General features: G+C 45.6%; 820 protein-coding genes, 5 tRNA genes, 1 other RNA gene, 57 pseudogenes, 1 riboswitch and 1 other annotated feature (2 of these 885 only partly in view). Of the genes and pseudogenes, 396 read left to right on the forward strand and 487 right to left on the reverse strand.

The features are described 5' to 3' along the window. The 4 genes from pncB to XBJ1_RS03420 form a co-directional block, all read left to right on the forward strand. Positions 1–962, forward strand: the 3' portion of a protein-coding gene (pncB, locus tag XBJ1_RS03405) for a nicotinate phosphoribosyltransferase (RefSeq protein WP_012987366.1). Its footprint begins 253 nt before the window's first position; only the last 962 of its 1,215 coding nucleotides appear in the window; its start codon lies beyond the left edge, outside the window; it ends in the stop codon at positions 960–962. Between the two features lie 208 nt (positions 963–1,170). Continuing rightward, the gene (gene asnS / locus XBJ1_RS03410) at positions 1,171–2,571 is read left to right on the forward strand and encodes an asparagine--tRNA ligase (protein WP_012987367.1); all 1,401 of its coding nucleotides are present in this window, start codon (positions 1,171–1,173) and stop codon (positions 2,569–2,571) included. 307 nt (positions 2,572–2,878) lie between these two features. Further along, entirely contained in the window at positions 2,879–4,003 is a 1,125-nt protein-coding gene (locus XBJ1_RS03415; RefSeq protein WP_012987368.1) for a porin, read from the forward strand. A 244-nt stretch (positions 4,004–4,247) separates the two neighbouring features. Next, the gene (locus tag XBJ1_RS03420; protein WP_012987370.1) at positions 4,248–5,438 is read left to right on the forward strand and encodes an amino acid aminotransferase; all 1,191 of its coding nucleotides are present in this window, start codon (positions 4,248–4,250) and stop codon (positions 5,436–5,438) included. An 84-nt stretch (positions 5,439–5,522) separates the two neighbouring features. Here XBJ1_RS03420 and XBJ1_RS03425 read toward each other — a convergent pair whose 3' ends face one another. From XBJ1_RS03425 to XBJ1_RS03445, 5 genes are all read right to left on the reverse strand, one after another. After that, positions 5,523–6,155, reverse strand: a complete 633-nt coding sequence (locus XBJ1_RS03425; RefSeq protein ID WP_012987371.1) for an MBL fold metallo-hydrolase — start codon at positions 6,153–6,155, stop codon at positions 5,523–5,525. 45 nt (positions 6,156–6,200) lie between these two features. Next, positions 6,201–6,749: a YcbK family protein gene (locus XBJ1_RS03430; protein WP_012987372.1), complete on the reverse strand. Its 549-nt coding sequence runs from the start codon at positions 6,747–6,749 to the stop codon at positions 6,201–6,203. A 408-nt stretch (positions 6,750–7,157) separates the two neighbouring features. After that, positions 7,158–8,876: a L,D-transpeptidase gene (gene ldtD, locus XBJ1_RS03435; RefSeq protein ID WP_012987373.1), complete on the reverse strand. Its 1,719-nt coding sequence runs from the start codon at positions 8,874–8,876 to the stop codon at positions 7,158–7,160. 256 nt (positions 8,877–9,132) lie between these two features. Continuing rightward, the gene (gene aphA, locus XBJ1_RS03440) at positions 9,133–9,846 is read right to left on the reverse strand and encodes an acid phosphatase AphA (protein WP_012987374.1); all 714 of its coding nucleotides are present in this window, start codon (positions 9,844–9,846) and stop codon (positions 9,133–9,135) included. 122 nt (positions 9,847–9,968) lie between these two features. After that, positions 9,969–10,604, reverse strand: coding sequence for a CatB-related O-acetyltransferase (locus XBJ1_RS03445; RefSeq protein ID WP_012987375.1), 636 nt, complete (start codon positions 10,602–10,604; stop codon positions 9,969–9,971). 141 nt (positions 10,605–10,745) lie between these two features. Here XBJ1_RS03445 and XBJ1_RS21210 point away from each other — a divergent pair. Beyond that, a pseudogene (locus XBJ1_RS21210) lies at positions 10,746–10,832 on the forward strand (IS1 family transposase); the annotation flags it as partial. Positions 10,833–10,927: 95 nt separating this feature from the next. On the opposite strand, the gene mukB reads toward XBJ1_RS21210, so the two are convergent. The 4 genes from mukB to cmoM are packed head-to-tail and all read right to left on the reverse strand — an operon-like array spanning position 10,928 to position 18,183. Next, a complete protein-coding gene (gene mukB / locus XBJ1_RS03450) occupies positions 10,928–15,379 on the reverse strand; it encodes a chromosome partition protein MukB (RefSeq protein WP_012987376.1) in 4,452 nt (1,483 codons plus the stop codon). Next, positions 15,376–16,098, reverse strand: a complete 723-nt coding sequence (mukE, locus tag XBJ1_RS03455; protein ID WP_012987377.1) for a chromosome partition protein MukE — start codon at positions 16,096–16,098, stop codon at positions 15,376–15,378. Before mukE ends, mukB begins: the two co-directional genes overlap by 4 nt. Beyond that, the gene (gene mukF, locus XBJ1_RS03460; protein WP_012987378.1) at positions 16,079–17,401 is read right to left on the reverse strand and encodes a chromosome partition protein MukF; all 1,323 of its coding nucleotides are present in this window, start codon (positions 17,399–17,401) and stop codon (positions 16,079–16,081) included. The genes mukE and mukF overlap by 20 nt, the downstream gene beginning before the upstream one ends. After that, positions 17,398–18,183 carry a tRNA uridine 5-oxyacetic acid(34) methyltransferase CmoM gene (gene cmoM / locus XBJ1_RS03465; RefSeq protein WP_012987379.1) on the reverse strand — a complete coding sequence of 262 codons (786 nt, stop codon included), beginning with the start codon at positions 18,181–18,183 and terminating at the stop codon, positions 17,398–17,400. The genes mukF and cmoM overlap by 4 nt, the downstream gene beginning before the upstream one ends. 153 nt (positions 18,184–18,336) lie before the next feature. On the opposite strand from cmoM, the gene elyC reads away from it, so the two are divergent. Beyond that, positions 18,337–19,143 (forward strand): envelope biogenesis factor ElyC, encoded by an 807-nt coding sequence (gene elyC / locus XBJ1_RS03470; RefSeq protein WP_012987380.1) that lies wholly within the window; start codon positions 18,337–18,339, stop codon positions 19,141–19,143. An 89-nt stretch (positions 19,144–19,232) separates the two neighbouring features. On the opposite strand, the gene kdsB is transcribed toward elyC, so the two are convergent. The 11 genes from kdsB to ansB all read right to left on the reverse strand — a co-directional run bounded on the left by kdsB (position 19,233) and on the right by ansB (position 32,710). Further along, a complete protein-coding gene (gene kdsB / locus XBJ1_RS03475) occupies positions 19,233–19,982 on the reverse strand; it encodes a 3-deoxy-manno-octulosonate cytidylyltransferase (RefSeq protein WP_012987381.1) in 750 nt (249 codons plus the stop codon). 3 nt (positions 19,983–19,985) lie between these two features. Continuing rightward, positions 19,986–20,165, reverse strand: a complete 180-nt coding sequence (locus tag XBJ1_RS03480) for a Trm112 family protein (RefSeq protein WP_012987382.1) — start codon at positions 20,163–20,165, stop codon at positions 19,986–19,988. Between the two features lie 108 nt (positions 20,166–20,273). After that, the gene (gene lpxK, locus XBJ1_RS03485) at positions 20,274–21,269 is read right to left on the reverse strand and encodes a tetraacyldisaccharide 4'-kinase (protein ID WP_012987383.1); all 996 of its coding nucleotides are present in this window, start codon (positions 21,267–21,269) and stop codon (positions 20,274–20,276) included. After that, positions 21,266–23,014 carry a lipid A ABC transporter ATP-binding protein/permease MsbA gene (msbA, locus tag XBJ1_RS03490; protein WP_038198359.1) on the reverse strand — a complete coding sequence of 583 codons (1,749 nt, stop codon included), beginning with the start codon at positions 23,012–23,014 and terminating at the stop codon, positions 21,266–21,268. The genes lpxK and msbA overlap by 4 nt, the downstream gene beginning before the upstream one ends. A gap of 35 nt (positions 23,015–23,049) precedes the next feature. After that, positions 23,050–25,395 (reverse strand): ComEC family protein, encoded by a 2,346-nt coding sequence (locus XBJ1_RS03495; protein ID WP_012987385.1) that lies wholly within the window; start codon positions 25,393–25,395, stop codon positions 23,050–23,052. Between the two features lie 204 nt (positions 25,396–25,599). Next, positions 25,600–25,890, reverse strand: a complete 291-nt coding sequence (gene ihfB, locus XBJ1_RS03500) for an integration host factor subunit beta (RefSeq protein WP_012987387.1) — start codon at positions 25,888–25,890, stop codon at positions 25,600–25,602. 72 nt (positions 25,891–25,962) lie between these two features. Next, a complete protein-coding gene (gene rpsA / locus XBJ1_RS03505) occupies positions 25,963–27,636 on the reverse strand; it encodes a 30S ribosomal protein S1 (protein WP_012987388.1) in 1,674 nt (557 codons plus the stop codon). A gap of 193 nt (positions 27,637–27,829) precedes the next feature. After that, entirely contained in the window at positions 27,830–28,516 is a 687-nt protein-coding gene (gene cmk / locus XBJ1_RS03510) for a (d)CMP kinase (protein WP_012987389.1), read from the reverse strand. 192 nt (positions 28,517–28,708) lie between these two features. Further along, complete coding sequence (gene aroA, locus XBJ1_RS03515; protein WP_012987390.1) at positions 28,709–29,995, reverse strand: 3-phosphoshikimate 1-carboxyvinyltransferase; 1,287 nt, start codon at positions 29,993–29,995, stop codon at positions 28,709–28,711. Positions 29,996–30,111: 116 nt separating this feature from the next. Next, positions 30,112–31,200 (reverse strand): 3-phosphoserine/phosphohydroxythreonine transaminase, encoded by a 1,089-nt coding sequence (serC, locus tag XBJ1_RS03520; protein ID WP_012987391.1) that lies wholly within the window; start codon positions 31,198–31,200, stop codon positions 30,112–30,114. A 463-nt stretch (positions 31,201–31,663) separates the two neighbouring features. Beyond that, entirely contained in the window at positions 31,664–32,710 is a 1,047-nt protein-coding gene (ansB, locus tag XBJ1_RS03525) for an L-asparaginase 2 (RefSeq protein WP_012987392.1), read from the reverse strand. A gap of 149 nt (positions 32,711–32,859) precedes the next feature. Between ansB and ycaO the strand changes: the two genes are divergently transcribed. From ycaO to pflA, 4 genes are all read left to right on the forward strand, one after another. Next, on the forward strand, positions 32,860–34,623 hold the full coding sequence (gene ycaO, locus XBJ1_RS03530; RefSeq protein ID WP_012987393.1) for a 30S ribosomal protein S12 methylthiotransferase accessory factor YcaO: 1,764 nt from the start codon (positions 32,860–32,862) through the stop codon (positions 34,621–34,623). Between the two features lie 322 nt (positions 34,624–34,945). Then, complete coding sequence (gene focA, locus XBJ1_RS03535; RefSeq protein ID WP_012987394.1) at positions 34,946–35,803, forward strand: formate transporter FocA; 858 nt, start codon at positions 34,946–34,948, stop codon at positions 35,801–35,803. A 54-nt stretch (positions 35,804–35,857) separates the two neighbouring features. Then, on the forward strand, positions 35,858–38,140 hold the full coding sequence (gene pflB / locus XBJ1_RS03540) for a formate C-acetyltransferase (RefSeq protein WP_012987395.1): 2,283 nt from the start codon (positions 35,858–35,860) through the stop codon (positions 38,138–38,140). Between the two features lie 122 nt (positions 38,141–38,262). Further along, positions 38,263–39,003: a pyruvate formate lyase 1-activating protein gene (pflA, locus tag XBJ1_RS03545; RefSeq protein ID WP_012987396.1), complete on the forward strand. Its 741-nt coding sequence runs from the start codon at positions 38,263–38,265 to the stop codon at positions 39,001–39,003. Positions 39,004–39,090: 87 nt separating this feature from the next. On the opposite strand, the pseudogene XBJ1_RS03550 reads toward pflA, so the two are convergent. From XBJ1_RS03550 to XBJ1_RS21215, 4 genes and pseudogenes are all read right to left on the reverse strand, one after another. After that, positions 39,091–40,074: pseudogene (locus XBJ1_RS03550) on the reverse strand (IS30 family transposase). Between the two features lie 627 nt (positions 40,075–40,701). Further along, positions 40,702–40,857 (reverse strand): annotated as a pseudogene (locus XBJ1_RS22280) (transposase); the annotation flags it as partial. Between the two features lie 259 nt (positions 40,858–41,116). Further along, positions 41,117–41,371, reverse strand: coding sequence for a DDE-type integrase/transposase/recombinase (locus tag XBJ1_RS22890; RefSeq protein WP_158304280.1), 255 nt, complete (start codon positions 41,369–41,371; stop codon positions 41,117–41,119). Positions 41,372–41,403: 32 nt separating this feature from the next. Then, entirely contained in the window at positions 41,404–41,697 is a 294-nt protein-coding gene (locus XBJ1_RS21215; protein ID WP_071822437.1) for an IS3 family transposase, read from the reverse strand. 112 nt (positions 41,698–41,809) lie between these two features. Here XBJ1_RS21215 and XBJ1_RS22895 point away from each other — a divergent pair. The 5 genes and pseudogenes from XBJ1_RS22895 to XBJ1_RS21235 form a co-directional block, all read left to right on the forward strand. Further along, positions 41,810–41,926 (forward strand): annotated as a pseudogene (locus tag XBJ1_RS22895) (IS110 family transposase); the annotation flags it as partial. Positions 41,927–42,359: 433 nt separating this feature from the next. Next, on the forward strand, positions 42,360–43,397 hold the full coding sequence (locus tag XBJ1_RS03555) for an IS630 family transposase (protein WP_041573280.1): 1,038 nt from the start codon (positions 42,360–42,362) through the stop codon (positions 43,395–43,397). Positions 43,398–43,437: 40 nt separating this feature from the next. Continuing rightward, positions 43,438–44,097: a hypothetical protein gene (locus XBJ1_RS22140; RefSeq protein WP_143827621.1), complete on the forward strand. Its 660-nt coding sequence runs from the start codon at positions 43,438–43,440 to the stop codon at positions 44,095–44,097. Positions 44,098–44,109: 12 nt separating this feature from the next. After that, positions 44,110–44,385, forward strand: a complete 276-nt coding sequence (locus XBJ1_RS22900) for a hypothetical protein (protein ID WP_419184842.1) — start codon at positions 44,110–44,112, stop codon at positions 44,383–44,385. A 63-nt stretch (positions 44,386–44,448) separates the two neighbouring features. Then, positions 44,449–44,589 (forward strand): annotated as a pseudogene (locus XBJ1_RS21235) (DDE-type integrase/transposase/recombinase); the annotation flags it as partial. A gap of 392 nt (positions 44,590–44,981) precedes the next feature. On the opposite strand, the pseudogene XBJ1_RS22285 reads toward XBJ1_RS21235, so the two are convergent. From XBJ1_RS22285 to XBJ1_RS03670, 22 genes and pseudogenes are all read right to left on the reverse strand, one after another. After that, a pseudogene (locus XBJ1_RS22285) lies at positions 44,982–45,205 on the reverse strand (recombinase family protein); the annotation flags it as partial. Further along, a complete protein-coding gene (gene cobT / locus XBJ1_RS03575; RefSeq protein WP_012987404.1) occupies positions 45,184–46,248 on the reverse strand; it encodes a nicotinate-nucleotide--dimethylbenzimidazole phosphoribosyltransferase in 1,065 nt (354 codons plus the stop codon). The gene cobT and the pseudogene XBJ1_RS22285, both read right to left, overlap by 22 nt. A 118-nt stretch (positions 46,249–46,366) precedes the next feature. Then, positions 46,367–46,492, reverse strand: a pseudogene (locus XBJ1_RS22295) (histidine phosphatase family protein); the annotation flags it as partial. 31 nt (positions 46,493–46,523) lie between these two features. After that, on the reverse strand, positions 46,524–47,282 hold the full coding sequence (gene cobS, locus XBJ1_RS03580; protein WP_012987405.1) for an adenosylcobinamide-GDP ribazoletransferase: 759 nt from the start codon (positions 47,280–47,282) through the stop codon (positions 46,524–46,526). After that, positions 47,279–47,824 carry a bifunctional adenosylcobinamide kinase/adenosylcobinamide-phosphate guanylyltransferase gene (cobU, locus tag XBJ1_RS03585; protein WP_012987406.1) on the reverse strand — a complete coding sequence of 182 codons (546 nt, stop codon included), beginning with the start codon at positions 47,822–47,824 and terminating at the stop codon, positions 47,279–47,281. Before cobU ends, cobS begins: the two co-directional genes overlap by 4 nt. Before the next feature lie 59 nt (positions 47,825–47,883). After that, complete coding sequence (locus XBJ1_RS03590; RefSeq protein WP_012987407.1) at positions 47,884–49,425, reverse strand: cobyric acid synthase; 1,542 nt, start codon at positions 49,423–49,425, stop codon at positions 47,884–47,886. After that, positions 49,422–50,234, reverse strand: coding sequence for an ATP-binding cassette domain-containing protein (locus tag XBJ1_RS03595; protein ID WP_012987408.1), 813 nt, complete (start codon positions 50,232–50,234; stop codon positions 49,422–49,424). Before XBJ1_RS03595 ends, XBJ1_RS03590 begins: the two co-directional genes overlap by 4 nt. Before the next feature lie 38 nt (positions 50,235–50,272). Then, positions 50,273–50,950 (reverse strand): energy-coupling factor ABC transporter transmembrane protein, encoded by a 678-nt coding sequence (locus tag XBJ1_RS03600; protein ID WP_012987409.1) that lies wholly within the window; start codon positions 50,948–50,950, stop codon positions 50,273–50,275. Further along, entirely contained in the window at positions 50,937–51,218 is a 282-nt protein-coding gene (locus XBJ1_RS03605) for an energy-coupling factor ABC transporter substrate-binding protein (protein ID WP_012987410.1), read from the reverse strand. The genes XBJ1_RS03600 and XBJ1_RS03605 overlap by 14 nt, the downstream gene beginning before the upstream one ends. Positions 51,219–51,230: 12 nt before the next feature. Further along, positions 51,231–51,962: an energy-coupling factor ABC transporter permease gene (locus XBJ1_RS03610; protein ID WP_012987411.1), complete on the reverse strand. Its 732-nt coding sequence runs from the start codon at positions 51,960–51,962 to the stop codon at positions 51,231–51,233. Between the two features lie 3 nt (positions 51,963–51,965). Then, positions 51,966–52,679, reverse strand: a complete 714-nt coding sequence (locus XBJ1_RS03615) for a cobalt-factor II C(20)-methyltransferase (protein WP_012987412.1) — start codon at positions 52,677–52,679, stop codon at positions 51,966–51,968. Then, entirely contained in the window at positions 52,679–53,473 is a 795-nt protein-coding gene (cbiK, locus tag XBJ1_RS03620) for a sirohydrochlorin cobaltochelatase (protein WP_012987413.1), read from the reverse strand. Before cbiK ends, XBJ1_RS03615 begins: the two co-directional genes overlap by 1 nt. Positions 53,474–53,487: 14 nt before the next feature. After that, on the reverse strand, positions 53,488–54,282 hold the full coding sequence (locus XBJ1_RS03625; RefSeq protein ID WP_012987414.1) for a cobalt-precorrin-6A reductase: 795 nt from the start codon (positions 54,280–54,282) through the stop codon (positions 53,488–53,490). Beyond that, complete coding sequence (locus XBJ1_RS03630) at positions 54,279–55,004, reverse strand: precorrin-3B C(17)-methyltransferase (protein ID WP_012987415.1); 726 nt, start codon at positions 55,002–55,004, stop codon at positions 54,279–54,281. The genes XBJ1_RS03625 and XBJ1_RS03630 overlap by 4 nt, the downstream gene beginning before the upstream one ends. Next, the gene (gene cbiG, locus XBJ1_RS03635; RefSeq protein WP_012987416.1) at positions 54,998–56,062 is read right to left on the reverse strand and encodes a cobalt-precorrin 5A hydrolase; all 1,065 of its coding nucleotides are present in this window, start codon (positions 56,060–56,062) and stop codon (positions 54,998–55,000) included. The genes XBJ1_RS03630 and cbiG overlap by 7 nt, the downstream gene beginning before the upstream one ends. Beyond that, positions 56,043–56,837: a cobalt-precorrin-4 methyltransferase gene (locus tag XBJ1_RS03640; RefSeq protein WP_012987417.1), complete on the reverse strand. Its 795-nt coding sequence runs from the start codon at positions 56,835–56,837 to the stop codon at positions 56,043–56,045. Before XBJ1_RS03640 ends, cbiG begins: the two co-directional genes overlap by 20 nt. Beyond that, positions 56,830–57,426 carry a decarboxylating cobalt-precorrin-6B (C(15))-methyltransferase gene (locus XBJ1_RS03645; RefSeq protein WP_012987418.1) on the reverse strand — a complete coding sequence of 199 codons (597 nt, stop codon included), beginning with the start codon at positions 57,424–57,426 and terminating at the stop codon, positions 56,830–56,832. The genes XBJ1_RS03640 and XBJ1_RS03645 overlap by 8 nt, the downstream gene beginning before the upstream one ends. Continuing rightward, a complete protein-coding gene (locus tag XBJ1_RS03650; RefSeq protein WP_012987419.1) occupies positions 57,416–58,036 on the reverse strand; it encodes a cobalt-precorrin-7 (C(5))-methyltransferase in 621 nt (206 codons plus the stop codon). Before XBJ1_RS03650 ends, XBJ1_RS03645 begins: the two co-directional genes overlap by 11 nt. After that, a complete protein-coding gene (cbiD, locus tag XBJ1_RS03655; RefSeq protein WP_012987420.1) occupies positions 58,033–59,196 on the reverse strand; it encodes a cobalt-precorrin-5B (C(1))-methyltransferase CbiD in 1,164 nt (387 codons plus the stop codon). Before cbiD ends, XBJ1_RS03650 begins: the two co-directional genes overlap by 4 nt. Further along, positions 59,189–59,842 (reverse strand): cobalt-precorrin-8 methylmutase, encoded by a 654-nt coding sequence (locus XBJ1_RS03660; RefSeq protein WP_012987421.1) that lies wholly within the window; start codon positions 59,840–59,842, stop codon positions 59,189–59,191. Before XBJ1_RS03660 ends, cbiD begins: the two co-directional genes overlap by 8 nt. Before the next feature lie 14 nt (positions 59,843–59,856). Beyond that, complete coding sequence (gene cbiB / locus XBJ1_RS03665) at positions 59,857–60,831, reverse strand: adenosylcobinamide-phosphate synthase CbiB (protein WP_012987422.1); 975 nt, start codon at positions 60,829–60,831, stop codon at positions 59,857–59,859. Continuing rightward, complete coding sequence (locus XBJ1_RS03670) at positions 60,828–62,222, reverse strand: cobyrinate a,c-diamide synthase (protein WP_012987423.1); 1,395 nt, start codon at positions 62,220–62,222, stop codon at positions 60,828–60,830. Before XBJ1_RS03670 ends, cbiB begins: the two co-directional genes overlap by 4 nt. A gap of 799 nt (positions 62,223–63,021) precedes the next feature. Between XBJ1_RS03670 and cobA the strand changes: the two genes are divergently transcribed. The 8 genes and pseudogenes from cobA to XBJ1_RS21245 form a co-directional block, all read left to right on the forward strand. Next, positions 63,022–63,822 (forward strand): uroporphyrinogen-III C-methyltransferase, encoded by an 801-nt coding sequence (gene cobA / locus XBJ1_RS03675; RefSeq protein ID WP_012987424.1) that lies wholly within the window; start codon positions 63,022–63,024, stop codon positions 63,820–63,822. Beyond that, positions 63,822–64,895, forward strand: coding sequence for a threonine-phosphate decarboxylase CobD (gene cobD / locus XBJ1_RS03680; protein ID WP_012987425.1), 1,074 nt, complete (start codon positions 63,822–63,824; stop codon positions 64,893–64,895). The genes cobA and cobD overlap by 1 nt, the downstream gene beginning before the upstream one ends. Continuing rightward, positions 64,888–65,748, forward strand: a complete 861-nt coding sequence (locus tag XBJ1_RS03685) for a GHMP kinase (RefSeq protein WP_012987426.1) — start codon at positions 64,888–64,890, stop codon at positions 65,746–65,748. Before cobD ends, XBJ1_RS03685 begins: the two co-directional genes overlap by 8 nt. Before the next feature lie 129 nt (positions 65,749–65,877). Next, positions 65,878–66,231 (forward strand): tRNA-binding protein, encoded by a 354-nt coding sequence (locus tag XBJ1_RS03690; RefSeq protein ID WP_012987427.1) that lies wholly within the window; start codon positions 65,878–65,880, stop codon positions 66,229–66,231. Beyond that, positions 66,232–66,429: pseudogene (locus tag XBJ1_RS22300) on the forward strand (VOC family protein); the annotation flags it as partial. Positions 66,430–66,522: 93 nt separating this feature from the next. Further along, positions 66,523–67,359 (forward strand): SEL1-like repeat protein, encoded by an 837-nt coding sequence (locus XBJ1_RS03700; RefSeq protein ID WP_143827622.1) that lies wholly within the window; start codon positions 66,523–66,525, stop codon positions 67,357–67,359. A gap of 50 nt (positions 67,360–67,409) precedes the next feature. Then, the gene (locus XBJ1_RS21240) at positions 67,410–67,712 is read left to right on the forward strand and encodes a hypothetical protein (RefSeq protein WP_143827623.1); all 303 of its coding nucleotides are present in this window, start codon (positions 67,410–67,412) and stop codon (positions 67,710–67,712) included. Next, positions 67,642–67,847 (forward strand): annotated as a pseudogene (locus tag XBJ1_RS21245) (IS1-like element transposase); the annotation flags it as partial. The gene XBJ1_RS21240 and the pseudogene XBJ1_RS21245, both read left to right, overlap by 71 nt. An 83-nt stretch (positions 67,848–67,930) precedes the next feature. Here the strand turns inward: XBJ1_RS21245 and XBJ1_RS19410 are convergent. Both XBJ1_RS19410 and XBJ1_RS20535 read right to left on the reverse strand, forming a co-directional pair. Further along, positions 67,931–68,535, reverse strand: a pseudogene (locus XBJ1_RS19410) (IS1 family transposase); the annotation flags it as partial. 28 nt (positions 68,536–68,563) lie between these two features. Beyond that, positions 68,564–69,258, reverse strand: a protein-coding gene (locus XBJ1_RS20535) for an IS1 family transposase (protein ID WP_143827612.1) whose coding sequence is annotated in 2 segments (ribosomal slippage) — positions 68,564–69,003 and positions 69,003–69,258 — 696 coding nt in all. Because the reading frame shifts where the segments join, the coding sequence is not laid out codon by codon here. A gap of 59 nt (positions 69,259–69,317) precedes the next feature. Between XBJ1_RS20535 and XBJ1_RS03715 the strand changes: the two are divergent. After that, positions 69,318–69,506: pseudogene (locus XBJ1_RS03715) on the forward strand (IS1 family transposase); the annotation flags it as partial. Positions 69,507–70,027: 521 nt separating this feature from the next. On the opposite strand, the gene hpaR reads toward XBJ1_RS03715, so the two are convergent. Continuing rightward, positions 70,028–70,474 carry a homoprotocatechuate degradation operon regulator HpaR gene (gene hpaR / locus XBJ1_RS03720; protein ID WP_012987432.1) on the reverse strand — a complete coding sequence of 149 codons (447 nt, stop codon included), beginning with the start codon at positions 70,472–70,474 and terminating at the stop codon, positions 70,028–70,030. 387 nt (positions 70,475–70,861) lie between these two features. Here hpaR and XBJ1_RS03725 point away from each other — a divergent pair, with 387 nt between their 5' ends. The 10 genes from XBJ1_RS03725 to hpaA all read left to right on the forward strand — a co-directional run bounded on the left by XBJ1_RS03725 (position 70,862) and on the right by hpaA (position 80,717). Continuing rightward, positions 70,862–71,539 carry a fumarylacetoacetate hydrolase family protein gene (locus XBJ1_RS03725; protein WP_012987433.1) on the forward strand — a complete coding sequence of 226 codons (678 nt, stop codon included), beginning with the start codon at positions 70,862–70,864 and terminating at the stop codon, positions 71,537–71,539. Then, positions 71,536–72,300 carry a fumarylacetoacetate hydrolase family protein gene (locus XBJ1_RS03730; RefSeq protein WP_012987434.1) on the forward strand — a complete coding sequence of 255 codons (765 nt, stop codon included), beginning with the start codon at positions 71,536–71,538 and terminating at the stop codon, positions 72,298–72,300. Before XBJ1_RS03725 ends, XBJ1_RS03730 begins: the two co-directional genes overlap by 4 nt. Continuing rightward, a complete protein-coding gene (gene hpaE, locus XBJ1_RS03735) occupies positions 72,297–73,763 on the forward strand; it encodes a 5-carboxymethyl-2-hydroxymuconate semialdehyde dehydrogenase (RefSeq protein WP_012987435.1) in 1,467 nt (488 codons plus the stop codon). The genes XBJ1_RS03730 and hpaE overlap by 4 nt, the downstream gene beginning before the upstream one ends. Before the next feature lie 51 nt (positions 73,764–73,814). Then, positions 73,815–74,705 (forward strand): 3,4-dihydroxyphenylacetate 2,3-dioxygenase, encoded by an 891-nt coding sequence (gene hpaD / locus XBJ1_RS03740; RefSeq protein ID WP_012987436.1) that lies wholly within the window; start codon positions 73,815–73,817, stop codon positions 74,703–74,705. 12 nt (positions 74,706–74,717) lie between these two features. Then, positions 74,718–75,107: a 5-carboxymethyl-2-hydroxymuconate Delta-isomerase gene (locus XBJ1_RS03745; RefSeq protein ID WP_012987437.1), complete on the forward strand. Its 390-nt coding sequence runs from the start codon at positions 74,718–74,720 to the stop codon at positions 75,105–75,107. Between the two features lie 63 nt (positions 75,108–75,170). After that, positions 75,171–76,655: an NAD-dependent succinate-semialdehyde dehydrogenase gene (locus tag XBJ1_RS03750; protein WP_012987438.1), complete on the forward strand. Its 1,485-nt coding sequence runs from the start codon at positions 75,171–75,173 to the stop codon at positions 76,653–76,655. Between the two features lie 6 nt (positions 76,656–76,661). After that, positions 76,662–77,474 (forward strand): 2-oxo-hept-4-ene-1,7-dioate hydratase, encoded by an 813-nt coding sequence (gene hpaH, locus XBJ1_RS03755; RefSeq protein ID WP_012987439.1) that lies wholly within the window; start codon positions 76,662–76,664, stop codon positions 77,472–77,474. Between the two features lie 30 nt (positions 77,475–77,504). After that, positions 77,505–78,311 carry a 4-hydroxy-2-oxoheptanedioate aldolase gene (gene hpaI / locus XBJ1_RS03760; RefSeq protein ID WP_012987440.1) on the forward strand — a complete coding sequence of 269 codons (807 nt, stop codon included), beginning with the start codon at positions 77,505–77,507 and terminating at the stop codon, positions 78,309–78,311. A 142-nt stretch (positions 78,312–78,453) separates the two neighbouring features. Next, positions 78,454–79,821, forward strand: a complete 1,368-nt coding sequence (gene hpaX, locus XBJ1_RS03765; RefSeq protein WP_012987441.1) for a 4-hydroxyphenylacetate permease — start codon at positions 78,454–78,456, stop codon at positions 79,819–79,821. Next, the gene (gene hpaA, locus XBJ1_RS03770) at positions 79,821–80,717 is read left to right on the forward strand and encodes a 4-hydroxyphenylacetate catabolism regulatory protein HpaA (RefSeq protein WP_012987442.1); all 897 of its coding nucleotides are present in this window, start codon (positions 79,821–79,823) and stop codon (positions 80,715–80,717) included. Before hpaX ends, hpaA begins: the two co-directional genes overlap by 1 nt. Before the next feature lie 65 nt (positions 80,718–80,782). Here the strand turns inward: hpaA and XBJ1_RS03775 are convergent, their stop codons facing one another. The 7 genes and pseudogenes from XBJ1_RS03775 to XBJ1_RS20550 form a co-directional block, all read right to left on the reverse strand. Then, the gene (locus tag XBJ1_RS03775) at positions 80,783–81,268 is read right to left on the reverse strand and encodes an IS6 family transposase (protein ID WP_012987443.1); all 486 of its coding nucleotides are present in this window, start codon (positions 81,266–81,268) and stop codon (positions 80,783–80,785) included. Positions 81,269–81,331: 63 nt separating this feature from the next. Next, positions 81,332–81,550 (reverse strand): hypothetical protein, encoded by a 219-nt coding sequence (locus XBJ1_RS03780; protein ID WP_143827624.1) that lies wholly within the window; start codon positions 81,548–81,550, stop codon positions 81,332–81,334. A gap of 101 nt (positions 81,551–81,651) precedes the next feature. Next, a complete protein-coding gene (locus tag XBJ1_RS03785) occupies positions 81,652–82,404 on the reverse strand; it encodes a M48 family metallopeptidase (RefSeq protein WP_012987445.1) in 753 nt (250 codons plus the stop codon). 208 nt (positions 82,405–82,612) lie between these two features. Further along, positions 82,613–82,888 (reverse strand): annotated as a pseudogene (locus tag XBJ1_RS22905) (IS1 family transposase); the annotation flags it as partial. Between the two features lie 188 nt (positions 82,889–83,076). After that, the gene (locus XBJ1_RS03790; protein ID WP_012987446.1) at positions 83,077–84,390 is read right to left on the reverse strand and encodes a sodium-dependent transporter; all 1,314 of its coding nucleotides are present in this window, start codon (positions 84,388–84,390) and stop codon (positions 83,077–83,079) included. Between the two features lie 38 nt (positions 84,391–84,428). Beyond that, positions 84,429–84,593: pseudogene (locus XBJ1_RS03795) on the reverse strand (branched-chain amino acid transport system II carrier protein); the annotation flags it as partial. Positions 84,594–85,321: 728 nt separating this feature from the next. After that, positions 85,322–86,016 (reverse strand): IS1 family transposase gene (locus XBJ1_RS20550; protein ID WP_143827612.1). Its coding sequence is split into 2 segments (ribosomal slippage): positions 85,322–85,761 and positions 85,761–86,016, totalling 696 coding nucleotides; the frame shifts between segments, so codons are not numbered across the junction. A 182-nt stretch (positions 86,017–86,198) separates the two neighbouring features. On the opposite strand from XBJ1_RS20550, the pseudogene XBJ1_RS22910 reads away from it, so the two are divergent. Next, positions 86,199–86,468 (forward strand): annotated as a pseudogene (locus XBJ1_RS22910) (bleomycin resistance protein); the annotation flags it as partial. A 455-nt stretch (positions 86,469–86,923) separates the two neighbouring features. Here the strand turns inward: XBJ1_RS22910 and serS are convergent. The 5 genes from serS to lrp form a co-directional block, all read right to left on the reverse strand. Further along, positions 86,924–88,213 (reverse strand): serine--tRNA ligase, encoded by a 1,290-nt coding sequence (gene serS / locus XBJ1_RS03805; RefSeq protein ID WP_012987451.1) that lies wholly within the window; start codon positions 88,211–88,213, stop codon positions 86,924–86,926. A gap of 119 nt (positions 88,214–88,332) precedes the next feature. Continuing rightward, positions 88,333–89,676, reverse strand: a complete 1,344-nt coding sequence (locus tag XBJ1_RS03810; RefSeq protein ID WP_012987452.1) for a replication-associated recombination protein A — start codon at positions 89,674–89,676, stop codon at positions 88,333–88,335. 10 nt (positions 89,677–89,686) lie between these two features. Next, positions 89,687–90,295: an outer membrane lipoprotein chaperone LolA gene (lolA, locus tag XBJ1_RS03815; RefSeq protein WP_012987453.1), complete on the reverse strand. Its 609-nt coding sequence runs from the start codon at positions 90,293–90,295 to the stop codon at positions 89,687–89,689. Positions 90,296–90,364: 69 nt separating this feature from the next. Continuing rightward, entirely contained in the window at positions 90,365–93,700 is a 3,336-nt protein-coding gene (locus XBJ1_RS03820; protein WP_012987454.1) for a DNA translocase FtsK 4TM domain-containing protein, read from the reverse strand. Between the two features lie 132 nt (positions 93,701–93,832). After that, positions 93,833–94,327, reverse strand: coding sequence for a leucine-responsive transcriptional regulator Lrp (gene lrp / locus XBJ1_RS03825; RefSeq protein WP_004256338.1), 495 nt, complete (start codon positions 94,325–94,327; stop codon positions 93,833–93,835). Positions 94,328–94,963: 636 nt separating this feature from the next. Between lrp and trxB the strand changes: the two genes are divergently transcribed. From trxB to infA, 5 genes are all read left to right on the forward strand, one after another. Beyond that, complete coding sequence (gene trxB / locus XBJ1_RS03830) at positions 94,964–95,923, forward strand: thioredoxin-disulfide reductase (protein WP_012987456.1); 960 nt, start codon at positions 94,964–94,966, stop codon at positions 95,921–95,923. A 130-nt stretch (positions 95,924–96,053) separates the two neighbouring features. After that, positions 96,054–97,823, forward strand: coding sequence for a heme ABC transporter permease/ATP-binding protein CydD (gene cydD, locus XBJ1_RS03835; RefSeq protein ID WP_038198372.1), 1,770 nt, complete (start codon positions 96,054–96,056; stop codon positions 97,821–97,823). A gap of 2 nt (positions 97,824–97,825) precedes the next feature. Continuing rightward, positions 97,826–99,568, forward strand: a complete 1,743-nt coding sequence (cydC, locus tag XBJ1_RS03840) for a heme ABC transporter ATP-binding protein/permease CydC (protein ID WP_012987458.1) — start codon at positions 97,826–97,828, stop codon at positions 99,566–99,568. 8 nt (positions 99,569–99,576) lie between these two features. Beyond that, positions 99,577–100,266 (forward strand): leucyl/phenylalanyl-tRNA--protein transferase, encoded by a 690-nt coding sequence (aat, locus tag XBJ1_RS03845; RefSeq protein ID WP_012987459.1) that lies wholly within the window; start codon positions 99,577–99,579, stop codon positions 100,264–100,266. A 155-nt stretch (positions 100,267–100,421) separates the two neighbouring features. Further along, the gene (gene infA / locus XBJ1_RS03850) at positions 100,422–100,640 is read left to right on the forward strand and encodes a translation initiation factor IF-1 (RefSeq protein WP_002211347.1); all 219 of its coding nucleotides are present in this window, start codon (positions 100,422–100,424) and stop codon (positions 100,638–100,640) included. A gap of 111 nt (positions 100,641–100,751) precedes the next feature. Here infA and clpA read toward each other — a convergent pair whose 3' ends face one another. Beyond that, the gene (gene clpA, locus XBJ1_RS03855) at positions 100,752–103,037 is read right to left on the reverse strand and encodes an ATP-dependent Clp protease ATP-binding subunit ClpA (RefSeq protein ID WP_012987461.1); all 2,286 of its coding nucleotides are present in this window, start codon (positions 103,035–103,037) and stop codon (positions 100,752–100,754) included. 31 nt (positions 103,038–103,068) lie between these two features. After that, entirely contained in the window at positions 103,069–103,389 is a 321-nt protein-coding gene (gene clpS, locus XBJ1_RS03860) for an ATP-dependent Clp protease adapter ClpS (protein ID WP_012987462.1), read from the reverse strand. 323 nt (positions 103,390–103,712) lie between these two features. Between clpS and cspD the strand changes: the two genes are divergently transcribed. From cspD to artM, 6 genes are all read left to right on the forward strand, one after another. Then, positions 103,713–103,943, forward strand: a complete 231-nt coding sequence (cspD, locus tag XBJ1_RS03865; RefSeq protein WP_012987463.1) for a cold shock-like protein CspD — start codon at positions 103,713–103,715, stop codon at positions 103,941–103,943. A 570-nt stretch (positions 103,944–104,513) separates the two neighbouring features. Next, positions 104,514–105,422, forward strand: coding sequence for a lysine exporter LysO family protein (locus XBJ1_RS03870; protein WP_012987464.1), 909 nt, complete (start codon positions 104,514–104,516; stop codon positions 105,420–105,422). Between the two features lie 221 nt (positions 105,423–105,643). Then, entirely contained in the window at positions 105,644–106,372 is a 729-nt protein-coding gene (artP, locus tag XBJ1_RS03875; protein WP_012987465.1) for an arginine ABC transporter ATP-binding protein ArtP, read from the forward strand. A gap of 89 nt (positions 106,373–106,461) precedes the next feature. Next, entirely contained in the window at positions 106,462–107,205 is a 744-nt protein-coding gene (artJ, locus tag XBJ1_RS03880; RefSeq protein WP_012987466.1) for an arginine ABC transporter substrate-binding protein, read from the forward strand. Between the two features lie 10 nt (positions 107,206–107,215). Then, positions 107,216–107,938, forward strand: a complete 723-nt coding sequence (artQ, locus tag XBJ1_RS03885; RefSeq protein WP_012987467.1) for an arginine ABC transporter permease ArtQ — start codon at positions 107,216–107,218, stop codon at positions 107,936–107,938. Further along, positions 107,931–108,599 carry an arginine ABC transporter permease ArtM gene (artM, locus tag XBJ1_RS03890; protein ID WP_012987468.1) on the forward strand — a complete coding sequence of 223 codons (669 nt, stop codon included), beginning with the start codon at positions 107,931–107,933 and terminating at the stop codon, positions 108,597–108,599. Before artQ ends, artM begins: the two co-directional genes overlap by 8 nt. An 87-nt stretch (positions 108,600–108,686) precedes the next feature. Here the strand turns inward: artM and rlmC are convergent, their stop codons facing one another. The 3 genes from rlmC to XBJ1_RS03905 form a co-directional block, all read right to left on the reverse strand. Beyond that, positions 108,687–109,820: a 23S rRNA (uracil(747)-C(5))-methyltransferase RlmC gene (rlmC, locus tag XBJ1_RS03895; protein ID WP_012987469.1), complete on the reverse strand. Its 1,134-nt coding sequence runs from the start codon at positions 109,818–109,820 to the stop codon at positions 108,687–108,689. 24 nt (positions 109,821–109,844) lie between these two features. Further along, positions 109,845–110,360 (reverse strand): YbjN domain-containing protein, encoded by a 516-nt coding sequence (locus XBJ1_RS03900; RefSeq protein ID WP_012987470.1) that lies wholly within the window; start codon positions 110,358–110,360, stop codon positions 109,845–109,847. Positions 110,361–110,443: 83 nt separating this feature from the next. Then, on the reverse strand, positions 110,444–110,755 hold the full coding sequence (locus XBJ1_RS03905; protein ID WP_012987471.1) for a YbjC family protein: 312 nt from the start codon (positions 110,753–110,755) through the stop codon (positions 110,444–110,446). Between the two features lie 195 nt (positions 110,756–110,950). Here XBJ1_RS03905 and XBJ1_RS03910 point away from each other — a divergent pair, with 195 nt between their 5' ends. The 3 genes from XBJ1_RS03910 (at position 110,951) to XBJ1_RS03920 (ending at position 114,562) form a co-directional block, all read left to right on the forward strand. Beyond that, positions 110,951–111,214, forward strand: coding sequence for a GrxA family glutaredoxin (locus tag XBJ1_RS03910; RefSeq protein WP_012987472.1), 264 nt, complete (start codon positions 110,951–110,953; stop codon positions 111,212–111,214). A gap of 463 nt (positions 111,215–111,677) precedes the next feature. Continuing rightward, positions 111,678–112,286, forward strand: coding sequence for an undecaprenyl-diphosphate phosphatase (ybjG, locus tag XBJ1_RS03915; protein WP_038198374.1), 609 nt, complete (start codon positions 111,678–111,680; stop codon positions 112,284–112,286). 968 nt (positions 112,287–113,254) lie between these two features. Then, positions 113,255–114,562 carry an HAAAP family serine/threonine permease gene (locus XBJ1_RS03920; RefSeq protein ID WP_012987474.1) on the forward strand — a complete coding sequence of 436 codons (1,308 nt, stop codon included), beginning with the start codon at positions 113,255–113,257 and terminating at the stop codon, positions 114,560–114,562. A 133-nt stretch (positions 114,563–114,695) separates the two neighbouring features. On the opposite strand, the gene XBJ1_RS03925 is transcribed toward XBJ1_RS03920, so the two are convergent. Continuing rightward, entirely contained in the window at positions 114,696–115,835 is a 1,140-nt protein-coding gene (locus tag XBJ1_RS03925; protein ID WP_419184843.1) for a serine hydrolase, read from the reverse strand. A gap of 233 nt (positions 115,836–116,068) precedes the next feature. Between XBJ1_RS03925 and XBJ1_RS03930 the strand changes: the two genes are divergently transcribed. Beyond that, positions 116,069–116,689 carry a glutathione S-transferase family protein gene (locus XBJ1_RS03930; protein ID WP_012987476.1) on the forward strand — a complete coding sequence of 207 codons (621 nt, stop codon included), beginning with the start codon at positions 116,069–116,071 and terminating at the stop codon, positions 116,687–116,689. Between the two features lie 3 nt (positions 116,690–116,692). Here XBJ1_RS03930 and XBJ1_RS03935 read toward each other — a convergent pair whose 3' ends face one another. Then, positions 116,693–117,526: an SDR family oxidoreductase gene (locus XBJ1_RS03935; protein WP_012987477.1), complete on the reverse strand. Its 834-nt coding sequence runs from the start codon at positions 117,524–117,526 to the stop codon at positions 116,693–116,695. A 216-nt stretch (positions 117,527–117,742) separates the two neighbouring features. Here XBJ1_RS03935 and hisL point away from each other — a divergent pair, with 216 nt between their 5' ends. The 9 genes from hisL (at position 117,743) to hisIE (ending at position 125,085) form a co-directional block, all read left to right on the forward strand. Then, on the forward strand, positions 117,743–117,790 hold the full coding sequence (hisL, locus tag XBJ1_RS21255) for a his operon leader peptide (RefSeq protein ID WP_113967449.1): 48 nt from the start codon (positions 117,743–117,745) through the stop codon (positions 117,788–117,790). Beyond that, positions 117,766–117,889 (forward strand) — a sequence feature (His leader region). (Overlaps the previous gene by 25 nt.) Positions 117,890–117,942: 53 nt before the next feature. After that, a complete protein-coding gene (hisG, locus tag XBJ1_RS03940) occupies positions 117,943–118,842 on the forward strand; it encodes an ATP phosphoribosyltransferase (protein WP_012987479.1) in 900 nt (299 codons plus the stop codon). A gap of 5 nt (positions 118,843–118,847) precedes the next feature. Then, positions 118,848–120,164 (forward strand): histidinol dehydrogenase, encoded by a 1,317-nt coding sequence (gene hisD / locus XBJ1_RS03945; protein WP_012987480.1) that lies wholly within the window; start codon positions 118,848–118,850, stop codon positions 120,162–120,164. 18 nt (positions 120,165–120,182) lie between these two features. Beyond that, entirely contained in the window at positions 120,183–121,289 is a 1,107-nt protein-coding gene (gene hisC, locus XBJ1_RS03950; protein WP_012987481.1) for a histidinol-phosphate transaminase, read from the forward strand. Next, entirely contained in the window at positions 121,286–122,353 is a 1,068-nt protein-coding gene (hisB, locus tag XBJ1_RS03955) for a bifunctional histidinol-phosphatase/imidazoleglycerol-phosphate dehydratase HisB (protein WP_012987482.1), read from the forward strand. The genes hisC and hisB overlap by 4 nt, the downstream gene beginning before the upstream one ends. A gap of 12 nt (positions 122,354–122,365) precedes the next feature. Next, positions 122,366–122,971 carry an imidazole glycerol phosphate synthase subunit HisH gene (gene hisH / locus XBJ1_RS03960; RefSeq protein ID WP_012987483.1) on the forward strand — a complete coding sequence of 202 codons (606 nt, stop codon included), beginning with the start codon at positions 122,366–122,368 and terminating at the stop codon, positions 122,969–122,971. Positions 122,972–122,975: 4 nt separating this feature from the next. Further along, complete coding sequence (gene hisA, locus XBJ1_RS03965; protein WP_012987484.1) at positions 122,976–123,713, forward strand: 1-(5-phosphoribosyl)-5-[(5-phosphoribosylamino)methylideneamino]imidazole-4-carboxamide isomerase; 738 nt, start codon at positions 122,976–122,978, stop codon at positions 123,711–123,713. Beyond that, a complete protein-coding gene (gene hisF / locus XBJ1_RS03970; protein WP_012987485.1) occupies positions 123,695–124,471 on the forward strand; it encodes an imidazole glycerol phosphate synthase subunit HisF in 777 nt (258 codons plus the stop codon). Before hisA ends, hisF begins: the two co-directional genes overlap by 19 nt. Then, positions 124,465–125,085, forward strand: a complete 621-nt coding sequence (hisIE, locus tag XBJ1_RS03975; protein ID WP_012987486.1) for a bifunctional phosphoribosyl-AMP cyclohydrolase/phosphoribosyl-ATP diphosphatase HisIE — start codon at positions 124,465–124,467, stop codon at positions 125,083–125,085. The genes hisF and hisIE overlap by 7 nt, the downstream gene beginning before the upstream one ends. Here hisIE and XBJ1_RS20555 read toward each other — a convergent pair. The 4 genes and pseudogenes from XBJ1_RS20555 to gndA all read right to left on the reverse strand — a co-directional run. Continuing rightward, a pseudogene (locus tag XBJ1_RS20555) lies at positions 125,072–125,253 on the reverse strand (IS3 family transposase); the annotation flags it as partial. The gene hisIE and the pseudogene XBJ1_RS20555 overlap by 14 nt on opposite strands. 64 nt (positions 125,254–125,317) lie before the next feature. Beyond that, positions 125,318–125,467 (reverse strand): annotated as a pseudogene (locus XBJ1_RS22305) (class II D-tagatose-bisphosphate aldolase non-catalytic subunit); the annotation flags it as partial. A gap of 147 nt (positions 125,468–125,614) precedes the next feature. Next, positions 125,615–126,766, reverse strand: coding sequence for an L-threonine dehydrogenase (gene yiaY, locus XBJ1_RS03980; RefSeq protein ID WP_012987488.1), 1,152 nt, complete (start codon positions 126,764–126,766; stop codon positions 125,615–125,617). Between the two features lie 495 nt (positions 126,767–127,261). Continuing rightward, positions 127,262–128,668, reverse strand: coding sequence for an NADP-dependent phosphogluconate dehydrogenase (gene gndA, locus XBJ1_RS03985; protein WP_012987490.1), 1,407 nt, complete (start codon positions 128,666–128,668; stop codon positions 127,262–127,264). Between the two features lie 294 nt (positions 128,669–128,962). Between gndA and XBJ1_RS03990 the strand changes: the two genes are divergently transcribed. Both XBJ1_RS03990 and XBJ1_RS18960 read left to right on the forward strand, forming a co-directional pair. Continuing rightward, on the forward strand, positions 128,963–130,543 hold the full coding sequence (locus XBJ1_RS03990) for a TerC family protein (protein ID WP_012987491.1): 1,581 nt from the start codon (positions 128,963–128,965) through the stop codon (positions 130,541–130,543). 474 nt (positions 130,544–131,017) lie between these two features. Continuing rightward, the gene (locus tag XBJ1_RS18960) at positions 131,018–134,245 is read left to right on the forward strand and encodes a phage tail protein (RefSeq protein ID WP_012987492.1); all 3,228 of its coding nucleotides are present in this window, start codon (positions 131,018–131,020) and stop codon (positions 134,243–134,245) included. 201 nt (positions 134,246–134,446) lie between these two features. Here the strand turns inward: XBJ1_RS18960 and asmA are convergent, their stop codons facing one another. The 4 genes from asmA to apbC all read right to left on the reverse strand — a co-directional run bounded on the left by asmA (position 134,447) and on the right by apbC (position 139,070). Next, positions 134,447–136,306: an outer membrane assembly protein AsmA gene (asmA, locus tag XBJ1_RS04010; RefSeq protein WP_012987494.1), complete on the reverse strand. Its 1,860-nt coding sequence runs from the start codon at positions 136,304–136,306 to the stop codon at positions 134,447–134,449. A 49-nt stretch (positions 136,307–136,355) separates the two neighbouring features. Continuing rightward, the gene (dcd, locus tag XBJ1_RS04015) at positions 136,356–136,937 is read right to left on the reverse strand and encodes a dCTP deaminase (RefSeq protein ID WP_012987495.1); all 582 of its coding nucleotides are present in this window, start codon (positions 136,935–136,937) and stop codon (positions 136,356–136,358) included. 48 nt (positions 136,938–136,985) lie between these two features. After that, the gene (gene udk, locus XBJ1_RS04020; RefSeq protein ID WP_012987496.1) at positions 136,986–137,627 is read right to left on the reverse strand and encodes a uridine kinase; all 642 of its coding nucleotides are present in this window, start codon (positions 137,625–137,627) and stop codon (positions 136,986–136,988) included. A 330-nt stretch (positions 137,628–137,957) separates the two neighbouring features. Beyond that, a complete protein-coding gene (gene apbC / locus XBJ1_RS04025; protein ID WP_012987497.1) occupies positions 137,958–139,070 on the reverse strand; it encodes an iron-sulfur cluster carrier protein ApbC in 1,113 nt (370 codons plus the stop codon). A 210-nt stretch (positions 139,071–139,280) separates the two neighbouring features. Here apbC and metG point away from each other — a divergent pair, with 210 nt between their 5' ends. The 6 genes from metG to sanA all read left to right on the forward strand — a co-directional run bounded on the left by metG (position 139,281) and on the right by sanA (position 146,486). Beyond that, positions 139,281–141,308, forward strand: a complete 2,028-nt coding sequence (gene metG / locus XBJ1_RS04030) for a methionine--tRNA ligase (protein ID WP_012987498.1) — start codon at positions 139,281–139,283, stop codon at positions 141,306–141,308. A gap of 142 nt (positions 141,309–141,450) precedes the next feature. After that, positions 141,451–141,894 carry a CidA/LrgA family protein gene (locus XBJ1_RS04035; protein ID WP_012987499.1) on the forward strand — a complete coding sequence of 148 codons (444 nt, stop codon included), beginning with the start codon at positions 141,451–141,453 and terminating at the stop codon, positions 141,892–141,894. A gap of 2 nt (positions 141,895–141,896) precedes the next feature. After that, positions 141,897–142,592, forward strand: coding sequence for a CidB/LrgB family autolysis modulator (locus tag XBJ1_RS04040; RefSeq protein ID WP_012987501.1), 696 nt, complete (start codon positions 141,897–141,899; stop codon positions 142,590–142,592). A 184-nt stretch (positions 142,593–142,776) separates the two neighbouring features. Next, a complete protein-coding gene (gene cdd / locus XBJ1_RS04045; protein WP_012987502.1) occupies positions 142,777–143,661 on the forward strand; it encodes a cytidine deaminase in 885 nt (294 codons plus the stop codon). Between the two features lie 265 nt (positions 143,662–143,926). Further along, the gene (locus XBJ1_RS04050) at positions 143,927–145,624 is read left to right on the forward strand and encodes an NAD-dependent malic enzyme (RefSeq protein WP_012987503.1); all 1,698 of its coding nucleotides are present in this window, start codon (positions 143,927–143,929) and stop codon (positions 145,622–145,624) included. Between the two features lie 142 nt (positions 145,625–145,766). Beyond that, entirely contained in the window at positions 145,767–146,486 is a 720-nt protein-coding gene (gene sanA / locus XBJ1_RS04055; protein ID WP_012987505.1) for an outer membrane permeability protein SanA, read from the forward strand. Positions 146,487–146,537: 51 nt separating this feature from the next. Here the strand turns inward: sanA and yeiB are convergent, their stop codons facing one another. The 3 genes from yeiB to XBJ1_RS04070 all read right to left on the reverse strand — a co-directional run bounded on the left by yeiB (position 146,538) and on the right by XBJ1_RS04070 (position 149,760). Further along, the gene (gene yeiB / locus XBJ1_RS04060; protein ID WP_038198381.1) at positions 146,538–147,689 is read right to left on the reverse strand and encodes a DUF418 domain-containing protein YeiB; all 1,152 of its coding nucleotides are present in this window, start codon (positions 147,687–147,689) and stop codon (positions 146,538–146,540) included. A gap of 15 nt (positions 147,690–147,704) precedes the next feature. Then, positions 147,705–148,373 (reverse strand): GTP cyclohydrolase I FolE, encoded by a 669-nt coding sequence (gene folE / locus XBJ1_RS04065; protein WP_012987507.1) that lies wholly within the window; start codon positions 148,371–148,373, stop codon positions 147,705–147,707. Between the two features lie 208 nt (positions 148,374–148,581). Further along, positions 148,582–149,760 carry a YbfB/YjiJ family MFS transporter gene (locus XBJ1_RS04070; RefSeq protein WP_012987509.1) on the reverse strand — a complete coding sequence of 393 codons (1,179 nt, stop codon included), beginning with the start codon at positions 149,758–149,760 and terminating at the stop codon, positions 148,582–148,584. 202 nt (positions 149,761–149,962) lie between these two features. On the opposite strand from XBJ1_RS04070, the gene moeA reads away from it, so the two are divergent. From moeA to XBJ1_RS04100, 6 genes are all read left to right on the forward strand, one after another. Beyond that, positions 149,963–151,204, forward strand: a complete 1,242-nt coding sequence (gene moeA / locus XBJ1_RS04075; RefSeq protein WP_012987510.1) for a molybdopterin molybdotransferase MoeA — start codon at positions 149,963–149,965, stop codon at positions 151,202–151,204. Positions 151,205–151,218: 14 nt separating this feature from the next. Next, complete coding sequence (gene moeB / locus XBJ1_RS04080; RefSeq protein WP_012987511.1) at positions 151,219–151,965, forward strand: molybdopterin-synthase adenylyltransferase MoeB; 747 nt, start codon at positions 151,219–151,221, stop codon at positions 151,963–151,965. A 313-nt stretch (positions 151,966–152,278) separates the two neighbouring features. Then, positions 152,279–152,932 (forward strand): helix-turn-helix domain-containing protein, encoded by a 654-nt coding sequence (locus XBJ1_RS20565; protein WP_012987513.1) that lies wholly within the window; start codon positions 152,279–152,281, stop codon positions 152,930–152,932. A gap of 108 nt (positions 152,933–153,040) precedes the next feature. Then, the gene (locus XBJ1_RS04090) at positions 153,041–153,430 is read left to right on the forward strand and encodes a hypothetical protein (protein WP_143827625.1); all 390 of its coding nucleotides are present in this window, start codon (positions 153,041–153,043) and stop codon (positions 153,428–153,430) included. Beyond that, the gene (locus tag XBJ1_RS04095) at positions 153,427–154,125 is read left to right on the forward strand and encodes a VUT family protein (RefSeq protein WP_012987515.1); all 699 of its coding nucleotides are present in this window, start codon (positions 153,427–153,429) and stop codon (positions 154,123–154,125) included. The genes XBJ1_RS04090 and XBJ1_RS04095 overlap by 4 nt, the downstream gene beginning before the upstream one ends. Beyond that, positions 154,122–154,865: a metallophosphoesterase family protein gene (locus tag XBJ1_RS04100; RefSeq protein ID WP_012987516.1), complete on the forward strand. Its 744-nt coding sequence runs from the start codon at positions 154,122–154,124 to the stop codon at positions 154,863–154,865. Before XBJ1_RS04095 ends, XBJ1_RS04100 begins: the two co-directional genes overlap by 4 nt. Before the next feature lie 178 nt (positions 154,866–155,043). On the opposite strand, the gene XBJ1_RS04105 is transcribed toward XBJ1_RS04100, so the two are convergent. After that, complete coding sequence (locus tag XBJ1_RS04105) at positions 155,044–156,639, reverse strand: ABC-F family ATPase (protein ID WP_038198382.1); 1,596 nt, start codon at positions 156,637–156,639, stop codon at positions 155,044–155,046. A 268-nt stretch (positions 156,640–156,907) separates the two neighbouring features. Here XBJ1_RS04105 and XBJ1_RS22310 point away from each other — a divergent pair. Next, positions 156,908–157,218: pseudogene (locus XBJ1_RS22310) on the forward strand (Gfo/Idh/MocA family protein); the annotation flags it as partial. 12 nt (positions 157,219–157,230) lie between these two features. After that, on the forward strand, positions 157,231–157,917 hold the full coding sequence (locus XBJ1_RS04110; protein WP_230578687.1) for a Gfo/Idh/MocA family protein: 687 nt from the start codon (positions 157,231–157,233) through the stop codon (positions 157,915–157,917). Between the two features lie 138 nt (positions 157,918–158,055). Here the strand turns inward: XBJ1_RS04110 and XBJ1_RS04115 are convergent. Beyond that, a pseudogene (locus XBJ1_RS04115) lies at positions 158,056–158,361 on the reverse strand (GNAT family N-acetyltransferase); the annotation flags it as partial. Between the two features lie 182 nt (positions 158,362–158,543). Further along, positions 158,544–158,666, reverse strand: a pseudogene (locus tag XBJ1_RS19445) (LOG family protein); the annotation flags it as partial. 107 nt (positions 158,667–158,773) lie between these two features. Between XBJ1_RS19445 and rhtA the strand changes: the two are divergent. The 3 genes and pseudogenes from rhtA to XBJ1_RS04130 all read left to right on the forward strand — a co-directional run bounded on the left by rhtA (position 158,774) and on the right by XBJ1_RS04130 (position 160,707). Beyond that, the gene (gene rhtA, locus XBJ1_RS04120) at positions 158,774–159,664 is read left to right on the forward strand and encodes a threonine/homoserine exporter RhtA (protein WP_012987521.1); all 891 of its coding nucleotides are present in this window, start codon (positions 158,774–158,776) and stop codon (positions 159,662–159,664) included. A 126-nt stretch (positions 159,665–159,790) separates the two neighbouring features. Continuing rightward, positions 159,791–160,296 (forward strand): annotated as a pseudogene (gene dps / locus XBJ1_RS04125) (DNA starvation/stationary phase protection protein Dps). A 189-nt stretch (positions 160,297–160,485) separates the two neighbouring features. Continuing rightward, entirely contained in the window at positions 160,486–160,707 is a 222-nt protein-coding gene (locus XBJ1_RS04130) for an alkylphosphonate utilization protein (protein ID WP_012987524.1), read from the forward strand. 715 nt (positions 160,708–161,422) lie between these two features. Here the strand turns inward: XBJ1_RS04130 and dinG are convergent. Further along, the gene (gene dinG / locus XBJ1_RS04135; RefSeq protein WP_012987525.1) at positions 161,423–163,558 is read right to left on the reverse strand and encodes an ATP-dependent DNA helicase DinG; all 2,136 of its coding nucleotides are present in this window, start codon (positions 163,556–163,558) and stop codon (positions 161,423–161,425) included. Between the two features lie 282 nt (positions 163,559–163,840). Here dinG and XBJ1_RS21260 point away from each other — a divergent pair, with 282 nt between their 5' ends. Beyond that, the gene (locus tag XBJ1_RS21260; protein WP_012987526.1) at positions 163,841–163,996 is read left to right on the forward strand and encodes a lipase chaperone; all 156 of its coding nucleotides are present in this window, start codon (positions 163,841–163,843) and stop codon (positions 163,994–163,996) included. Positions 163,997–164,056: 60 nt separating this feature from the next. Next, on the forward strand, positions 164,057–164,896 hold the full coding sequence (sseA, locus tag XBJ1_RS04140) for a 3-mercaptopyruvate sulfurtransferase (protein WP_012987527.1): 840 nt from the start codon (positions 164,057–164,059) through the stop codon (positions 164,894–164,896). 78 nt (positions 164,897–164,974) lie between these two features. Here the strand turns inward: sseA and XBJ1_RS04145 are convergent, their stop codons facing one another. The 3 genes from XBJ1_RS04145 to rhlE all read right to left on the reverse strand — a co-directional run bounded on the left by XBJ1_RS04145 (position 164,975) and on the right by rhlE (position 167,925). Next, positions 164,975–165,223 carry a GlsB/YeaQ/YmgE family stress response membrane protein gene (locus XBJ1_RS04145; protein ID WP_012987528.1) on the reverse strand — a complete coding sequence of 83 codons (249 nt, stop codon included), beginning with the start codon at positions 165,221–165,223 and terminating at the stop codon, positions 164,975–164,977. 377 nt (positions 165,224–165,600) lie between these two features. Further along, a complete protein-coding gene (dusC, locus tag XBJ1_RS04150; RefSeq protein ID WP_012987529.1) occupies positions 165,601–166,542 on the reverse strand; it encodes a tRNA dihydrouridine(16) synthase DusC in 942 nt (313 codons plus the stop codon). Positions 166,543–166,545: 3 nt separating this feature from the next. Continuing rightward, positions 166,546–167,925, reverse strand: a complete 1,380-nt coding sequence (gene rhlE / locus XBJ1_RS04155; RefSeq protein WP_012987530.1) for an ATP-dependent RNA helicase RhlE — start codon at positions 167,923–167,925, stop codon at positions 166,546–166,548. Positions 167,926–168,299: 374 nt separating this feature from the next. Here rhlE and cecR point away from each other — a divergent pair, with 374 nt between their 5' ends. Genes cecR through XBJ1_RS04180 form a run of 5 tightly spaced genes read left to right on the forward strand, consistent with a single transcriptional unit; the run spans position 168,300 to position 174,064 of the window. After that, on the forward strand, positions 168,300–168,977 hold the full coding sequence (gene cecR, locus XBJ1_RS04160) for a transcriptional regulator CecR (protein ID WP_012987531.1): 678 nt from the start codon (positions 168,300–168,302) through the stop codon (positions 168,975–168,977). 57 nt (positions 168,978–169,034) lie between these two features. Then, positions 169,035–170,027: a secretion protein HlyD gene (hlyD, locus tag XBJ1_RS04165; protein ID WP_012987532.1), complete on the forward strand. Its 993-nt coding sequence runs from the start codon at positions 169,035–169,037 to the stop codon at positions 170,025–170,027. Positions 170,028–170,036: 9 nt separating this feature from the next. Continuing rightward, on the forward strand, positions 170,037–171,773 hold the full coding sequence (locus tag XBJ1_RS04170) for an ATP-binding cassette domain-containing protein (RefSeq protein WP_012987533.1): 1,737 nt from the start codon (positions 170,037–170,039) through the stop codon (positions 171,771–171,773). Continuing rightward, positions 171,770–172,945 (forward strand): ABC transporter permease, encoded by a 1,176-nt coding sequence (locus XBJ1_RS04175; RefSeq protein WP_012987534.1) that lies wholly within the window; start codon positions 171,770–171,772, stop codon positions 172,943–172,945. Before XBJ1_RS04170 ends, XBJ1_RS04175 begins: the two co-directional genes overlap by 4 nt. 12 nt (positions 172,946–172,957) lie before the next feature. Further along, positions 172,958–174,064, forward strand: a complete 1,107-nt coding sequence (locus XBJ1_RS04180) for an ABC transporter permease (protein ID WP_012987535.1) — start codon at positions 172,958–172,960, stop codon at positions 174,062–174,064. A gap of 264 nt (positions 174,065–174,328) precedes the next feature. Here the strand turns inward: XBJ1_RS04180 and XBJ1_RS04185 are convergent, their stop codons facing one another. The 5 genes from XBJ1_RS04185 to moaA all read right to left on the reverse strand — a co-directional run bounded on the left by XBJ1_RS04185 (position 174,329) and on the right by moaA (position 177,430). Further along, positions 174,329–175,039 (reverse strand): Bax inhibitor-1/YccA family protein, encoded by a 711-nt coding sequence (locus tag XBJ1_RS04185; RefSeq protein ID WP_012987536.1) that lies wholly within the window; start codon positions 175,037–175,039, stop codon positions 174,329–174,331. A gap of 196 nt (positions 175,040–175,235) precedes the next feature. Continuing rightward, positions 175,236–175,688 (reverse strand): molybdopterin synthase catalytic subunit MoaE, encoded by a 453-nt coding sequence (moaE, locus tag XBJ1_RS04190; RefSeq protein ID WP_038198383.1) that lies wholly within the window; start codon positions 175,686–175,688, stop codon positions 175,236–175,238. Positions 175,689–175,690: 2 nt separating this feature from the next. Continuing rightward, positions 175,691–175,936, reverse strand: a complete 246-nt coding sequence (gene moaD / locus XBJ1_RS04195) for a molybdopterin synthase sulfur carrier subunit (protein ID WP_012987538.1) — start codon at positions 175,934–175,936, stop codon at positions 175,691–175,693. Continuing rightward, entirely contained in the window at positions 175,933–176,412 is a 480-nt protein-coding gene (gene moaC / locus XBJ1_RS04200; RefSeq protein WP_012987539.1) for a cyclic pyranopterin monophosphate synthase MoaC, read from the reverse strand. Before moaC ends, moaD begins: the two co-directional genes overlap by 4 nt. Positions 176,413–176,446: 34 nt before the next feature. Then, positions 176,447–177,430 (reverse strand): GTP 3',8-cyclase MoaA, encoded by a 984-nt coding sequence (moaA, locus tag XBJ1_RS04205; protein ID WP_173346406.1) that lies wholly within the window; start codon positions 177,428–177,430, stop codon positions 176,447–176,449. Next, a riboswitch (molybdenum cofactor riboswitch) is annotated at positions 177,417–177,573 on the reverse strand. It overlaps the preceding gene by 14 nt. A gap of 291 nt (positions 177,574–177,864) precedes the next feature. Between moaA and yvcK the strand changes: the two genes are divergently transcribed. Further along, positions 177,865–178,773 (forward strand): uridine diphosphate-N-acetylglucosamine-binding protein YvcK, encoded by a 909-nt coding sequence (gene yvcK / locus XBJ1_RS04210; protein WP_012987541.1) that lies wholly within the window; start codon positions 177,865–177,867, stop codon positions 178,771–178,773. Positions 178,774–178,845: 72 nt separating this feature from the next. Here yvcK and uvrB read toward each other — a convergent pair whose 3' ends face one another. Genes uvrB through XBJ1_RS04230 form a run of 4 tightly spaced genes read right to left on the reverse strand, consistent with a single transcriptional unit; the run spans position 178,846 to position 183,513 of the window. Then, complete coding sequence (gene uvrB, locus XBJ1_RS04215) at positions 178,846–180,864, reverse strand: excinuclease ABC subunit UvrB (RefSeq protein ID WP_012987542.1); 2,019 nt, start codon at positions 180,862–180,864, stop codon at positions 178,846–178,848. Positions 180,865–180,898: 34 nt separating this feature from the next. Continuing rightward, positions 180,899–181,963: a phage integrase gene (locus XBJ1_RS04220; protein WP_012987543.1), complete on the reverse strand. Its 1,065-nt coding sequence runs from the start codon at positions 181,961–181,963 to the stop codon at positions 180,899–180,901. Next, positions 181,950–182,924 (reverse strand): hypothetical protein, encoded by a 975-nt coding sequence (locus XBJ1_RS04225; protein ID WP_038198385.1) that lies wholly within the window; start codon positions 182,922–182,924, stop codon positions 181,950–181,952. Before XBJ1_RS04225 ends, XBJ1_RS04220 begins: the two co-directional genes overlap by 14 nt. Position 182,925: 1 nt before the next feature. Then, positions 182,926–183,513 carry a phage repressor protein CI gene (locus XBJ1_RS04230; protein ID WP_012987545.1) on the reverse strand — a complete coding sequence of 196 codons (588 nt, stop codon included), beginning with the start codon at positions 183,511–183,513 and terminating at the stop codon, positions 182,926–182,928. 153 nt (positions 183,514–183,666) lie between these two features. On the opposite strand from XBJ1_RS04230, the gene XBJ1_RS04235 reads away from it, so the two are divergent. The 8 genes from XBJ1_RS04235 to XBJ1_RS04270 all read left to right on the forward strand — a co-directional run bounded on the left by XBJ1_RS04235 (position 183,667) and on the right by XBJ1_RS04270 (position 188,514). Beyond that, positions 183,667–183,909: a hypothetical protein gene (locus tag XBJ1_RS04235; protein WP_012987546.1), complete on the forward strand. Its 243-nt coding sequence runs from the start codon at positions 183,667–183,669 to the stop codon at positions 183,907–183,909. 28 nt (positions 183,910–183,937) lie between these two features. Next, positions 183,938–184,447 carry a phage regulatory CII family protein gene (locus XBJ1_RS04240; protein WP_012987547.1) on the forward strand — a complete coding sequence of 170 codons (510 nt, stop codon included), beginning with the start codon at positions 183,938–183,940 and terminating at the stop codon, positions 184,445–184,447. Positions 184,448–184,644: 197 nt separating this feature from the next. Continuing rightward, positions 184,645–184,950 carry a DUF5347 family protein gene (locus tag XBJ1_RS04245; RefSeq protein WP_230578686.1) on the forward strand — a complete coding sequence of 102 codons (306 nt, stop codon included), beginning with the start codon at positions 184,645–184,647 and terminating at the stop codon, positions 184,948–184,950. A gap of 79 nt (positions 184,951–185,029) precedes the next feature. Continuing rightward, positions 185,030–185,287 carry a DUF2732 family protein gene (locus XBJ1_RS04250; protein ID WP_012987550.1) on the forward strand — a complete coding sequence of 86 codons (258 nt, stop codon included), beginning with the start codon at positions 185,030–185,032 and terminating at the stop codon, positions 185,285–185,287. Between the two features lie 64 nt (positions 185,288–185,351). Then, positions 185,352–185,669 (forward strand): hypothetical protein, encoded by a 318-nt coding sequence (locus tag XBJ1_RS21265; protein WP_012987551.1) that lies wholly within the window; start codon positions 185,352–185,354, stop codon positions 185,667–185,669. Next, positions 185,659–185,967, forward strand: a complete 309-nt coding sequence (locus XBJ1_RS04260; protein WP_012987552.1) for a DUF3850 domain-containing protein — start codon at positions 185,659–185,661, stop codon at positions 185,965–185,967. The genes XBJ1_RS21265 and XBJ1_RS04260 overlap by 11 nt, the downstream gene beginning before the upstream one ends. 1 nt (position 185,968) lies before the next feature. Then, positions 185,969–188,191, forward strand: a complete 2,223-nt coding sequence (locus tag XBJ1_RS04265; RefSeq protein ID WP_012987553.1) for a replication endonuclease — start codon at positions 185,969–185,971, stop codon at positions 188,189–188,191. Between the two features lie 116 nt (positions 188,192–188,307). Then, on the forward strand, positions 188,308–188,514 hold the full coding sequence (locus tag XBJ1_RS04270; protein WP_143827626.1) for a hypothetical protein: 207 nt from the start codon (positions 188,308–188,310) through the stop codon (positions 188,512–188,514). Here the strand turns inward: XBJ1_RS04270 and XBJ1_RS04275 are convergent. The 3 genes from XBJ1_RS04275 to XBJ1_RS04285 are packed head-to-tail and all read right to left on the reverse strand — an operon-like array spanning position 188,491 to position 191,632. Continuing rightward, positions 188,491–188,811, reverse strand: coding sequence for an ogr/Delta-like zinc finger family protein (locus tag XBJ1_RS04275; RefSeq protein ID WP_071822439.1), 321 nt, complete (start codon positions 188,809–188,811; stop codon positions 188,491–188,493). The genes XBJ1_RS04270 and XBJ1_RS04275 overlap by 24 nt on opposite strands. After that, a complete protein-coding gene (locus XBJ1_RS04280) occupies positions 188,808–189,836 on the reverse strand; it encodes a phage portal protein (protein ID WP_012987556.1) in 1,029 nt (342 codons plus the stop codon). Before XBJ1_RS04280 ends, XBJ1_RS04275 begins: the two co-directional genes overlap by 4 nt. Next, positions 189,836–191,632, reverse strand: a complete 1,797-nt coding sequence (locus XBJ1_RS04285) for a terminase large subunit domain-containing protein (protein ID WP_419184844.1) — start codon at positions 191,630–191,632, stop codon at positions 189,836–189,838. The genes XBJ1_RS04280 and XBJ1_RS04285 overlap by 1 nt, the downstream gene beginning before the upstream one ends. Before the next feature lie 168 nt (positions 191,633–191,800). Between XBJ1_RS04285 and XBJ1_RS04290 the strand changes: the two genes are divergently transcribed. From XBJ1_RS04290 to dinQ, 24 genes are all read left to right on the forward strand, one after another. Next, entirely contained in the window at positions 191,801–192,640 is an 840-nt protein-coding gene (locus tag XBJ1_RS04290) for a GPO family capsid scaffolding protein (protein ID WP_012987558.1), read from the forward strand. Between the two features lie 32 nt (positions 192,641–192,672). Next, a complete protein-coding gene (locus tag XBJ1_RS04295; RefSeq protein WP_012987559.1) occupies positions 192,673–193,704 on the forward strand; it encodes a phage major capsid protein, P2 family in 1,032 nt (343 codons plus the stop codon). After that, positions 193,704–194,411 (forward strand): phage terminase small subunit, encoded by a 708-nt coding sequence (gene gpM / locus XBJ1_RS04300; protein WP_012987560.1) that lies wholly within the window; start codon positions 193,704–193,706, stop codon positions 194,409–194,411. Before XBJ1_RS04295 ends, gpM begins: the two co-directional genes overlap by 1 nt. Positions 194,412–194,511: 100 nt before the next feature. After that, positions 194,512–194,964: a head completion/stabilization protein gene (locus XBJ1_RS04305; protein WP_012987561.1), complete on the forward strand. Its 453-nt coding sequence runs from the start codon at positions 194,512–194,514 to the stop codon at positions 194,962–194,964. Further along, positions 194,961–195,461: a phage tail protein gene (locus XBJ1_RS04310; RefSeq protein WP_012987562.1), complete on the forward strand. Its 501-nt coding sequence runs from the start codon at positions 194,961–194,963 to the stop codon at positions 195,459–195,461. The genes XBJ1_RS04305 and XBJ1_RS04310 overlap by 4 nt, the downstream gene beginning before the upstream one ends. Beyond that, positions 195,458–196,132: a phage virion morphogenesis protein gene (locus XBJ1_RS04315; RefSeq protein ID WP_012987563.1), complete on the forward strand. Its 675-nt coding sequence runs from the start codon at positions 195,458–195,460 to the stop codon at positions 196,130–196,132. Before XBJ1_RS04310 ends, XBJ1_RS04315 begins: the two co-directional genes overlap by 4 nt. A 20-nt stretch (positions 196,133–196,152) precedes the next feature. Then, the gene (locus XBJ1_RS04320) at positions 196,153–197,277 is read left to right on the forward strand and encodes a DUF2586 domain-containing protein (RefSeq protein ID WP_173346407.1); all 1,125 of its coding nucleotides are present in this window, start codon (positions 196,153–196,155) and stop codon (positions 197,275–197,277) included. Further along, positions 197,274–197,729 carry a DUF2597 family protein gene (locus XBJ1_RS04325; protein ID WP_010847102.1) on the forward strand — a complete coding sequence of 152 codons (456 nt, stop codon included), beginning with the start codon at positions 197,274–197,276 and terminating at the stop codon, positions 197,727–197,729. Before XBJ1_RS04320 ends, XBJ1_RS04325 begins: the two co-directional genes overlap by 4 nt. Before the next feature lie 12 nt (positions 197,730–197,741). Next, positions 197,742–198,035, forward strand: coding sequence for a phage holin family protein (locus tag XBJ1_RS04330; protein ID WP_012987565.1), 294 nt, complete (start codon positions 197,742–197,744; stop codon positions 198,033–198,035). Beyond that, positions 198,032–198,370 (forward strand): M15 family metallopeptidase, encoded by a 339-nt coding sequence (locus tag XBJ1_RS04335; RefSeq protein WP_012987566.1) that lies wholly within the window; start codon positions 198,032–198,034, stop codon positions 198,368–198,370. Before XBJ1_RS04330 ends, XBJ1_RS04335 begins: the two co-directional genes overlap by 4 nt. Then, entirely contained in the window at positions 198,370–198,759 is a 390-nt protein-coding gene (locus tag XBJ1_RS04340) for a hypothetical protein (RefSeq protein WP_012987567.1), read from the forward strand. Before XBJ1_RS04335 ends, XBJ1_RS04340 begins: the two co-directional genes overlap by 1 nt. Further along, on the forward strand, positions 198,680–198,877 hold the full coding sequence (locus tag XBJ1_RS22915; protein WP_012987568.1) for a hypothetical protein: 198 nt from the start codon (positions 198,680–198,682) through the stop codon (positions 198,875–198,877). Before XBJ1_RS04340 ends, XBJ1_RS22915 begins: the two co-directional genes overlap by 80 nt. Then, on the forward strand, positions 198,861–199,130 hold the full coding sequence (locus tag XBJ1_RS04345) for a putative phage tail assembly chaperone (RefSeq protein WP_012987569.1): 270 nt from the start codon (positions 198,861–198,863) through the stop codon (positions 199,128–199,130). Before XBJ1_RS22915 ends, XBJ1_RS04345 begins: the two co-directional genes overlap by 17 nt. 47 nt (positions 199,131–199,177) lie before the next feature. Further along, positions 199,178–199,318: a DUF6890 family protein gene (locus tag XBJ1_RS22920; RefSeq protein ID WP_413743144.1), complete on the forward strand. Its 141-nt coding sequence runs from the start codon at positions 199,178–199,180 to the stop codon at positions 199,316–199,318. Further along, a complete protein-coding gene (locus XBJ1_RS04350) occupies positions 199,318–201,423 on the forward strand; it encodes a phage tail tape measure protein (RefSeq protein ID WP_012987571.1) in 2,106 nt (701 codons plus the stop codon). Before XBJ1_RS22920 ends, XBJ1_RS04350 begins: the two co-directional genes overlap by 1 nt. Next, positions 201,416–201,751, forward strand: coding sequence for a DUF2590 family protein (locus XBJ1_RS04355; RefSeq protein ID WP_038198404.1), 336 nt, complete (start codon positions 201,416–201,418; stop codon positions 201,749–201,751). The genes XBJ1_RS04350 and XBJ1_RS04355 overlap by 8 nt, the downstream gene beginning before the upstream one ends. Beyond that, a complete protein-coding gene (locus XBJ1_RS04360; protein ID WP_012987573.1) occupies positions 201,741–202,925 on the forward strand; it encodes a baseplate J/gp47 family protein in 1,185 nt (394 codons plus the stop codon). Before XBJ1_RS04355 ends, XBJ1_RS04360 begins: the two co-directional genes overlap by 11 nt. Next, positions 202,918–203,574, forward strand: coding sequence for a phage tail protein (locus tag XBJ1_RS04365; protein WP_012987574.1), 657 nt, complete (start codon positions 202,918–202,920; stop codon positions 203,572–203,574). Before XBJ1_RS04360 ends, XBJ1_RS04365 begins: the two co-directional genes overlap by 8 nt. Positions 203,575–203,583: 9 nt before the next feature. Then, positions 203,584–205,599, forward strand: a complete 2,016-nt coding sequence (locus tag XBJ1_RS22320; protein ID WP_012987575.1) for a phage tail protein — start codon at positions 203,584–203,586, stop codon at positions 205,597–205,599. A gap of 1 nt (position 205,600) precedes the next feature. Further along, a complete protein-coding gene (locus XBJ1_RS04375; protein WP_012987576.1) occupies positions 205,601–206,017 on the forward strand; it encodes a tail fiber assembly protein in 417 nt (138 codons plus the stop codon). Further along, entirely contained in the window at positions 206,017–206,745 is a 729-nt protein-coding gene (locus tag XBJ1_RS04380) for a hypothetical protein (RefSeq protein ID WP_012987577.1), read from the forward strand. Before XBJ1_RS04375 ends, XBJ1_RS04380 begins: the two co-directional genes overlap by 1 nt. After that, complete coding sequence (locus XBJ1_RS04385) at positions 206,717–207,262, forward strand: hypothetical protein (protein ID WP_012987578.1); 546 nt, start codon at positions 206,717–206,719, stop codon at positions 207,260–207,262. Before XBJ1_RS04380 ends, XBJ1_RS04385 begins: the two co-directional genes overlap by 29 nt. Beyond that, positions 207,249–208,895 carry a hypothetical protein gene (locus XBJ1_RS04390; protein ID WP_012987579.1) on the forward strand — a complete coding sequence of 549 codons (1,647 nt, stop codon included), beginning with the start codon at positions 207,249–207,251 and terminating at the stop codon, positions 208,893–208,895. The genes XBJ1_RS04385 and XBJ1_RS04390 overlap by 14 nt, the downstream gene beginning before the upstream one ends. Before the next feature lie 485 nt (positions 208,896–209,380). Next, entirely contained in the window at positions 209,381–209,470 is a 90-nt protein-coding gene (gene dinQ / locus XBJ1_RS22795; RefSeq protein ID WP_275361653.1) for a damage-inducible type I toxin DinQ, read from the forward strand. A gap of 1,465 nt (positions 209,471–210,935) precedes the next feature. On the opposite strand, the gene bioD is transcribed toward dinQ, so the two are convergent. From bioD to bioB, 4 genes are read right to left on the reverse strand one after another with little or no spacing between them, the layout of a single operon-like run. Next, complete coding sequence (bioD, locus tag XBJ1_RS04400) at positions 210,936–211,619, reverse strand: dethiobiotin synthase (RefSeq protein ID WP_012987581.1); 684 nt, start codon at positions 211,617–211,619, stop codon at positions 210,936–210,938. Further along, a complete protein-coding gene (gene bioC / locus XBJ1_RS04405; protein WP_012987582.1) occupies positions 211,609–212,382 on the reverse strand; it encodes a malonyl-ACP O-methyltransferase BioC in 774 nt (257 codons plus the stop codon). The genes bioD and bioC overlap by 11 nt, the downstream gene beginning before the upstream one ends. Continuing rightward, positions 212,366–213,517 (reverse strand): 8-amino-7-oxononanoate synthase, encoded by a 1,152-nt coding sequence (bioF, locus tag XBJ1_RS04410; protein ID WP_012987583.1) that lies wholly within the window; start codon positions 213,515–213,517, stop codon positions 212,366–212,368. The genes bioC and bioF overlap by 17 nt, the downstream gene beginning before the upstream one ends. Continuing rightward, a complete protein-coding gene (gene bioB / locus XBJ1_RS04415; protein ID WP_012987584.1) occupies positions 213,517–214,557 on the reverse strand; it encodes a biotin synthase BioB in 1,041 nt (346 codons plus the stop codon). Before bioB ends, bioF begins: the two co-directional genes overlap by 1 nt. A 97-nt stretch (positions 214,558–214,654) precedes the next feature. Between bioB and bioA the strand changes: the two genes are divergently transcribed. After that, positions 214,655–215,923 (forward strand): adenosylmethionine--8-amino-7-oxononanoate transaminase, encoded by a 1,269-nt coding sequence (gene bioA / locus XBJ1_RS04420; protein WP_012987585.1) that lies wholly within the window; start codon positions 214,655–214,657, stop codon positions 215,921–215,923. A 223-nt stretch (positions 215,924–216,146) separates the two neighbouring features. Further along, positions 216,147–216,719: a hypothetical protein gene (locus XBJ1_RS04425; protein WP_012987586.1), complete on the forward strand. Its 573-nt coding sequence runs from the start codon at positions 216,147–216,149 to the stop codon at positions 216,717–216,719. Between the two features lie 128 nt (positions 216,720–216,847). Here the strand turns inward: XBJ1_RS04425 and pgl are convergent, their stop codons facing one another. Beyond that, positions 216,848–217,834, reverse strand: a complete 987-nt coding sequence (gene pgl / locus XBJ1_RS04430) for a 6-phosphogluconolactonase (protein WP_012987587.1) — start codon at positions 217,832–217,834, stop codon at positions 216,848–216,850. Positions 217,835–217,981: 147 nt separating this feature from the next. On the opposite strand from pgl, the gene XBJ1_RS04435 reads away from it, so the two are divergent. After that, positions 217,982–218,797: a pyridoxal phosphatase gene (locus tag XBJ1_RS04435; protein WP_012987588.1), complete on the forward strand. Its 816-nt coding sequence runs from the start codon at positions 217,982–217,984 to the stop codon at positions 218,795–218,797. 64 nt (positions 218,798–218,861) lie between these two features. On the opposite strand, the gene modC is transcribed toward XBJ1_RS04435, so the two are convergent. From modC to XBJ1_RS19455, 4 genes are all read right to left on the reverse strand, one after another. Further along, positions 218,862–219,926 (reverse strand): molybdenum ABC transporter ATP-binding protein ModC, encoded by a 1,065-nt coding sequence (modC, locus tag XBJ1_RS04440; RefSeq protein ID WP_038198387.1) that lies wholly within the window; start codon positions 219,924–219,926, stop codon positions 218,862–218,864. Continuing rightward, positions 219,920–220,612 carry a molybdate ABC transporter permease subunit gene (modB, locus tag XBJ1_RS04445; RefSeq protein ID WP_012987590.1) on the reverse strand — a complete coding sequence of 231 codons (693 nt, stop codon included), beginning with the start codon at positions 220,610–220,612 and terminating at the stop codon, positions 219,920–219,922. Before modB ends, modC begins: the two co-directional genes overlap by 7 nt. 17 nt (positions 220,613–220,629) lie before the next feature. Then, positions 220,630–221,400: a molybdate ABC transporter substrate-binding protein gene (gene modA, locus XBJ1_RS04450; protein ID WP_012987591.1), complete on the reverse strand. Its 771-nt coding sequence runs from the start codon at positions 221,398–221,400 to the stop codon at positions 220,630–220,632. Positions 221,401–221,658: 258 nt separating this feature from the next. Continuing rightward, entirely contained in the window at positions 221,659–221,799 is a 141-nt protein-coding gene (locus tag XBJ1_RS19455; protein ID WP_012987592.1) for an AcrZ family multidrug efflux pump-associated protein, read from the reverse strand. A gap of 214 nt (positions 221,800–222,013) precedes the next feature. On the opposite strand from XBJ1_RS19455, the gene modE reads away from it, so the two are divergent. The 4 genes from modE to gpmA all read left to right on the forward strand — a co-directional run bounded on the left by modE (position 222,014) and on the right by gpmA (position 226,412). Further along, entirely contained in the window at positions 222,014–222,805 is a 792-nt protein-coding gene (gene modE, locus XBJ1_RS04455) for a molybdenum-dependent transcriptional regulator (RefSeq protein ID WP_012987594.1), read from the forward strand. 182 nt (positions 222,806–222,987) lie between these two features. Beyond that, a complete protein-coding gene (gene modF, locus XBJ1_RS04460; protein WP_012987595.1) occupies positions 222,988–224,472 on the forward strand; it encodes a molybdate ABC transporter ATP-binding protein ModF in 1,485 nt (494 codons plus the stop codon). A gap of 232 nt (positions 224,473–224,704) precedes the next feature. After that, a complete protein-coding gene (locus tag XBJ1_RS04465; RefSeq protein ID WP_012987596.1) occupies positions 224,705–225,532 on the forward strand; it encodes a CPBP family intramembrane glutamic endopeptidase in 828 nt (275 codons plus the stop codon). Positions 225,533–225,659: 127 nt separating this feature from the next. Continuing rightward, positions 225,660–226,412, forward strand: coding sequence for a 2,3-diphosphoglycerate-dependent phosphoglycerate mutase (gpmA, locus tag XBJ1_RS04470; protein ID WP_012987597.1), 753 nt, complete (start codon positions 225,660–225,662; stop codon positions 226,410–226,412). A gap of 69 nt (positions 226,413–226,481) precedes the next feature. Here gpmA and aroG read toward each other — a convergent pair whose 3' ends face one another. From aroG to sdhC, 23 genes are all read right to left on the reverse strand, one after another. Then, a complete protein-coding gene (gene aroG / locus XBJ1_RS04475; protein WP_012987598.1) occupies positions 226,482–227,534 on the reverse strand; it encodes a 3-deoxy-7-phosphoheptulonate synthase AroG in 1,053 nt (350 codons plus the stop codon). 267 nt (positions 227,535–227,801) lie between these two features. Continuing rightward, positions 227,802–228,506, reverse strand: coding sequence for a nicotinamide riboside transporter PnuC (gene pnuC / locus XBJ1_RS04480; protein WP_012987599.1), 705 nt, complete (start codon positions 228,504–228,506; stop codon positions 227,802–227,804). Between the two features lie 272 nt (positions 228,507–228,778). Further along, a tRNA-Lys gene (locus XBJ1_RS04485) sits at positions 228,779–228,854 on the reverse strand. Positions 228,855–228,885: 31 nt separating this feature from the next. Further along, positions 228,886–228,961 (reverse strand) — tRNA-Lys (locus tag XBJ1_RS04490). Between the two features lie 157 nt (positions 228,962–229,118). Beyond that, complete coding sequence (gene cpoB / locus XBJ1_RS04495; protein WP_012987600.1) at positions 229,119–229,886, reverse strand: cell division protein CpoB; 768 nt, start codon at positions 229,884–229,886, stop codon at positions 229,119–229,121. Positions 229,887–229,895: 9 nt separating this feature from the next. Further along, positions 229,896–230,399, reverse strand: coding sequence for a peptidoglycan-associated lipoprotein Pal (gene pal / locus XBJ1_RS04500; RefSeq protein WP_012987601.1), 504 nt, complete (start codon positions 230,397–230,399; stop codon positions 229,896–229,898). A 46-nt stretch (positions 230,400–230,445) separates the two neighbouring features. Continuing rightward, the gene (gene tolB / locus XBJ1_RS04505) at positions 230,446–231,753 is read right to left on the reverse strand and encodes a Tol-Pal system beta propeller repeat protein TolB (protein WP_038198389.1); all 1,308 of its coding nucleotides are present in this window, start codon (positions 231,751–231,753) and stop codon (positions 230,446–230,448) included. A 169-nt stretch (positions 231,754–231,922) separates the two neighbouring features. Next, positions 231,923–233,011, reverse strand: coding sequence for a cell envelope integrity protein TolA (tolA, locus tag XBJ1_RS04510; RefSeq protein ID WP_038198390.1), 1,089 nt, complete (start codon positions 233,009–233,011; stop codon positions 231,923–231,925). A 35-nt stretch (positions 233,012–233,046) separates the two neighbouring features. Then, positions 233,047–233,478, reverse strand: a complete 432-nt coding sequence (gene tolR, locus XBJ1_RS04515) for a colicin uptake protein TolR (protein ID WP_012987604.1) — start codon at positions 233,476–233,478, stop codon at positions 233,047–233,049. Positions 233,479–233,502: 24 nt separating this feature from the next. Then, positions 233,503–234,192, reverse strand: a complete 690-nt coding sequence (gene tolQ, locus XBJ1_RS04520) for a Tol-Pal system protein TolQ (RefSeq protein ID WP_038193160.1) — start codon at positions 234,190–234,192, stop codon at positions 233,503–233,505. Next, positions 234,189–234,593 (reverse strand): tol-pal system-associated acyl-CoA thioesterase, encoded by a 405-nt coding sequence (ybgC, locus tag XBJ1_RS04525; RefSeq protein ID WP_038198391.1) that lies wholly within the window; start codon positions 234,591–234,593, stop codon positions 234,189–234,191. The genes tolQ and ybgC overlap by 4 nt, the downstream gene beginning before the upstream one ends. A gap of 125 nt (positions 234,594–234,718) precedes the next feature. Next, positions 234,719–235,006, reverse strand: a complete 288-nt coding sequence (gene ybgE, locus XBJ1_RS04530; protein ID WP_012987607.1) for a cyd operon protein YbgE — start codon at positions 235,004–235,006, stop codon at positions 234,719–234,721. Further along, positions 235,006–235,122, reverse strand: a complete 117-nt coding sequence (gene cydX, locus XBJ1_RS19460; RefSeq protein WP_012987608.1) for a cytochrome bd-I oxidase subunit CydX — start codon at positions 235,120–235,122, stop codon at positions 235,006–235,008. Before cydX ends, ybgE begins: the two co-directional genes overlap by 1 nt. Before the next feature lie 12 nt (positions 235,123–235,134). Continuing rightward, complete coding sequence (gene cydB, locus XBJ1_RS04535) at positions 235,135–236,274, reverse strand: cytochrome d ubiquinol oxidase subunit II (protein WP_012987609.1); 1,140 nt, start codon at positions 236,272–236,274, stop codon at positions 235,135–235,137. 14 nt (positions 236,275–236,288) lie between these two features. Continuing rightward, positions 236,289–237,860, reverse strand: coding sequence for a cytochrome ubiquinol oxidase subunit I (gene cydA, locus XBJ1_RS04540; protein ID WP_012987610.1), 1,572 nt, complete (start codon positions 237,858–237,860; stop codon positions 236,289–236,291). Positions 237,861–238,508: 648 nt separating this feature from the next. Beyond that, positions 238,509–239,384, reverse strand: a complete 876-nt coding sequence (gene sucD, locus XBJ1_RS04545; RefSeq protein ID WP_012987611.1) for a succinate--CoA ligase subunit alpha — start codon at positions 239,382–239,384, stop codon at positions 238,509–238,511. After that, on the reverse strand, positions 239,384–240,550 hold the full coding sequence (sucC, locus tag XBJ1_RS04550; RefSeq protein WP_012987612.1) for an ADP-forming succinate--CoA ligase subunit beta: 1,167 nt from the start codon (positions 240,548–240,550) through the stop codon (positions 239,384–239,386). The genes sucD and sucC overlap by 1 nt, the downstream gene beginning before the upstream one ends. A 162-nt stretch (positions 240,551–240,712) precedes the next feature. Then, positions 240,713–241,927 carry a 2-oxoglutarate dehydrogenase complex dihydrolipoyllysine-residue succinyltransferase gene (odhB, locus tag XBJ1_RS04555; protein ID WP_012987613.1) on the reverse strand — a complete coding sequence of 405 codons (1,215 nt, stop codon included), beginning with the start codon at positions 241,925–241,927 and terminating at the stop codon, positions 240,713–240,715. A gap of 13 nt (positions 241,928–241,940) precedes the next feature. Next, positions 241,941–244,748 (reverse strand): 2-oxoglutarate dehydrogenase E1 component, encoded by a 2,808-nt coding sequence (gene sucA / locus XBJ1_RS04560; RefSeq protein ID WP_012987614.1) that lies wholly within the window; start codon positions 244,746–244,748, stop codon positions 241,941–241,943. 331 nt (positions 244,749–245,079) lie between these two features. Further along, positions 245,080–245,796 carry a succinate dehydrogenase iron-sulfur subunit gene (locus tag XBJ1_RS04565; RefSeq protein WP_012987615.1) on the reverse strand — a complete coding sequence of 239 codons (717 nt, stop codon included), beginning with the start codon at positions 245,794–245,796 and terminating at the stop codon, positions 245,080–245,082. A 37-nt stretch (positions 245,797–245,833) separates the two neighbouring features. Beyond that, positions 245,834–247,600, reverse strand: a complete 1,767-nt coding sequence (gene sdhA, locus XBJ1_RS04570) for a succinate dehydrogenase flavoprotein subunit (protein ID WP_012987616.1) — start codon at positions 247,598–247,600, stop codon at positions 245,834–245,836. Next, the gene (gene sdhD, locus XBJ1_RS04575; RefSeq protein WP_012987617.1) at positions 247,601–247,948 is read right to left on the reverse strand and encodes a succinate dehydrogenase membrane anchor subunit; all 348 of its coding nucleotides are present in this window, start codon (positions 247,946–247,948) and stop codon (positions 247,601–247,603) included. After that, on the reverse strand, positions 247,942–248,331 hold the full coding sequence (sdhC, locus tag XBJ1_RS04580; protein ID WP_012987618.1) for a succinate dehydrogenase cytochrome b556 subunit: 390 nt from the start codon (positions 248,329–248,331) through the stop codon (positions 247,942–247,944). Before sdhC ends, sdhD begins: the two co-directional genes overlap by 7 nt. 626 nt (positions 248,332–248,957) lie before the next feature. Here sdhC and XBJ1_RS04585 point away from each other — a divergent pair. After that, positions 248,958–250,241: a citrate synthase gene (locus tag XBJ1_RS04585; protein WP_012987619.1), complete on the forward strand. Its 1,284-nt coding sequence runs from the start codon at positions 248,958–248,960 to the stop codon at positions 250,239–250,241. 102 nt (positions 250,242–250,343) lie between these two features. Here XBJ1_RS04585 and XBJ1_RS04590 read toward each other — a convergent pair whose 3' ends face one another. Next, positions 250,344–251,129: an AraC family transcriptional regulator gene (locus XBJ1_RS04590; protein ID WP_012987620.1), complete on the reverse strand. Its 786-nt coding sequence runs from the start codon at positions 251,127–251,129 to the stop codon at positions 250,344–250,346. A 119-nt stretch (positions 251,130–251,248) separates the two neighbouring features. On the opposite strand from XBJ1_RS04590, the gene XBJ1_RS04595 reads away from it, so the two are divergent. Beyond that, positions 251,249–252,367, forward strand: a complete 1,119-nt coding sequence (locus XBJ1_RS04595) for a Bcr/CflA family efflux MFS transporter (RefSeq protein ID WP_012987621.1) — start codon at positions 251,249–251,251, stop codon at positions 252,365–252,367. A gap of 90 nt (positions 252,368–252,457) precedes the next feature. Here the strand turns inward: XBJ1_RS04595 and XBJ1_RS04600 are convergent, their stop codons facing one another. Together XBJ1_RS04600 and XBJ1_RS04605 are read right to left on the reverse strand one after the other, a co-directional pair. Beyond that, on the reverse strand, positions 252,458–253,201 hold the full coding sequence (locus XBJ1_RS04600) for a type 2 GTP cyclohydrolase I (protein WP_038198406.1): 744 nt from the start codon (positions 253,199–253,201) through the stop codon (positions 252,458–252,460). A gap of 247 nt (positions 253,202–253,448) precedes the next feature. After that, complete coding sequence (locus XBJ1_RS04605; RefSeq protein ID WP_012987623.1) at positions 253,449–253,658, reverse strand: YbfA family protein; 210 nt, start codon at positions 253,656–253,658, stop codon at positions 253,449–253,451. Positions 253,659–253,995: 337 nt separating this feature from the next. Here XBJ1_RS04605 and kdpF point away from each other — a divergent pair, with 337 nt between their 5' ends. From kdpF to kdpE, 6 genes are read left to right on the forward strand one after another with little or no spacing between them, the layout of a single operon-like run. Next, positions 253,996–254,085, forward strand: a complete 90-nt coding sequence (kdpF, locus tag XBJ1_RS04610; RefSeq protein WP_038183056.1) for a K(+)-transporting ATPase subunit F — start codon at positions 253,996–253,998, stop codon at positions 254,083–254,085. Continuing rightward, positions 254,086–255,792 (forward strand): potassium-transporting ATPase subunit KdpA, encoded by a 1,707-nt coding sequence (gene kdpA, locus XBJ1_RS04615; protein WP_012987624.1) that lies wholly within the window; start codon positions 254,086–254,088, stop codon positions 255,790–255,792. A gap of 20 nt (positions 255,793–255,812) precedes the next feature. Then, positions 255,813–257,879 (forward strand): potassium-transporting ATPase subunit KdpB, encoded by a 2,067-nt coding sequence (gene kdpB / locus XBJ1_RS04620; protein WP_012987625.1) that lies wholly within the window; start codon positions 255,813–255,815, stop codon positions 257,877–257,879. A gap of 10 nt (positions 257,880–257,889) precedes the next feature. Continuing rightward, entirely contained in the window at positions 257,890–258,468 is a 579-nt protein-coding gene (gene kdpC / locus XBJ1_RS04625; RefSeq protein WP_012987626.1) for a potassium-transporting ATPase subunit KdpC, read from the forward strand. A 6-nt stretch (positions 258,469–258,474) separates the two neighbouring features. Then, positions 258,475–261,192, forward strand: a complete 2,718-nt coding sequence (gene kdpD / locus XBJ1_RS04630; protein ID WP_012987627.1) for a two-component system sensor histidine kinase KdpD — start codon at positions 258,475–258,477, stop codon at positions 261,190–261,192. After that, positions 261,189–261,881 (forward strand): two-component system response regulator KdpE, encoded by a 693-nt coding sequence (gene kdpE / locus XBJ1_RS04635; protein ID WP_038198392.1) that lies wholly within the window; start codon positions 261,189–261,191, stop codon positions 261,879–261,881. The genes kdpD and kdpE overlap by 4 nt, the downstream gene beginning before the upstream one ends. 20 nt (positions 261,882–261,901) lie before the next feature. Here kdpE and pulA read toward each other — a convergent pair whose 3' ends face one another. The 3 genes from pulA to seqA all read right to left on the reverse strand — a co-directional run bounded on the left by pulA (position 261,902) and on the right by seqA (position 267,305). Then, positions 261,902–264,796, reverse strand: a complete 2,895-nt coding sequence (pulA, locus tag XBJ1_RS04640) for a pullulanase-type alpha-1,6-glucosidase (protein ID WP_012987629.1) — start codon at positions 264,794–264,796, stop codon at positions 261,902–261,904. 244 nt (positions 264,797–265,040) lie between these two features. Further along, entirely contained in the window at positions 265,041–266,681 is a 1,641-nt protein-coding gene (pgm, locus tag XBJ1_RS04645) for a phosphoglucomutase (alpha-D-glucose-1,6-bisphosphate-dependent) (protein WP_012987631.1), read from the reverse strand. 90 nt (positions 266,682–266,771) lie between these two features. Then, positions 266,772–267,305, reverse strand: a complete 534-nt coding sequence (seqA, locus tag XBJ1_RS04650) for a replication initiation negative regulator SeqA (protein WP_012987632.1) — start codon at positions 267,303–267,305, stop codon at positions 266,772–266,774. Positions 267,306–267,565: 260 nt separating this feature from the next. Between seqA and ybfF the strand changes: the two genes are divergently transcribed. Both ybfF and XBJ1_RS04660 read left to right on the forward strand, forming a co-directional pair. Next, entirely contained in the window at positions 267,566–268,345 is a 780-nt protein-coding gene (gene ybfF / locus XBJ1_RS04655; protein WP_012987633.1) for an esterase, read from the forward strand. 724 nt (positions 268,346–269,069) lie between these two features. Further along, positions 269,070–269,336 carry a hypothetical protein gene (locus XBJ1_RS04660; protein WP_012987635.1) on the forward strand — a complete coding sequence of 89 codons (267 nt, stop codon included), beginning with the start codon at positions 269,070–269,072 and terminating at the stop codon, positions 269,334–269,336. A gap of 246 nt (positions 269,337–269,582) precedes the next feature. On the opposite strand, the gene XBJ1_RS04665 is transcribed toward XBJ1_RS04660, so the two are convergent. Next, positions 269,583–269,858, reverse strand: coding sequence for a PAAR domain-containing protein (locus XBJ1_RS04665; RefSeq protein WP_012987637.1), 276 nt, complete (start codon positions 269,856–269,858; stop codon positions 269,583–269,585). A gap of 251 nt (positions 269,859–270,109) precedes the next feature. On the opposite strand from XBJ1_RS04665, the pseudogene XBJ1_RS20575 reads away from it, so the two are divergent. Then, positions 270,110–270,977 (forward strand): annotated as a pseudogene (locus XBJ1_RS20575) (IS30 family transposase); the annotation flags it as partial. A 215-nt stretch (positions 270,978–271,192) separates the two neighbouring features. Here XBJ1_RS20575 and XBJ1_RS04675 read toward each other — a convergent pair. The 8 genes from XBJ1_RS04675 to XBJ1_RS04710 all read right to left on the reverse strand — a co-directional run bounded on the left by XBJ1_RS04675 (position 271,193) and on the right by XBJ1_RS04710 (position 293,161). Continuing rightward, a complete protein-coding gene (locus tag XBJ1_RS04675; protein WP_012987639.1) occupies positions 271,193–271,636 on the reverse strand; it encodes a hypothetical protein in 444 nt (147 codons plus the stop codon). Positions 271,637–271,639: 3 nt separating this feature from the next. Continuing rightward, positions 271,640–273,178 carry an S-type pyocin domain-containing protein gene (locus XBJ1_RS22150; RefSeq protein ID WP_012987640.1) on the reverse strand — a complete coding sequence of 513 codons (1,539 nt, stop codon included), beginning with the start codon at positions 273,176–273,178 and terminating at the stop codon, positions 271,640–271,642. A 19-nt stretch (positions 273,179–273,197) separates the two neighbouring features. Beyond that, complete coding sequence (locus XBJ1_RS04685; RefSeq protein ID WP_012987641.1) at positions 273,198–273,968, reverse strand: DUF4123 domain-containing protein; 771 nt, start codon at positions 273,966–273,968, stop codon at positions 273,198–273,200. Next, positions 273,965–275,929: a type VI secretion system Vgr family protein gene (locus XBJ1_RS04690; protein WP_012987642.1), complete on the reverse strand. Its 1,965-nt coding sequence runs from the start codon at positions 275,927–275,929 to the stop codon at positions 273,965–273,967. Before XBJ1_RS04690 ends, XBJ1_RS04685 begins: the two co-directional genes overlap by 4 nt. Before the next feature lie 12 nt (positions 275,930–275,941). Continuing rightward, the gene (locus XBJ1_RS18975) at positions 275,942–277,687 is read right to left on the reverse strand and encodes a type VI secretion system baseplate subunit TssF (protein ID WP_012987643.1); all 1,746 of its coding nucleotides are present in this window, start codon (positions 277,685–277,687) and stop codon (positions 275,942–275,944) included. A 421-nt stretch (positions 277,688–278,108) separates the two neighbouring features. Continuing rightward, on the reverse strand, positions 278,109–292,259 hold the full coding sequence (gene rtxA, locus XBJ1_RS04700) for an MARTX multifunctional-autoprocessing repeats-in-toxin holotoxin RtxA (RefSeq protein WP_012987644.1): 14,151 nt from the start codon (positions 292,257–292,259) through the stop codon (positions 278,109–278,111). 27 nt (positions 292,260–292,286) lie between these two features. Then, on the reverse strand, positions 292,287–292,748 hold the full coding sequence (gene rtxC, locus XBJ1_RS04705; protein WP_012987645.1) for an RTX toxin-activating lysine-acyltransferase RtxC: 462 nt from the start codon (positions 292,746–292,748) through the stop codon (positions 292,287–292,289). Between the two features lie 41 nt (positions 292,749–292,789). Continuing rightward, entirely contained in the window at positions 292,790–293,161 is a 372-nt protein-coding gene (locus XBJ1_RS04710) for a hypothetical protein (RefSeq protein ID WP_012987646.1), read from the reverse strand. A 555-nt stretch (positions 293,162–293,716) separates the two neighbouring features. Between XBJ1_RS04710 and XBJ1_RS04715 the strand changes: the two genes are divergently transcribed. The 15 genes from XBJ1_RS04715 (at position 293,717) to fur (ending at position 322,617) form a co-directional block, all read left to right on the forward strand. Then, positions 293,717–295,774 (forward strand): peptidase domain-containing ABC transporter, encoded by a 2,058-nt coding sequence (locus XBJ1_RS04715; RefSeq protein ID WP_012987647.1) that lies wholly within the window; start codon positions 293,717–293,719, stop codon positions 295,772–295,774. Then, positions 295,767–297,122: an HlyD family type I secretion periplasmic adaptor subunit gene (locus tag XBJ1_RS04720; RefSeq protein ID WP_012987648.1), complete on the forward strand. Its 1,356-nt coding sequence runs from the start codon at positions 295,767–295,769 to the stop codon at positions 297,120–297,122. The genes XBJ1_RS04715 and XBJ1_RS04720 overlap by 8 nt, the downstream gene beginning before the upstream one ends. Positions 297,123–297,124: 2 nt before the next feature. After that, positions 297,125–299,287 (forward strand): type I secretion system permease/ATPase, encoded by a 2,163-nt coding sequence (locus tag XBJ1_RS04725; protein ID WP_012987649.1) that lies wholly within the window; start codon positions 297,125–297,127, stop codon positions 299,285–299,287. A 111-nt stretch (positions 299,288–299,398) separates the two neighbouring features. Beyond that, positions 299,399–300,388, forward strand: a complete 990-nt coding sequence (locus tag XBJ1_RS04730) for a GlxA family transcriptional regulator (protein ID WP_012987650.1) — start codon at positions 299,399–299,401, stop codon at positions 300,386–300,388. A gap of 84 nt (positions 300,389–300,472) precedes the next feature. After that, the gene (locus tag XBJ1_RS04735) at positions 300,473–301,177 is read left to right on the forward strand and encodes a tyrosine-type DNA invertase (protein WP_012987651.1); all 705 of its coding nucleotides are present in this window, start codon (positions 300,473–300,475) and stop codon (positions 301,175–301,177) included. Between the two features lie 303 nt (positions 301,178–301,480). Further along, positions 301,481–306,523 carry an inverse autotransporter beta domain-containing protein gene (locus XBJ1_RS18980; RefSeq protein WP_012987653.1) on the forward strand — a complete coding sequence of 1,681 codons (5,043 nt, stop codon included), beginning with the start codon at positions 301,481–301,483 and terminating at the stop codon, positions 306,521–306,523. Positions 306,524–306,812: 289 nt separating this feature from the next. Next, positions 306,813–307,919 carry an efflux RND transporter periplasmic adaptor subunit gene (locus XBJ1_RS04750; RefSeq protein ID WP_012987654.1) on the forward strand — a complete coding sequence of 369 codons (1,107 nt, stop codon included), beginning with the start codon at positions 306,813–306,815 and terminating at the stop codon, positions 307,917–307,919. A gap of 1 nt (position 307,920) precedes the next feature. Continuing rightward, positions 307,921–311,004, forward strand: coding sequence for an efflux RND transporter permease subunit (locus XBJ1_RS04755; protein WP_012987655.1), 3,084 nt, complete (start codon positions 307,921–307,923; stop codon positions 311,002–311,004). Positions 311,005–311,211: 207 nt separating this feature from the next. Further along, on the forward strand, positions 311,212–311,802 hold the full coding sequence (locus tag XBJ1_RS04760; protein WP_012987656.1) for a TetR/AcrR family transcriptional regulator: 591 nt from the start codon (positions 311,212–311,214) through the stop codon (positions 311,800–311,802). A 622-nt stretch (positions 311,803–312,424) separates the two neighbouring features. Continuing rightward, positions 312,425–313,129, forward strand: a complete 705-nt coding sequence (locus XBJ1_RS04765; protein ID WP_012987657.1) for a tyrosine-type DNA invertase — start codon at positions 312,425–312,427, stop codon at positions 313,127–313,129. A 303-nt stretch (positions 313,130–313,432) separates the two neighbouring features. Further along, on the forward strand, positions 313,433–319,177 hold the full coding sequence (locus tag XBJ1_RS18985) for an inverse autotransporter beta domain-containing protein (protein WP_012987658.1): 5,745 nt from the start codon (positions 313,433–313,435) through the stop codon (positions 319,175–319,177). A gap of 477 nt (positions 319,178–319,654) precedes the next feature. Beyond that, positions 319,655–320,608 carry an AEC family transporter gene (locus XBJ1_RS04775; RefSeq protein ID WP_012987659.1) on the forward strand — a complete coding sequence of 318 codons (954 nt, stop codon included), beginning with the start codon at positions 319,655–319,657 and terminating at the stop codon, positions 320,606–320,608. Between the two features lie 384 nt (positions 320,609–320,992). Continuing rightward, positions 320,993–321,280 (forward strand): LexA regulated protein, encoded by a 288-nt coding sequence (ybfE, locus tag XBJ1_RS04780; protein ID WP_012987660.1) that lies wholly within the window; start codon positions 320,993–320,995, stop codon positions 321,278–321,280. Between the two features lie 173 nt (positions 321,281–321,453). Continuing rightward, a complete protein-coding gene (gene fldA, locus XBJ1_RS04785) occupies positions 321,454–321,987 on the forward strand; it encodes a flavodoxin FldA (RefSeq protein ID WP_012987661.1) in 534 nt (177 codons plus the stop codon). A 180-nt stretch (positions 321,988–322,167) separates the two neighbouring features. Further along, positions 322,168–322,617, forward strand: a complete 450-nt coding sequence (gene fur, locus XBJ1_RS04790) for a ferric iron uptake transcriptional regulator (RefSeq protein ID WP_012987662.1) — start codon at positions 322,168–322,170, stop codon at positions 322,615–322,617. A gap of 120 nt (positions 322,618–322,737) precedes the next feature. Here fur and XBJ1_RS04795 read toward each other — a convergent pair whose 3' ends face one another. From XBJ1_RS04795 to XBJ1_RS04815, 5 genes are all read right to left on the reverse strand, one after another. After that, positions 322,738–325,419 carry a beta-N-acetylhexosaminidase gene (locus tag XBJ1_RS04795; protein WP_012987663.1) on the reverse strand — a complete coding sequence of 894 codons (2,682 nt, stop codon included), beginning with the start codon at positions 325,417–325,419 and terminating at the stop codon, positions 322,738–322,740. A 369-nt stretch (positions 325,420–325,788) separates the two neighbouring features. Next, positions 325,789–327,456, reverse strand: a complete 1,668-nt coding sequence (gene glnS / locus XBJ1_RS04800) for a glutamine--tRNA ligase (RefSeq protein ID WP_012987664.1) — start codon at positions 327,454–327,456, stop codon at positions 325,789–325,791. A gap of 236 nt (positions 327,457–327,692) precedes the next feature. Then, positions 327,693–328,922 carry a DegT/DnrJ/EryC1/StrS family aminotransferase gene (locus XBJ1_RS04805; RefSeq protein WP_012987665.1) on the reverse strand — a complete coding sequence of 410 codons (1,230 nt, stop codon included), beginning with the start codon at positions 328,920–328,922 and terminating at the stop codon, positions 327,693–327,695. A gap of 79 nt (positions 328,923–329,001) precedes the next feature. Continuing rightward, complete coding sequence (locus XBJ1_RS04810) at positions 329,002–330,126, reverse strand: MFS transporter (protein ID WP_012987666.1); 1,125 nt, start codon at positions 330,124–330,126, stop codon at positions 329,002–329,004. A gap of 87 nt (positions 330,127–330,213) precedes the next feature. Next, the gene (locus XBJ1_RS04815) at positions 330,214–330,861 is read right to left on the reverse strand and encodes an HAD-IA family hydrolase (RefSeq protein ID WP_038182958.1); all 648 of its coding nucleotides are present in this window, start codon (positions 330,859–330,861) and stop codon (positions 330,214–330,216) included. A 219-nt stretch (positions 330,862–331,080) separates the two neighbouring features. Between XBJ1_RS04815 and XBJ1_RS04820 the strand changes: the two genes are divergently transcribed. Together XBJ1_RS04820 and XBJ1_RS04830 are read left to right on the forward strand one after the other, a co-directional pair. Beyond that, complete coding sequence (locus tag XBJ1_RS04820; protein ID WP_041573280.1) at positions 331,081–332,118, forward strand: IS630 family transposase; 1,038 nt, start codon at positions 331,081–331,083, stop codon at positions 332,116–332,118. A gap of 109 nt (positions 332,119–332,227) precedes the next feature. Further along, positions 332,228–333,268: an IS630 family transposase gene (locus XBJ1_RS04830; protein WP_038198415.1), complete on the forward strand. Its 1,041-nt coding sequence runs from the start codon at positions 332,228–332,230 to the stop codon at positions 333,266–333,268. Positions 333,269–333,393: 125 nt separating this feature from the next. Here XBJ1_RS04830 and XBJ1_RS20585 read toward each other — a convergent pair. Beyond that, positions 333,394–333,486: pseudogene (locus XBJ1_RS20585) on the reverse strand (recombinase family protein); the annotation flags it as partial. A gap of 218 nt (positions 333,487–333,704) precedes the next feature. Continuing rightward, entirely contained in the window at positions 333,705–334,883 is a 1,179-nt protein-coding gene (locus XBJ1_RS04835) for an MFS transporter (RefSeq protein WP_012987671.1), read from the reverse strand. A 282-nt stretch (positions 334,884–335,165) separates the two neighbouring features. Here XBJ1_RS04835 and XBJ1_RS19465 point away from each other — a divergent pair. Beyond that, positions 335,166–335,279 (forward strand): annotated as a pseudogene (locus XBJ1_RS19465) (myo-inositol catabolism protein IolD); the annotation flags it as partial. A 141-nt stretch (positions 335,280–335,420) separates the two neighbouring features. Here XBJ1_RS19465 and XBJ1_RS22725 read toward each other — a convergent pair. Both XBJ1_RS22725 and XBJ1_RS04845 read right to left on the reverse strand, forming a co-directional pair. After that, positions 335,421–335,543: a hypothetical protein gene (locus tag XBJ1_RS22725; RefSeq protein WP_269763716.1), complete on the reverse strand. Its 123-nt coding sequence runs from the start codon at positions 335,541–335,543 to the stop codon at positions 335,421–335,423. A gap of 87 nt (positions 335,544–335,630) precedes the next feature. Beyond that, complete coding sequence (locus XBJ1_RS04845) at positions 335,631–336,326, reverse strand: helix-turn-helix transcriptional regulator (protein ID WP_012987674.1); 696 nt, start codon at positions 336,324–336,326, stop codon at positions 335,631–335,633. 407 nt (positions 336,327–336,733) lie between these two features. Here XBJ1_RS04845 and XBJ1_RS04850 point away from each other — a divergent pair, with 407 nt between their 5' ends. Beyond that, the gene (locus tag XBJ1_RS04850; protein WP_038185912.1) at positions 336,734–337,348 is read left to right on the forward strand and encodes a helix-turn-helix domain-containing protein; all 615 of its coding nucleotides are present in this window, start codon (positions 336,734–336,736) and stop codon (positions 337,346–337,348) included. Next, complete coding sequence (locus XBJ1_RS04855; protein ID WP_012987676.1) at positions 337,332–338,189, forward strand: queuosine precursor transporter; 858 nt, start codon at positions 337,332–337,334, stop codon at positions 338,187–338,189. Before XBJ1_RS04850 ends, XBJ1_RS04855 begins: the two co-directional genes overlap by 17 nt. Positions 338,190–338,877: 688 nt before the next feature. On the opposite strand, the gene XBJ1_RS04860 is transcribed toward XBJ1_RS04855, so the two are convergent. Next, complete coding sequence (locus XBJ1_RS04860; protein WP_012987677.1) at positions 338,878–339,414, reverse strand: TetR/AcrR family transcriptional regulator; 537 nt, start codon at positions 339,412–339,414, stop codon at positions 338,878–338,880. Between the two features lie 176 nt (positions 339,415–339,590). On the opposite strand from XBJ1_RS04860, the gene XBJ1_RS04865 reads away from it, so the two are divergent. Both XBJ1_RS04865 and XBJ1_RS04870 read left to right on the forward strand, forming a co-directional pair. After that, positions 339,591–340,121 (forward strand): HPP family protein, encoded by a 531-nt coding sequence (locus XBJ1_RS04865; RefSeq protein ID WP_012987678.1) that lies wholly within the window; start codon positions 339,591–339,593, stop codon positions 340,119–340,121. A 1,040-nt stretch (positions 340,122–341,161) separates the two neighbouring features. Beyond that, a complete protein-coding gene (locus XBJ1_RS04870; RefSeq protein ID WP_012987679.1) occupies positions 341,162–352,528 on the forward strand; it encodes a non-ribosomal peptide synthetase in 11,367 nt (3,788 codons plus the stop codon). A gap of 170 nt (positions 352,529–352,698) precedes the next feature. Here XBJ1_RS04870 and XBJ1_RS19470 read toward each other — a convergent pair. After that, a pseudogene (locus tag XBJ1_RS19470) lies at positions 352,699–352,818 on the reverse strand (type II toxin-antitoxin system mRNA interferase toxin, RelE/StbE family); the annotation flags it as partial. A 426-nt stretch (positions 352,819–353,244) separates the two neighbouring features. Here XBJ1_RS19470 and XBJ1_RS04875 point away from each other — a divergent pair. The 4 genes from XBJ1_RS04875 to XBJ1_RS04890 all read left to right on the forward strand — a co-directional run bounded on the left by XBJ1_RS04875 (position 353,245) and on the right by XBJ1_RS04890 (position 358,914). Continuing rightward, a complete protein-coding gene (locus tag XBJ1_RS04875; protein ID WP_012987680.1) occupies positions 353,245–355,332 on the forward strand; it encodes an ATP-binding protein in 2,088 nt (695 codons plus the stop codon). Between the two features lie 467 nt (positions 355,333–355,799). Continuing rightward, positions 355,800–356,090 carry a LysR family transcriptional regulator gene (locus XBJ1_RS04880; RefSeq protein WP_049778799.1) on the forward strand — a complete coding sequence of 97 codons (291 nt, stop codon included), beginning with the start codon at positions 355,800–355,802 and terminating at the stop codon, positions 356,088–356,090. 262 nt (positions 356,091–356,352) lie between these two features. Then, the gene (locus XBJ1_RS04885) at positions 356,353–356,640 is read left to right on the forward strand and encodes a hypothetical protein (RefSeq protein WP_012987681.1); all 288 of its coding nucleotides are present in this window, start codon (positions 356,353–356,355) and stop codon (positions 356,638–356,640) included. An 837-nt stretch (positions 356,641–357,477) separates the two neighbouring features. Then, entirely contained in the window at positions 357,478–358,914 is a 1,437-nt protein-coding gene (locus XBJ1_RS04890) for an NAD(P)/FAD-dependent oxidoreductase (RefSeq protein WP_012987683.1), read from the forward strand. Positions 358,915–359,385: 471 nt separating this feature from the next. On the opposite strand, the pseudogene XBJ1_RS20590 reads toward XBJ1_RS04890, so the two are convergent. Both XBJ1_RS20590 and XBJ1_RS04900 read right to left on the reverse strand, forming a co-directional pair. Continuing rightward, positions 359,386–360,070: pseudogene (locus XBJ1_RS20590) on the reverse strand (IS1 family transposase). A gap of 75 nt (positions 360,071–360,145) precedes the next feature. Then, positions 360,146–360,331 carry a transposase gene (locus XBJ1_RS04900; protein WP_012987686.1) on the reverse strand — a complete coding sequence of 62 codons (186 nt, stop codon included), beginning with the start codon at positions 360,329–360,331 and terminating at the stop codon, positions 360,146–360,148. 359 nt (positions 360,332–360,690) lie between these two features. On the opposite strand from XBJ1_RS04900, the gene XBJ1_RS04905 reads away from it, so the two are divergent. From XBJ1_RS04905 to XBJ1_RS22325, 3 genes and pseudogenes are all read left to right on the forward strand, one after another. Next, the gene (locus tag XBJ1_RS04905; RefSeq protein WP_012987687.1) at positions 360,691–361,251 is read left to right on the forward strand and encodes a MepB family protein; all 561 of its coding nucleotides are present in this window, start codon (positions 360,691–360,693) and stop codon (positions 361,249–361,251) included. 144 nt (positions 361,252–361,395) lie between these two features. After that, a complete protein-coding gene (locus XBJ1_RS04910) occupies positions 361,396–361,698 on the forward strand; it encodes a putative quinol monooxygenase (protein WP_080515946.1) in 303 nt (100 codons plus the stop codon). Between the two features lie 64 nt (positions 361,699–361,762). Next, positions 361,763–361,882, forward strand: a pseudogene (locus tag XBJ1_RS22325) (redox-sensitive transcriptional activator SoxR); the annotation flags it as partial. Between the two features lie 108 nt (positions 361,883–361,990). Here the strand turns inward: XBJ1_RS22325 and XBJ1_RS04915 are convergent. From XBJ1_RS04915 to XBJ1_RS04970, 12 genes are all read right to left on the reverse strand, one after another. Next, positions 361,991–362,272 (reverse strand): DUF6694 family lipoprotein, encoded by a 282-nt coding sequence (locus tag XBJ1_RS04915; protein ID WP_012987690.1) that lies wholly within the window; start codon positions 362,270–362,272, stop codon positions 361,991–361,993. 374 nt (positions 362,273–362,646) lie between these two features. Next, complete coding sequence (locus tag XBJ1_RS04920) at positions 362,647–363,129, reverse strand: hypothetical protein (RefSeq protein WP_012987691.1); 483 nt, start codon at positions 363,127–363,129, stop codon at positions 362,647–362,649. Between the two features lie 12 nt (positions 363,130–363,141). Then, positions 363,142–363,849, reverse strand: coding sequence for a hypothetical protein (locus tag XBJ1_RS04925; protein ID WP_012987692.1), 708 nt, complete (start codon positions 363,847–363,849; stop codon positions 363,142–363,144). Positions 363,850–363,885: 36 nt separating this feature from the next. Further along, a complete protein-coding gene (locus XBJ1_RS04930; RefSeq protein WP_012987693.1) occupies positions 363,886–365,436 on the reverse strand; it encodes an SUMF1/EgtB/PvdO family nonheme iron enzyme in 1,551 nt (516 codons plus the stop codon). Further along, positions 365,426–366,664 carry an ABC transporter permease gene (locus XBJ1_RS04935; RefSeq protein ID WP_038198420.1) on the reverse strand — a complete coding sequence of 413 codons (1,239 nt, stop codon included), beginning with the start codon at positions 366,662–366,664 and terminating at the stop codon, positions 365,426–365,428. The genes XBJ1_RS04930 and XBJ1_RS04935 overlap by 11 nt, the downstream gene beginning before the upstream one ends. Beyond that, positions 366,645–367,322, reverse strand: coding sequence for an ABC transporter ATP-binding protein (locus XBJ1_RS04940; RefSeq protein WP_012987695.1), 678 nt, complete (start codon positions 367,320–367,322; stop codon positions 366,645–366,647). Before XBJ1_RS04940 ends, XBJ1_RS04935 begins: the two co-directional genes overlap by 20 nt. 17 nt (positions 367,323–367,339) lie before the next feature. After that, positions 367,340–369,331: a vWA domain-containing protein gene (locus XBJ1_RS04945; protein WP_012987696.1), complete on the reverse strand. Its 1,992-nt coding sequence runs from the start codon at positions 369,329–369,331 to the stop codon at positions 367,340–367,342. A 9-nt stretch (positions 369,332–369,340) separates the two neighbouring features. Further along, positions 369,341–370,342: a hypothetical protein gene (locus XBJ1_RS04950; RefSeq protein ID WP_012987697.1), complete on the reverse strand. Its 1,002-nt coding sequence runs from the start codon at positions 370,340–370,342 to the stop codon at positions 369,341–369,343. Positions 370,343–370,348: 6 nt separating this feature from the next. After that, positions 370,349–373,030, reverse strand: a complete 2,682-nt coding sequence (locus XBJ1_RS04955) for a putative virulence factor (protein WP_012987698.1) — start codon at positions 373,028–373,030, stop codon at positions 370,349–370,351. Further along, positions 373,030–376,050 carry a virulence factor SrfB gene (locus XBJ1_RS04960; protein WP_012987699.1) on the reverse strand — a complete coding sequence of 1,007 codons (3,021 nt, stop codon included), beginning with the start codon at positions 376,048–376,050 and terminating at the stop codon, positions 373,030–373,032. Before XBJ1_RS04960 ends, XBJ1_RS04955 begins: the two co-directional genes overlap by 1 nt. Positions 376,051–376,054: 4 nt before the next feature. After that, positions 376,055–377,440, reverse strand: a complete 1,386-nt coding sequence (locus XBJ1_RS04965; RefSeq protein ID WP_012987700.1) for an SrfA family protein — start codon at positions 377,438–377,440, stop codon at positions 376,055–376,057. 173 nt (positions 377,441–377,613) lie between these two features. Further along, complete coding sequence (locus tag XBJ1_RS04970) at positions 377,614–378,186, reverse strand: vWA domain-containing protein (protein WP_049778800.1); 573 nt, start codon at positions 378,184–378,186, stop codon at positions 377,614–377,616. 60 nt (positions 378,187–378,246) lie between these two features. Between XBJ1_RS04970 and XBJ1_RS21860 the strand changes: the two genes are divergently transcribed. Beyond that, complete coding sequence (locus XBJ1_RS21860; protein ID WP_162467458.1) at positions 378,247–378,453, forward strand: hypothetical protein; 207 nt, start codon at positions 378,247–378,249, stop codon at positions 378,451–378,453. Between the two features lie 25 nt (positions 378,454–378,478). Here the strand turns inward: XBJ1_RS21860 and XBJ1_RS04975 are convergent, their stop codons facing one another. The 4 genes from XBJ1_RS04975 to folD form a co-directional block, all read right to left on the reverse strand. Further along, positions 378,479–379,483, reverse strand: a complete 1,005-nt coding sequence (locus tag XBJ1_RS04975) for an IS110 family transposase (protein ID WP_012987226.1) — start codon at positions 379,481–379,483, stop codon at positions 378,479–378,481. A 41-nt stretch (positions 379,484–379,524) separates the two neighbouring features. Continuing rightward, a complete protein-coding gene (locus XBJ1_RS04980; protein WP_012987702.1) occupies positions 379,525–380,325 on the reverse strand; it encodes a hypothetical protein in 801 nt (266 codons plus the stop codon). Positions 380,326–380,783: 458 nt separating this feature from the next. Next, positions 380,784–380,996: a ribosome-associated protein YbcJ gene (gene ybcJ, locus XBJ1_RS04985; RefSeq protein ID WP_012987704.1), complete on the reverse strand. Its 213-nt coding sequence runs from the start codon at positions 380,994–380,996 to the stop codon at positions 380,784–380,786. Further along, positions 380,996–381,871, reverse strand: a complete 876-nt coding sequence (folD, locus tag XBJ1_RS04990; RefSeq protein ID WP_012987705.1) for a bifunctional methylenetetrahydrofolate dehydrogenase/methenyltetrahydrofolate cyclohydrolase FolD — start codon at positions 381,869–381,871, stop codon at positions 380,996–380,998. Before folD ends, ybcJ begins: the two co-directional genes overlap by 1 nt. A gap of 179 nt (positions 381,872–382,050) precedes the next feature. On the opposite strand from folD, the gene XBJ1_RS04995 reads away from it, so the two are divergent. Further along, a tRNA-Arg gene (locus XBJ1_RS04995) sits at positions 382,051–382,127 on the forward strand. Positions 382,128–382,148: 21 nt separating this feature from the next. Here XBJ1_RS04995 and XBJ1_RS05000 read toward each other — a convergent pair. From XBJ1_RS05000 to XBJ1_RS22335, 26 genes and pseudogenes are all read right to left on the reverse strand, one after another. After that, the gene (locus XBJ1_RS05000) at positions 382,149–383,306 is read right to left on the reverse strand and encodes a tyrosine-type recombinase/integrase (protein ID WP_012987706.1); all 1,158 of its coding nucleotides are present in this window, start codon (positions 383,304–383,306) and stop codon (positions 382,149–382,151) included. 253 nt (positions 383,307–383,559) lie between these two features. Continuing rightward, complete coding sequence (locus XBJ1_RS05010; RefSeq protein WP_038198430.1) at positions 383,560–383,781, reverse strand: hypothetical protein; 222 nt, start codon at positions 383,779–383,781, stop codon at positions 383,560–383,562. Beyond that, positions 383,774–383,950, reverse strand: a complete 177-nt coding sequence (locus XBJ1_RS21730; protein ID WP_012987708.1) for a hypothetical protein — start codon at positions 383,948–383,950, stop codon at positions 383,774–383,776. The genes XBJ1_RS05010 and XBJ1_RS21730 overlap by 8 nt, the downstream gene beginning before the upstream one ends. Then, positions 383,947–384,483: a phage N-6-adenine-methyltransferase gene (locus XBJ1_RS05015; RefSeq protein WP_012987709.1), complete on the reverse strand. Its 537-nt coding sequence runs from the start codon at positions 384,481–384,483 to the stop codon at positions 383,947–383,949. The genes XBJ1_RS21730 and XBJ1_RS05015 overlap by 4 nt, the downstream gene beginning before the upstream one ends. Further along, complete coding sequence (locus tag XBJ1_RS05020) at positions 384,473–384,682, reverse strand: hypothetical protein (protein WP_143827713.1); 210 nt, start codon at positions 384,680–384,682, stop codon at positions 384,473–384,475. Before XBJ1_RS05020 ends, XBJ1_RS05015 begins: the two co-directional genes overlap by 11 nt. Positions 384,683–384,899: 217 nt before the next feature. Then, positions 384,900–385,316, reverse strand: a complete 417-nt coding sequence (locus XBJ1_RS05025) for a hypothetical protein (RefSeq protein WP_012987711.1) — start codon at positions 385,314–385,316, stop codon at positions 384,900–384,902. Then, positions 385,297–385,485, reverse strand: a complete 189-nt coding sequence (locus XBJ1_RS05030) for a hypothetical protein (protein WP_038198432.1) — start codon at positions 385,483–385,485, stop codon at positions 385,297–385,299. The genes XBJ1_RS05025 and XBJ1_RS05030 overlap by 20 nt, the downstream gene beginning before the upstream one ends. A gap of 34 nt (positions 385,486–385,519) precedes the next feature. Then, complete coding sequence (locus XBJ1_RS05035; RefSeq protein WP_038198434.1) at positions 385,520–385,813, reverse strand: hypothetical protein; 294 nt, start codon at positions 385,811–385,813, stop codon at positions 385,520–385,522. Between the two features lie 6 nt (positions 385,814–385,819). Then, positions 385,820–386,020, reverse strand: a complete 201-nt coding sequence (locus XBJ1_RS19490) for a DUF7301 family protein (protein WP_012987712.1) — start codon at positions 386,018–386,020, stop codon at positions 385,820–385,822. Then, entirely contained in the window at positions 386,017–386,442 is a 426-nt protein-coding gene (locus XBJ1_RS19495) for a zinc-finger-containing protein (protein ID WP_071822443.1), read from the reverse strand. The genes XBJ1_RS19490 and XBJ1_RS19495 overlap by 4 nt, the downstream gene beginning before the upstream one ends. 70 nt (positions 386,443–386,512) lie before the next feature. Further along, a complete protein-coding gene (locus XBJ1_RS05045) occupies positions 386,513–387,364 on the reverse strand; it encodes a phosphoadenosine phosphosulfate reductase family protein (RefSeq protein WP_012987714.1) in 852 nt (283 codons plus the stop codon). A 63-nt stretch (positions 387,365–387,427) separates the two neighbouring features. Then, the gene (locus XBJ1_RS05050) at positions 387,428–387,925 is read right to left on the reverse strand and encodes a single-stranded DNA-binding protein (RefSeq protein ID WP_012987715.1); all 498 of its coding nucleotides are present in this window, start codon (positions 387,923–387,925) and stop codon (positions 387,428–387,430) included. After that, on the reverse strand, positions 387,918–388,613 hold the full coding sequence (locus tag XBJ1_RS05055; RefSeq protein ID WP_012987716.1) for a YqaJ viral recombinase family protein: 696 nt from the start codon (positions 388,611–388,613) through the stop codon (positions 387,918–387,920). The genes XBJ1_RS05050 and XBJ1_RS05055 overlap by 8 nt, the downstream gene beginning before the upstream one ends. Next, positions 388,600–389,376, reverse strand: a complete 777-nt coding sequence (locus XBJ1_RS05060) for an ERF family protein (RefSeq protein WP_012987717.1) — start codon at positions 389,374–389,376, stop codon at positions 388,600–388,602. The genes XBJ1_RS05055 and XBJ1_RS05060 overlap by 14 nt, the downstream gene beginning before the upstream one ends. Positions 389,377–389,378: 2 nt before the next feature. Then, positions 389,379–389,639: a hypothetical protein gene (locus tag XBJ1_RS05065; protein WP_012987718.1), complete on the reverse strand. Its 261-nt coding sequence runs from the start codon at positions 389,637–389,639 to the stop codon at positions 389,379–389,381. Further along, entirely contained in the window at positions 389,636–389,854 is a 219-nt protein-coding gene (locus XBJ1_RS05070) for a hypothetical protein (RefSeq protein ID WP_012987719.1), read from the reverse strand. The genes XBJ1_RS05065 and XBJ1_RS05070 overlap by 4 nt, the downstream gene beginning before the upstream one ends. Continuing rightward, a complete protein-coding gene (locus XBJ1_RS21735) occupies positions 389,826–389,972 on the reverse strand; it encodes a hypothetical protein (protein WP_012987720.1) in 147 nt (48 codons plus the stop codon). The genes XBJ1_RS05070 and XBJ1_RS21735 overlap by 29 nt, the downstream gene beginning before the upstream one ends. Positions 389,973–390,039: 67 nt before the next feature. Then, on the reverse strand, positions 390,040–390,474 hold the full coding sequence (locus XBJ1_RS22330) for a hypothetical protein (protein WP_232503302.1): 435 nt from the start codon (positions 390,472–390,474) through the stop codon (positions 390,040–390,042). Next, positions 390,471–390,752, reverse strand: a complete 282-nt coding sequence (locus XBJ1_RS05085) for a DUF551 domain-containing protein (protein WP_080515948.1) — start codon at positions 390,750–390,752, stop codon at positions 390,471–390,473. Before XBJ1_RS05085 ends, XBJ1_RS22330 begins: the two co-directional genes overlap by 4 nt. Beyond that, positions 390,745–390,987, reverse strand: coding sequence for a hypothetical protein (locus XBJ1_RS05090; protein WP_012987723.1), 243 nt, complete (start codon positions 390,985–390,987; stop codon positions 390,745–390,747). Before XBJ1_RS05090 ends, XBJ1_RS05085 begins: the two co-directional genes overlap by 8 nt. Before the next feature lie 56 nt (positions 390,988–391,043). After that, positions 391,044–391,253, reverse strand: coding sequence for a hypothetical protein (locus XBJ1_RS05095; RefSeq protein WP_012987724.1), 210 nt, complete (start codon positions 391,251–391,253; stop codon positions 391,044–391,046). Between the two features lie 13 nt (positions 391,254–391,266). Continuing rightward, the gene (locus tag XBJ1_RS05100) at positions 391,267–391,530 is read right to left on the reverse strand and encodes a hypothetical protein (protein WP_038198437.1); all 264 of its coding nucleotides are present in this window, start codon (positions 391,528–391,530) and stop codon (positions 391,267–391,269) included. A gap of 1 nt (position 391,531) precedes the next feature. Beyond that, complete coding sequence (locus XBJ1_RS18990; RefSeq protein WP_012987726.1) at positions 391,532–391,840, reverse strand: hypothetical protein; 309 nt, start codon at positions 391,838–391,840, stop codon at positions 391,532–391,534. 440 nt (positions 391,841–392,280) lie between these two features. Further along, complete coding sequence (locus tag XBJ1_RS05110; protein WP_038198438.1) at positions 392,281–393,036, reverse strand: DUF1828 domain-containing protein; 756 nt, start codon at positions 393,034–393,036, stop codon at positions 392,281–392,283. Beyond that, positions 393,033–393,593 (reverse strand): hypothetical protein, encoded by a 561-nt coding sequence (locus XBJ1_RS05115; protein WP_012987728.1) that lies wholly within the window; start codon positions 393,591–393,593, stop codon positions 393,033–393,035. Before XBJ1_RS05115 ends, XBJ1_RS05110 begins: the two co-directional genes overlap by 4 nt. A gap of 431 nt (positions 393,594–394,024) precedes the next feature. Further along, a pseudogene (locus XBJ1_RS22335) lies at positions 394,025–394,252 on the reverse strand (helix-turn-helix domain-containing protein); the annotation flags it as partial. Positions 394,253–394,332: 80 nt separating this feature from the next. Here XBJ1_RS22335 and XBJ1_RS05125 point away from each other — a divergent pair. The 14 genes from XBJ1_RS05125 to XBJ1_RS05180 all read left to right on the forward strand — a co-directional run bounded on the left by XBJ1_RS05125 (position 394,333) and on the right by XBJ1_RS05180 (position 401,165). After that, positions 394,333–394,560 (forward strand): helix-turn-helix transcriptional regulator, encoded by a 228-nt coding sequence (locus XBJ1_RS05125; RefSeq protein ID WP_012987730.1) that lies wholly within the window; start codon positions 394,333–394,335, stop codon positions 394,558–394,560. Between the two features lie 139 nt (positions 394,561–394,699). Further along, the gene (locus XBJ1_RS05130) at positions 394,700–395,062 is read left to right on the forward strand and encodes a hypothetical protein (protein WP_012987731.1); all 363 of its coding nucleotides are present in this window, start codon (positions 394,700–394,702) and stop codon (positions 395,060–395,062) included. 59 nt (positions 395,063–395,121) lie between these two features. After that, positions 395,122–395,289: a hypothetical protein gene (locus XBJ1_RS21965; protein WP_012987732.1), complete on the forward strand. Its 168-nt coding sequence runs from the start codon at positions 395,122–395,124 to the stop codon at positions 395,287–395,289. Beyond that, positions 395,282–396,127, forward strand: coding sequence for a replication protein (locus tag XBJ1_RS05135; RefSeq protein ID WP_012987733.1), 846 nt, complete (start codon positions 395,282–395,284; stop codon positions 396,125–396,127). The genes XBJ1_RS21965 and XBJ1_RS05135 overlap by 8 nt, the downstream gene beginning before the upstream one ends. Then, a complete protein-coding gene (locus XBJ1_RS05140; RefSeq protein ID WP_012987734.1) occupies positions 396,120–397,490 on the forward strand; it encodes a replicative DNA helicase in 1,371 nt (456 codons plus the stop codon). Before XBJ1_RS05135 ends, XBJ1_RS05140 begins: the two co-directional genes overlap by 8 nt. A 22-nt stretch (positions 397,491–397,512) precedes the next feature. After that, the gene (locus XBJ1_RS05145) at positions 397,513–397,788 is read left to right on the forward strand and encodes a hypothetical protein (protein ID WP_012987735.1); all 276 of its coding nucleotides are present in this window, start codon (positions 397,513–397,515) and stop codon (positions 397,786–397,788) included. Further along, positions 397,785–398,234 carry a phage protein NinX family protein gene (locus XBJ1_RS05150; protein ID WP_012987736.1) on the forward strand — a complete coding sequence of 150 codons (450 nt, stop codon included), beginning with the start codon at positions 397,785–397,787 and terminating at the stop codon, positions 398,232–398,234. Before XBJ1_RS05145 ends, XBJ1_RS05150 begins: the two co-directional genes overlap by 4 nt. Then, complete coding sequence (locus XBJ1_RS22925; protein ID WP_419184845.1) at positions 398,231–398,401, forward strand: Lar family restriction alleviation protein; 171 nt, start codon at positions 398,231–398,233, stop codon at positions 398,399–398,401. Before XBJ1_RS05150 ends, XBJ1_RS22925 begins: the two co-directional genes overlap by 4 nt. A 2-nt stretch (positions 398,402–398,403) precedes the next feature. Beyond that, positions 398,404–398,847 (forward strand): YbcN family protein, encoded by a 444-nt coding sequence (locus tag XBJ1_RS05155; RefSeq protein WP_012987737.1) that lies wholly within the window; start codon positions 398,404–398,406, stop codon positions 398,845–398,847. Next, complete coding sequence (locus tag XBJ1_RS05160) at positions 398,844–399,512, forward strand: metallophosphoesterase (protein ID WP_012987738.1); 669 nt, start codon at positions 398,844–398,846, stop codon at positions 399,510–399,512. The genes XBJ1_RS05155 and XBJ1_RS05160 overlap by 4 nt, the downstream gene beginning before the upstream one ends. Positions 399,513–399,581: 69 nt before the next feature. After that, positions 399,582–399,869 carry a hypothetical protein gene (locus XBJ1_RS22340; RefSeq protein ID WP_012987739.1) on the forward strand — a complete coding sequence of 96 codons (288 nt, stop codon included), beginning with the start codon at positions 399,582–399,584 and terminating at the stop codon, positions 399,867–399,869. Next, positions 399,866–400,225, forward strand: coding sequence for a RusA family crossover junction endodeoxyribonuclease (locus tag XBJ1_RS05170; protein ID WP_012987740.1), 360 nt, complete (start codon positions 399,866–399,868; stop codon positions 400,223–400,225). The genes XBJ1_RS22340 and XBJ1_RS05170 overlap by 4 nt, the downstream gene beginning before the upstream one ends. Continuing rightward, positions 400,222–400,575 carry a hypothetical protein gene (locus XBJ1_RS05175; RefSeq protein WP_038198441.1) on the forward strand — a complete coding sequence of 118 codons (354 nt, stop codon included), beginning with the start codon at positions 400,222–400,224 and terminating at the stop codon, positions 400,573–400,575. The genes XBJ1_RS05170 and XBJ1_RS05175 overlap by 4 nt, the downstream gene beginning before the upstream one ends. Beyond that, positions 400,572–401,165: a hypothetical protein gene (locus XBJ1_RS05180; RefSeq protein ID WP_012987742.1), complete on the forward strand. Its 594-nt coding sequence runs from the start codon at positions 400,572–400,574 to the stop codon at positions 401,163–401,165. Before XBJ1_RS05175 ends, XBJ1_RS05180 begins: the two co-directional genes overlap by 4 nt. Positions 401,166–401,307: 142 nt before the next feature. On the opposite strand, the gene XBJ1_RS05185 is transcribed toward XBJ1_RS05180, so the two are convergent. Continuing rightward, complete coding sequence (locus XBJ1_RS05185; protein WP_012987743.1) at positions 401,308–401,502, reverse strand: hypothetical protein; 195 nt, start codon at positions 401,500–401,502, stop codon at positions 401,308–401,310. A 237-nt stretch (positions 401,503–401,739) separates the two neighbouring features. On the opposite strand from XBJ1_RS05185, the gene XBJ1_RS05190 reads away from it, so the two are divergent. The 24 genes from XBJ1_RS05190 to XBJ1_RS05300 all read left to right on the forward strand — a co-directional run bounded on the left by XBJ1_RS05190 (position 401,740) and on the right by XBJ1_RS05300 (position 418,213). Continuing rightward, a tRNA-Phe gene (locus XBJ1_RS05190) sits at positions 401,740–401,815 on the forward strand. Between the two features lie 288 nt (positions 401,816–402,103). Then, positions 402,104–402,436: a phage holin, lambda family gene (locus XBJ1_RS05195; RefSeq protein ID WP_012987744.1), complete on the forward strand. Its 333-nt coding sequence runs from the start codon at positions 402,104–402,106 to the stop codon at positions 402,434–402,436. Beyond that, entirely contained in the window at positions 402,420–402,854 is a 435-nt protein-coding gene (locus XBJ1_RS05200; protein WP_012987745.1) for a lysozyme, read from the forward strand. The genes XBJ1_RS05195 and XBJ1_RS05200 overlap by 17 nt, the downstream gene beginning before the upstream one ends. After that, positions 402,851–403,324 carry a lysis protein gene (locus XBJ1_RS20600; RefSeq protein ID WP_012987746.1) on the forward strand — a complete coding sequence of 158 codons (474 nt, stop codon included), beginning with the start codon at positions 402,851–402,853 and terminating at the stop codon, positions 403,322–403,324. Before XBJ1_RS05200 ends, XBJ1_RS20600 begins: the two co-directional genes overlap by 4 nt. Next, positions 403,321–403,635, forward strand: a complete 315-nt coding sequence (locus XBJ1_RS05210) for a hypothetical protein (protein WP_012987747.1) — start codon at positions 403,321–403,323, stop codon at positions 403,633–403,635. The genes XBJ1_RS20600 and XBJ1_RS05210 overlap by 4 nt, the downstream gene beginning before the upstream one ends. A 559-nt stretch (positions 403,636–404,194) precedes the next feature. Next, the gene (locus XBJ1_RS05215) at positions 404,195–404,725 is read left to right on the forward strand and encodes a Rha family transcriptional regulator (protein WP_012987748.1); all 531 of its coding nucleotides are present in this window, start codon (positions 404,195–404,197) and stop codon (positions 404,723–404,725) included. Between the two features lie 353 nt (positions 404,726–405,078). Next, positions 405,079–405,234 (forward strand): hypothetical protein, encoded by a 156-nt coding sequence (locus XBJ1_RS21745; RefSeq protein WP_012987750.1) that lies wholly within the window; start codon positions 405,079–405,081, stop codon positions 405,232–405,234. A gap of 42 nt (positions 405,235–405,276) precedes the next feature. Beyond that, the gene (locus XBJ1_RS05220) at positions 405,277–406,314 is read left to right on the forward strand and encodes an IS630 family transposase (protein WP_041573280.1); all 1,038 of its coding nucleotides are present in this window, start codon (positions 405,277–405,279) and stop codon (positions 406,312–406,314) included. Between the two features lie 49 nt (positions 406,315–406,363). Beyond that, the gene (locus XBJ1_RS05225) at positions 406,364–406,636 is read left to right on the forward strand and encodes a hypothetical protein (protein WP_049778802.1); all 273 of its coding nucleotides are present in this window, start codon (positions 406,364–406,366) and stop codon (positions 406,634–406,636) included. 62 nt (positions 406,637–406,698) lie between these two features. Next, complete coding sequence (locus XBJ1_RS05230) at positions 406,699–407,211, forward strand: terminase small subunit (protein ID WP_012987752.1); 513 nt, start codon at positions 406,699–406,701, stop codon at positions 407,209–407,211. Between the two features lie 2 nt (positions 407,212–407,213). Further along, on the forward strand, positions 407,214–408,683 hold the full coding sequence (locus XBJ1_RS05235; RefSeq protein WP_012987753.1) for a terminase: 1,470 nt from the start codon (positions 407,214–407,216) through the stop codon (positions 408,681–408,683). Positions 408,684–408,692: 9 nt separating this feature from the next. Further along, complete coding sequence (locus XBJ1_RS05240) at positions 408,693–410,117, forward strand: anti-CBASS protein Acb1 family protein (protein ID WP_012987754.1); 1,425 nt, start codon at positions 408,693–408,695, stop codon at positions 410,115–410,117. Continuing rightward, complete coding sequence (locus tag XBJ1_RS05245) at positions 410,074–411,066, forward strand: phage minor head protein (RefSeq protein WP_038199742.1); 993 nt, start codon at positions 410,074–410,076, stop codon at positions 411,064–411,066. Before XBJ1_RS05240 ends, XBJ1_RS05245 begins: the two co-directional genes overlap by 44 nt. Positions 411,067–411,086: 20 nt before the next feature. Continuing rightward, positions 411,087–412,475, forward strand: coding sequence for a DUF2213 domain-containing protein (locus XBJ1_RS05250; RefSeq protein WP_012987756.1), 1,389 nt, complete (start codon positions 411,087–411,089; stop codon positions 412,473–412,475). Between the two features lie 5 nt (positions 412,476–412,480). After that, complete coding sequence (locus tag XBJ1_RS05255; protein WP_012987758.1) at positions 412,481–412,909, forward strand: hypothetical protein; 429 nt, start codon at positions 412,481–412,483, stop codon at positions 412,907–412,909. Between the two features lie 10 nt (positions 412,910–412,919). Further along, positions 412,920–413,996 carry a major capsid protein gene (locus XBJ1_RS05260; RefSeq protein WP_012987759.1) on the forward strand — a complete coding sequence of 359 codons (1,077 nt, stop codon included), beginning with the start codon at positions 412,920–412,922 and terminating at the stop codon, positions 413,994–413,996. Between the two features lie 9 nt (positions 413,997–414,005). Then, entirely contained in the window at positions 414,006–414,395 is a 390-nt protein-coding gene (locus XBJ1_RS05265; protein ID WP_012987760.1) for a hypothetical protein, read from the forward strand. Beyond that, on the forward strand, positions 414,376–414,741 hold the full coding sequence (locus XBJ1_RS05270; protein WP_038199740.1) for a DUF7370 family protein: 366 nt from the start codon (positions 414,376–414,378) through the stop codon (positions 414,739–414,741). The genes XBJ1_RS05265 and XBJ1_RS05270 overlap by 20 nt, the downstream gene beginning before the upstream one ends. A gap of 2 nt (positions 414,742–414,743) precedes the next feature. Next, positions 414,744–415,091 carry a hypothetical protein gene (locus XBJ1_RS05275; protein WP_012987762.1) on the forward strand — a complete coding sequence of 116 codons (348 nt, stop codon included), beginning with the start codon at positions 414,744–414,746 and terminating at the stop codon, positions 415,089–415,091. A gap of 1 nt (position 415,092) precedes the next feature. Further along, positions 415,093–415,464 (forward strand): hypothetical protein, encoded by a 372-nt coding sequence (locus XBJ1_RS05280; RefSeq protein WP_012987763.1) that lies wholly within the window; start codon positions 415,093–415,095, stop codon positions 415,462–415,464. Further along, the gene (locus XBJ1_RS05285; protein WP_012987764.1) at positions 415,461–415,835 is read left to right on the forward strand and encodes a phage tail termination protein; all 375 of its coding nucleotides are present in this window, start codon (positions 415,461–415,463) and stop codon (positions 415,833–415,835) included. The genes XBJ1_RS05280 and XBJ1_RS05285 overlap by 4 nt, the downstream gene beginning before the upstream one ends. 51 nt (positions 415,836–415,886) lie before the next feature. After that, positions 415,887–416,639: an Ig-like domain-containing protein gene (locus XBJ1_RS05290; RefSeq protein ID WP_012987765.1), complete on the forward strand. Its 753-nt coding sequence runs from the start codon at positions 415,887–415,889 to the stop codon at positions 416,637–416,639. A 49-nt stretch (positions 416,640–416,688) separates the two neighbouring features. Continuing rightward, complete coding sequence (locus XBJ1_RS05295; RefSeq protein WP_012987766.1) at positions 416,689–417,375, forward strand: DUF6246 family protein; 687 nt, start codon at positions 416,689–416,691, stop codon at positions 417,373–417,375. Between the two features lie 196 nt (positions 417,376–417,571). After that, on the forward strand, positions 417,572–418,213 hold the full coding sequence (locus XBJ1_RS05300; RefSeq protein WP_012987767.1) for a hypothetical protein: 642 nt from the start codon (positions 417,572–417,574) through the stop codon (positions 418,211–418,213). A gap of 379 nt (positions 418,214–418,592) precedes the next feature. Here XBJ1_RS05300 and XBJ1_RS22345 read toward each other — a convergent pair whose 3' ends face one another. Beyond that, positions 418,593–419,363 carry a KilA-N domain-containing protein gene (locus XBJ1_RS22345; protein ID WP_012987769.1) on the reverse strand — a complete coding sequence of 257 codons (771 nt, stop codon included), beginning with the start codon at positions 419,361–419,363 and terminating at the stop codon, positions 418,593–418,595. 388 nt (positions 419,364–419,751) lie between these two features. Here XBJ1_RS22345 and XBJ1_RS05310 point away from each other — a divergent pair, with 388 nt between their 5' ends. The 16 genes from XBJ1_RS05310 (at position 419,752) to XBJ1_RS22350 (ending at position 434,229) form a co-directional block, all read left to right on the forward strand. Continuing rightward, entirely contained in the window at positions 419,752–420,021 is a 270-nt protein-coding gene (locus tag XBJ1_RS05310; protein ID WP_012987771.1) for a hypothetical protein, read from the forward strand. A gap of 16 nt (positions 420,022–420,037) precedes the next feature. Beyond that, positions 420,038–420,289, forward strand: coding sequence for an Arc family DNA-binding protein (locus tag XBJ1_RS05315; RefSeq protein ID WP_038199738.1), 252 nt, complete (start codon positions 420,038–420,040; stop codon positions 420,287–420,289). Next, positions 420,282–420,683: a hypothetical protein gene (locus XBJ1_RS05320; protein WP_012987773.1), complete on the forward strand. Its 402-nt coding sequence runs from the start codon at positions 420,282–420,284 to the stop codon at positions 420,681–420,683. The genes XBJ1_RS05315 and XBJ1_RS05320 overlap by 8 nt, the downstream gene beginning before the upstream one ends. Next, on the forward strand, positions 420,676–421,251 hold the full coding sequence (locus tag XBJ1_RS18995) for a hypothetical protein (RefSeq protein ID WP_012987774.1): 576 nt from the start codon (positions 420,676–420,678) through the stop codon (positions 421,249–421,251). The genes XBJ1_RS05320 and XBJ1_RS18995 overlap by 8 nt, the downstream gene beginning before the upstream one ends. Positions 421,252–421,392: 141 nt before the next feature. Further along, complete coding sequence (locus XBJ1_RS05330; RefSeq protein ID WP_012987775.1) at positions 421,393–421,935, forward strand: hypothetical protein; 543 nt, start codon at positions 421,393–421,395, stop codon at positions 421,933–421,935. Positions 421,936–422,031: 96 nt separating this feature from the next. Beyond that, the gene (locus tag XBJ1_RS05335; protein WP_012987776.1) at positions 422,032–425,463 is read left to right on the forward strand and encodes a tape measure protein; all 3,432 of its coding nucleotides are present in this window, start codon (positions 422,032–422,034) and stop codon (positions 425,461–425,463) included. Positions 425,464–425,560: 97 nt separating this feature from the next. Further along, positions 425,561–425,923, forward strand: coding sequence for a hypothetical protein (locus tag XBJ1_RS05340; RefSeq protein ID WP_038199735.1), 363 nt, complete (start codon positions 425,561–425,563; stop codon positions 425,921–425,923). Then, on the forward strand, positions 425,916–426,224 hold the full coding sequence (locus tag XBJ1_RS05345) for a hypothetical protein (RefSeq protein WP_012987778.1): 309 nt from the start codon (positions 425,916–425,918) through the stop codon (positions 426,222–426,224). Before XBJ1_RS05340 ends, XBJ1_RS05345 begins: the two co-directional genes overlap by 8 nt. Before the next feature lie 54 nt (positions 426,225–426,278). After that, the gene (locus tag XBJ1_RS05350) at positions 426,279–426,614 is read left to right on the forward strand and encodes a phage tail protein (protein WP_012987779.1); all 336 of its coding nucleotides are present in this window, start codon (positions 426,279–426,281) and stop codon (positions 426,612–426,614) included. Beyond that, the gene (locus XBJ1_RS05355) at positions 426,611–427,315 is read left to right on the forward strand and encodes a phage minor tail protein L (RefSeq protein WP_012987780.1); all 705 of its coding nucleotides are present in this window, start codon (positions 426,611–426,613) and stop codon (positions 427,313–427,315) included. The genes XBJ1_RS05350 and XBJ1_RS05355 overlap by 4 nt, the downstream gene beginning before the upstream one ends. Positions 427,316–427,319: 4 nt before the next feature. Then, a complete protein-coding gene (locus XBJ1_RS05360) occupies positions 427,320–428,039 on the forward strand; it encodes a C40 family peptidase (protein ID WP_012987781.1) in 720 nt (239 codons plus the stop codon). Then, positions 427,982–428,575 (forward strand): tail assembly protein, encoded by a 594-nt coding sequence (locus XBJ1_RS05365; RefSeq protein ID WP_012987782.1) that lies wholly within the window; start codon positions 427,982–427,984, stop codon positions 428,573–428,575. Before XBJ1_RS05360 ends, XBJ1_RS05365 begins: the two co-directional genes overlap by 58 nt. Beyond that, on the forward strand, positions 428,575–431,712 hold the full coding sequence (locus XBJ1_RS05370) for a host specificity protein J (RefSeq protein WP_012987783.1): 3,138 nt from the start codon (positions 428,575–428,577) through the stop codon (positions 431,710–431,712). The genes XBJ1_RS05365 and XBJ1_RS05370 overlap by 1 nt, the downstream gene beginning before the upstream one ends. After that, positions 431,709–432,008, forward strand: coding sequence for a hypothetical protein (locus tag XBJ1_RS05375; protein ID WP_012987784.1), 300 nt, complete (start codon positions 431,709–431,711; stop codon positions 432,006–432,008). The genes XBJ1_RS05370 and XBJ1_RS05375 overlap by 4 nt, the downstream gene beginning before the upstream one ends. 8 nt (positions 432,009–432,016) lie before the next feature. Then, complete coding sequence (locus tag XBJ1_RS05380) at positions 432,017–432,679, forward strand: hypothetical protein (protein WP_012987785.1); 663 nt, start codon at positions 432,017–432,019, stop codon at positions 432,677–432,679. A 50-nt stretch (positions 432,680–432,729) separates the two neighbouring features. After that, the gene (locus XBJ1_RS22350) at positions 432,730–434,229 is read left to right on the forward strand and encodes a hypothetical protein (RefSeq protein WP_012987786.1); all 1,500 of its coding nucleotides are present in this window, start codon (positions 432,730–432,732) and stop codon (positions 434,227–434,229) included. A 330-nt stretch (positions 434,230–434,559) separates the two neighbouring features. Here XBJ1_RS22350 and XBJ1_RS05390 read toward each other — a convergent pair whose 3' ends face one another. From XBJ1_RS05390 to XBJ1_RS05400, 3 genes are all read right to left on the reverse strand, one after another. After that, a complete protein-coding gene (locus XBJ1_RS05390; protein ID WP_012987787.1) occupies positions 434,560–434,739 on the reverse strand; it encodes a helix-turn-helix transcriptional regulator in 180 nt (59 codons plus the stop codon). A gap of 346 nt (positions 434,740–435,085) precedes the next feature. Next, positions 435,086–435,466, reverse strand: a complete 381-nt coding sequence (locus XBJ1_RS05395) for a hypothetical protein (protein ID WP_012987788.1) — start codon at positions 435,464–435,466, stop codon at positions 435,086–435,088. A 276-nt stretch (positions 435,467–435,742) separates the two neighbouring features. Further along, complete coding sequence (locus XBJ1_RS05400) at positions 435,743–436,354, reverse strand: helix-turn-helix domain-containing protein (protein ID WP_012987789.1); 612 nt, start codon at positions 436,352–436,354, stop codon at positions 435,743–435,745. A gap of 181 nt (positions 436,355–436,535) precedes the next feature. Here XBJ1_RS05400 and XBJ1_RS05405 point away from each other — a divergent pair, with 181 nt between their 5' ends. From XBJ1_RS05405 to XBJ1_RS05435, 7 genes and pseudogenes are all read left to right on the forward strand, one after another. Continuing rightward, a complete protein-coding gene (locus tag XBJ1_RS05405; RefSeq protein ID WP_012987790.1) occupies positions 436,536–436,790 on the forward strand; it encodes a transcriptional regulator in 255 nt (84 codons plus the stop codon). Positions 436,791–436,867: 77 nt separating this feature from the next. After that, positions 436,868–437,626 carry a helix-turn-helix domain-containing protein gene (locus tag XBJ1_RS22355; RefSeq protein WP_012987791.1) on the forward strand — a complete coding sequence of 253 codons (759 nt, stop codon included), beginning with the start codon at positions 436,868–436,870 and terminating at the stop codon, positions 437,624–437,626. A gap of 15 nt (positions 437,627–437,641) precedes the next feature. Then, entirely contained in the window at positions 437,642–438,226 is a 585-nt protein-coding gene (locus XBJ1_RS05415; protein WP_012987792.1) for an ATP-binding protein, read from the forward strand. Further along, positions 438,223–439,584 carry a replicative DNA helicase gene (locus XBJ1_RS05420; protein ID WP_012987793.1) on the forward strand — a complete coding sequence of 454 codons (1,362 nt, stop codon included), beginning with the start codon at positions 438,223–438,225 and terminating at the stop codon, positions 439,582–439,584. Before XBJ1_RS05415 ends, XBJ1_RS05420 begins: the two co-directional genes overlap by 4 nt. Before the next feature lie 18 nt (positions 439,585–439,602). Then, positions 439,603–440,007, forward strand: a pseudogene (locus XBJ1_RS05425) (antiterminator Q family protein). A gap of 204 nt (positions 440,008–440,211) precedes the next feature. Further along, the gene (locus XBJ1_RS05430) at positions 440,212–440,412 is read left to right on the forward strand and encodes a hypothetical protein (RefSeq protein ID WP_012987795.1); all 201 of its coding nucleotides are present in this window, start codon (positions 440,212–440,214) and stop codon (positions 440,410–440,412) included. Between the two features lie 99 nt (positions 440,413–440,511). Then, positions 440,512–441,549: a DNA-methyltransferase gene (locus tag XBJ1_RS05435; RefSeq protein ID WP_012987796.1), complete on the forward strand. Its 1,038-nt coding sequence runs from the start codon at positions 440,512–440,514 to the stop codon at positions 441,547–441,549. Positions 441,550–441,619: 70 nt separating this feature from the next. On the opposite strand, the gene XBJ1_RS05440 is transcribed toward XBJ1_RS05435, so the two are convergent. Both XBJ1_RS05440 and XBJ1_RS05445 read right to left on the reverse strand, forming a co-directional pair. Continuing rightward, positions 441,620–441,901 (reverse strand): HigA family addiction module antitoxin, encoded by a 282-nt coding sequence (locus XBJ1_RS05440; protein WP_012987797.1) that lies wholly within the window; start codon positions 441,899–441,901, stop codon positions 441,620–441,622. A gap of 11 nt (positions 441,902–441,912) precedes the next feature. Then, on the reverse strand, positions 441,913–442,194 hold the full coding sequence (locus tag XBJ1_RS05445) for a type II toxin-antitoxin system RelE/ParE family toxin (protein WP_012987798.1): 282 nt from the start codon (positions 442,192–442,194) through the stop codon (positions 441,913–441,915). 155 nt (positions 442,195–442,349) lie between these two features. Between XBJ1_RS05445 and XBJ1_RS05450 the strand changes: the two genes are divergently transcribed. From XBJ1_RS05450 to XBJ1_RS05570, 25 genes are all read left to right on the forward strand, one after another. Next, positions 442,350–442,688: a phage holin, lambda family gene (locus tag XBJ1_RS05450; protein ID WP_038198466.1), complete on the forward strand. Its 339-nt coding sequence runs from the start codon at positions 442,350–442,352 to the stop codon at positions 442,686–442,688. Then, positions 442,672–443,106 (forward strand): lysozyme, encoded by a 435-nt coding sequence (locus XBJ1_RS05455; protein ID WP_012987800.1) that lies wholly within the window; start codon positions 442,672–442,674, stop codon positions 443,104–443,106. The genes XBJ1_RS05450 and XBJ1_RS05455 overlap by 17 nt, the downstream gene beginning before the upstream one ends. Beyond that, positions 443,103–443,576 carry a lysis protein gene (locus tag XBJ1_RS20610; RefSeq protein ID WP_012987801.1) on the forward strand — a complete coding sequence of 158 codons (474 nt, stop codon included), beginning with the start codon at positions 443,103–443,105 and terminating at the stop codon, positions 443,574–443,576. Before XBJ1_RS05455 ends, XBJ1_RS20610 begins: the two co-directional genes overlap by 4 nt. 110 nt (positions 443,577–443,686) lie before the next feature. After that, complete coding sequence (locus XBJ1_RS05465) at positions 443,687–443,998, forward strand: cupin (protein WP_012987802.1); 312 nt, start codon at positions 443,687–443,689, stop codon at positions 443,996–443,998. A gap of 129 nt (positions 443,999–444,127) precedes the next feature. After that, positions 444,128–444,478 (forward strand): HNH endonuclease, encoded by a 351-nt coding sequence (locus XBJ1_RS05470; RefSeq protein WP_012987803.1) that lies wholly within the window; start codon positions 444,128–444,130, stop codon positions 444,476–444,478. Between the two features lie 195 nt (positions 444,479–444,673). Beyond that, complete coding sequence (locus XBJ1_RS05475; RefSeq protein ID WP_012987805.1) at positions 444,674–445,168, forward strand: phage terminase small subunit P27 family; 495 nt, start codon at positions 444,674–444,676, stop codon at positions 445,166–445,168. Then, positions 445,165–446,895: a terminase large subunit gene (locus XBJ1_RS05480; protein WP_012987806.1), complete on the forward strand. Its 1,731-nt coding sequence runs from the start codon at positions 445,165–445,167 to the stop codon at positions 446,893–446,895. Before XBJ1_RS05475 ends, XBJ1_RS05480 begins: the two co-directional genes overlap by 4 nt. Before the next feature lie 9 nt (positions 446,896–446,904). After that, a complete protein-coding gene (locus XBJ1_RS21970) occupies positions 446,905–447,081 on the forward strand; it encodes a hypothetical protein (RefSeq protein ID WP_012987807.1) in 177 nt (58 codons plus the stop codon). Beyond that, a complete protein-coding gene (locus XBJ1_RS05490; RefSeq protein ID WP_012987808.1) occupies positions 447,081–448,313 on the forward strand; it encodes a phage portal protein in 1,233 nt (410 codons plus the stop codon). The genes XBJ1_RS21970 and XBJ1_RS05490 overlap by 1 nt, the downstream gene beginning before the upstream one ends. Further along, on the forward strand, positions 448,291–448,941 hold the full coding sequence (locus XBJ1_RS05495) for an HK97 family phage prohead protease (protein WP_038198478.1): 651 nt from the start codon (positions 448,291–448,293) through the stop codon (positions 448,939–448,941). The genes XBJ1_RS05490 and XBJ1_RS05495 overlap by 23 nt, the downstream gene beginning before the upstream one ends. A gap of 12 nt (positions 448,942–448,953) precedes the next feature. Beyond that, on the forward strand, positions 448,954–450,165 hold the full coding sequence (locus tag XBJ1_RS05500; protein WP_012987810.1) for a phage major capsid protein: 1,212 nt from the start codon (positions 448,954–448,956) through the stop codon (positions 450,163–450,165). 23 nt (positions 450,166–450,188) lie between these two features. Then, positions 450,189–450,491: a head-tail connector protein gene (locus XBJ1_RS05505; protein ID WP_012987811.1), complete on the forward strand. Its 303-nt coding sequence runs from the start codon at positions 450,189–450,191 to the stop codon at positions 450,489–450,491. Positions 450,492–450,501: 10 nt separating this feature from the next. Then, positions 450,502–450,828, forward strand: a complete 327-nt coding sequence (locus tag XBJ1_RS05510; protein ID WP_012987812.1) for a phage head closure protein — start codon at positions 450,502–450,504, stop codon at positions 450,826–450,828. Beyond that, positions 450,815–451,201 carry a hypothetical protein gene (locus XBJ1_RS05515; protein WP_012987813.1) on the forward strand — a complete coding sequence of 129 codons (387 nt, stop codon included), beginning with the start codon at positions 450,815–450,817 and terminating at the stop codon, positions 451,199–451,201. The genes XBJ1_RS05510 and XBJ1_RS05515 overlap by 14 nt, the downstream gene beginning before the upstream one ends. Continuing rightward, complete coding sequence (locus tag XBJ1_RS05520) at positions 451,198–451,602, forward strand: HK97-gp10 family putative phage morphogenesis protein (RefSeq protein WP_012987814.1); 405 nt, start codon at positions 451,198–451,200, stop codon at positions 451,600–451,602. The genes XBJ1_RS05515 and XBJ1_RS05520 overlap by 4 nt, the downstream gene beginning before the upstream one ends. 11 nt (positions 451,603–451,613) lie before the next feature. Further along, entirely contained in the window at positions 451,614–452,075 is a 462-nt protein-coding gene (locus tag XBJ1_RS05525; protein WP_012987815.1) for a major tail shaft subunit, read from the forward strand. Further along, positions 452,072–452,419 carry a phage tail protein gene (locus tag XBJ1_RS05530; protein ID WP_012987816.1) on the forward strand — a complete coding sequence of 116 codons (348 nt, stop codon included), beginning with the start codon at positions 452,072–452,074 and terminating at the stop codon, positions 452,417–452,419. Before XBJ1_RS05525 ends, XBJ1_RS05530 begins: the two co-directional genes overlap by 4 nt. A 218-nt stretch (positions 452,420–452,637) precedes the next feature. After that, positions 452,638–455,973 (forward strand): phage tail tape measure protein, encoded by a 3,336-nt coding sequence (locus XBJ1_RS05535; protein WP_012987818.1) that lies wholly within the window; start codon positions 452,638–452,640, stop codon positions 455,971–455,973. Continuing rightward, a complete protein-coding gene (locus XBJ1_RS05540) occupies positions 455,970–456,305 on the forward strand; it encodes a phage tail protein (protein ID WP_038198468.1) in 336 nt (111 codons plus the stop codon). The genes XBJ1_RS05535 and XBJ1_RS05540 overlap by 4 nt, the downstream gene beginning before the upstream one ends. An 11-nt stretch (positions 456,306–456,316) precedes the next feature. Beyond that, the gene (locus tag XBJ1_RS05545) at positions 456,317–457,054 is read left to right on the forward strand and encodes a phage minor tail protein L (RefSeq protein WP_012987820.1); all 738 of its coding nucleotides are present in this window, start codon (positions 456,317–456,319) and stop codon (positions 457,052–457,054) included. A 2-nt stretch (positions 457,055–457,056) separates the two neighbouring features. Then, the gene (locus XBJ1_RS05550) at positions 457,057–457,803 is read left to right on the forward strand and encodes a C40 family peptidase (protein ID WP_012987821.1); all 747 of its coding nucleotides are present in this window, start codon (positions 457,057–457,059) and stop codon (positions 457,801–457,803) included. Then, positions 457,800–458,375, forward strand: a complete 576-nt coding sequence (locus XBJ1_RS05555) for a tail assembly protein (protein WP_012987822.1) — start codon at positions 457,800–457,802, stop codon at positions 458,373–458,375. The genes XBJ1_RS05550 and XBJ1_RS05555 overlap by 4 nt, the downstream gene beginning before the upstream one ends. Before the next feature lie 17 nt (positions 458,376–458,392). Beyond that, positions 458,393–461,032, forward strand: a complete 2,640-nt coding sequence (locus XBJ1_RS05560; RefSeq protein WP_012987823.1) for a host specificity protein J — start codon at positions 458,393–458,395, stop codon at positions 461,030–461,032. Between the two features lie 354 nt (positions 461,033–461,386). Beyond that, positions 461,387–461,932 (forward strand): SLATT domain-containing protein, encoded by a 546-nt coding sequence (locus tag XBJ1_RS05565; protein ID WP_012987824.1) that lies wholly within the window; start codon positions 461,387–461,389, stop codon positions 461,930–461,932. Then, complete coding sequence (locus tag XBJ1_RS05570; protein WP_038198469.1) at positions 461,910–463,280, forward strand: reverse transcriptase domain-containing protein; 1,371 nt, start codon at positions 461,910–461,912, stop codon at positions 463,278–463,280. Before XBJ1_RS05565 ends, XBJ1_RS05570 begins: the two co-directional genes overlap by 23 nt. Before the next feature lie 217 nt (positions 463,281–463,497). Here the strand turns inward: XBJ1_RS05570 and XBJ1_RS05575 are convergent, their stop codons facing one another. Together XBJ1_RS05575 and XBJ1_RS05580 are read right to left on the reverse strand one after the other, a co-directional pair. Continuing rightward, positions 463,498–463,923 carry a type II toxin-antitoxin system VapC family toxin gene (locus XBJ1_RS05575; RefSeq protein ID WP_012987825.1) on the reverse strand — a complete coding sequence of 142 codons (426 nt, stop codon included), beginning with the start codon at positions 463,921–463,923 and terminating at the stop codon, positions 463,498–463,500. After that, positions 463,923–464,177, reverse strand: coding sequence for a type II toxin-antitoxin system Phd/YefM family antitoxin (locus tag XBJ1_RS05580; protein ID WP_012987826.1), 255 nt, complete (start codon positions 464,175–464,177; stop codon positions 463,923–463,925). The genes XBJ1_RS05575 and XBJ1_RS05580 overlap by 1 nt, the downstream gene beginning before the upstream one ends. Before the next feature lie 221 nt (positions 464,178–464,398). Between XBJ1_RS05580 and XBJ1_RS05585 the strand changes: the two genes are divergently transcribed. The 4 genes from XBJ1_RS05585 to XBJ1_RS05600 all read left to right on the forward strand — a co-directional run bounded on the left by XBJ1_RS05585 (position 464,399) and on the right by XBJ1_RS05600 (position 465,890). Then, positions 464,399–464,728, forward strand: coding sequence for a SymE family type I addiction module toxin (locus XBJ1_RS05585; protein WP_012987828.1), 330 nt, complete (start codon positions 464,399–464,401; stop codon positions 464,726–464,728). 139 nt (positions 464,729–464,867) lie between these two features. After that, positions 464,868–465,206: a SymE family type I addiction module toxin gene (locus tag XBJ1_RS05590; RefSeq protein ID WP_012987829.1), complete on the forward strand. Its 339-nt coding sequence runs from the start codon at positions 464,868–464,870 to the stop codon at positions 465,204–465,206. Positions 465,207–465,307: 101 nt separating this feature from the next. Continuing rightward, the gene (locus XBJ1_RS05595) at positions 465,308–465,604 is read left to right on the forward strand and encodes a type II toxin-antitoxin system RelE/ParE family toxin (RefSeq protein ID WP_012987830.1); all 297 of its coding nucleotides are present in this window, start codon (positions 465,308–465,310) and stop codon (positions 465,602–465,604) included. 1 nt (position 465,605) lies between these two features. After that, complete coding sequence (locus XBJ1_RS05600) at positions 465,606–465,890, forward strand: addiction module antidote protein (RefSeq protein WP_012987831.1); 285 nt, start codon at positions 465,606–465,608, stop codon at positions 465,888–465,890. 85 nt (positions 465,891–465,975) lie between these two features. Here the strand turns inward: XBJ1_RS05600 and XBJ1_RS05605 are convergent, their stop codons facing one another. From XBJ1_RS05605 to tssI (XBJ1_RS05645), 11 genes and pseudogenes are all read right to left on the reverse strand, one after another. Continuing rightward, positions 465,976–466,359 carry a hypothetical protein gene (locus tag XBJ1_RS05605; protein WP_012987832.1) on the reverse strand — a complete coding sequence of 128 codons (384 nt, stop codon included), beginning with the start codon at positions 466,357–466,359 and terminating at the stop codon, positions 465,976–465,978. Between the two features lie 253 nt (positions 466,360–466,612). After that, positions 466,613–466,738, reverse strand: coding sequence for a hypothetical protein (locus XBJ1_RS22730; RefSeq protein ID WP_268987521.1), 126 nt, complete (start codon positions 466,736–466,738; stop codon positions 466,613–466,615). 362 nt (positions 466,739–467,100) lie between these two features. Next, positions 467,101–467,415, reverse strand: coding sequence for a hypothetical protein (locus XBJ1_RS05610; protein WP_012987834.1), 315 nt, complete (start codon positions 467,413–467,415; stop codon positions 467,101–467,103). 147 nt (positions 467,416–467,562) lie between these two features. Then, positions 467,563–467,985, reverse strand: coding sequence for a hypothetical protein (locus XBJ1_RS05615; RefSeq protein ID WP_012987835.1), 423 nt, complete (start codon positions 467,983–467,985; stop codon positions 467,563–467,565). Beyond that, a complete protein-coding gene (locus tag XBJ1_RS19000) occupies positions 467,982–468,455 on the reverse strand; it encodes a hypothetical protein (protein ID WP_232503326.1) in 474 nt (157 codons plus the stop codon). Before XBJ1_RS19000 ends, XBJ1_RS05615 begins: the two co-directional genes overlap by 4 nt. A gap of 3 nt (positions 468,456–468,458) precedes the next feature. Further along, positions 468,459–468,671, reverse strand: a pseudogene (locus XBJ1_RS22930) (RHS repeat-associated core domain-containing protein); the annotation flags it as partial. A gap of 78 nt (positions 468,672–468,749) precedes the next feature. Further along, positions 468,750–468,959, reverse strand: coding sequence for a hypothetical protein (locus tag XBJ1_RS05625; RefSeq protein WP_012987837.1), 210 nt, complete (start codon positions 468,957–468,959; stop codon positions 468,750–468,752). A gap of 4 nt (positions 468,960–468,963) precedes the next feature. Continuing rightward, positions 468,964–473,562, reverse strand: coding sequence for an RHS repeat-associated core domain-containing protein (locus XBJ1_RS05630; RefSeq protein WP_012987838.1), 4,599 nt, complete (start codon positions 473,560–473,562; stop codon positions 468,964–468,966). A gap of 11 nt (positions 473,563–473,573) precedes the next feature. Beyond that, positions 473,574–473,975 carry a DUF4150 domain-containing protein gene (locus XBJ1_RS05635; RefSeq protein WP_232503303.1) on the reverse strand — a complete coding sequence of 134 codons (402 nt, stop codon included), beginning with the start codon at positions 473,973–473,975 and terminating at the stop codon, positions 473,574–473,576. Further along, positions 473,923–475,140: a DUF2169 family type VI secretion system accessory protein gene (locus XBJ1_RS05640; protein WP_012987840.1), complete on the reverse strand. Its 1,218-nt coding sequence runs from the start codon at positions 475,138–475,140 to the stop codon at positions 473,923–473,925. The genes XBJ1_RS05635 and XBJ1_RS05640 overlap by 53 nt, the downstream gene beginning before the upstream one ends. 15 nt (positions 475,141–475,155) lie before the next feature. Beyond that, on the reverse strand, positions 475,156–477,153 hold the full coding sequence (gene tssI / locus XBJ1_RS05645) for a type VI secretion system tip protein VgrG (protein ID WP_012987841.1): 1,998 nt from the start codon (positions 477,151–477,153) through the stop codon (positions 475,156–475,158). Here tssI (XBJ1_RS05645) and XBJ1_RS05650 point away from each other — a divergent pair. Continuing rightward, positions 477,118–477,522 carry a helix-turn-helix domain-containing protein gene (locus tag XBJ1_RS05650; protein WP_230578693.1) on the forward strand — a complete coding sequence of 135 codons (405 nt, stop codon included), beginning with the start codon at positions 477,118–477,120 and terminating at the stop codon, positions 477,520–477,522. The genes tssI (XBJ1_RS05645) and XBJ1_RS05650 overlap by 36 nt on opposite strands. Before the next feature lie 90 nt (positions 477,523–477,612). Further along, positions 477,613–477,933, forward strand: a complete 321-nt coding sequence (locus XBJ1_RS05655) for a SymE family type I addiction module toxin (protein WP_012987843.1) — start codon at positions 477,613–477,615, stop codon at positions 477,931–477,933. Between the two features lie 88 nt (positions 477,934–478,021). On the opposite strand, the gene XBJ1_RS22370 is transcribed toward XBJ1_RS05655, so the two are convergent. Genes XBJ1_RS22370 through tssI (XBJ1_RS05680) form a run of 5 tightly spaced genes read right to left on the reverse strand, consistent with a single transcriptional unit; the run spans position 478,022 to position 486,759 of the window. Then, positions 478,022–478,426, reverse strand: coding sequence for a hypothetical protein (locus XBJ1_RS22370; RefSeq protein ID WP_012987844.1), 405 nt, complete (start codon positions 478,424–478,426; stop codon positions 478,022–478,024). Further along, the gene (locus XBJ1_RS05665) at positions 478,423–482,979 is read right to left on the reverse strand and encodes an RHS repeat-associated core domain-containing protein (RefSeq protein ID WP_012987845.1); all 4,557 of its coding nucleotides are present in this window, start codon (positions 482,977–482,979) and stop codon (positions 478,423–478,425) included. Before XBJ1_RS05665 ends, XBJ1_RS22370 begins: the two co-directional genes overlap by 4 nt. Before the next feature lie 11 nt (positions 482,980–482,990). After that, positions 482,991–483,284 (reverse strand): DUF4150 domain-containing protein, encoded by a 294-nt coding sequence (locus XBJ1_RS05670; RefSeq protein ID WP_232503304.1) that lies wholly within the window; start codon positions 483,282–483,284, stop codon positions 482,991–482,993. Between the two features lie 55 nt (positions 483,285–483,339). Then, on the reverse strand, positions 483,340–484,557 hold the full coding sequence (locus tag XBJ1_RS05675) for a DUF2169 family type VI secretion system accessory protein (RefSeq protein WP_012987847.1): 1,218 nt from the start codon (positions 484,555–484,557) through the stop codon (positions 483,340–483,342). Positions 484,558–484,572: 15 nt separating this feature from the next. Then, entirely contained in the window at positions 484,573–486,759 is a 2,187-nt protein-coding gene (gene tssI / locus XBJ1_RS05680) for a type VI secretion system tip protein VgrG (RefSeq protein ID WP_012987848.1), read from the reverse strand. Between the two features lie 567 nt (positions 486,760–487,326). Here tssI (XBJ1_RS05680) and XBJ1_RS05685 point away from each other — a divergent pair. Next, the gene (locus tag XBJ1_RS05685; protein ID WP_012987226.1) at positions 487,327–488,331 is read left to right on the forward strand and encodes an IS110 family transposase; all 1,005 of its coding nucleotides are present in this window, start codon (positions 487,327–487,329) and stop codon (positions 488,329–488,331) included. A gap of 25 nt (positions 488,332–488,356) precedes the next feature. Here the strand turns inward: XBJ1_RS05685 and XBJ1_RS21865 are convergent, their stop codons facing one another. Beyond that, a complete protein-coding gene (locus XBJ1_RS21865) occupies positions 488,357–488,563 on the reverse strand; it encodes a hypothetical protein (RefSeq protein WP_162467458.1) in 207 nt (68 codons plus the stop codon). A 274-nt stretch (positions 488,564–488,837) separates the two neighbouring features. Beyond that, positions 488,838–490,055: a tyrosine-type recombinase/integrase gene (locus XBJ1_RS05690; RefSeq protein WP_012987851.1), complete on the reverse strand. Its 1,218-nt coding sequence runs from the start codon at positions 490,053–490,055 to the stop codon at positions 488,838–488,840. A gap of 367 nt (positions 490,056–490,422) precedes the next feature. Here XBJ1_RS05690 and XBJ1_RS05695 point away from each other — a divergent pair. The 3 genes and pseudogenes from XBJ1_RS05695 (at position 490,423) to XBJ1_RS05705 (ending at position 495,011) form a co-directional block, all read left to right on the forward strand. Beyond that, positions 490,423–491,636 (forward strand): annotated as a pseudogene (locus XBJ1_RS05695) (tyrosine-type recombinase/integrase). A gap of 285 nt (positions 491,637–491,921) precedes the next feature. Continuing rightward, positions 491,922–492,128, forward strand: coding sequence for a helix-turn-helix transcriptional regulator (locus XBJ1_RS05700; protein WP_012987855.1), 207 nt, complete (start codon positions 491,922–491,924; stop codon positions 492,126–492,128). 105 nt (positions 492,129–492,233) lie between these two features. Then, positions 492,234–495,011: a DUF927 domain-containing protein gene (locus XBJ1_RS05705; RefSeq protein ID WP_232503305.1), complete on the forward strand. Its 2,778-nt coding sequence runs from the start codon at positions 492,234–492,236 to the stop codon at positions 495,009–495,011. 490 nt (positions 495,012–495,501) lie between these two features. Here the strand turns inward: XBJ1_RS05705 and XBJ1_RS05710 are convergent, their stop codons facing one another. From XBJ1_RS05710 to XBJ1_RS22805, 7 genes are all read right to left on the reverse strand, one after another. Further along, entirely contained in the window at positions 495,502–496,119 is a 618-nt protein-coding gene (locus tag XBJ1_RS05710) for a hypothetical protein (protein ID WP_012987857.1), read from the reverse strand. Positions 496,120–496,195: 76 nt separating this feature from the next. Further along, on the reverse strand, positions 496,196–496,546 hold the full coding sequence (locus XBJ1_RS05715; protein ID WP_012987858.1) for a hypothetical protein: 351 nt from the start codon (positions 496,544–496,546) through the stop codon (positions 496,196–496,198). 23 nt (positions 496,547–496,569) lie between these two features. Beyond that, positions 496,570–497,264, reverse strand: a protein-coding gene (locus tag XBJ1_RS20620) for an IS1 family transposase (RefSeq protein WP_143827612.1) whose coding sequence is annotated in 2 segments (ribosomal slippage) — positions 496,570–497,009 and positions 497,009–497,264 — 696 coding nt in all. Because the reading frame shifts where the segments join, the coding sequence is not laid out codon by codon here. 45 nt (positions 497,265–497,309) lie between these two features. Continuing rightward, complete coding sequence (locus XBJ1_RS05725; RefSeq protein ID WP_012987859.1) at positions 497,310–497,609, reverse strand: hypothetical protein; 300 nt, start codon at positions 497,607–497,609, stop codon at positions 497,310–497,312. 75 nt (positions 497,610–497,684) lie between these two features. Next, entirely contained in the window at positions 497,685–498,305 is a 621-nt protein-coding gene (locus XBJ1_RS05730; RefSeq protein WP_012987860.1) for a hypothetical protein, read from the reverse strand. A 152-nt stretch (positions 498,306–498,457) separates the two neighbouring features. Then, positions 498,458–499,093, reverse strand: a complete 636-nt coding sequence (locus XBJ1_RS05735) for a hypothetical protein (RefSeq protein ID WP_012987861.1) — start codon at positions 499,091–499,093, stop codon at positions 498,458–498,460. A gap of 279 nt (positions 499,094–499,372) precedes the next feature. Next, positions 499,373–499,570: a hypothetical protein gene (locus XBJ1_RS22805; protein WP_012987862.1), complete on the reverse strand. Its 198-nt coding sequence runs from the start codon at positions 499,568–499,570 to the stop codon at positions 499,373–499,375. A gap of 226 nt (positions 499,571–499,796) precedes the next feature. Between XBJ1_RS22805 and XBJ1_RS20625 the strand changes: the two are divergent. Next, a pseudogene (locus XBJ1_RS20625) lies at positions 499,797–500,569 on the forward strand (IS5 family transposase); the annotation flags it as partial. Between the two features lie 38 nt (positions 500,570–500,607). Continuing rightward, the gene (locus XBJ1_RS21870; RefSeq protein WP_162467458.1) at positions 500,608–500,814 is read left to right on the forward strand and encodes a hypothetical protein; all 207 of its coding nucleotides are present in this window, start codon (positions 500,608–500,610) and stop codon (positions 500,812–500,814) included. A 25-nt stretch (positions 500,815–500,839) separates the two neighbouring features. Here XBJ1_RS21870 and XBJ1_RS05755 read toward each other — a convergent pair whose 3' ends face one another. Beyond that, entirely contained in the window at positions 500,840–501,844 is a 1,005-nt protein-coding gene (locus tag XBJ1_RS05755) for an IS110 family transposase (protein ID WP_012987226.1), read from the reverse strand. 245 nt (positions 501,845–502,089) lie between these two features. Between XBJ1_RS05755 and XBJ1_RS05760 the strand changes: the two genes are divergently transcribed. Then, on the forward strand, positions 502,090–503,046 hold the full coding sequence (locus XBJ1_RS05760; protein ID WP_012987297.1) for an IS110 family transposase: 957 nt from the start codon (positions 502,090–502,092) through the stop codon (positions 503,044–503,046). Between the two features lie 351 nt (positions 503,047–503,397). Here XBJ1_RS05760 and XBJ1_RS05765 read toward each other — a convergent pair whose 3' ends face one another. The 3 genes from XBJ1_RS05765 to XBJ1_RS05775 all read right to left on the reverse strand — a co-directional run bounded on the left by XBJ1_RS05765 (position 503,398) and on the right by XBJ1_RS05775 (position 505,540). Continuing rightward, entirely contained in the window at positions 503,398–503,832 is a 435-nt protein-coding gene (locus tag XBJ1_RS05765) for a hypothetical protein (RefSeq protein ID WP_012987866.1), read from the reverse strand. A gap of 296 nt (positions 503,833–504,128) precedes the next feature. Then, complete coding sequence (locus XBJ1_RS05770) at positions 504,129–504,764, reverse strand: hypothetical protein (RefSeq protein WP_012987868.1); 636 nt, start codon at positions 504,762–504,764, stop codon at positions 504,129–504,131. A 71-nt stretch (positions 504,765–504,835) separates the two neighbouring features. Beyond that, complete coding sequence (locus tag XBJ1_RS05775) at positions 504,836–505,540, reverse strand: DUF2515 family protein (protein ID WP_232503306.1); 705 nt, start codon at positions 505,538–505,540, stop codon at positions 504,836–504,838. A gap of 159 nt (positions 505,541–505,699) precedes the next feature. On the opposite strand from XBJ1_RS05775, the pseudogene XBJ1_RS05785 reads away from it, so the two are divergent. The 3 genes and pseudogenes from XBJ1_RS05785 to XBJ1_RS21285 form a co-directional block, all read left to right on the forward strand. Further along, a pseudogene (locus XBJ1_RS05785) lies at positions 505,700–506,806 on the forward strand (IS701 family transposase). Positions 506,807–507,152: 346 nt separating this feature from the next. Continuing rightward, positions 507,153–507,668, forward strand: a complete 516-nt coding sequence (locus tag XBJ1_RS05790; protein WP_012987875.1) for a cupin domain-containing protein — start codon at positions 507,153–507,155, stop codon at positions 507,666–507,668. A gap of 76 nt (positions 507,669–507,744) precedes the next feature. Next, positions 507,745–507,843, forward strand: a pseudogene (locus tag XBJ1_RS21285) (IS6 family transposase); the annotation flags it as partial. 241 nt (positions 507,844–508,084) lie between these two features. On the opposite strand, the gene prpR reads toward XBJ1_RS21285, so the two are convergent. After that, positions 508,085–509,740, reverse strand: coding sequence for a propionate catabolism operon regulatory protein PrpR (prpR, locus tag XBJ1_RS05795; RefSeq protein ID WP_012987877.1), 1,656 nt, complete (start codon positions 509,738–509,740; stop codon positions 508,085–508,087). Positions 509,741–510,046: 306 nt separating this feature from the next. Between prpR and prpB the strand changes: the two genes are divergently transcribed. The 4 genes from prpB to XBJ1_RS05815 all read left to right on the forward strand — a co-directional run bounded on the left by prpB (position 510,047) and on the right by XBJ1_RS05815 (position 515,633). After that, positions 510,047–510,937 (forward strand): methylisocitrate lyase, encoded by an 891-nt coding sequence (gene prpB, locus XBJ1_RS05800; protein WP_038198511.1) that lies wholly within the window; start codon positions 510,047–510,049, stop codon positions 510,935–510,937. A gap of 23 nt (positions 510,938–510,960) precedes the next feature. Beyond that, positions 510,961–512,118 (forward strand): bifunctional 2-methylcitrate synthase/citrate synthase, encoded by a 1,158-nt coding sequence (gene prpC, locus XBJ1_RS05805; RefSeq protein ID WP_198408076.1) that lies wholly within the window; start codon positions 510,961–510,963, stop codon positions 512,116–512,118. A 61-nt stretch (positions 512,119–512,179) separates the two neighbouring features. Continuing rightward, positions 512,180–513,631 carry a bifunctional 2-methylcitrate dehydratase/aconitate hydratase gene (locus XBJ1_RS05810; RefSeq protein ID WP_012987880.1) on the forward strand — a complete coding sequence of 484 codons (1,452 nt, stop codon included), beginning with the start codon at positions 512,180–512,182 and terminating at the stop codon, positions 513,629–513,631. Positions 513,632–513,698: 67 nt separating this feature from the next. Continuing rightward, complete coding sequence (locus XBJ1_RS05815; protein ID WP_012987881.1) at positions 513,699–515,633, forward strand: propionate--CoA ligase; 1,935 nt, start codon at positions 513,699–513,701, stop codon at positions 515,631–515,633. A gap of 247 nt (positions 515,634–515,880) precedes the next feature. Here the strand turns inward: XBJ1_RS05815 and XBJ1_RS05820 are convergent, their stop codons facing one another. Next, positions 515,881–516,510 carry a glutathione S-transferase family protein gene (locus tag XBJ1_RS05820; RefSeq protein ID WP_012987882.1) on the reverse strand — a complete coding sequence of 210 codons (630 nt, stop codon included), beginning with the start codon at positions 516,508–516,510 and terminating at the stop codon, positions 515,881–515,883. A 551-nt stretch (positions 516,511–517,061) separates the two neighbouring features. Between XBJ1_RS05820 and XBJ1_RS05825 the strand changes: the two genes are divergently transcribed. From XBJ1_RS05825 to XBJ1_RS05835, 3 genes are all read left to right on the forward strand, one after another. Then, a complete protein-coding gene (locus XBJ1_RS05825; protein ID WP_012987883.1) occupies positions 517,062–518,045 on the forward strand; it encodes an IS30 family transposase in 984 nt (327 codons plus the stop codon). A 153-nt stretch (positions 518,046–518,198) separates the two neighbouring features. Continuing rightward, complete coding sequence (locus XBJ1_RS05830; RefSeq protein ID WP_012987884.1) at positions 518,199–518,753, forward strand: cytochrome b; 555 nt, start codon at positions 518,199–518,201, stop codon at positions 518,751–518,753. A gap of 22 nt (positions 518,754–518,775) precedes the next feature. Continuing rightward, positions 518,776–519,357 carry a YceI family protein gene (locus tag XBJ1_RS05835; protein ID WP_012987885.1) on the forward strand — a complete coding sequence of 194 codons (582 nt, stop codon included), beginning with the start codon at positions 518,776–518,778 and terminating at the stop codon, positions 519,355–519,357. 132 nt (positions 519,358–519,489) lie between these two features. On the opposite strand, the gene XBJ1_RS05840 is transcribed toward XBJ1_RS05835, so the two are convergent. The 6 genes from XBJ1_RS05840 to eco all read right to left on the reverse strand — a co-directional run bounded on the left by XBJ1_RS05840 (position 519,490) and on the right by eco (position 525,636). Then, on the reverse strand, positions 519,490–520,770 hold the full coding sequence (locus tag XBJ1_RS05840) for a glycosyltransferase (protein ID WP_012987886.1): 1,281 nt from the start codon (positions 520,768–520,770) through the stop codon (positions 519,490–519,492). Between the two features lie 3 nt (positions 520,771–520,773). Beyond that, entirely contained in the window at positions 520,774–521,673 is a 900-nt protein-coding gene (pvcB, locus tag XBJ1_RS05845) for a tyrosine isonitrile desaturase/decarboxylase (RefSeq protein ID WP_012987887.1), read from the reverse strand. 55 nt (positions 521,674–521,728) lie between these two features. Continuing rightward, positions 521,729–522,736, reverse strand: a complete 1,008-nt coding sequence (pvcA, locus tag XBJ1_RS05850) for an L-tyrosine isonitrile synthase (protein ID WP_012987888.1) — start codon at positions 522,734–522,736, stop codon at positions 521,729–521,731. An 876-nt stretch (positions 522,737–523,612) separates the two neighbouring features. After that, a complete protein-coding gene (locus XBJ1_RS05855) occupies positions 523,613–524,056 on the reverse strand; it encodes a GNAT family N-acetyltransferase (RefSeq protein ID WP_012987890.1) in 444 nt (147 codons plus the stop codon). Positions 524,057–524,152: 96 nt separating this feature from the next. Then, positions 524,153–524,845, reverse strand: a complete 693-nt coding sequence (gene aqpZ, locus XBJ1_RS05860) for an aquaporin Z (protein WP_012987891.1) — start codon at positions 524,843–524,845, stop codon at positions 524,153–524,155. Positions 524,846–525,153: 308 nt separating this feature from the next. Then, positions 525,154–525,636: a serine protease inhibitor ecotin gene (gene eco / locus XBJ1_RS05865; protein WP_012987893.1), complete on the reverse strand. Its 483-nt coding sequence runs from the start codon at positions 525,634–525,636 to the stop codon at positions 525,154–525,156. Between the two features lie 271 nt (positions 525,637–525,907). On the opposite strand from eco, the gene XBJ1_RS05870 reads away from it, so the two are divergent. Next, positions 525,908–526,126 (forward strand): YdcH family protein, encoded by a 219-nt coding sequence (locus XBJ1_RS05870; RefSeq protein ID WP_012987894.1) that lies wholly within the window; start codon positions 525,908–525,910, stop codon positions 526,124–526,126. Positions 526,127–526,310: 184 nt separating this feature from the next. On the opposite strand, the gene XBJ1_RS19545 is transcribed toward XBJ1_RS05870, so the two are convergent. From XBJ1_RS19545 to XBJ1_RS05900, 8 genes are all read right to left on the reverse strand, one after another. Continuing rightward, positions 526,311–526,544, reverse strand: a complete 234-nt coding sequence (locus XBJ1_RS19545; RefSeq protein WP_012987895.1) for an ogr/Delta-like zinc finger family protein — start codon at positions 526,542–526,544, stop codon at positions 526,311–526,313. An 83-nt stretch (positions 526,545–526,627) separates the two neighbouring features. Further along, complete coding sequence (locus tag XBJ1_RS22935; protein WP_012987896.1) at positions 526,628–528,187, reverse strand: phage late control D family protein; 1,560 nt, start codon at positions 528,185–528,187, stop codon at positions 526,628–526,630. Next, a complete protein-coding gene (locus tag XBJ1_RS05880; RefSeq protein WP_012987897.1) occupies positions 528,174–528,689 on the reverse strand; it encodes a phage tail protein in 516 nt (171 codons plus the stop codon). Before XBJ1_RS05880 ends, XBJ1_RS22935 begins: the two co-directional genes overlap by 14 nt. Next, positions 528,686–532,021, reverse strand: a complete 3,336-nt coding sequence (locus XBJ1_RS05885; protein WP_012987898.1) for a tail protein — start codon at positions 532,019–532,021, stop codon at positions 528,686–528,688. The genes XBJ1_RS05880 and XBJ1_RS05885 overlap by 4 nt, the downstream gene beginning before the upstream one ends. Further along, the gene (locus XBJ1_RS19550; protein WP_071827277.1) at positions 532,014–532,133 is read right to left on the reverse strand and encodes a GpE family phage tail protein; all 120 of its coding nucleotides are present in this window, start codon (positions 532,131–532,133) and stop codon (positions 532,014–532,016) included. Before XBJ1_RS19550 ends, XBJ1_RS05885 begins: the two co-directional genes overlap by 8 nt. A 14-nt stretch (positions 532,134–532,147) precedes the next feature. Further along, positions 532,148–532,465: a phage tail assembly protein gene (locus tag XBJ1_RS05890; RefSeq protein ID WP_012987900.1), complete on the reverse strand. Its 318-nt coding sequence runs from the start codon at positions 532,463–532,465 to the stop codon at positions 532,148–532,150. A gap of 105 nt (positions 532,466–532,570) precedes the next feature. After that, positions 532,571–533,089 (reverse strand): phage major tail tube protein, encoded by a 519-nt coding sequence (locus XBJ1_RS05895; protein ID WP_012987901.1) that lies wholly within the window; start codon positions 533,087–533,089, stop codon positions 532,571–532,573. A gap of 11 nt (positions 533,090–533,100) precedes the next feature. Further along, a complete protein-coding gene (locus XBJ1_RS05900) occupies positions 533,101–534,273 on the reverse strand; it encodes a phage tail sheath protein (protein ID WP_012987902.1) in 1,173 nt (390 codons plus the stop codon). Between the two features lie 393 nt (positions 534,274–534,666). Between XBJ1_RS05900 and XBJ1_RS22385 the strand changes: the two genes are divergently transcribed. Further along, on the forward strand, positions 534,667–535,929 hold the full coding sequence (locus tag XBJ1_RS22385) for a phage baseplate protein (protein WP_049778805.1): 1,263 nt from the start codon (positions 534,667–534,669) through the stop codon (positions 535,927–535,929). A 48-nt stretch (positions 535,930–535,977) separates the two neighbouring features. Here XBJ1_RS22385 and XBJ1_RS05915 read toward each other — a convergent pair whose 3' ends face one another. Next, the gene (locus tag XBJ1_RS05915; RefSeq protein WP_012987905.1) at positions 535,978–536,523 is read right to left on the reverse strand and encodes a tail fiber assembly protein; all 546 of its coding nucleotides are present in this window, start codon (positions 536,521–536,523) and stop codon (positions 535,978–535,980) included. A gap of 71 nt (positions 536,524–536,594) precedes the next feature. After that, positions 536,595–536,912: a hypothetical protein gene (locus XBJ1_RS21290; protein ID WP_143827631.1), complete on the reverse strand. Its 318-nt coding sequence runs from the start codon at positions 536,910–536,912 to the stop codon at positions 536,595–536,597. A 23-nt stretch (positions 536,913–536,935) separates the two neighbouring features. On the opposite strand from XBJ1_RS21290, the gene XBJ1_RS19555 reads away from it, so the two are divergent. Then, positions 536,936–537,001 carry a tail fiber assembly protein gene (locus XBJ1_RS19555; protein WP_430515364.1) on the forward strand — a complete coding sequence of 22 codons (66 nt, stop codon included), beginning with the start codon at positions 536,936–536,938 and terminating at the stop codon, positions 536,999–537,001. Between the two features lie 68 nt (positions 537,002–537,069). Beyond that, positions 537,070–538,441 (forward strand): annotated as a pseudogene (locus tag XBJ1_RS20635) (IS3 family transposase). 44 nt (positions 538,442–538,485) lie between these two features. Here XBJ1_RS20635 and XBJ1_RS05930 read toward each other — a convergent pair. Then, positions 538,486–538,755: a tail fiber assembly protein gene (locus tag XBJ1_RS05930; protein ID WP_080515950.1), complete on the reverse strand. Its 270-nt coding sequence runs from the start codon at positions 538,753–538,755 to the stop codon at positions 538,486–538,488. 426 nt (positions 538,756–539,181) lie between these two features. Between XBJ1_RS05930 and XBJ1_RS05935 the strand changes: the two genes are divergently transcribed. Further along, on the forward strand, positions 539,182–540,081 hold the full coding sequence (locus tag XBJ1_RS05935) for a GNAT family N-acetyltransferase (protein WP_012987913.1): 900 nt from the start codon (positions 539,182–539,184) through the stop codon (positions 540,079–540,081). 117 nt (positions 540,082–540,198) lie between these two features. Here the strand turns inward: XBJ1_RS05935 and XBJ1_RS22940 are convergent, their stop codons facing one another. The 14 genes and pseudogenes from XBJ1_RS22940 to XBJ1_RS06000 all read right to left on the reverse strand — a co-directional run bounded on the left by XBJ1_RS22940 (position 540,199) and on the right by XBJ1_RS06000 (position 550,239). Continuing rightward, positions 540,199–541,377: a tail fiber protein gene (locus XBJ1_RS22940; protein WP_430515365.1), complete on the reverse strand. Its 1,179-nt coding sequence runs from the start codon at positions 541,375–541,377 to the stop codon at positions 540,199–540,201. 828 nt (positions 541,378–542,205) lie between these two features. Beyond that, a pseudogene (locus XBJ1_RS22945) lies at positions 542,206–542,817 on the reverse strand (phage tail protein); the annotation flags it as partial. Next, positions 542,814–543,422 (reverse strand): phage tail protein I, encoded by a 609-nt coding sequence (locus XBJ1_RS05945; RefSeq protein ID WP_012987915.1) that lies wholly within the window; start codon positions 543,420–543,422, stop codon positions 542,814–542,816. The pseudogene XBJ1_RS22945 and the gene XBJ1_RS05945, both read right to left, overlap by 4 nt. Next, positions 543,415–544,323, reverse strand: coding sequence for a baseplate assembly protein (locus XBJ1_RS05950; RefSeq protein ID WP_012987916.1), 909 nt, complete (start codon positions 544,321–544,323; stop codon positions 543,415–543,417). The genes XBJ1_RS05945 and XBJ1_RS05950 overlap by 8 nt, the downstream gene beginning before the upstream one ends. An 8-nt stretch (positions 544,324–544,331) precedes the next feature. Next, positions 544,332–544,682 carry a GPW/gp25 family protein gene (locus XBJ1_RS05955; protein WP_038198539.1) on the reverse strand — a complete coding sequence of 117 codons (351 nt, stop codon included), beginning with the start codon at positions 544,680–544,682 and terminating at the stop codon, positions 544,332–544,334. Then, positions 544,679–545,314 carry a phage baseplate assembly protein V gene (locus XBJ1_RS05960; protein WP_012987918.1) on the reverse strand — a complete coding sequence of 212 codons (636 nt, stop codon included), beginning with the start codon at positions 545,312–545,314 and terminating at the stop codon, positions 544,679–544,681. The genes XBJ1_RS05955 and XBJ1_RS05960 overlap by 4 nt, the downstream gene beginning before the upstream one ends. A 169-nt stretch (positions 545,315–545,483) precedes the next feature. Beyond that, positions 545,484–545,990: a lysis system i-spanin subunit Rz gene (locus tag XBJ1_RS05965; protein ID WP_012987919.1), complete on the reverse strand. Its 507-nt coding sequence runs from the start codon at positions 545,988–545,990 to the stop codon at positions 545,484–545,486. Next, positions 545,987–546,526: a lysozyme gene (locus XBJ1_RS05970; protein ID WP_012987920.1), complete on the reverse strand. Its 540-nt coding sequence runs from the start codon at positions 546,524–546,526 to the stop codon at positions 545,987–545,989. The genes XBJ1_RS05965 and XBJ1_RS05970 overlap by 4 nt, the downstream gene beginning before the upstream one ends. 1 nt (position 546,527) lies before the next feature. Further along, on the reverse strand, positions 546,528–546,803 hold the full coding sequence (locus XBJ1_RS05975; RefSeq protein ID WP_012987921.1) for a hypothetical protein: 276 nt from the start codon (positions 546,801–546,803) through the stop codon (positions 546,528–546,530). Between the two features lie 9 nt (positions 546,804–546,812). Beyond that, positions 546,813–547,016, reverse strand: a complete 204-nt coding sequence (locus tag XBJ1_RS05980; protein ID WP_012987922.1) for a tail protein X — start codon at positions 547,014–547,016, stop codon at positions 546,813–546,815. A gap of 232 nt (positions 547,017–547,248) precedes the next feature. Next, positions 547,249–547,488: a DinI-like family protein gene (locus tag XBJ1_RS05985; protein WP_232503307.1), complete on the reverse strand. Its 240-nt coding sequence runs from the start codon at positions 547,486–547,488 to the stop codon at positions 547,249–547,251. Positions 547,489–547,503: 15 nt separating this feature from the next. Continuing rightward, the gene (locus XBJ1_RS05990; protein ID WP_012987925.1) at positions 547,504–547,716 is read right to left on the reverse strand and encodes a hypothetical protein; all 213 of its coding nucleotides are present in this window, start codon (positions 547,714–547,716) and stop codon (positions 547,504–547,506) included. A gap of 113 nt (positions 547,717–547,829) precedes the next feature. Further along, positions 547,830–549,821, reverse strand: a complete 1,992-nt coding sequence (locus XBJ1_RS05995; protein WP_012987926.1) for a replication endonuclease — start codon at positions 549,819–549,821, stop codon at positions 547,830–547,832. 79 nt (positions 549,822–549,900) lie between these two features. Beyond that, positions 549,901–550,239, reverse strand: coding sequence for a DUF5347 family protein (locus XBJ1_RS06000; protein WP_012987927.1), 339 nt, complete (start codon positions 550,237–550,239; stop codon positions 549,901–549,903). Positions 550,240–550,448: 209 nt separating this feature from the next. Here XBJ1_RS06000 and XBJ1_RS06005 point away from each other — a divergent pair, with 209 nt between their 5' ends. Continuing rightward, complete coding sequence (locus XBJ1_RS06005; RefSeq protein WP_038185746.1) at positions 550,449–551,066, forward strand: phage repressor protein CI; 618 nt, start codon at positions 550,449–550,451, stop codon at positions 551,064–551,066. 81 nt (positions 551,067–551,147) lie between these two features. Here XBJ1_RS06005 and XBJ1_RS06010 read toward each other — a convergent pair whose 3' ends face one another. Together XBJ1_RS06010 and XBJ1_RS06015 are read right to left on the reverse strand one after the other, a co-directional pair. Next, complete coding sequence (locus XBJ1_RS06010) at positions 551,148–551,690, reverse strand: GNAT family N-acetyltransferase (protein WP_012987929.1); 543 nt, start codon at positions 551,688–551,690, stop codon at positions 551,148–551,150. Positions 551,691–551,801: 111 nt separating this feature from the next. Beyond that, a complete protein-coding gene (locus XBJ1_RS06015; RefSeq protein ID WP_012987930.1) occupies positions 551,802–552,293 on the reverse strand; it encodes a bactofilin family protein in 492 nt (163 codons plus the stop codon). Between the two features lie 1,448 nt (positions 552,294–553,741). Between XBJ1_RS06015 and XBJ1_RS06020 the strand changes: the two genes are divergently transcribed. Beyond that, positions 553,742–554,557 carry a helix-turn-helix transcriptional regulator gene (locus tag XBJ1_RS06020; protein WP_012987932.1) on the forward strand — a complete coding sequence of 272 codons (816 nt, stop codon included), beginning with the start codon at positions 553,742–553,744 and terminating at the stop codon, positions 554,555–554,557. A 391-nt stretch (positions 554,558–554,948) separates the two neighbouring features. Here XBJ1_RS06020 and XBJ1_RS06025 read toward each other — a convergent pair whose 3' ends face one another. From XBJ1_RS06025 to XBJ1_RS06040, 4 genes are all read right to left on the reverse strand, one after another. Next, a complete protein-coding gene (locus XBJ1_RS06025) occupies positions 554,949–555,941 on the reverse strand; it encodes an alpha/beta hydrolase family protein (protein WP_012987933.1) in 993 nt (330 codons plus the stop codon). A gap of 412 nt (positions 555,942–556,353) precedes the next feature. Next, a complete protein-coding gene (locus XBJ1_RS06030) occupies positions 556,354–557,034 on the reverse strand; it encodes an epoxyqueuosine reductase QueH (RefSeq protein WP_038198543.1) in 681 nt (226 codons plus the stop codon). A gap of 146 nt (positions 557,035–557,180) precedes the next feature. Next, complete coding sequence (locus XBJ1_RS06035) at positions 557,181–557,930, reverse strand: SDR family oxidoreductase (RefSeq protein ID WP_012987936.1); 750 nt, start codon at positions 557,928–557,930, stop codon at positions 557,181–557,183. Between the two features lie 422 nt (positions 557,931–558,352). Further along, positions 558,353–559,360, reverse strand: coding sequence for an IS110 family transposase (locus XBJ1_RS06040; RefSeq protein ID WP_012987937.1), 1,008 nt, complete (start codon positions 559,358–559,360; stop codon positions 558,353–558,355). Positions 559,361–559,606: 246 nt separating this feature from the next. Between XBJ1_RS06040 and XBJ1_RS06045 the strand changes: the two genes are divergently transcribed. Beyond that, complete coding sequence (locus tag XBJ1_RS06045; protein ID WP_012987297.1) at positions 559,607–560,563, forward strand: IS110 family transposase; 957 nt, start codon at positions 559,607–559,609, stop codon at positions 560,561–560,563. Positions 560,564–561,022: 459 nt separating this feature from the next. Further along, positions 561,023–561,717, forward strand: a protein-coding gene (locus XBJ1_RS20645) for an IS1 family transposase (RefSeq protein WP_143827632.1) whose coding sequence is annotated in 2 segments (ribosomal slippage) — positions 561,023–561,278 and positions 561,278–561,717 — 696 coding nt in all. Because the reading frame shifts where the segments join, the coding sequence is not laid out codon by codon here. Between the two features lie 12 nt (positions 561,718–561,729). Here XBJ1_RS20645 and XBJ1_RS06055 read toward each other — a convergent pair. From XBJ1_RS06055 to XBJ1_RS06090, 9 genes are all read right to left on the reverse strand, one after another. Beyond that, positions 561,730–562,272 (reverse strand): hypothetical protein, encoded by a 543-nt coding sequence (locus XBJ1_RS06055; RefSeq protein WP_012987939.1) that lies wholly within the window; start codon positions 562,270–562,272, stop codon positions 561,730–561,732. Positions 562,273–562,655: 383 nt separating this feature from the next. Beyond that, positions 562,656–563,350 (reverse strand): IS1 family transposase gene (locus XBJ1_RS20650; RefSeq protein WP_143827612.1). Its coding sequence is split into 2 segments (ribosomal slippage): positions 562,656–563,095 and positions 563,095–563,350, totalling 696 coding nucleotides; the frame shifts between segments, so codons are not numbered across the junction. A gap of 37 nt (positions 563,351–563,387) precedes the next feature. Then, positions 563,388–563,540: a hypothetical protein gene (locus tag XBJ1_RS21750; RefSeq protein WP_158304282.1), complete on the reverse strand. Its 153-nt coding sequence runs from the start codon at positions 563,538–563,540 to the stop codon at positions 563,388–563,390. A 9-nt stretch (positions 563,541–563,549) separates the two neighbouring features. Then, entirely contained in the window at positions 563,550–564,773 is a 1,224-nt protein-coding gene (locus tag XBJ1_RS06065) for a restriction endonuclease subunit S (protein WP_012987941.1), read from the reverse strand. Continuing rightward, on the reverse strand, positions 564,770–566,374 hold the full coding sequence (locus tag XBJ1_RS06070; protein WP_012987942.1) for a type I restriction-modification system subunit M: 1,605 nt from the start codon (positions 566,372–566,374) through the stop codon (positions 564,770–564,772). The genes XBJ1_RS06065 and XBJ1_RS06070 overlap by 4 nt, the downstream gene beginning before the upstream one ends. A 102-nt stretch (positions 566,375–566,476) precedes the next feature. Beyond that, positions 566,477–568,315: a DNA recombination protein RmuC gene (gene rmuC / locus XBJ1_RS06075; RefSeq protein WP_038198550.1), complete on the reverse strand. Its 1,839-nt coding sequence runs from the start codon at positions 568,313–568,315 to the stop codon at positions 566,477–566,479. Positions 568,316–568,317: 2 nt separating this feature from the next. Then, on the reverse strand, positions 568,318–571,758 hold the full coding sequence (locus XBJ1_RS06080; protein WP_198408072.1) for a DEAD/DEAH box helicase family protein: 3,441 nt from the start codon (positions 571,756–571,758) through the stop codon (positions 568,318–568,320). 50 nt (positions 571,759–571,808) lie between these two features. Then, entirely contained in the window at positions 571,809–573,311 is a 1,503-nt protein-coding gene (locus XBJ1_RS06085; protein ID WP_012987945.1) for a sigma-54 interaction domain-containing protein, read from the reverse strand. Continuing rightward, positions 573,298–573,507: a helix-turn-helix domain-containing protein gene (locus XBJ1_RS06090; RefSeq protein ID WP_012987946.1), complete on the reverse strand. Its 210-nt coding sequence runs from the start codon at positions 573,505–573,507 to the stop codon at positions 573,298–573,300. The genes XBJ1_RS06085 and XBJ1_RS06090 overlap by 14 nt, the downstream gene beginning before the upstream one ends. 275 nt (positions 573,508–573,782) lie before the next feature. On the opposite strand from XBJ1_RS06090, the pseudogene XBJ1_RS06095 reads away from it, so the two are divergent. Beyond that, a pseudogene (locus XBJ1_RS06095) lies at positions 573,783–574,094 on the forward strand (transposase); the annotation flags it as partial. 155 nt (positions 574,095–574,249) lie between these two features. On the opposite strand, the gene XBJ1_RS06100 reads toward XBJ1_RS06095, so the two are convergent. From XBJ1_RS06100 to XBJ1_RS06110, 3 genes and pseudogenes are all read right to left on the reverse strand, one after another. Further along, a complete protein-coding gene (locus tag XBJ1_RS06100) occupies positions 574,250–576,523 on the reverse strand; it encodes a S8 family peptidase (RefSeq protein ID WP_230578713.1) in 2,274 nt (757 codons plus the stop codon). Between the two features lie 120 nt (positions 576,524–576,643). After that, positions 576,644–577,630 carry an AAA family ATPase gene (locus XBJ1_RS06105; protein WP_012987950.1) on the reverse strand — a complete coding sequence of 329 codons (987 nt, stop codon included), beginning with the start codon at positions 577,628–577,630 and terminating at the stop codon, positions 576,644–576,646. A 456-nt stretch (positions 577,631–578,086) separates the two neighbouring features. Continuing rightward, a pseudogene (locus XBJ1_RS06110) lies at positions 578,087–579,118 on the reverse strand (IS110 family transposase). A 61-nt stretch (positions 579,119–579,179) separates the two neighbouring features. On the opposite strand from XBJ1_RS06110, the gene XBJ1_RS06115 reads away from it, so the two are divergent. Continuing rightward, the gene (locus tag XBJ1_RS06115; RefSeq protein WP_012987951.1) at positions 579,180–579,941 is read left to right on the forward strand and encodes an IS5 family transposase; all 762 of its coding nucleotides are present in this window, start codon (positions 579,180–579,182) and stop codon (positions 579,939–579,941) included. A 310-nt stretch (positions 579,942–580,251) separates the two neighbouring features. On the opposite strand, the gene XBJ1_RS06120 is transcribed toward XBJ1_RS06115, so the two are convergent. The 3 genes from XBJ1_RS06120 to XBJ1_RS06125 form a co-directional block, all read right to left on the reverse strand. Then, positions 580,252–581,169: an integrase domain-containing protein gene (locus XBJ1_RS06120; protein ID WP_012987952.1), complete on the reverse strand. Its 918-nt coding sequence runs from the start codon at positions 581,167–581,169 to the stop codon at positions 580,252–580,254. Positions 581,170–581,465: 296 nt separating this feature from the next. Then, a complete protein-coding gene (locus XBJ1_RS22735) occupies positions 581,466–581,588 on the reverse strand; it encodes a hypothetical protein (protein WP_269763713.1) in 123 nt (40 codons plus the stop codon). A gap of 495 nt (positions 581,589–582,083) precedes the next feature. Next, positions 582,084–582,506, reverse strand: coding sequence for a hypothetical protein (locus XBJ1_RS06125; RefSeq protein WP_012987953.1), 423 nt, complete (start codon positions 582,504–582,506; stop codon positions 582,084–582,086). Positions 582,507–582,726: 220 nt separating this feature from the next. On the opposite strand from XBJ1_RS06125, the pseudogene XBJ1_RS20655 reads away from it, so the two are divergent. Further along, positions 582,727–583,422, forward strand: a pseudogene (locus tag XBJ1_RS20655) (IS1 family transposase). A 23-nt stretch (positions 583,423–583,445) separates the two neighbouring features. Further along, a complete protein-coding gene (locus tag XBJ1_RS22395; protein WP_012987955.1) occupies positions 583,446–584,354 on the forward strand; it encodes a hypothetical protein in 909 nt (302 codons plus the stop codon). 67 nt (positions 584,355–584,421) lie between these two features. Here XBJ1_RS22395 and XBJ1_RS06140 read toward each other — a convergent pair whose 3' ends face one another. The 3 genes from XBJ1_RS06140 to XBJ1_RS06150 form a co-directional block, all read right to left on the reverse strand. Then, the gene (locus XBJ1_RS06140) at positions 584,422–584,811 is read right to left on the reverse strand and encodes an ASCH domain-containing protein (RefSeq protein ID WP_012987956.1); all 390 of its coding nucleotides are present in this window, start codon (positions 584,809–584,811) and stop codon (positions 584,422–584,424) included. After that, entirely contained in the window at positions 584,783–585,721 is a 939-nt protein-coding gene (locus XBJ1_RS06145; RefSeq protein ID WP_012987957.1) for a hypothetical protein, read from the reverse strand. The genes XBJ1_RS06140 and XBJ1_RS06145 overlap by 29 nt, the downstream gene beginning before the upstream one ends. A gap of 291 nt (positions 585,722–586,012) precedes the next feature. Beyond that, complete coding sequence (locus XBJ1_RS06150) at positions 586,013–587,050, reverse strand: IS630 family transposase (protein ID WP_041573280.1); 1,038 nt, start codon at positions 587,048–587,050, stop codon at positions 586,013–586,015. A 309-nt stretch (positions 587,051–587,359) separates the two neighbouring features. Here XBJ1_RS06150 and XBJ1_RS06155 point away from each other — a divergent pair, with 309 nt between their 5' ends. Next, positions 587,360–587,839, forward strand: coding sequence for an Hcp family type VI secretion system effector (locus XBJ1_RS06155; protein ID WP_038199784.1), 480 nt, complete (start codon positions 587,360–587,362; stop codon positions 587,837–587,839). On the opposite strand, the gene XBJ1_RS06160 is transcribed toward XBJ1_RS06155, so the two are convergent. The 6 genes and pseudogenes from XBJ1_RS06160 to XBJ1_RS06185 form a co-directional block, all read right to left on the reverse strand. Beyond that, entirely contained in the window at positions 587,836–588,243 is a 408-nt protein-coding gene (locus XBJ1_RS06160; protein ID WP_038199788.1) for a DUF1139 domain-containing protein, read from the reverse strand. The genes XBJ1_RS06155 and XBJ1_RS06160 overlap by 4 nt on opposite strands. Then, positions 588,236–588,922, reverse strand: coding sequence for a hypothetical protein (locus tag XBJ1_RS06165; protein WP_012987959.1), 687 nt, complete (start codon positions 588,920–588,922; stop codon positions 588,236–588,238). The genes XBJ1_RS06160 and XBJ1_RS06165 overlap by 8 nt, the downstream gene beginning before the upstream one ends. A gap of 595 nt (positions 588,923–589,517) precedes the next feature. After that, positions 589,518–590,405 carry an isochorismatase family protein gene (locus XBJ1_RS06170; RefSeq protein ID WP_012987960.1) on the reverse strand — a complete coding sequence of 296 codons (888 nt, stop codon included), beginning with the start codon at positions 590,403–590,405 and terminating at the stop codon, positions 589,518–589,520. Next, positions 590,404–590,721: pseudogene (locus XBJ1_RS21295) on the reverse strand (AMP-binding protein); the annotation flags it as partial. The gene XBJ1_RS06170 and the pseudogene XBJ1_RS21295, both read right to left, overlap by 2 nt. A gap of 152 nt (positions 590,722–590,873) precedes the next feature. Next, positions 590,874–592,058: an isochorismate synthase gene (locus XBJ1_RS06180; protein ID WP_012987962.1), complete on the reverse strand. Its 1,185-nt coding sequence runs from the start codon at positions 592,056–592,058 to the stop codon at positions 590,874–590,876. 180 nt (positions 592,059–592,238) lie between these two features. Then, positions 592,239–594,437: a TonB-dependent siderophore receptor gene (locus XBJ1_RS06185; RefSeq protein ID WP_012987963.1), complete on the reverse strand. Its 2,199-nt coding sequence runs from the start codon at positions 594,435–594,437 to the stop codon at positions 592,239–592,241. 314 nt (positions 594,438–594,751) lie between these two features. Here XBJ1_RS06185 and fes point away from each other — a divergent pair, with 314 nt between their 5' ends. Genes fes through XBJ1_RS06200 form a run of 3 tightly spaced genes read left to right on the forward strand, consistent with a single transcriptional unit; the run spans position 594,752 to position 604,900 of the window. After that, on the forward strand, positions 594,752–596,038 hold the full coding sequence (gene fes, locus XBJ1_RS06190; protein ID WP_012987964.1) for an enterochelin esterase: 1,287 nt from the start codon (positions 594,752–594,754) through the stop codon (positions 596,036–596,038). A 38-nt stretch (positions 596,039–596,076) separates the two neighbouring features. Further along, positions 596,077–596,313: an MbtH family protein gene (locus tag XBJ1_RS06195; RefSeq protein WP_012987965.1), complete on the forward strand. Its 237-nt coding sequence runs from the start codon at positions 596,077–596,079 to the stop codon at positions 596,311–596,313. Continuing rightward, complete coding sequence (locus XBJ1_RS06200; RefSeq protein ID WP_012987966.1) at positions 596,306–604,900, forward strand: non-ribosomal peptide synthetase; 8,595 nt, start codon at positions 596,306–596,308, stop codon at positions 604,898–604,900. Before XBJ1_RS06195 ends, XBJ1_RS06200 begins: the two co-directional genes overlap by 8 nt. A gap of 79 nt (positions 604,901–604,979) precedes the next feature. Here the strand turns inward: XBJ1_RS06200 and XBJ1_RS06205 are convergent, their stop codons facing one another. Genes XBJ1_RS06205 through fepD form a run of 3 tightly spaced genes read right to left on the reverse strand, consistent with a single transcriptional unit; the run spans position 604,980 to position 607,899 of the window. After that, complete coding sequence (locus tag XBJ1_RS06205; RefSeq protein WP_012987967.1) at positions 604,980–605,783, reverse strand: ABC transporter ATP-binding protein; 804 nt, start codon at positions 605,781–605,783, stop codon at positions 604,980–604,982. 36 nt (positions 605,784–605,819) lie between these two features. Further along, positions 605,820–606,851, reverse strand: coding sequence for a FecCD family ABC transporter permease (locus XBJ1_RS06210; protein ID WP_012987968.1), 1,032 nt, complete (start codon positions 606,849–606,851; stop codon positions 605,820–605,822). A gap of 16 nt (positions 606,852–606,867) precedes the next feature. After that, on the reverse strand, positions 606,868–607,899 hold the full coding sequence (fepD, locus tag XBJ1_RS06215) for a Fe(3+)-siderophore ABC transporter permease (protein ID WP_143827719.1): 1,032 nt from the start codon (positions 607,897–607,899) through the stop codon (positions 606,868–606,870). A gap of 183 nt (positions 607,900–608,082) precedes the next feature. Here fepD and entS point away from each other — a divergent pair, with 183 nt between their 5' ends. Continuing rightward, entirely contained in the window at positions 608,083–609,348 is a 1,266-nt protein-coding gene (gene entS, locus XBJ1_RS06220; protein WP_012987970.1) for an enterobactin transporter EntS, read from the forward strand. Positions 609,349–609,381: 33 nt separating this feature from the next. Here entS and fepB read toward each other — a convergent pair whose 3' ends face one another. Next, positions 609,382–610,428 (reverse strand): Fe2+-enterobactin ABC transporter substrate-binding protein, encoded by a 1,047-nt coding sequence (fepB, locus tag XBJ1_RS06225; protein ID WP_012987971.1) that lies wholly within the window; start codon positions 610,426–610,428, stop codon positions 609,382–609,384. 475 nt (positions 610,429–610,903) lie between these two features. Between fepB and XBJ1_RS06230 the strand changes: the two genes are divergently transcribed. From XBJ1_RS06230 to XBJ1_RS06240, 3 genes are all read left to right on the forward strand, one after another. Next, complete coding sequence (locus XBJ1_RS06230; RefSeq protein ID WP_012987973.1) at positions 610,904–611,224, forward strand: integrase core domain-containing protein; 321 nt, start codon at positions 610,904–610,906, stop codon at positions 611,222–611,224. 390 nt (positions 611,225–611,614) lie between these two features. Next, the gene (gene speB / locus XBJ1_RS06235; protein WP_012987974.1) at positions 611,615–612,541 is read left to right on the forward strand and encodes an agmatinase; all 927 of its coding nucleotides are present in this window, start codon (positions 611,615–611,617) and stop codon (positions 612,539–612,541) included. Positions 612,542–612,779: 238 nt separating this feature from the next. Continuing rightward, positions 612,780–613,559, forward strand: a complete 780-nt coding sequence (locus tag XBJ1_RS06240) for an L-threonylcarbamoyladenylate synthase (protein ID WP_012987975.1) — start codon at positions 612,780–612,782, stop codon at positions 613,557–613,559. A 55-nt stretch (positions 613,560–613,614) separates the two neighbouring features. Here the strand turns inward: XBJ1_RS06240 and XBJ1_RS06245 are convergent, their stop codons facing one another. Beyond that, entirely contained in the window at positions 613,615–614,535 is a 921-nt protein-coding gene (locus XBJ1_RS06245; protein ID WP_012987976.1) for a LysR family transcriptional regulator, read from the reverse strand. A gap of 289 nt (positions 614,536–614,824) precedes the next feature. Here XBJ1_RS06245 and XBJ1_RS06250 point away from each other — a divergent pair, with 289 nt between their 5' ends. Then, on the forward strand, positions 614,825–616,123 hold the full coding sequence (locus XBJ1_RS06250; RefSeq protein ID WP_012987977.1) for a 3-isopropylmalate dehydratase large subunit: 1,299 nt from the start codon (positions 614,825–614,827) through the stop codon (positions 616,121–616,123). Further along, positions 616,120–616,671 (forward strand): 3-isopropylmalate dehydratase small subunit, encoded by a 552-nt coding sequence (locus XBJ1_RS06255; RefSeq protein ID WP_012987978.1) that lies wholly within the window; start codon positions 616,120–616,122, stop codon positions 616,669–616,671. The genes XBJ1_RS06250 and XBJ1_RS06255 overlap by 4 nt, the downstream gene beginning before the upstream one ends. A 161-nt stretch (positions 616,672–616,832) precedes the next feature. Here XBJ1_RS06255 and XBJ1_RS19595 read toward each other — a convergent pair. Continuing rightward, positions 616,833–617,517: pseudogene (locus XBJ1_RS19595) on the reverse strand (transposase). Between the two features lie 686 nt (positions 617,518–618,203). Here XBJ1_RS19595 and XBJ1_RS06265 point away from each other — a divergent pair. The 4 genes from XBJ1_RS06265 to XBJ1_RS06280 all read left to right on the forward strand — a co-directional run bounded on the left by XBJ1_RS06265 (position 618,204) and on the right by XBJ1_RS06280 (position 622,266). After that, positions 618,204–619,505, forward strand: coding sequence for an anaerobic C4-dicarboxylate transporter (locus XBJ1_RS06265; protein ID WP_012987980.1), 1,302 nt, complete (start codon positions 618,204–618,206; stop codon positions 619,503–619,505). Positions 619,506–619,718: 213 nt separating this feature from the next. Beyond that, entirely contained in the window at positions 619,719–621,470 is a 1,752-nt protein-coding gene (locus XBJ1_RS06270; RefSeq protein WP_012987981.1) for a protein-disulfide reductase DsbD, read from the forward strand. Between the two features lie 18 nt (positions 621,471–621,488). Then, positions 621,489–622,061: a division control transcriptional repressor DicD gene (gene dicD / locus XBJ1_RS06275; RefSeq protein WP_012987982.1), complete on the forward strand. Its 573-nt coding sequence runs from the start codon at positions 621,489–621,491 to the stop codon at positions 622,059–622,061. 129 nt (positions 622,062–622,190) lie between these two features. Then, a tRNA-Phe gene (locus XBJ1_RS06280) sits at positions 622,191–622,266 on the forward strand. A gap of 335 nt (positions 622,267–622,601) precedes the next feature. Here the strand turns inward: XBJ1_RS06280 and XBJ1_RS06285 are convergent. The 9 genes from XBJ1_RS06285 to XBJ1_RS21755 form a co-directional block, all read right to left on the reverse strand. Next, a complete protein-coding gene (locus tag XBJ1_RS06285; protein WP_012987983.1) occupies positions 622,602–623,630 on the reverse strand; it encodes a tyrosine-type recombinase/integrase in 1,029 nt (342 codons plus the stop codon). Positions 623,631–623,842: 212 nt separating this feature from the next. Continuing rightward, positions 623,843–624,736 (reverse strand): TraI domain-containing protein, encoded by an 894-nt coding sequence (locus XBJ1_RS06290; protein ID WP_012987984.1) that lies wholly within the window; start codon positions 624,734–624,736, stop codon positions 623,843–623,845. A 224-nt stretch (positions 624,737–624,960) separates the two neighbouring features. Beyond that, complete coding sequence (locus XBJ1_RS06295) at positions 624,961–625,647, reverse strand: N-6 DNA methylase (RefSeq protein ID WP_012987985.1); 687 nt, start codon at positions 625,645–625,647, stop codon at positions 624,961–624,963. Positions 625,648–625,760: 113 nt separating this feature from the next. Beyond that, a complete protein-coding gene (locus XBJ1_RS06300) occupies positions 625,761–626,684 on the reverse strand; it encodes a DUF1281 domain-containing protein (protein ID WP_012987986.1) in 924 nt (307 codons plus the stop codon). 92 nt (positions 626,685–626,776) lie between these two features. Beyond that, a complete protein-coding gene (locus XBJ1_RS06305) occupies positions 626,777–627,073 on the reverse strand; it encodes a TA system toxin CbtA family protein (RefSeq protein ID WP_012987987.1) in 297 nt (98 codons plus the stop codon). After that, complete coding sequence (locus tag XBJ1_RS06310) at positions 627,073–627,627, reverse strand: hypothetical protein (RefSeq protein ID WP_012987988.1); 555 nt, start codon at positions 627,625–627,627, stop codon at positions 627,073–627,075. Before XBJ1_RS06310 ends, XBJ1_RS06305 begins: the two co-directional genes overlap by 1 nt. A gap of 120 nt (positions 627,628–627,747) precedes the next feature. Further along, entirely contained in the window at positions 627,748–628,209 is a 462-nt protein-coding gene (locus XBJ1_RS06315; protein ID WP_012987989.1) for an antirestriction protein, read from the reverse strand. Between the two features lie 12 nt (positions 628,210–628,221). Further along, positions 628,222–628,656, reverse strand: coding sequence for an antirestriction protein (locus tag XBJ1_RS06320; protein WP_010846579.1), 435 nt, complete (start codon positions 628,654–628,656; stop codon positions 628,222–628,224). After that, positions 628,607–628,813, reverse strand: coding sequence for a hypothetical protein (locus XBJ1_RS21755; protein WP_155270706.1), 207 nt, complete (start codon positions 628,811–628,813; stop codon positions 628,607–628,609). Before XBJ1_RS21755 ends, XBJ1_RS06320 begins: the two co-directional genes overlap by 50 nt. An 842-nt stretch (positions 628,814–629,655) precedes the next feature. Between XBJ1_RS21755 and XBJ1_RS22175 the strand changes: the two genes are divergently transcribed. The 3 genes from XBJ1_RS22175 to XBJ1_RS06330 all read left to right on the forward strand — a co-directional run bounded on the left by XBJ1_RS22175 (position 629,656) and on the right by XBJ1_RS06330 (position 631,910). Further along, positions 629,656–629,970 (forward strand): reverse transcriptase N-terminal domain-containing protein, encoded by a 315-nt coding sequence (locus XBJ1_RS22175; RefSeq protein WP_012987990.1) that lies wholly within the window; start codon positions 629,656–629,658, stop codon positions 629,968–629,970. 64 nt (positions 629,971–630,034) lie between these two features. Next, a complete protein-coding gene (locus tag XBJ1_RS06325) occupies positions 630,035–631,129 on the forward strand; it encodes a reverse transcriptase domain-containing protein (protein ID WP_198408077.1) in 1,095 nt (364 codons plus the stop codon). Positions 631,130–631,409: 280 nt separating this feature from the next. After that, on the forward strand, positions 631,410–631,910 hold the full coding sequence (locus XBJ1_RS06330; RefSeq protein ID WP_143827634.1) for a hypothetical protein: 501 nt from the start codon (positions 631,410–631,412) through the stop codon (positions 631,908–631,910). Between the two features lie 335 nt (positions 631,911–632,245). Here XBJ1_RS06330 and XBJ1_RS06335 read toward each other — a convergent pair whose 3' ends face one another. From XBJ1_RS06335 to XBJ1_RS06355, 5 genes and pseudogenes are all read right to left on the reverse strand, one after another. Next, a complete protein-coding gene (locus XBJ1_RS06335) occupies positions 632,246–633,850 on the reverse strand; it encodes a hypothetical protein (protein WP_038199805.1) in 1,605 nt (534 codons plus the stop codon). A 182-nt stretch (positions 633,851–634,032) separates the two neighbouring features. Further along, a pseudogene (locus tag XBJ1_RS06340) lies at positions 634,033–634,338 on the reverse strand (IS982 family transposase); the annotation flags it as partial. 424 nt (positions 634,339–634,762) lie between these two features. Next, positions 634,763–634,969 (reverse strand): hypothetical protein, encoded by a 207-nt coding sequence (locus XBJ1_RS06345; protein ID WP_012987996.1) that lies wholly within the window; start codon positions 634,967–634,969, stop codon positions 634,763–634,765. Positions 634,970–635,125: 156 nt separating this feature from the next. Beyond that, the gene (locus XBJ1_RS06350) at positions 635,126–636,943 is read right to left on the reverse strand and encodes a hypothetical protein (RefSeq protein WP_012987997.1); all 1,818 of its coding nucleotides are present in this window, start codon (positions 636,941–636,943) and stop codon (positions 635,126–635,128) included. Further along, positions 636,943–637,758 carry a hypothetical protein gene (locus XBJ1_RS06355; protein ID WP_012987998.1) on the reverse strand — a complete coding sequence of 272 codons (816 nt, stop codon included), beginning with the start codon at positions 637,756–637,758 and terminating at the stop codon, positions 636,943–636,945. Before XBJ1_RS06355 ends, XBJ1_RS06350 begins: the two co-directional genes overlap by 1 nt. 89 nt (positions 637,759–637,847) lie before the next feature. On the opposite strand from XBJ1_RS06355, the gene XBJ1_RS21875 reads away from it, so the two are divergent. After that, positions 637,848–638,054, forward strand: a complete 207-nt coding sequence (locus tag XBJ1_RS21875) for a hypothetical protein (protein ID WP_162467458.1) — start codon at positions 637,848–637,850, stop codon at positions 638,052–638,054. 25 nt (positions 638,055–638,079) lie between these two features. Here XBJ1_RS21875 and XBJ1_RS06360 read toward each other — a convergent pair whose 3' ends face one another. The 8 genes from XBJ1_RS06360 to XBJ1_RS06395 all read right to left on the reverse strand — a co-directional run bounded on the left by XBJ1_RS06360 (position 638,080) and on the right by XBJ1_RS06395 (position 650,155). Continuing rightward, positions 638,080–639,084: an IS110 family transposase gene (locus XBJ1_RS06360; protein WP_012987226.1), complete on the reverse strand. Its 1,005-nt coding sequence runs from the start codon at positions 639,082–639,084 to the stop codon at positions 638,080–638,082. 66 nt (positions 639,085–639,150) lie between these two features. Beyond that, positions 639,151–640,737: a hypothetical protein gene (locus XBJ1_RS06365; protein WP_012987999.1), complete on the reverse strand. Its 1,587-nt coding sequence runs from the start codon at positions 640,735–640,737 to the stop codon at positions 639,151–639,153. Further along, positions 640,737–642,230: a hypothetical protein gene (locus tag XBJ1_RS06370; protein WP_012988000.1), complete on the reverse strand. Its 1,494-nt coding sequence runs from the start codon at positions 642,228–642,230 to the stop codon at positions 640,737–640,739. The genes XBJ1_RS06365 and XBJ1_RS06370 overlap by 1 nt, the downstream gene beginning before the upstream one ends. Continuing rightward, positions 642,214–645,612 carry a DEAD/DEAH box helicase gene (locus XBJ1_RS06375; protein WP_012988001.1) on the reverse strand — a complete coding sequence of 1,133 codons (3,399 nt, stop codon included), beginning with the start codon at positions 645,610–645,612 and terminating at the stop codon, positions 642,214–642,216. The genes XBJ1_RS06370 and XBJ1_RS06375 overlap by 17 nt, the downstream gene beginning before the upstream one ends. 6 nt (positions 645,613–645,618) lie before the next feature. After that, positions 645,619–647,034 carry a protein kinase domain-containing protein gene (locus XBJ1_RS06380; protein WP_012988002.1) on the reverse strand — a complete coding sequence of 472 codons (1,416 nt, stop codon included), beginning with the start codon at positions 647,032–647,034 and terminating at the stop codon, positions 645,619–645,621. A gap of 5 nt (positions 647,035–647,039) precedes the next feature. Continuing rightward, complete coding sequence (locus XBJ1_RS06385; RefSeq protein ID WP_012988003.1) at positions 647,040–647,732, reverse strand: PP2C family serine/threonine-protein phosphatase; 693 nt, start codon at positions 647,730–647,732, stop codon at positions 647,040–647,042. Beyond that, complete coding sequence (locus tag XBJ1_RS06390) at positions 647,732–648,403, reverse strand: vWA domain-containing protein (protein ID WP_012988004.1); 672 nt, start codon at positions 648,401–648,403, stop codon at positions 647,732–647,734. Before XBJ1_RS06390 ends, XBJ1_RS06385 begins: the two co-directional genes overlap by 1 nt. A 270-nt stretch (positions 648,404–648,673) precedes the next feature. Then, positions 648,674–650,155, reverse strand: coding sequence for a sigma-54 interaction domain-containing protein (locus tag XBJ1_RS06395; RefSeq protein ID WP_012988005.1), 1,482 nt, complete (start codon positions 650,153–650,155; stop codon positions 648,674–648,676). A gap of 195 nt (positions 650,156–650,350) precedes the next feature. Here XBJ1_RS06395 and XBJ1_RS21300 point away from each other — a divergent pair. Continuing rightward, positions 650,351–650,505: pseudogene (locus tag XBJ1_RS21300) on the forward strand (IS701 family transposase); the annotation flags it as partial. A gap of 231 nt (positions 650,506–650,736) precedes the next feature. Here the strand turns inward: XBJ1_RS21300 and XBJ1_RS06405 are convergent. From XBJ1_RS06405 to XBJ1_RS06435, 8 genes are all read right to left on the reverse strand, one after another. Further along, positions 650,737–651,654 (reverse strand): integrase domain-containing protein, encoded by a 918-nt coding sequence (locus tag XBJ1_RS06405; protein ID WP_012988007.1) that lies wholly within the window; start codon positions 651,652–651,654, stop codon positions 650,737–650,739. Positions 651,655–652,177: 523 nt separating this feature from the next. Next, on the reverse strand, positions 652,178–652,303 hold the full coding sequence (locus XBJ1_RS22740; protein WP_268987529.1) for a hypothetical protein: 126 nt from the start codon (positions 652,301–652,303) through the stop codon (positions 652,178–652,180). Between the two features lie 151 nt (positions 652,304–652,454). Continuing rightward, on the reverse strand, positions 652,455–652,877 hold the full coding sequence (locus XBJ1_RS06410) for a hypothetical protein (RefSeq protein WP_010846570.1): 423 nt from the start codon (positions 652,875–652,877) through the stop codon (positions 652,455–652,457). A gap of 570 nt (positions 652,878–653,447) precedes the next feature. Beyond that, the gene (locus XBJ1_RS06415) at positions 653,448–654,962 is read right to left on the reverse strand and encodes a conjugal transfer protein TraG N-terminal domain-containing protein (protein WP_010846569.1); all 1,515 of its coding nucleotides are present in this window, start codon (positions 654,960–654,962) and stop codon (positions 653,448–653,450) included. Beyond that, positions 654,959–655,294 (reverse strand): hypothetical protein, encoded by a 336-nt coding sequence (locus XBJ1_RS06420; RefSeq protein WP_012988010.1) that lies wholly within the window; start codon positions 655,292–655,294, stop codon positions 654,959–654,961. The genes XBJ1_RS06415 and XBJ1_RS06420 overlap by 4 nt, the downstream gene beginning before the upstream one ends. An 8-nt stretch (positions 655,295–655,302) precedes the next feature. Continuing rightward, on the reverse strand, positions 655,303–656,736 hold the full coding sequence (locus tag XBJ1_RS06425) for an integrating conjugative element protein (protein ID WP_012988011.1): 1,434 nt from the start codon (positions 656,734–656,736) through the stop codon (positions 655,303–655,305). Positions 656,737–656,748: 12 nt separating this feature from the next. Continuing rightward, positions 656,749–657,717 (reverse strand): TIGR03756 family integrating conjugative element protein, encoded by a 969-nt coding sequence (locus XBJ1_RS06430; RefSeq protein ID WP_012988012.1) that lies wholly within the window; start codon positions 657,715–657,717, stop codon positions 656,749–656,751. Then, positions 657,714–658,112 carry a TIGR03757 family integrating conjugative element protein gene (locus tag XBJ1_RS06435; protein WP_012988013.1) on the reverse strand — a complete coding sequence of 133 codons (399 nt, stop codon included), beginning with the start codon at positions 658,110–658,112 and terminating at the stop codon, positions 657,714–657,716. Before XBJ1_RS06435 ends, XBJ1_RS06430 begins: the two co-directional genes overlap by 4 nt. 304 nt (positions 658,113–658,416) lie before the next feature. Here XBJ1_RS06435 and tssF point away from each other — a divergent pair, with 304 nt between their 5' ends. From tssF to XBJ1_RS06460, 5 genes are read left to right on the forward strand one after another with little or no spacing between them, the layout of a single operon-like run. Beyond that, complete coding sequence (gene tssF, locus XBJ1_RS06440) at positions 658,417–660,174, forward strand: type VI secretion system baseplate subunit TssF (protein WP_012988014.1); 1,758 nt, start codon at positions 658,417–658,419, stop codon at positions 660,172–660,174. Positions 660,175–660,210: 36 nt separating this feature from the next. Then, positions 660,211–662,277 carry a type VI secretion system tip protein TssI/VgrG gene (tssI, locus tag XBJ1_RS06445; RefSeq protein ID WP_012988015.1) on the forward strand — a complete coding sequence of 689 codons (2,067 nt, stop codon included), beginning with the start codon at positions 660,211–660,213 and terminating at the stop codon, positions 662,275–662,277. 23 nt (positions 662,278–662,300) lie between these two features. Beyond that, positions 662,301–663,077: a DUF4123 domain-containing protein gene (locus XBJ1_RS06450; protein ID WP_038198560.1), complete on the forward strand. Its 777-nt coding sequence runs from the start codon at positions 662,301–662,303 to the stop codon at positions 663,075–663,077. Positions 663,078–663,092: 15 nt separating this feature from the next. After that, positions 663,093–664,967, forward strand: coding sequence for a lipase family protein (locus XBJ1_RS06455; RefSeq protein WP_012988017.1), 1,875 nt, complete (start codon positions 663,093–663,095; stop codon positions 664,965–664,967). Positions 664,968–664,976: 9 nt separating this feature from the next. Beyond that, positions 664,977–665,783: a hypothetical protein gene (locus tag XBJ1_RS06460; RefSeq protein WP_012988018.1), complete on the forward strand. Its 807-nt coding sequence runs from the start codon at positions 664,977–664,979 to the stop codon at positions 665,781–665,783. 210 nt (positions 665,784–665,993) lie between these two features. On the opposite strand, the pseudogene XBJ1_RS19600 reads toward XBJ1_RS06460, so the two are convergent. Then, positions 665,994–667,079 (reverse strand): annotated as a pseudogene (locus XBJ1_RS19600) (ISAs1 family transposase). Between the two features lie 104 nt (positions 667,080–667,183). Between XBJ1_RS19600 and XBJ1_RS06475 the strand changes: the two are divergent. Further along, positions 667,184–667,690, forward strand: a complete 507-nt coding sequence (locus XBJ1_RS06475; protein ID WP_232503308.1) for a hypothetical protein — start codon at positions 667,184–667,186, stop codon at positions 667,688–667,690. A 187-nt stretch (positions 667,691–667,877) separates the two neighbouring features. On the opposite strand, the gene XBJ1_RS06480 is transcribed toward XBJ1_RS06475, so the two are convergent. From XBJ1_RS06480 to XBJ1_RS06515, 7 genes and pseudogenes are all read right to left on the reverse strand, one after another. After that, the gene (locus XBJ1_RS06480) at positions 667,878–671,135 is read right to left on the reverse strand and encodes an Ig-like domain-containing protein (RefSeq protein WP_012988020.1); all 3,258 of its coding nucleotides are present in this window, start codon (positions 671,133–671,135) and stop codon (positions 667,878–667,880) included. Positions 671,136–671,231: 96 nt separating this feature from the next. Then, complete coding sequence (locus XBJ1_RS06485; protein WP_012988021.1) at positions 671,232–671,705, reverse strand: hypothetical protein; 474 nt, start codon at positions 671,703–671,705, stop codon at positions 671,232–671,234. 245 nt (positions 671,706–671,950) lie between these two features. Further along, positions 671,951–673,106 (reverse strand): annotated as a pseudogene (locus XBJ1_RS06490) (IS3 family transposase). Positions 673,107–673,258: 152 nt separating this feature from the next. Continuing rightward, complete coding sequence (locus tag XBJ1_RS06500) at positions 673,259–673,807, reverse strand: pyridoxamine 5'-phosphate oxidase family protein (protein ID WP_012988025.1); 549 nt, start codon at positions 673,805–673,807, stop codon at positions 673,259–673,261. 1 nt (position 673,808) lies between these two features. Next, complete coding sequence (locus XBJ1_RS06505; RefSeq protein ID WP_012988026.1) at positions 673,809–674,153, reverse strand: hypothetical protein; 345 nt, start codon at positions 674,151–674,153, stop codon at positions 673,809–673,811. A gap of 11 nt (positions 674,154–674,164) precedes the next feature. After that, positions 674,165–675,310, reverse strand: coding sequence for a peptidogalycan biosysnthesis protein (locus XBJ1_RS06510; RefSeq protein ID WP_012988027.1), 1,146 nt, complete (start codon positions 675,308–675,310; stop codon positions 674,165–674,167). Next, positions 675,304–676,098: a class I SAM-dependent methyltransferase gene (locus tag XBJ1_RS06515; protein ID WP_012988028.1), complete on the reverse strand. Its 795-nt coding sequence runs from the start codon at positions 676,096–676,098 to the stop codon at positions 675,304–675,306. Before XBJ1_RS06515 ends, XBJ1_RS06510 begins: the two co-directional genes overlap by 7 nt. A gap of 172 nt (positions 676,099–676,270) precedes the next feature. Here XBJ1_RS06515 and XBJ1_RS22180 point away from each other — a divergent pair. Further along, positions 676,271–676,410: pseudogene (locus XBJ1_RS22180) on the forward strand (IS6 family transposase); the annotation flags it as partial. Positions 676,411–676,810: 400 nt separating this feature from the next. On the opposite strand, the pseudogene XBJ1_RS22950 reads toward XBJ1_RS22180, so the two are convergent. After that, positions 676,811–676,903, reverse strand: a pseudogene (locus XBJ1_RS22950) (IS6 family transposase); the annotation flags it as partial. A gap of 76 nt (positions 676,904–676,979) precedes the next feature. After that, the gene (locus tag XBJ1_RS06520) at positions 676,980–677,408 is read right to left on the reverse strand and encodes an ISAs1 family transposase (RefSeq protein ID WP_158304284.1); all 429 of its coding nucleotides are present in this window, start codon (positions 677,406–677,408) and stop codon (positions 676,980–676,982) included. A 59-nt stretch (positions 677,409–677,467) separates the two neighbouring features. Between XBJ1_RS06520 and XBJ1_RS06525 the strand changes: the two are divergent. After that, positions 677,468–678,504, forward strand: a pseudogene (locus tag XBJ1_RS06525) (IS5 family transposase). Between the two features lie 207 nt (positions 678,505–678,711). Here XBJ1_RS06525 and XBJ1_RS06530 read toward each other — a convergent pair. The 10 genes from XBJ1_RS06530 to XBJ1_RS06575 form a co-directional block, all read right to left on the reverse strand. Beyond that, positions 678,712–681,477 (reverse strand): conjugative transfer ATPase, encoded by a 2,766-nt coding sequence (locus XBJ1_RS06530; RefSeq protein WP_012988033.1) that lies wholly within the window; start codon positions 681,475–681,477, stop codon positions 678,712–678,714. Further along, positions 681,477–681,878 (reverse strand): TIGR03751 family conjugal transfer lipoprotein, encoded by a 402-nt coding sequence (locus tag XBJ1_RS06535; protein WP_012988034.1) that lies wholly within the window; start codon positions 681,876–681,878, stop codon positions 681,477–681,479. Before XBJ1_RS06535 ends, XBJ1_RS06530 begins: the two co-directional genes overlap by 1 nt. Then, positions 681,866–682,222 carry a hypothetical protein gene (locus XBJ1_RS06540; protein ID WP_012988035.1) on the reverse strand — a complete coding sequence of 119 codons (357 nt, stop codon included), beginning with the start codon at positions 682,220–682,222 and terminating at the stop codon, positions 681,866–681,868. Before XBJ1_RS06540 ends, XBJ1_RS06535 begins: the two co-directional genes overlap by 13 nt. Further along, positions 682,222–683,652 carry a TIGR03752 family integrating conjugative element protein gene (locus tag XBJ1_RS06545; protein ID WP_012988036.1) on the reverse strand — a complete coding sequence of 477 codons (1,431 nt, stop codon included), beginning with the start codon at positions 683,650–683,652 and terminating at the stop codon, positions 682,222–682,224. Before XBJ1_RS06545 ends, XBJ1_RS06540 begins: the two co-directional genes overlap by 1 nt. After that, on the reverse strand, positions 683,642–684,478 hold the full coding sequence (locus XBJ1_RS06550; RefSeq protein WP_012988037.1) for a TIGR03749 family integrating conjugative element protein: 837 nt from the start codon (positions 684,476–684,478) through the stop codon (positions 683,642–683,644). Before XBJ1_RS06550 ends, XBJ1_RS06545 begins: the two co-directional genes overlap by 11 nt. Further along, positions 684,475–685,131: a PFL_4703 family integrating conjugative element protein gene (locus XBJ1_RS06555; protein ID WP_012988038.1), complete on the reverse strand. Its 657-nt coding sequence runs from the start codon at positions 685,129–685,131 to the stop codon at positions 684,475–684,477. Before XBJ1_RS06555 ends, XBJ1_RS06550 begins: the two co-directional genes overlap by 4 nt. Continuing rightward, the gene (locus XBJ1_RS06560) at positions 685,128–685,502 is read right to left on the reverse strand and encodes a TIGR03750 family conjugal transfer protein (protein WP_012988039.1); all 375 of its coding nucleotides are present in this window, start codon (positions 685,500–685,502) and stop codon (positions 685,128–685,130) included. Before XBJ1_RS06560 ends, XBJ1_RS06555 begins: the two co-directional genes overlap by 4 nt. 10 nt (positions 685,503–685,512) lie before the next feature. Next, on the reverse strand, positions 685,513–685,854 hold the full coding sequence (locus tag XBJ1_RS06565; protein WP_167335072.1) for a TIGR03745 family integrating conjugative element membrane protein: 342 nt from the start codon (positions 685,852–685,854) through the stop codon (positions 685,513–685,515). 71 nt (positions 685,855–685,925) lie between these two features. Then, a complete protein-coding gene (locus XBJ1_RS06570; protein ID WP_012988041.1) occupies positions 685,926–686,162 on the reverse strand; it encodes a TIGR03758 family integrating conjugative element protein in 237 nt (78 codons plus the stop codon). After that, entirely contained in the window at positions 686,159–686,488 is a 330-nt protein-coding gene (locus tag XBJ1_RS06575) for an RAQPRD family integrative conjugative element protein (RefSeq protein ID WP_012988042.1), read from the reverse strand. Before XBJ1_RS06575 ends, XBJ1_RS06570 begins: the two co-directional genes overlap by 4 nt. 149 nt (positions 686,489–686,637) lie before the next feature. Between XBJ1_RS06575 and XBJ1_RS06580 the strand changes: the two genes are divergently transcribed. Next, positions 686,638–687,330 (forward strand): DUF5710 domain-containing protein, encoded by a 693-nt coding sequence (locus XBJ1_RS06580; protein ID WP_012988043.1) that lies wholly within the window; start codon positions 686,638–686,640, stop codon positions 687,328–687,330. 87 nt (positions 687,331–687,417) lie between these two features. Here the strand turns inward: XBJ1_RS06580 and XBJ1_RS06585 are convergent, their stop codons facing one another. The 7 genes from XBJ1_RS06585 to tenpIN form a co-directional block, all read right to left on the reverse strand. Then, entirely contained in the window at positions 687,418–688,176 is a 759-nt protein-coding gene (locus XBJ1_RS06585) for a TIGR03747 family integrating conjugative element membrane protein (RefSeq protein WP_012988044.1), read from the reverse strand. A 9-nt stretch (positions 688,177–688,185) separates the two neighbouring features. Further along, positions 688,186–690,249 (reverse strand): type IV conjugative transfer system coupling protein TraD, encoded by a 2,064-nt coding sequence (gene traD / locus XBJ1_RS06590; protein WP_012988045.1) that lies wholly within the window; start codon positions 690,247–690,249, stop codon positions 688,186–688,188. Beyond that, on the reverse strand, positions 690,246–690,788 hold the full coding sequence (locus XBJ1_RS06595; RefSeq protein ID WP_012988046.1) for an integrating conjugative element protein: 543 nt from the start codon (positions 690,786–690,788) through the stop codon (positions 690,246–690,248). The genes traD and XBJ1_RS06595 overlap by 4 nt, the downstream gene beginning before the upstream one ends. Continuing rightward, positions 690,770–691,465: a TIGR03759 family integrating conjugative element protein gene (locus XBJ1_RS06600; protein WP_012988047.1), complete on the reverse strand. Its 696-nt coding sequence runs from the start codon at positions 691,463–691,465 to the stop codon at positions 690,770–690,772. The genes XBJ1_RS06595 and XBJ1_RS06600 overlap by 19 nt, the downstream gene beginning before the upstream one ends. Next, a complete protein-coding gene (locus XBJ1_RS06605; protein ID WP_012988048.1) occupies positions 691,462–691,998 on the reverse strand; it encodes a PilL N-terminal domain-containing protein in 537 nt (178 codons plus the stop codon). Before XBJ1_RS06605 ends, XBJ1_RS06600 begins: the two co-directional genes overlap by 4 nt. Positions 691,999–692,103: 105 nt before the next feature. Beyond that, complete coding sequence (locus XBJ1_RS06610; RefSeq protein WP_012988049.1) at positions 692,104–692,388, reverse strand: helix-turn-helix domain-containing protein; 285 nt, start codon at positions 692,386–692,388, stop codon at positions 692,104–692,106. 340 nt (positions 692,389–692,728) lie between these two features. Next, positions 692,729–693,196, reverse strand: a complete 468-nt coding sequence (gene tenpIN / locus XBJ1_RS06615) for a type III toxin-antitoxin system TenpIN family toxin (RefSeq protein ID WP_012988050.1) — start codon at positions 693,194–693,196, stop codon at positions 692,729–692,731. Between the two features lie 494 nt (positions 693,197–693,690). Here tenpIN and XBJ1_RS21320 point away from each other — a divergent pair, with 494 nt between their 5' ends. Next, a complete protein-coding gene (locus tag XBJ1_RS21320) occupies positions 693,691–694,677 on the forward strand; it encodes a hypothetical protein (protein ID WP_143827637.1) in 987 nt (328 codons plus the stop codon). 94 nt (positions 694,678–694,771) lie between these two features. On the opposite strand, the gene ssb is transcribed toward XBJ1_RS21320, so the two are convergent. From ssb to XBJ1_RS06635, 3 genes are all read right to left on the reverse strand, one after another. Continuing rightward, positions 694,772–695,281 carry a single-stranded DNA-binding protein gene (gene ssb, locus XBJ1_RS06625; RefSeq protein WP_012988054.1) on the reverse strand — a complete coding sequence of 170 codons (510 nt, stop codon included), beginning with the start codon at positions 695,279–695,281 and terminating at the stop codon, positions 694,772–694,774. A gap of 17 nt (positions 695,282–695,298) precedes the next feature. Continuing rightward, complete coding sequence (locus XBJ1_RS06630) at positions 695,299–695,508, reverse strand: hypothetical protein (RefSeq protein WP_012988055.1); 210 nt, start codon at positions 695,506–695,508, stop codon at positions 695,299–695,301. Positions 695,509–695,578: 70 nt separating this feature from the next. Then, positions 695,579–696,043, reverse strand: coding sequence for an STY4534 family ICE replication protein (locus XBJ1_RS06635; RefSeq protein ID WP_012988056.1), 465 nt, complete (start codon positions 696,041–696,043; stop codon positions 695,579–695,581). A gap of 32 nt (positions 696,044–696,075) precedes the next feature. On the opposite strand from XBJ1_RS06635, the gene XBJ1_RS06640 reads away from it, so the two are divergent. Continuing rightward, entirely contained in the window at positions 696,076–696,276 is a 201-nt protein-coding gene (locus tag XBJ1_RS06640; RefSeq protein WP_038198592.1) for a hypothetical protein, read from the forward strand. A gap of 43 nt (positions 696,277–696,319) precedes the next feature. Here the strand turns inward: XBJ1_RS06640 and XBJ1_RS06645 are convergent, their stop codons facing one another. From XBJ1_RS06645 to XBJ1_RS22960, 23 genes and pseudogenes are all read right to left on the reverse strand, one after another. Continuing rightward, positions 696,320–698,314 (reverse strand): DNA topoisomerase III, encoded by a 1,995-nt coding sequence (locus XBJ1_RS06645; protein WP_012988057.1) that lies wholly within the window; start codon positions 698,312–698,314, stop codon positions 696,320–696,322. 1 nt (position 698,315) lies between these two features. Further along, positions 698,316–699,041, reverse strand: coding sequence for a PFL_4669 family integrating conjugative element protein (locus tag XBJ1_RS06650; RefSeq protein ID WP_012988058.1), 726 nt, complete (start codon positions 699,039–699,041; stop codon positions 698,316–698,318). A 455-nt stretch (positions 699,042–699,496) separates the two neighbouring features. Continuing rightward, positions 699,497–700,720, reverse strand: a complete 1,224-nt coding sequence (locus XBJ1_RS06655) for an STY4528 family pathogenicity island replication protein (protein ID WP_012988059.1) — start codon at positions 700,718–700,720, stop codon at positions 699,497–699,499. A 95-nt stretch (positions 700,721–700,815) separates the two neighbouring features. Beyond that, complete coding sequence (locus XBJ1_RS06660; protein ID WP_012988060.1) at positions 700,816–701,073, reverse strand: hypothetical protein; 258 nt, start codon at positions 701,071–701,073, stop codon at positions 700,816–700,818. Positions 701,074–701,093: 20 nt separating this feature from the next. Next, positions 701,094–701,675, reverse strand: coding sequence for a DUF2857 domain-containing protein (locus XBJ1_RS06665; protein WP_012988061.1), 582 nt, complete (start codon positions 701,673–701,675; stop codon positions 701,094–701,096). An 80-nt stretch (positions 701,676–701,755) separates the two neighbouring features. Further along, positions 701,756–703,333, reverse strand: coding sequence for a ParB family protein (locus tag XBJ1_RS06670; RefSeq protein ID WP_012988062.1), 1,578 nt, complete (start codon positions 703,331–703,333; stop codon positions 701,756–701,758). After that, the gene (gene dnaB-PI, locus XBJ1_RS06675) at positions 703,333–704,712 is read right to left on the reverse strand and encodes an SPI-7-type island replicative DNA helicase (protein ID WP_012988063.1); all 1,380 of its coding nucleotides are present in this window, start codon (positions 704,710–704,712) and stop codon (positions 703,333–703,335) included. The genes XBJ1_RS06670 and dnaB-PI overlap by 1 nt, the downstream gene beginning before the upstream one ends. Further along, positions 704,696–705,073 (reverse strand): hypothetical protein, encoded by a 378-nt coding sequence (locus XBJ1_RS06680; RefSeq protein ID WP_012988064.1) that lies wholly within the window; start codon positions 705,071–705,073, stop codon positions 704,696–704,698. Before XBJ1_RS06680 ends, dnaB-PI begins: the two co-directional genes overlap by 17 nt. After that, positions 705,070–705,957, reverse strand: a complete 888-nt coding sequence (locus XBJ1_RS06685) for a ParA family protein (RefSeq protein WP_012988065.1) — start codon at positions 705,955–705,957, stop codon at positions 705,070–705,072. Before XBJ1_RS06685 ends, XBJ1_RS06680 begins: the two co-directional genes overlap by 4 nt. Before the next feature lie 487 nt (positions 705,958–706,444). Further along, positions 706,445–707,452 carry a tyrosine-type recombinase/integrase gene (locus tag XBJ1_RS06690; RefSeq protein WP_012988066.1) on the reverse strand — a complete coding sequence of 336 codons (1,008 nt, stop codon included), beginning with the start codon at positions 707,450–707,452 and terminating at the stop codon, positions 706,445–706,447. Positions 707,453–707,562: 110 nt separating this feature from the next. Further along, a complete protein-coding gene (gene tnpC / locus XBJ1_RS06695; RefSeq protein ID WP_012988067.1) occupies positions 707,563–709,068 on the reverse strand; it encodes an IS66 family transposase in 1,506 nt (501 codons plus the stop codon). Positions 709,069–709,138: 70 nt separating this feature from the next. Beyond that, positions 709,139–709,459, reverse strand: a complete 321-nt coding sequence (gene tnpB / locus XBJ1_RS06700) for an IS66 family insertion sequence element accessory protein TnpB (protein ID WP_158304278.1) — start codon at positions 709,457–709,459, stop codon at positions 709,139–709,141. 29 nt (positions 709,460–709,488) lie between these two features. Continuing rightward, on the reverse strand, positions 709,489–709,863 hold the full coding sequence (gene tnpA / locus XBJ1_RS06705; RefSeq protein ID WP_232503309.1) for an IS66 family insertion sequence element accessory protein TnpA: 375 nt from the start codon (positions 709,861–709,863) through the stop codon (positions 709,489–709,491). A gap of 163 nt (positions 709,864–710,026) precedes the next feature. Further along, the gene (locus XBJ1_RS06710; protein ID WP_012988069.1) at positions 710,027–710,920 is read right to left on the reverse strand and encodes a TraI domain-containing protein; all 894 of its coding nucleotides are present in this window, start codon (positions 710,918–710,920) and stop codon (positions 710,027–710,029) included. 220 nt (positions 710,921–711,140) lie between these two features. Further along, entirely contained in the window at positions 711,141–711,827 is a 687-nt protein-coding gene (locus XBJ1_RS06715; protein WP_012988070.1) for an N-6 DNA methylase, read from the reverse strand. Between the two features lie 119 nt (positions 711,828–711,946). Then, a complete protein-coding gene (locus tag XBJ1_RS06720; protein ID WP_010846583.1) occupies positions 711,947–712,870 on the reverse strand; it encodes a DUF1281 domain-containing protein in 924 nt (307 codons plus the stop codon). Between the two features lie 92 nt (positions 712,871–712,962). After that, positions 712,963–713,259 carry a TA system toxin CbtA family protein gene (locus XBJ1_RS06725; RefSeq protein ID WP_010846582.1) on the reverse strand — a complete coding sequence of 99 codons (297 nt, stop codon included), beginning with the start codon at positions 713,257–713,259 and terminating at the stop codon, positions 712,963–712,965. Further along, positions 713,256–713,804, reverse strand: coding sequence for a hypothetical protein (locus tag XBJ1_RS06730; protein WP_012988071.1), 549 nt, complete (start codon positions 713,802–713,804; stop codon positions 713,256–713,258). Before XBJ1_RS06730 ends, XBJ1_RS06725 begins: the two co-directional genes overlap by 4 nt. Before the next feature lie 148 nt (positions 713,805–713,952). After that, positions 713,953–714,414 (reverse strand): antirestriction protein, encoded by a 462-nt coding sequence (locus XBJ1_RS06735; protein ID WP_012988072.1) that lies wholly within the window; start codon positions 714,412–714,414, stop codon positions 713,953–713,955. Then, positions 714,404–714,841, reverse strand: coding sequence for an antirestriction protein (locus XBJ1_RS06740; protein ID WP_012988073.1), 438 nt, complete (start codon positions 714,839–714,841; stop codon positions 714,404–714,406). The genes XBJ1_RS06735 and XBJ1_RS06740 overlap by 11 nt, the downstream gene beginning before the upstream one ends. Before the next feature lie 356 nt (positions 714,842–715,197). Beyond that, positions 715,198–715,296 (reverse strand): annotated as a pseudogene (locus XBJ1_RS22955) (integrase domain-containing protein); the annotation flags it as partial. Positions 715,297–715,864: 568 nt separating this feature from the next. After that, positions 715,865–716,668 carry a winged helix-turn-helix domain-containing protein gene (locus XBJ1_RS19020; protein ID WP_012988075.1) on the reverse strand — a complete coding sequence of 268 codons (804 nt, stop codon included), beginning with the start codon at positions 716,666–716,668 and terminating at the stop codon, positions 715,865–715,867. 758 nt (positions 716,669–717,426) lie between these two features. Beyond that, positions 717,427–717,594: pseudogene (locus XBJ1_RS22960) on the reverse strand (ISKra4 family transposase); the annotation flags it as partial. Between the two features lie 114 nt (positions 717,595–717,708). Between XBJ1_RS22960 and XBJ1_RS06755 the strand changes: the two are divergent. From XBJ1_RS06755 to XBJ1_RS06765, 4 genes and pseudogenes are all read left to right on the forward strand, one after another. Then, on the forward strand, positions 717,709–725,262 hold the full coding sequence (locus tag XBJ1_RS06755) for a neuraminidase-like domain-containing protein (RefSeq protein WP_012988077.1): 7,554 nt from the start codon (positions 717,709–717,711) through the stop codon (positions 725,260–725,262). A 156-nt stretch (positions 725,263–725,418) separates the two neighbouring features. Beyond that, positions 725,419–726,267 (forward strand): annotated as a pseudogene (locus XBJ1_RS22965) (SpvB/TcaC N-terminal domain-containing protein); the annotation flags it as partial. Positions 726,268–727,278: 1,011 nt separating this feature from the next. Continuing rightward, positions 727,279–729,759 (forward strand): toxin TcdB middle/C-terminal domain-containing protein, encoded by a 2,481-nt coding sequence (locus XBJ1_RS22970; protein ID WP_430515366.1) that lies wholly within the window; start codon positions 727,279–727,281, stop codon positions 729,757–729,759. A gap of 79 nt (positions 729,760–729,838) precedes the next feature. After that, the gene (locus tag XBJ1_RS06765) at positions 729,839–732,637 is read left to right on the forward strand and encodes an RHS repeat protein (protein WP_012988079.1); all 2,799 of its coding nucleotides are present in this window, start codon (positions 729,839–729,841) and stop codon (positions 732,635–732,637) included. A gap of 49 nt (positions 732,638–732,686) precedes the next feature. Here the strand turns inward: XBJ1_RS06765 and XBJ1_RS21325 are convergent, their stop codons facing one another. Continuing rightward, complete coding sequence (locus tag XBJ1_RS21325) at positions 732,687–732,890, reverse strand: hypothetical protein (protein ID WP_071822454.1); 204 nt, start codon at positions 732,888–732,890, stop codon at positions 732,687–732,689. Beyond that, positions 732,862–733,080 (reverse strand): annotated as a pseudogene (locus tag XBJ1_RS21330) (IS66 family transposase); the annotation flags it as partial. The gene XBJ1_RS21325 and the pseudogene XBJ1_RS21330, both read right to left, overlap by 29 nt. Between XBJ1_RS21330 and XBJ1_RS06775 the strand changes: the two are divergent. Continuing rightward, positions 733,076–733,413 (forward strand): annotated as a pseudogene (locus tag XBJ1_RS06775) (recombinase family protein); the annotation flags it as partial. The pseudogenes XBJ1_RS21330 and XBJ1_RS06775 sit on opposite strands and share 5 nt — an antisense overlap. An 80-nt stretch (positions 733,414–733,493) precedes the next feature. Here the strand turns inward: XBJ1_RS06775 and XBJ1_RS19620 are convergent. Together XBJ1_RS19620 and XBJ1_RS06780 are read right to left on the reverse strand one after the other, a co-directional pair. Beyond that, a complete protein-coding gene (locus XBJ1_RS19620; protein ID WP_012988082.1) occupies positions 733,494–733,772 on the reverse strand; it encodes a type II toxin-antitoxin system PemK/MazF family toxin in 279 nt (92 codons plus the stop codon). Between the two features lie 94 nt (positions 733,773–733,866). Next, the gene (locus tag XBJ1_RS06780; protein WP_012988083.1) at positions 733,867–734,139 is read right to left on the reverse strand and encodes an AbrB/MazE/SpoVT family DNA-binding domain-containing protein; all 273 of its coding nucleotides are present in this window, start codon (positions 734,137–734,139) and stop codon (positions 733,867–733,869) included. 179 nt (positions 734,140–734,318) lie between these two features. Here XBJ1_RS06780 and XBJ1_RS06785 point away from each other — a divergent pair, with 179 nt between their 5' ends. The 7 genes from XBJ1_RS06785 to XBJ1_RS06815 all read left to right on the forward strand — a co-directional run bounded on the left by XBJ1_RS06785 (position 734,319) and on the right by XBJ1_RS06815 (position 740,015). Next, entirely contained in the window at positions 734,319–734,642 is a 324-nt protein-coding gene (locus tag XBJ1_RS06785; protein ID WP_012988084.1) for an IS630 transposase-related protein, read from the forward strand. Further along, positions 734,602–735,144, forward strand: a complete 543-nt coding sequence (locus XBJ1_RS06790; RefSeq protein ID WP_343232783.1) for an IS630 family transposase — start codon at positions 734,602–734,604, stop codon at positions 735,142–735,144. Before XBJ1_RS06785 ends, XBJ1_RS06790 begins: the two co-directional genes overlap by 41 nt. 118 nt (positions 735,145–735,262) lie before the next feature. Beyond that, a complete protein-coding gene (locus XBJ1_RS06795) occupies positions 735,263–735,514 on the forward strand; it encodes a DUF262 domain-containing protein (protein WP_041573264.1) in 252 nt (83 codons plus the stop codon). 45 nt (positions 735,515–735,559) lie between these two features. Next, a protein-coding gene (locus XBJ1_RS20675; RefSeq protein ID WP_143827612.1) for an IS1 family transposase occupies positions 735,560–736,254 on the forward strand; the annotation gives its coding sequence in 2 pieces (ribosomal slippage) (positions 735,560–735,815 and positions 735,815–736,254; 696 coding nt in all). Between the two features lie 603 nt (positions 736,255–736,857). Beyond that, on the forward strand, positions 736,858–737,583 hold the full coding sequence (locus tag XBJ1_RS06805; RefSeq protein ID WP_230578726.1) for an outer membrane protein OmpK: 726 nt from the start codon (positions 736,858–736,860) through the stop codon (positions 737,581–737,583). A 55-nt stretch (positions 737,584–737,638) separates the two neighbouring features. Further along, positions 737,639–738,916 carry a CynX/NimT family MFS transporter gene (locus tag XBJ1_RS06810; RefSeq protein WP_012988088.1) on the forward strand — a complete coding sequence of 426 codons (1,278 nt, stop codon included), beginning with the start codon at positions 737,639–737,641 and terminating at the stop codon, positions 738,914–738,916. 43 nt (positions 738,917–738,959) lie between these two features. Beyond that, the gene (locus XBJ1_RS06815) at positions 738,960–740,015 is read left to right on the forward strand and encodes an LLM class flavin-dependent oxidoreductase (protein WP_012988089.1); all 1,056 of its coding nucleotides are present in this window, start codon (positions 738,960–738,962) and stop codon (positions 740,013–740,015) included. Between the two features lie 96 nt (positions 740,016–740,111). On the opposite strand, the gene ybbP is transcribed toward XBJ1_RS06815, so the two are convergent. Both ybbP and ybbA read right to left on the reverse strand, forming a co-directional pair. After that, positions 740,112–742,544 carry a putative ABC transporter permease subunit YbbP gene (gene ybbP, locus XBJ1_RS06820; protein WP_012988090.1) on the reverse strand — a complete coding sequence of 811 codons (2,433 nt, stop codon included), beginning with the start codon at positions 742,542–742,544 and terminating at the stop codon, positions 740,112–740,114. Beyond that, positions 742,541–743,227, reverse strand: coding sequence for a putative ABC transporter ATP-binding protein YbbA (gene ybbA, locus XBJ1_RS06825; RefSeq protein ID WP_012988091.1), 687 nt, complete (start codon positions 743,225–743,227; stop codon positions 742,541–742,543). Before ybbA ends, ybbP begins: the two co-directional genes overlap by 4 nt. Between ybbA and tesA the strand changes: the two genes are divergently transcribed. The 5 genes from tesA to XBJ1_RS06850 all read left to right on the forward strand — a co-directional run bounded on the left by tesA (position 743,198) and on the right by XBJ1_RS06850 (position 747,065). After that, positions 743,198–743,830: a multifunctional acyl-CoA thioesterase I/protease I/lysophospholipase L1 gene (gene tesA, locus XBJ1_RS06830; protein ID WP_173346409.1), complete on the forward strand. Its 633-nt coding sequence runs from the start codon at positions 743,198–743,200 to the stop codon at positions 743,828–743,830. The genes ybbA and tesA overlap by 30 nt on opposite strands. Positions 743,831–743,892: 62 nt before the next feature. Continuing rightward, positions 743,893–744,669, forward strand: coding sequence for an SDR family oxidoreductase (locus tag XBJ1_RS06835; RefSeq protein ID WP_012988093.1), 777 nt, complete (start codon positions 743,893–743,895; stop codon positions 744,667–744,669). A 76-nt stretch (positions 744,670–744,745) separates the two neighbouring features. Then, a complete protein-coding gene (locus XBJ1_RS06840) occupies positions 744,746–745,624 on the forward strand; it encodes a thioredoxin family protein (RefSeq protein WP_012988094.1) in 879 nt (292 codons plus the stop codon). A gap of 47 nt (positions 745,625–745,671) precedes the next feature. After that, positions 745,672–746,601 carry an SPFH domain-containing protein gene (locus tag XBJ1_RS06845; RefSeq protein ID WP_012988095.1) on the forward strand — a complete coding sequence of 310 codons (930 nt, stop codon included), beginning with the start codon at positions 745,672–745,674 and terminating at the stop codon, positions 746,599–746,601. A gap of 2 nt (positions 746,602–746,603) precedes the next feature. Next, positions 746,604–747,065 (forward strand): NfeD family protein, encoded by a 462-nt coding sequence (locus XBJ1_RS06850; protein ID WP_012988096.1) that lies wholly within the window; start codon positions 746,604–746,606, stop codon positions 747,063–747,065. On the opposite strand, the gene cueR is transcribed toward XBJ1_RS06850, so the two are convergent. Beyond that, positions 747,056–747,460, reverse strand: coding sequence for a Cu(I)-responsive transcriptional regulator (gene cueR / locus XBJ1_RS06855; protein ID WP_012988097.1), 405 nt, complete (start codon positions 747,458–747,460; stop codon positions 747,056–747,058). The genes XBJ1_RS06850 and cueR overlap by 10 nt on opposite strands. A 148-nt stretch (positions 747,461–747,608) precedes the next feature. On the opposite strand from cueR, the gene copA reads away from it, so the two are divergent. The 3 genes from copA (at position 747,609) to ybaK (ending at position 751,852) form a co-directional block, all read left to right on the forward strand. Further along, on the forward strand, positions 747,609–750,356 hold the full coding sequence (copA, locus tag XBJ1_RS06860; protein ID WP_012988098.1) for a copper-exporting P-type ATPase CopA: 2,748 nt from the start codon (positions 747,609–747,611) through the stop codon (positions 750,354–750,356). A 154-nt stretch (positions 750,357–750,510) separates the two neighbouring features. Continuing rightward, positions 750,511–751,323 (forward strand): TraB/GumN family protein, encoded by an 813-nt coding sequence (locus XBJ1_RS06865; protein WP_012988099.1) that lies wholly within the window; start codon positions 750,511–750,513, stop codon positions 751,321–751,323. A 52-nt stretch (positions 751,324–751,375) separates the two neighbouring features. After that, positions 751,376–751,852 carry a Cys-tRNA(Pro)/Cys-tRNA(Cys) deacylase YbaK gene (gene ybaK / locus XBJ1_RS06870; RefSeq protein ID WP_012988100.1) on the forward strand — a complete coding sequence of 159 codons (477 nt, stop codon included), beginning with the start codon at positions 751,376–751,378 and terminating at the stop codon, positions 751,850–751,852. Positions 751,853–752,054: 202 nt separating this feature from the next. Here the strand turns inward: ybaK and ushA are convergent, their stop codons facing one another. Then, positions 752,055–753,713 (reverse strand): bifunctional UDP-sugar hydrolase/5'-nucleotidase UshA, encoded by a 1,659-nt coding sequence (gene ushA, locus XBJ1_RS06875; RefSeq protein WP_012988101.1) that lies wholly within the window; start codon positions 753,711–753,713, stop codon positions 752,055–752,057. Between the two features lie 368 nt (positions 753,714–754,081). Between ushA and XBJ1_RS06880 the strand changes: the two genes are divergently transcribed. Next, positions 754,082–755,317, forward strand: a complete 1,236-nt coding sequence (locus tag XBJ1_RS06880) for an MFS transporter (protein WP_012988103.1) — start codon at positions 754,082–754,084, stop codon at positions 755,315–755,317. Positions 755,318–755,527: 210 nt separating this feature from the next. Next, positions 755,528–757,228 (forward strand): YbaL family putative K(+) efflux transporter, encoded by a 1,701-nt coding sequence (ybaL, locus tag XBJ1_RS06885; RefSeq protein ID WP_012988104.1) that lies wholly within the window; start codon positions 755,528–755,530, stop codon positions 757,226–757,228. Between the two features lie 83 nt (positions 757,229–757,311). Here ybaL and XBJ1_RS06890 read toward each other — a convergent pair whose 3' ends face one another. From XBJ1_RS06890 to apt, 9 genes are all read right to left on the reverse strand, one after another. Further along, positions 757,312–758,622 carry an inosine/guanosine kinase gene (locus tag XBJ1_RS06890; protein ID WP_012988105.1) on the reverse strand — a complete coding sequence of 437 codons (1,311 nt, stop codon included), beginning with the start codon at positions 758,620–758,622 and terminating at the stop codon, positions 757,312–757,314. A 150-nt stretch (positions 758,623–758,772) separates the two neighbouring features. Further along, positions 758,773–759,879, reverse strand: a complete 1,107-nt coding sequence (wzz(fepE), locus tag XBJ1_RS06895; RefSeq protein ID WP_012988106.1) for an LPS O-antigen length regulator Wzz(fepE) — start codon at positions 759,877–759,879, stop codon at positions 758,773–758,775. Between the two features lie 209 nt (positions 759,880–760,088). Further along, a complete protein-coding gene (gene hemH / locus XBJ1_RS06900; RefSeq protein ID WP_012988107.1) occupies positions 760,089–761,054 on the reverse strand; it encodes a ferrochelatase in 966 nt (321 codons plus the stop codon). Between the two features lie 158 nt (positions 761,055–761,212). Beyond that, entirely contained in the window at positions 761,213–761,857 is a 645-nt protein-coding gene (gene adk, locus XBJ1_RS06905; RefSeq protein WP_012988108.1) for an adenylate kinase, read from the reverse strand. A gap of 171 nt (positions 761,858–762,028) precedes the next feature. Further along, positions 762,029–763,906: a molecular chaperone HtpG gene (htpG, locus tag XBJ1_RS06910; RefSeq protein ID WP_012988109.1), complete on the reverse strand. Its 1,878-nt coding sequence runs from the start codon at positions 763,904–763,906 to the stop codon at positions 762,029–762,031. A gap of 205 nt (positions 763,907–764,111) precedes the next feature. Beyond that, positions 764,112–764,720: a recombination mediator RecR gene (gene recR, locus XBJ1_RS06915; RefSeq protein ID WP_012988112.1), complete on the reverse strand. Its 609-nt coding sequence runs from the start codon at positions 764,718–764,720 to the stop codon at positions 764,112–764,114. Further along, the gene (locus tag XBJ1_RS06920) at positions 764,720–765,049 is read right to left on the reverse strand and encodes a YbaB/EbfC family nucleoid-associated protein (protein WP_012988113.1); all 330 of its coding nucleotides are present in this window, start codon (positions 765,047–765,049) and stop codon (positions 764,720–764,722) included. Before XBJ1_RS06920 ends, recR begins: the two co-directional genes overlap by 1 nt. Positions 765,050–765,097: 48 nt before the next feature. Then, positions 765,098–767,074: a DNA polymerase III subunit gamma/tau gene (dnaX, locus tag XBJ1_RS06925; protein ID WP_012988114.1), complete on the reverse strand. Its 1,977-nt coding sequence runs from the start codon at positions 767,072–767,074 to the stop codon at positions 765,098–765,100. A gap of 97 nt (positions 767,075–767,171) precedes the next feature. Continuing rightward, positions 767,172–767,723: an adenine phosphoribosyltransferase gene (gene apt, locus XBJ1_RS06930; RefSeq protein WP_012988115.1), complete on the reverse strand. Its 552-nt coding sequence runs from the start codon at positions 767,721–767,723 to the stop codon at positions 767,172–767,174. Positions 767,724–767,929: 206 nt separating this feature from the next. Here apt and priC point away from each other — a divergent pair, with 206 nt between their 5' ends. Next, complete coding sequence (gene priC, locus XBJ1_RS06935) at positions 767,930–768,472, forward strand: primosomal replication protein PriC (protein ID WP_012988116.1); 543 nt, start codon at positions 767,930–767,932, stop codon at positions 768,470–768,472. Positions 768,473–768,494: 22 nt separating this feature from the next. Then, complete coding sequence (rsmS, locus tag XBJ1_RS19630) at positions 768,495–768,659, forward strand: pleiotropic regulatory protein RsmS (protein ID WP_012988117.1); 165 nt, start codon at positions 768,495–768,497, stop codon at positions 768,657–768,659. 34 nt (positions 768,660–768,693) lie between these two features. On the opposite strand, the gene mscK is transcribed toward rsmS, so the two are convergent. Together mscK and acrR are read right to left on the reverse strand one after the other, a co-directional pair. Then, complete coding sequence (mscK, locus tag XBJ1_RS06940) at positions 768,694–772,059, reverse strand: mechanosensitive channel MscK (protein ID WP_230578731.1); 3,366 nt, start codon at positions 772,057–772,059, stop codon at positions 768,694–768,696. Between the two features lie 243 nt (positions 772,060–772,302). Further along, entirely contained in the window at positions 772,303–772,953 is a 651-nt protein-coding gene (gene acrR, locus XBJ1_RS06945; protein ID WP_038198623.1) for a multidrug efflux transporter transcriptional repressor AcrR, read from the reverse strand. A 154-nt stretch (positions 772,954–773,107) separates the two neighbouring features. Here acrR and XBJ1_RS06950 point away from each other — a divergent pair, with 154 nt between their 5' ends. The 4 genes from XBJ1_RS06950 (at position 773,108) to XBJ1_RS06965 (ending at position 778,698) form a co-directional block, all read left to right on the forward strand. Next, positions 773,108–774,307, forward strand: coding sequence for an efflux RND transporter periplasmic adaptor subunit (locus XBJ1_RS06950; RefSeq protein ID WP_012988120.1), 1,200 nt, complete (start codon positions 773,108–773,110; stop codon positions 774,305–774,307). A 15-nt stretch (positions 774,308–774,322) separates the two neighbouring features. Further along, positions 774,323–777,472, forward strand: a complete 3,150-nt coding sequence (locus XBJ1_RS06955; RefSeq protein WP_012988121.1) for an efflux RND transporter permease subunit — start codon at positions 774,323–774,325, stop codon at positions 777,470–777,472. A gap of 605 nt (positions 777,473–778,077) precedes the next feature. Further along, the gene (gene tomB / locus XBJ1_RS06960) at positions 778,078–778,446 is read left to right on the forward strand and encodes an Hha toxicity modulator TomB (protein WP_038198607.1); all 369 of its coding nucleotides are present in this window, start codon (positions 778,078–778,080) and stop codon (positions 778,444–778,446) included. Between the two features lie 48 nt (positions 778,447–778,494). Next, the gene (locus XBJ1_RS06965) at positions 778,495–778,698 is read left to right on the forward strand and encodes an HHA domain-containing protein (protein ID WP_010845060.1); all 204 of its coding nucleotides are present in this window, start codon (positions 778,495–778,497) and stop codon (positions 778,696–778,698) included. 89 nt (positions 778,699–778,787) lie between these two features. On the opposite strand, the gene ffs is transcribed toward XBJ1_RS06965, so the two are convergent. Continuing rightward, positions 778,788–778,884, reverse strand: an RNA gene (ffs, locus tag XBJ1_RS19635) — signal recognition particle sRNA small type. Positions 778,885–779,586: 702 nt separating this feature from the next. Between ffs and XBJ1_RS22400 the strand changes: the two are divergent. After that, positions 779,587–779,694: pseudogene (locus XBJ1_RS22400) on the forward strand (acyl-CoA thioesterase II); the annotation flags it as partial. A gap of 57 nt (positions 779,695–779,751) precedes the next feature. On the opposite strand, the gene amtB reads toward XBJ1_RS22400, so the two are convergent. The 5 genes from amtB to XBJ1_RS06990 all read right to left on the reverse strand — a co-directional run bounded on the left by amtB (position 779,752) and on the right by XBJ1_RS06990 (position 785,619). After that, a complete protein-coding gene (gene amtB / locus XBJ1_RS06970) occupies positions 779,752–781,044 on the reverse strand; it encodes an ammonium transporter AmtB (RefSeq protein WP_012988124.1) in 1,293 nt (430 codons plus the stop codon). Positions 781,045–781,059: 15 nt separating this feature from the next. Continuing rightward, complete coding sequence (glnK, locus tag XBJ1_RS06975) at positions 781,060–781,398, reverse strand: P-II family nitrogen regulator (protein WP_038198610.1); 339 nt, start codon at positions 781,396–781,398, stop codon at positions 781,060–781,062. Between the two features lie 167 nt (positions 781,399–781,565). Beyond that, positions 781,566–783,350 (reverse strand): SmdB family multidrug efflux ABC transporter permease/ATP-binding protein, encoded by a 1,785-nt coding sequence (locus XBJ1_RS06980; RefSeq protein WP_269763714.1) that lies wholly within the window; start codon positions 783,348–783,350, stop codon positions 781,566–781,568. Further along, positions 783,343–785,091 carry a SmdA family multidrug ABC transporter permease/ATP-binding protein gene (locus tag XBJ1_RS06985; RefSeq protein WP_012988128.1) on the reverse strand — a complete coding sequence of 583 codons (1,749 nt, stop codon included), beginning with the start codon at positions 785,089–785,091 and terminating at the stop codon, positions 783,343–783,345. Before XBJ1_RS06985 ends, XBJ1_RS06980 begins: the two co-directional genes overlap by 8 nt. A 66-nt stretch (positions 785,092–785,157) precedes the next feature. Further along, positions 785,158–785,619: an Lrp/AsnC family transcriptional regulator gene (locus XBJ1_RS06990; RefSeq protein ID WP_012988130.1), complete on the reverse strand. Its 462-nt coding sequence runs from the start codon at positions 785,617–785,619 to the stop codon at positions 785,158–785,160. A gap of 122 nt (positions 785,620–785,741) precedes the next feature. Here XBJ1_RS06990 and XBJ1_RS06995 point away from each other — a divergent pair, with 122 nt between their 5' ends. Further along, positions 785,742–786,794 carry a PLP-dependent cysteine synthase family protein gene (locus XBJ1_RS06995; protein ID WP_012988131.1) on the forward strand — a complete coding sequence of 351 codons (1,053 nt, stop codon included), beginning with the start codon at positions 785,742–785,744 and terminating at the stop codon, positions 786,792–786,794. Positions 786,795–786,826: 32 nt separating this feature from the next. After that, complete coding sequence (gene queC / locus XBJ1_RS07000; RefSeq protein WP_012988132.1) at positions 786,827–787,525, forward strand: 7-cyano-7-deazaguanine synthase QueC; 699 nt, start codon at positions 786,827–786,829, stop codon at positions 787,523–787,525. Positions 787,526–787,583: 58 nt separating this feature from the next. Here queC and XBJ1_RS07005 read toward each other — a convergent pair whose 3' ends face one another. The 8 genes from XBJ1_RS07005 to tig form a co-directional block, all read right to left on the reverse strand. Beyond that, positions 787,584–787,982 carry an acyl-CoA thioesterase gene (locus XBJ1_RS07005; protein WP_012988133.1) on the reverse strand — a complete coding sequence of 133 codons (399 nt, stop codon included), beginning with the start codon at positions 787,980–787,982 and terminating at the stop codon, positions 787,584–787,586. A gap of 154 nt (positions 787,983–788,136) precedes the next feature. Next, positions 788,137–788,529, reverse strand: coding sequence for a ComEA family DNA-binding protein (locus XBJ1_RS07010; protein ID WP_012988134.1), 393 nt, complete (start codon positions 788,527–788,529; stop codon positions 788,137–788,139). Between the two features lie 148 nt (positions 788,530–788,677). Then, positions 788,678–790,549, reverse strand: a complete 1,872-nt coding sequence (ppiD, locus tag XBJ1_RS07015; RefSeq protein WP_012988135.1) for a peptidylprolyl isomerase — start codon at positions 790,547–790,549, stop codon at positions 788,678–788,680. 181 nt (positions 790,550–790,730) lie between these two features. After that, the gene (hupB, locus tag XBJ1_RS07020; protein ID WP_256548219.1) at positions 790,731–791,015 is read right to left on the reverse strand and encodes a nucleoid-associated protein HU-beta; all 285 of its coding nucleotides are present in this window, start codon (positions 791,013–791,015) and stop codon (positions 790,731–790,733) included. Positions 791,016–791,247: 232 nt separating this feature from the next. Then, positions 791,248–793,602 carry an endopeptidase La gene (gene lon / locus XBJ1_RS07025; protein WP_012988137.1) on the reverse strand — a complete coding sequence of 785 codons (2,355 nt, stop codon included), beginning with the start codon at positions 793,600–793,602 and terminating at the stop codon, positions 791,248–791,250. A 209-nt stretch (positions 793,603–793,811) separates the two neighbouring features. Then, positions 793,812–795,083, reverse strand: a complete 1,272-nt coding sequence (gene clpX / locus XBJ1_RS07030; RefSeq protein ID WP_012988138.1) for an ATP-dependent protease ATP-binding subunit ClpX — start codon at positions 795,081–795,083, stop codon at positions 793,812–793,814. 143 nt (positions 795,084–795,226) lie between these two features. Continuing rightward, positions 795,227–795,850, reverse strand: coding sequence for an ATP-dependent Clp endopeptidase proteolytic subunit ClpP (gene clpP, locus XBJ1_RS07035; protein ID WP_012988139.1), 624 nt, complete (start codon positions 795,848–795,850; stop codon positions 795,227–795,229). A gap of 258 nt (positions 795,851–796,108) precedes the next feature. After that, complete coding sequence (tig, locus tag XBJ1_RS07040; protein ID WP_012988140.1) at positions 796,109–797,413, reverse strand: trigger factor; 1,305 nt, start codon at positions 797,411–797,413, stop codon at positions 796,109–796,111. A gap of 50 nt (positions 797,414–797,463) precedes the next feature. Between tig and XBJ1_RS21765 the strand changes: the two genes are divergently transcribed. Beyond that, positions 797,464–797,643 carry a hypothetical protein gene (locus tag XBJ1_RS21765; protein ID WP_038198613.1) on the forward strand — a complete coding sequence of 60 codons (180 nt, stop codon included), beginning with the start codon at positions 797,464–797,466 and terminating at the stop codon, positions 797,641–797,643. Positions 797,644–797,797: 154 nt separating this feature from the next. Here XBJ1_RS21765 and bolA read toward each other — a convergent pair whose 3' ends face one another. Continuing rightward, complete coding sequence (gene bolA, locus XBJ1_RS07050) at positions 797,798–798,121, reverse strand: transcriptional regulator BolA (RefSeq protein WP_012988142.1); 324 nt, start codon at positions 798,119–798,121, stop codon at positions 797,798–797,800. 243 nt (positions 798,122–798,364) lie between these two features. Between bolA and XBJ1_RS07055 the strand changes: the two genes are divergently transcribed. From XBJ1_RS07055 to XBJ1_RS07095, 9 genes are all read left to right on the forward strand, one after another. Next, a complete protein-coding gene (locus XBJ1_RS07055) occupies positions 798,365–798,943 on the forward strand; it encodes a lipoprotein (RefSeq protein ID WP_012988143.1) in 579 nt (192 codons plus the stop codon). 72 nt (positions 798,944–799,015) lie between these two features. Further along, the gene (gene ampG, locus XBJ1_RS07060) at positions 799,016–800,518 is read left to right on the forward strand and encodes a muropeptide MFS transporter AmpG (protein WP_012988144.1); all 1,503 of its coding nucleotides are present in this window, start codon (positions 799,016–799,018) and stop codon (positions 800,516–800,518) included. Positions 800,519–800,781: 263 nt separating this feature from the next. Beyond that, complete coding sequence (locus XBJ1_RS07065) at positions 800,782–801,549, forward strand: outer membrane protein OmpK (protein WP_012988147.1); 768 nt, start codon at positions 800,782–800,784, stop codon at positions 801,547–801,549. Positions 801,550–801,899: 350 nt separating this feature from the next. Continuing rightward, positions 801,900–802,865 (forward strand): cytochrome o ubiquinol oxidase subunit II, encoded by a 966-nt coding sequence (gene cyoA, locus XBJ1_RS07070; protein WP_038198615.1) that lies wholly within the window; start codon positions 801,900–801,902, stop codon positions 802,863–802,865. A 4-nt stretch (positions 802,866–802,869) separates the two neighbouring features. Next, a complete protein-coding gene (cyoB, locus tag XBJ1_RS07075) occupies positions 802,870–804,852 on the forward strand; it encodes a cytochrome o ubiquinol oxidase subunit I (protein ID WP_012988149.1) in 1,983 nt (660 codons plus the stop codon). Then, positions 804,852–805,463 (forward strand): cytochrome o ubiquinol oxidase subunit III, encoded by a 612-nt coding sequence (locus XBJ1_RS07080; RefSeq protein ID WP_012988150.1) that lies wholly within the window; start codon positions 804,852–804,854, stop codon positions 805,461–805,463. The genes cyoB and XBJ1_RS07080 overlap by 1 nt, the downstream gene beginning before the upstream one ends. Beyond that, positions 805,463–805,795: a cytochrome o ubiquinol oxidase subunit IV gene (locus XBJ1_RS07085; RefSeq protein WP_012988151.1), complete on the forward strand. Its 333-nt coding sequence runs from the start codon at positions 805,463–805,465 to the stop codon at positions 805,793–805,795. Before XBJ1_RS07080 ends, XBJ1_RS07085 begins: the two co-directional genes overlap by 1 nt. Positions 805,796–805,808: 13 nt before the next feature. Further along, entirely contained in the window at positions 805,809–806,693 is an 885-nt protein-coding gene (gene cyoE, locus XBJ1_RS07090) for a heme o synthase (protein ID WP_012988152.1), read from the forward strand. 187 nt (positions 806,694–806,880) lie between these two features. Beyond that, on the forward strand, positions 806,881–808,248 hold the full coding sequence (locus XBJ1_RS07095) for an MFS transporter (RefSeq protein WP_038198617.1): 1,368 nt from the start codon (positions 806,881–806,883) through the stop codon (positions 808,246–808,248). Between the two features lie 108 nt (positions 808,249–808,356). Here XBJ1_RS07095 and XBJ1_RS07100 read toward each other — a convergent pair whose 3' ends face one another. Together XBJ1_RS07100 and XBJ1_RS07105 are read right to left on the reverse strand one after the other, a co-directional pair. Beyond that, a complete protein-coding gene (locus XBJ1_RS07100) occupies positions 808,357–809,853 on the reverse strand; it encodes a glycoside hydrolase family 18 protein (RefSeq protein WP_012988154.1) in 1,497 nt (498 codons plus the stop codon). A gap of 283 nt (positions 809,854–810,136) precedes the next feature. Then, positions 810,137–810,628 carry a YajQ family cyclic di-GMP-binding protein gene (locus tag XBJ1_RS07105; protein WP_012988155.1) on the reverse strand — a complete coding sequence of 164 codons (492 nt, stop codon included), beginning with the start codon at positions 810,626–810,628 and terminating at the stop codon, positions 810,137–810,139. Positions 810,629–810,837: 209 nt separating this feature from the next. On the opposite strand from XBJ1_RS07105, the gene panE reads away from it, so the two are divergent. Together panE and XBJ1_RS22405 are read left to right on the forward strand one after the other, a co-directional pair. After that, positions 810,838–811,752 (forward strand): 2-dehydropantoate 2-reductase, encoded by a 915-nt coding sequence (gene panE / locus XBJ1_RS07110; RefSeq protein WP_012988156.1) that lies wholly within the window; start codon positions 810,838–810,840, stop codon positions 811,750–811,752. Continuing rightward, positions 811,712–811,885, forward strand: a pseudogene (locus XBJ1_RS22405) (DJ-1 family protein); the annotation flags it as partial. The gene panE and the pseudogene XBJ1_RS22405, both read left to right, overlap by 41 nt. Before the next feature lie 135 nt (positions 811,886–812,020). Here the strand turns inward: XBJ1_RS22405 and thiI are convergent. After that, the gene (gene thiI / locus XBJ1_RS07115) at positions 812,021–813,469 is read right to left on the reverse strand and encodes a tRNA uracil 4-sulfurtransferase ThiI (RefSeq protein ID WP_012988158.1); all 1,449 of its coding nucleotides are present in this window, start codon (positions 813,467–813,469) and stop codon (positions 812,021–812,023) included. 229 nt (positions 813,470–813,698) lie between these two features. Between thiI and xseB the strand changes: the two genes are divergently transcribed. The 10 genes from xseB to pcp all read left to right on the forward strand — a co-directional run bounded on the left by xseB (position 813,699) and on the right by pcp (position 824,193). Next, positions 813,699–813,956, forward strand: a complete 258-nt coding sequence (xseB, locus tag XBJ1_RS07120) for an exodeoxyribonuclease VII small subunit (RefSeq protein WP_012988159.1) — start codon at positions 813,699–813,701, stop codon at positions 813,954–813,956. A 4-nt stretch (positions 813,957–813,960) separates the two neighbouring features. Continuing rightward, complete coding sequence (gene ispA / locus XBJ1_RS07125; RefSeq protein ID WP_012988160.1) at positions 813,961–814,878, forward strand: (2E,6E)-farnesyl diphosphate synthase; 918 nt, start codon at positions 813,961–813,963, stop codon at positions 814,876–814,878. A 196-nt stretch (positions 814,879–815,074) separates the two neighbouring features. After that, entirely contained in the window at positions 815,075–816,940 is a 1,866-nt protein-coding gene (gene dxs, locus XBJ1_RS07130) for a 1-deoxy-D-xylulose-5-phosphate synthase (RefSeq protein WP_012988161.1), read from the forward strand. A 17-nt stretch (positions 816,941–816,957) separates the two neighbouring features. After that, positions 816,958–817,692: a radical SAM protein gene (locus XBJ1_RS07135; RefSeq protein WP_012988162.1), complete on the forward strand. Its 735-nt coding sequence runs from the start codon at positions 816,958–816,960 to the stop codon at positions 817,690–817,692. A 65-nt stretch (positions 817,693–817,757) separates the two neighbouring features. Beyond that, positions 817,758–819,131, forward strand: a complete 1,374-nt coding sequence (locus tag XBJ1_RS07140) for an ATP-grasp domain-containing protein (RefSeq protein WP_012988163.1) — start codon at positions 817,758–817,760, stop codon at positions 819,129–819,131. 12 nt (positions 819,132–819,143) lie between these two features. After that, entirely contained in the window at positions 819,144–819,869 is a 726-nt protein-coding gene (locus XBJ1_RS07145; RefSeq protein WP_012988164.1) for a 2OG-Fe dioxygenase family protein, read from the forward strand. A gap of 2 nt (positions 819,870–819,871) precedes the next feature. Next, the gene (locus tag XBJ1_RS07150; RefSeq protein ID WP_012988165.1) at positions 819,872–821,098 is read left to right on the forward strand and encodes an MFS transporter; all 1,227 of its coding nucleotides are present in this window, start codon (positions 819,872–819,874) and stop codon (positions 821,096–821,098) included. 682 nt (positions 821,099–821,780) lie between these two features. Then, positions 821,781–822,509 (forward strand): DUF969 domain-containing protein, encoded by a 729-nt coding sequence (locus XBJ1_RS07155; protein ID WP_012988167.1) that lies wholly within the window; start codon positions 821,781–821,783, stop codon positions 822,507–822,509. Continuing rightward, a complete protein-coding gene (locus tag XBJ1_RS07160) occupies positions 822,506–823,525 on the forward strand; it encodes a DUF979 domain-containing protein (RefSeq protein WP_173346410.1) in 1,020 nt (339 codons plus the stop codon). The genes XBJ1_RS07155 and XBJ1_RS07160 overlap by 4 nt, the downstream gene beginning before the upstream one ends. 20 nt (positions 823,526–823,545) lie before the next feature. After that, the gene (gene pcp, locus XBJ1_RS07165) at positions 823,546–824,193 is read left to right on the forward strand and encodes a pyroglutamyl-peptidase I (RefSeq protein ID WP_012988169.1); all 648 of its coding nucleotides are present in this window, start codon (positions 823,546–823,548) and stop codon (positions 824,191–824,193) included. Between the two features lie 88 nt (positions 824,194–824,281). Here the strand turns inward: pcp and pgpA are convergent, their stop codons facing one another. From pgpA to queA, 11 genes are all read right to left on the reverse strand, one after another. Then, the gene (gene pgpA, locus XBJ1_RS07170; protein ID WP_012988170.1) at positions 824,282–824,773 is read right to left on the reverse strand and encodes a phosphatidylglycerophosphatase A; all 492 of its coding nucleotides are present in this window, start codon (positions 824,771–824,773) and stop codon (positions 824,282–824,284) included. Then, a complete protein-coding gene (gene thiL, locus XBJ1_RS07175; RefSeq protein ID WP_012988171.1) occupies positions 824,766–825,812 on the reverse strand; it encodes a thiamine-phosphate kinase in 1,047 nt (348 codons plus the stop codon). Before thiL ends, pgpA begins: the two co-directional genes overlap by 8 nt. Positions 825,813–825,913: 101 nt before the next feature. Then, positions 825,914–826,330: a transcription antitermination factor NusB gene (nusB, locus tag XBJ1_RS07180; protein ID WP_012988172.1), complete on the reverse strand. Its 417-nt coding sequence runs from the start codon at positions 826,328–826,330 to the stop codon at positions 825,914–825,916. 29 nt (positions 826,331–826,359) lie between these two features. Then, positions 826,360–826,830 (reverse strand): 6,7-dimethyl-8-ribityllumazine synthase, encoded by a 471-nt coding sequence (gene ribH, locus XBJ1_RS07185; protein ID WP_012988173.1) that lies wholly within the window; start codon positions 826,828–826,830, stop codon positions 826,360–826,362. 89 nt (positions 826,831–826,919) lie between these two features. Next, entirely contained in the window at positions 826,920–828,029 is a 1,110-nt protein-coding gene (ribD, locus tag XBJ1_RS07190) for a bifunctional diaminohydroxyphosphoribosylaminopyrimidine deaminase/5-amino-6-(5-phosphoribosylamino)uracil reductase RibD (protein WP_012988174.1), read from the reverse strand. Between the two features lie 37 nt (positions 828,030–828,066). After that, entirely contained in the window at positions 828,067–828,516 is a 450-nt protein-coding gene (gene nrdR, locus XBJ1_RS07195) for a transcriptional regulator NrdR (protein ID WP_012988175.1), read from the reverse strand. A gap of 127 nt (positions 828,517–828,643) precedes the next feature. Further along, positions 828,644–829,612: a protein translocase subunit SecF gene (gene secF, locus XBJ1_RS07200; RefSeq protein ID WP_012988178.1), complete on the reverse strand. Its 969-nt coding sequence runs from the start codon at positions 829,610–829,612 to the stop codon at positions 828,644–828,646. A 10-nt stretch (positions 829,613–829,622) separates the two neighbouring features. Then, a complete protein-coding gene (gene secD / locus XBJ1_RS07205; protein WP_071822459.1) occupies positions 829,623–831,470 on the reverse strand; it encodes a protein translocase subunit SecD in 1,848 nt (615 codons plus the stop codon). A 28-nt stretch (positions 831,471–831,498) separates the two neighbouring features. Beyond that, positions 831,499–831,837 (reverse strand): preprotein translocase subunit YajC, encoded by a 339-nt coding sequence (gene yajC / locus XBJ1_RS07210; RefSeq protein ID WP_012988180.1) that lies wholly within the window; start codon positions 831,835–831,837, stop codon positions 831,499–831,501. A gap of 109 nt (positions 831,838–831,946) precedes the next feature. Next, entirely contained in the window at positions 831,947–833,071 is a 1,125-nt protein-coding gene (tgt, locus tag XBJ1_RS07215; protein ID WP_012988181.1) for a tRNA guanosine(34) transglycosylase Tgt, read from the reverse strand. A 70-nt stretch (positions 833,072–833,141) separates the two neighbouring features. Continuing rightward, entirely contained in the window at positions 833,142–834,209 is a 1,068-nt protein-coding gene (gene queA, locus XBJ1_RS07220; protein WP_012988182.1) for a tRNA preQ1(34) S-adenosylmethionine ribosyltransferase-isomerase QueA, read from the reverse strand. A gap of 105 nt (positions 834,210–834,314) precedes the next feature. On the opposite strand from queA, the gene XBJ1_RS07225 reads away from it, so the two are divergent. The 3 genes from XBJ1_RS07225 to ggt all read left to right on the forward strand — a co-directional run bounded on the left by XBJ1_RS07225 (position 834,315) and on the right by ggt (position 837,694). Continuing rightward, positions 834,315–834,938 (forward strand): ACP phosphodiesterase, encoded by a 624-nt coding sequence (locus XBJ1_RS07225; protein WP_012988183.1) that lies wholly within the window; start codon positions 834,315–834,317, stop codon positions 834,936–834,938. Positions 834,939–835,094: 156 nt separating this feature from the next. Further along, complete coding sequence (locus XBJ1_RS07230) at positions 835,095–835,697, forward strand: peroxiredoxin C (RefSeq protein WP_012988185.1); 603 nt, start codon at positions 835,095–835,097, stop codon at positions 835,695–835,697. Between the two features lie 233 nt (positions 835,698–835,930). Then, entirely contained in the window at positions 835,931–837,694 is a 1,764-nt protein-coding gene (ggt, locus tag XBJ1_RS07235) for a gamma-glutamyltransferase (RefSeq protein ID WP_012988186.1), read from the forward strand. Positions 837,695–837,787: 93 nt separating this feature from the next. Here ggt and brnQ read toward each other — a convergent pair whose 3' ends face one another. From brnQ to phoB, 3 genes are all read right to left on the reverse strand, one after another. Continuing rightward, positions 837,788–839,128 (reverse strand): branched-chain amino acid transport system II carrier protein, encoded by a 1,341-nt coding sequence (gene brnQ, locus XBJ1_RS07240; RefSeq protein ID WP_012988187.1) that lies wholly within the window; start codon positions 839,126–839,128, stop codon positions 837,788–837,790. A gap of 381 nt (positions 839,129–839,509) precedes the next feature. Next, positions 839,510–840,823, reverse strand: a complete 1,314-nt coding sequence (phoR, locus tag XBJ1_RS07245; RefSeq protein ID WP_012988189.1) for a phosphate regulon sensor histidine kinase PhoR — start codon at positions 840,821–840,823, stop codon at positions 839,510–839,512. Between the two features lie 61 nt (positions 840,824–840,884). Further along, a complete protein-coding gene (gene phoB / locus XBJ1_RS07250; RefSeq protein ID WP_012988190.1) occupies positions 840,885–841,574 on the reverse strand; it encodes a phosphate regulon transcriptional regulator PhoB in 690 nt (229 codons plus the stop codon). A gap of 276 nt (positions 841,575–841,850) precedes the next feature. On the opposite strand from phoB, the gene sbcD reads away from it, so the two are divergent. Continuing rightward, on the forward strand, positions 841,851–843,065 hold the full coding sequence (sbcD, locus tag XBJ1_RS07255) for an exonuclease subunit SbcD (protein ID WP_012988191.1): 1,215 nt from the start codon (positions 841,851–841,853) through the stop codon (positions 843,063–843,065). A gap of 18 nt (positions 843,066–843,083) precedes the next feature. Continuing rightward, positions 843,084–846,764, forward strand: coding sequence for an AAA family ATPase (locus XBJ1_RS07260; RefSeq protein ID WP_012988192.1), 3,681 nt, complete (start codon positions 843,084–843,086; stop codon positions 846,762–846,764). Between the two features lie 466 nt (positions 846,765–847,230). Here XBJ1_RS07260 and XBJ1_RS07265 read toward each other — a convergent pair whose 3' ends face one another. The 9 genes from XBJ1_RS07265 to mak all read right to left on the reverse strand — a co-directional run bounded on the left by XBJ1_RS07265 (position 847,231) and on the right by mak (position 859,395). Next, positions 847,231–848,853 (reverse strand): ABC transporter substrate-binding protein, encoded by a 1,623-nt coding sequence (locus tag XBJ1_RS07265; protein ID WP_012988194.1) that lies wholly within the window; start codon positions 848,851–848,853, stop codon positions 847,231–847,233. Positions 848,854–848,925: 72 nt separating this feature from the next. Next, positions 848,926–850,560 (reverse strand): ABC transporter substrate-binding protein, encoded by a 1,635-nt coding sequence (locus XBJ1_RS07270; protein WP_012988195.1) that lies wholly within the window; start codon positions 850,558–850,560, stop codon positions 848,926–848,928. A 36-nt stretch (positions 850,561–850,596) separates the two neighbouring features. Next, on the reverse strand, positions 850,597–852,231 hold the full coding sequence (locus XBJ1_RS07275) for an ABC transporter substrate-binding protein (RefSeq protein WP_012988196.1): 1,635 nt from the start codon (positions 852,229–852,231) through the stop codon (positions 850,597–850,599). Positions 852,232–852,359: 128 nt separating this feature from the next. Beyond that, positions 852,360–854,009, reverse strand: a complete 1,650-nt coding sequence (locus XBJ1_RS07280) for an ABC transporter substrate-binding protein (RefSeq protein WP_012988197.1) — start codon at positions 854,007–854,009, stop codon at positions 852,360–852,362. Positions 854,010–854,267: 258 nt separating this feature from the next. Further along, a complete protein-coding gene (locus XBJ1_RS07285) occupies positions 854,268–854,936 on the reverse strand; it encodes a bifunctional metallophosphatase/5'-nucleotidase (RefSeq protein ID WP_232503311.1) in 669 nt (222 codons plus the stop codon). Continuing rightward, positions 854,890–855,210, reverse strand: a complete 321-nt coding sequence (locus tag XBJ1_RS22410; protein ID WP_012988199.1) for a metallophosphoesterase — start codon at positions 855,208–855,210, stop codon at positions 854,890–854,892. Before XBJ1_RS22410 ends, XBJ1_RS07285 begins: the two co-directional genes overlap by 47 nt. A 69-nt stretch (positions 855,211–855,279) precedes the next feature. Then, a complete protein-coding gene (locus tag XBJ1_RS07290; RefSeq protein ID WP_038198618.1) occupies positions 855,280–857,235 on the reverse strand; it encodes a bifunctional 2',3'-cyclic-nucleotide 2'-phosphodiesterase/3'-nucleotidase in 1,956 nt (651 codons plus the stop codon). A gap of 202 nt (positions 857,236–857,437) precedes the next feature. After that, positions 857,438–857,830 carry a porin gene (locus XBJ1_RS22415; protein ID WP_012988202.1) on the reverse strand — a complete coding sequence of 131 codons (393 nt, stop codon included), beginning with the start codon at positions 857,828–857,830 and terminating at the stop codon, positions 857,438–857,440. A gap of 656 nt (positions 857,831–858,486) precedes the next feature. Next, the gene (mak, locus tag XBJ1_RS07300; protein ID WP_012988204.1) at positions 858,487–859,395 is read right to left on the reverse strand and encodes a fructokinase; all 909 of its coding nucleotides are present in this window, start codon (positions 859,393–859,395) and stop codon (positions 858,487–858,489) included. Positions 859,396–859,620: 225 nt separating this feature from the next. On the opposite strand from mak, the gene rdgC reads away from it, so the two are divergent. Beyond that, positions 859,621–860,532 (forward strand): recombination-associated protein RdgC, encoded by a 912-nt coding sequence (gene rdgC / locus XBJ1_RS07305; protein WP_012988205.1) that lies wholly within the window; start codon positions 859,621–859,623, stop codon positions 860,530–860,532. Positions 860,533–860,625: 93 nt separating this feature from the next. On the opposite strand, the gene XBJ1_RS07310 is transcribed toward rdgC, so the two are convergent. Next, the gene (locus XBJ1_RS07310; protein ID WP_012988206.1) at positions 860,626–861,771 is read right to left on the reverse strand and encodes a porin; all 1,146 of its coding nucleotides are present in this window, start codon (positions 861,769–861,771) and stop codon (positions 860,626–860,628) included. A gap of 524 nt (positions 861,772–862,295) precedes the next feature. Between XBJ1_RS07310 and XBJ1_RS07315 the strand changes: the two genes are divergently transcribed. Then, complete coding sequence (locus tag XBJ1_RS07315) at positions 862,296–862,934, forward strand: TetR/AcrR family transcriptional regulator (RefSeq protein ID WP_012988207.1); 639 nt, start codon at positions 862,296–862,298, stop codon at positions 862,932–862,934. Positions 862,935–863,045: 111 nt separating this feature from the next. On the opposite strand, the gene hypB is transcribed toward XBJ1_RS07315, so the two are convergent. Further along, positions 863,046–863,951: a hydrogenase nickel incorporation protein HypB gene (gene hypB, locus XBJ1_RS07320; protein WP_012988208.1), complete on the reverse strand. Its 906-nt coding sequence runs from the start codon at positions 863,949–863,951 to the stop codon at positions 863,046–863,048. A 642-nt stretch (positions 863,952–864,593) separates the two neighbouring features. Between hypB and XBJ1_RS19650 the strand changes: the two genes are divergently transcribed. Next, entirely contained in the window at positions 864,594–864,773 is a 180-nt protein-coding gene (locus tag XBJ1_RS19650; protein ID WP_080515996.1) for a family 20 glycosylhydrolase, read from the forward strand. Positions 864,774–864,781: 8 nt separating this feature from the next. Here XBJ1_RS19650 and XBJ1_RS20680 read toward each other — a convergent pair. From XBJ1_RS20680 to exbB, 5 genes are all read right to left on the reverse strand, one after another. Then, positions 864,782–865,476, reverse strand: a protein-coding gene (locus tag XBJ1_RS20680; protein WP_143827612.1) for an IS1 family transposase whose coding sequence is annotated in 2 segments (ribosomal slippage) — positions 864,782–865,221 and positions 865,221–865,476 — 696 coding nt in all. Because the reading frame shifts where the segments join, the coding sequence is not laid out codon by codon here. Positions 865,477–865,642: 166 nt separating this feature from the next. Then, positions 865,643–866,695, reverse strand: a complete 1,053-nt coding sequence (locus XBJ1_RS07330; RefSeq protein ID WP_012988210.1) for an alpha-xenorhabdolysin family binary toxin subunit B — start codon at positions 866,693–866,695, stop codon at positions 865,643–865,645. Between the two features lie 42 nt (positions 866,696–866,737). Beyond that, entirely contained in the window at positions 866,738–867,952 is a 1,215-nt protein-coding gene (locus tag XBJ1_RS07335) for an alpha-xenorhabdolysin family binary toxin subunit A (RefSeq protein WP_012988211.1), read from the reverse strand. 770 nt (positions 867,953–868,722) lie between these two features. Beyond that, a complete protein-coding gene (gene exbD / locus XBJ1_RS07340; RefSeq protein WP_012988213.1) occupies positions 868,723–869,148 on the reverse strand; it encodes a TonB system transport protein ExbD in 426 nt (141 codons plus the stop codon). Between the two features lie 6 nt (positions 869,149–869,154). Then, complete coding sequence (gene exbB, locus XBJ1_RS07345) at positions 869,155–870,147, reverse strand: tonB-system energizer ExbB (protein WP_012988214.1); 993 nt, start codon at positions 870,145–870,147, stop codon at positions 869,155–869,157. Positions 870,148–870,494: 347 nt separating this feature from the next. Here exbB and metC point away from each other — a divergent pair, with 347 nt between their 5' ends. From metC to XBJ1_RS07365, 4 genes are all read left to right on the forward strand, one after another. Continuing rightward, positions 870,495–871,688, forward strand: a complete 1,194-nt coding sequence (gene metC / locus XBJ1_RS07350) for a cystathionine beta-lyase (RefSeq protein ID WP_012988216.1) — start codon at positions 870,495–870,497, stop codon at positions 871,686–871,688. Positions 871,689–871,882: 194 nt separating this feature from the next. After that, a complete protein-coding gene (locus XBJ1_RS07355) occupies positions 871,883–872,551 on the forward strand; it encodes a DedA family protein (protein WP_012988217.1) in 669 nt (222 codons plus the stop codon). A 191-nt stretch (positions 872,552–872,742) separates the two neighbouring features. Next, positions 872,743–873,582 carry a 2,5-didehydrogluconate reductase DkgA gene (dkgA, locus tag XBJ1_RS07360; protein WP_012988218.1) on the forward strand — a complete coding sequence of 280 codons (840 nt, stop codon included), beginning with the start codon at positions 872,743–872,745 and terminating at the stop codon, positions 873,580–873,582. Positions 873,583–873,923: 341 nt separating this feature from the next. Continuing rightward, the gene (locus XBJ1_RS07365; RefSeq protein WP_232503313.1) at positions 873,924–874,211 is read left to right on the forward strand and encodes a hypothetical protein; all 288 of its coding nucleotides are present in this window, start codon (positions 873,924–873,926) and stop codon (positions 874,209–874,211) included. 83 nt (positions 874,212–874,294) lie between these two features. Here XBJ1_RS07365 and carB read toward each other — a convergent pair whose 3' ends face one another. The 8 genes from carB to ribF form a co-directional block, all read right to left on the reverse strand. Next, on the reverse strand, positions 874,295–877,519 hold the full coding sequence (gene carB / locus XBJ1_RS07370) for a carbamoyl-phosphate synthase large subunit (protein ID WP_012988220.1): 3,225 nt from the start codon (positions 877,517–877,519) through the stop codon (positions 874,295–874,297). 17 nt (positions 877,520–877,536) lie between these two features. Beyond that, positions 877,537–878,697: a glutamine-hydrolyzing carbamoyl-phosphate synthase small subunit gene (gene carA, locus XBJ1_RS07375; RefSeq protein ID WP_038198643.1), complete on the reverse strand. Its 1,161-nt coding sequence runs from the start codon at positions 878,695–878,697 to the stop codon at positions 877,537–877,539. A 436-nt stretch (positions 878,698–879,133) separates the two neighbouring features. Next, positions 879,134–879,955, reverse strand: a complete 822-nt coding sequence (dapB, locus tag XBJ1_RS07380) for a 4-hydroxy-tetrahydrodipicolinate reductase (protein ID WP_012988222.1) — start codon at positions 879,953–879,955, stop codon at positions 879,134–879,136. Positions 879,956–880,225: 270 nt separating this feature from the next. Next, entirely contained in the window at positions 880,226–881,179 is a 954-nt protein-coding gene (gene ispH, locus XBJ1_RS07385; protein WP_012988223.1) for a 4-hydroxy-3-methylbut-2-enyl diphosphate reductase, read from the reverse strand. Then, positions 881,160–881,630: an FKBP-type peptidyl-prolyl cis-trans isomerase gene (gene fkpB / locus XBJ1_RS07390; RefSeq protein WP_012988224.1), complete on the reverse strand. Its 471-nt coding sequence runs from the start codon at positions 881,628–881,630 to the stop codon at positions 881,160–881,162. Before fkpB ends, ispH begins: the two co-directional genes overlap by 20 nt. A gap of 105 nt (positions 881,631–881,735) precedes the next feature. Further along, on the reverse strand, positions 881,736–882,245 hold the full coding sequence (lspA, locus tag XBJ1_RS07395) for a signal peptidase II (protein ID WP_012988225.1): 510 nt from the start codon (positions 882,243–882,245) through the stop codon (positions 881,736–881,738). Continuing rightward, on the reverse strand, positions 882,245–885,058 hold the full coding sequence (ileS, locus tag XBJ1_RS07400; RefSeq protein ID WP_012988226.1) for an isoleucine--tRNA ligase: 2,814 nt from the start codon (positions 885,056–885,058) through the stop codon (positions 882,245–882,247). The genes lspA and ileS overlap by 1 nt, the downstream gene beginning before the upstream one ends. A 26-nt stretch (positions 885,059–885,084) precedes the next feature. After that, positions 885,085–886,029 carry a bifunctional riboflavin kinase/FAD synthetase gene (ribF, locus tag XBJ1_RS07405; protein ID WP_012988227.1) on the reverse strand — a complete coding sequence of 315 codons (945 nt, stop codon included), beginning with the start codon at positions 886,027–886,029 and terminating at the stop codon, positions 885,085–885,087. 350 nt (positions 886,030–886,379) lie between these two features. On the opposite strand from ribF, the gene rpsT reads away from it, so the two are divergent. Further along, positions 886,380–886,640: a 30S ribosomal protein S20 gene (rpsT, locus tag XBJ1_RS07410; RefSeq protein ID WP_012988229.1), complete on the forward strand. Its 261-nt coding sequence runs from the start codon at positions 886,380–886,382 to the stop codon at positions 886,638–886,640. Between the two features lie 100 nt (positions 886,641–886,740). Here the strand turns inward: rpsT and nhaR are convergent, their stop codons facing one another. Then, complete coding sequence (gene nhaR, locus XBJ1_RS07415) at positions 886,741–887,649, reverse strand: transcriptional activator NhaR (protein WP_012988230.1); 909 nt, start codon at positions 887,647–887,649, stop codon at positions 886,741–886,743. Positions 887,650–887,660: 11 nt separating this feature from the next. Next, positions 887,661–888,857 (reverse strand): Na+/H+ antiporter NhaA, encoded by a 1,197-nt coding sequence (gene nhaA, locus XBJ1_RS07420; RefSeq protein WP_012988231.1) that lies wholly within the window; start codon positions 888,855–888,857, stop codon positions 887,661–887,663. 208 nt (positions 888,858–889,065) lie between these two features. Between nhaA and XBJ1_RS07425 the strand changes: the two genes are divergently transcribed. Then, a complete protein-coding gene (locus XBJ1_RS07425; RefSeq protein ID WP_012988232.1) occupies positions 889,066–889,911 on the forward strand; it encodes a DMT family transporter in 846 nt (281 codons plus the stop codon). Between the two features lie 126 nt (positions 889,912–890,037). Next, positions 890,038–890,732, forward strand: a protein-coding gene (locus XBJ1_RS20685) for an IS1 family transposase (RefSeq protein WP_143827645.1) whose coding sequence is annotated in 2 segments (ribosomal slippage) — positions 890,038–890,293 and positions 890,293–890,732 — 696 coding nt in all. Because the reading frame shifts where the segments join, the coding sequence is not laid out codon by codon here. Between the two features lie 74 nt (positions 890,733–890,806). Here XBJ1_RS20685 and XBJ1_RS07435 read toward each other — a convergent pair. After that, on the reverse strand, positions 890,807–891,994 hold the full coding sequence (locus XBJ1_RS07435) for an MFS transporter (RefSeq protein WP_012988233.1): 1,188 nt from the start codon (positions 891,992–891,994) through the stop codon (positions 890,807–890,809). A 79-nt stretch (positions 891,995–892,073) separates the two neighbouring features. Further along, positions 892,074–892,517 (reverse strand): annotated as a pseudogene (locus tag XBJ1_RS07440) (asparagine synthase-related protein); the annotation flags it as partial. A 143-nt stretch (positions 892,518–892,660) separates the two neighbouring features. Here XBJ1_RS07440 and XBJ1_RS07445 point away from each other — a divergent pair. Genes XBJ1_RS07445 through XBJ1_RS19665 form a run of 3 tightly spaced genes read left to right on the forward strand, consistent with a single transcriptional unit; the run spans position 892,661 to position 894,341 of the window. Continuing rightward, on the forward strand, positions 892,661–893,029 hold the full coding sequence (locus tag XBJ1_RS07445; protein ID WP_049778808.1) for a GNAT family N-acetyltransferase: 369 nt from the start codon (positions 892,661–892,663) through the stop codon (positions 893,027–893,029). After that, positions 893,019–894,056 (forward strand): IS630 family transposase, encoded by a 1,038-nt coding sequence (locus tag XBJ1_RS07450; protein WP_041573280.1) that lies wholly within the window; start codon positions 893,019–893,021, stop codon positions 894,054–894,056. Before XBJ1_RS07445 ends, XBJ1_RS07450 begins: the two co-directional genes overlap by 11 nt. Further along, positions 894,057–894,341, forward strand: a complete 285-nt coding sequence (locus tag XBJ1_RS19665) for a GNAT family N-acetyltransferase (protein WP_012988235.1) — start codon at positions 894,057–894,059, stop codon at positions 894,339–894,341. A 56-nt stretch (positions 894,342–894,397) separates the two neighbouring features. Here XBJ1_RS19665 and XBJ1_RS07455 read toward each other — a convergent pair whose 3' ends face one another. Next, positions 894,398–894,940, reverse strand: a complete 543-nt coding sequence (locus tag XBJ1_RS07455; RefSeq protein WP_049778844.1) for an ATP-dependent Clp protease proteolytic subunit — start codon at positions 894,938–894,940, stop codon at positions 894,398–894,400. Positions 894,941–895,262: 322 nt separating this feature from the next. Between XBJ1_RS07455 and XBJ1_RS07460 the strand changes: the two genes are divergently transcribed. Continuing rightward, the gene (locus XBJ1_RS07460; protein ID WP_012988237.1) at positions 895,263–896,246 is read left to right on the forward strand and encodes an IS30 family transposase; all 984 of its coding nucleotides are present in this window, start codon (positions 895,263–895,265) and stop codon (positions 896,244–896,246) included. A gap of 463 nt (positions 896,247–896,709) precedes the next feature. Here XBJ1_RS07460 and dnaJ read toward each other — a convergent pair whose 3' ends face one another. Continuing rightward, positions 896,710–897,846, reverse strand: a complete 1,137-nt coding sequence (gene dnaJ / locus XBJ1_RS07465) for a molecular chaperone DnaJ (protein ID WP_012988238.1) — start codon at positions 897,844–897,846, stop codon at positions 896,710–896,712. 104 nt (positions 897,847–897,950) lie between these two features. Beyond that, a complete protein-coding gene (gene dnaK / locus XBJ1_RS07470) occupies positions 897,951–899,855 on the reverse strand; it encodes a molecular chaperone DnaK (RefSeq protein WP_012988239.1) in 1,905 nt (634 codons plus the stop codon). Between the two features lie 349 nt (positions 899,856–900,204). On the opposite strand from dnaK, the gene satP reads away from it, so the two are divergent. Beyond that, positions 900,205–900,777 (forward strand): acetate uptake transporter, encoded by a 573-nt coding sequence (gene satP / locus XBJ1_RS07475; RefSeq protein WP_012988240.1) that lies wholly within the window; start codon positions 900,205–900,207, stop codon positions 900,775–900,777. Between the two features lie 72 nt (positions 900,778–900,849). Here satP and XBJ1_RS07480 read toward each other — a convergent pair whose 3' ends face one another. The 12 genes from XBJ1_RS07480 to XBJ1_RS07535 form a co-directional block, all read right to left on the reverse strand. Beyond that, positions 900,850–902,121: an MFS transporter gene (locus XBJ1_RS07480; protein ID WP_012988241.1), complete on the reverse strand. Its 1,272-nt coding sequence runs from the start codon at positions 902,119–902,121 to the stop codon at positions 900,850–900,852. A 275-nt stretch (positions 902,122–902,396) separates the two neighbouring features. Then, positions 902,397–902,972: a flavoprotein gene (locus XBJ1_RS07485; RefSeq protein WP_012988243.1), complete on the reverse strand. Its 576-nt coding sequence runs from the start codon at positions 902,970–902,972 to the stop codon at positions 902,397–902,399. 52 nt (positions 902,973–903,024) lie between these two features. Next, positions 903,025–903,867, reverse strand: a complete 843-nt coding sequence (locus tag XBJ1_RS07490; RefSeq protein ID WP_012988244.1) for a metallophosphoesterase family protein — start codon at positions 903,865–903,867, stop codon at positions 903,025–903,027. A 35-nt stretch (positions 903,868–903,902) separates the two neighbouring features. Next, positions 903,903–904,367 carry a group II truncated hemoglobin gene (locus XBJ1_RS07495; RefSeq protein ID WP_012988245.1) on the reverse strand — a complete coding sequence of 155 codons (465 nt, stop codon included), beginning with the start codon at positions 904,365–904,367 and terminating at the stop codon, positions 903,903–903,905. 208 nt (positions 904,368–904,575) lie between these two features. Then, positions 904,576–905,712, reverse strand: coding sequence for an acyl-CoA dehydrogenase family protein (locus tag XBJ1_RS07500; RefSeq protein ID WP_012988246.1), 1,137 nt, complete (start codon positions 905,710–905,712; stop codon positions 904,576–904,578). A 24-nt stretch (positions 905,713–905,736) separates the two neighbouring features. After that, entirely contained in the window at positions 905,737–906,474 is a 738-nt protein-coding gene (locus XBJ1_RS07505) for a thioesterase II family protein (RefSeq protein ID WP_012988247.1), read from the reverse strand. Next, positions 906,464–908,113, reverse strand: coding sequence for a GMC family oxidoreductase (locus XBJ1_RS07510; RefSeq protein ID WP_012988248.1), 1,650 nt, complete (start codon positions 908,111–908,113; stop codon positions 906,464–906,466). Before XBJ1_RS07510 ends, XBJ1_RS07505 begins: the two co-directional genes overlap by 11 nt. Further along, the gene (locus XBJ1_RS07515) at positions 908,110–911,520 is read right to left on the reverse strand and encodes a non-ribosomal peptide synthetase (RefSeq protein WP_012988249.1); all 3,411 of its coding nucleotides are present in this window, start codon (positions 911,518–911,520) and stop codon (positions 908,110–908,112) included. Before XBJ1_RS07515 ends, XBJ1_RS07510 begins: the two co-directional genes overlap by 4 nt. A 439-nt stretch (positions 911,521–911,959) precedes the next feature. Then, a protein-coding gene (locus tag XBJ1_RS20690; RefSeq protein WP_143827646.1) for an IS1 family transposase occupies positions 911,960–912,654 on the reverse strand; the annotation gives its coding sequence in 2 pieces (ribosomal slippage) (positions 911,960–912,399 and positions 912,399–912,654; 696 coding nt in all). 37 nt (positions 912,655–912,691) lie between these two features. Beyond that, a complete protein-coding gene (locus XBJ1_RS07525; RefSeq protein ID WP_012988252.1) occupies positions 912,692–913,432 on the reverse strand; it encodes an asparagine synthetase B family protein in 741 nt (246 codons plus the stop codon). 27 nt (positions 913,433–913,459) lie between these two features. Beyond that, complete coding sequence (gene aroA / locus XBJ1_RS07530; protein ID WP_038199794.1) at positions 913,460–914,797, reverse strand: 3-phosphoshikimate 1-carboxyvinyltransferase; 1,338 nt, start codon at positions 914,795–914,797, stop codon at positions 913,460–913,462. A gap of 26 nt (positions 914,798–914,823) precedes the next feature. After that, on the reverse strand, positions 914,824–916,125 hold the full coding sequence (locus XBJ1_RS07535) for a 3-phosphoshikimate 1-carboxyvinyltransferase (RefSeq protein ID WP_012988255.1): 1,302 nt from the start codon (positions 916,123–916,125) through the stop codon (positions 914,824–914,826). Positions 916,126–916,565: 440 nt separating this feature from the next. On the opposite strand from XBJ1_RS07535, the pseudogene XBJ1_RS22420 reads away from it, so the two are divergent. Next, positions 916,566–916,771, forward strand: a pseudogene (locus XBJ1_RS22420) (IS256 family transposase); the annotation flags it as partial. A 98-nt stretch (positions 916,772–916,869) separates the two neighbouring features. Here the strand turns inward: XBJ1_RS22420 and XBJ1_RS20695 are convergent. Next, a pseudogene (locus XBJ1_RS20695) lies at positions 916,870–917,553 on the reverse strand (IS1 family transposase); the annotation flags it as partial. 51 nt (positions 917,554–917,604) lie between these two features. Between XBJ1_RS20695 and XBJ1_RS07550 the strand changes: the two are divergent. Beyond that, entirely contained in the window at positions 917,605–917,895 is a 291-nt protein-coding gene (locus tag XBJ1_RS07550) for a hypothetical protein (protein ID WP_012988259.1), read from the forward strand. A gap of 45 nt (positions 917,896–917,940) precedes the next feature. After that, positions 917,941–918,635 (forward strand): IS1 family transposase gene (locus tag XBJ1_RS20700; protein WP_143827612.1). Its coding sequence is split into 2 segments (ribosomal slippage): positions 917,941–918,196 and positions 918,196–918,635, totalling 696 coding nucleotides; the frame shifts between segments, so codons are not numbered across the junction. A gap of 200 nt (positions 918,636–918,835) precedes the next feature. On the opposite strand, the gene XBJ1_RS07560 is transcribed toward XBJ1_RS20700, so the two are convergent. Next, positions 918,836–919,333 (reverse strand): DUF2938 domain-containing protein, encoded by a 498-nt coding sequence (locus tag XBJ1_RS07560; protein WP_012988260.1) that lies wholly within the window; start codon positions 919,331–919,333, stop codon positions 918,836–918,838. Between the two features lie 134 nt (positions 919,334–919,467). Between XBJ1_RS07560 and XBJ1_RS07565 the strand changes: the two genes are divergently transcribed. Beyond that, the gene (locus XBJ1_RS07565) at positions 919,468–920,103 is read left to right on the forward strand and encodes an ArsR/SmtB family transcription factor (RefSeq protein ID WP_012988261.1); all 636 of its coding nucleotides are present in this window, start codon (positions 919,468–919,470) and stop codon (positions 920,101–920,103) included. Positions 920,104–920,225: 122 nt separating this feature from the next. On the opposite strand, the gene XBJ1_RS07570 is transcribed toward XBJ1_RS07565, so the two are convergent. Then, on the reverse strand, positions 920,226–922,746 hold the 3' portion of the coding sequence (locus XBJ1_RS07570) for an autotransporter outer membrane beta-barrel domain-containing protein (RefSeq protein WP_012988262.1). 602 nt of this gene lie beyond the right edge of the window; 2,521 of the gene's 3,123 nt are visible here — the last part of the coding sequence; the start codon falls outside the window, past its right edge; its stop codon occupies positions 920,226–920,228.

The raw sequence follows: 922,746 nt of genomic DNA on the forward strand, positions 1-922,746 counted from the left end.
TGAACTGGTTCAAATCATTCCGTTTTAATCCTGAACAAGTCAAAATATCGGTTACCAATGAAGGTCAACTGGCTATCCGTATCTCAGGCTTATGGCATGAGGTTATTCTGTGGGAAGTCCCTTTATTGGCACTGATTAGCGAACTGGTTCATCGCCACCGTTCTCCGGAAATAAAACCGGAAGTGGCCGTCAGCCAACTCAGAAAACTGATTGAGCTATTCCATCAAGACGCGGCGAAAGAAAATATCGATTTGTCTGGTTTCAAACTGATGGACTTTGGTACCCGCCGTCGTTTTTCACACGAAGTACAGTATGCCATCGTCAATGAGCTGAAAAACAATTTCCCTTATCTGATCGGAACCAGTAATTACCAACTGGCAGAACAGCTTAGTCTGGCTCCTCTTGGTACACAGGCTCATGAATGGTTTCAAGCTCATCAGCAGATTAGCCCAGAGCTTGCCAACAGCCAGCGAGCAGCATTGCAAACTTGGCTGAATGAGTATCCAGCTCAGCTGGGCATTGCCCTGACTGATTGCATTACTATGGATGCCTTCCTGCGCGATTTTGACAAACCCTTTGCTACCGCCTACCAAGGCCTGCGCCATGACTCCGGTGATCCTATCGAATGGGGTGAAAAAGCGATTGCTCACTACCAATCACTGGATATCGACCCAATGACGAAAACACTGGTATTTTCGGATAGTCTGGACTTGCAGAAATCTTTGAACCTGTATAGCCGTTTCCACAAGAGAATCAACGTCATGTTTGGCATTGGTACTCGACTGACCTGCAATATTCCGGGGGTAAAACCACTGAATATCGTTATCAAACTTGTGGAATGCAACGGCAAACCAGTGGCAAAACTTTCGGACAGCCCCGGAAAAACCATCTGTGAAGATGATGAATTTGTCGATAGGTTACGTCGAGCGTTTGACATTCCCTACATAGAAAAAGCAGTATAATCTTCGCTAATTGTCCCTTGCGTAACCAACTTCATGCTGGTTACGCAAGTAAAAAGCCGCTTTTCCCTGTTTTTCCCCATTCAAACTCACAATTTCTGCTTGTTTCCTGAGAGATGGCAAGTAAGATAGAAGATCTGCTCCTGATGTGGGGCATTTACAGTAAATCTATCTAACTATCTAATTCACTATATAAAGAAGAGAGAAATTTATGAGCGTTGCGCCTGTAGTCGATGTACTGCAAGGCCGCGTCCCGGTTGACAGCGAAGTCACCGTCCGCGGTTGGGTACGTACAAGGAGAGATTCTAAAGCTGGTATCTCGTTCCTCGCCGTCTATGACGGTTCCTGCTTTAATCCAGTACAGGCCGTCGTTAATAGTAATTTACCTAATTATCAGGATGAAGTTCTGTATTTAACCACTGGCTGTTCTGTGGAAATCACCGGTACAGTCGTGGCATCACAAGGCAAAGGCCAAAACTTTGAACTACAAGCCACCAACGTGGTTGTAGTTGGCATGATAGACGATCCTGATACTTACCCGATGGCAGCCAAACGCCACAGTATCGAATATCTGCGTGAAGTCGCACACTTGCGTCCACGCACGAACCTGATTGGTGCGGTTGCTCGCGTTCGTCATACACTGTCACAAGCCCTGCACCGTTTTTTCCATGAGAAAGGCTTCTTCTGGGTATCTTCCCCGCTGATTACCGCATCAGATACCGAAGGCGCTGGCGAGATGTTCCGCGTTTCTACATTGGATCTACAAAACCTGCCACGTACCGATAAAGGCGACGTGGATTTCAGCAAAGATTTCTTCGGACGTGAAGCCTTCCTGACCGTATCGGGTCAGTTGAACGGTGAAGCTTACGCCTGTGCATTGAGCAAAATCTACACTTTTGGCCCGACTTTCCGTGCTGAAAACTCCAATACCAGCCGTCACTTGGCAGAGTTCTGGATGCTTGAGCCAGAAGTGGCTTTTGCCGATCTGAACGATATCGCCAGCCTTGCCGAAGAGATGCTGAAATATGTCTTCAAGGCAGCATTGGAAGAGCGTGCTGACGATTTAGCATTCTTTGCAGAACGTGTTGACAATGAAGTTGTCAGCCGTTTAGAGAAATTTGTTGATTCCGATTTCATTCAATTGGATTACACCGATGCCATTGAAATTCTGGAGAATTGTGGCCAGAAATTCGAGAACCCTGTTTTCTGGGGCGTTGATCTGTCATCAGAACATGAACGTTATCTGGCGGAAAAACATTTCGAAGCGCCAGTGATCATGAAAAACTATCCAAAAGACATCAAAGCCTTCTACATGCGTATGAATGAAGATGGCAAAACCGTTGCAGCCATGGACGTTCTGGCTCCGGGCATCGGTGAAATCATCGGTGGCTCTCAGCGTGAAGAGCGTTTGGATATGCTGGATCAGCGCATGGAAGAAATGGATCTGAATAAAGAAGATTACTGGTGGTATCGTGATCTGCGTCGTTACGGCACCGTTCCTCATGCAGGTTTTGGTTTAGGCTTCGAGCGTCTGGTTGCTTATGTGACTGGCGTGTCCAATGTGCGTGATGTTATTCCATTCCCACGGACACCAAGAAACGCAAGTTTCTAATGAATTAGCTCAATAATTGGGCAAAAATTAATTCTTTGAAAAGTCAACGAAAGTTGGCTTTTTTCATTTTATGATTCAAACCATACGAAAAAAGTTCCCTGTAATTTACATTTTGAAATATTTATTTACAAATTGTTACCAATTATTCGATTTTGTAGCATTTTGAGGGTAGATAAAATTCATTACCAATGGAACACTGGTCGCCGACTAATAAGACACTCAATGTCCATAAATAGTTCCAAAAATTTTTAGTGTTCTATTTCTGGCAGTGGCCGGTGTCAACATAACACCAATGAGGGTAATAATAATGAAACGCAATCTTCTTGCAGTGGTAATCCCAGCTCTGCTGGTCGCTGGTACGGCTAACGCAGCTGAAATTTATAATAAAGACGGCAACAAACTGGATCTGTACGGTAAAGTAGACGTTCGTCATCAGTTCGCTGACAAAAGAAGCGGTGAAGATGGTGATGATTCCTACGCACGTCTGGGCATCAAAGGTGAAACTCAAGTTAATGACCAACTGACTGGCTACGGTCGTTGGGAATACAACATGAAAGCTCACAAAGAAGAGGGTAAACAAGACTATGCTACTCGTCTGGCTTACGCTGGTCTGAAATTTGCTAACTACGGCTCACTAGATTACGGCCGTAACTACGGTGTTGTATATGATGTTAACGTATGGACTGACGTACTGCCTATTTTCGGCGGTGATTCCATGTCTCAGACTGATAACTTTATGACTGGCCGTTCTACTGGTCTGCTGACTTATCGCAACACTGACTTCTTTGGCCTAGTTGATGGCTTGGGCTTTGCTCTGCAATACCAAGGACAAAACAGCGATCGTACCAAAAACGAGCGTACTGAACCAACTAAAGCCAATGGCGACGGTTATGGTTTATCTACTACTTATGACGTAGGCTACGGTATCTCTGTTGGTGGTTCTTATGCTAACTCTGCACGTACCTTAAACAGTCAGCAGCATAACGCCGATGCTTTCGGCAAACGTGCGGAAGCATGGAACATCGGTGCTAAATACGATGCTAACAACGTATATTTGGCAGCTATGTACGGCGAAACTCGCAACATGACTAGCGCCAAAGTAAGCGGTTTTAACGACGAAGGTAAACTAGTTAAAGGTGATCTTATCGCTAACAAAACTCAAAATGTTGAGTTAGTTGCCCAATACTATTTCTCTGACTTCGGCCTGAAACCATCTCTGGCTTATGTTCAGTCTAAAGGTAAAGATCTGGGTGAAGGTGAAGACAGAATCAACCACGATCTGGTTAAATACGTTTCTGTAGGTACTTACTACTACTTTAACAAAAACCTGTCTACTTATGTTGATTACAAAATCAACCTGCTTAAGAAAGACAACGATCTGGGCATCAACGCTCGCAACGTATTCGGCGTAGGTCTGACTTACCAGTTCTAATTACAGTTGATGAATTGTTTAGCTCAAGGTTAAACAAAACCATCTCTGAAAAGCAGCGCTTAGGCGCTGCTTTTTTACGTTTTACTTTACTGTTTTTTATGACATTTTTTTCACTCCGTAAACTACTTCACAAGATTGTCTTCTTTTTGCTACAAATTGTTGGCAAACGAGTTCCTTGAGGTTACCCTGAGCGGTGTATAACTTATTTTTTGGGCTTAACTCTCCGAGTCTTGGAATCAAAAAAATGTTTGAAAAAATTACAGCAGCACCTGCCGACCCTATTCTTGGTTTAGCGGATAGCTTTAAAGCTGATCCTCGTGAAAATAAAATCAATCTGGGTATCGGTGTTTACAAAGACGAAACTGGTAAAACCCCTGTCCTGACCACCGTTAAAAAAGCAGAAAAATTCCTGCTGGAAAACGAAACCACCAAAAATTATCTGGCAATTAGTGGGTTACCTGAATTTGGCCGCGTCACTCAGGAACTACTCTTCGGCAATACCAGCACTATCATTACTGACAAACGCGCCCGTACTGTACAAAGCCCAGGCGGAACCGGTGCACTGCGCACTGCCGCAGATTTTATTGCTAAACAGACCAATGCAAAACGTGTCTGGATCAGTAACCCAACATGGCCAAACCATAAAGGCGTTTTCTCTAGCGCTGGGTTAGAAATCCGCGAGTACCAATATTACAATGCAGAAAAGCATGCTCTGGATTTTGATGGCATGTTGGCTAGCCTGTCTGAAGCTCAAGCAGGTGATGTTGTTCTGCTTCACGGTTGCTGCCATAACCCAACCGGTATCGATCCAACGGCTGAACAGTGGCAGAAACTGGCAGATTTATCTGCGGCAAATGGCTGGCTGCCTGTGTTTGATTTCGCTTATCAGGGTTTTGCCAGAAGTTTAGATGAAGATGCAGAAGGCCTGCGTATTTTTACTAAAAACCATAATGAACTGATCGTTGCCAGCTCTTACTCCAAAAATTTTGGCCTGTACAATGAGCGTGTAGGTGCCTGCACCATCGTTGCAACTGACAGCGATACCGCAGAAAAAGCATTCAGTCAGGCGAAATCTATTGTTCGTACTAACTACTCTAACCCACCGGCACACGGCGCTTCTGTTGTTACTACAATTCTGTCCAATGACGAATTTAAAGCAGAATGGATTCAAGAACTGGCGACTATGCGTGAACGCATTCGTCGTATGCGTCAGCTGTTTGTGAACACCTTGCAAGAAAAAGGTGCAAAACAAGACTTTAGCTTTATTATTAGCCAAAATGGTATGTTTTCATTCAGTGGTCTGACTAAAGAACAAGTTGATCGTCTGCGTGAAGAATTCGGTATTTATGCGGTCAGCTCTGGGCGCATTAACGTAGCGGGCTTAACACTGGAGAACATGGTTCCTCTGTGTGAAGCGATTGTTGCAGTACTCTAGTTTTTCTGAGTAGCAAGATCTCCCTCAATCACAAAGCCGCTGAAAAAGCGGCTTTTATCTTCCGAACAATTAAAAACGCATTAATCAATCTTGCAGGAATGGGTTAGTTTTACGTTCATGACCCAATGTTGACATCGAACCATGTCCGGGAATAAAGTGGAAATCATCACCTATTGGAATTACTTTTTCTTTAATGGATTGAATCAAATCATCATAATTACCACCCGGAAAATCCGTGCGGCCAATACTACCCTTAAACAACACATCTCCCATTGAGATTAATTTATCGGTATGACTGACAAAGATGATATGCCCTGGCGTATGCCCTGGGCAATGCAAAACAGAGAATTCGATATTACCAATCTGCAATGTATCCCCTTCATCCAACCAGCGTTCTGGTGTAAAAGATGGGCATGCCTCAACACCAAACATCTGGCATTGAACTTCCAGCGCTTCTATCCAAAAAGCATCTGCTTTATGAGGCCCATGAACAGGAACATTGAAGTGTGTAGCAACGTCAACAGTAGCGCCAACATGATCATAGTGGCCATGAGTTAACAGAATTTGCGTTAATTTCAGTCCACGTTGCTCTATTTCAGAAATAAGTTTTTCAGCCTCACCACCGGGATCAACAATTGCCGCTTCCAGAGTTTCTTCACACCAGATCAACGTACAATTTTGCATCACCGTAGTTACAGGGATAATGTGATAATTCATTATATTGTTTAACTCCACGATCAAGACAAATACCTGATAATAAGATTACCACGTCCTGACTGGGCCTGTATCTATATGAATAAAATTACTCTTTGGGTAAAACCCAACGCCCCCCGCTCTCATCTTCAGTGCAGCTTTACGAATATGTGCGAGCTGAACACTATCGATATGAAAATCCATTGCTTGCCCACGGGTATGATAGCTACGTTTTGCGACACCACCACTAGCCTGACGCAACATATTATTTGTCGTCAATGAACGATAACCAGACACCAATTGAACAGGTTTATTTATTCCTATCATCATCTGCAATAAATAAATCTGATCAAACAGTTTCGGATCAATAGATTTGATTTTATTTTGGCGATAATCGCGGAATAAATAATTCAAACGAGCCAATTCTGACTTGTTATAGCGACGACCATCAAAAAATTCTGCTTTGAGTGTTTCCCCCGTGTGCAAATTATCAAAACGTAAAATTCGAGGACGTGGTGTTGTCAATGCGGCCAATGCGTGTTGAGGTAATAAACTTAACCCCAACGCAGCTGCACCTATACCAAGCCACTTTCGGCGGCTATAGTCAATATCATTCATGGATTAATATGCCCTGCTATTCTATGGTGTATCAATAATTTCTAAATTAGGTGACTCATTGAGTTTAACCGACTAATAAGACAGCAACAAACAAAAAGTAGTTTTAATAATTTTTGTATATTACTGTAAATTTACCAGTCAATAATTGTGACCAATCTAACATAATACAAATAATATTAAATATAGATGAAATATTAATGATGTCGTGTTATTACAAAATTTTATCCATCTGAATCATGATAAATTTATCAATAGCAGAGAAAAAATCACATTAACAAAAGGTAATTATGAGAAAAAATAGAGTCAAAAGACTGGATAAGGAGAAAATAACAGTGAGGAAATTAGCGCTATTTCCCTCACTGTACAGACATTAATTTTAAACTTTCTTCTTTCATTAATTATAGAAAATTATGAATCATTTCGAGTTGCTAGGATCTCGGATAAAAGTTCAGACTGCTCTCTGGCACTCATATCATAATCATAAATATCTGCGCGGTATTGAGGCACTCCTCCTTCATCAACCCAAGCCGTTTGATAATAGAGAAATACCGGAATTTTCTTCGGAATATTCACATATGCTGTTGTCCATGTTTTTAAGGAATTACTTACCCGATCCTTATTCCAACCTGCATTCCCCAACAACATATTAGCCAATTCAGGAGCCTTATTAACACGTACACAACCTGAACTGACCGCTCTCATTTCCCGGCCAAATGAAGCCTGATTTGGCGTATCATGCAAATAAATCGCTTCTGAGTTTGGCATGTTGAACTTAAAACGCCCTAGTGAATTAGTTGGACCAGGCGCCTGCCGTATACGATAAGGAAAATTATTTGGTGTAGTCACGTCCCAGTTAATTGATGAAGGATCGATAACCTTGGCATCATTGCTCCAACTGGAAAAAACGGTATAACCACGACTACGAAAATAACTAGGGTCACGCATTGCTCTAGGTGCAATATCCTTCCGTGTCATACTGGTAGGAACAGTCCACGGTGGGTTAATCACCACATTATTCAGATTACTGCTCATGATAGGCGTTTTTCTGCTCGGTCGCCCGACAACGACTTTAGAATTCAATACTTCTTTACCATCCAGATAATAAAATAATGAGTAGTTGGGAATATTGACCAGTATACCCGTAGGAATATTATCTGGAATAATACGCAGCCTCTGTATATTCAATGCCATAATTCGAGCGCGGGTTTGTGGCGTAGTATTCAGCCATACTTTCGTCGACTGCCCAATAACACCATCAGCCGATAATCCATGTAAAGCTTGAAAACGTTTTACGGCAGCCACTAATTCTTTATTGTAGACCTTGTTTTCAGGTTTGACTGTTAACGAATCCAAAGTATCGGAACGAATTAATATTTCCCTTAACGCCACGACACTTTCACTATTTTGTCCCGGTCTTAATGTTCCTTTCATTGAAAAATCAGACCACTGCTGTTTATCAGCCAATTGTTTCAGCATCTCCTTACGCATATTTTTATACATAGGGTTATTTGGTGACAATGCAGTGATGTAAGAAAATACATTATTATCAGTAATATGCTGTTGCCATTTATCAATTAAATCAGGAGGCGGTAAATTAATCTTATAAGATTTTTTACTGTATAACCACGAATCTCCTTTTTTCTTAACATCATTGACAAAATGCAGATAGCCCAACATGGCATCTGATAAAATAACATCACGTCCCATATCGCTTAATTCAGCAGAATGAAGTTGAGTCAGCCACTTTCCAAATTGGGGTTGAACCCCGGCCAATGATAGTTCAAATAATTGCTGTTCAAACTGTTGAACCGTATTTTTATCTTGCCATAGCGGTTTCATTTTATTGACTGCATATAACGTTGCCAAACGGTCAATGAATATTGGTTTTACTTGTTGCGGTAACCAACTTTGTATCTGTTTTCGGTTTTCTTCAATCGAATTTACTGAAGATATAGGAATAATCTGATCCGGTGAAACAACTACGTCTTCCTTTTTTTGTTCCTCCAAAAATTGTTGGGTATCATTTACTATCAGTCCATTTTGTTGACTTGCAAAGGTTTCCTCTGATACCGCCAACGCGCTACAGATAAAAGAAACTTTCAGTAACCTGACCGTGTTCTTCACCATAAAACCTCACCTTACCTTATTATACATGCAGCTATCCAATGACTTATTTTAATTATCAGTAGACTTGTTTTATTGAGAAAGAATAGTGGTAATTATATACATAATTATCTATTAAGATAGAAGCATATCATCATAGCCAGTCACCCCGGGTAAAAAAAAATTTTTTATTATAATAAATTAGCTTATGTTAGCACTAAAAAAGAAAAAGGCACCTTAAGTGCCTCTAACTAAAGTTCATTCTGTAAAATCTTTCGGATTAATATTCGGATTTAATGACTACTTCTTCCCCAAAGCGGCCAGCTTTAGGCAGAGGCTGATAAGAAGAATTTGATGCTCTCAAAATACGAATACCTCTGATATTCAGTTCATGGGCAGCAGCAATATCAGCATCTGCATCGCCATAGTAGAGCTTTAATTTATGTTCTTTCATCCAGCTGATTTTATTATTTTTTCCTGGATCATCACCTGCAAAAATAACGACATTCATTTTGTCAGCAGGAATATGTAGGTCTTCCTGCAAATATTTTGTTACTGTTTCTGTTTTAGTTTTCGTACGCCCTGTAATGAAATAAATATTATCTCCCCGTTTTAAATGCATCTGAACCAATTCAATACCGATTTGTTTCGGCATACTGAATTCATCCCATTCATTATTCATTTTTTCCCAAAATGCCGGATTTTTCAGATAGCTATTGTCATTTGGTGAATATTTCAATTTACCACGATAAAAACCAGGGCTGGAAAACAATACGGTGTCATCGATATCAAACCCTATCGCCATTGGCGGCTGATCTTGCAGGCTTTTTTCAATCTGCTCTACTGAGACCCAATGTACAGCCTGACGCTGAGAAAGTTCTACTGTAGTTACCCCTGAGCTGACTGATTCTGGCATTTGTACTTTCGCCTGTACGACACCGTTTAAGCTAAAAGCAAACGCAATGGCACTGAATACTAACGTTACTTTACGCATCGTTATTCCTTTTTATATTAATCATAACGATGTGAGATAATAGACGTTCTTATCGCACTAAAATGAGACACACTACACAATAACACAAGGTTACAATTTATTCATAAACTCATTATAATTCTTTATTTATTAAAAGAATAATAAGCTGATTCAAGGGAATCTATATCATCCCCTTTCAAATAAGGGAGCAATTTTTCCACCATATCTTCATCCAGATCATACATTTTCAACGCCAGCAATCTCGATATAACAGAAGGTTCAAAACGATATTTAATGAATCGGGCAGGATTTCCACCCACTACGGTATACGGAGAAACATCTTTCGTGACAATACTCCCCGCAGCAACAACCGCTCCCTCCCCAATCGTTACGCCAGGCATGATCATTGAACGCATACCAATCCAACACCCATCAGACAAAATTGTATCACCGGAATGTTGATAGGATTCTTTAATACCTTCCAAAAAAGGATAGACAGAAAACCAGTCTATTCGATGAGTATGGTTGCCTCCCATCAGAATGACAGCTTCTGATGCAATACAGACATAATTTCCTATATAAAGCTTATCAACGACACCTAAAGGTTCCCATCCAAGGCTGATTTCATCACCATGAAGATAACGGACAACACTCTTCTCAAAACTATCACTCCAGCAGTGACTATAATAACTGTGTGTGCCTTTAATCTTTATATTGGGGTTGGTTACTGTTGAATGTAAATATTCAACTTGTGACCAATGTTTTTGATTCTCATTCATAAATAATTACCTAAAGAAGTAGTAAATTAAAAATCATTCCCTATACAGCTCAATCGTCCTAACAAATTCTATAACTGCTTGATGGTCATGTGTTATATAGAAAAAACTGATTTTCCCCATCATACCCGATTATAAAACCCAAATCGAAAAACGATTGGTTATTCTAAATTGGAAGAAATGCACGATAAAGTGATAGGGACTTCTATTGAACATAAATACTATGTTTAATTGGTAATCTAACTATTGAATACGGTAATCTCAGCAGGGAGGACATATCATAATATGGCCTCCCTTAAATATAGAAACATTACCCAACGCCAGAATTACTCTGCCAAGATGGGTTGAAGCTGTTCAATGGCGGGAGCATCCTGTCCAAAACCACGCAGACCAACAACATGCACATGTTCATGATTATTAAATATTTTACGTACTAATTTATACGTTGTACCTTTTTCCGGGCTGATGTTTTCCGGCGCTGCGATAATTAACTGCATCTGCAAACGTTCGCACAGTTCAAACAGCGTGGCGATTGATTTCGCATCCAAACGCGCCGCTTCATCAAGGAACAATAGACGGCATGGTGATATGTCTTTACCACGCAGGCGCCGTGATTCCTCTTCCCAACTCTGCACGACCATAACCAGAATTGACATCCCTGTACCAATGGCTTCACCCGTAGACAATGCCCCACTTTCAGCTTTGAGCCAACCATCAGAGCCACGGTTGACTTCAACGTCCAATTCGAGGTAGTTACGGTAATCCAGTAATTCTTCACCAATGGTCTGCGGTAAACGCTGCCCCATGTCAATTTGTGGGTTCAGACGCTGGTAAAGTTTCGCCATCGCTTCCGAGAAAGTCAGACGCTGGCTCTTGAACAGATCCTGATGTTGCTCCTGCTGTTCAGAAAGCACATCCAGCAAGATTGAATGGCTTTCACGTACATTGACGTTCAAACGCACTCCTCCTACCTGACCAAAAGAAACAGCCTGCAATCCCTGATTCAACATGCGAATACGGTTCTGCTCGCGCTGAATCGTCTTGCGAATGATATTGGCCACACTCTTGGAACTGATCGCCAGTTTTTGTTCACGCGCCGTTAATTCTTCCGTCAAACGAGCCAGTTCAATTTCCATCTGTTCAATGGCATCAACCGGATCATCGGTACGGATAATATCTTGGCGGATACGCTCACGCAGATGTTGATAAACAGCAACGAAAAATTGAATTTTACGTTCTGGACGTTTGGGATCTTCAGACAAACGCAGTGCATCGCGCAGGTGTTCATTATTTGCCACCGCCAGACGCAATGCTCCCAGCGCTTTATCCGACATTGAACGCAGCTCATCTCCATTCATATAGGCCAGTTCGCGGCGATGGAGGCGACGCTCAACACCATTATCTTTCACCAGCCGCATAACAGCACACCAGCCAGCTTTTGAAGAAACCACCTGCTCGCGTTTCTGATAATAGTCACGCTCAGTTTTACGCAATTTTTTCTGGAGGTTTTCCATTTCGGCCTCACAAAATGCGATCTGTTTCTCAAGCTGGTTGATGCGGGAACGATTGGTGCTCAAGGCAGCGTGAAGCTGATCGCGACGTTCACGGGCTCGACTTTCTGCATTCGGATCGGCCTGAACACCGATGTCTTTCATCTCCTGCTCAAGTTCCTTCAACATATCCTGCTTAGTGTCATAGGAACTCTTCAATGAGGCCAATACTTGATTAAATTGGGCGTATTGTGATTGCTGCTGGCGCAATTGTTCACGCGCGCGGCTGCGATCAGACTCCGCATGTTCAAGGCGCTGGCGCAATTTATCATTCAGATCAGCATTGTCACTGAGCATCCCCACAGAATCGCTATAGCTGAAATGCGCACGACGCTGCACCACTTCCGTCAAAGCAAAAGCTTGCTGTTTCGCTTTATTCTGGGTGTGTTTCGCCGTCTCATAATCCTGCTTCAACTGCTCATGCTGCTGTGGATCACTTTGCAGGACAGAAACCAACGGTTCGAGTTTGTTCAGTGCATGACTATGCTGTTGCAGAAAACGAGCCGCATCTTGTGCTTCACTCATTTCTTCACGCACCGTTTCCACACGGTCAATCAGCGTTTCATCCAGCAAGAGGGTAATTTGTGGGATCAGGCGGTTCAGCGCTGACAGACTCTCTTTTACCTGAACCAGTTTCTGGTGATGCTGTTGAGTCTGTGCTTCAAATTGAGAGAGTTCGCGCTCCAGTTCAATTCGCTGCTGATTCAAGCTACGAATATCAGCTTCTGGATCGTCATCAAATGCAACTGACAGATGTTTGCCCACAAAACGGCTGAAAGCCTGATAGGCGCGCTGGATTTTCTGGACGTCAAACGAAAGCGTTGCATAGCGTTCTGCCAGCGTATCACGTTCAAAATTCAGTATTTCCAGGCGATTTTCCCTTGCAGCCCTTCCAAACAGCGGAACGTCAGGATAACGGGAATAACGCCACTGACGATCCGATGATTTTACCAGAACAGCATTTTTCCGCTCTTCGAAATCTAAGACGCTATCATCAAAGGATTGCGGATCGCCTTCAATCAGATAAAGATCTTCCGGGCAATCTTCCAGTGCTTCCAGATGTGGACTTACCAACGAAAGATCCGGCACAACGATAGCGTGGCGGGCTGGCCCGTACAATGCGGAGAAATAAGGCGCATCATCAATGGTGATGTCATCATAAATTTCTGACAGCAAAACACCACCAAAACGTTCCGCCAATGCAAGCAATCTACTGTCTTCGGCACCACTTGGCTGGCTCAAACGCTCAATATGCTTTTCAAGCTCACGTTTCTGTGCTGACACATCATCACGTTCGACGGTAGTTTCGCGTTCTTGCTCCAACAATTGTTGCATGTATTCAGTGACATCATTGGCACTTTCGAACGTTTCACCGCTCTGCTCACAAAGTTGGTTCAATGCATCCTGTGCCGTCAGCCAAACTGGTGCTCGTGTTGTCAATCCCTGAATTTTCTGCTTAAGCTGTTCCAGCTGCTGACGCATCTGCATACGGCGCTCGCCGCTTTCACTGGCATTCAGGCTTAACTCTTCCGAGCGGGCTTCCAATTCGCCCTGCAACGCTTCTAAATCTTCCGGTTGGTACTGCTGGTTGTGGCGCTTACAGAATTCCCCCAGTAAGCGCTCTGCATTTTGCTGGCTGTTCAGACGCTGTTCCAATTCAGCTAATTGAATACGCAGAGGCTGAACACGATCCGCCAGATGGCGTTGGGATGGCCATTCGCGCAGTACTTCACGGGCACTTTGCCATGCTGAGCTACGGCTCACCTCACCAACAATATTTTTCACCAGTTGATAAGCCTGCTCAAACTGACTATGGGCAGCATCTGCCACACTCAGCTTCTGCTCCAGCGCCAGCAAGGTTTCAGTCGCCTGTTGTTCTTTGGCCTGATAGGTTTCCTGCCACTCATCAGCATTATCTATCAATAAATCCGGGAGCTGACAAAGCTCACGGGCACGTTCCAGTGCTTGCAGCGCCTGTTGATATTGGATCGAGCGAGTTTGTTGAACATCCAACGCCTGCTGATAGTCAGCAAGCTGGCTTTTTAATTCATCAACTTCCTGTTCAGCCGCCTCAGACACGGCGTCATATTCTGCCTGTAACTCTTTCGCTTCTTCGACAACTTCAGTCTGTTCTTCCAGGCGATAAGTCAGTTCTTCAATATCTCCTTGATAACGATCTATTTTCTCCTGCTGACGCATGGCTGTCTGAACTAAATTCAGATGATCGCTAGCCGCCTGATAATCCATCTCCAAATCAGAAGACGCACCACTCTGCTCTGTAAGCTCCCGTGCTATTTCGACATGGCGATACTGTTCAGCCACTAATTGACGGCGGCTACCAAATAACTCACTACGCAAAGCCAAGGCTTCATCTAGGTGGATACGGCGCTCATTGGTATGACGCATGTAGTCAGCAGAAACATAAGCTGTCGCTTCCGTGATGAGATGTTTAAACAGATCGCGATCAGATTGGGTAACGCGGATTGCTTCCAGCGTGATGCGGTTTTCACGCAGTGCCGCTTCCATGTCCTGAAACGCTTTTCTAACGCCGCTGTTTTCTGGCAGTAAATAATCACGCAGTGAGCGAGTGATCGCGCTGGAAATACCACCATATAATGATGCTTCTATCAGACGGTAAAACTTACTACGATCACTGGCCGAACGCAGACGTTTTGGAATCACCCCCAAATCAAACATCAGGGAATGGTAATCGGTGATAGAGTTAAATTGTTTGAACTGAACACCTTCCATCTCATCAAGGCGCTCTTTCAGCTCATTTAATGGCAGAACCCGCGCCTGACGTTCGCCAATGTTTTCGGTCAATAACTGCGTTGGCTGTATCGATGCAGGGACACCCTGGATCATGAATGGTTTGATATCAACCTTGCGGTCGCGCCCGGCAACCTGCTGTAAGCGAACCCCCGCAATGATCCGCTGGTGGCGGGAGTTAACGACATCCAGTGTAGAATAACAGACCCCGGCACGCAGTTTACCGTGCAAGCCTTTATCACGGGAGCCACTGGTTGCGCCCGCTTCCGTGGTGTTTCGGAAATGAAGCAGCGTCAAGTCAGGGATCAACGCTGTTACAAACGCCGCCATCGTGGTGGATTTACCTGCACCATTACCACCGGATAAGGTGGTCACGAGTTCGTCAAGATCAAACGTTCTGGCAAAAAAACCGTTCCAGTTAACTAGCGTCAGTGAGCGAAATTTACCGCGTTCAATCATGACTGTTCATCCTCCGCACCTTCTGCTGAATGCTCTGATACTTCTTCGTGTTCATTATCTTCCTGCGATAAATTGCCTTCCACCGACATCGCTTCACCATCACGGATCATTCGTAATTGTGCTTCACGTGGGTTGTCACCACTACGTACATCTGCTCCAAAGCGGAATACCGTTTCAGTAATCGTAAATTTATTGCTGTCATTCTGCAGGAAATAGACCATTCCCAAACGGCGCAGGCGGTTTAGGGAAGTTCGTGCTTTTTCCTGTAGTTTTTGTTTATCCAGATCGGAGCCTGTCGAACGTTGGTTCACCAATTTCATCAGTTTACTTTCGTCAGCGAGCGACAATAGCTCGTCATACAGTTCCTGAAAGGTAAATATTCCCTGATTGGACAGACGTTCAGGGCTGAGATAGAGGTAACACAGGATTTTACCTACCATCATGTCCATTTCAGACAGAACAGATCGAGGGATCAGCGTCGTTGAGCGTGGACGCAGGTAGAAAAAACCTTCTGGTGCACGGATTAACTCAACATTATAGCGAGCATAAAACGTTTCCAGCTCCTCCTGAAAATCCATCAGGAAAGCATGATTATCAAGATCATCCATCCCAATGTGACGCCCTGAACGAAGCTGGCTGTCTAATTCAGGAAAAAGTGTGTTGGATAATGCCTGAGCCAGTTTGACCGGCATAAATTGTTCAATATGTGTCGATGACATGTGCCTGCACCTTGGCTCCGTAATCATTAATCGCTAACCATTCCGCTGGCAACCCAGAGAAATCCGCTTCTGCAACGCCCAGCCGTACTGCCTGATCCACCAGAATACGCGCCACATCGAAATGGCGGTTATGTGGATATTGAGCAAGATAATCGCGCAGTACTGCCCCCAAATCTAATGGGAGCCTGGCCTGCTGGTAGACCGCCAGAGCCTGCTCCACCATCTCGGCCAATTGTTCGTTGATTTCACTAAATTCTTCATATTCCATGTCTGGCGGTAATTCTCCCATTACCTCTTCATTGCGCAATGTCAGTTCTTCGTCGCGCATATCCAGCAAACGCTCTGCATTGGCGATGGTCAGCACCCACGGATGATCAAAATAGTGTTGGATAGATTGGCGGAGACGTTGAGCAAATATGCGGTTCTTATCCATATCGATAGCGGTACGGATAAATTTGTGAACGTGGCGATCATAGCCAATCCAGAGATCGATAGCCTGTTGCCCCCAACTAATAATGCGGTCGAGTTTACTTTGCAGATCAAAAACCAGTTTATCCACCAATTCTAAGCCACCGCTACCCATATTAGCATCCTGAATACGCAGTAGATTGGCCTGTAATTTATCACCAGCAGCTTCCAACGTATCCTGAAGCTCTCTCAATGTACCTGACGTTTCAGACAGTAAATGCTCGCAATTAGCGATAGCAGCCTGCCAATCTTGATTGAGGAGCGCAGCAATGTCTATTTTTACGCTGTTTTGCTGTTCATCCATAGTACGCTGTGACATATCGATGCTGTCAAAAATTTCAGCGACGGAATATTTGAGCGGCGCAAAAACATTGCGGTGCCAATGGAACTCATCGCCACCTTCTTCAGCAGCTTCAGCCGCCCGATGTAGTTCGTTGGCGACAATGGATAACTGCATGGAAAGGCGCAACGTGGAAAATTCGCGCTGGCGAATATAATAATCACTGATGCCAATACCCAATGGCGTCAAGCGATAAATAGCATTGCCATCCGCTAATTCACTGGTAAAGCGATTAATCAGCTTTTGGCGTACCATATCGTTAATGGCATTATTCGCCCGGACAGCAACCGCCTCTGACGTTTGCTCAAAACCTTTGCAAACTTCACGGAACGCATCAACCAACTCTCCCTCGCTCATTTCGCCATCAAAACGTTCACTGTTCAGCACTGAGATTGCCATCAAAAAAGCCAAGCGTTCCGGTGGCAATGAAATCGAAAAATCATTCTTTCTGGCCCAGGACACAAGTTCAGGAACAGTCTGGGAATATTCACTCATAATTCACTCTTTAAAGTCGGCTTGCGTGCCATCACATGAATGTAACGCCCCAGGCTGATATAGGGCTCCTGTCTGCAATAACGTTGTTCAAGTTCAAGCAACGCCGGAAAATCTGTATTTTGTAATTGGCGGCTTTGCAGGTAGTCGTGAAAAACCCTGACACCTGTTTTGCCTGTTATTTCCATATTGAGTTCAGTAAGCCACTGATATACCTGTTCGGGTACTAATGGGTTCTGTGGCGATAAAGAACGCTTTCGGCGACGCTGAATATTTGGCGTTGCCAAATGAAAGTTACCCAAGATGGCATTACGCATGACCAGTCCATTAGCATTATAAAACATTAATGAAAGTGCTCCACCGGGTGTTATTATCTCCCCCAATGTTTCTATTGCATCTTTTTGGTCAGTGATCCATTCCAATACAGCATGAAATAGAATTAAATCGACGGGTTGTTTAATGTGTTGACGAATATCCTGTACCGGGCTTTGAATAAATTGCATCTGATGGAGAACACCCCGCTCTTGTGCATTACATTTCGCCCGCAAGATCATTTCTTCAGAGAGGTCACATAATATGACCTTATGGCCTAATGCAGCCAATTGGCAAGCCATGTTTCCTTCACCGCCTCCCGCATCCAAAATGCGCAGAGGGCGTTGAGGTAAATGATTCAGCAATTCGTTGATATCCTGCCAGACAACGGCCTGCCTGATTTTACCCTTGGTTGTGCCGTAAATATTACGTGAAAATTTGTCTGCAATATCATCGAAATTGCGATCCCGCATGAAAAACTGCCTCACTGATAAGCTAAGTTTAATTTATTTATTGAGTAATAATGCTGGCTACTGTTATTTTGGCACAGTAATCATTGAATTCACTACTTTTAGCCCTAAATTCGACCCCGGGCGGCTATAATTCCACCAAACCAAGGCCAATCAATGTTATTTCTGCTTAAAAAATATGTTGGCGCGCTATTAATGCCTTTGCCTTTGATTATTCTTGTTTCTTTGACAGCCCTGCTATTTCTGTGGTTCACCCGCTGGCAAAAAACGGGTAAAGCTTTACTGTCACTGAGTTGGCTTGCGCTACTTTTATTTAGTTTACAGCCGATTGCTGACAAACTTTTACTTCCTATCGAGGGGAAGTATGTTCAACGCTACGAGCCTGACAAAGCATATATTGCCCCCGTAAAATATATTGTTGTTCTCGGTGGCGGTTTCACTTACAACCCACAATGGGCGCCCAGTGCCAACCTTATCAGTAATAGTCTGCCCAGAGTCACCGAAGGTATTCGGTTATATCACCTTAATCCTGGCACTAAAATGATTTTTACGGGTGGTAAAGGTGTTAACTCAATCAGTAGTGCTGAAATCGCTGCTATGGTAGCACAATCTTTGGGAATTCCTGTAGAAGACACGATTGCATTAAGAGAGCCTTTAGATACGGAAGAGGAAGCCGCTGAAGTTGAAAAAGTGCTTGGGCAACAACCTTTTATTCTGGTCACTTCCGCCAATCATATGGAACGGTCGCTCAAGTTCTTCGAACGGCGTGGTATGCACCCTATCGCCGGCCCTGCCAATCAACTGGCTGTGACAACTCCATTGTATGCATGGGAAAAATACATTCCATCCGCCTATTATTTTTCACATACAGAACGAGCTTGGTATGAAACGTTGGGTAAAATCTGGCAGGCAATAAAGCCAGTAACTAAAGAGGCAGCAACCGAAAAAACAGAAAACTCTTAATAGAAAACAGTGAGAGTCGGAATCATACTGAAAAAAGAGAATGCCGCAGAAGCGGCATTCTCTTTTGACTGTTATACCGGATAACGTGTTCAGCACTCAGCAAAGGTTTTTCTGACGGCTTCCAAATCTTCAGGTGTATCTACCCCTGCACCTGGCGCTTGTAGCGCTTTGGCGACATGAATTTTCTCACCGTACCAAAGCACCCGCAGTTGTTCGAGCATCTCAATGCTTTCCAATGGGCTTGGCGCCCACTGCACGTAGCGACGGATAAACCCTGCCCGATATGCATAAAGCCCGATATGGCGCAGGAAGTTATCCCCGACTGTTTCTTTTGACTGCATAAAGCGATCACGTTCCCACGGGATCGTGGCGCGTGAGAAATAGAGCGCATAACCTTGCGCATCCATCACAACTTTTACAGTGTTAGGGTTAAATGCTTCTTCTGCATCTTGGATCTGTACTGCAAGTGTTGCCATTCCAGCATCACTTTCTGCCAGATTATCGGCGACCTGCTTGATGATTTGTTCTGGGATAAGTGGCTCATCACCTTGAACATTCACGATGATTTCGTCATCAGAAAATTGGTATTGATCAATGACTTCAGCTAAACGCTCTGTACCTGAATGGTGATGCGCACTTGTCATGCAAGCTTCACCGCCTGCGGCAGTGACGGCATCAAAAACGGCTTGGTTATCTGTCGCCACAATCACCCGATTAGCACCGGAGCGGATAGCCCGTTCCATAACGCGCACAATCATTGGCTTGCCATGAATATCAGCCAGCGGTTTTCCGGGCAGGCGAGTTGAAGCAAAACGCGCTGGGATGATAACGGTAAACATGAATTATTTTTCTTCCTCTGCTGGCAGGGCCCGTGCTTCATTTTCTAACAGAACAGGAATGCCATCACGGACGGGAAAAGCGAGGCGGTCAAGTTTGCAAATCAGTTCAAAGTTTTCTTTATCGTAATTAAGCTTACCGTAACATACCGGACAAGCAATGATTTCGAGTAAACGGTGATCCATATATCCCCCAAATGACGGGCTTCGAATTTAATGCGGTTCAGAATACCACAAGCTATGTATCACCGTTAACTCTGTTATTTTGTTGAATGCTGTGATGATTTACCAAGATTATCTGCGCATATTCAATTTAGGAAGTAAAGCACAAATTTCATCCAGCATTTTTTGCTCTTTTTCTTCTGGAAAATGTGCAGAAACCGGTAAATACCACCAATTAGGCTGAGCGAATTGGAAACATTTAACTGCATCTTTTTCTGTCATCAGCAAATTCTGCCCATCATCGGTCAGAGCCGACAATTGAGTTTTATCATAAGATTGATGATCAGCAAAAGCGTGTGTTTCCTGCAAAACAGCTCCCAACTGCTGCAAAGTTGCAAAAAAACGCGGTGGATGACCAATACCCGCCATTGCCACCCCATTGGGAATATCACTGACCTGACGCGATTCTCCCGTCAGCAGGTTAATCGCCAGTTCACCTTTTAATGTCATGGGCAATTCGCCTGTTTCCGGCACTCCCCCATTAACAATAATGGTATTAACCGTATTTAGACGACCAGCGAGTTCCCGCATCGGCCCTGCCGGTAACCAGCAGCCATTACCGAAGCGACGGATACCATCAATGACCACAATTTCATAATCACGCTGTAAGGCATAATGTTGGAGGCCATCATCGGTGATGATAATATCGACGGGGAAATGCATTAATAACGCCTTGATAGCGTCGGCGCGTTTCGGTGCGACCGCAACAGGTGCACCAGTACGGCGATGAATCAAAACTGGCTCATCTCCCGCTTGTGCCGTTGTCACTTCACCTGTTATCAACAGTGGGTAATGTTCCGCTTTCCCGCCATAACCGCGAGAAACAACACCAATCTGATAGCCTGTTCGCTGCAATTGTTCAACCAACCAAATGACGATTGGTGTTTTGCCATTCCCTCCTGCCGTCAAGTTACCCACTACAACAACAGGTACAGGCGCTTTCCAGGAACGGATCAACCCCAGTTTATAGCCTAAACAACGCAGACCGCTTATCAGCCCATAAAGGGCTGACAGTGGCAATAACAAGATGTAAAGCCATGAACGGCCGGACCATATGCGTTCAATCATTGACCAAATTGCATCCGATGTAATTGGGCATATGCGCCATCTTTTTCCAACAGAACCGAATGATTACCTTTTTCGACGATAAAACCGTCTTCAACGACGATAATTTCATCCGCATTTTCAATGGTAGAAAGGCGATGGGCAATGACCAAAGAAGTTCTGTTTTTCTGCAATTCATCCAGCGCCGCTTGTATGGCACGCTCAGATTCAGTATCCAGTGCTGAGGTTGCCTCATCCAGAATAAGAATTGGGGAATCACGCAGCAACGCACGGGCAATGGCAATACGCTGACGTTGTCCGCCTGAAAGCAGGACACCATTTTCACCAATCATGGTATCAAGACCCTGATCCAGTTTCTTGATAAAATCCATCGCATAGGCCATTTCCGCAGCTCGTTCAATTTCTTCACGGCTAAATTTTCCTTCGCTGGCATAAGCGATATTATTAGCAACCGTATCATTGAACAAATGGACATTCTGCGATACCAGCGCTATCTGGCTGCGTAGTGAAGACAATGAGTATTCACGCAAATCATGCCCATCCAACATGATGCCGCCTTCATTGATATCGTAAAAACGAGTGAGAAGATTGGCAATCGTCGATTTTCCTGAACCAGAACGCCCCACCAATGCGACAGTTTTACCTTTAGGAATGGTCATTGAGATGCTTTTCAGCGCAGGATGATCTTTGGTTGGATAGCAGAATGTGACATTACGGAATTCAAGATCACCTTTTGCTTTTTTCAGCTCCAGCTTACCTTCATCTTTTTCCTGTTCCATATCCAGAATCGCAAATAATGTTTGGCAAGCGGCCATACCACGCTGGAATTGTGCGTTAACATTAGTCAGCGATTTCAATGGGCGCATCAGGGCGATCATGGATGAAAATACCACGGTGATTTTACCCGCAGTCAGTGCGCCCATAATTTCCGGGAAACTGGCAGCATAGAGGACAAACGCTAAAGCAAAAGAGGCAATTAACTGAATAATGGGGTCAGAAATAGACGACGCCGACACCATTTTCATGCCTTGCTGACGCATATGGTTACTGACTTGGTTAAAACGTTTAGTCTCAATCTTCTGACCACCAAAGATCAAAACTTCTTTGTGCCCTTTCAGCATCTGTTCTGCGCTGGTTGTCACCATTCCCATGCTGTTCTGCATATTTTTGCTGATATTACGAAAACGTACCGAAACAAGACGAATAACAAGAGCGACAATCGGAGCAATGACAATCAAGATCAGGGAAAGCTCCCAACTGTAATAAAACATCAGAATGAACAGGCCAATAATTGATGCTCCTTCCCTGACAACTGTCACCAGCGCGCCGGAAGAAGAAGAAGCAACCTGTTCTGAATCGTATGTAATGCGGGAAAGCAATGTTCCCGTAGATTGCTGGTCAAAAAAGGAAACTGGCATACCCATCATATGAGTGAACAGACGACGGCGCACCTGCATGACAACTTTGCCAGATACCCAAGATATACAATAACTTGATATAAAACCCGATATGCCACGCAAAAGCATCAGCCCGATAACAACCAGCGGCATCCACTCCAATACGCTCATGTCTGCCTTGCCAAAACCCTCATCAAGTAAAGGTTTCAACAAAGAAAGCATCAATGTATCACCGGCAGCATTTATAACCAGCGCAATCGCCGCCACTGCCAAGCCTAGCTTAAATGGTGTGATGAGCGGCCACAATCGGCGGAAGGTCTGCCAGGTAGAAAGGTCTTTATCATTCATTATTGAGTTACCAAAACCAAAAGAAATAGCGGGTCATTCTACCCATGATCGCTATGAATACCAAACCACTGATGATACCACCGTGACATTATGTGTTGTCTATAACCTGCTAATTTAATGTGATCACGATAAAAATAACCGGTAATCTGGCCGGAAATCGCAGTGCTATACCATTGAATTTCAGCGTTTTTATAACGTTGTCGTACTTTCACGGAAGGTAACTTCCACGGGCTATAACGGGCAACCGAAGTTAATGCATATTTAGGCATGATTGTGCGTATAAATACCGCTGTGGACGAAGTATTGCTCCCATGATGAGGAACTTGCAATATTGTTGCATTCAGATGTTCTCGTTCAAGACTGACTAAGCGGTATTCACCCTGTTTTTCCAAATCACCTGTTAATAATAGACTGTGTTTACCATCATCAATGCGGATCACGCAAGATTGATTGTTACCGACAACCGCTGTTTTTTCTTGCGGCCAGATGACCTGAAACGTTAATTCCTGCCAGGTCCATTGCTCACCACGAATACAAGGCAAATGTGATTGCCCGATCAAAGAACTCCTGATTTGAATATCAGGATATTTTTTGCGCAGATATTCCACGCCACCTGTATGATCCAAATGATCGTGGCTGAGAATAATCTGTTCTGGTGTCAAACGATGCCAACGCAAATAAGGTGCAATGACTTTTTCTGCCATACTTCCCGTTTCCCAACGGTTTCCTGTATCAAAAATGATTGCCTTTCCTCCCTTGTCAATGACCACTGCCAAGCCATGTCCAACATCCAGCATCGAAAAACGCCATTGGTATTCATCATCGCGTTTTAAATAACAAACAATGATTCCAATCAAGACCCCTAACAGCCATTTATAAGACTTCCACCAGCCCAAACGCCAAAAAACGACAGAAAACCACCCCACAAGCGTGATAAAGATAGGGAAATGCCCTGTTTCAAACCATGAATGTGTTAAAACCTGCAAAGGCGCCAAAGCGAATACAATACTGTAATCAACCAACTGCCACAAAATTGGCTGAATAACAGGAAGAAAGAAACAGGATAACGCTAACATCACCAGTGGCACAGACAAGAAAGAAACTATCGGTACAGCCCATAAATTAGCAACCAATGATGCAATATTCAGCCCCTGAAACAGTAAAAGCTGCAACGGCAACAACATTAGCATCATTCCCAATTGCATATGCAGCCCACGTAGCCAACTCCAATGCCAGCCATAACGAATGCCCTCCGGTAAGGGCATCCAGTGAAACCAAAATAACAACGCCATCACCGCAGTAAATGAGAGCCAAAAGCTGTCAGAAAGGATTGCCAGTGGATCAAACAATAAAATCAGAGCTGCACTCCATAAAGCCCACTGCCATGAAAAACAAAACCGATTTCTGCACCGCAGATAAATCCAAAGTGTTAATCCTAATATTGCCCGGACAGCCGGAATTCCCCAGCCTGACAACCAAGCATATAACACTGCGGTCAGCCACCCCATGAGAAGCGGGAAACGAAAACTCACCCACCTTGCCGGAAAGAAAAACTGAATGCCCCTGGCAAGGCTCCAGCCGAATAAACTGGCCATTGCGATATGCAACCCTGAAATAGCCATAAGATGAGCGATGCCCGTTTGCTGCAACAGCAGTCTGGTTTGTTGATCCAGCCACTTTCTTTCACCAAAGGTAAGAGCCAGAGCGATCCCTGAATATTTCAATGGTTGGATTTCTGGCACCAGTTTATTTATCAAATCTTGCCTAAAACTGCACTGACCTCTTAGTAACCTAGCCTTAGTAATTTTGCCATTAAGTGGCTGACGAATCGAAAGTGCATATCTCTGGCTATCATAGCTTCCATGGTTCAATTGAGCATGAACCGGCCTGAGTTTCATTGTGACCTGCCATATCTGACCAGCACACAGCGATTCAGAAGAATTCCATAGTACCGATGCAAATAATGCAGGAAAAATATATTTTCCATCACTTTCAATGAATCTGATGCGATGACGTTCTGTTTCTTCCGCATTATTTTTCTCAGCATCTAAAGATACGCTCTCAATCATGACCGTTGCAGAGCGGGATGTTTCGCTGAAATAAGTGATTTGATTCAATATCAGGTGACCATGCCAACATCCAAAAATAAATGTCCATAACATCAGCGAAGTTATCCGAGCGGATTTCCGGGGAACAAACCATAAACAAAATGCCAGCCCAATCAGGAAATAAATTTCCCTCTGTTGAGGTAGTTCAGCGAGCAATAATAAGGGGAACATTCCCAGAATAATTGCTATAGCAGCCTGATTCAGACTGATAATAAGCAGCGGCTTTCGCCAAATGGAGAGAATATAATTCAAGGGAAAAAAAATGATAGGCCACATCCGGTTATGCCTCTGCGCTGATATTCCATTCACACAGGCAAGCCTATTCCATTATTTATGCTACGGCCAGACAGATAAATTCTAATATAGAATCACTTCGCAAATTAGTTCGTCGGTTAAGAAAAGATGACAAAATAATGCGAAAATAATCACAAAAAAACGGCACCCCAAGGTGCCGTTAGCAATTAAGTAATAACTTCTATCTTAGCTGTCACTATAGATATTCACGCGATCGCGTAACTCTTTACCTGGTTTAAAGTGAGGAACGTATTTACCTTCCAATTCAACTTTATCGCCAGTTTTGGGGTTACGACCCACACGTGGAGCCCGGTAGTGAAGAGAAAAGCTGCCGAATCCACGAACTTCAATTCGTTCACCTGCGGCCAATGTTTCTGCCATATGATCAAGCATTTCTTTCACTGCATCTTCAACGGCTTTCGCTGGCATGTGAGATTGTTGCTCAGTAAGTCTTTCGATTAATTCAGACTTGGTCATAATACCTCCCTAAACTACCGTATCAGGTAATACCACCGTTGCCGAGGTATCACCCGATGTTATTGACTTAGATTATTCGCCTTTAGCTGCTTTGAAAGCTTCAGCCATTGCGTTGTTAGCAAAGTTTGTATCTTCTTGTTTGTTCACAGAAGCGATAGCGTCTTTTTCATCAGCTTCGTCTTTCGCACGAACAGACAGGTTAACTATGCGGTTTTTGCGATCAACACCAACATATTTAGCTTCAACTTCATCGCCAACGTTCAGAACTTGAGTTGCATCTTCAATGCGGTCACGAGAAGCTTCTGATGCACGCAGGTAACCTTCAACGCCGTCAGCTAATTCAACTGTAGCACCTTTTGCGTCAACTGCAGTCACTTTACCATTAACAATCGTACCTTTCTTATTTACAGACAGGTAATTGTTGAATGGATCTTCTGCCAGTTGCTTGATGCCCAGAGAGATACGCTCACGCTCTGCATCAACCTGCAGAACTACAGCAGCAATTTCGTCGCCTTTCTTGTATTCACGAACTGCTTCTTCGCCTGCAACGTTCCAGGAGATGTCAGACAGGTGAACCAGACCGTCGATGCCGCCGTCCAGACCAATGAAGATACCGAAGTCAGTGATTGACTTGATTTTACCTTCAACGCGGTCGTTTTTGTTGTGAGTTTCAGCAAATTGCTGCCAAGGGTTAGATTTACACTGTTTCAGACCCAGGGAGATACGACGACGCTCTTCATCGATATCCAGAACCATAACTTCCACAACGTCACCAACGTTAACAACTTTGGATGGGTGGATGTTTTTGTTGGTCCAATCCATTTCTGAAACGTGTACCAGACCTTCAACACCTTCTTCGATTTCAACGAAGCAGCCGTAGTCAGTCAGGTTAGTTACGCGTCCAGTCAGTCTAGTACTTTCTGGGTAACGCTTAGCGATTGCTACCCATGGATCTTCACCCAGTTGTTTCAGACCCAGAGACACACGAGTACGCTCACGGTCGAATTTCAGTACTTTAACTGTGATTTCATCGCCCACATTGACGATTTCGCTTGGGTGTTTAACACGTTTCCAAGCCATATCAGTAATGTGCAGCAGGCCATCAACGCCGCCCAGATCAACGAATGCACCGTAGTCAGTCAGGTTCTTAACGATACCTTTAACTTCCATGCCTTCTTGCAGATTTTCCAGCAGCTGATCACGCTCTGCGCTGTTTTCAGATTCGATAACGGCACGACGGGAAACAACTACGTTGTTGCGTTTCTGATCCAGCTTGATGACTTTGAACTCAAGCTCTTTGCCTTCAAGGTGAGCAGTATCACGAACTGGGCGAACGTCAACCAGTGAACCTGGCAGGAATGCACGGATACCGTTCAGTTCTACAGTGAAGCCACCTTTGACTTTACCGTTGATAACACCGGTAACAGTTTCAGCTTCTTCGTATGCTTTTTCCAGCATCAGCCATGCTTCGTGACGTTTTGCTTTTTCACGGGACAGGATAGTTTCACCGAAACCATCTTCTACCGCATCCAGAGCAACGTCGATTTCGTCGCCAACTTGGATTTCCAGCTCGCCCTGAGCATTTTTGAATTGTTCTACAGGGATTGCAGATTCTGATTTCAGACCTGCATCAACCAATACAACGTCTTTATCGATAGAAACGACGACACCACGAACAATGGCACCTGGACGAGTTTCGATAACCTGTAAGGATTCTTCAAAGAGTTGAGCAAAAGATTCTGTCATGTTAATGATCTTCAAGGTTTTAAATTAACGTCCATCTAGCATCCGGCCGAATGGGGTTGTTTTACATACCTCGCAACTACTCCCTGTTACAAGGTGCTTTGGTATGCCAGCATATTTTACTGCCCACATACCAGGATTCTATATACATCTTCTTGGTGCGCTGTTGCAAGAGTACAACATGCGAAAACTACAATTACGCAGGCAATGCCAACGCGTTTTTCGCATAAGTCAGAGCCTTATCAATCACTTCTTCGATAGACATACTGGTCGAATCCAAGAGTAATGCATCATATGCAGGCACTAACGGCGCAACTGCCCGATTGCGGTCACGGAAATCCCGTTCCTGTATCTCGGACAAAAGGCTGTCAAAAGTAACACTAAAACCCTTCTCCTGCAACTGTAACATGCGCCTGCGGGCGCGTTCTTCCGCACTGGCATCGAGAAAAATTTTCACTGGCGCATCAGGGAATACCACCGTTCCCATATCACGACCATCAGCGATCAACCCCGGTGCGATACGAAAAGCCCGCTGCCGGCGAAGCAGGGCTTCACGGACACGAGGAAATGTTGCCGCCTGTGAAGCCGTATTGCCAACAGCTTCAGTACGGATTTCATTGCTGACATCTTCGCCTTCCAGAATGACCCTGAGTTTGCCATTTGCAGGCATAAAACGAACATCTAGATTTGCAGCCAGAGGAACCAGTGAGTCTTCGGATTGGATATCTACCTGATGATGAATGGCTGCCAGTGCTAATACACGATAAATGGCACCTGAATCAAGTAATTGCCAACCCAATGCTTCAGCCAGTGCCTGACAGAGTGTTCCTTTGCCAGCACCACTTGGCCCATCAACGGTTATTACTGAGGCTATCGCCACCATTATTTTCCTCCTTTTCGCATAGCGCTTTCCGCACAACAAACGGGTCATCTACCGATTGCAGAAAACTGCTCAATTAATGAGCAGTAAAATATCTCTTATTATACGCACTCCGCAGATGAGTGGAATAAGCACATCATGATTACCTGACGATTTTCACCATGAGTAAGCCACTGAAATGGATTCAATCCCTGATTACATTATGTATTGGCTCAGTTTTTCAAGCTGATTGAAATAATCCGGGAATGTTTTGGCCGTACAGCCTGGATCAAGAATCGTCACTGGTGTATCCGAAAGCGCAACCAGTGAGAAACACATCGCCATTCGATGATCATTATAAGTTTCAATTTCAGCATGATTGAGCTTTTGTGGCGGAACGACACGAATGTAATCATGCCCTTCTTCCACCTCAGCCCCAATCTTGCGTAATTCAGCCGCCATTGCATTGAGACGATCCGTTTCCTTTACCCGCCAGTTATAAATATTGCGGATGACCGTTTCACCTTGAGCAAACAGTGCTGTTGTCGCAATAGTCATAGCGGCATCAGGAATAGCATTCATGTCCATATCGACACCAATCAATGTGCCACGTTCACATTCCACAAAATCATGACCCCAGCGAATCGTCGCCCCCATCCTTTCCAGCACATCAGCAAATTTTGTATCGCCTTGCAGGCTATTCTTACCGATACCTGTCACGCGAACCGTGCCACCTTTTATCGCAGCGGCGGCCAGAAAATAAGAGGCAGATGAAGCATCCCCTTCCACCAGATAATGTCCCGGCGATTGGTATTGCTGCTGCCCCTTAACATGAAAAACTTGATATTGGTGATTTTCTACCGTCACGCCGAAACTTTCCATCAGCGCCAGAGTAATATCAATATAAGGTTTAGAAACCAAATCACCTTGAATATGAATGTCTGTATCATTCGCCGCCAGTGGTGCAGCCATCAGCAAAGCTGTCAGAAATTGGCTGGAAACACTGCCATCAACGACAACTTTCCCCCCCGAGAATCCACCTTTGATATGCAGGGGCGGATAATTTTCCTGTTCAAGATAATCAATTTTTGCTCCGCCTTGACGCAATGCATCCACCAAGTGACCTATCGGACGCTCTTTCATCCGAGGTTCCCCTGTCAGCACGACATTGTTGTCTCCCAGACACAGTGCCGCAGCCAACGGACGCATGGCCGTCCCTGCATTGCCCAAAAACAGCTCCAGCGCACCTTTTCCGGTGATAGTTCCCCCAATGCCATCAATTTCACAGCAAGTACGATCGTCTGATAGACGGTAGGGAATTTCGAGTGTTGTCAAAGCATTAAGCATATGGCGGATATCATCACTGTCCAACAAATTGGTCAGGCAAGTAGTTCCCTTGGCAAAGGCTGCAAGCAGCAGCGCGCGGTTGGAAACACTTTTGGAGCCGGGCAGGTTAATAGTTCCATTGATACAGGAAATAGGTTTTAACGTCAGGGATTGCATAAACAGCGGGATCTCCGGTTTTTAATACGTTGTATTTGTAATTTTCGCTTTAATCTATTGAAATAAGTGAGGAATATTCACATCGGGAGGTTTCATTCCTCCCGATAATAAGCGCATTATGCGTTACGGCGTTCAAAATCAGCCATAAACTCAACCAATGCCTGAACACCTTCATAAGGCATGGCGTTATAAATGGACGCTCGCGCACCACCAGCAACTTTATGCCCTTTCAAAGCGTGTAACCCATGTGCATAGGCTTCTTCCAGAAATTTACCATCCAGCATTGGGTTGGCCAGTTGGAATGGTATGTTCATGATGGAACGATTCTGTGGCGCAACACAGTTGATATACAGATTACTGTTATCAATGGTGCGATAGAGGAGCTCTGCTTTCGCCTGATTACGTTTGCTGATTTCCTGTAAGCCACCCTGCTCTTTCAGCCATTTGAATACCATGCCAGAGAGATACCAGGCAAATGTTGGTGGCGTGTTGTACATCGAGGCTGATTTAACCTGCACAGTATAATCCAGAATTGACGGAGTATGCTGATGTGCTCTACCCAATAAGTCCTCACGGACAATCACCACTGTAATTCCTGCTGGCCCGATGTTCTTCTGGGCTCCCGCATAAATCACACCGTAACGACTCACATCAATCGGGGCTGAAAGAATAGCTGAAGAGTAGTCAGCAATCACAATCTTATCATCGCCAAAATCCGGCTCTTCAAAAATTGCAATACCTTCAATAGTTTCGTTAGGACAATAATGCACATAGGCGGCATCACTGCTCAGCGCCCATTCACTCATTGGCTTTACGCTTCTGATGCCATCAACTTCTGTCGTAATATTTATGACGTTTGGTGTGCAATATTTTTCTGCTTCTTTCGCTGCACACTCAGACCAATAACCACTGACGATATAATCGGCTGTCGTTTTGTCACCAAGTAGATTCTGTGGTAAAGCCGAAAACTGACCACGAGCACCACCATGACAAAACAAAACTTTATAATTCTCAGGTATTGCTAATAAATCCCGAAGATCTTTTTCTGCTTCAGCCGCAACATCCATGAACTCTTTGCTACGGTGGCTGATCTCCATAACAGATGTTCCCAGACCATGCCAGTTGCAAAGCTCTTGTTCTGCACGGCGTAGTACTTCTGCTGGCAACATGGCTGGACCAGCGCTGAAATTATATACCTGACTCATTAACTTCACCCTATCAACGGATACAATAAAATCGGATGTATTGGTTTTATCATTCCCGCCCTGTCGCTGCAATGGTTATTAAAAGATTGTTGCAACCTATTGTATAACTGGTTGATAGACTGAATTATTAATAATATGGATATAAAACACCGAAATATATAAATCGATGTATTATTTAAAGGTGATTTTCTATTTATGAATGTAAAAATAGATGTATCAATAGTTCAGCTTGTAATGAATGTGATGAACACATCCGAAAATATAAGGAATTTTAAAATAACTCTCAGTAAGTAAATAATATTTTTTTCAATCACTGGATTATTAGAAATATGTTATGGTCAGATATTGAACTTAAATACAGAAAGACGCATTAAAGGCGTCTTTCTGCTTTTCTATATCTTTCATCTTTCAAATTACAGCTTCATTGGCTACAAATTGAAATCTATTGGATATAAGTCAGGAATTAATATTGAGTAAACATTTCCTGAATTTTTGCTGTATCAGAAGTTTGCGTCAGAGCCAGTTGCAGAAGAACACGAGCTTTCTGTGGATTCAAACGCTCTGATGCTACAAAACCATATTTGCTGTCGTTAACTTCAGCATTCTTGGTTGTATAACCAAAAGGAATACGGCTGGATCTGACAACAACCACACCATCTTTAGCGGCTTGAGCCAAAGTGTCAAAAACGGATTTATAGATATTACCGTTACCTACACCAGCGCTGACAATACCCTGATAGCCATTTTCCACGAATGCTTTTGCTGGCAATTCGGAGGCATTAGAGTAGTTATAAACAATACCCACTTTTGGCAGTTTATCCAGTTTGCTGACATCAAAAGCGAATTTATGCTCTTTTTCTGGTGCAGTAGCAGAGTAGTAGCTCACCTTACCATTGTGAACAAAACCTTCTGCTCCGCTATTGATAGCCTGAAACGCCTGAACTTCAGTGGTGCTCAGTTTGCCAATATGACGACCGTGAATCACAGAATCATTCATAGAAAGCAAAACACCACGGTTTGCAGAGTTTTTATCTGCCGCTACAACTACGGCATTATACAGGTTCAATGGGCCATCAGCACCCAGAGCTGTTGATGGGCGCATTGCACCAACCATTACGATTGGCTTCTGGCACTGAGTGGTTAAATCGAGGAAGTAAGCGGTTTCTTCCATCGTGTCAGTACCGTGAGTAACCACGAAACCATCGGTCTTATCACAATCTGCGTTGATTTTTTTTGCCAGTGTCAGCCAAACCTGATCATTCATGTCTTGAGAGCCGATGCTGACAACCTGCTCACCTTTCAAATTAGCGATGTTTTTAATCGCGGGTACAGCATTCAGCAGTGAATCAATACCAACTTTACCCGCAGTATAGCTAGATTGAGTTGCTGACTCGCCACCACCGGCAATTGTGCCACCAGTTGCCAAAACAGTAATGTTTGGCAGAGCAAGCGCAGAACCACTAACTAACGTCAGAAAACCGGCTATTGCTGTTTTTTTAGTCTTTCTCATGATTTAACCTCTTGTAAAAAAAGTCATTTTATTATGTAAACTGGAAATAAATAAACTCTAATTAACAATAATTTTTGGGAATTGATAGAGCAGACAAAAAAAACGCCGTATGATATGCGGCCTTTAACAAAAAATTGAAGTGAATAACGATGACGCAAACCTATATCCCCGGCAAAGACGCCGCGTTGGAAGATTCCATTAACCACTTCCAATCCAAGCTGGCATCTTTTGGTTTTAATATCGAAGAAGCCTCATGGCTGAATCCCGTACCCAATGTCTGGTCGGTACATATCCGTGATCGCGACTGCCCACTGTGCTTTACCAATGGCAAAGGAGCCAGCAAAAAAGCAGCATTGGCCTCTGCATTAGGGGAATATTTTGAGCGTCTGTCGACAAACTATTTTTTCGCTGATTTTTACCTTGGGAATACCGTTGCTAACGGGGAATTTGTCCATTATCCAAACGAAAAATGGTTTCCATTGCCAGAAGATGACTCCCTGCCAGAGGGCATTTTAGACGAGCGCCTTCACCATTTCTATAACCCTGACAACGAACTCTGTGCCAGTCAATTGATTGATTTTCAATCCGGCAATGAAGAACGCGGGATCTGTGCTCTGCCTTTCACTCGCCAATCCGATAATCAAACCGTTTATATTCCGATGAATATTATCGGCAACCTGTATGTCTCAAACGGCATGTCCGCAGGCAATACCATGAACGAAGCCCGCGTTCAGGGGTTATCAGAAGTGTTTGAGCGCTATGTAAAAAACCGCATTATTGCAGAATGCATCAGCCTGCCTGAAATCCCAGAAAGCGTAATGAATCGCTATCCTGGCGTAGTTGAATCCGTCAACAAATTGCAGGCAGAAGGCTTCCCACTTTATTGCTACGATGCCTCACTGGGTGGTCAATTTCCGGTAATTTGCGTTGTGCTGTTCAATCCGAATAATGGCACTTGCTTTGCCTCTTTTGGCGCTCATCCTGATTTTGGTGTTGCGCTGGAACGTACCGTAACCGAGCTTCTGCAAGGCCGCAGCTTAAAGGATCTGGATGTCTTTACGCCACCAAGCTTCGATGATGAAGAAGTGTCTGAACATACCAATCTGGAAACTCACTTCATCGATTCAAGCGGTGCAATTAGCTGGGATCTGTTCAAACAGGATGCCGACTATACATTTGCTGATTGGAGTTTCAAAGGCACTACAGAAGAAGAATTTGCCACACTGATGGGGATCTTCAATACGCTGGATGCTGAAGCTTATATTGCTGATTACGAACATCTGAACGTTTATGCCTGCCGTATTCTGGTGCCTGGCATGTCAGATATTTATCCGGTTGAAGATTTGCACATTGCCAATAATACAATGGGAACTCATCTGCGTGATACTATTCTGGCGTTACCAAATAGCCAATGGCAACCAGCAGAATATCTTGCTTTCCTTGAACAATTGGATGACGAAGGGCTGGATGATTTCACCCGTGTCCGTGAATTACTGGGGATCGCCGCAGGTAAAGACAACGGCTGGAGTAACCTGCGCATTGGTGAATTGAAATCCATGCTGGCATTGGCTGGCAACGATCTGGAACAAGCGCTGATCTGGGTTGAGTGGACACAGGACTTCAATGCTTCGGTCTTCACCGCCGAACGAGCCAATTATTATCGCTGTTTGCAAACACTGCTGCTATTGACCCAAGAAGAAGATCGTGACCCAAGCCAATACCATCAGGCTTTTGTCAAAATGTACGGTCAGGAAACAGTCGATGCTGCTTCCGCCGCCATTGACGGCAAAAACGGCTTCTACGGCCTATGGTCTGTAGATTCAGAGCTAAAAACATTGCCAGCACATCAGGCATTACTCAATGCTTATGAAAAACTGCAAAAAGCCAAACGCGAGTTTTGGTCAAATAAATAAACCGTTACATTAAAGTTTATTTATTATAGAAAGTAAAATTCAGGTTAAATTAAGTTTATTTAAAAATAACAAATAAATGACAATTTAACCTGTTATTTTACGTTTTTAATATTCTCAAAAATCTTTCATATAAAATATTGTTATAAATTTTAAAAAATATTTTTTCATTATAAATCAATACATTAAGATATAATAGTCGCATTTAGCCCCCCATAATCCCCCAGACTTTCTGCGTAATATGATCCATATCAAATTTAGGTCAATGATCGTTTGTTACTATCATTACGTGCTAAAATTAATTAAGGATAAAGAGAGTGTTAGTATGAAAACTGACAACCCTTTTAATTTATTTCCACCTGCTGTAATGGCACAAATCGCTGATGATAGTGGTGTATATAAAGTTAATAAACATCCCGCAGTGACTTATTTATCGGCAATCATGGCAGGTGTGTTTATTTCCATTGCTTTTGTCTTTTATATTACAGCTACCACAGGAACATCTTCCATTCCTTATGGATTAGCAAAATTAACTGGCGGGATTTGCTTTTCTCTTGGTTTAATGCTGGTGGTTATATTTGGTGCCGATCTTTTCACCTCCACAGTATTGACTATAGTTTCAAAAGCCACAGGCCGTATTACCTGGTCACAAATGCTCAAAAATTGGATTAACGTTTATATCGGTAATCTGATTGGCGCACTATTTTTTGTCATTTTAATGTGGCAATCAGGCCAATATGCAGTCGCTAATGGTTTCTGGGGGCTGAACGTATTACAGACTGCCGATCATAAAATGCACCACACCTTTATTGAAGCACTATGTTTAGGTATTTTGGCCAATCTGATGGTATGCCTTGCGGTCTGGATGAGCTATGCCGGGCGCAGCCTGATCGATAAATTGTTTGCTTTGATCCTGCCAGTTGCCATGTTTGTCGCCAGTGGCTTTGAACACAGTATTGCCAATATGTTTTTAATTCCGTTCGGGATCATTATCAAAAATTTTGCCCCAACTGAATTCTGGGCAAAAGTGGGAGCCACTCCCGAACAATTTCCTCAACTCACTGTTTCACACTTTATTACTGATAATCTTATCCCTGTAACGATAGGTAATATTATTGGCGGTGCGATATTGGTTGGGTTGATTTATTGGTTCATGTATTTACGGGGCGGCCAAAAATATTAATTCGCCTCCACGTCAGGTCTCTTAAAAGTTCCACTGTTAAAAGGTAGAAATATCATGTCCGAGTTAAATGAAAAATTCTCTGTAGCATGGCAAGGCTTTAACGAGGGTAGCTGGCAAAATGAAGTTAACGTTCGTGACTTCATCCAGCAGAACTATGCTCCGTATGAAGGTGATGAAACATTCCTTGCAGGCGCCACAAAAGCGACTGATATTTTGTGGGAAAAAGTCATGGAAGGTATCAAAATCGAAAACCGTACTCATGCGCCGGTTGATTTTGACACTGATGTTGCGTCTACGATTATTTCTCATGATGCGGGTTATATTGCCAAAGACCTAGAACAAATCGTAGGCCTGCAAACCGAAGCGCCACTGAAACGTGCCATTATTCCATTTGGTGGAATCAAAATGGTTGAGAGTTCCTGTAAAGCTTACAACCGTGAACTAGACCCAAAACTGAAACAAATTTTTACTGACTATCGCAAAACCCACAATCAGGGAGTATTCGATGTTTATACACCTGATATCCTGAAATGCCGTAAATCCGGTGTACTAACAGGTTTGCCTGATGCCTATGGCCGTGGCCGCATCATCGGTGACTACCGCCGCGTTGCTCTGTACGGTATCGATTTCCTGCGTGATGAAAAATATGCTCAATTCACATCATTACAGGAAAAACTGGAAAACGGTGAAGATCTGGAAGCTACTATCCGTCTGCGTGAAGAAATTGCTGAACAGCACCGCGCTCTTAGTCAGATTAAAGAAATGGCAGCTAAATATGGCTGTGATATTTCCTATCCGGCGATCACAGCGAAAGAAGCCGTGCAATGGACTTACTTCGCTTATTTGGCAGCGGTTAAATCGCAAAATGGTGCAGCGATGTCTTTCGGTCGTGTGTCCAGCTTCCTGGATATCTACATCGAACGCGATCTGCAAGCAGGCAGACTGACAGAACAAGAAGCTCAAGAACTGATTGACCATCTGGTCATGAAACTGCGCATGGTTCGTTTCTTGCGTACTCCAGAATACGACGAGTTATTTTCTGGCGATCCCATCTGGGCAACAGAATCACTGGCAGGCATGAGCTTGGACGGCCGTACTCTCGTTACCAAAAACAGTTTCCGTTTCCTAAACACACTTTATACTATGGGGCCATCCCCAGAGCCTAACATGACCATCCTGTGGTCTGAAAAACTACCAATCAACTTCAAAAAATTCGCAGCGAAAGTGTCTATCGATACCTCATCCCTGCAATATGAAAACGATGATCTGATGCGCCCTGATTTCAACAGCGATGACTATGCTATCGCATGTTGTGTCAGCCCAATGATTGTTGGTAAGCAAATGCAATTCTTCGGCGCACGTGCCAATCTGGCAAAAACCATGCTGTATGCAATCAACGGCGGTGTGGATGAAAAAATGAAAATACAGGTTGGCCCGAAAGAAGAGCCAATGAGAGACGAAGTGCTGGATTATGACAAAGTCATGGCTCGCATGGATCATTTCATGGATTGGCTGGCAAAACAGTATGTCACTGCTTTAAATATCATTCACTATATGCATGACAGATACAGCTATGAAGCAGCACTGATGGCGCTGCATGACCGTGATGTTTACCGTACCATGGCATGTGGTATCGCGGGTCTTTCCGTAGCGGCCGACTCACTGTCTGCAATCAAGTATGCGAAAGTTTCTCCAATCCGTGATGAAGATGGTTTGGCAACTGATTTCAATATTGAGGGCGAATATCCACAATTCGGAAATAATGATCCGCGTGTCGATGATATCGCCTGTGATCTGGTTGAACGCTTTATGAAGAAAATTCAAAAGCTACAAACCTATCGCAACGCAGTACCAACCCAGTCTGTACTGACCATTACTTCTAACGTGGTTTATGGCAAGAAAACCGGTAACACTCCTGATGGACGTCGTGCTGGTGCACCATTCGGCCCTGGAGCTAACCCAATGCACGGGCGTGATCAAAAAGGTGCGGTTGCCTCACTGACTTCTGTTGCCAAACTGCCATTTGCCTATGCGAAAGATGGGGTTTCCTATACTTTCTCTATCGTGCCTAATGCACTGGGTAAAGACGATGAGGTACGCAAGGCGAATCTGGCTGGTCTGATGGATGGTTATTTCCATCACGAAGCGGATATTGAAGGAGGCCAGCACCTGAACGTCAACGTAATGAACCGTGAAATGCTACTAGATGCAATGGAAAATCCGGAGAAATATCCTCAATTGACTATTCGTGTATCTGGTTACGCCGTGCGGTTCAATTCGCTGACTAAAGAACAACAGCGAGATGTCATCACTCGTACATTTACCCAGACGATATGATTAAGAAAAATAGCATTGTCCAAAAGTGTCATTATTCTCTATTGAAATAAAATGACATAGACTAAAGGCCCCTTCACAATTGGGGCCTTTATTATCCTGTCAGTTTTTGGAGAAACGCTTTCATGTCTGTACTTGGTCACATCCACTCTTTTGAATCTTGCGGAACCGTTGATGGCCCAGGTATCCGTTTTATCGTGTTTTTCCAGGGCTGCCTGATGCGTTGCCTTTATTGCCATAACCGCGACACGTGGAATACCCACGGTGGTACAACAGTCACTGTTGAAGAGCTTATAAAAGAAGCGACAACTTACCGTCATTTTATGAATGCCTCTGGTGGGGGCGTTACCGCTTCTGGTGGAGAAGCCATCCTTCAGGCTGAATTTGTCCGCGACTGGTTCAGAGCCTGTCATGCAGAAAATATTCACACCTGCTTAGATACCAATGGCTTTGTTCGTCGTTATGATCTCATCATTGACGAACTGCTGGACGATACTGATCTGGTTATGTTGGATTTAAAACAGCTTGATGATGAAATTCACCAAAAATTAATCGGTGTTTCCAATCATCGCACACTCGAATTTGCCCACTATCTGGCAAAACTCAATCAAAAGACCTGGATTCGCTATGTCGTGGTTCCGGGGTGGTCAGACGATGATAAATCTATCCATATGCTTGGTGAATTTACTAAGGATATGAAGAACATTGAAAAAATTGAATTATTACCTTATCACGAACTTGGCAAACATAAATGGATTGCTATGGGAGAAGAGTATAAATTGGAAGGAGTAAAGCCTCCTTCAAAAGAAACAATGGAACGAGTAAAAGAAATCTTAGTTAGTTATGGACACCATGTCATCTATTAAGCTCCCTTCCTATTTTTTTCATTTAATATAACCTGACTAAAAATTTAATTTCAGTCAGGTTTTTCTAAAAAATCTTGGATTCACATATTAAGCGCAACACCGTAATGGACGAAGTAAATGAGTGGGTATTCCTTTAAATAACTCATTCGGTGTTTTGTCATCTCGTGTTTTACGGGGACGATTATTTAATCGGTTTGCCACAAGGTTAATCTCCCGCTCTGACACCTTATTAAAATCAGTTCCTTTTGGGAAGTAATCTCTGATTAATCCATTCGTGTTCTCATTTATCCCTCTTTCCCAGGGGGAATACGGGTGAGCAAAATAAATTTTTGTCTCTAAATTTTTACTGATCAGTTCGTGTTCGGCAAACTCGAGGCCGTTATCAAAGGTCATTGTTTTAATTTTATGTTTTATCAGTGATAAATGTCTTGTTGCCGCTTTTGCGACCCCTTCTGCTGTTTTATTTTCAAGTTTAATTATGATAGTAAATAACGATTTTCGTTCAATTAATGTCAATAATGCACTTTTATGATCTTTACCCACGAGAGTATCTCCTTCCCAATCACCAATACGCTGCTTTTTATCAACAAGTTTGGGGCGCTTATCAATACTGACTCTGTTTTTAATTTTGCCTCTGCGCTTATAACTTCCATAGCGTTTACGATACGGTTTTTTCGCAATCCTAAGATGTAGCCATAAATTATCACCATTAAGTTTATCCTTATAAATCAATCGATAAACTGTTTTATGATGCAAAGATATTATATTTTCCCTTTTGAGATAACCGACTGTTTGTTCAGGATTTAAATCTTGCTAAATTAACTGTTTGATCCACATTTCTATCTCTGGTTTCACTTTTATTGCTTTTGTAGCACACTGTCGGCGCGCTACGGCCTTAAGCTGAGTTTGTTCAGGCGTATATTTCTTTGCCTCCCGATTTCATCTCAATTCCCGGCTAATCGTTGATGGGTTTCGATTGAGTGACTTTGAAATCTCCCGTTGTGAAAAACCGGCTTCTTTCAGGCTGAAAATCTGATATCTTTCTGTTTCGGTCAGTTGTTTATAGGCCATCGCGCATTTTCCTTTGGCGAGAAAGATGCCTACTATAGCAACTGACTGCCTTTCTTAGAAATTGCACTTATTATGCGAATCCAAGTTATCTTAATACATTATCTCCTGCAGAGATGTTTTACCGTTTGGTTGCATAAATAATAGACAGAACTACCTTCATTCAAACTTTCTTTATTAATGCGACAGAACCAGCGCAGTTCCTGTTCCCAAGCGTTAGTAGGTAAGTGCATTGAACACCTCTCCCTCTTTTCAGGAAAAAATGTCAGGGGTTATCATGCCACAATGGGGCGTACGGCTGTAATACGTGGCAGTGCTAATGCGCTGATCCTGATATTATTTATTTTTTACCCATGCATTGTTTATATTCAATATCCATACATCTTGCATATAGCCAAGATTTGAAAATGGATGGCCGGCATATGTTTTGAGCCTGTATGTTGCATTGAGGATTTGGGTATGGATCATTTTGATATAAGCTTTCAGCGAAGCTAATATTAGCTAACGCAAAAGTCGATATACAAAGCAATATGATATAAGATAATCTTTTCATTTTTAAATCTCCCACATTTAATACGCTTAATTCATTAATATGTGAATACAAGAAATATTTTTTAGGGTGTGTTAACACTAAATTATGAGATAAATAAATACGATAGTTAGAAATTCCTTAAACATTAAGTCCAGTTTTTCGACGTGTGTGAAAATCCTCCTGAATCCTTTTAGTATGTGAAAAAGACGTTCGACTTCATTACGGCGTTTATAGAGCTACCTATCATAGCCCCATGAGGCATAAAGGGGAATAAATAAATCTTTATGAAAAATAAGAAACTATCCCAATGGGATTTTATGGTTCTGTCGCATTAAGCGGTCATCAGGTAAGCTCCCCTGTTTTTGAGCGAGTCCAGAGCGATGCCCCTTATCCGAAATGTAGTGGTCAAGAGATATCGGACATCTTTTTAGCCTCTTCCCAACCTCTTTCGTATTCAACCGGTGACATCCCATCCCGCCATTAAAGCGATGGGGACGTTGGTGATTGTAATAGCTACCCAGATATTAGGGAATTATCATCGCAGTTGCCTCTTCGACTCATGCTTTGGATAACCTTATTTCGCCAGAGTAACCGGTGAAACTTTTTGCTGCTGTATTGACTTCCTTGATCTGAGTGAAAAATCAGTCGGCCTTCAATATGACGCGTTTCCAGCGCATTGTTCAGTGCCCGACATACCAACTCAGCATCCGCATTCCTACCACGCGACGGGAAAATAAATCGATCACCACGGCAAGATAGCGCCAGCACTCTTTTGTGCAGATGGATGTAATATCACCGGATCACTGGATGTTCGGGCACTCCGGTGTAAAATGCTGCCGCAAAAGATGGGGAGAAGTGGCGTGTTCTTCGCCTGCCGGACGGTAACGATGAGCGCCCTGCTGACAACTTTGCAGACCGCATTCCTGCATTAACCGTCTGGCCTTCCAGCGCCCAACGGGTTGGCCTTCATTCGTGAGCCAATGGCTCAACGTGCGACTGCCTAGCCTCAGAGCGGCTTTACTACCATCACTGGCGCTACCGGAATGAGGATCTCGAAGAGAGGAGCACGTTTGGTGATAGCGAAATATGCTCAAAAAAACACCCTAAATTAAATGTACAATGTTTTCCCATATCCAAACCAATCCCTTATTTGTTTAAAAAACATACTTAGCGTACGTTTTCGTACGGTTGGGCTTCATACCCCATAAAGGGAAGGCAAAAATGTTGGCTTTAGGCGCTGCGATGTGTAAGTTAATTCATTTGTGCTATGGATTATTAAATACGCAGCAATCATATGATGAAAACTATGCTATTAGAACTTAACCATCAAGACAGTAACTTATTAGTCGAATCTGCCCTTTAAATATGTGCATAGTTTAATCATTTATAACAAAAAGAGAAATTGATATGTCAGAAACAAAAAATTATACTGACTTGGTGCGAAAGGAATTTAATTAAGTTGCTCCTATTTACTGGAATAATAATGATTATTTAAAAAAGTTAATTGAGCATAAAGATTTTTCTTTTTTATTTCTTATTCATTCTAAATTAGCTTTAAAGGGTTGGTTTTTTGATAAATTTCAGCTCAATTCAACTGTAATATTAGCAGTAACTTTAACAATAGCATGCTTCTTACAGTAAATGTGACTGTCGGTCTATTTTTCTTGGTAGTCTTTTCATTATCGTTATTTTTATATATACCCGTCGTCATTGAAGATGCTTGATTTTTCATTTGTATCAGATCATGATTGCGCCCATGAAAATTAATCTAACAGATGCCCAAAAAGACGCCCTCGAATTGATGCATGATACGACTCGCGATGGACGAGTACGTGACCGCATCAAGGCCGTGCTTTTGGCCTCAGAAGGCTGGACTGCCCAGATGATTGCTCAGGCTTTGCGGATCCATGAAAGTACGGTGAGCCGCCATCTGAAAGATTACTTCTCTGAGGAAAAACTCGCCCCTGAAAATGGGGGCTCTGAAAGCCGTTTGTCTGCCGAACAAACAACAGAATTAGTTGAGTATCTGATGGCAAATTTGATGCACACTACCGCACAAATTGTGGCCTATGTTCGGGCACGATGGCAGGTGACTTTCACTGTCGCAGGAATGACGAAATGGCTTCACCGTCAAGGTTTCAGCTACAAGAAGCCAATGGGTGCTCCGCATAAATTTGATGCGGATAAACAGCAACAGTTTATTGAAACCTACAACGCGCTGAAAGAAGAATGTGGCCAGAATGCGCCTATTTTATTTATTGATGCGGTTCACCCGACCCTGTCCACAAAATTAAGTTATGGCTGGATGAAGAGCGGGCGGAAGCACGTCAAAGTGGTTGAAACCACAGGCAGTCGTACTCGACTCAACATCATGGGTGCCCTTAATTTACAACGGATTGAAGAGACTATTGTTCGTGAATATCCGACGATTAACGCGAAAAATGTCGTCCTTTTTTTCGGCTCAATCCGGGAAACCTATCCACTTTCGCAAAAAATCCACATTATTCTGGATGGTGCGGGTTATCACCGTTCCGGAGTCGTCCAATTTTTTGCCGAGGTTTTGAATATTGAGTTGCACTACCTGCCGCCTTACAGCCCTAATCTCAACCCGATTGAGCGATTATGGAAGTATGTGAATGAGCAGGTACGAAACAATGTCTATTTTCCGGATACCAAAACATTCCGTGAAACGCTGCGCCACTTTTTTCATGTCACATTGCCAGAAAAAGCGAAAGAACTCACCACTCGGTTGACTGATAACTTCCAGATTTTAAAACCCGCATCTTCAAGTTAATTGCGTATATATCATTAATATGAAAATCCGGAGGTGAGTTATGATATCAGTGCAAAATTTTTTTCTAAAGGATAACCTTCTCTCTATTAAATCATTAAACTTAGACACTATAATGAATATTATAGATCTGGCTCAGAATTTTAAAGTATCAAAACCTGATAAAAAAATAAAAAAAAGAAATGAAGATATCCTTGTTGCTTCACTTTTTTTTCAGGCCAGTACAAGAACTCGCCTCAGTTTTGAAAGCGCAGCCAACCGTCTTGGTGCAAGAGTTATAGGTTTTGCTGATGGTGAGTCAAGCCGTTCTGGTTCAAGCTGGAATGAAAAATTTACGGATACTGCACAAATGATCAATGCGTATGCCGATATTGCCGTTATACGCCACGCCGAAGTTGAGCCTGTGCATAACTATTGTATAAAAAGTCGCCTTCCAGTTATAAATGCGGGAAATGGTGAAGGATTAAATGCAGAGCATCCAACGCAGGCTTTGCTTGATATTTTTACCATTCATCAATCTTTCCCTCTTCATAAATCATTAACTTTATTATTATGCTGCCACCCCTCTTCCCGATCAGCGCGTTCTCTTCTCTTCTGTATCGCCCTGTTTCACAATATAAAATTATTACTTTGCACTGAAGAAAATTGTAAGCTTTTTCAAGAAGACGAAGCGTACCTTCGTCAAGCGGGTGTCACCTACTAATATCTCCATAACATCAAAGAGGGGTTGTGTAGTGCGGATGTTATTTATATGGCGGGTTATAGAGAAACAGCAGATCATTTACCCAATTCCAATTTGATGCTCACTCCTGATCTACTTTCACACTTACATCCCCGCGCCATAATTATGCATCCTCTTCCTCGAGGTTATGAGCTTCCTTATGAGTTAGATAATTCAGTACATTGTGCTTATTTTTCTCAGGCTGAGAACGGAGTTTTTGTTAGAATGGCAATTCTCCAAGGTTACTTCAACGTTATTGGCGGACGGTAAGGATCCGTGCGTAAACAGGAAGGGGTTTGGTGGTAGTTGGTCAGGGTGGTTTCACAGTGGCTGCGATGGCGGATGGGTGAAACCTATATCAAAGTAAAAGGTCAGTGGAAATACCTTTACCGGGCGGTCGATACCCACGGTCAGACGATTGACTTCCTGCTGACCGCTCACCGTGATGCGGTCACCGCCCTGCATTTTTTCCAGATCCGCCCTCGTGACTATTTTGCGGATACGGGAGAAAAAAACGGCAAAGGGGCTGATAGCCCTCAGTGTCTCGGAACTGCGTAAGTTGCTGTCAGAATTGATGGAAAAAACGGGGGAGACAGTCGAACAGATTTTACATTGGTCATACTGGCGGCGGCGACACCAATACTATGCACAACAATGTCATTATCGTCACCGAGATAACCCTCTGATTACAAATAAATTACGACTGTAGCACTAGGTCAATTTCTTTAAAACCGACCGCAGAGGATGAGTGAGCAAACGCAGAAATAGATAACCATAATAGACTAACTAAAGAATAAAATTTAAGCATGAATACTCCGGAGAAACTGATCATAGTTGGATTTATTATTACTGAGCATAATCTACTCTTAAATATTATTTGTACATACAAGAGTCTGATAGACAGTTGGTATCGATACTGAAAACAGTTCAGCCAGATCGTTGAGTACTCCGCCATTCCGTGCATGCGGCATAGCTCTTTCTGTTGCTTATCCAAGAATTTTGGTTGTTTACCTCGTAGTTTTCCTTTTGCCCGGGTAATAGCCATACCTTCCCGAGTGCGCAGCCATATCAAATCCCTTTCGAACTCTGCTCCGGCAAACTGATCCCACTGCTCGCCAGTTGCCCCATATTGCAGTAAATCGCACAAGCGGCATCAATCAAAGACATCGCAATTGCCGCTCCACTGCCTTCACCAAGGCGCAAACCCAGATGAAGATAAGGTTGCAGACGCAAATGCTGTAATGCCAGCCCTGAGCCTTTTTCTGCTGACAGATGTGAAGGAATACAGTAATTCCGTGCAATAGGTGCCATCTGGCAGGCAGCCAATGCAGAAGCATAAGAAAGAAAACCATCAAGAACGACAGGAACACCTGACGCCGCGGCTCCGAGAATCACTCCCGTCATACCGACAAGGTCAAACCCGCCTACTTTTGCCAATACATCAAGCGCATCATTCTTATTCGGCTGATTGACGATAATCGACTGATGCACAACGGAGCCTTTGTGCATCAGCCACTCAATGGGCAAATTAGCCCCCTGCCCAACCACATCATGGGGATCACTGCCCGTCAGCACGCTGATGACTGCCGCGGCCGGCGTGGTATTGGCGATACCCAGCTCCCCCACACCAAATACGGACACCCCTGCGGCAATACGCTGTTGCACCAGTTGCGCACTCGCCAGCAACAAAGTTTCAGCCTGTGTATATTGCATAGCTGCCCCCTGTGCAATATTGCCACAGCCGCGAGCCAATTTCAGGGACAGTAAATTGTCAATCGGATCACCATCGATCCCAATATCCACGGGCAAGACATGGGTACCGCTGTTTTTTGCCAGTACACAGACCCCGGTTATCCCTTGCAGCATATTCCGTGCCTGTATCGCCGTGACATTCTTGGGTGAGATTGCCACACCTTCGTCATATACCCCATGATCGGCACACATGACGATGATTTCTTTTTGCAGATTGCGAAGATCCAGTATCCCCGGCATGCCTGAAAGCTGGATCGCCAGTGCTTCAAGACGCCCCAAACTGCCCAGCGGTTTGACCAGGCTGTCAATGTGCTGCGTCGCGGTTTCTATTTTCGCCTGATTCAGCGGCTGGATTGCATCAAGTAAAGATTGAAGAGTCATGTGTATCATCCTGGCTATTCTTCAGGCCGATATTCTGCCCGTCCATTGAAGACACGCAATGTGATTATCGACGACGCTATAAGCACCTTGCTGAAAGGGAAAAGACCACATGGCTTCTGTCGGCATTTTGCCAGTCAGACAACCAACGTGCCCCCGTCCCCGTCAGTGACAGATCCGTACTGCCGCAAAAAACGTTGTTAATATTGGCTTCCGTTTGCCCGTGTCGAACGAGAAAAAGCCGCATTGGATGATTTTCTCCAGATTGATCACCCAATCTATTCCCAGATCATGACCAGCAGAAAAATGACTTCCCCTGCTTCAATTGAAGCACCCAGCGTATCGCCGGTCTGACCACCAAGACGATAATTAAAATAGAAGGCCAATCCATAAATGACGATCAATGTCACCATCATGGCGATTAATCCTTGCCAGTCTCCGAGCGCGATAACCAATACCGCACCGCCTAAAAGCGTGAGAGCAGTCGATCGCGGAGTCATTCGGCCAATATAACTGCTTCCCATGCCTTCACCTTCACGGGCGTAACGCTGTTCATACATCAGCAGCACGACGGCCGTACGCCCGACAATCGGTGCGCACGTCAGCAAGGCAAATAGCTCAAGAGGGGGATGATAAGAAAGCTCTGCTACGGCGAAAACCTTAAGGAAAAGACAGAAAATTAACCCCAGACCGCCATATGTACCGAGACGGCTATCGCGCATGATCGCCAGCATTGTTTCTCGCCGGCGGGCAGAGAAAAGGCCATCACAGGTATCGGCCAAACCATCTAAATGTAACCCGCCTGTCAACAGTGCCAATGCCAGCACATAGCCAATGGCACCGATATACATACCGCCGCCGGATTGACTAATCGAGAGCGAAATCAGGGCGGCCAATCCGCCAATAATCAGGCCAATCACCGGAAAATTCGGTACGCCGCGCCAATACTGGCTGAAATCAACCCCCTCCGTCCATTTTACAGGCACGGGAAGCCGTGTCATAAATTGCAATGTCGCCCAAAAGAGATTCAGCTTCATTTGATTTTGACTCCAACCCCTGAGACCATCAGCCAGACCTCTTTAGCCGCCTGCGCCAGTTTTTGGTTAACGCGCCCGGCGATATCGACAAAATGACGCGCCAGCCGATTTTCAGGCATAATGCCCATGCCCACTTCATTCGTGACCAAATACACCGGAGCCGGACAATGCAGGCAAGCCGCGATCAGATCATCTATCTGACGCTGAATAAATCCCTCCAATGATGGAAAATCCCATTCATCAGGTGATGCCCCTGCCGATTCGTCAAACAGCAGGTTGGCAGTCAACGTTGTTACACATTCAAGTATCACGCCCTCTTCGGGTTGCCGATGCTGGCGGATCACGCTGGCCAAGTCTTGATAACCCTCCCAAGTCCGCCAGTGTGAAGGGCGTTCCTGTCTATGCCGCTCGATGCGAGCCGCCATTTCTTCATCCGTAACCTGCGCCGTAGCAATATAAAGTACCTGCTCACACTGCCCCGCAATCCGCCGTTCTGTGTAGGCACTTTTACCGCTCCGTGCACCTCCCGTCACCAAAATCATTTTGTGATCCCAAACTCCGTAAAGTCACAATGCTCACACGATACGCCTTGTTTTTGCAATCAGTGATGCTCTTCATGCTCTTTCATTAACTGATAGATACGATCAATATCGAGATGCTCACGCATACTGGCAGCCAGAATATTGAACTGTTTTTCTTTGTGCTGGACGTAATTGAACATCACATTTTCTAATGGTGCGAGGCCTTTTTGGCGACGAAGCTGGTTCAGTAATGGGCGAGTAAACGTATTCTGATCAAACAGGCCATGCAGGTAACTGCCCATTACCGATCCTGACTGATTAACTGCGCCATCAAACCAGACCGTCTCCTCTCCATTACGCAGATGCATTTTGGCAAATGGCCATGCCTGCTCGCCAAGCTGTGTCATTCCCATATGAATCTCATAGCCCGCAATCGGCTGCTCGCTGCATGAATTCAGCATCCCCGTCAGCTCAGGCATGACAACGCCTTTAACCTGTGCCGTGTGTTTTTCATTGGCAAACTGAGTATCAGCATCCAGTAATCCCAGGCCGGCCATCCGGTTTAAGCCTGATTCAACTTCATCAATGATCTGTTTTCCCAGCATCTGAAAGCCGCCACAAATCCCAATAATCGGGATACCTGACTGGTGCGCGGCGATAATTGCCTGATCAAGCCCTTGGATCTTTAACCATAATAAGTCACCCAACGTATTTTTGCTGCCCGGCAAAACGATCAGATCTGATCCGTGAAGTGCTGAAGGATCAGAGACATAACGCAGATGAACATCAGGTTGTGCCGCCAACGCGTTGAAATCCGTGAAATTGGCGATATGCGGAAACTGGATAACCGCGATATCCAGCCAATTTTCTGTGTGCTTGCCGGAGTGAGCATATTTGCCGACCTGCAAGGCGACGCTGTCCTCATCTTCCAAATCGAGATCCAACCACGGCAGCACACCCAATATCGGCACTTGTGTCAGCTCTTCGATCTGATCGATGCCTGATTGCAGTAAAGCCGGATCGCCACGGAATTTATTGATGATCACGCCTTTGACCCGTGCTCTTTCCTCTGGCCTGAGGAGTGCCAGCGTGCCATAGATCGCGGCAAACACGCCGCCACGATCAATATCCGCTACCAGAATGACCGGAACATCCGCCAACTCTGCCATGCCCATGTTGACGATATCGCGATCACGCAAATTGATTTCAGCCGGACTCCCCGCACCTTCCAGTACCATAATATCGGTTTCCGCTGCGAGGCTGTCATAGGCAGCCAGAATCTGCTGTTGAAGCCGTGGCTTATATTCGTGATATTCCACGGCATTCATGCTGCATACTACTTTGCCCATAAAAATCACCTGCGCTTTACGATCGCTGGTGGGTTTCAGTAAAACCGGATTCATACGCACATCCGGCTCAATACCTGCCGCTTCTGCCTGAAATATCTGCGCCCGCCCCATTTCTTTGCCATCGGCAGTAATACCCGAATTGAGCGCCATATTTTGCGATTTGAAAGGAATGCAGTGATAGCCGTCCTGTAAAAAGATCCGGCAAAATCCGGCCACCAGCACACTTTTGCCCACATCAGAAGCCGTTCCCTGAATCATCAGAGATAGTGTCATTGTCGTTTCTCCTTTGTTGCATGCAGGATAGCAAAAAGCGCCTGCTCTGTTTTGCACAGAGGCAATCCGGCTTCACTGTGTACTTTCACCAGCCACGGCTGCACCAAACCTGCCTGTTCCAGCAGATCTTTTTGCAGGAAGACGGTTTCTGGTTTACCTGAACTGATCACCCGACCCTTTGCCAGTACATATAAACCATCACAAATCTGATAGATCAAATCTATATCATGGCTGGAAATAATGATCCGTTTACCCCCGGCAGCAATCATGGCGATGATTTCCAGCATTTGCTGACGCCCGGAAGGATCAAGCCCCGCTGTCGGCTCATCCAGCAACAGGTAATCAAATTCCATCACTAATGCACCCGCAATCGCCACCCGCTTTTTCTGACCAAAACTCAAGTATTGAATCGGCTTGTTGCGGAAAGCATGGGCATCCACCAATGTCAGTGCACGTTCTATCCTGCGCTGAATTTCGGCCTCCTCCACACCCAGATTACGCAGGCTGAAAGCCAGATCGCTGTCAATGTCGGTATAAAAGATCTGTTGATCCGGATCTTGAAATACCGTGACGACCCGCTGACGCAACGCCATCAACCTTTTTTTACTGTAATCCAATGGTGCATTATCCCACCAGACAGCGCCTTGTTGTGGACGCAGGATGCCGGAAAGGTTCATCAGCAAAGTCGATTTACCACAACCATTCGCTCCGATAATTCCGGTAACTTGATGATGGCTGAAATCAAGTGTCAGGTTTTGCAAGATAGGTTCATCCTGATAACTGAAATACAGTGCCTGCGTCGCCAGCATGTTCACCTCCTTTATCTGATAAGCCGCAATTCCCCATGTTATAAATGAAAATCACCCTGATACAGTTTGAGTGTCAGCGCCACACTCATCTGCTGATAACGGCTCATCACCCGCGTAAACAGCATACCGACCAGCATCGCCAGTGAGCGGTAGTCCGTTCGCAGGGAGCGATAACCAAAACGCAGTGATTGCGCGCGGTGGATCGCGGCGGCTTCCTCCACAAAGATAAAGATAAAGCGCCATGTCAACAGGATCTGTTCAATCAAGAGGTGGGGAACACGGCAGAATTTCAGTAACTTAATCATCTGCTCAAAGGGCATATTCAGCATGAACCAGAAGGTTGCCGCCAACGTTGCAAGGCTGCGCCAGAGAGTCTGATTAGCCATGTTTACACCCTGTGAATCAATACCCAGCCAATATTGCCCTACTTTAAATCCCCACAACAGGCTGTCCGGCTGCAAACTGGCAGACAATACGATAGCAATCAGGCCAATGCCGAGAAACCCCAGCGGGATCAACAGCCATTTCAGGTAACGCAGCAGGCTGATCCGCAGCAGATAGCAGGTAAATAGGGCAAGGCCGAATAACAGTACGGCCTGCCATACTGGAGATAGCCCCATCGCCAGCACCATAAACAGCAGATACAGGGCGAATTTCGCCTTGGGATCTTTATTGCGCCAACGGCTCTGGTCGCTCAGTTTATCAATGCCGATCATGATCTTTACGGCTGCGGCGATAATAACCAAGGATATAGAAAATCACGGCAGTACCGAGGCTGCCCTGTAATGTGAACAACAGGCTTTCAATTTCACCGCTGGCCGGTTCATACAAGGATTCGAACCAAGGGGTATAATTGGGCGCAATTTCCATGATTTGCGCTTCAGCCTGACCATCCGCACCACCAAATTCCCCGCCGTGATCAATGAAAAATGGAATAACGCACAGAGCAATCAGCAGAGACAGCAATATTAATGTCTTTTTCATCTTCAACACTCCTTAAAAACTGCGAGCCTGAATTAATTGTCTTTTCACCAACTGATCGTAAATCAGCACGGTCAGTAAACCTTCAGCAACCGCAATCGGTAGCTGGGTTATGCAGAAAATGCCCATAAATTTGATGATGGCTGCCCCCATGCCAAGTTGTGGATCGGGGAAAGCGACCCCCAACTGAATCGAGGTGACGGAATAAGTGACAATATCGGCGATAAAAGCACAGAAGAAGACACCGATATCTTTGCGTACGCCCATTTTGCAGGAGAAACGCCATACCAGATACCCCACCAGCGGGCCAATCACAGCCATCGACATGCCGTTAGCCCCCAGCGTGGTGACGCCGCCGTGCGCCAGCAGCAACGCCTGAAACAGCAGGACAATCGCACCCAGTACCGCAACGACAGAAGGGCCAAACAAGATCACCGCCAGCGCGACCCCGGTCGGATGAGAACAGCTTCCGGTGACAGAGGGAATTTTCAACGCAGATAAGACGAAAATAAATGCGCCACACAGTGCCAGCAACACTTTCTGGTTACTGTCTTCCTGCACAATCTGACGCAGCCTCATAATGCCTGCCGCCAAAAAAGGCAGAAAAGCCAGCCACCATGCAACTGCCCACATCGGGGGCAAAAACCCTTCCATGATATGCATGGCGAACGCTTCCTGCGGTGCCAGAGCTAAAAGCAGTGCGATAGCCGCACCAGATAACGAAAACTTCGTTAGTTTCTGTTGCATAACTCACCTCGGTAATTGCCAGTTTTTATTAACCAGAATCGTTGAGAAATACGATAGCTCCTGACCACTCTCCAATGCGTCGAGATGGCGCCAGTACTGTTCTGTCGGCAAGGTCGCATCAGCCATCATCAACGCGTGTTGCAGGAGGTGGTGACGCTGAAGCAGCTCGCGTATCCGTTCAAAATTTGAGTAAACTTTCATCAGGACGATGCAGTCATGATTGAGCAAGGCTTGCTCCAAAACCGCATCGGACGCCGTACCGGCGATAACGGACAAGGTTTGATTTTCCATCGCCAACGGCATTGCGCTACGTGCCGCAATCGCTGCAAATGAGGTAATGCCCGGTACGATTTCCAGCCACGACGGATTGCCGATCCGCTCCAGCAGAAATAGCCACGTACTGAACAGCATCGGATCGCCCAGTGTGATAAAGCCGACTTTTCTGCCTTTCGCCACTTCTTCTTGCAAGGCTTGTGCGACGTTATTCCACACGACTTCTTTTTCTCCCCTGTCTGATTTCATTAAAAAATGGTACGTGCACACTTCAGTTTCAGGTGAGAGATATTCTTCAACGATGGAGTGAGCAAGGCTCTGAACGCCTTTTTTGCCAGAAGGGGCATAAATGACATCCAGCCGTGCCAGAATACGGGCAGCACGTACGGTAATCAGATCACTCGCTCCGGGGCCAACCCCCATGACATACAGTTTTCCGCTCATTACGCATCCTCCCGGCTATTTTCATTCATGGCATCCGTAAGATGAGCAACAAACATCTGCCGGATCATCGGATTTTCGCCCAATCCCTGCAACCAAGGGATGGCCGTCATACCGGCTTTCTCCAACTGTGATTTCCAGGAGTCGCTTTCATCAGAAGCCATATCATTTATGGCATGATCCCCTGCCACCAGCATCAACGGCATCAGGTGAACTTTACGGATGCCTTCGGCTTTCAGTCCCTTAATAATCAAAGCGATTTCCGGGTAGCTTTCCACTGCCCCCACGCGAGCCGGAAAGTGGTAGTGAGTCATCAGGTGATCCAGACAGGCGTAAGCAGAAAAAGCGGGGTGAGTCGTGCCGTGTCCCATGAAGACCACACACTCTTTGTCACCCAATCTGGGGAGCTGGTGGTGCAACGCCCTCATCAATTGCAGATAGTCTTCAAAATGATTCAGTAAAGGGGCGCCCAGTACCAGACGTTGAAACTGCGGGCGAAATCGTTCTACTTCATGAAGGACTTTTTCATACTCGTCACCTTTGATGATATGCAGGCACTGAACAGCGATATCGTGATAACCAGCGTGATACAGTCTGGTCAGCGCATCGTGAGGCGTGTCAATGTGGATGCCATCACGCTCCCGCAATTTGCGAATAATCATGCCGGAGGTAAAAGCGCGAAACAGTTCCCTATCAGGAAAAACAGAAGCCAACTGCTGCTCACAGGCTTCAATATTATTTTTTCGCGTTTCGGGATAACGGGTTCCGAAACTGATCACCAACAGTGCTTTTTTCATCGCATTATCCCTTATTAGTTAGCTATCGCCGGGAAATTCGCCAATAGCTGAGCCATTTCTTCCAAACCGTTGGCCTGCGTAATTCCCTCACCGTTAAACGGATGTACCGGACGGCAGATCACGATGCAGGGCAGACCCAGCGCAAGGCACGGCTCAACTTTCTCCTTGAAACCGCCCTGTTCACCGGATTCTTTGGTGATGACCACATCCGCCTGACAGAATTGGTAGAATGCCCGATTAAAATCGGCACTGAACGGGCCTTTCAGGGCAAAAATCTGATCAACCGACAGGCCGCAGGATTCACATAGCGCCAAGACTTCTGCCGTCGGCAAGACACGCGCCAGCACGGTTTTTCCTGCCAAACGCGTCACATAATCGGCCAGTTGCTTGCTGCCGGTAGTCAGCAAAATCCGTTCGCCTAATCTGGCGGCCACTTCGCATGCCTGATCAAGAGTCGCCACTTTATGGATCAAGGCATGTTCGACATCATCAATGTCACTCGGACGGATATAACGGATCAGAGGAATATCCAGCTTCTGGCAGGCCTGCGCGATGTTTTGGCTCAACTGTTCGGCATAAGGATGAGAAGCATCGATGACCCTCTGCGTTTTCTGCTTTTGCAGATAATCCACCATGCCCTCTGCTTCCATCCGGCCAATCACAATGTCACCGCGGATATCAGCCGCCTGCTGCGCTCCCGTGGCCGTGGCAACAGACAGGCGATAATCAATGCCAGCGCTGTCCATCATCATGCAAATCTGGCGGGCATCACTTGTGCCGCCAAAAATGTGGATTTGTGGCTGTTTCACAATCTGTACCCTCTCGGTGTGATCATCAGCCCATCACGCACGTAAGTGGATTGATTGCCGACAATCACCAGACTGCGCATATCAACGCGGGAAAAATCCATCCCGCCAAAAGTGGTCAGCCATTTTTCTTCTTTCTTGCGCCCCGCCGCCTTGACCACACCGACGGGTGTTTCTGCCGGTGTCCACGGCGCCATCAACGCAAAGGCGTGTGCCAGATGGTCTTCGCGGCCACGGCTGCGCGGATTGTAAAAACACACCACGAAATCCGCTTCGGCGGCTGCCCGTACCCGTTTTTCAATCACCGCCCACGGCGTAAGCAAATCGCTCAGGCTGATATGACAGAAATCGTGCATCAGAGGAGCACCAAGCAGTGAGGCGCAAGCGGTACTGGCCGTCACACCGGCCACCAGACGCACTTCCACATGGCGTTGATGCTGACTGACCAGTTCCAGAACCAGCCCCGCCATGCCATAAATCCCCGCATCGCCGCTACAGACCAGCGCGACATTTTTGCCTTCTTCTGCCAGATCAATCGCCACCTGACAGCGCTCAATCTCTTTACACATGCCGGTTTTGATAATCTCTTTATCGCCCACCAGCGGCTTTACCAAATGAGTGTAGGTTTTGTAACCCACCACGATATCTGCGGCTTTCAGTGCGGCTATCGCTTCCTGCGTCATCATGGCTTCACTGCCGGGGCCTATTCCAATGACGGTTAACATGGCTGCAATACTCCTAGTGTGATAGTGACGCCCTGCTCACGCAGGGTATGACCAACCAGCCGCCCCTGACTCATCAGCCAGGCAACGGGTTGGGAGACACAGCCGACACCCACGGTTTTACGCACGAATTCAGAGGCAGGGAATGCCTGTTCACATTGGGCGAGCTGGTTAACAGAGAAAATTTGAAAAGGAATGCGGCGTTTTTCCGCCAGTTGAACTAAAGCCGGCTCTTCTTGTTTCAGTTCCACACTGCCGATGGCTTTTAATGCCAGAGGATCAAAATCATGTTCTGCCAGATGACGATCCAATAACTGCGCGACCCGTTCAGCAGCGATCCCGCGCCGGCAACCAATACCCGCGATAATCCGGCGTGGCACTAATTTGAAGGTCGGGATCGCCAATACGGGTGTTGCCCGTCGGTGGCTGACGTAAACCAAGGCATCGAGTTCCGGCAAATCATCAAGGGATTCCACCGGAATAAATCCACGGGTATCACACTGCCCTTTTTCGTCAATCAGCGCCGGATGCCACCATATTCCCACCCGTTTGCCATTGACCAGCATTTGGTTCACTGTCTTGACGCTGGCGCGAAAATCCGCCATTTCGCCGTCAATTTGCCGGGATAACATATCAATTGCAGCGAGTTGGTTGACATCCGTTGCAGTTGTGATGACCGCTTGCCCGCCAAGCAGATCCGCAACCTGACGCGCCAGATCATTCGCACCGCCCATATGCCCCGATAACAGGCTGATGGCAAACTGGCCTTTTTCATCCAGCACGACAACCGCCGGATCAATCAGTTTGTCCTTAAGCAGTGGTGCAATCACGCGGATAGCGATCCCCGTCGCACCAACCATAACCAGCGAGCCATATTGGATAAACGCATTGCGTACCGTATTGGCAAAGCCACTATCGAAAGCCCTGAACCCCGTTTCCACCAGTTCAGGGGAAGTAAAACAATCCACGGCCAGATGAGATTGCAGACGGCGCGCTAATGCCATGCCGCCGAATGTCAGGCAGAACAACGCGATCCGCTCATCATGCTTGACGATATTCATGGCTGAACCCCGCATCATACAGTTTTGAGTAGTGGTACTCCTCGCCAAGAAATGCGCCGACCAAAATCAGGGCGGTTTTCTGAATACCTGCCGTGCGTACCTGTTCCACAATCGTGTCCAATGTGCCACGAACAATCCGGCAGTCCGGCCACGTTGCTTTGTAAACCACCGCGACGGGAGTTTCCTGCGGATAGCCGCCCTGTATCAGCCGAACAGTGACACCGGCTATATCCTGTACCGACAGGAAGATCGCCATCGATGTCTGATGAGCGGCGAAAGCTTCCAGTGTTTCCCGTGGCGGCATCGGCGTTCGGCCAACCATGCGGGTGATGATCAGGCTTTGCGCCACTTCGGGGACGGTATATTCCACCCCCAATTGCGCAGCCGCACCGAGAAAAGAGCTGACACCCGGCACAGAGACAAAACCTATTCCCTGACCGGCCAGCATTTCAGCCTGTTCACGGATAGAACCGAATAGCGACAAATCCCCCGTTTGCAGACGCACAACTAATTTTCCGGCTTTGACACTGTTCGCCATCAAATCAGTGATTTCCTGTAATGTCATACCCGCGCTGTCATAGCATTCTGCATCCGCACGGCAATATTCCAGTAGCTCCCGATTAATCAGCGATCCGGCATAAATCACCACTTGCGCCTGTTGCAGCAGTTGATATCCCTTCAGGGTGATCAGGGTTTTATCTCCCGGCCCCGCCCCGACAAACCAGACTTTTTCAGCATCAAAACACGCTGATTCGGGATCAACATATTCAGGCATAAGCGTTTTCCTCTGGCTCGGACAGGTGTTCGAAAAATTTCTGGCAGGAAATCAAATAGGTGGGGTTGTTGGGTTTGAAATAGTGCCCCTGCCCCAATGGGGTCAGTTCCCCAATCTGAATTTCACGGCCATCAAGAGACACCACCTGACAAGATTGCAGATGCGCCAATGCCTGCATAAAGTTTTCCAGCAGGATAAACGTCATCACCAAACGCCCGCCTGGGTTCAGGTGTGTCAGCGACCAATCGATTAATTCCGTCAAATGCCCGCCTGTTCCGCCGATAAAAATGGCATCGACGGCTTCCTCCAAGGGCAGTGGTGCAACACCCGCCTGAATGCGGACTGTGTGACAGCCAAAGTGCCGGACATTTTCATAGATCAGTGCCAGCGCCTCTTCCTTACGTTCAATCGCGAGAACATCCAGCGTGGGGTAACGCAATGCAGCTTCAATACTGACGCTGCCTGTCCCCGCTCCGACATCAATCAGACGCCGGGCTTTTGTCAGTTCCAGCCGTTCCAGTGCCAGCGCTCTGACAGTTTCTTTGGTCATGGGAATGCGATGACCACGCAAAAACAGTTCATCTTTCATTAAGGATCACCACCACGTTCAAGCCATAATTAATGTCACCGTATCCGGCGACCTGTTGCGCACTCAGACAAACAATCCGCTCGTTCTCCTGTGACAAATTTTCACCAATCACCATCCGGCGATGCTGCCCGCGAGCCAAAATCTCCTCCGCAATCTGGCGGGGGCCAATCACCTCATCTGTCACCATTGCGATTTTTTCGTGCCGGAGCAGCCAGTCAAAATCCGGTTTTCGACCGTGGCTGCTGGTAAGGTAGATATCATTCATATCCAGCAGAATTCGGGCGCACAGGTATTGAATGGCACTGATACCGGAAATGATGCGAATGTTTTGCGGCTCGCCGACAAAATGTTCAGCGATGCGTTTACCTATGCCATAAAACAGGGGATCACCCGACGCCAGCACCACAACCTGCTGATGCTGGCGCAGTTCAAGCCATTGCATCAATCCATCCATATCGGCATTCAAACGGCGGGTTTCGCCCCGGAAATGGGGAAATTCAGCCAGATGACGAGCACCTCCTACCAATATTTCCGCCTGTTTGATGGCATCCAGCGCGGCCAGCGTTTGATTTGCGATAGCGCCGGGGCCGATACCAACGACCGTAATCATCGGAACCCCTCCACAATCTCATCCACTGGCCGATTGCAGCCCAACACTTGATTATCAAAGGAGAAAAGAATGGCATCGCACTGTGGCCTGCCACTGGAAAAACGCAGCATTTGATCAACGCGCCCGCAGATCTTCCGGGCAATCTGCTGATGCACCGCCTGCCAGCCACGTTCCGCGATCAGTTCGATGGCGGCTTCGGTGGTATCACAGTGATCAACGGCCTGAATCAGTTCGAAAGGCGCGCCCATTAAGGCAAGGTTGGCGATCAGGGTTTCCATGCGGCCATCCGCGATATGGCTGTGGGTATGGAAAATACCCGCTGCGATTTTCACCAGCTTACCGACATGACCCACCAGTACCACATGACTGAACTGTAAACGCACCGCTTCCTGAAGCATGTAGCCGACAAAGTTACTCATCGTCACCACATAGTTTCCGTCAATGCCCAACTGCTGACTGACAAAACGCTCACCGTGATTACCCGGCACAAAGATAATCCGATCCAATCCGCTGGCGCGTTTAGCTTCCAATTCCAGCGCCAGTGAACGCTTCCAGCTCTCTTCTGACATCGGCATGACAATGCCCGTCGTACCGATAATCGAAATTCCCCCTTTGATCCCCAGCCGGTCGTTATAGGTTTTTTTCGCCCGTTCTTCGCCTTCTGGCGCAAAGATCACAATATCTGCCCCACGCTGAAGACCAATCACCTCTCGCACTGCTTCTTCAATAGTGTGCCGCGGCGTTTTATTGATAGCCGCCCAGCCTATTGGTAAACCGATCCCGACCCGCGTGACTCGGCCAACCCCTGCACCGCCATCCAGCGTGATGATTCCGCTGTCATTCAGGGAGACGCGGGCAAAAATCAACATCCCGTGGGTGGCGTCAACATCATCACCGCCATCTTTGCGGATCGCCGCCACTGCCTGCTGACCTTCAATCAGCGGCTGTTCAACGTTCAAGGCCAACGTGACACCGGAAGGGGTTACGATGGAAACCTGATGGATAATCTGCTGGCGCAGGATCATTAACGCCGCGACCCGCGCAGCAGCCGTGGCACAAGAGCCGGTGGTATAACCTTTGCGGTACTGTTTCCCTCTGTGCCAGACCGTACCGAGGCTTTCTGCCTGCGTGTGTGGTGTTTCATTCAACGTTTCATTCATGCCGCACCTCCGGCATCCGGTACAAAACAGCGTTGATAATCGCCGCCGCAATATTGCTGCCACCTTTGCGCCCTCTCGCCGCAATGCAGCTCAAGTCGCTATGTATAAGCGCATTTTTGGACTCTTCCGCCCCGACAAAACCCACCGGCACCCCGACGACGGCAATGGGCGTGGATTGATGTTCCAGCAAGCGAAACAGCGCGGTGGGGGCATTACCAAAAACAAAAATCTTCTCTCCTGACTCTTGCAAGGCGATATCGACCGCCGCCATTGAACGGGTGATCTGCTGCACTTTCGCCATTTGCACGACACGGGGATCGCTGACATAACAACGACATTCACTGCCATATTGCGCCAGACGGGTTTTATTGATGCCGGATAACACCATCGTGGTATCGGTGTATAACGTGCAGCCGCGTAAGATCCCATCACGAATACGATGCAGGACATCCGGTGAAAAATGGAGGATATCGAGCCAGTCAAAATCAGCGGTGGTGTGGATCACCCGTTTAATCACCGCTTCCTGTCCGGCATCCACAAAATGATAATCAGGCCGCGATTCACGGATAATCCCCGTGATAATGTCGAAGCTATGTTGCTCAATCTGCTGAGGTTGTTGAATATACGAGCGTTGAGGATAGTTCATCGTGTTTCCTCTTCTTATAGCACTGCGTTGAATGGCGTTACACTGACCAGACTATGCAGCAACGCAAACAGCAGGAGCGCCATCACCGATGCTACCCTCATCATCTGCACGGACTGCGGGATATCTTCCGGTGTGACTTCACGCCGTGCGTCACCGATCCACGGTTTTTCAACCCGCTGATTAAAATAGACACTCGGCCCGCCAAGCCGGATACCTAATGCGCCTGCTACCGTGGCTTCCGGCCAGCCACTGTTGGGGCTGCGGTGTTGGTAGCGATCACGCCAGCCGATACGCAGTGCCTGACGAAAATTCAACCCCAGCCACTTCGCCGCCAGCGCCAGCAAAAGCCAGCCCAAACGCGCAGGTATCCCGTTTGCCACATCGTCCATGCGAGCCGAGAACATGCCCAGCGCCCGATAACGGGGCGTCTTATAGCCCACCATCGAATCAAGGGTATTGACCGCCTTATAAGCCATCGCGAGTGGAGCGCCGCCAATCATCAGGAAGAACAACGGAGCAATCACGCCATCCACGCTGTTTTCTGCCACCGTTTCAATGGCAGCACGGCTGATTTGCGGCGGTTGTAACTGTGATGTATCCCGCCCGACAATCTGAGCCAGTTGTTGACGGCTGGCCACCGGATCGCCCTGTTTCAATGGCTGATAGACTGCATTGGCCGCATCACTCAGGCTACGTCCGGCCAGCACGGTATAAATCAGCCAGACTTCCACCAGCATGCCGAACCAGAACGCCACACCATAAGCCAGCCACAGAACCAGATAACTCATCAGCCAGACACTGCCCACCACCACCAGCCACAAGGCCACCCCGCCCCATTTCAAATCAGCGTCGGTTTTGCATCGCCCACGAATAACGCGTTCAGCCTGATTGATCAGCCGACCCATCCAGCGCACCGGATGCGGCCAATGCGGGGGATCGCCCAGTTTCATATCGAGAACAAACGCCGCAAACCAAAGTAAAACGGTCATGATTGCCCCCTTGCCATCTGCTTGCGGGCGATCGTCAGCCAGCGATGGAGCAAATCAGGGCGTTGGGCAAAATGAACATGCAGATACCCCGCCAGCGTATTGCCGTTTTGATATCCGCCAAACCAGCTTTTCTGCACCATGCCGCTACGCTGTTTGGTACAGTGGAATACCGGCGGCTGGGCAGACGTGAAATCAGAATAATGGAACTCATGCCCGCGCAGGGTTTCCCCCTTCGCCACCAAAAGCGTGTCGCATACCGCCGTCGCCTCGCAGTAACCAAAGCGTTTCAGACTATTTCCCATCCGGCTTTCACCGGCAATCAAACCCACCATAGAGTGGCGGACGCCCTGTACATCGGTCAGAGCATCACCGAGATACATCAGGCCGCCACATTCCGCATATATGGCAATGCCTTGTCGCTGCGCCTGACGCAATGCCTCATGCATCGCGTGATTGGCCGCCAGTGACTGGGCATACATTTCAGGATATCCCCCGCCCAGATAGATCATCTGACACTCCGGCAACTGGCTATCGTGCAACGGGCTGAAACGTTTGATGACCACACCCGCGTGTTCCAGCAACAGCAGGTTATCGGAATAATAAAAATGAAAGGCTTCATCTTCCGCCAGTGCCAGCGTCAACCCCTGACCAATCGCCGGATCGACAAGGGAAGTGATATCGCCTTGCGGTAATGCCGGTAATGGAGTCAGCGCCAGCAGCGTGTCCAGATCGACCGTCGTTTCTATCTGGTGCGCCAGATGCTGCCACTGTTCATCATATTGACTATTTCGCTCTTGGGCCGGGATCAGCCCAAGATGACGGGAAGGCAGTGCAATATCCGGCATGACGGGAATATGCCCCAAGACGGGAAGCCCGCAATAGTCTTCAATCGCCTGTTTCAACAACTGAAAATGGCTATCATGGTTCACCCGGTTGATCAGCACAGCCGCAATATTGACGGAAGGATCAAAGTGCTGAAATCCCATCACTGTGGCAGCAATGGATGTAGATACCGCCTTGCCATCCACCACTAAAATCACCGGACAGCCAAGCTGCTTTGCCAACGCCGCGCTACTGCAATAATCAGGGTCTGCACCATAGCCATCATATAGCCCCATGACGCCTTCAATAACAGCAACATCCTTATCGGCTACAGCCTGATTAAACAGGCCATTCAGAATAGGGACAGGCAGCATAAAAGCATCCAGATTGCGGGAGGCTACCCCCGTCACCGCACGATGCCAGCCACCATCCAGATAATCAGGCCCCGCCTTGAATGGCTGAACCCGTAACTGGCGGCACATTAGTGCTCGCATAATCCCCAGTGTGACGGTGGTTTTGCCACATCCGCTGCCTGTACCTGCAATGACAAAAGCATATTTCTGCCGCATAGGATTTCCCCAGACTATTTACTTCAAACTATTTACCCTGACCATTTAGCTAAAACTATTACCTGCTATTAAAACTGGAATATCCGATCTCTCTCATTGATATTTATCAAATAAAACAGATTCAACCTATTTTAAATAATAAAACACACGCATAACCTTAATAATATAATAATAAGTTTATTTCATTATTATATTAATAAAATACCCCATAGAGTCTTAAAACAACCGTTTATTAATCACACAAAGAATACATTAACATTATCATTATCATTACAAACCAGAGTTTTATATTAAAATAACGAAGCGTTATTAATCACCTTTTAAAATAAATAGTTCCACTATTTATAAATACACACATGATTAATTTTGTGATCTTGTTCATATTTATTGAATTTTAAACACTATTTTTATTCATGGGTAAATAAAAATAATTATAGAAAAAACAAATATATCTACATTAAAATAAACATAACACATTGAATAATATTTTCTTTTTATATTAAAACAATAAGGCAAACCAAAATACAGATCATTAATATGACCAAAAAACCTTCATACAAATAAATATTTTCAGATGATTATTATATGAATCAAAAGAATCCATTATTTTTAAATAAATGAATATTGACCTAAATCAAATCCATTTCATTCACACTTACGTAATAATACGTTAAATTAAAAACCAGATTGAATTAATGTTAAATAACGAGAAAAATACAATCCGGTTATTAAGTATCATTCATACCACCCGCGTTCCCTATACACTTCTATATAAGAAGGAAAATATAAAGGGAGTTCTATGAATAAAGGCAAAGTATGGCTAATCGGAGCAGGCCCGGGCGAAGCAGCGTTAATTACTGTTAAAGGGCTGCATTACATTCAATCTGCGGATGTTATTGTGCATGATCGTCTCGTCAATCCTGAGCTGATTGCACAGGCACCAGAACACTGCGACATCATTAACGTTGGCAAAGAACGCAATCACCACCCGATCCCGCAAGAAGAAATTAACCAGATTCTGGTTAAACACGCACTGGACGGGAAACAAATCGTGCGCCTGAAAGGCGGTGATCCCTATGTATTCGGACGCGGGGGCGAAGAGGCAGAAACGCTGGCACAACAGGGTATCGAATTTGAAATTATTCCGGGTATCAGTTCCGCCATTGGCGGGCTGGCTTATGCCGGTATTCCCGTTACCCACCGCGATTATGCATCCGGCTTCCATGTGGTGACCGGCCACCTTTCCCTAGGTAAGGAGCCACAGAACTGGCGCGCATTGGCGCAATTGGATGGCACGCTGATTATTCTGATGGGCATGAGCCGTCTGGCCGAAATCTGCCAGCAATTGATACAATTCGGCAAACCTCCCGCTACGCCCGCAGCGGTAATTATGTATGCCAGCCAGCCCAGACAGGAGATGACCATCGCTACACTGGCAACGCTGACCACAGAAGTTGAACATCACCAACTACATGCGCCCGCATTAATTGTGATTGGCAATGTCGTCCGGTTAACTGAGATACTCGCCTTTACCTCCACCCCCATTGCGCTCAGTTCAACCGCAGTCATGATGAATCCTCTCACCCGGCTGGTGACATAATGAGTGAACACGGCGGCAATATCATCGAAGTTGCCCAACAGTTCGGCATTCCGGCCAACGAACTCATCGATTTAAGCGCCAATATCAACCCGCTGGGTGCCCCGGAACGGGTGAAGACGCTGATTAAAGATAACCTTGCCTGCATCGAAAAATATCCCGACGTAGAATATCGCCATTTGCATCAGGTACTGGCTGACGCCCATCAGTGCGATACCGCTTCGGTAATAGCAGGCAATGGTGCAACAGAACTGATCTACGCCGTTGTCCGTTACCTCAACCCGAAACGCGCCCTGCTCCTCACCCCCGGATTTGCCGAATACCGCCGAGCTTTGCAGCACGTTGGGGCTGAGATCATCGCGTATCCATTAACAGAAGACGCAGGATTTCAACCCGATCTACGCCTGCTGGATACACTGACAATTCTTCAACCCGATTGTGTCTTTATAGCTACGCCCAATAACCCAACCGGTTTAATGCCAGACAGCCGGTTTCTGCAATCGCTGGGGCAACATTGTGAAGAGCACCGCATAGCGCTGATTGTTGATGAAGCCTTTATTGATTTTCTGCCCGATAACCGAGGCCTGATCCCGCACATTGCCGCCACCCGCCACCTTTATGTGCTGCGTTCACTGACAAAATTCTTCGCCATTCCGGGGTTGCGGCTAGGCTATCTGGTCAGCGGGGATTGCGCAGGGGTGGCGTGGATGAAAAACCGGCGTGAACCGTGGTCTATTAATGCCCTTGCGGCGCAGGTGGGTGAAGTCTTGTTGGATGATCAGGCTTATATTACCGCCACCCATCAATGGCTAAAATCACAACAACATTATCTATGGACGTACCTTTCCTCCTGCCCTGAACTCACCGTCTGGCCGCCTTCCGCGAATTTCCTGTTCTTTCGCTGCCATCAGCCCAATCTTGATCTATGGCACACTCTGCTTGAGCACCGACTGCTGATCCGCCATTGCAAAAACTATGTTGGCTTGGACGAGAGTTACTATCGAATCGCCGTACGCAGCGAATGGGAAAACCGACGCCTGACCGCCGCCATACAGCACGTTTTCGCACATGGCTGAAGCCTGCTGCCCGGCTTCCTGTGGAGAACTGCTGCAAGGATGGCTATTCGGCGGAGAGAAACTGATCTCCTGTCCCATTAATTGGTTCAGTTGTGTCGCGGTCAGCGAGGGCCATGCCTCTGCTGATGAACGGCCACGTATGCGCCAGATGGTGGAATTGCTGCTGGAACACTGGAATGAACCTGCTGAATTATCGGCCTGCCTGCGCATTGAATACCAATCGACCATTCCGGTTGCCAAAGGCATGGCCAGCAGCACCGCAGATATTGCCGCCACCGCACACGCCACGGCCAAATTACTGGGTAAATCGCTGAACAGCACCACCCTCGCGCAACTCTGTGTCAAGCTCGAACCGACTGACAGCACGGTATTTGAATCATTAACGTTGTTCGATCACCTGACCGCTCAAACTCAGATCCCCTTCGCATGGCAGCCGGATATCGATATTTTGCTGTTGGAAAGTCGGCAAACTATTTTGACGGAAGAGCACCATCGGCGGGATCGCCGTCAACTCTTGCTGGAAAGTGCGCCGCTGCTCCAACAGGCATGGCAGCAGTTTCGCATCGCAAATAAACATCATGACAACTCTCGTCTAGGGGAAGCCTGCACCCTGAGCGCCATCGCGAATCAGCCGATACTGCCTAAGCCCCGGTTTTATCAATTATTGGATTTAGTCGAACAAAGTGGAATTTACGGCCTGAATGTCGCCCATAGCGGCAGTATCGTCGGCCTGCTATGCAACAGCCATCAGCACGATATGGATGACCTGTTCTGGCAGTTAGGTCAGAAACCCATTTCTGACTACTACCCACAGATACACCCTGTCAAAATGATTGCGGGTGGAGTGCGTTAACAGGAATAGTTTGCCAGAGGACGACTCATTGCGATCAACATTCCATAAATCGAAAGTCATTTTGCCCTGAATATTGTTTCGCATTATGCTTATGTTAAATAATATTATTTGAACAACCCGTCATACATTATGGAAAATATACATCTCGAACCTGCCACCTTTGACGCCTTTATGTCGCTCGATATCCGTGTAGGCAAAATCATCAAAGCAGAAAAAAACGAAAAAGCCATTAAGCCAGCCTATAAACTTTATATCGATTTTGGCAGTGATATCGGTGAAAAACAGAGCTCCGCCCAGATATGCCAAAACTACACAGAAGAACAATTAATCGGCAAACAAGTGTTGGCAGTTGTCAACTTTCCACCAAGAAGAGTGGCAGGCTTTAAGTCAGAAGTCCTCGTTCTGGCCGCCGTCTGTGACGATCAAGGCACCGTACTGCTCCAGCCAGAACGAGACGTGACTCTGGGAACCCGGATACTGTAATTTATTGGTAATCAGTGTGGTGGACGAGTATTCCTTTTCCTGCAAACTGACGACTTTTGGCGTGATTACCACAAAATGAAAGAAAACGGCGTTCATTTCTGTGAAGAACCCCGTCAGGAGGAATATGGTGTGGTGGTGGTATTTGAGGATATTTACGGAAACCGGTGGGATTTGTATCAGAATGCAGTTTTACAGTAGGTAGCCATATTATTATCAACAGATTTAGCCCAATCAAATTGGGCTAAATCTGAGATAAATTGAACAGCAGCTAAGGGAAGGATAAAAGGTAAAGTGAAAAAATACTTATCCTCTATCATTTTAATGATGGCGTTATTCACCAACGGATTTCTTTATGCAAGTGAGGTGAGTTTAGAAACTTTGCGTTTTGCGGCAATTGGCGGTGATGCTAAATCACAAACTGATCTTGGAGTCATGTATTTCCACGGCCAAGGAGTGAAACAGGATTATCAACTAGCGAAGAGTTGGTTTGAAAAAGCGGCCCAACAGAATTCGGCGGAAGCGGAAAATTACCTTGGCGTAATGTATATGACAGGAAAAGGCACGCCTGAAAACATACAGACAGCCATCGAATGGTTTGAAAAATCGGCCAACCAAAATTTTGCTAAGGCTCAAAATAATCTCGGGCTTATCTATTTTTACAATAATGAGAATGATAACCAAAATCTAAACAAAGCCAGAGATTGGTTTGAAAAAGCAGCCCAGCAAAATATTGCAATATCACAGTACCAGCTTGGAATGATTTATCTTCACGGGCGCGGTGTAGAGCAAAGTATCAAGATTGCCAGAGAATGGTTTGAGAAAGCTGCGGCACAAGATCTACCTGAAGCCCAGTACAAACTCGGTGTGATATATTATGGGGGAAATTCCGGAGTGCTGCGCGATTACCAGATAGCCTGGCAATTGTTTGAAAATGCCTCCCGACAAAATCACGGAGAGTCACAGTTTCATCTCGCCATGATGTATCTTCTTGGTCAAGGGGTGACCAAAGACTTTAAGCGTGGCAGAGATATGTTTGGGCTTGCATGTAAGAATGGAGACATAGAGGCTTGCTTGTGGTTTAAGGAGCTAACTGAGAATAATGAGGCAATTAAAGAATTCTCAAAGTAAAAAGAAATGGAGACGTTTGTTTACCTTGCAAGGGGAGCCTGTATACCATTTTGTGTAAATACCTTTTCTTAGTAATGACCGTCAAGGCGATCACCGAACTCAATCATAAAACGACTCATCGCCATTCGCCAGTCTTGAAGTGGCATCGTCCATTAAAGGTAATCCTGCCGCAATATGCTGCTGCCAATAGTCCGCATGTTCAGGGTTATTGGCGTTTTTTAAACGCTGCTCCAGCAAATATTGCGGGAAGTCGCTTCCGTCAGCGCCTGATTTTGCCAATATCGCAACGGGCGCTCACGTTCTGGTCATCAACGTTATCTCTGCCAATCCTGCCGTCATTTCTGGCAACTTGAGTTCACTTATGCTGCTTGTCGTCCCGGCACCCATAAGCAAATCGTCGATATGGCTATGAATGGGATGGATGCCGGGCGACAGCACGAGTGATGGGGATTGGCCTGAATACCGTGCTTCGTCATTTAAAAAACTCAAACCCAAATCGGTAAAGCCGCCCCGTTGGCTCTTTTATGCCGACGATAGGATAAGGTCATGTATTAAATGATTAGATTAGGTATTAAAAATAATGTTCACGTTCAATAAAGGTTCCTATCACTTTATCGTGCATTTCTTCCGATTTTGAATACCCAATGGTTTTTCTATTCAGCCTTTTGATTCGGGTACGATGCGTTAAATTCGTTCTCTCTATACGCTGAGTAAACGCCTTTCCAGTCAAGTGCTCTTCCTCGGGAAGTGGGTCATAAACAACATAGTCATCCGTGCAGTAAAACCGAATAGTAAAGGAAGATAAGAGGGTAAGCAGCTTGTCTAACGTTTTTCGACTGCGATCGCCAAAAACATGAGCCACTATTCGCTTCAGGCGGGGTTCCCAAGCATACCAAAGCCAGCGTTGGTTTTTCTTATTGCCGACAAACGACCATTGCTCGTCGATTTCACAGACAATCTGGATGCCACATTCCGCAAGGGGAAGTGTCGTTACGTTTCGGGGTCTGAGGTTTTTAATGTTTTCATGACGGTGGCGGTGGCGACTTTCAGGATCCGAGCGGTGTCACGAATTCCCCCGTTATTCATCGCGATATCGACAATCTGTTCTTTAACGCCGGGTTTGCAGGCCTGATAGGTATACGCCAACTGAAAGACCTTACAGCAGCTATAACAGCGGTCATGTATTAAATGATTAGATTAGGTATTAAAAATAATGTTCACGTTCAATAAAGGTTCCTATCACTTTATCGTGCATTTCTTCCGATTTTGAATACCCAATGGTTTTTCTATTCAGCCTTTTGATTCGGGTACGATGCGTTAAATTCGTTCTCTCTATACGCTGAGTAAACGCCTTTCCAGTCAAGTGCTCTTCCTCGGGAAGTGGGTCATAAACAACATAGTCATCCGTGCAGTAAAACCGAATAGTAAAGGAAGATAAGAGGGTAAGCAGCTTGTCTAACGTTTTTCGACTGCGATCGCCAAAAACATGAGCCACTATTCGCTTCAGGCGGGGTTCCCAAGCATACCAAAGCCAGCGTTGGTTTTTCTTATTGCCGACAAACGACCATTGCTCGTCGATTTCACAGACAATCTGGATGCCACATTCCGCAAGGGGAAGTGTCGTTACGTTTCGGGGTCTGAGGTTTTTAATGTTTTCATGACGGTGGCGGTGGCGACTTTCAGGATCCGAGCGGTGTCACGAATTCCCCCGTTATTCATCGCGATATCGACAATCTGTTCTTTAACGCCGGGTTTGCAGGCCTGATAGGTATACGCCAACTGAAAGACCTTACAGCAGCTATAACAGCGATAACGAGGATGTCCGCCATTTCCTTTCCCATGTCCTTTGACCTGTTCTGATTTGTGGCAATAACGGCAATAGACATCAACTTTGGCCATACTTCATCCTTAAAAAGCCGGAAGCATATCACAGCAACTAACCATTTAATACATGACCTAGGATAAGACGAAAAGTGATCGCCCATGTTTTTGATTACAGGACAAAAAAGACATTAATGCGCCTACTGGCTTTGCTGACTCCTTTCAATATTATTATTTATATGACGGATGGTTGGCAAAGTTATGAAAAGGCGTTAGCGGGGAAACTGCATGTGGCCAGCAAGCGTTATACCCAACGCATAGATAAATAAATTGGAGTCATGACTTTTAATGAGTTATTTATTATCCTGTCAATATTTAATAAAAAATTAAACAAAAAAATAATTTAATAATAGTAATACTTAATGCCATCTATTTTCTTTATCTAAAGCGTCGACATTAAAACACAAATGATTCTCATTAACAAAAGCTAGTAATAACAAAGGGAAATCATCCTTATTCATTTCAGGGATATATATACCAAATGTTGGTTATTAATTTTTATGAGGATAAATCCGATATGTTAGATTTTTTATTTTGAATGATAAAAATGTGTATCAATATATCCGACAGACCCATTAAAAAAATACTAACAGAAATATTAATACTTCAATTTTTCTACTCATAATATTTTTCTTATTTGCGCTATTTCAGACTCAATTTTCCCATTAAAAATAGAAAAACCGCCGCAATAAACTGCTAAAAACACACAAACAGTTCATTCCGGCGGCTTTTATTCCACCATTTAATAAATCACTTAATTAATATATTAATGTGGTACCGCTATCAGCTACTCATTTTCTGTCTCTATATCTTCCTGAACGAGGTTTCCGATGGAAGTAAACTCATCCAGCAACGCTAAAAGCTGAGCCAATTTTGCTGGAGAAAAAGCATCTTCAATCGCCTTATAACCATCATTAACCTGCTCTCTGGCCTGTTCGTAAAGCTCCTGACCAGCCGGTGTCAGGGAAACATACAGCTTACGCTGATCATTCATTGGTTTCAGGCGGAAGATAAGTCCATCACGTTCCATACGTGTCAGAATGCCCGTCAAGCTTGGGCGTAAGATGCAGGTGAGACAAGCTAAATCATGGAAATCAATCGAACGGCTACTCGCAAGTACACGAATAATACGCCATTGTTGCTCAGTCAAGTTATAGCTTTTCAAAATAGGACGGAAAAAACCCATTGCGGTTTCCCGTGCCTGAAGCAATGCAATTGTCAGGGATTCATGCATAAGTAAAGGTGACTCTTAAGTTAACCACTAGTCATTCTCTATAAACTGAACGCGTACGCTATTCATTATAGACAACATAAACGTCAAAAAGACTAACATGGTCATAATTATCTACAAAGGGAAAAGAATTCAACATTAACAAATAAATAAAATTATTCTGCCAAACAAAAGTTAAAAATAAGTTAAATTCAATGCCAAATGACCTTATGAATTAAGATAACAATTTGATCTTTCTGTGGGAAAAACAATCAATACTAGAATGATGTTACATGGATCACAATTAAAATTAACAATTACATTAACATATTGAACATTGACGGCAGTTGATTTATTAATATATTAATAAACAATCTTGCGATACGTCGTTCAGGTTTCAAGGAGTTGTTAATGAAAGGCACTGTTTTTGCCGTCGCCCTCAACCATCGCAGTCAACTCGATTTCTGGCATGAGGCATTTGATGAGCTACCTTATAAAACGCCACCAAAAACTCCAATTTGGTTTATTAAACCCCGCAATACGGTGATTGTCTCCGGTGATATTATTCCTCATCCCATCGGGGAAACGGTACAAAGCGGTGCAACGCTGGCACTGCTGATTGGCAAAACCGCCCGTAAAGTTTCTATTCAGGATGCAGAACAATATATCGCGGGTTATGCATTGGCCAATGAGGTCAGCCTGCCAGAAACTTCGTTTTATCGTCCCGCTATCAAAGAAAAATGCCGGGATGGATTTTGTCCGATAGGCCAGATAATCACAACAAAATCAGTAGATTCACTCGATATCATCACTGAAATCAACGGTCAGGCAGTTGATCGCTGGTCAACCCGCGATCTTGTGCGTTCTGCTTCGGAACTCCTGGCGGCATTAAGTGATTTTTCCACGTTAAACGAAGGCGATGTCATCCTGCTCGGCACCCCCCATCAGCGTGTTACTCTCCACCCTAACGACATCGTCACGGTCAAAGCTGAAGGTTTTCCTGCGTTGAAAAACACAGTCGTTTTGGAAGACATCACGTTGAAAGGTAGCGATTTGGAAGGAATGGCGCAGGCGGGAGGTCAGTCATGAGACAAGCCAGAGTACGTTATCAGAACCAAGAAATGAGTGTTATCGTCGATGAGCAGGAAAATATCCTGCTGTCTGATGGGTGCGTCGTCAGCGGACGCGATGTTTTGTGGCTCCCTCCTGCCAATGGCACCCTGTTCGCATTGGGACTGAATTATGCCGACCACGCCACGGAGCTGGAATTTAAGCCACCGGAAGAGCCGCTGATCTTCATCAAAGCCGCCAATAGTCTAACCGGCCATCGTCAGGTTTCCGTCCGGCCGGACAATGTGGAATACATGCATTATGAAGCGGAGTTGGTTGTTGTGATTGGCAAACCCGCCCGCAATGTTTCCAGAGAACAGGCTATGGGTTATGTCGCGGGTTATACCGTCTGTAATGACTACGCTATCCGTGATTATCTGGAAAATTATTATCGTCCCAATCTGCGCGTGAAAAGCCGCGATACGCTCACCCCGATAGGCCCGTGGATCGTGGATAAAAATGCAATAGCCGATCCCCATAACCTGATATTGAGCACCCGGGTCAACGGGGAATTACGTCAACGCGGCACAACGGCAGACCTGATCTTTGATATTCCTTTCCTGATTGCCTACCTGAGCAGTTTTATGACACTACAGCCGGGAGACATGATTGCCACAGGAACGCCGAAAGGGCTGTCAGATGTTGTGCCGGGTGATGAAGTGATTGTGTCCGTCGAAGGTGTCGGGAGCCTGGTGAATCACATTGTCAGCCAGCAAGAATATGAGGAAAACCTGTCATGACCACTATTAATCATTGGATCAACGGCAAGAACGTTGCCAGTAACACCTATTTTGAAACCACCAATCCCGCCACCGGCGAAGTGCTGGCGCAAGTGGCATCCGGTGGGCAGACAGAGATTGATCAGGCGGTTGCAGCGGCAAAAGACGCTTTTCCCAAATGGGCGGATACGCCAATGAAAGAACGTGCCCGCCTGATGCGCCGTTTAGGGGAGTTGATTGACCAGAATGTACCCGATATTGCCGCGATGGAAACCAAGGATACCGGCCTGCCCATCCACCAGACGCAAAATGTGCTGATCCCGCGCGCTTCCCATAATTTCGATTTCTTCGCTGAGATTTGCCAGCAGATGAACGGGCGGACTTATCCGGTTGATGACAAGATGCTCAACTATACGCTGATCCAGCCTGTCGGGGTTTGTGCGCTGATTTCTCCGTGGAATGTGCCTTTCATGACTGCAACGTGGAAAGTGGCACCGTGTCTGGCGCTGGGCAATACCGCCGTGCTGAAGATGTCTGAACTTTCCCCATTGACCGCCAACCGTCTGGGCGAACTGGCGCTGGAAGCGGGTATTCCGGCTGGTGTGCTGAATGTGGTGCAGGGATATGGCAATACCGCCGGCGATGCGCTGGTAAAACATCATGATGTGCGGGCGATCTCGTTTACGGGAGGAACCGCAACTGGCCGCCGGATTATGCAAAGTGCGGGCCTGAAAAAATATTCGATGGAGCTGGGTGGCAAATCCCCTGTTCTGATCTTTGAAGATGCGGATATTGAACGTGCGCTGGATTCAGCGCTGTTCACGATTTTCTCCCTCAATGGCGAACGCTGTACCGCCGGTTCCCGTATTTTCATTCAAGAAAGTATCTACCCCGAATTCGTTAAACGCTTTGCTGAACGCGCCAATCGCCTGCGTGTAGGCGATCCACAAGATCCGAATACTCAGGTCGGTAGCTTAATCAGTCAGTCGCACTGGGAAAAAGTCTCCGGCTATATTCGTCTCGGTATTGAAGAAGGAGCAACGCTGCTGGCCGGCGGCTCTGATAAGCCCGCCGATCTGCCTGATCATCTGAAAAAGGGTCATTTTCTGCGGCCAACCGTGCTGGCAGATGTGAATAACCGGATGCGCGTGGCACAGGAAGAGATCTTCGGCCCCGTTGCCTGTCTGCTGCCTTTTAAAAGTGAAGAGGACGGCCTGCGCATGGCCAATGATGTGGAATACGGTCTGGCGTCTTATATCTGGACGCAGGATGTCAGCAAAGTTCTGCGTCTGGCACGTAGCATTGAGGCCGGCATGGTGTTCGTCAATTCCCAGAATGTTCGCGATCTACGCCAGCCGTTCGGCGGTGTGAAAGCCTCCGGTACAGGACGCGAAGGCGGGGAATACAGTCTTGAAGTGTTTGCCGAAGTGAAAAACGTCTGTATCTCAATGGGAGATCATCCCATTCCTCGTTGGGGAGTGTAATTGATCCCAGCGTTAACCACGGTTCATCGTCCTGATATCAAGTGAGGATTTATGGGAAAGTTAGCGTTAGCCGCGAAAATTACACATGTACCCTCGATGTATTTATCTGAAATGCCGGGTAAACATCATGGCTGCCGGCAGGGGGCGATTGATGGTCACAAAGAGATAAGCCGCCGTTGCCATGAAATGGGCGTCGATACGATCATCGTGTTCGATACCCACTGGCTGGTCAACAGTGCCTATCATATCAACTGTGCCGGACACTTTTCCGGCATTTATACCAGTAATGAGTTACCGCATTTTATTCGCGATATGACTTATGAATATGACGGCAATCCTGAACTCGGCCGGATGATTGCGGAAGAAGCCCGCCAGATGGGGGTTCGCGCTCAATCACATGAAATCTCCAGCCTGAAATTAGAATACGGCACACTGGTTCCCATGCGTTATATGAACAGTGACCATCATTTCAAAGTAATTTCGATTTCGGCCTTTTGTACCGTTCATGCCTTTGAAGACAGCCGCAAGCTGGGTGAAGCCGTGTTGCGGGCGATTGAGAAATATGACGGTACGGTAGCGGTACTGGCCAGCGGCTCGATGTCGCACAGTTTCATTGATGATCAACGCGCCGAAGAAGGAATGAACAGCTACACCCGCGAGTTTGATGAGCAGATGGATCGCCGAGTGGTGCAACTTTGGAAGGAAGGTCAGTTCAAGGAGTTCTGCAAAATGCTGCCAGAGTATGCGCAATATTGCCGTGGTGAAGGCAATATGCACGACACAGTGATGTTGCTCGGCCTGCTCGGTTGGGACAAATACGACGGTAAGGTGGAATTTCTCACCGAATTGTTCGCCAGTTCAGGAACAGGGCAAGTGAACGCCGTTTTCCCGCTATCTGATGATGCGGTTAATGAACAAACCACCGAAAAAATCAGAGCCTGACAGGAGCAGACCATGCCACATTTTTACGCTGAATGTACCGAAAATATCCGTGAATCCGCCAGATTACCGGCGCTGTTTGCCAACGTGAATCAGGCGCTGGCCGAGACGGGGATTTTCCCGCTGGGCGGCATCCGCAGCCGCGCAATCTGGCTGGATACATGGCAAATGGCAGATGGCGAACAAGATTACGCCTTTGTCCACATGACGCTGAAAATCGGCGCAGGACGCAGCCTCGAGGATCGTCAACAGGTCGGTGAAATGCTGTTTACGTTAATCAAAACACACTTTGCCGATTTGATGGCACAGCGTTATCTTGGACTCTCTTTCACAATGGAAGAACTTGATCCGATCCTGAATTATAAATCGAATAATGTACATCAGCTGTTTAAATCAAAAGATTAGACTTAACGAATGGCATAATTCAGCACAATAAAGTTCACCTTTTTGCATAATGAAGAGAAAATCATGACCAATCATCTAGAGACATTACTGCTGCGCCAACAGGCTTATATCAATGGTCAATGGGTTGATGCGCATAATAAAACGACGTTTGCCGTTATCAATCCCGCCAATGGCGAAGTTATTGCCAATGTCAGTGATATGGGTTGTGCAGAGACGCAACAAGCCATTGAAGCCGCCCAGACTGCCCTTCCCGCATGGCGGGCATTGACTGCCAAGCAGCGCAGCCAAAAGCTTAAGCAATGGTTCCATCTAATCATGGATAACCAAAAATCGTTAGCGGAACTGCTGAGTGCCGAACAGGGAAAACCCCATGCGGAAGCGATGGGAGAAATTGCCTATGGTGCCAGTTTTATCGAATGGTTTGCGGAAGAAGGTAAACGCATTTATGGCGAAACTATCCCATCACCGATGCCGGGTCGTCGTCTCGCGACCATCAAACAGCCGATAGGCGTTGTAGCCGCGATTACGCCGTGGAATTTCCCCAATGCCATGATCACCCGTAAAGTTGGCCCGGCACTGGCCGCAGGTTGTACGGTTGTACTGAAACCTGCCGCAGAAACTCCGCTGTCTGCGCTGGCATTAGCAGTACTGGCTGAACAGGCGGGCATTCCGGCAGGTGTCCTGAATATTGTCACCGGTATAGATGCCAAAGCAATTGGCGAAACACTGACTTCAAGCCCTATCGTACGCAAACTCTCTTTTACCGGTTCTACCCGTGTTGGCAAGTTACTGATGGCGCAAAGTGCCGATACCGTCAAGAAGCTTTCTCTCGAACTGGGCGGCAATGCGCCTTTTATTGTCTTTGATGATGCGGATCTTGATGCAGCTGTGGAAGGCGCGATGGCGACGAAATTCCGCAACAGCGGACAGACTTGTGTCAGTGCCAACCGGATCCTGGTACAAGAAGGCGTTTATGATGCGTTTGCTGAACGTCTGGTTCATGCTGTCAAACAACTTCGCGTCGGGCCGACTCATAGCGATTCATCACAACCTGTGCCACAACAAGGGCCACTGATTAATCAGGCGGCTGTGGAAAAAATACAGGCACATATCAGCGATGCGGTTTCCCACGGCGCGCGTATTCTGGCCGGCGGCAAGTCCCACACCTTGGGTGGGTTATTCTTTGAACCCACCGTGCTGGCCGATGTGGATGATTCCATGCGGGTCAGCCATGAAGAAACCTTCGGCCCACTGGCGCCGCTGATCAAATTCCGCGATGAAGCAGAAGCCATTCGCCTCGCCAATGATACAGAATTTGGCCTCGCGGCTTATTTCTATTCCCGCGATATTGGCCGGATTTACCGGGTGGCAGAAGCACTGGAAAGCGGCATGGTCGGCATCAATGAAGGTTTGATTTCCAACGAAGTTGTTCCATTCGGAGGCATAAAACAGTCTGGTCTGGGGCGTGAAGGTTCACGTTACGGTATCGAAGATTATCTAGAAGTGAAATATCTCTGTTTTGGGGGTTTGGGCACTAAAGGAGCTTAACACGCTATGCAACAGCAGCTACAGCAAGAAGTCATATCACAGGTTGCACGCCGTTTACATCAGGCAGAAAAAAACCGGCAGCAGATCCGGCAGATTTCACTGGATTACCCAGAAATAACGATTGAAGACGCCTACGCCATTCAGCGTGAGTGGGTTAACTTGAAAATCGCGGAAGGCCGGGTGCTCAAAGGGCATAAAATCGGCCTGACATCCCGAGCCATGCAAGTCAGTTCACAAATTGAGGAACCGGACTATGGCGCATTACTGGATGATATGTTTTTTCAGGACGGCAGTGATATTCCCTGCGAGCGCTTTATTGTGCCGCGCATTGAGGTAGAGTTGGCCTTTGTGCTGGCAAAACCCCTGCGTGGCCCAAACTGTACGCTGTTTGATGTCTATAACGCCACAGATTACATCATTCCGGCGCTGGAGTTGATCGATGCCCGCAGTCACAACATCGATCCTGAGACCCAGCGCCCGCGTAAAGTGTTCGATACGATCTCTGATAATGCCGCCAATGGCGGTGTCATTATGGGCGGGCGCCCCATCAGGCCGGATGAGCTGGATCTGCGCTGGGTCAGCGCCCTGCTCTATCGTAATGGGGTGATTGAAGAATCCGGCGTAGCGGCTGCGGTGCTTAACCATCCTGCCAATGGTGTCGCATGGTTAGCCAATAAACTGGCTCTGCACGGTGTCCAGCTCGAAGCTGGTCAGATCATTCTTGGCGGTTCCTTTACCCGCCCGGTGCCTGCCCGCAAAGGCGATACTTTTCATGTGGATTACGGCGCAATGGGTTCAATTAGCTGCCATTTTGTTTAATGGCCGGACGTTACGTTTGAAGGTAAGTTTATGGATCTGTTAACCAATAGATTTAAGCAAGCCCTGAAAGCAGGGCATCCACAAATCGGTTTATGGCTTGGCCTGTGCAGTGGATACAGCGCGGAAATTCTGGCAGGAGCCGGGTTCGACTGGCTGCTGATTGATGGCGAACACGCGCCCAATCATATTCCCTCAATCCTGACCCAATTGCAGGCAATTGCACCCTATCCAAGCCAGCCGGTTGTTCGCTCACCATGGAACGATCAGGTGCTTATTAAGCAACTTCTCGATATCGGCGCACAGACGTTGCTGGTGCCGATGATTCAGAACGCGGAGCAAGCCCGCGAAGCCGTGCGTGCGACCCGCTATCCTCCCGCCGGCATTCGGGGCGTAGGCAGTGCACTGGCAAGGGCTTCCCGCTGGAATCGCATTCCCGATTATCTGGCTCGTGCCAATGATGAAATCTGTGTTTTGGTACAAGTGGAAACTCGCGAAGCCCTGCGCAATCTGCCGGATATTCTGACCGTCGAAGGTGTCGATGGCGTGTTTATCGGCCCTGCCGATCTCAGTGCAGATATGGGCTATTCCGGTAACCCTCAGCACCCTGAAGTCAAAGCAGCCATTGAGCAGGCCATCCGTCAGATAGCGGCATCAGACAAAGCCGCAGGGATTTTAATGACCCATGTCGAAACGGCGGAACATTACCTTAATCTGGGTGCACTATTTGTTGCCGTCGGGGTCGATACAACGTTGCTGACAACAGCTGCTAACTCGCTGGCAGCGCGCTTCGGCAAAAAACAGGAGAAGATAACCCCGTCTTCATTGAGCACTTATTAAATCATTCTGATTACTGATAACACCACAATCGATTTTCCTACATGGCAGATGTCAATCGCAGCATCTGCCAATACAGTGACAGTTTTCATGCCAGTTTCCATAAAAACGCGACACGCATCGTATAATAAAAAAGGTAACGACAATGAGCAGCCCACCTGAAGCCATACAAGAGCCAGAAAATCCGGCTTACCCACCTCAAAAACTCACCGATCGGCAGCAAAACGTCATCAACAAATTGTTCCGCCGCTTGATCCTGTTTTTATTTGTTCTATTTGTGTTTTCCTTTCTTGATCGCATCAATATCGGCTTTGCCGGTCTGACGATGGGAAAAGATCTCGGCCTGTCGTCTACGATGTTTGGGCTGGCTGCTACGCTGTTTTACGCGACTTACGTGATTTTCGGCATTCCCAGTAATGTGATGCTCAGTGTTGTCGGCGCCCGTCGCTGGATTGCCACCATCATGGTGCTGTGGGGGATCGCTTCTACTGCCACGATGTTTGCCACCGGCCCGACAAGCCTGTATATCCTGCGTATGCTGGTCGGCATTGCGGAAGCGGGTTTCCTGCCGGGGATTCTGGTCTACCTGACTTATTGGTTTCCCGCCTATTATCGCGCCCGCGCCAATGCCCTGTTTATGATCGCGATGCCGGTCACAATGGCGTTTGGCTCGCTGGCCTCCGGTTATATTCTGGAAATGGATGGCATCTGGGATCTGCGTGGCTGGCAATGGCTGTTTTTGCTGGAAGGCTTCCCTTCTGTTCTGCTCGGTTTTGTCGTCTGGTTCTATCTGGATGACTCACCGGAAAAAGCTAAGTGGCTGACGCGTGAAGATAAACAGTGTCTTCAGGAGATGATGGAGCGCGATAAACTTTCGCAAGTGCAATCCAGTCGCCCGGCCAGCTCCAAAACCAGCCTGTGGCGTGAAGTTTTTACCCCGATTGTCCTGATGTATACTTTCGCTTATTTTTGCCTGACCAATACTCTGAGTGCCATTAATATCTGGACGCCGCAAATTATGCAGAGTTTCAATCAGGGGAGCAGTCATGTGATGATCGGTCTGCTGACTGCTATTCCCCAATTCTGCACTATCTTAGGAATGATTTACTGGAGTCGCCGCTCAGACCGTCTGCAAGAACGGAAAATGCACACTGCCCTGCCCTATCTGTTCGCGGCAGCAGGCTGGGTTTTGACCTCACTGACTGACCACAGCATGGTGCAACTGCTGGGGATTATCATGGCTTCCACGGGGTCATTTACGGCCATGGCGGTATTTTGGACTACGCCGGATCAATCCATCAGCCTGCGCGCCCGTGCCATTGGGATCGCCGTCATCAATGCCACAGGTAATGTGGGTTCTGCTGTCAGCCCGCTGTTGATTGGCTGGCTAAAAGATCAAACGGGCAGTTTCAACTCAGGTCTCTATTTCGTCGCCGGACTGCTGATTATCGGGGCTTTGATGGTTTCATTTATCCCGATGAAGCAAACGCAGCGTTCAGGGGATAACTATTGATGCCAGCCTCCAACACACGCAAAGTCATTATTACCAATATTGATATCAGTAAAGACTATGATGAAACGCAGGGATCTGACGATGTGCACTATCAGACTTTTGGTCGCATGGCCGCGTTCTTTGGCCGTGATATGCAGGCGCATCGTCATGATGGTTTTTTTCAACTTCACTATCTGGTGACCGGACGGATTGAGCTGCAACTGGATGAACTACGCTATTCAGTACAGGCACCGCTGTTTATCCTGACGCCTCCTTCGGTTCCTCACGCTTTCTTTACGCAGGAAGATACCGATGGTTATGTCCTGACGGTGCGTCAAGCATTGATTACGCCGCTGCTCAATTCGCTCTACCCCACCCATCGGGAACTGGTTGATATTCCGGCCATCTGCCTTTCTGTGGCAGATAAGCCCGATGAATTGGCGACATTCAATCACTATTGGGCGCTGATCGGGCGTGAATCTGCCAATCAATTCGCAGGACGTGAACAATCACTGGCATTTCTGGCGCAATCACTGTTTACCTTTCTGCTGCGCAGCATTCCCCTTGATGATCACCGCTCTGGCGGGGTAAGAGGAGAACTAAAACTGTTTCAGCGTTTTAACCAGTTGATTGAACAGCATTATCATCAGCATCTTGCTGTACCGGAATATGCGGAAAAACTGGGAATTACCGAATCTCGCCTCAAAGATATGTGCCGAAGGTTTGCCAATCGGCCACCCAAAAAATTGATTTTTGACCGATTATTACGGGAAGCAAAACGGCTGCTGCTGTTTAGTGACAGCCCGGTGTTTGAAATTGCGTATCAGCTGGGATTTAAAGATCCGGCTTATTTTACGCGTTTTTTTAATCGGTTAATGGGATGTGCACCAAGTGTTTGGCGGGAGAGGAGTGTGTAAAATGCAGGGGATTTTAAACGGTTCTGTTGCATTAACGGAGAAAGTCTAAGTCAATGTGGAGTTCGTTACTCTTTATTCAGCCAATCGATAAAACATCTCTGTCGGTGACAATATCTTATCTTCAGGTTGTGAGTATTCAGCAAGGCGATGGCGGCGGTGTTGTCCCCACTCTTATCAAGGGTGATGATGTCAGGCTCCCCGTAGTGGCGTAGGGCTTTACGGAAAAAACGCAAAGCGGCAGCGGTATCTCGGTTGGCGGTCAATAAAAAAATCAATAGGTTGACCGGAGGTATCACCGCCCGATACAGGTATTTCCACTGACCTTTGATTTTGATATAGGTTTCACCCATACACCAGCCACGAGCCACGGGACGTTTATGTCGACGAAAGGCCTTACCCAGTAATGGTGTGAGCCTGATAACCCAACGGTATAAGGGAGAATGGTCAACACGTATCCCTCGCTCGGTCATCATCTCTTCGAGATTGCGTAGACTTAGAATGATATCAACGGGGTAATGCAACCGTTTGAAGGCTTTTCGTATCAACGACATTGACGATACTTTTATCAACAAATAAGTGAGATATTACCAAGGCTTTGCTTATTGCAACAGAACCTAAAAATTCGCCAGTCGTTTTATATTTTCGTTAATTTCAGTTGGGATATGGGCGGCATAGCCAAAAAGAATAGCGTTATCAGAAAAAGAATGAATACAGTAGCGTGATAATGGTTGTGCCCCTAAATTTAATTGCCTGCAATGTGTAATAATATCTTCTTCATTAAAACCGTCTTTTAACCGACACACCATATGTATGCCTGAGTCAGTTATATTCATATCGAAAACATGAGAAAGGTATCTGTTTATAGCATAAAATAGTGCGGTTTATTTGTTTAAAAGCGGTGCCACTGACACCGCTACAATCTGTACAGAACTTATTATTTCTTATCTGCTGTGATACGATCACGAATATGTTGAGCACGCTCCTGTGAAGGCGGATGTGAATCAAACATGCTGGATTTACCACTGCCCAGTTTAGCCAGTTTCTCGAAGCCGGATGCTAAACCTCCAGTGTTGATATTGCGTTTTTTCAGCAGATCATAAGAGAAGTCATCAGCCTGACTTTCCTGATGTTGTGAGAACTGCGAGTTGATCAGTTTTTCACCCAGTGCTGCAAACTGAGAATCGCTTAGTTGTGCAGCTACACCACCGGCTGATGTAGCTGCGGTACGTGCAGCAACTGTAGCATAAGCAATCTGCATTGCTTTACGGGAGTGACCCAGTGCAACGTGACCCATTTCATGGCCTAGAACGCCTTCGACTTCATTGTCGTTCATCATTTTCATCAGGCCGCTGTATACACGTACACAACCGTTAGCCATTGCCCATGCGTTCACATCATCAGTCAGATAAACTTTATAGTTAACCGGTGTGCCGTTAACTTCGCTACCTAATGCTTTGGCGATTTTGTTCAGACGTTTAGTGTATTGGCTGGATGCCGGTGCAGTTTTATTCCGTGCATCCATATCCTTACATGCTTGGTCAGAAAACTGTTTGACATCAGAGTCACTTAGCGTCGCCGCCTGAAATAATTGCATTCCAGAGCTAGCCAGCATTCCATGATCAATATTCTTACAACCTGTCAGAATTACAGCAGAAACTGCTACTGCAACAAGAGTTTTAATTTTCATAATGTTTCCCTTTGCCATACAAGCAACTTTTTTATTTTAAAAGCATTAAAAGACCGTGGATTCTGCTAAAAATAATAATAGAAATAAACCTAATATTTATGATTATGTGAATTTGATAACATTTTAAACAAAATAATAAAATCATAAGAAAAATAATTTAGTTTAAGCTTACTTAACTAAATCGCTTTTCGTCGGTCATGATACCAATTTATTGATAGTGATGAATGTTTAAACAATACCCTATGACCCTGTCATGTATTGCTATGGATTTTGAAAAAGACAACGTTTGCGAGTCAGTCTGACGAAGAATTATGTCTCTCTATACGTTGTGCATAACGCTTACTGACCACATGCAGCTTCTCCAGACATTGGTTATATAGATCACAATGTTGAAGGGAGCCAGTAGCGCTATCAGACGCATCAAGGTTTTCTTTGTTCTTGAGCCAAAAACGGGGGCGATTACCTTCCGTCTGATCCGGTCATCAGCATAAAAGAGCTAACGGGGCTGATGCTTTGACTCCACATACGGCTACTGCTCACAATTGATGTTATGACCAACCCGGCGGCAATTTATGTTGTCACAGAACCAGAGTTTATGCGGCTTGCAGCTACATAAACTCCGATTCAAATCACCACCAGATTAATAATTTAATATCCCAACATTTAACTCAATCAAATAAGTCCGTGGATCAAAATCACTCCGATACATAAAGGCCCGACATATCTCCATATAAACAGTAAACACTGACGGTTCCACGATGACATATTATCCGGTATTAGTGCATTGACCTTACGTGACCAGCCAAATACGAGGCAAATGATAATCCCGAATAATGGCATGAGAACATTGGAAGTAATAAAATCCAGTATATCGAAGATGGATTTTCCACCTAATGTGACGTGACTTAGAGGACCAAAAGATAAGGAAACAGGGATCCCCATTAGCATAATCGATGCCGTGACTATTAAGCTTGCTTTACGACGCGACCACTGAAAACGCGTTTGAACATAAGCAACAATATGCTCAAGTAATGAAATTGATGAGGTTAGTGCAGCCATTAATAATAATAAAAAGAAAGTAACTGCTAAGATTGAGCCACCTGGAAGATTGGCGAAATAAATTGGCATCGTCATAAATGTTAATCCGGGTCCCGCATTGGGTTTTAAACCAGCAGCGGACAAAGCAGGAAAAATCATCAGGCCAGCCAATATACAGACCAAACAGGAGAGGATTACAACCCAGATACTCGATTTACCAATGCCTTTGTTATTAGGCAAATAGGAGCTGTACGTAATGTGGATCCCCAAACCGATAGACAGTGAAAAAAATGCTAACCCTAATGCATCTAAAACACCTTTTCCGGTCAAACTACTGAAGTCTGGGTATAAGAATAATTTTAGCCCTTCTGATGAACCAGGTAAACGGATGCCGACAATAATTAACACTATCATGATCAAGAATAACAGTGGCATCATGACTTTAACTGACTTTTCCAAACCTTTTTGCACACCAGATAATACTACGAAACAGGTTAGCCCTGAAAATGTCAGATGTGTGATTATCGGCCACCATGGATTGCTGATGAAACCGGTGAAAATAGATGTCAGTTGAGAAATGTCGGTAATATTCAACTTTCCTGTACTCGCCATCACCGTGTAACCTATGGTCCAACCACCGACAACACTGTAGAAGCTATAGATACACCATGAACTGAATATACCTATAAAGCCAACCCACCCCCAGTGTTTACCAAGTAATTTTTTAAACGCATCAATGGCCACTTCACCCGTACTGCTTCCCAGTATGTTTTCAGCTAACAGAATCGCTAATCCAATCACAAAGCTAAACAATAAAAATACAACCAGAAATGCACCGCCACCATTTGTTGCTGAAACATACGAGAATTTCCAGATGGCACCAATGCCAACGGCAGATCCGGTTGCTGCTAATACATGCCCCAGACGGGATGTCCATTGTTGACTCATGCTAACCCCCGAATAGATACAGTATCAGCACGTGTACTTAGGCCCACCGCCGTAAGCAAAAAACCGGCAGCAGCGTTCGAAACATGCTTACCCGCTTGCAGGCCAGTCATAGGCAGGGAAATGATATTTCCTGCCCCGTTGAATCGTGCAAAGGTCATAAAGTCCAATGCCCAAATATTTTTAGATGATAAACGGTATGTCATAATAATTGTTAACTTATTGTTATAAACATAATTGAACATGTAATAGTAACTATTACAACTATTTAAATTTCCACGGGAGAAACTGGATTCTGATTTAACAGTCAGTGATAAGTACCATATTCACTGATACGCATAATATACAGAATGATAGTGGTAATAACAGCTAGAATCGCCAACAACTGCCCCCCAGTCAAACTTTTAAGTTCTAAAAGGCATGTACTAACGCCTTGTGAGGAGTCCAAGATGATTACTCTATTACAGCTGATCATGTTGCTCACAGTGTAGTCGTGAACATAAATTCCAATAATCCTGATCAGTATATATAGTTATTGTGTTATTCTTTATTTAACTATGTTATTAAATGTTTCTTTAGATAATTTTCCTGTAAAATTAGAATTTAATTCTAATATATGAACATTTACAAACAACAAATATTTTACATTTTAGCGGATAATTTTTATCCGTTTTAATTATTTTTCCATATTTATGCACTTGGCTTCACTTTAAATATAATAGTTTATATAACCATTTTATAATAATATAGATATTAAAATATCTATGATTCTTGGATTACTGAGTTAACATATTTAATAATTTATTGTTAATTTCTCATGATTTCAGGAGGTATTCTTGTATATATTTTTATAGTCATATTACTTATTTAATGAGGGTAACGTACAGTGATTTGTCAGACAATCCGGTCATGTATTAAATGATTAGATTAGGTATTAAAAATAATGTTCACGTTCAATAAAGGTTCCTATCACTTTATCGTGCATTTCTTCCGATTTTGAATACCCAATGGTTTTTCTATTCAGCCTTTTGATTCGGGTACGATGCGTTAAATTCGTTCTCTCTATACGCTGAGTAAACGCCTTTCCAGTCAAGTGCTCTTCCTCGGGAAGTGGGTCATAAACAACATAGTCATCCGTGCAGTAAAACCGAATAGTAAAGGAAGATAAGAGGGTAAGCAGCTTGTCTAACGTTTTTCGACTGCGATCGCCAAAAACATGAGCCACTATTCGCTTCAGGCGGGGTTCCCAAGCATACCAAAGCCAGCGTTGGTTTTTCTTATTGCCGACAAACGACCATTGCTCGTCGATTTCACAGACAATCTGGATGCCACATTCCGCAAGGGGAAGTGTCGTTACGTTTCGGGGTCTGAGGTTTTTAATGTTTTCATGACGGTGGCGGTGGCGACTTTCAGGATCCGAGCGGTGTCACGAATTCCCCCGTTATTCATCGCGATATCGACAATCTGTTCTTTAACGCCGGGTTTGCAGGCCTGATAGGTATACGCCAACTGAAAGACCTTACAGCAGCTATAACAGCGATAACGAGGATGTCCGCCATTTCCTTTCCCATGTCCTTTGACCTGTTCTGATTTGTGGCAATAACGGCAATAGACATCAACTTTGGCCATACTTCATCCTTAAAAAGCCGGAAGCATATCACAGCAACTAACCATTTAATACATGACCGACAATCCTGTATGAGCGTTTAAAAATTATATATAAAGAAAAGGGAAAATGTATGAGCGATTGGGAGGCTGTCCCTGTATTGGCTGCATTGGATCTAGATGAATTGGTTTAATTTTACACAAGTAAACTTGGGTTCCATTGCGACAATTTTGTTCCTAATGAATATGCGATAATTAGCAGAGGGGAAGCTGAAATCCATTTTTGGGCATGTAACGATAAGTACATTGCAGAGAACACTTCTTGCTATATTTTCGTGAAAGATATCCAGAGTGTGTTTCAAGAACTACAAGCGCAGACTGAAGTCTCTCCGCTTACGGAAACTCCATGGGGCATGTTGGAGTTCCACCTAATTGATCCAAATGGAAATTTACTTAAGTTTGGGCAGCCAGTTTAGCTGTTTAACGTTCTCCCCAACTCCTGTTTATTTATCCAAATGGAGCCTGTAAATTAAATTGTGTATTTGCCTTAGCTTGATATGGTTAATTTTCTATCAAAATAAAGTTATTTTATGAACTAGAAACAATTGCAGGCTCTTGCCCATGAACTAGATAACCTGAGATTTGCTTAAGAAGGGAACTAAAGTGCCTGAGGCACGATCAAAGTTTTTGCTAAAGAAAACAAAATTGTGGAGATCCTCATTTTATTTCATATGAGCCATTATCGTGATTTTAAAACGTTTTATATTAAATAACCTGAGTTCCGCAGTAGATTGGAGTTCACGAGAAAATTCAGACATAAAAAACCGGCCTCAGATGATTATCTGAAGCCGATTATGACTTATCTCAGTTGGCTTAAGCGAACGGTATTACCGTGTTGGGCGCTTTTTTTATTATTTAGAATAATGGATAACTAACCAATAAACTCCAGCCCTTTCATATAAGGACGCAATACTTCTGGAATTTCGATACGGCCATCTGCCTGCTGATAGTTTTCCATCACTGCAACCAGAGTACGGCCCACAGCCAGACCAGAACCATTCAGTGTATGCACCAACTGGGTTTTCTTGTCATCTTTGCTGCGGAAACGTGCTTGCATACGACGAGCCTGAAAATCCCACATATTAGAGCATGATGAGATTTCACGGTAAGTATTCTGCGCTGGCAGCCAAACTTCCAGATCGTAAGTTTTTCTTGCGCTTGCGCCCATATCACCCGTACATAGCAACATCTTGCGGTAAGGCAATTTTAATAACTGCAATACTTTTTCTGCATGTCCAGTCAGTTCTTCCAAAGCATCCATTGATTTTTCAGGATGGGCAATCTGAACCAATTCAATTTTATCAAACTGGTGCATACGGATCAGGCCACGAGTATCACGGCCATAAGAACCCGCTTCAGAGCGGAAACAAGGTGTATGCGCCGTCATTTTCAGTGGCAATGCACTTTCATCCAGAATATCACCACGGACAAGGTTGGTAACCGGCACTTCCGCAGTTGGAATCAAGGCATAGTTACTGCCAGTTTCTTCTTCCAATGGGTTGGTGTGGAACAGATCTTCACCAAATTTAGGCAGCTGACCAGTGCCATACAGCGTTTCATGATTAACCAGATAAGGTACATAAGTTTCCAGATAACCATGCTGTTCGGTATGCAGATCCAGCATAAACTGTGCCAGTGCACGGTGCAGACGAGCAATCTGACCTTTCATTACCACGAAACGCGAACCCGTCAATTTTACTGCAGCGGCAAAATCAAGACCGTTGGTTAATTCACCCAGTGCTACATGATCTTTAACTTCAAAACCATATTGGCGTGGCTCACCCCAGCGGCTAATTTCCTGATTATCACTGTCATCTTTTCCATAAGGAGAAGAATCATCGGGAATATTAGGCATTCTTAATGCGAGCTCACGGATCTCTGCCTGCAATGTTTCCAATTCAGCTTTCGCTAAATCAAGTTTTTCTCCCAACTGATTCACTTCCTGACGCAGTGGTTCAATATCTTCACCACGGGCTTTCGCTGCACCAATAGCCTTCGATCGGGAATTACGTTCTGCTTGCAGGGTTTCAGTTTCAACTTGTAAAACTTTACGACGCTCTTCTTGTTTACACAGCGTCTCCACATCAAGAGTATAACCCCTGCGAGCCAGTTTTTCGGCGACTGCGTCTAGCTCATTACGCAGCATATTTGGATCGAGCATGCTATTCCTGTGCTTGTTATTGAAAAAATTGTTATTGAGAAAAAAGTGGTGAAATCAGCTCGGACTGACCAAGCCGACACATATACCCTTACCGCATAAACCTTACCGTATCAATGGCATTAGCGGTAGCGTTTTATCTGGCTATTTTGATCCTGTTCAGTTAGCCAGTTTAATTTATCACCGATCTTACCTTCCAGCCCTCTGGCTGTCGGATGATAATAGCGGGTCTCTCGCATTTCTGGTGGGAAATAAACTTCACCAGCAGCATAAGCATTCGGTTCATCATGGGCATAGCGGTATGCCTCACCAAACCCCATTTCCTTCATGAGTTTGGTAGGCGCATTGCGCAAATGTTCAGGAACGTCATAATCCGGCTTATCTTGCGCATCCACCATCGCGGCCTTGAATGCCATATAAACCGCGTTGCTTTTCGGAGCGCATGCGAGATAAACAATGGCCTGTGCAATCGCCCGTTCCCCTTCTGCCGCGCCTACTCGTGTAAAACAATCCCACGCGGCAATAGCTACCTGCATGCCTCGCGGGTCAGCATTACCCACATCTTCAGATGCAATAGCCAATAAACGACGGGCAACATAAAGCGGATCACCGCCTGCTGTAATGATTCTGGCGTACCAATAAAGCGCAGCATCCGGCGCTGAACCACGTATTGATTTATGCAGCGCTGAGATTAAATCGTAATACCGATCACCTTTATTATCAAACCGCGCACTCCGTTCCCCGCTGACCTCTTTCAGTAACTCTGGTGTCAGAACTCGTTGTCCCTGTGCATTGGCTTCCGCCATATCTGACATCATTTCGAGCAAGTTTAATGAACGACGAGCATCACCCGCAACCAATTCTGCGGCCATCTGACGGGTGTCGTCCTGCAACACAATATTTTGCCCACCGAAACCACGTTCTTTATCATTCATAGCCTGAAAAAGCACTTGCTCAATTTCGGCTGCCGACAGTGATTTCAATAAATAGACACGGGCTCGTGACAACAAAGCTGAATTTAATTCAAAGGAAGGATTTTCGGTTGTCGCACCAATAAACGTGATCGTGCCATCCTCAATATGCGGTAAAAAGGCATCTTGCTGGCTTTTATTAAATCGATGGACTTCATCAACAAATAAGATAGTCCTGCGACCTGCATTACGATTTTGACTCGCTTTTTCTATGGATTCTCGAATTTCTTTGATACCAGAAGTGACCGCAGAAATACGCTCGATATCAGCTTGCGCGTAATGGCCAATAATCTCAGCCAGCGTTGTTTTCCCCGTTCCCGGTGGTCCCCACAAAATCATGGAGTGAAGATGACCCGCGCGGATTGCTCGTGGCAAAGGTTTGCCTTCCGCTAGCAAATGTTGCTGACCGATATAATGATCTAATGTGACTGGCCGCATTCTCGCGGCCAGTGGCTGAAATTCATTTTGTGAAAAATCGAGTGAAAGATTGTTCACTTAAACCTCACTAACGCTGATCATCCAACGTGACGCCCTCTGGCATGGTGAATTTGAATTTTGATTCATCAACGCGGGTATTTTGCTGCCCTTTTAATTGATAAGCACTTTTTTGCCCATCTTGCTCAACCGCTGTAAATTTCTGGATAGTCCCCTCCGGCGTTACAGTGATTGAAAAATGTTTCAAATTTCCATTGGCGTTACTGGGCGTCAACTCGAAGTTATTGCCATTTTGTACAACGTTATATTGCTTCCAGTCAGCAGAATCATTACGGGCAATCAACATAAATGGTGTATTGCCTGCAGCATCTTTTAACCAATTAGCAGTCACTTGTTCAACAAAGGGGTTATAGAACCACAATGTTTTGCCATCAGAAACCAAGACACTCTCATCAGGCGCTGTCATGTGCCAGTTGAACAAATTAGGACGTTTGACCCAAAGTTGCCCTTCACCGTTTTGGATCGCTGAACCATCACTACTAGTGACGGTTTGGATAAAACTAGCGTGAAAGCTATTCACCTTACCCAAGCGACCTTGTAGATCCTGCGAGGCATCAGCCCATGCAGTACCCACACTCACACCCATCATCAGACAACCAATCAACATCAGTTTTTTCATGTGCGAGATACCTTCAATTCATATTTATTATCAGCGTTAATAGCCGATACCACATTTAAAAATGACTTATCAATGTTCATGCGGCGGAGGCGCCAAGACTTCACGATTGCCATTGTGACCAGGAGTACTGACAATCTGCTGTGCTTCCATCTGTTCGACAATTCTGGCTGCTCGGTTATACCCGATGCGGAACTGTCGTTGTACACCGGAAATAGAAACCCGACGTTTTTCGGTCACAAATTGAACCGCCTGATCAAACAGGGGATCCAATTCTTCATCGCTATCTAATCCCAGACCACCTTCACCGTCTTCTCCACCCTTGATAATATTATCAATATATTGAGGACGACCACGGGCTTTCCAGTCGTTGACAACTTCATGAACTTCCTGATCGCGAACAAATGCGCCATGAACACGTACAGGAATGGAAGAGTTTGGTGCCAGATAAAGCATATCCCCCATGCCAAGTAATGATTCTGCACCACCTTGGTCAAGAATGGTACGAGAATCAATTTTACTGGAAACGGTAAATGCGATGCGCGTCGGGATATTGGCTTTAATCAGCCCTGTAATGATATCAACTGAGGGACGCTGTGTTGCCAGCACCAAGTGAATACCTGCTGCGCGTGCTTTCTGAGCCAGACGCGCAATCAATTCTTCCACTTTTTTCCCTACCGTCATTATCAAGTCAGCAAATTCATCAACCATGACAACGATATAAGGCTCTTTTTTCAGCATAGGATGAGTTACATCCATACTGTCACCCGGTTTCCAGAAAGGATCGGGGATCGGGCGTCCCATATTTTCCGCTTGTTTGATCTTATCGTTATAGCCGGCGAGATTACGCACGCCCAAAGCTGACATCAACTTATAACGACGCTCCATTTCGTTCACACACCAGCGCAGTGCATTCGCCGCATCTTTCATATCAGTGACGACTTCCGTCAATAAGTGCGGAATACCTTCATAAATCGACAATTCGAGCATTTTCGGATCGATCATGATAAAGCGGACATCTTCCGGTTTCGCTTTATATAGAATGCTGAGGATCATTGCGTTGACCCCCACTGATTTCCCCGATCCCGTCGTCCCTGCAACCAGCAAGTGAGGCATTTTACCCAAATCAGCAACTACTGGCTGACCTGCGATATCTTTCCCCAAAACGATAGTTAATGGCGATGGGTTATCGCGGAATTTTTCACAGTCCAAAACCTCACGCAGATAAACTGTATGACGTTTTTTATTCGGTAATTCCAAACCTACGTAAGGTTTTCCCGGAATCACTTCCACGATACGAACCGCCACCGCAGAGAGTGAGCGGGCAAGGTCACGCGACAAGTTGGAAATACGGGAAGCTTTAACCCCTGGAGCCAAATCCAACTCAAATCGTGTAATAACCGGACCTGGTGAGAACCCAACAACATCCGCTTTGACACGATAATCATTCAGGCGCGCTTCAATCAGACGTGAAATCTGTTCAAGGGCAAACATATCGACGGGCTCCTCTTCTGCGGGTGGTTTCGTCAGAAGATCTAAAGAAGGCATCGGTGTTGTTGGCTTTGGCAATGGTTGATCATTACGCATCAAAAATGGATGGAACAGGCTCGATTGCTGCGGTTGCTGCGGTTGCTGCGCAACAGTATGCTGAATTTTCGATTCATGGGAAGGCCCTGAAACAGAAACTGTTCTTTTTTCCTGTTCTGAATGAATCGATGACTCTGATTGCAGGGGTAATGGCTCAACAGGTTCAGATTTTTCAAAACCATCAGCCAGTGAAGAATAATCAAACGCAGGCTTTTCGGCCTGACTTGGAATTACAGGCTGGATCTTTTGATAACGTTCACGCTGCTGCTGTTCAAACGCCACTCGCAATGCCTCTTCCTGTTCCGACGGTTCATCAACACTATGCTCTACAAATTCGGCTGTCGCTGATTGCTTATGTATCTGAGCGATTTCTTCACGAGGCCCTTTTGTTTCTTCTTCAAAATTAGAACCATAGCGTTCACGCTGCTGTTCAAGGAATTGCTGCCGCAACGTGTCTTGCTGCTGTTCATCCATTTGCTGTTCATCAGTTTCCGCAATAAGATCGCTTTGTCTCTCTTTTTCTTCCCGTTGCAGATGTTCAGACAAACGCTGAGACGGTACTTTGACACCATATAATTCACGGCGGGTAGGTATTCTAACGGGATTCGGCCGCGGCATTTCAGGGCCAATACCCTGTTTCATCTGAGGAGTTTTCATCACAACAGCAGCACTAGAAACACCAGCAGCCACATTTTTCAGATTATCATTCGGAGAAAAAGTAAACGACTCTATCGGCTGTATGTTTGTTGCCACAGTGCTATCTATAGATAACTCTGATTGTGCAGTTTTACTGAATTCTGATTCTGTATCTAATTGATAATCAGCTGGTAGTTCAAATGTATAAGGAACAGGTTCTTGATCTTCTTCAGCATGATCCGATTCAGTTTGTACTGATTCCGGTAAGGCAATGGCTTTCTGAGCAATAGATTGCGGCCTGTTTTCGTTTTGCTGCACAGACTGAACCTTTTCAGGTGAACCGACCTCCTGCGCTATATCCATAGCTGGAGGCACTGAATCAGTTTTAACCAGTTCCACCATCGTTGGCGCACTCAACAGCACGTCATCCTCGTCAACTTCTACAGCTTTAGCGGCAGATGCTGTCGTGCCTATATCACCTGTGTTGACATTATCAGCACGATTTTGCCCGCTGGCCAGATGTTCAGGAGTAACCTCGTTTTCCAGTTCTCCATACTCAGGCTCATTGCGACTGCGATTTACCATAAAACTGAGTGAGTCAAGAATAACTGCACCAATTTTTTCCGCAATCGTGAGCCATGACCAGCCTGTAAATAATGTGAACCCAATAGCCCAGACACCGAGCAGCGCTAATGTCGCCCCAAGAATATTAAACCACGGCAGAATTGCTTTACTGAATAAGTTGCCGATGACACCACCAGCAGCAAAATCGTTTAAATCATCAATATTGAGAGCAACCAGACCACATGAGGTTAATACCAGTGCCAAAGCGCCAATGATGCGTAATGCGAGCGTAAAGAAATCAACATACTCTTGCCTATCTTTCTGACGGAAAGCATTCCAACAACCTAAGAACATAAATAGCGGGACTGCATAGGCAAGAATACCAAATGCCGAAAATAGTATATCTGACAACCAGGCTCCAACACTGCCACCGAAATTATGGACGGGCCCATTCCATGACGTTTGTGACCAACTGGGATCGGAGGGATTGAAACTGACAAGCGCCACCATAAAGTACACGGCACAAATAGCAATAACCAACAGAATGGCTTCCAGAAGCCGACGGCTACTGCTTATTTTCTTTAATTTAACACGTTTATCTTCTGTATATTCCTGGTTCAAGAAAGGCTCTCCAGGTTTTCCTATTGATTAAATGGAACAACGCTGAGGATTGCTCAGCGTTGGAACTGTATGCATAAACAGGAGTGTACCTAAGTTTTTCCTATTTTGCACCTGTACATTTTAGACAAAAGTTTAGCGAGTTTTAATGACTAAACGGTTACTCTGCTTCACTTCTTCCATGACAACATAAGTGCGGGTGTCATTGACGCCCGGAAGTCGCAGCAGGGTTTCGCCCAGTAATTTACGATATGCAGACATATCTGGCACTCGTGTTTTCAGTAAATAGTCAAAATCACCAGAAACTAAGTGACATTCTTGGATTTCTTCAAGTTTCTGTACAGCAGTATTAAACTGCTCAAAGACATCTGCTGCACCACGGTTCAGAGTAATCTCCACAAATACCAGCAGCGATGCATCCAGATAATGAGGATTCAACAAGGCGGTGTAACCAGAAATAAAGCCCTGACGTTCCAATCGGCGTACACGCTCCAGACAAGGAGTAGGTGATAAACCAACCCGTTTGGATAATTCCACATTAGAAATACGGCCGTCTTTCTGCAATTCGTTAAGGATATTACGGTCTATGCGATCAAGATCTTTTCCTGGACGCTTCTTATTATCTATCATCTTATTGCTCTCTCTTTATATTCCTACACCCATAACATTTTCCCTATCTCTCTCAAGCAGTTGAGCTGGAAAAGATGTCTTTCAAAGGCTAAAGCTCAATCTGTAACCAAGGTTTGGGATCTATACGCCATTTTCTGAAATACAGTTTCCCAGAACTCGATTAACCAAAACACGACTTACTAGAACACCGTCCTCCAGAATATTATTTCCCAAAACACTACGTCTCCCAGAAAGCAGCTTATCGGCAATTTTTTTGTTCTATAAGAAAACTACCCACTCCGATTTGTCTATTCTATAGAAACAATTGATTAGCGAGGTAGATAATTATCTCTTCCACAGATGTTTTCGCAAATGCACAGCCGATTGTCAAAGTAAATGAACAAAAATCAGAACAACCTACCAAACAAATTTTGAGTAAATCCTTTCAATAGCTTGTCTTATACCTTATACGGATAAATGATGTTCAATTCAGAAAGTTAAGTAACCTCTCCTTACATTCCCATTACATCATAGTTACTATCTATCGGTAAAATCGTTAATAACATAAATATTTTATCTGATAATCGCTTTTTTTAACTTATTATTTCTCCTACAATCCCCAAATCCGCAATATGCGATAATGGAAATGAGGTATTCATGAGCACAGCCAAACACAGTAAACTTATCATTCTTGGCTCAGGTCCTGCTGGTTATACCGCCGCTGTTTATGCAGCCCGCGCTAATTTAAACCCCGTCCTTATTACAGGGGTTGAAAAAGGCGGCCAATTGACCACCACGACTGAAGTTGAAAACTGGCCCGGTGATCCTGAAGGGCTGACAGGTCCAGATTTAATGGAACGTATGTTCCAGCACGCTGAAAAATTTCAAACAGAAATTATTTCTGACCATATTCAGAAAGTCGATTTCGAAAAAAAACCATTCCGTCTTTATGGAGATGATCAGGAATATACCTGCGATGCTTTGATCATCGCGACAGGTGCTTCTGCCCGTTATCTGGGTCTCCCTTCCGAAGACGCTTTCAAAGGTCGTGGCGTATCTGCCTGTGCAACATGTGATGGTTTCTTCTATCGTAAGCAAAAAGTTGCTGTAGTTGGTGGTGGCAATACCGCCGTTGAAGAAGCACTATATCTTGCGAACATTGCAGCCGAAGTCCATCTCATTCACCGCCGTGATACTTTCCGTTCAGAAAAGATCCTCATTGACCGCCTGATGGAGAAAGTCAAGAATGGTAATATCATTCTGCACACCGATAGAACTTTAGATGAGGTGCTGGGCGATGATATGGGTGTGACTGGCATTCGTATTCACGATACGAAAAGTGATAATGCAGAAGAGCTGGATGTTACTGGTGTCTTCATTGCTATCGGACACAGTCCAAACACAGGTATCTTTGAAGGACAGCTTGATCTGCAAAACGGATATATTAAAGTCCAGTCCGGCCTGCATGGAAATGCCACCCAGACTTCTATTCCGGGAGTATTTGCCGCCGGGGATGTCATGGATCATGTTTATCGCCAAGCCATCACCTCAGCAGGTACAGGCTGTATGGCTGCACTGGATGCTGAACGTTTTCTTGATGGATTGGCAACTAAATAAACCCTCTTTCCTTAAGGCGCTATTTCGGTAGCGCTTTTTAACAGGGAACATAAGGTTTGGCCGCTGGCAAACAGTATCACCAGCCTTTTTGATACATTGTATCATCACCTGCTAATCAGAAATTTTTCTTATGGACAAAACAAGACAATCTGAACTTGTTCGATGGCTAAGACAGCAAAGTGCGCCTGCCCGTCGGTGGCTTCGGCTATCCATGCTACTTGGCCTCATTAGCGGATTACTAATCATCTCTCAAGCTTGGCTTCTGGCGTCAATCCTTCAAGCACTAATCATGGATAATATCCCCCGCGAAAATCTCATCGTTCAGTTTCTGATGCTGATCGCCGCCTTTACATTGCGGGCAATTGTCAGTGCTATTCGAGAGCGTATCGGTTTTATCTGTGGCAAGGTTGTACGCCAACAAATCCGCAGTATGGTTTTGGATAAACTGGCACAATTGGGGCCGGTTTGGGTCAAAGGAAAACCCGCCGGAAGCTGGGCTACGATTATCTTGGAACAAATTGAAGATATGCAGGATTTTTATTCCCGCTATCTGCCCCAAATGGCGCTTGCAACGATTATCCCTCTCTTAATCCTGATGACTGTCTTTCCTGTCAACTGGGCTGCAGGGTTAATTTTACTCGTCACAGCCCCATTAATTCCCCTTTTTATGACATTGGTTGGATTAGGGGCCGCTGACGCCAATCGACGCAATTTTGTCGCGCTCAGTCGTTTAAGCGGCAATTTCCTTGATCGTTTACGGGGTCTGGAAACTCTACGCGTGTTCCATCGCGGGGAAGCCGAAGTTAAGCAACTTACCGAATCGACAGACAATTTCCGTCACAGAACGATGGAAGTACTGCGCATGGCATTTTTATCGTCTGCTGTGCTGGAGTTTTTTGCTGCGGTTTCCATTGCGGTTGTTGCCGTTTATTTTGGTTTTTCTTATTTGGGAGAATTACATTTTGGTAGTTATGGTCTGGGTGTCACGTTGTTTGCAGGCTTCCTCGCTCTGATCCTCGCTCCTGAATTCTTTCAGCCACTGCGCGATTTGGGTACGTTTTATCATGCAAAAGCCCAGGCTGTCGGTGCCGCAGAGTCACTTTTTACCCTGCTCAGCAGTGAGGGAGAACACTCTGTATTCAACGGCGAAAGAATGCTGCCAGATACAAAATCAGTGACTATTGAAGCAAACGAACTGGAAATCCGGTCACACGATGGTCATCGTCTTGCGGGTCCCTTGAGCTTCACGATTGACCAACATCAGCGGATTGCATTGGTTGGGAAAAGTGGTGCAGGGAAAAGCTCACTGATCAATCTATTACTCGGATTCCTACCCTATCGCGGCTCTTTGAAAATCAATGGAATCGAGCTACGTGAGCTGAATCTAACCAAATGGCGTGAGCAATTAAGCTGGGTTGGACAAAATCCACACCTGCCAGAACAGACGCTGCTCGATAATATCCGTCTTGGTCAATTTGACGCAACACAAGACCAGATTAATGATGTTATGGAACAGGCTTATGTCAGCGAGTTTATTTATGCTCTTCCTGACGGCGTGAATACAGTCATTGGTGACAATGCTGCCCGTTTATCTGTTGGACAAGCTCAACGCATCGCCGTAGCACGGGCATTATTGAATCCCTGTCAGTTATTGTTGTTGGATGAGCCAGCAGCCAGTCTTGACGCCCATAGCGAACAACGTGTGATGATGGCATTAAATCAGGCATCTAGTCAGCAAACCACACTGCTGGTCACTCACCTGTTAGAAGAAACACTGGAATATGACCAGATTTGGGTAATGGAAAACGGGTTAATCATTGAGAAAGGCCATTATCAGAGTTTAAGCCAATCTCAAGGGGCATTTTCCCGTCTGTTGTCTCATCGCAGCGTGGAGCTTTAATCATGCGTATATTACTCCCATTTCTCGCACTCTATCGCCGCCACTGGTTTCTCATCAGCTTAGGCATGGTATTAGCGATTGTAACCCTGTTAGCCAGTATTGGCTTGCTGACGCTTTCCGGCTGGTTTCTTGCCGGTACAGCCTTGGCAGGATTCGCGGGGTTATATACGTTCAATTATATGCTGCCAGCCGCTGGCGTCCGTGGTGCAGCTATTTTCCGTACTGCTGGCCGTTATGGTGAACGACTGGTCAGTCATGATGCTACTTTTCGCGTATTAGCCCATCTACGCGTTTTTGCCTTTCAGAAAATTTTACCGCTTTCTCCGGGAGGCATCGCCCGTTTTCGTCAAGGCGAGCTGCTGAATAGAATCGTTGCGGATGTCGAAACGCTTGATCACCTCTATCTGCGAGTTATCTCCCCTGTCCTTTCAGCGTTGGTTGTGATTGTTGTTCTGACTTTTGGCTTGAGTTTTCTTGATGTCACCCTCGCATATACCCTAGGCGGGATTATGCTGGGGCTACTGATAATATTGCCTTTTGGGTTTTATCATGCAGGAAAGCCTTATGGCAGAGACATCACCCTACTACGCGGTCAATATCGTACATTACTCACTAGCGCGTTGCAGGGACAGGCGGAGTTAACAGTGTTTGGCGCACTCGGGCGTTTTCGACAATCAATGACAGACGTTGAATCCGATTGGCTGAAATGCCAACAACAGCAAGCCAACCTGACGGGGCTTTCTCAAGCCGTTATGATTTTCGCTACAGGCATAACAGTGACTCTGCTACTTTGGCTGGCAGCAGCAGGTGTAGGGGAACATAGCCAACCCGGAGCACTGATAGCTCTATTTGCGTTCTGTGCTCTCGCTGCTTTCGAAGCTCTTGGACCCGTCACAGTAGCATTTCAGCATATGGGACAGGTTATCTCATCTGCAACCCGTGTTTCTCAGTTAATGCATCAGGAGCCAGAAGTCACTTTCCCTGCTCATGGGCCACAAACGACTGATAGCCTCAATCTTGAGATAAAAAATATTGATTTCACCTATCCTGAACAACCTCTGCCAGTATTGAAGAATATTTCACTGTCCCTGGCATCTGGCGAGCATATCGCACTATTGGGGAAAACAGGGTGCGGTAAATCGACACTTTTACAGTTACTGAGCCGTGCATGGAATGTTGATCACGGCGAAATTCAGCTCAATCAACAACCTATTTCCCAGTATGATGAAACCACGCTGCGATCAATGATGTCTATCGTTCCTCAGCGGATACATGTCTTCAGCCATACCCTGCGTGAAAACCTCTTGCTAGCCAAACCGGATGCCAGCGATGATGAGTTAGTAATCGTACTCAAACAAGTGGGTTTAGGGAACTTGCTAGACAATAATGAAAAGCTAAACTGTTGGATGGGTGAAGGTGGGCGCCAGCTTTCCGGTGGGGAACAACGCCGTTTGGGGATTGCCAGAGCGTTGTTACACAATGCACCATTAATGCTGCTGGATGAGCCGACAGAGGGGCTGGATGCCGATACTGAACAACAGATTCTGTCTCTGTTACGCCACAGTTGCCAGCACAAGACACTGATTGTGGTTACCCATCGATTAACAGGTTTACAGCATTTGGATCGTATCTGTGTTATGGATGAGGGACGCATCATTGAGCAAGGCAAACATGATGTGTTGCTGGCTCAGCAGGGGCGTTACTATCAATTCTATCAGCGACAGAGCTATCCTGAGCAGGAGTAATCATTTTTATGACGATAGCTCAACTGGGTAACTCATATGCATTTCCTCATCCAACCCATGCGCTGGCTGAACCAAATGGTTTACTAGCATTTGGCGGTGATCTATGCGCAGAGCGTTTAAGGGTAGCTTATCACGAAGGTATTTTCCCTTGGTTTTCCCCTGATGAGCTTCCCCTATGGTGGTCACCCGACCCCCGAGCGGTTCTAATTCCGGGTGAATTACATACTGGACGTACGCTACGTCGTTTTATTCGCAAACTTCCTTACCAAATTACGGTAAACTATGCTTTCGATCAGGTGATATATGGTTGTGCCCAACGGCAAGAAGGCACTTGGATCGGGTCTGATGTTCAGAAAGGTTATCAGGCTCTACATCAAGAAGGTCTGGCTCATTCAATTGAAGTCTGGCATGACTGCCAACTTGTAGGTGGTTTATATGGGATTAATGTAGGTACGCTATTTTGCGGAGAATCGATGTTTAGCAAAATGGAGAATGCATCTAAGTGTGCTTTTGTGGCATTCTACCACCACTTTTTACATCATGGTGGCCAATTATTGGATTGTCAGGTACTAAATCACCATACGAAATCATTAGGCGCAAAAAATATTCCAAGGAAAGAATTTCTCCAGCATCTTTACTTATGCAGAGAGCAATCATTGCAGGCAGGATGCTGGGCTGCTCAAATGCTGGATTTATAGTCAAAATCTAGTGATTTATGCTGTTCACGGCGGGAATGTCGATATCCATTATGAGGAAAATGATGGTTTAAAATACGACATTCCTTTACATAATGAGGGTTTTTCGGCATTATCTTGCCGTTTAAAAACTATGGTTGTTACATTTAGAGGATTAGATGGCCAAAGAAGACAATATTGAAATGCAAGGTACTGTGTTAGACACACTGCCAAACACCATGTTCCGTGTCGAATTGGAAAATGGACACGTCGTTACTGCTCACATTTCAGGCAAAATGCGTAAAAACTATATTCGCATCCTGACTGGAGACAAGGTTACAGTTGAGCTAACCCCATATGACCTGAGCAAAGGCCGTATCGTCTTCCGTAGCCGCTGATTTAGATACTGTTTTAAACACCACAGGTGATAATTTTTTCGACATTCACCTGTGGTGTCACCCGACTATTTTTATCAACTTCCAGTACAACTCTTTAAAATGTGGTCTGTTTTATAGCACCGCATCTTCCGATTTCTTTTTACTCGACTTTTGTGCACTTTTGAAATCGTATATCAGTGCCCGTTTGTCTTTATCAAGATTAATCCTAACCGAACCTCCATGTATCAACGAACCAAACAACAGTTCATTCGCCAATGGTTTCTTGAGATTGTCCTGAATCACCCGAGTCATTGGACGTGCGCCCATCGCTCTGTCATAGCCTTTATCACATAACCACTGACGGGCATCTGCACTTACTTCCAGAGAAACACCTTTTTCATCCAGTTGTGCTTGCAGTTCAACGATGAATTTATCAACAACCAGTTGAATGACTTCAGCGGAAAGTGCATCAAACCAGATGATACCATCGAGACGGTTACGGAATTCAGGTGTGAAGATCCGTTTGATCTCTTCCATTCCATCTATGCTGTTATCCTGCTCAGTAAAACCAATGGACTTACGCTGTATCTCACGTACCCCTGCGTTGGTTGTCATCACCAGAATCACATTGCGGAAATCAGCCTTGCGGCCATTGTTATCTGTCAATGTGCCATTATCCATGACCTGTAGCAGCAAGTTGAACACGTCAGGATGAGCCTTCTCAATCTCATCCAGCAACAACACTGAATGTGGATGTTTGATAATAGCATCTGTCAATAAACCGCCCTGATCGTATCCCACATAACCTGGTGGTGCACCAATCAAACGACTGACGGTATGGCGTTCCATATATTCAGACATATCAAACCGCAGTAATTTTATATTAAGCATTTTAGCGAGCTGGAGAGTAACTTCCGTCTTACCGACCCCCGTGGGTCCTGCAAACAGGAAAGACCCCACTGGTTTATGTTCCTGCCCCAATCCGGCACGGCTCATCTTAATGGCTTCCGTCAGTACCCCGATTGCTTTATCCTGACCGAAAACCAGCATCTTCAAACGATCATCCAGTGTTCTCAATACATCTTTGTCACTGGCTGAAACCGTTTTTTCTGGAATACGGGCAATACGAGCCACTACAGATTCAATGTCGGCAACGTTAATCGTTTTTTTGCGACGACTAGCCGGCACCAATCTTGTTCTCGCTCCCGCTTCATCAATAACATCAATGGCTTTATCCGGCAGGTGGCGATCTGTAATATATTTCACAGACAGCTCAACCGCAGCACGAATGGCTTTTGCAGTATAACGAACATCATGGTGCGCCTCATATTTAGTACGCAATCCATTGATAATCTGCACCGTTTCCTCAGAAGAAGGTTCAAGAATGTCTATCTTCTGGAATCGGCGAGCCAGCGCTCGATCTTTCTCAAAAATATTACTGAATTCGTGATAAGTCGTTGAGCCAATCACCCGAATGCGACCACTGGACAACAGCGGCTTAATCAGGTTAGCCGCATCCACCTGCCCCCCCGAAGCAGCACCTGCACCAATAATGGTATGGATTTCGTCGATAAAGAGAATACTTTTGCTGTCTTGCTCTAACGTTTTTAACAAAGATTTGAAGCGCTTCTCAAAATCACCTCGATACTTAGTACCCGCCAGCAATGAACCAATATCCAACGAATAGATTGTGCAATCCTTAATAACCTCAGGAACATCTTTTTGCACAATACGCCATGCAAGCCCCTCAGCAATGGCGGTCTTGCCAACACCTGACTCCCCCACAAATAAAGGGTTGTTTTTACGGCGGCGGCATAATACCTGAACCGTTCTTTCCAATTCATGCTGACGTCCGACAAGCGGATCAATCTGCCCTTTTTGTGCCAATTGATTCAGGTTGGTAGTGAAATTTTCCAGTCGATCTTCATTTATCACCTGTTCCTCCTGAATCGGATTGACACTGTGATGAGACTCATTATCAGACTCATCTTTGCGCGTTCCATGTGAAATGAAATTCACGATATCCAGACGGCTCACATCATGCTTTCGCAGTAAATAAGCAGCCTGGGACTCCTGTTCACTGAAAATAGCAACCAAGACATTCGACCCAGAAACTTCTGAACGCCCCGAAGACTGAACATGAAACACTGCACGCTGTAATACACGTTGGAAACTCAACGTAGGTTGTGTATCTCTGTCATCATTCTCTGATAACAAAGGGGTTGTTTGTGCGATAAAATTTTCCAATTCCTGGCGTAACATCACCAGATCGACTTTACAAGCCTCCAGTGCTCCTCGCGCTGATGTATTGCTTAACAACGCCAGCAATAGGTGCTCTACAGTCATAAATTCATGTCTGTTATCCCTTGCTTTGGCAAAAGCAATGTTGAGACTAAGCTCCAGTTCTTGATTGAGCATAAGCACCTCCTCCTAAAATCAGTAAGCCAGATCAGACCTTCTCCAGCGAGCAAAGTAACGGATGCTCGTGCTCTTTAGCATACATATTCACTTGCGCAGCTTTAGTTTCTGCCACCTCTGCCGTATAAATCCCGCAAATTGCCTTACCTTGGTAATGGATATCCAGCATGAGTTGCGTTGCTCGTTCAACATCATAAGAAAAGAACTTTCGCAATACGTCAACCACAAACTCCATAGGGGTATAGTCGTCATTGTTAAGAATCACCTTATACATTGATGGTGGCTGTAACGTTTGCTCTGTTTTATCTTCAATTAATTCTTCAATTTTCAAACTGTTATAAAACTCACTCATTGTTCTTCCGCTGGGTATTAACTTTCTGCTAAATTTTAGTATGAACTAATTCATTCTACTGCTATATATTTTATCACTTCATGAAGCACTCTGCTTATCCCCTCTTTGATCTCTGGATAAAGAATCCGCCTAAAAATCGGATATCGTTATCTATATCAAACTTTCGCTATTTGAGACAGCTTGAGGTTATTTCTGTGCTTGACGGCGTAATGAATTTCACTACAGTATATTTTATGAGCACCGCCCTGGCTGGGCATCTGCTCATATCCTGAAATTTTTAGTGACTCCTAAACCCGAAATCGTGATATGAGGGATAAAGAAGTATGGAAACAGGTACTGTGAAATGGTTCAATAATGCAAAGGGCTTTGGATTTATTTGTCCGGCCAGCGGAGGCGATGACATATTCGCTCACTATTCAACCATTCAGATGGATGGTTATAGGACGCTGAAAGCTGGGCAAAAAGTGAACTTCAGTATTCATCAAGGCCCCAAAGGCAACCATGCCAGCCTTATTGTTCCTCTGGAAGATGACTCGAAATCAAAAAAAGAGTGACCAGATAAATTCGTAATTCCCACGCCACAAACGAATAATGGCTTATTTGTGGCGTGCTATTAATACAAGTTCATTTAGTACCCATCTTTCTACTGCAATACCGTAGCGTAGCTGTTACTCTCTGACCAGCACCTCTATAGGATCAAACTGAATATGGGTTTACGGCGGTTTTGCTAAGTTCAATTGGCTTTTTCCTGCCATTCTCAACTGACACGTAAATAAATACGTTTAAGGGCTTACTCCGACCCACCCATAATTGGACGTAAATGACGAAAACGTGTCATACGGTGGCGGCCAATCCGTGATAATCAATTAACACCGTTAAAACCGGAAATTTCTACACGTTTCAGGAACATATACTCCCCTTTTTCGTATCAGATTTAATTAATTTCTTTATGATACCTAATGCCTTAGATAATAAAAAACACCTTGAATTTCAGTATGTTTCCCTTTATTCTGTTTGTTATTTTAGTGTAAAAATATTGTTGTCATGATTTTATTGGTCTTTATGACTGATTCAAGTTATAGAGCCAGATAAAAGACATTTATTCTTGAATAAGGATATGGGTTATGTATTCAGGGTTGCTAATTGTTCTCATACCATTAATTCTAGGCTACCTTATTCGTCTGAATAATAAAACGGCGCTGGCCACAGTTCATTACCTACTTAATATCATAATTTATGTCATTCTCTTCCTGATGGGCGTCAGACTCGCCATGCTGGAAAATCTGGGCAATAATCTACTCTCTATCCTGCTGTATGCGATGACATTTTTCTTATGCATATTTGCGACTAACTTGCTGGCACTTATCCTATTGGATAAACGGGATCCGTGGATTATTCAAGTCAATAAGCAGGAAAAATCGCCTTCTCAATTACATATGGTTTTTGATTCCATCAAGTTATGTGGTGCATTAATATCAGGATTTTTACTCGGGCTGACAAACTGGTCATTGTTGAATTTTGCCGATCATGCCAGTGAAATTGCCTTGATTCTTTTACTGCTTCTGGTTGGTATTCAACTGCGCAATAACGGAATGAGTTTAAAACAAACGCTGTTGAATCGCCGTGGCACCATTATCGCTCTGGTCGTCGCTATAAGCTCCCTGTTGGGTGGCATTATCGCCGCATTTTTACTGGGATTACCGACCAAAACCGGTCTTGCCATCGCATCTGGGTATGGCTGGTACTCTCTTTCTGGTATTTTACTCTCTAACGCTTATGGCTCGGTGATTGGCAGTACTGCATTCTTCAATGATCTAGCCCGTGAGTTGGCATCAATTCTGCTCATTCCGATGCTCATCAATCGTTATCGCTCAACAGCGTTGGGGTTAACCGGAGCTGCATCAATAGACTTTACATTACCAATATTACAACGCTGTGGTGGCATAAGTATCGTACCAGCAGCCATTGTTCACGGTTTTATATTGAGCTTGATGACGCCCGTATTTATTGCATTTTTTACTCAACAGGCTTAGGCGTTACCTGATGCATGAAAAGGTTAAAAAGAAAACTTATTTGGCATCAAAATCAATCTATTTAGCCAAAAATAGAACATAAAATAATCTAAAAAAAGCTGATAGCCTGATTAGTTAAGTCACTAATTTGATGATAATAACAATTTTATGCAGATATTATTGCATAGTTATTCTTATGAGATTAATATCCCTCCAACCTATTAACTATTCATATTTATCGCATGAGCATTCAATTAAAAAACATAAATTGTTTCTATGGAACGCATCAGGCCCTGTTCGATATCAATTTTGAATGTACATCAGGAGAAACTGTGGTTCTGTTGGGCCCGAGTGGTGCTGGCAAAAGCTCTTTACTGCGAGTGCTTAATCTATTGGAGATGCCTCGTTCTGGGCAACTAAGCGTGGCAACACATCAGTTTGATTTCAAACAGCAGCCAGGCGCCAAGGAAATACGAACACTGCGGCAAAAAGTTGGCATGGTTTTTCAACAATACAACCTATGGCCACACCTAACTGTGATGGATAACTTGATTGAAGCCCCCTGCCGCGTATTAGGTCTACCCAGACAGCAGGCTCGGGAAAAAGCAGCAAAACTGCTGGCTCGTCTTCGTTTGGATGAATTTTCCAACCGTTTTCCACAACACCTGTCTGGCGGACAGCAACAGCGTGTCGCTATTGCACGGGCATTAATGATGGAACCCCAGATTCTGCTGTTTGATGAACCAACCGCTGCACTTGATCCTGAAATTACATCTCAAGTCATCAATATCATCAAAGAACTGGCAGGAACTGGTATTACCCAAATTATCGTGACACACGAAGTGGAACTTGCACGTAAGGCAGCAACACATATTGTGTATATGGAGAAAGGCCACATCATTGAAAAAGGTGACGCAAGTCATTTTTTAAAACCCAAAACAGAAGCCTTTGCTCATTATTTGTCACACTAGCTCTGTCATTACAAATAGTCAGTTAGAACATAAAACAAGCATCAGTAACATTTATCAACCATAATGCTCATGAACTACAGGATATGACTATGAAAAAATTATTGTTTGCTGCCTTATTAACCGCAATGACTTTGTCTACATCTGCAACCGCAGCAGAAAAAGAAACGCTGCGCTTTGCTACAGAAGCAACCTATCCTCCGTTTGAATTTATTGATGCAAACAATAAAATTCAAGGGTTCGATGTAGATTTAGCGAATGCTATTTGCGCGAAAATCAACACAGAGTGCACATTCACCAATCAAGCTTTCGATAGCCTCATTCCCAGCCTGAAATTCCGCCGTTTTGATGCATTGATGGCAGGCATTGATATTACGCCCGACCGCCGTAAACAAGTTGATTTCACTCATACCTATTATGATAACTCTGCCGTTTTTATTGCCATCAAAGGAAAATTTACTCATTCTGCCGATCTGAAAAGCAAGCAAGTGGGAATACAGAATGGTACGACACATCAGAAATATTTGATGGAACAGCATAAAGAGATCAAAACCGTACCTTATGACAGTTATCAGAATGCGATCCTTGATCTGAAAAATGGCCGTATTGATGCTGTATTCGGTGATACTGCCGTTGCCAATGAATGGCTGAAGAAGAATAAAGAATTAGGCTCTGTCGGCGACAAAGTTACTGACAAAGATTACTTTGGCATTGGTTTAGGAATTGCAGTTCGTAAAGGTAATACAGCTTTGCTGGATAAGCTGAACAAAGCACTGGCTGAAGTCAAACAAGATGGTACTTATAACTCCATCTATAAAAAATGGTTTGAACAATAACAGAATCCTAATGAGTGAACTTCAATCTTTAATTAACGCCGCTGGTATTACCATCGGCCTTGCTGTTTCTTCTCTTGTCATTGGCTTAATTCTGGCAATGCTTTTTGCCGCTTGGGAATCAGCCGGCTGGAAACCCTTTGCTTTCTTAGGCTCTTGTTGGGTCACATTGATCAGAGGATTGCCTGAAATTCTGGTTGTCCTCTTTATCTATTTCGGAAGTTCACAGCTTCTCATAACGCTGTCAGAAGGCTTTGATGTCAATCTCATTGTTTGGCAATTCAGAATCCAGATGGAAATTGACAACTTTGATGTCAGCCCTTTCCTTTGTGGTGTTATCGCCCTTTCTCTACTTTACTCCGCATACGCATCACAAACACTGCGAGGCGCATTGAAAGCAGTCCCAATGGGGCAACGGGAAGCCGGACAAGCACTCGGGTTAAGTCAAAGCCGTATATTTTTTCGTCTGACTATGCCGCAGATGTGGCGCCATGCATTGCCAGGGCTTGGCAATCAGTGGTTGGTTCTACTGAAAGATACTGCTTTAGTTTCACTGATCAGTGTTAATGATCTGATGTTGCAAACGAAAAGTATCGCGACTCGCACACAGGAGCCATTTACATGGTATGTGATTGCCGCCATGATCTATCTGGTGATTACTCTGGTGAGCCAATTTATTCTCAAACGGCTTGAAATGCGCGCCATTCATTTTGAACGGAGTGCTTCCGATGTTTGAGTATATAAAGGATATCTTACCTGGCCTGCAAACTAGCCTAAGCTTGACTGTCACCGCATTACTGGCTGCATTTATACTGTCTGTGGTTCTGACCTTCATTTTAACAATGAGGTTGCCGATACTATCCCAATTGGTAAAAGGCTATATCACGTTATTTACCGGAACGCCGTTACTGGTTCAGTTCTTCTTGATTTACTACGGACCCGGACAATTTCCCTCAATAAAAGAGTACCCTTGGTTATGGCAACTCATGTCAGAGCCGTGGCTATGTGCCATGGTGACACTGGCCTTGAACAGTGCAGCCTATTCAACCCAACTTTTTTATGGCGCCGTTAGGGCAATCCCTACTGGGCAATGGCAATCCTGTCAGGCTCTTGGTATGTCAAAAACCCATTCCATGCGCATTCTGCTGCCTTATGCCTTCAAACGAGCGCTTTCTTCCTATTCCAATGAAGTTGTCTTGATTTTCAAGAGTACTTCTCTAGCCAGTACGATCACACTGCTGGATATCATGGGATATAGCCAACTTCAATTCGGGCGTAGTTATGATGTGACTGTATTTGTTGCTGCTGGGGTCATTTATCTTTGCGTAAATGCTCTTCTGACACTGCTGATGCGCATAATTGAGCGTCGAGCCTTATCATTTGAGCAACGCCATTAAATACTCAACAGCACACGATTTATCTGCTTTTTGCTTTTGTCAGCGATAACTATTAGTTATCGCTGACAAATACAGCTAAATCCCCTGTTACTTTCCATCAAAGATCAGTAACGCCAGCGTTTCATAATGTTCTGTATGGGGGAACATATCGAATAATTGCACTTTTTCTATTCGATATTGCTCAAGCGCAGCAATATCTTTTGCCATTGTTTCAGCATTACAACTTGAATAGAGAATAAATTTAGGTGCCATCCGACTGAGGTATTCGCATAACGCCTTACCAATTCCCCTGCGAGGAGGATTCACCAGCACCAGTTCAGGGAGTTGCGCTTTATCAAGGGCAAAATGTGTAGAATCCAATGCCTGAAATTCAACCTGCTCAAGACCAAGACTTTTGGCCGAGTTTTTGGCACAGGCAATGGCCTCTGCACTAATCTCAATCCCTGTCAGTCTGGTTTCTTTGTCTGCACAGTGCAGCCCAAAACCTCCTGCTCCACAAAAGAGATCCCACATGCTGCTGATATTCAGCTCTCTGACCCAACGACCAGCCGTCGCATAAAGCGCCGAAGCAATTTCTGGATTTGTCTGGAAAAAACTACGGGGACGAATATACAGCGGAATTCCGTTGAAGATTTCCTTCAGCATCTTATGCTCAGTAAAAATGACTTCTTTTTCCCCTTCCAAAATCGCCATATGAGTCGGTTGAATATTGGCAGAAATAACCGTCAATTGTGGTAGTTGTTCCTGTAACCACGGCAAAGCATGTTCCAACTGAGCCAGTTTTGTTTCTGAGCGCAGGACAAAACGCAGCATCATTTCACCGCTGGCACGGCTTTCTGTCAGCAGAATATATTTCAATTCCCCTTTTTTACGTGCAACGTTATACGGAACCAACCCAGCTTTAGCGATAAATATTTTTATCGATTCAAATACCAGCTGAAAATATTGTGGATACAAAGGACAATCACAAAGATCCACCGTTCTGCCATCACGGTGAAGCATGCCAAGCTGTGGGCGTTCAACACTGCCACTTACCACCATCTTGGCCTTATTACGAAATCCACTGATCAGGCTGCTGACTGGAGGCAGCCAGTACGTTGCTGACGTCTCCCGTAAAAGCTGCTGTAAATGTTGTTGTTTATCAGATAATTGTTGTGAATAGGACTTATTGAGCCACTGGCAGGAGTGACAATGCCCCGCGGTATACTGCGCACATTGCATTGTAAAAAACCATATCAAAGAATATTAGTGCAAGGTAAATGTCGATGTTTCCGTCGAAGCCAATGATTCCTCATCTTCCACTTCTACTTCCATCTCGCTTTCCATATCATTATTAATATAAAGGAAATTATTGCTGTGAATTTCAAAAATCACATTGGCAATCTGCTCCTCACTTTGCTGCAAGAAATGGGAAAACTGCGGGAAAGTCATACCAGCGGCAATAGGAAATGCCTGACAAACTATCAACTTCGGTAAGTTTTCGTCCTGAATATCAAGGAACACTTTGGCAGTGAGGGAACTCGCATTAATCTGGCTCAAGTTTGCAGCCAATGGAATTATCGCCGTTGGCCTGACTTCTGCCAGAGCAGAAAACAGCACTACGTCACCCAACAGATCAATCTTGGCATCAAACAGGCCATCAATGTTCTGCATATGAGGCAAATGCAAGACCGAATTTGAATCACTCTCAAAATAAGAAATTTTGAGGCGTTCAAGCCAGTTACGCAATGTTACCAAATTTGGAACAACCATAGAATCCATCGAATCAACCTCATATGACCAAAAAGTTGTACATGCTATCTGAAGGAAACACCTTGCCAATAGCAACAAGATCAATAATTAACCTATTTTGTTTTTTCATCATCAGAACCAGTCAGATGATTTTTATCTACTTTCTTATGATCAATTCCTAAAAAAGAAAGATTATAGACTGCACGCCAGATAATATGGATAGCTGCAGGTATCAAGCAACCTATACCCAATAAGATCATAGCAATGTGCGCTTCTGTCGTCATTAATAAAGGTGATAGAATTATGCTATCAGTTATCGACAAATACGCCAAAACCAACAAGCCGATTCCCAATACTTCTAATAAAATAACCAGCTTTGGCATATCTGACAACGAGCTCATCTCTTTTGTTGAGATTTTCTTCATGACTTTCTACCTTCTGAGCCTGATAAAATAGACTCTCCGCCTCTTATAGAAGGGCTATCATACCTGAATCCCTTCTATCGGCAGGACAAATTAGAACAAAAGGCAATTCCTGCTTTTTTTTGCCGACGCTTACAGGCATAGTAACCCCAGATGACAATCTATGAAGTTCACGATTATTACCACTAAGGAGTTTGTATGTATACTGTCATTTTTGGTCGCCCAAGTTGCCCATATTGCGTTCGCGCCAAAGAATTGGCTGAAAAATTAAAAGCAGAGCGCGACGACTTTGATTACCGCTATATTGATATCTGGGCTGAAGGCATCACCAAAGACGACTTGTCAAAAACTGTGGGGAAACCCGTTGAAACCGTTCCTCAGATTTTCCTTGATGAGAAACATATCGGCGGCTTTACTGATTTTGAAGCTTACGCTAAAGAACATCTGAACTTGTACAAATAACCATAAAATTCACTATCCAGCCAGAAATATCGATGCTTTCTTCTGGATAGTGGCAGGCTCATAATATTGACTAAGATCCACATATCCACTGAATTGAAAAAAATCTGTAATTTTTTCCTCAACAATGAGAACTTTCATCACATTACGCAGTCTGAATTAATGCCACTGCTTTTCTTTGATGTCCCCATATTGAGGAGCCCGATAGTCACCCATTTTGGTTAAAGACTATCGGGTTTTTTTATTTGTCACTGTGTTATCTACAGTACAGAGGGCATCTAAATCACCTTTTTTTGCTATCATCGGCATATTATTTACTCACTTAGCATCAACAATCGTTAAATATCATGGTGAATTAAAGCAAAAATCCTTTACTGAATCGCATTATAAAATTACTATTTTTAACAATGACTTGATAACGCTCGTTTATCATATTTGCGTCAATATCACGCTTGTGAGGCTTACTTTGCTAGAACAACTTAATCACAATGTGTTTACTTTTATCAATGCAACACCGGATTCATCACCTGCAATGATTTTACTGGCGATCTTTGTAGCAAAATATCTTGTGTTTATTTTCCCCATAACATTAGCTGTTTGCTGGCTTTGGGGAGAAGAAAAAGCCATCTCACATCAACGTATTGTTGTCAGTAAATCCTGTATTGCTTTTGCCTTTGCAATAGCCTGTTCGGATATCATCGGAACATTTGTTCCACACGCCCGGCCGTTTGTAGAAGGTTTTGGTTATAATTTTCTCTATCATGCCCCTACAGCCTCTTTTCCCAGTAATCACGGTACAGCAGTCTTTACCTTCGCGTTAGCATTTACCTTCTGGCATCGTATCCGGTCAGGTTTATGCCTGATGATCATCGCCTGCGTGATTGTATGGGCCAGAGTCTACGTAGGGGTTCATTGGCCAATAGATATGATCGGCGCATTTCTAGTCAGCTTGATGGGTTGTGCTTTTTCGCAAATATTCTGGCGCTTATATGGTGAGTATTGGCACAGTAAACTCATTCGCCTTTACCAATTCTGCTGTGCATTTTTCATCCGGAAAGGATGGATAAAAAATTAACCCAACGGCAATATGCCACTGGATATTTATGCTACAAATAAACTGCTGTTGAATATTTGAACTTTATTTTTGAAGCCTTAAATTCAGGTAAATCTACCTTAAGCCTCATTATCGCGGCTAGTTTAAGGCTTTATTTTACCCAAATTATTTATTAACATTTCATTTACAAGGTGCAAGCAAATTAATCGACAGAATAAAATGCTTCATTATATTTAACAATATATAGCGATAATATGATTACTGTTTCTTTATAAATCAAAATTTGACTGACAAATTTTTTGCACTACGATTGTTTAAATCAAAAAAATCATTAATACATAATCAATAAAAGCAAAGATGTAAACACAGAGAGCAAATATTCATCACAAACTGAATTATTAAATATTTTCTTTTTATTTCAACAAGATAATATTAATCTCGATTGGATTTTTATATTTAAAAATATCAAAGATTATATTTACGATACTATTTTAGACTAAAAAATATTTTCACATTTAATATCGTTAATATGTGAATTACAGTATGGTTATTGTGAGTAGAATATAAAAATTTAAAATTAAAATAATCAAGTTCATTTCCTTAACTTTTCTTTTTCATTTTATGTAATATTTAATTAACACTTTCGTAAAACCTTATAACATATTAATTTTTAGATATAAATCTTGCAATTGCGAGAGTGATCACGGTACATTTCACTGAAAATAACTATATTTTCCCTACCAAAAGACTAGGGTTTATTTTTTTGATTTCAACATCAAAAATAAAGTACAGCAGGATTTCAACTCTTCTGCTTTAGCTGACTATATTTTGGTCAGTTTATTAATGTAGTAACAAACGTTTAGATAGACGTCAGAACAATATCTAACAACTTATTATTCATATAAATAGAATCCAACTCGTGCATTTTATTAATGTGCGGGTTTAGCAATTTTTAAATTTTACTTTACTGCGTTATTTCGGAGATATTTATGGACACGTCTCAATCAGGTTCTATCGCAGCCTCTGCTGCTTCCGGCAAAAGCGATTATACTACCTGGCGTAAATCAGACACTGTATGGATGTTGGGGTTATATGGCACTGCCATTGGTGCTGGAGTTCTGTTTCTTCCCATAAACGCCGGTATTGGTGGTTTAATTCCACTCATCATCATGACACTACTTGCACTTCCGATGACATTTTTTGCTCACCGTGGAATGTGTCGTTTTGTCTTGTCCGGCAAAAAGAATGGCGAAGATATCACCGGCGTGGTAGAAGAGCATTTCGGTAAAGTCGCAGGTTTCCTGATCACTATCCTCTACTTCTTTGCAATTTATCCTATCTTACTAGTTTATAGTGTTGCACTGACCAACACCGTAAACAGCTTTATTACTCACCAGTTACATATGAACGCACCACCGCGCGCATTGCTGGCACTGGTACTGATCCTTGGTGTGATGAGCATTATTCGCTTCGGTGAGCAATTTATCGTCAAAGCAATGAGCGTACTGGTCTTCCCATTTGTCGCAGTTCTGATGCTGCTAGCGCTGTATTTAATCCCACACTGGAATACCACAATCTTCGATACCCTGTCACTGGAGAATGCGCTGTCTTCCACAAGCGGTCATGGTTTGCTGTTTACTCTGTGGCTGGCTATTCCTGTCATGGTGTTCTCTTTCAATCATTCTCCAATCATCTCTGCATTTGCCGTAGCAAAACGCGAAGAGTACGGTGAAGATGCGGAGAAAAAATGTTCGCGCATTCTGGGTTATGCTCACATCATGATGGTGATTACCGTCATGTTCTTTGTTTTCAGTTGCGTACTGAGTCTGTCACCGGAAAATCTGGCAGAAGCAAAAGCACAGAATATTACTATCCTGTCCTATCTGGCCAACCATTTTAGTGCACCAACGATTGAATACATTGCTCCGCTCATTGCCTTCATTGCAATTACCAAATCGTTCCTCGGTCACTATCTGGGTGCTCGCGAAGGTTTCAACGGTATCGTGAACAAGGCTCTTAGCACACAAGGCAAAACTATTCAGCATAATTCACTGAATCGTATCACTAGCCTCTTTATGTTAGTCAGCGCCTGGATCGTGGCTACTCTTAACCCGAGTATCCTAGACATCATCCAATCCCTGGGTGGGCCAATAATTGCCATGATTTTGTTCATCATGCCAATGTACGCTATTCACAAAGTGCCAGCCATGCGCAAATATGCTGGTAAACCAAGCAATGTCTTTGTGGTTGTGACAGGATTAATTGCCATTTCTGCGGCTGTTTACTCAGTCATGTAATCAAGGCTCAGGAGCAGTTTTCTATAACAACAGCCCCATAAAAAATGCCAGCCAACCTCACAATTGACTGGCATTTTCCTATTTATCCGAAGACTATACATCTTCAATATTTCCGGCTATTTCGTTTATTTCCCTATCCGAAAATTGAGTTAAACCAGCCGCTGACAGTCTTCACAATTAAATCCCAAATACGCCCAAAAAATCCACTCTCTTCTACGGCTTCTTTAACAACCAAAGGACGTTGATCAATAACCTTATCATTCAACGAAAAATTCACAGTGCCCACAACTTGATTCTTCGCCAATGGCGCTTCAAGTGAAGTTTGGGTCAGCGTAAAACTGGCTTTCAGGTTATTCGCTTGACCTCGCGGCACCGTCACGGCCGTATCTTTTTCTACACCTAAAGCCACCTCTGAACGCGTACCGAACCATACTCTTTCTGTCACCAGTGTGTCACTGGCTTTAAGCGGAGTACTGGCTTCATAAAAACGGAATCCCCATGACAGGATCTTTTCACTGTCAGAGAAACGCATTCGATCACTAGGCGCTCCCAGTACAACTGAAATCAAACGCATTGACCCTTCCGCTGCAGAAGCAACAAGGTTATATCCTGCCCCGCTGGTATGTCCGGTTTTTACACCATCCACATTCATATTCTGATTCCACAACAGGCGATTGCGGTTAGGTTGACGGATATTATTGAAAGTGAATTCTTTCTCTTTATTTAGAGCATATTCTTCTGGCACATCACGGATCATAGCCTGACTTAAGAGCGCCATATCACGAGCAGTGCTGTATTGTCCCGCAGCATCCAGACCGTGAACAGTCTTGAAATGGGTATTTTCCAGCCCCAGAGTTTTAGAGTATTTATTCATCAAATCAACGAAAGCATCCTGACTGCCCGCTACATAATCCGCAAGGGCAATACTGGCATCGTTGCCAGATTGGATCACAATGCCACGGTTCAAATCAATGACTTTGACCCGATCACCCGGTTTCAAAAACATCAGGGATGACCCTTTAAGCGCCGGATTGCCGGTTGCCCAAGCATCTTTACCTACGGTTACCTGATCTTCTGTAGAAATCTTTCCCGACTTAATCGACTGACCAACAACATAGCTGGTCATCACCTTTGTCAGACTCGCTGGATCTAGCCGTTCATCGGGATTATGGGATGCCAGAATTTTTCCACTGGCGTAATCCATCAATATATAGGATTTCGCATCAATTTCAGGTGCTGCGGGTTCATCCATTGCGTATGTGTTGACACCCATCAACCAAAAAATACCCAAGCCAACAGTAAAAGATTTGATTATCTGTACTTGCCGTCTTTTTTTCATCATAGCCCGCCCTTTTTGTCTACAACCAGAATATAAAAGCTCTATTAATATAGGATGTTATGAGATAAGACTCCAACCCAATAAGCGTAAAGATTTTCTTGTTACCCGAATGAATTTATTATCATATTATCGATGACTCAAAATAACCTGATATTAAGGAAAGAATGATGCTGACAATCTGGGGCCGTAAAAGCTCATCAAACGTAAAAAAAGTCACTTGGTGTCTGGAAGAGTTAAACGTGCCATATCAGCAAATTGATGTTGGTGGTAAGTTTGGCAAACTTAATACTCCAGAATACCTGCTCATGAATCCCAATGCCGTCATTCCCTGTTTGCAGGAAGACGATTTTATCTTATGGGAATCAAACACGATTGTGCGCTATATTTCGGCAAAATTCGGCGAAAATAGTCTTTATCCTGCCAATCTTCAAGAAAGAGCCAAAATTGATCAATGGATGGATTGGGTCGGCTGCAATTTCTTCCCGCCAATCAAACAACTTATGATTAACATTGTCAGAACACCAGAAGATCAGCGTGACCCGAAAGTGATTGCCCAGATATTAAAAGAGATAGAAAAACTGCTGAAAATTGTCGATGACATGCTGGGTAAGCAAAAATACCTTTCCGGTGATAAATTTGGCATGGCGGATATCGCCCTCGCGCCACTGGTCTATCCGTGGCTAAACATCGAGATAGAGCGTCCATCTCTGCCAAATTTGGAACGCTGGTATCAATTACTAACCGAAAGACCAGCGTTTCAAAAAATCGTTATGATTGAAATAAGCTGATCATCAGCTCATTGGCATTCTGCCGGGATCTGGGAATTGATACTCAAAACCTAGTTCCCGACAAATACGGCTACCGTCAACAACTTTACCCGCTGTTCCCTGAACCTCTGACTGTAGAAACTCTGGCGGAGTCAAATCGAGCTGACGGCTGGCCTGCAAATAAAATTTCTCTCTTTTCGGATGTTCTGGCGCACACAGATTATAAATATGCCCTCCTTTCTGCTGCTCAATAAGGCGTTTAATAGCAGAAATAACATCATCCTGATGGACTAGATTGACCACCTTTTCTCCACCCTCAATCGCTTTCCGCCCCGCAAGGAAACGCCCTGCATGGCGACCACTGCCGACCAAACCTGCCAAACGCACGATATCAACAGAAGTATTTGGCAGTCGATGCAGCCAGTTTTCCAATTCAACCAGCGCCTTGGCAGATCGCGTCTCAGGAAATAACGGAGCATCTTCATTCAGATGGCCGACAGACGAGCCATAAACTGAAGTTGAGCTGGTGAAAATAATATGAGGAACCGAATGCGAAAGCGCAGTATCGACAATTAACTGCACCGCTTTGACATATCCTTCTCCACCCCCCGCAATACCGCTAACAGGTAGTGTTAGCACCAGTACATCCACTGACATCAGCTGCTCAAGATCATCCGCTTCACAGATTATCTGAGGGGTCAGATTCAATAAATGGCAACCTATACCACACATACGTGCCGCTTCGACACCATCCGCTGTTGTTTTACTACCGACCACTTGCATACCATAGCCTTGCAAAATTTGCGCTAACGGCATTCCCAGCCAACCCAATCCGATGATGGAAACTTTTTTCACCATAACTCTCCCCAGGACCGATATGATTCTTCAGGCTATCTGCATATTGCCTTAACGACAACACCCGTTTTATTTATAAAACAAACAATTAGAAAAACACAAACAGCTTCTTTGAAAAAAAAGTTGCTTTTCATACACAAAATCATATAGGTTAAACGGTAAGCAACCAATCCTCGTTCGCAAACATATATTAAAAAACAGATAGAGAACTCACATATTATGAACCGTATTCAATTTAACCACCATCATCACCATCATCCTGACTAGTCTTTCAGGCTGTTGTGTGCTGGAAGACATTTAGCAAGTCTTCCGGTGGCATGAGTACGATAAAAAAACCCTCGGAAGATTTTCCGAGGGTTTTTTTTATTGCCAATTTATACGATTTATATATTGAATATTGAGATAGGGTAAAACATAACATGCTAGATAAAACACGCTTACGGATAGCCATGCAGAAATCCGGCCGCCTCAGTGATGATTCTCGTGCACTACTGGCTCGCTGTGGCATCAAAATCAACTTGCAGCAACAGCGCCTGATTGCATTCGCAGAAAATATGCCCATCGACATTCTGCGTGTCCGCGATGATGATATTCCGGGTCTTGTTATGGATGGTGTTGTCGATTTAGGCATTATCGGTGAAAACGTACTTGAAGAAGAACAATTAAACCGTCGGGCGCAAGGGGAGGATCCCCGTTATAACACATTGCGCCGTCTTGATTTTGGTGATTGCCGTCTTTCCCTTGCCGCTCCTTTCGACTATGACTATACCGGCGTGGAATGCCTGCAAAACTCCCGTATCGCCACGTCTTACCCACACTTACTGAAACGTTATTTAGATAAAAAAGGCGTTCCCTTCAAATCCTGCCTTCTCAACGGTTCAGTTGAAGTCGCTCCCCGAGCAGGATTGGCTGATGCTATCTGTGATTTGGTCTCAACGGGCGCCACACTGGAAGCCAACGGTCTGCGGGAAGTTGAAGTCATCTATCGCTCAAAAGCCTGCTTGATCCAACGCGATGGTGAGATGCCGGAAGCCAAACAACAACTCATCGACAAGCTGATGATCCGCATCCAAGGCGTTATTCAGGCGCGTGAATCCAAATATATCATGCTACATGCTCCAAGCGACAAACTGGAAGAAATTATCGCGTTACTTCCGGGTGCTGAACGTCCCACCATTTTACCACTGGCGGGGGCACAGAACCGTCTAGCCATGCATATGGTCAGCAGTGAAACCCTATTCTGGGAAACGATGGAAAAACTTAAGTCTCTGGGCGCAAGTTCCATTTTGGTTTTACCGATTGAAAAAATGATGGAGTAATCTTAATGAGTATCAATTTTAAGACCGTTATCCGCTGGCAGGAATGCCCACCAGAACAGCAAAAAGCGTTGCTGACACGCCCTGCTGTCGTCGCTTCAGAAAATATTTCCCGCACGGTAAAACAGATTCTGGAAACGGTCAAAGCCAACGGCGATGAAGCATTGCAGGAATTCAGCCAACGCTTCGACAAAACAACAATCGATACTATCCCGCTTTCTACAAGTGAAGTTAACGCAGCCGCCAGCCGCCTGACACCAGAAATCAAACAGGCTATGCAGCAGGCCATGAATAACATTCGCCTGTTCCATGAAGCCCAAAAACCCGCTGTGATTGAGGTTGAAACCCTGCCGGGTGTTCGCTGCCAGCAAGTCACACGCCCAATCGATTCTGTGGGGTTATATATTCCCGGAGGTTCTGCGCCTCTGCCTTCCACTGTATTAATGCTGGGAATACCCGCTGGCATCGCAGAGTGCCGTAACGTTATTCTGTGCTCCCCACCCCCGATTGCCGATGAAATTCTCTATGCCGCACAGCTCTGCGGGATTAACGAAATATTTCAGGTTGGCGGCGCACAAGCCATCGCAGCAATGGCTTTTGGCACAGAATCCGTTCCTAAAGTGGACAAGATTTTTGGCCCGGGTAATGCATGGGTAACAGAGGCTAAACGGCAAGTGAGTCAGCGCTTCGACGGTGCAGCCATAGATATGCCAGCAGGTCCATCAGAAGTACTGGTAATAGCGGACAGTGGAGCCAATCCCGCATTTACGGCAGCAGATCTGCTTTCACAAGCAGAGCATGGCCCTGATTCTCAAGTCGTGCTGGTCACACCTGACGAAATTTTTGCCGAGCAGGTGATCCGTGAAATCGAAACCCAACTTACGGCCCTGCCACGCCAGCAAATCGCGATTCAGGCTCTGCAATCCAGCCGGATTATCGTCACTGACAATCTGACCCAATGTGTAGCGATCAGCAATCAATACGGCCCTGAACACTTAATTATCCAAACCCGTCAGCCTGAGCAGCTTGTGGAAAAAATCACCAGCGCAGGTTCGGTTTTCCTCGGAGACTGGTCGCCAGAATCCGCAGGAGACTATGCTTCAGGCACCAATCACGTCTTGCCGACCTATGGTTATACTTCAACCTATTCCAGCCTCGGTCTGGCAGATTTCCTGAAACGAATGACGGTTCAGCAAATTACACCGCAAGGATTAAGAAGCCTCGCTCCAATCATCGAAACACTGGCGCAGGCAGAACAACTCACCGCGCACAAAAATGCCGTCACATTACGCATAGCTGCCCTGAATAACTCAGATGTTGAATAACTAAGATAAGGAGCAATGATGAGTACTGTTTTTAATGTCAATTCACTGGCAAGAGAAAATGTCCGCAAATTAGTCCCTTATATGTCTGCCCGCCGTTTAGGTGGCAAAGGTGACATCTGGTTAAATGCTAATGAATATCCCATCGCACCTGATTTTCAGTTCAGCGAAAAAACGCTCAACCGCTACCCCGAATGCCAGCCTGCCTCCGTAATCCAGCGCTATGCAGATTATGCTGGTCTGCAACCGAATCAAGTCCTTGTCAGCCGTGGCGCCGACGAATCCATTGAACTATTGATCCGCGTTTTCTGTGAGCCGGGAAAAGACGCCGTACTGTTCTGCCCTCCCACTTATGGCATGTACAGTGTCAGTGCAGAAACCTTTGGTGTAGAGCAGAAAAAGATCCCCACCCGTGCTGACTGGCAGCCGGACATTACCGCCATCGAAAATAATCTGGATCGCGTCAAACTGATTTATATCTGTAGCCCCAACAATCCCACGGGTAATCTGATTGCTCCTGCGGCGCTGCGCCAGATCCTTGAACTAGCTCGTAACCGTGCCATTGTTGCCATTGACGAAGCCTATATCGAATTCTGTCCGCAACATACTACCACCCGCTGGCTGCGAGACTATCCGCACTTGGTGATTTTGCGAACCCTCTCGAAAGCTTTCGCACTGGCAGGACTACGCTGTGGATTTACGCTGGCTTCTCCCGATATTATCGCGCTAATGTTGAAAGTGATTGCTCCTTATCCACTTGCTATACCTGTGGCAGACATCGCTGCGCAGGCACTGACAGGAGCAGGCATTCATATAATGAAAGATCGTGTAGAGGAAGTGGTCAAGAACCGGACTTATCTCCAGCAGACATTGAATGAACTGGCAATGGTCGAAAAAGTGTTTCCGAGCGAAGCCAACTATCTTTTAGTGAAATTTACCGATGCGGAAATCGTATTCAGGGCATTGTGGGAACAAGGGATCATTTTGCGTGATCAGCGAAAACAAGCGGGACTAAATAATTGCCTGCGTATCACCATTGGTAGCCGAAATGAGTGTAAACAGTTGGTCAATGCCATCGCTGCTCTTGGTAGCCAAACTCAACCACTAAAGGAAGCTGAAAATCCATGAGCCAGAAACTGCTTTTTATTGACCGTGATGGAACGTTAATCACAGAACCTCCGACCGATTACCAAGTCGATCGCCTTGATAAATTGGCCTTTGAAGCTGGTGTGATCCCTGCCCTGTTATCCCTGCAAAAAGCGGGTTACAAACTGGTCATGATCACCAATCAGGATGGATTGGGGACTGATAGCTTCCCCCAGACCGATTTTGAGCCACCACACGCACTGATGATGCAAATTTTCACTTCGCAAGGCATTCAGTTTGAAGAAGTTATGATCTGTCCTCACAAACCCGAAGACAATTGCAACTGCCGCAAACCCAAGCTCGGGTTGGTGGAAAAATATCTAACAGAAGGCATGGTAGATATGAAAAACAGTTACGTTATCGGGGATCGGGAAACCGACTTACAATTGGCTGAAAACATGGGAATTAAAGGAATTCTCTATCAAGCCCAATCACTTGGTTGGTCAACGATTTGTGAGCAACTGACCCACAAAGATCGTCATGCCAGCGTTGAACGTAAAACCAGAGAAACTGGTATCAATATCGATATCTGGCTGGATCGCGAAGGTAGAAGCGAAATCAATACTGGCGTGGGTTTCTTTGATCACATGCTGGATCAGATTGCCACCCACGGCGGTTTCCGCATGAATATACAGGTTAAGGGCGATCTCTGTATTGATGATCACCACACCGTTGAAGATACTGGATTGGCCTTAGGTGAAGCTCTGAAGCAAGCATTGGGCGATAAACGCGGCATTGCCCGTTTTGGCTTCACATTACCGATGGATGAATGCCTCGCCCGCTGTGCTCTGGATATTTCCGGTCGGCCCCATCTCGAATACAAAGCAGAGTTTAAACATCAGCGTGTTGGAGATTTAAGTACTGAGATGATCGAACACTTTTTCCGTTCACTTTCTTATACGATGGGATGCACCTTACACCTGAAAACCAAAGGTAAGAATGATCATCATCGGGCAGAAAGCCTGTTCAAAGTCTTTGGTCGGACATTGCGGCAGGCCATTCGCATAGAAGGTGATGTTCTGCCCAGTTCTAAGGGCGTACTATAAGGGAATATTATGATGGAAGTTGTTATTTTGGATACAGGCTGTGCCAATCTTGCCTCTGTTACTTATGCCATCCGCCGGTTGGGTTATGATCCCATCGTCAGTCTGGATGCGGATATTGTGCGATCAGCCGATAAACTGTTTCTGCCGGGAGTAGGGACAGCAATGGCCGCAATGGATCAACTCCAGCAACGGCAACTGATCCCACTGATTATTTCACTCACTCAACCCGTACTGGGTATTTGCCTCGGCATGCAGCTTCTGGCGGCAATCAGTGAAGAAAGCAATAGTGAAACAAACGATAATGTCTCCTTGCTGGCATTAATTGATGCCCCCGTCAAAAAAATGGCGACCGCCGGCCTGCCATTACCCCACATGGGTTGGAATCAAGTAAAAGCGCAGGCCGGACATCCCCTGTTTTGCCATATTGAAGACAATGCCCATTTTTATTTTGTTCATAGTTACGCTCTGCCTGTCGGTGAATACACCATTGCCCAAACGGAATATGGCAATTCCTTCAGCAGTGCCATTGCAAAAGACAATTTTTTTGGTGTGCAGTTTCACCCTGAACGCTCTGGCACAGCAGGTTCACAACTACTGAAAAACTTTTTGGAGATGTAATTGTATGATTATCGCCGCATTAGATTTAATTGATGGCAATGTGGTGCGTTTGCATCAAGGGGATTACAACCAGCAACGGACTTATGGCAATTCACCTTTGTCCTACCTGCAACAATATGAAAAAGAAGGCGCTAAGTTGCTGCACCTCGTAGATCTCACCGGCGCGAAAGATCCCACCAAGCGCCAGATGATCTTGCTGCGTGAATTGCTGGCTGGCGTTTCTGTTCCAGTGCAAGTGGGCGGTGGAATCCGTTCGGAAAACGATATCAAATCACTCCTTGAGGCCGGAGCTAGTCGGGTTGTGATTGGTTCAACCGCGATCACACAGCCGGAATTAGTCAAGCAATGGTTTCAGCGTTATGGTGCAGAATCAATTGTACTGGCACTCGATATCCGCATCAGTACAGATGGCGCTAAACAAATCGCCATCAGTGGCTGGCAGGAAAACAGTAATACCACTCTTGAGCAGATTGTTGAGCAATATCTCCCCGTTGGGCTGAAACATGTTTTATGTACCGATATTTCCCGTGACGGCACACTAAACGGCTCTAATATCGCACTCTATCAGGAGATCAGTCAGCACTATCCACAGATTCAATTTCAGGCATCGGGCGGGATCGGCAACCTCGCTGATATTTCTCTCTTACCGACGACTGGCGTTGCGGGCGTTATCGTCGGACGGGCATTACTTGAAGGAAAATTCACACTGACGGAGGCTATCCAATGTTGGCAAAACGCATAATTCCTTGCCTTGATGTTCGTGATGGGCAAGTGGTCAAGGGAGTACAATTCCGTAACCACGAAATCATCGGTGATATCGTTCCACTTGCACAGCGCTATGCCCAAGAGGGAGCTGATGAACTCGTTTTTTACGACATCACCGCTTCTTCAGATGGTCGTGTGGTAGATAAAAGCTGGGTGGCGAAAGTCGCCGAAGTGATCGATATTCCATTCTGCGTCGCAGGAGGTATCAAAACTACCGAAGAAGCTGGCCAGATTTTATCATTTGGTGCCGATAAAATTTCGATTAACTCCCCTGCTCTGGCTGATCCTTCATTAATCAGTCGGTTGGCCGATCGTTATGGCGTTCAATGTGTAGTAATCGGCATTGATACGTGGTTTGATGAAAATAGCAACAGCTATCGGGTCTATCAATTTACTGGTGATGAAAAACGCACAACTGCAACACAATGGCAAACACGGGATTGGGTCAGGGAAGTACAGCAACGTGGCGCGGGTGAAATCGTCCTGAACATGATGAATCAGGATGGTGTCCGCAATGGCTATGATCTTACCCAACTGAAATTGGTTCGGGATATCTGCTCCGTCCCTTTGGTCGCTTCCGGCGGTGCGGGTACGCCAGAACATTTTTTGGATGCATTTAAACTGGCTAATGTTGACGGTGCCTTGGCTGCCTCCGTATTTCACAAACAGATCATCAATATCGGTGAGCTCAAGCAATATCTTGCTACACAGGGTGTCGAGGTTAGAACATGTTAACAGCACAGCAAATCGAAAAACTGGATTGGAAAAAAGTGGATAATCTCATGCCCGTTATCGTCCAGCACGCTGTATCCGGTGTGGTGCTAATGATGGGTTACATGAATAAAGAGGCACTTAATGCCACACTGGATTCCGGTAAAGTCACCTTTTTTTCCCGCACCAAACAGCGGTTATGGACAAAGGGCGAAAGTTCCGGCCACTTCCTGAATCTGGTTGATATCTATCCCGATTGTGACAACGATACCCTGCTCGCCCTCGTCAATCCGATTGGCTCAACCTGCCATACAGGAACCGAGAGCTGTTTTGCACCAGCGCAAACTGAATGGGGCTTCCTCTACCAACTCGAACAACTACTGGCAAGCCGGAAAAATGCCCCACCGGCTAGCTCTTATACTGCCCGTCTGTATGCCAGCGGCACAAAGCGGATTGCCCAAAAGGTCGGTGAGGAAGGCATAGAAACCGCACTGGCAGCTACAGTTAATGATCGGGAAGAACTGACCAGCGAAGCTGCTGATTTGATTTACCATCTGCTGGTTTTATTACAAGATCAAGATTTGGATCTCAGTTGTATCATCCGCCAATTGCAGAAAAGGCATACAGCCAAAGAATAAGGTAAAGCACCCTGAATTGCTCGATTAACGAGAACTGTTCAGGGAGTCCAACATCAAGAGTGCTGAGGCTTTTTTTAATGCTTCATTCTCCATTTCAACCCGTTGCAACTTCTTTTTCAATTCACGTCGTTCAATTTACTCCGGCGTGATGGGCAGGGCTTGAGGGGATAAATCACGTAGACAGGCACTTCGCCACCGTGTTCCTGCCAGCTATGTTCAGCGACCGCACACAGCCGGGCTGATTGACTTGATTCGATGTGGCTTCAATCAATACGGTGGTTCCTGTCTCTTTGGCAAACCAGATGGCATTTTCCAATACTCAGAGGTGTGCCGAACAGACAGAGTAAACGCCACCTGCCTCGCCGGATTTATGGCGATGGATAAGTTGTAATAGCGATTGCGTTGTATCTCCAAGCTATTTAATACACCTTAAAAAAACTGAGCGTCTTCAAGTAGCGGGTCTAGCTCTGTGTTTGAGAAAGTGATTTCTTTCTTGAATATTGCCATATAAATGGCAATATTCATCGAGTTACATTGCCGCTTTAAAAATAGCCACAATCTCTTCGTGTGATGCCTGAATCGGGTTGGTAAAACCACAAGCATCTTTTAACGCATTGCTTGCCAACATTGGCAAGTCTTCAATTTTGACACTTAATTCGGACAACCCCGCCGGAATATTGACATCTTTTGCTAATTTGCTGATTTCTTGGATACAGGCTTCTGCACCCTGCCGATCGTTCAAGTTGGCAATATCAGCTCCCATTACAGCAGCAATCTCTTTCAGGCGAGATGCAGATACTTTTGCATTGAATTTTTGTACGTGTGGCAGCAATACTGCATTGCAAACACCATGCGGCAAATCATAAAAACCACCTAACTGATGTGCCATGGCATGAACGTAACCCAAAGAGGCATTATTGAATGCCATACCTGCCAAAAACTGTGCATAAGCCATATTCTCACGCGCTTCCATATCATTGCCATTTGCAACGGCACGGCGCAAATAGTCGCTAATCATCGTCACTGCTTTCAACGCACAGGCATCAGTGATAGGATTGGCTGCCGTAGAAACGTAGGCTTCAATGGCATGAGTCAGCGCATCCATGCCGGTTGCAGCAGTGAGTCCTTCCGGCATACCGGCCATCAATGCCGAATCATTGACTGACAAAATAGGCGTCACATTTTTATCCACAATAGCCATTTTGATATGACGATCAACATCTGTAATGATACAGAAACGCGTCATTTCAGAGGCGGTACCCGCTGTGGTGTTAATGGCAATCAATGGCAATTGAGGTTTAACAGAACGATCAACGCCTTCGTAGTCACGGATATCCCCACCGTTAGCCGCCACCAGCGCGATCCCTTTTGCACAGTCATGCGGTGAACCGCCTCCCAAAGAAATAATGCAATCACAATCATGCTGGCGCAGGATGGTTAGCCCTTCTTCAACATTAATAGTGGTCGGATTTGGATTCGTCCCATCATAAATCGCACTCTTTATCCCTGCTTCAGCCAGTAAATTCTGAACCTCTCCAACAACACCAATCTCGTTTAACACTCGGTCAGTGACAATCAAAGCCTGTCTGTAGCCATAATTTTTCATTAATTCAATGGCTTCAGTCATGCATCCCATACCGATTTTATTCACTGGCGGGATAAAGAAAGTTGATACTGCCATTCGGAACTCCTTAGGTTTCACTGAAGTATTTCAAATCTTGATGCAAAAAAGGTGGGTTACAATGTGACACTTATCTACCTCAGCAATTTTGATCGATATCAATAATCGCCTTTGTAAAATTTTAAAATAGGTATAGCGATGCCTGAACTAGCAACATTCATCAAAATTTAACAGCAAATAATATCGCAATTAATGAAATTAATAGTGTGCTATAATGTTAATTAGATCATATGGCGATTATTATATGAATAATATTTCTACATTGATAATAGTTGTATTTTTGATTATCAGCTTTGTGCTAATTGTTAGCCTCGATCCAGAGGTAGCACACTTCATTGAAAAATTTGCTGAAAGGCTGATACAAAAAAGTTGATATGGTGCAGGAAGAAAGTTTAGGGGTTTTGTCAAAAACACGTTTTGGATAATCGAATAATTTATCGCATATTTTATTAAGGGTGCTGAACTTCCAGCACCCTATTTACTAACAGCCGATTTTTAATCTAACCATTCAGTGTGGAACACGCCTTCTTTATCAGTCCGCTTATAGGTATGCGCACCGAAATAATCGCGCTGAGCCTGAATCAGGTTTGCAGGCAAAACCGCTGAACGATAGCTGTCGTAATATGAAATAGCCGCAGAGAATGTTGGCGTTGGAATACCATTCTGGACACCATAAGAAACCACATCGCGCAGGGCTTGCTGATACTCATCCGCAACTTGCTTGAAGTAAGGTGCTAACAGCAGGTTGGCGATAGCCGCGTTCTCATTGTATGCATTTGTGATTTTTTGCAGGAACTGCGCACGAATGATACAACCTGCACGGAAGATCTTAGCAATTTCGCCATAATTCAGATCCCAGTTGTAATCATCCGAAGACGCTTTCAACTGCTGGAAGCCTTGAGCGTAAGAAACGATTTTACCCAAATACAAGGCACGGCGAACTTTCTCAATAAATTCTGCCTTGTCACCATTGAATGGCTGGGCTTCTGGCCCTGACAGAACTTTAGAGGCAGCAACACGCTGATCTTTCAGAGAGGAAATGTAACGAGCAAATACGGATTCGGTAATTAGTGTTACTGGAACACCCAGATCCAGAGAACTTTGGCTAGTCCATTTACCCGTACCTTTATTGGCAGCTTCATCCAGAATGACATCAACCAGATATTGACCTTCTTCATCTTTCTTACGGAAGATATCAGCGGTAATTTCGATCAAATAGCTGCTCAGTTCACCTTGGTTCCAGTCACTGAACACATCCGCCAGTTCCTGGTTACTCAGATTCAAGGAGTGTTTCAGCAGAGAATACGCTTCTGCAATCAGTTGCATATCGCCATATTCAATACCATTGTGAACCATCTTCACATAATGGCCTGCTCCGTCTGCACCGATATAAGTAACACAAGGCTCACCATCAACTTTGGCAGCAATCTCTTTCAGAATAGGCGCAACCAGCTCATAAGCCTCTTTCTGACCGCCCGGCATGATTGACGGGCCTTTCAATGCACCTTCTTCCCCACCGGAAACACCTGTACCGATAAAGTTAAAACCCTGAGCAGACAACTCACGGTTGCGGCGAATAGTATCCTGAAAATAGGTATTGCCACCATCGATCAGAATGTCACCCTTATCCAAATGTGGCGTCAGCGATGCAATGGTTTTATCCGTAGCTTCACCTGCCTTGACCATCAACAGAATACGACGTGGCTTTTCCAGTGAACCGACAAACTCTTCAATGGAATAACTTGGAACTAATTTTTTCCCTGGATTTTCAGCAATAACTTCATCAGTTTTATCGCTGGAGCGGTTGAAAATGGATACAGAGTAACCACGGCTTTCTATATTCAACGCCAGATTACGCCCCATAACCGCCATACCGACAACACCGATCTGTTGTTTGGACATGAATAACTCCCGTCTGATCATGACTGCTGCCCACCAAGATGCCTAACTCAACACTATGTCAATCAAATAATGTCATATACAACAAAATTACAGTGGGCAATTTGTTAATGAGATCACATGTTAACTCAGGAATAGGCTTCAGGGGTAGTTATTGATGCAACCGATATCGTCATACTGTTTTTTTGCTGAAAAAATTTCCAACTGGAATAAATCACCTATTGATATTTCTGATACCAATCCGCATTATTCAAGTAATCGGCACAAGCCGTCACATTAAAAGGTAAAATAAACTGTATGGAATGGATCGCTGATCCTACGATATGGGCCGGTTTGGCCACACTTATCGTTTTAGAAATTGTTCTCGGAATTGACAACTTAATATTTATTGCCATTCTGGCAGACAAACTTCCTGAAAAACAGAGAGACAAAGCTCGCCTGACAGGTCTGACCTGTGCTCTGGTCATGAGATTGCTCCTGTTATTCAGCCTTTCTTGGCTTATTTCACTGACAACTCCATTACTAACTTTATGGAATCATCCTTTCAGCGCCCGCGATTTAATTATGCTGATAGGGGGAATATTCTTGCTGTTCAAGGCTACAATGGAGTTAAATGAGCGGTTGGAAGGTAAAATGCTACATAACAACCAACAGCGCAAAGGTGCAAATTTTTGGGCTGTTGTTGTGCAGATTATCGTTTTGGATGCCGTCTTCTCGCTGGATTCTGTCATTACTGCTGTGGGTATGGTCAATCACATTGGCACCATGATGGCTGCTGTCATCATTGCCATGATTCTGATGATATGGGCCAGCAAGCCGCTGACGAAATTTGTTAATGCTCATCCGACCATTGTTATCCTGTGTCTCAGCTTCCTGCTGATGATCGGTTTCAGTCTGGTGGCTGAAGGCTTTGGCTATGTTATTCCGAAAGGCTATCTCTATGCCGCCATCGGCTTCTCGATCATGATCGAAGCACTGAACCAGTTTTCCCAATTCAATCGCCGTCGGTTCCTGAGTGCTTCCCGCTCCTTGCGCGAAAGAACCGCAGAGGCTGTACTTCACATTTTAAATGGCAAACGTGAAAACGCCGATCTGGACAATCATGCTTCCAATCTGATCGCGGATCATGAAGATCATAAAGCCGTCTTTGAACCGCAGGAACGCCATATGATCGCCCGTGTTCTCAGCATGGCGCAACGTACAGTCAGCAGTATCATGACCTCCCGCCACGATGTGGTTTACCTCGATATCCATGCACCAACTGGAAAATTGACAACGTTACTGGAAAAGCAACCGCATACACGAATTGTAGTAACGGATGAGCAAGCCAGTGACGAACCACTCGGCGTAGTGCATGTTATTGATATCCTCAATCAACAACTGACTCATAAGTCATTTGATTTACGGAAACTGGTGCAACAGCCTCTGATCTTCCCTGAATCACTCTCCCTGCTTCAGGCGCTGGAGCAGTTCCGTCAGGCACAGACGCACTTCGCCTTTGTTGTTGATGAATTCGGTTCCGTTGAAGGTGTGGTCACAGTGACTGACGTGATGGAAACCATTACAGGCAATCTGCCGGCAGGCGGTGGAGAGATCGACGCCCGCCATGATATTCAGGTAACGGAAGAGGGATACTGGATCGCCAATGGATTTATGCCACTGGATGACCTGGTGCTCTATGTTCCATTGCTATTGGATGGAAAGCGCGAGTACCAGACACTGGCTGGCTTGTTGATGGAAGACCTACAGCGTGTTCCACAACAAGGTGAGCAGTTACAGATCGGCGAATATCTGTTTGAACCGCTCGAAGTAATCAGCCACCGCATCAATAAAGTGAAAATCACATCCCTGAAAACGGAAGAAAAAATAGAAGCATAATTCACTGCATTAAACCCATCACTAACTGACAAAAACCGACATAATGTCGGTTTTTTCAGCTCTGATAAATTTTATTGTATCGTTTTAACCTTTATTTTTAGATAATTTATCTGGACAGCTTCGCAGGTACAATTGAATGTCTCATTTGACATTGCCTGCAAGATGTCTCTACGAACACACATTCACCCAGTTAATGCGTTTATGACGCAGGCTGATTATAAACCAGCGCCATAACTCAAACAGATATCACGGGGGGATGTGTGTCGTGGTAGGTAGTTTTGACACTGACCACACTCCACGACAGGAAATTCACGCACAAGATGTGCTCTCCAGTGTTAATGAGCAGGTTTGATGATTTACTCATGGGCGGAGAAGTCACCACCGCCTTCATATTGCCCGGGAACTTTTTAACAAAATTTCCTGTGGCTGGGTTAGCAATACGTCTATTTATTGTTGATAAAATGAGGGTTTTATATGAGTACAAAATATTTTGCATTACTGACACATGCAGGCACTAGTAAACTGGAAAATGCTGCGACATCGGGTACAAAACTTGAGATTACCCATATGGCCGTTGGTGATGGCGGTGGCAGCTTACCCATCCCAAACGTCACCCAATCCAAACTGATTAATGAAAAGCATCGCGCTGAAATTGATGTACTGACCATTGACCCCAAAAAACCCAACCTGATTATCGCCGAACAGGTGCTTCCTGAGGGTCAAGGTGACTGGTGGATCCGCGAAATCGGTCTGTTTGACAAGGATGGAACGCTGGTTGCCGTCGGAAACTGTGCAGATCTCTACAAACCTCAATTGCAGGAACAGACCGTTAGCATGGCGCTACCCGTCAGCAACTCAGATTGGACTGGCTGGGTAAACGAGCTATTTTCTGGTCTGGCAACACGCAATTACGTGAGAGAAAAAATTAAAGATCATGCCGAAAGCCGCAATCACCCAGATGCAACATTGAAAGAAAAGGGTCTTGTCACTTTGAGTAACGCGGTAGATAGTGACAATGAAACTCATGCTGCAACATCAAAAGCGGTAAGAACAACCCATGCTCTGGCTGAAACTGCCAATAAGAATGCAACCTCCGCAATTCAAAGCGCTGACAGTAAAGTGCCCTTGACCCGCAAGGTAAATGGCAAAGAACTGTTAACAGACATTGAACTGACCGCACTTGATGTAAATGCCTACAACAGAGCGGAAACCGACGAGCTTATCGGCATAGTTAAAAAACAGACTGATACCGCTAACCAAAATGCGACTGCTGCCCTCCAAAGTGCTGACAGCAAAGTCCCCTTAACCCGCAAAGTAAATAACAAAGAGCTGCTAACTGACATTGATCTGAACGCGGCGGATGTCGGTACTTATAATAAGTCGGAAATTGATGCTCATATCAATAAAGTTGAGCAATTGGCTGATACCGCCAATAAAAATGCGACTTCCGCTATTCAAAACGCTGACAACAAAGTGCCATTAACCCGCAAGGTAAATGGCAAAGAACTATTAACAGATATTGAACTAAACGCGACTGATATCGGTACCTATAACAAGGTGGAAATCAATGAGCATATCAGCAAAGTTGAGAAGCTAGCTGAAACCGCCAACCAGAATGCCACGACCGCGATTCAGAATGCCGACAGCAAAGTGCCATTAACCCGTAAAGTCAATGGCAAAGAGCTGTCAGCCGATATTCAACTGAATGCGGCGGATATCGGTGCCTATACCAAAGTAGAAACTGACGATCATATCAATAACGTTAAAACTCAGGTCGGTAATGTCAATAAGCTGGCTGAAACCGCCAACCATAACGCCACCACCGCGATCCAAAGTGCCGACAACAAAGTGCCGTTAACCCGTAAAGTTAATGACAAAGAGCTGTCAGCCGATATTAAACTGAGCGCGGCTGATGTCAATGCCTATAGTCAAAAAGAAACTGACGACCGTATCAGTGACGTCAAGACTCAGGTTGGTAATGTCAATAAGCTGGCTGAAACCGCCAACCATAACGCCACCACCGCGATCCAAAGTGCTGACAACAAAGTGCCGTTAACCCGTAAAGTTAATGACAAAGAGCTGTCAGCCGATATTAAACTGAGCGCGGCTGATGTCAATGCCTATAGTCAAAAAGAAACTGACGACCGTATCAGTGACGTCAAGACTCAGGTTGGTAATGTCAATAAGCTGGCTGAAACCGCCAACCATAACGCCACCACCGCGATCCAAAGTGCTGACAACAAAGTGCCGTTAACCCGTAAAGTTAATGACAAAGAGCTGTCAGCCGATATTAAACTGGACGCGGCAGATGTTGGTGCCTACAACAAAGTAGAAACTGACACACATATTAATAACGTCAAAGTTCTGGCTGAAACCGCCAACCAGAATGCCACGACCGCGACTCAGAATGCCGACAGCAAAGTGCCGTTAATCCGTAAAGTCAATGGCAAAGAGCTGTTAACTGACATTGAGCTGAGTGCGGCTGATATCGGTACCTATAACAGAACTGAAATCGATGATCGTATCAACAAAGTTGACAAACTGGCTGAAACCGCCAATCAAAATGCCACTTCTGCCATTCAAAGTGCCGGCAGCAAAGTGCCACTCATTCGCAAAGTTAATGGCAAGGAACTGTCAACCGATATTCAACTGATTGCGGATGATGTTGGTGCCTATAACAAGAAGGAAACCGATGATCGTATCAACATAGTTGATAAACTCGCTGATACTGCCAATAAGAATGCTATTTCTGCCATTCAAAATGTTGACAGCAAAGTGCCATTAAATCGCAAAGTAAACGGCAGAGAACTGTCAACAGATATTGAACTGACCGCGACTGATATCGATGTCTATAACAAAGCAGATGTCAACATTCTTTTCGAGGATGCTAAAGAACTGGCAAATAATGCAAATAACAACGCGGATAACAAAGTACCATTAACTCGCACAGTAAATGGTAAATCCTTGTTAACAGACATTAAACTGCAAGCATCTGACCTCAATGTCTATAGCAAAGGAGAGGTTGATAGTCGCATCGACGATGTTAAGGAACTGGCAAATAGCGCAAATAATAATGCGGATAGCCGAGTGCCGTTAACTCGTACAGTGAATGGCAAGGCGCTGTTATCGGACATTAAACTTATAGCATCTGATGTAAGCGCTTATACTAAAGCGGAAACTGATCTCCGTATCAGTAAAGTTGAAGACTTGGCTAAGAGCGCCAATAATAACGCCAGCGGCCGACTGGAGAAAGGCCAAAACGGGGCGGATATCCCAGACAAGAAAGCGTTTGTAAAAAATCTTGGCCTGTCCGATCTCATTGGGTTAGGTATAGAATCCCGTCGAGTCGGAACAGATGTCACCATAATCAAGCTTGGTGATATCATCAAGATCAACGGACTCGCAGTAGCTAGTGAACCGATTGGTGAAGTTAATTCATTCGTTATCGGTGGGGTTACATACTATACCCACTACTACAAAATACAGCTACCAATCAGCTTGCCAAACGGCATAATTTCATGCCATGCAAGTATTGTCGGGAGTAATTTTGATAATCAACAACCGGGTTACCTTGCTGATGTAAAAACACAGCGGAATAATCCAAATGGAGTAGGAGTGTCGAAAGATACATTGACAATATCTGTCACAACGCCGCAGGTTGGCTGGGTTCCTCACTTCGATTATCAGGTTATAGGGTATTAATATACACTGGAAGTTTAATTCCTAACCCGTTATTTTATAGTGAAGTCGTGCCACTATAGAATTGGCATAAATCAGGTGATCGCCGAGGCGATCACCTTTAATATTCAGTAATTTAGATCCAATCTGCCAGCCAAGCACATTTCCCTTTGCATCTCCCTACAAATAAACCAGCACCATAATCTCATTAGGTATGTTGAAAACTCATTTATTCAATAAATTCTCAAATTCCTTACGATCTTCAGCACGACTATTCTGTTCAATCCAATTTCTGATGGATTGTTTGGCTTTTTTCTGTAATTCATCACTCAGCAATGCTTCAACATCGAGCTTATATTGCAGGTTATCCCAATTACCATAAACCCGCAGGGGCACTTTTAATTTCTGTAGATTACGCACAAATTCGTTTTGTTTTCCCCAGCCGCCTGTCAATTGCACCCACAACGACATATCTGTGTTTTGTTTCAGCAAATTCGCCTTGCCCTGCCCTGTGATATTTAACATTCCCGATATCGCAGAAAGGTTATCAACCTTGAGCTCACCTTGATTCAATTGCGCTCTGACAGACATATTTTTTGCTTCTGTAAAATCATCAGTACTCTCTGGCTGATTAACTTGGTCAGTCGCCCTCGAAAAAGACTGCTGAATAAGCTGAGGAATGTTCAATCCCTCCAAACGCGCATTTTCCAAGCCAATATTCAGATCACCCTGCCAGTAATGGGTGATAGCATATTCATCATAGCCTTCCCCCAGAAGATCACCATCCAGTTCAAGTTGCCCACTGAATACGGGTGGCAGAGCCAGAGCCGTCAACAGTGGTTTCAGCTCTATATTTTGTAAGAGCGGTTTAGTATGTAATTTAGCTGGGTTAACCGTGGCATCAATCGTCGTGGGGAGCGCAAAATGCCCACCAAATACATCGCCGCTCAATTTCAAGATTTCTGCCATTCCATCATCATTGACAGCTTTCAAGACAAAATTATCAATATCCATGCCCTGATAAATAACCTTATCCGCCACAAACGAAAGATTGGCCTCAAACGCTTTCAGTAAACTCAGATCATAATTTGATAATGGTGAAACAGACGTCGCAATCACCGGTTTCAATAAACTGTTTTCAATTCGATAATCATGCCTTGCCTGCAAATCATTTTGCGGTAATGCATCCCATCCCAGAAGATTATCTAAATTCAGTTTTGGCGAACTCAGGTTGATGGTGTATTGCGGCTTATTTTGCAATTTAACAGCAATATTGCCGTTAAGTTCGCTTTCATTTACCGTTAATGCCAGTTTTTGTAGCGAAATGGATGAAGGAGATGATTGGTACGCTAAGCTAACACTGCCTGTCCCTTTGATGCCCTCAGACGGTACTCCGACTCCCTTCAGTTGATATTTGAGCGAACTGACATCAGCCGCCAAGCGCTGCGGATAATCAGAAATATCAACGGAAGTATTGAATTCGAATGCCAGTTCCTGCTGGTTTTTATTGATCTTGCTGCTGAATTCAAGATTCACGTGATCCTGATCCTTCCGCTCCATCAGAAAATTGATATCACGGATATTTAATTGGGAATCAGTATCAGTTTGCCAGACCAGTAAGCTATCCGCTACCTTGATTCTGGCAATATCCAGTTTCCAACCTTGACCCCCTGCCACCGGATATTGGATATCACTTTTCGGCGCAATCGGGGCTTCAGCCTGTTTCTGCGGCTGGCTGTCCGGCATAAATCGCAAAACTGCACCTTTCAGCATCACTTCTTTGACTACAAACTGGTGGGATAACAGCGGCAGTAATTCGACATCCAAACGCATGTTCTCTGCCACCACCGCAGGTATTTCAGCATCAGATGCCGTTAGTGATATCTGCCCAGTCAGAATGCTCAGTTTTGGCCAGATATGCCAGCGCAAATCATCCTGTAACACGAGATGATAACCACTCTTCTTTTGTACCTGTTCGACTATGTAGCTACGAAAATCATTCGGATTAATCAGCACAACTAACGCAGCTAAACCAGCAACAATGACTACTAACAAAATAACGAGTGTCGTCAACAATCTTTTCATGACTTCCTCAGTCTCATGTCTACAAGATGAATACCTTCACCAGAAAAAATTAGTCCTCACTAATTCGGCTGCCTACAGCGCCCTGCTGATTTTTATACTTGGCATCCTGACGTCGGTTGTAAGGACGGTCAGCTGAACCCGAAAGGGGTTCAAAGCTCAGCGCCCCAATCACCATGCCTGGGCGCAACGCCAAAGGTAATTTGCCTGAGTTATAAAATTCCAAAACAATTTGACCATGCCAGCCTGGATCAATCCGATGGGCAGTGACATGTACCATCAGGCCGAGACGCGCTAGAGATGAACGCCCATCCAGCCAGCCAACCAGATTATCGGGTAGTGTGACCGATTCCAGCGTTACCGCCAATGCAAGTTCGCCGGGATGGAGGAAGAAAACTTCTCCCTCCGGCAAAACGATTTCATCGCTCATGACACGATCAAGTGCTGCATTGACCTCCGCTTTGGGGCCACTCAAATCAATGTAGGCAGCAGTATGACCACGAAAAACGCGAAACTGATTCCCAAGGCACACATCAGCAGTTGCCCCATTTATACGTTCAACAGGGGGACGCGGGGTAATTACCAATTTACCTTCATCAATCCATTTAATAATGTCACGGTCACAGAGTCGCATTAATTCCTCTCAAAATACGATGATGCTTATGAATGCCTGAACGGCAAATTATTCGTAAAATTGGCCAATCTTGGCTTTCAATATGTCGATAGCCACGCGGTTCTTCCCACCACGGGGAACAATAATATCGGCATATTGTTTTGATGGCTCAATAAATTGCAGAAACATTGGACGAACGGTTTTTTTATACTGTTCGATGACAGAATCCAATGTACGTCCACGCTCATTCACATCACGTTTAATGCGGCGCATCAGGCAGATATCCAATGGTGTATCTACAAAAATAGAGAAATCCATCTCCTGACGCAAACGCTTATCCGTTAATAGTAGGATACCTTCAAGGATGATGACGCGTTTCGGTTCAAAATGGATGGATTCGGTTTTGCGGGTATGAGCAACATAGTCATATTGAGGCAATTCAATGGATTTTCCGGCTTTCAATGCTTGGATATGTTCGAACAGTAAACTGTGATCCATTGAACTTGGATGATCGTAATTAACTTTATAACGTTCTTCCAGAGGAGTGTTTGTTTGGTCTTTATAATAGCAATCTTCTGGAATAACACCGATATTGTGATCACCAACCTGAGCCCGTAATTCTCTATAAAGTGTACTGGCAATAAGACTTTTGCCTGAGGCAGAGGCACCTGCAATACCTACGATTGTACACTTATGTGCTTCATCAGCCATAATAGAAGTAACCTGGTTAAAAAAGAAAAAATAAAGTGGGGACGTAGCATTCAGTAATGCTATGTTTGGCGGATTATAGGGAGTTAATGACTTCTATTCCAGAGTAAACAAGATAAGTCTCGTTTTTTTCTATACGCCTCGCATAAAAATCCCGCGATTTCACCTTGAAAAATGAAAAAATGGCTCTGTATAAACAGAGCCATTGATCGGCGATGCTGATATAGGATTCATGAACCGATCACAGACCAGATAGCGACAATACCAACAAAGTCACAGTGACTGTTGCTAATCAACAACGTTCCGTCGCGTATCGACACGAAATTGCTTAACTCAAACTGCGCGGAAAGAAATTTCCGTAGGAATTTTCTCTCCCTGCCAGTACATCTGAGCAGAGATATTGGCGGCAATGTCACGGTAAATATCTGCCAATTCACTGTCAGGCTGGCTAATGACCGTTGGTTCGCCGCGATCAAGATCTTCACGCAGTGAGATATGCAACGGAATCTGCCCCAACAATTGACAATGGTATTTTTCCGCCAGTTTCTCTGCACCACCCGTACCAAAAATCGGCTCCTGATGGCCACAGTTGCTGCATATGTGGATGCTCATGTTTTCAATAATACCCAATACTGGCACATTAACTTTTTGGAACATCGCGATGCCTTTTATCGCATCGATCAGAGCAATATCCTGCGGCGTTGTAATAACCAGCGCGCCAGTCACCGGAATATTCTGGGACAGCGTTAACTGAATATCCCCTGTTCCCGGCGGCATATCGATGACCAGGTAATCCAGATCCGGCCACAGTGTATCCTGTAACATCTGCATCAGAGCCTTGCTCGCCATTGGCCCGCGCCAAACCATCGCGTTGTCATCTGTGACAAGATAGCCGATGGAATTCGTCGCCATGCCGTGCACCATAATCGGCGCCATGTGCTGGCCGTCAGGTGAAGTTGGGCGCTCTTGAGCTGTGCCAAGCATATTGGGCACGGACGGACCATAAATATCCGCATCCAGAATACCCACCTTTGCCCCTTCCTGCGCCAGCGCCAGTGCCAGATTCACCGCCGTGCTGGATTTCCCCACTCCACCTTTCCCTGAGCTGACCGCCAGAATATTGCGGACACCGTTGACACCCGGCAGATTATTAGCGCGGCGCAAGGTACAGATATCATAGGTAAGCCGCCAGTCAACAGATTTTGCTCCAGTAGCCGTTTGCAAAGATTGAGTCGTTTCTTCCTTCAGTTTTGCAAAAGCCCGCTTCCAGACGAACGGCATCATTAATTCAATATGCAGTACCCCATCAAGCATGGCGCAATGATGCAATGCTTTCAGGGCTATCAAGTCTCGCTCTAAAGTCGGATGCTTGAACGTTGCCAGTATTTTCACAACGTGTTCTTTCAGCAGGTCAGGACTGGTCTGCTCGGGGGATTGTGAGTTCATCCCGGCTCCTTTTGATTTGTCTTCTTTTAACCTAAAACCGTTCGTCCATCATAGCAGAAGCCGGCGGCTTGGGATAAGACCAAAATTGAAATCGACGCCGAATAGCGCCTTAAATAAAAGTAACGAAGATCTTGCGTTACCCTAGCGACAATGCCCTTGATCAGGTAACATCAAAAACCCTTTTCAATATATGGAAGTCAGATCCTAACCATGTCTCAAGTCGCGAACAAATTATTGGTGACCTGTGCGTTACCTTATGCTAACGGTCCAATTCATCTCGGTCATATCCTAGAACACATTCAGGCTGATATTTGGGTTCGTTATCATCGAATGCGCGGCAAAGAGGTTCACTTTATCTGCGCTGATGATGCCCACGGCACACCAATTATGCTGAAAGCCCAGCAGAGTGGGATCTCGCCAGAAGAAATGATTGCCAAAGTGAGCCTAGAGCATCAGCAGGATTTTGCCGGCTTTGCCATCAGCTACGATAACTACCACTCTACACACAGCGAAGAAAATAAAGAACTTGCGTCCCAAATTTATCTGAAACTGAAAAAGAACGGTTACATCAAGAGCCGGAAGATTTCTCAACTGTACGATCCAGAAAAAGGCATGTTCCTGCCAGACCGTTTCGTCAAAGGTGCCTGCCCGAAATGTAAGGCCGAAGATCAGTATGGCGATAACTGCGAAGTCTGCGGAACCACTTACAGCCCAACGGAATTGATTAATCCCCGCTCGGCAGTATCCGGCGCGACGCCAGAAATGCGCGATACAGAGCACTTCTTCTTTGATCTGCCTGTTTTCAGCGACATGCTGCAAAAATGGACGCGTTCCGGCTCCTTGCAAGAACAAGTCGCAAACAAAATGCAGGAATGGTTCGACGCGGGTCTGCAACAATGGGATATCACTCGTGATGCACCTTATTTCGGTTTCGAAATTCCTGATGAACCGGGCAAATTTTTCTACGTCTGGCTGGATGCGCCAATTGGCTACATGGGCTCGTTCCAAAACCTGTGCAGCAAACGTGATGACCTGAATTTCGACGAATTCTGGTCGAAAGATTCCGAAGCAGATCTCTACCACTTCATCGGTAAAGATATCGTTTATTTCCATAGCCTGTTCTGGCCAGCCATGTTGGAAGGCAGCAACTATCGCAAGCCGACCAATCTGTTCGTCCACGGCTATATCACGGTTAACGGCACGAAGATGTCCAAGTCGCGCGGGACGTTTATCAAAGCTGAAACGTACCTGAAGCACCTTGATGCAGATTGCCTGCGTTATTACTATGCTGCGAAGCTCTCCTCCCGTATTGATGACATCGATCTCAATCTGGAAGATTTCGTTCAGCGCGTTAACAGCGATATCGTGAACAAAGTGGTTAACCTTGCTTCACGTAACGCAGGTTTCATCAATAAACGTTTTGCGGGCAAACTGGCTGATCAACTTGCTGATCCTGCGCTGTACCAGCAATTTGTTGATGCGGCTGAAGGCATTGCGGAAGACTTCACCCACCGTGAATTCAGTAAGGCCATCCGTGAAATCATGGCATTAGCCGATTTGGCAAACCGCTACGTTGACGAACAGGCACCGTGGGTTGTTGCCAAGCAAGAAGGTCGGGATGCCGATCTGCAAGCCATCTGCTCAATGGGTATCAACCTGTTCCGCGTTCTTATGACTTACCTGAAGCCGGTTCTTCCGAGCCTGACTGACCGTACAGAAGCATTCTTAAATACCGAACTAACTTGGGATGGCATCCGGCAACCATTGCTTAACCATGAAGTTTCACCATTTAAGGCACTGTTTAACCGTATCGAGATGGCAAAAGTTGACGCGATGGTGGCTGACTCCAAAGAAAGCATCGAGCCACAAAAAACCCTGACAGGCCCACTGGCCGATGATCCCATTCAGGACACCATCGCATTTGATGATTTTGCCAAGGTTGACCTGCGTATCGCACTGATCAAGCAAGCTGATTTTGTCGAAGGTTCAGATAAGCTGCTGAAACTGACCCTTGATCTTGGTAGTGAAACGCGTCAGGTCTTCTCCGGTATCCGTTCAGCCTATCCAGATCCCAAAGCGCTGGAGAACCGTCTGACAGTGATGGTCGCCAACCTCGCACCACGTAAAATGCGTTTCGGCATTTCTGAAGGCATGGTAATGGCTGCTGGCCCTGGTGGAAAAGAGATTTTCCTGTTAAGCCCGGACAGCGGCGCACAACCAGGAATGCAGGTTAAATAACCATCATATGCCTTGTGAAATTAAGGTATAATAATAAACAACAAAGCGGACTCAAAAAAAGTCCGCTTTTTAATGTGATGTATGGCACATTTACAGAGTTAGTCGTATGATAAAACCCTCGTTATATTGAGGAATTATGTTTATGTCTTTCCGAAACATGCTGGTGATAGGCTGGCAATACCTGCGTGCATTCGTGCTGCTCTATTTGTGCCTCATCGCCGGGAATATCACTTCAGCACTACTTCCCTTCTCTCTCCCCGGCAGCATTATTGGCTTACTTCTTTTGTTTTGTTTACTTGCATTCCAGCTTATTCCTGCATATTGGGTGAAACCGGGCTGTAGCCTGTTGATGAAAAACATGACATTACTGTTTTTACCTATCGGGGTGGGTGTTATGGATTATTACCCGCAACTTAGCCAGCAAATGTTCCCGATTGTTCTCTCCTGTATCGTCAGTACAGTAATTGTCATGATTGTCGTTGCTTACAGTTCCCATTATGTCCATTGCAAACGCATTATTACCGGCGCTCAACGAAAAGAACCCGATCTCACTTCCCCGCCATCACAACAATCGGATAAAAGATAAAAATGTTAAGCCATATCTGGTGGTCACTGCCATTAACACTGCTCGTATTTTATTGCGCCAAAAAATTATCACGGCAGCTCAAGCTGCCCATCTTTAATCCATTGTTGCTATCAATGGCCGTTATCATTCCTTTGCTACTGATGACTCACACCCCCTATGAGCACTATTTTATCGGTAGCAGGATCTTAAACGACTTACTGCAACCCGCCGTTGTCGCATTGGCCTTCCCTCTTTATGAGCAGCTCCATCAAATCCGCGCTCAATGGAAATCCATTATTAGCATCTGTTTTATCGGTAGTATTGTCGCGATGGTGACAGGTACAGCTATCGCGTTATGGGCGGGAGCCAGCCCTGAAATCGCTGCCTCTGTGCTGCCCAAATCCGTCACAACACCAATTGCCATGGCCGTTGCTGACTCCGTTGGCGGAATTCCTGCTATCAGTGCAGCTTGCGTAATTACTGTCGGTATTTTGGGCGCGATCTTTGGTCATAACCTGTTCAATATTCTAGGAATAAAAACGTCGGCTTCAAGAGGATTGGCCATGGGAACAGCATCCCACGCCGTGGGTACTGCACGCTGTGCCGAACTCGATCATATTGAAGGTGCATACAGTTCTTTGGCACTGATGACCTGCGGCATTATCACCTCATTGATAGCACCTTTTTTATTTCCTGTACTGCTTCATCTATTTGGCTAATATTTTGCTCGTTAGCAACTCGTGATCAAACGGTGAAAAAATTCATAAAAATAGTAAAAATTTGATATAAGTCACTAAAATAACGTATCTATTACACTCATTTCACTGATTATATGGCGTTTATCACATTACAAACCTGAGTAGACATCCTAGAATGACCTTCAATTAATTTGGAGATCATTCTATGCAAGCTCGTTTTCACGCTATTTGGTCAGAAATTACCCCTAAACTGCAAGAAGCCCTGTTACCCTATATCGGTAATGACGATTTTCCAGCAATGCTGACCGCGGAGCAGGTTGAGTCAATCAGGCAAATCTGCGGTTTTGATGATCATGCGCTGGCACTTGCTCTATTACCACTTGCAGCGGCCTGTGCCATTACACCTATCTCGCATTTTTACGTCGGGGCAATCGCACGGGGAGAAAGTGGCAACCTCTATTTTGGTGCCAACATGGAATTTGCTGGAGTTCCCTTGCAGCAAACCGTTCATGCCGAGCAATCAGCCATCACCCATGCTTGGCTGCGCGGTGAAAAAAAGCTGGTTTCCATCACCGTCAATTATTCGCCTTGTGGGCACTGCCGCCAGTTCATGAATGAATTGAACAGTGGAACACAATTGGAAGTCTGTTTACCCAACCGCCCACGTTTGACGCTGGCTGACTACCTGCCCGAAGCCTTCGGCCCACACGATTTACTGGACGCACCATTACTGCTGGATACCGTCAATCATGGCTACCAATTGGATACCTGTGACGAATTAGTGCTGGCAGCACTGGATGCGGCGAACCAAAGCCATGCTCCTTACAGCCAGTCCCATGCCGGTATCGCACTGCTGGATGAACAAGATCAGGTTTACACCGGCCGCTATGCGGAAAATGCCGCATTTAACCCAAGTTTACCGCCTTTACAGGCAGCTCTGATCTTAATGAATATGTCTGGTGGCAATTGTCAGTCCATCAAACGGGCAATATTAGTGGAAGGAAAAAATAGCCATCTATCCCAATCAAGCGCAACCGAATCCACATTAACTGCCCTCGGTTGCACCAAAATAGAATGCCATAGATTTTGACTGCCCATCTTTAAAAACAACAATTCAGTAAAAAATTCGGGCAAACATGAAATTAAGATAACTTAACAAAATGGCAAAATTCCCCTCTGAATCGCTCAGAGGGGGTATAATCGAAAAAATTCATAACATTTAATTAGCTAATTCTGTAAGTTATCTCTCATTTCTGCTCATGATAAACATAATTAAATAATATTTACTGTACTTATTTTTTTTATCTTCTTAGGATCTATAATTTTGTTATTGATTAGTCCAAAGAGTAAGTATCATGGAACTGGAACACGAAAGTAAACGTCCTCTCTATATTCCCTACGCTGGCCCTATCTTGTTGGAATTTCCTCTTCTGAATAAAGGCAGTGCCTTTACTGAAGAAGAACGCAGCAATTTCAACTTACATGGTTTATTACCTCAGATAGTTGAAACGATAGAAGAACAAGCCGAGCGTGCCTACCGCCAATTTTGCGATTTTAAAAGTGACGGTGACAAACACATTTATTTAAGAAATATTCAGGACACCAACGAAACCCTGTTCTATCGGCTTCTTGATGCCCATCTCAGCGAAATAATGCCTATCATCTACACCCCTACGGTGGGTGAAGCATGTGAACACTTCTCTGATATTTATCGCCGTGCCCGTGGGTTGTTTATTTCCTATCCAAATAAAGCGTCTATCGATGACATGCTGCAAAATGCCACCAAGCAGAATGTTAAAGTCATCGTTGTTACCGATGGTGAACGTATCCTTGGTCTGGGAGATCAGGGCATTGGCGGCATGGGTATTCCTATCGGTAAACTCTCGCTGTATACCTCTTGTGGTGGGATCAGCCCAGCTTACACTCTGCCAGTTGTATTGGATGTTGGTACAAACAACCCGCAGCGTCTGAATGACCCACTGTATATGGGCTGGCGTCACCCACGCATTACCGGCAAAGAATATGATGAATTTGTCGATGAATTTATTCAGGCTGTGAAACGCCGCTGGCCAAACGTGCTGCTGCAATTTGAAGATTTTGCCCAAACCAATGCTATGCCGCTGTTGACACGCTATCGTCATGATCTTTGCTGTTTCAACGATGATATTCAGGGCACAGCAGCCGTTGCCCTCGGCAGCCTGATTGCCGCCAGCCGCGCCGCAGGACGCCAGTTGAGAGATCAAACCGTGACCTTCCTCGGAGCAGGTTCTGCCGGTTGTGGTATTGCCGAACAGATCGTCGCTCAGATGAAATCTGAAGGATTGAGCGATGAACAGGCCCGCGCCCGCGTGTTCATGGTTGATCGCTTTGGGCTGCTGACTGATAAACAGCCAAACCTACTGGACTTCCAGAGTGTACTGGTACAGAAAAACAGCGTCCTGCAATCATGGGATGTCAGCAATGACAGCATTTCACTGATGGATGTGGTTCGCAATGCCAAACCTACCGTTTTGATTGGTGTTTCCGGCCAATCGGGTCTGTTCACGGAAGAGATTATCCGTGAAATGCACAAACATTGTGAGCGTCCAATCGTCATGCCACTGTCCAACCCGACATCACGTGTGGAAGCGCGCCCTGAAGACATCATTAACTGGACGGATGGCAAAGCGCTGGTCGCGACTGGCAGCCCATTTGCCCCTGTGAAATATGATGGTCAGGAATACCCTATCGCACAGTGCAACAACTCCTATATCTTCCCAGGCATCGGCTTGGGCGTCATTGCTTCCGGTGCCAGACGTGTTACGGATGATATGTTGATGGTAGCCAGCCGCGCATTGGCGGATTGTTCACCGTTGGCACAAACGGGTTCAGGCCCATTACTGCCACCGATTGATGATATTCAAAACGTTTCCCGCAAAATAGCTAAAGAAGTGGCGAAAAAAGCCCAGATTCAAGGCATGGCTACCGTCACGTCAGAAGATGCGCTGGAGCAAGCCATTGAGCGCAATTTCTGGAAACCAGAATATCGCGTCTATAAACGCACTTCATTCTGATCTAAGACCTGTTAAGATCAGCTAAAAGCCTGCCAACGGAGTTGGCAGGCTTTTATTACCGCACGAAAGCTTGCTTCAATATTTCAAGTAAAGTAGCCTTTAAGACATTGAATCATGAGTACGCACAAGGCAAAGAAAAACAATGTGGAAGCGCCTGATTACCGGGCTGGTTTTCATCATGGCTGTTTTAATACTAACAGTCATTATGCTTGACCGCTGGATTAGCTGGAAAACCGCCCCCTATATTTATGATGACCTCAACCAGCTTCCTGAACGAGAAGTCGGTATGGTACTCGGCACGTCCAAATATTACACATCCGGCGCCTATAACCAGTATTATTTCTACCGTATTCAAGGGGCTGCTAACGCCTACAACAGCGGGAAGGTGAATTACCTGTTACTGAGCGGAGATAACGCCCAACTCAGTTATAACGAACCCATTACAATGCAGAAAGATTTTATCAAGGCGGGAATTCCGGCTTCCAAAGTAATAATGGATTTCGCTGGCTTCAGGACGTTGGATTCCATTGTCCGGACTCGTAAGGTCTTTAATGCCAACAACTTTACTATCATTACTCAGCGTTTCCACTGTGAACGCGCCCTGTTTATTGCCATGCATATGGGCATAGACGCACAATGTTATGCCGTATCTTCTCCCAAGAATATGATGATCATACGTTTCAGGGAAGTATTTGCACGCCTCGGAGCCTTGGCTGACCTTTATATTTTGAAACGGGAACCTCGCTTTTTAGGCCCGTTAACACCGATTCCCAGCGAAACTCTCATCCCGACAGGTATTGAAGGCTATCCTGCCGTATCGCCAGAAGAGTTACAGGAATTGAGGAAAAAGCCCCGCAGTTAATAAACGTAGAAATAGCATAAGAGCCTATTGGATAGGCTCTTACCTTTTCATTTAAACCCTGCCAGCCAGTTTTCTGGTTAAACCACGCCAGAGCTTTTCAATCGGCCCTTGCTGATAACGTTTTAACCACCAGCAGGCAAACCAGATATTGAAAGCCCAGACCAACGGGATAAACACCAGCAATTCCAAACGGGTAAACTGATCAAAAAATTCCCAACGATAAAAAATCGTGGTGCAAATCAAAGTTTGCAGCAAGTAACTGGTCAGCGCCATTCTACCAACTTGTCGTAACCAGAAGTTCACTCGCCAATGGGAAATGATTGGCCAAAAACCATAAATCAACGCGATATAAGCCAATGCCAGCAAGGGCGTCGCCAGTTCGGAGATAGTATGACGAATAGTCCATGAGGCAAAATAGCTGAAGGGATATAAACACTGTATGGACAGAGCAATAACCTGAATGACCATACCTGACGGAAGTAGCCATAATGCTACCCTGCGGTAATGGCTGAGACTAAACTCCCCTTTCAGCCAGCCATTGCGTAGCAGCATCGCCCCACAGAGCATCACCCCAACCATTTGCCAACCATATTGCACGATAACCACTATCATCATGCCACTTACCTGACGAAAACGATACTCGATAGCCAATAACCCACCCTGGGTTTTCCAATGACTTTCATGAAAAATATCCTGCGGTGTTGGCTGCCAGAAGGCACTATTTTCTCCCACTGGAAACAACCCCAGAAGATAAAACATCATCAAACCAAACAGATAAAAAGTAATTCCTTTACCAAACAATCTATGACGAGTATGGATAAAGTGCCATGCCAAAAGACCGACAATACCATATAACAGTAAAATATCACCATCCCACAGCAAGATACCGTGCAACAAGCCAATAACAGCCAGTATAATCAGTCTGGGAATATTCCATTCACGCCCTCGCTGCCATAGTAATTCAAGTGAAGCACCAAATAACAAAGTCAAAATGAATAAAAATTTTCCCTGAGTAAGAAGACTCAGGACAGACCATGTCATCACATCAGAAAATGAGATCGGATCTGTATAAAAAAGATTCATAGAAGCGGCATATGGCAAGGCAAAACTGAAAATATTCAAAATTAATATTCCCAGAATAGCGAAACCACGCACACTATCAAGTGCCTCAATCCGCTGACCCATTACCTCACTCTTTTCCATGATAATAAGAGTTCATCATGATAAGTGCAGGTGACGCACGGCACGCAAAAATTCCTGTCGTGTATTCTGACTAGATTTAAACAAACCGCCGAGAGAAGTTGTCGTCGTCGTGCTGGTCGCATCGCGGATGCCACGGGCTTTCACGCAGTAATGAACAGCATCAATGGAAATGGCAACGTTATTTGTACCGAGCAGCGTTTGCAGTGCAATCAGGATCTGCTGTGTCAGCCGCTCTTGCACCTGTGGGCGCTGCGCAAAAAACTGCACGATCCGATTAATTTTCGACAGGCCAATCACCTTATCCTTAGGGATATAAGCAACCGTGGCTTTGCCATCGATAGTGACAAAATGGTGTTCACAGGTACTGGTCAGCGTGATATCCCTCACCGTTACCATCTCATCCACTTTCATTTTATTTTCTATCAAGGTGATTTTCGGAAAGTTGTTGTAATCCAATCCTGAAAATATTTCATCTACATACATTTTTGCAATACGACTCGGCGTATCCGCCAGACTGTCATCACTCAGGTCGAGATTTAACAGTTTCATAATTTCTGTCATGTGTTCCTGAATCAGTACCTTACGCACTTCTGGTTTCAGAGTTTGTTCACGCAATGGGGTTTCAAGGCCACGGGAGACCAGTGCTGAGTGCACCAGAGCGGCTTCTGTACTTAGGGATGACATCAGTTTCTCCAAGAATAATACTTTCCGTTACTTGACGGGAAATCGAGACGCATATTTTACGCAGATATCTGTGAATCTAACACCTTACATACAATACGGATTCACAAGACACCTGCTGACATGGTATCCACTCGCGTGGTATGTGTTTACATTGTATCTGTGTACAACTCTATCTGCACGTTATCAATATCAATGCGCCAAATTTGGATTACTCACTGTGGATCTGATTGCGCCTGAAGACCAGTAACCCCGCAACGACCAGACCAATAAATGCGATATACAAAGCAGGCTCCAGTTTGCCCGTTAGCCACGTCGAAGTAGCTGAAAACATTGGCCCGACTAATTGCCCCAGCGCATAACCCGTGGTCAGCAGCCCCGCCATATAACGAGCATGATTCGGCGCTAATTCACGTCCATACAACAAGGCCAGTTGCACGACACACATAAATCCCCCTCCCACCAACAATGCCCCGATCACAAGGCCTCCAATACCCGGCAGCACTTCAGCAATCAATATTCCAATCGCCTGAAGCCACAAGGTGATCGCCAAGCGGATTTGAGTAGTCGATACATGGCTCAGCAAAATTCCCAGTACAATGCCGAGTACAGAAGCGCCACCAAATATCGGCCAGACAAATTGTGCAAACAGGCTGTCAGGAAAACGCTCTGTCGCCATTTGAGAAAGGAATGTGGCGGGTAGGATATAACCAAATCCAGCCAGACTGTAACTCCATATCAACCGTTTGATTTCCGGTGTCAGAATAAGTTTTTGGACGTTAGTCTGTGGGCGGTGCAGTTCACCACGACGCGGCAGATAACGACTGACATAGATACTGCATAGCAACGCCAACATGCCATAAATCACCCAAGCCTTGGCCGCGCCCATCGCCCAAGATTGGATACCAACAGCCAGCACACCACTAATCAAAATTCCCATTCCTGTTCCGGCAAAGACAGCGGCACTCAATCTCGGACGATTCAGTTTTGCCAGTTCATCATTTACCCATGCAGCGACCAATACCAACGTCCAACCACTCGCCCAGCCAATAAAGAAGCGAGCAATACTATGCAATATTGGCCCATCCAGCAGTGCCGAAAGCAACGTGATAATCACCGCCCCCCACAGCCCACTCCACAGGCGGTATTCCACGAATCGCTGTGCTCGCATCGCATCATAAGAGCCAGCCAGATAACCAAGGTAATTAAATGCAGCAACAATTCCCGCTCCCGTCAGTGTGAATTGGGATTCAGCGATCATCAGCGGAACTTGTGGAGTAAAAGTGAAGCGTCCTATTCCCATTGCAACAACTAAAGCGAGAAAACCGCTCAATGCAATCTGGAAAGCTTGATAATGACGACGGCCAGAAGTGATAATTTGATTTCTCATAGTGATTAAAAATAATGGGATTAATTGTTTTAATTGACATTATTCAGTTATAACAAATCATAAATATAATACACCTTTTTTCGTAACATTTCGTTCTTTCTCTGATGTGGCAACAATTCCCCATCAAAGCGATCTTTGCCATAATGCGGCCAGCACAGGAATAAACGTTTATCCGCTATTGGCGGCATATTGGGAGTTCTTTATGGATCATTGTCATACCTCAGGCTTAATCTCGCTCGAACAAGCGCTGGAAAAACTATTGGCACAAGCCGTTGCCCTGACTCAAACAGAGACTATCAGCCTGACGCAGTCCGCTGGCCGGATCACCGCTACAGATATTATTTCGCCAATCAACGTTCCCCCTTTCGATAACTCAGCAATGGATGGTTATGCTGTTCGTCTTGCCGATCTAAACGGAAATCAGGCTTTGCCAGTAGCAGGCAAGGCATTCGCCGGTGCACCATTTCAAGGAGAATGGCCTGCCGGCAGTTGCATTCGTATCATGACTGGCGCTCCTATTCCCGCTGGTGCCGATGCGGTGATAATGCAGGAACAGGCTGAAGTTACGGAAACAGATATTCGATTCTCCTATCCCATTCAACAAGGGCAGAATATCCGTACCATTGGAGAAGATATCACTCAGAATGCGGTCGTATTGCCAAAAGGAACCAAACTATCCACAGCACAGTTGCCGGTGATCGCCTCTCTGGGCATTGCAAAGGTTGAGGTTATTCGCAGATTGAAGGTTGCCATTTTTTCTACAGGTGACGAATTACAGGCGATTGGTGAACCATTACAGGCAGGTCAAATTTACGACACTAACCGTTTTGCTGTGCGCCTGATGCTGGAAAAACTAGATTGTGAGGTAATCGATCTCGGTGTGATCCCCGATAACCCTGACGCATTGCGCAATGCCTTTGCCGAAGCTGATAAACAAGCAGATTTAGTGATTAGCAGTGGCGGGGTCTCTGTCGGTGAAGCGGATTACACCAAACCGGTTCTGGAAGAAGTCGGCAAAATCAATTTCTGGAAACTGGCTATTAAGCCCGGCAAACCTTTTGCGTTTGGCAAATTGGAAAACGCGTGGTTCTGTGGTTTACCGGGAAATCCTGTCTCAGCCGTGCTGACTTTTTATCAACTGGTACAACCGCTGATTGTCCGTCTGTCAGGTTTTACAGCATGGCAACCGCCAATGCGCCTCAATGCTAAAGCCATCACACCACTGAAAAAGTCCCCAGGCAGGCTGGATTTCCAACGCGGCACCGCTTCCATTAATGAACATGGCGAATTAGAAGTACAAACCACCGGACATCAGGGTTCCCATATTTTCAGCTCATATAGCCTCGGTAATTGCTTTATTGTGCTGGAACGAGAGCGCGGGCATATTACGACCGGCGAAACAGTGCAAATCGAATTTTTCAACCACTTACTGAAAAACCAATAGGTAACGGGAAAATAATGGTTATCGAGCTCACCGATGAAGAAATCCTGCGCTACAATCGGCAGATTGTCCTGCGTGATTTCGATTTTGACGGACAGGAAAAGTTAAAATCATCCAATGTGTTGATTGTCGGTATAGGCGGTCTCGGCTGTGCCGCCTCCCAGTATCTTACTTCGGCTGGCGTTGGGACAATCACTCTGCTGGACTTTGATGCTGTTTCCCTTTCCAACCTGCAACGACAAATCCTTCATCGCGATGAGCGCATCGGTATACCCAAAGTGCATTCGGCCGCCCAGACACTACGGGAAATAAACCCGCACGTCACCTTACATCCCATTGAGGGATTATTGGATGATCCATCACTGAATGAATTGATTGGCCGACATGATCTTATTCTGGATTGTACGGATAACGTTGCCATTCGCGAACAGCTCAACCGCCTGTGTTACGAGCGAAAAGTCCCTTTGGTTTCCGGTGCTGCTATTCGCATGGAAGGGCAACTGGCCGTGTTTACTTATCAACCGGATGAACCCTGTTATCGTTGCCTGAGCCGGTTATTTGGTGAAAACAGCCTGACCTGTGTTGAAGCGGGCGTGATGGCGCCACTGGTGGGAATTATCGGCTCCCTGCAAGCGATGGAAGCGATTAAGTTACTGACTCAATACGGGAAAGTCAGCCGTGGCAAAGTGTTATTGTTCGATGCCATGACCCTGCAATTTCGTGAGATCAGGCTGCCTAAAGATCCTCAGTGTGAGGTTTGCTAAAGCTAATTTTAACAACAAACCCTATTCTATACTCACTGCCTTTCCTACCTGAAAAAACGTGGGTTAAGGGGAATAAAAATATTGATGATGATTTGATAACGTTGTCTGATGAAAATCAAATTTTCTTACCCGTCTACTCATGTTATAATCACATAAAGACATTACTCCTTTCTTTTATATTTCTTCCTTAGAGTCGTATTCGGGCTATGGTGAGATTTCCCTGATGTTGAATTCTTGTATTATAAAATCTTAATAGATAACATAGTATTATAAATCACCATCAATGATAATATAATATCAATGAGATTATATAATGCAAGAACTGAATGATAAAAAATCAACGGAAGCTGATGCCTTGTTATCCAACATCGCTAAAAACATTGATTTTTTGATTAAAAAGAACAACATAGACTCACAAACTCTGAGCAGATTAACTGGTCTCGGAATTGCGACTATCAACAGCCTCAGACGTGGAGTTGGAAACCCCACTATTGCTACTGTTTCATCAATTGCAGATGTATTTGGTGTGAATGTGGGTGAAATTACCGATGGAAAATTATCTGAATCAAATAAAAATGAAGAAATTATCTCATCAATACCTCTGGTTAGGTATGATGAATTGGATGGTTACGTATCTGGCAAAATAATCACTAAAAATTTATATAAGCTCAGTATTCAGGATAATCATGAAGACTCTCTTTTTGCCGTAGAATTTGGAAATAACCTTTTATTTCCCTATTTTGACAGTAACACCATCGCAATAGTTTCTAAAACCGAGGCAGTTTGTGACAGTGATGTCGTTCTCGTAAAAATTAAAGATGCTCCCATTTGTTTTAGACAAGTTTTTGTCGGCGAAAGTGGAATTTACTTTTCAATATTAGGCATTGAGAACGAACGGAAAACAGTTTTAACGCAGAATTACACAATAATTGGAGTTGTGATTAGATCAATTAGAAACTTAAAATAGGATTTAATTGTGGTTAAGATAATAAGTTTTCTCAAAAAAATATTCGAAACTCGTTATATATACAGTTTGCAAAAATTCGAGCCTATAAAGGAAAACGGATTTTATATCTTGAAAGAACTAGGCACCCATACATGCATAAAAGCAAAAGCAGAAGCAGAAGATATTTTTGAAAGCGATTTGTTATACAATATCAATCCTCAAGATATCATATTTATAGCAAGGTTTGAAGAATATGATATGAGAGAAAAACAAAAATTCAAAATAATAGAGGAGAGAAGAGATCTTTCATTCATCATACAGAATGCATATTCTCGCAGAGAAATTAATGAAAAAGAACTGCTTATAGAACAGAATATAGTAGAAAAAATAGATCCAACGAGTCTTGTGAGAATAGCCTATATGTCAGGATTAAAAGATGGAAGGAAAATATCTGACGAGATCTCAAAAGCTGAAAAAATAAAACCCTCTAAATCCCCAAATTTAAAGGTAATCAAATGACTCAGAATTACCCCACTCATTCAAAGTTTAAGTATGATTCTTTGTTTATTTCTCTATCTGTAACAATAATGATAACTTGTGATGTTCTTGTATATAAAACACTAGACTTTTATGATTTTAAAATTACATTTAGTGGAATTTTGTTTTCGTTTTACTTTCTTATATCCACGATTCAGACAGAGGTTTATGGATACCGGCAAGGTGTAAAAACGGTCTGGATCATGGTGTTATGCCAATCAATCTTTGTCATGGTTATCTTTGTAGCATCGCATATGCAACCCGAAAACAATCAGATATCAATGAATTTTAAGTCATTATTCGGAGAATTTTGGCGTGTTATGGTAGGAACATGGACTTCTGTACCCATTTCTTACTTTATTAACGGATTTGTTATATCCAGCCTGAAAAAAGTCTTTCTTGGCAGGTTCTTTTTCATCAGGTATCTCATTGCCTCGATGACCACTCAGGCAGCTCTTCTGTTATCGGCTTATCCTATAAGCCTCTCTTCAAAATATAATTTCAATGAATTAATAACAATAATCACAACAACATGGTCTTACAAAGTCGTAATGTCCATTATTCTTCTGCCTATAGGGATCATCTTAGCGGATAAAGTCAAAAAACTAGAGTCGGCTGATGTATATGATTGGGGCATATCATATAATCCATTTTTCTTCAGAGGTAATAAAAAATGAAAGTCGTTAATTTGACAGACATACACCTGACCAGAAACAGAGATAAAAAACTATTTGATGTAAATACGTATGATAACTTTGATTTTGTTTGTGAGGAAATACATAGAATACAGAACCTTACTGAAATAGAGTTAATTATCGTGTCCGGTGATATTGCAAATGATGGTGATGTTGAGGCCTACAGATATTTTTTGAATAAAATGGAGTCACTAAAAACACCTTATATTTCCATACTCGGCAATCATGATCTCAATAAAAACTTTGAAATAACACTGGCGGAAGAAAAACCAAAATACATTATTTCCTCCCGTGAATATAACAATGATAATTGGTATATAACTGCCGTCGATACTGTCGTTGAAGGAGAAGATTATGGTTTTATAACTCAAGATAACCTTGCTGAATTAGAAAGAAAAATTATCACAAACAGCAATTTTAATATCGCTATATTTATGCATCATCATGCCATGCCGGTTGGTACGCCAATTGTAGATAGCTGCATGCTGAACAATGCCAAAGCAATACTGGAACTTTGTGAGAAACATAGGGTTAAATTTATTGGTAGCGGTCATGCACACACACCCCGCGTTTGGCATCATAATAATATGACAGCATGTGTTTCTCCTGCTGTTTCATTTCAATGGTTATCAGGCACCAATACAGTGAAAATTTCAAAAGGCTTTGGCTTTAATGTTATAGATTTTTCACCAGATTTATCTATCACTTCATGTATTTATTAATCGTCAATAACGACAAGTAAAAAAGCGCTTCATATGAGGCGCTTACTTATTGGTTGATACCTGATAGGGTACTTTATCGGGGAATTACATCCTTGTATTCACTTCAGCCATTCCGCCCTCAATACGCAAACTGAAAAATAATATTCACTTTTAAGATCATGCGGGCAGAAAAAAGACTTTACTCAGCAATTCCCTGACTTCTCAGATACTCATCATAAGTCCCTCTGAAATCAATCACTTCGTCGGATTTCATTTCTAAAACACGGCTTGCCAATGAGCTAACAAATGCACGGTCATGGGAAACGAAAATCAACGTACCTTGATAAAGTTCCAGCGCAAGGTTAAGGGATTCGATGGATTCCATATCCAGATGGTTGGTTGGCTCATCCATAATCAGAATATTCGGTTTGTGCATCATCAGTTTACCGAACAGCATCCGTCCTTGTTCACCACCGGACAGTACCTTGACCTTCTTCTTGATATCATCCTGACCAAACAACAAACGTCCCAGCGCACTGCGCACGGACTGCTCATCGTCTCCTTCGCGCTTCCACTGACTCATCCATTCAAATACCGTCAGATCGCAGTCAAAATCGCTGGCGTGATCCTGCGCATAATAGCCAATCGTATTATTTTCAGACCATTTGATCGTACCACTGTTCGGCTCTGCTTCACCTACCAGCGTTTTCAGCAGCGTAGTTTTACCGATACCGTTTTCACCAATAACCGCCATTTTTTCGCCAACTTCCATCAGCAGGTTCAGGTTCTTAAACAGTGGTTCGTTACCATAGCTCTTGGTGACACCTTCCAACTCTAGCGCATTACGGAACAGTTTTTTCTCCTGTTCAAAGCGGATATACGGGTTTTGGCGGCTGGAAGCTTTCACTTCTTCTAACTGGATTTTGTCAATCTGGCGAGCACGGGACGTTGCCTGCTTAGACTTAGACGCATTGGCACTGAAACGACTAACAAATGACTGTAAATCGGCAATCTGTGCCTTTTTCTTGGCGTTGTCTGCCAATTGACGTTCACGAGCCTGCGTCGCCGCAGTCATGTATTCATCATAGTTCCCCGGGAACAGACGCAATGCGCCATAATCCAGATCTGCCATGTGAGTACAGACCATATTCAGGAAATGGCGGTCATGGGAAATAATAATCATGGTACTGTTACGTTCGTTGAGCACTTGTTCCAGCCAGCGGATAGTATCGATATCCAAGTTGTTGGTTGGCTCATCGAGCAGCAGAACATCAGGATTAGAAAACAGTGCCTGTGCCAGCAAGACACGCAGTTTCCAACCCGGTGCCACCGCGTTCATCAAACCATAATGCTGATCCACAGGGATACCGACACCGAGCAGCAATTCTCCCGCACGTGCCTCTGCACTATAGCCATCCATTTCACCGTAGGCGACCTCCAGATCAGCCACACGATAGCCGTCTTCTTCGCTCATTTCTGCCAAGGCATAAATGCGGTCACGTTCCTGCTTAACTTCCCACAGTTCCGAGTGCCCCATGATGACAGTATCCAGCACCGTGTAGGTTTCGAAAGCAAACTGATCCTGACGTAGCTTACCCAATCGCTCATTGGGATCAAGACTGACATTACCGGCGGTTGGCGTTAAATCTCCACCCAGGATTTTCATAAAAGTAGACTTACCCGCCCCATTCGCGCCAATCAGACCATAACGATTGCCGTTGCCGAATTTGGCAGAAATATTTTCAAATAGTGGCTTACTGCCAAACTGCATGGTGATGTTGTTTGTACTTAACACAACTTTTGCTCTTAAAGTGGATAAAAGGGAATTTGGAAAAAATCGATAGTCGCGCATTATGACACAACAAGAAAAAAGTATCGCCAGAATACCTCGACCTCTATCTCAAAAACCAAAACACAGACCCCGTTCACATAAAAAAATAAATAAAATTTTCTTATGAAACAACCTGAATTGCCCGCTAAGAAAACATAGAATAAGGCCAATAATTATTATAGACTTTCGATGAATTTTGCGGCTCAACAATTTGATATACCGGAAAAAGAAAATGCAAAAAATCAGATGGGGTATTATTGGTTGTGGTGATGTAACAGAAGTAAAAAGTGGCCCTGCTTTTTATAAACTGGAAGGTTCAGAATTAATTGCAGTTATGCGGCGCAACGCCAATTTAGCAAAAGAATTTGCCAAACGGCATAATGTCCCAAAGTGGTATTCTGATGCCGAATCGCTGGTTAATGATCCTGAAATTGATGCGATATACATTGCGACACCCCCTCGACACACAAAGAATATACTATCCTGGCTGCACAAGCCGGAAAAATAGTATACGTTGAAAAACCCATGGCGCTGACCTTTGAAGAATGCAATGAAATGATCGCTGCCTGTCGTTCTCAGAATGTGCCGCTATTTGTCGCGTATTATCGAAGAGCACTACCAAGATTCCTAAAGATAAAAGAATTAATTGATTCAGGTGCCATTGGTACTCCGCGCATTGTAAATTGCCAACTCTTCAGAGAAATGGAATCCCGCTACCAAGATCCTGATAATTTACCCTGGTTCGTAAAACCAGAAATATCCGGTGGTGGGTTATTTGTCGATTTAGCCTGCCATACACTTGATATATTGGATTTTCTGTTGGGTAAAATCGTTTCGGTCAAAGGGCATGCCAATTCACAGGCAAAAGCCTATCCGGCGGAAGATTGTGTCTCAATGTCATTTATGTTTGAAAACCATATCCAAGGCGTTGGTATATGGAATTTTGTCGCTGGCGACCGTGAAGATAAAGTAGAAATTATCGGCACAAAAGGCAAAATCACGTTTGCGACATTCGGTGATGCAGCTATTTCATATTATGACGAAAATAATCAGCTGCACCAATTCCATTTTAAAAACCCCAAACATATTCAGATGCCATTTATTCAAACGGTTATTCATCAATTGCAGCGCAATGATATCAGTTCATCCAATGGAGAAGCCGCCGCAAGAACCAGTTGGGTTATTGATGAAGTTCTAAAAGAGTATCGAACTGCCCTATACATAAAAAACAAAGAACCATAACCCGTCAGGCCAGCATCGGCTGGCCAAAGTATTTAGCAAGTGTTTGAAAAACATTAATGTTAAAGATGACAACAGGAGAAATAAAAATATATCAACTATCAGAATATTGTTCTGATAGTGAAATAAATTATTAATTTATTACGGAGTAATTGACATCAGTTTATTAACTTCGTTATATCCTTCTTTTTCATAAAAACGAATAGCTTCAAAATTTTGCGACAATACTGTCAATTCCAAATGCGAATAATTGTTTTCTTGTGTCCATTTTTTCATTCCAGCTAACAGTCGCTGACCAATTCCTTGACTTCTGGCATCCTGACTGACGATCAAATCAAAAACATAACCATAAGTTCGTGGTATCAAACAATTAAACGGTGGCGTATTTTGCTCTTGCGCAATGGAAAATCCTTTAATATCACCATTATCATCTTCCGCAACCAATAAATGAAATTTATTATTATCTTTCTAAGAAATAATTAAATTTCTATCCTGCTCCGAGCCTTTTAGCCTATCTGGCTGCAATTCAGCCATTTCACTAAATAAAACGTTATAGAGTGACAAAATAGCGTCAATATCCCGTATGAAAGCCGATCTTATTATCATAATTAGTCCTTAATGCTGAAATTATTGAAAGTGCCACACGGTTTATTATTCCAGCCAATCATGCTCCAAGTAAAGACCTCACTGAACTCTTCCAGCGCGCCAAAGCCGCCGGGTAGTGCCACAAAATCCTCTGCCAGTTCAATCATTACTTTTTAATTATAAGTTACACAACTGATAATACAGTTGAGTTGCGCCTGTTTCGCTGCGAAGATGGCAGCCCTAGATAACATGTTGTAACCGAGGTTTTCTGTAAATGTCTTTTTCCAAACACCGGGCGGCTTCTTTTCCACTGCTTCCTATCGTTTTATTATTACTTTCAATGACATCAATTCAAGCGGGTGCTTCACTGGCCAAAACAGTATTTCATGTCATTGGCGCACCTGGTGTCACCGCCCTGAGGCTGGCGTTGGGGACGATTATTTTATTTCTGATTTTTAAACCTTGGCGTCTGAAATTCCAGCGAGAGTCTCTTATTCCTCTTTTTGCCTATGGCATTTCATTGGGCGCAATGAATTACTTGTTTTACATGGCATTGTCCCGTATTCCTCTTGGTATTGCTGTTGCGCTTGAATTTACGGGGCCTTTAGCTGTTGCCATGTTCTCTTCCCGACGCCCGCTGGATTTCCTTTGGATCGCCTTGGTCATTGCAGGATTAGGTTTTCTGTTACCGGTCGGAGATGGCGTCAGCACACTTGATCCTATCGGAGTCTTATATGCACTGGGAGCCGGTGTTTTCTGGGCACTCTACATTATTTTCGGGCAACGTGCTGGTGCCGGCTACGGGGCTGCAACAGTTTCCATTGGATCATTGATTGCCGCTATGATTTTCTTCCCTGTGGGATTGATACAAACTGGCCCTGAGTTACTGTTTGATCCCTCGTTGCTGCCTATTGCACTAGGGATCGCCATTTTATCTACCGCATTTCCCTATACACTGGAAATGATTGCCCTCACCCGATTACCTGCCAAAACGTTTGGGACATTAATGAGCCTTGAACCTGCCTTGGGAGCATTATCAGGGATTATCTTCTTGAATGAGCATTTGACGATGACTCAGTGGATCGCCCTGTTCTGTATTATTTTCGCTTCAATAGGCTCTACCTCAACCATTAAGCGGAAAACTAAAATAGAAAAATTAGAATAATCAATATGAAGGGTATATCAACTATCAATGTAATAGAGACAAGCAATATGACTCCCGGAGAGTTATCAACTAATCTTATTTCATCCGATGAGATAACTCATTATACGGCATTAAGGGAACATCATTATGAGTACAGCAAAATTAATCAACCCCAACACTTCCCACCTGATTTATACCCGCAACAACGTTAATAAAGATGTAAAGCAGAGATCGATTACTGCCCTGAATCATATGGTGATCCACTTTATCGACCTCTCCATGATGACTAAACAAGCCCATTGGAACATGCGTGGCAGAAACTTTATTGCCATCCATGAGATGCTTGATGGTTTCCGCACTGCTCTCACTGATCACCTTGATACATTCGCAGAACGTGCAGTTCAATTGGGCGGCACCGCGTCAGGAACCGTTCAGGAGGTTCACAGCCGAACCCTGCTGGAAAATTACCCAACGGGCATCCATGATGTGCAGGATCACTTAAAAGCATTGGCAGACCGCTACGCCGTTGTTGCAAATGATATCCGTCGGCGATTGTTAATGCAGAAGATGAAGATACGGCGGATATGTTTACCGCAGCTTCCCGTGATCTCGACAAATTTTTATGGTTTATCGAAGCAAATATTGAGCAATAAATAAAAATATTATTTTTCATTATCTTATGGCCGCATCTGCGGCCTTTCTGCATCACGGATAATCTCCAATAAGAAAAAACATCGAAAAATAGCCGCTACAATGTCAAAGATTAGACTAACCTTTAAAAAAATCATTTTTCTCTCTATAATCTCTTTTTGATTTAAAAATCAACATGAGGACGCTATACGATGGATACCGAAGTCAAAGATTCTAACGGCGCATTATTAAATGATGGTGACACTGTTCAGGTTATCAAAGATCTGAAAGTCAAAGGTACTTCTAAGACGCTGAAACGCGGCACATTGATCAAAAACATTCGTCTGACTCACCGTGAAGATGAAGTTGAATGTAACTCAGATAAAATCAAAGGATTAGTGCTTAAAACCTGCTTCTTAAAGAAAATTGGATAAATAGCAGTTACAAACCGATTTTTGCTTAAAGGATAAATAATATTAATTATTATATTATTTATCCTTTTTCATGAAGAAACATAATAATATTCAAACAATAACATTAGAAAATTTATAATTAAGACTAACTTCGGCAAATGTTAATCCCTTCCTCATAGCTATCCAATAACTTTCAAGTTGCAGCACAATGGAAAATAAACGAATTCTCAAAAACATAAGTAATTATTTGGATTGTAATTGACAGAATAAATTTAATTATCTCAGTGATACTTTCCTATCTGGTTTGCTATATTACTTATCAGCAAACACCAAATAGAAAAATCTATATAACAATAATACATCTCAGTTTTACACTCTATATATTCACTCTGTTTTTCTACAATATCATTCACATAGAAAATAAACACCTATCTTATCTTGTTAATTTCTCATCAAAAAGAAAATTTATTTTTATTAATTACAGCCTGTGTCTTTTATTATTTACAATATGCGGCCTGTATTATATTATAATAACCCAATCAAATACGATATTACTTTTTTATTATTCAGGCATTTACTCTTTAATATCATTAATAAATTTATCAAGGTCGCAATATACAAAATTGATCACCTTGTGCGTTATTGTTTTATTTTCTTGTTTAGGAGGATATATTTATGCTTAATTCCAAAACGGGAAGTTAGCATAACTTATCGTGGTCAATAACGCTTCCTCGCGTTATTGACCTTTTTTCATTTGCAGTAATTCATCTTCTGACGGCACATCCGGTTGCTCAATAGGAAATACCGGTAAAGCATTCAACAAACGGGAACCATAACTTTTGTTCAGTAGGCGCCGATCATAAATCACCACCTCACCATAACATTCATGACTGCGGATCAATCTTCCCACTTGCTGAATAAGGTTGAAAGACGCACTCGGCAAACTTTGTACTTCAAAAGGATATCGCTTCAGGGATTTCAGCCATTCACTTTCCGTAATGATGACCGGATTGGTCACAGGAGGAAAAGCTATTTTATGGATATGTACTTGTGAAAGATAATCACCTTTTAAGTCCAGCCCTTCCGCGAATGATTGTAATCCAATCAGCACGCTGGGCTGCCCTTCATCAATACGTCTGCAATGAGTTTCCACCAATCGATAACGCGGCTGATCACCTTGTACCAATAACATAAGCCGCAATTCTTTTACGAAAGTAAGAAAACCTTCCATTGCACGCTGGCTGCTAAATAGCACCAGCATTCCCCGATAGGCTCCCATCAGTATCTGCGAACGAAAATAACGCGCCATTTCTTCAAGATGCTGCATTTCATTTTGAATAGTGGGTTCCTGCGTCATCAGGGGAATAATAATACGTCCCTGACGTACGTGTTCGAAAGGAGATGACAAGGTGATAAAGCGATCATCATAATTTTCATGCAGCCCTGTCAGCTCCTGAATACGAGAGAAGCTATTTAGAGAGCGTAATGTCGCTGATGTCACTACAATATGGGGAATCTTACGCCATAACAACTGGGTTAATTGCTCACTGACTCGAATGCCTGCACAGTGAAAATAAAGATGCGATTGGTTTTTCTCATAACGGCGAGTGAGCCATTTCGATATTGGTGCATGGGAAGATTCTTCCTGTGATGCTAAACGCCACAGTTTCACCATATTCTCAAAGTAACCCAATGTTCGGCTGGTTTGCAGAATAGCATGGTGCAACCTGACAATATCCTGTTTGGCTGTTTGATCGGTAAGATCATTTACAATCGCTTCAGACAGGCCACGCACCCCATCAGTAAGTTTGAATAATTGCTGGCAGCATAACAGCAAATTTTCAGGTAATTTTCCCAGTTCAAATAAATATTCTGCTGCTTCACGGCGTTCCGGCAATAATACCTGTGTGATATCCGCCAGCTCTTTAAAACATTCACGAATTTTTTCACAATGCGCCTGCAAACGGGTGATATTTGCCAAAGCTGGCGGTTTTGTCGGGCGAAATTGAAGCAAGTATTGTTCTACATTACGAACAAAGGTATCCAACTGCCCATTAAGTTGAAATAACGTGATTTCGCCTTCAACTTCCAGTGAATCCCTTGCAACATCGGGAATATGATGCCCTTCATCCAAAATCAGCAGCAGGTTTTTCGCGTCCGGCAAAACGGATTCATTTTCCAGTGCAGCGATGACCAGAGAATGGTTGGCAACAACAACATCCGCACTTTCAATTTCCCGACGGGCAAGGAAAAATGGGCAGCGATGGTAAAACTGGCAATTTCTCGCCAAACAATTCATTTTATCGGTGCTGACCTTTGCCCACAGAGAATCCGATAGCGCCAGTTGATGATGGTCACGCAGGCCATCCCAGATAAAAGTGCTGTAATCACTGCGCAGCCTACGACACAGATCCCGTTCTTCACTATTGGCGATTTCAGTTTTGTCTTCGACCAAAAGCATCAGATCAATCTGCTCCCCCTCCGCAGCACAGATAGCTTCCAGATTGCGTGGGCAAACATACCGCGCACGGCCAAAAGCCCCGGTGAATTTCAGGTCAGGGATGAGCTTGCGTAACAACGGCAAATCTTTGCTGTAAATCTGATCTTGCAAAGCAACATTGGCTGTACTGACCACGAGCGGCTTTTTTTCCGCCCGACTGACGGCAATACCCGGGATCAGGTAAGACAGCGTTTTACCAACCCCGGTCGGGGCTTCTATCACCAAATGCCGTCCTTCTTCATCTGCCAGTGTCTTTGCAACCTCTGCAATCATCTGACGTTGAGGCTCGCGTGGAATGAAGCCATCAATATGGATGGATAACGCCTTATACCATTGGCTGATCTGATTTTTTATTGCGCTGGAAAGTGCCATGAGTTTTGCTACATAAAAATTGGAGGGCTATTCTCCCATAGGATGACTATCAGATCAGCTTTATATCACTATTATTGGGAACACGTTTCCAGCTTTTTCATTGAAGAAGCAAGAAAATCGGTTATTACTTGTTTGGAATACAGAAGCCGATATACTTTTGGCTTTCCGTGTCGGCTATAAATCATGACTAGAAGCTATCACTGAGAACCACGACTTAAAAATATAGCTTTTAAAAATATAGCGGCTAAAAATTCTGATTAAAAATCTTATTGAGAACTAAAGATGAAAAAAATCCTGCTTATTATCATCGTGTTATTTTCCCTCGGCTCTATTGGCGGTGTCTTTTTGGCAGGGCTGAATATGTACACTCGCTCAACAACTCCGGTAGAAGAGCCACAGCAGTCACAGCAGGAAAACGCCCCGATAGGGCAACAATAACCGTCAATACATCCGCTTTTATTGCAATATCCGGCATTGCAACATCATGTGAGAACGCTCATGAAAAATGAATATTTTGTTAGTCCGCAATGGCTAAACGACCATCTCCATGATGAGAATGTCGTCATTGTTGACGCCAGCGCCCCCATGCCTACCCAAACTATCGATTATCACCAGTTATGGCTGGATAACCATATTCCGGGTGCCCAGTTTTTTAACCTGGATAAAATCGCCAATCTCCAGACTAACCTGCCACATATGCTGCCAGAACCGGAGGTTTTCCGTCAGGCCGTTAGCGCGATGGGGATCAGTGAAAACCATCTGGTAATAATTTACGATCAGGGAAATATGTTCTCTGCCCCACGAGCATGGTGGACTTTCAAGATCTTTGGCACTCGCAATATCCGTATTCTTGAAGGGGGGTTACAGGGTTGGCAGCAAATGGGTTATCCAACGGAATCAGGTGAAGTTACCCGTCAGCCCCAAATTTTCAATAGCCAATTCACCCCTGAAAAAGTCTGTTCTCAGGAACAGATCCTTGATGCTCTCCATCATAAAGCACCAATACAGTTTATTGATGCCAGAGCCGAAGACCGTTTTCAGGCCAAAGTACCAGAACCTCGCCCCGGTTTGAGAATGGGGCATATCCCCGGCTCAAAAAATGTCCCGTGGACAACATTGATTGATAATGGAAGTTATAAGTCACCAGACGAAATTGCAGCTATATTCAAAAAGCAAGGCGTTGATTTAAAACAGCCAATAATGACTAGCTGTGGTTCTGGAATGACCGCCGCAGTTTTAGTATTAGGGCTGGATATGATTGGTCACAAAGAAGTGGGATTATACGATGGCTCTTGGGCTGAATGGGGTGCCGATGATTCTCTTCCGTTAGAAAAATAGATAAAACGGCAAAGGGCATTAAAATATCATGCCCTTTTTCCTATCAAGCATATGAATCCTACTGCTTTTATAAGACGATTAATTAGAAATTTTATGGTATACAAATAGGACAACTATCGCACCAACGACTGCAATGGCAAAACTTCCCAGATTAAATCCATCAACTTTTCCCATGCCGAAGAATGTACTGATATATCCACCAACAACTGCACCAATAATTCCTAAAATCACCGTCATGATGATACCGCTACTGTTATCCCCCGGCATAACCCACTTCGCAATAATTCCAGCAATTAAGCCAAAGATAACCCATGACAGGATACCCATATACAACCTCCAGAATTGATTAGATGACTTGTTTAAGAACCTTAGTATAGGCTCTAATATGGTTTTACTGTATATTTCTCTTCTATGCCCTAATTTAAGACACTAAATAAAAGAATTGCAAATAGTAAAAGAAAAGATATTTATAAGTCATTAGCCATATTTATATAAAAATTAACATTAAAAAATCAGAATCCATTAATGAAATTTAAAAGTTAATTTTTTCAAATGAATAATTATCACAGGTCAGTTAGCAAAATATTTTTCAGTATAATGGGAAATATTCGGTCAATATAATAAAGATGAAAGGGATATAGCAGATAATTTAATAGCGGCTGGGTTGGTCCCAGCCGCTACGTTTTTTCAATTGATAGCAATAATCATGCTTCTGCGGCTGAAAAGATAATATTTGAGATAGCAGCAGACGTTTTCAATGCTCTGATCTGCATAAATAACTCATCGGCTTCATCATATTCTTTACGTAGATAACCAAGCCACTGCTTGATGCGGGCAACGTGATACATGCCTGTATCACCCCGCTTTTCCAGATAAGTATATTTTTGCAATAACTGAAGCACACCATTCCACGGCATTTTTGGTTCGTTATATTTAATAATACGACTCAAATTTGGCACATTCAGGGCGCCACGGCCTATCATTACCGCATCACATCCCGTCACCTTCATGCACTCCTGAGCACTGTGCCAATCCCAGATTTCACCGTTGGCAATCACAGGAATGGCAAGACGACGCCGGATTTCGCCAATCGCCTGCCAGTCTATGCGTTCTGCTTTATAGCCATCTTCTTTAGTACGCCCATGCACCACCAGTTCGGTCGCACCCGCCTGCTGAACGGCATCCGCAATTTCAAACTGATGATCACCGGAATCCCATCCCAGACGCACTTTTACCGTAACCGGTAATTCTTCAGGTACAGCGTCCCGCATCGCTTTGGCACCACGGTAGATGAGTTCAGGATCTTTCAACAACGTAGCTCCCCCACCGCTGCCATTCACAGTTTTGGAAGGACAGCCGCAGTTTAAATCAACGCCCCATGACCCCAATTCAACTGCCCTGACAGCATTTTCGGCCAGCCATTCTGGGTATTGCCCCAGAAGCTGTACCCTGACGGGTGTTCCTGATGGTGTCCGGCTCTGGTGCTCCAGTTCAGGACACAACCGGTAAAAAGATTTCACCGGCAGCAGACTGTCCACTACACGCAGGAATTCCGTGATACAGAGGTCATAATCGTTGACCTCACTCAGCAGTTCCCTGACCAGAGAATCCAGAACACCTTCCATCGGGGCCAGCAAAACGCGCATGGATTATTTTCCTGATGCGGCTACATTTGATGTTTTGGATGAAGTACGTTGCCGACGCTGACCCGATGGGGTTCCTTTGCTGCGCGGACGATCACTGTGTTGTTTGGTACTGCCTTGGTTAGAACGACTCTGGTTGGAGCGGTTCGGTTTGCTGCTGCCTTGGTTAGAAGGGCTTTGCCTACCGTTACCACGCTGACTGCCACGGGAATTACTTCCATTCAGAATTGGCTCAGCTTTAATGGAAGGATCAGGGTCATAACCCGAAATCGCAATACGTGGAATTTCACGCTTCAGCAGTCGTTCAATATCGTGCAGGAGTTTGTGCTCATCGACACAAACCAGAGATATTGCCTGTCCTGTCGCTTCCGCACGGCCTGTACGACCAATACGATGCACGTAATCTTCCGCAACATTAGGCAATTCAAAGTTAACGACGTGGGGCAGCTGATCGATATCCAATCCACGGGCAGCAATATCTGTCGCCACCAGCGCACGTATCCGGCCTGACTTGAAATCGGCCAGCGCACGGGTTCTGGCTCCCTGGCTTTTATTACCATGAATCGCGGCAGCAGTGACACCATCTTGACTGAGCTGTTCCGCCAGACGGTTTGCGCCATGTTTGGTACGGGTAAAGACCAATACCTGCTGCCAGTTCTGGTTGCCTATCATATAAGAGAGCAATTCTCCCTTACGTTTTTTATCCACAAAATGAACAGCTTGATCAATTTGTTCAGAAGCCGAGTTACGACGGGCAACTTCTATGCTCACCGGATCACGCAGCAGTTTATTGGCAAGGCTCTTGATATCATCGGAAAAAGTCGCCGAAAACAGTAAATTCTGGCGTTTTGCAGGCAATTTGCTCAATACCCGACGAATGTCATGAATAAAGCCCATATCCAACATGCGGTCGGCTTCATCCAAAATAAGGATTTCAACATGGGATAAGTCCACCGCATTCTGGTGTTCTAAATCCAACAGACGCCCCGGAGTTGCCACGAGAATATCGACACCACCACGTAATTTCATCATTTGTGGATTAATGCTGACACCACCAAATACAACCAATGAACGCAATCTGAGATATTTACTGTAATTGCATACATTTTCACCCACTTGAGCCGCCAGCTCACGGGTTGGTGTCAAAATCAGCGCCCTGACCGGACGACGACCTTTTGCCTGAGCCGGAGATTCACTCAGTAATTGCAAAATTGGCAAAGTAAACCCTGCCGTTTTCCCCGTTCCCGTCTGGGCACTAGCCAAAAGATCTTTACCGGACAACACAACAGGTATGGCTTGCTGCTGAATAGGGGTGGGTTCCACGTAACCTTGTTCTTCAACGGCACGTAAAATATCAGCCTTCAAGCCGAGTGACTCAAAATTCATAAATAAGAAATGCTCCAGACTTCACCATTCCTGAAACCCGTTCAGGAGCAGTTTTATGGGAAGAAAACAGACGCGATAAATCGCAAAGAAATTACACAAACTGCAATGCATCATAAGGCGGCATTATAACAGATATGTTTTTCTAAGCAGCATAGAAGAAAAGAATAATTGACTTTTATATGCTAATAAACGTGTCTATTGGCAGAAAAGGTTTGCAGGAAATGACAAAAAATAGGCATATTATTTTTTTTTGGTAGCGATTTAACGTAAATTTATGCCAGCTTTACATCAGGTTACTTTAGTTTTAAAGTTAATCATATGATTGATATATTGATGGCATTTTCGAAAATTCTTTGTAACAGGATACACATAACATGGCAGCTAAAACGACTCAAACATTGCGAGGCGAACAGGCCAAACAGCAACTTATTGAATCAGCGATAGAAATTTTCGGGAAGTCCGGTCTGGAAGGTGCGACCACCCGTAATATTGCCCAGCACGCAAAACAGAATATCGCCGCTATTTCTTATTATTTTGGCTCTAAAGAAGGGCTATACCTTGCTGTCGCACAATTTATTGCCGATAAGTTAAAATCGGAATTTTCCCCACTCGTTGAAGCGATTGACCGTTTTTTTGTCGAAACTTCTCAGCCTTATCCACAAGCGCCGATACTGGCATTTATCCATGAAGGAATGACGAGGTATAACTGTCTGATTTTCGAAACAAGCAGCATCAATCTCAGCCGAATCATGTCACATGAGCAGTTGACGCCCACAGCGGCTTACAGCGTTATCCATGAACAAGGGCTTGCCCCGGTTTATTCCCGTCTGAATAAACTCATTGCCAATTATATCGGCGCGGATGAACACCAGATTTCAACACAGATCCACACACATGCCCTGTTGGGGGAAATTCTTTCTTTCCGTCTGGCTCGAGAAGCGTTACTACGCCAAACGGGTTGGGACAATCTTGGCACCAAAGAATACGAATTAATCAATCAAGTGTTATCTCAACACATCACTTTATTGCTTAACGGGTTACGGCAGAAGTAACACACTCAATGCCATACAGGCTGAACATTAAAAATTGAATAACGCATAAGGGATGGTATGAACAGTAAAAAGTTTGCTCTTTTCCTATTAGCGATCATCATTGTTATCGGAGCTATTGTCGGCATTGATTATTATCAGGAACAAAATGACAAGGAATTAATGCTGTATGGCAATGTTGATGTCAGAACCGTCAATCTTGGCTTTCGAGTTGCAGGTAAGCTGGCAGCCCTACAAGTAGATGAAGGCGATACAATCACTGCGGGTCAGGCACTCGGCCAGCTCGACAATACCCCCTTCATCAATGCCCTGAATCAGGCAAAAGCAACCCGTGACGCCGCCAAAGCAAATCTTGCCAAAACCGAAGCCGGTTATCGTACTGAAGAAATTGCTCAAGTACGTGCCGAGACCACGCAAAAAGAATCCGCATTCCGCTTCGCTGATAGCTTCCTGAAACGTCAACAGGGGTTATGGCAGCGTAAAATGATTTCCGACAACGATTTGGACAATGCCAAAACCGGCCAACATCAGGCGCTGGCGGCCTATCAAGCGGCAAAAGATAAGTTACGTCAGTTTGAGGCTGGTTATCGCAAAGAAGAAATTGCCGCCGCCAAAGCGCAACTGGCGCAAGCACAAGCTGCCGTGGCACAGGCAGAGCTTAATTCACAAGATACGCAACTGACTTCACCGTCAGCGGGTGTCATTCTTACCCGAGCCATCGAACCCGGCACGATGCTGGCAGCCGGAAACACCGTCTTTACACTCTCGCTGACCAAACCTGTCTGGATCAGAGCATATATTGATGAACCCAATCTGAATCAAGCGATAGCAGGGCGTGAAATCCAAATTTATACCGATGGGCGGAAAAATCAGCCCTATCACGGCAAAATCGGCTTTGTTTCTCCAACGGCTGAATTCACGCCCAAAAATGTCGAAACACCCGACCTAAGAACCGATTTGGTCTATCGGCTGCGCATTATTGTCAACGATCCCGATGAAGGGCTGAAACAGGGTATGCCTGTCACTCTGCGTTTTACTGATTCTAATAAGTAAGGCGCGAATATGACCAGTTCGGCTTACACGATAGTACTGAACGGCGTAGAGAAAACGTTTCCGGGGTTGGAAGTTCCTGCCGTATCGCACTTGAATGCAGAAATTCAAGGGGGATCGGTCACCGGTCTTGTCGGGCCGGACGGTGCCGGAAAAACCACGCTGATTCGGATGCTGGCAGGGCTATTGAAGCCCGATAACGGCAATATTAAAATTATGGGGCTTGATCCCATCAAAGACAGCGTTAAAGTACGTTCTGAACTGGGCTATATGCCGCAGAAGTTCGGTCTGTATGAAGATTTAACCGTGCTGGAAAATCTCAATTTATACGCAGAGCTGCGGGGTGTGCTTCGCGAAGAGCGCAAGGCCACTTTTCAAAAACTACTGACTTTCACAGAGTTAACCCATTTCACGGGGCGGCTGGCGGGAAAATTGTCCGGCGGTATGAAACAGAAACTGGGGCTTGCCTGTACGCTATTAGGAAGCCCGAAAGTTTTGCTGCTTGATGAGCCGGGAGTAGGTGTTGATCCCATTGCCCGTCAGGAATTATGGCAGATGGTGCACGAACTCGCTTCCGACGGAATGTTGATTCTGTGGAGCACGTCTTATTTAGATGAAGCAGAGCTGTGCCGTGATGTTTTGCTGCTGAACCGTGGTAAATTGCTCTATCGCGGCCAGCCGCAGAAATTGACCCAGAATATTGTCGGACGATCTTTTCTACTTGATGTCAAACAAGGTTCCCGCCGTAAAATCCTGCAACATGCGCTTACGCTGCCACAAGTGACTGATGGGGTGATTCAGGGAAGATCTGTGCGTCTGATCTTAAAAGCTGGTGTAGACCAAAGCAATCTACTCCAGCAAATAGGGCTGCCTGATGCCAAGCTATTTGACGCTGAACCTCGCTTCGAAGATGCCTTTATCGATCTACTGGGTGGCGGTCCCTCCCATCGCTCTGCACTGGCAGAAATCATGCCGCAGATACCGCCCAATCCGACGGAAACCGTTATAGAAGCCCGTAGTCTGACCAAAAAATTTGGTGATTTTGCAGCAACTGATCATGTGGATTTTCAGGTGAAGCGCGGAGAAATTTTTGGCTTGCTCGGGCCTAATGGTGCTGGAAAATCGACGACCTTCAAGATGATGTGCGGGCTGATCATCCCCACTTCGGGCAATGCGCTGGTTCTGGATATGGATTTAAAAACCAGTTCAGGCAAAGCGCGCCAGCGTCTCGGTTATATGGCACAGAAATTTTCCCTCTATGGCAATCTGACCGTTGCACAGAATCTTAAGTTCTTCTCCGGTGTTTACGGGCTGAAAGGCCGCCATCAGCGGGAGAAAATGGCTGATATGGTCAATGCCTTTAATCTCGAACCGATCTTACATCAAACCACCGATAGCCTTCCGCTCGGCTTTAAACAGCGCCTTGCCCTCGCCTGCGCTTTGATGCACGAACCCGATATTCTGTTTTTGGATGAGCCAACATCGGGCGTCGATCCACTGACTCGCCGCGAGTTTTGGCTGCATATCAACGGAATGGTAGATAAAGGTGTTACCGTGATGGTGACTACCCACTTTATGGATGAAGCAGAGTATTGTGATCGTATCGGGCTGGTATTTCGGGGAAAATTGATCGCCGCCGGGACACCTGATGAGTTGAAACTGTTGGTCACCACTCCTGAACGCCCCAATCCTTCAATGGAAGAAACCTTTATCGATCTTGTGGTGAATTATGATAAGGAGCAGCAATGAGCCATCCTGAACGCATTCGCCCTGAATATCAGGGAGCACATAAAGCTGTCAGTTTTTCATGGCGTCGGTTAAAAGCATTGTGCATTAAGGAGAGCAAACAAATTATCCGCGATCCCAGCAGTGCTTTGATTGCGGTAGTTATCCCGTTGATGCTGCTGTTTATCTTTGGTTATGGTATTAACCTTGATTCCGGCAAACTGCGCCTCGGCATTCTGATGGAACAGCAAAGTGAAGATGCCCGTGAACTCGTTCATGCATTTACAGGCTCGCCCTATATCGATGCTACTGTCAGCGACAATCGCCAACTCTTGATCAATAAAATGCAGATGGGTGGGATTCGCGGCATCATCGTGATACCGGTAAATTTTGATGTCCAGCTCGCCCGCGTTGGTGGTCATGCCCCCATTCAAGTAATCACTGATGGCAGTGAACCCAATACTGCGAATTTTGTTCAAGGCTATGCGAAAGGTGTCTGGCAAATCTGGCTACAGCAACGCGGACAAAATCGCGCGGTTTCAACGACTCCACTCATTGACATGCAAATCCGTTACTGGTTTAACCCTGCGGCCATCAGCCAGCATTTTCTCATCCCCGGCGCTATTTCAATTATTATGACGGTGGTAGGAGCGATCCTCACTTCTCTTGTGGTCGCCCGCGAATGGGAACGGGGAACAATGGAAGCACTGTTGTCAACCCAAGTCACCCGAACTGAATTACTGCTCGCCAAACTATTACCCTATCAAGTGCTGGGTTCTTTCGTCATGGTGCTTTGCATGGTATTCACTGTGTTTGTACTGGGCATTCCCTATCGCGGCTCACTCTGGCTATTGGCACTGATTTCCAGCCTCTATCTCGCTACCGCCTTAGGTATGGGCTTGCTGATTTCTACTGTGACACGCAATCAATTCAATGCAGCAATGATTGCCCTGAATGCCGCTTTTTTGCCTGCCATTATGTTATCCGGCTTTGTTTTTGAAATAGACAGTATGCCCGCGTTTATTCAGGCAACCACTTATGTCATCCCTGCCCGCTATTTCGTCAGCAGCTTACAAACGCTATTTCTGGCGGGTAACATCGGCACTGTGCTGATCACGAATTTGCTTCTGCTGATTGCCAGCGCCATCGTTTTTATTGGCCTGACCGCATGGAAAACCCGTCGGCATCTGGATTAAGAAGGAAAGAGCATGTTTTACAGCCTGTATACGCTAGTCATGAAAGAGTTACAGTCTCTCCTGAGGAATCCCCAAACACGGGCCACTCTGATTGTGCCGGTTCTCTTTCAAATGACCCTGTTTCCCTGGGCGGCCACACTGGAGGTCAAGAATGCCACCATTGCTATTTATAATGAGGACAAGGGGCAGGCTTCCATTGAATTAACCCAGCGTCTGGCAAAATCGAAAGCATTTCCTGACATTATTTTGTTAACCAGTTCGCAGGAAATCCGCCCGACGTTAGATAACCGTAAGGCACTGCTATTGGTGCGCTTTCCTCAAAATTTCAGTGCCAATATTGCCAGCCAGACACCGACATCAATTCAGGTCTTACTGGATGGACGCAACTCAAACAGCGCACAAATTTCCGCTAATTATATCCAGCAGATTGTGATGAATTATCAGAAGGAATTATTAGGCAATTCGGCCAGTCTCAACAATAGCGATTTAATCATTCGTAATTGGTATAACGCCAATCTGGATTATAAATGGTTTGTGGTGCCATCACTGGTTGCCATGATTACGACAATTGGCGTTTTGATCGTGACCGCACTTTCCGTTGCCCGTGAAAGGGAGCAAGGAACACTGGATCAATTGCTGGTTGCTCCGTTGGCGACATGGCAGATTTTCCTCGGTAAAGCGATCCCCGCATTGGTTGTTGCAACCACTCAGGCAAGTATTGTTTTACTTATTGGGACACTGTTTTACCAAATCCCTTTTGCCGGCTCCCTGCTGCTATTTTATGGCTGCACTCTGGTTTATGGGCTATCGCTTGTTGGTTTTGGCTTACTTATCTCCGCTGTCTGTTCAACGCAGCAGCAGGCTTTCATCGGCGTGTTTGTGTTTATGATGCCAGCTATTCTGCTGTCTGGGTATATTTCCCCCGTCGAAAATATGCCCGTTTGGTTACAGGATATTACGTGGGTTAATCCTATTCGGCATTTTACTGATATCACTAAGCAAATTTATTTGAAAGGCGCGGATTTTTCAGTGATTTGGCACAGCTTATGGCCGTTATTAGTCATTACCGTGACAACTGGCGGGATCGCCTATCGGTTATTCCGTAGTAAAATTGCTTGATGAATTATGAGAAATTATGTTCTCCCGAACTTTTGGCTGATTTTTCAGTGAGGTATTCCACAGGAGCAGCTCTTGACCGGAGGTGGAAAAAGAGGGAAACATAACCGATCATCATTCTGTTTTTACATTCTCTTTAAAAAATAATTAACAGAAAGATAATGGGAAATAATATATCAACAATTAATCAGAAAAAGATCTTCTTACTTTCTTTTTAATATAAAAAAACCTGCTAATGCAGGTTTTTCTCAAAATATTCAATGGTAATTAACGACGGTCACCGAGAATACGTAACAGCATCAGGAACAGGTTGATGAAGTCCAGATACAGAGTCAATGCGCCAGTAATAGAATATCTGCGCAGGTTCTCTTTATCGTTAACATCCAGCTCCGCACCCATTTCTTTCAGTTTCTGAGTGTCATAAGCAGTCAGACCCGCGAAGACCAGAACACCAATATAGGTGATTGCCCACATCAGTGCCGGACTTTTCAGCCAGATGTTTATCAGAGAAGCCAGAACGATACCAATCAACCCCATAAACAGGAAGCTACCTAAGCCACTCAGACTGCGCTTAGTGGTATAACCATAGACACTCAGTGCACCAAACATCGCCGCTGAAATGACAAAAGTGCTGGCAATTGAACCACTCGTGTAAACCACAAAAATACTGGAAAGCGTCAGCCCTGTCAGCATGGAATACAGCATAAACAACCCTGTTGCCAGCGCACCGCTCATTTTATGAACCAAGCCAGACAGCACAAATACCAGTGCAAGCTGGGCGATGATCAGGCCATAAAATACAATGGAGCTGCTAAAAATTGCGTTTAAGATTTCAGGGCTATTTGCTACATATCCTGCAACAAATGCAGTTAACAGCAGACCACAAGTCATCCAGCCGTAGACTTGTGCCATATAAGTTTGTACACCAGAGCCAGCTTTCTGGACAATCGAACCACTAGAACGTTGATATCGGTCCATGACGATTACCTTTTTATAACAAGTTAAGGGAAATTGGGATTGCTTAAAAATAAACAATCTATTCAAATGTTATACATTAGCATAGAACATTAACAAAACCATCCGCCGATTAATGGCAATTTCAGTGACATATTATTTAACTATCCAGTTTTAGAGGTAGGCCGCAAAATTATCAGCCAAAAGATTTTACCGTTATTTACCAGCGCCCAGCCGCTTCCTGATCACTCTCTCGCGTTGCTACCCAGCGCTCTCCTTCCACCAGAGACTCTTTTTTCCAGAATGGTGCTCTGGTTTTCAGATAATCCATAATGAATTCAGCCGCAGTAAAAGCCATGCTACGGTGAGCGCTGGTGACACCAACGAACACAATTTCCTCACCCGGATACAATTCACCGATGCGATGAATGACACTGATCCGTTGCAGCGGCCAGCGCTGACGGGCTTCGTCAATGATAACCTGCAACATTTTTTCCGTCATACCCGGATAATGCTCCAGTGTCAGTGCTTTGACGCTATCTCCAAGATTATAGTTGCGCACTTTGCCCGTAAAGGTAACAACCGCACCATCGTCATCGCACTGCGAGAGCCATTGGTATTCGTCACCAACGTTGAATCTCTCCCTTTGGACACACATTCGTGTGTTTTCCATGATCATCCCCCCGTAACTGGCGGGAAAAAAGCCACTTCATCACCATCGTGCAAAGGGTGTTCAGCATGTACAAAGGATTGGTTCACTGCGGCAAGCAATTTACCCTCTTCCAATGCCAGCGCCCATCGTTCTCCTTTTTCAATCAGGAAATGACGGAGATCCGCAACCGTTAGATATTCATGAGGCAGTTCGAGTGAATCAGCCCCTACCAGTTCACGGACCTGTGCAAAAAATAGGACTTTGATCATGATCCCACCTTAAAGTTTCCTGATTTGCCGCCGCTTTTTTCCAGCAGACGTACCGGCCCAATCACCATATCTTTTTGCACTGCCTTGCACATATCGTAAATCGTCAAAGCCGCCACGGACGCAGCAGTCAAGGCTTCCATTTCCACGCCGGTTTTCCCCGTCAGGCGGCAGCAGGATTCAATTCTGACACGATTATGTTCGGCTTGTGCTTCTAGTTGTACTTCAACTTTACTCAGCAGCAGCGGATGGCACAGTGGGATCAATTCCCAAGTTCTCTTCGCTGCCTGAATCCCCGCAATACGGGCAGTCGCAAAAACATCGCCTTTATGGTGATCACCAGCAACAATCATGGCCAGCGTTTCAGCCTGCATTTCAACAAAGGCTTCCGCCCGTGCTTCTCGCACGGTTTCCGTTTTGGCAGAAATATCCACCATATGGGCTTCACCCGCAGTATTAATATGGGTCAGTTGGGACACTCTCCGCTCCTGAAAAATGAATTGAGCCGTTAAATTAACCGCCAATGAAAGAAAGATTAGGGGTAATGCCACTATCCCCCTGATGTAAAAAGTGAGTCTCACGCTTATGGCGCAAGCCACCCTGAATGCGCAATTTCAGATCATTAAGTAACGTGTCATCGGACAATAAATCACGTAATGGAATGCCCTGTTCACCAAACAGGCACAGGTGAAGATTGCCAATCGCAGAAACCCGCAGGCGGTTGCAGCTTTGGCAGAAATTTTTTTCATACGGCATGATAAGGCCAATTTCGCCCTGATAATCAGGATGACTAAAAACCTGCGCCGGCCCGTCACTACGGGCGCGTTGCTGTTGCTGCCAGCCCTGTTGCAACAAATGGCAACGGATCACTTCACCGGAAAGATGGCGGCGACGAAACAATTCACTACCTTCCCCCGTCTCCATCAATTCAATAAAACGCAATTGGATCGGACGATGTTTAATCCACGCAAGGAAAGCGGGCAGGCTAGTATCATTGACGTTTTTCATCAATACGGCATTGACTTTCACTGCACTGAACCCTGCGTCAAAAGCCGCATCAATGCCACGCATAATCTGGAAAAATTTATCCTGTCCGGTAATGGCGTGAAACTGGCGGGGATCAAGGCTATCCACACTGACGTTGATCGCCGTCAGTCCCGCCTCTTTCCAGCGGGCAACATCACGCTCCATCCGGTAGCCATTGGTCGTAATGGCGATTTTTTTGATCTGTGGGTTTTCATGCACTGTCGCGATGATATCGCAAAAATCACGACGCATAGTGGGTTCTCCGCCTGTCAGGCGAATTTTTTCCGTCCCAAGTTCAGCAAATGCACGGCTGACGCGGCGAATTTCTGGCAGGGACAGAAACGATTGGTGTCCATGAGGATGATAGCCATCAGGCAGGCAATATGTGCAGCGAAAATTACACACATCGGTAATCGATAATCTCAAGTAATAAAATTTGCGGGCAAATGCATCTACGAGTTGTTCCACAATAACACCTTCCAAATGCGGGAGATGCAGGCATTTCTACCTTGCACCCTGGTGACTCAGGAGCCACGGCCAAAGCATCATCTCAATGTGGTATCCGTATGATAGAACAATGACTTAGACACAGAGGCTAGGAGTTAATACCAATTCCAATCATTATGTGAATAATTGTGTGAGTAACGAGATTCTCGTTGCTGATTCTAACGTTTAAGATAATAAAAAGCTAACACCAACCTTCAATATATATTTTATTATACAACGAGTTAATGAAACGTTGTCACATCAACTTCTGAAGATAAATCACTCTGTTATCCATCAAAATATTCGGCAAAAGATCGGATAAAATCACGGCAATTTCTCAAAGCATCATATTTTATGATAAATTACACCCGATTTATTAAGGCCATATAAGTTTAGTGAATATCAGTAACAGGAACCCTATGCGAAACCGCACATTAGATGATTTAGATCGTGTGGTCGCCCTCGGCGGCGGTCACGGACTTGGGCGCGTCATGTCTTCCCTTTCATCTCTCGGTGCCCGTCTGACCGGTATTGTCACAACGACTGACAATGGGGGATCAACCGGAAGAATACGGCGTGCTGAAGGTGGGATCGCCTGGGGTGATACCCGCAATTGTTTGAATCAACTGATCACTGAACCGACGGTCGCTTCCGCCATGTTTGAATATCGATTCAGTGGTAATGGCGAACTGGCCGGCCATAATCTGGGTAATTTGATGTTAAAGGCGTTGGATCACCTGAGTGTCCGCCCCCTTGAGGCCATTAACCTGCTCCGTAGCCTGCTGAAAGTCAACGCACATCTTATCCCGATGTCCGAACATGCTGTCGATTTAATGGCTGTCGATGATCAAGGCAATAGGGTGTATGGGGAGGTCAATGTTGATCAACTCAGTTGTGTACCACAGGAATTAATGCTCTATCCCCATGTCAGCACCACCAAGGAAGCGTTGGAAGCCATCGAACGGGCAGACTTGATTTTGATCGGACCCGGTAGTTTTTTTACCAGTCTGATGCCGTTGTTGTTGCTGGAAGATTTAACTCAATCTCTGCGCCGTAGCAATGCCAGTATGATTTATATTGGCAACTTGGGGAAAGAACTCAGCAATGCTGCCGCAGGGCTGTCATTGAGCGATAAACTTGAGATGATGGAAAGTAAGATTGGCCGCAAGATGATTGATGCGATTATTGTTGGCCCCTGTACTGATATCAGTTCCTTAAGTGACCGGATTGTGACTCAACAAATTTTGGAAGCTCAGGATATTCCCTATCGCCATGATCGTGAATTATTACGACAGGCTATCGAAAATACCCTGCAAAAATTGGGCTGACTATTTTGCAAGTGGAGAGTTTGCAAGTGGAGAGTGATGCTATTCACTCTCCGCCTTTCATTTTATTTCTATTTACGAGTTAGCAATAAACTGCACCCGTAATGCCTGTACCTGATCACGAATATTCGCCGCCTGTTCAAATTCCAGATCCCGCGCATACTGGTACATTTTTTCTTCCAATTCCCGAATTTTGTTTTCCAGCTCTTTTGCCGACAATTTACGGTAATCGTCAGTGTCGGGAGAAATTTTACCTCTCCCTTTGGCTTTTCCTTTGCCACTCACTGGTTGACCAATTTTCAGGAGATCACCGATTTTTTTATTCAGCCCTTTCGGTACGATACCGTGCTCCTCGTTAAATGCCTGCTGTTTGGCACGACGGCGCTCGGTTTCACCAATGGCTTTCGCCATAGAGTCGGTGATTCTGTCACCGTACAAAATCGCTTTACCGTGCAAGTTACGCGCCGCTCGACCAATAGTCTGGATAAGGGAACGCTCTGAGCGCAGAAAACCTTCTTTATCGGCATCCAGAATTGCCACCAGAGAAACCTCCGGCATATCCAAGCCTTCGCGCAGTAAGTTAATGCCCACCAGCACATCAAACTCGCCCAGACGAAGATCACGGATAATTTCCACCCGTTCAACGGTATCGATATCAGAATGGAGATAACGCACTCGTTCACCGTGCTCTTCCAAATATTCGGTCAAATCTTCTGCCATCCGTTTTGTCAGCGTCGTCACCAGTACCCGCTCGTTTTTCTCGGCACGGATACGAATTTCAGATAGCAGATCATCAACTTGTGTGGCGACAGGACGAACTTCAATTTCAGGATCAATAAGACCCGTCGGGCGCACCACCTGCTCAACCAGTTCGTTACCTGATTTTTCCAATTCATAACGGCCGGGGGTTGCGGAAACATAAATCGTCTGGGGTGCCAGTGCTTCAAACTCCTCAAACCGCAATGGGCGGTTATCCAATGCTGATGGCAGGCGAAAACCATAATCCACCAGCGTTTCCTTTCGGGAACGATCGCCACGATACATACCGCCAATCTGCGGGATAGTGACGTGAGATTCATCTACCACCAGTAAACCATCCGCAGCAAGGTAATCAAACAACGTTGGCGGCGGCTCGCCTTCGGCACGGCCAGAGAGATAACGGGAGTAGTTTTCAATGCCAGAGCAGTAACCCAGTTCGTTCATCATTTCAAGATCGAATTGAGTTCTCTGGGTGATGCGCTGCTCTTCCAGCAGCTTATCCGACGCCAGAAGCATTTTGCGTCGCTGCTCCAATTCAACTTTAATGTCTTCCATCGCCTGAGTAATACGCTCACGCGGTGTGACATAGTGCGTCTTGGGATAGACGGTATAACGCGGCACGTTGTACTGGATCTGACCGGTCAGTGGATCAAACAGGGAAAGCCGCTCCACTTCATCATCAAACAGTTCAACACGCAGCGCATGTTCATTAGATTCTGCGGGGAAGATATCAATCACTTCTCCACGCACCCGGAATGTCCCGCGCTGGAATGCCTGATCATTGCGGGTATATTGCAGTTCTGCCAGACGATGCAAGATGGCGCGCTGATCAATGAGCATACCATCGGTCAGATGAAGCATCATTTTCAGGTAGCTATCGGGGTCACCCAGACCATAAATCGCAGAAACCGAGGCAACCACTACCACATCCCGACGTTCGAGCAGGGCTTTCGTTGCCGACAAACGCATTTGTTCGATATGCTCGTTCACAGAAGCGTCTTTTTCGATAAAGGTATCTGAGCTGGGTACATAAGCTTCTGGTTGGTAGTAGTCATAATAGGAAACAAAGTATTCCACCGAGTTTTCAGGGAAGAATTCTTTCATTTCGCTATAAAGCTGAGCCGCCAGCGTTTTATTGGGAGCAAGGATCATCGTTGGCCGATTCAGATTTGCAATAACATTAGCTATCGTGAAAGTTTTGCCTGATCCCGTCACCCCTAAAAGCGTCTGATGGGCCAGACCATCTTCCAGCCCTTCCTGTAATTTCCGGATAGCGTCTGGCTGATCCCCTCCCGGCTCGAAATCAGAATGTAACTTGAATACTTTATTTGTCATAAATAAATCAACCAATTAATTGTTTATCAATACATTATGAAACGATAAGTGCCGGTGAGTATTGAGGGTTTAAGTTCTCCGCCGCCATTTTGCCGCCATTTTGTAACTGCGATAATGGGTTGTATATCAAGGCATCATTCAGGTGGTCAGGTGCAAAATGGGCATATCTCATTGTCATCTTGATATCGGTATGTCCCAGTATTCTCTGTAAGACAATGATATTACCTCCGCTCATCATAAAATGTGATGCGAATGTGTGACGCATCACGTGGGACGATTGGTGAGATGGTAACTCTATACCAGCTTGCTTAACCGCTGTACGAAAAGCATTGTAGCAAGAGCTAAATAACTTCCCTTTTCTCTTCGGTATCTCATCATACAGCTCTTTAGTTATCGGAACTGTGCGATTGCGTTTACCTTTGGTTTTAGTGAACGTTATCTTATAAGGCGTGATTTGTGAATCAGTTAATCCCGCCGCTTCAGACCATCTGGCTCCTGTTGATAAAGCTATTTTGACAATAATAAGCAAATCTTTTGCTCGGCTTTTAGCACAGAAATTTAGCAGAGTAATAATTTGTTGATTTGATAAAAAAGCCATTTCCTTCTCACCAGTGTTGAACGCTCTGATGTTTTTTAATGGATTCCCTGCTTTCCATTCTCCAAGCCTATGCAACTCATTAAACATAGCACGGAAATATGCCAATTCATTATTAACGGTACTAGGCGCAACGGGTTTTAATTTGTCCGCATATCCATTTAATCTTTTTTCTCGATAAATGGAAAACAGCTTATTATCAAACTCGGTTACAAAAGGATGATCCATTTCTTTACAAGCAAAGAACATTCTTTTTTTACGGTGTTCGCCATCGCTTAGGGTTATGCCATGCGCCCGATACCAAATGTCAATCAACTCAGAAAGAAGACGTTTATCTTGCTTCTCTCCAAGCCAGGGTTTTTCTACAGTTTCATCTAATATATGGCGTTCGCAGGCAATTGCTTCACCTTTGGTCGTGAACTGTTTACGGATTCTGCGCCCATTCCTGCCATTAGGATAAAGCTCAACTAGCCATTTCCCATTTGGTTGTTTATTTATTGCCATTATTTTCTATACCAAATATAACGCTTAACCATTCGTCAAATTTGTGTTTTTTATGTCCTTCACTATTTAACATAGTGTCAATTTTACTTTTCTGAAAGATATGTCTTTTACCCGTATTAGAGTCAAGACCAGATATCCATTGATGGCCGTATTCATTCTCAAGGTATTGATCTATAAGAACGTCATACTTTTCTCTTACTCTTAATTCATTTTTAAAGTATGTATAGGTGAATGAAGTTCTGATTGGGAGAGTTTCTTTGATAATTTTAGCGGTTGCGGCTATGTCACGGATAATATTTGCATATTCAAACACGTCGCTATTGTTTAGCTTTAAGATTTCTCTACAAAGTTCAACGAATTCATATCGTGATGATCTGACTAAGAATTTAGTTTCAACATATTGTTCATTGATAATGTGGTTTATACCATCGCCATCAATTATGGATAAGTAAAAATCTCCTTTTTTATGGAGGAATATCCTATTTAACTCACCAGTAATTCTCTGTTTTTTTTCATTATCGTTTAAAAATGAAAAACTGATGTTATTAATATTACCTGTCCAAATGGTTGCTTCGTCATTAACCATTGTGTATGTGTGTTTTTTAAGTTCTTTTGAATCAGTGCTGGAAGCAGGAGTATACTCAGTTGAACTATTATTAGTTGATTCTTCTGCGTTTAACTTATTATTTTCTTTCTTAAATTCGGCAGAGATTCTATCTGTTATAGAAGAGTTCCTATCTGTTACTAGACTATGGCTACTTTCAGGTTTATTTTTTTTACGATGCAGTAGAATCCAACGATAGGATAAATAGCATAAAAGTAAACCAGAAATAAATAGCATAACCTTGACAGTGTTTCTCTTTTCAGGTTCGGTATCGAAATGGAAACCTAATCCAGAAATAAAAAATAATATCAAGAAAGTAAGTAAAATAACTTTTATTGTTGTAATTATAATTTTCACTTTAATAATCCTTAATTTCCTTAATAACACGACCAAGCACAGTTAAATCTGATAAATCACAATCGAAAGGGATGCCAGCTCCAGTTACTCTAACTCTTTTGATAGGGATTCTAGTTAGTTCTCTTATGCTTATTTTTCCTTCAATGTCGACAAGCCATTTACCGTCAAACACATCAGCGAATTTGCGGTCAATAACGTAGTAATCTTTATCTTCTTGGATTGATACAGGGTCAGAAGGTAAAAGAGCACCGTTCGTAAGCATTACTTTATCAAACATGATATGACCTGATTGTTTTAAATTGCCATCAACCAGTCGATGATTAGGTAGTTTCAATATATCAACTTTTTCATGATCAAACGGGTGACCTGTTCCAAAAGCTAGCCACTCAAGATTAGCCCCTGTCTCATGCATACAGCGGATAACCATATCCGCAGGAAAGATAGAACGTTTATAGCGCCCTGATAGGCTACTTGCAGCCATATTAAAATGCTCAGCTAGCATAATTTTTGAAGAAAATCCGTATGCTTCAATTATACGATCCAATACCTCAGCATTGTTTTCGCATGACACAAAGTCATATGTACCCATTATCCCGCCTATCTGAATTTGTTTTGGACAAAAAAATATAGAAATTCCGTTGACACTTCGCCTAAGACGAATTATCTTTCGTATCAAGATTTGCGTCTTAAACGAATGTTACCGAATAACACCGAATATTAACTTAACAGGAGATTTTGCCTTATGCGTCCCATCATTTCAATCAATGTCACTGAACCCTATCTCCCTCTTGAGGAGTTTTGCCGCCGTACTGCGATGCCTAAGAACACTGTTCGCGACATGGTCAATGACGGCCGCTTACCTGTCCGTGAAAAATCAGTTGATAAAAAACGTGGCAAAGTTCTTATCAATATGATGGCGCTAACAGTTGAAGCATTAAATGCGAGTAACGTTGCTGCTATTTCATTTAACACGCAATATGAGTAAAGCATTTCGCTTTTGGAGAAAAAAAGCAATGTTTGATTATCGGGTTTCCAAACAATCGTACTTTGATAATGCGTGTCGTGCGTTCTCCAATGCCCACTCAGGCGATTTAGTTCAGATCGCGGAATCTATCGGCATGACTCCGCAAATTCTGCGCAATAAGCTGAACCCTGAGCAGCCTCACATGCTGACTTGTGTTGACTTAATGAAGTTAACTGATGCAACAGAAGACGCTTCCATTTTGGACGGTCTGCTGGAGCAATTACAGTGTCAGCCATCAGTGCCGGTTAATGAAGTTTGTGATGCCAACATGCCAAGTTACCTGTTAGGAGCTACGGCAGAAGTGGGCAAGCTGGCAAGTGAAGCTGTTTCGGGTGAGCATCTTAATCAGACGCGTGTTGCGGAGTTTAAGAAGACGGTTAATAACGCAGTAAGGTTATTGACGTTGGCGGGTGTCACTATGTCATCAAGATTATATTCTAACCCTGCGTTTAATACGACGGTTGATGTTGTGGCAGGGATGGGAGCAACGTTAGTCTGAGGTTAGTATGAACGCATTAAAGCAACAGCAATACCAATATAAATTGACTGGTGAGTCATTCAAAGCCAATAAAGGAGATGGATTTATCTTCCCAATCGTTTTGTGTGCTTTCGCTTATTTTATTTTGTTTCTTATTCGGTGAGGTTTAAATGAACACGGAGTACCAATTTGAATCAACTGAACAGCGAGCTTTTCCAATGTCCTTTGAAATGCGCGCTAATGGTTTAAATCAACTCGCTCAAATCAGAGCGCAGCATTTAAAATCTGGTAATGAGCAGTTGGCTACCTTTATTGATGAAATGCGTGATAAACGCAATGAACACTATGCTGATAACATCCGAATGTTAGGCGCTATGTTCTATCTTGCCCATATACCTAAAGAGCGGCATAAATTGAAATTAAATCAATTTACCAGTGAAGAAAGAATTAATTTAATTAAGGCAGTGAATTTAATTAAGGCAGCGAGTGCAGTATTGCCAGAAGGTTTATCACTACCCAACTAAATAATAATAAATACCGATTTAATTTTAATGGCGTCAACACGTCAGGGATTCTTTTTATCTAAAAATAGGAAATTAACAAATGGAAAATAAAAATTTAATAATTGGCTATGACCCTGCTCAAGGGCGCGATGTTTCTGTCTGTGTAAGCATTGAACAATTAATTAAAGATGTACGTATGGAAGAGCGCAAACATTGTGCTGATTTATATTCGGCTCGTTTAGTTAAATTGTCTGCCCGCGTTTTGAAAAACAAGATGGTTCATTCTGACAGTGCCGCACTTCTGCAAAGTGAATCGGAGAACATCGACCGCCAAGCTCAAGAGTGGAACTATGTTTGATGTTATAGGATGTACTTATTAGTAATTTTTGAACTTAAAAATAAATATTATCGGAGTGTATAGAATGGATCTATTTGAAATTTCTACTGATGAACGTTCGTTTACTCGGCTTTTAAATCATGGCAATGAGTATATTTCAGTGCTTGATGATACCCTTAATTTTACTGTTGGTACTGTGTTAATTATAAGAGAAGAAATTTTGAAAGGTTATGAGCCTCCTAAATTCACGGGAAGAAAACTAACAGCCAAAATTGTTAGTGTTATTCGTTCGTTTGGATGTGTACAAAATATGTATCCATCACCTCCTTTTGTCTATGTCTACGAATTAAATGTTTTGCCAATGTCATTTTTCTACCAAACGGAGTATAGCGATGACAAATAAATCTATCTCTGAGTTGGAAAAGAAAAGAACGCATAGCCTAATCATCAGTGGAGTTCATTTTAATTTCATGGCTGTAGTTGACGGCGATAGAAAAACAGCGTTTGTCAAAGACGATAGAGATTATAAAAGCGGTGATTTTCTGGCATTGAATGAAATTGATAATGACGGGAATTTCACGGGCAGTTTAATGGCAGCAAGAATAACAGATGTGGCGGCAATTGATAAAAACCTGTATCCGCAGATAGCGGGGGAATTTGTTTTTCTTTCGTTTGAATTGGTTTCCGTTAATTACCTATAGCATGAATATTGCAGTCAAGGAAGAACACAACAGCGACGCATTACTTTCAATGTGTCGCCAACAGTTTCAGCCAGAGATGCCACAAATAGCAACTCTGGCTGAACGCGTTATGTGGGAAGTGAACCCCGCAGATTACACATGGTGTCACCAATACTTTGGACACCTGCCGGATTCGTTGGCGGTTTACTTCGTCAATCGTTATGCCAACATCTTCAAACAGTCAGGTCGCGACGGTCGTCGCCGTGCTAATAAATTTTTGCGCCAGTTCAGCAAGAATGTATTACCACGGTTCAATCTGGTCAGTGAACAATACCAGTTTCAAAGTTTGGCCGTAGGTGCTGAACCTTTCCCTTTCATTGAACAACTTGACCGTCTTCCAACATTAGGACGTAAAGAGATCAGGTTACTGGCGCACGGTGTAGCGCGGTATATGACCGACAGTTACGAACACTTTGTTAATCATTCAGCAACCCCAGACAATGAGCAGGAAGCCCGCCAAAGGTTAATTTATATCTATACCCAGTTGGCAAAATTAACTCAGCAAATTGGGACAGCCGCACCCTATTCACAACAGTTTACAAAAGGCCGGGTTTCACCCACCGAAGATCAGCTATGCGCCAGTTTGCTGCGCATGATGTCGGATCAATGGTGGTATGCCCGCTTAAAGCGTCTGCGTGATATTCGCGCTGAACATATGGCAATGGCAGTCGGTCAGGTACAAAAGGCCGCTTCATCCTATGTTTCACGCCAGACCTTACACGAATGGACAGAGCAGAAGCGCCGGAACTGGGAATACCTGCAAGAGTTTGAATTAGAAAATGAAGAAGGTGAGCGGGTTTCACTAAGCGATAAGGTCTTGGGCAGCATTGCAAATCCGGCCGTCCGCCGTTGTGAATTGATGATCCGTATGCGTGGATTTGAGGACTTAGCCAATGAAATGGGCTGTGTCGGTGATTTCTATACCATCACTGCACCTTCTAAATATCATTCGGCACACAGTGGCGGCGGTTTTGTTAAGAACTGGAACGGGGCAAGCCCACGGGATACACAAAAATATTTGTGTGGTGTCTGGGCAAAAATCCGGGCGGCGTATTCCCGTGCGGGGATTAGCGTCTTCGGTTTCCGTGTTGTTGAGCCACATCATGACGGCACACCGCACTGGCATCTGTTGTTATTTATGCAGCCTGAGCATGTCGAAGACATGCGGGAAATTGTGCGGCAATATGCGACTCAGGAAGATGCCCATGAGTTAAACAGTGAAGCCGCCCGCAATGCCCGCTTTTTGGTGAAGCCGATAGATCCAGAAAAGGGCAGTGCAACAGGCTACATTGCCAAATATATCTCAAAGAACATTGATGGCTACGCGCTGGATGGTGAAGTGGACAACGAAACAGGGGGAAATCTCAAGGATATGTCTCGTTCTGTTTCTGCTTGGGCGAGCCGCTGGCGCATTCGTCAGTTCCAGCAGATTGGTGGTGCTCCGGTTTCTGTCTGGCGTGAACTGCGCCGTTTAAGGGGTGACAAACAGATTTTGCCTGATGAGGATATGGATAACGTCCGCTTTGCGGCGGATGTGGGCAACTGGTCAGCATATACCGAGTTTCAGGGCGGGGCATTGGTTTCACGGAAAAATTTAACCGTGCGCCTGTCTTATGAAGTCACCGAACAGGGCAGCATCTACGGTGAGGATGTACAACGCATTTCAGGTATTTACTCGCCCCGTTTGGGTGAGTCCTCATCTTTTATTACCCGTACTGTGAAATGGAAGATTGTACCTAAATCCAGCGCTGCACCTGCGGGTGATGGTTTTGGGGTTTCTTCTAATTCTGGCGGCTCTGCCGCCTCTTGGAGTTCTGTCAATAACTGTACGGAGGCACGAAGTACGGTCAGCAACGGTAGTGATCTTTGTTTAGATGAGTTTCATCAGAATTGGTCTCAGATGAGCGAGAAAGAAAAGATCCAGAGGGTTTATGAATCAGCCAAATTGAATGATATAGAGATGAGTGATGGTCTGGCGCTGGGATTACTGAGGGGCAATAGCATGACGGTAGAGGGTCAATATTATCGGTTATCGATGTTTGGTCATTTATGTCCCGCCAAACCGCCGCATACTGAAAGGGCAAAAATAATACTGAAAAGGTTAAATGAAACGGGACGTGTCAAGATTAATATTAATGCAATTATCCGTGATCCTAAAGGGTATTATCTTAATGCTTTGGAGTAAAGGTCTGAAAATATTGATTAAGTCACATAATAAACTATTTCTAAACTAAATTACTTTCTTTATTAATTGTATTATTTTATGCTGTTTATGCATACAGTGTAATGAATGGTAGGAATATGATGTCTGATTCTTTGAATAAATTTGTTCTTTTAGAACGTATTGAATTAATTTCTAAAATTGGCGGTGGGGATAGCTTTAACGATAAAGATAGGCAAGTGGCGTTATATTGGGTTGGGGAACTGGCGGAGCAAGTTAAACAAATGATAATAGAAAAGCCACTAAAGAGTGGCTCAACGGAATTATGCGGCGCTAGTCTGCAATAAATCTAACGCCATTTGGCGCTGTTGCGGATTGAGGTTATTAATCACAGTCTGCAACAGAATATTGCCCGTTTTGGCACTGGGGCTTATGGTGTGGGAAAACGTCAGATTCATGACGAAAGTATGGCCGCATTCCACATCAAAACACGAACAGTACACATCGGCAATTTCACGATGCATCCGGTTGGTTTTGCGAATGATAGCTTTAGCGCCACACTCAGGACAGATTATTTTTAATACGCGCATGTTCCTCATTCCCAATGTATCGATTTTCCTCGATTTTACCATTTTTTTGCTCATTCTGCATCCGAACTTACGTTATCTTGTTGAAAACGTAGGTGTAATATTTCGGGGAGTTCACGGCTGTTGATGGCACTCATGAACATATTTTGAACGGGGATCACTTCATCCTTGCGGTAGGCATCACGGGCTTTTTCCGGATCACCCAGACCGCCGACATTGGTCGGAATAATACCCGCCAGTCCTGCCGGGAATCGGTGCGCGGTCAGCACGTCTTGCGAACTGATGCTTTTCACATTGGCAAATTCATCATTGGCAGAGATATCCCCGACCGGAATAAATTTAATGCCGTCAGGGTCGCCATTGGGAATGCTCACAAACAGGGTTTCAAAGTTGCCAATCCCCTTACTTTGTGCCAGCTTGCGTTCTATCTCTTCTTCGGCTTCATCTGAGATATTCGGGTCATTAATGTAAATCATGCCGCCCGTATGCCCGCCATTGTGATAATAGCGGCGGCGGAAGATAGTGGCTTCCGAGTTGAGCAAGGCGGCATGAATACCGCCGATATAATCCGGCAGGCCGTAAACTTGCTGCTGGGGATCATATTGCTTGATGAAAATGACCTCTTCCGGTGAATAGACCAACGGCTCACCCTCCTGCAATACCACAAAATCCCCGTCTTTGCGGCGGCGCAGGTAGAGCGAGGGTAACACGTCCAGTCTGACCAGATCGCCCCAGAAATTACGGACTTTCAGGATGGCCACATCACCGAAAATCAGGAAATTGATCATGGCCGCCTTAAATTGCTCATGTGTCAGCCCGCCGCCGAGGTAATCCGAGGAAATCATATTGTGGCGGGAATAGATAATGCCGCCGTGCGTTCCGTTCATGTTGGTCAGTTGTGCCAGTGCTAAACGGTCAATCGGCAGGGTGTAATGATCATAGTCGTTGTCATACCAGATTTTTTGGTAATCCGTCATGGTCGTGAGTATCGGCTCCGGTTTACCCAGCGTGATCAGGCTCATTTTCCGTTGACGGTGATTTGTCTGTGCTTTGGCGGTCTTCCTTAACGTTTTCTTACTCATCATGCTGCCTTTGCAAATTTATATTTAGAGGTGCGTTTCTTCTCGTAATTTAACGGCTCATTCATCAGGGCATGGGAGACTGCCCAGAACACGTCGGCGTGTCCGGTTTCCTGCGAACGGTCAGCGACAAAGGTCATTGCGCCGCCTTTGGCCGTGGTGGTGTGCCGGATAGACAGAAACGAGGCCAGGAGTTCTTTTTGTTCCTGATCCCATTCCAGCCGTTCTTCACTGACCACATCGATCATCTTCATGACCAACTGGTTTTTGCTCTGCTGGCTGTAGTGAATGGCCTGCGTTTGCCGTGGGGCGAAATCCTGAACCATCTCATAAACCCCGTGACCAATCCCCGTGGTATCAATGCCGATATGGGTAAAGCGATAACGTTTGAACAGTTCTTCAATCAGTTTTGCCTGATGCTTCCAGTTCATGCCCTGCCAGTAGAACGTCGCCAGTACCCGAAAGGCTTCGTTTGCCATCATCGGTGGGGCGACAATCACAAAAGTGGACGTATCACCGGAGCGGGCAGGATCGAAGCCGCCCCAGACTTCACGTTCACCAAACGGGCGTGAAGCGTTGGGGGCGTGATCTTCCCACAGGTTGATATCGACACCGCATTTATCAACCTGACTGTAGGTGAAGACAGAGGCACCGCTGTCAACAAACACGCACATAAACAGCATGTTAAATGAGTCCGGGTTATACTTGTTGCGCAGTCGGTCGATGCTGGCGAGGTTAAAGCCGCCCTTAATAGCATCTTCCAAGGTAATGACATAGCGCCACTGACCATCGGGACAATCGCGCCCGCCGTCCCGCAGTTCATCAAAGGCAGGGAAAGCCACGTTCTTACGCTTGGGATCATTGCCGCGCCATTCGTCACCTGTCCAAAGAGAGTAGGCGGGATGGGTTTTCGCGCTGGGCGTTGAAAAATAAGTCGTGCGCCAATGATCATGGGTGGCCATTGCCGAAGCCACTTCGTTGAACCGCTTAAAATCCGGTATCCAGAAGTATTCATCGCAATATAAGTGCCCGCTGTAAGATTGGGCGGTGTTCTTGTTGGTCGAAAGAAAGCGTAGTTCTGCGCCATTGCTCAGGCGAATGTGTTCACCGGATAAGGTGATCCCGAAAAGTTGTTCAGCAAAGTTAACGATATAGGAGCGGAAAACTTGCGCCTGTGGTTTGGAAGCCGACAAGAACACTTGGGGCTTCCCTGTTAAGACTGCATCTTCAAAGGCTTCAAACGCAAAGTACCAAGTTGCCCCGATTTGGCGCGATTTTAAGATATTGCGTACTTGCTGGTGCTTGTTGTCACGCAAATGTTTCTGGTATCCAAACAAATTACTATCAATAAAGGTCTGGAAATCTTCCGCCGTCAGTGCCGAAATATCATTTTTGCGATAGCGTTTCTTTTTCTTCGGCTCACCGTCACCCGATGGCGCATAATCACTATCGTTGTCTGATTGCGCCCGCGCTTTAATGTCGGCCAGCTTTTCCTTGTGCTTATTTTCCTGCGCCATCAATTTCACATGATGGATAATCAGGCGGTCGAGTTCGTCCAGCTCCAGCGCGGTTTTATTATTACGTTCACTCAGTAACGCCGCGCGGCGGTTAATCGCTTCAATCACACTTTCATGGCTGAGCATATCCGCCCAATTCCACTTTTCTGCCCAGTAGTAAACGATCCGCCGATTGGGCAGATTTAACTCTTCGGCAATTTCAGCCGGAGTCGAGCGGCGCAGGTAAAGCGACTTTGCCACTTTGATTAACTCATCCGAGTATTTAGCCATATCCTTAAGCATCCTTGTCCTTTCATGCCCTCATTATGCAGGGCTAATTTTCTCCTTACGTCCGGCCAACTTCGGTTGAATTCGGTTATGTGTCATATCCGAATTCAACCACATTGAACCCCTCGCCGCCGCCGATTGAATCCGCAATACTGTGTTGGAAGCAAACGAAAGGAATGCGATATGTCTCAGTTAATGACGAACTGGATATGTATTGCCATGGAAGGCGACACCGTCGATGGCCGGGTGATGGAGCCGCAATGGATTCTGGATGCGGCAGAACTTTATGACCCTCAATTGTATACCGCCCTGATTTGGCCGGAGCATGAACGCTGGACAGGAACGATGGGCGAAGTGCTCGCGGTTAAGGCCGAACGCGGGGAGGACGGGGCTTTGCGTCTTTATGCGCAATTGCGACCCAATCACCGTTTGTTGGACGCCAACCGGGACGGTCAACTGTTGTTTACCTCGGTAGAATTTACGATAGACGGTAACTGGCGCGGGACAGGCAAATCATATCTGGAAGGGCTGGCTGTCACCAGTTCGCCAGCCAGTGTAGGCACGACACGCTTACAGTTTAGTAAAAAGAAAAAATCTCATCGGTCAGGCACGTATTCGCCGCTGGTGATTGACGAAGTCAGGGAATTTAAACAAAAGGGAACAAAAATGGCTAAAAGCACTAAAAAGACATGGCGTAGTCGCTTCGGTATTGAAGAGCCGGAAGAAACCTCAGCCGAAAACACGGGTGACGATGCGTTGCAGGCTATCGCTGAAGCATTGGCAGAAATGGATAAGCGAATGGCTGCCGTCGAAAGCAAGCTGAAATCCACTGAGCAGGAAGTGGAAGAAGTACAGGGCGATATCGAAACCGTCAAAGAGGTGGTTGATACTGAAGAGTTTGCCCGATTGCGTGACAGTCTGCCGGATATTCTGAAAAAGTTTGGCAAACTGGATGGGATTGCGACCCACTTGCCGTCTAAAAATCCAAAAGGCAACAAGAACAAGAGTTTTAATTATCTGTGATCCCCTAATGGGAAAAGGCAAAGGGAAGAGCTATGCAATTAAATCAACGGGCACACGCATTTTTGCAGAATTACTCTGTGGGATTGGCAAAAGCCTATGGGGTTACGGATACCTCACGTTACTTCGCGCTGAGTGACCCGAAAGAAACCGCCTTGCGCGCCGCCCTGCTGGAATCCGTCGAATTCCTCAACATGATCACTTGTGCGGATGTGGATCATCTGTCCGGTCAGGTGGTGTCTGTGGGCAATCCGGGACTCTTTACGGGACGCAAGAAAGATGGCCGCTTTATGCGTGCGACGGGCATTGATGGCAATGAATATAAATTGGTGGAAACCGATTCCGGCGCAGCGCTGAAATGGGACTTGCTGTCCATCTGGGCGAACTCCGGCAGTGAAGAAGAATTCTTCCTGCGTATGCAGGCCTTTACCAATGAGTCATTTGCACTGGATATGCTGCGCGTGGGCTTTAACGGCCAGCGTATCGCCGAGACAACCAACCCGGACGAGAACCCGAATGGGGAAGATGTCAACAAAGGCTGGCATCAGATTGCCAAGGAATGGAACGGCGGCAAACAGGTGATTACCACGCCTGTCACACTGGATCAACATGGTGACCATAAGTCATTGGATTCGATGGCTTCCGACCTGATTAACACCTGTATTCCGCAGCAATTTATTCATGATCCGCGTTTGGTGGTGCTGGTCGGGGCGGATTTGGTGGCAGCGGAGCAGTACCGGCTTTACCAGTCAGCCGACAGGCCAACGGAAAAAATTGCCGCGCAGATGTTGGGCAGCTCTATTGCTGGCCGTCCGGCGATGGTGCCGCCGTTTATGCCGGGCAAACGTATGGTCGTCACCATGTTGCCTAACCTGCAAATTCTGACGCAGCGCAATACCCGTCAGCGCAAGGCGGAATTTGTGGACGACCGCAAGCAGTTCGAAAACAAGTACCTGCGTAATGAGGGCTATGCGCTGGAAACGCCGGAGTTGTACGCGGCCTATGATGAGAGCGCCGTGACGATTGGCAAAGTGGCCGAACCTGCTGAAAAAACGGGTACAGACTAATGTTGTCACCTGCTCAACGACACCGGGCAGCGGTTGAACTTCGCCAGAAACTGGCACGGCAACAAGCCGTCGCCATTGCCGATGGCGCGAGTATGCATCTGCAAGCCCGTGCCCTTGAGCAGGACGTGAAGCGGTTGCGTCAGTTGGCGTTGACCGCAGAACGGGTCGAGATGAAAAAGCGGGAATTGCTGCCCAATTATCAGCCTACAGCAGAGCGCTATTTAGCTGAGGGCGAGGTGTACCGCAACCCGATTTTTGCCCATTGCATCATCTGGTTATTTGATATCGGGGATTTTGATAAGGGACTGGACTGGGCGGATATCGCCATTGAGCAAGGACAGCTCACCCCGGACTATTTTAAAAGTGGCTTTCCGGCGTTTGTGGCCGATACAGTTTTACTCTGGTCACAGGCGGAAGCCGAAGCGGGAAACCCCGTGGAACCCTATTTTTCAAGGACATTTCAGAATGTCACTGAAAAATGGAAGGTACACGAGAAAATCAAGGCTAAGTACTACAAATTTGCCGCCCTGAACCTGCTGAAAGGGGATAACCCCGACATTAAGGTGAGTTCGGTTGACAGTCTGGGCGTGCTGGAGCAGGCCGATAGTTGGCTGGCGAAAGCCCACAAGTGCAACCAGAAATCCGGGGTAAAAACTTATCGGCAACGGATTGCCGCCCGCTTGCGGGCACTGACAACCGAACCATAACGACTACCGCAAGCCGGAGCGGGCGCGGTGGAGGCATAACAGCAATGTTAATGGCCGTGGAAACCGGACAGCCCGCTTTTTATTCAGGGAGAAAGGCACGATGTTTAATGGCAACACCGTCGATTATCGGGATGCACCGCTGACCAATGACGGCTTTTGGCCGGACTTGAACCTGAAAGAGTTTCAGGTCAATCGCAAGCTGCCCGCTGATTTGGACAATGACATGCTCGCTAATGCGTTGCTGGCAACGGTGGCTGAGATCAATCTGGACTTGCAGCGCCTGAAATCGCGCTTGCAGGCCAAAGGCTACCCATGTGCGGCTGATGTGCTGGGCATTTCCATCAATGGCAATAACGCACTGGTCAGCCAGTATAAAAAAGCGGTCTATGCGCGGGCAAAGGCCGATTTACTGGGGGAGTACACGACACTGGTCAGCCGTGCCCCCAATCCGGGACAGGAAAGCCCCGAAGCGCGCAACAGATTGCTGGCTGAAGCCTCGGTCGTACTGCGCAACATGAAAGGCTTAAAACGCGCAACGGTACGACTGATATGAGCAAATTACAGCAGTTAACCGCCTTTCTGCGGGAAAACCTGCCGGAACGCCTTTGCGAGACGGAATTTACCAGCGAAATGGATGAAATTCGCTTTATTCCGGCACAACGGGATTTAGGTCTGGGGCAATACCAGATGTTTGTCCAGCAATATGAGGTGGTGATTGCGTGGGGGCGTTTTCCTTATCGGGAGTGTGATCCGCGCAATATCCCCCTGCTGATAGATATCTGGCTGACTGAGCAAGGTGAAAGTTTGGGTGATGCCAATGTCGAGCAGGAACGGCCATCATTAACGGTTGAAGTGGATGGCGACACGGCGGTTGTGGTGGTGTCGCTGTCACTGGCCGAGCCAGTGGTGATCCGGGAAGACCCGAAAGGCATGATCCCGTTTGATGGCAAGCGCTGGTCACTGGCTGAACCCGAAGTGTGGTTCGCTGAACAAGGCGCGGTGCACAGTGTTGACGAGACAGGTGCCCAGATTGGGCAAGTACGGTCATGATCAACGGTCAGTTGAACCGCAACCAGCTTAAGGCACTGCAAGATGAATTGAGCCGCCTTGAGTTACCGCCGAAAAAGCGGCAGCGTCTGTTATGGCGCATTGCAAAATATGGTGTGATTCAGGCGGCAAAACGTAATGTACGTAATCAGCAATCGCCCGATGGCAGTAGCTGGCCTGTCCGCAAAAGTCCGTGGCGCAAGAAGATGCTCAGGAACATGCCGAAGCTCTTGCATATTCGGGAAATGCCGGAAAATAACGCCGTGCGCATTTACCTGCAAGGCGGGCATTACCGGAATGGGAGTCAGCCAGTGCCAGCGGGTGTCGTCGGGTATGCACAGCAGCACGGGATGCGTTTTCAGGTCAGTCGGCGGCAGGTGCAAAAGAACGTTGACCGTGAACGTATGGCAACGATCAAACAGGCAAAAAAGCTGCGTGAGTTAGGCTATCAGGTCAGGAAGGGAAAGCGCTGGCGAAAGCCGCCAATAAAGGAAATCACCGCCAATATGAAGTTTATTCAGGCCGGATCATTGATCCGAGAACTGAGCGGTAAAGTGGCGAAAAGCGCATGGACGGTGGATGTTCCATCCCGTGAGTTTTTAGGCATGAATGATGAGGAATTCAGTCAGGCGTTGGCTCGCCAGTTACAAAGCATTGGATACGGCGCGCCTTAACGCATCAATAAAGGACATAAATAATGTGGCCACATGTTCAGGTTAATCAGGTTAACCAACTGCAAGGCGAAACCAAGGTGATTGAACGGGTATTGCTGTTCGTGGGGGCGGGAAAAACCCATGTGGGCAAAACTCTTGCCGTGAATACCCAGACGGATTTTGATGCCGTGTTGGGAACGGCGCAAACCGCCCTCAAACGTCAGGTACTGGCGGCGATGGCTAACGCAGGCCAAAACTGGTCTGGGTATGTTCATGTGTTGCCCGAATCGGCGGATGAACTGGCGTTCGTGGAGGCCGTCATTGCGGCGCAAACTATCGCGAGCGTTGAAGGTTATGTACTGACTGTCGGTGCCACCAAAGCCATTATCAAGGCGGCGCAGACGCTGCGGGCAAACACGATTGCCCAGTTTGGCCGCTGGCAGTGGGCGATTTTGGCGGTTGATGGCACACAATCTAAGGAGCCGTGGGCAGATTACGTCACTCGCTTGGCGGAGTTACAAAAGGGTGAAGCCGTGCCTTCGGTGCAACTGGTGCCGTGTCTGTGGGGGCATGAGGCTGGCGTACTGGCCGGGCGTTTGTGCAATCGTGCCGTGACGGTGGCAGACAGCCCCGCCCGTGTCCAGACCGGGGCATTGATGGATTTGGGCGCAACGGATTTCCCGAAGGATGGTGCAGGGCAAACGCTTGATTTAGCGACCTTGCAGGCACTGGAAAAACTGCGTTTCAGTGTGCCGATGTGGTATCCCGATTATGACGGCCTGTACTGGTCAGACGGCCGCACCTTGGACGTGGAAGGCGGCGACTACCAGAGCATCGAAAATTTGCGGATTGTCGATAAAGTCGCCCGGCGTGTGCGTTTGCAGGCCATCGCCAAAATTGCCGATCGCAGCCTGAACAGTACACCGGGCAGTATTGCCACGCATCAGGCGTATTTCGCCCGCACCTTGCGTGAGATGTCGCGCAGTACCGAGATTAACGGCGTGACCTTTCCGGGCGAAGTGAAATCGCCGCTCGACGGCGATGTCGCTATTACATGGCGCAATAAAAACACGGTGGAAATTTATATCACTGTCCGTACTTACGAATGTCCGAAAGGGATCTCGGTCAGTTTGTTGCTGGATAGCAGTCTGGAGAAAACCGCATGAGTAAAAGGATTTCAGGCCAGTCGGTCGATTTCAATATGGACGGGGATCTTGTCCATGCTGAAAAGGTCAATCTGTCCATTACGGATAATACCGCCGCCGCCCAGACGCAGGGCGTACCGGATGGGTATATCTCCGGTGATGTGGCGGCAGAAGGGGAGATTGAACTCAGTACCAAGTATCTGGATATCGTGACGGCCAAAGCCCGTTCAGCGGGTTCGTGGCGGGGGATTTCGCCCGTCGATTTGATGTGGTATGCCAAGGCAGGCAACGAAGAAATGAAGGTCGAAGCCTACGGCTGCAAGCTGATCGTCAGCGACATTCTGGATGTTGATCCGAAAGGCGGTAGCGTCATGACCCATAAAGTGAAATTTGTGGTGACCAGCCCCGACTTTGTACGCATCAATGGTATTCCCTATCTGGAAGCAGAACTGACACAAAGCCTGATTGGGTAAGGAAGGGCGTTCATGGAAGAACATGAAAAAACCTTTGTCACGCTGGTGCTATTGGGGGCACTGATTGCGTTAGGCAAAATGCTGACAGGCCATGAACCGATCACCTTACGGCTGTTTGTTGGCCGTATCATTCTGGGGTCGGCGGTGTCGGTCATGGCGGGGGCGTTGCTGATTTGGTGGCCGGGTATCAGCCCGGTGGCCGTGACCGGGATTGGCAGCGCAATGGGGATTGCCGGATACCAGTTAATTGAGGTCTGGTTACGCAAGCGCGGCAGCGCTTGGTTAACAGGGAAGTTAAAGAAATGACACTGAGTGAAAAACAACAATTATTTTCTGTCCTGATTGCCCAACTGATTTTATGGGCAGATGAGCATGGATATCGGGTCACGTTCGGGGAAGCCTACCGCACACCGGAGCAGGCCGCACTGAACGCGAAAAAAGGGATGGGTATCCGCAATAGCCTGCATAGCCAACGTTTGGCGGTAGACCTCAATTTATTTATTCAGGGCACGTATCAGACAAGCAGTACAGCGTACTTGCCGTTGGGCGAATATTGGGAATCTCTCGGCGGCACATGGGGCGGGCGTTTCTCCCGTCCTGATGGTAATCATTTCTCACTGGCGCATAACGGGGTGAAATGATGCCCAAGGCACGGATGCTCTATTTTTTCGTTGTGGCACTGGCGTTCGGTGCAGGTTGGCGCGTTAATCACTATTACCGTGACAGTCTGGAATTGAAGATCACCCGGACGGCGGCGGAAACCGGGGCAAAAATCCGGCAGGAACTGCACGCCATTTCCAGCGCCTCCGCCCGACAATTGGAAGAAAAACTGGAAGGGATCGCCCATGCCGCCCCAAGAGAAATTCGTACTGAAGTGGTTAAGCCTGTTTTTACTGCTGTGTGCGTTAGCCCTGAGTTTGTCAGGATGTACAACGAGACCGCCGACAGTATTGAGCGAACATTATCAGGAAAACTTACTGACAAAATGTCAGGGCACATTACCGAAACTGACCGGAACGACCGGAAATAATCTGGCCAATGTATTAATTGATTATTCTGCCTTATATGGACATTGTGCCGCCCGGCATAATCAATTGGTGGATGAAATAAATAAACGAAAGGAAATAACCCATGAGCAAAGAAAATAAAATGATTACGTTAATTATCGGTGAAACAGAAATTAACTTTGAGCCGAATATGGTCGCCTATAACAGCATGATTAATGATATGGCAATGGATAATAAGATTGTGCCCATTGTTTCTTATTTACGCCGTATTGTACAGCCTGCGTCTAAAGCAGCACTGGATGAACTCTTGCTTATCCCCGGCGCAGCCATGCAGATTGTGGAAAAGGTTAATTCGGAATATGCGCCCAAATTGGATATTGAAATAAAAAACTAAATGCACGGGTTAAGGCGATTGAGAATAGTCTGTTTGAACACGCCTTAATATTACGCCGTCATTATTTACCGAATGAAAAAGATAATACGGAAAGTTTAGCCCGTGCTATTTGGCTGGATAATCGTTATTGGGAAAATACGCGCATTGCAACCGCCAATGGTATTGCCTTGGCCTTAAAGGGTGAATGATGGGACAGTTAGATTTTACATTGAGTTTAATCGACAAACTGACACAACCGCTGGCGGGGGCAAAAGCGGCAGTCTCTGGTTTTGCCCAGTCTTCACAGGATGCCTTTGGCAAACTGGCGGTTGGCGGCGCAGGATTGGCCGCCTCGTTCTGGTCAATCAAGGGCTTTCTTGATCCGGCGATTGAGATGGATGACGCCCTGAAATCCGCCTCATTACAGGGCATTGATAGCGGTGTCATGGCGAAAGTCGCTAAAGACGCCATGACCTTTAGCTCACAGTATGGCAAATCGTCGGTTGAGTTTGTGCAGTCGGCATCGGAAATCAGCAAGGCGGTTAATGGGCTGTCACAAAGCGACTTGCCCCAGATGACCCAGATTGCTAACACCACCGCCGCCGCTCTGAAATCCAGCGCAACCGATACGGCCAGTTATATGGGGAAAATGTTTGCGCAGTTTTCCAGCCATGCCAAAGAGGTGGGGCATCTCCAGTTTGCCGAGGAGCTGGCAGATAAAGCCGTGGTGATGTCGAAGACCTTCGGCACGTCCATGACAGAAATTGCCGACCTGATGGAAGGTGCCCGCGCCGCCGGGACAAACTTTGGCGTAGGGATAGATGAACAGTTGGCTGTGCTGGGCGAGTTACAACGCTCACTGGGCACGGAATCCAGCGGGGCGTATGAGTCATTTTTAACGGGCGCGGTCAGCGGGGCTAAGACGCTGGGCTTAAGTTTTGTGAATGCGTCCGGTCAGATGTTGTCCATGCCGGACATGCTGGAAAAGTTACAGGCTAAATACGGCAAGAGCATTGAAGGCAACCTTAAGGCGCAGGCTGAAATTGAAGCGGCCTTTGGGGATTCGGCCGTGGTGGTCAAACAGCTTTACGGTAATGTCGATGTGCTGCGCAAGAACATGACTTCATTGGGCGCGAATGATGGCATGAAGCGGACTCGCGACATGGCCGCACAGATGGCCAACCCGTGGGAACGGCTGCAAGCTATTTGGCAGAATATTCGGATTGCGGTTGGCTCAACCTTGTTGCCGGTGATCTCTTCACTGGTCAATCGGCTCGCCAATGCCAGTCAATTATTGGTGCGTTGGTTGAAACTGTTTCCCAATATCGCCCGTTGGGTCGGCTATATCACGGTGGGTATTCTGAGTTTTGCTGCCGCAGGGGCGGCGGCCAATATCATCATGGGCGTGTCTAAATTTATCTGGCTGGGTCTTAAGGGGATTTGGGTCGCCTGTACGCTGATCATGAAACTGTGGACGGCAGCAGTATGGATTTGTAATGGTGCCATTATTGTCTGGAATACCACATTACGCGTGTTACGCGGGGTCTTACTGGCGGTCAGGATTGCGGCTTTTTTAGCGGGTATTTCGTTCAGCTTTATGACGTGGCCGATCTTGCTGATTATTGCGGCTATTGCGTTGCTGGCTATTGGCATTTATCTGCTTATCAAGCATTGGGATACCATCAAAGCGGCCATCATGAACACCACGGCCTTTAAGGTGGTGGCGGCCTATGTGAAATGGGTCGGCGGGATATTCAGCGCGGTCTGGGATTGGATTGCCGAGGGCTGGAATAATCTGTGCAACTGGTTCAGCAGTTTTTCACTGGCGGACACCTTTTCCGGCATGGTTGACGGCCTCAGTAATATCTTCGGCGGTTTATGGGATTGGCTGAAAGGATCGTTCAGCGATACCTATAACTGGATTGTCGATAAATTAAATTACCTTCCGGGCATCAATATTGAAACCCAAGCCATTGAAAAGACGGTGACTGAACCGATGGGAAAAGTGACAGCACCCACGGGGGGGATGGGGGAAAATACCCAGAAACTTATCGCCCAGCCTCATGGCCTCTTGCAGGGACAACCTCAAGCGAGGATACAGCCTGTAAAAGCCATTAAGCCGCCAGAAACGGAGGGCGTATTAACGGGCGGGAAAAAGCAGGGGATCGGCAAGCAGGGTCTGATGAAAGAAGTGACCACGAATTCACAGACCCTCACGGATAACAGCCGCCGCTTTGAAAATGTAACATTCAATGTCGCCAACGGCATGACGCCGGAACAATTAACGGAATGGGAGCATGTGGCTTATGGATGAGCCTAAATACATTGATTTATTGATCACCGAGGGTAGCTTCACGCTGAACTCAGGGAATGAGCCGCGATTTTGCCATAACCGCATTTCCATTGGTCAGGACTGTGTGCATGCCATTATGGAAAGCGGGCTGGCTACGGAGCTTGTTGCCGAACGCAGCCCGACACTGCGCGCGGATATTCGTACCCAGATAGAAATTCTGGTTGAAGACGATGAGCGGATTATTCCGGGCACGGTCATCATTAACGAAGAAACGCCGACCCAGTTATGGATCACGGCTGAGACGTATGATTTTGGCCGCCTGAATGTGAGTGTGGGACATGGACACTAAACCGACGATTGATTACGAGAAAGTGCTGCGTGATAGCGGGATGCCGACCACGGAAACCGACATCAGCGCCGCGTTCGCCACCGTCGTGGATGAAGCCGGGCTGATTACCAACACGTCTCGGATGTCCCCGTTCTGGCGGTTGATTAACACGATTGTGACGCGGCCTGTGTTATGGCTGAAAGAGGCGCTAATCAACGTGACGTTAAAAAATATGTATCTGGCGACCGCAGCGGGGGCATGGCTGGATATGTTCGCATGGGGCGTCAACCTGAAACGCAAGCCTGCAACAGCGGCACAGGGGGTTATTCGCTTCTATAAAGCCGCAGGTGCATCGGCGGTGACGGTGCCTGCCGGAACGGTTATCCAGACTGAGCGCATTAATGGCGAAATCTATCGTGTCAGCACCACAGAAAGCGGGGTTATGGCGGAAGGCGTTACCCGTGCTTTACTTCCGGTAACCGCCGATGCTACAGGGGGCGCCTTTAATCTGGCTCCGGGCTATTTTCGCCTCCTGCCCGTGGCCGTGTCCGGTATTGAACGGGTACAAAATGAGGAAGGCTGGTTATTGACGCCCGGCGCGGATGCTGAAAGTGATGATGATTTGCGCGACCGTTGCCGCAACCAATATAACTTGGTGGGGAATTATCACACGGACGCGGTTTATCGGGGGATGATTGCCACTGTTGCAGGCTTGAGCATTGACCGTATTTTCTTCCTGCATGACGCGCCCCGTGGCGCGGGAACCGCCAATGCGTATTTATTACTGGATTCGGGCGTCATCAGCCAGCCGTTTATTGAGGCGGTGAACGATTACATCACCAATCAGGGGCATCATGGGCACGGGGATGATATGCAGTGTTTGCCGATGCCGGAAACCCATCATGCGCTGACCGTGACACTCTTTGTCGGGCACTTGGCGAACTACAGTCAGGAACAGATAGCCAGACTGAAAACAGACGTGGGCAACCTTATTCGCTGCGCTTTTCGGGAAAACACTGATTATCCAGTGAAGAAAACATGGCCGTACTCGCGTTTTTCTTTTTCCAACTTGGGACGCGAGATACACCGCGAATTCAGCGAGATTGAATCTCTGACTTTTTCATTGGGTGACATCCTCAGTGAGTTGAGTGTGCCACGGCTGCAATCGCTGTCGGTGGAGGTGAAGGATGTCTGAATTCAGGGAACGCCTGAAACGGCTGGCGCTGCCCTCATGGATGGATAAGGGGGAGCCTGCCAAGCTGCTCCGTGCGGCGCGGGCATTCTGGCTAAGTGTCTATGACTGGCTGACATGGCCGTTGGCACAACTGGACGCGGAAACCTGTGCAGCGGCGCTCTTGTCGATGCTGGCGTACCAGCGGGATATCCAGCGCTTTAACGGCGAACCGCTGCCGTTGTTTCGCAAGCGGGTGAAGTACGCCTTTATCAACGCCAGAGACGCAGGCAGCATCGCAGGTTTCATTGCCATCTTTGAGCGTCTGGGCGTGGGCTATGTCGAATTGCTGGAGCGCCAGCCGGAAATTGATTGGGATGTGATTATCCTGCGCGTCAGTGACGGCCAGATAGCCGAAAATCCCGATTTGCTGATGAACATCATCCGTCAGTATGGCCGCACCTGCCGCCGCTACCGTTTTGAAGTGATCGCAAAAAATCAATTACTGATGCGTGTGGGCAGCGTGGGCGCAGATTACTGCTGTTATTACGCGGCCATGCCGATACAGCCATTATTGTTAAGAGTGGGGCATCTATCGGGCGAATCCGTCTGTGAGAATGCCCGCTTAAAGGAAAATAGCGCACCGAATGTGACCTACGGTGCCTCATTATAAGGAAATACCATGTCTTCAGTAATTACGACAGACTTTGAAAAATGGAAGGCACAACAGACCGCAGCGGGAAACCCGGTGGTACTTGATGAATTTGTCTTTGCTTACGTGCCGGATTTAGATCCTGCGCAGGCCATCAATCGTGATGAGAAATTGCCCGCCGACAATCATATTGTGCATCGTCAGGCGGTGAACAAAACCGGACTCGCCAGTGAGAACGCCGTGGCCTACAGCGTCACGTTGGGAACGGAAGTGGGCAGTTTTGATTTTAACTGGATTGGTTTGCTCAACTCGGCTTCTGGTGTGATTGGTATGATCACCCATGCGCCAACCCAGAAGAAAATCAAGACGGCAAACGGCTTACAGGGCAATGTCCTGACCCGCTCTTTTTTACTGGAGTTTGAAGGAGCGGCCAAAGAGACCGCCATCACGACCACGGCGGAAACATGGCAGATTGATTTTACTGCACGGTTGACGGGCATTGACGAAATGCAACGCCTGATAAATATTGACAGTTACGGCGAAGCGGCGTTTTTCGGCGATGGCTTTGCTGTGGTGCGCCACGGTGAGCAGTACCTTGTAAAAAAAGGGCTGGCTTATGTGGGCGGCTTGCGTGGGATGCTGGAGTTTGACCAGACGCTTAACAGTCAACGCAATACCCGTGTGTATGCCGATTTTAGTTATCAGGGGAATCTTGTCAGTCAGTGGAAAACCGCTGGGCAAATCACCGTCGCCAATGAATTGCAAAATTACATCGATGCGGCAGGGTATCCGCATTATGTTTTTGCGGTTGCCAATATTGATAATAACGGTGATATTTCAGATTTGCGTCCTAAAGGGACGTTGAGTGATCGTGACCTTGCTGAACTGGATGAAGAATTAGGCAAGGTTAAACAAGATTATGCGCCCAAGAAATGGGTAGCGGGTAGTTTCGCCCGTGGCGATGAATCATCCGTCGTCATTAAGGGGAGTTACCCCCGCGTTAATTTTATGCAATCCAATATCAACAGTGATTATTTGGCCTTTGAAGCGGATTTTAACAGTGATACACGTGACCTTTATATGTATCGTCGGGATGCACAAGGTGACAATATTTATGTCCTCGGATTTCCTAAAAAAATGGGAATGCTGGCTACGCTGGATGACATTAATAGCGGTTTGGCTGACACCAAAGAATTAGCGGAAAATGCAGCACCAAGGGAATGGGTGGCAGAGGGTTTTGCCCGTGGGAACGATTCATCCGTTGTTATTCAGGGAAATTATCCCCGCGTTAATTTTATGCAATCCAATAGCAACAGTGATTATTTGGCGTTTGAGGCGGCGTTTAACAGTGATACGCGTGATCTCTATTTATATCGACGGAATGCGCAGGGAGACAATATTTATGTCCTCGGATTTCCTAAGAAAACAGGGATGCTGGCTACTTTAGATGACATTTCTGACGGTCTGGCGGGAACAAAGCAAGTTGCAGACAATGCGGCGCCCAAGCTGTGGGTGGCTAACAATTTTGCTCGTGGGAGCGATTCAACTGTTGTTATTAAAGGGGGCTACCCCCGCGTTAATTTTATGCAACCCAATAGCAACAGTGATTATTTGGCGTTTGAAGCCGATTTTAACAATGATACGCCTGACCTCTATTTGTATCAGAGAAATGCACGAGGTGACAATATTTATGTCCTCGGATTCCCACAAGAAACAGGAACGTTGGCTAGGTTAGAGGACATCACTAAAAGTTCAGCGCTCAAATCAAATGATGGATGGTGGGAGTGTGGTGATACAGGAATGATTGTCCAATTTGGTACGGTTTCAGTCGGTGATAATGAGGTTGTCACCGAAAAATTCCCGGTCACATTCCCTAATAAATGTACGTCATTGGTCGTTACCGCCCGCTCAGAATCGAGGAACGGGGGAGCTGATGTCTTGTCGGCCTATGGAGTGGCTATCAGTCAATCGCATATGCGGGTGTCAATCAGTACTAATTTTTCGGCTGCAATCGCAGGTGTCAGTTTCATCGCAATAGGGTATTAATATGTACGTATACAGTGCTAAAACAAATTCATTTTATCCGGTTAAGTTGCAGTTACGTTATATTGATGCCGGTTCTTGGCCGGATGACGGTATAGAAGTCAGTGAAGAAACGTATCTTGAATTTTCAACACCGCCAGAAGGTAAGATGTTGATTGCTGACGATGATGGCTTGCCCGTATGGGCAGATATCCCGCCCCCCACATCAAAGGAATTGCAACGCGGTGCGGAATCCAAAAAGCAGCATTTGATAAAGATTGCCAAAGAAAAAATTGATATTTTTCAGGATGCCGTTGATTTAGGGTTGGCGACTGATGCAGAAAAATCGACATTAACCCAATGGCGCCGCTACAGGGTGCTACTCAACCGGGTAGATTGTGCTATCGCCTCTCATATTGATTGGCCGGAGCAACCAGAGTGATGCGATGGCAGCGTAAAACCCTGCAACTGTCCCCGACCCTATCGGGGCTATCGGCCGCTATCGTGCCTGTACACCCGTTTATTTATGGTGTCGGGCAGCAGGCAGACAGTGGCAGTTACTTAAGTCCGGCCAACGCCCTTCATTACCTGTCAAATAAGCTGATGGGGGCTGAGAACCTGAACGCCGTTGTGCTGATGATCTGCGCCAAGACCCACGATGAATTTATGCAGAGCCTCACGCAATTTTCATCGGTGTTACCGTTGCCCGTCTTTTTTCAGGTCACGCGCATGGCAAAAACCGCAGACAGTCTGGCAGCAACCAAAATGCAACTGCCGGGCAAACAGGGCGGCGGTTTACCGCTGCCTCAACCGCTGTCAACATCGACCAGCCGCTTGGCCGTCAATGCACAACGGATAGAGCAGGCCAAAGCCCAAGCCAGCGCGGGCAGTAGTCTGGCGGGATTAAAATCACAATTAAGCGGGTTTACCACGGCAAGACAGAACGCCTTGCAACACGTGACGGATACCTTAAACGGGATCAAGGATAAATCAGCCCGCGTCTGGACGTTCTCCGGGAAAGGGAACGGCGCATTGTTGGCCGAAAAGATGCACAAGGACATCCCCGAACCCGATGCCGTTTACACGTTGGCGACACTGTTTGTCGGGGATGACATCAGCCCGTTAGAAAGGATGCTATCGCATGAGCCAGATTATCACCCTCGCCCTTGATGGCGAGGCCATCCCGTTAAAAAGCCTGACCGTCACGCCGTCGATGATGTTTCAGGATGCTGACCAAAGCGGCCAGTCATCCAGCACGGCGGTGGCAGAGCAGGGCATTAAACCGAAAGAATTGCGCATCACGGGGATTATTCCCTTTACCGAACAGAAGACCTTTGCCCGGCTGTTTGCTCTGGCGGAAGCCAAAGAGAACGGCAACCTGAAACGCTACCGCGTCGCCAACCTGACCGCACAGGCCATTAACTTTCGCATCGGGACATTCACCAGTACCCTTGATGCCAGTAAGGTAGACGGTAAACAGGCCTGGCAGGTCACATTTACCTTGCGGGAACATTTGTCGGTGTCCGAAAAACGCGATGCCCGCGCAGTCGGCACTATTCAGTCCAAGAAACAGACAAGGCAGGGAGCCGGAGCCGCCAAGGAAGAACCCGAACAGTTAAGCTGGTTTGAGCGTGAGGTCTTAAAGCCGATTAATGACAAAATAGGGGCAGCCGATGAAACCCCTTAACCGATTGTCGTTATCCGGTGATGCCGTTCATTTGGTCGATGCCAATCTCATGCTGGAACTGTCATCCTGTGGCCGGGGGTTTATCACGGCAGAGACGGGCACCGATTACACCGGAAAACTGGTGAGGCTGGATGTCGGTTACACCGATTTAATATTACGCTGGTTTACGGGCTATGTGGAGCGCTCGCAGCCTGCCCAGAACGGCTATCAACGCCTGTTTGTGCGTGAGCTGGTCGGCGTGTTTGACCGATTGTGGCCATGCTCTTTTCAGCATCCGACCCTGCGCCAGATGACGGACTGGTTGCAAGCGCATAGCGGCTTGACGTTCACCTTACCGGATGCGCCTTATACGGATAAGCCTGTCCCGCATTACACGCATAATGGCACGGGCTATCAGCTATTGGCGAGTCTGGGACAGGTTTTTTCCATTGAGGACTATATCTGGCAGCAGTTGCCGGATGGGTCGGTTTATCTGGGGAGCTGGGCGCATTCGATGTTTGCCGGAAAGCCCGTCAAGATCCCGAATGAATTCAGCCAACATCAGTCCGCAGGCAATGCCATGACCCTGCCCATGATCCAATCCCTGCGCCCCGGCGTGGTGGTCAATCAGCAGCGGCTGAACAAGGTCAACCTGAACAATGAAAATATGGTCATTACATGGGAAGCCATCAACAAACTGACAGGCCAGCCGGAAAGCAAAACGCCGATGCAGCGCCAGATTGACGCCGCTTACCCCGAATTATCGGCCGGGCTGCATTTGCCTCAATTCGCCCGTATTGAAGCACACACCGAAAACACGGCCAGCGGCGATATCTCCGATCCCTTCCGGCCGCGCTATGCCGTTGATGTGCAATTGCTGGATGATGACGGAAGAGACGCCGCCGCCCCTGTTTACCGTGCCGTTCCGCTGCCCCTGCCGATGGCGGGCGGTGAAGCGGGCATGTTCCAGTATCCGCCTATCGGTACGCGGGTTGAGATTGCTTTCGAAGGTGGACGCCCGGACAAGCCGTTTATCCGCCAAACGTTGAGTCAGGGCAATACCCTGCCCGATATCAAGCCCGGTGAACAATTGCAGCAACAGCGGGCGGAAGTCTCGCAGCGGGTGACGCAGGAGGGGAGCTGGATTAGGCAGACTGACCAGACCATTAATGAATCGTCCATGCACCGTGAAGTCAGGGCAGACACGGAAACTCGCACCGTCGTTGCACGGGAAACCACGGTACAGGCCACGGATAAAACTACGGTCTTGGGAACGTCTACCTTACTGGCGGGCGCTATCCAGCAGGTGACAGACGGCGACCACAGTCTGGCCTCATCGAACTACCTCGCCAGCGTGGGGAAAGACGCCACTATCGACGTCGGCCAGAAACTGATTGAGAAAATCGGCTTGCTTAAGCAGAGCATTGCCGGAGTAAAGCAAGAGATAGTCGCGCCCGTGGTGTGGGTAGGCAGCCAGCAAATCAACGTCATGCAATTGATGCTAGACACCCTTGGCGTGGTCAAGGAGTTGGCCGAACTGACCGCCGCGCATACCCATCACAACACAGGTACACCGGAGAACGCCAGCGCGATAAGGAACACGGCTGATAAATCGGATGGACTGAAACAGAAATATTCGCCAGTGATTGGGTGAATATCGTTTATTTGTGTGAGATCCTCTACGCCATACCATAGGTTGATATTTAATGCTATAGGTATTAGACTGACGATGTTGGCTTGAGAATGTCGCGCTATAGTCGAGGCTACCAACCACGTAAATAGCACTGTGAAAGACGACTCATCAAAAGTAAAAACAAAAAAACCAACCTCACCAGTTGGTTTTTTTGTTTCTTCCTATCTATCACGTTAATTGATTGAATGATTTTAAAATCAACTTATAATCTACTCTGTTGGTTAGACAAGCGAACTGGCCGCGCGCAGTATATATAGAAGAAAAGGAATTCAGCGTCTTGCTAATTTGCGGGACGTATTAAAGCCCTGGCTGAGTACAGGTGGTGCTGGCTCAGTGCCTTGGCCAGGGCGCGCCATTCTCAAGCCAACGCTGATGAAAGCCAACCGGACAGGCAGTGTAAAGGCAACGGTTGGGTAAATCGCGCTCCCTAAATGAGGAGCAAGCGGATGAAAGCATTCAAAGGCTTTATTGACACTGCTATCATCGTTCTCAAAGCTTTAGTTGCGCTTTTAGAATTGATCCGTGCATTTTTGTAATAGATAACGGAAACGTAGCTGAGGCCATCGGGTTAACCCCCCGATGGCCTTACATTTACTGCTCACGATCAAGCCCACTGAGGCTTATAATTTTCTACCTCTCCACAAACGTAATCAGACACACACAGCACCATTCACTCATCAACTCACTGACCATCTGTGTTTAATTTGGATCGCGTCCCTGCATCGCTCCTATGCTGCACAATCCCCACGAAATAAACGTAAACCTGACGTAAAACGCACTACACCGCACCCGCCTGCACGTTTTGGATCAAAAAATTATTTCAGTTTTAAAATCCGACAAAGGGAACCGCCAGAGCGCGCCAGCACAGGCGGCGTGAGAGAAATCGCAAATTGAAAAGTGTGAAAAGATTTTCAGGAAATTTCAGTTTTTGGATCAAAGGTGGATCGCGGGGAAGACATCACTACATTGATATTAAAGAAAAAATTCTATTTTACGTGGGTTAATGGATCAAAGGGCAAAGCCGCATCATGTTAAAGGGTTCAGTGGTGGTACGGCTTTGAAGAGGAAGCGATACTGAAATTTATTGCATTAATGAGTGATTACTATGGTTATCGTTTTCTGCGTGTACGACTCTGATTGTATAAGCGAACTCAATAGCTTTGAAAGAGGGAGCATCCTATCGCCACTTTATCGCCACTTATTACAATAGTCTAAAAAATACCTCTACAATCTCAATATAATTAATTGTTTTTTAAGTAGTTAAATACAAACCCCACTCCAAGTACTTGACAAATAAAGTTACTTGAATACTTTGCTCGTTTCTTTGCTCATGCTCTACTTCCACCTGATATCAGTTACAACAAAAAAACCCTGTACATCCAAATACCGACCCAAACTCACTTATAATACTGGATAAAAAACCAGCTTCAAGTGAGTTAATAAAATAATATTGTTTTTATTGCAAAGGAAGCATGTCGAGTTTTGGTAAAAGAAACCAAAATAACCTTATCGTGATATTAACTTTTAATTAACACCCGACGTGACTATTTTTATCCCCAGATATTTGTTTTGGTTTTTCCCATTTTTGTATTAGCGACTGAAATGATATAGCACTGAATCACAAAGGCGAGCTGAAAGGGATTGATTTTATATAATCAACTGATTCTGATAAAAAAAATATCAGAGGAGAGAATAACAGCAAATCTTGCGCAGGCCGCGTATTATCTTGTGTGAGAGTACTTTTATAAAACTAATGCACAAGGTTATCCACAGGAATAGTGGATAACTCAGCAAACCCTATTAGGCATGGGAAGTTACGGAGTTATCCCCTTTGATAAATTTCTTCAGTAGCGGAATATTTTCATGCTATTTTAGCATTGAATCGCACTATTTATTGCTCAAAAATAGCTCAATCGTTGTTGAAATTAAGGGCTTTCCATACCTGAATACCCACTTCACCAACGGCCTACTTATCCATTTTAACTGATGCCAAGTAAACAATTAGTTAACCAATAAATCAATATTTATATATTCTCCGATATTATTGTTATCACTCGATTCGCTTAAGTGGGGGATAATCCCTAATAAAGGTGCGGGGATCATCCGTTCCAACGTCGCCAAATATTCTGTCTGACGTTTACCCGCGGGTTCAATTTCATTGGCAATCCAACCGGCCAACCTCAGTCCAGAATGTTGAATCGCTTTTGCCGTCAATACCGCATGGTTAATACATCCCAGTTTGACTCCCACTGTCAAAATCACAGGCAGTTCTTCCTGAATCACCCAATCAGCAAAAGTGGTATTTTCCGACAAAGGTGTATACCAACCGCCTGCACCTTCAACCAAAATCCAATCAGATTTTGCCGTCAATCTTTCCAAACCCTGTGATATCACCTCAAACTCAATCGGCTGATTAAGTGCGGCACTCACAATATGGGGAGATGTCGGCTCAACAAATACCAGTGGGTTGACTTCTTGATAAGTCAAAGACACGGAACTGTTGCGCCGTAAGGCCAGTGCATCTCCATTGCGTATTCCTTCTGAGGTGATCTCACTGCCCGATGCCACGGGTTTGTAACCTGCGGTTTGATATCCTTGCTTATTTGCTGCTTGCAGCAACGCGCAACTGACGACAGTTTTACCGACTTCGGTGTCGGTTCCGGTAAGAAAATATTTATTTGTCACAGTAAATAACTCCAAAAGCAATCTGATAACTTAATGGGTAATCCTCATTATTCCGTGGATACGCTTCAGCCAGAGTGTTCAGGCGTTTTCTGGTCATAAGTCCATGTTGGCGACCATGATGAAGGTGCGTAGCCCCTATTCCTTTCAGCGAGTTCAGCAAAGACAGCAGTTGCGGGTAATATTGGCAATATTGTTGGCTTATTATCTTGTGCCGATAGGCTTGGCACGCGTCAGTGATGGCTTGTAAGGGCAGGAATTGGTTGATATGCCGATACGTGTCAACTTGACCCCACGCCGCTTCCAGCTCGCACAGTGAACCTTGCACAAGAGTGGAGAATAAAATGAGGCCACCGGGACGGGTAACCCGATAGAATTCTTGCAGTGCACATGGCAGTTCATTACACCACTGCACAGCCAAATTACTGAAACAGATATCTACACTATTATCCGCCAGCCCCAAGTGCTCAATATCCCCTTGCAGGTAGTGATCGGCAACTTGCTGCTCCTGCGCATGATTTAACATACCAGAAGCCAAATCCAGTGCGATAACCTGCTTACCCTGCTGCTTCCAGCGCGCACTGAAAAACCCCGTTCCACAGCCTGCATCCAATACCCGAATACCGAGATTTTCTGCCTGCGCCAGTTCCATCAGGTATTCACCTGTTTGCTGTTGCAATTTAGCAGCCGTATCGTAACGAGAAGCGGCGCGCCCAAAAGCGCCTGCAATCGCCTGCTTGTCAACGGCCTTAACAGCCAGATCCATGCAACGCCTCCAGTAATATCTCAATATCCTGTTGTGTATGGCTCGCCGTCAGTGTGATGCGCAGGCGGGCACTTTCCAGTGGAACCGTTGGCGGGAGAATTGGTTTTACCCACACTTTTTGCTGTCTTAGCGTATGGGATAGGGCAATACAGCGTTCATTGTCACCAATGATCAAAGGCTGAATGGCCGTCTCTGAATCCATCAGGGTAAAAGGCAAATGATGTGCTTCGCGGCGAAAATATCTGATGTTGTTTTGTAATCGCTGACGTAATTCATCTCCTTCCTTAATTTGCCGTACCGCTTCAGACAGTGCCACCGCCTGTGCGGGTGGCATGGAGGTGCTGTAAATTAAGTGTCTGGCATACTGGATCAGGTATTCTGCGGTTTGTTCATCACACAGTACCGCCGCCCCACTCAATCCGAACGCCTTACCAAAGGTGACAATCAAAATTTCGGGTTTGACATTCTGCGCCCAGCAACTGCCCCGCCCTTGTTCACCGTGAATCCCGATGCCGTGGGCATCATCTACCATCAACCAACTGCCCGTAGATTTTGTTTGCTGAGCAAGGGATGCAAGCGGCGCACAATCCCCATCCATGCTAAAAATACCTTCCGTCACTACCAGAGTTTTACCCGCACAATCTTTTGCCAGATTCTGCTTCAGGGAATTTGGGTCGTTATGCAGAAAACGTCGAAACTGTGCGGGAGAGTGCATGGCGGCTTCTATCAGCGAAGCATGGCTCAGGCGATCAGCAATAACCCGGTCGTCTTTTTCCATCAAAGCCGCTATCACACCTTGATTGGCCGCATAGCCAGAAATGAATAGTAAGGCGCGGGAATAACCCAACCATTCCGCTAATTGCTGTTCCAATGTGTGGTGAACGGCGGTGTAACCTGTAACGTGCCCCGAACCTCCACTGCCTACGCCGTATTGTTCAGCTCCCTGCTGCCAGGCAGCAATAATCTGGGGATGCTGACTCAGCCCAAGATAGTCGTTGCTGGAAAAGTTCAGGTATTGACCGTCTGAAGTGTGTAATAAACGCCCATCTGAACCCAGATGGACTTGTCTGCTACGCCATAGAGATGTTCCCCGACGTTCGGTCAATCGTCGGGAAATCGTGTCTGACCAGTTCATTATACTGCCGCATTATAGAATTGTTCGTAATCAACATTATTGATGATGGCTTCAGTCAGATTCTGCTGCTGTTGATTGTCACCAAATGCTGTCTGAGTCTGTTGAGGATTGATGCCCAGTCTGCGGAACAGTTGCAGATCTTTGTCTTCATTCGGGTTTGGCGTGGTCAGTAATTTGCAGCCGTAAAAAATGGAGTTAGCACCCGCCATAAAGCACATCGCTTGCGTCTGCTCATTCATCTGCTCACGTCCTGCGGATAAACGAACATGGGATGCTGGCATCATGATCCGAGCCACAGCAATGGTGCGAATAAAGTCGAAAGGATCAACATCATCGTTGTTTTCCAACGGGGTTCCCTTTACTTTCACCAGCATATTAATAGGCACACTTTCCGGTGGCTTCGGCAAATTCGCCAGTTGCACCAGCAGAGCCGCACGGTCACGGATTTGTTCTCCCAGACCGACGATGCCACCAGAACAGACTTTGATGCCCGCATCCCTGACATTTCCCAACGTATTCAACCGATCCTGATAGCTGCGAGTGGTGATGACATTGCCGTAAAATTCCGGAGAGGTGTCCAGGTTATGGTTATAATAGTCTAAACCAGCCTCTGCCAGACGCTGTGCCTGAGTTTGATTCAACATCCCCAGAGTCATACAGGTTTCCATACCTAATTCTTTAACTTCCTTGACCATTGTCTCCAGATACGGCATATCACGCTCGTGGGGGTTCTTCCATGCTGCTCCCATGCAGAAACGGGTTGAACCGGCATTTTTGGCCTTGCGCGCAGATTCGATGACTTGCTCAACTTCCATCAACCGCTCTTTTTCCAAGCCTGTTTTGTAACGGGAGCTTTGCGGACAATATTTGCAGTCTTCTGGACAGGCGCCGGTTTTTATTGAAAGAAGCGTACTGACCTGTACTTGTTGCGGATCAAAATGTTCACGGTGTACCTGCTGTGCCTGAAATAACAATTCGAAAAAAGGTTGATCAAACAAAGCCTGAGCCTGTTTGACCGTCCATTGCTGACGCTCACTCACAATAACATCCTCCAATGTGGAAAAATGTTGTCAGTTTAAATAACGCCGCTATCATGTCAACCAAAATGAACCAAGAAAGGTTTACAACAAACTTATTATGAATCCTTCCGATCTTGAATTTGACCTACGCCATATCTGGCACCCATATACATCAATGACCCATCCACTCCCCACTTATCCTGTGGTTTCAGCCGCCGGAGTTGAACTGGAGCTGTCAGATGGCCGCAGGCTGATCGATGGCATGTCTTCATGGTGGGCGGCGATCCACGGTTATAATCATCCTGTGCTCAATGAAGCAGCAAAGTCGCAGATTGACAGGATGTCTCATGTGATGTTTGGCGGTATCATCCATCCTCCCGCCATTGAATTATGTCAGCAATTAGTCGCAATGACGCCTGCCGCACTGGAGTGTGTTTTTCTGGCGGATTCAGGATCTGTCGCTGTAGAGGTTGCCTTGAAAATGGCGCTGCAATACTGGCAAGCCAAAGGAGAAAAACGCCACAGATTCCTGACCCTGCGTCATGGCTATCATGGTGATACTTTCGGTGCCATGTCTGTCTGTGATCCCGACAATTCGATGCATAACCTGTATAAAGGTTATCTCCCTAATCATCTGTTTGCTGATGCACCACAATCTCGGTTTGAGGGTGAGTGGCAACCTGAGGATATCACTTCGTTCCGGCAGTTATTGCTCCAACACCACAATGAAATCGCGGCTGTCGTTCTGGAACCGATTGTGCAGGGCGCAGGTGGGATGCGTATTTATCATCCTGAATATCTGCGTCAGGTTCGTAAACTGTGTGATGAATACCAGATCTTGCTGATTGCCGATGAAATCGCCACTGGATTTGGGCGAACGGGCAAACTATTCGCCTGCGAGCATGCACAGATCGAGCCGGATATTTTGTGTCTGGGCAAGGCCTTGACGGGCGGTTATATGACATTATCGGCAACATTAGCCACTCGCCATGTAGCTGAAACTATCAGTCAAGGCGAAGCCGGCTGTTTTATGCACGGCCCGACGTTTATGGGAAATCCTCTGGCTTGCGCCGTTGCCAGCGCCAATCTGAAATTGCTCTCTGATAGTCAGTGGCAACCGCGCATTCAATCCATTGAGGCTCAGTTAAAAGTAGAATTGCTCCCTTTGAAATCACACACTACCGTCAAAGATGTTCGGGTATTGGGTGCGATTGGGGTCGTAGAGATGAAACAGCCCGTTGATATGGCTTCGCTACAGCGCCGCTTTGTACAGCATGGTGTCTGGATCAGGCCATTTGGCCGGTTAATTTATTTAATGCCACCTTACATTATTCGGTCTGAGCAATTATCTAAACTGACAAATGCAATTAATGATGTAATAATTTAAAAAATAAAGCCAGCATTAATAACATGCTGGCCTTATTTATCATTCTCTATATTTTAATTATCATATTATTAATAAAAAACCAAAAATAATAAAGGCATTATCAAAAGACGCTCACTGATAAATATTATTTACCGCCGACAAGTATATTCTATGACTTACAGGTAAATTTCCTGATATATTCCAATCAATCATCATGTTAATTAAAGTAAAAGAGGAATGTATTATGAGCGACGAAAAATCAATTATGCCTTCTAACGAAGAAATGCAAGCTACATTTTCATTATCTAAGGAGATGCATGAAAAGGAAATATCACACCACTCAACTGTTGCAAGAGAAATACCTGAGTTAGCCCATTTGTTTGTAAAAAATCCCAACGTGATTTCATCAACGGGTTATGGTGCTGGTCTGATAGAATATATTAGTGGAAGTTTTAATCTTAATACATTCCAACAATATGGAAGTTATCCTTTTATCCAAATATCATCCCATTCGGCTATAATTGGGTATGCGCCAAATGTTGGTCAGCGGGTTAAATTTAATGGATATGTTAATGCCGGGCATATTATTCCAATTATTAATTGGAATAATTTTTATTTCGCAGGCACAGTACATAATGTTAGATCTATTATAAACGTACAACTGACCATCCAACTTTACATTAATCAACAGAATATTTTCATCCGTCTTTTTGATGGAAATATTTATTTGGGCGATTTAGTTTCTGTATATAGACCTAATGCAATTATTCCTGTACCTATGGTAATATCAGGCGTTGGTTCATTTAGTTTAATATGAAACTGTATTAATTGGTTATTTCATAATTCAATTTTTATACCTAATAAATTTCAAGTTACAGCCAACAAAGCAGCAACTTGAAAGATAAAGGGAAAATATTGCCGCGCTAAAAATAGCGCGGCTCAAGTTTACAATGCCAGCACCGTCACCCACATCGGGCCTTTGCCCACTGGATAACGTGCTAATTGCGTTAATTTTCCAGAATATTTATCAATACGTGACACTGAAATATGATCTGATTTCTGCCCTGAGGCAATCAGGAAGCTGCCGCTGTGGTCAATCGCAAAACCACGAGGCTGACTTTCTGTCGGATAATTTCCAACTAATGTCAGGTGATAGCCATCTTCTGAAACGCGGAAATGGCTGATCAGGCTCTCTGAACGCTCACAGGTATAAAGGTGGCGACCATCCGGTGTCATGTGGATATCCGCAGACCAGCGAACACTAGAAAAATCAGCCATTAATGAATCAACAGATTGCACAATGCGGTATTTGTCCCATTTACGCAGAACATCTACAGTCGCATCTAGCTCATTGATACAATAAATCGCCGATTTTTCAGGATGAAAAACCATATGACGTGGGCCTGCTCCTGCTACTGTACTGATTTCATCCGCCCGGTTTTCTATCAGATAACCCTGCTCATCCAAATTGAAAATGCGGATGTGATCTTCTTTCAGGCATGGAACCAGTAACTGGCGGTTTTCCCGATCAATATTGGCAGAATGGGGTGCTTGCAGGCCTTCCACGATCTGGACAGGTGCTTTGACAATGCCGTTTTCATCAATAGGGTGAACACTGAGTTTGTTGAAACCATAGGAAGCAGAATATAAAAAACGCCCCGCTCTATCCGTAGAAATATGCGTAGGGCTACCCGGCAACGGCGCAATGGCCTGCTGTTCGAGCCGTCCATCGAACCCGATTGCATAAGTGACGATACTGAACTGAGGGCGAATTCCCACATATAAGTGTTTGCCATCAGGGTTAACCACCATTGGCTGCACTTCGCCAGGCACATTCACTGTCTGGAGAAGTGAGAGTTCCCCTACAATATTCAGCGACCATACGTGAATCTGACTACTATTAGGGCTGGCTGTATAAACCACCTGTTTCATTTTCTCTCCTTAATGCTTCATCACCATTTCATTGATCTGTAACGATTCGTGAAAAATTGTGTTTGTTAAACTGATCGCATGACGGTTTAATTATATTTTGTTACCGTATAATATTTGCTTATATCATCGACAATTTAGAGGCCTACCATGTCATATCGCGTTATCGCGCTGGATCTCGACGGCACAGTGCTTGATCCACAAAAACGTATTTTGCCAGAATCACTAGCTGCCCTGAATGAAGCCCGTCAAGCTGGTGTTAAGGTTTTGATTGTCACTGGCCGCCATCATGTCGCTATCCATCCGTTCTATCAAGCACTACAACTCGATACTCCGGCTATTTGCTGCAATGGGACTTATTCATATGATTACCATGCAAAGAAAGTTCTGGATTCCAACCCCCTTTCCACCCAAGAAGCCGTTCAGGTGCTTTCTTATTTGCAAGGAACGGAAATTCAGCATCTGATGTATGTCGATGATGCCATTTTATATCAATTTCATGACACTATATCACGCACGCTGGCATGGTCTGATTCTCTGCCTGAACATCAACGCCCCAATCTCCAGCAGGTCAATAGCTTTCAAGACGCCATCTATAATGTGAATTGCATTTGGAAATTTGCCACCAGCTCCCCAAATGTGGTGAAACTGCGTGAAATCAGTGAACAGATTGAGGAAAAAGTCGGTCTTGAGTGCGAATGGTCGTGGGTTGATCAAGTGGATATTACCAAAAAAGGCAATAGCAAGGGGATGCGCTTGAAGCAATGGGTTGAGTCACAAGGCATATCCATGAAAGAAGTGATTGCTTTCGGTGATAATTTTAATGATATCAGCATGCTGGAAACGGCTGGTTTGGGCGTTGCTATGGAAAATGCGGCTGACGCAGTCAAAGAGCATGCCGATATTGTTACGCGGGATAATACCCAGCCTGGCATCGCTGAAGTGATTCGAAAATACGTGCTTTAAATCGGTTAAATCAAATTAAACGGAGCGCCAGACAACCGCGCTCCTTCAATTTATGCAGTATGTATTATAAAGGTTGATTCAGCGAAACGCTTTTTATTTGCGCATACAGCCATTGACCTGACCGCAGGTTAAGTTCTTCCCGCGCCCAAGAGGTAATTCTCGCCCATAGGAAATATTCACGCAATGCCAGCTTGACATCAACCTGACCATCATCTTCGAAAAATTCAATGACTTTAACCTGCAAGGTATTACGAATACTACTGACTTTCGGGGGTTCCAAAACGAGAGAAACGTCCGATGCATCAACACGAATACGCAGATCTGTACCCGGAGCCGCATCCATTTTAGGCAACCAGAGAGCTTTATCTCCTACCGCCACCGCTGTCATATGATAACGCTGATGATGCTCCATGACAGAGACGGTCAGTATGCTGCTAAGGCTCTCTTTTTGCAGCCACGGGCGTAATATGCTGTTTGACCAGACTTCTTCCAATGTGCCTGTCGCTCTGACTTTCCCCTTGTCCATTACAATCACGTTATCTGCCAATCGCAGAATTTCATCCAAATTGTGGCTGACATACAGGAGCGGAATTTTGACATCGGCGGACAGTTTTTCGAGATACGGCAGTAATTCACGCTTGCGGGGTAAATCCAGCGAAGCCAGCGGCTCATCCATCAGCAAGATTTCGGGCGCGGTCAGTAATGCCCGTCCAATCGCTACCCGCTGCTTTTCCCCGCCGGATAAGGTCATGGGAAAACGTGACAGTAAGTGTTCAATGCCCAGTAAGCCAATGATGTTGTCAAACTGTGGTTTCATGTCTGGCGACATACCGTATTGCAGGTTGCCCTTAACGCAATAATGAGGAAAAAGGCGGGCATCCTGAAAAACATAACCCATCCGGCGTTTTTCCGGCGGCAGAAAGATTTTCTGCTCTATATCCACCAAAGTGCGGCCATTCAGGACAATCCGGCCTCTCTGTGGCCTGCTCAACCCGGCAATAACATTGATCAGAGACGTTTTGCCCGCGCCGGAAAGCCCAAATATAGCCGTAATGCTTTCTGTTGGCAGAGTGGTATCGACCTGCATGTGCAGGTTACCCAGACGTTGCTCAAACTCCAGCTCTAACATGCTGCCCCCAGACGTTTTCTGCCCCAACGGGTCAGCCACTCGGAAAGCATCAATGAAACCAATGCCAGCACGATCGCAATCACACATAAACGCGCCGCTGCCGTTTCTGCGCCCGGCGTTTCAATCAATGTGTACATGGCAAGGGGAATGGTGCGAGTTTCCCCCGGAATATTCGATACAAACGTAATTGTTGCACCAAATTCCCCCAGAGAACGGGCAAAAGCCAGAACAGCACCGACAATCACACCCGGCAATGAAAGTGGCAGGGTAATGGTGAAAAAGACCTTAAGCGAACTAGCTCCCAATGTACGCGCTGCCTGTTCCAGACGACGATCAATGCTTTCCAGCGCCAGCCGGATCGCTCTGACCATCAAGGGAAAAGCCACGACTGCCGAAGCCAACGCCGCTCCCGTCCAACTAAATGCGAAGCTGATGCCAAACCAATCATAAAGAAATTCGCCGATGACACCACGGCGCCCCATGCTGAGCAGCAGCAGATATCCTACAACCACTGGCGGTAATACCAGCGGCAGATGGATAATGCTATCCAGCAGGGATTTCCCGAAAAACTGGCAGCGAGCCAGAACCCATGCCATCAATATCCCTAATGGCAAACTGAATAACACCGAGATACCTGAGATTTTTAAACTCAGTAAAATCGCCTGCCATTCATATTCACTTAACATCTCCAAAAGATCAGTTCCTACAGTGGACTGAAACCATAGTGTTTGAAAATGACTGCGGCTTCAGGGGTTTTGAGATAATCATAAAAATCACGGACGGCCTGATTTTCATGACCTTTAATAATTGCGATAGGATATTCCACTGGTTTATGACTCTCTGATGGGAATATACCGACTACTTTCACTTTCTTGCTGGCAACGGCATCAGAACCATAGACAATTCCCAACGGTACTTCTGCCCGCTCTACCAGCGCCATACCACTACGTACATTGTTAGTACGTGCCATCAGTGGATTGACCACTTCCCATGCTCCCAGAGATTGCAGCGACTCTTTGGCATAAATGCCGACAGGGACATGATCGGGATCACCTACAGCCAGACGCCCATCTGCCAGCAGAGATTTCCATTTTGTTTCTCGATCGATGTCGATTTTATCCAGCTTGCTCTCTTTGGGTGCAATCAAGACAAGTTGATTACCTAACAAAGTATGACGAGTATTGTCAGCAATCAGTTTTTTGCCTGCGACATAGTCCATCCATTGCTGATCAGCAGAAACAAAGATATCAGCGGGGGCGCCATGCTCAATCTGACGTGCCAGTGTTGACGATGAGGCATAAGAGGCAACAATGTCACCCTGTTGTTCTTTTTTGTACTGAACGGCAATATCGTTAAGTGCATTGGTCAATGACGCTGCCGCAAAAACGGTCACTTTTTCTGCACTCCAGCTATTCCCAACCAGCGCAAAATAAACCACAGCCCCTGTCAACAATTGGTACAGGCTCTTTTTCATTTCGTATTCCACTTATGATAACCAATATGGTGCGCTGTATATAACAAGATACAACGTTAAATGAAAATACTATTCTGGGATTAATCGGCAACTTGTGAGCCACTTTTAGCTTTTATGTTAATCCAGTCAGAAATTGCAGTTCAGGAAGGAAACAAAAGTTGCCAGTAAGCGGGAATTCAATCAGATGGACAGGTAATGAGGGGAAAAAGAAATTACCCGGCAGAACCGGGTAACAGAAACACTAACGGTAAAATCAGATCAAGGCTGCCGTTCGGTATTTCCTGTTTTGGAAATAACGTTGAACACTGCGCCAAGCCCGTAAATCAGCCCCAAAATCAGTGCCATCACAACAGGAACCATGATCAACGCAAACGCCATACTTCCAATCAACTCAAACATGCAAACCTCATATCATGAGTGACCATAATTCAGCCAAAAAATTAACTGTGCAACATTCGGCGTTATTTTTCCTTAATGGAAAAACGGTGCTTCATGACACAGGCGGTGATCTCACTATTCTAGACAATAAAAAAGTAACAGTAACCGACGAAACGTGCGATTCTTACGGTCATCCTGTAAGAAACTCTCAAATATTTGCCTGAAATGAATCACTATGCAAGCCGAAATATTGTTAATACTCAAATTACAGCAACGTCTTTTCGCTGATCCTCGGCGAATCGAATTGCTTAAGCAGATTAAAATAACAGGTTCTATCAGTCAGGGAGCAAAACAGGCCGGGATCAGCTATAAAAGCGCCTGGGATGCCATCAATGAAATGAATCATCTCGCAGATGAAGTATTGGTAGAACGTGCTACTGGCGGCAAAGGTGGCGGAGGGGCGCAACTTACGCACTATGGCGAACGCCTGTTACAACTTTATGATCTACTGGAAAGAATTCAACAAAAGGCATTCGATGTGCTGAAAGAGGATTCTCTGCCTCTGGATAGCCTGCTCGCGGCTATTTCCCGTTTTTCGTTGCAATCCAGCGCCCGGAACCAATTTTTCGGTACGATAGTCGAACGTGATCATGAGAATATCCAGCAACATGTCCGTATCTTACTGGCTGATGGCAAAACATCGATCTCTGCCGCGCTGACTGAGCAAAGCGCAAACCGACTGAAGCTGGTAAAAGGGAAAGAAGTGCTGGCATTAATTAAAGCACCGTGGATAACCTTAAGCAAAGAGCCTGTAACAGCGACGCCATTCGATAATGCCTTATCCGGCCAAGTCAGTCTGATTGAAACAGGAACAGAACACAGTGAAGTTATCCTGACGCTTGATGGGGGTGAATCACTCTGCGTTACGCTAGCCAATCAGGAAATGGAGCGTTCGGGTCTTCAGCCTAATGATTTCGTCACCGCACTCTTTAATGCCGATAAAGTGATTATTGCAACTCTGTGTTAATGGTACATCCCTCTGATAAACCTAAGTGTCAGGGGGAATGACAACTCATCTGATGCATTCTGTAACCACCTTCCAAAATGAGCCACCCTTAATGAATAACAGACGGCTACGCATTGACATTGAACATTATTCCGATTATTTCTGGTGATCCTCTAGTTGATGTTGCTTAAAAAGGAATAGAAATGTCTGAGTTGCAAATAACACAAGGTAGTTTCCGTTTAAGTGACACCCGTACCCTGCGGCTGCCGTCACTGAAAATTATTTCTGGAGAAAATTGGGCGTTTGTCGGCGCAAATGGCAGTGGGAAGTCTTCTCTGGCTCGTGCTCTGTCGGATGAATTAATTCAACTTGCAGGTGAACGCCATTGTTCATTTAATACACCTGTTCACCTCTCTTTCGAACAACTTCAACAACTGATTGATGAAGAGTGGCAACGCAACAATACAGATTTGCTCAGTGAAGATGAGGAAGATACTGGGCGTACCGCCGCAGAGATGATTCAGCTCCACCATAAAGATAATGAATTATGCCTTGAACTGGCAGCGTATTTTGGTATCAAGGATTTGCTCTCACGCCGATTCAAATATCTCTCGACGGGAGAAGTTCGCAAGGTGTTGCTTTGTCAGACATTAATGGCTAATCCCGATCTACTCATCCTTGATGAACCTTTCGACGGGCTGGATACTTATGCTCAGAATCAACTGTCCCAATTATTAAGATCGCTGGCAACAAAAGGCATCACGTTGGTTTTAATACTGACCCGATTCCATGAAATTCCTGATTTTATCGAACAGATCGGTGTACTGGCTGATTGCCACCTGACACGGACAGGGAAGAAAGAGAATATTCTGTCAGAATCTCTCGTGGCACAGTTAGCCCACAGCGAAACACTAAAAGACATTCATCTTCCTGAAACAGACGAATACCGTGCAGATGAGCAACTCCCCGAAGATCAACCACGGGTATCGATGTGCAATGTTGTTGTTCAGTACAATGACAAACCGATACTGCATGGTCTGAACTGGCAAATAAATCCAGATGAACACTGGCAGATCATCGGTGAAAATGGTGCAGGGAAATCCACCCTCCTCAGCCTGATTACGGGCGATCATCCCCAAGGTTACAACAATAAGCTGATTTTATTCGGCCGGCAGAGAGGTAGTGGCGAAACCATCTGGGATATTAAACGCCACATTGGTTATGTCAGTAACAGCATTCACCTTGAGTATCGTGTCAGTACCTGCGTTCGGAATGTCATTCTCTCTGGGTTCTTCGATTCCATCGGGCTGTATCAGGCCGTTTCAGATCAGCAGCAGCAACTGGCTGATGAGTGGCTGGCTTTGTTGGGATTCTCTGAAACAATCGCAAACAGCCCATTTCACAGCCTATCATGGGGACAGCAAAGACTCGTTCTGATTGCCCGTGCCTTGGTGAAACATCCCACTTTATTGATTCTGGATGAGCCATTGCAGGGACTTGATCCTCTCAATCGTCAGTTAGTCCTGCGTTTTATTGATATCATGATTGCCAATGGTGATACACAACTTCTGTTTGTTTCCCATCATCAGGAAGATGCGCCAGAATGTATTACTCACCGCCTGAAATTTATTCCTGATGGCTATATTTATCGGTATGAAACCGAAGATATCTCCCAACAGTCTTTGTAGTGCCGCCCTATCAGTGCAAGTCCTCTCCCGATTTAACGTCGAAAGAGGGCTTTCACTCGAACCTTTTTACTAAAAAATAGCAACTGCCAGAAAATCCCCCTCCGCAATGAAAAAATGACTACTTTTTAAATTTTTTTTATAATGACCCAGAGTTATTTTAACTCATCATAATTTATTTGAAGTCTATTTTTTAGACTACTTGTCTAATTCACCAAAAATAACAGGGAATTATATGTCTTGGGCGTTACTTGCCGTTTCATTGGCGCTTTTGGATACACGTCGCATTATTGCATTTTCCATCGCATTTCTAGCTTTAATCGTTGGGATCAGCACTAACGTGCTTACCTTTCCCGCAGTTGCTGCGCTTATTGTAATTGCTGGTTTAGGTACAGCACACGTTTACCTCAAAAAACATCCTACATTCAGAATTATCACTGAGGTGTTACTACTCATCTCTGTAGTTTTACTGTTCATGCATTACATTCCGGGATTTAATAACTTGAAATACCTAGATAAGGTGCAGGTTGGCCCGCTGAGTGCACCTTTTTCAATGTATTTCAACTTTGACAAGGCACTGATTCCATTCATTCTATTATTCTGCATGCCAAGCCTGTTCACTCGAAAGCCCGTGGCAGATGCCTTCCCACATGTATGGGCAGCATTGATAGTCGCGATACCTGCGCTATTGGGTCTTGCCACAGAATTAGGGGGATTAGCCGTTGAGCTGCATTTACCTAGTTGGTTCCCTGCTTTCGTCATTGCCAATATTTTCTTTGTCTCATTGGCAGAAGAAGCGCTGTTTCGTGGCTACCTCCAGCAAAAGCTGAGTCAGTGGATGAATCCCTATTCGGCACTCGTTATCACTTCACTGATTTTTGGTGCCGCCCATTTTGCCGGTGGTAGTTTATTGATGATTTTCGCAACTCTGGCAGGGTTAATTTATGGTCTGGCATGGATGTGGAGTGGTCGTTTATGGGTTGCAGTAGCTTTCCACGTTTCACTCAATCTAGGCCATCTCCTGTTTTTCACCTATCCGGTAAAATCATTACTCATACAGTAGCAATTACCAAACATGATTTAGAACAGGGGTTCAAGACTATTGTTTGCCGTTTCGGTCTATCGCGCCATATAATGCCCGCAGCGACCATTTTATTTTGTATTAAAAAGCACTAATAGGAGTTTAAGCTATGGCTGTAACTAAACTGGTTCTTGTAAGGCACGGAGAGAGCGAGTGGAACAAAGAGAACCGTTTTACTGGCTGGACTGATGTTGAGTTGTCTGACAAAGGCCGTACTGAAGCACAACAGGCGGGTCAATTACTGAAACAAGAAGGTTTCGCTTTTGATTTCGCTTACACTTCTGTTTTAAAACGTGCTATTCACACTTTGTGGAACATTCTGGACCAAGTCGATCAACAATGGCTACCGGTTGAGAAAAACTGGAAACTGAATGAACGCCACTATGGCGCACTGCAAGGTCTGGATAAAGCTGAAACTGCCGCTAAGTACGGGGATGATCAAGTTAAATTGTGGCGCCGTGGCTTCGCGATTACTCCACCAGATTTGGCTAAAGATGATGAACGTTATCCTGGCCACGATCCTCGTTACGCGAACTTAAAACCAGAAGAACTTCCTGCCACAGAAAGCCTTGCAGCCACGATTGAGCGTGTTGTTCCTTATTGGGAAGACGTTATCAAACCTCGTGTTGCAAATGGTGAAAAAATTATCATCGCTGCTCACGGCAACTCTCTGCGTGCTTTAGTGAAATATTTGGATGGTATGAGTGAGGAAGAAATTCTTGAGCTGAATATCCCAACTGCTGTGCCGCTGGTTTATGAGTTTGATGAAAACATGCGACCTATCAAGCACTATTATCTGGGCAATGCTGACGAGATCGCTGCAAAAGCAGCCGCTGTAGCAAACCAAGGTAAAGCGAAATAATCTTGTATCCAAGATTTAGGAAACGTAATACTAAAAAGCCGGAAATCACTCCGGCTTTTTTATGCTGCTTTATCCCCTTCGGGCTTTGACAGACTGAGATAACTGACGCAGTAACATTTCTGTGTCATCCCAGCCAATGCAGGCATCTGTCACACTTTGTCCATAAACCAAAGGCTTATCACTATCGAGATTTTGGCTTCCTTCAACGAGATGGCTTTCGACCATGACGCCAATAATCGCGCGTTCTCCCCTTGCGATCTGATCACAAACATCATCATTAACGTCCATTTGTCTTTTGAACTGCTTCGAACTGTTTGCATGGCTGAAATCAATCATCACACGAGGTGCTAAACCAGCTTTCATTAATTCCTCTTTAACGACACTGACATGCTCCGCACTGTAATTCGGCTCTTTGCCACCACGCAGAATAATATGGCAATCCTGATTACCCGTTGTGCTGACAATCGCTGAGTGTCCCCATTTAGTTACAGAAAGAAAACAGTGAGGTGAGCTGGCCGCGTTGATAGCATCAATGGCAACTTTTATTGTGCCGTCAGTTCCATTTTTAAAGCCAACCGGACAAGAAAGCCCTGAAGCCAGTTCACGGTGAACCTGAGATTCCGTCGTACGCGCCCCTATCGCGCCCCAGCTCATGAGATCAGCAAGATACTGAGGCGTTATCATATCAAGGAACTCACCCGCAGCAGGCAGCCCCATGTCGTTAATATCGATCAGAAGCTTGCGGGCAGTACGTAAGCCATCATTAATATCAAAGCTACAATCCATATTCGGGTCATTAATTAACCCTTTCCAACCTATCGTGGTACGGGGTTTTTCAAAATAAACCCGCATCACAATTTCCAAATCTGCTTTCAATTCTCCACGTAACTTATTCAGGCGTTCTGCATATTCCAGTGCTGCCTTTGGGTCATGAATTGAACACGGGCCAATTACTACCAATAGACGATCATCTTCACCAGTTAAAACGTTATGAATAGCTTCACGGGCTTCACGAACGGTAGTAGCGGTATTTCTTGTTGCAGGAAATTTTTCGAGTAATGCAACTGGTGGCAATAATTCTGTTATTTTTTTAATTCTTATATCGTCATTCTGGTAATTCATTGTCCTTTCACCTAATGTGTTTACAGTTATTTAAGATAATTTTGTGATCTCAATCTAACTGTTAGGCGTTGTGCTGTAAATAATCTTTATGAGTAAAAAAGAGAAGATTTCTTTATGGAAGAAGTTTCTTTGAGTAAAAATGATGTTAATTCAAATGAATGAACGGATGGAATTTGAATACATTGAATCAAAACACTCAATAACAGGCCGTAGATAGATTGACTACCTATGACCTGCGGATAGACTTTCATTTATATTTTCAGCCGATTACGACCCATTGGGTTTAGCAGCCGTGATCCACAGGCGAGCACCGTTCAGTGCAATACCCGTCAATATAATGTATTGCAAGGACATCGCCAGAACACCTTGGTGGAAATAAATCACTACGCTGATCACATTGATGATCACCCATACCAGCCAGTTTTCCACGTGTTTACGGGTCATCAGTACCATTGCCACTATCGATAATACTGTCATCACCGAATCCCAGAATGGAAATGCATCCGGCTCTAAGGCTGGCATCGCAATATTGAACCCCATACCCTGCAAAGCAAAAACCACAATTTTTGCCATATAGCCAAAGATTTGGTCGATATTGAACATCATTACCAAGATTACAAATATGGAAACTGCGGCGACGGCAATTGTTTGTTTAGGGTTGAGCCAGCGGATCTTAAGTTCTATCTGTTTCTGTTCATTGACACGACTCCAGGCATACCAACCGTAGATATTAGCCGCGAAGAAAAAGATTTGCAGGAGAAGACTGGCGTAGAGTTGAATTTGGAAGAAGATAACGGCAAAGAGAAAAACATTAATCAATCCAAACAGGTAATTAATGATTTTCTCCTGACTGGCAAGCCAGATACATAATAAACCAGCTATCGTACCAACAGCTTCAATGTACGAGAGATCATAGCCGTCTGCACCTAATGGAATATGTACCAATATGCTCTTAATACTGAAAAAATCCATCCTTTCCTATCCTTATCATAAGTAGTGTTTAGTATATCAATACAAAAAACGCAAAATTACGATATAAATTGACTATTCCTTCCATCCATGTTTTACATACTAAACAAGATAGCGAGTCTATACATAAAAGTCTTTAATTATTTTAACGTTTTTAAAATGATAATGGATAATAAATGACTCATTTTCTGAGTCAACACTTACGAGTCAGGATGTGCTGATTTACCGACGGAGCTAACAATTCATCTAAAGCGTACTTGAATTGAGATTCAGAATGGTGGGTCGTGCAGGATTCGAACCTGCGACCAATTGATTAAAAGTCAACTGCTCTACCGACTGAGCTAACGACCCATCTAAGGAGTGCTTGAATTGAGATTCAGAATGGTGGGTCGTGCAGGATTCGAACCTGCGACCAATTGATTAAAAGTCAACTGCTCTACCGACTGAGCTAACGACCCATCTAAATCTGCTTGACAGTATTCCCTGCCAACGGCGGCATATATTACTGTTTTCTCAGCAGGGCGCAACGTTTATTTTATTAAATCTCGTTTAAACGCCTACTAATCATCCAATCATCCCCGAAAAGACCGATATATGACCTCTCGGGGATAATTATTACATCCCCGCAATCTTTTTCTCGGCCATTTTAGCCGAATTAGTGCCAGGATATTGTTTTACTACCTGCTGATAAACTGCTTTTGCTTTAACTTTCTGTCCCTTTTCTTGCATGATTAATCCCACTTTGTACAGAGAATCACTGCTTTTCTGTGATTTGGGATAATCTTTCACGACAGTAGCGAAATAATAAGCCGCGTCGTCTTTCTTGCCTTTGTTGTAATTCAGCTGCCCTAACCAATAATTGGTATTCGATAAATATTTCGACTTAGGATAGGTTTTAACGAACGTTTGAAACGCAGAGATTGCTTTATCATATTCTTTGGTATTAATCGCCAAAGCAACCGCAGCATCGTAATCACCTTTTTCACTCCCCGTACTTGTCGGAGCAGCAGGTGGATTACCATCGGTTTTTGCCGATGGCGTGGCTGTATTACCGCCTTCTGTACCTGATGATGGATTAGTGATTTTATCCAACTGTTGGTAAATATCTTTCTGGCGCTCAATGACTTGATTTAATTGATACTGGTTTTCCTGGATCTGACCACGGAGTGTATCAATATCACGTTGAGAATCAGCAAGCTGTTGTTGAAGTTGAGTTAACAATTGACTGTGAGCATCGGAAATACGCTCTAATTGAGAGAGGCGCTCATCGGTGGAGCCTGAGCCGACATTACTGATTGGCGCTTGGGCGGTAGCGGCCCAAGGAGCCGCTACGCCAACCAATAACGACAGACCCAACACATAATGTCTGAAGTTACTGTTCATGCATTACTCTTAGTATACGATTACAGCACGACGGTTTTTAGAGTATGCTGCTTCGTCATGGCCAAGTACAGCTGGTTTTTCTTTACCGTAAGAAACGATAGCCAGTTGATCAGCAGAAACACCTTTGCCTTGCAGGTACATTTTCACTGCATTAGCACGACGCTCACCCAGAGCGATGTTGTACTCAGGCGTACCGCGTTCGTCTGCATGGCCTTCAATGGTCACTTTGATAGATGGGTTGCTGCGCAGGAATACCGCATGTGCATCCAGCATCTGAGCGAAATCGCTGTTGATGTCATACTTATCGAAACCGAAGTATACGATATTGTTGTTTTGCAGCTCTTGCATCTGCTGACGTGCTAATTCTTCAGCAGACAGACCTGCTTTAGCAGAATTATCAACAGTACCTACACCAGACTGATCATTGTTGCCATTTTTGTTAGTACTACACGCTGCTACGGCCATGATTGGTAAAGCTAACATCAGCCCTTTTAGCACTTTGTTCAGTTGCATTTCTTTGATCCTTTTATAGTTTGCCATACATATTATTTATTATGCATCACAGATACGGCGACCAGGCAGGGAATTTAACCTGTCCATCGGTAGCCGGAAGACGCGCTTTGAAACGCCCGTCGGTCGAAACTAGCTGCAATACAGTCCCCAACCCTTGAGTGGAGCTATAAATCACCATAGTGCCGTTAGGTGCGATACTCGGCGTTTCATCTAGAAACGTATCTGTCAACATTTGGACAGACCCCGTTCCCAGATCTTGTTTGGCGATATGCTGACTGCCACTTGCTGAGCTAACCATCACGATAAAACTACCGTCAGAGCTAACATCAGCATCTTGGTTCTGAGAACCTTCCCAAGTCAGGCGCTGTGGAGCACCGCCATTAATATCAATTTTGTACAACTGCGGACGGCCACCTTGATCTGAGGTATAGACCAGTGTCTGGTTATCCGGCATCCAGCTTGGCTCAGTATTGTTACTACGGCCATCAGTTACCTGACGGATCTGACCAGAAGCCAAATCCATCATGTAAAGATTCAAACTACCTGTTTTAGATAGTACAAATGCAAGTTTAGTCCCATCTGGAGAAAATGCAGGCGCTCCGTTATGACGAGGGAACGAAGCAACCTGACGCACTGCTGTCGTTGCCAGTGTTTGAATAACTAGCGCAGAGCGACCACTTTCAAACGTAACATAAGCAAGTTGAGAACCATCTGGCAACCATGCTGGCGACATTAATGGTTCAGGTGAGCGGTGTACGGTAAATTGGTTATAACCATCATAATCAGAAACACGCAGTTCATATGGGTATTTACCCACGCTCGACTTCTTGACAACATAAGCCAAACGGGTACGGAATGCCCCTTTAATACCCGTCAGTTTTTCAAATACTTGATCACTGGCAGTATGGGCGGCATGGCGTAGCCATTTTTTCTCAATTTTAAATTGATCCTGAGCCATCACCGTTCCTGGCGCGCCAGCAGTATCCACTAGCTGATATGAAACCAGATAATTGCCGTCTGCAGCAGGCTGGATTTGCCCAACAATCACAGAGTCAATCCCGAGGGCAGACCATGCAGCAGGTGTTACCTCTGAAGCAGTTGAGGGTTGCTGTGGCATACGATTTGGATCAATAGGATTAAATTTCCCACTGTTTCTCAAATCCGCAGCAATAATTGAACCAATTTCTTCTGGGGCATTGCCTGCACCTGTCCATTTAAATGGAACGACTCCAATAGGACGTGCAGAATCAACACCCTGTGTGATTTCAATGCGAACTTCCGCATGAGCAAGCGCTGCCCACATCATCAAAAAACCTAATACTATTTTAAACGACTGTTTAAAAGTTTGCTTCATCATGTCTCCCTTATCGCGATCGTTTATATGCCCGCAATAATCCGCCGGATTCTAACAAAGGCCAACAAACAAAACTAGATACCTAAATAAAATCTAATAATTTTGTTTGTATATATAAATTATTCGTATTTTTAACTGCCAAATAACGCTTTTTTACCAAATAATTACCTTACTGGGGCTTGAAATCCAGTGAGGAATTCTTGAAATGCTCATAAATCTCTTTACTCGGTGGTCGTGGAATTTTAGTCTGGAGAGCCGCCGCAACTGCTGCCCTGCATAACGCAGGATCACCCGCACCAGCCTTAATATCAATCAGCAGGCCATCCGGTGCCAGTTTTATCCGTAACTCACAAGTACGTCCGAGATACAAACTCGGATCATGAAACTTCTGCTGGATTGCAGTCTGAATTTGCCCCTTGTAATTATTGATATCCGACTGTGAAGGGCCGCTTTTCTTGCCACCACCTTGACCAGCCGCCGATGCCCCACCCTGCTTAGGTGCACTGGACGTTAACCCACCCAGCAGGTCATCAACTTCCTGAGCCTGTTTTGTCGCTTCTGCCTTGGCCTTGGCTTTGGCCTTAGTTTCTGTTTTCGCTTTGGTTTCTGCCTCGGCTTCTGCTTTTGCCTTAGATTCGGCTTCCGCTTTAGCTTTGGTCTTGGCTTCAGCCTCCGCTTTGGCCTGAGCTTCGGCTTCTGCTTTAACCTTCGCCTCAGATGCGGCTTTGCGTTTCGCAGTTTCTTCCGCTTCTTTCTTGGCCTGAACCTCTGCCTTCTGCCGAGCCTCTGCCTGTTCCTGTAGAATTCTTTCTTTTTCTGCTTTTGCCTTAGCAGCAGCTTCTTCCGCAAGTTTTTGTTCCTCACGGGCTTTCGAAGCGGCGGCATCTGCCTGTTTTTTCTGTTCTTCAGACGCCTGTTGTGCTTTTATTCGCTCTTCTTCTGCCGACTTCAGACGTTCCTGCTCTTCAGCCTGTTTTACCCGCAATTCCGCCGCCTGCTGTTCAGCTTTTTTCTTCCGCTGCTGCTCAGCCAATTTTGCATTAGCCTGCTGTTGCTGTTGCTGACTGTATTGCTGAACGACTGCATTCGGATCGACCATAACAGCATCAATGACAGTACCACCAGCTCCTCCGCCCCCCATTTCTGTTTTTTGCATCAGCGAACCCCAAATCAGAAACCCGATCAGGATAATGTGAAGTATAACCGAAATGATAATGGCGCGATTCAGCCTATTATTTTGCTCGTTTGTCTTTCCCACACTCGACATCCAGAAACTTTAAGTAACAGCAACCATCAGGCCCCAATGGGCTGAGTCATTAAACCAACCGATTTTACACCCGCCTGACGAAGCATATTCAGCGCCTTGATGATTTCGTCATAAGGAACTTCCTTAGAACCACCAATCAGGAAAACTGTTTTAGGATTGATTTTCATCAAGGCTTGAGCTTCAGCAATGATTTGCTGTTCAGGTAACAATTCCAGACGTTCCTGATTAACGATCATATTGTATTGCCCAATACCAGAAACTTCCATAATGACCGGTGGATTATCAGAACTGGACACTGCCTTAGAATCCACCGCATCAGGTAAGTCAACTTCTACGCTTTGCGTGATAATCGGTGCCGTTGCCATAAAAATAAGCAGCAACACCAGCAACACGTCCAGTAAGGGGACGATATTGATCTCGGATTTTAGCTCACGCCTGCGACTACGAGTGCGCGCCATTCGCTTATTTCCCCTAACGATTTATTACGACTTATTGGTATTAGGAGTAAAAGCCTGACGATGCAAAATCGCCAGAAATTCTTCCATAAAATTATCGTAGATTTGTTCTAGTTTATTGACGCGCTGGCTCAGACGGTTGTAGGCCATCACCGCAGGAATGGCGGCAAACAGACCAATTGCTGTTGCAATCAAGGCTTCAGCAATACCGGGAGCAACCATTTGCAAAGTTGCCTGCTTCACTGCACCCAAGGCGATAAAAGCGTGCATGATCCCCCAAACCGTCCCAAACAGGCCAATATAAGGGCTGATGGAACCCACAGTTCCCAAAAATGGAATGTGATTTTCCACTGTTTCCAGTTCACGGTTCATTGAAATACGCATGGCACGAGAAGCCCCGGTGATAACAGCTTCTGGTACATGGCTATTCACTTGATGCAAACGAGCAAATTCTTTAAAACCAGAATGGAAAATCTGTTCAGTACCGTTTAACGAATCCCGGCGTGACTGACTTTCTTTATAAAGACGGGACAATTCGATTCCCGACCAAAACTTATCCTCAAATGCTTCCGCTTCTCGGGTGGCAGCATTAAGAATTCTCGTTCGTTGAATAATGATTGCCCAAGAAACAATAGAGAAGCCGATCAAGATTAACATGATCAACTGCACTAAAAAGCCCGCCTTCAGAAATAAATCAAGGATATTCATGTCAGTCACTGCTTAAACTCCGCGACAATAGACTTTGGAAGCGCGATAGGCTTCATTTGAGATGAATTCACGCAGACAACCAGAGATTCTGCGCTGCTGATAGCTATACCATTACAATCAACAATTCGTTGAGTAAATGTCAGAGAAGCGCCACGAATATTCGTAATTTCGCTTTCAACAACCAGCAAGTCGTCCAATCTAGCTGGTTTCCGGTAGTCAACAGTCATGCGACTAACAACAAAGCCAATCTGCTCATCCAGCATATACTTTTGATGGAAGCCTTTTTCACGCAACATTTCAGTACGAGCTCTTTCATAAAAGGCTAAATATTGCGCGTGATAGACCACACCACTAGCATCTGTGTCTTCGTAATAAACACGGATAGGCCAACGGAACAACATATTACTCACATATAATCCTAATCAAGCGAATTGACGCTGCCACTATACTCAAGACAATCGCGCTTTGGAATGACTTGTCAGTAAAGAAGTCAAAAAAAATTTATAGACCATCAGTCTATAAATTTATAAATAGTTTACTTAAAAAAATGATATAAGCCAAAGAGAAGAATCAAAAGTGCAGGCAATGGATGAAAAAAAAGCCGCCAGATGACATGTTTAGGATGAAACCCGACACCAAAAGTGACACCAGAACAAACAGCCCAAATCAGTAAAATACCCTGCCATATATGAAGTGAACTGGTATTAGCAGCAAAACGTGCCGGATCCCAGAATACACATGAGGCAAGCGCCAGAGCCATAATGAGGATAAGGGCCCTCAGAGGCCCCTTATCCATCAGTTGGTAGAATTTATCAGCCAACATTATTTTTCGCCACTCTCAGTCGCTTTTTTTGATTCGCTCTGCTCAAGTGCCAAGGCTGCAATGATAGCGAAACTACAAGCTAAGAGCGTTCCGAGAATCCAAGCAAAATACCACATGCGCTATGCTCCTTAGTACAGTGAATTTTTGTTGTTTTCAATGTAGTTCTTATCCAAACGTCCAAAAGTTTTATAGTAACACCAAGTGGTGTACAACAAGATAAGAGGAACGAAGATAAGTGCAACAACAAACATAACTTGCAATGTCCACTGACTGGATGTCGCATCCCACATAGTCAGGCTGATATTCGGATCAATGCTTGATGGCATCACAAATGGGAACATCGCAATTCCCGAAGTCAGAATGATGCAGGCAACGGTCAATGATGAAAACAGGAATGCCCACCCCCCTTTATCCATTCGTGTCGCCAGCATAGTCAGCAGAGGAAGAGTGACACCCAATGCCGGTATTGCCCACAGCGCCGGATATTTATTAAAGTTAATCAGCCATGCCCCCGCCTGATGTGCGACTTCTTTATGCAGTGGGTTAGATGGGCCATTAATATCCAATCCTCCTGTCACAACATAACCATCAATGCCATAAATCAACCATACGCCTGCCAACAGGAAGGCGACTGCCGTTACCAGTGCGCAAACATGTGTGGCAGTGCGCGAACGCAGATGCAACTCACCGGTTGTACGCATTTGCAGATAAGTAGCACCTTGTGTCACGATCATCATCAAGCTAATGATGCCCACCAGCAAGCCATAAGGATTCAACAACCCGAAGAATGACCCTTCATAGGACACTCGCATGTAGGAATCTATCGCCAGCGGTACACCTTGCAGCAGGTTACCAAATGCAACACCAATAATCAGCGGCGGTACAAAGCTACCAATAACTATTCCCCAGTCCCACATGTTCCGCCATTGACTATTTTCCAGTTTTGAACGGTAATCAAAGCCGACAGGACGGAAAAACAGTGCAGCTAATACGAGGATCATCGCAACATAAAAACCAGAGAAAGCGGCAGCATATACCATCGGCCATGCAGCAAACAGCGCACCACCGGCTGTAATTAACCAAACCTGATTACCATCCCAGTGAGGAGCAATCGAGTTAATCATAATGCGGCGTTCAGTATCGTTTTTACCAATGACACGCAGCAGAACACCAACTCCCATGTCGAAACCATCAGTCACTGCGAAACCGATCAGCAACACACCAATCAGCAGCCACCATATAAATCGTAATACATCATAATCAAGCATACGTGGACTCCTGCTTACTCAATATTGTTGGCTGAAGACGCAGTTTTCTGTTCAAAGTGGTAACGTCCGGTTTTGAGGCTACTTGGACCCAGACGAGCAAATTTGAACATCAAGAACATTTCTGCGATCAAGAACAAAGTGTACAGACCACAAATCAGTACCATTGAGAAAATCAGATCACCAACACTGCGTGTCGAAGCAGCAACTGCGGTTGGCAGAACTTCACCAATCGCCCACGGTTGGCGACCATATTCTGCAACAAACCACCCTGCTTCAATAGCAATCCACGGTAGTGGGATACTGAACAGAGCAGCACGAAGCAACCATTTCTGCTGACCGATTCGATTACGGATAACACTCAGGAATGCCAGACCGATAACCAGCAACATGAGAAAACCTGAAGCAACCATAATGCGGAATGCAAAGTAGAGTGGCGCTACACGCGGGATAGAATCTTTCGCAGCGGATTTAATCTGTTCTTCTGTCGCATTTGCCACATCTTGGGTATAACGCTTCAAGAGCATGCCATAACCAAGATCTTTCTTACTTTCATTAAATGCATTGCGAACTGCTGGATCAATATTGCCAGAACGCAACTCTTCCAGTAATTCGTACGCCTTAATGCCGTTACGGATACGCTGCTCATGCTGCCCCATCAAGTCACGCAGGCCGACAACGGGCGTATCAGTGGAGCGAGTGGCAATCAGGCCCAGAATATAAGGAATTTGAATAGAGTATTTATTTTCCATTTTATCCTGATCTGGAATACCAATCAGAGTGAATGAAGCTGGAGGTGGTTGAGTTTCCCATTCAGCTTCAATGGCAGCCAGTTTGGTTTTCTGTACGTCCCCCATTTCGTATCCAGATTCATCACCCAGAACAATGACAGACAGTATCGCAGCAATACCAAAACTTGATGCAATCGCAAAAGACCGTTTAGCGAACGGAATATCGCGTCCTTTCAGCAGATAGTAAGCGCTGATGCCCAAGACGAAAACCGCGCCTGTCACATAACCCGCCGCAACAGTATGTACAAATTTCACCTGAGCCACAGGGTTAAGCACCAATTCGCTGAAACTCACCATTTCCATACGCATGGTTTCGAAATTGAAATCAGATGCAATCGGGTTTTGCATCCAACCGTTCGCAACCAGAATCCACAATGCGGAGAAGTTAGAGCCCAGTCCAACCAGCCAAGTAACAGCCAGATGTTGTTTCTTGCTCAGACGATCCCATCCGAAGAAAAACAGACCAACGAATGTAGATTCGAGGAAGAACGCCATCAGGCCCTCAATGGCCAGCGGTGCACCGAAAATATCACCAACGTAATGTGAAAAGTATGACCAGTTGGTTCCGAACTGGAACTCCATGGTCAAACCCGTTGCAACACCCAGAGCAAAGTTAATACCAAATAACTTACCCCAGAATTTTGTCATATCTTTGTAGATCTGTTTGCCAGAAAGGACATATACCGTTTCCATGATCGCAAGCAAAAACGCCATACCGAGCGTCAATGGCACGAACAGGAAATGGTACATAGCAGTTAAGGCAAACTGTAATCGTGACAGTTCGACAATATCAAACATCTTGACTCCTTGCTCCTAGCAGGAAGACACCGACTTGCGGCAACCCGACTCCGTAAAACGGAAGCCTCGTAACTACCAGCAATAAATGCCTAAAACACAACAATGAATTATTAAGTAAATCAGATATTCAGTAGATACCACAATAATATTACGCCTATATTCACATACAATAAATAGGTTTTACGTGACTCAGCTTGGAATTCTGAATATAGGTCAATAATGCCGTACATTCATAGGCTAATATCTAATTATTTTAGATCAATTTAAGCAAACCTAGCGAATACATACCATAGTAATAAATTGATTTTAGTCAACTTTTTACTTTATTTGTTAATCATTACAGCTATTATTTCATTCTGGTTGGTTTAGTGTTAATGATTTGTTGTTTTCAATGGCTGTTGATTTATTTTTTGCTGTAAAAAACATTCGAAAATTAACTTTTTATTTTCATTCTTTGAAAAATATATTTTTTCAATATTTCCAATTAAATTAATCAAATAAATAACATATTAGAGTTCCAGTTAAGTTAAATTTTAAAATACCCACTTGTATAAAATAACTAACTTACTGTATATATTATAAATATAAATATAAATATAAAGGTCACCCAAAGGTGACCTTTTTCAATAAAAATAGCTTATTTTTAGACTAGTTGCCTGCTAATAAAACTTTTACTGCATCACCGATGTCAGCAAGACTACGAACCGTCTTCACTCCAGCCGCTTCCAGTGCAGCAAATTTTTCATCTGCGGTTCCTTTACCACCCGCAATAATCGCACCAGCATGACCCATACGTTTGCCTTTAGGTGCAGTCACACCGGCAATGTAAGCGACGACAGGTTTAGTTACATGCTCTTTAATGTAAGCGGCCGCTTCTTCTTCTGCTGTACCACCAATTTCTCCGATCATGACGATAGCTTCAGTCTGCGGGTCTTCTTGGAACAGTTTCAGAATATCAATAAAGTTTGAGCCTGGAATTGGGTCACCGCCGATACCAACACAGGTAGATTGGCCTAATCCTGCATCCGTCGTCTGTTTAACGGCTTCATAAGTCAATGTACCAGAGCGGGATACAATACCCACTTTACCCGCCTTGTGGATATGTCCGGGCATGATACCGATCTTACACGCATCCGGCGTAATAACACCCGGACAGTTAGGACCGATCATACGAACACCTGCTTGATCCAGTTTTACTTTCACTGTCAGCATATCCAGCGTTGGAATACCTTCTGTTATAGTAATGATCAATTTGATGCCTGCATCAATCGCTTCCAGAATGGAGTCTTTACAGAATGGAGCAGGAACATAAATAACCGAGGCTGTCGCACCAGTCGCTTCCACTGCTTCACGTACGGTATTGAATACAGGCAGCCCCAGATGCTCAGTACCACCTTTGCCTGGTGTTACACCGCCAACCATTTGAGTACCGTAAGCAATCGCTTGTTCTGAATGGAAAGTACCCTGACTGCCAGTAAACCCCTGACAGATCACTTTGGTGTTTTTATCGATTAAAATAGACATTATTTATTCCCCGCTGCTGCAACTGCCTGTTTAGCTGCGTCTGTCAAACTGCTGGCTGCAATGATGTTCAAACCACTGTCTGCCAGTTTCTTCGCGCCCAACTCAGCATTGTTTCCTTCCAGACGAACCACTACCGGTACGTGAACACCAACTTCTTCCACAGCACCAATAATCCCGTCAGCAATCAAGTCACAGCGGACAATGCCACCAAAAATATTCACAAAAACAGCTTTAACATTTTCATCTGACAGGATAATTTTGAATGCTTCAGTAACACGTTCTTTTGTCGCACCACCACCCACATCAAGGAAGTTTGCCGGGGCACCACCGTGCAGTTTGACAATGTCCATGGTTCCCATTGCCAAACCAGCACCATTCACCATGCAGCCAATGTTGCCATCAAGAGCAACATAGTTCAGTTCCCATTGTGCAGCCTGAGCTTCACGCGGATCTTCCTGTGAAGGATCATGCATTTCACGCAATTCAGCCTGACGGAACATCGCGTTACCATCTGCACCCAGTTTCCCATCCAGACAGATAAGATCACCTTGAGTTGTGATAACCAGAGGGTTAATTTCGACCATAGCCAGATCACGCTCAAGGAACAGCTTTGCCAATCCCATGAAAATTTTAGTGAACTGACCAACTTGTTTACTGGTTAAACCCAGTTTAAACGCTAGTTCACGGCCTTGATACGGCATAGGGCCAGCCAGTGGGTCGATGATTGCTTTATGAATCAGTTCGGGCGTTTCTTCCGCCACTTTTTCTATTTCGACACCACCTTCGGTAGAGGCCATAAACACTACACGACGTGTACCACGGTCAACAACAGCACCGAGATAGAGCTCCTTGGCAATATCGGTTGCTCCTTCTACCAAGATCTGATGAACAGGCTGACCCTGTGCATCAGTCTGGTAAGTTACCAGTCGTTTACCCAGCCATTGTTCAGCAAAAGCACGGATATCTTCCTTGCTGTTGACGACTTTCACGCCACCAGCCTTACCGCGACCCCCTGCGTGAACTTGACATTTAACGACCCAAGGACCTGAACCAATCTTGGATGCTGCTTCTTCTGCTTCGCGCGGTGTAGTACAGGCATAACCAGCAGGTGCTGGTAAACCATACCGTGCAAAAAGTTGTTTTGCCTGATACTCGTGTAAATTCATGATGTTCTATCCATAATTTAGTCTAAGAAAGGTAAATTACCTTCTATTTTATTGCTCTGGATATGACCAGCCCGAAGGCTGGCCTGCATATACATTTTTTACATCAACATTGCTTTACTTCAGACTGGGCGGAATTTAACACCCTCCGCCCCGATGGTGATGCTATACATCCAGCAACAAACGTGTCGGATCTTCCAGCATTTCTTTGATGGTCACCAGGAAGCCTACAGACTCACGTCCATCAACCAGACGGTGATCATAAGACAGCGCCAGATACATCATCGGAAGGATCTCAACCTGGCCATTCACTGCCATTGGGCGATCTTTGATAGCGTGCATGCCAAGGATCGCACTTTGTGGTGGGTTAATGATCGGTGTAGACATCAGAGAGCCGAAAACACCGCCGTTGGTAATTGTGAAGTTACCACCAGTGAGTTCTTCAACGGTCAACTTACCGTCACGGCCTTTAATAGCCAGCTCTTTGATGCTCTTCTCAATATCCGCCATGCCCAGTGCATCTGCATCACGCAGTACTGGTGTAACCAGACCACGAGGTGTAGATACCGCAATGCTGATATCAAAATAGTTGTGGTAAACCACGTCCGTGCCATCAATAGAAGCGTTAACTTCTGGATAGCGCTTCAGTGCTTCAACGACTGCTTTCACATAAAAGGACATGAAGCCCAGACGCATACCATGACGTTTTTCAAACGCGTCACCGTACTGCTTGCGCAATTCTTGAATTGGCTTCATGTTAACTTCGTTGAACGTCGTTAGCATTGCAGTATTGTTTTTCGCTTCAAGCAAGCGTTCTGCAACACGTTTACGCAGGCGAGTCATTGGAACGCGTTTCTCACTACGATGTGGCAGCTGAGAAGCCTGTGCTGGTGCAGCTTCAGCCACTTTGCCACTCTCTTTTTTATGCGCAGCGATATATTTTTCCACATCTTCGCGAACGATACGGCCACCAACGCCACTGCCTTTAATTGCAGCAGGATCTAAATCATGCTCTGCAATCAGACGACGAACCGCCGGACTTAATACGTCGTTGCTTTCTTCTTCCAAAGAAGCAGTCTGGCGCTGCGCTGGTGTTGATTCTGTTTTTTCTTTTACTTCAGCAGGAATACCCGTGCTATCGCTCAAACGGATACGACCGAGCAGTTGCTTGGACAGTACGGTGGCACCCTCTTCTTCCAAAATAGCTTCCAGAACACCGGCTTCACTCGCGGGTACTTCCAAAACGACTTTGTCAGTTTCAATTTCAACCAACACGTCATCACGTTGTACAGTGTCACCTGCTTTTTTATGCCATGTCGCAACAGTGGCATCTGCAACAGATTCAGGAAGGTCTGGAACCAGAATTTCTACGCTACTCATTTTCTATCCTTATTTATTCAACGTTCAGGGCATCATTAACCAGCGCTTGCTGCTGCTGCTGGTGAACAGACGTATAACCCACTGCCGGGGAAGCAGATGCTGGACGACCTGCATAACGTAAAGAAGCCCCAAATGGGATCACTTCACGGAAATTATGTTGACTGCAATACCAAGCACCTTGGTTCAGAGGTTCTTCCTGACACCAGACGAAGTCATGAACATGAGCATACTGCTCAAGCAGAGACTGCAAGTTCTGACGCGGGAATGGATATAGCTGTTCAACACGCACAATGGCAACATCAGCCTGCTCGTTCTTACGACGCTGATCCAACAGATCGTAATAAACTTTACCGGAACAAAGCACAACACGTTTAACACCTTTTGGATCCAAGGCGTCAATTTCACCAATCACAGGCTCGAATTTACCGTTAGCCAGTTCATCCAGACTGGAGACCGCCAATGGATGACGCAACAGTGATTTAGGTGTCATGACAATCAGCGGACGACGCATACCACGCAGAGCCTGACGGCGCAGCATGTGATAAACCTGAGCCGGAGTTGATGGTACACAAACCTGCATATTCTGTTCTGCACACAATTGCAGATAGCGCTCCAAACGTGCTGATGAGTGTTCTGGACCTTGACCTTCATAACCGTGCGGCAACAGCATGACCAGACCACACATACGGCCCCATTTCTGTTCACCGGAGCTGATAAACTGGTCAATCACAACCTGCGCAACGTTAGCGAAATCACCGAACTGGGCTTCCCAAATCGTCAAAGCGCGAGGTTCTGTCGTTGCATAACCGTATTCAAACGCCAGTACTGCTTCTTCTGACAGTACAGAATCCCATACGTTGAATACACCCTGACTACTGTGAACATTTTCCAGAGGGACATAAACAGCAGCATTCGGCTGATTATGGATAACGGCATGACGGTGGAAAAATGTACCACGACCCGCATCTTCACCCGATAGGCGCACAGGGATGCCTTCATCAACCAGAGTAGCGTAAGCCAATGTTTCCGCACCACCCCAGTCAAACAGCTTATTGCCGTTAGCCATTTCTTCACGGTCGCCGTAAATTTTCGCAACCCGTGAATGCATTTCAACTTCAGCAGGAATGGTGCTGATACGTTTGCCGAGATCTTGCAGGCGTTTCATATCCACTTTATGTGGGTAGTCCTCATCCCATTCGTGATTCAGGTAAGGCTCCCACGTAAATGAGTGCAACCCCATAGGACGCCATTCATTCACAACGCACTCACCATGATCCAGCGCATCACGATACAGATTGGCCATTTCAGTAACATCGTTAGCTGCCAGCAGGCCTTCTGCTATGAGTTTATCTGCATAGATTTTACGTGGTGTCGGCTGTTTTTTGATTTTCTGGTACATCAGTGGCTGAGTTGCACTTGGCTCATCAGCTTCGTTATGACCGTGGCGACGGTAGCAAACCAGATCAATCATCACATCACGTTTGAAGGTATTACGGAAATCAAGCGCCAGACGAGTAACAAAGGCAACGGCTTCCGGATCATCCGCGTTAACGTGGAAAATCGGTGCCTGCACCATTTTCACAATATCAGTACAATATTGCGTTGAACGGGCATCTTTCGGATTAGAGGTAGTGAAACCAATCTGGTTGTTAATCACGATGCGAACAGTACCGCCAACTTCATAGCCTCGAGCCTGAGACATATTCAGGGTTTCCTGAACAATCCCCTGCCCTATTACAGCAGCGTCACCATGAATGGTTACTGGCAGAACCATGTTGCTTCGGCCTTCATCAAGACGGTCACGGCGAGCACGCACTGAACCAATAACGACAGGGCTGACAATTTCAAGGTGAGATGGGTTGAAAGCTAACGCCAAATGTACCAATCCCCCTTCAGTTTCGAAATCAGAGGAAAAGCCCTGATGGTATTTTACGTCACCTGTACCGAGATGCTCTTTATGTTTACCCGCAAATTCGTCAAACAAATCAGCTGGTTTTTTACCAAAGAGATTGACCAGAACGTTGAGGCGGCCACGATGAGCCATTCCCAGCACAACTTCACGGGTACCCTGTTTTCCCGCATGGCGGATCAGTTCTTTCAGCATTGGGATAAGCGCATCACCACCTTCAAGGGAAAAACGTTTCGCCCCCGGGAACTTAGCCCCCAAATAGCGTTCTAACCCTTCCGCTGCTGTCAGTTCCGCCAAGAAACGATGTTTTTCATCCGCACTGAACTGTGAACCTACCGCAATGGATTCCAGACGCTGCTGAATCCAGCGTTTTTCTTCCGTATTGGTGATATGCATATATTCCGCACCAATTGAACCACAGTAAATGCGTTTCAGGGCGTCATATAGATCAGCCAGTTTCAGTGTTTCTTTGCCAATGGCAAACGAGCCAACATTGAACGTTTCTTCAAAATCCGCTTTTGTTAAATTATGGAAAGCAGGATCGAGATCGGGTACAGGTTCCTGTTTCCATAATCCCAATGGGTCAAGATTCGCACTTTGATGGCCGCGGAAGCGGAATGCGTTAATGAGCTGCAAAACTTTAACTTGTTTTGCATCCATTGCTGGATCGCTGACTGAAGTGTGATAACGCGTGGCATCTTTTGCCAGACGACGGAAGTAATCGCGCGTCTGTGAGTGAAGTTGTTCCCCGCTAAGCCCTATATCCGGTAATTGTTGGAATATTTCTCTCCAACTTGCATCAACGGAGTTAGGATCGGTTATATAGTCTTCATAGATTTGCTCTATGTAAGACTGGTTTGCACCAGCCAGAAAGCTCGAGTCCAGCCAGTCCTTCATTGCGCCGTTCTGCATTGTGATCCCTTAAGCTTTAAAAGCTTTAGTTTTCGCCGTGGTTAACAAATACCGCTTAATGAGCGGTGTTGATAAAAGGTTCATTTGGACGTGCTTAATGCATGTTCTTTATTGGGATTGTCCTACCCTTCAAGGAACCTTTAAAAACTGGATATCAGTTTCTAAAAGTTCCTTTATTTCAAAACATGCGCCGTCATTCGCAGTAGGCAATTTATCATTTTTCATTCTTAATGCCCTCCATCAGCTTGATATTTCTTTCAAAATTGTGGAGGGCAACATTATATGCATTATTTACACGCGATTAATGCGTTATTTATGCACTATATTTTACTTATGCGCTGTGTTTCAGCAGCATCGACTTAATATGACCAATCGCTTTTGTCGGGTTCAACCCTTTAGGACAGACGCTGACACAGTTCATGATGCTATGACAGCGGAAAACGCTGAACGCATCATTCAGTCCATCCAATCGTGAAGCCGTTTCAGTATCACGACTGTCAATCAGGAAACGGTACGCAGCCAAAAGACCTGCCGGCCCAATAAACTTATCTGGGTTCCACCAGAACGATGGACAAGACGTCGAGCAACAGGCACACAGGATACATTCATAGAGGCCATCCAGTTTTTCACGCTGTTCCGGTGATTGTAGATGTTCGCGCGCTGGTGGGTTTTTACCATCGTTAATCAAATAAGGACGGATTTTCTCATATTGCGTGTAGAACTGGCTCATATCAACAACCAGATCACGAACAACAGGCAAACCAGGCAACGGCCGAATGACAATCTTCTTATTACCCCGGCGCAGTACCGAAACGGGAGTAACACAAGCCAGACCATTCTTACCATTCATGTTCACACCGTCAGAGCCACAAACACCTTCACGGCAAGAACGGCGGAATGATAAGGTCGGGTCCTGCTCTTTTAACTGGATAAGCGCATCCAGCAGCATCATGTCACGCCCTTCCTCGGCTTCCAGCGTGTAATCCTGCATACGGGGTGCGTTATCTACATCCGGATTATAACGATAAATCGAAAATTCAAGTTTCATAATCTCTTTCTCCGCAACTGGAACATCAGCAACGCAATTAGTAAGAACGCACTTTCGGCGGGAAAGCTTCACGCAGCGTAGGCTGCATGTTTACTTCACGCCGAGTCATGCTCTCAGTTCGCGGTAAATACAAGCTATGGCACAGCCAGTTCGCATCGTCACGCTCTGGGTAGTCAAAACGACTGTGAGCACCACGGCTTTCTGTACGATAATTCGCAGACACTGCGGTCGAGTATGCGGTTTCCATCAGGTTGTCCAGTTCCAGACATTCGATGCGCTGGGTATTGAATTCTGATGAAGTATCATCCAGACGGGCATTTTGCAGACGTTCACGAATCACTTTCAGCTCTTCCAGCCCTTTTGCCATCGCATCACCTTCACGGAAGACCGAGAAGTTGTTTTGCATGCACGCTTGCAGTGCCTTACGGATTTCAACCGGATCTTCACCAGAACGGGTATTATTCCAGCGGTTCAGGCGTTGTAGTGCTGCATCAACATCAGACTCACTGGCGTCACGGCTGGTTCCCTGCTCCATCAGGCACTCTTTCAGGTGCAAGCCAGCAGAACGGCCGAATACCACCAGGTCGAGCAATGAGTTACCCCCCAGACGGTTTGCTCCGTGGACAGATACACAGGCAATTTCACCTACAGCGAACAAGCCTGGAATGATGACATCTTCACCTTTTTCGTTGACAGTCAGCGCTTGACCCGTGATCTTGGTTGGAATCCCTCCCATCATATAGTGACAGGTTGGAATAACCGGGATCGGCTCTTTCACCGGATCAACGTGAGCAAAGGTACGGGATAATTCAAGAATGCCCGGCAGACGGGTTTCCAATACGTCTTTCCCCAGATGATCCAGTTTCAGTTTCGCATGAGGTCCCCAAGGACCTTCACAGCCACGGCCTTCACGGATTTCGATCATGATGGAACGTGCAACCACATCACGACCTGCCAGATCTTTAGCATTGGGTGCGTAACGCTCCATGAAGCGTTCACCATCTTTATTCAGCAGATAACCACCTTCACCACGGCAGCCCTCTGTTACCAGAACGCCGGCACCCGCAATACCCGTTGGGTGGAATTGCCACATTTCCATATCTTGTACAGGAACGCCGGCACGCAGCGCCATACCAACACCATCACCAGTATTGATATGAGCATTGGTTGTGGATTGGTAAATACGACCAGCGCCACCAGTTGCCAGAATGGTTGCCTTGGATTTGAAATAGACGATTTCGCCCGTTTCAATACAGATGGCAGTACAACCAACGATAGCACCATCCTGATTTTTGACGAGATCCAGTGAATACCATTCAGAGAAAACCGTCGTGTTATTTTTCAGGTTTTGCTGATACAGAGTGTGTAACAAAGCGTGACCCGTACGGTCAGCAGCAGCAGCAGTGCGGGCAGCCTGCTCGCCACCAAAATTCTTGGATTGCCCACCAAATGGACGTTGATAAATACGACCATTATCCAGACGGGAAAATGGCAGCCCCATGTGTTCCAATTCCAGAATGGCTTCAGGGCCAGTTTTACACATGTACTCAATGGCATCCTGGTCACCGATATAATCGGAGCCTTTCACCGTGTCATACATATGCCATTCCCAGTTATCCTCATGGGTATTGCCCAGAGCAACCGTAATTCCGCCCTGTGCTGAAACGGTATGTGAACGGGTTGGGAATACCTTGGAGATCAAGGCACAAGATAAACCCATTTGTGAAATTTGCAGTGCAGCACGCATACCTGCGCCACCCGCACCAATAACAACCGCGTCAAACTCTCTTACTGGCAATTTCATTTATGCACCCCACACAACAATTGTTCCGTAAATCAAATAAACCAACAACGCAACAATAATGACCAGTTGCAGCACTAAACGCAGTGCGAGTGGCTTGACATAATCCGTCAGCACCTGCCACATCCCTATCCATGCGTGAACCAGGATAGAAAGCAGAGCCAGCACGGTGAACACTTTAGTGAGAGATGAAGAGAAGAAACTGCGCCAGACTTCATAGGTGATGTCTGACGTTGTTGCTACAAAACCAACAAGGTAAAGGACGTATAAAACAATAACGATTGCAGATGCACGCAGCAGCAGCCAGTCCTGAATACCCGTGCGACCCAATGCGGATGCGTTGCTTACCATAATAATACCCCAGCCAGAATAGACAGAATAACCGCGATTACTATTGCTACTTTGGCAGAAGCACTACCGGTAGCGAGGTTTTCTTCCAAGAAACCAAAATCCATCAATACATGGCGAATACCACCACAAATATGGTAAGCCAACGCCGTCAATATCCCCCACAGGATAAATTTAGCGAAGAAGCCAGTCATGATTTCAGATGCTTGCAGGAAGCCCTCTTGCGAAGACAGTGACATCCCCAGCAACCACAGCAGAATGCCGACTGCAATAAAGGTGATGACGCCTGAGATACGGTGCAAGATCGAAGTTATCGCGGAGACGGGTTGGTTAATCGTCCGCAGATCGAGGTTGACAGGTCTTTGTTTTTTCACAATTTTGCCCACACAGCTTTTTTTTATTTTCCATCCTCCGGTCCTGGGCAGGAATCAGACAGCGCTAAGAGGATACAAAGACACAACATAATTAAATTAACAATCCTTACATGTTCATCAAAAGTTGTGATTTGGCTACGCTGGATGCTCCTGCAGCAGGGTAATCCGGAGACCTTACGGCAGTATAAGTACTTCACATACTTATTACAATTCCCACACAATATGATTATTAACATTTAGCTTGAACAGTGAGAAAGATCACGCTTCAAACATTTATCATAAAAACCATTATCTTATTTGACAAGGATTAAACATTTATCTTACATATATGAAGGTATATATTGTTTACCGTCGTTTTCCGGCGGAAAAGTAAACTTCACGAAAAACAAAAGTTATGCAAAAGTACTAATTAGACACAAAATGACAACATTTTATGTTAAAAATACTTTAAACATAACACCCAGAAACTTTTTAACAACCTAAAAATCGTTGTCGCCCGTAATGAGATTTCAGCGTTATATAATGTGATACCAGCCTGATTTTAAATTCTCTCCGGTAGCACAATGCCATCGGCACAGTATAAATTGCGCCTATCATGGTTGTTAGGGGTTATAAAAATAAGCGCTAAGGAGATGTAAATGGCTGATAAAAAAGCTACGTTGACCATAAGTGGTGCAGCTGCTATCGAACTAGACGTACTAACGCCGACCCTAGGTTCTGAAGTGATTGACGTTCGTACCCTCGGCTCAAAGAGTTTCTATACCTACGATCCTGGCTTTACTTCTACGGCCTCCTGTGAATCAAAAATCACCTATATTGATGGCGACGAAGGCATTTTGCTGCACCGTGGTTTCCCGATCGATCAGCTCGCAACGGGATCAAACTATCTGGAAGTCTGTTATATCCTGCTGTATGGCGAACCACCTACGCCTGAAGAGTATGAAACATTCAAAAAAACGGTGATTCGTCATACGATGATCCACGAACAGATCACCCGTCTGTTCCACGGTTTCCGCCGTGATTCTCACCCTATGGCCGTACTTTGTGGTGTGACAGGTGCACTGGCTGCCTTCTACCATGATGCACTGGATGTCCATAACCCTCACCACCGTGAAATTACCGCTTACCGTCTGCTGTCCAAAATGCCAACCGTAGCGGCAATGTGTTACAAATATTCCATCGGGCAGCCTTTCGTTTACCCACGTAACGATCTTTCTTATGCAGCCAATTTCCTGCACATGATGTTCTCTACACCTTGTGAAGAATATAAAGTCAATCCAGTGCTAGAACGTGCCATGGATCGCATTTTCATTCTGCATGCGGATCACGAACAGAATGCTTCAACTTCAACGGTACGTACCGCAGGTTCTTCTGGTGCTAACCCATTCGCCTGTATTGCAGCGGGCATCGCATCCCTGTGGGGGCCTGCGCACGGTGGCGCAAACGAAGCCTGTCTGCGTATGCTGGAAGAAATCCAGACTGTCAAACATATTCCTGAATTTATCGCTCGTGCCAAAGATAAAAACGATTCTTTCCGCTTGATGGGCTTTGGTCATCGCGTTTATAAAAACTATGATCCACGCGCGACAGTAATGCGTGAAACCTGCCATGAAGTACTGAATGAACTTGGCCTGAATGACAGCCTGCTGGAAGTCGCGATGGAGTTGGAACGTATCGCCCTGAATGATCCGTACTTCATTGAGAAGAAACTGTACCCGAATGTCGATTTCTATTCCGGTATTATCCTGAAAGCAATGGGTATCCCATCCTCCATGTTTACCGTGATTTTCGCCATTGCCCGTACTATTGGCTGGATTGCACACTGGACTGAAATGCACGATGAAGGCTTGAGAATCGCTCGTCCACGCCAGCTTTATACTGGCCATACCCAACGTGATTTCAAAAGTCAGTTAGAGAAATAATTTAGCATTCTTTATTTCATTGTCAGACATTATCTGACAAGTGCATTAACTGCACCTCACATATCAGGTTCAATCGTAATATTAAACCTGATTAGGGTGCAGTTATCGCCGACAAGCACCGGCCATATACTCCCTCGGAGGTTTTCCCATATTTTTGCGAAAAAATGTCACAAACGCACTATCATTAGCAAATCCCAGCTCCTGTGCAACATAAGACAGAGTTTTATCCTGAGCAAGTAACTCAATTGCTTTTATCAGCCGCCATTGCTGCCGCCACTGTTGATAATTCATGCCCGTTTCACGCAGAAATATTCGGGTGATAGTTTTCTCACTGGCGCCAATATGAGTGGCAAGCATTTGTAATGGCGGAGGCAATTGATCAAACGGCAAACGCGCCAGACGTCGATCAGAAGGTAACGGTAATAAAGTCGGCTCTTTACCTGCCTCTCTCATTTCATCAAAAAAGACCGCCAATAAATGCGCTCCCTTTCCCTGACGCCAATCAGTATCAAAAGGAGATATTGCAATACGTTCTAAAATCGCCTGTAGCAATGGTGTGGTTTCCAATATTTCACTCTGCTTCGAAATCCATTCTATCCCTGACATATCCAGATAAATGGAGCGATACCCTATGGAGCCACGCATTTCCGCCCGATGCAGTGTCTTTGGCGGTATCCATGCAACTCTGGTCGGAGGCAGGATAGAGAGCTGATTTGCCAACGTGATCTTGATACAACCTTGCTGAGTAAACAACAGTTGCCCCATATCATGCTGATGAAAGCCTGAATCGTACTGCCCCATCTCTGCCGCAATACCTATCACGGACACATTCGAACTATATTTCAAACCATCAGGATCAAAATGATCACTTTGTCGCAGCCAGGCCATATTAATACCCTTTAACTTTATGTCCGATTACATAAATAAATCGCCTTTATTATCATAAAAAGACATTCAGCAGAATGCTAATCTTTCGGGCTATAAATAGCTCATCAGAAGAAAATATCATGCACACCAGACCATCACTTTGGCTCGCTATCACTTTAATGATGTTTCCACAGATCGTGGAAACCATTTATAGCCCTGCACTAACCAATATTGCCAGTGGATTTTCTGTCAATGCAACACAGGCCTCCCAAACCCTGTCATTCTATTTCTTTGCTTTTGCCATCGGTATTGTCGTATGGGGTCGCATGTGTGATGTTATTGGCAGGCGTCCTACCATCATTGCAGGATTATTACTCTACGGTGCAGCTTCCTTGCTGGCACTGCTAACCGAACACTTCTGGCTATTACTGGCTACCAGAATGTTATCCGCTTTCGGTGCATCTGTCGGTTCTGTCGGTACGCAAACTATTATGCGTGATACTTACCGCAGCGAAGAATTGTCGCGTGTTTTTTCCATCATGGGGATCGCCTTGGCCGTCAGCCCTGCGATTGGCATGATCAGCGGCTCTATACTAAATCATTTTGGGGGTTATAAAGCGGTATTTGCCGGGCTGGCCATTCTGGCTGTTATCCTGATGAGCTGGTCTGTTATTCGCTTACCGGAAACCCGGCCAGTAAATGTGCCAAAAATTGCCCTATTTGGCACCGCCGTCACCATGTTCAAAGATATTTCGATTTGGCGAAATGCGTTTCTCATCGCATTTTTCAATATTTGTCTGTTCAGCTATTACCAGTTAGCTCCCTTTCGCTTTCAACAATTCGGACTATCACAGGCACAGTTCGGTTATACCGGCCTGCTATTCACTTTCGGCGTTGGGCTAGGTTCACTACTGAACAAGCATCTGTTAAAAAAACAGTGGCTATCGGCAAAATTAATTTCTCTTGCCGCGATGATTGTTTTTCTGAGCGGGATCGGCGTTTACCTGCTCGAAAATAGCTGGCTATTTATCTTTCCCATGCTGGGCATTGTTACCGCTTACGGCCTTGCCATTCCCAATATTTTAGCATCGGCGCTGAACAACTATGCCGATCGGCTGGGTACAGCAGGCGCCTTACTGGGGCTATTGTATTATCTCTTGCTGGGCGGCGGTTTGGCGCTGGCTGGCTGGAGCCAGGCATTGGGCAGCATACTGATCTGCTGTGGCGTATCAACCGTGCTTTTAACAAGAAAATGGTGATAGACAGGTTCTGCGAAAACAAATTGGGAAAAAACAACGGGGCTACCGTTCTGATAGCCTCGCCTGATAAATTGATAAGCTGCGAACAAATCAAGCTGGATTAGGAATATCAACAAAAGTGACATCCAACCCATAATGATTTGCCAGCCATTCACCGAGTACTTTGATACCATAACGCTCTGTTGCGTGATGCCCTGCCGCATAAAAATGTAGCCCCATCTCACGGGCAACATGGATGGTTTTCTCTGACACTTCCCCCGTCACGAAAGCATCGACACCAAACTCAGCCGCCTGCTCAATAAAACTCTGTCCACCTCCCGTACACCATGCCAATGTACGAATTTCTTCCGGTGCATTATCGCCACAATGCAGTACTTTGCGTTCTAATCTTTTTTCAAGCCGCTCAGTCAATTCTGTGGGGGTAATCGGTTGGTCAAATGCGCCATGAGGAAGCAAGGGGTCAATCTGCCCGATGATTTTTACCCCCATCTGACGCGCCAACTGAACATTGTTACCCAATGTAGGATGAGCATCCAAAGGAAGATGATAACCATACAGGTTGATATCATTGCTGAGCAGTGTTTGTAGACGACGGCGTTTCATGCCACGGATAACAGGTGATTCGTTTTTCCAAAAATATCCATGATGAACGATGACCGCATCAGCTTTAAGACGAACCGCCTCATCCAACAGAGCCTGACATGCTGTCACACCGGTAATAATCCGCTGAACATGGGGACGGCCTTCCACCTGTAAACCATTGGGGGCATAATCCTGAAATTCACGAACATTCAGTTCCGTATTAAGCACATGTTCCAATTCAACATTGTTCATCACACTTCCCCCATCATTTAGCGCTTTCGCCATAAAATACTTACCTGTCATTAATTGCTCCCAAGATTGTTGCTTATATGCACCACATCAAGAATCGTATCAATAGCAATAAACAGCGATAAAAGCAAAACACCTCGCCAGCATAAACAGGCAAGGTGTCAGAATACTCTATCAGGGGAAAAAAACTAAGAATGGAAAGTGACAAACCAGAGCAATACAGTCATGTTACTTACGTAATGATGCTGTCTTAGCGGTTTCGAATACCTGCGGCCATTTCCGAACTCTCCAGCCATACGGGTTTATCGCTGGTTTTTATCCATACCTTACGCAGATAGCTGTAAAAACGGGCACGATCCTGACGAAATAGCATAACAGGAAGTGCAATGACGCCCAATGTTACAGCGCCAGTACGCCGCAAGAGAACCTGATGCCAAGAATATTCACGATATGTAGACATTAAGACCCTCCTCATGGGCTATATCTGTAATACGTACAAAATTTTACCCGACAAAATGAAAATTTGCTACTTATTCAACCCTTTTTTAGCCTATATATCACTCATTTCTTCTATTGATGTAATTTAATTACAAATTAATACCTAAATAAAAACAAGATAAATACATTGAAAACAAAAAACTAACTTGTAGAGTTTGCTAGACTTTCCTTGGATACCTTATTAATTAATCCCTCTTATATTTTTATACTTTTTTTACACTTTCATAATCTCTTTTAACAACTTCTTTGCATGGCTCTTCTTATGCTGTAACCATCTAGTGAATAAGGATATAAGCACAATGAATACATTCATAATCATCGGCGTATTTCTGGTAGTGTCATTACTGTTCTATCTGATTTACGCGTTATTGAATGCGGAGGATTTTTAAATGGTAGCCTCCGCTTTTTTGCTGATTACCAGTTTCTTGGTCATTCTCTTTATATTGAGCAGACCCCTCGGCAGTCTGATCGCAAATCTGGTCGAAGGAGAATTACCCCGCTGGCTGACAAATGCAGAAACCAGCCTGTGGCGTTGCTGTGGCTTGCAAAAGCCCGGCGGCAACGTCAAAGAGATGAACTGGTGGCAATATGCTCTCGCTATCATCACATTCAACATCATGGGGTTGCTGCTACTCTTTATGCTGTTGATAAGCCAAGAACATCTGCCACTCAATCCACAGCATTTTGCCGGTATGAAATGGGATCTGGCACTCAACACCGCAATCAGTTTTATTACCAATACCAACTGGCAGGCCTACAGCGGTGAAAACACCCTCAGTTACTTAAGTCAAATGGCGGGTTTGACTGTTCAGAATTTCCTGTCGGCCGCAACGGGAATTGCAGTGGCTTTCGCCTTAATGCGGGCATTTTCCCGTCAGGGCGTGAAAACACTGGGCAATGCCTGGATAGATATTACACGCATTACACTCTATCTATTGCTCCCGCTGTCGATCATCATTGCACTTATCTTCGTCAGTCAGGGCGTTATCCAAAATTTCTCCCCCTATGTACTTGTCCACACCCTTGAAGGACAACAACAACTGATCCCCATGGGGCCCGTTGCCTCTCAAGAAGCAATAAAATTATTGGGTACAAATGGCGGAGGGTTCTTTGGGGCAAACTCAGCCCACCCCTTTGAAAACCCGAATGCCCTCAGTAACTTTGTGCAAATCCTTACCATATTCCTGATCCCCTGTGCACTGTGTTTCGCGTTCGGTCTTGTGGTCGGGGATAATCGGCAGGGACATGCTTTACTATGGGCGATGACGATTGTCTTTATCATCGCCGTTACGATTGTGATCTATGCCGAAATCATGGGTAATCCCCACTTCATCCAGGCTGGTGCCAGCAGTAATCTGAACATGGAAGGGAAAGAGTCCCGCTTTGGTATCCTTGCCTCCTCACTTTATAGCGTCGTTACAACTGCGGCTTCCTGTGGGGCTGTAAATGCAATGCACGATTCCTTCACCGCGCTGGGTGGCATGATACCACTCTGGTTGATGCAAATTGGTGAAGTCATCTTTGGCGGTGTAGGCTCCGGCTTGTACGGCATGTTGCTATTTGTCCTACTGGCTGTGTTTATTGCCGGTTTGATGATTGGCCGCGCTCCGGAATACTTGGGCAAGAAAATCGATGTCCATGACATGAAAATGGTCGCGCTGGCAATTTTGGTTACGCCCTCCCTTGTCCTGTTAGGAACCGCTCTGGCAACTTCAATCGATGCAGGACGCGCTGCGATCATGAACCCCAGCGCCCACGGTTTCACTGAAGTGCTTTATGCTCTCTCATCCGCTGCCAATAACAACGGTAGTGCATTTGCTGGTCTGAATGCCAACAGTGTGTTTTATAACCTGCTGTTAGGGGCAATCATGTTTCTAGGGCGCTTTGGTGTGATTTTTCCAGTTCTGGCCATCGCTGGCTCCATGATTAGCAAAAAACGCCAGCCTATCAGCAGTGGAACACTGCCGACTCACGGCTCTCTATTCACTGGATTACTGATTCTGGTGGTTTTGCTGATGGGTGCACTCACCTTTATTCCTGCGCTGGCGCTTGGCCCTGTCGCAGAACATTTACAACTTTGGCAAGCACCACGATAAGCGAGATTGCGAGATAACTCATGAAAGACAAACATCAAGCATTATTTGAACCCGCTTTAATACGCCATGCACTTATCGACGCAGTGAAAAAATGCCATCCCGCTATCCAATGGCGTAATCCCGTCATGTTTGTCGTCTATCTGGGAAGCTGCCTGACCACCGTGTTGTGGCTTGGGATGTTAACAGAACAGCTTACCGGTAATGCACTTTTTACCGGCTCCATTGCTTTATGGTTATGGTTCACTGTACTGTTCGCTAATTTTGCCGAAGCACTGGCAGAAGGCCGCAGCCAAGCCCAAGCGTCCAGTCTGAAAGGCGTAAAAAAAACCACGTGGGCGACCAGACTGGCTTCCGCCAGCCATGATGCAGCAAAGGAAAAAGTCACTTCAGACCATCTACGCAAGGGCGATATTGTGTTGGTGGAAGTGGGCGAAATTATCCCCTGTGATGGTGAAGTTCTTGAAGGAGGGGCTTCCGTTGATGAAAGCGCCATTACAGGAGAATCGGCTCCCGTGATCCGCGAATCTGGCGGTGATTTTGCTTCAGTCACTGGCGGGACACGGGTTTTATCGGATTGGCTGATTATCGAATGTTCGGTCAATCCGGGAGAAACCTTTTTAGACAGAATGATTTCGATGGTCGAAGGTGCCAAACGGCGCAAAACTCCCAACGAAATTGCTCTCACTATTTTGCTCACGGCACTGACTATTATTTTCCTGCTGTCCTGTATCAGTCTACTGCCCTTTTCCTTGTTCAGCGTTCAAACCAATCAATCAGGCGATCCCATCAGCATCACCGTGCTGGTTGCCCTGTTAGTCTGCCTGATCCCCACCACCATCGGCGGATTACTTTCAGCCATTGGCGTTGCAGGTATGAGCCGCATGTTGGGTGCCAATGTCATTGCTACCAGTGGGCGCGCGATTGAAGCTGCCGGCGATGTGGATGTTTTATTACTGGATAAGACGGGAACCATTACTCTCGGTAATCGTCAGGCATCACAGTTTTTACCTGCACCGGGTGTAACCGAAGAACAACTGGCCGATGCTGCCCAACTTTCCTCACTCGCTGACAAAACACCGGAAGGACGCAGCATCATGATTTTGGCAAAACAGCGCTTCAATATGCGCGAACGCGATCTTCGCGCACTCAACGCGACATTCATTCCTTTCTCAGCCATGACGCGCATGAGCGGCGTCAATATAGGCACCCGTATGATCCGCAAAGGCGCAGTAGATGCCATCCGACGTTATGTTGAGGCCAATCACAATCAATTTCCCGATGCCATTGATCTATTGGTGCAGCAGGTCGCCAGTAAAGGTGCAACACCATTGGTCGTTGCGGAGAATCAGCGTGTTTTGGGTGTTGTCGCTCTGAAAGATATTGTGAAAGGCGGCATCAAAGAGCGTTTCAGTGAAATGCGCAGAATGGGAATCAAAACGGTGATGATTACAGGTGACAATCACCTAACCGCCGCTGCAATTGCAGCAGAAGCCGGTGTTGATGATTTTCTGGCAGAAGCTACGCCCGAAGCGAAGCTCGCCCTGATCCGGCAATATCAGTCTGAAGGATGTCTGGTTGCTATGACCGGTGACGGGACAAACGACGCCCCTGCGCTGGCTCAGGCAGATGTTGCCGTTGCCATGAATTCAGGGACACAAGCCGCAAAAGAAGCGGGAAATATGGTGGATTTGGACTCGAATCCTACTAAATTGATTGAAGTGGTGCATATCGGCAAACAGATGCTGATGACCCGTGGCTCCTTGACCACATTTAGCATCGCCAATGACATTGCTAAATATTTTGCCATCATTCCCGCCGCATTTGCGGTCACTTATCCCCAGCTTAATGCCCTGAACATCATGCATCTTCATTCACCGGAATCGGCGGTGCTGTCTGCCGTTATTTTCAACGCGATAATCATTATCGTTCTGCTTCCTTTGGCGCTAAAAGGCGTCAGTTACCGCGCGATGAACGCACTGTCACTCTTGCGCCGAAATCTTTGGCTATACGGCCTTGGTGGGTTGCTCATCCCCTTTGTCGGCATCAAGCTCATCGACATGTTGCTCACTGTTCTGGCTTTCAAATAAGGTGATGAAAATGATCTGGTTACGCGCCTCCATCGTCCTACTAACATTCCTGACTCTAATCACTGGCATCGCCTATCCGTTGCTGATAACAGGCATCGCAAACGCCTTGTTTCCCCATCAGGCCAAAGGTGCCTTGATTGAACATAATGGCAAATGGGTTGGTTCGGAATTAATCGGTCAGTCATTTACCCAAGCCATCTATTTTCATGGACGTCCGTCTATGACGCTGGAACACCCTTACAACGCCCTGTCATCTGGGGGAAGTAATTTTGCAACAACCAATCCCGCCTTGACTCACCAGATATACCAGCGGATTACTCAGGTACGTTTATTCAATCATTCAGAAAACAGTGCCATTCCTGTCGATCTCATCACCGCATCCGGCAGTGGTTTAGATCCCCATATTTCTCCCAATGCGGCTGAATTTCAGGCCCAACGTGTCGCCACAGCCCGCCACTTATCCATAAATGTGATTAATAAATTGATTCAAGCTTATACTGCATACCCGCCACTGAAATATATGGGTGAACCCGTGGTAAATGTACTGGAACTTAATCTGGCACTAGATAACCTGAAACCACAAGGCTGATATTATATGGATCAGATTGAACCCCTGCGCCCCGATCCGGATGACCTGCTGGCACTAGCAAACGAAAAACCCCGTGGCAAACTAAAAATATTTTTCGGTGCCTGTGCAGGAGTAGGTAAAACTTATGCCATGTTACAGGAAGCGCAGCGGCTGCTGTCTCAGGGGCTGGATGTTATTGCCGGCGTTGTCGAAACCCATGAACGACAAGAAACCGCGGCACTGCTGACAGGTTTACCTCAATTGCCACTGAAGCATATTCGCTATCATGAACGCAGGATTGCCGCATTTGACATTGATGCAGCTATTGCCCGTTATCCTGCCATTATCCTGATGGACGAACTGGCCTTCAGCAATCCTCACAGCAGCCGTCATCCCAAACGTTGGCAAGACGTGGAGGAGTTGCTGGAAGCGGGCATCGATGTCCTGACCACCATCAACGTGCAACATCTGGAAAGCCTGAACGATGTGGTCGGTGCCATTACCGGCATTCGCGTTCGCGAAACCATTCCCGATCACATATTTGATCATGCCGATGACGTCGTGCTGGTTGATATTCCACCGGATGATCTGCGCCAGCGGCTTAACGACGGCAAAGTCTATATTTCCGGTCAGGCCGAGCGGGCTATTGAGCATTTCTTCCGCAAAGGAAACTTGATCGCGCTGCGTGAGTTGGCATTGCGCCGCACGGCAGACCGAGTCGATGATCAGATGCGTGCTTTCCGTGATACACGGGGAAAAGAACCAGTCTGGCACACTCGGGATAACCTGTTGCTGTGCATTGGCTGTAATGCTGGCAATGAAAAGTTGATCCGAACCGCAGCTCGTCTGGCGGCAAAGCTGGGTTGTGAATGGCATGCCGTTTATGTTGAAACCCCCAAATTACACCGACTGCCAGAAATCAAGCGGCGTACCATCCTGAAAGCACTGAAGCTGGCACAGGAGCTGGGGGCTGAAACTGCCACGCTTTCCGATCCTCATGAAGAAAGAGCTATTCTGCGCTACGCAAGAGAGCACAATCTCGGCAAAATCCTTGTTGGCCGCTATCATGGCTCACATTCGACTTCATTTAGTGATAAATGGCTTGGTTTTAAATGGCGCCCTGATTTCGTTGAACGTTTAGGAAAACTGGGGCCTGATCTCGATCTCATCATTGTTGCACTGGAAGACAAAAAACGCTGGGATAAAGAACAACGGGATAACCGGGCATTCCATGAAAAATGGCGCATCCAGATCCACGGCTTCCTCATAGCGATTATACTCTGCACCTTAATCACCCTGTTCTCGCATACCTTTTTACTCACCCTTGATAAAGCCAATCTGGTAACACTCTACCTGCTTGGCGTCGTTATTATTGCCCTGTTTTATGGCCGCTGGCCTTCTGTCTTTGCCGCCTTTATCAATGTCATCAGTTTCGACATTTTTTTTGTCCAGCCGCGATGGTCACTGGCTGTCACAGACATGCAATATCTGCTTACCTTTACCGTGATGTTGATCGTAGGGGTGGTCGTAGGAAACTTGACTGCGGGTATACGCTATCAAGCCAGAGTGGCCCGCTACCGTGAACAGCGAACGCGGCACTTATATGAAATCACGCGTGAGCTCAGCAGAGCTTTGAATGAAGAAGACGTTGCCCGCATCAGCTATCACTTTTTATCCAACAGCTTTCAGGCAAAAACAGGCTTGTTGCTGCCGGATAACAACGCACGTTTATATCAGGTGAAGTCCAATAACGGCGGACAAATGCAGATCGATGAGGCAATAGCTAAATGGAGTTTTGACAAAAAACAGCCTGCTGGGGCAGGAACCGATACATTACCCGGCGTACCCTATCAGCTATTTCCTATCGCCACGGCTTCACAGGTATTTGCTGTCCTTGCTATCGAATCACCTAACTTGCGCCAATTATTAGTACCGGAACAACAACGGTTATTACAAACGTTTACCGGGCTTATCGCCAACGCACTGGAACGTTTGCACCTTTCCCGCCGTGCGGAATCCGCTAAACTAGAAACCGAACGGGAGCAATTACGAAACTCACTACTGGCCGCACTTTCCCACGATTTACGCACCCCGTTGACTGTTCTGTTTGGGCAGACAGAGATACTGATGCTGGATTTATCCACTGAAAATTCGCCTCATACCCAACAGGTTAACCAAATTCGTCAACAGATCCTCAGCACCTCACGTCTGGTCAATAACCTGCTGGACATGGCACGTATTCAATCCGGCGGTATTCAGCTTAATCTTGAGTGGCATTCACTGGAAGAAATTGTCGGTAGTGCCCTACGCTCATTGGAATATACCCTCAGCCGCTACACGGTAGAACTTTCCCTGTCAGCCAACTTATTACTGCATTGTGACGCATGCTTACTGGAACGAGTTTTCATCAATCTGCTGGAAAACGCCATTAAATATACCCATGAGCAGACACCACTAGGCATACGGGCAACGACTGAATACAAACAGGTACATATTGAAATTTGGGATGCAGGCTCCGGTATTCCACAAGGACAAGAACAAGTCATTTTCGACAAATTCTCACGCGTCCGTAAAGAATCCGCCATTCCCGGTGTTGGATTAGGGCTGGCGATTTGCCGTGCCATCATTGAAATTCACGGTGGCCATATATGGGCAGCTAACAATAAAAAAGGTGGAGCCAGTTTCCACTTTGTTCTACCGTTAGAAGAGGTGCCCAAAATTGAAGAAGTCATTGAGGAAATGTGAGCATAGCCAGAAACAGTACAATCTTGATCGTTGAAGATGAAAAAGAGATCAGGCGTTTCGTCAGATTGGCTCTGGAAGGCGAAAACTGGCGAGTATTTGAATGTGACACACTGAAACGAGGTTTAATTGAAGCAGCCACCCGCAAACCCGATTTGCTAATCCTTGACTTGGGATTGCCCGATGGTAACGGCATTGATCTGATCCATGATATCCGCCAATGGAGTAGCATTCCAATCATTGTGCTTTCCGCACGCAATAATGAGCAGGATAAAGTCGCGGCGCTGGATAGCGGTGCTGACGACTATCTGAGCAAGCCTTTTGGTATCAACGAGCTGCTTGCCAGAGTCAGAGTTGCCCTGCGTCGCGCCACCAAAGCCAATCAGCCCGATCCGATGATTCATTTTGCCGATATCAGTGTTGACTTAATCAATCGTCGGGTCTTAAAAAGCCAGAAGGAGCTTCATCTTACGCCGACGGAATATCGTCTGCTGACCGAATTGCTGACCAACAGCGGCAAGGTGCTGACCCAACGCTATTTGCTCAATCACGTCTGGGGGCCACATTATATCGAGCATAACCATTACCTGCGGATATATATGGGGCATCTGCGGCAAAAACTGGAAGAAGACCCTGCCCGTCCCAAGCATTTACTGACAGAGACTGGCGTAGGTTATCGATTTATGCCCTGATGCCCTGATAAAGCTTCCTGTTACTTTCTACGGACAGGTAAACCCGTACCTCGGATACCTTTCTGTGGTAAAACCAGCACCGCGGCTGACCAAGCTGGCATTGTCACCATGCCATCTTCGGTTATTTTGATCCCGGCAGCTAAAGATGCATTCCCTAATCTGCTTTGAATATCATTTAATTTCAAACCATGAGTATTGAGATCTCTTACAGTGACGGATTTTGACGCAGCATTAATCACCACCACTAAACCATCAAACCGCAAATCACGATCATCATCGGTAGTGTTACCATCATCAATAGTCATGACCAGTAATCCGAGTTGCTGATGTGGCCCCACATTACGAAAATCGATACGTTGCTTGACGGATTCCCCCTTACCAAGGGTCATCAAGGGTGAAAATTGACGCAGACGTAACAGTTCCTGATAGAAAGCCATCATCTGTAATAACTCACTTTGGCCTGGTTTTTTCACCTGATTTTTCACTCGATGAATCAGCGCATAATTTCCACCGTCATCCCGTTTCCCCGGCATACCTACATCATAGTTGTTATCTTTGTAGGTATAACTGACACGGTTAAACCAATCCCCTGCATTATAAGAATCACGAGTAAACGATTTTGAGCGCAGTAATTCCGACCCTTGCTGATCGAAAGCCAGCCCTTGCCCGAGGAGTACTGTGGAAAGAGAGATTGCCTGCATACGGAGCCTTGTCGCCAGATCTGCCTCGTATGCCGCTTTGTAGCTGATGATGTCCCATAATGTCTGGTTATCGTGCTTGGAAACATAATTAATCACTTCAATGGGATCAGCGGCATAACCCGCAGCGACACCTTTGTAGTTAATTTCCCGACCCGCTTTCACTTTCCCATCTTTATCGATCATGGCAAAGTCAGCCAGATTACCCGCCATCCCTAGACGAATCAGATCCGCCAAATGACGAGCTTCATTCGCATCTAATCGGGCAATTTCGTTAGGTAATGTTCCCGCACCGTTGCCCATTCCCTGATTAATACGAATATTATCAGCAGAATCAAACGGCCCACCACCGCGTACTGCATCTCGCAATCGATCCGAGAAAGTACCGATACCGGAGCCTTTAAGATTAATCTGTGAAGCCGTCTCAAATCGATCATCCTGCCCGGAATTCCAGCCCTCTCCGAAAAAATAGACCGATGGATTAATTGCACGGACTTTTGCCAGTGCCGAGACAATCTGAGCCTTAGGATGGTAGCCCATTAAATCAAATCGGAATGCATCTATTTTGTAGTGCTTAACCCAAGTCACTAATGAGTCTTCGATGAGCTTGGCAAACATCCGGTGTTCTGGTGCGGTATCAGAGCAACAGGTATTATTTTCAACATTACCCGTAATTTCATCCAAACGGTGATAATACCAGGGCACGACTTTATCCAGTACTGAAGTTCGGTGTGTGGGGCCGGCGGCATTGGTATGGTTATACGCGACGTCCATGATCACATTCATCCCCAGTTGCTGCTTGATGGCCTGAACCATGGTACGAAACTCTTTAATACGTACTGAGCCTTCTGCATGAGTGGCATAAGAGCCTTCCGGTACTGAGTAATGGAACGGATCGTAGCCCCAGTTATAAGAATCAGTTTCTGCAAGCATTTTATTTAACTCTTGTACTTGCGGATTGCTGGCACTATCACCGCGTTGTAACGCCTGCAATACTTCCCTCACGGTCATGGAACGATTGCAATAATCAGCGAAGCGGCTATTTTTCACCGTTGTGTTGACTTGACATAACCGATTGAAGGACTGATTAAGATCAGCCACATTACGACTAAATTCATCAATAGAAGCGATATCAAACACAGGCAACAGCTCTATATGGGTCATTCCGGCCTGACTCAGTGCCTTTAGATGTTTGAACATATCGCTGCTGTTAGCCGTGAGAGCCAGATATTTACCACGCCAAGCTTGTGGCACTGTGTTGTCCGCAACAGAGAGATCCCGGATATGCGCTTCATAGAGGGTCATACGTGCAATATCTGCCGGTGTCTTCTGCGGATGCGGCATGCTCAGATCATCCCAGTTTTGTGGCTTCAGTGCTTCGTCATCCAGATTGATGACCTGGCTATATTCCGAATTCGTAGACAGGCTGTGAGAATAGGGATCGGTAACCTCATAGCGTTCCACCTTGCGGGAATACGGATGATACACGGTTAAAGCATAACGGTAGTAAGCCCCGATCAAATTTGTATCACCCTGCCATGACCAAGAGCCACTCGCCGCATCACGATTCATTATATGATTGGCGATGGCCTGTTTATTTTCATTATAAATAACCAGACCCACATTTTGAGCCGTCGGCGCCCACAAGCGGAAAGTCACCTCTGTGTCGTTTATCAGTGCGCCATATTCCAGTGTTTCCGCAGTGCCGGCAAAGCGGTCGTCCAACACACCGGCAATTTGTACTTGAGTCGCCGATAATAACAAGCCTTCTTCATTGGTCGCCAATGCCACCAGTTCACCGGTGATTAGCCGATCAACATCCGTGTTTTCTGGCAATTGGAATGCGGGCAGCTCCGCTAAATGAGGGAATCTTTCGGCTGTCTTTTTGCTCAGAGTCGTCGGTGTCAGCACCAGATAACTATCAGTAAAGTTTCCTTCGTCATTCACCTCTACTTTGTTATACCGATTGTAATATAAACGGACATGAGGCTTATCTGCTCCCTCTGGCCATAATAGCGTCCGTTTATCGACCCAATGTGCTGAAGCCTGAAGATCGTCAGCAATAGTGGCTTCAGTTGGTATTTTGTTCGGGATATGAGCCATCGGTTCCTCGGCGATTTTGGGTAAATCATTTTTGTTATCACAGCTTGTAAGTAGTAGAGAAAATAGACTGCCTAATAGGATCAGGTAAGCCTTTTTCCAAAACTGAGATTCCATAGCCAGACCTTTTAATAGAAAGAGAACATCGACTATTTTAGGGTTAAAAAAATGAGATGAGATATTAAATGCTGTCTCAAACGATTAAGCATCCTCCCTAGTTTATAAAGGGAGGGAGGAGAAAATAGGCGGAGTTTTACTGCGGGGGCTTTAATGGTTGCTTTGGGATAACCCCACTCACCGGAAGCAAAAAGCCGCAGCAACATATATTGCTACGGCTTTTATAATCTCTTCAGATAATCAATCAACCGGCGGTAAACACCTGATTGACAATTTCCAGCGCTTCCTGCTCAATCTTCTCGCGATGTTCTGCGCCGAGGAAACTTTCACAGTAAATTTTGTAGGCTTCTTCTGTACCTGAAGGGCGAGCTGCAAACCAGCCGTTGTCGCTCATCACCTTTAAGCCACCAATAGAAGCACCATTACCGGAAGCGGTAGTCAGGCGTGCAGTGATGGGATCGCCGGCCAGTGTGTTCGCCTTGACCATTTCCGGTGACAGTTTGGACAGCAGGGCTTTCTGCTGATGGCTCGCCGGAGCCTGAATACGGCTATAACTTGGCGTACCGAAACGTGCAGCCAGTTTGTCATAGCGCTGCTGCGGATTCTCTCCGGTAGTCGCCGTCATTTCCGCCGCTAACAGGCAGAGGATAATACCATCTTTATCCGTTGACCACGGCGTACCGTCAAAACGCAGGAAGGAGGCGCCAGCACTCTCTTCACCACCAAAGCCCAGCTCGCCTCGATATAACCCATCGACGAACCATTTAAAGCCGACAGGCACTTCCAGCAGCTCGCGTCCCAGATCCGCGACTACGCGATCGATCATGGCACTGGAAACTAAAGTTTTACCCACAGCAACTTTTTCAGACCATTGTGGACGATGGCGGAATAAATAATCCACAGCCGTTGCCAGATAATGGTTGGGATTCATCAAACCGACTGGAGTAATAATCCCGTGGCGGTCGTAATCAGGGTCATTAGCAAAAGCTAAATCAAACTTACCGCGCAGCTCCAGCAGACCGGCCATCGCCCAGCGTGATGAGCAATCCATACGGATCACACCGTCATGATCCAGCGTCATGAAACGGAATGTCTGATCGACCTTATCATTGACCAGCGTTAAATCGAGATTGTAGTACTCACCGATCCGCTGCCAATAAGCAATACCCGAACCACCCAGCGGATCAATACCGATTTTCAGCCCTGCCTGCTGTATGGCCGCCATATCCACAACATCCCCCAAGGATGTCACATAAGGATCAACCAGATTCTGTGGATGCAGATATTCACTTTTCAGTACCCGCTCATAGGGCAGACGCTTAACCCCGTTCAGGTCATTCGCCAGTAATGCGTTGGCACGCTTTTCAATGATGGAAGTTAAATCAGTATCGGCAGGCCCACCATTAGGAGGGTTATATTTAATACCGCCATCTTCTGGCGGATTATGGGATGGCGTAATCACAATCCCATCCGCCCGGTTTTTCCCCTGACGGTTGTAGCACAAAATAGCATGGGAAATAGCAGGAGTCGGCGTAAAACCATTATTTTCCTGCACAATCACGTCCACACCATTCGCGATCAGGACTTCCAGCACAGAAATAAAGGCCGCTTCAGAAAGTGCGTGGGTATCTTTGCCTACATAGCATGGACCAGTAATCCCCTGCTGTGCACGGACTTCCACTATCGCCTGAGAAATTGCCAGAATATGCGCTTCATTAAAACTGTTGCGGCCAGAACTGCCACGATGACCGGAAGTACCAAACTTGACCTGATGAGCCGGATTTTCGGGATGGGGCTGTAGGGTATAATACTGGGATGTGAGCTGTGCAATATTGATTAAATCATGCTGCTGGGCAGGCTGCCCGGCTCTTGGATGAATTGCCACTTTAATTTCTCCTGAAAGGCTACACTGGCTTATTCGCCAGTGCAGTTTAATCAATTCAGCGGTTTAAATCAGTTAACTGATCGAATTCAGTTAAATAGTGCCACACACTTTTTCAATCACATTTGCCGGAAATTTCATATCCTGCATAACGTGTTCAACCATGCTGCGTTTACGGCCGGTATTGGTATTAGTGATAACCCAGAAAGGTGTGCCGGGGATATGACGTGGCTTGGTGTGTTTACCACTGGCCAGCAGGGTCTGCTCACTTCCCGCAAAATAGGTACGGGTACGACCATGCATGGCTTCTGTTGTTTTCGCAAAGCTTTCGCTGTTCAAGCTGTACAGAGTGGACAGAATCGACATGAAACGCTCAACGGATTTTTTCTTTTCAGCATACTCGTCAGAAAGCAATAATTCACGAACAACGCGAACAACATCACGGGAGCGTGCAGCCGGCACTTTGCTGACAGAGACAGATTCTCTGACAGGCGGTGTAGTTTGTACTGGCTGCCCGGCGTCCACTTTCAATATGCGCCGCAAAATATCAGATGCACTTTCACCGATATGCAGGGTTTGGCTTGCAATAAAGCGGTAAAGGTCTTCATCAACTTCTATCGTTTTCATTTCTATCCAGTACTGTTCTTAATGAAAAAATTATTCTGAGATTATAAGATATAATACAGCAAAACAAAACAATTAAACTTTCAATAACTTAAAGTGATTCTTTCTGAAATTAAGAAACAAAAAAAACGGGTCTTTTCCTCTAAAATAAATCAACCAGTTACCGTCATTTGATGCCATTTAGTTTGTCACTGCCGACCTGTCATGGTATTAAACATCACGATATTAAACGTTGTATCAATGACATTAAATTCAGGCAGACTATGAACTCAAATAATCAATTAAATTATCATTTTCACACGCCGGAAAACCCACAGTCATCAACCCCCATTGTCTTGATTCATGGGCTTTTTGGCGATTTGAGCAATTTAGGGATATTGGGGCGTGATTTGCAGCAACATTATCCGGTCATTCAGATTGATGTGCGTAACCACGGTATTTCTCCGCAGATGGAAAACATGAATTACCGCGATATGGCACAAGATGTTTTATCTCTCCTTGATGAACTGAATGTGGCAAAAGCCATTATTATCGGGCATTCAATGGGAGGTAAAATCGCTATGACCATGACGGCGGTTGCACCGGAGCGTATTGAACAAATCGTAGTTATCGATATAGCGCCAGTGACTTACCTGACTCGCCATCACGACAGCATTTTTTCTGCACTGAACCAAGTCAAAGAAGCAGGAGCTCAGACTCGGCAGGCCGCGACGGAAGTTATGCGGAAGGATATTCATGAGGATGGCGTGATTCAATTTCTGCTGAAATCCTTCCGTCAAGGAGAATGGAAATTCAACCTACCGGTTTTGCGCAAAGAATATGAAAAAATTATCGGCTGGGAAGCGATTCCTGCATGGCCCAAACCAGCGCTGTTTATTCGGGGCGGAAATTCGGATTACATTACTGAAGCCTACCGCGAAGATATCATGCGCCAATTTCCTCAGGCAACAGCATGGGTGATAGCGGGTTGCGGACATTGGGTGCATGCAGAAAAACCTGAAGCGGTACTCAGAGCAATTCATCGTTTTTTAGCAAAAAAATAATTACAATATCAGTCCACACTCTATGTGGACTGATAATAAAATCAAATTCCCTTTTGACGTCAGGGAATAACAAAACTTGTCTTTTTGATATACAGCGCATAAGGTGCTTCATTTCCAGCAAAAGCATTTAGAACGAAAGATGATAATAATAAAATAAATAATGCAATAAAAAATCTAATAACTCTATTTAGATAGAATTCCATAGATAAACACTCCTGTCGCATTATATAAAAATAACATGAAAATCAGACAATTATCTATTTTACTATAGTAGATAGAACATCAGAAAATATATAATAAAAAGCATTATAAAATTATTTAGTTTAATTAAATAACAGTAACAGATAAAATAATCACTTTAATTTCATAGAAAAAATATTATCTAACCTCATCTACACATAAATTAAACGATAATTTAACAATGGCGTATAATGAAAAATAGTTATTACATAATAAAATTATTAAATGATAATAATTTATATAACACAATAATAAAAATAAATATAATCAATAAATTAAAATATCAATAATATTAAATGTTTTCATATGATAATTATTATATTATTCATATCATAATATTGTTTTTTATTATTATTGTATGAATCACAAAAACAATTAAATTCATTATCAATTAGTAGTTGATATATTTAAAAATATAAACCTAACCTTAATATGATAATATCGGTAAATATATTATATCGAATAAATCACTACAGGAGGAATAATGAAGATAATAAATAATACACAAAGTAATATCATAGTTTCTGTTAATAAATGGGGCGATGATGGACAAACGGGTCGGTTTACGGTATCACCTGGCAGAAGTGGATCATGGAATCGCACTGATGAGCGCGGTTTTGTCATGGCAATACTGAAAAAAGGTGTACAAGATTCCTTTTATATTTTTTCTGATAGTGACATCAAGGTTTTCGACAGTTATGTTACTGATAATGGCAGAAGAATCAAACCCGCAACTGACCGATATTATTAGTCCTGCTGTGTACTAATTTTATCAAAATGACTTGCTCAATGGTTAATTAGGGCAATGTCCGACTCTTTAATCGTGAATGAACATTGTCCATTTAACTTGAGTATTTCCCCAATAAAAAATTGTTTTAACAGATGAAACTAGTGAAATTTCTCTGACTATAGCGATTTATTTATGATTTCTCCAAAAAAATCAAAAAATACGCGATAAAATAGATTTACCTCGGTAGTATAAGCCAGAGAAATTGCTCTATTTCTGATAGCTATCAGGAATGGAACAAATAAGACTAGCATTACAGGGACAAGTACTTTGACTATCCAAAGTCCCTGCCAGTTTCGTCCCCTTATCTAAAAAAGAACCCACTCCTCCTACAATGACATAATTTCCTGAGTATCTCCCACAGGTAACTGTGGAGCCTTCAATTGCAGCCTGCCGTCCATAAAATTTAATGCTGCTGGTTCCCGTAAGGATTTCACCACCACAAGTTGTTTTATCGCTGACTGTTAAAAAATATCCCTTTGACATTTGATTTCCTCTCTTTTCAGATTCGACATGAACTCATGAATTATTCATTTTCATCGTAATAATATTTCACTTACTATAAAAAACCAAGTAAAAATATATATTAAATAGGCTCATTTTTATCATTAATTCCATTTTTAGAATATTAAATTTACCCTTTTAAATTTACCCTTGGATTCGCCTAATAAGTGCGATTTCTTAGAAAGACGTCAGTTGCTATAGTAGGCATCTTTCTCGCCAAAGGAAAATGCGCTATGACCTATAAACAACTGACCGAAACAGAAAGATATCAGATTTTCAGCTTGAAAGAAGCCGGTTTTTCACCACGGGAGATTTCAAAGTCACTCAATCGAAACCCATCAACGATTAGCCGGGAATTGAGACGAAATCAGGAGGCAAAGAAATATGCGCCTGAACAGGCTCAACTTAAGGCCGTAGCGCGCCGACATTGTTCTACAAAAGCAGTAAAATTGAAACCAGAGATAGAAATGTGGATCAAACAGTTAATTTTGCAAGATTTAAATCCTGAACAAACGGTCGGTTATCTCAAAAGGGAAAATATCATATCTTTGCATCATGAAACAGTTTATCGATTGATTTATAAGGATAAATTTAATGAGGGTGATTTATGGCAACATCTTAGGATTACGAAAAAACCGTATCGTAAACGTTATGGAAGTTATGAGCGCCGAGGAAAAATTAAAAACAGAGTCAGTATTGATAAGCGCCCCAAACTTGTTGATAAAAAGCAGCGTATTGGTGATTGGGAAGGAGATACTCTCGTGGGTAAAGATCTCATAAAAGTGCATTATTGACATTAGTTGAACGAAAATCGTTATTTACTATCATAATTAAACTTAAAGATAAAACAGCAGAAGGGTCGTAAAAGCGGCCACAAGACATTTATCACTGATAAAACATAAAATTAAAACAATGACCTTTGATAATGGCCTCGAATTTGTCGAACACGAACTGATCAGTAAAAATGTAGAGCCAAAAATTTATTTTTCTCATCCATATTCCCCCTGGGAAAGAGCGATAAATGAGAACACTAATGGATTAATCAGAGATTACTTCCCAAAAGGAACTGATTTTAATAAGGTATCAGAGCTGGAGATTAACCTCAGGGCGCAAGCATAGTTTGATTAATATTATAAGTTCAAATATTAATCAAACTATGCTTGCGCCCTGCTATAGCAACTGACCGCCTTTCTAAGACATTGCACTTATTAGTCGAATCCACCAAACACAAGAATATAAAATTAATGCTTTGGAGTCATGACCAAAACATCATCCATATAATTAACATCATATAAATATAGATGATATTTTAAACTTTAAATTGAATTTTCTAGTTCTTTATAAAATTCTAATATACTATTTATATCTGTACTCCATTCGGATACTCTATCTCCATTTTCAGTCTCTGTATAACGAGGATCAATAAAATCATTAAGTTTACTCGGAGAAAAATTTTGACAATCTTCTATAAATAGCGTTTGATTCTGCAAAAATACATCTTCCCCTTCAAAATATATTATCCATATAAAAATAAAATTAACACTAATTGGATCATACATAGAAACAGCTAATGCAGCATGATTTTTTTTATGCAATCCTTCCTTTAAGGCATTATACCAACTTTTTTTATAATCAATTAAACTCCAATAAGTGATTGGTAAGTGAAACTCCTCTTTAAAATCATCAATGATTATTGATGATGGTAAAGTTAATTCGCCAAAAAATTTAACGGCAGAATCTTTTGTTACAATATTAAACATAAATTAATCCTTAAGTCTATTAAGCTCGCTATCATAAGTTCCTATCCTTTTACCTTTTTTATCCATCATTTTCCAACCATTATTAACATTATGCCCATCCACATCCGGAGTAATATAAGTTTTTGTTTTTTTATTAAAAAATACAGTTTGTCCATGAGAATTAAAAGGTGCTTTTTGTGCTGGTATTCGTTGATCATATCCCAATTTTTTAGCCGCGTCAGTGGCTTCTTTACCTTTGAGTGATGCACTCAAATAAACATAAATCGGCGGGATATTCGAGATCGGGAACACCAGAATATAATCCTGAAAACTCCGCTCTTCTGGCATCGGATAGCTTTCTATTTGGATTCCTGTATCTTCCGGTATTGGCAAGACAGTTGGGCGGCTGGAAAGATCCAAAACTTGCTGATTACCCGTACTATTGGGTGCAATAAAACCCGGATTATCCGGGTACCATATCAGGGTGGGTTCATTCGCATTTTCATCTGCCCAAAATTCGTACCGGTTCAGTTCCTTATTATGGGACATATTACGAACTTTCACCTGATCCAGCCCACTTTCCTTGCTGGTATGGTATCCCACTGCATTTAATTGCCCTGTCCGAGCATCTTCCACAAAACGGTAGCGCACACGGGTAGGCGCGGTGCCTTTTACGTCGGCAATTTTTGTCAAATTATCACGGGTCAGTAAATCGCCATCACTGCCATTCCATATGCCCCGTATCATCACCCCCAGTACCGTCTGCATAGTACTCATCAGCTGATAATCCGGAAATGCCCTGTCCCATGCCCCATTCAAGACCTGCTTTTCGTTGCGAGAGAGAAGCGGCGGTGTCCCTTCCGTTTTCTGGTTATTTGCAGCAGCTCCGGCTCCCACTCCCAATGCGCTGGTAGTACTTTGCGTCATCATCTGAGGAAGCAGGAAAAAACCCGCTTGAGCCGGCTTTTGCGCTTGCTCCTGGGGCTGAGAAGCAGAGAATGGCATGAATATCGATGTTTCCCCAAAATGGGTATGCGGCTCCGTGTCCGTTCCGGCATCGGTACAACCGGCGGATTGCAGGCAGGATTTGGCAAACACCGGCTCCACGATACGGGCGATTTCCAGTACGTGCCGACGGTTATGAGACGGCATGACCTGAAATCCGCCAAACGTAGGATCGGGGTAAAATTGGGAGGCAGTCAGGTTTTCCCTTGTCCAGCCGGGCAGATCCGGCAGGGCGTCACTGACGTCGCCCGGCTGGATCCGGTGATGGGTGCCGCCCTGCGTGGAGATCCGGTTCTCTGTCAGGAGTTTTTCGGTCAGTTGCTCCGCCAGTGCCTGCCCATCGACGTGCAGGGTCATCGGCAACGGCGATAAATTTTCCTCACGCAATAGCCCCTGACCATCGGTAACCCCCCGGGCATCAATTATCCCATCCCGGCTTCTTAGCCGGTAGGGAATACCAGTCAGAGGTGTACCCTGCAAGTCTAGAAGCTGGAACTCCAGCCAGTGCTTGAAAATGTCATCGCAGGGAGCGCAGTCTAATCTTCCTGTATTATTCATCAACTTACCTCCTTTTTGCTTAAGCCCGCAGGGTATCAAGGCCGCTGTCTGCCAGAAAATCACGCAGGGTCAGCGCCTGAAGACGTGAACCCTGCCGACTGCGCTGTGTCAGCCACTGTGTAAGCCGTTGTTGCAGCGCTCCGTTGGGTGTATCCAGTTGCAAGGCCAATGCGCCCTGCGCTTCCCACAGTTCATAGGTCAGGGTGTCGGCATAGCCTTCCAGTGCCAAATCGGACTGCTCCCAGGCGGCTATCAGGTGTGGCTCCAATACAAAGGGCCGTTCCACCAGACTGGGTGGGCAATCAGCCGGACGGCTGAAAACGGTGGGTACCAGCAAATCGAGCATCAACTCCGTGACGGGGTTGAGCAAGGAAGTCCAGTCGGTCGGCTGCATGGCCGGCATCAGGGTACGGGCAATCCGTGTATCCATCAGGCGAAAAACCACCGACTCCCCGCGCAGAGTGGCAAGCTGATGGCGTTTCCAATGGTGCAACTGCGCCTGCCATGTGGCGTCACTGCGATACGCCCAGCCCCAACTGGAATCACTGAGGGCATGGCGGTCGAGCAGACGGCCAAGGGGCACCAGACTGTCCGCTGTCGGCTGGATCAGCCACGGCCCCTGCTCCATCAGGTGGGCCAGCGGAGTGCCGTTGTAGAGCGGAAAAGCCTGTTCCACCCAGCCGTTGGCGTAAAAGGTGTCAACGGGATTGGGGATGGCAAGTTGATTGACGATAAAGAAGATCGGCGCTTTTTCCTGCGCATGGAGCCATGTTATCCAACAGACTGTCATGATTGACCGCCCTGTGGCTTAATTACCCAACTGGCCTGCTCCTGTGCCTGAAGTGCACAGTATTTTTTGACCGAAAATTTGACCGCCTGCAGCGGCGGGATGCCTTCCGGCAATTGCAGCGAAACGCCCCGCCCGCTGCCGCCTGATCCCTGACCGACATTAATCGCGGAGGACTGAATCCCGGCCTGTGTGACTTTGAGAAAGCTACCGCCGACTTTCAGAGTGATTTCGGTGGCCGCTTCCAGCACGATTTTGCCGCCGCTCTTGTGGTGAGTTTCCTGACCGCTTTCGCTGACCAGTGCGTCTCCGGCCTGAATATGCTGCGAGCCCGTAATTCGCTGAGAAATATCCCCTTCCGTGCTGTATTTGCGGCTGCCCATCACCTGTGAGTGCTCATCCCCCTGAATATCCATGTAGTGGTTATGATCAATGCTCTGTTTCTGGTCGTGTTTGATGTGCCAGCAAACATCGTGTTCAATCTGGCCGGTGAAGTCTTTCTGGGCGTGGATATACACTTCCTCGCTGTCCTTGGCATCCTCAAAGCGCAATTCATTGAAGCCCTGTCCTTTGTGGGTCTGGGTTCTGAAGGTAGTGCGGGTTTTCTCGGCCGGTAAGTTCAGCGGTGGGCGGTTGCGACCGTTGTAGGTACAGCCCGTCACGATGGGGCGGTCGATATCACCGTTGAGGTAGGAAACCAGCACTTCCTGACCGATGCGCGGAATGGCCATAAAGCCGAAACCGTGCCCGTTCCAGCCCTGAGCGACCCGTACCCAGCAGGAGGAACCATCCCCCGGCGCGTCATATCGGTTCCAGTGGAAATGCACTTTGATGGCACCGTGTTCGTTAACAAAAATCTCCTCACCTTCCGGCCCCACCACAGTGGCGACTTCATCGCCGTCGGCCTGCGGTTTGTAGCGATAAGGGGGCCGCCAGTTATCCCTGCCCGGAATAAAGGTCACTTCATTGGTTAGCGTAGTACCTTCGCCAGCAATGCCAGCCGCCTGTGGCTGGGCACCGTGGTGACTGACGCTGACCACCTGCCAGCGGTCATTCATGGCCGTTATCGGGTGATGGCTGAGAATAAAGATTTTACCCGGCCGGAGCTGAATGCAGTTGGTGGTGGCCGTCCCTCGTTTACTTTCGCTGTTCAGCTGGTTGAGCCGCAGCATGGAAAGGGGTTTACCCTCAGCATCCAACTGGAAACGGCCGTAACTTTCAAACACGGCATGACCGTATCCCGGTTCCGACATCGCCTGATGCTGTAACGGGTAGGAGGGACGCAGGAAATTGTTGTCCTTGTGGGTAAATTCATCAGGACACAAAAATTCACCGTAACGCCACTGCCATGCGGAAGCGTCGGTATTGTCAGTTTCCGGCTGAGGGTTATAGGTCAGAAAAATCCCCGCCAGCATGCCGAGGTGGGAATTGCTGAAAAAGAGCTTATCTTCCTCAAACCAAAAAGTGATGCCCTCTTCCGCCGCCAGCCGGCACCAGAAATCATAAGCCGATTCACGCTTCTGGGTAGTATATTCCCGCACCGGGTGATGCCCTTCATCCTCATAGAATTTGCTGTCTGACCGGATACGGTGCTCTTTCAGTAATTGTTTGAGAATGTCCGGCACCGACTGGCGTTGAAAGAGCCGGCTATCCTGATTGAGTGTCATTCGCCACATCTCAGGGCGAACGTTAAAGCTGTACCACGTGCGGCGTCCGTCGGTATTGCCCTGTTCAGCCCCTGCCACGATACCATTAATGGTACGTTCCACTACGCCATCACGGGTGATAGTCAGGGAGGCTGACATTCCCAACTGTTCACTGAGTACAATATTATCAAGAGCGCTGACCACCGTAAGTGTCAGGTGATAAAGTTCTGACAACGCTTCCCGCAGGCTGAAATCCGCCACCTGAAACGTCGTTCCGGGTAGCCTGCCTATCTGACAGGTAAAGACTAATCCATCCATTGTTATCACTCCTTACATAATGGGACGATATCCCCGCAGGGGAAGCGGGAACAGGCGCCATTGTTCACCGGAAGGCTGGCCGGTGACGTCCATCCGCATTCTCATGTCATGGCTGAGGAAAAACGGCAGAAACTGGTACAGGGTGTTGGCAAACCGGAACATTTCTCCCGGACTGGCATAGGCGGTTTCATCCAGTGTGATTTCAACATGCAGGCAGCGGAAAGGCTGTCCCCGCTCCAGCCAATCGCCCGGAGTGGATTGGATGGCCTGAATACCATCAATCATCCGCTGGAGATGACGGCTAGTTTGCCGATCCGTCTCACCATAAAAATTGTAGTCTTTCAGTACCTGTCTAAAGGATTCAGCAGAGACCAGTACGTAGCTGCTCATGGAATAATGCGACAACAGTTGCCAGTGCCGCTGATCGTCAATCACCGGGGGGTAACTCTTTGAAACGGGGGTGAGGTTTTTCATCTGAAAACGGTCAGGCAGACTTTCGGCGCGACAGGTTTCGCCGACGGCCAGCTGGATTGGTGCCTGGGAAAATCCGACAAAGTAACAGGTAAACTGGCGTTTGGGTGGGTTTTCCAATGGCCGGGAATGGCTGTCATAGAAAGCCAGCGTGTACCGCAGTCTACCCAGTGCGTCGCGGGTGACCTCCAGCGCATAGAACCAGGCATTCTCGTATTCCGGCTGATGGCGGGACATCGCCGTCAGTTCGCTGACCGGACAGAAGCGCCCGGCCTCTCCCCGTGACTGCCCCTGTTCATTCGGCTCGCCCTTCAGGGTGATATCGAGGATATTCAGCAGCCCCTGATGGGCGGGCAGGGGCAGCGGATAACGGACGTTATCCGCTATAAACGGCAGACTCAGCCGTTCCAGTTGCAGATTGACCACCGGTACACAATGCAGCAGGAAAGACTCGGCTATCTGCGCCTCAGACAAGGGCAGAAGGGTGTTCAATTTCAGTGTCAGGCTGAATACGTTGCTTTCCGTCATGGGCAGCCGTCGGGATTTCACCGGATACGGCATATCCAGCGTCAGAAAATGATGGATGTGAGGCAGGTAGAGGGATTCCGTCAACATCTGCGGTGCCCAGTTACCGGCCGCTGCCGGGGGTGACAACACCAGCCGCGACTCGCCAGCGTGGGGAATAAACCGTAGGGTATCCATCACATAGGTTTGTCCGTTGTGGTACAGTTCGCCGTCGCCACAAAAACGGCATAATCCCAATAGCAGAGCATCCGCCACCGATTCATCGTGGCTTAGGAACAGCTCTATGGGTTGGGTATCCCAATAGCCATCTTTACCTGTGTATTGAAAGGTCAGGATAATCAGGGTTTCATCAGTCTGATGGGTGATTTCCCGTGACAGCAGGGTCAATGGCAGGACGTCACACTGACGGGGTGTGATAAAACTTTGCTCGCTGACGGTCTGAATTTTCGTGCCTGCGGGCAGTGAAAACGCAACATCAGCGCCCTCACCACCGTCAAGTTGCATGATAGCCGTGGCAGGAATACCCCTGACGGGCTGCACTTTGAGCCGTTGCAGCAGCGGCTGGGTCAGTTCCGGGAAAGCATCGTCGATTTTCTGGCTGATCGGTGCCGCTAAAGCAGCAAATCCTTCATTCAGTTTTTCCACACCGGGATCGCGGCCACCGAGGACTTCATTGAGATGGGGTTTTTCCTCACGTACACACTTTTCAAGTTCCCGCAGGTAGGCCAGTTCCCGTTGGAAATAGCGTTCAAATTGATCCATCACACATTCCTTTTACACACTATTCTTTTCATATAATTACTGTAGGGTTTTCACCTCATACCGTGACACGTCGCCTGTTAAATAAAGCAATAATATTAAATTATCTTATGGTGAAATAAAAAATGAAATATAATATAATTTAACGTAATTTGATATTGGAATTATTCTTTATTTAGTAAAAAAAATAATAATTGATAGGTAATAAAGCATCGAGTGAAAGAATAAACTGTAAATTTGTTATTGGGATTTATAAATAAAACAGATTTATCTAAAAAATAGATATATTTAACTCTACTATATTAATGTGATATTAGTCTCATTTGTAGGTGATATCAGTATTACTGACATCGCAAAAAAATGGCTCACTTTCGTGAGCCATTATATTTACTGAAGATTACTGCTTAAAAACCCTTTCCGGCTATCAGGCCAGTTTGGATTTTCCGCTTGTGGTGTCCGCCCAAGCGGTCACAATAGTCGATTTCGTCTGGCTATCAAGTGTATCAATAAAGCCGGTGTCGCCCATATTTGGTGCAAACCCGCTCATCGCCTGAACCAACGAATCCACCGAATTGGCAGAGAGCGCCGTATATTCACGTTCACCCTGTGTATCTTTGTCTCCCATTTGGGTGACAATATCCGCACGGTTGCCATTGAAGTAATCGTTGAAGGTCACAGAACCTATCGCCTCAAACTTCCCTTGTGCTGAGGTGTCTGTCACATCACGGCCAGTCAGCAGAACCAAATCGTAACCGCTGCGCTGGAACCACAGCTTTTGCCAGTTGAGGTTGTTGAAAATGATCTTGTCGCCGCGTTTGATATCTTCAACCACGTTGTCAATCACATCCCCGCTGACCACAAAGCTATTAACGCCCGTGCCACCCTTGAAGTTGTTTTGGTATCCGCCCAGTACCAGCAGGTCATCGCCATCGCCGCCGTTCAATTGGCTGAACTTGGAGGCTACATTGGCAATCAGGTGATCGTCACCCGTACCGCCATTGATCACCGCGTGATAACCCATCAGTTTGATCGCGTTATTGCCGGCGTTGCCATCAATGTTGTTATAGTTGCCGAATACGGTGGCAAAGTCGTCGCCTTCCCCCAAACTCACCTGATTGTTGTTACCAATGGCAACAACATAATCCTGTCCTTCTCCTGCATGGATGCTATTGAAATTACCGGAAGCCACGATATAGTCGCGCCCTTTGCCGCCCTCAATCACACCACCTTCACCGAAGACAAAGACCTGATCATCACCGTCGCCCATGTAGGCGTAGTTAATGCGTCCGGCCAGTACAGCAACGTCATTGCCCGCACCACCAAACATCATGTTCTCACGCCCCATCAGAACACCCATATCATTACCTTCACCACCGGTGAAGATATTGGAGGTTCCTACGGAGTAATAAACGTCATCACCACGACCGCCCCAGAAGTTGTTGTTATCCCCCAGATAAGCGCCAAGGTCTTTGCCATCTCCGCCCCAGTTAAAGTTATAGTTACCGAGAGAGACATGCATATCACCGTCACCTTGCAGATGGCCGCTGTTACGCAGAAAGTCAAACGTTTTGTCCTGTATGTTCAGCAAATCAGCGGTCAGATTCTGTTTCAGATCAGCGACCAGTGATGCCATCTCAACCTGTTTATTCTGCTTGAACAAGGTTGTGAACAGGCTTGGCAGGTTAAAGCCAAGGGCACGATCTGATGGTAATTCTGCGACTTCCTGAACAGGTTTACCCTCTGTACTGATTGACACATGCCCTTCTTTGTTTTCCTCAGGCGCTTTTGCTTGCAGGCCGTGGCTTTCCGCAAAAGATTTAACACCATCTGCCCCTGTATTCAGCCCGGCTTCCAAGCTGTCGAGCAGTTTTGCCGGATCAGTAAATGCCTGTAGTTGATTACCACTGAATTCACCGATCACTTCCAGCATTTCACGCAGAATCGCAACACCATCAACCGATTGACCAGAACGGGAAACAATATGACCATCCGCGGTGTAGTCAACACCAAAGATATCTGCCAGTGTCGTATCTGCACTGACACCCGCCAGATTGCCGAGCAGCTTGTTTTTAAGCTGGCGTGGTAAGTCCTTCGGACTGAAAGTAAACGTGGTTTTAGCCATACCCGTGGAAGTGTATTCCTGTGTCATCAGGCCAAACAGTGAACCCAAGTTGGTATCCAGGATCGATTGGATATTGTCACCAAACATAAAGTTCCAGTTACCTGTTGTTACCTGAATATCAGCACCCTGCCCGCCAACGGCGAAGTTAAAGGCCAGCGTTTCATTCTCCTGACGGAATTTATCCGCCCGACTGACGTTACCCATTTCACGAGCATTACCGTTCCTGCCCAACCACTGATTGTATTTCTTGTTCAGTGTGGTTTCGATATCACTTTTCAGGCCACGACTGCTTTTTTCATTCTCCGTATCGAGATCGGTCAGAGTGTTGTAATCAACACTGCTGGTCAGATCGAGACCTGACAGATCGCTGACGTATTTTTTCGCACTCTCCAGTGTCCACTGCTGATCTTGGGCGGTCAGCCAATCTGGTGACTCAAAGGAGCCGGCAATGTTCTGCAAGACACCAGATATACGGGAAGCCCCATCAAATGGATTGACCAACGGGGGAGTTGGAATGGATTTATCCATCATCACGATCAGATCGTTGCTGCGTCCCATATTGAAGCTGACATTTCGGTTACCCATAAAGAGTTGCGCGCCTTCCAGTGCCTGATAACCGGCAATATTGACGCTGTGTTTGCTATCACCGTTACCCAGGTGAACCATGACGTTGTTATCACCAAAAGCCAGTGACTTGAAGCCACCTGTACCGACTTTGATACCGACGTTGGTCGTTCCCCAGTTGATGACGGTAAATTCGCCATCACCCGCCTGTACCTGAATATTGCCGGAATAGCTCAGTTTATTGTTGGATGACTTCGCCGATGACGTGGCTGATGCATCATCATTCACCTTCTTGTGCTGTTCCGGGGCGTGGAATGTTTCTGCATTTTCTGCAATCGCGCCTTTCGCTTTCGCATCAGTATCGATGTGACCGATACGGGACAAATTAATGTCGTTTTCAGAGATGCCACGGCGGATCCGTTCAGCGTGGGTTTCCAGCTCTCCCTTGTCATTCCAGCCCAGAACAATCTTGTTGTCCATGAGCTTATGAACCCACTGTTCTTCGGCATTACGTGTAAATTTACGACCAATGCTGTCTACCGCAACCTCGCTGCTGCGGGCAGATACCGTGGTTCGGATGCCCTGCTTATCAAGCTCTGAGATAAAGTGACGGGCAAAGCCATCGCGTTTATCATCGCTGATCAAAGAACAACCGACAAGACTGATATGATCAGGCGAACCGGCCTGCTTGAAGTCGGTACGGAACTGTTTTAGTTTCAACGCGAGTTCATCAGCACTGTAGCCACTCATACGAGTGTGGTGCTGTACTGATTCATCACGCCCATGTCCGACGATCTGCCAGCGCAGTTTGCCGGACAACGTCGCAGGATCACCATACACCACTCGATATCGGCCATTGGCATCAAGTTGCACAATCACGCTTGAATCAGGATGTTTACCGGCCAGACGTGCGGCAGCCTTAGCTGCGACAGGATCATTTTCCGTCTGGATGATGACCTGACTGTTAAAGCGACTGTCACCCCCTTCTGCCTGTGGTTTGACAAAAGCCGGCTCCCAATGTTCGACATTCTCGTTGTTAACCACACGGTCAACGCCTTCCGGTAGATTGTCCTTGAGGGGGACTTTCACCTCATGGGTAATTTCCACATCTGAATGGGTTTTTATTGGCGTCTCATCAAAAATATTCAGATCAAGGATACCCTGCATGGTGGTCTTGTCAGCCCTTGTCGGGTTGTAAGTCGCCAGTACGCTGCCATCCATCACCACCACACGTTTGAAGATAATTTCACCCGCGGCATTTTTTGGCAGTTTGTAGCTTTGCTCCATGTTCAGGCCAGATTTGCCGAAGAAACGAGTAAGGTAATCGCCGAATTTCTCCGCAGATGAAAATTCGACAATACCCGCGTTCGGATCGTAGAAACCATAAACGCGATTATCACCACTGCCTTTCGCCCATGCAGCCATCGCATGGCCTGGTGCATCCAGCTCAAGCAAAACAGGTTTGCCATCGGCATTTGCGGCAGTCACTTTCCCAATCACGCCATTGACGGTCAAGGCCTGCTTATCTTCCAGCTTCTCCTGCCACACCTTTATGGAAGTGTCATGCATCGGGTTCCGGGCATGAAGGGCAGCCAGAGAACCCAATAGTTTGTTGGCATTGCCGCGTTCAGTGTCTGAATACAGTGTTGGATTGCTAAGTACCGCAGCCGCAGAATACATTTTTTCCAGCAGTTTACGGGCAACGCCATCCTGACCATTGTTTTCCAGTTGTTTCGCAACCAGCACCAGTTTCGACAATGGGTCACAACGTCCGCCAAAGCCGTCATTCGACAGGTTCAATAACAACAATTGTGGTGCAAGATGCTTGCTCGCTTTGGTATCAGCCACCCCGGACGAAACAACGTCATTGAATAGCCGATTGTGCTTCTCCGCCTGAGGCTGGAAGGTCACCTTCAAGGCTCTGCTCTCAATTTCCCAGGCCAGTGAGCCTTTCTGTTCTGCTGTCCAGTTACCTTTAACCAGCAGATCCACCAGTTGTTTGATATTCATGTCTGAACGGAAACCATCAACGGTCTGCTCTGCATGCCCTTGCTGATAACCGGTAAGAAAGTCTTGCGTCGCACGGATATCTTTCGTTTTACCCGGTGCACTTTTCTGAGGTTCCAGCGCTTCACCATAGCGCTTCAGATCACTCCTGAGACCTTTAAGTGCCGTTGATTCATCCGGCTGACGCTTCACATCAAACAAACCTGTCACAATCTGTTCAGCATATTGGTTCATCAACCGGCTGCTGGCCTCATGACTATAGAAGGTATGTTCACCCGATACCTGATAGCCATCAATAACCAGTTTAGCGCGCAGTTTTTCTCCCGCTTCACCCAAGCCTTCATTATCGGTCAACAACATGATTGGGGTTTGCTTCGAGCTCCCCTGCAGGTTTTTCTCTACTGAGAACTGACCATTGACCGCTTTTGCCAGTACGCCCGTCATTCCTGCTGGGTTTGGCACTTCGTGAGCAGTAATCGCTTTGGTCATACTTGGCATTGGTCTATCGAGCAGCAGGCCAGAAACGGTGTGTCCGTTCCGTTCGGCATAACGGGCAAGATCAGCCGCAATTGGCCCGCCCATAGAATAGCCATGAATAATGATATTTTCCGGCCTGACGCCGCGATCATTGACCAAATAACGGAACATCGTGCGGGCATCATGATACAGCCCTTTTTCGCTCGGACGGCCATCACTGGAACCATAACCCCGCAGGTTCACTGCGAGCATATCGATACCCTGCTTCTGGTATTGATTCTTGATGACACTGGCTTGTTCTTCCGCAGAGGAGCCAGAACCATGAATGAACAGGACTACTTTTTTCGCTGTATTCGGTTCGGCTGACGCATCAGTTTTCTGTTCGCCCTGATGGTAATAACCGGTCAGACGCCCTGCGTCGCCCCGTAACGTGACTTTATCCGCCGTGCCGTTGGTCACAGCCGTGTCCAGCGCCGTTTGAGTGTAATCATACACATTGCGGCGTTCTTCCTTAGCGCCGTAAAGCTCATTGTTTAGGAAGCGGGTTACCGGATTGAAGGGCTCTCTGTCACGCGGTGGTTTGCCGTCGTTGTCAATGGCAACTTTTTCCAGCACGTTGTCTTTTTTATCCGGCTGGCCGAGCGCTTCCAGATCTTCACCCACAATGCGTTTCGGCTTATTGGCTATTATCTCAATCTGCGCTTCTTGCAGTTTCTGTGCATAATTGAATAATTCGGTTGGGGTCCAGATACCAAAATTTGGCCGCCATGTATGACCGATCACTTTATCGGCTCCACCTGCCTTGAGCACTTTGGCTACAATACTTGAACAGTTACCGTTCAATATTTGATAGCGGGCATCAGGGTTCTGGCTGATTTTGTTCCATTCTGTCTGCATTGCCGCAGTATCCAAACCTGCCAGATTGATGCGGAATACACGTCCCTGATCGGCTTCGCTGGCCTTGAAATCCTGAATGTCGCTCAACTCACGTTCGGCAAACTGACGAATGATATTAGTGATGCGTTTTTCAGTCAGCTCAGGCGTGACTTTCTGTTTCGCGGCTGTCCGCAGTGCTTCGGCAAAATCTCGGCCAATGTCCTGCATGTCAATGTTGCCATTTTCCCATTGTTCGATAAACGGTCGGGAAATATGCTCAGGTATACCGGCTGATTTAAGCAGGTTAGGGTTAGCCAGCGCAGCCATGGCAAAGCCCTCGCTGATATCCTCGAATTTTGCATCAACGCCTTTGGCAGCCTGTAGTTTTTCAATAAATTTCTCCAGCTTGTATGTCCCATCCTTCAAGCCAAAGTTATCCCCTTCTTCAGAGCCGACATCAAATGCCAGCGTCTCATTCTGAGAAGCCGGCTGGCTGAGATCACGCCAACGTAGACTCACGTCTGGGTTTTCCTCAGTGGAAACATTAAAAATGTGTCCAGGGCTGGTCGATTTACCGCCTTTCGGCCACCAGCTCACATAGTTTTTCTCATTGAAGCCTTCGGCATCTTCTGCGCTAACCTGAAAACGCCCTTGCCCAATTTGCAGGGCGGCATGTCCCAGTTGGCTGTGATCGCTCGGTTTCCAGACAAACAGAGTGGCACTGACCGGAGACAGTTGCTGTTCAATTGCCTGATGCACCTTTCTCAAGCCAGACACATCAATGCCTTTGCCATCTTTTGACAAATCACGGGATTTCAGGTTTGAAAAGACGGTTTCTGCTACTTCCTGACCATATTCTCTGGTCACGGCGGCTTTGATCTGCTCGACCGCTTTTTCCGCTCCTTCCGCTTTCATCGCTATCTGAATATTAGATTTACCACGGGTAACAAAATCACCCTGCTCATCAATATAAAGATGTTTTGAATCTTTGAGGTTGGCATTGCCGAGTTTGTTATACAACTCACTGAAATTGCCCTTACCCACACTTGTCAATGTAGGTTCCGCCAGTACCCGCGATTCTTCCATGCGCACATTGATTTGTGACAACAGGTTTGTCATGGCGGGTAAGCGTTTTGAATCAGGATGCCCCAATAGATAACCTTCAACTTGCTGATGCAGGCTGATGAGTTTCTCCACGACATCCAGATCATAGTCTGCGCCGTTTTGCAGGGCTTTTTCGTAACTGCCGAACGCTTCCAGTACGTTGCGGTAACTGTCACCGAGGATTTTACCTTTAACGTAAGCCGCATCCTTAAACTCACTGGCAGACATCAAGTCAGTCTTCGGTTTGTAGTTCCAACTGCCATCCGCTTTTTTAGCCACGATACGGGTACGCCCCTGCTCGTGGGAAACAATCTGGTCTGCCACCAAATACAAAGCATCCGGCAGTTTTCCGTAATCGTCGTAGTTGGCGAGGATGAAACGCTCAATGGCCCTGATCTGAGCCGGATCTCCCGCATCTTCCACAATGATCGTCTTGAAGTCATCACCATCATGACCCGGCCACCGGCGCACTTCAAAGCCTTCATCATCAGCTTCACGTACCAGCAGGTTGCGCTCTGTCCGCAGTCCGTAGAATGGCAATGCCTGATTCAACATGTTGTCGATGGCGCTCAGTTTTATGTCGAGATCAATCAGTGTATCCGGCTTATACCCAGTCGGATTCAGCGTAAGCAATCTTTCCTGTTCGCCAATGCTGAGAGAATCAAAACGTGCTTTCACAGAGACGCCGGCTTCCGTCAGCCTGCGACCAATAGATTCCGGTGCCGCACCCTGATATTCACGGGCAGGTTTATCCAGCAGACGGATTTCTCCCACCAGCCCTTCACGCTGCAATTGGCGCAATACCGGCAGTTCAACATTCCAGAAGTAGTTGCCAAGACGCAGGCCACCTTCTGCGATCACATACACATCATCGCGTGATCCGGTGGCATAGAGGGAGCTCCAGAACCCGGTGTTGCTCCGTGCCGAAGTATTAATGGCCGTTTGTAATGCGTTATGTTCGGCATTGTCAGAATCGAGATATACGTTGCCCCAACGCATCAGGGTTTTGTTCAGTTCGATGGCAAAAGAGTTGCCTTTCACATCAATATCGTAAACCACTTTCTTGCCGTCGGTCTGCACGGCATCAAGAACACTGCGGTATTGCTTGAAGTTTTTGCCAGACCAGAACGACACGATGCTTTTATCGCCATGGACAGGCTCAAAACTATAGCCATATTGTTCCAGTTTTGAGACAAATTCGACACGCTTATCCCAGTTACAATCAATCGTGGCATCAACGAACAGTTTCGCCAACGGGGCGACTTGATCTTTCGGCACACTATTGTCAGTTCCCTCAAGGTATCCTTCAATAAAGGTCACCAGTTTCTGTCTGATGTTCTCGGGAATATCAGCATCCCCACGCTCAAACCCGGGCACCGGAATATAAGTATCTGTAGCAATGTTGTTGTCACTGTCCAGCCAACGGTAAACATCTGCAACTTTTTGCGCTCTGATGGCAGTAGCAGACATTTCTGGTGCATCGGCAGATCCCTGCTGAACATGGGTTTCACCCAGTGCTTGCAGGCCACTGAGATCCAGACCGGAAATTTTCGGCGTGTTTCTGACCCATTCGGTAGACACATCTGCGGTCTTGCTGACCGGCTGACCGACAGACGTTTCTGTATAAGCCGATATCAGGGTAGCCCCGGTATTTTTACCGCGTTTTGTTGCATTGATCTGTAAGCGATTCAATGCTTCTTTTGCCTCAGCCAACTCGTCGAGGTCTTCATCCAGATATTGTAATTCCTTACTGAACCCGGTATTTGTCTCATTTTTCGGTGCAAAACCGATAGGATTATCCGTTTTTACCCGCTCAGGCTGGTTTTCAGCGGCATTGGACTCATAGGCGGAGCCTGACAGACCACTGCCTGCTGCACCCGTGCGGTTCGGTTTGTAGTTGTCACTCTGTTTTGCGGCTTTGGCATCCGATTGCACCCGTGCTGTCTGGCTGTCTGCCTCAGAAACTTCATGTTGACCACGCTGTCCGGCTTTCTGCACTGCGGCTTTAGCGTTACTTTCAGCGTGTTCAGCCTGTGTCTTTTGGCTTAAGGCTTGCTGCTTCCTGAATTCGGCATTGGTGCGGGTCTGTTCAATCTCTTTTTGAGACTGCTGCTGGTTTTGCTCGCCTTTGCTGACTCCGGCTTCTGATTTGGCCACTGCGTCTCTGAGATCACCGAAACGTTCTGAAGCCGCGTGCTGTGAGCGATCCAACTGCTGCTGTGCTGTTTCGTCTGCACTATTCAGTTGTGTCTGAACCTGTCCTAACAAACCCTCCGCAAATTGGGCTCGCCACTGTTCACCGGATTTTCCATGATGTTTACTGTGGCTATCGAGCGCTGACAACCCTTTAGCTTGTTCCGTCAATTCTTTGGTAATAGCTTGGGCTTCATGATTTATTGCATCGCGCTGGTCTTGTCCATTCCTATTCAGCGCCTCCAGATCCGTGGCTTCCAATTGTGCCTGAGAGCCAGAAACTGCGGCCAGTTGTGTATCCCTTTCCTGTTCCAGACGCTGGCGATCCGCTTCGGCTTTTTCTTTATCCTGTAACGCATTCTGTGCGGCGGCGTCCTGCTGCACATGGTCAGCAATAGCACTGTCTGGCTGCTCAGATTTGGCAACGACATTATCCAGAATGTAGCCCAGACCATCATTTGTGCCTGTGCCTTTAAACTCCAGCCGGTTGCTGCCCGTCTGTGCGGTTAATGACAATGTTTTGTTTTGCCATTCCGCGTTACCTGCGGAAATCGAGAACACGGTTTTTCCGTTCCACAACACTTCCATACCGTTGTCCGCAGAAATACCGGCGCGTTTTGCAAAATCAAAACTCAGCGTGATGGATTCATTCGCAGTGAGATCACTAATATCCTGATAAATACTGGTATTAGAATCCTTATCAGCATGGGTATCAGCATCGAGTTCACTGACGCGTTCGCCATGACCCTCATTACTAAGGCCATAGGCCTGTGCAGCATAAGAGGCTTCAATACCATTGGTGGCCTGCCAGCCGTCTGCGCCCTGCTCAAAGTCTCCATTGACAATGAGATTGCGCGATTGATTAGACTTCAACCGTTTTTCATTGCCCAAGGTATTCTGGATACTGCCAATGTCTGGAGTATCAACGCCTGTCACCGAACCTTTCAGGCTTTGCTGCAAATCAGATGTGACCTGCTTCACTTCAGTCAACTGGAAGCCATTCAGCGCAGAAACTTCGGGCAGATCAATTGCACCGCGTCCCTTATGAGTTCCCGATGTGTTGGCTTCGTCTCCATTAACCAGATGGCTGATACCCTGACTGCCTGCCACACCAAGCAGTGTCTGCTTCACGTTGCCAAACAAGGCACTCAGCTTATTACTCTCGGTATTGCTTTCTGCAACGGCAAGGCTATAGAAATCGCCATTGCCCACCTGAATCGCCACGTTATTGCGGGCATAAGAGGCGTTAATGTTTAAGCCGTCACCCACACGGATATTGGCATTTGCCTGACCTTTCATGACGGAAACATTCAGGCCATCACCCACTCGGGTATTGACGTTGAGTTTGCCCCAGGCCACATTGACGGAAACGCCATCACCCACTTTGGTATTGACATTCAGATCACCGTGGACGGTGGTAACACTCAGGCCATTGCCTACGGTCGTCGTGATGTTGCCTTTACCTTTGGCTGCCGTGACCTGCATGCCATCACCGACTTTGGTGACAACATTGCCCTGACTCCACAGTGCGTTGAAACTATCCCCATTACCGATCTGGGTCACGATATTGGCATCGCCTTTGGCAAGTACGACATTACGTCCGTCACCCACTTTGGTGATCACGTTAGCCTTACCCCAGGCACCCGTGTAATCATCGCCATTGCCTACATGAGTCACAATGTTGGCTTGCCCCTGGACTACGGTAATTTCCTGTCCGTCACCCACTTTAGTGATGATATTCGCTTCACCTTTGGCAAAGTTATAGCGATCACCCTCACCAATATGGGTCATGATGTTGGCCTTGCCCCAAGCGGCATTGATGCCCAACCCATCACCCGACTTGGTAATGATGTTGGCTTCACCCTTGGCGAACCCGATGGTGGTTCCATCACCAAGATGAGTCATGACGTTGCCGATTTTGGAAACCAGTAAGCCCACGGTGGTTCCGTCGCCCACTTTGGTCAGCACGTTGCCTTTGCCAAGCAGCAGGGCTGCTGTGGTGCCACCACCAACATGGGTCACCACGTTAGCCTCAGAAGCCGCAACAACCCCCATGAAATCGTTGCCGACTTTTGTCATGATGTTGGCTTTGCCCAATGCAAGGACACCAGTCAAACCGTCGCCGACATGCGTCATGATATTGGCTTTGCCAAACATAGCCGCAAGGGTGGTTCCATTGCCCACTTTGGTCATCACGTTGACAGAACCCACAAACAGGCCGATGCTGGTTCCATCACCCACATGGGTATAAATGTTGGCTTCACTCACCATCAACGCGGCTGTCAGACCATTGCCGACTTTAGTCAGAATGTTCGCCTTACCCAGCATGGCGGCAAAGGTGTCACCGTTACCAATCTGAGTAAGGATATTGCCCTCGCCAATCATGGCAGAAAGCATTTCACCATGGCCGACTTTAGTCGCAATGTTGCCTTTGGCAACCATCAAAGCCACGCTCATACCATCACCCACGTGCGTGAACACATTGCCGGCAGCCAACATTAATGCCAGTGCGTCACCATCGCCAACTTTGGTGAAGATATTCCCAATACCCCCCATCAGCGCCCAGGCATTTCCCTGACCAACGTGAGTGAAAATGTTACCTGCACCCACCATAGCCGCGATGGTTGTACCCTCTCCCACTTTGGTGAAAATGTTACCCGCCGCCGCCATCACGCCCAGCGTCTGTCCATTACCGACATGAGTCAGAATGTTACCAAGACCCAACATGATGCCCGTGGTATCGCCGTTGCCGACTTTAGTCAGAATGTTCGCGCCGCCCAGCAGGATACCGGTGGTTTTGCCATCCCCAACATGGGTCAGAACGTTGGCACCCCCGCCCATGACCGACAATACGTCTCCTTTGCCCTTTTTAGTCAGGATATTGGCACCACCCAGTGCGATGGCTTTCGTGTTGGACGTCTCACGATCATTGCTGATATGGGTAATGATGTTGGCGCCGCCTAACATGCCGGATTCAAGATCGCCTTCGCCAACTTTGCTCAGAACGTTGGCGCCGCCCAGCAGAATTGAGGAAACATGCCCTTTCCCCATTTGAGTCAAGACATTGAAGCCACCGACACCAGACCAGAATGCGTCGCCATGACCGATTTGTGTGTGGGTATTGAAACCACCGCTCATTGAGATACGGCTGTTGCCGTTGCCCTTGTGAATGGAGATATTGCCGACCGCCAAAAGATGGGCAAGATAGCGGCCATCACCGACGCGAACCAGTATATTAGCCGCACCACCCGCATTCACGTCCATGTCGCCACGCAAGCCTTGATGCAGCAGTACGTTGGCAATGCCGACACCGTTGAAGGTCAGGTTGCCTTCTTTGCCTTTTTTGACGATGACGTTCGCCGCTCCGCCGCCATTAAATTCCGTGTTACCAAACTCAGAAGTATGTTCAATAACATTGGCAATACCGGCTCCATCAAAATAGACATTGCCTCGGGTTACGTTCGATTGGATAACGTTGCCGCCACCCGCGCCTGTATACCGGACATCACCGGAGCTTTCACCGCTGCCGGTCGCCGATTTGAATAACGCCAGATCACGGTATTCGTGCATGCCAGATACGCGCCCTGAAGCTGTACGTACTGCCTTGGTACTGTAATGAAGATCACTCAGAGTATAGATACCCGCTGGCACGGCCTGATAACCATTAGCAGAAGAAATATCTTCGTTCGCCAGTTTCGCCATGCGATCTTCCAAACTGAACCAAGCCTGTGCGTTATATTGCAGCATGCCTGTTTTTGGATCGTTCCTCAGTTCAATAACCACGATTTTGGTGTATTTATCGATTCGCTTGGCATAGATATAAGTGTTCGATTTATGGTTGGATTTCACCACTTGTACATCAGCGGTGCTTCCTTTACTGTCAATCGCATAGCCACCCATTTTGGCATTTGATAATGTGACATCTGCCACATCAACCAGCACGCCATCGCCATGATTCATCCATTGGTCTTCAGCCAGTTTTTCCTCAACAGCGTGAACGGTAACAGATTGCTGGTGTTCAACCGTCAAGTTTGACAGGGTGTAAGCACCGTCAATCTTGACATCCTTAAAACCACCCTGAACAGAGATATCCTGTTTATCTAACGTCTTGAGATGGTTTCCTTCCTTATACCAAGACGTCGAGTGATAGATCAGTTTGCCGGTTTCAGGATCATTGCGGAGCTGAACTTTGTTGATTTTGGTATACATGCCATCAGCAAACGCAAACAGATAAGTGTTCGATTCCCGTGCCGATTTAAGACCTGTCACCTGCACGTTGTAGCCAATCCAGTCACCACTCATGGTGGCATTTTTCAACACGATATCTTCGGCTTTGGCATATTCCATGCCTTCGTTATCGAAGTCAGTGGCCGTTCCCTTGCGGGTAATATGGTTATACCCCCCCACTCCTGCAAAACGGATATTACCGTGTGCAACATCAGAATACAGGCTGTTATAACCGCCCGCGCCTTCAAACTTGATATCACCTTTGGTTTCAGAATAGACGTCATCGGTCTGGCGGGTACGTTCAATACGGTTAGAAGCCCCTGCACCCGTTAAGGTGACGTTGCCGGTTTTTCCCCTGCGGACAAGATTGTTAGCGGCTCCTGCGCCTGCAAAAACAATATCACCACTTTCAACTCTGGAACTGATGATGTTTGCCGCACCAGCGCCGTTAAAGGTCAGATCGCCGTGAGATCCCTGATAACGGTCGAACCATGTGCGATCAATCTTGTTTCCACCCCCCACGCCAGCAAAGTAGAAATTTCCCTGATTGGTTTCATGCCAGAGTTCGTTATACCCCCCTGCGCCCTTAAAAGTGAAATCGCCTTCCCATCCCTTGCGGGTGATGCCATTGTAGCCAGACGCGCCAGAATAATCGATTCGACCCTTATCACCTGTGTGATTGATTTTCAGTCCACCGGCAGCGCCAGCAAAATCTATCGTGCCATCGCTTGTTTTATTGATGGAGGTATAACCTGAACCTCCTTTTACCGTCAGAGTACCGCTTGTATCGTTAATATTCAGATACCCGGCCGCCCCCACGACAGTATCGTTCCCCCATGTTGTATTGACGGTTGCACCAACGGAACCCACGACAATGTAATCATTTCCGCCATAGGCGTTAATGACACCGCCAATGCCGATGGCGTGTATTGTATTTCCATCATTATCATCTTCATATTTACCGGTAAAGGCATATGCTGCACTTCGGTTGGATGATTTTCCCATAAGTAATCCTGGTATTGGGCAGAAAAATTAAACGGTAAACCACTGTACCCGACGGATACAGTGGTCATTTTGTGTGTCCAGCATTCCCCGGACAGTACAGGCTTTTTGCCCCTTCCATGCTGCAAAGACACGCCGGCGAAGATCACGGGCGATACTCTTCGCATGCCCAAAAGGGGCAATCATTTCCGGAAAAAAGATATGCTGTCCTGAGCGCCAGTCTTCCTGCGAAATCTCCCGTTCACCGGAAAGAATCGCATCCCGACTGCTATCAGACAAAAAAGCCCAATTACAAAAAGCAACTGGGCGTTGGTGTTCATCTTCGTAATAGCAAAACTGATTGAGCTGGAATGAAGGAAAGATACGCTGTTGCCACTCAGCAACTAAATAGCGTCGGTGTAAAGGTGAATGCTGACAAAGCAACATCACCCCACCTATCATTGCTTGTATTTCAGTGTCACTCAGCGTTGCCGGTTGATGTGTGATCATCATAAGCTAGCAACCATCTGATATGTTTTTACTGATACCTGATATTATTTTGATTTTTCCGTATCGCGGGCTGGGCGTTTTTTAGGCTCAATGGTCTCTGCAACCGCAGTTTCCGGCTCGGCTGGGGCTGGCATTTCACCTTCACTCATTTCAGGTACAGGCAAGAATCCGGCTGCGATCAGCTTATTCATTTCGGCTTCCATCCGAGGGTCTTCAAGCATACTTTTCACCATGGAAACCATATACATAAAGCCGGATGCAGGCATGTGAATCACTTGCTTTAATTGTAATTCCTGATCGTTTTCAGCCAGTATGCCATTTGCCATTCGGTTAGGCTCTTGTCCAACAAAATAAAGAGAGAACACGCCTTTGTTATAATTAACACTTGAAATGGTTTGAACGAATTTTTCAGACATATCATTATCCATTAAATAAATTTAAATTTAATGTTGCAAATATATTAAATTCAAACTTAATGTTGCAAATATATTAAATTAAATGATTAAAAACCTATATCGTTATGGTTTTATTTATCATTAAATCTCGTTGTTGCGATCAACTTGAATATAAAATACCAGACAAAAACAACATGAACACAACATTTGTTAAAAAATTAGGAATGAGTACACACAGATTTTAAACGCTACCTAAACTCAGAAAAAATAGGTTATTAGAAAACAAATGATTTATCGACTGCTTGAACGAAAATATATCTATTTGCTTTTTAAAATCAACATATAAAAATAATAATGTCTGTTTAACCACCACATTTTGTCCTAATTACCAACCATGATATACTCATTGATAACAGATAATACCTTTTATCGTATTTATTAAGATTATCTTATAAAGAAATACCATACTCTTCTTCTGGTTCTTTCCTTAATTTGGGTTTTGGTTTTTATTAAAATAAATTTACCCATATGAATGAAATAGAAAAAACAACAATATCATTAATTAAATTAATAATAATGATATCTAATGGTAAACCCATTATCATACCCGATAAAAACATAAATAATAATGATGATTATCTTTTTACTTTAAATAAATTAAAGAAAGAACATCATGTTTCCATTAAAAATAAACGTTCAGTAAATAAGAAGTTAAACACATTATCTTTACCCGCTATTCTGTTCGATGATAATGGGCATCCCTTTATTTTAGCAAAACATGATGAGCAACGAGTATTGATTCAAAAACCTAATCAGGAAGCGCCTGAAATATTGGATAAAGAAAGCTTTATCCGTTTATGGAGCGGACGCTGGATAAAAATAAAACAAAAAAGTAACCAATTCAATATCCGTTGGTTTATTCCCGAATTTATCCGGCAAAGGAAGAATCTGACTGAAATTCTGCTGTTTTCGTTCATTTTGCAAATTTTAGCGTTGATTTCTCCTTTGGTCGTGCAGGTTGTCATGGACAAGGTACTGGTTCATCAGGCGTTATCCACCTTAGATGTGTTGATTTTTGGTCTGGTGGCTGCAAGCCTGATTGAAGTGGTTCTACGTGGGCTACGCGAATATCAGTATGCCCATACAGCCAATCGCATTGATATCAAACTGGGCTTAAAACTGGTTCGGCACCTACTTGGCCTGCCTTTGCTGTTTTTCAAATCCCGCCAAGTGGGAGCAATTGTGACGCGGGTACGTGAACTCGAAACCGTACGGGAGTTTTTAACCGGTTCCATGTTCACCCTGTGTATTGATGTCCTGTTTATGTTCGTATTCATTTACGTGATGAGCCTGCTATCCGGCACACTGACTTTGCTGTTTTTGGCTACCATCCCTTTCTATGGTCTGCTGGCATGGTGGGTCACGCCCAAAATCGAGAAAGCAGTCGAAAAGCAATTCATTCATGCTGCGATCAATACCTCTTTCCTGACCGAAACCGTCGCCGGTGCCGAGACACTGAAAAGCCTGGCAGCGGAACCCCGCTTTATCCGGCGCTGGGATAGCCAGACCGAGAATATGGTGAGTACCAGTTATGATGTGCAGCAATGGGATAACCGCTCCAGCCATCTTGTGATGCTGTTACAAAAAGTCACCAGTGCGGTCATTATCTGGCTTGGTGCCTCCGAAGTACTCTCCCTGCACATGACCATCGGCCAGTTGATCGCGTTCAATATGATGGTCAGCCATACCCAGCAACCCCTGGCCAAGTTGGTGCAACTCTGGGGGCAATTTATCCGCTCACGTATTGCCATTGATAAACTGGGGGATATGTTGAATCTGCCGACAGAACAGCAGTCAGGCAAAGAGCGAGTCTCATTGCAGGGTGCTATTTCATTCTCTGATATCGTATTTCGCTATCAGCCCGATCTCTCCCCAACCATCAACCGTTTTACGCTGGATATCCGGGCAGGAGAAACGCTTGGCGTAGTAGGAACATCCGGTTCTGGAAAAAGTACCCTCGCGCGCCTGTTACTTCGGCTTTATACCCCGGAACATGGCACCATCACACTGGATGGCATTCCATTGCAGGAGTTCAATATTGAATCTCTGAGACAGCAAATAGGCATCGTGTTACAAGAAAATTTTCTGTTTAATAAAACCGTACATGAAAACATTGCCCAATCACGACCCGATGCTCCTCTGTCTGATATTATTGAAGCGGCCAGACTGGCGGGGGCACACGATTTTATTCTCAAGCTGCCGATGGGGTACGACACTATCATCGCGGAAGGCGGCCAATCCCTCTCCGGCGGGCAGCGACAGCGTCTGGCCATTGCCAGAACCCTGCTGTCTGATCCCACCATTCTGATCCTTGATGAAGCCACCAGCGCACTGGATGATGAGTCACAATCGATTATTCAATCCAATATGGCGGACATTGCGCAGGGCAGAACGGTCATTACCATCGCCCATCGACTCTCCACGGTACGCCAGTGCGACCGAATCATTGTACTGCACCAAGGTCAAATTATTGAACAAGGTAGCCATGAACAACTGCTACAACAGGGCAAGCAGTATCGAAAACTCTGGCAATTGCAACAGGAACTGAAACAGGAGGTGACTTCCCATGTTTAAGGCCATCTTACGCAAAGGGATTAAAAACCTGCGTACTCCTTCGCCCCATTATGATTTTTTACCCACACATCTGGCCTTGTCACAACGTCCTCCTTCCCCGTTCGCCCGTTATACGGCGATCACCTTGAGTATCGGGGTACTGGTGGTACTGCTATGGGCGTATCTGGGAAAATTGGATGTACAGGCAACCGCCACCGGGCGTCTGATCGCTTCCGGCCGTTCCCAAGTCATTCAGGCTTATGAACAAAGCCGTCTGCTCTCTATTCATATTCAAAATGGGCAGCACATTGAAAAAAATGCCCCTCTGCTTATGCTGAATACGCTCGGCGTTAATCAGGACGTTACACGACTACTTGAACAACGTGAATATCTGATCGAAGAGAAAATCCGCTATCAGGCACTGCTCGGGAAGCATGATCCCGAATCACTGCCTCTCTTTCAGCAGCAGACTCTCTCCCAACAGGAAAAAATCCAGACGCATTACGAGCATGAAAAACATGAATTCGATGCCATTATCACCAATCTTTACGCTGAAATGAACGTCAATCTCTCTTCTCAAAAAGCCAAAAACGGGGATATTCAGGCTCTGACCAACCTGCGTCAAAATATCAATCAGCGCTTGCAGGCACGAAAAATATTGAGCCAAAAGCAGGTGATTAGCCGAGTGGAGTATCTGGAGCAGGAAAAAGAATTGCTGGAAACAGAACGGGTGATCACGCAACAAAAAGCAGAACTAGGCATCTTGATGACCCAATACAAGAGTCTGGAAGAGCGGTTAAAGGGGATCAACATGCAAAAAGAGCGGGAATGGTTTGAGAAAAAAAAGCAGGCAGAGATGCAACTGGGCGTGCTGAAACAAGAGCTTTCCAAAATGCAGGAGCGAGAAGCCCTTGAGATCGTGCGTTCCCCTGTGGCGGGTACGGTTCAGCAATTGAGCGTCCATACCCTCGGCGCGGTTTTACAGCCTGCACAGAATTTGATGGTGATTGTACCGGATGACCATGTGCAACTCGCGGAAATCCAGATCCTGAATAAAGATGTCGGGTTTGTCCGCCCCGGCCAGCATGTGACGGTTAAGGTAGATGCCTTCCCTTATACCCGCTATGGCACCATCGAAGGCGAACTGCTCAGTATTTCACGTGACTCCACGACGGATGGGCGTCTGGGTCTGGTTTTTCCAGCGCAAATCAGCCTCAGACAAAACAATATCATCGTTGATGGTAAGCCTGTCGAAATTACCGCCGGGATGTCCATCACCGCAGAAATCAAAACCGATCAACGACGGGTGATTGATTACCTGCTCAGTCCGATTCAGGAATATCAGTCTGAAGCGTTGAGGGAAAAATAATCATGGTTGACGCATTTTCCTTTACGAGTGATACAGACACGGAAGATCACACCAATAATCACGCACTGGATTGTGTCGCCTATCTGGGAACACAATTTCATAAGGTTGCCTCCGTCAGACAATTGCATCATGCGCTGGGTCTGGATTCCCTGACGCTGACAGACTGGCAGCTACGCGAAGCTATCGATGCCGTAGGCCTGCACAGCAAATTTGATCGTCTGACAGCCGATACCGCAGCCACGTTGCCTTTACCGGCACTGATTGAATTGGGTCAATGCTGGTGGGTGCTGCTCGAAGTCAGCCCAGATCAGTTTACCGTGCTCAATCCCATCACGGAAAAACAAGAAATACGCCCATTGCACGGCACACAGGCGACACCTGACGAAGCTAAACACAGTGAGTATAAAATCCTGCTGGTGGCAGATAAATCGCTGACCAAACAGCAAGTCAAATTCGGCTTGAGCTGGTTTTATCCTTCGATTTTCAGGCAGAAAAATCAGTTGCGGGATATTTTCCTGTTCGCCATTGTGCTGCAACTTTTTGCGCTGGCATCTCCTTTGCTGTTTGAAAATGTCATCGACAAAGTACTGGTCGGACGCAGCTTATCCAGCCTGCATGTTCTTGGTCTGGCGATGCTGGCGCTGGCCGTGGCAGAACCCCTGTACGGTTTTCTGCGCAATACCGTGTTCGGACATATGGCAAGCCAGATCAACGCGGAACTCTCCGGCAGGCTTTATCGCCATCTGGTGGGATTACCCCTGCCCTATTTCAAGCAACGCCAAACCGGACAAATTATCGCGCGCGTCAGAGAAATGGCACAAATCCGCCAATTTCTGACCGGCTCCACCCTGATGTTGCTACTCGACCTGATCTTCATCATCCTGTTTCTTGGCGTCATGTTCCATTATTCCACTCTATTGACCGGGATCGTAATCAGTTCGCTGGCACTCTATTTCCTGCTTTGGATCGCTATTGGACCTCTCATCCGACGCAAAGTAGAAACCGAATATGAAGCCGATGCCCATGCCACCAGTTTCCTGACGGAATCCGTCATGGGCATCGAAACTATCAAGACCACCGCAACAGAAAAACGCTTTCTGCGCCAGTGGCAAAAAGTGTTAAGCCAGCAATTGATCCGGCGTTTTTCCGCCCAGAAAAGTGGGCTTGCGGCCGGACAGGGGATCGCGTTGATCCAGAAAATCGTAGCGGCATTACTGCTATGGTGGGGGGTCAGAAGCGTTCTTAACGGCGAATTATCCCCCGGAGAGTTAATTGCCTTCAATATGCTGGCAGGACACGTCACCCAGCCGATCTTACGGCTGGCGCAAGTCTGGCAGGATTTCCAGCATACTTTGATCGCTTTGCGACGGGTCGGCGATATTCTTGATGAGCCAATGGAGAGTAGCAAACAGGGGCTGGCAGCTTCCCCTGAACTTGCCGGCCAGATTGAGTTCAGGAATATTCGCTTCCGCTATCACGCAGATACGCCCGAAGTACTGGCAAATCTGTCACTGACCATCAAAGCGGGCGAATTTATTGGCATAACGGGGCCATCGGGTTCAGGTAAAAGTACCCTGACCCGGTTGTTACAGCGCCTGTATGTGCCGCAGCATGGTCAGGTTCTGGTCGATGGTATGGATTTGGCGATCGCCGATCCCGTATCACTCCGACGTAACATGAGCGTGGTATTGCAGGAAAGCATACTGTTTTCCGGCAGCATTGCGGACAATATCCGTCTGTGTAAACCCAATGCCAGCGATGAAGAAGTCTACCGGGCGGCGACTTTGGCGGGTGCAACTGACTTCATCAATGAATTTCCGCATAAATTTGCCCATTCTGTCGGGGAGAAAGGAAGCAATCTTTCCGGTGGGCAACGGCAGCGTATCGCATTGGCAAGAGCCTTGTTGAATGATCCCAAAATCCTGATTCTGGATGAAGCGACTTCCGCGCTGGATTATGAATCCGAGGCAGCCATTATGAGCAATCTGGACGAGATCCGCCACAACCGGACGGTTATCAGCATTGCCCATCGGCTGAATACGATCCGCCATGCAGATAAAATTTTTGTTTTAGATCAAGGAACAATCGTCGAATCTGGCTCCCATGATGACCTATTGCAACAAAACGGACTGTATGCACAACTTTGGCATCAACAAACAGAATGACTATCACGATAGAGAATTCATTGAAGACATGAAACTTGTTTCGGCTTAAAATTAATTTCTTAACGAAATTAACACAACATAAAAAATGTTCTTAAGGAAGAGAATATAACTATGAAACAATTAGCTATCACAGCTCTGGTATTTTCTCATACCTCGGTGACATCGGTTGCTATGCCGATTGAAATACTCACCATCGCCGCCAATGCCATTGGCGGCCCCATTCCCCATGTCCGCATTATCTCGCCAGCAAACCAGGAAATGAGCGGGACAAACAGACTGTTGACCGAACCCACCCCGACTTCCCATTCCGATCTCTATCACGGCCAACAACCCGATATTATTCTGGTTGGTTCTCTGGGTTTCCCGGTATGGCAGCCGCAATACTGCTCACCGGAAATAATAGAGTGGCTCAAAGCGATGGATAAGAAGCACATTCCTATCGTTTCAGTCTGCTCAGGCACATTCATCCTTGCCAAAGCCGGGTTACTGAAAACCAGCGCAACCATTCACCCTCATTTTTCCCGCGAATTCAAAGATCTATTTCCCCATATTTCCCTGTATACCGACAAAAAAATCACCCGTGACAATAACCGTTTCTGCATTTCCAGTGCCTATGGATGCAGCAAAAGTATGATGAGTATTGTTGAATTGATTTACGGACAATATGCCAGAGAACAATGTTCACAATTCTTGTTTGGCGAACATGACCCCAAAGTTTCGTCTGATTCCATCAGTTTTGCCCCTTATCGTCAACATTCAGATTCTCTCATCCACAAACTGCAAGATTGGATGCACACCTCACCTTCCGAAATTTTATCTGTGGCTGATTTAGCCAATAGAATCCACCTTTGTGAACGACAAATGAAACGGCGCTTCAAAATCGCCACAGGAAAAACCCCCATCCAGTATATCCAGCAGATACGTTTGTCACAGGCCAAGCACTGGCTGGAAAAGTCCCAGAAAACCATCGAAGAAATCAGCCATGAAGTGGGTTACGAAGATACCCGTTATTTCAGAGAGTTATTCAAACGCTACAATGGCCTGACGCCGAAAGAGTATCGCCAAAAAAATCACCATAGTGGGAATTTTTCTGCGGGCTGACATTGCACTCCGTAAATAATCAGCAACACTGATCAATGTTACATTTAATTATTGTCTGATTAATCACGCTATGGGGCAAATGCCATGTTAAAACGTAAGTACCTGACGCAATCTGAAATTGAAATGTTGCTGACTGAATCAGGCAAACATGCTCATGCGGCACGCAATATCTGCATGATGTTTATGGGATTTATTCATGGGTTTCGGGTGTCTGAACTCCTCAGTCTAAAGCTGTCAGATGTGGATTTGGACAGCCGCAGCCTGCGCGTACAGCGCCTGAAAAATGGCTTTTCCACCATTCATCCAATGGTCTCCCGTGAGATTCAACTGCTACGTCAGTGGCTAAAGGGACGCCCGAATTATTTGCCAGGGACACCACAGGCCAACAGCGAAGTCTCAGACTGGTTATTCCTGTCCCGTAGCGGCCAGCGGATGTCACGTCAGCAAGTGTATAAAATCATCCGCCAGACCAGTTTAAAGGCAAAATTGTCGATTTGCGCGAATCCGCACATGCTCAGGCACGCCTGCGGTTATGCACTGGCAGACAATGGCGTAGACACCCGGCTGATTCAGGACTATTTAGGGCACAGAAACATCCGTCATACCGTGCGCTACACCGCGAGTAATGCGGGTCGCTTCGAGACGGTATGGGACGGGAAAGGAAAACGAAAACAGTTGACAATTAGTACCAAACTGTCAACTCACTTAAACAGGCTTATTTTAACCGTAGTTAATTTTTTCCTTCCCCGCAAAAATTACGCTAATTTATTGATAGTAAACCCTAAATAAATCCCCCTTCTGAGAATACCCCCACCCGCGTTGTTCACGTCTTTTTTTACTGATCTTCCTAGATAATTTTCTAATCCTGTACTTTGTTCAAATTCGAAAGACGTATCCTCCAAAATGTTCACTTTAGCGGGTTTGTTTTTCTGCGACTTCCTCATTTTCAGATAAAAACCCCTTAGTTGACAGTTTGGTACTAATTGTCAACTCATTATGGGGATAGCAGCAGCACTCCAGGATGAGTCGAAGCCATCAGCGGGTTAACCCCCGTCTGGTGAGGATAATGTTGATTCTGAAGGTTGATTGAAGATGCTTAAAAAACAACGCAAGCAGTGGACAACACAACAACGGCTCAGGCAGGTCGCTTGGGTGAATATCTTTGCCCAGGTTGCCTTTCCGGTGGCCGGCGTTTTCACGCCCGCCGTCGCCGCCGACAAAACCCCCGGGCATTCACAGGCGACCCGGCCACAGACATTACAGACTGAATCTTACCGACTGGCCGCGGGCGAAAGTATTAAATCCGTCGCCAAGCGTCATGGCCTGACCGTAACGGAATTGAAAAAACTCAACCAGCTTCGTACCTTCCACAAGCCCTTTACGGCTCTGGGCGCAGGAGATGAAATTGACGTGCCCAAATCTCCGTCCGGTCATTTACTGGCTGAGAGTCTGACACAAGCCGCCGCCGCCGAATCGCCGGCAGGTCATACTGAAAATAATACCGAACGCTGGCTGGCCAGTACCGTTTCCCGCGCGGCAGGCATGCTGAAAGGCGGTCATGTGCTGGACAGTGCCAAAAATCAGTTACGCGGTATGGCAATGAGTGAAGCCAATCAGACCGTGCAAAACTGGCTGCAACACTACGGCACGGTCAAATTACAGGCCAATGTGGATGACCGCGGGCGCTTAGACGGCAGTCAGTTCGACATGTTGTTACCGCTTTATGACACCGAAAAACAGATGGCCTTTACCCAGTTCGGCCTGCGCCATATTGACAGCCGCACCACCGCCAACTTCGGGCTGGGTCAGCGTCACTTCTTTGATACCGGGATGTTGGGCTATAACGCTTTCCTTGACCACGACATAACCCGTGACCATACCCGCTTTGGCCTCGGCGCTGAATACGCCCGTGATTTTATGAAATTCGGGGCGAACGGCTATTTCCGTGCCAGCGGCTGGAAAGACGGCAAGAAACTGAAAGACTACGAAGAACGGCCGGCCAGTGGTTTTGACCTGCGTGCCGAAGGTTATGTGCCTTCCTATCCACAGCTGGGCGGCAAGTTAATTTATGAGCAGTACTTTGGTGATGAAGTCGGTTTGCTGAGTGAAGATCGCCGGCAGAAAGATCCGGCCGCCTTTACCCTCGGCGCCAGTTATACCCCGATCCCGCTGGTGACGCTGGGTCTGGATCGCCGGCAGAGTACCTCCGGCGGCGGTGAAACCCTGTTTAATCTGGGGCTGAATTATGAAATCGGTACACCGTGGTCAAAACAGGTTGATCCGGATGCCGTGGCCTTTAAACGCAATCTGCAAGGCGGACGTTATGATTTGGTGGAGCGTAATAATCAGATTGTACTGGAATACCGGAAGAAAAATCTGATCCGCCTGATGATGGAAAACCGGATTAACGGACGCGGCGGCGCGGTGATCCCGCTGAATGTCAATGTCAGTGCCCAGCATGGCCTGAAAGAGATTGTCTGGGATACCGCCGGTCTGGTGGCGGGGGGCGGCAAACTCGACAGCGTAAATGCACCGACACGGGCAGAAAATCTGGCAGCGGAGCCGGTTCGCGGGGGCACCCGTTACCTGCTGACCCTGCCGCCGTTCCATGACAAGGGTAACAACACCTACACCCTGTCCGGCATCGCTTATGACACTCAGGGCAATGCCTCTGAACGGATGGAAACGCTGATACAGGTGGTTTCTTCTGCCGTCAATCCCGACGGTTCCGGCTTTGAACCCGCTGAGAAATCGATGGTGGCGGACGGCAAAACCCAAACGGTTATCCGCCTGAAACTGACCGACAAAGACGGCAAGCCTGTCAGCGGCGTGGCGGGTAACCTCAAATTAACCGACGATAAAACGACACTGACCGGCGACGGTAAAGATCCTGAGCTGGGTACGGAAGTCAGGGAAGTTCCGGAAGGCAGCGGCATCTATGAAATCACCGCGACTGCCGGCACCAGGCACGGTAAATGGAAAATCACGCCCACGATCGATGGTCATGAGCTGACACCGACTGTTATTGACTTTGGCTCTTCATTGGCGGAGATGATAGATACCGATCGCACCGAGTTTAAGCCGGAAAATGGCAACCTGAATCAGGAAGGCGACAGTACAGACCTCGTCCTGAACCTGAAAGACAAGGACGGCAACCCGATCACGGGAGCGGCGGATAAAATCACCCTGACCGATGATAAAAATGAACTGTACGGCCAGAACCCCACGCCCTCACTGGGCGCGGTAAGAGAAGATCCGCCGGGCAGCGGTATTTATAAGGCCAAGGTGACGGCAGGTCAGAAAAAAGGGACATGGAAAATCACCCCGGCGGTGGAAGGCAAAACGCTGAAACCGGCCGTCATTGCCTTCGGGCAATCACTGGCCGATGTGCTGGATACCCAGAGCTCCACCGTTGAGCCGGCGGATGGCAGTAGCCCGCTGCCCGCGGATGGCGTTTCCACCAAAACCCTACGGGTGGTGCTGAAAGATAAACAGGGCAAACCCGTCACGGGGGCAAAAGACAGCATCAGGGTCAATGCCGCCGGTCAATTATCGGGAGAAGGCCAAGATCCACAAATCGGCGATGTTAAAGAAGTGTCGGACGGGGTGTATGAAATCGTCGTCACCGCCGGCCAGAAAACCGGCCACTGGACGCTGACCACCACCGTGGATGGCACGGAGATGAAGAAGGAGACGGTGATTGAGTTTGATGAAAACAACGCGCCGGCCGTGAACAATCTGCAACTGAATGGCATTTTACATATCAATGAAACCCTGCATGCCCGCTATCAGTTTAAGGACAACGGCGGTAATACGGCTGACCGTTCGTTCTATGTCTGGGGAGATAAAGGCACTACCGCGAAACAAGTGATGGCACTGGCGGATGCCGCCGGGGTGAAAGAACCGGTACTGGCGCAGAAAAACGGCGAAGGCCGGGTAACCGCCGGCGCGGCGGATAATGAAAAAGTGAAGTATGTTATTGCGCGCAGCGATGCCGGTAAGGTACTGGAAGTGTCCATACTGGCGGCTAACGGGGCGAACCTGCGGGCCAAAGCGCCGGTGACCACGGATATAGCCGACCCGGCAGCCAACCGGGGCCTTACGGGCGGGAATGGCAAAGGCGGTGTGGCAGATCCGGATGCCAAACCCGGTATCGACAAGATTGTCCTGAGTGGTGATTTGGAAATCAATCAGCCGCTTACGGCCGAATATACCTTTAACGGTAATGGCGGTGACGCCACCGACCTCTCCCAGTTTGCCTGGCATGACAAGGGGACTCCGGCAGCCGATTACCAGCCCGTACCGGACAACGGCAAGAATGCTCAGGACAAAACAGGCAAGGTGACCAGAACGCTGGAGCAAGCGGATGCAGGGAAAACGGTGGCGATTACCGTTAAGCCCGTTAACGGAAACAACGAAGTCGGTGAAGCCAAAACGGTAGATATTGGTATGACGGACACCAACATCAACCAAACCACGCCCAAAGGGGCAAAACCGGGCACCATTCTTGACCCTAATGCCATTCCTTCCATTAAGAATGTAGTCTTGCACGGGTACCGATCTGTAAATTCAACCCTGAAAGCCACTTATGAGTTTGAGCCCAATAACGGTTATGTGGAAGATAAAACTACCTACACCTGGAGGCGGGTCGCAACAATAGGCGGCACGCCGGAAGACATCAGTAAACAGGGCGCTACAGGCACTGTCGATGGTCAAGGGGGCCAGATCGAATCTTATAAGCTGAGTGACGACGATATTGATAAATTTGTGGAAATTGTTTTGACGCCCAAAAATGGCAGAAGCAAACCAGGAACTGATATTTTGAAGAACAGCGGTCAGAATGAAGGTAATGAACTTCAGGGCGGTAATACGATAGGGCAGATTATTGACCCCTCCCGGGGCCCCGGCATTGCAGATCTGAAAATCCACGGTAAGTTAGCGGTTGATGAGGAACTGACTGCAACGTATAAATTTGAGGCTAAAGGCGGACATGACCAAGATAACTCCCTCTTTTTATGGGGTATCAAATATCCCGAAGGAGACCCTGATTACAATAAGTCCCCCGAGTTTCTGGTGGAACAATTTAATAGTGATGACAAGGATCATATTGTCCCGCCAAATAACACCAATACCATCCCGGGATACCGTTTGAAACCGGAAGACAGTGGCCGAGTCATCCAAGTTGCGATACAAGCCCGTTCGAAACTGGCGCGTGGCAAGTCATATAACAGAGATACACGGCAGGAAGCTGCTGAAGGCAATAATTTAGAAGGCAACAAGGATGGTACGGTGAAAGGCGTGGCGAGTGACTTCACGATAACGCCGGATAAACCTGAGAAGGATGCGGATGGCACGATGGCGGTTAAGGTTGAAAGAGATAAAACCATTACGCTCACGGTCAAAACTGAGAACGGAGGTCAAGCCGTTGGGGGTATACCTGTGACAATTAAGATGACGGCGATTAATCGTCAAAAGAAAGCTGACACGGTCACAGTAAACCTGGAGGCGAAAGAAGGTGTACTGGCGGGTAAAGAGGATACTTACCGCGGCCATACTGACGAAAAAGGTTATCTGGTTATCAATGTCACTGACCCTAACGGTATTGGCACAAGAACCACCCTGTCGGTAGAGGTGAATGGCGAAGCCAACCAGACGTTAACCAAAACATGGGATGTTATTTTTACCGTACTCACCAGTCCGGATACGCCGAAGGCCAATTATTGGGGGCATATGGAAGATTACATTACACTTAACGGAATAAAATACTCGCGGCCTCAATTAAATGCTGAGTTAAATGGTGAATCTAAGCTGACAAGAAACCGCGAAATTTGGGGAATGGCGCAGTGGATTATAGTGAAAGATTACTGCAATAAATTAGGAGAGTTACCCACTAGAGATCAATTAATGGATATACATAATGCTTATCAAAATCGGACTCTTTACGACACTAATGGGTGGCCTATTAATTCTCTCAACGGATTTGGTTTAAACATATGGTCATCTAGTTTGTGGAATCCAAATATAGATATTAATATAACAGTTGTAGATATAATAAGTGGTAAAGAAGGAAGTGCAGGTAACGCCGGTAATCATGGTGGTGGTGATTACTCTGTTATTTGTCGCATTAAAAACTAGGACTTTATTTATATTTTAAAATCTATTAATTAATAAAGGTGGAACAAGCCCTGAAAGTTGCATACTCAACAAATAGGGGCTTCATTTTTTATTAGTGATAATTCCCATAGTTAACGATGTGCACATCACCATCGATAAATTCGAATGTTACACACCAGTTTCCTGAAACAATAATTACCCTCTGCCCTCGCCTATCTTTCACACAGAACACGGTTGCACGAATTTTTTAGATAGACTAATCTATCTAAAATATCAACACTAACCTAAGTGATCACTGTAAGGACGAGGAATGGCAAGAAATCTTCTATCTCTTCTTGGCGTTTGTTTTTCCCTGTTCATTTCCACTGCAAATGCCCAGTCCCCCCAAGAGCAGATGCATGTCTCAACCACAACCATGCAGGCTGTACAGTTCACTCCCTCTATCAAAATACTGGGAGCAATCGTAGCAAAAAATGAGATTGTGATAAGCCCGGCACTTCCTCAGCATATCATCACAGAAGTGCTGGTTGAAGAAGGTGACTATGTCAAAAAAGGTGAAGTGTTAGCTACATTAGAAACACTGGTTCAGGATGAAAAAGTCAAACAAGCCAAAGCGGAACTGGAAAAAGCGCTGGCTTTGATAAAACAGAATGAAGCGATGAGTAATCAGGCACAGTCTGAACTTAAGCGTGTAAAACCACTGGTAAATACAGGGGTCATTTCTGCCAGTGAATTTGACAAATACAAAATGCAGGCAAATTCATCCTCATCCGCCTTAAATGCGGCAAAAGCAGAATACCGGCAGTTACAGGCACAATTAGAAGGGGAAAAAACCCAGCGGGCAAAAACAACCATATTTGCACCCAGAGAAGGCGTTATCAGTGAACGAACTGCGATGGCAGGTATGATAACCGATAGCAGTCAACTGTTTAAATTGATCGAAAATAACCAGCACGAATTCTCGGCTGAAGCCTATATTTCTGCTTTAAAACAAATAAACACAGGAATACCTGCGGCTATTTCTCTCACTTCCGGCAGCAAAATAACCGGCAAAGTGAGATATATCTCGCCGAAAATTAATCCCGTTACCCAAATAGGAAAAATAAGAATTGCGCTCGAAAATGTCCCCGCCGATGTCAAACTGGGGGATTTCGGCCATGCTTTATTTCAGCTTAAACCAGAAAAAGTCAATGCTATTCCTTATAGTGCTGTCAATATGGGAAATAAAAATAAACCCAGTGTCTATGTTGTCGGTAAAAACAATGCCGTAGAGAAAAAAGAAATTAATACAGGGCGCATTTTTGATAACTGGATTGAGATAAAGTCTGGCTTATCGCCAAAAGATAAAATCATTGTTTCTGCATCTCCATTCTTACAAGAAATGGATACTGTTGCCATTATGCCACAGGGAAAATAAGATGAAATATCAGTTATCCGAATGGGCCATCAGAAAACCTATTCCCACGATTGTTATTTTTCTGGCACTCACTATCGCTGGGTTATTTTCCTTTTTAAAATTGCCTATCAATGCAAACCCCGTTATTAATTTTCCGGTTGTGACTGTGACTGTCACACAAAGTGGCTCATCACCTTCCGAATTGGAAAATGCGGTTACACAACCCATAGAACGCGCGGTTTCTGGATTGCCGGGCATTCGGCATATTAACTCAACAATAACGGATGGCGTATCCATCACGATTATCGAGTTTGATATAAAAATTGATCCGAATGTTGCGACAAATGATATCCGGGAGCAAATTACACAGATTCGTTCGGAATTACCTCAATCAATAGATGAACCGCTAATCAGCCGTATTGATGTAGAGGGCAGCGCGATCCTGAATTACGCGGTTCAGTCAAAAGATAAGAATTTGACCGATTTATCTTGGTTTGTTGATGACAAATTAAGTAAAAAGTTATTAATGGTGCCCGGCGTTCAAAAAATAACGAGGCTGGGTGGCACAAATAAGGAAATTTTGATTGAACCTGATCCGATAAAGATGGCTGCCTTGAAGATCAGTGTTGCGGATATTAACCAGTTATTACTTCAAAATAACGTTAATATTCCTGGCGGAAAAATGGTTGTCGCAGGACAAGATCATACCATTCGTATTTTAGGTGCAAAAAATGAAATAGATTATTTACACCAATTAAAACTTCCTTTAGCAAACGATAATTGGATAAAATTAGGCGATATTGCCACGATTAGAGATTCACATAAAGAAACCATCACCATTGCCCGCTTAAATAATGAAATTGTTGTGGGTTTCGCCGTATTCCGTGCTAAAGGTTCAAGTGATACAGAGGTAGAAAAAGGGGTTGTACGGGCATTACAAATGGCTGGAGAAGAGTATCCGGATGTCAGTATTAAACTTGTTTCATCAAATGTAAAATATACGGTGGCAAGTTATAATTCGACCATGCAGACATTAATAGAAGGTGCAATACTAACTGTTATTGTGGTGTTTTTCTTTCTCAAAAGCTGGCGAGCGACATTGATTGCAGCCATTGCACTGCCATTATCTATACTACCGGCATTTTTTATCCTGCATTTATTTGGTTACACCCTGAACAGTATCACTTTATTGGCATTAACATTGGTGATAGGTATTTTAGTTGATGATGCAATCGTCGAAATAGAGAATATAGAGAAATATATTGAAAGAGGTGAAAGACCTTATATTGCCGCCATCAAAGCGTCAGATGCAATCGGATTTGCAATAGTCGCGATTACTATTACCATTGTCGCTGTTTTCCTGCCTGTCAGTTTTATTGGTGGTTTTATCGGTAAATATTTTGTTCCCTTCGGCATTACCGTATCAGCAGCAGTATTATCATCATTACTGGTCGCCAGATTGGTAACTCCGCTGATGTCCGCCTATCTCCTACAGCCTAAAAAACATCCGAAAACGGATAAAACAGAGACACCCAAATGGATAAAGAAATATCTTACTATCCTTGAAAAAACATTAAAATTCCGCAAAACAGCGTCGTTGCTAGCCATCGTCTTCCTTTTGGGATCATTAGCTCTGGTAGCACTGTTACCCTCGGGTTTTATGCCTAAAGCGGATATTAGTATCACCACAATAGAAGTAGAAGCCCCCCCCGGCACCCAAGCAGCACAAAGTGATGAAACGTTGCAGAAGATTATTAAGAAACTGCAAGGCCGCCCAGAAATTATCGATATTTTCTCTGTTGCCGGCGTTGATGGCTCCTCTGGTGAGATTAGCCAGAATAGGAGTAACATTATTATAAATTTAGTACCGACGGGTGAACGTGATTGGTCACAAAAAGAATTTGAGCAATCATTGATTCCTATCTTAAATGAGATTCCAGATATTCGATATAACTTTGGCAATAGTAGTGGCAGCCGAGATATTTCGATTGTTCTGGCCAGTGAAAACCCAGAAATTCTGTCTCAGACAATAGAGCAGTTACGTAAAGAGATGATGCAGTTAGAGGGATTGAAGAATATCAAGCTCTTGCAACCCTTGCCAAGACGGGAAATTATCATAACGCCTAATATTGATACAGCAGCCAGAGCTGGAGTAACAACCGATGCGATTGGCTCAGTAATCAGAACGGCAACAATAGGTGAAATCAATTCCAGAGTCGCTAAGTTTAACTTACCAGACAGGCAAGTTCCGATCCGCGTCTTATTATCCAAAGAAGACAGGGATAACCTGACCGTATTAAATGATCTGTACGTAAATAGCATATCGGGCGTCAATGTTCCGGTAAAATCGGTGGCAAATATCTCTTTTGCCTCAGGCCCTGACAAAATAGAACGGATTGCCAGACAGCGGAAAGCCAGTATTGATGCAGATCTTAATGGTATTGCGGTCGGAACAGCATATATACAAATTAATGAATTGCCCACAATGAAAAAATTGCCGCCAGAGGTAAAAAGAGTCGAGTATGGTGAAGTTGAATATATGAATGAAATGTTTGATCGTTTCACGACGACCATAACACTCAGTATCATGATGGTACTGGCTATTCTGATTATTCTGTTCAAAGATTTTTTACAGCCAATGACAATTTTAATTGCTCTGCCATTTGCTATCGGTGGTGCGATTATCGCATTACTTATTTATGGCGCCGCCATTGATCTGCCCGTTATTATCGGCATATTAATGTTGATGGGCATAGTCTCAAAAAACTCAATATTATTGGTTGAATTTATTCTCGAAAAATCCCGCACCGGTATGCCACGAAATGAAGCCATTATTCAGGCAGGCAGAGAGCGTGTCAGACCTATTATAATGACAACGATTGCCATGATTGCCGGCATGATCCCGCTGGTCATTACCAGCGGCGCGGATGCCAGTTTCCGGGCGCCGATGGCAATCTCGGTTATTGGGGGACTACTCAGTTCAACTTTACTTAGTTTACTGTTTGTACCAGTTATTTACAGTTATATGGATGATTTTAAAAACTTTATTACTCCATACCTTAAAAAATTGACCTCAGTAACGAAAGACGATATCGATTATCACTGACAGATTATTTTATGTCCGGCATGTTTTTGTGCAAATTAACAGCCGGACATTAATAATATTTAAGCAACTTTATGTGTGTAATACTTATAAAACTATTTCTGACGATTAAATAAGAAGAATAAACATTTAGTCTGTATAATAACATCCGAACATTAGATAGAGTAATTAATCTAATTTTTTATATCCGATCTTTTGGAGGAATATGTTTTGTCAAAACAGACAGAAAAACAGCGCGCTAAACGCAAACAAATCATTGATGCTGCCATCTCCTGTTTTATAGAGAAAGGATTTCATGCAACATCCACAGCAGAAATCTGCAAGGCAGCAGGCATGAGCCCAGGTAATCTGTTTCACTATTACCCAACCAAAAACGCCATTATTGCAGCTATCGCAGAAGAAGACAGTCATGACTATGACAAAATCTTGCATACCGATGATGATGAAAACTCGGTTATGGCAACCATAGAAAAGATGATGATAAGCCTAATCCACCTGTATAACCAACCCGATTATGCACGTCTCAGCATCGAAATTATCGCTGAAGCTAGCCGTAACCCTACAATTAATAAAATATTTATCGAAAATGAAAAAAAAATCCGGGAACGTTTAGCACTATTAATCCGTAAAGGTATTGAAACAGGGGAAATTGATAAACAGATTAATGCAGAACAGACGGCATCCTGGCTAATGATAACTGCCGGGGGTGCGATAGGGAGAGAGTTGGTAGAGCCGAATTTTAAGTGGCTTGATAGTATGGATTCTTTTACCTACATAATACGAAAAATTTTTGCATCATAATATCCGTATCTATTTTCTGATTAAGGCCAGCGCCTTAATCAGAAGGCTCGAAAAATATTGTCATCCATAATTTATATACCCAATCGATTTAAAATTAACACCCGTTACTGATTTCACCTTCTTCTTTCTAGTTTAAATTTTCCAGGAGTGTTTTTCATATTAAAACAAAATAGTCATTCCGTGTGAAATAAGCTGAACGAATTAATTATTTAATTTAAAAGGCTATTTTAGAGATAAATCCTAATCCATCAAATGTTAGGACCAAACACCTAGTAACATACACAAAGGCTCGTAGTTGCTCAAGAGTTATACCGTACCCACTAAAACGATCAGTACGAAGATCCAGTTTCATAGAGTCGCCCTTACCACTATTATTGATAAATTCGATTATTAAAAATAAATTATAGATTTGCCGGGTTACTGAAAACCAGTGCAACCATCCACCCTCATTTTTTCCGCGAATTCAAAGATCTATTTCCCCATATTTCCCTGTATACCGACAAAAAATCACCATAGTGGGAGTTTTTCTGCGGGCTGACATTGCACTCCGTAAATAATCAGCAACACTGATCAATGTTACATTTAATTATTGTCTGATTAATCACGCTATGGGGCGAATGCCATGTTAAAACGTAAGTACCTGACGCAATCTGAAATTGAAATGTTGCTGACTGAATCAGGCAAACATGCTCATGCGGCACGCAATATCTGCATGATGTTTATGGGGTTTATTCATGGGTTTCGGGTGTCTGAACTCCTCAGTCTAAAGCTGTCAGATGTGGATTTGGACAGCCGCAGCCTGCGCGTACAGCGCCTGAAAAATGGCTTTTCCACCATTCATCCAATGGTCTCCCGTGAGATTCAGCTGCTACGTCAGTGGCTAAAGGGACGCCCGAATTATCTGCCAGGGACACCACAGGCCAACAGCGAAGTCTCAGACTGGTTATTCCTGTCCCGTAGCGGCCAGCGGATGTCACGTCAGCAAGTGTATAAAATCATCCGCCAGACCAGTTTAAAGGCAAAATTGTCGATTTGCGCGAATCCGCACATGCTCAGGCACGCCTGCGGTTATGCACTGGCAGACAATGGCGTAGACACCCGGCTGATTCAGGACTATTTAGGGCACAGAAACATCCGTCATACCGTGCGCTACACCGCGAGTAATGCGGGTCGCTTCGAGACGGTATGGGACGGGAAAGGAAAACGAAAACAGTTGACAATTAGTACCAAACTGTCAACTCACTTAAGCAGGCTTATTTTAACCGTAGTTAATTTTTTCCTTCCCTGCAAAAATTACGCTAATTTATTGATAATAAACCCTAAATAAATCCCCCGTCTGAGAGTACTCCTCCCCGCGTTGTTCACGTCTTTTTTTACTGATCTTCCTAGTTATTTTTCTAATTCTGTACTTTGTTCAAATTCGAAAGCCGTATCCTCCAAAATGTTCACTTTAGCGGGTTTGTTTTTCTGCAATTTCCTCATTTTCAGATAAAAACCCCTTAGTTGACAGTTTGGTACTAATTGTCAACTCATTATGGGGATAGCAGCAGCACTCCAGGATGAGTCGAAGCCATCAGCGGGTTAACCCCCGTCTGGTGAGGATAATGTTGATTCTGAAGGTTGATTGAAGATGCTTAAAAAACAACGCAAGCAGTGGACAACACAACAACGGCTCAGGCAGGTCGCTTGGGTGAATATCTTTGCCCAGGTTGCCTTTCCGGTGGCCGGCGTTTTCACGCCCGCCGTCGCCGCCGACAAAACCCCCAGGCATTCACAGGCGACCCGGCCACAGACATTACAGACTGAATCTTACCGACTGGCCGCGGGCGAAAGTATTAAATCCGTCGCCAAGCGTCATGGCCTGACCGTGACGGAATTGAAAAAACTCAACCAGCTTCGTACCTTCCACAAACCCTTTACGGCTCTGGGCGCAGGAGATGAAATTGACGTGCCCAAATCTCCGTCCGGTCATTTACTGGCTGAAAGTCTGACACAAGCCGCCGCCGCCGAATCTCCGGTAAGCCATACTGAAAATAATACCGAACGCTGGCTGGCCAGTACCGCTTCCCGCGCGGCAGGCATGCTGAAAGGCGGTCATGTGCTGGACAGTGCCAAAAATCAGTTACGCGGTATGGCAATGAGTGAAGCCAATCAGACCGTGCAAAACTGGCTGCAACACTACGGCACGGTCAAGTTACAGGCCAATGTGGATGACCGCGGGCGCTTAGACGGCAGTCAGTTCGACATGTTGTTGCCGCTCTATGACACCGAAAAACAGATGGCCTTTACCCAGTTCGGCCTGCGCCATATTGACAGCCGCACCACCGCCAACTTCGGGCTGGGTCAGCGTCACTTCTTTGATACCGGGATGTTGGGCTATAACGCTTTCCTTGACCACGACATAACCCGTGACCATACCCGCTTTGGCCTCGGCGCTGAATACGCCCGTGATTTTATGAAATTCGGGGCGAACGGCTATTTCCGTGCCAGCGGCTGGAAAGACGGCAAGAAACTGAAAGACTACGAAGAACGGCCGGCCAGTGGTTTTGACCTGCGTGCCGAAGGTTATGTGCCTTCCTATCCACAGCTGGGCGGCAAGTTAATTTATGAACAGTACTTTGGTGATGAAGTCGGTTTGCTGAGTGAAGAGCGCCGGCAGAAAGATCCGGCCGCCTTTACCCTGGGCGCCAGTTATACCCCGATCCCGCTGGTAACGCTGGGTCTGGATCGCCGGCAGAGTACCTCCGGCGGCGGTGAAACCCTGTTTAATCTGGGGCTGAATTATGAAATCGGTACACCGTGGTCAAAACAGGTTGATCCGGATGCCGTGGCCTTTAAACGCAATCTGCAAGGCGGACGTTATGATTTGGTGGAGCGTAATAATCAGATTGTACTGGAATACCGGAAGAAAAATCTGATCCGCCTGATGATGGAAAACCGGATTAACGGACGCGGCGGCGCGGTGATCCCGCTGAATGTCAATGTCAGTGCCCAGCATGGCCTGAAAGAGATTGTCTGGGATACCGCCGGTCTGGTGGCGGGAGGCGGCAAACTCGACAGCGTAAATGCACCGGCACGGGCAGAAAATCTGGCAGCGGCGCCGGTTCGCGGGGGCACCCGTTACCTGCTGACCCTGCCGCCGTTCCATGACAAGGGTAACAACACCTACACCCTGTCCGGCATCGCTTATGACACTCAGGGCAATGCCTCTGAGCGGATGGAAACGCTGATACAGGTGGTTTCTTCTGCCGTCAATCCCGACGGTTCCGGCTTTGAACCCGCGGAGAAATCGATGGTGGCGGACGGTAAAACCCAAACGGTTATCCGCCTGAAACTGACCGACAAAGACGGCAAGCCTGTCAGCGGCGTGGCGGGTAACCTCAAATTAACCGACGATAAAACGACACTGACCGGCGACGGTAAAGATCCTGAGCTGGGTACGGAAGTCAGGGAAGTTCCGGAAGGCAGCGGCATCTATGAAATCACCGCGACTGCCGGCACCAAGCACGGTAAATGGAAAATCACGCCCACGATCGATGGTCATGAGCTGACACCGACTGTTATTGACTTTGGCTCTTCATTGGCGGAGATGATAGATACCGATCGCACCGAGTTTAAGCCGGAAAATGGCAACCTGAATCAGGAAGGCGACAGTACAGACCTCGTCCTGAACCTGAAAGACAAGGACGGCAACCCGATCACGGGAGCGGCGGATAAAATCACCCTGACCGATGATAAAAATGAACTGTACGGCCAGAACCCTGCTCCCTCACTGGGCGCGGTAAGAGAAGATCCGCCGGGCAGCGGTATTTATAAGGCCAAGGTGACGGCAGGTCAGAAAAAAGGGACATGGAAAATCACCCCGGCGGTGGAAGGCAGAACGCTGAAACCGGCCATCATTACCTTTGGCCAGTCGCTGACGGACATTGTCGATACCGGCGGCTCAACGTTTACGCCGGCGACGAATATCCTCGCGGCCAACAATGAAGACAGTACCGTCATGACGCTCCATCTTAAGGACAAATCCGGCAAGCCCATTCTTAACGCGAAGGACAGTATCACATTTGAAGACAATGGCGATAAGCTGTCGGGTGACGGCCAAAACAAACCGACGATTGATAAAGTCTGGGAAGAGCCGGAAAACAGCGGTATTTATAAGGTCAAAGTGAAAGCGGGCGACAAAACCGGCCAGTGGAAAATCACCACCCGGATAGACGGCAAGCCTCTGGATACCCCAACAGAAATCACCTTCGGTTCTTCGAAAGCGGAGCTGATTGACCCGGATAAATCGGAGTTTATCCCCGAAAAAGGGGAACTGCCGAATGAAGGGGATACCACGGTGATTAAGCTGAACCTGAAAGACAAGGATGGCAACCCGATCACCGGGGCGGAAAACAGCATCAATCTGATCCCGGATAACCATGAGCTGTACGGTCAGGGGCAAATGCCGACCACCGGAACAGCGAAGGAAATCCCGCCGGGCAGCGGCACCTATGCAATCCCTGTCACGGCAGGCGCGAAAAAAGGCCAATGGACCCTCACGCCAGAGGTGTTCGGTAAACCGCTCAAACGCCCGGCCACCCTCACCTTCGGGCAATCACTGGCCGATGTGCTGGATACCCAGGGCTCCACCATTGAACTGGCGGATGGCAGTAACACGCTGGCCGCAGATGGCGTCTCCACCAAAACCTTACGGGTGGTGCTGAAAGATAAACAGGGCAAACCCGTTACAGGGGCAAAAGACAGCATCAGGGTCAATGCGGCGGGTCAATTACCGGGAGAAGGCCAAGATCCACAAATCGGTGATGTTAAAGAAGTGTCGGACGGGGTGTATGAAGTCGTCGTCACCGCCGGCCAGAAAACCGGCCACTGGACGCTGACCACCACCGTGGATGGCACGGAGATGAAGAAGGAGACGGTAATTGAGTTTAATGAAAACAAAGCGCCGGCCGTGAACAATCTGCAACTGAATGGCATTTTACATATCAATGAAACCCTGTATGCCCGCTATCAGTTTGAGGACAAAGGCGGTAATACCACTGACCGTTCGTTCTATGTCTGGGGAGATAAAGGCACTACCGCGAAACAAGTGATGGCACTGGCGGATGCCGCCGGGGTGAAAGAGCCGGTACTGACGCAGAAAAACGGCGAAGGCCGGGTAACCGCCGGCGCGGCGGATAATGAAAAAGTGAAGTATGTTATTGCGCGCAGCGATGCCGGTAAGGTACTGGAAGTGTCCATACTGGCGGCTAACGGGGCGAACCTGCGGGCCAAAGCGCCGGTGACCACGGATATAACCGACCCGGCAGCCAACCAGGGCCTTACGGGCGGGAATGGCAAAGGCGGTGTGGCAGATCCGGATGCCAAACCCGGTATCGACAAGATTGTCCTGAGTGGTGATTTGGAAATCAATCAGCCGCTTACGGCCGAATATACCTTTAACGGTAATGGCGGTGACGCCACCGACCTCTCCCAGTTTGCCTGGCATGACAAGGGGACTCCGGCAGCCGATTACCAGCCCGTACCGGACAACGGCAAGAATGCTCAGGACAAAACAGGCAAGGTGACCAGAACGCTGGAGCAAGCGGATGCAGGGAAAACGGTGGCGATTACCGTTAAGCCCGTTAACGGAAACAACGAAGTCGGTGAAGCCAAAACGGTAGATATTGGTATGACGGACACCAACATCAACCAAACCACGCCCAAAGGGGCAAAACCGGGCACCATTCTTGACCCTAATGCCATTCCTTCCATTAAGAATGTAGTCTTGCACGGGTACCGATCTGTAAATTCAACCCTGAAAGCCACTTATGAGTTTGAGCCCAATAACGGTTATGTGGAAGATAAAACTACCTACACCTGGAGGCGGGTCGCAACAATAGGCGGCACGCCGGAAGACATCAGTAAACAGGGCGCTACAGGCACTGTCGATGGTCAAGGGGGCCAGATCGAATCTTATAAGCTGAGTGACGACGATATTGATAAATTTGTGGAAATTGTTTTGACGCCCAAAAATGGCAGAAGCAAACCAGGAACTGATATTTTGAAGAACAGCGGTCAGAATGAAGGTAATGAACTTCAGGGCGGTAATACGATAGGGCAGATTATTGACCCCTCCCGGGGCCCCGGCATTGCAGATCTGAAAATCCACGGTAAGTTAGCGGTTGATGAGGAACTGACTGCAACGTATAAATTTGAGGCTAAAGGCGGACATGACCAAGATAACTCCCTCTTTTTATGGGGTATCAAATATCCCGCAGGAGACCCTGATTACAATAAGTCCCCCGAGTTTCTGGTGGAACAATTTAATAGTGATGACAAGGATCATATTGTCCCGCCAAATAACACCAATACCATCCCCGGATACCGTCTGAAACCGGAAGACAGTGGCCGAGTCATCCAAGTTGCGATACAAGCCCGTTCGAAACTGGCGCGTGGCAAATCATATAACAGAGATACACGGCAGGAAGCTGATGAAGGCAATAATTTAGAAGGCAACCTGGATGGTACGGTGAAAGGCGTGGCGAGTGACTTCACGATAACGCCGGATAAACCTGAGAAGGATGCGGATGGCACGATGGCGGTTAAGGTTGAAAGAGATAAAACCATTACGCTCACGGTCAAAACTGAGAACGGAGGTCAAGCCGTTGGGGGTGTCCCTGTGACAATTAAGATGACGGCGATTAATCGTCAGAAGAAAGCTGACACAGTCACAGTAAACCTGGAGGCGAAAGAAGGTGTACTGGCGGGTAAAGAGGATACTTACCGCGGCCATACTGATGAAAAAGGTCATCTCGTTATCAATGTCACTGACCCTAACGGTATTGGCACAAGAACCACCCTGTCGGTAGAGGTGCATGACGGAGCCAACCAGACGTTGACCAAAACATGGGATGTTATTTTTACCGTGATTACCAGCCCGGATACACCACTGGCTAATTATTGGGGGCATATGGAAGATTACATTACAGTTAACGGAAAAAAATACTCGCGGCCTCCATTACATTCTGAGGCTCCATTACATTCTGAGGAAAGGGATGATATTCCTGATACAATAAACCGCGAATTATGGGTAACCCCACAATGGCGTGTAGCGGCAGATTACTGCAATAAATTAGGAGAGTTACCCACTAGCGATCAATTAATGGATATACATAATGCTTATCCAAATGGGACTCTTTACAACAGTTATGGGTGGCCTGTTAATTATTTTGATAATAATAACAATAACATTGGTAACTTTTGGTTCTGGTCATCTAATATTGTGGGGGAAGGATATGAAACAAAGAATATAGTTGTAGATATTAATAACGGTGACGTTTGGAGATTAGAAACTGGTCATTATTTCCATATTATTTGTCGCATTAAAAACTAGGACTTTATTTATATTTTAAAATCTATTAATTAATAAAGGTGGAACAAGCCCTGAAAGTTGCATACTCAACAAATAGGGGCTTCATTTTTTATTAGTGATAATTCCCATAGTTAACGATGTGCACATCACCATCGATAAATTCGAATGTTACACACCAGTTTCCTGAAACAATAATTACCCTCTGCCCTCGCCTATCTTTCACACAGAACACGGTTGCACGAATTTTTTAGATAGACTAATCTATCTAAAATATCAACACTAACCTAAGTGATCACTGTAAGGACGAGGAATGGCAAGAAATCTTCTATCTCTTCTTGGCGTTTGTTTTTCCCTGTTCATTTCCACTGCAAATGCCCAGTCCCCCCAAGAGCAGATGCATGTCTCAACCACAACCATGCAGGCTGTACAGTTCACTCCCTCTATCAAAGGAGTATGTTGTTATGTTTTAAATTCATATAAGATTGATTTATAATGTTTATGATAGTTGTACCAATATTTCTTATTATTTTTATCGGATATATTTTCGGGCGCTTACGCCCTGACAGTGGAAAATCTGATAAATTAATCAATGAATATGTGCTTTATATCGCACTCCCTGCTTTATTGTTCCTTGCTATTGCTCGGGCAGATATTAATGAGCTACAACAATGGGGATTCATAACTGCCAGTTTGTCTGGAATTGGTGCCGCATACATTTTAGGAATATTAGTAGCAAAATTTATGGGGATTAGTTTACCGCAATCGTCGATTTTAAGCATGGGTGCATGTTATGGTACAACTGGGTATATGGGTGTTCCAATCCTAATTTCAGTCTATGGTGAATCCGCCGCGCTTCCTGCCGCTATCGCCACTATTTTGCATAACATTCCTGCAATCATGGCTGTTATCATCACTTATGATATTTTTTCTACACACCAATCCGGCAACAAAATATCCATTAGTCAAAGTCTCGTTGGGGCATTAAAGACAACATTGAGCAATCCTCTGACTATTTCAGTTATTGCTGGATTGGTTTTCGTTTTTTTAGGTATTCCCGTTCCTAACTTTTTACGTTCATTTGCTGAATTTCTGGGTAATGCCTCCGGTCCAACAGCACTATTCGCTTTAGGACTGGGATTATCTCGGCTTAAAATCAAAGAGCATATCAACAGCGATGCGCTAAAATTAGCTATGCCAATGTTGTGCCTTAAATTAGGAATACAGCCATTGATTACGTTTCTCTGTGCCTACTATCTATTTGGTATGCAACAAACTGATAATATCTGGCTAATTGCTGCGATTGTCATGGCTGCACAGCCAATAGGAGCAGGTGTTTATGTTTTTTCCAATAAGTATGGTTTTAAACAGGAAGTCATTTCTCTCTCCATTATTATTTCCCTGCTTATTGCATTGGTTACCATACCTACTATTCTCCAATTACTACCTATCTAAAATTATGAACATATTAATGTGATAATTAATATGTTCATAATTATCACATTTATTAACTTAGACGATACGCTTTCAATTGAATAATGCAGATGTAGGGAGTTAACCCCTCTACAGTAAGCCGAATGGAATCAAACGTTGATAAAGCAAGTATCAATAACGTTGGCTCGTTATGCCATCCCGATGTGGAAAGAGCCAATGAAAACTTTGAGTTTTAACCCCCCCGTCTGAGCCAGAAAATCAACGATGCATATCCTGAAATAACCCACTCCCCCATATCTCTATCTTCCTGCCAGATATCTCTCCCATCAACCAGTAGCGGCTCGCGCCCAGCTAAGGTATCATTGCCCGCTATACTATTGGTACACGCCCTTTACAATTGAATTTATGGCAAAAGAACAAACTGATCGCACCACACTGGATTTGTTCGCAGATGAACGCAGGCCAGGGCGACCGAAAACGAATCCGCTGTCCAGGGACGAGCAGCTTAGGATCAATAAACGCAACCAGTTGCGCAGAGATAAAGTCAAAGGACTGCGTCGAGTGGAATTGAAGCTCAATGAAGATGCCATCGATGCTTTAAACCATCTGGCAAAAGAGCGCAATATCAGCCGCAGCGAGCTGATTGAACAAATGTTATTAGCTCAACTGGCAGAAAATCACCTTACTAATTAACGGCTTTCACTCGACAGTATGAAACGACGTTACCACACAAATCTGACAGACTTGTCATTGATGTTTGGTCAAAATAACGCTTTTAATTTTATTAAAACTGACATTTTTCCTGCTGGTTTCAGCGTGATGTGTATAGCTTAATACACAATTAAAATAAGAGGTTAACCCATTTTATGGCAATAATAGGTATATTCTTCGGCAGCGATACAGGCAACACAGAGAACATTGCCAAAATGATCCAAAAAAAATTGGGCGGTGCTGATGTTGCTGAAGTCCACGATATTGCCAAAAGCAGCAAAGAAGATATTGAAGCTTTCGATATCCTGCTGCTCGGCATTCCGACTTGGTATTATGGTGAAGCTCAGTGTGACTGGGATGATTTCTTCCCGACACTGGGAGAGATCAATTTCGATGGCAAACTCATCGCTCTGTTCGGCTGTGGCGATCAGGAAGATTACGCAGAGTACTTCTGTGATGGGATGGGGACGATTCGCGATATCATTGAACCTCTTGGTGCTATTATCGTAGGTCACTGGCCAACCGAAGGGTATCACTTTGAAGTCTCCAAAGGTATGGCTGATGATAACCATTTTATTGGCCTTGCTATCGATGAAGATCGCCAGCCAGAATTGACGGATGAGCGCGTTGAAACTTGGGTACAGCAGATTAAGGCCGAGATGAGCCTGTCAGAAATTCTTGGTGTATAAGGAGCCAAGCTCCTTTTCACGGGATAATTCCTCAATAATGTGTCATGATATCGGGATAGGTATGGTTTTCATTTCAAGTATCCGTGCCTATAATCTATCACGTGAAACAGAATCATGATTCTCTCACGATACACCCAAGTATCATAAGTTCACCTTACTAAGTTACAGGACTGAATCCGCATGACCGACAACAATAAAGCATTGAAAAATGCTGGACTTAAAGTAACACTTCCACGCCTGAAAATTTTGGAAGTGCTACAGGATCCAGAATGCCATCATGTCAGTGCGGAAGATCTCTACAAAAAACTGATTGATATCGGTGAAGAGATTGGCCTCGCCACTGTCTATCGCGTGTTGAACCAGTTCGATGATGCCGGCATTGTCACACGTCACAATTTTGAAGGCGGTAAATCGGTTTTTGAACTCACTCAACAGCATCACCATGACCATCTGATTTGCCTTGACTGCGGTAAAGTCATTGAGTTCAGTGATGAGTTTATTGAAGAGCGCCAGAAAGATATCGCTGAACGTTACGGGATCAAGCTGTCAAACCATAGTCTCTACTTGTATGGTCACTGTACTGCTGGTGATTGCCGCAAAGATAGCACAATGCATGATGAAAACTCATGATGAGAAAGCACGACACGATAAGAAGTTCTGACAATTATCCACTTCTGTGTCTCATGTAGTCTGAATAAGCTACTGCCGATTAGCTCAAGCTAATCGGCAGGCTGCTTTTTAAAAGAAATATCAGAGCGTGATTTTTACTTCTTCATCTCGGCTAAAACGCTTACCATCAGTACTGACAGAGCGCACTTTCACATTATTGCTGACATGTGGACGCTGCCTGTCATCGTAAATCGCCCATGTTTTACCGCCATCCAGCGAATACTGGATCGCTAGCCCCGGCAAGGCGATATTGGCTTCCAACGTTCCGGATACAATCCTTCCCCCAGGTACTGGCAACCGATAGGCGATGTTAGCTTTGTCCAATTTAGCCAGCTCATGTTGTCCCATCAAATTGGCAAAATCTATCCAATCATTGTTGATCGCATTAGTATCAACATAATGTGTTACGCCGCCCTTATATTCCCTGCCCTGCTGGTAATTCTGTTCCCAACTCGCCTGATGCCATGCACGTTCCGCCAATGGCAACAAGCGCGGGTAAATCATGTATTCCATCTGATCATCAGTACGCACGGTTTCGCTCCATGATTGCCCTGATAGCCCATAAGCTCCCGGCCAATGTTTGTTGCTCTGGGTATTGAAGCGGTTGCCGTCGCGATCCACCGATGTTTCAGCATTTTGTGGCATATTGTTCGGCGCAAAACTGAAAATTTTTGCTTCATCGTTGAAGCGTGTTGCCCAATAGTAGCCGCGCTCTTTCGGACTAACTTCATACGGCATATCAAGGTAGACATAATCAGGGCTGGAAACGACCACTCGATAGCCCTTATTCGCCCAATCATTGGCAGAATCATAGCCTCCCCAATAGAGTGTATCCCAGAAATTCACTGCCACATGCTTGGTGGCGAAATCTTTTGCCGACTTCGCATGTTTCAAGCCATCCTGCCATGCCTGCATTGTATCAATGCCGTGAGTATTGACGATCTTGCTGACTTCAATGGCAAAATGACTGTCAAGTTCACTAACATCTTTAACAATGCCCTGCGCTATCATTTTTTGGCAAGCCTGAGATTTTGCCCACGGTTTGTCTTCTATCTTTTTGTTGATGATCCCTTTGCCCGGTTCTATTGGGCCATCTTTGTCCTGATACCCCGTTCCCAAACGAATGTTTTTCGCTTCATCACCACCAAAATGCCATGTTTTCAACGGTAATTCCGCTTCTCTGTGCATTAAAGCGATTTCGCTGATAATTTTGTCAACAAACCGTTTGGAGGAATCCATACACGGATTTAAATAACTGCGGCGATCGTAGAACTGTACTGATGTCGCATTCGTGGTATCAGTCGGGTCAAGCAGGCGATATTCATTGGCCTCCTGCTCTTTCCCCTGTGCCATCAGGTTTTTGTAACGGGCTTCCATCGACACAACCGCTGCACGAGCGTGAGCAGGGGTATCAATCTCGGGGATCACTTCTATCTGGCGCGCTTTGGCATATTTCAAGATATCAATGTAATCCTGACGACTAAAATAGCCACTTCCCATATTATTGCTATCAGGCCCTGATCCTAATTGCGGCAACAAACATTGAGTTTCACTCAGATCATGACAGCGTTTGCTCCCGACTTCAGTCAGCTCCGGCAGACCGGGGATTTCCAGACGCCAGCCCTCATCATCGCTCAAGTGGAAATGGAATTTGTTCAGTTTATAACTGGACATTTGATCGAGCAGACGCAAGACAGCTTCCTTACTGTGGAAGTTACGCCCAACATCTAAAAATATGCCTCGATAATCGAATCTGGGCGCGTCTTTTGCCGTCAGTGTGGCAATTGTAGGATCACCATTGGCAGGGAGCAGAGATAACAATGATTGCAGGCCATAAAACACACCGGATTGATCAAATGCGACGATTTGCGTTCCTTGAGTTGTGATATTCAGCGAATAAGCCCCTTGCACTCGCCAAGTGCCCGTAAATTTGTTTGCGTTGATCTGTGCCGCAATCCGATAGCCATTATCTGTTAGCTTGATATTGTGAGAGGCAAAACGTTCTCGAATAACGTTGATTGATGCGTTGCTCAACCCGCCCAACTCCAGTTTCACACCACGGGACAGGTTTACATCTTGTGAATGGATAGTCAGCGTTTTTGGCGTCGGAATAACCTGTCCACGCAGTTTATCCCCGCTGATTTTTACCATCTGCTGGTTTTTTACAAAACGAGTTTCCGGAGTCATCAGAATATTGTTATCCAGCGTAGTCCGTTTCCACTGCTCATCTGTAAAATCAGATAAAAACGCACTCAGATCTTCCGTATCGGTATTCGCCAGTATTTTAGGCATCGCATCACCGGAAGTGGCATACCAGCGTGGCATAAAATCTGTGCTGTAAATCTGCCAGTATTCTCCAAAGATCGGTAACAAGATTTTTTCATTGGCTTTGATACCGATGAATTTTTCCGTCGGCTCCAGCTTATGTAAGTCACCCGTGATATGCGTGATTTTGTATTGCTCATGATCGACTTTCAGGATCTGGCGAATACTGTGAAAATAGATCGCCCAGTCAGAAGAGTCGATCGCCTGATTGCCATTAGCTAATGTGATATGAACCCGATTACAGGAAGCCCCGTCCGCGCCTAAAATGGCACAATCGGTTCCATGTGCTCCTGCTTGATTATCCTTAATTTTGAAATTCACTTTTAATTGACTAAGCGAATCCACTATCTGCTGTGACGTCATTTCTGCATGAACACAGCCCATTAATCCAACTGTCGTGATGAGTGCTGCCAAGGTACGCAATTTAACGCTTTTCATGAATGACCTCGTCTGAACTTATTATTCTTTTATACCCTGCAACTTCAGATTTATCGGGTATAGCTGGGTAATGCTGCTTCTGTCAGTCAATACCGCGCTATAACAAACGCAGAAACAGCGACGACAGTCCATAAAAGATGCTAATTGGCACAGTTACAGTAAATGTAATATTTTTTCCGCCCAGAAGAACAGGCTATTTTTTATACCACCAGTTATCAATAGCAAATAACCCTACATAAAATAGGACTATAAGGCAATTTTTAATCTTTAGTGGGGAGAGTCAATTTTCATTACAAATATTTTAAACATAAAAAAAGCGCGATAATAATCGCGCCTTTTTAATGTTTTGGTTATAAAAATTAGCTCTGGTTATTCCTGAGAGATCTTTGTCCAAGTATCACGCAAGCCAACTGTGCGGTTAAATACCAGATGTTCTGCACTGGAGAGGCCGCTATCAGCACAGAAATAACCTTCACGTTCGAACTGATAAGTTCTTTCTGGCTGTGCATTCACCAGCCCTGGCTCGACAAAACCTTTACGCACGACCAACGATTCTGAATTGATAGTGGATAGGAAATCATCTTCCGCCCCTGGGTTTGGCACACTGAACAAACGGTCATACAAATAGAATTCCGCTGGCACGGCATGTACCGCACTCACCCAGTGAATCACACCTTTGACTTTGCGGCCGTCAGCCGGATCTTTGTTCAGTGTCTGCTCATCATAGTGGCAGTAAATGGTAGTGATATTGCCTTCCGCATCTTTTTCAACATGCTCTGCCTTAATCACATAAGCATTACGCAGGCGCACTTCTTTGCCGAGCACCAGACGTTTGTACTGACGGTTAGCTTCTTCGCGGAAATCAGCACGATCAATATAAACCTCACGGCTGAATGGGACTTCGCGGCTGCCCATTTCTGGCTTGTTAGGATGGTTCGGCATCGTCAGGATCATTTCACCTTCCGGCATATTCTCAATCACCAGTTTAACCGGATCAAGAACCGCCATCGCCCGTGGTGCATTTTCGTTCAGATCATCCCGGATACAGGATTCCAATGCGGCCATTTCGACGTTGTTATCCTGCTTGGTGACACCAATGCGGCGGCAGAATTCACGGATAGCCGCAGCAGTATAACCACGACGGCGCAGGCCGGAAATGGTTGGCATACGTGGATCATCCCAACCGTTGACAATATTTTCGGTCACCAATTGGTTGAGTTTACGCTTGGACATCACCGTGTATTCTAGATTCAGGCGAGAAAATTCGTACTGACGCGGATGGCAGTCAATCGTAATGTTATCCAGTACCCAGTCATACAGGCGACGGTTATCCTGAAACTCCAATGTACATATTGAATGGGTGATCCCTTCCAGCGCATCGGAAATACAGTGGGTAAAATCGTACATCGGGTAGATGCACCATTTATTGCCGGACTGGTGATGCTCGGCAAATTTGATGCGATAAATCACCGGATCACGCATCACGATGAATGGAGATGCCATATCAATTTTGGCACGCAGACACGCTTTACCTTCAGCAAATTCACCGGCACGCATTTTTTCAAACAGGGCAAGGTTTTCTTCCACACTGCGATCACGGTAAGGACTGTTTTTACCCGGCTCTTTCAGCGTTCCGCGGTATTCGCGGATCTGTTCAGGGCTGAGTTCATCAACATAGGCCAGACCTTTATTGATCAATTCAATGGCGTATTGATACAGCATATCGAAATAGTCAGAAGAGTAGCGAATATTGCCACTCCAGTGGAAACCCAGCCACTGTACGTCAGTTTTAATGGAGTCAACGTACTCGATATCTTCCTTAACTGGGTTTGTATCGTCAAAACGTAGGTTGCATTGCCCCTGGTAGTCTTGCGCGATGCCGAAATTCAGGCAGATCGACTTCGCATGGCCGATATGCAGATAGCCATTAGGTTCAGGCGGGAAACGGGTATGTACGGATGTATGTTTACCCGTTGCCAGATCTTCGTCAATAATCTGACGAATAAAGTTGGTCGGGCGGGCATCTGCCTCACTCATCATTTTATTCCTCAATGCAAAAAGCGCTTTAACATAACCTTCTATATTCTAATAAGCTGAACCGAGAAACAACTCTTTGTTAGTGGGAAATGGGGTTCGGAGCAAAGTTAATGCGGAAAAGCGGGAAGACAAACCCCTTCCCGCGACAATTAAGAGAAAATCTTACTTTAGTTCAACATTCGTTACGTATTTTTGAGCAACAAAATAAGCTGTTGGTTTAACGCTCATCAATAAAATCAACTCACACGATGACTGTTCAATACGGCGATCAGTTGATCCGCACAATAAACAATATGTTCTTCATCCCAAGTAGGGTGCAGATACAAGCTGATGGTTCTCGGCAATAAAGAACGTGCAGTTTCACAGACAACATCACGGTAATTGACAGATTCAGGGGATGTGTATTCTTTCGAATGAAAAGGGAAATTGGCTGAACCAAACCCACGTAGATCTCTGAACACTTTCTCACCATAGGCTTCAGGCCACTGGATTTTAAATGCCGGAATACCTATCTTTTTCAAATCACTCAGGATGATTTCAGCAGTGCAATCCAGTTTGGCAAGATCAAAAACAATGGGATATAACCAGTACGCATTGCATCTGTCTTCATTATTCAATGGCAGGCCGTGGATCAAGTCGATATCCGCAAATTTTTCATCGTAGATCTTCGCATATCTCTTGCGATTGTTCATATTCCAATCATCAAATCGCTCTAACTCGTTCAGACCGATAATCGATTGAATTTCAGTCATACGGTAATTGTAACCGATTCGATTATGCACATGCCATGAAACTTCTTCTAAAGCGAGAAGATCAAATTTTCTTCTCACATCAAACCCATGATCACGATAAGCCCGGCATTCCCAACCTATTTCAGTATTGTTGGTCACGACCATGCCGCCCTCTCCCCCCGTAGTAAAATGTTTTGACTGGCAGAAGCTAAACGTACCGATATCCCCAATTGTACCAGCCGATTTTCCTTTATATTTTCCGCCGAGACATTGTGCGCTATCTTCGATCACTTTGAGGTTATGCTGGCGGGCAATCGCCATGATTGGGTCCATATCAGATACGACACCATAAAGATGCACGACAATAATTGCTTTCGTGCGCGGTGTAATCAGTGCTTCTATCTTAGTGGGATCAATGGTGTGCTCTTCTGTCGTATCACAAAAAACAGGAATAGCGCCACATTGTAAAACAGCAAAGGAAGTTGCAATAAAAGTGTAAGAAGGCACGATAACTTCATCGCCGGGGCCGATATTTAATGCGCCAACAGCAATATTTACGGCAGAAGTCCCGGAATTACATGAAATTGCCATTTCTGCGCCAATCCAATGCGCAAATTTATTTTCAAACTCCATGCCTTTTTTTCCAGTCCAATAATTTACTTGACCAGATAACAGGGGTTCTTGAATATCTTTCAGTGTTTTTTCTGTAAAACTTGGCCATTGTGGGAAATTCATAATTTTACACCTTAATATTTTTAAAATAGATAAAATTAATCCTATAAAATAAATCACATAACTAATCAATCAGATTATTTCAATGTTTCTTTATCAATTTTGTATTTGCTACCATAATTAATGCACCAATAGCTAATATATAAAATGCTGTCTCCAGACCAGAACTCTGGGCAATAAATCCTATTAAAGCTGGCCCAATCATAATTCCAAAATATCCAAATGTGACAATAGAAGCGACAGCATGGCTAGGAAGCATAACTTTTTGCGTTCCAGATATTGAACATAAGATTGGAACAATATTTGATGATCCCAACCCAATAAAGAAAAACCCAATCATAGATAGATTGAGAGTTCCTACATTAACAACGATAAGAAATCCAATGAAGATACTGAGTGTACCAACAAAAAATACTTTCCCCCTTCCTATTTTTGATATAACCCGATCTCCCATGAATCGTCCTATTGTCATCGCTGCTGCAAAGGCAGCATACCCAAATCCACTGAATGAAATATCAATATTACGCTCACTAACTAAAAATACTCCACTCCAGTCAATTACAGAACCTTCAATAATTCCCATTAAAAAACAAAGCAAACTTGCTACAATAATGATTCCACGAGGAAAAACAATTTTTTTACTATCGCTATCCCCATGATTTTTATGACGACTAATGAGTCCAGAAAAAGAAAACAAAAATAACACAGACAATATAAAAGATATAATTAAGCATGCTGCAAGCGCTGAGAAATTCAAATAAAGTAATATCGATACACCAGCAGCACCAAAGATCCCCCCTAGACTAAAAAACCCATGAAATCCTGACATTAAATTTCTATTTGTATTTTTTTCGACCTCAACCGCCTGAATATTCATTGCAACATCCACTGTACCAATGGATGCACCAAATATAAAAAGCATAAAACCCAGTTGAGTGACATTAGGCGCCAATATTAAAAGCGGTAAAGAAACAATAGCAAAAATTCCTGAAGATATAATAACCTTACGACAACCAAATAAAGTGGTAAGAAATCCTGTAATCGGCATCGAAACAATTGAGCCAAAGCCAAGAAAAAGTAATAAAAAACCTAGCTCTCCTGCATCAATATTTAAATCAGCCTTTACCAAGGGTATAAGAGGAGCCCACGCAGCAATTCCCATACCTGCTGCCAAGAAAACAATTCTAGTAGAAATAACATTATTCATTAAGCATCTCAACTATAATATTTATATAAAATAATTACATTTCAGTTAATTATAAATGTTTAACAGTAAATAATTTCAAATTTACATTTATAAATTCATATTGACTCTGAAAGAATTAATGCCCATCTCAGTAATCTTAATTTCATTCCAGTCATTAATTAGACCTATAACTGAATCAAACATTTTTTCTTTTCCACCAATCTGTATGACCTTACACCCTGCTGCTAATGCGCTTTGTACCCCAGCATGAGCATCTTCAAAAACTAAACAATCTTCAGCCGCAATATTCAAACGTTCTGCTGCCATAAGATAGGGATCAGGATAGGGCTTACCATTCAGCACATCATCAGAACCAATTATGAAGTCTGGTATCTTAAGACCACAAATTGCCATCCTATGATATGCAACTCGTTGGCTGGCAGAAGTGACTATAGCCCACGGACAAGCCGCTAAAGAAATCAGAAATTCTTTTGCCCCAGGCAATGCCTTTGCAGTATCAGAATATTTAATTTCTAAATCATCTAATAGCTGTATTTGTTCTTCCATATTCAAATGAGGAGCAATAGACGAAATAACATCTCTGGAACGAACACCATGACAAATATCCAACACTTTTTTTATGGATATATTGTTCAATTCGCACCATATAGACCAAATAGCCTCAACTTCTGAAAGTGATTTAACTAAAGTACCATCCATATCAAATAAAATAGCTTTTATATTAATAACTTCCATTACCCCTCCATAATAAAATACACACATTACAAACACTATTTCATGTTCATTAAGGTGAATTATAATTAATTATAAAAATAATAAATCAGTGGAAATAAATTAAAACCAACGTCAAATCGCTTATTGACAAATAAACTCAGATCACTTTAGGATCATTGATATACCCGTCGTCATTGAAGATGCTTGATTTTTCATTTGTATCAGATCATGATTGCGCCCATGAAAATTAATCTAACAGATGCCCAAAAAGACGCCCTCGAATTGATGCATGATACGACTCGCGATGGACGAGTACGTGACCGCATCAAGGCCGTGCTTTTGGCCTCAGAAGGCTGGACTGCCCAGATGATTGCTCAGGCTTTGCGGATCCATGAAAGTACGGTGAGCCGCCATCTGAAAGATTACTTCTCTGAGGAAAAACTCGCCCCTGAAAATGGGGGCTCTGAAAGCCGTTTGTCTGCCGAACAAACAACAGAATTAGTTGAGTATCTGATGGCAAATTTGATGCACACTACCGCACAAATTGTGGCCTATGTTCGGGCACGATGGCAGGTGACTTTCACTGTCGCAGGAATGACGAAATGGCTTCACCGTCAAGGTTTCAGCTACAAGAAGCCAATGGGTGCTCCGCATAAATTTGATGCGGATAAACAGCAACAGTTTATTGAAACCTACAACGCGCTGAAAGAAGAATGTGGCCAGAATGCGCCTATTTTATTTATTGATGCGGTTCACCCGACCCTGTCCACAAAATTAAGTTATGGCTGGATGAAGAGCGGGCGGAAGCACGTCAAAGTGGTTGAAACCACAGGCAGTCGTACTCGACTCAACATCATGGGTGCCCTTAATTTACAACGGATTGAAGAGACTATTGTTCGTGAATATCCGACGATTAACGCGAAAAATGTCGTCCTTTTTTTCGGCTCAATCCGGGAAACCTATCCACTTTCGCAAAAAATCCACATTATTCTGGATGGTGCGGGTTATCACCGTTCCGGAGTCGTCCAATTTTTTGCCGAGGTTTTGAATATTGAGTTGCACTACCTGCCGCCTTACAGCCCTAATCTCAACCCGATTGAGCGATTATGGAAGTATGTGAATGAGCAGGTACGAAACAATGTCTATTTTCCGGATACCAAAACATTCCGTGAAACGCTGCGCCACTTTTTTCATGTCACATTGCCAGAAAAAGCGAAAGAACTCACCACTCGGTTGACTGATAACTTCCAGATTTTAAAACCCGCATCTTCAAGTTAATTGCGTATAAATAAGTTTTCAAAATAGTAGATCACTTGAAGGGAACTCAGCCCGGTTTTTGCGATCTGATTAATCGCCAAATCAAAAAAATCCCAAAATGGACTGAGTAATGCCAATCATAGCACCCATACCCCGAAGTGAACGACGTCAGATGAAAAAATTTATTCATAAAACCCGGGATAAAGATTATGCACGCCGACTCATGGCACTCTTAATGTTACATGAAGGCAAGACCGTTTCTGCCATCTCCAGAACCCTTCATTGTTCACGTTCTTCGGTTAATCGTTGGATAAATTGGTTTACATTATATGGGCTGGAAGGATTAAAAAGTTTACCGTCAGGAAGACCTGCTATCTGGAATTTAGCGCCACTTTTTAGTTTGCTGTCGTTCTTATTACAGCACTCCCCACAGGATTTTGGCTGCCTGCGTTCACGTTGGAGCATTGAGCTGATTACTCGAATAATCAATGAATTATTCGGTTTGTCGCTTTCGCAAAGTACGTTCTATCGTTATTTCTGTCAGGTCGGTATTGTCTGGCGAAGGGCAGCACCTACCGTCAAAAAGCCTGATCCTGAGTATGACGAAAAAATGGCAAAAATCACTGAAGCTTTATCCAGCGTGTCAGAACAACATCCTGTTTTTTACGAAGATGAAGTCGATATTGACCTTAACCCCAAAATCGGGGCGGACTGGTGTCTGAAAGGACAACAAAAACGGGTCATGACGCCGGGAAAAAATCAAAAACACTACTTTGCGGGCTGCCTTGACGCCCAAACAGGCCAAGTGACTTATGTCAGCGGTATAAAGAAAAATTCTGATTTATTTATCAACATGTTAAAGGAACTGAATGGCCAATATCGCCATGCAAAAAACATCACGTTGATTTTAGATAACTATGGCATTCATAAAAGCCGGAAAGTCAGGGCATGGCTACAACAAAATCCTAAATTTAATTTGTTGTTTTTACCGGTCTATTCGCCATGGATAAATAAGATTGAACGCCTATGGCAATCATTGCATGAAACTGTCACACGGGATCATTGTTGTCAGTATATGTGGCAACTCTTGAAATGCGTTGAAGCGTTTATTAACGCATTTTCATCAGGGCAACAACCGGGAATGAGAAAAATGAGTGTATCACTATTATGAAAACTTATTTATATCCGGCGTCATGATTGGCTCATTTGCCTGTGCCATGATGTCATTCGCACCCTGTTTCCTTATCACTACATAGGTCTGTTCAGAGTCGAAAGATCGAGGATAGACAATCCCGGCCGCTTTTGGGTAATACCTGAATAAGTGCGCTCAAGTAGCAGGTCACGCTCAAATTCTACAACGGCAGCAATCACCTGCATGGTCATTTTTCCACCTTATCCAGAAGACGAACAAATCCTGGTCTTTTTTTCATGGCAACAGGGCTACTGATCTATTGTATTCAGCAACGCCTGTGAGGCATGATGATTGATTATGTTTGAATTGAGAGTATCTCATTATTACGAGAGGTATGACACGAATGCGTTGTCATTATCTGTTCAGTAACTGTAGGTGCTGAATGAATATCAGCACCACAAAAGAAGTTGTTTCTTTAAGAAGATTTAAGCACTTCTACACGCGCTTTATTGTAGGTAAGGAAACCTGAAATTACCGCTAATAGTAATGCTGTAGAGGCGAGCAGGCCGCCCACTAAATTGAGTGAAGCGTAACCATAATTAGCGGCGATAACAATCCCGCCCAACCATGCGCCGAGTGCATTGCCTAAATTAAAAAAACCAATATTGACTGAGGAAACGAGATTAGGCGCACCGGCTTCTTGAGCTTTATCCATCACCAGACGCTGGATTGGCGATACTGTAGCAAAGCCAAACGCCGCCATCAGAAATATACTCAAGCAGGCAATGAATGGATTGTCGCCATAAAGCCAGAAAATAAATAAAACTAAGGCTTGTAACCCGAGTGTCCAATATAACAATGGCATCATCGCCTTGTCCGCGAGTTTTCCCCCGACGATATTGCCAAAGAAAAATCCCAACCCCAAGACGACAAGAATCCATGTGATTGCACTTTCTGAAAAACCTGCAATATGGGTCATCAACGGCGCGATATAAGTAATAGCCGTAAAGAATGCAGCAGGGCCTAAAACCGTGATCCCCATCGCCAGCAGAACATGGATATTTGTAAAGGCCAGCAATTCCTTTTTGATGCTGGTAGGCGTTTGTTGTGTGAATTTAGGTAATAATTTTAAAATACCGAGTAATGCGATAATGCCGATAAAGGTAATAATTGCAAAAGTGACACGCCATGAAATAATTTTGCCTATCCATGTACCAAGCGGTATACCAATAAGATTGGCAAGCGTCATTCCACTGAACATAAATGCGATAGCGCTTGTCTTCTTATTTTCTGCCACCAGTTCGGCCGCAATAATAGCGCCTATTCCCATAAAAGCGCCGTGGGTAAGAGATGTTACTATGCGGCCAACAATTGCCAGATAGAATGTGGGAGCTAAAGCAGTCAAAGCATTTCCAATAATAAATAACATCATTAATATGGCGAGCATCTTTTTTCTTTCTACCTGTCTCCCCAATATAATCAAAACGGGCGCACCAACAAATACACCAAGAGCATAACTGGTTGCCATATACCCCGCCATAGGTATTGAAATATTAAACTCGGTTGCAATTTCAGGAAGTAATCCGGCGATAATGAATTCGGTTGTAGCAATTCCAAATGTTGCTATGGCTAGAGCCCAAATAGCTGCAGGCATAGGGGAAACTCCTAATGAGTGATGAGAAATGGGGTTATTGTTGAAACATTCTGTCTTTATCTTTGGATGTTGTCTCTGTAGTAATATATTCCTGCGGCATCTCATTTGGAAGCAATTATAAATCAGTTAGATCAAGACAAACGGGTGACATGTTCCCAAAAATGTGAAGATAATGGACAAAAAAGCTATTTTTTCTGGAAAGTGTTTTGCCCAAAAGCAAGTGCTTTTGAGCACATTAGTTTTGTCATGCCAACGATGGAGTAACCCATAAATACAGCAGCAATCAATACAAAGAAAATGACCATGGCGCAAGCTTTGGTCAAATTTCTCAATCAGCAATTTATTGACGTGGATGGAGAAGAATATCCTTTTATCCGTGGCGTTGCTACTGGTTTTGCCAAGCAGAAAAAACGCCGGCAGATACCTTTGCCTGCCGCCAACCCTAGCCGTAAGTGGTTATTTACATGGGAAAAAGATCATCAGTGGGTTAATGGTGTTGCGTATGTGGAAAAACATACCCGCCGTTAATCTGGCAAATCAGTCGATGGTGGATGTTTCATTGGGAAGGTTTCCTTTCTGCCGACTTTCGTCGAGCATTTTGCGATGGGTACGCAGGATATAGTAATCAACTAACAACATACCCATATGAACGGCAGCCACACACAGCAGGGATAAACGCTGTTCTTGTGGCTCGGGCTTAATGGACAGTGTTCAATTTTGAGCACTATCATCGTTCCTCGATTTGCTTTAGATAAAGAGGACGCCTTTTTCAATGAGGCGTTCAGGAATATATCTATCTAATTGAAATTGCATACAAAACTCTTCAAATTGCTGGGTGGAGTGGACATTAGCTTTCTGATAGATGGTGTATATTCTGTTTTCTATCGTCTTATGGCTGACATTGTATATCTGGGCTATTTCCTTATTTGAACGTCTTTGCAACATAAAAAAGATGGTATCCAGTTCACTTTTGGTAAATAGATCTGTTGTAGCTTCTGTAGTGAGAACACTTGGTTTTTGGCGATTAATATATTTTAGAGGGGAGAGAGTACTCATTGGTTTGGCATTCCAAACTATCCCGATGCACTCTTTTTTATCGTTGTACACAGGGAATTTCTCACTGATGAAAGGCGCTAAGCTGTTTTTTCCATACCAATAATGTGTCTCAATAATAGAAACTTTGTCTTTAGATTCTTCAGTCCTCCTATCATGTTCTTTTAGATCTTGTGAAAATTGATCTTCAGACCAATGTGTCGGAAATTCACAGTCAAGTTTACCCTCTATGTCAAAATCTTCTGGTGTGTTGGTGTAAAGATATGCGGCTTTATTCATATAGATATGTCGGGACGCTAAATCTTTAATTCCCCAAGGATCGCTTAGATGCTCCATCATGGCGATCAGTCCCTTGAAATAGGGTTCATTATTTTTATAGGAAAAACTCATTTTTATCTCATATAATTTATAAATGTTAAATTTTATATTAAAAATAATAACTGTTGTATCTATGTATTTATTAACTCCTGATGTATGAATACTAATTTTTTTTGAAAAATGATGTGTTTAAAATCAAAAGTATCAATATAATCGATATCCTCACTATTTTTTGACTGTTTTACGGTTTTTTATTATCCATTTCCTAGTGTGTCTATTAAAATATAACCTATTGATGAAATATTTTCTATATAAGACAATTTTATTGTAATATTATATAATTCTATTCAAAAATAAATTGCTATCACTTTTTATGTTTTACGACAAGGGTGTTTTTCACTCTTTCCAGACCTAATAAAAAGTGTTTACCCTAAAAATCCATGTAAATTAACTGGTTATATATTTTTCTGGGCGTTGATATGTATAAAAAACAAAAAATGGAACACCTGAGAAAAAATTTGCAATACTTACTTGATTCCAGAGGAGAGAGCCGGGTATCGATCTGTGATCGAACCGGGCTTAACCGCACAACTATTTATAATATTCTGGATGGGAGAGTTCAAAACGTTCATTCTTCAACGATACAGAAAGTATCCAACTTTTTTGGTGTGTCGTATAGGGAGATAGAAACGATCGATATTGCAGAAAAGGAACGTATTGATGCTATTGTTTCTTATGAAGGAAACATGAATCCCTGTGCCGTTCCGCTATTTATGCAATCTGAGTGTATTATCTCTGGTTTTTTTGACAGTAAAATAGGCTCGCTGATTGTTGAAAGAAAACTCACTTATTATTTTGGTTCTGGCCCGAATATCGTTGCTATTCTACTTGAGAATGATTTCCCGGGTAAATATAATGCTGGTGATTTATTAATAATCAAAAGAGGTAATTACCAGAACAATAACCCAAAGTTATGTTTCGATCAAAGACAGCAACTGTTTCATATTAAAGAATTTAATAGTGAAGTTACGACAAATTTGATGGTGATTGGAGATATAATGGAAGAGCGGTTCGGATATGGGAAAAAAATATAAATTACTGGGATTTAACGGTCAGGATAGTACAGCGAATGTATTAATTTTATCAACAGGAAAAATTTTAAAAATAAACGTAAAGGAGCTTGAGAAAAGTGAAATAGCAGACGATCTAGACAATCATGAAATAAAATCACTTTATAGAAAGATATATTCTAGCTTTCCAAACGTCCCCTCAGTCTATGAAATTGAAGAACGTAATGAAAAATCTTGGGTTGTTTATTCATTTCTCGCGTTACTACTGACAATTTTCTACACTTTCAGTAATATAGCGGCAGCTAAACCCGTTTACATTGATTATCTTGATATCATTGTTACCCCAGGTACTTTCATTTATCCTTTTTCATTTTTAGTCATTGATTTACTGAGTGAATTCTATGGATTCAGGCTAGCAAGAAAAGCGATATATATGTCATTGGCTTCTAATCTGATTATTGTATCCTTGCTGAGTATCTCGACAAGTCTACCTGCCATCGCAAGCTGGGATTTAAATGATCAGTACAATGCCCTGATGAGTCATATTTTATCGGCGATCTTTGCTTCTTCGCTGTCATTTCTAGTTTCAGAGCTTGTTAACTCCTATATATTATGTAAGCTGAAGGATGTGACAAACTCCCGATTTTTAGCGTTAAGAGTGTTTTTTAGTACCTTTATCGCATCAATTCTTGACAGTTTTGTTTTCTGTTTCATCGCATTCTATGGAAAACTTCCTGTAAATCAAATTGTTGTCATGATGATTGTTCAAATTTTAATTAAAATTTTCTTTGCATTATTTAATATTTTCCCTGCTTACGGCTCACGTTATTTATTTAATCGGTGGGTTGGTAAAACAGCAAATTAATGAATGGCATGGGGAACTTCTCCATGCCATTTTTTGATAAAACCCTGTCTTATTTTGTTTTGCGTCGTCGTCATGTGATGGGTTGACATTTTTGCTATGTGTCACTATTTGCCATTCACTCCGTTATTGTGATTCTGCTACCATTTCGATTTTTTATACAGTAACCCTACTCATATTCATGTTATCTATCCATTATGGCGGGTGCTTTACCTTGTTTTTTGCTGCACAGAATGGCTTCTGTACTTATGTATAAAATTTAATTAAATATCAATTACATATGTATTTTCGTTTGTTATTTTGTTCATGATGAATCAAATAATGACATGAATATTCATCACTAAAATCAACATTTATGTTTTTATATGTTGATTTTAGCGTGTGTCTGGTGTATTAATTTGATCGTTAAAATATAAGTTATAATTAAGTTTTTGTCTGGATACTGATAAAGGAAGTCTAACTTCCCTTTAAACAGACAAATTATTTTCATTATTTTGAATAGATGATTTCTATTCGCCCAACACCAGAATATTAGTACGTTTTTTATTCTTATAATAGTCAGTCCCTTAACCAGATCTTTTGGTTAAGGGACTGAAAAATCTACTATACCCAATAGATTTCAATTTACAGTTCAGCGGCAAGTTAACGCAGCTAACAACGAAGATGAAGGGTATCAGCTCAGCAAACCCATTCAGACCAGTATCTTGGCAGATAGGCGATAGATCTTCTCGTGGCCTGTCATTTCGCCAAACTCTGCTCTAACTATCATCCCTTCTATAAATGTCATCAGGGCTTCTGTTTTGATTTCTGCATCCGTCTGATTGGCAGAGAAAATGGAAGATAAGAGTGATTTTAACCATGTCTTATGCCGTTGAGCCTGTTTGACAATCAGCTCATCGTGGCCTTTGAACTCGGCTAAGGCATGCATAAATAAGCACCCTTGAAAATCGGCTGATCTGAACCATGAGAAGTGCCAGTCAAGGATAGCATTCAGCTTATTTTCCGTTCCCTTAGTGGCAAATACCACCGTATTGAGTTCCTCTTCAAATCTCTTATGTCGTCTGATTAACATACTCTCTATCAGTTTGTTTTTGGAACCGAAATAGCGGTACATGGATGTTTTTGACACATTCGCCTTATCTCGGATCAGATCGACTCCTACCGCGTTATAGCCGAATTCATTAAACAGGGATTCAGCGATATCTAAGATATGTTCTTTTTTGCTCATAATATTTTCTTCTTGTTTATTCTAATTAGTTCTAATGATCGTCCATATTCCTGACAAATCGAACGTTGCCTTTATGTGTACAGATCTGTACTATTTGTTGCTATGTACAGAACTGTACACTTAGAGTATCACATTGACTGAGTCATATCGCAAACGAATCATAGGGAGACTAAAGCATGAGTAAATTAAGAGGAGGAGGTGGATTACCACCTAAGCCGGATCTTGTTCAACTAACGAAAGGGTTATCAGGCGGCTTTTTGGGGATCTTGTTGCTCAGTTATTTAAGCCAAACAACGGAATATCCTTGGTTAATGGCGCCTTTTGGAGCGACATGTGCCATTTTGTTTGCTGCACCAACTTCTCCGCTTGCTCAACCACGGAATGTTATTGGTGGACATTTACTCACTACGGCGGTGGGGCTTGTCGCACTATATACATTGGGTAATTCCATGATTGTGATGTCACTGGCAGTCGGCATTGCGATTATGCTGATGCAGTTATTCCGGGTAGTTCATCCGCCTGCGGGGGCTAATCCGTTAGTGGTACTTCTCGCAGGGCAAGAGGCCGTGGGTTTTGATTTTCTTTTAACACCTGTATTAACGGGCAGCTTGGCACTGGTCATCATTGCATCTTTTCTTAATAACCTAGGAAAAGAGAGTTGTTGGCCATTATATTGGTATGGTTTTACCAAAAGAAAAGATAGCTGACGCTCATTCGAAGTGTGATTTATTTAACTGTGCTATATAACACGATAATAAATTGGATTAATATTTAATATTCTCTGTTTTCGCCTGAAGGTTAAAGAATATATGCCATTGGGCGATTTTTACTTCTGTTTGTTAAAGTAATGTTTAAATTTCTGATGCCGGTAAAAAAGTAAATAACGGGCAGATGTAAAGCACATTATCCAAATATGCTATTTTATTCCCTCCATAAGTATCTTATTTTCCCGCTCTCCCATTGATATTAATGTTCACCAAATTCTCTTTATCGGAGATGAATTTAATGATGTGATATCAATCATTCTATTGCTTGTTATTCCATATTGTAATTCTCATACTAAAAATCACTGAAATATATAATTACAAATGTTATTTTTAATATTAGTTAATATTATTATGATGCCTATAATACGTAAAAATAGTTATTTTTCTTATATTGCTAAATATTTTATGACTGTTGTGTTATTTAAAATGATATTTATTTAATTTTAATATGAAAGTATATTATTACGAATAACTTGCTTGCTAGTTAAATCTTCAATTTAATGTGAATATCTAATAATATTTGAATCTTATTTATTTACTTCTGAATTAACTCCGCTATGCAGAATAATAAAATTATTACCGTGCGAAATGTTATCTATTAATAACATTAAGTTAAATTTCCCGTCTGTTACTATAATCATAAATAATTGTTTTTAAAGAAATAATTAAGTAATCAGGGAAGCCTTTAATTCTATGCGCCGTTATATCAAGGACGAAGACTAATAAAAAAGAGGCAGTAAGAGGCCATATTTAATCAAATAATGGGCTGAATATGTCTCGAAAGCAGGATGCCTGCCTAATTAAAAACTCCGATAACGACGATAACTCACGATATCTATCTGTCAGCCAATTTAGGTATGAAGGTAGCTGAGGCATTTCTTTTCCAATTTATCGCCAGGACTGATTCAAAAAGTCATTACCTGATATCCGGTCAGGTAAGCAAATTTTTATTTAATAAAAAATCCGAAGGGAGTATCGATATGGATAACATTCTGGCCTCGCCATTTACACGCCTATTTTGGAATGAATGGATTCTTGAACCTGATTCAGTTAAATACAATATGGTTATGGATCAAACTATCCAAGGTGATTTGGATGAAAGTAAATTGAGATCGGCTATACAGGGATTGATAAATCAATATCCATTATTTCAATATCAGCTTGATGAAGAAAATGGGGAATTATATTGGAAACCGGGTCCGAATAGTCTTAATACCCTACAAATTTTTGACAGTGAGGAAAAACTGCGTCAGTTTGCCTTGCAGCCCTTTGATTTAAGGCAAGGGTCACTGATTCGATTTGGGTTATTTCAGCAGGCAGAGCGACAATTTCAATTAGTCATTGTACTACACCATATTGTGGTAGATGGCGGGAGTACCGAAGAGTTTTATCACTCCATATCGGATCTCTATAATCAGCGCCCCCTGCGCCACACTCCTCTGACACTGGATCAAATTGCGGAAAAGTTTGCACAATATCGTCAGCAGATAAAAACACTGGAAGAGCATCAGCCTGAACAGTTCTGGAAAACATGTTTGACGGAAGTGGCAGCAACTAATCCGCTACCCTATCTATCAGAACTGGCGGAAGACGAACAAGAGTTAGTGGGAGAAGTTCGTTTCAATTTGCCATTAAATGATTGGTTACACCTTAAGCGTTCTCTCCGGCACTGTACGCCATTTCTGGTGTTCAAAACATTGTGGGCGGCACTGATTGCTCAATATATGCCTGATGGAAAGGTTCACGTCAGTTATCCGGTTGCCGTGACAGGAGGAGAATCGCTTTCATTGGGTGCCCAAATCAACACCGCTGTTTTTCCCTTACAGTTGGATGATACGGTCAGCTTTGCTTCGCTTTACCGACAGACGTTACATTACACCTCATCATTGAAGGCACCCTCCGGCCTGCGTTTCTCATATTGGCCGCTTTTTAAGGTGTTGCCCTTTACGCCGATCCGTAAGTTAAATGTTGTTGTGAATCAAGCCCACTTCAAGGATTTCTGTCTGGAACTGGAGGGTTGTGAAGTCCATTACAATCACCGTTTCGACAACGACTTAGCAGATTCGGAATGGGCGCTGGAATATCAGCAGCAGGATGATCAATGGTCTTTCCGTATCCGCTATCCCCGCCGCCGTTTCCATCCTGAACAAATTACTGCCTTGGCCGAACAGTTCCAGCAACTCTTGGTTAATGCCCTGACAAATCCAGAAAAACCGATCCGACAATTTCCGTTCCTGACACCGGATCAGCGTATTACCTTACTGAAATGCGGTCATCAGGGAGAACAGGGGGATGTTCCCGAAACAACGATCCATGAAAAATTTCAACAGCAGGTTTGCCTGCATCCACAACAAATCGCGTTGATTGATAATCAGCAGCAACTCAGTTATGCGGAATTGGAACAACGTAGTAACCAACTGGCTCATTTGATACGGGAGCGTTATCTGCAAGCGACTGGACAATCGCTGTCCCCGGACACCCTATTGCCGATTTTTATGAATCGTGGGGTTGATATGGTGATTGCCATGTTGGCGGTGATGAAAGCGGGAGCGGCTTATCTGCCTCTTGACCCGCAAGTCCCAACGCAACGGCTGGCCTATATCCTGACCGATAGCCAATCCCGGCTGGCAATTACAGACATGACGCATCAAACCATATTGCGCGATTACGGGCAAAATCTGGCTTTGTTGACATTCGGAAACGACTGGGATGATTACCGTGATCAGCCAGACAGTGCTCCGCAAACAGCCTCAGAGCCGAGTTCATTAGCCTACTCCATCTATACATCTGGTACGACAGGCCGTCCGAAAGGGACTCTGCTGGAGCATCGTGGAGTATTACTCATGCTGGATGGTCTATATGCCAGAGTGATTGAGGGTATTGAACGGCCACAACGCTGGTTGCAGTTTGCTTCGCTGGCATTTGATGCCCATGTGTTTGAAACTTTTATGGCACTGTGTTTCGGCCATACATTGGTGATTGCTTCAGAAGAAGAGCGTCATGATCCTGAGCTGCTGAAAAAATTAATCGAAACTTATCAGGTTGAAGTCGCCACTTTTCCCCCCACCTTGTTGAAAACAAAACCGGCGTTGCCTGCCCGGTTACAAAATATTCTGGTGGGAGGCGAAGCAACACCTCAAACCATTCTGGATCACTACGCCATGCAGGGACGGCGGATATTCAACGCCTATGGCCCCACGGAAGCCAGCGTATGTGTCACTATGCACCATTATCAATGGGATGGCGCCCAAAATATTGGCCGTCCGTTTCCCGGCATTCAGGCTTATGTCTTGGATGAACAGTTGCAGTTAGTCCCGATGGGCATGAGCGGTGAGCTTTACCTCTCTGGCGCTGTGCTGGCCAGAGGATATTTGGGGCAGCCGGAATTAACAGCCAAGGCGTTTATTGCCAACCCATTTGCTCAACATACCGATGATCAGCGGCTCTATCGTACGGGAGATCAGGCGCGTTGGTTGCCGAATGGGGAACTGGAATATCTGGGGCGTAAGGATTTTCAGGTAAAAATTCATGGCTATCGCATTGAGCTGGCTGAAATTGAGCAGGTATTTATTGCGGCATCCGGGCTGAGTCAATGCGCAGCGCAGGTACGCGGTCAGGATCGCTCGCATATTGTGCTCTACTATGTGTCAGAGATTACCTTAAACGAAGATAACCTACGTCGTACTTTGCAGCTTTCCCTGCCGGATTACATGATGCCATCTGCATTCGTGCAACTGGCATCGCTGCCGATGACGATTAGTGGCAAGTTGGATGCTACGGCGTTACCAGAGCCAGATTTTAAACAGAGCCGCTATGTTTATCGTGCCGCAGAAACGGAGTTAGAACACCGGTTGCAAAACATCTGGCACGGGATTCTGGGTTTGGACGAAATAGGGATTGATGACGACTTTTTTCATCTGGGGGGCGATTCCATTTCCGCTATCCGGTTGGTTTCGGAAATGCGTCGCCAGCAGTTGCCATGCAGCACTAAACTATTATATCAATGCCGTACGATTGCTGAACTGGCGGTACAACTGGCTACCACTCCTGATTCCCAGATGATGCATTCTGAACAGGGAATACTACAGGGTGATTTTCCTCTTCATCCTATTCAGCATTGGTTTTTCGAACAGGTATTTGCTGAGCCTCATCACTGGAATCAGGCTTTTCTGATTCGGGTACCGCCTTTACAACCGCACAAACTGGAAACAGCGATTCAGGCACTGGTGGAACGGCACGATATGCTGCGAGCCAGATTTATTCCCGCTGAACGCCAGATTTATCTAGATATCAATCAGGTCGCACCAATGGCGCTGGAAATTTGCCATTATGATCCGTTGACTGATGGCGCACTCCATGACTGTCTGGATAGCTGGCAACGTGATTTCGACATTACGGCTGGCCCACTATGGCGTTTTGCTTATATTGATGGCTATCCAGATGGTTCAGCCCGCATTTACTGTGCCTTGCATCATCTGATTGTGGATGCTGTGTCATGGCGCATCCTGCTTGATGATTTAAAACAGCTTTATCATGATAAAAACCTCGGCGCCAAAACAGCCAGCTATCGGCAATGGCAGACAGCCTTGACTGAACAACTTTCCGGCTTTGAATCTCAGTGTGAATTCTGGCAGCAGCAATGTGTTTCACAATCTGATTACCGGCCATTATTGGAGGCCAGCCACACTCGTCAATTCCTGCAACAATCTTTAGAACCTGCCGCCAGTATCCGACTGCTGAGTGTGACCACAGGTGCGGCAAGTTTTGCGCCTAATGAAGTTTTACTGACTGCGTTCCTGCACGTATTGGGTCATCTCAGTGGAATAGCGAACCATACGTTGCTTCTGGAAGGTCATGGCCGCCATCTGCCATCGGTACAGTTGGATGTGGGTCGTACTGTGGGTTGGTTTACGGCTCTCTATCCTCTGCATTTTTCTGCTGAAGGTGAAGAGGCGATTTCATTGCAGCAAGTTCATGCCACCCTTGGCGGCGTACCCGATTCAGGTATTTCATTCGGGGCACTGCGTCATTTGGGGGCTGAGGCGTCGGCATTGTCTCTGCCATATTCCGGGGTGATATTCAATTATCTGGGGCAGTTACAGGCGCCTGAAAATGACTGGCAAATCAGTGCAGAATCGGCCGGACAAACCATCAGTCCGCGCAATGTTGATTCCGGTTTACTTACCCTCAATCTCTGGCTTATCGGCCAAGAGCTGCACTATCGTTGGGATGGCTTACTCAGTCAGTCGCAGCTTGCTCAGTTGGATCACGGTTTCCAAACAGCCTTGATATCGCTTATCGACACGATGGCACCATCCGCCAGTAAGATTCAGCAGACAGTGGACGATGGGATTGATACCGCACTACTGGCCCGATTACCGGCAGGATTGACACCAGTGGTTGCTTATCCGGCCAACAGCCTACAACAAGGATTTATCCATCATTATCTGAGTCATCCCGATAACTCGACTTATCATTTTCAGTTTGTCCTGGATTACGAACAACCGATCGATCTGAATGATTACTACCGCGCTTGGGAATACGCCCAGCAGCGATATCCGGTGTTGCGTACAGGCTTTGACTGGCAGGAACAGCCACAGCAAATTGTGTTCAGGCAGGCTGAATTATTATGGCAATACCATGATCTCAGTACCTGTTCTACACAGGAGCAAGCATTGACTGCGCTTTGTCAGCAACAATACCACCAATCTTTCGAACTGAATAAACCAGAGCTGATGCGGGTTTGTTTCGTTAAACTGGCCGCCGACCGATACAGCCTGATCCACACCAGTCATCACATTATTATTGATGGCTGGAGCAGCCAGATATTGCTGGAATATGTCCATCGTACTTATCAGCAGCTACAGGCGGGACAAATGCCGGATACCCGTACCGATACAGCTTATCTGGCGACCCAGCGTTATTACGCGAGTCAAATTGCGGAGTGTCGTCACCACTGGCAACAACGGAATACCCGGCATTGGGAAAGCACGGATATTTCCCTGTTGTTTAACCATAATTTATCCAATACCACCCGCAATGACGTTCCTGAGACTCAAGCCACCGCGCATCACACATTACCTCATGCTGACGCTTTGTCATTACAGGAAACCGCCCGTAATCATGGACTGACACTCAATATCATGCTCCAGTTCGCCTGGCATAAGCTATTGCATCTGTTCAGCCAACAATCACAGACCATCGTCGGTATCACCTTGTCTGGCCGCAACCATCCCGTATCAGGTATCGAACATAGTGTCGGATTATTCATCAATACCTTGCCACTGGTAATGGACTGGGAACCGCAATCGACCTGTCTGCAACAGCTTCGCACGCTTCATCAACGCATGATTGATTTGGATACCTACAGCTATCAGCCACTGGCTGAATTGCAGCCCGCAGGTGAAAAGTTGTTCCAATCTATTTTTGTCTATGAAAATTATCCAACGACAGCATTGGATACCCTGCGGGGCAATCTGCGGACTGCCAGTGGCAATAATACCGACTATCCGTTGAACCTGATCGCTGAGGGTAATGTAGAGCAAGGATTGACGCTATCTCTGTCCTATAACCAGAATTGCCTTGATGCTGAACGCGCCAATGCCATTTTGCAGATGCTGGGAACATTGCTGGCGCGTCTTCCTTCCCATCTTCACTATCCACATCCGCAGTTATTAGCGCTGAGTGATGACAAACGCCGACAACTGCTAGAAGAATGGGCTTTTGCGGTTGATCAAGGCTTGGAATTGATGACTCTGCATGGTTTGCTGGAAAGACAGGCACGATTGACACCACAAAATCCGGTATTAATGGATGATCACCGGACATTGAGCTATCAAGAATTGGATGAGATCACATCACATCAGGCTGTTCGGTTGCGGGCGGCATATCGTCGTCTTTTTCAGCGTGAATTAGCGTCAGGTGAGCTGATAGGTCTGTGCTGCGGGCGCAGTATCGACATGGTTGTAGCATTACTGGCGATTCTCAAAGCCGGGGCTGCTTATGTGCCGATGGATACAAATGTTCCGGCAGAGAGACTGAATTACATCCTGCAGGATAGCCAAATCAGGTTGGTACTGACAGAACCCGATTTAGCACCTCTGTTTGAGCGTCCCGATCTACAACAGCTATATCTGAGCGAATTGGCGGATACAGAGGCAACGGATGATATCCCACAACCGTTGCCGCAGGTGGAACCAAGGCAATTGGCTTATGTTATTTACACATCAGGCACGACAGGCCGGCCGAAAGGTACGCTGGTAGAACATTGTGGCTCTGCTGCTATGGCGCGTAGCCTGTTTGCCAGAATGGAAATGGAACAGTCAGGTGTTCGCTTCCTGCAATTTTCTTCCATTGTGTTTGATGCCCATCTGATGGAAATTTTCCCGGCATTGGTTGGGGGACACTCGCTGGTGGTAGCATCTGACGCACAGCGTTATGACTTACAGGAATTACAAACGTTATTGCAGAAATGGCAGATTGGTTATGCGATGTTGCCGCCAGTGCTGCTTAAACTCAAACCGACGTTGCCGGCCAGCCTGCAATGGCTGATAGTGGGAGGAGAAGCCACGTCTCAGGATGTGTTCGATCACTATGCGGATCAGGGAATCAATGTATTCAACTGTTATGGCCCGACTGAAAGCAGTGTCTGCTGCATCGTTAACCCTTATCGTTATAATGGCGCGCGCAACATTGGCAGACCATTGGCGCAGTGTGCGGCTTATGTGCTGGATAGTGATTTGCAGCCGTTGCCGGTGGGTGCGCCTGGTGAATTGTTCCTATCCGGCGTAGGGTTAGCGCGTGGCTATTTGAATCAACCAGAATTAAGCCGTGAAAAATTCATTCCTAATCCATTCCAACAGCACCCGGATCATGCCCGCTTATATCGCACGGGCGACATTGTGCACTGGCTGGATGGAGGCTCGTTGGAATATCTCGGTCGTAATGACAGTCAGGTGAAAATTCGGGGACATCGGATCGAGCTTGGAGAAATCGAGTGTGTGCTCGCCAATATTGAGGGTGTCGATCAGGCTGTGGCGATCATTCATGGCAAGGAATCCCCAAAGATCGTCTGTTATTATACGGTAAGCCCGTTAAACAGTAGTAATAGCATTGATTCGTCTGAGATCCGGCAGATATTGGCACAGGTGTTGCCTCACTATATGCAACCCAGTGCGTTGATTCCATTGCCCCGTATTCCGATGACTATCAATGGCAAACTGGATCGCCGCCTGTGTCCTGCGCCTGTTTTTACGGATGTACAGCAGGAGTACACGGCTGCTGAGACGCCGCTGCAACAGCAGTGTTGTGATATCTGGGCGGCGTTGCTGCAATGTGAACGTATCGGCATAGACGATAACTTTTTCCGGCTGGGCGGCAACTCTATTATAGCTATCCAGTTGAGTAATCGTTTGAGCCAGTTATTGCAGTGCACCATCCCATTAGTGGCGTTAAACCGGCATCCTACCGTCAGATCTCTGAGCGCGTTCCTGTCCGGTAATTGCACGCACCTTGACCAGATACCCCAAGCAGGGTTGCAACGGGGGAGCCTGTCTTTTGCACAATTACGCCTCTGGTTTATCGAAACGCTGATGCAGGAAAACAATGTTTACCACATTCCCCTGCTATTCCGCTTGCAGACAGATATCCAGACGGACAGTTTTGTCCATAGCTTGCAAGCCGTGGTACACCGCCATCAGATATTACGTTGTACCTTTGAACAAGATGAACACGGAAAATCTTTCCTGCAAGCCCATGATGAGGCACTGGCTGTTGTCCATGCGGAAGTGCAGGCGGATGAATGGCATGATTTTCTGCAAAAAGAGATCTTCCGTGTATTTGATTTACGCTGTGAATACCCTATCAGAGCGACGCTGTTACAACGGACTGAATCAGATGGGCAAGTGTCTCATTTCTGCCTGCTCAACATTCATCACATTAGTTTTGACGGCTGGTCGTTGAATGTGTTCTTAAAGGAGCTGGCCGAGTTCTATGGCGCTGAATTGAATAACCGCCCACCCGCACTGCCGCCGTTATCCATCCAATATATGGATTATGCAGCCTGGCAGCAGCAGATGTTGTCCAGCGATAAACTGGAACAGTTAAAACAATTCTGGCTGAAACAGTTACAGGATTGTCCTCAGTTGGAACTTCCCTGCGACTATCCGCGCCCCGATATTTTTGATCATCGTGGCAGCACGACTTTCTTCTCCCTGACTCCTCAGTTAAGCCACCAGTTGCGGCAACTGGCGCGCCAACTGGATGTGACTTTACATGCGGTTTTGTTGACTGGCATGAATCTCCTGTTGGTCAGGTATTGCGGCAAGCACGATATTGTCATCGGTAGCCCGATAGCCAACCGTTCACATCCGCAGTTGGAGCCATTGATTGGCATGTTTGTCAATATGCTGGTACTGCGTAATCAGGTATCGTCAGAGTGGAGCGTTGCTGAACAAATTCGTCAGGTTTTTGCCAGCACGATTACCAGCCAGCAGCATCAAGAAATGCCTTTCGAAAAACTGGTCGAATTTCTGAAGTTAAACCGTGATTTATCACGCCACCCGCTGTTTCAGATCTCTTTCTCGCTGGAACAGAAAGCGACGGATGTTGATGCACCTTTCAGCATGCAAAATCTGGCGGAGTTATATGATGTCGCCAAGTTTGACCTCAGCTTCGGATTTGAAGAGGGGAATGATGCGCTGTCCGGCAATATTAACTACGCCAAAGCGCTGTTTGCACCAGAAACGATCAATGAAATGGTCAGGCACTTCCAGAATATATTGATGCAGATGGTGGCTCATCCGGAACAATTAGTGCAAGACATTAGCCTGTATTCACCGGAAGAGAGAATAGCTCTGTTGCAACCGCCAATGGAAACGCAGGATGCTGCTCTCTACAGTTATCCATTGTATCAGGGGCTTCTCGATTGGACTCGGCAGCAGCCGAATGATATCGCCCTGATTGATACTCTCGGTCAGTGCAGCTATGCCGAAGTACTTCAGGCTGCGCAGACACTGGCCGCGCAGATCCATCAACATCCGCGTAATCAATCTGAGCTGATCGTCATTCAGGTAAGCAAAGGTAGGGCGCAGATTATTGCTGTTCTGGCCGTCTTACTGGCGGGACGAGCCTACGTCCCCGTTGATATTTCATGGCCGCAGCAGCGCTGTCAGCAGATCATTGATCAGACTGACACGCAGTTGGTGATCAGCAGCAAAGCGTGGGCAACCGAAACCTGCGGCATCATCCAACTTGATCCGTACGGCTGCGCCATTAACTTAACTGAGCCTCAGCCGATGTCATTACCCGTGCCGATCGCCTGTGACAGTCTGGCTTATGTGATCTTCACCTCTGGCTCTACGGGAACACCGAAAGGCGTAGCTGTTCGGCATGACACGGCCTGTAACACATTGATAGACATCAACCGTAAATTGAACGTTGTGCGGGGAGATACCTTACTGGCTCTTAATGCCCTGTGCTTTGATTTATCGGTATATGACATGTTCGGTATTCTGGGCGTGGGGGGAAGGCTGGTGATCCCAAGCGAAGAGCAGCGATACCAGCCAGAGATCTTACTCAGATTAATTTGTGAACACAGTGTCACGATCTGGAATGCGGCACCGGCGTTGTTCGAATTGCTATTGCAGGAAGTAGAAAATCTGGCAGAGCGGCCTACTGTTGCGATGGATCGCGTTCTGTTATCCGGCGACTGGATACCGGTTAATCATATACCGCGCTGCCGTGACTGGCTCCCCGGTTGCCGCGTCTTTAGCGGTGGTGGCGTCACGGAAACTTCGGTGTGGTCGATTCTATTCGAAGTGCCACAAGGCGCCGGCTATAGCCAGAGCATCCCTTATGGCAAGGCACTGGTTAATCAATACTTTCTTATTCTAGATAAAGATCTGGAACCTGTACCCGCTCAGGCCATCGGTGAGATGTATATCGGTGGGATAGGTGTGGCCATTGGCTACTATCGTGATCCGGTACGTACAGAAGAACGTTTTCTGTATCATCCGATCAGTGGTGAACGCCTGTACCGGACGGGAGATTTAGGGCGTTGGCTACCGGATGGCAACATTGAATTTCTGGGACGGATAGACAGTCAGATCAAAATTAATGGTTATCGGATAGAACTGGGGGAAATTGAAAATACGCTGATGGCAATACCGGGCATTCGCCAGTGTGCTTTGGTTAAAGTCAGTGGCTTATCTGATAGTCTGGCTGCCTATTATGTCAGTGACGAACCGCTGGATGAAACCGATGTGCGTCAGCATCTCGCACAAGTGTTGCCGCCGTATATGGTGCCGTCTGTGTTGACGCATCTGCCAAAACTGCCGTTGAATGCCAGTGGCAAGATAGACCGTAAACAATTGTCGGCATTAAATTACATTGCGCCAAGACAGCATCAGTATCAACCGCCCGAGACCGAACAGGAGCAACAACTCTGTCAGTTATGGCAGCAGAAACTGGAGCTGGATCACGTTGGTGTAAACGATGACTTTTTTGAATGTGGCGGGACTTCCATTCTGGCTATTCCTGTTTGTCAGCAGATGTCGGTCTTGTTGGGACAGGCGGTCACTGTGATGGAACTGTTCAAGCGACGCAGCATCCGTGGCATTCTTGCAAGCCTTGAATATCAACTGATCCAACCATTGAATAACGGTTCAGCTAAAGAAACGTTATGGATGATCCATCCGGCTATGGCGGGATGTGAAGTTTATCTGGACATCGCCAGAACGCTGGATGGCAAACTGACGTGTCTGGGTGTGGATAATTACAACCTGTACCACCGGCCGTTAATCATGTCACTGCGTGACATAGCCAGTTTCTATCTGGAGCAGATGGAACGGTATCAGCCATTGACACAAGGCCCGGTACGTATTCTGGGATGGTCAATGGGGGGATTAATTGCGCTGGAAATTGCCGCACAACTGGAAGCCAGAGGAATACGTGATATCCATCTCTACCTGCTGGACAGCTTCTATCGGGTCAGTCTGGGGGCTTTACATCCAAGCTGGCGGCAGATGCTATTACAGGAGCTGGGGCTGGAAGGGGATGCGGCGGTACGAGCGCTGGAGGCCGGCCCTGCGGACGATGCGATTTGTCAGCATGAGCTTTTGCAACCTCTACAACATAGCCCGGTCACGCTATTCAAAGCGACTCAGTTGCCGGAGTTCCACGCTCAATTAAACGAGCAGGGAAAAATCCCGGCAGCATTGCACGCTGATGATAACCAGATAGGACAGGCTTGCCGGCATCTGTCTGTCATACCACTGCCTTGTGACCACCACAATATTATCGAACTGAAATCACAGATTATTGAAGGTGTGTTGGAGCTGGTGGATTGAGCTGATTTGTTGTGAAAAAACGGCGCAATTTTTATGTCAGGTATATTGATTGCGCCGAATGATGATGAGAACAGGCTCGGTTTATTGATGAACCGAGCCTTAATAAATAACTTTACTTTGGTATGAACCTGCGATTCTGCTTATTCCCCTTTTCCGTGATCCCACTCTAATTAGAAAAGGTCAGAGTGGGTTCCAGTTCGTTCGGAGCGAAGAACATCAGTAATTTTGTAGATAAGAAGCCAATCCGGTTCTATATAATTATCCCTATACCCCTTGTAGTTTCCTTGTATACAATTTCAATAGAATCGAAATTAATTATCATTTTATATTTATTTTACATGACTACGAATGTAATTACATTAAATGCATTTAATTAGCTGAGGATAATATTAAAGTTTATCCATTATCTCATTATATTTAAAATCTAATTAATATGATTAAGTAATAAATAATCTATTTATCTTCATTCTGATATAAATGAAACCACATAAAAAGCAAAATGCATAAAAAGCAAAATGCATTATTGGCAATTTATTTATTATGAATTTTTTGGCACGATTATTATCGATGTAAGAATTATGTGATCACAGAAAATTAAAAATGATATTTTTTCATTTTGTGGCGGTAGCTTTCTTCAATATATTGCCTTTCATCATATATTAACCGTGACGAGGTTATAACTCTTGATCACAATCACTTAGTCTGAGACAAAAATTATGAATATAGCGTCTGTTTTCTCTGATCCATTTAAGGAAGATAATGATCCTAATCTCGCATTTCTATTTAGCCAACTGGAACGTATCGATCTTGTACTGCAATACCATTTCCATTGTATAACCGATCAGCGCAGTGACCTCCTTGATGAATTTCTGTTAAGCGAAGAAGACGTCATAGCCAGGTTAGATAAACCGCTGGGTAAACCTCATTGGGTCAATGATGATTATTTGGCAATACCCCAGACAGTCAACCCCGTGGCATCCCGATTAACTGACTTGATTGCCCGTTTTGATCTGACAGATTTTGAAAGGGATGTGTTGCTGTTAGGTTTATTGCCCCATTTCGATAGCCGCTACTATCACCTGTTTGCGTTGATTCAAGGAGAGCAACAATCCCGACTCCCTTGTTTTGCGCTGGCATTGGAACTGTTTTGCCACTCGCCGCTGGAGAAACAGGCGCAGCAGGCCAGTTTCCTGCATCGGGCACCTTTGATTGGCTGCCAACTCTTATCCGTCGATAGCCGTCAAAAAACCTTGACCTGGCTCCAGACCGCCTTTGTGACTGACAGCGGCGTGTATCATTTTTTACTTGGGCATCACTATATTACACCAGCTTTAGAACATTATGCTGAGTGGATAACGCCCATAGAAACTGGTGGTTATCCGACAGGCTTAAAACAGGCATTGGGTAACTTATTGTTACCTGACCACGAGGATATTCGATCTATTGTTTTATTACGCGGCACTGCCGGCAGTGCCAGGGCCCATGTCGTCGCCAATATGATGGCGTCGGAAAAGCGACAAACGCTATGGGTGGATATCGCTAAATTGGCTGATGGCGATGATAAAACAACTCTTTTCCAGATAAAGCATATTTTGCGGGAAATCCGTATGCGTGGAGCTTGTTTATTATTACGGAATTTCTGTTTATTAGCCGAGAAAAATAAACAGCTACTGGATTCCCTGTCAGCGTTATTGAATCAGCCTGAATTAAGGGTTATCTGTCTGGTCGAACCGTATTCTCCACTGATATGGTTGAAAAAACTCCCGACACTACTGGTTGAAATGCCCGTTTTCACGTCAGTAGAAAAAAACAGACTATTAACGGCCAATTTACCGCATAACTGTTCAGAGGATATTGATGTTATCACTTTAAGCCAGCGTTACGCGTTTAACCCTGAAACCCTGCCATTGATTTTACAAGAGGCGCAGATTTATCAGCAGCAGCGAGATCCTTCGGGTATTTTGCAGCAATGTGATATACGCAAGGCACTCAATTTACGTGCCCAGCAAAATTTCGGCCAATTGGGACAGCGCATTACCCCTAAACGTTCATTAAAGGATTTGCTGGTATCTGATGAAGTGGCTCAACAGATACAGGAGATACTGATGGCAATTAAGTATCGGGAACAGATCTTGGCGGGAGGGTTTAAAGATAAAATTGGCTATAGCGCCGGTATCAGTGCCCTGTTTTATGGTGATTCAGGCACTGGAAAAACCATGGCGGCGGAGGTTATTGCTGACTGTATTGGCGTTGATTTAATAAAAGTCGATTTATCTACCGTCGTGAATAAATACGTTGGTGAAACGGAAAAAAACTTATCCCGTATTTTCGATTTAGCAAAACAGGATGCGGGCGTTTTATTCTTTGACGAGGCGGATGCTCTGTTTGGTAAACGTAGTGAAACCAAAGATGCACAAGACCGGCATGCCAATATCGAAGTCTCTTATTTACTACAGCGGTTGGAAAACTTTCCGGGTTTGGTTATTTTATCCACGAATAACCGTAACCATTTAGACAGTGCATTTAACCGACGTTTTACTTTTATTACCCGCTTTACTTATCCGGATGAGAAAATTCGTAAGAAAATGTGGCAATCAATCTGGCCTAAAAATATAAAATTATCAAAAGATATCGATTTCAATAAATTAGCTAAAGAAACAAGCGTGACAGGTGCAAATATTCGCAATGTCGCTTTGTTGTCTTTATTTCTTGCTGCTGGGAAAGGTAATGATGAAGTTAATAACGAAATTATTGAAATGGCATTGGTACGGGAATTAGCTAAAATGGGGAGATTAAGTTTTTGAAAATTACAGCAATAAAAGCACTAAAATATTAAATAAAATTATTAACAGATTATTATCTGAATGGGGAGGCTAATAGTGTGGTTATTATCACAATCAATGATTGCAATATCTATCTTGAAAAGATATATACAGGTAATATTTTTGGGGTTGAATTCTTCTTTATTTAAATGAAACTTATGAATAATGACTTTTATTTATTATTGTGATTTAACATTCAATTATTATTTAATTAGTATTTGTTATTTTAAAGCATAATTTCCCTACGGAGAATGATTTATATATTCAATTGTTGACAAATAATGATGTCTATATATTATTGTTACATCAGTAATGAGATCGTTATGCTGAATAGCTGCGTAAAATAATGTATTTAAGGTAAGGGAACAATACATCCATTAACAGCTTATAGCGTTATGAATAGCTCTATCATATTAAAAAAACTCTATCATTTTAAAAAAGGAGTTCAGATGTTTACTTCAAAAGAATTACTAAATTTTATTGCTGTAGCTAAAAATAAATCAATAAATAAAGCAACACAGGAGCGTTTTATCACACAGTCACCCATTTGTCGTAGCTTAAAAAAATTGGAATTTTCATTAGGTGTCAAACTTTTTCAAAGAAAAAGCCACGGATTAGTTTTAACAGAGGAAGGAGAATGCTTATATAATAAAGTTTCACCAATTTGTGAGCAGCTTGAAAATATTGAAAATGATTACAAGAATCATAAATTACCCTATTGTTCTGTTTATCAAAAATAGATATAATTATGTAATGTGAAATTATAAAATCTCTACTAACATAATTACTCTAAGTATTTATGATATGATATTCCCTATATCTTAATTTCCACTAATAATCGGATTAAAAAAGAAACACAACATGCCTTTTTATTTTAAAGAAACAGCAGAAGAAAAAATGTGGTCAATGCAGCCATTCATTCTATTGATGGGGATAGAGACAGCGCTACATCAGAAATAGTCTGGAACTCGAATAATATGTTTAGAAGCAGTTGTTAGAACTTTGCTTGGCACGGGGATTGGTACAGGAATCAATCTTCTTGGTAATATGGCGGTTGACAAATTAGATGAGAAATTGAAGATTGCACACCCTTACCCTAAAACAATGAATATGATATTTGATATAAATAATTATGATAAAAATTTTGTTACTAAAACCATTAAAAATAATTTTCAAAAAGATAACCTAAAAGACACCGTTGGCAGCGGGATAGTATCAGGAATTGCAGGTAAATTAAGTCCAGTAAAAATCCCCATATATAAAATTTCCGACTTTGGCTGTATCACATAATAAATCATCATAACCAATGAAAAATGATAAAGCCCAACATATATTAGATTTTACTCATGGTATTACTGAGGTTTTAAATGAAAGCCATTCTTCATCGTCTTCTTGGCCTAAAAATATTAGGTTGGGCGTATTCGAATGAACTCTCTGAGAACAATGAAAGTAGTACTGAAAGACATACAAGAGGGTATTTAAGTGGTAATTCAGTATCAATTCATAAAACAGGACGGCAGAAATGTTTATGTCATGTTGAGTGATATAGCGGCTATTGACACCCCGAATGCGGATATAAAGGAGATGTTTTCGGGAGAAAAATCGGTGTAACGTATAAATATTTTTCAAAATAATCAATTAATTGTAGGAGATTCAGTCTGATTTGTGCGATTTGATAAATTGTAAAAACTAAACTGACTGAGTTGGTAGAGTACAACTTTGCCAAAGTTAGGGTAGCGAGTTTGAATCTCGTTTTCACTCCAAATTCAGGATGATAGATTTTTATCAAAATCTGCAAGTCACAAAAAAAGCGCCTCAGGGCGCTTTTTTTGCTTTCAGGATCTCTGACCAAAGCTAACCACCACATGAATATTTGTGTCTGTTCTGTCAGTGTTATATTGCGGTTGACTAATCTCAAAACCCTCTGTTAGATTAAATACACCTGATATAGTCACCTTCATAAACAAATCTAACGTAATCTCTTTAAAGTCAGAATAAGCACATAACGAAAGCATTTTCCATAACTTAGCTGTCAGCAAATCATCTCTAATCTGTCCCTAAGGATTTTTAGGGGCGATTTTTAGGGGTATTTATCTATCAACGCGCAATGTGAAGAGGATAGAACCGATGAATTATGATGTGATTGTTGTAGGATCTGGTGCTATCGCAGGTTCAATTGCTTATGAACTTGTTGGTCGCCAATTGAAAGTATGCAGGTTGGGGCGTCTTGATCGTAGCAATGCGGCATCGAGAGCCGCAGGGGCAATGAATGGTTGTTTTGGTGAAGTGACCAGTGGACTTATTGCGAGCGATTACGGAAAACTGAAACTCAAAATGGACCGTATCGCGAAGGATCGCTGGTCAACATGGGCACAGCGTTTGGCCGCTTCTTCGGGAGATACTCGCCCTCTGTTTACCGCAAAAGGGACTCATGTCATTCTTAATACCGCCGGAATGGAGGTTGTTGATAGTGTTAATTATGATGCTATAGAGAGTGTTCTTCGTGAATATAATGAGCCTTATGAAGTTATTGAGCCGCGATCGATTAAGGGAATGAAACCTAACGATTTGGTGCGTTCGCTTAAAGGGCTTTATATTCCAGAAGAACATGCCCTTAATTCCCATCTATTGCTTGAAATGTTGGATGCGGCATTGCTCCGGGAAGGTGGAGAAATCGTCGATAACAACGTTAAACGCGTTCTCACAGAAAATGGAATCATAGTGGGCGTTGAAACTGTCGATGGAGTACGTTTTACCGCAAATAAAGTGATTATTGCGGCAGGTGTGCAATCCCTCGATATATTATCAGACCAGACTTCTATTGTGCAGAAAATTCCACCACTCTTTGCCGGCTATGGTGTGTCTGTTTTACTCAAAGTTAAAAATCCTGATGAGTTACCGACATCCGTTATTCGTACACCTAATCGGGCATTTGCTTGTGGGTTGCATTGTGTTCCGCGTAGTGATGGTGTTCTCTACGTCGGCGCGACTAACCTTTTGTCCAACCAGCCTCGTACACATGCGACAGTTGCTACCATACAGTTCCTTTTGGAGTGCGCTTACAACCAGATAAATGTTGATCTGTTTGAATCAGAGATCCTTGCCATTCAGGTGGGTAACAGACCCATCTCTGCGGATGGTTTTCCATTAATTGGGTCGTGTGGCATAGACGGGCTGTGGCTTGTAACGGGTACATACCGGGATGGCCTGCATCAATCCCCGCTTTTAGCGGATTATGTTGCGAATGCACTCATGGGGCTACCTAATCTGGAGATTGATTTGGCGGATTTTACACCTATTCGCCGGCCTTTAGTGGGGCTGAGTCGAGATATGACCATTTCGGAAGCGGCAAAGCAAACGGTAGCGATGGGGTATGAATTTATCTGGAATCTTAAACCAGGGTGGGATGAATTAATCTATAAATCTTTACTCAATATTTATGGTGCACAAGTTGAATCTATTGATGCTATTTATACGCCTCCCCCGGATTTGGTTGCATTCTCTTGCAAGGATGAACAGATAACAAAGCGGCTACGTGATTACTACCGTTGTTGGAAGAAATAAGTCGCCGGAAATCATCTGGGACATGAAAAAAATCCTTTTAAATGCGCTGCGATGCATCTTTATCGGGAAATGATAAAGATGCTCGTAATATTGGCCGCATACCTCTCCGCCATCTTATTTAGGCTCTAAATAACGAATCAGTGTGAGCGTATTTTAGAATGCTTCTCATAAATATAATGAATTTAATATTATTTGTTTTATTGACGCTTATCGTTTCCATTTGATTTTTCTTATTTAAAATAAAACAGATTGTGATTAAAACACCGTTTTATTATTAATCTACAATATAAAAATACATAAATAATTATATATTTCAAAATGAAAATAATATTTCACTCAGCATAGCCTTTTGAAGGAGGAAGGTATGGAGGCTTTTCAATTTTATTACCACTGGGAATTAGATTATCTGCGGCAACTCGAAAAACTGGTCGGTGAGGAAAAGGGTCATGTATTAAATGATTAGATTAGGTATTAAAAATAATGTTCACGTTCAATAAAGGTTCCTATCACTTTATCGTGCATTTCTTCCGATTTTGAATACCCAATGGTTTTTCTATTCAGCCTTTTGATTCGGGTACGATGCGTTAAATTCGTTCTCTCTATACGCTGAGTAAACGCCTTTCCAGTCAAGTGCTCTTCCTCGGGAAGTGGGTCATAAACAACATAGTCATCCGTGCAGTAAAACCGAATAGTAAAAGGGTAAGCAGCTTGTCTAACGTTTTTCGACTGCGATCGCCAAAAACATGAGCCACTATTCGCTTCAGGCGGGGTTCCCAAGCATACCAAAGCCAGCGTTGGTTTTTCTTATTGCCGACAAACGACCATTGCTCGTCGATTTCACAGACAATCTGGATGCCACATTCCGCAAGGGGAAGTGTCGTTACGTTTCGGGGTCTGAGGTTTTTAATGTTTTCATGACGGTGGCGGTGGCGACTTTCAGGATCCGAGCGGTGTCACGAATTCCCCCGTTATTCATCGCGATATCGACAATCTGTTCTTTAACGCCGGGTTTGCAGGCCTGATAGGTATACGCCAACTGAAAGACCTTACAGCAGCTATAACAGCGATAACGAGGATGTCCGCCATTTCCTTTCCCATGTCCTTTGACCTGTTCTGATTTGTGGCAATAACGGCAATAGACATCAACTTTGGCCATACTTCATCCTTAAAAAGCCGGAAGCATATCACAGCAACTAACCATTTAATACATGACCGCAACAACTCCTGTCGCTCATCGGGGGGTTAAAGCACTGGGTTTAGATTGCTCAACATAATGTTTCCGCCACGTATACAGGAGTTTTGTTGGAATACCTAAGGTTTCAGCTGCCTGTGGGACTGTATAGCTCTGTTCAACAACCAGATTGACCGCTTCTCTTTTAAAGTTATCGGTAAATTTTTGGGGTGATTTTCGTTTCATAAAGACACCTTAATTAAAGTTATTCTATTCCTTTACCAAAGTGTCCGAATTTATTAAAGCACAACAGTTGTGGTTTACTCGGAATGACGAACTCCATTGAATGACTCATTTCAGGTTCAGGTTAATAATAACACACTCACCACAGCATCCCTGATGATCAGTCAGGCGATTATCGCTCTGTAAAAGTGATAATCAAGATATAATATCAATTATTAATTAATTCAAAAAATAGAATATTTATTCTTATTGGAATTAATTTAATTTTCAAGTTAAAATAATCACAATAAAATAAAGAAACATATAATTTACGTTATAATATAAAATCACACAATTAATTAAAGTCAACAAAGGAGTATAGTTTGTTACCATTAGAAAATTTTAGTTGGTCATTACCATCAAATACAGATCATCTTCCTAATTCCTTTATTGAAATAGAAAAATCCTTCTTACGCCCCGCTGGGTTTCAATTCAGTGCCATTCCCTACCAAGAAAAAGAGAGCCATGAATACAGTGCTATACGCTTTGGAATTAATGGTAAAACGATAGTTTTCCGCCAAGCAAAAACAACACCGAATAAAATGGGGCAATTTGTCACACTATGGAAACGACCTACTCCTGACTCAGAAATTATGCCCTTTGAGCAAAGGGATAATATCGATTTCTGCATGATTGCAACACACTCTGGTAACCAAAAAGGTATTTTTTTGTTCAACACTCATATTCTGATTAAAAAAGGCATTTTTTCCACTCAGGATAAAGCAGGGAAAAGAGCCATACGAATTTACCCATCTTGGGTATCCCCTATTTCAAAACAAGCGATTCAAACGCAAAAATGGCAATCTTCATATTTTATCAATCTGGATAACCAAATAACAGCTTTCGAACAATTCCATAAACTATTTTCTTATCGTTATTATTAAGTCAATAAATCAGAAGACTTCACTGTTTTTCATCAGAAGTTTTTTTAAAAAAATAAATTATCATTTAGCCTACACAGTATTTTAAGTGTATATTGATTTTTACAACTAAACAAAAAACCTTTATATCACACATTAAACAATTATATGGAAAATTCTATGTATCAAAGCGGATATTTTGTCACAGCAGAAATTAAAGCCAGAGATAATGTTAATCTCAATATCGTTGTCAAAGCACTTAAATCACTACAAGAAAAAACATTATTGGAACCCGGATGTGAAATATTTTCCATACAGCAATCCAATGAAAATCCAGCCATATTTGTTATGTGGGAGAAATTCATTGACCGTGATGCATTAAAAAAACACTATGAATATGAACATACTAAGTATTATTTTTCATTAAACTTCACTGATGTCGTACAAATTTTTACCGCAGACACCATTTGATTATATTCAAACCTTTCATTTCAGAATGAAAAAATAGATGAATGGCACGCCACAACTGCACTCAAACACCAGCGATAGCTGCATCTGCTGTGGCAGTCTTTCACTGACAAACTGCCCTTTACGTAATCCCAATGATGTTCCGGGAGAACAAGAACCGGGGGCACGCATTTTGGTCGATATATGAGAAAGTCACCGAGAGGTGACTTATCTGCCAGATCTTAAAATTAATTCCTGCTTGCTTTATTCAGCATTAATAGCCTGTTTTTCAACTATATTACCTGTAATGTGAAAATTACTTCTCTGCCATTTCAATAATTTGCTTTGCCGTTTTGCCGTTAAGTTTTTCCTTCATAAGCGTTAACGCATCATCTCCATCTTTGGCAACCAAAACAGACTGCATGGAGAGTTTCAAAAACGCTTTTTCAAATTTTTCCATTTCTTCAGGTGACATATTTTTCGCCATTTTTTCAGCCGAGGCTTTCATCGCTTCATCATTCGAAGCATCAAATGTTGGTTCGCCACCACACCCAACCAAAAACATAGATAATAGTAGTGGTAATATAATTTTTTTCATAAATTAACCCTTATTAGTTTGTTTTATCCAATCCCTTAGAACTCATAATACGAACATAAATTATACATATATATCGATTTAAATATATAAAAAGAAGTAAACACTTTTATTTTATTAAAAAATGTAAATTTATCTTTAGTATAATGAAATTATTAGCCACATCTTCTGACAGTCTTTGCTGTGCTTCTGATTGATAATAGGCAGGTTATTAATATGGATAAAAGGATAATGTAACGCCGGAACAAGTGTTTTAATGAAAAATAACTCAGCCCGTCTTAATGGTTATAGTCATCATCAAGACGAGCTGAGGAGTTATAGGATATATACCGTGATATTTCAACCAAGAGGCCTACTTGCATAGGCTCTACATTCGATTATGGTATCATCAGGCTGTCCTGAAGTTCATTAAGCTGGTTCTGCAACTGTTGTAATTCCAGTTGTTTTTGCATTTCAGATTGCGATGGCTTCTGCTGCGCTTCACGCATACGTTTTTCCAGTTCAGCGATCTGTTTTTCCATTTTCACTTTGCCTGCGGCTTTAGTTTTCAATTGACTAAACAGGCGATTCAACGACTTTTGCAATGCGACCTGAGAGCGTTTTCTACTTTCCAGATTCGTCTGACCTGCTTTTTTCTCGCGCTCGATAGCGTCATAAACCGCTTTGAATTCTTTATTCAGTGTCTGTTCATGCTGTAGCACTTTTTCTTTATCAACGACTCTCTGATCCCAAGTCCCAGAGTAATTACAATTAAATTTCGTAATAATACTCATATCCCCTGCCGTGGGATCACACTCTTGTGCATTAGTGACACACCCGGTCAGTGCCATGCTAATTACTAACATCATCAATATACGCATGAGAACTCCTTATCAGCTCACTTTAATCGCGGTACGTTGTTCATACAGACTATCCAGCTCTTGTTGCAGCGAGCCGATATTTTTGCGCATTTGGACAATTTGGTTATTCAGATCCTTGGTTTTAGTTCCGTCTTTCGCGATCTGAGTAGAAACATTCTGCCACTGATTTTCATGTTCCTTCATTTCTTTAATGGTGTTGCGCAAATAAACAATATTGGCATCAAGACCCTTCAGTTGTTTTTGCACCTGATCTTTTTTCACGACCTTCGCCGCTATGTCCTTATTAATCTGTGCCAGTGTGAGTTTATCTGTCTTAATCACCTCTTTGACTGTAGCAGTCACGTTTTTAATACGTTGATTTTCTGCTTTAACATCATTAATTGAGGCGGCCAGTAGTTGTTCTTTGCTGGCATATTTTGTGCGCTGGTTATCCAGATAGGCGTTGGCACCTACCCCTACGCCACAGCCCACAATAGCGGCGGCCGCAATACATATCGCTTGATGGTCGCCATTGATGAGCAGACAGGCAAGTGCCCCTGCCGCCGCGCCCGCCGCACAAGCCTGCCAGCCTGATTTATTAAAAAACTCAACGTCCTGACTCTGAGTCAGACGGGAATCGACTTTTCCCGTCTGCGCGGAAGGGCCTTGCGGCGTTTGGCAGGCGACCAGTAGAAAAATCATGCAGAGAGAAATCATAGAACGCATGGATTGCAGTACCATTTTTTATATATCCTTTCTTAAATAAAGTGATTACTGTTAATTATTCTTCTTACATGACTCCAGCCAACTATCCCGTGCAACTCTTCCGTTCTTCCAGTACTCCTGAAGATTCTTCCAGTAAGTATTGAGATAACCATTCAGATTCGTTTTTCCTCGGGCGGACATCTGTTGCTGAACAACACGAATTTGTGGGGAAATAAGCTCCGCGTTATAGGTAACGCCCATATCCACCAAGGTGTCAGCATAATAATTGACAATAAAATTGAGCACTTTTTTATGCTGATCTAACTGTGATTGTCGACGGGAACAATTCGCATCCAGCTCACTGCCCGCCTTACAGGTTTTTTCATACAACCCGTTCAACCGATCGTAAAATTCACCATCATCCTTTAATTTTGTACACAAAAATGCCCCAAGTTGCAGGGAAGTGCGAATCGCCTGATCGCGTTGTTCGTCACGCAATTGTGCATTCGCCCGTAGATCGGCACGCAACTGTTCCAACTGTTTCTTTAACGCCGTATCCTTTACTTGAGCTGAAATGCTGCCTAAGTTATCAATGGAATCAGGTGATTTTTTCTCTTTAACTTGCGGATTGTCTGTGCCTAATGCTTTCCACTCCTCGGCGATTTCTTTGATACGATCGCGCGAAGTTAATGTCGGCGAAACCAGCACCAGACGAAATCCGAGGGTTTTATTCTTATTATCACTCTGCCCGGTGTAATAGGGTTCTTCTCCGCGCAGTGAGCTACGTATATCACTTTGCGGCGTCAGGAAATTTCCGCCTCTGACGATATATCCCCCCGCTTTACCATGCCGGCGATCCAATTTATTTAAGTGAAAAGGCTCAAACATCATTTCAGAAGCATTACCCAACATATCATGCAAACCCAGCGGATTGGGTTTAAGCAATCCCGCAAGCTGAAGTTTACCATTGGAGGATTGAGTGCCAGAAAACCACGCATAGCTGGTTATCCCTTCCGGCATCGGGAAACGTTGATCGCGAAATTCCGCCGTGGAAACAGCCAAACCACCACGGGCAGCAAATTCCCATTCTGTTTCGGTTGGCAGGCGCAGGAAACCCGGTTTGCCATCTTCAACCGGCAGCGCTTTAGGCTGGTTTTTCAGCAACCAAAGGTTGTATTGATTAGCAAAATTCATCGCATCAACCCAACCTATGTTCACTTTGGACAAACGCAGTTTCATATTCGGTGTAGGACACTGGCCTGTCAGTGCCTGATATTGCAAATCTGTCAGCTCGTACTTCGCCATCAGGAAATAACGCCCCTTGCCGGATTTACCTTCGGCAAAACTACCCGCAATATGTTCCGCACGTGCCTGTTCTAAATAACCCCATTCGTCATTTGCCCCACCGCCAAGGGTAATACTGTAATCCTGCAACGGCTGACTAAGGGGAATCGAAACTTTACGAAACGCCATCGCGCCCTCACAGGGCATCGGCAATATTACATCATCGGGTAGTGGCTTGGGATTGTAGTATTTTTCTTCCCAGACGGCACTGGCAGAAAACGGCAGTATTGCCAGAAAAAGCCCTGCCAATGCTATATTCAAACCATGATTAAATCTCACGTAAACTCTCCGCAGGTTCAATTTTCAACGCGCGTAAGGCTCCCACCGCAGCAACACCCAGTGCGACTACCAGAACACTTAATAAGGCCATCAGCAGGTGCCAGGGTTCCAAATGACACACAAACGCCGTTTCAGGTAATGAAGCGCCCAGCACGTTATTAAATAACTGACTGGCGACAAAATAGAGCAGTAAACCCACTCCCCAGGCACTGCCAGTAAGAAGCAACGCCTGAATTAAAACAAACAGCACCACAGCCTGACGACGGAAACCCAATAACCTGAGTACCGCCATATCTTTTCTTTTGCGATCGATATTTGCCATAAAAGCCCCTACCAATGAAGCAATACAGCCAGTGGCCGATATCCAGGCGATAACAGTAAAAATCAGACCGAGAACATGATCAATAGCACGTACAGATTCAATTTCCGCCTGCTGTGTTATCGTTTCGATGTGTTGCTGTTGTAACCACTCTGCCAATTCCGCCACGCTATCAATGCTATTTGCGTATAGCCGCGCTTTGGCAAAAGTGGTGCGTTCACGGGTTGGCGTACCATCATGTACCTTGAATAAGGTAACTTGATAACCATCACGGTAATCTTCCATAGCCACCAGAAGGAGCAGCGTGACGAAAGCAGCTGGCCGGCCGAATTTTGCTCCATCAATCACATCAATGACCGTCAGCGTATGTTGTACGTGTTCGTTTATACCATCCCGTTTACGGGCAATTACTAACCGCAGGCTATCCCCTGTTTTTATCTGTAAACGCTCTGCGGCACTGGCACTGAGCACAACCTGCTGTTCATTTTGTGGCTCTTTGGCATTCACCAACAGCGGATCATGTAAAGCAGTCGGAATAATTTCAGCATTGCTGACAAAACGCTGGGTATCTCTGACCAGATCGGCCTGCGTATTCAGGGAACGAGTCAGCGGAATGACAAAATCCACATCAGGACGAGCCGCAAGCTGCATCAACCATGTGTGGTTATAGTTACCATTACCCAGCATACGAACTTCCCGTGTGCGTGGATCATCCAGCAAGGTGTGACGAAGCTGGCTCACTATGCCATTTTTCAGCCCGAACAGTAGTAACAGAGGCGTGATCACGGCAATCAGCGAAAAAATAATACAAAGCGCAACTTTGCGATCGTGAATTAAATCAGCCAGCGCCATACGGGGCAAAAGCAAGCGAGAGGGTCGTGTATTAGCATTAACAGGTTGTAAAGACACTTTGTTTTCCATCCACTGTAGCGGCGTAGCGTTTAAGGCCAAAATCCGTAACCCGCTGCCAGTCGTGACTCACAATAATGGCAACTAAATTGAGTGCTTTCACCATTTCCACTATCAGGCTGAAAAGCGTTTCGGCGTTGTGAGGATCGAGTGCCGCAGTCGGTTCATCCGCCAGTAACAGTTGCGGCTGATGAGCAATCGCACGGGCAAAGGCCACGCGCTGACGCTCCCCAATCGAAAGTTGAGAAGGCATTTTCTTCATCAGTCCGGCAATACTTAAACGGGTAATCGCCGTATCCAGCCACTCAGAACGCGCCACCAGCCCGGCTATTTGGCGGGGCAACTGGATATTTTGTTCGACTGAGAGCCAAGGAAGCAGCCCGCCATGCTGCAACACAAAACCGAGATCCTTGGCACGCACTTGGGCAAGCTGATTTTCCTCACCCTCCAGCAGAGAGGCAGTAATATCACGCGGCGGTATTCCCAACTGGTAACATTCCAAACTGTCAGGCCGGAGTATTCCGCCGATCATCTCCAGCAAAGTGCTTTTGCCGCAGCCACTCGGCCCTGTTAACGCAGCGATTTCTCCTGCATTCAGCGACAACCGGGGCAGGCTGACGGTAAAACCTTGATCTGCCTGCCCGCGTTGTATCTGCATCGATTGGATGTACAACATTACGGAAGATTTTCTAACGGAACGGGGTAGACGTTATCCCGCGGATCACTGTCTGGCGCCAAGGAAATCCAACGATCTACATCTTCGTTATAGCGCTGGTAATAATTCAGCTTAGTATTCAAACGGCGGATAAAGCGCTCTTGTTCCAGACCATCCCAACTTTTCCACGTATCTTCATCCAGACTCAGCACTTCACTGAGATAAGGTAAACCTTCGATGTATTCACCCAGTAATCCCATTTCACCCAGTTTGGTTGCCTGTTTATTTTTTGCCTGTTTAGGATCATTTCCCATCGTGGCGGCTAATGAACGCAGGCTGGCAAACATATCATCCGGCGAAATCAAACCTTCATTCGCTGCATTAACAACCTTCTTCATGACTTCGCTCAGATCGCTTAACTCACTCTTGGTGAGCAGCACCTTAACCTCTGTCGCCGGAATATTTTGATGCACAAGATCGCGATCACTGATCCAAGATTTAAATACAGGCGGCGCTTGAGTTCCCTGTTTGTCTCCCAGATACGCTAATCGCATGGCGTGTCCCAACAACGCAGCATCATGTAATAGAGGCTCTTTGGATAACTCCGTTTTTTTACCCATATAGGATTCGTTGGCACCCAGCGCGCTGCCTACGGTCTCTTCACCCCGCCATGCTGTTTTAATCTGGCTGGTAATGGCATTGGCAAGGTTATCAACTATCGTGCCAAAACTGTTCACGTCACCGGAGTTAATCGGATAATAAAGCGGCTTGTGCAAGAAAGCATTGAGCGTCAAATCACGGTACTGATTCTCCGCAGAAGCGTGGTTTTTATGTCCTGAAGGTGTTTTCAAATGGAGCGCATACAGTGCCACGCCGCGATAGGTTGCTTCCAAACGCACCTGAGTGGCGTCCAACTGAGTCGAAGATAATTTATCATCCCCTTCCAGCGCTCCCGCATCCGTCACCAGAATCACGTAACGGGCACCGAATTTTGTCCAGTCCACTTTATCCAGCGCTGTCATGACTCCGGCATAAGCATCTTCATTCACTTTACTGCTGGAAACGGTGGCTTGTTTAAGGTCGCGCACTTTAGCCAGAAAATCTTTACCATCTTTGACCGTATTGGGATCAACATACATTTTGCTGTCATATTCCAGATCAGGGACAGCAGTAACGTTTGAACGATAAGCGACCAGACCAAACTTCACCTGACCAAGTAAGTTTTCTTGTTCAATGCGCTGATAGATTTTTTCAATCGCCTGCTTAGTGCGATCAATGTAAGGCCCCATTGAGATAGTGGAATCAATCACAAAAACAACCGATGCCGAGAAGCCTTTCATCATGTTTTTTTCTTTATCGGGAGAGGTACTGGCGTTTTTACCTGATAATACACTGGCTGTTTTGCCGGCTTCGCTCACCGAAGCGACATTAAGTACCCGAACCTGATAGCCCGTGTCAGTAAAAATATCATCGGAACCCAGCATCGGCAGCAGATAAAAGTTTTTCTGCTGATCAATCATATAATCCGGTTCACGCGCCAGCACAGAAGGAACGGATTTGCCCGCTTTCAGATCATTCAGTAACGGCTGTAATTGTGTTGCCGGTTTCGCCGTGTTCAGGATCTTTTCCACATCCGTTTTATCACGGAAGAACAACATCGGGTTACGACCTGAAGGGTTGGTAAAAGCCAAAGTGAGCTGCATTTTCCAATCTACGCTACAGTTGGCTTTCATCCAGCCACGGGAATTTCCATAGCTATCAGGACCAACCCATAGCCATTCTTCGCTACCCTGTTTTTCGCGCTGGTAGACGTAAAAACGGCTGAAAGCAGGTTGTATCTTCCCTTTTTCACCGACCTTCGCCGACAGCTCACAGCCTGGATAGGTGAGTACGCGCTGATAGAGTGTTTGCTTTCCTTCCTGTAAAAGCGGTTTCTGTGCTGCCAATGCTCCTGCCGATGCCATCAACACCAAGGCGGAAAAAACCGCCTTCAGCCAGTTAAGGTGTTTCATTATACTTTCCTATTTTTTCAGTGCCGCTAAACGGGCTTTGGCTTCACTGTTCTGCGGATCCTGATTAATCAGGATTTCGTACCAATAAATAGCCGTTTGCGCATCTGCAACAAAACAACCCTTCTTTGTCGCCGTTTTCGGATCGTATTCTTGGGCATAACGCAGCGCGATTTGCTTATCACCCGACTGCGACTTATAAGCATAAAGCCGCTGTGCGATATCACACTGTCCCGCATTTTTCGCCTGACTGATAATTTCCTGTACTTGCAGGCTGGAAGGCTGGCTGCGCAGACAACTTTTAACAAACTCCAGCCCGTTGCCTTTGGTCATATTTTCCATCGCACAAGGAGCAGTTGCTGAGGCACTGGATATGACAGGCTCCGGCTTTTCCTGCGGTTTCAGCAACCACCAAAGTACACCGGCAACAACCAGCAAAGTCAGAACAATCAGCATTCCTTTGTTCGATTTTTTGGCTGATGCAGATGCTGCTGCGTCAATCCGTTCATTGACAGGTATTGGCTGAGGCTCCGGCAGCTCATGGGATTTTGATACAGTAAGTTCAACGACTGATTCAACAGAGGCGGTTTCCGTCGGCATTGAGACTGGCGGTTCCTGAGCCGGAGGCACATGTTCACTCACGTTGTCAGAAGGGGTATGCTCCCCTTTGGCTAAGGAACTTAAAACCCCATTGGCAATTTTCAGCCCGCCAACCTCACGCTGTATATCGTCTATTACCGTAACGCGATACGCCACCTGACGTTCCGCCAGCAGCGCATCAACCAATTCAGGGCCAACACGGGCTTCTACCGCACCATCGACTTCCTGCAACTCAGGCAAGATCAGCCACTCTTCATTGTTAACCCACTGCCCCTGACCATTCAGAAAACAGCGATCCTGATTACGCTGGATGGATACCCTGACGCCTTCAGTAGCTCCCTGCCAATCCTCAATGCGCAACACAGCATATCCGGGTTCAACCGGTTCATAAGGCCTCAGCTCTGGTTTAATCACAACTCGTTACTCCGACGACAGTTGAATACGATGAATAATGGTGCCCAACCGTTCATTCTGAACGGCGGTAATTTCGCGTCCCGCAGAATGCCCCGCGTTTTCTTTGATTATTTCTCCGAAGCCGAACAACCAGTCATAGATAAATAGGGCACTGTAGTTCAGTTGTTCGTTTGTCAGCCGATAAAGGCGCTCGTCACCTTTCCACAAGGCAGGATCTTTTTTGTCCGGACGGGCAAAAATAGGTTGCCCTTTGTTAATGCGGCTCGCCGGGCGTTTCTCACTCAGTATATTCTGATAGCCCAACCACGTAATGAAATCATTCATGATGTGCATCACGCGGGATACCTGACGCTCCATCATTTTTTCCCGCCGTACACCCGCCTGCTCAGTATTCGCCAGCACCGCCATCAGCTCACCTTCGACGTCCATCCGCTGGATCGCGGTGATTAATTCATCCACCAACATTTCGACAATAGAACGGGAAAGCCCGATAAAATCCGTCATACTGGTTTGTTCAGGTACAGTGCGCAAGTAATTGATCCACAGTTTGATCACTCTATGAGCAAATTCCTGTTCATGGCTGTGAGCCGAGACGGTTTCATCCGGCGTATCACTGAAGAGATCAAAATCACTGCCAATCCCGAAGGCAGCGATGGATTCGTTTTCATCTTTACCTTCTATGGATAAATCAAGTTCAGCTTCCTGCATATAAAGCTCTTGCAGTGCTTTCCGTTGAGGAACTAAACCCGCCAGCAGTTCGCCATGCCTTCCGGCACGGTTCTGTAATGCCTTCAGGATATCTTCGGAGATAAGCCTTTTTTTCTCCACTTCTTCTGCGCCATCAGGCTGATACCAAGCGTGTAAATTTCCTTTCACCAGTTCATGGCGCGTTTCATTTAACTGTTCAGTAATGCGCTCTAACTTCATTTCACGCTGGGCGACGATGCCTAAATAATCCGCTAACCGGCGCATACCACCATCATCTAATTGCAGCATGGCATCCCAGGCTTGCTCAGGTGAGGCAATATGGCGTTGGATTGCAGCATCTTCGAGGAAAGTTTTTTTCATCAAGGTCAGCTTGGAAGCAGTTTCCTGACTGAACTCCGCCTCGCAGCCCTCTTTCATTGTGATGAATGGCGTGGCCTGACACGGTTTACGCACCAGAAATGCATTGTTAAAGGCACGACCGGGCTGCCATTCCTGCATCCAGGGAAAATGGCCGAAACGTTCGGTCATGGCGATTTTGATCATCCCGCCCTGCCCCCAGACTTCACGCAGCATATCTTCTGATTTGGTCAGCTCCTGAGTAATACGTAAATCGAGTTTGGTGATTGCCCAGACCAATCCTGCCGGGCGACGTGCGCGGCTGTCAGCATCAGCGCCCTGGCTATAACGTATCCATTCATCCAGTACACCTCCCACATCTTTCACGTTGGATTGTTCATTCGAAGGCGTACAAACCACCAGAACATTCATCTCCTGATTGAGGGTGTAACGCTCAAATAAGTAGGCCACTTTGCCACGCAGGATTAACTGTGCCAGTGGATTGCTGTCGTCGCTTTCAGCCGTGTTCTGGAGATAATTCAGAGATTCCACCCCCAGACGACCACGATAACCGGGGAAGTCCAGCAAATCGACTTCCTCAAATAACCGTTCTCGCGTGGAGGAAAGTAACGGAACATGCAATTCCACAGTCAGTGCAGTGAGTTCTGCCAGAGAAACTGATACCGGTGCGGCCAGCCCATTCTCTCGTTCCGGACACACCGTAATCTGCAAATCGTTGCTCTTATTCAGGCGCTCCAGCATATCGACGTTCATAATGCTGTTAGTTTGTACCAACCTGCCATTCTGCTCAGTGACCAACACATTAAGTGGTGCTCTGACAACGCTGGCACCTCCCAGACGTTGTAGCGTATGTGCAAATCGGCGATAAGCCTCGGTGAATTCATGGATATTGCCCCATAATTCACCAAATAACTGAGCACGATCATCAATCGATAACCAAGGTGCCAGCTCTACCGCCGCTGGCCAGTATTGCAAAGCCATTTTGCTCTGGCTCTTTTCTGCATGACGGATCAGATAGTCCCATAGCGCGACCACATCATCTTCCGCCACCCCCGGTACTTTATACGCCTGACGTCGCTCGTTCAGTGAAGTAAGCAGCGTATTGATGCGTTTTTCATCATAATTCCAGTCGATTTTCTCCTGATTGAAATCATGAATAAACGTATTAGCGAAGATTTTGGCAATCTCCGCTTCGTTGAACAGTTGTAGCTCAATCGGCCAATCAGGGTTAGATGGCCGCACGTGACGGCTAAAGCGTGTAACCAGACCGGTGGCTTCTTTTCCGCCACCCGGGGGATTGATATGTTCGAGAAAATCAAGCTGATACGACCCCATCTGGGTTTCCAGACGGCCGTTCTCCCCGGCTGCCAATGAGGAGATCAGATAAGATTTCCCTGCTTGAGATAAACCAAAAAAACCAATGGTCATGGGATGAGTAGCCGCTTTGGCCAATCTCTGCGCGGTATTCCGGCTACGGCGCAGCTTCAGTTTCAACCGATCCGCTTCTGTGTTGAGACGCGGGGCATTCCCACGAACCTCTTCAACCCATTCAATCGCCTGACCTGCCCCTTGCGCCACGTCAAGCCACGCTTGTTTTAATTGTTCGGGAGTAAAATGTTTCATCAGATTTTAATGCTCCCACTGTCGAGCCAATAATGAGTTTCACCCAAGCCGCTCCCGACCAGAGTATTCAATTTGAAACTGACGTCCTGTGGACGCGGGTTCTGCGTAGATTCGACGATATCCATCTCGCTGATACGGAACTTTTCAGGACTTCCGTTAGTTTCAGCTTCTTGCCCACGCCCTTCTTCCACCTCCAGTTTCAGTCGCAATACCGCATCACCAGATAAAGCTGTTGCTAAGCGCGTTCCCGGAATTTTCAAAGTGTATAGTGGCGTGGCAGACCAGCGTTCATTGTCAAGCTGACGGAAGCCAAGCCGCATTTCGCCACGAGACTCAAAATATTGCTGGTTATCCAACTGGAATCCAGGGGTGTCCAGATCAATATCTCGATAAAATACGTTGCTGTCTTTCAGCAGATTATTACTGTCGAGCATGCCGAAATAACGGATAGTCGAATAAGGCTTAAAATTGGCCGTACGGAAATAGAAGTTACTCAGTCGTGATTTCTCGGCCAGCAGGCAAAGCATCGCACCCACCGCCGCCGTGGATTTAGGATCGTCAATTAATCCTTTTTTATTGAACGGATACCAACCGCCCGTTTCGTAACCATGCAAGGGGAGAACCCGTGCAGGCGGTACAGGCTGTAAGTGGCGGATCAGTGCCTGAATACCCGGCAGACGGGAAGGACGCCCGGTTAACAACAAAATGTCGCAGTTGTAGTGCCAGAGAACTTCGCACAACCCGCGTAAACTACCGCAAATATTGATGCGGTTATGACGGGCATCGATAAATTCGTTATGCAGTTTCATCAAATTGATGTTTAACGGCACATTAAGAATGGAAAATGGGTTTTCTATTCCCGCCGGTAAACTACGCTTAACTTCTTCATCAACATATTCACAAACTTTATCCGTCGGTTGATGAGAAAGCAGATCATTGAACGTTGCACTAATAACTTGCTCACCCGCCTCTGGCGTAAATTTTTCATAACGATGCAAAATAGCAAGTGCCACAGGCGCGAATATTTGCAGTGTCAATTGCTGGCGTAGCACCTGTTTGCCTGCCTCCAACGCTTCACTGCCGAATAAGCGCGACATTAATGCTTCAGCATCTAAATCTTGATAGCCAATATTGAGCAACGCGGCTTCGAATGCAGGCTGCAAATAGAGTTGGATCACATCCAACAGAATATCATCACCCGCAACTTTAAATCCCTCACGGAATAGCTGTGTCGGAACGATACGCACATTGCTGCCGTTCCCTTCATCCAGGGTATAACGGGTGATCACCAAATCGGTTGTGCCACCACCAATATCAATAGAGGCAATTTTCAACGTGCGATCATTACCCGCTTCCCGTTTATTATCAGGCCGCACTGTGGCTGCAAAAAACTCTTCACTCCGGCCGCCAAAATAGTTTTGTGTCTCATTGTACAGATAAACTAACTGACCACAGGTCGCTTCATCCCATTTCACATGCACGTCAGGCAAGGTACGTTTGCGGGAGACGTTTTTATCTTCCCGACCGTTTTCATCAACACCCTGATCCATATCTTCCCAATCCAGCGCTTTCCACACCAGCCTGATGGCCTGTGTCATTGCTTTCTGGAAAATTGCGCGCTCAGGTTTTGGCATCGCCGGCGGCACGGTGAGAATGATATTTTTTAACTGACGAGGGGTACTGGCATGACGCATTTTCAAACGTTGAGCCGGACTGTTAATTTGCATCAATGCCTGTGCCAATACTTCAGACAACATCATGGTCATCAAGGTACTGCGGCTATATTCCGGCGTAAACACCGGCATACGCTCAGAAGGTTTAAGTGCATAAAGCGCCTCGCCTTTGTCATTGATCATGTAGGTCATCGGCGGCGCCGTCGCCTGAGGTTCACGATCCGATTTCACAAAGGCGCGGCTGAAACGCCAGCCAGGGGAGTAAGGTGCGTCATCCCACAAATAGCGTTTTGGACTGGAAAGCCCCGTTGAGCCCTCTGTACCCAAACGCTGTGAGGCCATACGAAACGCTTCTTCACCCACACGACCAATCGTCGGCCAAGTAAACGCATCGCTGCGTCCGCTTTTGACAGAAAAATCCTGCTTCCCGAATTCGGCTTGAGCGAACTCCAGACGGCTGTCAAAAGGATCGGTATAAATATACTGCGGTTCACTCAGGTCACGTAATTGAAGCTGATAGAGATTTGACAGACCTTGATCACCATCTCGGTGTTCTTCAATTAAGATCCCACAACTGCGTGAGTTACCAATATCGAGCACTAAATCGACATTAATGGGGTTATCCTGAAGTTTAACATCGTTGAGCTGAATTTCAGGAACCTGCAACAACACATTAAGTGCATTAATCAAATTGAGATAATGCGCTTGATGTTCCTTCCGGTTCAAACAGTTTTCAGTATCTTCATGATATTGACGCCACAATGTGGTGGCACGTTCGGTATAGGTTTCCCGCAGCCAGTCATCCACCCATTTCAGCAACAGAAAATCGCCCATCTCATGATGAGTCTCTGCCAGTGCAAAGCTCACACCGGAACGCACATCATCATCGACAGGCTCCAGATACTGGGTATTTCGCCTATCTGGAGACACTTTGGTATCAAAAGCCAAAGTCACCCGCCAGGTATTTCCCTGCTCATCCGGTGTATCCAGTGCGTGAAATTTCACTCGCGACCAGTTAGTCGGCCCCTGTGCAAAACTCCGTGACGAGTTAAAACGGAAGAAGGGCAGCGGTAACCATATGTCATTGTATATTTCAAGGGATTTCTCCAGTACCAGCGAGTAATCGGAGTCCGCAGCGAATGCAGACGAACCTGACGCTGAAGGTACAAGAAAATTCTCATCTCTTTCGTTATATACCAGACGAATGACCGGGTTATCTTCCTCAGTCAGTAAAAATTCACCGTATTCTTTTTTTTTGGGTAACGCGAAAGCAAAATCCAGAAACTGAATGCCACTGTCACGAATCAATGTCACTTTTTCTTTGAAATCGGTAATCGTTGCCAGCATGCTGTTAATTTGCCTCTCGCTTCATCGACATGGGAAATAAAGTTTTTTCGTCATAACGTCCTTGACACTCTGCTGTGCCTTCGCTGCCTGATTGACAGACCACTTCAGGCATCGTGTAAACCGAACCATCGCTACACTTCGCTTCACCAATATTATCCAGTTGCAGCGCACCTGAATTCATCACTGCCTTAACGGGAGCCTGACAATGAACACCGTCACCGCGCGCCATTTCAACCTGCCCTTTACCATCTGCAATCTGATACTTCAGACTAAGTGGTTTGCCAGTACGACTATCCTGAATTCCGGCACCTGCGTGCCAGCTACCATTGAAAAAATCAGTGGTGCCCTGCTGCACTGCGATATCTGGGATTGTGAGCGCCTCAGCAGGCGGAGAAACCTTTACTGGAGGAACATTAATCTCGGGCAGGGAAGGTTTCGGCGTGCCATTGGATACTCCATCCGCAACTGGCGGTATCGGCTGAGTTGGGAGCATCGGTTCAATCGGATTCAGTTCTGGTGAAACAGGGGAAGTTCCATTAACAGACTCAGTACTATTAACAGAAGCCGTGCCATTGACGGAACTCATTCCTTGCACAAGAGGTAAAGCATGAGATTCACTCACTGATAGAGCTGGAACTGATCGTTCTGGTACGGGTTTCCCCTCTTTCGAGATTATTTCACCTTGAAGTGGCGGTGTAGAATGGGTGGAAGGTGTCATCCCCCAAATATGGACATCCGGTAGGCAACCACGCAGTAACAACAGAGCGAGTAAAATCAATAACAGAGGCAGAAGCCACCACAACCAATGAGGCAATAGCCAACGCCGAGAACGTTTGGATACAGGCGGCGGCGTTGCAACCACGGTTTCAACCGTAGATTCGGTTGGTGCAACCGATGGCGTCACAGAACGTACTGTCCTTAAGCATTCAAGAGGATTGGGGCGAGCCTGCTGCTTCGCATTGACAAATCCCCAAAAAGTCACCACGGGTTTGCCATCGACCAAATAGATGTGCTCCTGATCGGGGAACTGGATAGTTTTACTCAGCAAAGCGCCAAAAAGACGCATTTCATGCGCCTTTTGCTGGATCATTTGTGCACTGAGCTGTTCGATAGCAGCCTGATGAGCTTCCAGTTGCCGCAATGCTGACTGACGTTCATCATACGTTGCGGCCGACCAGGGAACGACGTTACCTGAAAAGCCGGCATACCAATCTATCCGATCACCCTGCTCATTGCCTTGTGGGATTGCCAGTGAATTAGCAACATCAGAGAGCTGCCGCAGGCGCAAGGTTTCTCGCAACTGTAATGCGGAGAGATGCACAGCCTGACCATTTTCTCCCAGCGGCAGATAACTTTCGAGTTTATCACCACGTAAAAAAGTTTTTTTCACAAGAAGCCGTTCCTTGCTATCAGAAAATACGACGTTGATATATTCATTTTGCCTAAAAATGCCATTGTAACGACAACAGAAAGCTCAGTAAAACCCCTCTGTTTTTATTGCGCGATAATGCTCACCAATGCATATGTATTTATCTGGAAAATACTTTGCTTAACATAATTTTTTTACTCATTGCAATTTTCCGGAATATAATCCTGCATTGCTTGATTTATTACCTGATTGAATTGATTGGCATTATTCGCTGTGAATACTTTGCCACCAGTTTGACTGGCAATGCAGTTTCCCGCACCGCTATTCATGATATCGACAACATTAACCTGTAGCCGGGGTTTGTTCTCTTTCAACGCACGGGCGACAGCACAGGGATCACCGCCACAAGTTTCATCACCATCTGAAATTAATAAGATTATCGCATCGCGATTCACACCATCCACTAGAGCCCCAGCCTTTTCCAAAGCCAGTGCCAGCGGAGTTTTTCCATCCGGAGTAATACGATCAATCGCCCGTTTCAATACTGGCCGCTGCGTAGGCGAAAAAGGTAATGACGCGGAAACATGCCTGCAATCGAACGCAGCCACCAGACTGATATTCATATCTGAAGGCAATTTATCGATAATCTTCTTCGCCGACTTCTTGGCCAGAGTAATACGGCTGGGTTCTCGCTCGATGTATTCGAAGGCTTTTCTTTGCAACAAATACTGTAATTCTTGTGGAGTGACATCCACACTGATAGACATTGAGCCAGAAGCATCAAAATCTATGGTCCCCACCTTTTTTGCAACACTGATTTTTGATTGATGTTGGCTTGCTTAAATCTATCCGGCGTCACTATGGGCAGGGATGCCCGCGCCTCGATGAGTTCCGCACCTGATAAGCCTAAAAAACCGCACGGCTTCAGAGAGCCATTTTTTATGTCAGGATTCCATCAGGTCGATAAGCCGTTCATGTCATCAATAATCAGTCTTCGCAAAACCAGATTGGGAACTGCTTTAATTAACGATTAACCTGCCAGTCAGACTGGCGTCGTCGTTACCTTTCGAACACAGTTTGCCGTGTTGTGATTGCCCAGGCTATCCGGGCTAATTTGTTGGCCAGCGCACAGGCCACAACATTTGAGTGTTTTCGCTCAAGCTGAGCCTTTACCCATTCAGCCAGCCTTCCTGACTGATAATCGATTCTCTGGATAAAGACTCTGGCGCACTGGACAAGTAACCGTCGCAGATTTTTGTCTCCGCGTTTACTTATCCCTAAAAGCGTATTTTTGCCACCCGTGCTGTACTGGCGTGGTACCAGACCGGTTGAAGCAGCAAAATCCCGGCTACAGCCATACTGCTTACCATCGCCCAGCTGCGATGATAAGACGCTGGCAGTTATCGGACCCACGCCCGGTATTGTCTGAAGACGCTGTCCTGTTTCATCACGTCTCAGCTCCTGCTCCAGTGCCGTCTCAAGCTCGGTGAGCTGTTCGACAAGATAAAGATAATGGGCATGTAAGCGCATCAGCAACTGTGCCAGATAGGGAGGAAGTTCGTTCTCTGCCAAGACGGTTGAAAGTCTTTTTATCACGGCGGTTCCGATCGGCATACTGATGCCAAATTCCAGTAAAAAAGCGTGCATCTGATTAGTGGTTTTAACCCTGTCTCTGACCAGTGATTCTCTGACCCGATGCAGGGCGCGCATAGCTTGTTGCGCCTCTGTTCGTGGTTGCACAAATCGCATGGAGGGACGAGATGCAGCTTCGCATATGGCTTCAGCATCCACAAAATCGTTCTTGTTGCTCTTTACAAAAGGACGAACAAATTGTGGAGAAATCAGCTTCGCTTCGTGACCAAAAGCAGCGATCCGGCGAGCCATAAAGTGAGCACCGGCGCAGGCTTCCATTACAACAGTCGCTGATGGCGATCCCGCTAAAAACTCCATCAGTCTGGCGCGGGTAAATTTTTTACGCAGCAGGGCCTTTCCTGATTTGTCCTGACAGTGAACGTGGAAAGAATGTTTGCCGAGATCAATACCAATAAGCGTAACGTTTTGCATGATGGTCTTCTCCTGAAAGAAACACCCTGCCAGCATACCGCTCACAGGGTGGTGGGGACCATCTCATTAACCACCACAACCTCTGGAGCCTGATTCCGCTTTCGCTGGGACGGACATAGTTTTCTGACATCCGCAGGCGGGGAGAGCACCACGGCTTCAGGTTTTACCTCCGGCACTGTTGGCGCGGGTTGTTCTATTGGTTGCTTTATTGGCTGTTCTACTGGTTTTACCTGCGGAGGTTTTACTGCCACAGGGGGATTAGGTTGTTTTATCGCAATATGAGTGTGATTGCGTGGCAGGCAGCCTCGCAGCAGCCACAGCAATAATAAAATGAACAATAACAACAGCAACCACCATAACCAGCGCGGCTTTCGTTTCTGTTCTGGCTGAGATGCGACAAAATCGGGATTTCCTGCAATATTTTGAGATGCAGATTCGTTCATCGGCTCCCAAAGGATAACGGGTTGGTTATCCACACTCCAAATGTGTTCCTCAGCAGGAAACTGGCTGATTTTTCCCAGTAACGTCAGTAATTCGTTATCCACACCCTCTTTTTCACTGAGCTGTTCACGCAGGCGAGCTAATACCGCCAATTGACGGGCAATTTGCGTCTGGATCTTATCGCGTTCTATCGCAGATAACTGAGCAAAAGGGACAGGTTGGCCTTGTAAATCACTGTACCATTCAATGGCACCATCACTGCTTTTGGCAGGTTTAGCAAATAATGTAGAAAAATTTATCGGTAGATGCTGAACTAACGCAGAGTGTAGGGCATCATAGTGACGTAATAGATACTCACTTTGAGCGCTTTCATGCGCTACTGTACGCGTTATTCTTATCATGCCTGCGACCCGCTTGCGGATGTGTAAGTCCTTTTAATGCACCCAAAATCGCTAATCCGTATGGGAATGTGATTTAATACATGAAAAACAGTCTCCTCCATTTCTCATGCGCATTTTAAGCCGTTAAACCACAAGTTTTTGAATCGGGTCATGATATAGATGCGTTCAACTTTTGTAAAGTTGACTAAATAAATAGCTATATATTGCAAAATTCTTGGTGGTTTATTCTTATTTTTCTTATAAATTCATTGACTTGGATGTATATTATTCTTATCGCGCCTGTCATACCGGGATAAAAGAACAAATCGTTGATCTTGCCATGAATAATAATGAATATTAGGAAATCGGAGTCAACAGCCCCTAATATTTTTTATAAATAAAAACTGTACCTTGGATGTATAAAATATTTAAGGTACAGTTTTTCGGCAGGTCATTAACGGTGATGCAATATCATGGAATTATGCTTCAACGCGCACCGATTCGCCGTTAAAGGCCACTGCTTTACCCGCGATAATTTTGCAGCGCTTGCGGGTTTCAACTTGGTCATCAACTTTAACCAAACCTTCTGCAATCATCGCTTTTGCCGCTGCACCACTTTCACACCACCCTTGAAGTTTCAGTAGATCGCACAGCTCTACATAAGGGTGTCCATCTAAACAAAAAATTTCCATCAGTATCCTTTGGTTTTTTCTACATCATGATATTCCTCGCAAGCCTGCAAGGTATTTTGAATCAATGTCGCGACGGTCATCGGGCCAACTCCGCCCGGAACAGGAGAAATCCAACTGGCGCGTTCGGATGCACTATCGAAATCCACATCGCCAATGACTTTACCATTTTCCAGACGATTGATGCCGACATCAATCACAATAGCGCCGGGTTTAATCCATTCGCCGGGAATGAAATTCGGTTTACCGACCGCTACGACCAGTAAATCAGCTTGTTCAACATGCTGGCGTAAGTTTTTGGTAAAACGATGCGTCACCGTCGTAGTACAGCCAGCCAACAGCAGTTCAAGGCTCATTGGACGCCCAACGATATTGGAAGCCCCAATGATGACCGCATGCAGCCCGTAGGTATTGATATTGCAGCGCTCAAGCAGCGTCACGATCCCGCGAGGAGTGCAGGGGCGCAGCTTTGGAGCACGCTGGCACAGGCGGCCAATATTGTAAGGGTGGAAACCATCCACATCTTTATCAGGATGAATGCGTTCCAGTACTTTGACATTATCAATGCCGGCAGGTAGGGGAAGTTGAACTAAAATGCCGTCGATCTCCGGATCTTCGTTCAAGTTATCAATTAGGGAAAGTAATTCGGCTTCGCTGGTGATGTCTGGCAAGTCGTAAGAGCGGGAAGTAAAACCGACTTCCTCACAGGCACGGCGTTTGCTCGCGACATAAATTTGGGAGGCCGGATTTTCTCCGACTAAAACAACGGCAAGACCTGGAGCACGTCTTCCAGCGGCGATTCGTTGCCTGACTTTTTCTGCAACTTCGCTTCTGATTGTCTGCGCAATCGTTTTCCCATCAATAATTTTTGCTGACATGTATTTAAGATTCCATCATCGAGTATAGGAATAGGCGCTATTTTGTCAGAACATGAATCATCTGTCAGTTTTATTGATAATCATAAAATGAGCATATGAACAAAAAGCCCATTGACTCAGCCCAGTATGCACGTATAATCCCGTGCTCATCAACGCATTAACGTGTTCTCATCTCGTATGCGCCCTTAGCTCAGTTGGATAGAGCAACGGCCTTCTAAGCCGTAGGTCACAGGTTCGAATCCTGTAGGGCGTACCATTTAAAATCAAGAACTTACACCTACTTTGCAACTACAATTTTTCCCGACTGGGACGGATTTGGGACGAGATTTCCAAAAAGCTCATCAATTTGACGCGCGTGTTCAGTCAAATGATTAGGTGCTAAATGAGCATATCGCCTTACCATTTCAATGGATTCCCATCCGCCCATCTCTTGCAAAATTGACAGTGGAACGTCTGACTGAACCAACCAGCTAGCCCACGTATGCCTCAGATCATGAAATCGGAAATCTTCTATTCCAGCTCGCTTTAATGCGGAATTCCATGCCGTGTTATCATCAACACGCATCTTTCTGATATTAGGCATTACTATTCCATCGGGATTAGTTGATGGTTTAGTATGGACGAACACCCACTTATTATGATTTCCTATCTGGGCACGTAACACCCTGCAAGCGGTTTCGTTTAGGGCTACCCCTATAGCCCTAGCCGATTTACTTTGGTCTGGGTGTATCCATGCTACTTGTCTCTGCATATCAATTTGAGACCATTCAAGATTGATAATGTTTGAACGCCTTAATCCCGTTGCCAGTGCGAACTTGACGATTGACTGTAAAGGTTCGGGGCATTCATCAATTAATCTTTGGGCTTCGTGAGGCTCTAACCATCTGACACGTTTATCTCTGACGGCTGGAACCTTGATCACGGGTGCTTTCTCTAACCATTTCCAATCTCGTTCAGCCGCCCTTAGCAGAGACTTCATCAATGATAAGTGTTTTGCTTTGGTCGCTACCGAGACGGAAACTTCTGTATATGCAGGGACTTCTTTTCCTTTTTTCTGGGCTGCTGTAACACGACTTTCCCATCGCTGCTTAGATTTGCGGTTTCTCATTTTGCTGATTGCCGTATAAATCCTGGCTTCGGTGATATCCTTTAGTCTTACTCCTTCGAAATATTCCAACCAGAACGCCATACGGCCTTTATCATCATCCAGTGATTTCTTATCAGCTTTTTCCTCGATCCATCGCAAGCATGCCTCATCAAAGGTCACATCAGGGAAATCACCCAACCTTTCTATGCGCCATAATTCGGCCTTTCTTCGGTCGTGCAACTCCTGAGCTTGCTTTTTGTCCGTTGTCCCAAGAGACTCCTTAATTCTTTTGCCGCTTGGCGTCGTGTAGTTCCCATACCACGTATTTCCTCTACGGAAGATTGACATTGTTTATCTCCTTTCTCTGTCGCATCTACCGAGCTCACAATCACAGTTTGGATCGGATTGTTGATTGCTGCAATACATGCGGCGCGTGTAAATAAATAAGGTGAGTTTGGCTTGGTGGGGTTCTTCTTGGTGTAGGCTATTTTACCTATCTGACACCATAGGGATAATGTGTCCACATCAATCCCTATGAGCGCTGCTGCTTTTTTTCTGGATAAGGTTATGCTTTCTATCTCATTATTATCAGTGATGAGTCTCATTGCTTCATCTCCTTATCAATCATATCTACGTAGTATCGCAGCCACATCACAGGCAAGAATTTGCTCTTTTGATGTGGCGACATAGCGGTTTCAAATCGGGGTAGGTGTTTGGTGAGTATTGTTGCTGTTTGCTGGGCTGTTCGTTTTTTGTGCTGCTTAAGTTCTTTCAGGCGCTCCCTTGCCACCTGTCGTCTTCCGTTCTCGAATTCGTTAGTCATGGATGGTTACGGTGATATCTCCCGTTTCTATTCCCTGAAATCCAGAGTTTTCTAAAATAACCTTGGCGTCATTCTGAATTAATGATTGGTATTCAAATTCCGGAGAGAGATAATCGCCACCAATATACTCCTGAACCTCTTTGTTATTCATCTCGATAGTTACTTTCATGCTATTTTCCTCAAATGTTCGTTACCGATATCGAATAGATAATCTTTATCTACCGTGGTTATTGTTTTGCGTGGGGTAATAAACGGCCTCCAAATTAAAAGCATGGAGCCTTTTGTATTGGAATTTTTCTTTCTCTGTTCCACTGGCACAAATTGAATTCGACCACCCGTTATTAATCTGACCTCATCAACCGTTTGCATTGCCAATTTAAACCAGCCTACTGAGGTATCATTGGGGACGAGCATCACAATAGACTGGCATTGCTTCCTGCATTCAATGGCTGCTTTCTCTACCCACGGCGTAATCTTGGAATAGGGTGGATTACAGAATATAGAGCCGTAACTTTCCCAATCACACTCCAGTGCATTATCTCGTTCCGTGAGATAGTGGCTGCACAGGGTATTTTGAGCATCAGCGGCGGCATCTAGTTTGAATTTAAATTCTAAATTGAGTGCTGTAAATAAAGGAAGTGGAGTTTGCCAGAGGTCGCGTAGTTCTTTTGGAGTGTTACTTCCTCCGAAATCAGTTTTCATCTTCTAAACTCTCAATGGCATCCCAAACATCAGAGCCTCTGATATCCTCAAATGCCTGAATAGCCATCTCAAAAACTGATTGTTCTTGCGGGTGAGGAGATTTCCAATATTCAAAACCATCCCGATGCTGATATCCCATAATATTATAAAATTTACCTGCCAATTTAATTGCAGCATTGACTAATTCACGGTCGGTCATCACATCATCATTCTTGTTTGTCATTTCTCCGCCTATCCCGCTCATAATCCTCCCCGCACTCCCGGCTACAGAATGCACCGTGTGTTGCTGGCTCAGTCTCACACTATCGGCACATCCCGTTGATACTGGTTAGTGGTGGTGGTCGGTTCTGGAGCGCATGGGATATATTCAGCCCATTTAAATCGTTAGCTGTGTCGATAATATCCATGATGGTTCTCTATTTGTTGGGGTGGCGGTAGAGGGGGAATATTTCGTCAGCAATATCAGGATGCGATTCATTGTATTCTCTCCATTCGAATACGCGTTCCGGTAGATCTGTTAAATCCAGAATCCGTTGTATACCTGTATTACGCGCCCACGCCACAGGCTCCATATTTTCATATTCAGATAATTTCGATTGCAGTTTGATAATTCCATCAACTAATGCACATGTTGTTGAGCCATTTATATCAGCTAATTTATGCCAGTCCGCATCATCCTGATGGTACGCATTAATAATAATCTCATAATCAGCGAGACGTTTTAATAATTCCAATAATTCTTTACCTTCTAATTCAGTAAATCTAATATTTTCAAAATTAGTCAATTGTTTTTTTATTCGGTTTTGTAACCGCTCAATCATATCTTTGCTCATTATTATCTCCTTCAAGTTTCTCTATTATATAAAAATCATTAGCGCCACATTTTGGACAAACAGAAATTAACCATGTTGGAAATTCAGGGTCTGGAACTTTAATTCGATCATTTTCATAATGAATATGTTTACATTTGCGTTTAGCGCATTCTATTTTGTCATTTCTCATTTCTCATTTCTCATTTCTCATTTCTGATTCTCCTTTAATAAACAGTAATGTATTGCCCGCAGTCGTTGCAGCAATATTCGTTAATATAACGTCCATCCTCCCCCCAATCATTAGAGCCACATCTACAGTGCAGAATTCGGATATGTTTCTCAGGAATGGTTATTGGAGCAAATTTCTCAACTGACATTTCATTATCAAAATGATAGCCATTGATTTTTATTTTATTTATATTTCCGTTTCTGGTTGCATAATAAAAATATACGTCGCTAGTGGTTTTCATTGTAGTTGATTGGTATACATCTGAATTAGTCATAACATCATTGTTCATTTTTCGCTATCCTCTAAAAATCAGGGTTCCTGCTGCCAGATCACGTTTTACTATTTGTCTCAATACCCTGTCTCGCCGAGATTGAGTCATTTTAAAACGACGCCGATGGGGTTTATTTCGGGTGTTTTTCCAATATTTTCTATATCGTGCGTAGTGCGAATCATAAACGCGTTTCAATAACTCACTGGCTGTTGTCAGTTTTTTCATTTAAACTCCCTGCATATATTGGTTGCCCGTTGGCACATCTCGGCACTGAACCAGCCGAAATGACATTTCCTGAAACTAATTCCCAGCCTCCATGCCAGCCATCGATAGGCCTCCGTGCGTTCAAAATTCCCTCTCTTTCGCATATCCTCAAATTCCTGTTTACCGCTCCGCCTCGCTCTCCGTGTCGGTTCATCAGCCAGATATCCCAATGGAATATTGGTTTCTGGGTGCATCCCCACGCGCGCATCGCATGACCAGCAGACATAGAGCCACGGCCAACGACTACGAACCTCCCCAAACACCTCCATGTGATGGGCTATTGTGACGTGACCGCAGCAATAGCGGCATTTGGTGGGGATGGGGAGCGGGTCATTGACTCGCCGAATTGCTCTGGGGTTTGAGTTCCATGGGGTGAACTGCATGTTGTGTCCTCCCGAATTTTGGTTGTAACACTCCTCCCGCCACTGAGGTAGCGTTAGTTAATGGGTGGGGTTAAAATAGGTCTAGCTGAAATATTTCGCAGGATTCGGAGCAGGAACCGGTATCAAATCGCTGGGCTGCAATCATATCCTGATAGATGTTTTGGTAATCGACATCCGAATACATTTTGGCGATACCATCCAATGACATGTGGCCTCGGTACATAATTTCACGATCGGTTTTTCTATGACCATCTCTCACATAAGAGGGGGTTATGCACGTATGTTCAAATACCAGCTTTAATCCCGGCTCATCTTGACAGGCCAGCCCTAATTTTTGGCTACTCTTCTTGATGCAGAATACACAGTTGCCAAGATACTCTGGGATCGACAAATCAAACGGCTGATCTTTCCACCAATCCAGAATGTCTCGTTTGTCAAAATCCGAGATATCAGCCAGATAACTCACCCCCTCTTTGCGGGTTAATCTCCGTGGCTCATCGGCTCGAATGCCTATCCATGTTTGATAATTACCCCGCCCGAAATGGTCATTGCAGTAATCTCTGAATGGCCGCAATTTCAGGCGGTCAGTGCAGAATGCGCCACCGATATAGGGTGTGCCATATTTTTTAACCATATCTGTAAATGGCTTCAATGCTGGCATCCGTGTTTGGATATCTTTCGGTTCCCAAACTGTATAACCATTCGATACACCCAACTGAGGATTGATATCAGCCTGCAATACTATCAGCGGGATATCCCAGAATTTCACGACTTCTCTGACAAATCGGTAGGTCATGGGATGCTCCGCCCCCGTATCCATAAACACATAGCGGACATCCTCACCTTGTTTGCGGCGCTGTTCCATCAGATAGACGAGATACGCCGATGTCCTGCCGCCAGAGAATGAGACGACATTGATCATGATTTATGACCTGTTTTAGTTAATGGGTGAATTAGATGTTTCTATTTGGATTGCCGAATGGCGCTAGAATGGAATGTCGTCGTCAAAATCCATTGGTGGAGGTTCTGGTTGCAATTGCTGTCCCTTCGGTTGCTGTGGCGCTCCCCATCCGTGAGATTGTTGCGGTACTCCTGAATACTGCTGCTGGGGCTGCTGTCCTTGCTGACTTCCCTGTCTATTACTTAGCATCTGCATGGTTCCGCCAATATTTACCGTCACCTCTGTTGTGTATCTGTCCTGTCCCTGTTGATCCTGCCATTTGCGAGTCTGTAAAGAACCTTCGATATAAACCTGAGAGCCTTTGCGAAGGTATTCACCGGCGACTTCTGCCAGCTTGCCGAATATCACCACTCGGTGCCATTCGGTTTTCTCTCTCATCTCACCCGATTGTTTATCGCGCCACTGTTCCGATGTTGCCAGAGTAATATTGGCAACTGCGCCGCCATTCGGCATATAGCGAACTTCCGGATCCTGTCCCAGATTACCCACTAAAATAACTTTATTTACGCCGCGGCTAGCCATCGTTTCCCCTCCATTGATCACCGAATTTAAATCCCACTTCGTTTAGGGCGTCGTCCATTTTTTCTATAAATTCCGGTATCAATTCATCGAATTGCTGCATGAATTTCTCATCTCTATCTACTGTGACATAATAAATTCCCTCTCGCGTCATGCGTGGGTCATAGTTGGCGAAATACCATGAATCTTTTCCAGTGACCCACATGGAGTACTGAATTTGAGCCATGTAATCCGATTTAATGGCTTCAAATCCCCCTAAGCGAAATCTCATAAAAACAGCGGTAGTAAACGGGCACTTCAACTCAAGGCCGAGGCCATCGCTACACAGGCCATCGGGTGAGCATGCTGTCCTGAGCGAATCATCCTTGAACAAAATAGGGGCTTCCATTACATCGACACCAGACACAAATTCAAATGTTGCCCGCGCTGATTCTTCGTATTCCTTGCCCCATGCCAGTGACTTTGCATTTACTTCAACTACATTCCCTGTGCAGATCTCACCCAGTAACGTGTAGAAATATGTCGCCTTGGTATCTGTCCATTTTTTGCCGTCTTTTGATTTCGATAACACCTTTCCAGCATCCGAGGCTGTAATAACTCCCAGCCTCAACTTGTGCCAGTCAAACGATCCTTGTTCAACATTTCTTAAATCAATCCCTGCTCTGGTGAGGACTGACTCATAGCTGACCATTGTTTTTTACCTTCTTGGAAAGAAAATCTTCGGCTTTATTAGCCTCCAGTTCTGATAGATCGTATGGTGAATTTATTTCTCGATTAAAGATTTTCGAGCACAACGGCAGTAAATCATCATCCCATGTTTTATCCATCCCAATAAGCATGGCGTTAATGCGTTCCATTGTTTTAGCGCTTACTCCATTCGAAGGTGTTGATGAGCTTATTCTCCCATCTATATCTTCATCCGCTGTCGCAATCCCTAATGCACCTGTTAATGTGTAGCGGCGTAAATACGTGATGGCAGATGCTGATTGCTGAATGCTATTTTTTCCACCTGATTGATCTGGGGTAGACATCATTTCACATGATTCATAATGCCCTGATTTATGGCTAACTATGCATTTAACGGTAATTACTCCGCTTTCCATTTTTTGTTCAAATCGATAAGACAATCCAAATTTTTGCAAAAATGGCTTTATCTGCTCTGAGATATCATCCAATGATGCATATTTATATTTAGCCTTGCCTGCTCCAAAATCAGCTTGTTTCAATTTTTTAATGGTCGGCAGTGCGCTTTGAAATGCTGCCATAGCATCCAAAAATTCCTTTCTTGCCTGTCCCGCTTCCCATTTGGTTTGTAGCTCCAGTAATCGCTCTAACTTATCAATATCGGCATTTGATGATACAGCCATCTCAATAAGCCGCATTGGAGCTGCTGCTGCATTCCCTGTGGGTTCCGCGACATGGTAATCCTGTTCACGAGTAACAACCTCTTGCATGCTCATATCCTCTGCTCCTCCACTGTCCGACATACATCAAACAGCCATTCGTGGTATTTATCCATCAGTTCAGAACGTTTATCACCCGTTCTTTCTAATAGAGAATTAACCCTATCGGATAGAGTGTTGTCCGGTAAATTACCAAGACGGTCATTTGCCAGTTTATCCAGATCGGTTTCCAGTGCCTCTTTGTACGCGGCGGCTTCTTCCTCTTGTTCCCATTGCTCATCCTGAGCGCCATAGGGGTTGCGTTCGTATCTCACGCGACCCTCCGTTGCGCTTTTTTCAGTTCTTCCATGAAGCTACCCATCAAATCCCTATCAATGAGATAATCCGTTAACTCATTCATCGACCACTGCCCTGAGTTCATGCGTTCTTCCATTGTGCAATCCATTCCCTTTACTCCATCAGGAAATTCAATGATATTGACTCCGTTTCGATAATGTCGGCTACTGACCGATGGTGCGAATATTTGCATGATGACCTCCGTAATATTTCATGAGTAATTTCATGCCGCGAGTCCATGCGGCAGAGCGATTTTCACGTACAGCGAGACATCCCCACGATTGAGCGCGGGTTAGATTTCGTTTGTTCATGATTGATTATCTGGTGATAAGTAGAGTGAATATGACGGCGAGAATGGTGAGTGAGTAATAATAGAAACTATCGGGAATCATTTTGCCGTGCTTTCATCATTGCATCCGCTATATGATAGGACTCGACGGCCAGATATTCATAATCCGGTGCGTTTTGACCGCCACCAAATTTCGAACCATCGTAACGCCGGATACCTGCGCCCATAGCCCGAGCTGCGAAATAATCCCTCAATGTTATCTCATCCGGTTTATTCTTTTGTGGGGCTATTTCGCCAGATAACCCTAATGAATCAACCAAATTTTTAACGTTATTTAATCCACCTGCGGTGACCGTGCCTTTATATTGGATTTTGTTTTTTGTTGGATAGTAAATAACTTTTCCTTGTTTTGTTTGTACCGTTATAGTTCCACAGATATCAATGGTATGATTAATACCTAGTGCATTGAGCTGCCCAGATGATTCAGAAACGAGTTCCTGTTTTTTATCACTCAGCATCATCATTCTTCTGTCGGTGGTTCTGGGAGTGGTTGCCAGTGGGTAATACCTATGCTGAGATACCATTTAGTCCAGAGCTGATTACCGTTTTCATCGACACCAGCGCCAATATCTCTGAAACAGTCTTCAATATGAACCATATCCATACTTCCATTCGAGAAATACACTATTACACTGTCGTCTCGTATTTCAGGCAACCTCTCACTACATTTAATCCAATCCATAATTTCTCCTATATTCAGGTAATAAAAAACCTCGCATTGGCGAGGCTGGTATTTATTCATTATCTTCTAATGTTACTTCAATATCTTCGGATTCATCTTCATCTGAATAAAACTCATCGTATTCAAAACCATTTGCAAACAAAATTTTTTCTATTGCCCGCTCGCGTGCATAAATGGATAAATCAGAATCTTCTATTTCACAAATTTTCGCGTATTCTGATTCTGGTATTTCAAAGCATTGGTTATATTGTCGCGTGATGCGTGCTTCTACTCGAATTTCAACTTTCTCACTCATTGTTATTCTCCTATTATTAACTCACCACAGCCCACTCGTAAATGAGCTGGAGTTAGTCAACTGAGAGCCATCCACTTACGGTAGAATTTACGCTGTTGCCAAGCTAATCTATTCAATGCACGACGACTAGCAGAACGTGGCTCATGATCCATAGCCCATTGACGAAAATCTAGATAATTTCTTTTACATTCAATTACGTACCGAATATCAGACTGACGGTCACGTTTCATTGATGCCCGAATTTCGTTAATAAATTCAATATTCATACTCACCTCGCTGTTACTGTTGTTGATTGACGATATTTTTTTCGTCGGGAGTTAACTCATCCCAATTTTTGATGACAAATAGCTTGTCGAGAAAGTCGCAGCGTTCATCTCCAGACCAATAATCAAAAACCAGTTTCTGACAAAATAACCCAGTATCCATCGCATCCTGTGCATTAGCGAAATACATAAATCCGCCCGCTAATTCATTTGATACCCGCGAAACTTGAGTTGCCGTTCTGTACATAATAACCACCCGATTTGATTTCACGATTTTCATATCACCCCCTAGCAGTAACGCCGCCTGACTCCAGTATCCGATTGCCAGCTCTTTGCTTGGTTGAGTAAAGAGCTACGTCACTCATGCAGCAAGATCCGCTGTTGTTGTCGTCCTTGATATCTTTCTTCAACCCAATCATCAGTTGCGTCAGTACGTCAATTTCGTCTACTGGTTTGATAATTGAGTCGATAATTTCTTCCACTGAGCGGCTTTGAAGGTTTTGTGCTGCCTGTTTCTTTGCCAAGAAAGCAGCTCTACGCTCATAACGACGAGTTGCGTAGTCACTCCGTATAACGGTTACTGTTGTCATATCGCCTCCGTAAATAAGTTTTGGTGGTGTAGTGACAGGTGCTGATCTCCTGCATGGGGTTACAACGGCTCAATATCCTGAACTGGCTGTAACTCACTGGAATAACGCATCAGTCTGCGTATTCACTACACCCCAAAACCTACTCAGTGGGGTTGATTCAAGAATGCCTGAATCTGTTCCGGTAATGTTAAAGAGCGAATTTCCTTTTAGTTTTGGCTTCCTGCCGTTGATAAATATATATTGAACCAAAAGTACGAAATAGACAAGTACCAAAAGTACAAATTATTTTAAATATATAGTACTTTTGGCATAACTAATTGTTAGATAAGGAAATAAATTTTTGAGATTATTTTAATTTGTGATTGGGGTCACTAATCGACCAAAGGGAGGATATAAACAGGCACAAAAAAGCCCTCGCGGGGAGGGCTGTATATAGATGTTTAAGCTGCCAGTCGTGACACCCACGTCTCTCTTTTAGTAAATGGTAAGATATGACTGGTTTCATTAAACAATAATGATAATTGTTGAATTTGATCACCTATCGAATCGTTATCAACAACAACATATCTATTATTCAAGTCTGAATTGGAGTTTTTAAGATCAATTAGTTTGCCAAGCAAGGAATAGGCACTGTTCCAACTACCGTTTTTTTTCACGCTGGATGTGAAGATATACTTAGGTGTTGGTGTGTTAATCGTCACTGGTATAACTATTTGATGCCCACTCATACCCATAACTGAACCTCGTAAAGAAATAATATCTTTTAGTTCAGTATGATATAAAAAGTTTATAACTTGACCTTCAAATTTTTCTGCTTGCACTGGTTGGTGCCAATCTTGTGATAAAGTGGATGCTATGATTCCAGCTCTAATAACGCCAGAAGTTACGGAGCCAACAGTATCTTCTGTCGCCCAACCAATAATCTCACCTCTTTCATTCAATTCAGAGCCTTGGTTCTTTAGGAAGGCTCTGATTTCTTCGATTCTTTTTTTTGTAAGTGAGATTCCTCTGGCTTCCATGTTCATTAAAGTATCACACCTGTCACTTACTAAATACTTACCATTTATCTCTTTGACAAAGGCACCAACATGCTCGCCATCATCACAATATGTGAAGGGGCTAATTATTCTCAGTAGCTCAGAGCCAATTGGGTGGCATTCGAACCCTAGATTTGATATCACAGTTGAGCACATCATAACGGTAATCCTATTTGTCCAGAATCATTTTCTAAAGGTAATGGCAGTTTTCCTATACAAGTAATATTTAGTTTCTCACAGAAAAAATTCCAATATCCAAGCAAATCATCTGGCTTTATGTTGCTTTTGATTGGAAATCCTACTCCACTATAATGCCCTGCTTCTTCGTAGTAAATATGATAATGAGCGCCTAATACATACTCTTTAAAGTCTGGGTGGTCTATTCTGTAACGATTTGTATGTCCATCAAATGGATATGTATCAACAGCAAAAACTCGTTTTTTATTATAAAAAGCTACGATATTTATCTTTGGATAAACCGGATCTCCTTCCCGTTTGGGTTCATGATCTGGTTTCCACTGGATAAGAACAGATAACCCTTGAATAGGTATACCATCAGAGTCTGTTGGGAGCAGGCTCATTTGTAACCATAAAAAAGGTTTATTTGGGGGTGGTTTCTCCCCCCATCTAACACCAGTAAAATCAACCTGCTTTTTACAGTAAAGCACATTATCAACTTCTGCCTGACTAGGAAGGTAATCTGTAGATTTTGCCACTGTCAATTATCCATTTTATCTATCGCTCTCTAGAATGTGTCATCAGAACACTGAGGCTTAACCATTTTACCCTACACAATCCTGTTAACCTTTTGATCGAAAATTGTCTAATTTGTGACACAAGGTGAAAGCCGCTCCTCGCAGCCTATATTAAAATTTATGACATAGTTAACATTTCAAATAGTGATTGTTTACTATTGATATATGTTTTGTTAACTTGCTTTACTGCCACGTTTTGCCAGCATTTCCGAAAAAATCGCATCAAAATGTGCCGCTTTTGTCTGCATTTCTTTCAAAAAACGCTTAGCTTCTTCTGCCGGCAACCTATCAAATAGTTCTAATAGTTCTTCTTGTTCCTTAGTTAGATTTCTAACTAGTGGTTTAACTTCCCGTGTTTTCTCTGGGCGAGCGTTATCGCTGGTATTATCTATACCATGCTGTAGCCAGACGATATCGACATTAAGGTAATCAGCGAGAGCATTCATCTTTTCCTGTCTAGGTAAAGATTCCGAATTAAACCATTTGCTCACCGCCTTAGATGACACCCCTAAAGCTCTGACTATCGCAGCTCCCCGACCATGTTCATTTAGACCAGCCCGCTCACAGGCTTGCGCCAGCCGCTGGGAAAATTGTTCGCGCGTTTTTTCTGTCTGTACCATAAGTACGATGATAATCCACTTGAAAAAACTTTCAGTTCAATCATAATGTGTACTGAAAGTACGAAAATAAAGGAGTGACTATGCGATCTTTGGAAGAACCAATTAAAAATATTGGCATTACCGAAGTAGCTCATGCATGTGGAGTTAGCGAAAGAGCCGTTTATAAGTGGCTTAAAAACGGATTTCTCCCCAAGACAGAGTTTTTTGGTAAGACCAACTATGCCGAGAAGATCCAACAAATTTCTGATGGCAAATATCAGGCGAACGATTTGTTAGATATCAGCAGGAAAAAACTGCTCTCAGCATAACCAGTACCGCTCTTTAACATTATCGATCCGCTCTAGGCGCTCTTGGAGCAACTCACCATCATCTATCTCAGGATAGACGATATTCCTGTTTATTTAATAAACAAACATTAACTGAATTTAACTATAGGAACTGTAGCAGATGGAAGTCGCAAAAACTCGCAATACTCGCGTTACGTGTAAACCCCAAGAGCTGGAAACATTTTGGTTCAAATCAGCCGCGGAAACTGGAAACAGTCCGTTAGCCAGAGACATGGGAATTCACCCAACGGGATTGAGTCGGGAAAAGAGCCGGATCGTAAAACTGGCTAGCAGGTTGGTTGTGGAATTGGGGTTACCAGAAGGAAGCGTTGCAGCGCCGGGATGTGAGGCGAACATTGTTCTGACAGGCATTGAAGCCAGCCAATTGTTATCAGCATTGGATAACCTCAGATACCCAAAAAGAAAAACCTCGGCTGTTCGAGCAACCGAGGCTTCTGAAATGCAACTTGAGATGTCGATTTAACGACTGAGAGGAAGTATGCAAGTCCCTCTCAACAACACATTTAACAGAGGTAATTATACATGAAACCGAAATTTAATCACAGCGCAGTGCATAAAAATCTCACGCGCGAACGGGAGGCTCGTTTAGTCACCGAACAGGGATGTGAAAAACTGCGTGATGCTCTGGAGGATGCCAAATTGCGGCTGGAGCATCGCGAGGAACTGACCGGAGGGAAACGCCATGAGTAACGTTGCATACGCTGATTTTGGAGCTAAAAACAGGCAAGAGAGGCCGACGGTGACAGTGGCGAATCTTGAAGATGGGTTCACCAGAATAGCAAATGACATTCTTGATGCCGTTTTGTTGTCTGGCTTCAATGCAACGCAGTTGCACATTTTGATTGCTATCTGGAGAAAAACCTACGGGTTTAATAAAAAAATAGACTGGATTGGTAATGATCAGTTCGAACGAATGACCACCAAAGACAGCACTAAATGCTCTACCGCAAAAAATCAGTTAATCAAGATGAAAGTGCTGATACAAAACGGTCGTCAGGTGGGCATGAACAAGAACATTTCGGAGTGGGAGACCAAGTTTAACGGATTCGGTAAAAGTTTTACCAAATCGGTAAAGAAAAGTTTTACCGAATCAGTAAACGACTCTTTACCGAATCAGTCAAACACAAAAGACAATATTACAAAAGACAAGAAAGACAATAATACACCCCTTACCCCTCAAGAGGGGAATGAGGATGAGGTGGCTAAACCTAAAAAGCGAAAATCCACTCCCAGCATCAACTACGACGAATACCTCAGTGCCTACAACGAGGAGGTTGGCGAGAAATTACCACACGCTGTAGAAGCCAATAGCAGACGCCAAAGAGCCTTAAAGAAAATCATTTCAAAGCTAGTCACTCAGAACGTGGATGGCTGGAGAGCTTACGTTAAGGCATTCGTGAAAATGGCTCGTCCGTTTTATTTTGGAGAAAACGACAGGGGCTGGACGGCGGATATTGATTATTTGCTGAGAGAAACAACGCTAACTGGCGTTCGTGAAGGAAAATTTGTAGGGAGAGATCATGAATAATTACGATTTTGAATCCAGTGTGATTGGCGGATTGTTGATTAGTGGACTCACACCTGATGCCAGTGATGTATTGGCAACACTGGAGCCAGAGGCGTTTGCTACCCCGTTCTACCGAGAATTATTCAAAACCATTCGCTCACAGGCCAAAACCAGAGGGTTAATTGATTCTCTGATGGTGGCTGATGCGATGGGTGAAAATCATTTCGCCAATGTCATGATGACTGCCAAGAACTGCCCCAGCGCCGCTAACCTTACTGGCTATGCGAACACAGTTTCAGCCAACTATGAGCGCAGGCTCATGATTGAGTTAATTGATGAGGCTAAGGAACGCATTCTGAGTGGCACGGTTGAGAATGCAGCGGAGTCTATGGACTGGTTTATTTCCCAAGTTGCAGAGGTGCGTAAGCCACGCGATGAGATCCGTCCGCTGCATGTTTCTGAGTTACTGGATGATTACACTGAGGTTTTGGAGAAACGCCTCAAAAATGGCGAGCAATCAGACACGTTGAAGACCGGCATTGAAGAGCTGGACGAGATCACCGGTGGTATAAACCCCGTCGATTTGGTGATTGTTGCTGCTCGCCCCGGCATGGGTAAAACAGAGTTTGCGCTGAAAGTCGCGGAGGGAGTCGCAAACCAGACAATCACAGGAACCAAACAGAAACGCGGTGTACTGATCTTCTCAATGGAAATGGATTCCCAGCAGATTATCGAACGCCAGTTGGCTGGAGCCGCTAACCTGCCAGTATCAGCTTTACGAAATCCTGCCCGACTGGATGATGAGGGCTGGGATTGGGTTACTGTTGGACTGAGGCGATTACAAAATCTGGATGTATGGATCATTGATGCCAGTAAATTGACGGTGGAGCAAATTGCTTCAATTTCACGGCGCCACAAGAAAGCACATCCGGCATTATCTCTCATCATGGTTGATTATCTGGGGCTGATTGATAAACCAAAGGCAGAGCGTAATGATCTGGCCGTGGCGCATATTTCTTCCAGCTTAAAACGACTGGCGAAAGACCTAAAAACGCCTGTTATAGCCCTGAGCCAGCTATCCCGCGATGTTGAAAAGCGCGCAGATAGGCGTCCGGTCAACGCAGACTTACGAGATTCCGGCAGTATTGAGCAAGATGCGGACAGCATCATCATGTTGTATCGCGATGCGGTGTACAATGAGAATTCCCCCGCAGCGCCCTATGCTGAAATTATTGTTACAAAAAACAGGTTCGGGCAGCTTGGAACGGTCTATCAGCGTTTCAAACATGGTCATTTCATGCCGACTGATCAGGACGAGGCCGCGCGGATCTGTCATAGCAACGATAAACCACAAAAGCGCTTCGCGAAAGGCGCTAACGTTTAACCCCACCATAAGGACTTTTGAGATGAGTCTAGATCTACTACATGAACGTGAAAAAGAAAGGGCAGCAGATGCCGTCAAAATCAACAATGGACGTAAGCCGCAGTTTGGTGACCACATGCGCAATCCGTGGGCGGGAGAAATTAACCCGCATCGGGATGGCTATTTTGTCAGAGCGCGACGTGTTACTGGAAAATTTAATCCCGGCTTGTGGTATCAGATGACCGACAAAAAAGGCCAGTTTTGGGAGATTGAAGGTAAGTACGCAATATTCATTGATCATTTGGAGGGGGTGAAATGAAACTAAAAACGAGTGAGCTGACTGGTCGGGCGTTGGATTTTTCCGTAGCTAAAGCGACAGATATGGATATTTATATTTTTGGCCGCCCTAGTGATGCTGAATATGGATGGATTGGTAATAACAACGTCACAATGGAGTCATTTTTAACGTCCATAGTTACTATTGATTTTTGTGGGAAAATGCGTATTGAGTTCAACGGTGAAGCAAAATCTTACTCTCCATCAACTAACTGGTCTCAGTGTGGCGAGTTGATTGAGAAATACCATATTGAATTGTATTTTAATTCAGTAAACGAAGTCTGGTCGGCATACATATTTAATTATGAAAAGTTTGAAAGTGTAATTGAAGATGGCAGCACCCCACAAATCGCCATCTGTCGCGCGGTAGTGGCTGCTAAGTTGGGTGATGAGATAGAGATACCAGATGAGCTGGTGGAGGGGGTATGACACGGCTTGAGTTGTGTCCTGAATGTGACAGCGACGATTTTTTGGCGATAAATGGGATCCGCCCCTGTAATTTTGTAGAGTGTTACAGATGCGGCAATTCAGTTTATGGAACTGACGCACACGCAGCAATTCAGGCATGGAACCAGAGGGCAAATAACGGAGGTTAGGAATGGAGTGTAATTTTCTATTCCATGAATCAACCAAACACACCGCATGGCAACAACTCAAAGAAGTTCTCGCAACAAACCAACCTCACCGCATTATTATCAAACCGTGGAAAAACACCCGCTCATTATCTCAGAACGCGACCGCACATATGTGGTTTGGCGAGATTAGTCGTTTTCTGAAATCTAATGGCGCTAAATTCTCACCGGATGAAGTCAAGGAAATGATGAAACACACATTTTTGGGCTATGAGGCAGTGGAGCGGATTGATGCCAGAACTCAGGAACCAGAGCGTGTCAGGACACTGCGCCAGACCTCCAAATTGGACACAGGCGAGATGTTTCGATTCATGGAGCAGGTTGAACAATGGGCTGCTGGATTAGGTTGTTTTGTGACAATTCCGCATGACAGCGAGTATATGAAACTCAAAGAGGAGCAAGAACGGTGAACGAAATCAGAAATGGAAATTACCTGAAAATCAATGGGGATCGATATCAGAGTATTTTTGTAGTCGGCGACCTCCACGGGTGCTATCAGTTACTGACGGATAAAATGCAACAGATTGATTTTAATTATGAAAATGATTTGTTGATATCAGTGGGCGACCTGATTGACAGGGGGGATCGAAATGTCGAATGCCTCGACCTGATAACTCAACCGTGGTTCAGGGCGGTTCGGGGTAATCATGAGCAAATGGCGATAGATGCGCTATTTCACAATGGCGATAGTGACCTCTGGTTCCAAAATGGCGGTCACTGGTTTCTCTACTTGGATTATGAGCAGGAAATACTGGCAAAAGCGCTCTTAGCGAAAGCTGAACAGCTGCCGTTAATTATCGAGGTCAACGCAGGACACAAGAAAATAGTGATCGCCCATGCCGACTACCCCGATGACGAATATGAGTTCGGCAAAGAGGTTGACTGGTTTGATGTCATCTGGAACCGAGGCCGGATTTACAATGCTGGTGTTGATATCAGTGGAGAAATTACAGGGGCTGACCTGTTTATATTTGGCCACACTCCCGCTGCAATCCCAGCAAAACACTGGAACCAGCTTTATATCGACACAGGCGCGGTATTTGGGCATGGGCTGCATATGGAGCAAATCAAATGAAATACCTAATATTCTTCGGGTTTTGGATAGCAGCCATGCTGATTATGGGGATAGTGTTAGGAGGATAGAGTGAAACAGAAAACCTACCGCAGTAAAAAATGGCTGGCAGCAGTTGGTCAAATTGAATGCTGTGTTAGATGTGGGAGATTCGGCATTCAGGTAGCCCACCGGAACGAAGGAAAGGGAATGGGATTGAAGGTTGATGATAGTCTCACGGCAGCTCTGTGTCCTGAATGCCATCATGCTATCGACAATGGAACCGACATGAGCAGAGACGAGCGTAGACACGAGATGGACAGGTCTATTGTTCTTACCGTCAAGGAACTGACCAGGAGGGGATTAATTGGAGCATTATGAAAACCTACAATCTAAAATTGCCGTGGCCTCCATCGAATAACACCTACTGGCGGCACACAAAGCGGAGTCACTACATATCAGAGAAAGGCATCACCTACCGACAGCAAATCAGTAACATCATTCAGCAGCAAAACCTCAATATCAGTACCCAGTCTCGCATCAAAATCTCAATTACAGCAAATCCCCCGGACAGACGACAGAGAGACCTCGATAACCTGCCTAAAGCGGTTTTCGACTCGTTAACTTATGCCAATTTCTGGGTTGATGACGGCCAAATTGATGATATGCGGATCAGGCGAGGTGAACGAGTTTCTGGAGGCTATTTGGATGTCCAGATATGGGAGCTGGAGACATGACATTCGACAACTTTAACGAGGCAATTTCCTATGCCAGAAGACGGCGACGGGATGAGAGGAAGCATTTTGCGGTTCGGCAACGTAGTAATCATCTCTATGTCACTAGGCTGACAGACTGCAAACGCCCTACATGGTCAACACTGGATGATCTGCGATTTGAGCGTTACGGCGTAAAACCTCACCCACTAGTTAAATTAGAGCTGTCTGATACCCCGCTCATCATCGGCTTACTGGCCTCTGGTCTGTCACAGCGGAGCGTGGCCAATAAATTTGATGTTACGCGTGGGGCGATACGGCGATTAGTCAACAGGGTAAAACAACAACACACAGTATTGCCGGAGGTGAGATGAAAAAGGGAGATTTTACGGATTTGGCCTATTTTCGGTCTGAAAATCAACTCCGTCAGAAATGGTGCAAAGGAGTGGGAAAAATTACGCCATCTGATCGCACATGGGTACGATACATGCTGATGCTATGGGGGGCTGATAATCAGGGGGATGATTTGCCGGATGGTGGGAATATCAATGTCATTGGCCGCCTGATGGTGAGGGATACGTGGGATGATGGAACGACTACCGCAATTAAACTGGTTATGATCAATTATGCGAAGTTAGGCTACACCGGAAAAGAATTACTGGAAAAAGTGAAAGAAGTCATTATGCCTCATCAGTCAACACTCGGTGCACTTCGCCTCGCCAAAGAAAAAGATGACGCCGAGTTTGTTGAGAAATGCATGACCGAAATATTCACTATTGATAATCCAATTCGCGATGTAGTTATTAAACGATACAAGAAGTGCAAAAGCTCGCAAAACATTTTAGAAGCGCTTTCTCATAAGACGGGTATTGATATTGATTCTGCCAAAAGGCGTATCAGGTGGGCTAACAAGGCTGCTGAGGATATGATTTATTCCATTATGTCAGAAAGAAATAGTAATTAATTCTATAAAATAATAAATAAGGAGAAAAATATTTGACAAACGCGCCTAAAAACTATATGTTTTATGTTATGCTCGGGCAGTAAAACCGAAAAGCAGTTAAGCCTCACTAAATCAAGTGGGGCTTTTTCATATCTACTCGTAGTCAATTTTCATTTTTATTCATCAGTAATTTCAGCGCATCGTTGAATGCCTCGCAGTGTTCATCATAGACGCCGCGATATTCGGCGTTAAAAATATCCGACATCGCCTCACCGATAGTCGTTTTATAAATCGGCGTATTGTCATCCAATAACTGACAGATAGCGCGTCCAATCAGGGTGTATGCGTTCGTGTTCATGATAAACCTCAGTGATTAAAAATTAACCTCACTAATTTAATCCTCGATGATTAATTTATCAATACCGGATAATTGATCGGGGTCGGACAACACCTTATATCACTGTTAAATCAATGTGTTAAATGTGATTTCTGGTGACATGAGCAGCACCTTGATCCCCATGGATAACTCAACCTGTCGGTGAGACCGACTAGTTCAAATCCAAGGCTGCACTTCGGTGTGGCCTTTCCTGTATCTGGAACTTTGGCGTAGAGGGTTCGCGCGGATGCCTGAAGAGCATCAGGACTCGGTTCGATTCCGAGAGGTTCCACCAAATTATCGAAGGTCGCTTAGGTGGCCTTTTTTCTTTTAGGCTGCCAACTGCCGTGTAAGTGTTGGGTGGGTTGCTGGGTTACCTATTCCAGCCGACAGCAAACTCTCATAAATTGGCAGGATCACAATTTAACTCAAAAAAACCATGCAGGGTAATACCTGCTAAATGTTACGCATTGCGTATCTGCCGTCGCCAGTTCGGGGCGGCATCTCCTATTAACTCAACTCACAGGGGCGACCATAGCTCACCCCACGGACGCCCATTGTTCAAATGGGGTGGAATATGAAGATGAAAGAGAATCCTGATGTATGGGTACACCTCGGAGAGTGGCTCATATCGGTAAGAGAGCAAGGCATTTGGGCAACTCTTGCCGGAACGATGGCATTTTTTCGCGGTCGCTATAACGGTGGCGGCTGGGTAAAGGTTTCAATCGACGCTTTTATGTGTGCCATGTTCGCCTGGTTCATTCGTGACGTATTAAATTTCATGGGTCTGAATCCTGACCTGGCCTACATCGGCAGTGTGGTGATTGGCTATCTCGGTACAGACTTCATCGGTCAATTGCTGCGTAAGGCGGCAGAGAAAAGAGCGGGGGTATCCTCTGATGAAAATCAGCAATAAAGGACTGGAATTCATTCAGCAATGGGAAGGCCTGAAACTGAAAGCCTACCCTGACCCGGCAACAGGTGGCATCCCGTGGACGATTGGTTATGGCCATACGAAAGATGTGAAGCCCGGTCAAGTAATCACAGAGCAGCAGGCCGAAGCTTTCTTGCATGATGACCTCATACCCGCTTACGCCACACTGGAGCGATTGGTTAAGGTGCCACTGACTCAAGGTCAGTTTGATGCCTTGTGCTCCTTTATCTTCAATTGTGGTACCGGCAATTTCTCCGGTTCTACTTTGCTAAAGAAAATCAATGCCGGTGATTATGCAGGCGCAGCGGCAGAATTTCCCCGATGGAATAAGGCGGCTGGTAAGGTGATGAACGGCCTGACTCGGCGTAGGGCATCTGAACAACAGATGTTTTTGTCATGAAACTCACACTGACCCACTACACGATCATTGTTCTGTTTGTTACTACAGGCATAACCTCATTCGGAAGCTACCATTACAGTACTGAGTATGAGAAACAGAAAGAGGCTAATGGGCGTCAGGCAACTGAAATCCAGCAACTGACCGACACCCTAAACTACCAGAACACGCACATTGATATGCTGCATGAGATGGACACCAAGCACACTCAGGAACTCGACAATGCCAAATCTGAAATTGATACTCTTAGGGCTGATGTTGCCGCTGGCCGTCGCAAGTTGCGCATCAAAGCCATCTGTCCCGTGCCTGAAACCACTTCCTCCCGCAGCATGGTCGATGCAACCACCGTCGAACTCTCTGGAGAAACTGGATCAACTGTTCTCGATATCCGAGAAGACATCATCAACGACCTCGCAAAATTAAGATATTTGCAGGATTACGTTAATACTGAATGTTATGAGGTGAAGAAATGAGAACAGAAGTTGATCTGGTCTACTTTGAGAAAGACAGAACCGAGCGAACGCAGCTCAGTAAATACTATGTATTGCATGACAATTTAGAAACAATTCTTGACCAAACACTCCTCATTAACAAAGACCAATTCGGTGAATACACTGCAAAAATGGAATTTGAAAACTTTCCGAGACTGGAGTCAGAGAAAGAAGCGGCGTTAAGACTCGCGGACTGGATGCGACGCATGAGTGAAGCGATAGAAGATCACTGGCAGGACAAGAAACAGTCTCCAGAGGCCGTTCAGTTTATTGGAGAACCTCAGAGTAAGTGATACTGGGGTTGCAGGAGCCATCCTGTCTCCTGCTTGATTGTTATTATAAACAGTATTGAGTCGTGTTATCCGAATTTAACAAAAGACAGGCAGCTGTACACTCTGCATATAATATGGGTGATAGAGCAAGAGGTAAGCAGAAATTAGCATAAGTCTGCATTGAAGCTAAAAGAGTCGTGCCTGCTACTAGGCAAAGAAGAAGATATTTTTTCATAATCATTCTCCACATCTTTTACAACGTTATTATCACAAAGACGAGTAAACCTAATAAACCCATCTCCACCCAACAACAAGCGAATAATACTGAACAATTAGTTACTCTCTGAAACTAAAGCCAATATTTCTTTACCCATTCCCTTGAGTGGTTAAAGGAATCCCCCATGCCATCAGTTAACACGGGTGGCATTTTTGTATCTGCATTTCACCGCGTCCCGCTCGACGCATAAATACCAAAGAACCTTTCAGGATAAGCCTTGAGGAATACCGGCAGTGGTCTGGTTAACCCTCTTTGGGCTGGTTATTCCTGAGCGCAAGGTTTATCTCTAAAAGGAACTAACCCATGAAAGAAGTAACCGTTATCCCTCCATTCGATTTTCAAGAGATGGTAACAGCCGTACAAGATAAGGTAGTGACAACCAGTCTCAAAATAGCCTCATATTTTGGCAAGCGTCATGACAACGTTTTAAGAAAGATTCGCCAAGTTAGAGATGAGTGTCCTGATAATTTTGCCGCCCTCAATTTTGAGGAGGCTGATTTCATTGATAAAAATGGCGATGTACAACCGATGTTCAATCTAACAAAAGATGGTTACATATTGGTTGTAATGGGCTTTACTGGTAAAGCAGCGATGCTAATCAAGGTTAACTACATTCAGGCCTTCAATTGGATGGCGGAGCAAATTGACAGATGGAAAGACCTAGGCGAAGAGGCGCAACATCGTCATGCTCTGAAAGTTGCGAAATCCGAAATCAAAGCTCGAATGGGTAGCCGATTGATGAACGATAGAAAGAAAGAGAAAAAGTTGCTGGAATTGGAATATGAACAAATTTTATCTTTGACGCAGCCAAAATTACTTTTCGATGAGGATTAATAGCTCAGCTACCCTCTGACACGATAAGCGATTGATATTATCGAGGCCCTCAGTTTGGTGGCCTCGGTTAATTCAGCTAACTATCTGAAATTAGCGAGGCCGTCACTTTGGTTCAGCTCCAATCGGCCAAAAAATTGTCTGATTACACTAACTCACTGATATTTGCATTGGTCACTGGATCAATGACCATTTCACAAAATTCTGCAAAGCATCCGAAAAGGGGTGCTTGATAAATTCTTATTTAAAAATGTTCGTAAAATATGCAGCATTTAGTACGTAAAAATACGTTTAATCATGCCTTTCACATTTCCATAGAATATACTGGAATAGTTAATATATTTTGAGGTAATGAAATGAAAGAGATTATTGCTGCGATAATTTTCTTTGGGGTAATTTTTGGAAACGCTAATGCGGCCGAATTTACTTGTCAGTTAGAAAACAATAAATATGTAAATGTATCAGTGGAGCAAGGAAAGACGCCTGTTTATAGATATACCCGTCGTCATTGAAGATGCTTGATTTTTCATTTGTATCAGATCATGATTGCGCCCATGAAAATTAATCTAACAGATGCCCAAAAAGACGCCCTCGAATTGATGCATGATACGACTCGCGATGGACGAGTACGTGACCGCATCAAGGCCGTGCTTTTGGCCTCAGAAGGCTGGACTGCCCAGATGATTGCTCAGGCTTTGCGGATCCATGAAAGTACGGTGAGCCGCCATCTGAAAGATTACTTCTCTGAGGAAAAACTCGCCCCTGAAAATGGGGGCTCTGAAAGCCGTTTGTCTGCCGAACAAACAACAGAATTAGTTGAGTATCTGATGGCAAATTTGATGCACACTACCGCACAAATTGTGGCCTATGTTCGGGCACGATGGCAGGTGACTTTCACTGTCGCAGGAATGACGAAATGGCTTCACCGTCAAGGTTTCAGCTACAAGAAGCCAATGGGTGCTCCGCATAAATTTGATGCGGATAAACAGCAACAGTTTATTGAAACCTACAACGCGCTGAAAGAAGAATGTGGCCAGAATGCGCCTATTTTATTTATTGATGCGGTTCACCCGACCCTGTCCACAAAATTAAGTTATGGCTGGATGAAGAGCGGGCGGAAGCACGTCAAAGTGGTTGAAACCACAGGCAGTCGTACTCGACTCAACATCATGGGTGCCCTTAATTTACAACGGATTGAAGAGACTATTGTTCGTGAATATCCGACGATTAACGCGAAAAATGTCGTCCTTTTTTTCGGCTCAATCCGGGAAACCTATCCACTTTCGCAAAAAATCCACATTATTCTGGATGGTGCGGGTTATCACCGTTCCGGAGTCGTCCAATTTTTTGCCGAGGTTTTGAATATTGAGTTGCACTACCTGCCGCCTTACAGCCCTAATCTCAACCCGATTGAGCGATTATGGAAGTATGTGAATGAGCAGGTACGAAACAATGTCTATTTTCCGGATACCAAAACATTCCGTGAAACGCTGCGCCACTTTTTTCATGTCACATTGCCAGAAAAAGCGAAAGAACTCACCACTCGGTTGACTGATAACTTCCAGATTTTAAAACCCGCATCTTCAAGTTAATTGCGTATATGGAACATTATCTAAAACTGAAATTACTTTACCGGTAAAATTGAATGATAGTAAAAATGTATTTTACGGTTATCAGCTGCTTATGGGTGGGTCATCAACTTATGTCAGATTTAAAAATGGTGATTACAGCTATGTCGTCTATGCAGGGGGAAGTAAATATTGGGATTTTTCAGGGCTTGTTGTTTATAAAGGCGATAAAATTATCAATAAAAAGTCCTGCAAAGATTCCGAATCGTTAGGCCTTATAGATATAGGTGAATATCATATTCAAGAAGACCCAATGATTGAAAAGTATAGTTCAGCTCCAAATTGATATTTAATGCACGATAATTCAGCCCTCTTCGGAGGGTTTTTTGCTTTATAGAGGAAAAAGAAATGGCACTCACCGACAAACAAGAAATGTTTTGTCGCGAGTACCTCGTTGATTTGAACGCCACACAAGCGGCCATTCGTGCGGGGTACAGCGAAAGGACTGCTAACCGCACTGCGTCTGAAAACCTGTCAAAACCTGATATTCAGTCGCGAATTGCAGAACTGAAAGCCGGTCGCAATGAAGAGGTCGGGGTTAATGCCACCTACGTATTAAAGCGGTTGGTCGAAATTGACCAGATGGACGTACTCGACATTCTTACTGATGGCGGTGAACTGAAACCGGTAAAAGACTGGCCTAAAGTCTGGCGTACCACTCTATCCGGTATGGAAGTGGTTGAGATGGGTTCACAAGATACCACAGCGTTACTCAAGAAAATCAAGTGGCCGGATAAAGTGAAGAACCTAGAGCTGTTAGGCAAGCACATCAGCGTTCAGGCATTCCGTGATCAGGTCAAGAATGAACATGATGTTGTCGGTAAGCTATCCGATATGATGGACGAACTCTCTAAGGGGTAATCATGAAGCCAGAACATTTAGCGTTACTGCGCGATAAACTCTGGCGGCTGAATCATCTCTACTGGATTACGGACAAAGAAGGTCGCCCCGTCAGATTTAAGATGACACCAGAGCAGCTGGAGTATTTCGAGGGCATCCATACCCGTAATATTATCCTGAAAGCCCGTCAGCTCGGTTTCACAACTGAGGTATGCATTATCCAGCTTGACGCTGCCCTATTCGAATCTGCCAAATGCGCCCTGATTGCCCACACCCTGAATGACGCAAAGCGACTATTCCGTGAGAAGGTTAAGTACGCCTATGACCAATTGCCGGATGAGATTAAAGCCGCCAATCCTGCCAGTAATGACGCAGCGGGTGAATTAGTCTTTCGCAAGGGCGGCTCGCTGTACGTATCAACCTCTTTCCGTGGTGGCACATTGCGTTATCTGCATGTCTCTGAATTCGGGAAGATATGCGCCAAGTTCCCCCACAAAGCCAGAGAAATTGTCACCGGTGCTTTTGAAGCGGTATCGACAGATTGTTTCACGACGATTGAGAGTACGGCGGAAGGGAGAGCGGGATACTTCTTTGACTACTGCCAGACGGCAGAGAAAGCACAACTACAGGGTAAGCAGCTATCTAACCTCGATTGGAAGTTTTTCTTTTTCTCGTGGTGGAAGAATCCGCAATACGCAATAGACCCAGTAGAGGCATGGCCTCAGCGCCTGGTTGACTACTTCGCTGAATTATCAGGCAAACACGGCATTCAGTTAAATGAACGTCAAAAGGCATGGTATCTCGCCAAAGAGAAGACACTCGGCGATGACATGAAGCGGGAATATCCATCCATCCCGTCCGAGGCATTCCAGCAATCAGTAGAAGGTGCGTACTACGCCAAGCAGTTCCGCTGGCTATATGAGAACAAACGCATCGGAAAATTACCGGATAATTCACACCTACCAGTACATACCTTCTGGGATATCGGGGTGGGTGATTCGACGGCGATCTGGTTCGTACGTGAAGTGGGGGAAGAGTTCCACGTCATCGACTATTACGAAAACTCCGGTGAGGGTTTACGGCATTACATGAAGGTATTGAAGGATAAAGGCTATATCTATGGTGATCATTGGGGGCCACATGATATCGATAACCGTGAGTTTGGCGCTGATGCCAAGTCTCGACGAGAACTGGCGCGCGAAGGGTACGAAATCGACGGTCAGAAATACTCAATGATCTTCAAGGTTGTGCCAAAGGTTGGCGTGGATACTGGCATAGAATCGGTGCGTGAAATCCTGTCCAGTTGTGTATTTGATGAAGAGTGTAGTGAGGGGATATCTCATCTGGAAAGCTACCGCAAGGAATGGGATGACAAGCGCGGTTGCTGGAAAGATAAGCCACTTCATGACTTCACATCACATGGTGCGGACGGGTTCAGGTATTTTGCTGTTGCCAAGAACAACCGTAAGGCTGTGGGCGCATTTTTCTTTTAAGGAGAGGCTGTGAGTGAAAAACAAGAATTGCTCGTTAATAGTCTGGTTGACACGATCGCCAAGCGGATGCTCTATGCGTCGGGTGGGATTAGCGGCAATACAAAACGAACCAATATTTATTCTGAGTTCGGTTATCCCGAGCAGCTCAGATTCAAAGAGTACTATAACGTCTATGAGCGTAATGCTGTAGCTCATGCCGCCGTGCATCGTTTGCTGGACGGGTGTTGGCAGGACAATCCGACCATTATTGATGGCGAGGAAAAGAAAGAGTCAGACGTAACCAGCGCATGGGAAACGAAAGTTACAAAGCTGCTAAAGCCGTTCTGGGCGAAAATCAAAGATGCTGATCGCCGCAATATGATTGGTAACTACTCAGCGCTGCTTATTCAGGTTAGGGATAGCAAAAACTGGAGTGAGCCTGTTGATGTTACTGTGGTATCACGACTAAAAGTTGATGCAGTAGTTAACCTAATCCCCGTCTGGGAGCCTCAATTGACTGTTGCCGAGTGGGATCAGGATATTCATTCAGATACCTATGGGCAGCCAAAGATGTTCAATTTTGATGAACGTCCCGTGGGTCAGGTTGAGATGCAAGGCCCAGCGAAACAACTTCTCATTCATCCATCACGGGTGATTACTTTGTGCGAAGGTGCCGAAAGTGGGGATATTTTCTCCGGCACGCCGTTGCTCAGGGCGGGGTATAACAAATTGCTGGATATCGAAAAGGTATCTGGTGGTAGTTCCGAGGGTTTTTTGAAAAACGCTTCTCGTCAGATCGGGGTGGAGTTTGAAAAAGAAACTGATATGAATAGTATCACCACGGCGGCAATTCAAGCTGGCTACAAAGACCTCGGCGCGGCACTGGAAGATAAAATCAGCAAGCTCAACAGAGGGACTGACTCAGCGGCAGTGATGCAAGCGGGGCGGTTGAATGTCCTGTCTGTTGCTCCGGGAGACCCAACACCCACATGGGAAGTGACAGCCCGTGAGTTTTGCGCCTCCGTGCAAGTGCCGTTTACTGTGCTGTTCGGCACTCAGACCGGAAAGTTAGCCGGTGATAAAGATGATGCCACTTGGAAGGTTCGGTTGAATGGTCGCCGATGGGGTTTTCTAACCCAATATGTGACGCAATTGATAACGCGGTTGTGGGAAATCGGCATTATCGAACCACCTTCTTCCGGTGAGGTCACTATTGCATGGTCTGACATGCTCGCCGCCAGTGAGCAGGAGAAGATCGACAATATGATTAAGATGGCTGAGGCTGCACTTAAGACACAACAGGCTTTTGGGACACCCGCGTTTACTCCTAATGAAGTCCGTACTGTAGGCGAGATGGAGCCGTTGGAAGAAGAGCCAGAGCCACAGGGCGCAACCGGAGATCCGTTAACTGATGACCCAGACCAAAATTGGAACCCCGATAATACCAAGGAATAAGCGTGACCCCACGCAATCATACCGCCCCGTTAACAAGATGTTTCGTGATATCGAACAGCGGTATTACGGCATCAAGGTGGCGCTGAAACAACTATTTAATGAAAGATTGGTTGGCCGAGAGCGTAGTGTTAATTCACTCTATGGATACATACTCACCCAAAATGCGGTAAAGCCTGACACGCTTTACCGAGTCAATGCCGGAACGTATATCTATGACATGACAGCCCAGCAACTGGCTGATCTGCTGGAGATAGTGCAAATAATTCTGGATGATTTTTTGCTTGCTGGTGGGAAAGATCAGCTATGGGCTTTTAGTTATGTAGCGGATGAGTATCAGCGAGGAACATTAAACGCCTATACCAATCTATCCGCACAGTCAGAAATCTACGCACAGAAAACCACACTCTCAGCCTTGTTATCAACGCCAGCCTATCAAAATCAGGTGGCGGCAGCTTTTATATCAACCTACAGCGATTGGAAGGGCGTTTCTGATGCGGCACGGGCTGATCTTTCTCATGTGATAGCTGAGGCTATTGCTCGCGGCGTCAATCCGAGAGAGATTGCCGCTATCATCAGTAAACGCTTGAATGTGTCAATAGGAACCGCCAAGAACATCGCCCAGACTGAGCAAGTAGGTGCATTGCGAGAGGCTAATTGGAATGAATCTGAATGGGCTAAAGAACGGCTGGGATTAAATACCAAATTGCTTTGGTTATCCGCTCTGAAACCTACAACACGGCAATGGCATGCAGTCAGGCATGGGAAACTCTACACAAAACAGGAAGCTGAGGAATTCTATTCCAAGAACGGTAATCGCTATCGCTGCTACTGCGCACAACAGCCTGTTGTTCTGGACGATAGCGGAAAACTGTATAACACCGGGCTGACTAAACGTCTGACAGAAGAACGTCAGGCGTGGCAAAAACCAGAACCGGAACAAATCGAGTAACACTTCAAAGAGGTCACGACATGAAGCTATCCAGCGTTCATGTTAAATCCCTAGCCCTAAACTCCTCCAATATCTCAACTGAAACTATCGATGGTGATGCACATATTGTCATTCGTGGCGTTGTACCCGTTGTTGATGATGTTGTGATGAACGGCGGTCTTTATCCGGCTGGTGAGATTAACAAGAGCTACAAATCAATAGAAGGCAAGCAGATGCCTTTGGGACATCCCAGCATTGACGGCCAGTATGTCTCTGCGGATGTTCCCCGTGCGGTCAATCAGTTTCATGTTGGTGCATGGGCTGAGAATGTACGAAAAGACGGTGATCGGGTTGTCATGGACATGAAGATTAACCGTCGGTATGCGGAGTCTACGGAAAAGGGGCAGGTTTTACTACAGCGTCTGGATGACATGATCGCTAACAAAGGCGCTGAGCCTATACACATTTCCACTGGGCTATTGCTACAGCGTGAGCAGAACGGCGGGAAGTCACGAGGGAAAAAGTACACATGGATTGCACGAAATATGCAGTTCGACCATGTGGCCATTCTCCCACCCGAAGAACCGGGAGCCGCAACACCAAAAGAGGGGGTGGGGATTTTTGTCAACTCTGATGGTGAAAAGCTGAATGTCGAGCAGGTTAATCTGTCTGATGCATCAAATTGCACAAAAGAGGGAGTGGTTGATAAAACGAAATTCTTTTTCACCAATGCCTCTAACTTCTCATTCGATGACATTTACTCAGCGCTCAGAGCAAAGTTAAAAGTTGCATACCCAAATGATGACTGGCCTTACCCTGAAACCGTCTGGCCTGACAAATTTATCTACTACCGATCCGGTAAAACCTATCAGCAAAAATATCTCATGAACGATGACGGTACAGCCGAACTCGTCGGAGAGTCTGTCGAAGTTGTGCGTAAGCCAACTGAATACGAAATTAAAACCAACGGAGCTAATAACCCGATGAAAGACATGATTGTTAACGCCCTGAAAGCGAAAGGTAAGTCGACTGACGGCAAGACCGAAGCTGAATTGCTTGATGCATACAACCAGATGAATGCTGACGAAGCAAAAGACAAAGAAACGCTGGAAGAAAAAGCCGCGCGCGCGAAAAAAGAGAAAGAGGCCGTAACAAATACTGATGCGATTACCGCAGCAATAAATGCAGCCATGAAACCAGTGACTGACAAAATCACCACGCTGGAATCTCAGTTGACCGCGAACGCAGACAAGGAGAAATCCGACAAACGTGCTGCGGTAAAAGCGAAGTTTGGTCTGGACGATATCGCGGTTAATGCGCTGGATGGTGCAGCACTGGATGGCTTTTATGCCCAGTGCCAGACATCAGCAGGGCTGAATTCATCATTCACAAACAACAATTCTGAATCATTCACATCTATGCCGGAGTAATGGAAATGGCTAAAGACGGAAAACATGTAATTCATGCGGGTGGTGTATTTACCAATCCGATGCTGAATCGCGAAGGTGCGGCGGCGGTAGATACGAAGCCCGGCACCATTGGGTATTTTGAGGCAGGCAAATTCAAAGCCTCCGTGGACGGCAAAGAATCAGCCATTTTGTATGTTGCCAATATCGACTATCTCCGCTGCCAGACAGTGGATGACGCTATCACGGCGGGTTCAGTGGTCATCTGTATTCACCCTATGGCGGGGGTATTCCTAAACGTTCGTGCAACTGAGGGAACGTATAAAAAGGGTCAGCCTGTGACGGCTGCTAACGGTCAGATTGCGGCGGCTGGTGATGGTGTTGCTGCATTTGCCTATGTCGAAGAAGACAGTATCACAGCAAAAGCGGGTGATCTGGTTCGCGTGGTGTTTAAGTAAGGAGAACTGAATGTTTTATTTTTCAACTAAACGGGCAACCGAAACCGGCAACCTTGAGGCTAATCAAGCTCAGTTTGGCGAGCTGACGTTAGCCCGTAATTCATCTGCTCAGGCGGTAGCGGCTTTTATTTCTCGCGCTCGCTTCCGTGGTGAGGATGCTCCGCGCCTTGATGCGGTTAATGCTATCGATGATATCAAGCGCCTGTATCGTGCGTATGACCAGACTGTGCTGGCAGAGTTTGAGCCTAACACTGAATTCACTCTGTTAAATGATCTGGTGGGATTATCTCGCTCAGTGCGTTTAGAAGAATCAGTGTATGAATATGCTCGTACTGGCGGCACTGGTTGGGCACATACGTCAATGTCTGGTCAGATTGGTGCAGCTCTGGATGCACGTTCTTACAGCTTTGACGGTACGATGGTGCCAATTCACGATACGGGCTTTAAGTTCAATTGGCGCGATCCGGTATTTAACAAAGGCTCTGCGCTGGCTTCATTGTCTGATGCACAGGCCGACTCTGTAAAAGTTGTTCGTCGTAAGTATCTCGACTTTATCTGGAATGGTTTCCGCGACAGTGAAGGTAATTTCATTAAGTTTGATGATAAAACGTGGAAAGGCTTACGCGCTGATGAGCGTATCGCACAAGTCACGCTAAACGTCGATCACACCACGAGCACAGATGGTCAAGCAATGCGTAGTGAAGTTATGAAAGTGCGTGACGTGCTGAAATTACAAAACTACCAGTACGGGGCACAGACTTGGTATGTATCAGGTGACGTCCTGTCTAACTGGGAAAAACTGTACTACGACGTTAACCAGACCCGCACTGTTCTTGAGGAAATTAAGAAAATCACGGGCATTGCTGGCATCAAAGAAGACTTTGAGCTGAAAGGCAATGAAATGATGATCATTCCACTGGGCGCAGGTGTTATCGCACCGATTGTTGGACAGGCTTTCGGCACGGTTGCGGATCCACGCCAGTTCTATAACTCCGACTATGTATGGCGCACATGGGGGGCTGCTGGTCTGATGGTTAAGCAGGATATTAACGGACACTTCTCAGTCATCCACGCCAAAGGCAAGTAAGGGGGATATATGGCACTCGTAAAAATTTTGGTAACAAATCTTTTTGCCGGTGCCAACCTTCAGAAGTTGGAGGTTGGCCACACCTATGAGATTAATGACAGTATTGCTGTTAAGTGGATTGACGCTGGCAAAGCAGAAGCTTCTAAAGATAAAAAGGGGGAGAAATTAGTATTTGAAGTAGCGACACCTGCAACCATGAATTTTTCTGAAGATTCAGAACTACAAGCTGAACTGGATGACGCTAACGCTAAGATGCTAGCCATGATTGAGGCCGCTAAGGCAAAAGAAACGGAACTCACAGAAGTATTGGCGGCTGAAAAAAAACGAGCTGATGATGCAGAGAAAGCTCTTGCGGAAGCGGCCAGAAAGGCGAAAAAAGATGGTGATAACACTGAGTGACATTAAGCCGATGATCGCCGAGTTGGGTTTCACATTGCCTGATTCTGTACTGGAATTGCTCTTGGAGCAGGTGAATGTAACCTCGGAGTGTATGACGGCTCAGGGTTATGAGGACAACCTGCAAAAACTCCTGCTTATCTATGCCGCTGTCCGTCTGGCTTCCCTGTCCGGTGCGAGAAAAATTGCCTCACAGGGTTCGCCCTCCGGTGGTTCGCGTTCATTCAATTACGATTCAGCCGGCACGGATTATTTGCTGAAACAAATCAGGATCTGGGATAAACAAGGCTGCCTGTCCGGTTTGCCGCTGGAAAGTAAATCAGTCGGCTTCTTTGATGTAGTGGGGTGAACATGAGCAGTGTTGCTAACTGGGCTTATACCGCCCCTTGTACCTTCTGGAAGCGGCTAGAAAATGATGAGTATGGTAAACCTCTTGGTTATGCTGAGCCACAAATCATCTTGTGTGATTATCAAGGTGGATTGTCCAGCAAAATATCTGGGGTTGGTGCTGAACTTGTTGCCAAAAACACATTCTGGACTGAGTTTGCTGATGCCTCTATAGGGGATTATATCCTGATTGGCGAGTCATCTAATCTGAATCCTATCGCGGCAGGGGCTGACGAACTCAAGCACATCGTGCGCTATGCCGACACATTTGAACGCATGGCGGATGATTACGCATTAGTGACGGGGGTGTGATATGGGCGTGAAAGTCACCGGCATTCGTGAGGCGCAAACCAGACTTAATGCACTCATCGGCGATATTAGAGGGCGTAAGGTGGTTCGTGCCATGCATAAGGCGCTGTATATCGGGAGCGCTCAGGCTGCTCTTTATACGCCGATTGATACTGCCACCCTCATTAACTCTCAGTTCCGTGATGTTCGCTTTCAGGGAACACGGTTAACGGGGCGGGTGGGATATTCTGCAAACTACGCCGTTTATGTTCATGACCCCAAGGTTAAGCAAAACTTCCGCAGGGCAACCGCGAAAAAAGAGTTCTTGAAGCGCGGATTTAATGAAGTGCGGGCGCAGATCGATAAGGCTGTCATGGAGGAATTGAAATCGCTATGAGTATATTTGAACAATTCCGGCATTATCTGGCAACGGCAAGGCTGATTGATGGTTTCACGGTACAGATGGTCACTTGGATTGAACAGAAAGGCGATGGCGGGAAAGCGCAGTACATGGTCTTTCAGCCATCGGGTGGAACAGGACGACTGGATGATCTCAGTGCGGATGACAATGTGCAGGTGATACTGGTCAGTGGACAGAACGACCCACAGCCCGTTATCCAGCGAGCGCAGGAAATACTCGACTATGTGGCTGCTCATCCCGATGATGATTGCCTGAATGCTGTTTTCAATCTGGGCGGTATGCCAACCCCCATCCCGACACAAGAGAACCGATACATCATCCGGTTACTATTCCGTTGTACATCATAATCAGGTCGCGTAACGCGGCCTTTTTTATTTCTATTAATAGAGGTTATTCACATGGCAAATTGCCCGGTAGAAACCAATAAACTTATTGGCCGTAATGCCATTATCCGTATTGCACATGGTTGTCCTGATGCAGTACCCGATCAATCAGCGTTTTTTCGGATTGGTGCATTGACCACCAAATCATTTGATCTGTCACCTAACACACTGACCTCAGAGGCGGATGATTCAAAGGGGCTGGTGGAAAGTGTCGTCACCAGCATGAACTTAACCATCTCATTTGATGGTGAGTATCGTAAGCGGGACAAGAAAGATGATTTCGGTCCATTGCGATTGTTGCAGGAAATACCGAGAGAGGTTCAGGCTGGCCGTCAGCCCTCGTATTGGGTACAGATGGATTTTACAGGCGAGAATGCCTTCGTTCTGCAAGGCTACATGGTCTTCACGTCGTGGTCATCTAAGTTCGGTGCTAACGAAGTGGCTACGTATTCCGGTGAGTTAAAAATATCCGATGCCGATACGGTTGAATGGTTGATCGAAGAAGTCGCGGTACAGTCAATCACCGCTAATCCTTCGTCATTGACTGTAGCCGTAGGAAAAACCGGTTCTTTTGTGGTTAATTTCAATCCTGCTGATGCGACCAATAAAAACTATACCGTGACATCTGATAAAACCAGCGTTGCTACAGTGAGCAAGATAGGTAGCGTGGTGACAGTGAAAGGGGTTGCAGAAGGCTCGGCAAATGTCACCGTCACTTCCGAGGATGGCAGTAAAGCCGCCAAATGTGCGGTAACGGTAACTGCTTAACATTACAAAGGGTGCTTGCGAGCGCCCTTGATAATGTTCAGGAGGAATTATGACACCTATTTTTGAAATCGGCGAGATAGTTATCTCCACTGATAAACGCGATTTTTTACTTTACCCCTCATTCTCTTCAATGACGAGAATTGGAACGCCTCAACAAATTGTGGGGGCGTACACGTTGCTCAATGGCGCGGAGACGCAGGAACTCATTAACCGAGCAGTGATAGCCTATGGCACTCTTCCAGACTGGCTGATTAAGCTGATGCGTAAGCCCATTGGACGGAAGATTTTATCTACTGCCATAATGGTTATACAGGCTTGTTGTGATGAAGATGCAGACGAGCTCATCGGGGAGTGGCGACCGGGGCGAAGGGGTCTGGTATATCGACCGGGACGAATGCCCGTGAATGACATCATTGTGGTTGCTACTGAACTGATAACACATGGAGTTATTGGTAAGGTTGAAATCAGGAGGCTCCAACGACATGAAGGTACGGAAGCGTATTCCGACCAGTTTAAAGCTATCGAGTATATCAGTGCTGCCCGCACGCACTTCAATATGACACGAGAGGAAGCTGAACGGTTAACCATGACCGAGTTTCAGATGATGCTGAAAGCCAAGTTCCCTGATGAGAAAGGCTTTACGCGTGAAGAGTATGACGCTGTTATCGATGCTGATGATAAGCGCACCAATGAGCTGATGAGCGGCAAACGCAGACTGGTGAGTATGCAGCGATGAAATGGCATGGATTCATGCTTAACTTCGGGTTACGGATGGCTAAAAACTGACACATTTTAATCATCAACGAAACAATAGCAATATAGCCAATGCTATTGAACCTTAGGTTCAAGTAGACTAATATCACCTCAAGGAATATTTATCAATGAGCTAAATTTTAGCTATCCATTTTAGGTACTGGGATTGAGGGGGATATATGCCACAAAGATTGGTAAGTCCTGAAAAGATTAATGAAGTTTTCGCTCATTTGAACGAAAGCTCAGATAATCACACCCTCTACGCCTCTTTAATGGGTGGAGCAGATATCACAGGACAAATAAAAGGATTACCCCTTTCTCCTGGCTATCGCATGGTTCGTATTGATAATCGATTGACTAATAAGATTAGTCAGTCTCATTTTGAGCTGGCTCTGATAAACGACATATCAAAAGAGGTCGCTTATTATAACCGAGTGGTTATACAGCCTGACGTTGAGTTAAATTGCCGTCCTGTAACCCAAATTCTCGTTTGGCGCATTAGAACTCCTCAGCATCGGGCAGCTCTACGTGATTTAGCTGGTAAGGTGTTCTTTGATTATCTGCTGGAGCGCTATAACGTAATAGTATCTGACATGAATCAAACTAATGATGGCATGGCTTTTTGGCAGGATCGCATGTATGACGCCCTGATGTATAATCTGCATGTTTACGCCTATGACATGATAACCTGCGAACTGCGCAAGATTCTGACTCAAGATGATGTTAGCCGACAAGAGATGTGGCTATGGGGTGATCCCGAGCATCATCAAAACAGACTGGCTATCATTTCTAAAAGTGAATTACCAATGCCAAAAGAATAACTTACTAACCCGCTTCGGCGGGTTTTTCACATCTAACGCCGCTTAACTGCGGTTTTTTTTAATTTCTAATTACATGCTTTTTAACTGTGTGCTTTGTTTTACATAAATAAAGGCGGTTATTCCGCCTTATTATCAAACAGAGGATTTCAATGATGGATAATACTGATTTAAAAAATAATCAAGGTGATCAAAAACCCAAACGACACCCTCAATCTCTAGGGTCTGAAATGTTACGCAAAATTTCTCGTAGGTTTCCCCATATATCTCAAGAGGTGTCCACTCCCAGACAAGTACAGACTGAGCGTATTCGATGGCCTACTGAGGGTTTTCCACCCCCTGTGAGGTTATAATGATGGAATAAGCCATCCGTGGCTTGGGGTTAGGCGTTGAATTTATAGCTTTCCAATGCCTTCATCATGGGTTGCATATCTTCTTTACGTATCAGCAGGTATCCAGCACGTTGTGCAATTTCCATAAAATCATTTATGGTCGCTACATGGTGATTTGGTGTTAGTGCTGAGGAGTAAACAACTTCGCCGTTTTCCAGTTCCATTAGTAACTTTCCGCTGAATCCAGAATAACCACGCAGAACAGGTAATTCTTCTTTGCCAAGATACTCACCTTCCATTGCCATCTTGTGAACATATTCGATAGCCTGTGGTAACTGATCGGCTGTCAATTCGTCTATATGCTCTACATTGAACCGCTGGTGAACCAGTGAGTAAGCCTCTGGGTACATGATACCTTTCTTGCTGACCAGAAGGTTAACGGCGTTCTTTAATGGGTTCCGTTGCTGAACTGTGGTCTTACTTTCTACTGTACTAATACGACCATTAACCAAGTCATCATATGCTCTGATAACTTTTAGGGCGAATGCGGCGCTGATCCACATTGCATAGGAATAAACTAATTCTTTGCAAACGTAAGTTCCGCCATAGCGCCCCTTTTTTATGAATACAGATTTAAAGGTAGGATTTTCTACCTTTGAAATTTCTTCAATCAAATCTTTAGCTTGCTGAGTAGATAACCAATGCACTGGTTTATTTTTTTGCTCACCGCCAGATGCTTGATGTAGATCATTCAGTGAGTAGCGTCCATCTTTATCTTGATGAATTGATGTGCTAGAGATGGTTAATTGATTAGTAATCATGAGATGACTCCTTTTGCTTTATTTCGATATTGAGTTACCACTAACAAAGAGTGGTGTCAGGAGGTTCGAAACGGTGCAAAAGAGACCGCGGACTTATTCCCCTTTCGGGTGTTGTATTCGTCGCCCTCCCGACTTTGAATCGGAGATATGGTTGATCAATCAACCATTAAAATTTAGGCATAAAAAATCCAACACTGACGGGGTTGGCTCTGACCGCTTTTGCTGAGGTTTCGACGCCTCTTGGCGGTAAATTTATAAGTAAACTTGTACTCTGTCAACTAATATAGCGTTAAGTGCATGCAACATCATATAATATATTTGTTTTGCTTTAACTTGCATCTTTACTGAGTAACACTGCAAATAGTCAAATAAAAGTAAGAGCGCAATTATGAAAAAGTACAACAAAGAAGTATTTGAACAGATCTCAAAACTACAATGGGTATTGGATATAGCCCAAGAGTATGAAGGAATTTGTTTATTTACTGAAGACACATTAACCATTGATTATTATGATGAATTTTGTCAATGTTCAGTGCATCTTGGATTTGATGATCAGTTTGCAATAAGGGATTCATTTGGTAACTGGCGGCAAACAAGTGCAGAAGAGTGTATTGAGCTTAGAGAAGGAAAACTAAAGGGATCAATGAAGTTAATGTGATTAATGGCTAAGTTCAATGAAGAAAGTTAGAGATATCAGTCCGTACAGCATAAGGATGCCTGACGAATTAAAGGAAAAGCTGACCGATAGAGCGAGGAAGAACGGGCGCTCCCTTAATTCTGAAATGGTCATGATCTTACAAACTGCTGTAGACGAAGAATCAAAACCAAAGAACATAGACGAACTTGTGCAGTTAGAGTCTGAGAAGTTCAAAGAGTTGTTTATGAAAACAATCAAGCGGATGTATGAAGGGAAAGACAATGAATAATGAAAGAATAGCGTTTATTCACCCGTATAATCCTGATAGCGATGAACAGCCATTGCTTGTTTTTGAGTGCGAAGAATTACCATTTATTGTTGATTTTCATTTCAAGGTTTTCATGATTAATTTAAAACATGATGAGCCGTATTACATACAAAGCCAGTTGTTTAGGGTTACAGATTCGAACCAAACAGAAGTGTGTGATAAAAAAGGCTTTTGGATGAAAACAGAAGATACGCAGGGGAAGCCAGATGATATCGCTGCATCTATCAGGCTCAGTTTTCTCAAGTCCATGTTTTCATATGAGGGCACGTATTTCGTTAGGACTGGCATTCTAGTCAATAACGAGGAAATTGATGGCAATGAGGCCTACTTTAAAGTGAGTCTTGTAAATGAATAAAATTACAGTTGATGCTAGATTAGAATCAAGAAACCGATTCAAGGTGGTTAAGCCTCATGAAAACTCAGATGATTATGAATCACAGCAATCTAAAATTGGTGGCAGTGGTGGAGGTGGCGGTATGGAATCACGAGTAGCAAGACTTGAATCAGACGTTGAACATATCAAAACTACCATGAACGATATGAAGTCTGACCTGAAAACAGTTACCGGTGATGTCGGCACAATGAAGACTGACGTTGCTGTTATTAAGCAAAAATTAGACGCAATCGACAGCGCTCTATCTAAGAAACCAAGCGAAGATCAGCTTGATGCTAGATTAACAAAGACAGAGAACAGATTTGACTCTAAGCTCACAGAAGTAGAGAACAGATTTAACTCTAAATTCAAAGAGATGGACAATAAACTTGATAATGCAATATCTCGAATTGAGTCATCTCTTGAGAAAAATGCATTATCTTTTGATGGTAAGTTGAAAGATGCACGTTTAAGTTTAATCCTCTGGATTTTAGGTCTGCCTGGCCTATTGTTTGTCATCTATCGACTATACATATCATTTTTAGGCTAAAGCTCCATTCACGGGCTTTATGCTGTTTACGGTTAAATAGTGTGAAATTGCTTGATAATGAGGGGCTGTTCCAGTTGAACAGAATAGAAGAGAAATTTTAGAGAAGTGCTTGGCTGATAATGGTAAATAACCGAGGTAAATATGTCAGATATTTCAATACAGGGCGAACCAAGAGATTATTATAAAATTCTCATAAAAAGTGACGATAGCGAATGTTATCAGGCCAACAGGCGCACAATAAGAGAAATAATGAAAGTTATAAATGGAGCTACGGAAAAGTATCAAGAGAATGGTGATTCTGATACGGTTATTCAAATGCATCAAGATTATTATGATGCTTTTGATGTTTTCATTCTTAATGAGCCTGACGATGCAAAGATAGCTATGCGTAGCGTGCTGGCAGAAGAAATGAAAGCCAAAGAATGTGAGCTTAATATTGGCGGTGGTTCTATACCAAAAGTAATAGGTTTTCTATTAACATTTATTGGCCTATTTGTTTGCTTTTATGCTTGCACAATGAATATTTCAGTTGGGTATTATGACAAGGTTATTAATGCTGGATTAGTTGCAGATCGGCAGCTTTATATGACGGCTGGAGTGGGAATCACCATTATTGGCTCGTTGGCAATTTTATTTTCGTTGCTTTTGGGTAAAATGGGAAAACGATTTATAGCAAGACAATAAAATTATCAATCCGTCACGCTTTGAAATTATATTCCCTTATATGTACCAAATAACCCTGCCACATGGCGGGGTTTTCTTTTTTAAGGAACCGACAAAATGGCAGATCATCAGGTAGGTAATATTGTTTACCAAGTATCAATGGATGTAGCGCAATTGCTCACTGCCCAGCGCCAAGTAAATGATAGATTGGATGGTTTAGAACGCGGAATGGGTAGGGCAGACATGGCTACAAGAAGTCTAGGGAAGTCAATGTCATCATTATCTATGGTAGCATCAAGTCTTATTTCAGCGCTCTATATCCAACAAATTGCCAAATATGCAGATAGCTGGACTACTGTAAACAACAAATTAGTTAATTCCAAAAAGGCACATGAAGAGCTTGGTGAAGTGACTGCGCGTGTATTCGATATCGCTCAAAGGTCAAGAACTAGCCTAGAAGCCACAGCTACACTGTATGGTCGTCTTGAGAAAGCTACTCGCTCATTAAATATGGGCGCTAGAGACTTAGGTGATATGACTGAAACAATAAATAAAGCGCTTATTGTGTCAGGTGCGACAGCGGCAGAATCATCCAGTGTACTTGTTCAGTTATCGCAAGCTTTAGCAGCAGGTGCATTACGTGGCGAGGAATTCAACTCCGTTAGCGAGAACGGCATAAGGATAATGCAAGCCATTGCTGACTATCTTGGTAAAGATATCGGTCAATTAAAGGCAATGGCAGCGCAAGGTAAATTAACCTCCAAAATAGTTGTCGCTGCAATGAAAGCAAGTGCAGATAAAATCGCCAAAGAATTTGCTAAAACTACCTCCACGATAGAACAGGCGTTCGTGGTCGCTAACAATAACGTCACCAAGTTCGTTGGTGAGTCTAGTAAGGTAAGTACAGCAGCGAACATATTCAATAAATCATTGGTGAATTTGAGCGGAAATCTGGATGTATTTGCTACCGCTATCGGCATGGTAGCACTAGCGGCTGTCGCTAAATTTAATGGCGCACTGGCAGGTAAAGTGAGAGCTATGCACACATCCACGCAAGCTTCTCTGGCTGATGCTAGGGCATCACACGCCAACGCATTAGCAACAGAACATGCAGCTATTGCTGCTAATCGTAAAGCACTTGCGGATAGAGAACAGGCTATTTTGGCCTATATGGTTGCAGAAGCGGAACTTAAAGCAGCGGCTGGTACTAATGCTGAGAGGATAGCGACTGATAATCTCGTCATTGCTAAGTCTAGGTTAGCAATAGTCAACCTAGAAGTGGCAACTACTGGCAAAGTAGCAGCGGTAGCTACTGCTGCTGTTGGTGTTGCCGCTAAAGAGGCATCTGTGGGCTTGAGATTGCTGGGATCTGCATTCGCTTTTGTGGGGGGATGGTTCGGCCTTATCACCATCGCAGCAGGGGTTTTTTACTATATGTATGAAAAAACCAAACAGGCATCAGACGGTGCGAGGGAATATGCGAAAAATTTAGGCGATGTTAAAGAAAAACTCAAGGATTTGAGTGTGGAAGAGGTTGCTGCTGAAATTGATAAGATGAATAAATCAATCAAGCAGATGGGAATAGACGCCAAAAACGCAGAGCAAAAAATTGATGAATTGCAGAAGGAACTCGATAAATTCAAAGACCCTAAAAAAAGAGCGATAAAAATAGCCTATTACACGAGTAACGGGCTTGATAGCGATTTTGCCGAGCAAGCTGTTACTGATGATGAGAAACAAGCGCAAGAGGCTCTAACGCAAGCTAAAGCAGATCATGTACGCATAACAAGAGAGCTGAACAACGCCAAGGCAAATTCGGCGAAAATGTCCGATATCGGAAACAAAAAAATAGCGGAAACAAATAAGTTAATTTATGAGCAAGGTAAAAAGGAAATCCCTAATAACGTTAAGGAATGGGAGAATGCAGGGAAAACATACGGGGAGGTAGTGGATTTAATAAAAGTTAAACTTAGTAGCCTTGGTATCGCAATTAAATCCGTAGGCGAAGATACAAAAGAAGTTAATAAGAAAATGGAAGGCATGATTAAGAATGCCGAAAGGGACTTGGAAATAGCATCGATACCTGATGAAAAAGGCAAACTGATAAAAGAAGCTGAGTTTGAAGCTAAGGATGCGGGTGCAAACTCAGGAGATACTGAAAAGTACGTTAATCTGGTTGTTAAAAAACAAGAAGTTGATGAAGCAGCCGAGAAACGAAAAAAGGCCGCTCAGGAGGCTGAATCAGCAGCTAAGAAAGCTCAAGATGAGGCTGAAAGTCGTTCTAAACAGATTGCAAACTCACTTAAAGATCAACGCGAAGAACTTGAACGCCTCAACACTGGCTACGAAGAAAACAGCCTTGAGATGGCTAAATATGATGCTCGAAAGGCGATGCCGGAGGGTTCTAGTGAACTCCAGATAAAAGCAGCGGAAGATCTTGCTGCAAGAATTTGGCTGGCTAACCAAGCAAAAGATGACAAAATTAAAGCCTCTGAACTCGATGTTGCAGCCCATTCCGCAAAGCTTCGGAAGAAAGAAGAAGATGACCTCACGAGGATGTACGATAAGCACCTCATCGACGAAAAAACGTTCCAAGAGCAGATGAAAGCAATTAAGGACAAGGCCGAAGAAGAGGAACGACAACGCAAAGTCAATGAAGCCGTATCGCCTGCCATGAAAACCCTTGGGGAATTCGACCCAGTACAAAACCTCATTAATGAACATGATAGAAAAATAGCAGCTATCACAGATTTCGAGCAGAGGCATACCGAGTTGAAAGAACAGGCCGAGGCAGCCAGAGCCGCTATCGAAAAGAAGTATCAAGAAGACCTTGCTAACGCCCAATGGGAACAATGGAAAGGCCAGAATGAGATGTATCAATTTCTGGGTGATGCTATGGAGTCATTGGGACAACGCTCTGCCAATTCCATAACAGGGCTGCTAACCGGCACTCAAAGCGCCAACGATGCCATGCGAAACCTCGCGTTAACCATCACTAACGAGGCGGTGTCTGCTTTGGTTCAAATGGGGATGCAGCAAATCAAGAACATGGTCATCGGTAAAGCTGTTAACACTGCGGCTGCGGCATCGGCTGTAGCAACAGGCGCGACGATTACTACGGCAATGGCTCCTGCTGCTGCGGCTACCAGTGTAGCAACAATGGGAACTGCGGCGACTTTCGGTCTAACTGCAATGGCGGTGGCAATACCTGCAATGATCGCATTAATGGGCGCTCGTAAAAATGGTGGGCCAGTCAGTCCGAACGGTGCTTATCGCATTGGTGAAGACAATAAGCCTGAAATATTCAAAGCGAATAACGGTCATCAATACATGATACCGGGTGACAGGGGGCAGGTGATTAGTAATAGGGATATGGGGAAAGGTGGTAGTGGTGGTATAGTTATTAATCAGGTCAATAATTTCAATGTCAGTAATAATGGTCAATTTACAGCCGAAAATGCTAGGATGTTATCTGGTTTTGTTAGGCGCGAAGTCTATGATGTCTTGGCTAATGAGACGCAGCGTGACGGTGGTTTACTTAATCAGTAACTAGCTTGTATGAAAACGCTGTAAATAAAATCAGTAACACGAATCCAATAACTGATGCTTAAATTGTGTAATAAAATTTCTGTTATTGGAGTGGGTGATGGATACTGAACCGAAGAGAATCGAAAGTAAAGAGAGGAAACTTTGGGAGAAATTTAAGTTGGTTACTGCTTTAAGTTTTTCTCAATTCTTAAGAAGTAGAGGGATACCCGCTATATCATGCGTAATGTGTGGCAATAAGGATGTTAGATTTCCTTCAATGGCTGACGGGACAGATGAAGAGTTCTATCTCATTCCGATAGAAGTTAACGAGGTATCCATTAAAAGTAAATATAATATAGCCAAATATAAATATAGGGGCATTTGTCAAAATTGTAGTCATGAAATGTATTTCAATGCCTATCATGTTATTAACTGGCTAGAAAATGGTGGCAAGCAGAGTACGGAAGGTAAGAATGGCTAAGCATTTAGAGAATGTAATCCCTATATTTAAAGATACTCCCTTGCCAGAAAATGAAACCAGTCACTCTGGAGGGAATGGTGGAGGTGGAGAGATGGAAACAAGAGTTAAAAAGTTAGAAGAATATGTACATTCCATCAAAGTAGATCTCGCTGTCATCAAATCAAACTATGCAACAAAAGAAGATATTGCATCGGTGAGAGTTGAAGTACAAAAAGCTATTGCAAACCAAACTAAATGGATAGCTGCGACCCTCATAGCCACAGCGAGTATTGCAATTGCCGTATCTAAATTGATTTTTTAATTTATTCTGAAAGCTAAAAAAGCCTCCCTGCGAGGCTTTTTTTATGGGTTAAATATGACAAAAACAGAATTCAAATGGCGGCCTCAAGATAACTATGAGGTCACACATGAGCCGCGTGTCAGGGTCGTGAAATTCGGTGATGGTTATGAGCAGAGAGTCAAAGACGGCATTAACAACCAGTTGAAGCGCTATCAACTCAGTTTTATTGAGAAAGTGGATACAGGGCGAGCCATTGACGGGTTTCTGCGAGCCAGAGGTGCGGTGGAGTCTTTTACATGGCTCACTAGTGACGATAACCAATTGCGTACTTTCGTTTGTCGTTCTTGGACGGTAAACAGGCAACAGGTGATCTGGTCTATCAGTTGCACCTTTGAGGAGGTAGTAGCGTGAGAGACATTCCAAAAGAGATGCGGATTGCGGTTACTGAACTGAGCCAGAATGCCACGCTTAATCTCTATGAAATTGATTTAACCGCTTTCGGGGGTGATATTTACCGCTTTCATGACGGTATGAATGGAAAGTTGGAGCCGGTCATCTGGCAAGGTGTGCGCTATGAGGCTTACCCTGTTGAAGCGTCGGGCTTTGAGATGAACGGTAAGGGTCCCAGCGCCAGACCTAAAATGATATTTGCCAACGTCGATGGGTTCATTACTGCGATAAACCAAGATTTCAATGATGCTTTGGGAGCGGTTGTGACACGCCACCAAGTGCCGGAAATTTATCTTGATGCGGTCAATTTTCCCAATGGCAACCCACAGGCAGACCCAACCAGAGAAGCCGTGAGTAAGTACCTGATAGAGCAGAAGCAGGATTCAAACGCTGATTTTGTTACCTATGTGCTGGCGTTACCCAGTGAAACCGATGGTGCCTTGATTCCGGCAAGAGTGATTCAGGCGGATATCTGTTGTTGGCAATACCGTTCTGCTGATTGTGGCTATGATGGCCCACCAGTGGCAGACGAGAAGGATCAGCCAACCACTGACCCGCTGAAAGATCGATGTTCAAAGAAATACAGTGGCTGCATTTGCCGCTTTCCCCGCCCCCTATCCCTGCCTTTTGGCGGTTTTTTGGGTGCCAATAAATTAGGTTAATACCATGATTGAACGAGACATTATCGCCCACGCGAACGCGAAAGCGGAAGGGGTGAGGGAATCGTGCGGCTTGATTTCAGGTGGCCGCTATTTCCCATGCCGCAATATTTCGCCAGATCCTGAGAACTACTTCGAGATTAATCCCGATGACTGGATAACCGCAGAGTGCTTTGCGGATATTGACGCCATTGTGCACAGTCATCCAAATGGAAAAACCCGATTGAGCGCAGGGGACAGAGAACAACAAATCAAAACCGGGTTGCCGTGGTGGTTGGCCTGCGGTGATAGGGTACATAAATTCCGCCCTGTTCCTCGTTTATTGGGTCGAGAGTTCATACATGGCACACAGGATTGCTATTCGCTAATTCGTGACGCCTACCATCTCGCGGGCATCGAGTTAGCGGACATTCCACGTGACGATGAATGGTGGAACAAAGGCCAAAACCTGTATCTCGATAATAGTCTCAGTCAGGGATTTGAACAGGTCGATGACATTCAGTCCGGCGACATCATTTTGATTTGTCTGGGTAGCCAGACGCCCTGTCACGGGGCTATTTATCTCGGCAATCAGCAAATTCTACACCATCGGCCAGATCGCATCAGCAAACGCGATATCTATGACGGTTATTGGCTCAAGTACACACATTCAATATGGAGACATAAACAATGGTCAAGCTACAGCTTGGAGGCCATCTTAGAAGATTTGGCCGTCGCTACGAATTAGAGGTTCGTGATGCAGCGGAAGCCGTCAGGTGCTTGTGCTACCAGTTGAAAGGCTTTCAGCAAGCGATTTCTGATGGCCTTATTCGTGTTCGCATTGCTGGGCGTGACATGACAGAAAAAAGTATTCCTGCTGGTATGAATCACCCCCTTAATGATGGCGATACGATCACTATCGTTCCGGTTGTTGGCGGTGCTGGTGGTAATGGCGTTGGCATGGCTATTCTAGGCGTGGTAGCTGTTGCGGCGGCATTCTATACGGGTGGGGGATCATTAGCTGCATGGGCAAGTGCGTCTGGTGCAGCAGCTACAGCTGCTACAGGCTTAGCAATTGCGGGTGTTGCCCTGATCAGTGCAGGGCTGGCCTCCATGTTAACCAAAATGCCTAAAGGCCCCGAAATGGGTTCAAGCAAAACGGATGGAAACCAGTATTTCAACTCACTGGAGAACCGAATTGGACAGGGTTATCCGATTCCTATTGCATACGGTGAGATGGTTGTGGGTTCTAATGTTATTTCTCAAGGCTTGGAGACAGAATAATGGGTAAAGGTGGCGGGGGTGGCAGCACACCAACATTAGTCGATGACAATCTAAAGAATAAACAATTTTTACGGGTTGTTGATTTGATTGGTGAGGGGCAAATAGAAGGGCCTGTGGGTGGACTACATGGGTTCAGGGTTAATGGAACTCCTGTCGTTGATAAAAATGGCAATCCCAATATTAACGGTGTCACTGTACAGTGGCGGGCGGGTACTCAATCCCAAGAGCCATTAAGCGATTATCCATTTGTTGAAAGCGAGATTCCTGTTAGTGTTGAGGTGAAAAAAGATACTCCTATTCTCAGGATGGTTTCAAATAAAGATGTGGATCGCGTCAGGTTCACTCTGGGCGTTAGTCAACTGGTTCAGACAGACAGTAAAGGTAATCAGAGCAATAGTTCGGTGCAACTGGCTATTGACGTGAATGATGGTTCTGGCTGGCAGCATGTTAAGACCGTTCAGATAGGCCCCGGTAAAATTAGCGGACAATATCTTGAATCACACACCATTAATGCACCCCAGAAAAAACCGTTCCAAATCCGCGTCTCCCGCTTAACCGATGACAGCAAAACGGACCAGCTCCGCAACGGTACTGTATGGGCCAGCTATACCGAAATTACCGACACTCTGATGAGTTACCCTAATAGTGCCGTGGTCGGTATGCGTATTGATCGGTCATTGTTTGCAGATACACCCAAACGAACCTACCACATCAAAGGAATGATTGTTCAGGTTCCCGATAATTATGATCCTGAGAGCCGCCATTATTCCGGCGTTTGGACGGGGCGATTTAAACCCGCATACACAAATAACCCTGCGTGGATATTCTACGATTTGGTGACTAATACACGCTATGGCATTGGCAAATTGATGGGGTCATTTGGCTGTGACAAATTCGCGCTGTATGCCATTGCTCAATATTGTGATCAGCCCGTCCCTGATGGATTTGGAGGAACTGAACCGCGTTTTACCTGCAATGCGTATATAGCTACTCAACGCAAGGCGCGGGACGTACTGGATGATCTGGCTTCGGTCTTTCGGGGCATGCAGGTCTGGAACGGGCTGCAACTGACCTGCTTTCAGGACAGGCCATCCGATCCGGTCTGGACATTTACCAATGCCAACGTGGCCGAAGGAAAATTTAACTACAGTGCAGCAGCAAAGAAAGCCCGGCATACGGCTATCGAGGTGACTTGGACTAACCCAGATAACGGCTGGAAAGATGAGCGGGAAATGATTCAGGATGATGAGTTGGCAGCTCGTCTTGGTATCAATATTAAGAAAGTGACAGCATTCGGCTGTACTAGCCGGGGACAGGCTCACCGTGTCGGTAAATGGATCATTGAAACTGAGAAACTCGAAACGGATTCGGTCACGTTCAGTACAGGCCGGGAGGGAATTAACTGTATTCCTGGTGACATTGTTGAAATTGCCGATAACAGCTTCGCAGCGGCACGTATTGGTGGACGTGTTCTCTCCTTCTCAGGCAAAGAGGTTCGACTTGATGCGCCAGCCGAATTTTCGAAAGGCGAGTCAGGCTATTTCTCCTACATGGGCAGCGAAGGGAAGTTCGTCCGGGTGGATATCGAATCCGTCAGCGGGGATATGATTACACTGAAAGAAGAACCTGTCGGATTGCGGCAATGGGGTGTATTTTCCATATCTAAAAAGTCGCTGGTGACTCGCCTATTCAGGGTGATGAGCATTGCCGAAGACAATAAGACGGGTAACTACAATTATACCTGCATTCAACACGAGCCACAGAAAGAAGCGATTGTTGATAACGGCGTTGATTTTCAGGGGAGTCCAGCCACACAAAATGTTATTCGTATTCCCAATATTGAGCGATTAAGTGTCGCTTATATTCAAGACAGTTCTCAGGTGCAGGCTCGCGCTATGTGGGCGACCACAACAATAAACCGAAATATCACCTTTGATGTGGCCGTATATCGTGACAATAAAGTGGTATCTCGCGGCAATACTAAGGAACTGGAATATTATTTTAATGGTCTGGATGCTGGTATCTATATGGTTGGCGTCCGTGCTCGTGATGATAACGGAATGCTGGGGGATGAGTCTAAGGTTCAGATGGTAATTGGCACTCCCGCCGCCCCTTCTACTGTCAATATTGAGTCCGGATTTTTTGAGTTGAAAGCCATTCCTCATATCAGCGCCCCAAAGACTTTGGATACTCAATTTGAATTCTGGTTTTCCGAGAACCGCATTTCTAATATCAATGAAATTGAAGCAAAAGCCGATTTTCTGGGCATTGCAAAATTTTGGATAAAGGGCCAATTGAAAGCGGGTACACCATATTGGTTTTATGTTCGCAGTATCAATGAATTTGGCAAGTCTCATTTTGTCGAAGCGGAAGGCCAGCCAAATGACAATGCTAAGGATATTTTAGAGGTTGTTGGCGAACAGTTTCTTTCCAACAAAGCAGGCCAGCATCTACAGTCCCAAATGGACTTTAACTCCGAAGCCATCATGGAGAACGCCGCATTGACAGGGGCAGTTGTTCAGCGACAGTTGCAAGTAAACGGCAATATGCGAGCCGAAATACTGGAAGTCAAAACCACGCAGGTGACCGACCGGGAAGCCTTTGCGGAGAAGATGGAAAAGGTGCAGGCCGATGTCGGGGAGAATGCGGCGGCTGTAAAGACAAAGGCGACAGTGGTCTTTGATATTGACGGTAACGGCTATGCCCTCAAAGAGATTGAAGCCGGGGTGAAGTACAAAGGCCAGCTCTATAAAGCCGGGATGGTGATAGGGGCTGAGGTGAAGAATGGCGAAGTGCATACCAATATCGGCTTTAACGCTAACAACTTCGTCTGGTTCAATCCGGCCAGCGGCAAGATGGAACCCTTTATGGCGGCTAAGAACGGGCAGCTTTTTATTCGGCAGGCGTTTATTGATCAGGCCTTAATGCGGGAGGCTATCCTGTCTGATGCCATCAGATCTAAAAATTACGTGCAGTATCAGGCGGGCTTTTTGATTAATGCGGCGACCGGCGCTTTTGAATTTAACGACATGCGGGTTCGGGCGGGATTGCGTTGGGCAAACGGGGCGATAGCCTGCTATGACCCCAGCGGACGGGTTCGGGCGGCCATGGGCTATATAGGACAATTTCGACGATGAGTGATTACGGGTTTGGGGTCTGGGATGAACAGGGGCGGCAGCGTAATACCGGCATTCGCCCCTTTCTTTATGCTGGCTTTATGAAGCTGGAGAGCGGGCAGACGACAGGTGCGCTCACTGTCCCCCGGGAGCCGATGAATGAAGGATTGCGGCTTTCTTATGTCTTTCTTTGTACTGACCGGGGATACCAGGTAGATAAAAAACGTCAATTTTTGGTAAAGGATAATCAAATCATCATTTCGGATGGCAACGACGACGCCGTTGAGGGATGGCTGATTGCTTACTACACTGCGTGAGGTGATATATGGATTGGGGTGCATTTTTAACAACGGGTAACGGTGTTCCGTGGTGGACACCCAAAACGACCCCCCTTTCTTTTGTGAGAAAAGAATCGGTCTGGACTGACAGATACGTGAAGCGGATAGAAACGGGTATCAGCACGAAACAACCCTGCATGGCGTTTATGTGTGCTCACACCAGCAATGTCTGGTATGCACCTTATGGGGTCATGTTCGGGGGCGGTTCGGAATGGGGTATTGAGATAACCCGGGGCGAGAGTGGCACTGAGACTTCGATCTTGTGTGAGATTTATCTGTTCACTCTGGTTTATCCCCAGCCTGTCCCGGATTGGGGAATTGCTGTCTGGGACGAAGCAGGAAAATGTGTCATTACCAGCGATACAAGGCCTTTGAGTATCGAAGGGGAACTCAGTTCCCACAGCAGCAAAGAAACTGTGGTGCAAGGGAAAAAAGGCATATTAATGCAGAAAACGGGTTGGATACTGTCCAAATATGATACGCCCGATGATACACGAACCCGGGATAACGAAACTTCATTTTCCACTGCGTTTGATGGACACAATACCCGGCTAATGGCGCGCGTGGCAGACGGTGAGACGAACTGGATTATCAGTGAACGAACATGGAACCTGACCAGCCCTTATATTGATTGCACGCTCTACGATTAACCGAACCGCGTAACTGCGTTTTTTTTGCATCCTATTTTCAGGAAATTATTATGATCTACTCAGACGGCACAACAAATATCGTGTCAGGCTCGGCTATTGTCCGGGGAACGGGCACCCAATGGAAATCCAATATTAACGGCATTGCCGCAGGCCAGATTATCTCCATTCAATCCGGTAATACGGTGATTCAGAATGTCATCCGGTCGGTGAATTCAGACACGGAACTGGTGCTGGCCTTTGCACCCTCGGTCAACCTTGATAATGCAAACTATGTTATCTCAACCACCGTTCCCGATACGGTTTCCGATGGTGTCCGGCATATATGCGCCATTAACGCCTATATCATCTTGTTCCTGCAAAACATGGACCGGTGGATGAGTGAAAGCGGCAAGGTCGAAGTGGAGATGCCGAACGGGCAGAAAGTCACGCTGGACTCCATCCGGGCATTGCAGACGGCGGTGGAAGGGAAACTGGTTAAGGAGCAGAACGGGGCAGATATTCCGAATAAGCCGGAGTTTGTGAAAAACCTGGGTTTAGCGGGAACGTTGAAAGTGGGGGATTTCGGTGTGGGCGCAACGCCATCAACAGCGAAGACCTTTACGGATGCAAATACGTTGGCTGAGGCTGGCTGGTATGCAGGAGGGGGCAGTAGTGCAAAAAACTTCTGGAACGAATACGCCCCCATTATGGCCATGACTCGTGGTGGCGGTATGGATAACACAGGAATGATCGCACAAATTCAGGTGGATGATACAGGGTTGGCTAGTCGTTATCGGAGTGGTAATCAGTGGACAAAATGGAAATCATATGTTTCCGCAACCAGTGAATATTTATCTGGGTTTAACAAAATCAAAACAATAGGATTTTTTAACAGCAATGCCAATTCATCTGTTTCATGGACAGATTCGTATACACAGATAGCAGTATCTTTATTCAGTGATGATGAATTCAATATCATTATTGGTGGCGATTTAGGCTCCGTCCCCCTGTATTATAGGCGAAGACGCTATGGCAAATGGGATGATAAAATTGAGTTTATTACGACCAAAAACACGACCTTTGACGGTAGCGGTTATCTCAAGAAAGCCTCCCCCATCATCCAAATCTACCCCGATGGCACCTTTACCACTAACGACGAATCCGAAGGGGCGACAGTCACCAGACTCGGCCTCGGTCACTACAAACTATCCGGCATCCTTGGCTATAACTCAGACGGTGCATGGGGTGTTCATGGCGGTATCAGCGTTCCCCGTGACGTCAATGGCAATGAGTTAGTGTATGTTGATGATAAAGTGCTGCCGGATGGGGCTATTGAAATCAAAGTCACACACAGACAGAACGCGCATATGCCTGCCCGATTACAGAACAGGCGCATGAAGTCAGTGGATGAGCCGGCTTATTACACGGATGATGAACCCTGTGATTTACCAGCCGGCACCCGATTAGACGTCCGCGTCCAGATGCCGGAGGATTCTATCTGGAACCAGAAACAGGTATTGGCATCTGATCCTCAGCAGGAGTACGGCGTCACGTCAGCCGTCAATAAATAGCCAATAGGGGAGATTAGCGGGTAGTTGGGTGGATTGGGGAAATTGTGGGCGGTAAACTGGTGGGTGGGGTTGTCTGGGTGAATTGGTTGGGACAGATCTGGGACAGGCATTGAAAAGCAAGGAGGAGTAACAAGGGGTAAGTTTGGGTAAGGTGGGACGTGTGAGCGCCGATAAATGCGGTAATTGGTTGATTTAGATAGTGACTCTACTCACTTCTAAGCCGTAGGTCACAGGTTCGAATCCTGTAGGGCGTACCATAAAATCAAAAAGTTACAGTGAAAAATGAAAAACCCGTCAAAATAACGGGTCAGGTAATGGGTCAAGTTATCGCTACTTCTTCTCTCTCACCCAAGCCTCATAGACCTCTTCAGTCCATCCTAAAAATGTTCCACCCGCAGTCTTATCTGGTTTAGGAAACTCATTTCTTTTTGCGTACATTCTCCAAAGGGTTGTTTTGCTTTTTCCTGTGAGTCGTTGCATCTCTTCACGCTTAATGTATCTTATCGCCATGGCTTGCCTCCCTCTCTGATAGCCATTTTTCAAAACTCCCTTGCTTGTGATCGGGCTATCGGCAGTACCAGCAGGGCGTATCTCTTGTTGTTTTGATTACTGATAGGCATTGCTCCGTATTTTGTTTGTTCCCAATATAAAGATGTAAGATGATATTTTTTCTGGCTCCATTTGAGCCATTTTATTTGCAGTTTCCATATAACAGACTTCTTTCGTGTTCTCTTCCTGTGTGTAACCGTTCTGAATTTAGAGTGAAACATTCCCCAGCGCAGGCGCTGTCATTAAGTTTTAATATTGATTGAAATTGATAGATTTTATTTATAGTCGTTTTATTGTGTGGCTATTTTTATAACTGACAGTGTTTTTTGTCTGCTTTAATCAGAGGAATGATATCAATTAAATGCATATATCGTCCTCTCCGCTTATAGAGCGCATAACCGTAATCGACAATCGGTTCTAAATTATAGCAAGGAACAGGTTCTGTATGTTTTGGGCTGACCCGATACGTCGTTAATATATGATGTTTAAATTCATCTTTATTTTTTATGCCCATGCCGTGATTCTGGTTTTTGCCCTGATGATATTGGTCTGCCAAAAAGGTGATAGGTGTTGTTCCTGTATGCAGGCTGTTTTTTTGTGCGATATTGGCAACAATGCCATTAATGTTGATAGCCTTTTTTTGTTTTGTTGCTGGTTTATTGATGATGGCAGAAATAAAGGTACGCATAAATCCTCTCGCTGACTATTGTAGTGATTATTCCTATCACTTTGATGCGGCTAACATTATCACTTAAATTTCATCAAATCCATACCTATAGTGATATAAATCAGTTTTTTTAATTATCTTATTGATATAAAATAATTTTAATTTGATATCATCTGAATGATTTTGGATCTTTAGGGTGATAATAATTTCAATGGAACTAAAGATACTGCATTAAAAACAGTATCTTGTCGCAAATAGAGGCAGGGTTTGGCGGTGTTTAGAGTAGGGAGAGGAATGTTATCGTTTTCGCTTCATGTTCCGGAATAAATAAACAATCACACCGACGATTTCCATGTCAGAAGAGAGAGGTATCAAGGGGATACGCGTATCGTCAACAGACAAATAGCTGACAGCCCCCCCTTGTTTATAACGATAAACTGAATAGTGCTCTCCGATGCGTGCATAGACTAAATCATCATTGGCGATATTTTCCTGTGTATCCACCACAATCACCGTCCCTTCCGGCGCTTCAGTGCAGCCGGTATTTTGGGTGATGCGATAAGCCCGGCAGGATTCAACAGGGGCCTGCTGTTCAAAAAAGGCCGGCACCATGAAGAACTCCGGGGTTTCTTGTTCTGCTTCATAAATTTTTACCGGGACATAACGGTTGTTATGTCTGACAGCAAAATCAGTATCACCAGACTGCGATTTATGACCACTGCCATCACTGAGCCATTCCGGGCGCACGTCAAGCGCCTTGGCCAAATCAACGAGCCGGCCTGTTTTGACGGCGTTCCCGGAAAGTAATTTCCATATCATGGATTGTGCCATGCCGGCTTTTTTTGCCAGAGCAGATTGGGTCAGCCCCTTATCTGCCATGGCTTCTTTTAATCTATCAGCAAGAGTCATAAGTGCCTCATGAGTGGTTCCCGCATTGACGTGGAATACAGGGGATAAACCCAAGAACCGCTGTCTTGGAACATTTTTTCTTATTCTATCTCTAGAGTGATATCTTTACAAACACTCCAATAGTGATTTATATTGACTGTTAGTGATATTGTTATTGCCGTGGTGTTGGAGAAAGGAACTAATGAAAAACAGTGTGATAAAAAAAGTGATAGATATCGCAGGCAGCCAGGCCAAGCTGGCTCAGGTTCTGGGATGTGCACAATCGCTCATCAGCGCATGGTTATACGGAAAAAAACGGGTTTCGGTGTCGTTGGTACCCGATATCGTGGTTTTGTCGAACGGGGCAGTCCAAGCCCATGAACTGCGTCCTGATCTGCCTACCGTTTTCCCACCACCTGAAGCCAAAGCCCATGAGTCAATTCCGGTCGGTGGCTGATTATGCAGGACGTTTTGGCTTAGCCCGATATGAACATGTGGATGGTGGTTAGCGTACGGTAACTAGGGGGGAACGGCATGAGTATGAGTCTAATGGCGAAGGCAATGAGTATCCGAGTGGGTAATCCCCTGAGAAAACTGGTGCTGATTAAGCTGGCCGACAATGCAAATGATAAAGGGGAGTGCTGGCCCTCATATCAGCATATTGCAGATCACTGTGAATGCAGCAAAAGCGCAGTGCGAAGCCACATTGATGCCCTGATTAAGATGGGCTTGCTTATCAAGGAAAACCGGCTCGGCAATCACAACGGGAAAGGGAATGCCTCGAATGTCTATTACCTGAATTTATCCGCTGACCCTGTGTCACCAAAAAGCATACCCCCTGTGCCACCTGCTGGCAGCTCTGTGTCATCTGCTGGCACCCCCATGCCGCCAGATGACATCCCCCCTATGCCATCAGATGGCACCAGAACCAGTCACTCTTTTGAACCTGTCAAGGAACCCGTCAAAGAACCTATAAAACCCAAAGGGGCCGGGCAATTCGATCCCCTGACGGCCAAACCGGAAAACGTCAGTGCCGAAACGTGGGCGGATTGGGTGACGTTCAGGCAGGAAATCAGGAAACCCCTGACGGAAACCAGTTGCCGCCAGCAGGCTAAGCAATTGGCAGGATGTACCAATCCTGATGAGGTGATTTGCACCTCCATTGCCAACAGCTGGCAAGGGTTATTTCCTGACAAACCGAGATCCGGGCGTCCACCACAAACCAACACCCATACTGGATTTAAGCACAAGCGTTATGAATCACACGGCGCGAATTGGACAAAAAATCTTTAAGGAGCAGAAGACGCGATGGAAACAATCGATCTGGGCATATTGAAAATTGTTCCCCGCTTTGCGCAGGCCAGCTTTGCCACTTACCAACCGCAGAGCCTGAGGGCAGAAACCAACCTGAAAACCTGTCAGGGTTATGTCCAGACGTGGGAGGAACGCAAGCGGGCAGGGGAAGGCATGATCCTGTGCGGGCGTCAGGGCACGGGCAAAACCCACCTCGCCGTCGCCCTCTGCCGTGAAATCGCCACAGGCGGTGATGAAGCGGTTTTTATTACCACCGCGTCACGCATCATCCGGGCGTTTCGTCGCTCATGGAATAGCGAAGGTGAAATGAGTGAATTTGACACACTGAAATTTTACAGCGAGCTGGATTTGCTGGTGATTGACGAAATTGGTGTGCAATACGGCACGGAGTCTGAACGCAATATTTTGTTTGAGGTGCTGAATAATCGCTATGAAGACCTGTTGCCCACCATGCTGATCAGTAATTTGCCTGTGACTGAGCTGGCGCAGTTTTTGGGTGATCGGACGCTGGACAGAGTACTTCAGGGTGGCACGGTATTGGCCTTTGACTGGGAAAGCTACAGAAGGGAAATCGCATGAACGTATATGATTTGGAAATGGCCGTCATCAGTGGTTTGTTATCGGGCGGGGCGACACCGGACGCTTACGACGTATTGGCAATTTTACCGGATGAGGCGTTCAGCTCCGTTCATCTGCGCCGGGTGTACGGGGAAATCAAAAAGCAGGCCCTGAGCAGTACCATTATCGATCCCTTTTTCATTGCGGATGCGATGGGTGAAGAACGCGGCATTCTGGCTAACCTGCTGGAACTGGCCAAGACCCCGGTCTGGCAGGCCAATTTAAAAGGTTATGCTGAAAAAGTCATGCGTTACTGGCGTGTACGTCAGGTTACTGATCTGATTAACCGTTACCAGAAAGAGATTCAGGTCTGCGGCAATCATACGCAAGCTGAAGCACTGATCGAGGCTTTTGCATCCCAGTTTAATGGATTATCCCGGAGTGATAGTAGCTTACAACCCGTGGTCATCGGTACATTGCTGGATAGATACGTTGAAACACTGGAAGCGCGCAATCAGGGCAAGACAGGCATGATCCTGACAGGTATTGAGCCGCTGGACGAACTGACAGGCGGATTTAACCCGACTGATCTGATTTTACTGGGCGGACGTCCGGGCATGGGAAAAACGGAACTGGCTTTGTGCATGATTGACGGCATGACCCGCGACGGTGGCGGGGCTTTGTTGTTTTCCATGGAAATGGCAGCGCAACAAATTGCCGAGCGAATGGTAGCGAATTCGGCTGCGATGCCGGTGTCTAAACTCAGAAACTGTGAACTGTATGACGAAGACTGGGGGCGCATTGGCAATGCACTCGGTTCACTCATTGAGCGGGATATTCATGTTCTGGATGCCAGTGATCTGAGTATCGAACAAATTTGCGCCATCAGTGAAACCCATAAGCGTCGCCACCCGAACTTAAAGGGCATTTTCGTAGACTACCTTGGGTTGATTAGAAAACCCCGGGCTGACCGTCACGACTTAGCCGTGGCAGAAATATCGAAAGCACTGAAAGGATTGGCGAAACGGCTGCATACCCCGGTCACGGCCTTGAGCCAGCTCTCAAGGGAAGTGGATAAGCGCCCTTTGTATCAGCGTCGCCCGATAGCGGCTGACTTACGTGATTCCGGCTCGCTGGAGCAGGATGCGGATCGCATTCTCTTTACTTACCGGGATGGGGTGTATAACCCACTCAGCCCCGCCAGCCAGTACGCGGAAATTATTCTGGAGAAAAACCGCCACGGGCAAACCGGAACGGTTTATCAGGCATTCAGGCACGGCCATTATCTGCCGACCGATCAGATATCGGCTGCTGAAGTTTGCCGGATGCAACGACAAACCAAACAAAAAGAACGCCGCTATGCTGACAGGGCACTTTAATCACAGGGGAGTGTGCGAATGCGTGATATTCAATTAGTCATGGAACGCTGGGGCGCATGGGTGGCTGATAATCGCGACGGGGTTTACTGGTCCTCCATTGCGGCAGGTTTCAAAGGATTAATCCCGAACAGAGTGAAGTCCCGGGTACAATGTTGTGATGATGACGCTATGGTTATTTCCAGTTGCATGGCAAAACTGAATCAGCAGTCTAGTGATGCCCATGACCTGTTGTTTGATTATTACGTCTTTGGTAAAACGTTTATGCAATTGGCCCATGATCACCACTGTTCTGATACGCATATCGGAAAACGGTTACAAAAGGCCTAAGGCGTGATTGAAGGGATGTTAATGATGCTGGATATCCCACTGGACATGGATAAAGATATCCCGTTAGCACAACACCTATTATGTAGCGATTTTTAAAAATAAATCTTTACGATCGTAAAAACGCTGCTATTGTGATAACCGTGATGACAAAGTCACCAGGCTTATTAATATCAGACAGCTTAAACCTTGCCCCGTGCAAGGTTTTTTTACGCCTGAAATAAACATAAGACTTGCTGTTGTGACGGGTCAGAGTTACCTATGTGTCTATGCACAAAAACTGACCATGAGGTTAAATTTATCATGCTAAAACATGAAGATATGACAATGACAGCCGCCTGTGTTTTAGACGCCGTGCCTTTGCATACGTGGTTTTCTGTTTCTGAAGTGTCTAAATTAATGGGGCTGCCTGAACCCCGTTGCCAATTACTGTTAACACAATTTCGTCTGGCGGGTTTAATGGAAAGCCGGGAGGATGACACGTTTTTCAAACGTTCTCCCTGATGGGGCTATTTCCCAGGACGTGAAAGCGCAGCCGGTGAATGCCGGCTTTTCGTGTTGTGGTTTTCCTGAAAGTCGCCAGTGTCGAGAGGAAAAAAGCGGATGGATCTACGCCCTGTCACCTTAGTCAACGATGACTCTCTGAAATTTATCAAAACTCTGCCGGATAACTGCATCGATTTAATCGCCACTGACCCGCCGTACTTTCGGGTAAAAGCGTGTAGCTGGGATAACCAGTGGGAGGACGTCACGGCCTACCTTGCCTGGCTGGATGAACTGCTTGCTGAATTTTGGCGAGTACTGAAACCGAACGGCAGCCTGTACATGTTTTGTGGTTCGCGTCTGGCTGCTGATACCGAGCTGCTGGTGCGGGAACGGTTTAACGTGCTGAACCAGATTATCTGGGCGAAACCGTCCGGCCCGTGGCGCAGGCAGAATAAAGAAAGCCTGCGCATGTATTTCCCGGCCACTGAACGCATCATTTTTGCCGAACATTACCAGGGACCCTATCACCCGAAAGGGGATGGCTATTACAAGCAATGCCAGGATCTAAAACAGTCGGTATTTAAACCACTGGTTGATTATTTTCGTGGTTCTCGAAAAGCGCTAGGTGTCACGGCAAAAGCCATTCATGCCGCCACTGGGAAGCAGATGGCCAGTCACTGGTTCAGCGATAGCCAGTGGCAGTTACCCAGTGAAACTGACTATCAAAAGTTGCAGGGTTTGTTTGACCGCATCGCCAAAGAAAAGCATCAGCGTGGCGAACTGAACATCCCTTATGCTGAGCTGGTGGGTTCTCATTTCACCCTGTCGCGTCAGTATGATGAATTACGGCAGGAATATGGTTTAATGCGCCGCCCATTCTCGGTGACAGCCGCCGTGCCGTATACCGATGTCTGGCAGTTTGCCCCTGTTCAGTATTACCCGGGCAAGCATCCGTGTGAAAAACCCGCTGATTTAATGACGCATATTATCCAGTCCAGTAGCCGGGAAGGGGATCTGGTGGCGGATTTCTTTATGGGTTCTGGGGCGACATTGAAAACCGCGTTGAAACTCAATCGCCGTGTATTAGGAGTTGAGTTGGAAGAAGAACGGTTTAAGCAGACTATTCAGGAGATCAACGGGCAGTTGTCAACTTAGCGTTTACGACTCAACTCATCGGTATGACTGGATAGTTGAAGTAGTTCGGCAATACCGAACCACTTCATCATTATAGATGTGCAAATATCGGCCTGATTTCGGGGCGTTGTTGTTGAGAAGCCTGCCATAACTCATACTGGGACTGCATACTTGTCCACATTTCGGCACTGGTTCCCAATGCCGCTTCTAAACGAAGTGCCATATCTGCGGATATGCCTGCGCTGCCATTTAAAATACGGGATAAAGCCACACGGGTTACGCCCAGCGCTTTTGCCGCTTCTGTAACAGAAATGTCGCCTAAATATTCGCGTAAGACAATGCCGGGATGGGCGGGATTATGCATTCTGCTCATTGTGTGATTTCTCAGTGATAATCTTGATAATTAACCAAAATGGCATCTTCGCCTTCAAAGCGAAATGTCAGCCGCCAGTTCCCGTTGACAGAAACAGCCCAGTGGCCTTTTAAATCAGCACCTTTTAACGGGGGTAATTTCCAGCCGGGCGCGTTCATGTCATCGGGTTTTTTGGCGGTGTTTAACGCGGTTAATTGAATATTCAGTTTTACAGCATGGTTCGCCTGAATGCCTGCTGTAGAGCCTGTTTTAAAGAATTTTTCTAACCCTTTATGTTTAAAACTCTTAATCATTGTGCGCCACCGTATACTGTATAGCGTCAGTATACGTTAAGTGTGTGCAGTGTCAACCGACTTTGCCACCGCAATCACTCTCATCACATCCGTATACACGCACAGGGGCTAACATTACTCACCCTACAGACACCCATTGCTTTAACAGGGGAAATATGAAAATGAAAGAAAATCCTGATATATGGGTACACCTTGGTAACTGGTTTGTTTCAATAAAAGAGCAAGGCGTTAGGTCAGTACTCGCCGGGACAATGGCCTTTCTTCGCGGCCGTTATAACGGTGGAGGTTGGTTAAAGGTGTCAATTGATGCCTTCATGTGTGCCATGTTCGCGTGGTTTATTCGTGATGTCTTAAATCTGTTTGGTCTGAATCCTGATTTAGCCTATATCGGCAGTGTGATGATTGGCTATCTAGGGACGGATTTTATCGGTCAATTACTGCGTAAGGCCGCAGAGAAAAAAACGGGAGCATCTTCTGATGGAAATCAGCAATAAAGGCCTTGAGTGTATCAAACAGTATGAAGGCCTGAAACTGAAAGTCTACCCCGATCCCGCAACTGGCGGCATTCCGTGGACAATTGGTTACGGTCATACCAAAGGGGTTAAAAAAGGTGATGTGATTACAGAGCAGCAGGCTGAAGCATTCTTGCAGGATGATCTCCAGCCTGTTTACACCACATTAAGGCAATGGGTTAACGTTCCTTTGAATCAAGGCCAGTTCGATGCTTTGTGCTCGTTTATCTTCAATTGCGGTAGCGGTAACTTTTCTGGCTCTACTTTATTAAAGAAACTCAATCAAGGTGATTATAAAGGCGCAGCGGCAGAATTTTCCCGCTGGAATAAAGCAGCAGGTAAGGCAATGCGTGGGCTGGATAATCGCAGGGCATCTGAACGCCAGATGTTTTTATCATGAAGCTCAATTTCACCAAGGGTACGGTTATTGCGTTGATGATTGCTTCAGCCGCAACCTTCTTATACCGCTCTGAATATAAGAAACAGCTCGGTATTAATAACGAGCAGATAACAGAAATCCAGCAACTGACTGACACCATTGATTATCAGAATACGCATATTGAAATGCTGCATGGATTGGATAGCAAACACACTCAGGAACTCGCCAATGCCAAGATTGAAATCGATACTCTTCGGGCTGATGTTGCCGCTGGTCGTCGCAAGTTGCGCATCCAAGCAGCCTGTCCCGTGCCTGAAACCACTCCCTCCAGCAGCGTGGTCGATGCAACCACCGTCGAACTCACTGGAGAAACTGGATCAGCTGTTCTCGATATCCGGGAAGGCATCATCAACGACCGAGCAAAATTAAGGTATTTACAGGAATATGTGAGTACTGGATACAGAGGAAATCACGGAAAACCAACACCATAATCAGAACAAATGAATTCTGAGGTTGTGGGAATATGTCAGGACGCGGTATCGGTAATATAGATTATATAGTATGTTAATAATATGTAATTAATAGAGGTGAATCTTGGTTTATGGAGCATATAAAAAGTAAAGATTTTAAATCTGAGCGAGCATGGGATTCTCGGTTGATCTCGAATCTTGATGGCGTTACCGTAAAACTTCATTGGACTAACCAACCTTATATATGGCATATCAACGAGGGTGAAGAAGTGTTTGCGGTCATGGATGGAAATGTTGATATGCACTATAAAGAAAAAGGACAGGAAAAAATCGCCAAATTAAAAACAGGAGATATATTTTACGCTTCTATTGGCACTGAGCATGTAGCTTATCCAATAGGTGAAGCAAGAATATTGGTAATAGAGAAAGAAGGCAGTATTTAGTAGAAAAAACCGTTAACATTTTCAATAAATACAGCATATCCCCTGTTACCCGTTGACGCTGGTGGCATTTTTATTGAGTACATCATTCAACCACCGTTTGGTGGTTTTTTGCCATATGGAGTGCAGCACATGCCACCCCGTATTCCAAGAGCCTGTCGCAAATCAGGCTGCCCTAAGACCACCACTGACCGTAGCGGCTACTGTATTGACCACCAGCACACCGGCTGGCAACGCTACCAGCAGGGCAAGAGCCGACATCAACGCGGCTATGGCAGCCAATGGGATAAGTTAAAGGTTCGTGTTAAACAACAGAATAACCACCTGTGTCAGTACTGTTTACGGCAGGGACGAGTGGTCACAGGCACCACCGTTGACCATATCCAACCCAAAGCGCATGGCGGCACTGATGCGTTAAGCAATCTACAGCTATTGTGTGAAGCCTGCCATCGACAGAAGACAGCCACGGAGCGATTACGCTGAAGGTTGAGTGAATATTAATTTCAAAAGTAATCATTTCGAATTTCATAGTCACAAGAGGAGGGCGGGTAAAATCCCTACCCCTCTCGCCCCCAAGGACCGCCCCCTTGGGGCTTTTTTTATGCCCGCGAAAAATGAAATTTAAATCGGGTGCTTTTTACTGATCTTTCACCATTTTTAAGCCGGGAGGGGCTGCGTATGGCGGGAACGATGGGTAAGTCAGGCCGTCGTCCCAAGCCAACGGCACGCAAAGAACTGGCGGGCAATCCGGGCAAGCGCAAGCTGAACCGGGATGAACCGAGCTTTACGCCACTGACCGGAGTATCACCCCCGGATTGGTTTGCTGAAAACGAGATGCTGCTGGCTGTGGTGATGTGGGAACTGACCAGCAAAGAGCTGTGCGCCCAAGGGTTACTCTGTGTCACGGATCTTGCGGTGCTCGAACGCTGGTGTGTGGCTTACCAGTTCTGGCGCAATGCTGTGATAAATATCGCCCGGCAGGGTAATACGGTAACCGGTGCGACCGGGGGACCCATTAAAAACCCGGAACTGACTGCCAAAAAAGAACAACAATCTGAAATGGATACTACCGGCGCGATGCTGGGGTTAGATCCAAGCAGCCGCCAGCGCCTGATAGGTGCGGCGGGTCAGGCCAAAACGGACAATCCATTTATGAGGATGATCTCATCATGAGCCGCAAATCTTATCTGAATGTCAATACGGCGAACCAATATGCCCGTGATGTCGTGCGTGGCAAAATTGACGTTGGTCGCTACGTCAGAGAGGCCTGTCAGCGGCATCTGGATAATCTGCATCAGGAAAAGAGCCGGCAGTTCAACTATCGGTTTGATAAGGATCTGGCAGAACGCGCCGCGAAATTTATCCAGCTATTGCCGCATACCAAAGGCGAATGGGCATTTAAGCGGATGCCGATCACGCTGGAACCGTGGCAACTGTTTATTGTCTGCTCGGTCTTTGGCTGGGTGCATAAAGGCAGCCGGTTACGCCGCTTTCGGGAGGTGTATACCGAAATTCCCCGTAAAAATGGCAAATCGGCGATTTCAGCCGGTGTGGCACTCTATTGTTTTACCTGTGATAACGAATTCGGTGCGGAGGTTTATTCCGGCGCGACCACGGAGAAACAGGCGTGGGAGGTATTCCGGCCTGCGCGACTGATGTGCAAGCGTACCCCGCTGCTACTTGAGGCGTTCGGCATTGAAGTGAATGCCGCCAATATGAACCGCCCGGCAGACGGGGCGCGGTTTGAGCCGTTAATTGGCAATCCCGGTGACGGTCAGTCCCCCAGTTGTGCCATTGTCGACGAATATCATGAACATGATACCGATGACCTGTATACCACCATGCTCACGGGAATGGGAGCACGACGTCAGCCGCTGATGTGGGCGATCACCACGGCAGGTTACAACATTGAAGGGCCTTGCTATGACAAGCGGCGCGAAGTGATTGAAATGCTGTCCGGTAATGTGCCCAATGAAGAGCTGTTCGGCGTGATCTATACCGTGGACGAGGGGGATGACTGGACCTCACCGGACGTATTGCGCAAAGCCAATCCCAATATGGGCGTCTCGGTCTATGCTGATTTTTTGCTGAGCCAGCAACAACGCGCCCTGAATAACCCGCGTTTAGCCAGCGTATTCAAGACCAAACACCTGAATATCTGGGTGTCTGCACGGGAGGCTTATTTCAATATGGTGAACTGGAAACAGTGCGAAGACACTTCACTGACGCTGGAACAATTCGCAGGTCAGCCTTGTTTTCTGGCTTTTGACCTCGCCCGTAAACTGGATATGAATAGCATGGCGCGGCTTTTTTCACGTGAAACTGACGGCAAGCGTCATTTTTACAGTATCGCCCCACGTTTCTGGGTGCCGTATGACACGGTTTACAGCGTGGAGCAGAGTGAGAACCGCCGCAGTGCCGAACGTTTTCAGAAATGGGTGGAAATGGATCTGCTGACCGTGACGGAAGGTGCTGAAGTGGATTACCGCTATATCCTTGAAGAAGCCAAACTCGCCTGTCACCTGAACCCGGTCAATGAAGCCCCGATCGATCCCTTTGGGGCAACCGGCTTATCGCATGCATTGGCGGACGAAGGGATTAATCCCATTATCATTACCCAGAATTTCACGCATATGAGCGATCCGATGAAAGAGCTGGAGGCCGCCATCCAGTCCGGTCGTTTCCATCATGACGGTCATCCGATAATGTCCTGGTGTCTCGGCAATGTTGTCGGAAAAACGCTGGCTGGCAATGATGACATTGTGCGCCCCATCAAAGAGCATAAAGACAGCAAAATTGATGGCGCGGTAGCGCTGATAATGGCGATGGGGCGGGCTATTTTGCATGAAGCCCCCAGTCTCTCAGATCATTTGATCTCCCACGGTGTACGCTCACTCTGAGATTTTTTCATGAAAGGATTAATGATTGCTGCCCTGCTAATCGGGCTGGCGGGCGGCGTTTTGCTGTCTTACGGCGCATGGCTGTTGTTACCGGCGGCCGGATTTATGGTGTCTGGCGTGTTGTGCCTCGGCTGGTCGTATCTGGTTTCACGTATGTTGAGCCAAACACTGGATAAGGAAGCCTGATGTTTTTTCCCGGACTGTTTCGTAAATCTGCCGACCCGCTGACTTCCCGTGAGTTAAGTGAGCTGATTGGCTTGTCTTATGACACCTACAGCGGGAGGCGAGTCAGCCCACAGTTAGCCATGCAGTTAACTGCGGTGTTCAGTTGTGTGCGGGTGCTGGCGGAATCCGTCGGTATGCTGCCCTGTTTGCTGTATGAACAATTAGAACGTGGCAATCGGCGCGCCGTTAACGAGCGGCTGCATAAGCTGCTGTCGGTCAACCCCAATCACTACATGACCCCACAGGAATTCTGGGAGTTGCTGATTGCCTGCCTGTGCCTGCGGGGCAATTTCTACGCTTACAAAGTCAAAGCATTGGGGGAAGTGGTGGAGCTGCTGCCCCTCGATCCGGGCAGTGTGACGGCGAAACTCAATCACGACTGGCAACCTGAGTATCAAATCACCTTCCCGAATGGAGAAAGCAGGACGCTGATGCAGGATGAACTCTGGCATGTGCGAATTTTTACACTGGATGGCCTGACCGGGTTAAGTCCCATCACCTATGCCCGGCAAGCCATCGGGCTGGGATTGGCGACCGAAGAGCACGGTTCACGGTTATTTGGCAACGGTGCTGTCACCAGTGGCGTATTGCAAACAGATCAGGCACTGAAAGACGAGGCGTATCAGCGGTTGAAAATGGATTTTGAAGCCCGCCATCAGGGGCTGGTTAATGCCCATAAGCCGATGATCCTGGAAATGGGGCTGAAATGGCATCAAATCAGCCTGTCCGCTGAAGATGCGCAGTTTCTGGAAACCCGTAAGTTTCAGCTTGAGGAAATCTGCCGCATCTTCCGGGTGCCGTTGCATATGGTACAGAACACCGACCGTGCCACCTTTAACAATATCGAAAATCTGGGGATCGGCTTTATCAACTACTCGCTGGTGCCTTATCTCACCCGGATTGAACAGCGGATTAATGCTGGTCTGGTCAATTCCAATAAACAGGGGCGGTTCTACGCCAAATTTAATACCGGCGCGTTGCTGCGCGGGGATATGAAATCCCGCTTTGAAGCCTACGCCACCGGCATTAACTGGGGGATTTACGCGCCGAACGAATGCCGGGAGCTGGAAGAACTCAACCCCCGCGAGGGCGGTGATATTTATCTCACACCGATGAACATGACCACGAAACCTGAACAAGTCCCGAAAAAAGAGGAAGAACGCCATGCCGATGATGACCAAACAACGGCTTGATATGCCCCTGAAAATTAAATCTGTCAGTGATTCCGGCGAGTTTGAAGGGTATGGCTCAGTATTCGGACTGAAAGACAGTACCGACGATATCGTTTTACCCGGTGCGTTTGCCAATACGCTGAAACAATGGGGCGAAAAAGGCAGCTTACCGGCCTTGCTCTGGCAGCACCGGATGGATGAACCCATCGGTATCTATACCGAAATGAAAGAAGACGAAACCGGGCTGTATCTCAAAGGACGGCTGCTGATTGAGGATGACCCACTGGCAAGACGGGCACATGCCCATATGAAAGCGGGTTCACTCTCCGGCCTGTCTATCGGTTATGTGCTGAAAGACGGGGAGTATGACCGGACCAAAGCGGCTTTTTTACTGAAAGATCTCGATTTATGGGAAGTGAGTCTGGTGACCTTTCCTGCCAACGATGATGCCCGGGTCAGCAACGTCAAATCAGCCTTGGCGCGTGGTGATATTCCCACCTCTGATTGCATCGAGCGGGTGCTGCGCGATATCGGTCTTTCCCGTACACAGGCCAAGTCTTTTATGTCAGCGGGTTACAGTGCGCTCTCCTTGCAGGACGCAGAAGCCGCCAACGCATTAACCGCACTGAAATCATTACATTTTAACTAACCGGAGTTTTTTATGGCTATTGAAGTCAAAGATGTACAGCAGGTTGCGCAGGAAATTCAGCAGCGTTTCGACGAATTTCGGCAGAAAAACGACCAGCGCATTGAGGCGATTGAGGCGGAAAAAGGCAAACTGGCCGGGCAGGTGGAAACCCTGAACGGCAGGCTGTCTGAGCTGGATGCCCTGAAAACCGCACTGGAAGAGGAGCTGGCCGGGCTGAAACGTCCGGCGGGGGGCAGCAATAACAAAGCCGTGAATGAGCATAAAACGGCGTTTGCCCAGTTTATCCGCAAGGGACGGGAAGACGGACTGGCCGAGCTGGAACAAAAAGCCATGCAGACCACGGCTGATCCGGAAGGGGGCTATGCCGTACCGGAAGAACTGGATCGCAGCATCATCAGTGCTCTGAAAGACGAGGTGGTGATGCGTGCTGAATGTCATGTGGTGTCCGTCGGTAATCCCAACTTTAAGCGGTTGATCAATCAGGGTGGCACCAACAGTGGCTGGGTCGGCGAAACCGATGAACGCCCGGAAACGAAAACACCGAAGCTGACGCCCATCGAACCAACATGGGGTGAGATTTACGGTAATCCCGCCGCCACCCAGACCATGCTGGATGATGCCTTTTTCGATGTGGAAGCCTTTATCTCGTCTGAACTGACACAGGAATTTGCTGAACAGGAGGAAAATGCTTTTACCCACGGTGACGGTAAAAATAAACCGAAAGGCTTGCTGGCCTATGGCAGTGATGCGCAGGAAGATAAGGATCGCAAATGGGGGACGTTGCAGCACCGATTGCTGAAAAAGCCGACCACAGTCACGGCCGACGACATCATGCAGTTGATCTACACCCTGCGCAAGCCGTACCGCACAGGAGCGAAGTTTATGATGAACAACAACATGTTGTTTCAGGTGCGTACCCTGAAAGACAGCCAGGGCAATTATCTGTGGCAACCCGGTCTGCAACTGGGGCAACCCTCTGCGCTGCTGGGCTACGGTATTGCGGAAAACGAACAATTTGCGGATTTGGGGGCGGGTGCGGTGCCGGTGGCGTTCGGTAACTTTAAACGCTGCTACACCATTTTAGATCGCATGGGTGTGCGTATGCTGCGTGATCCTTACACCCACAAGCCCTTTATTCACTTCTACACCACCAGGCGGGTTGGTTCCCTGCTGGTGGACAGCAACGCCGTGAAACTGCTGAAAGTAGCAGAAGATAAGGCGTAGTCACCGTATTATCAGGAGATGACATGCCTTTTCCCACACTTGAGCTGCTCCGGCAGCAGTGCCGTATCGACAGTGATAACCATACCGAAGATGATTTATTAGACAATTATGCGCGTGCGGCCATTAAACGGGTCGAAAATTATCTGAACCGCCGCCTGTATGAGCAGGCTGTGCCGGAGGGTGATCCGGATGGCCTGTTAGCAACCGACGATGTCACATTGGCGATTATGCTAGCGGTGGGTTACTGGTATGAAAATCGGGAGGCACAGACCTTACCCACTGGATTTAAAGCGTTGCTGGAACCCTACCGTTTTATTCCGCTATAGGAGAATGCCGATGAAAGCCGGCTCACTTCGCTATCGCATTAAACTGTTTCGCCCTGTCAAAAACCGTGATGATCTGGGTGCTGAAATCATTGGGCGGGAATATGTCACTGAAACTTGGGCACGGGCGGAAGCCATGTCCAACCACAAAATCCGCACGGCGGATCAGCAACACGTGATCGAAGTGCAACAATTTACGGTCAGGCCAAGAAAGGACGTTGAACCTAACTGGTTGGTTGAACATCAGGGACGGCTATTTACCGTTCGCGCCGTAGACCGCAACCGCACCGACCGAGCCATTATTACCACGGAGGCGGATGTGCGTCATGATAGAACCTGAACTTCAATCCGATTTAACGCGATTAACCGAACTGCCTGTCTATCCGCTGATACTGCCGTCCAGCGTGTTAGAGGGCGTGACCTACCAGCGTATCAGTGACGCGAAATTCAATTCTGGACTGGCGGCGACACAACTCATTGAGGCTCGCTTTCAAATCAGTCTTATCCTGCATGACTATAAAAAAGCACTTAAGCTGGAAGGTAAAATTTGCTCAGCATGGGAGTCGGTGCAACACGGGTTTATCGGTCATTATCCGGTACAGGTCGTGACGCGCGGTGCACTGTACCAAAATGCAGAAGAACTGACGGAAAATCGCAAGCGTTACCGTATCACACGGGACTTTATCATCACTTACACGGAGCATCTGACATGATCACCGCAAAAACAACGGGATGGACGGAATTGGGGCACAAATTGCAGGCGCTGGACAGTGATCTCCAGACTCAAATCCTGCGCAAAACCGGAAAAGTTGCCATGGAAATCGTCAAAGAAGATATGGAAGCCCATGCCGGCTATGACCGAAAAAGTGAGGGTCCCCATATGCGGGATGCCATCCAGATCCGTTCGACAAAATCGAAAAAATACAAAGGCGGAGTAATTATCAAGGTTGGCCCGACAAAATCCCATCGCATAAAAGCATTGGCGCAGGAGATGGGCACGATTAAGCAGGTGCCAAAACCCTTTATCCGTCCGGCGCTGGATTACAACAAAACCACTGTTATTAAAGTGCTCGCGCAGGAAATCCGCGATGCTTTATCAGGGTACAGTCAATAGGAGAACACATCATGGCAACTTCACCCGAATACGCCGTACTGCCAGCGGGTACACTCGTGAAATTTGGCAAACCCGGCGACAGCGTGGAACAGATGAAACCGCTGATTAACTGCAAGGCATTGGGTGCCACTGGGCTAACGGGCAGTTTTGTCGACTGCACCACCCTGATGGATACCAATAAACAGTTTATTTCCGATATGCCGGAGGGGCCGGAAAAATCCCTCGGCTTTATTGATGATCCGGAGAACTCCGATTTTGTTTCTTTCCTGAACGCGGCTGAAAAGCGCGACACGGTGCAATTTTACATCGCCCTGCCGAATAAGCGCACCGCGACAATGGTGCTGGCACTGTCCGGCTGGGAAATGAACGACATTAACGCCCCGGCGAGTGAAGTGATTCAAATCACCGTCAAGGGCAAACAAAACAACCTCGTCTGGGGTATCGCTGACACCAAAACAGGAGTGACCCAATGAAAACACTGAAAGCCGCCTTACTTACCCCGCGTCCACAGATTAAAGCGGTGGCGCTATTTGGCACCCAAATCAACCTGCGCCGGATGACGGCACTGGAATTACTGGAACTGGAAGAAAAAGCGGAAACGTTAAGTGATGCCGGAAACGGGCGCGAGGCCTCCCGCCTGAATATCCAGATGGTGCTGGATTGTCTGGTGGATGATAAGGGAAAACCCATTGATAAGGCTGACTTGCCCACCACCGATGAGTTAATGGCGATCCACGATAACGCCACCCTGATTGAAGCCATTCAGACCGTGAAGCGTCACGCCATCGGTACACTGGAGGAGGCCGAAAAAAACTGACCCACTCGTCGTGGCTGCATTTTGCTTTCACGTTAGCTGAACAGCTCGGCGAAATTGATCCCTATCGCATCCTGTCTCTGCCCGCCGCCACGCTTAACGAATGGCAGGCCTATTACCGACTGAAAAACCGCAAACAGCCAGACAATCCGTCTGTTTCGCCGCCCCTTGATACGGTTCAGCTCCAGTGTGAGGCTGTGATGAAATTATTAGGTTAATTTATGGCTAATTTATCGACATTAACGGTCGGCTTGCTGGTCAATGCCACCGCATTTAAGTCCCAGATGATGGATGCCTATCGTTATGCCGGACGGGAGTCTGAACGTTTTAACGATAAATCGGTGGCAGATGCCAACAAGGTGAAAAAGAGCTATAGCTCTCTGGCATCACACATTAAATCTGTGTCCGGGCAACTGGCGTTACTGGCAGGAATGGGGTTTTCACTGAGCAGTATGATTTCCCATACCCGCCAATATGGTCAGGCATTGTCCGACCTGTCTGCCATTACGGGTGCCACGGGTGCGCAGTTAAAGAAACTGGATGAAACCGCCCAGCAGTTAGGCCGAACCACCGAATTCGGGGCAACCGGTATTGCCAATGCCCTGAAATTAATGGCCTCCGCGAAACCGGAATTGCTGAAAAACACGGCAGCGCTGACGCAGGCGACGGAAAAAGCGGTGATTCTGGCGCAGGCGTCCGGTATCGAATTACCTGAAGCCACCAAAGCACTGGCGTTATCGTTAAATCAGTTTGGGGCCAGCGCTGCGCAGGCAGATCGTTATATCAACGTACTGGCCGCCGGCGCAAAATACGGTTCGTCGGAAATTAACGAAACGGCGCAGGCGATTAAAAATGGCGGAACGGTCGCGGCACAGGCCGCGATAAGCTTTGAAGCACTGAATGCTGTGATCCAGATATTGGCGGCAGGCGGGATAAAAGGCGCAGAAGCCGGGACCGCGATCCGCAATATTATTCTGGCTCTGGAGAAATCCAACGACAAGAAACTCAAGCCTTCGGTGGTGGGGCTGGGATCAGCACTGGATCACCTTAAAAGCAAAAACCTGTCCACAGCGGAAGCCGCGAAGCTGTTCGGGCGGGCGAATATCAGTGCCGCGTCTCAGTTGGTGGTGGGTCGTGGCAAGCTGGATGCGTTAACGCAGTCACTGACCGATACCCGGGTCGCCTATGATCAGGCATCTGAACGGGCGAATAACCTGAGCGCTGATCTGGATGTGTTAGCCAGTGCCTTTGAGGGAATGGCGATTAAAATCGGCCAGAACGCCGATGGTCCGTTGCGTAGCGGGGTACAAAATGCCACCAGCGCGATCAATGCGTTGTCCGAAAACTTTAATCTGGTTGCCAGTGTGGCATTGCATACGTTAATTCCTGTGATGGCGACTAAGCTGACTGCGGGATTACGTGAAAATATTACGGCATGGCGCGCCACCGAAAAAGCCGCTCGTGATGTTGCTAAACAGCAGGCAGAAACCGCAAAACGGACAATTGAACAGGCCAATGCCACGCTGCGTTCAACGGAAGCACAGGGCAGGCACATTAAATATCTGGAAAGCACAAATCGCTTGCACGGTCTTTCCGTCAATTACGCAAAAGAAAAAAGAATCCTGATCCGGCAGGAAACGGAAGCTCTCAAATTGCAAACACAGGCAACCGGGCAACTTGAAGCGGCTAACCGCCGGCTTTCTTATTCCTATCGGGCATTATCTGCCGCCGGGGGAGTTGCCCGTGGCGCACTTGCCATGATTGGTGGGCCATTTGGTGCAGCGATGTTGGTGGGTTCAGCCTTGTATGGATTATATCACCATAGCGTTCAAGCCAGAGAGGGGTTGCGGCACTTAAAGGATGAAACCGTTGAAACGGTGGCTGGACTGCAACGTCTTTCCAGAATTAAGGTGGAAGTCGAGCTTGATAAAACTGACGATGATATCAACCACCTGAAAGAAGAACTCAAGCAGATTGATAGCCAACTGGAACGGTATTCTCAAACCCGAATCAAGCGATTACAAAATCGTCGAAAAGGGTTCTTGAGTTTTCTTTATGAAGATCCGAAAGAAGTTGAAAAGCAAGGTCGGGTATTACTCAGTCGAAGAGAAGATATCCTCAAAGGGATAGAAAATAAAACAGCAAGAAAGAAAAACCTACAGGCAACATCGGTAGCGGGTATCTTTGACCAACCACCGCCGGAGCCGCCAAAACCCGAGGGGAACGGCACGGGTAATCCGTGGACAGGCCAAGATCTCATCAAAGAAGAGAAACAAGGCAAACAATCACTTAACCTTTATCAGCAGTTACGTAAGGAAATTGAGCAGACCCATGCCACCAGCTTGGATCGCATTCGGTTCAGCGAGAAAGAAATGCTGGGTAAAATCCATGAAGTTGGCAAATCGGGTATGGCTTCGGAAAGTGAGCTTCAACGCTTAAAAACCCTCAATGCCGAAAATCACCAAAAGCAGCGGCTGGAACTGGCAGAAAAGTATTCTCCGGCAGCCGCGTTGATTCGGCAGGAAAAAGAAGCCAGCGCAGAGCTTAAAGCCCTGTACCGCGAACGATTGTTGACCGAACAGGAATACCTGTTTGCCAGTAAAACACTGTATCAAACTTCGGTAAAAGACAAATTAGCAGAACAGGCGAAGCAAATTTCCGCCCCGCATCTGGATATGACGGGTGAGGTTGATCCCGTTGTGCAACTGCAAAATCAGCTCATAGAACAAACCGCGCTTTACGACACCTACTACCGGAACGGACTTCTCAGCAAAGAACGTCATGAGCAGTTAATAACAGCAGCGGCTAATCGCTCCAAAGACGCGCAATTTGCCGCCGCAAAGGATTTATATGCATCACAAGGCGATTTTCAGAAAATGCAGATGGATCTGCTGGATATGGTCGAGCAACGCACGGGTAACTCGTTAACAGGCATGTTGACAGGCACAAAATCATTTTCGGAATCCATGCGGGAACTGTCGGCATCACTGGCACAATCCATCATTCAGGATCTGATCCGTATTGCGATGCAGGCACTGATAACCAAAGCTATCTCTGGTTTCTTTGGGGGCGCAATGGGAGGTATGGGAGCCAGCGCATTGTCTTCAGCGGGAGGCGGCCTGTCTTCAGTCGGTTCTGGAACAACCATTACCCCAGATGTCTGGAAGAGTCCCATCATGAATGCGAAAGGTGGCGTTTATCAATCTGCGGATTTAAGTCAGTACAGCGGGCAGATTGTCAGTAGCCCGACCTTGTTTAAGTTTGCCAAAGGGGGCGGAGTGATGGGGGAAGCGGGACCCGAAGCCATCTTGCCACTCAAACGCGGTACTGACGGTAAGCTGGGTGTGCAGGCCACCGGCAGTACGGACAACCAAACCTTCAACACCGTCCATATTGTGATCCATTCCGATGGCACCCATGACACAAAAACATCTCGTGGTGCGGAATCAGCGGGGCAGGATATCGCGAAATTTGTCGATCAACGATTCAAATTTTTACTGCATAAAAGTCTAAGTCAAGGTGGTGAACTCAGTGCGGCGATTAAAGGAGGCCGATGATGATAAAAACCTTTGATTTCCCTGCAAGGGTAGGTACAAGTGGGGAGTTTGAGCCTATTGTGCGTACCGTCCAGTTTGGTGATGGTTATAAACAAACGTCAGGCGATGGGATCAACACGCAGCGAGAAAGCTGGCCCTTGTCTTTTGTCGGGGCACAGTCAGACATACAGCCTATCATGGATTTTTTGCGTGAACATCAGGGCTGGCGCTCATTCAAATGGCGTAATCCGTTATCTGAACTTGGGTTATATCAGGCGGGAAAATTCACTATTCAGGCCAATGGTACTTATTTCACCCTTTCCGTGACATTTACCCGCATTTATCACCCTTAAGAGGTTTTACCATGACAATCAATGCCACTCTCCAGCAACTTGAGCCGGGGAGCAAAGTCTTATTGTTTGCAGTTGACGGTTCAGCGTTTGGTGGGCCAGAGCTGTATTTTCACAATCACCCTATCGTTTACACCGGGGCCGAACTGGAAAGTGCAGATAACTTACCCGCTAAATCCCTCTGGTGGCAGGGCGTCGAATATAAACCGTGGCCCGTCAGCATTGAAGGACTGGAAGTTACTGGCGATGGGCGGGCGGTGACACCGACCCTCAATGTGGCCAATCTGGACGGCTCGCTCAGTGCGTTATGTCTGGCTTACCAAAACATGGTGCAAGCGCGTGTCACGATCCGCATGACCTTTGCGCATTATCTGGATGCCCGTAATTTTCCCGGCGGCAACCCGCAAGCCGATCCGACACAGGAGAAAATCGAGGTTTTCTACATCGACAGCAAAACGCAAGAAGATAACGAAAACATTCAGTTTTCCCTCTCCTCCCCAGCCGATTTACAAGGCATTAAAATCCCGACTCGGCAAATTCATAGCTTGTGTACATGGTGTATGCGTGGACAGTACCGCCAGTCGCCGTGTGGCTACACCGGCACCCAATATTTTACTGAAAGAGGTAAGCCGACCGATGAGCCGGCGGCGGATGCCTGCGGGGGACTGATGAGCGATTGTAAAAAACGTTTTGGTGACACGGAACAGCTGCCTTTTGGCGGCTTCCCCGGTTCAGCGTTGCTGAGGCGATAACCATGACAATCCTGCGAAAATCCACGACCCGCGCCATCATGGCGCATGCTCAGTCCACCTATCCGGATGAATGTTGCGGGCTGATCATTCAACAGCATCGTCGGCAGCATTATCTTCCCTGTCGCAACACCGCACTGTCACCCACGGAACAGTTCAGTATTCACCCTGAGGATTATGCCGCTGCCGAAGACAAAGGTTCAATTATTGCCATTGTTCACAGCCACCCTGACGCGACCACACAGCCGAGCCAGTTGGATATCGCCCAGTGTGACCTGTCACAAATTCCTTGGGTGATTGTTTCGTGGCCAGAAGGGGATATCCGTACCCTGATGCCAATTGAAGGCATTAAACCACTCATTGGCCGCCCGTTCGTGCACGGTATCTGGGATTGTTATGCCATCGTGCGTGATTGGTTCAGACTGGAACGAACTATTGAACTCCCTGATTTTGAACGTACCGATAGCTGGTGGGTTCGGGGCGAAAATCTGTATATGAAACAGTATGCCGCTGCCGGATTTGTCGCGTGTCGCGGTGAATTACAGACAGGGGATGTGATCATTATGCAGGTGCAGGCCAATGAACCCAATCATGCAGCTATTTATCTGGGGGACAGCCTGATGCTGCACCATCTGTATGGACAGCTCAGCAAGCGAGAACCTTATCATGGCTACTGGCAGGAACGTACCATCATCACTTTGCGTTACTCATCCGCTTCAGCGGATTTTTTGTTTAGGGAAGTCACTTCATGAACACATTACGAACCGTGCGGCTTTACGGTGTACTGGGGACTCAGTTCGGGCGAGTACATAAACTGGCTGTCTCTACCCCGCAGGAAGCAATCCGGGCATTATCCGTGCTGATTAAAGGATTTGAACACTTCCTGCTGACTGCCAAAGAACAGGGGCTGACCTTTGCTGTGTTTAATGGAAAACACAATATCAGCCGAGAAGAGTTGGTATTTGTCGGGCAGGACGATATTCGTATTGCCCCGATGATTATTGGTAGCAAAAATGCCGGTGTTTTTCAGACCATTCTGGGCGCGGTGATGGTGGTTGCTGGCGCATTTTTGTGGGCGACCCCGTTTGGTGCGCCAATGGTCATGTCCGGGGTTGGAATGATGTTGGGTGGCGTGGTGCAGATGCTCTCACCTATGCCGGGCGGGCTGGCACGACGTGAAGATCCCGACAACAAACCCTCCTATGCTTTCGGTGGTCCGGTGAACACCGTGGCACAGGGAAATCCTGTGCCCATTGGCTACGGCAGACGCCGTATTGGTGGTGCCATCATTTCAGCGGGTATCTACTCTGAAGACCAACAATAACTCTCTGAATATAAAATATGGAAAAGCAGCCAATTCAAGGTAATAAAGGCGGCCGTCAGCAGCCGCGCACCCCAGTGGAAGCACCGGACTCCCTGCAATCCACTTCCTATACCAAGATTATCCTCGCGCTTGGTGAGGGAGAATTTGCGGGCGATCTGGATGGTCAGCGTATTTTTCTGGATAACACGCCGCTTATTGGCTCTGACGGCAGACCCAATTTTGAAGGGATCAAATGGGAATTCCGCCCCGGCACGCCCTATCAGGCGTATATCCCCGGTATGCCAGCGGTTGAAAATGCCCGAACCGTTAGTGCGGAACTGGTTAGCTCATGGGTGACGACGGTGACCAATACTCAACTGTCAGCAGTTCGCCTGCGGTTATCGTGGCCTCAGTTGCAGAGGCAAAAAGAAAACGGGGATACAGTGGGCTATCGCATTGAATATGCCATTGACCTCGCCACCGATGGCGGCGCTTTTAAGGAAATCCTGAAAACCGCCGTGGATGGCAAAAGCACCACTAAATACGAACGCTCTCATCGGGTGGATTTACCTCAAGCTCATTCGGGCTGGCAATTGCGTCTTCGGCGGTTAACGCCAAAACAGAACAGTAATCGAATCGCTGATGCCATGGTGGTGGAGGCCATCACTGAGGTGATCGATGCCAAATTAAGCTACCCGGAAACGGCTCTGTTATTTGTTCAGTTTGATGCCAAACAGTTCCGCAATATCCCACAAATCACCTGCGAACCCAAGATGCGCATCATCCGAGTGCCAAGCAATTATTATCTGGAACCCCGTCGCCGTTATTATCATGGCAGCTGGGATGGCACCTTCAAATGGTCATGGAGCGACAATCCTGCATGGGTGCTGTATGACCTGATGATCAATGACCGCTTCAGCATCGGCACCCGGGTGAAAACGGAAAACCTGAATCTGGCAAAATGGGATCTGTACCGCATCGCTCAATATTGCGACCAGATGGTGTCGGATGGTGAAGGCGGTGAAGAGCCGCGTTTCACCTGCAATGTCTATATTCAGTCACAAGAAGATGCCTGGGCCGTGTTACGTGACATTGCGGGGATCTTCCGGGGGATGACTTTCTGGTCCAATAATAACATGAACGTGCTGGCGGACATGCCGCGCGATATGGATTACCTCTTTACCTGTGCCAATGTGCGTGACGGCAAATTCACCTATTCCAGTGCCAGCGAGAAAACCCATTACTCCACGGCCATGGTGAGTTGGTCCGATCCGCAGAACGGCTATCAGGATGCTATCGAACCTGTGTTTGAACATCGCTTAATACGCCGCTATGGTATTCGGCAGGCCGATATTACCGCCATCGGTTGTATCAGCCAAAGTGAAGCGATCCGGCGTGGCAAATGGGTGTTGCACACCAACGAACATGACCGGACAGCCAATTTCACCGTCGGACTGGAGGGCTACATTCCTTTGCCAGGTTACCTTATCGGTGTGTCGGATAATCTGTTGTCAGGGGTGGGAAGGAGCGGTCGTATTCAGGCCGTGCCGAGGCGATACATTATCACCTTGGATCGGGTGCCGTCGGCAAAAGTGGGGGATTGGCTGGTTATCAACCTGCCGTCAGGTAAGGCAGAAAGGGATCTCATTTCAGCGATCAACGGACAGGAGGTTTCTGTGTGGGATCGTGGCTATGCCTATTCAGAACAACCTGAAGTAGGTTCAATCTGGGTCATTGAATCTCGCTATGAACCGGAGCAACCTTTCCGGGTTATTGGTATCAAAGCGGGGGAGGATGGCGTGTCATTTGACATCACAGCGGTTGAGCACAATCCCGACAAGTACGCACTTATCGACAAGGATATCCGCATTGACGAACGCACCGTGACCATTATTCCACCCAGTGTTCAGCCGGCACCGAAGGATGTTCTCATTGACAGTTATTATTCACTGAATCAGGGCATCATCTCCAACACGTTGCAGATCACATGGGATGCTGCCGACAGTGCCGTGGCCTATGAAGTCGAATGGCGCAAAGACAACGGTAATTGGATAACGGCTCCCCAGACTACTGTACGGGGCCTTGAGGTACCGAATGTTGATGACGGGCGCTATCAGGCGCGGGTCAGGGCGACTAATGCCGCGGCAATATCCAGTATCTGGATGAACACACAGGATACCCTGCTAGGTAGCCGCAAAGAGATTCCGTCGGCACCGCAGTCCCTCCAAACCACGTCGCTACTTTTTGGTATCCGGCTGGATTGGGACTTTGCCAACCCAACGGATGTTCTGCTGAAAACGGAAATTTGCTACAACAAAAACGGAGAAGATGATGACACGCTGCAGTTCGCCGATATTTCCTATCCGCAACGAACCCATACTTTGCAGGGGCTGGCGGCTGGGGAGAAGCTCTATTTTCGGGCTCGGCTGGTGGACAAATCGGGTAACGCTTCTGAGTGGACATCATGGGTCAGCGGTGTCGCGTCCAATGATACCGGCTGGATAGTAGAGGCCAGTCGGGATCATTTTCTGGACACAGAAATCGGGCGGCGCTTACAGAATCAACTCAATGAGCAAGCCAGAGTCGATGCGCATCATAGCCAGTCCATTGCGGAAAACGCGCAGGCCATTGAGAGGCTTAATGACATTCTGGAGGATATTCAGCGGCGTATGCGGTAATTGGTATTAGCCAGTTGAACTCACAGCCAGGAGCAGACGTTGCTAACTTCAGTCTATGTTTATCAATGGGGGGCAGACCTGTCAGCTAATTGGCTGTAAAAGGACAAGTCCTTCGGTAGCGTAAGTTTACTTACTGTGTTTCATAAGGCATATTCTTGACTTTAATCTTATGAAATTGTCATACTTTAAAAGGATGGGGCAGGTTCTTCCTCTTGCTTTTGTAAGGGCGGCTCTGATAATGAATAGCGATTTTTTGCTGTTGGGCTTAGGCTCACTGATCCTGCTTAGCAGGGTGTTCAACGGTTCCAATCTTTCCTGCCCCTTCCATATCCCAAAAAATAAAAGGGAGTTTTCATGCGGGACAATATCTGGTTTACATATAAAGCACGTATTAATGCACATCATCGCCTGGAGTGGCTTGAAAAACACTCTCAGTTCATCCTCGTTTGGTATGCTATATTAAGTGCAGTGCTTTCAATCGTGACATTACGCTTTCCAAAAGTCCTAGGGAATAACACCGATATTCTTGCGACAATACTTTCGGTGGCTTTACTAGGTATTTCACTTGTAGTTTCAAACTTGGATTTCCGCGGCAGAGCAATATCCATGAGGAGGAATTATCTTGCACTACAGCGGCTCTATTCTGATACTACAATTGGGCAACCATTAACGCTTGAACAAAGAAAAAAATATCATGAATTGCTCGATGAAGTTGAGAATCATCTTGATATAGATGATCAAATCGCACGTGTAGCCCAGGTAGGACTTACAACAAGGATCCCTACCAAGAAAGAAAAACGAACAGTTCTAGGCTGGAAAATAAAGCGATTCATATTTACTTATTCCTTTTACCTACTCCCGCTTGTTTGGATAGCCTATGACTGCTGGTCGAATCTTTAAAAAATCCTTTTCGGAAAGAAACCTCCTCAAAGTATATAAGGAAAAAATAAAAGAATCCGGTGCTATTGGCATCGACCGAGTTCGCCCTTCTAAACTCGACTCAACGATAAAAAATGAAATTAAATTTATTTCTGAAAAAGTTAACTCTGGTAGTTACAAATTCACAGCCTATAAAGAAAAGCTAATATCTAAGGGAGCTAACTCTAACCCCAGACAGATCTCAATACCCACAGCCAGAGATAGGATTACTCTCAGGGCTCTTTGCGAATGTCTTACAGAAATTTATCCTGACTCTAGGTTGAGACTGCCACATAAAGTAATTGATTCACTGAAGGTTGCATTGAATAGCGGCCTATATACAGAATATGCTAAGATAGATCTCAGAACCTTCTACCCTTCAATTAAACATACACTGATAGCTGATGCAATAAAAAATAAGGTTAGAAAGAGCGAGATTAGAAAATTAATAATGTCGTCATTGGTCGTTCCTACAGTAAGTGAATTTAAAGGTAGCAAAGGCGCCTCAGCGAACCCCAGAGGAGTACCTCAGGGGCTAGCAATTTCAAACATTTTGGCTGAGATTTCTTTATCCATTTTCGATAAGGAAATCAATGAAATTCCAGATATCTGGTTCATGCGCTATGTTGATGACATTCTTATTCTGACCCCAAATAGCCAAGCCGAAACGATGGCATCTCATGTTATTAAGAAGCTCCAACTATTGAATTTAAATCCTCATCCACTAAATGAGGAGAACTCAAAATCCAAAGTTGGTAATCTGGATGAATCCTTTGACTTTCTTGGTTATCACATAAGCCAAGGAGAATTATTAATCAAGCATGAGAGTATTCTCAGATTCGAATCCTCACTAGCAAAAATTTTCACTGCATACAAGCATGCGGTACTGCAGGCTAAGAATAAGTGCGATAAAGAGCGAGCCATAGCGTACTGTCAGTGGAAACTCAACCTTAGAATCACAGGGTGTGTATTTGAGGGGAAACGCCTGGGATGGGTATCATACTTCTCGCAAATATCCACAACGGCCCAACTTCGCTCCGTTAATCATACCGTAAGTCATCTTATCCGCCGATTCAGTCTTTCATCTGAAATAAAACAAAAATCTTTGATAAAAACATTCTATGAACTTCGTCGTGGAACTGCGGACACATTTAAATACATACCTAACTTTGACAACCTAGATATATCTCAGAAGCGAGAACTTGTTTCAATGTGGATAGGTAAAGATAAGGCAAAAATGTTAAGCAATAGTGAAATAGAGCGAAAGTTTAAATTTAAAATAGCCAATTCCGCAAAAGAACTTGAAGAAGATATTTCAGGAATATCATAAAAACAAGCAAACACCACAGGAAAATTGCGATATAGAAGAAACTAACCATCGTAATTCTGAATATCCACTGCTTTGTTAGTCATCCTTTTAGTTAGCTACTCTGCAACTTGGACATTGATGGCCACAGGGAACTTCCGCTCCTTACTCTTAACCGACAGTCAGATGTATCTGTGCTCTGCCATAGGACACCATCAGGTTAAGTCGCAGCTAATACACATTAAGAGTTCGGCTCCCACGGATTGAGGATTGTAACACCTGTCGGCTGAAAATCGGCTACGTTACGCGTAACTACCGCCATTCCATGCACAAGCGCTGTCGCTGCAATCAGTGCATCACGCTCGCTGGCGCGGTCAGGAACATGCAACCGTGCGCAGCGTTGTGCCACGGCGGTATCAACAGGTAACGTGCGTTCAGTGAATTCCGGCAGGACATGTTGTTCCAGCCACGCCCGCAACAGGGTTCCTTGCGTAGCATCCTTACGTTCAATCAACAGAATGCCAAGCTCTAATTCCATTATGGTAATGGCGGAAACAAAGAGATCGGCTGCATCGACACTTTCAGCCCATTTTGCCACGTTTGGATCGGCCTTCCCGGCCCGAATTTTTCGTAGCTCGGACACTACGTTGGTATCGAGTACATACATTATGAGAAATCCGCAGGGCGGGTTTCGATAGTCACGCGCTGTGGCTCAAACTCAATATCCGCAACTCCCGGCATTGCCAGTGAATCAGCGATGTTGCGATGCTGTTTGGTCAGCAGCCGGTATTCCTCGATGCTCAATAACACATAAGCAGGCTTGCCGCGATCGGTGATAAAGACGGGGCCGTTTTTGGTCGCTTTCTTCGCGCGGGTAACATCCTGGTTGAGCTCCCGACTGGATAGGGTTGTGATGGTCATGGCTACACCTCCTGTTTGAATTCACAATATAGGAACATTACTACAATACGAATAATAGTGCAAATTTTGCTCGACTTCTTGCGAGCCGCTTTGCAAAGGCAATTTTTGTCAGTGGTATGTTATTTGGACGGGAGATAGAGTGGCGGTGAAAATTCGACGCGGCTTTACCGTGCAGCAACACGATAAAACCGCTAACCGCAACAACTATCGGAGTAGTTATTATGGCTGACGCGCATTCTACTGCAGGCATCTGCATTTACAAAATTTCCCAACCCGAACGTTATCAGAAAGTGGTTTATCGTCCTAAGGGAGTTAACCGCACGATCCCTGCCATTAACTTAAGCGGAAAATGGCTGCTGGAAGCGGGATTTTCCATTAATGATCCATTAAAAATCAGAGTGATGCCGGGCTGTCTGATCATCACCAGCCAAAATTTCTATGAACTGTGGCACTGTTTAAAAAGCCTGAATGAAGGTGAATGGGATGATATCGCTGTGGCACACTGGCTGCGGCAATTTCCCGGAAAATTAACTAAGAAGCTGCCGAAATAAACGCATAATACCCTGTTCTATCAATGAAAAATCATATTGAACACGCCTGTGTGAGCGGCGCTTTGCGCTTAAAGGGCAAAATTTTTCTTTTGCGAAGCCACTCGCATTTTATTTTACCGATTAAACAAGGAAGGAACCGATGAAACTTCATTTTTCTACTGATAATGCTGAACTGCCGGAATGTGTCTTAAGCGGTGACGATATGCAACAGATGGGCTTTATGCCGAATACTTTGTTTCATATCCAGCAATATAATAACGGGCTGATGTTGACGTTGGCAGAGCCTGATGTGATTCCCCTGTCTCACACGGCGGAAAATGATCCGTATCAAGGCATCGATTGGGTGCGTGATAATGGCGAGCTGTATCTGGCTGGCGACTGGTTAACGGAAACCGGTTTGTTGGATAATCCCGTTCAAGTTGCTTTTGGCTACGGCAAAATTATGTTGATGACAGAATCTGATCTGATACCCGTCTGAGCGGTGTAATACTGTTTATTGCGGATGGCGTTGGTGTGTTAACCATGGTTGACACACCGTGTTATTGACATACAATAATGATCTTAGCTTTAGAGGTGAGCATGATAACCATTGAAAGGACGCAAGATTTTGAAAAATGGTTAAAATCCTTAAAAGACAGGATAGCAAAAGCCAAAATCTTAATCAGAATTGAAAGAATGGAAGAGGGGAATTTTGGCGATGTTGAACCTGTGGGAGCCGGGGTTTTGGAACTTAGAATACATTACGGGCAAGGCTATCGTGTCTACTTTGCTAACAAAAATAATGAAATCATATTATTACTCTGTGGTGGAGATAAAAGCAGCCAGCAGGCAGATATAAAGAAAGCAAAGCAACTTGCGAAAGAATGGGGATTTTAAAATGAAAACAGAACCAAAAAAATTTGATGTTGTGGAGTTTTTAGAAACGGAAGAAGATATTCAGGCCTACTTAAATGCGGCTATCGAAGAGAATGATACAAAATATTTATTTAAAGCATTAGGCAACATAGCCAGAAGAAAAAATATCAGTCAACTCTCGAAAGAATCAGGAATAAGCCGTGAAGGGATATACAAGGCGTTATCCGGTGAAGGCAACCCCTCGTTTAATACGGTATACAAAATATCAAAAGTACTGGGTTTGAAACTGCATTTCACAGGAGCTTAACCCAATCCTATTTTCAACATAAATAAGTGCTTTATTGATAAATTACATCATTGAGATGTAATTTATCTTTTTTTAACAAGGTCATTCAATAAACAAATCGCGAAATATGGTTATTGTTTTCTTCCTCAATCAACTCTTTCATTATTGAGCAGAAACTGAGGTTTTGGGGTACATGAACAATGCTATTGTATTCATTGAGTTTTAACTCCATTGAAAACATGTCCTGACCATTTTCCAAAAACCGTAGTTTATCCATCTTTTCAAGTTGTAAAAGAAGGAGATCATCGGCTGTTTTGATGATCATTTTCTCCACATAGGATTTTCCTTTGGCTGAACCCGTATAATAAAGTTCACGTATCGGTTTATATTCTTCGGGTAAATCATCACTCAACGGACCCAGTAAATAGCTGCGCATCTCTTCTCTTTTTTTGATCATCTTGTCATAAATATATTGATATACCGTTATCATGTTATTCCTATTTTGATTGTTGAGGTGAGGATGTTTTCTTTATGGCTATAACATTAAGCGCTGTGCCGGGTACATAACAATAAGCCGGAAGATCACGGGGATCTTTCCGGCCAAAATTATTTTCTTAAATAATCATCAACGTCTTTTCCAACTTCATCAAGATAATTGAGCATTGGATTCATATAATCATTATACATTTCGACATACATTCTTGCGTAACTTCGTATGTCATTGTACTTTAAGCTATTATTGATTATTTTTCTTTTGTTTTTATGAACAAATTTATTATTGATTGCAACTGATTTTTATTATTTCTTTTTTCTTCCTCCAATAAATCTATTGCTTTCACTATCTTTATAAGTAACTGTTCTTTATTCATATATCAAATTCCCCTTACTTCAAAAACCTTACATCTTTTACCCAACTTATTGGATAACCTAATGGTAAGACTATCTGATCGGCCCTACCGTCTAATCTGGTTCCTGACTTGGTAAACTGTTCTTTAACCATTGGCGACTCGGTCACAGTCAAAATCATGGAGGGCTGTTTAGTACTCATCCCCGGCAGCGACGAGACGAACAGCCTCAAACAACAATACCAGCGCTAGCGCGAGCAAATTAGTGAAATTAAGCTGCGGATGCGAGAGCTGATTGGTGACTATAAAAGCAACTAAGAGCAAGGGAGTGAGCAGCTCCTAACAGAACAAAGCCGGAAGATCACTGAGATCTTTCCGATTCTGTATTAATTAAACGTATCATTGATATCGTTTTTTATTTTATCTAATGCTTTATTGGCTTTAAGTCGTTCATTAAAATCATCCCGCCAAATAAAGTATTCAGAAAAACCACCATAACCTCCGAACATAGATCCATATGCACGGCGAGCATCTTCAATAGCAGATTGTGCATCGTTTGTACCCCCATATGTTGGGGGCGTCAGCAGTGTAATAACGTTCTCAATGCCCTTTATCCAATTTCCTCCACCATTAACACGCATAATTTCCCATAGTGAAAGGAAAAGGACTCTTAACTTTTTTGATTGTTCAATAGAGTCCATACATTACCTCAAAGGCCAATCTTCTAATACTTTGACACCATCTATTTTCCAAGGTTTAAACTCAGTATATGGGAACTGATTGGGGCTATTATAAAAAGCCGGAAGATCATGTGGATTTTTCCGGCTTTTCGTGTTTAATTTAACCAATTATTGTTGTTTATATGAAATGATGATGTATGACATACCCGATTTATTATCATCCACAGACTCAATATTTCCCCATAGGAAAAATAGTTTCTCTGATGAACCAAATAATGATTTTAATAAATCATCATTAATCAATTTGTTCCTCATCTGGTTTTCGTTGGTAAATACATTGATTTTATTCTCTTTTTCCTTATTAAATGGAAGTAATTTAATAAAATCAATAATCCCATCTTGGAAAACAACGTTGATAATATAATTTTTATCTAAAAAGAGAATGTCATCTATTGAGTAGCTGACTCTACCTTCAAAGTCATACATTTTTTTAGGATTAAGATCTAATGTTAGGGTTAGAAAGTCATCCAATGTAATTAATGGATTTATTATTATTCCATTTAGACTTATATCACCATTAAAATATATCATTTTATCAATTTCACCGAGTATAAAGGTTCTAGAATTCCCTCATAATTTTTAATAACAATTTGAGGTAATCCTCCGGCTCCATGTTGAGGATTAGCCCTAACTATGCCAAATGCAGCTGGTGTATCTTCTAGAACTCGATAAGCCGTCATACCGGGTCTATATCCAAATTGTGGATGAGGCATTACTTGTAAGCCTTTAAATACACCTTCTTGAGAAAATCCACTTCTTTCTATAGCACTAACTGTAGTATAAAAATTACCTTGTCCCGGAGCTCCAGCCATTAATATTGTATCTTTTTTTACCGTAATATCTTTAAAGCGATCAACACCGGGGTACTCTCCCTGCCCTTGCCAACTTCTAGCAAATTCTGATGGTGACTGAATAGATGCTGCTTTGACTTCAGATGTTGAAGATAATCCGTAAGGATCGACGAATTTCGAAGGATTGTGGACATATCCATATGGATTCACACCACCCGCTAAATTCAGGGGATCGGGCAATATATACTGCGCCGTGTCCGGGGAGTAATAACGAAAACGATTATAATATAATCCGCTCTCTTCGTCCTCATATTGCCCGCAGAACCGCAGATTACAGTTAACATGGAAATCCGGATTGTTAGACGCGATAACCTGCGATTTATCCGCTTTCCCCCATGTTGTTAGCCACTGTGTCCAGACCTGCATCCCCTGTTCGTTGAGCAGATCTTAAAAAGAACAAAGCTGGGAAGATCCCTGTGATCTTCCCAGCTTAATTATCTATTGTTAACAATAGTAAAAATATATCTCTCTGATTAGATTACCGTCAACTTGTTCGACTGTCCTTGTCTTATATTCGTTGAAATCTGCCAATATTCCTTTTACTGGAACATTTTCTCGTTGGATATAAGTGTATAGCTCTTCTTTTTTTTCATTATCTGGCATGTACTTATCTACTAGATATGTAAGGTTTTTTCGCAGTTCTGTTTCTGTCATATAGTTACTCCGGAATGATAGTTACTTTATCGAAAGTAACAGGAAGATTTTTTTCTATAGGAAGCAACTGTACAGCTCCTCCCTTACCGTATTGAGGATATGCACTAGTAAATAGTTCCAATCCTGGACCTTTATCACCGTTAGCAAGAGGAACCTTTACTTGAGGAACACCATTTTTATAAAGCTGCAATGTATCAAATTTGCCTAGCAACCGAGCATCACTCCAAGAGTCAGGATTACCTTTTTCATAAAATATTTGATAGGCATCTCTGGCTTCATGACCTGATTTATATTTTGTGTATCCAAAGTAACTTAACGGCGCAGATTTTTTTTCTATTGTCATAGCAGCATATGGCCCTTCGCTGTTCATATATCTATATGCAGTCGAAGGCATAGTTGCACTAGGTCCATCTGGTCCGACATAAAAATCAGGTTTACTTGCAACCTGTGAAGTCCCACTCAGCCCATACGGGTCGACAAGTTTTGAGGGATTATGCACATACCCATACGGATTTACCCCGCCCAATAACCCGATCGGGTCAGGCGAAATGTACTGCGCGGTCTCCGGCGAGTAATAACGATGAAAATTATAATACAACCCGCTCTCTTCATCCTCATATTGCCCGCAGAACCGCAGGTTACAGTTAACATGATAATCCGGATTATTGGAGGCGATGACCTGCGATTTATCCGCTTTTCCCCATGTTGTCAGCCGCTGTGCCCAGACCAGTACCCCTTCTTCGGACAACATTTCGCGCGGCGTACCCTGATGGTCACTGATAATATAGTGTAGCTTGCCTTTTTCAAAGCGGGCTGACGGCGTTAATGAACCGGGTTCATATAACCAACGGATACGTTGATCTTCCACTGGTGTGCCATCGGCGTAAATCGGCACTTCTTCGATAAGCTGATCGCCGCTCCACAGATATTCCTGCCCCATAATAGCATCGGATCTTGGCGCTAAATCCGGTTTACCTGCCAGCCACAACTGCAAATTAGCGGCGGTCAGTTCACCATCGTGAACCTTCAGTTTACGGGTTCGTCGCCCAAAAGCATCGTAGCGATAATGCCAGCGTGAGCCATCCGGAGTTTCACAATGGGTGAGCTGGTTTTGTGTATCCCAACGGTAGCGCCAGATTTGCGGGCGGAAGCCATCACGGTGTTCGGTCTTTTCCACCAGACGTCCATTATCATCATAACGATAATGGATATTCCCCTGCTGTACCACTCGTCCGGCTTTCTGGTGCTGGGTAATTTGCTCCATCGCGCCATAGGCATCAACCGGCAGATGCTGGCTCAGGTTGCCGTTGGCATCATAGTTAAACTGCTCTTCATGCGGTCGCGCACCCTCGAACAGGGTATGCAGTATTTGGTCGTTGGTATTGTAACGGTAACGGGTTTGCCCCCAGCGGCTGTCGTCAATCACCCGCACATTATGGGCGCGGTCATATTGCCAGCTCCGGTTGACCGCAGAGGCTTGTGGCGGAAAATGCGGGTCACTTTGTGCCAGCGTTTCCCTGAAGAATTGGGTAGCCTGCCCTGCTGACTGATGCGATAGCAATCCGGTCGCGGTATAGCGGCTGGCAAGAATAAATCCGTGGGCACTTTCCCGCACCGTTTCCCGCCCCAGAACATCATGCTGGAAGGTCAGTGGTGCATGTTGGTTGAGCTGAAAGTGGTTCAGTGCACCCATCTGGTTGTAACCAAAATGTAGGGTATTGCCCTCCACACTTTCACTGACGGGACGCCCGGTCAGCTCATCCCATTTTCTCGTGATTTCCCGCCCGTTGATACGTTCGCAGGTTGGCAACCCGGTGGTTTTGTCATACTCATACTCATACTCGACGATGGCATCGGCATTAGTGGCTTTCACTAATTGATACCGTTTGTTGTACTCGTAAGTGGTGGTGTTTTTAAGCACCCGTTGGTTTTCTTCCGGCTGCCAGCTTTCCTGTTTGACCAGCAAACCTGCGGCGGAATAGTGCCAGCGAAGTTGCTGGCCATCGGGGTATTGAGTCAGTGTACGGCGTCCCAGTTTATCGTACTGATATTCGAGGGTACGTCCGGTAAAATCGGTTTCCCGGATGATCTGACCCGCGGCATCCCGCTCATAACGATAAGTTTCCCCCGTGGAGGTGGTGACCGAATTCAGACGGGTCAGACGGTCATAGCCAAAGTGCAGGATAGTGCCATCCGGTCGGGTAACCTGATTGAGCAGATCAAAAGCGCCGTATTGATAACGGGTTGTGCGGCCTTCCCCGTCAGTGGCGGCTACCACGCGCCGTTCACTGTCATATCTCAGTTGCTGGGTAACACCATCCGGCAATTCAACTTCAGTCAGGCTGCCGTTAAGGCTGGCATGATCATCGCTATAGCGGTAGTGCGTCTGCTGTTTGAGCGCATCGGTGAACTGGCGCAAACGCCCCAGTGCATCCAGTTGCAGGCCGGTAGTTTCGCCATCCGGTGTCATCACGGCGGCCAGCCGTTGTTTCTCGTCATAGGCATAGTGCCACTGGCGGCCATCCGGTAACAGACGCTGGCGCAATTCGCCCTGCGTGCCATACTGGTATGCTTCCTGATGACCCAGTGGGTGGGTCAGCGCAGTCAGGTTGCCCTGCTCATCATAGTGAAGTTGCCAACGTTCGCCGGTCGGCAGTACACTTTCGATAAGCTGTCCATGCTCGTTATAACCGTAAGCAAAGGTATCGCCGGTTGGCAATTTCACTTCGGTCAATGCACCGTCAGGGTTGTAATCAAAGGCAGTCATCTGCCCCAGCGGGTCGCTTTCCCACATCAGCAGGCTGTGACGCCACTGACGGCGGGTAATACGCCCCAGTGGATCAACTTCCCGTATCACCAATCCGTTCGGGTCGTAGTGGTAGTGGGTTTCACCCCCTTCGCCATCCAGATAGGTGGTAATGCGGGCGTTGTCATCATAGCGGAAACGGTCATGCCAGTAGCCGCTGGGAGAGGTGGTGCTGAGTACCCGACCGCGCTCGTCATAGGTTATCGTCAGGTCAGTCTGGTCGGTATCATGCCAGCGGATCATCCGCCCCTGCACATCATATTCATGCCACAGGTGGTTGTGCTGGAAAGCATCACACTCGTTCAGATAGCCCTGTGAGTCATATTGACAGGTCAACAGACATTGCTCAGCAGGCTGGCCTTCGCGGTTTTCCTGCATCGTGATCGTGTTAAGCCGGCCGTCCAGATAATGCAGGCTTAACCGCAGGCCGTCATTGCGGGTGACGGCCGTCAGTTGCGACTGCTTATCGTAGATAAAATCAATCCGGTTCTGACGCCGGTCAGTGATAGCAGACAATTTTCGTGTGTTGCCTGAAATCGGGCTGAAATGGTACGTCAACTGGGCGCGGCGGTCGGTCAGGCACAGTTCGCCGGTCAGTTCTCCCGTCAGCAGGCAATGGGGAAGATTACGGTTACGGGACAAGACCCGGTTATCCGGTGTGGCATAGTCGTAGATAACGCCATCGGTATGGGTATAGTGCACTTCCCCCTGACTGATAACCAGTTTCAGTGACCAGTCATCCGCCCATTTGGCACCAAACAGGCCGTGTAAATCCGCCGTGGAGCGGTAGGTTCGGCTGAGGTTTATTGGCAACAACCCCGGAATGGCGAGAACCGGCCAGACTTGCAGGAAATCGCCGGTGGCCATATCGACCGGATCGCCCTCTGTACTGGACAGTTCGTTGTCATTGCCCTTTTTTTTGCCGGATGAGGTGGCGTTATCGACAGGCTTTTCTGTTGTGGGTTTGACTTCCGTTTTCGGGGATGTCGCGGGTTTTTCTTTGATTATAGCCCCAGCGGCAGGGTTGGCGTTTTTAGCCGCCTGTGTACTGGCTTCTACGACCTGTGCTGCCTCACGGGATTTTGTCGCCAGTGCACCAGCTTCTGCCACTTTCGCGATTTCGGTTGCTTTAGTCACTGAGCCTGCAGTACCCGCACCTTTTGTCGGGCCGATAAGCATGACAATATCAGCGGTTGTGCCGCCAGTACGTTGTCCGGGTGTGTCCAGTGTCATCTTGTACTCGTCAAGATTAAACTGTTTGGCATTCGTGCGGCCGGCATCGGCGACTTCGCCTATCACTTTAGCCTGTTTTTCGGTGTCAGGGTTGCCAAATACTTTCCCCCAGAAAGCTAACGAACGGGCCGATTCGTCCGCTTCACGAGCTGAGTTCAGCATTCCGCCCTTAATGGCCATTTCGCCCAGCCCCACGGCGGTATTACTGACGGTTTTGGCAATGCCTTTCTGCTGTTCAATCGGATCCCATCCGCTTACGGTTGACAGGTCTTGTTTTGTTTCTTTGGCTTTGTCTACGGCAGCGTTTCCTAACGCTTTTCCCATCGTTTTCAGCGTTTCCCATGCACTCATTTCGGGTTTGCTTTCCGGTATCACCACCGGATTCGCCTCATGGGGCGGACTCGCCCCCTGTGGTGCCTGACCGATGATTTTACCCAGCGTGTTGCCCTCACCAGTCGGGCTGTCACTGCGTGGTTTTGATGGTAAGGCCGCATTGGGTTGTGGCGGAACGTATTCGCCCGTTTCTGACGAGACGTCCTCTCGGTTAGCTTTATCTTCTGACATGGTTTCCTTCCTTATGCGCCATTCATCCAGAATTCATCTCCGTGGCGCAGTACCAGTTTATTGCCGGCCCGGACGGTTTTTGTATGCGCTTTGGGATGGCATTTCGCCCCCACCGTGCCACTCTTAATCCCGTTGGCCACGCCCGGCTGGTCGCCGAGAGTTGTCGGCACAAAGCTCTGGGCAAATACCACTACGGGTTGGCCATTGGCGCGTACCGATTTCACGGGGGCGTCACTGCCTGCCAGTTTCGCAATGACCGGATACGGGATCGGCGGTGTTGACGCGCCCATCGGGGTTTTGCACACGTCGGGCAACATGCCGATGATCAGCCATTCACCTGCGGTGCGGGCGATGTAATTATCAGCCATCCGTTTTTTCCTCTTCCAGTGGTGCCAGATTGAGCAAGGGGGCATCCGGGTTGATTTCAAACCGGGTTTCAGCCACTCGCACGGGCAGTGAGGCTTTGAAACTCAGTCGGCAGGTCATGTGCAGCGTCCTTGCCTCGCTGTTGATAATTAACGTATCCATACGCATCGGCACGGGCAGTAATATGCCGTTGTGCATTCGCAGCAGAATAAACGGACGGTGTCCCGGCAGATTGACGTGCAGTTCACCATCAGGCGTCAGGCCGCTTAACGTGATGGCAATATCCGTGTCCGGCCAGTCAATTTGCTGGTCTGTTGGTGCGCCGTTCCAGTAGCCAAAGTCAAAATCTTTTGGCAGGTAAGGATGTCGATGTGCCAGCCAGTCGGCATCATAAGTGCCGGCAAGCTGGCGGCGGGGTAGCCACGGACGGCCGATAAAGCCCATGCCTTGTGGCTGGCAGGCGGGTGTATCAGGCGCCAACGCTCCATCCAGTTGAGTGGTAAAATGCTGCGCGGTGAACGGGGCATCCGGTCGGGTAATACGGAGGGCAGGGTAACGGGTCAGTTGTTTGGCCTGCGCATACCACGGCGTGATAAATCCCATCCCCAGCGGGTTGCTTTCACACACGGCATGAGCAACAGGAGCGTTTTCCCCGTCTGGATGTTGCCGGCGCTGTTCCGGTGTCAGCCGGTCACGTTCTTTCAGGTGTTCGCTCGCTTTATCATCTGCTTGGATTTTGCATTCACCGCCAAAGGCATAGCGATAATCCAGCGGCAGTGTTGAAAACGGTTTCGGGTCGGTCAGTTGCCACTGACCGCCAGCATCACGAATAAATTCCCGTTCACCGGTTACGGTCAGGGTTTTGTCGAGCAGGGTCTGGCCCTGTTTGCTCTTTACCCGCAGCCGTACAGGAAACTCAGTACAGGGTCGGTTATCCGGCGCATACGCCGTGCCGTTGACAATCACGTCACAGCGTGGTTTAAACGGGGCAAGATCACTCTCCTGCAACACCTGTGAGGCATTCATCTGTTCACGGTATTCATCCTGTAAACACAGGCGCGGCGCGGGCAGTAATTCAGCACTGTATTCCCCTTGTCCGACAGGCAATAGCTGGTAGCCGATTTTTATGACCGCCACGTGGTGCTCCACATCCTCAACATCCAGCATTGAATAGTTCATCACCGCAAAGGGGGTCAGGTTACGAAATTCCATCTCAATCCGTCCTTTCTAGTTCAGGTCAATGTCTTTGCCGGTGATTTGCACCGGGCCGCTGGCCTCAAACTTAAACTCACTGCCCTGAAGGGTGATACGTCCGGCACTGTCCATACGTAACACACTTGCTCCGCAGCGTAGCTCGATCACATCGCCAGTTGTGATGGAAAGGGTATTGTTGATGGTTTCTATCTTGTGGGTACCGACCTCGATAATGTAGTCCTTGCCAGTGATCAGTTTGCGCACTTCCTTCACTGTTTCCGTGCTGTTGAGCGTAACCGTTTCTTCTTTGTTCTCATTGACCGTGATGGTCTGGTTTTTCTCCACGGTTTCGCTGTGGTTGGCGAGCACATGGGTATCCCGGTTATTGAGCACCTTGGTGTACATGTCTTTCTGCGCATGCAGTGACAGCAGTTCGCTGCCCTTGGCATCCTCAAACAGCAGTTCGTTGTAGCCCTGTCCCTTGTGAGTTTTGGAGCGGAACGCCATCTGGGTTTTGCTGCCCGGCAAGGCCCCCGGCGGGATGTTGCTGGCATGGTAAGTCCGCCCGGTCACTATCGGCTGGTCGGGGTCGCCGTGCAGGAAGTCCACCACCACTTCCTGTCCGATACGTGGGATGGCCAGCATGCCCCAGCCTTGCCCTGCCCACGGTTGAGTTACCCGTATCCAGCAGGAACTCTGGTCGTTGGATTTGCCATAGCGATCCCACGGGAATTGCAGACGTACCCGTCCATATTGGTCACAGAAGATTTCTTCGCCGGCCGGGCCGACCACCTTAGCGATTTGTGGGCCATCAACCACCGGTTTGGACAGCGGTGCCGGGCGCCAGTTCTGATTCTGGCGGATGAAATAGAAGTGGCTGTGCAGCGTGGTGCCTGCGCCGTCGGTTGCTGTCTCCAGTGCACCCGGCTGGCTGCCGCTGTGGCTGGTGGAGATGGTCTGCCATGACTGGTTCAGGTCTATCCGTGGATGATTATTCAGGATAAACAGTTTACCCGGCTGTAGCGCTATCGCATTGCCGCTGCCCTGTCCGGTCACCGCGTCGCTGCGCAGCGCCTCCAGCCGGTAGCGGGTAAAATCCTTGCCATGCGCCTCGTCTTTGAAGCGGCCGGGGTAGTCGTAGTGCTCGTAGTACAGTTGTTGCAGATTTTCATCCCGCATCTGCTGGTGAAATTCCGCCGGCCATGCCGGGTTCTTGAAAGTGTAATCCTTAAGCTGTACCTGAGCCGGCCGTACTTGTGCGCTGCATGTCAGGCTGCTGATGGCAGGTTCACCCACGGTGTTGACTTCACCGGGCTGATAAGGGATGACTATGCCCGGCGGCACAGAACCACAGTCATCGGCAAAGACCAGCGTGTTGCGCCCGTTACTGCATTCGAAGAAGTAGAAAATACCCTCTTCCGCGGTTAACCGTTGCAGGAAGGCAAAGTCACTTTCCTGATACTGCACGCAGAATTCGCGCGCGGGATGAGGATGGCGCAGGCTGAAGATCACATCGCGGATGCTGTGTTCTTTCAGGAGGGCGGTGATGATGGTGGCGATATCCTGCTGCTGGAAAATACGTGAGTTCTGTCTCAGGGTCGTGCGCCACAGATCCGGCCGGATAGTCATCTGGTAGGTGGTCTGGTGCAACCCGGTATTACCCTGCTCAAAGCGGGAAACGATCCCCGTGATGCTGCGTTGTTCGATACCGTTTTGCAGAATGGTCAGCGTGGCGGTGCGATCCAGTACGGCCGGAAAGTCGATAACCTGATTGAGCAGGTCAAACGCGCCGTAAGTGTAGCGGGTGGTACGGCCTTCACCGTCAGTGACTGCCACCACACGGCGCTCACTGTCATAGGCCAGTTGTTGTGTGGTGCCATCCGGCAGTTCAACATCGGTCAGGCTGCCGCCGTTAAGGCTGGCATGGTCGTTGCTGTAACGATAGTGAGTCTGTTGCTTCAGGGCATCGGTGAGTTGGCACAGGCGTAAGTTACCATGTGTGCCGTATTGGTATTTTTCTTTGTGCCCCAATGGATGGCAGCAGCAACAGAGAAGAAATTTGCACAACGCTTGCGGGAACTGCGCAGACAAAAAGGCCTCTCCCAGTCAGAGCTGGGCAAGCTGGCTGAACTCCATTACACCCACATTGGCCGTTTTGAGCGTGGCACTTCACGACCGGGCAGCGACACCTTAAAACGTCTGGCGGACGTGCTGGATGTGACCAGTGATTATCTGCTGGAAGGGGCAGAGACCGACGCGGCGAAAGCCCGGTTTGAGGACAGGGAACTGCTGCGGCAGTTTCAGGCGGTGGAACAGTTACCGGAGGAAGACAAGGAAGTGATTAAGAAGTTGTTGGATGCCTTTTTAACCAAGAAACAGTTACAGGCACTGGCAAGATAGATAAAAAGCACCCGTTGATTTAACGCGGGGATGAAGTGCGACCAACACTTCACCCTCGCTCACCACAAGCAACTAGATAGGAGTTGAATGATGGCTAAGGCGCATTCTAAGCAAAACCGTGCAGTAAATAAAGCTACAAAAATAGAACGTTATTACACCGTGGGATACGTGCCGCAAAATGACAAGGCCAACGCCCCGCCCGCGATCCATCTTAAAGGGCAATGGCTTAAGGCCGCGGGCTTTGAGATTGGCGGCTCGGTCACGGTGAAGATTATGGAGGGCTGTTTAGTGCTGATCCCTGACAGTGACGAGACCCACCGCCTCAAACAGCAATACCAGCGTCAGCGCGAGCAAATCAGTGAAATTAAGCTGAGGATGCGGGAGCTGATTGGGGATTATAAAAGCGGCTAAGGGCAGGGAGTGAGCAGCTCTCAAAAAACAAAGCCGGAAGATCACGGGGATCTTTCCGGCATTATTTAAGCTAATAAATCAGTTGTTCTTACAATGATTCAAACCATTGAGAATGAAATTTTCTTTGCTCTTCTGGAGTAATATCAACATATTTATCTTCAAAATCAAATATATGAACCTGATTTTCAGGTAATCCTGGCTGACCTAATGTAGTTTCATAAGCGACTATACCATCTGACATATCCCTCGACATGGCAGACGGATACACATTTATTTTTGCTCCTTTGCAAAGAAAAATGATATTTTTTAATTGGTTTCTTAAATCTGCAAAACATGAAAAATAATCAGTATCATTTGATTCTGCCAATTGATTATTATTATGAAATATTTTTAAACAGCAATGCCTATTCGGAGAAGTAATCATATGTAATTCAGCTTCTTCCATTTCTCCATTGAGTATTATTTTGATTTTTCTTTTATCAACATCTGTCATTTTCCATACCTTTTTGGATTTAGAATAGTATAGTCCCACATTTCTCCATCGGCATTGACTGCTCTTGCACCTAATATATCTTCAGCTCTAACCCCTCCAGGCATTGCAATCTCTGCTTCAGCAGCAAATGGTGATCTTGCGCCTAATGCTTTGTTTACATCTATACCGTGATTGGTTTTCATGGTGTACATATAGCCACTTTTTTGTCCATATTTTGTTGCAAAACTAATGGTTTTTGTCGGGTCAATGGTAGTACTTACGAAATCGCTCGGAGGTGCTCTATTATCTAATGCGTGTTTATACAAATCCTTACTTGGCCCAAGCGTTTCAAATCCCTTATCAAAAATTTCAGTGAAGCTCCGTGTATCTCCACGATAAGTTATGATGTAATCGCCTTTGTTACCAATCCCGCCTGCCAGACCGTAAGGATCTATCCATTTTGACGGATTATGTACATAGCCATACGGATTCACTCCACCCAATAAGCCAATGGGGTCTGCCGAAATATACTGCGCCGTGTCCGGCGAGTAATAACGAAAACGATTATAATATAATCCGCTCTCTTCATCCTCATATTGCCCGCAGAACCGCAGATTACAGTTAACATGATAATCCGGATTATTGGAGGCGATAACCTGCGATTTCTCCGCTTTCCCCCATGTTGTCAGCCGCTGTGCCCAGACCAGTACCCCTTCTTCGGACAACATTTCGCGTGGTGTACCCTGATGGTCACTCACAATATAGTGTAGCTTGCCTTTTTCAAAGCGGGCTGACGGCGTTAATGAACCGGGTTCATATAACCAACGGACACGCTGATCTTCCACTGGTGTGCCATCGGCGTAAATCGGCACTTCTTCGATAAGCTGATCGCCGCTCCACAGATATTCCTGTCCTATAATAGCATCGGATCTTGGCGCTAAATCCGCTTTACCTGCCAGCCACAACTGTAAATTAGTTGCGGTGAGTTTACCATCGTGAACTTTCAGTTTACGGACTCGTCGGCCAAAAGCATCGTAGCGATAATGCCAGCGTGAGCCATCTGGCGTTTCGACGTGAGTGAGCTGGTTTTGCGTATCCCAACGGTAGCGCCAGATTTGCGGACGGAACCCGTCCCGCTGTTCGGTTTTTTCCACCAGACGGCCATTATCATCATAGCGATAGCGGATATCTCCCTGCTGCACCACCCGCCCGGCTTTCTGGCGTTGTGTAATTTGTTCCAGCGCACCTTGTGCATCGGGCGGCAGATGTTGGTTTAGATTGCCGTTGGCATCATAGCTAAATTGTTCTTCATGCGGACGCACACCCTCGAACAGGGTATGCAGGATCTGGTCGTTGGTATTGTAACGATAACGGGTTTGCCCCCAGCGGCTGTCGTCAATCACCCGCACATTGTGGGCACGGTCATATTGCCAGCTTCGGTTAACGGCAGAGGCTTGCGGCGGAAAATGCGGATCATTTTGTGCCAGCGTTTCCCTGAAAAATGGGGTGGCCTGCCCTGCCGACTGATGGGCCAGCAATCCGGTTGCGGTATAGCGGCTGGCAAGAATAAAGCCGTTGGCGCTTTCCCGTACCGTTTCCCGACCCAGCGCATCATGCCGGAAGGCCAGCGGTGAATGCTCGTTAAGCTGAAAGTGATTCAGACTCCCCGACAGGTTATAACCGAAGTGCAGGGTATTGCCCTCCACACTTTCACTGACCGGACGCCCGGTCAGGTTATCCCATTTGCGCGTGATTTCCCGCCCGTTGATACGTTCGCAGGTTGGCAACCCGGTAGTTTTGTCATACTCATACTCGACAGTAGCATCCGCATTGGTGGCTTTCACCAATTGATACCGTTGGTTGTACTCGTAAGTGGTGGTGTCTTTTAGCACCTGTTGGTTTTCTTCCGGCTGCCAGCTTTCCTGTTTGACCAGCAAACCTGCGGCGGAATAGTGCCAGCGAAGTTGCTGGCCATCGGGGTATTGAGTCAGTGTACGGCGTCCCAGTTTATCGTACTGATATTCGAGGGTACGCCCGGTAAAATCGGTTTCCCGGATAATCTGACCCGCGGCATCCCGCTCATAGCGGTAAGTTTCTCCCGTGGAGGCGGTGACTGAATTCAGACGGGTCAGACGGTCATAGCCAAAGCGCAAGATAGTGCCATCCGGTCGGGTAACCTGATTGAGCAGATCAAAAGCGCCGTATTGATAACGGGTTGTGCGGCCTTCCCCGTCAGTGGCGGCTACCACGCGCCGTTCACTGTCATATCTCAGTTGCTGGGTAACCCCATCCGGCAACTCAACTTCAGTCAGGCTGCCGTTAAGGCTGGCATGATCATCGCTATAGCGGTAGTGCGTCTGCTGTTTGAGCGCATCGGTGAACTGGCGCAAACGCCCCAGTGCATCCAGTTGCAGGCCGGTAGTTTCGCCATCCGGTGTCATCACGGCGGCCAGCCGTTGTTTCTCGTCATAGGCATAGTGCCACTGGCGGCCATCCGGTAACAGACGCTGGCGCAATTCGCCCTGCGTGCCGTACTGGTATTCTTCCTGATGACCCAGTGGGTGGGTCAGCGCAGTCAGGTTGCCCTGCTCATCATAGTGAAGTTGCCAACGTTCGCCGGTCGGCAGTACACTTTCGATAAGCTGTCCATGCTCGTTATAACCGTAAGCAAAGGTATCGCCGGTTGGCAATTTCACTTCGGTCAATGCACCGTCAGGGTTGTAATCAAAGGCAGTCATCTGCCCCATCGGGTCGCTTTCCCACATCAGCAGGCTGTGACGCCACTGACGGCGGGTAATACGCCCCAGTGGATCCACTTCCCGTATCACCAATCCGTTCGGGTCGTAGTGGTAGTGGGTTTCACCCCCTTCGCCATCCAGATAGGTGGTAATGCGGGCGTTGTCATCATAGCGGAAACGGTCATGCCAGTAGCCGCTGGGAGAGGTGGTGCTGAGTACCCGACCGCGCTCGTCATAGGTTATCGTCAGGTCAGTCTGGTCGGTATCATGCCAGCGGATCATCCGCCCCTGCACATCATATTCATGCCACAGGTGGTTGTGCTGGAAAGCATCACACTCGTTCAGATAGCCCTGTGAGTCATATTGACAGGTCAACAGACATTGCTCAGCAGGCTGACCTTCGCGGTTTTCCTGCATCGTGATCGTGTTAAGCCGGCCGTCCAGATAATGCAGGCTTAACCGCAGGCCGTCATTGCGAGTGACGGCCGTCAGTTGCGACTGCTTATCGTAGATAAAATCAATCCGGTTCTGACGCCGGTCAGTGATAGCAGACAATTTTCGTGTGTTGCCTGACATCGGGCTGAAATGGTACGTCAACTGGGTGCGGCGGTCGGTCAGGCACAGTTCGCCGGTCAGTTCGCCCGTCAACAGGCAATGGGGAAGATTACGGTTACGGGACAAGACCCGGTTATCCGGTGTGGCATAATCGTAGATAACGCCATCGGTATGGGTATAGTGCACTTCCCCCTGACTGATAGCCAGTTTCAGTGACCAGTCATCCGCCCATTTGGCACCAAACAGGCCGTGTAAATCCGCCGTGGAGCGGTAGGTTCGGCTGAGGTTTATTGGCAACACCCCCGGAATGGCGAGAACCGGCCAGACTTGCAGGAAATCGCCGGTGGCCATATCGACCGGATCGCCCTTTGTACTGGACAGTTCGTTGTCATTGCCCTTTTTTTTGCCGGATGAGGTGGCGTTATCGACAGGCTTTTCTGTTGTGGGTTTGACTTCCGTTTTCGGGGATGTCGCGGGTTTTTCTTTGATTATAGCCCCAGCGGCAGGGTTGGCGTTTTTAGCCGCCTGTGTACTGGCTTCTACGACCTGTGCTGCCTCACGGGATTTTGTCGCCAGTGCACCAGCTTCTGCCACTTTCGCGATTTCGGGTGCTTTAGTCACTGAGCCTGCAGTACCCGCACCTTTTGTCGGGCCGATAAGCATGAAAATATCAGCGGCTGTGCCGCCAATACGTTGTCCGGGCGTGTCCAGTGTCATCTTGTACTCGTCAAGATTAAACTGTTTGGCATTCGTGCGGCCGGCATCGGCGACTTCGCCTATCACTTTAGCCTGTTTTTCGGTGTCAGGGTTGCCAAATACTTTCCCCCAGAAAGCTAATGAACGGGCCGATTCGTCCGCTTCACGAGCTGAGTTCAGCATTCCGCCCTTAATGGCCATTTCGCCCAGCCCCACGGCGGTATTACTGACGGTTTTGGCAATGCCTTTCTGCTGTTCAATCGGATCCCATCCGCTTACGGTTGACAGGTCTTGTTTTGTTTCTTTGGCTTTGTCTACGGCAGCGTTTCCTAACGCTTTTCCCATCGTTTTCAGCGTTTCCCATGCACTCATTTCGGGTTTGCTTTCCGGTATCACCACCGGATTCGCCTCATGGGGCGAACTCGCCCCCTGTGGTGCCTGACCGATGATTTTACCCAGCGTGTTGCCCTCACCAGTCGGGCTGTCACTGCGTGGTTTTGATGGTAAGGCTGTATTGGGTTGTGGCGGAATGTGTTCGCCCGTTTCTGACGAGACGTCCTCTCGGTTAGCTTTATCTTCTGACATGGTTTCCTTCCTTATGCGCCATTCATCCAGAATTCATCCCCGTGGCGCAGTACCAGTTTATTGCCGGCCCGGACGGTGTTGGTATGCGCTTTGGGATGGCATTTCGCCCCCACCGTGCCACTCTTAATCCCGTTGGCCACGCCCGGCTGGTCGCCGAGAGTTGTCGGCACAAAGCTCTGGGCAAATACCACTACGGGTTGGCCATTGGCGCGTACCGATTTCACGGGGGTGTCACTGCCTGCCAGTTTCGCAATGACCGGATACGGGATCGGCGGTGTTGACGCGCCCATCGGGGTTTTGCACACGTCGGGCAACATGCCGATGATCAGCCATTCGCCTGCAGTGCGGGCGATGTAATTATCAGCCATCCGTTTTCTCCTCTTCCAGTGGTGCCAGATTGAGCAAGGGGGCATCCGGGTTGATTTCAAACCGGGTTTCAGCCACTCGCACGGGCAGTGAGGCTTTGAAACTCAGTCGGCAGGTCATGTGCAGCGTCCTTGCCTCGCTGTTGATAATTAACGTATCCATACGCATCGGCACGGGCAGTAATATGCCGTTGTGCATTCGCAGCAGAATAAACGGACGGTGTCCCGGCAGATTGACGTGCAGTTCACCATCAGGCGTCAGGCCGCTTAACGTGATGGCAATATCCGTGTCCGGCCAGTCAATTTGCTGGTCAGTGGGGGCGCCGTTCCAGTAGCCAAAGTCAAAATCTTTTGGCAGGTAAGGATGTCGATGTGTCAGCCAGTCGGCATCGTAAGTGCCGGCCAGCTGGCGGCGGGGCAGCCACGGACGGCCGATAAAGCCCATGCCTTGTGGCTGGCAGGCGGGTGTATCAGGCGCCAACGTTCCATCCAGTTGAGTGGTAAAATGCTGCGCGGTGAACGGGGCATCCGGTCGGGTAATACGGAGGGCAGGGGAACGGGTAAGTGGTTTGGCCTGTGCATACCACGGCGTGATAAATCCCATACCCAGCGGGTTGCTTTCACACACGGCATGAGCAACAGGAGCGTTTTCCCCGTCTGGATGTTGCCGGCGCTGTTCCGGTGTCAGCCGGTCACGTTCTTTCAGGTGTTCGCTCGCTTTATCATCTGCTTGGATTTTGCATTCACCGCCAAAGGCATAGCGATAATCCAGCGGCAGTGTTGAAAACGGTTTCGGGTCGGTCAGTTGCCACTGACCGCCAGCATCACGAATAAATTCCCGTTCACCGGTTATGGTCAGGGTTTTGTCGAGCAGGGTCTGGCCCTGTTTGCTCTTTACCCGCAGCCGTACAGGAAACTCAGTACAGGGTCGGTTATCCGGCGCATACGCCGTGCCGTTGACAATCACGTCACAGCGTGGTTTAAACGGGGCAAGATCACTCTCCTGCAACACCTGTGAGGCATTCATCTGTTCACGGTATTCATCCTGTAAACACAGGCGCGGCGCGGGCAGTAATTCAGCACTGTATTCCCCTTGTCCGACAGGCAATAGCTGGTAGCCGATTTTTATGACCGCCACGTGGTGCTCCACATCCTCAACATCCAGCATTGAATAGTTCATCACCGCAAAGGGGGTCAGGTTACGAAATTCCATCTCAATCCGTCCTTTTTAGTTCAGGTCGATGTCTTTACCCGTGATTTGCACCGGGCCGCTGGCCTCAAACTTAAACTCACTGCCCTGAAGGGTGATACGTCCGGCACTGTCCATACGTAACACACTTGCTCCGCAGCGTAGCTCGATCACATCGCCAGTTGTGATGGAAAGGGTATTGTTGATGGTTTCTATCTTGTGGGTACCGACCTCGATAATGTAGTCCTTGCCAGTGATCAGTTTGCGCACTTCTTTCACGGTTTCCGTGCTGTTGAGCGTAACCGTTTCTTCTTTGTTCTCATTGACCGTGATGGTCTGGTTTTTCTCCACGGTTTCGCTGTGGTTGGCGAGCACATGGGTATCCCGGTTATTGAGCACCTTGGTGTACATGTCTTTCTGCGCGTGCAGTGACAGCAGTTCGCTGCCCTTGGCATCCTCAAACAGCAGTTCGTTGTAGCCCTGTCCCTTGTGAGTTTTGGAGCGGAACGCCATCTGGGTTTTGCTGCCCGGCAAGGCCCCCGGCGGGATGTTGCTGGCATGGTAAGTCCGCCCGGTCACTATCGGCTGGTCGGGGTCGCCGTGCAGGAAATCCACCACCACTTCCTGTCCGATACGTGGGATGGCCAGGATGCCCCAGCCTTGGCCCGCCCACGGCTGGCTCACCCGTATCCAGCAGGAACTCTGGTCGTTGGATTTGCCATAGCGATCCCACGGGAATTGCAGACGTACCCGTCCATATTGGTCACAGAAGATTTCTTCGCCGGCCGGGCCGACCACCTTAGCGATTTGTGGGCCATCAACCACCGGTTTGGACAGCGGTGCCGGGCGCCAGTTCTGATTCTGGCGGATGAAATAGAAGTGGCTGTGCAGCGTGGTGCCTGCGCCGTCGGTTGCTGTCTCCAGTGCACCCGGCTGGCTGCCGCTGTGGCTGGTGGAGATGGTCTGCCATGACTGGTTCAGGTCTATCCGTGGATGATTATTCAGGATAAACAGTTTACCCGGCTGTAGCGCTATCGCATTGCCGCTGCCCTGTCCGGTCACTGCGTCGCTGCGCAGCGCCTCCAGCCGGTAGCGGGTAAAATCCTTGCCATGCGCCTCGTCTTTGAAGCGGCCGGGGTAGTCGTAGTGCTCGTAGTACAGTTGTTGCAGATTTTCATCCCGCATCTGCTGGTGAAATTCCGCCGGCCATGCCGGGTTCTTGAAAGTGTAATCCTTAAGCTGTACCTGAGCCGGCCGTACTTGTGCGCTGCATGTCAGGCTGCTGATGGCAGGTTCACCCACGGTGTTGACTTCACCGGGCTGATAAGGGATGACTATGCCCGGCGGCACAGAACCACAGTCATCGGCAAAGACCAGCGTGTTGCGCCCGTTACTGCATTCGAAGAAGTAGAAAATACCCTCTTCCGCGGTTAACCGTTGCAGGAAGGCAAAGTCACTTTCCTGATACTGCACGCAGAATTCGCGCGCGGGATGAGGATGGCGCAGGCTGAAGATCACATCGCGGATGCTGTGTTCTTTCAGGAGGGCGGTGATGATGGTGGCGATATCCTGCTGCTGGAAAATACGTGAGTTCTGTCTCAGGGTCGTGCGCCACAGATCCGGCCGGATAGTCATCTGGTAGGTGGTCTGGTGCAACCCGGTGTTACCCTGCTCAAAGCGGGAAACGATCCCCGTGATGCTGCGTTGTTCGATACCGTTTTGCAGAATGGTCAGCGTGGCGGTGCGATCCAGTACGGCCGGAAAGTCAATAACCGGGTCGGCACTCGCCAGTCCCACACTCAGGCTGAACGGCTGGGAAAAACTTTCGTTCAGGGTGAAATCGGTCACCACAAACGTCTGTGGCGGTAAGCTGCCTGCGGTCAGGGTAAATTGCAGGCCACTCGGGTCACGCCCGCCCATCAGCATCTGGCCGACTTTTTCCAGTGCTTTGGTGGCGGCATTCTGTCCCCCGGCTGAGCGTTCTGCCAGCCCCTGCCCACCGGTAAAACCGCCACCCGGGATTAAGCCCGCGGTGCTTGTCATGCCGCTGCCTGAACGGCCGCCTATTCCGCCGGCAAAACCACCACCCGGGATTAAACCTGCTGTTCCTGACATGCCGCTGCCCAATTTGCCTGCAACTTGTTTCGCTTTCTGAACAGCCTCTTGCCCCTGCTGAACAAGGGCTTGCCCTTTCTTCAATTTATCGAGGTTCTTCTTTATTGACATGGTGTGTCTCCCTAAGATGATGGAATGTTATGAAATAGGCATCCCGCCTGATAACAACACAGGCCATAACATTCGGGTACAAGATTTAAATCTCACTCACATTGTCTCCGACAAATTGGTTAATTAAGGACGCAATAGGTTGTTTTCCGATAATTTGAAGGGACTCTGTTGTCCGAATATATCGGCTGATCCGTGATAAATAAAATGAAGGCAATAATAAATAAAGAAGGAGTAAAGGCCAAGTTAAATCAAGTGAAATAAAAAATGGTATCCGACAATAACAGCGTAAAAAATTAAAATGATTGCGGTTGAAAAATAATATTCTTAGATAGCGTATGTGATTAGTGTATCGAACCACTTAATGTTTATCCATAAAAGGTGTTTTTTTCGTAACATCATGAGATAAAAATAAAAAAATAGGTAACAGCTTTGACAAAATCATGATTGTGTTTATTTTATGCGCCCGATCACAAAAAAGACTATTTTTAGCAAGGCGGTTAATGAGATGGTCCCCACCACCCTGTGAGCGGTATGCTGGCAGGGTGTTTCTTTCAGGAGAAGACCATCATGCAAAACGTTACGCTTATTGGTATTGATCTCGGCAAACATTCTTTCCACGTTCACTGTCAGGACAAATCAGGAAAGGCCCTGCTGCGTAAAAAATTTACCCGCGCCAGACTGATGGAGTTTTTAGCGGGATCGCCATCAGCGACTGTTGTAATGGAAGCCTGCGCCGGTGCTCACTTTATGGCTCGCCGGATCGCTGCTTTTGGTCACGAAGCGAAGCTGATTTCTCCACAATTTGTTCGTCCTTTTGTAAAGAGCAACAAGAACGATTTTGTGGATGCTGAAGCCATATGCGAAGCTGCATCTCGTCCCTCCATGCGATTTGTGCAACCACGAACAGAGGCGCAACAAGCTATGCGCGCCCTGCATCGGGTCAGAGAATCACTGGTCAGAGACAGGGTTAAAACCACTAATCAGATGCACGCTTTTTTACTGGAATTTGGCATCAGTATGCCGATCGGAACCGCCGTGATAAAAAGACTTTCAACCGTCTTGGCAGAGAACGAACTTCCTCCCTATCTGGCACAGTTGCTGATGCGCTTACATGCCCATTATCTTTATCTTGTCGAACAGCTCACCGAGCTTGAGACGGCACTGGAGCAGGAGCTGAGACGTGATGAAACAGGACAGCGTCTTCAGACAATACCGGGCGTGGGTCCGATAACTGCCAGCGTCTTATCATCGCAGCTGGGCGATGGTAAGCAGTATGGCTGTAGCCGGGATTTTGCTGCTTCAACCGGTCTGGTACCACGCCAGTACAGCACGGGTGGCAAAAATACGCTTTTAGGGATAAGTAAACGCGGAGACAAAAATCTGCGACGGTTACTTGTCCAGTGCGCCAGAGTCTTTATCCAGAGAATCGATTATCAGTCAGGAAGGCTGGCTGAATGGGTAAAGGCTCAGCTTGAGCGAAAACACTCAAATGTTGTGGCCTGTGCGCTGGCCAACAAATTAGCCCGGATAGCCTGGGCAATCACAACACGGCAAACTGTGTTCGAAAGGTAACGACGACGCCAGTCTGACTGGCAGGTTAATCGTTAATTAAAGCAGTTCCCAATCTGGTTTTGCGAAGACTGATTATTGATGACATGAACGGCTTATCGACCTGATGGAATCCTGACATAAAAAATGGCTCTCTGAAGCCGTGCGGTTTTTTAGGCTTATCAGGTGCGGAACTCATCGAGGCGCGGGCATCCCTGCCCATAGTGACGCCGGATAGATTTAAGCAAGCCAACATCAATCAAAAATCAGTGTTGCAAAAAAGGTGGGGACCATAGATTTTTATTTTCTGTCTTTTTTATTTAAAAAAACAATAATAACAATGATATATTTGCATTGAATATATAAACATAAGCTATTAATTCAAATGAAAGTAAATATTGCGATGAGCTAAATCCTAAATGGAAACAGACAAATTAATATTTGGCATATTTAGCAATATAAGGATTAAGTCAATCCAAATCTCAACTTTGTTAGATAACTGCCCGGATTGCAAAGGGCAGCTTTCTGCCCTATAGTGATAGTAATTTACTTTCCCATTGCGCTATAATTTCCCGTTTTTCTTTCAGATAGTCGTAGCGATCGTAGTGTTTGGTTGAGACACCGGGTTTTTTATGGTTCTGTAACCTGTCTCTCATCTCAGAACTGATCCCCATCTCTCCTGCAAGCGTCTTAAAGGTTCGTCTGATATCCCTTGGTGTAAATTTTTCAAAATCATAGCGAGCACAAAATTTGCGGATCTGCTTGGCATATTCAGCAGTGAGTAAATGACCTTCTTTAGTGTCTCCGGGAAACAAGAACTCTGAATCTGGATATTGTTTGGCTTGGCATTCTAATATTTCAGTTGCAGACTCGCACAAGGGAATGACGTGGTAATCACCGTTTTTTGAAATATGAAGAGGCACTGTCAGCGTGTTATTATTTTTATCCCAGTTATCTTTTGTATTGGTCATTATTTCCCAAGGGCGTTGTCCAGCTGTGAAAATGCAAAGCAATATTAACCGACCATAATCAGGATGGATTGGGAATACTGTCGACGAAATACGAAACAATTTTAGAATCTCTTTCATTTCATCCCAAGATAAAAATCTATCCAGGGCTTTATCTGCTCCTTCTTGGCGTGGAACGACGGTGACAGGATTTCGGTCAAGGCCATAAATAACTTTCTCGTTCAGTTTGGCAGGATCATTGTCAGCGAACAGACCAAAGTTAAATACAGCATGAAGATTGGCACGAACCTTATTTGAGCCAGCAACAGCACCGCGTGAGATAAATTCAGCTAATACCCTTTTAATGTGGTCTGGGGTAATATCTTTTGCTGGCGTATTTCTATCAATGTGCTGGCTATCTAATACCTGATTTAGCCTGTACTGGGTTTTATCATAAGATCTCTTGCCACGGCGTTTCTGGTCGGCAATATAGTCGCTGAATAGCTGTTCAATTGTGGCGTGATTTATGATGGCTTTTTCTGGCGCTGAAACATTGGCGGCGGCATCTCGTGATTTGGATAATGCCTCTGCCAAAGAAAGAGCAGGGAAATCACCCAGGTTTATGAACTTTTCTTTTCCATTCTTAAAATAACGATAGACAAAGACCTTTCTTCCCGATGGATATGTTTTAACTCCTAACCTCCCGGTTCCTCGTGTTGCTGCTGCTTGCCATGTATAATAAGCTGAGTTTTTGGGTTTCAAACCTCGGATTTTACTGTCAGTCAATAAGGTACTAGCCATTAGATATATCCTTCATAACAGGTCAAGTAGCGGGTCAAGTTATGATGAAATGATATGCAACTACATGAAACTGTTCAAGCTATAAAATCCGTTTTAAATCAAAATGATGAAACCAAGTGAAATTGTAAGAAATAGAGTGAAATCAAAGGTTTTTGCCCTTCTAAGCCGTAGGTCACAGGTTCGAATCCTGTAGGGCGTACCATCCATTCATATCTCAACGTCTTCCAAAGTCCATAAAACCCCAATAAATACGCAGTATTAGCCTTTTTCCGTTCTTCTGTAGTCCAGTCAGGTAGGTTGAAATCCACGATCTTATGGGGGTATATTTAGGGGTACGTTCAGGTTCAACGAAGTGAGATACCCCCAAATGAAGTTAACAGCCCGGCAGGTGGACACTGCAAAGCCGAAAGAAAAACCCTATAAACTTGCAGATGGTGGCGGACTATACTTATTGGTTAACCCTAATGGCGCTCGCTATTGGCGGTTGAAGTACCGGATCGCAGGCAAAGAAAAATTACTCGCATTAGGGGTATATCCTGATATCTCCCTCTCAGACGCAAGAACCAAGAGAAACGAAGCCCGGCGGACGCTATCGGATGGCAATGATCCGATAGAAGAAAAGAAAGCTGAAAAAGCAGCCAAAGCGTTTGCGGTCAGCAATAGTTTTGAATCCATCGCCATTGAGTGGCACGAACATAAACGCCCCAACTGGTCAAAAGGGTATGCCGAAGACATTTTGGAATATCTGAAAAAAGATATCTTCCCGTATATTGGTAAACGTGCCGTTACCGAGATTAAACCCGCCGAAATGTTGGCTGTGCTCCGAAAAATGGAGCAACGCGGTGTTTTGGATAAATTGAAAAAAACCAGACAGGCCTGTCGGCAAATTTTCACCTATGCCGTGATTACAGGGAGAGCTGAGTTCAATCCCGTTACTGATCTTGCCAGCGCACTTAAAGCACCGAAGCAAAAACACTTCTCACACCTTTTAGCTGATCAAATGAATGCATTCCTCGTCGCCTTGGCGGGTTATAGCGGAAGCGAAGTGACCCAATCCGCGACACGTTTACTGATGCTTACTGGTGTGCGTACCATCGAATTGAGAGAATCAGAATGGACTGAATTCGATTTCGATAAGGATATCTGGCAGATACCTGCTGAGCGAATGAAAATGCGCCGTCCTCACATCGTTCCGCTATCCAATCAGGTTAAAGCCATTCTTATCAAACTGCACTCTATTACAGGGCGTGGGAAATAGTTTTCCCAGGACGTAATGATGCGGGTAAACCGATGAGCGAGGCCGCCATTAATCAGGTGATTAAACGCATTGGTTATGATGGCAGAGCAACCGGCCACGGCTTCCGCCATACCATGAGTACTATCCTGCATGAACAAGGCTATAACACGGCTTGGATTGAAACCCAGCTTGCCCATGTGGATAAGAACAGCATCCGGGGAACTTACAATCACGCCCAATATCTGGAGGGGCGAAGGGAAATGCTGCAATGGTATGCAGACCATATGGAGATGCTGGAACGCGGTGAAAATGTCTTGATCGGAAAATTTGGCAAAAGGGCGTAAAGATGCGGTGATTTTTCACACACCTGTGCCCGGGGCACAATAGCCTGTTTTTCATACAATTTAAGATGTGTGGTGATTTTTTATTCTGTGTTGGAGGCTCCAGCGGTGACTAATTTTCATACAGAATACAATTCGGGAGCTGATACTCCCTGTAAACCGATAAATTTCACAAATGGAGTAAACAATTAACGCTGTTCATTTAATCTTGCTTTTTAAATAATCCGCCTGTCATCAAACAACGTCCACGATGAGCGCTCAAGGACTCGGTAACAGGAGATAAATAATATGACAATGACAGCACCGAAAGAAAATCTTATTCGTTTGCCCGAAGTTCAGCGCAGAACGGGTTATAGCAAGGCGTGGATCTACAAACTGATTAGTGATGGAGAATTCCCGAAACAAATCAAACTCGGCTCCCGTTCCATCGCGTTTATTGAATCAGAGATTGATAACTGGATTGCGCAGCGGATCGCAGGATCACGAGCGGCATAGCACAGAAAAGAACATAACATAATAAACAGAATATAAAAAAACAACGCCCCAGTGTGCTGGTACACATCTGAGGCGTCTGACCAACAACCGTTATATGGAGTAACGATGATGGCTGATATACAGCATACCCAAACTCACCCTAAATTTACACTTTCAGATAAGACCGCTCGTCAAAAAGCGCTCGATCTGATTCAGACCGTGAAAAAGTCCGCCATGTATCATTGGGAAAATCTGCTGCCTGCATGTGGCATTGATATTCCGGCCAAGGGTAAACATGGCGCTTGCCCGATCTGCGGTGGCACCGACCGTTTTCATTTTATTGATGATCACCATTACGGCAACTGGCATTGCCGCCAGTGTGACATTCCGAACTATGGCGATGGGCTGGATTTGGTAGCAAAAACCAAAGGAATTTCTATTACTGAGGCGGCGAAAATCGTTGCGGATGTACTGGCATTACCTTTGCCCGAACCTAAACCAGCCAGAAAAATCATTCAAACAACACAGCCGATTGCCGACAGAGTGGCAGCTCTGATGGCGCAAACTGTTGCCGGACAATCTCCCTATCTGGCCGCCAAAGGGCTGCATTGCCCTAATCAGAGGTTGTTGCCCGATAATTCAGCAGTGTTGCGGCTCGCAACACTGGACAAAAAAGTAACAGGTGCGCAGATCATCAAACCGGATGGTGAGAAAAAATTACTCACTGGCAGCCAGAAGAAAGGTGCGTTTATCGCTCTGTCAGCGCTGGAAGAACACCCCGACACAGCCATCATTACCGAAGGTTACGCCACGGCACTCACGGTTAACCAACTCTGTAACGGCGCTGTTCTGGCAGCACTGGACGCAGGCAATCTGCTCTCCGTTGCTCAATCAGTCAGGGAACGCTGGCCAGAGACAAAAATTATTATTGCAGCAGATAACGACTGGCATCATCCCGACGAACTGGATAAAAACGGCAACCCAAAGGTAAATATCGGCAAGATTTCAGCAGAAAAAGTTGCTCTTGCGGTTAATGGTTGGGTTACGTTGCCCTCCACGGAATACAAAGCTGACTGGGATGATTATCGTCAGCAGCATGGCATTGAGTCAGCAAAACAGACATTCAGTAATGGGTTGTATCAGGTGGTAGAGAACGTAGCGGTGTCAAAATCTGTGACCGCTAATTCAGATGAATACCGAGAGAAAGAATACGATCCGCTAAAACCCCATATCGATATTCGCAAGAACGGAATTTACTGGGTTGAACCTAAAGAGCAAGGTGGCGAAATCGTCGAAGTTGAAAAATGGTTGAGTGATTACATGGAGATAGTCGGCATTGGCAATGATGGCAGCGAAGGCTATCTCATTATCAAGCTACGCCAGGAAGGTTCGGGAAAATATATTGTTGAGGCATTTCCCCGCCGTGAAATCGGGATGCCGGTTGGCTGGGCAAGATTGCGCTCGCGGGGAATGAATATCACCGTAAAAAACAGTTTGTTGCCTATTTTAGCTGAACATCTGCAACGCAGCGGTGATCGCCGTGAATGGATTGTGACGCAGAAAGCGGGCTGGCACTGCGGAGCGTATGTGATGCCGGACGGTGAAATCATCGGCCAACCCTATATGCCCGTGGCATTCAGTGGCGGTACATCCGCAATTGCCGGTTATGTGGTCAGAGGAACAGCCGAAGAGTGGAAAATGCACGTTGCGTCATTACTGAAAGGCAACCGGTCAATGATGCTGGGCGTACTGGTGGGATTGTCTGCACCACTTAACTCACTGACAGGTGGTAGCTGCTTTGGTGTGCATTCATTCGCCCAATCCTCCGCAGGGAAAACCACCACCGTTGAGGCTGCCAGCAGCTTATACGGTGATCCCGAAGAACTTAAATTATCGTGGCACGGTACTAACCACGGTTTAAATAATGAAGCCGCTGCCCGTAATGATGGTTTCATGCCCATTGATGAAATAGGGCAAAGTTCGAATCCGAAGGAAGTCGCAAACAGTGCCTACAGCCTGTTCAACGGTGTCGGTAAGATTCAGGGAAAACGGGAAGGCGGGAACCGCGCGGTGATCCGCTGGAAAATTGCCGCCCTTTCAACAGGCGAGGAAGATTTAGAAACGTTCCTGATAAAAGGTGGGATCACCCCAAAAGCCGGGCAGCTTGTCAGGTTGCTCAGTGTGCCCTTTATTGATACGGAATGTTTCAATGGCTATGAGGATGGTGATTCTCATGCAAGAGCCATCAAACGTGAATCCAAACGCTATTGTGGTGCAGCGGGTCGGGCATGGGTTCAATGGTTGTCTGTAAATCAGGAGCAGGTAATCGAAGTAACCGCCCGTAAAGAAAAAGAGTGGCTTGATGGCCTGCCAGAAGAAGCCTCAGCCCAAGTCAAGCGCGTTGCTGTTCGTTTCGCGTTACTGGATGCTGCCGGAGAGCTGGCAATCCATATTACCGGCTGGAGTAAAGAAGCGAGTCATGCGGCGATAAAGCAAAGTTTCGATGATTGGTTAGCTGATTTTGGCATCGGAAATCGGGAAAAATATCAGGTTATCACCCGTACTCGTGACTTTATCCAAAAATACGGGCTTTCACGCTTCCAACCTTATACCTACGGCAGGCCAAATGGTGATATTGATACATCACACTCCATGAGAATTAGCGATCTTGCCGGGTATCTGGTGCATAACCGTCGTAATGATGGGCAAACGGAATACCACATTATTCCCAGTGTATTTGAAGCAGAGATATTGCAGGGATTACAGAAGAAATCCGGTTTTGAGGCCTTAGAAGAAGCCGGAATGCTGGTTAAAGCGGAAAAAGATCGCTTTATCAGCAAAACCATTTCAGTAAACGGCACTCAGGGGCGATTTGTGGTGCTGATTTTCAGGGATGAAGATTGACTCTCACTTAGGGTTAAAAAAACGTTGGGATAACGGGATATTGGGATAAGAGAGATTTATTTTAAACTATATCAATAAGTTATAAATATTTTAATTATCCCGTGTTATCCCAGTATATCCCGTAACGTAGTGTTATTACAAAAATAAATATTATAACAATGGAGGTTATCCCGAAAAAAAATTTCTCTCTGGTAGGTATTAATATCTTGAATTTAAAGTAGTGACACACTATTACGGGATATGCTGGGATAATATGGGATAGAGTAACTAAATGAAATATATAATAAATATGCTATTCACCCCGTTATCCCGTGAAAATATGTGTAGTGGTATAGAGATAACCAATCGTAACGATTATGTTTCTTCGATTCTCCGAGTTACCGGGTGAATTCATTAGCCCGGTAACTCGGAGAAGACAAGTGCAGCGCGTCAGTATCGTTCTAAATAGCGAGTGTGAGAAATAATGTTCTCACACCCATCTGAGTTTACTTTACTGATTTACCCACGGTGTGGCTATTGCTAAAGTGATCAAATATCGCTCTTCATCAGGATGCCGATCATCTTTGAAACGCGCTATATTCAGCATGATCTGATACTTGTCACCTGCTTGCCAGAAGGTCATTCCGGTTCCTTTCATCTTACGAAGACTGTCATGCAATTCTGGTGTATTAACCAAGGAATGGTATCCTTTAGTGAGCTTCCAGCCCGTTTTGCGCCACTGATCTTGTAAATCTAATACAATCTTGATCGCATCGTTGTAGAGTAACGGCTCAATTTGTGGCGACATACGTACACTGTTGATTATTCCATCAGTATACCGCACAACAAAAAATCGTGCGGGAGGGGTAACAAACCCATATTTCGGATCAGTAAAACGTAAACGCGCATCAGTTTTAGGTGTGTTGAACCCGATGTTATTAGGGTATTTGGGAGCAATATCTGCACTGGATCGCTGCCACATTGCCTCGTAGGGTTCACCAATCACCAGCGCTATCTCTGGTTTATCGGAAAAGGAATGGTAAAGATAAACGCTAGCCAGACCAAGAACGATTAATAATGCGAAGATTAATCCAGAACGTCGCCGACCTATGCGTTGTAAAAGACTCATTTTATACCTCGTCCTGAAGCAATATCCTGAATAGTGGGTGTGAAAGATAATATTCTCACACCTATCTGAGATTACGTTATGGCTTTACCCACGGCTCGGCAATCTGCAATGTAATCAAATATCGTTCTTCGCTAGGATGCCGATCATCTTTGAAACGCGCCATATTCAGCATAGCCTGATATAGATCGCCTGCTTGCCAAAAGGTCATTCCAGTACCTTTCATACGGCGAAGGCTATCATGCAATTCTGGTGTATTTACTAAAGGTTGGTATTCCCTGGTCAGCACCCACCCCGTTTTACGCCACTGATCTTGTAAATCCAGTACAATCTTGATCGCATCGTCATAGAGTAGTGGTTCGATTTGTGGGGACATGCGCACGTTCTCGATGATTCCTTTATTATAGGAAACAGTAAAAAATCGGGTCATGTATTAAATGATTAGATTAGGTATTAAAAATAATGTTCACGTTCAATAAAGGTTCCTATCACTTTATCGTGCATTTCTTCCGATTTTGAATACCCAATGGTTTTTCTATTCAGCCTTTTGATTCGGGTACGATGCGTTAAATTCGTTCTCTCTATACGCTGAGTAAACGCCTTTCCAGTCAAGTGCTCTTCCTCGGGAAGTGGGTCATAAACAACATAGTCATCCGTGCAGTAAAACCGAATAGTAAAGGAAGATAAGAGGGTAAGCAGCTTGTCTAACGTTTTTCGACTGCGATCGCCAAAAACATGAGCCACTATTCGCTTCAGGCGGGGTTCCCAAGCATACCAAAGCCAGCGTTGGTTTTTCTTATTGCCGACAAACGACCATTGCTCGTCGATTTCACAGACAATCTGGATGCCACATTCCGCAAGGGGAAGTGTCGTTACGTTTCGGGGTCTGAGGTTTTTAATGTTTTCATGACGGTGGCGGTGGCGACTTTCAGGATCCGAGCGGTGTCACGAATTCCCCCGTTATTCATCGCGATATCGACAATCTGTTCTTTAACGCCGGGTTTGCAGGCCTGATAGGTATACGCCAACTGAAAGACCTTACAGCAGCTATAACAGCGATAACGAGGATGTCCGCCATTTCCTTTCCCATGTCCTTTGACCTGTTCTGATTTGTGGCAATAACGGCAATAGACATCAACTTTGGCCATACTTCATCCTTAAAAAGCCGGAAGCATATCACAGCAACTAACCATTTAATACATGACCAAAAATCGTGCAGGGGGGGTAATAAATCCGTATTTCGGATCGATAAAGCGTAAGCGTGCATCCGTTTTTGGGATTCTGAACCCGATGCTATTATCATAGGGTGGGCTAATTTTAGCACTGGAGCGCTGCCGCATCGCCTCATAAGGTTCGCCAATCACCAAGGCTATTTCGGCGGGTTCACGGGAATTAAAGGAATGGTAGAGATAGACGCCTGTCAGACTTAGAACAATTAATAAAGCGAAGGTTAAACCACTGCGTCGTTGGCCTATTCGTTGTAACAAACCCATTTTATATCTCGTCCTTAAGCAATAGCCTGAAAGAGGTGTGAGAAGATAATATTCTCACACACCGTTGAGTTTGCGTTATTGATTTGCCCATGGCTTGGCTATCGCCAGCGTGATCAAATATCGCTCTTCATTAGGATGTCTGTCATCTTTAAAACGCCCTATGTCCAGTTTGATTTGGTACTGATCACCGACTTGCCAATAAGTCGCTTCAAAGCCTCTTAGGCTACGAAGTTGGGCACGTAATTCTGATGTATTAGCCAAGGGTTGGTATCCTTTAGTAAGCATCCAACCCGTTTTGCGCCATTGATCTTGTAAATCCAATACAATCTTGATCGCATCGTCATAAAGTAACGGTTCGATTTGTGGAGACATGCGTACGCTATTGATTATTCCATCATCAAACATAACAGTAAAAAATCGGGCTGGAGGAGTCACAAATCCATATTTTGGGTCAGCAAAACGTAAACGTGCATCTGTTTTTGGGATGTTGTACCAAGCATGGCCTGGAATATGAGGATCAATAGCGGCACTAGATCGTTGTCGCATCTCATCGTAAGGCTCACCGATCACTAAAGCTATCTCTGGGAAACGGGAATAAAAAGCATTATAGAGATAGATGATAGTCAGACCAAGAACAATGGGTAATACTATGATTAGACTACCACGTCGTATATCTATGCGTTGTAATAGATTCATTCTACACCTCGTCCTGAAGCAATAGCTTGTATCGTTTTTTCGATCACACTCCGTTTATTGTTATGTAGCAATTCATCAAAACGTTGCGCAGCGCTCCGATTGACCGGGGTAATGTATTAGCCCGGTCAATCGGAGAAGACAAGCGAAGCGCGTCAGTCTGAATAATTCTTTACCCACGGCTCGGCAATCGCCAGCGTGATTAAATATCGTTCTTCGTCAGGGTGTCGGTCATCTTTAAAACGTGCCATAATCAACATGATCTGATATTGTTCACCTGCTTGCCAATAAGTCACTTCAGAGCCTATTAAACTACGAAGTTTGGCACGTAATTCTGGTGTGTTAGCCAAGGCTGGGGACTCCCTAGCTAGAGTCAGAGTCCAACCCGCTTTACGCCACTGATCTTGTAAATCTAGCACAATTTTAATTGCATCGTCATAGAGTAGTGGTTCGATTTGTGGGGACATGCGCACGTTCTCGATGATTCCTTTATTATAGGAAACAGTAAAAAATCGTGCAGGGGGGGTAATAAATCCGTATTTCGGATCGGTAAAGCGCAAGCGTGCATCCGTTTTTGGGATTCTGAATCCGATGCTATTATCATAGGGTGGGCTAATTTTAGCACTGGAGCGTTGCCGCATCGCCTCGTAAGGTTCGCCAATCACCAGAGCTATCTCCGGGTCACGTGAATAAAAGGCATGATAGAGGTAGATAATCGTCAGACCAAAAACAATGGATAGTAGTATGATTAAACTACCACGTCGTAGGCCTAAGCGTCGTAATAGATTCAATTTACACCTCCACCTGAAGCAATTGCTCGTATCGATTTTTCGACCGAATTCCGTTTACTATCACTGTATGATAACTCATTAAAATGTTGTGCCGCTCTCCGTATTATCGGATTAATGTATTAGTCCTGTAATACGGAGAAGACAAGCGCAACGCGTCTGTGTCAGTCTGAATAATTCTTTATCCACGGCTCGGCAATCTGCAATGTGATCAAATAGCGCTCTTCATCAGGATGATCATCATCTTGGAAAAGCGCTATATTTAACATTATCTGATACTGTTCACCTACTTGCCAAAAAGTTGTTCCAGCCCCCCCCTTTCATACTACGCAGTTGAGCACGCAATTCTGGAGTGTTGGCTAAAGCTGGGCGTTCTTGAGCTTTGGTAAGTACCCAACCCGCTTTGTGCCACTGATCTTGTAAATCCAACACAATTTTGATCGCATCATCGTAAAGTAATGGCTCGATTTGTGGTGACATGCGTACGCTATTGATTATTCCATCATCAAACATAACAGTAAAAAATCGGGCTGGAGGGGTCACAAACCCATATTTGGGATCAGTAAAACGCAAACGTGCATCCGTTTTTGGAGTGTTATACCAAGCGTGGCCAGGAATATGAGGATCAATAACAGCACTAGGCCGTGTCCCTTAATGTAAATCGGTAGTATTATCATCTAAACGGTTTTCAATATAGGAAAAGATGATGGCACGCTACGACATTCCTGATGAAGCATGGATATTGATAGAATCTTGTTTGCCCCTGGTTCATTCAGAACGGGCAGGACGTCCCTATGTTGAACACCGCCGTGTGATGAATGGGATGTTCTGGGTGCTATGTTCAGGGGCACCGTGGCGCGACTTACCGGAACGCTATGGGCCTTGGAAAACGGTCTATAACCGATTTAATCGTTGGTCAAAATCAGGCATTATCAACAAGATATTTAATCGTTTACTGTCCATTCTGGATGAAAAAGGGTTGATTGACTGGGCTGAAATTTGCCTGGATGGCAGCAATATTCGCGCGAGTAAAGATGCCGCAGGCGCGAAAAAAAACATCCCGATATCGCTGACGATCATGCGCTGGGTCGCTCACGCGGTGGTTATGGCACCAAAATCCACCTGGCAACCGACCGAAAGGGATTTCCCCTCAACCTGATAGTGACCGCTGGGCAAGCTCATGAAAGTCAATCCGCCATTCCGTTGCTCGATGGCATTGGCGTCCAACGCAAAAATGGTTTCATGAAACGGCGCGGTAAAGCGGTACTGGCAGATAAAGGCTATTCGGGCGGAAAACTCCGTGGTTATCTGCGAAAATTGAGGATAAAGAGCATTATTCCTTATAAAATCAATGAAAAAGGTAGTACTGATGGTCGCACGCAATTTGATAAGCAGGCTTATCGTGACCGGAATGTGGTCGAACGCTGTTTCGGTTTTCTGAAAGGAAATCGGCGTATTGCAACCCGCTATGAAAAATCTATGGTCCCCACCTTTTTTGCAACACTGATTTTTGATTGATGTTGGCTTGCTTAAATCTATCCGGCGTCACTATGGGCAGGGATGCCCGCGCCTCGATGAGTTCCGCACCTGATAAGCCTAAAAAACCGCACGGCTTCAGAGAGCCATTTTTTATGTCAGGATTCCATCAGGTCGATAAGCCGTTCATGTCATCAATAATCAGTCTTCGCAAAACCAGATTGGGAACTGCTTTAATTAACGATTAACCTGCCAGTCAGACTGGCGTCGTCGTTACCTTTCGAACACAGTTTGCCGTGTTGTGATTGCCCAGGCTATCCGGGCTAATTTGTTGGCCAGCGCACAGGCCACAACATTTGAGTGTTTTCGCTCAAGCTGAGCCTTTACCCATTCAGCCAGCCTTCCTGACTGATAATCGATTCTCTGGATAAAGACTCTGGCGCACTGGACAAGTAACCGTCGCAGATTTTTGTCTCCGCGTTTACTTATCCCTAAAAGCGTATTTTTGCCACCCGTGCTGTACTGGCGTGGTACCAGACCGGTTGAAGCAGCAAAATCCCGGCTACAGCCATACTGCTTACCATCGCCCAGCTGCGATGATAAGACGCTGGCAGTTATCGGACCCACGCCCGGTATTGTCTGAAGACGCTGTCCTGTTTCATCACGTCTCAGCTCCTGCTCCAGTGCCGTCTCAAGCTCGGTGAGCTGTTCGACAAGATAAAGATAATGGGCATGTAAGCGCATCAGCAACTGTGCCAGATAGGGAGGAAGTTCGTTCTCTGCCAAGACGGTTGAAAGTCTTTTTATCACGGCGGTTCCGATCGGCATACTGATGCCAAATTCCAGTAAAAAAGCGTGCATCTGATTAGTGGTTTTAACCCTGTCTCTGACCAGTGATTCTCTGACCCGATGCAGGGCGCGCATAGCTTGTTGCGCCTCTGTTCGTGGTTGCACAAATCGCATGGAGGGACGAGATGCAGCTTCGCATATGGCTTCAGCATCCACAAAATCGTTCTTGTTGCTCTTTACAAAAGGACGAACAAATTGTGGAGAAATCAGCTTCGCTTCGTGACCAAAAGCAGCGATCCGGCGAGCCATAAAGTGAGCACCGGCGCAGGCTTCCATTACAACAGTCGCTGATGGCGATCCCGCTAAAAACTCCATCAGTCTGGCGCGGGTAAATTTTTTACGCAGCAGGGCCTTTCCTGATTTGTCCTGACAGTGAACGTGGAAAGAATGTTTGCCGAGATCAATACCAATAAGCGTAACGTTTTGCATGATGGTCTTCTCCTGAAAGAAACACCCTGCCAGCATACCGCTCACAGGGTGGTGGGGACCATCTTGTATCTTTAATCTGGTTTATTATGGTTAAGTTAGATTGGTAACAATCATGCAGTCAGATAACCATCAAGGGATTAAGCCCGTTAATGAGCTTTCGACGCATGATTGTGACTTTTCTTCGAGAAACCCGAACAGTTGCTTGAAACACAATTCGTATTTGCAAGAATGGGAGCCGAAGAACCATGACTAAAACGATTTGTATCGGTATTGATGTTGCCAAAGCTTCACTTGAAATTGCACTTGGTGCTCAGGGAACCGTAATGACATATCCAAATACCCCTGAAGGTCATGATGAACTAGCGGCTACACTGACCAACTATGAGATTGATTTAGTTGTATTAGAAGCAACAGGGGGTTATGAGGTATCCGTTGCTTGTGTTTTACAGACCATAGGGCTGGCTGTTGCTATCGTCAATCCCCGACAAGCCCGTGACTTTGCTAAGGCAATGGGTAACTTAGCCAAAACCGATAAAATAGATGCTCAGGTGCTGGCACAGTTAGCCCTGGTTTTATCTCAACGAACAGACCGGGATAAAATAGTCAGGATATTGCCCTCTGCTCAGCAACGAGTCTTGCAAGCCATGATCGCACGTCGTCGCCAATTGGTCGTACTTTCCATCTCAGAACGCCAAAGGTTGGGGAATTGCCATCCAGACATTCGAGAAAGCATCACTTTAATGATCAGCTTTATACAGGAACAGCTTAAGGTCATTGAATCTGCCTTGTCTAAACACATTAAAACCTATCATCGTTCCAAACTCGATTTATTATCTACAGTAAAAGGCGTTGGGCCTGCCACAATAGCCACTTTGATCGCTGATGTACCGGAGTTGGGTAAGTTAACACGCCGGGAAATTAGTGCCTTGATTGGTGTTGCACCGTTTAATCGAGATTCTGGATTTTTCCGGGGGAAACGAACAATCTTTGGAGGAAGAGCAATGGTGCGTCGAATGCTATATATGGCCACGTTAACGGCAATTAGATTTAACCCCGTTCTCTGCGCTTTCTACAAGAGATTGACCGAAGCAGGCAAGCCAAACAAAGTCGCCATCGTTGCGTGTATGCGTAAATTACTGGTCATTCTCAATGCAATGATAAAAACAAATAGACCGTGGGACGAATCATTCCACACGGTGTAAAGTGAAAGACAGTTGCTCATTAACCGCCCGAAACTATTTATCCATGGTGAAATTAGGCTGTATTCGACTCTTTTACAAGCGGTTATATAATTAAGGGACACGACCTAGAACGTTGTCGCATTTCCTCATAAGGCTCACCGATCACCAAAGCTATTTCGGCGGGTTCGCGGGAATAAAAGGCATGGTAGAGATAAGCGGCGATTAAACTCAGAATGATTAATAAAGCGAAGGTTAAACCACTCCGTCGTTGGCCTATTCGTTGTAACAGACTCATTTTATATCTCATCCTGAAGTAATATCCTGAATTGTGGGTGTGAGAAGATAATATTCTCACACCTACCTGAGATTACGTTATGGCTTTACCCACGGCTCGGCAATCTGCAATGTAATCAAATATCGTTCTTCGCTAGGATGCCGATCATCTTTGAAACGCGCCATATTCAGCATAGCCTGATATAGATCGCCTGCTTGCCAAAAGGTCATTCCAGTGCCTTTCATTCGGCGAAGGCTATCATGCAATTCTGGTGTATTTACTAAAGGTTGGTATTCTCTAGTCAGCACCCACCCCGTTTTGCGCCACTGATCTTGTAAATCCAGCACAATCTTGATCGCATCGTCATAGAGTAACGGTTCGATTTGTGGAGACATGCGCACGTTCTCGATGATTCCTTTATTATAGGAAACAGTAAAAAAATCGTGCAGGGGGGGTAATAAATCCGTATTTCGGATCGGTAAAGCGTAAGCGTGCATCCGTTTTTGGGATTCTGAACCCGATGCTATTATCATAGGGTGGGCTAATTTTAGCGCTGGAACGTTGCCGCATCGCCTCGTAAGGTTCGCCAATCACCAAGGCTATCTCTGGTTCACGAGAATAAAAGACTTGGTAGAGATAAATGGTGACCAGACCTAGAATGATTAATATCGCCAAGATTAGACCACTACGCCACTGACCTATACGTTGTAACAAGCTCATTCTACATTCGGTTGCTATCATGTAGCATCTCATCAAAATTTGCCTTATATCCCTTGCCCCCATAGGGCAAGGAATTTACTGCGGTTTTCTCTAAATTGTAGAGACAAATTTAAGGATTAAAATCTACCCACGGCTTGGCAATTGCCAACGTTATCAAATATCGTTCTTCGTTAGGATGTCGATCATCTTTGAAACGCCTTAAATTCAGCATGATTTGATACTTATCTCCAGCTTGCCAATAGGTCGTTCCAGCACCGTTTTTCCTACGGCGAAGAGTATCATGCCATTCTGGTGTATCCGCTAAAGCAGGAAATCCCCTAGCTTGAGTAAGTACCCAACCCGATTTGCGCCACTGGTTTTGTAAATTCAACACTATCTTAATTGTATCATCGTAAAGTAACGGCTCGATTTGTGGAGACATACGTACACTCTCAACTATTCCTTTATTGTATGAAACAGTAAAAAACCGAGCGGTTGGTGTAACAAATCCATATTGTGGGTCAGTAAAGCGTAAACGCGCATCCGTTTTTGGGATATTGTACCAAATTTTGCCAGAAAGGTCGGGATCAATAGCGGCACTAGAGCGTTGTCGCATAGCCTCGTAAGGTTCACCAATCACCAAGGCTATCTCAGGTTCACTGGAGTAGAAGAAATGATAGAGATAGATACCAGCCGATCCTAGAATGACAAACAACACTAAGATTAGACTACCGTGTCGCCAATCTATACGCTGTAAGAGACTCATTTTACACCTCCCCATGAGGCAATATCTTGTAGAGACTCATCGATCACAGATCGTTTACTACCGCGTAGAAGTTAATCAAAACGATCTGCTGCCTTAAGTACGAAAGGCATACGCTGATCTACATCGGCGAGATTAGCTACCTCATCGCTAAATTTTATAGTTCTTTTATTATCAATGAATTGGCATTGACTAGCCAACGTTAACTCAACAGGTTGTGCCACATTATCAGGTAAAAAGCCTGTGACATAGGAGAATTGGTTACCCCACAAGAACACTATTAATTGCTCGTCACTGTACATTGTGGTTTGCAATATATTGATTTGCTCGTGATAGGCGAGATGTACAACACCTTGAGCAATATTTCCTGCTTCTATCGCCTCAAAAGCGAGTAGAATATCGTCATAGGGAAGGCCAAACTTCAAATTATTTTGTCCTATTGGCCACAATATTGGAAATTGGCTATTACCGTAGATATCTTGGCGTAAATTTAGGCAAGTTTTGAGGTCTTCCAATCCACGTTGCTTGTAGAAAGCATGAAGCTGGTATACATCCAAAAATAGCGTCGTATTTCCCAGTGCCATCTTTTCATACACATAGTTGAATGAATACTGTGACAAACTTGATATTCCCTGAAGGCCGGGTACATAGGAAGATATTGATAATCTATTGTTTTTACTGGCTTGCCTTGCTTCTTCCACAGCTTGAGCAAAATTCTCAACTTTATTTTCTGCTTGTGCCTTCAGCTTTGGATGAAGAAAGTAAAATGGATTATCCATTGTGTTTTCTAGCTCACTTGCGCACGCGTCGGTTGGCATCATTATTAGCTTGTATCTGTTTATGCATATCATGACGACAGCATCTAGTACTACAGCCGTACGCCCCATTGTGGCATGATAACGCCTGACATTTTTTCCTGAAATACGGGGAGGTGTTCAATGCACTTACCGACTCACGCTTGGGAACAGGAACTGCTCTCACTCCATACCCGTCTGGCTCCGTTGTTTCACCATCCCGGCCCACAGCAACGCAGCCTCGCTTATCTCCGGGGACTGCTCAGTGACGTTGAGCGTAAAAATGGCTGGCAACTGGCGGAATGGATAGGCGAACGGGGTTCAGCATCTGCTGGAGCGCGCCCACTGGGATGTTGATATCGCCCGCGATATTTTGCGCGACTATGTCACAGAGCATTTGGGGGATGAACACGGGGTGCTCATTGTGGATGAAACCGGCTTTATCAAAAAAGGCACGCATTCTGCCGGTGTGCAACGTCAATACAGTGGCACCGCCGGTCGCGTCGAAAACAGTCAAACAGGCGTCTTTCTCTGTTATGCCGGTCAGGGCGGTCATGCCTTTATTGACCGGGCGTTATACCTGCCCAGACAATGGACGGATGACCGGCCCCGCTGTGAAGCTGCCGGCATTCCTGACGCCGTCCCCTTTGCCACTAAACCCCAACTCGCCCGGCAGATGCCGTTTATGGTCAGGATCGCCGCCTGCGCTGCTGGCTGGAATCCCGATATCAACCGTTTGTGCTGGCGATCCCCAAAAATGAACCGTTGTGGTGGCAAGGGCCAACTTTTGTCAGAGCGGACAAGATGGTAGACAATCTGACACCTCAGCGATGGGAAACCCATTCGGCGGGGTGGGGAGCGAAAGGCGAACGTCAGTATGACTGGGTTCGGGTACCGCTCTGGCGTTTACAACTCAGTGAGAAAGAACGGGAATATGGCCATTATCTGCGGGTTCGTCGCAGCCGGGATGAAAAACAGGCACGGGCTTACTATATCGTGTATGCGCGCAGAGACCAGGCGGCTCTGAAAACCCTGGCTCAGGTGGCAGGTTGCCGCTGGGAAATTGAATGGGGTTTTGAGGAAACGAAGGGAGAATGCGGTCTGGATCATTACGAAGTGCGGCAATGGCACAGTTGGTATCGGCACATCACCTTATCGCTTCTGGCCCATGCAGTGCTGGCAGTTTTGCGAATACAGGAGAAAAAAAACGCCGACGGGGCTGGTAGCCCTCAGTATGGCGGAACTGCGTAAGCTGCTGTCAAGATTGATGGAAAAAACGGGAAACACCGTCGAGCAGATTTTACATTGGTCAGACTGGCGGCGGCGACATCAATACTCCGCACAACAATGTCATTATCGGAGCCAGGATAAGCTGATGATTACAAAGAGGTTACGGCTATAGTACTAGTCCGGAGCTGGCTAGATCTTCTGGAGCCGGAGTAGAGTTTAAAAAACTTGCGGCGGGCATGCGTCCAGCAGCCTGCCTCGGTGACATACATCCACACAGCGCCTGTTTCAGGGTTTTACATTATGCAATTATCTGATACATTCAAGTAATAAATGATTATATTAATTACTTGAATATAGGTGAAATAAAATGCACAGCGAGCTGCTCAAATTTTCTCACAAAAACGCAAAAGAAGGACAATGGCTGTTATCAGAAGGTAATTTTTATCGAGTTATAGCTACTGGTGTAGAAACCAACAGTCGTTACAGTCTGGTTGAAATCATTGTTGAACCAGGGAAAGGTGCTCCATTTCATTTCCATAAATTAGAGGAAGAAGCTTTCTTCATACTAGAAGGTGAAATGGTTTTTTATACGCAGACTGAAACAATGTATGGAAAGCAAGGCGCTTTTTTAAATTTTTCTGTTGGGCAAATCCGCGGTTTTCGTAATGAAACAGATAAAAATACACGAATGCTCATTATTCTTTCACCTCCAGGAATGGAACAAATGTTTTTTGAAGGTGGTAAGGCAATTGATGCTCCTATTGATTTGAATACAACATTTGTGGAAAACATAGGTCAAACAGTAACCTGTCCAGAAATTGCAGGACGATACGGCATAGAAAATATTCCTTTGCCATTACCGGAAAAAAAGACAACCACTTGAAATTAAGGTGAGAGAGTGGTTCTGTCACATAAGGTGAGGACAGGTAATATTCTGTCTTTTACTCTGTGATCTGCTCATGTGTTTAATACGAAATGCTTTCAAACATTTACATTATCCTGTTGATATTATTGCTCAGTGTGTATTCTGGTATCTGGTTTACTCACTGAGTTTACGGGTCATGTATTCAATATGTGTATTGTGAGTTTTATTGTGTTGAGCCAATTTCTGCTTATAACACTAAAATCACCTTATGAACTTGATCGTAGATAATACTAGAGTCACCAAGTTCAACATATTAAACACAAAACCGGTTTTTGGCTCACAAAAAATCCGGCGAAACAGGTTGGATACCACAGGAATATGTTGCATTTTAAAATGTCACATTGGTGATAATTATCCCAATAGGGCTTTTCCATTTAATCTTTCTCCGGTTCTTGCTTTAACCTTCGCCATAACGTCGTGCGGCTAATTCCCAGATATTCTGCCGCCGCCTGTCGATTACCCGCAAATCTCGCCACAATATCATGGACAGAGGAAGAAACTGCCATTGAAGAAGGAGGTTCAATCTCGAAAGTTTTCGCGTTGCTCTTCACCGAACTGATATCAATCTGCCGCTCAGGTGAAAGCGATAAGATCAAAGCAGGTGTCAATGCCTGTTCGGGATGGGCACTTAAGTATAGTGCAATCCTCTCCATCAAATTACGCAGTTCCCGCACATTACCCGGCCAATGGTAAGATTGCAGCGCTGCATGACAAGCAGAAAGTTCCCGTATTTTTGACGATGAAACAGGCAAGTTAAGCGCCGCAAATGCCCGCCGCAGATACTCCACGGCCAGTAGCCCAATATCACTCCCTCTTTCACGTAATGCTGGCACATTAATTCTCAGCACACTCAAGCGGTAGAAGAGATCTGTCCGAAAACGCCCTTCTCGCACCCACGTATCTAAATCACAATGAGTGGCACAAATGATCCGAACATCAACCGCAATCGGACGATATCCCCCGACCCTGACGACGGATTTCTCCTCCAGCACTCTCAATAACCGCGTTTGCAGTGGCAATGGCATTTCGCCTATTTCATCCAGAAACAACGTTCCTCTGTGCGCAATTTCAAACAAACCCGCCCGTCCCCCTCGTCGGGAGCCTGTAAAAGCGCCTTCTTCATAGCCAAACAGCTCTGCCTCCAGTAATGACTCGGTAATGGCACCACAGTTGACCGCAACAAAGGGACGCGGATGTTTACCCACAGACTGCCCATAACGCAGGCTGTATTCATGATGAATCGCCTGTGCCACCAGCTCTTTTCCCGTACCACTTTCCCCTTGAATCAACACTGTGGCCGTCGAGCGGGCATACAGCATAATCGTGTTGCGTACATGCTCTACCACAGCAGAATCACCTATAATATCGTTAAGCGTATGACGAATGCGCAACTTATCCTCCGTAGGATAAGGCGAACTCCCCCCCAGATTGAGCTTAGTCATTCTGGCCATTTCCAACGCATCATGAAATGCCTGCCGGATAGTGTCGGCAGAATAGAGAAACACCCCCACCAGCTCGGCTTCATAAGCCAGATCGGTAATCAGCCCTGCCCCCACAATGACCTTGATACCGATGGCTTTCAGCGCATTAACCTGCGTTCTGGCATCTTCTTCCGTCACATAGCTGCGCTGTTCAATCCGCAAGTTGAAACGCTGCTGAAATTCTTCCAATGCTGGCAGGGTATTCTGATAAGTGATGACGCCAATCCGGGCGCTGATTTGCCTCGCTCGTGCCAGTGCCTGCATGAAATCAAAACCACTGGATTTGGCGATAATCACTGGTACGGATAAACGACTTTTTAGATAGGCGCCATTCGAGCCGGCACAAATCACGGCATCACAGTGCTCTGTTTCCAGACGTTTACGAATATGCTGAACCGCCTGTTCAAAACCAAGATTAATCGGTGTGATATCAGCCTGATGATCAAATTCCGGCGTGATGTCACGAAAAAGGTCAAAAAGCCGGGAAACCGATACTGTCCAGATCACCGGTTTGTTGTTATCACGCTCCCCTGTATATCCTGACGCCATTTGTTCCCCCCTTCCTGCTCTTTTCGATTTTTGATAAGCCACCATAATGTTTCATTTTTCAGACTTGAAACAAAAATGAAACATTATTGATTCAATATGAAACAAGTATACATTATGCTCAATAGATGTACAATTATCATGCAACACGCATAAATGGCGCTATTTCATTAATTTAAAATAAAAAATATCAACACCCCCTATTGCACATCTCCGATACGCACCCTGTTTCTCAATCATTGGCACAAATTTTGCTCAAATAACAATTCAATACGAATTAGTTTCATTTTAGTAACAATGGAGTTATATATGGCATTTTCTTCTGCTGGTCTGGCTTTTCGCCGGGCAATAGAGGCCGAATCTCCGTTACAGGTGGTCGGAACTATCAATGCAAACCATGCTTTGCTGGCGAAACGAGCGGGCTACAAAGCCATTTATCTTTCTGGTGGCGGTGTTTCAGCAGGTTCGTTAGGTCTGCCGGATCTGGGCATTTCGACGCTGGATGATGTGCTGACCGATATCCGGCGTATCACCGATGTATGCGATTTACCGCTACTGGTAGATGCCGATATTGGTTTTGGTTCTTCTGCATTCAATGTCGCCCGCACCGTTTGTTCTATTATTAAGGCAGGGGCTGCGGGTCTCCATATTGAAGATCAGGTAGGTGCCAAACGTTGTGGGCATCGTCCAAATAAAGAAATTGTCTCCAAAGAGGAGATGGTCGATCGTATCAAAGCTGCCGTTGATGCCCGCACCGATGAGCATTTTGTGATTATGGCGCGCACAGATGCGCTGGCCGTGGAAGGGTTGGAATCCGCTCTTGACAGAGCCGAAGCTTATATTGCAGCCGGTGCAGATATGCTGTTTCCTGAGGCGATAACAGAACTGCAAATGTATCAGGTATTTGCCGCAAGAACGCAGGTTCCCATACTGGCCAATATCACCGAGTTTGGTGCCACCCCACTCTTTACGACCGAAGAATTAGCTAGTGTAGACGTCGCTATCGCACTTTACCCGCTCTCTGCATTTCGGGCGATGAATCGAGCGGCAGAGCAGGTCTACACCACACTCCGCCGTGACGGCACACAGAAAAACGTGATCGATCTGATGCAAACCCGTAATGAGCTTTATGAAAGCATTAATTATTACGATTTTGAGCAGAAATTGGATGCCCTGTTTTCCCAGAAAAACCAGAGGTGATACTCATGAGTAAACAGAATACGATGACTGGATCTCCTGAAGCGGCAACATTTAAACCGAAAAAATCCGTTGCCTTGTCCGGCGTGACTGCCGGTAATACGGCGCTCTGTACTGTTGGCAAAAACGGCAGCGATTTACATTACCGTGGCTATGATATTCTCGATTTAGCCACGTATTGTGAATTCGAAGAAATTGCTTATCTACTCATCCATGAAAGGCTCCCTTCCCGCGCAGAGCTGGCCGCTTACAAAACCAAACTGAAAGCCTTGCGTGGCCTGCCAAGCAGCGTCAAAGCCGCATTGGAAGCTTTGCCTGCGGTCGCCCATCCGATGGATGTAATGCGTACGGGCGTTTCTGTCTTTGGTTGTACTCTACCGGAAAAAGAAGATCATAATCTTACCGGCGCCCGTGATATCGCCGATCGTTTGCTGGCATCCCTCGGCTCTATCCTGCTTTATTGGTATCACTACAGCCATAACGGACGCCGGATTGATGTTGAAACTGATGATGATTCCATCGGCGGGCATTTTCTGCATCTTTTACATGGACAAAAACCGCGTGATTCATGGGAAAAGGCGATGCATGCCTCTTTGGTTCTGTATGCTGAACATGAATTTAATGCTTCGACATTTACCAGTCGCGTGATTGCCGGCACAGGATCAGATACGTACTCCGCTATTATCGGTGGAATTGGCGCCCTGCGCGGGTCAAAACATGGCGGTGCCAATGAAGTTTCATTCGAAATTCAGCAGCGTTATGACTCTCCCGACAAAGCCGAAGCCGATATCCTTACCCGGCTGGAAAGAAAAGAAGTCATTATTGGCTTTGGTCATCCGGTTTATACCGTCTCCGATCCGCGCCATAAGGTGATTAAAGAGATTTCCCTGCATCTTTCCAAGGAAGCCGGCACCACTCAGATGTTTGATATTGCAGATCGCATTGAGTCTGTAATGCGGGATAACAAAAAAATGTTCCCGAACCTTGATTGGTTCTCGGCGGTGTCTTATCACATGATGGGGGTTCCTACCGCCATGTTTACCCCACTGTTTGTGATTGCCCGTACGGCGGGTTGGGCCGCTCACATTATTGAACAACGCATAGATAACAAAATTATCCGCCCTTCAGCCAACTATACCGGCCCTGAAAACCTGCCGTTTACGCCAATCGACCAACGCAAGTAGCACTATTTTATGCGGTGTTTTTTGTATTCATGTTTTATTCGATTATTGAGAAGGATTGATTATGTCTACCTCTGTTGTCAACAACCGCCCTGATTACGATCAGGTGATTGTGGATATTGTGGATTATGTCATGGACGACACCATAACATCCCCCGTTGCCTACGAAACTGCCCATTACTGTTTTTTGGATACACTGGGCTGTGGGCTGGAAGCACTGGAATATCCTGCCTGCAAAAAATTATTGGGGCCGATTGTACCGGGTACCGTGGTTCCGAATGGTGTGCGCGTACCGGGAACTCAGTTCCAACTCGATCCGGTTCAGGCCGCCTTTAATATTGGCACCCTGATCCGTTGGCTGGATTTCAACGATACCTGGCTGGCGGCAGAATGGGGGCATCCATCGGACAACCTTGGGGGTATTCTTGCCATCGCCGACTGGCTGTCCCGAACAGCGGTTGCCAATGGAAAACAGCCCCTGACCATAAAAGATGTGCTGACCGGCATGATTAAAGCCCATGAAATTCAGGGCTGTCTGGCATTGGAAAATGCGTTCAATAAAGTCGGACTGGATCACGTGGTGTTGGTTAAAGTCGCTTCAACAGCGGTGGTTGCCCAGATGTTAGGTTTAGCGCGTGAAGAAATACTGAGTGCCGTTTCGCTTGCTTGGGTGGACGGACAATCCCTGAGAACCTACCGCCATGCCCCTAACACGGGTTCCCGCAAATCCTGGGCTGCCGGTGATGCCACTTCTCGTGCCGTGCGACTGGCGCTGATGGCGCAAAAAGGCGAGATGGGATATCCCTCAGTATTAACGGCAAAAACGTGGGGATTTTATGATGTCCTGTTCAATGGGCAACCGTTCAAATTCCAACGTCCCTATGGCACGTATGTGATGGAAAACGTGCTGTTCAAAATCGCTTTTCCTGCCGAATTCCACTCACAAACGGCGGTAGAAGCGGCCATGACTCTGCATCAGCAATTGAAAGCAGCAGGTAAGCAGGTCGAAGACATTGCCCGAATCACTATCCGTACCCACGAAGCCTGTATCCGGATTATTGATAAACAGGGTTCATTGAATAATCCGGCGGACAGAGATCACTGTATACAATACATGGTCGCCATTCCATTATTGTTAGGTCGTCTGACGGCGGCCGATTATGAGGATAATGTGGCTGCCGATCCACGCATTGATGTTTTGCGGGAAAAGATGATATGTGTCGAAGATCCCGATTTCACCCGTGATTACCATACCCCTGAGAAACGTTCGATTGCCAACGCCCTGACCATAACATTTAACGATGGCAGCCGGCTTGATGAAGTGAAAGTCGAGTTCCCGATTGGACATGCGCGCCGCCGCAAAGATGGCATCCCATTGCTACTGAAAAAATTCAGTACCAATCTGGCACGGCAATTTCCGGACACCCAGCAACGAAAAATCCTGTCGGTTTCGCTTGACCGCACTTTATTGGAAAACATGCCCGTAAACGAATATCTCGATTTATACGTTATCTAATCGACGAAGCTATCGGCGGTTCTGCCTGCAAGAACCGCTTCTCATCTGCATAGCGCCAGGAGAGATTATGTCATTCCAAGATTTTTATCAGTATTCGATTGATGATCCCAATGCCTTTTGGGCAGAACAGGCCCGACGAATACACTGGCAGCATCCTTTTGCACAGGTATTGGATTACAATAACCCGCCTTTTGCCCGCTGGTTCAGCGGTGGGAAAACCAATCTATGCTACAACGCACTGGATCGCTGGCTGGAAACCCAACCCGATGCCAAGGCACTGATTGCCATTTCAACCGAAACCAATAGTGAAGAAGTTTTCACCTATCAAGAATTATATCAGGAAGTCAACCGAGCCGCGGCCATGATGCTCTCACTGGGAGTAAAAAAAGGTGATCGCGTGGTGGTTTATATGCCAATGGTCGCAGAAGCGCTGTTCGTCCTGCTCGCCTGCGCCCGTATCGGGGCGATTCATTCCGTCGTGTTTGGCGGCTTTGCTTCCCACAGTCTCGCCACACGACTGGATAACGCAGAGCCGGTGCTGGTCGTCTCTGCGGACGCGGGATCGCGGGGGGGCAAGATTATTCCCTATAAACCCCTGCTGGATGAAGCGATTGAACTGGCACAGCACACACCACGCCATGTCTTGATGGTGAACCGCGGTCTGGCCGCAATAAATTGGCTGGAAGGACGGGATATCGATTTCGCCAGCCTGCGGCAAATACACCTTGATGCAGATATTCCTGTCACATGGATGGAATCCAATGAAACCTCCTGTGTGCTATATACATCGGGCACAACGGGCACGCCCAAAGGCGTACAACGTGATGTCGGCGGCTATGCAGTAGCACTGGCGACCTCGATGGATACCATTTTTGGCGGCAAACCAGGCGGCGTTTTCTTTTGCACATCGGATATCGGCTGGGTGGTTGGCCACTCTTACATTGTCTATGCCCCACTTATCGCTGGCATGGCAACCATCATGTATGAAGGGCTGCCGACCCGCCCTGATGCGAGTATTTGGTGGCAGATCGTGGAAAAACATCGGGTTAACAGAATGTTTTCTGCGCCAACTGCAATCCGTGTTCTGAAAAAATATCCCACAGATTGTATTGCAAAATACGATATTTCATCACTTGAGGCATTATATTTGGCCGGTGAGCCGCTTGATGAACATACCGCCCGCTGGGTTGCGGAAATCATCAACGTTCCGGTCATTGATAATTATTGGCAGACCGAAACCGGCTGGCCGATTATGGCGATTGCGCGTGGATTGGATGACCGGCCGAGTCGTTTTGGCAGCCCCGGTTTTCCAATGTACGGCTTCAACGTCAAACTGATCAACGAACTAACTGGTCAGGAATGTGGCGATAATGAAAAAGGGATGTTGGTCGCCAAAGGCCCCCTGCCTCCCGGTTGTATTCAGACCGTTTATGGTGATGATACGCGTTTTATAAATACTTACTGGAAGCATTTTGCCCAGCAGATTTATTCTACGTTCGACTGGGGCATCCGTGACAGCGACGGTTACTATTTTATTCTGGGGCGTTCGGATGATGTGATTAATATCTCAGGGCATCGCTTAGGAACACGAGAAATCGAAGAGTGCATTACCAGCCATGAAGACGTGGCAGAAGTAGCCGTGATTGGCATCAAAGATGAAGTAAAAGGACAAGCCGCGGTTGCCTTTGCGGTACTTAAGGAAGGGCGGAAAATCCAGAGTGCTGACCATTTCGCAGCGCTGGAAAAAGCATTGATGGATTTGGTCGATAAGCAGCTCGGCAGTGTCGGGCGTCCGGCACGGGTCTATTTTGTTACCCAGCTTCCCAAAACCCGCTCAGGGAAAATGCTGCGCCGCACCATGCAGGCGATTTGTGAAGGACGGGAGCCGAACGATATTGCATTAATTGAGAACTCTGCCTCGCTGGAGATGATCCGGGATGTCGTTTCTCATCAGGCCACAGCCAATAAAAAATATAAGGTGTCTCCCAATGACAAAAACTGATATTTGGTATGGCCTGTTTGACAAAGATTCATTATCGATAGGCCATACTAGGTATTCTCTCCAGCGGAAGTCATTTGTTACTCCCTCTCACTGAACCTCCTCCGCACTATAACTCTTTTGTTTATTCCGCGTTTAATTGCATAGGATTACTATGTACCTGTACTACCTATTAACATTTTTACAGCTACTTTTTCCCATTTCCGCTCCGTATCAATACGGAGCTTTTTTTATAAAATAACATCAATAATTAATGCTTCATTTCAGGCTCTTTTGCTGCCGCCTCAGCCCATTCCACCATTGCCGGATGCTTAAGCATTCGATCAACCCATGCCTGACTGACAGCAGAAAATTTCAGCCCATAGGTCTGAGCACGGAAAGCCACTGGAGCGAAAAACGCATCAACCGCAGTGAATGTACTCCCAGCCAGCCATTCACCGCCAAATTTCGTTAACCCGTCTGACCAAAGAGCATCAAGGCGGTCAATATCACACTGTAACTCAGGGGAAATTTCCTCCAATTCAAACTGTTTTGAACAATTCATCGCGCAAGTTTGGCGCAATGTGGCAAAACCAGAGTGCATTTCTGCCGAAGCACTTCTTGCCCACGCTCTGGCGATGCGATCTTGTGGCCAAACCTGTGTATGGTGTTCTGCAAGGTATTCAGCAATAGCCAGTGAATCCCAAACGGTAATTTCACCCTCTACCAGACAAGGAACAAGCCCAGTGGGTGAGAATGCTTTGAATTTTTCATAACTACTTTTATTATCTTCAAAATAACTAAGCTGCTCGTTAAATGGGATCTCCAGCGCCTTCAGCAAAATCCACGGACGCAGTGACCAAGAAGAATAATTTTTATTGGCTATCCACAATGTGTACATCGTATTTCCCGCTATAGTGATCAAAGAGTGTGACTACGCGAAAACATTACAATCTCTTGCCATAAGAGTAAACAATGGCATACAGGAAAACGCTTTTTATTTTTGCCAATTTAAATAATAATCACCCATCTGTTTTTCAAAAAATTATTTCATAGAGTGATAATGTTCACACTAAAAATATATTTAGCAATAAGTCATTCCTATAATTGAACATATTCTATAATAAAAAATAACTGTCACTTTATGGATAAGTGAATAAATTTAAATTTACACATTAATTATTATTCACTTAATTAATGCTTTTAAAACAAAAATAAATATAGAAAAAATACAACTAAATAATATCAATTTTAAATATACACATAATTATCATGAATATTAATAACCTAACATTAAATCACAATCAACAAATGAATTAAATGCTTTTTATTTCATCATCAGGATCATAATATGATTATATTATTGACTTGGATTCGCATAATAAGTGCAATTTCTAAGAAAGGCGGTCAGTTGCTATAGTAGGCATCTTTCTTGCCAAAGGAAAATGCGCTATGGCCTATAAACAACTGACCGAAACAGAAAGATATCAGATTTTCAGCCTGAAAGAAGCCGGTTTTTCACAACGGGAGATTTCAAAGTCACTCAATCGAAACCCATCAACGATTAGCCGGGAATTGAGACGAAATCGGGAGGCAAAGAAATATACGCCTGAACAAGCTCAGCTTAAGGCCGTAGCGCGCCGACAGTGTGCTACAAAAGCAGTAAAAGTGAAACCAGAGATAGAAATGTGGATCAAACAGTTAATTTGGCAAGATTTAAGTCCTGAACAAACAGTCGGTTATCTCAAAAGGGAAAATATAATATCTTTGCATCATGAAACAGTTTATCGATTGATTTATAAGGATAAACTTAATGATGGTAATTTATGGCAACATCTTAGGATTGCGAAAAAACCGTATCGTAAACGCTATGGAAGTTATGAGCGCAGAGGAAAAATTAAAAACAGAGTCAGTATTGATAAGCGCCCCAAACTTGTTGATAAAAAGCAGCGTATTGGTGATTGGGAAGGAGATACTATCGTGGGTAAAAATCATAAAAGTGCATTATTGACATTAGTTGAACGAAAATCGTTATTTACTATTATAATTAAACTTGAAAATAAAACAGCAGAAGGGGTCGCAAAAGCGGCAACAAGACATTTATCACTGATAAAACATAAAATTAAAACAATGACCTTTGATAACGGCCTCGAATTTGCCGAACACGAACTGATCAGTAAAAATTTAGAGACAAAAATTTATTTTGCTCACCCGTATTCCCCCTGGGAAAGAGGGATAAATGAGAACACGAATGGATTAATCAGAGATGACTTCCCAAAAGGAACTGATTTTAATAAGGTGTCAGAGCGGGAGATTAACCTTGTGGCAAACCGATTAAATAATCGTCCTCGTAAAACACGAGATTACAAAACACCGAATGAGTTATTTAAAGGAATACCCTCTCATTTACTTCGTCCATTACGGTGTTGCGCTTAATATGTGAATCCAAGTGATATAATTTGACATTCTTAAACAAATTATTTATCGAAAATTCGTAAAAATAAAGTAGCGTTTTAATATACTATAATACCTAAACTTTCTCACTTATGTTCACAGAGAATTTTCAGTGATCAAGAATAAGGAAACGGTATGCTTTTAAAAAATACGTCCACGCGCTTTGGTCATGTTTCTGTTTTCATCCATTGGTTAGTTGCACTCGCTGTTTACGGTATGTTTGCACTTGGGTTATGGATGGTGACATTAAGCTATTACGATACTTGGTATCATCAGGCACCAGAACTCCATAAAAGTATTGGGAGTTTAATTTTTTTTGTCATGGTTATTCGTCTTATCTGGCGGTTTATTTCTCCGCCACCAAAACCTCTGACAAGTTACAGCTATTTGACGCGAATCAGTTCCAAACTGGCTCATTTCACGCTATATCTGGCTCTGTTTGGCATTTTAGGCAGCGGATATCTTATTTCTACGGCTGACGGGCAACCTATCAGCGTTTTTGGATGGTTTAATATCCCCGCCACGCTATCAGAACAGGGCATACAGGCAGATACCGCTGGCATTATCCACCTTTATCTCGCTTGGGTTGTTGTGGTGCTCTCCCTGCTGCACACACTTGCTGCATTGAAGCATCATTTTATTGACCGCGATAGTACCTTAAAAAGAATATTTGGCTTCAACCCTGACTAAAAATAACCTCTGGAGAATCAATATGTTAAAAAAGATGTTAATTGGCCTGAGCGCAGGCGCTTTATTAATGAGTACAGGCTCTGCAATAGCCGCTAACTATAAAATCGATACGATTGGCCAACACGCCTTTATTGAATTTCGTATCCAACATTTGGGTATGAGCTGGCTTTACGGTAATTTCAGAAAATTTGACGGGGATTTTGCTTTCGATCCGCAAAATCCAGAAACGAACAAAGTTAATGTCGTTATTAAGACAAATAGCGTAGATACCAACCATGCCGAGCGCGATAAACACCTGCGCAAGCCTAATTTTTTAAACACGGAAAAATATCCAGAAGCCAAATTTACTTCAACTAAGATCAGCCAAGAGGGAGAAAAATACACAGTTATCGGTGATCTAACATTAAATGGTGTCACCAAACCTGTGACGCTGAATGCCAAATTAATGGGAGAAGGTAAAGATCCTTGGGGTGGATACCGTACGGGTTTTGAAGCTAATGGTAAAATTAAATTGAAGGATTTTGATATTAAGGCTAATTTAGGGCCAAAATCTCAGGAAGTTGAATTGGTTATTTCCGTTGAAGGTGTACGGGAAAAAGCCTGACACTTCTCAGCATTAATATCTTTAATTAAATTTTTCAACTAAAAAATAAACCGCCACTTAATATTTTCCACTTAGAAATGGAGATATTCGTGGCGGTTTAACCGATTATATATACTATCTTCGATTAATGACTCAAACTGATTCAGCAATCAATTCATTAACATGACGAGTGATCAATTCCAAAGCATTATGAGCATCATAATCTGCCTTAATTCTCTGTGACTGATAATGCCATTCAGGAGAAGAAAGTATCCGGGTCACCGCTTGATATAACTGTTTTTCACTCGGTGTATCTGTATTCAGACTAATACCGCATCGTGACCAGATAACACGGGCAACAGCTTCCAGCTTACCATCTCCTGTACCAGCAACCACCAGCGGCACACCGTGACGAATGGCCGCATTAAGAGAACCATACCCACCATTGGTAATGAAAATTGCTGAACGAGGAAGCCAGTGTTCAAAGTTAAGGTATTCCACCACCCTGGCATTGTCAGGGATCTCTTCACCCAACATTTCGACTGGCCTTCCTGCCGTAATTGCCAGCACACGTACTGGCAACGTCGCCAATGCACGCAAGGTAGGTAATAGTAACTGGCTGAAATCAACATTCGCCAGCGTTCCCTGTGTGACTAAGACAAGCGGCAGACTTTCATCTGACCACTCCAACTGGGTTTTGTCATCCTGTACTTCAACACCCAGCGCGCCGATAAAATCCACCGTTTCCGGTAAATCATCACGAGGAAATTCAAACGATTTGGTCGCCAATTGCAGGAAACGATCAGCTCGACTGATAACGACATCATTATGATCTTGTGTCAGAGGAGGAGATGCTACTTCCAACAGAGCGGTGTTGAATGCATCCCGTACCTGTCCAATCAACTGAGCCGTTTCCTCATCCACCAATTGCTCACGCATCAAATCAGCAGGCAATAATTCAGGAGGAATACGCGGCCCCCAGAAGATGGTATCCCGAGTCGACCATGACAACGGTGTCACCCCAATCGCAATAATAGGAATACGATCATGGGCAGGTTTCTGTAGCAGTGGGAGTACCGCATAGAACGTATTGTCCACAATCAGTAAATCAGCGCCTTTAACCAACTGCTCCAACTGACGGTACAGCACAGGTATAGGGCCAGCAAAAAATTGCTTAAGGGCATGTGTCATCTGATGATTTCCGGGAGGATGCTGCCCTCTCTCAGGAAATTTCTCTTCCAGATTACGGTAATCAACATCAACCTGCTGATCGAAGGCGACGAAGCTTGCCCCTAACGCTTCTGCCTGCTGCCGAAAAATAGAGCCAGTGAATATTGTCGCTTCGTGCCCCTGCTCTATCAAATGCCTGGCAATGGAACAAATGGGAAAAACATGGCCTGGAGTTGCAATCGCAGCCAAAACAATACGAGCCATTAATTAAACCTCCTTCAACTCAACTTCAGCTACACCAGAATCTGAATTGGAAATAGTTCGGAAACTGAGATTCTCACAAACTGGTGTTCCATGAACATGCACCCGCTGGAGATGTCGGGGAGAATGAGTAATAAACGCTTCCCTACCATGCAGCAAAGTAAAATTATCACTAATGACTAAATCACCTGACTGCCATTGATGAGCATAGAAATAACGTGAGTCATACAATCTGTTAAACAGATTTTTTTCAAATTCTTTTTGCTGTTCAATTGACAGCCCATGGATCGTCAATAAATGATGGTCAGCATATTTATCGTCTTTTCCTGTCATGGGTTCGTTGTAACGCATCACCCATTTTTTACCATCAGGATGAAGACAAATCAGCGGTGAAACCACCTCTCCACCATAATGCGTCACTCTGCTTGTACGGTAAGTTATCGTGGTGTTTTTCCATTCATGGCGTTCATCATCACTCGCATCGGCAATCAATTGCTCAGTATCAACAAACGTGGTTCGCCCTCCTTGACTTGCCTCAGGCGCAGAAACGCAGTGAAATATCTGAAACTCCGGAATTGTCGGCTTATACATCCCATCCCAATGTAGTGGCACATGGGTGCTGTCCAGAACATGATCAGAAGGATCAGGACGCTCCATAACATCCAATATGGCGCCAAACGGCCACATCATTATTTCTCCCCAACGGCCAGTGTATTCCGTCAACTTTTCCGGATCCGTAAAACCAGAAGAAAAACCACGTAATACAACCAGTTTGTGGGTACGTGCCAGCTCGCGCAGGGTATCAATAGACAACGTAGTGATGTCCTGCTGAGGGGCATTGGGCGTAATCAGTAGTCCAAAAGGCATGATCGGTTCAATGCGACAATCCAGTTCATCTATGCTCATAATGCCCTCTCTCAAAAATGCGGTATAACGGCGAATAACTCTCAGATAACCTTTATTACTGTTCCTGCAAAGCGGCAACCAGCGGTTCTGTCTGCTGATTTTGCTCAGATACGGCTTCAATCATGTAATGGCTGGGGACACCACGGATCTCGACCAATTTCCCCTGCATCTTTTTCACTTCATCACTTTTCATCAGCACAAATTGACCGTTAATATTGGCTGCGACACCATGCCACGGCGTGAGCCAATCATCCCGGGTAGGCATCATATGAATACCGATTTTAATACTGTCAACGGGCTGCGGATGGATAGAAAGGCGAATAGCCAGTGGAAACTGTTCAGCCAGCAGATTTCCCCAAGCCCAACTACGCTGGATAACGCCAACCGCTCGTTGACGCGCATCTTTCTGCAAGGCTGTTTTCGAACCGTCATATCCCGGCAACAGACTATCTTCATAGAGAAAACGAGTAATCGCCCGATAGAGCTGAAGCCCTTCTTCACTCTCTTTAAGCGTGGCCTTAATTTCTTCCGTCGAAGAAGCATAACCATTCACCAGCAGCTCACGCAGTTGATCATAATTGCTGGTATATTGGGTGAGTGATTCAACGTTGCCGAGATTAAAAACTGAAAGATTGGTTGCGCCCAGTTCATGCAGCAACTTTTCAATCTCCAATTGATAATGGGTAATGGTTTCATCGTCGACGTGGATAAGATCACTGAATACATGTCCATCAGAACAAATAACAATATTTGCACCTGGTGGATAATAAAGTTGAATGCGCTGACACAGAGAATTCAGAAAAATCAGTGATAATTTTTCTGCCATATCAGGCATTGTACCCAGTACTTTACGGGGGTTCGGCGATTTTGTCGGAAATGCAGGAAGAATACATTCAACAGCTTTGCCCTGTTCAACAAACGCACGAATGCGTGGCAGCTGAACTTCAGAGACTTTTTGTTCTTCATATTCAATCGTATGTTCAGATTCTGAGAAACGGCGTCTATATTGCAACAATTCATGTAAAATTTTGCCCGACACCTTTTCTATGTCAATATGTTCCATATTTTTTCCTAATTTATTACACTCACTTCATTACCAACAATGCCTATTTGCAGATTGTAAAGACTCCATAAATCAAATGTTCACTGTTACACTCTTAATATATAATTCAATAAAAATCCCACATAGAAAAAAGGAAATATCAAAAAATATAAGGTATAACCAACCTAATATATAAATTAAACTGAACATATTGAGGGTCTTAACTTTACATCTTTAATAGCCTATTAATTTTTCAAGCCATTCATCTGGCATAAGAAGCCAATCGTGATAAGCTCTTGATAAAACAGATAATAAAATCACATATTAATTCACCACAATATATACCATCAAATATTTAACATAAGACACACAACAACGTCACGTATATTACACAAATAACAATATATATTGCATATATCTTATTTTATTACACGTGTTATATCTTCATAAGAATTCTGTCGATAAATATATAACATCACAAACATCTAAAATAACTAAAAAATTTAATAAATTAATTCAATTTTTTTGATTTTATGACATAAATTAAATCTAATACTCTTTAAATACATTTTTTCAACATAAAAACGTTTTTAAGAGCTATATTATTTATACCATTAATATTGTTTATTACATGAGAATAGAAATGATAGATAGCGAATCTCCTGAATTACCAGAAGAAAATAATGCAATAATCCCCACTATAAAGAATAAACTCCTTAAATCACATTACATTACTATCACTAAGGAAATTAATTATTAACTGGCTGCAAAAGTGATATCTCAACTTTTGGTTCTGCAAGAAGTCAACGCGGATCTGATAAAAATCTTCATTTTTATGATCCACCCACTTTTGAGTGGGTTCACAGGATACCGATCGACCATAAATTGCCTTTTCATTTACTCAGACGCTTTCGTTTTCTCTAACGTCCAAACAAAATCCTGCACCCTGACAGGCTCAAAACCAAATTTTTCATAAAGCCCTCCCGCCGAAGAGGTCACCAACATGACCCGTTTCACATGAGAAATAATCGGATGCTGTAAAACACATTCCATCAACCAACGCCCCAACCCTCTCTTCTGATAGTCCGGCACAATAAAGACATCACAAAGATAAGCAAACGTTGAAAAATCTGTAATTAATCGCGCGAAACCAATTTCTTTATCGCAATGGAACAAGGCAAAACATAAGCTATGCTCTATCCCTGTTCTGACTTTCTCAAACGTAATCCCACGCGCCCAATATAATTGGGTAAGATTATTATGAACAAAATGAATATCAAATTTTGTTTTATCCGTGGTAACCCAGTATTCACCTTGTTCCCACGTTATATTTTGCTCCATCATTTTTCCTTTTTTAAAAACGTAATCTGTAGAAAAATTTACCATAAATATGATAAAAAGCCACGCAATAGCATGGCTGTTCAAAATGATAAGATATCAATCTTTCTGTAATAACGTACGGTATATCAAGCCACCGATAGCACCACCAATTAATGGGATCAGCCAGAACAGCCAAAGTTGATTCAACGCCCATGTGCCTTGAAAAATAGCAACTGCCGTACTTCTTGCCGGGTTAACCGACGTATTTGTCACAGGGATACTGATTAAATGGATAAGTGTCAATGCCAAACCAATGGCCAGTGGCGCAAACCCTACTGATGCATTTTTATCGGTTGTTCCGAGGATCACAATCAGGAAAAATGCGGTTAATACCAGTTCAATGATAATGGCAGCCTGTAATGAAAAACCGCCGGGTGAATGTTCACCATAACCGTTGGATGCGAAACCACTTGCCGTTGCATCAAAACCACTTTTACCGCTGGCAATAAGATAAAGTACGGCCGCGGCAGCAATTCCCCCAATCACTTGAGCAATGATATAAGGAATAACATCTTTTGCTGAAATGCGTCCCCCAGCAAATAATCCTAATGTAACAGCCGGATTAAAGTGCCCTCCAGAAATATGCCCTACGGCATAAGCCATTGTTACTACCGTGAAACCAAAAGCCAGAGATACCCCCACAAAACCAATCCCCAGTTGTGGGAACGCTGCGGCTAAAACAGCACTGCCACATCCGCCAAACACCAACCAAAAAGTACCCAAAAACTCTGCCGATAATTTTTTAAACATTCTATGATTCCTCAATGATATTCGCCTGAATGCAAAATAATCCAAACAAAGTTTAGTTAATATTTTTAAATATGCGCAAGGAACCACAGGCAGAAAATAAAGGACTGGCGAATATGACAGGCGATGATTTAAGAGTTATTTCATTTGAAACGGTTTTATTGTCAACCTGGTGAAAATTAATGTTAAAAAATAACCATTATCCGTTAAAGATAAATTAGCCGAAAACTTTATGACAATAATATAATAAACATAACAACCTGAGTCAGATATTTATAAAACCCAGGTTGTTGATTTACCTAATCAATAATTTATCTGATTACTGCATTATCGATATCATCCAATGCCTGCCAAATACGATATTTGACTGTCATTGATTTTGGCGTATATACCACGATAGGTAATTTGCTGTTATAGCGTATAAGCGCATCTTTGCCTAACTGCACTTGAACAAAGCGCACGGTTTCTTTTTGCCCTGGACAAGCCATTTTGGTTGACGCCGGGCCGGTGACTTTATTCAATACATAATAATCGTATCCCCACCCTTCCAAGGTTTTTGTTTCAAGTTGCCCACCAAACCAGTGATGATTACAGTCTACTTTTATATCCTGACCAATCATAAGCTCAACCATGTAATCGCCTTCATCCTCTTCTGGCGCAAGGTCAATGACATTGCGTACCATTCCTTCTGAAGCCTTAGGATAAGGGGCGACATCTTCAAGTTTCTTATCAGCCTGAGCAAAAGTAGAAACCGAAACCATCATAGCGGCTAAAGGAAGTAGATACTTTTTCATTTATCACCTCTTGATATGTTTAACAACGGAATTGAATCATAACATGCTCAACGATAGGAATAAGTTATGCTTTTTTGTCAAGAGACTGATTTTTACCACTATTATTTAAATGAGAAATTCATTCATTTATAAAAATAATAAATTATTATTAACAGTCAAAAAGATATAAAGTTGTTCCCCGATCTTTTTTATGTGATATCTCTCAAATCTGATCTTACAATGGGCTGCTACACTCATATTGAGCAGTAGTAAATTTCGTCTAGGAGGTTCTATGTTTCCAGAATATCGTGATTTAGTGTCCAACCTGAAAGAATCTAACCCGCGTTTCCAATCCCTGTTTGAAAAACATAACCGACTTAACCACGAGATATCACAGCTAGAAGGCCCAAATGGAACCGGCTATAGCGATAAAGTTGTGCGCCTGAAAAAAGAAAAACTACACATCAAGGATGAGATGCAAAGGATCTTACAGGCAAAGTCCCAAAAATAACCCTGTCATAGACTTTAACGCCTGCTTCTTTGACAAGCAGGCGTTACATGAGGATTGTTAATTCACTCGCTGTTCTCTGGCTTCATGCCTTTAAGGTTCTCTATTCGAGAATAAAATACAGTCCATCATCCATAAAAGCCACCGTAACGGTGGCAAAAACTGGAGCAATGTCCTTTTTCATTATTTATTGTGCGTCAGCTTTCTGACGAGGTTGTCTCTTCGTTTTCACCCTTGGATGTGGTGTAACATTTTCGACGTCACCTGGCTTAGCAATAAAACGCACAAACGTTTCATGGCTGACGAACGTTGCTCCACAATTGATGTTCTGACATTGGTTATAACGCTCCTTTGTCTGGCTTGAGTGCTCGAAGCTGCTACGAGTATGCGCTGACTGACCACACAGAGGACACTTAATCATATTGTTCACCTTTCTTGAAATAACTGTCTCGAAATAACACCATCTCGTCTGGTGAACAATATACCAAAGATCTCATATCGAGATCAAGTTTTTATTTCGGTATCAGCCGTCTTGACCTCAACATCATCAATTTTGATTTCGAGATCCAAGGATGTGGTAAAACCACTGCCGTTAAGGTTGTGAGTTACTTTCACCAACGTCCAATGCGTTCCATCAATTTCCGTCTTAAAATCCTTTAGCTGAATAGGTGTTTCAGGGTAGATATCAGCTCGTCCTTTCGCCAATGTAATAGAGAACTGCGCCGCCCCCCGCTGCATTTTATCCCAAACAGCTTTTGCAGCACGCTCCGCGTTTTCCTTGTTAGAATAAATGCGGGAAAGCGTCAGAACATTTTCCTGAGTTCCTGTCAAATATTTTGCGGATTTTTGCTGTGCCGTTGTTGTCTTATGGTGCTCCGCCGTCGATTTTCTTTGTTCTTTAGAAGATGGACTTCCCTTGGTATCGATATTCTTTTTTCTATCAATATTTCCGTTATCCTTGTTTTTTCTTTTACGTTCTTTTTGTCCTTTTTCAATATAAGCAGGTTTTTCCCTTCCTTTTTTTTTGTGATTTTTCTTCGTCAAATCGATGCCACCTTTCTTTTCCAGACTCACTCCATTGGACTGAGCTGACTTAGTAAGGTTCATTCCACGAGGCGACTCACTTTTATGTTCTTTTTCCTCTTTAACGATTCGAAATTCTTTTTTCTTGGAAGAGTCTTTCTCTTTTAAGGAAAGGCTTTTGTCTTTTTGAGGAATATTCTTGGCTGACGATTTTTTCTCGCTGCTTCCATATTCAACAATAATTTTAATTTCCCCGTTTTTTGATTCTACCCGCCTCAATTTAACCGTCTGTTTAGCCGCTGTGCGTGTATCCTGCCATTGAGCATCAACACCAGTATAAGCTTCACGATCAGACAGAGAAAACCGATGGCTGTCCCCTGATTCACGAGTAATCAATACAAGTGGAATATCCTGACCACTTGAAGTTTTATTTTGTCCTTGTTGAACAAACAGCAACTCACCATTTTTGACCGAAGCAATCGCCCCTTCCTGCTTTGCCATCCGAGTCAAAAAGCTCACGTCAGATTCATTGGTCTGATCAATGTGCATAGAGATCCCCTTCAATTCCTCGCTGATTTTAAATGTCAGCTGGTTTCTCGCAGCAATCGTACTCACAATGCTCTCTAACGTGTGTTTATGGTAAGACTCTTCGCGTTTAACATTCAAATTACCTCGAAAATCAGCACTGCGGGCACGAATTGTCAGCCGATCAGGCGCACCGGTATGTTCAATTTCATCAACGACAAATTTTCCCTTTGGGGTTAAAGAATCGCCATGCCACCCCAATTCCAATGCTAGAATATCGCCTCGGGAAGGAAATATAAGTTGCCCATCCGCATCATCCAACTCAATATCGAGCTGGTCTGATTCCAAACCGCGGTTATCTGTCAGCGTTAAAGACATTAAACGCGATTGGATGTTCCCTGTAATATCCTTCTTATTAGTTTCCAACCGAAAAGCTGGCGCACCTTCTTTACCAGTGACCAAATCAAATTGGGGAATCCAATCTGTGTTTGGTATCCTCAGTTTAAGATCTAGCATTAGGATGCTCCTTAATTTCACCTATAGCCTTTCTCGTAAGACCAGAAGGCTTATCCAGTGATGTAGGTGGTTTGCCTTTTATATCAGATAATTGATCCTGTAAATCACCCAACATTTCAAACAAATTGTTATCAACGCGCCGTAAGGTCAGTGTAAAACTGATTTTTCTGGCCGCTCCGCCCGACATAAATTCCGTTTTTGTCTCATCAATGCTTTCGATAACGAACATTCCATAAATTGCGCCACTTCCATCAATGAAAGACCACGCCTTACCTCTGTCTGCCATCAATGTCAATGCAGTCAGTGAAAGAGAACCGCCTGTCAGTTCAGGATAAAGTTCCCCCGATAGCGTAACCGTATCATTATCTGAACCAATAAATTGCCATGCAGGCCGTGCTCCCACACGGCTATTGAAAGCATGTCTCCAACTTTGTTTATATTGGAAACTTTGGTATGGCGTTGTTTTCAACATAAAAACAAATAAACCAAGTGCAGCCATCATGAGAAATCTTCTCCTCTATCAGAAAGTGAGCTACGCATACGGGCTTGCTGGATACGTTCCCGTTGTTCCAATTCCTGCCTGACCACACGGGCAATATCCTGCGCGGACTGTCCCTGAGCGCCATAGACATAGATGTTATATTGTGGTGCTCCGCTAAGCTGCGGTGGCAGGCTTCGTTCTTTCTTCGCCTGAACAGCCTCATAAGTATGAGCAGGCAGACTTTGCGCATGCAACGGTGCATCCTGTGCGGCAATAGGCAAAGACATTGAACTAACGGCAAGTCCCACGGCAGCGAGCTTCGCCGTATTTTTCCGGCTGGTTACATTGGCTGGGCCGCTAATAATTTCAGGGCCACGCTCACCCGCAATGCCGAATTTCCCGGCTGAAATAGATCCGCCTGTATCATGTTTAGTAATTTGTGCCGCTTGTTGCGTAGTTGCGCTATTCGTTATTTCCTGTGATGTTTTTACAGCTACTTCCTTTTTATCATCACCTGACCACCATGATTTGAATATGTCAGTAATAGAGGTAATTTTCCCCTTCAAGGCTTCCCATTTTTCTTGAATACCCGTTAACAAGCTGTCGATCATATCCGAACCCGCTTTCTTTAATTTCTCTGGAATAGCTTGAACATCACTAACAATTTCATTCCATCTATCTGAAATTGATTTTTTGATGCTTTCCCAGATTTCCAAAGTATTCTGTTTAACGGATTCCCAAGCACCACTGATTTGGGCTTTGATATTTTCCCAAGTGGCAAGAACGCTTTGTTTAATAGATTCCCATTTCTCACTTAATAAGGCTTTAATCGCTTCCCAAACTTCTGAAGCGCTTTGTTTAATAGCATCCCAGTTTTGGTAAATAATGCCGATCAGTCCTCCATTCATGAAAAAGCTCTTGATACCTTCCCATGCGGCACTGACTATGTTTTTAATTCCCTGCCATACATTGCTACAAACATTTTTGATACCTTCCCACAAGGCTGTGAATTTTGGCCCCAACGTTCCCCAATTCTGCCAAATATAAATAGCAGCCATTGCGATAACACCAATAATGGCAAGAATCGGGTTCGCCATCATAGCCCGACCAATGAACATTATTGATTTTCCTAATACACTGAAAGTACTACTTAAAAAAGACAGGCCTTTTACACCAACATTTGCCAGAATATTTATACCACTACCCAAAACACCAAAAACTTTTTGACCAATATTCCCTAATATTTCAAGGCCTTTTCTTTGGTTTCCAAAAGTATCTTTACCTCCTTTGTTAGATAGCAAATCAGCGCCATCATTAAGTGAGCCAAAAACTTTGTTTCCGGTTTTACCAAAAAAATCCATAGCGGCTCTTAGTGCTTCTAAAGCCTCAGTTCCCAATTGTGCGAATACCTTCAAGCCATCTCTTAAATTCTCCATAGCCTGAATACCCACTTGAGCAAATCTATTCAGATTGGCTCTTAATTCTTCCAGAGCCTGAACACCAACCTGAGTAAATATATCCAGACTGGATTTCAATTTATCCAGCGCCTGAACGCCCAGCTGAGCAAAGAAACTGAGGCTGGCTTTTAACTCTTCTAAAGCCTGCATACCCAACTTAGCAAATACATCCAGGGGAGAGGTTAATTTATTCAGAGCCTGAACGCCCAACTGCACAAATGCATCCAGTGTGGATTTTAATTTATCCAGCGCCTGAGTTCCCAGTTGCGCAAATATATCCAATGGTGCTGTTAATTTATTCAGAGCCTGAACACCCAACTGCACAAATGCATCCAGTGTGGATTTTAATTTATCCAACGCCTGAGTTCCCAGTTGCGCAAATATATCCAGGGGTGCTGTTAATTTATTCAGAGCCTGAACACCCAACTGCACAAATGCATCCAGTGTGGATTTTAATTTATCCAACGCCTGAGTTCCCAGCTGCGCAAATATATCCAGGGGTGCGGTTAATTTATTCAGAGCCTGAACACCCAACTGCACAAATGCATCCAGTGTGGATTTTAATTTATCCAGCGCCTGAATTCCTAATTGTGCAAAAAAATTCAGACTGGCTTTTAATTCTTCAAAAGCGTTAAGCCCCAACTGTACAAATGCATCCAGACTGGATTTTAATTTATCCAGCGCCTGAATTCCCAATTGAGCAAAAAAATTGAGGCTGGCTTTTAATTCTTCAAAAGCGTTGAGTCCCAACTGAGCAAATACATCCAGGGGAGCGGTTAATTTATTCAGAGCCTGAACACCCAACTGCACAAATGCATCCAGTGTGGATTTTAATTTATCCAACGCCTGAGTTCCCAGCTGTGCAAATATATCCAGGGGTGCGGTTAATTTATTCAGAGCCTGAACACCCAACTGAACAAATGCATCCAGTGTGGATTTTAATTTATCCAGCGCCTGAGTTCCCAGCTGCGCAAATATATCCAGGGGAGCGGTTAATTTATTCAGAGCCTGAACACCCAACTGCACAAATGCATCCAGTGTGGATTTTAATTTATCCAGCGCCTGAACCCCTAATTGTGCAAAAAAATTCAGACTGGCTTTTAATTCTTCAAAAGCATTAAGTCCTAACTGTACAAATGCATCCAGACTGGATTTTAATTTATCCAGCGCCTGAATTCCTAACTGTGCAAAGAAATTAAAATTAACTCTTAAGGACACCAGAGCCTGAATCCCTAGCTGTGCAAAAATATTCAGACTAACTTTTAAAGATACAAAAGCCTGAATACCCAACTGCGTAAATATATTCAAACTGACTCTTAAAAAATCGAATGTTTTTATACCAACATTTCCAAATAGTTGTATATAACCAACCAGAGTTTGAAATACTACTTTTACTGCACCAGTAGTTACATTCAAAACCGCATTAATTTTATTCAGAATACTAAATAAAATTGTTATCTTTGGATTGATATTAATAACCAACTTATCTAACAATGTAAAATTGTTAGTCATATTCCCCGTTGCACCAAGATTAAATTCGTTTTTTTTACTGGATGAATTTTCCTGTTTGATAATTTGGGTAGTTTGAATAATATTAGCTGATTGACTGGCAGCACTAACCTGCAGCGTTCTTGTCGAATTCTGCCGCGCAGATAAAGATTGTTTAATTGTTTGATTATAGGCTTTAAGATCGGTGCGTATACGCGCAGTTTCCTGCGCATAACCCACGATAGGTTTTAAGCTCTCAACGGTCTTATTGAGTTTTTTGAACTGGTTATGAATTTTATCGACTGAATTTTCCAGCTTTTTATTATGCCGTTGAAAAGATTTAAAGGAACCGGTCAGCTTTCCAACGGCACTCAGAACCTTGTTTAGCTGTGACTGTATATTACTCATTTTCTGCACCACTTCTTAAAATGGCCCGATGTCGCCAATCCAACAGTTCCGACAATGACATTTCATCTGTCACTGTCGGTGACCAGTGAAAAACGGTGGCGATATCCGCCACCAATTCATCAACGGTTAATTGTTCTGGGAATCGGACTTGACCGACTTCGGTAACAAAAAATTGACCACCTCCACACTGAGATTAATCAGATCACCGGGTGACATCATCATTAGGTCATTTTTGGTCAATACAGGAGTGGTAACACGCGGCAGGACAAGCAGCATAGAATCCACATCCATTTCCAGCAGCGCCTGTAAACGTGCACCGCGCAATGCACCACTGGTAGGCTTGCGTACCATCACTTCCGTGATTTCGCCGTTACCTCGCGCCAATGGAGCTTCCAATTCGATGGTGCGCAGATCGTCATTTTGAGTGTTCAGTGTTTCTGTCATGGTTCAACCTTGTTTATCCGATTAAAAACCTGTCCCAGCAGGTATGGTTCAAACTCCGATGAGACAGGAAATAAGTTTTAAAAAATCTAATTGCTAAAAAAGCGATTAAAAAAGACCGATATTGCGGCGATGCTGCTCTAGACGATCTTCTCCGCCCACTTTCTCAACCATGTTGATGGTGTCGATTTCAATCAGCTCTTCGCCATCCCATGTCAGTTTGAAATAAGTGTTTTTCGCGGTGATTTTGGTCTGAGAGTTATCACCTTGTTTATAAGTGCCGTGATCGAACTCCTGGAAGCGGCCACGCATCACAACTTCAACCGCAACCACATCACCGGTATCTTCGCGCTCAAAAGAACCAGCAAAGCGCAACATAACGCCATCTGCTGTCGCAATGCCCCACTGCTTATACAGTTGAGATTCAATACCGCCCAGAGTGAATTCCGCATCCAATGCGCCTTCATCCAGACCCAGATCCACCATTGCGCTGCCGTTCATGCCGGCGCCACGATAAGCTTCCAGCTTGCGGCTTAACTTAGGAAGAGTCAGTTCTTCCACGATCCCCTGATAGTTGTTGCCATCATTGAACAAATTCAGGTATTTAAGTTTGCGAGGTAATGCCATCAGTTAGCCCCTTATTTATTGATACTTTTAGCGAAATTCATCAGGTAACTATCTGTAATGCGCTGGCGTAACATCATGTTTTCCAGTGGCGGTACAGGTGTATAGTCGTAATCGATGGTCAGTTTGCCTGCTTTCAGCGTGTCTTTATCGTTGGCTTTTTCGTCATACCAGCAACGGCCGTCGATGATGTAACCACCAGATTTCAGTTCGCGGAACTTGGCATTAATACCTTCAATGATGTCGCGTACCAGTGATGGTGTCAGTGGTTTGTCTATTGCCCACATATGTGCGTCAGCCATGGTGTCAGCCAGAACTTGAGCGGTACGGGTGTAGCTTTCGAACTGGAACAGTGCGTCATCAGAGCAAGTACGGGAGCCCCAGAAACGGAAGCCGTTTTTGCGGATCAGCGTAGTGATGCCACTCTTGTTCAACAGATCAGCGTCAGTTGCGGTATCTTGCAGATCCCAGAAGACGTCAGCAGACAGACCGGTTACACCGTTAACACCCACGTTGGACAGTGTTTTGTGCCAGCCAGTTTCCTCGTCGATTTTGGCACGCAAGCCCAGAGCACGAGCGGTTGCATAAGCGATAGACTCGCTATTGGAAACAGTATCCCAGCTCAAGAAATCCGGCCAAATCAGCATCAGCTCACGCTGATTGAAGTTGTCGCGGTATTTGATGACTTCAGAGATATTTTTGCTGCCATAAGCACTGACATACGCCATTGCTTTCAGTTTCTGAGCAACGCTGGCCAGTTCAATCGCAACCGCTTTTGAATCCAGACCTGGAACACCCAGAATACGAGGCTTAACACCGAGCTGGCTTTGCGCCGCCAACAGTGCCTGCATACCGGTTTTCTTACCTGCATCAGTGACAGTACCGATGATATTAGAAACGGTTACTTCTTCAGATTCGCCCTCAGCCACACGAACAACGACGGTGACAGGCTGAGCCTGATCAGCAATCGCTTTCAGTGATGAGTACAAAGTTCCCTTTTTCCCTGCTTTGCCACTGGCGCTCATAACGTCAGTAATCAAAACTGGAGTGTTTAATGGAAATGTTTTTTCGTCTGCGTCAGGACCAGTACAAACCATACCCACGATAGCGGTGCTAACTGTGGTGATGGTGCGAGTACCTTCATTGATTTCCTGTACACGGACGCCGTGATGATAATCTTGTGCCATTTTAGCGTTCTCCTGTTAAGGTGTGCCGCTATATTGACGGATTGGGTGGGGGAAATCATTCGATGGGAAATGTGTGGCAGTGGATACAAATGCGTTTTGATATTTTTGTTTTAAATCAGATTATTAAATGAATAAATATTAATTATCAGGGTGTTTTTGAGGATATTTACAGGTGTTGTTGGATAGAAATCCAAATTGCTCAAATAACACACTCAAATTGATTATTTTTCATGCTATATCAGTTCATTATTTATACTTATCCACATTTTTATAGACAAATTGCTATTTTGGTTATTTTTTGATAGCCAAAAATGGCTTATTTTGGCCGTTTTTTTAAGTCTTCTAGGTGTATGGGGTGGGATTTTGACGCCGGATCGTTGGGATCAATAGATTGTGAAAAACCTCGGTTTGGCGGAAACCAAAAATCAGGCCCAGGACGCAGTGCCCAATTCAAGGAAGGTGAATGGGAAGACATTGACGGGGGATGTGACCCTGAGTGCGGAGGATGTTCAGGGAGAGCCCCGTTTTAACCAGACGATAGATCTAACGGGTTTGAGTAGTGATCGGTATTATCCGGTATGGTGGAAATTCCCGTTTAATGAGCGTGGAGCTAATTCATGGCTGACAATACACCGTAATTACGCCGAGAATCGGGAGAATAAAAATCCATTTGGGAAAGATGTAACTCATTTAGCAGGGCTAGAGGTACAAATAGAAGGAAGCGATACACTCTGGGGAGGAGATGCTCAGTACCTGAATATAAAACGGATCAATCAACGTTATCGTAATACCGTCAAAAAGATTCAGTATGGCATGATGAGTATTGCAAGGTCTGTTGATGGTAAGTACCCTCTATACTATGATTGGAAATCTGGCGATATCACAGAATGCCGTGTATATAGTGGATGTTATTTACGAGGAGGATTAACCTATCATGTTACTAGTAATTTCAATAACTTAGATTATTCCCGTAAAGAAGATGAAGTAGAAATATGGCATGGCGTAAGTGATTCTGATAAGCGGGAGATTAAATGGACGGTTAAATCTTATGCTATTGATGATCCTTTATTAGGAAAAGATTATGATGATACAGTAACGCCTTACGGATCTGATATTACAGATATGCTATATCCTGTAGGAATAGTTGTATGGTTTGCTCAGAATAAAAATCCAAATAATTTATTTCCGGGGACATCGTGGAAATATATTGGCGAAAATAGAACTGTTCGCTTGGCTGCTGCTAATGGTTCAAATGTGTTATCAACGGGTGGGAATGATACTAAATGGTTATCTGTCAACCAAATACCTAAGCACAGTCATTCTTTTAGCGCAAATACTAGTAATGCAGGCGGTCATAATCATAGTCGTGGAGATATGAACATTACTGGTTATCTACCAAGTGTTATTCAACATGGGGATGATGTTTTTGGTGGTGCTTTTGCTAGAAATGGGCAGAATAAACCAGCCGTAGACTATACTGACCACTGGAAAGAACTTACTACATTTGACGCATCTCGTACTTGGACTGGGCATACATCATGGGGTGGTGAGCATATTCATAATGTTAGTGGTACAACATCAGAAATTGGTAAAGGGGAAGGATTTGATGTTACTAACTCTTATGTTATGTTAATGGGGTGGTACCGTATTTCTTAATTTGGTTTTTTATATAATATAGTATTCAGGGGCTCTTGCCCCTGAATACTAATTTGGCTTTTTAGGCCAGCCAAGTTTGTTAATACCTGAAATATCAATATCAATCAATTTAACACTATAAACTTCCCACTCATTTAATAGTGAAATTTCTTCCTTTGAGGCCATATTAAGTCTAACCTTACGTTCCAATTGAATAATTCTTTTTTCGGCTTCCTGTAACAGCGATTGTTTTTGATTTTCTATTTGCTTTAAATCATGTTGTTTCTGTTCATTAAGATCAGTTACCCACTGTTTCCCATCCCATTTATCGAATAAAGTCTTAGGTTCTAGTAGAGTTAATTCAAAAGGTATTTCGCCAATTGACTGTATTTTCATAGGTTTTAGGGTTTTGATGTGATAGGCAGTTTTTCCACGGTAATCCGGTACATTAATCCATGACTTTCCATCAGTACTACGACAAACAGCGATATCTACCGATTCTGGTAGTTCTGGAGCATCTGAATAAGCTCCAGCAGACAGGCTAACGCCAACGACAATGCGCTCCATATCTGCACAAATATATTCTCTTGTTTCGGTATTAGTCCGATAAACCATTACTCAGCCATTAGACGTTGCAAAACCATTTTCATCAAATTCTGGTGTTTTAATATCAGTTGTGTATTTCATTATGCTGCTCTCACTATATATAAAAATGCGATGTTACGGGGACGGGTGCTAAACCACCAAGAAGCCCAGTCAGACACTCTTAAAGCTGCTGTAGAGACTATTCCTGATATTCCTGAATCAGTATTTCCACCAGGTATTGGTTGATTATTAGGAGTTTTCGCGGTATTAGGTTGTGCTTGAGTTGTAAAATCAGCACTATCGAAAGGAATGCCAATAGCTTCTGCACGAACTCCCCCTACATAATCAAGAACTACCGTTCTTATCAGAGTTGGTGATTCATAACTGAGCGGAATACGTTCACTATCAACGGGCAGCACTGACAGCGTGGAAACGACACTGTGTGCTATTGAACCGTGTAGACTGTCCGGCAGCACCAGACATTGACTGGCCTAAAGCGCCAGAGTGATTATTAGGGGCACATTGATCTGCACCCCAAAAGTTGGACGCTATACTTCAACTTAAGGGGTGCTTTTTATGAAGAAGAAAAGATATTCTCAGACATTCAAGCTGAAAGTGGTTCTGCACTACTTATCACACCCAGATTGCGGATACAGTCGAACCGCATCACTTTTCGGACTGCATCGTAATTTGGTAAACAAGTGGATTGATATTTATCGCGTTCATGGTGAGCATGGACTGAAAAAATCATTGAACAGGTCTTATTCTTTTGAATTTAAAAAGCATGTCGTACTGACCATCCAACACGAAGGACTTTCATTATCTGAAGCCATGAAACGCTTTAAACTGAAAGATACAGGGATGATATCTCGATGGTTGGCTTTGTACAGAAAAGGGGGCATTGAGCTACTGAAGCCCCGCAAAAGGAGCAGAAAAGCATGTACGCGCAACGCTGCCACCCAATATAAACCGGAGTCCACAAAAAGCGCAAAACCGCCCCCTGAACTTTTGGATGAGTTAGCTTATTTACGGGCGGAGAACGCCTATCTAAAAAAGCTCACCGCCTTAATTGGGAAGGAAGAAAACACATATCAGCAAAAACAAAAATTATCACCGAATTGAGGCAATTTTTCCCGCTGAAAACTTTACTGAAGGTTGCAGAGATATCACGCAGTACATCCTACTACCACCAGAAAAAGACTCAGCAAAAAGATAAATATGCTGATGTAAAAATCCATATCTATGATATTTATCATCAGCATAAAGGTCGGTACGGGTACAGACGGATAACGTTAGCACTGAGAAAACAACAGATTCATTTAAATCATAAATGCGTGCAGCGGTTAATGCAGACGATGGGGCTGAAATCGCGGATAAGGGCTAAAAAATACTATTCATACAAAAGAGAAACCGGCTCTGTTGCGGATAATCTCTTGCACCGTCAATTTGAAGCAGAACAGCCTAATATGAAATGGGTGACAGATGTCACAGAATTTAACCACCGGGGGAAAAGCTGTACCTGTCACCCATGATGGATCTCTTTAATAGAGAAATAGTTGCTTTCCGAACTTCCCGTAAGCCGGTCTTTGATTTGGTTAAAAATATGTTATCTGATGCAATGGAAAAGCTGAAATCACATGAGAAACCCCTGATTCATTCCGACCCGGGTTGGCAGTACCAGATGATTCATTATCAGAACCAAATAACAGAAAACGGGCTCATACAAAGCATGTCTCGCAAAGGTAACTGTTTAGATAATGCCGCTATGGAGAGTTTTTTTGGAATATTGAAATCTGAGTGTTATCACGGAGTGGAATTTAGCTCAATCTATGAGTTGGAAAAGACGATAACCGATTATATTTATTACTATAATCATGACAGAATCAAAATTAAATTGAATGGATTGAGTCCGGTTGAGTACAGAACTCAATCCATTATGGGGATATAATATATGTCTAACTTTTTGGGGTCAGATCAATGTGCCCCTGATTGTTATTTTGGCGCTTTAGGCCAGTCAATGTCAGGTGCTGCTGTGGTGTCCAGTCGTTGCAGTTCAATGCTATACAGCTCCCATGCATCAAACCATTTTTGCTCATCTGGCGTTGCTATTTCCCTGCGGGTGATACGCTCTAGCCGCATAATTTGCGTATCAACCTCATTTAATAGATACAGGCGTTTTGTTGCAGTCTGCACTTGTAATTCCTCTGGCGTGGGAGGTGGCGGGCCTACCAATATGGGCAGACCATTAGCGTCAGCAATAATCCGTTTCCTGTTCGCCTAGCCATTAAATAACTGACGATGTAATTCATCGCTGATCGGTTTCAAATAATCTGGATAGTCACTCGGTTTATCATATGGCCTGTAAAAAAACTGGAGTGGCTGCACTGTAAAAATAATCGCTGTAGATTGGTTTTATTTTATCATGTTTAATGCTGGTATTCATAATTATCTCAATTTAAAGAAATGGTTACCTTCAACAGCTAATTACTTTTGATACTTCACACGGTTATGATTCACAAGCCATGTATGAGGGGCTTGTTGATACATTGGGAGTAGGAACATAGATTAAAAAATGTGAATGATAACTTGAACAATAACATTCCTGTGAGATTTTTGAATCTCAATACGTTAGAATTAGCCCAATAAAATCAGATACTGCCAAGCAGCATAGAAAAACGAGCACTCTCTATGAATATTTTCGACCTAAAATGCAAACTTTTCGGATGGCAAGAAACAAACTTCACTGAATACGAAAAGTCTTATTTTTCTTTTGGTGGTAACTTAGCCACTCATCCTCTCGTATTAAAATTTATCCATGAACGATATAATTTTAAAGAAAAATATTTCATAAATAAAAATAGAAATTCTATTAACACATCAATATGTGTATGGGATAATAAATACTTAGCTAATGATCCTGCTTGTCCTTTATCAAATGAAATAGGTATTGTTGTACCAAATGATGAAATAGTGATACCTTCAAGTGAAAATGCTCGTTTTCTATTACCGATTAAGTCGAAGTTCATCTCACCATTAAATTCAGAAAATATTATTAATTTAACTTTCAAACATAATGCCAAAAGATCATTATGTTTAGCTAAGCCTTTATCAGAAAAATCAAATAAAAAATACAAATATAGACTAAATAGCTTTATGAAATTTGGTGGTGAATTAGTAGATGTTCAAATATTTAGTGCGGATGAATTAACCGATTTTTATTCTCAACTTGTAGAAGAACGATGGGGGACATGTAGTTTTGATAAAGAAATGATAAATGAGTTATTTCATTTAATAAAACCTATGATTTTTGGTAATGTTTTATTTTTTAAAGGCCAACCTTGCGCTTTTCATTTCATTACAAAAACTCAATTCCATCATCACACAAATATTGAATTTATTCAGGCTGGAATGGATAGATCTGCTGAATTAGCTAAGTATTCTATTGGTTCACTACTGATATGGAGTAATATATATAAAGCTGTGAATGAGTTTGATAACGTTAGATTTTCATTTGGTAGACCATCACGAGATTATAAATTAAGATGGAGTAACATTTACCCAATAGGCAGAACGATTACACTGATTTAAAATAATTTACCTTTGATTCCCTAGGTAATTAAATCACCTAGGGGTCATTAGAGGAATATTTTACTTCGCGGATTAAATATATTTATTAATCCAATAATAAATATATTTAGTAATTATTTAAGCTGCTCTCACTATATATAAAAATGCAACGTTACGAGGACGTGTTTCTTTACCACCACTATTACTAACTGGGTATTTTTTTCTGCCGAAATCAGAACCAGTTCCAAAGAAGTCTGCCCATACTGAATTACCTGTTTCGTTCCTTATAGCTTCAAATTCATGATTGTGGGATCTAAACTCATCTGCCTGCCATGATAGTGCCTTACGCCCAGAATCAACATTACGTCCTGCATCCAGACCACGAATAAATTCACCACGTAGATCAGGTAATACACCAGATGGATACGCTAATGCTAATTGAGGACACTTAGCTTTATCAAAACTTTCACCATTACAAATTAAATAACCAGGAGGTGGTGTTTCTTGTGGCCATGGTAAAGGAATGCCAACAGGAATATTATTGGTGCTAGCTATGTCATCAGTTGTCGCTACAACCCCATCTTTTTGAGGGAAACGTAATACCCATTGATTGTTATGATCTTTATTTCGTTGAACGAAATAGATGCCTTTTCCATCTTCAGTTGTTTCTAAAAAGATATAATCTCCAGTATTTTGATGGACATAATTAATTCTCCCATAACCAGCATGTCTAATGGTGTGTTCTAAATAAGAACTTATTGTACCAGGGCAATACATTTCACCACTTTTATTTAAAATCCATTCTCCACCACCATCATAGCCATTATTTATATGTATTCCATCACCACCTTTGTCTTTATATATCCAAGCACGTGTTTGCCCATCATTATCTCTAAGTGAAAAATGCTGTCTTCCATCTCCTTGAGAGATAACAACATTTGAAGCAACTAATTCACCATTAAGTCTTCCACCTGTGATTGGATAAGCATTTTTCGCTAAATTGATGGTTTCTGAGTAATCATGCGCATAAGGCAGCACCGTATCGTCATAATCTTTTCCTAATAGAGGATCATCAATAGCATAAGATTTAACCGTCCATTTAATCTCCCGCTTATCAGAATCACTTACGCCATGCCATATTTCTACTTCATCTTCTTTACGGGAATAATCTAAGTTATTGAAATTACTAGTAACATGATAGGTTAATCCTCCTCGTAAATAACATCCACTATATACACGGCATTCTGTGATATCGCCAGATTTCCAATCATAGTATAGAGGGTACTTACCATCAACAGACCTTGCAATACTCATCATGCCATACTGAATCTTTTTGACGGTATTACGATAACGTTGATTGATCCGTTTTATATTCAGGTACTGAGCATCTCCTCCCCAGAGTGTATCGCTTCCTTCTATTTGTACCTCTAGCCCTGCTAAATGAGTTACATCTTTCCCAAATGGATTTTTATTCTCCCGATTCTCGGCGTAATTACGGTGTATTGTCAGCCATGAATTAGCTCCACGCTCATTAAACGGGAATTTCCACCATACCGGATAATACCGATCACTACTCAAACCCGTTAGATCTATCGTCTGGTTAAAACGGGGCTCTCCCTGAACATCCTCCGCACTCAGGGTCACATCCCCCGTCAATGTCTTCCCATTCACCTTCCTTGAATTGGGCACTGCGTCCTGGGCCTGATTTTTGGTTTCCGCCAAACCGAGGTTTTCTACAAACTTCGGCTTGTTCGGAATATCCGCGCCATTCTGGTTTTTTTCCAGACGAGTATTCGCATTATTATTTGCATTAGCCGCATTCTGGTTTGCAGTATTAGCCAACGCTTTCGCTTCATCAACCCGAGTATCTGTTTCGCCTTTGGAATATGCACCCACATCCCCAGAATTCAGCGCAATATCCGCATTCAGAGCTTTACCATTAACCTTACGCCCCGCTGGAACGCGGCCATCGGCATTATCATTCGCAGCTTTCGCCTGTGCTTTGGCATCATTCACCCGTGCATCGGTTTCAGTTTTGTTATATGCATCTACATCAGAAGCCTTAAGATGGATATCTTCCGACAATGCTTTCCCATTCACCTTGCGACCAGATGGCACGCGACCGTTGGCATTATTATTCGCCGCATTAGCAAAATCATACGCCGCTTTCACCGCTTTCGGTGTTGCCGCATGGGTTTCGCTGTTGTTGTCCACCGCGCTGCTCAGGATCACAAATCCCTTCTCTTTCAGCGTCGCGTCAGGATGATTACGGCTGTTTGAATGCTTCTGAATGGAGTCATCAACATATTCGCGAGTTGCCAGAACCACAGACGGGTCAACTTTCAAGGTCACCGACTCGGTACTACTGACAATCAAAATCATGCGGATGGTCTGGGTACGACCGGAACCTTCCTGTAATTGTGGTTTGTAGCTTTCCGCGCAGTTCCCGACGGCAATCAGAATGCCATCTTTGTCAAACAGACCGATTTCACGGATCCACCAGCCACCTTCACTTTCAGGGATAACCTGTTCAGAGATGATCTGGTTAGTGTTTTTGGGATCGATGCTCAACGTATTGATCGCGGCACGACGCTTTTCATTAATCAGTTTGGTTTGCTTAGTATCTGGTGTCGGCAGGCTGCCACCACCATCACCAACGGCCATATGGGTGATTTCAATTTTTGTACCCAATGCCGCAGCATTCGCCAACTTATCTGCGCCTAGCTGCGTCAGCAGCGCAAAATATTTGGTACTCATGGTCTAATCCTCATGTCATCAATAATATGTATGCCCATACCCACAACGTCTGAGCCGGATACCGTTACTTGTTCTGCGAAATAGGGGTAAACCGTCAGCTCATCACCGCTGTAACTGGCTGCTGAGTAGTAATACTCACCGCGCGTATCCAGATTAATGTCTAACCCAATCAAATGACGGCTGACTGGCTTAGCATCAGAAATCAGTTTTTCCAGTTCTTCGAACATTTCATGGGTGATGCCGTTTTCCAGTACACCAATATCCAGCCGGAAGGTGCCTGGTACATCATTGGTCTGCCACCACTCCTTTACGCGAATGAGATACCCCAGCGGTTCAACGACCCGCCGAATTGCACCAATCGTTCCTTTATGTTTATGCAGGAATAGCGAGCTTTTGATCACTTCTCTTTTGATGCTCTCAGACCAGTGTTCGTCCCAGCGATCCACTGACCACGCCCATGCCAGATAGGGCAACAACGTTGCCGGACAGGTGTCTGGGTTCCACAGTTCACGCAGCGGCACTTTAATCTTCTGCAACTCGGCACAGGCTTTGGCCGCAGCAAGTTCTAGCTGGGTTGAGCCCATCGGCAGAAGGCGATCATTCATCTGAACCTCCCATCATCAGTGTGGTTTTGGTGCAGTAAGACACCTGAGTTTTATCCAGCACCACATCTTTCAGCGGGGCTTTCAGCTCCACACGCTGGATGCCTTCCACATGCAATGCGGCATAAATTGCCGACAAGCGAATGTCACGCCCCAAGCGATGTTGTGCTTCAACGTAGTATTTCAGTTTCTGCTCAGCCGCTTTGCGGATCGGTTCTGATTCCGGTGTCGGGAAGATATACAGCACCGCATCAATTTCATATTCCACAATACTCGCCGATTGGACTTTCAGGCGATCCGCCACCGGACGCACGTTTTCGTCGTTCAGCGCTTTTTCGACTTTATCCAGCAGCTCTTTCGATGCCACGCCTTTATCTTCACGGGACATAATAGTCACGGTGACATTGGCTGGTGACGGGCTGATAGCCGAAGCATCAGCAACCCGACCGTCCGCACTGCGGGCATGGAATTCATAGGAGCCAACTGGCCCAGCCACACTCAAACCTTCAAAAGCCTGCGGGATGCGAACACGGTAGTCGTTGTCAGATTCCATTACCGCCGGTGTCGGTGGTACGGTGGAGTTATCCGCAGGGCTCAAAACCATTCGGACTACGTTATTGTTCACACCCAATTGATCCAGATCTCTGCCTGTCGAATAGGCCACCATCACCGCACGGGCGGCTTCGTTGACACGTTGACGCAAGAGCAATTCGCGATAAACGTTCTCTTCCAGCAATTTGACCAAAGGTTCTGATTCCAGTTGCAGAGTTCGTGCAATCGCATCCTGCTGTTCTTCTGGATAGAGCGAGATCAATCCTTCTTTGCGCTCTTCCAGCAGTTGTTCATAATCTAGTGGTTCCACCACATCCGGTGGTGGCAACTGGCTTAAATCGATTGTTGGCATGACTTACCTCACCGGGAATGGCTCACCGGAATAGAAAGTGAAAATTCTTTGGCGGATTGATGATAAGTTCCCGCAATATCCACCACCATTTCACCGTTCTGCCGGGTCTCCATTGTGATTGACATAAGCATCACACGTGGCTCCCAACGGCTGATGGCGGTATAGCTGGCCGCCATGACCTGAAGCCGGAGCGCCGGGTTCTGTGGCCAATCGATTAGTTCTGGCAGCAACGAACCGTAAGTACGGCGTGCGATGCGGCTACCCACGGAAGTTAATAAAATATCACTGACGGATTGCCGGACGTGAGCCAGATCTGTCAGTTCTCGGCCCGTTTGCCGATTCATTCCCAGATACATCATACGGGGCCTCCTGATGTGTCACCGCCTGACCTGACGCCGGTGTGTTTATGGGAATCCACGACCACGCCGTTGGAACTGAATGTGCCGCCGGTGTGTTCAATATTGCCCGTCATTTTGCCGCCATTGCGCACGATCAAATTCCCCGTGCTCATTAGCTGTGTACAGATGACTTCCGGTGTATCCAGTGTGATTCTGGTACTGGCGACACAGGTGATTTCCGGTGCGGTAATATGGACGGAATCCGAAGCAGTCACTGTCGCGGTTTTGATGCCGATCACAGTCAATGCGCCTGATTGCGGTTCATATTCCATCACTGCACCATCAGGAAACTGGATATGCGTCGCTTCTGATGATGTTGATGGCGCCGGAAACTCATCTGAAAAAATCGCAGGCAATACAAAGGCGGTGGTCAGTTCTCCGCCTATGGACAGTAATAAAACCTGCTCACCGACACTGGGCGCCCACCAAGTGCGGGAGTTTCCCGCCCTGGATGTCAACCAGTTCAGCCAGTTGGTTTCAAGGTTGCCTGTTGCAACCCGGCACATACCCTTTGTGGTGTCCACTTGGGTGATGACGCCGGTTCGGATCAGGTTGCGCATTAAGCGCAGCAGTTCAGTGAGTTGTGTGTTCATGACGTAAGAATGCCATGAAAAAACCGGGTAGACATTAAACGGGGTTTGTAGGAAATGTCATACAAACCCCGTTCAAAAAACACGTAAAATCAATAAAATAAAAGCCTTCTTCCAACGTGAAAAAAGGCTTTTGGGGTCTGCTGAACGATACTTAAGTGAAGGATAATATTTACGGTTTACATTGACGAACGACTTCAAGTACATACTGTTGCAGGTAATCTAATTTGGCCTGATCGCTGATGATTCCGGCTCGGATATCGTAAATAGCACGTCCAGCTTTTGTAGTGAGTTCGACTTGGGTTTCATCGCCCACGCTGCGGGAGCTGGTATCTCGGTTTTGGGTGAGCTGACAGGTAGCAAGGTTGGCGGCGGCGATTTGCACCCGACGATAACCAGCGGCAATGTCAGCACGTAAGGCAGCATTCTCTTCGGTAACATGGGTTAATTTTCCTGAATAGTATTCGTCCAATTGCGCAACTCTGTTCTGCGCATCCTTCATCTGTTGGATTGTGGCTAACGTCTCCGAATGCGCCTTCTGATTGATAGCAACGATTTGAGTAGCATGTTGCTGTTTCAAATCAGTCAATTCACTGAGAAACAGTGAACGGTGTCCCCACCAGCCAAAACATCCCCCAATAACGAGGCTGACGCTGACAAGTAAAGATACTTTCTTCATTTATCCAGCCCCCAACACACCAGTTCAGCTTCTTGATCACGCCGCAGAACCTGACCATAACAGCCATTCGGCTGCCCTTGAGTTTTTCGGCAGTCACGCCCACCATCATAGACCCAGCGTTTGATCTCTGCACACGCACCTTTTTTATCGCCGGCGTTGAGTTTGCGATAAAAAGTGGAGGAAAAGCATTTTCCGGGGCCGATGTTATACGGACAGAAACTGGCAATACCGGCAATTTGCGGGTCAGTCAGCGGAACGCGCACATTCTTTTTCACCCAATCAATCGCCCTGTCGGCTTCGATTCGGTTCAAAACATCACATTGTTCAGGCGCTAGCTTCATTCCTTTATATACCGCTTTGCCATCAATGCGCGTCACGCCGCGACATATTGTCCAGATGCCGCCGCCATCTCGATAGGCAGACAGTCGGTTGCCTTCTTTCTCATCCAAAAATTGAGAAAGAATGACAGAAGAGCTAGCACCACCAATAATAAGGCCAATGATCACTCGGCTGAACCTGGTTTTGATATCCTGCATATCACAGCTCTCTTGGTGCGTGATGTATCAACTCGCTGACTATCTTGGCTGATTTCGACGCAGACTCAATATCCAGGTTTTCCAGGATGTTTTTCAGGATATTTTTCAGAATCAAGGTACGTTTCATCTGCTCCCGACGGTTGAGCTGATAAGTCAGAATACCGAGGGAAATGCTGGCGAATACCCCGAGAAGAAAACTCCACTCATATAAAGAAAGGCCAGAAAAAATGGCAGTAATACTGGCGCAGGCATAAGTTGCGTGACTGTATTTATCCATGCATACCCCTTAATCCCAGAGCTGGATAATCGGCTTAGTGGTCGTGGGCATGAATCCCGGCATTTCAACTTTCGTTCCATGAGGCAATACCGCGCCAAAATCAGCCAGACCAGGGTTGGCCAACAGCACACGTTCCGTCATCCCCAGCGTTCGGCCATAATGACGCCAGCACAGGGCATCAACTGTCTCATTTTGTTGTGCAATAACTTGCATACACTCTCCTTTCCTTTGTAGGAAATAGTAAGTAAATCGGAGAGTTATGATCGAATAATCAGAGAAATACCTCAATGAAGTGGCATTGTTGGGAAAATAGTACAAATGAACATCGACGCGTGTTGTAAATACATACTAAATAGCACGGGGGCAAGAAATTATTTCCTGCCCCCGTGCTACATAATCCATTATAACTTGTCATCCATTGAAGAATATCAATACCCTGTCGGGTTTAATCTGGCAACCAGCTATCATCTTCCCAGACGTTTTGAATAAGTTCCATCATCTGGTCATGCTTACTACTGTCTTTGGTTCCTGTCACTCTTACGGAGCTACTGCTGCTGACTGCAATTCTAAAATGCGTATCGGGATACTGCGGTAAAATTCTTTTTTTTAGTTCACTTTCAAGTGCAGACATCACTGATTCAGAAACATTAGCTCGTTTATCGAAAAGTATCTCCACTTTCATCATTTTCACCTGCAAAATTTATTCGTCTGTTGAACCTGAATTTTTTAATGCTTTCTCGAACAATAAATTGTTTTCTAAGTCATTTCTATGGACGTTAAGTCGGTTTTCATGAGGCGCAGATAGTTCAGCTATCCAGACCAACGCCAGCTCTTTGTCTTCCGCATGATTGCATTCGCAACTTGTTGCCATTCTGGCAATAAAATTAATACGTTGCGCTACCAATGATTCCATAAGAGAGTCCACTGATATACCCGCCTCCATATAAAACTGTATGCATATACAGTACACGTAATGTGTGAAAAATTAAAGAAGTTTTTACCTTTTCTAGTGACTAAATTTGATAATTAATACCTATTACGTGCTGTTTTTGCAGAAATATTTGCCATATTGATTAATTTATCATCCTCATCAATCCTGTAATTTACATACCCCTTCATTGCCCTATCCACTTGTCCATCCGTACAGTTATTGACAGAACTCCAAGAGGGCCATTCAGTGTTTCTTTTATAGACAATCTGTCCTGATGTCGGAGCAGCTTCTGATTTCGGTACAAGAGTCCATTGATGAATACGTGTGCAGATAAATTCCACACATGACAAAAATGGTGATGTCACCCCTTGTATGGTGTAAACATCTTCCCCATAAGGGCTGCCAAACGGGATATGTTTATAAGACAAACGAATAGTCAAATCACAGCGCGCAACCCACGGCCCGCCCTGTGCCTGAATATAAGCGGCCCAATTGCCTTCATCGGCTGCCTGCAAAACCGCATTGACTTTGTTATCCATTAAACGCACTTCCCCGAGACGGCGTAGTTCCCGCCAAACAGAAACAGGCGCTCCCCCAATTTGCTGAAATTGGCGAATGCGCCAGCGACTCGCCCATGCAGTCACCGATTTCGCCATATCGCGCAAAGGTGCGCCGGTTTGATGATCTTTTTCATCTTCCAGCGCATAACCATCAATATTTTTGGATATATACTTAGCGATATAGCCTGTCGCACTCCCTTTATCAGGATCTATGATTCTGTAATCAAAACGCGCTTTTTTGGCATCATCGCTCTGCAATTCAGCTTTCTCTTCCTGGCAAGCGTAATGCTCAAGGATCGCCCTGACCCGCCGCTGATGCTCCGGCAACATAAACAGCAGAATATGCCAATGAGGAGTGCCGTCATGGTGCGGTTCCACCACTCGGAAACCAAATAAATTAATGCCGGCACGGGCGATTGCGGCACGGGATTTTGCCCATATACCACACAGGTAGCGTTGAGTATCGCGAGGCGTCGCACCATTCCACTGTCTGACAAACCCGCCCTGATGCTGAACCGCATGGTATTTTGCCGGCGCCGTGATGGTATAAAATTCACCAACACATCCCATTTTGTCGGCGACATCTTCGAAACCACGCATTCTGACCATCAATTCACAACGTCGGATTGCGGGATTCGCATTACTATGAACCACCGTTTCCGCCAGCGAAATCCGTTCTCCGTTCTCATTTTCCAAATCAAAATGTTTGAAAAACTCACGGTTACGGCGTTTCTGTTCCAACCATTCACGCAAAGCATGGTTCGAAACATAAGGCGATGCGGCTTTTTGTACTTGCCCAACCGCAATTGCCATATGTTCAGACTGGATATCACGTAGACGTTTTAACCGAAAATACCACCAGCGGGCAGACATCATCCGCAACATACCTGCACAAAGTTGATCAACAGATGGTACTTTACGCCCATGATTAAAACGCTGCCAATAAGGAGGATTTGTGCCACATTGTAAAGTCAGCTTCGCCAGTAATTGGTATAACTTAGCGACACGGGGGAACAATTTACTTTCACTGTCCACAGGCGCGGCTTGATATTGTTGAGAAGACTGCAAGGAATAGTGCTCATAGTTGCTCGCAATAAAAACAGATATTTCATGAGCGAGCTTCAAAAGCTGTTTGCGATCGCATGTCACCACCTTTTCCAATTGCTCAATAAAAGGAAAAGGTGTTAGTCCCGATATATGATGAGTGAATGAATATCTTGCCTTAACCAACTGCAACCGTGGCAAGACATTTTGTCCAACTGTTCTTCTCAGAAAGGCGTTCGCATCACGGCGGCCTGAATGGTTAAAGATGCCAACATAACGGCGGCTGAAGTACTTCGCCAGAAAATCCGGCATCTGCCCGATATATTGGTGGCGCCATTGGTGATCTTCCGCGTTGACATCCCATAATAAACGTTCAGCCATTGACACACCCTGCGGTATGCTTGGCTGAAACAGGCCAGACTGCCTGCCTTTGGCAATAGGATAATCACCGTTATGTTCCGTAGTGATAAAACCACTATTCATCAATTCCACCATATTCAGGATGTGCGAGTGCCTGACGTACTCATGCCATTTGTACAAAAAACGTGTTCAAAAAATGTGATTACTTAGATAACTTCAAGTACTTAGGAAACTGACTGACAACAACTTTAATATGATTCATTGCTTTGATCAGAGCCTGTTTTTCCTCTGGGGTAAAATGTTCAAGCTCACTTTCGTGGCGTGCACGCGGAATATTCGCCAAATAAAAAATGGCGGATAACGCCCGCTTGTTCTCTTCGTAATAACTGTCCTTTTTGTCGCGCATGTCAGCAAAAAACCGGTTTAACTCTTTTTCATCGTCACCCCAGTATGTCGCCCTGATCCGCGATAAATGGTTCAATCCTTCCAGCCGTTGGCCAAGGTTAATCTGGGCAAATTTTTCTTTTTCCGTATTCGCCATTTTTTCCCTCACCGTTTTATCCCCAGCACTCTTCCCTGAATCTCGCAAACCATCCCCAAATCGCTGTCAATATCAGGTATAAAGATTGAAATCTGGACGTTCATGATGCAATATCTCTCAATGGTTTTCAGCTTAACCAATTCGGACTCACAAATGATCTCATTTAGAGAACTTTTGTGGGATACTAATACCCCTTATCTGTACTGTCAATGAAAAATACCAATATTGAGATAAAAATGGGGGCTGATAGTGGGGGAAGACCCGCTATTGAGCGTCTTGTCCGCGCGTATGGATTTAAATCACGCCAAGCCCTGAGTGACCATTTGGGCGTTTCCAAAAGCACAATGGCAAACCGCTATCTTCGTGATAGCTTTCCAGCGGATTGGATCATCCAGTGTAATCTCGAAACTGGCGCTTCACTGCTGTGGTTAAGCACAGGTCAGGGAGAAATGTTTTCGGATGGAGAGAGTGGTAAAACAGAACGGCTGGAAGATATCATCGCGCCATCAATTCCTCGTATAAAGTTATCGGGAGGTAAACTGAACGAGGCTAATCCAGTGATCCTGGACAGCGAATTGATTTCCAAAGAGCTTAACAACCCGTTGGTTGTTGATGATGGCGTGACATGGTATCTGCTTGATGCTCAGGGAGACAATATTCAGGATGGCTTATGGCTGGTGGATATCGAAGGTATGCACAGTATTAAAAGGATCGCCAAAATTCCTGTCAGTAAAATCCGTGTCAGCGATGATGACGTCACTTTTGACTGTTCAGTCAGCGACATTCAATTCATCGGCCGCGTGGTTCTGGTGATATCCAGACAATAACTATCTGGGTAACAACATGGTTTCCATCAAGGTTATCCTGCCTGTCGGGATAACCTTGATAATGTTTACTCTATCATGCCATCAACTTGAACGCCGGATCCGATACAGAACATGTTCTCTCAATCGGTGACCTTCCGGCACCAAAGGATGTAGAAATGTTTTTTCATCTCTGATCATGCCCAGTTTTTTCATCACACTTTCTGAGCGGTAATTAAGTACGGAAGTGAATGCCACAACTTCGTCCAACCCCGCGTCTGTAAACGCGAAATCAAAAATCCTGCGAGCCGCTTCACATGTATAACCTTTGCCCCAAAAAGGTTTATCAAGCCGCCAGCCAATTTCGACACAGGGATAACAGGGTGACTCTTCACTGGGAATATTTAGCCCAATCATGCCGATGAATGCACCATCCTGTTTTCGCTCAACTGCCCATAATCCCCAGCCACCCTGCGTTTCAAACTTACGGATCAAATTATCAACAAGAATATTATTTTGCTCTTCATTCAGTGTATTAAAGAAAAATTCCATCACTTCAGGATCGCTATTTAAGCGAAAGAAAGGCTCACGATCTTCTTCTTTCCAGCCACGGAGTAGCAATCTTTCTGTTTCCAGTTTGATAATCATAACGCCTCCTTAAAGACTCAGGATAAAAATCATTCAGCCGTCAAAATAAAAACCGCCGGAAAATGATACACATTTTCCGGCGGCTATGGCATGGATTTTTATTATCCAATATTAAGCACTATTTTTGGCTTTCGCTTTATCTGCCGGATTCTCTTTGATGGAAACAACCCGCTCAATATCCGGCTTTTTCTTGTTTTCGACCTGTTCAGACTGACCGACAAATAAACCGCCACGCCGGATTGACATACTTCCACAACGGCTGATACCACGTAGTTCGCCGTGCTCCAGGATATCCAGCGTTTCCGCACAGCACGTACCGTCAACATGGCCATCAATAATAATTTCTGGCGCATTAAGCTCACCTTCAACTTTTCCGGCATGCATGACACGAATAGCACCACCTTTTACGCGAATATTACCAACGACTTTTCCCCAGACCTGAATATCGCCTTCCATCTCAATATCGCCTTTAAATACCGAATTTTTCGCAATAATCGTATTGGAACGCGTTTCAACACTGAGGTTTTTTTTATCTTCAGGCTGTGTAGAAATGATTGGCGTAACAGGATTGGCAACTGGTGCCTCAGTTTTTTTTCCAAACATAGCATTTATTCTCAGTTTCATATTTGTAAAGTAAAGTACCAAGGCTAGAAAAGATATAATTGCTGTTATGGCACAACCGAGATGAGCGCCATACAAATATAGCCCTAAGGCACCCCCCCAAAGGAGCCATACACTGTATAAAAAAGCGTTATCTGAAAAACGATACCTTTCCATATCTTTCTCGTTCTTGTAGTTTTTTCTTATATTTCATCAGCAACTATATCTATATCTATGCATATGCCTTAGCAGGTAACGAGGAAAGGCTGTGAAAATTCATCCTGGCATTATACAAGTATAAAAAACAATCTACTCAGCTATAACCGAGGCATTTATAGCGCTATTACACGGATAACGTTACTACTTAAGTTTAACGTTCTGAATTTTCGTTTAATTATCCCATATTCCCAGAATAAAAAATCCATCTTTATAGATTTAACTTATTATTTTGAATAAAAAAACAGATAAATTAATAATATTGCAACAATATAAACAAAATACTAATAATTTAATATCATGTCTGGTATGTGGAAAACATTTCAGATCAGTTGACTGATATGATTAACAATATGGCAACCGAAATTAAATATCACGATTCAAACTCTGTAATTATATCCCCCCCCATAAAAGCTAAGGATAACAATCTGATATAAATTATTGACTTTCGTCATGAGAGGTTTTTTAAGCGATAAAGGAGGACAAAAACACGAGTGATTTTAAAAAAATGACGAAACAGTGTTTTAATGTTAACTTATAAAAATAATCGAAACATAAAAATCAGATCACGTTCGCTTATATATTAAAAATCCGCATGCTCAATTTTGTTAACTTTCTTTTCAATGCCACCGTGCAATTGGCTGGCTAAATTTAAAAATAATCTATCTATATCACTCGCTTACTCTATTTACTTGTTATACAAATAGTGGGAGTCTATTTACCTGCCCAATAGAGCAAATAATTTATAATTAATTTTTAAAATCAAATAATTACACATATTAACTGACATATTTTTGATGATAAAAATTGTCATTTAGTATGGTTAAATAGGATTAAAAGTATAAAACCACCTAAATGACAGTAATGAACAGCTCTCCAGCAAGTGAATTATAAAAGCATTAAAGACCATGAGATAAAAAATAAACAAGTCATAAATAAACTTGCTTTAATACCTTTAAAAAACATAAAAATAAATTTATAGCGCAAATTTTAACACTGAAACCTAACACAAATATTAATTTAGAGATATAATACAAAAAGTGATTTAATTGATGTTATACATGCTATTTCGATATCTATCAATACTGTTTCACTTCGCACTCAATGCTATCAGCATAATTCGAGAGCCAAATGAAAGGCTTTTCCAACATCTATTAATTAATAAAATAAATAAATACACCATGCACTCATCACAAAAAATGATTACTCATGATACGGAAGATTAGGAGTATTACATGAAAAGGACGACAGGCTTAAACCAGAAGAGTATTTGTACTCATCTATTGACCATACCTGATTTCAATACCCTCGAACATAAACAAAGAGGGCTGTATGTTTTACTCGATGGAGAAATGATATGGAAAGATTGCACCAATACTTACTATATCACATCGAATGAAATCCTTTTTACCCATCCGGGGAGCTACGTAGCCAAAACCAATACAGAAAACTGTCAGGTATTATGGCTACCCTTACAAATGGAGTTTCTGCGCAGTTTTTTAAAACGTTTCGGATCGTTACTGAGTAAAATTGAACGACATAATTTTCCGGCCCGTAGGCTTATTCCCTTCAGTCAGTTCCCCCTATTGACGGAAAGTATCCGTGGGCTGGCCAATCTGCTGGCTCATGATTACCCTCCTGCCCTGATTCAGCTCAGGGTTGAAGAATTACTATTATTGCTTTCTCTTAGCAAACAGGGCGCATTACTGATGTCGGTATTGCGACAGTTGAGTAACCGTCAGGTAGAACGCCTGCAAACATTTATGGACGCACATTATCTCAAGGAATGGCGGCTCAATGACTTTGCCCGCGAGTTCGGTATGGGATTAACTTCATTCAAGGAACTTTTTAACAGCGTCTATGGTACATCGCCACGCGCCTGGATCAGTGAACAGCGTATTCTTTATGCGCATCAATTGATACTGAACAGTGAAATGAGCATCGCCGATATCTCATTGGAATCTGGTTTTTCCAGCCAGTCCTATTTTACCCAAAGTTATCGTCGGCGTTTTGGTTGTACCCCCAATCGCGCCAGATATGGTAAAGATTAGTCACTCACATAACTATTTATCGTTTGTTGAGTAACAATAATTATTATTAATCAAGGCTTTCCAGGTTTATGTAAAGATATTTTAGATCAAACTGAAAAGCCGTAAGTCCCTCATCCAACTGGAAAAATCTGCGTTTTTCTATTTGTTCGATCAAATATGATCGTTTTTATCGATCAATTTCCTTTGATCGATCTGTGCAATCCATTGGACGGCAGTATTTTATCTCACATATAGTCGATGTGACCCATCACCGCTAAGTTACACTAGGGTTTTATGCTTCACCGTATCCTTTGGCCTGTCTATGCAGGCCTTTTTTTTTGACTTTTATATTTTCAAACCGTGATATTACATATATAAATTTATTTACTATAGGTATAGTCAATATAATACATTAATCAGTCAGCGGAAGGTGATATTGAATCTTCAGAATATCCTGTTCATCAAATTGAATGTTCGTTTTCTCGCCTGTATCACTCAAGATTTTTTCTGCAATCATCTTGGTTAAAGGTAAAATAATATTAAAATGATCCCCGCCTTGAATAGCGTAGATATGCAATGGTATACCTTTATCCTCTACAATTTGTTTTATTTCATCAAATTCATCCCAATAACTTTTCTCTCCTTCAAAATAGAAAGTGGGGGATTTGATAGAACTCAGAAAAGTACGTGGAGAACGAAGTTCAAATTCCTCTGGATTATTTTGGTCAAATGGTACAGCCACCGGAACTGACCCATATTCTAGACGTAAACGCAAATCAGGAATTCCCCCCAATGAGAAAACAGCCCTGAATCCTTTGCTATACTCGCTGGCCAATAATGCCCGAGTTCCACCCGTACTGTGTCCCGCCAAATAAATACGATTTTGATCGACATACGGCAACTTCGCAAGATATTGTCTGGCTGATTCTATATCACGTAATTCACCGTAAAACATCTCATAGCGCCCAGGATTAACATTTTCACCACGAAAACTGGGTATCATCAATACCAACCCATCACGCCGGAATGCAGAGGCTGATTGATCATTATCCTCGGGCTGTTCAGACCAGAAAAAATCACTATTGCCAATACCACCGTATCCCCCTATCAACCAAATCACTGCGGGATATTTTTTGTCATTATTTAACGGTGGAGCACTGAGAAACGCAGCCATATCACCATCATCAGCAGGATAATACACCAATGAAAAGATATCCTTTGGTGGAGTAGCGGGTTTTCCATCTCCGATAAAACTTTCATCAACAATATTGGTTTTAAATTTAGTATGAGCCTCTGCATAATTATCTTTACGTAACTTAAAACTGTAATTCTCTTCATCACACGCAATAAGCAAAAAAACAGAGATAATAGGCAGTATTTTAATCCAACGACAAAATTTCTTCATAAGTGTTACCTTAATATATAATTCCGTATCCTTAGCAGGATATTGAGTACTTTATCTCTCTTTTTATCACGTTCCCTTCATCTTTAAAACATCTACATTGATTAAATATATATAAATGATAAACCTGCTATTTAATTGAATTATTGCACTATATCATTCTTTTCTATGAAAAATAAACCAATTGTATTATTAATGAATATAATGTCAATCCTGTGTCATTTGAATTCATCACTGAGTTATTATTTAAAAATAAAATAAAATAAAATAAAATAAAATAAAATAAAATAAAATAAAATAAAATAAAATAAAATAAAATAAAATAAAATAATAACATAAAAAACACCTGTCAGTCACATAGCAATAACTGGCAGGTGTGTGTACTAACAATGAATAGAGAGTATAACCTTGAACGTCAATTTGATTCGTGATCTTTTTTATCACTTTCCGCTTGATAGAATACTGTACCCAATTTTATTCTTTCCCGTCCGGTCGATAAACGATGTCGGTTGGTATCCCGCAGGGAATAAACACAGCCACAATATTCCTGCTGATAAAACTCCTCACGTTTGCTGATTTCTATCATGCGGGAAGAACCGCCGCCCTTACGCCAATTATATTCCCAGTAGGTTAAGTCGGGGTAATGGGAAGCTGCACGGACGCCACATTCATTAATTTGTTGCATGTTTTTCCAGCGTGAAATACCCAGCGAGCTACTAATAACAGGAAAACCATGTTCATAAGCATAAAGAGCTGTCCGCTCGAAACGCATATCAAAACACATGGTACAACGAATACCGCGTTCAGGTTCATTTTCCATGCCTTTCGCACGTTCAAACCAGTTATCACGATCATAATCAGCATCAATAAAGGGGATCCCCATCTGCTCCGCAAAACGAATATTTTCATCTTTGCGCAATTCATATTCTTTTAGGGGATGAATATTCGGATTATAGAAAAATATCGTGAAATCAATTCCTGAAGCCAGCATAGCCTCCATCACCTCCCCGGAACAGGGAGCACAGCACGAGTGCAATAACACTTTATTGTGTCCGTTTGGTAGCGGAAGCGGGTTACGTTCATAGTTCAGTGACATAATATTCTTTACCTGATTCAGACAACAAAAAATCAGGGAGAGAACATAATTCCTCTCCCTGTGTTTATTGGGTGATTATCTTATCTTTTTCTTCTGCCTTACGGCAATGGTGGAAAAGAAAAAACGGTTTTTATCACATCAAGGTCTTAAGCACCCTGCACTTCTGGCAGTATCTGCCCGCCATCAACCACAATCGCCTGTCCGGTAATATATTTTGCTTCGTCGGAGGCAAGAAAACAGGCCGTATAGCCGATATCTTCCGGCAACCCTAAAACGCGCATCGGCGTTGTAGATTGAACATGCTGTAGATAATCTTCACCAAATGCCTTTAAGCCTTCTGTCATAATCATACCCGGCATAATGGCATTAATGGTGATACCCTGACCTGCATATTCCAGCGCCGCACTGCGCATAAATCCCAACTGACCCGCCTTACTGGCACCATAATGGCTGTAACCCGGAATACCTGTCATCTCCCCTGTCACCGATGATGTAAGCACGACCCGGCCATAATGTTGCTTCTCCATAACATTCAATGCAGCCTGAACCAATAAAAATGTTCCTTTGAGGTTGACAGTATTCACTAAATCCCAATCTTCAGCAGTCATGTCTTTAAGATAATGTTGCGGAAAAATACCAGCATTGGAGCACAGAATATCAAGCCTGCCATATTTTTCGACAATCTCATCAATCACATTTTTGCATGCCGCCTGATCCGTCACATCAAGAGGAATAAAATCAATATCCAGCTCTTTTGCAATCGCCTCGCCTCTTGCCCTGTTAGTACCGGAAATAATGGTAATGGCACCCGCTCGCTTAAATACCTGAGCAATACCCTTGCCAATACCTTTCGTTCCTCCGGAAATAAACGCAATTTTGTCCTTTAAGTTAAACATGGTCGTTTCCCTTTATATGAGTGGATACAGTATTTTTGTTACAAACAATATAATTTTTCAATATATTTTTAATAATCCAAACTGACAACAATAATAAACATAATAAATATATTAAAAAATATAAATTACAAATAAAAAAGACAGAAAATATCTATGGTCACCCTCTTTTTTGCAACACTGATTTTGATTTATGATGGGCTTGCTTAAATCTATCCGGCGTCAATATGGGCAAGGATGCCCGCGCCTCAATGAGTTCCGCGCCTGATACTCCTTTAAAAACCGCCCGGCTTCTATGAGCCATTTTTTTTGTTAGGTTTATCACCAGGCCGTCAGGCCGTTCATGTCATCAATTACCAGTCTTCGCAAAACCAGATAAGTAACTTCTTTTATCTATGATTACGTAGTCACTTAGTTCGACGTTATCAGGATGGATTAAACTCAGTTCGTTGGGTCGTTATTGCCCAAGCAATCCGAGCGAACTTATTCGCGAGTGCACAAGCAACCACACAAGAGTGTTTTTTTTGAAGCTGATTTTTTACCCATTCAGCCAGTCGCCCCGTTTGATGTGTTAGCCGCTGTATGTAGACTCGGGCACATTGCACCAATAAACGCCGTAAATTTTTATCTCCTCGTTTACTGATCCCCATCAGGGTATTCTTTCCTCCTGTACTGTATTGCCGAGGAACCAACCCTGTTGATGAGGCAAAATCCCGACTTTTAGCATATTGCTTGCCATCACCTAATTGAGACGATAAAACACTGGCAGTTATCGGTCCTATCCCCGGAATAGTCATTAGCCTTTGACTAGTATCATCACGAAAAAGCTCTTGAGTAAGTTCATTTTCAAGCTCAGTAATTTGCTCAACCAAGTAAAGATAGTGGGCATGTAAACGCATCAATAACTGAACTAAGTATGGGGGGAGTTCATTCTCTGCTAATACACCCGAAAGCCTTCTTATAATGGCAATCCCTTTAGGCATACTGACCCCAAATTCAAGTAGAAAAGCATGCATTTGATTGGTGGTTTTTACTTTATCTTTAATCAGTGACTCCCTGACTCGATGTAACGCTCTCATCGCCTGTTGAGCTTCTGGTCTGGGCTGAACAAATCGCATAGAAGGTCTGGATGCGGCTTCACAGATGGCCTCTGCATCAATAAAATCATTTTTATTACTTTTAACAAAAGGGCGGACAAATTGAGGGGAAATCAGCTTCGCTTCATGGCCGAGAGCACTCATTTTTCTTGCCATAAAATGAGCTCCTGCACACGCTTCCATCACAATACACGTCGATGGTGTTGAACCTAAGAATTCAAATAATTTGTTTCGCGTGAATTTCTTACGGAGAATGGCTTTGCCGTGTTTATCCTGACAATGAACGTGAAATGAATGTTTGCCGAGATCGATACCGATAATTGCAACAGTGTTCATGATAATGGCCTCTTTAAAAAGAATCACTCTGTCAGCATACTCCTACAGGGTGAGGGTGACCATCTTGTATCTTTAATCTGGTTTATTATGGTTAAGTTAGATTGGTAACAATCATGCAGTCAGATAACCATCAAGGGATTAAGCCCGTTAATGAGCTTTCGACGCATGATTGTGACTTTTCTTCGAGAAACCCGAACAGTTGCTTGAAACACAATTCGTATTTGCAAGAATGGGAGCCGAAGAACCATGACTAAAACGATTTGTATCGGTATTGATGTTGCCAAAGCTTCACTTGAAATTGCACTTGGTGCTCAGGGAACCGTAATGACATATCCAAATACCCCTGAAGGTCATGATGAACTAGCGGCTACACTGACCAACTATGAGATTGATTTAGTTGTATTAGAAGCAACAGGGGGTTATGAGGTATCCGTTGCTTGTGTTTTACAGACCATAGGGCTGGCTGTTGCTATCGTCAATCCCCGACAAGCCCGTGACTTTGCTAAGGCAATGGGTAACTTAGCCAAAACCGATAAAATAGATGCTCAGGTGCTGGCACAGTTAGCCCTGGTTTTATCTCAACGAACAGACCGGGATAAAATAGTCAGGATATTGCCCTCTGCTCAGCAACGAGTCTTGCAAGCCATGATCGCACGTCGTCGCCAATTGGTCGTACTTTCCATCTCAGAACGCCAAAGGTTGGGGAATTGCCATCCAGACATTCGAGAAAGCATCACTTTAATGATCAGCTTTATACAGGAACAGCTTAAGGTCATTGAATCTGCCTTGTCTAAACACATTAAAACCTATCATCGTTCCAAACTCGATTTATTATCTACAGTAAAAGGCGTTGGGCCTGCCACAATAGCCACTTTGATCGCTGATGTACCGGAGTTGGGTAAGTTAACACGCCGGGAAATTAGTGCCTTGATTGGTGTTGCACCGTTTAATCGAGATTCTGGATTTTTCCGGGGGAAACGAACAATCTTTGGAGGAAGAGCAATGGTGCGTCGAATGCTATATATGGCCACGTTAACGGCAATTAGATTTAACCCCGTTCTCTGCGCTTTCTACAAGAGATTGACCGAAGCAGGCAAGCCAAACAAAGTCGCCATCGTTGCGTGTATGCGTAAATTACTGGTCATTCTCAATGCAATGATAAAAACAAATAGACCGTGGGACGAATCATTCCACACGGTGTAAAGTGAAAGACAGTTGCTCATTAACCGCCTTGCTAAAAATAGTCTTTTTTGTGATCGGGCGCATAAAATAAACACAATCATGATTTTGTCAAAGTTGTTACCTATTTTTTTATTTTTATCTCATGATGTTACGAAAAAAAACACCTTTTATGGATAAACATTAAGTGGTTCGATACACTAATCACATACGCTATCTAAGAATATTATTTTTCAACCGAAATCATTTTAACTTTTTACGCTGCTATTGTCGGATACCATTTTTTATTTCACTTGATTTAACTTGGCCTTTACTCCTTCTTTACTTATTATTGCCTTCATTTTATTTATCACGGATCAGTCGATATATTCGGACAACAGAGTCCCTTCAAATTATCGGAAAACAACCTATTGCGTCCTTAATTAGGTCATGTATTAAATGGTTAGTTGCTGTGATATGCTTCCGGCTTTTTAAGGATGAAGTATGGCCAAAGTTGATGTCTATTGCCGTTATTGCCACAAATCAGAACAGGTCAAAGGACATGGGAAAGGAAATGGCGGACATCCTCGTTATCGCTGTTATAGCTGCTGTAAGGTCTTTCAGTTGGCGTATACCTATCAGGCCTGCAAACCCGGCGTTAAAGAACAGATTGTCGATATCGCGATGAATAACGGGGGAATTCGTGACACCGCTCGGATCCTGAAAGTCGCCACCGCCACCGTCATGAAAACATTAAAAACCTCAGACTCCGAAACGTAACGACACTTCCCCTTGCGGAATGTGGCATCCAGATTGTCTGTGAAATCGACGAGCAATGGTCGTTTGTCGGCAATAAGAAAAACCAACGCTGGCTTTGGTATGCTTGGGAACCCCGCCTGAAGCGAATAGTGGCTCATGTTTTTGGCGATCGCAGTCGAAAAACGTTAGACAAGCTGCTTACCCTCTTATCTTCCTTTACTATTCGGTTTTACTGCACGGATGACTATGTTGTTTACGACCCACTTCCCGAGGAAGAGCACTTGACTGGAAAGGCGTTTACTCAGCGTATAGAGAGAACGAATTTAACGCATCGTACCCGAATCAAAAGGCTGAATAGAAAAACCATTGGGTATTCAAAATCGGAAGAAATGCACGATAAAGTGATAGGAACCTTTATTGAACGTGAACATTATTTTTAATACCTAATCTAATCATTTAATACATGACCATTTTTGGGGGTCAGGGAACAATAAAGGCTTAAACATTTTATTTTTATACTTTCCTATAGCGCCATAATAATCCCATCTTTTTAGTGCATCATCTTTACTTATAGGTTGAAGCTGAGGTAAATAATCAACTCCATTTATAGCCTGATAAAAACCAAGTAGATTTGAAACCAAATCTTCACCACTGTACCCACTATCTGTATACCAATTAAAAGGAAAAGAATCTTGATGTGCTTCAAATAGATGAGTTGTATGCATCATAATAGTAAGGGCAACTCTTTTTTTATCGTGTAAAGATAGTCCTCTTCTTACTTTCCATCTTGTTATTTTAGATGTGCCATATTTTAATCCAAGCCCCATGTATTGTGTGTACTTAATGGTAAAGTATGGTTCTTTAGTATCATCACCTGAATTTATAGCGGCCATTAACATTCTGGCATCATTACCTTTTGAATGCCCAGTATCTACCCATCCTAATTTTTCGGTATAAACTAACCTTCCTTTTATTACATCACTTCTACTACTCATGGAACCTCCTGTAATTTAGTTAAATACACTATAAAATTTTAGAACACATAATAGTACATAAAGTAATTAATCGGCTACTTAATAGAAGACTCTTGCTGGATTAACACAAAGTTACAATTTTGTTGTTTTACGTTAAAATGTAGGCTTCTATAGTATATGATACTATAATTACATAGTAGATTAGTAAATCCCAATCTCACTTTTTAGTAAGGATATATGATTTATATAAAATAACGTTAGATTGAAAGTGTGTAAGTTTTCTTCATTGAAAGTAATACTGAAAATAAACTATTCCCATAGTTAAATATTTAAAGCCCACATCATAAAATAATGGGGAGAGATGGGGATTTAAGCGGTCATGTATTAAATGATTAGATTAGGTATTAAAAATAATGTTCACGTTCAATAAAGGTTCCTATCACTTTATCGTGCATTTCTTCCGATTTTGAATACCCAATGGTTTTTCTATTCAGCCTTTTGATTCGGGTACGATGCGTTAAATTCGTTCTCTCTATACGCTGAGTAAACGCCTTTCCAGTCAAGTGCTCTTCCTCGGGAAGTGGGTCATAAACAACATAGTCATCCGTGCAGTAAAACCGAATAGTAAAGGAAGATAAGAGGGTAAGCAGCTTGTCTAACGTTTTTCGACTGCGATCGCCAAAAACATGAGCCACTATTCGCTTCAGGCGGGGTTCCCAAGCATACCAAAGCCAGCGTTGGTTTTTCTTATTGCCGACAAACGACCATTGCTCGTCGATTTCACAGACAATCTGGATGCCACATTCCGCAAGGGGAAGTGTCGTTACGTTTCGGGGTCTGAGGTTTTTAATGTTTTCATGACGGTGGCGGTGGCGACTTTCAGGATCCGAGCGGTGTCACGAATTCCCCCGTTATTCATCGCGATATCGACAATCTGTTCTTTAACGCCGGGTTTGCAGGCCTGATAGGTATACGCCAACTGAAAGACCTTACAGCAGCTATAACAGCGATAACGAGGATGTCCGCCATTTCCTTTCCCATGTCCTTTGACCTGTTCTGATTTGTGGCAATAACGGCAATAGACATCAACTTTGGCCATACTTCATCCTTAAAAAGCCGGAAGCATATCACAGCAACTAACCATTTAATACATGACCAATTACACAGCTGATGGTCGTTTTGCTTGTACCGTTCACACCAAAAATATAATTGATGCGGCGAAGATCACTGAGCCTTGCTGGACTCATATAAGTCGCTATGGGCGGATTTATTTGGATTTCGCCGATCATACCTTCTCCTTAGATTTCGCCAGAAAAGGCTTTTTGGCTCAATGATGAAAAAGAAGCATCACAACCATCAAGAGATGCATTTAAACTGTCAATGTACTTTTGTACTCTCCAATAAATTGATCTAAATTTCTTTTGCAGTGGCAAATCGGGGAAAATTGCATCCGTAGTCTCGAACTTTCCCTTTGAAATATTCAACATAGAGCCACTAGTTCCAGTCGCCTGAGAGGTCAGCTTTCCTTTGAATCTAGGCTCCCAAATCAAGTAGTTTAGATATTCGGGCAATAGTATATTTTCACTTGTTTTTACATTCCAAAGCTTATCTGGTAAAAAAACATTATTGTTATCTTTAGGGACTATGCACGTTGCTGCGACAAGATCTCTAGTGTTTGCTCGACTAAAAAGAAGATCACCTTTTTTAGGAAATACTAACTTCTTATCTGCAGGAATATCTTTTTCATAAACAAATTTATTTTCCTGAGGATTAAATTTGCCACTAGTTACCGCTGAAATTTTTAGCACCCCATACTCTCCCTCATTACAAGGATAGCTTTCGCCTTTTGCACTCCATCCGGAGATGATCGATTTAATGCCGTCCACCAATGGCCTAACCTCCCACCCCTTCGGATTCGTCACCGGATCACCAAACATATCCAGAAACACGGCGCGGAGGAATTCATTGGCAAGCTGGATGGCTTGCTGGCGTTTGCGGCGGATGGCACCGGCTTTATCGAGAATAGCGGCAATACGTTTTTGTTCTGTTAGGGGTGGGAGAGGGATTTCCAGATCCTTGAACCTACCTACATCCAAGTTCGAAATATTTGTGGTTTGACGGCCACAATGCCTGATTCTATGCTGCGTAGACGGACTACTAATCCAGTGGTAAAGATATCTGCTATCAATAACCCTCTGCTTCGCACGGACTATAGAGATAAATCCCCCAGCTGTGGCCTGATAATTCAGCTTTGGTACGTAACTGGCCTTTCCCACAAGCTCCCAGCTATTAGCTGATGAAATCAAAATATCTCCTTCACACAGAGCCTGTTCCTTTCTCTTTACTAGCTCCGAGGGAATAGCAATCAGATCACTTTGCTCGAGTCCTTCAACCTGAACATTTTTAGTACGCATAACCACAGTAGAGTTGGAAGATAAAGGCTCTACCAGGTCATCAGGCTTGAAGGTCACTCCACGAATGAACGATATAACATCGTCCAATTTAGCTTGAGGCCAACTCACAGCATCCCCTCCAGTGCATCCAGATCCGCCATAATCTCGCTTTCCAGCGTTTTCAGTTTGTTCAGAATCGTCTTCGGGTCCTCAAAAGCTTCTTCCTCATACACCACTTCCTTATAACGATTGATGGAGAGGTCGAATTTGTTGTCGACAATATCTTTGGCGTCCACCACGAATGCTTTTTGAGTTTTATCGCCAAAGGCTTTGTTAATATCTTTGGCTAAAGCGTTCCTCTCAACCAAGGCAATATATTGCTTCCACTTGGCAATAGCTTCGGGCAGGTCGTTGCTGCCTTCGCCTTTTAACGGCGTTCTTTTATCATCTAATGAATAGCTATCAGTTTGCAGGTCATAGAACCAGACACGTTCAGTGCTGCCACCTTTAGTAAACATCAAAATGGCCGTGCTGACACCTGTATAGGGTTTAAACACGCCGCTGGGCAAACTCACAATACCTTCGAGCTGGTTATTTTCAATCAACTCCTGACGCAGTTGCTGGTGTGCCTTGGAGGAGCCAAACAGCACGCCATCGGGTACGATGACGGCTGCGCGGCCACCGAGTTTGAGGGCGCGCAGGATATGCGCCACAAACAGTAGCTCGGTCTTTTTGGTTTTCACCAAGCCCAACACATCGGGATTGGTATTGGTTTCGTCCAGGCTACCTTTAAATGGCGGGTTGGCGAGGATGACATCAAAGAAGTTTTCTTCCTGCTGCGGGAAGTTTTCTTTAATGGATTTACTCAGGCTATCCTGATAGAGGATATTAGCTCCATTTACCCCGTGCAAAGCCATATTCATGCTGCTGACGCGCAACATAGTCGTGTCGAAATCGAAACCCCAGAACATCTTTTTGTTGATATGGTCACGGTAAGGCTCTAACAAGTCGCCGGTGTAGTGTTTGTTACCGTCGTCGTCTTCAAGAATGCCGAACTCACTGGAATGCACGCGGTTGAGATATTCCATGATGCGAGTGAGAAATCCGGCTGTACCACAGGCCGGGTCGCAGACAGTATCAGTGGGCTGAGGATTAATCAGTTCGATCATAGCGTCGATAATATGGCGAGGCGTGCGGAACTGGCCATTGATACCGGCTGTGGTAAGTTTACTGAGCAGGTATTCGTAAATATCGCCTTTTACATCGCTTTGGGTTAGAGGCAGTTCATCCACCATCTCTACTGCACTGACGAGCACCGATTCATTTTTAATTTCAAGATCGGCATCCTGCATGTATTCACCGATATGCCCCAAAGCTTCGATGGCACTACCGTCGTTGCCCAGACCATCTTGTTCATCGGACTTTTTGCCAAGTTTTGCAAAGTAAGGGAAAACATTTTGCTTAAGGTGTTTATGCAGTTCTTTGCCACTGAGATTTTTAAAGTTTTTCCAGCGCAACAATTGCCCTTCCGGTGTATTGGGAAACAGGCGATCAAAATCTTTACCTGTACGGTTCGCTTTGCGTTCGGCCATGTCTTCCTGCATGTCGAGCATACGGGCGAACATCAGGTAGCTGATTTGCTCGATCACGGTTAAGGGGTTGGTGATACCGCCGGTCCAGAATTTTCCCCAGAGATTGTCGATATCGTTACGTATTTGGCCTGTTAGCATTGAATAGCTCGCTTAATGATTTTCTGCTGTTTCTGATTCGATTGGCGCTGCGCTTAGCACATTGCCCTGTGCCGTGTTTTCCAACTGGCTTGGCTCTATCTCTTAAGCCAACTCATCCATAGGTTCGTCTGCCGGATCTTTCACCTGTTCTTTCGTCTGCTCATCAATAGGTTCAACGATCAAGGTCAGGCGCTCGGTTTCGAAGTCTATATGTGCAGCCTCCAAGTGGGGCAGGCTTTTACTGACTTTGGCAGAGAGTTGACTGAACCGATCCACCTTGCCATACAAGCCTTGCTGTCCTACCAGCGCTTTGACGGTGCTGTTGTAGTGGTTGCTGACGGTACTCAGGGTGCCACCTAATTTACTTAAACGCTCGGCTACAGTACACACTGAGTTGTATATATCACCTGCTTTTTCGCTGATTTCGCGGGCTTCGGCATTGCTGCGTTCAATCATCCACAGATTGGACACTGTGCGCAGAATGGGAATGAGCGTGGTATGGGAGACCAATACAATACCTTTTTTGTAGCCGTATTCGAACAGGTTTTTGTTATCTTTGAGCGCCTCGATATAGGCAGGCTCAATGGGCATGAACATGAGCACAAAGCTGGGGCTACGCATACCAACAAGGTTGGTGTAATCCTTGAATGCCAGATCATCAATGTGCCTGCGTACCGCTTTAACATGTTCGCTCATGGCCAGTTGGTATTCTTCCGGTGATTCTGCACCCACAGCCCGGTCGTATGCGTTCAGTGCTACCTTACTGTCGATGATGATGTGCTTACCATCGGGCAGCTTTATCAGATAGTCTGTCTGCTTTTGCTTGCCTTCTGCATCTCTGAATGAGCCTTGAACTTCATAGTGCGCCTCTTCCATCAAGCCACTCATTTCCAGGGTGCGACGAAGCTGTGCCTCGCCCCAGGCTCCGCGCTTCTGAGAATCCCCTTTCAGCGCAGAAGTGAGGTTATTGGCTTCTTTGCTCATTTGCAGGCCAATTTCCAGTACCTTTTTAATCTCGGCATTGAGGCTGGTATTGCCTTGCAACGAAGCATCGTGTACTTCGTTTATACGCTTTTGGAAGCCTTCGATCTGTTCGCGGAAAGGCTTGAGCATAGTGTCGATACTGGCCTGACTGGTATGGGTAAAGGTTTTGCCTTTTTCCTCGAAAATTTTATTGGCCAGATTCTCAAACTCTTTGGTGAGCGATTGCTTGGTTTCACTGAGCTGCTGCATTTGCTCTTTAAAGTGTTCTTCTTTGCGCTCCAGCGTGGTTTTAAGCTCAGTATACTCGTTACTGAGCGACTGATAGTGCTCCTGAATCTGATCATAACGCTGTTGTTGATCTACAAGGGTCTGTTTGACGTCTTTCAGCTGCTCGCGCGCTTCGGTATTGGATGCCTCCAACTCTTTGGCCTTTTTGCCTTCTTGTGCCAGCTCATCTTTGAGTTGGCTCACCAAGGTGCGTTCTTGCTGAACGTTCTGCTCACATTTTTCCAGACGGTCTCGTAAATCCTGCGCTTGTTCTTTCAACGCTCGGTTATCGGCTTGAGCGGTTTCTAGTTGCTTTTCTGTACTATGGTGCTGCCCTCGTAACTCTTCCAGCGTTTTCTGTAAGGATGCCAGCTCGCCTTTACGCTCGGCTAATGCGTCATTCAGGCGTTGTTCTGTGACCTTTGCATTGGTCTGTTGCGTCTGTAGCTTGCTTTCCGACAGTTCTTTCTCGTGCAGAGTGATACCAAGCTGCTTGAGCTCATCCTGGTATTTCTGGTTTTGAGTGTTGGCCAGCTTAAGGGCTTGATCAGCCTGTTGCAATTGGGTGTTGAGCTCAGTGTTCTTACGTCCTAGCAGGACCATAGCCAGCAGATAGCCAAAAGCAGCGAGAACCAGGCCCGCCACAGAGGCAATAATCATGAGTTTAGTCGTCCATTCTAGTGATTGCATGGTCACTCCTGTGTGCTCTCAGGCTGTGAGCCTAACAATTTAGGTTCAGCCTTGATAAAAGGTTTTAGTACGGTGATTAACTCACCCACGTCATCGGCGGTAAATACGCCGTCAATACCCTCGTGCGAAACTGAGGTAAAAGGCGCATCGTACAGTTTTTCGATCCTGATCGAGCCGTGCTGGGCGATGTAGTTTTTCAGTAGGTTCATAAAGCGCACTTGCTGTGCTGTAAGTGTTGGGTGGGCGTGCAAAAAGCTCTTGAAGTGGTCTTCGATGGCTTGCGAGTCCAGCCCGATAATTTCACGCACGGTCAGGTGTAGTTGATCGGCAGTGCGGCCATAGAATTCATTCAGCACCTCCAAACTCACACTGGGGTGGCTGGTGAGTATGGTCGAGGTGAGGGTTTTTAATTCTGGTTCGGCAATAGATTCGCCTTTACGGATTTTCTGTAACGTGGGGTTGGCAGCTATCATCTGATCTAGAATATCTTTGAGTCTACGGCGGTAGATCATGGCCTCGTTGGCACCTGCGATTGTTACCTCACGTTCTTTTAGTTGCAAACCGGTGTCACCCGTTTTTGTTGCTGGTATAGCGTACAATCCACCGCTAACGGTTTGGCGATATTTCATGATGCCCCGCAACTCTTTGCGAGCTTTTTCCAGCTTATCGATAGTCGGGTTTTGCCAGAACTCGGCACTGCGCACTTCTGCTATAACCACATCTTTCTGGCGCACTGCCTGAATGTTAACGGCCAGCTTATTAAGTTCTGCCAACAGCAGCTCTCGACCATCATCAAAACAGCTGGCTTGCTCTACTAGGCAGCGTTCTATGGTGGCCATGAGCTTATCCAGATAAGTCGCATGTTTGTCGCGCAATACACGGGCCGACATTAATGGAGCGATGTGATTGGCCAACTGATGCTGAGTTTTTGCATCAAAGCGCTTCAGTAGATCGGTTTGCTGTAACTGGTGTACGACCCGCAATTCACGTTTTACTGCAATACTAGTATCTGGCAGGTCGTTAATATCGGCACGCAATAACTCAATGGCAGCATCGAAGGCGGCTGCATGGTTTCGCTGTAAGGCGGCCTGAGCCAGCTCAATCCGGGATTCGAAGGTAGTTTGCAGCAAAGATTTTCCGCCAGTGTCTTCTGGCTCCTGATATTCCTCTTCAAAGAAAGCGAAGTTAGCGTAATGGTCAAAAATCAGGAATTCGGTTTTGTGTTTGCCAGGCCCGAAAAGATTGTGCCGTAGACGCGTACCTCGGCCAATCATCTGCCAGAATTTCACCCAACTTTTCACAGGTTTGGCGAAAACGAGATTAACCACCTCAGGCACGTCGATGCCTGTATCAAGCATGTCGACCGAAATAGCGATGCGAAACTCGTTGTCAGCCTTTTTGAACTCTTTGATCAGGCTTTCCACATGGGGAATGGAATTATGGATGACCTTGCATACCTTAGTACCGTACTGCGGATACAGCTTGCAGAACAGTTCTTCCAGATGCTCAGCGTGATCCTGGCGTTGGGCAAAGATGATAGTTTTACCGACCAGGGAGCCAGTTTCATCTTTGATGCCATTGTTTATCAGGTTTTCCAGAATAATGCGGTCAGTATCTTCACTGAAGATCTTACGGCCAATGTCTTTACCTGCAATAGTGGTATTACGGGCCTCTTCCTCGCCCAAGTCTTCTTCGAGTTGGCGCTTCTGCTCTTCGGTGAGGTTATTGTAGTGAATACCATCACGCAGGAAATCAGTGGTAAGATCTTTAACCCGAAACGGTACCAAATACGGTGGTTCGTTGTTAATCGCTGCATCCAGCCCGAACTCAAATGTTGGGTCAGTGGTTTCGCAGTCGAACATATCGAACGTATTGCGACTGATAAATTTCACCGGGGTCGCGGTTAAGCCCACTTGAAGGGCATCGAAGTAATCGAACAGATCGCGGTATTTGTTGTAGATACTGCGATGGGATTCATCGGCAATGATCAGATCGAAGAAGCCTACATCCAATTGAGAGAAGCGGTTCATCATGCCGGGGTAAGTGGCAATATAGATACGCGCACTTTTATCAATCTTGTTGGTTTCACCAATCACACAACGCGGCTCAGAGGGTAGATTTTGCTTAAAAGCATCGTCGGCCTGTACCCGCAGTTCTTTGCGATCACACAAAAACAGAGCGCGCTTGGCCCAGCCAGTACGAAGCAGTAATTCAGCCAGTGCAATGGCAACACGGGTTTTTCCTGTACCGGTCGCCTGAATAATCAGCGCCTTGCGGCGCTGACTTTGAAAGTGTGCCGCGACTGTTTTGATGGCTTCGATCTGATAAGGACGGTCAGCAATGCTGAGCTCTGGGTTGAATTTTTCCAGCTCAGCGGCACGGTAATGGCGCTGGTAGATCAGATAATCCAGGCTGTCCTTACTGTAGAAGCCATACACCGGACGATAGGTGTTGTACTGATGATCATCCCAAATGAAGGTTTCGTAACCGTTGGAATAGAAAATCACCGGGCGCTGGTAGCCCATGTGTTCAAAGGCATCGGCATAGAGGCGAGCCTGCTCACGACCTGCTTGAAGGTTGGTATTGCCGGATTTTTTCGCTTCGATAACAGCAAGCGGATGACCGTTATCACCCCATAGCACATAATCCACATAACCCTTGCCTGAGGGATTATTGGGAAAGATCACTTCAAATTCATGGCTAACCTGATCGGGGTTCTGGATATCCCAGCCAGCTTGCAACAGCATGGCGTCGATCAATAGTGCACGGGTTTTGGCTTCGTTCCATTGCAGGCTGTCGGCCACTAACTGGCTCTGCTGCCGGCGTTTTTGTCGGTCAGACTTGGCGGGTGGCTCAAGCTTGTCGATATTTCGGGTGCGCTCACGTTCCAGCTGCTCGATCACCCTTTCGAGTTCTTCCTGCTGCTTTTGCAATTCTTTTTCGTAGCTTGAAACGGATTTTTGCAGTTGGTTCAAAGTTGCCGTAGGGTCTTTTATATCGACAAAAGAGGGGATCTGGTCCTTCTTTTTGTTGTAGTACTTAATACCCATATACATGGCCAACTGGTGCGCCGTGCCCAATGCCATTTGAGCATTACGCAATTCGCCTTCTGCACCATGGGCGGTATCGTTACCTTGAATACGCAAAAAGTTGATCTGGTGAATCAGTGACTTGCTGACGCAGTCTTCAAAAACCGGGTTTTTGATCAGCTCATAGAAGTTGGATTGCGGCATGTGCGGCAGCAGTTCTTCCTTATAAATGGCCTTGGTCAGTACTTCAGCAAAGCTGCGCAGGCGGGTCAGGGCACTACCCGGATCAATATGCAGTACCGCCTCGGCGAAACTACCGAGGTTGGCAAGAAAATCATTTTCAGGTCGCAAGAATTCGAAGTTCGCTGATTTCATCAAAATTATTTTGTCCATATATTCTGTCCATACCTGCATCGTCTCTACGTACAGAGAGTTTTAGCAAAGGACGTGCCAATTTTATTTAATCACTGGGAAATACCGTATTTTTCCATCCAATTGTTCAGTGTCTGGTAGTTTTTCAGCCCCAGCAGCTGTGCTGATCGGGTCTTGTTTTGGCCACTATGATCCAACGCCTTACGTATATAAGTCGCAGCAACGCTGCCAATTATACATTGTATATCAATACCTTGAGATATATCCATATTCATCAACCCTGTTTCCGGCTCTGGCATATGGAACAACGCCTGACGGATATCAGCGGCGGTAATATCGTCACCTTGGCACCATAGAGCTGCTCGCAGCAATGTGGACTGCAATTCACGCACATTTCCTCGCCAAGGGCATTGAAGGATAAGATTTTTTGCATCAGGAGAAATTTTCTTATGCCTAAGCATCGAGTCATGGATACTCATCGCTTTGACCAAGCTATCTGCCAGTAATGACAGATCTCCATCACGCTCCCTCAGGGGCGGTAGATGTAGTACTCCAACAGCCACCCGATAGAACAAATCCTCCCTAAAGCTACCATTGGAAACCGCTTCTATCAGGTTGCGGTGGGTCGCCGTAATCAAGCGGACATCGACCTTTTGCTCTTTGGTGCCGCCCACAGGGATGAACGTCCCCTCCTGTAATACGCGTAATAAACGCACTTGTATACTGGGTTCCAGTTCGCCAAATTCATCCAGAAATAGAGTTCCACCATTAGCTTGCTCGAATAAACCTGCCTTGTCGGCTAGAGCACCGGTGAAGGCGCCTTTCTTATGACCAAAGAGGACTGAATCGACCAGCTCGGTCGGAATAGCACCGCAGTTAACCGGCACAAACGGCTTGTTGGCTCTATGACTGGCATTATGAATAGCACGGGCAAAGAGCTCTTTACCTGTACCGCTCTCCCCATAGATCAACACTGGCACTTCACGTTCTGCCAGTATTTGCGCCTGCGCTTTCAGAGACTGCATGCGGGGGTTACGGGTGACAATGTTGTCGAAGGCTGCATTGATAGGGGCACTGGCCTCTGCCAGCTGGCTAATCTTTGCGCTGTCAATGCTTTTAGCAGCGGGCAGGTATTCCGCTGAAACCTCAAAGGGGATATCCACTTGTTGGACACCCTGCTCTAGTGATGATTGATAAAACTGACAGGGATAATGGGTTTTACCCAATAAGATCCACACAGCCTGCATGGCCGGTGTTCCTGGGCTTAACAAGAGGGATAACTCGCAGCCCTCTACGGTAAGCTTAGATAGCTGCTGATTGGCCTGAACATAGATTTCACCGAAGTTAACAGGTGAAGATAGCGAAATGGCGTGAGCACAGATAGGCGTGGTAACTAGCTCCTGCAACCAAGCCAGATAGGACCTCACCTGATCTTCCGGGTAGTTGTAAAGCAGTTCTACGGCATCAAACGCTTGTGCTGTAAGAGTCGCAGCAATCGGCCCAAGCGCCTGACCATCAGCTCCGGTGCTGCCGGTGGCTTTGAGGTCGTTCCCCCCAATCCAGCTGACCAGTGTATGGGGCTTAGCCTTGCACATCCGTGAACTCCAGCATATCAGCCACCTCACATTCAAATAGGCGGCAAAGTTTATCCAAAGCCTCAATGTCGATCTTTTGCGCAGATTCTTTGTACATCAGCGTTACAGTATTCCTGCTAAGACCGGTTTCACGCAAGACGTCGGAAATTTTCATTTTTCGCTCTCCCATCAGGCGAGCGAGATGGCAACGTATCATGGCCTGACTCTACGATGTACACAATTAGGTCTAATAATATCCCAAAATTCTGAAAAAATTAAAGATTAACTGAAATATTTACGCGTAACGATAAAAAGTCGGGCTATATCGATTAATTTTTGATCGTTAGTTGTATGCAACAAGCTAACTCAACTCAGTAGCAGCTATAAGATGGCTGCGGATCTTAGATATGCCTCTGGTGCTGATGTCAGACCGCTATGAATGCTGTCATTGATATCAGCAGCTTACTTGTTGAACAACACTCTACAGTGATCAAGGGGTATTTATCCTAGGCTTTATGTGATGAGATGAAAACTGAGGGGATCACACTGATCACCCATGTTCGTCGTAATATGAAAGCCAAATTTTTATCACTTTGGGACAGGGTTATGTTAAGAACGCGGTTTTTGATAGAGACAGTGAATGACCAATTGAAAAATATTTCTCAGATAGAACATTCAAGACACCGGAGCGTAGTCGGCTTTTTACTGGAGGTTGTATCGGGACTTATTGCTTATACATTCCAACCCAAAAAGCCGAGTTTAGGTTTACGTGATTCTGAAATTGGGATGCTTAAACAAAACTGAGGTTTTTCAGATAGAGCATTCAAGGCATCGCAGTCAGCTTGGTTTTTTATTGGAAGTTGCTGCCGGCCTTATTGCTTATATATTTCAACCTAAAAAACCGAGCTTGAATCTACGGGATAATGAGATCGCTATTTTTAAACGAAGCTGAGGTCAATTTAGCTTACTCGTGCTCTAGAACGTTCCTGTTCACGAATTCGGGCCTCAATTTCGGCGTAAAGATTGGCCTCAGCGTTTTCTCTATCCGTTGCAGTAACAACTAAAGCATATGATTCGTGTTGACTATTGAGTGGAGCCCCCCACTCACGATCATTTCTAGTTACAACTACAAACCACTTTTCATCAGGAGAGCGACGCTTAAAGGTCCAACTAGATGATTGCACTGTACAGTGGTCACGTTGTTGTGCAGTAACAGAACGATTACTTGCCGCATCATCATTCCTGGATTTTGTGCCATCCTGTACATCATGATTAAAATACTGCTGGACATCCTGTAACGATGTTCCTTTTATGAGTCTATAGGATATTTGCGTAGCCGCATAATCCAGCCTGGTCGTTCTGACGGCTGGTGAATAAGCTAAAGTAATGTGCAGTTCTCGTACTGCCCGTTGAGTTCTTAAAAAGGAAGCGGGTAATGGAAGCTCAAAAAATTGATGTGTATTATTCACAATTTGTTCATCACACATCATAACAACTACTTCTTCTGATGAACGGTATAAACTATCTTCCTCGACGACTCCATATCCAACAACATCCCGAATAATGCTGCGGTTTCGAGTTGCTGACTCTGCTTTATAACACTCAACAACTTCTTCAGAAAATGTATTTTCCATCTGAGGAGTCAATACTGCATGGTTGACCAGCATCGCTCGCAACATATTGGCTGACATATCTGGATATTCATTTAGTAAACGTCCAGCAAGATGCGTTATATATGGTGCAGAAAAACTAGTTCCACTTTGTTCAGAGAAAAATGTGCTTCCTTGGAATTGATGGTGGCAGCTTAGAACGCCAAGTCCTTTGGCATGTTCTCGCCATTGGCCTCCGTCATTACGCATGGGGACGGCGAAATTACCACCATGAGCTACTATTTCCGGTTTAAAAGCTCCTTTCACTGACGGCCCGTGGCGTGTGAATGGTGAGGGTTGAAATTCCCCCGCAGGGCTTAAATGACTAATTTCATCCGCCCTACGTTGAGCATCAAATGTTGCATTGTGCCTGGCATAACTTCCTGTCGTGAGGACATTGAGTGCAGGGGCTGGATCGATAATAACGGAACTGTTATGGATTAAGTAACTTGGGTACTCAGCACGCCAACTTTCCTGTGGAACATCAGGGTCACTACTTCCGCTAAAGTTACCTGCAGAAACAACGAACAGAATGTTGTGACGACGAGCCAGCACATCAAGAACATAAGCAATTCCCCTGATATGCTTACCATCATATGGTGCATTTGCATTACCAAGTGATAAGTTAAATATACGACATCCTAAATCTACGAAATACTCTACAGCCTCAGTCAACGTTGTTTCGATCGTAGAAGTATCAAATTCCCCTTGAGAATTAAGGAGTTTTCCATTATATAACCACACTGATGGTTGCCAGAAATTACTGGCATCGCAGGCTTCAACATCACCATATAGCGCAATACCTGCAACAGCTGTACCATGCCCGCAATGGTCAAATTCGTCTTCATTAACCACAAAGCTGGCGCTTTCAGCTATAGCACTACGCAATAATGGATGTGCGGTATTAATTCCACTATCAAGAATACAAACTTTCGCAGCGTCAGGAGATGGGGAGGGGATGTGTGCAGGAATAACGTTGATATCTCTGTTCAATTTTTCGTACGAAATCCCGCTTGAAGGAAGCAAATCTACCATACGGACATCACGATGGGCTAGTAGTTTTTCAGCTTGCTCGCAATTTACTCGAACCCGATACATCAACAAGCTATCAAGATTAATTCGATCCAAACGGTGAATCATATTTTCCTGAAGCCAGTTTTCAAATTCTTCGCAGATCCGCTCTCGTGAAGGATGTCGTGTGGTTTCTATCGGCCAAAGCTCAACATCCAGACCGAATGATTCTAATTCAGGAAAACCATAATGCCTGACTGACCAGCTTTTGCGATCCTCACTAGACCAAACATCAACACTGTCCAATGCTGTTAGGATCTGCTGGTAGGTAATATGTCCATGTCCCAATTGTGACAGGTGCTCCTCAAAGAGGGCAATTCCTCGTTCATCAGCAAAAGCAATACAGATCGTTTTGTCTTCTTGGCTAACGAACTCGATACCATGCCTGTCCAGATGAGCAATATCTAACATCCCAGTATATTGTAATTTAAGCATGTACCGGCCATCATTATCTTTTCCTGGAATTTGCGGGGTAGCTAATTGCGTAATACCTCGTAATTGCTCAGACAACATGCTTCCATGCAGGCGCAAGTCGGCACGTGGTGTTCTCGGAATGTTAAACTGACGTGTGCGTCTAGGGTTCTGAAGAGATTCTTTCGCAATACTAAGATGTTTATATTGTTCCGTCATTTATTATCCCTGACGAGTTTTATTTACATTTTCCCGCAAGAGTGCATTCTTAAGGTCTTTCAGAGTTAAAAACTCTTGGCTACGTAAAATCATTCTTTTGATTGCACGTCTTACAATCCGTTCTAAATCGGCACCACTTTTTCCAATAAATAGTGAGAGCACGGCATCATCTTCAAGCTCAAACTGGCGACGTATACCACGAAGTTTTAGCTTCATCAATTCTAATAATTGATGTTTGTCGGGCAGTGGGAATTCGATTGCATCGTCAAACCGCCTCCAAATAGCGCTATCCAGAATATGCTCATGGTTCGTTGCCGCAAGAATCAAGCTTTTCCCCTGATATGCATCCATCATCTGTAGAACTGCATTCACGACCCGTCTTAATTCGCCATGATCCCCACTATCCCCTCGTTCTTTACCAATAGCATCAAACTCATCGAAAAGTACAACCATTGGATACTGAGAGATAAAATCAAATATTTGGCGTAGGTTAGCAGCAGTCTCACCAAGATAAGAAGAAACAAGAGTATCAAGCCTGACGATTGCCAAGGGCATATCCAACTCACAAGCAACTACTTCTGCTGCCAGAGTTTTACCGCATCCCGGAGGACCAAAAAAGATTACTTTACTAACAGCTTTCATTCCATAGCTGCGTAGCACATCAGCTCTGCGATTTTCTTCAAGAATCTCTTCGATTGCATCTGAACTTGATTCGGGTAGTACGATTTCATTCAGAGAACGGCTTGGCTGTTTAATATCCAGTAATGGTAGGCCTCTCTCTTTATCAACAGGCATCTGGGGAGCTGCAGGCACGCGGGAGGTCTGTATGGTGTGATCTCCATACAGGATATGTTCAAGATCATTCGCAAGAAGATGATGCTGTTTTTGTCGTTCTTCCTCAATGATCACTTCCGAAACACGACGGAAGGTCGCGACATCACCTGTCGCCCCAGCTTTTATAAGCTGTCTGAGAACCTTACCGTTTGCCATTTCTTTCCCCCAACAAACCAATGTGCACAAAATCTTGCTTTCAGTTTAGCATCGCCGCATCCCTATAAGAAGTTAGCTTTACCTAGATTTTTTGAATTGTTACAACTTTTTTCGGCTTTTTAGAAGGAACGATCGAAACGTCCTATATTTGAGACGTTCTCCCCGTAGATTAATGTGAGTAATGTCCGCTTGGCACAATGCCGACTGTTTTTATATGGACGTCCCGTAATATTCAACTTTTTTCAGTGACTCAGTTCGTGGCTAATTTCGCTTCACAGTCATATATCCGGCGTCTGGCAATCATTCCAATTTACTGCGCCATGGTGAAGTCCGAACCTTGCCTCCTCATCAGATTAACGGATTAAAAATCCTCAACAGTTTCAGGTTCTTGCAAGGCCGGATAACCGTTTAGCTCATCAACTGAAGTCAACTTTATTGAAAGTGAAACAAATTTATTCAGGCAAAGGCCTTGCTCACCTGAAACACGTCATTATTAACCATGATTGACCAGCATATTCTGGCGCATTTGCATTTATTGGCGTAAGCGACACACGCTTTATTAAATCCCCGCCGGTTAACCAAAGACTGCATCCAGTCACCCAGTGCATCGTGCCGTAACGTTCTGCGTTGCATGGCCGCTCTGGCGCCATGAATTAAAATACAACGCAAGTATCGATTACTATTTTTAGTGATTTTACCTAATTGAGTTTTCCCACCACTACTTGCTTGTCGGGGAACCAACCCTAGCCAAGCCGCCTGTTGCCTGCCGTTATTGAATTGCTTTCAATCACCGACATAAGCGATAAATGCAGAGGTGATTAGGGAACCAATGCCGGGAATAGATTGTAATTGCTGCCACTGTGCCGTTTGTGATGATAGCAATTTGAGGGTTTCTTCTATTTCCTCTGTTCGTTGGAGCAATATCAGCCAGTCTTCATAAAGTTGTTTCAAAATCCTACGTGCAATCACCGTTAATCCATTACTAGCATCCTCAAGTGCTTCATACAGCGATTGTCTCAGGGCAGCAGAGCGTTGCGGAAAAACGATGCCATATTCTGCCGCCAGTCCTCTGATTTGATTAGAGGTGGCAACGCGTTTTTGAACTAATGACTGTCGCACATGATGGAGAGCACAAAGGTCCTGTTGAGAAAGGTTTTTCACTGGCACAAAATTCATATCAGGCCGATTCGCAGCCTCACAAATTGCCAGAGCGTCATTAGCATCATTTTTATGGTTTTTGACGAAGGCTTTAACGTGCTGAGGGGGGATAAGGCAAACCTCAAAGCCAAGATGCCCAACCATCCGTCCCCAATAGTGGGCAGTGCTACAAGCCTCCATCGCAACCAAAGTCCCGGATTCCATTTGTCTGACAGCATCCAGTAGCCGATTGCGAGTCACTTTTTTATTAAAGACAACGTGATTACCGTCGAGCAAACAGAGCTGAAAGATCGATTTTGCTAGGGCGTGTTGACGTTTTGTGAAGGTAATCTGAACAGCATGATGATTGGGTATAATCAATTTCGCCAAAAACTCATTAAGCCTCATCATCATGCTACGAACTATGTTAACAGATCCCGTCTGGGATAAGCTATCTGCACTAATGCAACACACTGGGCTCGTTTATCATAAAGCCGAACATCGTCTTATCCTTGAGGGGATCCTTTATCGGATGAGAACAGGTATCCCATGGCGTGACCTGCCGTTGGAATTTGGTCGATGGAATACGGTCTTTGTGCGTTTTAATGCGGGGTCAAAAAAGGGCGTTTTAAATTTGATATTCAAAGGGTTATCTGGACTTGCTGATAGGGAATGGCTATTTATTGATGGCAGTATTGTTCGAGCGCATCAACACAGTGCCGGGGCAGCAACAAATGAAGAGGAAGCGATAGGCAAAAGCCGTGGCGGACGTTCAACGAAACTTCATTTGGCCGTAGACAGTCAGGGTTTACCCGTCCACTTTGAACTGTCAGGGGGGCAAACGCACGACATTAAGCAGGCGGAAAGTCTGGTGAATAACTCCCCGGCATCAGATTTTGTGATTGCAGATAAAGGCTATGATAGTGACGCCTTCAGAAATATCGTCGAACAAACAGGGGCAACACCCGTCATTCCTTATCGAAAAAACAGCCGAAAATCAGAAAAGCCCATAGACAAAGGGTTAAATCGTTACCGACATTTAGTGGAGAATGCCTTTGCCAGAATAAAACATTTTCGGGCTATAGCAACGAGATACGATAAATTAGAACGAAATTATGCCAGTATGTTAGCACTGGCATTTACTCTCGTTTGGTTACCAATGTGGGCTGATTGATTTATGAACATAAAACATCAACAGTCCCTAAATCAATACCAAGAATTTTATTACGCATGATGGACGCTCCCGTAAAATGAGTATGCTATTTCATTTTGGTACAATTGACGCCATGTGGGACGTCCATCTCATCAGATTAGGTTGCGCTCAGATCATCGATAGTGTCATATCGAGTCTTATTTGGTACAACTAACTCGCTTTTGTCCAGAAGCGAGTTATCGATAACATATTAATAATAACCTAAAATTCAAGATTGCTTTGCTCATATTCCAATGACCAGAGAAGCAGACCTTGTGTGCTCCAATACAACTTATTCACCCTCAATATTCTGGTAATACACCTGCCGAATATAACGTCCTCGCCCGTCACCATGTCCTAAATCCATCGAGACCAGTGCCAGCGCTTCCCGCTCACTGAATCCTTGCGCTATATAATGCTCTCCGGATTGCTGAGCAAAATGATAACGCATACTGTGTGGCGCTTTATTGCCGCTCAGTCCTGCACGTCTGACAATATAGCGGTAACGGTCTATGGCCTGAGTGATCGTCGGCTTATCAATCAGTTTGCCGCTATGTCCTGCCTGCTCTTGCTCCGCATAGGCAATGGCATGTTGCAGCGCTGCCCGATCCAATATGGTCGTCTGTCGAGACCGTCCACCTTTAGTACCGAACACCACCCGCACAGACGTATGCCCGTTTTCCAGTGCTTTCTTCCAGGTCGCTAACGATTTGTAGGCTTCCACCGCTTCTTTGGTACGCAGTCCCAGCACATACTCCAGTTGCATCACAGCCGCGACACTCCGGTCTTTTTGCTCCACCTGTTGAAAAATGTCCCGGAACGCAGCCGGTGCCAGCGCCATTTTAGTTCCCTTGCGGCTGGTATCCGCGATACCCAATGCCCGGTTACTCAGGCGAGCATTATCGGGATCAACCAGCTTATGCTTTCCCGCCTGCGCTAAAATGGCTCGCAGCACCGACATTTCATTTTGCAGTGTCCGGTGACTGAGATTGTTGGCTTTGCGCTCAGCCATATAGCGCTCAATATATTTCACCTTCAGGCTATCCATTTGCCGGAGTTTGATGCCATTGTTTTTCAAATAATCAAGGAACTGCCGGGCCATACGCTCACGATCCGCCACCGTAACAAAACTTCCGCCCGCCTGTCGGGCATGCGTGATAAAGGCTTTTCTGAACTGCTCAACCTTTGAACGTGTCGATCCCTGCGCCATTCCCGCCTCTCTTGCTACTTTTTCATTTTTAGTCGTTTTTAAAACAATTCCCTGCGTGTCGGTTCAGGTTCACCGTTCCGTGGTGCGTCAGACAATGTGTAGCAGGGCGGGATTGTGTTGAGTTATTGCAGGAGCTCGCGACGTGCTCAGCACAGCGATGACATGCTCCCCGTTCAGGGTCTGATCAGCTCAGGATGAACGCCTCATTATCTTGACGTGATGAATTTCTCCTTAATTTTTACTGCATCAGCCTGCTATCAGGCAGTGGGTTGAAAATCAGATATGACGATCGTTTATCAATCAAACAACAGGGTGGTTAATGGTCTATTTTTAGTGGTTTCACTGAGTAATGCAGGGTTCAAATCGGTCGTAAAGCCAGACCGGACGTGCTCTGGACGTTGGCCGCTTTGCGGCGTCACTTGGTAATCTCTGCGCTGTTACGCAAGTGACCCCGCATAACAGTGGACGCTGAAATCATTGACGCCCTCTGATCTTTTCGCGCAATCGCTGTACAGAGATCAGGACGTTTATTGTCAGTGTTCAAAACGCAGGTTAATGTTTTTCGGAACGAGGCAAAGAATGCTCTGCCCGTATTGCGTGATAAGCCGGTTGTGAATAACACCGGGTAACTTTCATCGCCGGACGGAGGGTTGTTGTCTGACGATATCTGCTTCCAAAAGTGCGCAGATGTACCGCAATCTTGCTCTCCCTTGCAGGCTACGAGAGTTTTGTTTTCGCCACTCAGAAGAGGTGATCCTTGCAGGCGATCAGATCACAGGTAGTCACATTCAGGATGGTAGCCTTTGTATCAGGCCGGGTCAAATGTCCCTTTTATCATCTCTGACAAACTGATCTTACGGAGAGAGAATAAGGTGTATGCTGGGCATTCAACGTCGAAGCGCAATCTGGCTTCCTTATTCTTTAATTTCTAAAGTTTTTTTATATTTAATACCGGTTAACTCTGACAAACCAACCTCTTTTCCCTCAGTGAGAAAGAGGTTTCTGCACCTCAGGTTGTACAGGTGAAGACAATGCTCACACATGTCAGTCACATTAGCCGGATTTCTGATTGCCTTGAGCGTCCTGACGGCGTATTTACCACACCGGCACCGCACGACATAGATGGCACTGTTTTTATGGTTACCCCGTTGTGATAAAGGGCGGACACCTAACACCGTCAAAAAGCCATATTCATAACCCTGGATCTGCATCAGTATGTTGATTAAATTGGGCTCTCTTTTATTTAAACGCAAATCATATGTGGTTTTATAAGGAATAAAATGACTGGATTGTTTTTGACTTTTTTTGCTCTTATCCTTTTTATCAGTATTGGTCATCACTTTCCCTGATCCATTTCAGAATATATTAAAGATGTTCCAATTTAACTGCTTTCATTATTAATTCAATAGCGAAAAAACCAAACTGAATAGGTAAGCCGGGTCCGGCCCTGTTTATTTTCATTATCATAAACGGCGAAGCCTCAATGGGTTCGACCATTGGGTCATGTATTAAATGGTTAGTTGCTGTGATATGCTTCCGGCTTTTTAAGGATGAAGTATGGCCAAAGTTGATGTCTATTGCCGTTATTGCCACAAATCAGAACAGGTCAAAGGACATGGGAAAGGAAATGGCGGACATCCTCGTTATCGCTGTTATAGCTGCTGTAAGGTCTTTCAGTTGGCGTATACCTATCAGGCCTGCAAACCCGGCGTTAAAGAACAGATTGTCGATATCGCGATGAATAAACGGGGGAATTCGTGACACCGCTCGGATCCTGAAAGTCGCCACCGCCACCGTCATGAAAACATTAAAAACCTCAGACTCCGAAACGTAACGACACTTCCCCTTGCGGAATGTGGCATCCAGATTGTCTGTGAAATCGACGAGCAATGGTCGTTTGTCGGCAATAAGAAAAACCAACGCTGGCTTTGGTATGCTTGGGAACCCCGCCTGAAGCGAATAGTGGCTCATGTTTTTGGCGATCGCAGTCGAAAAACGTTAGACAAGCTGCTTACCCTCTTATCTTCCTTTACTATTCGGTTTTACTGCACGGATGACTATGTTGTTTACGACCCACTTCCCGAGGAAGAGCACTTGACTGGAAAGGCGTTTACTCAGCGTATAGAGAGAACGAATTTAACGCATCGTACCCGAATCAAAAGGCTGAATAGAAAAACCATTGGGTATTCAAAATCGGAAGAAATGCACGATAAAGTGATAGGAACCTTTATTGAACGTGAACATTATTTTTAATACCTAATCTAATCATTTAATACATGACCCAGAAAGTGACACTGGACTCCATCCGGGCGTTGCAGGCGGCGATGGAGGGGAAGTTGGATAAATCCCAGAGCGGGGCAGACATTCCGAACAAACCGGAGTTTGTGAAAAACCTTGGTTTGGGGAATGCGCTGAAGGTGGGCGATTATGGTGTTGGCTCTAATAATTTGTCTAACAAAATTGCTGGCTATCTTTGGGATGTTGGCGGAAACCAGCCCAGCGGATTTTATGGCTACTCACCGAGCTCACACAAAGATGAGGTGTGGGGGTCATTCATAAAATTGCGTTGGAATGATGGAAACCAACAGTATCTGGTATTCCCTAACTTTGGCGGTAACGCCATGAGAATTGTTAGATTTTCTGGCGGTAATAGCTGGTCAGATTACACTGTTTGGACAACGGGCAACGCCGACTTTGACGGCAACGGTTTTCTCAAGAAGACCTCCCCCATCATCCAAATCCACCCCGATGGCACCTTTACCACTAACGACGAATCCGAAGGGGCAACTGTGACCAGACTCGGCCTTGGTCACTACAAATTATCCGGTATCCTTGGCTATAACTCAGACGGTGCATGGGGTGTTCATGGCGGTATCAGTGTTCCCCGTGACGTCAACGGCAATGAGTTAGTGTATGTCGATGATAAGGTGCTGCCGGATGGGGCTATTGAAATCAGGGTGACACACCGACAGAATGCACACATGCCTGCCCGGTTACAGAACAGGCGCATCAAGTCACAGGATGAGCAGACGCACTACACCGATGATGAGGCCTGTGATTTGCCCGCAGGGACTCGGTTAGACGTTCGTGTCCAGATGCCGGAGGATTCTATCTGGAACCAGAAGCAGGTATTGGCGCCTGATCCTCAGCAGGAGTACAGCGTCACGTCAGTCGTCAATAAATAGCCAATAGGGGAGACTAGGGGGTAGTGGGGTGGGTGCTAAAAAGCCCTCAAGGGAGGGCTGATTGGGATTAATTTGGTAGGTAACAGTAAGATTGAGGTGCAGTGATTCGCTTTCCTAATTGTTCACTAAGCTCATCTAATGAAATTGGATAATCGTACTTCTGTACGTAGCCTATCTGTATTGCGAATGCTTTATTTCTTCTTTTAAAATATTCATCAAAAAAAATTTTACTTATACCTGAGTTCTGTTTTGTTATGCGCCATAAAGATGATGGCGTATCTTCAAGAATATGTTCGATATTAAATTCACCAACAACTTTACCTACAGGCTTGGTTGCATAAATTACAACTGATTTGACAGATGAATTTTTGAATATTCCTTTCCTAAATTCATATTTCTTAGTGCCTTCTAGTATTTTTTCAACAAATTCAGGCTTTATCGATAATAATATTTTCATCTGTTTCACTTAAAGTTATTATTCTATGGAATTGTTCATCGGTTAATCTTAGTATACCCCACCGATCGTTAGGGTCAAGTCCTACATTTTCAATGAGTGAGGCTCTATTTAATCTTTTAGGTAATGCTAAGTTATAAGTAAACGTTATTATAAATGGATATTTCTTATGTATGTAGAATGCTTGCAACTGTTCTTTTGTAAATACAGAATATTTTATACAGTAATCAATGAAAGCATCTTCAGATGAGAAATTAGTAATATTTTGTACATTTTCAACAACGCAGATTGATGAAACTACTGAATTGTAATAAGCTGCCGACCTTCCATCCGATGTCCTATAAATCACTAAAATATCATAAGGTTTTAAGGATAGTACGCCTTTCATTCCGCATATGTATACTTTCCTAATACTATTTGTATGTGATATATCTTTTAATATATCTGGTGATTCCGTTATTAAGCGGGAATCAGGGAAAAGGTTAGTATGGAACTCTGGATATATAGCTAACAAAAATTTATTTTGTTTATCTGTGTTTAGAATAAATGGGTAATCTGAAAGTACATCCCCAGTTGAACATGTGTCTTTCATACATTTCAATAAAACAATTTCTTTTCCATTTTCCGTTTCTTTTATTGCGCATTCATTGAAACCATATAATTTAAATAATCTTATTAAGTAGTTGTGCTCCTCAAAAACCGTAACATAAATATCATCAACTCCATATGAGAGTGCGTTATCAAATATTTTTTTCAAGAAACGCTGACCGCGTAGCGTTCCCTTTGGATTAAACTTGAATGTTCCAATTTTTAAATGTTTTCCTAAAGATATTGGCGGGGTAACATCATCTATAATTCCATGTTCTATTTTTAAATACATAAAGCCATCAATTTTTTCATTTTCATTGAACAAAACGTAAGCTTGCTCAGAGGAACTATTTGATTTCTTGTAAAACCATGCAACAAATCCATGTTTATAATCAGATTTTAAAGATGAAAAAAATCATCATTAATATTAATTTCACTGAAAGGTAAATATTTTAAATTATCCATAATTCCTCTCTACCATTTAAAAGAAAATACCATTAAAGCACCACTATAATGCCATGATACTAAATCACCTCCGCTAATATGTTGATCAGAAAATGCCTAATTTGTGAGATTATGGACATAATTAATTCTCTTAGAGATCAACTATACGCAATTAACTTGAAGATGCGGGTTTTAAAATCTGGAAGTTATCAGTCAACCGAGTGGTGAGTTCTTTCGCTTTTTCTGGCAATGTGACATGAAAAAAGTGGCGCAGCGTTTCACGGAATGTTTTGGTATCCGGAAAATAGACATTGTTTCGTACCTGCTCATTCACATACTTCCATAATCGCTCAATCGGGTTGAGATTAGGGCTGTAAGGCGGCAGGTAGTGCAACTCAATATTCAAAACCTCGGCAAAAAATTGGACGACTCCGGAACGGTGATAACCCGCACCATCCAGAATAATGTGGATTTTTTGCGAAAGTGGATAGGTTTCCCGGATTGAGCCGAAAAAAAGGACGACATTTTTCGCGTTAATCGTCGGATATTCACGAACAATAGTCTCTTCAATCCGTTGTAAATTAAGGGCACCCATGATGTTGAGTCGAGTACGACTGCCTGTGGTTTCAACCACTTTGACGTGCTTCCGCCCGCTCTTCATCCAGCCATAACTTAATTTTGTGGACAGGGTCGGGTGAACCGCATCAATAAATAAAATAGGCGCATTCTGGCCACATTCTTCTTTCAGCGCGTTGTAGGTTTCAATAAACTGTTGCTGTTTATCCGCATCAAATTTATGCGGAGCACCCATTGGCTTCTTGTAGCTGAAACCTTGACGGTGAAGCCATTTCGTCATTCCTGCGACAGTGAAAGTCACCTGCCATCGTGCCCGAACATAGGCCACAATTTGTGCGGTAGTGTGCATCAAATTTGCCATCAGATACTCAACTAATTCTGTTGTTTGTTCGGCAGACAAACGGCTTTCAGAGCCCCCATTTTCAGGGGCGAGTTTTTCCTCAGAGAAGTAATCTTTCAGATGGCGGCTCACCGTACTTTCATGGATCCGCAAAGCCTGAGCAATCATCTGGGCAGTCCAGCCTTCTGAGGCCAAAAGCACGGCCTTGATGCGGTCACGTACTCGTCCATCGCGAGTCGTATCATGCATCAATTCGAGGGCGTCTTTTTGGGCATCTGTTAGATTAATTTTCATGGGCGCAATCATGATCTGATACAAATGAAAAATCAAGCATCTTCAATGACGACGGGTATATAGCCGCAAACCATATCAATTCAATGCTTGCACAACAGGGTTTTATTGGCCTTTGGGTTTGAAGGCAGAGGCTTGCATTTAGGGCTTTTAGTACGCCCCTATGGGGTGAAATTAATGCCGCCTTCTATGAAAGCAGATTTTTACTAAAGTTAATGAATAAGTCTTTTAAATTTAAAAAATACTATTGACAAAATAATGAGTTATTATGTATGTTTATTTTGCCCAAAAAACATACTAAGGAAAAACAGAGTGGCCAATATTATTTACATGACTATAAATGGTAAAAAGCAAGGTCTTATATCTGCCGGATGCTCAACTTATGATTCCATAGGAAATAAATATCAAGAAGAGCACAAAGATAAAATACTTATTTATGCTGTAGACCATGATATAAGTAGAGAGCAAAATGTAAATCACCAGCCTATTGTAATAACAAAACCAATTGATAAATCATCTCCACTATTAGGAGTTGCAATATCAAGCAATGAGAGTTTAAATTGTGAAATTGATATATATAGAAACAGTTCATCAGGTGGGCTAGAAAAATTTTATTCAATGAAGTTAACAAACGCAACCATAAAAAACATATCTATACATTACCCTAACTCGCTAAATCACAATGATATGCAACCATATGAATGTATAACAATTTCATATGATAGCATAACTTGGACACACCATACTGCTGGAACATCTGGTTACAGCATAAGAGAAGATAATGTATTTTAACTTATCTCAACTAAAAACAAAATGGTACGTTCGGTATCATTTTGTTTTATACTTATTCGTACATTATCTTTTCGCCAACTATCTTCATTCCAATATTTATCAAAATATTTTTTAAATCCCATATTCTCAACATATTCTATTAGCTCCTTTTTACGAATCAAGTTTACATTTGAAAAAACAATTTCATTAGTCATTATTTGTGAGCCATCAGGAGAGTCATAGTATATGATGTAATCATTTGAAACTAATGGTATATTTTTAATTTCATCAAAGGTAAATGTATGATAGTAAATGAAGTTTCTTTTTGTATATGACAAATTTACATTTGCTAATGAAGCAATAAAAAAAAGAACACCCACAATTAAAACAGATATAACGATACATATACGTATAAAATTACTCAACCGAAATCCCAGCATATTCTTTACCTACATTAATCCAGCTTGCATCTTCAATAAGCATTACATCTTGACTAGTTTTTATGTCACTTATAGGTATTATAGTGTTTAAAAAACTAGGTAGTGAAGCATGATAAGGTCTTGCATTGTTTGGGTATTTTTCAGGATCAGGAAATAAGAGCGGTTTAAAAGTTTTATTTTTATATTTTCCTATAGGCCCATAGTAATCCCACCGTTTAAATGCCTCATCCTTACTTACTACCCCTACTTGAGGCAAATAATTAATATCATTAACAGCCTGATAAAAACCAAATAAATTAGAAATTAAATCCTCACCGCTATAACCACTATCCGAAAACCAAGTAAAAGGAAAGGAATCTTGGTACGATTCAAATGAATGAGTTGTATACATCATGATAGTAAGAGCAACTCTCTTCGTATCATGCAAAGATAAACCTCTCTTAACTCTCCATCTTGTTTTTATAGATGTCCCATAGTTTCGTCCCCTCCCCATATATTGGACATATCTAACAATAAAATGCGATTCCTCAGTAGTATTATCCCCCAAATAAAGAGAAATCATTAGCTTCCTAGCATCATCACCGTTAGCATGCCCTAAGTCTAACCACCCTAATTTTTCTGTGTAAACCAATCTTTCATTTTTTATATCAGCTCTTTTTGTCATTAGAACCCCTGTGATTTATTAGGTGAGCTGTATAAAAATTTCGGCTCACGTACGGTTTCGCTCTACCTGTCAAACCATAAATTTCTGTAGAATATGATTATCCACTGTACCCGTAAAGTCTATCCATTTAGAACTGGGTGATAAGACACAGTTTTCTAAATATCATATTTTATTTCAGAACCAGCTATTTTTTCTTTAACTTTTCTGAATTATTGGGAACCTGATCAAGTTTCCCTGTCGGTGGGATTATCGGTGTATCGCTGGGCGATCTCACGGGTTAACCTAGGTAACTGGATCGCTTCCCATGCTTGAATTTAAATATGGGGGAGCGGGCTGGGCTGCCCGCTTAGGATTGAAAAAATAATCAAATGCCGTATGAAGATTAATCACCGACTGTTGTCATACGGTGGAATTAAACGCGTTTAACCAGACATACTTACGGGATTTTTTGGCTAAGTACTCCGGCTCCTAGCGTAGCGCCTCCATCGATGACGATATCCTGTAAAGTGATGTGGCTGGCAATTTGATAACCTATTCCACGCCCAGCCCCCGTGATCCAGACATTTTTACCGCTGAAATCAAGAAAAAGCGCTCATTATTTGACCTCCCGTTTATCAGTCAACAGCGTAAGCCAGTTCGATAAGGTTGGTGTTTTAACCAGCGTGATGAAATCTAGCTGATGACCCTGATTATTCCAGCGCGTTATCAACGACATGATTCGTACCGAATCGAGGCCGTAATCAAGTAAATTTTCATGATCATCAATGTCGCCACAGTCATCGTCTAATAACGGTAAAATTTCAGCACGAAGGTGTTCCCGATCCCATTTCTTCTCCCCTAGAGAAGAAAGTGACATTTCATTGAGCAATGTTGCCGTCGTCAGTACACGGCCACTACGTCCTGCGACATAACGCAGAGACATCATATGTTCTTCGCGGCTGAAATCTGCCAGTGCGTCTGCAACGAAGAAAGGTTTTATATCACGCATAAAGGCATCAGTGGCGGTTGTCATACAGCCGATATGAGCATAAATACCACAAATAATTAATTGGTCCCGTTCGCTATTTTTCAGTAACTGTTCCAAATCAGAACGTTGAAAAGCACTATAGCGCCACTTGACTAATAACGTGTCATCACTTTCGGGTGTTAATGCGTCAGTGATACTTTGCTGTTCAGGATGTTTATTCAGCCCTGCCCCCCACATATCATTAAGCAAGCCCCGGTCAGCATCGCTCTGGTGGTCGGGCTGCGCGGTATAAAAAACAGGTATGCCAAGTTTCTGACACTGTATTTTCAGGCGGGCAATATTATCGATGACTTGCGTCACTAGCTGACTATCAGGTTGCCAAAAATTGAGAAAATAATTCTGCATGTCATGGATGAGCAAAGCCGCCCGTTTGCTATCAAATGCCCAATTCACCTTATTAACAGGTAATTCCTGAACAGCAGGCAGAAGATAATCGTTTAGTTTGGGGATGCTCATTGGGTTTCTCCGACTTGAAATAGGGTGTGCTGTGTAATGGGCCACGGGTCATTAACCTGCCGGTGACACCGTGTGGCAGAGAGTTGCCTTGTTTATCCGCTATCCATACTTCATCATCTGCGCTGATTGGGCGGCCTTGGGTCGTGAAAATGGTTTGTTCATCGTCATCCAGCCGTGTGTAGTTCACCAGCCCTTCTGCCATGCCAAATACCTGCTGTAAGCGGCAGCCAAGCTCGGAAGGTATTCTTCTGGCTGATGATTCACTCAACCGTGCACCCCCCACCTGTAATTGTAATAATTCCAGACTCTTGAGCTGGTGGTAACTATACTGATGTTTGTCAGCAATAAGGGCGATATTTTCATTGGCGACTTGGCGGCTGAGTATGTCGCTCAGCGGTAAGTCAAGCCAATAACCACATTGGCGATAGTGTTGCGCTAATTTCTCAGGCCAGTGAGTGAATTCAATATTCATAAACAACGTTCCTTATCGTAAGACAATCCCAGCGCCTGTAGCATCGTGCCAAATTTCACATCTGTTTCATGCCATTCGGCACTGGGTTTCGAGTCAGCGACAATCCCTGCTCCTGCAAAGAGCCGAATATGGTTTTCAAACACTTCACCACAGCGAATCGTCACGACCCATTCGCCATTACCTCTGGCATCACACCAACCGACAATACCGCCAAAATAGTCGCGTTTGAACGGTTCCAATTCAGAAATCAGCGTCGCGGCCTGCTGTCTGGGAGCACCACACAGCGCCGGAGTTGGATGCAGCAAGCAAGCGATCGAGAGGGCATCTATCTGTTTATCGGCTAATTCACCACGAATTTCTGTCGCGAGATGCCAAAGCAAGGGGGTGCTGAGTAACGAAGGTATCTCAGGAATAGCTAATTCTGTACAACGTTCAGCTAATGCTTTTCTCATTGCGGTAATCACTAATTGATGTTCATGCTGATCTTTCGCTGAACGCAATAGCGATTGACGCAACTCATTGTCTTGCATGACGTTGCTGCCTCTGCGTGAAGAACCCGCCAGAGGCTGAGAGATAATGGTACTCCCCTGTTTACACAGTAGTAACTCCGGGCTGGCACCGATAAGGGTGCTGTTGCCAAGTGGAACATGGAAGTTATAGCTATAAGGGTTTTGTTGATTCAACCGCATAAATAACTGCGTAGCATCAGGCTGTTGGTCAAATTTGATGTTCAGCAGGCGGGAAAGGACAACTTTATCGAGCAAACCATGATGAATTGCATCAACGCCATGAGTCACCATCTGGCAGAATTCGTCTTTATCCGGCAATGAATTTATCTGCTGTAATTTGGGGCCGGAAGAAACAGATGAAAAAGATAATGCCTCACGCTCTAGCCAAGAGTAATCTTCCGGAATAAACAGAGCAGAAGGCTGGCGTTTATCAAATGGAATCGCACCCACTATAATGGGGTTTTCAATACCTTTATTTTTAGCCTGACGGAAAAGCTCAGGTATATCGCGATGTAATTGGCAGTCAGTATCTGTATTATCACCGACTGGCGTGGTTATTTTGGTAAAGCATCCGTGTGCATGTAGACTTTTATTAGATGACAGGAACACAAAATCATCACAACAAAAATCCTGCAATTGGGATATGCGGAATTCAGTTGCTAAATTAGGCACGGTTTTTTCCTATATTTTATTGACTGTTATTTTATTTTTTCTGCCTGTTACGGTTCGAATTAGAAAAACGTATTACACCTGTGTTGTATAAAAGTTATTTCTCAGGGGACATCAGTAAGGTAAAAAGCAGTCTGTGTCAGCATTGCTTTATCAATGCCCCTGAGATAAATGCATTTCCGCTTACCAGCTATACGCTACAGTGGCGAAAATGCTGCGACCGCTGCCATAGAAGCAGGCTCCGTCATTCGAGCACGAAGCGACATAACGTTTGTCGGTCAGGTTATTCACGTTCAGTTGTACACTGGCACCTTTTAGCTGAGGTGACGCTTCACCAAGATCATATTTTGCCATCAGATCGTAGAGAGTGTAGGACGGTACATTGAATTTTTCTGTAAAATCACCGGAAGTGGTACCGAGGTAACGCACGCCAGTACCCAGCGTAAGCCCTTCCAGTACGGATTGTTTGAAACTATAGCTACCCCATACAGAAGCCGCATGTTCAGGAACCGCTGGCACTCTTTTACCGACACGAGCAGGGTTTCTATCACTTTTCGTCTTGGTATCGGTATAGGTATACGACGCCATCAGATTGATTTCTGGGGTAATTTTAGAATGAATTTCGGCTTCCGCGCCTTTTGAACCAATCTTGCCAATCTGCTCGCTAATGCGGGTAACCGGATCACGGGTTGTCACGTTTTTCTGCGTGATATCAAACAGAGAAAGCGTCAGCAAGGTATCATGGTCTTTGGGCTGGAATTTAATGCCTATTTCGGTCTGTTCACCCATTGTTGGTTTGAATTCCGGTGCACCTGGTGCACCTGTATCCAGATTGGGTTCAAAAGAGGTGCTGTAGCTGATATAAGGCGAAATACCGTTATCAAAGGCATACAGTAAACCCGCTCGTCCTGTAAACGCACTGTCATTCTGTTTTTTTAATGTGTGCTTGATGAGATCTTGCTGCTTGACTTCAGTCCAGTCATAACGCCCTGAAAGAACTAAATTCCAGTTTTCCCAATTGAGTTGATCCTGTAAATAGATACCTAACTGATGAAGTTTCTTTTTATCATTTGAGTCAAGTGAGAGGTTTTTCTCATCAATGTGAATGTTCCTAGTGGGATTTGACCAGTCAAAACGATATTGGGGTTCTCTGCCCGGGTTTTTATCATTCCATGTTTTATTGTGCCTGTCTCCCCACTTGTAATCTATTCCACTGATAATGTTATGCTCAATGTTAGCCGTTGAAAACAGAGCTTTCAGTTGATTATCTATGCCAAATTCCTGCGCTTTATTGTGTTCACGCTGCGGGCGACGCCCAATGATGGAACTGGTGACATCTTTTGTATAAACAAACAGTTTAGTGCGTTCATCTGAGCTTGAGTAACGTAAGGTTTGTTGGAAGGAGAAAATATCATTAATATCGTGCTCAAGAATATAGCCGATAGAAGTCTGCTCCCGTCTGGCCTGATTAAAAGAAGGCTCACTGAGATTCATATCATAGGGCATATAGCCCACATTGGGGATAGGCGTGACAGTCCCGACTTTAGGGTAGAAGTTACGGAATCCCATTTTAGGATCGTATTGATAACTAGTCAGCAGCGTAAAGGTCGTGTCACTGTTCGGTATCCATGTCAGCGCCGGAGCAATTGCAATACGTTCCTTTTTATAGTCTTTGACGAATTGCTGTTGAGTACTGAGAATTCCATTCAAGCGATAGAAAAGGGGAATGTCGTCATGTACTGCCCCGCCAAAATCAAAGGCAAACTCACCAAGACGCTGATTACCGGCTTTCATCTGCACTTTATGTATAGGTTGTGCAGTCGGCCTTTTGCTGGTCATGCTAACCAACCCACCGGGGCTGACCTGGCCGTATAGCACGGATGCTGGCCCATGAACGAGTTCCACACGCTCCAAAAGCCAAGGATCGATCTGACCTGCCGTAGCCCCCTGGCCGTTTAAACCATAGCTCAGTCCATCAAGAAATTTGGGCGCGTAACGGAAACCACGTGTAATGACTTCATCACTACGGTTGGAAGCACCACGATAGTTAGTGACCACACCACTGGAATAATTCAGGGCATCAGCCACTGTTGTTGCGCCCTGAGCCTCTATTTGAGCACGGTTCACTACCGTAATCGCCTGAGGTGTTTTTATCAGTGGTGCAGTGCTTTTCGTACCCGCAGAACTTTCTGATTCAACGAAGCCGCTGGAGCCACCCTGTGTTGATGCGGTGACTATGATGGTGTCTTTCTCATTAGCCGTTTCAACGGCTATTGCGGAGTGAGGAGATAAAAATAATACAGAAGTTAATATTAACGGTACTTTATTATTGTGATTTTTGGTTGTTTTATTTTTTAGCGTTTTTTTCGTGGGCATTACCATAGATTTCATCTCTTAAAATAGGATTTCTTGGAAATAATTACTTTATAATCAGATTCATATGTCTCTTATTTTCCCTAAGTTTCTATAAGAGGATTCCAGTCCTATTTTCCTCTGCGACGATCTTATTAATTCCATAAACCGATAAACTTCATTCATAAAAGACGCCTAATGCTATTGCAAATAAAAATGATAATCAATATTGTTTAGTGAATGATAACTATTTATCTTTGGGTGAGTAGTTATCAATTGTTATGCCAGATAGGGGCATTAATGGAACAACTCGATGGGGCAATTATTTTGAAGAGGATAAGGGAATGAAATTAGCATTTCAGCCATCCGGTACGATAAGTAATTTATTATCAGCATCTTATTCTGGCAGTGAATTATGGTGGGAGCATATTGCAGCTTTAGGGACTCCGTTAGTGGAAGCAAGGCCGGATCATCAGGTTCAACTCACGTTTTTCTGGCGAGATCCGGCCGGAAATGAACGGAATTCAGATATTCGCCGAGTTTTTATTGATATCAACGGCATCACCGATCACCACAGTCCACAGCCACAAAGTCTGCAACGATTGCCCGAAAGTGACATTTGGTATTGGTCTGTCACTATTGATGATGACTGGAGAGGAAGTTACAGCCTGATCCCTGTCACTCATGCCCATCTGCCCCCTGATTTTTACGGCGACACCCAGCAGCGTAACCAACAGCAACGCGAATGGTGGTGTTCACTCTTTCCTCTGTCTATTCCCGATCCTCTGAATTTACAAGGCTGTCATCGTAATGGGCTCGGAATGTCTTTATCGGCCGCTCATATGCCCCATGCTCCTGAGCAATCAGCCTGGGCATCAATCGGGAGAAATAGTCTCGCTCAGCCGGATACACAACAACCTGTTCTGTTGAATTGGCAGAGTCATCGCCTTGGTAATCAGCGGCGTATCTGGCTTTACGCTACGGGAGAGGAAACGGAGAGACCACGCCCGCTGGTCATTCTTCTGGATGGGCAAAACTGGGCAGAAAGAACCCCTGTTTTTTCTGCCTTAGAAGCCGCTACCGAACAGCAACACATACCGGGAGCTGTCTGGCTACTCATTGATGTGATTGATATGTCCCGACGGGAACAGGAATTACCCTGCAACCGAGATTTCTGGCTGGCGGTTCAGGATGAACTTTTACCGCTTGCCGCACAGCATGCCACGTTCAGCGATTCCCCCGACAATACGGTTGTCGCCGGCCAAAGTTATGGTGGGCTGGCCGCACTTTATGCAGCACTGCATTGGCCGCAACGCTTTGGCTGTGTACTCACTCAATCCGGTTCTTTCTGGTGGCCTTACAGCAAAATGATGAAGTCATCTGAGCGTCAAACCGGTTGGCTGACACAGCAGGTTATTGAGCAAAAAGTTACCCCATCCTCATTGAAAATCTTTCAGGAGGCGGGTTCCCGCGAAGATGATATCGAAGGTGTTAACCAGCAAATGTATGAAGCATTGAAAAATGCCGGATATCACGTGAGTTATCGTGTTTTTAATGGCGGACATGATTCTTTGTGCTGGCGTGGCGGGTTGATTGACGGCCTTAGCTGGTTACTGTCTGAAAACGCATAAAACAATGACTGAAACTCTAAATATAACGAGAGCTAAAGATGTCTCAGGAACAAAAAAACCCTTTTGATGATGATAACGCGACTTTCTTTGTGCTGATCAACGCTCAACAGCAATACAGCCTCTGGCCTGCTTTTGCGGAACAGCCGGCTGGCTGGGAACAGGTTGCCGGGCCAGATTCGCGGTCAACATGTATTACATACATAGAAGAACATTGGGTAGATATGCGCCCTGCCCGGTTGCGTGACTTATTAGTTAAAGGAAGTACACGTGTCTAGTAGATTACAAGAGGTTGGGGTTGAAACAATAAATTTGACGCTACCACTGGTTGCTGCCCAGCCAGGGATTTGGATAGCCGATCAACTCGCTGACCCACGCAACATATTCACCATTGCACATTATATTGAAATTAAAGGGGCATTAGACCAGCCATTATTTGATGCCGCTATTTGTCAGGGATTGTCTGAAGCGGATACGATCCATGCCCGGTATTTCCTGAATGAAGATGGAATACCAGTACAACAGATCCCGCTTTGCTGTGACCCACAGCAGGTCATTGCCCCTGAATGGATTGATTTTTCCAGAGAGCCGGCCGGACAGGCCGAAATAGCATCACAGACATTGATGCAGGAGGATCTCTCGGCTGAATTACCGGCAGATGGAGAACGTGCGCTGTACCGACAGGTGGTGATGAAGATTGATAAGCAACCTGAACGCTGGTTCTGGTATCAACGCTTTCATCATCTCATGCTGGATGGTTTCAGTTTTGATGCACTGACTCGTCGGATTATTCAGATTTATAACGCCCTGAAAGCTGAGCATCCGCCCGCTGAGACCCCTTTCTGTTCCTTTACTCAGGTGGTGGAGGAATATCAGGATTGGCAAAGTTCACCGGCAAAAGCAAAGGCTGCGGCATTCTGGCAAGAATATACCCGTGAGCCGGGTGCCTGTGTCTCTCTTTCAGTTGAAGATATTGCCGCTTCGGAGAACACCTCGCCTTTATATTATCACTGCCATTTTCCGGCAACTCAGCTGACTTCATTAATGGCAGAGGATTCACTACGCCAATTTCAACCTGCTGAAATTGCTATGGCTGCACTCGGCATCTACTTCTACCGCATGTGCGGAGAAAAGCATCTCTCTATTGGTTTTCCGTTTATGCGGCGTTTGGGATCAGCCGCGCTTTGCTCTACCGGCCCTGTGGTTAACCTGCTACCGTTACAAATCAAACTGCAAGACAGCATGACACTGGCCGATGTCGTGAAGGCTTTTGTAGCAGAAATAAAACAAGTCCGCCGCCACCAGCGTTATGATGCCGAACAGCTACGCTGCCATTTGGGGTTATCGGGAAGCAGCAATCTGCTCTATGGCCCTGTTTTTAACTATAAAATATATAACGAGACGCTGAAATTAGACGGCAAACCAATTACGACTCATACACTCGCCACGGGGCCAGTGGATGATCTGGAATTTGAATTGAATTTTCAGGATGACGTTCTTCATCTGACCTTCATTGCCAATCGGACAAAATATAGCGAACAGACTTTACACTGGCACAGTGAGCGCATCCGTTATCTATTAGATCAACTGCTCATTCAGCCGAAACAACCGATTGCTTTTATACCGATGATTCCCCCACAGGAACAACAGCGTCTTGATGAATGGTCCCGCGGGCCATGCGTAACACCGCCATCAGATAGGGTTTCTGTGCTTGATTTCTTCTTATCTCAAGTGAAACAGCAACCAGATACCTTAGCTGTCCGTTGTGGTGATCAACAACTTAGCTATCATCAATTAATGGCAAAAAGCATGCAGCTTGCGCGTCTATTGCTGGCGCAAGGTATTGGTGCCGAGGATGTGGTCGCGATAGGTGTACCCCGCTCAATAGATTCGGTTGTCGCGATTCTGGGGGTATTAGCCAGTGGCGCGGCTTACATGCCACTGGATCTCGATTATCCGCGGGAACGCTTACAATTAATGAGCGATGATGCTCAGCCGGTACTGTTGATAACCTGCATTAATACACTGCCACAAATGCCTGATATACCGAAGGTAATATGTCTGGATGATCATCAGATACAGGAGCGGTGTACCAGTCTGTCTTCCCTTCCTGTCACAGATGAAGAAAGGCGTGAAACGCTGCGGGGCGAGCACCTTGCTTACATCATCTATACCTCTGGTTCCACGGGCAAACCCAAAGGGGTGATGAGTACACATGGCGGGTTGTTGAATTTGCTGGCTTCCCATGCTGCACGGCTGTTTGGGCCAGTGATTGACAATTTTCATCTTCAGCATCAACGGCGTATGCGCGCCGGTCACACAGCCTCTTTCTCATTTGATTCGTCCTGGGAGCCGCTGTTCTGCATGATGTTAGGCAGCGAGCTTTATATCTTTGATGAAGAGTTACGGCGAGATGCGTGGGGTGTGGTACAGCAAATGAATCAACTGCCTGTTGACCTCATGGATATTACCCCATCGTTTTTGACTCAGCTTATTGACAGCGGTTTGCTGGAAGAAGGCAACCACCAGCCAGCGTTTATTATGATTGGTGGTGAAGCGGCGACGCCGCGATTGTGGGAGCTGTTGAAGCAATACCCGCAAATGAATATCCATAATTACTATGGCCCATCAGAATATACCATCGACACGCTGGGAGCCGATATTCAGGTCGCTGATCAGCCTGTTATTGGGCGGCCCGTTGCCAATACTGATGTTTGGCTTCTGGATAGCCATCTGCAACCTGTGCCGGTTGGTGCCGTGGGGGAACTTTACCTTTCCGGGCCAGGCATTGCCCGCGGTTATCTGCGCCGTCCTGATTTAACCGCGGCGCGTTTTGTCGCCAACCCCTTCAAGAATGGTGAGGTGATGTATCGTAGTGGCGATCTGATGCGTTGGCGGCCTGATGGGCAGCTCTCATTTGTTGGCCGAGTGGATCACCAAATTAAAGTACGTGGTTTTCGCGTTGAGTTAGGAGAGGTAGAGAATGCATTAGCTGCTTTACCTGAAGTCAGCTCGGCCGTAGTCATTGCAGAACCCATGGGAGTCACATATCGGCTGATTGGCTATTGCTCGGTTCCTGATAATAAACTGCGAGCCTTAGCGGATATTTCTGCACGATTGCTGGCTGAACTGGCAAAACAGCTACCTGATTATATGGTGCCTGCTTTATTGGTGATTTTGGAAGAGTTGCCATTAACAGTCAATGGCAAGGTGGATCGCAAGGCACTGCCCAAACCGCAGCAACAGCATTTTTCTATAGGGCGGCAAGCTGAAAATGAAAAGGAAAAATATATTTGTGAGGCGTTTGCAACCTTATTAGGAATAGTTCAGGTCAGTGCAGATGATGATTTCTTTGTGCTCGGAGGCGACAGTATCTCTGCAATGGCACTGGGAACACAATTGCGTCGTGTTGGCTGGCAGCTTCGTCCGCGCGATATTTTCAGTGAACGGACACCGGCGCGTATGGCGCTGAAAATGTCTCCGGTCGCTATTGGCAAAAGAACCTCTAGCGCCAATAAGATATCTAAGCCAGTACAAATCGGCGAGATCGATCACTTACCTATTTTGCATTGGTTTGCAGAATCTCATGGCATCAATACCCGTTTCGCCCACGGTGTATTCATCCGCGTACCGGCTGAATTACGGCCAGAACATTTATCATCTGCCCTTCTCGCGTTGAGCCAGACCCACCCGGTACTTCATGCTGTTACCCGCAATAATCGCCTTATCATCGGTGAAAAACCTGTACTGGCAGACGGATCGTATTACAGCGTTATACAAAATAGTGGTCATATAGAAACGAGTGCAGAACAGGCTTTCCACGAGGCGGTGATGCGCCTGAATCCGGCCACGGGTCATTTATTCCATGCCTGTTTACTGCAACAAGATGAAGAGACTCAGGGATTAGTATGGGTTATTCATCATCTGGCAACGGATGGTGTGTCATGGCGGGTACTACTGGATGAACTGCAACAGGCGATAGAGACTGCCATAGCGGGTAAAGCAATCACTTTGCCACCGGAAGAGTACACATTGTATGACTGGAACCTTCAGCTAGGCCAAAATTTAGTAAACCGTGCCGGAGAGCTGTCTTTCTGGCAGGCCATGCTTGACGAAAAAATTCCCCTGTTAGGAAAACGCCCGTTGGATGCGCATCGGGATCGGCAAGTCGCTGTCCGTGAGCAACGCACACTATTAACCGGCAAACAGACCACGGCATTACTGGGAGTGTTGCCGCAGCAGTACCATGCCAACATCGAAGAGATGTTGTTAACGATATTGGCTATGGCCTGTAACCGGCACTTTGGTGTCAGCAAATTCCGTTTCCAATTAGAGTCGCATGGTCGTATGGAGTTAGAGGATGACGTTGATTTAGCCCGAACCGTGGGCTGGTTAACGGCGGAATATCCCGTGGTGCTGGCGTTGCCACAGGCAGAACACCAATCCACAAAAATCGCTGACGAAAACCCTTCAAAAATCGTACGGGCAGTGAAAAGCGCTCTGCGTACAATACCCGATCGTGGCATAGGTTATGGCCTGCTGCGTTATCTGGATCAAACTGGCCGACAAGTATTAGCCCAACAGGATACGCCGGAGATCTTATTTAACTATTTGGGGCGCTTTGCTGCGACTGATAACTTATGGGCGCCACAGCGCACTGAAAACCTGTTCCGTGATACTTTTGCTGTTTATCAAGATCCGCAAATGTCCCCCAATCATAGCTTGGAAATCAACCTGTTTGTTGATGAACAGGGAAGCATTCCGCAGTTAGCGATTAACTGGCAATGGGTAGATGGTATCTTCAGCGAACAAGACATCTCTGAATTACAGCGCGGCATGGAATGGGCTACCGACTGCCTAATCAATTTTGCCCGACAGCAGCCACGGCAGGCGGCTGCGACGCTGGTTGCCGCAGAAATTGTTTTACCGAGACTTGAAGAAAGTGATCTGACGCAACTGACTGAACGTTATGGGCCTTTGGCTACGGTGTTACCGCTGTTACCATTGCAACAGGGGCTACTCTTTCACGCTCAGACAGCAACAGATAAGGGTAATTATAATTCACTCACCCGCCTTTCCCTGCATGGGTCATTAGATCGGGTTAAACTACACCGGGCACTATCTGCCCTGATCCGCCACCATCCTCAGCTTGCCGCACGTTTTGATACTGAGCAAAGTGCTTCTCCTCTACAACTGATCCCCCTTTTATCAGAGGATAGCGATATTTGGCCGCTTGATTTTTATCAGCTCCCTGAATTACCTGAGCAGGAAGAAGAAGCAGCATTATTAGAACTGGAAAGGACGGAACTGGCGCGCGATCTTTTCCACCAGCCTCAAGCCATGCTACATGCTTTACTGGTATGCCACGGTGAAGGTTCACGTTATACATTATTGTTGAATATTCACCATCTTGTCGTAGATGGCTGGTCAACACCTATCTTGATACAAGATCTTTTAACCTTGCTGAATCAAGGTGAACAGGCGTTATCTGTGCCCAGAGTCAGTTATCAAGAGATCGTACATCAATTGGCGGCACAAGAAACGGCAGTGGCACGCCAATGCTGGCAAGATGTGTTGAAGGGCGTTCAACCGACCAAACTGTTCAGTGATCAACCCCATAACGGCAAAGTGAAAGAGCTTGATATCGCGCTCGAACCTGAAATGGAACAGGCACTCTTCAGCTTATGTCAGCAACGTGGTTTGACACTCAATACGCTGATGCAGGGGATCTGGTCTGTGCTGCTCAGTATACACAGTGGTTCATCCGATGTGGTTTTCGGTTCCCCCGTGTCTGGGCGATTTGGCCAGATTGAAGGGTTAGACCAGCATGTTGGGCTGTTCAGCAACACGCTGCCGGTTCGAATGACGCTGGATATCACGTTACCTCTCTTGCCTCAGTTAGAACAATTGCAGGCACAACAGATCCAATTGATTGAACACGACAATATCGGTCTGGGTGAAATTCAACATATTGCGGGGACAAGTACGCTTTTTGATACCTTATTGGTAGTGGAAAATTATCCAGAAACCGATACTGAATCAGATTGCACTCAAACGATCATTTGTCAGCGGATTAATAACCGTGGTTACACGCACTATCCCTTAACCTTGCTGGTTCTGCCGGGTAAGCGGCTACGCTTATTAATGGAATACCGGGAGTGTGTCAAACAACCTGAATTATTGGCTCAACGCATTCTTCTCCTGATTCAGCAACTGCTTGAGCAACCCGATACGGCTCTGCAAGATTGGGTTTTACAATCACCTGACGAGGCTGCATTGATTACCAAAGTGAATCGGACGCACCATGAAATCCCTTCTGGTACACTCCATCAGTTTGTGATTGAACAGGCTGAAAAAACGCCTGATGATTTAGCGTTACTGGATAACCAGCATCATCTGACTTATCGGCAAATGCGTGCTCAGACCCGTCTATTAGTTGATCGTTTAATTGAAGCCGGAGTTCAGCCCGGTGATATTGTTGGGGTTGCTTTACCCCGTTCAGTAAGACTCAGCCTGGCATTACAGGCGATACTGGAAGCAGGAGCGGCCTGGTTACCCCTCGATACCGGTTATCCTGATGATCGTTTGGCGATGATGCTGGAGGATGCTCAACCACGGTTAGTCATTACAGAAAGTAAACTTCAAGCGCGTTTTGCTCATCAGGCTCCTTTGCTGGTATTCGATCAATTGGCGGATGAAAATCAGCAGCCGGTGCATCCCGCAGCGTGGGTGACGCCACAGCACACGGCTTATATCATTTACACCTCGGGTTCAACCGGACGGCCAAAAGGTGTGATGGTCAGCCATCAATCCATTGTGAACCGCCTGTTATGGATGCAGGATGCTTACCCGCTTACGCAGGATGATGTGGTTTTGCAGAAAACACCATGCAGCTTCGATGTTTCTGTCTGGGAGTTTTTCTGGCCACTGATGACCGGTGCTAAACTCGTGATGGCACCGCCTGAAGTGCATCGCGATCCAGAAGCGCTAATGCAGCTTATTGATGACTATGCAGTAACTACGCTGCACTTTGTTCCATCCATGTTGGCGACGTTGATTGACTCATTGGCATCACGTCAGCAAAGTGCTTTATTCTGTCATAGCCTGCGTCAGGTGTTTTGCAGTGGTGAAGCGTTATCCTGTGAACTGGCTCGCCGCTATCAGACATTCATCTCGGCACCTTTACATAATCTCTATGGTCCAACGGAAGCGGCAGTCGATGTCACATGGCAGCCGGCTTATGGTGAGGCATTAGATCACTGTACAGGCTCAGGCGTGCCTATTGGCCGACCGGTATGGAATACCCAATTGCGTATTTTGGACGCTTGGCTGCGTCCGGTTCCTGTTGGTGTAGCGGGTGATCTCTATCTCTGCGGTATTCAATTGGCGACCGGCTACCTGAACCGGGCTGATTTGACGGCCAGCCGTTTTGTGGCTGATCCTTTCGCCTGTGGCGAGCGCATGTATCGAACTGGCGATATTGCCTGCTGGTTGCCGAATGGTGAAGTGGAATATCTTGGACGCAGTGACGATCAGTTAAAAATACGGGGTCAGCGTATTGAGCTGGGAGAAATTGAACAGGTTCTACTGGAACAGTCCGGCATCGCTCAGGCTGCGGTTGCTGCGTGTGAATTAGGCAAAACAGCCAACACCGTTAGTGATGCAGATGCCCGTCAGTTAGTTGCCTGGTTAATTCCTCAACCCGATGTTTCACTGGATACAGAGGCGTTACATCAAGCCCTTACCCGGCGATTGCCTGCTTATATGCTGCCGGTCAGTTATGTGCTTCAGGATAGTTTCCCATTAAGCGCCAATGGGAAATTGAATCGCAAGGCACTTCCTATGCCACAGAAACTCACTACCGGACGCTTGCCTGTGGCAGGTATGGAAAGCCAAATGGCAGCCCTTTTTGCTGAAATTCTGGATTGCGACACCGTTTGGGCTGATGATGATTTCTTTGCGCTGGGTGGTCACTCACTATTAGCTATGCGCTTGGCCGCAGAAATACGCCGCCGTTTTAATCGGTCTATTTCTATTGGTCACATCATGGTTGCTCGCAGCGTCGAGAAACTGAGTGCATTACTGTCTGATGAGAATGAGCAAGATTCCGCAGAAAACCGGGGTCTGGGAGAAGTGTTCCCGCTGAGAGACGGACACGGTTCCGCGCTATTCTGCCTGCACCCTGCATCTGGCTTTGCCTGGCAATATAGTGGGCTGCTGCGTTATTTAAAAGGCGACTGGCCGATCATTGGACTACAGTCACCTCGCCCGCTGGGAGTGATTGCCGACTCTGATAACCTTGAAGATATGTGTACACACCATTTAGCGACATTACGGCAGATCCAGCCACATGGCCCTTATTACCTACTCGGTTATTCGTTAGGCGGAATGCTGGCTCAAGGCATGGCTGCACGCTTGCGCCAAGAGGGAGAGAAAGTTGCTTTCCTCGGATTATTGGATACTTATCCACCGGAAGGCCAAGACTGGACGGTCTTAAGTGAAGAAGAAGCCAAAGAAGAAGCTGCGCGTGAACAGGCCGAATTTATGGCCGCCACAGAAGATGAACGTGATCCGCTGTTACGTGCTGAAAAGCAGGCTATGTTCGCCGATATTGTGGCTAACTATAAGGATTCTGTTCGTATCCTTTCATCAGCTTCCAATCAAAAATATGATGGCGAAGCCATTCTGTTTTCAGCAACCCGCACATTGCCTGCTGATATGGATGTTGCTGCGACATGGGCGCCTTGGATACGACAATTAAGCATCTATCGGCAAGATTGTGAACATGCTGATATTCTTTCTCCAGCATCACTGAAACAGTTAGGGCCATTGCTCAATACGTTGTTGAAAACGCATCGCGATTGAAAAAATACCCAGCTTGAAACTTTACTTAAAAATCCCGTCATCATTCATTGGTGATGGGATTTTCTCTTTTTAATGGTTTTTAAATGCCTTTTACCGAGTGGTAGCGGCCGCAGGGAATAATCAGGGGGGTATGGGAAACCGGATCTTCAATAACAACACAAGATAAGCCAAACACCGATTTGATCAGTTCTGTGCTGATAATATCCTGAGGCTTACCCTGTGTAACAATCTGCCCTGCCTGCATGACGATTAAATGATCCGCATAGCGGCATGCCTGATTAATATCATGCAGCACTGCAACAAGGGTGTGGCTGCTTTCCTGATTAAGTTGCAGGAAAAGATCCAGCAGGTCAATTTGATGAGCAATATCGAGCCATGTTGTGGGTTCATCAAGAAACAGCAAGGGAGTTTGCTGGGCTAATACCATAGCTACCCAGGCACGCTGCTTCTGCCCTCCGGATAACTCATCAACATAGCGTTCAGCTAATGGTGCAATCCCTGTGGCTTTCATCGCCTGAGCCACAGCAGTTTTATCATCCAGACTCCATTGGCGCAGCAGGCTTTGATGGGGATAGCGGCCACGGGCGACTAGTTCGGAAACCGTGATATTTTCCGGCACTATCGCTTGCTGGGGCAGTAAACCTAACTGACGTGCCAATGCCTTAGTCGGTATTTGTTGAATATCTTTTCCATCCAGCAAAATATGACCGTGATGGGGCTTCAGTAAACGACAAAGCGCACGCAGTAACGTAGATTTACCGCAGGCATTCGGGCCAATAATTACGCTGAACTGTTTATCCGGAATACTGATACTTAAATCTTCAGCAATAATTTTTCGTTCATAGCCTAATGTCAAATGTGAAGCGCTGAGGCGATATGTCATCGATAATTACTCTTTCTGTTTACTGTATGATTGGCATTATTGGCGAGCTTCCCGAATAAGAAGCCAAATAAGGTAGATACCACCAATACTGACGGTGACAGCACCCACAGGTAGCTGCACATTTGAAAAAGTATGCTGCGCAACTAAATCAGCAGTTAACAATAGCAAGGCACCTGTCATGGCAGCAGAAAACAGGGGAACATAGCTTGTACCTGTTAATCTTCGGGCAATTTGCGGTGCAGCAAGGGAAATAAAGGATATCGGGCCTGTCGTTGCCGTCACGACAGCAGTCAGCAGTATGCCATAGAGAATAAGCTGCATACGGTTAGTTTCAACATTACAGCCCAAGGCGCTGGCTTTATCATCCCCCATTTCCATTATTTTCAGCGACTTTGCCAAAGCAAAAGCGCCGAAAGTAAGCAAAGGAATGACAAACAGAGCTGAGGCCGCTTTTTGCCAGGTAATGCCGTTAAGCGAACCGTTACCCCAAAGTGCCGCACTCATAACATGTTCCAGCGAACCCGTTACGATAAGCCAAGTATTGACCGCTGTCAGCATGGCACTGATAGCAATCCCCACAATAATCAGGCGAAAACCGTGGATACCCTGACGCCAGGCGAGTAAATAAATTAAGACAGCGGTTAATGAGCCGCCGATCAGCGCACCCAGAGTCATTTGATAATAACCGCCATTTAGAAAAATCAGAGTAATCAGTACGCCAGTCCATGCGCCGGTACTGAATCCCATAATATCGGGGCTGCCCAAAGGATTGCGGATGACAGACTGAAAGATAGCGCCACTTATCGCCAGTGCGGCTCCGACCACCAGCGCAATAGCAACACGAGGCGCTCGCCATTGCGTGACGACAGCAATAATGCCGGGATCACCTTCACCTTGAAAAGCCTGACAGATTTGCCAGAAGGAAAGTTTCAGCGTTCCGTAATAAACAGCGAACAGCGCTAATAACATAATTAAAAATAGCTGGAAAGTATTCACCAGTAAAACCCGAAGGGAAATTCGGCCATTTATCCACCCTTCTGGATGCCCGACTTGCAACATTTTCGACATGAAATCTGTCTCCTGCTCAGTATTTACGCTTGCGTACCTGCCAGATCAGCACGGGCGCGCCAATAAAGGCCGTGACGATTGATACGCGCAACTCACCGGCAACCAGTAAACGCCCGACGATATCTGCACTAAGCAATAACACCGGAGCCATGAGTAATGAATGCAGAATGATCCAGCGTTGGTCTGGGCCACACCACCAACGCGCGATATGTGGGATCATCAATCCGACAAACCCGATCGGGCCAGCCAATGCAGTTGCCGTTCCACATAACAGCATAATGGCTATGATGGCTGAAACTTTTACCCAGAGAATTTTTACGCCTAACGTTATTGCGATTTCTTCCCCCATACTCAACGTATTGAGTGGCCTTGAAATCAATAAGGTGAGCGCACAGCCGATAAGAATGAACGGAGCAACAAGGAGAGTGACCTGTAAGGATCGGATATCCAGCGTACCCGCCTGCCAGATGCGTAATTGATCGAAAGTTGAAGGATTGAGCAGGGCAATATTGGTAGTTATTCCGGTTAACAGGGCGCTAATCGCGACTCCTGACAGTGTTAAACGAACAGGATTGGATTTATCACCAGACTGCATACTGATTAACCATACCGCCAGGCTGGCAAGAAAAGCGCCCAGACAGGCCACGCTAACTTTTGCCATAACACTGCTTAAGCCAAATAATGTGATTGCCACTACGATGGCAAAGCTGGCTCCTGCGTTGACGCCCAATATACCCGGGTCTGCCAGAGGGTTACGTGTCAATGCCTGAATTAATGCCCCCGCACCACCTAATGCCATGCCGACCAAAATACCGACAAGGGTACGAGGCAGGCGCGATTCGAGAATAATGATGCTCTCATTGTTATGCAGCTCACCGGTTAAACTATGCCAGACGGTCTCAGGGGCAATATATTTACTGCCTAATAACAGACTCGCTATAGAAAAAATAATGAGGAGTAATAAACAGATTATGGGACCTGTTAACCGACGGGTGCGATAAGTATGAAATTGAGACAAGGGTTTTGAAGAGGTTATCTCACGATGCATTGGGGCAGCAGGCATAACCGGAAAGGCTCCATTCGTTATTGATTGTGATAATCATTTGTATTGCCATTATCATTAACGGTCGATATGCTAGCACAGCTTTTTCTGGAAACATATTTATATTGCGGCAATTAAGCTGCGAAGATCACTTATTTCAATTCCTGTTTACGTATTGCATGGAGCATCATGGCTAAGTCATCAATCCTGCTGGACTTCAGTTTACTTAAAAATAATGCACATTTCCGCGCTATCTTTATCGCCCGTATGCTATCTGTTTTTGCATTAGGAATGCTGACAGTGGGCGTCCCAGTTCAAATGCAGTTTCTGACCGGTTCTACCTTGCAGGTGGGGATCGTGGTGGCATTGGATGGGATCGGCATGTTTATCGGATTGATGCTGGGCGGAATACTGGCCGACCGCTATGACAGGCGTAAATTGATTCTGTTTGCCCGTGGCACTTGTGGCTTGGGTTTTGTTGCATTGAGTTTTAATGCGTTTTTGGATTCCCCTTCACTGTTTGTCCTCTATTTCCTTTCCGTCTGGGATGGGTTCTTTGGCGCTTTAGGCATGACCGCTTTAATGGCGGCGATCCCAAACTTAGTCGGCCGGGAAAATCTGGCGGCGGCGGGTGCCTTGAGTATGATCACGGTTCGTATTGGTGCCATTCTTTCTCCCGCACTAGGTGGGCTTATTATCGTTGCCAGCGGACCTGGCTGGAACTTTGCCATTGCCGCAGCAGGGACTTTGGCTACACTGATCCCGCTGGTGAGGTTGCCAAAGATGAAGCCACAGTCAACCCGGCAAGAGCATCCACTCCGAGCGTTAGTGAGTGGTGTACAATTTGTCTGTCAGCATAAAATCGTAGGCAGTGTGATATTAGTCGGTATGTTGATCAGCATGGCGGGGGCAGTTCGCATCCTTTTCCCTGCATTATCTCAAGAGGTTTATCACCAAGGTCCTTCCGCGACAGGTTTAATGTATTCAGCCGTTCCTCTGGGTGCCATGCTAGGAGCATTTACCAGTGGCTGGATAGGACGGAGCGCCCGGCCCGGTCTTCTGCTCATTATTTTTGCGTTGGGCTCTTTCCTTGCATTATCCCTGCTCGGTCTCATGACGCATATTGTCCCGGCATTACTCGCATTGGTGTGTTATGGCTACCTGAATGCTTTTGCTTCCTTATTACAGTTTACACTCATCCAGAGTCATACACCTGATCACCTATTGGGGCGGGTGAATAGTTTTGTCACAGCACAGGATGTTACTGGTGATTCCTTGGGAGCGTTGGGATTGGGCGTCATGGGACGTCTGTTATCTCCTCTCATAACGGCGCTTTCGTTTGGTTCTTTTGCGGCAATTACCTGTCTATTGCTTGCAGCACTGGTAAAACCTCTGCGCCATTCTACTCTGCATAATAATGCCGCATCATTAGAGGGCGGTGCCTCTGAAAAGTGAGTATGATGCAGCAATATTTATTTTTTGAACCGACTAATTTTTTAATTCTTGATTTGAGAAATAGTGTTCAATGCGATCAAGCATATTGTTTGCACTGTAATAGTCTAAGCGAAAAGTATCCGGCCCCATCGCATAGAGGCGTTGGGTACTGACAGCAGGCAGGTGCTGTAAAAAAGGGTTAGCACTCACAACTTGAATTGTGCTGTCATTGGTAGCGAATAGCATAAAAGATTGGCCGTTTAAACCATCTGCTAACCCTTCAGCAGAAAGCTGAATGATATCTTCACGTTTGCCCATACTGGTTTCTGTTTTCAGGTTGGTCGGTAATGTGGCGAGTGTAAAACCTAGTTGATGCAATAATTGCCCTTGCGCAGATGATGGCGTCCAAAGATTGACACCTCTCCCGTCAGCATAATAGACAAATGCAGAAACGGGATTCGGGGGTAAGGTGATATCTTGTTTCACTTTCTGCAAACGTTGCTCAAAGCGCGCGATGATTTCCCCGGCATCAGCTTCATGCCCGATTATTTGCCCAAGTTGCAGGGCAAGCTGTTGCCAGCTCTTATCGCCATAATCAATAACCAGTATGGGTGCAATGGTTGAGAGTTGTTCATACAGCTTCATGGCTGAATCCCCTCCCGTCGCTGAAATAACAATCAGATCTGGCACCATAGCCGCAACAGCTTCGGCATTGGGTTCACTGATATAGAGAAGCTTTACACCTCGTTCATAAGCGACTTTGGCCCATTGAATAAAAAATCCTCGGCTATCAGCCACATCGGTATTTGGACCGGTTGCGCCTGAAGCGATTAAAGGGGCATTGATAGCCAGCAAAGTGCCACTGAGCGTCACACTGGTAGAGACAATACGCTTAGGTGGCTGTGTTAATGTGAGAGGACCTTTTACTGTTTCGAAGGTTCGTGGCCAGCCCGCCATGCTGGTGGTTTCCCCAGAAGGTTGGGGATGTCCGGCTTTAATTTCTGTCGATTTTTTATCACAGCCACTGGTAAGAATTAGTGCGATAAAAGCAAAAAGAACGGTGATTAATCGGTAATAGGAAAAAGTAAATTTGCACTGCATTTTTAATTTCCTTAATCATCAGAGCGTAAATAGAATTCTGGCATGGGAATACCCAAAACTTTCATTCAACCTATTTGAATAAAGGGAAAGAGTACATTTTATCCAGAAGTAAGGACACATAACGCAACCATAAATGAAAATGGGAATTATTACCATTAAATGGGGTCTTTTTTACAAAGACTTATCCATTAATTCCATATGTAAATCATATTAATATGGCATGAATATCTCAATTCAAATGACAGGGGATAAAGCGAGATGGGATACAGTCTGGATTTTCGAAAGCGAGTAGGGATGCGGTGAGCAAGGCGGCCGAGGCGGGTGCCCGGTTGACGGTCGCGCTTAAAGAGATCCCTTTGAGCCTGCGCACCTAGCGGCGCTGGCAAAAGAGTCCGGAAGACCGGCGGCCGTTGGCTGTCCGGCCCAAGTCGGCAAACCGATCAACCCCAGAAGAAGAGCAACAGATATTGGCCGTTTGTCACCAGCCGGAATATGCCAGCTTACGCCATCACACAGCCGCCCACGAGTCAGCAATGATAATGCCTATGCAGAATCGCTGTTCCGAACGCTGAAATATGTGCCGGCGTGGCCGGAAAGCGGCTTCAATGCTCTGACACAAGTGCGTGTCTGGGGGGATAATTTTACCGACTGGTATAACGAGGAACACCGTCATAGCGGGATAAATTATGTGACACCGGGTCAACGGCACAGAGGTGAAGACAAAGTGATTTTAAAACAGCGGGATGCCGTTTTCAAGCTAAGCTCACACACCCGTAACGCGGGTCGCGCCGCATAAGAAACTGGCAGTGGGTAGAAACAGTGACGTTGAATCCCGAGCGAGAAAAACGGTCTGCTTAAATTCATTAATGGTGCCAACTATGTTGACAATTACCGTTTTAGGTGGCTATCGGTCATGGCACTCGATGTGAATTAATCAAAGTTGTGGCAAGCGCAAAACATGTTTAATACTATAGAATCAGTCGCTGAATCAGGGCGATCTGGGTGCTTTTTTTGTTTGTCTATGGATGTGTACACATTTGCGGCTTTTTTTGTTTGTGATTTATGTTTAATTAATTGTTTTTAAATTAAATTTAAAATTATGGATTATTTGTAAGAGTAATCTTTTAGCGTAATCAAGTTCCGGGTTGCTGAAATTTAGTGAACGCGGGACTTTTGAGGATATATCATGAGTATTAGCTCCTTAGGGAACCAAATTGATAACTCTTTGGTTTCAAATGCCTTCGGTTTCCTGCGCTTTCCGCTGAATTTCCAGCCTTATTCCAGTGATGCAGAATGGGTGATTACCGGTGTGCCTTTTGATATGGCAACATCTGGGCGTGCCGGCAGCCGTCATGGGCCAGCCGCTATTCGTCAGGTATCGACTAATCTGGCGTGGGAAAGCTGTCGCTGGCCGTGGGACTTCAGCTTGCGCAAACGCCTGAATGTGGTGGATTGCGGTGATCTGGTCTTTAACTTCGGTGATGCTCAGGACATGAGCGACAAGTTGCAGGCACATGCTGAAAAAGTGCTGGCATCGGGTAAGAAAATGCTGTCTTTCGGCGGTGATCATTTTGTCACTTTGCCATTACTGCGCGCCCATGCTAAACATTTCGGCAAAATGGCACTGATTCATTTTGATGCTCATACGGACACCTATCCGAATGGCAGCAAGTTTGATCATGGTACGATGTTTTATCATGCACCTAACGAAGGGCTAATAGATCCTCATCGTTCGGTGCAAATCGGTATTCGCACCGAACACGATACTGACAATGGTTTTACTGTATTGGATGCGGCACAGGTCAACGATCGTAGCGTTGATGCTGTTGTTGAACAAATCAAAAACGTTGTCGGTGATCTGCCAATTTACCTGACATTCGATATTGATTGCCTTGATCCTGCTTTTGCGCCCGGTACAGGGACGCCAGTGATTGGCGGGTTGACGTCTGATCGTGCACTGAAAATCCTGCGTGGTCTGCAACCCCTGAATATCGTCGGCATGGATGTGGTGGAAGTGGCTCCTGCCTATGATCAGTCTGAAATCACCGCTCTGGCAGCAGCGACGATTGGATTGGAATTGCTGTATTTGCAGGCGTCGAAAAAAGCAGTTTAGTTTTTGATTAAGCCATTCAATTACAAAGACCCCCCGTGGCCAGCGGGGGATCTTTGTTTCAAGTAGCCTGAATTCCTCACTTATTGTTCCCAAATTGAAACAATCAAGTAAAACCACGACCGGATATTGCAGCTGCGAAAAACTCCGCTAGGATGTTTGCAAAGACATTCGACTGGTAGCGGGCTTCCAGCGTTAACCGATTAATTAACAATTCTTCATTCCGGTAAAAGGTATAAGCATGAGCAATAAAAAAATTGAATGGAATAATGGATTACAGCAGGAAGCGGTAGAGATCCTTTCCAACGAGGGTGGAATGATCGTCTGCCCGACCAAAGTGGGCTACATTATTATGACTTCTGACGCACAAGGTCTGGAGCGTAAATTCGAAGCCAAGCAGCGTAATCGCAACAAACCCGGCGTTGTGTTATGTGGATCTCTCGAACAGTTGAAAGAATTGGCTCAGCTTAACCCGGAAATCGAAGAGCTGTATCAAAAACATTGGGATGCAGATGTGTTGCTGGGCTGCATCCTGCCGTGGAAAGAAGACGCTGTCGCCCGTATTCCTGATGATGGTTCTAAGGCGCTGATGATGGATGGCCGTGGCACCAGTTGTTTCGTGATTAAATTCGGTAAACCGGGCGAAATTCTGGCAAAAGCCCTGTGGGAAAACTACGGCAAATTCTCTTTTGCCAGCTCGGCTAACCCATCTGGTAAAGGTAACCGTGGCTTGGTGGAGTGTATCGGTGAGCGCATTGAAGAACGTGCTGACTTGATTATTGATGCCAACCACTACGTTAAATCTATCCAGCCAAACGAAACAGAGCAGACCCGCTATGAACAGGGAGTAATGATTTCAATGGTGGATGACAACGGGGCATTGGTGCCGATGCAGAATGGTCAGCGCGATATCACCCCGTGTCCGGTATTGATCCGTAAGGGACTGGATGTGCATAAGATCATGGTGATGATGTCTGATATCTTCACAACCTGGGACTACCGTCACGGTAACTATTACTGATTTTTCTTGCGGGTGTATTTATTGTTATGGATACACCCGCACTGATCTTCCCTGTCTATTCTTCCCTTTTGCTGTCCCCGAGATCACCCTGTAGTTTCTGCTGCAAAGCGTCGGCAAATAGCTGCACACGTGCAGAAAGTGTGTTTTCTGATTTAAACATCATCCAGGTTTGATAAATATCCATGTGCCATCCCGGCAGTAGCCGGACAAGTTTGCCTTCTGCTACAGATTCGTGGGCGATGTAATCCGGCAGGTAAGCAATGCCTGCACCGGACAGCGCCGAACTCATCAACGCCACGCTGTTATTGATGCGAAAACGGCTGCGAACTTCAATATCGAGCTTTTGCCTCTCCTTACGGAACGGCAGGGAAATCGTATGGGCAGGGCCACGGAACAGCAGATAATCGTAGCGGGGCAGGTCTTCGGGCTTTTCTATCGGCGGAAACTGACTCATATAATCTGGTGTAGCGTAAAGCCCCCAAGTGATATCAATCAGGGGCATAACAAGTGGATGATCCGGAGTTTCTCGTCCCACAATAATTGCAATATCGTAGTTATCATCTGTCATATTGATGGTTCTGTCGGTCAGTTCCAGATCAACGCTGACATGAATGTTTCTGGCGATAAAGTTATTCAGGGCAGGGACGATACACTGACTGCCAAAGGATACCGGAGCAATCAGGCGCAGGTTTCCCATCGGCTCGTCATGAAAGTTGCGGATAAAACGCTCGGCGCTTTTGGCTTCATTAAGAATACGGGAACAGTATTGGTAATAGCTCAGTCCGACTTCCGTCACTTGAATTTTGCGCGTGGTGCGATTGAGTAGCTGAGTACCCAATCTTACTTCTAGCTGTGCGATCTCACGACTGACCGAAGATTTAGACAGCCTTAATGATTTCGCAGCTTCAGTAAAACTCAGTGTTTCTACTACGCGGGCAAAGATCACCATCGAAGTAAGATTTTCGATATTATTCATGAAATAGCCTGATGATTTACTTGGGGGAATCTCCGCCTAACATATCACAGATGTTATGGAGAAAGGCCAATATTACTCAATCAGATAAAGGTGGTATTTTAACCAGGCATTAAACTGCGCGGCAAAAATGGTGTCAGAATAAAAGCGCAGGAATTTCCCCTCAGAAGAACAACTGTTCCAGTAGAGAAACAGTGCGCTCAACAATGGTATTTCCCTGCTATAAGAGTTAGTAATGTCGTTAAGACTTCTATTTTTTTAATGTGTTTTAATCTTTCGGAGGCAATGTGAGATGAGCCAAACTATGACACAAAAGATTCTCGCACGAGCGAGTGGCCGTGAGCAGGTCACACCAGGTGAAGTGGTTTGGGCGAAAGTGGACATCCTGATGTCTCATGATCCCTGCACACCGGGAGTCGCCAGTGTATTTAAAAAAGAGTTCGGCCAAGATGCCAGAATATGGGACCCGACTCGCTTTATTCTTATCCCCGACCATTTTGTCTATTCTGCTGACCCGCAGGCCAATCAAAACATTCGCGTAATGCGCGAATTTGCCGCCGAGCAGAACATCAAATATTTTTATGATGTGGGAACACCAAACTATAAAGGGGTCTGCCATATTGGTCTGGCGGAAGGAGGGCATACTCGCCCCGGTGAAGTCCTGTTGGGAACCGATTCTCATACCGTTACGGCGGGGGCTTTTGGCGCGTTCGCCATTGGACTGGGCATTACCGATGCTGCCTATGCGTTAGGTACAGGGGAAATTCCCCTCAAAGTTCCGACTTCTATCAAAGTGAATTTTACCGGAACCAAGCCCCCGCACGTGTTGGCCAAGGATATGATTCTGGCGGTATTGTCAGAGTTAACGGTTGATGGCGCAACTTATGAAGCTATCGAATTTGGCGGTAATGTCATTGATGAATTATCTGTAGAAGAACGCATGACCATTTGCAATATGGTGGTTGAGTGTGGAGCCAAGAATGGCATTATGGTGCCTAATCAGGCCACCCTTGATTATCTGGCTGAGAGAAACCACCTTCCCTTTGAGATTGTTTATCCGGATGAGGATGCAGAATACAGCCGGGTGTTAAACATCGATGTTTCCGATATGCAGCCGATGATTGCCAAACCTCATTCACCGGATAATGTCGTTCCGATTGAGAAAATAGCCAACGTTGCTATTTCTCAGGCTTATATCGGCTCCTGTACCGGCGGTAAACTGGAAGATTTTATTGCGGCCGCTCGTGTCATTAAGGGTAATAAAGTCTCCATTCCTACTTATGCTGTCCCTGCTACCAAAGAGGTTTTTCATAAGACAATCACCACCCAGATTGATGGTGTTTCTGTTTATCAGATCTTAACTGATGCCGGAGTGACACTTTCCTCGGAATCAGGATGTGCGGCTTGCTGTGGTGGCCCGCCGGATACCTTTGGCCGAGTGAATGATCCGATATCGGTCATCTCTACAACCAATCGTAATTTTGTCGGGCGAATGGGGCATAAACGCGCCAATATCTATCTGGCATCACCTTACTCGGTAGCTGCCGCAGCCATTACAGGACGTATTACTAATCCGGGGGAGTTTTTATGAGTGTGTTGCAGGAAAACATCATCAGAGGCACAGTTTATGTCTTGACTGACAATATTGATACCGATCAGATCCTGACGGCTGAATACCTCAAGGTAAACCCCTCAACACCGGAAGGATACGCTCAACTAGCTTCATTAGCGATGTGTGGATTACCGGAAGGATCTCTGCCCTTTATTGATGAAGAACAGGGCAAAGCAAAGTACCCGATTATTGTGGCAGGACAGAACTTTGGTTGTGGTTCTTCGCGTGAACATGCGGTCGCTGCATTGGGCGCTTCAGGTGTGAAAGCGGTTTTAGCACAGTCTTATGCACGTATCTTTTTCCGTAATTGCGTTTCTACCGGAGAGCTGTTGCCCGTTGCTGCACAGGAACGCTTGTGTGACAAATTAGTCACTGGCGATCGTATTGAGATTGATATTGAAAACCAGACAGTAACTTTGCTGGAAAATAGTGAAAAATATCCCACCGATCCGGTTGGCGAACTGGCGAATATTGTCGCGGCGGGTGGATTATTCTCTTATGCCCGGATGACAGGCAGGATAAAATAATAAATATGGCCATCTATTTAAAGTAATAATAGATGGCTATTTGAATTCAAAATATAAATAGTTTTTATTTTTAATATCATATCGCTTATTTATTATTAAGTGTTCAAGAACAATTAATTGCAAATATTGATTGCCATAACCTTCAAATAGAGTATTTAGCCTCAGCTTCGTTTAAGAAGAGCCCGTTCAGAACTCCGTAAATTCAGGCTCGGTTTTTTCGGCTGAAAAGTGTAAGCCATTAATCCTGACACCACTTCGAGCAAAAAACCGAGTACACTACGGTGTCTTGAATGTTCTATTCCCTTCTGCGGTAAGCTCATCACACAGTGCCTGTGAAAGATAACCTTTGATGCCATATACATGTCCGATTACCCCATTCAATAGTGTCTTAACCGATTGACGATCATCCGTATTACCGGGCGTCAATTTAACCGCTAAAAGCGCCCCGTAATCATCAATAAGCCAATGAAGTTTAAAACCATAAAACCAGCCAGTTTTGCTTGAGTCAATAAACGCAATGCCTGCGGTTTGGCTTTTACGTGATGACAGGAATGTGTGCAGGGAAATAAGTGCTCTTTTTTTCAACGTAAGCATACGGGTATAACTGACTAATCCCGGGAATTCCTTGTGCAGATAAAGGATGACATGCTCGAGATAAAAGCATTTAAAATTCCGGTAATGGCTCATATGAAATAAAATGAGGAGCGTCATAACCTCGCTGAGAGAAAGGAAAAAGGAGCGCCTACGTTGACATAATCCATTCTCGATAAGTTGTTGATGCCAGAGAGGGCTAAATTTTTGGCAGAAATCATCGACGCAGCAATAAAGTTCTTCTAAAGTAGTCATAGCCTGAGGAGTCTTACTATTCAGTTTTCTTTGACAAAACTTTGATCGTCCCTCAGGCGCTTTAGTTCTCTTCTTAAACGAAACTCAGGTTAGTTAAAGTCACTCATTCCTTTACCAAAGTGCCCGAATTTATTAAAGCACAACATTCTTGATGAGCAAAGATAAGGTAAATACACAATTTAATTTACAGGCTCTATACCTAATTATAACCATCAAAAATACTTCATATCTCTTGCCATTTGATAACATCAAGGTGATTTAGTGAACATTTAGATTAACAAGCATCACATTAAAAATGTTTTATACATTAACAGCAGCACAGTATTCACATTGAAATTACTTATCGTAATTTAATGCCTAACGCTATAGATACATGATTTATGCTATTCCTAATTATGAATCGTAACTCACTTTTATATCAAAAATTAAATATAATTTACACTTATAAAAACGTGAAAAGTTTGTGTTAAAACAAAGTATAATGATGTAATCTTTATTAAATTACTTAATAAAGAAAAATATCCAGTATATAAAGTAAAACGTTTTGATGATGACTTAATGAAATACAATATTTTTAGTGATCAATTCATTCACTCAGTGGGTTCGAATGCCTTTTATTTTCATCAACAATACAAAAATTTAACAATAAATTTTCACAACATTAAATAAACTAAGGAGTACATAACATGCTAGCCGTAGAATTAGTTATCGTTCTGCTGGCCATTTTTTTGGGAGCACGACTAGGGGGAATCGGAATTGGATTTGCAGGAGGACTTGGTGTTTTAATATTGGCCACAATTGGAATCAAGCCGGGAAACATTCCATTTGACGTTATTTCAATCATTATGGGAGTCATCGCCGCTATTTCTGTCATGCAAGTGGCTGGGGGGCTAGATTATCTAGTTCAACAAACAGAAAAACTACTGCGCAGAAATCCAAAATACATCACTATCCTCGCACCCATCGTCACTTATTGCTTGACGCTATTGGCGGGAACAGGAAATATCTCTCTGGCAACACAACCTGTCATTGCCGAAGTCGCAAAAGAGCAAGGCATTAAACCATGCCGACCGCTATCAACCGCTGTCGTAGCCGCACAAATTGGACTGACTTCCTCGCCAATCTCCGCAGCCGTAGTTTATATGTCTTCTGTCATGGAAGGGCAAGGTGTCAGCTATATTCAGATGTTGATGGTCATTATTCCCTCATCGTTTGCTGCAATTATTTTGATGTCATTCATTGTCTCATGGTTTTTTGATTCCAAACTGTCTGACGATCCTGTCTACCAAAAACGCCTTGCAGATGGCCTAATTGAGCTACGCGGCAGTCATAAAGTTGATATCAAGCCAAAAGCTAAACTCTCTGTACTGCTGTTTCTGTTAGGGGTAGTTGGGATCGTTATTTATGCGATTATTAACAGTCCAAGCCTTGGTTTAGTTGAAAAACCACTGGTAAATACCACCAGCGCGATTCTGATTATCATGTTAAGCATCGCCACCCTCACAACGGTTATCTGCTCAGTGAATACCGATGCTATTTTAAATTCAAGCACCTTTAAAGCCGGTATGAGCGCGTGTATCTGTATTATGGGTGTCGCATGGTTAGGAGATACATTTGTTCAAGCTAACATGGATTGGATTAAAGAAACCGCGGGTAGTTTGATTCATGCCCAACCGTGGCTGCTGGCTGTTATATTCTTCTTCTGCTCTGCTCTGCTCTATTCGCAAGCAGCAACCGCGAAGGCTCTGATGCCCATGGTACTGGCGCTGCATGTCACACCACTGACGGCTCTCGCCTCTTTCCCTGCGGTTTCTGGCCTATTTATTCTGCCAACTTATCCGACTCTGGTTGCGGCTGTGCAGATGGATGATACCGGCACCACTCGTATTGGGCGTTTTGTATTCAACCACCCATTCTTCATTCCGGGTACCATTGCTGTTGCATTAGCCGTGACATTCGGTTTCCTAGTTGGTGGTATGATCCTGTAATTATCCAAATTTTCAGTATGTTATTTTAGGGGCTTAAACACCCCTGAAATATTCCCGCCTCAAACCCTTTTCTTAAAATAACCCGCTTATTGCCTTAATATTAGGCTAGTCGCTTTCTGCCATGAGTTTCATCAGTTATAGTTCTAACTCAGATATCATGCTAACTCTGGCAAATTTTATGAACCAAGATACAGACAGGTCAAAGATTATCTTATGATGAAACGTATTCTCATATTGTTTCTGCTGTTGGGTGGTATAGCTATTTCTCCTGTCAAGGCCAATGCGCTGTTTGAGCAGCCGGGACAAAATCGCTATCTTCCTGTAGCCCAAGCATTCGTGTTTGATTTTCAACAGAAAGGCAACGAACTTACACTAAACTGGGATATCAAACCCGGTTATTACCTTTATCAAAAGCAGTTCATTATCACTCCGATAAAAGCAACGTTGGGTCATCTCAATTTCTCCGAATCGGTAGATCACGAAGATGAGTTTTTTGGCAAGACTAAGGTTCATTTTGGTTCAGCACAGATTAACGCCCCTATCCTTTCTGCCTCCAATGACTCCAATTTGCAAGTCACGTACCAAGGTTGTGCAGAAGCCGGATTCTGCTATGCTCCAGAGACAATAACTGTGCCATTGTCAGCCATTATTGCCTCGGCTCCTTCAGCCAATGAAGCCGCAAAACAACCTGACATAACGACATCTCAGAAGGCATCATTGCCGCAGGAAGAATCCCCTCCCAACGTACCTGACGTGCCATTTTCACCATTATGGGCATTGCTGATTGGGATTGGCATTGCCTTTACACCTTGCGTTCTGCCAATGTATCCGTTGATTTCCGGTATTATTCTAGGACAGCGGCGACCCGATAGCTTAAAACGCATTTTCTGGTTGGCAATGAGTTACGTACAGGGAATGGCGCTCACTTATACCGTGTTGGGATTGATCGTTGCCGCCGCCGGATTGCAGTTTCAGGCTGCATTGCAGAACCCTTACATTCTGGTGGGGCTATCAATTCTGTTTATTTTGCTGGCCTTGTCCATGTTTGGGATGTACTCATTACAGCTCCCTTCTTCTGTACAGACTCGTTTAGTTGACTGGAGCAACCAACAAAAAAGCGGCTCTTACATTGGCGTATTCGTCATGGGAATCCTGGCGGGGCTGATCGCCTCCCCCTGTACTACCGCTCCCCTCAGTGCCATTTTACTTTATATCGCCCAAAGCGGTAATACCCTGCTTGGCGGGCTGACCCTTTACCTCTATGCTCTTGGCATGGGCCTGCCACTTATTGCCGTCACGCTATTCGGTCACAAACTCCTGCCCCGCAGAGGCCCGTGGATGCAGTACGTTAAAGAAGCCTTCGGATTCATTATTCTGGCGCTCCCTGTATTCCTATTGGAGCGTGTACTTGGTGATACGTGGGGCATAAGACTATGGAGTTTGCTGGCAATCGCTTTCCTTGGCTGGGCTTTCGCATTGACCTTAAACAGCAAAAAAGGCTGGCTACGCACCCTGCAACTCATCTTACTGGTGCTGACACTCATCGCCTCCCGCCCCATACAGGATTGGGTATGGGGAAATTCAGCTACGACACAACAGCAACCATCGTTGAAGTTTCAGCAAGTCAGTAACTGGCAGGAACTAAGCCAGATCCTAGCCAAGAACCGTCATCAACTCATCATGCTGGATCTTTATGCAGATTGGTGTGTAGCGTGTAAGGAATTTGAAAAATACACCTTCCCCGATCCACAAGTGCAGGCGCAATTGAGTCAATTCCTCGTATTGCAGGCAAATGTCACGGAGAACGGTTCAAAACAGAAAGAATTACTGGATAAATTGAAGGTATTGGGGCTTCCCACTATCTTGTTTTTTGATGCTCATGGAAAAGAGCTACCCGATTCACGAGTCAGTGGTTTCATGGATGCAGGACGCTTTAGCCGCCATTTACAGCATCTACAAAAATAATTTAAAAGGAGAGTAATTGTGCAACGTGAATATGTTCTTAGTCATGCCCTGACTTTACTTGAGCAGCATGGCCTGTCATCAACATTGGAGACGCTTTTAACTCCCCTGAAAGTTGATATCAATCAAATAAAGCATTTCTGGCCTGATCGCGAAGCCTTGCTCTACGATTGCCTGCGCCATCACGGTCAGCAGATTGAAATCTGGCAGCGCCAGATCCTGCTAGATGAGGTTTTGAGCCCTGAGCAAAAATTACTGGCACGTTACGACACCCTCAAGGAAAAAGTACAGAAACAGCGTTATCCGGGTTGTCTGTTCATTGCAGCTTGCAGTGTCTTCCCTGATACAGAGCATCCGATCCACCAATTGGCAGAGCTACAAAAACAAAATTCTTTTCATTATACCGTAGAGTTATTACAGCAACTTGAGATCGAAAACAGTGAACGGGTTGCCAAACAAATGGAACTGATCCTTGAGGGATGCCTCAGCAAACTATTAGTAAAAAGAGAACTTGAAGATGTAATAACGGCAAAATTGCTGGCACAGGATATTCTGACCATTGCAAAATGCCGAAAAAATGGCGCATTCAGTTAATAAAAAGCAGCCCAATCTGAATAATCACTCTAAATTGGGATGAAAATACAGCAAACGACCGTTTTTCACGGTTTTTTCGCAGAAAGTCATTGACGGATTTAGCTGAATACGGTTTAATGCGCCCCGTTAGCCCGGATAGCTCAGTCGGTAGAGCAGGGGATTGAAAATCCCCGTGTCCTTGGTTCGATTCCGAGTCCGGGCACCAAGATTTTATGCGGGTTTGTCAGAGGTTGTTAAATTTCCTGACAAAGGCGCGAAAAACAAACAATAGTTAATAAGATGTTGAATGACAATTTGCACACTATTGTGGTGTTTAAAAAAGTTTAGACAAGATTGAAGGGTAGCTGTTTTAACAGTTACCCCTTTCTTGTTGAAGGTAATGATTTCAGTAATTGATTCTGATGTCAAGTCAGTGAAAACTTCACGGGATGCAGGATCAGTAATATTCCTTTTTCATACCATCAATATTGATGCAGGGCAGCTCGCACAAACCACCTCCTAAATCCTGTCTGAGACCCGCCCTGTCTTTTTTAATCCGTTTTATTCACTCTCACCGCCACTTTCATCAGCACGGTCGGTGTACAACCCCAGTTCCCGCTCCAGTGTTTTCCCCGTTACTTCCATATCGAGATCAATGTACTCCATCGTGGTCGCGACATTACGATGCCCCAGCAATCTTTTCACCAGCGGCAGATTGCGATCCGGCGCTTTCATCAGCGTTGAAGCCACAGTATGACGAAACCGGTGAGGGGAGACGGCAAAGTCACACTCTCTGGACAACCGCCGGAAGAAAGACCGGAGCTGTTGTTTTTCCCGGTTAATATCGTATTTGTAACGGGAAAGCCGGCTTGGATGCGGCACACTCAACCGGCTGAGGTCAAAAATCGGATCGCCAGCTTCAGCCCCGGCGGCGGTTGCCCGTTCAATTAAGTGTGCCAGCCGGGGTTTCAGGGGATGAACAATCGGCACCTCCCATTCACAGTGGTTCTTGCTGCCTGCCAGACCCAGTTCAATGGAGTTCCCTTCCAGGTTGATATCCCGCAACCGCAGGTGCAGCAACTGATTCTGCCGCATCCCCGTAAAACGCAATGTCGCCAGCACCGTTGACCAGTACCAGGTCGGATACAGGGCACAACGCCCTCCCTTTGGTGCGACCTGAGTTCTTTCGTCTTCCGCAAATTTCCCCATCAGCAGATTAATGCGGTTTATCTGCGATTCACTCAGAATTTTTTTCTTTTTCTTCTCTTTTTTCACCACCGCGTTATTAAACGGGTTCTCGGTATGAGGCAACAGTTTTTGCTCCATGCCAAAATTAAAAATGGCCCGCAGATGCGCCACCTTATTGTTCCAGGTATGGCTCGACTGTTTTTTCTCCAGCAGAAGATGACGCCGCCACCGGAGCACATCCCGGTGAGTGACCTGCGCCGGTGAGGCCGCTTCCCCCATAAACCGGATAAAACCCCGTACGACCTTCCGGTAACTCCACTCGGTATCCGGTCTCAGGATATGTGAAAAAAAGTACTCGTCTAATAACGCTTCCCAACTGAATGTTTCTGCTGTGTACAACATCTTCTTTTTCCCTCAATTATCACGCCTTCATGCGGTTTCCTGTTCAGAAGCCCCCTTCAGGTGCCCAAAATACCCATAACTATTTAAATTATTTATTGTTAAATGATGAAGTTAGGTGACTGTCAGTGACAATACTTCTTTCTCCCGTCCCGATCGTTTGATCAGTTTTGAGTCAGGATGGTTATTTTTTCCGTCAGGTTGCCGTCAAGAAATCAATCAGTTGATTGAAATAATGACAGCAGTGTCCGGGTATCGTCAGCCGTGAACGGGGACGAACTGTTCATTTCACTGGCGGGCGGGATCGGTGTTGTTTCCGGAGCCGTTGTTGCTCCCGTTTCAGACACACAAGCCGTGTCTGCCACTGCGGGTGAAACAGACGGCTTCACCCGCGGTGAATGAACCAATCCGGCCGCTTCCTGAAGCAGCGCATCAATCAGCGGCACAGTGGACGGACGGCCATTAAGATGCTGCATCAGGCAGTGCCAGACTTCCGGTACCGAAACCAGCCACATCATGGCCTTTTCCGGTAACAGACAGGCCGCCAGCAACGCTTCCTGGGGGATCGAAGGCGTGTTTTCAGGAGTGCGAAAGCGGAAACGAAAGGGTTTGTCAGGCACACAGACACCCGGTTGCCAGTGATACCCGTCTTCCAGTTCCCCTTCCAGTTGCCGCAACAGCGGCAGGTGATAAAACAACGCGACCCAGAATACCACCGCCTGCCACAGCAGACTTTGCACGGCCTGGGTTTCCGGCGGTACCCCCGGAGGCAGCATATGCCCTTTTGCCAGCCGTACAGCACAGGTGGTAAATGCCAGCGTCAGATCAGCAAATCCCCCCGACGCTGACCATTCCCCCTTCGGGGTTGCCGGCACCTGCTGGACATTACCCAGCAATTGCTTCACCGGCGCAAGATAAAAGCGCTGATACAATCCTTCAGGGAGCGCACTGTTTTGCCATAATTGTTGGAGATATTGACGGCGCAGGGGCGTTGCTAACAATTCGTCAGCCGATTGGGGTTGAAAAAAAAACCGACTGTCTTCCGGTGGGCGTGATTTGGGTTGCGGGAGTTTCTGGCGGGTAAAACGGGATTTAAAACGCTGAAACATCACTTTTCCTCTTTCGGTTCAGATTTGGCTCAGTGTCGGTCAATCCCTGCCGGAAACAAGGAACAACTCTTTTTTCGGAAATGAAAATTAAACTGACCCGGTTCATCCCCTGATTGATTTAAAGAATCAGCTTAATTTTCACTATAACCCTTTGTATTAACGCCATTTAAAAACAAAAAAAAAGCGCCCCGAAAGGCGCAATATTCATCGTTGAAAAAATGCGTTCAGGCGGCGATAAGCTCCGCCTCCCGCAAACGCTGAGACCAGTTGCCCAGATAATGCGCGGGCGTATAACGGGTTCGCTTGTCACCACCATCATGCAGGGCATTGCCGATGGTGACGGCGGCCGGAATACCGGTCAGGGATAATTGAATATACGCCATCACGGCCGCCAGCGGGTCAATATCAATCGCATAAACCCACAGACTGCACAACGGATCGTGCCCCAGCTCCCGCAGCACTTCAGCGGCGGCCAAAGTTATACAGCCAGCACCACAGCACGGCTCGCACAAGGTGACAAACGGTTGTGTCTGCAACAGCCCGGCGGCATCCTGCAACTGCATCTGTGCCATCATTCTGGCCACACTCCAGGGGGTAAAGAACTGCTGAAGATCCTTATCACCCAGTTCCAGCCGCATAAACACACTACCCAGAAAATCACCGGGTTCCTGCGCCAGTCCGAGCACCACATGCGAAAACAATTGTACGATCCGGTCAACATCGGCCCGCTCGTACTTGTTAATGGTTTTCAGATAATACTGCTCCAGCTCCTCACTGAAACAGTGTTTATTGTGGATCGCTGCCATAGCACAATTGCAAAAATCCCGGAAGACCTGATAACGGGTATGATAACGGGCCGTTTGCTTAAACAGCGAAATAAATTCTTTCTGATGATCGGTTCGGGAGGCCATTGCGTGTTTTCCTTGCTGAACAAAAAGCGAAAAAAGGAAAACACACCCCGAAAAGGGAATAGTTCCCCTTTCGGTTGAGGTAAAAATAAATGGATACTGCGTTAAACGAAGGGCTATTGCCCGACCGCGATAGCCGGCAGAGCCAGTGCCGTTTCCGCCTGCTCACCGGTGACCAGATAGAGTGCCGGCCGGTTTTCCCGTCCTGACTGCCCGTAGCCGCTGTCCACGTGCTCGCCCTGGTCATAGCAATCGTAGCCTTTGAGCTGGCCTGACGCATCGCTGTACCAGTGGCGGATTTCACAGTCAAACATCGCGGACAGCTCGCCCATCAGTTCGGGTGAAGGCGGTGCCCAGGGGGAATCAAAGCGCACGGTTAAGCTGCTGACATTGCGGCGCTCCCAGCGGACATGGTGACCAAACGGCCATTCCAGCCCGTATTGCTCTTCGTAAAACTGCGCTGTCGTGGCAATGCCTTTCAGCAGGGTGCTGTTACCGTTGATTTCAGTCGCCAGATTCGTTGACATCATCATCAGCATATCGCAGGGCTGTGCCGCCTGCGGGTACGCATTCAGCTTATCCCAGCATGCCCCGATATCGGGTGTGTCAGACCAGCCCACCATGCCGAACCAGTCGGTATACTGGCGGGTCAGCAGACGGGCGATAATATCACGCGCCGCTTCCGGCACCTTGTCCCAGGACATCAGGCTGAGACCGGACTGCCGGTACAGGTTATCAATGCGTTTGATATTGTCATTATTCAGCGGCACATTATTCTGTAACAACAACAACCACTGCTCAAAGGCCAGATGCTGCGCCGTTGGCACCGCCGTGCCGCGCACCAGCGCCGGGTACGGAGTGTAGGTTTGTGGTTTGGTCGGTTTCAGTATTCCCGCACAACCCGCCAGAAATAACCGCAGGCTTTGTAACACCGCCTGACGGTAACGGGGGACTTCTTCCCCGCAGACCCACTGCTGCATTACATCGAGACAGACGGATTTGCCGGTGATTTCCAGTTGATTAGTGCACCATTCTGCCATGGTTAAGTTCCTCACTTGAATGATAAGAATAAACAGGAGGAACGGCCCACCCAGGGCACAGTTCCCCCGATGGGTAGATTGAACAAAAAGGATTACTGTCCGGTCTGCCTGAATAGCCTGTCAGCCAGACCACTGTCAAAAATAACCGTCAGCTCATCGTGGATATCCAGATAAGGCGTACTGCGCAGGATAACCTGCGTGTTCAGCCGGATTAAGTCGTATTTATCCACCAGTTCGTTAATGGCTTCTGAAGGCCGGACACCGCGGGCTATCAGTGCTGCCACCGTACCGGTTTCACACAATACCGTGTCAGTCAGATTCAAGCCAAAATGCCGTTTCAGCAAAGCCGCCGCAATCACCTGCCAAACGGTTAAACGTGTAGTGGTCATCACGCGGCCTCCGGAATACTGACAGATACGCCGTGCCGGAGAATATCCTGCACTTCACTGCACTGCTGATAACGGGATGAAACCATGTGCAGTGACAATAAATGTGCCTTGTGCCACAACGCACGCGCCGTCGGAGTATTCTGCCAGCTCTGCTCAAGCATCGCTGCCTGACATAACCGCTGCTGTTGCTGTTCCAATGACAGGCGTTCTGACGTCAGTGTGACCGGCTGCGCCCAGATAATCTCTTCATCAAACCGGCCACCGAGCACTTTTCTGTCCTGTGCGTCAAAAATCATGACGGTCAGCGGAAAAAAAGTCCCCGAAACCTGAGCAGATAACCTCTCCGGCACCGGCCAGTCACCCAGTAGATGGATCACCTTCAGCCGCTGCACCACTTCCGCGACGGTGGCGGCTTCGCACACCATCAGGGTTTCCGGCTGCAATGATTGAAGTGCTTTCGGGTGTTGCCTCAGGCCGGTGACCTGAGCGGTAAACAGCTCTTCACGTAATGTGGTGCCGGCCTCATCCGGTGCCGGTAAAAAAATGGGATTCATGGTGTTGTTCCTTGATTTCACGTTAAATAAAGAAAACACCCGCCCGATACCGGGAAGGTGTTTTCGCTTCCCCGGTCAGGCGCTGAAGAAAAGCGTTAACAGCCTCATGGGCTGATAACGTCAGTGATGATTATTTTTGTCAGGGATAAGTGACGGACTGATAACGTCCTCTCTGGGTTTCAGTGTCATGATCGATGTTATCAGGCCGCTTTCCGGATGCTGTTGTGCATACTCCTGCAATGCGCAGAACCGGTACACCTCCTCATTCGGGGTCTCCAGCACCGCGATACGGGCTGATACGATGGCCGTGACCGCCAGCCCGAAGGCATCGGCTGAAAGCGTGACCGTCAGCTGCGTATCCGGCAGGTAAACGGAATACGTTTCCGCCCGTGTCGGCACCATATAAGTCAGCGATTCAGACACCTGTCGGCTTGTCCACTGTTCAGGCTGATAATCGCCGCATAACGTTGATGCGGTATTCGCCAGCAGGAACCCCAGAAACAACCGTTCCAGCGGGGTTTTGTCGGGAAACACGACCGACAGCGCAAGACTGTCCAGCATAATCAGTTCATTATTTGGCATTACGTTCTCCCTCTATGCATCCTTTAAGCCTAAAGCCGCCCGGATACACTGAGCCTGAGGATGTTGCAGCGCATATTCACGCAGGTCGCAAAACCGTTCAGCGTACCCGTCCAGCTTCATCAGGGCCGCCAGATAACCCAACACGCTCAGGGTCACCATCAGCCCGAAGGCATCGGCGGAGACCTCGCCTTTAAAGCCCGTGGTATTGACGTTGACAACAGATGAATCCGACCGTGCCGGCACGACATAGGCGATGTTGTCTGACACTTTCCGGTACTCCCACTGATCACACCGGTCATCGTCACACAGCACGGCGGCGGCTTTAATGAACGTGTGTTCCAGCAGCATCAATTCCAGTGAACTGGTTTGTGGAAAAATTTCAGCAAAAGGGGAGTGTTCAGACGCGGGCACAGTGTGTGCCGTTGCCGGGGTTGTATTTTGTTGCATGGTATTCTCCTGATAAAACAACGGGGAACACCTGACCCAATAGGAAACGTGTTCCCCGTTGGGTGACTGGCCTGTTGGCCATGATGGTTGAGATTAAGAAACCTTCATCGTCATCAGACTGACGATATCTGCTTCCAAAGGTGCGCAGATGTACCACACGGTTGTGTACTCCCTTGCAGGTTACAGGAGTGTTATTGTCGCTGCCCGAAGGTGATCCTTACAAGCGACCGGATCATCGATAAGTCTGACTACGCTAATAAACGGAAATCATAAGGTCAATGGGTAATTCATTTCCCGGGACAAAAAATAATGTCAGGAACACGATGGCCTTTTGGGTTAATCGGGGGGTAGGCTGTCAATGCTCATTTCACGCGGTGACCCGTTCTGGCCGCTTGGTCTATAACTCATTTATGCCCGTGCGACCTGAAGTCGTATGAAGCGTTGTTCACCACGAGAAGAGTGAACCACCTGTATCACCAGGTGACCCTGGGATTCTGAATAAAGCAGCGGATCTGACAATGTAACGAAATTCGGCCACAAGGCTGAATGGGAATCGAATCGTGAGAGGAGGTTCTTCCTGATAACCACAGATCGGGTAAGCGCCAGGGTGTCAGTATGATGAACATAGGTGAATCCATGTAAGGTACGTTATATGAGAAACAGCGGAAGTGGTTAATACGCTGTGGCCAAAATGGCAACGAGAGTTGGAAAGAAGTTGGGCAGTACTCTTTCGTGATCGATAAACTCTCCGTACTAGAGTGGGCATCTAACCTGATATTTTGCGCGACATACGGAACAAGGTAAGCCTGTATATCTCCCGTTGGGAAAGTTATCTGTGAAGAGAGCCGATAGATGTGCAGGTAAAGGAGGCTAGAAAAAGCGAAGGCCGCGTTGTAATGAGGCGGATACAGATTGATATCTGGCGCGAAAGCGAGCCGACTTCTGGCGGGTCTCCCATTGCAAGATGATTTGAAGAACTTTATTTAAGGAGAAACGCAAATGATGGCTTCTACAGAAGTGAGTGCCTCTCCTAACGGCACACAGTGGCAATCCATTGACTGGAAAGCGATTGAGTCGCATGTGTTAAAGCTTCAAATGCGCATTGCAAAAGCAACCCGAGAGGGTGAACACGGCAAGGCGAAAGCGTTGCAGTGGGTACTCACGCACTCGATATTAGCAAAACTTCTTGCTGTTAAGCGAGTGTCTCAAAACAAAGGCAGTCACACACTAGGAATTGACGGCATCATTTGGAACACAGATGCTCGTCGCATGGCTGCGGCAAATCAATTGAAGTCGGAAAGGCTATCAAGTTAAACCACTCAGGCGTCTCTATATCCCCAAGAAAAACGGCAAACTCAGACCCTTAGTTATCCCTTGCATGATAGATAGAACACAGCAAGCGTTGCATCTTCTTGCTTTGGATCCAATCTCTGAGACAATAGCTGATCCGAACAGTTACGGTTTTCGACCTAACCGCAGCACGGCAGACGCGATTGCACAATGCTTCAAATGCTTGTGTCAAAAACGTTCTGCCCGATGGGTTTTGGAAGAGGATCTCAAAGCCTGCTTCGATAAGATCGGGTATCAATGGCTAATTGAAAATATTCAAATAGACAAACGGATGCTGAAGCAGTGGCTTGGATCGGATTTTATCGATAAGGGATTGTTTTATCGAACAGCGGAAGGAACACCGCAAGGCGGTATTATCTCTCCGACGCTCATGCTACTGACGTTGGCTGGCTTGGAAAAGCGTGTTAAAGAAGTGGCACGTAAAACGGACGATAGAATAAACTCCATCGAATACGCCGATAACTTCGTGATGACAGGGGCATCAGAAGATGTCTTGTTGAATGAAGTCAAGCCACAGCTCATTGATTTTCTGAGAGAAAGAGGTTTGACACTCTCCGAAGAGAAAACGCATATCACTCATATCAATGATGGCTTTGATTTTCTTGGGTTTAATCTTAGAAAGTACAGAGGCAAGCTCCTCATAAAACTGAGTAAAAGTAACGTGCTATTATTTTTGAGTCACCTGCGCGAACTCATTAAGAGACACGCAACGACTCCAGTAAACGATCTCATCAAAATGTTGAATCCCAAACTGAGAGGATGGGCGAATTATTATCGCCATTGCGTGGCAAAGCGAACCTTCGGCTATCCAGGTCATCAACTCTTCTGGTTGTTATGGCGATGGGCGGTCAGACGTCATCCAACTAAATCCAAAGATTGGGTACGTCGAAAATACTACATGAACCGTCAAGGAGAATGGCAATTTCATGGTTGGCAGAAAATAGCCAATATGGACGGCCATTTTAATCTGGTTCAAATAGCTCAAACGCCGATAAAAAGGCATGTGAAGATTAGGAGTGTAGCAACGCTATTCGATCCTCAATACCAAACCTATTTGGCTAAGAGTAAATCGAAAAAGGAAAGTCGTCACTCTTGGCACGATCCTGCTCTGACTGCAATGTAGGTTGCTGGGTAACGTAATACGCCTTAGTGGAGGCTTGAGCCGTATGCAGTGAAAGTTGCACGTACGGTTCTTAGGAGGACGGCACTTGGTAACAGGTGTCGTCTATCCGACATTGTGTGTTAGTGCCGATGGCGTGATGAAATCAGGCACATTATTTAACGCAGAAATACCGCTTGCAGTTTAATGACTGAGACGGTATCTGAATTCTGGATAAGGAATTCAGATAACTACATAGTGCCACTAAAACGGAAGGTGCGACACTGATGAAACGGGTATATCGATGCTTATTGTTGCTCTGCTTTCGATCCTTCCCGGAATGGGGTACGTGAAATTGGGCCAGGCCGTTGTGACGAAGAGATTTCGGCATTTTTCAGGGATAATCATCCTGACCATGATCCTACTCATCAGTATGTATGTCCCCTCGTTCATTCCTGTACTCATCGATAAATCGCTGTCTGCCGCTGGCGTGGCAGACTGGCATATCCGGCGCTATCAGATAGATGAAAGCAGAATGCCGATGGCACTCTTTACGCGTTCTGAGTGGAAGGTTAGTCCACTGGTGGCTGGCAAAAGTTTTACGGTTGAAGGAATTCTGATTTATTCCCTTAATAACGTTAAACTTCTGTGTCCGGCCACGATCAAAAATGACTATCTGAATATGCTTCACTTTGTTCCCTGGGACAAAGACTATGATAAAAAGCAGGGGGAAGTATTAAAGAAACATGCGGCCCGATGCCAGTCTTTTATTCAGGGAGGTGTTGCCCGAATCGTAGAAGAGTGAAACACAGTGTGTATTCGCATCTAACCGCTTACTCGTTCATACTTTAGTTGACGACCAGTTCGCAAATTACTTATTCGATTCCAACAAAAACTAAAAATAGTGCGAGAAAACGTTGGCAGGCAGGTTTGAGCGAGGAGCAGACTGATCTGCTTATAGTCAGCAATGGTTATCAGCATCAGAACGAAAGGATAATTAATAGTAATGCTTCTCAATCAATAGGGGACAGATCAGCTTGGCAGCGAGAGCAGCCCTGTCCCTAGCCCTGTATAGAATTGTAGTATTTTGTGCTAAATGCTTGTAAAATGATCAGTAGATGGCATATAAATAACATGAGGCTAAATTACTAGTGCTAATATAAGAGAACCTTTTCTTATTAAGTGATCCTTGCTAACAGAAATGATACTCATCTTGGCAAAGGGAGATAATGCATCTTGAATCATTCTATCTTCAGCAATAAGTGAGTCAAAGGTAGATAATACATTTTGAATTATTCTATCTTCATCAATAAGTGAATCAAAGGTAGTAGTAGAGGTATTTAAATCTTTAAACTCTTTCGATAGGTATCGATATTGTTCTGATAAATCATATTTTCCTACGAGTTCAATAAATAAATCGTGGTAATATATCTTCTGGCTAACAGGGTAAGCATCCACCATTTCTGCTAGATTACATAACACTATTATATCCCATGCTTGGAATGGCCAGAGCATGCGATACTCTCTCTTCTTCAAGATGTCAGGGAATGAAGGATTTTTTTTATTTTGGCTAGGTATAAATAACTCTTTATTAATCATCCATCTTCTCCATTTCTGATAGTCCCGATTAAAGTAAGCTTGACGGTTATCTAAGTATTCGGATGCGAACTTGGTCACCTCATCCTTTAGATATACTGACCTTACTCTTTTATGATAGATATGCTTGCAATCAGATCTGAATTGTAACTTTATTTTATCAAATTTCTTGGTTAATGATGGATGCTTAACCCAAGTCCACGTCGATGTATTCGATTCATTTGAATAATGACAACAAACTATACTTCTGTCATCTTGATAATTTAGAGTAGGTATCTCTTCGGTAAAAGAATAGATAATCGATATCACGCGATTGTCTATATATCCTTCTATTACCGAATAGTCACTTGATTCATGGCAAAGTAAAACCTTGTCACAAGTTACATCCCTTTTGGAATAGATCAACAGTCTTTCTTTGTAAGATTGTCCTGCATAAATATGCTCCATCTCTTTATGTATATTGGGTAAGTGAATTCTTTTGCTAGATATGGCGTTACGAAGCGATGTTAAAGCACTGTTTCTTTTTTCTGCCTTTTTATTCCTTTTCTCTTCTTCTATCTGTTTAAAATACTCGATTTTCTTAATTTCAAGTTCTGAGTGATAAATCCATTTGTACTCGACGAGATTATTTCTTACTAGATAAATCCATTCAGAGATGCTATTACCTTTAGCAAGAGGAAAGTAGTACTCAATTGAATCAATTTGTTGGTCAATGTAATACCGTTCTTTATCCTCATCACATTTGTGAGTAACGCAGACTTCAATAGCTACATAGCCAGTATCTGTCGCAAGATATACGTCTGCCAGGTAGGGCCCGATCCTATATTCGAGTACTGATTTTTTAACTTCAGTTGTTAGGTCGAAAACAACAATATCTGTTTCGTCGATGGTTATCTCATTTGTTGGAAGAGTAATTTCAGATAGCGAAGAAAAATGTAGTTGCATCGCTATATGTAACTGCGTCATCCGACAGTCACGGCTTTCTTCCTTTGTAGTATGAGAGAAGTGGTGTGTGACGATCTTTCCATTGTTCCTTGCAATGAGGGTATCACCACAGTGCTTACAAACACAGTTACAGCGCTTTCCGTTTGGCACTGAATCTACGTGAACTATTGTGTTTGAATCATTAAGGGCATATTCAAAAAGCATCCGTACTGTCCGCATCCTAACTTATCTATATACTGTACCACTTTATACTTGATTAGACATATCTAGAGCCAGTTTCTATTCTCTGGAACTTTGTCTACCTATCCAGACCACTCATCAAGATTAGCAGACCATTCTTGCATCATTGCCTTCTTTTCATCAAGGTAGGTAGCATGATTATATGAACGGCTCAGGTAGCTGCTTAGCGATACCATAACGGAAGGCGCAACACTGACAAAACGGGTATAGCTGAGCAAGGTGGGAAAATCTTTGTGGTGATAGACCCAAAGGAATTTCAAATAAAAGGCTTTAAAGTCACGATAATGTGACATATGAAAGAGGATCAAAATCGTCATGATTTCACTGAGATACATGTGACCTTGCCGACAACGAAAACGGTACCCGTTATCGAGACAAAACCGCTCCCACTGAGGAATGAAAAAACGGCAAAAATCGTCGACATCGCAGAAAATTTCAACTAAGTTGTCCATAGCCTATTCCCCTAGGAACTGTGTTAGGCGTTCACCAAAACTTTGCTCCCGGAACAGGCTTCTCGTCAATTTCTTATCCAGAATTCGGGTTAATAAGGTATTATGAAGTTAAATACGCTTGTTGACCTGTGATGTTTGTTTGATTTTGTACAACTAGGGTTATTAGGTGGATTGAATGGGTTTGGAAAGTATTATGCCAGGTCGATAGAAAATGAGGGCACACGTGACCTTCTGGTTCTAGGAAAATTACTAACCTTAATCGAGCCACAGATATTGAGACATATCAAAGAAGATGTTGCGCGTGATTGGCCGCAACAGCAAAATATAGCTGAAAGTATACAACAGGAAGATATAGGAATGTTTCTTGTATTAGTGAGATTACCGAGGGAGACTGACGGACAAATTACCGAGAGATGTTGTCGTTTCAGTATACCTGCTCCCAGATTAATTGCTCATCGGTAATGGTTACGATTAAGTCTCTGGCCTGCGCCACAATATTTTTGATAGCGCCTGGATTCCCCCATGCGTACGTTTCTTCAGCCAAGCCAGTCGATAAGGCATCGGCAAGCAAAGATATCCGCGTACATGCAAAAAACGCAACCAATACCGCATATCTAAGTAATATCCACATACAACAAATGACCATGTAATTCCATATTTTAAATCTCATTCTTATTGTGCGAGCAGAGTGAATTGATGTCATTCTGTACCACCAACAATGCACATTTCACGCTCGGCGGAAAAGCGAGCGTGAATAACTAATCAGAAGTTAAGGCAGGATTTTAAATTAAATCTGCATGGAGAAACTTCGTTTTCCCAGAGTCATAAAATTGCTTGTTTGCACACCTTTGGTGCCTGTTTGCTCCAAAAACAACCCTTCCTCTTTCTGCCTTAGATAACGCTCTGTACCACACTTGCCACAGATCGTCTTAAAACCACCAGGAGGCTGGAAAGCAATAGTTGTTTTGTGCTGACAAACCGGGCAGCTTTGCAGAAACAAAATCTCCCGACAACGCTGCACGACATCAGAGGCTTTTTCATGTGCGTTCGCTTCTTTCAATGTGCGCTTTAATTTTTCCAAATCGATATCCGCCACTTCACCTTGCACCGTCAGGCAATGTGATTGATGTTCAACGTGGATATGTGCAATTTTTTCCGCCACGGCTAGCGCTTTCGTCGGAATTTTAGTGATTGGTCTAGCGAAGGATTTCAGAACCTGCCGGTAAAGGGTTCGATTAATAAGCAGGCCAAAACGTTCGACACAGTACATGTCTGACGGCGAAAGCGCGATCCAGTTATCCACGTAGCCTGAGGGTGATAGCGCCAAATCCTGAGACGGCCATGCAACAAATCGCTCAGAGGTCAGTTTCGTCTCGTTAATGGGCTCCGCCAGGTCAGTGAGCCACGGAACCAGAATAAGCAATGTATTACCTGCTGAATTACCCTTCTCTGTCCGGCAAATCAAATGCCATTCCAGCCCCTTTTGTGCGAGTTGCAATGTTTTACCTGCCCACAAACCTTCGCTTTCGCCCTGCAGATAAGGGTAAAGCGCATGCCTTAATACCAGACCTGCATAACGCGAATAAGCTTCCACCAGATACTGATTATGCCGGAAACGTTCCTGTGGCGTGGTTTTCTCCACGGTTGTGCTATCGAGAAGTTCCCAAAGCATAGTCAAATGCCGGTAATGCGGGTCATGTCCAAGAATATTTGTTGGATGCAGTATCCCCGTGACCTGTGCATTGCGGTTAACCAGTGTGTACAACCCCGTTTGTTGCAAACCAGAGAGGGTTTTATGTAACATGTGAAGGGTGTCCACAGTTTCATTCAGGTGAACCAACGCCTGATTTGTCTTATCCTCATTAAATGTCATTCCCCAGAGCTGACAAACCTCATAGGCCAGAAGGTGATGAGTACCCTCCGTTTGGTAAAATTCCAGAGCCTGCTCCAGTGTGACCTGCAGGCTTAGAAGGGTCGATAGCCGGGTGCGCAAATGACGTTCTGCCTTATCGAGCAGGCGCGCATAAACGCGATTTTCATAAATGTCGTAATCGTCATGGCTAAAACGCGCCAGTACCTTCCGGGGAATGACGCCATTGAGTGTCTGCCGCTGCCAGCACTCTGAATGCGAGGCCAGATGCACCAGCGCACCTTTCGCAAGACGTCGTGCGCGGGCGATATCCGCGACTTCGTCTTCGTAATGAACATCCAAACGCGGCCGCTGTGAAATTTGGTGCAGATGCCCTTTCTTCACCACCTCGAGCAAGTTCTGTTCAAATGGCAGAAGCTGGCTTTGCTGGTCAATGATCGCCCCAGGCATGAGAGGCGAAATCAACGCTGACGAAGGCATCATGTCCGGATAGATGGTTTCTACCGCCCTGAAAAGTAAGGCGGATTTATTGGACTTAACCTGTCGCGGCATGACAAATGTCCGGACCTCATCTCCCAACTGGCAACGCTCGCCGCCATCGCTAACCAGCACACCAGAAAAGTCCGTGGTGTGGCTGTTGAAGACCAAAGACGAGACCGCAAGCTGATAACGACCCGCTTCAATCTGTGATGGCAGCTGAGATATTGTTTCACCCGTTAGCCGATCCAGCCACATCAGTTCCGTCCCTCCATGCGTCGGATATCGGCATTCAGAAATTCCAGCGATTTGACCGGCTCACCTACCAGTTTTTCTCTACTCCAGAAAGACTCCAGCGCCCCTTTCAGTGCCTTGACGGCATCAACACTCACGTTATAGCGCCCCGTGACTTTACCTGAGCGCATCACGCGTGTTGAAAGCAAATGATCCAGCGCGATACCTTTCATTGCACCACTTGCCAGCATAACGGGAATAAAATCCAGCGCCTGCTTTTCAAAACGGTTGCCCCAGCCAAGATTAAACTCGCGGTCAAGGCAATCGGTAAAGCTATCGCGAGTTAGCGCCTGGAGTAGTTCCGTCACTTCGCCTTTGTGTTTCTGGCGCGCCGCCTCAAATGCTTTGCGCAGTGAACTAAAGGAGTAATGCCTTTTCCCCATTGGCTTGATCTTAAATTGACTATCCTGTTTTGGTAATGTCATCACGTGCGCACGATCGTAGGTCTTATCAGCAAATTCATTCGTGGTTTCATCATGGTTAGCGGTACCAATAAACCACACGTTGCCCGGCACGAGGATTTTGCGCCCTTCCCGCAGCATCTGCGGTGCGTTTGGCAACGCCGTCTCAGAGAGGCTAATCAAACGTTCATCTGCATTGTTTTTTTCCAGCGCGGACAAAAACTCCGCAAAATATTGCTCAGGCCGTGACAGATTCATCTCGTCAAGCAGGATGACATTACAGGTATCCTCCCAGCGTGGCGTACGGGCTTTGTACAATGCCTGTAGACAATCTTTTTCATAGAAGCGTCGCTCAAACGCATTGTAGTGCCCGAGCAAATCATCTCTGTCTCGCCAGCCAGCCTGGACGGAAATATCCGTACAAAATCTATGGTCCCCACCTTTTTTGCAACACTGATTTTTGATTGATGTTGGCTTGCTTAAATCTATCCGGCGTCACTATGGGCAGGGATGCCCGCGCCTCGATGAGTTCCGCACCTGATAAGCCTAAAAAACCGCACGGCTTCAGAGAGCCATTTTTTATGTCAGGATTCCATCAGGTCGATAAGCCGTTCATGTCATCAATAATCAGTCTTCGCAAAACCAGATTGGGAACTGCTTTAATTAACGATTAACCTGCCAGTCAGACTGGCGTCGTCGTTACCTTTCGAACACAGTTTGCCGTGTTGTGATTGCCCAGGCTATCCGGGCTAATTTGTTGGCCAGCGCACAGGCCACAACATTTGAGTGTTTTCGCTCAAGCTGAGCCTTTACCCATTCAGCCAGCCTTCCTGACTGATAATCGATTCTCTGGATAAAGACTCTGGCGCACTGGACAAGTAACCGTCGCAGATTTTTGTCTCCGCGTTTACTTATCCCTAAAAGCGTATTTTTGCCACCCGTGCTGTACTGGCGTGGTACCAGACCGGTTGAAGCAGCAAAATCCCGGCTACAGCCATACTGCTTACCATCGCCCAGCTGCGATGATAAGACGCTGGCAGTTATCGGACCCACGCCCGGTATTGTCTGAAGACGCTGTCCTGTTTCATCACGTCTCAGCTCCTGCTCCAGTGCCGTCTCAAGCTCGGTGAGCTGTTCGACAAGATAAAGATAATGGGCATGTAAGCGCATCAGCAACTGTGCCAGATAGGGAGGAAGTTCGTTCTCTGCCAAGACGGTTGAAAGTCTTTTTATCACGGCGGTTCCGATCGGCATACTGATGCCAAATTCCAGTAAAAAAGCGTGCATCTGATTAGTGGTTTTAACCCTGTCTCTGACCAGTGATTCTCTGACCCGATGCAGGGCGCGCATAGCTTGTTGCGCCTCTGTTCGTGGTTGCACAAATCGCATGGAGGGACGAGATGCAGCTTCGCATATGGCTTCAGCATCCACAAAATCGTTCTTGTTGCTCTTTACAAAAGGACGAACAAATTGTGGAGAAATCAGCTTCGCTTCGTGACCAAAAGCAGCGATCCGGCGAGCCATAAAGTGAGCACCGGCGCAGGCTTCCATTACAACAGTCGCTGATGGCGATCCCGCTAAAAACTCCATCAGTCTGGCGCGGGTAAATTTTTTACGCAGCAGGGCCTTTCCTGATTTGTCCTGACAGTGAACGTGGAAAGAATGTTTGCCGAGATCAATACCAATAAGCGTAACGTTTTGCATGATGGTCTTCTCCTGAAAGAAACACCCTGCCAGCATACCGCTCACAGGGTGGTGGGGACCATCTCATTAACCGCCCATCGCCTTTGCAAACGCCTTCGCGAGACTGGTTTTACCCGTTCCGCTAATCCCTTGGAAAATATGTAACTGGCTCATCGCCAGGCCGCCGAGTAATACTTGGATCTCTTCCAGCGGATAAAACAGTTCGACATGCTCTTCAGCTTGGGCAATACGGTGCTGCAACTCCGTGGCGAACTGGTTGAGATCGTCAACAGTCTCAAGCTCCGTTCTTGCTCGATACTGTGTGTCACTATCCATCAGAGACATCGCCGGGAACGGAGTTTGTGTTTTTTGCGCATTAGAGAGGTGCTCGATACTGTTTGCCAGTTCATTGATTTGTAATTCCAGCGCATTTTTATGATACTCAAGGGTTCGTTTCTCAAGCGCGATGCCTTGCAGTTCGGTGGCGGCAACACGTTTGCCACTCAGCTCACGCTTCGTTTCATCTAATTCCACTCTTAATGCATAGCATTGCCTCTCGAGGTTATATTTGCTTTTGCTGAGTGCGTCTTTCTCACGTAATAATTCGTCCATGTCCGAGCTTTGCTGTTTACGAATCAGCTCGTTGTTCTCCGCCTGAAAGCGCTCAAGCCGCTCCAGCACTGCGGCGACAGGCGTGTTCCCCATGGCATGCTTCAAATCCTGAAAGTCTGCATGTTCATTTTTCAGCAGGTCATAATCATCGTAGGCTTTCTGCAACTTCCGCTGCATTCGGCTTACTTCGCTGCTGTGCCGGCCCAATTCCCGTTCAATTTCATCGCTAACGCGTTTCTGAATATCGTTTTTTTCCGCATCCAGCTCCTTTTCCCACCGTTTCAGTCGTACCTTCTCGCAATCTACTGCTTTGATACGTTGTTCAATATCCTGCTCGCGCAAGTCCAGCGCACGTACGCGCTCAGCTTCAGCTTCAGTGCAACGATATTTGATCGCGTCCAGTTCACTGGATGCGCGATGACGCTCCTCTTCCAGCTGGCGCTTTTCGCTCAGCAGAGTCTGAAGTTGCTCTTGATGCTGGCTAAGTTGTTGAGCCTGATGTTTTTCAAGCTGGCGCATGGTCAGCGCGTTCTGTTCGGCAAAACCAAACTGCGCGTTAATCTCCCGTTCATTCATTACGCGCTCTTTCTCTGTCAGTTCAGCGCGTTTGCTTACAATACTGACTTTTTCCTGCTCAACCCCATCTCTGGCAAGTTTTAACGCATGCTTTTCGTCTTCAAGTTGTTGCTGTTGGCTAGCAAGTCTCTGCGACTTTTCATCGTGGCTGAGTAACCGTTGGCTAACCTCCTTTTGTTCTTCTTCCAGCTTTTCTTTGAGCGTTTTCATCGCTTCGCACGCCTGGAAAAATTGCATAAGCCACCGGGCAAACGACTCTTCACCTTCTTTTTGGGTACGCGCCTTGATACTTTCCAAGCATTCCCCGCTCATATCGATATCCAGTGTCATACCAAAGGATGCGAAGAGGTCTGATGCAGAAACAAAAGACGCGCTCAGGGCGACATCGGTGTTAGCTTTTTCTGCCGCGGCAAGCGGCGGCGTCATTTTTTGCGGCGGTATTTTAGGCGCATTGTATTTCCTATTTTGGTGATTCTTCTTAGCCATTACATCCATTCCTCAAATCGTTCCGTAACACTCAGGGCATACTGAATACTCTCCAGTACACTCTGGGAAGTGAGTTTAACTGCGGTTTTGCCGGTGTAGCTGCTCTGTCCATGGCCGCTTTGATTACGCAACCTGGCGAGTTCCAGCATTTTTGTTAGTTGCAATTCCCGATCTTCAAGTACGTTGAGCGGATGCTGTGGTGTGTTGTAGGCTCCAATTGCAGCGGCAAAAAGGAGCGCCTTAAGTGAATCCGTCGGCTGGCGACAGGCTCGCTCAACTTTGTCGAAATGTTGTCCGGAGAGTATGCGAATGACGTCCTGAGTGAAGGACGGAATGTTCAGTTTCTCAAGGATAACCTGATTGATCGCATTTCTGGTATTTCCCTGTTTATACTTTGGCAACAGCCCCACATTTGCCGGGAAGGTACGAATCAACCATTGCATGACGACTTCCAGTAATTTCTGGCACTCCGTTATTGCAGCTTCCAGTTCGTGTTCGTTGGCGCCAGCATGCTGAATTTTTTCTCGGTAGATCAACAGCGCCGTCATGTAACGCTTGATATCAGGCTGCTTCTCGGCCCACGGGTATTCCGTGAGCAATGTAAATTCAATATTTCGCTGAACAGCCGCAAGCCACTCGGTAACACTTTGGTTTTCGGCTTGAGGGATCTCAACCAGCGGTTCAAGCCTTCTAAGCAAAAACGCGTCACGCTCAATGACCTGCCGCAATGCCTCTTGCAGCCATGGCGCATTTTCTCGCAAAGCAAAAGGGTCTTTTACCGACCAGAGATCCGCGCCACGCTTGTCGGGCGTAACCCAGATAAGTACCCGAGCGGATTGAGGATTATCATCCAAACGCTGTACGCCCTGTAGTCGAATTTCCGGCTCTAACCGTAACTGATCGAGCTGTCGGCTGGCACGAAAATCATTGCTATAGTTTTTATACGCCTTCATAAGCACGTCAGGATCCAATTGCGCTAAACGACCTTTGTTGGAGGCCACCACATAGGGACGCAGCGGTTTTCCGGTCTTTCTCTCAGTGATGAATTCAGGATACTTGGCTAACGCGTTCACGGGTTCAATCTGTTTGAGCTCAGTAATCAGACGCGGCCAAAATTGCCCAGTGACAGCATCCTGCAACAGGTAACCGGATTTAAAAGAAGCTGCATCATCGTCCTCATCATCCAGCAGACGTTCTCCTGAAGCGGTGAGAGCGTCTGCGTTATCAACAAGCCACCCGTGGCTGGCGCTTTGCACCAATATCAAGTTAATTAAACTGGAATGGAGTCCAGTCAACTCCGCCATGGTTTCAGGACGGGTTACGCGGGCCCGAATAAGCCCCAGCACCGCTCGCTGGAAAATATTGAGCTGTGGGCGTTTTGCGTCCGGGTATAAAACGCGATGCACCATCACCGGCCACAGAAGCGGCTCCTTCTTCCCATACGGATGAGAACTGAACGCCATATACGTACCGGTCTCAGCGAACACTGCCATACACGCCTCCGCAAAGTTGGTAGAGTGCCGCCAGCGCAGGAACCGCTTCTTTTGCATCCGGATTAGTTACCAGCACAGCATCACCCACACAGATCAACATTTGACGTTGGCGGCTCATGGCCACGTTCATACGATTGGGTAAACGAAGAAAACCAAACCGGCGATTTAACTGGGCTTCCCGCGCGGCTGCATCATCCTGAGCCCCTAAGGCTGGCTTAGATGGATCAAAGGTACGAACGCATGACAGTAACACCACATCAAACTCCTTCCCTTGGAACGCATCGACAGAGCCGACGCGCAGCCGCTCTTCATAGCTGATGGAGCCATCGCCCCGCACTTTTCGCGCTAACCGAAAATCTTCATGAGGCTCGAAACTGCCATCACGGGGTTCCATTAAGGGAACCCCGTCAATACGCACCTGGGCGAGTTTCTCCATAATCAAATCCCGCTGCGCCGCGTAAAATGTGATGACGCCTATAGAGAAGCTTTCCCCTCCCGCTCTTACCAGCCGTTCAACTTCCTGTGCAATACGCGTGGCTTCTATCTCGCGCACACGGCTGGATCCGTGAGTCCTATCTTTTCCCTCAGACCGCGGCAGATCAATCCACTGACAAACGCGATCTCGGAAGTAAGGTTCCAACTCCCCAAGCGCATTTAACATTTTCTCATCAAAGGCAAAATCTGCCACATCCCGACCGGATTTCACCTCTCGCATGCCCGCTGATTCATAAAATTGCTTACTGATAAAATTGCCCAGCACAGGATGCATACGAAACTGAGTATCCAGCATAACGACCCGCGGCCACTGATCTCTCTTTTCCAGCTCCAGCAGTTTTAACCGCATACGTTCGAACAGGCTGGAGTGAAATGCCGCCCGTTGCACCTCGGTAAGCTGATGTTCTTCCTGCAATTGTCCTTCGATATCGGGCTCCAGCATATGCGGCAGCTGCTTGTCGTCACCGACCAGCACTATGCGCCGCCGGGCCATCGACATGGGGACAAACAAATCCAGCGGATTGGCGCGCGCCGCCTCATCAACGACGACGGTCTCAAACTCAATTCCGCTACTATCCAGCCCAGCGACGGATTTCAAATTCGCCATTTGTTGTCCGGCGGCCTGCTGACAGGTCGCACCGACCACCATTGAGTACTCATTCACCACGTTTTGCGCAGCACGTCTGTCAACCGTCAGGCTATCAGCCAATTGCTCGAGAACCCAGGCCACACCTTGCTTGCGCTGGCGCAACTTACCGTCGAGATGCCGCTCGATGTCATCAAGTAGCGCCAACCCTGCCGGATCAGCCTGATTTTTTAGCGCCACAGGCCGGTAATCCGGTAAAAATTGCTCCAGTAAGTGCTCCCGCCACATAGAAAGTTCATGGAAGTCTGACGTCGATAATGAAAGGTTATCTGCCGCCGCCTGTAACAGCGACACCCGTTCTGGAGCGCAATCCAAGTCATAACGCTGTATCCAGCGCAAAAGATCCCAAGCGCGATCGGAACCATCGTCGTTGAATGAAACAGCGTCAACACGTAACGCACGAATTCGCTGTATCAGTTGATTATCGATTGCACTGTCGGTTGTATCCGACGCTTGTTTGCGCAATTGCTCAATGTAATCTTCAAGCTGGCTTTTAAGCATGGATAACGGAATTGAGCCGATTTTTTCCAGTTCTTCCAGATCCTGCAAAATAGCGCTGAACTCCTCAGCACGGCGGCTATTCGGGCCGCCAGCCAAGCGGGCAAAGGCCAGCTTGATGGATAACCTGTTGAAGAACTCAAGCTCCGGGTATCTGGCATGTTCATCCCGAACTTTGCCGTGCAAATGCATGGTCTGCTGTTCGAGCCAGGAATCGATCAACGACTCATCGTCATCCGCTCTGTGTTTGCCGCCCACACGTGCGCCAGGCAGACCAAACACATCGCTGCGCTCGAGCGCGTTATCGACAGCATCATGTTGAAAGCTACTGATCAATACCTGCCCTGCGATATTCTGGTTTTGCGCTTCTTCGGCCAGACGACGCTGTAATGCCGCGATAACCTGTGTTTTACCGGTTCCCGGCGGCCCAATAATGATTGCCAAATCAGGCGTATTCAGAGCCGCATCCAGCGCTTGTTCCTGCATTTCTGTCGGCTTGCCGCCTTTGAAAATTTCTTTTGCGTAGGGCGTCAATCCCGGGATGGTTCTGTACCGGGCGGCAGGCACAGGAATACCTTCTAACAGCCATTTTAATTGCGGCATCCGTTTGCCCGAATCGATCTTTTGTTTCGCGGCTAGACGGCGTTTACCCGCAGTACGGTAGCCCGCCAAAGAGAGATACAGCCACCCGTCAGGTTGTTTCGGACGAATATCACGGCGGTTAGACGCGGGTTTGAAGAAGACATAATCAGCTTCAAAACGTAGCATGCCACGCGGAATATTGGCCGCCGCTCTGCTCTCATCCATCGAAAGTTCCTCTGCCCAATCTGGAGCAACCGTGCCTAGGTCATATTGCGTATCCGCAGGCAGTTCGAGTTCACGCAACCGTTTTTGGAACTCCCGGTAGTCATCGAGCGATTTCGGCGTCAAACGCCAGGCATTGTCTTGCCCCTCATCCACCCCCACACAATCGATAAAGCGCAGCGAACGCAGGGATTCAGCACGTCTCAACTCGTTTTGCCACTCTTTTTCGTTATACAGATTCCACAACTCTAGGTAACTGGTATTGTCCCTGAGAGCCGCATCCAGTAATGCTTGCTGGCTGGCACTTTTTTTGAGTACTACCGCAACAGAGGTATCACAGAAAGAAAACTGGCCAACCAGCAACGAAAAAGCGCTGTCACTACGCAGGTGGCGCGTAACACGTTTTATCAAAAGCCCACCGTCGCTCTTGCGCTCTACATCAGCACGCCAGCCTTTGCCAATAATCTGAAAGCTGCCTGCTATGCTGTTATTACTGAACCGAGCAATCGTGAGCCAGTCCCCCTCTTTCAGCCCACTAACCACAAAATTTTCAGCAAACCATTCGCAGGCAAGGTCAATACGCTTATCGGCAATCTCCTGTTTTCCGTACAGATCATCAGCAATGAATTCATCAACACCCAATTCAAGCTGCATAGCGGATACTTCAACCGGCGTACAATACTGCACCCATAGTTTTCCCTTTTGCTGAAGGAGGGTGAGCCGCCAGCGAACCTGATCGCACAGCACAAGGCGACTGAATAACTCATGATCGGCAGGACCGCAGGTAATGCTAATGTACTTATTGCCCTGAACGGCCAACCATTTCTGCTCATCAGGCCGGATAAAAATCGCCTGTTCCGCCTCAAAGCCATCCGTACTCTCATCCGTAGACAGCACCAGAATATCTTCGGACATCATCGGGAAATCGTTAATATTCATGAGGCCTCACCACTTGAATTGCCAAAGCACGTGCGATGCGTTCAACTCACCGATATGAAGCTGAAACGCCGTAGCATTTTGTCCGCGCAGACTCGCTTTCAGCCCCTGATAGCGGGCTAACTGCTTAATGGTTTTGCCCTGTTGCAGGTGCAACTGCCCCTGCGGCAAAGCATGGATGCCCAGACCCTTTTCGGTATATTCAAGACGAACATGATCTTCCGGCCAGCGATCGTAGCTAAAGGTAGGTAACAGACGTTTTAATTCTTTGCGATCCCCCACTTGCAACCATACTTTACGCCCAGTCGGGATCCAGTTAACCTGCTCGCTGAGCTGATCCTCACTGCCTTCTACGACGGAGAGGAACTCCTCGAACAGCACCAGCTCGCTTTCCACCGGTTCATCACAAAAGAAGCAGAGCGTGTCATGAGACGCGACATCTTCAGCGGGGAGATCAGCAGGGAGAATAGTATCGCCACCGCAGTGTTTGCAGGTGTACAAATGCTCATCGATTTCTGTTAATGCCGCCAGCCATTCAGCCATAGTCGGCCTGTCGCTAGCGCGAATTCTTCCCTGTTCAAAGCAACGGCTAAACAGTTCTGGCAGCCGACTGTGTTCAATCAGCTGCATGGGCAGGCAGGTATAACAGCGATTTGACTCATCCTGTCCGTCATTGATCCATGGATGCTCGCCGCGCAGCGCTTCCTCTTCCAGTTCCGGCTCGCCGTCGCTAATCACCTCTCCTTTAAAGGGATGATTATGCGTCAGCAACTGATAAGCGATAACCGCAAAGCTCCAGATGTCCGTCAGGCTGGACAAAAGCGCCTCCCCCCGGATGACTTCAGGCGCGCCATAATCAGGCGTATGAAACGTCAGCCCACTGTGCGTGAACAGGCTAATATTGTCACAATCGATAAGCCAGGTTTCAGCGTGTTTCGGGTCATCCGAGACAAAAATATTACCGGGAGAAAGATCGCCGTACAGCATGCCACGCGAATGAAGCTGATTAAGCGTTCTCGCCAGCTGGCTCAAAATTCTCACGCGTCGACGCAACCCACCCGCCTGAAGATAGTCGGCCAGCGACTCTTCCCCGGCGTTGAGAAAGCTGTCAAGAAGACTCTGCAAAGGCACCAGACCATCCATTAGCTCCATTACATAACCGCAGCGAGGCTCCGCCAGCAGCGCAACGGGACGCGCTAATTTCAAATCACTCAAATCTTGCCTGATTAGCCATGCGATCTGATTTCGCCAGTGCTGGCGAGCCAGCTCATCTTTATTGGTAAACCCTTTAATGAGTGTTTGCGGAAACTGAGTGCGGTAGATAATGCCCTGTCCCCCGCGGCTCATTTCCCTTTTAAGCTCATAAAACGAACCTTTTGTATCCTGCACTTCGGGTTTCTTGCTTGTTTTCGTTGTCGAAGTCATTTTTTTCAGTCCATTCTAAAAAAACCAGCAATGCTTTTGTCATCGCCATGCTGGGGCGTCGACCAGTTCTGCAATTCCTTTGTCAGCCATGTACGCATCTGGCGTTTATTGCTGCGGAGTTGGCGTTGATAAATCACATCGAAAAAGGATTCCAGCGATTCAGGAACCAGATCATCGGCGATACCGTCAGTCATCATCAGTACGCCATCGCCGGATTGGGTTAACTCAATCCGTTGGCTTCTGCACTCGGAAGGGGCAGCCTGAGCAAGAGTTGCCGTCTGGTTGCCGAATCCAGCTCGGACACCAGACAGCACGTTAAAAATTCCCTGGCTTTTTATCAAAACCAAACCATCACCAATTTGCCCCGCCACGCCATGACCTTTCGCGTCTACCCATGCCCAGAGACAGGTTGTTTCATAGGCTTGGTACTCATCGCCAAAATGCGCAAGCCAGTCGCGACATAACCACTGAGCAATGTTGCTGTGTTGTAAGTTTTGCCCCCGCTGGGCCAAATGCCTGATTAGATGAACGGCCTTACGTGAACCGATATGACTTAAAGGTCGACTACCCAAGCCGTCAGCAACAGCAATACTCCAGCCACCGCGTAAGCCGCTAATGGACAAAGCATCCTGGTTAGGAAGACCATTCTGAAGATGCGCTGGACCTGTCACAGAAGCACCACCTGCGGACAGGCGCATCAGAATTCCCAATCCTGATCGTCAGCGGCAGAAATCTGGAGTGGTGTTGATTGCGTGGGATTCGCTGACCGGCTCTGCACGCTTACGCTCATGGTCACCGCCCTGAAGAACCGGCGAATGTCGCTCGCATTCTCAGCTCTGAACAGAGGAGCTTCGGGATCATTTGCAAACTCACTGAGCATATCTTCATCCGCGTCCCCACCGATGCTCATGGCAAAACGCGTAGCTTTGGAAGAACGCTCACCACTGGCAAATGACGAGAACGGGCCTTCCCAGTCATCATTTGGATAACCATCAGAAACCAGCACCACAACTGGTTTGTATGCTCGGGAAGGAATGACGCTTTTATCCTCTATCATCTGGCTGGCCAGCGACAGAGCGCCGCCAAGAGGCGTTGAACCTTCTGCGCTCAGAGGAATAAAGTCTTGCAGAAGATGTGCAGGCGCCAGCGGTAAATTTACTTCAGCCTTGTTATTGCCAAAGGTAATCACGCTAACCTGAATTTCAGCGCGCAATCTGCTTTCGTCTTTGAAACTGAGCAGCATATCTTTCAGCCCCTGATTAAGGGCTTCAATTTTTCCATCGGAAGCCATACTGCCACTGGTATCCGCCAGCACAATAACTGGGAGCGGACGTGCAGTTTGAATCTGAAATTTTTTAAGCTCTGCCATGTGTATATTCCCTTTTTGTTGATTGACGAATACAGTAAAGCACACTTCGTGCCAACTTTTAAAAAACAATAATATCAATAATTTAAATGAATTAAATTATCAAATCATGAAAATAAAAATAAATAAAATTACCGCAAAGTAAAATTTTTTACCGATATTATTCTAAATAACATCCCTACGATGGATTAAAATCAACGCTCTGAAACGCGATCGCTACAGGGTATAGAGAATTAAATTTACCCTAAGCGAGAAAATAATAGGGTCATGGACTTATTCTATCTGATGTTTTTTTAGCCAGTTCGTAAAGGTTTGTTGGCTTTTTAACCCCAGTAACTGCGCTGCATGAGTCTTATTATTTCCGGTGACTTCAAGTGCACGATATAAATAATCGTTGGCAATTTTTGAGATGACTTTTTGCAAATCTATCCCCTCCAAAATATCAACCAGCGATGTACCTTGTTGTTCCTCAGGGATCATAAACAAAGCCTCCTTAATATCATCGGCAGTGATAACCGCATCCGGACTCCAGATCGCTGCGCGCAACAGCGTTGAATGCAATTCACGTACGTTGCCGCGCCATGGACACCTGAGGATAAAGTTTTTAGCTTCAACAGAAAGTTGTTTATTTTGTAGCGATTGATCTTGTTCCGAAATGCCCTGTAGGAGGGTATCTGCAAGTAGTAAGATGTCCCCTTCCCGTTCACGTAAAGGCGGAAGATGCAGTACACCTACTGCAATACGGTAAACAAGATCTGCCCTGAAACGCCCTTTACCAACCTCTTGCATCAAATCGCTGTGAGTTGCAGTGATAAGACGCACATTCACTTTAACTGGTTCACTCGCACCAACCGGGGTAATGACTCCTTCCTGTAACACGCGTAACAAGCGAACCTGCACATCGGGTTTTAACTCGCCAAACTCATCAAGAAAAAGGGTGCCGCCATCGGCCTGTTCAAAAACACCTTTGCTGTTTGATACCGCGCCGGTAAATGCTCCCTTGCAGTGACCAAAGAGCGTAGAATCTACCAACTCAGGGGGAATCGCACCGCAGTTGATGGCAATAAATGGGGCGCTAGTGCGCGGACTTGCATTACAAATGGCCCTCGCGAACATCTCTTTACCTGTGCCCGTTTCGCCATAAATAAGTACAGGCACATGTTTGGTGGCTAAAATTTGAGCTTGCGACTTCAGTCTTAACATCCGTTTACTTTGGGTAATAATACTGTCGAAGGCAGTATTCACCGCTACGCCATAAGCAGAAAGCTGGACTATCTTTTCATCGCTAATGGTATTTGCCGCCGGAATATATTCGGCCGCAATTTCGAACGGAATGTCCACCTTCTCTACGCCTTTCTCAGGCGATGACTGGTAGAAAGTCGCTGAGTAACGTGTTTTACCAAGCAGTACCCATACAGCCTGCATGGCAGGTGTACCGGGAGTCAGTTGAACGCATAACTCCGAGCCGGAGGCAACAATATGCTGTAGATGTTTATTTGCCGCCTCATAAATTTCGCCAAAGTGAACTGGTGAACTGAGCGCTTCGAAATGCGCGGTGACAGGAAGGTTAGTCTGTTTGCGAAGCCATGCAAGATAAGGCGTAACACGCCGCTCAGGATAAGAATAGATAAGATAACAGCGGTCAAATTCAGAATCTTGTAGCGTCGCCAGAATCGGTCCAATCTCATCATTTTCGGCGGACTCTATATCTTTATTGCCTATCCAGCAAATTAGTACACGTGGCTTCTCAATCAAAGGACTTTCCTCTAAAGCAACTATCCTGTCTAAAATTCTAATAAACTCATTGCACTTAACGACGAGATAAATAACCTTATTGCAGATTTGTCTGCTGGCATAGAGTATTATATAAATAATGTAAAAATTCTGATAGATAGACCGAATAATTTAGACTCAAAACTCAATGAATCTATTGATGCACACATCTGATAATGTGGTCTGGATTATTACTAAGTGCGGCGATGGCAAAGCTGGTACCGGCATACTACGCTGACGTTATTGGCCCATGTGGTGCTGGCGGTTTTGCGGATACAGGAGAAAAAAACGTCGGTGGAACTGACAGTCCTGAGTGTATTGGAATTGCGTAATTTACTGTCAAAACTGATAGAAAAAAGCGGTCCATCTGGGCTAGGTACCACTCAGTAGCTGATTTATCATACCTTAATTAATTCGGAAAATGCTAAATTAAACAAATGCTTTAACTCATCCATGTCCAGAAGCAAGTTAGAGATAACATGTGAGTAATCAGCTAAGTGTCAACGTTGGTTTGCTCGTGTTCTAATGAGCAAATCTTCTGACCGTGTATGAGCCAATACAGCTTATTCATCCTCAATATTCTGGCAATACACCTGCCGGATATAACGCCCGCGCCCATCTCCGTGCCCCAAATCCATTGACACCAGTGCCAGCGCTTCCCGCTCACTGAAACCCTGTGCTTTATAATGTGCGCCAGATTGTTGGGCAAAATGATATCGCATGCTGTGTGGCGCTTGCTTACCTACCAGTCCGGCACGTCTGACCACGTAACGGTAACGGTCTATCGCCTGATAGATCGTGGGCTTATCAATTAATCTGCCGCTGCGGCCTGCCTGTTCGCGCTCAGCATAATCAATGGCGTGGTGCAACGCTACGCGATCGAGTATGACCGTCTGTCTCGGGCGCCCGCCTTTGGTGCCGAATACTATCCGCACGGAGGTATGACCGTTCTCCAGCGCTTTTTTCCAGGTGGCTAAGGATTTACCGGCTTCCACCGCTTCTTTGGTACGCAGCCCCAACACATACGCCAGCTGCATTACCGCTGCCACACCCCGATCTTTTCGCTCGACCTGCTGAAAAGCCGCCTGAAATCCCGTCGGTGTTAACGCCATTTTTGTTCCCCTGCGATCCGTATTAGCAATACCCAGTACCCGGTTGCTCAGACGCGGATTATCGGCTGCCGCCAGCTTGTGTTTTCCGGCCTGCGCTAAAATGGTTCGCAACGCAGCCATCTCATTTTGCAGGGTTCGGTGGCTGATATGGTCAGCCTTTCTCTGTGCAATGTAGTGCTCAATATATTTTGTTTTAAGGCTGTCCATCTGCCGGAGCTTAATGCCCCTTTCTTTCAGAAAGTGAAGAAACTGCCGGGCAATCCGCTCACGATCCGCCACCGTCGCAAAACTTCCGTGCCCGTTTCGGGCACAGGCAATAAATTCTTTCCTGAACAACTCAACTTTTGAACGTGTCGATTTCTGCGCCATCCTCGCATCTCCTGCTGCTTTGCTGCTGTTTTATTTATTTTTAAACAAATCCCTGCGTGTCGGTTCAGGTTCACCGTTCCGTGGTGCGTCAGACAATGTGTAGCAGGGCGAGGTTGTGTTGAGTTTTTGCAGGAGCTCGCGACGTGCTCAGCACAGCGATGACATGCTCCCCGTTCAGTGCCTGATTCAATCAGGATGAACGCCTCATTATCGTGACGTGGATAATTTCTCCTTTTTTCGGTATCAGCCTGTTGCCAGGCAGTGGGTTAAAAAAACAAACGAAACAGGCCGATTCAGACAGAAAAATGCCCGAGATAGCGGGTTACTTTGAGTAATGAGTGGATCAAATGGGTTGTAAAGCCAGTCCGGACGTGCTCTGGACGTTGGCCGCCCGGCGGCGTCACTTGGTAATCGCGCTGCTTTTACGCAAGTGACGCCGCACAACATTCAGGACGTTTATCGTCGGTATTCGGGACAACGCAAAGCCTGCGCTGTTCGTATTGCATGATAAGCCGGTCGTGAATCACACCGGATAACTTTCATCGTCGGACGACGGGTTATTGTCTGACGATATCTGCTTCCAAAAGTGCGCAGATGTACCACAGGGTAATGCGCTCCCTTGCAGGCTACGGGAGCTTTGTTTCGCCATCGCATGGGTGATCCTCACAGGCGAACAGATCACTGATAATTACATTTCGATGGTAGCGTGTGCATCAAACCGGGTCAATGTCAGTGCGATTATCTCTGCCCTACGATTTTCACGCGCCCAGAGACTTATACTCAAGTGTAATACCCTTCCTTTATTCTTTAATGTCCAGGGGCTTTTTATCGGTAATGCCGGTTAATTCTGACAAATCAACATCCTTCCCTTCAGTAAGAAAGTGGTTTCTGCGTCTCAGGTTGTACAGGTGACGACAATGCTCACACATATCATTCATATTCGCCGGGTTTCTGATGGCCCTGAGTGATCTGACGGCGTATTTACCACATCGGCACCGCACGACATAAATGGATGTGCTTTTCGGGTTACCGCGTTGTGATAAAGGGCGGACACCTAACACCGTAAAAAAACCATATTCATACCCCTGAACTTGCATCAGTATGTTGATTAAATTGGGTTCTCTTTTTGTTAACCGCAAATCATACGTCGTTTTGTAAGGAATAAAATGATCGGATTGTTTTTTAACTTTCTTATTTTTATGATTTTTATCAATATCACGCATGACTTTCCCTGAACATTTTCAGACGATATTTAAGGCGTTCCAATTTAATCCTTTTTATATTGAATTCAATAGCGAAAAAATTAAATTAAATCGGTAAGTCGAATTTCCCCCGCATTTATTTAATGACACTAAACGGCGAAGCCTCAATGGCTTCAACCACTGAGGCTTCTATAAATCGTCTATTATCATTAAAACGACATTATTGATATAGAACATGTTAAGCATTACAGCGTTTACAGTGTAAGTCACATGAAATAAAATGGCATGGGTTTATTCTCTTTTTTGTGAGTCACCTCATGAATATTGCGTATTAAAATCCCAATATGAAATATAACGACACAAAAACCAATATAAAACCGACCTGCATCATAAAATAGAATAAATTAAATCAATAACGCATTGGCGTTAAATGATTCATTTATCTATCTTGTTAAACATCTTTATTTTATTTTTCATGAACGAGGCAATAATAAATAAATCAAGCAGGCAAAAAAATAGAAAATTGACCTAAAACCCAAACGACAATTCAGGGATAACTGCGTATCCCTGACGTTGTAAACACGGGTTTGTCTACTTTCCTTTCGACATCATCTTCTGCATCACCATCTGCCCAAACATCCCAGCGGATTGTCTGACCTGTCCCACGCCCTGACTCATCAGGCCGCCGACGTCGCCCATCCGCACGCCGGCCCAGGCCAGCGCCCCCAGCCAGATCATCGGCAGCACAATAAACAACGTCCCCATCACCAGCCCCATGATTAAATCATCCGAGGTGTTCTGCATGCCCGCCAGATTAAACAGGCTGTGGGTGTCTGAGCCGTACAGGGCGTCCAGCAAATGGCTGTCCAGCCAGCGCGCCAGTTCCCACCAGAAGGTCAGGAAATTCAACGCAAAAATCACACAGGTCAGGGTAAACACGGTCTTAAACTCATACGCGGCCACCAACAGCAGCAACGGGATTAAGATATACAACGCCATCAAAATCACCGCCTGCATCATCGGCAGGGCCTGGCGTACCGCATCGAACATTGGATATGCCAGTAAGCCCCCCAACAGTGCGCCAGCAGAGGCCCCTATCCGGGTCGATCCATCCCACAACGTGGGATCGGCATTACCCCCATAACCGGCATACACCTGGCCGGCTTGAGATACCGTCAGGTTCACCGGGCTGACCAGACGGCGGATCACCGCTTCCTGATAAGCGGGCGTGTTTTTACCCAACATTTTCAGTGTCGCAGACAGACGCAGCCACAACCCCGGGTCGGCCTGCGCCAGTACCCGATCTTTCAGGCCGATGTTGGCGGCTGACCACCAGACCTGACAGCTCGGATAGCCGCCCTGCCCGGTATACGGCCGGCCGTTGTCTCGACTCTCCTGCCATGGGAAATCAGCCCGGGGCGTGCGCGATTGCAGCGTCCGGTAATCGCCGGCTAAAAATGTACGGCTGCCCAGCCAGCCGATATCATTCAGGATAATCGGGTCGCTGGTGTGTTCCGGATCGCGTTGTTGCCACTGGTACAATGCCAACGCATAACAATCGTGGGTAAAATCCTGCAACTCGGCCGCCAATGCCGGGCTCTTGATACGGGTATGTTGCACGTCAAAACGCAGTTGCCGTAAATCCGGCCGACAGGGAATGGCGGCCACCGCCGCCTGCGTCAGCCCTTTGGATAACCGATGCACCACAGCCCACCAAATCGGCACTGCCGCCGTTTGATTATTCAGGCTGGATATCACCGGCGCATAACCACTGTTCTCCGGTGCACCGGGTGTCCAGGTGCCACAGCTTTTGGCCCGGGCGGTATCATACTGGAGGGTGCTGAAGCTGACATTCACCAACGGCACGCAGCAGAAAACCATGACGAAAAACGCACTGTAGAGCGTATTTTCAATCCGGGCCAGTGACTGCAATCCATTGGGGCCTTCTTCCTCCCCGCACTCCCGCACTTTCAGCCAAATGGCAATCACTTTGACCACTAACGGCAGGGTAAACAACCCCGTGGCAATCAGAATATGCCACAGGCCATTATTCACCACCCAACCGAGCAGGGTCAGGAAATATTCCAGATAACTGTTCGTGGTCATGACACACTTCCCTGACTGGCTGACAGGGCGTATTCACCCAGCAGGATAAACAACAGGCTGACCACCATCATCCGCCTCAGCGTTGTGCGATATTCCGCCTGATGTTTCACTCTTTGCCAGATTTTCCAACCGCCCCAGAGCAGCCCGCCGTAAAGGCTTAACCGCCACAACAGCCAAAGCGATTGATGCCTTGCCATCCCGCGATTTAAGGCAGACAGGGTGTCGGGATAATTCATCCCTGCCCAGCCGGTAGCTAACGTCACAGCCATCGCCAAAGCGATAATCAGTGATAATCCGATTCCTCGTTTTAACCTTGCACGTTTTTTTGCCATCGTCGAACTTACCTGACCTCACGGTTGGGGGCTTCCAACTGATAAAAACGGGCATCCTGACTGTCCGCGACCTGTTTTTGCGGATGAGCGTGAATACGCTGCGTATCACGCTCAATAATGGTCAGAATGGAATTACGGGAAAGCGCCTGCTTCAGCTCCATTTCATTTTTCAGGGCATTAATTTCCCTGTCCAGTGCGGCAATCCGGCGGTCGCCTTCTGCCAGCGCTTCCGATTGTGCTGCCGCATTGGGTTCGGACATGCCGGTGATCAGCATTCGGCGCATCAGTAACGCGGTTTCAATGGTCTCGCTCATCGCCAGCTCCCCCGCCAGACGCGCAGTCAGGGCGGCCTTATCGGGGTCACGCTGCAACGCCTGAATGACCCCCTGCGTCACGGCCAGACTGCCGGTTTTCAGTTTGGTGAGATTCACCCGCGTGGGTTTCTCCGTGCCGCTGATCAGTTTCACCAGGTGTTCGGCGTTCGTTTTGGTATGGGCTTCCAGCATCGGGGCAAACCCCGTTCCCGCGACCGTTGTCCCCGGCTGGTGTTGTTCACCCCCGCTGCTGCATTCTGCCGCGTGAGCGCAGGTGCGGATGGCCCGATCGCCCAGTACACTGACCACCGCCTCGGCCGCTTCCCGCGCCGTGCTGAATTTACGGCAGGCGCTGCCCTCGCAATTGAAGGTGCTGACCGATGACTGGCTCAGTACCGGCAACTGATTCATCATATTAAAGCCGGCACTGGCTAAATCACGGGTCGGACGAATGGCATTCTGCCCCTTCCCGCCTTGTCGTTGCCCGCCAATCCACGAGTGCCCGCCAGCGCCGGTCGCTTTGGTTCCGGCATTATTGACACGCACAGCATCACCATCCCCGCCGTTAACCTGATTTTTGTACTCCTGCAACGCCGCTGATTGGCTCCATTTGTTGTTCTGCGCAAAATCCATCATTCTCTTCGCCATGTTCTGACAATTGAACTGGGCTTTATCAAACGCCACATTGGCCTGCAATACCCCGTTGGTCAGCATGTCATACAACCCTGGGTTGGCTCGCTGAATTATCATGGCAGGGAGACTGGCAACCGCTCCGGTGGCCCCCTGAATGACTTCGCTCATCAGGTTTTTCATGCCCGCCGTGATACCGTTGAGCTGATTACTGACCGTGGTTTTCAGGTCAAAATTTCCGCACATCAAATCCGAACTCCAGCCGAGTTCCAGCCCGGCCAGCCGGGTTGACCCCGCGCGACTGGCCGGCTCAGAAATCACCGAGCCGCCCCCCAGGGTATAAAACAGCGTATCGGAGACTGCCCCGCTGCTCTGTGCACCATAGCCCAGTGCACTGTGACTGACGGCCGGTAAGGCCACCGACAGCCCCGATGTCTGCCCCTGTACCGAGGCAACGACCAGCCCACCCGCTATCAGCAGCACCGATTTTCTTCTCATCCTGTTTTTTCCTTATATTGCCGTACTGCCGAGAAAACGTTGCCCGCGCCGCTGGCAACAGCTGTAGGGCTGCCACAGGGCATACGCCTGATTGCTGTCTGCCGCCGCTGTGTGGCGGCCATCCGGGAATACTGCACAGGACTGACTTAACTGTGGTGACAACCGTTGCCATTGGTGATTTTTCGTGCCGGTATTTTCTTGCATCGGCTCTGGTGGCCAGTAGCCGTCACGGCGTTGCCCGGCCAGTGGCTGATAAACATGGGGCTGCCCGGTACGGGTGATAATGTCCGCCACCCGCTGTGCCACCACGGCAGCGGCTTTATCCTCATCAGCCTGCGTGACAAAACCGGAACGGGGGTAGAGATTGCCCCACATATTGCCCACCGGCTGGCTGCCCAGTTCACGCAGACCGGGAACAAGCGCTTCAGGATAAAGCGACTCCGGCAGTCCGCTGCGCCACGCGACAGTATCCAGTGTGCTGAGAAAATAGGGCATCAGCGGTGTGGCCGCACTGCGACAGGAATACCCCGGGATTTGTCCGCCAATCAGCGTAGTAGCGGGATGCCCGATAGCATCGGCGTATTTGAAACGCAGACGGGGACTGCGCTTCCCGGCAACCTGAACCGTGTGATTACCGCCGCCGGTGGTCAGGCCGGATAACGCCCCCGTTACCGCATTTTCCAGTCCGCCGGATAACGGGCTGATGTGAGCCATTTCAGACCACGGGTTGCCGCCGGGCGCATGATAGGTGGAGACCACCGCCTGCGGCAGGAAATGGGTCACTTTGACCGAGGTTTTCACCGTACAGCCGTGCCAGGAACAAAACAGCCAGTAACAAATGCCACTGACCTGCCACTGAATACAGGCGGGCGAGAGACTGCCGGCCACGATTTGGGCGGTATTAATGGCGGCTTGTGTGACAGGCGCACATGCCGCGGCCAGCGTGATAACCACCGGAAAAGCCAGGCGTGACGTATTCATGGCTGATACTGCTCCCTGAGCGCCGTCGCTTTGGCAACATCGGCCGTGCCATACACCACGTCACGATCATCAAATACCACCGCCGGGTATTTGCGCACACCGGCTTGCCGGGCATGGACAACAGCACGGTAAGCGTTGATAAGTTGCTGTTCCTGCCCGCGCCACTGAGGAGACTGAAGTATGGTCCGGGCTTGGGTTGCCGCCTGTTGTGGGTCTGCGGGAAGGCGTGCAAAGATCTGCCTTTGCTGTTGCTCCGGTGCATCCAGCCAAATGACCTGTGCCTCAGGGGGCAAATTAACCGGCGGGTGCTGACTGTCGGTATAGATCACAGTTTTGGCTCCGGCGGACAGTGATACCATCCATCCCATCAGGAGCAGTAAACCCGGCTTTTTCATCGCGCCCTTCCCATGTCATAAAACGTCAGAGCAGCGTGAAGAAAGCCGACACAAAAGTCAGCAAACAATTCATTTTTGCAGAATGTAAAAAAACACCCCAGTCTCAGTGCCCTTTCCACCATGACGGATAGCGTGGCTAAGATTTTTCCCAAATCATCAGAAAATTAAATTTCATTAAACATGCTAATTAATAATCCCGTACAATAAGCCGCCATTACTGACAGGATACTGATTTTATATAAACTTTATGCATAGCATGCCGATTAATTATTCATCTGTACATTAGGATAAAAAGAGAAACCCAATGAAAAACAACAAGGAGTCTATGTACCTGCGGGAAAGAGCCTACCTGCGGGAACTGGCTCAACGCGTGGCGAAAGACTCGCCGCATTTGTCCGATTTTCTGACCCTATCCCATGATCCCGATACTGAACGTGTTTTCGAAGCGTTTGCCCTGTTGATTGCCCGCTTACGGGATAAAATTGAGGATGATCTCCCCGAAATTACCCACGGCATTCTGTCCCGTATCTGGCCGTCAGCCCTGAGTCCCATTCCGCCCACAACAGTCATGCAGTTTCATCCCACCGACGGCGAACATCAGGGCACCGTTGACATCCCGGCAGGCACACCAGTTTCCGCCGATGTCAACGGGCAGTTACTCACCTTTAAAACCTGCCGTTCCCTGCATATCGAACCCCTTATCGTGCGGGACAGGACAGTGAAGAAAACCGGCACACACAGTGAGATAGTGCTGACGCTTTGCCAGACAGGCACGCCTTCCCCTGTCTGGCAAAGCGGATCACTGTCTTTTTTCCTCGGTACGGATAATGAACGGGCAGCACAATTAACTTTGTGGCTGGATCAGCATATCTGTGATATGCACCTCAGAACGCAGGGAGAACAACGCAAACTGAATAGTTTCCCTTATGGCTGGCATAACCTGTTCGATGCTCTCCTCCTGCCGATGGGAAATCGCACTTATGCCGGACTGCAATTACTGCTGGAATATTATGCACTGCCCCACCTGTATCACTTTATGACGGTGGATATCAGTGACAGTTGCCGGGACGTTCCGTTAAATGCCGACGGCAGCTTTGAGCTGGTTTTTCGTTTTGAAGGTGAGTTGCCGCTGGATAATGTCGACGATGCTTTTATGCTGGGCTGTGTTCCGGCCATTCATCTGGAAACCCTGACCAGCCTTCCCCTGCCGCTGAATGAAGGCAATCATCGTTATCCCCTGCTTCTTGGCGAGTCCGTGCAGTTGTTCCGGCTGCGCGATATTCAGGTGGTTCAGCAACCTGATGAAACACAGCAACGGGGTTCGCCCTACCGTTATCTGCCCATCGGCCAGTTTACGCCGTCATCGCCCAGTCTGGCGGAAGACGGGGAGCCGGAGACGCTTTATTATTTGCTCCAGAACGAGCGTGATTTACTGGGCAGGCTCACGCACCAGCTGCATTTTTTTGACCTGACCGGCAAACCGGCTCAACACCTGCCTGTCCTGTCCGTCGTGGGTGATATTCTGGGCTATCACACGCAGGCCATCACCTTAAAACCCGGTGAAATCACCCTCACGCAGGAAGGTTCCCCGGCCCATCTCAACGTACACAATATTCTCCCCGTCTCCGCCGATTACCCGTCCCTGTTGCAGGACAATTCCGGCTGGCCGTTGCTTTCCTGCCTCTCCAGCCCGCCGGTGTTGTTATTTGCCACCGACAGCCTGAAACAGTTGCTCCGCCTGTTTGACCCTTACCCCGAACTCAATCGCCCGCTGAGCCGCCATATCCGCCGGCATATCGACGGCATTGTCCGGGTGGAAGAGCACCTCACCGACCGCATGAAACGGGGACGTCCTGTCCGCGGGCACCGGGTGGGGCTCACACTCAACCCTGACTGTTACCACAATCCGGGAGAAATGTACCGCTTCTGCCGGTTAATCAATGAAGCCATGGCGTGTTTTATCAGCCAGTCCACCTTCGTCAGGCTGGCGGTTTATACCTCAAACAACAGCGGCGTCTTGTGGGCATTTAAGGAAGTCTATGGAACGCGCAGAGAGATGTAAGCCATCAAACCCTCACAACAAGGAGTCAAGCAAAACATGATGAAGAATATCATTGACAGGCTGCCCGCCGCCAAAAGTGGATTGCGGTTTACTTTTCAGGTCGCGGGGCTTCCCGAAGATACGTTCAGCGTGGGGGAGTTTTCCCTGCTGGAAGGGTTATCTGAGTTGTTTACCCTGAACCTGACACTGGTCAAAACCCATAGCCTGAATCCGTTCAAGCCGTTAGACGAGGTGGATTTGACCGCTTTACTGATGCAGGAAGCGGAGTTGCAAATCTTTCACGGCGTACAGGTGCAGCGTAAAATCACCGGTATCATCTCTCACGCTGACTGGGCCGGCACCGACGGCAATAAAACCCTTTATACCCTGACCGTTCGCCCGGCACTCTGGCGCCTGAAGCTCAATCAGGAGAGCCGGATATTCCATCAGCAAAATGTGCCCGCTATCCTGAATGGTCTGCTGAAAAAGCACAAAGTGCGGGCGGATTCGAAGCTCTATGACCCCCATCAGGACCGGGAATACGTGACCCAGAAACGCGAATCCGATTATGGGTTTTTCAGCCGATTAGCTGCGGAAGAGGGGATCAGTTTCTGGTTTGAGGATGAAACGCTGTTTTTCAGCGACAGCCATCTGGGCATGACCGCCGGCCTGCCGCTGGCCTACAACCCACAACCGGAAACCGCCCACGGGCTGGATACCATTTATCAGGTGCGGTTAGGCGTCGGGATGAGCCCGCAGCGCAGTCTCCACAAGGATTTTAACTACGACAATCCGCGTTATCACCTCTCCCATATGGCCAGCAGTGAAGGTTTCCGCGATTTCGGCAGCCAAACCCCGTATACCGTGTTTGAAAGCTACGGGCGTTTCCAGAAAGACGCTGCCGCCAAACCGTTTCTCAAATACCGCCACGAAGCGCTGGATAACCAGAAAAAGACCGGCAGCGGCAACAGCAACTGCATCAAACTGATGCCGGGCAAAATCTTCGAAATTATCAGTCACCCACATCTACCGCTCAATGCTCGTTGGCAAATTGTCGGTATCAGCCATCACGGGCGCTGCCCGCAGGCGCTGGGCGATAACAGCGGTGAAGGTACCACACTCAGCAACCATTTCAGTTTTATCGACGGCCTCGCCGACTACCGTCCGCCGTTCCATTACAAGCCACTGGCCGATGGCGATGAAACCGCCACGGTTGTCGGCCCTGAGGGGGAAGAAATCTTCGTCAATAAAGACGGTGCCATCAAAGTGCATTTCCACTGGAACCGTTACGACAAGGCGGATGACGGCGCATCCTGCTGGGTTCGCGTCGCACAGGGCTGGAACGGCAACGGCTTTGGTTTTATGGCGATCCCGCGCATCGGGCAGGAAGTCATCATTTCTTACCTCAACGGCGATATCGACCGCCCGATTGTCACCGGCTGTGTCTACAACGGGCTGAACCGCCCGCCGCTGGATTTGCCGGCCCAGAAAACCCGCACCACCTTCAAGACCAAAACCCATAAAGGCAAAGGCTTTAACGAACTGCGCTTTGAGGATGCGAAAGGCAGTGAAGAAATCTATTTCCACGGCCAGAAAGATTTTACAGCTCATATCGAAAACGATGCCCTCTGGCATATCAAACACGACCAGAAACAACGTATCGATAACAACCGTTATCACGACATCCGTGCCGATGACCATCATCAGGTTGCCGGTTCCCGCAAAATCACCACCGAAGGCGATGTTTCCCACCGGATTGCGGGCAGCCAGCATACCCAGACCGGTGATGCCACCGTGATTGACAGCGGGCAGGAAATCCACCTGAAAAGCGGCGGTAAAGTCGTGCTGGAAGCGGCATCTGAAATCACGCTGAAAGTGGGCGGCAGTTTTCTGAAAGTCACCCCGGCTGGCATTCTCTGTTCACCGATTAATGTCGGGCAGGGTTCGGCCGGTAACGGGCGTGGGCTGGCACTGCAATTGCCGGAAGGGGTAGAGCCACTCCCACAAGTAGGGAAACTCCCGATGGCGGAAGCACTCCCGGTAACTGAATTTCCGGTGCAACCGGCTTGTGCAGAACTGGCGCAGCAGGATGCCAGTTTAGTCATTAAACCTGTTAAAGAGTAAACTCAATGGAAAGAGCTATCACTATGGAGAGCACAGGATCTGCAATAAGTTGGCAAGTCTGGCTGAATGAACCCAGTAAAGCGCCTGTATTTTTTATTCTCAACTCGCTGGCAAAACCGAATCCAATAGAGTCATTTTACCATCATGACTGGGTTGAGCAGGCATTTCCGCTGTATAGCGGAACCCCGATGCGCAATATGTTGAAGCAGAGTCCGTGGTTGGTGCAACCGAAGGTGAATCACCTCACTCAGATAGGGGCAGCGCTGGATCGCTATGAACTTAGTGACAACAGTTGGGGTTGGGCTTATCGCAGCCATACACCGTGGCAAGAACAGCTTAAACACTGGCAACAGCGACAATGGGTGATGATGAATGGCGAACCGGTGCTATTTCGCATGATGGATGCTCGGATATTGGGCACACTAATGCCCGCCTTCACGCCCAGCGATTGGTCACTGATGCTGACTCCAGTCACAGAATTGATGGTTGACACACCGCAACCGGCACGATTTTCCCGTCCCGAAGGCTGCGGAGAGGGTAACAGCGACATCCCATTTACGCTGGGCGAGCACCTGCTGGCCGTCTGGTTACGTTCTCCCTATGGTCTGAAAGTCTTAACCAGCTCCCTTTATAACGATTTATGGGAAAACCATGGTGCAATGGCGAAGCAATGGGATCAACCAGAAGGCAGTTTAGAACCCCGGATTGAGCAGTGGTTGAGGCAAAAACTGGAAGCCGGACAACGGATTGAAAAAATATCCAGTCAGGATTACCTGCTGGCAATGGAACAAGAAAAATAATAGGAGCGCCTATTTATGAGTAATGCTAATTCGATTTATTGTCATGATTGTTCGGGAATGTTAAAGAACAAAATAGAAATTCAGCTTGTTGATGAACATAATAAACCCATCACCAATATGCCTTACACATTGAAAAACCATAAAATGGCTCGTGAAGGAATCACCGATGGCAATGGTATGATCCATGAAGAACACTTGACTTCGAGTCCTCTTAGATTATTTCTCGATGGACAGAAATTGGCTGATGAAATGGAACAACGGCCATTGAGACTTAAGCGATACCATGAGTACACACGCTCTACTGAGTCTATGGCCAAAATTTCAGCCGTTTTTGCAGAAAGCCAAAAATCAGGCCGTCAGTATCGTTATGCAAAAATTGGAGAACTGGTTGATAAAATTCCGGTCATTGAGGGATGGAAAGAAGAAGATCCTCTTCCAAGCTACCATTTTCCAGATAGTGAACCGATGGGCATCGAAGTCATGCCCACTGCATTCGAACGCTATCGTTATGTAATTGAAGTCTGCCCATTTAGGGCATGGTCTTTAGTACTGCATCATCAAAAAGACTATTCTCTGGTTAATGCCTATAACCTTTCACTGATGAGTATATTGACTTATTCCAATGACAACAGTGGGCATTGGGGTTCAGTTACACACTTTTTTAATAAACAGTTGCTCGATTTATCACGATCACCTTATCAGGTTAATGATGAGCGTTTTATGCCTGTTGTTTATGATGTTCCATTCAGTGAGCGCTATACTAAGGTTGTCTATATTGATTCAAAAGTACAAGGAAATACAGGGCATACTCAACTCTTCTACGCCGCAAACAAGCAGGAGATTATTGTTGGTTGGCGTGGTACTGAAATGACGGAAACACAAGATTTGATGACGGATGGAACCTTCCAACCGATAGAATTAGGAAGCACAGCTAATGGTGTATCAAGTGGCTTTAGCGAAAAAGGGAAAGTTCATAAGGGTTTTTGGGATGCCTTTCATCTAATTACAGAAATCAAAGTTTCTGAAGGGAATGATAAAAAAACAGTATTTGAAGAAATCATTAAATTAACAGAAAGTAAAAAACTATTTGTCTGCGGCCACAGCTTGGGTGGTGCCCTCGCTCTGTTACATAGTGCACAGCTCAAATCTTATAATCCTTGCCTCTATACCTACGGTATGCCACGTTTGTTCACTCAAAGTGCAGTGCAAGAACTCACTGAAATTATTCATTATCGTCATGTTAATGAAAATGATTTTGTTCCCTCTGTGCCTTTTAACAAGGATATGGATAATGTTGCTTTTCAAGCAGGTCGTAAATTTCTAGGATACGCAATCGAAGTATTTGATGCAGCTGGTTCTCTCGAAGCAAAAATTATTAAATCGAACAATAGTGATAACGATCCCTTTTTACACCACGGTAAATTAGTTTATTTTTATGCTCTCCCTGATTCGGAATCAAAATTTTATTTACTCCCAGAGCTAAATGAGGAAACCATAAAAACAACCCAAAAATTTATAAAAAAACAAAAAAACGTAGATAGATATATAATGCAAGATATACATTCATTCTTTCAAGGTAATGAAAACCCTACAGGTAAACGTGGAACAGGTCTTTTTGACCATAGCAGCACCTTATATGCTGAATATATTGACAAGAGATTGCGAGAGCTATGTTCTCTTTCACCGGATAAAAAATTGCAAAGGAAGCCGGAAGATCTTTCATTTCTTGAAAGCCAGCCTAATTCTATTCGAGCTATATTCCAAAGGGCAAAAACGGAAGAATATTTTTTCTTAAGGGAAATTGATAATCAATTGGCAATAACATTAGAAGTAACCCAAAAAGATGAAAGAGGTCCAAGAGCCTTGAAACGATATTTTGAAAAACGATAAAGGATTAATATGAAAACTACATTAAAATTACTAACAATATTACCGATTACCTTGTTCTTAACAGGATGTGAATTTATATCCAATGCTATTTCAAGTTATTGGCAAACTTATAACGATAAGTCTGAACCATTCTCACCGCCTGAAAATAATCAATGGATCACTGTTGAAGGCATTGCTCCCCCAAACACTAAACCTAATTTAGTTACTACTTATGCTTCAAATAGATGTCTTGCTACTCATAATACTGCAAGTGGAAAACTCTATCACCTCCCAAGATATCACTGGAACAAGTTTAATATCTCAACAGACCCTGAAACGGGTTCTTTTAAGGAAAAAGTACCTTTCCACGGAGGGGGGTGGTGTCAATGGAAAATCAATACCGTCACAGTATCCCTTGTCTACAATGAAGTTAATCAGTTAATAAAAGGAGCCGTTCCTTATGATGGTACTGGTATAAAAGCTTTTATTAATGGCGCAGAAAAACCTAAAGAGATGAAAGAATTTTTAAATATTATTGACTATAGACCAACTATTTATCCTTTTTTAAGAAGAGATTATGATGATGGTGATAAAATAGGATTATATGGAAAAAGTGGAGGGTTGTCATATTTTGGATTAAGGCTTATAGAAGGAAATGATTGGAAAATCAATTACACGCCTATTTTAGATGAGAGCAAAATGCCAAAAATTATTATCTCAGAAAATCCGCCTGGTGTATATCCTAGAGGAAGTGCAAGGGTTGAATACCCAGATGGAAAAGTGGATTTAAACAGAGATTCTATTGATTATTGGAAAATAAATAATACATCTCAATGAGGATGATAATAAATATCATTTAAGTAATGAATTGAAAGTAAATAACTGCGATAATAATATCGTGGTTATTTCTTTGAGATATCACTAAAAAAATTTACAAAACACTTTTAATATTCGAAGTGATGAAAGAAGTCACCACCTTCTTTCAGTATTATTTCAGTAGCGCAAAGCAGGATGGATATCAGGGCGCGAGCATATTTTGATTGATATCTATCCAAAGAACACTTGTGCACGGTAATCATCACTCCAGCCTGCTTTTTTAAGTTTATTTCTTTGGCTGGGAGCACCACAGTTACATTGTTTTACCATATTCAATACGATACGCCGGAATAACGCCAAAATTTCAATGGCTCCGTCCAGAACAATACGTGAATCATCCTCTTTAAAAACCACATCAAGGATATAATGTTGACTATTTTCAATCCGCCAATGCTGTCGGATGTAGTGCCCTAAGGACTTGTGTCGGGGAGAAAGTGAGCTGATATAGTAAGACGTATCTACCGTGTCTTTGCCGTTTTCTGACCGATGTCGTTCGACCGCGATGATACTGCGAATTGTTGGCCATTTTTCTGCCATTTCAGGGGAAAATTGAGGTTTGAGCTGGAAAACATAGCGCTCTTCCCTACGTCCATGCGCTTCTTGCTTAACTTCAGTGACAATTTGTTCTTTACCTACATCAAACACCGCCTGAAATTGTAATTGGACAGCAGCCCATAACTTAGGCTGATTTTTCTTTACCTGAACAACCATATGCGCTTTCTTTTCACTGATTTTTTCCACTGTTTCACGCTGACAATGTAGGGCATCAAGCGTCACAATACTGCCTTTTAGATTAAGAATATCCAACATTTGGCGAACAACTCGAATTTCACCGTTTTTCGTGGTTGTGGCTTTCTGGCTCAACACTAATCCCCGTTCGGTGTCATACGCTGTGACCAATTGGACAGCATTTTTCTTTTCATTCCGGTAGGCCCGTCTCAGGGCTTTTCCATCAAAGGCGATGACGGGTTTATCGCCTAACTCACGCTGTTCATTAACCCAGTTCAGTAAAGCTTCCAGCTCGATAGCCCGCAGTATTCTCGCAATGGTATGTCGACGGGGTATTCCATGGGAAAAAGCCCGGTATTCCTGTAACCACTTAATTTTGGCTTGCCCGTAAGTTTCAATGTCTTACCAACCTTCGGCTCCCGCCATAATGGCACTGACAACGAGGAAAATAATATCAACCAGATCGTATTGACGATTAATGTCAGAGCGGGTTTCTTTCACAACGGATAAATGTTCAATCAGAGTCATAGGTAAGCAAGTAAGAAGGAAAATAAGTCTCATTAGATCATGTCGTTTGCCTTCATACAAGAGATGTTAAAAAAGTATGCCCGCGCCCTGGTGTTTATGCGGAAGTGAAACAAACCCAGTGTCCGGAAGAATTTAAAAATATCATGACGGATATGCTGAACATGTCGGCGGAACAGTTCACGTTTGAAGAAGTAAAACGACCGAAACCACAGGGAAAATGCACACCTCAGTTACAACAGTGCATTAATGATTTTTTTACCGGAGTCAAGCAAGATCGCACAGATGAAATTATGGCTTTAATCAGGTCTCCCATGGATGAAAACGAAGAGGAAAATATTCTTTATCTTCGTAAACTGTACTACGGACACTATGAAAGCCCATATCAGAGAGATGATTTAGTTAAAAGTGAAATACATAAAACAGTGGTATCGGAGATCTACAACTACTTTGAATCGCTCGATAAAACTAGAAAACTTGAGAATGGCCGGGATCTTTTTCCCTTTCTTTTTAGCCCAAAAAAATATGATATCAGCACCATTGTGCCTAAAAATGTGAGTTTATGCGAAGTTTTTATGAATATGATCCATATTCAGGATGAGAAACTCATGTGATAAAGCGTCAGAAGAATATTTATCTTCTGGTTTGGCCTGTTGCTATAGAAAGACCAAACCAATGACATTGCATATTCCACCTGCCAAATAGACTCTGCCATTACCTCAAACGGAGTCTATTCTTTGACAAAAGAAAGGAGCAACATCATGGATCAATTTGGCAAAATCACGTAAACACAGAACCGCCTTAGCTTCCACACGCAAACGCCAGCCGATGCCAGGCATTACGCATCCAGCTATCCGATTCTGCCCAGAATGCCCATTTTGTCTGCGCATCCATTGAACCGGAACTGGCAGAAAGATAATCCGTGGAGACCACATAAAACTCCCTCACCCAGCCCTCATAGTGATAAAAATTTCCCCATTCTTCATAAAGCCGTTCAAGTGCATATTTGGGCGCAATCTGGCTGCCGAGTGATTGGCAAATTTGCGTTGCATTAAAATAAAAATCTTTCGTTATGCCTGAACGCTCGAACCAGGTATCGCTTGTTAAGGTCAGTACCACCTGCTGCTCTGCTTCATCGGTACCTGTCAGTCTCACGCCGTCAGGGCGTTGCTGTACGACCACCGTATCACCGGATACTGTGACCGCCGGAGAATCACTCTGCCAGTTCACCCGGCCTGTATTATCGGCGATGATAATGCGAAATTTCGCGCCCCGCCAGAAAACTGAAGGCCCCCGGGTGCCAAAGGCTTTCTGGTTGGCATTACCGCCCTGACTGTCAACGGCAACGGTATCGGCAATACGTAATAGCGGGATAAATTCCACCGTTGGCGAGATAACTTCCTGGTCATCAATAATGGTTGTTACTGAAGCTGTACCTGCCTTCTGGCTGCGCAGTGTCGCACGGGCTTCACCGTTTTCATCGGTTTCAATCTGAGCGTCTGTAAAGTGACCGTTGTCCGAGCGCCACCAGACAGGGATACCGACGGCGGGTTGTCCGGTCAGGTTTTTCACCGTCACGGTCAATATGACGCTATCCTGACCATTGGCAATCATGCGGGTTTTATCTGCACGCAGGGTGGATGTCAGCACATCATCAAACCAGAGCGTCGGGGCGGTCACCGTCTTATCATCAACCTGGATCCATACCCGGTGCGCACCGGCAACGGTGCTGGTCAGCTGAATTTGTGTCAATCCCTGTGAGTCGGTTCGGGTCTCTGCTGATGACAGGATGCCATTATCCGTGTGCCAGATGACGGCCTGATTTTCAACCGGTAACCCCAGTATATCTTCAACAATCGCAGTCAATACGATAGCCTCCTGCCCGTTTCCGTTGGCGTGGGTTTTATCCGCGATGATAACGGATTTCAACTGACGCTCAAACGTGACCCCGCCCGCCGTGATGATGGTACCTGACATGTCAGCGCGGACACGGGCGACACCGGCTTTCCGGCTGATAACCCGTGCCCGGGCTTTTCCCCTGCTGTCGGTGATAACCTGTTCATCGCCAATCTGGCCATGATCTGTTGACCACACGATTTCCCTCCCCACCATCGGCTGGTCAGCCGCATCACGCACGTCAATTGTGCAAAGCGCACTGTCCTGTCCATCGGCAATGGCCGTACTTTTGTCACAGGTCAACGTGTGGGTGAGTGCGGGTAAAAATTCAACCGGTGAAGCCGTGAACGTCTCTTCACCCGCCATCACCGACACCTCTGCGATACCGGAGGGCAAACTGACTAATGCGGCAGTGGCCTGCCCGTGCTTATTGGTTGTTGACGGCAAGGTCAGGAATTTGCCCCGGCTGGTTTGCCACTTAACGGACTGGTGAGGAACGGGGATACCAGCAGCATCCTTTACGGTAACGGTAAACGTCACGGCATCTTTACCATCCGCTCTGGCCTGCGTTTTGTCTGTGGTGATAACAGGCTTCAATACCGCGCTGAAGTGCACCGGCAAAGCCACAGTGACATTATCACCAACCGAGACCTGTACGCTATGCTCCCCGTGATGATGACTGCTCAGCAACACTGCCGCCAGCCCCTGTGCATCAGTTTTCTGTGTGGTTTGTGAAAGTTTGCCTTTGTCACTTGACCAGCTCACCGTTTGATCGGGAACAGGCTTACCGTCACGATCTTTCACCATCACGGTATACATCACACTGTCCTGACCGTCCGCCCTTGCCTGCGCCCGGTTTGCGGTAACCTGCACATGGATTTCCGTCGGCTGGATAAAAAGGGTGGTTTCCGATGGCCGGGAACGATTGCCATGTTTATCAATGGCAATGCCGGAAAGCCGGATCACTTTATCGATGGCTTTCGGCAAAAGCAGCATGATTTTATCAGGCGTCTGATGAACAATTCTGCCGCCGGCTTGCTGTAATTCATCAGCCCGGAGTTCTAAACGCGCCAGCAGATATTTGGAGGTAATTCGTGGCGTAAAAGTGATGATTTTGCCTGCATCGCCTTTAAGCTGAGCGGGAAAATCCAGTGTTATCAGTGTCTGCTTGCGGTAGTCCAGCACCATATTATGATTCCGGTTGACAAAATCTGTCCGTCTGAATGTCAGGCTGCGTAACGGCGCGACTGCGTTGGGATCGAGCTGTTGTGCCAGCGGGACGCCCAGCTGATAATTGAGTGCCAGCGTAAAACGGTTATCCCGGTGATCCTGTTTTCCCTGCCGGACATCCGCGCCCAATGTAACTAACGGCACTGGCGTGTATGTCAGCCCGGCCGTCAGGCTGTAAGGATTGTGCTGACGTTTGTTGTCACCGAATAAACCCACTTGCTGTCCGTAGTATTGTTCAAACATCACCTGCCCGCCCCAGTGCGGCAACGCAGGTAATCCGCCTTCTACCCGGATATCCCAGCCATTGGCGGGGCGTGCATCATAATCGCTGACTTGCCGGGATGTTTTCCAGCCGGATAAGCGCTGGTAAAGGTTGGCAGAGAGTTTGACGTTATCATGCCAGGCTTCTGTCCCGATACCGTAACGGTGATACTGCTCCGGCCATAGTGCATCCCAGAACGCATTAGCACCCCATAACCAGTTATCGGTTAGATAGCGATAACCGAAACCCACCGAGGTTGTCGTCTGTCTGTGATCGGTTTTTACCCCGAACTGGCTGAAGGCCGTGCTAGAAGTAACGTTATACCAGGGTAACAACCAATCAAATGAAATGCCTTTTAACGAAAAACGGCTGTCGAAAGGTAAGGTAAAGCGGGCATTGCCGTATTGGTTAAGCCACGGAGTCAGTGTTGATGTCACTGCGGACGAGAACTGCTGAGCTGCCAGTGTTTTTGCGGCTTCACCGGACGAGTGTGAGCGGGTCAGTTGCCCCCATTGGGAGGTGATCTCCGCAAGCTGGATTGTAGTATCGTTCCGATTGTTAGGTTCTGAATCTGCATAACCATTAAGACTAAGTGACAGGCACAATAGGCTGGTAACAAAGGACTTTGCTTTACTGAGCAGAAAAAAATGACTTTTGGGGTGCACTGGCATGTTACTCTTTTCATTGATAGTGAAAGCGGTAACATGCCGAAAACAGGACTCAAATACTGCGTTTAATTCTTTTTTTTATCGGAGAAATTACAAGCATTAGCGGCTTATCTGAACCCCATTAAAGGTATGAGTACAACATTGACACAGAACAGGAATATCCTTTGCGGATAAGTGGGGATTGACCTTTCTTAAAAAACCGGATTTATCGACAAACAGCCCGTTATAATAACTTGATTCACCGCAGCGAATATAATCCCGTTGATCATTTTCATGTAGAGCGACTATCCAAAATACAGGATCTACCCGATCTAATCTCTGAATGGCTTCACTATAGATCACATCCCATTGTTCACCAACTTTACTCAATAGAAACATAAACAACGGTGTATAATCCAAGCCCCGTCTGTGTTTACTTTTCATGGGAAGGAAGTGCGGCATATCTTCCCTGATCAATTTTTGTTTGGTACGTTCCCATCGGTATTCACCACCATGATGATAAACATGATGTGTTGTTGTATTTACCCGACGGTAGAGTTTCTTTTTTCCTCGATTTGATTGATGGTCTCTCATTTAGGCACTCATCTCAATTTTTGATATTATAAAGGGAACCTCCAAAAATTTTTCACAGCGACCAAATTGAGTAAATTACAGACAAAATACATTTCTGCAAGGTAACGCCGCTATGATCCCGCCTCGCTCTGCTTTAAAAAAAGACAAGCTGGCAACGTTTTTGTCGCTTGACCGATACCATTAATATTCCAGACCGTAACACCATTTGGTGTTTCGGAAAACGTATTGGCCAGAGAGTGTTCTGCTCAAGAAAAACCGGATACTTTTTTGAAGGTCATTTCATATTCCACGGGCGTTAAATAATTATTGGCCGTGTGTAAGCGTGTTAAATTGTAATAATGCAGATAATCCAGGACATCTTTTTTCATCTCCGACGGGTTTTCATTATGTGTTTTGAATAGCCAATCGTGTTTTAAACTGCCAAAAAAACGTTCAATAACGGCGTTATCCCAACAGACCCCGACATCCCCCTGATCCGTTCTCATGTCATAACTGCTGAGTAGGTCCCGGTATTGTTGGCTGGTGTATTGGCTCCCTCTATCACGATGAAAAACACAACCTTTTGACGGCTAGCGTCAGTGATACGCTTTCATCAACACCTGACTGATCAGTGTCGTATCTGTCTCCGTTGACATATCCCATCCCACTATCCGGTGAGAAGACAAATCCATCACTATCGCCAGATGTAACTAACCCTCAGGGGTCTTTAAATAGATTATATCTCTCCCGTCCAAACTTCATTCGGCGCCAGCGGATTAAAGTTCCGGTTGAGTAGATTACAGGCTGTTGATATTGCTTTACCTTTGCGCGGAGCCCGATAGTTTTTACGCTGCCTGACGTATAATCCGAACTGTTTCATTAACTTTCGGGTGCGATAATCACTGAGAGTAAGGCCTTCTTTGCGTAATTTTTCCGCCAGCATCCGGTAACATAAGCTTTCCCGGTTTTCTTTAAATAGCGCCGTTGCCTTTCGGTGTCATTCTCGTTGTTCATCAGAAAGTAACCGAACGGGTTTTGCCTGCCAGGCATAAAACGTTGAACGACTGACCTTCATCACTCGACATAATTGGCGAATGGGAAATGGCTCTGTCTGTTCTTTAATGAACCCACACCTTACAGCAGTTCTTTCGCAAAGAAGGCACTCGCCTTTTTTAAGATCGCCTTTTCCATTTTCAATTGTTTGTTTTCTTTACGAAGCAGCAACAACTCCTGTCGCTCATCTGAGATTAAAGAACCGGGTTTAGATTTCTCAACATAGTGTTTCCGCCACGTCTACAGGAGTTTTGTTGGAATACCTAAGATTTCAGCCGCCTATGGGACCGTATGGCCCTGTTCAACAATCATATTGACCGTTTCTCTTTTAAAGTTATCGGTAAATTTTTGGGGTGATTTTCGTTTCATAAAGACACCTTAGTTAAAGTCATTCTATTCCTTTACCAAAGTGTCCGAATTTATCAAAGCACAACACTTAAGCAGAACTGACGTTAACTAAACATTTCAGATACGGAAAAAGTCACATCACCCAACTTTTCCCTATCAGATAACCGCCTGGTTCATTGGGTAACGCTGGGTAAGATAGACTCATTATCCTGTTTTGGTACAATCAATTGGGCAAGAGGGACGGGAACCCGCCTGTCTTCTTTGGTTTTCAGCCAGCCATCAATATCCAGCAGCCACCAGTCATTGATACGGAGTTCATAAAAGCGTCGCGCACCATCACCATAAAACTCGTGCAGCGGCAACTGCCAGCGGGCACGTTCCCGTGCTTCGGGAAAATTGAGTCGGTAATAATCCTGATGGATACATTCGCATTCGCACTGGGGTATTTCCCGTGCACAGCCGGTAAACTGTGCACCGTCCAGCCCTGGCGGTGCAGTTGCCTGCATATCATGACAAAACAGCGAACCGCTGACCTCTGCATGGTAGAAAATATTTTCGGAATGTCTGGCGATCCTCATCGAATACCACACCAGCCGCAACGGTTCAAATAATGGCACATAATTGACCGTAGCAGCCCAGGGCATATTGTCAGCGTGCCGACTGGCAAGGGTGAAAAAGCGCGCGTTGTTGAGCAAATAAAGGCTGCGTTGTATTAGATTCATGTTATCTCCTGGGATTGACGATAAAAGGTGCGTCGTTCAACAAACTTGAATCAAGGATTTCCCACCACAGAGATTGCTCGGTGCGGATTTTTTCCCATTCGGGATCTTTGCAGAGTTTTGACACCGCCCTGCGGTACTGTCCCCACGCGGCTTCGTCGGCAAATGTAACGTAATGTTCCAGACAATGGACGTTATCACCAATAGTGCGGACATACCAACGGCGTTCTCCAGTCATTTCTAGTGTACGGTAGAACCATTCGTCACGTTTTTCCACCCAATGCCAAAATGCGGTCATATCCAAATGGGCTTTTTGTGTCGGTTTCAGTAAATACATCAGATGCAGCATCAGGTTCTCCTTCAATCAAGCAACGCCCAGTCGTGGGTCAGGTGTGTGCCGAATTGTTGTTGGTAATGTTGGTAAAAAAGGCGGTTATAGTCTTCACATTCACTTATTGATAGAGGGACGGCATTTTCGAACAGCAACAGCGCGGCGAGCGGCTCTATTTTTGCACCACGCCGCGTTTTGGCTCTAAGGGCGGAGATGGACAGCCGGCATTCACGGATCCCGTTTTTCGCCGCGTAATCTAATGAGGAGTAATAGTTCAGCACGAAATAACGGAAGTCGTTATCGTCTATCTGATAATTCGAACCGTAATAACGGGCATGAAGGGTTTCACCAAAACGGTAGAAGATGGTTACCCCCAGGATCTGCTCATCGCGTTTGGCTACAGCAGCCACCGCGGTGTTGATGACTGAGGATTTTTTTTGTCCATCAAATATGCGCTGCATCCAGTCAATACCTTGATGGCTACCGTATTTTCCCCGGTTATTAGCAATAAGTTCTGCCGCCGCCTCCAGTAGATAATCGTCCAGTCGGCACCATTCCACCCGGTTTCCTAAGCGGGCAAAGGCAGCCAGTTCCGCGTTGGCTCTTACCCTGTGGTGGGAGCATAATTGTTGTAATTGCGAATCAAGCCCCCCGGCCGGTACCGATAGGGTCGCTTCCCCTGAATGCATCAATACCCGAGCATGGGGATAGTAACGGGCAACCTCGAGGGCCTGATGCAGCGGCATAAAAGGCATAATCGTTGCGTAATATCCCCGGGTCCCGGCCAACTGGGCAAGCATTTCAGCCATGGTCGACAATGTTTCACCCCGGCAGCTCCCCTGCACGCAGGGGATTTCATTGTGCGTGGAACGGCGGGCTCCGCCCCACAAGAAGGGGTATTGCCAAGGACCGTCCAATCCGGGGAAGTAGTCTGGCAGATAGAACAGCCCGGACTGATCTTCGCCACCCCAGAGTGCGCAACCGCCTAACAATCCCGCATTGCCGTACAGTGTAAAGACGTCTCCCTTGCCCAAGGCGTAATCCAGTCCACCTAACCAGCCGTGACTGTGAAAAAAGTCATTATCGGAAACCAACGCATCCCACTCATGCCGGTCGATATACTCAATGTCGGAAACTAAAGGGGAGAAGGCGGACTGGCCAACATTGATTAACATGCATCCCCCCTGATACATTCAAGAATGGCGGCATGCGGGCATTGAACGTAGGATGAAAGATTCGGGATCAGGGTATTGACCGGCACATTCAACGATTTCCAGTTTACCGTCTGAAAACCGACCTGTTGTAGCGTATTTTCCAGTGTCGGACGCGACCAATAGTAGGCCTGTATATTGATATCGTAAGGTGGCTGGCAGATATGAAGCCGAAGGGCGCTACCGTCCGTGCGCGGCTGCTCTTCAATCAGACGAAAGCCAAAGGGGCGATAATATTCGGGATCTGAATTGAAATCAGGGTGGATAGGGAGTGTGAGCAGGCGCCCCCCTGGTTTTAATACCCTGACCATGGTTTGGCTCATCGCCATTAAGTCCGCGTAGTTAGCCGCATAAGGCATCACATAAACAGCAAGGACTATATCGAAATATACGTTATAATCTTCATTAATCTTTGAAATATAGTGAATTCCGCGCTGGTCTTTTTCCTCACGCCGGCGGGCATAATTAAGCATGCCTTCGGAAATATCATAGCCGACAATGCGTTTTGCGCCCCGCTCATTCAGCCAACGTGAAATTACGCCAGGCCCACACCCGAAATCCAGAACATTTAAACTGGAGAGATCTCCAAGTAATTTTGCTAACGTTGGAAGCTCTAATTCCTGACGATAAGGCCAAGAAGTCATTCTTTCATAGAGTTCTGCGTACTTATCAAACGTGGCCGGATTAAATTTAGGTAAATTGGCTTGTTTTTCCCTGGCAGATAAAGAGTCCGAAGATGGAGCTGAACGCATAATAACTCTCCAATTATTTGTGATAATACAATAAATTAACAGTTTAATCTCTTACGACTTCGCCTATTTTTGCTCAAGGCAAATATGGACCGGAAAGAGTAAGATCTGTCGGTTTTGTCGCATTAGCGGAACATCGGGTAAGCGCCTCTGTTTTTTGAGCAAATCCAGAACGATGTCCCTGATCCGAAACACGTTTAAACGCCTCCATTATCCTGTCGATATCATGGCCCAATGCCGGCCTACGCCCTGAGCCTGCGCAATCTCGAGGAAATGAGGGCGGAGCGGGGAATTGAGGTTAATCACGATACCGTATTAATTATACTATTTAATGAACGTGAGGGATAACATCAGGTGATATCATTAAATTGCCTTTTTTCAAGGTTATTATGCTTTCACGAAAACGGCGACATACCGTCATAAATTTGGAATTTTTTCATCATTATGTGGTGAATTACACTCTTATTTTTCCAGACTAATTACATAGTTATTCCTATAAATAATTTAATTTAATTTAATTTAATTTAATTTAAATGGAAATTTCATTTTTTATTATTTTAATAACTATTTATGATAGTTACCCATATAAAATAAAATTTTCTAATAATTATTTAAGTATCTTCAGAGGGTTCTGTCGCATTAAGGTGAGGTCAGGTAATATGGTTCTGTTGCATTAACAGAGAAAGTCTGGGTCAATGTGGAGTTGGTTTGCTTTTTATTCAGCCAATCGATAAAACATCTCTGCCGGTGACAATGTCATATCTTCGGGTTATGAGTATTGCCCTTTACGCAGCATCGAAACGAGTTCTGTCCTCAGGGGTTACGCATGAAATTTTGGTAGGCTAAAATTGATTAAATAACCGCGCTTCCATGTAGCCATTATTTCACCCGGCTGATTTCCTTCGGGCACTCAAACTCAACTTACTGTTGGTATCCCGTTTAACGATATTGAGCGCCATTTTACGTAATTGGGCAAATATTCTTGTGGCGATCTGCTCTCTCATCCGTGAATCATCTTCCCGAAAAGTGACATCCAGTCCCCAGTGTAAGCTATTTTCAATAGCCCAATGTTTCCGAATGCCTGCTAACTGAAAGGCAGGAGAATCCTGACAACAACTTAAATAATAACGAAAATAAGAAGTGACCAGAAGAGCCTGAATATCTGGCCAGGAGCCTAAGTGTTTTGTTTCTGGTGTCAGCGGTAGAACCCATCCGCGTCGTCTGACGGTACGCCCATGGCTATCTTCAAATTCAGGTTGTGTATTTAATATGTTGAACTTGGCAACTACAGGGAACCTCCAAAAACTTTTCACAGCCACAAAATTGAGTAAAATGTAGACACAGCACATCTCTGCAAGGTAGCGCCGTCATGATACCGCCTCGTTCTGCTTTAAAAAAAGACAAGCTGGCATCCGAATATCACCGTCGAAAAATCGATGAATTAGGTGATCCGCTGCTTGTTCTTGATAAATATGTTGATTTCTCGGCACTGGCTGACACACGTAGACCGTGTCGCGCCACGGATTATTTCTCCCAAAGGCGGACGCCCGCCATTCCCGACTGAGGTGATGGTTCGCATCATTATCCTGAAACATTTCCATAATCTTTCTGATGAAAAGATGGAATATCAACTGCTTGACCGAATGAGCTGGCAACGTTTTTGTCGCTTGACCGATGTCATTAATATTCCAGACCGTAACACGATTTGGTATTTCGAAAAACGGATGGGCAGGAAGGGGCCAGGGCATTGTTTGAAGAAGCGAAGCATCAGCTTTCGGCACAGGGATTCATTCCTCGAGGTGGCCAACTCATTGATGCCACGTTGATTCCGGTTCCTAAGCAACACAATAAGAAAGAAGAGAATGAACAAATTCGTCAGGGTAAAACCCCTGATAACTGGACGAAAAAAAACGATGCCAGAAAGATACCGCGGCAACCTGGACGAAAAAGCACGGTAAAAGTTATTTTGGCTATAAACTTACCATTAATGTCGATACAAAATATAAAGTGATTCGCAACATCGCGACAGGAACCGCCTCCGCATATGATAGCCAGTTTTTTGAAGCCGTTTTGGAACGGTCAAATACAAGCCGGGACATTTATGCGGATAAAGGGTATGCCAGCCAGATGCGTGAACACGCACTGAAGGAACAGGGCTATCGTGTTCATATTCAGAGAAAAGCGTTACGAAAGAAACCATTATCAGCCTGTCAGAAAAAACGAAATAAGAAAATAGCGAAAACCCGGGCACGGGTAGAACATATCTTTGGTTCATTCTCCCAGATGGGTGACAAACTCATCCGAACGGTAGGCCGGCTGCGAGCCAATTTTGCGATGATTCTGAAGGCCACTTGTTATGATTTGCAACGTTTGGTTTATTTTGGAAAATCCGGCCTTCATGCCTTTTAATTTCGGTATGTGATGAAAAAGCGATGAGTTTATTTTTTCCCCTGAAAAAGCAAGAAAAAGTCATACACAATAAGGTCATTTATTGATGAGTGCAACATTGACCTTATTTTTTGTATTGAGAGTTTTTAGAGGTTCCCTAAACAAGGTAGTGAAAAATGAAGGCATTAGATACATTCCATAACAAAATATAATCAATGACTTGTTTGTTCATACAGAACCGGAATCAACCTTTAATCCCCGTGCGATATCCATTTTTCTGGCCACCAAAACAGCGGCTTCCAGTTCACTGCACTGATGTTCCCGCATCAATGCCCGCCGTTCGGCTTTTTCTTCTTTTTCTGTCATGCCCAGCGCCAGATACAGGCTCGGGGGTACAACCCGGAATAAGGCTTCGATTTTCTTTGCCAGCACCACGCCTTCGGTATAACAACGGGGTAATTTACTGGCAGAGAGCAGCACCGCTTTCTGCTCTTCGGTCAGCTTCTTAAAGCGGGCGATTTGCTCCACCTCATCGGGTGGCATGGTCAGACACAGCCACCATTCAGCCATATTCAGCATCTTTTCAGCAGTATCGGGGTAATCCGCCAGGTTTTGGGTGGCGAGCCACAGCCAGGCCCCCAGTTTACGCCACATTTTGACCACTTTAGTCATATAGGGTGATAACAGTGGATTGGTGGTGGTGATATGCCCTTCATCAATCACCAGTTGCAGTTCGCGATCCTGATATTGATCCCGTTCAGCCAGGTTATTGACTTTGTTAATCAGCGAGACCATCGCCAGTGCCATTTGCGCCGAGTAGTTCTCCCGTGCCAGTGTGCCCAAATCAATCAGGGTGACATCCACTTCCGGCCACGGCGTACCGGGACGGTTAAACAGTTCACCCTCGAACCCCTGCGTAAACATCGACATGGCGCTGGCCATTTCATCTGCCCGTGCCCGTCGGTGAGCGGTGATTAACGGCTGGCCGTGTTCATCCTGCCGGTGATTACGGGCGATGGCATAAAGGGCATTCTGTAAATCCGAGGCCACCATCTGGCGTTTCTCGTTAAAGCTGGTCTGCGCCGCCATCATAATGGCCTCACGAATTAAACCGCGATCAGAGCGGGTCAGGCGTTCTTCTTCTCTTTTCTCACCACCGGTGATCATCAGTCGGGCGGCAATTTCCATTTCGCCCAGGATATCGCGCTGTTCATCCCCCTCATCTTCTTGTTGTTCATCGGTATCGGGGATATCGGCTTCATTAATGCGCAATTGCCGGGGACTCAGTTGCAACAGCTGATGGGCATCGGCAAACAGGGCCAGACTGACCCCACAGCCCGGCCTGATGCCGATTTTATTGACGGTCAGCCCCAGGCTTTCGTAGTAATCGGCCAGCAGGCCAAAACTGTTACCGGCTTCGACAATAAACAAGCGCGGTCGGTGTATCGCCATTAACTGGATAAGCGCGGCACACAGGGTGGCGGATTTGCCTGCGCCTGTCGGGCCAAACAGCAATAAGTGGGCATTCTGGGTGCGATCCTGTTTGTTCATCGGATCGAAGGTCAATGGAGCGCCGCCCCGGTTAAAAAAACTGAACCCCGGATGCCCGGTGCCGGTCGAACGGCCTGTCACCGGCAATAACCCGGCCAGATGCTGTACCCAGGTCAGGCGGCTGTACCCGTGTTTTTTGTCTTTCTGCGGGTTAAAGCACATCGGCAGTGCCCGTAAGTAGGCATTCAGCGGTGACACACTGAATTCCGGCCGGACGGGCTGTAATCCGGCTGTCAGCAGGGTGGAGGATAATTGATGCACCCGGTGGTTTATATCATCCAGATCCTTGCCCCTCACCAGAAAGGCCAGCGCACTGCGGTACAATTTATGCCGCCGCCCCAGAAGTTCTTTCACTTCCTGCACATCCTGCCGGACGCGCAGCGATTCAGTATTTTCTCCCACCGCATTTTTCGTCAGCCGGGTAAAATCCTCTTCCAGCCTGTCCTGTGCCTGCGCCACAATGGTCAGCGAAACCACCGTCCCTGCCGGCATCATGTCCATCAGGGCATTGATATTGTCGCCCCGTTTCACTTCGCCTGTCAGTGTCCCCGGTTCCGGCGGACGGCGCAGACGCTCAACCAGCACCGCTTTATGCGGTAACCCGTCAAACCACCAGACGCCCGCGTCGGGATCAGACACCGGCGGGGTGAACCACAGGCTTTCGGCAAAGTCATTACTGACGGGGAGATCCGATTGTATAGGGGCTTCATAACTGACGGTACGGTAAAAATCGGCTTTTGCCATCCCCCAGTCCGGCGCCGGATTAAAATGACGCAGCAACCAACGGTGGATCTGCCCGCCATGTTGTCGGCGGGCAATCACACCGGCAGAAGCCAGTGATGAGACCAGCCGCTCGCAAACCTGATTAAGGGCGGCAACAGCCGATAAAGTTTGGCTGTCATGGCGGGATTTTCGCGTGGGCGGAAGCCACCGGTAAACCACCATACGGGTCTGGCGTTGCTGGCCCCGCCACGGTTGCCCGGTGATTAAGCTGTCCTGAAATATCCCGTCAGGCCGGGCAATGCTGTTCAGGTGATACTCTGATTCCGTCAGAAAGGCGTCAGTAAACAGTGTTCCCTGTGCCCAGGGTTTCACATAGCCCCGCAAGGTGTTGAGATAGTCAGCAGGATCATCGTCATCCTGACAAAAAAACTGCACCACCCACGGCGAAATATCATCTTCTTCCAGACTGTCCTGGATCGCATCTTCCAGTTGATCCCGGATTTCAGTCAACCGCTCAGCGGGACGGCCTTCGGTGGCAATGGATTCAATCTGATAGACCGCGCCAACGGAAATCCCGTCATCCAGCAGCAGGCATTGTTCTTTTTCCAGATATTCCACCCAGGGCAGGTAATCAATAATAGAAGGATTGGCCTGATAAATGGCGGCTTCATCCGCTTCACGCAGCTTGCCGGGGCGGTTCAGTGCCTTGAGTTTTTCCATTACAGTGCCTCCGTGCGTTCACCCGGCAGGGCATACTGTACTTGGCTGTAAAACGGAAATACCGTGCTGTAGCCCGGTATCGGCGTGTTGCCGGCAACCAGATGGGGGAAGATATACATCACCATATCGGGATTGGGTAAGCGGGGAAACTGCTGGCTGATTTCCTGCGCGGCTGAACGGCTGTAATGATAAGGTTCTTCCAGAGCCCTGAGCCGTTCAGATACAGTTAAAGAACGGCGCAGTGTTTCCCTTGCCGATTCGGTGGCATGACCTGCCTTATTCCCCTGCCACATTGCCAGTACTGTCTGCTTTCCGGCAGGGAGTAAGGCGTCTTTCGAAGTGGTACATCCGACTAATAGCCCTGCCAACCCCAACAGCCAATAATATTTTATTTTCCGCATACGGCGGCCTCCGGGGTGCCAAGGACGGTAAACGTGGCAAATTCCGGGTGTACCGCCAGCTCTGATAAGGTAAAAGGCAAAGGCACCCACTGTTCAGGCGCCATGCTGATTTTACCGTCCACCACTGCCTGCCACTGGGTTTCCGTCAGGCGGAAGACAGTAAAATCACCGTCACTCAACGGCTGACATTCTCTGTCGGTTGAGAGATACAACCGACACTCTTTTTTACGCACCGCACGCCAGTAAAGCTGCACCCGTGTGGGTTCAGCCAGTGACGTCACCGGCACTTGCAGGCAATACGGGGAACCCGCACTGAATATCCACTGAGAAGGGATCTTTTCCATTAATCTAATGCTTCCTGATTATCACGTTCGGCGGTCTCACTCACGCCGTAGCGCACCTTACGTCCTTTCACTTCGTAATCAATTGCCAGGCGTTGTGTGATATGCACCACTAACCGGGCACCGGGCGGGACGTAAACCGCATCAAATGTCTGGCTGTAGCGCTGTCTGAGCCATTCGCTCAGGTCATTCATGCCACCTGACATCGCTTTGCCTAATGCGGCCTGTCCGGCATTGCCCGTTAACGCCGTGGTGATACCGCCTGTGCCGCTGGTCTGAGCAGTACGCTGACTTTCACTCAGGGCATCGCCAGCCGAATTCATGGCCGAGAGCGCAAACAGGGTCGGCAGATAGGTGGCGGCGTTGGATTTGCGCTCACCGCTGATACAGGGAATGCCGTTTTCATCGGACAGCCAGCCGATGCCGTTCGCGCTGGTATTGTTGTTTTGCCCGCTGCCCGGCAGGGTACGCACCGTGCCATCCTGAAAAACAACCGTGATGGAATTAACCTGACCGCGCACACAGGAAAGCGTCCAGTCACCACTGGCAGAGCCGGATACCACCGCCCCTTCCACCTCCGGCAGTTCAATGCCGTTGGCCGTCAGGTTATCTTTGCCGATAAGGATTTTGAACGGATAGGGGTCGGTGACTGTGCCATTAACTGGCACCCGACCTAATAACGCCGTCATGGCCTGACTACCGACTAACGTGGCATTTTCAGGCAGGGTATAGACCGGCTTTTCATTTTCTTCCTTTGATGGGTTTTGAAGTGATGGGCTTTGGGGCTTATTTTGCCCGGCGGCTGACTGTTCACTTAAAAATGAGGTCGGGAATTGTGCCGTGGCTTTTCCACTGCCGGGGGTTTGTATGTCTGCGGGCTTTTCATCGGCGGGTGCTATCCAGATAAGTTCATTCTGCCCTGTGCCTGCATTGGCAGAATACGGAATACTTCCCGACCCAGGCGGTATCGGACTGTCCGGCGCAGACAAAGGCGCTGAATTTAAGCGTTCCGTCAGTAAATCAATCTGTGCCAGCAATCCCTGCTGTTCATCCTGTAATTCACGCCGGCGCTGTTCATCGTCCTGCCGGATAGCTGCCACCGCCGCGTCTATCTGACCGGCGACATCCTGACGCTGATTTTTTAACTGGTCATTTTCTTTCAGGATATCGGCATTCTGCTGACCTAAGCGTTGCTGCTCTGACCGCACTTTATTGAGTGTTCCCACCAGCGTACGCAAGGTATCTTCCGGCGTATCACCGCCGACACCCAGCGCCTGTAGCTCCTCCGGTGACAGGGTGGCCAGGGCATTATTTTGCGGCGTAGCGGGCGGGGCAGTGTCGGTTGAACTGCAACTTTTGATGCCGATAAATCCGCCAACCATCAGCACCACCGGCACCAGAATTTTCACCAGACTGTTGGATTTAACCTGCATCGCGGCCTCCCGGCTTCACCGCTATCGGCTCAGGCAGAAAAGCGTTCTCCGGCTGTCCTGTCGTCACAAGATACAGCACCGTCGTGTCTTCCGGTGTCCCGGCTTCACCCAGCCAGCGATGCTGGAACGTCGCCGAGACAAATTTCCCCTGCAAGGCCCGTGGGTCGAGCGTGATGTTGCGTTTGACCGTATTACGCAGTTTCAGGGCTACCACCGCGTAATTTTGCACGCCCCAGCCAGCCAGCGGGGAAACCGCAATCGGTTCTGAAGGATAGAGTGTCGTGATGGATACGGGTAAATGCAGACTGACCGGATGGATACCCGTAACTGGCTCAACGGTACGCAGCGGGGCATACAGCTGCTGCGCGGCATAGCGGGTTAATACCACAGGCACGGGAGCCGAAGGTACTGATTTTCTCTGAAGCTGTGCACCCTCTTTTGGGGCAGAACTTTTTTCATCCGGATAAAGAATGCGGACGGGTTCCGTTGACCCCGTTTTGGTAGCGGTGATATCCAGTAAGATAATTTCGCCGTTTTCACTGTCCTGCAATTGCAGGCGGGTTGGCGAAAAGGCATGACTGGCTTTCAGGTAAACCGCGCCGCCTGCGCTCTGCACCCGCAATTTATCGCTGAGTGACGGGGACAAACCAACACGGACATTCCGGTCAGCAAAAATAATTCGCTCCTGACACACTTTCAGCGTCACCGGTAACGGAATGCGTTCCCATTTCATCAGTTCATCAGCCTTTGCCCCTAGGCTGAACAACAAAAGGCTGACCAGTCCCGGCCAAAAACAGGCAGAAAAGCAAGATGGATGTCTTTTCATTGGAACACCCCCTTTTTCTCTTCCAAAGGTTGCGGCATCGCTTCCAGTCGCTGTGGCATCCCGTCGTAACAATCCAGTGCCAGCCCAAAAGGATTACGCTCCGCATCGCCCTCCCAGCGCACCACTTTCAGGGGATAGCGCACCAGCGCCCGTTTGACCGGCTCGGCGTGATAATACTCATCGGCCACCAAATCCAGCCGCACCACCCAGTTATCCCGGTTACGCACCGTTACACTTTTCGCCCCGTAGCCCCGGCCGGGAATTTCATACACCACCCGCACCCGGTCGAGCAGTTCACCACTGTCGGCCCGGGTTTTAGCATCCGCCTGCAAAAAATCCTGACAGGCGAGGGTCAGATAAGACGATAAGGCCGCAATTTTGGCCGGGTAGTCCTGTGCCCCGTTTTTCGGCCAGGCATTCAGTTGCTGGAAAAGATAAAAGGCAAAACTGTAGACACTCGGCGCAGGGACTTCCCACCACGGGCGGGTGCTGCCGCTGCGTAAGTCCGGCGGATTATGGATAGTAAGATTGCGCGGTGAGGCCATCCAGCCCGTGAGCGTGATCAGCAAGACCAGTACCAGCACCCCGCAGGCAAGCCGCAGGGTCAGGATATGCTGGTCACGGTTTTTCAGCGCATGACGAAACCGGCTCATCGCAGGCTCCCGTTACGATGAGTCAGCCTGCTTCGGCGCAACGACCAGCCCTGAGCCGCAATAATCAATGCCTGATCACCGATACCCAGCCGGCGTTTTTTCTCTTCCAGCGTCAGCCAGAGATAATTTTCCGGTTTGCCGCGCTTAAGCTGCGCGAGCCAGCGCCCACCAAAACTAATCAATAACAAGGGCATGAACAGCATACCCGTCGGTATCATGACCCAGCCGGCTAACGGGATAAAAGGAAGGCTCACCATCAGCCCGAACACCAGCCCCAGCAAAGCGGCCAGCCCCATTTCCGGTGTGGTGAATCCCCGGAATACGATCGGTTCGGCATTTAAGCGATCAGGCAGGAAAGGGATCGTCTGCATAAATTGCACCTTAAAAAATAATGCCGGCCGATTTCGCCAGCAGCCAAATCACCGCAACCAACAGCACCACACCGACTACGATGATAGAACCGAATTGTGTCCAGGTGGCTTTGCCGTCCCGCACTTCGGAGAAGGTTTCAACCGCCGCCGACGCGACCTTAAAGAACGCGACGGCCGAAAGGATCAGCCCGCCAATCACAATGCCATCCTGCGCATAGCCTTTCACCTGTCCCAGTAATCCGCCCCCGCCGCCACTTTTTGGCGGTTCGATAGCCGGCAAATCGGCCCGGGCTGATTGACAGGAAAGACCCGACAGCAAAAGAAAGGTACTTATTCTGGTTATCAGGTGCATACTGATACGACGGCAAACGGTAAAAATTGGCTTCATGTTCAATCCATTCCTTGTTCATTATGTTCGTTGCATCAGCTGGCAAACATCCAGACCGCGACCACCAGTAAGAGGGCGGTTCGCAGGGCAAACTGGCTGATGGTCTGGTTACGTATTTTTTCATTCGCCCAGCCGTGCCAGACATCCACTGCGGCCCAGGCCGCCCAGAGAAACAGGGTGGCCAGGAAAAATCCGACGCAGACCAGATACAGAAAAGTGATATCAAAATGCCCCGAGGCCACGGTAAAGGCAGTGCGTTGTGCCTCCGTCATTGCGGATGTTCCTGACGGTAATGACCGGATAGCGTGCCTGACGCCTGCTGCCGGGCGCGGGAAGGGGTCAGATAGTGATCGATACCGGCTTTGATGGTGTTGAGATCCGCTTTGATACGGAGGTAATCAAAGTCATAGCGAGGGCGGGTTGGGGTGTCAGCCTGCTTTTCGGCGAGGTTTGCACGCTCCAGCGCCATCTGCACCTGCTCAATCAGATTTTTTGCACTCGCCAGTTCGTCTTTCTCGGCCGCCTGCGCAAGCGGCATACACAGCACAGTCAACCCCAGCAGACAGACAGAACGGGACAAAGAAAAGTCACCACGCATCAACACGCACCTCATCATGGATTTCAGGAAGCCGAGGATGCGGGGTTTTTTAGGTCAGATCAGCAATAAACTCTTTATGCTTTGGTGAAAATTAGCTAAATAGTCTGACTAATTTATTTGGTTAACGATTTAAGAATGAAGGAAAACACATGCTGCGGATTGATTTAAACGTCCCCGATGATGAATACGAGCAGGCACGGAAGCTGGGTGCACACTGGGATGCCGCCGCCCAAATCTGGTATATCGATAACAGTGTTGACCCGACGCCGTTTATGAACTGGTTGCCGTTCTACAATGTGCACGCTGAATACTGGTATCTCGCCCAGACCCGGACGACCTGCCCGCACTGTCATGAACACACCACGGTGACCGCGTTTATGCTGCCAGCCGGGCACCAACTGCTGGAAGCGGATAACGGCGATGAACCCGGCACAGAAGTTGATTATACCGAGCAGGACAGCCCGGCATTTTTGTTTTATATCGCTGATATTCCCTCTCTCGTGCGTAGCGTACTGCCCGGCTTTCATCACACTCTGCGCAAAGCCGTCAGCCAACGGCTGCGCCGGCAGCACTGGATAAACCATTGCGAACACTGTGGCGCACAACAGGATGATACCGAATTGTTTGCCGAAGTCGGCGGCGCGTTTTTCCCTGCTGCCAAAGAGCAGGCGGCGGCTATTCAGCTGCATCGTATCGATCAGCCGTTTGTGGGGTATTGTGAAGATATCTCGCATCATCACTACCATTTTGACCCGAAGCAGGATAACCGTATTTGTAAAGCGTGTGACGGGTTTGAATGGATGACGCAGGTGGTGAATGTGCCGTCAACGTATCGGCATTAGTTTGAAAGACTGACGCGCCGCTGAGCGGCTTGTCTGCTGGCGCTGGTGTGCAAAACAAAAAACGTTTTGCACATCAGCATCCAGCGTCTAAATATATTTCTTAAACATGGATGTTGTTATCACAATCGCTATGCCCAGCACTATCGCCGCAGGCAACAAGATTACCGTGGGATACACCACCTCCGGCCACGATAAATACAGTACACAGGGAACCGTGCAGGCCGGTTTTATCCCTCGCTTGGCATGGTGATAGACAAAACTGGATTCATACCCGGCTCCGTAGCGCCGCAAATCCCGTCGTCCCAGCCCGTCAACCAGTGCCACTAACACCACCATTACAAACAGGGGCACGGATAACAGCAGGATCCCCAGCCGGATCAGCGTCACCATCGTGATAAATACCGTGGCCAGCCAATATTCTTGCAAATGCGCCGATATGCCATGTAATACCGTATTGAATTCACGCATAAAATCATTGTTGTTATGGAGCTGATATTGCCTCTGCCCTTGAACCCAGTTCATAAAACCACTGTCCACAAACAGCCACTGATAAACCTGTGCCAGCCATGCCAAAACGGTTTGTGAAGGTTCTGTCAATAACAGACTTCGGGTAAATTCCGAGGAGAGATAATTAAGCTCTGCCTTCATCATAGTCTGACTGTGAGCGGCACCCTGTTCCGGCCAGAAAAAAGCCATACCGAGATATTCCAGTAACAGGCTGAATAGCCAGGACATCACCACAAAGCCAATGAGCTGCCACGGGCATTCCCATAACAGACGATACAACAGGCCATGCTTGCGGGGCGGTTGGGAAGATGGGCGGGACTGATTTTCTGACTGAGCCATGACCGGAAACTATCCCTTCTCTTCCCACCAGTTTTCACTGGTGCGGTAGTGCCTGCGCATCTGTTCGGCAATGTGCTGCAAACTGGCCGGCATCAGGGCATCATCCTCATCCCCCGTTGGCAAAGGCATGCGGATTTTCCACAATTGCCCGCCTTCCAGTAACGCGAATGCCTGCCCTTTTGGCAGGTTAATCATTTCGGCGGGAGTAATCAGTGGTGTTTTGACGGTGCCTACCCTGTCCTGCGTGGAAGAGGTAAAATCCTGACCCTGTTCCACATCAGCAATATCTGAATGTCCCGATACCAGCGTCTTGCTGTAGATTTCCACTTCAGGAAGCTGGCTGGTGAGCAGTTCTGCCGTCCGGTTATCCCGCACCCGCAGCATCATCAGGGTATTGAAGTTACCCACCACCTGCGCGGTTTTGGCCGGACTGCCGATACGGGCTTCGATATCAGAAGAGGTCTGGGTATACGCCGTGACCTGCATCCCCGCGCCGCCACCTTTGTTGATCAGCGGAATAAATTCATCACCCATCAGTTCATTGAATTCATCACAATGCAGATTAATCGCCAGTTTCCCGTCATGGCGAACCGGCAATCCGGCATTCATCCCATATTTGTAAATCTGCCCGGCGACACTGACCAGATCCGCAAACATACTGTTGCCCACGGCTGAGGCCACATCACTGTCAGACAGTGCATCCAGACCGATATAAACAATCCCGTTTTTGCGGATCACCTGCTCCCAGTCAAAGATGGGCCGTAGATCCGTCATATTGAGGTAATCCGGCGATAACAGTTCGGCAATTTTGCCTGTGGTCAGTTTTTCCAGCAGCGGCAATAAGGACGCGACAATTTTATCAAAATAGGTACGGTCATAACGCACGGCAGAACGCAGACCATCCAGAATCGGGTCATAGAGTTGCTTGCCTGCGTCAGAACTCAGCGTCATTTCCATCGCCCAGAGCCGGAGGGCATCGGGTTGCCCCTGCATATTGCGCGGAATGTCTTTTTCTTTCAGTTTGCTGAGGGAATGATTGATTTGCGCCAGCAGATCCGGTTGTCTTTCCTCCATCATTCGGGTGGCATAGCGCTGATACAGTTCGCTGATATTATTGACGTAGCGGGTGATGAGCTGGTAATCCGGCCGGTGCCCCAGAGCCACCAAAGCACGGGCGACAATATTGACAAACCGCCAGGCAAATTCACGGAACGCGGCGCTGTTGCCTTCGCCGCTGAGCTGTCCGGCCAGACGGGAAGCCACTTCGGATACCCGGCCAAACCGCCCGACGGCGTTATAACGCGCCGAAATCTCCGGCCAGCCCAGATGAAAGAGGAGCAATTCATTACCGCGACCGGCCCGGTGTGCTTCTGCCCAGATGCGTCTTAACAGGTCAGCATCCCCTTTGGGATCAAACACAATCACCACTTCACCGCGCCGGATATCCTGCGTGATAAGCAGTTCAGCCAGCCGGGTTTTCCCCACCCGAGTGGTACCCATCACCAGCGTATGCCCGACCCGCTCGCGCAGATCCATAAAAACATCGGCCTCCTGTGGCTCAATACCGTGGATAGCAGGATTACCGCCCACCGGAGGCAGCGGGCGTACGGGATTAAATGGCGAATCCTGACGTAACAACGCCGATAATGTTGGCCAGCGGTATTCAGTTCGACGCTCCAGTGCGCGGGCAAACTGATATATCCGGGACGGTTGTACGAATCTCTCGACCTCCGGTCGGCGGGTATCCTGTAAACGCTGGGTATGCTTCTGCTGCCAGCGAAATCCCCTGCCCAGAAACAACTGCCGGTGACTGACAGGAATGTGCCTGGTGCTCATCTGATAACGTGGCAGGCGGCGCAGGTTTCTGCGATAACGGATGACCTGAATACCCTGCCATGTGCGTATCATCGCTAATACAGTAAAACCACCGGCCATCACATAGCTGACGGAAGGTGCCAGTGCGATGGCCCAGGGTGCCCTGATACAGACAAACGCGGCAACGGCGGAGACCAGCGCCGTATTCAGCTCGACGGCAGGACGCAGCAGGGCTTCAACCACATAACGGCGGCTCATGGTGACAACTGTTGGGAAAGTTGAGTTTCCGTGATCAACACCGGATAATGTTGCAGTTGCAATCGACGAGCCAGCTCGGTGCCGGCAGCCGGTGACAACAATAAACCCGGCGCTGATGCACGCAGTGACTGCAAGCCCGCTATTTCACTGACATTGACGACCAGACCCACAGCATGCAGTTTCGTCAAGGTGGCCGCATTCTGGCTTAACCACTGGCGCGAGTCCGGATCATCCCCAATCAGAAACAGTGCGCCAATTCCCGGCAGTTGCAGTGGTCTGCTTGCCACTTTTCCCGGCGTCAGTTCCGGTGTTTTGACAGGCAACATCGCCGCTTCACCTGCCATTTCGGGTGAGGAATTTTGCACCGATGACACAGGCTCATCGCGTTGCTCAGCATTAATGCTTTCATAAAAAGGCGAGGCATCTTTGCCGCCTAAATCGGCAATGACATTCAGCTCCGCATGGCAGGTATTGAACCAGAGCATCCCGATAATGGGGAATACGCGCAACCCTTTCATTATCATAACGTGATATGCCATCCCTGCTCTTCCTGCCGCAATAAGACCGGCATAACACCCTGCCCAAACCTGAACCAGTACCCTGCATCATGATTCAGGGTGACTTGCCGATTGCGCACTCGCTCAACAGGGATTCGGTGTTTTTTGGCCCATTGCCGTAATGTGTCGTCATTGCCCTTGCTGTCGACCAGATAAATGTCAACCGGTTGCATTAACGCCAGAACTTCAGCTAAACGGGCATCACACGGCGGGCAATCGTTGATTTTGACAAACAACGCCAAACGCCCCTTTGCCTCACCGGATTTCGCCATATTGACCGGCAACACATCCGGAAATAACCGTTGCCATGCAGCATCCACTTCCCGTTGAAAACGCAGTTCTTTTTCAGTGCGGACAAATTCCGCTTTGACCCACTGTTCGGCATAACGGCGGCGGTCAGCCTCACTTTCCGCTTCAATCCCCAGGGTTGTCAACGGGTCAAGCCCCGGCGACTGGATCCCCCTTGGCCCATTCAATAATTGCTGATAGCGCTGATATTCATCCGCGTTCAATCCCCATTGCCCGGCCTGTATTCTCAATGTTTGCTTTTGGCTTTCCACCGTATGTGCCTGCTGCGACGTTAAGGGTGACGGTGTGGCTGCCCATGTTGGGCTGATGAGCACTATCCACGTTACCAGACCGATTTGATGCAATCTCATGGCTGCTTTCCCTGCCGAGGTTGTGGAAGCTGATAACCCGGCCGTAAATGGTGACACACCACACGCTGGACCTCATCCACCTCCAGTTGCCAGGCCGGACCGGCCATAAACTGCAACGCCGTGCGCAGCCGGACGGAACCTGACTGCGTATGTACCGACGGCAACGGCTGGCGATATAAAATGTCATTGGTTTTTTCAGGCGTACATAACCGATAACCCGACTGGCGCAATACGTCACGCAGGGCATCGGCTACCGTGAGATGCTGAGACGCCGGGATATGAACCTCAATCAATTGGGAAAGTGGATCACGCTGTGCTGCTGTTGGATCGGTACTTACCAGGGTATAACGACCGTGGCGGACGACTTCCGATGTTTGTTGATAAATATCGGGTGAGACGGGCTGAATATTGCGCGTGAGCTGCGTTGTTGAAATGGCTTTTTCGGGAGCACATTGAGATGACGGTTGCTTTGACGAGGCATTGCAACCCGTCAGGATAGTGACCAATACACCCATTAATACGGTTATTCTCATTCCTGTTATTCCTGCCCGGCAATCAAAGCGCCAATGTGCAGGAAATAACAGGATTTATTCAATCAACAACTGAAACTGCCTTTTAGGAAATAAAAACGTTACCGCTTATTGATCTGAAGATTCTGCTGAAACCGTTTTACGCACGGTACGCTCAATCAACTGACCATATTGGTCAAAATAACGGCTCGGCCAGATTTCAGAGGGATGAACATCGAGATAATTTGCAATGATCCATTCCCCTTTTGGCCAGGCGCGGGACAGGGTGTTGGCGAGAGTTGAAGAGCTTAATCCGGCTTCGCGGGAGACGGCGGCGAGTGTTGTACCACGCTTGCGTAATGCGCAAATAATTTCGGCTGGGTGCCAGTCTTTCTGAGTGTGAGTCATAGTCATACCTGCTTCCCCTTCTTTTGATTATTGAATGGTGGCGATTCAAGACAGGGATCTCACAACCGGGAGTAACCTTCCGGCGAGGCCGAAGCCTCCCCTGCCTGAACCGCCATAGAAGGTGCGATAGCAGGCACACTGGCAGAAAATTCCTACCAGTGGGTTACTCTTAGCAAGGGTGAGATTCCTTGACTATCGGATTTTGCCGATAGCTTTTCTACTTTAACGAATTACGTTATCTAATTCAATAATCGAACGAGTAAGTTTTACAAGTAAATTGAATTATTTGAATTACTGATGCTGTTTAAATAAAGCTCAACACAATAATAAATTGCTTATAATACACTCACACATCTAACTGATTATGGTAATTTTGAAGCGTAGTAAAACGATATTCCAGACTATTAAGAACATGTCTGTCCCTGTTTTTAGCGGCCTTAATATATTTTTCTACATACTTCTCAAATTTTCTCGTAATGAAAAATTCTTTCCCTTGGATGTTTTTATGTTGTTCTGCTGGGATCAAAAATATTTCATCAGAAATATACTTTTGATTGATGATTAATAAAGCTTTCGAGTAATCCAGTCCTTTTCCTTTTACACCTTTTTGGTTGGATTTTTGCGTAATATATGCTGCGTTATGTTTAATCGAAGTTCTAAGTGGGATAGCGAAAGTTAATTTGTTGATATTGACTACAACAATACCATGTCCGCGGGTTTTACCTGATATCCACTTTCCATCTTCATTATCAAGCGCTTGTATGAGATGAGTATTATCATCATAAAAAGCTTGATCTAATTTTCTTAATTTCATCCTGATCACTTTTATGTAGATCAAAAAAAACCCCAATTCAGGGGTTTTTTCTGGCAGTTAGTTCTGTTTGGAGATATCTATTTTTCACGTGGGGCTCTCCTACCGCCACTGTACTTCTGTTTGGAGGTTTCTGTTTTTTACGTGGGGCCCTCCTACCGCCACAAACTGCTCCTGAAGTATACTTCTAAAATATACAATTGTCAATTTATTAACATAACACTATGTCAGCGATATTGTGGGACGAATTAGTAATCAGTTTGAGTTAATTTATCAAGGTATTCATCAAAAGAAGCAGCCAGTACTACAAGTAATTAATGAGGACAACTGGGCTCTTCAATATGACTGATATAAAACTTACTACTTTCAAACAAAAGAATATGGTAAATTGATTTTTTACTAGTTAGTTAAAATTCATAATATATTCCATTTTATGGAAAGCATACTCGCTATACCTGACTGCGTTTATGACAGTTTATTTTGTTCATGGAGAAAATATGTCACATAAAACCATATCACCTTCAAAATATGTTTATATTTATCATATATTATGCTTTTACATTTCAATCTCCTGTCTATTTTTTTATATAAAATCACCTGCAATACCCTTCATTATTTGGATTGGAATGATATTTATCACTGCAATAATAGTATTCCATAGAAAAATAGGTCCATTACCAAAGATAAAACTCAAAACAAAAATATCAAGTTATACTATAAGCATCATCCTTTCGATGTTATCATCTTTATTTTTTTTGACATCTTGTTTTATTTTTACATTCATTGAAAATTCCAGCTCACAAACAGATACAATAGCAACTTTCATATTATTTCTTCTGTGCTTATGTATATCTATACTAACTTTCACGTCTAATTCCATAAACAGAAAAAATGATAATTTTAGCTCTGTTTTGTTAACCACATTTAAAATAATATGGATTTTATTAAGCTATTTATTTTATTCTCACTCAAGAAATACTGTTGCGGAAATATTTGATATAAGTTATGAATCAACACTTTCAAAGCCAACCACTATAGGGCTAACAATCATTTCCATAATGATAATATATTCTATATTTATAGGGTTATCTCCTGTATTATTAATGTTTTTTGAAAAAGCAAAATCATTCACAAGAAAAAAAACAAAAGAAATACATTACAGTAGCGCACCAATAGCAATACCAGTACTCTTATCTTGGTTTATCATTTACATCCTTTTCAATATAAACATTCATAAAGCAATTAACACTATAATAGATGTTACTATTCCAATGGAGACTAGAAGTACTTTTTTTTGCCATGAAAAATATATGATACTGCCGGAAGGAAACACGACTCGTTACATGAGCCTTGAGAATGACGAATATAGAGCTTTTATAAAAACAGAAAATTCATGGGAAGTTTCAAAGTTAAAATGTCAGAATAAAAAACCTTATTATAAACTAATCCCAGTAAAAACAATTGAAAATATAAATAAAAATTAACAAGAACCAAGTGAAAATCATAATTGCCCCATTATGGGGCATAAAAGTCTAATTAACATAACAAAACTCAAAGTTAATATAACCTTCAAGTAACTCAAAAAGGAATTTCCTCATTCCAATCTACTTCTTCCTTTTTTGGTAAAACAGAGGTTTGTACTACAGGAATCTCCTTTCTTTCTCTGCTAACTGGTTGAGAGGATTGCTTCTGTATCGGCTTATTTTCAACCTGTTGAGGTGCCATACGCTTTGGCTCATTACGGTTCCCCAGCATCTGCATCGACCCATTCACATTCACCACCACTTCCGTTGAGTAGCGATCCTGGCCCTGGTTATCCTGCCATTTGCGGGTTTTCAGCTGGCCTTCAATATAGACCTGTGCCCCTTTCTGCAAATACTCCGCCGCAATGTCGGCTAATTTGCCGAAGATAACGACCCGGTGCCATTCGGTTTTCTCCCGTATTTCACCGGTTTGTTTATCCCGCCAGTTATCTGAGGTGGCCATTGAAAGCATTGCCACGGTACCCCCGGCGGGTAGGTAACGGATTTCCGGATCCTGCCCCAGATAACCCACTAAAATTACTTTGTTGATTCCACGTGAAGACATACCCATTTCCTTATCGGTTAAACTGACTGACGTTGTGTCCATTGTCCCTGTTTCAGGGCAAACTCCGCCTGTTCACGTCGGGCAAAATACTCCACTGACTCACGAGAGCAGGGAATGCCTTCATCCATCGTGCCGATATAAAACCCCGCACGGCGGCGCAAAACGATTAACGGCAGTTGTTTATGGCAATATTGCAGGGCCAGAAACCCAATCGGTGCAGCATTCATCACGATATCCTTTTATTTTTGGTCATTAATAAAGACCTGCCCTGAACGTTCAGGGCAGCTCAGCGGAATATCAGAAAGAGTTCTCTGCATATTCTTTTTGCGTGATGCCGTTCTGAGGCGGCATCGAGTCGGATTGTTCGGCCTGATACACTTTCTCCTGACCGATTTTAATCCAGTCAACCTTAATCAGACGGGCTTTCAGGCTGACGCGCTGTTCACCGGCATGGTCTCCGCGTTTCAGGGTAAAGATATCAGTCGAGGGATTGCTTAAGGTAAAGCCCAGCAACACTTTTTTATCCTCATCTACCGCCTTCTGGCAACGGCCGACCAGACTGGTCGCTTCCTTGCCGACCACGGTGATATCAAAACGCACATAAACCGGGTTATCACCTGGTCCGTTCAGCGCATTGATCACACAGCTCAGGAACGTTCCGCTGGCAGTGCTGACATGGCGGATGTTATTCAGATAGCCCAGTCCTTTAATATTGAGGTTGAAATAGTCGTTTTTGGTTAAGGATGCGGTGTTCTCAGACATTCGATGTTCTCCATGCAGGTAAAAAATAAGGTGTGACGGAGAAAATCCTGTCCCCTGACGGGAATGATTTTTCCCGCCGGGTGTCAGACGCATACGTTGCTGACGTACTGATAAAGAATAAAAAAACCTTCACTGCCACTGGACTGACAATATCTGCTTTCAAAGGTGGGCAGATGTACCGCAATCATGCGCTCCCTTTCAGGCTACGGGAGTTTTCGGCTAAAACAGCATGATTTTTAAAGCACCAGTCCGTGCGGTCAATCCTTAATCCCATTTTCAGTCCGGTGAATTTCCCCGCCGGGTTTTTCGGGAGCCGGTCACCGCGTTAGCGTTCAGCATCCCTTTGCATGCCGGATAGCGAGTGCAGCCCCAGAACGGGGTTGTTTTTCCCGCCCGTTTTTGCATCGGGCCGCCACAGCGCGGGCACGCCGGGGTTTTCGGCAGGGTAAACCGGATCGGCTGTGTTTTGCCCTTTTCCACTAAATGCGCCAGCCATTGTGCCTGTTTCTGCATAAAGCCATCCAGTGTGGCCCGGCCCCGGGCAATGTCGTCCAGAGACTGTTCCCACAGCGCAGTCATCCCCGGATGGGTCAGGACGTCCGGCAGCCCGGCAATCAGCTCCTGCGCCAGCGGCGTTGCATGCAGGTTTTTCTTTTTTCGCGCCAGCAGCTGACGGTTAAACAGGGCTTCAATGATACCTGCCCGGGTGGCCTCCGTGCCCAGCCCGGCATTTTCCCGCAGCACTTTTTTAAGCTGCGGATCGTGGATAAACGCAGCGGCATTTTTCATGGCGGCAATCAGCGTACCTTCGGTAAAAGGCGCAGGCGGCCGGGTTTGCCGGGGCTGTATTTCTGCACGGAGTACCGGGCAGATTTCCTCTTTTTTCAATGCAGGCAGCGCGGTATTGTCGTCCTGCTCCTGCACCTGTTTTTCATCGGCAAACAGCGTCTTCCAGCCCGTGACCACACTGACCCGCCCTTTCGCCTGAAATACCTGCCCGCCGATAGTGAATGTCACGTCAGTCACATCCGTTTCCTGTACGGGCAGAAACTGCGCCAGATAATAGTGGCGGATCAACTGATAGATCTTTAATTCGTCCGCGGTCAGTTTCGTCATATCAAAAGTGTGGCGGGTCGGAATAATGGCATGGTGCGCCGTGATTTGGCTGTCATTCCAGACTCGGGAGAGAGTGCTGGCATCCAGCTGGCTGATAATGGCATTCATCGCAGGATCGGTACGGGTCAGTGCGGTGAACACGGCCGGAATATCTTCCCGCATTGAAACCGGCAGATAACCGCAATCCGTGCGCGGGTAGGTGGTCGCTTTATGGATTTCATACAACGACTGGGCAATCGTCAGTACCTGACCGGCCCCCATTCCCCATTGACGGGAGGCTACCTGCTGGAGCATCCCCAAATCAAAACAGAGCGGCGGCGGGGTTTTTTCCCGTTTCTGCGTGAGTTCAGTCACCACGGCATCTTGTGCCTGCTGACAACGCTGAACCACACTCTGCGCGATATCCTCCCGGATACAGCGTTTTTCTTCATCGCAATCGTCGGGCGCAGGCAGCCATTTAACCCGAAAGCTAATGTCATCTTTTTGCAATGCGGCCATCACCTGCCAGTAGGGTTTTGGCTCAAACCGGGCGATATCGTTATCACGGTTCACGACCAGTGCCAGTGTCGGCGTCTGTACCCGCCCGATGGACAGCACCTCACCAAATCCCTGTGCCTGCGCTTTCAGGGTATACAGGCGGGTCAGGTTTATTCCCATCAGCCAGTCCGCCCGTGCCCGTCCCAGTCCGGCCTGCCAGAGTGGTTCGGTTTGCTCCCCCAGTAATATCGCGGCCAGTGCCTGCCGGATACTGGTTTCATCCAGCGCAGACAGCCACAGCCGTCTGACGGGGCCGGTAAAACGGCAATACTCCAGCAGTTCACGGGCAATCACTTCCCCTTCACGGTCAGCATCAGTGGCGATAATCACTTCGTCGGCCTGTTTCAGTAATTGTCTGATCACCGCAAACTGATCGGCGGTCTCTTTCTTCACAGTCCATTGCCACTGCACAGGCAGCACCGGCAGGGGTTCCATGCGCCACGGCGGGCCGAATTGTTCACCATAGTGCTCGGGTGCAGCCATTTCCAGCAAATGCCCGATAGCCCAGGTGACAGTAATACTGTCGCCAAAGAGATAGCCCTGTCCGCGCTGCTTCACGCCCAGCACCCGGGCGATATCTCTGGCCTGAGAGGGCTTTTCACATAAATACAGTGGCATATCACCCCCTCCCTGCATCCTGAGCCACCGTGCGCAGGGGGGGTGAAAAATCAGAACGCAGCCGGCCCGACAGAATATCGGGGTCCGGTTCGCCCAGCCATTTAATGGCTTCAAGGCCAGCCGGTGTTTTTTCCTCAATATCCGCACGGGTCACCTTCAGAGGGCGGTAAGAACGCACCAGACCATAAATCTGGCGGATCACCCGACTGCCGTTATGCAGCAACGCATCCCGCTCTGAACGAGAAATAAAACCGTAATGAAACGCCTGAAAGGTTTTCATCGCCAGCTGGTCGAAACCGACCAACAGCCAGACACAGCGGTAACCCAGCGGGGAGTGACTGTAGACCCCGATATTCAGCGGTTCAACAGAGGAAACCGCGGATAACGTCACCTGTGCCGGCAGGGCGTTCAGTGTTTCCTGCAAGGTGGCAATACGCTGCTGAAGGCTGGCCGAGGCCGCCACCAGGGCCTGTTCCAGTTTCATCAGCCAGCTGTCGGCATACGGGTTATCGGCAGCCGCATCCTCACTGATGGTGCCCGCCCGTTTAATTACCTGCGGCATGCCGATAATGTCCGGGTATTGACGGCGGCCGGTGACGTCTTCTTTTTTACGCCCTGCCCAGAGGCGGATGGCGTAGTGGGTATGGAGTTCAATGGTTAACGTGGATTTCAGTGCACCGGCACGACGGGGGGGCGACGGTGCGGTTTTTTCATCAGGTTCAGACATAAAGAGCAACTCCTGTTTGGTCGGTTTATGTCTGTGGGACTATCAGGGGAAAGGTGTCTGCGACTCAATAGATAATCAGTTATGAAAAAAGGAAAAAACGACCCCTTTTCGGGATCGTAGAAAAGATTATTTTTATCGTCTTTGTCGCCCGGCTAATAAAGTACAATTTTTAGCCGTCTGTGCCCCGGGCACACCAGTATTATTTTTAACCACTGCTGTCTCAGGCAATACGATAGATTTTCAGACTTGCCTGCCTCAAACAAGGCAGTACAATTTTTAGTCGCCTGTGCCCCGGGCACACCAGTATGATTTTCAACCACTGCTGTCTCAGGCAATACGGTAGATTTTCAGACTTGACTGCCTCAAACAAGGCAGTACAATTTTTAGTCGCCTATGCCCCGGGCACACCAGTATAATTTTTAATCATTGTTGTTCCGGGCAACACAACCCGGTTTTTACCCCATGTCATCACGGTGATATTTTGCCTGCGCCAGCCGCTGACGAATATCTTTCACTACACTGCTGACATGGGCTTGTGAAGAGGGGGGAACAGAACGCGCCGTTTCCCGTGTGAATTCAACGGGTTTCTTCGCAGCCGCCGTCGTCGTGACAGCCGGTTCAGCCTGCACATACAGTTTTCCCTCCCGTGCCCGTTTCATCATCGCCAGCAGCCAGCCGACCGGATTACCGATTTTGCCTGCCTGTAACGCCTTATCCAGACAAGTCAACACAGTCTGCGCCTGTTCAGCAGGCAGTGCCTGCAACTGGCTGTTCAGCATCCCCCCATCTTCCGGCTCCAGTTGCCTGCATAACTTTTCCGGCAGAAAAATAGCGGACGGTGTATCTACGTATGTTTTTTTATTCACACTCTGTGTGAAAGAACGTACATAACAGTTCGGTTTAGTGGTTTGACGACAAGTCATTGATTTCACGCTGAGTTCGGTTTCCGAATTCGGCTTATTCTGCCCTTTTAACTGACCGGATTCGGTTTCCGAACCCGGTTTCATTTCCCTGAGTTCGGTTTGCTGTTTTCCCTGTTGAAGCGCCTGCCTCATGACCCTTTGCTGTGGCGTCTGCACCGCATTCAGCCGCGCTTCCAGCAAACGGATATGACTGTGACGATGACGCATCAGTGGATCTTCTTGAATGTCAGTCAGTACCTCCCGTGCCGTCTGGCTGATAGTGCGGTTTTTGCTGCGACAGGCTTCTGCCACAGTATTCAGCCAGTGAGGATCGAGAATCTCGGCATCACGGCAGGTCAGCGGTTCATCGTGTTGCGCATAGATATTGCCCCGCACCCGCCCATGCTCGTCGCGGATACGCTTGCATAAACTCAGCCAGCCGGTTATTCGCAGCATCAGCAATACCCGGCTGACGGTTTCACGGGAGGCTTTGCCTTTATAGGGCGAGGCCAGCAGCAGCTGCAATTCATCGTAGCTGGGGAAAACCGCCCCTTCATTTTGTTGCGCATACAAACGGATCATCATCCAGCCCGTTTTATCCAGTGGTGACAGGCGATCATCCAGTAACAGGCGACGGGGATAGGCATCCTGAATGTTACCCATAAACAGCAGACCACTGCGCAGCTGTGAAACGTCATCGTCGGGGCGTTGTTCCAGACGGCTTTTCATTTTGGCCATAGTGTGGGCAATTAAGCTGTCTGCTGACAGGTTTATCATGATCCCTTCTCTCCGGTGTTAATCTGTGAAAATAATGTCAGGGCTGCACCCTGTGGCGTTGCACAAGGCGCAGAATGACACGACTTCAGTCACATTTACGATTTACGAATTTCATTGTTGTAGCGTTCGTGGTGCATCAGCTCCCACGATTGCCCGCTATCACGGCTTAACAACCGCCAGAACAGCCCCACGTTGATTTTCAGATACCCGGTGCCTTTTTCCTTCAGCCGGACGTAATTACGCTGACCCCGCCGATAACATTTCACCTGATATTGCGCCTTACGGCGAAAGGACAGCGGTGCCGTTACCGGCACATGCAGGCCGGGCATGATTTCGGTTAATTTTCCTGACATCGTTTCCTGTATGACCCGTTTTATCCCTGTTTTTTCACAGAGACCGATCCGGATGCACCCTGTTGCTGCCATTCTTTGACGGCATTCCAGACGGACGTCAGCGAAATATCATGATGCTCCGCCACGTCCATCATGATATCCAGCCCGTCGGCACTGTCCGCATCCCTCATCTTTGCCGCCTGCCAGCGCTGCCACAGGTCACGGTTTTCCGCTTCTGTCAGCACCGAAACCCGCCCCGACTTCACGGCAATACCGGCAATACGCCGGCGCGCCGCCACCTCCAGACTGGACAGGCCAAAAAAATAGTGCATCAGGTCAATCGATCCGCTGAGGGCCAGTGCCCGATCAATGCGTTGTATCCGTTGCTGTTCGATACGCGCCTGATGTAAGATGCGGGCCAGATTGGCGTGATGAATTTGCACACTCAGCACCGATACCGGGCTGTTGCCCAGATAATGCAAATCCTCAATCGTCAGGCTCTGTAACATCAGCATCTCCGAGGGTGCCAGCCCCAGTGCTTCGCAACGGCGGATATAGCCGTTCTTCAAATCCATCACCAACTGCAACAACAGGCTGTTGGTCGCTTGCGATAAATGATTCATACACTTCCTCCATTATCAGGCCAGTCAAAACACAATGAATGAGCAACACACTGAAAAGCAGGCACCCCGGACCGGTATCGCTACATCGCCAACATCTCCGGCACCATTTCGCGCTGAAGTTCACGCAGGCGGCGGATAATCCGCAGCAGCCGCAGAAACTTCACGGTCTGACTGTCATCCAGCAATGGCACCGCCTCCCGTCCGGCGGTGCCGAGCAGAACGGCAGTCAGCGTCAGTTCATGACGGTCAGTCGAGATTTCCCCGGTCAGGGAGTGCAATAAACACGAAAAAGGATGAACATCCGGCCCGTCAATCAGGCAAAATCCCGCCGACCGTTCATCCGATACCGGCAGCAAATCACGGTCACAGCCCATCACTTCGGCCAGTTCAAACGCCAGGCGAAACGCCATATTTTGCAGATGGTCGATATCGTCCTGCATCGGGGAAATGTGCCAGACTGAGCTGACCGGCTCCAGCCCGGTCCGGGCAAAGTGAAGATCGTCGGCTTCAGGCTCAGACAGTGCCGGTTCAGGCGGACTATCCGGCTGATAAGGCGGGAGCACCGGATTGTTTCGGGAAGACGGAGCAGGCACGGGTGTCTTATCGACCGGAGCGCATGTTGTCTCCGATGCCTGCTCCGCATCCGTGGCGGGTTGAGACATTATTCGCCGGTTCGGTTCCCTGTCTGGCGCCCTAATCCGATCCGCTTTAGGCGTATCCGGCTTTTCCGGCACAGGGTCAAGCGGGGTGGCCTGTTCACCAAAGAGTTGCCGGCGGTTACTTTCCTTCGGATCGAGTTCCAGTACCCAGCGGTCATAATTCAGCTGCGGGTGCGGTAATACCTGCAATAAATCGCCGATAAGTTCATCCCGGAACATCTCCGGCGACCAGGATTCCGGGGAGTCAAATTTGCGGCAACAGGCACCAAAAATCGCATCAAAGGAACAGGCAGGCTCCGATATTGCACTGACAACATGTTGCAGCCAGACAGCCTCGGCATCCTGCCGTAATGCCAGTAACAAACGAATTTGGGGTACCTTCAGCCCCGAGTTCAGCAGATCCGGCATCCACGGATAGAGATATTGCACGGTATCTTCCATCCGGCTGATATAACTGCGGCTGACAGGAAAACCGGCTTCCCCCAGTAGTGCAGACAACTCACTTTGGGTGATTTTCTGCTGTTTCTCTACTTCAAAAAGGGTTCTGGCCTTGCAGACCCCCAGGGCTTTTTCAATAAAACTGAGTTCACCGCGCAGTTCATTTTCCGCCAGATGCCCGATGACACACTGCAATCTGCCCGGCCACGGTTTAAACAGGCAGTGAACACGATAAAAACGCTCATCGCCGGTTTCCTGCCACAGTTCGGACAAAATCTGATAGCGGGTATTGCCGCCATCACTGAAGATATAAACATCATCACCTTCCGGGTCACGGGTAACTTTCGGCACCGTATCCAGCCCGCGTACTTTGATCGAGGCCTTGATATCCTCATAACGCGGGTTCCGACTGGTGCGGGGGTTATCCGGATTGGGGCGGAGTTGATCCAGTGTCAGTACCATCGGCATTTCCGACACAGGGGGTTGTTCACTGAGTGTCGCCGCGGCCTGGCGCCCTTGTTGTAACAGGGCATTGCCCATATTGAGAGGTTGCCGTGCCATCATTTCCCCCCGTAACCATCACTGTCTGCGGATAAGTCCAAAAACCGCGTATATTGGCCGTCAAATCCCACACGAACCACGCCCGTTGGACCCTGACGCTGCTTACCAATAATGATTTCAGCGATACCCGTATCGGGTGTGTCCGGGTGATAAACTTCATCGCGATAGAGATGCAGTATCAGGTCGGCGTCCTGCTCCAGTGAGCCGGAATCACGCAGGTCACCATTATTAGGACGTTTATCGGAACGGTTTTCGACCTGCCGGTTAAGCTGGGACAGCGCCAGTACCGGGCAGCCCAGTTCTTTGCCCAACGCTTTCAGGTTACGGGAGATATCGGCAATTTCCTGTGTCCGGTTTTCCTGGCCGGGCGCACACATCAGCTGGAGGTAGTCAACCATAATCAGGGCGGGTTTACCGTATTTGCGGGTATAGCGGCGGGCACGGGCGCGTAATAGTGCGGGCGTCTGATGACTGCAATCATCGATCACCAGACGCTGATCCCAGCGGGTAAACTGATCCAGACTCTGGCTGATGCGTCCCCACTGCTCATCATCCAGCATCCCGCTGCGCAGGGCGCTCAGAGAAACCCCGCCTTCCATGGCAGTGAGGCGCAGCATCAGTTGTGCCGCCGGCATTTCCAGACTGAAAATCTGTACCACGGCATCATCCCGGTGCCGCAGGACACCCAAGCAACAGGCCAGTCCCAACGCGGTTTTCCCCATCGAAGGGCGGGCAGCCAGCAAAATGAGATCACCGGCCTGCAAGCCGCCGGTTTTTTCATCAAGATCCTGAAATCCGGTCGGTGTGCCGGTTATTCCCTGTGAGCCTTGTATTCGCTCCAGATGGGCAATCAGGCTGTCTGCGCCCTGCAACAGGGTCATTTCCTGATGCTGGCGGGTCGAACCTTTTTCAGCCAGATTAAACAACTGACTTTCTGCCTGCTCTATCAGGGTATCTGACTGAATATTCGGCTGAAAAACGTCAGCGCTGAGGGATTTTCCCAGTGCCAGTAACTGACGTAACCGGCTTTTTTCCGCCACAATACGGGCATACTCCTCAATATTGGCGGCACTGGGCGTGTTTTTACACACTTCCGCTACATAAGCAAAACCGCATGCCCGATCAATTTGCCCACGCTGGGTCAGCCTATCGGTCAGGGTAATCAGGTCGAACGGACAGTTTTTTTCGCTCAGTTCAGCGATGGCCTGAAATATTATCCGGTGTGCCGGAAAATAAAAATCGTCGGCAACCAATAGCTGGACAACGCTATCCCAGCGCTCATTCTCCAGTACCAGCCCCCCCAACACCCCCACTTCGGCATACGCATAGCTGGGCGCCTCTTCACTGATGATCTGTAAATGTTCATGCGCCATGTCCATCGGCTGCCTCCCTGCTGATCGCATTCAGGGCAGCGATTAAACGCTGTTGCAGATGAGGGGAAGAAACCCAGAACAGCACCTCGTTATGGGTCAGATACTGCGGCTGGTCATTTTCCCAGCCACATTCCAGCAACGCCAAATCCGGAGACGCATCGGGGCGCATGGCCTGCCTGCGCATACGGGGATAATAATGCTCTACCCCTTCCGGAGAAACATCGGGAACAGCTGGCAACAGGATCTGAAGTTTCGCCTGCGCGGTTTCACGATCCGGCGCATCCACAAACACAAACCTCTCATCATCACTGAACAGTAATTCAACGCGCTCATAACGAAAGCAGACCGCCCGCCAGATAACATTCATTGCGCCTCTCCTGTCGGTTGCACAGTCAATACCGCGTCGAATTTTTCCGCCCATAAGGGCACTAACTCACAGGCGAGGCGGTGCATGGTTTGCGCGGCAGCCGGGCTTTTTCGGGTGGTTTTATACTCAAGGCGATGAACGGGCTGGGCACGGACATGCCCCAGTTTGTAGATATCCAGCAGGTCTATCCGGGTTTCCAGCAGCTGGTAAACCTGCCTGCCACCCAGTGCGGAAGCGTCATACCGTTGATTATTGATAATGTCAGCCAGTTCACTCAGCGTATCCCGGTCGAGATTCGTTCCTTCAATCCCGTTGACCAGTATCTGGATAGCCGGCAGCCGGATACCGTAGTGTTCAAAAGGCCGGAGCCGGGTCAGCATCCGCAGGGTGCCGCGCAGGAACTCGCGGACGTCGGGTAAAATAGGCTTGATAACCCCCAGCACGCCCTGCGTGGCCGCCAGTACAACCAGCTCGTTCATCACGCCGGTCGCCCCTTTGGAATCAATGAAAATAATATCGTACTGGCTGAAGAGAGGATGTTGCAGGACATTGCGCAGACGCAAACGCCCGTCGGGCGCGTGCAGCATTGCCGTGGGCAGGAGTTCATCCGGATCGTTGGAGATCAGAATATCGAGGTTTTTGATAACCGAACGGGAAATGATCTGCTCAGACTGGTTCAGATCTACCGTCTGCATCAGCAACTCATATAGTCCGGCAGGCGCTTCATAGTTCAGGGGAAAAATACTGCTGGCAGTGGGTTGCGAATAATCCGCATCAATCAGGAGAACACGTAAACCGGCATCGGCAAAAAAACCCGCCAGATTGGCGGAGTGAGTCGATTTACCTTCTCCCCCTTTGGGGGAAATTATGGGAAGAATTATCATGTTGTACACTCAATAAATTCAATTAGTTAAGTGTACAAATTGTCAAATTAGCTAGTTTTACATTTTATTAACTTACGATGGGATTGAAAATCCCCGTGTCCTTGGTTCGATTCCGAGTCCGGGCACCAATTTTAAAACTCGTTTGTTGAAGTGATATCAATAACTTAACACGTGAGTCAGAAATAAGTGCTGTTAAGCAAATGTTAATGAATATAATCTATTACTTTGCGTAAGTTAATAAACTAAAAATAGCCACTCTATACGAAGTCAGGTGAACACAGTTTGTGCTCACCTTTTTGCGTTGAAAGTAATGATTTCAGTAATTGATTCTGATGTCAAGTCAGGGAATTGTCAGAACTGACCTTTGAGCACACTTCCCGGTTTCTTCGTTTTGTGTCTCCACCTCAAAACCATCCCTTAATCCAATGACACAGTCAGGGCAAACCCGCTGATATCCTGCCCTGTTTTTTTACCTCACGTTAACGAATTACTCTGCAATATCCAGATAAAACGCCAGTTCATTCGCCAGGGTTTTACCCGCGATTTCCATATCGATATCAATATATTCCATCGTGGTCGCCAGACTACGGTGTCCCAGCAAACACCTGACCAGCTGCAAATTACGATCGGGAGCCTTCATCAACTCTGTCGCCAGCGTATGACGGAAACGGTGGGGCGAGACGGCAAAACCACACTCTTTAGACAGGCGGTTAAAGAAAGAACGAAGATGCTGCTTTTCTCTGTCATGATGATACTGATAACTGACATGGCGTCCGTGATAACGAAAACGCAGACGGGTTAAATCAAACAGTGGATCATTCTCTTTCGCGCCACAGGCTTTTGCCTGTTCAACCAGCTGCACCAGCCGGGGTTTCAGTTGCGGGATCATCGGCACCCGCCACTCACTGTGGTTTTTACTGCCTTCCACGCGCAACTCAATGTAACTGTTGTCCAGATTAATATCCCGCAACCGCAGATGCAACAGCTGGTTCAGGCGCATGCCCGTCAGCCGGAAAGTATCCAATACAGTCAGCCAGTACCCTGTCGGGTATAGGGCACAGCGTCCGCCCCGTGGGGAAGTCTGTAAACGTTCTTCCTCCTCATACTGCTGCATCCGCAGGTAAATCCCGGTTATCTGAGCTTTACTCAGGGTTTTCTTTTGTTTCTTCTCTTTTTTGACTGACGCGTCATTAAACGGATTTTTGGGGTGTGACAACAGTTTTCTTTCCATGCCGAAATTAAAAATGGCCCGCAGGTGCGCCACCTTATTGTTCCACGTATACCGGGACTGATTTTTTTCCGTCAGCAGATGACGCCGCCAGCGCAGGACATCCCGGTGAGTCACGCTCTCCGGCGACTCCGTTTCCCCCAGATACCGGATAAATACCCGCACTACCTTGCGATAACTCCATTCGGTTGCCGGCCGTAACATCCGTGAGAAGAAATACTCGTCCAGCAACGCATCCCAGCCCATTGTTTCCTCATTATTTAACATATTATTGTTTCCTTGGTGTGTAATATTGTGTTCCGGTACAGAAACGTCCCATTAATAAACTGCAAATTAATTAACACGTTAAATTATTTTATTTGTAAGCGTCAACTAAACTACACCTTGCTTATCACTTTTTTCCAGGGCAGTAGTTTTTCCAGATCCGGGGTGGGTTGGCATAACTCATCCAGGCAAGTCATGACATAATCGAAAGGGATCAATCCATTGGCTTTGGCCGTTTCAATGACGCTGTAGAGGATCGCACTGGCTTGTGCACCGCGCGAGGTATGGCTGAACAGCCACGCCTTTCGCCCGATGACAAACGGTTTGATCGCCCTTTCGGCCCGGTTATTGTCGATTGACAAGCGGCCATCCTCACGATAGCGGATCAGTTTTGCCCATTGATTGCTCAGATAAGTGACGGCCTCACCCAGCTTGCTTTTGGGGATCACCTGGGATCGGGTTTTAACCAGCCAGGCCGATAACTTATCCCAGATAGGAAGCGCTTTTTCCTGGCGGATCCGGTATTTTTCTGCCGGGCTTAACCCCTTGACCTGATGCTCGACCCGGTACAGTGACTGGATCAGGCTCAGCGCGATATCGGCTTTGCCCGTTTTGTTTTTTCCCTGCGCCTGCTTCGCTTCCATAAATTTACGGCGGGCATGGGCCATGCAACCGACCAGCCGGGCACCGGTCTGCTCATAGCCTTGATAGCCATCCACCTGCAGATAACCTTGAAAACCGGCGAGATAGTCAGCAGCGCAGGTGCCTGAACGGCTGGCCTGGTGGTCATACAGCACAATATTCGGTGTGAGCGCCGCCGGTTCGGGGGTATCAGTGCCCACACAATAGACCCACATGTAATGGGTCGTTTTTTCAGACGTCACCACCTTCACCGGGGTTTCATCCGCATGGAGAACCGGTTGTTGCAACAGCATTTCCCTGAACCTGGCCACCAACGGCGTAAACAACTGCGCGGATTTTAATATCCAGTCACTCTGGGTCTGGCGGCTGAGGTCAATGCCATACTGTTTGAACACACTTTCCTGACGGTACAGCGGTAACCCATACTGATATTTACTGGTGATAAGCTGGCTGAGCAGGCTGCTGGTCGCCATGCCTTTCTTGATGGGCATCGCTGGCAAGGAGGCTTGTTTGACAGGCGTCTGAATGCCGGATTTTTCACATTCACGGCAGGCGTATTTGGGGCGGACATGCTCAACCACCCTGATTTGAGCGGGAATGAACAACAGTTTTTCACTGCGATCTGCCCCCATCTGATGCAACCTGCCGCCACAGCACGCACACTGTTTTTCTTCCTCGGCGATATCATGGAACACGGTTTCGCGCGGTAAATCTTTGGGCAGGGGGTTGCGTGTCGGCTTACGGCGGGGAGGTGTGAGGGTTTCCTGTGCGGCGGCCGTTTCAGCCGGCAGCGCAATTTCTTCCGCTTCGTTAAACAACTCCCCCTGGCCGGGGAACGCTTCCGAGGAAGCCCCAAACCGTTTTTGTTGGGCTAAACGGAACTGCTCTTCCAAAAAGGCCAGCCGCTGCGACTGCTTAATCAGCAGCCGTTTCAGTTCAGCGGGGTCATTGGGCAGGGCATCAATATCAATTTTCATGGGGACATTTTATGCCATCCCCGGCGAAAAAGCGTAATTAATGCCCGTTGGTTTGATGATCATCAAGGGATCAGGCGACATGGCAATCCTGTACGGAGAAGGGCTGGTGCCCGATGACATCATAACCCGATAACAACCCGTGCAGTTGCTGCTCTGTCAGGGTCAGGGAGGCACTGTTGACGGCGGTGGGCCATTTGAATTTCGCGTTCTCCAGCCGTTTGTACCAGAGCGCAAATCCGGTTTTATCCCAGTAGAGGATTTTGAGTTTATCCCGCTTCTTGTTGCAAAAGAGGAATAACGCGGTTTGCGTCGGAGACAGTTGCATTTCCAGCTCCACCCAGACCGCCAGCCCGTTGATGGATTTTCGGAAGTCGATAAATGAGCGGCACAAATACACCTCCGGCACATCCACAAACATTTTCATGCGGCGAGCCCCCGAATAATCGCAATGATAACATGCTTATCCGTGCCGGCAGGAAAACGCAGTGTGCCATGTGGTGTCTCAAATAAGATGGGGAGTGTGCTGGATGAGGCGGATTTTTTCTGAGCGGTGCTGACTTTAATAAAAGCAGACGGTGAAGCCAGCCCAGACGGCTTTTTTGGTGGATGGGAGGTGCGTTGGCGGTGGTGATAGAACCGGGTTGTCGACACACCGATTTTTTGGCAAAACTGCGGGACAGTCAGTTCGGATTTTTTCTGCTGTTCAAACAGGTCCCGCCACTCGGCTTGAGTAAACCTGGATTGGCTCATGTGAGTTTTTTCCATCATCAGAATAGGTGAAACTATTTTAATCAATGGATTTATCCTGGCTAGGTGGGGTTCCCCGTACGCTTACTTTTATTTTTCATATAGTGACCTTTTATACATTGCGGAAACAAGGCATTCCGGCACTGATGCGGTGCATTTGGATAATTTCAAATCGTTATCGTTACCATTTGTATTATTTTTCATCAGAATTTCATTCCTCCGCCTGAAACAATGACAGTAATGTCCGGGTATCCTCGGCGGTGTCAGGCGCAGGGGCTGTTCCCGGTGTGACTGGCGGAATAACCGGATCGGGTTCTGATGATGACAGCCTGGTATCGGTAGCCTGTTTAGCAGATTCAACGGGATTCAGCAGCGGTGACTGCACCTGCTCAGCGGCAGACTGAAGCAGTGAGTCCGTCAACGGGACAGAAGACGGATGTCCGCCAAGATGCAACATCAGGCACTGCCACGCACCGGGCACTAAAGACAGCCAGGTCACCGCTTCCTCCGGTAACAAACGGGCAGCCAGCAGCGTCTTATAAAGGACAGGCAGCTCAGGCCCCGGTGCCTGAAACCGGAAGCGGAAACGACGTTCAGGTATCCACAATCCCGGCTGCCAGTGATGCCCGTCTTCCAGTTCCCCTTCCAGTTGCCGCAGCAGAGGCAGGTGGTAAAACAGCGCCGCCCAGAACACCACCGCCTGCCACAGCAGACTTTGTGCGGCCTGTGTTTCCGGCGCCACCCCCGGAGGCAACATATGCCCTTTTGCCAGCCGCACGGCACAGGCAGTAAATTGCAGGGTCAGATCGATAAATCCGCCGCGACAAGACCAGATGCCCTCTTGTGTCGCGGGAACATGCTGCACACGGGCGCATAATTGCCGGAGCGGATCCAGATAGAATTGCTGATACAACCCGGCGGGCAGCGCACTGTTTTCCCACAGTTGGCGGAGATACTGGCCACGCTCTGAAGTTGCCAGCAGCACCTCTGCTGACTGTGGACGGAAATAACCTCCGGCACCGCGTATTCTTTCAGGCGCTTGCCCGGGCGCTTTTTGTGACGGGGAAGGGTCACGGGTAAAACGGGATTTAAAACGCTGAAACATCACTTTTCCTCTTTCGGTTCAGATTTGGCTCAGTGTCGGTGAATCCCGGCCGGAAGTAAGGAACAACTCTTTTTGCAAAAATGAAAATTAATCTGACCCGGTTCATCTCCTGACTGACAAAATCAGCTTAATTTTCACCATAACCCCTTGTATTAACGCCATTTAAAAACAAAAAAAAAGCGCCCCGAAAGGCGCAATAGTCATCGTTGAAAAAATGCGTTCAGGCGGCGATAAGCTCCGCCTCCCGCAAACGCTGAGACCAGTTGCCCAGATAATGCGCGGGCGTATAACGGGTTCGCTTGTCACCACCATCATGCAAGGCATTGCCGATGGTGATGGCGGCCGGAATCCCGGTCAACGAGAACTGGATATAGGCCATCACGGCCGCCAGCGGGTCAATATCAATCGCGTAAACCCACAGGCTGCACAACGGATCGTGTCCCAGCTCCCGCAATACATCGGCAGCGGCCAGCGTGATACAGCCCGCACCAACACAAGGTTCACACAGAGTGACAAACGGTTGTGTCTGCAACAGCCCGGCGGCATCCTGCAACTGCATCTGTGCCATCATTCTGGCCACACTCCAGGGGGTAAAGAACTGCTGAAGATCCTTATCACCCAGTTCCAGCTGCATAAACACACTGCCGAGAAAATCACCGGGTTCCTGCACCAGTCCGAGCACCACATGGGAAAACAACTGTACGATCCGGTCAACATCGGCCCGTTCGTACTTGTTAATGGTTTTCAGATAATACTGCTCCAGCTCCTCACTGAAACAGTGCTTATTGTGGATCGCTGCCATGGCACAGTTGCAAAAATCCCGGAAGACCTGATAACGGGTATGATAACGTGCCGTTTGCTTAAACAGTGAAATGAATTCTTTCTGATGATCGGTTCGGGAGGCCATTGGGTGTTTTCCTTGCTGAACAAAAAGCGAAAAAAGGAAAACACGCCCCGAAAAGGGGATCGGTTCCCCTTTCGGTTGACATGATAAGTTCGTCTAAAATTAATCAGTGAAACAGCTGGTTACTGTCCGACTGCGATGGCCGGCAGGGCCAATGCGGCTTCCGTCTGCTCGCCAGTGACCAGATAGAGTGCCGGCCGGTTTTCCCGTCCTGACTGCCCGTGACCGCTGTCCACGTGCTCGCCCTGGTCATAGCAATCATAGCCTTTGAGGCTGCCTGACGCATCGCTGTACCAATGACGGATTTCACAGTCAAACATCGCGGACAGTTCCCCCATCAGCTCCGCCGAAGGCGGTGCCCAGGGAGAATCAAAACGCACGGTTAAACTGCTGACATTCCGGCGCTCCCAGCGGACATGGTGACCAAACGGCCATTCCAGCCCGTATTGTTCCTCATAAAACTGCGCTGTGGTGGGAATGCCTTTCAGTAAGCCACTGTTGCCGTTGATTTCGGTGGCCAGATTCGTTGACATCATCATCAGCATATCGCAGGGCTGTGCCGCCTGCGGGTACACATTCAGCTTATCCCAGCAGGCCCCGATATCCGGTGTATCAGACCAGCCCACCATACCAAACCAGTCGATATACTGGCGGGTCAGCAGACGAGCGATAATATCACGCGCCGCTTCCGGCACCTTGTCCCACTGCATCAGGCTGAGACCGGACTGTCGGTACAGGTTATCAATGCGTTTGATATTGTCATTATTCAACGGCACATTATTCTGCAACAACAGCAACCACTGCTCAAAGGCCAGATGCTGCGCCGTTGGCACCGCCGTGCCGCGCACCAGCGCCGGGTACGGAGTGTAGGTTTGTGGTTTAGTCGGTTTCAGTATCCCCGCACAGCCTGCCAGAAACAGGCGAAGACTTTGTAACACCGCCTGACGGTAACGGGGGACTTCTTCCCCGCAGACCCACTGCTGCATTACATCGAGACAAACGGATTTGCCGGTGATTTCCAGTTGATTGGTGCACCATTCTGCCATGGTTAAGTTCCTCACTTGAATGATAAGAATAAACAGGAGGAACTGCCCACCCAGGGCACAGTTCCCCCGATGGGTAGATTGAACAAAAAGGATTACTGTCCGGTCTGCCTGAATAACCTGTCAGCCAGACCACTGTCAAAAATAACCGTCAGCTCATCGTGGATATCCAGATAAGGGGTATTGCGCGGGATAACCTGCGTGTTCAGCCGGATTAAGTCGTATTTATCCACCAGTTCGTTAATGGCTTCTGAGGGCCGGACACCGCGGGCTATCAGTGCTGCCACCGTACCGGTTTCACACAATACCGTGTCAGTCAGATTCAAGCCAAAATGCCGTTTCAGCAAGGCAGCCGCAATCACCTGCCAGACGGTTAAACGTAACGTGGTCATAACGTCCCCTCAGAAAAGACACTGACGGAGACGCCATACCGGAGAATATCCCGCACTTCATGGCACTGCTGATAACAGGAGGCAACCCCATGCAGTGACAATAAATGTGCCTTGTGCCACAACGCACGCGCCGTCGGAGTATTCTGCCAGCTCTGCTCAAGCATCGCTGCCTGACATAACCGCTGCTGTTGCTGTTCCAATGACAGGCGTTCTGACGTCAGTGTGACCGGCTGCGCCCAGATAATCTCTTCATCAAACCGGCCACCGAGCACTTTTCTGTCCTGTGCGTCAAAAATCATGACGGTCAGCGGAAAAAAAGTCCCCGAAACCTGAGCAGATAACCTCTCCGGCACCGGCCAGTCACCCAGTAGATGGATCACCTTCAGCCGCTGCACCACTTCCGTGACGGTGGCGGCTTCGCACATCATCAGGGTTTCCGGCTGCAATGACTGTGGTGCTTTCGGGTGTTGCCTCAGGCCGCTGACCTGAGCGGTAAACAGCTCTTCACGTAATGCGGTACCGGTATCATCCGGTGCCGGTATCATCCGGTGCCGGTAAAAAAATGGGGTTCATGGTGTTGTCCCTTGATTTCACGTTAAATAAAGAAAACACCCGCCCGATACCGGGAAGGTGTTTTCGCTTCCCCGGTCAGGCGCTGAAGAAAAGCGTTAACAGCCTCATGGGCTGATAACGTCAGTGATGATTATTTTTGTCAGGGATAAGTGACGGACTGATAACATCCTCTCTGGGTTTCAGTGTCATGACCGAGGCTATCAGGCCGCTTTCCGGATGCTGTTGTGCATACGCCTGCAATGCGCAGAACCGGTACACCTCCTCATTCGGGGTCTCCAGCACCGCGATACGGGCTGATACGATGGCCGTGACCGCCAGCCCGAAGGCATCGGCTGAAAGCGTGACCGTCAGCTGCGTATCCGGCAGGTAAACGGAATACGTTTCCGCCCGTATCGGCACCATATAAGTCAGCGATTCAGACACCTGTCGGCTTGTCCACTGTTCAGGCTGATAATCGCCGCATAACGTTGATGCGGTATTCGCCAGCAGGAACCCCAGAAACAACCGTTCCAGCGGGGTTTTGTCGGGAAACACGACCGACAGCGCAAGACTGTCCAGCATAATCAGTTCATTATTTGGCATTATATTCTCCCTTTAAGCCCAAAGCCGCCCGAATGCACTGAGCCTGGGGATGTTGCAGCGCATATTCCCGCAGGGCACAAAACCGTTCAGCATATCCGTCCAATTTTAACAAGGTCGTCAGATACCCCAGTACGCTCAGGGTCACCATCAGCCCGAAAGCCTCGGCAGAGACCTCACCTTTAAAGTCCGTTGGCTCAACCCTGACCACAGCGGGTTCTGGTCGTACCGGCACGATATAAGCGATAGTGTCTGATACTTTCCGGTACTGCCACTGATCACAGCGGTCATCGTCACACAGCACGGCGGCGGCTTTAATGAATGTGTGCTCCAGCAGCATCAGCTCCAACGAACCGGTGTGCGGAAAAATTTCAGCAAAGGGGGCGTGTTCAGAGGCGGGCACAATGGCCGGCGGTGTATTTTGTTGCATGGTATTCCTCCTGATAAAACAACGGGGAACACCTGACCCAATGGGAAACGTGTTCCCCGTTGGGTGACTGGCCTGTTGGCCATCATGGATTAAGTAACCTTCATCGCCAAATGATTGACGATATCTGCTTCCAAAGGTGCGCAGATGTACCACACATCGGTGTACTCCCTTGCAGGCTACAGGAGTGTTGCTGTCGCTGCCCGAAGGTGATCCTCACAAGCGACCGGATCATTGATAAGACTTATCACGCTAATAAATGGAAATCATAAGGTCAATGGGTAATTCATTTTCCGGGACAGAAAATAACATCAGAATATCGATACCCTCATTTTTCCTCACTATTTTGGCAATACACCTGCCGGATATAGCGCCCCGGATTGCTGGGCAAAATGGTATCGCATGCTGTGCGGCACTGGCTTACCCACCAGTCCGGCACTGCTGACCACGTATAAATACGGATACGCTTTTTATAACGAAACACGTTCCAGGTAGTGCTCCAGACAGCCCCCTTTATTGGGGGCTGGGATATTTAAAATCGTTTACACAAGAAAAAAGGCCCCGAAAGCTCGTTGAAAATGTAAAGATCTTTATCAACCGACGTAATATTTAGGTAAGAGGATAACGGTACTCTTCCCAATATGGGGAATATCGTCTCAACCGTGGATGGGATATTGTCATTAGCTCGCAATTTTACATTTATAATTTGGAATGTGTATATATAATCCTTATCAAAATCAGTATAATTAACATTCACTTCCCGATCCATTATGTAATTTTTATTACCGATTGACAGTATCCCTTTCTGTGTCAAAAAACCGGTCCCATTATCATATAAAAATAAAAAAAATTTTTCATTTAAATTAGCCAAATCAGTGTTATTCACTTTTCTACGTGAAGTTAACTCACCTGTACATCGAATCTCGATGTTATTTTTTTTATTGCTCATATTGATAATTTTAAATAATACTATTAATAAAATAATGGAAAGCAATGAAAGTGCAATATATAACCAATGATTTTTTTTCATAAATTGACACCAAGGTTGTTTAATATGCTTCTACAATCTTTAGGTTTGTTATTGTCGTCCAGGCCACATATGCCGATAAAACTAATTTGTGTGTCCTGACTGCCACTACGTGTTTTTTTGTAGTAAATATTCCCCTTCGCGAGGTCACAATTAATGATTTCTTTGTTGATATCTTGTTTGGCTATATCAATATAATTTTCACCCACATCTATTGGCAGATCTCCCAATGCATAAACGTCACATTTTCCAACGCTATACAGAAATGTTGTTTTTTCATGGCGTACGTTTAGGTGTTTGAATTTAATAAAAGCTTCATAAGAAGCGTAGCCACAGAGGAAAACGAAGGTCATGCATATAACGAATTTTTTTATTTGTTGTTTTTTTTGTCTTATGAAAATAGTTTTATCAGTGGACTGTTTTAATTGCACCTCACTTTCATCAATAGGAAAAGTATTGTTTTCACTCTGTTTAATGACTGGCTCTACAGCACCCTCAAAACGAAAACCGACTTTAGGAATGGTGATGATAATCTTTGGATCCCTTCCCAAGGATTCAAATGATTTTCGAATCTCGCTTACAGCGACATTGAGGCTATTGTTTGAACGTGTAAAACCATAATCCTCCCATACCCTTTTCAATAAATCTTCTCTATGAAGAGTCTCATTGCTGTTAGTGATCATCTCAAGCAGCAGTCGCGCCGCTTGGTTTGATAGTGTGATTTCATGATTGCTATCGTTGAGTAATGACAGTTTCCTGTCTGCAGGTGAGTATATGATGGTAAACTTTATAACGTATTTCAATGACTTAATTCCAAACAGATTAAGATTTTTCTTAAAAAAATAGATTTATAGATTTTCCATTTGCCCGTCAATGATTTTATTTAAAAGGAGTGAATGATCTATCCCCTGTTTTTAAAGAGGTATTAACTGCTGCTTTATGTGTTTTTTTTATTATCACCGGATATTAATTATTATAATATGTATTTTATCGGAATAAAAATCTTTTTAATGAAATAAATAAGTATAATGTTTTGTTTGTTTTTTTATTCTCTATCATTGTCGCCGTTGTCACAGAGGTTCTCTGCTCGACTAGATGCGCAGTGTGACACGGGAAAACGGGGCTCAGGTTACAAGAGGTAAGTGTTGAGTTCTTCATTCATCGTAAGATGTGCTTATGGAGTGGCTCACACTTACAATCTGAACGGTACGGCGCTATGCACCAAAAAATAGATTAAACCGCAAGCAATGGATTAAAAAACGGCCACTAACTATCGGATTTTATTCTTAGCAGTCATATTATTTTTATGTACTATATATATCGTGTAGAGGATGCGAGAAACATATAATGTTCTCATTATATCAGATCCTCAATATTTTCGTTTAAAGACCAGTAGTAATAACCCAAGCAAGGACCGTTCTGGATGGGAATCATTTAATGAGGTGGTGAGAGCATAAAATCAGTGGAGCACTTATGCTGTAATAACTTATGTAAATAGTGATCCGTTTCTTCACTTAATTTTATTATCCCAGATACCCATGCTTAATTCGGGCTCTTAAATAACCCTGAGCTTAGCGATGACTTCATTGATCGTGGATTCTACGAACAATGAATAAATTGGTTCTCCGTATCGGGACATTCCCCATAATTGAGGATCTATTACCCTGTTATTTTTAATGTAGATATACATCTTATCCATCTGTTTTAACAGAAACTTATAATTTTCATACTGAAGGGCATAATAAGTGCCCCACAGATTTTTATGCTCTCATAGGAAAGTAGTTTACAAAATATTGTCTACCCAACTTTCTGAGACATCTTTTATATAATAATTGAGGTTATTATGTACAGCACGGCTGTGTTACTAAACAAAATCAGTCCCACTCGCGACGGTCTGACGATGACTCTCGCAGACCTTCAGCACCTTTCCTTCAGTGAACTGAGAAAAACATTTGATGACCAACTCAGTTGGGGTGAAAGCCATTATCTCTATCGTGAAGCCGTTGAACAAAAAAAACGTCATCGTCTGCTGGAAGCCCGTATTTTCACCTGTGCCAATCCTCAATTATCCGGCGCCATACGCCGGGGCATTGAACAAGACGATGCTTCACGCAGTTATGATAAAATGTTTGGCTCCCGCTCTTCTTCCTTTGTCAATCCGGGCTCCGTGGCCTCCATGTTCTCGCCGGCCGGTTACCTCACGGAGTTGTACCGCGAGGCGAAGGATCTGCATTTCACAAGCTCTGCTTATCACCTTGATAATCGCCGCCCGGATCTGGCTGACCTGACGCTGAGTCAGAATAACATGGACTCGGAAATTTCCACCCTTGCACTGTCTAACGAACTGTTGCTGGCGCATATTACCCGCCAGACCGGAGGTGACTCAGACGCCTTGATGGAGATCCTGTCGACTTACCGCAAGGCCGTTGACACACCTTACCATCAGCCTTATGAGACTGTTCGTCAGGTCATTATGGCGCATGACAGTACCCTGTCAGCATTGTCCCGTAACCCGGAAGTCATGGCGCAGGCAGAAGGCGCTTCATTACTGGCGATTCAGGCCAATATCTCGCCGGAACTTTATCACGTATTGACCGAAGAGATTACGGAGGAGAACGCTGACACTTTATTTGCGAAAAACTTCAGTGAAAATATCACGCCTGAGAATTTTGCATCACAGGCATGGATAGCCAAGCATTATGGCCTTGAACTTTCTGACGTGCAAAAATACCTTGGGATTTTGCAAAACGGCTATTCTGACAACACCTCTGTTTATGTTGATAATATTTCAACGGGGCTGGTAGCAGACGATGAGGGTAAACTCGACGCTTACAAGATAACCCGAATTCCTGGCGGAGATTATGCAAAGCACTTGAACTTTTGGGATCTGCTCTATAAAGGTGATAGCGATTTCGTTATCAGGGCCAATTTCAAAAAAAGTAGTGGTGGTCTCACAATACGTAAAAGTGGAGTGGGAACGACCAATGATAGCAAAGTTATAGGTACTATCTCTGCACCAACCGATGCGAATACAGTTTATCAAAGTGAAATATTATCACCGCTTACCGTTGATGATTTAAAAAATGGGGCGACAATATTTGCTTATAATCGTGGTGGCAATAAAAATATTGAGGGAACTGCTGTCTTTACCTTCGAAAGTTACCCTCTGAGCATTTTTGCTCTCAAACTGAATAAAGCCATTCGCTTATGTCTGGCTAGTGAGTTATCGCCGAATGAATTACAAACTATCGTACTCAGTGATAATGCACAGGGCATCATCAACAACTCGGTTCTGACCAAAGTCTTCTACACGCTATTCTACAGTACCCGTTATGCCCTGAGCGCTGATGATGCGCAGGTACTGAACGGATCGGTCATCAATCAGTATGCTGACGACGATAGCGTCAGTCACTTTAACCGTATATTTAATACGCCACCGCTGAAAGGGAAAATCTTTGAAGCCGACGGCAATACTGTCAGCATTGATCCGAATGAGGAGCCAGCGACCTTTGCCTGTTCAGCCCTGATACGTGGGTTGGGAATTAACAGCGGTGAGCTGTATCAGCTAGGCAGATTGGCGGGGGTACTGGATACAAAAAATAACATCACGCTTTCTGTCTCCGTTATCTCTTCCCTTTATCGTCTGAAATTACTGGCTCATACCCATCAGCTCACGGTCAATGAACTGTGTATGCTTTATGGCTTTTCGCCGTTTAGGGGCAAAGCAACGGCTTCTCTGTCTTCCGGGGAACTGGCGCAGCTGGTTATCTGGCTGTATCAGGTGACGCAGTGGCTAACCGAAGCGGCAATAACCACTGAAGAACTTTGGTTATTATGTACACCCGAATTTAGCGGAAATATTTCACCGGAAATCAATAACCTGCTTAACACTCTCCGACCCCGTATTAGTGAAGACATGGCGCAGGGTGGCGACCGGGAGCTCCAGGCTGAAATTCTTGCGCCGTTTATTGCTGCAACACTGCATCTGGCGTCACCGGATATGGCGCGTTATATCCTGTTATGGACAGATAATTTGCGACCGGGCGGCCTGAATATCGCCGGATTTATGACGCGGGTGCTGAAAGAGACGCTGAGTCCTGATGAAACTATCCAACTGGTGCAGTTCTGCCATGTGATGGCTCAGTTGTCGCTTTCCGTGCAGACGTTGCGTCTCAGTGAAGCCGAGCTGTCCGTACTGGTCATTTCCGGTTTCACGGTACTGGGTGTGAGAAGTCAACCCGCCGGACAGCACAATATCGATACCCTGTTCTCACTCTACCGATTCCACCAGTGGATTAACGCACTGGGTAACCTCAGCTCTGACACGCTGGATATGCTGCGCCAGCAAACGCTGACGGCAGACAGACTGGCCTCGGTGATGGGTCTGGACATCAGTATGGTGACACAGGCCATAGCCTGTGCTGACGTGAGCAGTCTTCAAAGCTGGCAGAATATCAACGCCGTGCTGCAATGGATGGATGTGGCCTCAGAATTGCACACCATGCCATCGGTTATCCGTAGGCTGGTCAATATCCGCTACGTGACTGTGCCGAACAAAGCCGAGTCGGATCTGCCTTCCTGGGATGAATGGCAGACCCTGGCAGAAAATATGGAAGCCGGGCTCAGTACACAACAGGCTCAGGCACTGGCAGATCATACCGCAGAGCGCCTGAGTAGTGTGCTGTGCCATTGGTTTCTGGCCAATATCCAGCCTGAAGGGATATTCCTGCAAAGCCGGGATGACCTGTACAGCTACTTCCTGATTGATAATCAGGTCTCTTCTGCCATAAAAACTACCCGACTGGCGGAAGCGATTGCCGGTATTCAGCTCTACATCAACCGGGCGCTGAACCGGATAGAATCGAATGCCCGTGCCGATGTGTCAACCCGTCAGTTCTTTACCGACTGGGCGATGAATAACCGTTACAGCACCTGGGGTGGGGTGTCGCGGCTGGTTTATTATCCGGAAAACTACATTGACCCGACCCAGCGTATCGGGCAGACCCGAATGATGGATGAGCTGCTGGAAAATATCAGCCAGAGCAAGCTCAGCCGGGACACGGTGGAGGAGGCCTTTAAAACCTACCTGACCCGCTTTGAAACCGTGGCGGACCTGAAAGTGGTCAGCGCCTATCACGATAACGTCAACAGTGACTCCGGGCTGATCTGGTTTGTCGGGCAAACACGGGAAAACCTGCCGGATTACTACTGGCGTAACGTGGATATCTCACGCAGGCAGGCAGGTAAACTGGCTGCCAATGCCTGGAAAGAGTGGACGAAGATTGATACGGCGGTCACCCCATACAAAGATGTAATACGTCCGGTGGTGTTCAAAGAGCGTTTGCACCTTATCTGGGTGGAAAAAGAGGAAGTGGCAGAAAACGGCACTGACCCGGTGAAAACCTCTGACCGTTTTACCCTGAAACTGGCGTTTCTGCGCCATGATGGTAGTTGGAGTGCTCCCTGGTCTTACGATATTACGACGCAGGTGAAGGCGGTCACTGACGATAAGCCTGACGCTGAACGGTTGGGGCTGGCGGCATCAGGTTTTCAGGGCGAAGACACCCTGCTGGTGTTTGTGTACAAAACCGGGGAGAGTTACCCAGATTTTGGCGGTAGCAATAAAAATGTGGCAGGAATGGTCATTTACGGCGATGGCTCCCTGAAACAGATGGATAGTACGGCACTAAGCCGCTACAGCCCGCTGAAAAATACCTTTGATACCATTAACACGAAAGATAATAATTTGGTAAGAAAGGCCAGCTATCGTTTCGCTCAGGATTTTGAGGTACCCACCTCATTGAACATGGGATCAGCCCAAGACGACAGGCATCTGGTCGTGATAGAGAACGCGGCTATCCCGGAGATAACCAGCCAATCTTCCAGTGAAAGCTTTACTATTACGCTGCAGAATGCGACCTTCACCGTCCGGTATGACGGCAGTGGCAATGCACTCAGAAGCAAACAAATCCGCGCCATGAAACTCGGGGGACTCGGGGGTTTACCTGGTGATGACTTTATACTCGCCAATTCAGCCCGCTATGCTGGCGGCGTCAGAGACCTCGGCGGGCCAATCGCGATTTATAACAAAACGAAAAACTATATCATATCGGTACAAGACTCTTATGAGCCCTCCCTTCATCTCAGATATCTGCGATTGAGCCCCATTAATGATTCTGGCCCAATTCTAATCAGCCCCGCACCTTCTTATCCGAAAGATGGAACAAATGTAATTGCTTATCTTGGCGGCGACAGGTCAAGTGACTTTAAAAAGTGTTACTATGCTTTTGATCGTGGAAACAAAAAGATTGGGCCCTTCCAAGACTGGTCATCGTATTATTCATACGGCGGCTGGCTGGAGGTTGGCTCGGGGGCTAACCCTGCGGGGACCCAGATTACCGTCGTGGCCGGCAGCAAACCCTACCATTTTACCGCCGAGAATCATGCGGTTAGTTTGCCGCCAAACAGCTTTGAGGGCATGCAGTATACCTTCAAGCCCCTGGTCATCGATGCCGCTGGGCTGGTTTATCTCAATAACGCGGCGCCAGTGGATATCACCTTTGAAGTGGAAGGGATGGGGAAAATCAGCCAGACCCTGACCGTGAGAAAACTTGACTACGGTCAGGAGAATATCCTCTGTCTGCAAGAGACCGACACCGGTGTGCAGTATATGCAGCTCGGAGTTTATCGCATCCGCCTCAATACCCTGCTGGCACCTAAACTGGTGTCCAGAGCGAATACCGGCATTGATACCATCCTGACCATGGCGACGCAGCAGTTGCCGGAGCCGCAGTTAGGCAAAGGTTTCTACGCCACCTTCACCCTGCCACCTTATAATCCGGCAACGCATGGTACCAGTCGGGCGTTCAAGCTTAACCTTAAACATGTTGTTGATGATAACGTTCATATCATCTACTCAGGACTGCTGCAAGATACCGAGCTTGCAGTTCGGCTCTTTATTCCTCTGGATGATACACCGCTTTATGAGAAATTCATTGCCAAGGTGTTTTTAACCACCCAGAAGAACCCCAATGATGTTCCATGGGCAGGACCACACTTTACGGATGATAGCGGTAAAATAGGTATCCATGGCAGTTCGAATGTCAGTATGTTCACTGGTGTACAACCCCATAACGGCACAACTACCGAACCGCTGGACTTTAACAGTGCCTGCGCCCTCTATTACTGGGAACTGTTCTATTACACGCCGATGATGTGCTTCCAGCGCCTGCTGCAGGAAAAACAGTTCGACGACGCCACCAAATGGATGAACTACGTCTACAACCCGGCGGGCTATATCGTTCACGGGGAAATCGCGCCCTGGATCTGGAACTGCCGGCCGCTGGAAGAGACTACCTCCTGGCATGCCAATCCGCTGGATGCCATTGATCCGGATGCTGTCGCCCAAAATGACCCGACGCACTACAAAGTGGCCACCTTTATGCGCCTACTGGACCAGCTCATAACGCGCGGCGATATGGCTTATCGCGAACTGACCCGCGATGCACTGAATGAAGCCAAAATGTGGTATGTGCGCACTCTGGAATTGCTCGGTGACGAACCGGAAGATTACGGCAGCAGCCAGTGGGCGGCACCGTCCCTTTCCATGGCAGCCAGCCAGACTGTACAGGCAGCCTATCAGCAGGATCTTACAGCGCTGGACAGTGGAGAGGTTTCCATGCAGCCCCGCACCGCTAACTCGCTGGTCGGTTTGTTCCTGCCGGAGTATAACCCGGCGCTCACTGATTACTGGAAAACCCTGCGTCTGCGTCTGTTCAACCTGCGCAACAATCTATCCATTGACGGGCAGCCGTTATCGCTGGCGATTTACGCCGAACCCACCGATCCGCAAGCGCTGCTCACCAGCATGGTCCAGGCGTCTCAGGGCGGCAGTGTATTACCGACAGGCACCTTGTCGCTATATCGCTTCCCGGTGATGCTGGAGCGGGCCCGCAATCTGGGGGCGCAATTGACCCAGTTCGGGGCTTCCCTGCTCAGTATGGCAGAGCATGATGATGCCGATGAACTCACCACACTGTTACTTCAGCAGGGCATGGAACTGTCCACACAGAGCATCCGTATTCAGCAACGGACAGTCGATGAAGTGGATGCCGATATCACTGTATTGGCAGAGAGCCGGCGCAGTGCGCAGAACCGTCTGGAGAAATACCAGCAGCTGTATGACGAAGACATCAACCACGGAGAGCAGCGGGCCATGTCGCTGTTTGATGCGGCGGCAGGTCAATCCCTGGCCGGGCAGGTGCTCACAGCGGCAGAAGGGGTGGCTGACCTGGTGCCAAACGTGTTCGGCTTTGCCTGCGGGGGAAGTCGTTGGGGGTCAGCGCTGCGCGCCGCGGCGTCCGTAATATCTCTTTCTGCGACGGCTTCTCAGTATTCCGCGGAAAAAATCAGCCGTTCGGAGACCTATCGCCGCCGTCGTCAGGAGTGGGAAATTCAGCGTGATAACGCGGATGGTGAAATCAGGCAGATGGATGCCCAGCTTGAAGCCCTGAAAATCCGTCGCGAAGCGGCACAGATGCAGGTGGAATATCAGGAGACCCAGCAGGCACAGACCCAAACCCAACTGGAGCTGTTACAGCGTAAATTCACCAATAAAGCACTCTACAGCTGGATGCGCGGAAAACTGAGCGCCATCTACTACCAATTCTTTGACCTGACCCAGTCCTTCTGCCTGATGGCGCAGGAAGCGCTGCGCCGCGAACTGAGTGACAACGGCGTGACCTTTATCCGTGGCGGTGCCTGGAACGGTACTACTGCGGGTTTGATGGCGGGTGAAACGTTGCTGCTGAATCTGGCAGAAATGGAGAAAGCCTGGCTGGAGCGTGATGAGCGGGCATTAGAAGTCACCCGCACCGTGTCGCTGGTGCAGGTGTACCAGGCTCTGTCATCAGACAGCTTCAGCTTGACGGAGAAACTCACCCAGTTTCTTAGTGAAGGCAAAGGCAGCGCAGGCACTTCCGGGAATGAACTGAAACTCAGCAGCGGCCAGATTGCCGCCTCGGTACGGCTGTCCGACCTGAATATTTTTGGTGATTACCCCGAAAGCCTCGGTCGCACCCGTCAGTTGAAGCAGGTGAGTGTCACTTTGCCGGCGCTGGTCGGCCCGTATGAAGATATCCGGGCGGTACTGAACTATGGTGGCAGCGTGATGATGCCGCGCGGTTGCAGCGCCATTGCCCTCTCCCACGGGATGAATGACAGCGGGCAATTTGTGCTGGACTTTAACGATGCGCGCTACCTGCCGTTTGAAGGTATTCCTGTGGATGACAGCGGTAGTCTGACGCTGAGTTTCCCGGATGCGACCGACCGGCAGAAAGAGATATTGCAGAGCCTGAGCGACATTATTCTGCATATCCGTTACACCATCCGTTCTTAATCCAGATATTTTTAAATACAGGCCCCATTGGGGTCTGTAAGGAATTGTTATATGCAAAATACAGCACCTTTGCAGATTGGAACCCCGTCACTGCCCAAAGGCGGCGGTACACTCCGTGGCATGGGGGAAACCTTTACCGGGGGCGGCCCTGATGGGATGGCTACGCTTTCATTACCGCTGCCGATTTCCAGCGGGCGCGGCACCGCCCCTGCGCTGTCTCTCACCTACAGCAGCGGCAGCGGTAATGGCGCTTTTGGCATGGGATGGCACTGTGCCACCCTGGCTGTCAGCCTGCGGACTTCACACGGGGTGCCGCGTTATGAGGGCAACGATACTTTTTTGAGTCCGATGGGCGACGTAATGCAGGTTGCCCCAAACGAACAGGGCAAGCCGGATATCCGTACCACGAACCAGTTGCAGGGCGTCACGTTAGATGAGAGCTGGCAGGTGACCCGTTATCAGCCTCGCATCATCCATGATTTCAGCCGGCTGGAATACTGGCAGCCGGAACAGGGCAATACACAAAAACCCTTCTGGGTGATGTTCAGCCTTGAGGGTCAAGTGCATCTCTTTGGCAAAAATGCCCATGCCCGGATGGCTAATCCGGCTGATGATAATCAGATTGCTCAGTGGCTACTCGAAGAGACCGTGACGCCCACCGGTGAGCATGTTTACTACCAATACTGTGCCGAAGATGACGCGGGCTGCGATGAGCCTGAAAAAGGACAGCACCCGTTATCCGGTGCACAGCGCTATTTGATGCAGGTTCACTACGGCAATATCACGCCACAGGCGAGCCTGTTTGCCCTGGATAAGGCGCTGCCTGCTAATGACCAATGGCTGTTCCATCTGGTGTTTGATTACGGCGAACGGGCAGGCTCGCTGTATGACGTGCCTGCGTTTCAGGCAACGTCTGGAAACTGGCCTGTTCGCCCAGACTGTTTTTCTCGTTTCGAATACGGTTTTGAAATGCGTACCCGCCGTTTGTGCCGACAGGTACTGATGTTCCATCGGTTAAAAGCGTTAGCCGGCGAAGACACTGCCCCTGAAACACCGGCTTTGGTCTCCCGTCTGATGCTGGCGTATGACTTGAACCATTGTGTCAGTACTTTGGTTTCGGCCCGTCAGGTGGCCCATGAAAATGACGGGGCGCCCGTCACCCTGCCGCCGCTGGAGCTGGATTATCAACGGCTGGATACGGCGTCGTTGCCGGTCTGGCAGCCCATGCCGCAGTTGGACAAATTAAATCACCTACAGCCGTATCAGTTCGTGGATCTGTATGGCGAAGGCTTACCGGGCATCCTTTATCAGGACGCTCCTCACGCGTGGTGGTATCGCTCTCCTATACGTGACACCACGGCAGAAGCACGCGATACCGTGGCCTATGGGGAGATAAAACCGCTGCCGCAGATCCCCGCCCAGCAGAATAATACCTCACTGATGGACATCAACGGGGATGGCAAGCTGGATTGGGTCGTCACCTCTGCCGGAGTCAATGGCTATCACACGATGGCGCCAAACGGACAGTGGTCTCCTTTTGTCCCGTTATCTGCTTTGCCGGTCGAGTATTTTCACCCGCAGGCACAACTGGCCGACCTGACTGGCGCGGGACTGGCTGATCTGGTCATGATTGGGCCACGCAGTGTACGCCTGTATGCTAACCAACCAACGGGCTGGAAAAAAGGCAACACCGTTATCCAGTCCGACGGCATGACATTACCGATCCCCGGTGCAGATGCGCGTAAACTGGTGGCCTTTGCCGATATGCTGGGTTCCGGCCAGCAACATCTGGTGGAGATTTCCGCTGACGGCGTGACGTGCTGGCCTAATCTCGGACACGGCCGTTTTGGACACCCCATCAGACTGGCCGGATTGACGGTTTCAGCCAAAAACTTTAATCCCGATCAGGTGTATCTGGCCGATATTGACGGCTCCGGCACGACCGACATTCTCTATGTCCACAGCACCTATCTGGAGCTGTTTATGAATGAAAGTGGCAATCAATTTGCGGCACCGGTGCGCATCAATCTGCCTGAGCATGTCCGGTTTGACCGGGCATGTCAGTTACACATCGCTGATACGCAGGGATTGGGCGTATCCAGCATTATTCTGACTGTTCCCCATATGACTGTGCGGCACTGGCGGCTGGATATGACTCAACACAAACCCGGGTTGCTGAATACCATCAACAACAATATGGGCGCGGAGACCACCCTGTTTTACCGCAGTTCGGCGCAGTTCTGGCTGGATGAAAAACACCAGGCCGAAAACGTGGGACGTGCTGTAACCAGTTATCTGCCATTCCCTGTTCATGTCTTGTGGCGTGCCAAAGTCTTGGATGAAATCACGGGTAACCGGCTGACTTCAGAGCAGGATTATGCCCATGGTGCCTGGGATGGCCGGGAGCGTGAGTTCCGGGGATTTGGCCGGGTCAGCCAGAAAGATACCGACAAGCTGGCACAGGCAACCGATTCGTCAGTTACCGATCCCCTGTCGCCCGCCATCACGATCAGCTGGTTTGCCACCGGGGTTCCTACCGTTGATGCCCGGCTGGCGGAGGAATTCTGGCAAGGCGACAAACAGGCTTTCCCGCCCTTTACCTGCCGTTTTACGCATTTTGACCTGGATAAAGAACAGGATGTTACTCTCGTTCCCTCGACGGAAGAGGCTTACTGGCTGCACCGGGCGTTGCAAGGCCAACCGTTACACAGTGAGGTCTATGGCGATGATGGCACCGCGCAGGCGGGTATCCCCTATACCGTTATGGACAGCCGACCCCAGGTTCGGCTTCTGACGGGGTTGCCGGGTAATTCATCGACAGTCTGGCCGAGTGTGATTGAACAGAGAACCTGGCAGTACGAACAGATTGCCGATGATCCGCAATGCCATCAGCAGGTGGTGCTGAACAGTGACCGCTACGGTTTCCCACGGGAGACTGTCGACATTGCTTATCCCCGCCGTCCTAAGCCCGCTGTCTCGCCTTACCCGGATACGCTGCCGGCGACGTTATTTGACAGCAGCTATGATGAGCAGCAACAGCAGCTGCGGCTCACCCGGCAACGGCAGCGTTACCATCATCTGGCTGACACGGAATATCAGGTGCTGGGACTGCCTGATGTCGTGCGAAGCGATGCCTGGGCCTATCCGGCAGAGCGCGTGCCCCGTGAAGGTTTCACCCTGGAGGACTTGCTGGCAGAGAACAGTTTGATAGCACCGGGCACGCCACTGACCTATGTGGGGCATCAACGCGTGGCTTATACCGGAACGACCGGAACCGAAGAAAAACCGACCCGACAGGCGCTGGTGGCTTATACCGAAACCGCGGTTTTTGACGAGTTGGCCTTGCAGGCCTTTAATGGCGCATTGAGTCCTGAAGCCCTGGAAAAGAAATTAATCGAGTCGGGTTATCTGCATGTTTCACGCCCGCTCAATACGGGGGCAGAATCGGCGGTCTGGGTCGCCCGTCAGGGATATACCGATTACGGCGGGGCTGAGGCGTTTTACCGTCCGTTGGCTCAGCGGACGACGGTGCAAATTGGGAAAAACACCCTCCATTGGGATACCCATTACTGTGCCGTCATCCGTATGCAGGATGCGGCGGGTCTGTACACGGATGCCGCCTATGATTACCGCTTCCTGACCCCCGTTCAGATAACCGATGCCAATGACAATCAGCAACATATCACGCTGACCGCGCTGGGGCAGGTGTCATCCGGCCGGTTCTGGGGTACAGAGGCAGGCACTGCGCAGGGTTATACCCCGCCTGAAGACCGCCCATTTACGCCGCCGTCCTCAGTGGAGGAAGCCCTCGACTTGAAACCGGATCTTCCGGTCGCCAACTGCAGGGTCTATGCGCCGCTGAGTTGGATGCCGTTGGCGCACACCTGTCAGGAATATATAGCCGGCTTTACGGGGCAGGCACTGCTTGATGCGGGTGTGGTGACGGAAGATAAGCGGGTATGTGCGCTGGGTTTCCGTCGCTGGGTGCAACGTCAGGGCATTGTGCTGAATGGGCAGGCATTGGCCGATTCACGGGAACCCGTCCATGTCCTGACGCTGGCCACTGACCGTTATGACACGGATCCCGATCAGCAACTGCGCAAGAGCGTCACTTACAGCGACGGTTTCGGGCGTTTATTGCAAAGTGCAATCTACCATGCGCCGGGAGAAGCCTGGCAACGCGCGGCAGATGGCAGCCTGATCACGGATGAGAAAGGGGCGCCTCTCGTAGCCCATACCCCAACCCGCTGGGCGGTCTCAGGCCGGACAGAGTATGACGGTAAAGGGCAACCCGTCCGAACCTACCAGCCCTTTTTCCTGAATGCCTGGCAGTACCTCAGTGATGACAGTGCCCGGCAGGATTTATATGCCGATACACACTGTTATGACCCACTAGGCCGGGAATACCAGGTGAGAACCGCCAAGGGGTATTTGCGTCAAAACCTGCTGACCCCCTGGTTTGTGGTGAATGAGGATGAAAACGACACGCTCTCTTAATTAACACGATAACGTTAAATAATCACACCTTCCTGCCAGATACGGGGGAAGGTTAACTACTCTATCAAGGAAAGGGCTTATGACTGTAAACAGAGGCGATAACCTGCATCAAAAAACGCCGGAAGTGACGGTTCTGGATAACCGGGGGTTGACCGTTCGCGAGCTCCGTTATCACCGCCACCCAAATACCCCCATCACCACCGATGAACGGATCACCCGCCATCGGTTTACCCTCGCCGGTCAGTTGGCGCACAGCATTGACCCGCGCCTGTTTGACTTACAGCAGGCGGATAATACAATCAATCCTAATATGGTTTATGAGACGGCACTGACAGGCGAAGTGGTGCGCATAAGGAGTGTCGATGCGGGTAATACCCTGATGCTGAATGATATTACCGGCCGGCCTGTGCTGGCCATCAATGCAACCGGGGTCACCCGTACATGGCAATATGAAGATGATACTTTACCCGGACGCCCGCTCAGTATCACCGAACAGCCTGCTGACGAAGTAGCCCGTATCACAGAGCGTTTTGTCTGGGCAGGGAACAGTGAGGCGGAGAAGAACAGCAACCTGGCCGGACAGTGTGTGCGTCACTATGACACTGCCGGACTGAACCAGACGGACAGTATTGCGCTTAACGGAATACCGCTGTCCGTCACTCGCCGACTACTGCCGGACGGTACGGACGCAGACTGGCAGGGAAACAATGAATCCGCCTGGAACGACCGGCTGGCACCGGAAAGCTTCACCACCCTGAGCACGGCGGATGCCACCGGTGCGGTACTGACCACCACCGATGCGGCCGGTAACCTGCAGCGACTGGCGTATGACGTGGCAGGCCTGCTGACTGGCAGCTGGCTGCGGCTTGCGGGCGGGACAGAGCAGGTCATCGTGAAGTCCCTGGCGTATTCCGCCGCGGGTCAGAAACTACGCGAAGCGCACGGCAACGGCGTAGTGACCACCTACACCTACGAACCGGAGACCCAGCGCCTTGTTGGCATAAAAACCGAACGCCCACCGGGACATGCACAGGGGGCGAAGGTGTTACAGGACTTGCGTTATGAGTACGACCCGGTGGGCAACGTGGTGAAAGTGGCGAACGATGCGGAGGTTACCCGCTTCTGGCGCAACCAGAAAGTGGTACCGGAGAACACGTATACTTACGATAGCCTGTACCAACTGGTTTCCGCTACCGGGCGTGAAATGGCTAATATTGGCCAACAGAGTTCTCTGTTACCCCCCCCTTCCCTCATTGATAGCAGTACCTACAGCAACTATTCCCGCACCTATAATTATGACCGTGGGGACAATCTGACGCAGATACGTCACAGTGCCCCGGCCAACGACAACAGTTATACCACCAAGATGACGGTCTCAGATCGCAGCAACCGGGCGGTGCTAAGTACGCTGACGGAAAACCCAGCGGAAGTGGATGCGCTGTTCACCACAGGTGGGCAGCAGAACCAGCTGCTGCCGGGACAGAGCCTCGTCTGGACGCCGCGCGGTGAGCTGCTGAAAGTGGCACCCGTGGTGCGTGACGGGCAGGTTTCCGACCAGGAATCCTATCGGTATGATGCGGACAGTCAGCGCATCATCAAAACCCACGTTCAGCAGACGGCTAACAGCTCGCAAACGCAGAGCACGTTGTATCTGTCAGGACTGGAGCGGCACACCACAACAAATGGCACGACGGTGAAAGAGGTGCTACACGTTATCACGATAGGAGAAGCAGGCCGTGCGCAGGTGCGGGTACTGCACTGGAAGAACGGAAAACCGGATAGCATCAGTAACGACCAGATACGCTACAGCTACGACAACCTCATTGGTAGCAGCGGCCTAGAGGTGGACGGAGACGGGCAAATTATCAGTATGGAAGAGTACTACCCGTACGGTGGCACTGCGGTGTGGACGGCGAGGAACCAGACTGAAGCGGGTTATAAAACTGTTCGTTACTCGGGTAAGGAGCGGGATGCTACGGGGCTCTATTATTATGGCTACCGGTATTATCAACCGTGGGCGGGGCGCTGGTTGAGCGCAGATCCGGCTGGGACGGTGGACGGGCTGAATCTGTTCAGGATGGTCAGGAATAATCCAGTATCAGGGTATGACAATGTAGGGCTTGTGTGGACTCCTGTAACCAAGGCTGTAGGCTCCGGAATATTGGGTGCGGCTACGCTGGGGTACGAAGCGTATAAACACTCAAAATCAAAAAATGAACCTGTCCAATTATCATCAAATACATTAGGCAATAATAAAATCCATGAATTTCACAAGGCGGTCACTGATAAAAATAATAAATTCTCAGTGACTGAAGAGGTAAAAGAAAATTTATCAGGTCGAGGAAAGGTTATAAAAAACTTTCTTACCAAAGGAGAAGTTCCTGCTCATGATTCAATTATGAATCAAAAAGAGAATTTAATAACAATAGCAAAATACAGTCAAAACGGGGACGTGAGTAAGTTGGATAAAGGCAAGTTAGCCATTGCCTCTGTATCAGACGCAAGTAATAATTTGCCAATAAGAATTTATCAGGCTTATAAAGGCTTTCGTACAGCCACATCAGTGACTCCTGAAGGGGTGGATGAGGTGATGGAAAGTGTGGCAACAGCGAAGGATAACGTAAAAAGCACCTTGAATGTTGGGATTGGCGTTGGCGTCATTGGAAATTCGCTATTGTCAGTGGCAAAAGTATTCGTTCCTGGAGCTGCTATTCCTATTACCGCCGGTCAGGCACTATGGGCAGTATCATCCGTCGGAAAAACTGTAAACCAGGTGAATAAAGCAGTAAAAGAAAATATTGAAAAATCCCCTATATCTCATGAATTTAAAGAGGAATTATTTAGGCAGATGGGAAAGCCAACAAATAAAGATGGGTAATTCCTCTTAATCGACCCTGTTTACGATTTTATGTAATCGCGATTTCCTATTAGACGTGACCGTTTAGGCGGTCACCGAATTCAATCATAAAACGAACCATCGCCAGACGCCAATTCTGGATCGGCATTGTCCATTTCTTAGAGGCTGTCTGAATCGCCAGCCAAACGTCAGCGTATGGGGAATTATACCTTGCCCTCTGCCATTTTCCATGGCCGCAGTTTTTCTCAATCCGGAGTTGGCTGGCATAACTCATCCAGGCCAGTCATGACATAATCGAAGGGGATCAGCCCATTGGCTTTTGCTGTTTCAATGACGCTATAGAGGATCTCGCTCGCCTGTGTACCACTTGGAGTATGACTGAACAGCCACGCATTTCGCCCGATGACAAACGGTTTGATCGCTCTTTCCGTCCGGTTATTGTCAATCGACAGCCGTCCATCCTCCCGTACGCTTACCGATCTGGTTGGCGAGCTGCACCAGTAAAGCGTCCACAGTTCAAAAGCCTGACCGACTCCATCGACACGCCATCAGGCCGGTTTTTCTTCTACGTCATGGCCAGCCTCACCGAAATGGAGCGTGAGCTGATCGTCGAGCGCACCCGTGCCGGGCTGGATGTCGCCCGTCAGCTTAGCCGCAAGCCCAAGATGACAGACAGCAAGATCGAGTCGGCCAAGAAACTGCTGACCAGCGGTGTTCCACCCAAGGACGTCGCCAAGAACCTTGGCGTATCAGTTCCTACGCTGTACCGATGGGTGCCGGCATCAACGCACACTTAGCGAATGAAAGGGACTTTCCCTCGATTGGGTTACTGTATTGATTTTCCGTGCCATCATGGGGAGTAACCAAAATTTGACACTCAATTTAATTGAGGATCTAAAATATCGATTACTTTAGCTAAGACTTCATCAACGACATTAGGTTCAGCTTGTGCTGAATAGCTAGCTTTGCGTTCATTCAAATCAAGTGAACGAATCTGGTAGCAAAGCGCAACACTGGTAATTTTTCCGGTATCGATACTTGAGCCATCTAGATATACGGTAATAGCTTCAGAACGTGCTAGCCCTCCACCACTGGTAATTGGAACACAAAGTGCAGTGTCTAACTTTTGATTCAGTGCAAATTCAGAGATAACCAGATAGTAATGGACCCCTTTAAACTCCTGCCGCTAACGGGGTCGCCGTTAGCATGCCAGATTTCACCTTTGCTTGGGACGCTCCTTCTACGCACCATTAAATCACCTCATTACCAACAGGATGAGAATTTAGATCATCGCCTGTTGCTTCGTTGAAAGTCCGCACTTCTGTTTCATCAATGCCTTGCAACAACTCAGAAAGAGACTTCCTGCCTCTGGCTATTCTACCTGTTGGTTTGATGCTTATTCCGTCGCCTGACGTTTTTACATCCAATTTTGTACCTACTGACCACCCCGTTGCTGTTGCAACGTCACTAGGGATTGTGACAACCACTGCCCCGCCCTGTTGACGTAAACGTGTTATTGCCATAATAACCTCCAATCAATGTGTAACTTTATCTCACAAAGTCACACTTTTTGCTTTAAATAAGGCTCCCAACAGAATGAGGAAAAAATAGTACACTAAACATTGGTGTCAGTTTGAACTATAGCTAAATCATATTAATATGACATAATATCTAACTCTAAGATAACAAGGCATAAAATGAGATGGGCTACAGCTTAGATTTTCGAAAGCGAGTACTGGCATACAAAGACAAGCATTCGTTGACTTTCGAACAAACGAGTGCCCATTTTGAAATCTCCATGCGTACCTTGTTCCGGTGGTGCAATAAAATAGAACCTTGCATGACCCGCGATAAACCCGCCACGAAAATCCCTGATGAGGTACTCATTGCGGATGTCCAAAATTTTCCTGATGACTATCAATGGGAAAGAGCAAAACGTTTAGGTGTTTCACAATCGGCTATTCATTACGCCTTGAAACGGCTGAATATCACCCCGAAAAAAAACGCTCCAACACCCTCGCGCTGATCCTCAATCTCGTCAGGCATTTATCGAGCACATCAGCGATGATGAACAGACTGGCAGACCCCTTGTTTATTTGGATGAAAGTGGTTTTGCTCAATCGATGCCACGTAAACAGGGGTATTCGGAAAAAGGGTTACGCTGTTTTGGTACGCATGACTGGCACGCAAAAGGCCGTCTCAACGTCATTGGCGCCATTCTCGAAAATACCTTCGTCACCTTAAGCTTATTTACCGGGAATATTAATGCCGATGTTTCTTATGCGTGGATGACGCAAGATTTGCTGCCAAAGCTTCCACACGGAGCAGTGATAGTGATGGATAATGCGCCTTTCCATAAACGGAATGACACGACACAAGCGATAGCAGACAGCAGATGTCAACTGGAATGGCTTCCCGCTTATAATCCGGATTTAAACCCTATAGAACACAAATGGGGCGGAGCAAAAGCGATAAGGAGGCAAAAAAGATGTTCAGTTGATGAGTTGTTTACGGAGCATATTGAATAGGTCAGGTTATGTTGATTCTGCTATATGTAGTGACCTACAATCGAAAACTGTTGTTGATTGTAGGCCACTACAGATATAGGCTTGTTTTAGTTCACCTAGGTGTAAGTGGTGATGTAGAATGCTACATACTTTATTTTTTGAGGTTTATAACATGACATTGAAATATCAATTAGCTGACTTACAGAAAAAAGCCAAAGAAAGAACTGTAAAAACCCAGAACATAGAGTATGACTTAGAGACATTAGTAAAAAAAATAGACCGTAAAACAATAAAGCTTAATCCTGATTATCAGCGCAGACATCGCTGGACAACGGAGGCTTCATCTCGGCTAATAGAAAGCCTAATACTTAACATACCGGTCATGTATTAAATGGTTAGTTGCTGTGATATGCTTCCGGCTTTTTAAGGATGAAGTATGGCCAAAGTTGATGTCTATTGCCGTTATTGCCACAAATCAGAACAGGTCAAAGGACATGGGAAAGGAAATGGCGGACATCCTCGTTATCGCTGTTATAGCTGCTGTAAGGTCTTTCAGTTGGCGTATACCTATCAGGCCTGCAAACCCGGCGTTAAAGAACAGATTGTCGATATCGCGATGAATAACGGGGGAATTCGTGACACCGCTCGGATCCTGAAAGTCGCCACCGCCACCGTCATGAAAACATTAAAAACCTCAGACCCCGAAACGTAACGACACTTCCCCTTGCGGAATGTGGCATCCAGATTGTCTGTGAAATCGACGAGCAATGGTCGTTTGTCGGCAATAAGAAAAACCAACGCTGGCTTTGGTATGCTTGGGAACCCCGCCTGAAGCGAATAGTGGCTCATGTTTTTGGCGATCGCAGTCGAAAAACGTTAGACAAGCTGCTTACCCTCTTATCTTCCTTTACTATTCGGTTTTACTGCACGGATGACTATGTTGTTTATGACCCACTTCCCGAGGAAGAGCACTTGACTGGAAAGGCGTTTACTCAGCGTATAGAGAGAACGAATTTAACGCATCGTACCCGAATCAAAAGGCTGAATAGAAAAACCATTGGGTATTCAAAATCGGAAGAAATGCACGATAAAGTGATAGGAACCTTTATTGAACGTGAACATTATTTTTAATACCTAATCTAATCATTTAATACATGACCCAGAAATGAACCATTGGGCTATTGATTTCTTATTCATGAAAAAATCCCCTAAATGTAAAAAAACAGGCTGACTATAATATCAAATATCTCCTATTGGGATACACTCTAAGTAACAGCATTATACAAATTAAATCCACGATAAATATCTCAATAAAATAAAAACCAATAAATTCACTAATCCATTATAAAATTTCTTATTAAACCAATAAAAAATTTATTTAAATTAATTTTTAAACTTATGCAAATAAGACTTACAGCCATACTTTAATAAGTATTATTAAAAATTATTTCATTTAAACAATTAACTATATTTATTATTTTAAATAAGAGAGAATAATACTTGACATTCTCCTTCAGCTAGTTAAAAATTAATTTTAGTATTTGTTTTATAATACAAATGGATTATTACATGTTATTTTCTCTCAATAAACACAAAATAGAAAACCGTTTACAATTCTGTCAAAAAAGATCACAATACTTTCTATTATTTAATGTACTTTATCGGGTGCAATCAATATACCATACTTTAAAAAGTATTGTTTCAAACCAAATAAACTTGTCATTGATACCATTATTGATTTTTACAAATCATGCTCAGGCAAGCGATTTCGTCAATTTTCAATCCATTGACACCAGCCTTTACCTACAATTCGAAAATAAAGTTGCCCCTCAGAAAACGATCTCTCCCATTATAGAGGCGTATGGTGATTACAAAATTGGCGATATGTATGTTTACAGTATTTGGCAAAATTCGCTGCAACATGACTATCAAGACGATAAAAGCACCTATTACTATAAATTCGTCCCCAGACTCAGTGCCAGCAAGATAACGGGGTATGATCTTTCCTATGGCCCGTTAAAAGATGTGCTGTTTGCCCAGTGGATTGCCAAAACCAAAAACGTAAAATACGATTATTTCCCCGGTATCAGCCTTGACTGGCAAGTCCCCGGGTTTAGCTGGCTGCGTACCCTGTTTTATTTTGAAAATAATGCAAAAGGAAATTGGAACGATCAACGAATTCATATTGACTATGCCATTCCTTTCAATAATCAATTGGGGGATTTTCGGATCGTAGGGACGTTAGATTATACGCTTGGGTTACACGATAATCCTGAAATGCTGGAGTTCAAGCCAGAATTGCATTATGACTTGGGGAAAAAACTGGGCTATCAATCAGGGCATTTATGGACAGGCCTTGTTCTGAATACAACCAAGAATAAGTACAAAATAAAAGATACACCGTACTATCGCACGAACCAATTCAGCTATGGCGTGTTTATTCGATACAGCTTTTTCTAATAAACACATAAAATAGTGCCGTTTTTAGTGGTTTATAGCCTTTTATGGGGTCACAATGTCCATTCAACACGACAAATTCGGGCGTACTTATCAGTGGTTTTTGCTGGTACTTTTAGGTATGGTATATTTTTTATCCACAGCAACAACCTTTACGTCATTGGGCGTTGTTCTGCCCAGCATGATCAACGAGCTGGGCTGGAACTGGACGAATGCAGGTTTGGGATTCTCTCTGCTTGGCCTGACCTGTGGACTTTCCAGTTTTCTGCCAACATTGTTCATCCGTAAGATTGGTGTCCGCTTCACCCTCTTCATTGGTCTGCTGATTTTTCTTGCCGGTTTCTATCATCTGTATAACACCCATGTCATTTTATCTTATTTTATCGGGACAGCCTTATTGGGTATCGGATTTACCTTTTTAGCGACAGTTCCCGGCACTTATGTCATTTCACGGTTATATGAAAAACAGTCCCTTGCCTTTGGTTTCTATTTCACCATCGGTGGGCTGGGGGGCGTCATTGGCCCGTGGATCTATTTTCTGGCCACCCGTGTCTGGGGAACATGGCGTATGCACTGGATGATTTCCGCCATTGTTCTGACCGTATTTGTACTTCTGACTATATTTATCCTGCAAGAAGGCAAACGGGAAGTTGCCCATGCCAAGGCCGTTAATCAAAAGCACAATAGCCAGAACCCCCTGAAAATTTATCGCACTAAACAGCGCTGGACTGCACGGAGAGCGCTGCGTACATGGCAATTCTATGCCATTGCCGCCACTTACACTGCGTTTTTATGGTGTGGTATTACAGTTAACAGTTTTGCCGTTGCGCACATTATCGAGAATGGCTTCAGTGAAGCTATCGCCGCAGGGCTGCTGAGTTCAATGGCCTTTATCAATGCTTTTTCAAGACTGGCCGGAGGCGCGGTAGGCGAGTGGCTTGATCCGAAAAAATTGCTGATTGGCAGCCTGACCGTCATCATTATTGGTTTGATCTCGCTGAGTATCGCGTCTTCATGGCCTTTCTTGATTGGATTTACGCTATTTGTCGGTATGGGCTATGGGATGACTTTCCTCGCCTCCAGTGTCCTGCTTGCCAATTATTTTGGACGTAAGCCTTATCTGGAGTTGTTTTCGGTCATGAACCTGATTTCTACTCTGGCTTGTCTGGCACCTTTTTTTGCCGGGGCGGTTAAAGATTATTCAGGCAGTTTTACTTCGGCTTTCCTCATTATTGCCATCCCCGTATGTGTTGTTCTTGTCGTAACATTGATGATGAAACCGCCTGCTCAAAAAATGAAAAAGCGTTTAGTCGACAATTCCCCATTCACCGAATAGGGTAATAGACGAACTGAAACCGTGCACAAACAAGGAAATAGTGATGTCAAAGAAAGAGTTCGGTGTATTCCTGCCCATCGCTAAAGGCGGGTGGATCATCTCCAAAAACACGCCGCCACTGGATGCGTCTTATCAACAAAACCGGGAGGCTGCCATTCTGGCCGATCAGATTGGCCTTGATTTCATTATGTCCATGGGTAAATGGCGCGGGTTTGGCGGGGAAACAGACCATTGGGGTAGCTCACTCGAATCTGTCACGATGATGGCCGGCATCGCTGAGGTCACTCACCGCGCTAAGTTGATCGCCACGGTTCATGCGGGGCTGCACAATCCCGCAGTGACGGCCAAAATGATCGCCACGTTGGATCATATCAGTCAGGGACGTGCAGGGCTGAATATTGTTTCCGGCTCTTTCAAAGATGAGTTTGAACAAATGGGCGAATGGGATGGCAGTCTGGATCATGACCAGCGCTACGCCATGACCGAAGAGTGGACACAATTGGTCAAAAGGCTCTGGCGTGAAAAACATGTTGATCATGAAGGAACCTATTTTCACCTGAAACAGTGTGTTTCTGAACCTAAACCTCTTTCACTGCCCCGTCCTTATCTGGTTTGTGCCGGCCAATCCGAACGTGGCCTCCATTTCAGTGTACGTCATACTGATGTCTGTTTTATCGGGGGCAAGGATGAGGCAGAAACCCGCAAAATTAGTTTAACTGCCAAACGCATCGCATCAGACTGCAACACAACCACCAAAACTTTCTGCATGTGTACAGTTATTTGTGCCGAAACCGATGCCTATGCTGAAACTCTCGCTCAGTTTTATCGCCAAGGTTTGGATGTGGAAGCGGTCAGAAATATGATGCACAGTTTTGGTGTCGATGTAGATGGTAAAAACAATGCCATGGTTGAACGATCACAAAATGCTTTCATGACCCATACCGCCATTGGTACGCCAGACACCTGTTACAAGCAACTGTCAGATTTACTACACTCCTGTGAACTGGATGGCCTGATGTTAATTTTCCCTGATTATATTAAAGGATTGAAGGTATTCGGCGATCAGATCCTGCCCAAATTGAGAGCTGAGTTCGGCTGATTGGCCTATCCCATTCACCTGCCAGCCAATCATGATTCCTTTGACAAATGGGAAACCTCATATGAACGGTTTCCCATTTATTATTAATAGTTCGGTTTATTCCGGCAAACGCCGGTGCAGCCCTTTACCACGTAATAATCGAATCCCTAACCAACTACCGCACAATGAAAGCAGCAGACTACTGATGATAGGAAGCAGGAACCACATCTGCCATTGCGGTTGCCACGGGAACTCAAACACTTTTGTCTGCAACAGCCAGAGTGCCACTTCCGCACCCAATGCCGCAGCCAGACCTGCCATGAAACCCAGCAAGGCAAATTCGCTCCACAATGTGCGCCGCAACAGTTTTTTGCTCGCCCCCAAAGTACGATAAACCACCAGCTCAAGCTGCCGTTGGCTCATGCCTACCTGAATCTGTGCCAGCAGAAGCAGCGCACCACAAATCATCACCAGAACAACCATAATTTCCAGCGCCTGACTGATTTGCTGCAAGATCCCCTGTATTTGTTTAAGCATAGTCCCAATGTCCAGCATACTAATGGTCGGGAAATGACGATTTATTTCCGTGAGAAGCCGCCCATCTCCTTCATAATGAAAACTGGTCAACCATGTCTGAGGCTGATTATCCAGCGTCTCTTTGGAAAAAATAAAGAAGAAGTTCGGATGCAGGCTTTCCCAATCAACCTTACGGATGCTACTCACACTGACCTGAAATGTCTGTGTGTTACCCGTAAATGTCAGTTTATCACCCACATTAATTTGCAGCTGTTCTGCTACGCCCTGCTCAATGGACACTTCCTTCGGTTTCGGTGGCCACGTTCCTTCCACGAGAGTATTGAAGGGGGGTAATTCGGCCTTCCATGTCAGATTGAGTTCGCGACGCACTGTCGTGCTCTTGGGATGCCTTTCGTCAGCCCATTCAATCGCCGACTGCCCATTCACTTCCGTCAAACGCGCCAGAACCACAGGATAGAACTCAGTCGGCTTCACTTGATATTTCGCCAGTAAGTCATTCACTGGTGGAATTTGTGCCTGAGTCATGTTGATCAGGAAATAATTCGGGCTATCCGGTGGCAATTGCTGCTGCCATCGGCTTAATAAATCTCCCCTCGCCATCACGAGTAATGCCAGTAACATGAATGACAGCGAAAATGCAGCCAATTGCGTCATAGTCTGGAACGGGCGGCACAGCAGCCGATTAACTGCCAAACGTAAACTGAGCTGGCGAAATTTCATGCGACGCAGCAGCCATAAACCACCCCAGCCCAATATTGCCAGCAGCAAAGCGACAACCGGCACACCCGCCAGCAATGACCATAGGAGCGGCTTAGTGCCAGCCAGTAGTACTAATCCCCCCGTCATAATCAGCGCCACGGTGGGCAGGTAGTAACGTAACGGCCAGATCGCCGCAGTGATATCACTACGCAATACCCGTGACGGCTGCGTCGCCATTAGCTGACGATAAGGGCGAATTCCCACCAGCAGAGCAATCCCCAGCAGCGAACCTATTGCCCACATCCACGGCCACATACCCGCTTCCGGTAACGTTTTTGGCAGCATCGCAGCCAGAACCCGAATCAAAGCGGATTCAAAAATCAAACCTAAAATGGAGCCGACAACAATGGCAGCGAGCAATATCACCAGCCACTGCCCGACGATCCACTGACGCAACGCCCAACGCCCTGCCCCCAGTGTTTTCAAGATCGCAATCAGGTTATGACGGCTGCGGCAATAGTGCGTCATCGAAACAGCTACCGCCGCCGCCGCAAGCAACAACGTTAACAGTGCCGACAGCAGCAAAAATTGCTGGGCGCGATCAATAGACTGAGCCAGTGCGCCGCTGTCCTGTTTCAATGTGAGCCAACGTTGATCCGCTTTTAATTGTGGGTCAATCCATTGCTGGAATGATTGTATGGACTCTGGTGAGCCGGAAAACATATAGCGATAAGTCAGGCGGCTTCCCGGTTGGATCGCGCCTGTCGCTTTGGCATCTTCAATATTGATTAAAATACGCGGAGAAAGCTGGAATGGATTGAAGCCACTATCAGGTTCCTGAAGCAGCTCACCACGGATCTTCAATACCGCATCACCCACGTCAAGACTATCCCCTACTTTAATACCCAATAGCACCAGTAAGCGGGGAGCGACCAGCACTGAACCTTTTTCCGGTTTCAATCCCTGTGGGTGGGTTTCCAGTTCACCATACAGCGGATAATGTTCATCAGCCGCTTTCACCTGAGCCAGTTGCGGAACGTCTCCCGCATAGGTCATGGTCGAAAATGAGATCTGGCGGCTCAATGTCAGCCCTCGTTCCTGTGCCTGTTTCAACCAGGATTCATCAACGGGATAAGAAGCCTGCAATACCAGATCACCCGCCAGAAAATCACGGCTCTGGTAATGAACGCTCTGATCAATCCGATCGCTGATGCTCCCTAATGCCAGCACACAGGCCACGGCCAACGTCAGGGACAGCCAGACAATTAATAGCGATGGTGTCCGCCATTCACGCCAAAACCAGCGCCAGATCATACTTCCTCCTGCAATGTTCCATCCACCAGACGTAAACGACGCTGGCAACGGGCTGCAAGCCGGCTGTCATGGGTTACCAAAATCAACGTGGTGGCGTAATCGTGATTAAGGGAAAATAAGAGATCCGCGATGCGATCACCCGTTTGACGATCAAGATTACCGGTCGGCTCATCGGCAAACAGGATTTTGGGGCGGGTACTGAATGCCCGTGCCAGAGCAACCCGCTGCTGCTCTCCCCCCGAAAGTTGGGCTGGCATGTGTTTCAGGCGTTGCCCTAATCCTAACTGTTTAAGTAATTCAATGGCATTCTGACGACTTTGATTTTCCGATTCACCGCGAAGCAGCGCGGGTAATTGGACGTTTTCCAGCGCGTTTAAAGTTGGGATCAACATAAACGACTGGAAAACAAAACCTACATTTTTTGCCCGTAGCTGCGCCCTTTGTTCTTCGTTCATACGACTGATGTTTTGCCCCAATAAGTGGACTTCGCCGCCGCTGCCATCATCCAGCCCCGCAATAATACCCAGAAGGGTTGATTTCCCTGATCCCGATTCTCCAATCAAGGCAATTGTCTGCGCAGGCTCGACAACCAGCTCAACACCTTGCAATATATTAATTACCTGTTCCCCCTGACCAACATGTTTAGTGAGATGATGAACTTCAAGAATACTTTCTACAGCCATGTATGTTTCCTTTTATTATTGGTGCTATGCAGCGCCAGAGCAGCCGCAGCGGATACCCTGCTTATATTGGGTGATAGCCTTAGCGCCGGTTATCGCCTGCCTGTTGAGCAATCCTGGCCGACTCTCATGGCAAAAGAATGGCATCAATCCGGCAATAAAACGGCTATTGTGAACGGCAGTATCAGCGGTAATACCACGGCACAGAGTCTTGAACGCCTGCCTGAATTGTTGAAACAGCACAACCCTAAATGGGTTTTGGTTGAACTCGGCGGTAACGATGGTCTGCGTGGTTTTTCCGTTCAACAAATAGAACAAGATTTGCAAAAGATCATTACTTTGATTAAACAGGCAGATGCTCAGCCTTTATTAATGCAGATTCGTATTTCGCCAAATTATGGAAAACGCTACACCCAATCTTTCACTAAGATTTATCCTTCATTATCGGAGCGTAATCAGATCCCACTGTTACCCTTTTTCATGGAACACGTTGCTATCAAGCCGGAATGGATACAAGATGATGGCCTGCACCCCAACCAATTCGCACAACCTTTTATTACCCATTGGATGTCTAACCAACTGTCAGCATACATCCCCTTTAAGTAAAAATATTTATTAATAGTAAATCATTTATTTCAATAAATTGATGTAAATAAGCAGGTAAAGTTATGCAAAAAGCGGTTCTTATTACCGGATGCTCCAGCGGAATCGGGCTGGTCGCCGCCAAAATCCTTCATCAACGTGGCTACCGAGTATTTGCCGCTTGTCGCAAATCCGCTGATTTAGCACATATGCGCGAATTGGGATTGGAACCCATAGAATTGGATTTGGATGATAAAGAAAGCGTCGAACGTGCCGCCGAGCAAGTCATTCAATTAACCCATGGACGTTTGTTCGGGTTGTTTAATAATGGAGGATTTGGCGTTTATGGCCCACTAGAAAGCGTTTCCCGCGAACTAATGGAAAAACAGTTTTCAACTAATGTATTTGGTACTCATCAATTGACCTCCCTATTATTGCCCGCCATACGCGCTTATGGTAAAGGGAGGATTGTTCAGACCAGCTCCGTATTGGGATTAATCTCTACACCAGGCCGTGGGGCATACGCAGCCAGTAAATTCGCCCTTGAAGCATGGTCAGATGCGTTGAGAATAGAACTGGCAGACACGGGAATTAAAGTCAGTCTGATAGAACCCGGCCCAATCACGACGCGTTTTACAGAAAATGTGAATCAAACACAGCGCGATCACCCTGTCGAAAATCCAGGTCTTGCAGACCGTTTCAGACTCACCCCCGAGGATGTGGTCACGAAATTGATTCACGCTCTGGAAGCTCCTAACCCTAAAATACGTTATCCGGTAACATTATTGTCCCATGCCATGACAATTCTCCGGCGTATATTACCCACGAGATTAATTGATAAAATCGTGAAGTGGCAAAGCTAATTAAGATTGAAAATCCTGCTGATTAACCTTATTTATTCATGTCATCGCCTTATAACGAACTGAAGAGAAACGTCCCATGGAATCGATAACGAACACGAATAGCCATACCGCACACATCATTCATATCAATGAATCTAATATTGCCTCAATGATTCAGCATTCACTCACTCAGCTTGTCGTGTTCTATTTCTGGTCTCCACAGAACCTGCATTGCCATGAATTGGAAGAAACCCTTGATAAGCTGGCGCATGAGTATGCCGGGCAATTTGCTCTGGCCAAAGTCGATTGTGACCAATTACCTAATGTCGCTGCGCAATTTGGTATACGTACTGCACCAACCGTGATTTTCGTACAAGAAGCCCGCCCTGTTCACGGTTTTGAGGGAATTCAGACAGACGAAACTATCAGAGAAATGTTTTCTCAATTTCTGACTCAACAGAAAAAATCACTGTTAGAGCAAGCCAATGAACGACTTGCAGAAGGGAAAAATCAGGAAGCCTTGCCTTTACTGAAAGAAGCACACCAGGCCGAGCCAAAAGAGACTGAGATTACATTACTATTAGCTCAGGTATATATTTCGCTCAATCACCTTGAAGACGCCCAAAACATCTTGGATACCCTCCCATTAGAAGAACAAGATCAACGCTATAATGATTTGCTGGCAATCCTTGAGTCACAGAAGCAGGCGGCAAATTCTCCTGAGATTCAACAACTCCAGCAAGCGTTAGAAATTCAGCCAGAAAATGCTGAACTTGCTGTTCAACTTGCCGCCAAACTGCACAATGTTGGTCGTAATGAAGAAGCACTGGAACTGCTATTCAGTTTTCTGAAAAAAGATCTTTCTGCCGCTGATGGTGCAGTGAAAAAAACGCTGATGGATATTATTTCCGCTCTCGAAACCGGAGATACACTAGCATCTCAATACCGTCGTCATGTATACTCTTTACTTTATTAATTAAGTAATACTTATATATTCCATAATTAGCTAATAAAGGAATTGTTATGGATTTACTCTCTTTCGGTACTGTACCCATTCTTATCATTATTGCAGTTGTCATCGTCTTTACTTGTGTGAAGACCGTTCCACAGGGCTATCAGTGGACGGTAGAACGCTTCGGGCGCTATACCCGCACACTGACGCCGGGGCTGCATATCATCATGCCATTTGTTGATCGTATCGGCCGTAGAATCAATGTGATGGAACAGGTTCTGGATATCCCGTCACAGGAAGTAATTTCCCGTGACAACGCCAACGTCACCATTGATGCCGTCTGCTTTATTCAGGTTGTCGATCCCGTGCGGGCGGCCTATGAAGTCAGCAATCTTGAACTGGCCATCATTAATCTGACCATGACTAACTTCCGTACTGTGCTGGGAGCAATGGAACTGGACGAAATGCTGTCTCAGCGCGATTTAATCAACAGCCGCCTGCTGACTATAGTTGATGAAGCCACTAACCCATGGGGTGTGAAGATCACCCGTATTGAGATCCGCGATGTACGTCCACCGAAAGAGTTGGTCTCTGCGATGAACGCTCAGATGAAAGCCGAGCGTACCAAACGTGCAGATATCCTTGAAGCGGAAGGTATTCGTCAGGCCGCCATTCTGAAAGCGGAAGGCGAAAAACAGTCACAGATCCTGAAAGCGGAAGGTGAGCGTCAATCTGCGTTCCTGCAAGCTGAAGCCCGTGAACGTGCCGCAGAAGCAGAAGCGCGGGCAACAAAAATGGTATCTGACGCCATCTCTGACGGTAATATTCAGGCAATTAACTACTTCGTCGCCCAGAAATATACCGATGCCCTTACCCGTATTGGAGCAGCCGATAACAGTAAAGTCATCATGATGCCGCTGGAAGCCAGCAACTTGATGGGCGCTATCGGTGGTATTGCGGAATTGATTGGCGAAAGCAAGAAGAGCAAACAGGATAAATAGCCATGATTGAACAGATTGCCACTCTACCCGTCTGGTTCTGGCTCTGTTTTGGTGGCCTGTTGCTGATTGCAGAATTGCTGGGAACGGGGGGATATCTCCTGTGGACAGGAACAGCGGCCGTCGTTGTCGCCTTGATCACATGGGTTTTCCCGGAGATGAGCTGGGAACTGCAAGGCATTCTGTTTGCTGTTCTGACATTGCTGTCTGCCATTGCGTGGCGTAGCTGGCTACGCTATCGTCCACGCAAAAATAACGATGAGACACTCAATCAAAAAAACCAGCAGTTAATTGGGCTTCATGCCCGCTTAACCAGCGCGACCGAAAACGGCTATGGCCGGGTCAAACTAGCCGATGGCAGTTGGCGTGTTCACTGTGACAGAGAACTTCCAGCTAATACGGAAGTTGAAGTGATCGCCGTTGACGGGATCACGTTGAAAGTGAAACCCGTCGCAAATCAACCGTGATGCGTACAACAGCTGGATAATTGCTCAATGATGGGGCAATCTGCCCCATCATCTCCCGGACATTCCGCCGCCAGTGCCAGCAATTTTTCCCTTATTTTCTGCAATTTCACCATAGTGTTTTCTATTTCAGCCACTTTTTGCAGGGTTGCTGTTTTCACATCTGCACTATGGCGACGAGGATTGTGAAACAACCGTAATAGCTCACGACATTCTTCAAGCGTAAACCCCACTTCTTTCGCCTGACGCAACAGGGTCAGTTCATCAATATGCTTATGCTGGTAATAACGATAGCCATTATCTCCGCGATCCGGCGCAGTGATCAGATCTTTTTCTTCATAAAACCGGATAGCTTTGCTGGTTAAACCGGTCTTTTGAGCAATTTCGCTGATATTCATAATTTCCCCTTGACCCTCCCCTTGCAGGAAGGTTTAGCCTTGATGATATGGCCGCTATTTTTCTTGAGTTATCAATATCACTATCTTTGTATCACGGTAAATAGATAAAGCTAAGTATATCACTCCGTATCAGGAAGGAGATTTTGTTATGTCCACAACAACTATTCTTACACTTCAGGGGTTAACCTGTATGCACTGTGTCGGCAGTGTCAAAAAAGCATTGGAAAATGTATCCGGTGTTGAACAGACTGATGTTACCCTTGATTATGCCAAAGTTATCGGAAATGTATCCTCCACAGTTTTAATTACCGCGATTACCGATGCCGGTTATGAAGCCGTCGTCGCCACTCAGCCCGATATTGAGTTACAACTTTCAGGCTTAAGTTGTATGAAATGTGCCGGCAAAACCCAAAAAGCGCTGGAGTCGGTAGAAGGGGTTATTGCGGCCAAAGTCGATACTCAGACTGCGAAAATTTACGGCAAAGTAGAGAGCAACGCTTTAATTAAGGCCGTCGAACAAGCCGGATATCACGCCGAGTTGGCGGCAGGTACACGCTTCCCAAAAACTGAGCCGCTGACAATATCTGCCCCACAAACACCGGAGTTTTTGGCAGCGGCAGAAAACGCAACTCCGGTCAGAAATCCCGAAAATACAGTGAGTCATGATACTCCCGATAACGACAATGACAGTATTCAGCTTCTGCTGGATGGCATGACCTGTGCAAGTTGTGTCAGTAAGGTACAGAAAGCGCTGCAATCCGTCGATGGGGTGGAAAATGCCAGAGTGAACCTTGCAGAAAGAAGTGCATTAGTCACTGGTGCGGTATCCCCTAATGCGTTAGTTGACGCAGTCATCAAGGCAGGTTACGGCGCGGAAGTGATTCAGGATGAAACCGAACGTCGCGAGCGTCAGCAGCAAGTTGCACAGGCCAATATGCGCCGTTTCCGCTGGCAATCAGCTTTTGCCTTGGCCGTCGGGGTTCCGGTCATGGTTTGGGGTATGTTGGGTGACAATATGGTGCTCACTCCCTCAAATCACGCTATTTGGCTGACGATTGGTTTGGTCACACTGGCTGTCATGGTGTTTGCAGGCGGCCATTTTTATCGCAATGCGTGGCAAAGTCTGAAAAATGGCAGTGCAACCATGGATACGCTGGTCGCTCTGGGTACAGGCGTCGCCTGGCTCTATTCTATCAGCGTCAATTTATGGCCGGAGATTTTTCCATCTCAAGCCCGTCACCTTTATTATGAAGCCAGCGCGATGATTATCGGTTTAATCAACCTCGGCCATGCTCTGGAACAACGCGCCCGTCAACGCTCTTCCAAGGCACTTGAACGATTGCTGGATTTAACCCCTCCGACTGCACGGGTGATCACCGAAAAAGGTGAAAAAACGCTGCCATTGGCGGATGTGAAACCCAACATGATACTGCGTCTGACCACCGGTGATCGCGTACCTGTCGATGGTGAAATTATTCAGGGCACCGTCTGGCTGGATGAAGCTATGCTGACAGGCGAACCGATCCCCCAACAGAAATCAACCGGCGATGGCATTCATGCAGGCACAGTCGTTCAGGATGGGACGGTGTTGTTCAGAGCTGCTGCGGTTGGCAGCCAGACGACACTAGCCCGGATCATCAAACTAGTGCGCCAGGCACAGAGCAGTAAACCGGAAATCGGCCAATTAGCAGATAAAATATCATCAATATTTGTTCCCGTCGTCATTGCCATCGCACTGGTCGCTGGCGCTATCTGGTATTTCATCGGCCCTGCTCCACAACTCATGTACTCGCTGGTCATCATCACTACCGTCCTGATTATCGCCTGTCCCTGCGCCCTTGGATTGGCGACACCAATGTCCATTATTTCTGGTGTGGGACGAGCGGCAGAGTTAGGAGTGCTGGTGCGTGATGCCGATGCCCTGCAACAAGCCAGTCAACTGGACACCCTTGTTTTCGACAAAACGGGTACTTTGACAGAAGGCATGCCACAAGTTACTGAAATAAGTACTTTTAACGGATTCACCGAAGAACAGGTATTGTTATGGGCTGGCGCGTTGGAGAGTGGCTCAAATCATCCTCTGGCAAAGGCTATTGCGCTGAAAGTGGCAGGGCAGAAATTGCCAGAAGTACAGCAATTCCGCACATTAGCCGGATTGGGAATACGTGGGGTGGTTGGAGACACAACACTGCTACTGGGGAATCAGAGTTTGCTTGAGCAAAATCAGATTGAAACTGCGGAATTAAAAACCTTGATGGCGACACAGGCAGAAAAAGGCATAACTCCCGTCATCTTGGCGGCTGATGGCAAAATCGCTGCCCTGTTTTCCATTCGTGATCCTCTGCGTCAAGATACCCTTTCTGCCCTACAACGCTTGCATCATCAAGGTTATCGTTTAGTCATGCTGACGGGAGATAATCCGGTAACAGCCAATGCTATCGCTAAAGAAGCAGGGATTGATCAGGTGATTGCCGGTGTGTTACCTGATGGTAAAGCGGCAGCCATTCAAACACTACAATCTGAAGGCCGGAAAGTCGCCATGATCGGTGATGGTATCAATGACGCACCTGCGCTGGCACAGGCAGATGTAAGCATCGCAATGGGAGGTGGCAGTGATATCGCCATTGAAACGGCGGCAATTACCCTGATGCGCCATAGCCTCAACGGTGTTGCTGATGCTGTTGCGCTTTCCAGAGGAACATTGCGCAATATGAAGCAGAACCTGTTTGGCGCATTTGTCTACAATACATTAGGCATCCCAATTGCGGCAGGTGTCCTGTATCCCTTCACAGGAACCTTGCTAAATCCTGTAGTTGCAGGGGCAGCAATGGCGTTGTCTTCAATTACAGTCGTCAGTAACGCTAATCGGTTATTGCGCTTTAAACCCAAGCATTGAATTTCAGAATAAAGTCGACAAAAACTTATTATTCAGCCCACGAAAAGCTAAACAGAACAGAGTTTAGCTTTTCGTCTATAACAATCTTCCCACTTTCTTGTTAATCTTTAACACGTTAGCATATCGATGAGTGCCAACTATTGGAGTCTGTAACATGGGGAAATTGATGACATATCTCAACAATGTATTAAGACTGAATTCCCAACGGCATTACCCCTATCCTGCTTTTGACATCACCCTGCCAAAAAATAGGCATTTGCACATTGTGGGTAGCATTCACATGGGCACAGAAAACATGTTTCCACTTTCTGAGATACTACTGGAGCAACTGGAACAGTGTGATGCCCTCATCGTTGAAGCGGACATCACGCAACCCGGATCTCCCTTCAAAGAAAAATTTCCAGAACAAGTTGCGCTGTCACTACGTTTATCACCTGAACATTTTGACCGTTTAACGCATTACTGCCATGAGATTCAGTATCCTCTAAGATCACTGGATGCATTACCCTCATGGCAAGTCGCTTTGATATTGCAGGCAGCTCAAGCTCAATATTTGGGATTGCGCCCTCAATATGGCATTGACTGTCAATTGTTGGATAGCGCAAAAGCCATCGATAAGGTCATTATTGAGTTGGAAGGGACGGATACTCAGGTTAACTTACTCTCCAACCTGCCAAATGGGGGTATTTCACTGTTAGAAGATACACTTACCCATTGGAATACCAATGCGCGTGCTTTACAGACGATGATTAGCTGGTGGATGAATTATAAACCTGCGCAGCAAAACCAAGCATTACCGCAGACCTTCTGCGAAGAGCTCCATCAGACATTGATGGCCGAGCGCAACCATCAGTGGAATGAACAATTACACGCTTTACCCGCAGGCAAATATTTAGTTGCTGTAGGAGCTCTGCATCTTCATGGTGAAAACAATCTGCTACAGATGATGGAAAGAATACAAGGATAAAAACTATCCTTACTCGTCTCATTTTTACAGAGAAATTTTACAGGAAAATAGGATGACACCCGCCGTTATTTTACTGGAAAAACATAAAATTCACTTCAAACTTCACCCTTATGAACATGATACGAATGAACATAGTTTCGGTGATGAAGTGGTTAAAAAACTCGGTTTGGATGCCAAACAGGTTTTTAAAACACTCTTGGTTTCATTGAATGGCGATCCCAAAAATCTTGCTGTCGCAGTTACGCCGGTTGCAGGACAGTTGGATTTGAAAAAAGTCGCCAAAGTCTTCAAGGCTAAGAAAGCAGAGATGGCAGATCCCCAGATGGCACAAAAGGTGACTGGCTATCTGGTAGGCGGCATTAGCCCACTAGGGCAAAAAAAACGTTTGCCCACTGTTATCGATAGTCAGGCTCAAATCTTGCCAACCCTATTTATTTCTGGAGGCAAGCGAGGATTGGATATTGAATTGGTGCCAGCCGATTTATGCCAACTACTTAATTGTTCCTTTGCCGATATTGCTAAAGTCTGAAAATAAATTGCAATTACCAATAAAAGGAGAAAGCAATTCATTAATAACTATGATTTTTAATAATTATATTATTATTTAGTTTCAACCATTCCTATTTTAGATAATTTAAAATCACTCAGCATAATAAGTAAAGACCACCTATCTTACAGGTGGTCTTTTTATACAGATAACTAACGACTTTCCTATCAACGACTACCACTGATCACTTATGAACAATTTCACCTTTCGGCTCATAATCAGTAGCTTTCAACGGAGAGTGCTTCTCGATATAGCCTTTCAACACTTCAGCATCAACGAAACCGGTATCCACGTACCCAGGTAAGTTATCGACACGTGGATAACCATCACCTCCGATAGCGTTAAAGTTCAGTGTAGCCATACGATAAGTTTTATTAAGATCCAACGGCTTGCCACCAATTTTCACATCACGGATCTTTTTGCCATCAACCACAAAACTGACATTATAAAACTGCCCGTAAGCACCTGAATCCGTCTCCATATTTGCCGCAGCCGTCAAATATGGCAAGACTTCGCGACCTTTGAAATCCACATAAACCAGTTGGTTGGCAAATGGATGAACTTTCAGGACATCTTTGTAAGTAATATCCCCTGCTTCGATAGAATCACGAATCCCTCCCCCACTCATCACGGCAAAATCAGCATTTGTCCGTTCCATCTGAGCTGCCAGTACAAGATGCGCCATATTGGTCTGGATGAAACGCACTTTACTGCGATCACCTTCTAATTTTCCATCTACCACGCCCACCTGAACATTTAATTTCCGGCTGCCTTTATCCTGATATGGTGTCAACAGCTTCAGCATTGCAGGATTCTCAGTAATTTGATGAGTGTAATAAGCTCTCCCTGTGCTGCCGTCTTCGTTTTTTACTTTTTTCTGTAAGTTGATGGGGATCAATTGATAATGAACCAATTTGAATTCACCGTTACGAAATTGGAAATCAGCACGGCCGACATATTTGCCCCATTCATGTGCCTGCACAATCCATGTTCCATTCTGGCGATCTGGTGAGCAAGGTGTTCCCGGTACATAATCCATTTGTTTGTAGTTTTTATTCTCTGCTGACATACAGACCGGATCTTGTGAATGCCCCCCCACAATCATATTTAAATAACCCGCAGGCAAACTGCGCGCCATTTCAACATCCCCCGCAGCATTGCTGCCATGATGCCCATCGTTATAGTGCCCCATATGGGTTGCGGCAATGATCACATCCGGTTTTTCATTCTTTTTCAGCTCATCAATAACTTTTTTCGCTTCTTCCGCCGGTACTCGGAATTCAACATCAGGGAAGTTGGCTGGGTTTCCTACCTTTGCCGTATCATCGGTTGTCAAACCAATAACCGCAATTTTCACGCCTTGATTATCAAACATCACATACGGCTTAAATAAACGCTTGCCAGTACTGGTTTGATAAATGTTAGCAGACAGAAATGGGAAATTGGCCCATTTTTCCTGCTGATGCAACACGTTTAAAGGTTTATCAAACTCATGATTCCCCAGCGCCATTGCATCATAACCCACCAAATTCATTCCCTTAAAATCTGGCTCAGCATCCTGCATATCCGATTCGGGAACACCAGTATTGATGTCCCCCCCGGATAACAGCAACACACTGCCTCCTTTCTTGGCAACTTCCTGACGGATAGAATCTACCATCGTTTTCTGAGCTGCCAGACCATACTCGCCATGATCGTTCTGCCAAAAGTGGCCATGATGATCGTTAGTATGCAGAATTGTAATATCGTAAGTTTTATTCTTTTCCCAAGCAGCTGCACTTATCGGCAACAATGACAAAGAAACGACAAGGGCACATGCTGATGTTTTGAACGAAAATTTCATGGGTATCTCCATGTTCCTTAAATATTATCTGTTATGTAACAATTATTAGTTTTATGAAAATTATAAACCTATCCCATCAAGACATGCTACTTTTCTACAGCAGTGTCTATATAACATTATCTCTGCTGGAACAGGCCCTAATCCAACACCAGAATAGAGTGATGCACCTAGGTGCTAGGATATATTTTCCAATCAAGATTACAGAATTGTGTCATTAATTAGGGTTTTATTTTATTTTTATGGGATAAGTATCAAATTATATCAATGTAAGTAAAAATTTTATTAGCGGCCTAATATGTATTAAAGTGTAACAATTAAACAACAATTCAACGCCATACAACACAGGCTGGATTGATGGGAAAACCAATATGAGTGAACAAAGCACCACAAAACGATTGCCTGATTCATCAAGAAAAACACATCAGACTGTTTTTTCAATTCTCGGTGCAATCAGCTTATCCCATCTGCTTAATGATATGATTCAATCGCTGATTTTGGCGATTTATCCACTATTGCAATCTGAATTTACTCTGAGCTTCATTCAAGTTGGGATGATTACACTAGTTTATCAGGTAACTGCGTCCCTGCTACAACCCCTGATTGGTCTGTATACGGATAAACATCCACAACCCTACTCACTGCCCATCGGGATGGGATTCACTCTGTCTGGATTGCTTCTGCTGGCTTATGCCGAAAGTTTCCCTATCATCTTACTGGCTGCGGCACTGGTCGGTACAGGATCATCCGTCTTTCATCCTGAGTCATCACGGGTTGCGAGTATGGCCTCCGGAGGACGTCATGGACTGGCACAATCCCTGTTTCAGGTAGGCGGCAATCTGGGAAGCTCACTGGGGCCTCTGCTGGCTGCAATTTTCATCGCTCCTTATGGCAAGGGAAATATCGGGTGGTTTTCTCTGGCAGCACTGCTGGCGATCGTCATTCTGTTGCAAGTCAGCCAATGGTATAAGATGCAGCACCGAGCTTCTAAGTTTCTATCATCCACTCATATTTCTCAGCCGAATTTCCCCAGAAAAATGATTGTGCGTTCTTTTGCCATTCTGCTGCTCCTGATTTTCTCAAAATATTTCTATCTCACCAGTATCAGCAGTTACTACACTTTTTATCTGATCCAGAAGTTCGGCCTTTCAGTACAAAATGCCCAGATCCATCTGTTCATTTTTTTGTTTGCTGTAGCTGCAGGCACTATGATTGGGGGGCCTATCGGAGATAAAATAGGCCGGAAATATGTCATATGGGGATCAATTCTTGGCGTTGCGCCCTTCACTCTGCTTTTACCTTATACATCACTATTCTGGACGGGGCCCCTTACCGTAGTCATTGGCCTGATATTAGCATCTGCATTTTCTGCTATTCTGGTCTACGCTCAGGAACTTATTCCTGGCAAAACGGGAATGATTGCAGGTTTGTTCTTTGGGCTGGCGTTCGGCATGGGTGGTATCGGTGCAGCCGTTCTCGGTTATGTAGCGGATAAAACCAGTATAGAGTTAGTTTATAAAATCTGTGCTTTTCTACCACTTCTTGGTATTTTTACTCTATTCCTGCCAAATATAGAAATAAAACCACAAAAAAACCATGAAAAATAACATAATGACATAATTATATAATTGACATTTTTCTTTGTAAACAAGCGTAAATAATGACAATATCTACATAAAATACCATTAAAATACCATTTATGTAGATAACCTGCATTTATACCCACTAGTAGCTTTGTTTTAAATGATTTATACAATACATTATTACCTCATTTAACCCTAAAATCGATATTATTGCCTAACCCAGAAGGAGCCTTGATGGAGCATTCGACACCTCTTATCACGACCATTGTTGGCGGTTTTGTACTCGCCTATCTGCTTGGCATGCTTGCCCAACGCCTGAAAATCTCACCTCTGGTGGGATACCTTGCGGCAGGTGTACTTGCTGGGCCTTTTACCCCAGGTTTTGTTGCCGATACTTCGCTGGCACCCGAACTTTCAGAAATTGGCGTGATCTTACTGATGTTTGGTGTCGGTCTGCATTTTTCCCTTAAAGATTTGTTAGCTGTCAAATCAATTGCCATTCCAGGCGCCATCGCTCAAATTGCAGTCGCAACCTTATTGGGTATGGGATTATCAACACTGCTTGGCTGGGGGCTGTTTAGCGGGATCGTCTTTGGTCTCTGTCTGTCCACCGCAAGCACAGTCGTTCTGCTCAGAGCGCTAGAAGAGCGGCAACTCATTGATAGCCAGCGGGGGCAAATTGCTATTGGCTGGTTGATCGTTGAAGACCTGGCTATGGTACTGGCTCTGGTATTACTACCCGCAGCCGCAGGTATACTGGATAGCCAGAATGCCAATATCGGTCAATTGCTGTTAGAACTTGCTATGACCATTGGCAAAGTTGTGGCCTTCATTTTATTGATGGTTTTTGTCGGTCGCCGTCTGATTCCCTGGATTTTGGCAAAAACAGCCAGCACAGGTTCGCGCGAGTTATTTACTCTGGCGGTACTCGCCATTGCCTTAGGTGTCGCTTACGGAGCCGTGAAACTGTTTGATGCCTCATTTGCTCTGGGTGCATTTTTCGCTGGTATGGTACTGAATGAGTCAGAACTGAGCCATCGGGCAGCACAGGATACCTTACCGCTAAGAGATGCTTTCGCCGTTCTGTTCTTTGTCTCTGTCGGAATGTTGTTTGATCCAATGGTATTGTTCCAGCAGCCACTTGCTATTCTGGGAACCCTTGTCATTATTATTATTGGCAAATCATTGGCAGCTATGCTTCTGGTCAAAATGTTTGGTCATTCACGACGTACAGCCCTGACGATTTCCGTCAGTCTCGCTCAAATCGGGGAATTTGCCTTTATTCTGGCAGGGCTTGGCGTCACTTTAGGATTACTGGATGGAGAAGCACGTAACCTTGTGCTGGCCGGTGCCATTGTCTCAATTATGTTGAATCCGATTCTATTCAGTTTGCTGGATCGTTATCTGGAAAAAACAGAAACTATTGAAGAACAATTATTAGAAGAAACGCTGGAAGAAGAAACTCAGATCCCAGTTGATATCTGTGGCCATGCCATTATCGTGGGCTATGGCCGAGTCGGCCGTCTTCTCTGCCAGCGGTTGCAAGAAAGAAATTTCCCGTTGGTTGTCCTTGAAGATACACGTGCCCGATTTGAGGAGTTAGGGGAAATGGGCATCAGTGCAGTGATGGGCAATGCTGCCAGCAAAGATATCATGGCTCTGGCACGACTCGATTGCGCCTGCACGTTATTTCTGACTATCCCCAATGGCTACGAAGCAGGTGAAATAGTTGCGAATGCCAGAGAGATCCGGCCAGATATCAATATTATCGCGCGTGCTCACTATGATGATGAAGTGACCTATATTATGGAACGTGGTACTAACCACATCATTATTGGTGAACATGAAATAGCAAGAGCGATGGCTGATGCACTCCCGACGTCTGAGCCAATTTGTCCGATAGAGCCACCAGCGTCATTTTCGACAGCAAGTTAGTTATCGATATGGAGTATCCCGCTAAAATCAGGGGGATACTCCAGAATAAACCATAGCAACGTTGTTGCATCGTTAACGTAGTATTAGCGTTCCCAGTAAGATTCTTCCAAACTATCTTCTTTCTCTGGCAACCCACGCATCAGGCGAGGTGAGTGCTGGCTCAATACCTGATAACTCACTCTATTCGCGTATTTACATACCTGAGCCAATGACGAGTACGTCAAATAAGAGCGCTTATGTTTACTGGAGTTGGGAACATTCATTCGGTGGTAACTATTAGCTGTAATATCATGTAACAATGCAGACAATGCACCATCGCCAGCCCCATTAGTATTCATGATTTTTTCAGGCCCCCCCATATAAGGCTCAATATGGGAGTAGACCCGCATTGGGTTCTGGCAATCGGCTTTGCATAGCACCCGACTGAATTCATAGAGATTAAATTCAGCGATCGCGCCCGGTAATAATGGATGTGAAGTCTGGCGTTTATGTTCTTCTTCGGTATAACCTGCCATATACAGTCCCGCCGGCCCTGCGGTACACAACACCAAATCCACCCAATTCAAGGCCATATCTGCTGCCAGCAGAGGATCACTAAAGCCCGTCAGCTCTTGGGCTTCATCTTCATTCATGGCGACTACCGAAATATTTTCCGCCAAAAAATCGCGCCACCACTGCGGATCATCAGCGATGACGTATTTTGTTCCCAATGTCAGTACAACAGGCACATTATGCTTTTTCGCATACCCGATGGCTTTCATCGTTGCTTCCGGCATCGGTTCACCCGATTTGCAACGCACCAGATAGGCGGTAATCACCAGTGCTGATGCTTCCGCAATAATATGTTCAGGGATATTTTCCGGACGGAGTTGGTTCATTAATCCCGGGCTGATAGCGAATGTCCTTTCACCGTTTTCAGTCACCAAGGTAAAACAGCGGCCAATTGGGCCATCAACTCCCTGAAGATGATTCAAATCCATGCGGCTGGATGTATTGCAGAGATAACAATATGCATAACTCCCTACCTGGATGCTATTACACATAGTGCCAAGCAATACGGACTTATCGTCAGCCAAAACAGAATAATTATGCAGAGTATTACCGATGGTTCCACCCGCAAATTCGTGACTAATCAAATTATTGTCTGTCAGTTCTTTATATAGTGCCTCGGCGACATCATCTTCAATGACGAGTGAATGCCCCTGGCTCAGGTTATAACGCTGGATAAAACTCTCATCAACCTTAGCTTCAATGTCTACCAGTGTTTGATCGATACCAACGATATAGGCTCGGTTATTTTCAGTATCTATCATTTCTTTGATGGGCTGGAGTAGAGGATCTCTCAGGCTGACAGGAAAATAGTGTTTAGATTTACGCTTACCAGGGAATTTCATAATTGATTGATGCTATAGAACCAAAATATGCGGCATGTTAACACAATACCGTAGCAAAACAAAAAACGTAGCGCCATAACGAACAACAGCCAATGCTATTGCAGCATTGGCTGTCAAACGTTAACGAGCAAAGCGCTGACGATAAAAAGTTTAAGCTTCTTGTTTCTGGCGGCCGCGCGCCATATGGCGAACCAGAACAAACATAACAGATAAAATAAAGCCAATAAAACCAGCACCAATCAGAATCAGCAGACGCTTAGGTGAATCTTTCGCTGTAGGTTCATAAGGTTGCTGCATATACCTGAATGGCTCGAAATCAATCTTATTAATATTCACTGCTTTTAAATTTTCTATATATAAAAGTCTGTTACGAAGATCTGCATCTATCTGGGTCGGATCGGTAATCTCTTCAGTAATCTGCAATTTACGTTGCAGTGCATCCGCACCCAGCGCAATCGAATAATCCGGGTCATCCTTGATCATAGCGCCGCCATTGGAAACAGGTTTTTTAACACCGGCAGAGTTAGCAATGGAGATCGCATACTTCAAGCGTTCGATATCAACACCACGCATATTTCTGATGCGAGCCAGATCAATTTCATACGACTTTTGTGAAAAGACCAGTTTCTGATGCACCATATCATTCAATTCATCTTTCACCTGATCACGAACAACGGAAGAGACAAAATTGATATACCCAGTCAACAAGTTGTAAGAATCTTCCGCAGTACCCGCACTGAAAGAGAGTATGCTTTCGTCATCTTCTTCATTATCTTTTTTAGGTAAAGAAATGGAGATGTTTTTATTTACAACCTGCTCAATAAGCTTTCGTTTGCCCTGTATCGCACCATCGTCCATCTTAGCAAGCAACGCCTTGAAGTAATCAGTGCTGACCAAATAATCTTCACGCAATACACGCGAGTTATAGTTTTCGACAAAACGCTGATATAACGATGCTTCTGTCACTTTCGGATCAAGACTCAAAACTTGCAAATCCGTGAGTGCATTTTTCAATGGCTGAAATTGTTCCAATGTCGGCTTCACTACGGCTGCTGTACTTGTCCATTTCTGTGGTAAAAATGACGCAATACTGAAGCCAATCACCGCAAAAACCACGGATATTGCGATAATTAAATATTTTGATTGGAAAATTACGGAAAATAATTCAAATAAATCAATCTCATCTTCCTGTTTAGGGTGATAATAGTTTGAATTTTCTTCATAAAAATCAGGGTGTTTAATCGGTTTATTACTCATTATCTCTATGCCCAATCCAAATAATTTTGCTTTTCATTAAGACTCAAGTTGTTTTTCTTACTCATAGTATTCATTGATTTTAAAGCAATACCCTTAAAAATCACACGATCACCAAAACACGTGCTGATAAATATACCACCAAAATACCCATAGCTACCAATACTCGCCAGTCAAAATGTAAAATAACATCTCATAACAGACAATAATCCTTATTTCATGGCGTTATTTACCAATTGTTCAAGCAATGAAATGTGTGCCTCATTATCATTAAGTGCAGAAATATATTCAAACTTTTTACCCCCGGCATGCCGGAAAATCGCTTGATTTTGCTGTTGGATTTCTTCCAGTGTTTCCAAACAGTCTGATGAAAATCCCGGACACAGTACCTGAACATGTTCCACACCTTGTTCTGGCAATAATGCCATTGTCTTATCCGTATAGGGCGTTAACCACGGCAAACGACCAAAACGAGATTGAAAAGTCATCATAATTTTATCTGCAGGATAATCCAATGCCTGTATCAAAAGCTCCGTAGTTGCCCTGCAATCCTGCGGATAAATATCACCTATCGTTGCCAACCGTTCTGGAATACCGTGGTAGGAAAGAAGCAAACGATCAGGCAAACCATGTTTTTCAAAACTCTTCTCGATTGTTTCTTTTAAGGCAGCAATATAAGCAGGATGTGTAGCATAGCTACGGATGAAATACAAATGGGGTATGGTACGATATCCCTTCAATATTTTGCTGATGCTATCAAATACCGCAGCCGATGTCGTACTGGAATACTGAGGATAAAGAGGAAGCACAATCAGGTGGTCAATACCTTGTTGCAGAAGATTACCGACAGCTTGGGGCAAGGAAGGAAAACCGTAACTCATTCCCAAAACGACGGGGATATCCGTCAATCTTTCATTTAGCAATTTCTGCTGGCGCTGACTATAAACCAGCAAAGGTGATCCCTCGTCTGTCCAAATTTCTTGGTACAGCTTAGCAACACGAGAAGAACGGAAAGGAAGAATAATGCCGTACAACAGCGGTTTCCAGATAAACGAAGGGATATCCACAACTCTTCGGTCACTCAGAAATTTCGCCAGATAACGCCTTATTGCTACAGGTGTTGGCTCATCCGGCGTCCCAAGATTCACCAGTAAGACACCATACTTATTGCTACTCATCCCTCAGTACTCCACTAAAATAACTAATAACCTAGTATAAACATGAGTTATAGTCACATCTAACATTTCATGGAGTGACATTCAAAAAAATCAGGCGGTTATTAACACCGCCTGCTCTAGCTGTTCAAGATTTAATAATTCAAGAACATACCAAGTCATTAGCCCAGAATGCCGACCAATTCTTCGCTGACTTCAGCTACCTGACGTGTACCATCAAGTTTGGAGTACTTTGTGTTCCCTGCCTGAGCTTCGTTCTGATAGTAAGAAACCAAAGGTGCAGTCTGTGCGTGGTATTCAACCAGACGTTTACGTACTGTATCTTCCTGATCATCTTTACGAATACTCAGTTCTTCACCAGTCACATCATCCCGGTTTTCTACTTTGGGCTGATTAAATTTGATGTGATAAACACGACCCGATGGCGCGTGTACACGACGGCCAATAATGCGTTCAACAATGATTGCATCAGGAACAGCGAATTCCAGAACATAATCAACCTTGATACCCGCTTCTTTCATCGCATCAGCCTGAGGAATGGTACGTGGGAACCCATCCAACAAGAATCCACTACGGCAGTCATCTTGTTTGATACGCTCTTTGACCAAAGCAATGACCAGTTCATCAGTCACCAGCTTACCGTTGTCCATCAGTTCTTTTGCTTTCAAACCCAACTCGCTGCCTGCTTTTACTGCGGCACGCAACATATCACCTGTCGAAATCTGAGGGATCCCATATTTCTCCATGATAAATTGCGCCTGAGTCCCCTTACCGGCGCCTGGCGCGCCCAGCAAAATAATACGCATCGCGTAAATCCCCTTGCTATTTGCTTTTCGTATTTTAAATAAAACGAGCCACCATACCATTTGAATAGGGTATGGCTCAAGAAAACAGGTAAACGTTTTCGTATTGACCTAAAAATAAACCACGCCCAATTTTACGTTGAAGCGTGGTCTATTATCATGATTTCAATGAGTTTAAGCTTTTTCAGCCAATAATAATTGATTCATCCGGCGAATGAATTGGTTTGGATCATCTAATGTGCCGCGTTCAGCAAACAATGCCTGATCCAGTAACAGTTCTATCCAATCCGCAAACTGAGCTTCATCAGGAATATCAGCCGCTTTTTTCACTAGATTGTGTTCTGGATTCAGTTCAAAGTTATAGCTCACTTCTGGTGCAGACTGTCCTGCTGCCGCAAATAGTTTCGCCATTTGGGTGCTCATTTCATTGGCATTCGTTGTCACTATCGCGGGTGTATCAGTCAGTCTGTGGGTCAGCTTAACTTCTTTCACACGGTCACCAAGCAGCGTTTTCACACGCTCAATAAACGGCTCCAGTTTTTTATCTTCTTCTTCCTGCTCGGCTTTGTTTTCATCAGCCAGTTTGTCAAGAGATTCATCCGTCTTGCTGACAGACTGGAATGACTTGCCATCAAACTCGGTCAGGTAGCTCATCATCCATTCATCGATACGGTCAGACAGCAACAGAACTTCAATGCCTTTCTTGCGGAACAGCTCCAGATGTGGGCTATTTTTTGCTGCGGCGTAGCTGTCGGCAGTAATGTAGTAAATCTTCTCCTGACCTTCAGTCATGCGGCTGAGGTAATCTTCCAGAGAAACAGTTTGTGCCGAGCCATCATGATGAGTGGTTGCGAATCGCAGTAATTTAGCAATAGCTTCTTTGTTTGAACCGTCTTCAGCAGGCCCTTCTTTCAGTACCAAGCCAAACTGCTGCCAGAAGGTCTGGTATTTTTCCGCATCGTCTTTTGCTAATTTATCCAGCATCTGCAATACACGTTTGGTCAACGCATTACGCAAATTGCGGGTGATAGTACTGTCTTGCAGAATTTCACGGGAAACGTTCAGCGGCAAGTCATTGGAATCGATCAGACCACGCATAAAACGCAGATAATTTGGCATGAACTGTTCGGCATCATCCATGATGAATACGCGTTGTACATACAATTTCAGCCCATGTTTATGTTCACGGTTCCACATATCCCACGGTGCCTGAGCAGGGATATACAACAAGCTGGTGTATTCCTGTTTACCTTCAACGCGATTGTGGCTCCAGCTCAGAGGATCAGTGAAATCATGGGAAATGTGTTTATAAAACTCTTGGTATTCTTCATCACTGATTTCGGCTTTACCACGTGTCCACAGCGCTTGAGCTTTATTGATTTTTTCCCATGTGACGGTATCGTCTTCTTCGTTTTTGGTTTCAATTTCAACTGGCAACGCAATGTGATCAGAATATTTACCGATGATAGAACGCAGACGCCAGTCGTTAAGAAATTCATCTTCCCCTTCACGCAGATGCAAAGTGATTTCTGTACCACGCTCAGTTTTTTCAAGATCAGCAATGGTGTAATCACCTTCACCTGTTGATTCCCAGAAAACACCTTGATCGGCCGCAGTGCCTGCCGCACGGGTACGCACAGTCACTTTATCCGCCACGATAAAGGCAGAGTAAAAACCAACGCCGAATTGCCCAATCAACTGGCTGTCTTTTACCTGATCAGAACCAACAGATTCAAGGAATGATTTAGTACCGGATTTTGCAATCGTTCCCAGATTATCAATAACTTCATCACGGGACATGCCGATACCATTATCACTGATAGTGATGGTTTTATGCTCGTTATCAAAAGCAAGACGAACACGTAACTCACCATCATTTTCATACAATTCAGGTTTTGACAATGCACGGAAGCGTAATTTATCCGCAGCATCTGATGCATTTGAAATCAACTCACGGAGAAAAATTTCTTTATTGGAATAGAGAGAATGGATCATCAACTGCAATAGTTGTTTGACTTCAGACTGAAATCCACGGGTTTCCTGACCTTTCATGCTCATTTATTACCTCAATCTAAATCCAGTTCAGATATGTAAAATCGGACGATGGTAATCAGATGGGGATAACTCCCAACAATTTCAAGTTAGGGCAATCAGAAGAATATAAAATTGGTTTGATGAATGTACAAATCAGCTATGGATGGTGGCGTTATCCGCAACACCATCCATTGGAATTTCCCATTTGAAATTGGGTAATCGATCACAAATCAGTGATTCTTTGACGACCCGCAAGTGAATGGGACAACGTTGTACCATCCACCATTTCAAGTTCCCCCCCCACGGGAACACCATGAGCAATACGACTGGCTATCACACCATATTGCGAACACATTTCCGCGATATAGTTTGCCGTTGCCTCTCCTTCAACAGTCGGGTTGGTGGCCAGAATAATTTCTGACAGGGTTTCGGAAGACAGACGTTCTTCCAAACGATCCAAACCAATATCCATTGGCCCGATACCATCCAGCGGCGATAAGCGCCCCATCAGGACAAAATAACGACCGGCAAACTGGCCGGTCTGTTCAATGGCGTGAATATCCGCAGGCGTTTCCACCACACAGATCTGACCATTCTGCTGACGACGGGGATTACCACAAATCGTGCATTGTTCCTGTTCAGTAAATGTCCGGCAGTCCTGACAGTGACCAATTTCAGACATTGCACGAGTCAATGCCTGAGCAAGCCTCATGCCACCACTGCGATCCCGTTGCAACAAATGAAATGCCATTCGCTGGGCTGATTTGGGACCTACACCGGGTAAACAGCGTAATGACTCCATCAGGGATTCAAGAAGAGGACTGGTTTGCATCAGAATGGCATCTTAAAGCCAGGCGGTAATTGCATGCCGTTAGAAACGCCGGACATTTTTTCTTTCTGGGTTTCTTCAATTCGACGGGCTGCATCATTGAATGCAGCGGCAATCAGGTCTTCCAGCATATCTTTGTCATCGTCCATCAAGCTTGGATCGATTTCAACACGACGACAGTTGTGTGCACCATTAATAGTCACTTTCACCAGACCCGCACCAGATTCACCTGTCACTTCCAAATTTGCAATTTCTTCCTGCACTTTCTGCATTTTTTCTTGCATCTGCTGGGCCTGTTTCATCAGATTGCCCAAACCACCTTTACCAAACATAATTATCTCTCTTCGCTATAGCCACAGTTTAAATACACACCGTAGCAGTTAAACAGGCCGGATACTTTCTTCATCCAATTCTGCATCAAACAGCTGCTGAAGTGTTTGAATCGTTCTATCCGAAATAATGGATTGGCGTGCTTGTGCCAATTTTTCTTCATAAATGGCTTGCCGCCACTCCAACGGAGTTTTTACCGCAGGATTATCATCTTCAATAATACGGAGTTCAATAGGTTTTCCATGCAATTCACTTAAGGCTTCGGACAACATTTGCTGTGCCGATGCTGAATTAAGGTGACGTTGTTTGGAACGCAGATGAAGACAAAACCGACTTTCATCAATCTGTTCTTTAAACGCATTCAATGCAACTTGCTGAACCAGTTTTGGAATATTCAGTTTATCAATTTCCGCTGACCATGAATCTCTCTGTTTCGATTCAACCGCCAACTTTTCCGCCAGTTCTGGTGTCTTTTCGTGCTCAAGTGCTGCTTTTATCGCTTTTGGTGTCGTGACACAAACCGGCTTTTCCTCAATACTCGTATTCGTTGTCCGCCAGCGGTAAGCTTCTTGCTTTATGGGCTTTGGCTCCTGGGCTTTGGGAATATAAGATTGTGACCGCTGTTCGGCCACGGCTGCTAATCGTTCCAGCGCCGAGCTTGCCGACTTCGCCTTCACAGGCTCTGCCGGCTCAGACTTTTTTGGGGGCGTATTCCCTTGTCGAGTAAGCGAATGCCTCGCTTGCAGCAATTTTGCCGTTGGACTGCTGATTACAGGTTCTGTACTCATCGATTGCGGAGAACTGTGTTCAGAACCATTCTCAGAGCGTTCACCAGCCACATGGTTTTGTACAGGTGAAACCGGATGGCGTTGTGCAGATGCAGATACCTGCGGTACTACCGGGATTTCTCCACCTGACGCTGGCGTTTCTTCAATGATAGTTTTGGGGTGGAACGCCAAAGCGCGTAATAATGCCATTTCAACACCCATTCGGCGCTCTGGGGCATAAGGGAGATCTTTGCGTCCGACCAGCAATGCCTGATAAAAAAGTTGTAGATCGGCAGGAGAAATTGATCTTGCCAGCAACCGCAAACGCCCTTCCATTGAAGAGGGATCATTATCAGGTTGCTGAGGCAACAACTGGAGCATGGCAATGCGATGCAGTAATGACAAAATGTCAACCAACAGATGTTCCCAATCCACGCCACGGGATGCGATTTGCTCAACCAGCGCCATAAGCTGTTGCCCATCAGCCCGAACCAGCCATTCAATCATTTCCAAAGGCTGATCATTATCCAGCGTGCCTAACATCTGGCTAACGATATCGGCGGTCAGTTTACCTCCACCGAGGGCAATCGCCTGATCGGTCAGGCTCAGAGCATCACGCATACTACCATCCGCAGCACGGGCCAGAAGATGGCGCGCACGGGAGTCGCTCTCTATTTGCTCTGCATTAAGGACATGTTCCAACTGACCACTGATTTGATCAACATTCAATGCTTTCAGATGGAATTGTAGACAACGTGAAAGGATCGTCACGGGCAGTTTTTGTGGATCTGTTGTCGCCAGCAAGAATTTCACATGTTCAGGCGGTTCTTCCAATGTCTTGAGTAACGCATTGAAACTATGGCGCGAAAGCATGTGAACTTCGTCAATGAGATAAACTTTGAAACGGCCACGGGCAGGTGCATACTGCACGTTGTCCAGTAATTCACGGGTATCTTCTACTTTTGTTCGAGAGGCGGCATCGATTTCGATCAGATCGACAAAACGCCCCTGCTCAATTTCAAGACAGTTCGCACATTGACCACATGGGGTCTTCGTGATTCCCGTTTCACAGTTCAGCCCCTTTGCCAACAGACGTGCGATGGTGGTTTTTCCCACACCACGGGTGCCAGAAAAAAGATAGGCATGATGGAGGCGCTGGTGCTCAAGACCATTCGCCAGTGCAGTCAGCACATGTTGCTGACCAATCACATCAGAAAATATTTGTGGGCGCCACTTACGGGCGAGTACCTGATAGCTCATGAATACCGAGGAAATTGAACATGACTGAGTATCATGCTAGCACAGCCTCACCATGAACGGCGAGGCTGATGTATCAATTATGCAAAAATGGGAGTAATCAGTGACCAGGGAACTCTATGAGCGTGTAGCTCTCGATACCCTGTTTTTTCAAACGCTCGGTACCGCCTAAATCAGGCAGGCCAATGATGAATGCCGCTTCAGAAACTTCTCCACCCAGACGTCGAATCAAACTTACGGTCGCCTCAATGGTACCGCCTGTTGCAAGAAGATCATCAACCACCAGAACTTTATCCCCTTCTTTGATACTGTTTTTATGGATTTCCAAGGTATCAGTACCATATTCCAGATCGTAAGTTTCACTTAACGTCGCACGAGGTAATTTGCCTTTCTTGCGAACGGGAATAAAACCAACTCCCAGACGTAGTGCAACAGGGGCGCCAAACAAGAAACCACGAGCTTCTGTACCAACGATTTTGGTAATGCCTTTCTCTTGATAATGTATTACCAGTAGATCAATCGTAGCTTGGTAGGCAACGGGATTATCCAGCAGCGTGGTGATGTCACGAAAAAGTACCCCGACTTTTGGGTAATCAGGGATCGTTTCGATACTATCTTTAATAAATTGTAGTTTTTGCGCATTAGCGGTCATAATCGATGCCAGCCAGTTATAAAAAACGAAAACGCTAAAATCTATTCAAACTATGGGAAAAAAGCAACCGCAAAGCAAATTGCAGCCTGTTTTTGTTGATTTTGGTCAAGCTTGGCACCTATCACATCAAGCATTATTGTTACAAAATAGTTAAGCATGATGAAGTAGGTTTTAACGAAGATATTATTAACGATAACGGAATGCTGATGAGTATACAAAATTTATTAGTCGCACTTGAAAAACAGATCAGTATGCTGGAAACAGAGCTTGAATCACTCCCCAAAACACCTTTTTCAATCGCCCGTTTTGATCAAGCATTATTCCACCAACACAGCAATAAACTAGGTGGATATCTTAATGAAATTAAAAAAAATATGTCACAATTAAAGACCTGTGTGAAAGATAATCGTACCGAGCAGGTCAGATTTCTTTCTGAACGTTTAGTGACGCAAATTGAAGCACTGAAACGCGAAATATCAACACAGTCACTGAGAAAGCAAGAGGATAAATTTGAACGTCAGTCGCAAGAACGGGATTTTTACCATCGTCTGGCTGAACATCAGGATTATGAGCGCCGTTTAATGGCAATGATTAATGATCGGGAATTACAGTTAAATAAACAAGTTATACCGACAAACCAATATAAACTACAAAAAGAAATCGCAGCGCTGGCAGGAAGGCTCGCTCGCTGTCGCCAAGCATTGATGCGTATCGAAAAAGCGATAGAAAAGCAAGAAAATTCAGATTAGTCACTAAGGAGCATAACCGATTATGGATCTCGAACAAGCACCACCTGAAGTGCAACTCGCGGTAGATCTGATTTATTTACTCGAATGCAATGAAATTTCTCCCGATATCGCACTAGCTGCGTTAAAGATCGTCAAAGACGATTTTCAAGAAAAACTGAAAAAACAAGCTCAGCAGCCTGAGGAATGAACAGAGTTAATGCCTATCCCATCAAACATGTCTTTTAAGGTAAAAGTGGCTGATCGCCAGGAGATACCTTCCCATCTGGATGGTGGCTACCACCGTTCAATGACTTCTGTACCTCTTGCAGACTATTGCCTTGCCCATTGTGCAAATACACTTCCAACTGGTTGAATGCGATATTGATATCATTTTCCCGACATAGTTTATCAATATTGCGGTTAACTTCATCCACAGTATGGCTACGATCGCCCAACTCTTTCACATATAGCCTCAATTCATGATCCAATGTACTGGCACCAAAACTCATAAAATAAACCTGTGGTATTGGTTCATTCATAACACGAGGGTTATCTTTGGCCGCTTTAAGCAGAACTTCTTTCACCTTATCCAGATCTGAGCCATACGCAACGCCAACTTTAATGATAATACGTGTGATAGTGTCAGAAAGTGTCCAATTGATCAGACGCTCCGTAACAAAAGCACGATTGGGAATAATCACTTCTTTACGGTCAAAATCTGTAATTGTTGTCGCCCTGATGCGGATTTTACTGACTGAGCCAGAGTAAGTGCCTATCGTCACAGTATCTCCAATACGAACAGGACGTTCGAACAAAATGATCAGACCTGATACGAAATTGGCAAAAATTTCCTGTAAACCAAAACCTAAACCGACTGAAAGAGCCGCCGCCAACCACTGTAATTTATTCCACGAAAGCCCCAATGTTCCCAATGCACTGATTCCACCGACGCCAATGATCAGGTAAGTCAGAGTCGTCTTAATCGCATAAGAAGAACCCTGTTGTAGCTGTAAACGAGACAATACCAACACTTCTAATAAGCCCGGCAAGTTTCTCATCATTACCCATGAAATCACCAGCGTTGCCATAGAAATCCCCAGATCTTTCAAGGTAACCTGTTGCAGGACACTCCCCAGCTCTGTTGTCGTGCTGTACTGCCACAGATTAATCCCATCAAGGTAGGAAAATACTGTCACTAAATCAGACCAAACCCAGTAAAAGGCGCCCAAAAAAATCAAAAACAGCACCATCGTGGTTAAACGCAATGATTGCTGGTTAATGCGCTTCAGCTCCATTGGCGGCTCTTCCATTACGTCTCCTTCTGCCCCTTCTTTCGCCTGAGCCTGACGCCGGGAAATTGCCCGGCGATAGGCAATGCGGCGGGCGGCAATTCCCAATCCCCGTAAACAAGCCTGATAACAGATATGCCAGAGGAACAGCAGGTAAAGGCTGTAAAGCCAACGTTCAGCCAAACGCAGGGTTGTATAGAAATAACCGGATACCATAAGCACCATCAGAACCAGAGGTGCAAAAGTCAATGTCGTCACCACCATGGTTCGGATCATGTGTGAACTTTTCACATGCCATAACCGACGGCAGAATGGAAAAATAAAAATGAAAACGAAGAGCAGGCAAATTAACACCGTGCACTGACCAATCACATCATCAGATAAACGTAACGGGTGTTTGACCCCTAAAGTTATCCAAAACAGTATCGGCAGCAATACAATCGATAACCGCACAAGATTTTTGCGGAACAGAGTGTAATCCGCGCTGTTCAATGAAAAATGGTGCTCTCCTATTCCACCTTTGGCGAGGATTTGGTAACTACATCGATACATAGTCCAGAAAAGCGCCAATTGTCGAGAAAAGCTCCATATTAAATCACCTAAATCATCCCCTGATTTCGAATACCAGTAGCCTATAGCCAAAATTATAAGAGCAAGTGGTAATGTTTTTACCAATGTCAGAATTAATGCTAATGGGGTATGCAACTGGCTGTCCCGATGCAGTTGCCCTACCTCATCAGAAATTTTCTTCAACTGCTCATTAATGCCTTTTGTCTGCCAGCGTAAAAACAGGCCGACCAGCAAAAGGGGAATGACAAAGTGAATGGAATTCTTTAATCCCGTGGCAAGTCCACTGAGAGTCAAATGAATATTCAGATGGCTCAGCTCTTCCTGAATTAAATCAGGCAAAGATTTCAACCAAGCCAGGTTCATTGGTTTATTGCTGTTGACCCAGAAGATCTGTTGGACAAGCGTCTGTTCCAACGACTGGCTGACATCCAGCAATTGTTGCTGATCCATCTGTAAATTGATGGCGTGTGTAATTTGATTTCCCAACTGGTTATTGAGTTGATTCAAAAGCTCACGGCGAATTTCCAGAATTTGTTCGATAGCATTACGAATTTCACCTACTGCTTCCTTAGATTCATGTTTTATCTCATCTGAATGTAGGTTCAATAACTGATTGACATAATCATTAAACTGGTAAAGCTTATCGCGTTGCTGGTTAATTTCAAATTGCTCCAAACGCAGATCAGCAATTTTTATCGGCAAATCCTTTGTCAGTACATTTTGCGGTACCTTGAGCTGTTCCTGAAACAGGATACGCGACAGCAATAAACTGCCACGTAATACTTTAACCTGCTCTTTAAGATTACGTTCAGATTGGATGGCTCTATCCAAGAAATTCTTAACGAGAATATTTTTTTGTACCAGTTGGTTACTTTCCCGCGTTTCGGCAATCAGCCGCTCACTGAGTTCGCGATTGATCTGGATTTCTTCCTTAACCAACGGGTTAGACTGAATATGAGAATTAGTATCGTCTGAATTCTGTGCTTCTTTTGCTGTTTCTTCAGAAACAATCAAACGCTTTCCGCTCACCACATTTTGAATAAATTGAACATAACGTTCTAACTGATCAATTTGGAAAGAAGTGTAATCACGTTGCTGTTGCAAAAGCGTCTGTAGTTGTGTGTTTGCCTGTAGGGATGTCCTTTGCAACTCATTTTGCTGCATCAGAAAAGATTGTTCTACCCGCAGCAAATCAAGCTGGGGGTAACGTGATTCCGGCTGTTCTGTCAGCTCATTATTGAGTTGATTACGGATTTGTTGCAGTCTTTGCACATTGTGGAACAGTAAATTTTGCGCCCGTTCCGGCTGGGTTTGCAGCCCAATTAACTGGCTATTATAGCTAGCAAGGTTTTCCTGAGCTCGTTGCAAGCTATTCAGTGTACTGTTCAGTTTGGATTCAAGTTGCTTCAGCGACAACGTTTCCAGCGTTTGTTTATAATCATTCTCATCCTGCTGGGCGTTATTCTTCAGATTTTCCAATCCGACCGTGATTTGACGTGATTTCTGCGGAGAATCCTGTAAGTTTTTTTTAAGTAAATCGGAATCCAGATTAACTTGATCTATTTTGTCAAAGAAATAGAGTGCCTTTTCCAAATCAGCTATCGATGTTTTCTCCTCAACCGTGTGTTCCTTACGTTCTGTCAGGATCTTAAGCTGATTTTGAATATCATTGCGGGTTGGTATTTCACTGCTAAATGTTGCCATTGCAGGAGAAAAGAAAAATAACAGAAGGAAAAACAGGCTCACCATGAAAACAAAACGAAAATGTAATGCATCAGGCCTTTTATCGCATAAGACCCACTTATTGAGCAAAATACCCAAGTATCGGTTAAATGGAACCATAAATTCATCTACTCATCATTTGCAGATAATGGAATGATAGCGCTGAATATCAGGAGGTTCTGACCGAGTTTATGGTTCAAACTTTCCTAATAACGTCAATTTAAAATGATAACACTAAGAATAGATTCCATCGACATTCGCTCCTGTGATTTAAAACTTATTTTCCTCGTTACATCGCAAGTGGTGGCTATATTTGAGTGTATCAATGAGACTATCCACCAGATGCGTCGATTGTTCCTTAAGATTAAAACTGTCTGGTGCGAATGACCAGTTTTCCAATACTCCTGTCACCAACGCTTTCAGCATGATGGCAGAACGCCTGAGATCGAGATCATGAGGTAATTCTCCCGACTGAATACAAGCCTCCAAAATATTTTCAATTTTTTTATAATCGGAAATACATAATCCTCTAAGCTTCTCAGCCAATAAAAGCATTTCTCCAACAAACTCACATTTGTGGAAAAAAATTTCCATCAGTAATCGATTTCTGGAATCATCAATCATCATTTTTAACAGAAAAATCAACAGAGATCTCAATGCAAGGAGTGGATTATTCGGATATTTTGCTTGATACTCTTTCTCTAACTCGTCGATTTTATTTTCGTGCATTTTACAAACAGCAGAAATCAGATCGATTTTGTTTTTGAAATGCCAATAAATTGCGCCACGCGTCACACTGGCTGCAATCGCGATATCTGACAATGAAGTAGCAGAAACTCCACGTTCAGAAAATACCTTTATCGCGGCTTCTATAATCTGTTGGCGGGTTTCTTTTGCTTTCTGTTTAGTTTTTCGTGCCATTTTCGTGCCATAAACTTTATTTTTGACTTGAGGATGATTTACATACATTCATGTATGTTTGTACTATAGCACTCTCAATCAATAAAGTAATAATTTCACTCGTTAGCACTAGCTAGATTTTAAAGCGTCTACATTGAAAAATTGAGGTTTACTTATGCGAAAAAACAGAGGGGTTTTGCCTCTGGCCACACTACTGGTACTTTCAGGCAGCTTCATTCTCTCAGGATGTAATGACAACAAAAATTCTCAGCAAGGGGCTGCTGGCGAGCATGCTTCTGAAGTGGGTATTGTAACGCTGAAAGCAGAACCTCTGGCTGTTATCACAGAATTACCTGGGCGGACTTCTGCTTATCGTGTTGCGGAAGTTCGTCCTCAAGTCAGTGGCATCATTCTGAAACGTAACTATAAAGAAGGTAGTGATATTGCCGCAGGTGAGTCGTTATACCAGATAGATCCAGCAACCTATCAGGCAGACTACAACAAAGCCTTGGCAAATTTATCTCGGGTACAAGCCAATGAGAAAGTGTCTCGTTTAACCGTTGACCGTTATAAATCATTACTGGGTACACAATATGTGAGTAAGCAGGAATTTGATAAAGTAATTTCTGCACATGCTCAGGCAGCCGCAGAAGTGCTGTCTACCAAAGCTGAGCTGGAAAGTACCAGAATCAATCTAGCGTATACTAAAGTGACCTCACCCATTTCTGGGCGTGCGGGTAAATCCACTGTCACTGAAGGAGCGCTGGTTTCTGGTGGGCAGCCAACCGCCTTGACAACGGTTCAACAACTGAACCCTATCTATGTTGATATTACCCAATCAAGCGATGATTATTTACGTCTAAAAAATGAAATAGCCAAAGGAACAGTTCATAAAGAAGGCGGTAAAACCAAAACTCGCCTAATCACTGATACAGGTAAAGAGTACAGTCAGGAAGGCTACCTTGAGTTTTCCGATATTACAGTTGATGAAACAACCGGCTCTATCACTATGCGTGCGGTTTTCCCAAATCCCAATGAAGAACTACTTCCTGGCATGTTTGTCCGTACAAAACTGGAAGAAGGCGTTCGACAAAATGCGATTTTGGTTCCTCAGCAAGCAATTACCAGAACACCTCGTGGCCAGGCAACCACGCTGATTGTCGATAAGGATAACAAAGTAGAATTACGTAGTATCAATGCTGTTCAGGCAATCGGTAATAAGTGGCTGGTCACAGAAGGTTTGAAAGCCGGAGATAGAGTGATAGTCACAGGATTGCAGAAAATTGCTCCAGGAGTCACCGTTAAACCAATGGAAACTAATCTGGATGCTAAGCTCACAGCCAATCAAACTGAGCCTGCTAAAAAGCCTCAATAAAGGAGTTGGTGATTCATGCCTAAGTTTTTTATAGATCGACCAATCTTTGCATGGGTAATTGCGATTATCACCATGCTTTCTGGTCTATTGGCGATAATGAAATTACCCGTGGAGCAATACCCTGCAATTGCACCACCTTCTATTTCCATTTCTGCGGTTTATCCAGGAGCTGACGCAACAACGGTACAAAACACGGTAACCCAGATTATTGAACAAAATATGAACGGTATCGATAATCTGGTATACATGGCTTCCAACAGTGATTCTGCTGGGCGTATGAGCATTACGCTAACTTTTGAAGCGAACACAGATCCAGATATCGCCCAAGTACAGGTACAGAATAAACTGCAACTGGCAATGCCCCTATTGCCTCGGGAAGTTCAACAACAAGGTATTAGTGTTGATAAAACAACTAATTCATTCTTAATGGTGGCAGGTTTCATTTCTGAAGATGGTTCCATGACTCAGGATGATATCGCTGATTATGTTGGAGCCAGTGTCAAAGACCCATTGAGCCGTGTCAGTGGTGTGGGTGAAACGATGTTGTTTGGTAACCAGTATGCTATGCGCATTTGGCTCGATCCTGACAAACTGCTCAACTATAAAATGACCACACAGGATGTCATCACTGCCATTAAAGCTCAAAACAACCAAGTTGCAGCCGGGCAGTTAGGAGGAACCCCGCCTGTTCCTGGACAGCGTTTAAATGCTTCGATTATTGCTCAGACCCGTCTGAATTCTCCTGAAGAATTCAGCAATATTCTGCTGCGCATGAATCGCGATGGTTCACACATTCGCCTGAGAGATGTCTCTGTCGTTGAACTTGGAGCTGAAAGCTACAGCATCATTGGTCGGTTCAATGGTAACTCGGCAGCAGGAATTGGTATCAAACTGGCTACCGGCGCCAACGCGTTAGATACCTCAAAAGCCGTCAAAAAAGCCCTGGCTGAGATGGCACCATTCTTCCCACATGGGTTGACTGTCGTGTATCCATACGACACTACGCCATTCGTCAAAATTTCCATTTTCGAAGTGGTGAAAACGTTGGCAGAAGCCATCCTGCTGGTGTTTGTCGTCATGTACCTGTTCCTGCAAAACTTCCGCGCCACTTTAATCCCAACTATTGCGGTTCCGGTTGTATTGCTGGGTACATTTGCCATCCTTGCCGCATTTGGTTACTCCATCAATACATTAACCATGTTTGCCATGGTACTTGCCATCGGTCTGCTGGTGGATGATGCCATTGTTGTCGTGGAGAACGTCGAACGCGTCATGCAGGAGGAAGGGTTACCACCAAAAGAAGCCACCAGAAAATCAATGGGACAGATTCAGAGCGCTCTGGTCGGTATCGCGTTGGTACTTTCTGCGGTATTTGTGCCAATGGCATTCTTCGGTGGAGCAACAGGCGCAATTTATCGTCAGTTCTCGATCACCATTGTTTCAGCAATGGTACTGTCTGTACTGGTGGCGTTAATCCTGACTCCCGCACTGTGTGCCACAATGCTTAAACCCGTTGCTAAAGGTAGCCATGGCATTCAAATTGGTTTCTTTGGCTGGTTTAATCGCCTGTTTGAAAAGAGCACCCACCATTATACCGATAGTGTAGGCCGCATGCTGCGTGGTACTGGACGCTACTTGTTGATCTATGTTGTATTGATCGCAGGTATGGCCTTTATGTTTACCCGTATGCCATCTTCCTTCCTGCCAGAAGAAGATCAGGGTGTATTACTTGCGATAGTTCAGCTACCACCTGGTTCAACTCAGGATCAAACACAAAAAGTATTGGATGAAATCAATGATTACTTCCATACCAAAGAAACGGAAATTGTTAAATCTGTATTCACCATTAACGGTTTTAGTTTCAGTGGTCAGGGGCAGAATGCAGGTCTAGTCTTTGTCAGCTTAAAAGACTGGGATGAGCGCAAAGACGACAAAGACAAGGTGCCAGCCATTGTTGACCGTGCGAATGCACATTTCTCACAAATCAAGGAAGGTATCGTATTTGCGTTTAATATTCCTTCGATTGTGGAGTTAGGGTCTGCCAGTGGTTTTGACTTCCAATTGATTGATAAAGGGAATCTTGGACATGAAGCATTAACCCAAGCACGTAACCAGTTGCTTGGCATGGTTCAAAGCCACCCTGACATGCTCACGAATGTCCGCCCTAATGGTCAGAATGATACGCCTCAATACCGTATCCATATAGATAAAGAGAAAGCGGAAGCACTGGGCGTTTCCACCGAAAACATCAACTCAACACTCACTACGATGTTTGGTGGAGCTTATGTCAATGACTTTATTGACCGTGGCCGAGTCAAAAAAGTCTATATTCAGTCTGATGCACCTCACCGTATGTTGCCAAGCGATATCAGTAAGTTATATGCCCGCAACCACCATGGTGAAATGGTTCCGTTCTCTGCATTCATAGACATATCCAAAGATCCGTGGGTTTATGGTTCACCGCGCTTGGAACGCTATAACGGTTTGCCATCAATGGAAATCGTGGGTGAGGCTGTTAAAGGGAAAAGTACCGGGGATGCAATGGTTTTCATGGAACAACTTGCGTCACAACTGCCAAGCGGCATTGGCTATGACTGGACTGGCATGTCTTATCAAGAGCGTCTATCCGGCAATCAGGCTCCAGCTCTATATACGCTATCATTGATTGTCGTGTTCCTCTGTCTGGCAGCTCTGTATGAAAGCTGGTCCATTCCATTCTCTGTCATGTTAGTTGTCCCGCTGGGAATTGTTGGTGCATTGCTGGCAACGTCAATTCGTGGGTTGGACAATGACGTCTACTTTAAAGTTGGTCTGTTGACAACAATAGGTCTGTCAGCGAAAAACGCCATACTTATCGTAGAATTCGCCAAGGATCTGATAGAGAAAGAAGGCAAAGGGCTAATAGAAGCAACTCTAGATGCTGTCAAAATGCGTTTACGCCCAATACTGATGACTTCTTTAGCCTTTATGCTTGGAGTTATGCCTCTAGTATTGAGTAATGGTGCTGGCTCTGGTGCACAAAACGCCGTAGGGACAGGCGTATTGGGCGGTATGATTGCAGCTACATCGTTAGCAATCTATTTTGTCCCAGTATTCTTCGTCGTCATCAAACGCCGTTTCAGTAAAAAAAGTGAGGATCTCGAACATATTTCGACCCATCGCTAAATTCAAAAATTTTAACCAAAGGCCACTGATGTGGCCTTTTAAAATGGGCTTAAATCTCTTCAGACAACAAATAATCAATCTCTCAATATCTACAACGACAACCTTATATAATCTAATTAAAATAAATACTTATGAAAAACACCCTGCGTTTAAAAGTAATATCTTTCTGTTTTTTATAATAAATAGAAGATAAATTAATAGCTTGTCATGCTTTTCTTCTGATTACACCTCTAATGGTAAAAAGTGTTCCATCTTGATGGTGACATATGTAATAATAGCATTATATTGATTTTGAAAGTCGCAATACAATCACCTATAATGATCCCAGTGCTATTGCTACAACGTCTACTATATTAGTATAATCCAATATGTTTAATGACATATGTGAATATCGCTATACTTTTTAGTAGAGTGCTAGTCTTTTGCCAGAACTAAGTGTAAGTTGGTCATCGTTAAAAACTCACTTGGCAGATGCTAGAAATAGGTCTTTAATATTAATAAATAATAATCATGTTTTGATAGGCCATATTCTAAAAGAATGGCTATAATAATTGTTATGTATAAGCCTTAATCCAAATAAGCCGTGTGTTGTTACAGAGGTGATTATGGATGAATATTCACCAAGAAGACATGATATTGTTGAATTAAAATACTTATGTGAAAATTTAATTCACGAGGCATTTTCAGTGCTAAATCGCGCTGATAATCATTGGATTAACGATCTGACTTCCGAAAAAAGCTTAAAACTAAATGAATTGATCGAGCACATTGCAGCGTTCGTCTGGAGTTTTAAAATTAAATACGCAGATAACTACAATCTCAGTACCTTAATTGATAAATACCTGGATGAAACATATAATTTGTTCGGGAGTGATAAGATAAGCTGTTTTGAACTTACAAAATGGCAAAAAACAAACGAACACTTAACTAACATTCTGTTGCATGATTTGAATGCCTGTTTAAGCAAAACCTGATAAATATATTCCTAACTATTTTTTTATACCAAATAAGATAAGGCAACCATGACTAAAACTGACTATCTGATGCGTTTGAGAAAATGCACTTCTATTGAAACACTGGAACGTGTAATTGAAAAAAATAAATATGAGCTTTCGGATGATGAACTTGAATTGTTCTACTCTGCTGCTGACCACCGCTTAGCTGAACTTACTATGAATAAGCTTTATGATAAGATCCCATCATCTGTTTGGAAATTTGTCCGCTAAGTTGTCGTGATCAGATAGGAAGTAATTGAAGCCGGTAACCATTATCGGCTCACTATATAAACAGATTATGAATTCAAAACGGGTGAGGGCTCTGCCAGCGACATCCCGGCACACACATCCCCTGCTATGGCTGCTTCTTTCCAGATCTGACCAAGTTAACAAGTTAGCGTTGCGGGAGAACCAACAGAGCCCCCATTGAAATTAGCTTCAAACCTCAAAGCGGTAGGCATTATCTTTCATACATCGTGAAATAGCAAGGCCGCGCCATTCAGATGCTTACTTATCACTCAATTAGATGTAAAAAAACATCAAAAATGTCACTAACGAACTAAAATTGACACAAACTCAAAGACTTTTATTTTTCCACAATCAAATAACTTTTCTAAGTAAAATGTTGTTGTTCTGCTTATCAGTGTTATGTTCGATTTCTTCAACCTCGTAAAAACCCACGACAATCCTGCTACTATGGCAAATCAGGCATTTAGCATAAAAACCATCAATAAGCAAAATATAAATATACTAAATAATCAAAAAAAATAATTTTTCAATCATAAATAAATTTTTATTAAATCTAAAAATCCAACACATATAAATCATAAATTCGTTCTTCAATGAACCACGAAAATAAAAATAAGCATAAAAATCAATGATAAAAACAATAACAATATCATACTCATGATTTGATAAGCGTTGAAAAAATTAATAGTGATAATTCAATTTCATAACAAAAACATAAAGATAAATTTTATCTACAATTCAGTCTATTTATTTACTAATAAATGAAAATTTATTATTGCTCCTTAATGTACCGTTGTTGCTTTATACGTTTTTAACCGCTATTACCAAGCGAAGGCACATTATGAGTTAGGCATTACAAAATTTAATTAACCTGATACATCTGGAGAACGTGGTTTTGTTCGTGGACATATCTATACCCGTGAAGAAATACTCATCGCTTATGCCATTCAGGAAGGGGTGAGCCGCAAACGAAAATAATATCGTGTGCCGTAGATATAGTATGGCACACGACAGTTTCAAAGATAGAAGATATGATCAGTTATAAGCACTTTCACCATGAGAAATAATATCCAAGCCTTCCCTTTCCGACTCAACGCTAATACGCAACCCAGCCACCAGATCAGCAATCTTGAATGACAGATAAGCAGCCACAGCTGACCAGACAATACAAACCAATATACTAATGATCTGCACGCCGATCTGTCTTAGCATTGTCATACCTTCTGGAAATCCAGTTCCCCCTAAAGCGGATGCAGTGAAAATACTCGTTAATAAACACCCAACAATGCCACATACGCCATGTACTCCAAAAACATCACAGACATCATCAACACGTAACCAGCGTTTTAATACCACCACGCCCCATAAACCGGCAACTCCAGCAATCAGTCCAATGATAAGCGCACCACCGATACCAACTGTTGCCGCTGCGGGTGTAATTGCCACCAAACCCGCAATACAACCAGAACATGCTCCCAAAAGAGAAGGCTTATCACGGAATAGCCATTCAGAAAAAACCCATGACAATACCGCACCTGCTGTTGCTGCCATCGTATTTATAAGGGCTAGCGCTGCGATGGCATTTACAGCACCAGCAGAACCAACATTAAAACCAAACCAGCCAATGTAAAGGATCGCAGTGCCAATAAAAGTCATTGGCAAGTTATGAGGCTTAAAAGCTTCCTTACCAAATCCTGAGCGCTTTCCAAGTAAATAAGCACCAACCAATCCTGCAACCGCTGCGTTAATATGAACGACAGTTCCTCCCGCAAAATCTAATGCACCATCCTGAGCAAGCCAGCCTCCTCCCCACACCATATGCGCCATAGGAATATAGGAAGCTGTCAGCCATAACGCACTAAAAATTAACAGTGCAGAAAAACGAACTCTTTCACATAAAGCCCCGACAACCAAGGCTATGGTGATACAGGCAAATGCCCCCTGAAAAACGACATGAATCAGTTGATAAAAACTGCCATTCAAATCAGTTATCGATATATTTTTCAGCATGACTTGCTCAAATCCACCCCAAAAACGATTGCCTGTTTCAAAGGTCATGCTATAACCGTAAACTACCCAAAGTACACAGACTAATGAAAAGCTAACAATCACCTGTGACATTAATGACAAAACATTCTTACGACGCAGCAATCCTCCATAAAACAGAGCTATGCCAGGTATAGTCATAAAGAGCACAAGTACCGTATTTACCAGCATGAATACAGTATCAGCTTTATCGAAAGTACTTCCCGCAGCAAACGCAAAAGAAGGTACACTAGCGATAATCCCCATAGTGATGCTGGTTATGGATAAAAGTCGTTTTTTCATTTTCCATCCCCCCATTTACAATGCTGCATCATTCGTTTCCCCCGTTCTGATACGGACAGCATGCTGTAATTCAAAGATAAATATCTTGCCATCCCCCATTTTTCCAGTGAATGCAGATTGCTGTATGACATGGATAACTTCTTCTACTCGCTCATCATGGGTAGCAATATCAATTTTAACTTTGGGTAAAAAATTAACGTTGTATTCGGCTCCCCGATAAAGTTCTGAGTGCCCCTTTTGACGTCCAAATCCCTTTACTTCTGTAACCGTCATTCCTTGTATACCAATATCGGAAAGCGCTTCACGCACTTCTTCTAACTTAAATGGCTTTATGATGGTAGTAATCAGTTTCATACTTCCCCCGCTTTTTGCTGTGTTTGCAAGGAACATTCGCGCGAGAAGTATTGCAAGGGGTATGCCAAGAGTTAAAAAGTATCTGTAATCAATTTGTTATCAGAGAACATAGCTGGGAAAGGAAAGTAAAAAAGGAGTGACTAGAGCAGTCACTCCTTTTATGCACACTAAACGTGCATAGATTCATTCAAAATATCACCGACCTGTTGGAGTTGATACATCTGATAATAGCGTCCACGTTTAGCCAGTAGCTGTTGATGCTGCCCTTGCTCCACTATTGCACCACGATGTAGCACTAATATGGAATCTGCTTCAACAATAGTTGAAAGACGATGGGCGATGACCACCAGAGTCGTCTGTTTACGGATCATCCGCAATGCCTGCTGTACCGATTGCTCCGTCCCCGAATCAATATTCGCCGTTGCTTCATCCAAGATGAGAATCTGCGGCGTTTGCACCAGGACTCGAGCCATTGCTAAAAGTTGTTTTTGCCCTGCGGAAAGAGTATTCCCCTGCTCTCCTAGTACTGAATTCAGACCATCTGGTAAGCGGCGGACAAAATCAGCCAATTGAACCATCTCCAACACCTGCCAAATTTTATCTTCACTGATATCCCGCCCCAATGTGATGTTGTCGAAAAATGAGGCTGCAAGCACTACAGGATCTTGCTGTACCATTGCTACGCCATTACGCAGAACCGCATGAGAGAGGGAAGATACAGGACGACCATCAAGATAAATTTCACCGTCTTGCCACGGATAATATCCCATAATCAAATTAGTCAGAGTACTTTTACCACTTCCCGTATGACCAACCAAAGCCACAAACCCATGTGTAGGAACATGTAGATTGATGTCACTCAACACAACTTTGTCATTACGATAGGCAAAAGTTAAGTTTTCAATATCAATTCTACCACTCATCAGCGCCTGCTGATCAGTGCCATATTGCTGCTGTGGGCTATCCATTAACTCAAAAACCCGTTCCCCTGAAACTACCGCTTGTTGCAGTAAAGATTGTTGAGCAGTCAGTTCAATCAGAGGTTCATTCAGGCGCCCAAGATAATTGACGAATGCGTATAAAACACCCACACCAATCACTTCCGTTCCTTTGAAACCAAATAACAATAGCAGGCCACACAGTATGGCAGCAGAAAACAAACTCAGTAACGGCCTCAGCAAAATGCCATCCAACCGCAACGCTTGCATGCGAGACTGATAATGTTCACGATTAGTCGCCAGCATTTTCTCACCAAAACGAGCTTGCTGGCGAAATTGCTGAATCACTGTCATACCATTAATGGTTTCATTAAAGCCGTCATTAATATCAGCCAGATAACTACGAACCCGTCTAATAATTGGAGTACTGAAATGCTGATAAATTATCATTACCAGCAAAACTGCTGGAAATATTGTCAAAGCAACACATGCCATGCGCCAATCCAAAATAAACATAGCTATCAGCATTGCCCCGATCAATGAAATGCAGCGAAACACTGTAGGGATCACATTTACAAACAGATCCTTAATGGCTTCAGTATCATTCGTCACGCGGGATATTAGCTGCCCAACGGGCTGGCTATCGAAGGTGCTCAACGGCTGGCGCAATGCCGAATTCATGACATCAGTACGAAGCTTCTGAACTATCCCCACAGATGCCTGATTGAATAATAGGAACTGAAAGTAGTGCAAGGCAGCAGCAACAAACTGCAATACCAAAAAAGTAACCGCAAGCCCACTGACAACATCAAGCGGAAGATTGCCCGTTGCTACCATATTATCAATAAAATAGCTCACAAGCAGTGGCCCACTGACTTCTGTTAGCGCAGCAACCCATGACATCAGTACAGCCAGCAAAATTGGCTTGCGATAATTCTTACTGTAAGACAATAAGCGCTTTAATGATGGCCATAGCTTACGCACACTGGGCTTACGCATATCATGATTAGTCATGTTCACCATCCAATTCGGCTTCAAGTTGCTGATAATGGTACATATCAGAATACCAACCGGATTGTGCAATAAGCTGTTTGTGCGGGCCTTGCTGCGCAACCGTGCCATGCTGAATAACCAAAATGTTATCAGCTTCCGTTAAAGCAGACAGCCGATGGGCGCTGATAATAACGGTACGCTGTCGCCGCCACTGGCTGAGATTTTTCATGATTTGATGTTCTGTCTGACCATCTACGGCAGAAAGTGCATCGTCCAAAATCAAAATTTCCGTATCCAATAACAGAGCACGTGCAATGGAAATGCGTTGCTTCTGTCCGCCAGAAAGCATTACGCCACGTTCTCCCACTTCCGTTTGGTAGCCCTGCGGTAACCGCAAAATATCATCATGCACATTCGCCAAACGAGCAACTTCTTCAATTTGTTCTTGAGTTGCATCAGGCCGGCCTAGCGCGATATTGCCAGCGACTGTATCCGAAAACAGGAAAGGAGTCTGATTAACAATAGCCAATCGTGATCGCCATTCTTCTAATCTAAGTGTAGAAACGTGCCGTGACTGAAAAAGAATTTCACCGTCAGTGACATCAAATTGCCGCTGTAACAAGGCAAGCAAAGTGCTTTTTCCTGCACCAGTTGGACCACAAACCCCCAATAGCTGACCTGGTGATAATTGAAAACGGACATCATGTAAAATAGGTCTATCATTTGCGGGATAAATGAAGGTATTGATATTTGCCTGTAATGTACCGCGCTCAACTAATAAGGACTGAGAACCATCATCAATCACCAGTGGCTCCTGTAACAAGCTACGGATCCGTGTATATGCCGCACTGCCACGCTCAACAATATTAAACATCCATGCCAATGCCAACATTGGCCAGATCATCAATCCCAGATACATAACAAAGCTAGTCAATTCACCCAGTGTCATAGAGCCATGTACGACCATCCAACTCCCTCCACCAATCGCTAATAGGTTTGCAACGCCAATAGCAATGAAAATGGTGGGGTCAAAACGTGCATCTACGCGCGCAACGTGTATATTTTTACGTCCAGCATCAGTAGCGACTTCTTCAAATTGACTGGATTGCAGATCTTCCAGACCAAATGCTTTGATCATACGGATGCTGGTAAGACTTTCCTGAGCATGGTTATTAAGAGCAGAGAATGCTCCTTGTGCAGACTTGAAACGATGGTGAAGCTGTTCGCCATATCGTTTAATCACCAACGCCATAATGGGCATGGGTAACAGTGATAACAACGTTAATTGCCAACTAATTTCTATACTCATCACGATAAGGACAGCACATCCCATCACTAAGGAATCGACTAAAGTTAGCACCCCCTCACCCGCAGCAAAAACAACCCTATCAACATCATTGGTTGCACGAGCCATTAAGTCACCGGTTCTGTGGCGCAAATAAAATTCAGGGTTCTGGCTGCTCAATTTCTGGTAGAAATCACTACGTAGTTTAACAGCCAGCCGATAAGACGCCCCAAATAGCCATACGCGCCAAACATACCGCAGACCGTATATCGCCAGCGCAATGAACAGCATGATGCCTAGCCACATCAATAATTGACTGGATGACATCGTTTTTGCACTGATGCCATCAACGATAATTCCGACCAAACGGGGAGGAATTAATTGCAGCATCGCAATCATAATAAGGAAGATAATGGCACCAAAATAACGGCGCCATTCGCTGAGAAAATACCAACTTAATTGAGAAAATAATCTCACGAACCGATTCCCAAAGTAAAAATGAAAGAATTAGCATTAACTCCATCAGAAAGATTTTTGCATTATCTAATCCGGTATTGGTAACGCCGTTGTATATTTTATTTTTTCCATTGCAAAGTTAGAGGTGACATCAATCAAACCAGAAACGCCATTAACCATGCGTTTGTAGAACCGATCATAACTTTTCATATCAACAACTTCTACATGTATCAAGTAATCATATTCCCCAGCCATTCGATAAAATGTTAAAACCTCTGGCATCTCTTTTATAAAAGCCACAAACTGTTCATACCATTCACTACTGTGCTGTTGAGTTTTTATCATCACAATCACGGTCAGACTAAGCCCAAGTTTAGAGCCATTTAGCAATGCAACTTTTCCGACAATGTACCCATCATCTTCAAGCCGTTTTAGCCGTTTCCAACAAGGTGTAGAGGTCAAATTAACGGCTTCGGCCAGTGCATTCAAGGATCGGCTACAGTCCTGTTGGAGCAGCTCCAGTAGCTTACGGTCTATTTTATCTAACATATCCAAATCCTGTAGAAAATTCTTCCAAAAGAAAATAATAAATGTAGAAAAATAACAATCTATTTCCCCCAATATAAAAGTAATCTATATATCACTAAAGTAGTATTATTCAGGATCAATTTATGTCGTCTTCATGGGCTACAAATGCCATTAAAGCCATCCAAGCTGATTATCAACGAAGTGCTGATACACACCTGATTCACCTCAATCTCCCCGTGTTTTCAGGAATTCACCTTTATCTCAAAGATGAAAGCACTCATCCGACAGGTAGCCTGAAACATCGGCTTGCTCGTTCTTTGTTCCTTTATGCACTCAGCAATGGTTGGGTCAAAGAAGGAACCCCAATCATTGAAGCCTCATCCGGCAGTACCGCCGTTTCTGAAGCCTATTTTGCCCGCTTGCTTGGCTTACCTTTTATCGCCGTAATGCCCTCCTGTACAGCTAAACGCAAGGTTCAGGAAATCGAATTCTACGGTGGTAAATGCCACTTTGTGGAACACTCAGCCCTTATTTATGAGGAGTCAGAACGTTTGGCAAAAAAGCTGAATGGCCATTATATGGATCAATTTACTTACGCTGAACGAGCTACTGACTGGCGTGGAAACAATAACATCGCAGAAAGCATTTTCCGTCAGATGCAACTGGAGCCATTTCCTGAACCAACTTATATTGTTATGAGTGCAGGAACTGGCGGAACATCGGCAACGCTCGGTCGCTATATCCGTTATCAGGGATATAACACCAAACTGATTGTTGTTGATCCTGAAAACTCTGTTTTCTACGATTGTTATCACCAAAATCGCCGTGATATCCGCGGAATCACCAGCAGTAAAATTGAAGGAATTGGCCGCCCACGTGCAGAGCCATCCTTTATCCCAACTGTTATCAATGACATGCTGCAAGTCCCTGATTGTGCCACTATCGCCACCATTTATTGGCTTGAAAAATTAATTGGCAGAAAAACTGGCGCATCAACAGGAACCAACGTTTGGGGAACTTTACAGCTAGCCAGACAGATGCATGAGAACAACCAGAAGGGTGCAATCGTGACATTGTTGTGTGATAGCGGCGAACGCTATCTTGATACCTATTACAATCCAGAATGGGTTCGCAATAATATCGGTGATATCACACTGTATCTCACGCAACTACCCAAGCTAGATGGTTATGAGTAACATATCTCCTTCAATTTAAATAGGTAGGTATTATGAAACGAGCCGTTGTTGTATTCAGTGGTGGTCAAGATTCCACCACTTGTTTAATTCAGGCACTCCGCCAATACGATGAAGTTCACTGTGTCACTTTTGATTATGGTCAACGTCACCGCGCTGAAATTGACGTGGCCTGTCGTATTAGCAAAGAACTGGGTGCCGCTGCCCACAAAGTACTTGATGTTACTTTATTGAGTGAGCTTGCAATCAGCAGCCTGACCCGAGACAACATTCCCGTGCCGGATTTCAGTGAAAGTGAAAAAAGTGGCCTCCCAAATACATTTGTTCCTGGCCGCAACATTTTGTTTTTAACCCTAGCGGCAATTTATGCCTATCAGGTTGAGGCTGAAGCCGTTATCACCGGTGTTTGTGAAACCGATTTTTCTGGCTACCCAGACTGTCGCGATGAATTTGTCAAAGCCCTGAATAAAGCAGTTTGCCTTGGTATCGCCCGTGATATCCGTTTTGAGACTCCCTTGATGTGGTTGAACAAAGCAGAAACTTGGGCATTGGCTGATTATTATCAAAAATTGAATTTCGTCCGTACCCAGACTCTCACATGTTATAACGGCATCCAAGGCGATGGCTGTAGTGAGTGCGCAGCCTGCCACCTTCGGGCTAATGGATTAAACCTTTATTTAAATAATACTCAATCCATTATGGAAGAGATGAAATCCAAAACGCATCTGAGCTGACCAATTAATTTTACGCAATAATCACTATCATTGAGAGGCTGCCAAGCCTCTCACTATTTTAAACTTTAAATGCTTCTAATCTTTCCTGTATATCCCCCTCTAAAGTTAATGCCTTATGAGTTTTCAAATCAATACAGGCAAATGTGGTCAAAGCATCGGTGAGTATTTTATTATCACTTCTGCGTATAATCTCCTGAAAAAATACACCACTTTTATTACGTAATTCCTTGAGGCTAGACCTCACTTCCAACTCATCCCCAAACACTGCCGGCAGACGGTAATTGATGTTAATATTAACTACGGCAAAGCCAACATTATTAGTTTTTAACCACGTGAGTGTGTCACTTTCTGTCAGCAAATCCCAGCGAGCTTCTTCCATGAATTCTAAATAACGAGCATTATTCACATGCTGGAAAAGATCAATATGATAGCCCCTGACCTTAATAATTGTACGCATTGCTATTTTCCCCTTTCAACTCATCCGACCAGACAGTTAACAATAGCAAAACATTTTAATTACAATGCTATTTAATGAGTTATTCTTGATCAATATCACAGCCCTCTTGACTCTTTATGCGATTAGCATGGTATTCACCAAGAGGGCTTGATGATCAATAGGTTAATTTATCCCGATTCTTTTCCATTAAAGCAGGACCAATGCCCTGAACTTCCTGTAACTGCTCAATTGCCGTAAATTGACCATATTTTTCACGGTATTCAATAATCGCCTGAGCCTTTTTGGCGCCAACACCATTGAGTTCCTTCACTAATTGTTCAGCATTCGCCGTATTAATATTGATGCTTCCTTTTCCCTGAATTTCCTTTTCTGAGGCTAATTCTTTCCCCTCCTTCACATCATTTTTTTCAATAACAGCTTTGTGTTGATTGGTAGATTGTTTCACAGCTTTATCAGGTGATTCATCCGCTGCAATCGCATGAGATAACGGCATACTGATACAAAAAACCATAACAAGTGAATTAAATAATGTCCTTAAATATTTCATATAAATTCCTCCGTGTTTTGTTGACGGAGGAAAGCTTGCCATAACAGAATTTATGGACAAGAGGAAAGGTTCAAATATGCGAAAGGCCACGAAAGTGGCCTTTTTCAATTGTTGTTTTGCAAAAATAGTTGCGAGAAGCTTCGCAATTTTATTCAATCTGCCCCATCTTAATCTCGGCATCATCACGCAAATTAATCATCAAGGATTCCAGCATGAAAGTACCGATTTGATACTGATACGCCGCTATGTATTGTTTAACCTGTTCTTCTGAAACAGAACCTGGGACAACTTTATCCAATTGGATAAGCACTGCGTTGCCAAACCCATCTTGGGCTAAACCATACTCAGACTTGCCATCTTTAGGATGAGGCAGAGTAAATGCTACATTAGTAGCCTGATTAGTTTGTGATAAATGTTTGATCACAGTGGAGACACCAAACTGAATCCCAGCGGCTTTCAGTGCCTGCTCACCTTTACCTTCTTTCAAAGCAGCCAGCAGTTTTTCACTTTCAAGCTGCAACTGCTTTTCAGCTTTCTGGCGTTTTACTAATTCAGCAATCTGAGTTTTGGCCTGCTCGTAAGGCTGGATAGTTTCTGGCTTGATATCATCAACACGTACAATAAAGGCTCTGTCACCATCCACAGAAATAACATCGGAGTTAGTTCCTGATGCCCCTTTATCATCGATAAGATTTCCAGAGAAAATAGTCTGAACCACCGAACCAAAATTTATTTCAGCAGGAATATGGTCACGATCAAACCAGTCAGTCGTCACAGCTTTATAACCAGCTGCTTTTTCTGCCGCAGTCAAAGATTCGTTATCATTGGCAGCGGCATCACTTACTTTTCTTTGCAATGCATAGAATGCATCAACCGCTTTTTCCTGTTTAACGATTTTTTCTATTTCCGAACGCACTTCAACCAGTGATTTTATTATCTGAGGTTTAATATCATCTAAACGAAAAATAGCATATCCACCAGATAGCTTGATGACACCAGAAAGCTGCCCTTTTTCTATCAACTTAGCTGACTTAATTTCATCAGGTAGGGAGCTTTCTTCCATCCAACCCAGATCTCCTCCCTTTTGAGCAGAAAATTTATCTGTCGATTTTTCTGCCGCCAATTTGCTGAAATCAGCGCCTTTCTTTAATTCATCCAAAACTGATTTAGCTTCAGCATCAGACACCAACTGAACCATGCTGTATTTTTTTTGCTCGACCTGCATATACTGTGGCAGATTGTTTTTATAATATTTTTCAATATCGGCATCAGATACGGTGACGCTTTTCAATTCATCCGCAGCATCCATCTTGATGTAGCTGACTTTCACCTTTTCAGGCACGGTGAAACTATTGCTATTAACGTCATAGTAGTTTTTCAGCTCCTTATCTGTCACTTTTTGCTGTGCTTCAATGGATTTCAGCTCAAGTGTAGCGAAACGAACCGTTCTTTCTTGAAAGGCCAGCGCTGTTTCCTGTTTGATCTCTGTCGGCAAAGCAATTTCTGAACCCGTCAATATCGACATCAATTGACGGTTAATCAGATCTTGACGAACCTGTTCAGCAAAGTTATCTGGGCTTCTGTTTGCACCGGTAAGCAAAGTCAGATATTTATTGTTATCAAATTTACCGTCTGTCTGGAAAAAAGGTAGGTTACGGATCTCTTCTTTAACCTGCTCATCGCTTGCTGACAAGCCCAGCTTACGTGCATATTGATCTGATAGAATAACAGTGATGAGGCGATCCAGTGAGCTGCGTCGAATTTGTTGTACTTTCTGCTCATCACTTAACAGAGTTGAGAATTGATCTCCCAGCCTATCCTGCAACGCAATTTTGTCTTGCTGAAATGCTTGCTCTAATTGAGCACGACTAATGGTTTGACCATTCACTTTGGCAGCATAATTACCACCTTCACTTGACAGGTAGCCTGTTACACCTGTCAAAACAAAGGTCAGGATAATTAAAGCCAATACAATTTTAAGCACAGGACCGTTTGCCGCCGTGCGTAGGTTGTCCATCATAAAGACGTAAAACTCCGCTTTAGTGAAAAAGAAACTACCATATTACGCTAATTCAAACGCTAAGAGAAAAAAAGCGCATCAACCAATTGGTTGGTGCGCTTACATTCTAACCTATCAACCCCGCCCCGTCAGTTTAAGTTTAACTGTAATGGCCAAAGCGAGGGAGGATGTTTCATATTCATTACTCATTAACAGCATCTTTCAATCCCTTTCCTGCGCGGAAAGCGGGTACTTTTGCTGCTGCGATTTTGATTTCTTTGCCTGTCTGGGGGTTACGCCCTGTACGAGCTGCACGTTCACGTACAGTAAAAGTACCGAACCCTACCAAAACGACATCATCACCGTCTTTCAATGCATCAGATACTGAAGAAATGAATGCATCTACTACACGCCCGGCAGCTGCTTTGGAAATATTTACATCAGCAGCAATTTTGTCGATCAGTTGTGACTTGTTCACTCTTATCATCCCCATTTAGTTTTACTATCGTAACAAATACCGATCTCTAACGGATAACGCGACAGCCGTGCCGTTATATCAATCCCTTCCAGTATTAGCAAAAAATCATGGAACAGCAAAATATTTAATCGGATATGTGGATTAAGCTAACTTAATGAGACAAAAAAAGGCTGGCAAGTCTTAATAAACTCGCCAACCTAAATTTTATACAAACTTCTTGAGTTAACTCACTATTTTCGTACTAATTTAGTGATACTGCTTCTGCTCCAAACGCAGGAGACTGTAAAGCAATAGACAAAACATCTTCTATGCGCTTAACAGGATGGATCTCCAAATCTTGAATAATATTCTGAGGGATCTCTTCCAGATCTCGTTTATTTTCATCTGGAATCAAGACGGTTTTAATCCCTCCACGATGAGCTGCCAGCAGTTTTTCTTTCAAACCACCAATAGGCAGTACTAAACCACGCAGAGTGATTTCGCCTGTCATAGCAACATCGGCACGAACCGGATTACCTGTCAGGCAGGAAACCAACGCAGTACACATTGCAATACCTGCGCTTGGGCCATCTTTTGGTGTTGCACCTTCAGGTACGTGGACGTGAATATCACGTTTTTCATGGAAATCAGAACTGATACCCAGTTTATCGGCACGAGCCCGAACCACAGTCAAGGCTGCCTGAATGGACTCTTGCATCACTTCACCCAACGAACCCGTATAGGTCAGTTTTCCTTTACCTGGCACGCTGGCTGTTTCAATCGTTAACAGTTCACCACCCACTTCGGTCCATGCAAGGCCAGTCACCTGACCAACACGGTTCTCAGTATCCGCACGACCATAATCCACACGTTGAACACCCAGATAATTTTTCAGATTATCCGCATTGATTTCGATGTGCTTAAGCTTCTTATCCATCAACAATGCCTTAACAGCTTTACGGCACAGTTTGGAAATTTCACGTTCCAGATTACGTACACCAGCTTCACGGGTGTAATAACGGATAATACCGAGAATCGCACCGTCATCAATAGCCAATTCACCTTTTTTCAAAGCATTACGCTCAATCTGCTTTGGCAGTAAATGCCGCTTGGCGATGTTCAGTTTTTCGTCTTCGGTATAACCCGACAGACGAATAACCTCCATACGATCAAGCAGTGGCGCCGGAATGTTCATCGAATTGGACGTTGCCACAAACATAACATCAGACAGATCGTAATCCACTTCAAGGTAATGATCATTAAATGTCACGTTTTGTTCAGGATCAAGAACCTCCAGCAATGCAGAAGCCGGATCGCCACGCATGTCAGATGACATTTTGTCAATTTCATCTAACAGGAACAGTGGATTTTTGACCCCAATTTTGGACATCTTCTGAACCAGTTTACCCGGCATGGAACCAATATAGGTACGGCGATGACCTCGGATCTCTGCTTCATCACGTACGCCACCCAGTGCCATGCGAACATATTTACGACCAGTTGCACGCGCAATAGAACGGCCCAGTGAGGTTTTACCTACGCCAGGAGGCCCTACCAAGCACAGAATCGGCCCTTTGATTTTGCTGACACGGCTTTGTACTGCCAGATACTCAAGGATACGCTCTTTGACGCGCTCCAGACCATAATGATCTATATCCAGCACTTCCTGCGCCTTGACCAAATCTTTTTTCACCTTGCTGCGAGCAACCCAAGGAACTTGTACCATCCAGTCAATGTAGCTGCGTACCACCGTCGCTTCCGCTGACATTGGAGACATCATTTTTAATTTCTGCAGCTCGGCTTCGACCTTTTCGCGTGCCTCTTTCGGCATTTTAGCGTCTTCGATCTTACGTCTCAGCGTTTCATATTCATCAGGTGCATCATCCATCTCACCTAATTCTTTCTGGATCGCTTTCATTTGCTCGTTCAGGTAGTATTCGCGCTGGCTTTTTTCCATCTGTTTTTTGACGCGATTGCGGATACGTTTTTCTACCTGTAACAGATCGATTTCTGATTCCATCATTGCAATCAGATATTCAATACGTTCAACAACATCAGACATTTCTAAAACAGTCTGTTTATCGTTAATTTTTAAAGGCATATGGGCAGCAATGGTATCTGCCAGTTTTGCTAAATCTTCAATGCTGTGTAATGATGTCAATACTTCCGGCGGGATCTTCTTGTTTAGTTTGACATAACCCTCAAACTGATTAATGGCGGTTCTTACCAGAACTTCCTGCTCACGTTCATCAACGACAGGGGATTCAAGATATTCAACCTGCGCATAGAAGTACTCACTATTATCCGTCAATGTTGTAATACGGGCACGCTGCAAACCCTCAACGAGAACTTTTACTGTGCCGTCTGGCAGTTTCAACATCTGTAACACAGAAGCCACTGTACCTACGGAGAAAAGATCATTGACTCCCGGCTCATCAGTGGATGCTTCTTTTTGCGCGACCAACATGACCTGTTTGTCATGATCCATTGCTGCTTCCAGGCAATGAATCGACTTCTCACGCCCAACAAACAGAGGGATCACCATATGTGGGTAAACCACTACATCGCGCAAAGGCAATACAGGGATTTCTATGCGTTCGGAACGCTCAGGGTTCATAGAGCTCTCTCTTCGTTTAGCTTTCGCCAGTTTTTAGGAATCTCGTGAAACACGGTTTTCACGAGTTTCACTTCAAAGAATACAAAATATATGGGGACAGGAATCTCACATTCAATAGCCTATGCCTGCAAAAAGCAAAATGAGGGAGAATCCCTCATTTTTATTTTTTCAATACATATTGATAATCAGTATTTCCTACCCTATTTTCATCACTCACCAGAAACTTGGGCATCCGGCTTGCTATATATCAATAATGGCGCTGATTTCTCTTCAACAACCGTTTCATCAACGACAACTTTTTCTACATGTTCCATTGATGGCAGGTCATACATCGTATCCAGTAAAACACCTTCTACGATTGAACGAAGACCACGTGCACCAGTCTTACGCGCCATAGCCTTCTTCGCAATCGCTGTCAGCGCTTCTTTTCTGAACTCAAGTTCAGCACCTTCCAGATTAAACAAAGCCTGATACTGTTTGGTCAACGCGTTTTTTGGCTCTTGTAGGATCTGAATCAATGCATCTTCACTTAGTTCAGTCAATGTTGCCACAACTGGCAGACGGCCAATGAATTCAGGAATTAACCCAAATTTGATCAAATCTTCCGGTTCAGCCTGAGCAAGCAATTCGCCTTCTGTTGCTTTCTCCGACTCGCCTTTAACTGTAGCACTAAAACCGATACCCGAGCTGACATTCAAACGCTGGCTAATAACTTTGTCCAATCCTGCAAATGCACCACCACAGATAAACAAGATCTTAGAGGTATCAACCTGAAGAAATTCCTGCTGTGGATGTTTACGGCCACCTTGAGGAGGAACCGCTGCCACTGTACCTTCAATCAGCTTCAAAAGTGCCTGCTGAACGCCCTCTCCCGAGACATCACGAGTAATTGACGGATTATCAGATTTGCGAGAAATTTTATCTATTTCATCAATATATACAATCCCACGCTGCGCTTTCTGCACATCGTAGTCACACTTTTGCAGCAGTTTCTGGATAATATTTTCTACATCTTCACCAACATAACCAGCTTCAGTCAGTGTCGTAGCATCAGCCATAGTAAAAGGCACATCTAAATAACGGGCGAGTGTCTCAGCAAGCAGGGTTTTACCACTACCTGTTGGGCCAATCAGCAGAATATTACTCTTTCCTAATTCCACACCGTTATTAGTGTCACCATTACGCAGTCTCTTGTAATGGTTATAAACAGCGACTGCTAACACTTTCTTCGCCGTTTCCTGACCGATAACATAATCATCCAGATGTTGACGAATTTCATGAGGAGTAGGCAAGGCGCTACGCTCACGGTGTGGTACTAGTTCTTTAATTTCTTCGCGAATGATATCATTACATAAATCAACACATTCGTCGCAGATATACACTGACGGGCCAGCTATTAATTTCCGAACTTCATGTTGGCTTTTCCCGCAGAAAGAGCAATACAGCAGCTTTCCTGAACCGTCTTTGCGCTTATCTGTCATCAGTCAACCTCACTTTATGAGCTGTTATCCCAGTTTATCTGGCATAACAGAAAATACGCTGTCATTACTCCGCCGAGTAAGGCGCCAACAAAGAAACGCCCTTAAACTTATAGCGTCGGAGTAATAAAGTAATTGTCAATAAATTAGTTGCGCTGGGTAAATATACTATCAACCAAACCGTATTCTACGGATTCTGCAGCTGATAAGAAACGGTCGCGTTCTGTATCTTCGACGATCTTCTCAAGTGGTTTGCCAGTATGTTTCGCCATCAACTCATTCATGCGAGCTTTAACCTTGAGTATCTCCTGCGCATGAATTTCAATATCTGTCGCCTGCCCTTGGAAACCACCTAATGGCTGGTGAATCATGACCCTAGAATTTGGCAGACAGAAACGCTTACCTTTTGCTCCAGCTGTCAACAGGAATGCCCCCATTGAACAGGCTTGCCCCATACAGATAGTACTCACATCCGGCTTGATAAATTGCATCGTGTCATAAATAGACATACCCGCTGTAATAACCCCACCCGGAGAGTTGATATATAAGTTAATATCTTTTTCTGGGTTTTCTGCTTCCAGGAATAACATTTGGGCAACAATTAAGTTCGCCATATGATCTTCAACTGGCCCAGTCAGAAAAATAATTCGATCTTTTAATAAACGGGAGTAAATATCGAATGCACGTTCTCCACGTGCAGTTTGTTCAACCACCATCGGCACCAAAGACATGTTAGGTGCATATTTATCTTGCTTGCCACTGTATGACATTTCCGTCTCCTAATAGAACTCACGCTGGTGCCATTCATAACTGATTCTACTTGAGATAAGCGATGATGACCATGATCCAAAGTTAACTAACAGAGGGCTTTCTCCCCCTAAAAAGTAGTAAGCCCTTACATAATAGTAAGAAAGGATATGAGGTTAAATCTGTTTTTTTCAAGGACAATAAAAAAACCCGCAAGCATAGCCTGCGGGTTTGCATTACTGAGAGAAATTTCATTATCTCAGGTAATCAATAAATGAAACTTATGCCAGTTGATTTTGGTTCATAAGATCATTAAAGCCGACTTCTTTTTCAGAAACTTTTGCTTTATTCAGAACAAATTCAACAGCCTGCTCTTCCAGAGCAATATTGCGGACGTTGTTCAGCATTTCTTTATTTTTGCTGTAGTATTCGATCACTTCTTTTGGATCTTCGTAAGCAGAAGCCATCTCTTCGATCAACACATTAACGCGATCTTCGTCAACTTTCAGCTCATTGCTGCTAATGACTTCACCTAACAACAAACCAACAACAACGCGGCGTTTTGCCTGTTCTTCGAACAGTTCACGTGGCAATTCCAGAGCTTGTTTTTCATTGCCGCCGAAACGCTGAGCAGCCTGACGGCGTAACACATCAATTTCGCCATCAATAACCGCTGCTGGAACTTCAATTTCGTTCGCATTAACCAGACCATCAAGGATCTGAGTCTTGATACGGCTACGAACCGCGTTCTTCAGTTCACGTTCCATATTTTTGCGCACTTCAGTACGCAGACCATCAACAGTGCCGTCAGCAATACCAAAACGTTTGATAAACTCTTCGGTCAGTTCTGGCAGTTCACGCTGTTCAACTTTCTTTAGGTTGATAGCAAACGTTGCAGCTTTCCCTTTCAGGTTTTCTGCATGATAATCTTCTGGGAAAGTCACATCGAGGGTAAATTCTTCACCCGCTTTGTGGCCAACGACGCCCTCTTCAAAACCAGGGATCATACGGCCCTGGCCCATTGCCAGAACGAAATCAGTTGATTTGCCGCCTTCGAACTCTTCGCCATCAACAGAACCAGTGAAGTCAACAGTGACGCGATCTTCCGCAGCCGCTGCTTCATCAGTTTCTTTCCAATCTGCCTGTTGTTTACGCAAAGTTTCCAGCATAGCGTCAACGTCTGCATCTTTAACTTCAACAACCGGTTTTTCAACTTCGATCTCTTCCAGACCTTTCAGTTCGATCTCTGGATAAACTTCAAACTCAACAGCATAAATGAAGTCTTCACCATCTTTAAACTGCTCTGGTTTATAGCTTGGTGCGCCTGCTGGATTAATTTTATTCTCAATGATCGCATTGACGAAATTGCGTTGCATCAGATCACCAAGAACATCCTGCAGAACGGAAGCGCCGTAACGCTGTTTGACGATATTCATAGGCACTTTGCCTTTACGGAAACCGTCGATACGGACTTTTTTCGCTACATTAACCAATTCACTGCTAATTGCTTTTTCAATGTCGGCAGCAGGAACGGTGATTGATACACGACGCCCAAGGCCTTGAGTGGTTTCAACAGAAACTTGCATCTTGTTACCTCAAAAAAATCATAGTGCTCGGTCAACTTCAGAATGTCGTAATGCCTGAAAAACTGGCTGATTACAACACTCATCAAGAACCGGGGCGGTCGTATTTAAAAACCGAGAATCCCTGTGATCAGAAGCGTCCCGAAACCATTCTAAAAATTCAGACGCAGCATTATAGCGACGCAGACAGTATGAGTCGAGAATTGCAGACAGAAGCAGGCAATATTCGTTGACTTCTGTGATAAACATGGCTCAATGACTGCATCACGATATCGTCTATCCGGTGTGAATATATACAAAAATACAGCCCGAAGGCTGAAGTCTAAAATTAAAATCAGATTAATAAAATAAAAAATTAAGCAGGATATATAGTCTAACCCGGAAAAATCACAAACCTGACGTCGTCGTTCTTCCTCCCCGGCATGCAGGCGAAGCTAGAACAGTGTCTCCCAATTCTGCCCACTCTTTTTCCGTATAAGTATGAAGCGCTAAAGCATGTACGCCTTCTTCCAGCTCTTTGGCTAAGACACTATATACTGCGCGATGGCGGTTAAGTACTCGATGATCGACAAATTCATTACTGATCACAATTATTTTAAAATGGCTTTCAGAACCTGCTGGCACATTATGACGATAACTTTCATCGATCACTTCCAGATGAGAAGGCTTAAATGCCGCCTGTAACTTTATTTCTATTTCCTGACGAACCATCCCATTCTCCTTCATCACCAAAGGTTATTTATCAACCATATAATTGATTCTAGTTTATTTCCCGTGAGTTATAACATCAGAGTAGCCAAATATCTTTAACAGAATTTACTTGGGGGTATTTCTCCCTATGTTTCAAGCATTCATTAGGGATATGCCGCTACCAATGGCAATGCTATGATTGCGACTGTTTATACTACCGGTATTAATATATCGGGTATCCGTATCCTGAATGAGAAAATCTACATGCTAAAAAAAATATTTACTTCATTGCTTGCACTTTTCTTTTTAGCTGGCTGTGCAAACTCCGGCAATACATTGGCAATTCAACCAAAAATTACCCTGCCACCCGTAGATCCGACAATGAAAGCGATCACAATCAGTATTAGTGGGGTCGATCATCGTCAATCTCAAGCACTGGCTCAAGTTAACCGTGATGCCAGACTGGTTACCCTGACACCTTCCCGTGATTTACGGTTTTTACTCCAAGAAGCACTGGAAAAGCAAATGGTAGCTCGCGGCTATATGATTGGTTCCCCCGCCAATGCCAACTTACAAGTCGTTGTGAATCAGCTTTATGCCAATGTAAAGGAAGGGAGTCTACGCCACGATATTTCTACAAAAGCAGAAATCTCCATTATTGTTTATGCCCAAGATGGCAGTCAGCAAATCAAAAACTATCGCACTAGCTACAATGTTCAAGGGCCATTAAGTGCAACAAATGCGAAAATTGCTGATGCCGTAAACACAGTTTTATCTGACGTGATCGCAGACATGGCTCAAGATTTGTCAGTCAGCACCTTCATCAAACAAAACGTTCGCTAACAGGAGATGAAAAAACTTTCTGCCAAACTCTGCCCAGTTAGGTAATGTGCAGAAAGTTTTCTTGGGAGGCTCATGACTAATCATTATCTCAATAAGCTATCCACACTACGCAATTATTACATCCTTCTTTTACTAGGTTTTGCCTCTGGTCTACCCCTAGCACTCACGGGAGGAACATTACAGGCATGGATGACAATTGAAAATCTGGATATCAAAACCATCGGTTTTTTCACTTTGGTTGGTCAAGCCTATGTCTTTAAATTCCTCTGGGCTCCGGCAATGGACAGATATTCGCCCTCATTTTTAGGGCGGCGGCGGGGATGGATGCTGGTCACTCAACTCCTGCTTATCGTCAGTATTGCCACAATGGCTTTCCTCAAACCATCTGAACATTTATGGTGGCTCGCAGCATTAGCCGTCTCTGTCGCATTCTTTTCCGCTTCCCAAGATATTATCTTTGACGCCTATAAAACCGACTTACTTTCACAGGAAGAGCGCGGTTCCGGTGCCGCAATTTCCGTTCTGGGGTATCGGATAGCCATGCTGGTTTCCGGTGGTTTAGCATTGTGGCTGACCACCTATATTGGCTGGCAGAATATGTACTTGATAATGGCAGGTATGATGCTCATTGGTGTTTATGCCACACTTACTGCCAAAGAACCAAAAATTAATACAGCGCCACCAAAAACATTACATCAGGCAGTATTAGAACCCTTATCTGATTTCTTTAGCCGAAACAATGCCTGGCTTATCCTGCTATTAATTGTACTGTATAAGCTTGCTGATGCATTTGCGCTCTCTCTCAGTACAACGTTCCTTATACGTGGTGTTGGCTTCACTGCTGCTGAAGTCGGTATGATCAATAAAACCCTCGGTCTGGCTGCTACCATTGTAGGCGCTCTATATGGCGGCTATTTGATGCATAAATGGAGCCTGTTTCGCGCTCTGATGATATTTGGCATTCTCCAGACCGTTTCAAATTTGAGTTATTGGATACTTGCCGTTACTCCCAAAGACATCTACGTGATGGGGGGCGCTGTTTTTCTGGAAAATATCTGTGGTGGCATGGGAACAGCAGCGTTTGTCGCCCTGTTAATGACCTTATGCAATAAATCATTTTCAGCGACACAATTTGCCCTGCTTTCTGCATTAGCAGCAATTGGACGGGTTTATGTCGGCCCGGTTGCGGGGTGGTTCGCTGAATCTCATGGCTGGCCTATGTTTTATCTGTTCTCCATTTTCATCGGATTACCGGGTCTGTGGCTTTTATTTATCTGCCGTAATACACTGACTTATACCGAAAAAAACGATAATTTCATTTCCCGCACATTATTCAAGAGCTATTATCGGATTGCCTTCATTATCATGCTGCTCGCCGCCTCCATATTTATAATTTGGTTAATCTGTAGCTGCCTGATAATTATCATCAGTAGTATTACTCATTTTATCGTCCTCGATGGACTTCAAAAAGCAATTTCGCCCGTATTCTCATTCAGTATCGCAATGGGTACTGTAGGACTTCTATTGGGAGGAGCGCTGGATTATTTAGCTTTGAGGAAAACCAAATTCGCTTAGTGTGTTCCCCCAGAACTCCTACTATAGCATCTTAGATGCGCTTTCTGAAAAAGCCAAAGGTTGGCAGGGTTCAACCTTTGGCTGCCTTATTTTAGTGATAAACTTCACAATAAAAATAAAAACAGCCATTATGTGACTTGGAAAACGTCTTTTTTAAGAGCGGAACATTTATATTCACACTAACAAATATTATTATCCGAATTATTTTATTCCGAACCATTCAAGACATCTTTATTTATCCTAAAACCATATAAAGGGAATTTATGAAAAGACATATTTTGACACTCACCGCAGTTGCTACTGCCTTGGTTTCTGCATCAGCCAGCGCGGAATACCAGTGGGGTTTTGCCAATGTCAGCATGAACTACCTTGACTGGACCAAACACACCACTCAAAAAACAGGGCAGACCTCACATAAAGATGACTTTGCTTATTTGGAACTAGAAGGTGGATCAGAGTTCAGTTGGGGCGAGCTATATGGTTTCCTTGATTTAGAAAATCCATTTAACAGCAAAACTGCACAGCCCGGTGATAACCAGCGCTACACCTTCAAAACCACAGGTCGTTTTTATCTAGGTGATACTGGGTTCAACCTTTATGGTCATGTTTATGGTACCTATTCACTGCCAGGCAAAGCCAACGGTGGCAACTTCCATGAAGTAAATACTCTCTATGGATTGGGCTATAACACCACACTGGCTGGTGTTTGGTTCAAACCTTTTGTCGCACTTCACTATGTTGATCAAACTTTTTACTCAGGTAATAATGGTTATGTCGTAGGCTGGGTTGCAGGGTACGATTTCCAACTCTGGCAAGAAAAATTCAGTATTACGAACTGGAATGAAATTGAGTTGAACCGTAATCAGCGCTACGGCAACGGTGGCCGAGAGGGTATCAATGGTGCTGTCGGGTTATGGTGGACTCCACATCCTTCCTTTACTACTGGGATTCAATATCGCTATGCGGATAACAAATTAGGCGAAGATTTCTTGCAGGATGGCATTGTTTACAGTGTAAAATATAACTTCTAAAATAAATTTAACTGATGAGCAGCAACAAGCTGCTCATCAACACCGATAAACAACGGTTATTATATTGTTAAAAACGCTTGTTTTAGCTTTATTTCCTTTGGTTTTCGTCAATTTTTCCTTTTTAAAAATAGTAAGTTATTTTAAAATAAATACTTATTTTGAACTCTTGGTTAAAATAACTATCTGAAATTAACTTTTTGTTAAACCTTACATCACATGTGATCCCTCTAACATAAAAAGCCTACAAGTTATCTTGCTTCCATTACAATTGTTTACACTCCGGTGACCTTACCGTAGAATGCCCGCACTGATGAAACGACAATAAAGCTTTTGTTATCTGGGGTCGCTCAATGAGACTTATGAAATACAAAAAAACTATTGGGTTGTCGTCATTACTCGCAGCCACTTTAATGCTAAGCGGTTGTGATATGGTATTGATGAATCCCAAAGGGGCGATCGGCGTTGAGCAAAAAACGCTGATACTGACAGCGTTTGGCCTGATGCTGATCGTTGTTATTCCGGCTATCGTAATGGCAATCATTTTTGCTCTACGTTACCGGGAAGCCAATAAATCTGCTACTTACCGTCCAAACTGGGCACACTCAAATAAAATTGAGCTTGTCGTCTGGACTGTGCCTATTCTGATTATCATCGTCTTGGCAACTATTACATGGAAAACGACTCAGGAACTCGATCCATATAAGCCATTGGACTATGAAGAAAAACCGGTAACGATTGAAGTTATTTCCCTTGACTGGAAATGGCTATTTATTTACCCAGAACAAGGCATTGCGACAGTAAACGAAATTGCATTCCCTACCAATGTTCCCGTGAACTTCAAAATCACGTCAGACTCTGTGATGAACTCCTTTTTCATCCCACAGTTAGGCGGTCAGATTTATGCGATGGCAGGCATGCAGACAAAACTGCACTTGATTGCTAACACACCGGATACATATAAAGGGTTCTCAGCAAGCTATAGTGGCGAAGGCTTCTCTGGCATGAAATTTACTGCAACAGCAACACCCGATCGTGAAAGTTTTGAACAGTGGGTGCAGAAAGTTAAGGCATCACCTAAAACCCTGGATACTGTGCAGGCGTTTAATGACTTAGCTGAAAAAAGCCAAAATAATCCTGTTGAATACTTCTCAAGCGTGAAACCAAAGCTATTCCAAGAAACTATCACCAAATTCATGGGTGACATGAAACATGGTGGTATGTTTGGTACGGCAGGTCACGGCAAAACAGAACATGGTGAAGCTGCGGATCATAATATGCATATGAGTCAGCCGGCTCATGCAGGTGTTGAGGAATAAAGGCATGTGGGGAAAATTAACACTGGATGCAATCCCACTACATGAACCCATTATTGTGGTGACTCTGATTGCAATCCTTCTCGGGGGACTGGCGGTTGTCGGTACCTTAACTTATTTCCGTAAATGGAAATGGCTCTGGAGCGAATGGTTAACCAGCGTTGACCATAAAAAAATCGGTATCATGTATATCGTCGTTGCCATGGTCATGATGGTTCGCGGTTTCGCTGATGCCATCATGATGCGTGGACAGCAAGCTCTGGCTTCCGCAGGTGAAGCCGGCTTCCTGCCCCCGCACCATTATGATCAAATATTTACCGCCCACGGCGTTATCATGATCTTCTTCATGGCAATGCCGTTCGTTGTCGGTCTGATGAACATCGTAGTACCCCTGCAAATCGGGGCGCGTGACGTTGCTTTCCCATTCCTGAACTCACTGAGCTTCTGGTTATTCGTTGTCGGTGTCGTACTGATCAACCTCTCCCTCGGTGTAGGTGAGTTCGCACAGACAGGCTGGCTGGCCTACCCTCCTCTATCGGGTAAATTATACAACCCCGGGGTTGGTGTTGATTATTGGATATGGAGTCTCCAGCTCTCCGGTATCGGTACATTGCTGACGGGCGTTAACTTCTTCGTGACTATCCTGCGTATGCGTGCGCCAGGGATGTCTATGATGAAAATGCCTGTTTTCTCATGGACCGTACTGTGTACTAACGTACTGATTATTGCAGCATTCCCAATCCTGACAGTCACTGTTGCACTGTTAACTCTGGATCGTTATATGGGCACCCATTTCTTCACCAATGATATGGGCGGCAATATGATGATGTACATCAACCTGATCTGGGCTTGGGGCCATCCAGAAGTTTACATTCTGGTTCTGCCTGTCTTTGGTATATTCTCTGAAGTCACAGCAACCTTCGCGAAAAAACGTCTGTTTGGTTATACCTCTCTGGTATGGGCGACGATTGTTATTACCATTCTGTCGTTCATTGTATGGCTGCACCACTTCTTTACGATGGGCTCTGGCGCGAACGTCAACGCCTTCTTTGGTATCGCCACGATGATTATCTCTATCCCAACTGGGGTTAAGATCTTCAACTGGCTGTTCACCATGTACCGTGGTCGTATCGAATTTAAAACCCCAATGCTGTGGACTGTTGGCTTCCTCGTCACTTTCTCCATTGGTGGTATGACAGGTGTTCTGCTGGCCGTACCTGGTGCGAACTTCGTTCTGCATAACAGTTTGTTCCTGATTGCTCACTTCCATAACGTTATTATTGGTGGTGTGGTATTTGGCTGCTTCGCAGGTACTGCTTACTGGTTCCCGAAAGCGTTTGGTTTCACACTGAACGAAAAATGGGGTATCCGTGCATTCTGGTTCTGGATCACCGGTTTCTTCGTAGCCTTTATGCCACTGTACGCACTGGGCTTCATGGGCATGACCCGCCGTCTGAGCCAAGATATCGACCCTGCATTTCACACTATGCTGGTTGTTGCAGCGGGTGGCGTTGTCTTAATTGCTCTTGGTATTCTGTGTCAGGTTATTCAGTTCTACGTCAGTATCCGTGACCGTGAACAAAACCGTGATCTGACTGGTGACCCATGGGGTGGCCGTACTTTGGAATGGTCAACTTCATCTCCGCCTCCATTCTATAACTTTGCTGAAGTTCCTCATATCCAGACTCGTGACGCATGGTGGGATATGAAGGAGAAAGACACTGCTCATAAACGTCCGGCTAAATATGAAGAAATTCATATGCCTAAAAACACAAGCGCGGGCATCATTATCAGTGCGTTCCTCCTGATCTTCGGCTTTGCCATGATCTGGGATATCTGGTGGCTGGCTATCGCAAGTTTCGCCGGTACTATCATCACTTGGATCGTGAAAAGCTTTGACGAAGATGTTGATTACTACGTTCCTGTAGCTGAAGTTGAAAAAACTGAAAATCAGCATTACGAAGAACTGAGAAAGGCAGGTGTGAAATAATGTCGACTCAAACCCTTAACAACACAGCCGCCCATGAGCATCATGGGCACCATGACGTAGGCTCCATGAAGATATTTGGCTTCTGGATCTACCTGATGAGTGACTTGGTTCTGTTTGCAAGCCTGTTCGCCACTTATGCAGTACTGGCCAACGGCACGGCAGGCGGTCCATCCGGTAAAGATATTTTTGAATTGCCATTTGTTCTGGTCGAAACCTTCCTGCTACTGTTCAGCAGTATCACCTATGGTTTCGCCATGCTGAGCATGAACAAAGGTAAAACAGGCCAAGTTAACTTGTGGCTGTTCATTACTTTCTTGTTCGGCCTCGGTTTCGTTTCGATGGAAATCTATGAATTCCATAAACTGATTTCAGAAGGTTTTGGCCCTGATCGCAGTGCATTCCTGTCATCCTTCTTTGCTTTGGTTGCCACTCACGGTATCCACGTAACTTGTGGCTTGATCTGGATTATTATCATGATGGTTCAGGTTGCACGCCGTGGTCTGACGGAAGTGAATCGTACTCGTCTGAGTTGTCTGAGCCTGTTCTGGCACTTCCTCGACGTAGTATGGATTTGTGTATTTACTGTCGTTTATCTGATGGGAGCTATGTAATGAGTCATCCAAATACTTCTCATTCCGGTGCCGACCACGGCAGTTTCAAAACCTACATGATTGGTTTTATCCTGTCAGTCATACTGACCGTAATTCCATTCTGGATGGTGATGGATGGCAGTGCTTCCCAGAGCACAATCCTGCTTACAGTTATCGGCATGGCCGTGATTCAGATCTTTGTACATTTCGTCTGTTTTCTGCACATGAACACATCGTCTGAAGAACGTTGGAACCTCGTCGCTTTGATATTCACATTGCTTGTCATCGCTATCGTTGTTGTCGGCTCTCTGTGGATTATGTACAACCTGAACATCAATATGATGGTTGATTAAAGAGTTGACTTGAATGATTAAGCAATACCTGCAAGTGACCAAACCAGGAATTATTTTCGGAAATCTAATTTCTGTGGTTGGAGGTTTTCTACTCGCTTCCAAGGGCGTAATAGATTACCCATTGTTCTTTGCTACGATGCTCGGAGTATCGTTGGTAGTTGCATCTGGTTGTGTATTTAACAACTATATCGACCGCGATATCGACCGAATCATGGAGAGAACAAAAAACAGGGTCCTTGTTAAAGGGCTTATCGATCCGAAAATCAGCCTGATTTACGCCTCAGTGCTAGGTATTGCTGGCATAGTGCTGCTCTATATAGCAGCCAATGCTTTAGCAATGCAGTTAGCCCTCATCGGGTTTTTGATTTATGTTGGGGTTTATAGCCTCTACATGAAAAGAAAATCTGTTTACGGCACTCTGGTTGGTAGCTTGTCAGGTGCAGCACCTCCAGTTATTGGTTATTGTGCAGTAACGGGGCAGTTTGACACAGGGGCACTCATACTGTTGTTAATCTTCAGTTTATGGCAAATGCCTCACTCTTATGCCATTGCTATTTTTCGGTTCAAAGATTATCAGGCCGCCAACATTCCAGTATTGCCAGTAATTAAGGGTATTTCTGTGGCGAAAAACCACATCACTCTATATATTCTGGCCTTTATGGTTGCCACCTTGATGCTGACAATCAGCGGCTACGCAGGTTACAAATACCTCATCGTAGCCGCCGCAGTGAGTATCTGGTGGTTAGGTATGGCATTATCGGGTTATAAAACTGCTAATGATCGTATCTGGGCCCGTAAGTTATTTATGTTTTCTATTGTCGCTATCATGTCTTTAAGCGTCATGATGTCTGTCGATTCAACAGCATCTCCAGAAACTCTTCTGACTTACGTTCGGTAATATCAAGAGGGCAGGGTTTTCCCCCTGCTCTTTTTTCCTTTCCCTTATCTCTTAATTCATTTACAACTTGTTTATTTATAAACGTTATTTTTTATTCATATAATTTAATTACTAATGAGATAATTAGCATTTTACAGTGGCATATTCCTATTTAAGTGAAATGTCATATCGAATTTTCTGAGGTATCATGAACGATAATAAAATGACTCCGCTTGAACTTCGAGCAACATGGGGCTTAGGTTCTGTTTTTTCTCTGCGCATGTTAGGTATGTTCATGGTTTTACCTGTTTTAACGACCTATGGCTTAGAATTACGGGGTTCCAGCGAAGCGCTGATCGGGATTGCCATTGGCATCTACGGCTTGACACAGGCAATATTTCAAATCCCATTCGGATTGCTTTCAGACAAAATCGGTAGAAAACCCCTAATCATCGGTGGGCTGCTTATCTTTGTTCTAGGCAGTATTACTGCGGCTTTGAGCGACTCTATTTGGGGCATTATTATCGGCAGAGCCTTACAGGGTGCTGGGGCAATATCTGCTGCAATCATGGCATTACTTTCTGATCTTACTCGCGAACAGAATCGTACAAAAGCGATGGCATTCATTGGCATTAGTTTTGGTATTACCTTCGCCTTTGCTATTGTTATTGGCCCTATCATCACACACCAAATAGGGTTAAATGGCCTGTTTGGCGCAATAGCGATCCTGGCCAGTTGTGGTATCTTGATCACCTTATTCGCTGTACCTCCTGCTCATAAACACATACTGAATCGCGAATCTGGAATTGCCCGTGGCAGTTTTCGACGTGTGCTCTCTGACTCTCAGCTACTAAAACTCAATTTTGGTATTCTCAGCCTGCATACTTTATTAATGTCGAGTTTTATTGCTCTCCCCCTCATCATGGAAAAAGCAGACTTTCCACCACAACAACACTGGAAAGTTTACTTAATTACTACCCTCATTTCTTTTATTGCTGTTTTACCCTTCATTATCTACGCAGAAAAAAAACGCCGTATGAAACAGGTTTTTTTACTTTGCATCGGCCTATTATTCATCGCCGAATTAATTTTATGGTCAGTGAGCTCACACCTTTGGGGAATTTTTGCAGGTATTCAGATATTCTTCCTTGCTTTTAATATCATGGAAGCTATTTTACCATCACTCATCAGCAAAGAAGCGCCCGCTGGTTACAAAGGTACGGCGATGGGTATTTACTCTACCAGTCAATTCCTCGGTGTCGCATTGGGAGGTTTCCTCGGTGGAATGCTCTATGAACTGCAAGGCGCATCATTGGTATTTATGGGGGGTATTGTGCTAACCGCACTCTGGTTTATTATCAGCCTGACACTACATCAACCACCTTATGTCAGCAGCATCAGAATTGTCTTACCCGATCAATTGAATAATCCTGACATCTTAGAAAAGAAAATATTGTCACAGGCGGGTGTGAAAGATATTGTCATCGCATTAGAAGAACTCAGTGCATATGTCAAAGTTGATACAAAACAGACCAACCGAGAGCAATTAGAACAGCTTGTGCTGTCTCATAAATAATCGCCGCCGTTTGTAATAGAACAGTACGGTGCATAGAAATAATACCCTAGCACCGTACTATGTCTGTATTGGGTAATTTACCCAATACCATGCTTTAAACATAACACTTTATTTGTTAGTTTTGCCTTTATAATAGAAAGGCTCCATGTCAATTTTCTTAATCAACAATGGGCACCCCAGACCTTCACGAGCTGCATTCACTAATGGCCCTCTGTCCTGATCTGCTGTCCAAGTAAATACTCCACCTAGATTTTTTTCCAATGCATATTTTGCTTTGGCTTTCACTGTACGCGGTGTATCCAGTGATATAAACAATTTACTGTTTTGGTTATAAAGATAGTCTGCATCCGCAACTTCATCTGTATAAAGGGTAAAACCATTTCTATCTTGACGAGACTCTAGATTCAAATAATTATATATCGTGTCATACCATTCTGTTGAACCGGACTCAAATGTCCCAGTCGTCGTACCCATTTCAGGGCTATAGCTGCCCGATAATGGTGAATAACTGGTAATATTAGTATTTTTGCCATTACGAGAATATCCAGCATAACCAATATTGATAGCTTGAGATGGCACACCAACACTGAGTAGATACTCAACCGCTTTTTCCACACTATTTTCACTACCAGGATAACGGCGCAAATTAGTATGGTGCCTTAACTTATCAGCCCACGGAGTACCAAAGAAATCATAGGTCATGACATTAATTCCATATAATCCAACCTTTAATAATTCAGGTATTTTGGATTTTTCCATAATATCTGGTACGGCAGAGCAAGCGATACTAATTTTAATATCAGAACGTCCTGCATTCTTAAATGCAGAAGATAAATCTCGGATTAGGCTAATATAATACTCACCGTCTTTCGGGTCGTGCGGGTTATCGTTTCCTTTCGCTCCAGGATATTCCCAATCAATATCTACTTCAGTGAACATGGGGAAGCGTTTAAAGATATCGATCAAACTGGAAATAAATTTGGATTTCAATTGGCTGTTCCTGACCATATTGTAAAAACCATTACTCATGGTCCAACCACCGACGCTGAATGACATTACTAGTTCATGGCCTTGCGCCCTTGCTGCATCCTGTATTTTTGCCAACCCACCTAGCACTCCCATAGATTTGTCCTGCTTGAAATCTCTGGGCATTTGAACGTCTTGCCACCTAGGGAAAGTACAGTTTACATAAGATTGACAATCGCCCCATTCATCGGTAAATGTGACTTCACCATTATTGTAACGACCAAACTTCGGTGCTGCCCGAGAAATTAACGCTTTTTTCTCACCTTGATCACCTACTATCCCACAGAAACCGATAATTAATTTATCATAGGCGAAAGGGTTATCAAGCAAGTGTTGTAAATCAATACCTCTTCCCCGCGCTGAAGGAGTTTGATTACCTTGCAGGCGGCTATCATATTGTGACCAATCAGTATAATAACCTATGACCTTAGGTTTATTTTTAACGTTATATTTATTATAAACGGGTAAAGCAACTCTTCCAGATGTATAACTAAATTTTGTTGTTTCTGTTGCCGAAATAAAATGATCTAAACGGTAAGATTCTTCACTGCGAGGATCCAACTGAGTTAACTTTGACATAAACTCTCCTTTATTTAAAATTAGAATTACATGTCTAACTATATAACTTCGATCATCATCCTAACTCACGCATTTTTAACTTTATACCTCATCATTTATTAGTATTATATTATGAATCGCGTTCTACAAAAAAATAGAAATTCACTCGGAAATTATTTTAAATAAAAATAATCAAGTTTATTTGATGGGAAATTTATTAAGGGAAGCATTAGTAATTACTGAAATTACTCTGCTTCCCTTAAATATTTTGGTCAATCCAAAAAAAACCGTCGATTACCGTAAATTAATCACGGAAATTAGTAAACTGGAAAGGTTGCCCCAACTCTGCACCACGAACCAGTGTCATCACACTTTGCAGGTCATCGCGCGCTTTGCCTGTAACCCGGACTTGTTCACCCTGAATCTGTGCCTGCACTTTCAGTTTGCTGTCTTTGATCAGCTTCACAATCTTCTTCGCCAATGGTGTATCAATACCTTGCAGTAAGGTTGCCTCTACACTAAAGGTTTTACCGCTATGAACCATATTTTCAGCAACATTGAGCACCGAGCCATCAACTCCACGCTTGGCAAATTTTTCACGAAGAATATCAACCAATTGGTTGACTTGAAAGTCAGATTCACTCGCAATCTTAACTGATTCGTTCTTCTCGTTTAATTCAAAACTCGCATTGACGTTGCGAAAATCCCAGCGATTGGTTAATTCTCGCTGTGCGTTCTCTACTGCGTTACGCACTTCCTGCATATCAACTTCTGAAACAATATCAAATGATGGCATTACCAGTCACCTCCTCCTTATCAATAAGTTGGCATGATAACCGCTTTCCATTATTGGCAAAAGATCTATACTCGGGAGGTTCTGCGATCTTTTGGCATTTACGCTACTTTCTGAGCTCGTTTGATTTGAGATCGTTTGATTTAAGGCCGTTTGAAATCAGCATTGTTTCGAGGTTCTCCATAAAAGTGCCTCTCATCTCAAGGAAGTATATGAAAATCACCGTTCTTGGCTGTGGTGCTATAGGTAAACTGTGGCTTGTGGCCTTATCCCAGCAAAATCATGACATTCAAACATGGATAAGGGTTCCACAACCTTTTGTCTCGGTTCGTATCGATAACTTCAATGGTAAGGTATTTGATCAACAATTTCCTGCCAATGACGAAAAACATCTCACCGAAAGCGAATTGTTGCTCGTCTGTTTAAAAGCATGGCAAGTTTCCGATGCCATCAATAACCTCGCCCCTAAACTTTCCCCTCATTGTCCGATCCTGTTACTACACAATGGAATGGGATCACAGGAAGAATTTTTACCTTTGCCCAACCCCATTTTACTTGGTGTGACCACTCACGGCTCCTATCAGGAAAATGGCATTGTTTACCACAAATCGCAAGGTATTACCCATATTGGTTCCGCAACGGCTAACGCCGATAAATTCAGTTTTCTGGCGGATGTCTTACACTATGCACTACCCGATGTGGCATGGCACAATGAAATCCACACCATCAGTTGGCTCAAGCTTGCCGTCAACTGTATTATCAATCCACTCACAGTAATTTATGACTGCAAAAATGGCAATCTATTGCAGCATACTGCGCAAATCGATTTACTGTGCGACGAAATTCACCAAGTGATGGAACGCGATAATCTGCATACGACCAAACAGATGCTTGTTGATTATGTTATGAATGTGATTGAACAGACTTCCGAAAATTATTCATCCATGCTACAGGATATACGAGCACAACGGCATACAGAAATAGATTACATTACAGGTTTTTTACTACGCCGAGCCCGTGCTTATGGGTTGCCCATTAAAGAAAATACTATTATTTATCAATATATTAAACGAAAGGAGGAGGAGTATGAACGCCTCCGCCCTCATCTGCCTGGCTCACGGCAGTGAAGAAACCGAAGCTGTTACCACTATTGATTTACTGGTTCGAGCAGAGATTGATGTTACCGAAAGCGGTACCGCAACAGATGGTACCCTCATACTAACGTATTCACGTAGCGTCAAAATCGTTGCCGATACACCGAAAGGGTCAATTTGCTGCACAGCTAGTATTGCCACTTGGTGTCAATAATTACCAGCATCAGCAATAAAAACCGGATTTGCACAAACTACTTACAAAATATCATTTCTGTAAGTAGTTCTGCGTCCAGATTCCAGATCAAGGCCGATAAATCTTCACGTTTTCGAAACCTTGCTCTCGTAGATAAAGAGCCTGTAAGCGGCTCATAACGCCTCTTTCACAGTAAAGCAGGTAATTTTTCTCTTTTGGCAGATCACCAAACTGAGTGCCCAACTTATAGAAAGGCAATGACTGAATTTCGATTCCATCCATACTTAATGGGCGATCATCTTGCTCATCTGGCGCACGAATATCCAGTAGCACATCACTGGTGGAAAACTCAGTGACTGTTTCCACTTCAACAACCTGCTCACACGCCTGCATTGCAATCTGACGGATATCCATATTTTGAGCTTCGCTTACCACACGATCCAGAATCTCAAAATCAAAATTGGCTTCTTCCGCTTCAATTTTAGCTTTCACCGCTTTCACAGTTGGACTTTTTGAAATCACGCCACAAAATTCAGGCATGGTACGAGCAAAATCTTCCGTACCAATCTCACGAGCCAACTTAATGATGTGCTCTTTATCATGAGAAATCAGAGGGCGGAGGATCAGCGTATCAGAAGCATTGTCAATCAGCCTTAAGTTAGTTAAAGTCTGGCTGGATACCTGCCCCAAAGCCTCTCCGGTCACAATTGCCTGTACACCGTAGCGCTCTGCAATCCTGGAAGATGCCCTGACCATCATTCTTTTCAGTACAACTCCCATCTGGCCGTCATCCACTTTTTCGAGGATCTCCGCGACAACTGGTTCGAAATCAATAGCAACAAAACGGACTTTATGGGAACTGCCAAATCGATTCCACAAATAATGGGCAACCTGTTTCACACCAATTTCATGAGCTGAACCGCCAAGATTAAAGAAACAGTAGTGTACGCGGCAGCCACGGCGCATCAGCATGTAACTGGAAACGCCGGAATCAAACCCACCCGAGATCAACGACAGTACATCTTCCTGTGTCCCGATAGGAAAACCACCGATCCCTTCATGACGAGCTTTAACCAGAATCAGTTTATCCTGTTCAATCTCTAAATTTACCGTCACATCCGGATGCGTTAATTTCACTTTGGCGGATTCAATGTGCTGATTCAGGCCACCACCGACATATCGTTCAACTTCATTGGAAGTGAAGCTATGCTTACCTCGACGCTTTACACGCACACAAAATGTTTTTCCATGCAGCAAATGGCCATAGGCTTCGTAAGCTTGTTCAAAAATATGATGCAAGTCACGAAAATCTCGCTCTTCTACTTGCAGGATATGATGAATACCTGGGATACGTGTTAGTGCATCACAAATTTCTCCACCAAGGTTATCATTTTTAGCTCGAACTTCGATATTATCCCAGTGGCGGACAACAGCAATCTCCTCTGATAATGTTTTCAGCACATTGCGGATATTGCTGGCAAGGATTTTAATAAAACGTAACCGGACGGTCTGGCTCTTAATCGTAATTTCTGGGAATAATTTAATGATAAACTTCATAGTAAGATATAGTAGTCATTCAGTATTGAACTATCACAATCAATATCAATGATTGTTCTTAAGTGTTCAGTTAGATAGGGCGTAGAGTATAACACCAATCTCACTATATCGACTGTAAAAAAACAGCGGTAACGAATGATTTATTTCTTCCAGTGTAGTAGGGTACTCTGCAATTCTGTAGCGAACTTGCTTGACTGTAATTCGTTAAATAATCATACCTTAAATCATTATGCCTAAAGCAAATCAAACATCAGAAATCGAACAGACACCAGCGTTTGAGACTTCCCTGAAAGAGCTGGAGGAAATTATCACTCGTCTGGAATCAGGGAAACTCCCCTTAGAAAGTGCATTAAATGAGTTTGAACGCGGTATTCAACTTGCAAGGCAGGGACAAAAAACCCTCCAACAGGCGGAGCAAAGAGTGCAGATTTTATTGAATCATGATGCACAATCGCCACTTGATGAATTTTCGCCTGACGCTGAGTAAATTTATGTCTGAACAATATAAGGCTCCTTTTGAAGAGCATTTAAGCGCTTGTCAGCAACATGTCAATGACAAGCTGATGGCAACATTTTCTTCATTACCTTTTTTGGACAGCCCATTAGCGACAGCTATGCTGCATGGCGCGGTACTAGGTGGCAAGCGGTTGCGCCCATTTTTGGTTTACAGCGTAGGCGAAATGTTTGGCCTTTCCAGAGAGAGTCTTGATGCTCCTGCTCTCGCCTTAGAATGCATTCATGCCTATTCACTGATCCATGATGATTTGCCGGCAATGGACAACGACGATTTACGCCGTGGTCAACCTACCTGCCATATCAAATTTGGTGAGAGTCTGGCAATTCTGGCTGGAGATGCATTACAGTCATTGGCATTTGAGATACTGGCAAAGCAAGATATGCCAAATATTGCCTTATCCGATCGCCTTGCAATGGTTGCTGAACTGGCAACAGCGAGTGGTCTTGCTGGCATGTGCGGAGGGCAGTCACTGGATTTGGAAGCTGAGGGAAAACAGATCGACCTTGCTACTCTGGAACAAATCCATCGGCATAAAACAGGCGCATTAATATGTACAGCCGTCAGGCTTGGGGCTTACAGTGCTGGGCAACGTGGCCGTGAAGTACTCCCTTTGCTGGATCAATATTCTCAAGCCATTGGCCTCGCATTTCAGGTACATGATGATATTCTGGATGTCATTGGCAATACAGACGTTATCGGCAAACGGCAGGGGAACGATCAGCAACTTGGTAAAAGCACTTATCCTGCGCTATTGGGTTTGGAACAAGCCAAGAAAAAAGCGAGGGATCTCTATGAAGAAGCGCTCGCCGCACTCACTGAACTGGAAAAACAATCCTATAACACCGTGATCTTAAAAAAACTGGCTGGTTTTATCATCGAAAGAAACAGTTAAAAAAGTGAGCCATAACAATCAGCAATCATATTAGTTACTAGTTACATTAATCACTGGTTATATTATTCGTCGATTATAACAGCAATCCAATAATCAATAAAATGGCCTCATGAGGCGAACCCAGAAATTACACACTGATAACAACAGGGTTCTTAATATTCAACTTCTAACGGGATAGCATTTTAACGGGCATAGCATGAGCATTGATATAGCGAAATATCCAACATTGGCATTGGCGGAAACTCCCGAAGAACTTCGCCTGCTACCCAAAGACACTTTGCCAAAGTTATGCGACGAACTGCGTCAATTTTTGCTCAATAGTGTCAGTCGCTCCAGCGGTCACTTTGCTTCCGGCCTCGGCACTGTCGAATTAACAGTCGCACTTCATTATGTTTATAAAACACCGTTTGACAATTTAGTTTGGGATGTCGGTCATCAGGCCTATCCGCACAAAATATTGACCGGACGCCGTGATCACATTAACACTATTCGTCAGAAAAATGGGCTCCACCCCTTCCCTTGGCGAGATGAAAGTGAATATGACACCCTGTGTGTCGGCCATTCATCCACTTCAATTAGTGCTGGATTGGGCATGGCCATTGCGGCAAAACATGAAGACAAAGGCCGCAAGACTGTCTGCGTCATTGGTGATGGAGCTATCACTGCTGGCATGGCTTTCGAAGCTATGAACCATGCAGGGGATATCGATCCCGATATGCTGGTTATCCTCAATGACAATGAAATGTCCATTTCTGAAAACGTTGGCGCTTTGAATAACCATCTGGCGCATCTTCTTTCAGGCAAATTGTATACAACCCTGCGTGAAGGGGGCAAAAAAGTCTTTTCCAACTTGCCTCCCATCAAAGAGTTACTGAAGAAAACCGAAGAACACCTCAAAGGCATGGTCGTTCCCGGAACTCTGTTCGAAGAGCTAGGGTTTAACTACATCGGCCCTGTCGATGGCCATGACGTATTGGCACTGACCCAGACCCTGAAAAATATGCGTGAGCTGAAAGGGCCGCAATTCCTGCATATCATGACCAAAAAAGGCCGTGGTTATGCACCTGCGGAAAAAGATCCCATCGGTTGGCATGCTGTCCCCAAATTCGATCCGGCTACAGGTTCCTTGCCGAAAAGTTCAGATACCCGCCCGACATTTTCCAAGATCTTCGGTGATTGGCTATGTGAAGAAGCTGCCCATGATAAAAAACTGATGGCGATCACCCCTGCCATGCGGGAAGGCTCAGGTATGGTTCGTTTCTCCCGCGAATACCCTGAACAATACTTTGACGTGGCTATTGCCGAACAACACTCGGTCACTTTTGCGGCAGGGCTGGCTATTGGTGGTTACAAACCGATTGTGGCAATTTACTCCACCTTCCTGCAACGTGCTTATGATCAGGTGATCCATGACGTCGCCATCCAGAATCTGCCCGTGCTGTTTGCCATCGATCGTGGCGGCATTGTCGGCGCGGACGGACAGACCCATCAAGGTGCATTCGACCTCTCATTCCTGCGTTGTATCCCAAATATGGTGATCATGGCACCCAGTGATGAAAATGAGTGCCGTCAGATGCTGCATACTGGCCATCACTATCAGGGCGGCCCGGTGGTTGTTCGTTATCCCCGAGGAACCGGAACAGGTGCTGAACTCCAGCCACTGGAAGCATTGCCAATCGGCAAAGGTATCGTTCGCCGTCAGGGAGAACGCATTGCCATCCTGAACTTCGGAACACTGCTACCAGACGCATTGCAATCCGCCGAAGCCTTGAACGCAACCGTTGTTGATATGCGCTTTATTAAACCACTGGATAACCAACTAGTGCTAGAAATAGCCGCCAGCCATGATATGTTGGTCACTCTGGAAGAAAACGCCATCATGGGTGGAGCAGGCAGCGGTGTCAATGAACTGCTGATGCAAACAAGTCAGCCTGTTCCTGTATTAAACCTCGGTTTACCTGATCACTTTATCCCTCAGGGAACACAAGAAGAGATCCGAGCTGATTTAGGGTTAGATGCCAGAGGAATTCAACACGCTATCGAAAAATATCTGGCTAAATAATCTTCAAAAAAGGATGTATGCTCTTTGCAGCAACGCATCCTTTTTTCTTCTGCTCTTTCCTTTCCCAATTCAAAATTTTTCAAAAAACTAATCAGTTATATCAATCTTCAGTGGAAGAAGTGATCCTGAGCGGTGGCGATCCCTTAATGCTGACAGATAACAAGCTGAATGAATCATTGGCCTCCATCCGGGAAATCCGCGATGACCTGCTAATCCGCATTCATTCCCGCGCTTTGACCTTCAACCCTTACCGCATTACAGATGCTCTGATAGAAACATTGAAAAAATACCGCATCAATGCCTTCGGTGTTCATGTCTGTCATCCATTTGAACTCAGCGAAGAATTTCAAACTGCCGTTCGTCGCATCCAAAGTGCCGTACCGATTGTTTTTTCCAATATGCCTTTCCTACGTGGTATCAATGATAACGAAAAAACACTCCACAAGCTGTTTATCGATCTGTATCGCATGGGCGTAAAACCCTACTATCTATATCACTTTATGCCTTTCTCACCAGGTTCTTCTGAATATAAAGCCTCGATCAACGATGCCATCTCTATCATGAGTAAACTCAAACGTCGCATTTCAAATATCGCCTTACCGGAATACGTTCTGCCGCATATGAAAGGTAAATTTACTGTTCCTCTGTTTACTCATCCACAAGAGATGCCCTATTTTGAAACCCTCAATGGCAAACGTTATTACCGCTTTATCAACTGGCAAAACGAACAATGTGAATGGCTGGATAACTAAGCGTTAGCTACTTTTCTCACTGTCCTATAAAAACGAATAAAGCTTATTTATTTTAAGGATGCCAAATGAAACCAAACGCAATTTTGTTTGTTGATATTGATGATGCCGAAATCACGCGATATACCTATCGGGAACCGCACTTTACCGCAGCAAAAGAAATGGGGCTGCTTTGCCTGACCGCAGCACTACAAGGACGCCAGTATGCAGAACGTCTTTCCGCTGATAGTGACGAAGTTTTTTATGTAGAATCAATGACATTGAATGCCTTGCGGGATCTAGTCCACGATTTACTGGATACCTACAACCTGCGCGCTATTTTATGCCATGCAGGCCATGCCTCTGCCAGTGGGCAAGTCGGCTGTATTGTTGCCGAAATATGTCAGGAAATGGAGTTATCGCACTCTTCTTCCAATGCCATTGCCGTCTGTAACAATAAATACCTTATGCGTCAGATACTGAAAAAACATGATATCCGTTCAGTACGCTATGCATTGTGCAATAACGAAGAGGAACTATCTTATCAAGCCAATATGATTGGCTACCCTTTAATAGCAAAACCTCCCTTTGGGGCGTGCTCAGTCTTTATCAAAAAATGTAACAACTGGGCTGAATTACAGGTTCATTACCAAACATTTACAGCCCACTACGAACATTCTAACTACACTGATTTTATGGGTAACCAACAAGAATACGTGACGCCTAAAGGTGAAAAATACATTAGCATTCCAGGAAAAAGCCTGCTGTTGGAAGAATATATTGATGGTATAGAAGGCACGATTGAGTGTGTCATTAACCAACACACTATATATCCAGTCTTGATCAATGAAAAATTGATTCTGACAGAGAAAAGCAACACCGTGCTGGAAAACCTACTCATTACTCCACCTGTATCATTTTCACCATCAGAACAGGAACAAATCAAAAACTACGCTATAGCTTGCCTTAATGCCGTTGGTTTAAACAATGCAATTGCTCACCTTGAATTTCGTATGACTTCCGAAGGCCCTGTCATTATTGAAATAAACCCACGGCTCGGAGGGCTGTTTGTCAACTCGGCTTTCCGTGATCTTGCAGGCCTGAACCCTTATCAGCTTTATCTTTCTATCCTCATACAAGATCAAGAAGTTGATTTTCAACTTACCCAAGCTTGCAAACAAGTAGAACAAGCCACACAACATTACTCAATGATTGTTATGTATCCAGATACAAACGGTCATTTTAAAGGCATCGAAAACCTTCACTATCTCAAAAATCAGCCATGCATACTCGAATGTGTATCTTATGCCAATGACTGCTATATCAACGCGGAAATTGAAGAACATTATCTGATTAAGTGCTGGGCAAAAGTCGAAGGAGCATCCCATGCCCATACGTTGCACAGCAATATGCTAGAAAACGTCAAACCCATCATTATTCCAGAATCTGATTTGATTTCATGAGGCTGCTACACGATGAACATTACGAATATCTCAGCAAATTTAATAAACGAACATTATTGCCATATTCCACATTTCAGTAAATTAATTTCCTGTGATTCAAAAGCAACTAAAACGTTTAAAAACCATTGGGATAATCTGGTTCTGGATCAGAATTTCAAAGACTATACCCACAGGGAGAGGCGTATTCTGCGTTACCACTATCGCCCCGGCATAGAAATCCCCTTTCAGCTCAATCAAGATACTGAATATCGATCATCAGTAACCTATGACATTGAATACAAAAAAGGTGCTAATCAACTCAGTTATGCTGAAGATACATTTATTAACGATCCGATCATGCAGCATATTCTTTCAATGGATATTGCTATTTTAGGTGATCGATTAATAAAAGGTTGCCACTATTCGATTGATATTCATCAATTTCGTGTTAAAGCGTTTGCTGGGAAAGAAAGCCCAACGACTTCAGGTATTCATCAGGACGGACAGGATTGGATCTTTATGCATTTTATTCAAGGCCATAATATTGCACCTGTTATTTCCGAGGTTCATGCAACCACAGATGAAACGCCTCCCTTGCTGCATACCGTGATGGAACAATTTCTAGAAACACTCGCAATAAATGACAGACAACCTTATCATCGAGCAAGCAATATTCGACAAATATCTCCTACAATCACGGCATTTCGGGATCTGTTGCTGGTGACTTTCCGGCAATGCCCTGAACAACAAGAGAGCTAATAATGTCAAGCCAGGAAAATAGTTTGAATTTGCGTTGGTCTGGCCTAAATGCCTTGCTGATCGTCAGTGCACGATTCGTATCTGATTTTGGCGCATTCCTGAATATGGTTGCGCTATCCACCTATGTTTACCTGCTTAGTGATAGCGTCATGCACGTCAGTATTTTTCTGGCCTGCCGTGTTGCCGGCGGGATCATTGCCAGCCTGATAGGTACTCCATTCTTCAGGCGATTTGCCGGACGCTGGCCACTGGTCTGTTTCGATTTATTGCGGGTCATTCTACTATCCCTGTTATTGGTGATACCAGCTTCACAGCAGTTACTGATCTTACCGATGATCGCTTTCGGCATTGGCTTAGGCAACTCGACGTTTGCCATCGGACTGAACAGCCAACTCCCTTACTGGGTACACGCTTCCCAACGCATATCAACCAACTCCTGGCTAACATCCGTCGCCGCCACGGGCGCAGTACTTGGCAGTTTGGTATCCGGTTTGTTGGTCGCCAGCAGTGGTTATGAAATAGTCTTTATCGTCAATATCATTACCTACCTGCTGGCCGCATTCTTGATTATGCCTTTGCGTTTCCTCACCCATCCTGAACAGAAAACATCGCGGGAACGGGGTAACGAATGGCGTGAGTTAATCCGCGGCTTACGTTGTGCTCCGATGCTGGCAGGAATGCTGTTCCTCAGTTTGGCCGACACCCTCGGCAGCGCCGCCCATAACGTGGGATTTCCTGTCATTTCTAAGTTACTTACGCCAGATAACGCCAGTACCACAATGGGCTTACTGCTGGCGACATGGGCGGTGGGAAAATTCAGTGGAGCGCGTCTGACCAGCTACCTGCTACGCAACCGCAATTTATTGAAGATGGAGAAACTCTTTTTTCTGGGCGTTGCGTTGATGTCGACCGGATTTATCCTTACTTTCCAACAAACCAGCCAGCTTTGGCTGCTCGTGTTTGCGGTCTGGGCAGGTATCGGAGACGGAATAGCTGAAGTCAGCCTGATTTCACGGGCGCAAAGTGAACCGGAAAGTTTACGCTTGCCGATTTTCAGTTTGCTGACACTATTACAGATGACGGGCTTTGGGATAGGTATGTTGGTGGTGGCACCGTTTTACGTCTGGTATCCCCCTTCCATCGTGATCCTGATATTTCACGGTTTGCCGCTTACTGTGCTAGTTATCATCCTAATCTGGATCCGGCGTTTTACTACAAATAAAGTGTAAGCCTCATTGTAGTTATCAATTTAAAAACCAGCACCGAAGTATTCTATATTGCTTTTCGCTGCTGGTTTTCCTCAATGAGGATAGACAACCCCGCCAGCTTGCCATCACCAACTGATTTAAGGGGGAAAGCATATCTGGCCACCCCAGCCTAATATATAGGTTATTAAATACGTGTAGAATCTCCAATTTCGTATAACGATGTTGCACTTGTATCATAATAATTATGGTGATCAGCTTATTATGTAAACTCACCTAAGTTTATAATAAAGAAAATTACCTTTATAAGTTGAAGATAATTACATCCACCAAAACACAATTATAACATAAATAGATATTGTTAAAAATTACATCCCAATAATGCTAAAAACAAAATTCACGATACCACATAATCATTTACCAAAAATATAATCTACATATCATTAATATGAATTTTTCATTCTTAAGCATCGATACTCTATAAATTTCGAGTTACAGTTAACAAAATATTTTTGGGAAATAAACTATTTTTCATTCAAGAAGTGATCTGCATTCCATTTTTACAATCCAATTCGAATTTTCTTTGCTTAATCCTTAATCACAATCTATTTATTGTTCAACAATACAAAATAATTAATTAACAATAATGGTAATTTAAACCAACAATATGACAACGTATTTCATTTATTCAATGGGGAAATAAAGTATGCAGCAAGCCATCAATTTCTGGCCACTGATCGGGATTGCCGTCATTATGATCGGGTTTATCCTTCGTTTTAATCCTGTTTTGGTCGTAACGGTTGCAGGGCTAGTCACAGGGTTAGCCGCCCATATGCCAATCACCAAAATTCTGGAAAAACTTGGCTCCGGATTTCTTAATACCTTGAATCTACCACTGACTATTTTGCTCCCTTTAGTCATCATTGGCCTTCTAGAAAGGCATGGCTTAAAAGAACGCGCCCAACGCTCGATTGCCCATATCAAAACTGCCACAACTGGACGTTTACTGATTGTTTATCTGTTTATACGAGAAACTTCTGCCGCGCTAGGGCTGACCAGTTTAGGCGGCCATCCGCAAATGGTACGTCCACTACTGGCACCAATGGCTGAAGGGGCGGCAGAGAACCAATATGGTCATTTGCCCGATCATATTCGCCACCGTATTCGCGCCATGTCCGCCGCAACTGATAATACTGGGCTGTTCTTCGGGGAAGATATTTTTGTCGCCTTCGGTGCCATTATTTTTATGCACAATTTCATGCTGGAATCTGGTGGTATCCAGACTGAACCTCTGCATATTGCCTTGTGGGGTATTCCTACCGCCATTTGTGCTTTCCTGATCCACTCGGTTCGGTTATATCGCCTTGATTACTATCTTGCCCGCGAAATTACTTCCCTGAATCATATGGAATTGACTAGCAAGGAGGCAAAATAATGTTTCAGTTACAGTATCTCTACTATCTGGCGGGATTCATTTTGCTCGTTGTCGCCGTGATGTCGTGGCGCGATCGAGCCAATCCTCGACGTTTGACCACAGGCCTGTTCTGGGGGCTATATGGCCTCATCTTCCTGATAGGAAACTGGAGTTATCAATTGATGGCTATCTGGATAAGCGACGAAGATCAAGCCCAGAAAATCGTCCATATCAGTGTTGGTACGCTAGTGATTATCATAGCGTTATTGGCAGGATTTGGTGGAGTACGTTTGGGAAACTACCATCAGCCTACAACGGAACAAAAACAGAAAAGTGCAGAACGCCTCGGCAATCGGTTATTTTTGCCTGCCCTGCTCATTCCCGTTGTCACGATAGTGGGTGTCCTGCTGTTTAACCATATTCCGGGACTACAGCAAACCGTTTTCGGTGCAGACAATCATTCAACGTTGGTGACGTTATTTTCCATTGCCCTCGGTTGTCTGGCTGGGTTAATCATCGCATTGCGCATGACCAGAGAAAACATCATGCAACCGATACAGGAAACACGCCGTCTATTGGATTCTATCGGCTCCGTGTTTATTCTACCGCAAATTCTGGCAACCCTCGGATTACTGTTTACGGCAGCAGGCGTAGGCACCGTTATTTCTTATCTGACTGAAAATTATCTGGCTGTCGATAATCGATTTATAGCGGTGATAGCCTATGTTCTCGGCATGGCTGTACTGACTATGATCATGGGAAATGCTTTCGCTGCCTTTCCTATTGTGACAGCCGGTATTGGTATTCCTATTTTGATCTTGCAACATGGCGGTAATCCAGCCGTAATGGCAGCCATCGGTATGTTTTCCGGTTATTGCGGTACACTGATGACACCCATGGCGGCAAATTTCAATCTCGTTCCCGCCGCCCTGCTGGAATTACCTGATCGCAACGCCGTAATCAAGGCTCAGATCCCCACCGGATGCACCTTAGTGCTTACTAATGTGTTTTTACTCTACTTTCTGATGTTCTTGTAAAACAACAATACGAAACGATTATGAAAACTATTTTAGTCACTGCTTTTGATCCTTTCGGTGGTGAAGCTATCAACCCATCGTGGGAAGCAATCAAACCATTACAAGGCAGCCAAGTTTTTGGTGCAAATATTGAGATTTGCCAGATTCCCTGCATTTTTGATACTTCTTTAGAACACCTTTATGCAGCCGTTGATAAGTATCAGCCTGAACTGGTGATTTCTGTCGGTCAAGCGGGCGGTAGGACGAATATCACCGTAGAGCGTGTCGCTATTAATATCAACGATGCCAGAATTCCTGATAATGCCGGCAATCAGCCGATTGATACCCCCGTTATTGTTGATGGCCCTGCCGCCTATTTTTCTCGTCTGCCTATTAAGACAATGGTCAATGCATTAAATACAGCAGGTATTCCGGCGTCAGTTTCCCAAACTGCCGGAACCTTTGTGTGTAATCATGTTATGTATGGCTTATTACATTATCTGGCTCAGAATACTCCCTCTGTACGCGGGGGGTTTATTCACGTTCCTTATTTGCCAGAACAGGCGGTAAAAGATGGTAATCAATCAAGTATGACGCTGATGTTGATGACGTTGGCGTTGAAAATAGCCATTGAAACAGCCTGGAAAAATACATCAGATATTGCTGTTACAGGTGGAGCTACTCACTAAAAAAAGAGGTAGACTCGAGGCGATAAAAATAAATTAGCCACTGAGTACAATGGCTAATCAATTATTAAACAACAATAAAAGTGAGAATTCAGAAAGGTAATAATGGGTAGAAATTCAGCAACCAAATAACAATAACTGCGAAAATTGCCGCAATAATGTCATCCAGCATGATGCCGATTCCACCTTTGACATAGCGATCGAACCAGCGAATCGGCCATGGTTTCCACATATCGAAGATACGGAATACCACAAAAGCCACCAAAACCCACTGCCAGTTGAGGACGGGAATCGCCATCAATGTGATCCATATGCCGATAAATTCATCCCAGACCACACAACCCGGATCTTCCACCTGCATAGCATCGGCTGCTTTCTGACAAATCACGCAGCCAATCACCGTTCCCAGCAGAATAACCAACCAAATGCCCCATTCAGGCAACTGCACCAACAACAACCAGAACGGAATTGCCGCCAGTGAGCCCATCGTACCCGGCATAATCGGCGATAAACCGCTACCGAAACCCGTAGCCAACAAATGCCACGGATTCCGCATCCTTAAGCGGCGTTTTGCATCATCCATGAGTTCCCTCCGTCTGATCATTCTGTGTCTGTTGTGATACCTGACAGACTGCTAACGGTTTTTTTTCAGGCTTAAAATGGTCGAAGCCTTTCAGATCCAGCTCAATTTCTTTATTTTTGTTAAAAAAGCGGATGCCTTCTGATTCTGGCCTGATTTGTCCAATACAGCAGAAACTGGCGCCGGTATGTGCCAATGCCATATTTAATGCACCACGGTTAAGTTCAGGTACAGTGAAGCACAATTCATAATCTTCTCCCCCTCCCAGCGCCCATGTTAATGCCTGCTCTGGTGTGGCATATTTCTGGACAGCCTCCGAATAAGGCAGCGCATCCAGATTAATACGCGCACCACATTGGCTGGTGGTCAAAATATGGTTGAGATCAGAAATCAAACCATCGGACAAATCAATCGCGGAAGTGGCCAGATCACGCAGTGCCTGCCCCTGTAAAATCCGAGGCTGTGGACGGAGATGACGTTTAACCAGCCAGTTGTGGATAGCGGTATCTTCCACCGTAAAACGATCTTGCAACAGTGCAAGCCCAGCAGCACTGTCACCCAACGTTCCTGTCACATAAATCCAGTCACCGTTTTTCGCACCAGCACGGCGTAACGCCCTGCCAGCAGGCACCAGGCCATGTACCGTCAGCGTCAGGCTCATGGGGCCTTTTGTCGTATCCCCACCAATCAACTGCATGCCATAATAGTTCAGTTGTTCAAACAGACTATCACTGAACCGCTTCAACCAATCCTCATTGACATCAGGCAACGTTAACGCCAGTGATGCCCAAGCCGGATCTGCCCCAACTGCGGCCAGATCACTGATGTTGACAGCCAGCGCCTTATAAGCCAAATCTTCCGGGGAAATGTCAGGGAGGAAATGAACACCGGCAACCAGCGTATCGGTTGTTACCGCTAATTCTTGTTTCTCTGCAACGGTCATCAACGCGCAGTCATCACCAATTCCTAGATTCACATCACGTCGGCGGATGACATGGCGATTGAAATAACGTGCAATGAGCTCAAATTCACCACATGCCATAATAGAATTCCAAAAAGTGACTAACGATGAGCACATGAGGCCGGAAAACCGGCCTCATGTGTAAAATCATCGAGTTATAATGGGGAACTCCTGGCAAGCAATCACTTTTTCTTGCGTGCTGCCGGGCCAGCTTTATCCAACACCCCATTCACGAATTTATGGCTATCTTCAGCACCAAACGTTTTTGCCAGCTCGATACCTTCATTAATAGCCACTTTATAGGGGACATCATCACGAAAGCTTAGTTCAAACATCGCAACGCGCAAGATGGCTTTTTCCACCTGACCTAACTCTTCAAGCTGACGGGAAAGGTAAGGAGCCATCAAAGCATCCAATTTTGCAGCATTGACCGCTACCCCAGTCAGCAATTCACGGAAATAGGTGATATCAACACCGGTTACGTCCTGCTCTGACAAAAACTGAAATTCAACATCAGCAATGTCATTTTTGGATAATTGCCATGAATAAATTGCCTGAACAGCACACTCACGAGCACGACGACGAGCAGCAGGTTTCACAAAATTCCCCTTAATTAAAACTAAAAAATTCAGCCTTTAATGGCTTTGATTACATTGATCATTTCTAATGCGGTCAAGGCAGCTTCCGCGCCTTTATTGCCCGCTTTAGTGCCAGCGCGTTCAATCGCTTGTTCAATACTTTCGGTTGTCAAAACACCAAATGCCACAGGAATGTCACTGGACATCGCTACGCTGGACAGTCCAGAGCTGCATTCACCCGCAACATATTCAAAATGGGCTGTACCGCCACGGATAACGGTTCCCAAAGCGATAACCGCATCATATTTTTGAGTCTCAGTCAGAGCCTTAACCGTTAACGGTAATTCATAAGCACCTGGAACCCAGACTACAGTGATATTGTCTGAAGAAACCTGACCGATGCGTTCCAACGCATCCAAGGCCCCTTCCAGCAGGCTGTCATTAATGAAGTTGTTAAAGCGGGCGATCGCAATGGCGATGCGGGCTTTAGGAGCTGCAACAACACCTTTGATTACGTTCATAGCCTTCCTTATACCTTATTCATATCCGCAGGGGCGCGGATCTTATCACATTCTTTTTCTCTACGTCTTGATTTATGTCCAAACTTGAATCAAGACGCTGGCCGCAAGCGAAGACGCACATCAGACCCAATCTGCCGGACATCAAACAGCGTGAATTCAGGCGCATCCGATAATTTTTGTAACTCAGGGATAGCAAACAGCCCACGGGCAGTATTTCCCAGCACTTTTGGTGCTATATAAAGGATTAATTCATCGACTAGCCCCAGTGATAACAATGCTCCCGCCAAAACAGGCCCACATTCAGCCCAAACCGAATTTATCTGACGTTTACCAAGCTGCATCATCAGCAAAACCAGATCAACACCTCCTCCGTGGGCAGGCAATACAATATGATCGACATTGTCAGGCCACTGCTGCTGATCGGTGTGAGTACGTGCTAACCAACATTGCCCCACCTGCTGTACAACTTGATGCTGTGGTGTTACGCGATTCTGGCTATCAACAATGATCCGGATTGGCTGACGTACTTGCTCTTGAGGATAAATCGCCTGTATTTCGGCATCCAATTCATGCCAGCGGACAGTTAATGAAGGATCATCTGCCAGTACCGTGGCACTGGAACTGAGAATAGCACTGCATTGCGCCCGGAACTGCTGCACATCCTGACGGGCTTCTGGCGACGTAATCCACTTGCTTTCACCCGATGCCAGCGCAGTACGTCCGTCCAGTGACGCGCCCATTTTCAGTTGCAAATAAGGGAATCCCGTGCGCATACGCTTGAGAAATCCCTTATTCAGCGCTTCTGCCTCCGCCATCAACACGCCATGCTCAACGGCAATCCCCGCCTGCTGCAATTTATACAAACCACGCCCTGCAACCTGCGGATTAGGATCTTGCATAGCGGCCACAACACGACTGATACCGGCTGCAATCAACGCATCGGCACAGGGAGGCGTCTTGCCGTGGTGACTACACGGCTCAAGGGTGACATAAGCCGTTGCCCCTTTTGCCTTGCCTCCGGCCATGCGGAGAGCATGTACCTCTGCATGAGGTTCACCGGCACATACATGGAAACCTTCACCGACAATGTGATCGCCCTGAACGATGACACATCCAACATTCGGGTTTGGAGATGTCGTAAAACGTCCCTGATTCGCCAGTTCCAGCGCACGGGACATATATTTTTCATCGAGAGTCATAGTTTTTGAAAGCCTGATTTTTTGAAAGCCAGCATATTCAATCTTGTAGTCTGGCAATTTCTTCGCCAAATTCGCGAACATCCTCAAAGCTGCGGTAAACAGATGCGAAACGAATATAAGCTACTTTATCGAGCTTTTTCAGCGCATCCATCACGAAATTCCCGATCATCTTGGATGGAATTTCTCGTTCTCCCGTTGCCCTCACTTGTGACTTAATATGGATAATCGCTGTTTCCACATCATCAGAGCTGACAGGACGTTTTTCCAGTGCCTTCAACATGCCGCGACGTAATTTTTCCTCGTCGAAAGGCTCCCGAATGTCATCACTTTTAATCACTCTTGGCATCACCAGTTCTGCGATTTCAAACGTGGTGAATCTTTCATGACATTCGAGACACTGACGACGACGGCGCACTTGGGAGCCATCTCCTACCAGACGGGAATCAATAACTTTAGTATCAACGGCTGCGCAAAATGGGCAATGCATATTGTTTCCTGACAGTTAACCGAACGGGAAGACAGTTTACCTTGAAGTGATAATGAAAAACACCCTGTCAGTAAGTACTCACAGGGTGTTTAAATAAACGATATCAGAACTAGATCGTATCAGGCTATTAAGGAAGAATGGAAGGCTGATCCGCCCCTTCTTTCTCAACTTTCTGCTGAATCATATGCTCACGCTTCATTCCCAGTTTCAAGGCCAGTGCAGAAGCAACATAGATAGATGATATCGTACCGATGGAAACCCCGATTAACATCGCCAGTGAGAAACCTTTCAGCATTTCACCACCAAAGATGTAAAGCATCAGAACAACGAGCAGCGTTGTCGCTGAAGTCATGATCGTACGGCTCAAAGTCTGAGTCAGGGAAACATTCATGATTTCATACGGTGTGCCACGGCGTATCTTACGGAAGTTTTCACGGATACGATCCGATACCACAATACTGTCGTTCAATGAATAACCGATAACGGACATCAACGATGCCACGATGGTCAGGTCAACTTCAATGTGGAATAACGACAGTACACCCAGTGTAATGATCACGTCATGCGCCAGTGCGATAACGGCTCCCAATGCCAGACGCCATTCAAAGCGAAAACCGACATAAATCAGGATGCTAATTAGCGCAGCCAGCAGAGCCATTGCTCCCGTCTGCGCCAGCTCGCTTCCCACACTTGGCCCGACAAACTCAACACGCTTGACGACTGCATCTTTGTCGATATTCGCGTTGATAACCGAGATAATTTTATTACCCAGTTCCTGCCCTGCATTGCCCGTCACAGGCGGCATTCGCACTATCACATCACGGCTACTGCCAAAGTTTTGCAGAAGCGGATCGGCAAAACCGTTTTTCGTGAGGCTTTCGCGCATCTTATCCAGATCGGCGGGTTTACTCAGGTTAATCTCGATTACCGTACCACCGGTAAAGTCCAGCCCCCAGTTAAACCCACGGACACCCATCGTAATGATGGAAGCGACCAACAACAGTAACGAAATCCCAAAGGCAACGTTGTCCCAGCGCATAAAGTCGATGACTTTACGCCCATAGTTTAATTGTTCAACAGTGTAATCCTGTGCCACAACGTGCTCCTTAAATTGACAGCTTATTGATACGCTTACCGCCGTACAGCAGGTTCACGACTGCGCGTGTTCCCACAATGGCAGTGAACATCGACGTCGCCACACCAATGCTGGTCGTGATCGCGAAGCCCTTGATGGAGCCCGTTCCCACTGCATACAGAATCACAGCAGTAATCAGCGTAGTCAGGTTTGCGTCAATGATACTGGAAAACGCACCTTTGTAGCCTTCATGAATCGCTTGCTGCACCGTACGCCCGTTACGCAGCTCTTCTTTGATACGTTCGTTAATCAAAACGTTCGCATCCACTGCCACGGCGAGAGTCAATACGATACCCGCAATACCCGGCATCGTCAGCGTCGCTCCCGGTAACAAGGACATGACACCGACGATCAGCACTAAGTTAGCCAGCAGAGCACTGCTCGCAATCAATCCGAACTTGCGGTAGTAGATCACCATAAACAGGATAGAAGAAATCAAGCCCCACAGACAGGCTTCAAGCCCCTGCTTGATATTCTGTAAGCCAAGGGTTGGCCCAATAGTCCGTTCTTCGACAATCTGGATGGGTGCGATCAAAGCACCTGCACGCAACAACAGCGCCAACTGACGGGCTTCATTCAGGTTGCCAATTCCGGTGATACGGAAACTATTGCCCAAACGAGACTGAATGGTAGCGATATTAATAACTTCTTCTTGCTTCACCAGAACCGAACGGCCATTGGCATCCTTCTTGCCACTGTCCTTATATTCTACAAACAGCGTAGCCATTGGCTTTTGCAAGTTGTCTTTGGTGAAGTTAGACATCGCACTACCGCCAGCACCGTCCAGAGAAATATTCACCTGCGGATTACCGTATTCATCAGTACTGGAAGTGGAATCCGTAATATGGTCACCAGTCAGGATCACGCGCTTGTATAACACAACCGGGTTGCTATCACGGGTATACTTCAGTTCTGAATCACCCGGAATCCGACCAGATACTGCGGCACTCTGATCAACATTACTGTTTACCAGACGGAACTCCAGCGTTGCCGTTGCACCGAGGATTTCTTTGGCACGGGCAGTATCCTGAATGCCAGGCAGTTCAACGACAATACGGTCTGCGCCCTGACGTTGAACCAGCGGCTCTGCTACACCTAACTGGTTAACACGATTACGCAGGATAGTGATATTTTGCTGTACCGCATAGGTTCGAGCTTCACGCAGGCGATCGTCACTCATAACGACTTTCAGCGTACTATTCGCGCCAGTGGAGAAGACTAAATCACGGTGACGGGGTTCAAGATAACTTTCCGCTTTGGAACGTGCATCATTATCGCGGAAACGGACTTCCACTCCATAGTTATCAAGCTTACGAACAGAGGAATAAAGGATGCCTTGATCACGCAATTCAGAGCGCAGGCTATCAATATTCTGTTCTTGTAGCTTACTCAGTGCGGTTTCCATATCCACTTCCATCAGGAAGTGAACGCCTCCACGCAGGTCAAGCCCCAGTTTCATTGGCTCAGCACCCACTTTACTTAGCCAAAGGGGTGTCGCGGGCGCAAGGTTCAATGCCACGACATATTGTTCTCCTAATGCGGAAACCAATGCTTCACGGGCACGAAGTTGAACATCAGAATTATTGAAGCGAGCAAGTATTGCTCCATTTTCCAGTGCAATGGACTTGCTCTTGATTTGTTCTTTTTCTAAAACATTACGGACTTGGTCCAGCGTTTTTTCACTGGCGGCGATGCCCCGCGCGCCAGTAATTTGTACAGCCGGATCCTCACCATATAGGTTGGGAAGTGCATAAAGCAAACCGATGAGGATCGCAGCGATCAGCATCAGATACTTCCACAAAGGATAACGGTTCAACACGGCAGTTCCCTTCGGGAAAATCGGAAAATCAAATAGCCTTCATTGTACCTTTCGGCAAAATGGCAGCGACGAAATCACGTTTGACAGTTATTTCAGTAGTGTCATTCAAAGCAACCACAACGTAACCTGTTTCAGACACTTTAGAGACACGACCCACTAAACCACCAGAAGTCAGCACTTCATCACCTTTGGCAATGGAATCCATCAGTTTTTTATGTTCTTTGGTGCGTTTTTGTTGTGGACGCAGGATCATGAAATAGAAAATCAAACCGAAAACAACCAGCATGATAATCAGAGAATATGGGCTTCCCTGAGATTGCGCTGATGCACCAGCAGATGCCGCAGCGTCAGAAATAAAAAAACTCATCAAATTTCCCTCATTGTTATCGAAAACATTGTTGTCAAAAATCGACAGTGGCTTGATCAAAAACCAGCCCAGTATGCTACACATATTGAGGCTGGTTAGTCACGCCAAATTATATATTTAACGACGGAACGGGTTTGCCAATCCGCTGATAAAACTCTTCAACAAACTGTTCCAGTTTGTTCTCTTCAATGGCTTTACGAATTCCGGCCATCAAACGCTGATAATACCTTAAATTATGGATTGTATTCAGCCTTGCACCAAGAATTTCGTTACAGCGGTCAAGATGATGCAGATATGCACGGCTATAATGGCGACAAGTATAGCAATCACAATGCTCATCCAGCGTAGAAGTATCTTCCTTATGTTTAGCATTGCGGATCTTGATCACACCTTCTGTCACAAAAAGATGTCCATTACGAGCATTACGGGTCGGCATGACACAGTCAAACATATCAATACCACGACGGACACCTTCAACCAGATCTTCTGGTTTACCGACACCCATCAAATAACGTGGCTTATCCTGTGGGATTTGCGGACAAACATGCTCCAGAATACGATGCATATCTTCCTTTGGTTCTCCTACGGCCAGACCACCCACCGCGTAACCGTCAAAACCGATTTCGACCAGTCCCTTTACAGAAACATCACGCAAATCTTCGTACACACTGCCCTGAATAATGCCAAACAGGGCATTTTTATTGCCTAACTCGTTAAAACGCTGACGACTGCGCGCCGCCCAGCGTAATGACATTTCCATGGAACGCTTCGCATAATCCCAATCTGCAGGATATGGCGTACATTCATCAAAAATCATGACGATATCGGAACCCAAATCATGTTGGATTTCCATGGATTTTTCCGGGCTGAGGAAAACGGGCGTCCCATTTATAGGATTACGGAAATGAACGCCTTCTTCTTTGATTTTACGCATCGCACCAAGGCTGAAGACCTGAAAACCGCCAGAATCCGTCAAGATAGGACCGTGCCACTGCATAAAATCATGCAAGTCACCATGCAGTTTCATGATCTCCTGCCCAGGGCGCAGCCATAAATGGAAAGTATTCCCCAACAGAATCTGAGCACCGGTTTCTTTAACTTCTTCCGGTGTCATGCCTTTTACTGTGCCGTAAGTCCCCACAGGCATAAATGCAGGCGTTTCCACAACACCACGTTCAAAAATCAGGCGGCCACGGCGAGCATTCCCATCCGTCTTTTGTAACTCAAATTTCACTTAACCTCCAGACATCAGAAAAACAGTCTGATGTTATGTTTAAACATCGTTCAAACCAGCCAAGCTGGAATTACGAGACTTTCTCTTTCGTTGCCATAGGGTTGCGATGAATAAACATCGCATCACCATAACTAAAGAAACGATACTTTTCGGCTACCGCTTCTTTATAGGCATTCATGGTATTTTGATAACCCGCAAATGCAGAAACCAGCATAATAAGCGTGGATTCCGGCAGGTGAAAATTGGTAATCAACGCATCAACGACTTGATACTCAAATCCCGGATAAATAAAGATTTGGGTGTCATCAAAGAATGGCTCAATCAGACCATTCTGACAGGCACGAGCCGCACTTTCCAATGAACGGACAGACGTTGTACCCACGGCTACAACCTTATTGCCACGCGCCTTACACGCCAATACCGCATCAACGACATTTTGCGGAACTTCTGCATACTCAGCATGCATGATATGGTCTTCGATAGTCTCCACCCGCACAGGCTGGAACGTTCCTGCGCCGACATGCAGGGTAACAAAAGCCATATCGACGCCTTTTTCACGCAGTGCTGCCAACAGGGGTTCATCAAAATGCAGCCCGGCAGTTGGTGCCGCAACGGCACCAGGGCGTTCACTGTAGACCGTCTGATATAACTCGCGATCCGACTCTTCATCAGGACGGGCAATATACGGTGGCAACGGCATGTGACCAATTTCATCCAAAATGGTCAATACATCACGATCATCATCAAAACGGATTTCAAATAAAGTATCGTGGCGTGCCAGCATTGTTGCCCTGATGCTTTCATCTTCGCCCAGCAGAAGCTCTGCACCTTCTTTCAGTGCCTTGGACGCACGAACGTGAGCGAGTACTCGCTTATTATCCAGCATCCTTTCTACTAAAACTTCCAATTTCCCACCCGTCGCCTTGCGACCAAACAAACGCGCAGGAATAACTCGTGTATTATTGAAAACCAGCAAATCACCGGCTTCCAGCTTATCCAGCACATCAGTGAAAATACCGTGCGTCAGCCCTCCGGTTTTGCCATCAAGGGCAAGCAAACGGCAACCACTCCGCTGCGGCTGGGGATAATGAGCAATCAGCTCTTCCGGCAGTTCAAATGTAAAATCAGCGACACGCATTTTATCTGTATCATTCAAAAAAACAGGCGGACTAGTCTAGTGCCGCACGCGCAAGGGTGCAACAAAGAAGCATATTAGTTTCACTATTTCCGGTATACTCTCGCTATGAATTTTCTCGCACATCTTCATTTGGCTGCATTATCGGAAAGTTCCTTACTGGGCAATTTAATGGCGGATTTTGTCCGTGGCTCTCCAAAAGGATTATTCAGCCCCGATATTGTAGAAGGTATTCGCCTGCACCGTAGGATAGACAGCCTGACGGACAGCCATCCATGGGTCACCGAAGCATGCACACTGTTTCGTAGCGAGTATCGACGCGTAGCTCCCATTACCCTTGATATCATCTGGGATCATTTTCTTTCTCTGCATTGGGACAAGCTTGAAAAAAATTACTCCCTGCCTGAATTTGTACATCTTGCCCGTAGTCAGATAGAGCCGCATCTTAGCTTCACGCCTGAAAAATTTCAGGCGTTGAACAAATATCTCTGGTCAGAAAATCTACTTATCCGCTATGCCGATATGTCATGCATTGCCAATGTACTGAAAGGCATGGCTCACAGACGCCCTAAATTATCGGCACTGGCAGGATCGTATCAAGATATCGAAATGCATTATCTTGATTTTGAAGCGCTATTTTGGAAATTCTATCCACACATGATGGCACTGGCGACCAATAAGCGACTGCTTGAGCAAGATATTTCGCCAGAACCTTGCACTTTTTCCAAATAGCTTTATCTTATTTAGGCTAAAAGGAATTAAAAGCAAATTATTGATAGGCAAAATCTATTATATCAATTGGTATTTTATCCTTTATTGCTTTACCTTAATTCCTTATGCTGTAACCCGTTTCTACATAACACCTTTTTAAAATCACAGGAGTCAATTATGGTTCTAGTAACCCGCCAAGCCCCTGACTTTACAGCCGCAGCGGTTCTCGGTAACGGTGAAATCGTTGATAATTTCAACCTGAAAAACCACCTGAATGGTCGTCCAGCCATTATCTTCTTCTGGCCAATGGACTTCACTTTTGTTTGCCCTTCTGAGCTGATCGCGTTTGATCACCGTTATGAAGAATTCAAAAAGCGCGGTGTTGAAGTCATCGGCATTTCCTTCGACTCTGAATTCGTTCACAACGCATGGCGTAAAACCCCAATCAGCGAAGGTGGCATCGGCGAAGTCAAATACCCAATGGTTGCTGACATCAAACGTGACATCATGAAATCTTACGGCATTGAGCACCCAGAAGCCGGTGTTGCCCTGCGTGGTTCTTTCCTGATCGACAAAAACGGTGTTGTTCGTCATCAAGTCGTTAACGATCTGCCACTGGGCCGTAACATCGATGAAATGCTGCGTATGGTTGACGCACTGCAATTCCACGAAGAGCACGGCGAAGTTTGTCCTGCACAGTGGGCAAAAGGTCAGGAAGGTATGGGTGCGTCCCCTGAAGGCGTCGCAAAATACCTGACCAAAAACGCTGATAAACTGTAATTCCCGTCAGAGTTGTCTCCATTGATAGCATCACGTTATTAATGAATTCCCCTAAACCAGCCACTCTGTCGGCTGGTTTTTTCTTAGCTAAAATTTCTCATTTTATTACCTTGCGCACAAAAAATTGCTTTTCAAAAATCCTAAGCGTTAGATAATGTTGATTACAAAAAATTAACATTGGTATCACAGTTCACGGAGTCCTACCCTAACCACTCATTCTTAGGAGTACCATCATGTTAAAAGCATGGAAAATGCCTTTTGTCGCTGTATCGCTCTTAGTTTCCTCCTCCCTCTATGCCGCTTATGAACCTGCCGTTGAAGCCAAACAAGGCATGGTAGTCAGTTCACAATACTTAGCTTCACAGGTTGGCGTCGATATTCTCAAAATGGGCGGGAACGCCATTGATGCCGCTGTTGCCGTTGGTTATGCCCAAGCAGTTGTCAATCCCTGCTGTGGCAACATTGGTGGCGGTGGTTTCATGACCATTCATCTGGCAAACGGCAAAGATACTTTCATTAATTTCCGTGAAACAGCACCTGCTGCGGCCAGCGCCAATATGTATCTGGACAAAGACGGGAGTGTCATCAAAGGTGCCAGTCTGTATGGCTATAAAGCTATTGGCGTCCCCGGCACAGTGATGGGATTAGATGCCGCACTGCACAAATACGGCTCAATGACCCGCGAACAAGTCATGGCACCGGCTATCAAGCTGGCGCGTGAAGGCTACATTTTGACTCGTGGTGATACTGATATTCTGGACACCACCGTCAAACGCTTTACCCAAGATCCAGAGGCCGCCCGTATTTTCTTGCGCAAGGATGGTACGCCTTTCCAACCCGGGGATAAGTTAGTCCAAACCGATTTGGCCAATACGCTGGAACTGATTGCTAAGAAAGGGCCAGATATCTTTTATCATGGCAAAATCCCCCAATTAGTTGAAGAATCATCGAAAAAATCAGGGGGAATTATCACAGCAGCAGATTTCGCCAACTATAACATTACAGAAACAACACCAGTCACTTGCAGCTATCGCGGTTATAAATTTATCTCTTCCCCACCACCTAGTTCTGGTGGCGTCACCTTATGCGAAATACTGAACATTGTTGAAGGCTATGATCTCAAATCCATGGGATTCAACTCCGCTGCTTATATCCATACATTGACAGAAGCCATGCGCCACGCCTACATGGACAGAAATACCTATCTGGGCGATCCTCAATTTATTAAGAACCCACTTGATCGGCTGTTAAGCAAAAGCTACGCAGAATCTATCAGAAAAGAGATCGAACCAAACAAAGCGACATCTTCAAAAAATGTTCAGCCGGGCGTTGGTCCCCATGAAAAACCAGAAACGACCCATTACTCTGTCGTAGATAAAGATGGCAATGCCGTATCAACCACTTACACAATCAACGGGCGTTTTGGGGCCGTCGTGATTGCACCGGGAACCGGCTTTTTCCTAAACGATGAAATGGATGATTTCACAACTAAAGTTGGGGAAAAAAACCTGTATGGGCTTGTTCAGGGAGCGACCAACTCCATCGCCCCCGGTAAGCGCCCACTATCATCGATGAGCCCAACACTCGTGACCAAAGATAACAAAATCTTTCTGGTATTGGGTTCTCCAGGCGGATCACGGATTATCTCCATCACCTTACAGGCTGCCTTGAATATCCTTGATTTTGGCATGCCACCGCAAGAAGCCGTCAACAGCCCGCGCATTCACCATCAATGGCTGCCTGATGAAGTCTACTATGAACAGCGTGGACTTTCGAAAGATACTCTAAATATGCTGGAAAAAATGGATTACAAAATGGTAGAACAGACACCGTGGGGCGCGGCGGAACTGATCATGATTGGATTGCCGGGTGCTGTCGGTGTCTCTCCCACCAACTCATCAGGCAATGATTCAGCGGTATCAGGCGTGGTTCGTGAAGGTTATATCTATGGCTCCAACGATGTCCGGCGACCTGCTGGTGCAGCCATTGGCTACTAAAAAAGCAGTGTAAAAGGTTGAGATAAACAAATCGATATAAAAAACAAGGGTGAGCAGTTTGATATGCTCACCCTTTTTACAGGTTTCAGGCTATCAGCCTTGATCCTGCTGCACTTCACGCTTTGGGACTTTGCTTTCTCCCACAATGAGATCATAGAGAGCACACACAACTACAGCTAGTATCGTTGGCAATAACCATGCCAGCCCTTTATCTGCCAACGGCAGATGAATTGCCCATGCTGGTAGTAAGTGAGACAGATACTCAGACGATTTCGCCGCATCCAAAACCCCGAACAGCAGGCTAACTACCATAGCAGGCGCCAGAATGCGAGTAACATTATTCCACCAGCGTACTGTGAAGCTCAACAGGATCAGCGCAATACAAGGCGGATAAATTGCTGTCAGTACCGGAATAGAGAATTTAATCAAGTGGTCTAATCCAAGATTAGAGACCAACATAGAGAAGATTCCGAGGATGAAAACCAACGTACGATAAGATAATGGCAAATAACGGCTGAAAAATTCAGCACAAGCACAGGTCAAACCAACCGCAGTTACCATGCAGGCAACGAAAATCAATACAGCAAGGAAGAAACTGCCATAACCGCCAAAGACATTCTGTACATAAGCATGCAGAATCACTGCACCATTTTCAGCCTTCGGCACCAATGTGCCACTACTTTCTCCCAACTTGAACAGAGATAGATATACCAGTACCAAGCCCAACCCTGCAATCAGACCTGCCCACATAGTATAGCGAGTCAACAGTGAAGAAGATTCAATACCTCTGGAGCGCGCAGCATTGACAATAACAATGCCGAATACCATGGCACCCAGTGTATCCATCGTTAAATAGCCATTCACAAAACCATTTGAGAACGGAATTTCTTTATAAGTTTGAATGGCAGGGATGGGATCACTTGCTGGCCACAACACCGCAGCAATTCCTAAAATACCCAGTGCCAGAATTTTGATCGGAGCCAGCACGCGTCCAACACTGTCCAGTAATTTCCCCGGATACAGAGAAACCAAGATCACCAGTGAAAAATAAACGATACTATAGATGAACAACGGAAGTTTGCCAGAGCCCATTAGCGGAGCAATCCCGACTTCAAAGGAAACAGTTGCAGTTCTAGGTATTGCAAATAAAGGGCCAACAGCCATATAGCAAACAGTAGCCAGTATCAAACCTGCTGTTTTACCGATAGGGGAACTTAGCGCTTCAATCCCGCCACCGACTTTCGCCAAAGCAATCACAGTGATGACCGGTAGACCAACCGCTGTAAGCAAAAAACCTAGCGCAGCGATCCAAACATTCTCACCTGCCTGCAAGCCAACCATGGGCGGAAAAATGATGTTCCCCGCGCCTACGAACAAGGCAAAAGTCATAAAACCTAATGCCCAAATATCCTTAGATGATAAACGGTATGCCATAATGATTGTTAATATATTGTTGTCAAAAGAATTGCATGTGCAATAGCCAGTATTGCAAATACTTGAATTTTCACTGGCGAAACCGGATTCTGCTTTGACAATAAGTGATCAACGTAATATTCACTGATAATCGGGAAATACAGAATGATAGTGGTAATTACAGCTAGAATCGCCAACAACTGCCCACAAGTAAAACTTTTATAGCGCCAAAAGGCAAGCATCAAACCAAAAAGCAGTACAATATACTAAAGTAATATTTAAAAGCAGTCATTCTTATTATCTATCACTGAATACACACTATATGATTTGCACTTTTTTCGCTCATATTGATTAATAAATCATTTTTCTGTCTGCATCGTTTACCACTAAATTATATTAAACTTATTGTTTTTTAATTAAATTCGGTTTGGCAGAAACAATAAGCCCGGGAGCCAATAAAAAACTAAATGTGGAACCTTTTCCCATCGTACTCGAAACCTCAAGATGGGTATTGTAGTGATGCAGTGCATGTTTCACTATCGCCAGCCCCAACCCGCTTCCCCCTGTTTGCCGAGAACGGGCACGGTCAACACGATAAAAACGCTCGGTCAGGCGCGGTAAATGCTCTGCACTGATCCCCGAACCATTATCCTGTACTTTAAACCATGCTCCCTGAGACGATTTACTCCAGCTAACCTCAATACGCGTTCCTGGCGGAGTATGATTAATAGCGTTATAAACCAGATTCGACATAGCGCTTCGCAGTTGTTCTTCGTTGCCGAAAACTTTCAATTTTTCATCAATATTAAACACGATATCCTGCTGGTTATTCGCCAATGCCAACGCTTCCTGCTGCAACAACACCAATAAGTCAGGCACATCAACCACCTCGTTCATATCCACTTGCGGCCCGGCTTCAATTCTGGAGAGGTGCAATAATTGCTTCACCAGACCGTCCATTCTCCGTACCTGCTCCTGCATCGTACTGAGCACCTTCTGATTTGCCCTATCGTTCAGTTCCTGCTCCTGCATCATCTCCAGATAACCTTGCAGTACCGTTAGTGGCGTTCTTAACTCATGGCTGACATTAGAGAAAAAATCCCGGCGGGCATTTTCCAACAATCGTTTTTGCGTAATATCACGGGCAACCATCAGTAACATCCGTTCTGCATAAGGCATCACCCGAAATTCCACCATACGGCCATTATTCAACTCAATGGATAAAGGACGGGAGAAATGACTGGCCGTAATATAGCGACTAAAATCTGGGTAACGCAGCAAATTGAAGATATGCTGACCATTATCCTCCGGCCAGCGGAAGCCTAACAAATGCTGGGCAAGACGGTTACACCAGAAAATATTACCTTCCGTCGTCATCATCACAATCGCATCCGGCAATGACTCAGCGCCACTGCGAAAGCGCTTGATCAATAATGCCAGTTCCCGGCGCCGCTTACGGTTGCGCTGCTGCAACTGATAAATACCGTAAAAGATTGGCTCCCATCCGCCACGCCCTGCTGGAGGTAACATACTGCGATCCAGCCATAACCAGTCAGATAATTTCAATAAATTGTAGCCATGCCATACCAATGCCAGAAATAACCCAATAACCAGCAGCCACGGTAAATATCCGATAAAGAGAGACAAAATGACCGCAGGCAGACAAAAAAGAACAAGCCCCAATACCAACTTCTTCCAGGATAAACGTTCAAGCACGTTATTCTCTCCGGCATGAAAATAGATTATTGCCAATCAGCACCAATGAGAAACAGATGCATTAATAACGAGTAGAAAAGCGATACCCTGTACCACGGACCGTCTGCACCATTCTATCGTGCCCTCCTACTTCTAACGCCTTACGCAAACGCCGGATATGCACATCAACGGTGCGATCTTCCACATAAACATTAGTGCCCCACACATAATTGAGCAATTGTTCACGACTATAAACACGCTCTGGATGCGTCATGAAAAAATGGAGCAGCTTGAATTCCGTTGGCCCCATTTCCACATTTTGCCCCTGACTGGAAACACGATGGGAGGAAGAGTCCAGTATCAGCCCATCCATATTGATAATATCTTCCGCCGACATGGGGGAAACGCGACGAAGAACCGCTTTGATACGAGCCACCAACTCCTTGGGAGAGAAAGGCTTAGTGATATAGTCATCCGCTCCGACATCAAGACCACGAACGCGATCTTCCTCCTCTCCACGAGCCGTTACCATCATGACAGGAATATCTCTGGTGCTGCTATCACGCTTCATCTGCTTAATAAGCTGTATTCCTGAACCTCCGGGAAGCATCCAATCCAATAACACCAAATCGGGATAAGGCTCCGACAAGCGCCAGACAGCAACATCATAGTCTTCTGCTTCAACGGTCTGATAGCCATTTTGTTCCAACACCAAACAAACCATTTCACGAATCTGGACTTCATCTTCAACTACCAAAATGCGTTTAGCCATGGTTGATCCCATTAATATTATTGAAGCCAGCAATATTCACCTTAAGTCATTATGAGTCAATTTTATGACAAATTTATGAAAATCCTATTTCTCAATTCTCAAACTGCAATCTATTTTGCATAGAATTTATGAGTGCTTTGTCATATTTCATTATGATTGCGAGCCCGCTCGAAAATTCGTGAACAAAGTCAGAATTCCACACGACAGACCTCAAACACTCATTATAATTAGCGCTTGAAACAGATAAGCAAGACTCTTGGGCAACGGTAGGAAAACATGCGAATCATTCATACGTCGGACTGGCATCTCGGGCAATATTTCTTTACCAAAAATCGTGCCGCAGAACATCAGCACTTTTTGCAGTGGCTTATTGAACAAATCATACGGCATCAGGTTGATGCATTGGTGATTGCCGGCGATATTTTTGATACTGGCTCTCCTCCCAGCTATGCCCGTGAGCTTTATAACCAGTTCGTTGTGGAGCTACGGCCCACTGGCTGCCAGCTTGTCATTCTTGGTGGAAACCATGATTCCGTCGCCACGCTCAATGAATCAAAAGCGCTATTCTCTTGTCTGAATACAACAGTAATAGCCAGTGCAGACGCCGACATCCAGCAGCAGATAAAAGTATTGAATAACAAAAATGGAGAAGCGGGAGCCATTCTCTGTGCCATTCCTTACCTGCGTCCACGGGATATCATGACCAGCCAGGCCGGTCAGTCAGCCACGCAAAAACAGCAGGCATTGCAGAATGCCATTACTGAACACTATCACCAGCTTTATCAGCAAGCTGATGCATTACGGGAAAAACTCGGCCAGCCATTGCCGATTATTGCAACCGGACACCTGACCACGGTGGGTGCTTCCACCTCAGATTCTGTTCGAGATATTTACATTGGTACGTTGGACGCATTCCCCGCACAAGCATTCCCACCTGCTGATTATATTGCATTAGGGCATATCCACCGCCCACAGATCATCGCTAAATCAGAGCATATCCGTTACAGCGGCTCCCCGATCCCCCTGAGTTTTGATGAAGTCGGGCAAGAAAAAAGCGTCTGTCTGGTTGATTTTAAAGAAGACAAATTTGATAACGTCACTCTTTTGCCCATCCCAAACTATCAACCGATGCAGTTGATCCGTGGAAATCTGCAACAGATTGAGGCTCAGTTGCAGACATTCAAAGCATATCAGGGAGAACGTCCTGTCTGGCTGGATATTGAAGTCGCGACTCAAGATTACCTGCCTGATATCCAAAAACGCATCCAAACTATGACTACGGATCTACCCGTTGAAATCATTCTGTTACGGCGCAGAAAGGCGGCACGCCAAATTTCCCTGTCTGAAACAAATAAAGAGACGCTCAATGAACTCAGCGTGCATGAAGTCTTCGAACGACGGCTAGCACTGGCTGAGATTGAAGATCAGCCCCAGAAGCAACGCCTGACGACCCTGTTTAAGCAAACGCTGGATGATATTTCTCAGCAATAATATTGAGGATTCGCGCACATGAAAATTCTTAGCTTACGGCTGAAAAATATCAACTCTCTGCAAGGTGAATGGAAAATTGATTTTACGGCAGAGCCTTTTGCCAGCAATGGATTATTCGCCATCACAGGCCCAACAGGAGCAGGAAAAACCACCTTACTGGATGCCATCTGCCTTGCCCTTTACCACGAAACACCACGGCTCGGTACTATTTCTGCTATCCAGAATGAGTTGATAACTCGTCATACTGCGGAATGCTTGGCAGAAGTGGAATTCGAAGTCAAAGGCGTAGCTTATCGTGCATTCTGGAGCCAGCGCCGCGCCCGTAACCAAGCTGATGGAAAACTCCAACCTCCAAAAGGCGAATTGGTGGACAAGAGAACGGGCAAGATTTTAGCCGATAAGATCCCTGATAAAAAAGAAAAGATCGCTGAAATAACCGGTCTTGATTTCAAACGTTTTACCAAATCCATCCTTCTGTCACAGGGTGATTTTGCCGCATTTTTAAATGCAGATGATAAAGATCGGGCTGATTTACTGGAAGAACTGACGGGGACAGAAATTTACGGCATTCTGTCTCAGGAAATTTATCAACGTCATAAACAAGCCCAATCTGAACTGAATATTCAGCAGGCCACCGCTTCCAGTATCGAGTTATTAACACCGGAGCAAATAGAAAATTACCAAAACGAACAGCAACAACTTACTGCAGCAGAAACTCAACTCAGCCAACAGATTAAGGCTTTTCGATCTGCCGAGCAGTGGCTTATCCGGCAAAATGAATTACAACAATCAATAGCGGGCAACACGTTGCTTTTGCAGCAGGCTGAACAGGCCATACAAAACGCGCAACCGCAATTACAACAGCTTACCGCCAGCGAACCCGCAGAAAAAATCCGTTCACTATGGGATGCGCAAAACCGAGCCTTTAGTGAAAAACAACGAATTACTGAACAACGTATAAAAATAGAACATGATCGCCAGCAACAACTTTCTTTGTTACAGCCAGCTCAACAACAGCTTACCGATTTGGAAAAAACACGGGAAGAACACCAGCAACAGCAAATCCAACAGGAAAAGCTCATCTCAGAGCAGGTTATACCACTCGATCACAAGATTGATACGCAATCAAAAGATCTGCTTACGTTAGAAAAGGAAATAACCAAGCAAGATCGTGAACTGACAGAAATCTCCGCCCAATACCAAGTAGCGCAAAGTCGCAAAGATACGCTACATAATGAACAAAAAACGCTGGAAACATACGACGATCAGCACCCTTATTGCCGTAGTTTGGACAGCAAACTCCCTGAGTGGAAACAATTATTTTCACGTCAGAAAGAGAAGCAAGTGCAGATAGCCAAACTGACACAAAAAACACAGCAGATTGGCACTGAACTGGCTCGTATAACCGATCACTTGAATACATTGAATGCAGAGTTGGCCGAACAGACAGAGCAAAACCAACCACTGCACGACAATCTGATACTTACCGAAAAGCAACTGATTGATTTGCAGAAAATTCATCCACTGGAACAACTGCAAAAACAGCTATCAGACTATCAGGAACAACTGAAATCACAGAATCAACTTGAGATATTATTGCCTCAGATCCAGCAATTACAGGCCACGATCTCAACTAATCAAACTCAATTATCACAGTCTCAGGCATTACTGGAACCCTTGCCGACTCAGATCAGTACGCTAGATCAACAGCTAACGGAAAAACAGCAGCATCATGAAGATCTTGCTGATCGAATTCGTTTGGAACAGCGGATCACCAGTCTGGAACAGGAGCGTTCACAGTTAAAAGAAGGTGAAGCCTGCCCACTGTGTGGCGCCACACAACACCCTTTAGTCACCGAATACCAGAACATTGCCCTGTCACAATCAGAAGAACGCTTAAAATCTCTACGCCATCAAATAGATCAGCTACAAACAAACCGTTCTGCCCTACAGCAGAAACAGCAGATTCAACAGAAAAATAATCAACAATTACAGCAAAATACGACTCAATTAACCGAGAAACTGACAAAAATAACACAACAGTGGAAGCATCACTGCCAACAGTTACAATCCGCTGAATTACCAATGGAAACAGACCCTGTCGACAATTTCATTGGCCAACGGCAAACTGCCTATCAGCAATATCAAAGGCAATACGACGCATTATTACACGCAGAGAAAGTACATCAAGCGGCGGAAAAAGCGCTATCGGCCAACCGTGAACAGCACAAAGCATCTGAACAAGCTATTGAGCTGGAAAAGGTCAAATTAGATTCACACCAAAAACAACTGGCAGAAAATACGGCAGAACTTCAACAGGCAGAAACTGAATACACAACCACGACAGAGCTATTAGTCAGCGAATTACAGCATACACCTTTTACCCTTCCCTCTCTGCAAGAAGTGACAATCTGGCTGCAACAACGCGAAACTGAGTTAAAAACCTACCATGATTCACGCGAAAGATGGCAACAGTTACAGCAAGAACAGGCTGCCCTGCAAAGTCAATCGAATGAATTAGAGAAGCAAAAAACTAAGCTGACGATCCTCCTTCACGCCCTTAACGAAAAACAGCAGCAGCAAAAACAGTTACTGGAACAAATAACTCAGGAACGTCATCATTTATTTGGGGAAAGATCCGTTAGCACCGTTCGTCAGACATTACAGCAAAAGACTAATGAGCTGGACATCGCGTACAAACAGGCTACTTCACACCTGCAACAGCGACAAAACGTGATGAACCAACTCACTGGTGCAGTTAGTGAAATTGAAAGAAACAGCAATACCGCCGAAACACAATGCAAACTTACCGCCAGCGCTTTCCAAAGCGGATTGGAACAACAGGGATTTGCCGATCAATCTGCCTTTGAACAGGCCCTACTGGAACCTGAACAACGGGAAAAGCTGCAACAATTGCAAGAACAACTTACACAGTATCATTTGCAAGCCAAAACACGGCACCATGAATCAGAAACCGCCTTACAGCGACATGCTGAAACACAGCCCCAATTACTTGAACAATATGAACCGACGCAAGTATCCGTGATATTAGCTAACATTAGTGAAGAATTGAAACGTAACAATCAACAGCAAGGTGAAGTCAAAACCATACTGAACAGTGATGCTATGCGTCGGCAAAAACAACAAACACTTCTGACACAAATTTCCCACTTACAACAAAACTATGATGATTGGAGTTACCTCAATAACCTGATTGGTTCCGCAGACGGTGCTAAATTCCGCCGGTTTGCTCAAGGATTAACTCTGGATCATTTAGTCCATCTGGCGAATATTCGACTGGAAAAATTACATGGGCGCTACGATTTGCAACGCAAAGATGATGGAGGGCTGGAATTGCAAATCGTCGATACCTGGCAAGCAGATGCCGTTCGGGATACCAAAACCCTCTCTGGTGGCGAAAGCTTCCTCGTCAGCCTGGCACTCGCACTGGCGCTGTCTGATCTCGTGAGTAACAAAACCCAGATAGAATCCCTATTCCTTGATGAAGGCTTTGGCACACTTGATCCGGAAACCCTTGATATCGCTCTGGATGCATTGGATCACTTGAATGCGTCAGGAAAAACAATAGGAGTCATCAGCCATGTTGAAGCAATGAAAGAACGCATTCCTGTTCAGATCAAAGTGGAAAAAGTGAATGGCTTGGGGGTCAGTAGACTGGCATCAGAATTTCGGGTTTAAATTATAACACGTTGATTTAAAATATAAATTTATTGATGCGTATGGTGTGTATATGATAAAGCACTATAATAATATTCTCCTAAAATACAGGTATAGAGGTGAGTATCACCTCATATGCCTCTCATCGATTTAATAAATTGGAATAACAGGAATGTCTTTAATCATCACATCAAGCGATTGCTAATAAAATTGTTTATCATTCATTTCACTGGCTTTTTTAACCAGATGATCAAAAACTTTATTTGAATATAGTGGCGTATTATTAGGGGTTATAATAAAAATACTTAAAAAAGCCATCGGACTATTATAATCGGCAATCCATGTATCTCTGACCAATTAAAATTTTCCCTGTTGCATATAATCCAACATGGCTTTCCGCTCCTGATTTTGCAGCCCCATTTTCTACTATAAAAATTAATTTTCACAACCATAGCCTGTTAACACAGGCTATGGTTCCTTGATGAATTCAATGCTGGATAATATATATTTTTTTTGTCGAAATATACCCCATCGGGTTGACATAAAACCCACCAACATAAGGCTTTACCATTTTCGCATTAATATAATAATAAATAGGAATGACCGGTGAATCTGTGGTAATGACATCTAATCCTTGCTGATAATACAACTTATCATTAGTCTCTCCTGCTTTTTTTATTAAAGCATCGTAATTATTATTTTCATATAGTGAAGTATTTTTAACTTGCCCTGACATAAACATACTTAAAAATGTCATAGGGCTATTATAATCGGCAATCCATGCTCTTCTGATAACATCGAATTTACCTTGATGCATATTATCAAGCATCACTTTCCATTCTTGATTCTGCAAAACCGCATCAACACCGAGGTTTTTTTTCCACATCGAGCTAACCGCAATGGCAATTTTCTTATGCGCTTCTGAGGTGTTATAAATTAAGTTAAATCTGAGCGGATTATTCTGATTAAATCCGGCCTCATTCAATAATGTTTTAGCTTTTTCAATTCGCCGAGCCTGAGTCCATGAAGCATAATCAGGTTCTGTAAATTTAAACCCTCCAACATTGGGAGGAACAATCGTATAAGCCGGCTTCTGCCCTTGCCCCAATATCTTCTTAACAATCACCTCTCTATCTACAGCTAAATTCAGTGCCTGCCTCACCTTCATATTATCAAACGGTGGTTTTTTATTATTAATTTCGTAAAAATAAACGCCTGTTTGAGGAGAGATATAGATTTGATCGTTCATTGTATTCTTGAGTGATTCAAAAGAATCCAATGGAATAGTGTTGGTAATATCAATTTCTCCTGCCAAATAACGGTTTAGATCTGCTTTATCTGAAGAGAGAGGAAGATAAGTCACTTTATTAATAACCGTATTTTTATCATCCCAATAATGGGGATTTCTGACACCGATGACTTTTTCATTAACGACCCATTCTGACAATTTAAATGGCCCGCTACCGACAAAAGATTCCGGCCTTGTCCATTTATTGCCATATTTTTTAATCACTTTTTCATTGAGCGGAACCATAACAGGATGGGTCAATATCTGTAAAAAATCCCCCATCGGTTTATCTAGACTGACTTCTAAGGTCACATCATCCAATGCTTTTACTCCAAGCTCCTCACCTTTCTTCTTGCCTCTGAGCACATCATTTGCATTTACAATCGCCGCATTCTCAAGATAACTACCGTAAGGAGAAACAATATCGGGATCAACCAGGCGCCGCCAACTAAACACGATATCATTAGCAGTGATTGGTGCGCCATCTGACCATTTAATATCTTTCCTAAGATGGAAAACCCATGTTTTATTATCACGGGTTTCCCAACGCTCTGCCAATCTCGGCTCTATATGACCTTTTCTGTCGGTATAAACCAGCCCATCAAAAAAATCATGAATGATATTGAATTCAACATCACTTGAAACTTTGTGTACATCTAATGAAGCAGGTTCTGCCCCATTATTACGCACAACCTCCTGCTTAGAGGCCAATTTTATACCATCAAGAACAACCGCAGCATGGGACAATGCAATATTTCCCAACATCATCGCAATAGCACAAGAAAGTATTTTTATCTTTTTGTTTATTGTGATTTTATTCATATTTCACTCTCCATCATCGTATTTATTTTTACATTTAACTTAAATCCTTCGTGGAAAAATATTCACTCTCATTTAATGCTTAATGATATAAAGGTCTTTTGTCGAGACATAACCTCTTGGATCAATATAAACCCCACCTAGATAAGGCTTTACCATTTTTGCATTGATATAATAATAAACAGTAATAACCGGCGAGTCGTTAGTGAAAATATCCATAGCCTGTTGATAATAATCTTTTTTATTCGTCTCCCCTGATTTTATAACCAGTTCATCTAAATCTTTATTAGAATATTTTGATGAATTTTGCGTACTATCTGACATGAAAATATTTAAAAAACTCATCGGGCTGTTGTAATCGCCAACCCATCCATATCTGGCAACATCAAACTTCCCTTGATATTTATTATCCAACATAACTTTCCATTCTTGATTCTGCAACACTGCATCGACACCAAGATTCTTTTTCCACATAGAGCTGACCGCAATGGCAATTTTCTTATGCGCTTCTGAGGTGTTATAAAGTAAGTTAAATCTGAGAGGATTATTTTGATTAAATCCGGCTTCATTCAGCAATGATTTGGCTTTTTCAATCCGCTGGTTTTGTGTCCAGGATGCATAATCAGGCTGTTGGAAATCAAAGCCACCGGTTTTCGGTGGAAGGAGTGTATAAGCAGGTTTTTGGCCTTGTCCCAAGACTTTATTGGCGATAATGTCCCTATCCACAGCCAGACTCAGTGCCTGCCTGACTCTAACATCATTGAAGGGGGGCTTTTGTATATTAAATTCATAATAATAGACGCCCAGCCTTGGAGAAATATAAATTTGTTCACCTGAGTTTTTCTTTAATGATGCGAAGGATTCCAATGGAATAGTCAGAGTGATATCAATTTCTCCTGCCAAATAACGGTTTAGATCTGCTTTATCTGAAGAGAGAGGAAGATAAGTCACTTTATTAATAACCGTATTTTTATCATCCCAATAATGGGGATTTCTGACACCGATGACTTTTTCATTAACGACCCATTCTGATAATTTAAATGGCCCGCTACCGACAAAATACTCAGGTTTTGTCCATTTATCGCCATATTTTTTAATTGCTTTTTCACTAACAATCACCATAACCGGGTGAGCCAGCATCTGTAAAAAGTCTCCTACTGGCCGGTCTAACTTCACTTCCAGCGTAAAATCATCCAGCGCTTTTATACCCAAATCTTCCGCTTGCTTCTTACCTGTAAGTATATCATTCGCGTTAACTACAGTGGCATTAACCAGATAACTGCCATAAGGAGAACCCATTTGAGGATTAAGCAGGCGCTGCCAGCTAAATACCACATCATGCGCGGTAATGGGTGAACCATCAGACCATTTAGCGCCTTTTCTTAAATGAAAAATCCAAGTTTGATTATCTTTCGTCTCCCAACTTGTTGCCAGTTTTGGTATGATGTCACCTTTATTATCCGTGTAAACCAAACCATCAAAAAAATCATGAATAATATTAAATTCAGTATCGCTTTCTACTTTATGTACATCCAGAGATGCGGGTTCTGAACCATTATTACGCACAATTTCCTGTTTATCAGCCAGTTGCGTACCCGGTGGGACAACCGCAGCATGGGATAAAGTCATATTTCCCATAATAATAACGATAGAACAGGATAATGATTTAATTATTTTTTTCGTTATTAACTCTATTTTATTTTTTTTCATATTATTCTCCATAATTATATTTATAATATATTTTATCTAATGTTTAATTATATACAAATCTTTTGTGGAAATATAATCCATTGGATTAATGTAAATCCCACCGACATACGGTTTTACCAATTTATTACTAACGTAATAGTAGATAGGAATGATTGGCATATCATTGGTGAAAATATTCATAGCTTTTTGATAATAGATTATATCATTGGTTTCACCTGCTTTAATCACCATCTGATCAAAATCGCTATTTTCATATAAGGGTATGTTATGACTACTTCCTGTGATGAACGTATCCAAGAAAGACATAGGGCTATTATAATCCGCAGTCCATGCGTATCTGACAACATCAAACTTATTTTGATGCATATTATCTAACATCACCTTCCATTCTTGATTTTGCAAGTTGGCTTGAACACCAAGATGTTTTTTCCACATTGAAGTAACGGCTATAGCAATTTTCTTATGCGCTTCTCTTGTATTATAAAGCAGGTTAAATTGCAGTGGATTATCTTGATTAAAGCCCGCTTCATTCAATAATTCTCTAGCTTTTTTAATACGTTGTTCTTGTGTCCAAGAGGCAGCTTCAGGTGGTACTAAATTGAATCCCCCCGTATTTGGCGGAATAATATCATAGGCAGGTCGTTGACCCTGTCCCAATACTTTATCAGCAATAACGTCTCTATCTACGGCTAAACTTAATGCCTGCCTCACCCTGACATCATCAAATGGCGGCTTTTTAGTATTGAAGACGTAATAGTAAGTACTCAACATGGGAGCAATATGAACCTGATCGCCCAATTTTTTCTTTAATGACGCAAAGGAATCCAATGCAATAGACTGGGTGATATCAATTTCGCCTGCGAGATAGCGGTTTAAATCTGCTTTTTCTGATACAACAGAAAGATAAGTTACTTTATTGATTACAGTGTTCTTATCATCCCAGTACTGAGGGTTTCTGACACCAACCACGTTTTCATTCACTTTCCATTCAGACAGTTTAAAAGCGCCACTAGAAACAAAAACGTCTGGCTGCATCCATTTATCACCATATTTTTTAACGGCTTTTTCACTGATAGGCACCAAAGTCGGGTGAGTCAACATCTGCAATAAATAAGCGACAGGCTTCTCTAATTTGACTTCCAAGGTAAAATCATCCGTCGCTTTTACACCCAGCTCTTGTTTTTTCTTCTTACCTGACAGTATGTCGTTTGCATTAACCACAAAAGCGGAGCCGAGGTAACTGCTATAAGGAGATCCTATCTCTGGATCAAGTAAGCGTTGCCAGCTAAAAACCACATCGTGAGCCGTAATCGGTGAACCATCAGACCATTTGCTGCCTTTTCTGATATGGAAGATCCAAGTCTGGTTATCCTTCGTTTCCCAGCTTTCCGCTAATCTGGGCACAATATTGCCTGTGCTATCGGTGTAAACCAAACCATCAAAAAAATCATGGATAATATTCAACTCAACATTACTTTCAACTTTATGCACATCCAAAGAGGCAGGAAATGAACCATTATTACGCACAATTTCCTGTTTATCGGCTAACTGGGTTCCGGGCGGAACTACTGCTGCATGAGATTGCGCGATATTTGCCAATATAATCGCTATAGAGCAGGTGAGTATTTTGGTTGTTTTATTTTTTATAAACTTAGTCATGATATCTTTCATTTTTATCATCTCCATTATTGTCATTATTTTTTATTACATCACATTACCATTTTATTGTAATTACGACTTAAATTAATCTATTCATGTAATAACAGTCTGTTTAACCAGGCTCTTATTTTCGATAAAATCTAGTGTTTAATAATATACAAATCTTTTGTTGGAACATCCCCTAACGGGCTAATATGAACCCCGCCAACATAAGGTTTTACTAATTTAGTGCGAACATAATAATAAACAGGAATGGCAGGTGAATCTTGAGTGAGGATATCAAGTGCCCGCTGATAATATATTTTGTCGTTGGTTTCATCCGCCTTTAATACCCATTGATCAAATTTTTTATTACTATATTGCGGTATATTATTGGTATTTCCTGTGGTAAAAATATCTAAAAAAGATGTCGGGCTATTATAATCCGCATTCCATGCGTATTTGACAACCTCAAAATTTCCTTGAGACATGGTATCGTACAATGATTTGCTTTCTTGGTTTTGTAAAACAACTTCAACACCGAGGTTCTTTTTCCACATCGAACTGGCTGCAATGGCAATTTTTTTATGGGTATCTGACGTGTTATACAACAAGGTAAATTTGAGCGGGTTATTTTCATTAAAACCGGCTTCATTCAGTAACGCTTTGGCTTTTGCAACACGCTGTTCTTGTGTCCATGAGGCATAATCAGGATGTTTTAAAAAAATTCCCCCACTACCGGGATAAACTACATCGAAAGCGGGTTTTTGCCCATTCCCCAATACCTTGTCAGTAATAATAGCTCTGTCCAACGCTAAAGTCAGTGCTTGCCTGACCCGAACATCATTAAATGGCGGTTTTTGCGTATTAAAAAGATAATAATAAACGCTCATTATGGGCGAAATATGGAATTGATCGCCAAACTTCTTTTTGAGTGTTGGAAAGAAATCCGATGGGCCACCGTTGGATATATCAAGCTCTCCTGCCATATAACGATTGAGGTCAGCTTTATAGTCTGACAGTGGCAGATAGGTGACTTTGTTAATCACCGTATGCTTATCATCCCAATAGTAAGGATTTCTGACACCCACAATTTTTTCATTCACTATCCACTCAGAGAGTTTAAAAGGCCCGTTGCTGACAAAAAATTCGGGTTGTGTCCATTTATTCCCATATTTTTTGACAACCTTTTCACTAATGGGAGACATTACCGGATGCGCTATCATTTGTAATAAATCCGCTTTTGGCCTTCCCAAAGTGACTTCTATGGTTGCATCATCCAGTGCTTTCACACCGAGTTCTTCGGGTTTTTTCTTGCCCGATAACACATCATATGCATTCACCACAGTTGCCTGAACCAAATAGCTACCATAAGGAGAAATAATGTCAGGCGTAACCATTCGCCGCCAAGAGAAAACCACATCATGAGCAGTGATGGGTGAACCATCTGACCATTTAATACCTTTTCTTAAATGGAAAACCCACGTTTTATTATCGTTGGTTTCCCAACGTTCAGCTAAAGCAGGAATAATTTTATCTTCTTTATCGATAGCCACCATCCGTTCAAAAAAATCACGCAGAATATCAAATTCACTGCTGCTGTCGGATTTATGAGGGTCTAAAGAGACGGGTTCTGAAAAATTATTACGCGTGATTTCTTGTTTATCGGCTAATTGTGTACCAGAAGGAATAATGGCTGCATAAGAGTAAGTTACACTCCCTAGTATAAGACTCACAATACAGGTTAATGCTTTAGCAACTTTATTTTTTATTAAGCTCACCATAAAATTCTGCATATTGATATTCTCCATAGATATTTTGATTATTATTAATAAATATTACATATATCACTATTACCTTAATGATCATGGCTATTACAGTTAATGCCTTCGTGTAATTCACCTGTTTAATTTACCTAAACTCCGTCAGAGCTGCTTACACGTAACGTAAAAAGCAACGCCAGATAAGTAGCGTTGCTCTTAATTATCAGAATCAGCACGATACTTACAGTATCTTTGATTTGCCTGTTTTATCTACAGTAATTTTCGTTATCTCTTACTGAGGTCACATTATTTTCTATTTATATCAACGATACGATCCTGTTTTGGATAAATAATCGGAGACTTTTTAGCGAAGTAGTTAACGATAGCTTCTATATCAGGGACGCTGTAAACAGAATTTGTTCCCTCTTTAAATACAGAGAAATTACTGCCCCCCGTTGCCAGATATTCATTGGCCGCCACGCGATATTTCGCTTTTAAGTCTACAGGCTTACCATTGATTTTCATCGAACTGAACATGACACGGTTCCCCACGGGTTTTGAGCTATCCCATGCGTATTCGAAACTGTGAGATATCGCCAGAACCTGTGGCCGTGAACGATCCCACTGCTGTTCCAGCAGACGTTTGATCTGCTCGCCAGTCAATGTCTTGGTCACCAGTATATTTGAAAACGGCTGAACGGTATAAATTGCGTTGTACGTCACATCGCCGGCATCCATCGGGGCGCGGATACCACCGCTATTCACAAACGCAAGTTGCGCTCCCCCCGCCTTTTTTGGCGCGGTGGTGAATAAGTGAGCGTCAGCAATGACTTTACCCAACGAGGATTCGCCACCACGGGTTGTCTGTTGAGTCAGACTGCTTTCCAGTTTGCCGATCACGCTGTTTGCCAGCGGAGTGGCAATTTTTTCATAGGCAGACAGCAAGGGACAGAGCTTCAATGCTCGGCTCGTCATGAAACATAGAAGATAGCAGCGGGCTGGCGCCTATCATGTCACCCGCAGCAACCACGATATTATTCGGATTCTCTTGCTTCAGTTCTTTCAGTAGCGTTGCCATATGTTCGATACCCCCCGGCTGATTTGCACCGGGTGCTTTCAGGGCGCCATGAAAGTCATTCAAGGCCAGTACCCGAACATCAACTCTATTTGCTGTGTCATCAGCAGGTTTAGTTGCACATCCCGCCGCCGTCAATGCCAGAACAATAGGCAATAGTTTAAAAAAACGCATAGTGAGAAATCCTTTATCAATGATAACAATCAGCCTGCCCCACAGGGCAGGTTCCAGTCAGATCAGGGTTTATTTCTTCTCTGTCAGATCAATTTGATAGACAGCAAAACCAACATCATCATTTTTCAGGTATTTCACAGGATATTGAGCGTGCGATTTGATGAATATTGCAGCTTTCTCGGTTGGAGACGTTTCAAAGCGCACATCCAGTTTTTTATCCGTCTTGATAGGCAGGAATGACCAGTTGTTTTCAGCCTGCGTTGATACTATGCCCTTCTCTTTGGTGATTCGGGAAATGTAGGAGGCCAGAATAGTGCGGTTTTCATCGGGTGAAGCGAAGGCGATATGGTTATCACCCGTACCCGCAAATTTACCGCCGTAACTACGGTAGTTATTGGTTGCAATCAAGAAAGTCGCTTTCGGATCAATAGGTTTACCCTGATAGGTCACATCTTTGATTCGATTCGCCTCTTTGTTGAGAAGCTGGCAGTCGGTATCATATTTCGCAGGCTGGGTCAGATCTATTTTATAATCAACGCCGCTGATGGTATCGAAGTTATAAGTACGGAAGCCATTCCAGTTCAGTAAATTTTGCGGTTTGGCCGAGTTCGGATCAATTTGGTTATACATCCCCGCTGAACATTCCAGCCATTGAACGACGTCAGCGCCGCTCGCTTTCACTACCACCAGGGTATTCGGATAGAGATACAGGTCGGCAGCGTTACGGAAAGTCTGATCCCCTTTTTCTACTTCGACAAAATCAGCCGGCGCATTTTTGCGTCCACCCACTTTAAATGGCGCTGCGGCAGCTAATACCGGCAGATCGGCCAGATCAGGATCTCCCTGAATAAAACGCTTGGTGTAATCAATCTGGGCATCATTGACGATCTGAACGGTCGGATCGCTCTGGATCAGAGCCAGATAGCTATACATATCCGCAGAGGCTTTACCGATAAATTTGCCAACGAACTTACGGGTTCCTTCGTCCTCTTTCTCAATAATGGCAGCCAGTTTGTTATCCCGCTCAACCCGCGCTTTTTTGTGGGCTTTGTCGTAAATTGGGCGCGCTTCCGCCTTAGCTGATTCCGTTTTCCATTCGCCGCTGTCGTTATTGATCACCAGATCAACAACGCCCAAGTGATCTCCCCACTGACCCGGCATTACGGCAGGAATGCCATTGACTGTTCCATTGGCAACATCGACGCCCTTGATGCCAGCATATTCCTGACTCGGGAAGACACCGTGGGAATGACCGAACATGATGGCGTTAATACCGGAAACTTCACTCAAATAGTAAACGGAGTTTTCCGCCATCGCTTTGTAAGGCTCTTGGGAAAAGCCAGAATGAGGGATGGCGACAATCAAGTCTGCCCCTTCTTTTTTCATTTGAGGGACTAATTTTTTCGCAGTCTCGGTGATATCGTTGACCACCACTTTGCCATCCAGATTTGCTTTATCCCAAATAGTGATTTGAGGTGGCACAAAGCCGATATAGCCGATCTTAATGGTGTGTTCTTTGCCTTCACGATCTTTGACTGGGGTATCAACAATAATATAAGGCGTAAAGTAGTTTTTGCCTGTCTTGGCATCCATGATATTGGCATTAATATAAGGGAATTTGGCACCTGCGATGGCCTGTTTCAGGTAATCCAGACCAAAGTTGAACTCGTGGTTACCAAAGTTACCCACGGTATAGCCCATGGTATTCATCAGTTTGTGGGCAGGATGGACATCACCTTTTTTAAGGCCTTTTGCCGCCATATAATCTGCCAGCGGACTGCCTTGAATCAGGTCACCGTTATCAACCAGAACCGCGTTGGTTGCTTCAGCTTTGGCTGCTTTGATTAAGTTCGCGGTACGAACCAGACCAAATTGCTCAGTAGGTTTATTTTTAAAGTAATCGAAATCAATCAGATTGCTGTGGATATCCGATGTTTCCATAACACGTAAATCGACTGTTGCAGCATTCACATTGAATGCCACCAGCATTGCCAATGTTGAAATCTTCAACACATTCTTCATCATGTACCCCCTCTATTGAATGATGTGGAAGAGCCGGTTAATTGGCTCTTCCCATAACATTTTGTCTAGAAATACAAACGTGCTCCTGTTTCCAAAATGGTTTGTTTTTTATCTTTGTAAACCGGATTGTCACTACGGGCATCATCATATGCCATTTCAACAAACAGGATCAGGTTATTGTACTTAGAAACGGCAAAACGTTTATCTACACCAACCGTATAAGTCTGTTTTTATAAGTTCGGCCAAATTGGATCTGACCATAATCCCGATGAGAAAAACCGAGATAACCGACACGGTTAAACATATCAAAGCTGGTTTCATAGTTATCACTATTGGTTTTCTGGGTATCAGAACCCCATTTCATTTTGCCAAAGACTTTAATAGCTTTGGTGAGCTCGTGGCTGCCTGAGATACCAATACGGCTGCCATCATCGAGCATTCTGATATCACGATCCTGGCTGGTTACCTGCGCTTTTAAACGGAACTGCCCATTCAGTTCCATCTGAGTTCCCTTGTCATTGTATACAGTGGCGGAATTAACACTGCCAAAAATAACTAATAAACCTATTAAAGCTGCTAACGATTTCATATTTTTCATAATAAGACACTCTCAAAATATTAAGTTTAATAATTTGATTTTCTTTCGGGTAGAATGCCTCCCTATCGCGAGATAGAGTCGCAATATATTAGAGATAATAAATCCCCGTCACGATTTTTTCGTGAAGATATTCACAAAAACATTTTTTATCAACTGATGACAAATAAAGGAATTTGTTTTACTCCATTTTTATGATCATCCGGAAACTTAATATATTTATCTTTATTTACGACTTAAAGAGTTAATGAATTTAAAGTCAAATAATAAAATTAACAGTCAAATAAATATCTTTTCATTATTATAATGACATACGTCATAAGTAATTTAAATGTATTAATTGACGGAATCATCCGTAACATAAAAATAAAATTTAAATATATAAATGATTTTTCAAAATGCCAGATCACTTTCTTACTCCTCGCCCCCGAGGAGTAAGAAAGCTTCAAGTGCGAAATACATCACTATTATGAAAAGGTATTTTTTTGTGATTTAGGATGAATCTTAAGACAAAATTAAAGAGGCAGCACTGGAAGGTGAGTTTCCCGATTATCCTGATGGAAAAATGCAGTGGGTTGATGAAAGAGATATATGACCTGATATTGATAGCGACATGTTTAATTCATGCCGCTACCTGCGTTGATTACCGGAGTAGATGGTTATTTATGAGGCCACAGCCAAGCCGCACCTCGTACCCCACTGGAGTCACCATGCAGTGCTTTTTTGATCGGCGTTGCACACTCCCCACCAAAAACCCACTCTTGAACTAAATCTGGTAAGGTCTGGTAAAGGCGATCGACGTTACTCATGCCACCTCCCAGCACAATGACATCAGGATCAAGTAAATTAATAACTTGTGCCAGCGCCCGTGCCAGACGTCTTTCATAACGGCGTATAGCCAACTCAGCTATCTCATCCCCCTGTACCAGCGCTTCCATGATTTCATGACCTTTCTTACGAACCCCGCTTAAGCGGAAGTAATCCGTCATGAATCCCGTTCCCGACACAAACATTTCGGTACATCCCGGTTTACCACAGAAACAACGGACTTCTTCTTGATATGCCCGATCTTCCTCGTCCATCCACGGTAACGGGTTATGTCCCCATTCCCCTGCCAGACCATTTCCCCCCGCATGTACCTTGCCATCAAAAGCAATACCTGAACCACAGCCCGTTCCAATAATGACGGCAAACACCATTGGTTTACCTGCTGCGGCTCCATCAGTCGCTTCCGACACTGCCAGACAGTTTGCATCGTTGGCGACCCGCACTTCACGCCCCAGCAAGGCAGAAAGATCCTTATCCAGGATCTGCCCATTCATCCAGACTGAGTTGGCATTTTTCACTTTTCCGGTAAAAGGAGAAATGGCTCCGGGGATGCCAATACCCACCGTTCCCCTCTGGCCAGTGGTCTGTTCAGCATCGGCAATCAGCCCGGCAATCGCTACCAGTGTTTGCTGATAATCGTTGCGGGGCGTATCCACCCGTTTACGAAACAATTCTTCACCCTGATCGCCCAATGCGATCACTTCAATCTTGGTTCCGCCGAGATCAATACCTATACGCATAGCTTACCTTTTTCTATTTCTATCGTTTTCTATCGTTATTCAGAGCTGACTAAATTGTGTTGCTGCATAATCATTGCCTGAGCCGCACTGACAATCAAGCGTTATAGCCACTCTTTATGCTCTGAAATTGATGAAGTTCTAGGGCTTCGTCACATGATTCGTTATTATGCCCCTTACGTTTTAAGATGTTCTTTGTCACGATGCGCAAAAATATGGGGTAGCTGCATGTTATGGTTCAAAAATTTAATGATTTACCGTTTAAACCGAGAAATATCACTTTCTGCGGATGAACTGGAAGAACAGTTAAGCTCATTGGCGTTCACCCCATGCGGTAGTCAAGATATGATGAAGACAGGCTGGGTTCCTCCGATGGGCGCTCACGGTGAAACGCTCACTCATGCCACAGGTAATCAGATCCTCATCTGTTCGCGCAAAGAAGAAAAAATGCTGCCTTCTCCGGTGATAAAACAGGAACTACAGGCCAAAATTGCCCGTCTGGAAGGTGAGCAGCACCGTAAACTGAAAAAAACAGAGAAAGACTCACTGAAAGATGAAGTGATCCACACTCTGCTGCCAAGGGCATTCAGCCGTTTCAATCAGACGTACATCTGGATAGATACGGTCAACAATCTGATTATTGTTGACGCAGCCAGTGCAAAGCGCGCTGAAGATAATCTGGCATTACTGAGAAAAACGCTGGGATCACTGCCAGTCGTTCCCCTCACATTCACCGACCCTATTGAATTGACCCTAACCGAGTGGGTTCGTTCAGGCGATTTACCCGCCGGTTATGCCTTGATGGATGAAGCTGAGTTAAAAGCCATTCTGGAAGAAGGTGGCGTGATCCGCTGTAAAAAACAGGCATTGGTGTCTGACGAAATTGCGACACATATTGAATCTGGCAAATTCGTCACTAAACTGGCATTGGATTGGGAAGAACGTATTCAATTCATGCTGTCAGATGATGGTTCTTTCAAACGCATCAAATTCAGCGAAACACTGCGTGATCAAAATGACGATATCGACCGTGAAGATGTTGCTCAACGATTCGACGCGGATTTTATCTTAATGACGGGCGAATTAAGTGCGCTTATCAAAAACACTATTGATGCGTTGGGCGGTGAAGCAGAAAGGTAATTTTTTCTGTTTTCCCGTATTCACTGATTATGTGAATACGGGAAGTAACAAAATGATAATCATGCAGCCAGATATTAAATCTGGCTGATAAAATCAGAATCGATAAACTAAACCAACCCCCAGAACATTATCCGTATTGATGTTCACTTTTTTGGTAAAGTCATTGTCTTTCATCAAATTGATTTTATATTCAGCATAAGTGCCCATATTTTTGTTAAAATTATAGTAAGCACCGACAGAGACGTAATTCACTAAATCTTCAGAGCTTTTAGCAGCCAGCACGTTAGTCTCACTGTCTCCACCCAAATCTTTGCCTTTCGAATAAACATAGCCTATTGATGGACGCAGACCAAAATCAAACTGATACTGAGCGGTCAGTTCGATATTTTGTGTTTTATTTGCGAACAAAACATAATTATCGAGTTTACCAAATCGGGTTAAATTACGGCCTTCACCATACATAGCGGCCAGATACACATTGTTTTTGTCATATTTTACAGACATCAGCCATGCTTCAGTATTATTCCCTTTGGCGACAACCTTCGTTTTATCAGTCCCATTTTTTTGTGCGGAAGTTCGGTTAGAGTTGCCATATGATGCGGCCACACTGATACCATTACCGAAATCATAGGAGCTGGAAAGACCAAAACCATCCCCATTTTGTCTCAAAATATCATCACGGCCATTAATGGTGTTGCTGTCATTTTTAGTCTGGTATTGCAGGGCAAACTTAAGCCCGTCCACCAATCCGAAAAAGTCAGTATTACGGTACGTTAATAACCCTGTCGAACGCCCCATCCAGAAATTATCGGTCGCAGCTATGGAATCACCCCCAAAGAATGGCAATTCATCCGTCCATGCGTTGGTGTCATATACCACACCATAGTTACGCCCATAATCCAGTGAGCCGTACTTGCCGAATTTCAACCCGGCGAAAGCCAGACGCGTTCTGTTATTCTTAGCACCTTCGGTTTCAGACCCGCTTGCACCCATGTTATATTCCCAACGCCCGAACCCCGTCAACTGATCCGTAATCTGGGTTTCTCCTTTGATCCCCAGACGAGCGACAGAATTATCACCATCCTTTTTATTCCCTGATTTGGCAAAATAATGCTGAACATCAGCCTTGCCATATAAATCAATTTTATTACCGTCTTTATTATAAATTTCAGCAGCATTTACTGTGCCAGCGATGAGGAGAACCGGAATTGCCATTACCATTGCGTTGTGTTTTATCATCATCATAATCCTCATTAATATTGTTATTTATTTAGCCACTACCAATAAATCAACTTTCTAAGAAATACTTTCTCTGAAAGAAACCATTTAGGTGGGCAGAGTTTTACACGCTTCTGTTACTCTAAAGTTAAATTTGTAACAAGCGATAACGATACTAAGATCCAAAATAACGATTTGCTAACAAAAATTAACAAAAAATGCCATCCTGTGAAGGAAATCACATAGCAGGTATAAATTCAATCAGAAAGTAGCATTAATTATGATGATAAGTTATTAAAAACAGTAAGTTATAAATAATAAAGAAAGTAATAAAAAGTAAGCTCCGTCATTAATCAATCTATTTTCTCATTGCTAATTACGATAGATGCCGTAGTAAGCGTCTTTGATATCATTGACAACTGGCTGTAAGTTCTGTATTCGGTGAAATTTGATTTAAGTTCATTTTTATGCAAATGTGTAATGTTTGTTTTTAATAGGATCACGCCAATAAAGTACAAATATTAACAATTTATAAGGTGCTAAAAATGGAAAAAAAATATCCACGCCCACGAGGTCGCCCTACAATTCCTGAACAAGAAATACGCCAGAAAATTCATGATGTCACTCTTTCTCTCCTTTTTACCCAAGGCTATATTACGACCACGATGGATGTGGTTGCCCAAAAAGCTGGTATTGCAAAAAAAACACTCTATCGCTTTGTCAAAAATCGAGAAGACTTGCTTGAGCAAATTGTACTGCGCTGGACAGATAGCTGTACTCCTACTTTTGAGAAAGATGCCAGCAGTTTTAAACAGGCAATAAAATTATTAGAAAAATATTTGAGAGAAATAGCTCAGAAATTACTGTCTACAGATTCTGTGGGATTATTCAAATTACTGCAATCTGATTTCCCTTTTCGGGAAGTGCTACTAAAAAAATATCAAAAAAGTGTATTTGAAAGAGACAAAATAATTTTGGCCAATTGGCTGGAGAACCAATATCAAAAAGGGTTACTGAGGAAATTTAACTATAATATTATCAGCGAATTAATCCTTTCAATGGTTATTGCAGAACCACTCAGACAAATGGTTCTGGGTATCATCCCACCTCTGCCAGAAACAGATATTACCCCTCACCTTGCAGCAGCAATAACGTTGCTTGAACTGAGTTTGGTAAAGAAATAACGCTTTTTTACTTATTAATGTATTCTTATGGCAATAACGCCATTGGCGCTGAAATATCAATGCTCTCAGCGCTCATTTCCCAGCTAATCTGCATTTTCTGATAGAACGGAATCAAGCAGACAAGCGGGCTTCCAGCCATGATAACCATTGATCAATCCCTTCTCCTGTGGACGCAGACAGTGCAATCACATCGATATCGGGATTAATACAGCGGGCGGCTTGAATACAGGCCTCCAATTCAATATTGAGATAAGGCAGGAGATCGACCTTGTTGATGATCATCAATTCAGCTTCAGCAAACATCATCGGATATTTTAACGGCTTATCTTCTCCTTCAGTGACAGACAACATAACAATTTTATGCTGCTCGCCAAGATCAAAACTGGCTGGGCAAACTAAATTCCCGACATTCTCAATAAATAACAAACTGTGTTCGGCCGGCTTCAATTGCCGGATAGCTTCACGAACCATTTCGGCATCAAGGTAACATTCCTTCCCTTTATTCACCTGGACGGCCTGAATTCCCACAGCTCGAATACGGTCAGCATCATGGCTCGTCTGCTGATCCCCCTTAATAGCAGCACAGGTAACTTTATTCCGTAATCTATTCAGTGTGGCCATCAGTAGTGTTGTTTTACCTGAGCCTGGGCTAGCTATCAGATTCAGCGCCAAAATATGGTGGAGGATAAAGTACCGGCGGTTGCACTCTGCAATGTGATTATTCTGGCTTAATACGTCCAGTTCAATTTGCAGCATCTGCTTTTGGCAACGGTCAGACACAGGCACATCAAATTCTGGCATTTGTTCGTTGCCGTGGTAATGATGATGCACATCACCATTATGGTGATAGTAGTGGTGGATGATAATAGGCTGATTGCTGTTTTGCGGAATGTCTGCATGAAATTGTCTGTTTTTTTTACCTGCCACAGCGGCATAATCCCCATTCTGAGAATCACTTCCCTGCTCCGGATAAGAATGAGCAGGTTCGCTCCTTTCTCCACAACCATATATGCTCATAACTCAGCTCCTACTCAACTTTAATGAATACCGGTATCACGATACTAAAACTAAAACGTATCTTTGTTTCCCATCGAAAAAAATCTGCTGATTCTCAGCCAGACATCAAACACCATAAATACATCCAATAGAGTTGATTGATACGGAGAGATTTTTATAAATCACCACATTTATAAAAAATCAGATCAATGACAAACAAAAAACGTTTCAGTAATAATAAAAATAAGACTAGCCGCAAATTAACATGCTGTCTATTCACATTCATGATAAATAAAATGATTTATTCATTATAGAATCACATCAATTACGTTAAGAAAAAATAATTAATCAACAGCAAAAAAACAAAACATAAAGCATTCAAATAACACTTAACATTAATATTATTTGACATAATCAAAGTAAAATAAACAAAATAAAACCAACAATCCTTTTAAATTACAATTTCAATATTAACAACAAGAAATCATAACTAAAATTATTTATATAGTTTCTTATTGTTATATTTTACATAATTAATATTAAATTAAATAAATTACTTTTCCTCTTGCCACCCAATAACCACCTTCCTTCTTCCAGTGCAGTCCATTCCGTTGCCTCTCCGTTTCCCACCATCAAAATCATCATCGCCAATAAAATGCCCAGATTCCCCAATGGGGAGTTCACAAAACCACACTTGATCCGAGCAATTCACAAGTTCATCAGTTTGCCGATAGATTAATTTCTGAAGTCGCCGACATCTTCCCTGATCCTTATATTCATATTAGTGATGATGAAGTGAGTGCCTCTCAATGGCAGGCTTCCGGTCATGTATTAAATGATTAGATTAGGTATTAAAAATAATGTTCACGTTCAATAAAGGTTCCTATCACTTTATCGTGCATTTCTTCCGATTTTGAATACCCAATGGTTTTTCTATTCAGCCTTTTGATTCGGGTACGATGCGTTAAATTCGTTCTCTCTATACGCTGAGTAAACGCCTTTCCAGTCAAGTGCTCTTCCTCGGGAAGTGGGTCATAAACAACATAGTCATCCGTGCAGTAAAACCGAATAGTAAAGGAAGATAAGAGGGTAAGCAGCTTGTCTAACGTTTTTCGACTGCGATCGCCAAAAACATGAGCCACTATTCGCTTCAGGCGGGGTTCCCAAGCATACCAAAGCCAGCGTTGGTTTTTCTTATTGCCGACAAACGACCATTGCTCGTCGATTTCACAGACAATCTGGATGCCACATTCCGCAAGGGGAAGTGTCGTTACGTTTCGGGGTCTGAGGTTTTTAATGTTTTCATGACGGTGGCGGTGGCGACTTTCAGGATCCGAGCGGTGTCACGAATTCCCCCGTTATTCATCGCGATATCGACAATCTGTTCTTTAACGCCGGGTTTGCAGGCCTGATAGGTATACGCCAACTGAAAGACCTTACAGCAGCTATAACAGCGATAACGAGGATGTCCGCCATTTCCTTTCCCATGTCCTTTGACCTGTTCTGATTTGTGGCAATAACGGCAATAGACATCAACTTTGGCCATACTTCATCCTTAAAAAGCCGGAAGCATATCACAGCAACTAACCATTTAATACATGACCAGGCTTCCGCCAAAATACAGACGTTCATGCAGAAAAAAGGCTGAGAAATCCTGTTCTCAGCCCTGTTCTTACCGTCCGATGAAGAAATATTTTTTATTTCAACATCTTTTATTTCAACATATTGTATTGCGATGCCAGATTACCAAGGAAATCCAGTTGGCTGTTGATCAGGCTGGTTAAATCCTCCTGATTGATTTGGTTGCCCGATAAATTTCGTAGTTGATTAGCGAATAAATTCCACGTTTGTTCCAGTTTGACCGCTTCAGCGAGGAAGGTTGTGCGCTCTTCATCGATTTGTATCGTGTCTGTTATGCCAGCAAGACGTTGCTCTGTTTCCCGTAACGTGGTCTTCAGCGTGTCAGATTCTTTGGTCAACTGATCTATTTGATCACTGAGTTTAACTCTGGCATCAGCCAGCTCCGCATATTTCAGCCCTTCGGAGACTTTGCCCAGTATTTTTCTGGCTATCTCCACACCTTGTTTAATCGCCTGTTTGATGGCTTCTTTTTTAGGCTGGGTGAAATCCAATTTATCGATGTCGCTGGCGCTGGGGATAAAATCTTTAAACATATCCGCAATATTATTCTGGCGGATAACATCCTGACTTTCGATAATTTTAGCCCGAGCCGCATCCAGTTTATTTTGTTCTGCGGATTTCTGCTCGATAGCGCTCTGCAATTCCGTTTTTTGTGATTGAGCTTGCGTCAGAAGATCTCCCAGCCGCTCTGAAATCACCATATTGCGAATGTCATTAATTTTGCCAGTCAGTTGATTCGTTTCATCACGGACATTGGAAATAACCTGATCGACATCTTTCGCCAAATGCTGAATCAATTGCTCGCGTTCTTCCAGCAGAGCATTACGATCGTCATCATTCAGATCGGGGGCTGCCAAAGCCTCATCAATTTCAGTAATCGTTTGAAAATATTCTTGCGTAGCCAATTGTTTTAGAGTTGGTTCCAATTGCGATAGAGAACTGCGTACAGCTTCATCGAAATCACGGCAATAAAGACTTATCCGCTTGGTTTTCTCCTCGATAATTGCAATACCCGATGTTTGTCGTTGCGCCAGACGCCAGATATTATTTACCGCTTGATTCAGGGCTTTTATATTGATTTCCGGATACACGGTTTCTTTTTTTGAGATGATATTTTCAGACATTTTACAGTTCCTTGTTATTTTATAAGCAATTCTGGGAGGAGATTAGCTATTGAGCTTTTTATATTCTGCCAAGGCTTCATCGAAAGTTTTAACTAATTGCGCAGCAGAACCTTGAACTTCTTTCCAAGGACTAATCACTTGTTTAAATGCTGTCACGAAAGAAGTGAGTTTCAGCGCATCATTAATTTCGGCAAACTTATCCTTAGACGTATTAATTTGAGTCAGCATATTGCTCCACATAAAATCCAAGTGATTCAGAGCAACTTCCGCATCCAGCATACGGATATCAATGTCACCAAACTGTAAGACCAATTTTTGAATAGACTTTTGTAATGCGCTTTTACCTTCAACTTGATCTTGCAAACCGCTGACTTCATCAATCAGTGCATTTTTCCGTTTACGGGCTTTTTCCGCTTTGTCACCAAAAATGCCGCCGGTAATAGCCAGCCCGATAATACCGCCCGGTGCACCAGAAAATGACAAACCAACGAATTTATCGTAGTCTTTTTTAAGTTGCTCAATTTCGTTGTTTTTCTCAGTAATTTTCTCATTCAAATCTTTGATCGTGGCAGAAAGATTATTATCTTCCATCAGTTTTTTCTTATTATTGACCTGTGGCTGCAACCCATCAGCATTCTTGCCATTTGATAACGTACCACCAATCAGTGTGCGCTTAAAATCAGATACCGCTGTTTTTACCTGTTGAGTTTTTACCTGTTGACTCTCAATATCTTTCGCCATGCTATTGAGGATATTCCCCAATTCGACTGATATCTCTTTATCGTCATTGGTATAAGTTATTTCAGCCAATTGCTTCTCTGTTAAATCTCCCAGCTTTGTTTTTACACGTTGAATAATCGGCATCTCATTAATAATGCTGATTATATCTTCTCCCGTTCCGGTAATTTGTTTTCCCGCGCTTTCCAGATTGATACTCTGCTGCTGAACATTCTCTTCCACGCCGCTCCAGCTAAGTGCATGGTTATGAATTTCTTTAAACAAATCGGTAATATCTGCGGGTTTCAATCCAGCGATATCAATATCATTGTAACCGATATAACGCTTTACGGTTTCCAGAGTAAAAGGGAGTGACAAACTGTGTTTAACATATAATTTAATACTAATAAGGTCTTCTTTAGTAAATATTCCACCAGGACGGGCTGCACCGTCGATTTGGCTCGCCAATAATTTTAAGGTGATGGCGGGAAGCTCTGCTCCATTTATCGTACTTTCTGCTGAAAACTGACTTAATGACATATCGTTCTCCATTAATGATGATTATTTAAATGCAAATTTTCAATACATTAAGATAAAAACAAAGCACATCAATATCCATAACAGTTAAGTTAGTATTGTTTCTTCATGAGTTACCTTAATTGAGAATTAATATACCCTTGTATTTTTCCATCTGGAAATAATTTTATTTCAATATGTAATTAAATGAGTATTTAAGTTGCCGTTAATGAGAAAAGGCAGTATTTTAATCCAAAAATATATCTTAATCAGTTAGCTATATTTTGTTTATTTTTACTAAATAAGTGCTTCAATATAAATAAAACTATATTTATTTATATTTTATTTAACTGAAATTCTTAGATTATTTTATAATAATTAAACTTCTGGAGGTTTTATACCATATTATAATGATGGTTATAACTCACATTTTTCCATATAGTTAAAGTGGATATAATATAAGTGAGGAGTAAATAAATACCTCGATATAAGGATATGGGATAATTTTTCTAATAAAAAATAACTCAAGTCTATATTTAGTATTTTCAACAAGCCTGTTTTTATATAAAGTCTAATTTTATTGGGCAAATGGTAATGGTTAAGTTATTATTTAATGATTATTTATTATAAATATATCCAAAATAGTTTATTTTAAATATTAATTTAATAACCAATAAATTCTCATAATATAAGAGTTATGATGACTTAATCTTAATTCTGGATAAAAAATTAAACTGCCCGATATCACTATCCGGGCAGTTTAATTTCATTTTCAGATAAGGCGCTAATGAAACTTATTGAGCGGCAACGGCTTCCATTCCTACCAAGCCAACTTTGAGATAGCCCGCTTTACGCAGGGAATCCATCACACTCATCAAGGTTTCATAATCCACCGTCTTATCCGCCTGGAAGAAAATCGTGGTTTCTTTATTGGACTGAGTTGTCTGATCCAATACTGAAGATAGATTGTCACGCTCAATCAATTGTTCACCGACATATAACTGATGATCCGCTTTCACGGTCAGAAAGACGGGTTTCTCTGGTCGCGGTTGTGGTTTAGCTGACGATGCCGGTAAATCTACCTTAATATCTACTGTTGCCAAGGGTGCTGCCACCATGAAAATAATCAGCAGCACCAACATCACATCAATAAATGGCGTGACGTTAATCTCATGCAATTCACCGCCATCGTCCAAATCTTCATTAAGACGTATTGCCATAATTGATTACCTTGCTTCTGCTTTTTCTACTTTGCTGTCAGCCAGATCAAGATCACGACCCAGCAACAGAATTGCCTGTGCCGCCATATCCCCTACTTGACCACGGTATGACGAAATAACACGGGCAAAAATGTTATAGATAACTACCGCTGGGATTGCTGCCACCAGACCCAGTGCGGTCGCCAGCAATGCTTCTGCGATACCCGGAGCAACAACGGCCAAGTTAGTGGTCTGTGAGTGAGCGATACCGATGAAGCTGTTCATAATCCCCCACACTGTACCGAACAGGCCGACAAACGGTGAAATAGCACCAATAGTCGCCAGATAGCCGTTACCACGCCCCATGTGGCGGCTGATTGCAGCAACCGCACGCTCCATGCGGAATGAAGTACGTTCTTTGGTGCCTGCTTTGTCAGTGCTTGCCGCAGACAGAGCGCGTTCAGACTGAGCTTCACTCAACAACAGACGGCTGATACTTTGCTTACCGAAATCTGAAGCAATTTTCGCTGCCACATCCAGATTGGCTGCATCTGCCAATGCCCATTGTTCCTTGCGTAAACGGCGACGAGCAATTAAAAGTTCAGTACCTTTGGAGAAAAAGAGCGCCCATGTAATGACAGAAGCGATCACCAACCCCAACATAACGGTTTTTACTACCGCATCAGCATTTTGATACATGCCCCAGACGGAAAGATCCGTTGCAAAACCACTGGATAGACTTTCAGATTCGTCCACAGGTTCGGTAGATTTCGTTTCAGCCGCGGGTTGAGCATCCGCTTTCTGGGCAGCAGCCTTCGGTTCACCCGCTTGCTGTGCTTCAGTTTTTGGAACATCTACCTGCAGAGCGCCAGAAGATGCTGGTGCTGGTGTTGCCGGAGCGGCTACCTGAACGGCTGCCTGATTTTCTGGCGAAGTAGCCGTTGTGACTGGTACTGTATCAGCCCATGCTGAACCGGTTAATCCGAGTGCCAATAGAATAGAAGCTGTCAAATTACGCATCAGTTAGCCTTACTCTCTTTCTTATGAATTCTGTTACTTAGCAATAAATTGCATTTACGCATCTTGCTAATCCTAATATGCCCTGAATCAGGCTTCTCATTACGAGAGGGAAAAGTCCGACGCAAATGATATCAGACATTGAGCGATTTGATAGTAATTATCATTACTATTTGACAAAAAAGTGATCATTAAAGGAATAATTTTATCAAAGTGTTCTTCTGTTCCCATTTCAGATCACCTTGAATTTTCGTCAAGTTGTTCGAATCTCTTTGCACAAACTGTCCTAAATCTTTTAAGTTGCTAACCATTAATTGAACAATCAGCGACCGGCAGCGAAGGGAACTTATATGACCGAAAAGAAACTGGAGACCTTATTGGTCAGTACAGGCAGAAAGAAAAAATATACTCAGGGTGCTGTCAATCCCCTCATTCAACGCACTTCATCCATCATTTTCGACACCGTCGAAGACCTGAAACATGCGTTGAAAAACCGGGCTAAGAGTGAGTTATTCTATGGACGCCGTGGCACTCTGACTCATTTCGCCTTTCAGGAAGCGATGACGGAGCTAGAAGGCGGTGCAGGCTGTGCTCTGTATCCTTCCGGCGCAGCAGCGATCACCCATTCGATTCTGGCCTTTGTGGCAACTGGCGATCATGTTCTGCTGACAGGGAGTGCTTATGAGCCGACGCAAGATTTCTGTAATCACATCCTCAAAAAGATGGGCATTTCTACCGATTATTTTGACCCGATGATCGGAGAAGGGATCGCATCACTGATTAAGCCAAACACAAAAGTCGTTTTTCTTGAATCCCCCGGCTCTCTCACCATGGAAGTGCAGGATATTCCGTCCATCGTGCGTACTATCCGCCAGATCAATCCTGAGATTGTCATTATCATCGATAATACATGGGCGGCCGGCATTCTCTTTAAAGCGCTGGATTTTGGCATCGATATTTCCATCCAATCGGCCACAAAATATATCATTGGTCATTCAGACGGCATGCTGGGGACGGCGGTCGCTAATGCACGCTGCTGGGATCAACTCAGAGAAAGTTCGTATCTACTGGGTCAAATTGCCGATCCCGATACAGTTTATACCGCAACCCGTGGATTACGTACGCTGGCAATTCGCTTAAAACATCATGAAGAGAGCAGCCTGCACATCGCCAAATGGCTCGCCCAGCGGCCAGAAGTTGCCGAAGTTTATCACCCCGCTTTGCCTTCTTGTCCGGGGCATCATTATTTCCAGCGTGATTTCACCGGCGCCAGCGGGTTATTTTCCTTCCTGCTGAAGGTCGAACTGACCCCTCAGCAATTCGCTGAGTATCTGGATAATTTACATCATTTCAAAATGGCATTTTCATGGGGCGGATTTGAATCCCTGATTCTGGGTATTCAGCCTGACATGCTCACTTCGCTGCGTCGATACGATCCCCTCAAAAAGACGGGAACATTATTTCGCGTGCATATCGGATTGGAAAACCCACAAGACCTGATTGACGATCTTGCAGCCGGTTTTGCCCGTATTGCACCCCTTTAGCCCCAAAAGACCGTACTCCAGAAATCTTTACAAAAATCATGGCTGTCTTTCTGTTGCAGATAGCCACGGTTGATTTCCTCTCTCTTAAACTGAATCAAACTCGATGCTGAATCAAATCAACTCCCCTTCCGCGTTTTTCCGGTACACTGGTTGGCATGTATTTTTAATGACTCGCAGAAATTACAGGATAGATAATGGAAATATTAAGCGAGATCGTGCATGCGCTCTGGCAACATGATTTTACCCAACTCGCCAATCCCGAGGTTATCTGGATTATTTATGGTGTCCTCTTTGTCACTCTGGTTCTGGAAAACGGCTTACTGCCAGCCGCTTTTTTACCCGGCGATACCCTGCTGGTACTTTCTGGTGCCCTGATTGCCAAAGGCGTCATGAGCTTCATCCCTACGGTTATATTGCTGACCATCGCCGCCAGTCTGGGATGCTGGCTGGGTTACTTACAGGGGCGCTGGCTCGGCCATACTCGAATTGTCAAAAACTGGCTTGCCCAGCTTCCTGTCCAATATCGCGAGCGTGCCCACGTGTTGTTTGCTAAACATGGTTTGTCCGCTTTACTTGTCGGGCGCTTTTTGGCCTTTGTCCGCACTCTCCTGCCAACATTTGCCGGTATTTCTGGTCTAAATAATAAACGTTTTCAATTTTTTAATTGGTTAAGTGGCTTCTTATGGGTCATGATTATCGTGAGTTTTGGCTATATCTTGAATCAGATCCCCTTCGTCAAAGCACATCAGGATCTGGTCATGAATATTTTGATGATCCTGCCTATCATTCTGTTGTTCAGCGGGCTTTTCGCTTCTCTGTTGATGTACTGGCGTCACAAAAAGACATCATCAAAAAAAAAGTAAGTAAGCATACTTGTCGCTTACCTTTATTTAAAATATTGTCGACATAGCAAAGTATTTACCTATTTCACTAACATTATTTTGGTTGTCAATCGTCATTAAACTGATAATAAACAATACCTTGAATCACGTTTTATTTATCCCGAAGTCGTTATACTCGATCCAAAAGTGACGTAACCTAAAGGAGATAAAAAATGGATCAGCAGACAATTATTAAGCTCGTTGATGGGAATCTTATGCCACAATTGGGACTTGGCGTTTGGCAAACGAGTAATGAGCAAGTTGTTAAAGCTATTCACACTGCCCTGGAGGTTGGCTATCGTTCCATTGATACTGCGGCGATTTATCACAACGAAAGCGGAGTCGGCAAAGCATTAAAGGAAATCGATATTCCGCGTGAAGAAATTTTCGTCACCACTAAACTCTGGAATGATCGCCACCAAGATGCCAAAGCGGCATTAGAAGAAAGTTTGGATAAGCTGCAACTGGATTACATCAATCTCTATTTACTTCACTGGCCTGTTCCCCATCAGGATCAATATGTTGAAGCCTGGAAACAGCTTATTGAACTGAAAGAATCCGGTCTGGCTCGTAGTATTGGTGTATGTAATTTTCACATTGAACACTTACAGAACTTGATGTCAGAAACGAGCGTCATTCCTGCTATCAACCAAATCGAATTGCACCCTCTGATGCAGCAAAGACAACTGCATTCGTGGAATGCAACTCACCATATTACAACTGAATCCTGGAGCCCATTGTCACAAGGCGGAAAAGGCGTCTTTGACAACCCATTGGTTCAACATCTGGCCATTAAATATGAAAAAACTCCTGCACAAATCGTGATTCGCTGGCACCTTGACTGCGGCATGATTGTCATTCCTAAATCTGTCACGCCTTCTCGTATTAAAGAGAACTTTGACGTATTTGATTTCAGGTTGGAAAAAGAAGATTTGACGGCTATGGCTGAATTGGATATTGGCAAACGAATAGGGCCAAACCCCGATATTTATACTGGCGATCACGTCAAATAATATCAATACGGATAAGATTCACTTGAATAAATATCCCATTGTTTAATCCATATAAGGCCTGAACTCGCAAAAATAGAGCTCAGGCCATGCAAATGTTCATCCGCACCTCACGAATAAACTGCCGTTCAAACACCAAAAATCATTAGATAAATCGATATTATAAATAGTAACCATGTTGATTATTTATTTATATTATCTGGTCTAGGATTATTTTATTACTTCAAATAACATTAATATAAGTAACATGCATAAAAAATGCGTCCTTCATGATAGTAACTTATATTAATATTCACAACGTTAAACTTAAATAATATTTAAGGCAAATAATAATGACTTACATCATGATTTCTTTATTAATGCTGATCCCTTTTTTCTTTTTGGTGAAACGGTTCCTATTATCAAATCATGTTCATCAGAATGTCTCTGGCATTATGTTGACGGTAGTTGCGATAGCTGTTCATATGTATATATTTCGCTTTGATAGAGTTCCGATTGTCAGCGTTTCCATTCCCAATATTGTCGCTTACGGTTCTATCGTAATTGCACTGTTACATGGCATGATCTATTCCATCTGCTTCAGATTGTATTTTGGCAGGGAATCTTATGATGACCATTCAAGGATTGATTAAAAAAAACGGCTTCCCTGCTCGTTGAATAATCAACTTTGGGGAAGCCGTTTTTTCAGCAGGATACTGTCAAAGCTGACGGTATTTTATCCTGTGATTTTTGCGTGCATTTCCTGTACAGAAATCACCTGCTCAGTGGGATCTGCACTGAGTGCCATGGTAGTCGCAAAACCACCATTCAGGGTGGTGTCATAATGCACTTTATATTGCAGTGCGCTACGACGCAGCAGTTTTGAATCTTCAATGGCCTGACGGCCTGCGGTGGTATTAACGATATAGTTATATTCACCGTTTTTGATTCTATCCTGAATATGCGGACGCCCTTCATGAACTTTGTTCACCAGACGTGGGTTGATCCCCGCCTCACCCAACACAATCGCTGTACCGTGGGTCGCATCCAGTTCAAAGCCCTGTTTGAGCAGTTTAGCGGCCAAATCAACAACGCGCTCTTTATCTTCTTCACGTACAGACAACAGGGCACGGCCGTGCTTGCCCATCGTGGAGCTACTGCCCAGCATCGCTTTGGAGAAGGCTTCAGCGAAAGTGCGGCCAACACCCATAACTTCACCTGTAGAACGCATTTCCGGTCCCAAAATGGGGTCAACACCCAGAAATTTATTGAACGGCAGAACCACTTCTTTTACAGAGTAGTACGGAGGAATAATTTCCTTAGTGACGCCCTGTTTCAGCAGAGATTGACCCGCCATCACCCGTGCAGCTACTTTTGCCAACGGCAGACCGGTCGCTTTGGAAACAAAAGGAACGGTACGTGCCGCACGCGGGTTCACTTCAATCAGGTACACTTCGTTATTTTTCACTGCAAACTGCACGTTCATCAGACCACGGACACGCAATTCAAAAGCCAGTTTTTCAACTTGCTGGCGCATCACGTCCTGAATTTCCTGACTCAACGTGTAAGCTGGTAGTGAACACGCTGAGTCGCCGGAGTGAACCCCTGCCTGTTCGATATGCTCCATGATACCGCCAATCAAGACACGCTCACCATCACAGATAGCATCAACATCGACTTCAACCGCATCATCAAGGAAGCGATCCAGCAATACGGGAGCGTCATTGGATACGCTGACTGCATTCTGGAAGTAACGACGCAGGTCAGTTTCGTCATAGACAATTTCCATCGCACGTCCACCCAGCACGTAAGATGGACGAACCACCAGCGGATAGCCAAGCCCATTACCTTTCTCAACCGCCTGTTCGATGGTGGAGACGGTAGCGTTCGCAGGTTGTTTCAAACCGAGACGATTGACAGCCTGCTGGAAACGTTCACGGTCTTCTGCACGGTCAATAGCATCCGGGCTGGTGCCGATAATCGGCACACCGGCCGCTTCCAACTCACGCGCCAGTTTCAATGGCGTCTGGCCGCCATACTGGACGATCACACCGGTTGGCTTTTCAACACGGACGATTTCCAGCACGTCTTCCAGTGTCACGGGTTCAAAATAGAGACGGTCGGAAGTGTCGTAATCCGTTGAAACAGTTTCTGGGTTACAGTTCACCATGATGGTTTCGTAACCGTCTTCACGCAGTGCCAGTGACGCATGTACACAGCAGTAATCAAATTCAATGCCTTGCCCGATACGGTTCGGGCCACCACCCAATACCATGATCTTCGGCTTGTCATGGTTCGGGTTGGATTCACATTCGTCTTCATACGTGGAGTACATGTAAGCGGTATCGGTCGAAAATTCTGCCGCACAAGTATCAACACGTTTATAAACCGGATACAAGTTGTAATCGTGACGTAATTTGCGGATCTCTTTGCCAGATACGCCGACCAGTTTCGCCAAATGTGCATCCGCAAAGCCTTTGCGCTTAAGATGACGCAGGAAATCAAACGTCAGGCCATTAATGCCCTGTTCTTCCACCTGCTCTTCCAAACGCACCAGTTCTTCAATCTGTACCAAGAACCAGCGATCAATGTTAGTCAGGTTGAAAACGCCATCAATAGACATACCCGCGCGGAAAGCATCGGCGACATACCAGATGCGTTCAGCGCCAGCGCTTTTCAATTCGCTGCGGATCTTGGTCAGTGACTGTGGATCATCCAGATTGACTTTAGGATCGAACCCGGTCACGCCGACCTCCAGACCACGCAGCGCTTTCTGCATGGATTCCTGGAAAGTACGGCCAATCGCCATCACTTCACCGACAGACTTCATCTGAGTTGTCAGGCGGTCATTGCTGCCAGCAAATTTTTCAAAGTTGAAACGCGGGATCTTGGTAACGACATAATCGATAGAAGGCTCGAAAGATGCCGGTGTACGGCCACCCGTGATGTCATTCATTAATTCATCAAGGGTATAACCCACTGCCAGTTTTGCCGCAATTTTTGCGATCGGGAAGCCCGTCGCCTTGGAAGCCAGCGCAGATGAACGAGATACGCGTGGGTTCATCTCAATCACAATCAAACGACCATTTTTCGGGTTCACTGAAAATTGAACGTTCGAGCCGCCAGTTTCTACACCAATCTCACGCAGTACCGCCATCGAAGCGTTACGCATGATCTGGTATTCTTTGTCAGTCAGTGTTTGTGCTGGCGCTACGGTGATAGAGTCACCCGTATGGATACCCATTGGATCGAAATTTTCAATCGAACAGATGATGATACAGTTGTCATTTTTATCCCGCACCACTTCCATTTCATACTCTTTCCAGCCAATCAATGATTCATCGATCAATAATTCGTTGGTTGGGGAAAGATCCAGACCGCGCTCACAGATTTCTTCAAATTCTTCACGGTTATAAGCAATACCGCCGCCGCTTCCGCCCATAGTGAAAGAAGGACGAATGATACAAGGGAAGCCAACGTCTTCTGCCACTGCCAGCGCTTCTTCCATCGTGTGGGCGATACCAGAACGCGCAGTATCCAGCCCGATTTTTTTCATCGCTTTGTCAAAACGCTGACGATCTTCTGCTTTATCAATCGCGTCAGCGGTTGCACCAATCATGGTCACGCTAAATTCTGTCAGTACGCCCTGACGTTCCAGTTCCAGTGCACAGTTCAGGGCAGTTTGCCCGCCCATGGTTGGCAAAATTGCGTCTGGACGCTCTTTTTCAATAATTTTGCGTACCACTTCCCAATGGATTGGCTCGATATAGGTCGCATCCGCCATTTCCGGATCGGTCATGATGGTTGCAGGGTTGGAGTTCACCAGAATGACGCGATAGCCTTCTTCCCGCAACGCTTTACAAGCCTGAGCGCCGGAATAGTCAAATTCACAAGCCTGACCGATAACAATCGGACCCGCACCCAAGATCAGGATACTTTTAATATCAGTACGTTTTGCCATTTTTCTTCTGCTCCTGATTACTTGGTGTTCTGAACGTGGTTCTGACGATGCTGTTCAATCAATTCAATGAAATGGTCGAACAGTGAAGCGGCTTCATGTGGGCCAGGACTTGCTTCAGGATGCCCCTGAAAACTGAATGCAGGTTTGTCAGTGCGATGGATACCTTGCAGTGTGCCGTCAAATAGTGACTTATGAGTCACACGCAGATTCGTTGGTAAGGTGCTTTCATCAACAGCGAAACCGTGATTTTGTGCTGTGATCATGACGACATTGTTCTCCAAGTCCTTAACAGGATGGTTGCCGCCGTGATGACCAAATTTCATTTTCACCGTTTTTGCGCCACTGGCGAGCGCCAGTAACTGATGCCCCAAACAGATACCAAATACTGGGATCTCGGTATTCAAGAAAGCCTGAATTGCTTCAATAGCATAGTCACAAGGCTCTGGATCGCCGGGGCCATTAGACAGGAAAATGCCATCCGGTGCCATTTTCAGCACTTCATCCGCGGGGGTTTGGGCAGGAACAACCGTTACGCGACAGCCACGATCCACCAACATGCGTAGGATGTTACGTTTGACACCAAAATCATAAGCCACAATGTGATACGGTAATTCTTGCTCTTTGCAAACTTCCGGTAGCCCATCTGCCAATGTCCAGCTTCCCTGTAACCACGGGTAAGATTGTTCGGTGGTGACTTCTTTCGCCAGATCCATGCCTTTCAAACCAGGGAAAGCTTTCGCTTTTTCCAGAGCAACTTGAGCATCTGCCTCATTACCCGCAATGATACAGCCGTTCTGAGCACCTTTTTCCCGTAACAGGCGGGTCAGCTTGCGTGTATCAATATCAGCAATGGCAACAATGTTGTGGCGTTTCAGGTAATCAGACAGATTTTCTTCACTGCGGAAATTGCTGGTCACTAAAGGCAAATCGCGAATGACCAGACCTTGGGCTTGGATGGCGGGGGATTCTTCATCAGCGGCATTGATGCCGGTATTACCAATATGGGGATAAGTAAGAGTAACAATTTGGCGGGAATAGGAAGGGTCGGTAAGTATTTCTTGATATCCGGTTATTGAGGTATTGAAGACCACTTCTCCAACAGCCACACCCTCTACACCTATGGCGCGACCATGAAATTGGGTTCCATCTTCGAGAACCAATATAGCTGACTTAATCAAAACGCCCTCCAGAATGAATAACAAGTCGCATCCGATGCATATTAATTCAGAAATAATCCTTTGAATCAATGCCAATTGATGATTTTTGTCAAAATTTTGGCAAATTGCGCGCATTTTAATGACGAGAGAGGGGATTGTCTACAAAAAATACCTTTTTCATTAGCTTTTTTACAAACCTCAGCCCTACATTGAGTGAATACACCTGAAAAGAACAAAAAAGTAGGTTAAAACAGTCGATTAATATGAAATAAAATTTTAAAACAGAAAAACAGTGTGGCTTTTCCATTTCAATGGAAAAAAAGTAACAAAAAGTCAAATTATCACTATAAAAACGAATAAAAATTCAGGCTATCATAATAAAAACCAAATAAATCGAAAAATTACGTAATTACACAAAAATAATTACGTAATTACAATTAGTTATAAACACAAATAATTATAAATTTTTAAGGTTAAGGACATCTTTCATATCATAAAGGTCATTGTTTTTCGCATTCAACCATATTGCAGCTTTAATAGCTCCATTAGCAAAGGTCATACGGCTTGAAGCTTTGTGACTTATTTCTACACGCTCACCAATGTCCGCAAAAATTGCGGTATGCTCTCCAACGATATCGCCCGCCCTCACCGTCGCAAATCCGATGCTTTTCGGGTCACGCTCACCAGTATGGCCTTCACGGGCATAGACCCCACAGGTTTTAAGATCACGCCCTAAAGCATGGGCGATAGATTCCCCCATTGCCAGCGCTGTTCCTGACGGAGCATCCACTTTGTGACGATGATGAGCTTCAATGATTTCGATATCTGTATACTCCCCCATCACTGTGGCTGCTTTTTCCAGTAGTTTCAGCACCAGATTAACACCGACACTGAAATTAGCGGCAAAAACGATAGGAATATCACGAGAAGCGTCTTCAATCGCCTGTTTACCTGCGTCATCAAACCCTGTCGTGCCGATGACTATTGCCTTGCGATACTGGCGGCAGATTGCGAGGTAAGCGAGTGTACCTTCTGGTCGGGTAAAATCGATCAGGACATCAAAATGCTCAATAACATCATGCAAATCATCACTGACGGTAATACCATTCTTGCCGATACCTGCCAATTCTCCCGCATCTGTTCCCACTAATGAAGAACCTGAACGCTCCAGCGCCGCACCGAGCGTAGCGCCATCCAACTGCTGGGCTGCCTGAATGAGATGACGCCCCATACGGCCACCTGCACCTACAACAGCAACGCGAATATCTGTATCAGCCATAAAGTCCTCGCTATAAATCGTTTTTAATTGAGGTGATAAAGCAAATTGTTTAACAGCTTAACTGGCGAGGACTGGCAGCACCAGCATTAGAGGCTAACCATTAGAAAAACAGAGATCAGGAAGAGTGTTATAAAAAATGCTAAACAGCAGCCATATCATGATAAGCCACAGGTTATACACTCTATAGAGTATGAAGGTCTACCATGAATAAAGTAAGTTGATTATGGTAGACCCTTTAATATTTTGGGAAGAATATTAATTAAAATAAATTTAATTAACTTCTTTTACCTCAACTCTCAATTCTTTTGGCACTTCAAAGACAATATTCTCTTCACGTCCATGCAGTTCGGTGACGATATCCGCACCAAAGGCTCTTAAACGTTCAATAACCTGCTGAACTAAGATATCCGGAGCCGATGCTCCCGCAGTTACGCCAATGGCGTCCACACCTTTGATCCACTCTGATTTGATATCATCCGCCGAATCAATCAAATAAGCAGGTTTACCTACCCGCTGTGCCAGTTCAGCCAGACGGTTTGAATTTGATGAATTTTTCGAGCCGACCACCAAGACCACATCGGCGCCTGATGCCAAGTCACGAACCGCTTCCTGACGGTTAGTCGTGGCATAACAGATATCATCTTTGCGTGGGCCAACAATGTTCGGAAAACGTGCATTCAGCGCATCGATCACTTCTGATGTGTCGTCCACAGAAAGCGTCGTCTGGGTCATAAAGCAGAGGTTATTTTCATCCTTAACTTGCAGTTTCCACACATCTGCCGGTGATTCCACCAGATACATGCCGCCTTCAGGGTTATTGTATTGTCCCATCGTGCCTTCCACTTCAGGATGGCCTGCATGACCGATCAGAATCGCTTCTTTGCCTTTACGACTCGCCCGTGCCACTTCCATATGCACTTTTGTCACCAGTGGGCAAGTAGCATCAAACAGCATGGTTAAATTACGGGAGCGGGCTTCCGCACGAATAGCCTGAGAAACACCATGTGCTGAGAAGATCAGGATCGCACCATCAGGGACTTCTGCAATGTTTTCAATGAAAATAGCGCCACGTTCCCTGAGATTGTCAACCACATAACGATTGTGAACCACTTCATGACGAACATAAATCGGTGCGCCATACAGTTCCAACGCACGTTCAACGATGCTGATGGCACGATCAACACCAGCACAGAAACCACGGGGATTAGCCAGCAATATTTGCATGATTTTCCTCCAACTGAGGGTCAATCTCCAACACTTCAATGTCAAAAGTGATGTTTTGGTCAGCCAGCGGATGGTTAAAATCAACGATGATGGAACCTTCAGCCACTTCTTTGACTAAACCCGGCATTTCACTGCCATTCATAGCAGTAAATAGCATGATGGTTCCTACTTCAGGAATACCGGCGTCGGCAAAATCACGGGGTGTAAAGTATTGCACCAAATCAGGGTTGGGTTTGCCGAAAATGGCTTCACCCGCCAGCGTGAATTGATGTTTATCACCCACGTTCAAGCCAAGAAGCTGCTGTTCCAATGGCGCGGAGAGGCTGCCATCACCCAAGCGGAATAATGCAGGCTTACCTTGACTGTAAGTCGAGTCTGCCGTTGAGCCATCATCCAGCTTTAATGTGAAGTGTAATAAAACTGCACTGTGCACTTGCACCTGCGTTGACATATTGCTCACACCTATTACTCAAAAATGATTACACGTATACCCATTAAAACTGATTGGGTATAGATGAAATTATCAGCCCCAGTACCGTTGACCGGGGCTGATTTCTTATTGTGATTTCGATGCTGTTTTCTTGTCATCCGGGCTGATAAAGCTCTCTATGATGATGAAAGCCGCCCCGATACAGATCGCAGAATCTGCAATATTAAAAGTGGGCCAGTGCCATTCCCCGACGTAAAAGTCGATGAAATCGACAACAAAACCATGTACCAGCCGATCGAACAAATTCCCCAATGCCCCACCAATCACTAAGGCGTAAGCAGCATTACTCAGTTTCTGCTTGGCACTAGAGCGGTACATCATCACCAGCAGTACAGCAGAAATGATGATAGCCACCAATGCAAAGAACCAGCGCTGCCAGCCGCCCTTATCAGCGAGAAAACTGAACGCAGCCCCCGGATTCTGAGCATAAGTCAGATTGAAATAAGGTATCAATGGCGTGGATTCATATAGTGTGAAATTCTGCAACACTAACTGTTTGCTTCCTAAATCCAGTATCAATACCACTACAACCAGCCAAAGCCAGCGAAGACCAGTGGAACAAATGGGTTTATTCATCAGGCAAATTTACGCTCTTCACCGTTACCGGCAACGTTAGTCACACAGCGGCCGCAAAGTTCTGCATGTTCCGCCACCAGCCCCACATTTTTAGCATAGTGCCAGCAACGTGGGCATTTTTCTCCATCCGCTTTGCGGAAAGCAATTTTCAAGCCTTTAAGTTCACTCTGCTGTGCATCGTCACCCGCTGTAGTATAAGTGGCAACTTCTACCTGAGAAGTCAGCAGGACAAAACGCAATTCGTCAGAAAGTTTGTTGAGTTTTTCTACCAGCGATTCGTCAGCATAGAGGGTAACTGCGGCTTCCAGTGAACTGCGGATATGTTTATCAGCACGAGCCTGTTCCAGAACTTTGTTCACTTCACCACGTACTTCCAGCAATTCAGCCCAGAAAGTATCGTTCATATCTTCGCCATCTGCCAGACCAAACAGCCCGTCATACCACTCTTCAGTAAAGACATACTGGGCGCGGTTGCCCGGCAGTTCATTCCAGACTTCATCAGCGGTGAAGGAAAGGATCGGCGCTATCCAGCGAACCAGTGCTTCTGCGATATGGAACAAGGCGCTCTGGCAGCTACGACGCGCCAGACCGTCGCTCTTCGCGGTATACTGACGGTCTTTAATGATATCCAGATAGAATGAACCCATTTCTACGGAGCAGAACTGCATCAAACGTTGAACGACGGAATGGAAATCATATTCGTCATAGCATTTGAGGATGTCAGCCTGTGCTGCCTGAGCACGGCCTACCGCCCAACGATCCAGCGCGACCATATCTTCCGCTTTCACCATATGTTGTTCCGGGTCAAAACCATTCAGGTTTGCCAGCAGGAAACGAGCGGTGTTACGAATACGGCGATACGCATCAGCAGAGCGTTTCAGGATTTCGTCAGAAACCGCAATTTCACCAGAATAGTCAGTGGATGCCACCCACAGGCGCAGAATATCTGCACCCAGTTTGTTCATCACATCTTGCGGGCTGACGGTATTACCGATGGATTTGGACATTTTGCGTCCCTGTTCATCCACCGTGAATCCATGAGTCAGAACTTGGCGGTAAGGTGCTTTGCCCTTAATCGCTGTAGACAGCATTAATGAGGACATGAACCAGCCGCGGTGCTGATCGGAGCCTTCCAGATAAATATCGGCTGAGTTGCCGTGGAACTCTGGACGAGCGTCGACAACAGAGGAGTGAGTGCTTCCTGAATCAAACCAAACATCCAGCGTATCCGGTGCCTTGACGTAATCAGCGGCGTCAGCGCCCAGTAATTCTGCGGTATCCAGATCCCACCATGCTTGAATACCACCAACTTCAACACGCTTGGCAACTTCTTCGATCAACTCTTGTGTACGTGGATGCAGTTCCTGCGTTTCTTTGTGCAGGAACAAGGACATTGGTACGCCCCATGTACGCTGACGGGAGATACACCAATCCGGACGGTTTTCTACCATTGACTCAATACGTGCCTGCCCCCAGCCCGGTATCCACTCAACGCCTTTGATCTCTTTCAGGGATTGTTCACGCAGACCGTTCTGATCCATGCTGATGAACCACTGTGGAGTAGCACGGAAGATGATCGGTTTTTTGTGACGCCAGCAGCAAGGATAGCTGTGCTGTAATTTTGCCACATTCAGCAGAGCGCCTTTTTCTTGCAGCAGTTCAACGATAATATCGTTCGCCTTGAAGACAAATACGCCATCCAGTGAAGGATAAGTACCAGAGATATAGCAGCCATTCGGCCCGACTGGGTTCGCAATTTCAAGGCCATATTTCAGGCTGATGGAGTAGTCGTCCGGGCCGTGACCACCCGCAGTATGTACCGCACCTGTACCGGCTTCAAGCGTAACGTGATCACCCAGAATTGCAGGAACGTCGAAGCCCATGAATGGGTGGTTGAAGCGCAGCAGTTCCAGATCCGCACCAGTACAGTCACTCAGCACTTGCCATGAAGTCATGCCCGCGCGCTGCATGACGGATTCAACCAGTTCTGCCGCCAGAATCAGGCACTCGTCTTCTATTTTGACCAACTGATAGGTGATTTCGGCATTCAGAGAAATAGCGCGGTTAGCTGGTAATGTCCACGGTGTGGTTGTCCAGATAACCAGAGAAACCGGCAGGCCAGGAGACTGTATATCAAATTTGGCATACACCGCGTCCGCATCAACGGCCTTGAAGCGAACGTCAATGGAAGGCGAAGTTCTGTCGTAATATTCAACTTCGGCTTCTGCAAGGGAGGAGCCACAGTCAGTACACCAATGAACAGGTTTAACACCTTTCAGCAAATGACCATTGCCGATGATACGTCCCAGAGCACGAATAATATCGGCTTCGGTTTTGAAATCCATCGTCAGATAAGGTTTATCCCAGTCGCCCAGAACCCCCAGACGCATGAAACCGGCTCTTTGTACTTCGACCTGACTCATTGCATATTTGCGGCACTCAGCACGGAATTCAGCGGCGGAAAATTTTTCCCCCGGCTTGCCAATAATTTGCTCAACCTTGAGCTCAATCGGCAAACCGTGGCAGTCCCAACCAGGAATATAAGGCGAATCGTAGCCTGACAGCCCTTTGGACTTAATAACAATATCTTTGAGAATTTTATTGACTGAGTGACCAATATGAATATCGCCGTTTGCATATGGAGGGCCATCATGCAAAATAAATGTTTTTTTACCAGATTTCGCTTTTCTAATCGCCTGATACAAACCTTCTTTGTACCAACGTTTTAACATATCTGGTTCGCGCTTGGCTAAATCCCCGCGCATCGGGAACCCTGTTTCCGGTAGGTTCAGGGTGTCTTTATAGTCACTCATTATAGATTCTCAGTTCCAATTTTCCGCTAGATACATGACTCGGATCGCTGCAAAAGACAATCCCTTGCAGCAACCACATCATTTGCGATTTGCTGTTTAAGCGCATCAAGCGAAGCAAATCGCTGCTCATCACGCAATTTTTTGCGTAATACCACATCAATATGACGCCCATACAGATCCATCTGGGTATCAATCAAATGCACTTCAAGTTGCTGGCCCAGACCCGCAACTGTGGGTCGATTACCAATATTAGCGACACCCGGTAAGGGTTTATCGCCCAATCCATAAACTTCCACAGCATAAACGCCCTTTACAGGGGCAACCAGACGTTTCAACGGTAAGTTTGCCGTAGGAAACCCAATGGTACGTCCCAAGCGCTTACCGTGAACGACTCTGCCACTTATGCTGTAAGGATGCCCCAATAATGTTTCTGCCAATGCCAGATCATCATCTTGCAGCGCCTGACGAATAGCAGTACTGCTGATCCGCAGGCCGCTGTCACAGAAGCTGTCTGTACTGGCGACATCAAAACAGTATTGTTTACCCGCTTGTTGTAAATAGTGAAAATCTCCGAGACGATTTTTGCCAAAACGGAAATCATCCCCTATTGCCAGAAACTTAACACCCAGTTTTTCCACGAGCAACCGTGAAACAAAGGCTTCAGGTGAATTAGCTGCGAAATTTCGGTCAAATTTCACACATAACAGATAATCAACGCCATACTGGGATAGATATCTTATTTTATCTCTCAGCCGTGTCAGGCGGGCTGGCGCTTTATCGACAGCAAAAACTTCCAATGGCTGCGGTTCGAAAATCATGACCATCGTCGGTAACCCGGAACGCAGCCCTTCTTGTTTCAGATGTTTCAATAAAGCCTGATGCCCGCGATGGACACCATCAAAATTACCAATCGTCAGCACGCAACCATGGTGGCGCGCCCGGATATTGTGTACACCGCGAATTAGCTCCATAGCTGGCTCAATACCGTGGAAATTGCCGGATTATACCTTGTACAGCGCACAAGGTTAACCCACGATCACAAAGGGTTTTTAATTAATAACCTGATTCTTACAATAAAAACAGGCCAGATGCCCGAAAAATATTTAATTTATCTCACTTCTTTAGTGATTCATTGAGTTTTTTGTTGCGAAAAGCTGTATTCCCTTTCAGTAAGCTGATAAAATCCTGCCCCATCACAACGTAAACAGCGTCGCCGTACAACGACGTTTATTTGCACAAATCCATTGACAAACGAAGGCTGAACAGGCATATTTCTCGGCCTTTGAATTGTCCTCGCTAGAATATATTTGGGAGTTGGACCTTGGCTAATATCAAATCAGCTAAGAAACGCGCCGTACAGTCAGAGAAACGCCGTCAGCATAATGCGAGCCGTCGTTCTATGGTGCGTACTTTTATCAAGAAAGTATACGTGGCTATCGCTTCTGGCGATAAAGAAGCTGCACAGAAAGCATTCAATGACATGCAACCAATTGTTGATCGTCACTCCTGCAAAGGTCTGATCCACAAAAATAAAGCAGCACGTCATAAATCTGCTCTGGCAGCGCAAATCAAAGCAATGTAATTATTGTTTTTGATTATGCTGAAAAACCGGCTTAGTGCCGGTTTTTTTGTACCTGTAATTTTAAGTTTCAATGTCTTACGTCTCAATATGGTTCTCAGTGTTATTTTTTTAGTGGTGTACTGAATAAAGCAGAAAAATCCTTGTTACACACCCGTTGAACAGCCGGATGTTGGATCATACGCTCCGCAAAAATGACATAATATTCTTCTTGTACAGCATCCAATTGACCAATCTCAACAATATCGCTATCAACGAAGATATCACTGGCATAGAAAGAAGGCGCAATAAAAATAGCGTTATGATACATGCCAAATGCTTTCATCAGCGCAGCATCATCAAATTCACCCAGCACTTCAACTTGCAGATTTTTATTACGTATCCATGTCAGAAGTTTTCTGCCCAGCATCGAACGGCGACCGGGGATCAGTAAACGGCGCTCTTCCAGACATTCTGGAAACGGTTTTTCTGGGATCGGCTGACGACAGTAAAAGCTGACATTGCATTCGCCCAGTTTCACTGAGAACAGCCCTTCTTGCTGAGAAGAGTCAACCGGGCAATCTGACAGGATCATATCGAGCTTATGCTGGCTCAGTTGCTCAAGTAGCATTTCATGGGTTGATTCAAAACAGCGCAGATGGATTTTCTCATGCTCTACAACTGTGGTTTCCAGCACTTTGCTGACTAAGCGCTTGGATAACGCATCTGCTACACCCACATCAAACAACAGGTTTGATTCTCGGCTGTAAGTGACGATATCCAGCATTTCGTGACTGAGCATAAACATTTTATCTGCATAACGAAAAACCAATTGCCCCAACTCAGACGGAACCAACCCTCTCCCCTGACGCTTGAACAACTTTCCAGCCAAACGTTCTTCCAGAGCCTTAATCTGACCAGTAATGGTCTGTGGTGTCAGGTATAACGCCTCTGCTGCTCCAACAACGGAGCCTTCCTTGCAGACATGCCAAAAGTAATAAAGGTGGTTAAAGTTTAAATGTGAAACCCGCATATATTTCTATCCTAAATTAATCTATTCATCTGCGTTTGGCGATGTTTTCTCTTCGGCAAAAGTATATTCAATAATCCATAACCAATAACAGCTGCGGCTGTTGAGCCAATCAATATACCCAAGCGGGAGTAAGTACTGAAAGCCTCATTTAAACCTTCAAATGCCAGACCAGAAATAAAAATAGACATAGTAAAACCGATCCCACACAGTACCGAGACGGCAAAAATCTGCCTCAGACCAATTTCTTCCGGTAATTTGGCTATGCCCAGTTTTACTGAGATCCAGCTAAACAGAAAAATACCCAGAGGCTTGCCAATAAACAGGCCAAGGGCAATTCCCACTGGCAACATTCCCGTTAAGCCGTTCAATGTTACCCCCTGCAACGAAACCCCCGCATTGGCAAAAGCAAATAATGGCAGGATTAAATAAGCCACCCATGGATGCAAACCATGCTCAAGTGCTTCAGAAGGTGAATGACCTTTTTTACAGCGCAAAGGGATCATGAACCCAACGATGACGCCAGCTAATGTTGCGTGAACACCTGATTTCAGAATACAAATCCACAGAACAGCACCGACCATCAGATAAACAGATGTTTTAGCTATTCCGCGCCAGTTCATCCAAATCAGAAGCGCTATCATAGCCCCTGCCAGGCCGAGAGCAGTTAACGAAACGGTTTTGGTGTAAAACAGAGCGATAATAATGATGACGCCCAAGTCATCAATAATCGCCAGAGCAAGCAAAAAGACTTTTAATGCTGTTGGCACACGTTTTCCCAGCAGTGCCATGACACCAAGCGCAAATGCAATATCTGTAGCGGCGGGGATAGCCCAACCCTGCCGAGCGATTTCATCACCACCGTTAAACAACAGGTAGACCAGCGCCGGTGCGATCATTCCTCCAACTGCGGCAATCGCAGGGAAAACGGCTTTGTCACGGCCAGCCAGCGAACCTTCCATTAATTCTCGCTTAACTTCCAAGCCGACAATCAGGAAAAATACGGCCATTAAGCCATCATTGATCCAGAGCAACAGCGGTTTCTTAATTTCCAAGGCGGCAAATTGCACCGCAACCGGAAGGTTGAGAAATTGGTGGTAGATACCCTGCAATGGTGTATTCGCCAAAACCAGCGCAACAATCGCAGCGATAATGAGGATAATTCCTCCCGCTGCTTCTAACTTTAAAAACTGGCGAATGATTGCAGTCATGAATTGATAACCTATTAAGTTGATTAGGGCACTAATGTTATGACAGTCATGACATCGGAAAAAATCGATTATTTATGCAATATGCATCGTTATATTCGAATTATAACATTGAGAAAGTAACATTTTTTCAGAGATGGGTACATTGCTATAAGCATCAAAAGCTGTTTTTATCATTAATCCATTAACGCGGTGACTAAAATATACGCATATGTCAACCTTACTATTATTATCTGTACTCGCTGCCGCCTTGTTACATGCTAGTTGGAATGCCTTAGTCAAAATCAATGCAGATCGCTTTTTGAGTATTTCAATACTCGTATTTTTTGCCGGTCTGATTTCGACATCCGGATTGTTCTGGGTTGGATTACCCACACCCGCCTCTCTATCGTGGTTAATACTCTCTTCCATCTTGCATATCGGTTATTGCCTGTTTCTGAGCCGTTCTTATGCCACAGGAGATTTAAGTCAGGTATATCCCATCGCCAGAGGGTGTGCACCGCTAATTACCGTCTTATTGAGTTGGATAATATTGCAGGAAGTATTACCGCCCTTTGCCATGCTAGGCGTCGGTTTAATTATCGCAGGGGTTATTTTGATCGCATTTCCTCACGGTAAGAAATCCATCCGGATAGATCGCAGGACATTAATCGCAGCGCTCACAACCTCAATATTTACTGCCTGCTATACCTTATCTGATGGAATTGGCTCCCGTGCCAGTGATAGCGCCTTAACCTATATCTTGTGGTTATTCGCTATTCATGGCTGGTCAATGGGTGTGATTATTTATTTCAAATACCGGAAAACGGCTGGACAAAACGTCCGTCAATACTGGAAGCAAGGGTTAATAGGTGGGCTAATGCAGTTGTTGAGCTATGGTATTGTCATTTGGGTAATGAGTCACGCCTCAATTGTACTGGTAGCCGCACTGCGTGAAACTAGCGTGCTGTTTGCGGTGCTATTATCTGTCTTTATCCTGAGAGAACCATTCAGCAAAATGCGGTTATTAGCCTGTGTCGTGATTGTGGCAGGAATTTTTTGTACTAAGTTAGAGTGAGAAGTTCAAGTAATATAAATGAAAACTCAATCTGACTACAGAATGATATAGCCAAATCCCTTAAATCAGGTCATGTATTAAATGGTTAGTTGCTGTGATATGCTTCCGGCTTTTTAAGGATGAAGTATGGCCAAAGTTGATGTCTATTGCCGTTATTGCCACAAATCAGAACAGGTCAAAGGACATGGGAAAGGAAATGGCGGACATCCTCGTTATCGCTGTTATAGCTGCTGTAAGGTCTTTCAGTTGGCGTATACCTATCAGGCCTGCAAACCCGGCGTTAAAGAACAGATTGTCGATATCGCGATGAATAACGGGGGAATTCGTGACACCGCTCGGATCCTGAAAGTCGCCACCGCCACCGTCATGAAAACATTAAAAACCTCAGACCCCGAAACGTAACGACACTTCCCCTTGCGGAATGTGACATCCAGATTGTCTGTGAAATCGACGAGCAATGGTCGTTTGTCGGCAATAAGAAAAACCAACGCTGGCTTTGGTATGCTTGGGAACCCCGCCTGAAGCGAATAGTGGCTCATGTTTTTGGCGATCGCAGTCGAAAAACGTTAGACAAGCTGCTTACCCTCTTATCTTCCTTTACTATTCGGTTTTACTGCACGGATGACTATGTTGTTTACGACCCACTTCCCGAGGAAGAGCACTTGACTGGAAAGGCGTTTACTCAGCGTATAGAGAGAACGAATTTAACGCATCGTACCCGAATCAAAAGGCTGAATAGAAAAACCATTGGGTATTCAAAATCGGAAGAAATGCACGATAAAGTGATAGGAACCTTTATTGAACGTGAACATTATTTTTAATACCTAATCTAATCATTTAATACATGACCTTAAATCAGATTGAGTGTCGCTCAATATCTTAAAACCATAAGCGGCTATTGAGAACTATTCGTTGTCCTTTGACTTGCTCGTAAAAGATAAAATATTTGTATGATCCCCCCGATAACGGCAATTCCACCTGCGGCAACAGCTAGGATCCATATTGGAATACTCAATGAAAGTAACAATCCTCCGATAGCGGCACCAATAGCACTACCAAGATAAAGTGCAGACTCATTCAATGCTACCGCTAAATTTCCATCTCCCTGCTTCTCACGGGTACTAATCAACTCATTATTTTGTGGAACTTGTAATGCCCATCCTACAGCTCCCCATAATGCAATTGGCAACATAACCAACCACTGATTTATTTCAGCGAACAATGGGAGTAATAATAATGAAATAGCGAGTAATACCATGATAATCAATGTCAGTAATGGGCCTTTAATCCGATCTATAATTGGCCCAATCAGGAAGCTACCAATAACCCCGCCAATTCCCCATACCCATAAATAAGTGGTTACAGAAACATTCACGTTATAACTTGGCTCTGAAATTAATGGCGCAATGAATGTATACATTCCCAAGCTGGATATTGCAGCCAAAAGGGAAACTGACAAAATCATTAAGACATTACCATCAGCTAAAATAGCTATTTTTCTTTTCAGAGGAATGTGTGAAGTATCGGGCAAGGCAGGAAGCTTTAAAGCCAATCCAATAAATGATGCCAATCCCAATAAACTTATCAGCCATAGTGCTGCCTGCCAGCCTGCATAATTAGCTAAAATAAGGCTAAGGGGCACACCTAATACCACTCCACTTGCCATGCCACCCATGATAATGGCGATAGATTTACCCTGATTATTGCGTTCTGAAAGGGCTGCCGAAGCTGCAATTCCCATAGCCAGATAAACTCCAGCACCAATGCCTGCAATAGCTCTGAATATTAATAACATTTGAAAATTACTGCTTAATGCACTGGCAACATTGGCCACAAAGAAAATGACAAGTGCTAACAAAAGCCCTTGCCTCTGCTTATTCATGGGTAGCACTGCAACAATTAATGGAGAACCCAGCCCATACGCCAGTGTAAAAGCAGTCACTAACTGTGCAGCCATAGCAACAGATACGGAAAAAGATGTTTCAATCAAAGGGATCAAGCCAGCCGTTACGTATGAAGCCATACCAAGGGCAAATGCACCAATGGCAATAAGATATACGGAAAAACTACTGTTTGAGTGCATATTCAAACCTCAACGAATTTCATTATGCCAAGAGAAACCATTGCTGCTTTTAAAAGTATAAGAATAGCATGAGTACCTGCTAAAAATTTAACTCAACTTTGTATTCATTTAACCAACTATTAAGCCCAACCGCAAGTTCCATTCCCATACGGGAATACATAGGTGAATTTGAACCAACAGAAAAACTGAGTTTCTCATTAACAAGTTTTTGATCAAAAAGTGGGCGAACAGGTGCTTGATTATCCAACATGATCTCAGACATGGTGTTACGCAAAGCATTTTCATAGGCAGGATCTTGAGTCGATGGATAAGGACTTTTGACACGTTCAGAAATTGATGCTGGTAAAATGTCACGGGTAGCTGCCCGCAATATACTTTTCTCCCGCCCATCAAACGATTTCATGTTCCAAGGAATGTTAAATGCATATTCAACTAAACGATGGTCACAAAATGGTACTCTTACTTCTAAACCAACAGCCATACTCATTCGATCTTTTCGATCCAGCAATGTCTGCACAAAACGAGAGTTATTTTTATAATGATATTTTCATTGACTCTATTAGCTAGTTTTTTTTGCTTTTTCCTTTTGAAAGAAAGGAAATATAAATAAGAAAATCAGCGAGGGTGACAATCAATAATTTTGCTATTAATCTAGGGGGGTGGGTTATGTTTTCAGAAGATAATTCTCTTTTATTTTTTACATCACGGTTGATTCTCCGTCAATTTGAAATAAAAGATTTCTCCAAGTATCAAAGTTATCATTCATTGCCAGAAGTTTACACGTTTCTATATAGTTATCCTCCAGCAGATGAGAATATGCATGCCCAATTCAATAGAGTTATGTCCCCTGCATTTAATAATAATGGAGATGAGGTAAGGCTTGCCGTAATTCTAAGGGAAAATAATGATTTGGCTGGAGAAATAATGTTAAGACTAACGAATAAAGAGTCACAACAAGGAGAAATATACCCGTCGTCATTGAAGATGCTTGATTTTTCATTTGTATCAGATCATGATTGCGCCCATGAAAATTAATCTAACAGATGCCCAAAAAGACGCCCTCGAATTGATGCATGATACGACTCGCGATGGACGAGTACGTGACCGCATCAAGGCCGTGCTTTTGGCCTCAGAAGGCTGGACTGCCCAGATGATTGCTCAGGCTTTGCGGATCCATGAAAGTACGGTGAGCCGCCATCTGAAAGATTACTTCTCTGAGGAAAAACTCGCCCCTGAAAATGGGGGCTCTGAAAGCCGTTTGTCTGCCGAACAAACAACAGAATTAGTTGAGTATCTGATGGCAAATTTGATGCACACTACCGCACAAATTGTGGCCTATGTTCGGGCACGATGGCAGGTGACTTTCACTGTCGCAGGAATGACGAAATGGCTTCACCGTCAAGGTTTCAGCTACAAGAAGCCAATGGGTGCTCCGCATAAATTTGATGCGGATAAACAGCAACAGTTTATTGAAACCTACAACGCGCTGAAAGAAGAATGTGGCCAGAATGCGCCTATTTTATTTATTGATGCGGTTCACCCGACCCTGTCCACAAAATTAAGTTATGGCTGGATGAAGAGCGGGCGGAAGCACGTCAAAGTGGTTGAAACCACAGGCAGTCGTACTCGACTCAACATCATGGGTGCCCTTAATTTACAACGGATTGAAGAGACTATTGTTCGTGAATATCCGACGATTAACGCGAAAAATGTCGTCCTTTTTTTCGGCTCAATCCGGGAAACCTATCCACTTTCGCAAAAAATCCACATTATTCTGGATGGTGCGGGTTATCACCGTTCCGGAGTCGTCCAATTTTTTGCCGAGGTTTTGAATATTGAGTTGCACTACCTGCCGCCTTACAGCCCTAATCTCAACCCGATTGAGCGATTATGGAAGTATGTGAATGAGCAGGTACGAAACAATGTCTATTTTCCGGATACCAAAACATTCCGTGAAACGCTGCGCCACTTTTTTCATGTCACATTGCCAGAAAAAGCGAAAGAACTCACCACTCGGTTGACTGATAACTTCCAGATTTTAAAACCCGCATCTTCAAGTTAATTGCGTATAGGTTGTATCTTTCACCCATTTTATCAAAGAAAGTCCATTGGAACAGAATCTTTAGGGGCACTGATTGATATTAGTTTTGAATATTTTAGATGCCATCGGATTTATGCAAAATTAGATGTTTTAAATCTTGGTTCTAAACGATTAGTTGAAAAACTCGGAATGCGTCAAGAAGCTCACCTATTACAAAATGAACGTGTTAATGGAATTTGGAGTGACATGTATATGTATGCAATTCTACATAATGAATGGCAAGCACCAAAATTTTTAAAGCGATAATGAATTTATATATGAAATAATGGGTGAACTTCTGCCCACCCTATTTTCCATTTACATTATTGGATGTCGTCCCATTTAGTTATTATGCGGCCGACAATCCCATATTCAATAGCTTGCTGTGGGCGCATCCAGTAATTCCTATCAGTGTCCTTTTCTACTTTTTCTATCGATTGTCCTGTAGCATCACTGATAAGTTTATTTATACGGCTGCGTATAAATAAGAATTCCTTAGCTTCAATCTCTATATCTGATGCTTTTCCTTGATATCCACCTAAAGGTTGATGAATCATAAAACGGGTATTAGGGAGAGAATAACGATTTTCTTTCCTAGCGGCAAGAAATATGGTAATACCAGCACTTGCAACCCAACCTGTACCTATTATAAAGACTTCTGGTCTTATAAATTTAATCAAGTCATGAATGGTATCACCAGCCTCAACATGCCCGCCTTGACTGTTAATAAAAATCTTTATTGGATCATTATTTATTTCTTGTAAAACTAATAGCTGAGTTGTTACCTTTTCGGCTAGTGCTTGATTAATTTCGCCAGATATCATGATACATCTTGATTTCAATAACTTACCTTGTTCGTAGGGCATATCTTTAAGGGGATTAGTAGAGTCTTTTTGGGCATCTTTTGGGGAATCTTCTAACATGATTCAGACCTCATTTGGATTTAGTAGAATATTTTTGACTCGATGTTCTGCTTTTCAACTATAACAAACTAGCTATCGATTATCCAACTCTCTAAACGGAAAATATATCTTTTAATCAGTAGAATTTACTAAAATATAGAATATTTTTATCTGATATATTTTAATTAATTATTGATAGATCTTGGATTCGCATAATAAGTGCAATTTCTAAGAAAGGCGGTCAGTTGCTATAGTAGGCATCTTTCTCGCCAAAGGAAAATGCGCTATGGCCTATAAACAACTGACCGAAACAGAAAGATATCAGATTTTCAGCCTGAAAGAAGCCGGTTTTTCACAACGGGAGATTTCAAAGTCACTCAATCGAAACCCATCAACGATTAGCCGGGAATTGAGACGAAATCGGGAGGCAAAGAAATATACGCCTGAACAAGCTCAGCTTAAGGCCGTAGCGCGCCGACAGTGTGCTACAAAAGCAGTAAAAGTGAAACCAGAGATAGAAATGTGGATCAAACAGTTAATTTGGCAAGATTTAAGTCCTGAACAAACAGTCGGTTATCTCAAAAGGGAAAATATAATATCTTTGCATCATGAAACAGTTTATCGATTGATTTATAAGGATAAACTTAATGATGGTAATTTATGGCAACATCTTAGGATTGCGAAAAAACCGTATCGTAAACGCTATGGAAGTTATGAGCGCAGAGGAAAAATTAAAAACAGAGTCAGTATTGATAAGCGCCCCAAACTTGTTGATAAAAAGCAGCGTATTGGTGATTGGGAAGGAGATACTATCGTGGGTAAAAATCATAAAAGTGCATTATTGACATTAGTTGAACGAAAATCGTTATTTACTATCATAATTAAACTTGAAAATAAAACAGCAGAAGGGGTCGCAAAAGCGGCAACAAGACATTTATCACTGATAAAACATAAAATTAAAACAATGACCTTTGATAACGGCCTCGAATTTGCCGAACACGAACTGATCAGTAAAAATTTAGAGACAAAAATTTATTTTGCTCACCCGTATTCCCCCTGGGAAAGAGGGATAAATGAGAACACGAATGGATTAATCAGAGATTACTTCCCAAAAGGAACTGATTTTAATAAGGTGTCAGAGCGGGAGATTAACCTTGTGGCAAACCGATTAAATAATCGTCCTCGTAAAACACGAGATTACAAAACACCGAATGAGTTATTTAAAGGAATACCCTCTCATTTACTTCGTCCATTACGGTGTTGCGCTTAATATGTGAATCCAAGTTTTTATCGTATTTTATCCAATATGCTATAATTTTAATTTATCTGGAAAAAATACTACTAATCACTAGGATTTTAATACATTCACATGAACTCCCTCTCCATGAAAAAATTAACTAATGACTTATATTTGATAATTAAATTTCTTTCCTATTGTTATTTTTTCTAATAATAAGTATATAAAATAGTGAGTTACGGAAGCTTTCATATTTAATGATATAAAAAAAGAAAATTATCTATAGATTACATTTTCCTGACTTATCTGTATGCGCATTTTTTAAATTAATTTGTAGATGGATAATATCTAAAGTGAAAAAGAATTTTTCCTGCTTCTATGACAAAAGTAAGGGGTAAGATTGAGATGAAAACGACTACTGAATATATTCCCCTGATTATCAGTTCAAAAAGATAATCAAGGGAACTAATACCAACGATTTTATAAAAACATTAAATTACTTAGTCAAATCGTCAAAAAACTTCTTCACGCCGTCAATGAAACTCTTGGAGCGTGGGCTATTGGTTTCACCACTCTTGCCACCCAAAGATTCACCCAGCTTGCGCAGTAAGTCTTTCTGTTCGTCGTTCAGCTTCACCGGCGTTTCTACCACGACACGACACAGTAAATCGCCCTGAGCGCCGCCACGGACGGATTTCACGCCCTTGCCTTTCATGCGGAACAATTTACCCGTCTGAGTTTCCGCAGGGATTTTCAGGCTGACACGGCCATCAAGGGTTGGGACTTCAATTTCACCGCCCAGTGCCGCAGTTGCGAAGTTAATCGGTACTTCACAGTAAAGGTTGCTGCCATCACGCTCGAAGATATGATGCGCCTTGACCTGAACCTGAACATACAAATCACCTGCTGGTGCACCGTGTTCACCCGCTTCACCTTCACCACCCAAGCGAATGCGATCACCGGTATCGACGCCTGCTGGAATTTTAACGGACAGGGTTTTGTATTTCTCAACACGGCCATGCCCATGACATTTTCCGCAAGTCTCTTTGATAACTTTTCCACGCCCATGACATTGCGGACACGGCTGCTGAACCGTAAAGAATCCTTGTCGCATATGCACTTGCCCTGCACCGTGACAGGTTGAGCAGGTTTCTGGGTTGGTACCCGCTTTTGCGCCACTGCCATGACAGGTATCACAGGATTCCAGAGTGGGAATACGGATCTCTTTGGTCACACCACGGACCGCTTCTTCCAGTGTCAAGTCCATATTGTAACGCAGGTCAGAGCCACGGCTAGAACGCTGCTGACGACGGCCACCACCGAAGATATCCCCGAAAACGTCACCAAAGACATCGCTAAAATCAGCCCCGCCACCGAAACCGCCTGCTCCACCACCCATACCACCTTGTTCAAAGGCAGCATGACCATATTGGTCATAAGCGGCGCGCTTCTGTGCATCCGTCAGGATCTCATACGCTTCTTTAATTTCTTTGAATTTACTTTCTGCTTCTTTATCACCCTGATTGCGATCTGGGTGATATTTCATTGCCAGCCGCTTATAGGCTTTTTTTATCTCTTTCTCTTCTGTGGTTTTGGAAATGCCCAAAACCTCATAATAATCTTTTTTTGCCATTGTTTTGTTTACCCTAAACACACATACACGGGCGTAGAGTTACCTCAACGCCCGTGTTAGTTAACAAGTAACAGGCGCCCTGTTACTTTGCCCGCTAAGGGCTATTATTTTTTGTCTTTAACTTCTTCGAATTCAGCGTCTACAACGTCGTCATCTTTTTTCGCGGTGCCCGCTTCAGCAGCACCTTCCTGAGCCTGTTGCTGTGCGATTTCCAGAAGTTTCTTAGAAGCTTCAACCAGTGCCTGAATCTTCGCTTCGGTTTCAGCTTTGTCTTCGCCTTTTACAGCAACTTCCAGCTCAGAAACGGCTTTCTCGATCCCTGCTTTGTCATCCGCAGTCAATTTGTCGCCTGCTTCTTCAACTTGCTTGCGAGTACCGTGAATCAGCTGATCCGCTTGGTTACGAATTTGCACCAATTCTTCAAACTTACGGTCAGCTTCTGCGTTCGCTTCTGCATCACGTACCATCTGCTGGATTTCTTCTTCGTTCAGACCAGAAGATGCCTTGATGGTGATTTTTTGCTCACGACCAGAGTTTTTGTCTTTCGCAGAAACATGCAAGATACCGTCAGCATCAATGTCGAAGGTCACTTCGACCTGTGGCATACCACGAGGTGCTGGCTGAATACCATCCAAGTTGAATTGACCCAGAGATTTGTTATCACCGGAACGCTTACGCTCACCCTGCAATACATGGATCGTTACCGCAGACTGATTGTCTTCCGCAGTAGAGAACACTTGGCTGTGCTTGGTTGGGATAGTGGTGTTCTTCGTGATCAGCGCCGTCATCACGCCGCCCATGGTTTCGATGCCCAGAGACAGTGGCGTTACGTCCAGCAGCAGAACATCTTTCACTTCACCTGACAGTACACCACCCTGAACAGCCGCACCCATTGCAACGGCTTCGTCTGGGTTGACGTCTTTACGCGGCTCTTTGCCGAAGAAGTCTGCAACTGTTTTCTGCACCATTGGCATACGGGTCTGACCACCAACCAGAATCACGTCTTGGATGTCAGATACAGACAGTCCAGCGTCGTTCAGGGCAACTTTCAGCGGCTCCATAGAACGCTTAACCAAATCTTCAACCAGTGATTCCAGTTTTGCACGAGTCACTTTGACGTTCATGTGCTTAGGACCCGTCGCATCCGCAGTGATGTATGGCAGGTTCACGTCTGTCTGCTGTGCAGAAGAAAGCTCGATTTTCGCTTTTTCTGCGGCTTCTTTCAGACGCTGCATTGCCAGTGGATCGTTACGCAGATCAAAGCCTTGCTCTTTCTTGAATTCATCAACCAGATAGTTGATCAAACGGCTATCGAAGTCTTCACCACCCAAGTGGGTATCACCGTTGGTTGCCAAAACTTCATACGTTTTTTCACCGTCAACTTCGTCGATTTCGATGATAGAGATATCAAAAGTACCGCCACCTAAGTCATAAACTGCGATAGTACGGTTACCGACTTCTTTGTCCATACCGTAGGCCAGCGCTGCCGCCGTAGGTTCATTGATGATACGTTTGACTTCCAGACCCGCAATACGGCCAGCATCTTTGGTTGCCTGACGCTGTGCATCATTGAAGTAGGCAGGAACGGTAATAACCGCTTCTGTCACTGGCTCACCCAGATAGTCTTCTGCTGTTTTCTTCATTTTTTTCAGAACTTCAGCAGAAATCTGAGGAGGAGCTATTTTCTGATCTTTAACTTCCAGCCATGCGTCGCCATTGTCTGCGCCAATGATTTTATATGGCATGATAGAAACGTCACGCTGAACTTCTTCGTCCTGAAAACGACGGCCAATCAAACGCTTGATGGCGAATAATGTGTTTTGCGGGTTAGTTACAGCCTGACGTTTAGCTGGTTGACCAACCAGAGTTTCACCATCCTGAGTATACGCGATGATAGAAGGTGTAGTGCGATCACCTTCGCTGTTTTCAAGCACACGAGCAGTTGTGCCGTCCATAATTGCTACACAAGAGTTGGTAGTTCCCAAGTCGATACCAATGATTTTACCCATCTAAACGCCTCCACAAAGAATTCATATATAAGTCAAGTTACTTAACAATATGAGGACGGATGTTTGTTTTTCAATGGCACTGATTGCCTGAAATTCCTCATTTTTAAACTTTCGGCTAAACACCGAAATGTCGCTAGTAACCGCGGTTGAGACTTAAATGGGGGTCATTCATTCAATCATCAAGGGTTGCGTTGAAAAAAATTAAGTTTAATAAAAAAATTCTTTTCCAGCCCATTGTTTAGTTGATGCCATCACATTATTATGCGCCGCCCTTTATGGTTTATTGGCGCTGTCAGAGGCCATAAAACCTTTTTAATATTTTGTTTTATTTGTTTTTTCCAGAGGAAATATGCATTCTAATCAGTTGGCGAATCCAGGCCCGTTGGGTTTGATGGGCTTTGGCATGACAACAATTTTGTTGAATTTGCACAATGCAGGTTTTTTCCCATTGGCATCGGCCATTTTGAGCATGGGAATTTTTTATGGTGGTTTGGCTCAGGTGCTGGCGGGCATTATTGAATACAAAAAAGGAAATACCTTTGCCGCAACCGCATTTACCTCTTACGGTATGTTCTGGCTGAGTCTGATCGGTTTGTTGTTCCTGCCGGTAATGGGTCTGGCAGATGCCACCAGCCATGAATTCTTCGGTGTTTACCTCGCCTTATGGGGTATTTTCACTCTGTTTATGTTTTTTGGAACGTTGAAAGCTAACCGGGTCCTGCAATTTGTGTTTGGCAGCCTGACGCTGCTGTTCGCACTGCTGGCAATTAGCAATATCACAGGCAATACCGGCCTCCTGACCTTCGCAGGTTATGAAGGTATTGTCTGCGGGGCAAGTGCTTTCTATCTGGCTATGGCTGAGGTTCTGAATGAACAATATGGCCGTACTGTTCTGCCGATTGGCGAAGTGAAACACGCCTGACAATATCAAGCAAGCAACGCTAGCAAAACCCGATTAAACAGGATGAGCCATCGCTCATCCTGTTTTTTTGTGTCACTTTTTTCTGACGCGCAAATGTAACCCCAAGAGTATACCTACAACAGATAAAACCAGAATATAGTAAGCGGGCGCAAACTGGGTATAGACCTGTAACAGGGTGACGAAAATAGGGGTCAGCCCACCAAAAATGGCGTAAGACATATTGTATGAGAATGAAATTCCACTGAACCGCACTTCCGGCGGATAGCTCTGAACCATGACAAAAGGCACTGCTCCAAGTACGCCAACGGAGAATCCCGCCACAGCATAAGCACTGAATAATCTGCCCGGTTCATCACTGATATTATGGTAGAAAAACCATGAGGCTACAGCGAGCAGAACGCAGCCGGCCACTAAAACCAGACTGGCGCCCCATTTATCGCATAAATGACCGGCTAATATACAGCCGATTGCCAGCATGATAATCGCCAGACTGTTAGCTTTCAGGGTGAGTGACTGCTCCAGATGGAAAACAGTCTGCATATAGGTCGGTGCCATCAAAATGACAACAACAATGCCCGCAGAGAGCAGCCATGTCAGCAACATGGAAACGATGATGGCATGTTTATGGTTCAAGATCACAGATTTCAGTGGCAGCCCGTCCGCCAATGCCTTACGTTCCTGCATTTCCCTGAAGACGGGCGTTTCCTGTAACCAACGGCGCAGATACATAGCACACAAGCCAAAAGCCCCACCAATAAAGAATGGCAGACGCCATGCCCAATCCAAAACGTCCTGTCTGGTATAAATGGAGGTAATGATCGTGGCCACCAGCGAGCCAAGCAAAATGCCAATGGTCAGCCCGGCTGTCAGGATCCCGCAAGCAAAACCGATGCGTTTATGGGGAACATGCTCCGCCACAAATACCCAGGCACCCGGCACTTCTCCGCCGATTGCCGCTCCCTGCATAATGCGCATCAGTAATAATAAAACAGGGGCAGCAATGCCAATCGTATCATAAGTGGGTAATCCTCCAATGATCAATGTCGGTAAGGCCATCAGAAGAATACTGAGCGAAAACATTTTCTTACGCCCAATCAAATCACCAAAATGCGCCATGATGATCCCCCCTAAAGGACGAGCGAGATAACCTGCCGCGAAAATGCCAAAGGTTTGAAGTTGCCGGAGCCACACAGGGATGTCCGCAGGGAAAAATAGCTCGCCGAGCACAACGGCAAAAAAGACAAATATAATGAAGTCATAAAACTCTAAAGCTCCACCCAGAGCAGCCAAAGACAGAGTTTTGTAATCTTGTTTATTTAACGCACGATTATAATGTTGCGACATAAGTTACCGATTTATAGTTATAAAATAGGGATTCTATGATTTCCACTAATAACCCTACCAGACTTTAAAACAGATAAAAATAAGACTTATTCGATATTTTAAGATATCTATTCTGCAACTTGTCAGTGATTTTATTCTGATAACACAGGGATTCATCCTTGTTTTAATGCGAGGTCAGCAGATAGGTAGGAAAGAGGAAGAGTACGCAGTCCATATGTTAAATACCGTCAGAATACCTGAGTACTCCCCATATATATCCCATCGATTTCAGTAAATTATTTAGGCAAATATTGCTTCAGCAGTGAAATCACAGTTTCAATATCCGGCAGGGAAGGATGCCCAACCATCTTTTGCAGTGATGCGTCAAAGTTTTCATGCCAAACAGGTTCAATAACATGATAACCATCATCATTTAACTGTCTGATATTGCGACGTGTTGCATTTTTTTCCCACATGACGCTCCCCATTACGGGAAAGAACAGTACCGGAAACGTGGAAGCCAGAATGACCGTTGTCAAACGATTGGGAGTCGCACCATGAGCAGCACTCGCCATCGTGTTTGCCGTTGCAGGCAGAACCGCCATGAGATCATGATCAGCCACAATGCGAGAAGGCTTATCGGTTGGCCAATCCTGTGGTTTTTCTCCGCTGATAACCCGATCAGCATAGAGGGCAATGGTTTCCGCTGGCAAAAAGGGGATAGCGCTGTTTGTCATCAATACCGTCAATGTACAGTCAATCGCCGCCTTAATAGCCGAAAGATATCTGGGAAGGAGGACAATATCGACTGATCCCGTGGCTCCAATTAAAATCCTCGGTTTTATTTTTTGATTAGTTTCATCATATTTCATGGGTAAATTGGCCTTTTATTATCAGAATGTTCTTGATGATCAGAATAGGTTGTTAGCGATATTCACTGGCATATTCCAGCCACTCATCCAGCTCTACCAGACAGAAATGTCTGCCACGCTCCTGCCATTCCCGTGGGTATCCCAAAGAGACTTCCACATGAGCAACACCATGAATATATTCGATATTGGGAATGTGCAAATGACCATATACCACCATGTGTACCCCTTTTCTTGATGCCCACTGGCGAGTTTTTTCACTGCCACACCAAATAGAAAATTCGGTATTGCGCAAAGATTCGGTCGGTTTTCGGATAATCGGAAAGTGGCTCATGAGCACAATACCTTCGCCATCCTGAATGTGATTCAAACGTTTTTCGGTATATTGGATGCGTTCCCGACACCATTCGATAATATTTTTATAGGGATAGGTTTTCAGGAAAAACTCATCGGAACTGATGATGCCGCAGCGACGGGCGCGTTCTATAGCCTGATCTGCCGTATAATCGGTCGCATTTCTGAATGAATAATCGTATAGCGTAAATATGGGGGCAATGGTTACAAATGTACCATCCCCCATAGGGTAACGTTGGAATTCATCTTCTGGAGTGAGCACATTGTGCTGTCGGCAGATGTTTACCAGATGCTCATAACGCAGTACACCGGGTAATTTCACAGGATCTCTGGGACTGCACCAGAGTTCATGATTTCCCGGCGTCCAGATTACCTGTGCAAACCGTTGGGAAAGCGTACTTATGACCCATGTAAAGTCTGACTCCTGTTCTGCAATATCACCCACCAACAAGAGCCAATCGTCCGGTGTCGATGGTCTGAATGAATCGACTATCGCCCGATTTGCTGCATGGGATACATGTAAGTCACTGACAGCCAACAGCATGATCTCACCTCACTATTACGAAGTTCTCAGAAAAATCAGGGCGTTCCCGGAGGTGCTTCCCCCCAGCCCCATTTTGGTACAGTTTCGCGGCGTGATGGTGCGGCATCCGGCTGGGAATTGGCTTCTGCCCTGCGTGAACCCCATTCGATATAGGCCGCAAAGGCTGAACGAAACTCAGGATCTGACGGAAGACCGATTTCATCGGCAGACTTCATCAATAATTCTACCCATCTCGTCCGTTGCTCGGGTTGGATGCTTCTGCCCCTGTGCCGACTCAGCATGACTTTGAAACCACCGCGCTCATCGGTATAGCGGCTTTCTCCACCGAGTACTTCTTCCAGCCACATGCCAACATGGCCGGGGTGATCGGCTTTCATATTTTTAAACAGGGGTTCAAGCAGTTCGTCTTTTTCAACCTTGGCATAGAAGACTTCCATAAGGTGCATGAGTTTTTCTCTGCCCCCCATCCATTCGAATAAGGTTGGCTTTTCATTTGCCATAACATACCTCTCATATGAATACATGAATGACGTCGTCATTCTGACTATGACGATTTTTTGGTACTAATTAACCCAACTCCAGAGAAGCAATGGCCCTTAATTTATCCAAACGTCCTTTTGGTATGACATTGCCCTTGTACTTCCTGAAAGTACGGTAGTGAGGAATAAGCCCTGCCTTGCTCATTATTCAAACAATAACCGTTGATTATTAAAGCCCCATCGATTTACTGATCATTTCCTGTAAAACTTCACTGGTTCCACCATAAATAGTTTGAGCGCGGCTATTGAGCCAGTTTTTGCCCGCAACAGAATCACGCATATAACCTGCCCCGCCATATAATTGCAGGCATCGATCCGCGACTTTCATCTGGAGTTCCGTTGTCCACCATTTGATACGGGCAGCATCCACCAAACTAAAAAGACCCTTGCTAAATTGCTCAACGGCGTTATCAAGATAGATGCGGGCAATTTTTACTTCGGTATCCAACTGTGCAAGGATAAAACGGTTGTATTGAAAGGAGCCAATCGGCTGGTCAAACGCTTTTCTTTCTTTCACGTAAGCCAGCGTACTCTGTAAAATATGTTCTGCGCTGGCAACCGCCACCGCTGAGATACTGAGCCGTTCCCGTGGCATTGCCGACATGAAGTAATAGTTACCGAGATTTTCACGGCCAATCAGATTGGTAACAGGAACTTTGCAATCATGGAAAAACAGTTCAGCCGTGTCGCTGCCGTTCCAGCCAATTTTCTTCATTGGCTCCCCTCTGGAGAACCCGGCCATATCCCGTTCTATCACCAGCAGGCTGATCCCCTGACCTTGCTGACCCTGCTCTGTTTTTACCGCCACCACGATCAGATCAGCATTGATACCATTGGTGATATAGGTTTTGCCGCCATTGACCAGATAGTGATCTCCCTGCCGTTTGGCCACAGTTTTGATATCTGCCGTATTAGAACCACCGCCGGGTTCAGTCATGGCAATGGCTGCGACTCGCTTCCCGAGGCATAATTCCGGCAGCCACTTTTGTTTCTGTTCTCCGCTGCCGAGGGCAAAAATGTAACTGGCAATAATATCGTTATGGGCGACGATCCCCGGGACTGTAACGCCAGCTCTGATAAGCTCTTCCGTCAGAATCACGGCAAAACGGTAATCATGTTTTCCCAAGCCGCCGTATTCTGGGCTGACACTGATACCCAACAAGCCAGCCTTACCTAATCTCTCCCAAAAAGAACGCGCCATCAGACCATTATATTCCCAAGCCTGATGTTCAGGAACGATCTCACTCTCAAGAAATTCACGACAAGATTTCCGGTAATCGTCGAAATTATCAATCTCAATACGCATATTCACTCCAAATTCTTTGTCAGCCTATTGTTGCGTTTCACTGTCACTCAGCAGTATTTGTTTGATGGCATCCCAGTGCCGGTAGACGGCAAAGTGATCCCCTTCAATACGGATGAGTGAGGTCTTGTGAGAAGTGTGATTTTTCCAGACCTGCATATCTGCCAAACCGACATGTATGTCCTGACTGGCTGAAACCAGCACCAGTGGATAATCCACCTGCATGTTGCCAAGCTGAGTAAATTGGCTACGTATGAGGTAGTCATTGCGTAATTGCCTGATGATGGGTTTTATCAGCGCCGGTTCGTTCAAAATCGCCTCAGGCGTTCCCTGATCTTCTCTGGTTTTCTGAATCAATTGTTCATCTGTCCATTCATGCCGCTCATCATACGGTTGAAGTTGAGGCGGCACCGAGCAGGACACCACACCAAACTGAGGGGTAAGCCCGTAGCGCTCGTGCAGTATCTGACCCACCGCAACACTGAGCACACCACCAAAACTGTGGCCGAATGTAATCCACTCCGTGATCCCCTGCGCCTGCTTCTGCTGAAAATCCGCCCAAATATCTGAGGCCAGCCGATCAACCAACGGCTCTAACTCATGGATTTCAGGCTCTTTGGCTAGATGCCCCCGACCGGGGATTGCCACAGGCTGCAAGATCGCGGCTTTCGTGGCCGCCAGAGCATTCAGCCAAGGACGATAAATGGCCGTTGTCGCCCCTGCATGTGGAAAGGCATAAATGACCCGTCTGCAATTAATGTTCATTTTCCCTCCGTGCTATCACTGCCTCTCGCTCCATCAGAAAGCTGGTAATCCGTTCAGCGGTCATGATGGTCGTCAGATTGGTCGGCATCGAAGGAATGGTGGGAAACAGCGATGCATCAGCTACGGTCACTCCCGTGATGCCATACACTTGTCCATCCTCTTGAGTAGCGCAGTCAGGATCAGAGTCAGCTCCCATTCTGAGAGTTCCTGACGCATGCCAGCCCGGATTAACAAGGTTCTTAATCGCACTGTTCATGATTTCATCGTTGTAAATCATGGAATGAGACCAAAACTGAATCCCATCCAGAAACGCATCAACTTCCGGATGCCGCAGGACTTCCCATATTTTACGAACACCACCGACAAGACGGGCGATATCCGCAGGATTGCGGGTCAGTGGCAGGTCAATCTGGGGCAGCACGGTAGGATCGGCGGTACTGATAAAAACACGCCCCAGAGCCTGTGGCCGCATCAGCATCACGGAAGCACCAACCAGCATGGGATAAGCGACACGATCTTTGAATCCCGGCACCGTCTCACTGGCAACATTGTTCAACAGCCCGATTTGCACATCAACTTTTGTGTCATAGCCACTGCTGATGCGGGCAGCAATTTGCCGCCACGGTAAACCCGTTGTACACACGCCGGTTTTCGGCAATGACCAGAGCACAACTGAAGCGTGATCAGTCAAATTTCGGCCAACGGCGGGCAACTCCGCAATCACCGGAATGCCCAAAGCACGCAGATGTCCGGGATCGCCGACACCTGAACGCTGTAACAGGGTTGCCGAACCAATTGCGCCTGCACAGAGAACGATGTGCTCTGCGTGATAAATCTGTTCTTCTCCGGCCTGAATCACTTTTACGCCGGCCGCTACCGTTCCGTTAAAAATGATCTGTGCCACCAGCACATCCGTCATAACGCGCAGGTTCTTTCTATGAAGAACAGGTTCAAGATATGAGCGATAAACATCCACTCTTTCAGCCCCATTGATGACGTTGGCAGGTACAGGCCCTACGGCGGGAGACTCTCCGGCATTAAGATCATCCACATAGGGAACACCCGACTGCTCACAAGCATGGGCAAAAGCCATATCGAGGGGATGGATTTCCTCATGTTGCGGTCTGCGCAAACACATTGGCCCCAGTGAACCGTGGTTATCATCACCCGTGCGATCGACGTCATTCTCCAGATGTTTAAACCACGGCAGAACCTGTTCCCAAGACCAGCGAGAACAACCCATTTTCACCCACTGTTCAAAATCGCTGGGAAATCCCCTGAAGGCAATGGCACCATTAACGGCAGAAGAACCACCAAGCACCTTTCCCACCCGATAATTGAACAGTTTTCTTCCCCGGTGTTTGTGCTCTTGTTTTTTTTCATCTTGCAGGTAATGAGAAGGCGAAATGAGATCGGCGAACCGATCTTCACTGCGTACATTCGCTTCGTAATCCCAGTTATACCCTTCCAGTACCAGCCTTGACGCATCCCGGAGCGGGCTGGCCGGATCATTAACATCAGATGCGTGACCCGCTTCAAGCAACAGTACCGATTTCGTACCGTTCTCAGACAGGCGCGATGCAGCCACACACCCCGCAGAGCCGCCACCTACCACGATGTAATCGTATGTCTTGGTCATAGGTCACTCACCGCTTGAGATTGCATAATCGTCTCGATAATCCGAGAGAATGCCTGAATGTTGGAGTTCATGAACAACCCTTCGATAATGTCCTGCTCGCCGGCGGGCGTGATATTAAATTCCTGTCGCAGAGCGCTAAGCAGACCAACGGCATGCAGTGAGTCCCCCCCAATATCGAAGAAGCCATCGGTGACATCGAAGTCATCATGCTGGAGCTGTGACTGCCAGAGTTGTAAAATTTTTGTTTCTATCTCATTGGCCGGATCGACGGCGATTGCTGTGTGTTCTTCGCTATCAGCCCAAGGAAGTGGCAGCGCCTTGCGGTCAATTTTACCGTTGCTGGTTAACGGCATATGAGCCAGCAACACGTAATAGCTCGGCACCATATAGGACGGCAGTATATTGCGGGCAATTTCCCTCAACTGCTCCTGAAAATGGGCAGGATCTTCTGATGTATCCGCAACAGAGGGAACCACATAGGCCACAATATGCCGCTGACCTGTTTTGGCATGGACGGGGGCATCCATGACGACGTGACCAGCGTTTTCGTGAGTCAGGAGACAGGCTTCAATTTCACCTAATTCAATGCGGTATCCATTGATTTTCACCTGATTATCTTCACGACCCAGAATTTCTATCAGGCCGTTAGCCATATAGCGTCCCAGATCTCCCGTCTTGTATAACCGCTCGCCAGTAACAGGATGGGTAATGAATCGCTGCGCCGTTTTTTCGAGATCACCCAGATAACCCAGAGTAACGCCCTCTCCCCCAATATAGAGTTCACCTGTCACCCAGTTAGGGCAAGGTGAAAGCCAATTGTTCAGGACATGGAATCTCTGGTTTGCCAATGGCTTGCCATAAGGAATGCTTTTCCAATTTTTATCAATATCTTCAATTGGATAACATATCGACCAGATAGATCCTTCGGTTGCGCCACCAAGGCTGATGATCGCCGTATCGGGCAGATTTTCCCGAATACGTTCAGGCAGATCGATAGGGATCCAGTCACCGCTCATCAGTATCAGCCTTAATGGTGTCTGAGCCAGATCGCCACCATTTCGGTCTACCAAAACCTTGACGGGAGCAGGCACGCTGTTCCAGATAGTAATCTGATGTTTAACCAGCGTCTCAAACCAGATTTTCGGATCATTAGCCGCTTCAGAGGTTGAAAAAACAACCTTTCCTCCTGCCCCCAGCACGCCGAAATAATCATATACAGACAGGTCAAATCCGGCAGGCGCAACGGATAAAACCGTGTCCTTTTCTGTCACATGAAATTTGCGATTGATATCCAGTACCGTGTTCGCCGCATTGCGATGGGAAGCCATAACTCCTTTCGGTTCTCCCGTTGAACCCGAGGTAAAGATGACATATGCCAAATCATCCAACGCTTGTACGGAAGATAAATGAGCAGAGACCTTCTGTTCTGTATCCATTGCCTCAGACATAAGGCACTCATCCAGATTGATCCGGAATAAATCAGCCGATTCATCCTCATTAGAAAGGCTGCTCTCAGTGACGATGCCTTTGGCGGAGCAGCGCCTGAGCAAATTCATCCGACGCTCTGCGGGAAGTTGAGGGTCAATGGCGACATAGGCTGCTCCCGACATGAGAATTCCCAATACCCCAAGCACCAATGCCGGGCCTTGTGGCAGAGAAACCGCCACAATATCATTCGGATGAATCTGGACTGACGCACGAAGAGATTTTGCGACTTCACTGGCACCCTTGACCATTTCAGCATAAGTAAAGTACTTTCCGCCCTGCACAAGGGCAATGGAGTGAGGGAATTTCTCTGCGGCCTGCAAAACCATTTCATGCAGAAGCCGGGGAGCAAGATCAATATCCGTTGCATTAGCCTTGGCGCGTTCTGCCCTATCGGACGCAGGAAGTTTTACCAATGATCCGGTTTTGCCCCACACAGAATCGTCTTCTGCGCAGACGATGAGGAGTTCCATATAACTATCCAGCATGGCTTCAACCATACCATCGGGGAACAGCTCACTAACCGTATTCCAGTTAATCTGGACGATGCCATCAACGCGAACGATTTGGTTTTCCAGCCATACCTGAGGGGTTTGATTACTGCTATAAACCTGTACTGTGTCAGCCCAGTCCATATCCGTGACAACATCGTCTAAATGGGCTGTCAGAGTATTACTGAATACCACCGGTGCAGAAACTGCGCGACTGCCATGACTGCGACGAGTCAGCTCCCTCAAGACCTGAACACCATTGTAGGAAGAATGCCAACGATTCATCAGAAAATCAGTCTGAAGCTGTACTAACCGATCATTGAAACTATCGTTTTCTGTTCCCTGTATTGCCAGTAATGTAGGTTGCAGGAAGTTCCCGACAATATTTTCAACCGCTGAAAAATAGGGACGACGACCGAGCTGTGTGATGGTCAACGTAAAAGTCTGACGTTTTGACCACTGACGGAGAACTTCTGCATAAGTTCCCAACAACAACGTTTCAAGCGTCAGTTTTTGCTGCTCTGCTTTTTTCTTAAGAGCGGATAAGGTTTCTGTCGCTATTTTCCGACTGTAACGTTTGAACATCGGTGGAGAAATCAATTCAGGGGCGTTTTTCAATGGCAATTCGGGGGATGGCGGTAAGTTATCGAACTGTTGTTCCCAATAAGTTTTATCATACTGCCCTTGTGGTTGCCCCTGTAGATAACGTTCAGCCTTGATATAATTATGAAAATTTGCTTCGTCACCTAATTCAGGCAATTCGCAGCCCTGATAAACCCGCCCCCAGTCCCGTAATACCAATCTGACGCTATGAAGATCCATGAACATCAAATCAAAATAAAGGTGCAAACGGGTAATTTCATCACTGAGTATCGTTGCACGTATATCAAATGACGGGGTTTTATCTACGGGTAATAACTGTGTTTCCATTTTCTGACGAATATCAGCCAGTTGTTTATCTTTTTCTGATGCCGGCCACGCTCTGCCATCCTGAATAGAAATGGTATAGGCCAATGATTCAGATAAAACCCGTTGCTGACCATCTGAAGATAACGCAGTCCGCAGCATGGGATGGTATCCAATCACCATGTTGAGCGCGTCATTCAGTACCTTGATATCTAAGGATTTGACATCCCATTCGGTATACAGACAACTCGTCCGTCCACCCAGTTCCAATCCAGGATTACGGCCGATCAGGTAAGCATATTGAATATCCGTCAGTGGAAAATCGTCTGTTGTAGACTCTTTTGTAAATAACGTTTTGGGGATAGTCATATTCAGTGGCAATGCACTGCAAAGCATTTCGTGAATCTGCTGTGTGAGAGGAGATATTCCCGCTTCTGTATTTTTATTTTCTAGTTCAGCTAATTCAGAAGAAGAAAGAGAAACTTGTAATCCAGACTCTTGCAATGCCCTGAGAAAATGTTGCATACATTATCCTCTATCGTGTAGCAGAGAAATCGAGTTTTCTCTATGTGATATTATTTTTAGTTACTTGCAGTAAATTGTTTAAAACAAAAATCAAACAGATCCGATAAATATTCTGAAACATAACTAAACCGGTTTAATATTAAATACTAAAAGAAAAAATAATTTCCAGATTAAAGAAATCCTCAACTTCTATTATCCCCATCAATAATTAATAATTAAATATCCGGATTTAATGTGATGATATTGATCGCCTAACAACATTGCAACATTTTTATAACCATAAATTATATCTAATAACGATATCAAATTAACAATTAATGTTATATGAGCATTATCATAAAAAACAATCACAACCAATTGAATATAATGATAATTTTAACGTGTTATTTTTTATGGCATGCCATTTTATAGGTCATGTATTAAATGATTAGATTAGGTATTAAAAATAATGTTCACGTTCAATAAAGGTTCCTATCACTTTATCGTGCATTTCTTCCGATTTTGAATACCCAATGGTTTTTCTATTCAGCCTTTTGATTCGGGTACGATGCGTTAAATTCGTTCTCTCTATACGCTGAGTAAACGCCTTTCCAGTCAAGTGCTCTTCCTCGGGAAGTGGGTCATAAACAACATAGTCATCCGTGCAGTAAAACCGAATAGTAAAGGAAGATAAGAGGGTAAGCAGCTTGTCTAACGTTTTTCGACTGCGATCGCCAAAAACATGAGCCACTATTCGCTTCAGGCGGGGTTCCCAAGCATACCAAAGCCAGCGTTGGTTTTTCTTATTGCCGACAAACGACCATTGCTCGTCGATTTCACAGACAATCTGGATGCCACATTCCGCAAGGGGAAGTGTCGTTACGTTTCGGGGTCTGAGGTTTTTAATGTTTTCATGACGGTGGCGGTGGCGACTTTCAGGATCCGAGCGGTGTCACGAATTCCCCCGTTATTCATCGCGATATCGATAATCTGTTCTTTAACGCCGGGTTTGCAGGCCTGATAGGTATACGCCAACTGAAAGACCTTACAGCAGCTATAACAGCGATAACGAGGATGTCCGCCATTTCCTTTCCCATGTCCTTTGACCTGTTCTGATTTGTGGCAATAACGGCAATAGACATCAACTTTGGCCATACTTCATCCTTAAAAAGCCGGAAGCATATCACAGCAACTAACCATTTAATACATGACCGTCTATTCCACCACTAAACATAACAGCAACCGGCAGATCAGTGTCAACTTGAGACTCAACCGCCTCTTCCATCAACTTACGAACTTTTTGTTTTGCTACAAGATAACAATCCTTGCTTTTTTCTATAGATTTATCATAACGAGTATACTTATAAAGCTCATTACCATCATAAAGACTCCCAGGCTCAAGTGTCTTAACTTCAACATCAAGTGCTAGAAAAGATTTCATTTCTGATGCCACATACCAAACATCATTCTTTTTTGCATAGTAAAGAGGCTTTATACCCACGTGATCTCTACCGATCAGAAACTTTGATTTTCTATTATCATATATGACAAATGCAAACATTCCATCTAGCATATTTACAAATTCTAAATCATATTCAATATATGCCTTTAATATTACCTCTGCATCTCCATATCCTTTAAATTCGTGTCCTCTTTTGATAAGTTTTTCACGTATTTTTTTATAATTGAATATTTGCCCATTAAGGATGACATGAATATCCCTTTCTTCGTCTGAAACAGGTTGAGTCGCGGTTTCTCTCTCGACAATTGCCAAGCGATTTGTGGCAAGCCCAACGTATTCTTTAACTAGGTGTTCATTAAAACGAGATAAATCTCCTCGATGTTTAATCCTTTCTATCATAGAGAAAAGCTTATTATCCAATTGTTCAATTAAAATTTTTTTTGTCGTAAAAATTGCTGCAATTCCACACATAAAATATTTTCCTTTACTAAAATAGGATTATTTTAATTTAGCCAGCTCATTAACTTTCGCACCTAAGGAACGAATTTCAGAAAAATATTCTGGGTAAGTTTGCCCTACATGAAATGGTTCTTTTATAATAACAGGCTCACTACAATGAAGGCCTATTGTTGTGAGCCCCATAATAAGTCCATGATCGTAATGTCCATCTAGAACCACCCTGCCTTTATATCCTTTGGGGTTCCCATGGATAATGAGTTGATCATGTTTTTCATCTGATTTTACCCCTAGTTTTGATAATTCTTTTCTAAAATCAGATATCCGATCAGACTCTTTATAACGGATATGCTCAATGTTATAAAAAATACTTGTACCAGAGGCTAATGAAGCTCTAGCCGCTAATGCGGGAACTGCATCAGGGGCCAAAGAACCGTCAAAATCTAAAGGACGAATTTCTGTACTCCCTCTAATTATTATCGTTTCATTCCCAATAAATTCGATATTAGTCCCTGTATCGATTAGATATTGAATCACAGCACCATTTCCCAGTTCTTCTTCGAAGAAACCATTCAATTGAACTTCTGATTCTAGGGAGCCACAAAGCGCAAGGATTGCAGCAGTGCTAGCTGGATCAGAACCTACTGTAAAATCACTTGCCTGCAATCGACATCGACCATGTACAAAAAATTCACGAAAATCACTATCATATTCGATTCTAATACCCGCTTTCTTAAGGTTATTAATTGTTGTGTGAACCATTGATGGAGCTGTTATTTTGTCGACTACCTTTATAGTTAAGTCATTATCCATCACTGCTCCAAGATATAGTAATCCACTTAAAAATTGTGAGCTTTTTCTACAAGATACCTCTGTATAATCATTTAACTTTCTATCAGACTTAATCCTGATAGGAAGTCGATGCTCTTCTCCCAATGCTCTACATTGAACATTCAACATACATAGCGCATTAACCATTTCTGTTTGAGAACGAAATCCAAGAGAGGCGTGATAATCGGTTATAAATTTTGTCTCTGGTAAGAAACCCGCTACCCCCATCAACAACCTCAATACTACCCCTGAGTTACCTGGATTGAACTCTAAAGGCTGGTTGATAGAACTCACGTCAATTCCATTTACTATCAAATTACCTTTATCTTCTTTGAAAACAGCCCCCAATCGCTCACAATTAGATTTCATCGCTATGGTATTAAAACCAGTAGCAATATTTCTGATAATACTTTTTCCAGAAGTAATGGAAGAAGTTAGAAGGGCTCGAGTTGAGGAACTTTTAGAAGCTGGTAAGTTAAGTGTACCCTGTAAACGTTTCGAATAAATCACCTCAACAAATTTACTATCTTTATCAATTCTTTTAGACATTTTTCACCCTCAAAGAAATAATTTAACTATTTAATATGAACGCCTAAATTCCTCAGCGTATCGATATAATCGGGAAATCCATCATTTAATTTATCTATATCGTATATTATGGATTCTTTCTCAGCACCGAGCGATGCTATGAGATTAGCAGCACAAATTCTATGGTCACCGTAACTTTTAAGTTCAACTCCTCCATTCAACGGTCCTTTTCCTTCAATATATATTGACTCAAACATTCCTACTCTATCGAATATTAGAACACTACTCCCTCCCATTGTTCTTATATTTTCATTAACAATAAATGCTCGTTGACTTTTATGATTATTTATTCCCCTTACCCCACTAAAAATTTTTTTTCCTTTCAAATTAGATGAAGCAGCAATTATGTTTACGGCTACGGAAGGAAGCTCTTTCAATGAAAATTCACCATCCCATAACCTAATCGACTGCCTGAATATTCTCAAATTATTCCAATTTGAATCATACTTAATAATTAGACCTATACTTTGATAAAATTTAAATAAATCACGTTCATTTATTGTGTCATTAAAATAATAATTTCTTATCAATACATCACTAACACCTTTTGAGCTTAATATAGAAGATGCTATATAGCTTAATGATGTGAAATCAGAGGGTATTTTTATTTCAATATCTTTAGGTATATATTTAGTTACTTTAAAGTGCTTTTGTTCATATGTAACCATGCTCCCTAGAAGGGACATTGATTTTATCGTCATATCAATATAGCCCATTTTACTGCCGTCCATAACTATAGGGACTATATTTTGTTTGCTGAAAGGAGTGACAAATAGAGCAAACGTAATGAACTGAGTGCTATTCAAAACAGTCAATGGTTTTTTTATATTAGTTTCACTCTTAGTGATTATAATCTTTTCATTTTCAATACGTTCAATATGAATATCTAAATAATTACAGAAATCTTCGTCAAACACACTCTCTCTATTAAATAAAGATTCATTGCATTTTATTACTATTTTTTCATTATCAATGAGAGATGCTAAAGCTGCGCACATTCTGAATAACATACCTGAACCACCTGCATATATCTCCCCATTATACGATAAATTTCTACCTACACCACGAAGTAACAGTGTTGTTCCATCTTTATGCAATATTTCTAGACCAAATTTTTTCAGAGCATTAATTTGATTTTCAGTTTCTACATTCCAAGATATATTAACAATTTTCGTTGTATTTTCATTCAGTAAAGCTAGTAATAATGCACGCTGAATATGAGGTTTAGATGATGGTATAAAAACTTCACCAGTCAGGCCAAAACTCGGAAAAACAGTAACCTTGCTCATATTTTCCCTTTTTCCTAAATGAAAGTTTTAAATATTTATATAATCACGGATCATCACTTTATAACACGCCATGGCTCTTTAAATAATTAATATAAATTTACAATCATGGCGAATAATCCTACATTGAACAATTTATAAAATATATTTAACACGAATTATTAAGTATGTTTATCCTTAAGATAAATAGCTTAGAGTTCACAACTCTTATGACTATACAGTCACAAATTCATTTCTTACCAATCCAAAGTAATTAATAAAGTAAGCTAATTATATTCTTTCTAAAATACTATCCAATGATTTTACTTTCCTGAATTTTCCTCATAAAGACGATAAGCGGCTGGAAAAAAATTCCAAACTCATCATTGTGAACCCGTATTAAGAGCTTTGTATATCGACAATCCTTCCAGAGATCAAAGAATTTGCTAGCTTTACCAAAAGAAACTGATGTCATTGAATCCCTGAACAGTATCCGTCATGCCATCAAGAAACGTCAAAGCTTCCCATCAGATGATTCAGTGAAAAAAGGTAGTTTGGCTGACCATTCAGGGCGCATCCAAAAAAGTAGACAATACTGCTCAGTGGCTGGCGTATAACGATGATCCGCTTCATGATGGAATTCGGTGACAGCCTAAACGGCCACTTTTAAATGAGATGGAGATTCCACAAAATCGTAAATAGGGTCTCAAAATCCCCTAATATTCTGTTTAACTCCCCTCCAATATTCGGTAATGACTCCAAAGGGTTGTAATGATGTTTTTCAATATATGCGCCAATGAGTTTTTCGTGGATTTCCATCGAACGTGAGTAACAAATGGTTCTTCTTCTCGCCAACCTCTTGATATGAATTCGCAGGTTGAGATTATGCCGCTCTATACGTTGGGTAAAAATTTTGCCTACCAGATATTTTTCCGGCATAACTTCCCCAGTTATCGGTCGTGATGAAACGAATATTAAAAGGCGCCAATAAGTTGAGCAATTTTCGGCAGGTTGCATCTGTTCGGGGGTCAAAGACATGGGCGATGATTTTTTTCCTTTTAGTATCAAAATTATACCAAAGCCAATGACGTTGTTTTTTATTGCCTATCAAAGACCACTGCTCATCCAATTCACAGATAAGTGTGATATCGTCATAAGCGATCTGTCACGATGTTACTTGTTTTGGCGAGAGTTTTTTAATGTCCGCATCACCGTATTGATACCGAGACCTAATATACGGCCTGTGTCTCTCACGCCAGAGCCATTCATTGCCATATCCACAATTTTTTCTTTCATACCCGGTTTATGGCCGTTGTAACGATAGTTGAGTTGAAAGGTTCTTTGGCAACCTTTGCAATAGTAGCGAGGGAAGCCAGCCTTACCTGTTCCGTGTTTGCGTACAGGTTCTGCTTGGTCGCAATATCGACAAGTCACTTCTATCGTAACAGTCATGATGATATCCCATTAAAAAGTACAAGAATATCAAATTAACGCTTTGAAGTCATGACCAGAATATCTGGGTTAGATTGGCTGACATTGGCAAGCCTAAGAGATTCAGAAAATATGATTATGAGTTATGATGAGGTTGATGATGAATTAGCTGGTATTACAATGTGGGGAAAATTGACAGAATGGTTTGAAAAATCAGGGTATGAAAAAGTATTTAGTAATGTCGGCTTATCCCATTCTAATATAGATGACATAGTAACTCTTAGTGATTACTATAACAAAGGATATCATGTTGTTACTTTGATTTCAGCAGGAATGTTATCAGATTTTGGGGTCATGTATTAAATGGTTAGTTGCTGTGATATGCTTCCGGCTTTTTAAGGATGAAGTATGGCCAAAGTTGATGTCTATTGCCGTTATTGCCACAAATCAGAACAGGTCAAAGGACATGGGAAAGGAAATGGCGGACATCCTCGTTATCGCTGTTATAGCTGCTGTAAGGTCTTTCAGTTGGCGTATACCTATCAGGCCTGCAAACCCGGCGTTAAAGAACAGATTGTCGATATCGCGATGAATAACGGGGGAATTCGTGACACCGCTCGGATCCTGAAAGTCGCCACCGCCACCGTCATGAAAACATTAAAAACCTCAGACCCCGAAACGTAACGACACTTCCCCTTGCGGAATGTGGCATCCAGATTGTCTGTGAAATCGACGAGCAATGGTCGTTTGTCGGCAATAAGAAAAACCAACGCTGGCTTTGGTATGCTTGGGAACCCCGCCTGAAGCGAATAGTGGCTCATGTTTTTGGCGATCGCAGTCGAAAAACGTTAGACAAGCTGCTTACCCTCTTATCTTCCTTTACTATTCGGTTTTACTGCACGGATGACTATGTTGTTTACGACCCACTTCCCGAGGAAGAGCACTTGACTGGAAAGGCGTTTACTCAGCGTATAGAGAGAACGAATTTAACGCATCGTACCCGAATCAAAAGGCTGAATAGAAAAACCATTGGGTATTCAAAATCGGAAGAAATGCACGATAAAGTGATAGGAACCTTTATTGAACGTGAACATTATTTTTAATACCTAATCTAATCATTTAATACATGACCATTTTATATGTTGATGTAATTATTTTGAGTATTTTAACAATAAAAAAAGACATGATGAAATAATCATTAATAATACATTAATGGGATAGATAAATAGGTGATAAAGAGTAGTGATTAATATATACCGTCGATAAACATAAAGTTATTTATCGACGGTCATTAAGATTGACATTAAGAAAATAATGTCAGGAGGAGTGCAGCTAAATAAAGACCAACACCATAAGACGTATGCGCCATCAAGCTTTTTAATCTGGCGATATTAGGCGTGGGGGTTTTGGATGCTGCAATTCCCATTCCTATACCGGGCTGCATAATAAAATAAGGCGCGACGACAGTAACGATACCAACAATCAATGCAGGGATCAAAGTGGGATTTTTCGCCCAATCCAGCCCCCAAATCAATAATAAAAGTCCCGCGAAAATAATCCCAATCAGGTAATGGGCGAACCAGCCAATCCCCGTTTCACCTTTCACGGGTTCAGCCTGTACAATGCTTTTATGGACAAATATCCCTTTTGGAATATGCCCAATCCAGCGACCAACCATGGAATAATTCAGTGATGGCACTCCAAAGCTGCGTTTTATGAAAACCGCCCAAAGATCCATCACAACCGTTGCACCAGCCCCGATCAATACAGAACGAACAATCAACTCCAGCCCTTCATTCATTTGTTGCCATCCTCCTAATTTGACCATTCATCGCAGTTGAATCACTTATCTGACACTCGCCGCGCCCAAAAAACTTTGATATTATTGCATTCAATGAATTTATTGAATGTAATAATATTGGAAGCCAAATGTCAATGTTTGATAAACAAACTCTCGTTGAGATCGCGGAAATTGCCAAAGTACTGGGGAATACCCACCGCCTGACATTGCTTGAATGTTTGGCCGATACCGAGCAATCCGTCGAACGTCTGTCGGATTTATCCGGTCTGTCCGTTGCCAACACTTCCCAGCATCTACAGCACCTCAAGCGCGTAGGACTGCTTCAGTCCCGCAAAGAAGGCAAGCATGTTCTTTACCGGCAGGGAGAAGGCCCGCTGGCAGATATTCTCTCGGCACTCCTGCAATATGCTGAATTTAACCGCACAGAAATGCGCAGGCTGATTGATGATACAAATAATCAGGAATCTATTTCATGGGAAGAACTGCTGGATCGGATCAAAGAAAAAAGCATGACATTGCTTGATGTCAGGCCAAAAGAGGAATTTGAACAAGGTCATTTGCCGAACGCCATCAATATTCCGGTCGATGAATTGGGAAGCAGACTGGACGAGCTTGCTACCGGTCAGGAACTTATCGCCTATTGTCGGGGCCCTTATTGCGTTCTCTCTGCCAATGCCCTCGAATTGCTGCGTGCTAAAGGCGTTCGCGCCCGCCGCTTTAAAAAAGGGTTCTCAGGCTGGAAAGATGCGGGAATGCATACCGAAGTATGATCTTAAATTTATTGTATTCAGGCCAGTCATTGGCCTGAATACAATAGGGAATCTCCAAAAACTTTTCACAGCGATCAACGTGAGTTATGTCGGCGGCAACAATAAAGACTCATCATTATTTATCAGAACCGCCAGTTAAAACCTGCGTGAACGCTGTTGTCCTGATGGCTGCTGGATAGCAACCCGCTGTAACCAAGCGTCAATGACACGTTATCACTGGCTGTCATCTCCGCATTGGCCTTCAGCACCAAGCCATCGCGAGAGGCCGGAACACTGCGGGTCACAAAACTGGTGTCGCTGCCGCGAAACGCCAGACTAGTAACCCGTTCACGATCACCATACTGATGCTGCCAGCCTAATTCACCCTGTAAAGCAACCGAAGTTCCTCCCATTGCCTGCCAACTGTGGTTCGCACGCAGCCCCAGTGTGGAGAGCTTGGCCTCGGTGTGCTGTTTATCACCGTGGAGCGCCGCTGCCGCACCATTCTCGTTAATGCCATTATTGCGGAAGCCGACATAGGCGAGATTCACGAATGGTTCAAAGTTCACTGACCCGGCAGGCAGATTGTACGCAGCCTCTGCGAACAACTGTGCCGTACGGCCACTGTATTTAGCACTCTGACTATCGAACTGGCTGCCGTAGCTGACGGAACGAGCAGTATCAATGCGATGCCAAGTGTATCCACCGCCGACACGCAGTGCCAGATCACCGAACTGACGGTCACCATAGAGGGCGAGGTGGTAGTTATTGCTGTCAGCACTGGAGTCGTAGCCACCATCAAGGGAGGTACGGGTGTAGCCGGTCGCGATACCCAGACGGCTGTAAGCATCAGTAGGCGCATCAAATCCGAGCAGTACACCGTAAGTGGAAGCCTGATAACCCGTACTGTTATTCGTACCCGAAGCGTGACTCCACGCACCGAGCAGACGTGCCCATGCACCATTATCATCTTCGCGGATATCGGACGATGAAGCACGGCCTTCAGCCTGACTTAGACGAGTATTCAGGGTATCACGCAGATAACGGCTGTCATTGACCAGCGAGGAGGTAATATCAGAATGGATCTGCCCATCAAGCCGACTGAAGGCCTGACGAGCTTGATCCACAGAAGTAAAACTCAGGATACTCTCGTAAACCGGATTGCCAACACTGAGTGTATCCGCTGCTGCGGCCACAGCGCGCTCGTTTGGCGTTTTAGCCACATCCGCAAAAGCGGTATTATTACGCCCGACATGGAGCGTAACCTCATCAGGCTGATACGACAGTCTGGTACCAAGGAAGAAGTAGTTCGGGGCTACCTGATCAAAACGGCCGTTGATGCCCTGTTTTGCGCTGAGGATACGGTACTGTTGACCAATTAAACTGCGTACCTCATTGCGGGAAAGAAGATTAGCACTGTTTTCGAGGGAAACGGCAACGTCACCGCCGCGAAGCTGTGCACGGCCAGCCGCCTGAATATGATCACTGCGTCCGTCAGCAGCGATTTCAACGGCGTAATGAGAACCGGCTTCAAAAGCAACGTCGCGGGAAACATTGAGAGTGCCGACAGAGTTACCCGGTGCAACCGTACCACCGCGTTGCACGCTGAGTGCGCCGATAGTGCCATTACCACCGAGCACACCGCTCTCCAGTACCGAAACTGAGGAGGTCAGTTCACCGTTGATATCTAATAACCCCTGTCTGACCAACGTTGGCCCTGAATAGGTGTTCTTACCAGCAAGAATAAGCGTTCCGCTCCCCTGCTTGGTGAGTCCACCGTGACCACTGATATCATTGCTCCAGATATCCTGCGCACACTGCTGGCTATCACAGATACGCTCGGTCGGTTTGCCTTTATCGAGTACAGTCCCAATACCGGAAATATCCGCAATAAACTGGCTACTGCCATAGGCCACACCGTCGGGATCAGGGATACGGAAAGCCTGTGGAATATCTTCTGCGGTATAGAACATACCGGGGCCGTGTATCGCTTTGCCGAGATTAATCATCCCCCAGCCGTAAAGCGCATCGATACCCGGTTCACCCATGTCGGTGGCGGTGGTGCGAAGCACGGATGCGATCTGATCCCCCGCCATGTACGGAAAACGTTCCATCAACACGGCAATACTCCCGGCAGCATGAGGGGCGGCCATAGAAGTCCCGTCGTAGTGAGCGTAGCCAGTCGTCAGATTATCCATGCCCGTTCCACTGATGATTGCGCTGTAGATATGACTGCCGGGCGCGCTGACACATAAACTGGCGGTATAGCCGCATCGAGAGGAGAAATAACTGATGGAATAAGGCACACTGTTAGTGCTCTTAAGATCCTGCTGCAAGCTGGCAACCGTCAGCCAGTTCGGGGCGATCTCCGGGACAAACCAAGCCAGACCAGACATGGCATCCGGATTATTCAGATTGCCATCGTTACCGGCAGCAAAAATCGTCACAATCCCTCCACGTGCGGCATCAATTGCGCCCTGATACGCACCACCCGGTTTTGTCCCCAGAATCAATTTAATTTCATCAAACTGCTTCCGGGCGTCTGCTACAGTAAAGTGTGGATAGGCTGGGTTATAGCCTCCCAGTGTAAATTTTTTGGTAATACCAATCGCCCAACTGTTGTTAATAATACGGGCGCCACTCCCGATCAACGCATTCCAGCCG

Source organism: Xenorhabdus bovienii SS-2004 (assembly GCF_000027225.1).
GTDB lineage: Bacteria > Pseudomonadota > Gammaproteobacteria > Enterobacterales > Enterobacteriaceae > Xenorhabdus > Xenorhabdus bovienii_C.

Excerpts from the sequence above, each read along its gene's own strand:
- asnS (WP_012987367.1), top strand. The coding sequence starts at position 1,171 with ATGAGCGTTGCGCCTGTAGTCGATGTACTGCAAGGCCGCGTCCCGGTT.
- XBJ1_RS03415 (WP_012987368.1), top strand. The coding sequence starts at position 2,879 with ATGAAACGCAATCTTCTTGCAGTGGTAATCCCAGCTCTGCTGGTCGCT.
- XBJ1_RS03420 (WP_012987370.1), top strand. The coding sequence starts at position 4,248 with ATGTTTGAAAAAATTACAGCAGCACCTGCCGACCCTATTCTTGGTTTA.
- XBJ1_RS03425 (WP_012987371.1), bottom strand. The coding sequence starts at position 6,155 with ATGAATTATCACATTATCCCTGTAACTACGGTGATGCAAAATTGTACG.
- XBJ1_RS03430 (WP_012987372.1), bottom strand. The coding sequence starts at position 6,749 with ATGAATGATATTGACTATAGCCGCCGAAAGTGGCTTGGTATAGGTGCA.
- ldtD (WP_012987373.1), bottom strand. The coding sequence starts at position 8,876 with ATGGTGAAGAACACGGTCAGGTTACTGAAAGTTTCTTTTATCTGTAGC.
- aphA (WP_012987374.1), bottom strand. The coding sequence starts at position 9,846 with ATGCGTAAAGTAACGTTAGTATTCAGTGCCATTGCGTTTGCTTTTAGC.
- XBJ1_RS03445 (WP_012987375.1), bottom strand. The coding sequence starts at position 10,604 with ATGAATGAGAATCAAAAACATTGGTCACAAGTTGAATATTTACATTCA.
- mukB (WP_012987376.1), bottom strand. The coding sequence starts at position 15,379 with ATGATTGAACGCGGTAAATTTCGCTCACTGACGCTAGTTAACTGGAAC.
- mukE (WP_012987377.1), bottom strand. The coding sequence starts at position 16,098 with ATGTCATCGACACATATTGAACAATTTATGCCGGTCAAACTGGCTCAG.
- mukF (WP_012987378.1), bottom strand. The coding sequence starts at position 17,401 with ATGAGTGAATATTCCCAGACTGTTCCTGAACTTGTGTCCTGGGCCAGA.
- cmoM (WP_012987379.1), bottom strand. The coding sequence starts at position 18,183 with ATGCGGGATCGCAATTTCGATGATATTGCAGACAAATTTTCACGTAAT.
- elyC (WP_012987380.1), top strand. The coding sequence starts at position 18,337 with ATGTTATTTCTGCTTAAAAAATATGTTGGCGCGCTATTAATGCCTTTG.
- kdsB (WP_012987381.1), bottom strand. The coding sequence starts at position 19,982 with ATGTTTACCGTTATCATCCCAGCGCGTTTTGCTTCAACTCGCCTGCCC.
- XBJ1_RS03480 (WP_012987382.1), bottom strand. The coding sequence starts at position 20,165 with ATGGATCACCGTTTACTCGAAATCATTGCTTGTCCGGTATGTTACGGT.
- lpxK (WP_012987383.1), bottom strand. The coding sequence starts at position 21,269 with ATGATTGAACGCATATGGTCCGGCCGTTCATGGCTTTACATCTTGTTA.
- XBJ1_RS03495 (WP_012987385.1), bottom strand. The coding sequence starts at position 25,395 with ATGTGGCCTATCATTTTTTTTCCCTTGAATTATATTCTCTCCATTTGG.
- ihfB (WP_012987387.1), bottom strand. The coding sequence starts at position 25,890 with ATGACCAAGTCTGAATTAATCGAAAGACTTACTGAGCAACAATCTCAC.
- rpsA (WP_012987388.1), bottom strand. The coding sequence starts at position 27,636 with ATGACAGAATCTTTTGCTCAACTCTTTGAAGAATCCTTACAGGTTATC.
- cmk (WP_012987389.1), bottom strand. The coding sequence starts at position 28,516 with ATGGTGGCGATAGCCTCAGTAATAACCGTTGATGGGCCAAGTGGTGCT.
- aroA (WP_012987390.1), bottom strand. The coding sequence starts at position 29,995 with ATGCAATCCCTGACGTTAAAACCTATTTCCTGTATCAATGGAACTATT.
- serC (WP_012987391.1), bottom strand. The coding sequence starts at position 31,200 with ATGAGTCAGGTATATAATTTCAGCGCTGGTCCAGCCATGTTGCCAGCA.
- ansB (WP_012987392.1), bottom strand. The coding sequence starts at position 32,710 with ATGAGAAAGACTAAAAAAACAGCAATAGCCGGTTTTCTGACGTTAGTT.
- ycaO (WP_012987393.1), top strand. The coding sequence starts at position 32,860 with ATGACGCAAACCTATATCCCCGGCAAAGACGCCGCGTTGGAAGATTCC.
- focA (WP_012987394.1), top strand. The coding sequence starts at position 34,946 with ATGAAAACTGACAACCCTTTTAATTTATTTCCACCTGCTGTAATGGCA.
- pflB (WP_012987395.1), top strand. The coding sequence starts at position 35,858 with ATGTCCGAGTTAAATGAAAAATTCTCTGTAGCATGGCAAGGCTTTAAC.
- pflA (WP_012987396.1), top strand. The coding sequence starts at position 38,263 with ATGTCTGTACTTGGTCACATCCACTCTTTTGAATCTTGCGGAACCGTT.
- XBJ1_RS03555 (WP_041573280.1), top strand. The coding sequence starts at position 42,360 with ATGAAAATTAATCTAACAGATGCCCAAAAAGACGCCCTCGAATTGATG.
- XBJ1_RS22140 (WP_143827621.1), top strand. The coding sequence starts at position 43,438 with ATGATATCAGTGCAAAATTTTTTTCTAAAGGATAACCTTCTCTCTATT.
- cobT (WP_012987404.1), bottom strand. The coding sequence starts at position 46,248 with ATGACTCTTCAATCTTTACTTGATGCAATCCAGCCGCTGAATCAGGCG.
- cobS (WP_012987405.1), bottom strand. The coding sequence starts at position 47,282 with ATGAAGCTGAATCTCTTTTGGGCGACATTGCAATTTATGACACGGCTT.
- cobU (WP_012987406.1), bottom strand. The coding sequence starts at position 47,824 with ATGATTTTGGTGACGGGAGGTGCACGGAGCGGTAAAAGTGCCTACACA.
- XBJ1_RS03590 (WP_012987407.1), bottom strand. The coding sequence starts at position 49,425 with ATGACACTATCTCTGATGATTCAGGGAACGGCTTCTGATGTGGGCAAA.
- XBJ1_RS03595 (WP_012987408.1), bottom strand. The coding sequence starts at position 50,234 with ATGCTGGCGACGCAGGCACTGTATTTCAGTTATCAGGATGAACCTATC.
- XBJ1_RS03600 (WP_012987409.1), bottom strand. The coding sequence starts at position 50,950 with ATGATCGGCATTGATAAACTGAGCGACCAGAGCCGTTGGCGCAATAAA.
- XBJ1_RS03605 (WP_012987410.1), bottom strand. The coding sequence starts at position 51,218 with ATGAAAAAGACATTAATATTGCTGTCTCTGCTGATTGCTCTGTGCGTT.
- XBJ1_RS03610 (WP_012987411.1), bottom strand. The coding sequence starts at position 51,962 with ATGCAACAGAAACTAACGAAGTTTTCGTTATCTGGTGCGGCTATCGCA.
- XBJ1_RS03615 (WP_012987412.1), bottom strand. The coding sequence starts at position 52,679 with ATGAGCGGAAAACTGTATGTCATGGGGGTTGGCCCCGGAGCGAGTGAT.
- cbiK (WP_012987413.1), bottom strand. The coding sequence starts at position 53,473 with ATGAAAAAAGCACTGTTGGTGATCAGTTTCGGAACCCGTTATCCCGAA.
- XBJ1_RS03630 (WP_012987415.1), bottom strand. The coding sequence starts at position 55,004 with ATGTTAACCGTCATTGGAATAGGCCCCGGCAGTGAAGCCATGATGACG.
- cbiG (WP_012987416.1), bottom strand. The coding sequence starts at position 56,062 with ATGAATATCGTCAAGCATGATGAGCGGATCGCGTTGTTCTGCCTGACA.
- XBJ1_RS03640 (WP_012987417.1), bottom strand. The coding sequence starts at position 56,837 with ATGCCTGAATATGTTGATCCCGAATCAGCGTGTTTTGATGCTGAAAAA.
- XBJ1_RS03645 (WP_012987418.1), bottom strand. The coding sequence starts at position 57,426 with ATGAAAGATGAACTGTTTTTGCGTGGTCATCGCATTCCCATGACCAAA.
- XBJ1_RS03650 (WP_012987419.1), bottom strand. The coding sequence starts at position 58,036 with ATGATTACGGTCGTTGGTATCGGCCCCGGCGCTATCGCAAATCAAACG.
- cbiD (WP_012987420.1), bottom strand. The coding sequence starts at position 59,196 with ATGAATGAAACGTTGAATGAAACACCACACACGCAGGCAGAAAGCCTC.
- XBJ1_RS03660 (WP_012987421.1), bottom strand. The coding sequence starts at position 59,842 with ATGAACTATCCTCAACGCTCGTATATTCAACAACCTCAGCAGATTGAG.
- cbiB (WP_012987422.1), bottom strand. The coding sequence starts at position 60,831 with ATGACCGTTTTACTTTGGTTTGCGGCGTTTGTTCTCGATATGAAACTG.
- XBJ1_RS03670 (WP_012987423.1), bottom strand. The coding sequence starts at position 62,222 with ATGCGGCAGAAATATGCTTTTGTCATTGCAGGTACAGGCAGCGGATGT.
- cobA (WP_012987424.1), top strand. The coding sequence starts at position 63,022 with ATGAATAAAGGCAAAGTATGGCTAATCGGAGCAGGCCCGGGCGAAGCA.
- cobD (WP_012987425.1), top strand. The coding sequence starts at position 63,822 with ATGAGTGAACACGGCGGCAATATCATCGAAGTTGCCCAACAGTTCGGC.
- XBJ1_RS03685 (WP_012987426.1), top strand. The coding sequence starts at position 64,888 with ATGGCTGAAGCCTGCTGCCCGGCTTCCTGTGGAGAACTGCTGCAAGGA.
- XBJ1_RS03690 (WP_012987427.1), top strand. The coding sequence starts at position 65,878 with ATGGAAAATATACATCTCGAACCTGCCACCTTTGACGCCTTTATGTCG.
- hpaR (WP_012987432.1), bottom strand. The coding sequence starts at position 70,474 with ATGCATGAATCCCTGACAATTGCATTGCTTCAGGCACGGGAAACCGCA.
- XBJ1_RS03725 (WP_012987433.1), top strand. The coding sequence starts at position 70,862 with ATGAAAGGCACTGTTTTTGCCGTCGCCCTCAACCATCGCAGTCAACTC.
- XBJ1_RS03730 (WP_012987434.1), top strand. The coding sequence starts at position 71,536 with ATGAGACAAGCCAGAGTACGTTATCAGAACCAAGAAATGAGTGTTATC.
- hpaE (WP_012987435.1), top strand. The coding sequence starts at position 72,297 with ATGACCACTATTAATCATTGGATCAACGGCAAGAACGTTGCCAGTAAC.
- hpaD (WP_012987436.1), top strand. The coding sequence starts at position 73,815 with ATGGGAAAGTTAGCGTTAGCCGCGAAAATTACACATGTACCCTCGATG.
- XBJ1_RS03745 (WP_012987437.1), top strand. The coding sequence starts at position 74,718 with ATGCCACATTTTTACGCTGAATGTACCGAAAATATCCGTGAATCCGCC.
- XBJ1_RS03750 (WP_012987438.1), top strand. The coding sequence starts at position 75,171 with ATGACCAATCATCTAGAGACATTACTGCTGCGCCAACAGGCTTATATC.
- hpaH (WP_012987439.1), top strand. The coding sequence starts at position 76,662 with ATGCAACAGCAGCTACAGCAAGAAGTCATATCACAGGTTGCACGCCGT.
- hpaI (WP_012987440.1), top strand. The coding sequence starts at position 77,505 with ATGGATCTGTTAACCAATAGATTTAAGCAAGCCCTGAAAGCAGGGCAT.
- hpaX (WP_012987441.1), top strand. The coding sequence starts at position 78,454 with ATGAGCAGCCCACCTGAAGCCATACAAGAGCCAGAAAATCCGGCTTAC.
- hpaA (WP_012987442.1), top strand. The coding sequence starts at position 79,821 with ATGCCAGCCTCCAACACACGCAAAGTCATTATTACCAATATTGATATC.
- XBJ1_RS03775 (WP_012987443.1), bottom strand. The coding sequence starts at position 81,268 with ATGTCGTTGATACGAAAAGCCTTCAAACGGTTGCATTACCCCGTTGAT.
- XBJ1_RS03780 (WP_143827624.1), bottom strand. The coding sequence starts at position 81,550 with ATGAATATAACTGACTCAGGCATACATATGGTGTGTCGGTTAAAAGAC.
- XBJ1_RS03785 (WP_012987445.1), bottom strand. The coding sequence starts at position 82,404 with ATGAAAATTAAAACTCTTGTTGCAGTAGCAGTTTCTGCTGTAATTCTG.
- XBJ1_RS03790 (WP_012987446.1), bottom strand. The coding sequence starts at position 84,390 with ATGAGTCAACAATGGACATCCCGTCTGGGGCATGTATTAGCAGCAACC.
- serS (WP_012987451.1), bottom strand. The coding sequence starts at position 88,213 with ATGCTCGATCCAAATATGCTGCGTAATGAGCTAGACGCAGTCGCCGAA.
- lolA (WP_012987453.1), bottom strand. The coding sequence starts at position 90,295 with ATGAAAAAACTGATGTTGATTGGTTGTCTGATGATGGGTGTGAGTGTG.
- lrp (WP_004256338.1), bottom strand. The coding sequence starts at position 94,327 with ATGATAGATAATAAGAAGCGTCCAGGAAAAGATCTTGATCGCATAGAC.
- trxB (WP_012987456.1), top strand. The coding sequence starts at position 94,964 with ATGAGCACAGCCAAACACAGTAAACTTATCATTCTTGGCTCAGGTCCT.
- cydD (WP_038198372.1), top strand. The coding sequence starts at position 96,054 with ATGGACAAAACAAGACAATCTGAACTTGTTCGATGGCTAAGACAGCAA.
- cydC (WP_012987458.1), top strand. The coding sequence starts at position 97,826 with ATGCGTATATTACTCCCATTTCTCGCACTCTATCGCCGCCACTGGTTT.
- aat (WP_012987459.1), top strand. The coding sequence starts at position 99,577 with ATGACGATAGCTCAACTGGGTAACTCATATGCATTTCCTCATCCAACC.
- infA (WP_002211347.1), top strand. The coding sequence starts at position 100,422 with ATGGCCAAAGAAGACAATATTGAAATGCAAGGTACTGTGTTAGACACA.
- clpA (WP_012987461.1), bottom strand. The coding sequence starts at position 103,037 with ATGCTCAATCAAGAACTGGAGCTTAGTCTCAACATTGCTTTTGCCAAA.
- clpS (WP_012987462.1), bottom strand. The coding sequence starts at position 103,389 with ATGAGTGAGTTTTATAACAGTTTGAAAATTGAAGAATTAATTGAAGAT.
- cspD (WP_012987463.1), top strand. The coding sequence starts at position 103,713 with ATGGAAACAGGTACTGTGAAATGGTTCAATAATGCAAAGGGCTTTGGA.
- XBJ1_RS03870 (WP_012987464.1), top strand. The coding sequence starts at position 104,514 with ATGTATTCAGGGTTGCTAATTGTTCTCATACCATTAATTCTAGGCTAC.
- artP (WP_012987465.1), top strand. The coding sequence starts at position 105,644 with ATGAGCATTCAATTAAAAAACATAAATTGTTTCTATGGAACGCATCAG.
- artJ (WP_012987466.1), top strand. The coding sequence starts at position 106,462 with ATGAAAAAATTATTGTTTGCTGCCTTATTAACCGCAATGACTTTGTCT.
- artQ (WP_012987467.1), top strand. The coding sequence starts at position 107,216 with ATGAGTGAACTTCAATCTTTAATTAACGCCGCTGGTATTACCATCGGC.
- artM (WP_012987468.1), top strand. The coding sequence starts at position 107,931 with ATGTTTGAGTATATAAAGGATATCTTACCTGGCCTGCAAACTAGCCTA.
- rlmC (WP_012987469.1), bottom strand. The coding sequence starts at position 109,820 with ATGCAATGTGCGCAGTATACCGCGGGGCATTGTCACTCCTGCCAGTGG.
- XBJ1_RS03900 (WP_012987470.1), bottom strand. The coding sequence starts at position 110,360 with ATGGATTCTATGGTTGTTCCAAATTTGGTAACATTGCGTAACTGGCTT.
- XBJ1_RS03905 (WP_012987471.1), bottom strand. The coding sequence starts at position 110,755 with ATGAAGAAAATCTCAACAAAAGAGATGAGCTCGTTGTCAGATATGCCA.
- XBJ1_RS03910 (WP_012987472.1), top strand. The coding sequence starts at position 110,951 with ATGTATACTGTCATTTTTGGTCGCCCAAGTTGCCCATATTGCGTTCGC.
- XBJ1_RS03920 (WP_012987474.1), top strand. The coding sequence starts at position 113,255 with ATGGACACGTCTCAATCAGGTTCTATCGCAGCCTCTGCTGCTTCCGGC.
- XBJ1_RS03925 (WP_419184843.1), bottom strand. The coding sequence starts at position 115,835 with ATGGGTGTCAACACATACGCAATGGATGAACCCGCAGCACCTGAAATT.
- XBJ1_RS03930 (WP_012987476.1), top strand. The coding sequence starts at position 116,069 with ATGCTGACAATCTGGGGCCGTAAAAGCTCATCAAACGTAAAAAAAGTC.
- XBJ1_RS03935 (WP_012987477.1), bottom strand. The coding sequence starts at position 117,526 with ATGGTGAAAAAAGTTTCCATCATCGGATTGGGTTGGCTGGGAATGCCG.
- hisG (WP_012987479.1), top strand. The coding sequence starts at position 117,943 with ATGCTAGATAAAACACGCTTACGGATAGCCATGCAGAAATCCGGCCGC.
- hisD (WP_012987480.1), top strand. The coding sequence starts at position 118,848 with ATGAGTATCAATTTTAAGACCGTTATCCGCTGGCAGGAATGCCCACCA.
- hisC (WP_012987481.1), top strand. The coding sequence starts at position 120,183 with ATGAGTACTGTTTTTAATGTCAATTCACTGGCAAGAGAAAATGTCCGC.
- hisB (WP_012987482.1), top strand. The coding sequence starts at position 121,286 with ATGAGCCAGAAACTGCTTTTTATTGACCGTGATGGAACGTTAATCACA.
- hisH (WP_012987483.1), top strand. The coding sequence starts at position 122,366 with ATGGAAGTTGTTATTTTGGATACAGGCTGTGCCAATCTTGCCTCTGTT.
- hisA (WP_012987484.1), top strand. The coding sequence starts at position 122,976 with ATGATTATCGCCGCATTAGATTTAATTGATGGCAATGTGGTGCGTTTG.
- hisF (WP_012987485.1), top strand. The coding sequence starts at position 123,695 with ATGTTGGCAAAACGCATAATTCCTTGCCTTGATGTTCGTGATGGGCAA.
- hisIE (WP_012987486.1), top strand. The coding sequence starts at position 124,465 with ATGTTAACAGCACAGCAAATCGAAAAACTGGATTGGAAAAAAGTGGAT.
- yiaY (WP_012987488.1), bottom strand. The coding sequence starts at position 126,766 with ATGGCAGTATCAACTTTCTTTATCCCGCCAGTGAATAAAATCGGTATG.
- gndA (WP_012987490.1), bottom strand. The coding sequence starts at position 128,668 with ATGTCCAAACAACAGATCGGTGTTGTCGGTATGGCGGTTATGGGGCGT.
- XBJ1_RS03990 (WP_012987491.1), top strand. The coding sequence starts at position 128,963 with ATGGAATGGATCGCTGATCCTACGATATGGGCCGGTTTGGCCACACTT.
- XBJ1_RS18960 (WP_012987492.1), top strand. The coding sequence starts at position 131,018 with ATGAGTACAAAATATTTTGCATTACTGACACATGCAGGCACTAGTAAA.
- asmA (WP_012987494.1), bottom strand. The coding sequence starts at position 136,306 with ATGAAAAGATTGTTGACGACACTCGTTATTTTGTTAGTAGTCATTGTT.
- dcd (WP_012987495.1), bottom strand. The coding sequence starts at position 136,937 with ATGCGACTCTGTGACCGTGACATTATTAAATGGATTGATGAAGGTAAA.
- udk (WP_012987496.1), bottom strand. The coding sequence starts at position 137,627 with ATGGCTGATGAAGCACATAAGTGTACAATCGTAGGTATTGCAGGTGCC.
- apbC (WP_012987497.1), bottom strand. The coding sequence starts at position 139,070 with ATGAACTCACAATCCCCCGAGCAGACCAGTCCTGACCTGCTGAAAGAA.
- metG (WP_012987498.1), top strand. The coding sequence starts at position 139,281 with ATGTCTCAAGTCGCGAACAAATTATTGGTGACCTGTGCGTTACCTTAT.
- XBJ1_RS04035 (WP_012987499.1), top strand. The coding sequence starts at position 141,451 with ATGTCTTTCCGAAACATGCTGGTGATAGGCTGGCAATACCTGCGTGCA.
- XBJ1_RS04040 (WP_012987501.1), top strand. The coding sequence starts at position 141,897 with ATGTTAAGCCATATCTGGTGGTCACTGCCATTAACACTGCTCGTATTT.
- cdd (WP_012987502.1), top strand. The coding sequence starts at position 142,777 with ATGCAAGCTCGTTTTCACGCTATTTGGTCAGAAATTACCCCTAAACTG.
- XBJ1_RS04050 (WP_012987503.1), top strand. The coding sequence starts at position 143,927 with ATGGAACTGGAACACGAAAGTAAACGTCCTCTCTATATTCCCTACGCT.
- sanA (WP_012987505.1), top strand. The coding sequence starts at position 145,767 with ATGTGGAAGCGCCTGATTACCGGGCTGGTTTTCATCATGGCTGTTTTA.
- yeiB (WP_038198381.1), bottom strand. The coding sequence starts at position 147,689 with ATGGAAAAGAGTGAGGTAATGGGTCAGCGGATTGAGGCACTTGATAGT.
- folE (WP_012987507.1), bottom strand. The coding sequence starts at position 148,373 with ATGTCATCCCTAAGTACAGAAGCCGCTCTGGTGCACTCAGCACTGGTC.
- XBJ1_RS04070 (WP_012987509.1), bottom strand. The coding sequence starts at position 149,760 with ATGAGAAATCAAATTATCACTTCTGGCCGTCGTCATTATCAAGCTTTC.
- moeA (WP_012987510.1), top strand. The coding sequence starts at position 149,963 with ATGGATCATTGTCATACCTCAGGCTTAATCTCGCTCGAACAAGCGCTG.
- moeB (WP_012987511.1), top strand. The coding sequence starts at position 151,219 with ATGGTTATCGAGCTCACCGATGAAGAAATCCTGCGCTACAATCGGCAG.
- XBJ1_RS20565 (WP_012987513.1), top strand. The coding sequence starts at position 152,279 with ATGCAAGAACTGAATGATAAAAAATCAACGGAAGCTGATGCCTTGTTA.
- XBJ1_RS04095 (WP_012987515.1), top strand. The coding sequence starts at position 153,427 with ATGACTCAGAATTACCCCACTCATTCAAAGTTTAAGTATGATTCTTTG.
- XBJ1_RS04100 (WP_012987516.1), top strand. The coding sequence starts at position 154,122 with ATGAAAGTCGTTAATTTGACAGACATACACCTGACCAGAAACAGAGAT.
- XBJ1_RS04110 (WP_230578687.1), top strand. The coding sequence starts at position 157,231 with ATGATCGCTGCCTGTCGTTCTCAGAATGTGCCGCTATTTGTCGCGTAT.
- rhtA (WP_012987521.1), top strand. The coding sequence starts at position 158,774 with ATGTCTTTTTCCAAACACCGGGCGGCTTCTTTTCCACTGCTTCCTATC.
- XBJ1_RS04130 (WP_012987524.1), top strand. The coding sequence starts at position 160,486 with ATGGATACCGAAGTCAAAGATTCTAACGGCGCATTATTAAATGATGGT.
- dinG (WP_012987525.1), bottom strand. The coding sequence starts at position 163,558 with ATGGCACTTTCCAGCGCAATAAAAAATCAGATCAGCCAATGGTATAAG.
- XBJ1_RS21260 (WP_012987526.1), top strand. The coding sequence starts at position 163,841 with ATGAAAAAAATCCTGCTTATTATCATCGTGTTATTTTCCCTCGGCTCT.
- sseA (WP_012987527.1), top strand. The coding sequence starts at position 164,057 with ATGAAAAATGAATATTTTGTTAGTCCGCAATGGCTAAACGACCATCTC.
- XBJ1_RS04145 (WP_012987528.1), bottom strand. The coding sequence starts at position 165,223 with ATGGGTATCCTGTCATGGGTTATCTTTGGCTTAATTGCTGGAATTATT.
- dusC (WP_012987529.1), bottom strand. The coding sequence starts at position 166,542 with ATGCGCGTTTTGCTGGCCCCGATGGAAGGTGTTCTGGATTCTCTGGTC.
- rhlE (WP_012987530.1), bottom strand. The coding sequence starts at position 167,925 with ATGAATTTTGAGTCACTCGGCTTGAAGGCTGATATTTTACGTGCCGTT.
- cecR (WP_012987531.1), top strand. The coding sequence starts at position 168,300 with ATGGCAGCTAAAACGACTCAAACATTGCGAGGCGAACAGGCCAAACAG.
- hlyD (WP_012987532.1), top strand. The coding sequence starts at position 169,035 with ATGAACAGTAAAAAGTTTGCTCTTTTCCTATTAGCGATCATCATTGTT.
- XBJ1_RS04170 (WP_012987533.1), top strand. The coding sequence starts at position 170,037 with ATGACCAGTTCGGCTTACACGATAGTACTGAACGGCGTAGAGAAAACG.
- XBJ1_RS04175 (WP_012987534.1), top strand. The coding sequence starts at position 171,770 with ATGAGCCATCCTGAACGCATTCGCCCTGAATATCAGGGAGCACATAAA.
- XBJ1_RS04180 (WP_012987535.1), top strand. The coding sequence starts at position 172,958 with ATGTTTTACAGCCTGTATACGCTAGTCATGAAAGAGTTACAGTCTCTC.
- XBJ1_RS04185 (WP_012987536.1), bottom strand. The coding sequence starts at position 175,039 with ATGGACCGATATCAACGTTCTAGTGGTTCGATTGTCCAGAAAGCTGGC.
- moaE (WP_038198383.1), bottom strand. The coding sequence starts at position 175,688 with ATGGAAAACACACGAATGTGTGTCCAAAGGGAGAGATTCAACGTTGGT.
- moaD (WP_012987538.1), bottom strand. The coding sequence starts at position 175,936 with ATGATCAAAGTCCTATTTTTTGCACAGGTCCGTGAACTGGTAGGGGCT.
- yvcK (WP_012987541.1), top strand. The coding sequence starts at position 177,865 with ATGCGAAACCGCACATTAGATGATTTAGATCGTGTGGTCGCCCTCGGC.
- uvrB (WP_012987542.1), bottom strand. The coding sequence starts at position 180,864 with ATGACAAATAAAGTATTCAAGTTACATTCTGATTTCGAGCCGGGAGGG.
- XBJ1_RS04220 (WP_012987543.1), bottom strand. The coding sequence starts at position 181,963 with ATGGCAATAAATAAACAACCAAATGGGAAATGGCTAGTTGAGCTTTAT.
- XBJ1_RS04230 (WP_012987545.1), bottom strand. The coding sequence starts at position 183,513 with ATGGGTACATATGACTTTGTGTCATGCGAAAACAATGCTGAGGTATTG.
- XBJ1_RS04235 (WP_012987546.1), top strand. The coding sequence starts at position 183,667 with ATGCGTCCCATCATTTCAATCAATGTCACTGAACCCTATCTCCCTCTT.
- XBJ1_RS04240 (WP_012987547.1), top strand. The coding sequence starts at position 183,938 with ATGTTTGATTATCGGGTTTCCAAACAATCGTACTTTGATAATGCGTGT.
- XBJ1_RS04245 (WP_230578686.1), top strand. The coding sequence starts at position 184,645 with ATGTCCTTTGAAATGCGCGCTAATGGTTTAAATCAACTCGCTCAAATC.
- XBJ1_RS04250 (WP_012987550.1), top strand. The coding sequence starts at position 185,030 with ATGGAAAATAAAAATTTAATAATTGGCTATGACCCTGCTCAAGGGCGC.
- XBJ1_RS21265 (WP_012987551.1), top strand. The coding sequence starts at position 185,352 with ATGGATCTATTTGAAATTTCTACTGATGAACGTTCGTTTACTCGGCTT.
- XBJ1_RS04260 (WP_012987552.1), top strand. The coding sequence starts at position 185,659 with ATGACAAATAAATCTATCTCTGAGTTGGAAAAGAAAAGAACGCATAGC.
- XBJ1_RS04265 (WP_012987553.1), top strand. The coding sequence starts at position 185,969 with ATGAATATTGCAGTCAAGGAAGAACACAACAGCGACGCATTACTTTCA.
- XBJ1_RS04270 (WP_143827626.1), top strand. The coding sequence starts at position 188,308 with ATGATGTCTGATTCTTTGAATAAATTTGTTCTTTTAGAACGTATTGAA.
- XBJ1_RS04275 (WP_071822439.1), bottom strand. The coding sequence starts at position 188,811 with ATGAGCAAAAAAATGGTAAAATCGAGGAAAATCGATACATTGGGAATG.
- XBJ1_RS04280 (WP_012987556.1), bottom strand. The coding sequence starts at position 189,836 with ATGAGTAAGAAAACGTTAAGGAAGACCGCCAAAGCACAGACAAATCAC.
- XBJ1_RS04285 (WP_419184844.1), bottom strand. The coding sequence starts at position 191,632 with ATGCTTAAGGATATGGCTAAATACTCGGATGAGTTAATCAAAGTGGCA.
- XBJ1_RS04290 (WP_012987558.1), top strand. The coding sequence starts at position 191,801 with ATGTCTCAGTTAATGACGAACTGGATATGTATTGCCATGGAAGGCGAC.
- XBJ1_RS04295 (WP_012987559.1), top strand. The coding sequence starts at position 192,673 with ATGCAATTAAATCAACGGGCACACGCATTTTTGCAGAATTACTCTGTG.
- gpM (WP_012987560.1), top strand. The coding sequence starts at position 193,704 with ATGTTGTCACCTGCTCAACGACACCGGGCAGCGGTTGAACTTCGCCAG.
- XBJ1_RS04305 (WP_012987561.1), top strand. The coding sequence starts at position 194,512 with ATGTTTAATGGCAACACCGTCGATTATCGGGATGCACCGCTGACCAAT.
- XBJ1_RS04310 (WP_012987562.1), top strand. The coding sequence starts at position 194,961 with ATGAGCAAATTACAGCAGTTAACCGCCTTTCTGCGGGAAAACCTGCCG.
- XBJ1_RS04315 (WP_012987563.1), top strand. The coding sequence starts at position 195,458 with ATGATCAACGGTCAGTTGAACCGCAACCAGCTTAAGGCACTGCAAGAT.
- XBJ1_RS04325 (WP_010847102.1), top strand. The coding sequence starts at position 197,274 with ATGAGTAAAAGGATTTCAGGCCAGTCGGTCGATTTCAATATGGACGGG.
- XBJ1_RS04330 (WP_012987565.1), top strand. The coding sequence starts at position 197,742 with ATGGAAGAACATGAAAAAACCTTTGTCACGCTGGTGCTATTGGGGGCA.
- XBJ1_RS04335 (WP_012987566.1), top strand. The coding sequence starts at position 198,032 with ATGACACTGAGTGAAAAACAACAATTATTTTCTGTCCTGATTGCCCAA.
- XBJ1_RS04340 (WP_012987567.1), top strand. The coding sequence starts at position 198,370 with ATGCCCAAGGCACGGATGCTCTATTTTTTCGTTGTGGCACTGGCGTTC.
- XBJ1_RS04345 (WP_012987569.1), top strand. The coding sequence starts at position 198,861 with ATGAGCAAAGAAAATAAAATGATTACGTTAATTATCGGTGAAACAGAA.
- XBJ1_RS04350 (WP_012987571.1), top strand. The coding sequence starts at position 199,318 with ATGGGACAGTTAGATTTTACATTGAGTTTAATCGACAAACTGACACAA.
- XBJ1_RS04355 (WP_038198404.1), top strand. The coding sequence starts at position 201,416 with ATGGATGAGCCTAAATACATTGATTTATTGATCACCGAGGGTAGCTTC.
- XBJ1_RS04360 (WP_012987573.1), top strand. The coding sequence starts at position 201,741 with ATGGACACTAAACCGACGATTGATTACGAGAAAGTGCTGCGTGATAGC.
- XBJ1_RS04365 (WP_012987574.1), top strand. The coding sequence starts at position 202,918 with ATGTCTGAATTCAGGGAACGCCTGAAACGGCTGGCGCTGCCCTCATGG.
- XBJ1_RS22320 (WP_012987575.1), top strand. The coding sequence starts at position 203,584 with ATGTCTTCAGTAATTACGACAGACTTTGAAAAATGGAAGGCACAACAG.
- XBJ1_RS04375 (WP_012987576.1), top strand. The coding sequence starts at position 205,601 with ATGTACGTATACAGTGCTAAAACAAATTCATTTTATCCGGTTAAGTTG.
- XBJ1_RS04380 (WP_012987577.1), top strand. The coding sequence starts at position 206,017 with ATGCGATGGCAGCGTAAAACCCTGCAACTGTCCCCGACCCTATCGGGG.
- XBJ1_RS04385 (WP_012987578.1), top strand. The coding sequence starts at position 206,717 with ATGAGCCAGATTATCACCCTCGCCCTTGATGGCGAGGCCATCCCGTTA.
- XBJ1_RS04390 (WP_012987579.1), top strand. The coding sequence starts at position 207,249 with ATGAAACCCCTTAACCGATTGTCGTTATCCGGTGATGCCGTTCATTTG.
- dinQ (WP_275361653.1), top strand. The coding sequence starts at position 209,381 with ATGAAAGCATTCAAAGGCTTTATTGACACTGCTATCATCGTTCTCAAA.
- bioC (WP_012987582.1), bottom strand. The coding sequence starts at position 212,382 with ATGGATCTGGCTGTTAAGGCCGTTGACAAGCAGGCGATTGCAGGCGCT.
- bioF (WP_012987583.1), bottom strand. The coding sequence starts at position 213,517 with ATGAACTGGTCAGACACGATTTCCCGACGATTGACCGAACGTCGGGGA.
- bioA (WP_012987585.1), top strand. The coding sequence starts at position 214,655 with ATGAATCCTTCCGATCTTGAATTTGACCTACGCCATATCTGGCACCCA.
- XBJ1_RS04425 (WP_012987586.1), top strand. The coding sequence starts at position 216,147 with ATGAGCGACGAAAAATCAATTATGCCTTCTAACGAAGAAATGCAAGCT.
- pgl (WP_012987587.1), bottom strand. The coding sequence starts at position 217,834 with ATGAAACAGGTGGTTTATACAGCCAGCCCTAATAGTAGTCAGATTCAC.
- XBJ1_RS04435 (WP_012987588.1), top strand. The coding sequence starts at position 217,982 with ATGTCATATCGCGTTATCGCGCTGGATCTCGACGGCACAGTGCTTGAT.
- modC (WP_038198387.1), bottom strand. The coding sequence starts at position 219,926 with ATGTTAGAGCTGGAGTTTGAGCAACGTCTGGGTAACCTGCACATGCAG.
- modB (WP_012987590.1), bottom strand. The coding sequence starts at position 220,612 with ATGTTAAGTGAATATGAATGGCAGGCGATTTTACTGAGTTTAAAAATC.
- modA (WP_012987591.1), bottom strand. The coding sequence starts at position 221,400 with ATGAAAAAGAGCCTGTACCAATTGTTGACAGGGGCTGTGGTTTATTTT.
- XBJ1_RS19455 (WP_012987592.1), bottom strand. The coding sequence starts at position 221,799 with ATGTTTGAGTTGATTGGAAGTATGGCGTTTGCGTTGATCATGGTTCCT.
- modE (WP_012987594.1), top strand. The coding sequence starts at position 222,014 with ATGCAAGCCGAAATATTGTTAATACTCAAATTACAGCAACGTCTTTTC.
- modF (WP_012987595.1), top strand. The coding sequence starts at position 222,988 with ATGTCTGAGTTGCAAATAACACAAGGTAGTTTCCGTTTAAGTGACACC.
- XBJ1_RS04465 (WP_012987596.1), top strand. The coding sequence starts at position 224,705 with ATGTCTTGGGCGTTACTTGCCGTTTCATTGGCGCTTTTGGATACACGT.
- gpmA (WP_012987597.1), top strand. The coding sequence starts at position 225,660 with ATGGCTGTAACTAAACTGGTTCTTGTAAGGCACGGAGAGAGCGAGTGG.
- aroG (WP_012987598.1), bottom strand. The coding sequence starts at position 227,534 with ATGAATTACCAGAATGACGATATAAGAATTAAAAAAATAACAGAATTA.
- pnuC (WP_012987599.1), bottom strand. The coding sequence starts at position 228,506 with ATGGATTTTTTCAGTATTAAGAGCATATTGGTACATATTCCATTAGGT.
- cpoB (WP_012987600.1), bottom strand. The coding sequence starts at position 229,886 with ATGAACAGTAACTTCAGACATTATGTGTTGGGTCTGTCGTTATTGGTT.
- pal (WP_012987601.1), bottom strand. The coding sequence starts at position 230,399 with ATGCAACTGAACAAAGTGCTAAAAGGGCTGATGTTAGCTTTACCAATC.
- tolB (WP_038198389.1), bottom strand. The coding sequence starts at position 231,753 with ATGAAGCAAACTTTTAAACAGTCGTTTAAAATAGTATTAGGTTTTTTG.
- tolR (WP_012987604.1), bottom strand. The coding sequence starts at position 233,478 with ATGGCGCGCACTCGTAGTCGCAGGCGTGAGCTAAAATCCGAGATCAAT.
- ybgE (WP_012987607.1), bottom strand. The coding sequence starts at position 235,006 with ATGTTGGCTGATAAATTCTACCAACTGATGGATAAGGGGCCTCTGAGG.
- cydX (WP_012987608.1), bottom strand. The coding sequence starts at position 235,122 with ATGTGGTATTTTGCTTGGATTCTCGGAACGCTCTTAGCTTGTAGTTTC.
- cydB (WP_012987609.1), bottom strand. The coding sequence starts at position 236,274 with ATGCTTGATTATGATGTATTACGATTTATATGGTGGCTGCTGATTGGT.
- cydA (WP_012987610.1), bottom strand. The coding sequence starts at position 237,860 with ATGTTTGATATTGTCGAACTGTCACGATTACAGTTTGCCTTAACTGCT.
- sucD (WP_012987611.1), bottom strand. The coding sequence starts at position 239,384 with ATGTCTATTTTAATCGATAAAAACACCAAAGTGATCTGTCAGGGGTTT.
- sucC (WP_012987612.1), bottom strand. The coding sequence starts at position 240,550 with ATGAATTTACACGAGTATCAGGCAAAACAACTTTTTGCACGGTATGGT.
- odhB (WP_012987613.1), bottom strand. The coding sequence starts at position 241,927 with ATGAGTAGCGTAGAAATTCTGGTTCCAGACCTTCCTGAATCTGTTGCA.
- sucA (WP_012987614.1), bottom strand. The coding sequence starts at position 244,748 with ATGCAGAACGGCGCAATGAAGGACTGGCTGGACTCGAGCTTTCTGGCT.
- XBJ1_RS04565 (WP_012987615.1), bottom strand. The coding sequence starts at position 245,796 with ATGAAACTTGAATTTTCGATTTATCGTTATAATCCGGATGTAGATAAC.
- sdhA (WP_012987616.1), bottom strand. The coding sequence starts at position 247,600 with ATGAAATTGCCAGTAAGAGAGTTTGACGCGGTTGTTATTGGTGCGGGT.
- sdhD (WP_012987617.1), bottom strand. The coding sequence starts at position 247,948 with ATGGTAAGCAACGCATCCGCATTGGGTCGCACGGGTATTCAGGACTGG.
- XBJ1_RS04585 (WP_012987619.1), top strand. The coding sequence starts at position 248,958 with ATGGCTGATAAAAAAGCTACGTTGACCATAAGTGGTGCAGCTGCTATC.
- XBJ1_RS04590 (WP_012987620.1), bottom strand. The coding sequence starts at position 251,129 with ATGGCCTGGCTGCGACAAAGTGATCATTTTGATCCTGATGGTTTGAAA.
- XBJ1_RS04595 (WP_012987621.1), top strand. The coding sequence starts at position 251,249 with ATGCACACCAGACCATCACTTTGGCTCGCTATCACTTTAATGATGTTT.
- XBJ1_RS04600 (WP_038198406.1), bottom strand. The coding sequence starts at position 253,201 with ATGAACAATGTTGAATTGGAACATGTGCTTAATACGGAACTGAATGTT.
- XBJ1_RS04605 (WP_012987623.1), bottom strand. The coding sequence starts at position 253,658 with ATGTCTACATATCGTGAATATTCTTGGCATCAGGTTCTCTTGCGGCGT.
- kdpF (WP_038183056.1), top strand. The coding sequence starts at position 253,996 with ATGAATACATTCATAATCATCGGCGTATTTCTGGTAGTGTCATTACTG.
- kdpA (WP_012987624.1), top strand. The coding sequence starts at position 254,086 with ATGGTAGCCTCCGCTTTTTTGCTGATTACCAGTTTCTTGGTCATTCTC.
- kdpB (WP_012987625.1), top strand. The coding sequence starts at position 255,813 with ATGAAAGACAAACATCAAGCATTATTTGAACCCGCTTTAATACGCCAT.
- kdpC (WP_012987626.1), top strand. The coding sequence starts at position 257,890 with ATGATCTGGTTACGCGCCTCCATCGTCCTACTAACATTCCTGACTCTA.
- kdpD (WP_012987627.1), top strand. The coding sequence starts at position 258,475 with ATGGATCAGATTGAACCCCTGCGCCCCGATCCGGATGACCTGCTGGCA.
- pulA (WP_012987629.1), bottom strand. The coding sequence starts at position 264,796 with ATGGAATCTCAGTTTTGGAAAAAGGCTTACCTGATCCTATTAGGCAGT.
- seqA (WP_012987632.1), bottom strand. The coding sequence starts at position 267,305 with ATGAAAACGATAGAAGTTGATGAAGACCTTTACCGCTTTATTGCAAGC.
- ybfF (WP_012987633.1), top strand. The coding sequence starts at position 267,566 with ATGAACTCAAATAATCAATTAAATTATCATTTTCACACGCCGGAAAAC.
- XBJ1_RS04660 (WP_012987635.1), top strand. The coding sequence starts at position 269,070 with ATGAAGATAATAAATAATACACAAAGTAATATCATAGTTTCTGTTAAT.
- XBJ1_RS04665 (WP_012987637.1), bottom strand. The coding sequence starts at position 269,858 with ATGTCAAAGGGATATTTTTTAACAGTCAGCGATAAAACAACTTGTGGT.
- XBJ1_RS04675 (WP_012987639.1), bottom strand. The coding sequence starts at position 271,636 with ATGTTTAATATTGTAACAAAAGATTCTGCCGTTAAATTTTTTGGCGAA.
- XBJ1_RS22150 (WP_012987640.1), bottom strand. The coding sequence starts at position 273,178 with ATGAATAATACAGGAAGATTAGACTGCGCTCCCTGCGATGACATTTTC.
- XBJ1_RS04685 (WP_012987641.1), bottom strand. The coding sequence starts at position 273,968 with ATGACAGTCTGTTGGATAACATGGCTCCATGCGCAGGAAAAAGCGCCG.
- XBJ1_RS04690 (WP_012987642.1), bottom strand. The coding sequence starts at position 275,929 with ATGGATGGATTAGTCTTTACCTGTCAGATAGGCAGGCTACCCGGAACG.
- XBJ1_RS18975 (WP_012987643.1), bottom strand. The coding sequence starts at position 277,687 with ATGGATCAATTTGAACGCTATTTCCAACGGGAACTGGCCTACCTGCGG.
- rtxA (WP_012987644.1), bottom strand. The coding sequence starts at position 292,259 with ATGGGAAAATCATCCAACCGAAGTGCAGCATATGCCTTTACCGGTAAA.
- rtxC (WP_012987645.1), bottom strand. The coding sequence starts at position 292,748 with ATGATGATCACACATCAACCGGCAACGCTGAGTGACACTGAAATACAA.
- XBJ1_RS04710 (WP_012987646.1), bottom strand. The coding sequence starts at position 293,161 with ATGTCTGAAAAATTCGTTCAAACCATTTCAAGTGTTAATTATAACAAA.
- XBJ1_RS04715 (WP_012987647.1), top strand. The coding sequence starts at position 293,717 with ATGATATCTAATGGTAAACCCATTATCATACCCGATAAAAACATAAAT.
- XBJ1_RS04720 (WP_012987648.1), top strand. The coding sequence starts at position 295,767 with ATGTTTAAGGCCATCTTACGCAAAGGGATTAAAAACCTGCGTACTCCT.
- XBJ1_RS04725 (WP_012987649.1), top strand. The coding sequence starts at position 297,125 with ATGGTTGACGCATTTTCCTTTACGAGTGATACAGACACGGAAGATCAC.
- XBJ1_RS04730 (WP_012987650.1), top strand. The coding sequence starts at position 299,399 with ATGAAACAATTAGCTATCACAGCTCTGGTATTTTCTCATACCTCGGTG.
- XBJ1_RS04735 (WP_012987651.1), top strand. The coding sequence starts at position 300,473 with ATGTTAAAACGTAAGTACCTGACGCAATCTGAAATTGAAATGTTGCTG.
- XBJ1_RS18980 (WP_012987653.1), top strand. The coding sequence starts at position 301,481 with ATGCTTAAAAAACAACGCAAGCAGTGGACAACACAACAACGGCTCAGG.
- XBJ1_RS04750 (WP_012987654.1), top strand. The coding sequence starts at position 306,813 with ATGGCAAGAAATCTTCTATCTCTTCTTGGCGTTTGTTTTTCCCTGTTC.
- XBJ1_RS04755 (WP_012987655.1), top strand. The coding sequence starts at position 307,921 with ATGAAATATCAGTTATCCGAATGGGCCATCAGAAAACCTATTCCCACG.
- XBJ1_RS04765 (WP_012987657.1), top strand. The coding sequence starts at position 312,425 with ATGTTAAAACGTAAGTACCTGACGCAATCTGAAATTGAAATGTTGCTG.
- XBJ1_RS18985 (WP_012987658.1), top strand. The coding sequence starts at position 313,433 with ATGCTTAAAAAACAACGCAAGCAGTGGACAACACAACAACGGCTCAGG.
- XBJ1_RS04775 (WP_012987659.1), top strand. The coding sequence starts at position 319,655 with ATGATAGTTGTACCAATATTTCTTATTATTTTTATCGGATATATTTTC.
- ybfE (WP_012987660.1), top strand. The coding sequence starts at position 320,993 with ATGGCAAAAGAACAAACTGATCGCACCACACTGGATTTGTTCGCAGAT.
- fldA (WP_012987661.1), top strand. The coding sequence starts at position 321,454 with ATGGCAATAATAGGTATATTCTTCGGCAGCGATACAGGCAACACAGAG.
- fur (WP_012987662.1), top strand. The coding sequence starts at position 322,168 with ATGACCGACAACAATAAAGCATTGAAAAATGCTGGACTTAAAGTAACA.
- XBJ1_RS04795 (WP_012987663.1), bottom strand. The coding sequence starts at position 325,419 with ATGAAAAGCGTTAAATTGCGTACCTTGGCAGCACTCATCACGACAGTT.
- glnS (WP_012987664.1), bottom strand. The coding sequence starts at position 327,456 with ATGAGTGAGGCAGATGCCCGCCCGACCAACTTTATTCGTCAGATTATT.
- XBJ1_RS04805 (WP_012987665.1), bottom strand. The coding sequence starts at position 328,922 with ATGAATTTCCCACAATGGCCAAGTTTTACAGAAAAAACACTGAAAGAT.
- XBJ1_RS04810 (WP_012987666.1), bottom strand. The coding sequence starts at position 330,126 with ATGAATAATGTTATTTCTACTAGAATTGTTTTCTTGGCAGCAGGTATG.
- XBJ1_RS04815 (WP_038182958.1), bottom strand. The coding sequence starts at position 330,861 with ATGGAAGTTATTAATATAAAAGCTATTTTATTTGATATGGATGGTACT.
- XBJ1_RS04820 (WP_041573280.1), top strand. The coding sequence starts at position 331,081 with ATGAAAATTAATCTAACAGATGCCCAAAAAGACGCCCTCGAATTGATG.
- XBJ1_RS04830 (WP_038198415.1), top strand. The coding sequence starts at position 332,228 with ATGCCAATCATAGCACCCATACCCCGAAGTGAACGACGTCAGATGAAA.
- XBJ1_RS04835 (WP_012987671.1), bottom strand. The coding sequence starts at position 334,883 with ATGCCTGCAGCTATTTGGGCTCTAGCCATAGCAACATTTGGAATTGCT.
- XBJ1_RS04845 (WP_012987674.1), bottom strand. The coding sequence starts at position 336,326 with ATGAGTTTTTCCTATAAAAATAATGAACCCTATTTCAAGGGACTGATC.
- XBJ1_RS04850 (WP_038185912.1), top strand. The coding sequence starts at position 336,734 with ATGTATAAAAAACAAAAAATGGAACACCTGAGAAAAAATTTGCAATAC.
- XBJ1_RS04855 (WP_012987676.1), top strand. The coding sequence starts at position 337,332 with ATGGGAAAAAAATATAAATTACTGGGATTTAACGGTCAGGATAGTACA.
- XBJ1_RS04860 (WP_012987677.1), bottom strand. The coding sequence starts at position 339,414 with ATGAGCAAAAAAGAACATATCTTAGATATCGCTGAATCCCTGTTTAAT.
- XBJ1_RS04865 (WP_012987678.1), top strand. The coding sequence starts at position 339,591 with ATGAGTAAATTAAGAGGAGGAGGTGGATTACCACCTAAGCCGGATCTT.
- XBJ1_RS04870 (WP_012987679.1), top strand. The coding sequence starts at position 341,162 with ATGGATAACATTCTGGCCTCGCCATTTACACGCCTATTTTGGAATGAA.
- XBJ1_RS04875 (WP_012987680.1), top strand. The coding sequence starts at position 353,245 with ATGAATATAGCGTCTGTTTTCTCTGATCCATTTAAGGAAGATAATGAT.
- XBJ1_RS04880 (WP_049778799.1), top strand. The coding sequence starts at position 355,800 with ATGTTTACTTCAAAAGAATTACTAAATTTTATTGCTGTAGCTAAAAAT.
- XBJ1_RS04890 (WP_012987683.1), top strand. The coding sequence starts at position 357,478 with ATGAATTATGATGTGATTGTTGTAGGATCTGGTGCTATCGCAGGTTCA.
- XBJ1_RS04900 (WP_012987686.1), bottom strand. The coding sequence starts at position 360,331 with ATGAAACGAAAATCACCCCAAAAATTTACCGATAACTTTAAAAGAGAA.
- XBJ1_RS04910 (WP_080515946.1), top strand. The coding sequence starts at position 361,396 with ATGGAAAATTCTATGTATCAAAGCGGATATTTTGTCACAGCAGAAATT.
- XBJ1_RS04915 (WP_012987690.1), bottom strand. The coding sequence starts at position 362,272 with ATGAAAAAAATTATATTACCACTACTATTATCTATGTTTTTGGTTGGG.
- XBJ1_RS04920 (WP_012987691.1), bottom strand. The coding sequence starts at position 363,129 with ATGCGTATATTGATGATGTTAGTAATTAGCATGGCACTGACCGGGTGT.
- XBJ1_RS04925 (WP_012987692.1), bottom strand. The coding sequence starts at position 363,849 with ATGGTACTGCAATCCATGCGTTCTATGATTTCTCTCTGCATGATTTTT.
- XBJ1_RS04940 (WP_012987695.1), bottom strand. The coding sequence starts at position 367,322 with ATGCAGATACAACGCGGGCAGGCAGATCAAGGTTTTACCGTCAGCCTG.
- XBJ1_RS04945 (WP_012987696.1), bottom strand. The coding sequence starts at position 369,331 with ATGAAACACCTTAACTGGCTGAAGGCGGTTTTTTCCGCCTTGGTGTTG.
- XBJ1_RS04955 (WP_012987698.1), bottom strand. The coding sequence starts at position 373,030 with ATGAAACATTTTACTCCCGAACAATTAAAACAAGCGTGGCTTGACGTG.
- XBJ1_RS04960 (WP_012987699.1), bottom strand. The coding sequence starts at position 376,050 with ATGCTGGCAACGATTACCGATTTCAAAGAAAAAGTGACATTGATTCGT.
- XBJ1_RS04970 (WP_049778800.1), bottom strand. The coding sequence starts at position 378,186 with ATGTCTATCAGTGTGGATGTCACTCCACAAGAATTACAGTATTTGTTG.
- XBJ1_RS21860 (WP_162467458.1), top strand. The coding sequence starts at position 378,247 with ATGTTGGCTTGCTTAAATCTATCCGGCGTCACTATGGGCAGGGATGCC.
- XBJ1_RS04975 (WP_012987226.1), bottom strand. The coding sequence starts at position 379,483 with ATGCAAAACGTTACGCTTATTGGTATTGATCTCGGCAAACATTCTTTC.
- XBJ1_RS04980 (WP_012987702.1), bottom strand. The coding sequence starts at position 380,325 with ATGATAAGAATAACGCGTACAGTAGCGCATGAAAGCGCTCAAAGTGAG.
- ybcJ (WP_012987704.1), bottom strand. The coding sequence starts at position 380,996 with ATGGAAATTTTTTGTTTAGATGGACACCCTTATGTAGAGCTGTGCGAT.
- folD (WP_012987705.1), bottom strand. The coding sequence starts at position 381,871 with ATGTCAGCAAAAATTATTGATGGGAAAACGATTGCGCAGACAATCAGA.
- XBJ1_RS05000 (WP_012987706.1), bottom strand. The coding sequence starts at position 383,306 with ATGTCAATCTTCCGTAGAGGAAATACGTGGTATGGGAACTACACGACG.
- XBJ1_RS05010 (WP_038198430.1), bottom strand. The coding sequence starts at position 383,781 with ATGACTAACGAATTCGAGAACGGAAGACGACAGGTGGCAAGGGAGCGC.
- XBJ1_RS21730 (WP_012987708.1), bottom strand. The coding sequence starts at position 383,950 with ATGAAAGTAACTATCGAGATGAATAACAAAGAGGTTCAGGAGTATATT.
- XBJ1_RS05015 (WP_012987709.1), bottom strand. The coding sequence starts at position 384,483 with ATGAAAACTGATTTCGGAGGAAGTAACACTCCAAAAGAACTACGCGAC.
- XBJ1_RS05020 (WP_143827713.1), bottom strand. The coding sequence starts at position 384,682 with ATGACCGACCGTGAATTAGTCAATGCTGCAATTAAATTGGCAGGTAAA.
- XBJ1_RS05025 (WP_012987711.1), bottom strand. The coding sequence starts at position 385,316 with ATGAGCAAAGATATGATTGAGCGGTTACAAAACCGAATAAAAAAACAA.
- XBJ1_RS05030 (WP_038198432.1), bottom strand. The coding sequence starts at position 385,485 with ATGAGAAATGACAAAATAGAATGCGCTAAACGCAAATGTAAACATATT.
- XBJ1_RS05035 (WP_038198434.1), bottom strand. The coding sequence starts at position 385,813 with ATGAACAATGATGTTATGACTAATTCAGATGTATACCAATCAACTACA.
- XBJ1_RS19490 (WP_012987712.1), bottom strand. The coding sequence starts at position 386,020 with ATGAAAAAACTGACAACAGCCAGTGAGTTATTGAAACGCGTTTATGAT.
- XBJ1_RS19495 (WP_071822443.1), bottom strand. The coding sequence starts at position 386,442 with ATGCAGTTCACCCCATGGAACTCAAACCCCAGAGCAATTCGGCGAGTC.
- XBJ1_RS05045 (WP_012987714.1), bottom strand. The coding sequence starts at position 387,364 with ATGATCAATGTCGTCTCATTCTCTGGCGGCAGGACATCGGCGTATCTC.
- XBJ1_RS05050 (WP_012987715.1), bottom strand. The coding sequence starts at position 387,925 with ATGGCTAGCCGCGGCGTAAATAAAGTTATTTTAGTGGGTAATCTGGGA.
- XBJ1_RS05055 (WP_012987716.1), bottom strand. The coding sequence starts at position 388,613 with ATGGTCAGCTATGAGTCAGTCCTCACCAGAGCAGGGATTGATTTAAGA.
- XBJ1_RS05060 (WP_012987717.1), bottom strand. The coding sequence starts at position 389,376 with ATGCAAGAGGTTGTTACTCGTGAACAGGATTACCATGTCGCGGAACCC.
- XBJ1_RS05070 (WP_012987719.1), bottom strand. The coding sequence starts at position 389,854 with ATGCAAATATTCGCACCATCGGTCAGTAGCCGACATTATCGAAACGGA.
- XBJ1_RS21735 (WP_012987720.1), bottom strand. The coding sequence starts at position 389,972 with ATGAACAAACGAAATCTAACCCGCGCTCAATCGTGGGGATGTCTCGCT.
- XBJ1_RS22330 (WP_232503302.1), bottom strand. The coding sequence starts at position 390,474 with ATGATGATGCTGAGTGATAAAAAACAGGAACTCGTTTCTGAATCATCT.
- XBJ1_RS05085 (WP_080515948.1), bottom strand. The coding sequence starts at position 390,752 with ATGAATAAATACCAGCCTCGCCAATGCGAGGTTTTTTATTACCTGAAT.
- XBJ1_RS05090 (WP_012987723.1), bottom strand. The coding sequence starts at position 390,987 with ATGAGTGAGAAAGTTGAAATTCGAGTAGAAGCACGCATCACGCGACAA.
- XBJ1_RS05095 (WP_012987724.1), bottom strand. The coding sequence starts at position 391,253 with ATGAATATTGAATTTATTAACGAAATTCGGGCATCAATGAAACGTGAC.
- XBJ1_RS05100 (WP_038198437.1), bottom strand. The coding sequence starts at position 391,530 with ATGAAAATCGTGAAATCAAATCGGGTGGTTATTATGTACAGAACGGCA.
- XBJ1_RS18990 (WP_012987726.1), bottom strand. The coding sequence starts at position 391,840 with ATGACAACAGTAACCGTTATACGGAGTGACTACGCAACTCGTCGTTAT.
- XBJ1_RS05110 (WP_038198438.1), bottom strand. The coding sequence starts at position 393,036 with ATGATGTGCTCAACTGTGATATCAAATCTAGGGTTCGAATGCCACCCA.
- XBJ1_RS05125 (WP_012987730.1), top strand. The coding sequence starts at position 394,333 with ATGCGATCTTTGGAAGAACCAATTAAAAATATTGGCATTACCGAAGTA.
- XBJ1_RS05130 (WP_012987731.1), top strand. The coding sequence starts at position 394,700 with ATGGAAGTCGCAAAAACTCGCAATACTCGCGTTACGTGTAAACCCCAA.
- XBJ1_RS21965 (WP_012987732.1), top strand. The coding sequence starts at position 395,122 with ATGAAACCGAAATTTAATCACAGCGCAGTGCATAAAAATCTCACGCGC.
- XBJ1_RS05135 (WP_012987733.1), top strand. The coding sequence starts at position 395,282 with ATGAGTAACGTTGCATACGCTGATTTTGGAGCTAAAAACAGGCAAGAG.
- XBJ1_RS05140 (WP_012987734.1), top strand. The coding sequence starts at position 396,120 with ATGAATAATTACGATTTTGAATCCAGTGTGATTGGCGGATTGTTGATT.
- XBJ1_RS05145 (WP_012987735.1), top strand. The coding sequence starts at position 397,513 with ATGAGTCTAGATCTACTACATGAACGTGAAAAAGAAAGGGCAGCAGAT.
- XBJ1_RS05150 (WP_012987736.1), top strand. The coding sequence starts at position 397,785 with ATGAAACTAAAAACGAGTGAGCTGACTGGTCGGGCGTTGGATTTTTCC.
- XBJ1_RS22925 (WP_419184845.1), top strand. The coding sequence starts at position 398,231 with ATGACACGGCTTGAGTTGTGTCCTGAATGTGACAGCGACGATTTTTTG.
- XBJ1_RS05155 (WP_012987737.1), top strand. The coding sequence starts at position 398,404 with ATGGAGTGTAATTTTCTATTCCATGAATCAACCAAACACACCGCATGG.
- XBJ1_RS05170 (WP_012987740.1), top strand. The coding sequence starts at position 399,866 with ATGAAAACCTACAATCTAAAATTGCCGTGGCCTCCATCGAATAACACC.
- XBJ1_RS05175 (WP_038198441.1), top strand. The coding sequence starts at position 400,222 with ATGACATTCGACAACTTTAACGAGGCAATTTCCTATGCCAGAAGACGG.
- XBJ1_RS05180 (WP_012987742.1), top strand. The coding sequence starts at position 400,572 with ATGAAAAAGGGAGATTTTACGGATTTGGCCTATTTTCGGTCTGAAAAT.
- XBJ1_RS05185 (WP_012987743.1), bottom strand. The coding sequence starts at position 401,502 with ATGAACACGAACGCATACACCCTGATTGGACGCGCTATCTGTCAGTTA.
- XBJ1_RS05195 (WP_012987744.1), top strand. The coding sequence starts at position 402,104 with ATGAAAGAGAATCCTGATGTATGGGTACACCTCGGAGAGTGGCTCATA.
- XBJ1_RS05200 (WP_012987745.1), top strand. The coding sequence starts at position 402,420 with ATGAAAATCAGCAATAAAGGACTGGAATTCATTCAGCAATGGGAAGGC.
- XBJ1_RS20600 (WP_012987746.1), top strand. The coding sequence starts at position 402,851 with ATGAAACTCACACTGACCCACTACACGATCATTGTTCTGTTTGTTACT.
- XBJ1_RS05210 (WP_012987747.1), top strand. The coding sequence starts at position 403,321 with ATGAGAACAGAAGTTGATCTGGTCTACTTTGAGAAAGACAGAACCGAG.
- XBJ1_RS05215 (WP_012987748.1), top strand. The coding sequence starts at position 404,195 with ATGAAAGAAGTAACCGTTATCCCTCCATTCGATTTTCAAGAGATGGTA.
- XBJ1_RS21745 (WP_012987750.1), top strand. The coding sequence starts at position 405,079 with ATGAAAGAGATTATTGCTGCGATAATTTTCTTTGGGGTAATTTTTGGA.
- XBJ1_RS05220 (WP_041573280.1), top strand. The coding sequence starts at position 405,277 with ATGAAAATTAATCTAACAGATGCCCAAAAAGACGCCCTCGAATTGATG.
- XBJ1_RS05230 (WP_012987752.1), top strand. The coding sequence starts at position 406,699 with ATGGCACTCACCGACAAACAAGAAATGTTTTGTCGCGAGTACCTCGTT.
- XBJ1_RS05235 (WP_012987753.1), top strand. The coding sequence starts at position 407,214 with ATGAAGCCAGAACATTTAGCGTTACTGCGCGATAAACTCTGGCGGCTG.
- XBJ1_RS05245 (WP_038199742.1), top strand. The coding sequence starts at position 410,074 with ATGACCCAGACCAAAATTGGAACCCCGATAATACCAAGGAATAAGCGT.
- XBJ1_RS05250 (WP_012987756.1), top strand. The coding sequence starts at position 411,087 with ATGAAGCTATCCAGCGTTCATGTTAAATCCCTAGCCCTAAACTCCTCC.
- XBJ1_RS05255 (WP_012987758.1), top strand. The coding sequence starts at position 412,481 with ATGGCTAAAGACGGAAAACATGTAATTCATGCGGGTGGTGTATTTACC.
- XBJ1_RS05260 (WP_012987759.1), top strand. The coding sequence starts at position 412,920 with ATGTTTTATTTTTCAACTAAACGGGCAACCGAAACCGGCAACCTTGAG.
- XBJ1_RS05265 (WP_012987760.1), top strand. The coding sequence starts at position 414,006 with ATGGCACTCGTAAAAATTTTGGTAACAAATCTTTTTGCCGGTGCCAAC.
- XBJ1_RS05270 (WP_038199740.1), top strand. The coding sequence starts at position 414,376 with ATGGTGATAACACTGAGTGACATTAAGCCGATGATCGCCGAGTTGGGT.
- XBJ1_RS05275 (WP_012987762.1), top strand. The coding sequence starts at position 414,744 with ATGAGCAGTGTTGCTAACTGGGCTTATACCGCCCCTTGTACCTTCTGG.
- XBJ1_RS05280 (WP_012987763.1), top strand. The coding sequence starts at position 415,093 with ATGGGCGTGAAAGTCACCGGCATTCGTGAGGCGCAAACCAGACTTAAT.
- XBJ1_RS05285 (WP_012987764.1), top strand. The coding sequence starts at position 415,461 with ATGAGTATATTTGAACAATTCCGGCATTATCTGGCAACGGCAAGGCTG.
- XBJ1_RS05290 (WP_012987765.1), top strand. The coding sequence starts at position 415,887 with ATGGCAAATTGCCCGGTAGAAACCAATAAACTTATTGGCCGTAATGCC.
- XBJ1_RS05295 (WP_012987766.1), top strand. The coding sequence starts at position 416,689 with ATGACACCTATTTTTGAAATCGGCGAGATAGTTATCTCCACTGATAAA.
- XBJ1_RS05300 (WP_012987767.1), top strand. The coding sequence starts at position 417,572 with ATGCCACAAAGATTGGTAAGTCCTGAAAAGATTAATGAAGTTTTCGCT.
- XBJ1_RS22345 (WP_012987769.1), bottom strand. The coding sequence starts at position 419,363 with ATGATTACTAATCAATTAACCATCTCTAGCACATCAATTCATCAAGAT.
- XBJ1_RS05310 (WP_012987771.1), top strand. The coding sequence starts at position 419,752 with ATGAAAAAGTACAACAAAGAAGTATTTGAACAGATCTCAAAACTACAA.
- XBJ1_RS05315 (WP_038199738.1), top strand. The coding sequence starts at position 420,038 with ATGAAGAAAGTTAGAGATATCAGTCCGTACAGCATAAGGATGCCTGAC.
- XBJ1_RS05320 (WP_012987773.1), top strand. The coding sequence starts at position 420,282 with ATGAATAATGAAAGAATAGCGTTTATTCACCCGTATAATCCTGATAGC.
- XBJ1_RS18995 (WP_012987774.1), top strand. The coding sequence starts at position 420,676 with ATGAATAAAATTACAGTTGATGCTAGATTAGAATCAAGAAACCGATTC.
- XBJ1_RS05330 (WP_012987775.1), top strand. The coding sequence starts at position 421,393 with ATGTCAGATATTTCAATACAGGGCGAACCAAGAGATTATTATAAAATT.
- XBJ1_RS05335 (WP_012987776.1), top strand. The coding sequence starts at position 422,032 with ATGGCAGATCATCAGGTAGGTAATATTGTTTACCAAGTATCAATGGAT.
- XBJ1_RS05340 (WP_038199735.1), top strand. The coding sequence starts at position 425,561 with ATGGATACTGAACCGAAGAGAATCGAAAGTAAAGAGAGGAAACTTTGG.
- XBJ1_RS05345 (WP_012987778.1), top strand. The coding sequence starts at position 425,916 with ATGGCTAAGCATTTAGAGAATGTAATCCCTATATTTAAAGATACTCCC.
- XBJ1_RS05350 (WP_012987779.1), top strand. The coding sequence starts at position 426,279 with ATGACAAAAACAGAATTCAAATGGCGGCCTCAAGATAACTATGAGGTC.
- XBJ1_RS05360 (WP_012987781.1), top strand. The coding sequence starts at position 427,320 with ATGATTGAACGAGACATTATCGCCCACGCGAACGCGAAAGCGGAAGGG.
- XBJ1_RS05365 (WP_012987782.1), top strand. The coding sequence starts at position 427,982 with ATGGTCAAGCTACAGCTTGGAGGCCATCTTAGAAGATTTGGCCGTCGC.
- XBJ1_RS05370 (WP_012987783.1), top strand. The coding sequence starts at position 428,575 with ATGGGTAAAGGTGGCGGGGGTGGCAGCACACCAACATTAGTCGATGAC.
- XBJ1_RS05375 (WP_012987784.1), top strand. The coding sequence starts at position 431,709 with ATGAGTGATTACGGGTTTGGGGTCTGGGATGAACAGGGGCGGCAGCGT.
- XBJ1_RS05380 (WP_012987785.1), top strand. The coding sequence starts at position 432,017 with ATGGATTGGGGTGCATTTTTAACAACGGGTAACGGTGTTCCGTGGTGG.
- XBJ1_RS22350 (WP_012987786.1), top strand. The coding sequence starts at position 432,730 with ATGATCTACTCAGACGGCACAACAAATATCGTGTCAGGCTCGGCTATT.
- XBJ1_RS05390 (WP_012987787.1), bottom strand. The coding sequence starts at position 434,739 with ATGGCGATAAGATACATTAAGCGTGAAGAGATGCAACGACTCACAGGA.
- XBJ1_RS05395 (WP_012987788.1), bottom strand. The coding sequence starts at position 435,466 with ATGCGTACCTTTATTTCTGCCATCATCAATAAACCAGCAACAAAACAA.
- XBJ1_RS05400 (WP_012987789.1), bottom strand. The coding sequence starts at position 436,354 with ATGACTCTTGCTGATAGATTAAAAGAAGCCATGGCAGATAAGGGGCTG.
- XBJ1_RS05405 (WP_012987790.1), top strand. The coding sequence starts at position 436,536 with ATGAAAAACAGTGTGATAAAAAAAGTGATAGATATCGCAGGCAGCCAG.
- XBJ1_RS22355 (WP_012987791.1), top strand. The coding sequence starts at position 436,868 with ATGAGTATGAGTCTAATGGCGAAGGCAATGAGTATCCGAGTGGGTAAT.
- XBJ1_RS05415 (WP_012987792.1), top strand. The coding sequence starts at position 437,642 with ATGGAAACAATCGATCTGGGCATATTGAAAATTGTTCCCCGCTTTGCG.
- XBJ1_RS05420 (WP_012987793.1), top strand. The coding sequence starts at position 438,223 with ATGAACGTATATGATTTGGAAATGGCCGTCATCAGTGGTTTGTTATCG.
- XBJ1_RS05430 (WP_012987795.1), top strand. The coding sequence starts at position 440,212 with ATGCTAAAACATGAAGATATGACAATGACAGCCGCCTGTGTTTTAGAC.
- XBJ1_RS05435 (WP_012987796.1), top strand. The coding sequence starts at position 440,512 with ATGGATCTACGCCCTGTCACCTTAGTCAACGATGACTCTCTGAAATTT.
- XBJ1_RS05440 (WP_012987797.1), bottom strand. The coding sequence starts at position 441,901 with ATGAGCAGAATGCATAATCCCGCCCATCCCGGCATTGTCTTACGCGAA.
- XBJ1_RS05445 (WP_012987798.1), bottom strand. The coding sequence starts at position 442,194 with ATGATTAAGAGTTTTAAACATAAAGGGTTAGAAAAATTCTTTAAAACA.
- XBJ1_RS05450 (WP_038198466.1), top strand. The coding sequence starts at position 442,350 with ATGAAAATGAAAGAAAATCCTGATATATGGGTACACCTTGGTAACTGG.
- XBJ1_RS05455 (WP_012987800.1), top strand. The coding sequence starts at position 442,672 with ATGGAAATCAGCAATAAAGGCCTTGAGTGTATCAAACAGTATGAAGGC.
- XBJ1_RS20610 (WP_012987801.1), top strand. The coding sequence starts at position 443,103 with ATGAAGCTCAATTTCACCAAGGGTACGGTTATTGCGTTGATGATTGCT.
- XBJ1_RS05465 (WP_012987802.1), top strand. The coding sequence starts at position 443,687 with ATGGAGCATATAAAAAGTAAAGATTTTAAATCTGAGCGAGCATGGGAT.
- XBJ1_RS05470 (WP_012987803.1), top strand. The coding sequence starts at position 444,128 with ATGCCACCCCGTATTCCAAGAGCCTGTCGCAAATCAGGCTGCCCTAAG.
- XBJ1_RS05475 (WP_012987805.1), top strand. The coding sequence starts at position 444,674 with ATGGCGGGAACGATGGGTAAGTCAGGCCGTCGTCCCAAGCCAACGGCA.
- XBJ1_RS05480 (WP_012987806.1), top strand. The coding sequence starts at position 445,165 with ATGAGCCGCAAATCTTATCTGAATGTCAATACGGCGAACCAATATGCC.
- XBJ1_RS21970 (WP_012987807.1), top strand. The coding sequence starts at position 446,905 with ATGAAAGGATTAATGATTGCTGCCCTGCTAATCGGGCTGGCGGGCGGC.
- XBJ1_RS05490 (WP_012987808.1), top strand. The coding sequence starts at position 447,081 with ATGTTTTTTCCCGGACTGTTTCGTAAATCTGCCGACCCGCTGACTTCC.
- XBJ1_RS05495 (WP_038198478.1), top strand. The coding sequence starts at position 448,291 with ATGATGACCAAACAACGGCTTGATATGCCCCTGAAAATTAAATCTGTC.
- XBJ1_RS05500 (WP_012987810.1), top strand. The coding sequence starts at position 448,954 with ATGGCTATTGAAGTCAAAGATGTACAGCAGGTTGCGCAGGAAATTCAG.
- XBJ1_RS05505 (WP_012987811.1), top strand. The coding sequence starts at position 450,189 with ATGCCTTTTCCCACACTTGAGCTGCTCCGGCAGCAGTGCCGTATCGAC.
- XBJ1_RS05510 (WP_012987812.1), top strand. The coding sequence starts at position 450,502 with ATGAAAGCCGGCTCACTTCGCTATCGCATTAAACTGTTTCGCCCTGTC.
- XBJ1_RS05515 (WP_012987813.1), top strand. The coding sequence starts at position 450,815 with ATGATAGAACCTGAACTTCAATCCGATTTAACGCGATTAACCGAACTG.
- XBJ1_RS05520 (WP_012987814.1), top strand. The coding sequence starts at position 451,198 with ATGATCACCGCAAAAACAACGGGATGGACGGAATTGGGGCACAAATTG.
- XBJ1_RS05525 (WP_012987815.1), top strand. The coding sequence starts at position 451,614 with ATGGCAACTTCACCCGAATACGCCGTACTGCCAGCGGGTACACTCGTG.
- XBJ1_RS05530 (WP_012987816.1), top strand. The coding sequence starts at position 452,072 with ATGAAAACACTGAAAGCCGCCTTACTTACCCCGCGTCCACAGATTAAA.
- XBJ1_RS05535 (WP_012987818.1), top strand. The coding sequence starts at position 452,638 with ATGGCTAATTTATCGACATTAACGGTCGGCTTGCTGGTCAATGCCACC.
- XBJ1_RS05540 (WP_038198468.1), top strand. The coding sequence starts at position 455,970 with ATGATGATAAAAACCTTTGATTTCCCTGCAAGGGTAGGTACAAGTGGG.
- XBJ1_RS05545 (WP_012987820.1), top strand. The coding sequence starts at position 456,317 with ATGACAATCAATGCCACTCTCCAGCAACTTGAGCCGGGGAGCAAAGTC.
- XBJ1_RS05550 (WP_012987821.1), top strand. The coding sequence starts at position 457,057 with ATGACAATCCTGCGAAAATCCACGACCCGCGCCATCATGGCGCATGCT.
- XBJ1_RS05555 (WP_012987822.1), top strand. The coding sequence starts at position 457,800 with ATGAACACATTACGAACCGTGCGGCTTTACGGTGTACTGGGGACTCAG.
- XBJ1_RS05560 (WP_012987823.1), top strand. The coding sequence starts at position 458,393 with ATGGAAAAGCAGCCAATTCAAGGTAATAAAGGCGGCCGTCAGCAGCCG.
- XBJ1_RS05565 (WP_012987824.1), top strand. The coding sequence starts at position 461,387 with ATGCGGGACAATATCTGGTTTACATATAAAGCACGTATTAATGCACAT.
- XBJ1_RS05570 (WP_038198469.1), top strand. The coding sequence starts at position 461,910 with ATGACTGCTGGTCGAATCTTTAAAAAATCCTTTTCGGAAAGAAACCTC.
- XBJ1_RS05575 (WP_012987825.1), bottom strand. The coding sequence starts at position 463,923 with ATGTATGTACTCGATACCAACGTAGTGTCCGAGCTACGAAAAATTCGG.
- XBJ1_RS05580 (WP_012987826.1), bottom strand. The coding sequence starts at position 464,177 with ATGACCATCACAACCCTATCCAGTCGGGAGCTCAACCAGGATGTTACC.
- XBJ1_RS05585 (WP_012987828.1), top strand. The coding sequence starts at position 464,399 with ATGGCTGACGCGCATTCTACTGCAGGCATCTGCATTTACAAAATTTCC.
- XBJ1_RS05590 (WP_012987829.1), top strand. The coding sequence starts at position 464,868 with ATGAAACTTCATTTTTCTACTGATAATGCTGAACTGCCGGAATGTGTC.
- XBJ1_RS05595 (WP_012987830.1), top strand. The coding sequence starts at position 465,308 with ATGATAACCATTGAAAGGACGCAAGATTTTGAAAAATGGTTAAAATCC.
- XBJ1_RS05600 (WP_012987831.1), top strand. The coding sequence starts at position 465,606 with ATGAAAACAGAACCAAAAAAATTTGATGTTGTGGAGTTTTTAGAAACG.
- XBJ1_RS05605 (WP_012987832.1), bottom strand. The coding sequence starts at position 466,359 with ATGATAACGGTATATCAATATATTTATGACAAGATGATCAAAAAAAGA.
- XBJ1_RS22730 (WP_268987521.1), bottom strand. The coding sequence starts at position 466,738 with ATGAATAAAGAACAGTTACTTATAAAGATAGTGAAAGCAATAGATTTA.
- XBJ1_RS05610 (WP_012987834.1), bottom strand. The coding sequence starts at position 467,415 with ATGGACTCTATTGAACAATCAAAAAAGTTAAGAGTCCTTTTCCTTTCA.
- XBJ1_RS05615 (WP_012987835.1), bottom strand. The coding sequence starts at position 467,985 with ATGATATATTTTAATGGTGATATAAGTCTAAATGGAATAATAATAAAT.
- XBJ1_RS05625 (WP_012987837.1), bottom strand. The coding sequence starts at position 468,959 with ATGACAGAAACAGAACTGCGAAAAAACCTTACATATCTAGTAGATAAG.
- XBJ1_RS05630 (WP_012987838.1), bottom strand. The coding sequence starts at position 473,562 with ATGTCAGAAGATAAAGCTAACCGAGAGGACGTCTCGTCAGAAACGGGC.
- XBJ1_RS05635 (WP_232503303.1), bottom strand. The coding sequence starts at position 473,975 with ATGCCCCCTTGCTCAATCTGGCACCACTGGAAGAGGAAAAAACGGATG.
- XBJ1_RS05640 (WP_012987840.1), bottom strand. The coding sequence starts at position 475,140 with ATGGAATTTCGTAACCTGACCCCCTTTGCGGTGATGAACTATTCAATG.
- XBJ1_RS05650 (WP_230578693.1), top strand. The coding sequence starts at position 477,118 with ATGTGTGCCGTATTGGTATTTTTCTTTGTGCCCCAATGGATGGCAGCA.
- XBJ1_RS05655 (WP_012987843.1), top strand. The coding sequence starts at position 477,613 with ATGGCTAAGGCGCATTCTAAGCAAAACCGTGCAGTAAATAAAGCTACA.
- XBJ1_RS22370 (WP_012987844.1), bottom strand. The coding sequence starts at position 478,426 with ATGACAGATGTTGATAAAAGAAAAATCAAAATAATACTCAATGGAGAA.
- XBJ1_RS05665 (WP_012987845.1), bottom strand. The coding sequence starts at position 482,979 with ATGTCAGAAGATAAAGCTAACCGAGAGGACGTCTCGTCAGAAACGGGC.
- XBJ1_RS05675 (WP_012987847.1), bottom strand. The coding sequence starts at position 484,557 with ATGGAATTTCGTAACCTGACCCCCTTTGCGGTGATGAACTATTCAATG.
- tssI (WP_012987848.1), bottom strand. The coding sequence starts at position 486,759 with ATGTCAATAAAGAAGAACCTCGATAAATTGAAGAAAGGGCAAGCCCTT.
- XBJ1_RS05685 (WP_012987226.1), top strand. The coding sequence starts at position 487,327 with ATGCAAAACGTTACGCTTATTGGTATTGATCTCGGCAAACATTCTTTC.
- XBJ1_RS21865 (WP_162467458.1), bottom strand. The coding sequence starts at position 488,563 with ATGTTGGCTTGCTTAAATCTATCCGGCGTCACTATGGGCAGGGATGCC.
- XBJ1_RS05690 (WP_012987851.1), bottom strand. The coding sequence starts at position 490,055 with ATGGCTAGTACCTTATTGACTGACAGTAAAATCCGAGGTTTGAAACCC.
- XBJ1_RS05700 (WP_012987855.1), top strand. The coding sequence starts at position 491,922 with ATGACAATGACAGCACCGAAAGAAAATCTTATTCGTTTGCCCGAAGTT.
- XBJ1_RS05705 (WP_232503305.1), top strand. The coding sequence starts at position 492,234 with ATGATGGCTGATATACAGCATACCCAAACTCACCCTAAATTTACACTT.
- XBJ1_RS05710 (WP_012987857.1), bottom strand. The coding sequence starts at position 496,119 with ATGAGTCTTTTACAACGCATAGGTCGGCGACGTTCTGGATTAATCTTC.
- XBJ1_RS05715 (WP_012987858.1), bottom strand. The coding sequence starts at position 496,546 with ATGACCCGATTTTTTACTGTTTCCTATAATAAAGGAATCATCGAGAAC.
- XBJ1_RS05725 (WP_012987859.1), bottom strand. The coding sequence starts at position 497,609 with ATGGGTTTGTTACAACGAATAGGCCAACGACGCAGTGGTTTAACCTTC.
- XBJ1_RS05730 (WP_012987860.1), bottom strand. The coding sequence starts at position 498,305 with ATGAATCTATTACAACGCATAGATATACGACGTGGTAGTCTAATCATA.
- XBJ1_RS22805 (WP_012987862.1), bottom strand. The coding sequence starts at position 499,570 with ATGTCACCACAAATCGAGCCATTACTTTACGATGATGCGATCAAAATT.
- XBJ1_RS21870 (WP_162467458.1), top strand. The coding sequence starts at position 500,608 with ATGTTGGCTTGCTTAAATCTATCCGGCGTCACTATGGGCAGGGATGCC.
- XBJ1_RS05755 (WP_012987226.1), bottom strand. The coding sequence starts at position 501,844 with ATGCAAAACGTTACGCTTATTGGTATTGATCTCGGCAAACATTCTTTC.
- XBJ1_RS05760 (WP_012987297.1), top strand. The coding sequence starts at position 502,090 with ATGACTAAAACGATTTGTATCGGTATTGATGTTGCCAAAGCTTCACTT.
- XBJ1_RS05765 (WP_012987866.1), bottom strand. The coding sequence starts at position 503,832 with ATGATAATAGCATCGGGTTCAGAATCCCAAAAACGGATGCACGCTTAC.
- XBJ1_RS05770 (WP_012987868.1), bottom strand. The coding sequence starts at position 504,764 with ATGAGTCTCTTACAGCGTATAGATTGGCGACACGGTAGTCTAATCTTA.
- XBJ1_RS05775 (WP_232503306.1), bottom strand. The coding sequence starts at position 505,540 with ATGGATAATCCATTTTACTTTCTTCATCCAAAGCTGAAGGCACAAGCA.
- XBJ1_RS05790 (WP_012987875.1), top strand. The coding sequence starts at position 507,153 with ATGCACAGCGAGCTGCTCAAATTTTCTCACAAAAACGCAAAAGAAGGA.
- prpR (WP_012987877.1), bottom strand. The coding sequence starts at position 509,740 with ATGGCGTCAGGATATACAGGGGAGCGTGATAACAACAAACCGGTGATC.
- prpB (WP_038198511.1), top strand. The coding sequence starts at position 510,047 with ATGGCATTTTCTTCTGCTGGTCTGGCTTTTCGCCGGGCAATAGAGGCC.
- prpC (WP_198408076.1), top strand. The coding sequence starts at position 510,961 with ATGACTGGATCTCCTGAAGCGGCAACATTTAAACCGAAAAAATCCGTT.
- XBJ1_RS05810 (WP_012987880.1), top strand. The coding sequence starts at position 512,180 with ATGTCTACCTCTGTTGTCAACAACCGCCCTGATTACGATCAGGTGATT.
- XBJ1_RS05815 (WP_012987881.1), top strand. The coding sequence starts at position 513,699 with ATGTCATTCCAAGATTTTTATCAGTATTCGATTGATGATCCCAATGCC.
- XBJ1_RS05820 (WP_012987882.1), bottom strand. The coding sequence starts at position 516,510 with ATGTACACATTGTGGATAGCCAATAAAAATTATTCTTCTTGGTCACTG.
- XBJ1_RS05825 (WP_012987883.1), top strand. The coding sequence starts at position 517,062 with ATGGCCTATAAACAACTGACCGAAACAGAAAGATATCAGATTTTCAGC.
- XBJ1_RS05830 (WP_012987884.1), top strand. The coding sequence starts at position 518,199 with ATGCTTTTAAAAAATACGTCCACGCGCTTTGGTCATGTTTCTGTTTTC.
- XBJ1_RS05835 (WP_012987885.1), top strand. The coding sequence starts at position 518,776 with ATGTTAAAAAAGATGTTAATTGGCCTGAGCGCAGGCGCTTTATTAATG.
- XBJ1_RS05840 (WP_012987886.1), bottom strand. The coding sequence starts at position 520,770 with ATGGCTCGTATTGTTTTGGCTGCGATTGCAACTCCAGGCCATGTTTTT.
- pvcB (WP_012987887.1), bottom strand. The coding sequence starts at position 521,673 with ATGAGCATAGATGAACTGGATTGTCGCATTGAACCGATCATGCCTTTT.
- pvcA (WP_012987888.1), bottom strand. The coding sequence starts at position 522,736 with ATGGAACATATTGACATAGAAAAGGTGTCGGGCAAAATTTTACATGAA.
- XBJ1_RS05855 (WP_012987890.1), bottom strand. The coding sequence starts at position 524,056 with ATGGAGCAAAATATAACGTGGGAACAAGGTGAATACTGGGTTACCACG.
- aqpZ (WP_012987891.1), bottom strand. The coding sequence starts at position 524,845 with ATGTTTAAAAAATTATCGGCAGAGTTTTTGGGTACTTTTTGGTTGGTG.
- eco (WP_012987893.1), bottom strand. The coding sequence starts at position 525,636 with ATGAAAAAGTATCTACTTCCTTTAGCCGCTATGATGGTTTCGGTTTCT.
- XBJ1_RS05870 (WP_012987894.1), top strand. The coding sequence starts at position 525,908 with ATGTTTCCAGAATATCGTGATTTAGTGTCCAACCTGAAAGAATCTAAC.
- XBJ1_RS19545 (WP_012987895.1), bottom strand. The coding sequence starts at position 526,544 with ATGATTAAGTGTCCTCTGTGTGGTCAGTCAGCGCATACTCGTAGCAGC.
- XBJ1_RS22935 (WP_012987896.1), bottom strand. The coding sequence starts at position 528,187 with ATGCTAGATCTTAAACTGAGGATACCAAACACAGATTGGATTCCCCAA.
- XBJ1_RS05880 (WP_012987897.1), bottom strand. The coding sequence starts at position 528,689 with ATGATGGCTGCACTTGGTTTATTTGTTTTTATGTTGAAAACAACGCCA.
- XBJ1_RS05885 (WP_012987898.1), bottom strand. The coding sequence starts at position 532,021 with ATGAGTAATATACAGTCACAGCTAAACAAGGTTCTGAGTGCCGTTGGA.
- XBJ1_RS05890 (WP_012987900.1), bottom strand. The coding sequence starts at position 532,465 with ATGACAGAAACACTGAACACTCAAAATGACGATCTGCGCACCATCGAA.
- XBJ1_RS05895 (WP_012987901.1), bottom strand. The coding sequence starts at position 533,089 with ATGGCATTACCTCGCAAACTTAAATACCTGAATTTGTTCAATGATGGC.
- XBJ1_RS05900 (WP_012987902.1), bottom strand. The coding sequence starts at position 534,273 with ATGGCACAAGATTATCATCACGGCGTCCGTGTACAGGAAATCAATGAA.
- XBJ1_RS05915 (WP_012987905.1), bottom strand. The coding sequence starts at position 536,523 with ATGGTTTATCGGACTAATACCGAAACAAGAGAATATATTTGTGCAGAT.
- XBJ1_RS05935 (WP_012987913.1), top strand. The coding sequence starts at position 539,182 with ATGAATATTTTCGACCTAAAATGCAAACTTTTCGGATGGCAAGAAACA.
- XBJ1_RS22940 (WP_430515365.1), bottom strand. The coding sequence starts at position 541,377 with ATGATGAGTATTGCAAGGTCTGTTGATGGTAAGTACCCTCTATACTAT.
- XBJ1_RS05945 (WP_012987915.1), bottom strand. The coding sequence starts at position 543,422 with ATGAATGATCGCCTTCTGCCGATGGGCTCAACCCAGCTAGAACTTGCT.
- XBJ1_RS05950 (WP_012987916.1), bottom strand. The coding sequence starts at position 544,323 with ATGCCAACAATCGATTTAAGCCAGTTGCCACCACCGGATGTGGTGGAA.
- XBJ1_RS05955 (WP_038198539.1), bottom strand. The coding sequence starts at position 544,682 with ATGATGTATCTGGGAATGAATCGGCAAACGGGCCGAGAACTGACAGAT.
- XBJ1_RS05960 (WP_012987918.1), bottom strand. The coding sequence starts at position 545,314 with ATGAACACACAACTCACTGAACTGCTGCGCTTAATGCGCAACCTGATC.
- XBJ1_RS05965 (WP_012987919.1), bottom strand. The coding sequence starts at position 545,990 with ATGAAGAAAGTATCTTTACTTGTCAGCGTCAGCCTCGTTATTGGGGGA.
- XBJ1_RS05970 (WP_012987920.1), bottom strand. The coding sequence starts at position 546,526 with ATGCAGGATATCAAAACCAGGTTCAGCCGAGTGATCATTGGCCTTATT.
- XBJ1_RS05975 (WP_012987921.1), bottom strand. The coding sequence starts at position 546,803 with ATGGATAAATACAGTCACGCAACTTATGCCTGCGCCAGTATTACTGCC.
- XBJ1_RS05980 (WP_012987922.1), bottom strand. The coding sequence starts at position 547,016 with ATGCAAGTTATTGCACAACAAAATGAGACAGTTGATGCCCTGTGCTGG.
- XBJ1_RS05985 (WP_232503307.1), bottom strand. The coding sequence starts at position 547,488 with ATGATGAAAGTGGAGATACTTTTCGATAAACGAGCTAATGTTTCTGAA.
- XBJ1_RS05990 (WP_012987925.1), bottom strand. The coding sequence starts at position 547,716 with ATGGAATCATTGGTAGCGCAACGTATTAATTTTATTGCCAGAATGGCA.
- XBJ1_RS05995 (WP_012987926.1), bottom strand. The coding sequence starts at position 549,821 with ATGAATAGTGGTTTTATCACTACGGAACATAACGGTGATTATCCTATT.
- XBJ1_RS06000 (WP_012987927.1), bottom strand. The coding sequence starts at position 550,239 with ATGGCGAATACGGAAAAAGAAAAATTTGCCCAGATTAACCTTGGCCAA.
- XBJ1_RS06005 (WP_038185746.1), top strand. The coding sequence starts at position 550,449 with ATGAAAAATACCAATATTGAGATAAAAATGGGGGCTGATAGTGGGGGA.
- XBJ1_RS06010 (WP_012987929.1), bottom strand. The coding sequence starts at position 551,690 with ATGATTATCAAACTGGAAACAGAAAGATTGCTACTCCGTGGCTGGAAA.
- XBJ1_RS06015 (WP_012987930.1), bottom strand. The coding sequence starts at position 552,293 with ATGTTTGGAAAAAAAACTGAGGCACCAGTTGCCAATCCTGTTACGCCA.
- XBJ1_RS06020 (WP_012987932.1), top strand. The coding sequence starts at position 553,742 with ATGAAAAGGACGACAGGCTTAAACCAGAAGAGTATTTGTACTCATCTA.
- XBJ1_RS06025 (WP_012987933.1), bottom strand. The coding sequence starts at position 555,941 with ATGAAGAAATTTTGTCGTTGGATTAAAATACTGCCTATTATCTCTGTT.
- XBJ1_RS06030 (WP_038198543.1), bottom strand. The coding sequence starts at position 557,034 with ATGTCACTGAACTATGAACGTAACCCGCTTCCGCTACCAAACGGACAC.
- XBJ1_RS06035 (WP_012987936.1), bottom strand. The coding sequence starts at position 557,930 with ATGTTTAACTTAAAGGACAAAATTGCGTTTATTTCCGGAGGAACGAAA.
- XBJ1_RS06040 (WP_012987937.1), bottom strand. The coding sequence starts at position 559,360 with ATGAACACTGTTGCAATTATCGGTATCGATCTCGGCAAACATTCATTT.
- XBJ1_RS06045 (WP_012987297.1), top strand. The coding sequence starts at position 559,607 with ATGACTAAAACGATTTGTATCGGTATTGATGTTGCCAAAGCTTCACTT.
- XBJ1_RS06055 (WP_012987939.1), bottom strand. The coding sequence starts at position 562,272 with ATGAGTAGTAGAAGTGATGTAATAAAAGGAAGGTTAGTTTATACCGAA.
- XBJ1_RS21750 (WP_158304282.1), bottom strand. The coding sequence starts at position 563,540 with ATGATCGGCGAAATCCAAATAAATCCGCCCATAGCGACTTATATGAGT.
- XBJ1_RS06070 (WP_012987942.1), bottom strand. The coding sequence starts at position 566,374 with ATGCTAACAGGCCAAATACGTAACGATATCGACAATCTCTGGGGAAAA.
- rmuC (WP_038198550.1), bottom strand. The coding sequence starts at position 568,315 with ATGCAATCACTAGAATGGACGACTAAACTCATGATTATTGCCTCTGTG.
- XBJ1_RS06080 (WP_198408072.1), bottom strand. The coding sequence starts at position 571,758 with ATGCAGGTATGGACAGAATATATGGACAAAATAATTTTGATGAAATCA.
- XBJ1_RS06085 (WP_012987945.1), bottom strand. The coding sequence starts at position 573,311 with ATGTGCAAGGCTAAGCCCCATACACTGGTCAGCTGGATTGGGGGGAAC.
- XBJ1_RS06090 (WP_012987946.1), bottom strand. The coding sequence starts at position 573,507 with ATGATACGTTGCCATCTCGCTCGCCTGATGGGAGAGCGAAAAATGAAA.
- XBJ1_RS06100 (WP_230578713.1), bottom strand. The coding sequence starts at position 576,523 with ATGTTGTCTGAGCAATTACGAGGTATTACGCAATTAGCTACCCCGCAA.
- XBJ1_RS06105 (WP_012987950.1), bottom strand. The coding sequence starts at position 577,630 with ATGGCAAACGGTAAGGTTCTCAGACAGCTTATAAAAGCTGGGGCGACA.
- XBJ1_RS06115 (WP_012987951.1), top strand. The coding sequence starts at position 579,180 with ATGCTACGAACTATGTTAACAGATCCCGTCTGGGATAAGCTATCTGCA.
- XBJ1_RS06120 (WP_012987952.1), bottom strand. The coding sequence starts at position 581,169 with ATGGCGCAGGGATCGACACGTTCAAAGGTTGAGCAGTTCAGAAAAGCC.
- XBJ1_RS06125 (WP_012987953.1), bottom strand. The coding sequence starts at position 582,506 with ATGACCAATACTGATAAAAAGGATAAGAGCAAAAAAAGTCAAAAACAA.
- XBJ1_RS22395 (WP_012987955.1), top strand. The coding sequence starts at position 583,446 with ATGACCCAGAAAGTGACACTGGACTCCATCCGGGCGTTGCAGGCGGCG.
- XBJ1_RS06140 (WP_012987956.1), bottom strand. The coding sequence starts at position 584,811 with ATGAAAATATTATTATCGATAAAGCCTGAATTTGTTGAAAAAATACTA.
- XBJ1_RS06150 (WP_041573280.1), bottom strand. The coding sequence starts at position 587,050 with ATGAAAATTAATCTAACAGATGCCCAAAAAGACGCCCTCGAATTGATG.
- XBJ1_RS06165 (WP_012987959.1), bottom strand. The coding sequence starts at position 588,922 with ATGACAAAAAGAGCTGATATAAAAAATGAAAGATTGGTTTACACAGAA.
- XBJ1_RS06170 (WP_012987960.1), bottom strand. The coding sequence starts at position 590,405 with ATGAGCATCCCCAAACTAAACGATTATCTTCTGCCTGCTGTTCAGGAA.
- XBJ1_RS06185 (WP_012987963.1), bottom strand. The coding sequence starts at position 594,437 with ATGGTAATGCCCACGAAAAAAACGCTAAAAAATAAAACAACCAAAAAT.
- fes (WP_012987964.1), top strand. The coding sequence starts at position 594,752 with ATGAAATTAGCATTTCAGCCATCCGGTACGATAAGTAATTTATTATCA.
- XBJ1_RS06195 (WP_012987965.1), top strand. The coding sequence starts at position 596,077 with ATGTCTCAGGAACAAAAAAACCCTTTTGATGATGATAACGCGACTTTC.
- XBJ1_RS06205 (WP_012987967.1), bottom strand. The coding sequence starts at position 605,783 with ATGACATATCGCCTCAGCGCTTCACATTTGACATTAGGCTATGAACGA.
- XBJ1_RS06210 (WP_012987968.1), bottom strand. The coding sequence starts at position 606,851 with ATGTCGAAAATGTTGCAAGTCGGGCATCCAGAAGGGTGGATAAATGGC.
- fepD (WP_143827719.1), bottom strand. The coding sequence starts at position 607,899 with ATGCATCGTGAGATAACCTCTTCAAAACCCTTGTCTCAATTTCATACT.
- entS (WP_012987970.1), top strand. The coding sequence starts at position 608,083 with ATGGCTAAGTCATCAATCCTGCTGGACTTCAGTTTACTTAAAAATAAT.
- fepB (WP_012987971.1), bottom strand. The coding sequence starts at position 610,428 with ATGCAGTGCAAATTTACTTTTTCCTATTACCGATTAATCACCGTTCTT.
- speB (WP_012987974.1), top strand. The coding sequence starts at position 611,615 with ATGAGTATTAGCTCCTTAGGGAACCAAATTGATAACTCTTTGGTTTCA.
- XBJ1_RS06240 (WP_012987975.1), top strand. The coding sequence starts at position 612,780 with ATGAGCAATAAAAAAATTGAATGGAATAATGGATTACAGCAGGAAGCG.
- XBJ1_RS06245 (WP_012987976.1), bottom strand. The coding sequence starts at position 614,535 with ATGAATAATATCGAAAATCTTACTTCGATGGTGATCTTTGCCCGCGTA.
- XBJ1_RS06250 (WP_012987977.1), top strand. The coding sequence starts at position 614,825 with ATGAGCCAAACTATGACACAAAAGATTCTCGCACGAGCGAGTGGCCGT.
- XBJ1_RS06255 (WP_012987978.1), top strand. The coding sequence starts at position 616,120 with ATGAGTGTGTTGCAGGAAAACATCATCAGAGGCACAGTTTATGTCTTG.
- XBJ1_RS06265 (WP_012987980.1), top strand. The coding sequence starts at position 618,204 with ATGCTAGCCGTAGAATTAGTTATCGTTCTGCTGGCCATTTTTTTGGGA.
- XBJ1_RS06270 (WP_012987981.1), top strand. The coding sequence starts at position 619,719 with ATGATGAAACGTATTCTCATATTGTTTCTGCTGTTGGGTGGTATAGCT.
- XBJ1_RS06285 (WP_012987983.1), bottom strand. The coding sequence starts at position 623,630 with ATGTTGTACACAGCAGAAACATTCAGTTGGGAAGCGTTATTAGACGAG.
- XBJ1_RS06290 (WP_012987984.1), bottom strand. The coding sequence starts at position 624,736 with ATGTTTCAGCGTTTTAAATCCCGTTTTACCCGCCAGAAACTCCCGCAA.
- XBJ1_RS06295 (WP_012987985.1), bottom strand. The coding sequence starts at position 625,647 with ATGGCCTCCCGAACCGATCATCAGAAAGAATTTATTTCGCTGTTTAAG.
- XBJ1_RS06300 (WP_012987986.1), bottom strand. The coding sequence starts at position 626,684 with ATGGCAGAATGGTGCACTAATCAACTGGAAATCACCGGCAAATCCGTC.
- XBJ1_RS06305 (WP_012987987.1), bottom strand. The coding sequence starts at position 627,073 with ATGACCACTACACGTTTAACCGTTTGGCAGGTGATTGCGGCGGCTTTG.
- XBJ1_RS06310 (WP_012987988.1), bottom strand. The coding sequence starts at position 627,627 with ATGAATCCCATTTTTTTACCGGCACCGGATGAGGCCGGCACCACATTA.
- XBJ1_RS06315 (WP_012987989.1), bottom strand. The coding sequence starts at position 628,209 with ATGCCAAATAATGAACTGATTATGCTGGACAGTCTTGCGCTGTCGGTC.
- XBJ1_RS06320 (WP_010846579.1), bottom strand. The coding sequence starts at position 628,656 with ATGCAACAAAATACAACCCCGGCAACGGCACACACTGTGCCCGCGTCT.
- XBJ1_RS22175 (WP_012987990.1), top strand. The coding sequence starts at position 629,656 with ATGATGGCTTCTACAGAAGTGAGTGCCTCTCCTAACGGCACACAGTGG.
- XBJ1_RS06325 (WP_198408077.1), top strand. The coding sequence starts at position 630,035 with ATGATAGATAGAACACAGCAAGCGTTGCATCTTCTTGCTTTGGATCCA.
- XBJ1_RS06330 (WP_143827634.1), top strand. The coding sequence starts at position 631,410 with ATGCTTATTGTTGCTCTGCTTTCGATCCTTCCCGGAATGGGGTACGTG.
- XBJ1_RS06335 (WP_038199805.1), bottom strand. The coding sequence starts at position 633,850 with ATGCTTTTTGAATATGCCCTTAATGATTCAAACACAATAGTTCACGTA.
- XBJ1_RS06345 (WP_012987996.1), bottom strand. The coding sequence starts at position 634,969 with ATGTGGATATTACTTAGATATGCGGTATTGGTTGCGTTTTTTGCATGT.
- XBJ1_RS06350 (WP_012987997.1), bottom strand. The coding sequence starts at position 636,943 with ATGTGGCTGGATCGGCTAACGGGTGAAACAATATCTCAGCTGCCATCA.
- XBJ1_RS21875 (WP_162467458.1), top strand. The coding sequence starts at position 637,848 with ATGTTGGCTTGCTTAAATCTATCCGGCGTCACTATGGGCAGGGATGCC.
- XBJ1_RS06360 (WP_012987226.1), bottom strand. The coding sequence starts at position 639,084 with ATGCAAAACGTTACGCTTATTGGTATTGATCTCGGCAAACATTCTTTC.
- XBJ1_RS06365 (WP_012987999.1), bottom strand. The coding sequence starts at position 640,737 with ATGGCTAAGAAGAATCACCAAAATAGGAAATACAATGCGCCTAAAATA.
- XBJ1_RS06370 (WP_012988000.1), bottom strand. The coding sequence starts at position 642,230 with ATGGCAGTGTTCGCTGAGACCGGTACGTATATGGCGTTCAGTTCTCAT.
- XBJ1_RS06375 (WP_012988001.1), bottom strand. The coding sequence starts at position 645,612 with ATGAATATTAACGATTTCCCGATGATGTCCGAAGATATTCTGGTGCTG.
- XBJ1_RS06380 (WP_012988002.1), bottom strand. The coding sequence starts at position 647,034 with ATGACTTCGACAACGAAAACAAGCAAGAAACCCGAAGTGCAGGATACA.
- XBJ1_RS06385 (WP_012988003.1), bottom strand. The coding sequence starts at position 647,732 with ATGCGCCTGTCCGCAGGTGGTGCTTCTGTGACAGGTCCAGCGCATCTT.
- XBJ1_RS06390 (WP_012988004.1), bottom strand. The coding sequence starts at position 648,403 with ATGGCAGAGCTTAAAAAATTTCAGATTCAAACTGCACGTCCGCTCCCA.
- XBJ1_RS06405 (WP_012988007.1), bottom strand. The coding sequence starts at position 651,654 with ATGGCGCAGAAATCGACACGTTCAAAAGTTGAGTTGTTCAGGAAAGAA.
- XBJ1_RS22740 (WP_268987529.1), bottom strand. The coding sequence starts at position 652,303 with ATGGCGAAACAAAGCTCCCGTAGCCTGCAAGGGAGCGCATTACCCTGT.
- XBJ1_RS06410 (WP_010846570.1), bottom strand. The coding sequence starts at position 652,877 with ATGCGTGATATTGATAAAAATCATAAAAATAAGAAAGTTAAAAAACAA.
- XBJ1_RS06415 (WP_010846569.1), bottom strand. The coding sequence starts at position 654,962 with ATGACCACGAACAGTTATCTGGAATATTTCCTGACCCTGCTCGGTTGG.
- XBJ1_RS06420 (WP_012988010.1), bottom strand. The coding sequence starts at position 655,294 with ATGGCAAAAAAACGTGCAAGGTTAAAACGAGGAATCGGATTATCACTG.
- XBJ1_RS06425 (WP_012988011.1), bottom strand. The coding sequence starts at position 656,736 with ATGAGAAGAAAATCGGTGCTGCTGATAGCGGGTGGGCTGGTCGTTGCC.
- XBJ1_RS06430 (WP_012988012.1), bottom strand. The coding sequence starts at position 657,717 with ATGAATACGTCACGCCTGGCTTTTCCGGTGGTTATCACGCTGGCCGCG.
- XBJ1_RS06435 (WP_012988013.1), bottom strand. The coding sequence starts at position 658,112 with ATGAAAAAGCCGGGTTTACTGCTCCTGATGGGATGGATGGTATCACTG.
- tssF (WP_012988014.1), top strand. The coding sequence starts at position 658,417 with ATGAAAAACAACAAGGAGTCTATGTACCTGCGGGAAAGAGCCTACCTG.
- tssI (WP_012988015.1), top strand. The coding sequence starts at position 660,211 with ATGATGAAGAATATCATTGACAGGCTGCCCGCCGCCAAAAGTGGATTG.
- XBJ1_RS06450 (WP_038198560.1), top strand. The coding sequence starts at position 662,301 with ATGGAGAGCACAGGATCTGCAATAAGTTGGCAAGTCTGGCTGAATGAA.
- XBJ1_RS06455 (WP_012988017.1), top strand. The coding sequence starts at position 663,093 with ATGAGTAATGCTAATTCGATTTATTGTCATGATTGTTCGGGAATGTTA.
- XBJ1_RS06460 (WP_012988018.1), top strand. The coding sequence starts at position 664,977 with ATGAAAACTACATTAAAATTACTAACAATATTACCGATTACCTTGTTC.
- XBJ1_RS06480 (WP_012988020.1), bottom strand. The coding sequence starts at position 671,135 with ATGCCAGTGCACCCCAAAAGTCATTTTTTTCTGCTCAGTAAAGCAAAG.
- XBJ1_RS06485 (WP_012988021.1), bottom strand. The coding sequence starts at position 671,705 with ATGAGAGACCATCAATCAAATCGAGGAAAAAAGAAACTCTACCGTCGG.
- XBJ1_RS06500 (WP_012988025.1), bottom strand. The coding sequence starts at position 673,807 with ATGAATCTAATACAACGCAGCCTTTATTTGCTCAACAACGCGCGCTTT.
- XBJ1_RS06505 (WP_012988026.1), bottom strand. The coding sequence starts at position 674,153 with ATGCTGCATCTGATGTATTTACTGAAACCGACACAAAAAGCCCATTTG.
- XBJ1_RS06510 (WP_012988027.1), bottom strand. The coding sequence starts at position 675,310 with ATGTTAATCAATGTTGGCCAGTCCGCCTTCTCCCCTTTAGTTTCCGAC.
- XBJ1_RS06515 (WP_012988028.1), bottom strand. The coding sequence starts at position 676,098 with ATGCGTTCAGCTCCATCTTCGGACTCTTTATCTGCCAGGGAAAAACAA.
- XBJ1_RS06530 (WP_012988033.1), bottom strand. The coding sequence starts at position 681,477 with ATGGAAAAACTCAAGGCACTGAACCGCCCCGGCAAGCTGCGTGAAGCG.
- XBJ1_RS06535 (WP_012988034.1), bottom strand. The coding sequence starts at position 681,878 with ATGCGGAAAATAAAATATTATTGGCTGTTGGGGTTGGCAGGGCTATTA.
- XBJ1_RS06540 (WP_012988035.1), bottom strand. The coding sequence starts at position 682,222 with ATGGAAAAGATCCCTTCTCAGTGGATATTCAGTGCGGGTTCCCCGTAT.
- XBJ1_RS06545 (WP_012988036.1), bottom strand. The coding sequence starts at position 683,652 with ATGCAGGTTAAATCCAACAGTCTGGTGAAAATTCTGGTGCCGGTGGTG.
- XBJ1_RS06550 (WP_012988037.1), bottom strand. The coding sequence starts at position 684,478 with ATGAAAAGACATCCATCTTGCTTTTCTGCCTGTTTTTGGCCGGGACTG.
- XBJ1_RS06555 (WP_012988038.1), bottom strand. The coding sequence starts at position 685,131 with ATGAGCCGGTTTCGTCATGCGCTGAAAAACCGTGACCAGCATATCCTG.
- XBJ1_RS06560 (WP_012988039.1), bottom strand. The coding sequence starts at position 685,502 with ATGCAGACGATCCCTTTCCTGCCTGATCGCTTAAATGCCGAACCGATC.
- XBJ1_RS06565 (WP_167335072.1), bottom strand. The coding sequence starts at position 685,854 with ATGCACCTGATAACCAGAATAAGTACCTTTCTTTTGCTGTCGGGTCTT.
- XBJ1_RS06570 (WP_012988041.1), bottom strand. The coding sequence starts at position 686,162 with ATGACGGAGGCACAACGCACTGCCTTTACCGTGGCCTCGGGGCATTTT.
- XBJ1_RS06575 (WP_012988042.1), bottom strand. The coding sequence starts at position 686,488 with ATGCGTGGTGACTTTTCTTTGTCCCGTTCTGTCTGTCTGCTGGGGTTG.
- XBJ1_RS06580 (WP_012988043.1), top strand. The coding sequence starts at position 686,638 with ATGCTGCGGATTGATTTAAACGTCCCCGATGATGAATACGAGCAGGCA.
- XBJ1_RS06585 (WP_012988044.1), bottom strand. The coding sequence starts at position 688,176 with ATGGCTCAGTCAGAAAATCAGTCCCGCCCATCTTCCCAACCGCCCCGC.
- traD (WP_012988045.1), bottom strand. The coding sequence starts at position 690,249 with ATGAGCCGCCGTTATGTGGTTGAAGCCCTGCTGCGTCCTGCCGTCGAG.
- XBJ1_RS06595 (WP_012988046.1), bottom strand. The coding sequence starts at position 690,788 with ATGGCATATCACGTTATGATAATGAAAGGGTTGCGCGTATTCCCCATT.
- XBJ1_RS06600 (WP_012988047.1), bottom strand. The coding sequence starts at position 691,465 with ATGAGATTGCATCAAATCGGTCTGGTAACGTGGATAGTGCTCATCAGC.
- XBJ1_RS06605 (WP_012988048.1), bottom strand. The coding sequence starts at position 691,998 with ATGAGAATAACCGTATTAATGGGTGTATTGGTCACTATCCTGACGGGT.
- XBJ1_RS06610 (WP_012988049.1), bottom strand. The coding sequence starts at position 692,388 with ATGACTATGACTCACACTCAGAAAGACTGGCACCCAGCCGAAATTATT.
- tenpIN (WP_012988050.1), bottom strand. The coding sequence starts at position 693,196 with ATGAAATTAAGAAAATTAGATCAAGCTTTTTATGATGATAATACTCAT.
- XBJ1_RS21320 (WP_143827637.1), top strand. The coding sequence starts at position 693,691 with ATGTCACATAAAACCATATCACCTTCAAAATATGTTTATATTTATCAT.
- ssb (WP_012988054.1), bottom strand. The coding sequence starts at position 695,281 with ATGTCTTCACGTGGAATCAACAAAGTAATTTTAGTGGGTTATCTGGGG.
- XBJ1_RS06630 (WP_012988055.1), bottom strand. The coding sequence starts at position 695,508 with ATGAATGCTGCACCGATTGGGTTTCTGGCCCTGCAATATTGCCATAAA.
- XBJ1_RS06635 (WP_012988056.1), bottom strand. The coding sequence starts at position 696,043 with ATGTCTGAGAACACCGCATCCTTAACCAAAAACGACTATTTCAACCTC.
- XBJ1_RS06645 (WP_012988057.1), bottom strand. The coding sequence starts at position 698,314 with ATGCCACTGTATTTATGTGAAAAGCCCTCTCAGGCCAGAGATATCGCC.
- XBJ1_RS06650 (WP_012988058.1), bottom strand. The coding sequence starts at position 699,041 with ATGTCTGAACCTGATGAAAAAACCGCACCGTCGCCCCCCCGTCGTGCC.
- XBJ1_RS06655 (WP_012988059.1), bottom strand. The coding sequence starts at position 700,720 with ATGATAAACCTGTCAGCAGACAGCTTAATTGCCCACACTATGGCCAAA.
- XBJ1_RS06660 (WP_012988060.1), bottom strand. The coding sequence starts at position 701,073 with ATGTCAGGAAAATTAACCGAAATCATGCCCGGCCTGCATGTGCCGGTA.
- XBJ1_RS06665 (WP_012988061.1), bottom strand. The coding sequence starts at position 701,675 with ATGAATCATTTATCGCAAGCGACCAACAGCCTGTTGTTGCAGTTGGTG.
- XBJ1_RS06670 (WP_012988062.1), bottom strand. The coding sequence starts at position 703,333 with ATGGCACGGCAACCTCTCAATATGGGCAATGCCCTGTTACAACAAGGG.
- dnaB-PI (WP_012988063.1), bottom strand. The coding sequence starts at position 704,712 with ATGGACATGGCGCATGAACATTTACAGATCATCAGTGAAGAGGCGCCC.
- XBJ1_RS06680 (WP_012988064.1), bottom strand. The coding sequence starts at position 705,073 with ATGAATGTTATCTGGCGGGCGGTCTGCTTTCGTTATGAGCGCGTTGAA.
- XBJ1_RS06685 (WP_012988065.1), bottom strand. The coding sequence starts at position 705,957 with ATGATAATTCTTCCCATAATTTCCCCCAAAGGGGGAGAAGGTAAATCG.
- XBJ1_RS06690 (WP_012988066.1), bottom strand. The coding sequence starts at position 707,452 with ATGTTAAATAATGAGGAAACAATGGGCTGGGATGCGTTGCTGGACGAG.
- tnpC (WP_012988067.1), bottom strand. The coding sequence starts at position 709,068 with ATGAAAATTGATATTGATGCCCTGCCCAATGACCCCGCTGAACTGAAA.
- XBJ1_RS06710 (WP_012988069.1), bottom strand. The coding sequence starts at position 710,920 with ATGTTTCAGCGTTTTAAATCCCGTTTTACCCGTGACCCTTCCCCGTCA.
- XBJ1_RS06715 (WP_012988070.1), bottom strand. The coding sequence starts at position 711,827 with ATGGCCTCCCGAACCGATCATCAGAAAGAATTCATTTCACTGTTTAAG.
- XBJ1_RS06720 (WP_010846583.1), bottom strand. The coding sequence starts at position 712,870 with ATGGCAGAATGGTGCACCAATCAACTGGAAATCACCGGCAAATCCGTT.
- XBJ1_RS06725 (WP_010846582.1), bottom strand. The coding sequence starts at position 713,259 with ATGACCACGTTACGTTTAACCGTCTGGCAGGTGATTGCGGCTGCCTTG.
- XBJ1_RS06730 (WP_012988071.1), bottom strand. The coding sequence starts at position 713,804 with ATGATACCGGCACCGGATGATACCGGTACCGCATTACGTGAAGAGCTG.
- XBJ1_RS06735 (WP_012988072.1), bottom strand. The coding sequence starts at position 714,414 with ATGCCAAATAATGAACTGATTATGCTGGACAGTCTTGCGCTGTCGGTC.
- XBJ1_RS06740 (WP_012988073.1), bottom strand. The coding sequence starts at position 714,841 with ATGCAACAAAATACACCGCCGGCCATTGTGCCCGCCTCTGAACACGCC.
- XBJ1_RS06755 (WP_012988077.1), top strand. The coding sequence starts at position 717,709 with ATGTACAGCACGGCTGTGTTACTAAACAAAATCAGTCCCACTCGCGAC.
- XBJ1_RS06765 (WP_012988079.1), top strand. The coding sequence starts at position 729,839 with ATGACTGTAAACAGAGGCGATAACCTGCATCAAAAAACGCCGGAAGTG.
- XBJ1_RS21325 (WP_071822454.1), bottom strand. The coding sequence starts at position 732,890 with ATGAGTTATGCCAGCCAACTCCGGATTGAGAAAAACTGCGGCCATGGA.
- XBJ1_RS06780 (WP_012988083.1), bottom strand. The coding sequence starts at position 734,139 with ATGGCAATAACACGTTTACGTCAACAGGGCGGGGCAGTGGTTGTCACA.
- XBJ1_RS06785 (WP_012988084.1), top strand. The coding sequence starts at position 734,319 with ATGGGCTACAGCTTAGATTTTCGAAAGCGAGTACTGGCATACAAAGAC.
- XBJ1_RS06795 (WP_041573264.1), top strand. The coding sequence starts at position 735,263 with ATGCTACATACTTTATTTTTTGAGGTTTATAACATGACATTGAAATAT.
- XBJ1_RS06810 (WP_012988088.1), top strand. The coding sequence starts at position 737,639 with ATGTCCATTCAACACGACAAATTCGGGCGTACTTATCAGTGGTTTTTG.
- XBJ1_RS06815 (WP_012988089.1), top strand. The coding sequence starts at position 738,960 with ATGTCAAAGAAAGAGTTCGGTGTATTCCTGCCCATCGCTAAAGGCGGG.
- ybbP (WP_012988090.1), bottom strand. The coding sequence starts at position 742,544 with ATGATCTGGCGCTGGTTTTGGCGTGAATGGCGGACACCATCGCTATTA.
- tesA (WP_173346409.1), top strand. The coding sequence starts at position 743,198 with ATGAACTTCAAGAATACTTTCTACAGCCATGTATGTTTCCTTTTATTA.
- ybbA (WP_012988091.1), bottom strand. The coding sequence starts at position 743,227 with ATGGCTGTAGAAAGTATTCTTGAAGTTCATCATCTCACTAAACATGTT.
- XBJ1_RS06835 (WP_012988093.1), top strand. The coding sequence starts at position 743,893 with ATGCAAAAAGCGGTTCTTATTACCGGATGCTCCAGCGGAATCGGGCTG.
- XBJ1_RS06840 (WP_012988094.1), top strand. The coding sequence starts at position 744,746 with ATGGAATCGATAACGAACACGAATAGCCATACCGCACACATCATTCAT.
- XBJ1_RS06845 (WP_012988095.1), top strand. The coding sequence starts at position 745,672 with ATGGATTTACTCTCTTTCGGTACTGTACCCATTCTTATCATTATTGCA.
- XBJ1_RS06850 (WP_012988096.1), top strand. The coding sequence starts at position 746,604 with ATGATTGAACAGATTGCCACTCTACCCGTCTGGTTCTGGCTCTGTTTT.
- cueR (WP_012988097.1), bottom strand. The coding sequence starts at position 747,460 with ATGAATATCAGCGAAATTGCTCAAAAGACCGGTTTAACCAGCAAAGCT.
- copA (WP_012988098.1), top strand. The coding sequence starts at position 747,609 with ATGTCCACAACAACTATTCTTACACTTCAGGGGTTAACCTGTATGCAC.
- XBJ1_RS06865 (WP_012988099.1), top strand. The coding sequence starts at position 750,511 with ATGGGGAAATTGATGACATATCTCAACAATGTATTAAGACTGAATTCC.
- ybaK (WP_012988100.1), top strand. The coding sequence starts at position 751,376 with ATGACACCCGCCGTTATTTTACTGGAAAAACATAAAATTCACTTCAAA.
- ushA (WP_012988101.1), bottom strand. The coding sequence starts at position 753,713 with ATGAAATTTTCGTTCAAAACATCAGCATGTGCCCTTGTCGTTTCTTTG.
- XBJ1_RS06880 (WP_012988103.1), top strand. The coding sequence starts at position 754,082 with ATGAGTGAACAAAGCACCACAAAACGATTGCCTGATTCATCAAGAAAA.
- ybaL (WP_012988104.1), top strand. The coding sequence starts at position 755,528 with ATGGAGCATTCGACACCTCTTATCACGACCATTGTTGGCGGTTTTGTA.
- XBJ1_RS06890 (WP_012988105.1), bottom strand. The coding sequence starts at position 758,622 with ATGAAATTCCCTGGTAAGCGTAAATCTAAACACTATTTTCCTGTCAGC.
- hemH (WP_012988107.1), bottom strand. The coding sequence starts at position 761,054 with ATGAGTAGCAATAAGTATGGTGTCTTACTGGTGAATCTTGGGACGCCG.
- adk (WP_012988108.1), bottom strand. The coding sequence starts at position 761,857 with ATGCGTATTATTTTGCTGGGCGCGCCAGGCGCCGGTAAGGGGACTCAG.
- htpG (WP_012988109.1), bottom strand. The coding sequence starts at position 763,906 with ATGAAAGGTCAGGAAACCCGTGGATTTCAGTCTGAAGTCAAACAACTA.
- recR (WP_012988112.1), bottom strand. The coding sequence starts at position 764,720 with ATGCAAACCAGTCCTCTTCTTGAATCCCTGATGGAGTCATTACGCTGT.
- XBJ1_RS06920 (WP_012988113.1), bottom strand. The coding sequence starts at position 765,049 with ATGTTTGGTAAAGGTGGTTTGGGCAATCTGATGAAACAGGCCCAGCAG.
- dnaX (WP_012988114.1), bottom strand. The coding sequence starts at position 767,074 with ATGAGCTATCAGGTACTCGCCCGTAAGTGGCGCCCACAAATATTTTCT.
- apt (WP_012988115.1), bottom strand. The coding sequence starts at position 767,723 with ATGACCGCTAATGCGCAAAAACTACAATTTATTAAAGATAGTATCGAA.
- priC (WP_012988116.1), top strand. The coding sequence starts at position 767,930 with ATGAGTATACAAAATTTATTAGTCGCACTTGAAAAACAGATCAGTATG.
- rsmS (WP_012988117.1), top strand. The coding sequence starts at position 768,495 with ATGGATCTCGAACAAGCACCACCTGAAGTGCAACTCGCGGTAGATCTG.
- mscK (WP_230578731.1), bottom strand. The coding sequence starts at position 772,059 with ATGGTGAGCCTGTTTTTCCTTCTGTTATTTTTCTTTTCTCCTGCAATG.
- acrR (WP_038198623.1), bottom strand. The coding sequence starts at position 772,953 with ATGGCACGAAAAACTAAACAGAAAGCAAAAGAAACCCGCCAACAGATT.
- XBJ1_RS06950 (WP_012988120.1), top strand. The coding sequence starts at position 773,108 with ATGCGAAAAAACAGAGGGGTTTTGCCTCTGGCCACACTACTGGTACTT.
- XBJ1_RS06955 (WP_012988121.1), top strand. The coding sequence starts at position 774,323 with ATGCCTAAGTTTTTTATAGATCGACCAATCTTTGCATGGGTAATTGCG.
- tomB (WP_038198607.1), top strand. The coding sequence starts at position 778,078 with ATGGATGAATATTCACCAAGAAGACATGATATTGTTGAATTAAAATAC.
- XBJ1_RS06965 (WP_010845060.1), top strand. The coding sequence starts at position 778,495 with ATGACTAAAACTGACTATCTGATGCGTTTGAGAAAATGCACTTCTATT.
- amtB (WP_012988124.1), bottom strand. The coding sequence starts at position 781,044 with ATGAAAAAACGACTTTTATCCATAACCAGCATCACTATGGGGATTATC.
- glnK (WP_038198610.1), bottom strand. The coding sequence starts at position 781,398 with ATGAAACTGATTACTACCATCATAAAGCCATTTAAGTTAGAAGAAGTG.
- XBJ1_RS06980 (WP_269763714.1), bottom strand. The coding sequence starts at position 783,350 with ATGACTAATCATGATATGCGTAAGCCCAGTGTGCGTAAGCTATGGCCA.
- XBJ1_RS06990 (WP_012988130.1), bottom strand. The coding sequence starts at position 785,619 with ATGTTAGATAAAATAGACCGTAAGCTACTGGAGCTGCTCCAACAGGAC.
- XBJ1_RS06995 (WP_012988131.1), top strand. The coding sequence starts at position 785,742 with ATGTCGTCTTCATGGGCTACAAATGCCATTAAAGCCATCCAAGCTGAT.
- queC (WP_012988132.1), top strand. The coding sequence starts at position 786,827 with ATGAAACGAGCCGTTGTTGTATTCAGTGGTGGTCAAGATTCCACCACT.
- XBJ1_RS07005 (WP_012988133.1), bottom strand. The coding sequence starts at position 787,982 with ATGCGTACAATTATTAAGGTCAGGGGCTATCATATTGATCTTTTCCAG.
- XBJ1_RS07010 (WP_012988134.1), bottom strand. The coding sequence starts at position 788,529 with ATGAAATATTTAAGGACATTATTTAATTCACTTGTTATGGTTTTTTGT.
- ppiD (WP_012988135.1), bottom strand. The coding sequence starts at position 790,549 with ATGATGGACAACCTACGCACGGCGGCAAACGGTCCTGTGCTTAAAATT.
- hupB (WP_256548219.1), bottom strand. The coding sequence starts at position 791,015 with ATGATAAGAGTGAACAAGTCACAACTGATCGACAAAATTGCTGCTGAT.
- lon (WP_012988137.1), bottom strand. The coding sequence starts at position 793,602 with ATGAACCCTGAGCGTTCCGAACGCATAGAAATCCCTGTATTGCCTTTG.
- clpX (WP_012988138.1), bottom strand. The coding sequence starts at position 795,083 with ATGACAGATAAGCGCAAAGACGGTTCAGGAAAGCTGCTGTATTGCTCT.
- clpP (WP_012988139.1), bottom strand. The coding sequence starts at position 795,850 with ATGTCATACAGTGGCAAGCAAGATAAATATGCACCTAACATGTCTTTG.
- tig (WP_012988140.1), bottom strand. The coding sequence starts at position 797,413 with ATGCAAGTTTCTGTTGAAACCACTCAAGGCCTTGGGCGTCGTGTATCA.
- XBJ1_RS21765 (WP_038198613.1), top strand. The coding sequence starts at position 797,464 with ATGCCTGAAAAACTGGCTGATTACAACACTCATCAAGAACCGGGGCGG.
- bolA (WP_012988142.1), bottom strand. The coding sequence starts at position 798,121 with ATGGTTCGTCAGGAAATAGAAATAAAGTTACAGGCGGCATTTAAGCCT.
- XBJ1_RS07055 (WP_012988143.1), top strand. The coding sequence starts at position 798,365 with ATGCTAAAAAAAATATTTACTTCATTGCTTGCACTTTTCTTTTTAGCT.
- ampG (WP_012988144.1), top strand. The coding sequence starts at position 799,016 with ATGACTAATCATTATCTCAATAAGCTATCCACACTACGCAATTATTAC.
- XBJ1_RS07065 (WP_012988147.1), top strand. The coding sequence starts at position 800,782 with ATGAAAAGACATATTTTGACACTCACCGCAGTTGCTACTGCCTTGGTT.
- cyoA (WP_038198615.1), top strand. The coding sequence starts at position 801,900 with ATGAGACTTATGAAATACAAAAAAACTATTGGGTTGTCGTCATTACTC.
- cyoB (WP_012988149.1), top strand. The coding sequence starts at position 802,870 with ATGTGGGGAAAATTAACACTGGATGCAATCCCACTACATGAACCCATT.
- XBJ1_RS07080 (WP_012988150.1), top strand. The coding sequence starts at position 804,852 with ATGTCGACTCAAACCCTTAACAACACAGCCGCCCATGAGCATCATGGG.
- XBJ1_RS07085 (WP_012988151.1), top strand. The coding sequence starts at position 805,463 with ATGAGTCATCCAAATACTTCTCATTCCGGTGCCGACCACGGCAGTTTC.
- cyoE (WP_012988152.1), top strand. The coding sequence starts at position 805,809 with ATGATTAAGCAATACCTGCAAGTGACCAAACCAGGAATTATTTTCGGA.
- XBJ1_RS07095 (WP_038198617.1), top strand. The coding sequence starts at position 806,881 with ATGAACGATAATAAAATGACTCCGCTTGAACTTCGAGCAACATGGGGC.
- XBJ1_RS07100 (WP_012988154.1), bottom strand. The coding sequence starts at position 809,853 with ATGTCAAAGTTAACTCAGTTGGATCCTCGCAGTGAAGAATCTTACCGT.
- XBJ1_RS07105 (WP_012988155.1), bottom strand. The coding sequence starts at position 810,628 with ATGCCATCATTTGATATTGTTTCAGAAGTTGATATGCAGGAAGTGCGT.
- panE (WP_012988156.1), top strand. The coding sequence starts at position 810,838 with ATGAAAATCACCGTTCTTGGCTGTGGTGCTATAGGTAAACTGTGGCTT.
- thiI (WP_012988158.1), bottom strand. The coding sequence starts at position 813,469 with ATGAAGTTTATCATTAAATTATTCCCAGAAATTACGATTAAGAGCCAG.
- xseB (WP_012988159.1), top strand. The coding sequence starts at position 813,699 with ATGCCTAAAGCAAATCAAACATCAGAAATCGAACAGACACCAGCGTTT.
- ispA (WP_012988160.1), top strand. The coding sequence starts at position 813,961 with ATGTCTGAACAATATAAGGCTCCTTTTGAAGAGCATTTAAGCGCTTGT.
- dxs (WP_012988161.1), top strand. The coding sequence starts at position 815,075 with ATGAGCATTGATATAGCGAAATATCCAACATTGGCATTGGCGGAAACT.
- XBJ1_RS07135 (WP_012988162.1), top strand. The coding sequence starts at position 816,958 with ATGCTCTTTGCAGCAACGCATCCTTTTTTCTTCTGCTCTTTCCTTTCC.
- XBJ1_RS07140 (WP_012988163.1), top strand. The coding sequence starts at position 817,758 with ATGAAACCAAACGCAATTTTGTTTGTTGATATTGATGATGCCGAAATC.
- XBJ1_RS07145 (WP_012988164.1), top strand. The coding sequence starts at position 819,144 with ATGAACATTACGAATATCTCAGCAAATTTAATAAACGAACATTATTGC.
- XBJ1_RS07150 (WP_012988165.1), top strand. The coding sequence starts at position 819,872 with ATGTCAAGCCAGGAAAATAGTTTGAATTTGCGTTGGTCTGGCCTAAAT.
- XBJ1_RS07155 (WP_012988167.1), top strand. The coding sequence starts at position 821,781 with ATGCAGCAAGCCATCAATTTCTGGCCACTGATCGGGATTGCCGTCATT.
- pcp (WP_012988169.1), top strand. The coding sequence starts at position 823,546 with ATGAAAACTATTTTAGTCACTGCTTTTGATCCTTTCGGTGGTGAAGCT.
- pgpA (WP_012988170.1), bottom strand. The coding sequence starts at position 824,773 with ATGGATGATGCAAAACGCCGCTTAAGGATGCGGAATCCGTGGCATTTG.
- thiL (WP_012988171.1), bottom strand. The coding sequence starts at position 825,812 with ATGGCATGTGGTGAATTTGAGCTCATTGCACGTTATTTCAATCGCCAT.
- ribH (WP_012988173.1), bottom strand. The coding sequence starts at position 826,830 with ATGAACGTAATCAAAGGTGTTGTTGCAGCTCCTAAAGCCCGCATCGCC.
- ribD (WP_012988174.1), bottom strand. The coding sequence starts at position 828,029 with ATGACTCTCGATGAAAAATATATGTCCCGTGCGCTGGAACTGGCGAAT.
- nrdR (WP_012988175.1), bottom strand. The coding sequence starts at position 828,516 with ATGCATTGCCCATTTTGCGCAGCCGTTGATACTAAAGTTATTGATTCC.
- yajC (WP_012988180.1), bottom strand. The coding sequence starts at position 831,837 with ATGAGTTTTTTTATTTCTGACGCTGCGGCATCTGCTGGTGCATCAGCG.
- queA (WP_012988182.1), bottom strand. The coding sequence starts at position 834,209 with ATGCGTGTCGCTGATTTTACATTTGAACTGCCGGAAGAGCTGATTGCT.
- XBJ1_RS07225 (WP_012988183.1), top strand. The coding sequence starts at position 834,315 with ATGAATTTTCTCGCACATCTTCATTTGGCTGCATTATCGGAAAGTTCC.
- XBJ1_RS07230 (WP_012988185.1), top strand. The coding sequence starts at position 835,095 with ATGGTTCTAGTAACCCGCCAAGCCCCTGACTTTACAGCCGCAGCGGTT.
- ggt (WP_012988186.1), top strand. The coding sequence starts at position 835,931 with ATGTTAAAAGCATGGAAAATGCCTTTTGTCGCTGTATCGCTCTTAGTT.
- brnQ (WP_012988187.1), bottom strand. The coding sequence starts at position 839,128 with ATGGCATACCGTTTATCATCTAAGGATATTTGGGCATTAGGTTTTATG.
- phoB (WP_012988190.1), bottom strand. The coding sequence starts at position 841,574 with ATGGCTAAACGCATTTTGGTAGTTGAAGATGAAGTCCAGATTCGTGAA.
- sbcD (WP_012988191.1), top strand. The coding sequence starts at position 841,851 with ATGCGAATCATTCATACGTCGGACTGGCATCTCGGGCAATATTTCTTT.
- XBJ1_RS07260 (WP_012988192.1), top strand. The coding sequence starts at position 843,084 with ATGAAAATTCTTAGCTTACGGCTGAAAAATATCAACTCTCTGCAAGGT.
- XBJ1_RS07265 (WP_012988194.1), bottom strand. The coding sequence starts at position 848,853 with ATGAATAAAATCACAATAAACAAAAAGATAAAAATACTTTCTTGTGCT.
- XBJ1_RS07270 (WP_012988195.1), bottom strand. The coding sequence starts at position 850,560 with ATGAAAAAAAATAAAATAGAGTTAATAACGAAAAAAATAATTAAATCA.
- XBJ1_RS07275 (WP_012988196.1), bottom strand. The coding sequence starts at position 852,231 with ATGAAAGATATCATGACTAAGTTTATAAAAAATAAAACAACCAAAATA.
- XBJ1_RS07280 (WP_012988197.1), bottom strand. The coding sequence starts at position 854,009 with ATGGAGAATATCAATATGCAGAATTTTATGGTGAGCTTAATAAAAAAT.
- XBJ1_RS07285 (WP_232503311.1), bottom strand. The coding sequence starts at position 854,936 with ATGACGAGCCGAGCATTGAAGCTCTGTCCCTTGCTGTCTGCCTATGAA.
- XBJ1_RS22410 (WP_012988199.1), bottom strand. The coding sequence starts at position 855,210 with ATGCGTTTTTTTAAACTATTGCCTATTGTTCTGGCATTGACGGCGGCG.
- XBJ1_RS07290 (WP_038198618.1), bottom strand. The coding sequence starts at position 857,235 with ATGATGAAGAATGTGTTGAAGATTTCAACATTGGCAATGCTGGTGGCA.
- XBJ1_RS22415 (WP_012988202.1), bottom strand. The coding sequence starts at position 857,830 with ATGAAAAATATGAAATCGTTAGCAGCTTTAATAGGTTTATTAGTTATT.
- mak (WP_012988204.1), bottom strand. The coding sequence starts at position 859,395 with ATGCGTATAGGTATTGATCTCGGCGGAACCAAGATTGAAGTGATCGCA.
- rdgC (WP_012988205.1), top strand. The coding sequence starts at position 859,621 with ATGTTATGGTTCAAAAATTTAATGATTTACCGTTTAAACCGAGAAATA.
- XBJ1_RS07310 (WP_012988206.1), bottom strand. The coding sequence starts at position 861,771 with ATGATAAAACACAACGCAATGGTAATGGCAATTCCGGTTCTCCTCATC.
- XBJ1_RS07315 (WP_012988207.1), top strand. The coding sequence starts at position 862,296 with ATGGAAAAAAAATATCCACGCCCACGAGGTCGCCCTACAATTCCTGAA.
- hypB (WP_012988208.1), bottom strand. The coding sequence starts at position 863,951 with ATGAGCATATATGGTTGTGGAGAAAGGAGCGAACCTGCTCATTCTTAT.
- XBJ1_RS07330 (WP_012988210.1), bottom strand. The coding sequence starts at position 866,695 with ATGTCTGAAAATATCATCTCAAAAAAAGAAACCGTGTATCCGGAAATC.
- XBJ1_RS07335 (WP_012988211.1), bottom strand. The coding sequence starts at position 867,952 with ATGTCATTAAGTCAGTTTTCAGCAGAAAGTACGATAAATGGAGCAGAG.
- exbD (WP_012988213.1), bottom strand. The coding sequence starts at position 869,148 with ATGGCAATACGTCTTAATGAAGATTTGGACGATGGCGGTGAATTGCAT.
- exbB (WP_012988214.1), bottom strand. The coding sequence starts at position 870,147 with ATGCGTAATTTGACAGCTTCTATTCTATTGGCACTCGGATTAACCGGT.
- metC (WP_012988216.1), top strand. The coding sequence starts at position 870,495 with ATGACCGAAAAGAAACTGGAGACCTTATTGGTCAGTACAGGCAGAAAG.
- XBJ1_RS07355 (WP_012988217.1), top strand. The coding sequence starts at position 871,883 with ATGGAAATATTAAGCGAGATCGTGCATGCGCTCTGGCAACATGATTTT.
- dkgA (WP_012988218.1), top strand. The coding sequence starts at position 872,743 with ATGGATCAGCAGACAATTATTAAGCTCGTTGATGGGAATCTTATGCCA.
- XBJ1_RS07365 (WP_232503313.1), top strand. The coding sequence starts at position 873,924 with ATGATTTCTTTATTAATGCTGATCCCTTTTTTCTTTTTGGTGAAACGG.
- carB (WP_012988220.1), bottom strand. The coding sequence starts at position 877,519 with ATGGCAAAACGTACTGATATTAAAAGTATCCTGATCTTGGGTGCGGGT.
- dapB (WP_012988222.1), bottom strand. The coding sequence starts at position 879,955 with ATGGCTGATACAGATATTCGCGTTGCTGTTGTAGGTGCAGGTGGCCGT.
- ispH (WP_012988223.1), bottom strand. The coding sequence starts at position 881,179 with ATGCAAATATTGCTGGCTAATCCCCGTGGTTTCTGTGCTGGTGTTGAT.
- fkpB (WP_012988224.1), bottom strand. The coding sequence starts at position 881,630 with ATGTCAACGCAGGTGCAAGTGCACAGTGCAGTTTTATTACACTTCACA.
- lspA (WP_012988225.1), bottom strand. The coding sequence starts at position 882,245 with ATGAATAAACCCATTTGTTCCACTGGTCTTCGCTGGCTTTGGCTGGTT.
- ileS (WP_012988226.1), bottom strand. The coding sequence starts at position 885,058 with ATGAGTGACTATAAAGACACCCTGAACCTACCGGAAACAGGGTTCCCG.
- ribF (WP_012988227.1), bottom strand. The coding sequence starts at position 886,029 with ATGGAGCTAATTCGCGGTGTACACAATATCCGGGCGCGCCACCATGGT.
- nhaR (WP_012988230.1), bottom strand. The coding sequence starts at position 887,649 with ATGCGGGTTTCACATTTAAACTTTAACCACCTTTATTACTTTTGGCAT.
- nhaA (WP_012988231.1), bottom strand. The coding sequence starts at position 888,857 with ATGACTGCAATCATTCGCCAGTTTTTAAAGTTAGAAGCAGCGGGAGGA.
- XBJ1_RS07425 (WP_012988232.1), top strand. The coding sequence starts at position 889,066 with ATGTCAACCTTACTATTATTATCTGTACTCGCTGCCGCCTTGTTACAT.
- XBJ1_RS07435 (WP_012988233.1), bottom strand. The coding sequence starts at position 891,994 with ATGCACTCAAACAGTAGTTTTTCCGTATATCTTATTGCCATTGGTGCA.
- XBJ1_RS07445 (WP_049778808.1), top strand. The coding sequence starts at position 892,661 with ATGTTTTCAGAAGATAATTCTCTTTTATTTTTTACATCACGGTTGATT.
- XBJ1_RS07450 (WP_041573280.1), top strand. The coding sequence starts at position 893,019 with ATGAAAATTAATCTAACAGATGCCCAAAAAGACGCCCTCGAATTGATG.
- XBJ1_RS07455 (WP_049778844.1), bottom strand. The coding sequence starts at position 894,940 with ATGCCCTACGAACAAGGTAAGTTATTGAAATCAAGATGTATCATGATA.
- XBJ1_RS07460 (WP_012988237.1), top strand. The coding sequence starts at position 895,263 with ATGGCCTATAAACAACTGACCGAAACAGAAAGATATCAGATTTTCAGC.
- dnaJ (WP_012988238.1), bottom strand. The coding sequence starts at position 897,846 with ATGGCAAAAAAAGATTATTATGAGGTTTTGGGCATTTCCAAAACCACA.
- dnaK (WP_012988239.1), bottom strand. The coding sequence starts at position 899,855 with ATGGGTAAAATCATTGGTATCGACTTGGGAACTACCAACTCTTGTGTA.
- satP (WP_012988240.1), top strand. The coding sequence starts at position 900,205 with ATGCATTCTAATCAGTTGGCGAATCCAGGCCCGTTGGGTTTGATGGGC.
- XBJ1_RS07480 (WP_012988241.1), bottom strand. The coding sequence starts at position 902,121 with ATGTCGCAACATTATAATCGTGCGTTAAATAAACAAGATTACAAAACT.
- XBJ1_RS07485 (WP_012988243.1), bottom strand. The coding sequence starts at position 902,972 with ATGAAATATGATGAAACTAATCAAAAAATAAAACCGAGGATTTTAATT.
- XBJ1_RS07490 (WP_012988244.1), bottom strand. The coding sequence starts at position 903,867 with ATGCTGTTGGCTGTCAGTGACTTACATGTATCCCATGCAGCAAATCGG.
- XBJ1_RS07495 (WP_012988245.1), bottom strand. The coding sequence starts at position 904,367 with ATGGCAAATGAAAAGCCAACCTTATTCGAATGGATGGGGGGCAGAGAA.
- XBJ1_RS07500 (WP_012988246.1), bottom strand. The coding sequence starts at position 905,712 with ATGCGTATTGAGATTGATAATTTCGACGATTACCGGAAATCTTGTCGT.
- XBJ1_RS07505 (WP_012988247.1), bottom strand. The coding sequence starts at position 906,474 with ATGAACATTAATTGCAGACGGGTCATTTATGCCTTTCCACATGCAGGG.
- XBJ1_RS07510 (WP_012988248.1), bottom strand. The coding sequence starts at position 908,113 with ATGACCAAGACATACGATTACATCGTGGTAGGTGGCGGCTCTGCGGGG.
- XBJ1_RS07515 (WP_012988249.1), bottom strand. The coding sequence starts at position 911,520 with ATGCAACATTTTCTCAGGGCATTGCAAGAGTCTGGATTACAAGTTTCT.
- XBJ1_RS07525 (WP_012988252.1), bottom strand. The coding sequence starts at position 913,432 with ATGTGTGGAATTGCAGCAATTTTTACGACAAAAAAAATTTTAATTGAA.
- aroA (WP_038199794.1), bottom strand. The coding sequence starts at position 914,797 with ATGTCTAAAAGAATTGATAAAGATAGTAAATTTGTTGAGGTGATTTAT.
- XBJ1_RS07535 (WP_012988255.1), bottom strand. The coding sequence starts at position 916,125 with ATGAGCAAGGTTACTGTTTTTCCGAGTTTTGGCCTGACTGGTGAAGTT.
- XBJ1_RS07550 (WP_012988259.1), top strand. The coding sequence starts at position 917,605 with ATGACCAGAATATCTGGGTTAGATTGGCTGACATTGGCAAGCCTAAGA.
- XBJ1_RS07560 (WP_012988260.1), bottom strand. The coding sequence starts at position 919,333 with ATGAATGAAGGGCTGGAGTTGATTGTTCGTTCTGTATTGATCGGGGCT.
- XBJ1_RS07565 (WP_012988261.1), top strand. The coding sequence starts at position 919,468 with ATGTTTGATAAACAAACTCTCGTTGAGATCGCGGAAATTGCCAAAGTA.